Source organism: Providencia sp. PROV272 (assembly GCF_049901975.1).
GTDB lineage: Bacteria > Pseudomonadota > Gammaproteobacteria > Enterobacterales > Enterobacteriaceae > Providencia > Providencia stuartii.
The window spans coordinates 3,114,261-4,037,006 of sequence record NZ_CP096291.1 but is presented as its reverse complement, the minus strand read 5'-3'; the positions used below and the strand labels follow the sequence as shown (position 1 = coordinate 4,037,006).

The following is a 922,746-nucleotide window of genomic DNA, read 5'->3' as shown; positions in this document are numbered from 1 at the left end:
GGGCTGCAAAAGTAATAAGATGGGTAGATGACTACTCCTTCAGCTAGATGAGATTCTTGGGTACCATCATAGGGAGGGTTGAGACCAAACTCACTGGAAAAATAACGGCTAATTTTAAATGTATTGGGCTCTAATATAAGTTCTCCGTCGACTTCAAATTTTACATTATCATAGTCGGAAAGTAACGCTTTAACTACAGAAGAACCTTTTTCTGACCTCATAGCTGCAGTAATGGGTAAGTATTTTCCATTGTACTGCTCATACCCGCTAAAAAATGTTAAATTCAAGAAGCGGTCAAAACTTTGTGTGACTTCAACATCACTATCAAGGTAGATACCTCCATAATTATAGAGGGCATAAAGCCTTATATAGTCAGAAGCAAAAGCCCATTTTTTATTTTTTATAGCCTCGTTGACATAAGTGTTATTTATTGTTTCTAGGCAGTCATTACCCCATTCCATGATCTCATAATCAGGAAGGTGTTGTTTCCAAGTTTCAATACAATCTAACACAAACTGAGGTTTTGGGTTATTACCAACCCAGATATAATGTATTATTTTAGGTATCAAAATTTATTCCTTGGCTCTCATTCTCTGCTATATATCATTGTGAAATAGCTGATTATTTTACTCACAAAAAAGAAAAAATTACGAGTTTTAAGATAATTTTTAGGAAAATTTAGCATTTCAACTCAAAACTAACTCTTAATAATGTATTGTTTTTGCTCAGTATCTTTGATTGAGCTGACAGTGCTCTAACCTCTAAAGGATTTTACAAATTTTTTTGAATTTTGGTTTATTTTATAATTACGTTATCTTTTATCACTATGTATGGTAAAGAATATTATACATATTACCATTTTAGTGATCTAAAAAATCTTCTTATCTGCAGTAACCATAAGGAAATCCTATTTTCAATATAGCCTTTCTTTCTCCTTGTTGTACTTGGTTTTATTCTGTATTTTTCGATATTACTGTTGTCAGCAGTCAACAATGGGTGTTTAATTATTTCAGTAAGAAAATACCCTTTAACTATTTTTTGATTGTAGAATAAACTCCATGCATCAGCTACGTAATAAGCTTCTTCAAATAATTTGACAAGTTTTTCGCATTCGTTCCGGTGAATTAGATAACAACATGTTCGGGCCAGTTTGTTTGGCTTATACGTCACTTTTCTAAATGTAATATCACCTATTTTAATTTTATTAAAAAAGCTTAGGGAAATACTTTGTCTCGTACGTAACCCTTCTTGACCACCTAATAAATAGATATGTTCTTTTTTTAATAGAGATGTTTTTCCATTTTCTAATTCATGGATTAGATACGATAATTGAGCATCAAGTATAGCATCATCTTCAAGGATAATGGCCCATTCAATATCACTATTAATGATAGTTTTATAAATTAATTGATGGCTTAAACTACATGCAACCTCATTAGCACAAGATGGTTTATTATAATTATAATTCAAAGAATTGAGATAATCAGGCTGTAGGTCTTTCCCCTCTATAGCATCCACCATTGTCCACGGTAAATTTTGTATTGACAGAGCATGTGTAATTTTTTCTCGTCGTTCAATATCCTTCTTTAGTGAAACGATGAAAATAGGAGTTACATTTTCCTTACTCAATTTAGCTTGTTTGTTATTACTCTGTATCATACAAAATGCCTTCTCTATGATCATTAATCACTATAAAACAAGTTACAGCATACTACTTTGCTGAAATCTTCATAATTCATTGTTATTTACATAAAAATAAATTTTTCGGACTATAAGCCAATAACTATGATAGGTTATTGGCTTAATATCAATATTCACATCACTCAATATTCTGAATTTGCTCTCTCATTTGTTCTATCAAGACCTTTAACTCAACTGCAGAGTTAGTCACTTCACTATTGATAGACTTTGACGCTAATGTATTGGATTCACGGTTAAATTCTTGCATCATAAAATCTAAACGTCGGCCATTTGCATCTTTCTTTTTAAGAATATTGCGGGTCTCTTTAACATGAGCTTCAAGCCTATCAAGCTCTTCAGCGACATCAATACGTTGAGCGAGCAAAATCAGCTCTTGCTCTAAACGATTACTATCGACTTGAATATCAGCCTCTTCTAACTTCGCCTGTAAACGGTCACGTTGCCATTGTAAAATTTCAGGCATATGCTGACGAACTTTGGCTACTTCCACTAAAACACCATCAAGGCGCTGCTCAATAAGAGCGTGTAACGCAGCACCTTCAGCTTCTCGACTTTGAATGAAAGCATCTAAGGTCTCATCAAGGCCAGCTAATAGCTGCTCACTGATAGCATCTAAATCTTGCTCCTCAGCGGACATAACGCCTGGCCAGCGCAGAATTTCAAGTGGGTTAATTTCACCTTCGTGACTGTAGTTTTTCACCCAGTTAGCCGCACTAATAATTTGGCGAGCTAGATCCTCATTAAGGATAAGCTCTCCACGTTTTGCACCATCTAATTCAAAACGTAAGTTACACTCGACTTTACCGCGAGTAAGGCGTGCACGGATCCGCTCGCGGATCACCGGTTCAAGGCTTCGAAATTGTTCAGGTAGGCGGATATATGTTTCTAGGTAACGTTGGTTTACGGAACGCAGCTCCCAGGCCGCACTCCCCCATTCACCCTTGATGTCACGGCGGGCAAAAGCGGTCATACTACGGATCATAATTCGTTCCTATCAAAATGAATACTAGAAGGATTATAGCGCTATGCGCGATGTCAGGATAGGCATTATCGGTTTAAGGACGTATAATGCGCGGCAATTAAGTTGAAAATGGAGATAACACCATGCGTCCAGAAGGCAGAATGGCAGACCAAATGCGTCCGATTAAAATATCACGCAACTATACTAAGCATGCGGAAGGCTCTGTTCTTATTGAGTTCGGCGACACTAAGGTGTTATGTAATGCAACAGTAGAGGAAGGTGTACCTCGTTTCCTAAAAGGGCAAGGTCAAGGTTGGGTTACCGCTGAGTATGGCATGTTACCTCGCGCAACCAACTCACGAAATCAACGTGAAGCAGCCAAAGGGAAGCAAACAGGCCGTACAATGGAAATCCAACGCCTGATAGCACGCTCTCTACGTGCTGCGGTTGACCTTAAAAAATTAGGTGAGTACACCATTACCTTAGATTGCGACGTAATACAAGCCGATGGCGGAACACGTACCGCTGCAATTTCAGGTGCTTGCGTTGCGTTGGTTGATGCCCTCAATAAAATGGTTGAACAGGGTAAACTTGCACAAAGCCCACTAAAATCTATGGTTGCAGCAGTTTCTGTCGGAATCGTTGATGGTGAAGCATTGTGCGATCTTGAATATGTCGAAGATTCAGCAGCAGAAACCGATATGAATGTTGTGATGATGGACGATGGTCGCATGATCGAAGTTCAGGGAACAGCAGAAGGTGAGCCGTTTAGCCATGATGAGCTTTTATCCTTATTAGCGCTAGCAAAAACGGGGCTAGGATCGATTTTTGAAGCTCAACGAGAAGCGTTGAAATAAAGTTATTTTTAATAGGCGGCTGAAATAGTCGCCTTTTTTATGTTCGGCGATTTGGTAAATATCGCCAGAGATATGCAACCTAATATATAGATGTTAACGATTGAGGAGATTGACCCATGAAAGCCTATCAGCGCGAATTTATAGAACTTGCCATGAAAAAACAGGTACTAAAATTTGGTGAGTTTACGCTGAAATCAGGCCGTAAAAGCCCTTATTTTTTTAATGCGGGTTTATTTAATACGGGGCGTGATTTGGCATTAGTTGGTCGTTTCTATGCCCAAGCGCTTAAGGAAAGTGCGATTGAGTGTGATGTGCTGTTTGGGCCTGCTTATAAAGGCATACCGATTGCCACAACCACGGCTGTCGCCCTTGCTGAGCATCATGATGTGGATATGCCATATTGCTTTAATCGTAAGGAAGCAAAAGATCATGGTGAGGGAGGCACTCTGGTTGGGAGCCCATTACAGGGGCGTGTTGTTGTGGTCGATGATGTGATTACGGCAGGTACTGCTATCCGTGAGTCGATGGAAATTATTAAGCAACACAATGCAACGCTAAATGGTGTTCTGCTCTGCCTTGACCGTCAAGAGAAAGGGAAAGGTGAGATCTCTGCTGTACAGGAAGTTGAGCGTGATTATCACTGTAAAGTGTATTCCATTATCACCATGAGCGACTTGATCGCTTATCTGGCTGAACGTGAGGATATGCAGCAACACCTTATTGCGATGAAAGCTTATCGCCAGCAATATGGTATTTAATGTATTACACGTTGTTGGCTTTAAACAGAGCCGGAAATTAAGGGTGACTTGCCATAGTTACCCTATCAGTTTGCATAAAAGATGCCGAAGTAGCAGGCCTCTCTCTACAAGCAGTACTTTAGCTTTCAGTGAGTGTTAACTCAGGGAAATAACCTACTAAAAGAAAAAAGCCCTCGCCCAAAGAGTGGGCGGGGTGAGTAGTAGTTTAATCTGTTATTGTAACTGAGCTAAAATTAAAGGCCAGCGAGATTCAAATTCTACCGTTGGGCGATAGCGAAATTCTGAACGGACAAAACGCGATAGCATCCCTTCACAAAAAGCAAGTAATTGCGTTGCCAATAGGGATTCATCATGGATAAAGCCTTGACCGTCACGTATTTTTTTCTCTTTTAATACCTGCCGTAGCTGTGACTCAATCCGTTCAAAGAGCTGATTGATACGCCCTTGTAGCCTATCTTGCTCAAACATGAGCGCATGGCCTGTCATAATACGGGTTAGGCCAGGGTTTTTTTCTGAAAAACCTAAAATAAGCGCTAAAATCAATTTAATACGAGTTAACGTATCTTTTTCATCATTCAGGATAAGATTGATACGCGATACTAAAGAGTCCTCAATAAACTCAATTAAACTATCGAACATTTTGGTTTTACTTGGAAAATGTCGATAGAGTGCGGCTTCTGATACACCAACATTTGCCGCTAGTTTTGCGGTTGTAATTCGTTGACTACCATCACTACTTTCTAACATCAGCGCAAGTGATTGTAAAATCTCTTCGCGCCTGTTGCGTTTTTTTGTTATCGCTTTTTCTGCCATGTCTGATAAGACCCCTGCTAAAACAGCAAAACAAACTATCTAAAATTTTGCCCTGAGTAAATAGCCATCAAAGGGCAAAAAGAAGATAAAATAGGACGGTTTGTATGAGAGCTTATTAATTCCAAAGGTCTATTCTTGTTATCTATGGTTAGATGCACGCTCGTAACACCTCGTGTTAAATGAGGATATAACTATTCCTTGTTGTTGGAACGCTTTAAATCCTCTGAACACATTAGCGTATCAGCCCTCAATACGGTAAGACTTGAGGTTTTTTGTTAGAGATATCAAACAAACGTAGCACAACACATTCAACTCATCATTATTGTTAGCATTATTAAGACCCGTTACATCAACGGATCTTTTGTCGTGATAAACAAGTGAGGGTTGAATAACAATACCCCTGGTAACAGAGCCCTTTTACTATAACGACACCGCCTATTTTCCGGTTAATTTACTGATAATTTTATTTTTATTCCGCCACTTAACATAGCGTTGATATTACCAGTAAAGCTTTGAATTAGGATTATGCAGAATTATTGACGACCTGAATGACCGAAACCACCGGCTCCACGCTCTGTAGCATCAAAGTCATCGACGATATTAAATTCTGCTTGAACAACGGGTACAAAGACCATTTGAGCCATGCGCTCACCTGGTTCTATTGTAAAGGTCTGGTTGCCTCTATTCCAAACAGACACCATCAGTTGGCCTTGATAGTCAGAGTCAATTAAGCCTACTAAATTACCGAGTACCACGCCGTGCTTATGACCTAGGCCTGAACGAGGGAGGATCACCGCTGCAAGTTGCTCATCAGCAATATGGATAGCGAGGCCAGTAGGAATTAGTTCAGTCTGACCGGGTGCCAAATCAATTGGCGCGTCAAGGCAGGCACGTAGATCTAACCCTGCGGAGCCAGATGTCGCATAAGTTGGTAACGGAAATTCATTACCAATACGGGGATCAAGAATTTTTAGATCAATTTTTTTCATAACGTTGAAGTATCTCGTCTAATAAACGGTGGCTTAATTCAAGTTTACTACTGTGTGGTAAACGGACATCACCAAAGGCATCGAAAAGATGTAACGCATTATTATCACTGTTAAAACCATTATCAGCGAGAGAAACATCATTCGCGCAAATTAGATCCAACTGTTTTTGTTGGCGCTTTTGGCGTGCGTATTCTTCCACATTTTGGGTTTCGGCTGCAAACCCAACCACATAAGGGCGATTTTGCGTTAACTGACCAACACTCGCAACAATATCTGGGTTTTTAACTAATGTAATGGCAACTTCATCACCTTGCTTTTTGATTTTATTTTCTGCGATGGTTTTTGCACGATAATCAGCAACGGCAGCACAACCAATAAAGATATCCTGTTGTGCAATAGTGTGGTGGACTTGCTCATACATATCGAGAGCGCTGATAACATCAACCCGTGTGACTCCGGAGGGCGTTGCTAAATTCACTGGACCAGCGATTAAAGTGACTTGTGCCCCTCGTTGGCTTGCCGCTTCGGCGATTGCAAAACCCATTTTCCCAGAACTGTGATTACTGATAAAACGGACGGGATCTAAGTCTTCACGAGTAGGCCCAGCAGTAATCATGATTTTTACACCTTGTAAGTCTGTTCGAGAGCGGAAATGCTCGCAAGTTAGGCGTACTATCTCGAGTGGGTCTATCATTCGACCCGGCCCAACGTCGCCACAGGCTTGGCTACCATTATCTGGACCCCAGATAATATATTGACGTTGTTTCAGTTTAATTAAATTTTCTTGTGTTGCGGTTGCCCGATACATTTGTTGGTTCATGGCAGGTACAACAGCAATGGGGGCTGCCGAAGCTAAACAAATTGTCGTGAGTAGGTCATTAGCCATACCTGAAGTGACCCGAGCAATTAAATCTGCGGTAGCCGGCGCTAATATGATGATATCTGCCCATTTGGCCAATTCAATATGGCCCATTGCGGCCTCAGCAGCGGGATCAAGTAAATCATCAGAGACAGGATGACCGGAAACCGCTTGTAGCGTCAAAGGGGTTATAAAGGCTTTTGCACCATGGGTCATAACAACACGAACTATTGCGCCTTCATCACGTAACCGACGGGTTAGTTCAGGAATTTTATACGCGGCAATACCACCACTAATGCCGAGAACTATTTTTTTACCTAATAGCTGTGTCATGGTTCTATCCATCTAATTATCGTGAAGAGCATCTTATCATATCAGAAATATCGTTGAGAGCACTGTATATATCATCACCCTTTTATTTTTGCGAAGCGCTACGCAAATTCACCAGTTATGCGTTGTTGTGCCTATCGTCTGCATATAAAAGTGGGAGCGCAAAAGGAGAAATAGGGGGGTGATGATGGAATATGAAGAGAACTTACAGCCAAGGGAAAAACTGTTAGCTTATGGTGCGGTAGCACTGACTGATGTAGAGCTATTAGCGATTTTTTTACGAACAGGTAGGCAAGGGGAATCAGTAATTGAACTTGCGGAACGTTTGCTCAAAGAGTTCGGTTCTTTATACCTTCTTTTACAAGCGGATTACTCAAAGCTGTCGAAATGCAAGGGAATTGGTGTGTGTAAGTTCTCCCAACTTCAGGCAATTAGTGAGCTGGCACGCCGGTTTTTTGCTGAACAATTTTTATATGAAGATGTGATATCAGACCCAAACCTATTAAAAATGAGGCTAGTCGAGCTATTTTCTGGTCAAGAAAGAGAGGTTTTCACCGTCTTATTTTTGAACAATCAACATCAAATTATTAGCTACGAAGAGTTATTTAGGGGAACGATCAATCGGGTAGAGGTGCATCCTCGAGAAATCATTCGTTTTGCAATGAAAATGAATGCCAGTGCGATTATATTGGCACATAACCATCCTTCAGGTAACCCAGAGCCGAGTGACGCTGATAGGCAAGTGACGTTTCGTATTAAGGAGGCTTGTACTTTAATGGGGATTAAATTACTTGACCATTTTGTTGTTGGGCATAAAAATTGTGTTTCGTTTCTTGAACGAGGGTGGTTGTAAAAGCATTTTTTGACTAAAAAATGACAACTTTTGCCGCATTGGGCTTGAGTGAGAACGATTGAAAGCGTATACTACGCCACCTTTGAGGATCTTGGGTTTGGCGAGAAGAGCCTATCTCAGTAAATTTTTTTACTAAGATGATAACATTCTTTTCAGTCAATAAAGTTTGCTGAGATGGGCTCCTAAGCCTGACGAGGCGGCCATACCCAGAACAAAAAAGCTCGAGCTGATTAGATTTTTGGAGAATAGACATGTCACGAGTCTGCCAAGTTACTGGCAAGCGCCCAATGAGCGGTAACAACCGTTCACACGCATTAAACGCGACCAAGCGTCGTTTTTTGCCAAACCTGCACTCTCACCGTTTCTGGGTTGAGTCTGAGAAACGTTTCGTAACATTGCGTGTATCTGCTAAAGGCATGCGTATTATCGATAAAAAGGGTATTGATGCTGTTCTTGCTGAACTGCGTGCCCGCGGTGAGAAGTACTAAGGAGCTAAAAAATGGCTAAAGGTATTCGCGAGAAAATCAAGCTGGTTTCTTCTGAAGGTACTGGTCACTTCTATACCACTACGAAGAACAAGCGTACTATGCCAGAAAAACTGGAAATGAAAAAATTCGATCCAGTTGTTCGTAAGCATGTAATCTACAAAGAAGCAAAAATTAAATAATTTTTGTTTTCTTATAAAAAACCCAGCTTTGGCTGGGTTTTTTTATTTTAAAAATCAAAAAGCTATGACGATAGGCATTCAAAGCTATATCGATTATTACTAAAGTAGTAACATGTTTATTATTGATTGAATTAATAGTGTTAGTTTTTGTCAAAGAACTATGTCATTTTACGTATAGATATAATTAAGAGTGTCTGGTGAAAAAACAGTTTAAAAAAATTCTTGTTATCAAGATGCGGTTTCATGGGGATATGTTACTGACGACGCCCGTCATCAGTACATTAAAACAAAACTATCCTGATGCCGAGATTGACGTGTTACTTTATCAAGATACGATCCCTATTTTGTCTGAAAATAGGGAAATCCATGCCTTATATGGTATGAAAGGTAAAAAGGCTAATGGTCTAAGTAAAGCATGTAATTTTATTCGTTTATTATTCAAACTACGCCGTAATAAGTATGATTTAGTTGTGAATCTAGCCGACCAATGGATGGTGTCTCTTCTGGTGCGTTCTATCCCTGCCCAAATGAAAATCTCCCATAAATTTGGTCATCGAGATTCCAAATATTGGCTAAATAGCTTTACACACTTGACCGAGCCTCATGGTGAACACGTTGTTATGAATAATCTTTCTGTGCTTGAACCGTTAAAAATAACGAATCTAAAAACCAATTTAACGATGTCATACACAGAAGAAGATTGGAAAAATATCGATCAAAAGTTATTAGAGCTAGGTGTACACAGCAGTTATGTGGTGATCCAGCCAACCGCACGGCAGATATTTAAATGTTGGGATGATGAAAAATTTGCACAAGTCATTGATGCATTACAATCTCGTGGGTATCAGGTTGTTTTGACCTCAGGACCAAGTAAAGAAGACCTAAACTGTATTGAGACGATTGCTTCTCATTGCCAAACTAAGCCTATTACTGAATTGGCAGGTAAAACGACGTTTCCTGAGCTTGGTGCCTTAATTGCGCATGCCGCGTTATTTATCGGGGTTGATTCAGCACCGATGCATATTGCAGCGGCTGTAAATACACCAATAGTGTGTTTGTTTGGCGCAACGAATAATGTATTTTGGCGTCCGTGGAGTGATAATGTTGTGCAGTTTTGGGCGGGTGATTATGAGGCGATGCCACCAAGAGAAAAGCTCGATAGAACTAAAAAATATCTTTCTATCATTCCCGCATCTGATGTTATTGAGGCAACAGAAAAAATGCTGCCTATGAATATTCGTTCAATAATGACAAGGTTCTGAGATGATTTTGGCATTTTGTCTGTACAAGTATTTTCCATTCGGTGGTTTGCAGCGTGATTTTTTGCGTATTGCATTAGCATGTCAGGCAAGAGGACAGCAGATCCGCGTCTATACTCAATCATGGGATGGTGATAAACCTGCAGGGTTTGAAATTATCATTGTGCCTGTGACTTCTAAAACCAACCATGGACGTAATGCGCAGTATTGTGAGTGGGTTCAGGCACATATTAAACAACATCCTGTAGCTCGTGTTGTTGGCTTTAATAAGATGCCGGGCTTAGACGTTTACTATGCAGCGGATGTTTGTTACGCAGAAAAAGTCGCCAATGAAAAAGGTTTTTTCTACAAATTGACGCCTCGCTATAAACATTATGCCCAGTTTGAAAAAGCGGTGTTTCAGACAGGAAAGCCGACTAAGCTATTAATGTTAACACCTCATCAAATTGCACATTTTAAAAAACACTATGCTACAGAAGCGTCGCGTTTTTATATGCTGCCGCCGGGGATTGCGCAAGATAGAAAATACGATAAACAAATCCCCAATGCGCGGCAAATTTATCGAGAGAAAAATCAGATACCTCAGTCAGCGTATTTGTTGTTGCAGGTCGGTTCCGACTTTAAGCGTAAAGGGGTCGATAGAACCTTAAGAGCGATGGCTGCATTGCCTGAGGAGATTAAGAAAAATACGTTATTAATGGTAGTTGGGCAGGATAAGCCTGAAAAATATCAGCGTCTAGCAAATACACTGGGTATAGGTAAACAAGTCTCCTTTTTTAGTGGGCGTAATGATGTTGCTGAGCTAATGGCAGCGGCTGATATCTTAATGCATCCAGCATACCAAGAAGCGGCGGGTATTGTGTTGCTGGAAGCTATAACAGCAGGTTTACCCATTATTGTTACGGAAGTTTGTGGTTATGCTTCATTTATTGCTGATGCTCAATGCGGTATTGTGATCCGTGAACCATTTGAGCAAAAAACGTTAGATTCTGCGCTTTCAGAAAGCCTGCAAAATAAACAACAATTAAAAAATTGGGCAGAAAAGGCGCGGCATTTTGCGGATACAGAGGACTTATATAGTTTACCTGAAAAAGCGGCTGATATTATTTTAGGACATCTAGATGATTGAACTTAAAACACCTTTTAGTGAGCTATGGAAAAATAAAGATCCTTTTGTTGAAACTGAGCAGTTAGAAGGTGAGGTTTTTCGTCAGCTAGAAAGTCGCAAAACATTGCGCTTTGAGCTTGGTGGTGAGAGCTATTTTATCAAAATCCATTATGGTACAAGCTTAAAAGAGGTGTTAAAAAACCTGTTTTCATTAAGGCTACCAGTATTGGGGGCTGATAGGGAGTGGAACGCAATTCATCGGCTAACAAAAGCGGGTGTGGATACGATGGATGGCCGTGCATTTGGGCAAAAGGGTGTGAATCCGCTACGCCGCCATTCCTTTATTATTACGAAAGATTTAACGCCAACGGTGAGTTTGGAAGATTACTGTGCAAATTGGCCAAGCCTAGCGCCTGATTTTAGAGTTAAACAATTGATTATTCGCCGTGTTGCTCAAATGGTACGTAAAATGCACGCCGTTGGTATTAATCACCGCGACTGTTATATTTGCCATTTTTTACTACACTTGCCTTTCTCAGGTGAAGAGCAGGATTTGAAAATCTCGGTGATAGATTTACATCGAGCGCAACTTAGAAAGAAGGTTCCAACTCGTTGGCGTGATAAAGATCTTATTGGGTTATACTTTTCTTCATTAAATATCGGCCTAACAAGCAGAGATATTTTCCGTTTTATGAAGGTTTACTTTGATTTGCCTTTACGAGAAATTTTAAAAGAAGAACAAGCTTTGGTACTCAAAGCAGGAAGCAAGGCAAAAAAAATCCAAGAGCGTACAAAACGCCGTGGTTTATAGATAAACAATTTGTTGGGGTCTTATATGGTCGTTGAATTTGATAAAATGATACAACAAGTTATTCCACTCGGTGTGTCAGATTTAGATATTTCATCTTACTTTCATGTCGCATATGGCATCGATCATAATTTTTTATATGGTTGTGGCGTATCTATTGCCTCATTGTTGATGCACAATGAGCACACCAATTTTTCTTTTCATGTATTTATAGACGATTCAATTAGTGATACTGATTTGGTTCGGTTTAGGGAGCTCAGTGACGACTATAATGTACAAATTACCCTCTATATAATTAATTCTAGTAGTATAAAAACACTTCCTACGACTAAGAATTGGACGCATGCTATCTATTTTCGATTTATTGTTGCAGAATACTTCATCAATAAAATAGATTATCTATTGTATTTGGATGCCGATGTTGTTTGTAATAATTCGATTGAGGGGCTTACTCAGTTAGACTTACAAAATAAAGTAGCCGCGGTTGTCACTGAACGAGATGAAAATTGGTGGAAAAAACGAGCTCAAACTTTAGGTTTCCCCGAAGTATCCGCAGGATATTTCAATAGTGGTGTGATGTATGTAAATTTAGCCGTTTGGGAAGAAAATCAGGTTACAAAAAAATCAATGTCATTACTTATGGATACGAATATTAATCATAAGATTAGTTATCCTGACCAAGATGTGTTGAATATATTATTAGCAGATAAAGTCGTTTATTTGGATGTTGTTTATAATACACAATTTAGCTTAAATTATGAGTTAAAAGATCAATTTCACTATCCTGTTAATCAAAATACTATTTTTATTCACTATGTTGGACCAACTAAACCTTGGCACGAATGGGCTACCTATGAAACAGCCAAACCTTTCTCTGATGCTCGATCAGTGTCACCTTGGAATAACGTACCATTATTAAAGGCTAAAAATAGCAACCATTTGCGTTATTGTGCGAAGCATATGTTTAACCAAGGTAAATTATTTTCTGGAATCAAAAATAGCATTCAATACTTTTGGGCTAAATTAAGTAATTAATCATTGGGTAAATTATGCCTTTTTTAGAAAGAAATCAGAATACTCTTTCGAAGTATAATAAAGCTTTAATCTTTATGTTTGTTGTGCTTTTTTTTGTGGACAATGTTACTAGGTATAAACATATACTATTCTATCTAATGATAGCTACATGTTTGGTATATTTATCATTAGATACAAGAAGGGTGCTAAAAAGATTAAATAATAAACTTTTATACTTAGTCGTGTTGTTTTCATTGGTTTTTTATATTTCAATAAGTTACTCAAGCATGCCTGATGCATCAATGAGAGCGATTAATAATAACTTCTTGAATTATGGGGTGCTTAGCCTATCTCTTTTATTACCGATTCTTCTCTACAAAGAAAATATAAAAACGATTTCAAATTTACTATTGACTAGTTTTTCTGCATCATTAGTGTTTGTTTTACTTATTGAACTATATCGGTACTATGAGGCTTATCAGAATGGTATTTTACCATTTACAACCTACAACTTTAGGAATGTTTCAGATGCCTTGGTTTTTTACTTTCCTATAATTCCGATCCTTTGGTATCTATTGCCTAAATCTAAGCTGATTTATTTTTATATACTAAGTGTTGTATTTTTATTTGTTTTGTTAGGGACTCTTTCCCGAGGTGGGTGGGTTGCTGTGGCTATGGCAGGTTTATTATTTTTATGTTTTAAACGTCCATGGAAATTGATTGGTTCGATACTATGTATCTCGTTAATTTCATTGATCTCATTAAAATCAATCTACCCAGATATGACTAAAACTCTATTTTATAAGCTTGAACAAACTGATAGTACTCATCGATATAAAAATGGTACACAGGGAACAGCACTTGAGTTAATTTTAGAGAATCCAATTATTGGATATGGATTTGGTGATAAAATATACATTGATAAATATAATAGTGTTGTACCAGAAAAACCGGATTGGGTATTTAAGAAGTCATTGGGGCCTCATAATATCTGGCTATATATTTGGTTTGGTGTCGGTATCTCAGGGCTGATTGCTTTTAGTGCGGTTTTTTTGTCGATGTGTTTTTCCTTATTCAAGGAAATCAAAAGTACAGTCAATGAATCAAAAAGCCATTTTGCATTTATAGCGTTATTAATGAGCCTCATTAGCTTTTATCTGGTTCGAGGGATGTTTGAGCAAGTGGACCTAAAACCATTAGGTGTTCTTTTAGGTTTTTTAATTGCTATGATGGGGCACAGTTCAACAAAGAATAAGAGAAAACACTATGAATAACCTCATAACAAATAAATATGTGCTCGGCGAAGTGGGTAAAGCTGATAATACCTTGTTATCATGCTTAGATGTTATTTATGGTTCTGATGAAAACTATCAGTTTGGAGCTGGGGTTTCAGCGGTGTCTTTACTCATAAATAATCCAACCACATTTTTTAGATTCCATTATTTTCTAGATAAAGTTAGCCCAGATTTTCTAGAGAAACTTAAAGTTATTGCAAGTCAGTTTCAAGTGGAATTTCATGTTTATGAATTAGATAACAAATTACTGAAAACACTTCCCGCTTCTGATGTTTGGTCATCAGCGATGTACTTTCGGTTAGTTGCCTTGGATTATCTGTCGATTGATTATGATTTTGCACTCTATTTAGACGCGGACGTTGTGTGTAATGGCATCTTAGATTTAACGACTAATTTAATCAAAGGCAAAGTCTGTGGTGTCGTTGCTGATGATATCGGTGTAAGAACGAAAAGTGAAACAAGGCTTCATGCGCCTTCACTAGCAAAGACTTACTTCAATTCTGGTGTCATGTTTGTCAACTTAAAAAAATGGCATGAAAAGCAGATTACCCAACAATGTTTTGAGTTGTTATCAGCAGAAAATGCTAAGCAACGATATAAATATCCTGATCAAGATGTGTTAAACCTTATTTTAAGAGATGACTTAGAACTACTTAACCAAAGATTTAATACTGTTTATACACTAAAAAATGAATTATATGACTCAACTCACCAAAAATATCAACAGGTTATTACACCTGAAACAGTCCTAATTCATTACACAGGTGTGAGTAAACCTTGGCACACATGGGCAAATTATCCCGCTTCCCAACCTTTTTATAAGGCTTTGATGCAATCGCCTTGGACAACGAATGACTTAAAACCTGCAACTAAATTTGTTGAAAGAAAAAAAGAGTATAAACACTTATTAAAACAAGGAAGGTTTATTAAGGGGTTTTTATCAGGGAGCCAATATTTGTTTATGAAAATGTTCAGGAGCAAAAGATACTAATATGATTAATAAAATAGTTTTCACAGTAACTCCTATTTACTCTATTCCTCCGAAAAGTGCGGCGGCAGTTGAGTCGTGGATATATCATGTTGCAAAAAGGTTAGAAATAGAAAATCGTATCGTATGTATTCAAAATGAGGGATATTCTCATTATTCAGAAGTCAACGAGAAATGTTCAATTGAAAGAATAAAATTTGGCAAAATCTATACTAGGCTTTTTAAAAAATGGACTAGGCTAGACCCTTATTCATATGCAGATCGTATTGTAAAAATAAAACGCAAGTTTGCGACTAATAGTGATGAAAGTATCATTATTGTTCATAACAATATTAAGTTATTTAAAAAAATAATTAAAAAAGAAGGGCATAAAAACGTTATACTCCACATGCATAACTGTTTTGAACCACAAAATGTACCTGCTAATATTAAAATCATTGTTCCGAGTCATTTCACTCATAATTGGTTTCGAGAACGTTTACCTGAAGCTTCCATTGAAGTAGTCCGAAATGGCTTTGATGGTGATATTTATTCTTTACCATCAGACATTAAACGAGAAGATATTGGTTTGAATAAAAATGATAATGTTATTCTTTTCGCTGGCAGAATTACTCGGGATAAGGGGGTGCTTGAGTTAATGAAAGCTTGCAGCATTTTATTTAAAGATAGAGCTAACTATAAGTTAGTGATTGTTGGAGATATTAATGCTGCATCAAAGGGAGAACATGCAGAATTTCAAGATGAAGTAAAAAATTATGCTCATCAGTTAGGTGAACAATGTATCCTTCTAGGAGGAATACACCCTGAAAAAATGAGGCACTATTACTCTATTGCTGATCTTGTTGCGGTTCCATCTATTGCAGATGAATCATTTTGTATGGTTGCACTTGAAGCTATGGCATCTGGATGTTCAGTCATTGCGAGCCAAAGAGGGGCAATGGTTGAATTTATTAAGCACAATGAAACGGGTTTTATATTTCGTGAACCATTATCAGCCGCTAGCATGGCGGATGATATTAATAATGCTTTAAATCATGATAATAGAAGTCAAATAGCCGATGCTGCAAAGCAGTATGCCTATGACAATTTTACATGGGAAATTGTGAAAAACGAATTGAGAAGTGTTATTGATAAGTGGTATAAATAATTTTTGCATAAGTTCTGAGCATACGTTATTAATATATTGTATTGGCGCAAATCTTGCTTAGAACCTATCCCAAAAGGAATTGTCAGATAATACATAATGATAATTTCTGAGGGCGAAGCGTGACGGGCAACAAGTGGCAGATCAGTGATGGACTCTGGGAGAAAATGGCTCCACTGATTCCGGAGCATAAAACTCACCATCCTCTGGGTACTCACCGCAAGCGGGTTGATAATCGCGCTGCAATGAACGCCATCTTCTTCGTACTCAGGACGGGTTGCCAGTGGAATGCGCTGAATGCCACCGGTATATGCTCGTCAAGCTCTGCTCACCGCCGATTTCAGGAGTGGCGGGATGCTGGCGTATTTGAACGCTTCTGGCAAAACGGGTTGCTTGCCAGCGAACAGTTGGACGCTATTGACTGGTCGTGGCTGTCGATTGATGGTTGTATGACAAAATCCCCCCTGGCAGGCTCAAAAAAACAGGCCGGAACCCTACAGACCGTGGGAAACAGGGCGTAAAGCGCAGTCTGATGACTGACGCGAATGGGCTTCCGCTTGCACTGGTTGTAGCCGGAGCAAATACGCACGACATAAAGCTGGTTGCGGATACGCTCGATGCCCTCCAGACGGGCAGACCATGCAAGAGGCTCCGGTTGTGCATGGACAAAGGGTATGAAGCGGAATGGTTGGGATCGTATCTGAAAAGTCGTCGCTATGAACCTCATATCCAGTCACGGAAGGATGAGTCAGAAGCCATCAAAAACACGGATTTTAAGGCTCACCGCTGGGTTGTAGAGAGAACACACAGTTGGATGAATCGCTACCGTCGTGTCCTGACTCGTTGGGAGAAGAAAGTCGAGAATTATGAGGCGATGCTGCATTTTGCCTGTGGTGTCATTGTCTGGAATAAAAACCTATTGGGATAGGCTCTTACTCTATATTGAGTTAAGATGGTTTCCATCAGAATGTTGAATTTAGTAACTTATTCAACTAGTTACAGTTATTGATGTTTTTAGCATATTTTTCAGATTATTATGAATAGATATTAGGCTATGATAGAGTTTTTATATGTTCTAAAGTGATTATATTGGAGCTAAAGATAAAAACTGTTTCTTTATCATAAACTAAGTATCGAATAATAATATTCAGTAAGGTTAACAAAATGCTAAGTCATGAAATGATCAAATCACTAGTTGAAATAAGCGGCAGTAAAGCTAATGATCGTGATGACAGCTACTTTCATATTGCTTATGGGGTCGATGAAAAGTTCCTCTACGGTGTTGGCACATCAATTTCATCGATCCTTATTAATAATAAAGAGACGCATTTTCATTTCCATATTTTGGTTGATGACCTAACAGACAAACAGCTTTTCCAACAGCTAGTTGAGAGTAGCCAGCATAAAATAACCATTTATTTGATTGATAACCAAGAATTTAAGCGGTTACCGTTACCATCGCAAGCTTGGAGTCATGCCATTTATTTTAGATTAGTGATTATCGATTATCTTTCACAATCAATTGATAAATTACTCTATTTGGATGCAGATGTTATTTGTAAAGGTAACCTTTCATATCTAAAAACATTGGAGTTTAATGAAAATATTTATCTTTATGCAGTAAAGGATAAATTTTGTAGTGAAAAGAAACAGCTACCAATGGAGATGAGTAAATACTTTAACTCTGGATTTTTGTATATGTCAATCCAGAAAATGGTTGAAGAAGATATTCCGAATCGGGTGATTGAATTAGTAAAAAGTAGTCATTTTACTCATCCAGATCAAGATGCCTTGAATATTTTACTTAATAATAAATTAGTGAATATCAGTGAGAACTTTAATTTTATGTTCTCTTTAGATTGGTATATTACCAGTAAGAGGGATATTAATAATATACCTGATGAGGTTGTTTTTATTCACTTTGTTGGTTTAACTAAGCCATTTCATGAATGGGCAAATTTCTATAGTGAACGCGAATTCAGATAATAAGTGCAACGCTCGGTCATGTTAGATGGAAGGACGGTTAGCTACTGATAAGCTATCCTGCTCTTCCGACCAAAGATGAGCGAGTAAGTATGAAGTATCAGCAACTAACCGAAGGACAACGATACCAGATATCGATACTGCGTGAGGATAATTTATCCTGCCATGAGATAGGTATCCGTATCGGTGTAAGCAAGTCCACGGTCTCCCGTGAACTGAGGCGTAACACTTCAGATACTGGTTATAACCCACAACAGGCACACCAGAAGTGCTGTGATAGGCGGCTGTCATCTGCCAAAAGGACAATTCCTCAGCAGACCATAGATTTCGTGATATTTGCTCTGGAGTGGAAGTGGAGTCCTGAGCAAATAAGTGCAATTGGCAGCATTATTGGTCTTAGCGTCAGCCATGAATGGATTTACCAGTATATCTATGCGGATAAGCGTAGCGGTGGCGAGTTGTACAGGCATCTTAGGCAGGGCAAACGGCGATATCGTAAGGGCTACGGGCAGAAACGAGGGCGCATCCCTGATGCGGTATCCATTGAGCTACGGCCGTCAGTCGTCGATGACCGTAGCCGTCTGGGGGACTGGGAGGCCGATTTGGTGCAGGGTAAACAGGGCACTGGTGCTATCGTGACACTGGCAGAACGCAAAAGCCGTATTTACCTGACAAAAAAGGTGTTTTCAAAGGATGCGGTGGAAGTCAGTAAGGCCATTATCTCACTGCTGAGTGAGTATCAGGATGTATGTCACACAATAACGTTCGATAACGGTCTAGAGTTTAGTGAGCACAAGGCGATAGCAGAAGCACTGAACGCAGATACGTACTTTGCCCATCCGTATGCCTCGCATGAGCGTGGGCTGAACGAGAATACGAATGGGTTGTTAAGACAGTTTATCCCGAAAGGAACAGACCTGCGGACAGTGACAGAAGAAGACTTACAACGCTATCAGGGAGCGTTGAACAGCAGGCCACGCAAGTGTCTGGGGTTCAGACAACCTTCGGTGGTGTTTGCGGAGCTAAGAAAGGCGGCTTAGCGTTGCACTTCGGACTTGAATCCGCCGAATATCAATTTTTTGAGATTGCACGACAGAATTCGCCTTGGAAAAATATCCCTTTACTTAAAGCCGAAAGTTATAAGCAATTATCCCGTAAAAAATCACACCTAAGAAAGAATGGGAAGTTTTTGCAATTTTTATTAGCAACAGCAGAATATATGAAAAAGAAAATATTTCATTAAGGGAATGCTGACTTAGTCAGCATTACTCTGCTTAGTTTGATAGCTTTCTGTTGATCAAAATTGCTACTAAGATATTGTATAGAAAGAAAATATCTAAGAATATAAATTCAAAGAGGCAGTAAATTAAAAAATAGCCAATAGAAGAAACAAGTATCCCGACATTGAGAATATTTTTTTGGATTTTTATCGAACTAAGTAGATCTTTTAAATTAATAATATAGGCCAAACAAAATAAAATTAAACCACCTAAACCAACGTTATACATAATGTTTAGGAAGAAGGGGTCATCATTATTATGTACGTACTCTTTTTTACGCTCTGAGTAGACACCTCCTCCAGAAAACCGCTCAGCATGGTTATCATTAAGATACTGGTTATAAGATACGGAACCATATCCCACGCCAAAAACTATATTTTTATTTTCATGAGTAAAAATAGGAAGTCTTGTTAAAATAATTTTATCTCTACTTGAGGTAATATTTTTAGCATTTAGAGTCTGATTTATTTTATTTTTTACTTGAGGAATTGTGGTATATGCAATAGTTGTAATACTTAAAGAAGAAATTATGAAAATGACTATATATAAAACAAATCTTTTAATACTTTTGGAGAATAAAAATAAAATAATCAGTGATTCAATAAGTAATGAAAGAACACCACCTCGGCTACCAGTATAGAGTAAAAAACAGAAAGCTAAAATAGATAAAATGAACATCGCAGCTTTTAATATTTTATTTTTAAAAATAAAAAAGGCGCTAAAAGTGAATGGAAAAAGTAAGGTAGTATAGTGAGCAAAGCCATATCTGAGCTGCAAATATAAAGGCAGGTCACTACTTTTAAATTGCTTTAATACAGGTGAAATAAAGATAGTAAAAGCCAGAGTGGCAATTAGAGCATAACTAATTGTTTTTATTGATTTTGATTCATTATTTTTAAAGGCTATTAAAAATAATGAGATAATAATGACATAGCGCCAGTCATTAAAAAATTCTTTGAGTGCCTCTAGAGTAAAGCCGGGGTAAGTAAAAAACAGGATACAAGACAAACACCATAAGTTGAATAAAAAGAATACCTTCTTACCCCTAACAAGGTTAATAATGTCATCTTTAATATGGATCTTATTTTTTATAATGACATAAATAGTGTAAAGGAAAAGCAAAGCGGCAGAAATGTTTAAAACGCCTTGAGTATCATTTGTAAACATACCCAATATGACAAGAGAAACTAATAGGAAAGGAAGTTGGCTAATAATACTGTTTTTTATATTCACAAATCCGCCTGCTGATGAATGTCATTTTTCTTTTTAGGGTGAGCAAACGCTACGAAATGTTTTTATCGTGCTAGATAACTTATCTTTGATTGCTAATGTATGAATTGTATTTATCATATACTTGAATGTCCAGACTATCAGGCAGTTAACATTGCGATTTAGTTTAAGATATTTGATTTCTATTAATCATTTCGATGTTTAAGGATCGACTTATGCCAGAACTACCCGAGGTTGAAACCAGTCGTAGAGGGATAGAACCACATCTTGTTGGTAACTCAATTCAGTATGCAATTGTTCGTAACAGCCGCTTACGTTGGCCTGTATCAGAGCAAATTAAAAGTTTATCTGATGAAATGATTTTAAGTGTACAAAGGCGCGCTAAGTATCTGTTAATCGAACTAAAAAATGGTTGGATTATTATCCACTTAGGTATGTCGGGTAGTCTGCGTATATTGTTGGAAGAATTGCCTGAAGAAAAACATGACCATGTTGATTTGGTATTAAAAGATGGCAAAGTACTACGGTACACGGATCCTCGGCGCTTTGGCGCGTGGTTATGGTGTGATGATCTTGAAACGAGTCGTGTTTTATCCCATCTAGGCCCAGAACCTCTTTCTGATGAATTTAATGCTCAATATTTATTTGAGCAGGCAGGAAAGCGAAAAATAGCCATTAAACCTTGGCTGATGGATAACAAGGTTGTTGTGGGTGTTGGTAATATTTATGCTAATGAAGCACTATTTGCGGCGGGCATTTCACCAGAAAAAATCACGCACACATTGACTCTTGAACAATCGATTGATTTGGTCCAGCAGATCAAAAAGGTACTGCAGCGCTCTATTGAGCAGGGTGGAACCACGCTGAAAGATTTTCTACAATCCGATGGGAAACCAGGGTACTTCGCCCAAGAATTGTTTGTATATGGTAAAAAAGGTGAGCCTTGTTTGATATGTGGCACGCCAATTCTTAGTATCAAACAAGGCCAACGCAGTACCTTTTATTGTCCTCAATGTCAAAAATAAGCTTAAATTTTATTCAGCTTTTTTAGCATCGCTTCAGCGACAACGGGCGGAAGGAAAGAAGAAATATCGCCATCATGGAGTGCCACATCTTTTATCAGTGACGATGAAACAAAAGATAAGCTTTGTGAAGGGAGTAAGAACACCGTTTCCAATTCAGGAACAAAATGACGGTTCATGTTTGCGAGCTGCCATTCATATTCAAAATCTGCAACAGAACGAACGCCACGGATAAGTATATTTGCGCCATGTTTTTGTGCGAAATTAGCCATTAGCTCAGAAAAGCCAACTACCTCAACATTGTTTAAGTGCGAGGTGACTTTTTGGGCAAGTTCAACACGCTCTTCAAGGGTAAACATGGGACTTTTGCGTTGGCTATTAGCGATAGCGAGTAATACGTGGTCAAACATTGCCGCCGCACGAGAAACAATATCAATATGGCCTGAAGTAATAGGGTCAAATGTACCAGGGTAAATCGCTTTATGTTTCATAATATTGATATCTCGTTGTTTGTTAACGCTAATTTAAAAAAATTTAAATTAAGTAATATGTGCATATTATCAACATTATCGACTATTAAGTGCTGTTGCAACCGACTAATGATCCCCTAAGCGAATTTTAAAGCTATTTTTAGGTGCATATTCTGCACACTTTAATAAAAGGTTTATGTTAAGATAGCGCCAATTTTGGTAAGTGAATCAGATCGAATGTTATTGCGTTTATATCAGGTACTTCTTTATCTTATCCAGCCACTCATTTGGGTACGCCTATTAGTGCGGGGGCGCAAAGCTCCCGCGTATCGTAAGCGTTGGGGTGAACGTTATGGTTTTTGTGCTGGTAAAGTTGCGCCGGGCGGTATTCTGCTGCATTCAGTATCTGTTGGTGAAACCCTTGCTGCTGTGCCTTTGGTACGGGCATTACGGCATCACTATCCGTCATTGCCGATCACGGTAACCACGATGACACCAACAGGCTCCGAACGAGTCGTTTCGGCATTCGGTGATGATGTCTACCATGTCTACCTTCCTTATGATCTCCCGTGCTCTATGCGCCGTTTTCTTAATCAAGTTGATCCTAAATTAGTAATTATTATGGAAACGGAATTATGGCCGAATATGATTAATCAACTTAATCGTCGCCAAATACCCTTAGTGATTGCGAATGCGCGTTTGTCTGAGCGCTCTGCGGCAGGCTACCAAAAGTTAGGTAGTTTTGTGAAACGTATGTTGCGTAATGTCACGATGGTTGCTGCACAGCACCAAGAAGATGGTGAGCGTTTCATCAAGCTAGGGTTAAGACGTGTGCAATTAAATGTCACGGGGAGCCTTAAGTTTGATATTTCCGTTACCCCAGAGCTTGCGGTTAGAGCCGTCACATTACGCCGGCAGTGGGCGGCACATCGACCCGTTTGGATTGCCACTAGCACCCATGAAGGTGAAGAGGCTATTGTGTTAGCGGCACACCAGCAATTATTAAAACAATTTCCTGATTTATTACTGATTTTAGTTCCTCGTCATCCTGAACGTTTTGCCAAAGCAGAAGAACTCACCCAAAAAGCAGGCCTTAAGTTTATTCGTCGTAGTGAAGGTATTGTGCCTACTCCTGATATACAAGTGGTTGTCGGGGATACGATGGGGGAGCTGATGTTGTTATATGGAATTGCGGATTTAGCATTTGTTGGTGGCAGCCTTGTGGAAACAGGGGGACATAACCCGTTGGAAGCGGCAGCACATGCGTTACCTGTTTTAATGGGACCACATACGTTTAATTTTAAGGATATTTGTGGGAAGCTGAAGCAGGCGGATGGCTTAATTACGGTGACTGATAGCGATTCAATGGTTCAAGCCGTCACTAGCCTCCTGTCGGACGAAGATTATCGTTTATATTATGGTCGTCATGCTGCGGAAGTTTTGCATGAAAATCAGGGGGCGCTACAACGTTTATTAAAGCTTTTACAACCTTACTTGCCTCCGAGAGAGCAATAATTTTAACGATTATTTCTAATTCAGAATATTGAACTTGAATAAAACGACAATAGATGATGACTATTTGTCTTCCTTTCTTATTATTCGCTATAAACTATAGTAGAATCTGCCGTTTAATTTCCATTGGTGCTATTAGGTGTGTATTTTTATGCATGATGAGTCTGCCTAATAGATAGTGGGTACTTTTACTCAATTATTTAAGACAGTATGCCAGCAATCAATCAATCAACATCAAACAAATATGTTTATTTATGGGTCATTGGCTATGCGGTTGCATGGATTCTAGCCAGCTTTCACTTAGATCCTACAGTGCCTTATGATACGGTGGAAGCCGTTAACTGGGGGATGAATGGGGAGTGGGGGTCACCAAAAAACCCTTGGTTTGTTGGTGTTCTTATGTGGCCTGCTATTTATTTGGGTATTTCCTACAGTTTTTACTGGTACTTTATTCATTTTGTCGGGGTTGCCTTTGGTTTATTGGGGGTCTGGAAATTAGCATACCGTTTAACAGCACGTCGTGACCTAGCTTGGTTTGCGATGTTGATGTTGAATTTATCGGGTGTGATTAATTTTGATATCATTCCTTACAATGATAACTATATTTTAGTGACCTTTTGGGCTTGGATAATCTACTTTTTCTTACGAGCCGTTTATGAAAATCCGGCTTGGTGGCTGCTTTTTGCTTTATTTGCAGGTTTGGCGACAATGGGGAAATATTCAACATTATCGCTGGTAGGATCGGTATTTTTATTAACGTTATTTGTTAAACAAGTTCGCCAAAGTTATCGTTATCCTGTTTTTTATTTAGCGATTGCACTTTGGTTTGCGATTGTATTACCTAATTTCTTTTGGTTAATGGCGAGTGATTTTTCTGCCTTTAAATGGGTGGATTCACAGATTGACCCAGGCTTTAATTTGCATACGACTAAGGCGGCGCTCAGCGTATTTTATCCTTTAATTATTGCCGCCATTATTTTATATAGCTGTGGTGGGAAATTAGGTTGGCCGAAATCGCTAGCAAATCGTATGGCGAATTTCTTGGTTCTTTTCCCATTAGCGGTGATCTATGGTTGGTTCTCTTTCCATGACGGTGGGCGTATTACCGAGTGGTTGCAACCCTTTATGGCAGCTTGTGCCCCGCTATTTATTGGCTCTATAACAGTCATGCCGACTAAATCACTCAGAAAACCACTGATTGGTTTAGCCCTTTTCGGTGTCGTGGTTCTGTTAGGTTATTGTGTTGTGCAAGCGGCTAATATTAAGGGCGCAGGGCAAAAATTTATTGGCGTGAAAACGTTGATCGCGGAGGGTGAAGATCGCTGGCATGAACGTTATGGCGTTCCACTAAAATATGTTGGTGGTGAAGATAATTTACATCAATGGTTTATTATCTACGCAAAAGATAGGCCACATGTGATCCAGCCTTGGACCCTTGAACATCATATGCCGCCGAATGTGTATAACCGCAAGATTACAGAAGCGGAGATCCGCCAGCATGGTGCATTGCTGTTAGGTCGTAAGTATGATGATTGCGCTCATGAGAATTTTGATAAGGTTCGTCAGTACTGGCCACAATTTACGATTGAGAAAGAAGAGGTTATCTATCGTTCAGAGCCGGATGCTGAGCCAGAAACCATGTGTTTTGGGTTTATTGCGCCAGAGAAATTATAGGTAAGAATATTAAAACGGCTAATGTTTTAGCCGTTTTAATTCGTATAGATTAATTATAAGTGCTCTTTTAATTGGCTAAAAATTGCCATTGGTTTTATTGAACTCATAGTACCATCCACAGATTTAATTTCATGTTGCTCTAAACCATAGCCGCCAATCAGCCCGGGATCTGTTGGGCCAAACAGGGTGAAATTCGGTTTATCTAATGCGGCGGTTAAATGGCTAAGGCCAGTATCAACAGAAACCACCGCCTTAGCATTAGCAATTTGTAGAGCAACTTCGGCTAAGGTTAATTTAGGCAAAACTTCGACAAAATCAAACCCATCTGCAAGACGTAATGCCCTTTGGTGTTCATGCTCTGCGCCCCATGGCAGTTTTATTTTTAAACCACTGTTGGCCATTAACCCAATCAGTTCTCGCCAGTGCTCTTCAGGCCAGTGTTTATCATCACGAGTGGTTGAATGCAAGAACACCACATAGTCATCCTGTGTGACTGTGGGGGCATGTAAAAAATGTTGAGCGATGGCATAGTCACCTTGCGCTTTAGGACAATCGTAGCCAAGACTCGCGGCAAACAGTTGGCGAATACGTTCTACGGCGTGCTGTTGCTTACTAATTTGGTATTTATAGTCGTAAAAAAAACTGGCAATTGGCTCTCGAATACTGTGGCGATCATAGCCATGTTTAGGGCCATCTGCGAGACGCGTGACCAGAAAGGCACTTTTCAATAGGCCTTGAGCATCAATAATCGCATCATAGCGGGTTGCAGTCAGTTGCTGGCGAAATGCAGCACGTTCGGCGCGAATGGGGGCAGAAAACCAGTTTTTACGCCAACGGCGGATAGCAACAGGGATCACTTGATTGACTGCGCTGTGCCATGTGGGGATCTGCGCAAAACCCTCTTCTACAACCCAATCGAATTGGATATGAGGAAAGGCTTGCTGTGCATCCGTTAGTGCGGGTAGGGAGTGTAACACATCCCCCATCGATGAAGTCTTTACTAGCAGTACGCGCATCAAGCAACACCTATTTGTAATCGCGCCAGCGCATCAACCACTAATTGAGGCTGAATATCGATGAGACTTTGATGATAACCGCTTGCCCCATCACCTTTACGAACTTTATGGTAGCCACTAATTAAGCGGATAACTTCTGCTTTATTCGATAGTGGAGGCGTAAAATCAGGGCTACTTGGGCCATATAGGGCAACAAGCGGTTTATCCAATGCAGCAGCAACATGCATCAGTCCTGAATCATTGCTGACAACGGCCTGACAGCTAGCAATTAAATTCACGGCTTGTTCTAAAGACGTTTTACCCGCAAGGTTGCTACAATGCTCATGCGCACTGTCCGTTAGGCTTTGGCGGATTTCCTCACCTGCATCATGATCTTTTTGTGAGCCAAATAAGAGAACTTGATAACCTTTTTCGCTGATCAACTGCTCCGCTAGCGCGGCGTAGTGATAGTGCGGCCAACGTTTAGCCGGACCAAATTCTGCACCAGGGCAGAAGCCAATAATTGGGCGTGTGGTATTGATATTAAACGCTTTAATAGCCTCAGTGACTTCTTGTTCATTAACAGCCAGTTTAGGCCATAAGATAGGCTCTGGAATATCTGCTGCGCTGTGAATGTTTTGCTTATCATAAGCTAATGCAACATAGCGCTGCACCATCAACGGAAAAGCGGCTTTATCTAATGTACGGAGGTCATTAAGTAGTCCATAACGCATCTCACCGCGCCAACCCGTTCGTTTGGCAATTTTGGCAAAGAAGGGCACCAAAGCAGATTTAAATGAGTTCGGAAGAACAATGGCTTGGTCATAACCATTTTGGCGTAAGCTAAGGCCAAGTTTACGGCGCTCACCAATCGCGAGCGCACCATGGCCTAATGGCATTGGGATGGCGGCATTGACTTCGGGCATTTTCGCCAATAGAGGGCGGCACCATTGAGGTGCCATCACATCAATTTGTGCTTGGGGATATTGAGCCTTTAGCGTGCGATATAGGCTCTGTGACATCATCATATCCCCTACCCATGAGGGGCCGATCACCAATATTTTCATAAAGTTGTATTAATCTTCTTTATTCAGCCATTGCATATATTCAGCTACGCCTTCGGCAACTGTTTTAAAAGGTGCCTTATAGCCAGCCGTACGTAATTTTGTCATGTCTGCTTGTGTGAAGCTTTGATAGCGCCCTTTTAGTTTCTCAGGGAATTCAATGTATTCAACAGAAACATTTTTATCACTGTGGAATTGTGTCACTGCATCGGCGACGGCTTGGAATGACTCGGCACGGCCTGTACCACAGTTAAAGATCCCTGAAATATTGTTCTGCCAGAACCATAAATTGACTGCGGCAACATCGCCGACATAAATAAAGTCACGGCGGAAGTTTTCACTGCCTTCAAATAGCTTGGGTTGTTGGCCTTCATTAATTTGCTTATTCAGATGGTAAGCGACACTTGCCATGCTGCCTTTATGACCCTCACGAGGACCATATACGTTGAAGTAACGGAAACCACAAATTTGCGACTGTGCTTCTGGCAAAATTTCGCGAACGTACTGGTCAAAGAGGAATTTCGAATAGCCATAAACATTGAGTGGCTTTTCGAACTGGCGATCTTCAATAAAATTATCACTACGACCACCGTATGTTGCCGCTGAAGAGGCGTAGAGGAATGGGATTTCGCGCTCTAAGCAAAAATGCAGTAACTCTTTCGAATACTGATAGTTATTGTCCATCATGTACTTGCCATCCCATTCAGTTGTGGATGAGCAAGCACCTTCATGGAATACCGCATCGACATCACCAAAATCATCACCGGCGATAATACTCGCAATAAAATCTTCTTTATCAATGTAATCAGCAATATCGAGGTCAACAAGGTTGGCAAACTTAGTACCGTCTTTCAGATTATCGACAACGAGAATATCTGTACGACCAGCATCATTTAATGCTTTGACAATGTTGCTACCAATAAAACCAGCTCCGCCAGTGACAATGATCATCGGGCATACCTCAAATGGGTTAAGAACAAAAAGGATACGAATTGTTTTTCATAATAGCATTTCTGCGCGCTGACGACACCATAACTGGCAGACAAACATTCTAGAGGCTACATTTTTATAGGGGAATGATCGTGATCTTGGCTGCAAACTTAATTTATTTATGCTGCATCAGTCGATAGTTTTAGTATCTATTATTAAACTCTAAAAATCGTCACATAACAGGAATAAATCATGTCAGAACTATTTTATCAGCAGATTAAAGAGCAGTTAGCCCAAACAGAGGCTGCTGGTTTGTTTAAGCATGAGCGGATAATTACTTCCTCGCAAGATGCAGATATTGAAATTGTTGGTAATAAGCGAGTTGTTAATTTTTGTGCCAACAATTACTTGGGATTAGCAAATCACCCAGATTTGATTGAAGCCGCGAAGCAGGGTATGGATAGTCACGGTTTTGGTATGGCTTCTGTCCGTTTTATTTGTGGAACACAAGATAGCCATAAACAACTCGAAAAGAAATTGGCTGATTTTTTAGGTATGGAGGACGCCATACTCTATTCCTCTTGTTTTGATGCGAATGGGGGATTATTTGAAACCTTGCTAGGCCCCGAAGACGCGGTCATTTCAGATGCGTTAAACCATGCTTCCATTATCGATGGAATACGCCTTTGTAAAGCTAAACGGTATCGTTATGCAAATAATGATATGGCAGAGCTTAGGGCTTGTCTCGAAGAGGCTAAAGCCGCAGGTGCACGCCACATTTTGATTGCGACGGATGGTGTCTTCTCAATGGATGGTGTTATTGCCAATTTGAAAGCGGTTTGTGACCTAGCAGATGAATTCCAAGCATTAGTGATGGTTGATGATTCTCATGCGGTTGGTTTTGTTGGTAAAAATGGCCGCGGCACCCATGAATATTGTGATGTGATGGGGCGAGTAGACATTATTACAGGAACACTGGGTAAAGCGCTTGGTGGGGCTTCAGGCGGTTATACGGCGGCAAAAAAAGAAGTCGTCGAGTGGTTACGTCAACGCTCTCGTCCTTACTTATTTTCCAACTCATTAGCCCCCGCTATCGTTGCGGCCTCGATTAAAGTCATCGATATGATGAGTGAGGGGGATGCGCTACGTGAGCGGTTATGGCGTAATGCCGCGCTATTTCGTGAAAAGATGTCTGCGGCAGGCTTCACTCTCGCTGGCGCCGATCATGCTATTATTCCCGTTATGTTAGGGGATGCGGCGCTTGCTCAAGTTTTTGCAAATGAATTACTAGAAGAAGGTATTTATGTAACTGGTTTCTTCTACCCTGTTGTTCCTCAAGGACAAGCGCGTATTCGTACACAAATGTCGGCGGCACATACGGAAGAAGATATTTTACGCGTTGTAGACGCATTCACCCGCATAGGCAAAAAACTGAAAGTCATTTCCTAATGATAATAATATAAGGCCGTTCTATGAAAGCACTGTCTAAATTAAAAGCAGAACCAGGTATATGGATGACAGAAGTTCCAAAACCGGAACTAGGGCACAATGATGTGATGATAAAAATCCGTAAAACTGCCATTTGTGGTACGGATGTTCATATCTATAACTGGGATGAATGGTCACAAAAAACCATTCCTGTTCCAATGGTTGTGGGCCATGAATATATTGGGGAAATTGTTGAGATAGGACAGGAAGTTAAAGGCTTTAAAATCGGTGATCGTGTTTCCGGTGAGGGGCATATTACATGCGGTCACTGTCGCAACTGTCGTGGGGGGCGCACGCATTTATGCCGTAACACGATTGGCGTGGGGGTAAATCGCCCCGGCTGTTTTGCACAATACCTTGTGTTGCCTGCATTTAATGCGTTTAAAATCCCCGATAATATTCCAGATGAAATTGCTGCTATCTTTGACCCATTTGGTAACGCTGTTCATACTGCGCTCTCTTTTGATCTTGTTGGTGAAGATGTTTTAGTTTCAGGAGCAGGGCCTATCGGTATTATGGCTGCCGCGGTGTGCCGACATGTGGGGGCTCGTCACGTTGTTATCACTGACATCAATGACTATCGATTAGAGCTAGCCAAAAAAATGGGTGTCACTCGTGCGGTGAATGTGGGGCGTGAAAATCTAAAAGATGTGATGAAAGAGCTTGGCATGCAAGAAGGCTTTGATGTGGCTTTAGAGGTATCTGGCTCTCCCGCGGCCTTTCACTCTATGCTAGACACGATGAACCACGGCGGTCGCATTGCTTTACTGGGGATCCCATCTTCAGAAATGGCGATTGATTGGAGTAAAGTGATCTTTAAAGGCCTATTTATCAAAGGTATTTATGGCCGAGAGATGTTTGAAACTTGGTATAAAATGGCGACCTTGATCCAATCTGGGTTAGATCTTTCACCAATAATCACCCATCAATTTTCTATCGATGATTTCCAAAAGGGCTTTGACGTGATGCGTTCAGGGCAGTCAGGAAAAGTGATATTAAATTGGGATTAGTCGGTGGTATTCCAGTTGCCGAATTTGTGCGGCAACTGGAAAGCAGTGTTAGGTTTTTGTTGTGTAAAGAACGGCTATTTTGGGGCAGATAATAGCGGCTGTAGCGTCTTATCTTGATAAATTGATTCAACCACAAACATCAGAAAATCAATCCCTTCTAGCGACGTATTTTCTGGCACTGTAAACTCACATACCCCGAGCCTAACTGGCTCCAGCGCCGTATCTTTAGGGTTGACTGTAGAAGGCGTGGGCTGTTTGTTCGGCGTTTCAGGCTGCATTTTTAACGGTTTTTGGTCTGTGGGTTGCGAACTTCCTTGTAATAAGGCGCTTACCGAGACAAGTTCTATATCTGCAGGGAGTTGCGGCAAGTATTTCTGCAAAGCACGAACGGTCGAAGGGTGTGGATGACCTATCGCAATCGCATTGCCATGTTTACGTGCATAGGCGACCGCTTTATTAAGTTGAACGCGAGTTTCTTCCTCTGATTGATGGTTATCAAGGAAGATATGGCGGCGTACAACGGGAACACCAAATTCATTTGCGGCTTTTACGGCCTGCGTATTTCCGATGGTCACGCTATCTAAAAAGAAAAAGTTCGCCTTAGACAGTGAGTTCATGACATGGCGCATACCTGAAAGACTAGAGGTCATTTCACTGCCCATATGATTATTCATGCCCTTGGCATAAGGTACTTGGCTAATGGCTCGTTTGATAATACGGTCAATTTCTTCGGCGCTCATGGTTGGTGAAAGGGTGTTTTTTTCGAGTGGTTGCTTGCTAAGGGGTTTCATCGGCATGTGAATGATAACCTCTCGCCCTTGCTGATGGGCTTTATTGGCAACAAGCTGACCATGAGGTGAATCAGGCAAGATAGCAATCGTGATTGGCGTCGGCAGCGCCAATATTTGGTTATCTTCTTTTGTGCGATAGCCAAAGTCATCAATGACTATCGCTAATTTTGCTGCACTAGCCTGAAGGCTCATCATCAAAAGAGATAAACCGATGAGTCGCATAAAAGGCCGGCGTTTTGACATAATTATATTCCTAACTATTTATTTGGCTATCTACCTAGCCAAGGGCGAGGGTTGACCGTTTTACCCTGCCGACGAATTTCGAAGTACAGTGCTGGTCGCTCTTGCCCACCACTACTTCCCACAAGGGCGATAGGTTGCCCAGCGCGAACTTCTTGCCCAACATTGACGAGAGCACTTTGGTTATAGCCATATAAGCTCATATCGCCTTTACCATGTTCAACCACGACGACGAGGCCATAACCTTGTAGCCAGTCAGCAAGTAGTACACGGCCATCGGCAATGGCTTTGACTTGTGTGCCTTCGTTAGCGCCGATAACCATACCTTTCCAGCGTAGCTCACCTGAAATTGCCTCGCCATAATTGTGCAGGGTCTGTCCGCGAACTGGCCATAGTGCTTGCCCCGCAGGGCGGCCTAAGCCACCAGTACGAGACATGAGTGAACGCTCACTCTCTGAAGGTTTATAAGTCGAGCCTTTTTGTTTGGCTTTACGCTCTTTTTCGGCCACCTCAGCACGAATACGTGCGGCTTCACGTGCTTCACGCTCCGCTCTGGCTTTCGCCTCACGTTCAGCACGCGCGATCTTATCTCGCAACCTAGATTCATTTTGTTTCATGATGGCAAGATTTTTTTGATCTTCTTTAAGCGTACTTTCAAGGGCCGCAAGAGTTTGCTTACGTGCTGCCTGAGCCTTATCGAGTTTACGTTTTTCTTGCTGTTGGCGAGCTAAAGCTGTTTTTTGTTCCGCTTGTTTTTGCTGCTCAAGCTGTTTTTGCTGATTTAGCTCAAGGGTGGTGGCCTCAAGCTGTTTAATATTTTTTTCGCGCGCTTGATTGAGGTAGCTGTAATAGGCGAGGATACGCTCTTCCCGTTGGCCTTCTTCACCTTTTAAAAACAGTGATAGACCTTGGTGCTTACCTAATCGGAAGGCGGCGTCAAGTTGCTCGGCAAGTAACTTTTCGTGCTCGGCTTTTTGCTTTTGCAATCGGTTAATATTGCTGTTTAATGAGGAAATCTCTTTATCTAATTGCTTAAGTTGAGATTGTGTCTCATGTAGCTCACGCCCTGCCGCAGAAATGTTTTTCTCTTGCTGTTGGAGTTGATTCAGCAATGATGCCCGTTTGGCTTGCTGGTTTTTGACGCTTTTTTCTTTTTCAGCGATATTTTGCAGCAAATTTTGGAGCTGATCTTTATTTTCGGTGATCTGATTGGCCGCCAATACCTGATTAGGCACCAGAGAGATTAATCCACAAACGAACAGGGTTGAAGCAATAGCCTGACGAATAGCTGCTCTTTTCATCCGGTTATGTGTATTGGCCATTCTGATAGAAAACCTCGAATAAATGCGATAGCTGATTATTTCATCTGATAGCGTGAGTTACCAGCACCCTATTCTGAATATTGCAACAAATCGCGCCGAACCAAACGCGTTTTATGACCTGATGAAAACTAAATTATCTTGTAATAATTAGCATATCATCATTTGTCATCCTATTGATTGTATAGTGTATCGCGCCATTTTGTAGCATTAAATCAAATATTTTCAGTGCTCGTTAGTGCCTCTGTGTCTTTTTTCACCACACAGAATGCTTGATTTTAACAGTGCAATTTTTTGTCACGCTTTGTGCTTATGGTAAAATGGTTCGTCTATATTGATAAATAAACGCTATTTTGTTGGGATTAGAGACCATTTCTGCGGAGTGTTTCGCAAAAAAAACAATGTAGTTTGCGCTAACTGGCTGTAATTAGCTCAACACAAAGGTATACTCTGAACCCTTTGGTATTCGTTTTTAACTAACGGGAGTGATTGCCCCCCATGATGCAAGAAATCATGCAATTCGTCAGCCGGAACATGTTATTGAGTCTGGTTTGGATCGCACTATTTGTCGCGGTGGTCGTAATGACCTTTAAAGGTTTGTTCTCTAAATCAAAAGTGATCACTCGCGCGCAGGCGATTGCTCTGATTAATAAAGAAGAGGCAGTCGTTGTGGATTTACGTACTCGTGACGACTTCCGCAAAGGGCACATTATTGATTCTATCAACTTAACGCCATCTGAAATTAAAGACAATAATTTAGGTGAGCTAGATAAACACAAACAGAAACCTGTTATTGTGGTCTCTGCAAGTGGTATGGAATCAGGCAAACCGGCTGAGCACCTCGTCCAGCACGGTTTTGAAAAAGTCTTTATCTTAAAAGAAGGGATTGCTGGCTGGTCAGGTGAAAACCTGCCGTTGGCTCGTGGTAAGAAATAATTTATCCGGCGTGTAAATTGTCATATATCCAATGATGCTCATTTGAGATAGGTTAGTTTGAACATCGGCGGGTCTATACAGTCAAATTCATATGGAAGTTAAAAGGTATTAAAACTATGTCAGAACAAAACAACTCAGAAATGGTATTCCAGATCCAACGTATCTATACAAAAGATGTTTCATTTGAAGCACCGAATGCACCACATATTTTCCAGCATGAGTGGCAGCCAGAAATCAAACTGGATTTGGATACTTCTTCTACTCAATTGACTGAAGGTGTTTATGAAGTTGTTTTGCGTGTTACCACAACAGCAAAACTGGGTGAAGAAACTGCATTCCTGTGTGAAGTTCAACAAGCCGGTGTATTCTCAATCGAAGGTATTGAAGGCACGCAAATGGCACATTGCTTAGGTGCATACTGCCCTAACATTCTGTTCCCATATGCACGTGAAGCAATCACTAGCATGGTGAGCCGTGGTACATTCCCTCAACTGAACCTTGCGCCAGTTAACTTTGATGCACTGTTTATGAATTATTTGCAACAGCAGCAAGGTGAATCAGCGCCAGATACAGAAGCTCAACAGGACGCTTAATGAAAACTGCTTCAATGACAGTCATCGGTGCCGGATCTTACGGCACCGCTTTAGCCATTACGTTAGCTCGTAATGGTCATCAGGTTGTGCTGTGGGGGCATGATCCTCAGCATATCCATACATTACAACAAGAACGTAGCAATCAGGCATTTTTGCCTGGCGTTTCTTTCCCTGATAGTTTATCTCTCGAAGCGGACCTCAAACGTGCCGTGGAAGCGAGTCCGAATATCTTGATCGTAGTACCAAGCCACGTTTTTGGTGATGTACTCAAGCAAATTCAACCTCATCTCCAAGCCAATTCTCGTGTTATTTGGGCGACTAAAGGCTTAGAAAGAGATACAGGACGCTTATTACAAGATGTGGCACGTGAAGTATTAGGCAATGAAATTCCACTCGCGGTGCTATCTGGCCCTACGTTTGCCAAAGAGCTGGCGGCGGGGATGCCGACGGCAATTTCGGTTGCGGCAACCGACAGCCAATTTGGCGATGAACTGCAACAACTTTTCCATTGCGGTAAGAGTTTCCGTGTGTACAAAAACCCTGATATGGTCGGCGTACAGCTTGGCGGAGCCGTGAAGAACGTCATTGCGATTGGCGCGGGTATTTCTGATGGTATGGGGTTTGGCGCGAATGCGCGTACCGCATTAATTACCCGTGGCCTTGCCGAAATGAGCCGGTTAGGTGCGGCATTAGGTGCTGATCCTGCCACCTTTATGGGTATGGCGGGGTTAGGTGACTTAGTGTTAACCTGTACTGATAACCAATCACGTAACCGCCGTTTTGGTATGATGCTCGGCGATGGGGTGAGTGTCAGTGAAGCCGAAAAAGAGATTGGCCAAGTGGTGGAAGGCTATCGCAATACTAAAGAAGTGAAAGCGCTTGCTGAGCGTACTGGTGTTGAGATGCCTATCACGGAGCAAATTTATCAAATCCTCTATTGCCATAAAAATGTGTTAGAGGCTGCACAGGCTCTATTAGGGCGTGCAACAAAAGATGAAATTGCTTATACGCCGACGTCGAAAGATTAAAGTTAAAAGATAAGTGAGTCATTATGTCGCGAGAAGAATTGGATAGGATCTGGGGGTTTATTAAAGAGGAAGCAAAATCGCTTGCTGATTGTGAACCGCTACTAGCCAGTTTTTTTAATGCAACACTGCTAAAGCATGACAACTTAGGCAGTGCGCTCAGCTATATGTTAGCAAACAAGCTAAGCTCTCCCATTATGCCTGCGATGGAAGTGAGGGAGATTGTTGAAGAAGCGTATCGTAATGATGAGCAGATGATCTTTTCAGCCGCAATGGATTTATCCGCCGTGCGTCTACGTGACCCCGCGGTGGATAAATACTCTACGCCACTCCTCTACCTTAAAGGGTTCCATGCATTGCAAGGTTACCGTATTGGGCATTGGCTATGGAAAGAGGGGCGCCAAGCGCTTGCGGTTTACCTGCAAAATCAAATATCAGTCACTTTTGCAGTGGATATTCACCCTGCTGCTCGTATTGGTTGTGGCATTATGCTGGATCATGCTACGGGCATTGTGATTGGTGAAACTGCCGTTGTTGAGAACGATGTTTCTATTCTTCAATCTGTGACTTTAGGCGGTACAGGCAAAACCTGCGGTGACCGTCACCCTAAAGTACGAGAAGGCGTGATGATCGGCGCTGGCGCGAAGATTCTTGGTAATATTGAGATAGGTCGTGGCGCAAAAATTGGTGCTGGCTCGGTTGTTCTTCACCCTGTTCCCCCTCATACAACCGTCGCGGGTGTACCTGCTCGGGTGGTTGGCAAGCCAAATAGTGATAAACCATCATTTGAGATGGATCAGAACTTTAATGGTTCGATTTATGGTTTTGAAGATGGCGATGGGATTTGAGAAGAGTCATTATTTTATCTGAGCTGAAACTGCTAAAAGATATGGATGAATATACTAGCCATACAGATGAGTTATTTCATGTTACTGTATCACAATTTATTGAACCTTTTAATAATAACGACAAGCAATAATAGTTAAACCCTCATCGTCTATTGAATAAATGAGCCTATTTGTTTCATCTATTCGTCTAGACCAGAAGCCAGCTAAGTTTTCTTTTAGTGGTTCTGGTTTTTCTATCCCATAAAAGGGGTTCTTTTAGTATCGTCAATGAGCTTATTAATGCGTTTGAGCGTTTTTTGTCTTGGGTTTGCCAGTATAGATAGTCTTCCCATCCTTGGTCAGTTCATATTAAAAATCTACTCATTTATAAGCTCTCTTTTCTTTACTTTTCCGGCTTTAAATTGAGCGATTGATTTATTTAAATGTTCGGCATTTGCTGGTGAGCGTAATAAATCGTTTCCATTAGGCTATTGTAATACTCTAAAGACATAACTACAGCATCCTCTGAGTCACGACAAGTGATGATAGTTGTATCTGCATCATCAACAACGCTATCTAATACCGATTTTAGATTATTTCTAGCATCACTAAATGAAATTGTTTTCATTTTCCCTCCTATACTTGTACTTTATTCTGTACAGGTATAATGGCGTTAGTTATAAGGACAGTTCAAGCATGCATGGCTGCTAAATCAGTCGCGTAATAATGCTCCTGCGTAACCCAACTGCCTCCATGCCTCGAACACCACCACCGCAACAGAGTTGGATAGGTTCATACTGCGACTATCTGCCAACATAGGGATACGAATTTTTTGCTCAATTGGCATATTGTCGAGTACGTAAGGGGGTAATCCCCGCGTTTCTGGACCAAACATTAAATAATCATCTTGCCGATAGCTTACATTACTGTGGCTTGGCTTACCTTTGGTGGTTAAAGCAAAAACGCGAGCACCGCTAGCAGATTGGTTATTATCAGGACTTAAGCCTTCGCTATCTAAAAAAGCATAATAGTCATGATGGTGTTTGATATCGGCGAATTCACTGTAATCTAAGCCTGCACGGCGTAGTCGCTTATCATCCCAAGTAAAGCCTAGCGGATGGATAAGGTGCAAACTAAATCCGGTATTGGCACAAAGGCGAATAATATTGCCCGTATTTGGCGGGATCTCTGGTTCGAATAAAACAATATGTGGCATAACGAATGGTTGTATTAAACAGTCAAGTTAGATGGAACAATGAGGAAGGATTTTACGCGCAAATGGTACAAGTTGCATGTAGTTGTTGAAGCTAAATAAAAAAGCGGGTTCGATAAGGAACCCGCTGTTAAGTGAAGGATCTCAATTAAAGGCTATTGCTGCTTATAGCCGTTAGGGTTTTGAGATTGCCAACGCCAGCTGTCATTAACCATATCTTGTACTGAATATTGTGCTTTCCATCCTAAATCATTAAAGGCCTTTTTAGGGCTAGACCAACATTCAGCGATATCGCCAGGGCGGCGCTCAACAATTTTATACGGGATAGGTTTACCTGATGCTTTTTCAAAAGCAGCAATCATCTCTAATACACTCGTTCCTTTACCCGTACCTAGGTTATAGATATGTAGGCCTGCTTGATGGCTGACATTGTTTAATGCTGCAATATGACCGCTAGCTAAATCCATAACATGGATATAATCACGTACGCCAGTACCATCTGGAGTTGGGTAGTCAGAGCCAAATACCATGACTTCTTTATGACGACCAACTGCTACTTGAGCGATATAAGGTGTTAGGTTATTTGGAATACCCTGTGGGTCTTCACCAATTAAACCTGATTGGTGGGCGCCAACGGGATTAAAGTAGCGTAGTAAAGTAACCGACCAATCGTTATGTGCAATATATAGATCAGCAAGAATACGCTCAACCATATATTTACTGGTGCCATATGGGTTGGTAGTACCACCGACTTTAGAGTCTTCGGTTAATGGTACTTCTTCTGGATCACCATACACAGTAGCCGATGAGCTAAAAATTAAGCTTTTGACGCCCGCTTTTTGCATACTGGCAAGTAATACTAACGTGCCATTGACGTTATTATCATAATACTCAATCGGTTTTTGAACAGATTCACCAACCGCTTTTAGCCCAGCAAAGTGGATCACCGATGTGATTTGGTGCTCAGCAAAAATCGTATCCAGAATAGCGTTATCACGTACATCACCGGCATAGAAGACAGGTTTTTTACCTGTGATGGTTTCAATGCGGTTGAGTACTTCTGGGTTGGCATTACATAAATTATCTAAAATAATTGGCTGTATGCCTTGTTCAATCATCTGCACACAGGTATGGCTACCAATGTAGCCAAGACCGCCTGTGACTAAGACCTTTGTATGATTCATTTTAAATTCCTGTACGACTAGTACTCATAGACATAGTTATAGTCGTCTGATTTCGCATCGATACCATTGAGGATCACGCCTGTGATTTCGATATCGTTTTGTTTAAAGCGTTTTAGCGATAGCTCAATATCTTTCACCGTATTGACACCATAGTAGGCAATAAGCAGTGAGGTGCCGACGTACTTACCGATAATCGCGGAGTCAGTGATTGCTAAGATTGGGGCGGTATCGATAACCACGATATCATATTGCCCTTTCATCGTGTCGAGCAGGTGTTTAAAACGTTCTCCCATCAGTAACTCAGAAGAGTGAGTGACATTTTTACCACGGCAGATCACATCTAGGTTTTCAATCACACCACGGTGGATGGCCGGTTGCGTAATGTCCTGCTGAGCCAAATATTCGGATAACCCCGTTTTATTGCTTAAACCAAAGGCTTTATGAATACGACCTTTACGTAAGTCGGTATCAATTAAGAGGACTTTTTTACCCGCATTAGCTAATACAACCGCCATATTAGAGGTAACAAAGCTTTTACCTACGCCCGGTGACGCACTACTGATCATCACCAAGTTATTCCCTTGGTTCATCACCGAGAAGTAAACGCTGGTGCGTAGGGAACGGATGGCTTCTACTGCCGTATCGGCTGGGTTTTCCAATGCAAGTGGGCGCTGATTCCCCGCTGCGATTAATTTTTTCTCATAATTAGAGAACGGGATAGTGGCATAGACGTTAACACCCAATGCATCGATATCCTCAGTACCTTTAATCTTATTATTAAAGAACTCACGGGCGATCACATAAGCGCAACCCACAATAAAGCCGAGGATAGTGGCAAGAACGAGTATCAATGATTTTTTCGGTGCCACGGCATTAGGTTGGGATTCTGCCGAGTCAATAATGCGTACATCGGCGGTGATCCCGGAGTTTAATACGCTCAGCTCTTGCTGTTTGGCCACTAGCTGATTATAGATAGCTTGTTCGGATTCCACATCACGGGTTAAACGCACAATCTGTTGCTGGGTATTGGGAAGTTTTTGGATATTTTTACTGATTTTCTCTTTTTCACGTAACAGTTTTTGACGCTTATCCAGCAATGATTGGTAAGCGGGGTGGTTACGGGTGTAGAGCTGCTGGATCTCTACCTCTTTAAAGGTTAACTCATTGAGTTTCTCTTCGACTTGCAAGGCGCTATCAAGAGCCGATTTAGCCTCTAAGGACAGGTCGATAGATTCGTTCTTTTTACGAAAAGCATTTAATTGGTTTTCATAGTTATCTAATTTAGCTTTTACTTTCGGTAAATATTCATCTAAGAACAATAAGGTATTATTGGTGACCTCTTTTTTACGCTCGGTATTTTGGTCCACATAGTTTTGGATAATACTATTTAAAATCTGTACATTTTCCGCTTTGTCAGCACCTTTAATTTCCATGCTGATAATGCCAGTGCCTTTACCAACCTCTGCGATCGCTAAAGTTTTTCGTAAGTTTTCGATAGTAGAATAGCGGGCATTTTTAATGAGAGTAAATTCTTGGCCGACCTCGGCATTGATTGAAGATACCAGCAAGCTGATTTCATCTTGTTTTAGGAGTTCGCCCACTTTGCCTTCAAAGGTTTGGTTATCAATATGAAGAGCATAACGGTTTTCGCCTAAATAGGTCAGGATAGCGGGTTCACCAATAAGATGTTCAGGTAAAGAATAGAGGGAAATAGCGACAGAAGCTTTGTCTCCCCAAAGCCTATCGAAAAAACCAGCGGGTGCGGTGTGGGTATCTAAATTAAGGTCTGCAACCGTTTTACCGAGCACCATCCGAGACTTAATGACCTCGATTTCGGAATCGGCTTGACTATTATTGTTAGCAAATGGCATCACATCGCTCATTTGATCTAACAATGAAACTTGGCTCATTTTATCGTATTGCAGTGTCGCATTGGCTTGATAGATTGGTGTCGCTAGAAAACTATAAGTGGCACCAATCACAATAAAAAAGAGGGTAAAAAAGCCGATTTTAAGGTAGCTGGATTTGAGTATCTTAAATAGCGCCAGCAGATCGATTTCGTCAGAGGCAGCGGAGCTGGTTTTTGTTGTGTTCATAATCAATTAACGTTAAGCCTTCAAATAGTAAAATTAAATTTTCCCTTGCCACTGTATAACGGCTTTTTCCATCAGTTGATAAACATGCTCGAACATTTCATCACTGCGTTTATGCGGATCTGGGATCTCGGTTTTATTTAGCCACTGGCCAAACAGCATGACTTTGCCACGCGTCTCGGGGAATTGTTGATGGATTCTATCAATATGGTCGTTCTCCATCACTAGGATTAAGTCTGCTTCTTTACATAACTCACTGGTTAAACGACGTGATTGATGACCATCTAAAGAGAGATTGTGGTTTTGTGCAATACGGATGGCGCTATCATAAGCGGGGCGACCCTCTTTGGCGATAATGCCCGCGGAGTGTACCTTTTTATCGGGGAAATGGGCTTGTAATAGGCGCTCCCCCGTGGGGGAGCGGCATATATTCCCCATACAGACAACGAGAATATTGTTAAACATATGGATTACCAGTCGTGAACGCGTTTGACACCTTCGGTTAGCTGATTATATGACGCGATGGTTGGTAGTAATTGAGTGATTAGGCGGTTCCAACGTACAACGGGTGCTGCGGTAACATAAACCAAGTCATAAGGTTGCAGTTTAAATTCCGTTCCCATCACCATTGACGTTGCGTCGGATAAATCTAACTGATAAACCGCCGCCATTTTTTTCGGCAGTAGGGCATCCAGCTCTTTATCCCCCGAAGTTTGGTTTTTAATTGGACGGATGACAAATACGCCGGTTGCATTAGCGGTGGTTTGATCTATACCACCCGCTTTACTCAGTGCCTCAGTAATATTCATCCCGGCACGATCAATAGTTAGGGTGTTTGGCTGACCCACTTCGCCCATCACAAACACTTTCTGCCCGTCGTTACGTGGTACGTATAACACATCCCCCGGTAGCATCAGATGGTTTTGGGTTAGGTCGCCATACTGAACTAATGCTTGCAGTGAGATTTTAATTTCTTTGCCATTTCGGGTGAGTACGACATTATCCCAATCGGCTTTTTCAGTCAGGCCGCCTGCATTATTAAAGGCCTCTAAAACCGTTAGCGGTACGTTAGTAATCGGTAATGTACCCGGTTTAGCCACTTCACCTGAAACATACATTTTTTGTGAGCGGAAGGCGGCAATGCTGACATCCACTTGTGGTGACTCGATATAAGTCGATAGACGGTTACTCACTAGATTACGGATTTCAGTGACGGTTTTGCCTAGGACTTTCACTTTACCGATATACGGATAGTAGATAGTACCATCGGAATGCACCCAGTTACCGGAGTCCGCGGCGCTACGATAAGAGCCAGCAGGAATGGTTAACTCAGGGTGATCCCATACCGTAATGGTTAATACATCACCCACACCAACACGGTACTCATAGTTTGCCAGTTGCTTCTCTAGGGTTGGGTTGGGTTTTGCAATAACTTGTGGGGTATACATCTCATCTAACAGTTTTGGCGAGATCGGGTAGATATCGACAAATTTAGAAATATCACGATCGCCAGTGTCGACGACATTTTTTCCCGAGGTAGACATATAGACACCAGGGGTAACAGTACAGCCAGTTAATGCTGTGAGCATGATTGCAATAACAGAAAGACGTTTCATAAACACTCGCGATCCCTTTGGCAAGATGATTAAAAATATTTTATTTATTTAAATTCATACTGAACAGTATTAGCAATCCCTTTCTCCAGTGTGACTGGCGGTGTGAAAGAGGTGTCAGCAATATAGTTTGACTTAAACTGCGTTCTAGCACAAGATTTTTTCACTCGGATACTGCTTACTGGAAATTCTTTACCTGTCAGTTTAGATAAGATATCGAAACAATATCCGCCCATAATACCGATAGGATAAGGAATACGAATATTAGATTTGGACTTACCTAAAGCATTACAAATGACGGTAGTTAGCTCATCCATAGTAAAATCTGGCTTATCAATATAGTTAAAAACGTGTTTACCTTTAGTGAAGGTAGTAGCGAAATGGATAAATGCTGCAACGTTTTCAACATATGCCATCGATTTTTGGTTATTACCACCACCAATCATTAAAAAACGACCGGAAGCAATTTGACGGAATAGATTATAAACATTTCCACGATTATTCTCGCCAAATACCACCGTTGGACGAATAGTAACTAGTATATTGTCACTTGATTTAGCTTGCCAAGCATCATACACATGTTCTGCTTGTAGCTTTGACTTCCCATAATCATTAAATGGATGATATTCACCATCTTCACCAGTCTCTTTTTCTACAAATCCATAAACAGCAACAGAAGAGGTAAATACGATATGTTTAATACCGAGTTGTTCAGCAACATCACAGACATTTTTCGCTCCATCCACGTTTACTTCGTAGTATAGGCTAATAGGATGAACGTTATCTTTATGTTGGGCGGAAAGGTTAATGATTACATCACTTCCTTTTAATGGCTCAACAAGTGTTTCAGGCTTAGTGACATCACCAAATTCCCATTTTTCAGGATGAGCTTCACTTTTTTGGATATCAACAATTTTAAAGTCGATATTTTGAGATTTTAATTGATTGGATAGACGTGTACCGATAAAACCGGAACCACCGATGATTGTTAGCATATTATTCCTTAATGAGAGTGACATATTTTTCTCTTGAGTTTCGTATGTCAAAAAATTTCTTTATATTTTGAGCATTTGAATAATAATATTGATAGTTACATATCGCGAATTCAGATAATAAGTGCAACGCTCGGTCATGTTAGATGGAAGGACGGTTAGCTACTGATAAGCTATCCTGCTCTTCCGACCAAAGATGAGCGAGTAAGTATGAAGTATCAGCAACTAACCGAAGGACAACGATACCAGATATCGATACTGCGTGAGGATAATTTATCCTGCCATGAGATAGGTATCCGTATCGGTGTAAGCAAGTCCACGGTCTCCCGTGAACTGAGGCGTAACACTTCAGATACTGGTTATAACCCACAACAGGCACACCAGAAGTGCTGTGATAGGCGGCTGTCATCTGCCAAAAGGACAATTCCTCAGCAGACCATAGATTTCGTGATATTTGCTCTGGAGTGGAAGTGGAGTCCTGAGCAAATAAGTGCAATTGGCAGCATTATTGGTCTTAGCGTCAGCCATGAATGGATTTACCAGTATATCTATGCGGATAAGCGTAGCGGTGGCGAGTTGTACAGGCATCTTAGGCAGGGCAAACGGCGATATCGTAAGGGCTACGGGCAGAAACGAGGGCGCATCCCTGATGCGGTATCCATTGAGCTACGGCCGTCAGTCGTCGATGACCGTAGCCGTCTGGGGGACTGGGAGGCCGATTTGGTGCAGGGTAAACAGGGCACTGGTGCTATCGTGACACTGGCAGAACGCAAAAGCCGTATTTACCTGACAAAAAAGGTGTTTTCAAAGGATGCGGTGGAAGTCAGTAAGGCCATTATCTCACTGCTGAGTGAGTATCAGGATGTATGTCACACAATAACGTTCGATAACGGTCTAGAGTTTAGTGAGCACAAGGCGATAGCAGAAGCACTGAACGCAGATACGTACTTTGCCCATCCGTATGCCTCGCATGAGCGTGGGCTGAACGAGAATACGAATGGGTTGTTAAGACAGTTTATCCCGAAAGGAACAGACCTGCGGACAGTGACAGAAGAAGACTTACAACGCTATCAGGGAGCGTTGAACAGCAGGCCACGCAAGTGTCTGGGGTTCAGACAACCTTCGGTGGTGTTTGCGGAGCTAAGAAAGGCGGCTTAGCGTTGCACTTCGGACTTGAATCCGCCTTCTATACCTAAAGCATTCAAAATCACCCGCATGGAATACAAAGTAATTAGAATAATGATGATTTGGCGTATATAAAGAGAGATTGTATTTTTAAGGATTTTTTTATTGGACATCGAAAGTAAAAACTCAATATTGGTAATAAGTAAATTTAACATTCCACCGATAAATGTCTAAACTAAATAGCTATTACCATGAAAGGGGATGGCGAATAACTGCGGAACCAATAAAGCCTGCACCACCAGTAACTAATATTTTCACTGAAAACCTTGGTATTTAATAATTTATTAAGTAAGAATAAATTTAGCTATGGTATAAATGTTTACTGCAATATTTGATCAGCCATAGCTACCGCACTGGGTTGTCGGGTCCCAGAGCACCATCGAATTCTACATTCGTGCTTATCAATTGAAAACATTACGTTTTTACGTAGTCGCTCAATTGATAAGCACGTCTTATCATTCATTGCCCTCAAAAGGGCATGCATTTTCGCTGACTCGGTCAAGCGAAAGCGCCTAATAATATCACTAAATATAGTTGCTGACTACCGGTGTGATTGTCTTAGAGAATAGTCTTATTATTTTGCTAACTCTCTAACCTATTGTAAAGAATAGATTTATATTCTTTTGGATTCCTTTGTTGACCGTAGGCAATATTTTATCTGCTATCTTAGGAAATAACCTTATTTTTTATGGATGTATTTTATTCATTCGATTGAGATATATTTCTATACCCGAATATCGAGTTAAGATAAGTGAAATAATTTAGAAATATATCATTTTTATTTTTTGATTATGCTAAATACGCCTTAGTGACGTTAAATTAATAAAGAGCAATAATTAATTTTATTATTTTATTAAATGAATAAAAAAGCATCAGAAATAAACCTTTCTGATAATTATAGTGTGATTTCTAAATAAGTCGAATTTCGACTAGAAATAAAAAACTAGCCGCGAATAATTCAGCGGCTAGTTTTATCATGGATATAACACTTTTATTAATGGCGATTGATTACCATTCGAACGGTACGGTTACCATGACGGAAGCACCAATATCATCCCTGGTGTCGTAATCTGTTTGCGATACCCAGACTTTAGCATCGGTGTTGACCATGTTATCAAAGTTATGCCACCAACCTAAATCGACACCCTTGATTGTTTCTGATTTAGGGTAGATTTTGTTTTGTGGATAACTTTCTTTATTGACCTTGGCATAGACTAAACGTGTACTAACACGGTTATCATCGTCAAGGGTGTATTCCACTTTAGCTGATAACATACGGCCATCACCACCCATGGCATGACCCAAAGGTGCACCTTGTTGGTAGTATCCATTTTGGTAGATAAAGTGAGTATACATCACGCCGTTTTTGTTCCATTCGGTATGGGTATTAGAACCTTCAATATACCAGCTTAAAGGCTGACCCCATGCAGTATGGTAGCCTTCGATACCCCCCATAAAAGCATTTTTCGATGGGAACATACCGGCTTCATCTTCACCGATCATTTGGCCGTAAACACTGACAGGTAAACCAATCAGCGGGTAGAGTTTGATTTTAGCGTCAAGCCCTGCAAGCTGGTTACCGGGGTCATCATTTTGATCGCCTGTGTTATCTTTACCGGCCATCGCATTCCAGAAAGAATTCCAGTTGTTAGGGCGACCTTCACCTCCCCACATGACTACGCGTGAACCCCCTAACTCAAAGAAATCCGTTGGGTTCATAGTCATACGTAAACCAATGAGCTTGGTATGGGGTTGTGAGGAGTACTGCTTAATTTGGCCTGCTGTAAGCTGATATTGCCATGAGCCAATCCATGATAACCAAGGGGTTTCAAAAGGACTTTGGTCTGCACGCTGTATCAGGAAACCTGTGACAGGACGTGCTGCATCAGTACGGATCAAGCTACCATCATGGCCAGGCCCCCACCATTGAGGGATCTCACCAAAGCTAACCCATTGGTTCCAAATTTTCACGCCGCCGTAAGAACCATTAAGGTTATAGTCAGAGCCATTTTCAACACGTAACGCTCGTTCAGCATTCGCTTTTAAATTTAAATCGACATCATCGGTGCTGTAATTACCTTCAACGGTATAACGGAAATCACTGTATTCGCTTTGCGCGAACCCCTGTGGCATGGATGGCTTACTCGTTGACAGGTAGGTTTGTAATTGGAGGTTATTTTTAGTGCGACTGAGTTGTTGCTTAATACGCTGCACAATCGCTTCTTGTTCACTATTGGTGATATTTGCATTATTAAGTGAGCGGGTAATTTCTTCTGAAGATAGGGGCCATGTAGAAAGGCTGATTTGAATAACATTACGTTCTGATAACCATGCAAGGTCGTTTCGTAAGTTATTATCCGGTAGAACGAGACCCCCAGCAAGAGTATTGCCACTCATTACGCCCAATACCGTTAAAATGGCCAACTTGGTAAGCTTGATTTTTTTCATTGATGAATCCGTTGAGTTGAGTCGTCTAATTTTTTGTGTTTTAGCGCGAAAATAGGCGCAAAAGTAATAAGTAAATTCCGAACACGAGTAAAGTACGATATCGCCCACAATTATCTTACTGTTCTATCTGACGTATTAGTTAGGCATGTGTGCGGTGTTTTTTTATATAATAGGCAAACTCTGAATAAATAAAAAGCAGATTATAGGCGCATGCGGTAAATTGCCTTTTTATGATGATATATCACAACATAATTAAAACAGTAGGCTAGAGGAACTATTTGTCTTATTTGGTGATACTGACTGTCTTAAAATGATTGAATAGCAAATTGATTAAACGGATTTTAATTTGGTGAAATTACTTATATTGGCGTGGGAATAAAATTGGCGCCTTAATCAAATGAATATTAAGGCGCCGAGAGTTAATTGGGATTATCGACCATGCTCGGGTAACCAAATTTGCAAACGGAGGCCACCAAGTGGGCTATCGTCTGCTTTTACCCAGCCTTTATGCTGTGAGATTGCGGTTTCAACAATCGCAAGGCCTAGGCCAGTTCCGCCAGTCTCCCTATCGCGTGCTTCATCTGTACGGTAGAAAGGGCGGAAAATGTGTTCGCGATCAGCGGGGCTAACTCCTGGGCCATCATCATCGACAGTGATTAAGATGCCGTTGTTTTCCTCTTTAAAATTGACCGCAATGTGGGTATTTGAGTAGCGAAGGGCATTGCGAACGATATTTTCAAATGCACTGCCTATCGCCGATGGATTGCAATAAATCGGCCATGGGCCTGGCGGGGCGGTGACATCTAACGTTTTATTCATCTGCTCTGCTTCAAAGCGAGCATCTTCTAGAATATCGCCCCATAATTCATCGGCTTTAATATTCTCCCTTAAGATCTCATTTTTGTGCTGGCTACGTGATAGCACGAGTAAGTCATTGATCATACTATCTAGGCGATGCGTTTCGGTTTCGATACGTTCTAGCTCTTTACTTTCACCATGGCGGCGGCGTAAGAGTGCCGTTGCCAGTTGTAAGCGTGTGAGTGGCGTCCGTAGTTCGTGCGAGATATCAGAAATCAGTCGTTGTTGGGCAGTGACCATGCCATCAAGCGCGCTAATCATCTGGTTAAAACTGTTACCGGCAGAAAGAAACTCTTGCGGCCCTGATTCAAGTTCAGGGTGTGGCCGTAAATTGCCTTTTGCAACATCGTCTGCCGCCATTTTTAATTTACGGGCAGGGCGTGCCAAGCTCCATGATAACCAAAGTAATAATGGGGCGCTAATCAGCATAGTGGCAATTAATAACAAGAATGGCCGGTCAAACAATAAGTTAATAAAGTCTGATTGTGGGCTATTGGCTGGGCGAACTAAATAGAGTTGGTAATGGTCTTCACCGTCGCGAATGGAAAAAGGCCCAAGAATTTCCGCGCGACCATATTTTTTCTTTTTCGGGTGATCGGCATTGTCGGATTGCCCGATAAAATTACGGATCACTTGCATTTCACTGGGCATCGCCCCGATAACACGTCCTTCACTGGTCACAATGATCAGACGTTGCCCCGGAGGCGCCCATTTTTTGATGGAATTAGAAATCCGCCTCCACCAAAGAAGGTCATTCATCGGCGCCTGTGCAAGTTCGGCTTCGATGTGTTGTTCAAGCATTTCCCCTTGGCGCTGCTCACTTTCCAGAAGGGAAGTGAGCTGCCGAGAGTCTAGCTTGGGTACCATCAGCACTAGCATTAACACTAGTGCGAGGGTAAACCAGAAAATTGCAAATATTCTTGCGGTTAAGCTATTTATCATGTTGCTGAAACCATCAAGTATCCACGACCACGTAAAGTTTTAAACCACGGTTGACCATCTGTACGCTCTGGCAATTTACGGCGTAAGTTAGAAATGTGCATATCAATAGCACGGTCAAATGGCGTTAAGCGTTTCCCAAGAACTTCTTGGCTTAGATGTTCTCTTGAAACGACTTGACCGAGGTGCTGAGCTAATAAATAGAGTAGCGTGAACTCAGTACCTGTTAGGTCTAGAATTTCGTTATCAAAGCTGGCCTCTTGGCGACCAGGGTTTAATTGTAGCTTATCAACTTGCAGAACAGGCGTATTGCTATTGTCGCCCTGATTCTGTTCGCTCCAATTAGAACGGCGCAATAGTGCACGGATACGGGCAACGAGTTCGCGGTCATTGAAAGGTTTAGGAAGATAGTCATCTGCACCTAACTCAAGGCCTAACACTTTGTCTAGCTCACTACCGCGAGCTGTTAACATAATGACAGGAGTTTGGTGGATTTGACGCAACTCTTTTAATGTCTCAATACCATTTTTCTTTGGCATCATGACATCAAGTAATAACAGATCAATGGACGAGTCCAGTTGTTGTAAAGCCTGTTCACCATCATAGGCGATGACAACGTTGAAACCTTCCATTTCGAGCAGTTCTTTTAAGAGCGACGTGAGTTCACGGTCGTCATCAACTAATAGGATTTTATGCATGTGTTTAAGTCCTCCAACTGCCAAAATACGATAACAATCTTCATGATTCCATGACTTTACGTTCTTTTACATGCTCTGACGCTAGTTTGCAGCCACCGGCGTATAGTTGTCCACATTGAATCACGAGCACTGTCCGAGAACAAGGAGTCAGAAATGCAAAGAACAGCACAAACAACAGTAATGTTGACGTTAGCCTCTGCATTCATTTTCGGCTCAGTGACGGCTTTTGGGGATACACCAGAAAATGTGGCACAAACTGGTGATGGTTCGACTCCCCTAATGTTGCAAATGCAAAATGAGCCTACCTCATCAGCGTTGGCTAAACTTCAGCATTATGAGCTGTTTGGTAGTGAAGAACGCACGAGTACATTTATGTTTAATGGTATCACGTTAAATGAAAAACAGCGCCAGCAATTACGTGATTTAATGGCAACACAACGCCGTTATCAATTTGATAACCCAGTTTCAGTGCAAGAGCGTGAAGCATTGCACAGTTTAATTACCGCAGACGACTTTGATGAGCAGGCAGTACGTGTCCAATTAGAAAAAAGTTTGCAAAAAGAATTAACTCAGCGTGTTGAAATGGCGCGAATTCATCATGAATTGTATCAGTTATTAACACCTGAGCAGAAAGCCCAACTTGAGCAGATCCACCAACAAAAAATGTCTCAATATCAGGCTTTGCAATAACTCATTGAATGAAATTTATTGAGTACCGAATTCTCTTGATCGTAGTAGTGAAGTAGCAATAAGTGAAGTTTTTTCCTTGCCATAGACACCATCCCTGTCTTTTACAGCCCCTTTTAGGGGCTTTTTTTTTGCGCTTAGCTTTTAAAATAAAAAATGGATCCCTCTCTATGCTTCCCTTTTGATCACCCTGTTGATGCAGGTTTTTATCGATAATATAAACATGCTGAGCAAATAATATAGGTTCTGAAATAACGGCAAAGGCGCTCTTTGGTGCTTCTATTTTTAATCATCAAGTAGACAAAGCCCTGCGAATTTTATCCTATCTTAGTGTTGTGCGTTTGGTCGATCGCCGCTTTGTGGTGAATTGTTCAGACTCGACTCTACAGAAACTGATTATTTAGTTAATTATTTTGGATAAAGCGAATTATTATTCCAATGATTTTGCTATTAAGACAAAAAACGGGTTAAATTCATTTTATGAAGATGATCTCACTCTATTCCTATTGTTATTTTGCTCAAAATTCATAGTCTTTATGCCGTAAAATTGTTGTGTGTATTGCAAAGGAAAATAATATTATGAAAATGAAGGCTCTTGTTGCAGTCGCTGTCTCTGCTGTCATTTTGACGGGATGTAAAAACTTAGACCAAGGCATGCTAACTAACTCTGGTATGCAATTATTCCAAGCCGCTACTTTAACGGATGGTGACGTTAAGCAATTAAGCGACCAATCTTGTAAAGAAATGGACGCACAAAATAAAATTGCACCCGCGTCAAGCAAGTACTCTAAACGCTTAGATAAAATTGCTAAATCATTAGGCAATGAAATTGATGGCACACCAGTTAACTACAAAGTTTATATGACTGATGATGTGAATGCTTGGGCAATGGCGAATGGTTGCGTTCGTGTCTATAGCGGCCTGATGGATATCATGAATGATAACGAAGTCGAAGGTGTATTAGGTCATGAAATGGGCCACGTTGCACTCGGCCATACACGTAAAGCAATGCAAGTTGCTTATGCCGCGGTTGCCGCGCGTACCGCAGCAGCTTCAGCGGGTGGCGTTGTTGAGCAACTCAGCTCTTCACAATTAGCTGCGCTGGGTGAAAAACTGATTAACTCTCAGTTCTCTCAACATCAAGAGAGCCAAGCGGATGATTTCTCTTATGACTTGCTGAAAAAACGCGGTGTTAAAACTGACGGCTTAGTCACTGGTTTTGAGAAATTAGCTCAAATGGGTAGCAAAGAAAGCAGCATGTTCGATTCTCACCCACCGTCAGCAGAGCGTGCACAACATATCCGTGACCGTATCGCGGCTGACAAAAAATAATTATTTATTCAGTTAGAATAATATTGAAAAGCAGTAGAGGTGCCGCCTTTACTGCTTTTTTTGTATCTTCATTTGTGTTGATCTTGTGATCATGCCATTAACTTTTTGCTAATAATCTATTCTTTGCTGTTTATCTGCGAATGTTGTCTCAAAAAAAACGAAATCAGACCTTGCTGCTTGCACTCTAAAATAACTCCGCCTATTTTGATGCTTGAATTTCTTTTTGGGTGTATTCGCTAAAAAAATAGCTACCCTATTTTTTGTCGTGGCTGGGTAGCAAAAATAAAATAACGATTCGCAAGGAATAAAAATGGAAAAAGCTCAGAGGATTTCTTTGCTAGCAAAAGGCATGGGAATGTTGCTGTCATTTACTTGTCGTTTATTAACGGGCGTACGTACCCGTTGGGTTGGTTGCCAACCGGCAATGACACCACGTATCTATTATGCTAACCATTCCAGCCATCTTGATGGTTTAGTTATTTGGGCTGGATTACCTCCTTTAATGCGCCATGCTGTTCACCCTGTCGCCGCAAGAGATTATTGGGATAAAACGCCCTTTCGACGCTATCTAGTCAATAACGTTTTTCGCGCTGTTTTAATCGACCGTAAAGGTGATGGAACGGCGAAAGAGAATGTCTTAGAGCCACTTGAGGCGATATTGGAAAAACAAGAATCATTGATTTTGTTCCCAGAAGGTACGCGCGGGGATGGCGAAGAATTAAGTCATTTTAAAAGCGGTATCTATCACTTAGCCAAAAAACACCCTCATGTTGAAGTGGTGCCTGTGTACCTTGAGAATTTAAATCGCGTACTACCAAAGGGGTCGAAGTTGGTTGTGCCGGTGATCTGCTCTGCGGTTGTGGGCAAGCCATTAGCCCCATTAGGCGAGGATGAACCAAAAGCCGTATTCTTAGAGCGTGCGAAACTCGCACTAGAGGAGTTGATGCCATGAGTAGTATTTGGGATAGCGAAATCGTGTTATTGCTATCAGGTGTCTTTAGCATACTTGTGGTCGCTAGTATTATTGGCGGGATCCTCGCTTACCGTTATTCAGGGGATAACAGCAATCCAACCATTGATAACTTGAATGCTCGGATCCGAGCTTGGTGGTTAATGTGTATTGTCTGTGTACTCGCCGTTGTGATTGGCAATATCGGTGTCGTGATTTTATTTGCACTGATCTCATTTTTTGCATTGCGGGAGTTTATTACCTTAACACCGACTCGGCGTAGTGACCATGAAGCCCTATTTTGGTGCTTTTTTATTTTCCTCCCTCTGCAATATGTTTTAGTCGGCATTCAGTGGTATGGCATGTTCTCAGTCTTTGTGCCGGTGTTTGTGTTCCTTTTCTTACCTACTCGCATTGCCTTAGCGGGAGATACGTATCATTTCCTCGAGCGTACCTCAAAAATTCAGTGGGGGATGTTAGTCGCGGTATTCTGTTTAAGCCATGTGCCAGCCTTGTTGATGTTGGATATTCAAGGTTATGAGGGGGAAAACGTCAAACTGCTGCTGTTCTTGATTGTGGTTACGCAACTTTCTGATGTGCTGCAATATGTGTTTGGAAAATTGTTTGGCAAACATCCTATTGTGCCAAAATTAAGCCCGAACAAAACCATTGAAGGCTTTGTTGGTGGCATTTTATCTTCCGTGCTAATTGGTATCTGCTTGTATTGGGTAACCCCATTTAGTTGGTGGGCAGCAGGGCTAATGTCACTGGCGATTACCCTAATGGGCTTTGTGGGAGGATTATGTATGTCTGCTATCAAACGCGATAGCGGCATCAAAGATTTTGGCGCCATAATCGAAGGGCACGGCGGGATGCTAGATCGTATCGACTCTTTATGCTTTGCCGCGCCAATCTTCTTCCATCTAACACGCTATTTTTATACTTAATCTGAGGCCTTGTGCCTGATGGCTCCAAGTATTAGCCATTTGAAAATGGAGCCCCGTTGGTTAACCATAACCGCTAACGGGGCTTTTTTGTTTCTCAATCACTCAATCAATCAATAAACGCTTGAGCCAAAACGGCTCAGTTGCGTAGTTTCGCTTTGGTTTTGAGAAAGCCAGTGAACATTTATTTTTTATCGTGTGGGTAGTAGGCGCCTCTGTTTACTTTTAACTCGCAAGGTTAAGCTTCTATGTTACATAAATGCTATGATATGCACTTAATTTTTGTTTCGAAGTAAGACAACACCCGCTATAGTGAGCCTCTGCTTCTGCGGCAATCCGTTTTATAGACTAAAATTGTGTAAGCTGGATCACAATAAACAAGCAAAGCTTGATAGAAAGCAGGTATAGATAGGTTCCTTTGTCTTATTATAACGCTAGGTGAATCAATTCAGCATGAGTTGTTTATAACAGAATGTACGTTAGAAAAGTACGATATCATTGTGTTTTTCATCGATTTGCAATTTATATTCATTAATCAGAGGTCATCATGGTCAAACAGATTAAAAGAATTGGGGTACTAACAAGTGGTGGTGATGCACCGGGTATGAACGCTGCAATCCGTGGTGTTGTACGTGCTGCACTGAGCGAAGGTTTAGAAGTCATGGGTATTTATGATGGGTATCTAGGCTTATATGAAAACCGTATGAAACAGCTAGATCGCTATAGTGTTTCTGACATGATTAACCGCGGTGGCACCTTCCTTGGCTCGGCTCGTTTCCCTCAATTCCGCGATGAAAAAGTTCGTGCTGTTGCCATTGATAATCTGAAAAAAAATCATATTGATGCGCTGGTGGTGATTGGTGGTGATGGCTCTTATCTAGGGGCAAAATCACTAACAGAGGCAGGTTTCCCCTGTATTGGTTTGCCGGGAACCATCGATAATGATGTGGCGGGAACGGACTATACCATTGGTTATTTCACCGCACTTGAAACGGTAGTGGAAGCGATTGACCGTCTGCGTGACACCTCGACGTCTCATAAACGTATTTCGATTGTTGAAGTTATGGGGCGCTATTGTGGCGATCTGACGCTTTCGGCTGCGATTGCCGGTGGTTGTGAGTTTATCGTTCTGCCTGAAAATGAAATGTCATTTGACCGTGAAGAGCTGTTATCTGAGATAAAACAAGGCATTGAGAAAGGTAAACGCCATGCCATTGTGGCAATCACTGAGCATGTTTGCGATGTTGATGAGCTAGCGAAATATATTGAAGCAGAAACGCATCATGAAACGCGCGCAACGGTATTGGGGCATATTCAGCGTGGTGGCTCGCCAGTGGCTTATGACCGTATTCTCGCATCGCGCATGGGAGCCTACTCTATTCAGCTATTATTAGAAGGTTACGGCGGTCGTTGTGTCGGTATTCAAAATGAAAAACTGGTTCACCACGATATCATTGATGCTGTAATGAATATGAAGCGTGTATTTAAGAAAGAGTGGTACGACACAGCGAAAAAACTGTATTAATCTCTACCTCTACGATTGCAAATCTCACCTGTGCGGTGCCGTTTCAGTGCCGTGCAGGTTTGATCTCTCCGCCTGATCTTTCTGTCTTATATTCTTTTGTTGCATAATTTGTCATTTTTAATTATTTCATGTTATTGATGAGATCTGTCAGCCTTCCTTAACAATTGATTGATGAGGAATGGAAGAATGGCGAGTAAATGGCAGGTAACAACCACATTATTATTAGCGCTCACAGCAAGCGCATGGGCAAAAGACATCCAATTATTAAACGTTTCTTATGATCCCACTCGAGAATTCTATCAGCAATATAACCAAGCCTTTAGTCAGTATTGGAAAGAAAAAACCGGGGATACGGTAACTATCCGTCAGTCTCATGGCGGGTCAGGAAAGCAGGCCACTTCTGTTATTAATGGCTTAGAAGCGGATGTTGTGACGCTGGCTTTAGCCTACGATGTGGATGCGATAGCGAAGAGTGGACGTATTGATAAGAATTGGATCACTCGTTTACCCGATAATTCCGCACCTTATACCTCAACGATTGTTTTTCTTGTGCGTAAAGGAAACCCTAAAAATATCCAAGATTGGGATGATTTGATCCGTAAAGATGTTGCGATTGTCACGCCAAATCCTAAAACGTCAGGTGGTGCACGCTGGAATTACCTCGGTGCTTGGGGGTATGCATTAGAAAAAAATCATCATGACCCAGAGAAAGCCAAGCAATTTGTTAAACAGCTTTATCAAAATGTTGAGGTACTAGATTCAGGTGCTCGCGGGGCGACAAATAGCTTTGTTGAGCGGGGAATTGGGGATGTGTTGATTGCATGGGAAAACGAAGCGTTATTAGCGATTAATGAGCTTGGTGAAAATGGCCAATTTGAAATTGTGACGCCAAGTATCTCAATTTTAGCAGAGCCAACAGTGGCCGTCGTTGATAAAACCGTTGATAAGCGCGGGCGTAGAGAAGTGGCTCAAGCCTATTTAGAATATTTATATTCGCCTAAAGGGCAAGAGATTGCCGCGAAAAATTACTATCGACCACGTAATGAGGAAGTGGCTCAGAAATATCAGCAGCGCTTTCCGAAGTTGAAATTATTTACAGTGGACGATTTGTTTGGCGGTTGGGAAAAAGCTCAAACAACCCATTTCTCTAACGGCGGTGTATTTGATGAAATAAGCCGTCGCGATTAGTTGGTTAGGTTTTAAGCTGAGTTATTGTAAATAAATCCATTGCCTTAAGTGAAATAAAATGCGTTAATTAACTTAAGGCAAATTAATGGAAAACCAAGAACGTGTCATCACGGCGGGCATCATCGACTTCCCCTAAATGGGAATAAACAAGGGCGGATCTCCGCCTGTTGTCCATTTTATCATTCACAAGATAATCAATATCAAAAAGACCGCACTGCTGAATTTGTGTCTATCTAACCGGATATTCGATCTTACTTAGGCAAAATATTACCCATGTCGAAAAACTATGCTGACATTACTACGCCAATTATTTCTGAAAAATAATCAGTATTCCGCGCTTATTTCTTACATCTCTCTTTGTGTGGGGGTGATTTTTTATTATCTGACAGTCATTCTTCAAGTTTTTAGGACGCTATACACTGAACAGAACGGCTTTTATGAAGTCACATACGCGTTTTTTAAAGTCGTGAATTTTGCCTTGCTCGCCTATGTAATTATACTGGCGCCGGTATATTACTATTACCTTAAAACGCGAATTCATTTTTTTTATCGCGTGTTACTGTATTTTATATTACCGTGTTTTATAACTTCTGTTATTTGGTATTTTCGTTTGTACTCTCTATCGCCTAAATCATATAACTCCCCAGAGTTATCACTTGCATTCGTTGAGCACATTATATTTTTTTGTTACATACAAGGCCTGTCGATTGTCATGACTGTACCTGCAATCGTGACAGATTGCGTGCTGAGTATACTCAGAAAAATAATCGCTCTAATTTATGGGGCGTTTTCTTCAAAATAAAAAAATCGCATACTCTTAGCGCTATATCCTGACGAGCATTCATCGCATTGAGGATTTTAAGCAAAGCTCATCTCTGTTGAGCAATACTCGTCGCGGATACCAAAAAAGCTTTTTATAGTGAGAGTGACTGACTTGTGAGGGAGAAGCCAGTCACTGTTTTTTAGCTTATTGCCATACGTATTTGACACCCAGTTGGCCTAGGTAGAATGTCTGGCGGTTGTTGCTGCCAGAGGTGAGCCCCGCCCCTTTTGGGTTTTCCCATGTACTTGGCTCAACGGCAAATCCGCCCCATAGCGTCAGTTTTGGGGTCAAATTATAGAAAACTTGGGTGCCGACACGATAGCCATCTTTCACTTTCTGGGTCGTGCGCTGGTTACTATCATAGTTGTGCTCGTTCAGGTAATAGCGGAAGTACGGCATGATGCTCCAATCCTGATTCAAGGTCGCTGGGAAGTAGCCGCGGATCTGGTTTTGTTCCCATGTTTTATTGAAGTCTTTATCCCACGTCCAGTCGGTATACATGTACAGTTTGGCGGTGGCGGAATCATTGATCTTATAAACAATACCGTGCTCAGATTCCCATTCATAACTATTGGGCGCATGGAAGTTGTCATAATGATAAAAGGCATCCCAGAAATTAAATGCCCATTTGTCGTTAAAGTGATAAGTACCACTAGGCATCAACCAAAAGAGTGTATTCGATGGACGAGCCATAGTACCTGGTGCGGAATCATTAGACTCTTTACGGTAGGTTACGTTTAAGTTGAATTGGCCTACATCGCTAGAATACATTTTTCGTGTCGCACCGATTTGAGTACGGTTACGAATAAATGAGTCTTTTGAGGTTGAAAAGTTGTGGTTGTAGCTTCTTAATGACTCTTTGTGCTCAAGAAAAAAGCTCCATTTAGATTCAGGGTTTGACAGAAACAGTTGGCCGATCATGGTGGTTTTGTCGTAGACCTTACCGCCGCTGGTATTATGGTGGCCTTCAAATTTCTCCAGCTCCATATAGACATTGGAGGTAATGCGCCAGTAGTCATTATTCACCGTCTCAACAGCTAATGCAGACGTTGTTAGTGTTGTGGTGGCGAGAAAGAGTAAACCATTCAAAGATGTTTTCATGATGATCCTTTAATTTTTAATTATTGTTTATGAAATAGCAGTGTCAGTTTATTTAGGGTGTAGCAACCAGCCCTTGATATCGCTTTGGATATCAAGGCTGGGAAGAACCTTGTTTAGAAAATAAATTAGTGAGTCGTGTTGTAGGTTTCACCGTGACCATAAGGGAACAGAATTCTGTTACCTTGTGGATTTTTGATGTTAACGGGTAATAGCCCTTTTGGTGGATTTAGAGGTTGTGCCTGTGGATTTGCAAATAGCGTACGTAATCCACTACGAATGTTGGTTTCCAGTGAATTACGGTTGTTATTGGTGATATCAAACCCTGTAATACCGTAGATAGCGATATTCGCTTTGACGCCTTTTAGGTAAGCGATGTCATATGGGTTACGTGATGAAATAACGACAACCGGAATATTCGCTTTGTTAGCTTCATCAATCACCAATTGTGCATTAGCAGGGTTATCTTTTAGGTTATACGTCGTCAGTAATACGAGATCTTGGCCTTTTAAGAGCGATTGAACCTCTTTTGCACTAAGCGTATTTTCAGCCAGTTTGATCATTGCAGTTTGGCTCTCAATCGCGACACCCGTTTCATTAGCAATATCATTTAAGTGCTTTTGAATTAATGTGTTACGTGGGTTTTCATCAGAAATCACCAGAATGCGATTTTGTGGTTTGAGAACATAAGGTAGAATATTATCGTTTTTAATCAGTGTGATAGCTTGCTCGGAAACCATATTTTCTAAGTCTTTATGGCTCTTTGAGGCGACAACAAGTTGAGCATTGTTTAAATCAACAGGCTGTGCGGTGATCTCCTGCTGTAACTTTTTCAGCACGACACGTTTTGCCGACTCATCAATCCGTTTCCTTAACTCAGGATTTTTCTTGGCTTCGCTCTCTAGGTGGCGATACATATTGTCTAAGCGTGTTACCGCTTCGCTATCCCACATTTTAATTGGCATAAGGATAATATCGGAGCCTGCTAACAGTGACGTTTCCACAGCCCAGTTCATATCAAAGTTATCAGCGATTGCTCCCATATCCATAGCATCGGTGATGATAAGACCGTTGTATTTGAGTTCATCACGTAAAACACCGTGCAGGATCGGCTTGGAAAGCGTGGCAGGAGTGCCAACCTCTTTTCCTGATAATGTTTTGATTTTGTTGTTATCTAATGCAGGCACAATAATGTGTGCTGTCATTACCGCATCAGCACCATGACTCAGCGCATATTGGAACGGCGGTAATTCTGTGGAGCGCCAAGCTTTAGCATCGGAATTCACTACGGGTAAGTCGACATGAGAGTCAGAGGAAACATTACCGTGTCCGGGGAAGTGTTTCAGTGAGGTCAATAAATTATATTTGTGGATCCCTTTGATGTAATTGGTTGATAGCGCTTCAACAAGCTCTTTGTTGTCGGAGTAAGAGCGGACACCAATGACAGGGTTGTTTTGGTTGTTATTGACATCAACAACGGGGCCAAAATTGATATTAAAGCCAAGGCTAGATAATTCATAGCCATGGATCATACCCGTCAATTCCGCTAGAGCTGGGTTACGTGTTGCCCCTAATGCCATATTGCCAGGCATTTCGGTGCCGACACGGAGGCGAGTCACATAGCCGCCTTCTTGGTCAGTACCAATAAAGAGTGGCAAATTACTCCGTGAGGCTTGTAGTTGATTAATTAATTCAACGGTTTGTGGGGTATCAATAAGATTTTCACGGAATAAAATGACAGAGCCTAAATGGTATTGATTAATGACCTTAGCGACTTCGTCATTCATCGCTAGAAATGGTGCAGGCTCGCCTTTGCTGTCTTTATTCCAATAACGGAAATCCAACATAAAAAGTTGGCCGATTTTTTCAGCTTCAGACATGTTTTTCACAATTTCATCAGCCGATTTTTGTTTATCTTTCCACAATTCGTTGAGTTGTGTTTGCGAAAGGGGGTCGGCTAACGACATTGCGCTGAGTAAGCACAGAGAAAGTAGAGTCAGATTTTTCATCGAATCAGTCCTTGGTTATTTTTCGATGAATAATAGGTATCGTAAATTAATTGTAAAGTGAGATTAATCACAGTTAAGACTATTCTTATCCGTTATTAAATAAGAATAGTCGATTATTTAATAATTGAGAAGCCTGTAATTATCTTATTGATTTTAAATGGGTAAATTATCTGGAATAATCAGCGAAATTGTAGAATAATTCCGTTTTGGAATTATTTCTTTATGTGATCTTGACGATAAAGTCGACGAAATAAATTAATCATCTAAATGGTTATCTTACGCTCTAATTTTATTCTGATTAATATGTTAAGTATAATTTTATTGTTTTTATTAACGTGAAATAGAGGGTTTAATAAAAAAGTCGCAGAAAATTTCTGGCGACTTTTTTAAAGTTATAAAATAAGAAGGTGGTACGCTGTTTTATCACTGCCAGCTATATTTGAAGCCAATCTGTCCTAAATAAAAGGTTTGCCTGTTATTGGTTCCAGAAGTCATATCATCGTCTTTTGGGTACTTCCACTGTGTGGGTTCAATAGCAGCACCCCCCCATAAAGTCAGTTTTGGCGTTAGCTTGTAGGCTACCTGCGTACCAATACGATAACCATTTTTTACTTTCTGAGTTAAGTGTTTGCGCTGATCATAACTGCTTTCATTCAGGAAGTAGCGGAAATAGGGGGAAATTTCCCATTGATCACTCAGCTTAATGGGTAGGTACACCCTGATCTGATCTTGCGAGAAAATGTTCTTGAAATCTTTATCCCAAACTCTATCACTGTATAACGTCAGTTTTGCCGTAATCGTGTCAGAGTATTTATAGGTGACACCATGTTCAGCTTCCCATTCATAGTTGTTTGACTTTAAAAAGTTACTGTAATAGTAAAAAGCATCCCAGAAATCGAATGACCATTTCTTATTAAAAGCAAAGCTACCTGCCGGCATTAACCAATATAAGCTGTTGGATGAGCGTGATAGGGTGTTGGGTGCAGAATCATTGGACTCTTTACGGTAGGTGCCGTTTAGGCTCAATACGGCGTCTGTACTACGATAAAGTTGGCGTGTGGCCCCAATTTGAGTTCGATTGCGAATATAGGAATCACGAGACGTTGAAAAATTACGCCCATAGTTGCGTAAGGATTCTCGATGTTCTAAATGGAAGCTCCAAAGTGAAGATGGGTTAGTGAGGCTAAGTTTACCGACCATACTGGTTTTATCGAAAACTTTGTTATCAAAACTATCCCGTTGACCGCGGTACTCTTCAAGTTCCATATAAACATCAGTATCAACATGCCAATAATCATTATTTGTTTGAGATACCGCAGTTGCAGGTAGTATTATTGCAGTGCTTAGAATTAAACCTTTTAAATATTCCATAATCATCCTTATAGCGAATGTTTTATTTTATAAACGCCGATGACAATATTTCTTAAATAGGTGGCGACCATTGTTTGTTGATATTAATGAGATGATTAATCTATTTATTTAAATATCTTTCTCATAAAGATAAATAGATAAAACAATAATCACAAACGAGGCCAATATAATGTTGGGAGATAAGAGGTGTCCAGTATTCTCAAACGGAGGTATAACAGGAATAATCAAGTTTATTAGTGAGATGTGTGGTTTTTTATATTGATGATTTGAAGTTTTTTTCTATTGGGAATAAATAAAATATTGAAAGAATAATTTGCATTAAGGAATTTCTGTTTTTGTGATCGCATTAAGTTAATATAATCGTTTCAAATATAATTATTTATTATTCCTTAATAGGGGGATTATGTTTTTAATTATGGCATTAAATAAAAAAACCGCCAATAAATATTAGCGGTTATTATCAATGAAATATAAATTATTTGGCTTTTTTAGCTTCAGCGGCTGCTTTAACGATAACAGCAAACGCATCTGCTTTAAGTGATGCGCCACCAACAAGTGCACCATCGATATCCGGTTGAGTGAATAGCTCTGCTGCATTGCCTGCATTGACTGAACCACCGTATTGGATGATGACTTGCGCAGCAACCGCAGCATCTTTTTTCGCAATATGGTCACGGATAAATTTATGAACAGCTTGAGCCTGAGCTGGCGTCGCTGATTTACCTGTACCGATAGCCCAAATTGGTTCATAAGCGATGACCGCATCTTGGAATGCTTGGGCGCCTAGTGTATTGAGTACAGCGTCGATTTGGCGAGCGCACACTTCTTCTGTTTTACCTGCTTCATTTTCTGCTTCGCTTTCACCGATACAAAGAACAGGAACCAAGCCTTGCTCTTTCAGTACAGCAAATTTTTTAGCAATAAACTCATCGCTTTCTTTGTGGTAGGTGCGACGCTCTGAGTGACCGATAATAATGTATTTTGCGCCGATATCTTTGAGCATTTCGGCAGATGTTTCACCAGTAAATGCGCCGGAAAGATTGACGTCAACGTTCTGTGCACCTAGGGCGATACGGCTACCTGCAAGCGCATGTTTTGCTTGAGTCAGATAAATAGCCGGTGGCGCAATTGCCACGTCACAGCCATCAACACTGCTCAGCTCGTTGCGTAGGCCAGCAATCAGGTCATTAACCATGTGAGTGCTGCCGTTCAGTTTCCAGTTACCCATTACCAATGGATGTCGCATGTTGTTTCCTCCAACCAGAGAGTTTGATTTATCAATAAGTGACTCGCTGCTGTGTAACACGGGGTGCAACGAGAAAAATTTTTCTGTTATGGACCTTAAAAATTTAGGTGTTAAGTATAAAGAGAATACATAACAATAGCTTTGCTTTTTATCACGCTGATGACGATTGCTGTGATCATTATCCGTTTAAGGTGCTTCTGTCTTTAGCTTAATCGGTTCAATAGCAAAAGTAAGCACATTATTTTCACTTTTTACTAAAATGTAGCGCAGTGCACCTAAACGTACTTCGTCTGCATAGGTTGGCTCTTTATTCGCGATGAATGCCTTTAGTGCTTTTGTCAATTCAGGGGTTTTATCTATTGCAACGGTTGGATCAAATTGTTGAATAACAGCCACCGCATAGCGTTCCATCAATTGTCGATTGGCTTGAGCCTCATTGTTATCGCGGGTTGGCAGTAGCGTGATCTGTAAGCTTTTAATTTTCTCGCTTCCACGCTCCAATACGGCGGATGAATAGATATTGGCATTGATCCGAGAAGCCGCTCGTATATAGGGAGCTGAAATGTCTTGGCTTGCAATCACTTTATATTCATGTAGTGGTAAATTGGGGTTTGTTTGATTAAATTGGTTACGAAACTGTGGGATGGTAAGGTCAAACGAAGGCGCATCCGGCGCTAAATAAGCGACTTCAAAATCACTATTCGGTAGCGTGGGTACTTTTTGCGCAAATGTCATTTGTGGCAAACCAAGTACAAAAACGGTTATCATGACGTGAATTGAATGGAGTGCGTGTTGTTTCATTTGTTTTTGCCACTCATTTTATGGTTTTTAATATTGTATCAGGATCCGGTGTAATGACATTACAACAATGGGCTTTCTCCTTCAAAGGTCGTATTGGTCGTCGACCATTTTGGGCAGGTATCGCATCGTATTTTATTTTAATGACAATCATTGTGTTACTGCAAAATGCATTTGCATTACCTGAAACGGTTGTGATTGTATTACTGGTTTTATTGCTTTATCCGCTAGCTGCAATATTTACTAAGCGTTTGCATGACAGAGGGAAACCCGGTGGCTGGTTTGCACTGGTGATCCTCGCTTTCGCCCTATTTTCAATGGATGTTAGCCAATTAGCCCCTGTTTGGCAGTGGGGAATTGGGCGCTTTTTACCGCTGTTAATCGCTATGATTATGTTACTAGACTGTGGTGTTTTTGTAGGGATGGATTCTGAAAATCAGTATGGTGAAAAAACACAATCTGTTGATTACCTGTCTTGACCCCCTCTCTACGGGTGAAAGAGGGGGGATTAAAATGGTTACCAATATTGTTCACTGCTGATATGACCCGGTTTACGGCGTAGGTGTTTGCTCATTCCTCGGGTTTTTACCAATAGCTCGCGAGTATCTCTGACCATTTCAGGGTTACCACATAACATCACATGGCTGCTGGTGGCATCAAGCGAAACGCCAGTGGCTTCTTCGAGCGTATTGTTTTCAATCAATGCTGGCACACGTCCATATAACGCATCGTCGCAATGTTCACGGCTAACAACGGTAACTAAATGCAGCTTTTCTGGGTAGCGTTTGGCTAATTGCTCCATTAAGGGGAGATAGCTGAGATCTTTCTGGTAGCGAACCGCGTGCAAAAGTACGATTTTTTCAAATCGTTCAAGGTCTTTGCCTTCTTGTAATATCGATAGAAAAGGGCCTATCGCGGTGCCAGTGGATAGCATCCAAAGGTTTTGGCAGTTGGGAATTTCGTCTAATACAAAGAAGCCTGACGCTTCATCCGTAACTTGTAAGGTATCTCCAGGGCGTAATTGAGCCAGTTTAGGGCTAAGTTTACCATTTGGTACAACCACAAAGTAGAATTCAAGGCGATCGTCACTCGGGGCGTTAACGTAAGAGTAAGCACGTTGCACTCGTTCACCTTCAATTTCGAGAGCAAGTTTTGCAAATTGGCCGGCGATAAAAGGTTTGATAGGGGCGTTGATCACTAGGCTGAATAAAGAATCTGTCCAAAATTTTGCTTCAATAACGGTTCCGGTAACCCAATTAGCCATAAATATTCACCTCTGGATTTTTTTCTAACTTTGCTGCTTATCAGAGTTTCATACTAAATCAGTTTACTATTTGCGCTTATCGATAATGTGTTCTAGTGAATTATTCTTTTTAAGAGATCACAAACAAATTTAATGTACAGTTTTATTGCCATATCCGGCGAATATCGCTGACATTGCACCATTAATTAAAATGCTGTCCTACCTCGAAAAAAAAATTAGTTTTGTTATCTTAGTCACGCAACGGTGACATGAGCATGATGTACTGCCGATTAACCGTTTTATCAAAGAAAACAATCAATAACTCTTTGTGGTTTCACTCTGAAATTAAACCTTCATGTTATTTGTATTGAATAACATGGCTAGGCTGTGCATTCAGGTTGATAAATTGGTTTTGAGAAGAAAATGAGAAAACTGGAACATTTTAATTTACTGATCTTGCTGATCGCCCTAGCAGCGGTAGGGCAAATGACACAGACTGTCTATGTACCTGTTATTGCAGACATCGCTGTGTACTTTGGTGAACCGTCTGGCTCAGTGCAGCGAGTCATGGCGGCTTACTTGTTTACTTATGGTTTCTCTCAACTGATATATGGACCGTTATCTGACCAAGTTGGCCGCCGTCCGGTTATTTTAGTTGGGATGAGCATCTTTTTACTCGCGACAACGCTGGCACTTTTTGCCCCAACGCTGGATATTTTAGTGCTCGCCAGTGGCTTGCAAGGGCTGGGTACAGGGGTGGCTGGGGTCATGGTGCGTACGATGCCTCGTGATCTCTACAAAGGAACCTCATTGCGCTATGCAAATAGCTTATTAAACATGGGCGTATTAGTTAGCCCACTGCTCGCGCCTATGTTTGGTGGATTGCTTGCTCATTTTTGGAGTTGGCATGCCTGTTATATCTTTTTGTTTATTCTTGGCGCTTTTGTGCTGGTGAGCATGTATCGCTGGCTACCTGAAACACGCCCTGAGTCTTCAGAAAAACGCAGAATGTTGAGTTCTTATCACCAGTTACTGTCGAGTGGCTCCTTTGTTTCTTATTTAATTATGTTGATCGGTGCGCTGGCGGGTATTGCGGTTTTCGAAGCCAGTAGCGGTGTTTTGATGGGCGGTGTACTTGGTTTGAATAGTATTACTGTCAGTATCTTATTTATTATTCCTATTCCTGCCGCATTTTTTGGCGCTTGGTATGCAGGGCGAGAAGGTAAAAGTTTTTACCATTTAATGTGGCAGTCCGTGATCTGCTGCTTGATTGCAGGGCTGCTAATGTGGATCCCCGGCTGGTTTGGAGTGATGAATATCTGGACGCTATTGGTGCCCGCCTCGGTGTTTTTCTTCGGCGCGGGCATGCTATTCCCTTTAGCAACAACAGGGGCAATGGAGCCTTTCCCTTATTTGGCCGGAGCCGCTGGGGCATTAGTCGGCGGTATGCAAAATGTGGGTTCAGGGGTGGCAACATGGGTTTCCGCACTGTTGCCGCAAAATGGGCAGTTTAGTTTGGGCTTATTGATGCTGCTGATGTCTATGTTAGTGCTATTGTGCTGGCTACCGTTGGCTCATCGTTTGAATCGAACAGAGCATACGATTTAATCAGTGATAGCAGGCGATCACTCATCGCCTGCTTAGTTTTATACGGTAAGGGGCGCTGAAATGACCCTTGGCGTGCTCGGTAATCTCCCTTCATTTATTGCCATCGTTTGATTTGCTGTTTTCTCCATCATGGCGATTAGCTCCGGTTGCTGCTCTATGTGATTGAATATCACTGGCTGGTTATAATCCAAAAAGCGTGTATTTTCGGTGATGGTGGCGGTGTGGTTTCGCGTCAATGTCACCGTACTTGGGGGCGTGTCATCTTGCAGGTGTTTGTCGAGATAAATTCGGATTGCCGTTATTTTCAGGTTTGGTGTGCTGTCGGTGGTACCAATAATCGACAATAGCTCCCCTTGGCGAGTGATCTGCCACGGCGCTAATGGGGTTTGTTCACGAATATCACCTGATGGATCTTCGACCAATAAGGTTACCCAATAATGCTGTTGCTCTTTAGGGAGTTGTAGCGTTGTGATATCAACAGTTTGATTAATGTAAACATCGGCAAGCAGTGGGCATTCGCTTCGATATTGTAATGCGCCAAGGGTGTTGTTCGCCTGTCAGCCTGCAAGGTTAAGTGGTTGATGGGGAGAAAAGGTTGCTTTGTATTGATTTGCCCATTCTTACCCCAAGGGTCACTCAAAGAGAAGTATTGTTGGTGGCGTTGTCCATCGCTAATCCAAGTAGCACACAGAGCGCTATTTGGGGTTATCCTTTGATTGTTGACCCGACCCGTTGAAAAGTCGATTAAATGGGGATCGGTAGCAGACCAGAACAGCGGGCTACCACACCAGTAATTATCGAGAGTGACATATTGTAATGGCTGATTGGCATAGGTGTAAATCGGCTGTTGATTATCGGCTTTCATTATTTGAATTTTCACTAATTCGCCATGATCAGCCATATTTAAGCTAATGGATTTAATATCTTCAATCGGGCAGCTATCTGTCGTCATGAGTCCATTTTGGGTTGCATAAGTGGCAACTAATAAGTACACATGGGGTATATCACGCAATTTGTCTCGTTGTGCCACGATAGGGAGATCCCCAAGAGTACGCTGAATATTAAGGTGGCTATAAGGATGGTTATTACCATCGGGTAAGGTAACTATCGAACCACTGACCCAATAAACAGGGTGGTTTTGCTGTCTGTTCGATGTTGGTATTGGCCGTGATAAAAACCGCTGAATTTTCTGGTTGTAGTGAGATGAATGGGGAATAAATGCATCATAGGGTGCCTTATTGTTTTCCCCCGCCGTTGGGTACATGGCAGGCCGGATCTCTTGAGTGCTTCTATTTTCGGGGTGAGTATAACGATAGGTAATATAGGCGCTACGTGCTTGGTCATAAGCAATTTCAGGGCCATTACTCTGTTTGGAAAATGGATAATATGGGTGATTCGTATGCGATAATCCTAAGCCATGCCCAAATATTTCATGCCATAACACATCTGATTGGGCGATCCCGCCACCAAAAAGTGGTGACGCCATTCCCAGCAATGAACCGTAAATCGATGGTTGTATCGCCGTATAATATAACTCATGGTGCGTACCATTAGCCTTTTTTATCCAATCACTTTGTTGGTAGGTCCATGCAATTTGCAAGTTAGCAGGATCAAAGAACGGGTTTCTTTTATCGTATTGCGGCATGGTCAATGTAGAGGCATAAAAATTAGCAAAATCCGCCGTAAACCCTCGCCCAATGCGGGCGGGGATATAAGGCGAAAAGTCCGCAGGGCTTTAAAGATCAATCAGGCGTTGACTGACTCTGAACGTAGGCTCTGAGCGTTTCAATTGTTGCCCCTCCGGTGCTACAGACAAAGTATGATCTCGACCACAAAAGCCCCGTTTTACTTTGCATCCGTAAATGTGTGTTTTGCTGGCGCAGCAGGCGCGACGATACTGATTTCAGATTGTTTACCATCACACTGACCGCCAGTTTTGGCGGGTAAGCAACCAGCAGATGCACATGGTCAGGCTCTCCGTCCATCTCAATAATTTCGCATTCAAGTTTTGCCGCAGCGGAGCCAAAAGCCTCACGCAGTTGAGCGATCATCAGTCCGTCAAATAGCTTACGTCGGTACTTCGTCGTAAAGATCAGATGCACGACCAGTTTACTGACACTGTGCCGCTTTCGGAGGAATCCCGCCAGTAAATCATCATGATTACTCAATTGATATATTCACCTAACATGTTAAAATAAAAACATTATATCAATGAGCACTGATTATGTTAAGAGCAACAAAAGTACGCATCTACCCGACACCAGAACAGGCTGAATACCTCAATGCTCAGTTTGGGGCGGTTCGTTTCGCGTACAACAAATCTCTTCACATTAAAAAACAGGCTTACCAGCGGCACGGCGTAAATTTAAACCCGCGTAAAGACCTCAAGCCACTGCTTGCAGTGGCGAAGAAATCCCGTAAATACGCATGGCTTAAAGAGTATGATTCCATAGCGTTACAGCAGGCGGTGATTAATCTCGACGTGGCTTTTTCCAACTTTTTCAATCCGAAACTGAAAGCTCGTTTCCCGACGTTTAAAAGTAAGCATGGTAAACAATCCAGCTATCATTGTGTTGGAATCAAAGTCCTTGATGGCGCGATAAAAATCCCTAAAATTGCACCAATTGAAGCGCGTTTACATCGTGAAATTACGGGAATGCTGAAAAGTATCACCCTGAGCCGCAGCACAACTGGGAAATACTACGCCTCGCTACTCTGTGACGACGGAATGGAAGCGCCAGAGAAGCCGGCACTGATATCAAACGTGACGGGGCTGGATATGGGGCTGACGCATTTTGCCATCAAATCCGACGGTAATAAAATTGCTAATCCACGCCACCTTATCAACGCCAGCCACAACCTGCGCCGGAAGCAGAAAGCCCTCTCCCGGAAGAAAAAAGGGAGCGCAAACAGACGCAAAGCCAGAATACAACTTGCATCCGTTCACGAACGGGTAGCCAATGCCCGTGCCGATTTTCAGCACAAGTTATCTCGTGCAATTGTTGACGAAAACCAAGCGGTAATTGTCGAGACGCTGAAAGCGGCAAATATGATGAAAAACCACCATCTGGCGCGTGCGATAGGCGATGCGGGATGGTCTGGATTCATCACAAAACTGGAATACAAAGCCGCAGAGAAAGGCGTGCATCTGGTGAAACTGGATCAATGGTTCGCCAGTTCGAAAACCTGCCATTGTTGCGGTCACAAGATGCCGGAAATGCCATTACATAAGCGCATATGGCAGTGTCCAGAGTGTGGAGTTGAACATGACCGTGATATCAATGCGGCGATCAACATCGAACGCAAGGGCATACTGGAATTACAAGCGGCGGGACTCGTCGTTTCTGCCCATGGAGGCCAGCGTAAATCCGTCACACAGACGGTTGCGGCCTAAGAAGTGGGAAGCCTCGCCCGACAGGGCGGGGAGCAGTCACATATTTGTTCTGGCTATCCATCGCCGTTCTCCATCATCTTAAAAAATATCATTAATCCCATTTAGGATTTCTGCATTTTTCAATGAGGCATAGAGAATGTCTAATTTATTATTTGTACACTAATGAGCTAACTATTTAATAAATAATTAATTAGCTATGATATGAAATAAATAAGGCAACACGGTAAGGTGCTGCCTTATGGATCTATATCAGGAGTGAAGAGGGATTACGCGCGGTCTTCCCACTCTTGTGCGCGAGCCACGGCTTTTTTCCAACCACCGTATTTATAGTTACGTTCGGTTGTTTCAATACCTGGCTTGAACACACGCTCAATTGTTGCTTTGCTTTGTAGCTCGTCGAGGCTTTTCCAGAAACCAACCGCAAGGCCTGCAAGGTAAGCTGCACCTAAAGCCGTGCTTTCGCGAACTTCTGGGCGTTCCACAGACGTTCCTAAAATATCTGCTTGGAACTGCATTAAGAAGTTGTTCGCAACCGCACCACCATCTACACGGAGTGCTGCAAGGCGCGTTTCCGCATCGGCTTGCATCGCATCTAGCACATCGCGAGTTTGATAAGCAATAGATTCCAGTGTTGCACGGATAATATGGTTACGGTTAGCACCACGTGTTAGGCCGAAAATAGCACCACGCGCATACGGATCCCAGTATGGTGCGCCTAAACCGGTGAAGGCTGGCACCACATAGACGCCATTGCTGTCTTTCACTTTTGTTGCGAAATATTCAGAGTCGGTGGATTCATCAATCAGTTTCAGCTCATCACGTAGCCATTGAATAGATGCGCCGCCAACGAATACCGCACCTTCAAGGGCATAGTTCACTTCGCCTCTTGGGCCACACGCAATAGTTGTCAGCAGGCCATGGTTTGAACGAACCGCTGTTTCACCTGTGTTCATTAGCAAGAAGCAACCTGTACCATAGGTATTTTTTGCCATGCCTTCTTTCACACATAACTGGCCATAGAGTGCGGCTTGTTGGTCACCTGCAATACCAGAGATAGGAATACGAGTACCGCCTTTACCACCAATGTTAGTTTGGCCATAAACTTCAGACGATGGGCGAACTTCTGGCAGCATTGCACGCGGAATATTCAACGCTTTAAGGATCTTATCATCCCATTCCAGATTGCGGATATTAAACATCATGGTACGAGAAGCGTTCGTGTAGTCGGTTACATGAACACGGCCTTGGGTCATTTTCCATACGAGCCATGTATCTACTGTACCGAATAGTAATTCCCCTTTTTCAGCGCGTTCGCGAGCACCTTCAACATGGTCTAAAATCCATTTCACTTTAGTACCAGAGAAATAGGGGTCAACAACGAGGCCAGTATTTTGGCGAATATACTCTTCTAGCTCTTTATCATTCTGCTTGAGATGAGTACAGAAATCCGCAGTACGACGGCACTGCCAAACAATCGCATTATAAATTGGCTTACCTGTTGCTTTTTCCCAAACAATGGTGGTTTCACGTTGGTTAGTGATCCCGATACCTGCAACTTCATCGGTACGAATATCTGCTTTTGCCAATACTTCGATAAGCGTTGAGCTTTGTGTTGCCCAAATTTCCATTGGGTCATGTTCTACCCAGCCTGGCTTAGGATAGATTTGAGTGAACTCACGCTGTGAAATACTGATGATATTGGCGTCGTGATCGAGTACAACGGCCCGCGAACTGGTTGTTCCCTGATCAAGAGCGACAATATATTTTTTCTCGATATTTGTTTCTGTTGTCATAATTTAAACCTGTTCCGGTGATGATTAAGCGTTTTTACTAGATGTTTTTGATGGCTCGTCTTTTTTCGTATGCACGAAACCTGGTAAGTGACGAGTGATCAGCATGCGGTAACCGAATGCACCAATCAGAGCGCCAACGATAGGAGCAATCAATGGTACTAAGAAATAAGGAATTTCACGTCCACCTGTCAGGGCAATATCCCCCCAGCCTGCGAGATAAGCAACAACTTTTGGTCCGAAATCACGAGCAGGGTTTAAGGCGAAACCTGTTAGTGGGCCGAATGAACCACCAATAACGGCAATCAGAATACCAATTAATAGCGGTGCTAGAGGCCCACGTGGAATACCGTTACCATCATCGGTTAAAGCCAAAATTAGGCACAGGAGGATGGCAGCGATAACCACCTCAATAAAGAAGGCGTGCATTTCGCTAATTTGTGGGGCTGGGTAAGTAGAGAATACACCAGCAGTAAAGAGGCTTTCTTGTGTGCCACGAATAATGTGGTGAACTTGGTCGTAATCAATGAATACAGGTGAGTACATCGCATAAACTAAGGCGGCAGCGAAGAAACCTCCTAACATTTGTGCAACGATGTAAGGTGCGACTTTATGTCTTTCGAAGCTAGCAAATAACCAAAGTGCAATGGTTACGGCAGGGTTAAGGTGAGCCCCAGAGATGCCAGCGGTTAAGTATACAGCGAGTGCAACACCAAAGCCCCATATGATACTGATTTCCCAGAGGCCAAGTTGTGCTCCGGCGATTCGGACTGCTGCAACACAGCCTAAACCAAAGAATACGATGAGTGCAGTACCTAAAAATTCTGAGATGCACTGACCGGTAAGTGTAGTCGTGGTCGTTTGGCTCATATCTTCTATCCTACGAAAATTAAAATTATTGTAATGTTTTTCAGGTTAAGATCTTCAAAGTGAAAACCTATAGTGTAAATTTATCGTTAATGAGCGCAAACGAGAAATATCGAAATTGAAATATGTGTGTTACATCACCAAAACGAAAGAAAACGACCAAAAATAGTGACGCAATCGACCTTTACGATGTGATCAGACCAGTGTTTTAAAATAAGGGATTTGGGGAATCAGAGTCAAGCCACTAGACACAGAGGATCATGCTACTTACAATCGATATTAAAGCTTACATGGGAGGTCAGAAGAATGTCATTTGAAGTATTTGAGAAACTAGAAGCAAAAGTCCAACAAGCGATTGATACCATCACACTGTTACAAATGGAAATCGATGAGCTAAAAGATAAAAATAGTGCGCTTGTTCAAGAACTGGATAATGCGAAATCGGGCACCGAATCACTGGTACGTGAAAACGAACAACTGAAACAAGAGCAACAATCGTGGCAAGAGCGTCTGCGTGGTTTGCTGGGTAAAATGGAAGAAGTCTAAAATACCGGTTATATTTCGCGCAGCAGCGTTGTTGGCTTCTTTTGGTTACCTGAATGGCATACTTATGTATGCTCATCGCGATAACCTATGACCGCTGACGAGCAGCAACACGAATTATCTAGGGGTACATAGGGTCAATAAGTTATAGCTGTTGCTGATGATTGTAGGTTATCTATTGATATCAAAAGTTGAAATAGCTTGGCATGAGTCGTTAGGATTTTTACGTTGCTATCCCCTGTGATAGGGGAATAGCCAAATTGTACTTTGTACCACAGAACCATAAAAAGAAGGGCTGATATCATTATCAGCCCTTCTTTTTTGAAACCGTATGATCATGCGATTGATGATTAGAGGTCGTCGTCTAGTACTTCAAACTCGCTACCATCCTGAGTTGAAAGTGGTTCTTCTGATAAGATGATGCCTGTGTTATCTGCATAGAGATAGTCACCCGAGAAGAAGGTAACGCCGCCAAAATTGACGCGAATATCGCTTTCGCCAATACCTTCATCTGGGCAGCCTGCTGGTATGGCGGCAATTGCTTGAATACCCAGATCTAACTCCATCAATGCGTCTACTTGGCGTACAGCGCCATAAACCACAATACCTTCCCAGTGGTTATCAACGGCTAAGCGAGCAAGTTCCGCATCAATGAGGGCTTTGCGTACAGAGCCGCCGCCATCGACAAGGAGAATACGACCATGACCGTCTTCTTCCAGCAAATCATATAGTAGGCCATTGTCTTCAAAGCACTTGACCGTAATGATTTGACCGCCAAATGAAGTACGTCCACCAAAGTTGGAAAAGAGAGGCTCTACCACATTGACGCTTTCTTGGTAGATATCACAGAGTTCGGAAGTATCATATTTCATAGTGTATAGGTCTTTATTTGCTGCAAGAAAGATAAAGTATATCCCTTTTGAGAGGTGATTGGCAAAATCCACCTCCCAAAAACAAGGGGGCTAAGTCAAAAAATAAGCAATTACTTACTCAATATTACACCGATAGAAAAGAGAACGTTAGTGAATAGTGCGGCTTTTACCATGTTTTCTAACATTGGGCGCATCCCTTCAGGGGTTGGATCACTGAGTACGCGACGCACATGGTTCATTAACATGGGAACGGCAAGCAAGAACAACCACCCCGTCCAGCCACGAAGATAAAGTAAGTTAAAGAAAGCTAAGCAGAGTATAGCAACAATAATAATAATAGCATGATAGATTCGCGCGCCTGATGGGCCTAAACGCACAGCAAGGGTATTCTTACCTGCTTTTACGTCATTTTCGATATCGCGCATATTATTAATATTCAGTACGGCAACGGAGAGTAAACCACAGGCCGTAGCAGGTAAAAAGGTGATCATGTTCAGTGTATTGGCTTGTAGGTAATAAGTCCCCATCACACTCAGCCAGCCAAAGAAAATTAGGACGGATATATCACCTAACCCTAAGTAGCCATAAGGTTTTTTCCCGACGGTATAGGTGATAGCGGCGACAATCGCGATTAAGCCTAACACTAAAAAGCCAATGGCATCTTCAGGTTTTTCACAAGCGACAACAACCAGCAGCAAGCCTGAAATACAGGCAGCAATAATATTAATTTTTAATGCTTTTTTCATGTCTGCTTGGGTAATCACCCCTTTTTGCATACCACGCAAAGGGCCAATACGTTCAGCGGTATCTGAGCCTTTTACGGCATCACCATAGTCATTTGCAAGATTAGAGAGTATTTGCAGTAAGCCTGCGGTAATAATGGCTAATAGGGCAACAGGCCATTTAAAATTACCCGTTAAATAGGTCAGTGCGGAGCCAGTAATAATGGCTATGACTCCTAATGGTAAGGTCTTAGGACGTAAACTTTCTAGCCAAGCCTGCTTACGGCTAATAGAAGTAGATGAGCTCATTCAATAATTTCACAGGTTTGTTGTGTACAATACATTAAAAGCCCTCGCGTGAAAAACCGTATACGGCTTGTCCATGAAAACGTGCATATGGAAAGCGATGTAATGGCTGCGCGACAGGCTAAATATTTACCGTCTAACGTAAAATTATAAAGTACAACGATGGGTCACCGTTGTACTTTATTAGACGTATCTTAAGGATACATGAAAACCTGATAATTAATAAGCTTATAAAATAAATCTGCTTAGATCTTCATCTGCAACCAGTTCATCAAGGTGCTGTCTGACATACTCGGCATCGATTTGAATGGTTTGGCCGTTACGTTCGCTAGCATCATAGGAAATATCTTCCATCAAGCGTTCTAACACGGTATGTAAGCGGCGTGCACCGATGTTTTCAGTTGATTCATTGACTTGCCATGCCGCTTCCGCAATACGGCGAATGCCATCGTCAGTAAACTCAATCGTCACACCTTCTGTTGCCATCAAAGCTTTGTACTGCTCAGTTAAAGAGGCACTTGGCTCAGTGAGGATACGCACAAAGTCTTCTGTTGTCAGCGCTTGTAGCTCAACACGAATTGGCAAACGGCCTTGTAATTCAGGGATCAAGTCTGATGGGCTAGAAACTTGGAATGCACCCGATGCGATAAAGAGGATATGGTCGGTTTTGACCATGCCATGCTTAGTCGAAACGGTACAACCTTCGATCAGTGGCAGCAGGTCACGCTGTACGCCTTCACGAGAAACGTCAGGGCCAGAGGTTTGACCACCGCGCTTACAAATTTTGTCGAATTCGTCGATAAAGACGATACCGTGCTGTTCAACCGCTTCGATAGCTTGCTCTTTCAGCTCTTCAGGGTTGACCAGCTTAGCGGCTTCTTCTTCCACTAGCAGTTTAAACGCTTCTTTGATCTTCATCTTACGTGCTTTTTGTTTTTGGCCCGCAAGATTTTGGAACATAGATTGTAGCTGATTAGTCATCTCTTCCATGCCAGGAGGAGCCATGATCTCAACACCCATTGGTGCCGCAGCGACTTCAATTTCGATTTCTTTGTCGTCTAATTGACCTTCACGTAATTTCTTACGGAAAGATTGGCGAGCAGGTGATTGTTCATCAACAGGCTCGGATTGACCCCAATTATTTTTTGCAGGTGGGATCAGAACATCAAGAATACGTTCTTCAGCTAGTTCTTCAGCACGGTAACGGTTTTTCTCAATGGATTGTTGACGGACCATTTTGACAGCAGAATCAGCTAAGTCGCGAATGATAGAGTCAACTTCTTTACCGACATAACCCACTTCTGTAAATTTTGTCGCTTCAACTTTGATGAATGGCGCGTTAGCGAGTTTTGCAAGGCGGCGAGCAATTTCAGTCTTACCGACACCCGTTGGACCAATCATTAAAATATTTTTTGGTGTGACTTCGTGACGTAACGTTTCATTCAGCTGCATACGGCGCCAGCGGTTACGTAGGGCAATTGCAACAGAGCGTTTAGCTTTGTTTTGACCAATAATATAATTATCGAGTTCGCTAACTATTTCGCGTGGAGTCATTTCGGACATACTGTAATCCTTATGATTTTGAAGAAATTTCTTCAAAGTTGACATTGTGGTTGGTATAGATACAGATATCGCCGGCAATAGAAAGTGCTTTTTCAGCGATTTCACGAGCACTTAATTCTGTGTTTTCAAGTAGTGCGCGTGCCGCAGCTTGCGCATATGGGCCACCTGAACCTATAGCAATTAAATCATTTTCTGGCTGAACGACATCACCGTTACCTGTGATGATAAGAGAGGTGTGTTCGTCGGCTACGGCTAGCAGAGCTTCAAGTTTGCGTAACATACGGTCAGTACGCCAATCTTTTGCTAGCTCAACAGCGGCCTTCGTTAAATGGCCTTGGTGTAGTTCAAGCTTGCGCTCAAACAGTTCAAAAAGAGTAAATGCGTCGGCAGTGCCACCGGCAAATCCGGCAATAACTTTGTCGTTATATAAGCGACGAACTTTGCGGACATTGCCTTTCATGACGGTGTTACCCATCGTCGCCTGCCCATCTCCACCAATTACGACCTGGCCATTACGGCGAACACTTACGATTGTTGTCATGAGTTAGCCCCTGGTTTTATGACGAAAAAAATGCGGGTATCAATTTTTCAAGTTACCAGCCTTCTTAAACGGGTAACTTGAAGCAAGCAAAATGCTGTAATAGCCGCTCTTGATAGTACGTTAAAACAGTACATGGGGGAGGGGATTGTATTTTTCAACCCCCAGAGGCACGAAGAATACAACCTGAGACACCAACACCGCTTGCACGATCGCGCATTTTTTCTGCCGTTGACTTGGAATAAGGGCCAAGTACGATACGATGCCAGCCGCCGCCAACAGTGACTCGGCTTTCTATGCCAGCAAAAGCGAGTGTAGCACGAACGGACTCTGCTTGTTCCGCGGTACGGAAAGAACCACATTGAACCAGCATATTTTGTAAATTATTCGCGGGATTGCTTTCAACGGGTGCAGGCTGCGTTGATTGTACAGGGCGATTTTCTGTTTTTGCCTCGGTCGAGGTGACAGGTTTACGTTGTACTGGTGGATTGACGGGTTGAGTTGGTTCTTTAATGATCACTTGTGAACGAGGAACCGGCTGCCCATTATAAGGCACTTCCGGTAAATTCGTCACAGGGCCACGTCTATCCGAATCAATCTGTTCTAGTAGTTGACGCTGCTCAGGGGTTAGCTCCGATGGGCGCATAATGTTGCTACCCGTACTCTTTTGCGTCTGCTCAATGTTTGGCGTATCAACACCCCGACGCTCTAGCTCTTTAATATAGCGCCAGCGTTCTTCAGGTTTAGGCGGTAAAGTATCGACAGGTACTGATGATGAATGGCTTCCCGTACTTTGGGGGGATTCCTTCTTATTTTGAGTGATATAGAAAAGGCCGCCCACAAACAAGACAACAATTCCGACAGCAACAACTAATGTTGTCATCGGTAGGCCTTGCGCTTTCTTGGCTTTGCCTTTACTGGTTTTACGGCGGGCAGATGACCGCCCGCGAGCTACATAATCTTTTTGTGCCACGCTGTTAATTCACTAGGTTATTGAGTGTCTGTGATTATTCAGTTTTATACTCGTCGTATTTCAAGTTGCAGTATTGTTGGTGATGTTTTAGCAACAAACTGCAGCTTGAATGATTTAGGTGGTACATGTTACTTAACCTGAACGACTTTGCCTAGCTTTTAGGCGCTTTTGTACTCTCTCTAATGATTAAATCAGAATCTAGGAGACGAGAGCCAGGGGTGACACTATTACCTTGTAGTTGTTCCAGCAGTAATAACATGGCATGGCGACCAATTTCATCGCGAGGGTGATTTATCGTTGTTAAGGCTGGCAATGTATACTGAGCCTGCTCTAGATTATCGAACCCAACAATAGATAGGTCATCGGGAAGGATGAGTCCTGATTTTTTTGCTTGCCACATTGCACCGATTGCCATGATATCACTATGACAAAAAACCGCTGTGGGTGGTTCAGGTAGGGCAAGTAAAGTTTTGACAGCCTCAGCACCGCTTTCATGCGTAAAATCACCACGAACGATATATTGCTCGCGTAATTTTTCACCCGTACGCAGCATGGCTTTTTTATACGCTTCTAAACGATACTGGCTGTGTGGCATATGTTCAGGCCCCGCGATACAAGCGATACGTTTATGACCTAATTTCTGTAAATAGTGCGTAGCATTAAACGCAGATGTTAGGTTATCGATATGTACGGTTGGTAGTTTAAGTTCAGGAGAGAACTCGTTAGCCATCACGATAGGGGGGAGATTTTTTTGTTCTTCAGCAGAGACATCGAAAGGTAAATTCGAGCCTAACAGTACCATCCCGTCGATTTGTTTCGTAATAATCAGATTAATGAAGGCGTTTTCTTGTTTTTGTTGATGTTTGCAGTCGCCAATCAAGACAAAATAACCTTCTTGCGCGGCAACTTTTTCCAGTCCACAAATCACATCACTGAAAAAGGGATCACTAATATCGGGAACGATCGCCAAGATCGTTTTTGATTCGTTACGTTTGTAGCTCCTTGCTAAGTTATGTGGATAGTAGCCCACATCCATCACAGCTTGCTCTACTTTCTGACGTGTCTGTAAAGAGACTTTTTCAGGTGTCATTAATGTTCTAGAGACCGTTGCCGTTGATACGCCCGCTGCATTAGCAACATCTTTCATGGTTGCAGTACCACTGTGTTGTTTCTGTTCCACAACGTCTTCCTTACGTTTAGTTAATCGATTGCTTTTTTTGAATGGCGTAAAGACGTCATCACATCAAGTAACGAGTTATTCTAAATGGTTTAACAATAATATCTGTTACCTAGTTTACATAAAAACTGTGACTTGCGTCATTTTTTAGAGCTACTTCGCAAATATTGAAAATAGTTACCATAAAGTTTCCATATGAAACATAAGGGCAATATCAAGTGGAGCAGTTTGCTATTGTCCGCTTCCCTTAAAATAAGACAGCGATAATTAGATTTTCTGCCCTAAAAATTGCAGAGGTCATGATGAAAAAAGCCCGTTTTACTGAAACTCAAATCGTTAATATTTTAAAGCTCGCTGATTCAGGGATGAAAGTGGAAGACATTTGTCGCCAAAATGGGATCAGTAACGCGACTTATTATATCTATGGACTACCTCCGTTTTGCAAGTACTGAATCAGGTTTTAGGTTGTTGCTTACATCTATCCGGCATCAGAAATATCTGTGCCCAAATGGGTAATCCGCACACAATCGCCTCAACAACTGGACGGCCACGAAGGCCAATATAATAATCAGGTTCCGATCGTGCAGGTTTAACCTGTGACCATTTTTCAATACTTTGCAACTTTTAAAGGTATGCTATTACACTGCCAGTCTGTACTCGGTTTCATTGTGAAGAATTGACCAAATAATTCTGGCATTTTTATTGGCGACTGCAACGGTCGTTTTGTTAAATCCTCGTCGCTCTTTTAGCTGATTAACCCATTGATTTAAATAACCCTCATTATTATTTGCAGCCACTCTAACGACTGCCCTGGCTCCATGAATAAATAAGGTTCGCAAATGCTTGTCGCCTTTTTTCGTCATATTCATCAGTACCTGCCTGTCACCACTCGAGTGCTGTCGTGGAACCAGACCAAGCCATGCGGCAAAGTGACGACCATTTTTAAATTCAGTTCCTTTGCCTATCGCGGCAACAACAGCTGTTGCTGTTTTAGGGCCAATGCCTTTAACTTTGGCAATGCGCTGGCAGGCTTCTGATTGCCTGAACACAGCATCAATTTCTTTATCAAAAAAGCCTATGCGACGACCAAGATCGTTAAAGAGATCATAAAGTTCTGCAATCGTCCTGCGCATTCTAACGCTAAGACCATTTTCAGCATCTTCAAGAATAAGCGGAACAGCACGACGAACTCTTGAGACTGCCGAGCCGATTGTTATTCCCCGATCAAGCAGCAGTCCCCGGATTTGACAAACTGTCGCAGTGCGGTGATTAACAATACGCTGTCTTGCACGGTGCAGAGCCTGAATATCCTGCTGTTCAGGGCTTTTGGGTGGTACGAACTGCATTGTTGGCTGCATCAGAGCAATTGCGATAGCCTGTGCATCATTACCGTCATTTTTTTGCCCGCGGACAAAGGGTTTTACATACTGGGGACTGATCACTTTTACCTTATGTCCCAGTTTTTCGAACTCACGCTGCCAGTAAAATGCTCCCGTGGAGGCTTCCACACCAATCAGGCAGGCCGGAATATTCGCGATAGTCTGTAGTAACGTTTTACGATCAGTGCGTTTTTTATAAACCGGTTTACCCGCCTGATTTAATCCACAAAGCTGAAAAACATTTTTAGCCAGATCAATACCGAGATAGATAACATTCATGATAATGCTCCTGCTGAGTATATTTTATTCAGTTAACCTCAGAGGGAGGAGGTAGTCCATCCCATTAATTGGAAATCAAAATATGGTGGCATGGAAGCTAATGATGTTAAACGATTAAAAGAGCTTGAGGAGGAAAATGCGAAACTGAAAAAGCTCTTTGCGGAAGTCAGCCTTGAAAATCATGCGATGAAGGAGCTTTTTGCAAAAAAGGGTTGGTAGTGACTGAAAAGAAGTCCTGTGCACAATCATTAAAAGAGGCAGGTTTATCAGTCAGTAAGGCTTGCAAACTAACTTCATTGCCCCGAGCTACTTTTTACCGTCAACCGTTAGATTGGCGTAAAAAAGATCAAGTGGTGATCGATGCCATACAATCTGTGTTAGCGAAATCACCACAATCAGGATTTTGGAAATGCTATTTTCGGCTGCGATTTCAAGGCTATTCTTTTAATCATAAACGAGTTTATCGCGTTTATTGTCGATTAGGATTGAACTTGAAACGACGGGTTAAAAAGGTGCTTCCTAAGCGTGAAAAAAGACCATTAGTGATAGAAAAAGTCCCGAATATTCAATGGGCTTTGGATTTTGTACACGACAGTTTGTACTGTGGTAAACGCTTCAGAACCTTGAATATTATTGATGAGGGGACACGTGAGTGCCTGGCAATTGAAGTTGATACGTCATTGCCTGCTGAACGAGTCATTAGAGTACTAGAACGTTTGAAAATCGATAGAGGATTGCCGAAACAAATTCGCGTGGATAATGGACCTGAGCTTATTTCAACCAACCTATTGAATTATTGTACAAATAATCAGATTGAGCTATGTCATATTCAACCCGGTAAACCACAACAAAATGGCTTTATCGAACGTTTTAATGGCTCATTCCGTCGTGAATTTTTAAATGCCTATTTATTTGAATCATTAAGCCAAGTACGAGAGATGGTGTGGTTTTGGCAGCAAGATTACAATCTAAATCGAACCCACGAAAGTTTAAATAACCTCCCACCGGAGACATACCGTAAACAGTTAGAAATCTCTAATTTGAAGTGTCTTAATTAATGGGGAGTGGACAGTAACATTGCCATATTTTACTTAGTCATTATGAACTAATTCATATGGATCCGTTGGCCGTTTTGTATAACGTCCGGTTTCATTATTTCGCCATCGCTTTGATTTACCATAAAAACTACAACTCAATCCCAATGGTTCCACACAACCTACCCCATTCGGCGCATACTGCTAAAAATTTAAACCATCTGTCAACTTTATCAGGATTATAAAACTAACCATTATTTGTAAACAGGAAATTAAATAGAATGTTAGGTACGGACTTTTTGTTTTCATAGATAAGTTTACAGCCATTAGTAAAATGTAATTCTATCTGCTCTATGTCATCTTTAGAACAAACAGAAAATGTTGGCAATGATGAACCTTGTAACTGAAAAAACTGATTTAGGGGGGTATTCATTATTCCTAAATTATCCGTTATATGCATATTAATATTAGCATTATCAGTACATTGAGAAACACTAATAGCTTCATAACTTTTATTTTTTTGTCTCGCTATACATAACTCAATAGAAAAATTACTTATATTAATAGTATAAATTTCTGCTGATTTAAAACTCTCTTTTTGACAAAGCGACAAAAGGTACTTCCTATCCTCATCCAAATATATTGAGTTAAAAAAACCTTTGGATTTAATTATATCAATTATATCAATTATTTTTTTCATCTCTAACAGCTTTGATTTTTTCTGTTACACCTTTTACTAACCTATTATTATTCAATACTTTTTGTAAGTGACTCCACTCTGCGGCTTTAGTAGGCCATCTTACTTTAGCATATCTCTAGATAAGTTATTACTTTAGCTTTATTTTTGGGTTCTGTTAGGTATTGATCTGATTTTTCTGTTTTTTTCCAAGCAATTGTGTCTACATTTGTTTTACTAAAAACAGGGTATAAATTATTTTCCCATACTTACCTGATGTAATTGCAATTGCTATTTTATCAATATGAGCGTGAGCACCTTGAACCCATCAATCTTCAGCTAATACATCGATTCCATGCTGAACATGCAACCCCCACGGATCCACCCATGTCAGCGGATTCGGCGCATACTGGTACAGATTCAATCCACCCGCTAACCCGATGGGGTCTTGCTGGGTAAAGCGGCCTAAATCCGGGGCGTAGTACCTGAAGGTATTATAGAGCAGGCCAGTTTCTTTGTCGAAATATTGTCCTTGAAAACGCAGGTTTTGTTCACTGTTAAACTCACCGGTAGGGCGGGCCTGACGCTGTAAATTACCCCAAACGCGATGCAGCCCTTGCCACACAATATTTCCGTTATATTTGTTCAACACCTCCGGTAACCCATTCAGACCGCTGTGAGTGTAATAAATCTCTTGATGATTTGTTAATTAAATTCAATTGATAGCTTGGATATTATGATTCAGATTTATCAAATTGCGGTGGGTCATATATTAACTCAGTAAGTACATTACTTAGATGTTCACATTCAGAGTCATTAATTTTAGCTAAGCAATCGGATAAGCCTATATTAATAAGTTTACTTTTAGGTAACATTATGGTTCTATTAATTATCAATTTTAATATAAATATAAAATACTCATCATTATTAATATATTTCCTCAGTTCTATAATATTAGGTACATTTTTTTTTAAAATGAAAAATGTATAGTTTATTAAAATTAAATTTGATATGAAAAGCTCTTGTGTTGATTGTAGAGGCTCAGTTATATCATTTAATATACTAAAAAATCCGCTTTCATTTTTTTTGGTTAAATTGATAAATCTCACAGGATTTAAGTGTTCAATTAATCTATCATTAAATGAAATTTCTAATTCTTTATAAAGATCGCTATCACCAAATGATATGTATTTCAGTATTTCAGTATGAAATAATTTAATGTATATCCCGTGATAAATATCTTCTTTTCTATCATGAATTTCATTTATAGCATCTAAGAAATCAATGTAACCAAGATTGTCGGATAAGAAAAAAATTTTATTTTTTATATACTTAAATCTAGAAAAGGTTTCATAATGTAAGAATAGTTCGCATAAAAATGACTGTAAGAGTTCAGTTTTTATTTCGTCCGTAAACTCATCACTATTACTAATCTTATTCATTTGAAGGATGAAAAAAAATAATTTCAAATCTCTATTTGTCTTTTTTTTTGTCTCAACTCGAAAAATATATCCAAACCGTGACAAGACAACATTTATAATATCAATATCTTGACTGCTATATCCTGCTGATTCCATTCTTTTTATTGTATCATCAAAAGAATGATAATCATCAGTCCATCTTATTAAATCACACTTATGATTTTTAATCTTTAACTTCAAATAAAGAGATTCATCATAAGTATCTTTTTCAAAAGAAAAAATACTCATGTTTATTTCTTTTGCTCTTGAATTTAAAAAGAAATTTAACTTATTTTTTAGCAAAAGTATCATTTCACTTTTGAAATTAGTTAGCATATCTTCTTCCACTTTTTCCATTCTCCTGATTTTCCTTTTTTTTTGTATTTCTATGCCAAGATTGAATGGGAAAGTAGAGCGTTCTCATTTAACAGATAAACAGGAATTTTATCAATTAATCGATTATAAAGATGATGTCGATTTACATGAAAAGTTAGCTGAATGGGAAGTATTTTATAATTGTCATCGTCTCCACTCAGCTCATGCTGGTAAAACACCGTATGAAGTGTTAAAAAATAAGCTTGGTTTTTAAGGCTAAGCGTCAGCCGAGGTTCTGAGTGACACACCTCAATAAAATTCAATCTTACAGTCTTCTATATTATAATTCTCACCCGTAGTTAAAATTAGTTTGTTATCAATTATCTTACCTGTAATCAATCCTAAATTAGCAGCACCTTTCTCAATTTGCTTACGCCACCCATTTAAGTCTCCTTTGTATGAGAGAGCATGAAAGAGTTTTCCATCAGGAGTCCATAGTTTACAGTTTTCACTTATTGCTCCTCCACTAGTAGGTATGATTGGAGTTATCTTATTGATTATTTTATTAAATAATCCGTTACCAACAAAGTTATTGCTTCCATCATCGGACACATAACGATACTCTCTCCACTCAACTGGTACTGCCCCTGGTGCTTTATCGCTTATTTTCATTCCATCACCTTGAATGTTATGTTCTCCAACCCTGCATTTTTAAAAATCGTATTATAGTGTGCTGCAAAATCGGCACTATTTGTATGGTATATAACTTCATCAAATGCAGCTGAATATTTTTTTGCTTGAGATAAAACTGTTTGCTGCTCTTTTATTGCAAAAGATGCTTTTCCAATTGAACTCTCTGGATTGCGTATTGATTTAGCCCAACTATCCACATATTTTGCTTCTATAGCTGTTACTTTTCCATTTAAATTAACAACATGATCAGCTATCCCATTAACACTTTTTCCATCTACTATTGCAGTATATTCTCTTGATGATTGAGATAACTTTCCTCCATACAAATCTTGTACTTTTTGCTCATATGCTCTTGCTTTAACTCCACATGCAGACAGCCCCCACGGATCGATCCACGTCAGCGGATTTGGCGCATACTGGTACAGGTTCAATCCGCCTGCCAGCCCGATGGGGTCTTGCTGGGTAAAGCGGCCTAAATCTGGGGCGTAGTACCTGAAGGTATTATAGTGCAGGCCGGTTTCTTTGTCGAAATATTGTCCTTGAAAACGCAAGTTTTGTTCACTGTTAAACTCACCGGTAGGGCGGGCCTGACGCTGTAAATTCCCCCAAACACCATATTGACCTTGCCAAACGAGATGACCGTCACTGTTGGTGAGCGCCTCCGGCAATCCGTTTAAGCCACTGTGCGTGTAATAGATGGCGCACCGTGGATTGGCGGGGGTATCCGTGCACTCAATACGGGCTAAGGAGGTATAACTGTGGTCATTATACGCATGGTACACCGTGGTGTGCGGTTTGGTGCTACTGTGCTCATGGGTAAGCACCATCCCCACCCAGCCAAAGGTTTGCACTTCATCCGGCTCACGGGTGGGGTAAGTGAGGGTATTGGCTATCGCACTGGCTTTCCATAAGCGTTTTTCAATCCGCCGCCCGAGGATATCGTAACGGTATTCCGCGCGCTCATAACCCAGTGGGCCTTGGTGAATATCGACCGCAATAATCCGGTTTTCTGCATCGTAATGATAATGCTGTCCGGAAGTGCTGCCTTTTTCACAACGTGAAACCATGCGCCCAAAACCGTCATACTGATAATCAAATTGGTCGCTATGGTGCACTTGGTTATGCAGGGCACTTTGCTGACGATCTTTAAATAAATTTGCCGCTTCATCGTAGCGAAAATGTTCCGTTTGCACCGAGCCTAAATGCTGGGTTAATTGCCCTAAGGGGTCATACTGATAGCTGTTATAGTACCAGTGCCCTGACGTAAATAAATCATTCCCTTGGCCGTAACTGACACTGCGCTCAATCAAGTGATTGCGCTTATCCCAGCGGTAGCGGCGGTCAAGGACCGGCGTCGTGAACACCGATTCATTCATCCGACGGGCGACTTGATGGGTGATACGCCCTCGGGTGTCATACCCCGTTTCATTGTCCAATAACCCGCTGGTGCGGCCCGTTTCACGGTGCAAACGGTCTCGCTGATATTCCGCTAAGACGGTGAGTTGGTCGTTATCACGCCAGTTGGTTTGCTGTAAGTGACCGGAGCCGTAGTAGAGGTACTCAAAAGCCCGGTTATTCGGCAGTTGTGTCTGGGTTAAATTCCCCAACACATCGTATTGATGATGATATTCCCCGGTGGCATTGCGCTCACTGACTAACTGCCCCAGTGTGTCGTAAGTGAGGGTCAACTCATCGTCATAACTCACCGTCGCCCCCGTCCGTTGCGCCTCATACCAGCGCGCTATCGGCACCTGACGCACGGTCACTTGGTTCTGACTATACCCATATTCCGTGCGGTATTCCCCGTTCTCACGAGACCGTAAACGACCAATCTTATCGTAATGCAGTTGCATCAGGACTGGCGCGAGGGCGGCACTTCCGTTCAGCGGCTTGGCGGGGGTAGTCAGTATCTGCGTCAGGTTTCCCACCTCGTCATACTGATACTGTTTTTGTTGACCAATAAGGTCTTGCTCCTGGGTCAAGCGATGAAGGGCATCGTAGCCAAAGCGGTACTGTTCGCCGTGCTCATTTTCTAATGCATTCATGCGCCCTAACGCGTCATAGTGAAAATGCAGCCAATGCCCCGCGGGGTCACGACGTGCAATGACTTGCCCCCGACGATTACGCCGCAGTAGCGTGTGCTGGTCACCCACATCGGTTAATCCGACCAGTTGCCCCGCATCATCATAGTCGTAGCGGTTTTCCGTGTTATCGGGCAACTTTTCTGACAGCAATAAGCCTGTTTCACTGAACGTGTAATAGGTGGTTTCATTGAGCGCATTAGTGATACTGCGCAATTGCCCCCACTCATCATAGGTGAGGGTGGTGGGGTAACCGGAACAGTCGGTTTGGCGAATAAGCTGACCGCGTGGGTTATAGCGATAGTGGGTTTCATTGCCTTTGGCATCCACTTGCCCGATGCAATTGCCTTGCTCGTCCCAAACAAACGCCGTGATGTGCCCCAAGGGGTCAATCACACGGCGGACATCGCCTTTATCGGTATATTCCCAATGCCTCGCCGCCCCATTGGGCAAGGTTTGCACGGTCGGAAAGGCAAAATCCTTGTCCCAATCGTAGCAAGTGGATTGGTTTTCGGGATCCGTCGATTGCGTTAAATTTCCGCGTTCATCATAGGTATAAACCCACTCACTGGTATCTGGCGCAATGGCTTTGGTTAAGTGGCGATTGGTGTCCCACTCAAAGTACCAAGTTTCATTGAGCTCATTGGTGTATTCAATGATTTGCTGTTGTTCATTCCAGCGACGGAAGGTGCTTCCTAAACCATGCTGAACGGTTTTGACGGTGCGCTCGGCTAAATCGTAGATGAGTTCTGTGTGCTCTAAACACGTTTGGCCTTCTTCTTTTAACCAGTGTTCAACGACCCGCCACTCCGGTTCATTGTCTTCAAGGGTAAAGGTGTCAAAGCGTTGCCAGCGATAATGGCTACTCAACCCCGTGGCATATTGGTGCATCGCCATTAAGCCGGACTCTTCATCCCAGCCAAAACGGCGCGTGATACGGTTATCCGCGTCAGTGACCTGAATTAACCGCTGCTGTTCATCGTAATCATAGGTCACCAGGGTTTTTTCAGCTTGCCCTTGATGATGCGTTACCGACGTTAATCGCTGTGAAAGTGCGTCATAGTGCAAGCGGATATCCGTTAAATACGCATCATCATGAATTTGCACCAGTTCACCGTCATTGGCATAACGGTAATTTAAGGCATTGTTATGGCGGTCAGCGCTTTTCATTAAGCGCAGGGTGTTGATTTTATGGGGGTTGGCTTCAAACAGTTGATAGTCACCGTCAGTGGATTCGACAAGGAAAATATTATTCACGGTGCGATAAACTTTAAACCCTTCATCCTGATAAAACACTGTTTGGCCGAGGGCTATTTTCCCCAGGGCTAAACGGCGCCCCGATGCGTCATGGTAGTAGATATTTTCATTTTCAAGCCCCTTGCCGGTTGACTCGATTTCCAAGGACACATCAAACGGCATTGCCCAACCACGGCCCAATCGGCTCTCGCGTTGGTTCCGACTTTGGTAGATACGTGACCAGACTAACGGATAAGCCCCCTCAATAATAAAGTCCGTATCATTTTCACCATTGAGGACTTTCGACCCCGTAGCGGCATGAACGGGATGGTGTAAACTATTGAAAGCTTGTACCACCGTTGCCGTCACCATCGAACCAACCGCGGTGCCGACAATTTCACTTACCAGCGTACAACCGACTTTATTTAAACACTGCTTAATGGCAGCCATTCCGCCTTTTCGCATTAAGGTTCGCAGCCCCCCCACAAAGAGGCCGCCAAGAATTTCACCGAACATCTCTGCAAACGGGTTACGGCCACTCATGATGTCGCGTACCACCACACTGTTCCCACCAATGCGCACAATCCCTTTTTCTTGATTGTCATCGATTTTGGCTTCACAGGTGCTTCTATCCCCATTACGGCACGCCGGCTGGCTATTGATTTGAACCCTTTTTGATCCTTCCGCTAAAAAGTAGGGCTCACTTGCACAATGCCATTTATCACATTTGATAATATCGAGGGGCATCGGTTCAGCATGAGGGTGCTTATTCGCCTTAACGGGGGACAGTATGCTGTCAAAAAAGCCTTGCTTAGGCGATGGATATTCTGGGTATTCGTCAGACAGGGGGTCAATAGGCGCCGCATTATTCGGGGTGCTAAGTGCTTTTTTGGCTAACGCAAAGGGAAGCATGCCCGGAATAAGCATTGTGGATTTTTCCAAAATACTCAAGGCAATATCGAGCCCTTTTTTTTCTTTAGGGGGCGCATTGTCTTCTGCAATAGACGCTAATAACAAGGGGGTAGGGAGTTTTCCTGCCGCTCTTGCTGCCCGTTTTCCCTTGATACGCACATTGGGTGAGCCGGTTTTTATTTCGCCATCAGGCGAACTGAGCCCAAAGAGGCTATCAATCCCATCCGCGACCCAATCCGCAGCAGCATCAATAACACTGCCGAGAGCAAATCCGGTCGCCAATCCCGCGCCAATAAAAACAGCCGTTGCTGCACCGGCAGTTACGCCTGTCAATACAACTGCAGCAGCCCCTACCGCCGCATAGACCGCCCCTTTAACCACACCACAGACAATATCTGCCCATATTGACGAGTGCATCAATTTATCGCCTTGCTTCGCCGCGAAAAATTCATTTCCCATGAGTATGTCCTTATTCAATCGTCAGTATGGTCATTGTGAATTCAAGTCTGCTTTCGGTTAATTTGAGTGCGGTGTAAAGCTGTCCCGCAGGGTGCGCCAGTGTGCGAGCTCTGCATTTGAAAACGGTTTAATTTGGCTATAAGTGACGACTAAGACGTTGCCTTCCACGTGAAATGCCGCTATCCATTGATAAATACTGATGCCTTTTTGTTTGGTCTCACAGTAAATTTCACTCCCCGTGAGACCTTGCTCTGTGCGAAAAGCGGTTGGCGCTTTAACGACGGCATTTTTTATTTCACGTTTAATGGCGCTTAGCTGTCCGGCGAGATAATCACTTAGCTCGATGTCTGGCGACAGTGCCTCACGGGTGATGGAGATGCTGCCTTCTAGGGCAGGAAAACGCAGCATATTCACGGTATTATCTTGATATTTATCACTGGGTAGTGTGAGGCGACCCTCTTGAAATAAGTAATGCATACTCAACCTTATTTTTCAGGAAAAAATTGGGATTTTGTGCTGGCAATGGTGTCGGTATTCGGATCTATTTTAGTGATCCCTGGCGCGGCATTGTCCATATTGAGATCGAGGATCTCACCCGTGGCAATTTGCCCTGAACCACTGGCATAAAAATCAAAATTTTCACACGCGATGGTGACCCTCCCCGAGGGACTCAATTGAAGAACGGACGTACCGCTGATAAGACGGATCCCTTTTGCGGAAGCGATGACCACTTCACCATCGACAATAGACTGTTGATTCCCAAAGACGACATTCTTTTGGTCAGACTGTACTGAGGTCGATTGAGAGCCATGCACTGAAACCGTTTGGTTTTGTAGGATGACTTCTTTGTGGTTGGCCCCCACGGTCGTCGAACGATTATCCCGTACTACCGTATTCATGTCTTTTTGCGCATGAATAAACACTTCCTGCTTACCGTCCTCATCCTCAAAACGTAACTCGTTAAAGCCCTCGCCCTTATGGGTTTGAGTGCGGAACGTGGTGCGTGTTTTGTTCTCAGGAAAACGAATAGGGGGAGCATTGCGGCCATCGTAAGTGCATCCCGTGATAATGGGGCGGTCAATATCCCCGTTCAGGTAACTGACTTGCACAACGGTGCCGATACGGGGCACGGCCGAAAAGCCGTAACCGTTGCCGCTCCATCCCATGGCGACACGCACCCAACAGGAAGCGCTGTGATCGGGCTTGCCGTAGCGATCCCAATGGAAATGCACTTTGACGGCGCCGTACTCATTGACGTAAATCTCTTCCCCCGGCGGCCCCACCACGGTCGCCAATTCATCCCCATCGGCCGTCGGTTTATAACGGTGTGGCGGACGCCACTCCTCACGACCCGGTATAAAGGAGACCGTGTTACTTAATTGCGTTCCTTCGCCCCCGCCATTGTCGGCTAAGGGTTGCACGCCGTGATGGGTGACCGTGATGACTTGCCAACTGTCATTCATCGGGGCGTGTGGGTGATTTTGCAGGGTGAAAATTTTGCCTGGGCGCAAGGCAAAGCAGTTCGTGGTGGCATTGCCCACGCGGCTGCCGCTGCGTAACTGCTCAAAACGGGCTTTGGTCAGGGGCTCCCCTTCGGCATCCAATTGAAAACGCCCGTAACTTTCAAACACACTGTGCTGCCCACCGCCTGCTTGCTGATCTTGGTGCATCAGCGGGTAAGAGGGGCGCACATAGTTGTTGTCTTTTTGGATCAGTTGATCGGGGCACAGATACTCTCCGTACTGCCATGTGGTGGCGGTACTGTCGGTGATATCGGTGTTCGCTTGCGGGTTGTAAGTCAACGAGATCCCCGCGGTCATGCCCATGTGCTCATCACTGTAGAACATCTGATCTTCTTCAAACCAGAAGTTGATCCCTTCCTCAAAGGCTAAGCGACACCAAAAGTCATAGGCGGATTCCCGTTTTTGCGTGGTGTAGATCCGTTCCGGATGCAGCGCTTCACGGTAAAAAAGACAGTCTGATTTGACGTGCGCTTCATCCAATAACGTCTTTAAAATCGCGGGGGCGTTTTGGTCTTGGAAGATACGGCTGTCCTGATTGAGGGTCATGATCCACATTTCAGGGCGGATATCAAAATGGTACCACGTTTTCACGCCATCGGTATTGCCTTGGACACCGCCCGCAAGAATGCCATTGACGGTGCGCACAATCTGCCCATCCCGTTTGACCGTCAGTGAGGCGGCTTGGCCTAAATGCGTTTGGAATTCAATATAAGGCAACAAACTCACCACATTCAGGCTAAGGTTATATAAGGAAGAGAGCCCTTCGGTGAGGGTAAAATCGGTGACTTGAAAGGTGCCCGCAGGAAATAAGCCGATTTCACAGGTAAACACTAAACCGCTCGGCTCGGCGGTTAACCCTAACGCGCTGCGTAAGGCCGCTTGCGCGGTATCCGGATCGGCAGGGTTGAGCCCCCCTGTCAGCCCGCCGCCGGGGGTCAACATCGCGGCGGGGGCCTGCAACGAGGACGCCGCACTGGCCGCTTGTTGGGCCAAATTGACGGCTTGTTGTGTTCGCGCAGATGCCTTTGACATCGCCGCTTCCTTGGCTTGGTTAATGGCTTCGTCCTTCAGCATCGACGCCAGATCAGGGGATGATTTTTTCGGATCTTTTGAGAACATGGTCAGGCTCCGGGTTAACGGGGAGAGTGCATCACGTTAAAACAGACAAGGACGAGCCCGGGTGAGCTCGTCGAATGAGGCGATTACGCTTCCAGCGGTGCACGCCAGTCGTCAGCACCGGAAGTGCCTGCCACTGTGTGCTCCCAGTCGACCTTACGGTAAGAAAGCGACACTTCGATGAGCTGCGTGTAATCCGCTTTGGCCGGATCTTGGCAGTGTGGCATTTGGCAATCGATGTTGACGATAGTCGCATCGGTCAGCGTGGTGGTGAAGAAGTGCTCTTGCTTCCCTTCAACAGACGTGCGGTACCATTTCAGTTCCACTTTTGGCAGCATTTCACCGGACGCCAGTGCGTTGTACAGCAGAGGGACCGCTTTGTTTAATGCCACCGTAAAACGGAATGGCTTGTGAGCACGTTGGCCTGAAGGTTGACCGGATTGGGGGTCAGTCGGTACGGTCACAATGTGGGAAAACTCTTGCACCAGCATTTGGTCTTCATGACCTTGTACATAGATGTTACCGACGGATTCAGGGGTAAATGCTCCCGCAGTGATGTTGCCCTGCGTTTTACCTTCGATAGAGATATAACATGGAGTTGGCATAATGCGTCCTTTTATTATCCTGAGTTATCATAATAAGTCAGGTGATGAGTAACGATGGTTTATTGCAACAAGAGCAATATATTCCTTGCTCAATATCATTAATATCAGCCAATGCGCACGGTGATTTTGGTTAGGGGGAATGATATATATCGAGGGTAGGGATGTAAATATATCGGAATAGTCCGAACGGCCTAGGATAAGTGACTTAGCGTAAAATAATTGTCATGACGATATTTACTACTTTCGAAATGGCATTTTAGGCGTGAAAACAGAGTGAAGTATTTTCGCTTTTGTTCGTTATTTTGATGAAAAACGCTTAACTATCGAAAATATTAGCAAAAATCTATGTACATTGAGCGAAAAAACGTTCCAGAAAATTCCTAACGTTTAATTGCTTTAACCTATTGTTTTATAAGTGTAAAAAAATATCATCTAAAAACGAGATAAAAGGAACGGAATTTTTTAACGACTGCGATTTTTATCTCTAATAAAGCGAAATAAATTGAGTTATTATTCTGTCATTAAGTATTAAATATTTATAAACAAAGCGTTAGGTTGTTGCTATTGCTTGAGGAGAGTGTTTGGGCGGATATTGCCTATCTCTCCCCTTATTTTTTAATTGATTGATATCTATCACTAATTATTGGGGGAGGTGCACAGTTCGGTTAAAACGGGTTTTTGCTGACGTTATTTTAGTCGTGATAGCGTTGGTGCATGATGGGATATTGGTCATTTTTAGAGGTCAAGCTCTTAAATAATATCAAGAAATGATATTTTATCATGGCAGTAGGAGAGGCGAAGCGCTGAATACCTTTCACCATCCCCTAGCAGTCCGTTGGATCCACGTCAATATTCCACTTCACCTTGCGGCTTTCTGGCTGGCTCTGCAACTCTGGTAAAATTTGAGCGGCAAATTGCTGCAAATAACCTCGTGATGGATGCTGTAAAAGCAGTTGCCAGCGGAAACGCCCGCCACGCTTAGCTTGAATGGCAGGGGTGGGGCCTAAAATCCATAAGCGTGAATCACTGTGTGGATGCTCAGAAATATAGTGACGGACTTTCTGTAAGAACTGCCTTGAATCCTGATTATTGTGATCTTCTGAACGGATTAAAATATGGCTGGAAAAGGGGGGCAACATGGCGATGCGGCGTTCGTCCATCGCTTCACGGGTAAACGCATCATAACCATTTTCTAATAAGGTCTGTAATAGTGGGTGCTCAGGGTGGTGAGTCTGTAAAAATACTTCCCCTTGTTTACCTGCTCGGCCAGCACGACCTGATACTTGTATATAGAGCTGAGCAAAGCGCTCGGCAGCTCTAAAATCACTGGAAAACAGTGCCCCATCGACATCCAGTAAGGCAACTAAGGTGACGTCAGGGAAGTGATGCCCTTTTGCTAGCATTTGTGTGCCAATGAGAATACGCGCGCCACCCGCGTGTACCTCATTCAAATGCTGCTCTAATTCACCCTTGCGGCTAGTAGTATCTCGGTCAATACGCGTAACAGGGACATTGGGGAATAACGTATTGATCCCTTCTTCGAGTTGCTCGGTTCCCATACCCACAGGAACAAGGTGGGTTGAGCCACATTGAGGGCATTGTCGGGGGATAGGTTTTTGGCTATCACAATGGTGGCAGCGTAACTGATGGAATTGTTGGTGCAAGGTATAATAGTGATCACACCGTTGACACTCAGCTATCCAGCCACACTCATGGCAGAGCAACGCAGGTGAATATCCTCGGCGGTTTAGGAAAAGGATCACCTGATTATTTTGTGCGAGGTGATCTTGAATATGTTTAATCAATAAATGGGATAAACCAAACTTTAGTGGCTGCCCTTTTAGGTCGATAAGATGCTGTGTCGCAGGACGTGCATTACCTGCCCGTAATGTTAAGTTTAACTGACGATATTTCTTCTGCTGAACATTATATAAGGTTTCTAAAGAGGGCGTTGCCGTGCCCATAATAATGGGAATATTTTCTTTTTTGGCTCGAAATACAGCAAGGTCACGTGCATGATAACGCCATCCATCTTGCTGTTTATAAGAGCTATCGTGCTCCTCATCAATAATGATGATCCCTAAACGGGAAAACGGGGTAAAAAGTGCGGAGCGTGTGCCAATCACAATTGCGTTGGTACCTTGTTTCGCACGTAACCACACAGCAAGGCGCTCACTATCATTCAAACCTGAATGAAGAACGTCTACGGGGGCATTAAAGCGCTCGCGAAATCGGCTAATGGTCTGTGGCGTTAATCCAATTTCAGGAACGAGTACTAACGCTTGTTTACCCTGAGCGAGAATATTTTCTAATACGCTGAGATACACTTCTGTTTTACCCGAACCAGTGATCCCTGCAAGTAACCAAGGTGAAAAGTGATCATCTTCTGCACGAATGGCCCCAACTGCGGTGGCTTGCTCGCTATTAAGGCGTAAACGCTCGCCACATACGGCAAATTGTGACTGCCATTTTTCGGTGACGGGTTGGACGGGGTAAAGTTCGATATAATCTTTCTTTTTTAGAGTCCGTAACGTATTTTCACTCAATTCAAGTTCACTGACTTGATGACGATACACAGGGCGGCGGCGTAGTAGGGCGAGTGCCTGTTGTTGCTTAGGTGCACCTTTTAAAGTATTTAGGTCACACTCTTGCCCGAGCGGTGTAGCTTGCCATTGCCAAATAGGTGAAAATTCAGCCGGTTTCCCCTGACGTAACAAAATGGGGAGTGCGTGGAACAACACTTCGCCAATAGGGTAATGGTAATATTGTGCAGACCACAGCAATAGCTGCCAGAGGTCATCAGGGAATAAGGTTTCATGATCGAGCACAAGGTCAACGGTTTTTAGCTGATCTTCAGGAAGTTCGCTGCTATGGCTATGATCCACAACAACACCGAGTGCTTGCCGTTTACCAAAAGGCACCAAAACACGGCTGCCAATCGGTGGAATTGGCATGTTATCCGCTAAGCGGTAATCAAATGCGCGGTTTAAAGGAACAGGTAAAGCCACCTGAACGACGATCATAACTGGAATTCCGTCTGGTTTTTGTGCGAGAATAGTTTCATTATTTTGTTAGGGTACCATAAAAACTACGTGGTTTTCATTGCGTGATACAGAGATTTTCTGTATGATCCGCCGCCTTTGGTATCTAATTTTGCCAATAAAACATTTTTAATCAACACGACGTGTGGTGTCCGGCGTTAGGGCTGGAATGGCGACACGGCCTTAATAGAGGTTTTCCCATGAAAAAAGGTATTCATCCTAAATACGAAGAAGTTACTGCAACTTGTTCTTGCGGTAATGTTATGAAAATCAATTCAACTGCAGGTCACTCATTGAACCTGGACGTTTGTGGTAACTGCCACCCGTTCTATACTGGTAAACAGCGTGACGTTGCTACCGGTGGTCGTGTTGATCGCTTTAACAAACGTTTCAGCATCCCAGGCGCGAAGAAGTAATCAAGCCTGTGAAATGCAAAAAAAAGGGAAACTCAGTTTCCCTTTTTTAATGGGGGTAATATGGCTGAAAATCATTTAACGCCTTCCAGCCATTGGGTTCTTACCAGTGATAAGAATAGCCTAAACCTACATTTACACTGTCATGTTTGTAGTCAGTTTGTTGCCAACCGACACTGGTGCGTATTGTTGAGTTTTGGGTAACGTTAATATTGAGCCCTGCAACTGCGTAAGGGTTAACAGTACGCTCATCACCTTTATCGTAGGTATACGCACCGACATAAGGGATGTAACCCGTAAACGCATCACGATCACTATTGAGTTTAATATCTGTACCAATCTTACCATCTACTTGGAATACCTCATTGAGATTATGTTTGATATTCATTCCTAATTGCAGATCGGTACGTTTGTTACCCATACGGCCATATTCTGCTGCAAATTCAGCATTTTTGGTCTCGGTATAGCTGCTACGGCTAATTTTTTTATAGGATAAAGCAACTTCAGGCATTAACCGCGTCTGAGAGGTTAATGGAAGACCATAACCAATACTTAGGCGTGCTTGATAGCCTTTGATGGTTGCATTTCCTTCCCCTGCTTCTGTATTTTTCAATGTATCACGAGTGATACGGACATCTTGATTTAGATATGAAGCGGATAAGTCTGCATATAGACCGTTGTTATTCAGGTTTTGTTGATAGCGAGTGAATAAACCAATAGCCGGGCGGCTATTGTTTCGGGTGTCATAATTATCCGCTAAGGTCGTATTATGAGCAAAATTCACTGCTGCACCGACAGTCCAATTTTCAGCAGGTAAACGTAATGCGCTATACAGACCAGTTGCAACGCGATGATTATCACTTAGGCTATCATATTGAGAGAAAAGACCAACACAGTAGCTACTGTCGCCTAATTGGCAACGGCTATTACTTAAATGATTTAAACTACTTTGATAAAAATCGAGAACTTTAAACCCTCGGTTTGCCGTGCGTGACATTGCATAGCTTGAATGAGTGGCGTCAACGGTCACGATATTCGGTTCAGTTTCTGAACCCTTGATCTTCCAAAGGGTTGCATGGATATCATCTTCATCTGTTTGAGCGGCACCAACAATAATCAAGCCATCTTCGGAAACGGCATATGCCGTTGAGGAGCCTCTATTATCAGATGCTAGAGTGCCTAAACCAACCATCCCTGTACTTTCAGACCAGCGATACGCACTAAGTTCATTGTGATCATTATAGGCTTCGCCAACAATCACAGAACCACTCCCATTCATATCAAGAGCCTCGGAGAATCCAGAGTTATCGGCTTTTAATGAACCAAGGCTAACCATACCTGTTTTTTCTGTCCAACGGAAAGTTTGTTGTTCATGGGCAAACTCACTATCTGAACTCCCAACCACAACAGAGCCGTCTTTTGAGACAAAATCAGCACTAGACTGACCACTTTTATCCGCTCTAAGTGTACCGAGGCCAATCATGCCTGTGGTTTCTGTCCATCTGAAAGCATTATTTTGATTGTTATCGGTGTCTGAGAAGCCAACGACAACGAGTCCATTTGCAGAAGTCGCATTGGCTGCAGAGTTACCGGAACCATCAGATTTTAAGGTGCCTAACCCCTGCATTCCTGTCTTTTCTGTCCATCTAAAAGCATTCATCGCATTATTGTCAGTGCTTGAATCACCGACAATAGTAGAACCATCCGCAGAGATGCCATTAGGATCGGAACGGCCTGAATTATCGCTTTTTAGTGTCCCTAAGCTACGCATGCCCTTATCTTCAGTCCAGATAAAGGCATTTCCTAAGTGACTGCCATCATTTGTAAATATCTGGCCCGTAATAACGCTTCCGTCATCAGAAACAGCTTGTGCATAGGAGTGTGCATTTGGGGTTAAGCTTTGTATCCCCGTTTTTTCAGTCCATCGAAATGCATTACCTTGCCCATCGTCAGTCTCTGAATAACCGATGATAACTGAACCATTTTTTGATATGCCATTGGTTGATATGCTGCCACTATTATCTGATTTCAGTGTTCCTAAGCTCACCAGACCACTTTTTTCAGTCCAACGGAAAAGATTGTCTCTTTGCGTATCGCTAGCAAGATTCATAACAATGATTTTGCCATCTGCAGAAATATGCAATGCCTCAGAATAAAATCCTTTTCGGTTATCCAAATTTATTTTCTTTTCTATTTCAAGTGGTTTTTCTGCCGCATAACTTTGTGCTGCTAGTAATGAAATACCAATAGCGACAAATGTGCTGATTTTATTTTTTCTCATAATTTATTACGTAATAATAGTAGGAAGTAGAATGAGATAATGAGTTATCAAATTACTTGTTAAGTAAATGTTCTAATATTACCTCGACAATTATTAGCTCATTATAATAGAATGAAAAATAAACAAAACGTTTAATGTTGAGTTTGGGTTTAAATCAAAATAATAAGCTGAATCAGGGTGTTGAATATTGTGTTTTAGGATGTCTATGAAAGAATAGTGCTCAATATAAATATTTTTTTTCTAAAGAAAAGCGTATTTTTTATATAATAGAAATGTAAATAAGAAAAATATTAAATCAGTAATAATGATACTTATCGCTTGTGACTTTGAATTTTAATCTAACAAAGTCATTTTTTTTGTTTTTAATGAGGAACAATTAATTTTAATTTGGAGATTATGAGTAATCTATATTACACCAATATTAGCGTATTGGTTAATACGCTAATTGTCCTATATAGCTATTAATATTTGCGGCAAGGTGCCGGTGCATATTGTGTATCCGCAGGGAACGGATTAGCGTCACATAATGGTAAGGTTTCGCGCACTTCAAAAAAAGCGATACCGATAACGCCAATATTTCGTTCATCGCCTTGTACGTTTTGATTCACGTAGGATGATTCAGGCGCTGCAAAACGAAATGCGGCAACTTGGTTGTTATTCTTGCGAAAACCTTCAATGGTCAGTTTTTTGCCTGGTCGAATTAAATAACCATTATTTTGGTAAGAACCTGCTTGCCCATTGAGGACATCAAGGCCGTCGACCGTTGTCACTACCTCATAAGTTTTATTTCTATCGCTATTTAGGATCCGCAATGTATAGCGCATACCCTCAGTGGCTGGCAGTTTATATTGCCCTTGGGAATTGCGGTAAATTGGCATTGGTTGCCCATACTCATTGATTACTGCGACAGAGAGAGGAAATACCTTGATATAAGGTTGGGTGTAAGCATGATTTGGTACGCGTTCACCTTGATAATAAATAGTGACAGTATCATAGGGTTGATTCGTCATGCGAGTGGCTGTCACACCTTGGACGGAAGAGCGGATATCTTCACCCCATTGTGTACCCAATGTTTTTGCACTGGATGTAGATTGTGCTTCATATGCCACATCTGAGCGAGAGTCTACCACTTGTCGTGGATAAGAAGAGCAGCCAGTAGTGACCAACAAAGCGGCACCGAATAACGTCGCAGTAGCTTGAAAATAGGAGCTCATGACTTTAATCCTTACGTATTTTATTTTCTATGGAAGAAGCACGTAAAGTGTAAATAAGCACAAAAAATAAAGCTTGAAGGAAAGTCTGAAATAGAAATAAATAGGAATAATTCCCCTTATCTTAGTGATTGATCACTCTTCGCCAATTAAGACGAATAAGATAAGGGGATAGCGTTTAGTATTCCCAAGTTTCTGGGTCAATACCTAATTCACGCATAATCTCTTTTGCAGCCTCAGGAATTTCATCACTGCGCTCTTTACGCAAATCTTCATCATTTGGCAGCGGCTGTCCAGTGAAGGCATGCAAGAAAGCTTCACACAGTAATTCACTGTTCGTTGCATGACGCAAGTTATTGATTTGTCTACGAGTGCGCTCATCAGTTAAAATTTTCAGCACTTTTAATGGGATAGAGACTGTAATTTTTTTAACTTGCTCACTTTTTTTGCCATGCTCAGCATACGGACTGATATATTCACCGTTCCATTCAGCCATGAGTTACCTTGGTTAGTTTCATCAATAATAAAAAAATAATATGCCCGTCATCTTTCAAAGAACAAATATGAATAATCTCAGATCTCAAACCGACATATAAGTTAGTATACGCATCACATAAATTATCATAATTTCTGTTTTAAATTAATGCGTTAATTTACATTGCGCAAATTACAATCAATTTACGCATAATCATTAGGGATGATTATTCCATTACTTGATATAAACGTAAAGAGGTTTAGACGTCTAGATATATTGACGTCCAAACATCCAGTGGGTATTATTTGACTCACCGTCAATCAGGAGAAGCGTTTATGGCCCTCAAACCGTCGACTATCGCTATTCACAATGGATTAAATGAAGACTCGCAGTTTGGCTGCGTCGTGCCCCCTATTTACCTATCGAGTACTTATAATTTTACCGGCTTTAATGAGCCTCGAGTTCATGACTATTCGCGTAGAGGTAATCCTGGGCGCGATATTGTGCAAAGGACACTTGCACAACTTGAAGGCGGCAGCGGTGCGGTAATGACCAACAGCGGAATGTCGGCATTACATCTTTTATGCACTGTTTTTCTGCAACCGGGTGATCTCTTGGTAGCCCCACATGATTGTTATGGGGGGAGCTATCGTTTATTTAATAGCCAGCACCAACGGGGAGCCTATCAGGTTCAGTTTATTAATCAAAATAACCGATCAGAGCTTCTTGCGGCGTTAGCGAAAAAGCCGAAGTTAGTCTTAATTGAAACACCAAGTAACCCACTATTAAGTATTTATGATATTGAGCAGATTGCACGATTAGCGCATGATGCAGGGGCGTTTGTTGTTGTAGATAACACGTTTTTAAGCCCTGTCTTACAACAACCTATCGCGTTAGGTGCCGATTTTGTGGTGCATTCTTGTACAAAATATCTTAATGGTCATTCAGATATTATTGCGGGGGCAGTGATTGCCAAAGAGGAAAAATGGGCCATAGAATTAGCATGGTGGGCGAATAATATTGGCGTCACTGGTGGGGCATTTGATAGTTATCTGTTGTTAAGAGGAATGAGAACGCTGTCACCCAGAATTAAGCAGCAGCAGGCGAACGCCCAAGAAATCGTCAATTATCTTAAAGCCCAACCGTTGGTGAAAAAGTTATATTATCCTGGGTTAGCAGATCATATCGGCCATGATCTTGCTGTGAAACAGCAAAAAGGTTTTGGGGCGATGTTGAGTTTTGAATTTAATGGCGATGAACAACAGTTACGTCGGTTTTTGAGTACACTGTCATTATTTACACTTGCTGAGTCATTAGGTGGTGTTGAAACGCTTATTTCGCATACTGCCACCATGACACATGCAGGTATGTCGGCGGAGGCTCGGGCGGCAGCAGGGATCACAGATAGTTTATTGCGCATTTCTGTGGGCATCGAAGATAGCCAAGATCTCATTGCAGATTTAGACAATGCATTTAGGATAGCAGCACAACGTTAGTGGAGTATTTGATGAGTGTACTGACAGCAGTCGAGGCGGGGCCATGCCATCGCCAGTTACATAAGTTTGGGGGTAGTAGTTTAGCCGATGTAAAATGTTATCAGCGAGTTGCCAACATTATGGCGAATTATAGCCAATCTGGTGACTTAATGGTCGTGTCCGCCGCTGGAAGTACAACAAATCAGCTTATTAATTGGTTGAAATTGAGTCAAAGTGATCGCATTTCGGCTCATCAAGTTCAACAATATTTACGTCGCTATCAGCAAGAATTGATCCATGGGCTATTGCCTGAAGAAAAAGCAGAACAATTAAATCGCCAGTTTGTTGAAGATCTCGAACGCTTAAGCGCTTTGTTAGATAAACCTATTAATGATGCTTCTTACGCTGAAGTGGTCGGTCATGGTGAAATTTGGTCTGCTCGTCTCATGTCGGCAGTATTAGAAGAGGCGGGTATGCAAAGTGCTTGGCTTGATGCACGTATGTTTTTACGTGCAGAAAGAGCGGCTCAGCCTCAGGTCGATGAATCGCAATCACGCCATTTATTACAACAGATTTTAGTGCAATATCCTCAGCATCGCCTTGTTGTTACAGGGTTTATTTCTCGTAACCATGCGGGAGAGACTGTTCTACTAGGGCGTAATGGGAGCGATTACTCTGCAACACAAGTCGGCGCATTAGCAGGGGTCGAGAAAGTCACCATTTGGAGTGATGTGGCGGGGGTTTACAGTGCGGATCCTCGTAAAATCAAAGACGCATGTTTACTGCCATTGTTGCGGCTGGATGAGGCAAGTGAGTTGGCTCGTCTTGCTGCGCCGGTGCTGCACACTCGCACGTTGCAACCCGTTTCCGTCAGTAATATCGATCTACAGTTAAGATGTAGCTATCAGCCTGAGCAGGGTTCGACAAAGATTGAGCGTGTTTTGGCTTCAGGAACAGGTGCTAAAATAGTCACTAGCCATGATGATGTTTGCCTAATTGAGTTAAGGCTGGCACAGGGGCGCGATTTTAATCAGATATATAAAGATATCGACTTATTATTAAAACGTACTCAGTTACGGCCACTGGCTCATGGCATCCACTCAGATAGAAACTTATTACAGTTCTGCTATACCTCTGAAGTGGTTGAAAGTGCACTGAATGTTTTAGAAGAAGCTGGGTTACCGGGCACCTTATCACTTCGTGAAGGTTTTTCATTAGTTGCATTGGTGGGGGCTGGGGTGTGCAAGAACCCACTGCATAGCCATCGTTTCTATGAGGAGTTAAAAGATCAACCTGTCGAGTTTGTTTGGCACTCAGAAGAGGGGATCAGCCTCGTCGCAGTATTGCGTTCAAACCAGACCGACCCTTTAATTCAAGGTATGCACCAAAGCCTCTTCCGTGCTGAAAAACGCATTGGCTTAGTCTTGTTTGGGAAGGGCAATATTGGTGCGCGTTGGTTGGAGCTTTTTGCTGCCGAGCAACCAAATATCTCGGCACGCAGTGATTTTGATTTTGTCCTAGCAGGGGTAGTCGATAGCCGCCGTAGTTTACTGAATTATCAAGGCATTGATCCAAGCCGAGCACTCGCTTTCTTTGATGATGAAGCTGTCGAGCATGAAGATGATAATCTATTTTTATGGATGCGCGCCCATCCATATGATGATCTAGTCGTGCTTGATGTGACCGCGAGCGAATCTCTTGCTGAAAGCTATGTGGATTTTGCCAGCTATGGGTTCCATGTCATCAGTGCGAACAAAATTGCGGGAGCCGCACAGACCCAACAATATCGTCAAATACGTGATGCTTTTACGAAAACTGGCCGCCATTGGTTATATAACGCGACAGTTGGGGCTGGGTTACCTATTAACTATACGGTACGTGACCTGAAAGAGAGTGGTGATGCCATCTTAGCGATAAGTGGTATTTTCTCAGGGACGTTATCGTGGCTGTTTTTACAATTCGATGGCTCAGTGCCGTTTAGTGAATTAGTGGAACAAGCATGGCAGCAAGGTTTGACGGAGCCAGATCCCCGCATTGACCTTTCAGGGCAAGATGTGATGCGTAAATTGATCATCTTAGCGCGTGAAGCAGGTTATGAAATTGAGCCGAGTGATGTGCGTGTTGAATCATTAGTACCTGCCCAAGCAGAGTCTGGCTCTTTGGATGAGTTCTTTGAAAATAGTGCAGTTATCAATGAGCAGATGCAGCAACGTTTAGAAGCGGCTCAAGAAATGGGAATGGTGTTGCGTTATGTTGCACGGTTTGATGCGGTAAAAGGGCGTGCTCGGGTTGGTGTAGAGGCAGTTAAGCCTGATCATCCACTGTCATCGCTGCTGCCGGGTGATAATGTGTTTGCTATTGAAAGTCGTTGGTATCGTGATAATCCATTAGTCATACGGGGGCCCGGCGCTGGTCGTGATGTTACCGCGGGGGCGATCCAATCCGACCTTAATCGCCTTTCACAACTACTTTAATTTCGTTTAAAGATAGGCATCGGCGACGGTGCCTATCTACCGCTTAATTTTTTCCTCTTTATTTTTTGCCTTTTTGTTCTGATGATTTAAATCTTAAGCAAGATTCATGTCTTAAAAGTGCTGAATCGACAATATATTGCGCTAAAACAAGACTTAAATAAGAAAAACTAATAAGAATGAGGGTGTAATTAAATTTCAGAAAAATCCCCCAAAGCGCTTTTTTTCTGATATCTATATAGAGGCAAGGGTAAAATTTGGCGATTGCATCACAAAACAATAATTCTATCGCAGTTGGTTGAAATTTAATTACAGGAAATTAGGTCGCAGTTTGTTAACCGTCAGCAAACTTAGGTCGGGGTAGCATTCTGCCAAAAGCACAAGGTCAGGAGTCTCATGAATCAGCAATATTCCGCAATGCGCAGTAATGTCAGTATGCTGGGTAAGCTACTTGGCGACACAATCAAGGAAGCATTAGGTGAGGATATCCTCGATAAAGTCGAATCAATTCGTAAGTTGTCAAAATCATCGCGTGCAGGCAATGAAGTACAACGCCAAAAGCTGTTGATGACACTGCAAAACCTATCTAATGATGAACTATTACCGGTTGCAAGAGCATTTAACCAATTTTTGAACCTGACAAACGTTGCCGAACAATATCATAGCATTTCGCCACATGGTGAAGCAGCGAGTAACCCTGTGGCACTTAAAAAGCTGTTTAGTCGTTTAAAAGAGAAAAACTTTACCGATAGTGATCTTCGTCAAGCGGTTAACCAACTGTCGATCGAATTGGTGCTAACGGCCCATCCTACTGAAATCGCACGCCGCACCTTGATCCATAAATTGGTTGAAGTGAATACCTGCTTATCACAACTCGATCATGATGATCTGGCTGATTACGAACGCAACAATATCATGCGTCGTTTACGCCAGTTGGTCGCTCAGTCGTGGCACACTGACGAAATCCGTAAAATACGTCCAACGCCAATTGATGAAGCCAAATGGGGTTTTGCCGTAGTTGAAAACTCACTTTGGGAAGCGGTTCCGGCTTTCCTACGTGAATTTAATGAGCAATTAGAAGACTCAATTGGTGCTGAACTGCCTGTCGAAGCAAACCCAATTCGTTTTACTTCTTGGATGGGGGGAGACCGCGACGGTAACCCGAATGTGACTGCGGAAGTGACTCGCCATGTATTACTACTTAGCCGCTGGAAAGCCGCAGATCTCTTTTTAAAAGATATCCAAGTGTTGGTTTCTGAACTGTCCATGACCGAAGCGACTCCTGAGTTACGGGCGCTCGCTGGGGGAGATGAGGTAGATGAACCTTACCGGCAAATTGCAAAAAATTTGCGTAGCCAACTCTTTTCCACATTAGAGTATTTAGAACGCAAGGTAAAAGGCGAACAAGCACTACCACCAGCCGATTTACTGACCGACAATGCCCAATTGTGGGATCCACTATATGCCTGTTATCAATCGTTAATGGCCTGTGGTATGAGCATTATTGCTAATGGGCAGTTACTCGATACGTTACGTCGTATACGGAGTTTTGGCTTGCAACTCGTTCGCATTGACGTTCGCCAAGAAAGTACTCGCCATACAGAAGCGCTTGCTGAATTAACGCAATATCTTGGGTTAGGGGATTATGCAGCTTGGAGTGAAGAGGAAAAACAAGCCTTTTTACTGTCTGAATTACAATCTCGTCGGCCGTTGATCCCTCGTCATTGGCAACCAAGCCCTGAAACGGCAGAAGTATTTGAAACTTGCCGCGTGATCGCAGAATCGAAAAATGACTCCATCGCAGCTTACGTCATTTCGATGGCGAAAGTTCCTTCCGATGTTCTGGCCGTTAAATTGCTCCTCAAAGAGGCGGGGGCATCCGTTCGCCTGCCTGTCGCACCTCTGTTTGAAACACTTGAAGATTTGAATAATGCTGAAAGTGTTATGCAAAAACTCTTGAGCATTGAGTGGTATCGTGAGCTGATTGATGACCGCCAAATGGTCATGATTGGCTACTCTGATTCGGCAAAAGATGCTGGGGTGATGGCGGCATCATGGGCGCAATATCGTGCACAAGATGCGCTGATTAAGTTGTGCGACAAAGAAGGGGTCACTTTAACCTTGTTCCATGGACGTGGAGGCACTATTGGCCGTGGTGGTGCGCCCGCTCATTCAGCACTCTTGTCACAACCGCCGGGCAGCCTGAAAGGGGGATTACGAGTGACTGAACAAGGTGAAATGATCCGCTTTAAGTTTGGTCTACCACAAGTGGCGATTAGCAGCCTTGCGCTGTATGCAAGCGCGATTTTAGAAGCTAATTTACTGCCGCCACCGGAGCCAAAACAAGAGTGGAAATCAGTGATGGATACCCTCTCTGACGTTTCTTGTGCGATGTACCGTGATTATGTTCGTGAGCAGCCTGATTTTGTACCTTACTTCCGCGCTGCAACACCAGAGCTAGAATTAGGCAAGTTGCCGTTGGGGTCTCGTCCGGCAAAACGCCGTCCAACGGGGGGCGTTGAGACATTACGTGCGATCCCATGGATTTTTGCATGGACACAAAATCGCCTCATGTTGCCTGCTTGGTTAGGGGCGGGAGCAGCGTTAAAATATGTGATTGAGAAAGAAGGCAAACAAGCCATATTAGATGAAATGTGGCAACAATGGCCGTTCTTTAATACCCGTATCGCCATGCTGGAAATGGTTTATGCGAAGGCTGACTTGTGGCTGGCTGAATATTATGATCACCGTTTAGTGGAGGAGCGCCTTTGGCCTCTGGGTGTGAAATTACGTGAGCAGCTCTCTGAAGATATTAAGAGTGTGCTGGCGGTGTCCAAAGATGAAGCCTTAATGGCAGACTTACCTTGGATTGCGGAGTCAATTGCTTTACGTAATGTTTATACGGACCCGTTAAACGTTTTACAGGCCGAGCTACTACACCGTTCTCGCCAGCAAGAGCATCCGGATCCTCGCGTTGAGCAAGCGTTGATGGTGACGATTGCAGGTGTTGCAGCGGGGATGCGTAATACCGGCTAGAAGATAATATTTTGGCCAGATCAATTCGCTGGTTTGGCCGATAAAATGTGCAATATCACATCACGCACGACAACAGTAAGAAGGCTGCCAAGTTGAAATGGGGCCTTCTTTTTTATTTATCTATTGACGAATAATTGACAGCGTCCGACACATTTTTCTGTATTTCGTTTTACCGCGTGATATCGCTTATCTTATTTAAATCGGCGGCAAGAATTTTACCAATATTTATGTTAAGTTGCTAAAATAGGGATTAGTTCTGTACTAAATAGAGCTAGCTCGCTCATATATCAAACTATTCACTTTCTATCGATGAATTAATGGAATGATGAATGTAGGTCAGATTCAATTTATTTCTGTTGTGCTCAACAATGGATATACGAAGGATAGAGTGTCATCACAATGCGTAAACTGATTATCTCCATTTTAGCTCTTATCATTATTATTTCGGTCATTGTCGTTACCAACTACAATAGTATTCAGCAAAATGATGAGGTTGTTGACGCTGCCGCATCCGAAGTGATTAACCAATATCAACGTCGTGCTGATCTTATTCCGAATTTAGTCAATACGGTAAAAGGTTACTCTGGTTATGAAAATAAAGTTCTCATGGAAGTTGTGAAATTAAGGACGGAAGTGGGGCAAATTAAAGTGGATGCAAGTGCATTATCAGATCCGGCTATTTTAGCGGAGTATCAAAAAGCACAAGCACAATTAGGGCAATCATTATCCCGTTTATTAGCCATATCGGAAAGTTATCCTGATCTTAAAGCCAGCCCATTATATCAAGATTTAATGACGCAACTGGAAGGCGCTGAAAATCGTATTACCGTTGCAAGGGGTCGTTATATTGAAGCCGTTCGTCAATACAATACACAAATCAGAAAGTTTCCTAGCAACTTGATTGCAAGTTATTTTGGGTATTCTGCAAAAGCGAATTTTAAAGCAGATAACGAACAGGCGATAAAAACAGTACCTACGGTGGATTTTAATTGAAATATCGGCATGTGATCTGGCTATTATTGTTCTGTGTATTTAGCAGTGGAAGCTGGGCTACGCAGCGAATCCAACTCCCTGCATTGGGTAGTGATAGGGTGCTCGACCGTGCAGGCCTATTAAGTGAGTCGCAATACCACACTTTAAATAGCCAGTTATTAAATTTTGAAAAGCAGCGTGGTGATGGCACACAATTTGTTGTTTATATTGTTCCAACTACAGGTAATGAAACAATAGAACAATTTTCATTACGCGCGTTTAATCGTTGGGGGTTAGGCCAAAAAGGCAAAAATAATGGTGTATTGCTGGTTGTATCGATAGACGATCGCAATATGCGCTTTGAAGTTGGGTATGGTTATGAAGGGGTCATGACCGATGCGATTGCTGGGCGTATCATTCGTCAAAGTATGATACCTGATTTTAAAGACAACCAGTATTACGCTGGGATCCAAAATGGCGTATCTCGTGCGATTAATGTGATGAATGAGGCACCAGACTATCAAATGGGGGAAGTGCATAATGGAATTGTGCTACCAAAGAGTGTAGAACATTATAAGCTTTTCTATTTTATATCATTTATCGCAGCTTATTTTACGATGTTATTTTATGGTACTAAAAAGCGTCGGCTATATCTTGAAAAAGAAATTTATAGCATAGAGTATGCGAGTAAATCCAAACGGGCAAAGAAACAGAAACAGTTAGCCAAGCTGAAAAAGTATTATCAATATAAATACTACTTTCCTTCGTTATTTAGTACCTTGTTGATGACGATACTCTATTATTTAGCACTCATGTTATTGGCGATATGGCTAGAAGGAGACTTTAGCCCTATTTTATTCCTGTTTGTGGCGCTATTTTTTGTGGTAGGGAGCATGTTTGCTACTCCAATACTGTTTCTTGTGATCCATACCATTTCGCCTACTTACCGACAACAACGACGGGAATGGCATGATATTTGCCGTTACTATTATTTACCCTCTTCTTTTAGCTCATCAGACTTTTCGAGTTCATCGAGTTCATCGAGTTCATCGAGTTCATCGAGTTCATCAAGTGATAGCTCCAGCGGAGGTGGTGGTGGATCCAGTGGCGGTGGCGGTGCGTCAGGGAGTTGGTAATAAAACAAGATGTATGAAGGTCGCAAAGTGCGGCCTTCATACTATTTGGAGATAGAGGCTATGGCCTTACACCAAGCGTGTGGCAAATCGCATATGTGAGTTCAGAACGGTTTAAGGTGTAGAAGTGAAAATCTTTCACCCCTTCACGGCTTAAAATTTTCACCATATCCATGGCGATTGAAGCACCCACCAAATTACGGCTTTCAGGGTCATTATCAAGGCCTTCGTACATTCTACTCATCCATGATGGAATTCGTACATTGGTTAGTTTGGCAAACCGCTCAAGTTGGCGGAAATTTGAAACAGGTAAAATACCGGGGACAATTTCAACATCAATACCTGTTGCGACGCAGCGGTCACGAAAACGCAAATAACTTTCTACATCAAAGAAAAATTGCGTAATCGCACGGTTGGCTCCTGCATCAATTTTCTTTTTCAAACTAATTAAGTCAGCCTGTGCACTTTTGGCCTCAGGGTGCACTTCGGGATAAGCCGCTACGGAGATATCAAAATCTGCCTCTGCTTTGAGCAGCTCAACGAGATCGGCTGCATACATATCTGGCTTACGGCTGTTATCGGGGAGATCACCGCGTAATGCAACAATTTGGCGGATACCGCTGTTCCAATAATCACGTGCTATTTCTCTGAGTTCATCGCGTGTTGCATCGATACAGGTTAAATGAGGCGCAGCGATTAACCCTGTTTTTTCTTTGATATCTTTAATAATGCTATGGGTTCTATCACGCTCACCTGAGTTTGCGCCATAAGTAACAGAGACAAATTTTGGTTTGAGGTTTTTCAACCTATCAATAGATTTCCAAAGGGTCTGTTCCATCTCTTCAGTGCGCGGCGGAAAAAATTCAAAAGAGACATTAATTTGTCCATCTAATTCAGCTAAATTTTGATTTAGCGCTTCGCGCTGATTTGCGTGAAAGAAACTCATACCCTGACCTCATGACTTTGTATATAGCGAAACCATTATGGTATCGATAGTTTATTATATCCATTTAAGTGTCTATACGTTTAGACGTCTAAACAAAGATTACCGGATATTCATGCAGAGTCAACACTTAAATGAAATAGTGTTGTGAGGGTTTTTCAGTCGTAACTGGAAAAAAATTCATGTTAACAAATGGCGCAATAACCCGAAGTTATTGCGCGCAACACATTTTTATTCAGTCAGGCAGAAATGTTCGATCAGTTGGCTGAGCAGTTGGCGAGTCGGTTCAATAAATTTCATATCGATAAACTCATCAGGTTGATGCGCTTGCTCAATCGAGCCAGGGCCGAGCACAAGTGTCGGACATAGCGCCTGAATAAACGGCGCTTCAGTGCAATAGTTGACCGTCTCAGCTTTCTGACCCAGTAACTGTTCAATCACAGCCACCATTTTATGATCCGTTGGGCACTCATACCCAGGAATAGGGGGATGGAGAGACTCAATTGTTAAGCGTCCTGGCCATCTTGCTTTTACAGGCTCCAACGTCTCATTTAATAGCTCATCCAAATCTTGCAAGGTCAGCCCCGGCAATGGACGAATATCCATATGTAATTCACAGCATCCACAAATACGGTTAGCCGCATCACCCCCATGAATATGACCAAAATTCATCGTCGGGTAAGGGATCACAAAAGCAGGATTGTTATAACGCTCTTTTAATGTATTACGTAGCGTCATCAGATGTGAAATAGACTCATGCATTAATTCGATAGCATTCACGCCTCTTTCTGGGTCGCTTGAATGACCTGATTGCCCCGTAATACGGATGGCATTCGAAATATGCCCTTTGTGCGCACGTATCGGTTGTAATGAGGTCGGCTCCCCAATAATGGCAAAATCAGGACGAAGTTGTGTACTGGCTGCAAAGTAACGCGCGCCTGCCATTGAGGTTTCTTCATCTGCGGTTGCAAGTATATGCAATGGGCGAGTTAATTTACGGGTATCAATATCACGTAAGGCATCGACAATGAAAGCGAAAAAACCTTTCATGTCGGCAGTGCCGAGACCGTATAACTTGCCGTCATGCTCTGATAGCGCAAAAGGGTTTTTACTCCAACGCCCTTCATCAAAAGGAACTGTATCGGTATGCCCACACAGCATTAGGCCGCCATTTCCTTCCCCTATTGAGGCAAGTAGGTTGTATTTATCACGGGTATCCGGTACAGGTTGAATATTGACCGTAAATCCGAGGGTTTCCAGCCATCCACCCAGTAATTCTACTAAGGCTTTATTACTCTGATCGAGTTGCGCATCAGTAGCACTGATAGAAGGAGTGGCAATTAATTGGCGATAAATCTCAATAAATGCAGGTAATTTAATATTCACTGTTGACAGCCTTTATCCATAATAGTATCAATATTCATGCACTTTATTTGAATAAAAATACACATTAAACTGTTTGGGTCACGAGCACAAGGTAGAAATCTATGTTGAACACACTCATTATCGGGGCCAGTGGTTATACTGGAGCGGAATTGGCAGCCTATCTGCAGCGTCATCCTGAAATAAACCTTCAGGGATTGATGGTTTCAGCGCAAAGTGCTGATGCAGGTAAGTGCTTCTCTGAGTTGCATCCCCAGTATAAAGGCATTATCGATATGCCCGTGTTGCCATTAACCGATGTTGCAGCCGCGGCACAAGGTATTGATGTTGTCTTTCTTGCAACCGCTCACGAAGTTAGCCATGACATTGCGCCTCAGTTCCTAGAAGCAGGGTGTGTCGTATTTGATCTGTCTGGGGCTTATCGTGTTCAAGATGCCGCTTTCTATCCGAAATATTATGGTTTCGAACATACAAACAGTCAGTGGTTAAATCAAGCAGTTTACGGTTTAGCTGAGTGGCAAGCCGATAAAATTCGTCAAGCACAGTTAATTGCCGTGCCGGGGTGTTATCCAACGGTTTCTCAATTAGCACTAAAACCACTGATCGACGCCAAGTTACTCGATGACCATATGTGGCCAGTGATTAATGCGACGAGTGGTGTTTCTGGGGCAGGTCGTAAGGCGTCAATGACTAACAGTTTTTGTGAAGTGAGTTTACAACCCTATGGCATCTTCACGCATCGCCATCAACCCGAAATTGCAACCCATTTAGGTCGTGAAGTTATTTTTACTCCGCACTTGGGGAATTTTTCACGCGGTATTTTGGCCACCATTACCTGCAAAGTGAATCGCGGAGTGACAGACGAACAAATTCGTCAAGTATTCAAAGATGCTTATCAAAATAAGCCATTAGTCCGTTTGTATGAAAAAGGTGTTCCTGCCCTGAAATCAGTGGTAGGCACACCGTTTTGTGATATCGGCTTTGTGTTAAAAGGTGAGCACCTGATCTTAGTCGGAACAGAAGATAACCTATTAAAAGGGGCTGCCGCGCAAGCTGTGCAGTGCATGAATATTCGTTTCGGTTTCAATGAAACGCAATCACTATTTTAGTGCCAACGAACTTATTTAAGGATAAACCCCATGCAACCATTAGTGATTAAATTGGGCGGTGTATTACTCGATAGCGAAGAAGCGCTTGAAAGATTGTTTAATGCATTACAAACCTATCGTCAATCTCATCAACGACCTTTAGTGATCGTGCATGGTGGTGGTTGCTTGGTGGATGAGCTAATGCAAAAGCTGCAACTACCGGTGGTTAAAAAGCAAGGATTGCGTGTGACGCCTGCTGATCAGATAGACATTATCACAGGCGCGTTGGCTGGCACCGCCAATAAAACATTGTTGGCGTGGGCAACGAAATATCAGTTACAAGCAGTAGGGTTATCTTTGGGGGATGGGCAAAGTGCTGTCGTCACTCAATTAAATGACGAACTTGGGCATGTCGGCGATGCAAAGCCGGGTGACGCTAAATTATTACAGCTTTTACTCGGTGCAGGCTATTTACCAATCATTAGTTCCATCGGCGTGACCGAAGAAGGGTTATTGATGAATGTTAATGCCGACCAAGCCGCAACAGCCATCGCACAAGCGTTAAATGCGGATCTCGTATTGCTATCAGATGTCAGTGGCATCCTTGATGGTAAGGGTCAAAAAATTAATGAAATGACAACGGAAAAAGCACAGAAGTTAATTGAGCAAGGCATTATCACGGACGGCATGATCGTAAAAGTTAATGCCGCATTAGAGGCAGCCAAAACATTGCAACGTCCTGTCGATATCGCCAGTTGGCGTCATGCAGAGCAACTACCAGCTCTATTTAACGGTACTGCTATTGGCACACGGATTTTAGCATCCTAAAGCGGATGCGTTTGGTTGGCGCGACCACCAAGAATGAATGAAAACTTTTTAATTGAGCGGAATCGGGATAGGTAAGTTATGAAAAAGGGCATTAAAAAAATTGTATTAGCATATTCAGGTGGTCTAGATACATCGGCAATTATTCCATGGTTAAAAGAAAACTATGATGATTGCGAAGTGGTTGCTTTCGTTGCCGATGTAGGACAAGACAGAGAAGATCTCGTTGGCGTTGAGCAAAAAGCATTGCAATCAGGTGCATCGGAATGCCATGTGGTCGATCTACGTGAAGAGTTTGTCAAAGAGTATATCTACCCAGTATTGAAAACTGGCGCGCTCTATGAGGGAAGCTACCTGTTAGGGACTTCAATGGCACGTCCTATTATTGCTAAGGCACAGGTTGAACTGGCTCTGAAAGTTGGTGCCGACGCGGTAGCGCATGGCGCAACAGGTAAAGGAAATGACCAAGTGCGTTTTGAAAGCACTTATAGCGCACTTGCGCCACAGCTAAAAGTTGTTGCGCCATGGCGTGAGTGGGATTTGCGTTCGCGTGAAGCCCTATTGGATTACCTGAAAGAGCGTCATATTCCAACGACAGCCAGTTTAGAAAAAATTTATAGTCGTGATGAAAACGCATGGCATATTTCTACCGAAGGCGGCGTATTAGAAAGCACATGGAATGCGGCAAACCAAGATTGCTGGGTCTGGACGGTCGATCCGAAAGATGCACCAGATGAAGCAGAGCTAGTGACTGTCGGTGTGAAACAAGGGGAAGTGGTTTCTGTTAATGGCCAAACATTATCTCCGCTGGGATGTCTTGAAGCTTTAAACGTCCTCGGTGCTAAACATGGCGTCGGCCGTATTGATATTGTTGAAAACCGTTTAGTTGGTATGAAGTCTCGTGGCTGTTACGAAACCCCAGGAGGCACCATCATGATGGCTGCTTTACGTGGCATTGAGCAACTCGTTCTCGATCGCGACAGCTTTAAATGGCGTGAGCAACTAGGCTTAGAAATGTCCTACGTGGTTTATGATGGTCGTTGGTTTGCGCCTTTGCGTCATTCACTGCAAGCAGCAGCAGAATCTTTAGCGCAAGACGTTACTGGTGAAGTGGTTCTGAAATTGTATAAAGGCCAAGTAACTGCTATCCAGAAAAAAGCAGATAACAGCTTATATTCTGAAGAGTTCGCAACATTTGGTGAAGATGAAGTTTATGATCACAGCCATGCTGGTGGCTTTATCCGTTTGTATTCTCTTTCGTCGCGTATTCGTGCGCTAAAAGGGCAGAACAAAGCGAAATAGTTTTATTGATGTACACTTCCCGACAGCTATTTGCTGTCGGGTATCACATTTATTTTATCAATCAGATAGGGATCAGTTATGGCACTTTGGGGTGGACGTTTTAGTCAAGAAGCCGATCAGCGGTTTAAACAATTTAATGATTCATTGCGTTTCGATTATCGCTTAGCGCAGCAAGACATTATTGGTTCGGTTGCATGGTCAAAAGCGTTGGTCACTGTTGGGGTGCTATCAGAGGCGGAGCAGCAATCTCTTGAGCAAGCGCTAAATGCCTTATTAAAAGAGGTGCAAGATGATCCTGAGCGCATTTTACAGAGCGATGCTGAGGATATTCATAGCTGGGTTGAAGGTAAACTGATTGATAAAGTAGGTGATTTAGGTAAAAAACTGCACACTGGACGTAGTCGTAACGACCAAGTTGCCACCGATTTAAAATTATGGTGTAAAGATCAAGTCGCGCTATTGTTAGAAGCTGTGGTAGAACTGCAAAAAGCGTTAGTGATCACCGCGGAAAATAACCAAGATGCGGTCATGCCCGGTTATACCCACTTGCAACGTGCACAACCAGTGACTTTTGCTCATTGGTGTTTAGCGTATAGTGAAATGTTAGCGCGTGATGAAAGTCGTCTAAAAGATACATTAAAACGTTTAGATGTTAGTCCGCTAGGTTGTGGGGCTTTAGCGGGAACTGCTTATGATATCGACCGTGAGCAACTGGCATCGTGGCTAGGTTTCTCATCGGCAACGCGTAATAGCCTTGATACAGTTTCAGATAGGGATCATGTTCTCGAATTATTATCCGATGCAAGTATTGGTATGGTGCATTTATCCCGTTTTGCAGAGGATCTTATTTTCTTTAACAGTGGTGAGGCGGGGTTTGTTGAACTTTCAGATAAAGTCACTTCAGGCTCTTCATTAATGCCACAAAAGAAAAATCCTGATGCACTTGAGTTGATCCGTGGTAAGTGTGGTCGTGTACAAGGGGCATTAACAGGAATGATGATGACCTTAAAAGGATTACCGCTAGCCTACAATAAAGATATGCAAGAGGACAAAGAAGGATTGTTCGACGCTCTTGATACTTGGTTAGACTGTCTCCATATGGCGGCTCTGGTGCTTGATGGTATTCAAATTCGTCGAAATCGTTGTGAAGAAGCCGCAAAACAAGGCTATGCCAATGCTACTGAGCTGGCGGATTACCTTGTTGCTAAAGGCGTTCCTTTCCGTGAATCTCACCATATTGTCGGCGAGGCGGTGGTTGCTGCGATTAGCCAAGGGAAAGCATTGGAAGAGATGGCATTAAGTGATTTGCAAAAATTCAGTGATACTATCCAACTCGATGTGTATCAGATCCTCTCATTGCAATCTTGTCTAGATAAGCGTTTAGCAAAAGGCGGAGTTTCAAAGGAACAAGTCGCTAAGGCAATTACGGAGGCTAAAGCACGTTTAGGGATTTAACTCATTGAATTTGCAAGATAGTGTTTAAAGTGGGATAAAATGGCGGGGTAGATAACTACCCCGTACATGCGATTAAAAGTTTAATACTTAAATATAGTTAATTGTTAAAAGGCCTAACAGTATCCTTTCGCCAATCCAGTTATAAATATAAGCTCCTAGACCATCGTTAATTATTTCCCAATTTTTAGAATCTCATTGTTCCTTAAGATCTCATCTTTCTTGGGTCATATTTGCTTTGTCATTTAAGCAATTAAATATTAACTATCGATTTCAAGAGCCATTCGTACAGGATAGAGCCTGTCAGAACAGTCACTCTAATGTATGCTTATTTTATTGAACCTGTATCAGCAACGCTGAATGCAGGGCGAGTAATAATACCATTAATGAGCAAATAAGACTCTTTTCAGATTTAAGTGTAACGCTTTCATACTTAAAACCTATTGCTGAATTATGGTTTATAACTAACTGTTTTTGATTGCCTTTTACTATATTAGAGGTATTTAACTGAAACCATAGCTAAGCCTTTTTCTTTATTAGTCCAATTAAGAATCTATCCCAAAAGGAATTGTCAGATAATACATAATGATAATTTATGAGGGCAAAGCATGGTGGGTAACAAGTGGCAAATCAGTGATGAACTCTGGGAGAAAATGGCTCCTCTCATCCCGGAGCATAGAACTCAACACCCGCTGGGTACACACCGCAAGCGGGTTGATAATCGCGCTGCAATGAACGCCATTTTCTTCGTACTCAGGATGGGTTGCCAGTGGAATGCGCTAAATGCCACCGGTATATGCTCGTCAAGCTCTGCTCATCGCCGATTTCAGGAGTGGCGGGATGCTGGCGTATTTGAACGCTTCTGGCAAAACGGGTTGCTTGCTTGCGAACAGTTGGACGCTATTGACTGGTCGTGGCTGTCGATGGATGGTTGTATGACCAAATCACCGCTGGCAGGCTCAAAAAAACAGGCAAGAACCCAACAGACCGAGGGAAACGGGGCGTAAAGCGCAGTCTGATGACTGACGGGAACGGGCTTCCGCTTGCACTGGTTGTCGCTGGAGCAAATACGCACGACATAAAGCTGGTTGCGGATACGCTCGATGCCCTCCAGACGGGCAGACCGGGCAAGGGGCTCCGGTTGTGCATGGACAAAGGGTATGAAGCGGAATGGTTGGGAGCGTATCTGAAAAGTCGTCGCTATGAACCTCATATCCAGTCACGGAAGGATGAATCAGAAGCCATCAAAAACACGGATTTTAAGGCCCATCGCTGGGTTGTAGAGAGAACACACAGTTGGATGAATCGCTACCGTCGTGTCCTGACTCGTTGGGAGAAGAAGGTCGAGAATTATGAGGCGATGCTGCATTTTGTCTGTGGTATCATTGTCTGGAATAAAATCCTATTGGGATAGGTTCTAAATTGATAAATGCTGCGGTTGTCTTCAGTTTTCTTCCATTCGCTAGATGGTGATTGCTTTGTATAATTAAAACTTGATGTTTTTACTTTATTCTCTTCACTATTATAACAATTTAATTGAGCATTGTTGTTATTAAAAGAATAGTTGCAAGGAGGATATACAATCATTGCTTTAAATGTAATTGTTGTGCTATTAGTTTTTGCTTGAACGTTAGTTGTAAATAAAGCAGTTGCGATCAGAGCAAAAGATAACGCTGTTTTGATTGTATTCTTAATCATGGTATTAGTCCTCGATATATATTTAAGTAACTTAATTCGCTTATATTGTTTCCACAAGTTTGGATGAAGCGAATTATATAGATTAAAGTTTGCTTTGGGTGTTAATTTTAAAAAGCAAATGTGAGTAAATATATTTGAAATTGATTAATAATATTGATTGTACGCATTCCCTCCCAATTAAGATAATTAGAGTTTAATTCTGTGTATAATGACTCATTGTAGGTATTTGGCTTTATATGCTTCTTTTTGTCTCCTTTTTGATGGTTTTATCTGTTGATGTAGAGGCGATTTTGGTTGTCTTTTTAATTAGAAATATAAAGTAAATTGCAATGATTTTTTATTTATTTTTTAATGGAAATTAATAAAACAATGATAAAAATAAACATAATGTATCTAAATATTTCATCGAGTAAGTGAATTATTAAATTACGCCATCTACGATTTATTCTGTTTTCACTGTAATCAAACGGTGACAGATTGAAATACGCATATTGCGATTAATTGTTTTATTTTTAATTTTTAGATGAAGCTTCTTTATATAACGATAGCGTTATACCTATTCGATAAAAATTGACTGACTAAAATGAAATTGGCCTACTTTTTTGTATTAAACGGTTTATGTGTCGGTGTTGGCCTGCATACTTACACTATCTTGTTTTGCATGATGTCATGTTCTTAGCATAGCGGTGTATCTCATCATGAAAGTGATAGCATCAATCATCGAACTTGGTTTGCTTTTCTATTTGTGACTAAGAGATATCATTAGGGCAGATAATCGTTGCCCAAAACGATGAATGCGTTGTTTATCGAGTAATTCTGTCGTGAGCAAGGCGTTTGAAATCTACTCACTCGATAAATGAATGTGAGTGGGTTTAGTTGATGGCTCAAGGTACGTTGTATGCTTTTCATAGCGTTTCTCCTTTAGCTATACCCACATCAGGTGTTCAGCATTCAAGAAAATCACTATTCCATTAACGTCAACCTTCCTTTTCCTTTTGTGTCTCTATTTTTCTCCTTCTTGTTTACATAAATATAGCTCTATTTGATAAATTTAAAGTCCTTTTAGGTTAATAATATGTTGCAAAATATTGGCGTAAAATATTGAAAATAATTACTTTGATGATGTTTTTGTGGAGTTAAATTTCATTTATTTTTAATAATTCAGTTTGATATTTTATCACCTGTGGTGTTTTTTTGAGCGTAGCCTGAGTAACTAAATCAAAAACAATAATGTAAATAATGTGTTGCTATATGATGAATAATTGTTTCTATTTTTTGCATTTAGGGTGAAATTTTATTTCATGCAAAATATAAAAAATAATAATTATTTCAATTGATTATATTATTTTATCCCTATTTTTTTAATTCATAACTAGTCACTTAAATTTACATTTTGATATAAATTGAGTGAGCGAGACAAAATGTCACGTTGCAAATGATGAAGAATTATTGAACATGTCAATTCTAATTGATAGTTAAAAGCATTAGATATCTGGTATACTGATTGGCAGTTTATATTAAGAAGGGCGACAAAATGAACATTCGCGATCTGGAATATTTAGTGGCATTAGCTGAGCATAAGCATTTTCGTCGTGCAGCAGACTCTTGTCATGTGAGTCAACCAACATTGAGTGGCCAAATACGTAAGCTAGAAGAAGAACTTGGGGTTATGTTACTAGAAAGGACTAGCCGCAAGGTTTTATTTACTCAACAAGGATTGCTACTTGTTGAACAAGCAAGGACGATTTTACGCGAAATTAAAGTTTTACAGGAAATGGCGGCTCTACAGGGGGAAAGCATGTCTGGCCCTTTACATATAGGGTTGATCCCAACGATCGCGCCTTATCTTTTGCCCCTTATCATTCCTGAATTGCACAAGCTCTTCCCTAAACTTGAAATTTACCTACATGAAGAACAGACACAGCAACTGTTGGCTCAGTTGGATAGCGGTAAATTAGATTGTGCTATTTTGGCGCAAGTGAAAGAAACAGATCCTTTTATTGTTGTACCCTTGTTTGAAGAGCCAATGAAGCTCGCCATCTATGAAGGTCACTCATGGCAGGGGCGTGACACTATCGAGATGAATGAGCTATCTGGCGAGAAATTATTAATGTTGGAAGATGGCCACTGCTTACGTGACCAAGCGATGGGCTTTTGTTTTCAAGCGGGTGCTAAAGAAGATACACATTTCCGAGCAACAAGCCTAGAAACGCTGAGAAATATGGTGGCAGCAGGAAGTGGAATTACATTATTGCCTGATTTGGCCGTGCCTCATGAATCCTGCCGTGATGGTATTTGCTATCTGAACTGTATTCATCCAGAGCCGAAACGTACAGTAGTATTAGTTTATCGCCCAGGCTCACCGTTACGTGGTCGCTATGAACAGCTTGCTGAGGCTATTTATAATTTGATGAGTAGCTATTACAGTAATAAAGCGCGCTAATAAGTAGGGTGTGGCTAGAGAAGTGATTGCCGTATTAGGTTCGGCAATCACTTAATAGCTTAAAACAGGCGGTTTAAGCCATTTAATGCGGCAACGCGGAATGCTTCTGCCATCGTAGGATAGTTGAAGGTCGTATTCACAAAATACTCGATGGTATTTCCTTCCCCTTTCTGTTCCATAATAGCCTGACCGATATGAATAATTTCAGCGGCTCTTTCCCCGAAACAGTGGATGCCTAAAATTTGCAATGTTTCACGGTGGAATAAGATCTTCAGACTGCCCACGTTCATACCTGCAATTTGGGCGCGTGCTAAATGTTTAAATTGAGCACGTCCGACTTCATAGGGGATCTTCATCGCTGTCAATTCTTGCTCTGTTTTACCAACAGAACTAATTTCAGGGATGGTATAGATGCCGGTAGGAATATCTTCAACTAAGTGTGCATTACCTAAGTCTTCTGCTATAGCTCGAGCGGCAATACGACCTTGGTCATAGGCAGCAGATGCAAGGCTTGGATAGCCAATAACATCACCAACAGCATAAATATGTTCATTAGAAGTGCGGTAAGCGCTATCGACTTTAATCAAGCCACGGTTATCTGCTTCAATACCCACATTCGCTAAACCTAACTTATCCGTATTCCCCGTGCGACCATTCGCATACAGTAAACAGTCTGCTTTGACTTTTTTACCTGATTTAAGATGGACAATCACGCCATCAGGAACACCTTCAATTTTTTCATACTCTTCATTATGACGAATAACGATACCGCTATTCCAGAAGTGATAAGAAAGTGCATCTGACATTTCTTGATCTAAAAAGGCAAGTAAGTGATCGCGTGTGTTGATTAAATCAACTTTGACACCTAACCCGCGAAAGATAGACGCATATTCACAACCAATCACCCCTGCACCATAAATAATCACGTGGCGTGGTTCATGGGTTAGATTTAGGATGGTATCACTGTTGTAAATACGAGAGTGGTTAAAATCGACATCGGATGGGCAATAAGGACGCGACCCTGTCGCAATTACGATATTATCTGCACTGAGAACATCGCAACTACCGTCGGAATAGCGAACACTCACATGGCGTTCATCAATAAAAGTGGCTTCACCAGAGAACATTTGGCAGCCATTACGCTCATAAAAACCTTGGCGCATACGAGTTTGTTGACTGATCACGCTTTCAGCATGCTTGAGGATTTCAGAGAAAGAGGAGCGTAAGGAGCGAGAATTATCGCTGTAGAGTGGATTTTGGTTAAATTCGATAATTCGGCTAACTGCATGGCGGAGGGCTTTGGAGGGAATGGTTCCCCAGTGGGTACAGCCACCGCCGACACTATCATAACGTTCTATGACGGCGACGTTTTTTCCTTGCTTCACCAGTCCCATGGCGGCGCCTTCTCCACCCGGCCCGGAACCAATGACAATTGCATCAAAATGGATGTGTTGCATGAGGTAAGACCTGCTCTAAAACAAAATGACAACATGATGTTAGCATATCCGCCGATTATTTACCCGCTTTACTCATGTACTTTTAATTAATGGCTTTATTTAATGTTTTTATTTTGAAGCGTATTCACAAAAAAGCTTTTTTATTGCTTAGCGAGTTCTCTAACCAAATGACGGGAAATTAAGCACGGTTCTACGAATAAAAAGCCTTCACCTATTGAAAAATGATTTAGTGAAATTCTGAAAAGCGGTAATCTGTACACTTAATCGCTTTTTCCCTCAAACAGCCTAATAAATTTGAGGTATGCTAGAGAGGTGGTCACACCCAAGTTTTCATATTTTGGTATATTAATGGCTGTTTAATGACATAGAAATCAGGATCACCGTGAGCAATCATATTGGCGTTAGAGCAAAACAGAAAGAAAAAACTCGTCGTTCGCTCATTGAAGCCGCATTTAGCCAATTAAGTGCAGAACGTAGTTTTACAAGCCTTAGCTTACGCGAAGTTGCGCGTGAGGCAGGTATTGCACCCACTTCATTTTATCGTCATTTCAAAGACGTTGATGAGTTAGGGCTGACTATGGTTGATGAAAGTGGTTTGATGTTACGCCAGCTTATGCGACAAGCAAGGCAGCGTATCGCGAAGGGCGGTAGTGTGATCCGAACGTCAATCTCAACTTTTATGGAATTTATCGGTAATAACCCCAATGCCTTTAGGTTATTATTGCGAGAGCGCTCTGGTACTTCTGCTGAGTTTCGTGCTGCAGTTGCACGGGAAATCCAACATTTTATTGCTGAATTAGCAGATTACCTTGAACAAGAAAGCCATATGCCACGCTATTTTACAGAGCTACAAGCAGAGTCTATGGTGACCATCGTGTTTAGCGCGGGTGCAGAAGCGCTTGATATCGATGAAGAAAAAAGGCGGCATCTGGAAGAACGGCTTGTACTTCAGTTACGCATGATCGCAAAAGGTGCGTATTACTGGTATCGCCGTGAACAAGAAAAACAAAATCAAACTGACCCCGATCTCACTAAATAATATAAGGAGAATCAATGACGGAACACAATCGCAATGAGAAAAGCACGTTACTATTAGCATTAGTGATTGGCTTATCAACTCACGGAACTTTCTCTGCTCTGTTTAACTCCTTAGTAGAGTTTTCTATTTTCCCTGTTATTAGTTTAATCGTCGCAATTTATTGTTTACATCAACGTTATTTGCATCATGCGATGCCTATCGGTCTACCTAAGTTTGTTGTAGGTAACTTTTTCTTAGGGCTATTTGCTTATGCAGCTATCTTACGAGTACAACATCCTGACGTAGGTTCGAGTTTTATTCCTTCAATCATTATTGTCGCGCTCGCGTTGTGGATGTACACAAGTTGGAAGGCACGTAAACAAGAACAAAAAGAGCTTGCAGAAGAAAACGAAGCTGAAGTTTAATCGCGTTTCCAAACCGCTCTAACCAATAACGCCGCTATGCCAACATTGCGGCGTTTGTGTATTTTATGGGAGCAAAACACGAATAATTTCTTAACCAAATTTTCATCTTCCACTCGCAATAAAATAATCGCCAGTTAGCTACGGTGTATATTAAAAATAGCAAGGTTGCCACCTGACTTAATGAATAAAAACAACAGGTGGCAAGTAAGATTTAGCGGCGTGTCAGCAGCACACCACTTTCCATATGATGGGTATATGGGAATTGGTCAAATAGAGCGAGTTTTTTGATTTTATGGGTCGCATTCAGGACAGACAAATTATCGCATAGGGTTTCCGGATTACAGGAAATATAGAGAATATTGTCATATTCTTGCACAAGCTGAACGGTTTTATCATCTAACCCGCTTCTTGGTGGGTCAACAAATATGGTGTTGCATTGGTAATCTGCTAGGTTAATGCCATCGAGTCTTTTAAATTCACGCACTCCTCGCATGGCTTGTGTAAAGTCTTCTGCTGACATGCGAATAATTTGTACATTATCGATTTGGTTTGCCGCAATATTATATTGCGCGGCTGCTACCGATGGCTTGGCTATTTCAGTGGCTAAGACTCGTTCAAAGTTTTGTGCTAAAGCCAGTGAAAAGTTGCCATTTCCACAATAAAGCTCCAGTAGATCGCCAGTTGCCCCTTGAGTGGCATCAATCGCCCATTCCAACATTTTAATGTTTACTTGAGCGTTTGGCTGAGTAAAGCTATTTTCTACTTGGCGATAAATCATATTTTTGCCATTCACCGGCAAAATTTCATCAACATAATCGTTGTCTAACATGATTTTGGTTTTTGAAGCGCGGCCGATAAGCTGTAAATCAAAACCTTTATTGATTAACGTTGTTTTTAATTGTTTGGCTGCTTCAATCCACTCTTCAGTGAGTTTTTTATGGTAAAGCAAAGAGACAATTAATTTATTACTCAGCGTCGAGAGATAATCAATTTGGAAAAGTTTATGGCGTAAAAGCGCATTTTCTTTTATCAGTGGCAAAATTTCAGCCATGATATTGTTGATCAGTTGGCTTGCTACAGGAAATTGATCGATACGCACACGCTCTTTAGTCTCTTTATCAAACATGATGTGAAATAAGTCATCACCATCATGCCATACTCGAAACTCTGCGCGCATACGATAATGAGATTCTGGTGAGGTAAATACCTCAGGTTCCATTGCCGTATAGGGGGCCATCATCGTTTTCAGACGTTCTACTTTTTCTGCAAGTTGCAGTTCATAGTGTTCAGTATTCATTAGTGTGGCCCTATTCATAAAAAACAGTAAAAAAATAACATCAGGGGCGAAATTGTAGGGCAAGTGGGGCAGATGTCCAGTTTTTGATTCCACATCGCATAGACACATACCTTCAATCCATTTAGGATAATGCGACTATGGTCGTAAAGAGTAAATAGGGAACTCGGTGTAAGTCCGAGACTGACGCGCAGCGGTGATGAAGGAAAAAAGAGATACAACACTGTTATTAATTAATGGGAAGTTGCCTCTATAGTTAATTTTTACCCAGATGGGTATGACTTCTCAGTCCGAAGACCTGCCATAGTTTAATCGCTTTGTTGGATATTAGCGCGGATCTGATATTCGGCCTCGCGGAATTTTAATCTCATTGATATTCCGGATTTATTATAATGAATAAGAGTAAGTTACTACCGCTATCGGTTGCTGCTATGGCAGTGTTGTGTGGTATTTCTTCTTTAGCAAGCGCAAACAATAAATCAGATGAAATGGTTGTGTCAGCGAATCGCTTTGAGCAGCCCATTTCATCAATACTGGCCCCTGTGACGGTCGTTACGCGTGAAGACATTGATCATTGGCAGTCTAATACTGTGATTGATGTATTAAGGCGGCTACCGGGTGTGGATATTGCGCAGTATGGTGGTATAGGACAGCAGAGCTCCCTCTTTATTAGAGGCTCAGAGTCTCGCCATGTATTGGTATTAATTGATGGTGTTCGTTTAAACCAAGCGGGTATTTCTGGCTCATCAGATATGAGCCAAATTCCTATCTCTTTAGTTCAGCGAATCGAATATATTCGTGGAGCAAGATCGGCTGTTTATGGCTCGGATGCAATTGGTGGTGTTGTTAATATTATTACTCGCCGAGATAATGTAGGAACCACATTAAATGCGGGTATTGGTTCTTATGGTTATCAGAATTATAACGGCTCAACTCAACAGAAAATCGGTGAAAATACAACAGTAACCGCTGCCGCAGCTTATACCTATACAAAAGGATTTGATCTAGCACCTAAGGACGTTAGTCCACGTGACTACGATAAAGATGGTTTTCTTAATAAATCATTATGGCTAGGTGTGGAGCATCAGTTATCATCTGAAATATCAGCTTATGCGAGAGCATATGGATATGATAATAGAACTCGTTATGATGCCTCTGAATACTCAGGTGTGCGGGTAGATACCCGTAAACTTTATAGCCGTACATATGAAACTGGGGTTAAATATCATCAAAACCAATACTCAACCTCACTATCCGGAAGCTATAGTTACGTTAAAGATTACAATTTTGATCCAAGGCAAGGGCAGTATGCTAGCTCTTCTAATCTAGATGAATCAAAGCAGTATAATATTCAGTGGGGTAACAATTATCGTTTAGATAAAGGTAATATTAGTGCGGGTATAGATTATCAGCGCCAAAGCATAGAGCCTAACGGCTATGCTTTAATAACTAAAAAAGAAACCATGAATAACACGGGGCTCTATTTGACGGGGCAATACTCGTTTGTTGATTCTGTTATAGCTGAAGCCGCCGTTCGCACGGATCATCATTCAGAATTTAATTGGCATACGTCATGGCAATCAGGGCTGAGCTGGGAATTTTATGATGGGTATAAACTGGTTGGATCATACGCAACAGCATATAAAGCACCTAATCTAAGTCAACTGTACGCATATTCTTCATCAAATTGGGGAACAACAAAAGGTAATCCGAACTTAAAACCAGAAGAAAGTAAGCAGTGGGAAATTGGTGTTGAAGGAATAACGGGACCGCTATTCTGGCAAATTAATGCTTATCATAATGATATTGATAACCTGATTGAATATAAATATGGCGATTTTATCAGTACATATGAAAATATTGGAAAAGCAGAAATTAAAGGTATCGAGTGGGTTGGTGAATTTAGCACTGGTTTTTTACATCATCAATTAACATACCAATATGTCGATCCCAGAAATAAAAAGACGAACCGCGAATTCAGATAATAAGTGCAACGCTCGGTCATGTTAGATGGAAGGACGGTTAGCTACTGATAAGCTATCCTGCTCTTCCGACCAAAGATGAGCGAGTAAGTATGAAGTATCAGCAACTAACCGAAGGACAACGATACCAGATATCGATACTGCGTGAGGATAATTTATCCTGCCATGAGATAGGTATCCGTATCGGTGTAAGCAAGTCCACGGTCTCCCGTGAACTGAGGCGTAACACTTCAGATACTGGTTATAACCCACAACAGGCACACCAGAAGTGCTGTGATAGGCGGCTGTCATCTGCCAAAAGGACAATTCCTCAGCAGACCATAGATTTCGTGATATTTGCTCTGGAGTGGAAGTGGAGTCCTGAGCAAATAAGTGCAATTGGCAGCATTATTGGTCTTAGCGTCAGCCATGAATGGATTTACCAGTATATCTATGCGGATAAGCGTAGCGGTGGCGAGTTGTACAGGCATCTTAGGCAGGGCAAACGGCGATATCGTAAGGGCTACGGGCAGAAACGAGGGCGCATCCCTGATGCGGTATCCATTGAGCTACGGCCGTCAGTCGTCGATGACCGTAGCCGTCTGGGGGACTGGGAGGCCGATTTGGTGCAGGGTAAACAGGGCACTGGTGCTATCGTGACACTGGCAGAACGCAAAAGCCGTATTTACCTGACAAAAAAGGTGTTTTCAAAGGATGCGGTGGAAGTCAGTAAGGCCATTATCTCACTGCTGAGTGAGTATCAGGATGTATGTCACACAATAACGTTCGATAACGGTCTAGAGTTTAGTGAGCACAAGGCGATAGCAGAAGCACTGAACGCAGATACGTACTTTGCCCATCCGTATGCCTCGCATGAGCGTGGGCTGAACGAGAATACGAATGGGTTGTTAAGACAGTTTATCCCGAAAGGAACAGACCTGCGGACAGTGACAGAAGAAGACTTACAACGCTATCAGGGAGCGTTGAACAGCAGGCCACGCAAGTGTCTGGGGTTCAGACAACCTTCGGTGGTGTTTGCGGAGCTAAGAAAGGCGGCTTAGCGTTGCACTTCGGACTTGAATCCGCCAACAAAGTATTGGAGCGCCGAGCTAAGCAACAAGTGAAATACCAATTAGATTGGAATATTGCTGAGGTAGATATGGGGCTAACTTATCACTATATAGGTTCGCGTTATGATAATGACTTTTCCCAATCACCATCAAAACGTCTAAAACAAGGGGGGGTTAGCCTTTGGGATCTCACGGCGGCATATCCAATCACTTCACAGCTCACAATTCGTGGTAAAATAGCTAATATGTTCGATAAAGACTATGAGACCGCGTATGGTTATCGCACCGCTGGAAGAGAATATTTCCTTACAGGAAGCTACAACTTCTAATCACAACCTATCTATTCGCCCGACCATCCTTGTGTTTGATTCAGGGGTGGGGGGGCTATCTGTATATCGGGAAGTCAAAAAATTACTCCCTAACGCACATTATATATATGCATTCGATAATGAAGCCTTCCCCTATGGCGAAAAGAGTGAAGAATTTATTATCGATAGGGTGTATCAACTCGTTGATGCTATTGCGAAAAAACACCCTTTAACGATAGCAATTATTGCCTGTAATACAGCCAGTACCGTGAGCTTACCGAACCTTAGAGCCCATTTTCGTTTCCCAGTGGTTGGTGTCGTGCCAGCAATTAAACCTGCGACTAAATTAACGCGAAATGGTGTTGTTGGATTGCTTGCAACCAAAGGAACGGTGAATCGCGAATATACTAAAGAGCTAATTGAACGGTTTGCAACAGATTGCAAAGTGCTCTCGCTGGGTTCTGCCGACCTTGTTCAACTAGCGGAAAGAAAATTACATGGCGAACAAATTCCGCTAGATGAAATTGCCAATGCAGTGAAGCCATGGTTAAGAATGCCTGAACCTCCTGATACGGTGATCTTGGGTTGTACGCATTTCCCTCTATTAATAGAAGAACTCGAACAAGTGCTACCAGATGGCACAAGATTTGTTGATTCAGGGGCGGCGATCGCGAGACGTGCGGTTTGGCTGATTAATAATCAAGCAGAAGAAGTGATTGATAGTCAAGAAAAAGACTTTGCATATTGCCTTTTAATGAATGATGCCGCTTTAGCATTACAACCTGTATTAGCCGCCGAAGGGTTCAATAGGCTACAAAAACTGGTGATTTAAGCTAAATTTGATGGTAATCTGAGCAAACGAAAAAAAAACGTAAAAAAGGGGTTGCCAGAATTTTCTGACTCCCTATAATGCGCCTCCACTGACCGACGATGAGCCGACACTGAATGTGATGGCAAGCCCAACAGGCTAACGAAGGCAGGCGAGAGATTCTGAAAAGAATAAGCGAAAAAAAGCTTGACTCTCGATGAGGAAAGCGTAATATACGCCACCTCGCGACAACGACCTAACTGGTTAATATCGAAAGATAAAGTCGCAACGCTCTTTAACAATTTATCAGACAATCTGTGTGGGCACTCACAGGACACTATCAAAAAAATATTTGATTTTAAAGTCTTGAAGAGTGACTAACACGTTAATTCATATATGAAAGAATGTAGTCAGTTTAATTCTTTGAGCATCAAACACTTTTAATTGAAGAGTTTGATCATGGCTCAGATTGAACGCTGGCGGCAGGCCTAACACATGCAAGTCGAGCGGTAACAGGGGAAGCTTGCTTCCCGCTGACGAGCGGCGGACGGGTGAGTAATGTATGGGGATCTGCCCGATAGAGGGGGATAACTACTGGAAACGGTGGCTAATACCGCATAATCTCTTAGGAGCAAAGCAGGGGACCTTAGGGCCTTGCGCTGTCGGATGAACCCATATGGGATTAGCTAGTAGGTAAGGTAATGGCTTACCTAGGCGACGATCCCTAGCTGGTCTGAGAGGATGATCAGCCACACTGGGACTGAGACACGGCCCAGACTCCTACGGGAGGCAGCAGTGGGGAATATTGCACAATGGGCGCAAGCCTGATGCAGCCATGCCGCGTGTATGAAGAAGGCCCTAGGGTTGTAAAGTACTTTCAGTCGGGAGGAAGGCGTTGATGTTAATACCATCAACGATTGACGTTACCGACAGAAGAAGCACCGGCTAACTCCGTGCCAGCAGCCGCGGTAATACGGAGGGTGCAAGCGTTAATCGGAATTACTGGGCGTAAAGCGCACGCAGGCGGTTAATTAAGTTAGATGTGAAATCCCCGGGCTTAACCTGGGAATGGCATCTAAGACTGGTTAGCTAGAGTCTTGTAGAGGGGGGTAGAATTCCATGTGTAGCGGTGAAATGCGTAGAGATGTGGAGGAATACCGGTGGCGAAGGCGGCCCCCTGGACAAAGACTGACGCTCAGGTGCGAAAGCGTGGGGAGCAAACAGGATTAGATACCCTGGTAGTCCACGCTGTAAACGATGTCGATTTGGAGGTTGTTCCCTAGAGGAGTGGCTTCCGGAGCTAACGCGTTAAATCGACCGCCTGGGGAGTACGGCCGCAAGGTTAAAACTCAAATGAATTGACGGGGGCCCGCACAAGCGGTGGAGCATGTGGTTTAATTCGATGCAACGCGAAGAACCTTACCTACTCTTGACATCCAGAGAATTTAGCAGAGATGCTTAAGTGCCTTCGGGAACTCTGAGACAGGTGCTGCATGGCTGTCGTCAGCTCGTGTTGTGAAATGTTGGGTTAAGTCCCGCAACGAGCGCAACCCTTATCCTTTGTTGCCAGCGATTCGGTCGGGAACTCAAAGGAGACTGCCGGTGATAAACCGGAGGAAGGTGGGGATGACGTCAAGTCATCATGGCCCTTACGAGTAGGGCTACACACGTGCTACAATGGCGTATACAAAGAGAAGCGACCTCGCGAGAGCAAGCGGAACTCATAAAGTACGTCGTAGTCCGGATTGGAGTCTGCAACTCGACTCCATGAAGTCGGAATCGCTAGTAATCGTAGATCAGAATGCTACGGTGAATACGTTCCCGGGCCTTGTACACACCGCCCGTCACACCATGGGAGTGGGTTGCAAAAGAAGTAGGTAGCTTAACCTTCGGGAGGGCGCTTACCACTTTGTGATCCATGACTGGGGTGAAGTCGTAACAAGGTAACCGTAGGGGAACCTGCGGTTGGATCACCTCCTTACCGTTGAAGTGTTTTGTGAAGTGTTCACACAGATTGTCTGATGAAAAGTAGAGCAATAGGCTATACGTGGGAGACTTATTCAAAAGAATAGGGCTTACATGAAATGGGCCACAACGGTGTTGTGCAATATTTTATGTCCCCTTCGTCTAGAGGCCTAGGACACCGCCCTTTCACGGCGGTAACAGGGGTTCGAATCCCCTAGGGGACGCCAATTGCGCCGATATCGAGTGAAAGACGATGTCCTCAATAATGATTAAGCTAATTCAGTGAGTTAGCTTAACAATTATGCTCTTTAACAATCTGGAACAAGCTGAAAATTGAAACAACGCACATTGTTTATCGCTTAAACAATGTGAGAGTCTCTCAAAATTTCAAACCTGAAATTTTCGGTCATTCAAACGAGTGGCATGAGCGAGCAGGGTGAAATTCAAGGCGGACAGCGCGCAGCAAGCGCAGCGTACATGAGTACGTGTGCATTGCGAGCACTGCCAACGCAGAAGTTCACCACGCACAGCCATGACAGTCAGGTGATCGTTGAAACAATTTCGGGTTGTGAGGTTAAGCGACTAAGCGTACACGGTGGATGCCTAGGCAATCAGAGGCGATGAAGGACGTGCTAATCTGCGAAAAGCGTCGGTAAGGTGATATGAACCGTTATAACCGACGATGTCCGAATGGGGAAACCCAGTGCAATTCGTTGCACTATCGTTTGATGAATCCATAGTCAAACGAGGCGAACCGGGGGAACTGAAACATCTCAGTACCCCGAGGAAAAGAAATCAACCGAGATTCCCCTAGTAGCGGCGAGCGAACGGGGAGCAGCCCAGAGTCTTAATCAGCATCAGCATCAGGAGAACGGTCTGGAAAGGCCGGCAATAAAGGGTGATAGCCCCGTATCCGAAGGTGTTGGTGTTGTGAACTCGATGAGTAGGGCGGGACACGTGTTATCCTGTCTGAATATGGGGGGACCATCCTCCAAGGCTAAATACTCCTGATTGACCGATAGTGAACCAGTACCGTGAGGGAAAGGCGAAAAGAACCCCGGCGAGGGGAGTGAAATAGAACCTGAAACCGTGTACGTACAAGCAGTGGGAGCCCCACCACTAAGCCAGTGGTGAGTCATCACAGCGTCATCCTTACTTGATGGCGGTTGGCGGAACGTCCTTTGTGACGCCCAACCGAAAAAAATCAAGCAAAGGGGGCTTAGTGGTGGGGTGACTGCGTACCTTTTGTATAATGGGTCAGCGACTTATATTCTGTAGCAAGGTTAACCGTATAGGGGAGCCGTAGGGAAACCGAGTCTTAACTGGGCGAATGAGTTGCAGGGTATAGACCCGAAACCCGGTGATCTAGCCATGGGCAGGTTGAAGGTTGGGTAACACTAACTGGAGGACCGAACCGACTAATGTTGAAAAATTAGCGGATGACTTGTGGCTGGGGGTGAAAGGCCAATCAAACCGGGAGATAGCTGGTTCTCCCCGAAAGCTATTTAGGTAGCGCCTCGTGAACTCATCTTCGGGGGTAGAGCACTGTTTCGGCTAGGGGGTCATCCCGACTTACCAACCCGATGCAAACTACGAATACCGAAGAATGTTATCACGGGAGACACACGGCGGGTGCTAACGTTCGTCGTGAAGAGGGAAACAACCCAGACCGCCAGCTAAGGTCCCAAAGTCATGGTTAAGTGGGAAACGAAGTGGGAAGGCTCAGACAGCCAGGATGTTGGCTTAGAAGCAGCCATCATTTAAAGAAAGCGTAATAGCTCACTGGTCGAGTCGGCCTGCGCGGAAGATGTAACGGGGCTAAACCATGCACCGAAGCTGCGGCAGCGACATGTAAATGTTGTTGGGTAGGGGAGCGTTCTGTAAGCCTGTGAAGGTGTGCTGCGAGGCATGCTGGAGGTATCAGAAGTGCGAATGCTGACATAAGTAACGATAATGCGGGTGAAAAACCCGCACGCCGGAAGACCAAGGGTTCCTGTCCAACGTTAATCGGGGCAGGGTGAGTCGACCCCTAAGGCGAGGCAGAAATGCGTAGTCGATGGGAAACAGGTTAATATTCCTGTACTGGTGATAATTGCGATGGGGGGACGGAGAAGGCTAGGCTGGCCGGGCGACGGTTGTCCCGGTTTAAGGATGTAGGTGGGCGAATTAGGCAAATCCGGTTCGCTATACACTGAGGTCTGATGACGAGTCACTACGGTGGCGAAGTAGCTCATGCCCCGCTTCCAGGAAAAGCCTCTAAGCTCTAGATTATCATTAATCGTACCCCAAACCGACACAGGTGGTCAGGTAGAGAATACTCAGGCGCTTGAGAGAACTCGGGTGAAGGAACTAGGCAAAATGGTGCCGTAACTTCGGGAGAAGGCACGCTGGCATTAGGTGAAGTGGTTTACCCATGGAGCTGAAGCCAGTCGCAGATACCAGCTGGCTGCAACTGTTTATTAAAAACACAGCACTGTGCAAACACGAAAGTGGACGTATACGGTGTGACGCCTGCCCGGTGCTGGAAGGTTAATTGATGGGGTTATCCGTAAGGAGAAGCTCTTGATCGAAGCCCCAGTAAACGGCGGCCGTAACTATAACGGTCCTAAGGTAGCGAAATTCCTTGTCGGGTAAGTTCCGACCTGCACGAATGGCGTAATGATGGCCAGGCTGTCTCCACCCGAGACTCAGTGAAATTGAACTCGCTGTGAAGATGCAGTGTACCCGCGGCAAGACGGAAAGACCCCGTGAACCTTTACTATAGCTTGACACTGAACATTGAGCCTTGATGTGTAGGATAGGTGGGAGGCTTTGAAGTGTGGACGCCAGTCTGCATGGAGCCAACCTTGAAATACCACCCTTTAATGTTTGATGTTCTAACGTAGCCCCATAATCTGGGGTGCGGACAGTGTCTGGTGGGTAGTTTGACTGGGGCGGTCTCCTCCCAAAGCGTAACGGAGGAGCACGAAGGTTGGCTAAGCATGGTCGGACATCATGCGGTTAGTGCAAAGGCATAAGCCAGCTTGACTGCGAGAGTGACGGCTCGAGCAGGTACGAAAGTAGGTCTTAGTGATCCGGTGGTTCTGAATGGAAGGGCCATCGCTCAACGGATAAAAGGTACTCCGGGGATAACAGGCTGATACCGCCCAAGAGTTCATATCGACGGCGGTGTTTGGCACCTCGATGTCGGCTCATCACATCCTGGGGCTGAAGTAGGTCCCAAGGGTATGGCTGTTCGCCATTTAAAGTGGTACGCGAGCTGGGTTTAGAACGTCGTGAGACAGTTCGGTCCCTATCTGCCGTGGGCGTTGGAAGATTGAAAGGGGCTGCTCCTAGTACGAGAGGACCGGAGTGGACGCACCGCTGGTGTTCGGGTTGTCATGCCAATGGCACTGCCCGGTAGCTAAGTGCGGAAGAGATAACCGCTGAAAGCATCTAAGCGGGAAACTTGCCTTGAGATGAGTCTTCCCTGACCCTTTAAGGGTCCTAAAGGAACGTTTAAGACGAAGACGTTGATAGGCTGGGTGTGTAAGCGTAGCGATACGTTGAGCTAACCAGTACTAATGAACCGTGAGGCTTAACCTGACAACACCGAAGGTGTTTTAGAGAGACGATTGTTGAAGTGCACGAGATAAAGTGGTGCGAAAAAATCAGCTTGTTCAAGATTGCAGTTCTGGTTTGCGGTGTAGACGCGAACGGGAACGAAACCGAATTTGTCTGGCGGCAATAGCGCGGTGGTCCCACCTGACCCCATGCCGAACTCAGCAGTGAAACGCCGTAGCGCCGATGGTAGTGTGGGGTCTCCCCATGTGAGAGTAGGGAACTGCCAGACATCAAATTTAAAGGTTGTGTCAGTACTGACTGACCGCACCATATTGCTGATATGGCTCAGTTGGTAGAGCACACCCTTGGTAAGGGTGAGGTCCCCAGTTCGAATCTGGGTATCAGCACCATGAATTTATCAGTATTAAAAAAGAATTTACCTAGCGGCAATAGCGCGGTGGTCCCACCTGACCCCATGCCGAACTCAGTAGTGAAACGCCGTAGCGCCGATGGTAGTGTGGGGCTTCCCCATGTGAGAGTAGGGAACTGCTAGGTTTTAAACATAGAAAAGCCACCTTAGGGTGGCTTTTTGCTATTTAGCCCCATTCAAATTATTCTGTATCTTCTTTTTTCTTGTTCCAGACACATTGCCATTTCAACCTAATACTCCTAATGTCATGAGAGGCATCTCATTATTTAATGATTCTCGCGGGTCAGCCTGATAGACTTAGCTCATCTTTATTGGTTATCTATTGAAGGCTGCAATGAACCCATCCCTTGAATTAAAACCCTTTAATACTCTCGGTATTGAAGCACAAGCAAAGTCAGTTTGTATTGCTGGATCAGCAGAAGAGATTTATCAGCAATGGCTTAATGCGCAAAAACAGCAGTTACCTGTTTTGATCCTTGGAGGGGGAAGTAATGTGTTATTTATTGAAGACTTTGATGGTGCGGTAATTCTCAATCGTATTAGAGGCATTACTATCACAGAGACCCCAGAATATTGGCATGTGTATTCTGCGGCAGGTGAGAACTGGCATCAATTTATTGAATATTTAATGGGTAAAGGTATCTATGGTGCTGAAAATTTAGCCTTGATACCTGGCTGTGTAGGCTCTGCGCCAATTCAAAACATAGGCGCTTATGGTGTTGAGCTGAAGGATTTATGTGAGTATGTTGATACTCTGAACCTCCAAACTGGTAAGACAGAAAGGATAGAGGCTGAGGCCTGCCATTTTGGCTACCGTGATAGTATCTTTAAGCATGATTATCAGCATTCTCATGTGATTATTGGGGTTGGTTTGAAGTTTGCTAAACAATGGTTACCTAAACTCACCTATGGGGATTTAGCACTCTTAGATGCCGAAACAGTGACTCCACAGCAAGTGTTTGATGCCGTATGCCAGACACGAAAAGCAAAATTACCTGATCCCGCCGTGACGGGCAATGTGGGAAGCTTCTTTAAAAACCCAATTATTACAGCAGATAAAGCGCATCAAATAAAACAACGTTTTCCAACTTGCCCACAGTATGCCCAAGAAGATGGCTCAATAAAGGTTGCTGCGGGCTGGTTGATAGACCAATGTGGGTTGAAAGGCTATGAATTAGGTGGCGCTGCTGTACATACACGGCAGGCTTTAGTCCTCATTAATAAATGCCATGCGACAGGGCGTGATATTGTTGACTTAGCTAAATATGTCAGCCAAACCGTGCATAAGCATTTTGGTATCATGCTTGAGCCAGAAGTGAGGTTTATTGGTAAACATGGCGAAATTAACCCTATGGACTGCATTTTATGAAAGAAACCAGTACACCGCTACAATTGATAGAGATCTTATCTGATGCTCAAATCCACTCAGGCCAACAGCTAGGCGATACATTAGGGATGACACGAGCAGGGATTAATAAACATATTAAAACACTGCGTTCATGGGGCATTGAAGTGCAAACTATCGCAGGTAAAGGCTATAAATTGCCCCATACGCTTAATTTGCTCAATGGTGAGTTAATTAAGCAATATATTCAGGGCAGTGATGTGATTGTGGAGCCTGTCATTGATTCAACAAATCAGTATATGCTTGAAAGAATTTCGAGCTTAAAATCAGGCGATACATGTCTGGCGGAGTACCAAAGTGCGGGGAGAGGTCGACGCGGGCGGCAATGGATTTCACCATTTGGTTGTAATCTATATCTATCGATGTACTGGAAGCTTGATCAAGGGCCGGCAGCTGCAGTCGGACTAAGTTTAGTTGTGGGGATCATAATTGCTGAAACCTTAAATAAACTAAGCAGGGGTAAAGTAAAAGTAAAATGGCCTAATGATCTTTATCTTAATGATAAAAAACTAGCAGGTATACTTGTGGAATTAACAGGAAAAACAGGTGATGCCGCACATATCATTATTGGCATTGGAATTAATATTGGTATGGAAAAAAAGAATGTAGATAAAGAGGGTACAATTAATCAGGAGTGGGCCTCATTAATTGATGAAGTAGAAAATATAGAAAGAAATAAATTGTCTGCTGATATTATTAATGCACTGAAAAAAGCATTAGTTTTATTTGAGAAGGAAGGATTAGTTCCCTTTTTGGAGCGTTGGTTTGAATTAGATAACTTCTTGGGAAGGAAGGTTAAGTTGTTGATTGGTGATAAAATTATCACCGGTGTGGAAAAAGGAATAAATCAACAAGGTGCTCTTTTATTACAACAGGATAATGGTGAAATTATTCCTTATATCGGTGGGGAAATATCACTAAGATCTAACGAAAAATAATAAAATGATGCCGGTAAGTTATACCGGCATATAGTGTTTATTTTCTAAGCCTAACATTCTGGATAGAATGGTTTTCGCCTTTGGTCATTATTAAACTTGCACGTTCTTTCGTGGGTAAAATATTTTCTTTTAGGTTTAAACCATTAATTTCATCCCAAATAGAGCCTGCAATTTTAACGGCTTCTTCTTCGCTTAATTTAGAATAATTGTGGAAGTAGGAATCAGGATCGGAAAATGCCCCTTGGCGGAACTTTAGGAACCGACCAATATACCACTGCTTTAATAATTCAGGGTCTGCATCCACGTAGATAGAGAAATCAACAAAGTCTGAGACAAACACATGATGTGGGTCATGTGGATAGTCCATATCACTCTGTAGCACGTTTAAGCCTTCTAGAATTAGGATATCAGGCTGATCAATAACCTGTTGTTGGTCAGGCACAATATCATAAGTAAGATGTGAGTAGACCGGTGCAACAACGTTACGCGCCCCTGATTTTATCTGCGACACGAAATTCACGAGTCTTCGCATATCGTAAGACTGAGGAAAACCCTTTTTCTTCATGATATTTCGATCTTTGAGTACCTGATTAGGATACAAAAAACCATCTGTCGTGATTAAATCAACTTTTCTATGCTCAGGCCAACGTGTTAATAAGGCCTGTAATAGACGAGCCGTTGTGCTCTTGCCTACAGCAACACTGCCTGCAATCCCAATAATATAGGGAACCTTTGCTCCATTTGTTCCTAAGAACTGCTCTAATACAGCCTGACGGCGCAAATTGGAGCTAATATAAAAATTGAGTAAACGAGATAATGGTAGGTAGATTTCAATAACATCTTCCATCGAGAGTTCTTCATTAATACCTTTCAACTCTATCAATTCGCTAGACGTTAATGTCAAAGGGACTGAATCACGTAATGTTGCCCAATGTTCCCTATCAAACTCTAAGTATGGCGTAGTAATAAAATTCTCTGTCTGTTTCATAAACCAACATCTGCCTATTCTATGCAGGTTGGACAGGTTGCCTAAACACCCGTATCCGTAAAATTAAGTTGCATCATAGCGAGTGAAAGATAGTAGGCGTAGAACTTTTTATGTTTTATGTGAATTTTTTTTGACGAAGGCTGTAAAAATAGAACGAGTTGCTGAAAAAAGCAGCGGTTAGAAAGAGGGAACGAAGATACAGAACATCATTTTTTGCTCTAGAAAATGGCCTAAGTCACTTTTTAATAATGCAAGGGCTCTTTACTGATTAAATAATAATGGATTATAGTGGTGTTCTGCTGTAGATGTTTTAAGCTGAATGTAGCGAAAAAAGCAGCAAAATCGCAAAAAGTGCATAAAATGTGAGCAAGCGAACAAAAAATTAAAATTTTTTGTTGCAAGTCGCGCTCACTCTTCCTAGAATGCGCAGCACTTGATGCCGGCATAGCTCAGTTGGTAGAGCAACTGACTTGTAATCAGTAGGTCCCGAGTTCGACTCTTGGTGCCGGCACCAATTAACAATTTGGATAGGTGGGATACCCAAGCGGCCAAAGGGAGCAGACTGTAAATCTGCCGTCACAGACTTCGAAGGTTCGAATCCTTCTCCCACCACCATCTCCTGAAGAACTTTTCAAAAAAGTTTATTCAGGTTACATTTAGCAGCTGATAACTCAGGTAGCCGAGTTCATTGCGGGCATCGTATAATGGCTATTACCTCAGCCTTCCAAGCTGATGATGCGGGTTCGATTCCCGCTGCCCGCTCCAAGATGTGCTGATATAGCTCAGTTGGTAGAGCACACCCTTGGTAAGGGTGAGGTCGGCAGTTCGAATCTGCCTATCAGCACCACTTCCCTTATGTTCTCAATTATCTCCCTGATTTGTCTCCTGTAAAAAGCAAGCAAATAAATTTTAACTGCTTGGTTGATGTGGTGTAGCCACCGATTCCGTGTCTTAGAGGGACAATCTAATGTCTAAAGAAAAATTTGAACGTTCAAAACCGCACGTTAACGTTGGTACAATCGGCCACGTTGACCACGGTAAAACTACCCTGACAGCAGCAATCACTACTGTTCTGGCAAAAACTTACGGCGGTAGCGCTCGTGCATTCGATCAAATCGATAACGCACCAGAAGAAAAAGCGCGTGGTATCACCATCTCTACTTCTCACGTAGAGTACGATACACCAACTCGCCACTACGCACACGTAGACTGCCCAGGACACGCCGACTATGTTAAAAACATGATCACGGGTGCTGCTCAGATGGACGGTGCAATCCTAGTTGTTGCGGCAACAGATGGCCCAATGCCACAAACTCGTGAGCACATCCTGTTAGGTCGTCAGGTTGGCGTTCCTTACATCATCGTGTTCCTGAACAAATGTGACATGGTAGACGACGAAGAGCTGCTGGAACTGGTTGAAATGGAAGTTCGTGAACTTCTGTCTCAATACGATTTCCCAGGTGATGACACTCCAGTTATCCGTGGTTCAGCGCTGAAAGCGTTGGAAGGCAACCCAGAGTGGGAAGCGAAAATCGTTGAACTAGCAGAAGCACTGGACAGCTACATCCCAGAGCCAGAGCGTGCAATTGACAAGCCATTCCTGCTGCCAATCGAAGACGTATTCTCAATCTCAGGTCGTGGTACAGTAGTCACAGGCCGTGTTGAGCGTGGTATCATCAAAGTTGGTGAAGAAGTTGAAATCGTAGGTATCAAAGAGACTGCGAAAACTACTTGTACTGGCGTTGAAATGTTCCGTAAACTGCTGGACGAAGGCCGTGCGGGTGAGAACGTAGGTGTTCTGCTGCGTGGTACTAAGCGTGAAGAAATCGAACGTGGTCAAGTTCTGGCGAAACCAGGTTCAATCAAGCCACACACAACTTTCGAATCAGAAGTTTATATTCTGAGCAAAGATGAAGGTGGTCGTCACACGCCATTCTTCAAAGGTTACCGTCCACAGTTCTACTTCCGTACAACTGACGTAACAGGTACTATCGAACTGCCAGAAGGCGTAGAGATGGTAATGCCAGGCGACAACGTGAACATGAAAGTAACTCTGATTCACCCAATCGCGATGGACGATGGTTTGCGTTTCGCAATCCGTGAAGGTGGCCGTACAGTAGGTGCGGGTGTTGTTGCAAAAATCATTGCATAATAACAACCCACTGTAGTGAAAAGGGGCATCCATAGGGTGCCCTTTTGTATTTCTTATCTCCCTCATCTCCTATCTATTTACCGCGAAGAATTGTCTCTCAAGACATTATCAATCCTTGTGATATTTCTATTTATTTATTAAATTTCAATGCGTTAATTCGGTCACAAAATCAAGATTCAACATCAGTATTACCAATAAACTCAAACGAATTGTCTATTATTTAATCATCATAATGAAGATGAGGAGATGAGGCATGATTTCGTTCGCAGGTAAGGTTGGCATTATTACGGGAGGGAGTAGCGGTATTGGCCTAGCGGCTGCAGAAAAATTTTTATCATTAGGTGCGTCAGTTATCATTACGGGAAGTCATGCTGACCGTGGCCAGAGGGCACTCAATCGCTTGAAGAACAAAGAGGGCGCAATACAATTTTTTCAGATGGATGCAGCCAATGAAAAAGAGAATGATCGGTTAGTGGCGCATACAGTAAAGGAATACGGTTCGATTGATTTTTTATTTGCTAATGCAGGAATACTTGCCGATGACGTTGCCCACAAACTCGCTTATGAAAAATGGCAGCATGTCATTGATGTTAATCTCAATGGATTATTTTTGATTAATCGAGCTGTTATCGATTATTGGTTAAAAAACCAAAAAGAAGGAGCAATTGTTAACTGTGGCTCTATATGTTCGTTTGTGGGGCAACATCAATTTCCAGCATATTGCGCTTCAAAAGGTGGGATCAAACTGTTAACGCAAACATTGGCAATAAGTTATGCAATGCATAATATTCGAATTAATGCAGTTTGCCCTGGTTATATCGATACTCCATTATTGGATGGGCGCGATTTAGATAAACAAAAGTTAGCAGAGATGCATCCGATGAAAAGGATAGGCACACCTGAAGAGGTTGCTAATGTTGTTGCCTTTTTAGCTAGTGATGCAGCGTCATTTGTGACAGGAGCTGCCTATTTAGTGGATGGAGGTTTTACTGCTTAATGAAACGTTTTATGTAAATTGATCGTAACGATAATTGAAATGGTAATCATTTTTATTTAAACTACCTGTGTGTAATTTATGCAGGTAGTTGCTATGTATGTATGTCTCTGTGAAGCCGTAACGGATAAACAAATTAGAAGTGCGGTGCGCCAATATCATGTGACGTCATTAAAAGGGCTACGTCAAATCCTCCCTGTCGGTCGTGAATGCGGTAAGTGCATCAGGCAAACTCGTGAAATCTTAAATGATGAGTTAGCACTTGCCGAGCATATCTGTATTGCTGAAGTCGCTTAATCGAAATAATAATCATTTAACTCATTCATTAATAAGTAACTTTCATCTCAAATTCTCTATAGAAAATTACTCATTGTTAGCATTTCAGTACTACACTTTAAAGACTGGAAGCAATGGAGTATAAAAAATGAAAGGCGATAAAAAAATGATAGCCCATTTGAATAAGTTATTGGGCAATGAGTTAGTAGCAATCAATCAATACTTTTTGCATGCACGTATGTTTAAAAATTGGGGTTTAACACGTCTTAATGAGGTGGAATACCATGAATCGATTGATGAAATGAAACATGCAGATAAGTATATCGAACGTATCTTATTCCTTGAGGGGATACCTAACCTGCAAGACCTCGGTAAACTTAACATTGGTGAAGATGTTGAGGAGATGTTAGCTTCAGATCTTAAGCTGGAGCTTGATGGAGCTAAAAATCTAAAAGAAGCGATTAGTTACGCAGACTCAATTCATGATTACGTTAGTCGTGATCTGATGATTGAAATTTTAGCTGATGAAGAAAACCATATTGATTGGATAGAAACGCAGTTAGATTTAATCAAACGTATGGGTATTCAAAATTATACACAGGCGCAAATTATTGAAGAGGAGTAATGCTTTTTCGATTTATTTATGTGCTGTAATATCACGCCTCACTACAAAAAAGTAATAGTGAGGCGTTTTTTATTGAAAAGTGCTATAAGTAAAAAAGCAGAAAAATTCGCACATATTTTCTCCGATTACTTGCGTTTAAGATTCAGTTGCGTATAATGCGCGGGCTTACTGATTAGTAATCCCTAGTTTTTTAGGTCTTAAAGGTCAGTATTGAGTTCACGATTTGTAACTCATTTAGACAATACTCCCGATTTGGGGGTTACATCAAAGAACGATTACACTCCCCCATCAATCGAAATGGGTGCGAGGAGTAATTATTTACGTTTATAAAATAGTTGGAGCTCTGGTCTCATGCAGAACCAAAGAATCCGTATCCGCCTGAAAGCCTTTGATCATCGTTTAATTGATCAATCAACTGCGGAAATCGTAGAGACTGCTAAGCGCACTGGTGCGCAAGTTCGTGGTCCTATCCCGCTGCCGACACGTAAAGAGCGTTTTACCGTTCTGATTTCTCCGCACGTTAACAAAGATGCGCGTGATCAGTACGAAATTCGCACTCACAAACGTCTGGTTGACATCGTTGAGCCAACCGAGAAGACCGTTGATGCTCTGATGCGTCTGGACCTGGCTGCCGGCGTAGACGTGCAGATCAGCCTGGGTTAATCAGGTCGTCGAACGATTGAGAGGTTGAAACAATGATTGGTTTAGTCGGTAAAAAAGTGGGTATGACGCGTATCTTCACTGAAGATGGTGTTTCTATCCCTGTAACAGTTATCGAAATCGAAAATAACCGCGTTACTCAAGTTAAAACAGCAGAAACTGACGGTTATAATGCAATTCAGGTGACTACTGGTAGCAAAAAAGCGAACCGTGTATCTAAGCCTGAGGCAGGTCATTTCGCTAAAGCTGGCGTCGAAGCTGGCCGTATTCTACGTGAATTCCGTACTGAAGAAGGTGCTGAATTTAACGTAGGTCAAAGCATTAGCGTTGAAATTTTCGCTGACGTTAAAAAAGTCGACGTTACTGGTACATCTAAAGGTAAAGGCTTCGCTGGTACAGTTAAGCGTTGGAATTTCCGTACCCAAGATGCTACCCATGGTAACTCCTTGTCTCACCGTGTTCCGGGTTCTATCGGTCAGAACCAGACTCCGGGCAAAGTGTTCAAAGGCAAGAAAATGGCAGGCCAACTGGGTAATGAGCGTGTAACCGTTCAAAGCCTAGATGTAGTACGTGTTGACGCTGAGCGCAACCTGCTGCTGGTCAAAGGTGCTGTTCCAGGTGCAACTGGTAGCGACCTGATCGTAAAACCGGCTGTCAAGGCTTAACGTCGAGGAGATAGGAATGGAATTGGTAATGAAAGACGCGCAAAGCGCGCTGACTGTTTCCGAAACTACCTTCGGGCGTGATTTCAATGAAGCGCTTGTTCACCAAGTAGTTGTTGCGTATGCAGCTGGTGCTCGTCAAGGTACTCGTGCTCAGAAAACTCGTGCTGAAGTTTCTGGTTCAGGTAAAAAACCATGGCGTCAAAAAGGCACAGGCCGCGCACGTTCTGGTTCTATCAAGAGCCCAATTTGGCGCTCTGGTGGTGTTAGCTTCGCTGCTAAACCACAGGACCACAGTCAAAAAGTTAATAAGAAGATGTACCGCGGTGCTCTGAAAAGCATCCTGTCTGAACTGGTACGTCAAGATCGTCTGATCGTTGTCGAGAAGTTCTCTGTTGAAGCACCTAAAACTAAGTTGCTGGCACAGAAACTGAAAGATATGGCTCTGGAAGATGTACTGATCATCACTGCTGAATTAGATGAAAATCTGTTCTTAGCAGCACGTAACCTGTACAAGGTTGACGTTCGTGATGCAGCGGGTATCGACCCAGTTAGCTTAATCGCCTTCGACAAAGTGGTTATGACTGCTGATGCTGTGAAGCAAGTTGAGGAGATGCTGGCATGATCCGTGAAGAACGTCTGCTAAAAGTACTGCGCGCGCCGCACGTATCTGAAAAAGCTTCTACAGCGATGGAAAAAAGCAATACCATCGTTCTCAAAGTTGCGAAAGACGCGACTAAAGCAGAAATTAAAGCTGCTGTGCAGAAACTGTTTGAAGTCGAAGTTGAAGGTGTTAACACTTTGCTGGTTAAAGGCAAAACTAAACGCCACGGTCAGCGTTTTGGTCGTCGTAGCGACTGGAAAAAAGCTTACGTTACGCTGAAAGAAGGCCAGAATCTGGACTTCATTGGCGGCGCAGAGTAAGTCGGAGGAGTAAAGAACAATGGCAATTGTTAAATGTAAACCTACGTCTCCGGGCCGTCGCCACGTAGTTAAAGTGGTTAACCCTGAGCTGCATAAGGGCAAACCTTATGCTCCGCTGTTAGAAAAAAACAGCAAATCCGGTGGTCGTAACAACAATGGCCGTATCACCACTCGTCACATTGGTGGTGGCCATAAGCAACACTATCGTCTGGTTGACTTTAAACGCAACAAAGACGGTGTTCCTGCTGTTGTTGAGCGTTTGGAATATGATCCAAACCGTTCTGCGAACATTGCACTGGTTCTATATAAAGACGGTGAACGTCGTTATATTCTTGCGCCTAAAGGTTTGAAAGCTGGTGACCAGATCCAATCTGGCGTTGATTCAGCAATCAAAACTGGTAACGCACTGCCAATGCGCAACATCCCTGTTGGTTCTACAGTTCACAACATCGAACTGAAACCAGGTAAAGGTGGTCAGTTAGCGCGTTCAGCAGGTACTTATGCTCAGATCGTTGCACGTGATGGTGCTTATGTCACTCTGCGTCTGCGTTCTGGTGAAATGCGTAAAGTTCTGGCTGATTGCCGTGCAACTTTAGGTGAAGTTGGTAACGCTGAGCACATGTTACGTGTTCTGGGTAAAGCTGGTGCTAGCCGCTGGCGTGGTATTCGTCCTACCGTTCGTGGTACGGCGATGAACCCAGTCGATCACCCACATGGTGGTGGTGAGGGTCGTAACTTTGGTAAACACCCTGTAACACCTTGGGGCGTTCAAACCAAAGGTAAGAAAACTCGTAGCAACAAGCGTACTGATCAATTCATCGTACGTCATCGTTCTAAAAAATAATTAGAGGATAAACCATGCCACGTTCTCTCAAGAAAGGTCCTTTTATTGACCTGCACTTGCTGAAGAAGGTAGAGAAAGCGGTGGAAAGCGGAGACAAGAAGCCTCTTAAGACTTGGTCCCGTCGTTCAACGATCTTTCCTAATATGATCGGATTGACCATCGCTGTCCATAATGGTCGTCAGCATGTTCCAGTTTTTGTTACCGACGAAATGGTTGGTCATAAACTGGGTGAATTCGCACCGACTCGCACTTATCGCGGCCATGCGGCTGATAAGAAAGCTAAGAAACGTTAAGGATAGGAGGAAGAGATGGAAACTTTAGCTATGCATCGCCACGCTCGTTCTTCTGCCCAGAAGGTTCGCTTAGTTGCCGACCTGATTCGCGGTAAGAAAGTGTCGCAAGCTCTGGAAATTCTGACCTACACCAACAAGAAAGCTGCTGGTTTAGTGAAGAAAGTACTTGAATCTGCAATTGCTAACGCAGAGCAAAACGATGGCGCTGACATTGATGACCTGAAAGTTGCGAAAATTTTCGTTGACGAAGGTCCAACCATGAAACGCATCATGCCGCGTGCGAAAGGCCGTGCAGATCGTATTCTTAAGCGCACCAGCCACATTACTGTGGTTGTGTCCGATCGCTGAGACTCTGGAGACTAGCAATGGGTCAGAAAGTACATCCTAATGGTATTCGCCTGGGTATTGTCAAACCTTGGAACTCTACTTGGTACGCGAATACTAATGAATTCGCTGACAACCTAGACAGCGATTATAAAGTACGCCAGTACTTGAACAAAGAATTGGCAAAAGCGTCAATTTCACGCATCGTTATCGAGCGTCCTGCAAAAAGCATTCGTGTGACTATTCACACTGCTCGCCCAGGTATCGTTATCGGTAAGAAAGGTGAAGACGTAGAAAAACTGCGTAAAACAGTAGCGGATATCGCTGGTGTTCCTGCGCAAATCAATATCGCCGAAGTTCGTAAACCAGAACTGGACGCTAAATTGGTTGCTGACAGCATCGCTTCACAGCTGGAACGTCGTGTTATGTTCCGTCGTGCTATGAAACGCGCTGTACAAAACGCAATGCGTCTGGGCGCTAAAGGTATTAAAGTTGAAGTCAGCGGCCGTTTAGGCGGTGCTGAAATCGCTCGTACCGAGTGGTATCGTGAAGGCCGTGTGCCACTGCACACTCTACGTGCTGATATCGATTACAACACTTCAGAAGCGCACACCACTTACGGTGTTCTCGGCGTTAAGGTATGGATCTTCAAAGGTGAGATTCTGGGTGGTATGGCTGCTGTTGAACAAGCTGAAAAACCAGCTGCTCAACCTAAAAAGCAGCAGCGTAAAGGCCGCAAGTAAGGAGAGTCGCTGATGTTACAACCAAAGCGTACAAAATTCCGTAAAGTGCACAAAGGCCGCAACCGTGGTCTGGCACAAGGTACGGATGTTAGCTTCGGCACTTTCGGTCTTAAAGCTGTGGGCCGTGGTCGTCTGACTGCTCGTCAGATCGAAGCGGCACGTCGTGCTATGACCCGTGCAGTTAAGCGTCAAGGTAAAATCTGGATCCGTGTGTTCCCAGACAAGCCAATTACTGAGAAGCCACTCGAAGTTCGTATGGGTAAAGGTAAAGGTAACGTAGAATATTGGGTTGCCTTGATCCAGCCTGGTAAAGTCCTGTATGAAATGGACGGTGTGCCTGAAGAGCTGGCTCGTGAAGCATTCTCTCTGGCAGCAGCGAAACTGCCTATCAAAACCACCTTTGTAACTAAGACGGTGATGTAATGAAAGCACAAGAGCTGCGCGAAAAAAGCGTTGAAGAGCTGAACGCTGAACTTTTGAACCTGTTACGTGAACAATTCAACTTACGTATGCAGGCTGCAAGTGGTCAGCTGCAACAGTCTCATCTGTTGAAACAAGTGCGTCGCGATATCGCACGTGTGAAGACTTTACTGACTGAGAAGGCAGGTGCGTAATGAGCGATAAAATCCGTACTCTGCAAGGTCGTGTAGTTAGCGATAAAATGGAGAAATCTATTGTTGTTGCTATCGAGCGTATGGTGAAGCACCCTCTGTATGGTAAATTCATCCGTCGTACGACTAAATTGCACGTACATGACGAGAACAATGAATGTGGAATCGGTGACGTGGTAGAAATCCGCCAAACTCGTCCACTGTCTAAGACTAAGTCTTGGGCCTTAGTTCGCGTTGTTGAAAAAGCTGTTTTATAATATAGAATAGCCTTTTCTAATAAATAAACGGCTCTTTTTTACTGAGCCGTTTATTTTTTTCTGTCCATAACGAAGATGTGGTGTTATAATGCCGCGCCCTCGTATTGTGGGTTATATTGAACGGTCTCTTCAATAATGAAGTGGCTCAGTAGTAGTTGACATTTAGCGGAGCACTAAAATGATCCAAGAACAGACTATGCTGAACGTGGCCGACAACTCCGGTGCACGTCGCGTAATGTGTATCAAGGTTCTAGGTGGCTCGCACCGTCGCTATGCAGGCGTCGGCGACATCATTAAAATTACTGTTAAAGAAGCAATTCCACGCGGTAAAGTGAAAAAAGGTGATGTCCTGAAGGCGGTAGTGGTGCGCACCAAGAAGGGTGTACGTCGCCCGGACGGTTCTGTCATTCGCTTCGATAGTAATGCATGCGTTATTCTAAACAATAACAGCGAGCAAGTAGTCGGTACGCGTATTTTTGGGCCGGTAACTCGTGAACTTCGTACAGAGAAGTTTATGAAAATTATCTCACTGGCACCTGAAGTACTCTAAGGAGCGGAACTATGGCAGCGAAAATCCGTCGTGATGACGAAGTTATCGTGCTGACTGGTAAAGATAAAGGTAAGCGCGGTAAAGTAAAACAGGTTATTTCTTCTGGTAAAGTTATCGTTGAAGGTATCAATCTGGTTAAAAAACATCAGAAGCCAGTTCCGGCTCTGAATCAACCAGGTGGCATCGTTGAAAAAGAAGCGGCAATTCACGTTTCTAACGTTGCAATCTTTAACGCGGCAACTGGTAAGGCTGACCGTGTAGGCTTTAGATTCGAAGACGGCAAAAAAGTCCGTTTCTTCAAATCTAACAGTGAAACTATCAAGTAATTTTTGGAGTATACGATGGCGAAACTGCATGATTACTATAAAGACGAAGTAACTAAAAAACTGATGGCTCAGTTTGGTTACAATTCTGTCATGCAAGTCCCTCGGGTCGAGAAGATCACCCTGAATATGGGTGTTGGTGAAGCGATTGCTGATAAAAAACTGCTGGACAATGCAGCAGCTGACTTGGCAGCAATCTCTGGTCAAAAACCATTGATCACCAAAGCACGCAAATCTGTTGCAGGCTTCAAAATCCGTCAGGGCTATCCAATCGGCTGTAAAGTAACCCTGCGTGGCGAACGCATGTGGGAGTTCCTTGAGCGACTGATTTCTATTGCTGTACCACGTATTCGTGACTTCCGTGGCTTGTCCGCTAAGTCATTTGATGGTCGCGGTAACTACAGCATGGGCGTACGTGAACAAATCATCTTCCCTGAAATCGATTACGATAAAGTGGATCGTGTGCGTGGTTTAGATATTACTATCACCACAACTGCGAAATCAGATGACGAAGGTCGCGCACTGTTAGCAGCGTTCAACTTCCCGTTCCGCAAGTAAGGCAGGGTACTCATGGCTAAGAAATCTATGAAAGCGCGTGATGTTAAGCGTGCTAAATTAGCTGAGAAGTTTTTCGCAAAACGCGTTGAACTGAAAGCTATCATCTCTGATGTAAACGCATCTGATGAAGATCGCTGGGACGCTGTTCTCAAGCTGCAAACACTGCCACGTGATTCAAGTCCTTCTCGTCAGCGTAACCGCTGCCGTCAAACTGGGCGTCCGCACGGTTTCCTGCGGAAATTTGGTCTGAGCCGTATTAAAGTCCGTGAAGCCGCTATGCGCGGTGAAATCCCGGGCCTTAAAAAGGCTAGTTGGTAATTGTCACCATATTGAATCACGGGAGTAAAGACAGATGAGCATGCAAGATCCCATCGCGGATATGCTGACCCGTATCCGTAACGGTCAGGCCGCGAACAAAGTTGCGGTCACCATGCCTTCCTCCAAGCTGAAAGTGGCGATTGCCAAAGTGCTGAAGGAAGAAGGTTATATTGAAGATTTTAAAATTGAAGGCGACACTAAGCCAGAATTGGAACTGACTCTGCGTTATTTCCAAGGTAAGGCTGTAGTAGAAAGCATTCAGCGTGTAAGCCGCCCAAGTCTGCGCATCTATAAGAAAAAAGATGAGCTGCCACAAGTTATGGCTGGCTTAGGTATCGCTGTTATTTCTACCTCTAAAGGTGTCATGACTGATCGTGCAGCTCGCCAAGCTGGTCTTGGTGGCGAGATTCTCTGCTACGTAGCTTAATTCGGGAGGAAAGAATGTCTCGTGTGGCAAAAGCACCCGTCGTCATTCCTGCCGGCGTAGAGGTAAAACTCAACGGTCAGGTTATTTCGATTAAGGGTAAAAACGGCGAGCTTACTCGTACTATCCATAATGCAGTTGAAGTTAAACATGAAGATGGCCGCTTAACTTTCGCACCGCGCGAAGGTTTCGCTGATGCTTGGGCACAGGCGGGTACTTCTCGTTCTCTGCTTAACTCAATGGTTATTGGTGTTACTGAAGGCTTCACTAAAAAACTTCAACTAGTCGGTGTTGGTTACCGTGCGGCAGTTAAAGGCAACGCTGTTAGCTTGTCTCTAGGTTTTTCGCATCCGGTTGAACACGCACTGCCAGCAGGCATTACTGCAGAATGCCCAACACAAACTGAAATCGTACTGAAAGGTGCGGATAAGCAAGTGATTGGTCAAGTCGCGGCAGAACTGCGTGCTTACCGTCGTCCTGAGCCTTACAAAGGCAAGGGTGTTCGTTACGCCGATGAAATCGTGCGTACTAAAGAGGCTAAGAAGAAGTAAGGTAACACTATGGATAAGAAAGCAGCTCGTATCCGTCGTGCGACCCGCGCACGCCGCAAGATCCAAGAGTTGGGTGCGACACGCCTGGTGGTACACCGTACTCCACGCCATATTTATGCGCAGGTTATCGCTCCAAACGGTTCTGAAACTTTGGTGGCCGCTTCTACTACAGAAAAAGCTATCAATGAGCAAGTGAAATTCACTGGAAACAAAGACGCAGCAGCAGTTGTTGGTAAAATTATTGCTGAACGCGCATTGGAAAAAGGCATCACTACTGTTGCTTTTGACCGTTCTGGTTTCCAATATCATGGTAGAGTCCAGGCACTGGCAGAAGCTGCCCGTGAAGCTGGCCTTCAGTTCTAAGGTAGAGGTGTAAGATGGCTCACATCGAGAAACAAGCTGGCGAACTGCAGGAAAAGCTGATCGCGGTAAACCGCGTAGCAAAAACCGTTAAAGGTGGCCGTATTTTCAGCTTTACAGCACTGACAGTAGTTGGTGATGGTAACGGTCGCGTTGGTTTTGGCTACGGCAAAGCGCGCGAAGTTCCGGCAGCAATCCAGAAAGCGATGGAAAAAGCCCGTCGCAGCATGAAAACCGTTGCTCTAAACAACGGCACTTTGTTCCACCCTGTGAAAGGTACACACACCGGTTCTCGCGTGTTTATGCAACCTGCTCACGAAGGTACTGGTATCATCGCCGGTGGTGCAATGCGTGCTGTTTTAGAAGTAGCTGGAGTTCGCAACGTACTGGCTAAAACCTATGGTTCCACAAACCCAATCAACGTGGTTCGTGCAACACTGGATGCTTTAGACAGCATGAAGTCTCCAGAAATGGTCGCAGCTAAGCGTGGAAAATCCGTCGAAGAAATTCTGGGGTAATCAGCCATGGCTAAGACTATTAAAATTACACAAGTTCGCAGTTCAATCGGTCGCCTGCCTAAGCATAAGGCAACTTTGATCGGTTTAGGTCTGCGTCGCATTGGTCATACAGTAGAACGTGAGGACACTCCTGCTGTTCGCGGTATGGTCAACTTGGTTTCCTACATGGTTAAAGTTGAGGAGTAAGAGATGCGTTTAAATACTCTGTCTCCGGCTGAAGGTGCCAAGCACGCGCCTAAGCGCTTAGGTCGTGGTATCGGTTCTGGTCTGGGTAAAACCGGCGGACGTGGTCACAAAGGTCAGAAATCTCGTTCTGGCGGTGGCGTACGTCGTGGTTTCGAAGGCGGCCAGATGCCTTTATACCGTCGTCTACCAAAATTTGGTTTTACTTCACGTAAAGCAATGATCACTGCAGAAGTTCGTCTGTCTGATTTTGCTGCTGTTGAAGGCGATGTTATTGATCTGAACGCACTAAAAGCCGCGAATGTTGTTGGCATCCAGATTGAATATGCGAAAGTTATTCTTTCTGGCGAAGTGAATCGTGCAGTAACTGTACGTGGCCTTCGTGTTACTAAAGGTGCTCGCGCTGCGATTGAAGCTGCCGGCGGTAAAATTGAGGAATAAGTGACAGATGGCTAAACAACCAGGATTAGATTTTCAAAGTGCCAAAGGTGGTGTTGGTGAGCTGAAACGCAGACTTTTGTTTGTTATAGGTGCACTGATTGTTTTCCGTATTGGTTCTTTTATTCCAATCCCTGGTATTGATGCCACTGTGCTTGCCAAATTGCTCGAACAGCAACAAGGCACCATCATTGATATGTTTAACATGTTCTCTGGTGGTGCTCTTAGCCGAGCTTCTATCTTTGCTTTGGGTATTATGCCGTATATTTCGGCATCTATTATTATCCAATTATTGTCAGTGGTTAACCCACGACTAGCAGAGATTAAGAAAGAAGGTGAAGCAGGTCGTCGGAAGATAAGCCAATATACTCGTTGGGGTACTTTGGTGTTAGCAATATTCCAATCTGTGGGTATTGCAATGGGTCTTCCGAATATGCCAGGGATGCAAGGGCTAGTTATTGATCCGGGTCTCCCGTTCTACTTCACGGCTGTTGTTAGCTTAGTTACAGGAACCATGTTCCTTATGTGGCTAGGTGAGCAGATAACGGAAAGAGGTATTGGTAACGGTATCTCAATCATTATCTTCGCTGGTATCGTTGCGGGTCTACCGCCGGCCATTGGCCATACTATCGAGCAAGCTCGGCAAGGCGATCTGCACTTCCTCCTGTTGCTGTTGGTTGCAGTGCTCGTATTCGCGGTAACTTTCTTTGTTGTATTCATGGAGCGTGGTCAACGTAGAATCGTTGTTAACTACGCGAAACGCCAACAAGGACGCCGTGTTTATGCGGCACAAAGCACACATTTACCATTAAAAGTGAATATGGCGGGTGTAATTCCTGCAATTTTTGCTTCCAGTATCATACTGTTCCCGGGTACAATAGCATCTTGGTTCGGTGATGGAACTGGCTGGGACTGGCTGACAACTCTTTCTATGTTCTTGCAGCCTGGTCAACCGTTCTATGTGTTGCTTTATGCTTCTGCGATCATCTTCTTCTGTTTCTTCTATACGGCGTTGGTTTTCAACCCAAGAGAAACAGCAGATAACCTGAAGAAGTCCGGTGCATTTGTACCAGGAATTCGTCCGGGAGAGCAAACGGCCAAGTACATTGATAAGGTAATGACTCGCCTGACTTTAGTCGGTGCACTTTATATTACCTTCATCTGCCTAATCCCGGAGTTCATGCGTGACGCAATGAAAGTACCTTTTTACTTTGGTGGTACTTCTCTATTAATCGTAGTTGTCGTTATCATGGACTTTATGGCTCAAGTGCAAACTCTAATGATGTCAAGTCAATATGAGTCTGCATTGAAGAAAGCAAATCTAAAAGGTAAGTAATCGCTTAGTGTGATTATGGTTTGCTTTAGAAGTTACGGAGAGTAAAAATGAAAGTTCGTGCTTCCGTCAAGAAATTATGCCGTAACTGTAAAATTATCCGTCGCAATGGTAGCGTTCGTGTAATTTGCAGTGTTGAGCCAAGACATAAACAACGTCAAGGTTAAGAAAAAGCATTTTTTTCTTGCAAAGTTGGGTTGAGCTGGCTAAATTAGCCAGCCAATCTTTTTTATCGAGATACATTATTGTTTGAGTATCCTGAAAACGGGCTTTTCAGCACAATAATGTATATTTTAACTTAGGAGTGCATAGTGGCCCGTATAGCAGGCATTAACATTCCTGATCATAAACATACCGTGATCGCTTTAACATCGATTTTCGGAATCGGCAAAACTCGTTCACAGGCTATCTGTGAAGCGACTGGAATTGCTGAAAATGTTAAGATCAGTGAGCTGTCTGAAGAACAAATCGACAAGCTGCGTGACGAAGTTGCCAAGTATGTGGTAGAAGGTGACTTACGTCGTGAAATTACCCTGAGCATCAAGCGTCTGATGGACCTTGGATGTTACCGTGGTTTACGTCATCGTCGTGGTCTACCTGTGCGCGGTCAGCGTACTAAGACTAACGCTCGTACCCGTAAGGGTCCGCGTAAGCCGATCAAGAAATAAGTCGGGGTATTGAATAATGGCAAAAGCACCAATTCGTGCACGTAAGCGTGTAAGAAAGCAAGTCTCAGACGGTGTGGCTCATATCCATGCTTCTTTCAACAACACAATCGTTACTATTACTGATCGTCAGGGTAACGCATTAGGTTGGGCAACTGCCGGTGGTTCCGGTTTCCGTGGTTCTCGCAAATCCACTCCGTTTGCAGCTCAGGTTGCAGCAGAGCGTTGCGCAGAAGCCGTGAAAGAATACGGTATCAAGAACCTGGAAGTTATGGTTAAGGGACCGGGTCCGGGTCGCGAATCAACAATTCGTGCTCTGAACGCCGCAGGTTTCCGCATCACAAATATTACTGATGTGACTCCTATCCCTCATAACGGTTGTCGCCCACCGAAAAAACGTCGCGTTTAATACGTTTCGTTTTTAGGACTGTTGGAGAAAGAAAATGGCTAGATATTTGGGTCCTAAGCTCAAGCTGAGCCGTCGCGAAGGAACAGACCTCTTCCTGAAGTCTGGTGTTCGCGCGATTGACACCAAGTGTAAATTAGAACAGGCACCTGGCCAGCACGGAGCGCGTAAACCGCGTCTGTCTGACTACGGTGTTCAGTTACGTGAAAAACAAAAAGTTCGTCGTATTTACGGTGTTCTGGAACGTCAATTCCGTAACTATTATAAAGAAGCAACACGTCTGAAAGGCAACACAGGTGAAAACCTGTTGACTCTGCTGGAAGGCCGTCTTGATAACGTCGTTTACCGTATGGGCTTTGGCGCAACTCGCGCAGAAGCACGTCAAATGGTTAGCCACAAAGCTATCATGGTAAATGGTCGAGTAGTTAATATCGCTTCTTATCAGGTTTCCCCGAATGACGTTATCAGCGTTCGTGAGAAAGCGAAAAAACAGTCTCGTATTAAGGCTGCTTTAGAGCTGGCTGAACAGCGTGAGAAGCCAACTTGGCTGGAAGTTGATGCTGCTAAAATGGAAGGTGTGTTCAAACGTATTCCTGAACGTACTGACCTGTCTGCGGACATTAACGAACACCTGATCGTCGAGCTTTACTCTAAGTAAAGCTTAGCACCAAAGAGAGGACACAATGCAGGGTTCTGTGACAGAGTTTCTAAAACCGCGCCTGGTAGATATCGAGCAAGTGAGTTCGACGCACGCCAAGGTGACCCTTGAGCCTTTAGAGCGTGGCTTCGGTCATACTCTTGGTAACGCACTGCGCCGTATTCTGCTTTCGTCTATGCCGGGTTGTGCGGTGACAGAGGTTGAGATTGATGGTGTACTGCATGAGTACAGCACCAAAGAAGGTGTACAGGAAGATATCCTGGAGATTCTCCTCAACCTGAAAGGGCTGGCGGTAAAAGTTCAGGGTAAAGATGAAGTTATTTTAACCTTGAATAAATCTGGCATTGGCCCTGTGACTGCAGCCGACATCGTCCATGATGGCGATGTCGAAATCGTCAAGCCGCAGCACGTTATCTGCCACCTGACTGACGAAAGCGCATCTATTAACATGCGAATTAAAGTTCAGCGTGGTCGTGGTTATGTGCCGGCTTCTGCCCGAGTACATTCGGAAGAAGATGAGCGCCCAATCGGTCGTCTGTTAGTCGATGCTTGCTATAGCCCTGTAGAGCGTATTGCCTACAATGTTGAAGCAGCTCGTGTTGAACAACGTACTGACTTGGATAAGTTAGTTATCGAAATGGAAACAAACGGTACAATCGATCCTGAAGAGGCGATTCGCCGTGCAGCGACTATTCTGGCTGAACAACTTGAAGCTTTTGTTGACTTACGTGATGTTCGTCAGCCTGAAGTTAAAGAAGAGAAACCAGAGTTCGATCCTATCTTATTGCGCCCAGTTGACGATCTGGAATTGACTGTCCGCTCTGCTAACTGCCTTAAAGCAGAAGCTATCCACTACATCGGTGATCTGGTTCAGCGTACAGAAGTTGAGTTGCTTAAAACGCCTAACCTTGGTAAGAAATCTCTTACTGAAATTAAGGACGTCTTGGCATCTCGTGGTCTTTCTCTGGGCATGCGCTTAGAAAATTGGCCACCAGCAAGTATTGCTGATGATTAAGATCACAGGTTAAGGTTTTACTGAGAAGGATAAGGTCATGCGCCATCGTAAGAGTGGTCGTCAATTGAACCGCAACAGCAGCCACCGCCAAGCTATGTTCCGTAACATGGCAGGTTCTTTAGTTCGTCATGAAATCATCAAGACGACTCTGCCTAAAGCGAAAGAACTGCGTCGCGTCGTTGAGCCGCTGATTACTCTTGCCAAGACCGACAGCGTAGCTAATCGTCGTCTGGCATTCGCCCGTACTCGTGATAACGAGATCGTGGCAAAATTGTTTAATGAATTGGGACCTCGCTTTGCAGCTCGTGCGGGCGGTTACACTCGTATTCTTAAGTGTGGCTTCCGTACTGGTGACAATGCTCCGATGGCTTACATCGAGCTTGTTGACCGTGCTGTTGAGTCTCAAGAAGCAGCAGCAGAGTAATCTGTCTGCTATCAAAAAAACCGGGTATATTTGCCCGGTTTTTTTGTACCTGCTATTCTATCCTTTCTCTAAGCTTCATTGACTTGATTTATTCTATTTTGACCCTATTTAGAGTGGAGTTCCCATGACTATGTATAAAATTGGGCAAATTGCGCGTCTCGCCGATGTCACACCAGACACGATTCGTTTTTATGAAAAACAAGGTTTGATGGGGCATAAACTGAGGACAGAAGGTGGCTATAGGTTGTATACTGAGCAGGATTTGCAACGGCTTCGGTTTATCCGTTATGCTAAGCAACTCGGCTTCACCTTAGAAGCTATCACTGAGTTATTATCAATACGTGTTGATCCTGAGCATCATACATGCCAAGAATCGAAGCAAATTGTTGATTTACGCTTGTTTGAAGTTGAAAAAAAGATACAAGAACTTATTATTATGCGTGATTCACTGAAAATGCTCAGCTCAGCTTGTTGTGGTGAAGAGCATGCGTCGACATATTGCTCGATAATGGAAATACTTGAGAAAGGCGCATCGAAAGTTTATTAATCGAAAATTTACTTTAAATTCATTTTTAAAAGAAGGTATATCATGAGTCGATATCAACATAAACGTGGTCAAATTAAAGATAATGCGATCGAAGCATTGTTACATGATCCGCTATTTAGACAAAGAGTAGAGAAAAACAAGAAAGGGAAAGGAAGTTATAACCGTAAAGCAAAACATGGTAAAGGTAATAACTGGGAGGCCAGTGGTAATCAGTTTTTTAACTTATTACCACTGGTTTTCTAGTATCACTTTTTATTTTGTTCTTTTAATAAATCACGAATTTCTGATAATAACACTTCTTCTTTACTTGGCGCCGGTGGTGCTTCAGGCTCTGCTTCTTTTTCACGACGAACTTTGTTCATTACTTTAATTGCCATAAAAATAGCAAATGCGACGATAACAAAGTCAAATACAGTCTGTATAAACATACCATAATTAAGCACTACAGCAGGAATATCCCCTTCGGCGGCTCTTAGTACGACGCTAAATTGTTTAAAGTCAACTCCACCAATTAATAGACCCAATGGCGGCATAATGACATCGGCGACTAATGAAGAAACAATTTTACCGAATGCAGCACCAATAATGATACCGACAGCCATATCGACAACATTGCCCTTCATCGCAAATTCGCGAAACTCTTTTAAAAAACTCATTCTACCCCCTAATTGAAAACTATTTGTGACAAAATAAATATTTAGTTAACAAATTATAGTATCTACTTTAATTAAGCTGCAAATAAGATTGTCGTTTTATTTTGATAATTATAGAAAGAAGGGGCTTGGTTGGAATAATTTCTCAACATCAGGAACATATTTCTTATCGGTAATGAACATAATGACATGGTCTCCTTGTTCGATTATATGATAATCACTGGCAATAATGACTTCATCTTCTCTAACTAAAGCACCAATAATGGTTCCTGGCGGGAGTTTTATATCTGAAATCTTTTTACCAACAACTTTAGAGGTATTTTCATCGCCATGAGCAATTGCTTCAATTGCTTCAGCAACACCTCGTCTTAATGAAGAAACACTGACAATATCGGCTTTCCTAACATGACTTAATAATGCTGAAATCGTCGCCTGTTGCGGTGACACTGCAATGTCAATAACACCACCTTGAACTAATTCAACATAAGCAGTTCTTTGAATGAGCACCATAGCTTTTTTGGCCCCCATTTTTTTCGCTAACATGGCTGACATTATGTTTGCTTCATCATCATTTGTTAGAGCAATAAAGACGTCCATCTGTTCAATATGCTCTTCTGTAAGTAACTCTTGGTCGGAAGCATCGCCATAAAATACAATTGTGTCATGCAGCAATTCAGCGAGTTCAGTTGCTCTTTGTTGATTTCGCTCGATAAGTTTTACACTGTAATCTTTTTCTAGCCTTTTCGCTAAACCAGCACCGACATTACCCCCACCCACGATCATGAGGCGTTTGTATGGCTTTTCTAAGCGCTGCAATTCACTCATCACTGCTCGAATGTGTTGAGTTGAAGCCACGAAAAAGACTTCATCACCAGCTTCGATGATTGTTGAACCTTGAGGCCGAATCGGACGATCTTGACGAAAAATGGCAACAACTCTGGCATCAATATGTGGCATGTGCTCGCGTAAACTGGAAAGGGCATTACCCACTAATGAACCACCATAGTAGGCTTTAACCGCAACAATACTGACTTTCCCTTCAGCAAAATTGACGACTTGGAGTGCACCAGGGTATTGGATTAATTTATAGATATAATCAATAACCAATTGTTCTGGGGAAATCAGGTAATCAATAGGGATTTGTTCAGGCAAAAATAACTTGTCTGCTTCACGGATATATTCAGTCGCCCTAATACGTGCAATTTTATTTGGTGTATTAAAAAGGCTATAGGCGATTTGGCACGCGATCATATTCGTTTCATCAGAATTGGTGACGGCAACCAACATGTCTGCATCTTCTGCCCCCGCATCACGTAGTACGCGTGGATGTGACCCATGGCCGTTTACAACTCGGAGATCAAATTGATCTTGCAATTGGCGCAAGCGATCAGCGTTAGTGTCAACGACAGTAATATCATTGTTTTCATCCACTAGATTCTCAGCGAGGGTTCCGCCAACTTGTCCAGCACCTAAAATAATGATTTTCATTGAATATTCCTATCTCAGACAAGTTTTATTGGATTAGTTCTCTTGTTTGACCAAGCGCGCGTAAAAGAAGCCATCACCACCAGTTATACTAGGTAGTATCTGTAAGCCTGCTGTTGTGCCATCATTAAGAGAGGCTTCAGGGTGCTTAGCCAAGAAGTTTTTTATTTGTAAGCTATTCTCTTCAGGCATAATTGAACAGGTCGCATAGACAAGGGTACCGCCAACTTTTAGGTAAGGCCAAATTGATTCTAATATTTTAGCTTGAAGTTCGGTGAGTTCATTAATGTCAGAATCGCGCCTTAACCACTTTATATCAGGATGACGGCGGATAACGCCTGTTGCTGAGCATGGGGCATCAAGAAGAATACGATCAAACAGTTGCCCATTAGCCCACTCTTCTGGTTTTGTACCATCACCTTGAATGACCGCTGCTTGCTGTTGCAAACGTTGCAAGTTTTCTTTTACACGTTTAAGGCGGTGCTCATCAATATCAACAGCAACGACATGTGCTTTTGGTGCAAGCTCCAGTATATGAGTTGTTTTACCACCGGGTGCTGCACATAGATCAAGGATCGTTTCATGATTTTGTGGTTCAAGCAGTTCCGCACACCCTTGAGCAGAAACATCTTGCACAGTTGCCCAACCTTCTTCAAAGCCAGGAAGCCTTGTAACTGAAGTTGGCTCTGACAGTTTTATCGCGCAGGGGTGATGTGGATGCAATTCAGATGCAATCTCATTTTCTTCTAGGTATTTTTGATACTGTTCAGCAGTGTGATGTTGGGAATTAACCCTTAACCACATGGGAGGACGCTGGTTATTTGCATCAATAATCGTTTGCCACTTATCAGGGTAAGCATTTTGAAGGCGCTTTAAAAGCCAGCTCGGATGAAGGTATTGGCTACTATTATTAGTATTACGCTCTTCGAGTTGAGTTTGTTGCCGTTGGAATGATCGTAACACACCATTGATAAGCCCTTTTAATTGAGGGCGTTTTAGTGCAACTGCTCCATTGACCGTTTCCGCTAAAGCGGCATGAGGAGGAATACGTGTATAGAGGAGTTGATAAATCCCCACCATAATCAAGTAGTGCAATGTTCTCTGTTTACCTGTTAGTGGTTTCTCCATAAGCTGAGCAACAAACCATTCCAGTTTAGGTAAATAGCGTAGGACACCAAAGCAAATCTCTTGTAATAGAGACTTATCTTTTTCATTTATATTTTTTTGTAATTCAGGTAGTACCGTACTGAGAGACTGGCCACCATCAATGACTTGACCGATGGCTACCGCTGCGATGCTACGCAAGTTATATGTATTTTTCATAAGTGAAGGTGAGTCTATTCGTCACGAAATAAATTTGCCTGAATATATTATCAGGCAAATTTATTGGCTTTCTAATTAAGTTGCTGTCCAGGAGTGAACCATTCTCGGCGTGAGTTGAGGAGATCTTGCGCTCCCATGGCCTTTTTACCCGGTGGTTGTAACTGAGTGATATTGAGTTTTCCGTTACCTGTTGCAACGCATATGCCATTTTTATCAGCGCTGAGGATAGTGCCTGGTTGCTCATTATGGTTTTCGGCAATGACTTGTGCCTGCCATACCTTAATAAGCTGCTCTTGAACTGTAAAATAGCTCATTGGCCAAGGATTAAATGCCCTAATACAGCGCTCTATTTGTTCAGCGGATTGTTGCCAATCAATACGAGCTTCCTCTTTAGATAACTTTTCAGCGTAGTTTGCCAAAGAGTCATCTTGTTTTTCAGGCACACATTGCTGATTGGATATCAGTTCTAACGTATGGATCAATGCTTCTGGGCCAATCACTGCCAGTTTTTCATAAAGTGTTGCACTAGTATCTTCAGGCATAATTGGGCAACTTGCTTTATACAGCATATCCCCAGTATCTAACCCTTCATCCATTTGCATAATGGTTACGCCAGTTTCAGCATCACCAGCCCAAATTGAGCGTTGAATAGGTGCAGCACCGCGCCAGCGTGGTAGTAAAGAACCGTGTACATTCAGACAACCTAAACGCGGAATATCTAAAACGGCTTTTGGTAAAATAAACCCATAAGCAACAACAATCATCAAATCTGCGTTGTGATCTTTGATCCATTGATGATTATCTACATTTTTCAGCGTAGTAGGCTGAAAAACTGGAATTTGGTGTTCTTGTGCTAATACTTTGACAGGGCTTGGCGTCAGCTTTTTACCCCTCCCCGCGGGCTTATCTGGTGGTGTAAGAACACCGACAACCTGATGTTTAGTTTTAAGTAAAGCGGCTAAGTGCCCAGCCGCAAAATCAGGTGTACCTGCAAAGATAATTTTTAATGATTCCGACACGGTTATATTTCCCTGTATAAATCTGTCTAGTTAGCTGTTTTTGCTGCTTTAGCTCTCATTCTATCTAGTTTTTCAACCTTTTGTCGGATACGCTGGCGCTTTAATGGTGATAAGTAATCAACAAACAATTTACCAACAAGGTGATCCATTTCATGTTGAATACAGATAGCGAGTAAGCCATCGGCTTCAAGTTCAAAACTATCGCCATTATAGTCAAGGGCACGAACCTTAACATGCTCTGCTCTGGGGACAAAACCATGTTGTTCAGGAATAGAAAGACAACCTTCTTCAATACCCGTTTCACCTGATTTGTCTAATAATTCAGGGTTAATAAGAACAAGTCGTTGATCCCGCGTTTCCGAGACATCAATAACAATGATCCGCTGATGAATATCGACTTGAGTTGCAGCAAGACCGATACCTTCTTCTTCATACATCGTTTCGAACATATCATCGACGATCTGTTGAATTTCGGCATCAACTTTTTCTACTGGCTTAGCAATTGTGCGTAAGCGTTCGTCTGGGTAATGTAATACATTTAATACTGACATAAATTTTTTCGAGCAGCGTCCAAAAAAGTGAATAGGAATTAATGCCTATTCTAGACATTTATCAGTCATATTGACAGTATTGGTTACGATTTGTTCACAGATGAACCTTTACAATAAAGTCAGGAAGACGCCATGGATGCGCAAGAAATTTGGTTAAGAATGTCTCAGGTGAGCCGGCTATCACCACATAAGGCATTAAAAATTATTAATAAGCTAAGGATATTAGAACAAGTATGCTCTTCTGTTTTACAGGAGTGTGGGTTAAGTGAACTGCAGTGTTTACAGTTTCTACACGTGCCATCTGTAAAATTAGCTCAAACGCTTAAATGGCTAGAAAAGGAAGAAAATCAACTGATTACTTTTTGTGATTCCTTGTACCCTTCCTTATTAAAGCATATATCTAATCCGCCACTCGTCTTGTTTGTAATAGGGCAAAGTGAGCTGATGGCGACAGCACAAATCGCAATAGTCGGTAGTCGGCAAGCGAGTGAGTATGGCCGTAAATGGGCGGATCGGTTTGCCAATAAATTTACTGACTATGGTTTTACAATTACTAGCGGGTTAGCATTTGGTATCGATGCTGCAAGTCATCGCGCGGCACTCGCAGCAAATGGGAAAACAGTTGCCGTTTTAGGGAGTGGATTAGCAAATATTTATCCTAGGCAGCATACTGCGCTGGCGGAGCAGATTAAACAAGAGGGGGTACTAATCTCTGAGTTTTTACCAAATGCGCCTCCGCTACCTAGGCAATTTCCTCGACGAAATCGAATTATTAGTGGCTTAAGTAAAGCGACAGTCGTGGTAGAGGCAGGGTTGAAAAGTGGCTCATTGATAACGGCTCGTTATGCCATTGAGCAAAATAGAGACCTTTTTACGATACCCGCACCACTTGGTAATTCAGCTTACAGTGGTAACCATTGGCTATTACAACAAGGAGCATATCTACTTGTTGAACTCGAAGATATCAAACACCATATAGAGGTTGGGTTAAATTGGTTGCCAGTCGAGCCATTAGAAGAAGAAACGCTGAATGCTGAATTTAATCTGACAGAGAATAAAATATTGAGTATGGTTGAGTATCACCCTACACCTGCAGATGTGATTGCTGAGCGTGTACAACAGCCGATAACAGAAGTCATTGCTGTTTTGACGGAACTTGAGATAGACGGTGCTATCGCTTCTGTTACTGGTGGGTATATAAAATTAAGTTAGTTGGCTAAGAGAAAATCATGTCAAAGCAATTGCCTTTTGAAACAGAGAAAAATGAACATTGTCCTGAATGCGGTTCTTTACTGGTCATTCGTAATGGTGCACATGGGCCTTTTTTTGCTTGTTCTTCGTACCCTCAATGTCATTATCTCAAACCTATGCGTCCTTCGGCAGAAAGCCATGTAGTAAAAGTATTAGAAGGGCAAGCATGTCCACAATGCGGTCATGATTTGGTTTTGAAGCAAGGGCGATTTGGTATGTTTATTGGATGTAGTCACTACCCAGAGTGTGAGCATATTGAATTAATTGATAAGCCAGATGAAACGAAAGTTGCTTGCCCCCAGTGCCAGACAGGTCACCTATTACAACGTAAGTCTCGGTTTGGAAAAACATTTTATGCGTGTGATAGCTATCCGTCTTGCCAATTTATTCTCAATCATAAGCCTGTTTCGGGTGAATGTGAGTTTTGTCATTATCCATTACTTATGGAAAAAAGGGGTGCTCAAGGAGTAAGATTATTTTGTGCCAGTAAACGATGTGGTAAACCACAAAAAGAATAATGAGTTAAAAAGATGCAAAATAAATCTACACCTGCAATTGAAAATATTATTGTTTCCCTGAACAAAGGGGAAGTTATCGCTTATCCCACTGAAGCCGTATTTGGATTAGGTTGTGATCCTGATAGTGAACAAGTGGTTAATAAGTTACTTGAGTTAAAACAACGTCCTTGGGAGAAAGGGCTAATTCTTATCGCAGACAATTATGAACAGCTGAAAGACTATGTGGACGATAGTCAGTTGACTGATGAACAAAAGCAAACGATGTTTGCAAGCTGGCCAGGGCCTGTGACTTGGGTTATCCCAGCCAAATCATCCACTCCGAAATGGTTAACTGGGCGTTTCGATACTTTGGCGGTAAGAGTAACAGATCATGGGTTAGTAAAAGAGCTCTGTCGCGAATACGGTAAGCCATTAGTATCTACAAGTGCGAATTTAAGCGGTCAGGAGCCATGTAGGACAACCAATGAAGTTCTAGAGCAGTTTAAGGGAAGTATCCCTGTACTTGATGGAATGGTGGGGGGCCGTCAAAACCCATCAGAAATTCGGGATGCTAAAACAGGGCAACTTTATCGTAAAGGATAACTATTATATGGGTAAATATGCCGTTTTTGGTCATCCGATAGCGCATAGTAAATCGCCAATTATACACCAGATGTTTGCTGAACAGACGGGTATTGCGCTGGAATATGAACGTATTTTGGCACCACTAGATGGCTTTGAGCAGTCATTGTCTGCATTTTTTGCTCAGGGAGGGATGGGGGCGAATGTTACGCTACCTTTTAAGGAAAACGCATATCAAATGGTATCTGAGCTAACAGATAGAGCTCAATCGTGCGGTGCAGTAAATACCGTGATGAAACTGGATAGTCACCGGTTATTAGGTGATAACACGGATGGTGCTGGCCTTTTGCTAGATCTTCAACGGCTTAATTTTATTCATAGCAATAGCAAAGTATTAATTATTGGTGCTGGTGGTGCAACGAGGGGGGCTTTATTACCTCTCTTAGAATTTGGGTGCGAAATTACGCTAACGAATAGGACTTTTTCTAAAGCAGAAACATTAGTAAATCAATTTATTAGCTTTGGAAAAATAAAAGCACAGCCGATCGAACAGATCAAAACAGCCTGTTTCGATCTCATCATTAATGCGACTTCATCTGGAGTGAGTGGCGAGATCCCCGCAATTGATCCCGCTGTATTTTCTATGCGGGTGGCATGTTATGACATGTTTTATCAACATGGTTTAACACCATTTCTATCGTTCGCGAGTTCTCATCAGGTAAATCGCCTTGCCGATGGTTTAGGTATGTTAGTTGGGCAAGCCGCTTTCGCTTTTAAATTATGGCATGGAGTACTTCCAGATATAGAGCCGGTTCTTCTTGTATTACAAAAGGAACTGAAAAAGTGAATCAAGCTATTCAATTTCCAGATAGAGAAGAGTGGAATGCTGCTACAAGAAAAGTCCATTTTCCGGTATTAATTAGTGGAATGTTAGCTGAATGTGTAATATCAGACTCGTTGCTTTATCGGCGGTATGGAGAAGGGGCTGAGCCATTAGTGCTGTTCCAAAATAACCGTTGGGATATAGAAGAAGAGTTTGAGGCCTTGATAGCTCAAGGCCCTCAGGAAGATGATAGTGTTTATTCTTTACCAGAAGATAAATAATCATTCTTCCATTGAACGTAGTTATTCGCTGAATAACGTAGATGTTCTAATTCAGCTTCCGTTAGTTTACGGGCAGCTTTAGCTGGGCTACCAACATAAAGGTAGCCACTTTCCAGTTTTTTGCCTTGGGTGACGAGGCTATTTGCGCCTATAACTACGTCGCTAGCGATTATTGCTCCATCAAGAATAATAGAACCCATACCGACTAATACGCGATCCCCGATTGTGCAACCATGAAGCATCACTTTATGTCCGACGGTGACATCTTCGCCAATAATTAAAGGGTTGCCTTCTGGGTTATGTTTTGATTTGTGTGTTACGTGTAAGACGGAACCATCTTGTATATTAGTGCGAGCACCAATTTCAATGTAGTTCACATCACCACGTAATACGGATAAAGGCCAAATACTGACATCATCAGCTAAACGAACATCGCCGATCACAACAGCTGAAGGATCGATAAAAACGTTAGAGCCAGTGGTGGGATAAATATCGAGATAAGGTCTTAAGTGTTTGTTCATAAAGATGACCATAGTTGATAATTAGTGGTATTAAATAGAATAGTCGATATCTATTCATATTATGAAGAAGAGTATCCTTCAAAAAAGAGGGTATTTGTTGTTTGTTTTATAGTCACAATGCTAGAAAAAAAAACATAGTGATGATTTTATCTTCAAACAGTACTTTTTTTCAAAAAAAGGGTTGCTAGAATTTTCTGACTCCCTATAATGCGCATCCGTTGTCACGACAAACCGCTTCGGTGGTCAGGTTAGAAAAGAAACCGGTGACAACGAGAGGTGAAAAAAGAAAGAAAAAGTTGAAAATAATCGCTTGACTTTCTCACGAAAAAACGTAGTATACATCACCTCGCGACAACGACCTAACTGGTTAATATCGAAAGATAAAGTCGCAACGCTCTTTAACAATTTATCAGACAATCTGTGTGGGCACTCACAGGACACTATCAAAAAAATATTTGATTTTAAAGTCTTGAAGAGTGACTAACACGTTAATTCATATATGAAAGAATGTAGTCAGTTTAATTCTTTGAGCATCAAACGCTTTTAATTGAAGAGTTTGATCATGGCTCAGATTGAACGCTGGCGGCAGGCCTAACACATGCAAGTCGAGCGGTAACAGGGGAAGCTTGCTTCCGCTGACGAGCGGCGGACGGGTGAGTAATGTATGGGGATCTGCCCGATAGAGGGGGATAACTACTGGAAACGGTGGCTAATACCGCATAATCTCTTAGGAGCAAAGCAGGGGACCTTCGGGCCTTGCGCTGTCGGATGAACCCATATGGGATTAGCTAGTAGGTAAGGTAATGGCTTACCTAGGCGACGATCCCTAGCTGGTCTGAGAGGATGATCAGCCACACTGGGACTGAGACACGGCCCAGACTCCTACGGGAGGCAGCAGTGGGGAATATTGCACAATGGGCGCAAGCCTGATGCAGCCATGCCGCGTGTATGAAGAAGGCCCTAGGGTTGTAAAGTACTTTCAGTCGGGAGGAAGGCGTTGATGTTAATACCATCAACGATTGACGTTACCGACAGAAGAAGCACCGGCTAACTCCGTGCCAGCAGCCGCGGTAATACGGAGGGTGCAAGCGTTAATCGGAATTACTGGGCGTAAAGCGCACGCAGGCGGTTAATTAAGTTAGATGTGAAATCCCCGGGCTTAACCTGGGAATGGCATCTAAGACTGGTTAGCTAGAGTCTTGTAGAGGGGGGTAGAATTCCATGTGTAGCGGTGAAATGCGTAGAGATGTGGAGGAATACCGGTGGCGAAGGCGGCCCCCTGGACAAAGACTGACGCTCAGGTGCGAAAGCGTGGGGAGCAAACAGGATTAGATACCCTGGTAGTCCACGCTGTAAACGATGTCGATTTGGAGGTTGTTCCCTAGAGGAGTGGCTTCCGGAGCTAACGCGTTAAATCGACCGCCTGGGGAGTACGGCCGCAAGGTTAAAACTCAAATGAATTGACGGGGGCCCGCACAAGCGGTGGAGCATGTGGTTTAATTCGATGCAACGCGAAGAACCTTACCTACTCTTGACATCCAGAGAATTTAGCAGAGATGCTTAAGTGCCTTCGGGAACTCTGAGACAGGTGCTGCATGGCTGTCGTCAGCTCGTGTTGTGAAATGTTGGGTTAAGTCCCGCAACGAGCGCAACCCTTATCCTTTGTTGCCAGCGATTCGGTCGGGAACTCAAAGGAGACTGCCGGTGATAAACCGGAGGAAGGTGGGGATGACGTCAAGTCATCATGGCCCTTACGAGTAGGGCTACACACGTGCTACAATGGCGTATACAAAGAGAAGCGACCTCGCGAGAGCAAGCGGAACTCATAAAGTACGTCGTAGTCCGGATTGGAGTCTGCAACTCGACTCCATGAAGTCGGAATCGCTAGTAATCGTAGATCAGAATGCTACGGTGAATACGTTCCCGGGCCTTGTACACACCGCCCGTCACACCATGGGAGTGGGTTGCAAAAGAAGTAGGTAGCTTAACCTTCGGGAGGGCGCTTACCACTTTGTGATCCATGACTGGGGTGAAGTCGTAACAAGGTAACCGTAGGGGAACCTGCGGTTGGATCACCTCCTTACCGTTGAAGTGTTTTGTGAAGTGTTCACACAGATTGTCTGATGAAAAGTAGAGCAATAGGCTATACGTGGGAGACTTATTCAAAAGAATAGGGCTTACATGAAATGGGCCACAACGGTGTTGTGCAATATTTTATGTCCCCTTCGTCTAGAGGCCTAGGACACCGCCCTTTCACGGCGGTAACAGGGGTTCGAATCCCCTAGGGGACGCCAATTGCGCCGATATCGAGTGAAAGACGATGTCCTCAATAATGATTAAGCTAATTCAGTGAGTTAGCTTAACAATTATGCTCTTTAACAATCTGGAACAAGCTGAAAATTGAAACAACGCACATTGTTTATCGCTTAAACAATGTGAGAGTCTCTCAAAATTTCAAACCTGAAATTTTCGGTCATTCAAACGAGTGGCATGAGCGAGCAGGGTGAAATTCAAGGCGGACAGCGCGCAGCAAGCGCAGCGTACAGGAGTACGTGAGCATTGCGAGCACTGCCCAACGCAGAAGTTCACCACGCACAGCCATGACAGTCAGGTGATCGTTGAAACAATTTCGGGTTGTGAGGTTAAGCGACTAAGCGTACACGGTGGATGCCTAGGCAATCAGAGGCGATGAAGGACGTGCTAATCTGCGAAAAGCGTCGGTAAGGTGATATGAACCGTTATAACCGACGATGTCCGAATGGGGAAACCCAGTGCAATTCGTTGCACTATCGTTTGATGAATCCATAGTCAAACGAGGCGAACCGGGGGAACTGAAACATCTCAGTACCCCGAGGAAAAGAAATCAACCGAGATTCCCCTAGTAGCGGCGAGCGAACGGGGAGCAGCCCAGAGTCTTAATCAGCATCAGCATCAGGAGAACGGTCTGGAAAGGCCGGCAATAAAGGGTGATAGCCCCGTATCCGAAGGTGTTGGTGTTGTGAACTCGACGAGTAGGGCGGGACACGTGTTATCCTGTCTGAATATGGGGGGACCATCCTCCAAGGCTAAATACTCCTGATTGACCGATAGTGAACCAGTACCGTGAGGGAAAGGCGAAAAGAACCCCGGCGAGGGGAGTGAAATAGAACCTGAAACCGTGTACGTACAAGCAGTGGGAGCCTTGATTTATCAGGGTGACTGCGTACCTTTTGTATAATGGGTCAGCGACTTATATTCTGTAGCAAGGTTAACCGAATAGGGGAGCCGTAGGGAAACCGAGTCTTAACTGGGCGAATGAGTTGCAGGGTATAGACCCGAAACCCGGTGATCTAGCCATGGGCAGGTTGAAGGTTGGGTAACACTAACTGGAGGACCGAACCGACTAATGTTGAAAAATTAGCGGATGACTTGTGGCTGGGGGTGAAAGGCCAATCAAACCGGGAGATAGCTGGTTCTCCCCGAAAGCTATTTAGGTAGCGCCTCGTGAACTCATCTTCGGGGGTAGAGCACTGTTTCGGCTAGGGGGTCATCCCGACTTACCAACCCGATGCAAACTACGAATACCGAAGAATGTTATCACGGGAGACACACGGCGGGTGCTAACGTTCGTCGTGAAGAGGGAAACAACCCAGACCGCCAGCTAAGGTCCCAAAGTCATGGTTAAGTGGGAAACGAAGTGGGAAGGCTCAGACAGCCAGGATGTTGGCTTAGAAGCAGCCATCATTTAAAGAAAGCGTAATAGCTCACTGGTCGAGTCGGCCTGCGCGGAAGATGTAACGGGGCTAAACCATGCACCGAAGCTGCGGCAGCGACATGTAAATGTTGTTGGGTAGGGGAGCGTTCTGTAAGCCTGTGAAGGTGTGCTGCGAGGCATGCTGGAGGTATCAGAAGTGCGAATGCTGACATAAGTAACGATAATGCGGGTGAAAAACCCGCACGCCGGAAGACCAAGGGTTCCTGTCCAACGTTAATCGGGGCAGGGTGAGTCGACCCCTAAGGCGAGGCAGAAATGCGTAGTCGATGGGAAACAGGTTAATATTCCTGTACTGGTGATAATTGCGATGGGGGGACGGAGAAGGCTAGGCTGGCCGGGCGACGGTTGTCCCGGTTTAAGGATGTAGGTGGGTGAATTAGGCAAATCCGGTTCGCTATACACTGAGGTCTGATGACGAGTCACTACGGTGGCGAAGTAGCTCATGCCCCGCTTCCAGGAAAAGCCTCTAAGCTCTAGATTATCATTAATCGTACCCCAAACCGACACAGGTGGTCAGGTAGAGAATACTCAGGCGCTTGAGAGAACTCGGGTGAAGGAACTAGGCAAAATGGTGCCGTAACTTCGGGAGAAGGCACGCTGGCATTAGGTGAAGTGGTTTACCCATGGAGCTGAAGCCAGTCGCAGATACCAGCTGGCTGCAACTGTTTATTAAAAACACAGCACTGTGCAAACACGAAAGTGGACGTATACGGTGTGACGCCTGCCCGGTGCTGGAAGGTTAATTGATGGGGTTATCCGTAAGGAGAAGCTCTTGATCGAAGCCCCAGTAAACGGCGGCCGTAACTATAACGGTCCTAAGGTAGCGAAATTCCTTGTCGGGTAAGTTCCGACCTGCACGAATGGCGTAATGATGGCCAGGCTGTCTCCACCCGAGACTCAGTGAAATTGAACTCGCTGTGAAGATGCAGTGTACCCGCGGCAAGACGGAAAGACCCCGTGAACCTTTACTATAGCTTGACACTGAACATTGAGCCTTGATGTGTAGGATAGGTGGGAGGCTTTGAAGTGTGGACGCCAGTCTGCATGGAGCCAACCTTGAAATACCACCCTTTAATGTTTGATGTTCTAACGTAGCCCCATAATCTGGGGTGCGGACAGTGTCTGGTGGGTAGTTTGACTGGGGCGGTCTCCTCCCAAAGCGTAACGGAGGAGCACGAAGGTTGGCTAAGCATGGTCGGACATCATGCGGTTAGTGCAAAGGCATAAGCCAGCTTGACTGCGAGAGTGACGGCTCGAGCAGGTACGAAAGTAGGTCTTAGTGATCCGGTGGTTCTGAATGGAAGGGCCATCGCTCAACGGATAAAAGGTACTCCGGGGATAACAGGCTGATACCGCCCAAGAGTTCATATCGACGGCGGTGTTTGGCACCTCGATGTCGGCTCATCACATCCTGGGGCTGAAGTAGGTCCCAAGGGTATGGCTGTTCGCCATTTAAAGTGGTACGCGAGCTGGGTTTAGAACGTCGTGAGACAGTTCGGTCCCTATCTGCCGTGGGCGTTGGAAGATTGAAAGGGGCTGCTCCTAGTACGAGAGGACCGGAGTGGACGCACCGCTGGTGTTCGGGTTGTCATGCCAATGGCACTGCCCGGTAGCTAAGTGCGGAAGAGATAACCGCTGAAAGCATCTAAGCGGGAAACTTGCCTTGAGATGAGTCTTCCCTGACCTTTAAGGGTCCTAAAGGAACGTTTAAGACGAAGACGTTGATAGGCTGGGTGTGTAAGCGTAGCGATACGTTGAGCTAACCAGTACTAATGAACCGTGAGGCTTAACCTGACAACACCGAAGGTGTTTTAGAGAGACGATTGTTGAAGTGCACGAGATAAAGTGGTGCGAAAAAATCAGCTTGTTCAAGATTGCAGTTCTGGTTTGCGGTGTAGACGCGAACGGGAACGAAACCGAATTTGTCTGGCGGCAATAGCGCGGTGGTCCCACCTGACCCCATGCCGAACTCAGCAGTGAAACGCCGTAGCGCCGATGGTAGTGTGGGGTCTCCCCATGTGAGAGTAGGGAACTGCCAGACATCAAATTGAAGACTTATCGCAGAGCGGTAAGCAGCCGAAAGGCGAAGAATAAGTGGAGCGGTAGTTCAGTTGGTTAGAATACCTGCCTGTCACGCAGGGGGTCGCGGGTTCGAGTCCCGTCCGTTCCGCCACTTAATTTAGGGGCGTAGTTCAATTGGTAGAGCACCGGTCTCCAAAACCGGGTGTTGGGAGTTCGAGCCTCTCCGCCCCTGCCAGTTACCAATTAAGTAAAAACAAAAGAAGTATCTTATTGATAACCCGATTACTTTAATCGGGTTTTTCTTTATGCAAAAATCGATAATTCCTACCTAAATTTGCGACCTATTCCTGTTATTTCTAAGTTAACTTGAGATCGGTTTAAGCCATTATTTGAAGCCCTGTTTTCTCGACATTTGAAATATTCAGGATGACTTTTTCGGTTTCAAACAATAGGCAAAACCGCCCAGTGAATTCAACATGAATCCATGCAAACTACGATGGTGAGAATGTTCAATCTGCGTAATATTTTTTCAGCTGATCATTAGTTGTTTCAATAATGAATTGCTTAGCGAGCATCGCTCTATCTCAGGCCACTAATAATTTTGGCTTCATATTTTTGCGTTGTCCTGTAACCAATGTTATTCCTTCCATCTTTAAATCTTCAGTTAATGCTTTGCTGATGTAAGTTCCGCGGCAACAATCTCATCAAGATGGTTAACGATGATGCGCTGCTTGAAACCGTAGAACCATTCTATCGTCTCTTTTCCTCTGGCCGCCGAGTTTTTAAAAACCCGATGTTTTGGGATCCGTAGGTTGTGGCACACTTTAATACTGGTAATAAACTCGATACCTGTTGGTTGACCTTTTAGATGGGTAAAGAAGGAACGTAATGGCACTCAACCCTTCGATATGACGTCAAAAAAACGCGTGTAGCTCAATAAGGTTGGAAAGTCTTTTTTGTGGTATACCACAATGAACCCAATATAAAAATGCTTCAAATCACGATGATGAGACATAGGGAATGCAATGATGATGGTCATAATTCCACTGCTTGTCATTCTTGTTTGGTGTAGCCGCTGACCTTTACCACTTTCAATCAAGTATTTTTGCCATTGTGGGATGAAAAATTTGCAAAATCATCGATATGACAAAATAAGTCAACTAAATTATGCATAGTGGATTCCTTGGTGAACAGTGGTTTTTTGGTCGAAAGATCTGATCACCGAACCTACTTTTCGTTCCCTTCTTTTTTATTTTTCTTATCCCGAGTTCAGGTTAAGTTATTGGCTTGAATTGAAATAGCCCTGTCGTATGAGAGATTATTATGCGTAAGAGGCTAAATTAAAGAGGCTGATAAGAAAAAACGCCCGACAGTATTATCGAGCGTAGTTAAAACTGATAAGTAGTTAGTCAGTTATGACGTAGGGGCTAATTGTGCGTTTTTAATGGGGGTTTTTATTAATTGATTAATCAATGCTTGTTGATCGTTTTTTTGTAACCAGACGGCGTAGAGTGGTTTTGTAATTACGGTCTCTGAGAGCGTTTTGAGTCCAGGGTACTGAATACTCCAGTGAGACGGTAAAAACGCGGCAGAAAGTGATACAGGCAGTAATTGACGAGCAATGTGTGCAGATGTCGTGATCATAACTGGCGAATCATCGGGCGTAAGGCTTGCGTCATTTTGAGGTTGAAAATCGGCACTCCACTCTAATTTGATATAATTATAATTTGTTAAAGCGATATTTTTTTGTGAGGCCATTAATTGAAGCTCAATAGTGCCTATGATGGTGCTTTCGAACTCATCCATTTTTGGCGGTTCAGTAGCAATTAATAAATCTAGCTCTCTCGAATGCAGTTGTTTCACCAGTGACTGCCGAGTCGAAACTCTCGCCTCTAAACGTAATTCATCATGCTGTTCATACAGTGATTGCATCCAATCGGTAAGGTAGCCTTCCCATAATGATGCGGTAGCACCTATCGACAATTCAGTATGCTGTGAAGCATGGGAGATCTCTTTTTTGGCTTGTAGCCATGTATTCATTAAGGATTCAGCGTAAGGAACTAAGCGCTCCCCAGCAGCCGTTAGCCTAATATTATTGCGGTGTCGCGTGAATAGGTTTGTACCGAGCTGTGTTTCGAGTTGCCGGATGCGAAAACTGACAGCTGATTGCGTTAAATAGAGTGATTCCGCGGCTCGGCCGAAGTGTCTGGTTCTACTGACTTCCAAAAATGTTTTTAATAACTCAGTATCCACATACATCTCCAATAATTTTTGTCGTGATGATTTAAATGTTTTGTTTTACAGATTGTCAATGCTGTCTAATACTCCGCGCCATAAAGAGTTGACAGTAATAAGTTAGGAGTGTGTCAGATGGCAGAAAGCTTCATCACGACTAATCGTTTTTTTGACAATAAACATTACCCACGTGGCTTTTCTCGTCATGGTGATTTTACCATCAAGGAAGCTCAGTTACTCGAGCGCCATGGCCAAGCTTTTTCTGAGCTTGATTCCGGCAAACGTGCAGCACAGACCGACGAAGAAAAACTTTTCGTTGCGGTTTGCCGCGGCGAAAGGGAACCTGTAACTCCTGAAGAAAAAGTGTGGGCGAAATATTCTAGCCGCATAAATCGTCCGAAACGCTTCCATACTCTCTCTGGCGGTAAGCCTCAGATAGACCCTTCGGATGACTATACAGATACAGACGATTAATATCATCAATATATTTAGAGGGGCTTACAGGCCCCTTAACTTATATGCGTTATAGTCACGTAAAGTAACGAAGCTGACTTTCTAAATCTCTCTATGAGGCCAGTGTAATAAGCGCTGCTACATCATCGTAGATTCATTTAGAGTGTACGCTTATGCCACTCTCATTCACCACCTCTCCAGCTACTCAGCTTACTTGTTTTTGCAAATGAAGCAATAACTTATCCATCGCTCTATAACCGAGAGCTTCGAGAAGATGGGGTTTTTCGATATTATTGGTATTTTGTAAGTCGGCAATAGTTCGAGCGACTCTCAAAATGCGATGCCAAGCACGTATCGATAACCCAAGTTTGTTTAAGGCATGCTCCAAAAAAAGTGAATCCTTGGATGTGAGTTGGCATAGGTTTGTCGTTTCTCTGGCGGTTAATTGGCTATTGAGTTTCCCCATTCTTTTCATTTGTATCTCTCTTGCAAGTATGACTCTAGCGCGGATTTGCTCACTATTTTCGCTTTGGTACTGTTGATGACTGAGTGTACCCAACGGAAGCAGCGGTATTTCAATAGACAGATCAAATCGATCAAGAAAAGGACCTGAAACGCGTGATAAGTAGCGTAAGATTTTCGTGGAGGAGCTTCGGCAGTAATCACCTTGATATTGGCCTGTAGGGCTTGGGTTCAGTGCGGCGATGAGTTGAAAGTTGGCTGGGAAACACACTTTTGCTTTAGCGCGGGAAATAATAACTTGCCTTGATTCAAGTGGCTCACGTAATGCGTCAAGTACCGAGCGGCTAAACTCAGGCAATTCATCCAGAAATAAAATGCCATTATGGGCTAATGATATTTCACCGGGTTTAGGAAGGCTCCCTCCACCAATGAGTGCTGCCATTGACGCGCTATGGTGAGGAGCTCTAAAGGGTCTAGGAGGCCAAGGAGAAGTTAAATCGCTTGAATGGCATAGGCTATGTATAGAGGCGACTTCTAGAGCTTCCTGTGGCGTTAGGGACGGTAGTAATGTTTTTAGGCGACTTGCTAGCATCGTTTTTCCTGTGCCAGGAGGGCCTAATAACAATAAGTTGTGCCCACCACTTGCACAGATCTCTAACGCTCTTTTTCCCTGCTCTTGTCCAATAATATCGCTAATATTCCCGTCGCAAATGGGGGGCTCAGGGATTTCGGTCGGATGGAAATTACCTGATAATGTCATTTTCTCGTATAAAAAATGACAAAGTTCTAATAATGTTCCTGCAAACTTAACACTATTATCAGGTAATAAATTCAGCTCATATTGATTTTCAGATGAAAGAACGAGTTGCCTTTTTTGTGTTAATGCCGCGAGTGCGGCAGGGATAGCACCATTCACATGGCGAATATGACCAGACAAAGCGAGTTCACCGAGAAATTCATACTGATGAAGTATTTTTGTAGGCACTTGGCCTGATGACGCTAAGATAGCGATTGCTATCGCAAGATCGTAACGTCCCCCTTCTTTCGGGAGATCGGCAGGGGCTAAGTTAATCGTCATTTTTTTTGCAGGGAATTCAAAACCGCTGTTTAATAATGCGCTCCGTACTCTATCTCTCGATTCTTTTACAGCCGTTTCAGGTAAACCTACAAGTGTCAATCCAGGTAGCCCATTACTAATATGTGCTTCAACAGTAACCAGTGGCGCATTCATTCCGATCGATGCTCTTGTATACACAATTGCTAATGCCATATCTCCTCCCTTGAATAAACAGAGTAATATTCTGTTGAATAAAGAGCCGCTTCAATGGCTCTTTTTAAGGATGAGAGTGGGAAGGGAAACTTAAATGTAAAATATTTGCCACGGATTAAATTTTTGCGAAGGTGGTCGTAAAACTATTATTAATTAATATGTTATATGATATTAATTTATAGATAATAGAAATTAATTGAGAAGGAATTTTTTTAAAGATGAGGTGTAAATTAAAATTAATATCATCAATACTACGCTTGCTTGTTGGAATATCAGGCTGCGTATAATGGCTTCGCTATATGTATTTGCTGTAAATTCTATAAAACACTAGTTATTTATTCTGTTTGTTTTTTATCTATCTGATTTATATTGAAATATATTTTTTGATAATAAAAATTTAAAATAAAAGTTGTCAAAGTAATTTTAAAATGATACCTCTTTAATATAGATAACGAATAATACAGCGAAAGACAGAACCGATGAACGCATTTTTCCGAGTGATTAGCCTAATTATTATCAGCGTGGTGGTGATTATTATCCCACCGTGCGGGGCTGCACTTGGACGACGAAGGCTAAATTAGTAGCCAGATCTCACGAGAACCCCGCACCGAAAGGCGCGGGGTTTTTTTTGACGTAAAGTTTAGCAACATCATCAAACCTAAAAAAACAAAATAAATACAAATAGATAAATTAATTGGAAGACAGGAGAAAAGCATGAATGGGGCACAGTGGTTAGTTCAAGCATTGCGGACGCAGGGAGTGGAGACTGTTTTTGGCTATCCGGGAGGCGCTATCATGCCAGTGTATGACGCGCTGTATGATGGCGGGGTTGAGCATCTGTTGTGTCGCCATGAGCAAGGGGCGGTTATTGCCGCGATTGGTTATGCTCGCTCGACGTCAAAAACAGGGGTTTGTATTGCGACATCAGGGCCGGGAGCGACGAATTTAATCACTGGGTTAGCGGATGCTTTGTTAGATTCTGTGCCTGTTGTGGCTATCACGGGGCAAGTGAGTTCGGAATTTATTGGCACTGACGCTTTCCAAGAAATCGATGTTTTGGGTTTATCTCTGGCCTGTACTAAGCACAGTTTTTTAGTGGAATCCCTTGAAGACCTGCCTCGCATTGTTGCTGAAGCTTTCGCAATCGCAAATAGTGGTCGCCCAGGACCTGTACTGATTGATATTCCGAAAGATATTCAACTGCAGCAGGCAGATCTCGCGCCGTTTTTAATGCCTGTTGAACAGGATTTACCTATCCAGTCACATGAGGTTGCTGAGGCAAGAGAGTTACTCAAACAGTCGCAAAAACCAATGTTATATATCGGTGGTGGCGTTGGGATGTCAGGTGCGGTTGCCGAGCTAAGACGTTTTATTGATTACACGGGCATTCCTTCTGTGACAACTTTAAAAGGGCTAGGCGCAGTTGCACCTTCGGAGCCATATTATCTCGGAATGCTGGGGATGCATGGTACTAAGGCGGCAAACTTCGCGGTGCAGCGTTGTGATTTATTGATAGCCGTGGGCGCTCGCTTTGATGACCGTGTGACAGGTAAGTTAAATACATTCGCGCCAAATGCCAAAGTCATTCATATCGATATCGACCATGTTGAATTAGATAAATTGCGTCAAACTCACGTCGCTTTATTAGGTGATGCTAAAGCGTTATTACCTGAGTTGATGATGGAAAAAACGATTTCATCTTGGCAGGAAGAGGTACGCCAGCTAAAGCATGAGTTTAGCTGGCGTTACGATCATCCCGGTGATGCTATCTACGCCCCTTTGCTGTTAAAGCAACTGTCTGATCGTATGAAGGCAAATACGGTTATCACGACAGATGTTGGGCAGCATCAAATGTGGTCGGCCCAACATATCGCGGTTGATGCACCTGAAGATTTTATTACTTCTAGTGGTTTGGGAACCATGGGCTTTGGTATTCCAGCCGCGATTGGCGCACAAGTGGCTCGTCCGGAAGACACTGTGGTTTGTGTCTCTGGAGATGGTTCTTTCATGATGAATGTACAAGAGCTTGGCACCATTAAACGTAAACAACTACCCGTTAAAATTTTATTGTTAGATAACCAGCGGTTAGGCATGGTTCGTCAGTGGCAAGAGCTGTTTTTTGAACAGCGCTATAGCGAAACGATTTTAACCGATAACCCTGATTTTGTGGCTTTGGCTCGGGCTTTTGATATCCCAGGGCGACGCATTACCTCAAAATCTGAAGTTGACGCAGCGCTTGATGAGTTACTCAACAGTGAAGGCGCTTATCTGTTACAGGTCTCAATAAATGAATTAGAAAACGTCTGGCCGTTGGTTCCACCAGGGGCGAGCAATGAAAAAATGATGGAGAAACCGTTATGATGCAACATCAACTCGCAATACTGGCCCGTTTCCGTCCTGAGGTTTTAGAGCGTATATTACGGGTGACTCGCCATCGTGGATTCCAAATCAGTTCGATGACTATGGATCATATGCCGGATGGTGATAATGTAAATATCGAAATGACCGTGAACAGCCAGCGTCCATTAGCTCAGTTATATGCTCAGTTAACTAAGCTGTCTGATGTTTCGGAAGTTGAAATAAGAGAACAAGAATCACGACTATTACGCACACAAAGTGCAATGTAAGGAATAAATAAAATGACTAAGAAAGCTGACTATATTTGGTTTAACGGTGAAATGACGCCATGGGCCGATGCAAAAGTACACGTTATGTCTCATGCTTTGCATTATGGTACATCGGTATTTGAAGGCGTCCGTTGCTATGATTCTCACAAGGGGCCTGTTGTTTTCCGCCATCGTGAGCACATGCAGCGTTTGCGTGATTCTGCAAAAATCTACCGTATGCCTGTCAGCTATAGCGTTGATGAGCTGATGGAAGCATGCCGTGAAACGTTACGTAAAAATAACTTAGTCAGTGCCTATATTCGTCCATTAGTCTTTATTGGTGATGTTGGTATGGGGGTTAATCCTCCAGATGGTTATAAAACAGATGTCATCATGGCGGCTTTCCCATGGGGGGCCTATTTAGGCGAAGAAGCTTTAGATCAAGGAATTGATGCTATGGTTTCCTCATGGAACCGCGTTGCAGCAAATACCATTCCTACTGGAGCAAAAGCGGGTGGTAACTATTTATCGTCGCTACTTGTTGGCAGTGAAGCACGTCGTCATGGCTATCAAGAGGGAATTGCATTAGATGTTAATGGTTATTTATCTGAAGGGGCGGGTGAAAATATTTTTGAAGTGAAAGATGGCATTTTATTTACACCACCATTCACATCTTCTGCACTGCCGGGGATCACTCGTGATGCGATTTTAACGTTAGCGAAGGATATGGGCATTGAAGTTCGTGAACAAACCTTATCACGTGAGTCTTTATACCTTGCTGATGAAGTGTTTATGACCGGAACCGCAGCTGAAATCACGCCAGTACGTAGTGTGGATGGCATTCAAGTGGGTATTGGTCGCTGTGGCCCTATGACCAAAAAGATCCAGCAAGCCTTCTTTGGTTTGTTTGATGGTACAACAGAAGATAAATGGGGTTGGTTAGATCCAGTTAACCCTTAATAACAAATACAGACAGATTTACAGGCGGTCGTTCCCCGCCTGTTTTAAAACACGGGAGTAAAGATATGCCGAAGTACCGTTCAGCAACCACCACCCATGGCCGTAATATGGCAGGCGCACGTGCATTATGGCGTGCCACCGGTATGACCGATGCTGATTTTGGAAAACCGATTATCGCAGTTGTTAACTCATTTACACAATTTGTACCGGGCCATGTGCATTTGCGTGACCTTGGCAAACTTGTCGCTGAGCAGATCGAAGCGGCAGGGGGTGTCGCTAAAGAGTTTAATACAATCGCTGTCGATGATGGCATTGCAATGGGGCATGGCGGGATGCTTTATTCCTTACCTTCCCGTGAGTTAATTGCAGATTCAGTCGAATATATGGTGAATGCACACTGTGCAGATGCCATGGTATGTATCTCTAACTGTGACAAAATCACACCGGGTATGTTAATGGCATCATTACGCCTAAATATCCCTGTTATTTTTGTTTCAGGTGGTCCTATGGAAGCTGGGAAAACCAAGCTTTCAGATCAAATTATCAAGTTAGACTTAGTGGATGCGATGATCCAAGGCGCGAACCCTAATGTAAGCGATGCGGACAGCGAACAAATTGAACGCTCTGCTTGCCCAACATGCGGCTCTTGCTCAGGTATGTTTACCGCTAACTCAATGAACTGTTTAACCGAAGCATTAGGGTTATCGCAACCAGGAAATGGGTCATTACTTGCGACCCATGCTGACCGTAAAGCGTTATTCATCAATGCTGGTAAGCGTATTGTTGAATTAACTAAGCGCTATTATGAGCAAGATGATGAAAGTGCATTGCCGCGTAATATCGCTAATAAATCCGCTTTTGAAAATGCGATGACATTGGATATTGCGATGGGGGGGTCAACCAATACGGTTTTACACCTGTTAGCAGCGGCTCAAGAAGCCGATGTTGATTTCACAATGGCAGATATTGACCGTTTGTCACGCAAAGTTCCGCATTTATGTAAAGTTGCGCCGAGCACCCAAAAATATCATATGGAAGATGTTCATCGTGCTGGTGGTGTTATTGGTATTTTAGGTGAATTAAGCCGAGCAGGCCTGCTACAGCATAATGTTAAAAATATTTTAGGCCTGACACTTAAGCAGACACTTGAGCAATATGATGTGATGTTGACGCAAGATGAAGCCGTTAAGTCGATGTTTTCGGCGGGGCCTGCGGGTATTCGAACAACACAAGCCTTTTCGCAAAACTGTCGCTGGCCTTCTCTCGACACTGACCGTGAAAATGGCTGTATCCGTAATATAGAGCACGCCTACAGTTTAGATGGGGGCTTAGCGGTACTTGCGGGGAACATCGCGGAAGATGGCTGTATTGTGAAAACCGCAGGTGTTGATGAAGGTAGTTTAACTTTCCGTGGGCCTGCGAAGGTTTATGAAAGCCAAGATGATGCTGTAGAAGCCATTTTAGGCGGTAAGGTTGTTGAAGGGGATGTGGTCGTTATTCGCTATGAAGGCCCGAAAGGTGGCCCAGGCATGCAAGAAATGTTGTACCCAACCTCATACCTTAAATCAATGGGATTAGGGAAAACCTGTGCGCTCATTACGGATGGCCGCTTCTCAGGAGGAAGCTCCGGGTTATCCATTGGTCATATTTCACCTGAAGCCGCTAGTGGTGGATTGTTGGCATTGGTACAAGATGGCGACATTATTGATATCGATATTCCAAAGAGAACGATAGCACTTGATGTTGATGATAATGAGCTGAATAAACGCCGAGAAGCGGAATTGGCGCGTGGTGATAAAGCGTATACGCCACGTAATCGTCAGCGTGAGGTCTCTTTTGCATTGCGTGCCTACGCATCTCTTGCAACGAGTGCAGATAAGGGCGCTGTACGCGATAAATCTAAGCTGGGAGGCTAATGACGGTGGCTGCTGCAAAACCATTACCCTCTGCACCTACGGGTGCTGATTATTTAAAAGCGGCGCTCAGTGCGCCGGTTTATGAAGTGGCTCAGGTCACCCCATTGCAAGAGATGAGAAAAGTGTCTGCTCGCATGGGAAATACGATTTTAGTTAAACGTGAAGATAGGCAGCCTGTTCATAGCTTTAAGTTGCGTGGTGCTTACGCCATGATTGCTGGATTGACCGATGAGCAAAAAGCGAAAGGTGTGGTTACCGCTTCTGCGGGGAACCATGCACAAGGCGTTGCATTATCGGCCAGTCGTGTTGGCGTGAAAGCAAAGATTGTCATGCCTGTGGCAACCGCAGATATTAAGGTCGACGCGGTACGTAATTTCGGTGGTGAAGCCATTTTGCATGGGGCAAATTTTGATGAAGCGAAAGCCAAAGCCATCGAAATGGCGACAAATGAGGGGTACACCTTTGTTCCCCCTTTTGATCACCCTTCTGTGATTGCAGGGCAAGCCACAATAGCATTGGAGTTGTTACAGCAAGATGCGCATCTTGATCGCATTTTTGTCCCCGTCGGTGGTGGTGGCCTGATTGCTGGCGTAGCGGTTCTGATCAAGCAATTGATGCCTGAGATTAAAATTATCGGTGTTGAAGCCGAAGATGCGGCATGTTTGAAAGCCGCATTGGCAGCGGGGCATCCGGTTGACTTGCCTCGAGTTGGCTTATTTGCTGAAGGCGTTGCGGTGAAGCGTATTGGTGATGAAACATTCCGTCTTTGCCAAAAATATGTGGATGATGTGATCACCGTAGACAGTGACGCGATTTGTGCGGCGTTGAAAGATATTTTTGAGGATGTGCGTGCGATTGCTGAGCCATCTGGAGCATTAGCACTAGCAGGCTTAAAAAAATATGTGCAACAGCACAACATTAAAGGCGAGCGTCTTGCACATGTTTTATCCGGTGCAAATATGAATTTCCATGGCCTGCGTTATGTTTCAGAGCGATGCGAAATTGGTGAACAACGGGAGGCACTTCTTGCGGTCACGATCCCTGAACAAAAAGGCAGCTTTTTGCGTTTCTGCCAGTTATTAGGCCATCGTGCAGTCACTGAGTTTAATTATCGTTATACCGATGCAGATCCTGACCGTGCTTGTATCTTTGTGGGGGTGAGGTTAAGCGGTGGCGAAAACGAACGAAGTGAAATTATTCAAGAGTTACAACAACATGGCTATGAAGTTGCCGACCTATCCGATGATGAAATGGCGAAATTACATGTACGTTATATGATTGGTGGTCGACCATCGAAGCCATTGGAGGAGCGCCTTTATAGTTTTGAGTTCCCAGAATCACCGGGGGCATTGTTAAAATTCTTAGAGACTCTGGGGACGTATTGGAATATTACACTGTTCCATTATCGTAGCCATGGCACTGATTATGGTCGTGTGTTAGCGGCGTTTGAGTTATCAGGTCCTGAGGTGCGTTTCGATAGGCACCTTGATGCGCTAGGTTATGAATATCATGATGAAACAGGGAACCCGTCATTTAGGTTCTTTTTAGCCCCCCAAAGCTCACCGCAAACATTAGATTGAGTGGTCGGGCAACAATTGCCAAAATGATTTGATGAGTGGTTCACTTAGGCGTTTGCTAAGCGAGCAAACGCCTAGCTCAAAGGGTTCAACCAGCGAAATATTGTCGAGTTGTAATATACGGCTGCGAACTGGCTCAGGGCTGTTATCAACAACGACGCTTGGTATCAAGGCAATACCACAGCCGAGTGCGACCATTGACACGATAGCTTCATGGCCTGAGACAGTTGCATAGATCACGGGATTATTGATGTGATGACGGCGAAACCAGAGTTCGATACGTTTTCGTGATGGTCCGTGTTCAGGCAGAATAAACGGGATCGCATTCCAGTCGGGCTGCTCTTCGGTAGCCATGGTTCGAACAGCACAAGGTAGTGCGGGGGCGATCAGTACCAATGGGATTTCACCAATTTTAGTAAACCTTACATTATCAGGAAGGCGTTCTGGTTTACCTGCGATCCCAAGGTCAGCTTCCTTGGTTTCTACTTTGTCGACAGCATCGGCCGCATCACCAGTGGTGAGTTTTATTTCTACCAGTGGATGCAGTGCGCGGAATTTATCCAGAATTTGTGGCAAGTGGCTATACGCGGCAGTGACAGAGCAAAAAAGGCGCAGTTCACCCGTAAGAGAAGGGCTTTGCTGGTTAAGGACATGCTGGAGTTGTTGATATTGTAATAAGGTTTGTTGAGCAAATTGTTTAAGATGCTCACCCGCTTGGGTCAGTTTTACCGACCGATTATCACGAATAAAAAGTGGATGCCCTAGCTGCTCTTCTAAGCGTTGAATTTGCCGCGATAAAGTGGATGGACTGACATACATCGCCTTAGAGGTTCGACCAAAATGGCAACTTTCTGCTAAATGAAGAAATAGCTTTAAATCACGGATATCCATTTTTGTTTCAGCCTTAAGTTAAGTCAAAAGAGCGTTGCATAATATGCAACATTGTATTGTTAATATATCAATTTAAGCAATGCGAATCATCGCATATAGTAAAACCATAAACGCTAAATAGAAAAGCGACAGGCAGATGCCTGAAATAACGAACACAACAGAACAACGGAGTAAGACAATGGCGAATTATTTTAATACTTTGAATCTGCGTCAGCAGTTAGAGCAGTTAGGCAAATGTCGTTTCATGAAGCGCGAAGAGTTCGCGGATGAAGCAGGATACCTGAAAGGTAAAAAAATCGTCATCGTCGGTTGTGGTGCTCAAGGTTTAAACCAAGGCCTAAATATGCGTGATTCAGGTCTGGATATTGCTTACGCATTACGTGCTGAAGCGATCGCTGAAAAACGTGCATCATGGCGTAAAGCGACAGAAAACGGTTTTAAAGTCGGTACTTATGAAGAATTGATCCCTGAAGCGGATTTGGTCATTAACTTAACGCCAGACAAGCAGCACTCAGCGGTCGTTCGCGCTGTTCAGCCAATGATGAAGCAAGGCGCTGCATTAGGTTACTCGCACGGCTTTAACATTGTTGAAGTAGGTGAAGAGATCCGTAAAGATATTACTGTTGTGATGGTTGCTCCAAAGTGTCCAGGTACTGAGGTTCGCGAAGAGTATAAACGTGGTTTCGGTGTGCCAACGCTGATTGCTGTTCACCCTGAAAATGACCCTAAAGGTGAAGGTCTGGCTATTGCGAAAGCATGGGCTGCGGCAACTGGTGGACATCGTGCTGGTGTACTGGAGTCATCATTCGTTGCAGAAGTTAAATCTGACTTGATGGGTGAACAAACCATCCTGTGTGGTATGTTGCAAGCGGGCGCTCTGCTTTGTTATGACAAGATGGTTGCTGATGGTGTTGAGCCAGGCTATGCCGGTAAATTAATCCAATTCGGTTGGGAAACAATTACCGAAGCATTGAAGCAAGGTGGTATCACGCTGATGATGGATCGTCTGTCAAACCCTGCGAAATTGCGCGCATTTGCACTGTCTGAGCAACTGAAAACAATCATGGCTCCTTTGTTCCAAAAACATATGGATGACATTATTTCTGGTAAATTCTCAGAAACCATGATGGCTGACTGGGCAAATGATGATAAGAATTTGCTGGCTTGGCGTGAAGAAACCGGTAAAACACCATTTGAAAACTACCCTGAATATGAAGGAAAAATCGCTGAGCAAGAGTACTTTGACCACGGTGTTTTGTTAGTTGCGATGGTTAAAGCTGGGGTTGAATTGGCGTTTGATACTATGCTGGAAGCTGGGATCCTTGAGGAATCCGCTTATTACGAGTCACTGCACGAGCTGCCACTGATAGCCAATACTATCGCTCGTAAACGCCTGTATGAAATGAACGTGGTTATTTCAGATACGGCGGAATATGGTAACTACCTGTTCTCGTTCGCGGCTGTGCCAATGTTGAAAGACTTTATGAGCAAACTGCAAGCGGGAGATTTGGCGAAACCTGTTGCTGATAATGGCACCGATAATGCACAACTGCGTGATGTTAATGAAGCTATCCGTAACCACCCAATTGAGAAAATCGGTAAGACGCTGCGTGGATATATGACAGATATGAAACGCATTTCAGTGGGTGGCTAATTTTTCGTCACACTAGCACTATTCGCCGTTTTCCTTTAACGCGAATAGTTTAGAAAAATATATTAGATATAAAATAATATCGTATTGAAAACCGTGTTGTTCTGAATGACACGGTTTTTTTGTTTTTCAGACTCGACCGTCACAGATAGAAATATGCAGTTAAATGGATACATGATGGTTTAGCCGTTTTTATGCGCCGAGTGCTTTCTGCTACAATCGACAACAATCTGTCTTTTTGAAAATAACCTGATCTAGAGAAACCATGCGATTAAATCCAAGCCAGCAGCAGGCTGTTGAATTTGTGGATGGCCCATGCCTTGTATTGGCTGGTGCCGGCTCGGGAAAAACCCGAGTGATAACGAATAAAATAGCACACCTGATCCGCCAATGTGGCTATCAACCACGTCAAATTGCGGCGGTCACCTTTACCAATAAAGCCGCTCGTGAAATGAAAGAGCGTGTCGCACAAACATTGGGGCGGAAAGAAGCTCGAGGGTTAATTATCTCTACATTTCATACCTTGGGCTTGGAGATCATTAAACGTGAATATAAGGCGTTAGGTATTAAGGCTAATTTTTCTCTGTTTGATGATCAGGACCAAATGGCATTGCTCAAAGAGCTCACTTTTGATCTGCTAGAGGAAGATAAAGATCTTTTGCAGCAACTGATCTCATCGATCTCGAATTGGAAAAATGATCTGTTAGCACCAGAGCAGGTGTTGGCGAAAGTGAGAAGTGAGAAAGAGCATCGTTTTGCAGAGTGTTATCGTCGTTACGAATTGCATTTAAAAAGCTGTAACGTATTGGATTTCGATGATTTGATCAGTAAGCCGACCTTACTTTTATCCCATAACGAAGAGGTGCGGGAGCGTTGGCAACAAAAAATTCGCTATTTGCTGGTGGATGAGTATCAGGATACCAATACAAGCCAATATCAATTGGTTAAATTGCTGGTGGGTCAGCGTGCACGGTTTACGGTAGTTGGCGATGATGACCAATCTATCTACTCTTGGCGTGGTGCTCGCCCACAAAACTTAGTGCTATTGAGTCAGGATTTTCCAAAGTTAAATGTGATTAAGTTGGAGCAAAACTATCGTTCATCGGAGCGCATACTAAAAGCAGCCAATATTTTGATTGCAAATAACCCCCACGTATTTGAGAAAAAATTATTTTCGACACTAGGTTATGGGGCACCACTTAAGGTTATTACGGCCAATAATGAAGATCATGAAGCTGAAAGAGTTATCGGTGAATTGATAGCGCATCACTTTATTAATAAAACACAATATAAAGATTATGCCATTTTGTATCGCGGTAACCATCAATCGCGTATCTTTGAAAAAATGTTGATGCAAAACCGCATTCCTTACCGTATTTCAGGGGGAACATCATTCTTTTCTCGCCCAGAAATCAAAGATTTATTAGCGTATTTGCGAGTCATCACTAACCCTGAAGATGACAGTGCTTTTTTGCGCATTGTGAATACGCCACGCCGTGAAATTGGGCCAAAAACGATCCAAAAATTAGGTGAATGGGCTAATCAACGCGGTAAAAGTTTATATCAAGCTAGTTTTGATTTAGGGCTGGAGCAAACATTAACAGGCAAAGGATTAACCGCGCTACAGCAGTTCACACGTTGGATGGAGAAAATTGTTCAACAGTCTGAGCGTGAGCCATTATTGGCCGTGCGTGATTTACTGCGTGAAATGGACTATGAAAGTTGGCTCTATGAAACTTCGGCAAGTACGAAAGCTGCTGAGATGCGAATGAAAAACGTCAATCAGTTGTTTACATGGATGAGTGAAATGATTGAAGGTGACGACTTGAATGATCCTATGTCGTTAGATCAGGTTGTAACGCGTTTTACGCTGCGCGATATGATGGAGCGCGGTGAAGATGATGAAGAATCAGATCAAGTGCAATTAATGACATTACACGCATCTAAAGGGCTGGAGTTCCCTTATGTGTTTTTAGTAGGGATGGAAGAGGGGTTGTTACCGCATCAAAGTAGTATTGATGAGGATAACATTGATGAAGAGCGGCGGTTAGCTTATGTTGGAATAACACGGGCACAAAAAGAGCTATTTTTTAGCCATTGCCGTGAACGTCGACAATACGGTGAATTAATCCGCCCTGAGCTAAGTCGCTTTTTATTAGAATTGCCGCAAGATGATTTAGAGTGGGAACAGCAACGAAAAGTGGTGACCGCGGAAGAGCGGATGCAAAAAGGACAATCTGCACTCGCTGATATTAAGGCTCGTTTAGGATTAAATAAGAAAAGCTAGCAGAAATGACCCCTCACATTCACTGTAACGAATGTGAGGAGGAAAATTAATTGTTGGAGCTATTACGCTCTTCAAGTTTCAAAGGCCAGTTAACATAACCTTGCCACTGAACTTCTTGTTGCAAGTTTTCTGCTCGTAATGGATGCTCTGCGAGCCAGCGGTAAGGCAATACAATCGTCAGAGAATGGGTCTCTGCATGAAGTCGTAATGCTGGCAATGTATCATCTCGCCGACGGCTTGCAAAAAGAATAGCTAATCGCAACAGGCGGCATAAATGATAAGCTTGTTGCATGGGTAAAGCATTTTGTTGACTGAGTGTGGCTAGATCAACAGGCCCGTGTTGATTGCGGAGTAATGCAGCCAGTAAGCGCTTTTGTGCAGGAGTAAAGCCAGGAAGGTCAAGGTTAGTGATAAGGTAACTGGCATGCTCCGGCCCTTTGCGGAAGTCAACGCTTAAACCGATTTCATGCAAAGCACAGGCACTTGATAATAAATCACGGCAGCGTAGGTCTAGCTGCCAATTTTTAGAGACCTGTAAAAAGAAATGCTCTGCTAATTGGCTAACGCGGGCAGCTTGCTCGATATCGACTTGAAAGCGACGCTGAATATTACGCAAGGTACGAGCGCGAATATCTTGCTCAATGGGTAATTCAAGCATGCCGTAAACTAACCCTTCACGCAATGCACCACCCGCTAAAGTCATATTATCAATCGATAAAGCTTTAAAAATAGCGATGAGGATAGACAGACCGCTTGGGAATACCAGCGCTCGCTCAAAGGTGAGCCCTTCAATTTCTAACTCTTCAAGCTTGTGGCATTGAATGGCTTTATATTTAAGCTGTTGTAGCTTATCTAAAGTAATCAGCTCATCCATGCCTTGCGCGATCATGATTTCTTGGATGGCTTGAACGGTGCCTGATGCACCAACACAAATTTTCCAACCATGATTTTTTAAGGTATCCGCAATAGGGGCAATCACCGCGTGGGCGGCTAACTCCGCTTGAGTAAAATTCTCCTCGGTGAGTGTGCGATCACTAAAATATTTTTCTAGCCAAGTGACGCAACCCATTTCAAGGCTAAATAGCTGAGTGGCTTTGGCACCGATACCTGTAACCAGCTCGGTACTACCTCCCCCAATATCAACGACTAAACGCTGATCGGGGCCTCCGGTTGTGTGAGCAACGCCTTGGTAAATTAAGCGCGCCTCTTCTTCTCCTTGAATAACTTTGACGGTATTACCTAGAATTTCACTGGCTTTTTGCACAAAAACATCGGCATTTTTAGCCAGCCGCAATGTTGCAGTCGCGACGACACGGATTTGAGCGCTAGGGATATCTTGTAAGTGCTCTGAAAAGAGCCTCAAACATTGCCAACCGCGCTCCATAGCTTGTTCTGACAGCATATTATTGCCATCTAAACCAGCGGCTAGGCGCACTTTGCGTTTTACTCTCGAAATAATTTGAATACTGCCTGCAACTTCACGAACGATCAGCATATGAAAACTGTTCGAACCTAAATCAATTGCTGCATAGAGAGAAGAAGATTTCAGCATATCGTTATTACTCAGCCTGAACGTTTATGGTTGTTACGTGGGCCATTATGGCGACGTGGCGAATTTGAATTGCGACGAGGCCCTCCTGGACGCGGACGATGGCGGCGTTTCGGAGCAGGAAGGTCAGTTAATAACGCTTCGCTGTTGTACTTACTCACTGGAATCGAATGTTGAATGTACTCTTCGATGGCGGGTAGATTCAAAGCGTACTCTTCACAAGCAAGGCTGATTGAATGACCACTTTCACCTGCACGACCAGTACGACCAATGCGGTGTACATAGTCTTCACAATCATCAGGTAAGTCATAGTTAAAGACATGGGTAACAGAAGGAATATGTAACCCGCGAGCAGCGACATCGGTCGCAACTAAAATATCGAGATTACCTTGAGTAAACTCTTCTAAAATACGCAGTCGTTTCTTCTGAGCAACATCTCCGGTGAGTAGCCCTACACGATGACCGTCAGCCGCAAGGTGTGCCCAAATCTCATCGCAACGATGTTTGGTATTGGCAAAAATAATACAACGCTCTGGCCACTCTTCTTCAAGCAACGTTTGCAATAAGCGCATTTTCTCTTCATTTGAAGGATAAAACAGCTCTTCTTTAATACGGTGACCCGTTTTTTGTAACGGCTCGACTTCAATATATTCAGGGCTATTCATCTGTTCAAAAGCAAGTTCTCTGACACGGTAAGAGAGCGTAGCTGAAAAGAGTAGGTTTAACCTTTCGGTTACCGCAGGCATGCGACGGAATAACCAACGAATATCTTTAATAAAGCCCAGATCGTACATGCGATCAGCTTCATCTAGAACAACCACTTGTACGGCATTTAAGTCAATATGACCTTGTTTTGCATAGTCAATTAAACGTCCCGTTGTGCCGATAAGAATATCAACACCATTTTGTAGCACCTTTAATTGCTCATCATAGCCATCACCGCCATAGGCTAGCCCCATTTTTAGACCCGTATACTCAGCAAGCTCTTTTGCATCTGAGTAGATTTGCACTGCCAGTTCACGGGTGGGTGCCATAATCAGCGCTCGGGGCTGATTGACTTTTTTACCCTCAATCGAAGGGTGAGTTAGTAAATAATGAAATGTAGACGTTAAAAATGCTAACGTTTTACCCGTTCCTGTTTGCGCTTGCCCCGCAACATCTTTGCCTTCGACAGTGAAAGGCAGGGTAGACGCCTGTATAGGCGTGCAAAAATTGAAGCCTTTTTTATTTAGGGCCTCAATGACTTTGGGGTGTAAGGCGAAGTCGGAAAACTTCTTTTCTGTCAAGTGTGCTTTACTCATAGTGTGGTAGAATATCAGTTAACGGTTGGTTTACGAAAGTGTATCTTTTGAAATAAAGCATACTGCTGCCAATTAATGTTACACTAAGACTGCAAAAATGATCCATTGGAGTACAACATGAGCGACAAAATTATTCATATAACTGATGCAAGCTTTGAGAGCGAAGTCTTAAACGCCTCGTCACCTGTTCTCGTCGATTTCTGGGCTGCATGGTGTGGTCCTTGTAAAATGATTGCGCCTATTCTTGATGAAGTTGTTGAAGAATATACAGGCAAACTGACCATCGCAAAACTGAATATTGATGATAACCCAGCTACTGCACCAAAATATGGTATCCGTGGTATCCCTACGCTCCTATTATTCAAAAATGGCAATGTCGTAGCAACAAAAGTGGGCATCTTCTCTAAAATTCAGTTAAAAGAATTTTTGGACGAAAATCTGTAAGTTATAGTTGTTGTTTAAGGTAAAACGTTTAGCGGTACATCTATTTTATAGGGCGCACCGCTAGACGTCCTCAATGAAGCATGGTAAGTTATCGGCAATCCCCATATTGCACCCGAAAGAATTACTTTATAATCCGTTGCTCTTATCATAAATATCTGGTTTGTCAGTTCAGTTGTGGTTCATATATTGTGATCTAGGGCTGATAATGTGTTGATTTCTGGAATTATCAATTTGAAAATTGAGTTGTCGCGCTAGCCGCATTCAATCATTTCATTCGTGGTAAATTGACAATATCAATTCAAGATAGATATGGATTAGCCGTATGAAGGCGTTCTAGTTAGGGATGGGTTTCAGGGCATGAGTTTTGCGTTTTAGTGCTTTGAAAGCTGTAAATTTGCGATATTGGGATAGATGTTGCCTTAAATGCACAAAAAACTATTGCTAATATTGTTTGTGTTTCTAATAATAAGCCGCACATCATTCCGATGAATCGCCGCGATATGTTAGCGCAGTCTTAGCAATAACAAGCGCAAGAATTTTTACGCGTTGTTGAGCCGTTGATGTTTGTAACTATCAACAGGGCGTTATAAAGTTAAACTGGCACTTATATAGCTTATATATAGTTGTCTTCAATTTACGTTCATAGTTCGAGAATTACCCCGAGTTAAAGAACCCACCATTATGAATCTTACCGAATTAAAAAATACGCCAGTATCAGAATTGATTACATTAGGCGAAAACATGGGGCTAGAAAACTTAGCCCGTATGAGAAAGCAGGATATTATCTTCTCGATTTTGAAGCAGCATGCTAAAAGCGGGGAGGATATCTTCGGCGATGGCGTTCTGGAAATATTGCAGGATGGATTTGGTTTCCTCCGTTCAGCAGACAGTTCCTACCTCGCAGGCCCCGATGATATCTACGTTTCTCCCAGCCAAATTCGCCGCTTCAACCTTCGCACAGGCGATACAATTTCAGGAAAAATCCGTCCTCCTAAAGAAGGTGAACGCTATTTTGCCCTATTGAAAGTTAATGAAGTTAACTTTGATAAACCTGAAAATGCCCGCAGCAAAATTCTCTTTGAAAACTTAACCCCATTACATGCTAACAATCGTCTTCGTATGGAACGTGGAAACGGTTCTACAGAAGATTTAACCGCGCGTGTTTTGGATTTAGCTGCGCCTATCGGCCGTGGGCAACGTGGTTTGATCGTTGCTCCACCAAAAGCAGGTAAAACCATGTTGCTGCAAAATATCGCGGCTAACATTGCACATAACTACCCTGATTGTGTTTTGATGGTTCTGCTTATTGATGAGCGTCCAGAAGAAGTTACCGAAATGCAACGCCTAGTTAAAGGTGAAGTAATCGCTTCAACGTTTGATGAGCCAGCAGCACGTCACGTTCAAGTCGCCGAAATGGTGATTGAAAAAGCTAAACGTTTAGTTGAGCATAAAAAAGACGTTATCATTTTACTTGATTCTATTACTCGTCTTGCGCGAGCGTATAACACTGTTGTTCCTTCATCAGGTAAAGTCTTAACAGGTGGTGTGGATGCAAATGCGTTACACCGTCCGAAGCGTTTCTTTGGTGCAGCACGTAACGTTGAAGAAGGTGGTAGTTTAACCATTATTGCAACAGCGCTCGTCGACACAGGCTCCAAAATGGACGAAGTGATTTACGAAGAGTTTAAAGGTACAGGTAACATGGAACTACACCTGTCTCGTAAGATCGCTGAAAAACGTGTTTTCCCTGCGATTGACTATAACCGTTCAGGTACACGTAAAGAAGAGCTGTTAACTTCACAAGATGAATTACAAAAAATGTGGATTTTACGTAAGATCATTCATCCTATGGGTGAGATCGATGCAATGGAATTCCTCATTAGTAAATTAGCAATGACGAAAACGAACGAAGAATTTTTCGATTTTATGAAAAGAGCATAATTGCTAACTTCCTAATTGTTAAATTTAAAAAGCGCTGTCAATTTTTGACAGCGCTTTTTTATTTTTTTTACTGATTTTTCTGATGAATATCGAAATTATTTCTTATTATATAGCTCTGTTATTTATTTGTTATGTAAATTAAATTTAAGTTATGTTTTTATATAAATTCAACTTACTCACCATTGGATGATAACAATTTATAATATTGAGATGCCATTCACAGTAATAGAATAGTAATTATATAAAAAATAGTACTTTTTATATTGGATTTTTGTCGCCACAAAATGGAAAATCAATTTGTTGGATGAAATAGATTTATTGTTTTATTCAAAGTTTGACTGTTTTAAGTTAATACATGTATTTCATGTATTTATTTAATGACGATATCATTTACGTAATGGCATTTTCTGATTGGTTGGGAAAGGTTCATTTATTAAACGAAAAACAGCCTAAAATTATAATCATAGAGAAGCATTGTTCTTTATGGCATGCATCTTGCTTTCATTAAGTATAAAATCCATTAATAAGACATGATTGAACAAAAGCTACACTAATAACAACTAGGTAAGCCTTTATAGGGTTATTGTGATAGTTATTGAAGACTCGTCTTATGGAACTTATCTCTTTTGAGATGATAATACCTTAGCTGCCTGTTATTGAGGCAATATAAGCTAAGGCATTGTGGTTTTAGGTTGGTTAGATAAAAAAATAAGAGAGTTGACTCGTGGACACCGCACAATTTATTGCTAGTCTTTTTTACGTTTTTTTGTTCACGTTAGTGTTTATTTTTATCGCTCGAGTTGTGGCAACGAAGATCGGGCTGGTTGATAAACCTAACTTCAGAAAAAAACACGTAGGTCTGGTCCCTTTAGTTGGGGGGATAACGGTCTTTTTTGGTATCTGCTTCGCGTTTGTTATTACAGAAGAATATATACCCCATAAATGGTTATATTTAATCTGTGCAGGCTTATTGGTATTGATTGGTGCGTTAGATGACCGGTTTGATATCAGTGTTAAGCTAAGAGCAGGTGTACAAGCCGTAGTCGCTGTCGTCATGATGACCGTGGCTGACTTAAAACTAGAGTCATTAGGTCATGCGTTTGGGCCATGGGAGTTAGTGCTTGGGCCATTTGGTTATATCGTGACACTGTTTGCTGTTTGGGCAGCTATTAATGCGTTCAACATGGTTGATGGTATTGATGGGTTACTCGGTGGGCTATCTTGTGTCTCTTTCGGTGCATTAGGCTTTTTGTTATATCAAAATGGCAATTATGGATTAGCATTTTGGTGTTTTGCCTTTATTGCAGCTATCCTTCCTTATATCTTCCTAAATTTAGGTGTACTAGGTCGTCGTTTTAAAGTCTTTATGGGTGATGCGGGAAGCACACTGATTGGTTTTACAATTATTTGGATCCTAGTCGAATCAACTCAGGAAGCAGGGCGTCCAATCAACCCTGTGACAGCATTATGGATTATTGCGATCCCATTGATGGATATGGTGGCGATTATGTACCGTCGTATCCGTAAAGGTATGAGTCCATTTTCACCTGACCGTCAGCACATTCATCACTTGATTATGCGTTCAGGTTTTAGCCCAAGAGGGGCTTTTGTTCTGATTACACTGGCAGCAGCCATTTTGGCATGTATAGGAATTATTGGTGAACGCTTAACATTTGTGCCTGAATGGGTCATGTTGGCATTGTTTTTGCTTGTATTCTTTATGTATGGTTACTGCATCAAACGGGCATGGAAAGTAGCTCGTTTTATTAAGCGCGTCAGACGTCGTATGCGTAGAGGTGGTGCAGTACGGTAACGACAAACGGAAATAATAGAGGTTCTGTGCAGTGAAAAACTCAGAAACGCAACCTAATCAGTATCAGCCGCCGATAGAACCGGAATTGGATATCCGTGGTTTATGCCGCTCTTTGTGGCAAGGTAAAATTTGGATCGTGGCATTTGCGGTGATTTTCGCCGCTATTGCGTTGGGTGCATCCTATTTTATGCAGCAAAAATGGAGTTCAACCGCGATCACAGACCTGCCAACCGTGAACAATTTGGGTAGTTATTATTCGCAACAACAGTTTTTACGAAACCTGGATTCCCGTATTAACTCGACGGGTCAAGAAGGGCAATTGCCAACGATTGCGAATGAGGCTTACCAAGAGTTTATTAAGCAAGTGGGTTCTTATGATACCCGTCGTCAGTTTTGGTTAACGACGGATTATTATAAGCAGCGTTTAGAGAATGACCCTAAAGCAGATGCGGCGTTATTGGATGAATTGATTAACAATATTGAATTCACGCCTGCGGATAATCTAAAAAATCTCACTGATAGCATTAAGTTGATTGCGGAAACGTCCACGGATGCTAATCAGCTTTTACGTGAGTACATACAGTTTGCTAACCAACGTGCAACAGCCAACTTGAATGATGAAATTAAGGGAACGTGGGCAACGAAAATGCAATCAATGAAAGCGTTAGTGAAACGCGAAGATATGGTTGCTCAAGCTGCTTATGAAAGACGCTTAAATTTACTCGAACAAGCATTGAAAGTTGCGCAAAAGCAGGGAATTTCGCGTAATCAAAGCTCGGCACCAGTTGATGAAATTCCTGATTCTAAAATGTTCCTATTAGGGGTTCCATTACTTGAAGCTCAGATTGAAACATTAAAAGCGACAGGCCCTGATCACGACACTGATTATGACCAAAACATCGCAATGTTATCTACACTGAGTGTTGGCCCCACTCTCCAAGACAGTTTTCAGGCTTATCGCTATTTGAGAACACCTGAAGACCCCGTCAAACGTGACAGCCCACGTAGAGCCTTTATGATGGTTCTATGGGGAGCTATCGGTGCATTGGTTGGTGCTGGTGTGGTACTTGCACGCCGTCGCCCGTCCTGATTTTGAATAGGTGGCTGTCGATGATGTCAGCCACTGTGTAATGTCATTATAAATAAAAGCAGCTAACTGCATTAGATAAATATAAGAGAGTCACTGTGAAAGTATTGACTGTATTCGGCACTCGACCAGAAGCCATTAAGATGGCACCGTTGGTTCATGCACTTGCTAAGGATGCGGCTTTTGAAGCCAAAGTCTGTGTGACGGCCCAGCACCGAGAAATGCTCGATCAGGTACTGAAGCTATTTGAGATTACTCCCGATTACGATCTCAATATTATGAAGCCAGGGCAAGATTTAACCGATATTACGTGTCGTATTCTTGAAGGGTTGAAAAACGTATTTGCCGATTTCCAACCTGATGTGGTGTTAGTGCATGGGGATACTGCGACGACAATGGCAACGAGCTTAGCGGCTTTCTACCACCGTATTCCTGTTGGCCATGTGGAGGCAGGCTTACGTACAGGTAACCTCTACTCACCATGGCCAGAGGAAGCGAATCGTAAGATTGCGGGGCACCTTGCAATGTACCATTTCGCGCCAACTGAAAATTCGCGTCAAAACTTACTAAAAGAGTCTATTCCCGACAATCATATTTTTGTGACGGGAAATAGTGTGATTGATGCTTTGCTGTGGGTTCGCGACAAAGTGATGAGCGACCAGCACATGGCTGATAAATTGGCGGCGAATTACCCGTTTATTGATCCCAATAAGAAAATGATTTTAGTCACAGGCCATCGCCGTGAAAGCTTTGGTGGTGGATTTGAACGTATTTGTCATGCCTTGGCTGAAATTGCACAAAGCCATCCTGATGTTCAGGTGGTTTACCCTGTGCATTTAAACCCGAATGTCAGTGAACCCGTAAAACGTATTTTACATGGCATTGATAATATTATTCTGATTACTCCTCAGGAGTATTTACCCTTTGTCTATTTGATGAACCATGCCTACCTGATCTTGACTGATTCAGGCGGGATCCAAGAAGAGGCGCCATCACTAGGCAAACCTGTTTTAGTTATGAGAGATACCACAGAACGTCCTGAAGCTGTTGAAGCTGGAACAGTGCGTCTTGTGGGTACAGATACACAAAAAATTGTTGCAGAAGTTAACCGGTTACTGACAGATGAAGCGGAATATCATGCAATGAGCCGCGCGCATAACCCCTATGGGGATGGTCATGCTTGTCAGCGTATTCTTGAAGCACTAAAAAGCAATCAGGTGAAATTATGAGTTTTGAAACTATTTCTGTTATCGGCCTTGGTTATATTGGTTTGCCAACAGCAGCCGCTTTTGCGTCACGCAAAAAGCAAGTGATTGGCGTTGATGTCAACCAGCATGCGGTTGATACCATTAATCAGGGGAAAATCCATATTGTCGAGCCAGAGCTTGACCTCGTCGTAAAAAGCGCGGTTGAAGCAGGTCATCTGAAAGCTTTTACTAAACCACAGCCTGCCGATGCCTATTTGATAGCAGTGCCAACCCCATTTAAAGGTGAACATGAACCTGATCTTACTTATGTAAGAGCAGCCGCAGAGTCTATCGCTCCGGTATTGAAAAAAGGGGATTTAGTCATTTTAGAGTCTACTTCTCCTGTTGGCACGACTGAACAGATGTCTGAATGGATGGCTCAAGCGCGTCCTGATCTCACTTTCCCTCACCAAGCAGGGGAAGCGGCGGACATTGATGTGGCTTATTGCCCTGAGCGTGTATTACCCTGTCAAGTCATGGTTGAATTGATTAAAAATGACCGTGTTGTTGGTGGTATGACGCCAAAATCATCATTACGTGCGAGCGAGCTGTATAACATTTTCCTTGAAGGTGAATGTGTTATCACGAATGCAAGAACCGCCGAGATGTGTAAGCTGACAGAAAACAGCTTCCGAGATCTGAACATCGCATTTGCAAACGAACTCTCACTGATTTGTGCCGAACAAGATATCAATGTGTGGGAACTGATCCGTTTGGCGAATCGTCACCCTCGCGTCAATATTCTACAGCCGGGCCCAGGTGTTGGTGGACACTGTATTGCCGTTGACCCATGGTTCATTGTGGCACAAAACCCACAACAGTCTCGTTTGATCCACACCGCGCGTTTAGTCAATGATGGCAAACCAATTTGGGTTGTTGATCAGGTCAAAGCTGCGGTGGCAGATTGTTTAGCTGAAACAGGTAAAAAGGCGAGCGAAGTGACTATTGCCTGCTTTGGTCTATCATTTAAACCCAATATTGACGATTTGCGTGAAAGCCCAGCGATGCATATCACGAAAATGGTGGCGAGCTGGAATAAAGGTAAAACGTATGCGGTTGAGCCACATATCCATGAATTGCCAACGGCACTAAAAGGCATTGTAGAGCTGGCATCGATTGAAGATGCAATCACCAATGCTGATGTGATTTTAATGCTGGTGGATCATAACCAATTTAAAGCCATTCAAGGTTCATTGATTCAGCAAAAATGGGTTGTGGATACCAAAGGAGTTTGGCGTTGAAACGCATACTAATCACAGGTGGAGCCGGTTTTATCGGCTCTGCGGTTGTTCGTCATATCATTGAAAATACTAACGACAGTGCGGTTGTCGTAGACTGCTTAACTTATGCGGGCAATTTAGAGTCACTCAGTGAGGTGTCAAATAGCGACCGCTATGCGTTTGAGCAAGTGAATATTTGCCATCGCGCTGAGTTAGACCGCGTTTTTGCGAAATATCAACCCGATGCCGTGATGCATTTAGCCGCAGAAAGCCATGTTGACCGCTCTATTGATGGCCCTGCCGCCTTTATTGAAACCAATATTGTCGGTACATACACGCTATTAGAGGCGGCTCGTCATTACTGGATGGGCTTAGATGCCGCGAAAAAAGCGCAATTCCGTTTCCATCACATCTCAACTGACGAAGTGTATGGCGATTTGGAAGGGCCGGACGGTTTCTTTACTGAAACCACGCCTTATGCGCCAAGCAGCCCTTATTCGGCTTCTAAAGCATCGAGTGACCATTTAGTGCGGGCTTGGCAGCGTACTTATGGCCTGCCAACCATGATCACCAATTGCTCAAATAATTATGGGCCATACCATTTTCCAGAAAAACTGATCCCACTGATTATCATCAATGCGTTAGCAGGTAAGCCATTACCTGTTTATGGCAAAGGTGAGCAGATCCGCGATTGGTTATTTGTTGAAGACCATGCTCGCGCCTTATATTTGGTGGCAACGACAGCACAGCCGGGTACCACTTATAACATTGGTGGTCACAATGAACGTCGTAATATTGATGTGGTCGAGACTATTTGTGAGCTACTTGAAGAACTTCATCCGCAGAAGCCAGAAGGGGTTGCACATTACCGTGACCTTATCACTTATGTGACGGATAGGCCAGGTCATGACATGCGCTATGCCATTGATGCCGATAAAATCGCACGTGAATTAGGTTGGACGCCTCAAGAAACATTCGAATCAGGGATCCGTAAGACAGTGCAGTGGTATCTGAATAACGAAACTTGGTGGCGTCGTGTGCAAGATGGTTCTTATGCAGGAGAACGCCTTGGTTTAGGCGCTTAAGGGGGGATCATGAAAGGGATTATATTGGCTGGTGGTTCGGGAACGCGTTTGCATCCGATTACACGGGGCATCTCGAAACAGTTATTACCTATCTATGATAAACCGATGATCTATTATCCATTGTCAGTACTGATGTTGGCAGGGATCCGGGAGATATTGATTATTTCTACTCCGGATGATCTGCCCATGTTTAAACGCTTACTTGGTGATGGACATGAGTTTGGCATTCAGCTGAGTTATGCCGAGCAGCCTTCACCGGATGGCCTTGCTCAAGCGTTTATTATTGGTGAAGAGTTTATCAATGGTGATGCATGCTGCTTGGTGCTAGGTGACAACATCTTCTTTGGTCATTCATTTAGTCCAAAACTGAAATCCGTTGCGGCAAGAACACAAGGTGCCACGGTATTTGGTTATCAAGTTATGGATCCAGAGCGTTTTGGTGTGGTGGAGTTTGATGATGACTTCAAAGTGTTATCCATCGAAGAAAAACCGAAAAAGCCGCTTTCTAACTGGGCGGTGACGGGGCTTTATTTCTACGATAATCAGGTCGTTGATTTCGCTAAGCAGGTGAAACCTTCAGAGCGAGGGGAGCTGGAAATTACCTCTATCAACCAAATGTATTTGGACAAAGGTGAGCTAAACGTCGAACTGTTGGGGCGTGGCTTTGCATGGCTAGATACGGGCACTCACGATAGCTTAATTGAAGCGGGTACTTTTGTACAAACGGTTGAAAAACGTCAAGGTTTCAAAGTCGCCTGTTTAGAAGAAATTGCATGGCGTAATGGTTGGTTGTCTGATGAGCAAGTTCAGGCATCGGCAAAACAACTGAGTAAAACGGGTTATGGCCAATATTTAGAGGATCTCCTCCGTGTCCGTCCGCGCCAGTATTGATTGTCTACAATGGGAGTCTGATTTTTTCGGACTCTCTACGGCGAAACTAGATTTCGCAGCGCCACACGCTGAGACGGTTCTTGCAAGCCAATTAGACGGTTATGCTATTACTCAAGCCAAGATACTTGCTAGTGATACTGAGCGTTTAGATGGGCTAATGCAGCTTGGTTTCTCTCTCGTCGAAGGTGAAATTGATTTTGCGCTGACTATTGGCACAGAAAATGCTTATTTAAAAAGTCGATTAGTGGCAACAGATCGGGTTGAACCCGCTGTTGCGGAAGATATTCCTGTATTACGCCATGCGGCGGCACAAGTGTTTAGCCAAAGCCGTTTTCGGTCTCCTTGGTATCGTGAAGGCGACAGTGGGCGTTTTTATGCACTATGGATAGAAAAAGCGGTTTTAGGCACATTTGACCATACTTGTTTATTAGTAAAAGACGCGTCGGGGGATATCTTAGGCTTTGTGAGTTTGAGACACCTTGATGATGACACAGCGCGTATCGGCCTACTCGCTGTTATGCCTAGCGCTACTGGGCGAGGAATTGGCCGTAAATTGATGTCCGCAGCCGTTGTCTGGTGTGAGCAACACGAAAAAAGACAGTTAAATGTGGCTACCCAAATCAGCAACATTGCGGCATTAAATCTTTATTCACGTAGTGGTGCTTCGGTTGCTAGCACTGCTTATTGGTTATATAGGGGACAACATGATTCCATTTAATAAACCACCCGTTGTAGGAACTGAATTAACGTATATGAAGCAAGCCATGGAAAGCGGCAAGCTATGTGGTGATGGTGGTTTTACAAAACGTTGTGAAGAGTGGATGGAAAAGCGCTTTGATTGCCCTAAAGTCCAGTTAACACCTTCTTGTACCGCTTCGTTAGAGATGGCGGCGATCCTAATTAACATCAAGCCTGGTGATGAAGTGATCATGCCAAGCTTTACCTTCGTTTCTACCTCAAATGCGTTTGTATTAAGAGGGGCTACCATTGTTTTCGTGGATGTACGTCCAGACACCATGAACATGGATGAAACAAAAATTGAAGCTGCAATCACCGAACGTACTCGTGCTATCGTTCCAGTCCATTATGCGGGCGTCGCTTGCGAAATGGATACCATCATGGCTATCGCGAAAAAACATAACCTATTTGTGATTGAAGATGCGGCACAAGGTGTTATGTCGACATACAAAGGCCGAGCATTAGGTACTATTGGTCATATCGGCTGCTATAGTTTCCATGAAACGAAAAACTACTCGTCAGGAGGTGAAGGCGGGGCAACACTGGTCAATGATAAGTCGTTGATTAACCGTGCCGAAGTGATCCGTGAAAAAGGAACTAACCGCAGTCAGTTTTTCCGTGGTCAGGTAGATAAGTACACTTGGCGTGATATTGGTTCCAGCTATCTCTTGTCAGATTTACAAGCGGCTTATTTGTGGGCTCAGCTTGAAGAAGCTGAAAAAATCAATGATCGCCGATTGCTACTATGGCAACGCTACTATGAGGCGTTATCACCATTAGCGCAGGAAGGTAAACTTGCATTACCTATCGTGCCCGAAGGGTTAGTGCATAACGCCCATATGTTCTACATCAAGCTAAAAGATGTTGAAGAGCGTACTGCTTTTAATGAATACATGAAATCAAATGGCGTTTTAACGGTGTTCCACTATGTTGCGTTGCATACTAGCCCTGCTGGGGAAGAATTTGGACGTTTCCACGGTGAAGACCGTTATACGACCAGTGAAAGTGACCGTTTAGTGCGTCTGCCTATGTTCTACAATATGACAGATGATGAACAACAAACGGTAATTGCAAAAATTAAGGCGTTTTTTGCCTAATGTCGTTAGCCAAAGCTTCAGTTTGGACTGCTGGGTCTACCCTGATAAAAATCGGGGCAGGCCTACTTATCGTCAAATTATTAGCAGTCACGTTTGGCCCGAGTGGGGTTGGTCTGGCGGGGAACTTCCGCCAGTTAATCACAGTGTTGGGTGTTTTATCGGGAGCGGGTATTTTTAATGGTGTGACTAAATATGTCGCAGAACACCATCAAGACCCTGAAAAGTTACGTGCGGTATTAGGGACATCATCAACACTTATTCTTGGTTTTTCGACACTATTAGCGCTGATATTCCTGTTTTTTAGTGGCCCAATAAGTGAAGGGCTATTCGACAGCAAGGACTATCAATCTGTTATTCAGGCGGTTGCCTTTATTCAGATGGGCATTGCTTACGCTAACTACTTCTTGGCGATCCTTAAAGGTTATCGAGACGCATCGGGTAATGCTCAATCGATTATCTTTGGGAGTATAATTGGTGTAGTTGCTTATTATTTATGCTACACATTAGGTGGTTATGATGGCGCTTTAGCAGGCTTGGCATTGGTTCCTGCATTAGTGGTTTTACCTGCTGCCTTGATGATGATTCGCCGTAAGCGGTTTGCATTATCGATGTTAAAGCCTGCTTGGGATAAAGCCGTAGCGACTAACCTAGGCAAATTTACCATTATGGCGTTAATTACGTCGGTGACTTTGCCCGTTGCCTATATCATGATGCGGAATTTGCTCGCAGCACAATATAGTTGGGATGATGTAGGCTTATGGACAGGGGTTAGCACAATTTCAGATGCTTACTTGCAGTTTATTACCGCGACATTTTCTGTGTATTTGCTGCCTACACTCTCTCGGCTACAACATAAAAATGAAATTTCTGCTGAGATCCTTAAGACGTTAAAATTTGTGTTACCTGCTGTCGCCGTAGCCAGTTTTATGGTGTGGCTATTACGTGACTTTGCGATTTGGTTGCTGTTTTCTGAAAAATTTAATGGAATGCGAGACTTATTCGCATGGCAATTAGTGGGCGATGTGCTGAAAGTCGGTGCATATGTCTTTGGTTATCTTGTGATTGCGAAGGCAGCATTGCGTTTTTATATTTTAACTGAGGTGAGCCAGTTTATTCTCTTAATGGGCTTTTCCCATTGGCTGATACCTATGCACGGGGCTGTAGGGGCAACACAAGCCTATATGGCGACATATATCGTGTATTTTCTCCTCTGTTGTTGCGTATTTTTGATTTACCGTAGGCGAGTATGACAACCTTAATACATGTACTGGGATCTGAACTCCCTCACCATAATCAAACGGTGTTGACGTTTTTTAATGACGTGATCTGTAAGGAAAATACAGCGTCACAAAAACCCCATTTTATGGTGGTTAGTCGCGATACTCAGCTTGCGGCTGCATATCCAAAGCTGAATATCGATGTTTTTGAAAGTAAAAAAGCGATAGCGAATGCGGTGATCCAACGTGCAATGGCAGATCGCCGAGAACGTTTTTTCTTTCATGGTCAGTTTAACGCGCCGATTTGGTTAGCCCTCCTATTTGGTAAAATTAAATCTCACCAGTTTTGGTGGCATATTTGGGGTGCAGACCTGTATGAAAAGTCAAAATCATTAAAGTTTAAGCTTTTTTATGTATTGCGTCGTTTGGCGCAAAAAAAAGTGGGGCACGTTTGTGCGACCCGCGGTGATTTATGTTATTTCCAGCAATCTAACCCAAAAGTACCGGCCTCAATTTTATACTTCCCAACACGAATGGATCCTGCTCTGACGTTAAATGAGCGTCCAGCGCGTCAGGGCGAGACATTGACAATCCTATTAGGTAACTCAGGTGATCAATCAAATCGTCATATAGAGGCTCTGGGCGCGATTAAACAGCAATTTGGTGAGCAAGTTAAGGTCATCGTACCGATGGGGTATCCGGATAATAACCAAGCTTATATCCAACAGGTCGAGAAGGCGGCTCAAACGCTATTTAAGGCAGACCAAGTCAGTATCTTAAAAGAGCGGATGGCGTTTGCGGATTACCTCGATTTATTGAGGACATGTGATTTAGGCTATTTTATCTTTAATCGCCAGCAAGGGGTGGGAACGCTGTGCCTGTTGATCCAGTTTGGTATCCCGTTTGTGATCAGCCGACAAAATACCTTTTGGCAGGATTTAACGGCACAGAATGTGCCCGTCTTTTTCTATGGCGATGAGCTATCGTTAGGCCTTGTTGATGAGGCTCAGCGGCAAATGACGTTGCTGGATAAACAACATATCGATTTTTTTGCCCCTAACTTTACGGATGGTTGGAAAACGATTTTAGGTGTTGCGGAGGAGCAGGCATGACCTTAGCCGAGTTAGGGGGCTTATCGCTTGTCTATCTAATCTCCATTATCTTTATCGGAACACTGCTCTACACAGAGTTTCGACGTGTACGTTTTAATTTTAATATTTTCTTTTCGCTGTTGTATTTACTGACATTTTATTTTGGTTTTCCGCTGACTTGTGCTTTGGTTTTCCAATTTGATGTGGCAGTTGTTCCGGCTGAGTACTTGCTCTACGCTCAACTGGCGGCAACCAGTTTTTATGCTATTTATTATGTTGCTTATAAAACACGCCTAACCAAAAGTGCGACCACTGCTAAGCGACCGCTCTTCACCATGAATAAAGTGGAAACGAACCTAACCTGCTTATTGTTGATTGCGGTTGCGGTGGTGACAGTAGGGATCTTTTTCTTACAGAATGGTTTTTTACTGTTCAAACTTAAATCGTATAGCCAAATATTCTCCAGTCAGGTTTCAGGGGTCGCGCTAAAGCGCTTTTTCTACTTCTTTATCCCTGCAATGTTGATTGTGTACTTCTTGCGACCATCACAAAAACGCTGGCTTTTCTTTCTCGTCAGTACCGTTGCATTCGGTTTTCTGACGTATGTGATTGTTGGCGGAACGCGAGCCAATATCATTATTGCATTCGCCCTATTTTTGTTTATTGGTATCGTCAGAAGGTGGATCACACTTTGGATGCTAGTGGCGGCAGGTGTCGCGAGTATTATCGGTATGTTCTGGCTAGCGTTAAAACGCTATGGCCTTGATGTGAGTGGTGCAGAGGCGTTTTATACCTTCTTATATCTGACCCGAGATACCTTCTCACCATGGGAAAATCTTGCTCTATTGTTGAGTCACTATGACAAGATAGAATTCCAAGGTTTGGCGCCTATTGTGCGTGATTTTTATGTCTTCATTCCATCGTGGTTATGGCCTGAGCGACCTGACACGGTACTGAACTCAGCAAACTACTTTACTTGGGAAGTGCTCAATAACCACTCTGGATTGGCAATTTCGCCTACATTGATTGGTTCATTAGTGGTGATGGGGGGCGTGCCATTTATCCTACTCGGTGCGATTGTGGTTGGGTTAATCATTAAATGGTTTGACTGGATCTACGGCATGAGCCTAAAAGAGTCAAATCGCTATAAAGCCGCCATTATGCAAGCTTTTTGCTTTGGGGCTATTTTTAACATCATTGTGTTAGCACGTGAAGGGGTCGACTCCTTCGTGTCACGCGTAGTCTTTTTCTGCCTCATTTTCGGACTTTGTTTGATTCTGGCGAAATTACTGTACTGGTTATTTGAAAGTGCGGGGCTTATTCGGGCAAAAACAGCTTCTTACTTAGGAAGCCAACGTCGCGGAGACCGCTAAAGGAGCATTATGGAACAGCAATCTATTCCACAATATAGTATCAGAGGCCACCAAATATGGGGCTTCAAAGATATGACGCATTTTCTGGATCACCTATTTGCAGACGGTGAAACAAAATCAGGTACGCTGGTGGCTATCAATGCTGAAAAAGTGATGACAGCAGAAAAGGATGCGGCATTAAATACGTTGCTTGGGCAAGCGGAATATCTCTATGCAGATGGTATCAGTATTGTGCGCGCTATTCGCCGTAAATACCCTCAAGCGCAAGTCTCTCGTGTAGCGGGAGCTGATCTTTGGGAAGCGTTAATGGAACGCGCAGGGAAAGAAGGCACGCCTGTTTTTTTAGTTGGTGGTAAGCCGGAGATCCTTGAGCAAACAGAGAATAAGCTACGAGCGCAGTGGAATGTGAATATTGTTGGCTCACAAAATGGCTATTTTACGGCAGAGGATAGAGATGCTCTGTTTGAGCGAATTCGAGCCAGCGGCGCAAAAATTGTAACAGTCGCGATGGGGTCACCCAAGCAAGAGATCTTAATGCGCGATTGTCGAAAAGTTTACCCAGATGCACTCTATATGGGCGTTGGTGGCACTTACGATGTCTTTACTGGGCACGTAAAACGCGCCCCTAAAGTCTGGCAAAATTTAGGATTAGAGTGGTTATATCGCTTATTATCTCAGCCGACCCGCATTAAAAGACAGTTTAAATTGTTGAAATTTTTAGCTTACTACTATGGCGGCAAGCTGTAGTTTTGCATAGCATGTCACGGCGTAAGTTACCTTTATTGCGCTGTGACATGTCACCATCTTGTCAATTTTCACCTCCCTTTAATAACATAAACGTTACTTCTGGTCTCTTTCTTCAATTATTTCTATAATTCATCAAAAATACATGTAAGTTACGAGCTTTCGGTTCAAACACTGGAATATGTCATTTTTTTCGACTGATAAAACAGTCTTTTTATGAATATTGATTGTGCTTATTACTATAAATACTCATAAGCCATGATTTATCTTTTTTGTTACGACAGGGGAATTTATGGAGAATTCACAGCAAGGGCTACAGCGAGGCTTAGAGGCACGTCATATTGAGCTGATTGCACTAGGTGGAACAATCGGTGTTGGCCTTTTTATGGGATCAGCGAGCACCTTAAAGTGGGCAGGTCCTTCAGTATTGTTAGCCTATATTATTGCAGGCATTTTTGTCTTTTTTATTATGCGCTCAATGGGGGAAATGTTGTTTGTAGAGCCTGTGACAGGCTCTTTTGCTGCCTTTGGTTATAAATATTTAAGCCCATTTTGGGGATGTTTAACGGCGTGGGGCTACTGGTTTATGTGGGTGGCTGTAGGTATCTCAGAGATCACCGCCATCGGCTCTTATGCTTCCTATTGGTTCCCCGATGCACCTCAGTGGGTATTTGCCTTAACCGCCGTTATCTTGGTGGCCTTAGCGAACCTTGCGGCGGTTAGGTTGTATGGTGAGCTAGAATTTTGGTTTGCGATGATAAAGGTGACAACTATTGTTGTCATGATTTTAATCGGCTTAGGGCTAATATTCCTTGGGATCGGTAACCATTTTGAGCCAATAGGCCTTGGTAATTTAACAGAGCATGGCGGTTTTTTTGCGGGGGGTTGGAAAGGGTTCCTGTTTGCATTATGTATTGTTGTCGCTTCTTACCAAGGGGTAGAGCTAGTGGGGATCACCGCCGGTGAAGCTAAAAATCCACAGGTTACGTTGAAAAAGGCGATCAATAATATTCTATGGCGTATTTTAATTTTTTATGTCGGCGCCATTTTTATTGTCGTGACTTTGTTCCCTTGGACTGAAGTTGGTCAACAAGGTAGCCCATTTGTACTGACCTTTGCAAAAGTTGGTATTGTTTCGGCGGCGGCTGTCATTAACTTTGTCGTACTAACTGCCGCGTTGTCCGGTTGTAATAGTGGCATGTACAGTGGAGGGCGAATGCTGTATGCGTTAGCTCAAAACAAGCAACTACCACCTTCATTATTGAAACTCACACGTAATGGCGTGCCAGCGCGCTGTGTTGGCTTCACGATACTGTGCCTATTAGTCGGCTCAAGTTTAAATTATATTATTCCTGACTCAGAGAAAGTCTTTGTTTATGTCTATAGTGCGAGCGTTCTACCCGGTATGGTGCCTTGGTTGGTTATTTTGACTAGTCAGCTCCGCTTTCGTCAGCAAAACAAAGATAAGCTAGCTCAACACCCATTTAAATCCATTTTATTTCCTTGGGTGAACTATGCCACCTTACTGTTTTTAGTTTGTGTGTTGGTAGGGATGGCGATTAACCCTGAGACGCGGTTATCGTTAATTGTTGGCGCTATCTTTTTAGCGGTAGTGTCTATCCTGTACTTTTTGCTCCGGATCATCAATCGTGGTAAAGGTGATAGTACAATCCACTCTTGATGATATTTTTATTTAACATTTTCGTGATAAAGAGAGGAAAAATGCTCTCTTTATCGACAAAACGAGCAAAAGGCAAGCAATCGATATTTTTATTGAAAAAAGGACTAGACAGGGAGTGATTAAATCCGTACTATCCACACCCGCAACGGCGTTAAGCGCCCGTAGCTCAGCTGGATAGAGCGCTGCCCTCCGGAGGCAGAGGTCTCAGGTTCGAATCCTGTCGGGCGCGCCATTAAATTAGCGTGCGGCTACGGTTGGCAAGACAATGTTGTATGTAGTATAATAGCAACGCTTTGAATAAAGTGAAGTTATGGTGGCTATAGCTCAGTTGGTAGAGCCCTGGATTGTGATTCCAGTTGTCGTGGGTTCGAGTCCCATTAGCCACCCCATTCTTTTGTGACATTGCGAGGGTGGCGGAATTGGTAGACGCGCTAGCTTCAGGTGTTAGTGTCCTCAGGACGTGGGGGTTCAAGTCCCCCCTTTCGCACCACGAAAAGAGTGAAGAAAATACAAATAGTATCGGCGAGTAGCGCAGCTTGGTAGCGCAACTGGTTTGGGACCAGTGGGTCGGAGGTTCGAATCCTCTCTCGCCGACCAAATTTAGAAAACTCCGCTTTGAATAAGCGGGGTTTTTGCTTTTTAGCGCATACCCATTATCGGCGGAATCAATCCTTTTCCTCTTCTAGCTTATCTAATCTTTCGCACTTGATTGTTGTGTGGTCATTATCCCTCGACCTGAAATGTTGTTTACTTCCCTATGTTTTTCACTGTTTTTAAATGCAGACTGGACGTGCTATTTTTGGGGAATAAACTATCTCTAATTAATTGCTTTTATTGGTTATTTTTCATTGATAATAGTTGATGTCGTAAAATAGATACAAAGCTATATTTTGCTGTCTCCAAATGGAGACATATAACATCATGATTTATATGAATAAATAACTAATAGTTATTTGGTGTCTCTGAATTGAGACAGCGAAGTCGGGCTGTCGTCATGATGGATAGCGAGTATCGCTGGCTAACATAGCGGATATTTGAAAAAAACGATGTCATCTCGCAGGCTTGCTAAAAAAACGGGATAAAAAATAGCCATATTTCTGTTTTGGAAAAGTTGGCACGCATCCTGCATTACTTATTATGTAGATGCTCATTCCACTCATTATGATAGCAATGCTTCATAAACCTAGGAATGATGCAAAGCCGATTATCGGTGCCTATTGTCCAATATAGATGAACAAGAGCTCATCCTCTTCTCATCAACCCATGGACGAAACGTTGAGTGAGGCACCATCCGTCTGTAGACCTGATTGTATATTTACACCTGTCATTGTTGGCAGGTGTTTTTTTTTTGCATGCGAACTCATCAGCCAAAACTGATCCCCTCTTGAACCGTATTTTGTTGCTTGAGGAAATCAGTTCACATCATACATTAGATTAATTTTTTCTGTTACAGAACCATTTGCTAAACCAACGAGTAATGTAGGTATAGCAAAGAATAATGAATGTAATGATGAAGATGTCTTTGTTTAAATCAACGGTATTGAAACCGATAATCGTGATAAAAACAAAGGGTGACAAAATGAGAAGTAAAAGATCAAAAAATATTTGCAGTCGATTTGGGGTTGCAATAATCCAGCACCAAATAGTTTTAATTACATTCATGTAGATATCCTGAGTCCGGTTAAATCAAAGGCAATGTATTATTTATACACTATGTAAATGATATATTACAGAACAACAGTTGCTTTGTTTGATGTTATGCGAAAATCAATTATTTTTCAGCTTTATTTGTGCGCTTTTAATTTCATAATGCACAGTTAAGTTCTTTTTTAGATGGGTTTAATAAGTAGGTTGACTATTAATCATAAGATGGTTAATAAAAAATATTCAATTCGCGAATTCAGATAATAAGTGCAACGCTCGGTCATGTTAGATGGAAGGACGGTTAGCTACTGATAAGCTATCCTGCTCTTCCGACCAAAGATGAGCGAGTAAGTATGAAGTATCAGCAACTAACCGAAGGACAACGATACCAGATATCGATACTGCGTGAGGATAATTTATCCTGCCATGAGATAGGTATCCGTATCGGTGTAAGCAAGTCCACGGTCTCCCGTGAACTGAGGCGTAACACTTCAGATACTGGTTATAACCCACAACAGGCACACCAGAAGTGCTGTGATAGGCGGCTGTCATCTGCCAAAAGGACAATTCCTCAGCAGACCATAGATTTCGTGATATTTGCTCTGGAGTGGAAGTGGAGTCCTGAGCAAATAAGTGCAATTGGCAGCATTATTGGTCTTAGCGTCAGCCATGAATGGATTTACCAGTATATCTATGCGGATAAGCGTAGCGGTGGCGAGTTGTACAGGCATCTTAGGCAGGGCAAACGGCGATATCGTAAGGGCTACGGGCAGAAACGAGGGCGCATCCCTGATGCGGTATCCATTGAGCTACGGCCGTCAGTCGTCGATGACCGTAGCCGTCTGGGGGACTGGGAGGCCGATTTGGTGCAGGGTAAACAGGGCACTGGTGCTATCGTGACACTGGCAGAACGCAAAAGCCGTATTTACCTGACAAAAAAGGTGTTTTCAAAGGATGCGGTGGAAGTCAGTAAGGCCATTATCTCACTGCTGAGTGAGTATCAGGATGTATGTCACACAATAACGTTCGATAACGGTCTAGAGTTTAGTGAGCACAAGGCGATAGCAGAAGCACTGAACGCAGATACGTACTTTGCCCATCCGTATGCCTCGCATGAGCGTGGGCTGAACGAGAATACGAATGGGTTGTTAAGACAGTTTATCCCGAAAGGAACAGACCTGCGGACAGTGACAGAAGAAGACTTACAACGCTATCAGGGAGCGTTGAACAGCAGGCCACGCAAGTGTCTGGGGTTCAGACAACCTTCGGTGGTGTTTGCGGAGCTAAGAAAGGCGGCTTAGCGTTGCACTTCGGACTTGAATCCGCCATTAACTATGATTCTTTTTAGAAGGAATAATAACAAATAAAAAGCTCCGCATATGAACGGAGCTTTTTTATTATAAATATTTATTGCTACGGTTATTAACTTCGATCTTTCTTCAGTGAATGTAGCAACGCTTCTTGGCGAATTTTTGCAGCTTCTTCGGCTTTATGTAGCTTATCTAGCGCATCGGCTAGCCAAGCGGCGTCGTGTGCATCGAAACGCTGTGCTAATGCTGCTTTGAAATAAGACTCCGCGTGTTCCCATTGCGCATGCTGCAAGGCGATTTGCCCCATTGTGCTATTGAGTAATGGCGTAGCTCCAGATTGTTTAACCAACTGTTTTAACACTTTTTCCAGTTGCTCTGGTTTATCACTACGTAGCCTTGGGGCTAACAGTAATAAGCGCTCATCATATTGTTGCTTTAAGCCATCAATAATAATTTTCTCAGCGCTTTCCATATCATTACATTCAATTAAATGTTCAGCTAAGAAAGATTGTAATGCGATTTCATGGCGAATTTTACGTGGCTGTGCTTTCCACCACTCTTTAAGACCTTCGCTACCGTTTTCTGCCATACACTGGTTCATTAACCCCTTATAAGCTTTGAGCTTTAAGGCTTCTAACTCATCTTCACTGTGCAGCTGGACTTTTGCCATGACAGGCAGTAGCTCAATCAGTGCTTGATAAGCGCCAGAACGTAGATAGGCTTGCTCGGCAAGGCGTAAAATCTCAGGGTGTCTTGGGGCTTGATCAAGAAGTTTGTCGATGCCAGTTCGAGCCGCATAGACCTCATCTTCCGCTAATTGAATACGAACACGGCTGATATCTACAGGCAGTTGATCACTGCCAGCCACTTCTGCGGCTCTATTGAGATATTGGTGAGTTCGGTATTCATCACCACGCTGTTGCGCGGCTTCAGCAGCCAGTAAGTAGTTGATAACAGGCTGTTGAGAGAAGTCAGCATGCTTACTCATCAACTTTTCGACTTGATCGAAATCCCCTTCAGCTAGCTTTAAGAGGGCTTTTTGGGTTTGCGAGTGCGCTTTATGGTACTTACGACCACTCACCCAGCCTTTAGTCCGAGAGGTTGTGCTGATAAAACGACGATAGCACCAACCTAAAAAGAGCAATACGAATTGTAGTAATATAAAAGACAGAACTAAACTGGTGACACTGGTCGTAATGTCATAATTATCTGTACGGATGAAGACATAGCCTTGGTGACCGGCTAATAGCGGCCCTAAGATAATGCCTGCGATCAGAACAATAAAGAGGATGAATACTTTAATCATAATTACCCCTTCTGCTCATTAGTTGGTGCTGTAACGACCGAACTTTCTGATTTTTCGGGTTTAGCCTCAGTTTCAGAAGGTTGTTTTTCCTCCTTTACTGCGGGGGTTGCTGACGCTTTTGCACTTTCCTCTGATTGGGCAAGTAGGTTACGAACACGTGCCTGCATAACTTTTTCAAGTTTTGGCTGACTTTCTAATGTATCAGGCATTTCAGTGTCGATTGATTGATTAAGTAACTCATCAACTTCAGCAAGGAAAGCTTTGGTTGCCGGTGCATTCACATCAAAATAGGCACGTACCCAAGTAGAGACTTGCTCTAAAGATTGCTTATAGGTCTCTTCTTGATAGCGAGGAACCGCTTGTGCAGCAATGAGTAATTGAGAACGAATGTTTTCACGTAAATAGATGTCCTGATTTGGCGCAAGCAGTGGCGCTTCAGAGCCATCACGAGCACGTACAGTAATAAAATCACTGGTAAAGCTTTTCCAACTGCGTGATAAGTTCTGTTTCCAGTCGGCAATATCACCGGAGACCTGTTCGTCATCATCAACTTTGGCATCACCGCTATTGATATCGTTTAGGCGCAAGTTGTCAACTTCATTACTTAACTGGTTCAAACGTAGAATAATACCGTCGTAATCGACTTGGTTGATAGCCGCTAAGCTAGCAATATCATTTTTAATCGCTTTACGAATATCCAAAAGGCTAGGATCATTCATCTCTGCAAGGCTGGAATCGGCGCTTTTCAAAAGTACGGCGGCAGTAACTGGGTCGTGATCATTCCACAATTTTCTGCCTGCCATTTTGACCATAAAGTCAGCTTGCGCCAGTAACCAGCTTTTTACGTCTGAACTGGATAATGCATTGACGTGCGCTTGTAGCTCTTGCATACGGCGGTTTAGTTGATCTTCATACTCGCGAGCTTGTGAGCTTAGTGCTGACTGTGAAGCGACCAGAGAATCTAAACGTTGCCTATCCGCTTTTTGTTGTTCAATTAATTCACTCAACTGTTTTTTTAACTCACTATTTTCATTAGCGAGTTGTGTATTACTTTGTTGAGTAAAATAATAAATACCACCGCCGATAGCGATGATAATAGCGATAGCGATGGCACTACCGATGAGACCAGAACGTTTTTGCTCCGAAGACGGCTTAGTTTGGCGGTTGTTTGGGGTATCCGCGACAGTATCGTTGTTGACCGTTTCGGTAGATTTATTGTGTTCCGTCATAAATTAGCATCCCATGTCGGTTGAGAGTAATGCTTCTAATAAAGCATTATTATCTGCGCTATTTGCCACACAGACCTGTTGCCAGCCAATTTGGCGAGCTTGGTCTGCAATCCGTTCGCTGACAACCAATAAACGGCGATTAAACCACCATGCTTTTGTATTTTCAGCGATCAATTCATTTAATAAGGCTAACATTTGACCACTACTGATAACAATATCTGTAATGCCCTTATTAACCCATTGTTGATTAAACTCTGCTTTATCATACAAAACAGGGTGTCTTGTATAACATTCGCAATATTCCACCTGCGCTCCCCTAGACCGTAACGTAGAGGCGAGGAGTTCCCTACCACCATTGCCCCGTAAGAGCAGCGCACGTTTCCCTTCAAGAAACTGTAATTCAGGAAGGCTTAGCAATGCTTCGCTGGTTTCGCCATGCTCAGGCCAGCGGATCATTTTGCTTGTTAGCGCCTCAAAATACTGACCAGTTGAACGACCGATCCCATAATAGGATAACTTATCTGACCAGTTGCGTCCTGCTTGTTTAAGGGTTAAATCTGCATACCAGACCGCATTTTTAGATAAAAGAAAAACTAAATCATTTTGAGTGAGCTGTTGAAGGCGTGATCCGAGTAAGTCTAATTCAGCCCCCGGCCCCACCTGAATAAGTGGCAAAGCGAATGCTTCTGCCCCTTTTGCTTTGATGGCAGCAACAAGCTCAGAGCCAGCAGGCTCCGGCCGAGTGACTAATACCTTCATGCTGGCGGATTTCCTTGGTAAACTTCCGCCAGTATTTCACGTGCACCTTTATCAAGCAGCTCCTCAGCGAGGGAGATACCTGCTTGAGTGGCTTGCTCTGGTGTGGTTAAACGTTCCCCACGGATAACTTGACTGCCATCAGGCGCGCCAACTAGTGCACGTAGCCAAATTTGTCCATCTTGCCAAATTGCATAGCTACCGATAGGCACTTGGCAGCCTCCTTCAAGGCGCATGTTCATTGCACGTTCAGCAAGCACACAGACAGAAGTATTATCATCATTAAGCTTTTCAAGTAGTTGGCGAGTGCGTTCATCATCTAGGCGGCATTCGATGCCCACCGCACCTTGCCCAACTGCGGGCAGAGATTGCTCTGGTGCTAATGCTGTACGAATTCGCGCTTCTAGACCTAACCGTTTCAGCCCAGCAACAGCCAAAATGATGGCATCATATTCCCCGTTATCCAGCTTTGAGAGACGCGTACCAACATTACCTCGTAGGTCACGGATAACAAGGTCAGGGCGTAGTTCCCTTAATTGGCATTGGCGGCGTAGGCTGGATGTACCAACGACACTGCCCGCAGGTAGTGCATCAAGACTATCATATTGATTAGACACGAAAGCATCGCGGGGATCTTCACGTTCACAAATTGTCACCAGCCCTAGGCCCTCAGGGAATTCAACGGGAACATCTTTCATTGAGTGAACGGCAATATCGGCCCGTTTTTCCAGCAGGGCAAGCTCTAGCTCTTTAACAAAGAGGCCTTTACCGCCGACTTTGGCGAGTGGCGTATCTAGAATGATATCGCCTTTAGTGACCATGGGAACTAGCTCAACTTGTAAGCCTGGATGAAATTGCTCTAGCTTCTCTTTAACAAAGTAAGCTTGCCACAGAGCTAAAGGGCTTTTACGTGTTGCAATACGGACAATATTCGTTGATGTCATTTCGCTGCTTTCTCAGGCATAAACTGCCATAGATTAACTATACAATTATCCCTAGTTTTAACATTTTAGCGATGGGTTTTCCAGTTAGGGCCTCCTAAACCCTCCGTTTATAGAGCGCATTATTCATAAAAATCTTCTCTTTATGATTGAGATAAATAAGAGGGAGCCATCGTAAACAGAGAGTGCCATCCCTATTTTTTTAGCTATTTGTGCTGTGCAGGGAGTAAAAAAGTTTCAATTTACGTCAATCTAGTGGTGAAGCGTTCAAGCATAGGCGCAATGCGAATTAGATTTGAAATAGGCGCTGGATGTATGTTTTTTGAACGAACGAACAATTTGTTATTATTCCATTGATAAACAAGGGATATTCGGGGGTTATAAAAAATAAAAAGCCTTTTTATACAATATGTTGAAAATTAATTTGTATCAAAAATACACAGATAAAATTATGTGATCTACTTTACCCTTTTGCTGCAAGGTGTTAAATTGATCACGTTTCCGACAATTCATTTGAAAAAAATTTTAAATATATTTCTATCTGTTAGGTGCTGGGTTTTACCCAGATTTGTTGTTAAGTTCATTCAGCCAGGCGTATCCCTTGTATCTCTATATTGAAACTTTAAAGCAGAGACTTGATGCGATAAACCAACTTCGGTTAGATCGCGCGACAGCGTCAATGGATGAAACCTTTTGTAAGGTTTACAGCCTGCTGCCTGTCTTGTTTCATTATCATCACCCTATGATACCGGGTTATATCGAAGGGAATGTCCCTTATGGCGTTTGCTTCTTCACCCCCGACAATGACCAAAAACTTTGGTTATCCCAATTTGGCAAGTATCTTCCCAACGCAGAAAAAGCGAATGGTGAGTTACCGATAACGGGAATTTACTCGATGGGTAGCACCTCCTCAGTTGGCCAAAGCCAATGCTCCGATATTGATATCTGGGTCTGCCATCCCTCATGGTTAGATAACGAAGAGAAACGCCTGCTACAAAAAAAATGTACCTTAATCGAGCAGTGGGCAGCTTCTTTAGGCATTGATGTGACAGTCTTCTTAATCGATGAAAACCGTTTTCGCCATCATGCTAGCGGGCATATCGGTGGGGAAGATTGTGGTTCAACACAACATATTTTATTGCTGGATGAATTTTACCGCACCGCAGTACGTATGGCAGGTAAAAGATTGTTATGGACTATGGTGCCAGTTGAAGAAGAGCATCATTACGATGAATATGTTATGGCGCTTTATGCACAAGGTGTATTGACGCCAAATGAATGGCTCGATCTCGGTGGGTTAGGGGAGTTGTCAGCGGCCGAATATTTCGGGGCTAGCTTATGGCAATTATATAAGAGTGTCGATTCCCCTTATAAAGCCGTCTTAAAAAGTTTACTTCTCGAGTCTTATTCGTGGGATTACCCAAAAGGTAAGTTATTAGCATTAGAATTTAAACGTCATCTTCATGCGGGTGAGATAGTTTGTTACGGTCTAGACTCGTATTGTTTGATGTTAGAACGTGTCACCCGTTATTTAATTGAAATAAATGATACCACCCGTCTTGATTTAATCCGCCGCTGTTTCTACCTCAAAGTCTGTGAAAAATTATCTAAAGATACAGAAAATGAATGCTCTGGCTGGCGACGCGATGTGCTATCTCAGTTAGTTGAATCATGGGGATGGGGTGCTGAACGCTTAGCGATGTTAGATTCGCGTAGTCAATGGAAAATTGAACGAGTTCGTGAAGCACACAATGAATTGCTCGATACGATGATGCAAAGCTATCGTAATTTAATCCGTTTTGCGCGTCGTAATAATTTAAGCGTCAGTGCTAGCCCACAAGATATTGGCGTATTGACGCGTAAGTTATACGCAGCGTTTGAAGCGCTACCGGGTAAAGTGACGTTAGTGAACCCACAAATATCACCGGATCTTAGTGAGCAACACCTCACATTTATTTATGTTCCGCCGGGTCGTGCGAATCGTAGTGGTTGGTACTTATATAACCAAGCTCCGTATATTGAAACCATTATTGGTCATCAGCCGCTCGAATATAACCGTTATTTAAATAAACTCGTCGCATGGGCTTATTTTAATGGGTTATTGACCGAAAATACTCAGGTGTATATGCATCATGGGCAATCTCAGTGTGATGAGAAGAAATTATTGGAATTGATGCATGACGTATCAGGGCACTTCCCGATACGCCTACCAGCACCGACGCCCAAAGCATTATATAGCCCCTGTGAAATTCGCCATTTGGCTATCATTGTCAATTTAGAGCAAGACCCCACCCAAGTTTATTCGAATCAAGTTGTGCATTTTGATTTTAGAAAATTAGATGTCTTTAGCTTTGGTCAAGAGCAGCGTTGTCTTATCGGCAGTATTGATTTGCTGTATCGCAACTCATGGAATGAGGTGAGAACGCTTCACTTTAGTGGCGAGCAGTGCATGTTAGAAGCACTTAAAACCATTTTAGGTAAGATGCACCAAGATGCCGCGCCACCAGACGCTGTAGAGGTGTTCTGCTACAGTGAGCATTTGCGTGGGCTAGTCAGAACGCGTGTGCAGCAATTGGTGTCAGAGTGTATTGATTTGCGTTTATCAAGTAACCGTAATGATCCGGGGCGTTTCAAAGCCCTGCGCATTGCCGGACAGACATGGGGCTTGTTCTTTGAACGCTTAAACGTCTCTGTTCAGAAGCTCGAAAATGCGGTGGAGTTTTATGGTGCTATTTCGCATAACAAACTCCATGGTTGGCCAGTAAAACTCAATGCGAAAGAGAACAACCATTTACCAGCGGTTGTCGATGGTTATGCAAGTGAAGGGATCGTACAGTTTTTCTTTGAGAATACAGCGGATAACACAGGGTTTAATATTTATGTGTTGGATGAAGCCAACCGTGTTGAGATCTACTCACATTGTGAAGGCTCTAAAGAAGAGTTGGTGCGTGATGTGAGCCGCTTCTACTCGTCATCTCATGATCGCTTCACATACGGTGCAAGCTTTATTAATTTTAACCTGCCACAGTTTTATCAAATCGTAAACCATCAAGGCAAAAGCCAAGTTATCCCCTTTTCGGGAGGCTCTTGGCCCTTCGATATCGAAAAAGATGAGATGACACACTCAGAGCATTTTGAGTCATCACCTCATCATCGCGCACACTACTATTAATGAGCCTTTAAAATGCGAAAGGTTCACCACTTTGTGTAGCAATCGCCTGTGCAAGCATATCTGTAAAACGTTGGCCTGAACGGTCGCATACCCAGTCGTTATCTTTATAATCGTAGTGATAGCCCCCCTGTTTCGTGGCGAGCCAAATTTGGTGGAAAGGTTCTTGTCGGTTGATGATGATTTTGCTGCCATCTTCAAAACTGAGCGTCATTACGCCACCATTCGTTTCACAATCGATATCCGCATCGCCGTCATAATTATCCAAATGCTCTTCGATTGAAGCCATCATTTGGTCGGCAAGTTGGTGAAATTCACTATCATTCACGGTTAGTTCCCTATTTGTTTAAATCATTCGCTAGTGGAAATTATAGGTGTGAACATCAATGGGGGTCAATTGACGGTAGAAATGTACCGGTACCCTCTGATTTTCCATGATGGCAGTTAAAACATTTGTTGGTGGCTCCCCTTTTAAGCATTATGCTATTGTGGATGGGGAACAAAATCACGACTCAATTGATGAACAATAGTGATTTGCAAAGGCAGCCCTGTTAATCTGTTACCTTATTCAGACGTCACAAGTTAGTTTTACAGGCGAAATATAATGAAAAAAAGTTTAGTTGGACTCTCTGCGCTTATTATTTTGTTCACTCTTTCTGGTTGTGGCTTAAAAGGCCCTCTTTATTTCCCACCAGAAGATAAGGCGACATCATCACAATCATCTGATGAAACACAAAATAGCACAGCGGCAGATTCGCGAGTGTCGACCTCAAACCAACAATAAGCTGCTGCGATGGAGCGGAATATGCAATTTTCTAAAATGCATGGCTTAGGTAATGACTTCATGGTTGTTGATGGTGTCACTCAGAATGTTTACTTTTCTCCTGAGTTGATTAGCCGTCTTGCTGATAGACATACTGGGGTTGGTTTTGACCAATTACTGTTAGTTGAGGCGCCTTATGATCCTGATTTAGACTTCCATTACCGCATTTTTAATGCAGATGGCAGTGAAGTCGCACAATGTGGGAATGGCGCCCGCTGTTTTGCTCGTTTTGTGCGTTTGAAAGGGCTAACAAATAAACAAAAGATTAAGGTCAGTACCCAATCTGGACGTATGGTATTGACAATCAATGAAAATGACGATGTTTGCGTGAACATGGGAGAGCCGGAGTTTGAGCCTCAGAAAGTACCGTTTCGCGCCATCAAAGCGGAAAAGACCTATATTATTCGCGCTTTAGAACGTACAGTGTTATGTGGTGTTGTTTCAATGGGCAATCCCCATTGTGTGATCCAAGTTGAAAGCGTCAAAACGGCGGAAGTGGAAATTTTAGGCCCTGTATTGGAGAGCCATGAACGTTTCCCTGAGCGAACCAATGTTGGTTTTATGGAAATCGTCAGTGCTCACCATATCCGTTTGCGGGTGTTTGAACGTGGTGCCGGCGAAACACAAGCCTGTGGCAGTGGTGCATGTGCGGCGGTCGCGATTGGCATTCAGCAAGGGTTACTGGCTAATCAGGTAAAAGTTGATTTACCGGGTGGTTCACTCGACATAAGTTGGAATGGTCCAGGCACTCCGTTATATATGACAGGCCCTGCCAGTCATGTTTATGATGGTGTGATCCAGCTCTAAGCTTTATTCAATTATCAAGAGGTTATAATGGATAAACCGGAAGTAGCACTAGACAGCCCTTATCAAATTGATGATAGCCAAGTGGTGCGTTACTTACAGGAACAGCCAGATTTCTTTATCCGTAATGCCTCGCTTATTGAACAGCTTACAATCCCACATGCTATTCAGGGAGCCATTTCGCTCCCTGAAGCCGTCATGAACCGTCAACGTTTGAAAATCAAACAACTCGAACAAGATATCTGTTTCATGGTTGAACAGGCTCATGAAAACGGTCAACTATTTGATGAATTGCTGTATTTAGTGATTGAGATGTCAATGGCGCAGAGCCTGAGTGACATGTTAAACAGCTTGAATCGCTGGGCGAAAAAATTAGGTCTATCCGGGGCATCTGTGCGTCTATTTAGTGATTGCTGGCGGCTATCTGCTCCGCTTGATGCCCAAGCACTTGTCGTGTCTCGACGTGCATTTGAGTCGATTCGTATTCAGCGTTTCGGTGATAAGACCCACTATTTAGGCCATTTAAACGGCCCTGAAATACAACTTTTACTGCCTGATGCCATGAATGTGGCGTCAGTGGCTATCTCACTATTTGGTCATCATGGGGAATCTGGCATGGTGATATTTACGAGTCGCGACCGAGATCACTATCAACAGGGTATGGGAACGGTTATGTTAGAGAAAGTGGCTCAAATTCTACCGAGGTTACTTTGCCGATGGATAGAGCGCCTATAACCCCCCAGCCACAAGGGCTGATGATCCAAGTCGAAGCATTTTTACGTTATTTACAAATTGAGCGTAGGCTCAGCCCTGTCACTATCACCAATTATCGCCGTCAACTCACGGTGGTCGTAGAGATGCTGAATGAAATGAACGTCAGCGAATGGCGGCAATTAGATGCCACGAAAGCGCGCAACGTGGCAGCAAAAAGTCGTCGTAAAGGCTTACAAGCTGCCAGTATGGCATTACGTTTATCGGCATTGCGGAGTTTCTGTGATTGGATGGTGCAACAAGATAAGCTTTCTGCAAATCCAGTGACTGCCGTCCATGCACCAAAGGCCAAAAAACGTTTACCCAAAAATATGGATGTGGATGAAGTTTCAAAGTTGCTGAGCATGGAAAGCGGCGACCCGCTGGTGGTCCGTGATAGGACAATGTTAGAAGTGATGTATGGTGCGGGGTTACGTTTATCTGAATTGGTTGGGTTAGATGTTCGTCATTTAGACCTCGCGATGGGTGAGGTCAGAGTGATGGGGAAAGGGAGTAAAGAGCGTAAGATCCCATTAGGCAAAACCGCAGTGAGCTGGTTAAAGCGTTGGTTAGAAATGCGAGAGCTGTACGAGCCGGAAGATGGTGCCGTTTTTATCTCTACAAAGAGTGGTAAACGCATATCTAACCGTAATGTTCAAAAGCGCTTTGAGCAATGGGGGATCAAACAAGGGGTTAATAGCCACATTAACCCTCATAAATTGCGTCACTCATTTGCAACACATATCCTTGAATCAAGTGGTAATTTACGCGGTGTGCAAGAGTTGCTCGGTCATGCAAATTTATCGACGACACAAATCTACACACACCTAGATTTCCAGCATCTGGCTAATGTTTATGATGTGGCTCATCCCAGAGCAAAAAGGGAGAAACCTTAATGCATTTTTACCGTCCGTTATCACCTATTCAGGCCATTACGTTTGACTTAGATGATACATTGTATGACAACCATCCGGTCATTGATAAAACGGAAGAAGAAGTGTTACGTTTTGTCCGTGAATATGATGCGCAGTTTAATCATTTTACCCATGATGACTTATACACTTTTCGCAATATTGTGGCGAAGCAAGAGCCTGATATTTGCCATGACATCACGCGTTGGCGTTGGTTATCATCGAAAATGATGTTTTGCCACTATGGGTACAGCCGTGAAGACGCGCAAAAAGGGGCGGATGACCTCATGGCTCATTTTACTTATTGGCGTAATCAAATCGATGTTCCTGAATCCACTCACCAAACACTCACTCAGTTAGCCAAAAAATTGCCATTGGTAGCAATTACTAACGGTAATGCAGAGCCTGATGCGTGTGGATTAGGGCAATATTTTCAGTTTGTATTAAAAGCTGGCCCGGATGGGCGCTCGAAACCCTATTGTGATATGTATCGGTTAGCCGCTCAAAAGTTAGCACTGGAGCCTCATGCCATTTTGCATGTTGGCGATAATTTGCTGACTGATGTCGAAGGTGCGATCCGCAGTGGTATGCAAGCTTGTTGGATCAATGTCGACAATAAGACGCTGATGGAAGAAAAAGATGTCCGCTTATTGCCGCATGTTGAAATTTCTCAGTTGGCTTCTCTATTGTCACTGGTATAATCATTTTTCTGTATAAAAATACAGTGGTCGTCGCCACTGTTCTGCTTTGATGGTAATTATGGACGTTTCTTATCTGCTCGAAGGCCTTAACGACAAACAGCGTGAAGCGGTTGCTGCACCACGCACTAACTTATTAGTACTTGCGGGAGCGGGTAGTGGTAAAACGCGTGTGTTAGTACATCGGATTGCTTGGTTAATGGCGGTTGAGCATGCATCGCCATTTTCGATTATGGCGGTGACCTTTACCAACAAAGCGGCGGCAGAAATGCGCCACCGTATTAATCAATTGATTGGCTCAAGTGAAGGTGGCATGTGGATAGGAACGTTCCATGGTTTAGCACATCGCCTTCTACGCCAACATTATCTGGATGCTGGCCTACCACAAGATTTTCAAATTTTAGATAGTGATGACCAGTATCGGTTAATTCGCCGTTTGCTAAAAGCGATGAACCTTGATGAAAAGCAGTGGCCACCCCGTCAGGGCATGTGGTATATCAACGGCAAAAAAGATGAGGGGCTACGGCCTCAACATATTGAGTGCTATGGTAATCCGGTTGAAAGCACTTGGCTGAAAGTATATCAAGCCTATCAAGAAGCTTGTGATCGTGCGGGGCTAGTGGATTTTGCTGAGCTCCTGTTACGCGCCCATGAACTGTGGCTGAACAAACCTCATGTGCTACAACATTATCGCGAACGCTTCACCAATATTTTAGTCGACGAATTCCAAGATACTAACAGTATCCAATATGCGTGGATCCGAGTGTTAGCGGGTGACACGGGTAAAGTGATGATCGTCGGCGATGATGATCAGTCCATTTATGGCTGGCGTGGTGCACAAGTGGAAAATATTCAGCGTTTTTTGAATGATTTTCCCGGTGCCGAAACTATCCGTCTTGAGCAAAATTATCGTTCGACGAATAATATTCTGAAAGCCGCTAACGCATTGATCGCACATAATAGTGATCGATTAGGGAAAAATTTATGGACGGAAGGCGGTGATGGCGAGCCAATCTCTCTCTATTGTGCTTTCAATGAATTAGATGAAGCACGTTATATTGTCAGTCGTATTAAACAGTGGCAAGAAAATGGGGGAGCTTTGCAAGATTGTGCCATGCTATACCGTAGTAATGCTCAGTCGCGTGTACTGGAAGAAGCCCTTATTCAAAGCGCGATGCCATATCGTATATATGGTGGTCAGCGTTTCTTCGAACGCCAAGAGATCAAAGATGCCCTCTCTTATTTAAGGCTTATTGCTAACCGCAATGATGATGCGTCGTTTGAACGAGTTGTGAATACACCGACGCGGGGCATTGGTGAGCGGACGCTGGATACGGTACGGCAAACCGCGCGTGATCAACAACTGACACTCTGGGAAAGTTGTGAATATTTATTGCGTGAGCAAGTCCTCGGTGGGCGAGCGGCGGCAGCGATTGAACGTTTCTTAGAATTAGTGGATGCACTTGCGAAAGAAACGCAAGAGATGCCACTGCATGTACAAACGGATAGAGTGATCAATGACTCTGGCTTACGTGCAATGTATGAGCAAGAAAAAGGGGAAAAAGCACAAGCGCGTATCGAAAACTTGGAAGAGTTAGTCAACGCAACGCGCGACTTTAGCTATCAAGATGAAGATCAGGATCTGATGCCACTGCAGGCTTTCTTATCTCACGCAGCGCTCGAATCGGGAGATGGGCAAGCGGATATTCATCAAGATGCAGTCCAACTGATGACGCTTCACTCGGCTAAAGGTTTGGAATTCCCGAATGTATTTATCGTGGGCATGGAAGAAGGAATGTTCCCAAGCCAAATGTCGATGGATGAAAGTGGGCGTTTGGAAGAAGAGCGGCGTTTGGCTTATGTGGGGATCACTCGAGCTATGCAAAAGTTGACGATAACTTATGCAGAAAGCCGCCGTTTATATGGGAAAGAGGTCTATCACCGTCCGTCACGTTTTATTGCGGAATTACCGACGGAATGTGTTGAAGAAGTGCGTTTACGTGCAACCGTATCACGCCCTGTTAATCACCAACGCCTTGGCACACCCGTTACTCGAAATGATTCAGGGTATGCGTTGGGGCAACGTGTTCGCCATCCGAAATTTGGTGAAGGCACAATTATTAACTTGGAAGGCAGTGGTGAGCATTGTCGACTGCAAATTGCTTTTCAAGGGCAAGGGATCAAATGGCTGGTTGCATCGTATGCACGGTTAGAAAATTTATAGTTTATTGATAAATGCCAATTCTAATTTCGCTATTAGAATTGGCATTTTTATAGTTTTCACTTTTATTATAAACGAATTAATTAATAGCTTTATGTGGTTTTAATTAACGTATATAAAATTAAAATTTGTTTTGTTCTCCTCTCAGTTATATATTTTTAACGCTCCGTATTGCTATCAGCTAGTACGTTTATTTAAAACTAAGGGAAAATAAAATGGATTTTGTAAATAGAGATGATATAACTAATTATAAAAATAAGTTTAATGCAATTAAAAAGGATTATGATCAATTTATCGGTGATAATCAATCTGTATTAAGAGTATTAGAAACAGAAATAAATCATCTAACTACGAGCCCATATGTAGCGCAATATAAAAGAAACCAACAACTAATACAATGGATTAATAGCGCTATTTATCATATTGAAAAAGCCAATAAAATAATATTAAAACAGTTATCCAATTACAGCTCATCATTACGTGCTTTTGAACGGGGTAAACAGCCTTTCCCTGGGGCTTTTAGTCATGGCGTGATCAAATTTGATCTTGAGTTTCCTGAGTCGGTAATGAGTGAATTGCGCTTTACGGCACGTCATGCAATCGGGCAAACAATGGATAGATTCACTGAATTGGATAAACGCGTTTCATCGTTAAGCAGCAACAGTCCATCATCATTAGAGAAGACGCCAGTAAATAGCCCGTTCTTAGAGAGCGTACAGGTTGCACTAAAGGTGACGACGTTGGATTACCTTGATGCTTATAGAAGGCAAACCAAATTGTGTGATAAGGCGCTTTCAGATATTAAACATGCTTTTAAAGGGGCGAATTCAAAAATTAACAAAATAGAAGCGCTATCGCGTAAATTAACAGCATGGTCTGCGAGAGGCGCATCAAAACAGACGGGTTTAAATAAAGAGTTACTTCTCTCTGTAGGTAATGCAACGAAAATTGCGATTCAGACACAGAAAAATAATATCGAAATACTCAATAATCACTACAGTAACGTTATAAATGCGCTTAATATAAGCCGTGATGACAATGCGTATTTAACAATGGATCCTACCGAGCTACAAAACTATATTGATAGTCTAAATGAGTTAAAAAATAATAATTATATTTCGAATAAATTAAATGAACTCAAAGAGACTAATGTTGCCATCCATGATTTTATGGATAATGCAACTAAGGCTTATATTAAGAAGTTTCATCGAGAAGTGAATTCGGTGTACTCGTTATTAAAAGCTCAGCAAGAGCAGTTAGCAAATATTAGCGAACAATATTTATCTTCCCGTATTGCACTGCTTACCGCCTATCGCGATGACCAGAAAATGGTGGAGTCAAAACTTATTTCATCGTCCTCTCAACTATTGAGTGAGCAAATCTCAAGTTTTGAAAAAGCCCCAGAAGCTGTGAGTTGTTTTACGTATGCAACGAAGGACAATAGAGAGGGTGCATCAGCCGCACTAAAATTTTGTATGGGGAAAACCGCATTTTGTGGGCATGGAACGTGTTGATGGTTGAGGCCTTAGCGTTCGACTAGGGCGTAAAATAGATTAATTGTCATTGGTTTCATTAGGGCGTGCTCATCCTAGTGGTGAGCACTCTTGGGGTTTGTTTGTAATATCGTTGTTTTTCAAATGGTTCACTAATTTAAAATTGTTATCTTGTGGTAGGTTACTTTGATTCGAGAGTTTAATCTTTAAGATTTAAGTTTTTAATTTTAAATTTTCCACACAGTGAAGTATAAAATCATACCGAATAACCTTTCTAATATTTATCATGTCATTGAATAATCTAATTGATTCTCTTTCTACACAGGGTTGGTATGTGTGGGATGATTTTTTGAACCTGTCAGAAATAGAGGCTATTAAGGGCTGTATTCCTGATAATCTGCATGATGCGCGCATAGGTAACGGTGAGTCACTGCATGGCAATAAAGCCATTCGCGGTGATCAGACAATTTGGCTAGAGTCTGAAATGGGCGAGCCTATCGCCAGTTATATGGCGAAGATGGATGAAATCCGCCAAGCGCTAAATCGCTCGTGCTATATGGGATTGCGTGATTTTGAAACCCATTTTTGCCGTTATCCTAATGGGGCATTTTATAAAAAACATGTGGATAATTTCCAAGGGCAAGGGCGGCGTAAGGTGACGACTGTGCTTTATATGAACGAAGCATGGAAATCTGGGGATGGGGGTGAATTGGTCGTGTATGATCAGCAGGATAATAAGCTATTTCAGCTTGACCCTTTAGCCGGTCGGATGATTGTATTTATGTCTGAAGAGTTCCCTCATGAAGTGTTACCTACCCAACAAAAGCGTGAAAGTATTGCCGGATGGTTTTTGACGGAAAAAATACTTTAAGCTTTATCTATCCAATGAATGCCACCTCCTTACGGAGGTGGGCTGTAAATGAATTAATTAATTTGTTTAAATGCTTGTCCAGAAAAGATAATGTTCGCATTTCCTCTTTCTATTTGATAATGCGCATTATGTCGTTGTTTATTTAATGCCGATGCTTGCTGATCTTGGTATTCATTTAAGCGCCAATAAATAAGCTGCTTAGCTAATTTTTTATTGGCATGCTGACTACGCTCAGATTGCACTTTGACACTGATCCCTGTTGCAAGATGTTTTGCTCTTACCGCGGAGCAGGTTTTATTAACATGCTGCCCGCCAGGACCTTGAGCTTTTATAAATTCAAACTCGATATCACTCTCTTCAATGGTTTGAATCGGCGAAAAGCGGATCACATTAATAAACCAATTTTTCCGTTTATGTTTTGGCCTTAAGGGGCTTTGACACTGCCACTGTATTGTCCCAGACCATAACTGAGCTAGCTCCTCAGCACCATGCCCTTCTAAAGCGACCAAAGCAGATTTTAAGCCATGTTTTGATGCAACCGTTTCGAGCGTATTGACCATGACTTCACGTTTTTTAGCCTCAATAAAAAAGCAAGCCAGTGCTTTTTCAACAGCGATACAGCACTCCTCGGGGCCTTGTGCAGAAGAAAATTGTAATAACGTTATGCACACTCCCCACTGGTTTTGTAGGTGAGTAAGGGGCGTAAACGTGCGATAACCTCAATTAACCCTGCTCCCACCATACTTTCAATCACGGTTTCAATCGACTTATAGGATTGTGGAGCTTCCTCATAGATCAATTGTTTATTAGCACAGATGACTCGGCTACCTAATGCAGTACGCGATAGCTGCAATGGAGTATAGCGGTGAGACAACCGCCCCTTACACTCAGTACGCATCCATTTGCGGCCAGCACCGTGAGCGAGTGAATTTAAGCTCACCTCACTTGCATGAGGCAGAACTAAATAACTGAAATCGCCACGTGACCCAGGAATAATGACCATGCCTTTGTCAGAAGGGGTTGCCCCCTTGCGATGGAGCCAACCTTGTATGCCGTTAATCGTGCAAGGTTCAACCAAGTTATGATTAACATCAAGGGCCATTTCCCCCTTTGCCTTGACCTGCTGCAACATGCGTAAGCCAATTAATTGGCGGTTTAGTTCGGCAAAAGATAATGCATGTTGGTGAGCTTCTAAATAGGCTTTCGCGTCATTTGAATGCTCTTCAAGGCCATTATGGCTATGATTTTCAACATGTTGACGTAATATGGATTGCCCTAATCCTCGGGATCCACTGTGCACAAGCAGTAATGCACACTTTTTATTTAAACCGCTTTGTGCAATCGACTCATCGTTAAATATTTTGTCGATGATTTGAAATTCAGCAAAGTGATTACCGCCGCCAATCGAGCCGAGTGAGGACATAAAATGATGGGATTTCATTTCATGAGGAACATGCTCATCGAGCCATTCTAAGGGGGCGCTATCCGGCATTGTGGATAACTGTTTTTCAAACTTATCCAAGTTTAACTTCGTGGTCTTGATATCGGTCTGAAATAAACTCATTCCACAGCCAATATCATTACCGACCAATGCAGGATAGAAACGTTGTGTTGAGAAAAATGCCGCACCAATTGGGTAACCACGACCAGGATGTAGATCTGGCATGCCTACCACGGAAACCATATTAGGGAGCGCTGCGGTTGTTTGTAACTGTTGGATTGCTTTACTTTCAATCCAAGTATTTTCTGTCGCGATATAACTGACGTGTTCGCTGACAGAATGAATAATATTGCCCATAAGTCATTAACTCATTTTTAAGGAAAAAATAAGGTGATTTAGCAGGCAAGAACTGGAGAGATAGAGAGACTATTTCTGAGTACGCCCGCAAAGAGTGTGATGAATTGTTGTCATGATGTTCCTCCTTGCAGTGTGTGAGATGGTTAAAAACGAGCGGATAATAACGACAGGGATGGGGGATTGCAAGCGGTTTTCACAAGAGTGTTGCTGATTAAGAATTGTTTACGCTTTGTAGAACGGCTTACAGAAAGACGGTAAGCCGTTTAATTATTGAGCTTAGATATCAAGTTACTGCGCGATATGGACGGTCTTACCGCCAATAATCGTACGTAATACCTTCACATTTTCAATATCATCAGCTGGGATCTGAAATACGTTACGATCGAGCACGATCATGTCTGCAAATTTACCCACTTCAAGTGAGCCAATCACATCTTCTCTGTGTTGAGCATAGGCAGAGTCAATCGTGGCTGAACGAAGGACTTCAATGACCGTCATATCACGGTCATTATCCAAGCGAGGGGCTGGTTTACCATTGATATCACGTCCACGGCGAGTGGCTGCGACTTTTAAATCATACCATTCGTCAAAATCATCAATCGGCCAGTCACTACCAAAGGCGACCACAGCACCCGCATCGATAAACTTCGCGATAGGCTCTAATTGTTCAAAACGCTCTTCACCGAGCATGTTACGCTCAAAAGCGGCTAATTCAGGGGTTGGCGCAGCCCACTGGAATGAAAGACAAGCGATCGTTTTGAGGCGTGCAAATCGCTCATAATCTTTTGGATGAACCAATTCATTGTGAGCAAGGCCTGGGCGAATATCTTTTTCTGGATGGGCTGCACGCATTTTTTCGATGGCATCAAGCACAATAGAAACGGCACCTTCACCGACTGTATGTAGATGTGGGTCATAACCTGCCGCCGCAATCTTTTCCATCAATTCATCAAGAATTTCAGCAGTAAAATACAAATCGCCATAGTTATCTGTTTCAACCCAATTTGGAACTTCATCGGTGCCGATATTGATGCGATAAGGCTGCAATAGTGAAGCCGTCATTGTTGGGAACTGCATCACACCATCGACAAACATTTTGATATTTCGCAGGCCGATCCCCGGCGCTGGCGTCCAATCAGCTTGGTGCCATTTTTTAGCGAAAGCGACGGCTTTATCGACAGCGGCTGCAACTGAGGCGACATCCGGAGTTTCATCTGGCGTGATCTCGCGAGCAGCTTGAAAGCGAACGGTCAGCTCTTCGCGACGTTGTAGTTCAGCAAAGGCTTCTAATTGCTGCTCAGAAACACGGGCATCCATTACGGTGGTTACACCTTGCTGGTTTAACACTTTTTGTACCAGTTCAGCAACTTCAATGGCTTGGTCATCGCGAATTGATGGGATGCTGTCTGCTGCACGCATCGCCGGTGCATCTTCTAAAATCCCATTTAGTTCGCCGTTAGCATGTTTACCAATTTTACCATCGGGTGGCTCAGGGGTGTCTTTGGTGATACCAAACAATGCTAAAGCACGGCTATTTGCTAGCAGTGTATGGCAGTCATTGGAAAACAGCACCACAGGGCGATTGGTTTTCAGTTTGTCCATGTCCTCGCGGTACATATCAATACCTGCCGGTAGCATACCTTGGCGTAGCCAAGCTGTGACTTTTAGCCAATCATTTTCCCCGGTACACGGGTCTTTATCTAAATGATCTTGGACACGTTGTAGTATCTGCTCAATCGTTAGCGACTCGTAGTTGAGGTGGCAGCCAAATAGCTGGATCCCACCCCAAAATGGGTGCATATGGCCATCGATGATGCCGGGCATCATCATTTTGCCTTCTAAATCGATACTCTCAGTTTCCGGCCCAACGTATTGGTGTAATTCCTCTGAAGTACCACTTGCGATAATGTAGCCATCTTGTACGGCAATGGCATCTACAACACTGTTTTGCTTGTCTGCGGTGTAGATATAACCGTTGAAATAAATGACATCTGCAACTTTATTATTCATTTCTAACCAGTCTTTATCAGGGCCCTATCGGTATGGGCAGGAACAAAAATAATGGGGAAATTATGCATCCCCATTATTATCATACGTGTACTAAAGTATAGGTACTAATTGATGATCATATTGGTCTCATCGTCTGAAATTGCGGGTGGACGACGTCTGAAACCATGTGTGAGCAATGTGAGATAAAATGCACCAGCCGCTAGCCAGCACAGGCCCACAGTAAAGGCCTCTTTATCTAGGCTTGTCCATAACCATAGGGTGAGTATGACACCAATCGACGGCATAATCAGGCAAGTGATAAATTTTTTACCATCAAGCGCTTCTTTGCGATCGATATAGAAGTGTTTAATCACGGACAAGTTCACAAAGGTAAATGCAATCAGTGCACCGAAGCTAATCATTGAAGCTACCATGCTGAGCGAAAGCACCAGCGAAAGCAGTGATGCGATGGCAACAAAAATGATTGAATACACAGGGGTATTCAGTTTGGGATGCAGGTACGCAAAAACTGAGCGTGGCAAGACGCCATCACGCCCCATCGCATAGAAAATACGCACAATGCTGGCTTGTGATGTCATGGCTGAGGCAAAGACACCAATGACATAAGCGGTAATAAAGCTAGATGCCATCATTGCGCCGCCGACTTTTTCCATGACCGCGAGGCTAGCAATATCGGTATTTGGAATAAAGTCTTGCCATAATGGATAACTCAAATGGGCGCTGTAAGAGATGATGATAAACAGCGCACCCGCAATAAAGACGGTATAAATAATCGCTTTTGGTAATGTGCTACGCGCATCTTTTGTTTCTTCTGCCATGGTTGAAATGGCATCGAAACCTAAGAAGGCCAAACATAGCACGGCAGCACCCGCGAATAATCCAGGCATTTGATCTGCCGTTAGCGTAATCGGTGCGAGTAGTGCGTCTGTATCTAGCACAAAATTAGTCTTAAAGCTCAAGAACAAGAATACGGCGATAAAGACAATTTGCATGCTAATAATCAGCATATTCATTGAAGAGACGAGTTTGATCCCTAAAATATTCATGATGCTGACAACGGCAATCGTGGTGCAGATAATGACTGGCATTGGAATATTAGGGAAAGCTTCATGCACGAAGATCCCAATCGCAATATAGTTAATAATCGGCAAAAATAAATAATCGAGTAATTGCGCCCAACCGACTAGGAAACCCAATGTTCCGCCAAATGTTTTTTGCACATAAGAGTATGCAGAACCCGAAAGAGGTAGCGCACTCGTCATACGGCAATAGCTCATGGCAGTAAAGAGAACGGCAGCCAATGTCACAAGATAAGCGATAGGCAAATGGCCTTCACTTAATACTGTCACTTGTCCATAGGTAGTGAAAATCCCGAGTGGCACCATATAAGCCAGCCCAAAGAAAATGAGCGCAGGCGTGGTCAGTACACGTTTCATTTGAACGGTATTCTGTTGCATTTTTAAGCCCTTCCCAAAAGCCCTTAACAACTATCAACTCTTTCTGAATACACAGGCGGAGTGAACCTAAAATGCAGCCATATAAACTGACTACACTATTGTATTTAAAAAATTTTTTAGAGCGGACCTGTATTCAATTTCAGAAAACCTCGCACCAGGACATAAATAAATTACATGTCATCGTGCGCACTTTAATGAAACGTCAGTGATGAATCGGACCATCACCATCCGCTGGGGTGAATACAAGCGGCGTACAATATAGAGTCGATGTTCCTTTAACGCAATGATTAATTATTAAAAAATAAAAAATGACTTTTTTTCAAAGAGTTGGTTTTAATTTAGAGATAAACCGGAATTTAATTTTAGATAAATTTAATAATAGCCTGTTTTAAGCGTAACGCAACCCTATTGGATTATCATTCAACACTTTGATTTTATGGGTTTTTCTTTTGTGCGTAAAAGTGGGTTCTACTGAAAGGTGAGTGTTTTATATTGTCGAGAGTTATGGCTTATTTTAATAATAAATGGGCTTTTTTTAATATATTTAGGTTGAGTTAACATTTAGATAAACGCGATGAATTAGCATATTGTCTATTATGCTTAAAATAAATTAACTCATTCAGTTCCATAAAATGAAACACTGACCTTTTATTCATAAATAAATAAAGGTCAGTGTTTTGGACTTTGCCTTTATATAGGCAATTTGCAGGAATTACTTTCTTAACCTTTGTTGTGTGTAAAGTGCATCCAAGGTAAATAAAATTAATGCGACCCAAATAAAGCCAAATGTCACGAGTAGCTCTGATGTCATTTTTTCGCCGTAGATAAATACCGCGAGTAAAAACATAATAGTTGGCCCTAAATATTGGAAAAAGCCCAGTGTCGACAAGCGAAGGTGGTTAGCTGCTTCAGTAAATAGCAACAATGGCACGGTTGTGATAACACCAGCAAGGATTAATAACACATTTAAGTGCCAATCATTCATTGCCATGTTGCTGGTTGGGCTATCGGCAAAGAACAGCAAGAAAATAACGCCCACTGGGAGTAACCACAGGGTTTCAAATGTCATTCCCGTTTGGGCATCAACTCCAAGTTTTTTCCGTAATAAACCGTAGGTTGCAAAAGTCACGGCGAGGCTAAGTCCGATAACCGGAACGGAGCCAAATTGCCATAACTGAATAAGAACACCCGTTAAGGCTAAAATAACCGCGACCCACTGCATGCGGCGAAAGCGCTCTTGCAGAAATAGCATTCCAAATAAAACGTTCACCAGAGGGTTAATAAAGTAGCCTAGGCTAGCTTGCAACATATATCCATGGTTAACGGCCCAAATATAAATTAGCCAGTTGGAAGCGATAGTCACCGCGGTGACGCCTAATATAAGGATTTTTTTAGGCTGCTTTAACACTTGGCGCATATAGCTCCAGTGTTTTGTTGCAGTTAATAAAACCAACATAAAGAAAAATGACCAGATAATACGATGAGTCAGTATCTCTTCTGCCGGCACCTCTTGGATGGTTTTAAAATAAATAGGTGCGACGCCCCAAATTAAATAAGCGCCCAAGGCACATAACACGCCTTTGATGGTATTTTGTTGGCTCATTATTGGCTCTGAATTTGAATAAACGGCTAAAAGTAAGTCGATTGAGATATCGAGCCTTAGAAAATATCGGCTCGATTTATGACCTTATTAATGTGACATTGCTCGAGTTTTTTTACAAGTTATTAGTTGAGTAAGTAACTAATTTTTTACTTTCTCGTTTCATCCAATGAGATAAGTGGCCGTGGCTGTTGCGATATGCTGATTACGTTCGTTATGTAGTTCGCAACGCGTCACTGCAATTTTATTGCCATCGCGTAATAAACTGGCGCTTGCAGTAAACACTTCACCTCGACCAGGACGTAAATAATCAACTCGTAGATCAATGGTGCCCATTTTTGACATTTTATCGACAATATCTTGATGCACTAATGGTGTGATCCGTTGGAGAATACGGTTAATACATACCATGCCACCAGCGACATCTAATATTGATGCAATGACACCACCGTGAAGAATGTTTTGTGTAAAATTACCAATCAATTCTGGACGATTCTTAATTGTTAGTTGGACAAAATCATCATTTATCTGAGCCAATTGTATTCCCAAAAGCTGATTAAAAGGCATTTTATAGATAAACGCATCACTCATGAGCTTACTTGCTTCTTCTAATGTATAAGTACGGTCATTCATCTTATTCATCCTTTAAAAAATATGTGAATAATAAGTTATCACTATGTATAAAATATGTCTCTATGAAATGAACGAATAATCTTTCAGCAGTTGTCAGATTTTGTGTGTAAAATGAGATAAACTTTTTTGGGATTTTTTCAGAATAGGAATAACAGAATGCGCGTTTTTCACAAATTAGTTGGTACTGTGCTCTGTTTTTGGTCTGTATCATTATTCGCCGCAGAAAATACAGATACATTAACTTCCGTAGATACAACAGAGAAAACGCCAATTAGAGGCAGCATTATTTCTGGGTTATTACAAAATTACGAGAGTCCTTTTGTACTTTACCCTTATGAATCCAATTACATTATTTATACCTATACCTCATCTATGAATAAAGAGGCGATAAAAAGCTATGATTGGGGTAAAGATGCATTGCGCGATGAAGTAAAGTTTCAGATTAGTCTAGGTTTCCCTTTATGGCGCGGGATTGCGGGGGAAAACTCCGTATTAGCGGCGTCATATACTCAGCGTTCTTGGTGGCAATTAAGTAATAAAAAAGAGTCTTCACCATTTCGCGAAACCAATTATGAACCTCAGCTATTTATTGGTTGGGCAACAGATTATCAATGGGGAGGTTGGACATTACGAGAGCTGGAAACAGGCTTTAACCACGAGTCGAACGGTCGCTCAGAGCCAACCTCTCGCAGCTGGAACCGCATTTATGCGCGGGCCATGGCACAAAATGGCAATTGGCAAGTTGATTTAAAACCGTGGTATCGCATTCATGAGAGTGAAGGCAGCGATGATAATAAAGATATCACCAAATACATGGGCTACTATCGACTAAAAGTGGGTTATGCTCTAGGTGATAGTGTGATTACCGCGACAGGGCGTTACAACTGGAACAGTGGTTATGGTGCCGCGGAATTGGGTTGGAGCTATCCCATTACCAAACATGTGCGATTATATACCCAGTTGTTTAGTGGCTATGGCGAATCGATGATTGATTATGATTACCGACAAACACGTTTTGGTATCGGTGTGATGCTAAATGATATGCTTTAGTCATTAGCGCTTATTTGCTAGCATACTGCAACTCTATTTCAAGTGATACCTTGAAAAACACCGAGTGCTAACCCGCTATTTAGATGCTGCTCTATTGAGCAGCTATCAGTTTGTCATTTGAGGATCCGCGTGTCTACAGCTGAAGTGATCTCCCAGTTTTCACTGGCTGAAAGTATACTCAATAATACTTTTGGTTATCAGTCTTTCCGCCCTGGGCAGGAAGCTGTTATTCGTGCCATACTCGATAACCGCGATTGTTTGGTGCTTATGCCAACTGGGGGCGGTAAATCGCTATGTTATCAAGTTCCTGCTCTGGTTAAAGAGGGGGTAACGCTGGTGGTATCGCCTTTGATCTCCCTAATGAAAGATCAGGTCGACCAATTACGCCTTCATGGTATCAAAGCAGCTTGTTTAAACTCCTCTCAAACCGCTCAAGAGCAGCGAGACGTGATGGCCTTATGCGCCCAAGGCGCCATCAAGTTGCTGTATGTTGCGCCCGAAAGGTTATTAACTGACTATTTTCTTAGCCAGCTGAGTAGTTGGAATATCAGTTTATTGGCGGTGGATGAAGCACACTGTGTTTCGCAATGGGGGCATGATTTTCGTCCTGAGTATCGCGCCATTGGTCAGTTACGGCAGCACTTCCCTGATGTTCCTATCATGGCATTAACGGCAACAGCAGATGAAACGACACGAGCCGATATCGTACGTTTATTGGCCTTACATGACCCTTTGATACAAATCAGCAGTTTTGATAGACCCAATATCCGCTATACCTTAGTCGAAAAATATAAACCGCTTGATCAGCTTTGGTTCTTTATCAAAGCACAAAAAGGTAAAGCGGGTATTGTCTATTGCAATAGCCGCAGCAAAGTGGAAGAAACGGCAGAGCGTCTGCAAAAACGTGGGTTAAGCGTTGCAGCTTATCATGCAGGGTTAGATAACCAACAACGAGAGTGGGTACAAGATGCTTTTTTAAAAGATAACCTACAAATTGTTGTGGCAACAGTGGCTTTTGGTATGGGGATCAACAAGTCCAATGTGCGCTTTGTGGCGCATTTTGATATCCCTCGCAATATCGAGGCCTATTATCAAGAAACAGGGCGAGCAGGTCGCGATGGGGTTGAAGCGGAAGCCGTACTATTTTATGACCCTGCGGATATGGCATGGCTACGCCGCTGTCTTGAAGAGAAACCCGCTGGCTTGCAGCAGGATATTGAGCGCCATAAGTTGAATGCGATAGCTGCATTTGCGGAGGCTCAAACTTGCCGCCGATTAGTGCTGCTCAATTATTTTGGTGAAAATAGGCAAGCGCCGTGTGGCAATTGTGATATCTGTTTAGACCCGCCAAAACAGTATGATGGGCTAGTGGATGCCCAAAAAGCGCTATCTTGTATTTACCGTGTTGGTCAGCGTTTTGGTATTGGTTATATTGTTGAGGTCTTGCGCGGGGCAAACAATCAGCGCATCCGCGAACTAGGTCATGATAAATTACCGGTATATGGCATCGGTAAAGATCAATCCCATGAGCATTGGGTCAGCGTTATCCGCCAGTTGATCCATCTTGGGATGATCACACAAAATATTACGCATTTTTCAGCGTTGCAATTAACGGAAGCAGCTAGGCCGATATTACGCGGCGAATCCGCTTTGCAACTTGCTGTTCCTCGTGTTTTGGTGGCAAAAAGCCGTAATCAGCAAAGCAAAGTTTATCGAGGAAACTATGATAAGAAGTTATTTGCTAAGTTGCGCAAATTGCGTAAATCTATAGCAGACGAAGAGAATATTCCTCCATTCGTTGTGTTTAATGATGCAACCCTGATTGAGATGGCTGAGCATTGTCCGGCTTCCCCTTCAGAATTGTTGTTAATTAATGGTGTGGGGGAGAAAAAGCTTGAACGCTTTGGTGATGCTTTTATGACATTGATTAGGGACCATCTTGAAGGTTACGAATGACGAAAGGATATACATATGACCCCAGAAAAGCTGAAAGAAAATTGGTTAAACCGAGAAACTCAATTTTCTGCATTTGCTAACGGTCCACTTTTAGACTTTTGGTTGCGCAGAGAAGAAGCTGAATTTCTAGGGGTCGATGATGTTCCTATTCGCTATGTTCGTTTTACCCATTCCCTAAATAATAAAGCCGTTGTTATCTCCCCTGGTCGTAGCGAAAGCTATATGAAATACCCAGAAGTTGCCTATGACTTTTATCACCTCGGTTTCGATGTCTTTATTATTGACCATCGAGGGCAGGGGCGCTCCGGACGTATGTTGGATGATCCACAAAAAGGCCACGTTGAAAAGTTTACTGACTATATTGATGATTTTGCAAAGTTTGTTGAACTTGAAGTGCAATGTCGGCATTATCTCAAATGTTATGCATTAGCCCACTCAATGGGGAGTGCGATCCTCGGCGGCTATTTATTACGGGATAATGTCACCTTTGATGCAACGGCGTTTTGCGCCCCTATGATTGGGATTAATTTACCGATCCCACACTGGTTAGCGAGCTTTATTGTTGATCGGGCGGAGCTACACCGCAGTGTGCGTAATGACTATGCGATTTCAACGGGGAAATGGCAGCCGTTGCCTTATTTGATCAATGTGTTGACTCACAGTCAGGAACGTTACCGGCGTTATCTCCGCTATTATGCGGATTATCCCGAATTGCGGCTAGGTGGCCCTACCTATCATTGGTTAAAAGAAAGTTTTGCAATTGGCGATGAGCTAATTGCCCGGGCGGGAGAAATTGATGTACCACTGTTGGTGTTAGAAGCAAGTGAAGATAAAGTGGTCAGCAATCGAGAGCTACAGGCTTTTTGTCAAAGTCGGCAAAAAGCACAGACAGGAAGAGAAGAAAAATTACCCCTCGTGATTGAAGGGGCACACCACGAAATCCTGTTTGAAGTGGATGCATTAAGAGCGATGGCGCTTAATGCTATCTGTGATTTTTTTGAGCAGTATTAGCTAGGAATGATTTATGAAATATCCTGTTGTTGCTTCTGATTTGGACGGTACTCTTTTATCTCCTAATCATGATTTAACCGCTTTCACCAAGGAAACACTGAAACAATTAGTAGAAACACAAGATATCCATTTTGTGTTTGCGACGGGTCGTCACCATGTGGATGTTGCACAAATTAGAGATGGTTTAGGTATTGATGCCTATATGATCACGTCGAATGGTGCACGGGTACACAATACAAAAGGTGAATTGATCTTTAAGCATAATGTTGATCCTGAAATTGCTCATGAGTTGTGCTTGATGGAGTTTGATCACCCTGATTTGGTGACCAACTATTACGGGGGAGATGACTGGTTTATTAACCGTGAAAGCCCCGAACAGAAAGAGTTCTTTAAAGAATCGGTATTTCAGTACACGCTATTTGATCGCCATAACTTTGATACTTCAGATGTTTGTAAAGTCTATTACACCAGTGAAGATCACGATATGTTGGTAGATTTACAAAATCGCATCCGTGAACGTTGGCAAGATCGTGTTAATGTGACTTTTTCACTACGTAGTTGCTTAGAGGTCATGGCTGGTGTGGTTTCTAAAGGGGAAGCCCTGCAACAAGTTGCGGCACTTCAAGGTTATCAAGTGCATGACTGTATCGCCTTTGGTGATGGTATGAACGATAAAGAAATGCTGACCTTGTCAGGGAAAGGTTGCATTATGGAAAATGCTCACCAGATGCTTAAAGATGAATTACCTCAACTTGAGGTCATTGGCTCTAATGCCGATGATGCGGTAGCGCGTTATTTAAGAAAGCTCTATTTAGCATAATGTAAAAATTAAATGTTATCCGAAAATAGAGGTCGATAAAACGACCTCTATTTTATTATCGCAAATCTATTCATTCACCTACTGCTTAGCTATTTAAATATTAAATAAAAACAGCGTTTATATGTGAAATATAAATTTTAACTCTAAATTAAGTTAGTTTAAGCTATGCTATTAATATTAAAATAATATTGTTTATCTAGGCTTGAAAATAGAGGGAATGTGTATGGATATCGACGTCAGAGTGGAAAAGCTCCTAGAAAAAATAAGTCTCGCCCATCGTTCAATAAAGCTGTATGAAGAGAGGATATTGCAATTAAATCAATCAGCTAAAATGAGTTTTAACTCAATAGATAATGAGGTTAACGAAGGTGATTTTCAATTTATTTTCAGTATATTAAATAATCTAAAATCTGATTTGGAAAATAACAAGGAATTATTTGGATTGATTTTAGAAAAACAAATAATATATAAAAATATACTCGATGAGATTAGCAAAATTAATGTTGGGCCAGCGTTATATCAAGCCACTCAATTTGATAATGATATTGAAATGCTAAATAGCTTTATAGTATCACAGGAATTTTTCGATAAAGTTAACGATGAATTAAGCCGCATTAGTCATTCTTATTATGGTTCATACCGTCAAATTATTGAGGAAATGCAGCAGTTAATTGAAGTGAGAGGTTATCTTCAATATGACCTACAAGGGATTAATAGTGACCTTGAGCCGATTAAAGAAACATTGAATGTATTTCGGTTAACTGGGGAGCTACCTCGAGACATTGTGTTATACCGGAGAATACAAGAGAGAGCCGATGAGTTATTGCTATCAAGCCATATTAGTGCGCTCCCTCCAGCAGAAAGCGAAATACCGGTATTTCGAGACAACTCTCTCGATGCTTTTTTACCCAATCAATTGTGCCATGCTAAACCGTAAGCGTGTGTCTTACCATAACGAAAGTAAGGTGTTGCCGACACCTTACTTGGATCAGGAAATATCTCATTTTATACAACAAACTTAAAAAAAGATGCTGAATTTGCAATAAAGTCAATTTTCCTATTCTTTCTGTATGCAAGTGGCATTAAACTATCAACGAGTCGGCAGTGTGTTTAGGCTATAGCTTAGCAGCAGTTTGCCGATAATAATGGATCACACTGTTTTCGCAGTCGGTAATTTGCACTGTTGAGGGTTGTTTAGGATGAAAAAAATTGCGTTAGCGCTATTGTTGGGTTCTGTTTGCTATAGTTCATTATTACTGGCTACTCCCCCGATAAAATCGGCACCTTCACAACAGACAATAGAGCAAATTACGCAATTAGCACAAAAAGGTGATCCAACCGCACAATATCTTCTCGGTCAACGCTATTTTAAAGGTAATGGCGTTTCTCAAGATTCTAAAGTCGCTGCTGAATGGTTTATCAAGGCGGGTGATCAAGGCAATGCAGACGCTCAATTCCAATTAGGAACAATGTATGTGAACGGCTTTGGCGTTCGCCGAGACTACGATAAAGCGATGCTTTGGTATCAACAAGCGGCTAAACAGAATGATACACGGGCAGAAACCAATATGGCGATGATGTATGCTCAAGGCCTTGGTGTCGCTCAAGATCTCGAAAAGGCAGCTTATTGGTTCAGAAAGGCCGCTCAAGGGGGCAACGTGATTGCCCAATTCCATATTGGCCAAATGTATTCTATCGGCAGTGGTGTTGATCTCGATAATGAAAAAGCGGTGTTTTGGTTCCGCAAAGCTGCGAAGCAGCGCGATGCAAAAGCACAAGATCGTTTAGGGGTCATGTACTCTGAAGGGAAAGGTGTAAAGAAAAACCTTCAGCAATCTTATGCTTGGCTAACCACCGCGGTGTATAGCGGTAATAAAGAGAGCCATCGGCTGCAAAGTAAAGTCGCAGAGCAATTAAGCGAAAGCGAATTAAAGCAAGCGCAAAAATTAGCAGAGAACTATATTCAATCCTATGGATTTAAAGCAGGTTGAATGATCTGATCATTCGTGGGATATGATCCGATATCCCACCATAATGATCACGGATAATACAAGATAGGCCCAGCTCATACGGTAAAAACGGTTATATCCCCATCCCCGACGCACATCCAACTGTAGTTGCTTATCTGATACTTTACTCACCAAAATACGAAACGCCACAATATATAGCAGGGTCAGCACTTGCCATAAATACAGGATGTTGACTGCAAATGATTTACCTACCACCAGTAAGATGATGAGTGGAATAAGAAAAAACAGAATGGAGCCGATCTTCTCAAGTTGAGAGACTCGCAATAAAGTCAGTTCATCTTGTGGTTCAATGGGCGCTTTCATTTTTCTACCTTAATTCATCGATTGAGTATTAAGGCCAACGGCTTGATGGCCGCTGACCTTGAATATCACCATTATAACTCCCCGGATTTACGCGGAGGGTTGCGACCAGAGAGGTTGTTTGTTGCGCTTTGCAGTGCATTCTCCCGTATGTCCACTCGAGCTTGGAATGGTGGGAATGGCAAGGTAATGCCTTGCTCTGCAAATGCTGCCAGTATGTTTTGATGGATTTCATGACGTGCAGGTAACCGATGCCCCATCTCAGCAGCATAAACACGCAATTCAAAGATTTGAATGCCTTGTTGTAAATCAACTAAATAAACCTCTGGGTTCGGGTTATCAAGTATCATCGTGGAACGCTCGGCCGCACTGAGTATGATAGAGGTCACTTGCTGGCTATCTGCATCGGCAGGAGCAGGGATCGTCATCACGATACGCGTGATCGTGTCAGATAAGGACCAGTTAATAAATTGCTCAGTAATAAAGGCCTTATTAGGCACAATAATCTCTTTTCTATCCCAATCTGTTAAGGTTGTGGCTCGAGTATTAATCTTTGTAATACTCCCTGTCAGATTACGGATCGTCACGGTATCGCCAATTCGAATTGGTTTTTCAAATAAGATCATCAACCCAGAAATAATATTGGCAAAAATCTCTTGTAAGCCGAAACCTAAACCAACCCCCATGGCGGCTATCAGCCATTGTAATTTTGACCAATCAATCCCGAGCATTGAGAAACCAACGATGGTACCAATGATGGTCAATGAGTATTTGGTTAATGTCGTGATGGCATACCCTGTACCAGGGGTTAAATCTAAGTGCTGCAATACTGCCAATTCAAGGAGTGCAGGTAAGTTACGCACCAACTGAGTCGTGACGATAATGATCAGTATGGCGATAAAGATAGACCCCATAGTGATCGGCTGAACAGTATCAACCCCATTAATTGTCGAGGTTACATCCCACAGACGAATATTTTCAAGGAACGAAAATGCAGTGTGGAGTTCAGACCAGAGCCAAATGAGAGAAACCAACGCTATCATCGTGAGGATTGAGCGGACTAACCCGACGGATTGCGCGCTGATTGCATCAAGGTCAATCACTTGCTCATCAATATCAATGTTCCCTTCGCCACTCGCATTGGGTTGGTGAATATCTTCTTCCCCTTTGGCCCTTTGCGCTAAAATTTCTGCACGACGTTGTTTGGCTCGTTCAAAGGCTAATTTACGGCGCTGTATTGACATCCAACGGCGGATAGCATGGTAGACAATCAATAATACAAACCATATCGCGACAGAGGTCTCTAAACGGCCAAGCAGGGCTTGAGACGTTGAGAAGTAGCCTAATAGTGAGAAGAATGCAGCGATAATCGGTGCAACCAGCAGCATCCACCACAGTGCTTTATTGATTAGGTTATCCCCTGAACCATGTCTATCAAGGTAGAGAGGCACATGGGTGCGGCGCAAATTGTTTGTCATTAAGCTCAATGCAAAGCACAGTAGCAAGAAGCAGAAGCGACCGATGGAGGCAGAAAATTCCCTATCACTGTAGTGCTCAAAAGTGATCAGCGCCATCATCAGAGGTACGATGACAAAAATCGCGAGCCGGTAATAACGCATCGCACGTTTTACCGCATCTTTATCCCACCCAAAGTGCGCAATAAATAGACCCGTTGGGCGTGAAAATGTTTCACTGATCATAAATAGCCATAGCACGGGAGTTGTGGCACTGACACCATAACCTATTGCCGCCGCCATCGGGTATTGCCAAGCACTTTGTAGGCCATAACCAATGGCAGACCACATCATTGGGAGTGGTAGCGCCACAATAATGGACCAAAAAATCGTGCGTATGGTGAGGTAAAAGTGGTCTTGAGTCACTTTACCAATGCGTAAGCTTGCTCTATCTAGAAAGTCTTGATAATGCTTACGCGTGCTAATACTAAAAATCACTAAAATGATCGAGCCAAACAGATATAGGAAGGTGTCTTGAGTTGTTAACATCACTTTAAAGGCACCAGTGAGCTGCGATAAGGTGTCTAAAGAGAGCAACTGAGTAATATCTGTTATCAATAAAACAGGATAGTGGAGTGTTACCGGTGGAGCATCGGCAACCCAAAACAGATAACGGTGTGACGCATCTTTAACATCTTTTAATGCGTCTGTTAGCTGGCTAGTGGCGACATTTAATTTTGTCAGCTCTAACATTTCGGTATCAAAGCCAGAAATGAGCGCGGTTAGCAGCTCTTTACGCGTCTTAATTAATGATGAGTAGACTTGCGCTTGTGCTGGGCTTAAATTATTTTCGGTCTCTTGTGTGGCGGTATCCAGTTTGGATAACCGGTCTAGCATATCTTCATAATTTAGGCGTTGTACCCGTAAATCTGCCATATCACGGTTAAGCTGCTGGCTTTTAGGAATTTCCGGTAAACGTGATAATTGGGTACGAAGTGCCTCACCTAACGTACTTGAACCATCAAGCCACTGCGCTTGCTCGCGGATAGTTGTCAATGCTTGGCGTGCATCTTGTATTCCCGAGGAGATTTCTGCTTGGCTCGTACTGATAGTGTTCATACGAACCGCTTGCTCAGTCAGTTCTTGGGATAGCTTGCGGTTAATATCAATTTGATCTTTAAGGAAAGGGGTCAACTCACCTTGTTCTGCAAGCATTTCGGTGTGTTCGAGTGCTAATACCGCTTTTTGCTGGCGCAACGTATTTTGCACTTCACGTAATTTTTGTAATTCAAGCTCCAGCCGGTTATAGCGCTTTTTATTCAGTTCTAAAGCGACGCGTGAAATTTCTTGGCGGTTATTCGCGGATAATTGCGCCATTTCAAGCTCATTAACCTCAGCTTTGCGAGCACTCACTTCGGCTTGAGCTAAGGTTGTTTGGGCTTCTGCTAATGGTGTAGTAGGAGAGCTTAGTGATTGTAAGCGAAATGACGCTTCAGAAAGGAGGCGGCGTGCTTCTGATAATTGTTTTGGTAATGCACTTAGCGATTCACTGATTTCTCGGCCTTTATCTTGCTCCTGCTGTGTCTTTCTTCCCTGATCGAGAAGCTGACTACTCACTTGAATGATTTGTTGTTCAAGCTCAGACAAGCTGATATTGGTTGGAATATTGGTTGGCTCATCGCTTTCATTGAGTAGTTCTTGTCTTAGCCCCTTGATAATTTTAGGGAAATTATCGATGGCGTCTTGATAAGACTTGGCTTTAGCTTCCGACTGATTGGCTTCACTGATCCAGTTAAGTGCGCCTTGAAATGCTTGCGCTATTTCCGCATCTTTAGGGTTTTTACTGGGGTCGAGCTGAGCAAGCTCTTGCTTAATCAGTGCTTCATTTGGCGTACTATTGGAAGCCCCTGCCGCAGAGAAGGCGATTAGCAGGCTGAAAAAAAAACCGATAATCAAACGCACAGTCAGGAGCTCCTTCAAGCAATTAACAATATAAGGTATTACTGGGTTTCAATTTGCTCAGCGGCGGTATCCACTGAGGTATCATTTGCCACGGTTTCCGCCAGTAGCTCTCCCATACGAGTCGCATAGCCGGGGATCAGTGAGGCATTAAAACGAATAGCGTTCGGTTCAAACAGGTTAATGACGGTTGAACCTAGCTTAAAGAGACCCATTTCTTCGCCTTTTTTCAAGAATACGGCACCTTCAGTCAGTTGATCTGGGTAGGTCCAGCGCTTAATAACCCCTTCACGCTGTTGGTTAACACAACCACCCCAGACAGTTTCAATGCTACCAACGATAGTGGCACCGACTAAGATTTGCACCATCAGACCCACATCGGTTTTAAACACACAAATTAGGCGCTCATTACGGGCAAAGAGGTTGGGAACATTGGCGGCGGTCAATGGGTTGACAGAGAATAAATCACCCGGTACATAAATCATCTCGGTTAATAACCCATCGCATGGCATATGTACACGATGATAATCGCTAGGGGATAAATAGGTTGTGATAAACTCACCGCCACGGAATTTATCAGCTAGCTGATAATTACCCGCGAGCAAGGCTTCGACCGTATAATGGTGACCTTTGGCTTGAAAGATTTGGTCATCTTGAATTGAACCTAATTGGCTCACCGCACCATCAGCCGGTTGCGCTAATTGGTGTTTTCCTGTCACTAATGGGCGCGCTTCTTCTTTTAGCGGCCGAATAAAGAAATCATTAAACGTTGCATAAGCGGTGAACTCGCTTTTTTGTGCTTCACTCATATCCACTTTATAGGCTTTTGCAAACAGCTTAATTGCCCATTGAGTGACAAAGCCTGCATTCTTATCGGCGAACCAGCCGGCAAGTCTTGTAAGACCCTGTTTTGGTAGCATATATTGCAAACGTATTTTAATCTTATCTAGCACGTTAACCTCAAATTCGTAAAGGCCAGTTAGCAAAAAGGCAGTCATTGTACCTTTGCTTTTTTAAATAGGCTATTTTGTTTCGATAGGCTTAAAAATCTTTACCATTGATGAATCACCTACCAAAATAAATGTAAGTACTCGCTCACTTGGTTAGTGAGTCGTTAAGTCAAAACTACTTATCTTTACCCGTAAAATTCCCACGAGGCTTAATCTGTTCCATGCTCTCCAAAATACGATGATAATTTTCAAACCGTGATTCGGCGATTTTCCCTTCTTCCGTAGCTTCACGCAGTAGACAACCGGGATCATCCAAATGCTTACAATCGCGGAACTTACAGCCACCTAAATAGTCTTTAAATTCGACAAAACCTTTTGTTACTTGTTCCGTAGAAAGGTGCCATAGGCCGAATTCACGTACTCCCGGGGAGTCAATGACATCGCCACCTAACGGAAAATGATATAACCGCGCTGTCGTTGTGGTGTGTTGGCCTAGCCCTGAAGTATCTGAAACGTCATTGACTAAAATGGTTTCTTCATTATGAGGCAAAAGAGCGTTCAGTAAACTGGACTTGCCAACGCCAGATTGACCTACAAACACTGATATTTTGCCGATCAGTGCGTTAGTAAGTGCTTCCATTCCTTCGTTGGTATGGCTAGAAACTTCCAGTACTTGGTAACCAATATCACTGTAAATAGTCATTAATTCGCTGACCCATTCACGGTTTTCTTGGTCTAATAGGTCAATTTTGTTTAGGACAATAATGGGTTGGATGCCTAAAGTTTCGCAAGCCACTAAATAGCGATCGATAATATTCAGAGATAACTCGGGTAAAATCGAGGAAACGACCACGATTTGGTCAATATTTGCAGCAATAGGCTTTAGCCCATCATAATAGTCAGGGCGTGTTAGGACGGAGTGGCGTTCGTGAACGGCTTCAACAATGCCATTAACTTTGATATCGGCTTGTGTATTCAACGCAGGGCGCCAAACTACGCGATCTCCTGTGACGAGAGATGAAATAGTTCGGCGTAAGTTACAACGCTGTAATGTGCCATCGCTTGCTTCGATGTCAGCATGTTGCCCAAATCGGCTGATCACTAGCCCTTCTTGCGCTTCTCCTAATAGGCTGTCATCAATCTCAGTGACTTTTTGTTTTTTAAGTCTTTTTTGATGATTTGCCTGTACTCGGCGCTGTTGGCCTTTTGACAGTTTCTGCTTAGCCACCTGACCTCTCTTGATATTGTTGGCTGAGTTTTCTTGTTTACTAACTTGAGTGGATCGCGTCGATACCTCAAACGCGTTATCATACACGAACTCCATTGGATCAAGTTAGGGTATATGATGCAAAAGAATGAGAATAATTTAATCTGGATCGATTTAGAAATGACGGGTCTCGATCCTGAGCGTGACCGTATTATCGAAATTGCCACTATCGTTACCGACAGTCAGCTTAATATTTTAGCACAAGGTCCTGTCATTGCGGTTCATCAAACACAAGCACAATTGGATTTGATGGATGAATGGAATGTGAATACCCATACAGCAAGTGGCTTGGTTGAACGCGTTAAAAGCAGTACTTTCAGTGAGCGTGAAGCTGAATTAGCGACGATTGAGTTTCTAGAGCAGTGGGTACCAAAAGGGGCATCACCAATCTGTGGGAATAGCGTTGGTCAAGACCGTCGTTTTCTATTCCGCTACATGCCTGAGTTAGAAAGCTATTTCCACTATCGTTACCTTGATGTTAGCACCCTAAAAGAGTTAGCTCGTCGCTGGAAACCTGAAATTCTCGCGGGCTTCACTAAAAAAGGCACACACCAAGCTTTAGATGATATTCGCGAGTCTATTGCAGAATTGGCTTATTACCGTGAGACCTTTATCAAATAATCAAAGCAGAAAACTGAAATTGGCGACCAAAAGGTGGCCAATTTTTTTAGCGGTTAATTTATCACAGCGCGTTAAAAGTATAAGTAACAGGCATTCGGGTTTTCATGGCATGGACGTCATTGGGCGATGCGTTTTTAGAAAAAAGTAAAAAATGTTAACTGATTGAAATCAGAAGTTTACTTGCAACGCTGATAAAATCATCACAATGCCCAATTTATCAGCAAACAAATAAAAAAGTGAAAAAATTGAGCCAAGGGGCTTGCCTGCCGTGCAATTTCTCGTATAATGCGCTCCCCGTACCGATGAAGATTTTCATGAGTACGGTAAAGCAAAAAGAAAGTATTTTGCGGGAATAGCTCAGTTGGTAGAGCACGACCTTGCCAAGGTCGGGGTCGCGAGTTCGAGTCTCGTTTCCCGCTCCAAAATCCTTAGTCTCTTACCTCTTATTGTTAAAAATCCAACTGCTTTCATTAAGAAATGACACCTATTTGATGCACTAGGTGAATTGCGTTCGAATCGGTTTATTCATCAACAAATGCTTTTCTTTTAGTGATGATCGGCAGAGAGTGATGATCATCACACTCTTTGGGATCTTTTTCAGATCTTGCGGTTTTTTCTGCTTGCATTCATTAACTTGTCGCCATAGAATAGCCACCCCCTGACCAATAGGGGCGATCAATAAGTATCCAAATTGTTATAATTTCAGTTGTAATAATAAACAAAAAAGCCGATTTTTGCAGTTTCAGTGACTTTTTTGTACCAACCTTGTGTTTTAAGCGCTTTAATTTTGCTGAGAGTAGTAAAAAAGAGGACTTATTTAATTTCCTATCATTAATAAGTTATCCACAACCTATCATCAATGCTGTGGTGCTTTTACGCGTCTGTAATACTTTAATGCACCGAGTTATCCACAGGATAGCATGATAGGTAATCGCACATATTCCAAAAAGCTATTGCTTCGTGGTGATAGATATCTTACTGAATTTAATAGTAAATATTTTTGTTTAAAATGTGGCTAACCTAGCTTGCAAATTCTTTACCTATTGTCAGCTAAGCAATTTTTTATTTTATTCACACGGAGTTGATTTTTATTCGTTTGCAGTATAGGGGTGTATTATTTTTAAGCATCCCTAGGTAAACCTTTAGATATGGCGCGTACAAGGCGTTTCTGCTGTGAAGTTTGAATAGTTACTTGGTTTTCTTCTCGGCGCTGTAATTGTTGTTGTATTGCCCATTGGATATGCTCATCCAACATCTCCCCCATGCCTAACCGTGAGTGCAATGCGTTGACAATCGTGTCCTGATAGGGGGCATTGCCTAACGCGACACTGATATTTCTGAGCCATTTTAAGTAACCAATGCGGCGAATTGCTGAACCTTCAGTCACTTTTAGGAAAGTCTCTTCATCCCAGCTAAATAGTTCAAGAAGTTCGGGCGTGTGTAATACGCGTCTTGGGCTAAAATCTTGTTCATCGGTTAATTGTGAAAAACGGTTCCAAGGGCAGATCAATTGGCAGTCATCACAGCCGTAGATCCGATTCCCCATCAGTGGGCGAAACTCTTCCGGGATCGGGCCATCAAGCTCAATGGTTAGATAAGAAATGCAGCGGCGAGCATCGACGACATAAGGTTCAACGATCGCGCCGGTAGGGCAAGTGGTCATACAGGCCACACAGCGACCACACTGCTCTTCAACAGGTTGATCGATAGGAAGAGGTAAATTAACTAAAAGTTCACCGAGAAAAAACCACGATCCAGCTTCACGATTAAGGATCAACGAATGCTTGCCTGTCCAGCCTAAGCCTGCCTTGACGGCGAGAGGGCGTTCTAAAATAGGGGCAGAGTCGACAAATGGGCGAAAATTGAGATCGTCAGAGCAGATATGTTCTCGGCAGTATGCCAAGATGCGATCACTGAGCATTTTCAAGCGCTTTTTTAATAGCTTATGGTAATCTCTACCTAGTGCATAGCGGCTAATATAACCTAATTCAGGGTTACTTAATGTGCTGGCAAAAGCTGCTTTTGCAGGCAGGTAGTTCATACGCACGCTGATCACGCGCAATGTGCCGGGATGTAATTCGTGAGGTCTTGCTCGCATCATCCCATGGCGTGCCATCCACGCCATCTCACCGTGGTATTGCTTATCGAGCCATGCCTGTAATTTTGGCTCTTCAAGGGAAAGGTCAGTGTCACAAATACCGACTTGCTGGAAGCCAACTTCACTCCCCCATTGTTTGATATTTTGTGCAAGAAGGTTGAGATCGAGATGTGTTGCCATTAGATTTTATATTGATGCTAAGCTGAGTGAAATTGCAGGGGCACTTTACCATGATCCCGTGATTTCACAAAATCATCACTGATGCCCTGTTGTGTGATGTAACAGGATTGGTCGCTTATCTGATATCCACTATCTAAATATTTCTGTAATGTTATTTAAGAAAAATGGATCGGCTTAGGTTAATATAGTCATTATATCTATATTGATCTATTTTTCCTTACTATAGCTGATTGAACTTTCCATGAAAGAACGTATTTTACAACTTGCCAACGAAGAGCAAACAGTGGCGCTAGGGCGCGCTGTCGCAAATGCCTGTCAACGAGGCGTCGTGATTAACTTGTATGGCGATTTGGGCGCTGGCAAAACGACATTTAGTCGCGGTTTCTTACAGGCACTCGGGCACCAAGGTCACGTAAAAAGCCCGACGTATACGCTTGTGGAGCCTTATGATCTTCCTGATGGGCAGGTTTTTCATTTTGATCTTTATCGTTTAGCTGATCCAGAAGAATTGGAATTTATGGGGATCCGAGACTATTTTTCCCCTGAGTCGATCTGTTTAGTGGAATGGCCTCAACAAGGCAAAGGTTTTCTGCCAGAAGCGGATCTTGAACTCCATTTGACTTATCAGGATGAAGGGCGTCAGGCTCACTTTATTGCTTTTTCTGCAAATGGGGAGTCGTTGTTAGAAGAATTACAAGCACTCTAAGGGATATATTGCTCATGACGAATGCATTGCCGAGAAAAATAACAAAAAGAAGTTTTTTCTCCTTCTTATTGCTGTTGATGATTGTTGCATTATGGTTAGTTGCACGACCTGTACAGGCGGCGACCTTATCGAACATACAGGTTGATAATAGCCCATCAAATGCACAGGTGACACTATCCTTCATGGATGGTAAGCCTGATTACAAATATTTTCCCCTGCATTCGCCAGAGCGGCTAGTTATTGATGTTAAGCAAAATGGCGAAATTATCGGCCTACCAATGAGAGTGCCTGCTGGTGATTTGGTTAAAGTGGTTCGTACCAGCCAGCCACCGGATAGCCGACACAAACGTATCGTATTGGAACTGTCAAAAGCGGCAAAAGTACAAACGTCGCTGAAACAAGTCGCTGGGCAGTATCAAGTGGTATTTACGCTTTCCTCGGGGCAAAGTCGTGCACCAACGTCTTTCAATAATACGACTCAACCGATGCAAGTGCCTAATAATGCGGTGCAAGATAAACCGTTAAAAATGAATTCGCAGGCACAGCGACCAGCTGTTGCACCTGCACCAGTTAAAACCAATAAAACAATGCCCAAGGGGGCAAAACAGGTCGTGATTGCTATTGATGCTGGGCATGGTGGCAAAGACCCCGGGGCGATTGGTAAAAACGGCTATCGAGAAAAAGATGTTACGTTAAGTGTTGCACGTAAACTGTATGCAAAACTTGAGGCTGACCCTATGTTCAAGCCAGCGATGACCCGAGATGGTGATTATTTTATTTCTGTCAGTGGGCGTTCAGATGTTGCACGTAAGAAAGGGGCTAACATGTTAGTTTCTATTCACGCTGACTCTGCACCAAATAGTAGTGCGCGAGGCGCTTCTGTTTGGGTATTGTCAAATCGACGTGCGAATAGTGAATTAGGTAACTGGTTGGAACAACGTGAGAAACAATCCGAGCTATTAGGTGGAGCAGGCGATGCATTAAGTGGTGCAGACCCTTACTTGAGCCAAGCGGTACTCGATTTACAATTCGGTCATTCACAGCGGGTTGGCTATGATGTGGCGGTACAAGTACTCCATCAATTAAGAAAAGTGGGTAATATTCATAAACGTAGCCCAGAGCATGCCAGCCTTGGGGTTTTGCGTTCGCCTGATATTCCTTCAATTCTGGTAGAAACAGGGTTTATTAGTAATAGCGCTGAAGAGCAGTTGCTTAAATCCAATGACTATCAAGAGAAGGTCGCCGAAGCTATCCACCAAGGTTTGCGGCAATACTTCCTTGCAAATCCGTTGCAAGCGGCACCTAATTAAGGGGGATGGTGATGGCAATACAGATCCTCTCTCCCCAACTTGCTAACCAAATCGCTGCCGGCGAGGTTGTCGAACGCCCTGCCTCAGTGGTTAAAGAGTTGGTTGAAAACAGTCTCGATGCAGGTGCAACACGCATCGACATCGATATTGAACGTGGAGGAGAGAAGCTGATCCGTATTCGCGATAATGGTAGTGGGATCAGCAAAGATGAACTGGTCTTAGCGTTAGCGCGCCATGCGACCAGCAAAATTGCCACGTTAGATGACCTAGAAGCCATCATGAGTATGGGGTTCCGTGGTGAAGCACTGGCGAGTATTAGCTCCGTCTCTCGTTTGACGCTCACATCAAAACCGGCTGAGCAATCAGAGGCGTGGCAAGCTTATGCGGAAGGGCGAGATATGGCGGTGACCGTCAAACCCGCCGCTCACCCAAATGGCACCACCATAGAAGTGCTTGATCTATTCTACAATACGCCAGCGCGTCGCAAATTTATGCGTACCGAAAAAACCGAGTTTGGCCATATTGATGAGGTCGTCCGGCGTATCGCACTTTCTCGCCCTGATGTGACAATCAATTTGAACCATAATGGGAAGCTGGTGAAACAGTACCGCGCTGCAAAAGGGGAAGCTCAACAAGAGCGGCGGTTGGCAAACATCTGTGGCACAGGCTTTATGCAGGGGGCGCTAGCGATGTCTTGGGAGCATGGTGACCTTGGCATTAAAGGCTGGGTGGTTTCACCGTCTTCGACGCCAGTGAGTGATATTCAGTACTGTTATGTAAATGGTCGAATGATGCGCGATAGGTTAATTAACCATGCGATCCGCCAAGCGTATGAAGGGCATCTTGATGATAATCAACAGCCAGCCTATGTCCTTTATTTGACCATTGACCCCCAACAAGTGGATGTTAACGTCCATCCTGCTAAGCATGAAGTGCGTTTTCACCAAGCTCGGCTAGTGCATGATTTTATCTATCAAGGTGTGAGAACGGCCTTATTAAATGCGCATGAGCCAGATGAGTTGCCCGGTATTGAACCTGTTACCCATGAATTAACTAATCGTTCATCCGCGGGAGACAACTACTTTTCGTCATCATCCACGCTCAATGAAAACGATGAAAATGAGACGAGTCGCACGGCGCAACAGCAACATGACAGCACGGGCAGTAGTCGTTCGCATTCAGCCCCTTCCGTAGCGGCTACATCGCCGACATCAACAAATCATTTTAGTCGAGAAAAAAGCGCGTTTACGCCTTCTAATACGCATTATGACCGAAAAGCGGGGCAACTGTACCAAGCATTGATGTCTGTTCCTGTTGCTGAAGAAGATAAAAAGCCACTATTTCCTAGTCGGCAACCATTAGATGTTCCAGCAGTTTCTTCGCAATCAGTGGAAGAAAATACCAATAACTTCACATTTGGCAAAGTATTGACAATTTACGCAAAAAACTTTGCATTAATTGAGTCTTCATTAGGGCTAATCCTGTTATCCTTATCAGAAGCAAATTATTTACTGAAGTTGGCTCAGTTATCACCTGATGGCGAAGCGTTAAAACCTCAACCGTTGTTGATCCCGCTAAAATTATCACTTAATTCTGATGAAATTGCGGTTTTTCAGCGTAACAAGGAACAATTGACATTATTTGGTATTGAAGCCACGATATCTCATGGAAAAGTAACTATTCATGCGGTATCGTTACCGTTAAGAACGCAAAATTTATCTCAGCTTTTTTCGGGTTTACTGAATTTTTTGTCGACAAAAGAGCAGGCATCTCGTCAAGATATTGCTCAATGGCTTGCAAAAACAGTTTCACAAGAAAAAACACAAGAAAGCTGGAGCTTAGCACAAGCAGTTCAGTTACTCGCTGATGTTGAGCGGCTTTGTCCGCAGTATGTTAAAAAGCCGTCACCAACATTATTACAATTAATTAATTTACAATCCGTGGTAGCTACACTAACAAATGAGTGAACTTGTAACTCAGAAAAAACCGAATGCAATATTCCTGATGGGGCCAACGGCCTCAGGCAAGACAGCGTTAGCTATTGCTCTACGCCAACACTTGCCTGTTGAGATAATCAGTGTCGATTCGGCGTTGATCTACCGTGGTATGGACATCGGCACAGCGAAGCCAAATGCAGAGGAGCTTAGTCAAGCGCCTCATCGTCTGATCGATATACTCGATCCCTCTTTACCATACTCCGCTGCTGATTTCCGGCGAGACGCATTAAATGTAATGGAGGAAATAACTTCTCAAGGTAAAATTCCATTACTTGTGGGGGGCACAATGCTTTATTTTAAGGCATTACTAGAGGGGCTTTCGCCTTTGCCTTCTGCAGATCCCGCTACTCGTGCTGAGATTGAAAAAATTGCACAGCAGCAAGGGTGGGGTGAAATCCATCGTCGTTTAGCGGAGGTCGATCCGGTTGCGGCAGCGAGGATTCATCCTAATGATCCACAAAGATTATCCCGAGCTTTAGAGGTATATCTCATTTCAGGGCAAACTTTGACTGAAATGACACAAACAGCAGGTGAAGAATTACCTTATAATGTGTTTCAATTTGCTATTGCGCCCCAAGATCGTAAAATTTTACATCAGCGCATTGAACAACGTTTTCATCAGATGTTAGACGCCGGTTTTGAAGAGGAAGTTCGTGCTCTTTATGAACGGGGTGACCTCCATGTTGATTTACCCTCTATTCGTTGTGTGGGGTATCGGCAAATGTGGTCGTACCTAGAAGGCGAAACAGATTATGATGAAATGGTTTATCGGGGAATTTGTGCAACACGCCAATTGGCAAAACGTCAAATTACCTGGTTGAGAAGCTGGGAAAATGTTCATTGGTTAGATAGTGAACAACCACAGCAAGCGCTTAAGGCTGTTATGCAGGTTGTATGTGCATAGAGCTATGGTTTGTGTACAATTAGAACGCTAAGCGCAATTTTTGAGTAGTTAATTTTTGGAATCGAAAGGTTCTCATTTAAAAACAACAAAATAAGGAAAACATAGAATGGCTAAGGGGCAATCTTTGCAAGATCCGTTCCTGAACGCATTACGTCGTGAAAGGGTTCCGGTCTCAATTTATTTGGTTAACGGCATCAAATTGCAGGGTCAGATTGAATCTTTTGACCAGTTTGTCATTTTACTAAAAAACACGGTTAGTCAGATGGTTTATAAGCATGCTATCTCTACCGTTGTCCCTGCTCGCCCTGTTTCTCACCATAGTGGCAGTGCTACTGGCGGTGCGGGTAATGGTAACTACAACTCTGGTGCTTCAACTCAACAGGATGGCGAAGCTGCTGAGTAATACCAGTTGTGCGTTAAAATTCAAGGAAAACATGGGTAGGGAGACTTTACCTGTGTTTTTCCTTTGTATTTCTAGTGATTAAGCCTAAGAGGTTATAGCCCTTGTTTGATAGGTATGAAGGCGGTGAACTGGCTGTATTGGTGCATGTCTTTTTCTCCCAAGAAAAGGACACTGAAAATCTGGCAGAATTTGAGTCACTCGTGACATCGGCGGGTGTGAAACCTGTACAGATAGTAACAGGCAGTCGTAAGTCTCCCCATCCTAAATATTATGTTGGAGAAGGGAAAGCGGAAGAAATCGCTGAAGCTGTGAAGGAAAGTGGCGCAGATGTGGTGCTATTTAACCATACGCTGAGTCCAGCACAGGAACGTAATCTCGAAAGGTTATGCCAATGTAAGGTCGTTGACCGTACAGGGGTGATTTTAGATATTTTCGCTCAAAGGGCGCGGACACATGAAGGTAAACTTCAAGTTGAATTAGCGCAGTTACGCCATTTATCGACCCGTTTGGTAAGAGGATGGACGCACCTTGAGCGGCAAAAAGGTGGGATTGGTTTACGTGGTCCTGGTGAAACTCAGTTAGAGACAGACCGTCGGTTATTAAGGGGCAAAATTAGCCAAATTTTATCCCGTCTCAGCCGAGTAGAAAAACAACGTGAGCAAGGGCGCCAAGCACGAAATAAAGCGGATATTCCGACAATTTCGCTGGTGGGTTATACCAACGCCGGTAAATCAAGTTTATTTAACCGGATGACGGCTTCCGATGTTTACGCTGCTGACCAACTATTTGCAACACTTGATCCAACATTAAGACGTATTAACGTGGAAGATGTTGGGCCAGTAGTACTTGCGGATACTGTTGGTTTTATTCGTCACTTGCCACATGATTTGGTTGCTGCCTTTAAAGCAACACTGCAGGAAACGCGTGAAGCAACGTTATTGCTCCATGTTATTGATGCAGCAGATAGCCGTTTGGATGAAAATATTCACGCGGTCGAAAGTGTATTGGAAGAAATTGAAGCAGATGAGATCCCAACACTTTTAGTCATGAACAAAGTGGATATGCTGGAAGACTTCATCCCGCGTATCGACAAAAATGAGGATAACAAGCCTGTTCGTGTCTGGGTATCAGCACAAACGGGTGACGGTATCCCCTTGTTGCTACAAGCATTGACGGAACGCCTTTCAGGTGAAATCGCACACGTTGAAATGCGTTTGCCACCGAGTGAAGGCCGCTTACGTAGCCGTTTTTATCAACTCCAAGCCATTGAACGCGAGTGGCAGGAAGAAGATGGTTCAATTGGCCTTGAGGTGCGTATGCCGATGGTTGATTGGCAGCGTTTGTGCAAACAGGAACAACAATTGCCTAGCTATGTGATTTAACATATCGCTAGGAAATGGAATTGATATTAAGAGTTATTTGTTGCTCTTAACCCGAAAAATCAATCATAAAGATATGGAGCTAAAACATGGCGTGGAATCAGCCCGGTAATGACGGACAAGACCGCGATCCGTGGGGAAGCGGCAATAAAGGCGGCAACTCTGGCGGGAATAAAGGTGGTCGAAAACGTGGGGCTTCTGATCTCGACGATCTCTTTCGTAAGCTGAGCAACAAGCTTGGCGGTAAAAAAGGCGGCAGCGGTGGTGGTGATGGTGATAATAAACAGCCATTCCAAATCAGCGGTCGCTTTGGTGTATTGGCTCTCGCGGCAGTCGTCGTTGTATGGGCGGGTTCAGGTTTTTATACCATCAAGGAAAGTGACCGAGGTGTGATACTACGCTTTGGTGAATACAGTGGTATTGTCGGACCTGGTTTGAACTGGAAACCAACTTTTATTGATAAAGTGATTCCAGTTAACGTTGAAACCGTTCGTGAACAAGCGACGAATGGTATGATGTTAACCTCAGACGAAAACGTGATCCGCGTTGAGATGAACGTGCAGTATCGTGTGACTAATCCTAAAGAATATCTATTCAGCGTCACTAACCCTGATAACAGCTTACGTCAGGCACTTGATAGTGCAGTCCGTGGCGTAATCGGTCAGTCAGCGATGGAACAAGTGCTTACAACGAATCGAGCATTTATTCGTGATGTAACACAAAGGGATCTGGAAGCGACGATAGAGCCATACAAAATGGGGATTACGGTACTCGATGTTAACTTCCAAGCTGCTCGTCCGCCTGAAGATGTTAAGGCTGCCTTTGATGACGTAATTGCAGCACGGGAAGAAGAGCAAAAAACGATTCGTGAAGCACATGCTTATCGTAACGAAGTGCTACCAATGGCAAAAGGTAATGCGCAAAAACTGATCGAAGAAGCTGAAGCTTATAAGGCGAGTGTGGTCTTTAAAGCAGAGGGTGAGGTTGCAAGTTTTGCAAAAATGTTGCCTGAATATCGTGCAGCACCTGAAATTACCCGTGAACGACTCTACATTGATACCATGGAGCGTGTTTTAAGTAATACACGTAAAGTTATCGCTAATGATAAGAGTAATAGCATGTTAGTACTGCCATTAGAGCAATTAATGCGTGGTAATAACAACAATACAGCAGCACCAAAAACGGGCTTAGAACCAAAAGTGATGAATCCAAATACGACTAACAATTCATCATCTTCGGGTACTCAGCCTGCACAGCAAAGCAGTAATGTGCGCGGTGATACTGTTCGAGTAGGGAGACAATAATCATGCGTAATTCGCTAATTGTTATTATTATTGCTATTTTGGCAGTCGCTTACGCATCCATTTTTATTGTCCCTCAAGCCGATCGCGGTATTGTGCTGCGTTTTGGTAAGGTTGTGCGTGACGCTGACAATAAACCTATCATTTATGAGCCAGGTTTGCATTTTAAAGTGCCTTTCATCGAAACGGTGAAAATGCTTGATGCGCGTATTCAGACATTGGAAATCCAAGCTGACCGCTATTTGACAAGTGAAAACAAAGACTTGATGGTAGACTCCTACCTGAAATGGCGCATTACTGACTTTAGCCGTTATTATGTGGCAACGGGTGGTGGTAGCTCAGATCAAGCTGAAACATTCTTAAAACGTAAGTTTAGTGACCGTTTGCGCTCTGAGTTTGGTCGTCTGAGTGTTAAAGATATTATTACAGACTCACGTGGTCGTTTGACTGTTGATGTACGCGAAGCTCTGAACGTAGGTTCAGCATCTGATGAATCGACTAAGGAAGTCGATGCAGAGATTGCTTCTGCGGCAGCGCGCGTTGAAGAAGAGACTAACTTAACGCCGTTAGTCGCTAACGCAAACAGTATGGCTGCTTTAGGGATTGAAGTTGTTGACGTTCGTATCAAACGTATTGAGTTACCGAACGAAGTTTCTGAGGCTATCTATGCGCGTATGCGTGCAGAGCGTGAAGCGGTTGCACGTCAGCATCGTTCACAAGGCCAAGAAGAAGCCACGAAGATCCGTGCGGTGGCTGATAAAACTGTGACTGAAACGTTAGCAGAAGCTGAACGTACAGCATTGACTCTACGCGGTGAAGGGGATGCGATGGCAACAAAACTGTTTGCTGACGCATTCAACCAAGACCCAGAGTTTTATGCCTTTATCCGTAGCTTACGTGCCTATGAGCACAGCTTTAATAGCGGTGAGGACGTGATGGTATTAAGCCCAGACACAGACTTCTTCCGCTTTATGAAAGCACCAACCAAGTTGCGTGCAACGGATTAAAATAACTGTTAAGCTAATAAAGAAAAGCCCGCTTCGCGGGCTTTTTTTACGTCTGTCTCTTTAATTATTAGATTTTTCAGGGAAAACTAATACTGTTTAATCTGGTCGCTATCAGTTGGATTGATGACAGAAATAAAAAAGGCCATTTTTTCTTGCTTTCCAGAAAAAAATTTTTTGCTGTGCAAAAAATCACTGGAACAGATTATTTTAGATGGTAGAATTCATTTTTAAGCAACCGAGTGTATTTTGAAATGGGTAAGAACGTTGTCGTACTGGGCACCCAATGGGGTGACGAAGGAAAGGGCAAGATCGTCGACTTGCTGACAGAGCGTGCTAAATATGTAGTTCGCTATCAGGGCGGCCATAATGCTGGCCATACTCTTGTTGTAAACGGTGAAAAAACCGTTCTCCACTTAATTCCATCCGGTATTCTTCGTGAAAATGTCATCAGCATTATTGCTAATGGTGTCGTACTCGCACCTGACGCATTGATGAAAGAGATGAAGCAATTAGAAGATCGCGGTGTTCCTGTTCGCGAACGCTTACGTATTTCTGAAGCATGCCCACTGATCCTGCCTTATCATATCGCATTAGACAATGCGCGCGAAAAAGCGCGTGGCGCGAAAGCGATTGGTACTACGGGTCGTGGTATTGGTCCTGCTTATGAAGACAAAGTTGCTCGCCGTGGCCTGCGCGTTGGCGATCTGTTTGACAAAGCAACCTTTGCTGAAAAACTAAAAGAAATTGTTGAATACCACAACTTCCAGTTGGTGAATTACTATAAAGAACCCGCTGTTGATTATCAGAAAACCCTTGATGATATCATGGCAGTCGCTGATATTCTGACTGGCATGGTAGTTGATGTTTCTGATCTGCTCTATAAAGCACATCAGAAGAATGAATTAGTCATGTTCGAAGGTGCACAAGGCACTTTATTGGATATTGACCACGGTACTTATCCGTACGTGACCTCTTCCAACACAACCGCGGGTGGTGTTGCGACAGGTTCAGGCTTAGGCCCACGTTATGTAAGCTATGTTTTGGGTATCATTAAAGCTTACTCTACTCGTGTAGGGGCTGGTCCATTCCCAACTGAGTTATTTGACGAAACGGGTGATTTCCTACGTGAAAAAGGCCAAGAGTTCGGTGCAACAACAGGTCGTAAGCGCCGCACGGGTTGGTTAGATATCGTGGCGATTAACCGTGCTGTTCAGATCAACTCACTGTCTGGCTTCTGTATGACGAAACTAGACGTTTTAGATGGCCTGAAAGAAGTAAAAATTTGTGTAGGCTATCGTCGTCCAGATGGTACTGTTCTTGAAACAACACCATTAGCTGCTGATGAGTGGGAAGGTTTAGAGCCTGTCTATGAAGTATTACCAGGCTGGAGCGAAACAACGTTCGGTGTGAAAGACAGAGCGCTGTTACCACAAGCTGCGTTAGACTATATCAAGCGTGTTGAAGAGTTGACTGGTGTTCCGGTTGATATCATCTCAACAGGTCCTGATCGTTCAGAAACGATGATCTTACGCGACCCGTTTGACGCTGAATAATATCGAGCCTAATCTTTAGGTTTAGAGAAAAAACACCGAATATTTCGGTGTTTTTTTTATCAATTAATCACGTTTTAAATGGGCTAAATCGCTACCGGATGGGTGTTGATAGATCCGTAATTTGAAATATTTAGCGGATGCGTTGACGTACTCGAATATTTCCGACTGCACTTCTTCATAATCCACCCAAGTTGTGGAACGAGTAAAACAGTATATTTCGACAGGAAGACCATTAGGTGTTGGTGGCATGGTTCTGATCACTAAATACATATCAGCTCTGACATCCCCGCGCATTTTTATCCAATTTAAAATATATTTTCTAAACAATTGGAGATTGGTCACGCCATTGTCAATCATCCATTCATTGATATTACCGAGTTCGCCTTTCTCTTCGAGCATCGTTTCTAGGCTTTTACGCAGTGGTGCCGTATTCTTTAATTCATTCAATAACGCTTCGGTTGCAAATTCAATTGATGATTGGTCGATATAAAAACTACGCTTAATCCTACGGCCACCCGAAGAGAACATGGGTTGCCAGTTTGTGTATTTCTCCGTGAGAAAATCTTTAGTCGGAATACGTGAAATCGTGTTATCCCAATTACGAATGGTGATGGTGTGCAGTGCGATATCGATGACTTCACCGCTAATATTACTACTTGGTAGCTCTATCCAATCATAAAGTTTTAAGACTTTCCCATTAGAAACTAAAATATTTGCTACAAACGACAGTAAGGTATGTTGGAATACAAACATTAATACCGCTGCGATTGCACCAAAACTGGAAATAATAATGACAGGTGACTGGTCCGTCATTAATGCGATAATAAGGATAAATGAAATAATCCAAACAATAATTTTGGCGATTTCAATATACCCTTTGATGGAGTTATTTCGATGCAAAGTTCGGGTCGTTTGCCGTAAAATAAAGACATCAAGGCCATCATTGACTAGCCCTGCACCATTGATCACAATGAGCGACCAACAAATGGTTTTGAAGGTTATATTGACTTCATCGGAGAATGAGGGCAGCAACTGATTAAGGTAAAGTACCAAGGTTACAGCGACAATTGAGGCTATTTTCTTCGCAACACCATCAATCAAGTCATCATCGGTTAAGTTAGTCAGTAACGGTAGCAACTGTCGGGCAAACCGCAAAAAAATCACTTTTCCCACAAACCAAGTGAGCAGCAGGATCACGACTAAAAGCGAGGTCATTAATAGGGTGTTGTTCGAGATAACATTATAAATTTCAGCAAGTTGTTCCATAGTATCCTACATCATATCCTCAATGTGCTGATGGCTTATTATAAAATGAGCAAACTAAAAAGAATTGATGATAAAAGTGATATATAGGTTTTCGGTTCACTCTAATATCCTTTTAGATAGTGCAAATCCACGAGTGGCCTTAGCAATCTATGTTATTATAGGTATGATTAGCGTTATGGCATTACTCGCTATTGACATATTATTAGTCAAATTATGTCAATAAAACACCGCATAATGGCAAATAATCATAGATATGTATTGTTATTGAGGGGATATTACCTCTTTGTGGTAAGCTAAACTAGAATGAAAAGGTCGCTTATGGTTGCAAATTAAAGCGTTATTCGTCGTAGTTATTGGGTATAAAACAGTAACGGGGTGTGATGTCGCTACAATTTGAAATTAATAAGTAGGTAAAGTCAGATAACCATTGGCAAAGCCGAAATTTTGAGGTGATTGTGCAACTAACGAGTTTTACAGATTATGGGTTACGTGCTCTGATTTACTTGGCATCCCTTCCTGAAGGGAAAATGACCAGTATCACAGAAGTTACTGAAGTTTATGGAGTCTCCCGCAATCATATGGTTAAGATTATTAATCAGCTCAGTCATCTTGGTTATGTTAAAGCAACGCGAGGTAAAAATGGCGGGATCACCCTAGGCCAACCCGCGGAAACGATCCGTGTTGGGGATGTAGTAAGAGCTCTGGAACCTCTGACACTGGTGAACTGTAGTGGTGAATTTTGTCATATTACGCCAGCCTGCCGTTTGAAGGGTGTGCTTCATCAGGCAATACAACAATTTTTAAAAGAACTCGATAAACATACGCTGGCTGATATGGTGAAAGACAACAGCCCGCTTTATCAATTACTGCTTGATTAAATGATGCGGTAATTACAAATTCTGATGACAACGGAGGTAACGATGTCACGCGATCCTTTTCAGGAAAGAGAAGCAGAAAAATACGACTCCCCAATTCCTAGCAGAGAATTCATTCTCGAACTCCTCACTAAGCGCTCGGCTCCAGCAAAACGTGAAGAAATTGCACAATTATTAAACCTCTCTTCTGAAGAAGAGTTAGAAGCATTACGCCGTCGCCTGCGTGCAATGGAGCGTGATGGGCAATTGGTGTTTACCCGCCGCCAATGTTACGCACTACCTGAGCGTTTAGACCTCCTCAAAGGAAAAGTAATAGGTCACCGTGATGGTTATGGCTTCTTGCGAGTTGAAGGTAAAAAAGAAGATTACTATTTGTCACAAGACGAAATGAAACGTGCATTGCACGGTGATGTTATTTTAGCACAAGCTTATGGTCAGGACCGTAAAGGGCGTACAGAAGTACGTGTGGTCCGTGTCCTTGAGCCTCGTAATAACCAAATTGTTGGTCGCTATTTTATTGAGTCAGGTATGGGGTTTGTTGTGCCTGATGATAGCCGCTTAAGCTTCGATATTTTGATCCCTAAAGACCAAATTAATGGTGCGCGAATGGGGAACGTGGTGGTGGTTGAATTAATCACGAGACCACAGCGTCGCTCTCAGGCGGTAGGTCATATTATTGAAGTATTAGGGGAAAGTATGGGAACGGGAATGGCAGTCGAAATTGCCTTGCGTACCCATGAAATCCCACATACATGGCCCCCTCAAGTGGAAAAGCAGGTCGCTGACTTAAATGAACAAGTACCAGAGTCTGCTAAAAAAGGCCGCGTCGATTTACGTGATTTGCCACTCGTGACTATCGATGGTGAAGATGCTCGTGACTTTGATGATGCAGTACACTGTGCGCCGAAAAAAGGCGGTGGCTGGCGCTTGTGGGTTGCGATAGCTGATGTTAGCTATTATGTTCGTCAACAAACCGCCCTTGATGATGAGGCGCGTAGCCGCGGTAACTCGGTCTATTTCCCATCACAAGTTGTTCCGATGTTACCGGAAGTGTTATCGAACGGCCTGTGTTCACTGAATCCAGGTGTCGATCGCTTGTGTATGGTATGCGAAATGACCGTGTCGGCATCTGGTCGCTTATCATCATATAAATTCTATGAAGCGGTGATGAACTCTCACGCAAGATTAACCTACACTAAAGTATGGAAAATCTTGCAAGGTGATGAAGAGTTACGCGAACACTACAAAGCATTAGTGCCTCATATTGAACAGCTTCATGCTCTGTATAAAACGTTAGATAATGCACGTATTGACCGCGGGGCTATCTCTTTTGAATCTGAAGAAGCGAAGTTTATCTTTAATGCTGAACGTCGTATTGAGCGTATTGAGCCTGTAGAGCGTAATGATGCTCATAAACTGATTGAAGAGTGTATGATCTTAGCCAACATTGCGGCGGCTCGTTTTGTTGAAAAACATGAAGAGCCTGCATTGTATCGTGTGCATGATCGCCCGAAAGAAGAGAGTGTGATGAATTTACGTTCTGTATTTAGTGAGTTAGGGTTAACCTTGCCGGGGGGAATGAAACCGGAGCCGAAAGATTATGCACAGGTCATGAATGAAGTGGCTGACCGTCCTGACCATGAGTTGCTGCAAACCATGATCTTGCGGTCAATGAAGCAAGCCATTTATGATCCAGAAAACCGAGGTCACTTTGGGCTTGCTTTAAAATCCTACGCTCACTTTACATCGCCAATTCGTCGTTATCCCGATCTAACGTTGCATAGAGGTATCAAGTACTTACTGGCTAAAGAGCAGGGGCATACCGATCATCGTTGGACGCCAACAGGTGGCTGGCACTACGATATGGATAGCATGTTGCAGTTAGGTGAACATTGCTCAATGACTGAGCGCCGTGCCGATGAGGCGACTCGCGATGTGGCGGATTGGTTAAAATGTGACTTTATGCAAGACCAAGTTGGTCAAGTGTTTACTGGGTTGATTACCAGTGTGACAGGCTTTGGCTTCTTTGTACGCCTTAATGATTTGTTCATTGATGGCTTAGTGCATGTTTCGACGCTGGATAACGATTACTATCGCTATGATGCTGTGGGTCAACGTTTGATTGGTGAATCATCGGGAACCACATATCGACTTGGTGATGAAGTTGAAATTCGTGTTGAAGCCGTGCATATGGATGAGCGTACGATTGATTTCGCGTTGATTTCAACGACACGTAAAGCTAAAAATCCGGGTAAAACAGCCCGCGATAAAATGAAAAAAGAAGTCAAAAATGCTACTAAATCCGCGCGTGGTAAACGCGATGTAAGCCGAGATAAAAACTTCGAGCCTGATTCAGCATTCCGTCGCTCAGACAAAAATGGCAAGAAAACGGATAAAAAAGCGGGTAAGAAGGCAGAGACAAAGGCGAAAGGTAAAAAAGCCTCTGACAAAACGAAGAAAATCAGTGCAAAATTAAAAGCAAAACGTGCAGCGAAAAAAGCCCAGAAGCAAGAAGGGTAATTGACCCTGCTGAATCAAATAAGGTGGCGTAATGCCACCTTGAATTCTATCAACAAAAAAGATATTTATGAGCGAAATTATTTACGGCATTCATGCGGTGAAAGCCTTACTTGATCGTGACGCATCACGGTTCAAAGAAGTCTATATTTTAAAAGGGCGTGAAGATCGCCGTCTAATGCCGATTATCCAGGAAATCGAGTCACTGGGTATTGTTGTACAAGTGGCGAATCGTCAATGGATGGATGCACAAACAGAAGGCGCGGTTCATCAAGGGATCATTGCGAAAGTGTTGCCGGGTAAACAGTACCAAGAGGGTGATTTACCTGATTTTCTTGAAAGTACAGACACGCCTTTTTTATTAGTTTTAGATGGTGTTACTGATCCTCATAACTTAGGGGCATGCTTGCGTAGTGCTGATGCCGCCGGTGTTCATGCGGTGATTGTGCCAAAAGATAAGTCTGCACAGTTAAATGCGACAGCAAAAAAAGTGGCATGCGGTGCGGCTGAAAGTGTTCCGCTATTCCGTGTGACAAACTTAGCCAGAACATTGCGTCTGTTAAAAGAGTACAATGTGTGGATTGTTGGTACTGCTGGTGAAGCCGATCATACGCTTTATCAAAGTAAGCTCACAGGGCCAATGGCATTGGTGATGGGAGCGGAAGGTGAAGGTATGCGCCGTTTGACTCGTGAACATTGTGATGAGTTGATCAGCATTCCTATGGCGGGTACTGTTTCGTCACTGAATGTCTCTGTTGCAACAGGGATTTGTTTGTTTGAAGCGGTTCGTCAACGTGCCGAGAAGTCAGCCGTAGAATAAATATTCTCTGATATTTGTCTCCATCCCTTGAGTTTTTTCTCAGGGATGGGTATAGTTACGCGTCAATTTTTTAGCCGCACTCAACAAGTTCCTTGCCTCCGCGGGCCGCGGTTAACCCTGACAGGAGGCTGAATAATCCGTAAGGAGCAACTACTAATGCGTCATTACGAAATCGTTTTTATGGTCCATCCTGACCAAAGCGAACAGGTTCCGGGCATGATCGAGCGTTACAGTGCGACAATCACTAACGCACAAGGTCAGATCCACCGTCTGGAAGACTGGGGCCGTCGTCAACTGGCTTACCCAATCAATAAACTGCACAAAGCTCACTATGTTCTGATGAACGTAGAAGCTCCACAGGAAGCGATTGATGAGCTGGAAACTAACTTCCGCTTCAACGATGCCGTTATCCGCAGCATGGTTATGCGCGTTAAACACGCGGTGACAGAAGCTTCTCCAATGGTTAAAGCTAAAGACGAACGTCGTAGCCGTGACCTGGCTGATGAATATCAGGATGAAGAAGCTGAAGAAGCTGGGGATTCTGAAGAGTAATTGCGCAGGTGTTCACTAATCGTTTGGTGCTCACAGGCACGGTCTGTAAAGCATTAATTCGAAAAGTGAGTCCGTCGGGTATTCCTCACTGCCAGTTTGTTTTAGAACATCGTTCACAACAACAGGAAGCGGGATTGACTCGGCAAGCATGGTGCAGAATGCCCATCATTGTTAGCGGACAAGCCTTACAAGCCCATACTCACAGTATAACGGTCGGCAGTCGAATTACAGTGACAGGTTTTATTAGTACCCATCAAGGGCGCAATGGACTGAGTAAACTGGTTCTTCATGCCGAGCAGATTGATTTGATAGATTCTGGAGACTAGCCATATGGCACGTTATTTCCGTCGTCGCAAGTTCTGCCGTTTCACAGCGGAAGGCGTTCAAGAGATCGACTATAAAGATATCGCAACGCTGAAAAACTATATCACTGAAAGTGGTAAAATTGTACCAAGCCGTATCACCGGTACTCGTGCAAAATATCAGCGTCAGCTCGCTCGTGCTATCAAGCGCGCTCGCTACCTGTCTCTGTTGCCATATACTGATCGTCATCAGTAATTGGTACAGTCCATTAACGACTTTAAGAGGATAAGGTAATGCAAGTTATTCTGCTTGATAAAGTAGCTAACCTAGGTAGCCTGGGTGATCAGGTTAACGTTAAATCGGGCTATGCTCGTAACTACTTAGTTCCACAGGGCAAAGCTGTTCCTGCAACTAAGAAAAACATCGAATTCTTCGAAGCTCGCCGTGCTGAACTAGAAGCTAAATTGGCTGAAGTTCTGGCAGCAGCTCAAGCTCGTGCAGAAGCTGTTAATGCACTGGGCTCTGTGACTATTGCTTCTAAAGCAGGTGACGAAGGTAAACTGTTTGGTTCTATCGGTACTCGTGATATCGCTGATGCAGTCACTGCAGCAGGCGTTGCAATCGCGAAAAGCGAAGTTCGCCTACCAAACGGCGTTCTGCGTACTACTGGTGACCACGAAGTTCACTTCCAGTTACACAGCGATGTTTTTGCTGAGCTGAACGTTATCATCGTTGCTGAGTAATCAAAAATGATGGTAGTACTATCGGACTTATTCGATGGTACAAAAAAACACCGGCTTGTCCGGTGTTTTTTATTGCCTAAAAACCGTTATTTTTACTTAAAAGTCGTAAGCGTTTTACCTATCCTGCTGCTTTCCACGAAATAACCTTATTCACACCACTCCATCCTATATCGAGTACAGTGATACCACTGATTTGCGACTTTGATAGAAAATGGCAATAGCCTAATTTTTTCAAGTGTGAGTTAGAGTTGGAGCAATCGAGCTAAATGCGATTGCGTAATAGCAAATTTACCGCGTAAGGTTGATTGACAGTATGTGGCATAAAGCGAAATGGGATTTTTTGTATAAACATTAATGCCCCAGCTATTGCCTGATAGTGGAGCGTTAATGTTTTAACGAATAACTAAGGTGTACGGTAGTAACTACCATCACTTAAACGGGCAAAACTAACCGTTTTACCTTCCGCAGTTGTCACTTCTAAAAGCTGTACCTCACCTTTGGCATTCGCTTTCAAACGAATTTTCTGCCCTTGGCGCAAGTTACTCAATGGTTTTTCTGGGCCTTCAACGCGTGCCATGATAAATGCATCGTTGGCTTGCAGATGATTGTCACGAAATAACTGAGCCAGTGTTTTTCCTTTTTGGACTTGATAATTTTGCCAATTATTAGTGGAAGGACGCGTAGCTGGACGCTTCTCTTGCTCTGTTGGTGTGGTCTGTTTTGGCTCTGATGGTGTGACCGGTTGCTTAGGTTGCTCGACAGTGGTAGGTGGAACGGTTTCAACGGGAGGCTCTTGAATAATTTCAGGCTCATTAGGTAAACGCGTTTGTGTGTCGTCTGTTCCACTACTGATGGTTGGCTCCTCCGAAGGGGCTTGGGTCACAATTTCCGGTGCTGTGGGTGGTGGAACTACAATAGGTTGTGGCTGATTTTGTGCTATTTGCTGATCGCTGTTTTTGTCATCGACAGGTATAAAAAACGCCGCGATGATAATGATCGTTAAAACAGCAATACCAATACGATGAAATATTGAAAGTTTAAACATGACTCCTCCTTGATTGAGGAAACCCTAACAACAGGCAAAATAACTTGTGATAACAAGAATACTAGCACTGATTTGTAGTAATTTGATTACCCTAAGTTATTTTTCAGAGAACACTGAGCGGGATCAGGCTGTCCGAAAGGCTTTTATTCTTGATAGGCATTGTTTAGGTTTACCCATAAGAGAGGGGCTGTTATCCTTGGTTTTTTATCAAAAACCATACAGGTATTTTCATGGCAAACCAAAATTTTGATTCAGTAGAAGCTCAAGCAAGCTACGGTATTGGCCTGCAAGTTGGTCAACAACTATTAGAGTCTGGCTTAGAAGGCCTAGAGCCGGCAGCTATCTTAGCGGGTCTTACTGACGCATTAGAAGGTAATATGCCTTCAGTTCCCGTCGAAGCGCTACATAAAGCGTTACGTGAAATCCATGAGCGTGCAGATGCTGTTCGTGTAGCTCGCCAAGAAGCGATGGCCGCAGAAGGCCGTGCATTCCTTGAAGAAAACCAAAAACGTGAAGGTGTCTCAACCACTGAGTCTGGTTTGCAATTTTCTGTCATTAACCAAGGCGAAGGCGCAATTCCTACACGTACAGACCGTGTTCGCGTACATTATACCGGTCGCTTGATTGATGGTACTGTATTTGACAGCTCAGTGCAGCGCGGTCAACCCGCAGAGTTCCCTGTTAGCGGCGTTATTCAAGGTTGGATTGAAGCATTAACACTGATGCCTGTCGGTTCTAAATGGGAACTTTATATCCCTTCCGAGCTTGCTTATGGCGAACGTGGTGCAGGCGCATCTATTCCGCCATTCAGCACGCTAGTCTTTGAAGTTGAGTTACTCGAAATTCTGTAATCTTGGCGGTCAGTATAACTGACTAAGCTACTATCAGGGCTTTGCAGGTCAGCCTTTTTATTATGAAGGCGAGGCCGCAAAGCCCTTTTTATGTTTTAAGCGGTAGGCGTAATTGTGGGTGAATCTTTTTTCGTTCTAAACACCCGTTTATTTATAAGACGTGCAATGATAATAAAAATCACAATACCAACGATGACGAAGAACTTATCTAAAGTGGCGATTTGTTGATTGGCCTTTATTGATAAATAGAGTAAGAATGCTAACAGGCTCATTATCGCCAGTAGTATAATGGTATTAATGAACGAAAGAAGCATTAAACGTTTTACCTTGAGTTGACTTCCTTGGAAAGGAATTGATCTATATATACTTAAAAGGAAGATAACGATAGCAGCTGCTGTTGCAGGAAATAACATGTCAGACGCTTGGTAACTCAGAAGCAAGAAACCTTTTAATATCAGTTGATTCTCCTTGAATAATGCAATGCTATATACTGTGATAAAGGTGATAACAAGCGTAAAACATAACATGGTTATGGTATAGAGTGCATTGTAAATTAACCCATGATTTTTTTTTGTTAATACGAAATCATGACGCGCTTTTTTACAAAAAAATATTCTTGGTATAAATAGCAAAATAAGTATCAAGACGTTGATAATGCTAACTATAATGGAAAACCTGTAGGCATACACTAAGCTGGGGCGATGATATAATCCTATCCCTCCAAATGTCTTGTTCATGACTATGCCACTTAAGTGTTGCGTAAATTTGAGAATAAAAAAGTAGACAATGGCAATACCCGCAACAATAAGGATATTTTTAAGGTTAGCTTGGTTCAATTTGGTGTAGTAAAAGATAAGGCAAGTGGAAAGTAGGAAGATAAAAATCTTAATGAACCACTCTACCCTTAGGCCATATATAATCGAATTTAAATAATGCGGTGGCGCGTATAATAATGGTTGGATTGTCACGCTATAAAACCACAAATATTCAGTGAGGATCCAAACACTCACAAATATGGCGGGTAATCTAAAAAAAGAGAGTTTGGCTGCATTTGATTGACTCATTTTTATTCCTAAATTTTAGAGAATCACATAATTGATAGCGGTGATATATAAATAGAAGATTACATTCCCGTTCAAAAATGCTATCAAGCTTACTGTCATTTTTACTTATTGTTCTGTATGGCATTAAATCATAATGCGTTGTTGCTACTCGAGAATGGATCATAACGTTTGCTATCTTAATGTTGCCATCGGGCATAAATATAGGAATTTTTCTTAGTAGCGTGAGAGCTAAAAACCTAAACTAACTTCGGATATATATTCACAATCTATAATTGCTTTTATTTAAAAGAAGCTCACGGCTCTCGCTTATTTGTTTCTTACGCATACAAAACAACGGATTAAGCAATATCACTATTGCAAATGTCGAGTAATAAATCAAACTCAAAGCAAAATATAAAGCACTATTCTGATATAACGCAACATTTCCCCAAGAACACTATTCTTTTCATTAATTGAAACTACTTAGAAAGAAAATAATGTAGATTGATAAGGTAAGTGTGAACGGTTTCTGTGGCTTCAATTAGCGTGCACTTACTATCTATGGCTGTTAATCTTAAGGTAAAGAGTGATGGAAAAGAGGTGAATCATGCTAAAACAAATTTGTGAACTGGCTATCGATGCAGGCTCTGCCATTATGGAGATCTATCATGCTCAAGAACCGCTACAAGTTGAGCAAAAAAGCGATAAATCTCCGGTGACGGCTGCGGATATTGCCGCTCATCAAATTATTACAGCGGGTTTGACTCGCATTGCACCGGATATTCCTCAGTTATCTGAAGAAGACCCCCCTTCATGGAATGAACGCAAAGGTTGGCAACGGTATTGGTTGGTTGATCCACTTGATGGCACAAAAGAATTTATTCATCGTAATGGGGATTTTACCGTTAACATTGCCTTGATTGAAAAGGGTATGCCCGTTATGGGGGTTATTTATGCGCCCGCCAAAGGCTTGCTCTATTATGCGGAGGGTAATCAAGCGTGGAAAGAAGAGGGTGGGCATAAACAGTCAATCCATGTTAAAGATATAACACCTCCAATCATAGCGATTAGCCGCTCTCATCAAGACGCTGAATTACGTGATTACCTTGCACAATTGGGGAACCATGACACGGTAGAAATTGGCTCATCATTAAAATTTTGCTTGGTAGCGGAAGGGAAAGCGCAGCTCTATCCTCGCTTTGGGCCAACTAACATTTGGGATACAGCAGCAGGGCATGCAATCGCAATGGCAGCTGGGGCTAAGGTGCTTGATTGGAATGGCAAAACATTAGATTACACACCACGTGAATCCTTTTTAAACCCAGGTTTTCGCGTAACGTTATTTTAAACTATGGTGAAATAATGTCGGGTAAATAACTTTATTTACCCGACAGCGCTGAATTAATTATCCAGTTTGAGCACTTTTGCCGTTGCCGCACGGATATCAGAGCAAGCTTTTGCATCGACTTTTAAGTCAATACCATAAGTTGGAATGATCTCTTTTAAGCGTGCTTCCCAGCCATCTGCACTAAGCTGCTCGGCAAAACAAGTTTTCAAAACGTTTAGCGCGATAAAGGCCGCAGTAGAAGCGCCCGGTGATGCTCCCATTAATACGGTGAAGGACTTATCTGCACTGGTAATTAGCTCCGTGCCGAATTCCAAGACCCCTTTCTTATCATGATCTGGCTTAATGATTTGTACACGTTGACCCGCGACAACTTCTTTCCAGTCTTCATGTTGTGCTTCAGGGTAGAACTCTTGTAGCATCGCAAACTGATGTGCTGATGTTTGTAATACTTGTCCAACTAAGTATTCCGCCAGCGACCAGTTATCTTTAGCAACTGCCAGCATCGGTTCGATGTTATTTAAGCGCACAGATTCAAACAAGTCTAAATAAGAGCCATGTTTAAGGAACTTACTGGAAAAACCCGCGTAAGGTCCGAATAGAAGTGAACGTTTGCCGCCAATGATACGTGTATCTAAGTGAGGCACTGACATCGGAGGGGAGCCTTTGCTTGCTTTACCATAAACTTTTGCATGATGGCGATTAGCAATCTCTTCGTTGTCGCAACGTAGCCAGATACCACTTACAGGGAAGCCACCGAAGCCTTTACCTTCTGGGATGCCTGATTTTTGTAGTAGCTCTATTGCACGTCCACCCGCGCCCACAAACACAAATTTCGCTGATGTGATGGTTTTTTCGTGAGTGAGTAGGTTTTTAACCTCAATATTCCATCGACCCTCTGCGGTTTTCTTAACATCAACCACTTCATGCTTGTAATGAACAGTGAAACCCGATTGCTGTGTTAATTGCTCCATCAATAAATGGGTCAATGCACCATAATCTACGTCAGCCCCCGTTACCACGCGTGTGACTGCAATGGCTTCTTTTGGATCACGGCCTTCCATAATCAACGGTGCCCACTCATTGATCTGCTTAGGATCATCACTGTATTCCATGTTTTGGTAGCAGTGGTGAGCAGACATTTGGCGATAGCGTTGCTGGAGGAATTTTACGTTATCATCACCCCAAACAAAGCTCATATGTGGGCAAGGGTGAATGAAGTCACGGGGATCTTTGATTTTACCTTTGGTGACAAGATAGGACCAAAGTTGACGTGATAGGTCAAATTCAGTATTAACTTCAAGCGCTTTGCTGATATCCACTGTACCATCTGGGTTCGGTGGCGTGTAGTTCATTTCACAGTTTGCTGCGTGACCTGTTCCCGCATTATTCCATGGGTGGGAACTTTCTTGAGCACAGTCATTGAGTCTTTCAAATATCGCAATATTTAGCGATGGCTCAAGCTCTTTTAAAAAAGTTGCGAGTGTGGTGCTCATGATACCTGCGCCAATGAGCGCAATATCAACTTGTTCTGAAATAGGCTTACTCATTCAAAAAACTCCTAAGACTTAGAGGGTTTAAAACACAGTTCAGTGCCTTCTTGATAAACAACATAAGCACGGCGCCATGGTTCATCACCAATTAAACGCCATTTATGGCCAGTACCTGTGTTGTCTTGTGCGAGTAAAATATCACCAGGCTTGATAATAAAAGTTGAGCCGTCTTTGGTTTCGAATTCTAAAGTGCCTGAAAGTGTGATGACATAACGTGGTACAGGATCTTTATGCCAATCCCAAGACCCACCAGAGGTTGTTTCACGAAATGAAAGTTCACTGACGGCAATAGCAGGCGTTTCTTTATCGCCTCTAGCTTCACCACTTAATTCAATCGTACCTTCTTCAAAAAGAGAATTGCCATCTTCACCGGTCCACATACGAACACAACGTATCATATTATTAACCTCTTACATTTTATATGGCTGAACAAACAACTTAATTGGTAAAAGAGTGAGACTTTCAATAAAGGACTTTCTAAAAAAGACTAAACTGAAAATTAATAATTAACCTACTCGTTATTGTTGTAAATATAAAATATCACATTATTTGATTGTATCGTGTTTTATTTAAAATAAACACTGTAGTTATTAGATTAATAGTTCCTGATAGTATATTTGTGAATAAAAAATTATCGTAACCTATTGATTGTAATTTGGTATTTTTATTTATTTTTTGAGCTGGGATAAGAAATGTCAATATTTCTAGTATAGAGGAAATAAAACGTATTAATGTAAAAATATAAGAAGAAATAAACCCTATTTAATTTTCCTTCTTGGTTCTTATCAAGAAGGAAAATAGAATAATATAAATAGTACTTTTAATGACTCTTTAAAATATTATTTAGGGCAATGTGTTGTATAAGCATAATCGTTTTTCCATCAACAATCTCACCACTTTTTATCGCGGCTAATGCTTTTGGGAATTCCCACTCTAATACTTCAATATCTTCACCTTCCTCGGTAAGCCCACCTCCCGAATTGATGCGGTCGCCATCGTGATATTCGGCAATATAAAAATAGAGTTTTTCGGTGACGGAGCCTGGGCTCATATAGGCTTCATAGACTTTTTCTATTTTTTCGATACGAAAACCTGTTTCTTCTTCTGTTTCGGCAATAATGCGTTCTTCGGGCGATGCATTATCAAGCAACCCAGCCGCAGCTTCGATAAGAAAATGAGGATAGCCGTTGATATACAAAGGAAGGCGGAATTGGCGGATCAGTATAATGGTATTTTTCGCTTGGTTGTAAAGTAGGATAACAGCCCCGTCTCCTCTGTCATATGACTCACGGGTTTGCTGCTGCCAACGACCATCGCGGCGTTGAATTTCGTAAGTGTATTTTTTTAAGGTATACCAATTATCAGAGAGCGCGAATTCAGATAATAAGTGCAACGCTCGGTCATGTTAGATGGAAGGACGGTTAGCTACTGATAAGCTATCCTGCTCTTCCGACCAAAGATGAGCGAGTAAGTATGAAGTATCAGCAACTAACCGAAGGACAACGATACCAGATATCGATACTGCGTGAGGATAATTTATCCTGCCATGAGATAGGTATCCGTATCGGTGTAAGCAAGTCCACGGTCTCCCGTGAACTGAGGCGTAACACTTCAGATACTGGTTATAACCCACAACAGGCACACCAGAAGTGCTGTGATAGGCGGCTGTCATCTGCCAAAAGGACAATTCCTCAGCAGACCATAGATTTCGTGATATTTGCTCTGGAGTGGAAGTGGAGTCCTGAGCAAATAAGTGCAATTGGCAGCATTATTGGTCTTAGCGTCAGCCATGAATGGATTTACCAGTATATCTATGCGGATAAGCGTAGCGGTGGCGAGTTGTACAGGCATCTTAGGCAGGGCAAACGGCGATATCGTAAGGGCTACGGGCAGAAACGAGGGCGCATCCCTGATGCGGTATCCATTGAGCTACGGCCGTCAGTCGTCGATGACCGTAGCCGTCTGGGGGACTGGGAGGCCGATTTGGTGCAGGGTAAACAGGGCACTGGTGCTATCGTGACACTGGCAGAACGCAAAAGCCGTATTTACCTGACAAAAAAGGTGTTTTCAAAGGATGCGGTGGAAGTCAGTAAGGCCATTATCTCACTGCTGAGTGAGTATCAGGATGTATGTCACACAATAACGTTCGATAACGGTCTAGAGTTTAGTGAGCACAAGGCGATAGCAGAAGCACTGAACGCAGATACGTACTTTGCCCATCCGTATGCCTCGCATGAGCGTGGGCTGAACGAGAATACGAATGGGTTGTTAAGACAGTTTATCCCGAAAGGAACAGACCTGCGGACAGTGACAGAAGAAGACTTACAACGCTATCAGGGAGCGTTGAACAGCAGGCCACGCAAGTGTCTGGGGTTCAGACAACCTTCGGTGGTGTTTGCGGAGCTAAGAAAGGCGGCTTAGCGTTGCACTTCGGACTTGAATCCGCCTTCTCTATTTCCTATGGGTATTAGGAACGATGGGAAATTTACCTAGAACAGAGTTTTTAACCATCATCAATAAAGGTGGCAATCTTGATGCTTTTATTGAGTCACTTTACGCAGTTCTGAATAGCAAGCATATTGCGACATTTTTATTGTGGTTTTCAATCAGCGCCGTATTTTGCTCATTCTTAGGGGTAGCAATCGGTTTATTTGACTACATCTTAGCATCGTTGAATTTCCAAGATAACAGCTCCGGACGTATGAAATCTGCACTACTTTGCTTCTTACCTCCATTAATACTCTGCATGTTATTCCCTAATGGGTTTTTAGTTGCAATTGCCTATGCCGGTATGGCGGCCTGTATTTGGGCGATTATTTGTCCTGCGGTGATGGCACTTAAAGCTAGAGAGCGTTTTCCTGAATCAACGTTTAAAGTATGGGGAGGGAAGGGGTTAATATATGCGGTCATTGTGTTTGGGGTTGTAGGGATTATTTGCCAGCTACTTGCTCAGTTTAATTTGCTACCAATATATCGTTAATTGTTTAATCTCCTTTTATGCTAACTGTCAAAGGCACAGCAATTTTGCTGTGCCTTTTTACTATGGCTTTAACCATAATAAAAAAGCACTTCCTGAGAACCAGAAAGTGCTTCTAAAAACACTGCATTAACCGACTAGGATTAGTTCATGCCGTATTTTTTCAGCTTCTTACGCAGAGTACCGCGGTTGATACCCATCATCAGGGCTGCACGGGTCTGGTTTCCACGGGTATATTGCATAACCATGTCCAACAAAGGCTGCTCTACCTCAGCCAATACCAGCTCATATAAATCATTAACATCTTGATTGTTTAATTGAGCAAAATAGTTCTTCAGTGCTTGCTTAACTGAATCACGCAATGGTTTTTGAGTTACTTGATCTTGTGAATTTACAGTAGCAACGGTTAGTACGTCAGAATTTACGCGTTGTTCGAACATAGTTCTGTCAGCTCTTATCTTTATTTACGCAAAATATTCAAAAAATGCTTCCAACACCTCCAGCTGTTCGCTGGCGTCCTCAATGGCGTTGAATGAGCGCCGGAACTGGTCATCAGGTGCATGCTCTTTTAAATACCAAGAGACATGTTTGCGCGCTATACGGGCTCCTTTGCCTTGACCATAAAAGTCGTGCAACTCCTGTACGTGCGCAATCATAATGCGCTTCACCTCTGCCATAGGCATGGGGGGCAACATTTCACCTGTGTCCAGATAATGCTGGATTTCCCGAAAGATCCAGGGTCTTCCCTGAGCTGCTCGTCCTACCATTAGGGCATCAGCCCCCGTGTAATCTAAGACAGCTCTGGCTTTAAGCGGGTCAGTAATGTCACCATTGGCGATAACCGGTATGGCAACAGTCTGCTTAACTGCCCGTATGTTGTCGTACTCAGCTTCACCATTAAACAAACAGGCACGGGTCCTGCCGTGAATGGTCAGCGCTTGAATACCACAATCTTCGGCCAATTTGGCAATTTCTATGCAGTTTCGTTCTTCAGGTGACCAACCTGTGCGGATCTTCAGTGTAACAGGCACATCTACTGCTTTTACGACTGCCGACAGGATAGACTTCACCAAATCGGGATAGCGCAAGAGTGCAGAGCCTGCCAACTTACGATTCACTTTCTTAGCTGGACAGCCCATATTGATATCAATGATCTGGGCACCACTCTCAACATTAATCTGAGCCGCGGCAGCCATTTCATCGGGATCATTGCCAGCTATTTGAACGGAACGCACCCCCGGTTCATCGCGATGGATCATTCTTAGTCTCGATTTGTCAGTCTTCCAAACCTGTGGGTTAGAAGAAAGCATTTCTGATACCGTCATCCCCGCACCCATGTCATAACAGAGTGACCTAAATGGTCTATCCGTAATGCCTGCCATGGGGGCAGCAATAAGACAGTTTCTCAACTGATATTGTCCGATTCGCATAACTAAAGGGGGCCATACTGTGACTGCAAGGGCGCGTATATTACGCATTTTTTTCGAGATATGAAAGGACAAACTTTGAGCAAACCGTTATTTATCACTAACTTTTTTATCTTGATTTTTTCAAAATACAACTATTAGTCTTTTATAACAATGGGTTAGGTGTGTTTGTAAAAAAACACACGAAAACCGCAGTTAGTCCGTTCAAATCTCAAGCAGGATAGAATATCACCAGCAGTTGAACAATATTTGAGCTATAAGATAATCTATTCCTGCCCTAATTTCAAAGAAATTATTCACTGATTTTTATTATAAATTTGTCAAAAACGCTTGACACCAGTGATACGACACCATTCATCTTTTTCAGCGATAGGGTCTATCTCAAACAGTTGACGATAAGCATCGGCCACCCCTTCTGCTTGGGTAGCAAGGACACCTGAAAGCCCTAATAAACCTCCTGTACGAGGCAATACGCTTATCATAGGCGCTAACTCACGTAATGGGCCAGCTAAGATATTGGCGACCACGACATCGGCTTGTAGCTCTTTTGGCTGGTCTTTAGGCAAGTAGAGTGATAGGCGTTCTGAGACACCGTTGCGCTCCGCATTATCACGACTTGCGATAATCGCCTGTGGATCAATGTCGATCCCGATAGCTTGTGCAGCACCTAATTTTAATGCGGCGATCGCAAGAATACCGGATCCACAACCAAAATCGATGACGGTTTTACCTTCAAGATCAAGTCCATCCAGCCACTCTAGACATAACGACGTTGTTGGATGAGTACCTGTACCAAAGGCAAGGCCAGGGTCTAACATGACATTGACTGCGTTAGGATCTGGAACATCACGCCAGCTTGGGCAGATCCACAGGCGTTGCCCAAAGCGCATAGGATGAAAATTGTCCATCCACTCTCTTTCCCAGTCTTTATCTTCCAGTTGCTCGATTTTGTGAACAAAACCTTTTTCGAGCAGAGGGCTGTTTTCAAGTTGTGCCACAACCATGTTCATGTCAGTTTCAGCATCATAAAGGCCGATAACATCCGTATCGCCCCATAGTCGTGTTTCTCCCGGTAACGGTTCGAAAACAGGGGTATCATGACTATCTTGAAAGGTGACTGACACTGCGCCACTTTCAATAAGTTCATCGCCGAGAGCTTCGGCTTGTTGGCCTGTTGAGTTGAGTCTGAGTTGTATCCAAGGCATAGTTATTCTCTTTTAACTTAATTTTTTGCGGGCGTAGCCTGCTCATTGGGCGCCGATTGTACTGGATTTTTACCGAAAAGATTACCAATTATAAAAGCAATCAAGCTAAATAGTAGTGAAGGCACGATGGCGTGGAACCCCATGATTTCGATTTTAAATGATGCCAGTAGAGCATAAGAGACGCCGCCTACAATCATACCGCTAATCGCTCCCTTGCTGTTGGCTTTTTGCCAATATAGGCCTAAAACCAGTGGCCATAAAAACACTGCCTCCAGTCCACCAAAGGCCAGCAAGTTGAGCCAAATGATCATTTTGGGGGGATCCCATGCCGCGAACAGCAGCAAGATACCGAGTATTAAGGTTGAAAAACTCGAAATGCGGGAGAGCTTTTTCTCATTCTTAATTTGTTCGGGGGCGGCGCTTAAATAGATATCTTTTACAATCGTAGCTGATGACTGCAATAGCTGTGCGTTGATAGTTGACATGATTGCTGCCATTGGTGCGGCTAAGAAAATACCCGCCGCAAAAGGTGGTAGCACTTGCACCATCAATGTTGGAATAACCTGATCTGGAATAGTGAGATCAGGTAAGACGGCGCGGCCTAAGGCTCCGGCAAAGTGCATACCAAACATGAGTATTGCCATCACGATTGTGCCTATTACGATACCACGGTGAACGGCTTTACTGTCTTTGTAGGAAATACAGCGTACAGCCGTGTGTGGCAAACCAATCACCCCAAAACAGACTAAAATCCAAAAAGAGGCAAGGAAAGGGCCACTAAGAATATCATCGGCACCTTCTACGGAAACCAGTTTAGGGTCAATGGCCTGAATTTTTTCGACTGCCGCGCCAAGCCCACCTGCATGGTAAATGATCGCAACAAGCAAAATAACCGTACCTAACAACATAACGAGGCCTTGTAAGGCATCATTGAGCACACTAGCTCGAAAGCCACCGATAGCGGTATAGAGTGCGATAGAGATACCAAAAATCATTAAGCCATAGGTATAAGGGATACCCGCAGCGGTTTCGAGTAGTCGTGCACCGCCAATAAATTGCACGGTCATTGCGCCGAAAAAGGCGACGAGCAAACTGATACTTGCAAACCCAACTAAAAAGCGGCTTTGGTAACGTGCATAAAGCATATCATTGAGTGTTACTGCATTGTATCGGCGAGCTAAGATGGCAAATTTTTTCCCTAGTACACCCAGTGATAGCCAGATAGCAGGAAGCTGGATCATGGCAAGTAGTACCCAACCTAGCCCATATTTATAGGCTGCTCCTGGTCCACCGATAAATGAACTGGCGCTGACATAGGTTGCTGTGATCGTCATGGCGAGCACAAAACCCCCCATAGAGCGATTCCCTAAAAAATACTCATTGAGGAATTCTCCCTTTGTGCGTTTGCGATAAGCGTACACAGATAGCAAGAATACGAGTGCAAGATAACCAATTAGAGGTAGTAGAACTTCAGTCTGCATCCCTATCCTCCAGCGGAATATCTTTAAAAATAATTTTGACCATCATAATACACAGTAAAATGAAAATGACCGGTAGGATGAGACATGACCATTCAAACCATAAAGGTAAACCTGTCAAGCCAATCGCATTACTCGGAAGATAGGCACAAATAACCCAACCAACTAAATAGGCGAGCGTCAGATAGAGTGACCAGCGAGCTTCCCTGTTTGATTGAAGAAAACGTTTATCCATACGTATTTCCCCCTCATAGAAATAAAAATAATCAGGGATTGTACGATAAACCTAGGAATGTGTGTAAAAAAACAGACCAAGGAAAGCCAAGGTGCTTAGTTTACAACCAAAGATAATTTTGAGTATGTAGGATAGTAAGTATTATTTATCTACCAACAGGTGCACAATCAATAGGATGGACATAGTAAAAATAGCAAAAGCCGTAATATAAAGAAAAAGTGAGCTATCTATCTTAAGTCCACTATTTTGATACGCTGTTGAAATACTCCTTTTGAAGCTAATTAAGCACAGTAGGGCGATTGCAATGACAGCTCCTAATAACGCTAGCCATGACGACTGTATTAGCCCTAGTCGTAAGAACAATAACCCATTGATTGCTAACAGGAGCAAAGTACGGCTCCAGGCTTGTTGTGTTCTTTCCGGCTGTAAACCAGGATCACGCATGATAGTGCCTATAGCAGAACATAGAAGAGTGAAATGACGGCAATGACGGTAATGAATAGCGTCATCATAGTAAGAAAGGAGGTGTATTGTAACGGCTCCTCTTTGCGCATAGCGATTTCGTTTTGTCGCCAGCGATAAAGAGCCATAATGGCGGTAATCCCCCCCGCAGATGCAAGAAAAACCGCTAATAAGGTTCTTAGCCAAGGGGCGGCAGCCTCATGTAGGAGCTGTTCAATGGCAATAGCACCCGCTAATAGTGCTAACGCGGTTCTGATCCATGCTAGAAATGTTCTTTCATTCGCCAATGAGAATCGATAGTCTGGCGTTTTTCCAATGTTTTTCCACTTATTACGTTTAAAAGACATGGTTTTTTCACTATGTTGATTGTCGTGGTGGTGTTTGGGGTATGTGACTCATGATAGCTTGATTATGAGATAAAAAAATACCGGAAAGGTGACTTTCCGGTATTTGATGAATGAGAGGTGAATCTCAGTGTTTCAGTCATTACTCCTGAATACCGAGTTTTTTCTCCAAATAGTGGATGTTAGTGCCACCTTTTTGGAAGTTTTCATCATTCATGATCATTTGGTGCAGTTCAATATTGGTTTTGATGCCATCGATGATCAGCTCATTAAGCGCATTCTTCATACGCATAATGGCGATTTCACGTGTTTCACCGTAGGTGATCAATTTACCAATCATTGAGTCATAGTATGGCGGTACGCTATAGCCTGCATAAATGTGAGATTCCCAACGAACACCAAAGCCACCTGGCGAATGGAAACGGGTGATCTTACCTGGGCTAGGCATAAAGGTATTCGGATCTTCAGCATTGATACGACATTCAATCGCATGACCACGAACGATAACATCTTCCTGTTTTACTGATAATGGTAAACCAGATGCGATGCGTAACTGTTCTTTGATCAAGTCAACGCCAGTGACCATCTCTGTTACTGGATGCTCAACCTGAATACGGGTGTTCATCTCAATAAAGTAGAATTCACCATTCTCATAGAGGAATTCGAAAGTACCTGCACCACGATAGCCAATTTCTATACAAGCATTAGCACAACGCTCACCGATATTGCGGCGAACTTCAGGAGTAATACCTGGTGCTGGGGCTTCTTCAACAACTTTTTGGTGGCGACGTTGCATTGAGCAGTCACGCTCTGCCAAGTAAATGGCATTGCCTTGACCATCAGCCATAACTTGGATTTCAACATGACGAGGGTTTTCAAGGTATTTTTCCATGTAAACCATATCATTATTGAAGGCCGCTTTAGCTTCTGCACGCGTCAGATTGATGGAAGATTCCAAATCTTTTTCGTTACGCACAACACGCATACCACGACCACCGCCGCCGCCAGAGGCTTTGATGATAACAGGATAGCCGATACGTTGTGCGATAGCTTTGTTTTTATCAGTATCGCTGCCTAGTGGACCATCAGAACCTGGTACACAAGGAACACCGGCAATTTTCATCGCTTCGATAGCGGAAACTTTATCGCCCATTAGGCGGATGGTTTCAGCTTTTGGTCCGATAAAAATAAAGCCTGAACGTTCAACTTGTTCAGCAAAATCAGCATTTTCAGACAGGAAGCCATATCCTGGGTGAATAGCTTGAGCCCCTGAAATCTCTGCCGCTGAAATGATAGCGGGAATGTTCAAGTAGCTTTTTGCGGAGGCTGCTGGGCCGATACAAATAGTCTCGTCTGCCAACAGCACATGTTTTAAATCACTATCTGCCGCGGAGTGCACAGCTACGGTCTTAATGCCTAACTCTTTACAGGCACGAAGAATACGCAGTGCGATTTCGCCACGGTTAGCAATGACAATTTTTTCCAGCATGGAAACGCCTCGTTATTCGATAACCACCAACGGCTGGTCATATTCAATTGGCTCGCCGTTCTCTGCCAGGATTGCTTTCACAACACCTGCTTTTTCTGCTTCGATTTGGTTCATCATTTTCATTGCTTCGATGATGAAAAGTGGATCACCGACGTTGACAGTTTGGCCAACTTCAATAAATGGTTTTGCTTCAGGGCTTGGTGAACGGTAGAAAGTTCCCACCATAGGTGAGCGAACTTGGTGGCCCGCAACAGCAGCCGCTGCTGGAGCTGGGGCTGCCGCCGCCGCTTCTTGAGCAGGTGCAACAGCGGTAGCTAATGCTGGCTGAGCTGCTGGCGCTGAATAAAATTGTTGAGGAGCCGTCATGACCTGAGAAGTAGCTGAAACGCGACTGATGCGTACTGATTCTTCACCTTCAGAAATTTCCAGTTCAGAAATACCAGACTCTTCGACCAGTTCGATCAGCTTTTTAATTTTACGAATATCCATGGATATGATTCCGTACTCTTATATTTGGATTTAATTGATTTATGACAGACGGTTAACCGCTGCCTGTAACGCGAAACTGTAACCGTCAGCACCAAGACCACAAATCACACCGACAGCTTTATCGGAAAGATAGGAGTGATGGCGAAACGGTTCTCTGGCATGCACATTAGACAGATGGATCTCGATAAACGGGAGTGCAACTGCTAATAATGCATCACGTAGGGCAACACTTGTATGTGTGAATGCCGCCGGGTTAATCAGAATAAAATCTACGTTATCTTTTGCAGCATGAATCTTTTCAATCAACTCATGTTCTGCATTAGACTGAAAATGACTCAATTTTACACCTAGCTGTTCCGCTTCTGCGGTTAACTTGGAGACAATATCTACCAGAGTTTGATTACCATATTTCTCTGGCTCCCTTGTGCCAAGTAGGTTTAGATTCGGTCCATTGAGGAGTAAAATGTGAATATCTTCTGTCATTGTGGTGCTAACTCCGACGATATGTCAATAACCTGACAACATAACCTGATGTTGGCGGTTTGTCATCTTTTATCATAAAAATAAATGAAATCTTTATCGATAAAAAACGCTATTATAATTATTTCGTGGCATATGACAGCAAAATACTGGTCTTATCAGAGAAATTACCCGAATTTATTTTTTGAATTGTGCGGTAATCCAAATTTCTGAATATCTCCGCACAAATTCAAATTATGAACGCGAAATGTTCACCAGTGTACGCCCTGTTATCTGATTTTTTAAGATCTTTTGTGCGTACTCAATGGACTGCGTTAAGGTAATTTCTGAGGTAACCTGTGTATAAAATGACTCAGGAAGTAATTGTGTGAGGCGTTGCCAAACGGCGGAGCGCTTCGCGGCAGGGTAGTAAACAGAATCGACGCCTTGCAGGCGAATATTGCGCAAAATAAATGGCATGACAGTCGTCGGTAATGAAAATCCTCCGGCTAGGCCACAAGCCGCGACAGCACCATTATATTGTGTTTGGGCTAATATATTCGCGAGTACCTCTGCGCCTACCGTATCAACTGCACCAGCCCAATGTTGCTTATCAAGTGGTTTGGCCGGGGAGGTAAATTGGCTTCGTGGTAGCACTCTTTTTGCCCCTATTTGCTGCAAATAGTCACTGTTTTCGGCGCGTCCTGAGATGGCAACGACATCATAGCCTAACGATGATAAAAGCTGTATTGCGGTAGAGCCGACACCGCCGCTAGCGCCACTGACAATAATTTCCCCTCTCTCTGGCGTGATCCCAGCATCTTCTAATGCGTTGACACAGAGCATAGCGGTGAAGCCTGCCGTACCGATAATCATCGCTTGGCGTAGTGATAGATCTTCAGGAAGCGGTGTGAGGTAATCTGCGGGAACACGAGCTTGTGTCGCCAGTCCACCCCAGTGCGTTTCGCCTACACCCCAGCCTGTGAGTAAAACATGTTGGCCGACACTAAAGCGAGGATCTTCGCTGTGGTGTACGACACCCGAGAAATCAATGCCAGGCACCATGGGGTATTGACGTACAATCCCTGCCTTACCACTGATAGCGAGGGCATCTTTATAATTTAATGTGGACCAATAAATATCCACGATAACATCGCCAGCAGGAAGTTGTTCAGTGGGAATGGATTGGATATCGGATGTGAGTTGGTCATCGTGTTTCTGTAGGACGAGGGCTTTCATACTTCGCTCCTAATTTTGAGGGGATTTTTTAGTCAATTTAAGAATAATGAATGATATCTATCATGGCAACTTTATCGCAACCGAGTGAGTTGTGACGCTCGTATCATTACTATTGTAATTAATTTGTAAAAATGTAATTTTTTCTGGCATAAACACTGTTTTATCGTGCAAAATATCACGTTACGAAGATTTCTGTTTGTGAATAAGTACCATTACCTAGTTTCTTTAGTGAGTAATGGAACTAACATACAGAAAATGCACGTGTTTAGCTGTGAAGCTAGTCGATGTGCAACAATAAAAAAAATAACAAAATATTATTTGAACTTGTAGCTATAAAAACTTGTCAACACAGGGTGGAAGAGAAGACGGCGTATATAACAACCAAAGTGCTATTGTCTGTTGATAAATTTATGCATAAATAAGTTAAATTTACTCACCAATAAATGGCCCTTTTTAAAGGTTGTTATCTGCTTCGTTTTCTAAAGAGGCATGTACAGTCATTTGTGCTGTAACAACAGATGGATTAACCATATTTTTCGAAGCGGCTCATTAACGCCTTGAGACAGCTTCAAGTGGTTGGTAGAGTAGACGGGTTTTTATTCGTCCCCAGCTTGCAGGATAACCCTTTCGTTATGTTTAAAAAATTTCGTGGCATGTTTTCTAATGACTTGTCAATTGACTTGGGTACGGCCAATACCCTTATTTATGTCAAAGGACAAGGCGTAAAATTAAATGAACCTTCTGTTGTCGCTATTCGCCAAGACCGCTCAGGTACGCCAAAAAGCGTCGCGGCTGTTGGTGGTGAAGCTAAGCAAATGCTGGGGCGTACACCAGGTAACATTTCAGCGATAAGACCAATGAAAGATGGTGTTATTGCAGACTTTTTCTTAACTGAAAAAATGCTTCAGCATTTTATCAAACAGGTTCATAGCAATAGTTTCCTTCGCCCAAGCCCTCGCGTGCTGGTCTGCGTTCCTGTTGGCGCAACTCAAGTTGAACGTAAAGCAATTCGTGAATCTGCGTTAAGTGCGGGTGCACGTGAAGTCTTTTTAATTGAAGAACCTATGGCTGCGGCAATTGGTGCTGGGTTGCCGGTTTCTGAAGCGACAGGTTCAATGGTTGTTGATATCGGTGGTGGTACTACCGAGGTAGCGGTTATTTCGTTGAATGGTGTTGTCTATTCTTCTTCTGTTCGCATTGGGGGGGACCGTTTTGATGAGGCGATCATTAACTATGTTCGTCGCAACTATGGCTCTTTAATTGGTGAAGCAACCGCTGAGCGTATTAAGCATGGTATCGGTTCTGCTTACCCAACTGATGAAGTTTATGAAATAGAAGTTCGTGGTCGTAACCTCGCTGAAGGTGTGCCGCGCGGCTTCAAAATGAATTCAAATGAAATTTTAGAGGCATTGCAAGAGCCACTAACCGGTATTGTTAGTGCTGTCATGTTAGCATTAGAACAGTGCCCTCCTGAATTAGCTTCTGATATTTCAGAACGCGGTATGGTATTAACTGGCGGCGGTGCTCTGCTACGTAACCTCGATCGCTTACTAATGGAAGAGACAGGTATACCTGTTATCGTTGCTGAAGATCCTTTGACCTGTGTTGCTCGTGGTGGCGGTAAAGCACTAGAGATGATTGATATGCACGGTGGCGATCTGTTTAGCGATGACTAAATAACGCTATAGGCAAGCTGGGGCTTTGGCTCCGGCTGCTGATTTGCCTATTTTTGTTCCTCCGAACTTAGTGAAACACAGCCATACATGAAGCCGATTTTTAGGCGAGGTCCATCGCTCCAGCTGCGTATTTTTATTGCTGTTATTGCCGCAATCGCACTGGTCGTGATCGATCATCGCTTTGAGCCTTTCAATAAAATCCGTAACTATCTAGACACGGCGGTTAGCCCATTTTACTTTTTGGCTAATGGCCCACGTCAATTTCTTGATAATATTTCGGAAAATTTCTCCTCGCGTGAACAACTCCAGTTTGAAAATAAGGCATTGCGTCAGGAATTGTTGTTGAAAAAAGCAGATAGTCTTTTGCTCGAACAATTAAAGCAAGAGAACGCTCGCCTGAGAGAATTACTTGGCTCACCGCTCCGTCAAGATGAACACATGATGGTCACACAAGTGATCTCGGGAGCGAACACGCCTTATCGAGACCAAGTCGTTATCGATAAAGGTGAAAATGATAATGTGTACGAAGGGCAGCCCGTCATTAGTGATAAAGGGGTTGTAGGGCAAGTCGTTGGTGTTAGCCAATTTAATAGTCGCGTCTTGCTGATTTGTGACACGACCCATGCGCTACCGGTACAGGTATTACGTAATGATATCCGAGTGATCGCCGCGGGATCGGGGTGTGCCGATGACTTACAGTTAGAGCCACTGCCTGAAAATACGGATATTCGCGTTGGGGATGTTTTGGTCACATCCGGTTTAGGTGGTCGTTTCCCTGAAGGCTACCCTGTGGCCGTTGTCTCTAATGTTAAGCACGATACTCAGCGGGCTTATACGATTATTAGCGCAAGGCCAAGTGCTGAGTTGCAGCGCTTACGCTATTTGTTACTATTATGGGGTAATGATAACGATGCCGTTACACCATTACAGCCTTCAGAGGTCTATCGCGCTGCCAATGAGCGTCTGATGAAGGTGCTCCCACAAGTATTACCAAACCCGAGTGAAATTCAGGGTCCACCGTTACCTCCATCAATGTCTCAAGAAGCCCAACCATAAAGGAAGGTATAATGGCTATGGGTAAAGAGGGTTAGTTAAATGGATGAATATCGCGGTAATGGTCGCAGTATTATTTGGATTTCTTTTTTCATTGCATTGATTTTGCAATTGGTCCCATGGCCGGAACAATTTACGTTTTATCGGCCATCATGGTTACTTTTGATCCTTATCTACTGGGTTATGGCGTTACCGCACCGTGTAAGTGTGGGAACGAGCTTTATTCTTGGCATTATTGTTGACTCTATTCAAGGTTCGGCATTGGGGGTTCACGCCCTTTCATACAGTATTATTTGTTATCTTGTCTCCTATAAATACCAATTACTGAGAAATATGGCGCTGTGGCAGCAAGCCTTAATCATTGTGTTGCTGACAATCATACTGGATATGACTGTTTTTTGGGCTGAATTTGTCTCTTCTCAGGTATTATTCCACCCTCAAGTATTCTGGAATAGTCTCGTAAATGGTATTCTGTGGCCATGGCTGTTTTTGCTATTACGGAAAATTCGTCGTCAGTTTTCAGTGTGTTAAGATTTTTACCGGCTGGCAATTATCTCTGGAATATCGTTTTATGAGTTATATTTATTTGGCTTCTGGTTCGCCGAGAAGAAGAGAGCTTGTGCAACTATTAGGATATCATTTTGATATCTTGCTTCCCAACGTTGAGGAACAATGGCAACCGGGTGAAACTCCTGAAGCGTATGTTCAACGTTTGGCGCGGGAGAAATCACAGGCGGGGGTTAAAATAGCGCCTAAAAAATACCCGGTAATTGGGGCAGACACCATTGTTGTTCTTAATAATCAAATCCTAGAGAAACCTCGCCATGAACAGCATGCTCAAGAAATGCTGTCAGCCCTTTCGGGAAATACGCACCAAGTGATGACGGCTGTCGCAATCTCGGATATGGATCGCACACTCAGCGCATTGATTGTGACAGATGTGACGTTCCGCGAGTTATCTTTAACTGAAATACAGGATTATATAAAGTCAGGGGAGCCTATGGATAAAGCTGGAGCCTATGGGATCCAAGGTAAGGGTGGCTGTTATGTAAGGCGTATAAATGGCAGCTATCATGCAGTTGTTGGTTTACCGTTAGTAGAAACAGATGAATTAATACAACGATTTTTAGCGTTAAGTGATGGTAAGGGGATGTCATGACGGCTGAGTTACTAGTAAATGTTACACCATCTGAAACGCGCGTTGCTTATATTGATGGTGGGATTTTGCAAGAAATCCACGTAGAGCGAGAAGCAAAAAGAGGAATTGTAGGGAATATCTACAAAGGTCGTGTGAGCCGTGTGTTGCCCGGTATGCAGGCGGCCTTTGTTGATATTGGTCTGGATAAAGCTGCCTTCTTACATGCCTCCGATATTATGCCTCATACCGAGTGCATTGCTGGGGATGAGCAAAAGAATTTCCATGTTAGAGATATCGCTGAACTTGTTAAACAAGGCCAAGACTTGATTGTTCAAGTCGTGAAGGATCCCTTAGGCACGAAAGGTGCAAGGCTCACGACAGATATTACATTGCCTTCCCGCTATCTGGTATTTATGCCGGGAGCTTCACATGTTGGTGTGTCACAGCGCATTGAAAGTGAAAGTGAACGTGAGCGTTTAAAAGAGTGCGTGTCTCAATATTGCGATGAAAATGGTGGCTTTATCATACGCACCGCTGCTGAAGGGGTGGGTGAAGATGAAGTGAAGCAAGATGCGGCATTTCTCAAACGTTTGTGGGCTAAAGTCATTGAACGGAAGAAACGTAATGTCACTCGCACCAAAATTTATGGCGAATTATCAATCGCTTACCGGATAATTCGTGATTTTGCGGGGGCCTCATTAGATAGAATTCGTGTGGATTCTCGTCTAACCTATAAGGAGTTACAGGAGTTTATTGAAGAATATGTTCCTGAAATGACAGCTAAGCTTGAATTGTATCAAGGTAACCAGCCGATTTTTGATTTGTTTGACGTAGAGAACGAGATCCAACGCGCGATGGATCGGAAAGTCGAATTGAAATCAGGTGGTTATTTGATTATCGATCAAACTGAAGCGATGACGACAATCGATATCAATACAGGGGCGTTTGTAGGGCATCGCAATCTTGAGGAGACCATCTTTAACACCAATATAGAGGCGACCCAAGCGATTGCTCGTCAGTTACGGCTGAGAAATTTGGGCGGTATTATTATTATCGATTTTATTGATATGAGTGATATCGAGCACCGTCGCCGTGTTTTAGCCTCTTTGGAGCAGGCGCTTAGTAAAGATAAAGTAAAAACCACGATCAATGGCTTTTCTCAGCTAGGGCTAGTGGAAATGACGCGTAAGCGTACCCGGGAGAGCCTTGAACATGTTTTGTGTGATGTGTGCCCAACTTGCCAAGGGCGTGGCACAGTAAAATCGGTTGAAACCGTGTGTTATGAAATTTTACGAGAAATTGTTCGTGTTCATCGCACAATCGATGCAGATAGGTTCTTAGTTTATGCTTTCCAATCAGTGGTTGATGCACTGACTGGTGACGAGTCTCATGCCCTTGCGGAAGTGGAAATTTTTGTCGGTAAGCAGGTTAAAGTTCAGACTGAATCGTTATACAGTCAGGAACAGTTTGATGTCATCATGATGTAGTTTTTACGTGAAGGAGAAACGGGTGAAACGACTGCCACGGGTAGTATGGATGACGACGGCTATCGTGCTGCTGCTTGGTGCATTGCTGCTCACTGGGCTACGTTTCTTCTTACCGAATATCAACTATTACCGGCAAGATATCATTGGCTATATTGAAAAAAACACGGATATCACCTTACAAATAGGTGAAATTGAGGGGGCATGGCAATCGTTTGGGCCGGTTCTGACCTTAACCGATGTGGTTGTTCGCAATGAAGAAGTCGATGCAAAAGCCAGCAAAATCGCCGTTGAACTCGATATTTGGAGCTCGTTACTTTCCTTAACATGGCGTTTTCGTGACATCACTTTCTACCAGCTCAATGTCGATTATAAAGTGCCTTTTAGTTTTGAAGGCCGCGCACAACCCATTGATAGTGATAGTATTGAAGGGCTATTTCTAAAGCAATTTAACCATTTTACTCTCAAAAATAGCCAACTGACCTTTCTGACGCCATCAGAGCAAAAAACAACCCTGATTTTACCTGAATTAACTTGGTTGAATGAGCAACGCCGCCACCGTGCCCAAGGGTTTGTTAGCTTAGAAACGATCAACAAGCAGCATGGTTTTTTGCAAGTCAAAATTGATATTAAAGATAAAAACGGCATCTTGAGCGACGGCACCATTTATCTACAAGCTGACAATATAGATATGCAGCCATGGTTAAGTCGCTGGTTACGTGAAAATACTGGGCTGCGCGATGCCAATTTTAGCTTATCCTCTTGGGTTACCATCAAAAATAATCGTATTGATAGCGGCCTCTTGCAGTTACGACAAGGCGAAGCGAATTGGGGGGAAGCCCCTTTAGCGCAAAACCTACAAGTTAATGACTTACTCATCCGCATGAGAAGGCAAGGGGAAGGCTGGTTATTTAATATTCCTGAGTTAGATACATTAAAAACCAATGAATATATTTGGCCGAATGGGAGTGTTTCGGTACTTTACCTGCCTTCATCGATGAAATACCACCAAAAAGATCACTGGCGGATCCGAGCTAAAAATATTGAGTTAGAGCGGCTTAGTGAAATCTTACCTACTTTTTCATTTGTGACGCCAGAAACGGTGCAAGAATGGCAGCATCGCCAACCTAAAGGTTTATTATCCGTTTTTGCTCTAGATATTACTCCCGATCAACTTGAGCACACGCAAATTGATATGGACTGGCAGGATGTCAGTTGGAAAAAATGGAAACAACTCCCTTCGGTTGATCACTTCACGGGTGTCTTGGTCGGGAATGCGCAGCGAGGGGTTCTCTCTGCGACATTAGATAAGAGTTATGTTGACTATGAGCCTCAATTTAAAGCCCCTTTTCAAATTGATAAAGCACGCGGACAACTGTATTGGCAAAATGATGACAATCAATTCAAGTTGTGGAGCGACCAACTGGATATACAGGCCTCTTCATTATGGGCGAATGGGCAGTTTAGTTTTTATCAGTCGAAAAAAAGTGATGATACTGACCTGAGCATCTTAGCGGGCGTCAATATTGATAATGCGGGAGAAGCGTGGCGCTATTTCCCGCAACAGTTGATGGGGGAAAGCCTAGCGGACTACCTATCAAACGCTATCATCGCAGGGCAAGCGAAAGATGCGACAGTCGTCTTCAAGGGTGACCCTAAACATTTCCCATTTAATCAGAACGATGGCCAGTTCCAAGTCTTTGTGCCCTTACGCAAAGCGACCTTTGAGTATGATAAAGGTTGGCCTGCTTTATCTAATTTAGACATTAACCTTGATTTTAAACGTTCAGGTCTGGCAATGCGTGCAGACAGTGTCAAATTAGGTGAAGCAACAGCCACACAGCTAACCGCTGATATTCCGAATTATCAAAATGAAATGCTATTTATTAAGGCTGATTTAGCGGGTACAGGCTCACAAATACAGCAGTATTTTAGTATGACACCACTGAAAAGCTCGATTGGCAATACGTTAGATGAGTTGCAAATTGGAGGCATGGTAACAGGTGATCTCGCTTTATCTATTCCGTTAGCACACGGCAAGGAAGTTAACGCGAAAGGGAATATCAATCTGAATAAAAATGATTTATTGATTAAGCCTATCGACAGTAAGCTCACGGAGTTGACGGGGCAGTTTAAATTTAACAACGGCGATTTGGTCGGTGATAAATTAAAAGCACAATGGCTGGGGCAACCTGTCGACGTCAATTTTTCAACGGTTGATAACCCTAAAGATTACCAAGTGAAGGTGGATCTAGGGGGAAATTGGGATATAGCAAAAATTGCTCAATTGCCTGATTCATTAAAGCAAAAAGTGGCGGGAACCAGCGATTGGAACAGTCATATTGAAATTACACTTCCACATTCGCCGTCCGATGATATGGCTCTTGCCGTGGAATTCTCCGCTGGTTTAAAAAAACTGAAGAGCCGCCTCCCTGCATTGGACGATCGCTTACTTAAAGAGTTAGGGACGGTCAATGCAACAGCTAAAGGCTCATCGACACATTTAAATATAGGCGGTGATATTGGTCGGCGTATTGGTTTCAACACGCGTTGGGATCTGAGAGCACCACAATTACGTTTAGAAAAAGGCACTCTGGCAAAATGGAATGGCAAGCCACCAGAGTTACCGCAGTCATCAATGCTACTTGCTGATTTGCCAGTGATTACTAACCCACAATGGTTAAAAACAGTCGATACATTTTTTTCAGCAGATCAAGGTGGTAAATCGATAAATATTGGCTTACCTGAAACAGTGAGAGTGAAGACACCATCCCTGTCTTTAGGTGGACAAGCATGGCAAAATTTAGACCTTTCATTTAACTTGTTGGCTAAAGAGCAGCAAATTAAGGTATCAAGCGAAAATCTTAAAGGGGAATTACAGATTTTTGCTCAACAGCCTTGGGTGCTGAATATCGATTACCTGTATTACAACCCAATGGCATTCCCTGGGGAACAAACAACCAGTAGCAATGACTCTTCCTCATTCAACTTTAGCCATTGGCCTGAAATGACGGTTAATTGCCAAGATTGCTGGGCAGGTGGACAAAAATTAGGGAAATTGAGTGCCCACTTGAAGCCGCAAGGAAATACATTGCAACTAAGTGGTGGAACATTAAGTAATAGCGCCACTCAATTAAAATTAGATGCTTTATGGCAAAGCGGTAAACAAAACCGTACACAAATTGCAGGCTCCTTAAGTGGGGAGCAATTTGATGAAACAGCCGCTTACTATGGTATTTTAGTTCCTATTATCGGTTCACCTTATACGCTTGATTTCGAACTCAATTGGCAAGATGTACCTTGGTCGCCAGATATTGCAACCCTTAATGGCGCGTTATCAAGTAAGCTTGGTAAAGGCGCGATCGCTAAAATGGGCGGAGGGCGAGCGGGCCAACTGTTACGGCTAGTGAGTTTTGATGCACTATTACGCAAACTTCAATTTGATTTTCGCGATACCTTTAGTAATGACTTTGACTTTGACTCAATTAAAGGTAATGCCAAGATCCGTAATGGTATTCTATCAGCAAAAGATGTGTACATTGATGGGTTAGTTGCCGATATTACGTTAAGTGGGGAAATTGATTTGGTGAAACGCCAAATTAACGGTGAAGCGGTCGTGACGCCCGAAATATCTGCTACAGTAGGAGTAGCAACGGCATTTGCAGTTAACCCGATTGCGGGTGCAGCGGTTTTTGCTGCATCAAAAGTATTAGGTCCGCTATGGAGCAAAATTTCTGTGATACGTTACCGTGTGACAGGAAGCTTGGATGAACCCAAAATTGATGAAGTATTGCGTCAGCTAAAGGAGACTCAAGAGTAATGAAAAATGGCAATGTTGCACTTTTGCAGTTATGCAGCGGTAAAAATACGAAACATAATTTGGCACAGATTGAGCAGCAAATTAAGCAGTTGCCAGAGACTGTTGAGCTAGTATTGACACCTGAAAATGCCTTGTTGTTCGCAGATGCGGCGACTTACCGTAAACAGGCCGAAAAAGAAGGGCAAGGCCCTTTACAAGAAGCTATTGCCAATATGGCGAAGCGCTACAATGTCTGGATTTTAATTGGCTCAATGCCATTGATCAGCCGTGAGGATCCTGAACGCATTACGAGCAGCAGTATTTTAATTGATTCCCAAGGGCAGATTCAGGCGCGTTATGACAAGATCCACATGTTTGATGTGAATATTGAAGATGAGCAGGGAACCTATAATGAATCGGTTATTTATCAGCGTGGTGAACATATCACGGTGGTTGATACGCCTGTAGGCCGATTAGGTATGACAATCTGTTATGATCTCCGCTTCCCTGGTTTATTCCAAGCCTTGCGTGAGCAGGGGGCTGAGATTATCTCTGTACCTGCCGCTTTCACGCGTTATACCGGTAAAGCACATTGGGAGCCACTGCTGCGTGCAAGGGCGATAGAGAACCAATGTTTTATATTAGCGCCCGCTCAAGTTGGTGTACATGGTACGCGCAGAACGTGGGGCCACACCTTAGCCGTCGATGGTTGGGGTAAAGTTATGAAAAAGAACGTTGATGCTGTAGCATCGACGGTTTTAAATATTCAAACTGAAAATTTAAGTGGGATGCGGGAACAAATCCGAGTGGTGAAACATAACCGCTTTAGGCCGCAACTGACTTCATTGATTAAAAAAGACACAATAAAAGAGTAACCAATATGAGTTTAGCTTCTGTCAGCGAACATTTGCTGGCCGCCAATGGTCTTGACCATCAAAAACTGTACGACACACTAGGCTTGTTATCTGAGCGTAAAATTGATTATGCGGATCTCTATTTTCAATCAAGCTACCACGAAGCGTGGGTATTAGAAGATCGCATCATCAAGGACGGCTCTTATAACATTGACCAAGGCGTCGGTGTTAGAGCGATAAGTGGCGAAAAAACGGGATTTGCCTATGCCGATCAGGTTTCGTTGATGGCGTTACAGCAAAGCGCGACTGCGGCACGTAGCATCGTCAGCGAGCAAGGTAACGGTAAATCACAAATTTTGACTGAAGTGGGCTACAAGAAGCTATACTCAGAAACGGATCCACTGCAAAGCTTGTCACGAGAGGACAAAATTGCGTTATTGCACCGTATTGATCAGGTTGCAAGAGCAGAAGATCCGCGAGTGATCGAAGTCAATGCAAGCCTAACGGGTGTTTATGAGCAAGTATTAGTAGCAGCAACGGACGGTACGTTAGCGGCCGATATTCGCCCATTAGTTCGTTTATCTGTCAGTGTGCTGGTGGAGCATGAAGGTAAGCGTGAGCGCGGTGCTAGCGGCGGCGGCGGGCGCTATGGCTACGAATATTTTCTTGAAATTCATCAAGGACAAGTGCTTGCAGAGCAGTATGCGAAAGAAGCGGTACGTATGGCACTGGTTAATCTGTCAGCGATTGCAGCGCCAGCTGGTATGATGCCTGTTGTATTGGGGGCAGGCTGGCCGGGCGTATTGCTTCACGAAGCGGTAGGACATGGCTTAGAAGGTGATTTTAACCGTCGAGGCACGTCTGTTTTCTCAGGGCAAATTGGTGAGCTGGTTGCATCTCCTCTTTGTACTGTCGTTGATGATGGCACAATTGCAGGCCGTCGAGGCTCTTTAGCCATCGATGATGAAGGTGTACCGGGTCAGTATAATATCTTGATTGAAAATGGTATTTTGAAAAATTACATGCAGGATAAATTGAATGCACGTTTAATGGGGGTCGCACCAACCGGAAATGCGCGTCGTGAATCTTATGCGCACCTACCAATGCCTCGTATGACCAATACCTATATGTTGTCAGGTACGTCAACGCCTGAAGAGATTATCTCTAGCGTGGATAAAGGCATCTACGCACCTAATTTTGGTGGTGGTCAGGTTGATATTACTTCCGGTAAGTTTGTTTTTTCAACTTCTGAAGCTTATCTAATTGAAAATGGCAAAATTACCTCTCCGGTTAAAGGCGCAACGCTCATTGGTTCTGGCGTTGAAGCAATGCAGCAAATCTCCATGGTAGGTAACGATCTTGCGCTCGACAAGGGAGTGGGTGTGTGCGGAAAAGAAGGGCAAAGTGTGCCTGTTGGTGTTGGGCAACCGACACTGAAATTGGATAAAATGACTGTTGGCGGCACCGCATAAATTGGAATTAAGCAATGAATAAACGGATTATTTCAATGCTGTTGATGGCGGTCTTGATCGCGCTTAGCTTATATTTTAATGCGGGTGAACAACAAGACAAAAAACAGGCCGAAAGGCCTGTTTCAGTGCCAGCGCAAACAACAGAACAACAGCCGCATCCCCAGAAAATTGATGAACTAACCAAACAGGCAAATGTGGTGAGCTATATGCAAAAACATCAGCAATTGCCGAGTTTTTACATCACGAAAAAAGCGGCTCGTCAGGCTGGTTGGGAGCCGAAACAGGGGAACCTGTGTGATGTGCTACCTGGGAAAGCGATTGGGGGAGATAGGTTCTCTAATCGAGAGAAGCGGTTACCCATCGCTCCGAATCGTCAATGGTATGAGGCTGATATCAATTACAACTGTGGGCACCGCGGTGCAGACCGTTTGCTATACTCCTCCGATGGCATGATTTATGTCACTACAGATCACTATAAAAGCTTCCAGCAGGTAAACTAAGAGATAGCAGCGATGAACCAAAAAATAGTTTTTGACTTTCGGCAGATCAAAACAGTTGAAGACTTTTATTTGCAATTTTCACAACGGTTCTCGCTGCCAAATTGGTTTGGTCACAATCTTGATGCCCTTTGGGATATGGTCTCTGCGGGGCTAGAGCTGCCTATTACCATTGTTTTTAGCCACATGACATCAACTCAGCGGATAGAATTCTCGGATATTATTGATGTAATGAATGATGCACAAGATATGTGGGAAGATGAGTTTATTTTCGCCCTAGATATAACGAAAAATTCTAAATAACCATTAAACTATGCATGGTATAGTATATGCCAACTGATTAGGGTTATGGAGAAATAAAAATGGCAAATGACGTTTCTCAAAATGAGTCATTGAAAGGTAAGAAGTTTGTCATTGTGCATGGTTATACCGCTTCACCAGAAAAAAACTGGTTTCCATGGTTAAAGGCTGAGTTAGCGTCGTTAGGCGCGTTAGTGTATGTACCTGAAATGCCTGAACCGCTATCACCCGAGCCATTAAAGTGGCAACAACATCTCAAAAACTTAGCAATTGAGATTGATGAAAATACCCTATTTATTGGGCATAGCCTAGGGTGTGTGACCGTATTGCGCTTTTTAGAGCAGCAGGTCGCAAAAGGCAATAAAGTCGGTGGCTATATTTTAGTAGCGGGTTTTGATCAGGAGCAAAGCACACTACCTGAATTAAAGCCTCACACGTTGAGCCGATTAGATTACCCATATTTAATTGATATAGCAGATAAAAGGATTTCAATTATCTCTACCAATGATTGGGTCGTTTCACCACAATCATCACAAACACTCGCCAAGGCATTACAAACCGAAGTGATTATTGAGGAAGAAGCTGGGCATTTCCTTGATAGAGAAGGGTATACAGAATTCCCAACATTACTTCACTCAATAAAAACTCAATTTAACTGAATATAAAATCAGGCTGTTTGAAGTCAACTAGCCTGATTTTATTAATCTTCAAGTGGCTCGCCCCGTAAGAGGGCTGCAAATCTTGCCTTGGCTTCGTTATCCGGCTCAATGGCATGACATTGAGTCAGCAATGGCTCTAAGTCTTGAGGCCAATCTTCTCTTTTCCAATTCGCTAATGCCCTAAGAGCCATATTACGGTTACGCACTACAGGGCTTTGCAACCCACAGAGGATCATAGATAAACCGACACCAGGAAAACGCGGTAATTCTTGTAAAATAAAATCAAGTTTTCCATGTTGTACATAGCCAGCACCAAGACCAAGGCTATCACTCGGCCCTGTCGATATTGCTTCTAATGGGAGCTGCTGCTCTGCTAAGGCTATCACTTGTTTGACTTGGTCTATATCGTTCGTTTTCATTAACTCAAACCACAAATCATTCTCAGGGTGATTTAACTGTTTTTCGTATAGATAAGGGAAGATATCTTGACCACGGGCTCTGGCTATACTGGTGCTATTACGGAATAAGATATCATCATCACTATTTAAACCTTGAGCGATTAATTTATCCCATATAGGGTTATCCAATATAGTTTGTGCTAATGAAGTGATGGCTGTGCTATTTTCAAATTTCTCGCTATTTTCTTGAAAATAATCATTAATGCCGAGTACAGTAAAATAATAGTCTAATAAATAATCTTGTTCTAAAATGCGGCTCAAGTAATTGAAGCAACAACGAAAAGCATCATCATAGTCATTGATATCACGTGCCGGCCCACCGCCTAGCAACGCTTGAATAATATCGGATGAGGCTACTAATAATTGGCTATCATTTTGTGTTTCTAATGCATCTGCCAAGTGGCAATAGGTTGCACAGTGCCAAGCGGTATATTCAACCATAACACTATTTTGATAGCCTGTAGTCAGTATCCATTGCTTGGTTTCCTCACTTATTTCATCGGGTAGATGTTCAATAAGATGTACGCGCCCCCAGCCTTCAACACGTTTTGCTAACTTTAGCCACATTGCATCATAGTCAGATGTGGATGTGAGCATCGCATGGATTGGGATAATAGTGTAAAGCGTGAACTCATCATGGCAAGCAAGACAATAAAGTGTCTTAAGGCGTTCATCACTTGGAAAAAACACAGTAAAGGAAATGGCCAATTTAACCACATTAGTATCGGGGCTATTGTGGAGTAACCAGTCGGTAAAGGCTTCCAATTTTGGCGCATGGATCTCTTGTTTATCGACGATTAAATGGATTAGATCGTCGATATAAGATAACGGGCTTTGTTCGGCGACTTGCTGATAGAAATGATAAACCGATTCTTTGTCGTTTTTCTCCAGCGCTCTTTTTAGTGAAGTGTAAATTTCGCTAGCAGTGATTTCAGAAGCCCCCATTCCGTGGTGGCTGAATACACCATCTTCAGCGCCATTAGCCCAACGAATTGTATTTTCATCGACTTCAGTTGTATCTGGGAGCTCAGACAGTGATTCAGGGAGTGGGGATAATTCGTTTATCCAAGGCAATAAATGCTGATAGATTGGCGTGATATTCGTATTCCAAACGACAGGATAATTTTCTTGTCCTTTTTTAAAAAGAGAGGCTAACCATTTTTTCATTTTTGATAACATCCTATTGTGTTTGAATTATGGGTTTTTATATTGAATAAGCCAATAAAATGTTTTTTTAATCATAAAATAGATAACACGGTAGGTTCGATGTTGGCTCAATCAATTTTGTGATAAAACCTTCTTTAAGGGTAATTAAAAAAGGTTTCACTTATCGTCATTTCTTACGGGATAAACTCGCTGAGATAACTTGGAACAATATCTTTAAGTATCTCAATTAATTGCGGGTCCATGTATTGATACTCATCAGGAATATCGAGTACATAAAGTGATTTGTGTTCGAGTAGGCGAGTAAAATTGGCTTTTAGCCGATCTTTATGTTTTTGTTCCATGACAAAAATAACATCAGCCCAACGGAGCAAATCTGCGGTAATTCGGCGTCTTGCATTGCTACTGGTGCCAGCAGAGCGTACCGACCAGCTTGGATGGTGGCGCCAAATTTGCTCTGCGGTTGGGCTACGCCATTGGTTACGACTACAAATAAATAAAATATTCATTTACTGTTATGTATTTCCTCCAAACCTTTCAGAGCAAGCTGTCTGTTACTGATTTGGGGGTATGCCATACCTAGCTGTGTCGCGCGAATAATTTTTTCCTACGCCCATACATCTGTTTCCAATTTTTCTCAGCGGGAAAGCGATCTCGTTTTTTTCGCGGCGAGTGGATTCTATTTTTGGCTCTACGCCATGCTCGATTTCTTGAATTATCCATATCTTCCACATAAGGTTATCGGGGATAGCAGCCGCGATAATACGGGTAAGAATATGATTAACGTCAGTATCATACGGAGACATTGTATGACTATCAAGCAAATGCAAGATAGTTAACGTTTTTTAGGATTATTACGTTATTTATATCCTAATAATGATTATTCTACTGTTATTGGGTTTAATCATTTTACATTTATCGCAAAGTTAATGATAATTGAATATTTATGACTAAAGCTAGATTTATTATAATAAAATAATGCTAAATAAGGTAAGGGAAATGAATTTTTTTGAAAGAATAAACATCAGTTTTTCCGATTGTGTTAAAAAATACCATCTCGAGTTTCTACCTAGTTATCTTGAGGATTATTATAACGGCCGACTTTTACGGGTCAAAGAAAGTGTCACATTGGACTCTTTAGAAATTGATGATATAGACGAGATGGGAGGGACTATTATTCTTTTTGAAAAAGACCTTATTATCGAAAATGCGTTAACTCAAAGTAATGTAGATTATGGTCCAACCGTTATTGTAAAAGGGAATGTATCAGCTAAGAACATAGCATTTGGGGGAGCTTGTATTATCATCAAGGGGGATGTGACTGTTGAGCAAACCATGATAGGAATTTATAATCATGGAGTGATAAATATAACAGGTAAAGTCACAGCGGAATATATTATTTCGGATGACCACTGTTTTTCAATCTATGATAAGGGGAGTAAAGGTATCTTTTTAGGTTTCCAAGATTTAAGGTATCATGCAAAAGACGTATTATCTGGAAAGTATTATGATGACGCCGAAGAAAATATCAAAATAGATAAAATCATTGAGGCGATAAAAAAAGGTAATTCGATTAAGAAAAATGGTAATATAGTAAGTCAAGTTCAGAAGGCAATAGATAAGTTTAAAGCATCAAAAAATGCTAAACTTAATTTGTCTAACCTAAATCTTACAGAAATACCCGAAGAAATATTTCAGCTTGAAAATATTAAAGAGCTAGATTTATCAAATAATCCGCTAAAAGAATTATCGTTGAAGGGCATGCAGACTGACCATTTAAAATCCATTAATTTAGCGTGCTGCTCGTTGACTGAATTTCCAATAGACATATTAAATATCAATCAGATAGAATCCATTGATTTAAGTTTTAACACTATTTCAAGTTTACCCGAAAGACTACCTGTACTCAATCAACTGAAAAAACTGCTGTTAAGCCATTGTAATTTTACCGAGTTCCCTTGTATTTTATATCAGGTAGTCAATTTAGAATATTTAGATCTTGGTTTTCAAGATGAAGAAACCTTATTTCTTATCGACAAAGCACTTCAAAGTTTAAAGGTGTTACTGCTATCGGGTAATGCAAATATCAATATTACTGCACCACAACCCAAATTATATGAACTGAATATAAGCCATTGTCTAATGGATACTTTTCCAATTGCATTAACCAAGTCAACACATCTTACACACTTGGATATGAGTTATAATCATAAAATGAGATGGCTACCTGATGAGTTTTCTGAGTTAAAAAAATTAAAAAAACTCTCTTTTTCAATTCTCTATATGGAAGAAAGTCATATCAATATTTTACAAAAACTTCCTAAGCTACAATATATCGCTAATTTTCTAAAGAGTGATAATCCGTTCTATGGTAATCAGGTGGTTCAAGCACTATTAGCCGTCAAAAATTGGAATACATTGGTTATTGATAGTGTCTTAGAAGATCAAACAATTATTGATGCAATCGTACTCAGAGAGAACCTTAAAAAATTCATTATGGGTGAATATGAAGTTGATATAAAAGAAGCAAGGCAATGTTTAGGGGTTAGTTTTTAATCTATTTTTGACATCATCCCCTATAGCATATTGTGAGTGGTATAGGGGATGGTGATTTAAGCGCTTTCGGACAGCTCTTTTAAATATTGAAAAACTTGGCGGAAGGCTTTTGGTGGCTTATTGCCTTCACGCTCTTTTTTAGCGTTACGTACCAATGCCCTAAGTTGTTGTCTATCTGTATGGGGAAACAGAGCAACGACTTCTTCGATAACATCATCACCATTTTCAATAAGGCGTGTACGCAGGTCTTCAAGCTTATGCAGAATGACAACTTGCTGATTATGGCGATTTTTCAGTTTATCTAAAGCCTCTGTGATGGGGTCAACGTCTCGAGAGCGTAGCAACTTACCAATATATTGTAGTTGGCGACGACGACCTTCACGCTTGATTTTTTGTGCCAGTTCAATGGCATCGAGTAACTGAGCATCAAGTGGAATGCGCTCAAGTTCATTTTTGCTTAATTCAACAAGTTCGGCCCCCAGTTTTTTGAGAACTTCAGCATCGCGTTTAATTTCGCTTTTACTGACCCAAATGATCTCATCATCGTCTTCATCTTGCGGCGCTGGGACATCATCCAGCCAGTCTTCAGGCTGTTTGGCCATATATCGATTTCCTTTTTACAGAACGCAGCGTGTAATTGCATGACCTGCCGCGTTGTGGATGTTAACATTCATATATTATGTATTGTAACTGGGAAAAAGCCCTGATGACACCCGACATTTGTGAGTTGGTGTAAAAAAAGCCGGGTTTCCCCCATTTTATGTGGATTGAATCGATGAATTTAACTGAACAAGTCAGCGAACAACGTAAAAATTTAGAAGAGGCGGTTGCACGGGCGCTTCATTTTGCAAAAAGTCGTTGTGATGCCGCTGAAGTTGCTGTGAACAAAAGCACTGGAATTAGTGTCAGTACCCGTCAAGGTGAAGTCGAAAATGTTGAATTCAATAGTGATGGCGCACTTGGGATCACCGTTTATCACAACCAACGTAAAGGGAGCGCCTCTTCAACAGATTTAAGCCCCGAAGCGATTGAGCGTACAGTGCAAGCTGCGGTAGACATTGCCCGTTATACATCGGAAGACCCATGTGCAGGCCCTGCTGAGAAGTCACTATTAGCCTTTGATGCCCCTGATTTACAACTATTCCAAGCCAGTAATATCACTCCTGAAGAAGCAATTAAATTGGCGTCACAAGCGGAAATGTCGGCACTTAAGGTTGACCCGCGTATTGTGAATACGGAAGGGGGAAGCTTTAATGGTCATTATGGCGTGCGGGTTTTTGGTAACTCTCACGGTATGTTACAAAGCTATTGCTCAAGCCGTTATTCGATGTCGAGTTGTGTGATCGCAGAGCAAAATGGTGAAATGGAACGTGATTATGCTTATACCATCGGGCGCAGCTTAAGTGCTTTGAAATCGCCTGAATGGGTGGGGCAAGAGTGCGCTCGTCGTACATTGGCACGCCTCTCACCGAGAAAGCTGCCAACGATGAAGGCACCTGTTATTTTTGCTGCTGAAGTGGCGACAGGGTTGTTTGGTCATCTTGTTGGGGCAATTAGTGGAAGTAGTATTTACCGCAAATCTTCTTTTCTACTCGATAGCTTAGGTAAGCAAATTTTACCTGATTGGTTAACCATCACTGAACAGCCGCATTTAATCGGTGGATTAGCGTCATCGCCATTCGACAGTGAAGGGGTTCGCACCACTGAGCGCAATATTATTGAAAATGGTGTGTTGCAAACGTGGCTAATGACCTCTTATTCAGCCAGAAAGTTAGGCTTGCAAAGTACAGGGCATGCTGGAGGGATCCATAACTGGCGTATTGCTGGTCAGGGGCTGTCATTCGAAGCATTGCTAAAACAAATGGGAACAGGACTGGTTGTTACTGAACTGATGGGGCAAGGGGTCAGTGGGATCACCGGAGATTATTCACGTGGTGCTTCCGGTTTTTGGGTGGAAAATGGTGAGATCCAATATCCTGTCAGCGAGATCACAATAGCAGGTAATTTAAAAGATATGTGGGCAAATATCGTCACGATTGCCGATGATATTGAAACTCGCAGTAATATTCAGTGTGGCTCTGTATTGTTACCTGAAATGAGTATTGCGGGAGAGTAATTTGCTCAAATGAATAAGGCACTCCTTTTGAAGTGCCTTATCAATAAACAGAATAGATTTATTTTTTGCCTGATAAAGTGGCTTCAAGCGCTTTGCCTGCAAAGCCTATCGTGGGAAACCCATTTTTTATTCTGTTAACGTCAGCCTGCTTATTTAATACATTGATGTTATTGCTAAGTTAGGCGATTTTATACCATTAACGATGGTATTCACCCGCGGCTTCTGGCTGATAAATAATTTCGAGTACTCTTACGCGTGTTTCAACACCATTAGGCAATGCCCAACTGATCTCATCATTAACATGCAGACCAAGCAAAGCCGCACCGATTGGCGCCATAACAGAGAGCTGCTCAGCACTATCTTTTAAAGAGGCTGGGTAAACTAAAGTGCGTGTGCGTTCTTCATTGCTAATCAAATCAAGAAAACGCACCGTACTGTTCATTGTGACGACGTCAGCAGGAATTTCCTGTGGTGACAGGATGTCTGCACGATCAAGTTCATCATTCAGTGCGTCAGCAACTGGGGTACCCGCATAAGCTGCTTGTTCCAACAGTGCATCTAGGCGTTCTGCATCTAAATCATTGATAATAATTGTTGGCTTTGTCATACCACACTCCAATAGAGACGTACAAAGCAAACACCCCCCACCCAATAAGGTAGGGGGTGTCGCTGTGATAAAATTGTATAAAATATTAGGCTCTTCAAGCTCCAAAAGGAAGAGATCATGATCACGATCTTTGAGCCAATACTTGTAAAATTATTGATATTTAGTTCATAAATAAATGGTGGATTATACTAGCTTTCATCAAATCCACTTTCGAACAGGTTAATAATCGCGGATAAAGCCTGATCCTCATCAGGGCCGCTAACCTCAATATCAATGGTACTTCCTTGCTCTGAGTCTAACATCAACATCGCAATAACGCTATCGGCCTCAGCCTCAATCTGATTATTATTGCGTAAAATAACCTTAGAGTTAAATTTTTTAACTAATTCATAAAGTAACATTGCCGGCCTAGCATGCATACCAAGCCGGTTTTTTAATGTGATTGTCGCTTTTAAGGTCATTACTTGCGTTTTTCTAGGGTTCTGTGGCGAGATTGTACATTCTTACCACGAGAACGGAAGTAATCAGCTAATTGCTCAGCGACATAGACCGAACGGTGTTTCCCTCCGGTACAGCCGATTGCCACCGTGAGGTAACTACGGTTATTGGTCTCAAGCATAGGCAGCCATAATTCAAGGTAGCTACGTGTTTGATAAATAAAGTTGTGTACCTCTGTGTGCCTATCGAGGAATGCGGCAACAGGGCGATCGAGGCCTGTCATTGGGCGCAATTTCGGATCCCAATGTGGGTTCGGTAAAAAGCGCACATCGAAAACATAGTCTGCATCGATAGGAATACCATGTTTGAAACCAAAAGATTCGAATACCATGGTTAGCTCTCGTTCACGTTTACCCATCAAACGCGTTCTGAGCATCTCGGCTAATTCATGGACTGACATTTCTGAGGTATCAATCACTAAATCAGCGCGTGACCGTAAAGGCTCTAAAAGCTCATTTTCTTCATCGATAGCACTTTCAAGTGACAAGTTTTTGCTCGAAAGTGGATGTAATCTACGAGTATCACTATAGCGGCGAATTAATGTGTTGCGATCGGCATCCAGAAATAGCAATTGCGGCGAAAAGCTAGAAGGTAATCTACCTAAAGCCTCTTCAAAGATTTCTGGGTTGTCAGGCATATTACGCACATCAATGCTCACAGCAGCTGAAATATTACGATCTGCGAGTGAATTGGCCAGTTCTGGAAGCAGCACAACCGGCAGGTTATCCACACAATAGAAACCCATATCTTCCAGCGCACGTAAGGCAACGGATTTTCCCGAACCGGAACGGCCGCTGACAATCATCAGCACCATGAGCTAACTCCCTTTTGTTTCTTTTCGGTGATCATAGGACCCCGATAGTTGAATAGATCGTTTGCTTACTTATCAGAACATCACAGTCTATGTCAGTACAGCTATATAGAAAATATCAAAATTTCATAGACATGTAACCCTGTGATGACGAAGTTATTTAATTATAGGCTACTCAGTAATAATACTATATAACTCTGCATCGCTTTGTGCCGATCTCAGACGCTTACAAAGAGATTTGTCGGCTAATTTTTTCGCGATTAATGATAAAGTGTGTAGATGCGTTTTACACTGATCTGCGGGCACTAATAGCGCAAAAAGCAGATCAACAGGTTGGTTATCAATGGCATCGAAGGCGATTGGCTCTTCCAGATGCAAAAAAACACCAACAGCTTGTGTATGTTCACCTTCTGCTAGCTTGCCGTGAGGGATGGCGATTCCTCCGCCAATACCTGTTGTTCCTACTTTTTCTCTGGTGAGTAAAGCTTCAAATACCGTGTTTTCCGGTAATCCCAACTCTGCGGCAGCCAGTTCACTAATAATCTCAAGTGCTCTTTTTTTACTAGTACAAGTAAGGTTATTGCGTGTACAAGCTGAAGATAATACGGCGCTTAATTGGATTTCTATATCACTGTTCATTTTATTGTTCACTTAGGACTACAAAACCAGATGGTGTATGCCACCATCTGGTTTAAGCCATTTATTAGTTATACACCACAGTATGATTTGGGATTGTTGTTAACAAACTGAGAACGCATACTGTTGTTCGCGTTGTTTCATACGTTGAAAACCAACCGTTTGGCTTTCGACGCTTATTTTTACAATCCCTAATGACCGCCACTAAACATTGAAGGTCTGGTGAAGGCCTGAAATCAACCTGTGATTTCACCATAAATGTATTAGTGTTGTCTCAGTTTTTCTTTATGTTTAGTTAATTGGCGTGACAGTTTGTCTACCAGTTGGTCAATTGCAGCGTACATATCACTTTCTTCCGCTGACGCATGGAGTTCAGCACCATTAACCTGCACAGTTGCTTCAGCAATTTGCTGAACTTTTTCAACTTTCAGAATGACTTGAATACCGTTAATGCGATCAAACAATTGTTCCAATTTTCTGATCTTTTTCTCAACAGTTTCACGTAATGCAGGGGTGACTTCAATATTGTGTCCAGTAATCTGAAATTCCATACAACCTTCCTTATTTTATCAATTAAACCAACTGTTTGCGTTGGTTTGAGGGCGGAATAGATAACGATTCACGGTACTTAGCGACAGTTCGACGTGCAACCTGAATGCCCTGTTCGGCTAGCATGCTTGTCAATTTACTGTCACTTAATGGTTTTGCTGGGTTTTCAGCAGCAACCAGTTTTTTCACTAACGCACGTATTGCCGTTGAAGAGGCTTCACCTCCTGTATCGGTACTGACGTGGCTAGAGAAAAAATACTTCAACTCGAAAATTCCTCGCGGGCTATGGAGAAACTTTTGAGTTGTCACTCTCGAAATCGTTGATTCGTGCATATCCACTTGATAAGCAATATCTGCCAATATCATGGGTTTCATGTACTCTTCACCGAACTCAAAGAATTCTTGTTGTTGCTCTACAATACAAGTCGCCACTTTTAACAAAGTTTCATTACGGCTTTCTAAGCTTTTTATCAGCCATTTGGCATCTTGTAAGTGACTACGAATATATTGTGAATCACTTTCGTTCACGGAATCTTTTATCAAAGAAGCATAGTGATTATTGATACCTAATTTAGGGATGCTATCTGTATTTAATTCAACTTGCCAGTGCCCGTTGATTTTTTTCACCAAAACATCGGGAATAACATATTCCGACTCTCCGGTATTGATAGATTGGCCCGGTTTAGGGTTCAACGTCAATATCAGGTCAATAGCGGTTTTTAAAGCATCCTCTTTTAGACGGGTGAGTTTACTGAGCTGGCGAAAATCACGATTAGCCAGTAAATCAATATGTTGACTAATAATCAACCGAGCCTCATCTAGCCCGTCAGTATCTTTTGGGTAAAGGGATAGCTGGATCAATAAGCACTCTTTTAGATCTTGTGCTGCCACACCAAGCGGATCAAAATGCTGAATGCGTTTTAAAACAGCGACCACTTCTTCAAGTGTGATATCTGGGTTATTGATACCTTCGTGGATCTCTTTTATTGGCGTTGTCAGATAGCCAGAATCATCAATTGAGTCAATAATCGCGGTAGCAATCGCTCTGTCTGTGTCTGTAAAAGGCGTTAATTCAGATTGCCATAACAAATAGTCTTGCAGCGTCTGTGTGGTTTCCCCTTGATAGACGGGTAACTCATCAAAGCTATAGTCATTATTTGTACCCGATGGCGTACCCGCAGTATAAATTTCATCCCAATTCGCATCCAAAGGAAGCTCATCTGGCATATCACTTTTTTCAAGGGCATCTTTAGTATCGATTTCACTGCTGTCAGTATGAATATCGAGACTATCAAGGGAGTCTAAGTCAGAGGTGTTTTCTTCTTGTTCCAGAAGCGGGTTAGTTTCTAGGGCGAGTTGGATCTCTTGTTGTAGCTCAAGCGTAGAAAGTTGCAACAGACGGATAGCCTGTTGCAATTGAGGAGTCATTGCAAGTTGTTGACTGATTCTGAGCTGCAAACTTTGCTTCATGAATGTGCTTTTATCTCCACCTCAATTGAATGCTTAACCAATGACTTACAACCGGAAACCTTCCCCTAAATATACCCGTTTTACTTGTTCGTTTTCTAGGATCATTTCAGGTGTGCCATGAGCAATTAAGTGCCCTTGACTGACAATATAGGCTCTTTCACAAACATCGAGCGTTTCACGTACGTTATGGTCAGTGATGAGTACTCCTAAGCCATAATCACGTAAATGTTGGATAATTTTTTTAATATCTAATACCGAAATCGGGTCAACACCTGCAAACGGTTCATCTAATAGAATAAATTTCGGGTTTGCTGCTAATGCACGAGCAATCTCTACGCGGCGACGTTCCCCACCAGACAACGATTGGCCAATGCTATCACGCAAATGGGTAATGCTAAATTCTTCCATTAACTCTTCTGCACGCTCTTTGCGTTGCTCAGTGTTGAGGTCATGGCGTATTTCTAGCACTGCCATTAGATTATCATAAACACTCAAACGACGGAAAATCGACGCCTCTTGAGGAAGATAGCCAATACCACGGCGCGCACGTTCATGAAGCGGAAGGAGACTAATATCTTCACCATCAATGGTAATTTTGCCTGCATCCCGCTGGACGATGCCGACGACCATATAAAAGGTGGTCGTTTTTCCCGCACCATTAGGGCCTAAAAGACCAACAATTTCGCCAGATTTCACCTCAAGGCTAACATCTTCAACGACCTTGCGTTTTTTATAGGCTTTTGCCAGATTCTCTGCGGTTAATGTCGCCATAACGATTATTTACTCTTTCCGTTGTTTGCCGCTGGGCCTTTTTCTTGTAGCTGTGATGGCAATAATACTGTCGTGACACGTTTCCCTTTGTCACTAAACGCTTCCATTTGCTGCGTTGGCACGATATAGGTGATCTTATCACCTTTAATATTACTGTCTAACTGCTCAAGATAAGCATTGCCAGTTAATGTGAGGAGCTCTTTATCCACCTCATAGCGTGCTTTTGACGCTCGGCCTTTAATTGGCTTACCATCATCTTGTAATTGATAGAAGGTCACTGGGTTACCAAACGCTTCTATCGTAATTTTATCTGAATTACTGCTAGGGCGCGTCACAACCACCTTATTTGCTCGGATATCAATAGAGCCTTGCTTAATAACGACATCATCAGTAAATGTGGTGACATTTTTTTCTAAATCAAGGGATTGCTTGACTGAATTAATCGTCATTGGCTGTTGCGTGTCAGTTTTTAATGCAGAAGCTGGTACGCTAAGAGCAAAAATTGCGCTGGCAACGGCTCCTTGAATAAAACGCTTTTTATTTACTTGATTCATTTTTTTGCTCTTCTTTTTGTAGCACGTAATGTGTTTTTACATCTTCAATTAACTCTGCGGTTCTTGAGCGCAGGTTACCGCGCATTTTTAGACCGGTAGAATTAAGGCCTTGCCCGATAATAGTGACTTTGTCATCTGATGAAACATCTTGTGTTATCAGGTTAACGACGGCACTTTGGGTTGAAATCCGTTGGATTTGGGAATCCGGGCTTAAACTATCGGCCTGTACATCGTTATACAGATAGAGCACTCTATCATTTGTTAACTTGGCTTTTAGCGCCCGTACAGTCCAAGTGGGTACACCGACTTCGTTGTATGTTGTTAAAACAGGGTTAGCAAACCAAGTGATTTTTTCAGCCGTATAATTATCAATTTTATCTGATACTAATTTATAGGCCAAATCACCCGCTGGATTATAGACAAATGTCACTGAATCATCGGTTTGATAATTAGGTTGGCTGTTATCAAGGACACTGTTTGTGGGCGTGTCTGTGTCAAGACCGGCAAGGTTCCAGCCGATCAGACCAAGTGCTATCAATGATAACAGGATAATTAACCACTTTTTAGCGTTACTCATGGGTGTCTTTATTCTTTAAATCGATAAGCCTTTAGCTTCTTCCAGTTTATTTTGCGCTAGAAGGATGAGGTCGCAAAGTTCACGTACCGCCCCTTTACCCCCACCAAGACGTGTGACGTAATCTGCCTTTGGTAGTAATAATGGATGTGCATCAGCAACCGCTGCCGATAGCCCAACTTTTGCCATAACAGGCCAATCAATAAGGTCATCCCCAATATAGGCCGCTTCTTCTTCTGTTATCTTCAGTGTATCTAACAGTTCATGATACGCCAAAAGCTTATCGCTTTGACCTTGGTAAAGATATGTAATCCCTAATGTCTTCGCGCGATCTTCAAGCAATTTGGCTTTTCGACCGGTGATAATCGCCACTTCGATACCAGAGGTGAGTAAGCAGCGAATACCGTATCCATCACGGACATTGAAGGCTTTGAGTTCTTCGCCGTTATTACCCATATAAATCAGTCCGTCAGACATAACACCATCGACATCACAGATTAATAATTTAACTTTAGCGGCTTTCTGCAATACTGTCTCGGCGACTGGGCCATAACAGGTATCCTGATAGTGCGGATCCATAATCATTCCTTTTTATACCACGCCTGCTTGTAAGAGGTCGTGCATATGCAAGACACCCACTAATTTATTACCTTCAGCAACCATTAACGAAGTAATATGTTTAGACTGCATTAGGTTGAGTGCTTCTACTGCTAGCATATTCTGTGACACTCTAATTCCACCACGGGTCATTACATCGGCGATTTTGGCATTATTAAGATCGATGCCCATGTCGAAAATACGACGCAAATCACCGTCGGTAAAAATACCAGCAATATTCATTTCGTCATCACAAATAACCGTCATCCCCAATTTTTTGCGAGTAATCTCAATTAAAGCTTCACGTAACGTTGCTGTTTGAGGAATATGCGGAATATCATCGCCAACGTTCATTAAATCACGAACTAGTAGTAAAAGTTTGCGCCCTAGTGCGCCACCTGGGTGGGAAAGGGCGAAATCTTCTGGCGTAAAGCCTCTTGCCGTCAGTAGCGCAATAGCTAAAGCATCCCCCATTACCAGCGTTGCTGTTGTACTGGTGGTTGGTGCAAGTCCCAGTGGGCAAGCTTCTTTTGGTACTTTGATGCATAGATGGATATCTGCATATTTGCCCATACTGCTATTGGGATTATTGGTCATACAGATCAGCGGAACTTTAATTCGCTTTAAAACAGGCAGCAGCGCAAGGATCTCACTTGACTCTCCTGAATTAGAAATCGCCAATACAATATCTTTATTGGTGATCATCCCTAAGTCACCATGGCTGGCTTCTCCGGGGTGAACAAAGAAAGAAGGGGTACCTGTGCTGGCTAATGTTGCTGCAATTTTTCGCCCAATATGTCCCGATTTCCCCATGCCCATCACAACAACCTTCCCTTGGCAGGCAAAAATGCGCTGGCAAGCGTGAGTAAAGTCATCGTTGATATATTGTTCTAAGTTTTTTAGGCCTTCACTTTCGATATGGAGAACTTCTTTGCCTACTTGCTGAAAATCGATGTTTGACATTTTCTGTTCCATGCGTAGCTTTTCAGTTAATCGGATTAGCGAGCGCGAATTGTATAACGAATACTTACTATCAGTAAGTGCTTTGTCAAATTAGTCGAATATTCATTGTACTTTAATGAATACTAACGGTGTTGTGATTAACAAAAACTTAAGTCAAAAAGCGCTTTGCATTTATTAGCATCATAAACCAAATAAAAGATGATAAACTTTAGTATTCTCAAACGATAACAAATTTTTAAAGTCTAAGAGCTATCTGCTTTAATTGCGTAAAAATCTGGTTAACTATAAGTCGTTGAACTGTTTTATGTTCCTTTTAGTTATATAAATACACATTTTGAACATCAACAGACATATTTCGAACGTTATAATACTATAAATACAATCAGATGCGATATTAGACGATTTTCGGTTTATCTTTCTGTAAGATCGTGCTCTTGGTGCGTCTAAAAGACAAAATTCATGGTGTAATGAGCTATCAAACAAATGCAAGCACAGACAGACAACTTAATTGAAGTACGTAACATGTCTTTTACCCGTGGTAGTCGGAAAATATTCGAGGATATTAACCTAACCGTACCACGCGGTAAGATAACGGCAATTATGGGGCCTTCAGGGATTGGTAAAACCACCTTATTACGTCTCATTGGTGGTCAGTTACGCCCAGAACAAGGTGAAATTTGGTTTGATGGTGATAATATTCCAGCGTTATCACGTTCAAAATTGTACCAGTCGCGTAAAAAGATGAGCATGCTTTTCCAGTCTGGTGCGCTGTTTACGGATATGAATGTGTTCAATAACGTCGCATTTCCGCTGCGTGAACATACCAACTTACCTGAGTCATTGATCCACACAACGGTGATGATGAAACTAGAGGCGGTTGGTTTGCGTGGTGCTGCGAAATTGATGCCTTCAGAGTTATCAGGCGGGATGGCAAGACGAGCTGCATTAGCTCGAGCGATTGCACTTGATCCTGAACTGATCATGTTTGATGAGCCTTTCGTTGGACAAGACCCCATTACGATGGGAGTTTTGGTCAAATTGATTGATGAGCTTAATCAGGCGTTAGGCGTGACTTGTGTTGTGGTTTCTCACGATGTTCCTGAAGTACTGAGCATTGCGGATAAAGCCTATATTGTGGCTCAGCAGCATGTGATTGCGAAAGGAACGGGGGATGAACTACGTAACAACCAAGACCCGCGTGTTAGGCAGTTTTTAGATGGTATTGCTGACGGGCCTGTACCGTTCCGTTTCCCCGCCAATGATTATCTGGCTGATTTATTAGGGTAAAATAAGATGATAGTAGAGGCAATTGCTGCCCTCGGACGTCGGTGGATTGAAATTTTTTCGGCCTTTGGGCGAGCGGGTTATATGCTATTTCGCTCATTAATTGGGAAACCTGAGTTTTCCAAGCAGTGGCCATTATTAATTAAGCAGTTATATGCTGTTGGTGTGCAATCACTCTTGATTGTCGCTGTCTCAGGGCTATTTATTGGTATGGTGCTTGGGTTACAGGGCTATTTAGTTCTGACAACGTTTAGCGCAGAAGCCAGCCTTGGTATGATGGTGGCACTATCTTTGTTGCGTGAACTTGGTCCGGTTGTGACAGCCCTTTTGTTTGCAGGGCGGGCAGGCTCTGCATTGACGGCTGAAATTGGCTTAATGAAAGCAACAGAACAAATTTCTAGCCTTGAAATGATGGCGGTGGATCCTCTTCGTCGAGTGATAGCACCGCGTTTTTGGGCTGGTTTTATTAGCATGCCATTGCTATCACTGATATTTGTTGCAGTAGGTATCCTAGGTGGTGCATTGGTTGGCGTTGATTGGAAAGGGATTGATGAAGGGTTCTTTTGGGCCTCAATGCAATCCTCCGTTGATTGGCGGATGGACATTGTAAATTGCTTTATCAAGAGCTTAGTGTTTGCCATAACGGTGACTTGGATTGCGTTGTTCAACGGCTATGATGCTATCCCAACATCGGAAGGGATTAGCCAAGCGACAACACGAACCGTGGTCCATGCATCGTTAGCGGTTCTTGGTCTAGATTTTGTACTTACAGCACTGATGTTTGGGAACTAAGTCATGCAAAGTAAAAAAAGTGAAGTATGGGTAGGTTGTTTTATATTGCTAGCGATTGCGGCAATTATTTTTCTGTGCCTAAAAGTGGCGGATATAAAATCGCTCGGTAGCCAATCGACTTATCAGATTTCGGCCTCTTTTGAAAATATTGGTGGCTTAAAAGAAGGTTCCCCAGTGAAAGTGGGGGGCGTTGTGATTGGGCGCGTTGCTAGCATTACGCTTAACAAAGAGACCTATGTGCCTGATGTTAAAATTGACCTACTAAGTGAATATAATAATATTCCTGATACCAGCTCATTATCTATTCGTACTTCCGGCTTACTCGGTGAGCAATATATTGCGATGAATATCGGGCCCTATGGTGAAGGTCTCGATGCAGAATTATTGAAAGATGGTGGACGTATTGAAGATACCAAACCTGCGATGGTTTTAGAGGATTTGATAGGTCAATTCTTGTATAAGAGCGGCGATAGCCAAGGCGCTGAATCTCAACCTGCTCCTGCTGCTAATTGATTCGATGTTAAGACGAATTTAGAAGGAATAACTTATGTTTAAGCGCTTAATGATGATAGCAATGTTAGCGATTGCACCATTTGCAATGGCGATAGATCAAACCAACCCGTATAAGCTGATGGATGAAGCGGCTGAAAAAACCTTTACCCGTTTAAAGAATGAGCAGCCGCAAATTCGTAAAGACCCTAACTACCTGAGAACTATTGTTCGTGAAGAATTATTGCCATATGTACAAATTAAATATGCAGGGGCTTTAGTCTTAGGCACTTACTACAAGAACGCGACGCCTGCGCAGCGTGACGCTTACTTTACTGCTTTCGAAGCGTATCTTGAGCAAGTTTATGGTCAAGCACTCGCGATGTACCATGGTCAAACTTATCAGATAGCACCAGAGCAACCTATTGGGAATAAAAACATTGTTGCTATTCGAGTCACCATCATAGATCCAAATGGCCGTCCACCAGTACGCCTTGATTTCCAATGGCGCAAAAACAGTAAAACAGGTAACTGGCAGGCCTATGATATGATTGCAGAGGGCGTCAGTATGATCACGACCAAACAAAACGAATGGGGTGATATCCTGCGTAAACAAGGCATTGATGGCTTAACAAAACAGTTAGAAATCAGTGCGAAAGCACCTATTACGCTGGAAGAGAAATAATCAAATGAGTCATGATCTTACGTGGGAAAAGTCATCATCGGCATTGTTACTGTCCGGCACATTAGGCCGAGACTCTTTGCTGGTGTTCTGGGAAAAGCGAAAATCATTACTTGCTGAGGTTGAGCAAATCGATGTTTCGGGCTTGGAACACGTTGATTCAACAGGGCTAGCAATGCTAGTGCGCCTAAAAGGCGAATTGGCAACAGAAAAACGCTCACTGAAGATAGTCGGTATGAGTGATAATCTAACAACCTTGATGGAGCTTTATGGTGTTAAGTCATTATTGCTAAGTTAAGGTCAGTTTGTGTAAAGAAAGGCGCCTCTGCGTGTTTTTGTGCACCAGAGGCGTTTTCTTTGGTTTAAGAATTGTGACGGATCCTTTAGGATAGACGTCTATTTATACCCGTAACCAATGATTATAAAATTGAGTCATATATGGAACCCAACGAAATAAAACAAGTATTGATGGATAAGCTATCTCTGGATGAGGTAATTGTTAATGGTGATGGCAGCCACTTTCAGGTTATTGCCGTCGGTGCCATGTTTGAAAATATGAGCAGAGTCAAACAGCAACAAGCTGTTTATGCCCCTTTAATGGAGTATATCGCGGATAATCGTATTCATGCGCTTTCAATAAAAGCATATACCCCAGCAGAGTGGGCTCGCGACCGCAAGCTAAACGGTTTTTGATAAAAAATCCGCGAACAGTATTTAAAATCTATACTCCAAATATTTCACGTTGCCTGTCGTCGCTCAATAAAAGGAAGTTCTAGCAAGCCACTGGACTAAGGAAGTCGATTACATCCGCAACTTGAAGTATGGCGAGTGTGAATACGAGAGTAACCGAATGGATAAATTTTTAGTTAAAGGGCCTACCCGCTTAGAAGGTGAGGTAACAATTTCTGGTGCGAAAAATGCCGCATTACCAATTCTGTTCGCTGCGCTGTTGGCTGAAGAGCCGGTAGAGATCCAAAATGTACCTAAGCTTAGGGATATCGATACAACGATTAAGTTGCTGAATCAACTCGGAACGAAAGTTGAACGTAATGGTTCCATTTATGTTGATGCCAGAAATGTCACTGAATACTGTGCACCTTATGATCTGGTCAAAACCATGCGTGCTTCCATTTGGGCTCTCGCACCGCTAGTCGCTCGTTTTGGTCACGGGGAAGTTTCTTTACCGGGAGGCTGCGCGATTGGCGCTCGTCCTGTTGACCTACATATCTCAGGCTTAGAGCAGCTCGGCGCGCACATTATCCTAGAAGACGGCTATGTGAAAGCGACGGTTGATGGGCGTTTAAAAGGCGCTTGTATTGTCATGGATAAAGTGAGTGTTGGCGCTACGGTGACTATTATGACCGCGGCAACATTAGCTGAGGGCACGACAACTATTGAGAATGCCGCTCGCGAGCCAGAAATTGAAGATACGGCTAATTTCTTAAATACATTAGGTGCCAAAATTACCGGTGCTGGTACTGACCGCATTGTTATTGAAGGGGTTGAGCGCCTAGGTGGTGGTACCTATCGTGTACTGCCTGATCGTATTGAAACAGGTACTTTCCTTATTGCAGCAGCAGTTTCAAAAGGGAAAGTGGTTTGCCGTAACGCTCGTCCAGATACACTAGATGCCGTTTTGGCGAAGCTGCGCGAAGCAGGTGCTAAAATTGAGGTAGGCGAAGATTGGATCAGTCTTGATATGCAAGGCAAACGCCCTAAAGCGGTTACTTTGCGTACTGCACCGCATCCTGGCTTCCCAACAGATATGCAGGCTCAATTTAGCCTATTGAATTTAGTGGCTGAGGGTGCAGGGATGATCACAGAAACAATTTTTGAAAATCGTTTCATGCATATTCCTGAATTAATTCGTATGGGCGCGCATGCTGAAATCGAAAGTAATACTGTGTTATGCCATGGTGTGGAAAAGCTAACTGGAGCACAAGTCATGGCGACAGATTTGCGTGCATCAGCAAGCTTAGTCATTGCAGGTTGTATCGCGGAAGGTACTACAACGGTTGATCGTATCTATCATATTGACCGCGGATATGAGCATATTGAAGATAAGCTGCGTGGTTTAGGCGCGAATATCGAACGGATCAAATCTGACGATTAATTCGTGGATGAGAGCGATAAGATAAACATAAAAAGTTGTTCAAATTGAACAACTTTTTTTTGTATTGCTGTGGGGGAGACTCTCAGAAAATAGCCTAGCCCGCTTGCCCTTCAGGTATCTCTTCGATGATCACATCGACATCTTTTACTTCACCATCACGTAAGATTTTTACTGGTACTTTGCTACCGGGGCGGATCTCTGCCACTAAGTCCATCGTTTCAGCGGCTGATATTGCAGGCTTATTATCGACGGATAAAATAATATCCCCTTGGAGAATGCCGGATTTAGCCGCTGGGCCATTGGGAGCAACTTGGAAAACGCGCAAACCTTTAATCTGATCGATATTGTTGTTGTTGGTTCTAATTTGCGGTAATTCACGTGCGGTGATCCCAATATAACCTCGGATCACTCGTCCATCACGGATCAGTTTTTCCATAATTTTTGTAGCCAGTGCTGTTGGGATAGCAAAACTTAGGCCTTCTGAACTAACCCCTTGGCCTGCACTGAACGAAAGCGTGTTAATACCGACAAGCTCTCCTTCGCTATTAATCAAAGCTCCCCCTGAATTACCTGAATTAATCGATGCATCGGTTTGTAAAAAATTTTGCCTCCGAGTGGAGCTTAACCCTACACGACCTGTTGCACTGATAATCCCTTGGGTGACGGTTTGACCAATATTATATGGGTTGCCGATAGCGAGCACGACATCGCCTACATGGGTGACGCGGAATTTATTAATTGGGATAACGGGAAGATTTTCTGCATCAATTTTTAGTACAGCTAAATCAGTCAGAGCATCCGAGCCAACTAATAGCGCATCAAAAATAGAGCCATCCTGTAAGGCGACTAAGATTTGATCAGGGTTATCAACCACATGCTTATTGGTGATGATATAGCCATTTGAACTCATGATCACACCCGAGCCAAGTGATTTCAATTCGCGGCCTGATTGAGAAAAACTGCCTTTTGAGCTGCTATAAACATAAACAACGGCTGGAGCGGCTTTACGCACAGCCTTATTATAACTGACAGGTTCGCTATCTATTTTACCATAAAGCAAATCTGCTAAGCCTTGAGGACGTAGGGAAGGAACCGCAACGATAATAATCATAGCGATTAATAGGCCTAGCATTGCTGCCCAGATAAGCTTTTTCACCATAAGATATCGAATTATTCAGGTTGTTGATGTTAATAAAGGGAACTTGAGCATAACATAAAAAAACAGGCACAGCAGTTTGTCCTGTACCTGTTTTGATCTTTTACAACAATTTTGTGTAACGCTCTAAATATTTCGAGTTAAAGGAAGCCATATGTAACCGACATTCACTCGAAGTACAGAGGGCTAATTAGTTTTTCATCAACAGATATAAGGTTTCACCACCACGCAGAACCTTCATAGCAAGTACTGGTGGTTTAGCATCAATGACTTTACGGAACTGTTCGATGGTTTCGACACGAACATCGTTTACACCGTAAATGAGGTCACCTTTCACTAAACCGACAGCCGCTGCTGGTGATTTAGGTGTTACGTTATCGATCTGTACACCTTTGGTGTTATTAACTGTTGCGTTAGATAATGTTGCACCAAGTAATGATTCACTCAGTTTTTCCGCTTTAGTGGCTTCGCCTTCATTGTTTTCTAAAACCACTTTAACATCCATTGGTTTTCCTGAACGGATCAAACCAATCGTGATCTCTTTACCAATCTGGCTAGTACCAATTTTGGCTCTCAGCTCAGCAAAGCTGTTGATACGTTTACCATCAACAGATACGAGGACGTCGCCTGATTTAATGCCTGCTTTTGCGGCAGAAGATTTAGGCAGAACTTCACTGACGAATGCGCCGCGTTGAGCATCGATATTAAAGGCTTTAGCAATATCTGAATTCATTTCGGTGCCTTTAATACCCAAAATACCGCGTCTTACTTCACCGTGCTTAATTAACTGCTCACTGAGGTTTTTCGCCATATTACTTGGGATAGCGAAGCCGATACCGATGTTACCACCGCCCGGAGCTAAGATTGCGGTATTGATACCAATCAATTCACCGTTTAAGTTAACCAGAGCACCACCGGAGTTACCGCGGTTGATAGAAGCATCGGTTTGGATAAAGTTTTCTAACCCTTCAAGGTTTAAACCACTACGACCCAGTGCCGAAATGATACCTGAAGTCGCTGTTTGCCCTAAACCAAATGGGTTACCAACGGCAACGGCAAAGTCACCAACACGGAGTTTATCTGAATCTGCCATGCTAACGGCGGTAAGGTTTTTGATATCTTTCGCATTGGTGATTTTCAGTAACGCAATATCGGTTTGCGCGTCTTTACCAATGAGTTTGACATCAATTTCACGCCCATCATTCAGTTGGATTTGGATCTTATCCGCGCCATCAATCACGTGATTATTCGTTAAAATGTAGCCTTGTTGTGCGTCAATAATAACGCCAGAGCCTAAGCCCTCAAATGGCCTAACACTTTGTTGTTGTGAAGGGATATTTGGGCCAAAGAAGAATTTTAATTCTTCTGGGATCTGCTGATTTTGAACGCGCGTACCAGAAACATGGATATTCACCACCGCTGGCAGTACTTTTTCAAGCATAGGTGCCAAGCTTGGCATATTTTGGCTTTGTGCCGTTGCTGGTAATGTCGCAGGCAAAGCAGCACTGCTAATTGAAGGTAAAATTGAAAGGGATAACCCTAGGCTCATTGCGACTGCAGTGAGAAAGAAATTTTTTCTTTTCATCATTCCGTAGATTCTCTCAAGAATAAAATTTATCAGGTTGTAGCCTTGCTACACCAATCAGGATATTTTTCTCATATCAGATTTGATTTTACTGATAACTATGACCATGGATTATGCGCAAAAGTTCATACAACGGGTAGCGGTTATCCATTATTTTACATCTATTTACATGTATTGTAGATGAGGACTTAATTTCTATACAGTTTTGAAATAAAAAGAAATATTTAATATGAAACGATATATTGTGAAATAGAGTTAACTGATTAATTTACAGCAGCAAACTCGTTGGTTTAGTGTAAATAGAAAATGATATTTGGTATCCACCAGCAAATTGCTTTGCTGGTGGTTCGACTCGTTATATTTTAAGTTGCAGCTTGCTGTATGAAGCTATTGTTCGCGCGCTGCCCCTCAAATACTTTAGAGCATAAATGAATAATTACTTCTCTTTTTCGTCAATAGGACGGAATAACCCTGATGCCCCATCGGAATAATCTCTTGGTGGCATTTTGACGGGTGCTTGGTCATTATCCGCTTCTGATTCTGTTAAGCGATAATTGAACGGGTTATCTTGCGCTGGCATATCTGGCATTAACTCAGATGAGCTTTGAGCCATATGCTGATATAGCTGACGATAATCACGAGCCATATTATCAAGTAATTCTGCACTGCGAGCAAAATGACCGACTAGCTCCTTACGGTACTCTTCTAGCTCAGTGTTTTTCTTGTCTAATTCAGCTTGTGCTGTTTTTTGTTGACGAAGTTTTGGGTTCCCATAACGGACAACTAATGCGCCGATGATGAAACCAATAACTAATCCAATTAGTGCATACTCCCAGGTCATGCTGACTCCTTCGTTTACTTCACTGTTCGCAGAAATTAAGCTTGGCTACTTATAACTATACCTGTTAATCACTAAAGAGTGGAATACTAAGGTGAAATTCCTTACTCTATTTAGCATTCGTTAACTAGACGTTAAATAATAAATGAATCTGGTTATAATAAGGGCAGTGTATACCATATAACGGTAAAAAAACCGAAAATTTTTTAAGGATTATTCAGTTAATGTCGCCGATGTCTCCTACTATGCGTTATCAGCAGGCTCTTGCTGAAGGTCACTACCAGCCTGATGACGTACAAAAACGTGCTGTAGAGCGTTTAGATGAAATTTATCAGCAACTGATCGCGTCATCCTCTTCAAATGAACAAAAGGAAAAGCCTTCTGGGTTGAAAATGCGCTTAGAACGTCTACTAGGCAAAAAGCATGCTGCTGTGACTGAACCTGTACAAGGGTTATACATGTGGGGGGGAGTTGGTCGAGGTAAAACTTGGCTTATGGATATGTTTTATGAAAGTTTACCGGGAAACCGGAAACTTCGTTTGCATTTTCATCGGTTTATGAAAAAAGTCCAAGAAGACTTGATGGCTCTGCAAGGTCAAGAAAACCCGCTAGATATTATTGCTGATGAGTTTAAAAAACAGACGGATGTCCTTTGTTTTGACGAGTTTTTTGTCTCTGATATCACGGATGCGATGATTTTAGGCACATTGCTTGAGGGGCTATTTGCCCGAGGCATCACGCTTATTGCGACATCCAATATTATCCCTGATGAGCTGTATCGTAATGGTCTGCAACGCGCTCGTTTTCTACCTGCAATTGAACAAATTAAAAAATATTGCGAAGTGATGAATGTTGATGCTGGGGTTGATTATCGGCTAAGAACATTAACTCAGGCTCATCTTTTCCTCTCTCCAATAAATGAAGAAAATCGCCAGCATCTCAATGAAATTTTCGTGAAGCTGGCAGGTAAGCAAGGCGAACAACAACCTGTATTAGAAGTGAATCATCGCAAAATGCAGGCTATCAGCAGCGCAGAAGGGGTACTTGCGATTGGTTTTAAAGCATTGTGTGATGAGCCTCGTAGCCAAAATGACTATATTTATCTAGCCAATTGTTATCACACTGTCATTTTATATGATGTGCCAGCGTTAGATTCCAAACAAGAAAATGCAGCACGGCGATTTTTGGCGTTAGTGGATGAGTTTTATGAGCGTAAGGTTAAGTTGATCATTAACGCACAGGTGCCGATGGAATCGCTGTACCAAGGTAATTTATTAGCCTTTGAATATCAGCGCTGCCTTTCTCGTTTACAGGAAATGCAAAGCGAAGAGTATTTAAAGATTCCGCATTTGGCTTAAGTCGATTAAATGCCGGCATGCTATTCGCACAAAAAAGAAGCAGTTCACCGCGTGGTGAAAAAAAATGTGTTTTGGGGTCGATTTTTATTGCTGACTTCTCTATAATCTTGCGACCCCACGTTACAGCGATATTTTCTTATTTCCCAAGAAATATCGCATAATGCCGGCTAGGCTGCTCGAAGGGGTAGGTTTGCTGGACAAGAGTCGTGTGAACCTCACAAAGCTTATGAACATGAGTGTTCACCAACGTGTAACTTCAATATTGGGTAAGTTTTAATGAAAACTTTTACAGCTAAACCAGAGACCGTAAAACGCGACTGGTACGTTGTTGATGCAGATGGCAAAACTTTAGGTCGTCTTGCAACTGAATTGGCTCGCCGTCTGCGCGGTAAGCATAAAGCGGAATATACTCCGCACGTGGATACTGGTGATTATATCATCGTTCTGAATGCAGAAAAAATTGCTGTTACCGGCAATAAGCGCGAAGACAAAATCTACTATCGCCACACAGGCCATGTAGGTGGAATTAAGCAAGCGACTTTCGAAGAAATGATTGCTCGCAGTCCTGAGCGTGTGATTGAAATCGCGGTTAAAGGCATGTTGCCAAAAGGGCCTCTGGGTCGTGCAATGTACCGTAAACTGAAAGTTTACGCAGGTAACGAGCACAACCACGCGGCACAACAACCGCAAGTTCTTGACATTTAATCGGGATTATAGGCAATGGCTGAAAATCAATACTACGGCACTGGTCGCCGCAAAAGCTCTTCCGCTCGTGTCTTCATTAAGCCAGGTAGCGGTAACATCACAATCAATCAGCGTACACTGGAACAGTACTTTGGCCGCGAAACTGCGCGCATGGTCGTTCGTCAGCCGCTAGAGTTGGTTGAAATGTTGGAAAAACTGGATCTGTACATCACTGTTAAAGGTGGTGGTATTTCAGGTCAGGCAGGCGCAATCCGTCACGGTATCACTCGTGCACTGATGGCTTATGATGAGACTCTTCGTTCTGATCTGCGTAAAGCTGGTTTCGTTACCCGTGATGCGCGTTCTGTTGAACGTAAAAAAGTTGGTCTACGCAAAGCACGTCGTCGTCCACAGTTCTCCAAACGTTAATTTGTTGCCCTTTGGGCATAAAATTGATGACAAAACCCGTCTTTATGGCGGGTTTTTTATTGTCTTGAATTTATCGTTGTGGGGGAGCGGATCTTTTAGGGGAATGGTATCCAATATGTTGTAACGCTTTATCTTTTTAGGCTGGAAGAGATTGAATATTATTTATTGTGGTGAAAAAGGGTAAGTGATTCGCTAATATAAATCTATTGCATATAAAAATTATGCAAACAGTATATTGTTAGTCTCAATTACTGATCTTTAGGTAATTTACTCACTTTTGAGAAAAACCATTTTCTTTCTGAAAGTGATAACTTTAGAGTTAACTTCAAGGTTTATATGCTAGTAAGTTTTCATTAAGTATGTTAATGCTCTATTTTTTATGTTTTTATTTGTCTTAAAAGACATTTAGTTATGATTTTTTCATCAACATCCCCCTAAGTTGCACAAAATCTGCTAGAATATGCGACTGCTTTTTATTTTCTTATTTCTCGCAGCATTATTGCGAGAGGGTTGTGCTGGCTTTCAATATGGATAAATGAGAGTTTTAGCACAGGGGATTTTAAAATGAGCGGGCTCGTAATTATTAAAAAACTTATTACAGTTTAGTTCATTTTTATGCAACTTGGAGGTTTTAATGGCTGTCGCTCCTAACAAACGTTCGGTAATGACATTATTTTCAGGGCCAACCGACATCTTTAGTCATCAAGTCCGTATCGTTTTGGCTGAGAAAGGGGTTAGCGTTGAGATTGAACATGTCGAACAAGGTCATCTGCCTCAAGATCTGATTGATCTAAACCCATACCAGAGTGTTCCTACTCTTGTTGACCGTGATCTGACCCTATATGACCCACATATCATCATGGAATACCTTGATGAGCGTTTCCCTCATCCTCCATTAATGCCTGTTTATCCAGTTGCGCGTGGTACTAGCCGTCAACTGATGCATCGCATTGAAAAAGACTGGTATTCTCTGATGTACAAAATTGAGAAGGGAAGTGCACAGGAAGCCGATAACGCGCGTCGCCAATTAGCTGAAGAGCTGATTGCGGTGTCACCCGTTTTTGCTGAAATGCCTTTCTTTATGAGCGAAGAGTTCAGTCTCGTTGATTGCTATTTAGCACCGCTATTATGGCGTTTACCTGTATTGGGTATTGAACTGAAGCCTTCAAGCAGCAAGCACCTGCAAATGTATATGCAACGTGTTTTTGAACGTGACGCATTTTTGGCTTCACTGACTGAATTAGAGCGCGAAATGCGTCTTTCGGCACGAGGCTAAGTGTCATGATGGAAATGGCACCAATGACACCTCGACGCCCGTATCTGTTACGCGCGCATTACGAGTGGCTGCTCGATAACGATATGACGCCGCATTTGGTAGTTGATGTCTCCGTTCCTAATACCAACGTACCAATGGAATTTGTTCGTGATGGGCAAATTGTCTTGAACGTGGCGCCGCGTGCGGTTGGTAATTTTGAGATCACAAATGATGAAGTACGTTTTAATGCACGATTTGGTGGCGTACCTCGTCAGGTGTATGTTCCGATGGCTGCGATTATCGCTATCTACTCTCGTGAAAATGGGGCTGGCATGATGTTCGAACCTGAAACAGCCTATGAAGAGCAATTATCAGGTGAGCCAGAAGTGGTTGAAGATAACCCAGCGGATAACATCATGTTAGTTCACGAATCAGAGCCGACAAGTGATGAATCTACAGCATCGGATGATGAACCAACGCCACCCCCTAAAGGTAGGCCATCTCTGAGAGTTATCAAATAGTTGGTAAGTTATCTAGGTTAAAAAATAGAGGGAAGAGCATCTTCGACGCTGATCAATAAAGAAAAAATTGGCGAAATGGCTGATGACCCTTTGAATATATAAAATCCGATATTAAGGAATATAATATCGGATTTTTTTATGGTGTTGCTGATTGAGTCTACTTACTTCTAGCATCGGTGATGCTGTCCACTCCTTATTAATTGAGATACACCAATTTATATTACCCTGTTAATCAGTAAGCTGCTTGCTATCGCGTTCAAGAAGAACTACAGCATCAATTTTCCAGCCAGATAAACCTTTTAATAATTCAACTAGCGATGCTGGATGATACGTATAATTACTGAAAGCTACTTTTACTTTGGCTTTATCTAGCCTCTTCTACAGTTATATTTCTTAGTCAAAAATCACATATATCTTGGGCATCAATATAATAATCCCAACTGATATCACGAGAGTGGATCTGATCTTTTATTCGTTGAGTGAGATAAATATCAATAATATTGTCACTTATTTCGACATAATCGGTATAGATAGCGATTAAATCATGCCGATAAACACTCTCAGTGACCTATTTAGGCGATCACTTCGAGATAGCCATTTGTATATTGATATTATCTTTATACAAATGGTTTTATTCGTAATACGCATAATTGAAAAATATTATCGAGAAAAGAAAGCGTCTGATGAATTGTAGACTTTATTATCCCTTATCAGTAAATGAGACGAGTTACCTTCTATAGCCATTTAACGAAGCTTAAGGCTTAGATAAAATAGTATCGTGCTGTAGCACTTTAGATGGGACAAACACATATAGCTAAAATTACTAATAAGTAGTCGAAGCCGCTCATCAATATTTGTTATGAACGTTATATAACCATTCCTAATATAATGAAATAGCGGCTCTCATGACTATTGATAAATCGAACCGCACTATTTTTTTATGGGTTTGTATTTGTGTGATGAGATTGACTCGCGAGATAGATGATCTTTAGGTTGAAAACGAAACAAACTAGAAAACGCGAAAATCGGTGTTTTGCAATACATGGATAAGCCATAAATCTAAATCCGATCAATATCCTGACAAGAAAATGCCAGTCAGTTTAGCTGACTGGCATTAGGAGGGGGTATCACTACGGCCTATCGGTCGCTTACTAAGGCGTTAGCAATTAGACTCCCATAAAACATAAAATACCATCGGCAGCTTTACGCCCTTCAGCGATTGCGGTGACAACCAAATCAGAGCCTCGGACAATATCCCCCCCTGCAAATATTTTGGGGTTTGAAGTCTGGTAGGCCAAAAGCGCATCATGACTCGCGATAATACGCCCTTGATTATCGAGTTGCACATCGTGATCTGCGAGCCAAGGCATAACATGTGGACGAAAACCAAAGGCGGTGATCACGGCATCTGCGGGGAGCAAATGCTCAGACCCTTCAATGATTTCAGCTTGAGCACGACCATTTTTAGATGTGCTCATACTGGTTTTCACCACCTTAACACCACATACTTTTCCTTGTTGATCGACTTCAATACTGACTGGCTGCACATTAAATAAAAATTCAGCGCCTTCTTCACGCGCATTTTTTACCTCTCTAGGCGACCCTGGCATACTCGCTTCATCTCGACGATAAGCGCAGCTAACTCTTTTTGCACCTTGCCGAATAGCAGTACGGACACAATCCATTGCAGTATCACCACCACCAAGCACGACAACATGCTTATTGTTGAGGTCGATATAAGGTGCATCCTGTAACTCCTCAAACCCCATTAAATGACGCGTATTGGCAATCAGATACGGCAAGGCATCATGGACGCCATGGGCATTTTCATTGGCTAGCTGCCCTTTCGTTGATTGATAAGTTCCTGTACCTATAAATACGGCGTCATATTCATTGAGCAAATCACTTAAAGTCAGATCTTTGCCAATTTCCGTATTCAGTTTGAACTCAATTCCCATAGCGGTGAAAATCTCTCTACGGCGAGACATAATCTCTTTTTCGAGTTTGAAGGCAGGGATACCAAAAGTGAGTAATCCCCCAATTTCAGGGTGGCGATCATACACGGTTGCTTGAACACCATTGCGCGCTAAAACATCGGCACAGGCGAGACCAGCAGGGCCAGCCCCGATAATTGCAACACGTTTATTGACTGGCACAACATGGGAAAGATCGGGACGCCAGCCCATTGCAAAGGCAGTGTCATTAATATAACGCTCAATATTACCAATAGTGACAGCACCAAACTCATCGTTTAGGGTACATGCGCCTTCACATAGGCGATCTTGAGGACACACTCGACCACATACCTCAGGTAAGCTGTTGGTTTGATGAGAAAGCTCAGCAGCTTCAATAATACGCCCTTCATTCGCTAGTTTTAACCAATTAGGGATATAGTTGTGTACAGGGCATTTCCATTCACAGTATGGGTTGCCGCATGAAAGGCAGCGATCTGCCTGTGTTTGTGCTTGGATCGCGCTAAAAGGTTCATAGATTTCCACAAATTCAATCTTACGAACATTTAATGTTTTCTTCGGCGGGTCAACACGCTGTAAGTCGATAAATTGATAAACATTCTGGCTCATTTTTCTCTCCTTACTGTGCTTGGACGCGTAATTCGGCTGCTGAACGGCTACGATGGCCTAAGAGCGCATTGATGTCACTGGATTTGGGCTTCACCAATGCAAAACGGCTTACCCAGTACTCCCAATCAGCTAAGATAGCTTCGCCACGGGATGAATGTGTTAAGCGGACATGTTCAGTGATGAGCCCACGTAAATGCTCTGCGTGGATAGGCAACTCATTGACGGATAGCAACTCAACCATTTCATTGTTAACTCGACGTGAAAAGTTATCTTCTTCGTCAAGAACATAAGCGAATCCGCCTGTCATACCAGCCCCAAAATTGATCCCTGTATTACCAAGCACACAGACGATCCCACCTGTCATATATTCGCAACCATTATCACCAATCCCCTCAATGACGGCGGTTGCACCTGAATTACGTACCGCAAAACGTTCACCAGCTAGACCCGCTGCATAGAGTTTACCGCCTGTGGCGCCATATAAACAGGTGTTACCCGCGATGGTGGTTTTATGTGTTGCAAAGGAAGAGCCTACCGGTGGACGGATCGCGATAATCCCTCCCGTCATGCCTTTGCCAACATAATCATTAGCATCACCCGTTAAAATCAATTCGACACCACCTGCATTCCACACGCCAAAGCTCTGCCCCGCTGTTCCTGTAAAATAGAGTTGTAACGGCGTTGCTGCAAAGCCTTGGTCACCAAAACGACGAGCAATTTCACCAGAGAGTGCGGCACCAACGGAACGATCGGTATTCATGATATCGTAGAAAAAGGTTTTTGATTGTTTTTGGGCTAAATAAGGCTCTGCATCACGTAAAATACGTTGGTTTAATAAACCTTCATCAAAAGAAGGGTTCTTTTCAGTACAAAACACCGCTGTGCCAGCCTGTGGTACGCTCCTCGCTAATAGGCTTTGCAAGTTAATTTTGCTCTGTTTTGCCGTAGTACCTTCAATAATTTCAAGTAAATCTGTGCGACCAATTAAATCAGTCAGTTTAGTCACACCCAATGCCGCCATTAGCTCGCGGGTTTCCCTTGCAATAAATCGAAAGTAATTAATCACCCGCTCAGGTAACCCATGATAGTGATGTTGCCTCAGGGAATCATCTTGTGTTGCAACACCGGTTGCACAGTTATTGAGATGGCATATGCGTAAGTATTTGCAACCTAATGCAACCATGGGGCCTGTGCCGAAACCAAAGCTTTCGGCGCCTAATATAGCGGCTTTGATGATATCAAGGCCCGTTTTTAGGCCGCCATCTGTTTGTAGCCGAATTTTATGACGTAACCCATTGGCGACAAGAGCTTGCTGCGTTTCTACAAGGCCAAGCTCCCATGGGCACCCAGCGTATTTAACCGAGGTAATTGGACTCGCTCCAGTTCCGCCATCATAACCTGCGACGGTGATCAAATCAGCATATGCCTTTGCAACCCCCGTCGCTATAGTGCCAACACCCGGCTCAGATACCAGTTTGACGGAAATAAGAGCGTGAGGGTTGACTTGTTTGAGGTCAAAAATAAGCTGTGCCAAATCTTCAATTGAATAAATATCGTGATGTGGTGGTGGTGAAATTAAGGTGACGCCGGGCACGGAATAACGTAAACGTGCAATATACGGGGTGACCTTGTCTCCCGGTAATTGCCCACCTTCACCCGGTTTCGCGCCTTGAGCCACCTTGATTTGAATGACATCAGCATTGACTAAATAAGCCGGAGTGACGCCGAAACGCCCAGAAGCGACTTGTTTGATACGTGAACGTTTTTGTGTACCGTAGCGTGCGGGGTCTTCTCCACCTTCGCCTGAATTGGAAAAACCACCGAGCGTGTTCATTGCGATGGCTAACGCTTCATGTGCTTCTGGGCTTAATGCCCCAATCGACATTGCAGCGGTATCAAAACGTGAAAATAGTGCTTCTTCAGGCTCTACATCGTCCAGCGAAATTCCATTATCTGAAAATTTTAAGGCGAGTAAATCACGGAACGTCGTGACTGGGCGATTATTCACCAGTTGCGCATATTTTAGATAATCATTGTAGTCACCACTGTGGACGGCTTGCTGTAAGGTTTTTACCACATCAGGGTTGTAGGCATGGTACTCACCATTGTGCATATATTTGAGTAAACCGCCTTGCTCTATAGGTAGACGCGGTAGCCATGCTTTACGGGATAAATTAAATAGGTCTAATTCAAAGTCACTAAAGTTAGCTCCACTAACTCGACTGACTACACCGTCAAAGCACAGTTGGGTGACTTCTTCATGTAAGCCAACGGCTTCAAACAATTTTGAACAGCGATATGAGGCCACTGTCGAAATCCCCATTTTCGACATGATCTTATATAGCCCTTTATTAATACCATTGCGGTAATTCAGCAAAACGTTACCAAGAGGCTTATCAAACAGCTGTTTTTCCGCCATTGCTGCGAGTGATTCATAGGCTAAGTAAGGGTAGATAGCCGTTGCTCCAAAACCTAATAACACAGCAAAGTGGTGTGGGTCTCTGGCGCTGGCTGTTTCGACAATTAAGTTAGCATCGCAACGTAAATGGTTTTCAACTAAACAGTGCTGGACGGCACCTACGGCCATTGCGGCAGGAATAGGCAAGCGCTCTGGTGAAATATTACGGTCAGAAAGCACTAATAATACGGCGCCATCACGCACTTTTTGCTGCGCTTCTTGGCACAGATTTTCAATCGCTTGTTTTAATGAATAAACAGAAGGTGGATAGGTAATATCGACAGTGGCTGTTTGATAGTAGCGACTATCTTGTTGGCATAATTGCTGGAAATCAGAATAGAGCAAAATAGGGGATTTAAAACTGAGCCGATGCGCTTGCCCTTCCGCTTCACAAAACACATTCATTTCTCGCCCAATACAGGTGGCAAGTGACATCACATGTGCTTCCCTAAGTGGATCGATAGGGGGGTTAGTGACTTGTGCAAATGACTGGCGAAAGTAATCATAAAGAATGCGTGGACGCTGTGAAAGCACGGCAAATGGGGTGTCATCCCCCATTGACCCTGTGGCTTCTTGGCCATTTTCACCAAGGACTCGGATAACTTGCTCTAACTCTTCGCTGCTGTAAGCAAATTGCTTTTGATATGAGGCAAGGGTTTGGTTGTCCATGGAGCGTTGCCCTACCGCATCTTGCGCTTGCTCCATGGCTTCAAATGGCGTTAACCGAATAACGTTTTTTTCAAGCCACTCTTTGTACGGATGACGACTCTTTAGGTCATTATCTGTTTCCGCACTGTGCAAAATACGCCCCTCTTGGGTGTCGATTAGCATTAGCTCACCGGGGCCAACACGGCCTTTTTCGACCACCTCATCAGGTTGGTAATCCCAAATGCCAACTTCAGAAGCGCATGTAATGAGCTTATCTTTGGTAATCACATAACGGGCTGGGCGTAGACCATTTCTATCTAGGTTACAAGCAGCATAACGGCCATCAGACATGACTAAACCTGCTGGGCCATCCCAAGGCTCCATATGCATGGAGTTGAAGTCAAAAAAGGCTTTGAGATCTTCATCCATGTCGGGGTTATTTTGCCAAGCGGGGGGAACAAGTAAACGGATCGCTCGAATAAGATCCATCCCTCCATTGAGCAATAATTCGAGCATATTGTCGAGAGAGCTTGAATCTGATCCGGTTTCATTGACAAAAGGTGCCGCTGTTTGCAAATCGGGGATCAGAGGGGTACGAAACTTGTATGAGCGCGCCCGCGCCCATTGGCGGTTGCCTGTAATGGTATTAATTTCCCCGTTATGCGCTAAATAGCGAAATGGCTGGGCCAGTGGCCAACGTGGTACGGTATTGGTTGAAAAGCGCTGGTGGAAAAGGCAGATAGCAGATTCCATTCGTAAGTCGGCGAGATCAGGGTAAAAACGGGGCAGATCCGTTGCCATACATAACCCTTTATAAATGGTGACAAGGTTAGATAGGCTACAGATATAAAAATCATCGTCATGAATACGTTTTTCGATACGACGACGGGCAACGAATAAGCGTCTTTCAAGGTCTCGTGGTCGCCAGCCGGCAGGGGCATTGATAAATAGCTGCTCAATTTTCGGGAGGCTAGAAAGTGCAATGCTGCCAAGAATTTCACAGTTAATAGGAACTTCACGCCACCCAACAATCGCTAAGGTTTCATCTAAGATCTCTTCTTCAATAATACGTCGGCAATCTGCTGCAATGGTTTCATCTTGACTTAGAAAGATCATCCCAACGGCATAGTTACGTGCTAAACGCCACCCTTGCTCTTGTGCCACTAAATGGAAAAAGCGGTCAGGTTTCTGTAACAATAAGCCGCAACCATCGCCTGTTTTTCCATCAGCGAGGATTGCACCGCGATGCTGCATTCTGGCGAGTGCATGGATAGCGGTTCTGACGATTTTATGGCTAGGTTCACCTTCGATATGGGCAATCAGGCCAAAGCCACAGTTGTCTTTCTCTAATCTTTTATCGTACAGCATAGATTCTCCGTCGTCTTTCGTACTACAACGTTATTGCTATGTTTTTTCCGCTGAATAGAGAGTGTTGCTCTACTTTCAGGGAACCGGTTCTTTATGCCTAGTTGTAGCGTGAAATATCTAGGAAATAGCTACCGTAGAGGTTTTAACTACAACTGTATTGGCGTACTTCTTTGCTCTTCACTGTAAATAAATTCAATGGGTTATCTTGGTTTCTTCTATTTATTACTCTGGCTTATTGCTTTGGATTAATTCATTCATTTACTCATCTTTTTTGCTGGTTATCTTTTGAGCACACCAAACAACAGCGCCAATGAGTCGCTGTTTCTATTCTTAATAAAAAATAAACAGTGTATGGGAGTAATTGTTATGTATACGTCATCAGCAGAGAGGGCGGTACACGGTCAGGTTTTAACTTAGCGAGATTCTTTTTCTAGGTCAAATAGTGCGTAATAAGCATTATTTGCAAGATAAAATAATGTTATTTATTTGATAAAGAAAGAAAAACTTATCAAAAATGCTTTTGTGATGCACGTCTTGTTTTTGTAAATACTGTGATATACATCACCAATAAATTGATTTTTTTTGCGCTAACTCTATCGAGTTTTACTTATTAAATAATTAAATGTTTTTAGTTTAAGAGTTAGGCTGGTTTTTTATTCTGTTTTTTGTTGTTTTATAAAATTAATAATGTAGTTGTTTGTTATTATAAATGCTTATATTTTTGAAAAATAAAGTGTATTTTAGATAAGGAACGTGCTTCAATTAAAGAATATCGCGTATTATTTTATTTTTGAATAATAAGGTATCGAGCATAAAGACCGTGAATAAAGAGGGGTGGTAATCGTATGAGTAACAAAAAATCCCTTTTATTGATGAGCAGGATCGACATTTCTTATCAACAATGACTCGGATTTGCCTTATTTGATATATGATTCAATGAGTATCATATTAAGGGGTGGTTATGAAAGTACTTCGCGGTCTTGCGCAATATTATGTCGATTTAATGATGAAGCTCGGACTCGTCCGGTTTTCGCTCTTACTCGCATCTGCATTGGTTGTTCTCGCAATGATAATGCAAATGGCGGTGACAATTGTATTGCGTGGTCAAGTTGATAGCCTTGATTTGGTTGGCTCTATTTTCTTTGGTTTAATTATTACACCATTAGCTGTCTATTTTTTATCGGTGGTGGTTGAACAACTTGAAGAATCTCGGCAGCGCCTTTCTCGCATGGTCGATAAGCTGGAAGTGATGCGTAAGCGCGATGCTGAACTTAATACGCAATTGCAAGGCAACATAGAGCAGCTTAATCAGGAAATTATTGAGCGGGAAAAAGCGGAAAGCGCGCATCTTGAATTGCTTGAGCAATTAAAACAAGAAATGAAACACCGCGAGCAAACACAAATTGAGCTTGAGCAGCAGTCCACATTATTGCGTTCGTTTCTTGATGCATCGCCAGATTTGGTCTATTACCGTAATGAAAACAATGAGTTTTCAGGGTGTAACCGGGCAATGGAGCTGTTAACAGGTAAGAGTGAAAAACACCTTGTTGGGTTAACCCCGTTAGATATTTATGATGTTGAAATCGCCTCTAAAGTGATGGAAACCGACGAAAAGGTATTCCGCCACAATGTTTCTCTCACCTATGAACAGTGGCTCGTTTATCCGGATGGGCGAAAAGCGTGTTTTGAGCTACGTAAAGTGCCGTTTTATGATCGGGTTGGTAAGCGACATGGTCTAATGGGCTTTGGGCGTGATATTACAGAGCGTAAGCGCTATCAAGAGGCATTGGAGAACGCAAGCCGCGATAAAACGACATTTATTTCAACAATTAGCCACGAACTTCGCACACCGCTCAATGGTATTGTCGGGCTAAGCCGTATTCTGTTAGACACAGACCTAACGGCTGAACAAATGAATTATCTGAAAACCATCCATGTTAGTGCGGTCACATTAGGGAACATTTTCAATGACGTGATCGAAATGGATAAGATAGAACGTCGTAAAGTTCAATTAGATAATCAACCTGTTGCTTTACCTCAATTTGTCAATGACTTAGAAAATCTCAGTGGTCTTTTAGTTCAACCGAAAGGGTTGAAATTTGTCATGGATGTGGCGGCTGGACTGCCTGAAAAAGTGCTGACAGATGGCACCCGACTTCGTCAAATTCTCTGGAATCTCATTGGAAACGCCGTCAAGTTCACTCAGCAAGGTGAAGTTAAATTGAGTATCTGGCGAGAAGGGGAAGATAAGCTATTCTTCCGTGTTCAAGATAGCGGTATTGGTATTCCGAAAGATGAGCTAGATAAAATTTTTGCGATGTATTACCAAGTAACAGACAGTGCGGGGGGCAAACCCGCAACAGGCACAGGGATCGGGCTGTCGGTATCACGTCGCCTCGCACAAAATATGGGCGGGGATATTCAAGTTGAAAGTGAAATTGGGCAAGGCTCAATTTTTACGCTATCCATTGTAGCACCTGTTATTGAAGAAGAAGTGATTGATTCACAAGTCAATGACGATGAGTATCCACTACCTGCTTTACATATCTTGCTTGTGGAAGATATTGAGCTAAATGTCGTCGTAGCCTGCTCTGTGTTGGAGAAATTAGGAAATACCGTTGATGTTGCCATGAACGGTAAAGAGGCATTAGCGATGTTCGCTCCTGGTGAATACGATTTAGTGCTACTAGATATTCAACTGCCAGATATGACGGGAATTGATATTGCTCGTGAATTGAATCAACGCTACCAGAAAGAGGATCTCCCTCCATTAATCGCACTGACGGCGAATGTTTTGAAAGATAAGAAAGAGTATTTCGATGCAGGCATGGATGGCGTATTAAGCAAGCCATTGGCCGTCTCAGCCCTTAAACAGGTCATTGAGCAGTTCTGGGGTGAGCATGCGAATGAAACGCCTCAGAAGGGCATACAAAGCGTTTGCGGCGATACTGATGAGTCCGTGCTAGATTGTGAGATGCTGGAGCAGTATATGGAGTTGGTTGGCCCGCAAGTTATTTATGACGGTCTCGAAGTCTTTGAAAAAATGCTACCAAGCTATTTAGCGATTTTAGATTCCAATATGGTGGCAAAAGATCAGAAAGGTATCGTCGAAGAAGCGCATAAAATTAAAGGGGCCGCAGGCTCTGTAGGATTGAAAAATTTGCAAAAAATTGCACAACAAATTCAATCACCTGAACTACCTGCTTGGTGGGATAATGTACAAGAGTGGGTGGATGAGTTAAAACAGGATTGGAAGTCGGATATAGAAACTTTGAGAAACTACGTTGACGGGCGTGCAAAAAAATAACCCCAACCGAAGTTGGGGTGCGCGAATACTGCGCCAACACCAGGGAAATCGTTGATCTACCTATGGTTTTCTTTTTGGGCAGACCTTTAGAATCTGTTTACTGCTTAAGAGAATAATACCAAGATACCAAATATTAGCGAATTTGTTACAAGATTCATTAAAATCTGTGATGAAGATTGATGTTTATTCCCTTTTTGCGGTTCAGTGATAATTTACTACAAATGGAGCGAGATATGAAATCAATTGCGGTTATTTTAAGTGGATGTGGTGTTTTTGATGGAAGCGAGATCCATGAGTCAGTATTAACTATGCTAGCTTTAAGTAAAAAAAATGTCGAAGTCCACTTTTTTGCACCAGATGAAGATCAACCTACTGTTATAAATCATATTACTGGTGAAGTAAAAACAGAAAAACGCAATCAAATGGAGGAGGCTGCAAGAATTTCTCGTGGGAAAATAGCGCCTTTATCCTCTGCGGATGCAAATAAGCTAGATGCCCTCATAATTCCTGGTGGTTTTGGTGCAGCAAAGAATTTATGTGATTTCGCGGTTAAAGGAAGTGACTGTGAAATTAATAAAGAACTATTAAGTTTAGTCCAACAAATGCACCAACAGAAAAAGCCATTAGGCCTAATATGTATTGCGCCCGTTATGCTTCCTAAGCTTTTAAATACATCAGTTGAATTAACAATTGGTAACGATAAGGAAACGATTGCCCACATTGAAAAGATGGGAGGTAAGCACATTACCTGTACTGTCGATAATATTGTGGTCGATCATGCTAACAAAGTCGTTACAACACCTGCTTATATGCTGGCTCAATCGATCTCAGAGGCTGAAATCGGTATTAATAAGCTCGTTGAGAAAGTATTAGAAATGGCATGATCAACTAAATGAGAGTGAAAATTTCTCTATTATGGCGCTGGTTAAGGAAAGTTTTTCTTTCATTAGCCGCTTTTTGGTTTTTGACTGTGATTGCATTTAAGTTCTTACCAGTGCCATTTTCTGCCGTCATGATAGAAAAGCAAATATCCGCATGGATAAACTTAAACTTTTCTTATGTTTCTCATTCTGAGTGGGTTGATGAAAATCACATTTCTCCCTATCTGTATTTGGCGGTAATAGCCGCCGAAGATCAAAATTTTCCTCATCACTGGGGTTTTGATCTCGAAGCGATAGAGAGGGCTTATAAGCATAATATGAGTAAAAAAAAGACGATTCAAGGCGCGTCAACTATCTCTCAACAAACAGTAAAAAACCTTTGGTTATGGAATGGGAGAAGTTGGATAAGAAAAGGGCTTGAAGCAACGATGACTCCTATTATGGAAGTTATGTGGTCTAAAACACGAATCCTTACTGTTTATTTAAACATAGTTGAGTTTGGTGATGGGGTTTTTGGGGTTGAAGAGGCATCAAAAAAATTCTTTAAAAAGTCAGCAAATCAATTAACTATGGAGGAAGCTGCACTATTAGCAGCAGTTCTACCAAATCCTCATCGATTTAAGGTAGAATCACCTTCTTCTTATGTGTTAAAGCGGCAGGCTTGGATCTTGAATCAGATGTACCTTCTTGGAGGTAGGAATTATCTGAAAAGCAACGCTATTGGTCCGACCAAATAAAAAAGTCATGAATTTTTACTCATGACTTTTGTTTTTATAACAATATATTATTGTTTATGATTAATTGAGATAGGTAAAAGCGGTCGTGACACGACGGACACCATCTGTTTCACTGGCAATTTTTGCAGCAGCATCACCTTCTTGCTTAGTTAAAACACCTAGCAAGAATACTTCACCATTTTCAGTAATCACTTTCACACTGGAGGACTTCACTGCATCGCTAGTGAGAATTTTGGATTTGATTTTGGTTGTGAGCCAAGTATCTTTTGACGCTGTTCCTAAAGTAACGGGCTCTCCTTGGCGAACCTCATTATAAACCGCATTGGTTCCCTCGACATTTGCTGCTATCTGCTTCGCTCGCTCAGCCCATGACATATCAGGACTTTGGCCGGTTAGCAGAACATTTCCCTTATATGCTGTCGCAATAATGCGCGCTTTGCCTGTAATGTCTTTATCTTTGTTGAGTTGACCACTGACACGAGCTTCTAACGTGCCATCATCAACTTGCTGACCGACCGTACGAGGATCTGTCGCACTTTTGGTGGCAACCGCCGCTGAACCAACAACGGCAGCGCCAATACAGCCTTGTAGCATTGTCATGCTGACAACAATGGCTACTATTGGGAGTAATCGCATTTTTGCTCCTTAATCATCCTGATGGGGGAAAAGTGTATTATCGATGAGATCACAAAGACAATTCACGGTAAGAAGGTGGACCTCTTGGATCCTGACACTACGTTGTGATGGAATGCGTATTTCCACATCTTGAGGGCCTAAGAGGCCAGCTAGCTCGCCACCATCATAACCCGTCAGTGCTACAATCGTCATATCCCGCGTCACAGCAGCTTCAACCGCTTTGATAATATCGCTACTATTTCCATGTGTTGAGATAGCCATTAAAACATCACCATGCTGACCCAGTGCTCTCACCTGTTTAGCATATATTTCAGTTGGTTGTTTGCTACCAGAAATCGCGGTTAAAACGGCATTGTCCGTATTTAGTGCGAGTGCGGGAAGACTCGGACGCTCAGTTTCAAACCGATGGATCATACTCGCGGCAAAACGTTGTGCTGTTGCCGCTGAAGCACCATTTCCACAGCACAAAATTTTATTACCATTTAGCAGTGATTGAACCATCATCATTGCTGCCCGTGATATTGCATCCGGCAATGCTTCTGCCGCTGCTATCTGAGTTTGAATACTTTCTGTAAAACAGACTTTAATTCTATCCAGCACTTGCTTATTTTCCTGTGAAATTAACCAACATGTTCACTATCGTTAAAGGCATTCTGTATCCATTCAAACTGACGACCAGTAATCGCACAGATATCAAAACGACATGCGGTAGTTTCGAAGCTTTCTTGTTTTTCGGCAAGCCAATATTTAGCGGTGGCAATCAGTTTTCTGCGTTTGCACCGATCAATTGATAACAGTGCTCCACCATATTGCTTATCTTGGCGAAAACGTACTTCAACAAATACCCAACCAGTGCTATCACGCATGATAAGATCAATTTCACCATGGCGATTTCTGGCATTTCGTTCAATAAATGTTAACCCCTGTTGTTGCAGGAAAGCCAGTACCCGATTTTCATAGTACCGGCCAGTTAACCATTTTAATGTTTTTTTGAGAGGTTGCATGACGTCCTTGTCTTAAAGTTTGGCAATTATCCTAATTGCGCGACAAAATTTATTTTGCCAATTTGATTTGCCCTTGATTGAATTGCAACCAAGGAAGATCGCGGTATACAACACAGTTTTTATCGACACTTAAGGCACCAGATGCACCTTGTAAGCGGAATTGAGCATTGTGTTGTAATTGATCATAGTTATTCGCGAGTGCCCAAGCATCGACCCCTAACGCATAAAGACGTAATAGGGAATAGTCATTGTTGAGCTTTTGTTGAGCTTGTTTGCGCAAATTATTATTTGCACCCGCTAACAATGGAATATCACTGAATTTAACCCCTTCCATTTCGAAACGGAAATCAGCGCCATTACCTGCTTGGTTACTGCGTGAGCTAGCATAGAGCGCAGGGCGTTGGCGGCTACTAATCGCCATTTCAATCATTGGTTTGATTAAAGTTAATTCATCACGAGTCGCCACAATATAGACCGCATCAACGGCACTCGCTGAACTTACTTGCGGCTCAGGCTGAGTAAGCTCAGGATAATTTTGTCCATCGATTGATTTTGCCGCCACTTGCTGATTAACAATAACAGGTATACCTGTCATGCGAATACCCGCACCGCGGTTTATCGACTCTTTGAGCGATGCAGTAGATCCAAAGGACTGTTTGAGTACGGTTGCGCCACCTTTTGATTGCCACTCTTCAGCGAATGCTTTAGCAATACGCTCACCAAAGGCATTTGAAGGAACGAGAAGCAATGGAGCACGTTTCCCATCGGCCATCATATGTGCAGCAGCATTTTTGGCCTCATCTTCTGGCGACAAGGAAAAATAGCAAAGATTTGGGCGTGGCTGTAGCTTATCGGCATCTAATTCATTCAGTGCCAGTACACTTAATGGCGATCCTGCTTGCGCAATCGCTTGTACTTCAGGTTTCAATAGTGGACCAACCACTAACGTGAAGCCTTCACTTTGTGCTTGTTGCAGTAACTGAGGCAGTGACTTCCCATTCGTATCAAAGACTTTGACACTTTGGGTATTGGTTGGCGCGGGCGCAATGTTCAACGAAGGATTGACCACTTCAGACTCACTGCTTGGGCTACTATTACCTGTGGTCGCTGCAACTTCCGCATAGATTTGCTCTAATACATCATTACCGCTATTTGCCTCAGGTGTTGCTACTGGTGCACTATTGCTGGTTGCCACAGGGGCTTGTGGTAAGCCTTTTTGTGCATCCATAAAGCCCCGCATAATAGCTTCACCAAAGACTTTCCCTTGACCGCTCATAGGAAGGAAAAGCGCAATTTTTGGTGAGGTTCCAACTGGTGGTTGCAATGACTGAGTAAGTTGATTTGGTGGGGTTTTTACCGCTGGGTGATCCGCATAACGGATTTTCCAGTCATTAATACCGGCACGTAGTGCATCAATATCGTCACGGTTATTGAGGTAGATATCCAACAAATCAACCCATCCAGCGAGGGTATTTTCTTCGACTCCAATTCCCTCCACCTGATTAGGTGCCATTTGTGTTAACATTTGCCACGTACCATCGATATTTGCCTGATGAGCAGCTTGTTCTGTTAGCAATGGCTCTTGGCTGATATAGGCACGTAAAGCCTCAACGGAAGGCTTACCTTGTGCAGAATCAATGATAGACTGATAACGACTGACTTCAGAGCTGATTTGCTCAGGTGTCGTTGGGGTGATCGGTGCTCTGTTATCCCCTGTGAGTTGACAGCCTGACAACACTAAAGCAGATAGCATTGCCGTGCAGATTAACCCTTTTTTTACATGCAAAAAAATTGAAGGACGCATACTGTATCCAGTGGTGTATTTTCAGTTGCTTAATTTTAAACCGGCTATTCGGATGAAACAATGAATCAACCTAATCAAGCAGTGGTTATGGCATCCACGCTGTATATTGTGCCTACCCCTATCGGTAATATGGGCGATATCACGCAACGTGCGCTGGATGTTCTTAAACATGTTGACCTTGTCGCTGCAGAAGACACACGGCATTCAGGAATGCTGTTGCAGAATTTTGCCATTAATGCACGCATGTTTGCCTTACATGATCATAATGAACAGCAGAAGGCAGATCAATTAATTAGCAGACTTCAACAGGGTGATAGTATCGCATTAGTTTCCGATGCAGGTACACCTTTAATTAACGATCCTGGTTATCATTTAGTCACTCGCTGCCGTGAAGCCGGGATCCGCGTTGTTCCATTACCGGGAGCATGCGCCGCTATCACTGCCCTCAGTGCTGCGGGGTTACCTTCTGACCGTTTTTGCTATGAAGGTTTTTTACCCGCAAAAAGTAAAGGTCGTAAAGACGCCCTTAAAGCACTTGAACGAGAAACTCGCACATTAATTTTTTATGAGTCAACACATCGCTTACTCGATAGTTTAGCAGACATGGTTGAAGTGTGGGGGCCAGAACGGCATGTTGTACTTGCTCGTGAAATAACCAAGACTTGGGAGTCAATCGAAGGGCGCCCTGTCGGTGAATTATTAGCGTGGGTTAAAGAAGATGAAAACCGTCATCGAGGCGAAATGGTGCTGGTTGTTGAAGGCTATAAAGCGAATCTAGATGAGGATGATATTTCACCGGAAGTGATCCGTACCTTAAACTTATTACAGCAAGAGTTGCCACCGAAAAAAGCGGCTGCGATTACCGCCGAAATATACGGGTTGAAAAAGAACCGCTTATATAAATTGATGCTTGAACAATCAAGTGACGAGGAATAACGGTACAAACCCCTATACATGAATAGATAAAGTGCCTATAATCCGCCTCGGAGTTGGCTAGACAACCGCTGCTTTATCGTTGTCCTTTGGGAGACGGGTAGAGGGGAGGAAAGTCCGGGCTCCACAGGGCAGGGTGCCAGATAACGTCTGGGAGGCGCAAGCCTACGACTAGTGCAACAGAGAGCAAACCGCCGATGGCCTGTTTACAGGCTCAGGTAAGGGTGAAAGGGTGCGGTAAGAGCGCACCGCGCGGCTGGTAACAGTCCGTGGCACGGTAAACTCCACCCGGAGCAAGACCAAATAGGGGTTCATATGATGCGGCCCGCATTGAACTCGGGTAGGTTGCTGGAGCCAGTGCGCAAGTGCTGGCCTAGATGAATGGTTGTCCACGACAGAACCCGGCTTATCGGCCGACTCCTCAAATAAACGCCCCAACGTGCATGAGTACGGTGGGGCATTTTTTATACTCATATGCGATAGTGCCTATCTTTTGGGGGCCTAAAGGCTGCATCTTTTTTCATTGGTACGTTTTTATAGGGTGTCATGCATACCAAATTTTTATAGTAAATTATCGTATTCGAATAATATTGGTAATACCATATAATGAAGTCCGATAAGAGAAATATCCCATTCTAAAAGAGAGTTTATACAATGAAATATCTCGCTTTATTTCTAAGTCTTATAGTGATAGACGCGAATGCTTATTTACTTGATTATAAGCCAATTGATATAGAATCAATAATAAATGAAAAAGCGACAACACAAAAAATTAATCTTTTTTCAATAATTGAAAGTTGCGATAATGTTAATTTATTAAAAGAACAAGTCACAGAATTAGAAAATACTAAATTTATTGACTGTTCAATGATTGATGGGCGAGATTTCCTTGTGCTTGAAACGTCGATTGATTTAGGGGGAGGTTCATCACCAAAGACATTATCACTTCATGCAAATGGTAACGATGAATTTGGATTAGACGTCAATGATGAATGGATGATGAAGCTCAATGAAATTGCTCATAACTATTTATTTCTAATTAAATTAAAAAATAATAGTGATAAGCATTATCAAAGTGTATCAAGTACATCTGCCCCCATATTCAATAATTATCCTTCTAATGTGAATCGTCATTGGCTAAAGCCTGACGAAGAAGTCAATGTTATCGTTCCGTTATTATCGCCTAATTATAAGCCATTAATGGAAGGGCAAAAATTAAGAGAACCCTCTAAGCTGTTTATTAAAACCAAAAAACTGGCAGATACTGGGAATGCTGAGGCGCAGTATCAGCTAGGTAACATGTATGAAAAGGATACCGTTCATATTCAGCGTGATAGAGATATGGCATTTGAATGGCATAAAAAGGCGGCAGATCATGGGGATGCTATTGCGCAATATATCACCAGTGAAAACGATTATTGGATGGCTAATGTTAAAAATAAGGTCAATATGAAACGCCTCAGCATTGAATATTTAAACAAATCAGCCGCTCAAAATGACCCCGTTGCACAAAAACATCTTGCTGAACATTATCTAACTGGGAGCTATCTTAAAAAAGATCCGCAAAAAGCATTATTACTATTGAAAGCCTCGGCGGAACAAGGAAATGAGCGCGCTCAAACAGAATTGGGGCGACAAACTTTTAACATGGGAGATAAAGTTACAGGTTACGCATGGTATTCGATAGCTGCTTATTCCGTTAAATACGATGAGGATACGTTAAATAACATGGAAAAACAGATGACCATTGATGAACTAAGAAAAGCAACGATATTATCGAAAGAGCTTAAGCGCAAATACCCAGTGAAAAAATTTGCATATGAATAGCTAATTAAATAACTCATATATAATAGCGTATTGCCCGTCAAATAAGCTATATTTTTGCTTTGTGTATTTCTTTTTTTGCCTTTTTATAATGTGTAAGTTGAGCGCTATTAAAAATAATAAAAACGTTATCACTATTAAAGATAAAGTAATGCTGGAAAAGTGATGAGTAGAAAATAGTATATTTAGTCATGAATGGGGATTAAGTCAGTTAGATGGAATTTAAAAGTGTCGTTTGTTTAAGAAGTAATAAATAGGTGAGCCAGTCATTATTAATGATACAGAAAGAAAAATACGCAACTATCGCGATGAAAAAACTTTAATTTAGATATAGCCTGTTGCAGTAAAAAATTAATAGAGTTTTTTGCGAATAAGGATACTCATTACTTTATTAGAAAAATGAGCGAGATAAAAAATTATCGGTCTGATTTTGGTTCCGGTGGAAAAGCGATATACCAGTCAACATAGTTATGGGCGATTAATAGGGGGAGCTATGGATATGAATTTTATTCTTTATGATAGACAAAATAATAGATGTTTATTGTAGAGGGGAAAATATCCCCCTCTACTCTTTGAGGCAAAGTGATTAACGCTATTTTAGTGCTTGTTTAACCATTGTGAGCAGTTGGCGTACATCTTCTGGACGTGTATTTCCACTCTCTTTATCAATGATTGAACTATAGATATGAGGGATGATTTTTTTCACACCAGCATCTAATGCAATCTGTAAAATTTGGGAAAAGTTTTCCAAATCAATCCCCCCTGTAGGTTCAAGGGAAAAGTCAAATTTGGCACAGGCTTGTGCAACGACTTTATACTCTTCAATATAAGTTAACCCTTTCATATTAAAGAATTTGATTGAACTAGCTCCCATGTCTTTAAGCATCATAATCGCCGTTTCTACCGGCACGATACCATCAGGTGCTTGGGAGCTTAATGGCCCCGTTGATATTTTCACCATGCCTTTTGTTCCACTTGGTGAAACCAGCGCATTGACAAAGGTTTCATCCTGCCCAAGCAGGGCGCGGCTAATTGGAGCGCCTGTGAAGACTTGGTTAACGTGTTGCGGTTGGATCGCTTTTGAAATCAACGAAACCATTGTGGATTGGTTAGGGTCACCGGCCCCTAAACCAACAGAAAGCGCATTATTGGTTTCTTTTGCATAGATGCGCATATCTGCAATGGCACTGGTTAAATCAGGGTAATTTTTAGAGAGCACGCCAACGACCACAAAGGTTTCCGCGGCTTCATAAATATCTTTGGCATTTTGATGGCTGCCTGCGAGTACATTTAAACATACCCGATCTTGATAAAAATTTGGTGATAATTTCATACTACATTCCTTTAACTAACAATCGGATACGTTCAGCAATCGTATTAAGTTGCTCATTGCTAACACTACGAATATCAGCTTCCACTTTGCCTTCATTCGCTTTGTATTCACGGAAATAGATTGCCGTATCCCCTTGTTTTAATTCATTCATGATTTGGTAAGTTGTTTTACCTATCATTTTTTCATCGAAACTAATTTCAGCACGTGCAATATCACGTCCAGCCGCATCCCAAACGATACGTGCTGAAATGGCAGGCAGCGAATTGAGTGCTTCGATAAATTCACCCATGCGCTCAACCATCTCCGCGCCAGTTTCTTTAGTGGCTGTCAAATATTGCTCGATCGCGAGCGTCAGGCCTAAAATCCCTTCTTTTCCGACTTTCATGGCTCGGCCAATACCTTGGCTCTGACGTTTTACCCATTCCACATAGGTTTTTTTACCGATCACTAACCCACTTGTAGGGCCTTCAATGGCCTTTGCGCCACTGTAAATAACTAAATCAGCGCCGGATTGGTAGTAACTGGTGAGATCTTCTTCCGCAGCAGCATCAACAATTAAAGGAAGATTGTGTTGGCGAGCAACGGCAGCCGCTTCGCTAACACTGAGCATACTTTTTTGAACTGTATGGTGAGATTTAATATAGAGGATGGCTGCTGTTTGTGGCGTTACCTTAGCTGATAGTTGTGTAGGTGAACACTCATTGGCAAAGCCCGCTTCGATAACCTTACCACCACCTAATGCCACCATAGTATCGACAGGCGCACCGAAATTCACATTATGGCCTTTCGGTAAAATGATTTCCCGTGGTACGTTTTTTGACGATGAGTGCAGATTTAGCAGTAAATCATCATCATCACGCACGATCACCGCAGCAATTGCCTGTGCTATCCCTGCTGAAGCACAAGAGACGACAACGGCGCTTTCGACATTGAGCAATTTGGCAATATAATCGCCCGTTTTATTAACCAGATCTTTGATCTCAAAGTAATGGTTTAGGCCGTAAGCTACGCGTTCGACAACTTCTGGACTCGGCGTAGAGACGCCGAGTATGGTCATGCGGCCAGAGGCGTTAATCACATGTCTTAGCTGATATTTCTCATAAATCGATTGCATATTCAGATTCACCTTCTGCATGAACAATATGTTTTCCGCCAATAATTGCCGCTATAGGCACAAAGCGATGAGTGCCAGTACGACATTCTCCTTCTGCATCCGTCAGCTCTGTGCGTTCTTCTTTCAGGTCAAATAGCGTGATATCAGCATCAAAACCAGGTTTTAAGTAACCTTTTGCGGGAAGCGCTAATAAATCGGCAGCTTTTTCTGTTACACAACGAATTATTTTTTCAGCACTAAAGCCCATGCAAAGGAATTTCGTCATCACAAATGCAAGGCTGTAGACAGGGCCATTAACACGGTTACGGTGGTAGATATCGGAACTAATAATGTCTGGGTAGGTACCAATACGCATGGCTTGTTCGGCGACTTTAAAACTAAAGCTTTCAGCGCCATGACCCACATCCAAAATCACTCCTCGAGCTAATGCTCGGGCAATAGAGGGTTTTAAGTTACCATCACTACCGAGAATTTGATTCGGTTTACCGTTGAAACAGTGAGTAATAATATCGCCGCGTGTTAAGAGATCGGCAATTTCATCAATATTGGGGGGGTTATTACCGATATGTACCATAAGTGGCAGTCGATGTTTTTTCTGCATTTGTTTCGCTTTAAGCAGCGGTTCAATACCGTTATCACCAACAACACTTTTACTCATGCGAGCCTTCATACCAACGACAAAACCCTCATGGCGCTCAATCGCTTGCTGAAAACAGGTTTCATCAATATTCTTCATATCTGATAACTCATTTTGCGCGATAATACCGATACGAGAGATATTTAATAATGAAAAGACGTTGGTTTGGGCCTTTTGAGTTAATTGATAAAATTTGTCGATATCATCAGCACCAACACTGCCTGCATCAACTAATGAAGTAACACCTCCAGCAGCACCGGCTAAATCTGGTTGATCGAAATAGATAGGAGACTCAACAAAACAGTGAGCATGTGAATCAATCCATCCGGCACTGACGTAGATTTTTCCTTTCAGATCAATCCATTTTTCAGCTTGTTGGTTGCAGGCCAACTCAGGGCCTGCAGCTTCGATTTTTCCATCTTTAATAAGAATATCAATGTGTGTTCCATCGATACGTTTACCCTGTTTGATGATTAGAGAATACATAGTTACCTTCTTTTTTATCATGAGGTTAGGCTGCAAGAGGGAAGAAATACCCAAATAGCATCGCCCCTAAAATTGCGCCACCTGCGACGGGTTTTTGCCATACATAGAAGATCAATGAACCAATTAGTGACCCAATACCAATTGGTATCGATGCAGCCATAGCGGCGAGGATAATCAAAGGCCCTAAGAAGCGACCTGAGGTATTACCAGCCCCCATCATGATGTCTGCACCAAAGGTGGAGTTGGCTTGTGCAATGGTAAATTTACGCGCAAAGATAATGATCAGGCCGATAATTAAACCAAGCACTAAACCCGTGACCAGTGAGATCCAGAAATTGGTAACTAAAATATCCCATCCGGCGGCAAGGAACAGTGCAGGAACACCGAGGCCTATCCCTGTTTGTAGTGCACCGCCAATATCTAAAATACCAACCAATGAACCTTCGATAATACGAGCAAATAGGAAGCTGGCACCAAATGCGGCGACCGCACCGTAAACCCCCGTATCTAAGCCGGCTTTTAACATTGCCACGAACGCAACTTCGTTAAATGCCCCGAACCCATAAACAACATACATATGAGTACCGGCAAAAATTCCAGCAGATAACAGTCCGACAAAGATTGGGAAGGACCACTCCGCGTACCAAAAATCTTGTTTGTTAATTTCAGTTGTCATGATTATTTCCCGCTCAATAGTCCATGGATGTATTCAAGCCACAGAGGTTTATCCAGATGGAAAGAGGTGATCATCTTCAAGTCAAATTCACGGAAGAAGCCACTCAAAACAAACAGCAATACGACAGTGATCATCATTGTGCGTGTCACACGGTTCCAGCCGTTATCATCAACACCTTTACCGATCAGGATACCGAGGACTAAACCTGGGATAGCATTTCCCATAATCAGCTGAGCACAACCACCGAAAAGGGTTGCCCAGAAGCCAGAACGTCGACCTGCATCCATAGCGGCTAGCCAGAAAATCACAGGCATCACTGTGTTAACCAACAGGTTTGCCGCAGGAACTAACACATTAATTGCGGTTGTTTGCAGCGCAGCAGGAACAGCAGAAGCGGTCGTATTTAAGAACGCGACGACTAAGGCCCCGATCACGGTACAGGCAATCGCCATTTTTTTCGGGTTATGCAGTGTTTCAGCCACATTACGATTTTTGGATAATAAAGCGGCTGCCCCCCAGTTAGGAATAATGCGGTGATCAACGTCTTGTGTGAATGCACCCGCGGCAACGGATGATGCCCATGCGTTGAAAAAGAATCCTAAACCGAATGAGAAGTGAGATGCGGGATCTCCTTCACAGGCATTAAGTTCCCCAAGTGTACGGAATGCCCCCATTCCTTGCACTGTAGGGGCATGGAACATACGAGCAGCCCCTGCACCAAGGCCAAAGCCACATAGGCCGCCGATGATGAGGGACATACCCAATATTTCTAAGAAAGATGCAGTTTCACTCATAGAAATGCCTCCAGACCTGAATTGTTTTTATTGTTCTGTAAATGGTATTTCGTTGACAGAAAGTAGGGTGACATCTAGCGAAACGTCGAGCACCACACGGAAATGTTCACGTTTACGCGGCAGAAAGACGAAAAGAAATTTTTCTGTCCGCGAGTGCGAGTGTGCACTTACAACGGCAACATCCTTAGGTTCGATTCGCAGGATTATGTCATTGCTCTCTTTTAGTACCGTGCGTTGAACCGAGTTCAGTGCATCAGCGATCGCTTTTTGCTTGCTGTCACCTTGCCCCGAGACTCGCACAACCGTTTCGATAGATTTCTTCATTACGCGTCGCCGTATTTTTTGATATAAGCTTTAACCAAGCGCTCACCTAATTCTTCTTTATCCATAAAACCGAAACCTAATACAGTGCAGCCTTCTGCAATGGCGGTTTCTCCTTCTTCAATTGAACGCATACCGTAACGTGCTTTGTAGCCATATTTGGTTTGTGCAGTGATGGCTCCAGCGCCGCCACTACCACAAAACGAGATCCCCAAATCAGCGTGTTCGGCATTCATGACATCACCTAGCTTCATATCAGCGGCAACGCCAGGTACAACAATCGCTTTGCCACCTGCTGCCTCTACACCTGCGGCAACTTTTTGGCCTTTCCCTAAACGATCTCCGATAGCAACAACAACTTGTTTCATAGTGATATTCCCCAAAAATTAATCATTCGAACGGATAACTTCAAAGTGAACAGAGAGTAAAAATGTCTCTTCTGGCGCTAATCCAGGAAGTGCATCGACAACACGTTGTGATAATGCTATCGAGTGCGCCGAAATCTCATCGAACAAACTGATATCGACTTCTGGTAACGCTTCACCCGTTTTTGCTCTCGCAACCATGGCTCTCAGATGAGACTCCAACATCTGTTGTTGTACATCGGTGGTGTAGCAATCTTCTTGTTGAAGCCAGCCACTAATGATGACCAACAGCTCCTGTGTTACTTCATCGATATCGAGGTTATCTTCCGACATCTTGAAAACGACAACTGATTCACTCATAACTGTTTAAAATCCAAGGTAATAATGCAATTAAACCGCTTTGTTCCTTCATGATGAATACCTTAGTCGGTTCTATAGGAGTTGTGCAGACATTGAATTTCCACTTGTAAGTGGAAATAAATTGGAAGGGAAAATAAGTGTAATGCGTATAAAAATTAAACCAACCGGAAATAAAATGGAAAATAACTCAATATTGGAGTGTCTAAAATAAGCATAACTAAGTAATTTATTTATTAAATCTTTTGAAATTCAAATTATTAGCAATGTAATGATAGAACTGGAAAGGCGAAATAGCCGCTGTAAATAAAGTGGAAATCGAAAAGTGGAAATAGGTATAAAAGGGAACTGAGCATTTCCACTTAGAGAGATTAGCCCTGAAACAGGCGATTTTTGGTGAAAAACAAAATAACAGAATTGCGGTTATGATCACGCAAAATAGTCGATTCTTCCCTTTTCCGCTAACAAGTGGAAGCGAGCGATGATCTGCGTTAAAAGTTGCTGTAACCACAAAGATGTTGAACTCATTTCAGGCAACCGGAGGCCCTTGTGATTCGAGAGTAGGAAGCTACCGTTTTATCACACTGAATTTTTGCCTATCGTTTAATACGCAGTGAGATAGGCAAAGTGATTGATAAATCGAGCAAACCACTAGATACGCGCCAGACTGTCTTTCGCGATCACTTGGAATTCATTGAAATTTTTAACCGTAATCAGCCTACGGGTGGTTTTCTCTTTTACGAAGGTAACGAAAAGATCATAAATCGCCATAGCCTCCTCATAGTCAGCCTTGCTAATCGCCAATAGGAAAACCACATAGGCGTTTTCTTTCGTCTCTTTGTTCCATTCAATACCTTTAGGGGCAACAATCGTCACGACAACCGTTTTATTTGCCAATAATCCCAGTGAATGAGGAAGCGCAATTCCTTCGCCTAATAATGTAGAAACAATCGATTCGCGCTCTTGTAATGATGGATAAAAATCCGCAGTCACATAGCCATCTTGTTGTAATTTATGGCAAACCGTTTGAAATAATGTTTCTTGGCTGATTTTGTCATTAATCACCATAAAGTAGCGTTCATCAAAGAAGCGCTCAATAATATAGGGGCGGGTTTGATCTATCATGGCTAATTTGCCGATCTGCTCTAGTTGATAAGGCGTCGGAAATGGCGCTATCTTGATCACGGGTTTATTTTTTTCAGAAATACGAACGGTGGTGATCACAAAGTCTTCTTCGACTTCATCTAATGACTCATATTCTTGTAGAGTTAACCCTCGGCTAAATTTGAGTTGTGGAAACTCACGCATGATTTTTGATTCAACGACTCGAAATGTGGAATTTCCCGCATCGGTGACAACTAGCACTTCTGTCTGGCGAATAGAGCCGGCACCATAATTCCTTTCCAAACTAACACCAATGTGAACGGCAAGGTAACCAAGCTCATCTTCATTGATTGGATAAGGAAGTAATTGCTTACTTGCACTGGTCAGTGCACTGAGCGTGACATCATAGGCGAAAGGATAATATTGCTTGATATCACTTAACAAAGGGTTAGGGGTAATAATGTGATATTGCAGACGTGTCATCAGGGCCGCAATATGGGTATTGAGATCCTTTTTGAGTTTCTCATCATCACGTAAGTCATAATTATATAATTCATTAATATAATTAAGAATATATTCAACCAATTCATGATGATGATGATTTTTTTGTTGAGTAATATCTTGGTGGGTAATGCGCTGTGCGATGATTTGATCATGCAGATAGCTGAGTTCTGCACTTGATAGATCACTGCCAAGAAAATAAATAAGCCCTTTCGAAACTTCTTCACAGGCTTTACGTAGCGTCTCTTCACTATCATGATCTTTAACGATAGATGTGAGTTCATGGCCTCGAGTGATCCGCAAAATAGTGACAGCGCAATTAAATACCAGATATAGATGCCCTTCATTACTTAAACGAACATCAAAACGGTTCATACTGTTATGGAGAACTTTATCGATATAGGTCAAATCAAGGTTATCTAAACATTCAGGCTGGAAAATGGATAAGTCTTGATTAATTTGCTGTGAAAAGCGGCGCCATAGGGTTTCGGTCATGCAAGCTCGGATGGCCCACTCACTACCGTTAAGACGGATCCCTTGATGTGGAATGCTTTCTAATAAGATCTGGTATTTTTGTAGATGCTCTCTGACAACACTCATATCTTGCTGTAGCGTTCCACGGCTAATAAACCACTCTTCCGCGATATCGTCCAATTTTACGGGTAAAGAGAGCATCAATAGTTTTAGCAATAACGCATCAACACGCTCTTTACTGGTACGAGGAATACTATTTTCGACTTGGTTTTGCTGGGTAAGTTTAGCAAAAAGCGCTTCATCATCGACTTTTAAACGGTAACCATGGCCTCGCTCATAGAGGATATGAGCGCTGTAATTTTGTATGAGTGCATTTATCTCATTAATGTCAGAGCGAATTGTTCGGGTTGATACCGAAAAACGCTTAGCTAGCTCATCTTGAGGCACTACCTCATCAAGGATACTTGCAAAAATTTGATTGAGTCGCTGTTGAGTGAATAAAGCCACGAAAATACCTTCTCGACCTAAAACCATAAGCTTAATAGCCAAAATAGTTCTTTTATTTTGGCTGACTATGGATTGGACTCTATCATAAGCCTATCAACATACCGAGTATGGCAGATCATAAATTTGAGAATATCTTCGCAAAAACCGAGAGATTTTAGGAAATAGTGCACTTTTTGTATGGGCCAAAAAGGTCATTTGGCCCATTGAAGATCATGCACCGAGGTCAATGAGTAAAGCGCGCATTGATTTTGATGATGAGAGTGTTAGTGCATTTTCATTTTGGATAAATACACCATCATTACAACTCATTTCTATGGTTTCGCCATTTTCTGCTTGGAGAGTCGCTCCTCCACGAATGGATTGGAGATAAGCATTTTTCCCCTTAAGCTTAATATGTTGAGCACTTTCAGGCGTAATATTGAGCTGTGTAATCCAAATTTGTTGACGTAATTGAATGCTCTCATTTTCGCCATCAGGTGAAGCAACTAACATATTACTATCAGGCGGTAATTGAATTTTTTGGGCCGGATAGTACTCTTGCTGTGGGCAAGCATTTAGCCATAACTGCAAACGAGTTAACGGCTTATATGGACACATATTATGTTCACTGTAACTTAAATCAGGACGGGGTGAGAAACGAATACACTCGCCTTCACTTACATTGATTTTATTACCTAAACTATCGCGATATTCGGCACTTCCTTGTAGTATAAAGTTAAGAATATCGACATGTGGGTAGCTTTTAGGCTGAAACGCACTTTCAGGTGCAATAACTTCCTGATTGAGTACTCTTAGTGTCTTAAACCCCATAAAATCAGGGTCAAAATAATGGCCGAAGGAAAACGCATAACGTGCCTGTAACCAGCCATAGTCAGCCTTTCCACAGTGCTTAACTGCCCTTAATGTCATCATGGTGGCTAACCCTCCTTCGCTCGACAAAAATACACAAAAATTGATAAATTTATAGAGTTATCATAAATAGCTGGACGTTGAATTGTTAGCCAGTTAATCTGTTTACTTCATTCAAATTTCCTGAAAGAGATATCCCATGAGCAAAGAGAGAGCATTAACACTTGAATCATTAAGGGTGATGGATGCAATCGACCGGCGTGGTAGCTTTGCTGCTGCTGCTGACGAATTGGGCCGAGTGCCCTCAGCACTCAGTTATACCATGCAAAAGTTAGAAGAAGAGTTGGATGTTATTCTATTTGATCGTTCAGGACATAGAACAAAATTTACGAATGTCGGTAGGATGTTGTTAGAACGAGGTCGAGTATTACTTGAAGCCGCAGAAAAATTGACATCCGATGCAGAAGCGCTCGCTAAAGGTTGGGAAACTCACCTTACCATTGTTTGTGAAGCATTAGTTCCTGCGTATTACTTATTCCCGTTAGTGGATAAATTAGCTGAAAAATCCGAAACGCAACTTTCTATTTTAACTGAAGTACTTGCAGGGGCGTGGGAACGGTTAGAAAGTGGAAAGGCGGATATTGTTATCGCACCGGATATGCACTTTCGTTCCTCCTCCGAGATAAACTCTAAGTCGTTATACAGCGTTAACCATGTCTATGTTGCTAGCCCTGATCACCCGATCCACCAAGAGCCAGAGCCGCTGTCAGATACGACACGTATTAAATATCGAGGTATTGCGGTGGCCGATACCGCACGTGAACGGCCAGTTATTACAGTACAGTTATTAGATAAACAGCAAAGATTAACGGTCTCCACTATTGAAGATAAGCGTAGTGCGCTATTAGCAGGGTTAGGTGTAGCAACGATGCCATATCCAATGGTAGAGCAAGATATTCGTGAAGGGCGCTTGCGTGTAGTCAGTGCAGAATATAGCCATCAGACGAATATTATTATGGCGTGGCGCAGAGACAGTATGGGTGAAGCAAAATCGTGGTGCTTACGAGAAATACCTAAATTATTTGCTAATAAATAAAGAGTAAAAAAGCACCTCTATATAGCACTATAGAGGTGCAACCAAATTCGGTTATCAATTTATCAAGTAAAGGTTAATGATGAAAAAGCAACTTTTACCATTTTCTATTCAATAAATGGTCAATACTAAATTTACCAGGGCCTGTGACTGCCAGTAATAAAAAGCCACCTGCAATAGTCATGTTCTTCATAAACATCAAACTATTTGGCTCTACACTGAAATTAATGTGGAAGAGCAGGGATGTTAATACACAAAAAACAGCAGTAAAAATAGCCACTGTTCTGGTGAGGAAACCAAAAAGCACAGCAAGCCCGCCACCCAGTTCTAATAAAATAGTCAGGGGAAGTAAAAAGCCGGGAACACCCATCGCTTGCATATATTGTTGAGTGCCTGCATAAGCGTCACCTAACTTACCATACCCAGCAACAATAAACAGAATCGGCATCATAATGCGGGCAAGTAATAGCACGCTATTTTCTAAATTTTTCATTAAGATTCTCCAGCTAACTAGGTCAGCAAGTGTCAATAAAATGAGATACACATCGCGATATAAATTGTTTTTTTAGCATTAAATGACAAGAAATCACCTAACGACGCTATGGTAGTGATTTGCTGGTTCAATAAAAAGCAAAGGTTATTAACAAAGATGGACAAAAATATTGAATAATGGCAGGGAGAGGAAACCTGAAATGGTCAGATTTCAGGTTTGGAGCAGAGTAGGTTATTTTTTACCCGTATTAACAACGCCTTGGAGGGTTCGCACTAAACTCCAAGCGGCAATCGCTTTTTTGCCTAGGGAAAAAATACGCTGAGGCCGTTTAATGGTATAAAGAGAAATAAGACCGGCAGCGGCAACAAAAATAGGCCGGAAGGTGACAAAGATTTGCCATGAGCGATCGTAAGGCTCTGTCATCTGTAACCAATCTTTGGAAGCCGCAGAGAGTTCAGAACGTTGTTGCTCAATTTGTTTGATTAAACGCTGTTTCTTTTTAACCAATAATAGGCGCTTGCTTTTATTCATCTTTTGACCCCATTAACGCTTTAGAATCTTCCTTTAACTGCTCTCGAGTTGCGCCGAGTAAGGTCGATTGTCTCGCTTTTTTTAGGGTCCAAATTGCGCCAATAATAGCGAGTAATATTAAAACGCCTGTAGTAATCGCAAGGGCTTGATAGCGATAAATAGGATCAACTGACCAAAAGATCAAACCAATGAGGCACATTAGACCAAAGGCAGTAAAAAGTAGGGTGATACCCGCCATTAAAATGAGTTGAATAAGAGTGGTTTTTTCTTCCTCTAATTCAACTGCGATTAATTGGATCCGAGTTTCCACCATTTGCACGGCGATACTGGCGATGCGTTGTAAGGTATTAAGGACCCCTTTTCCGGGGCCCTGACGCTCTTGTTGTTCCATAAAAATTAACGCTTAGCGAGTAATACGCCAAGAACGACGCCAACAGCAGCACCGATACCGATGCCAGTCCACGGATTTTCGCGCACATAATTATCCGCACGACCCGCGATTTCTTTTGTTTGCTCGGTGATTTTATCACCCGCGTTGCTCAGTTTGGCGCGTGAAGCGTGTAAGGCATCTTGGGCTTTTTGCTTCAGGCTGTCTATTTCTTCTTTCGATTTGTTTCCAGTATCGTTTAGCATCGCTTCGAGAGAGTCAGCCAGTGCTTTTAGTTCTGCGCGTAGATCTTCTGATGAGTTATTCGATGACATATGGAACCTCCTATCAATAGAAAAATATAGTTAGCAGCTTTAACAATAGCTATTTTTACAGTAAGTGCAATGAGGAGAGGGGGAATTATTGATTAAATTAATGTAAAAGAATGTTTTATTTCAAGTAAGAGAGAATAATATTATGTTTATGTTAAATAAAAAACGAATTTATATCCAAGACGGATGCTCTAATAAAGATGTATTTACTGTCAGAGAGAATAAACGAGAGGCGTAATTTGCCTCTCGCCTCGTGATGTGATCAGTTAACTTTTTTTGTGGAAAGTTTTTTCTTAATGACGACGGCAATACTTCCGATAAGACCAATGATAAGTAGGCCGACAGGGATCAGCATCAACACGTTCATAATATGCTGTTCATACTGTAGAAATATTGGGCTTTTCCCAAAACCAAAACCAATTGCTGTTAAGATTAAGACCCAAAGAAGACCACTTAGCCAGTTAAATATTTGGAAGCGGCCATTCTGTAGCCCTGCTAGACCAGCAATTGTAGGCAGGAGCGTCCTGACAAAAGCTAAAAAGCGGCCAATCAATAATGCTGCTAAACCATGGCGATGGAATAAGCCGTAAGCACGTTGATGATAATGCTCAGGAAGATGGGCTAGCCAACCTTTCACCAGTTTCGTGTTGCCAAGCCATCGACCTTGAATATAACCAACCCAGCAACCAAGGCTAGCGCCCGCAGTCAAAATAACAATCGTCAATGGATAACTTAGTGTACCTTTTGCTATGAGAACACCAACGAGGATCAATAAGCTGTCACCTGGTAGGAATGCGGCAGGGAGAACCCCATTCTCAAGAAAAAGAATAGCGAATAACATAAGGTAAATAGCCCAAACCAACGTAGGGTTGGAGAGCGTGACATAGTCTTGATGCCAAAGGGCAAAAAATAATTCTTTAACTAATTCCATTAATGTTTCCTAAACGGCAATAACAGCAACAATTTTATTGTTGGGTAGGGAGACATGGATTATGCGAATACCTAAGTGAAAAGTCATGTTTCCTCAGGCTGTTAGTTCAAAGCCTCTCCACTTTAACAAAACAAAAAATAACTAAACAGCGAATTCTCGTTCTATTTTTAGAATTCATTTAAGTTTTGCGGAAAAACGCAATCTTCTTCCTCACGTTTTTTCTACAATAAATGGTGTGAAAATGGGCTTTACCAAGATGTTTCTTGACAAAAATGGTAAAAAAAGGTGTTTCCTTATTCAATAGTCTTTAAATATTTTTACTCAAATTATACCTATGGATTATTGATTTTTAGGACTAATTACCCTAATTTATCAGTCATAGCAAAGGGGAGTAACTTCTTCTTGTCGGTTTATCGTCATTACGGTGCTCATCATATTGCACCCGGTAGCCGAGCACCACAATTTCCTAACCTAGGATTATTGTGTTGTAAGTGAGACCTTGCCAGAAGGCAAGGTTTGCTCATCGTTTACAACCAAAAGATAGTCACTCTAGGTTAAAAACAGTTAAGCGGCTGATGCCTTCTGAGGTGTCAGCCGTTTTTTTTGTAATTAAGGAAATTATATGCACTCTGTTGGTAGCCCTATTTTATGGGGAAGTTTCGCGGTTATCATTCTCATAATGTTGCTTGTTGACCTATTATGGCAAGGCAAACATAAAGACCAAGTTATGTCGATGAAACAAGCGGCGATTTGGAGCACGGTGTGGGTGACGCTAGCATTGATGTTTGCTGGGGGATTTTGGTGGTATCTCAAAGATACGGTAAGCCTTGAATTTGCTAATAGCCAAACAACGGCTTTCTTAACGGGTTATGTATTAGAGAAAGCTTTAGCGGTTGATAACGTATTTGTGTGGTTAATGTTGTTCAGCTATTTTGCGATCCCAGCGAACCTACAAAGACGTGTTTTAGTTTATGGGGTACTCGGTGCGATTATACTGCGTACCATTATGATCTTTGCAGGCAGTTGGCTCGTATCTCAATTTAGTTGGATTCTTTACATTTTTGGCCTGTTCCTTCTCTTTACAGGTATCAAAATGGCTTTTACAAAGGAAGATGGCTCTCCAATTACCGATAAGCCCTTGGTAAAGTGGGTTCGTTCTCATTTACGCATGACTGATGAATTACACGGTGAAAAGTTTTTCATTAAACGAAATGGGTTACTTTTTGCTACACCACTTTTTTTAGTCTTAATCCTTGTTGAAATCAGCGATGTGATTTTTGCGGTAGATAGCATTCCCGCTATTTTTGCTGTCACCACGGATCCGTTTATCGTATTAACCTCAAATCTTTTTGCTATTTTAGGCTTACGTGCAATGTATTTCCTACTGGCTGGGGTCGCTGAAAAATTCACTATGCTTAAGTACGGTTTGGCGGTGATTTTGACCTTTATCGGTGTGAAAATGCTTTTAATGGATATTTATCACATTCCAACGATCATCTCTTTGGGGACGGTTGCAACAATTTTAGTCGCCACTTTAGTGATTAATGTTATCGTTAATAAAAGAAACGCTTCTAACTGCTAATCTTTCACTGCTTAATTAACTCAAGCACTCGGCATAAAAACCGAGTGCTTTTTCTCTTTAACAGACTGAAAAATATCATAGATTTCTCAGTTTCCTATCCTACTATAAGAAACAAAATACAATTAGGATCACAGATATGTAAATATATTGTTAAAATAAAAAAATTATTGTCTATATTTAAAATAATCGCCTTTCCATAAGGTATTTATTCCTTATACTGGCAGAGCAAACACATTTAATTCCTAATAAAGATAAATAATGTATGGGTCTCTTATGGAAACAAACAAAACAGGGTTATGGCAGGTTATTACGAGCGGTAGCTTAGTTAAGCAAATACTCGTAGGCCTGATCGCAGGTATTTTATTGGCATGGTTATGGCCATCAGCAGCAAAAAATGTTGGGTTATTGGGCGATTTGTTTGTTAGTGCGCTAAAAGCGGTTGCTCCTATACTCGTTTGGGTACTGGTCATGGCATCCATTGCGAATCATCGCAAAGGGCAAAAAACCAATATCCGTCCTATCTTAGTATTGTATATATTAGGTACGTTCTTCGCGGCGTTGGTAGCCGTTATTGGTTCTTTTATATTCCCATCCAGACTGGTATTAGCACTCGGTGATACTCAGTTAACACCTCCTGGAAATATTGCAGAAGTGCTTAAAGGCTTGTTAGTGAATATTTTTGCTAACCCAGTCGATGCATTGATCAAGGGGAACTATATCGGGATCCTCGCATGGGCGATTGGTTTAGGTATCGCTTTACGCCATGCTAGCGAGACGACTAAGAACCTGATTCAAGACTTCTCAGAAAGTGTGACACAGCTTGTTAGAGTGGTGATCCGCTTAGCGCCTCTTGGGATTTTTGGTCTCGTTTCTTCAACAATCGCAATAACAGGTTTTGCAACATTAAAAGGCTACTTCCATGTTCTCGCTGTGCTTATTGGTTGTATGCTGATTGTGGCATTAGTTGTTAACCCTCTGATTGTATATTGGAAAATTAAACGTAATCCGTATCCACTCGTTTTCGCATGTTTACGTGAAAGTGGTGTAACCGCCTTCTTTACGCGTAGCTCTGCTGCAAACATTCCAGTGAATATGGGGATGTGTCGTCGCATGAATTTGCATGAAGATACCTACTCGGTTTCTATTCCTCTGGGTGCGACGATCAATATGGGCGGGGCTGCGGTTACCATTACAGTACTGACCTTAGCGGCAGTGCATACTTTAGGGATCCCTGTTGATATTCCGACAGCGCTCTTACTGAGTGTGGTTGCTGCGGTTTGCGCATGTGGTGCTTCTGGTGTTGCTGGTGGCTCCTTACTGCTCATTCCATTAGCCTGTAACATGTTTGGTATTTCGAACGAAATCGCTATGCAAGTAGTTGCTGTTGGGGTGATGATTGGTGTGCTGCAAGATTCAGCAGAAACAGCACTTAACTCTTCGACTGATGTACTATTTACAGCAGCGGTTTGCCTTGCTGAAGATGAGAAATTGGCTGATCCTACAGCGCAATTATCACAAAAAGACTAGTTTAGTCTCGATAAATATCCATAGAAAAACCCGCTGACGGATAGCGGGTTTTTTATAGGTTAGCATTATAAATATGGCGCTTTTTATAGCTGATAGGCTACTTTCATTCCTTGTTCAATTGCTCTTCTTGCATCAAGCTCAGCAGCGACATCAGCGCCACCAATGACGTGAGCTTGAATCCCATGCTCTGCGAGAGGCTCTTTTAATGGGTGATATGGCTCTTGGCCTGCACAAAGAATGACATTATCGACGGGGAGGCAATGTATTTTATCTTGATAGCGAATATGCAAGCCATCATCATCAACTCGCATATATTCAACACCATTAAACATCTGCACGCCACGCTTCATGAGTGATAAACGATGAACCCAGCCTGTGGTTTTACCTAGCCCAGCGCCAACTTTACTGTTTTTGCGTTGTAACAAATAGAGTTGGCGAGAAGAGGGGATAGGATGAGGAGATTGGCTCAATATTCCTCCGGTCGAATTGATGCTGGTATCAATATTCCACTCTTGATTAAATAACGATATATTCAAACTGCTGCTTGGGCCTTTTTGGCTTAAAAACTCAGCAATATCAAAGCCAATTCCCCCGGCACCAATGATAGCAGCTGAACGGCCTACCATGCGCTTTCCAGTTAGTACATCAATATAGGAGAGTACCTTCTCGTGTTCACGCCCTTCTAGATTAATGGTTCTGGGCACAACCCCCGTTGCAATAACAACTTCATCGTAACCAATAAGGTCACGAATATGCGCTTGATGTTCAAGCTTGACTTCAATATTTAGAATTTCCAGTTGGCGGCAGAAATAGCGGATTGTTTCGTGGAACTCCTCTTTTCCGGGGATCTGTTTAGCCATATTAAATTGGCCACCAATTTGATTGGCTTTTTCAAATAAAGTCACTTTATGACCGCGCTTGGCTGCATAAATGGCACAAGAGAGTCCGGCAGGGCCTGCACCAACAATGGCTACTGTTTTTATTTGTGTCGCCTGTTCATCGGGATAATTCAATTCTTTTACGGCCCGAGGATTCACTAGGCAGGTAGCGAGCTTGCCATTAAAAATTTGATCAAGGCAGGCTTGATTGCAGCCAATGCAAGTATTGATTTCATCAGCACGATTTTCTTGTGCTTTCCGAACAAATGCTTCGTCGGCAAGGAATGGGCGAGCCATCGATACCATATCCGCTTGACCTGAACTAATGATCCGTTCGGCAACAAAGGGATCGTTGATCCTATTCGTTGTGATCAAAGGAATGGTGACTTTTCCCATTAATTTTTCTGTTACCCAGCTAAATGCATGACGTGGTACTTGTGTTGCAATAGTTGGGATCCTCGCTTCATGCCAACCAATACCTGTGTTGATCATTGTTGCGCCAGCTTGCTCAATCGCTTTCGCTAAATATTCAATTTCTTCCCAGTTGGAACCTTCCTCTACGAGATCTAACATTGAGAGGCGATAAATAATGATAAAGTTTTCACCCACTGCCTGACGGATTTTACTGACAATTTCGAGAGGGAAACGGATCCTATTATCGTAGCTTCCTCCCCATTCATCAGTTCTATGGTTTGTGCGCTTGGCGATAAATTGATTAATAAGGTAGCCTTCTGAGCCCATTATTTCGACGCCATCATAGCCTGCTTGCTGTGCGAGTTTTGCTGTGGTGACAAAATCATTAATCGTTTTATTAATTTGTTCTGTTGTGAGAGCGTTGGGGGTAAATGGAATGATCTCAGCTTGGATGGCACTAGGGGCAACAATATGAGGATGAAAACCATAACGACCCGCATGTAAGATCTGCAAAGCAATTTTACCGTCAGCGCTGTGTACTGCTTGGGTGATTTCTTGGTGAAAAGGCAACTGTTCCGGAGTATTGAGCACCGCGCCATGAGCGGTTAAGGCACCTTCTTTATTTGGTGCGATCCCTCCTGTAATTATTAAGCTAACACCATTTTCTGCGCGTAACCGATAAAAATGAGCCAAACGCTGGCTTCCTTCCGGATGTTCTTCAAGCCCCGTATGCATGGAACCCATTAAAATACGGTTTTTTAGTACTGTGTGCCCCAAATTCAGTGGGGTAAAAAGATGTGGAAAATTGCTCATATTTTTGCTCCCCTGCGGGATTTTATTAACAGGTCAGATGAGTTAACTCTAGCGCAATGATGGGGACAATAGAAAAATATGTTAAAAAAATGTGATATTTATCATATGATTTATTGGTAAATTGCAGGTAGTCTAGGTCGGCACAGACGATTTTATTTTTTTGTCATAATTGGCGTGTAAAACAGGGTGGCTATTAGGGAACTTAACCAGTAAAGCTATTTTACCATTGTACGAAAAAGGATGGTTACGATGAAAACGATTTGCGAGGCTATAGAACTTGAAGGGGGCTTTGTAAAACTGGAGCTGCTGTCCCACCAATATGACTCTGAGTTTATGGAAATTATTCAAAGAGATAGTTTACATAAACTATGGTATACCTCAGTACCTGAACCAGAAAACCTTGCTAAAGATGTTGAACGGCGTTTAAAGCTATATCAGCAACAAGAAATGTTACCTTTTGCAGTGATGAATAAAAAATCAGGTAAAGCTGTTGGGATGACCGCCTACAATAAAATTGACCAAGAGACTCGTCGAGTTGAAATTGGTGCAACCTGGTATAGTCGAGAAGTTCAACGAACTGCAATTAATACAGAAGCGAAATTCTTGTTACTCCAACACGCGTTTGAAACCTTATCTTGCGTTGCCGTGGAATTTAGAACTCATTTTTTAAATCAGCAAAGTCGAAGGGCGATAGAGAGACTGGGCGCTAAACTTGACGGGGTACTAAGAAGTCATATGTATACTCGTACTGGTGAATTACGGGATACCTGCGTATACAGTATTATTGCGTCAGAGTGGCCATCGATAAAACACCATCTACAGTGGCAATTGGAGAAACCTCGCTAGTAGCCATTCGCTGAGTTTATAAAAAATAAGTCTCTGTGATTAATCAATAAGAGAGGTTGGTTAATCGGTGCTGTTTTCTGTTTAAGAAATAGTCATTATCAATTAAATCGTTTGATTTTTATATAGTTAGACTAATTTTTTTGATTTTTTATGCATAGCATTTGGTTGTTATCAGTGCTGAGTTGTAAAAATACTTGTTTAAAAGGCAGAGGGAAGAGGGATAAATGCGGCTCTTTGAACAAGAGTTATCATTTTGAGTAATGATATCTTGCTGAATGATAAAGCAGAAAATGGAATTGCGTAGAAAATCACCATACAGTTTTGAAAGACTAGACCTGAGAGAAAACAGCACGTATAATCGCTTCCACTTTGGCCCCTTAGCTCAGTTGGTTAGAGCAGTCGACTCATAATCGATTGGTCACTGGTTCAAGTCCAGTAGGGGCCACCAAATTTTAGCTGTTAAATCAGCGCATTAAGCCACTTCTTAGCAAGTGGCTTTTTTGTTTCCATCCTATTCCTTTAGTTCAAGAAATCTCTTCACTGAAGTTCTCCCTATCTATTGAAAATAATGAATTTAAACTATTCGCTTTAAGATTAATTAGGTATCCGTTCCAGTTAAGAACCTAATGATAAAAGTATTTCTTTATGCTGCTAATGGGAGTTTGACTTCTACAAGATATGGTTTATTTTTATTTAATTGTCATATATAGACTATCTATTTAAGGTTGGTTGAGTAATATTTATTTTTAAATGAGAAAGAAGTATTCCCATAATCATTAAAACTATTCCTTTATGAGTGTTTAATTAATTATAAAAATCACCATTGAGAATGTTCTTAATAGTGATCAGATTGATAGATTTTATAGGTGTTTCGTGATGACAACTTTGTTGTATGTTTAATCATGCACATTGGTTTAAAGAAAATATCCTCATAAAAATCACGATTAATTTTAAAAAGCATATATCTGTTAAGATTTTAAATTATATTATTAATAAAAATTTAAAGTGAGAAAGAAATATTTTTATATAAAGAAGTGTTTTTCTTGTTAATTGGTCTAATTTTTTATAATTAATGGAATTTAAAAATATATTATGGCATTTGTATGGTATTTAAATCTATTTAGTTATCCTTTATTGCGTTTTTGTAGGCTGTAATTGTAGGTTTTCGTATTTTTATAGTTGTTTTTACCTATGTGGTTATTGTTCTATGGTGAGATTAGTCTTAAATGGTGTTTTTTTATTTTTTTGAAATCTTTTGTAATAAGTTTGTTTTAATTTATTCTGACTTATTAAGTTCATGATTATTAATGAGTATTTTTAATTTTATAATTTAACTATTACAACTTTAAAGGGTTTTTGGGGAATTTTAAGCTATTGAATATTTAAAATTGCTGGAATATTATTAATCCCGAATTAGGTGTAACGACGATTGAAATATATTGTTTAAATTTAGTTTGCACATAAATGTATATAAAGTGTTGTCCTCCCAGGTTTTACTTTAATATGGTTGTTGTGCACTCTGAAGTTTAATTTTTTGTCCATGTTACTATTTCTACAATTACAATAATTTATTAACGCTTGGTTACTATATTTTGTGTTGTAGAAATAGTTTCTTTTTGAAAATAACTGTAGGAGTTAGGTAAAAAGCTCCTTAATGTTAAAGCGCCTACCTTAATCATACAATCATAATCTTATCAAGTTGACAAAAGCGAACTGAGAATGAGTGATTTTATAGGTTTGTTATCGGTCGGTATATTTTTACAGCTATAAATATTTGAACGTTTCGATAAATAAATTGTTTTTGATAGCGACTATCTATTTGAATTGCTACCTTGGCGGTATTATTGTTTTCACACAGAAGGAAATGGTGCGATTGTCGTGATATAGCTAATTTAGCAACTTGAACTAGGGAACGAGTATTTCATTACTCAACAGAGGATATTGATAACATATAAGGTTCATGTAATCTCAGTGCTGAATTTTAACTTGGGGTCACTTAACGGGGTCTAGGCTAAAATGACACTGTATCTAAAGCTATCAATGCGTTAATTAACCATAGATGAATAGCAGGCAGTTCAAGTGAAAGCCTAAAGGCATTCACAATAAGCCTCACCGATGAATAAAAAAATCAGCCGGTTGCAAGTACACAATACAATTCAAGAAAGCTACCGCACTGCTGATACTAGACCTTCTGTATAATTCGCGATAGCTCAAGTGCTGTGGGCAAATTTTATTGACCATGACAATTTTGAGAGAAAACCGCTTTCCAATATTTCCTCATAAGACAAAATGAGCTTACTGAAAATGGATAGAGTCATACGTTATCATTAATGTGAAGAAAACCTCGACTTATCAAAAGTAAGAAAATTATTATTTTATAACTTAAATTATGACTTCGACTGTTTTATAAAGTAAGCAACTAAGGCGAATGAGCATAGAGTGCATAACGCTGCAAAACTAATAAAGGTCAACATTTGTGTCGAATTGACTAAAATATATCCACCAATGGCAGGGCCAATAGCCATTCCACCACCAATTACCAAATTTATGTTATTCATGAGCCTACCGCTGGTATCAAGCTGGGAGACCGCTCCCATAATAAAAGGTAAAACAAATGTCCATGTGAATTTAAACAATAAGGCGGCAACAATAAACCGTATTACGGTAGGTGAACCAATCAATAACAAGATACTTGCCATTAATAATCCATATCCTAAAAACACTAATTTATTGGTTTTAAACCGATTAGAAACAGTTGCCGCAATCACCGCACCAACCATACCTAAAATGGTGGCGATCGCTAAAATCTGACCATTCTCTTCAGCATCTAGCCCGCTATTTTGGCCAAATACACCTATGAATGTCCAAACTTGGCTCAAACAAATATAGAAAATGAGTATCGCAATAATGGCCATCGCCTTATTAATAAATGCATTTCGCGGGTGAGTTGATGAGTGATGATGTTGATCTTTTTCCATTATCACATTAGGAAATGCTCGAATTAATGGAAAAAAGATGACCATAAAAGCAGCGAGAATAAAGTAAACGATACGTAATCCGTAGAGTTCAAATAACGGTGGTAAGACAAGTAGTCCAAGTGTACCTAATGCGAGTTGACCTAAAACCCAAAAAGCGTACATGCGGCTCGGGTTTTCTGTTTTTCCGGCACATGAAATACACAGTATCATTAATGTACCACCAGCTAATGATGCTATGACGCGAAAAATTAACAAGGTGATATAGGTGGCCGCGAAAGCAGAGAGTAGGTTACCTATGATAAAAATAATGGCAGAGATAATGGCTATTTTTTGCCAATTAATACGGTTGATCCAATACCAAGCAGGAACAGTTGCAAAGCTCATAGCCCCTAATTCTGCTGAAAAAAGATAACCTATTTTATCGGCCGATAACTGCCATTGAGAGCCCAATTGAGTTGCAACTGCCGGCGCTGTCATCAAAATACCTGGGGCAATGGCCGCAAAAATAATAATTGCGAGTAGTAAACTCAATGAAGATTTTAGGATGACTTTTGGTGGCATGGCATTGACATCTTGTGTGTGCAGCGATTCGTTCATTTAAGCACCTCGTCAATAATAAGCAGTACCTTCGGTGAATGTTAATAAAAAGTTAATAATTACTTGTCGATTTTAGGGTGAAATAACGAAAGGTGACTATCATTCTTAAGAACGAAAAATAGGGCTTTTTTTGTTTTTTAGCGGCAACATCAAGAAATTTGCAGATTATCTGATAGGTTGAATAAACATACATTGGGAAAAGTTAATGGGATTTAAGTTCCCATTAACGTTTAAATAGAGAGGCTGTTTTAGAAATGTTCGCTATGCGATTTTTCTAGCGCGAAGCAGGCTTTTTCTAAGCCCCCTTTGCAGGCCAACTCAAAATAGTAGCGTGCCGCATAAGGAGAAGCATTTTCGACCTCACCTTTTTGCATGAGCCAGCCAAGGTTATATTGTGCATATGCATTGCCCTGTTCTGCTGCACGCATAAACCATTTCTGTGCTTGTTCAATGGAAACAGGAACTCCATCTCCTTGATAGTACATTAAGCCAAGGTTGAGCTGTGCATCTTTATCCCCCAGTTCAGCGCTGGTTTTTGTTTTTTCTGATTCTTCGAGTCGTTGACTTAACAAGTTTATATTATCAATCAAATTAAAATATTCATTTTTTCTTATTTCTAGATATGGGGTTTTATATTGCTTCTTAAAAATATCTAGCACTTAAATTTTATTGTTTAGCGATTTTTATCTCCATTTCGGTAGTTGAATTCCACTTTGAGCAATATCATTAATTTCATCCTAATTTATATTTTTCATCATTTTTTATTGTATTCATGAGTAAATGTCAATAGGTCAGAGGGGGGGCTTTTATTCAAGGATAGTGAATATGAAAAAATAAGTGTTGTAAAGATATTAATAGATAATTTGTATGGTGAGCAGCTATCTTCATAATATGATCTCGAAAATAATAAAGTGAGTGTCATTTAATGATGATTTCTCTAAAGGTGATGAAGTTAGCAATAATGATTTTTTAATTAAGAATAGCTCTGTAAGAATATAAATAAAAAACGTGAAGTGAAAATAAACTTCTGTTTTATTTAATCCTAAACAATTAGTTTGATTAGAACAATATTACAGATATTGCAAAATATTATATCTAAAATTGAAGTGTTAATTAAAATTACCACGCTATTCAATGCATTGATTTTATTGAGTTTATTTTATTTTGTTGGATTGATGGATTTTTCCATATATTTTTTTCGTTAAGTGTTATTACTTAACCTCTGAAAAAATATGAATTTCAGAATTATAAATCTAATTTTAAATCTTTTTGGGATTCTTGTAATATATAATTCTGGTCTAATTTGTATTCTCTTAATAGGAATGTTGAATGTACCAAGCTAATGTGGTTTTTTGTGTTTGAATTACTCATTATTTGGATATTTAACTTATATCAATAACTGCTTGGTAGATATAGCTTTGTTTGATTTTGAGCAGCAGGTACAGTAAATTTATCTGCAACAGAGCAAGGCGTAAATATTTTCGTGCAAGCGGGCTTTAATAAATGAAGTTTGTTGTATCAGGAATTGAGGGCCTAATATGATAGTGGAACATGAAGTGTCAAAAAATATTTTTATGATTGCTGTTGGTAAAGAGATATTTCGTTTAAGGAAAAAGAGAGGGTTAACAGGAAAACAGTTAGCTGAAAAACTAAATGTCTCGCAGCAGCAAATATCTCGATATGAAAGAGGTGTGTGTAATATTAATGTTGATACCCTCTTTGTTATTTTGCATGAATTGGATTGTAGTTTAAGTAATTTCTTTAGTGCTGTTTATCTTAATGTTAATGATACAGAAAAAAAGTTGGTTCTCATTATATTAATTTGTTTTTACCTCCATCTCCTTACTATAAAGGTGAGGATGCTTTTTCAGTAAAGATGAATAATTTGGTTGGCTAATTATAGTCGGCCAAATAATAAACTATTAAAGATTTATGTTTAACTGAGAATAAAGAAAATACTTTCTGTTCTCAGAAAGTATTTTATTTGTTTTTATTTATTATTTAATAAATAAATTCTATTAATTATTTAACCAAGTGAGCTAATTAATAGCTTACTTTTTTTAGTGTTCATCGTAAAGGCGTAACCAATATGAAAAAGATTCTTTTAGCAACTCTGATTTCTGGCGCAATGAGCGCATCAGCTATGGCTGCTCCAGTCAGCGCAGGTCAAGGTACTGTGACATTCTACGGCTCAATCATTGAAGCCGCATGTGGTATCGCGCCAGAGTCTACAGACCAAACGGTTAACCTAGGTCAGGTAGCATCAGCACAATTAGCCGATGGTGGTACTTCTCGTCCAGTGCCATTCACTATTGAGCTGGTTGACTGTGATACAACCACGCTGACAGACAATACGGCGACCGTCACCTTTACGGGTGGTGTGAATCCTAACTTAGCTGATTCACTGGCTATTCAAGGTCAAGCATCTGGCGCAGGTGTTCAAATTGCAGGTCTGGGTGGTGTACCAGTGAAATTAGATGGCTCTGCTGGAACTGACTTAAAAATTCAAAATGGTGATAACTCACTGCTGTTCTCTGCTTATTTGAAAGGTGATGGCAAAACTATTGTTCCAGGTGAATTTACAGCACTCGCTAACTTCACAATGAGCTACGAGTAATCAGAACACTAGTGTGTTATTCAAAGGAGGGTAAAACCATGGGGTGTCAAGCTGTATTCGGATGGAGTGTATTACTCCTCACTACGAGTTTTACCTCACCTTTGGTGCACGCAGCTGGGCAAGGTGCAGGTACGGTGACTATGAACGGTGAAATCACCGATGCTGCCTGCACAATTGCCATGGAATCACGTGACCAAATCATTGATATGGGTGTGTTGCCGATTGGTACGATCCGTCAAGAAGGCCAAGGCCCCAAACAAGATTTTGAAATTCAATTAGTTAATTGTGATTTAGTCAAACACAGTGATCCGACTCAAACTTGGCGTGCCTTGCGCATGACCTTTGATGGACCTTCCGATAACGGGTTGTTTCAAGTATTTGGTGAAGCGCGCGGCGTAGGGTTACTTATGCAAGATGCACAATCGCGTCAAGTGGTACCGGGGGAAGCATCTCCGGAGCAAGATATTGTACCGCCGAGTATGCGATTAGCTTATCAATTACGGTTAGTCTCTGACTCTCGCCCACTAAGAGCAGGATATTACCAAAGCTTGATCCGTTTTAAAGTCGATTATTACTAATTAAGCCGGTTGAATTTATTTTTCTCTTTATTGTTATTGTGAATGTTCACGAGGGATATTTTTTATGTCTTCACCAAAGGCTACTTATTTTCGCCTTGCATTGCTGTCGCTGTCCATTGCGTTTGCTTTGGGTGAAAGTCAGATAGCATTGGCATCATCTGATGTTATCCAATTCAATATGGATGTATTGGATGTGGAAGACAAAAAAAATATCAATCTAGAACATTTTTCGCGTGCTGGTTATGTGATGCCAGGAACCTATAGCTTAGCGCTTAAGGTCAATGACGATACGTTACCAGAAGTGAAAGTACCATTTTATCCCCCTGAGAATGATCCTCAAGGCAGTGAGCCGTGCTTATCACCCGATATCACTGCCCAATTAGGGCTGACCGCAGACAGCTTGAAAAAGCTGACATGGTGGCACGATGACCAATGCTTAAATTTGGAAAGTTTGCCGGGAATACAGGTGCGTGGGGATCTCTCAACTTCATCCTTATACGTGAGTATTCCACAAGCTTACATGGAGTATACGGCTCCTAATTGGGATCCACCATCGCGTTGGGATGAAGGGATTGCTGCGATTTTGTTGGATTACAACATTAACGGTAACACTTATCGCCCGCACAACAAAGGTCATAATACCTACACCTTAAACGGTAACGGGGTGGCGGGGGTAAACTTAGGTGCATGGCGTTTTCGTGCAGATTGGCAAGGCCGTTTAAATCATGCAACAGGCTCAAACCAAGCTATCAATCGTGATTTTCAATGGAATCGATTTTACGCCTTTCGTGCGCTGCCGGCTCTCGGAGCCAAACTGATTTTGGGTGAAGATTACCTGAACTCAAATATGTTTGATTCATTCCGTTTTATTGGCGCCAGTTTGCGCTCGGATTTGAACATGTTGCCGCCGAATTTACGCGGTTACGCACCGGAAGTAACAGGGATCGCACAATCCAATGCGACGGTGACGATAAGCCAGCAAGGGCGTGTGATTTATACCGAACAAGTGGCACCGGGGCCGTTTCGTATTCAAAACTTGAGCGATGCGATTAGTGGTACGTTGGACGTCAAAATTGAAGAGCAAGATGGTACGGTACAAGAGTATCAACTCGATACAGCTAACTTACCTTACCTAACTCGTCCGGGACAGCTTCAATATAAGTTGGCATTGGGTCAGCCGAATGATGTTAACCGGCACAAAGAGGGTGATAACTTTATCACTGGTGAGTTTTCGTGGGGGGTGAATAACGGTTGGTCACTGTTCAGTGGTTTGCTTGGCAGCAAAAACTACCAAGCGATTTCAGCGGGTATTGGTCGAGACTTACTGGCGTTCGGTGCGTTGTCATTCGATGTGACTCAGTCGTTTGCGCGTTTGGCAGGTGAAAACACTATTAACGGTGGATCTTATCGTGTCAGCTACGCAAAACGTTTTGATGCTATTGATAGTCAAATTCAATTCGCGGGTTATCGCTTCTCGGAGCGAGACTTTATGAGTATGTCAGACTTCTTACAGGCAAGGAAAACAGGTATTCGTTATGGTGGTAGCAAAGAGCTGTACACCATTTCACTGAGCAAAAATTTCCGTGATATCGGTATGTCTGTGTATTTGAACTACAACCACCAAACCTATTGGGATCGACCGGAAAACAACTATTACAGCCTGACGTTATCCAAATATTTTGATGTGGGAACGATTAAGAATGTCAGCGTTAACCTGTCGGCAAACCGCAGTATGTATAACGGGGTGACGGATGACAGTATTTATTTATCGACCTCATTTCCGCTGAGTAATGGTGCTAATGTGGGGTATTCCTTAAATAGCAGCCGTTATGACACGGTCAATCGAGTGACTTACCATGACCGCATTGATGAGCGTACCAATTATCAATTGGGCGTAGGATCAAACCGTAAAGGAGCGAGTGGAACTGCGTATCTGACTCACCAAGGCGATACCGCGCGAGTCTCGGGTAATGCGAGTTACGCCAATAACCAATATACCGCGTTTGGATTATCAGCAACTGGTGGGATCACGCTGACGGCAGAAGGTGGTGGTGTACATCGCATGAGCATCCCTGGAGGAACCCGTTTACTGGTGGACACCGATGGCATTGCTAATGTGCCTGTCAAAGGGTTTGGAGCTCCGGTTACCACCAATATGTTTGGTAAAGCGGTGGTTGGTGACATGAACAGTTACTACCGCAGCAAGGCACAAATTGACTTGAACGCGCTGCCAGATGATGTGGATGCACAGCAATCGGTGGTGCAAGTGACCTTAACCGAAGGGGCGGTGGGTTACCGCGAATTTGCGGTTGTGGCAGGGCAAAAAGCGATGACGGTGTTGCGCTTACCGGATGGCAGTTACCCTCCGTTTGGGGCGCAAATATTCAATACAAAAGGCCAAAGCACCGGCATCGTAGGGGATAGCGGCAGTGCGTATATCAGCGGTATTGAACCAAATTCCCTAATGACCATACAGTGGGGAGACGAGGACGGATGCCAAGTGGCTTTCCCTGAGAGTATCGATATCAACAATCCATCGCTGTTGTTGCAGTGTACTCCGCTAGCAGCAAAGCAGTTAGCGCAGCGATAACACGCGTTAGCACGGTATGAACAGAATTTGCGGTGACGCGATGGTGTCTCCGAGATGACATTAAAAAGGTTATAACAGCATGAAACTGAATAAAAAATACGCTTTGATAGCGGGTGTGATGGGCATGATGTGGTTAAGCAGCATGGCACACGCGGCGATTGGTCTTGACCGTACTCGGGTGATTTTTAACGGTGACCAAAAATCGATGTCACTCAACATTTCTAACAACAATAAACAATTACCGTATCTAGCACAGGCGTGGATTGATGATGCTGAAGGCAACAAAATTACTTCGCCATTGGTGGTATTGCCGCCAGTGCAGCGTGTGGAGCCCGGCAAATCTAGCCAAGTGAAAATCGAAGCCCTGCCAGCGGTTAGTACCTTGCCACAAGATCGCGAGAGCTTGTTTTACTTTAACTTGCGTGAAATACCGCCTAAAAGCGATAAGCCCAACACGTTACAGATTGCCTTACAAACCCGCGTAAAAATGTTCTATCGGCCAAAAGCGATTGTGCCGGCCAAAATGGGCACACCATGGCAAGAAAAATTAACCCTGCAAAAACAAGGCGATACGGTAATGGTCAAAAATCCCACGCCGTATTATGTGACAGTGATTAATGCAGCAGAAAGCCTTAAGGCATTGGACAACAAAGATAAAAAAGAATTTAAACCCATCATGTTGCCACCGTTTGGTGAAAGCGCGTTGGGGGTGAGTGCCAATGCATTAGGGCAGCGTCCGGTCGTGACTTACATCAATGATTACGGCGGGCGTCCAAACTTGACCTTCCAATGTCAAGGTAGCCAATGTCACGTGGTACCGAACGATAAGCCTGCGACACCGTAAACCATTATATTTGCTTTGTCTGCATCATGACGATAAGGAATAACCGATGACACACAAATTACTCCATCATGCTGTCACCTCTGTGTTGTTTGGCAGCGTACTTGTCTGTTCATGGGGCAGTCAGGCCGAAGATAACAATACGCGTTTGTATCGTCCTGTGGATAACTGGCAGGTCGATGGTGCCAACGGTGCGCTGTATGTGTCGGGTTCACTGACCGAAAGTCCGTGCCGTTTAGCGATGACCTCGGCGTATCAAGCGGTTGAATTGGGCAATACCGAAACGGCGGAACTGAAAGCCGTGGGGGATAAAGGGCGTGCAACGGCGTTTCACCTTGAACTGCAAGATTGTATCGAAGTGAACAGTGCCTTGGAAAACGTCCAAACTGGGCAAACCGCGTGGAGTAGCACCCAACCGGCGGTTAAAATCCGTTTTATTGCGCCAACGGTACCGTGGATGCCGGATTTTGCCAGAGTGACTGGCGCACAAGGGATTGGTTTAGTACTGAGTGATAAGGCAGGGCAAATCTTGCCTTTAAATCAAAATAGTAACCCAGATCTGCTGCCATCAGGGCAATCGACGCTGACCTATTATGTCTCACCGGTACGTACGGCACAATTGATGCAGCCGGGAGCGTACTCTGCGCTGATTTCTTTTGAAATGCGCTATGAGTAAGGTGAAATAGTTATGGGAAAAAAAACATTCAAAATACTCTGGTTGTATAGTGTTTTGTTGGGAACGGTATTACTACCAAGAGATGTTTTAGCTGGTTCAACTCAGTTAGACTTTAGGGTAACTATACGTATTGAGATTAAAACTTGTGATGTAAATGATAATCAAGCCATTGAAGTAGATTTTGGTGACATGATTATCAAAAATATCGATGGTGTAGCCTACGAGCAACCGATTGATTATACACTTGATTGTGACGATGCAACCAATAGTACTCCACTTAAGTTACGTTTTGAAAATAACTCCGGGGCAAATTTTAATGCCAACTTATTACGTACGAGCGAACCTAATTTAGGGCTGCGAGTGAAACAAGATGGCTATCCTTTTGCGTTTAATAATTGGGTTTATTTTACTTACGGCAATCAACCTGAGTTGTCTGTTGTTCCTGTAGCAAGAGGATCAGCTGGAATTGATGACGGTCCGTTTACGGCTTCGGCGTTACTTACTGTGGAGTATGAGTAATGGCACAACAACGTGTAATTTCCATTGTATTATGGCTGATAGCCAGTGTATTGATATCTGGATATATCATGATACCTGTACAAGCATCTACACAAGTCAATTTTTATGGCAATTTAATTGGCCATCCACCTTGTGATATATCGGGGGAAAATGATCCAATTTATGTTGATTTTGATGAAGTCGGGCTTACTAGGATCGACGGAATTAATTATAGGAAGGATTTTACATTAATAGTGACTTGCGGTAATGACCTTGGTAATGGTGTGCAGCTGTATATGGGATATAACGGTATGAATGCTCCATTTGATAATGATGCTGTACAAACGAGTATTGGAGGGCTTGGCATACGTTTATATTATCAAGACCAAGTTGTTTCTCCTAATAATGATGACATTCCCATCGTAATGTCAGGTGGTTATTCAAAGGTAATTCCCTTATGGGCTGTTCCTGTGAGAGAAGATGATCGCAATTTATTTGAAGGTACATTTTCAGCTACTGGCACAGTAGAAATTCGTTATCCTTAAAAAGGAAACAATATGAATAATTATAAAATAGCTTTTAAATATTTAATATTATTCCTGTTGAGTGGAGGATTAATACCAATTTATTCTATGGCATCATCTTCGACAACTATTCACTATGGGGGCACTTTAATTGCTCTTCCATGTACGATAGAACCAGGGACGGAGAATGCTTATTATGATTTAGGTGTTACTCCAACAAAATCACTCTATCGCTTTACCCGAACTTCAGGAATATTAATAACATTTGAATTGAAAGATTGCGATACATCGTTAGGTACTACTGTTAAAGCTTCATTTTCAGGATCAACAAATAATGAAGGTTTATTAAGGTTTGCACCAGGAAGTGAAGCAAAAGGTGCAGGAATAGGCTTAGAATATTTAGATGGTCGGCCTATTTCTATAGATGGAAAGTCAAATTATAGTGTACAGCTTGTTGATGGCGATATGCTTATTCGTTTAAAAGCCTATGTACAAGGAGAGCGAGAAGCTCTAGCAAATAAAAGTTTAGTGGCTGGAGATTTCAATGCAATCATGACTTATGCGTTAAGCTATGAATAAATATTTAATGGCGGATTCAAGTCCGAAGTGCAACGCTAAGCCGCCTTTCTTAGCTCCGCAAACACCACCGAAGGTTGTCTGAACCCCAGACACTTGCGTGGCCTGCTGTTCAACGCTCCCTGATAGCGTTGTAAGTCTTCTTCTGTCACTGTCCGCAGGTCTGTTCCTTTCGGGATAAACTGTCTTAACAACCCATTCGTATTCTCGTTCAGCCCACGCTCATGCGAGGCATACGGATGGGCAAAGTACGTATCTGCGTTCAGTGCTTCTGCTATCGCCTTGTGCTCACTAAACTCTAGACCGTTATCGAACGTTATTGTGTGACATACATCCTGATACTCACTCAGCAGTGAGATAATGGCCTTACTGACTTCCACCGCATCCTTTGAAAACACCTTTTTTGTCAGGTAAATACGGCTTTTGCGTTCTGCCAGTGTCACGATAGCACCAGTGCCCTGTTTACCCTGCACCAAATCGGCCTCCCAGTCCCCCAGACGGCTACGGTCATCGACGACTGACGGCCGTAGCTCAATGGATACCGCATCAGGGATGCGCCCTCGTTTCTGCCCGTAGCCCTTACGATATCGCCGTTTGCCCTGCCTAAGATGCCTGTACAACTCGCCACCGCTACGCTTATCCGCATAGATATACTGGTAAATCCATTCATGGCTGACGCTAAGACCAATAATGCTGCCAATTGCACTTATTTGCTCAGGACTCCACTTCCACTCCAGAGCAAATATCACGAAATCTATGGTCTGCTGAGGAATTGTCCTTTTGGCAGATGACAGCCGCCTATCACAGCACTTCTGGTGTGCCTGTTGTGGGTTATAACCAGTATCTGAAGTGTTACGCCTCAGTTCACGGGAGACCGTGGACTTGCTTACACCGATACGGATACCTATCTCATGGCAGGATAAATTATCCTCACGCAGTATCGATATCTGGTATCGTTGTCCTTCGGTTAGTTGCTGATACTTCATACTTACTCGCTCATCTTTGGTCGGAAGAGCAGGATAGCTTATCAGTAGCTAACCGTCCTTCCATCTAACATGACCGAGCGTTGCACTTATTATCTGAATTCGCGAGTTGTTAATGGTAAAGTTGTTCAGATTGATAATTTAGTGCAGTCTAGTTCATATGCATATTGTTACTCCCCATCAGAAAACCTTAATGGGGAACTATTTTCACCAAATGATGATCGAGTTACTGATATTACTGTAACAGGAGCAGAAATTAAATTTATATCACCGGATCTGGCAGAGCCAGGGGAATATTTTATAGCATTAAGTGATGGTACAATAGTTCCTCAACTATATGGTGCATCATTAACGGCAAAAGCAAACGGAACTACAGATTTATCTGAGATATTAGTTAGTTCTTTTAACATTGATGTTCTTGATGCTTGCACAATCGATGTGAATGGAAATACTTCATCTAGGTTTTATCTATCTTCTGATGAGTCAACAGGATTGGTTGATTATGAAAGAGTGACTGTTGAAATTGATTGTGATAGTAACATTGGAAATACTGTTCTAGGCTCTGTTCGATTGCAAACTGGGCTAATAAAAGACGAACCAAATAAGTTTTACTTAATTAATGAAGACTATGAAGATAATGGTTTATATATTGAAGGGATAATCAATCAGAATGGTTCAGACTGTGATGATGAGGGGGATATTTTATTTAATGGTGAAGCCTTTGATATTGATTTAGAACATAAATATGATAATTATAGTGGTGAGTTCACTATAGATTGGAATTTATGCAAAGATGAACACTATATTGAGCCAGGTGTTTATTATGGTGCTTTAGACTTATCTATATTTGCTAAGTAATGTAATTCCTCTCATATTGATTTAATATGAGAGGTTGCTATTTTAATTTATTTTTTTTGGTAATATTTAATTGAGTTATTGCTAATATATTCTTGGTTAATTTTTTAAATAAAAAATCACTTAATTAAGTGTTGGAATTTAATAAGTATAACTAGTAAGTTAAAATATAACAAATGTTACTTATTTCTTAATTTGAAATGGTTAAGTAGATTTTTTTCTGTTTTTAAACGGTTGTTTATGTGGAAATTATATTAATATCATTAAGTTACCTCTTCTAAAGTATTCATGTGGTGGAATTAGTAGTTTCAGGTGCCTGTCTTAATCTTCAATAGATTTTAACTTCATAATATTTTTGCCTTCATATTTTTCTATATTATAACTCCACATTATATCTATTCGCCCTGAATATATCAATTTTACGGCTGGTATCGTTAATTGATTCCCATTTTTAACGGGCTTTAGTATTACAACAACTTGATATTCAACAATTAGGTTTTATACATAGCGATCTTCTCTGAGTACGTAATGAGTATGGATGGCGATTTTAAACTATGAGTCGTGTTTTTTAATGAAGGATAGTGCCCTTTCATCCAACGACGAGTATTTTATGTTATAAATCTTACGTCTAATTTGAACTATCGCTATAAATATTAAAACACATAATAAATGGGAGTAAATTTCCAATTAGCCACTTAAATTGTTCTTGAATACAGTAGGATGTAATTAGTTATTTGACTTAAAATAACCAAGTACATTCACTTATTTCTTACTATAACAGGCTAACTCATGGAAAAACAAATAATAAGCACATTGATTGAGCTTACCTTTAGAGGTAACGATGATGTCAAAATTGCGGCTATTTCTGCATTAGGGGATTATAAAGCAACGATTGAGCAACATAATGCTGTTGTAAGATTAATGGCGCTATGCAAGGATCCTAACAAAGAGGTGGCAGTATCATCAATTAGGTCATTAAGTAAGCTAGCCGGTTATTTTCCGGGGACAGAAAAATAATGAAATCTCTATGCTCATTTATTCCAATAAACAATTTATATTTTAAATATTAGGTTCAGTGATAGGTTTATATTATTATTTTTATTTACTCTTATAGAAACTTAAATGAAAGCTTTTTTTCTATTTTATCAATTTAAGTTAATTATAAAAAGATGGTCAAATTAAGTCTTTTGTTTTCTATTTTTATCATCCAAATAAGATTATATAAACTTTAATAAGTTTGTGATAAAAATAAACAGCCACATTGTTATGCATTATTTATACACATAAGAGGTTTATAATGAAAAAGATTGTTATCTCTAGCGTTTTAGCTGCTATGGCAGCATTCTCTTTTAATGCGATGGCTGCGGACTCGAATATTGTCACGCCTGAAAAAATGACTTGTCAGGAATATATTAATTTGAACCCGCAAAGCTGGGCACCTGTTGCATTGTGGATCACCAATATGGATACACAATTTAAAGGTGGTGATTATGTTGCGTTAACAGAGCAAAGCGTTGCTGAAGCGCCACAGATTGTTGAATTCTGTAAGAAGCACCCTGAAGGTACGTTACAAGATTACTTAGCGTCAAAAAAATAAGTTAAATTTATGCCCTAGATAATTTCAATTTATGTTAGTTGATAAGTGAGCAAGTCGTTAGGCACAGACAAAATGTTGTGGTGAATACGAGCGAACCTAATCAATAACGTTGTCACTTGAAATATTATGGGTAGTACAAAATCAAAGCCTTGTTAATGTGGTGTTTGTTTTTAGTTTAATCAAAGGCAAACACCTTACTATTCATTTTATATATCGTTTTAATTGGCTCGACGACGACATAGCGACTTAGTCATAACTTGTTATTGATGGTAGCTCAAAATCCGATAAACCTGTTTTTTGTCTGATCTCCTCCAGCATTTCTTTTTCTGATTTATAAATATTTGGCTTCTCCTATCTTCTTATCTGCCGAAAGCGTCTAAAAAAAGCATTATAATGATAATAGTTCTTAATAGTATGTTTGTTATCAGTTAAAATTAGCCGCTAATTTAGCCGGATAAAAAGCCGTAATGCTATCGGCCGCGGCTTTTAAAAAAACACGACAACCTATTAGGATCTTAGGCACATGAAAATTAAGCATCTTTGGATACTCTCTCCATGTTTTGCTTCATTTATTGCACCAGCAACATTCGCAGCAGAAAACAAACAAGATGAAATGACTGTCTCGGCAACGCGTTCTTATCGAAGTGTGTCGGAGATGGCCCAAACCACATGGGTTATTGATAATGTTGAAATTGAACAGCAAGCAGAAGGTGGAAAAGAGTTAAAAGATATTCTGTCACAATTGATCCCCGGTATGAGTGTTAGCGGTCAAGGACGTACTAATTACGGCATGAATATGCGTGGCCGCTCAATGATTGTGATGGTGGATGGCGTACGTTTAAATTCTTCGCGTAGTGACAGCCGCCAATTAGATTCTATCGACCCATTTAATATTAACCATATTGAGGTGATTTCTGGCGCGACTTCTTTATATGGGGGCGGTAGTAGTGGTGGATTAATTAATATTGTCACCAAAAAAGGCCAAGAAGAAAAACAAGTTGACCTGCAAATTGGCGGAAAAACCGGTTTCAGTAATGGCAAAGATCATGATGAAAATGTTGCTGCGGCAATGAGTGGGGGTAATGAAAACGCCCATGGTCGTTTATCTGTTGCCTATCAACGTTATGGCGGTTGGTATGATGGCAAAGGTAAGGCAATTAATATTGATAATACACAAACAGGCCTACAATTTTCTGACCGCTTGGATGTAATGGGCGCTGGGGTTATTAATATTGATGATAATCAGCAGCTACAAGCCACGGTTCAATATTATAAAAGTGAGTCCGATGGCAAACATGGGCTTTATTTAGGCAAAGATTTTGCGGCGGTGAAAGGCCAAGGCGAAGCCTATAATAGCGGCAAATTAAACTCAGATCGTTTACCGGGTACTGAGCGCCATATGTTGAATTTACAATATTCAAATGGCGACCTTTGGGGGCAAGATTTTGTTGCTCAAGTTTATTATCGTGATGAATCACAAAAATTTTACCCATTCCCCGCGTTAAATAAAGCAAAGGATGTGACCAGCATTAGTGCTTCCGATCAAAAAACCAATTTCTATGGCACTAAGCTGACGTTTAATAGTGAGCCTGTCGATAATCTGACGCTGACTTATGGTGCTGACGCTGAGCACGAACAATTTCGTGCTAATCAAATGTTCTTTAATTTAGATAAAGCGAAAGAATCAGGTGGTATGGATTTGAAAAAAGCCTATCAAGTTGGGCGTTATCCAAGTTATACCACAACCAATATGGCCGCTTTCTTACAAAGCAGCTACGATATTAATCCAATATTCACTTTAAGCGGCGGTGTGCGCTATCAATATACCGAAAACAAAGTGGATGATTTTGTTGGGTATGCTCAACAGCAGCAAATCGCAGAAGGTAAGATAAAATCCGCCGATGCAGTACCTGGGGGGAACACTGATTATAACAATTTACTCTTTAATGCGGGTCTACTAATTAATTTAACGGAAGATCAGCAAACATGGTTTAATTTCTCTCAAGGCTTCGAAATTCCTGATATTGCAAAATATTATGGTACAGGGAAATACGCAGCAGCCCCTGATGCTAATGGGCATTTGGCATTAGAAAATAGTATTAATATTAATGATACTAAAGTTAAAGGCATTAAAGTTGACTCTTATGAGCTGGGCTGGCGTTATACCGGCGAGAACCTACGTACACAGATTGCAGCATATTATTCATTATCAGACAGAAGTTATGACATTAATAATACGGATATGACGATTTATATGAAGTCAGATAAACGTCGTATTTATGGTGTGGAAGGGGCGATTGATTATTTCTTCGATAATAGTGATTGGAGTGTTGGTAGTAACTTTAATCTGCAAAAGTCAGAAACCAAAGTGGATGGTAAATGGGAAAAATGGAGCGTTAAATTTGCTAGCCCATCTAAAGTTACTGCTTATGTGGGATGGGAGCCTAATGATTGGTCTCTACGTTTACAAAGCCAGCAAACCTTTAATGTTTCAGATGCGGATGGTAACAAGCTCAATGGCTATAATACCGTGGATTTCTTAAGCAGTTATTTATTGCCAGTTGGTAAAGTCAGTTTTGCGGTAGAAAATTTACTGGATGAAGATTACACCACCATTTGGGGACAGCGTGCGCCTAAATTATATAGCCCGAGTTATGGGGCAGCAGATCTGTATACCTATAAAGGTAGAGGAAGAACTTTTGCGTTGAATTATAGTGTGACGTTTTAAGTTGAATATTTTATGAGTCATCTTATTGATGGCTCATCTTTATGACTCAATGAGGTTATTGAATGAAATGGCTATTAACCGGATTATTATGCTTAGTCAGTGTAATTGCGTCAGCTAAAACGCCTACATTAATTACGGACTTACAAGGACGTGAAGTGAGTGTTGATCTTCCTGTCGAAAAATTATTTTTGATTGATGGAAGAGATATTTTGTCGGTCGATATTGCCGCGGGGCAAGACGCTTTTTCACGTATTGTTGGCTGGAGTGATTCGTTAGAACAGTACGCGCCTGATTTAAAGCAGGCTTATTTTTCTGCGGTTCCTGAGTTAGCCAAAATACCAACACTAAGAAAAACCCGTGAGACGGGCATTCAAATTGAGAAATTACTTGAGCTGGCGCCAGAAGTGGTATTAATGCATAAATCTAATTATGCAGCGATGCGCGATAGCCAATTTATGCCACAATTGGAAGCAGCAGGGATCAAGGTTATTTTTATTGATTTCCGTATGGATATCGCCAATAACACGCCAAAAAGTATTGTGTTATTAGGTGAATTATTAGGAACTCAGGAACGTGCAAACCGCTTTGCAAAATTGTATCAAGAAAAGCTAGCCGCCATTGAAGAGCAATTGAAAAAACCTTATCCATCGGTATTAATTGAGGCTAATGCGGGTTTATTCACGGATAGTTGTTGTCAGCTCTACGGTCGGTCAGGTTTTGGGGTTTTAGCAAGCCTTGCGGGTGGTAAAAACTTAGTGGAAGACAAGTTTCCGGCTAAAGGTGCTGAAAGTTCAATTGAAAACATTATTACCCTAAACCCTGACTTTTATTTATTAACCGGTGCAGATTGGCAGAATTTTAATCGCCGTTCAACAGCCGTTAAACTGGGTTATTATGCAGATGCAACGGTTGCTAAAAAGCAATTGGCTAAGCTTGTCGATCGCCAAGGGATTTCATCGCTGACAGCGGTAAAAGATAAGCATGTCATGGCGGTTTACCATAATTTCTATAATAACCCAATGAATATTTTTGCTATTGAAGCCATGGCTAATTTTATGCATCCGCAGACTTTTGCAACCTTAGAGCCAGAGCAAAATTTGCAGGAATTCTTACAGCAGTTTACGGCTATTAAAGCGAATGGAGTGTTTTGGATAGCCCTTTAATATACTCGTCATACTTTACGCTTTGCTGATGACGCTGACTCATACTCACACAAGTCTGTGCTCTAGCGCCTTAGTCATTTATTGCCTAGCCGCACCCAGCGTTATTGACAGTTACGATGCTATTTTAAGGCTGTGTTTCGATGAGACACGGCTTTTTTTATAGGCTAAATTTTTCAACTAAGTAATCAATAAAGACGCGTGTTTTCGCAGGTAGAGTGGTGCTATTGGGATAAAGTAGCTGAATATTCTGTGAAGGTAGATAAAATTCAGGTAATAAACGAATGAGACGCCCTGCATTAATATCATCATTAACTAGCCAATCAGGACAGATAGCGACACCTAGAGAGGCCAGTACCATTTGCTGGATCACCGATGCTGAATTCGATTCATATTGGCCTTTTATGATGGGAAGAGGGTATTTTTCCCCTAGAGTATTTTTTAGAACGTATTGTGTATCTTGCCAATTGAGTAATGAATGGGTTATCCAAGGAATTTGTGCTAAATCGTTAATACCTTTAACGGGATAGTGTTTTAATAGTTCAGGGGTCGCCACAATATAGATTTGGTATTCACCTATTTTGCGTATTTTTAGTGATGAGCTTTTTAAATTACCTAAACGTATCGCGAGATCTAATTTTTCGGTGACCAAATCATCTAATGATGAATTAAAGCTGTATTGCAGGCGTAACTTCGGGTAAAGGCGACAAAATTCAGGTAGTAAAGGCAAAATATAACGTTGGCCAAATTCATTCGTGGATGAAAAACGCAGTAAGCCTGTGACGTTTGTTGCTAAATTTTGGCTTCTTTCAAACGCTTCTTCTATCTCTAGTTGAATACGTTTAAAGTCATCATAAAAATGCTTACCCGCCTCGGTGAGGGCAATATTGCGCGTATTACGTATGAGCAGACTGACATTCAGCCGTATCTCTAACTGCTTGATATCAATACTGACCATAGACCGGCTCATACCTAAAATATCAGCGGCTTTAGTAAAAGAGCCTGAGTCCACCACTTGCAGAAAAGTGGTTATTTGCTTAAGGTTTTTTTGCATAATCAGTCTGATTGTTTGTCATTATTAAACAATGAGTTTAATCCTCTTATATCGACAAAGAAAGGGGGAATACCTACTCTTGTGCGCCGGAGGTAGGTATGTCTTATCGATATAAAATCGCAACTGTTTTTTTAATCGGCTTCTTTATCGACTGTATTAATATTTTTATGTCAGCGATTGCATTGCCAGATATTGCTTCAGCGTTTTCTACCAGCCAATCAATGGTGGCTTGGGTCGCTAATAGTTATATCTTAGGTTTAGTCCTGATCATGCCATTGAGTTTGTGGCTCGCTGGGCAATTAGGTAACCAGAAACTGCTCAGTATTTCTATGCTGTTATTCTCAGTCAGTGTTTTATTGTGTGGGCTGAGTCATTCAATTTATAGCTTGGTAGTTTGGCGTTTTATTCAAGGCATTGCTGGTGGGCTATTGATCCCTGTGGGACAGGCTCTCGTTTTTGAGCTATTTCCAGGTAAAGAGCGCCATCGTATTTCAATTTTAATTATGGTTGTCGCTTTAACGGCTCCTGCATTTTCTCCAGCAGTAGGGGGAATGATTATTGATTCATTATCGTGGCGCTGGGTATTTTATGCTAATTTGCCTTTCTCATTATTTGCGGCAATCTTAGCATGGTGGTGGGTGAATAATGATGGGCGGCAACAAAGAGAAAAACCTGATGTGATAGGGTTGATTATGGTGAGCTTTAGCTGGCGGATTCAAGTCCGAAGTGCAACGCTAAGCCGCCTTTCTTAGCTCCGCAAACACCACCGAAGGTTGTCTGAACCCCAGACACTTGCGTGGCCTGCTGTTCAACGCTCCCTGATAGCGTTGTAAGTCTTCTTCTGTCACTGTCCGCAGGTCTGTTCCTTTCGGGATAAACTGTCTTAACAACCCATTCGTATTCTCGTTCAGCCCACGCTCATGCGAGGCATACGGATGGGCAAAGTACGTATCTGCGTTCAGTGCTTCTGCTATCGCCTTGTGCTCACTAAACTCTAGACCGTTATCGAACGTTATTGTGTGACATACATCCTGATACTCACTCAGCAGTGAGATAATGGCCTTACTGACTTCCACCGCATCCTTTGAAAACACCTTTTTTGTCAGGTAAATACGGCTTTTGCGTTCTGCCAGTGTCACGATAGCACCAGTGCCCTGTTTACCCTGCACCAAATCGGCCTCCCAGTCCCCCAGACGGCTACGGTCATCGACGACTGACGGCCGTAGCTCAATGGATACCGCATCAGGGATGCGCCCTCGTTTCTGCCCGTAGCCCTTACGATATCGCCGTTTGCCCTGCCTAAGATGCCTGTACAACTCGCCACCGCTACGCTTATCCGCATAGATATACTGGTAAATCCATTCATGGCTGACGCTAAGACCAATAATGCTGCCAATTGCACTTATTTGCTCAGGACTCCACTTCCACTCCAGAGCAAATATCACGAAATCTATGGTCTGCTGAGGAATTGTCCTTTTGGCAGATGACAGCCGCCTATCACAGCACTTCTGGTGTGCCTGTTGTGGGTTATAACCAGTATCTGAAGTGTTACGCCTCAGTTCACGGGAGACCGTGGACTTGCTTACACCGATACGGATACCTATCTCATGGCAGGATAAATTATCCTCACGCAGTATCGATATCTGGTATCGTTGTCCTTCGGTTAGTTGCTGATACTTCATACTTACTCGCTCATCTTTGGTCGGAAGAGCAGGATAGCTTATCAGTAGCTAACCGTCCTTCCATCTAACATGACCGAGCGTTGCACTTATTATCTGAATTCGCGGCTTACTGTTCTTATTGTTATCCTTTTCATTTTATAACGACTATCATAGCCTTGTGCTGGCCGTAAGTAGCTTTCTATTTTCCGCTTTTATTCTGGTTTTATATCTTCAATACGCCAAAAAATGTTCGGCGCCCATTTTAAATTTTCAGTTACTCGTAAATAGCAATTTGCGTAATGCTTTTATTGTTTATTACGCAGTACCTGGTGTATTTACAGGTGTCAATTTACTCAATATTTTTAACTTACAAAGCAATTTGCATTTTAGTGCAGCTCAGACGGGTATGTTTATGCTGCTATATGCCGCGGGGGCACTACTATCAATGCTAAGTGGTGGTTACCTCTATCACCAAGTTGGTAAGAAAACGCTATTTTTTGCAGGAATGACGACTCATAGCTTAGGAATAATGTTGCTGTTTTGGGTATCAAGTTATTCAGATTTGCCTCTACTCATTGCTGCTTATTTATTAATGGGGGCTGGTGGTGGGTTGTGTACTAATACCGCTCAGATCAGTGCATTAATTGATTTTTCAGGGAAGGATTTATTGCAAGGGAGTGTGCTATGGAATATTAATCGCCAAGTTTCGTTCAGTGTGGGAACGGTCGTGTTGGTATCTATTTTTAGTGTCGTCACCGTACAAAATGATTTATTACGCTATCAGTATACCTTCATGATAGCAGCGGTTGTCGGCCTACTATCATTAATCGCAGTATTAAAAGAGAGATAATTTATGAGTCACATGGAAAAAGCGTTGCAGAGTGTTATAGATCTACATATCTTGATTGAAAATGTATTTACTGGCAAAGATACGCATGCATTAACCCCTTTATTAGCTAGCTTTGATGATGCTTTTGCAATGGTGACAATTAAGGGAGAACGTATTGGTTTAGAGCAAGTGAATGAGTTGTTTAGCCAAAATATAGGCACAAGGCCTTCACTTACAATCACATTATCAGATATTAAACCAATTTTTGAGCTAGGTGAGTATTGCTGGATACAGTATCAAGAGTTGCATGAAACCCCTGAATCAAGGCTGTTACGAACTGCTACGGTTTGTATTAAGGTACTCGGGGAACGTTGTTTTTGGGTATATTTGCATGAAACTCCTATAAATAAAAACTAACTTACTTATTAAAGCGTTAGCGTATTTTTGAACAGTAGGCTAATGTTTTTTCATCTTCATTATCATTTTTAATCGAATTTTCGACATATTGGCTGGGGATAACTAGGATATTCCTTTATACATTAAAATGTTGCTCGCGAATTCAGATAATAAGTGCAACGCTCGGTCATGTTAGATGGAAGGACGGTTAGCTACTGATAAGCTATCCTGCTCTTCCGACCAAAGATGAGCGAGTAAGTATGAAGTATCAGCAACTAACCGAAGGACAACGATACCAGATATCGATACTGCGTGAGGATAATTTATCCTGCCATGAGATAGGTATCCGTATCGGTGTAAGCAAGTCCACGGTCTCCCGTGAACTGAGGCGTAACACTTCAGATACTGGTTATAACCCACAACAGGCACACCAGAAGTGCTGTGATAGGCGGCTGTCATCTGCCAAAAGGACAATTCCTCAGCAGACCATAGATTTCGTGATATTTGCTCTGGAGTGGAAGTGGAGTCCTGAGCAAATAAGTGCAATTGGCAGCATTATTGGTCTTAGCGTCAGCCATGAATGGATTTACCAGTATATCTATGCGGATAAGCGTAGCGGTGGCGAGTTGTACAGGCATCTTAGGCAGGGCAAACGGCGATATCGTAAGGGCTACGGGCAGAAACGAGGGCGCATCCCTGATGCGGTATCCATTGAGCTACGGCCGTCAGTCGTCGATGACCGTAGCCGTCTGGGGGACTGGGAGGCCGATTTGGTGCAGGGTAAACAGGGCACTGGTGCTATCGTGACACTGGCAGAACGCAAAAGCCGTATTTACCTGACAAAAAAGGTGTTTTCAAAGGATGCGGTGGAAGTCAGTAAGGCCATTATCTCACTGCTGAGTGAGTATCAGGATGTATGTCACACAATAACGTTCGATAACGGTCTAGAGTTTAGTGAGCACAAGGCGATAGCAGAAGCACTGAACGCAGATACGTACTTTGCCCATCCGTATGCCTCGCATGAGCGTGGGCTGAACGAGAATACGAATGGGTTGTTAAGACAGTTTATCCCGAAAGGAACAGACCTGCGGACAGTGACAGAAGAAGACTTACAACGCTATCAGGGAGCGTTGAACAGCAGGCCACGCAAGTGTCTGGGGTTCAGACAACCTTCGGTGGTGTTTGCGGAGCTAAGAAAGGCGGCTTAGCGTTGCACTTCGGACTTGAATCCGCCGCTCACATGTGCGAGCGACTATGCTGCCATCATTATCACTATTTCCAACCCAGTTAAAGTCATCACGCTACTTAATCATGGTCTCGTTTTCCCTTTATTAAAAGACTAAGATAATAAGAATTAGATAATCACAGTTTGTTTTATGAGCATTTTTAACTTGTCGTTAGAATAAAAATCACCTATTAAGCGTAATTTTGTTATTAATGTTTTTTATTGGCTGTTTACTCTTAAATAGTCTGTGCAGAATTACAGTGGTTTTTAAATAAAAGGTAATTACCCTTAATAAGGGTTTTAATTAAAGGTAGCAGAAAAATTGCTATGATATAAAAATGAGAGTTATCTTATACGATAAAAAGTTTTGTACTGACGCCATTTGTCACTGAGTTTGATATTCTTTGCGTAATCAATATTAACCTAAATCATAGTTGGTGATAAAATGGATGACTATAAAAAAAATCAAGGAGTCAGATTAGCAACAATTATTCTCGAAGCATATCTTTATGGTGAAGTAGATAAGTATGAATTAGCCTCTCGTTTTAAAGTCAGCGAGCGGACGATTTATCGAGATTTGAATTCGCTAAACTTAATTTTAGAGCATAAAGGGAATTCAAAGTATGGTTTTTCGACAGTTGTCGAATATTATAAAATGATTTCTTTTTTTGGTATAGATAAGTATTTGCCTGATTTTAGTCAGTCTTTTTTGAAGAGTATTCCTGAGACTATTCAGAACAGAAGTGTTCTCATTAAATTTAATGGCATTGAGCATAAGATCAAGAGCTACTTAAAAACACATTATGAAAGAATTAGGTATGCAATTGATAATAAAAGAGAATGTCATATTTTGTATAAAAGCAAAAATCGGACAATATATCCATATAAGCTCATCTGTCACAATACGATTTGGTACTTGAATGCTATCGAAGAGGGGAAGCTTAAATCATTTTCACTAAATAGGATTGAATGGTTAGATGTCAGCAAAAAAACTTTTTTACCTGATAATAATATTGTCAATATGTTAATGGAGAGTAAAGACCCATGGACTAGCCATAATTATTTTCATGCTCGAGTATTGGTTTCAAAGTCGATAGCTGATTACTTCAAAAGAAGAGATGTTTTACCTAATCAGTGTATTGTTGATGAAAGTAGTGATTCTCTAACAATTTCATGCTCTGCGATGAGTGAAAAGCAAATTTTACCTTTAATTCAATATTGGATCCCAAATATTAAAGTTTTAGAGCCAGAATGGTTAAAGATAAAGTTTGAACAAAACCTACGGGATTATATTAGTCAATTGTAACTAGTTATTTTCATTTTATTAAAACTGAGAGGATTTTATGGCAATACCATTTATTATTGCTGGTGCAGCTATTGCGGCCGCCGCGTTTGGTGGAAAGAAAGCTTATGACGGATACCAAACAAAATCAGAAGCTGACGATATTTTAGAGAGCTCTAAACGTCGTTATGATGAAAAAAAAGAAGTGCTAGAGTCAATAAATGTTAGCACGACAACGGAATTAGAAAAGTTAGGTACGCTTGAGTTAAAAATCGGTAAAAGTTTCAATAAATTTAACACTATCGCACAATCAATATTAAAGCAGCTTAATGAATCAGGACAGGATATTTCAATTTCGATTCCACGTCATGAAATCAATAAAATTGAAAACCTCGCTATTTCAGCGACAGAGTATCTTGGAACCTTAGTGGGAGCCGGTGCATCAAGTGCTGCTGCGGGGTTTGCTGTCTATGGTGGTGTTATGGCATTCGCGGCTGCATCTACAGGAACACCAATTGCAGCGCTTTCAGGTGCGGCTGCTTATAATGCGACAATGGCGGCTATCGGTGGCGGTTCTCTAGCTGCTGGTGGTTGGGGGATGGCAGGTGGAGCAATGGTGTTAGGTGGTGCTGTTGTTGCTCCTATCTTAGCGATTGCTGGTTGGGCTTATAATTCTCACGCTGAAAAAGCATTAGATAATGCCCAAAAAATTCGCTCTGAAGTTAATGGTGCCGTTGCAAAAATGACTTTGGCTTATGAAAATTTAACCAAAACCAAAGAGTACGTTGTCGCTATTTATCATGTTTTAGAAGCACAATTTACCGTGTTTAAACCATATCTATTAGCACTCATAGAAGCCGACAAAATGATTCAACGTAATAAAGCATTAGGTCAGGCTAACACCCATGGCATTACGGATGAGTTAAAGCTCACTATTAATAATGGTTATAAACTTGCAGCTATTATGACTAACCTAATTACGACACCATTATTTAAGCCGAAATTAAATCAAAATAATGAGGCTATTATTGTTGATGAGGTTATCGAGATTGAAACAGATAGCCATGGTCTGAAAATATTAAATCAGGAATGTTTAGATAAGCGATTAGATGAAACTAAGCGTTTTACGTTATCTTGATGGCATCATAAATCATAAGTAGCAGTACTTTCACTGCTACTTATAGGTAAGACATATGCAACAGACAAATTATAATTGGCAAAAAGAAGTGAACGATACGATTGTTCAAAGTTTAGTCACTTCCTTTGGTTTGGATTTTTTATTATTAAAAGATAAAAAAGGGGGGGATGTTGATACGGTGCATAATGTCAGAAATGATATTTGGGCAACCGAGGAAGAAAAAAATTGTTATCGGGATCGTGGTGAATATGATTCACATGCATACCACAGCCACGAGAATTACAAAGAGACAAACCGCAAAGGCAAACAAAAAAAGTTAGCGGGTGAGTTAACGGACTCCTATACAGGAGAAACGTTTAGCCAACATGATGTGACTAATCTTGATCATATTATTGCGGCTTATGAAGTGCATAATGACCCTGCACGTGTTCTTGCTGAAATTGACGGTGCGGATTTAGCTAACCGTGACTCAAATTTGACCTTTACGAATGAAACATTAAATAAGTCGAAAAAAGCCAAAAAAATGGCAGACTTTATTTCGAATCTAAAGTCACAGCAAACACTGCTTAAAGCAGAAATTAGTGCATTAGAAAGTAAAGGGCAACTAACCGATATTGAGTTAAAAAAACTCAAGACACTTAAGAATAAGCAGAAAGCCAATTTTGATGCCATGAAGGCTGTCGATGAAAAGGCCAGAAAACAGTATGATGCAGAAATTAGTAGCAAGTACTACAGTAGCAGTAAGTTTTTTGTGAATACGGCATCAGCGGCTATTAACACTGGGTTGAGAATGGGAGCAAGGCAAATGCTAGGGATTGTATTTGCAGAGCTTTGGTTTGAATTAAAAGATTCGATTCCTAAATTGATTGAACAGCATAAAACAAACTTTAAATTTAAACTTTTCTTGGAGGATTTGAAAGGTGTTGTTACGAATATTTGGGAAAGATTAAAAGCTCGTTTTAAAGATTTTTGGACTGAGTTTAATAATGGGTTGTTTGGTGGGTTATTAGCCAGTGTTACAACCACCATGTTGAATATTTTCCTAACATCGACAAAAATGATAGGGAAGTTAATCCGAGAGTCTGCAAATAGCCTATTTTCTGCTGTGAAGCTGCTCTTTTTTAATCCAGAAAATTTAGCATTAGGGGATTTACTAAAATCAGCCATTAAAATTATATCGACCAGTATTTCTGTTGTACTCGGTTCAATGATAACAACATATTTGAATGGAATATTATCATTCCCATTCGGTAATGATGTTGCGCTATTCATTGGGGCTTTAGTCTCTGGTTTATTGACATTGGCGATGTGCTATTATTTAGAGCACAGTAATTTAATGCAAAAGATTTGGCGTTTTTTAAATAAATTCCGCAATAAGTATGAGCTAACATTAAAGTACTACCGAGATGTTAATGCTGCTTTAGATAAATACCTAACAGAACTTGCTCAGCTTGAATTTAATTTTAATGTTGCTGAAATGCAGACGTTTACCCATGCATTGCAGGCGACAAATACAGAATATGAGCGAAAAATTATTCTTAATCAGGAAATTAAACGGAGCAATATTGCATTACCCTATGATGTAGATAGTGATGATTCATTCAGTGATTGGCTGGATTCATTATGATTTTAGAAACCGAGCTATTTCCTTGTGATAAATGTGGAGCATGCTGCCGCCATGTTGATCGCGCTAATGAAACTCAATTTCTTGATAGAGGCGATGGCATCTGTAAACATTATAATGAAACTAGCATGTTATGCACTATTTACGAAGAGCGCCCAGATATCTGTCGTGTCGATAAACAGTATTTGCTTCATTATCACGATCAATATACATGGCATGAATTTGTTGAAGTGAACAGAATTGCCTGTGAAATAATACTGGGCAGTGAATAATTTTGACTTATGCTATATCCGTTTAATAAGACCATTACTAAACCTTTTAGTGATGGTCTTATTTTATGAATTGATAAAGTAGGCTTGGTTTATCAACATCCCCCTATAACTTAGTTAATGATCCCTTTTCATTAAACCTACAGGCGTGATCTTATTGATCCCTAACATTAAATGATATTCAATCTCATTTGTTATTGACCGTCGGTCGGTCGATAATTATGATAAAGGCATCATTTGATGGGAAGGTGAGAATAATGAAACGTCTTTTTTTGATCTCTGCCGTTTGTTTAGGCACGTTTATGGCGACATTAGATATCAGCATCGTCAATGTTGCATTACCTGCAATTCAACGGGATCTCAATGCTGATATGGGAATGCTCCAGTGGATCATTGATGCTTATGCGCTTTGTTTATCTGCATTGATTTTGTCTGTGGGGCCGATTAGTGATCGTTATGGGCGTAAAAAAGTGTGGCTAGCAGGGATCGCCATTTTTACACTTGGCTCTGCCCTTTGCGCGATAGCGACGACAACAAATATGCTGATTTGGGGAAGAGTGACCCAAGGCATTGCGGCAGCAGCACTGATCCCCGGTGCTTTATCTATTATTACCCAAGCATTTTTGAATGATATTGAGCGAGTGAAGATAATCGGGATCTGGTCTGCTGTGAGTGCATTGTCATTGATAATTGGTCCTATTTTAGGCGGGTTATTAGTTGAACTGTTTGATTGGCCAACGATCTTTTTAATTAATCTTCCTCTTGGAATAGTCACTTTGTTGTTGGGTTGGATAGGCATTGATGAAAGTGCAGATCCCGAGAAAGCCGCCTTTGATCCATTAGGCCAATGCTTGAGTATTGTTGCGCTTGCGGGTGTCACATATGGCTTAATTGAAGCAGGAGCGCAAGGGTGGGGAAGCGTTATGACGATAGGGGGATTAACTGTAGGTTTTCTCGCTTTGATCAGTTTTGTGATAGTCGAAATGAAAGTCGCAAGGCCTTTATTTCCCATCTTTTTGTTTAAAACTAATCAATACTTTTTTCAATATAACGTGGCCTCTTTTACGCTTGGTTTTGCGACCTACAGCAATGTATTTTTTATCGCCTTATTTCTACAAAAAGGGCAGGGCTGGGGAGCCTTTGAGGCAGGATTGCGTATGGCTCCTGAATTTGTTGCCATGGCACTATTTTCTTTCTCTTTCGGTCACTTGACTCGATTGACGAGTGTCAGAAATTTAATGATTTTAGGGTTTGTGCTTATTGCACTAACATCTACTGCGCTTGGTTTGGTGAATGCAGATACGGCTTATACGGTTATTGCTTTGCTTTTATTTGTGCTGGGGGCTGGGATGGGAATGGCGACACCGGCGATAGGAGCTTTGATTATGGGGAGTGTTGATAAAGCCTATTCAGGGGTTGCCTCCGCGGTGATGAATGCGTTACGGCAAACAGGCATGACATTGGGGATCGCACTATTAGGGACATTAATGACGCATCAAGCACTCAATCAATTACAGCATGATGAAATGTTAATGGCAACCGTACCTGCTCAAGAAGTCAGTTTACTTATTAATAATACTTCATCAGTTACTTTGCCTTATGTTGCTCAAGCTGTTCGAGCAGCAATGACATCAGGGTTTAATGTGGCGATGATAGGTGGGGCGGGTGTTGTGGTTTTCACGCTATGGTTGATTGTTAAACGTCGAAAAGTGAACATTTAGTGTATTAATTAGGCGAATAAAAAAAACACCTGCCGAAGCAGGTGTTTAAAGACTGAATTATTCGTCAAGGAAGCTACGTAGAACTTCTGAGCGGCTTGGATGACGCAATTTACGCAGTGCTTTTGCTTCGATCTGACGGATACGCTCACGGGTAACATCGAACTGTTTACCCACTTCTTCTAGCGTGTGGTCAGTGTTCATATCGATACCAAAACGCATACGCAGTACTTTTGCTTCACGTGCAGTCAAGCCAGCTAATACTTCATGAGTTGCCGAACGTAGACTTTCTGAAGTTGCTGAGTCTAATGGCAGTTCTAAAGTATTATCTTCAATGAAATCGCCGAGATGTGAATCTTCATCATCACCAATTGGCGTCTCCATAGAGATAGGCTCTTTAGCTATTTTCAGTACCTTACGGATCTTATCTTCCGGCATCATCATGCGTTCCGCTAACTCTTCTGGTGAAGGTTCACGGCCCATTTCCTGTAGCATCTGACGAGAGATACGGTTCAATTTATTGATGGTTTCAATCATGTGAACAGGAATACGGATGGTACGAGCCTGATCTGCGATAGAACGCGTAATTGCCTGACGGATCCACCAAGTTGCATAGGTCGAGAATTTATAACCACGGCGATATTCAAACTTATCAACCGCTTTCATCAGACCGATATTCCCTTCTTGGATCAAGTCAAGGAACTGCAAACCACGGTTGGTATATTTTTTCGCGATCGAAATAACCAGACGCAAGTTCGCTTCAACCATCTCTTTTTTCGCACGGCGAGCTTTGGCTTCACCAATAGACATGCGACGGTTGATATCTTTCACCTGCTCAATAGTCAGGCCTGTTTCTTCTTCAATTTGACGTAATCTTTGCAGACAACGCAAAATCTCTTCTTCAACTTCAACCAGCTTTTCACACCAAGGCTTGTTCATCGCTTTGGCGGCTGTTAGCCAAGTTTCACTGGTTTCATTACCGCTAAATAGCGTGATGAAGTTTTTCTTAGGCATTTTGCACTGTTCAACACACAGTTTCATGATGGTACGCTCTTGAAGGCGAACGCGATCCATCATTTCACGCATGTTATTGACCAGATAGTCAAATTGTTTTGGCACTAAGCGGAACTGTTTGAAGACTTCAGAAAGCTCTTCAATCGCTTGTGCGGTTTGTGCATTGTTACGACCAAATTGCTTAATGTGCTGACGTGTTTTTTCGTATTGCGCGCGCAATTCGCTGAATTTTTCACGGGCTAGTTCAGGATCGATGCTGTTATCATCATCGCTATCGCTGTCATCGCCGTCTTCATCATCTTCGTCTTCATCGTCGTCTTTATCTAACTCTTCTTGTGGAAGTTCAGAGCCAACGTGTGTTGCAGTTGGTGCGAGATCTTCCTCAGCGTTAGGGTCGACGAAACCGGTGATCAGGTCGGATAAACGGCTTTCGCCTGCCTCGACGTGATCATACTGTTCAAGGAGATAAGTGATGGCTTCAGGGTACTCTGCAACAGAGCATTGAACTTGGTTTATGCCATCTTCAATACGTTTTGCGATGTCGATCTCACCCTCACGGGTTAAGAGTTCGACTGTTCCCATTTCACGCATATACATGCGCACAGGGTCTGTAGTACGACCAATTTCACTTTCAACACTGGATAGAACTTGTGCTGCAGCTTCTGCCGCATCTTCATCCGTGTCGGATGTGGTTTCAGCCAGTATCAAATCATCGGCGTCAGGTGCTTCTTCCATGACCTGGATGCCCATGTCATTAATCATCTGGATGATATCTTCAATCTGATCTGAATCGACGATATCTTCCGGCAGATGGTCGTTGACCTCAGCATAGGTTAAGTAACCTTGCTCTTTACCCTTGGTTACGAGTAGCTTAAGCTGCGACTGCGGGTTTTGCTCCATAAGACGGTATCCACACTTCTGAGTATTTAGATTGGTGTCGGTCGGCGAAACAATCGGCCAACAAGAACATTCAAAGGGGATTTTTATTATTACGCTACGCCCCTTTAAAATCGTAGCATTTTACAGGCATTTGCCTTTAGTAAATCGGCACTTAAGCCGTTTGGTATTCAGTTATGTCTTCACACGTGAAAGCGTGATTAGGCGGACTTCTGCGCGCTCTTCTGGGGTCAGCCCTTCAGTTCGTTCTTTGGCTATCAAGTAGTCAAAACGCTCGTCAAGCGCGCTATTAAATAGATGGTTTAAAGCATCTTTAAATGTCTTTTCCGCTATCTCCTCTATTTCTATATCGTTCCAAGTTGCCAGTTTTTCAAGTTGACTCGCGAATTTATTGTCACGATACAGCTCAAGCAACTGCCCAGTCGTCATACCAGGGGTGGAACGGCAAACATCAACCAATTCCTGAAATAGAGAAAGCCCCGGCATTTGGATATGGGCTATCCCCTCTAGCGAGGGAACGAATTCCGAAAAACTCGGATTCTGTACCAACAACGCGATTAAAATACGCATTGTGGTTGGTTTTAATTTCGGTGCTTGGTAATTTACCGGTTCTGCATTCTCTCTATCAATCATAGCAAGAACCTGAGAAATATCCGGTATACCAATAAAATTTCCTAGCTCTTGAGCCATATATAGGCGCAATGTTTCACCAGGTATTTGTTTTATCAAAGGGATGGCGAGCTTACTAAATTTTGCTCGTCCTTCCTGTGTTTTTAAGTCAACTTGTGGCACGAGTGAATCAAATAGAAATGACGATAATGTTTGTGCGTCATTCATTCGTAATTCAAATGCTTCTTTACCTTCTTTGCGAACTAAAGAATCAGGGTCTTCGCCATCAGGTAAAAACATAAACCGTAATTGACGACCGTCGGTCAAATAGGGCAATGCATTTTCAAGGGCTCGCCAAGCTGCCTCTCTCCCAGCACGGTCGCCGTCATAACAGCAAATAACCGTATCTGTTGAACGATAGAGCAACTGAATATGTTCAGAGGTTGTTGAGGTTCCAAGTGAGGCAACCGCATAACGGATACCGTATTGTGCCAATGCAACAACGTCCATATAGCCTTCAACAACCAGTAATTTATCAAGTTCACCGTTGTGTTGCGTTGCTTCATAGAGGCCAAATAGCTGCCGGCCTTTATGGAAAATATCGGTTTCCGGTGAGTTTAGGTATTTCGGTAATGCGTCACCTAAAACACGCCCACCAAAAGCGATAACACGCCCACGACGATCTCGAATGGGGAACATTACCCGTTCCCTGAAACGGTCATAGGTACGGCCACTATCATTCGTCACTAACATACCTGCATCATCAAGCTGTTTGCGACTTTCTGGGTTTACGGCAAATTTTTTGAGCAGGTTGTCCCATCCGACAGGGGCAAAACCTATCGAGAAATGCTCAATAACGTCAGCCGATAAACCACGTTGGCTTAAATAATCTTTGGCTTTACTTGCCGATGGATGATTTAAGGCAGCGTGGTAAAAATGGTTTATTTTCTCCATCAACTGATACAGATTTTGCCGTTGATGAAGTTCAATTTGGCTTGTGCCAGTTCCCGTTTCATAAGGAACATCAAGGCCATGTAAGGCGGATAATTCTTCGATGGCTTCAACAAAATCGAGTTTGTCGTAATTCATCAAGAAATCGATCGCATTACCATGTGCACCACAGCCAAAGCAGTAATAAAACTGCCTTTCACTGTTCACCGTGAAAGATGGTGTTTTTTCGTTATGGAACGGACAGCACGCGTGATGATTTTTACCCTGTTTCTTTAACGGGACTTTTGCATCGACTAAATCGATGATGTCGGTTCTCGCTAACAAATCATTGATAAATGAACGCGGGATTCGTCCAGCCATAAGCCTCTTTTCGCCTGTTGATGAACGATAATAAGCCGCGCTTCCCTCAGGAAAGCACGGCCTTTAACTGCTTACTAATACTGCCTGTGATGATTGCGGTGGTTACCGCGACCAATTAGTACAGGCGAGTACGGCGTGCGTTTTCGCGAGCCAGTTTCTTAGCGTGACGCTTAACAGCAGATGCTTTAGCGCGTTTACGCTCAGTCGTTGGTTTTTCATAGAATTCACGACGACGAACTTCAGCTAAGACTCCTGCTTTTTCGCAGGAACGTTTGAAACGACGTAATGCAACGTCGAATGGCTCGTTTTCACGTACTTTAATTACCGGCATGTGCCTCTCACCTCAATAGAAATCGGGTTGTTGCTGGCTTTATTCCACCAGCCGTCATTTAAAATGGTGCGGAATTTTACTTCAATGAGTACGGGTTTGTAAAGTGCCGTATAAAATTGAAACACACAAGATTACCATTTCGTTGTTTTTTTGATGAAAAAAACAGCGAGTTTAGGTAATAATGAAAATTAGCCACACGAAATTTATTACAGGGCACTGATTATAGACTATACAACAGGAAAAGTCAGCCTTTTGGCATCATAAATTATACGATAGCCTGAATTTAATGATAGACTTTGGCTCATGCAACAAACAAGGGTAGTGCAATGCGCGTTTTAGGTATCGAAACATCCTGCGATGAAACCGGGATCGCAATCTACGATGATAAGGCCGGTCTATTAGCTAATCAATTATATAGCCAAATAAAAGTTCATGCTGACTACGGTGGCGTGGTTCCTGAATTGGCCTCTCGCGATCATATTCGCAAAACGGTTCCACTCATTCAGGCCGCGCTTAAACAAGCCAATCTTACGAGTGCCGATATTGATGCGGTCGCTTATACAGCGGGGCCGGGGCTTGTAGGCGCTTTAATGGTTGGTGCCACCGTGGGACGTTCGCTAGCCTTTGCATGGGGCGTTCCTGCTGTTGCTGTTCATCATATGGAAGGGCACTTACTAGCACCGATGCTGGAGGAAAAAAGCCCTGAGTTTCCATTCGTTGCCTTATTAGTGTCAGGGGGACATACCCAGCTAATTAGTGTGACTGGTATTGGTGAATATGAATTACTCGGTGAGTCTATTGATGATGCCGCGGGTGAAGCATTTGATAAAACAGCAAAACTACTCGGGTTAGATTATCCGGGGGGGCCAGTGTTATCGCGTATGGCACAACAAGGCACAGAAGGTCGTTTTGTTTTCCCTCGACCAATGACCGACCGACCAGGGCTTGATTTTAGCTTTTCAGGGCTGAAAACCTTTGCCGCTAATACCATTCGGGAAAATGCGGATGATGAGCAAACTCGCGCAGATATTGCACGCGCTTTCGAAGATGCCGTAGTGGATACATTAGCCATAAAATGCAAGCGTGCACTTGAACAAACCGGTTTTAAACGCCTAGTTATGGCGGGGGGAGTGAGTGCCAATCGTACACTACGCGCTAAAATGGAAGAGGTGCTAAAGCAGCGTGGGGGGGAGGTGTTTTATGCACGCCCAGAGTTCTGTACTGATAATGGTGCGATGATTGCATTAGCGGGGCTGATCCGCTTAAAAGGCGGCGCGACAACAGGCTTAGGCGTTACAGTGCGCCCGCGTTGGCCATTAGCGGAGCTTCCACCATTAGTCGAAACTCGCGAATAGTATCGAAAGTGTGATTAGCGCGGCGGCCCATTTATTGTCAATTGAGTCGCCGCTAATTTATTGTCTCCCGATATCTCGTTTTCTTTTTTAGATCCAGAAACGGTGATTTAGTGCAAAATAGTTATCGCATCATCCAATCTTATCGCATGTTTTTTGACGACCTCAGAGGCATTAGCACTTTGTTCGACTAACACGGTATTTTTCTGGGCGATGGATTCGAGTTCAAAGACGGCCTGTGTGATTTCAGTGAGTCCGGCTGCTTGTTCGGAAGTTGCGTTGCTGATATGGCTGATCAGTTGGGTGACATCCTGTACTTGCTTGACCACTTCTTGCAATGTATCTCCCGTGGTGTGTACGTGCAATTTGCCTGAATGTACTTTGTTTTCACAGTCATCAATAAGGTCACGAATATCGTTTACGGCGCTCGCACTTCGGCTGGCAAGGCTACGCACTTCATCTGCAACAACCGCAAAACCTTTTCCTTGCTCTCCTGCTCGAGCTGCTTCAACAGCGGCATTAAGGGCCAATATATTGGTTTGAAAAGCGATCGTTTTAATCACATCGGTAATAGCGTTGATTTTATTCGTACTGTGAACAATTTCATCCATGGTTTGGACAACATTTTTCATGGCTTCCGCGGCATGAATTGCGGTTTCACTTGTCTGACTAGAGAGTTTATCCGCCTGTATTGTATTATCTGCGTTCATTTGTACGGACACTGACATTTGATTCATCGCCGCTACCGTTTGTTGCACATAGCCCACTGTTTTTTGGGTATGCTGTTCTAGTTCATCACAATCGTTAACTAATAGTTCACTCTCGTTGTGCACATTACTGATTTGGTAAGACACGTCGTTGGTTAACCACCGGCACACTAATCCGAGTTGACCAATAGATCGTAATATCATCCCAATTTCATCAACACGATGAAGATGGCTGATACTGTGGCACTCGCCTCTTGCCACATCAAGGGCTTGTCTAGCAACATTTTCGATAGGCTTCGCCACCATACGTTCAAGTAAAACGTTGCTAGCGGATAAGGTGATTAAGGTGAGAACGGTTGCGTGAAGAAAAGACAAGCCTTGTAGGCCCGAGAGTGCAGCAACGCTTATCCAACCCGTAAATAACAGGATCATCAGTAATCGAATACGCCAACGTATCGACAGCGCAGGGTATTGTCCAAACCAGTGCTTTGCTAACACGAGGCCTTTATGTAATTTATGAGGGGGGCGCCCTTGGTTTAATGCCCGATAGAGCGGCTCAGCACTGGCGATTTCTTCTCGTGAGGCTTTTGTTCGAAGCGACATATAACCCGTGATAACACCTTCTCTCATCATTGGGCAAATATTGGCTCTAACCCAATAGTGATCACCGTTTTTACGGCGATTTTTTACAATACCAGTCCATGGCTCCCCCTTTTTTAAGGTACTCCACATGTCCGCAAAGGCTGCTTTAGGCATATCAGGGTGGCGAATGATGTTATGAGGTTGGTTCATCAGTTCCAAGAGTGAATAACCACTTACTTTAATAAAGTCATCGTTTGCGTGAGTGATATTGCCATCTAAATCACTCGTGGTCATCAGTGTGGTATCGTCTTCTAATTGATATTCGTTTTGTGTAATAAAGGGAATGCTCGTCATAAATACACCATTATAATTGTTGAGTTTCTCAATGGTATATTTCGACTTATTTCAAATTATCATTAGGCATTATTTATAATAATTTGATGTTTATCTGATTTTTACCCGCAATATCACTTAAGTTTGGTACAGAGTTTGGATAGGAGTAGGTCAATTATGTTGAAAGCATAAAAAAGGCTGTTATGACAGCCTCTTAATATTAATCTTCTTGTTCCTGCTCTTTTGCTTCTTGAGCGATTTCTTTCGGGGTTTTTTGTTTCTTATTTTTGAGCTTTTGCCAAATACGACTTTCTTGCCCGCGCCATAAACGTTGAATATTACCATGATGGCGCACTAAGACGAGGCAGGAGAGCATCGCCACAGGGAAGGTGAACTCGGGCTTAAACCACCAAACATAGAATGGGGCAAGTAGTGCACCGATAATGGCACCTAATGAAGAGTAGCCGCTAAGAAGTACCGTGAGTAACCAAGTGCCCGCAATTAAGCCAGAAAGATCCCAGCCGATAGCGGCGATAGAGCCAAATGCCGTTGCGACACCTTTCCCGCCTTTAAAACGGAAGAAAACGGGGTAAATATGTCCCAGACAAGCTGCAATCGCGACAAAGCCAAGATAGAATGGAGGAACTTTTAGATAATAAGCCAACCAAACCGGGATCATCCCCTTTAGGACGTCACAAATGAGCACTGCGGCTGCGGCTAATTTACCGCCGACGCGCAAGACGTTGGTTGCTCCAGGGTTACCTGAGCCGTGTTGACGAGGGTCGGGCAATCTTGCCAATCGGCAGATCAGTATAGCACTTGAAACTGAGCCACAAAGGTAGGCAAAGATTATCATGCCAAGCGCGGTTGCACTCATAGCAAACTCCAAAACAGTTGGGGTATATATACACAATTTATTTCACTCATTGGATAATACGCATATTTTCCATGAAGTGGTATCAATTCAGCACATAAACGAGAAAATGACGTGATGGATATCGTATTTATTGAACAATTATCAGTCATCACCACCATTGGTGTATATGACTGGGAACAAAAAATTGAGCAGAAACTCGTGCTCGATATCGAAATGGGATGGGATAACAAACGAGCATCAAGGAGCGATAATGTCACCGATTGTCTCGATTACGCGCAAATTAGCCAAGCCATTATGGATCATGTCAGTAAAAACAAATTTGGCTTAGTAGAACGTGTCGCGGAAGAAGTCGCTCAACTTCTATTAGGTCATTTTTGTTGCCCTTGGGTACGCATTAAAGTTGCTAAGCCAGGCGCAGTTGTGCGGGCGAAAAGTGTGGGTGTTATTATTGAAAGAGGCACTAGACCCGCTTAAAACTGAAAAGAAAGATAGGGCGGTGTATCGCCGCCAACTATCGGTTAGGCATTAATAGGTAACAGTGTTTGCTGTTGCCGCCACTGTTCAATCTGTTCAATGCGTTGGCGAGTCAGCTCTTCTCGGATTTTGGGACCTTGAAACCCTTGCTCAACAATAGGCTTAACGCTAACCGTTTGGGCAACATGAAAAGCTTGGCGAAAAAACTCCGCTTGTGGATACGCTTGCTGTTCAAAGCCAGCGCGACCACGCGCATCAGCTTCACTAATCACCCCCAATTGGGCTATTCGCTCAGGTTTACGCCAACTGTCTAATCCATCAAATAATTGAACCAGCTCTTGGGCTGTTAATCGATTTATGACATGAATTTTATCATGGAAACGAGCGGTTAGGCGTGCAAGCTCCCTCGCGCTATTAGGAATTTTTAAGCGATCACACAAGTTATCGATTAGGGCAACGCCAGCTTCGCCATGATGAGGATGGCTAGGCCAGATAGTTTTGGGAGTGAGTGCCTTACCGACATCGTGGCACAGTGCAGAGAAGCGAATATCAACATCAGTGGAAAGTTGGGCGGCCATACGTAACACCATTAGGGTGTGTATCCCCGTATCAATTTCTGGGTGCCATTTGGCAGGAGCTGGCACGCCAAACAAATTATCGATTTCGGGAAATAGCACGGCAAGGGCCCCACATTGACGGAGTACCTCAAAGTAGACCTGCGGTGATTTGGACTTCAAGGCTTTTTCGGTTTCTGCCCAAACACGTTCAGCGGTTAGATGAGTAAGTTCACCAGATGCCGTCATGGTTTGCATTAACGATAGGGTTTCGGGGGCAATATGAAAACCTTGTTCAGCGTAACGAGCGGCAAAACGCGCTACGCGTAAAACGCGTAGTGGATCCTCAGCAAATGCCTCAGACACATGACGTAAGACTCTCGCCTTTAAGTCATCGACCCCATTATAGGGATCGGTCAACTGTCCTTGGTCATCTTTAGCGATGGCATTGATAGTGAGATCACGGCGTAGAAGATCATCTTCAATGGTCACGTCTGGGGTGGAATAGCAACTGAATCCAGTATACCCTGCGCCTGTTTTGCGCTCAGTTCTTGCTAGAGCGTACTCTTCATGGGTTTGAGGGTGAAGAAATACCGGGAAGTCTTTCCCCACTTGCTGGAAACCTTGGGCCAACATCGTTTCAGGTGTTGACCCTACCACCACATAGTCTCTATCTGAGACCGGAAGGCCAAGCAGTTCATCTCGTACCGCTCCACCGACCAGATATACTTTCATCATTAATTTTTAGCTCATCCAACGATCATTACGTTTTTTACGGCGCGGAATAATATGCGGCAGGATCAGACCAAAAATAAGCCCAGCCCCCGCAACACCACCACCACACATAAACCATTGTAATATGAGTTCACGACGACGGTCATCAAGGTTAACTTCCGCAATTTCTAATTTCTTGCCAGACTTAATAAGCTCATTTTTCAATTTTTCATTTTCGGCTTTCAATTGGTTGACGATTTTATCGTTATCGGCAACGCGCTGTTGCATATCCGCCGTGCGTGTATTCCACGTATTATCAATATTTTCGAGTTGCTGACGTAATTTTTGATTTTCGGCTTCTAACTCAGGAATACGTATTTTCATACTCGGTGTGTCACTGAGTTGGTTTTCTGGAAGCCATACTGTACGCCCACGTTCGTCTTTGACTTGAGCGAAATTACCATCCGTTGAGATAAGCTCAACACTTTCACCCGCATTGAGTGTGCCAACAATCCGATATTTTGTTCCTGGCCCACTATGCACATAAGTTGATAAGTCATCAGAAATATAACGTTTTTCAGCGGCAACGGTGCTGACTGATAGGCTTAGCCCCATGATTGAAAGGAGTAATAATGGTATTTTTCGCATAGTATTTACTTTCTATTATTTATGGTGAATGAATGCGGCATATGTGTAGACATACTCTAGATCATTCGAGTTGCGGCTAGACGGTGAGTGAGCGAAATAGATAGCGATGCCATTCGCGCGGATGACTTAGTCAACAAAAACTCAGCGTGTTGCGACAACTTGAAGTACGACGAGTACAAATACTAAAGAGTTAAGTGTGCGTGTGCAAATGTAAAACCAGAATGGGAACTATCCTAACTCACTATATAGCGTATAATTCCTTGCATTTCTTGACATAAACACCTGAAATAAATTGAGAGCATAGAATTTTTGGTTTCTTTGCGCTTTGTTTTCTCACTCGGCGCTGATTGGGGTAATATAATTGCAGAGAAATTATCAATTAAGGAAATGTATGAGCCACCTAGAAGTTGAACTGAAATTGGCTGCTCAAACCACGGCAATTGAGCCAGTACGCCAATTTTTATCGACACTTTCCCACCAACATACTGAACCAAAGAAACTGACTAATATCTATTTCGACACTGAAACACGCCAACTGCGCCAATGGGATATGGGATTGCGTATTCGCGGTTGTGATGGTCGTTATGAAATGACCATTAAAACGGCAGGACAAGTGATTGGCGGATTGCATCAACGTCCTGAATATAATGTTGATATTGATGCACCAGAGCTCAATTTACCCGCTTTTCCCGTCGAAATTTGGCCAAAAGGCACCGATGTCCAGCAATTACAGTCACAATTACAGATCCTTTTTAGTACTAATTTTACCCGTGAAAAATGGCTAGTGACATTTGAAGACAGTGAAATCGAAATTGTTTTCGATCAGGGGGAAATTTCTGCTGGCTCCCGAGATCTTCCTATTCAAGAATTTGAATTAGAACTTAAAAAAGGTTTCGTTGCAGATGTACTGAATTTAGCGAAAAAGCTAGCCGACATTGATGGTTTGCGCCTCTCTTCCACCAGTAAAGCTGCGAGAGGCTATTCATTGATGCAAACAGAGCGCGCGCCATTGCAACAGCCAGAAACGGTGTTTGATTATGAGCAACAGCCCATAGAACAAGCATTGATGCATATGCAGCAGCTAAGCCAACAGCATGAAGCCTATTGGCTAGCCGATGAGGCGGGTGCCCGTGAAGGGCTTGATGTCTTTTTACGCTTTGTCCAAGCGTTTTTGGTGCATTATCGCAACTCTGCCCCCCAGTTTGTGCAGGATATTCCTTTAGAGCAGCTTCGCGCGGATCTTGCCGATGATAAACTGAGTGCAGAAACCTTTTGCTACAGTAGCCGCTGGTTAAAATGTAAATTGGCCTTCACGCAGTGGTTAATTGCCTTGAAATATACTGATATTCATTAAGGTGTTGATATGCATCCTTTTCCTGAGTTGCTACACAGCCAACGAGAGCGGGTTATCGCACGTTTGGCCGATCATGGAAGTGAATTACTGCCTCTGAGTGATGAAGAAGCCATCGTACTAAGTTTTAGTGACTTTGTGTTAAAGCAGGTTTTAGCGCATTCACGTTTTTTGCAGCAGATCCGTGAGCAACGACCTAGCCCTAGCGAATGGCAACATTATGAGCAGTGGCTTGGAAAGGATTTGGAATCGGTGGTAGATGAAGATCATTTGATGCGAGTATTGCGGACATTTCGCCATCAAATGCTAGTCAGAGCCGCTTGGATGCAAGCCTTAAAGATCAGTTCGGAAAAAGAAACCTTACAGCAACTGAGTCATTTAGCGGAAACCGTGATCGTTGCCGCAAGAGATTGGTTATATCAGCAATATAGTCAATCGTGGGGAACGCCTTGTGATAGCGAAGGTAACCCACAGCCATTACTGGTTCTTGGGATGGGGAAACTGGGTGGTGGAGAGCTTAATTTTTCCTCTGATATCGATTTGATTTTTGCCTATCCCGAAAATGGCGTAACACGCGGTGGACGCAAAGAGCTAGATAACGCGCAATTTTTTACCCGTCTAGGACAAAAGTTGATCCGCGTCCTCGATCAAGTCACGGTTGAGGGCTTTGTCTATCGTGTCGATATGCGTTTACGCCCATTTGGTGACAGTGGGCCTTTGGTGTTCAGTTTCTCTGCTTTAGAGGATTATTATCAAGAGCAAGGGCGAGATTGGGAACGTTATGCAATGGTTAAAGCACGTATTATGGGGCCAGATAGCCTACATTATGCAGATACATTGCGTCAGTTACTACGTCCCTTCGTCTATCGCCGTTATATCGATTTTAGTGTGATTCAATCGCTACGTAATATGAAAAATATGATTGAGCGAGAGGTTCGCCGTCGGGGGCTGGTCGATAATATTAAACTTGGGGCTGGTGGCATTCGAGAAATTGAATTTATCACTCAAGTTTTTCAGTTGATCCGTGGCGGCCGCGAACCGGCACTGCAATCACAATCATTACTGCTAGCCATGAAAGGTATTCGAGAGCTTGAACTGCTTCCTGCCGAGCAAGTCGAACTGCTACAAGAGAATTATCTCTTTTTACGGCGGGTGGAAAATTTATTGCAAAGTATTGATGACCAGCAAACCCAGACTCTACCAGATGATGCTCTCAATCAAGCCCGTTTAGCTTGGGGGATGGGCTTTGAACACTGGCAGGCTTTTTATCAAGAACTCATGCAGAAAATGGCGATGGTTCATCATATTTTTACTGAACAAATTGGTCAGGATGATGAAGAAGAGCGTCAAGATAGCTTCGATGAGATCTATATCACCTTGTGGCAAGGGGAGCTTACTAAAGAGGAGTTAGCCCCTTACTTGCCTTCTCAGGACGAGGAAGTTGCCCAGAAAATCATTCATGGCATTTTGATGTTTCGTCACGACCTCAATAAACGCACGATAGGGCCGCGTGGGCGAGATGTTCTTGATGAATTAATGCCTAAATTATTGGCAAAAGTGGGAGAGCGGGCGGATGCAGGGCAAGTTGTCGAACGTCTAACACCACTTTTATTAAGCATAGTTAGCCGAACAACCTATTTAGAGTTGATGCTTGAATTTGATGAAGTATTGACTCACGTTATTCGCTTATGTGCCGCATCCCCAATGATTGCGGAGCAGCTTGCCCGCCACCCATTATTGCTTGATGAGCTACTCGATCCGAAGTCCCTTTACCAACCTCTACCTTTAACCGCATATCGTGATGAATTGCGTCAATATTTAATGCGAGTGCCAGAAGAAGATGAAGAGCAACAGCTAGAGGCATTAAGGCAATTTAAACAAGCACAATTATTGCGTATTGCTGCGGAAGATATTACGGGCGTCTTGCCAGTGATGAAAGTCAGTGATCATTTAACCTATTTGGCTGAAGCGATCATTGATGCCGTTGTTCATCAAGCATGGCAAAAAATGGTGAAACGCTACGGTGAGCCAGCACATCTTGCTCAATTAGATGAAAAACAATATGGTTTTGCGGTATTGGGATATGGGAAATTAGGCGGCTGGGAGCTTGGCTACAGTTCCGATTTGGATTTGGTGTTTCTATTCGATTGCCCTATCGGGGTTGTCACGAATGGTGAGCGTTCAATAGACGCAAGGCAATTTTATTTACGTGTTGCACAGCGCATTATTCATCTATTTAGTACCCGTACAGCCTCTGGGGTACTGTATGAAGTGGATGCCCGTTTAAGGCCATCAGGGGAGTCTGGTATGTTAGTCAGTACCATTGAAGCCTTTGATGATTATCAAAAAAATGAAGCATGGACATGGGAACATCAGGCATTGATCCGAGCTAGAATGGTATTTGGCGATGCTAGATTACAACAAGAGTTTAATCGTATTCGCCATGAAACCTTATGTACTCCACAAGATGCAGAAACATTACGTCAGCAAGTACGTGATATGCGGTTGAAAATGCATCAACACTTAGGGAGCCATCAAAGTAACCTATTTGATTTGAAAGCTGATCCGGGGGGCATTACCGATATTGAATTTATCGCACAATACCTTGTTTTACGCTACGCACCTGAAAACCCATCGTTAACTCGTTGGTCTGATAATGTCCGTATCTTTGAACTTATGGCTCAACATGCGTTGATGCCTGAAAATGAAGCCAATGCTTTAACTCAGGCGTATGTGACTATGCGTGATGAATTACATCATCTTGCTTTGCAATCATTGCCAAGTAGAGTGGATATCAGCCAGTTTGTCGTTGAGCGTGAACAGGTTTTAGCGAGTTGGGAAAAATGGCTAGGGGCGGTCGAATCGCATCATTAACGCGGCCTATTGCTTTGTGATAATATCGCGTTAATTAATTACAGCTTCCTTTTGAAAACTGGAGTTTTGGGATGAAAGTAACACTCCCTGATTATAAACAAGCAGGTGTACTTGTTGTTGGTGATGTCATGTTAGACCGCTATTGGCATGGCCCAGCGAGTCGTATCTCACCAGAAGCACCGGTGCCGGTGGTTAAAGTCAATATGGTTGAAGAGCGTCCTGGTGGTGCTGCTAACGTAGCCATGAATATTGCTTCATTAGGCGCCAACTCTCGCCTTGTTGGCTTGACGGGAATTGACGATGCGGCAAAAGCACTCACTGAAAGTTTGAATGCTGTAAAAGTACGTTGTGACTTTGTGGCAATCCCAACTCATCCCACGATTACGAAATTACGGGTGTTGTCACGTAATCAACAACTGATCCGCCTTGATTTTGAAGAAGGCTTTGAAAATATTGATGTTCAACCTTTGCTAGAACGTATTGAACAAGCCTTGCCACATATTGGTGCATTGGTATTGTCAGATTATGCTAAAGGGGCATTATCGCAAGTACAAAAAATGATTGCCTTGGCAAACAAAGCCGGCGTGCCTGTTCTGATTGATCCGAAAGGGAGTGATTTTGAACGCTACCGTGGTGCGACGTTGCTGACACCAAATATGTCTGAGTTTGAAGCCATTGTCGGTCGTTGCCGTGATAACCAAGATGTTGAAGAGAAGGGGATGAATTTATTGAAATCCCTCGATTTAACAGCGTTATTGATCACACGATCTGAGCAAGGGATGAGCCTGATCCGCCGTGATGAGCCACCGCTACATTTACCGACAGAAGCGCAAGAAGTTTATGATGTAACAGGGGCGGGGGATACGGTCATTGGCGTATTGGCGGCCTCTATTGCTTCAGGTCGCCCTCTGCATGAGGCATGTGCGTTAGCTAACGCTGCGGCAGGTGTGGTCGTTGGAAAATTGGGGACTTCAACCGTTTCCCCTATCGAGTTAGAGAATGCGATCCGCGGCCGTGCCGATAACGGTTTTGGTGTGATGGATGAAAAGCAGCTAAAACAGGCTGTGGCAAACGCAAGGTTGCGTGGCGAACGTGTGGTGATGACAAATGGTTGTTTTGATATTCTGCATGCAGGCCATGTTTCGTACCTTGCTAATGCTCGTAAGCTAGGGGATAGGCTAATCGTCGCCGTAAATAGTGATGCTTCGACGCGCCGCCTTAAAGGGGAAACTCGCCCCGTCAATCCGCTGGAGCAGCGTATGATTGTGCTAGGAGCGTTGGAATCTGTCGATTGGGTCGTTCCTTTTGAAGAAGACACGCCACAACGTTTAATTAGTGAAGTGCTACCTGATGTTCTGGTGAAAGGGGGAGATTATCGCCCTGAAGAGATAGCTGGGAGCGAGGAAGTTTGGGCTGCGGGTGGTGAGGTTAAAGTACTGAACTTTGAAGATGGTATTTCAACGACGAATATCATTAAAAATATTATGAAAACCAGCAAATAAGCTACAAACATACCGTTGATAAGGCCTGTGATAGATGTGGCACAGGTCTTATCAAAATTCGTCGTATAGCGCTACCGCCTAGGGGAGCAAGAAATTATTCTTGTTCAGATGGCTTCTCTTCAAGCGCTTTTGGTTCACCAAAACGCTCTTCTAATGCTTTCACTCGTTGTTCCATTTGCGCTAACTTTTCGCGTGTACGCAATAACACTTGGGTTTGAATATCAAACTCTTCGCGGCTTACAAGGTCAAGTTTACTGAGTTGTGACTGAAGCAGTGAACGTAGTTTCTTATCAAAATCTTCACCCAAATCACGGACGCCTTTTGGTAAAGCACCTTGAATTTGGCGGGCTACTTGTTCAATTTTTTTCGGATCGAGCATTCGCGGGTCCTTAAGTTTTAAAAGATCAATTTACCGATAGTGTAATACTAGAATGCTTTGTAATAAAGCCCATATGCACCTTGTGCAGCAAGTTGAGATAAAGGTGTGCAAGATAGGCCTGTCTTCCTCAATTGCTCATCCTCACTTAAGCGTATCTAATGTGTGACTTGAATGAATAATGCTTCGTTTTTTATTGATTTTTTTTGACAGAAAATGTGAGTTAGCCGTTAATTTTGGGTTTGCCCGTTGCACGTTGTAATTATTGGCGTTATATTGAATGCGCTTATCTCAGGGCGGGGTGGAAGTCCCCACCGGCGGTAACATGCCTAGGCATGAAGCCCGCGAGCGCTTTATCATTTGTTAGGGTAAAGGTCAGCAGATCCAGTGTGAATCTGGAGCCGACGGTTATAGTCCGGATGGGAGAGAATAACGGTATTAGCATCATTGTGCTATCGAAGCACTGTATTGCTTTTCATATCTGAATTGGCAGAGCGCACACTCGTGGCTGTTTTGTTTATTCAGTTCTCATACTCCTAAGACTGCCCTGATTCTGGTAACTAATAAATTATTACTTAAGAGGTTTTTACCATGAATCAGACGCTACTTTCCGAATTCGGTAATCCAATCGAACGTGTTGAACGTGCCATTGCAGCATTGCGCCAAGGCCAAGGTGTGCTTGTGCTCGATGATGAAGATCGTGAAAATGAAGGCGACCTTGTTTTTGCCGCAGAAACAATGACGCCAGAACAAATGGCCATGACTATCCGCTATAGTAGCGGGATTGTGTGCCTGTGCATTACGGAAGAACGCCGTAAACAGCTTGAATTGCCTATGATGGTGCAAAATAATACCAGCCAAAACAATACTGCTTTTACGGTAACGATTGAGGCAGCTAAAGGGGTAACGACGGGCGTTTCAGCAGCAGACCGCATCACAACAATCCGTGCTGCCATTGCTGATAATGCAACGCCGGCAGATCTACATCATCCAGGACATGTGTTCCCGCTGCGTGGTCGTGATGGCGGGGTTCTGACTCGTCGTGGTCATACAGAGGCGAGCATTGATTTAGCGACACTAGCTGGGTTTAAACCCGCGGGAGTGTTGTGCGAATTGACTAACGATGATGGCACAATGGCTCGCGCACCGAACGTCGTTGCTTTTGCTAAAGAACATGGTATGACCGTTTTAACAATTGAAGATCTGGTTGCATACCGTTTGCAGATGGAAAAGAAAGCGAGCTAAGCAAACAGAGAGTTAGACATTTAGCATCGAATTTTAAGCCACAAAGTTGCACACCTTTGTGGCTTATTCAATTTATTTGACGAAGATGCTCAGCACCATCTACTGTGATTTATTATTAAACTGCGTATGCTGAGATAATAATGTGTAAGATGGAGCATGAAACTCATGTCAGCGAACAAAATGCCAGCGGTTTTTATTGGCCATGGCAGCCCAATGAATGCGATATCAGATAACCAATATACTCAGGCATGGGCAGCTCTTGGGCAGTCGCTGCCTAAACCCAAAGCTATCTTGATGATCTCGGCACATTGGTATACTCGAGGAACCGCCGTCACCGCGATGGCTCAGCCAAGAACCATTCATGATTTTGGCGGCTTTCCTGAACCTTTGTATCAAGTGCAATATCCAGCATCAGGCTCCCCTGAACTAGCTCAGCAAGTCGCCGATTTATTAGCGCCATTACCAGTCTATTTAGATAAAAGTGAATGGGGGCTAGATCACGGTGCATGGGAGATCCTCGTTCGTATGTATCCTCAAGCAGATATTCCAGTCGTTCAATTGAGTATTGATGGAACAAAACCTGCGGCTTGGCACTTAGAAGTGGGGCGTAAGCTGGCCTCATTAAGAGAGCAGGGAGTGATGATTATGGCTAGTGGGAATGTGGTGCATAATCTGAGGGAAATGAATTGGCAAAATGCGAATGTTGAGGCGTACCCTTGGGCGCGTTCGTTTGAGCAATTTGTGATTGAGCACCTAACAAGCAAGCAGTTACCTCACCCTTTGACAGCGGCTCTTATACGGGAAGATGGGAGGCGTTCTAACCCTTCACCGGAGCATTTTTTACCTTTGTTGTATGTGATTGGTAGTTGGGATGGTAAAGAAGCAATATCTACCCCGACAGAAGGGATTGTATCAGGCTCTTTGAGCATGCTATCGGTGCAAGTAGGTGAATAACAGGCTAGGAAAGGTAAACAAAAATGACTTTCCCGCGTTGAAGGTAAATTTACTGCCTTGTGTTTTTAGTGGAAGAAAACGGCATGGTTAACATGCCGTTTGTCTATCAGTCAATAATGACATGAGGATAGAAGCGAGAGAGGTCTTGAGTGATAAGCTCTTTGTCTTCGCGAATACAGATACCCGCAGGTTGATCATTCACTAACCAACTTCCTACTAATGTATAGTTACCTTCAAATTGAGGTAGCGGATGGAACTGCTGGATGATCATGCCTTCTTCGCCATATGGACCATCTGCTGAGGCAATCTCTTGGCCTTTTTCAATCACACGAATATTCGCCCCTTCGCGAGAAAATAGTGGTTTGATCACATAACTTTCAAGCTCTGGTTTTTCGCCATCAGCAAAGTAAGCTGGCAACAAATTAGGATGATTTGGGAACATTTCCCATAACATTGGTAGCAGTGCTTTATTCGAAATAATGCTCTTCCAAGCTGGCTCTAACCAACGTACACCGGCATCTTCCAATTTGGTAGAAAAAATTTCTCTGAGCATAAATTCCCACGGATACAGTTTAAACAGATTACTAATGATCTGATCCTGTGTATCTGTGAATTCACCTCTTTCACCTAAGCCAATTTCATCCATATAAAGGAATTCAGTTGCGACACCTGCTTCATGAGCACAATCTTGTAGGTACTGAACAGTGCCACGATCTTCATCGGTATCACGGCAGCACGCCATATGCAGCAGACGGAAACCATGTTGATCTTTAAGCTGAGTGAAACGTTCGATCAACTGCTCTTGAATACTGTTAAATTGATCGGCGTTTTCAGGTAGTTTCCCTGCATTGACCTGATCTTCCAACCAAATCCACTGGAAAAAGGCTGACTCATAGAGCGATGTCGGTGTATCAGCATTATTCTCTAGTAGCTTAGGAGGGTTAACTCCATCGTAGGCCAGATCAAGGCGTGAATAGAGCGAAGGTTGGCTCGTCTTCCACGATTGGCGTACAAACTCCCAACAGTGTTTTGGGATTTGAAAGCGTGCAAGTAACTCATCACTTTCAATAACCCGTTCAACCACTTTTAAACACATTTGGTGTAATTCAGCAGTGGCATCTTCAATTTCTTCAATTTGCGCCATTGAGAATTGATAGTAAGCGTCTTCAGACCAGTATGGCTCGCCATACATGGTATGAAAACCAAAGCCAAATTCAGCTGCTTTTTCGCGCCAATCAGGGCGCTCAATAATTGGTACTCGTTTCATTACTTATCAACCACCCATTGAACGGGAAGATGAAGAAGATTTAGACGAGGAAGATTTCTGTGCCATCGCTTGCTTATTCACCGTGTCGCCAAAGCCACCACGAGTGATGGTGGAAGTGGTTGGTGGCTTAGGTGCCATTGCTGTTTTTGGTACGCTGATAGAACGCCCACCTGCAACAGCAGGACCATAGCTTTTACCTGTAGCATCGACAAATTTGCCATTAGCTGGGCTAGCTGGATTTTTAGAGCTAAAAAGAGGTTGTGAAGGTGCACTACCGCCCATCATTCGACCCATCATGTAACCCATCATCAATGGCATCCACATGCTACCAGAGCTACTTTGTGCTTGAGCTGTTTGTTCACCATTACCTGCGGTACTTGAGAAACTAGCCTGTGCAGGTGCTTGAGTACACATTGCTTCGCCAAATTCGGCGATACAATCTTCTTTCGTTGCATATTTAGGGGCTGTTTTTGCCGCTTCTTGTAATGCATTGTTGTAGGCTAAAGTACATTGTTCAGCTTGAGAAGGATTAGCTTGGCTACAATCCTGCGCATTGGTATACAGAGAAACAGTCTCATCGCTTTCTTCACAAGCGGAGAGCATAAATACAGCACTAACGGCAATAGCAACGGGTGCTAAGCGATATGAACGCCAAGACTTACGAAATGCGTCTTGATTAATATGCTTGGTACGCTTCATGGTCATGGTAATTACCCTGAATTAAGAGTGAGTAAGAGGTTAGTTTTGTTGACTCTAGGATAGGGGAAATACGTTGAAAATTAAAGCAGAAATGCCAATGAAATGCGATTAAATAATAAATTTTGCAAATTCCTCGTCAGAATTAATACGCAAGAGAAGTTATTTTAGAAAAAGTATAACTATTTTTGTTTTATTTCAATAAATTATATTTTGTTTGTTTTTTGATTTATTACTTAATGTTTCTCATCAGAGTTGGCTGATTTTGCACAAAGAAATAATCAATAAAGTCTGGTTGCACTCTTTTAGATAGCAAAAACGATATTTATACGAATTTCTACTATTACTACATGATGTTTTAGGCTTTTTATAAAATCAAAAACCCTGTTTTATGGTGATTATTCACTAAATAAAAGGGCTTTATCAGTTAAAGATACTTTGCTTGCTAAATAATGGGTGGTTTAAATTCATAAACACACCCATGCACATTAGTCCCAATTATGGTCTTGGTGGAATTTTAGATTTATGTTTTCTTGGGGCTTTTTTCTTTTTTGGCGGTGGTGTTGGCTTTTTATTTTTATGTGCTTTAACTGGTGATGCTGAAATTTTTGCCTCAGTATGATGAGAGCGTGGGGATGCTTGTGCACCCATAGTTGGCAGTATAAGCGTCGTGCATAATGCAAGAAGAATAAATCTCTTCATAATATTTCCATCTGTTATCTATCAATTAAGGAGCTCGTTTTATATCACTCCCTAATTATTGAGAAAAATGGCTTTGCATTCACTGACGCAAACTCCATAATTTATGCTAGATTTCATTGTAACCTATTGAATTTATTTTATATTAATAGATTTTGTTAATTTATTGATGGAGGAGAAAACACAAATGTTTCACTGATGACAGCGTGCAATTTAGGCCGTGGTGATCATCAACGTGTTTAAGAAAGGAAAGTTAAAAAAGGAGGGAGGTTGGCGCGAATAAAAAGGGGCCGACTTATCGACCCCTTTAAAGTTGTTATTACCTAATTTGTGGTGTTTCAATATTGCGAATAATGCTGCTAGGTGAGGTTGAAACCTCTTTGCCTAGGCTTGCATTAAGGCGAGCAATATCTTCTTCATTGAGTGTGCCACGAGCAAACTCAATGTTTAATTGGTTAATCATGTAATCATAACGTGCATTAGACAGGTTTTGTTTTGCCTGATACAGCGCGGTAGTTGCGGTTAACACGTCAACAATCGTACGAGTTCCCACTTGGTAACCAGCTTCCATCGCATCTAATGAACTTTGTGCAGAGACAACGACTTGTTTGTACGCATTGATGCTACTGATAGAAGATGACACGTTGTTATATGAAGAACGTACCAACTGAATTACGTTACGATAAACACTCTCAAGTTGCTCACTGGCACCTTGGAAACCATATTGTGCTTGTTCAACTTGTGAACTCACCGCACCACCACTATAAAGTGGTAAGCTTAAGGTTAAGCCAATGCTGTTTTGACCAGTATAGCTATTGCGATCTAACCCGTTGAAGTTGCTGCCATGGTTATGTGTATTGGCAACGCTGGTAGCCGCATCAAGATTGATGGTTGGCATATGCCCAGTTTCCGCTAAACGAATGTTTTCACGTGAAACATCTTGTGCTAAACGAGCGCTCAGTAAGCTTAGGTTACGCTCTTCCGCTTCTTTTAAAATTGCATCAACCTGATCAGGAGTCACGGTTTTAAAACGATCGATATTCAGTGAAGCCAGTTGATTGTAGTAAACACCGCTGACCTGACGCAGTTTTTCAACCGCATTTTCTAAGTCATTACGGCCTGAAACTTCTTGTGCTAACACGCTATCGTAGTTTGCACGGGCGTTTTGTACGTCAGTGATAGCCACTAAGCCCACGTTAAAGCGTTGGGTCGTTTGATCGAGTTGACGGTAAACGGCTTCTTTATTTGCTTCGATATAGGATAGCGCGTCAATCGCTTTTAATACGTTAAAGTAAGCTGTTGCAGTATCCAAAATCAGTTGCTGTTGGCTGGTTTGATACGAAACATCCGTGATACCCGCGGTTTTTTCTTGGACGCTGAGTTGACGCCATTTTGACATATCAAAAACGACTTGGGTCAATTTCAAAGAAGCATTGAGACCGTTGCTTTCAGTATTTCTCGTATCGCGATAACCACTGCCATATGTTATACCGGCCCCTAAACCTAATTGTGGTAATAATGGGCTACGGGATTCATTAATCTTTTCAAAAGCTTGGTTACGTTCCGCTAATGATTTTCTTAGATCAGGGTTACTTTCTTTGGATTTTTGGTAAACCTGAAGTAGATCTTCTGCGTAGCTATTCGTACTGAGACCCACAAAACTTAATGCAATAAAAAGGGGAAGCAGTTTCTTCATTTGGATTCCTTGATTAAACAGCAAATAAGTTCAGCCTGTTACCTGTGCCCCACTGGCATAAGTGAGGAGAGAGCCGAGATAAATAGGACAAACTGGAACCTATATGTAAATAAATCATCATCACTAGAAATACTTGTCAAAAACAGACCTTGTTGTTGCCTATATATTTCAGTTCATATTGACGCTTATTGTAACAGAGTATCGCATAGGTTAACGGTAGCGTTTTGTGCCATTTTGTCTCAATTTGTTTAAACATTAACTCATATAAAGGGAAAAAGCCCTAAAAACTGTTTTATTCCATAATTTTTCCTTAATATGGAAAACATCAGCTTAGGAGATTGTTATGACAAAAAATGTAGAGCAGCCAATTAAATATAATAAAAATGATGTTGAAATTATATCTAAGCGTAAATTATTTAATGGTTTTTTTCAAATGATTGAATACCGCTTTCGCCATCGATTATTTGAGGGGGGTTGGAGCGAAGAAATTACTCGTGAGGTCTTTGAACGCGGGCACGCCGGCGTTATCTTACCCTATGATCCTGAAGCCGATAAGGTTGTGCTTATTGAGCAGATTAGGTTGCCTGCCATAGAAACCAGTCAAACGCCATGGTTACTTGAAGCGGTTGCAGGAATGATAGAAACCGATGAAACTGCAGAGCAAGTAGTACGTCGTGAAGCTGACGAAGAAGCCGGATTGGTCATTGGTCGCACTGAAAAAGCATTAAGCTATTTATCGAGTCCTGGGGGCACCTCTGAACGTATGTATGTGTATGTTGGTGAGGTTGACAGTTCCCATGCTTCTGGTATCCATGGTTTAAAATCAGAAAATGAAGATATCCGTGTCCATGTGGTTAGCCGTGAGCAGGCTTATCAATGGGTTGAGGAGGGGATTATTGATAATGCGGCAACGGTCATTGTGCTCCAGTGGCTACAGCTTAATTACAAAAAATTGCAACAAAAATGGGTGAAACTGTCTTAAATAACAATTAATCTAATGAAGTGTGTGCTATTTAGCAGATATTAACCTACTGTTAACGGTAGAATAGCAAAATAACGGTGACATTTTTTATTGGAACAAGGAAAACTTTTGGACAGCCAGCTCGAAGTGACTGCTCGTAATGCGAAGGTAGTCAGGATTTTACAAGTTACTGATACGCATCTCTTTGCTGATACAGCGAATACCCTATTGGGGATTAACACGCACAAGAGCTATCATGCCGTCCTTGATGCTATTTTAGAACAAAATCTGCCTATCGATCTGATCGTTGCAACCGGTGATTTAGTCCAAGATCAATCACCAGAAGCTTACCAACATTTTGCAAAAGGGATTGAGCGTCTACCGGCTCCCTGTGTTTGGCTCCCAGGTAATCATGATTACCAACCTGCAATGGTCAGCTCTTTAAAGTTAGCGGGGATTTCAAGTGCAAAAGAAATTTTGATTGGTGATGAATGGCAAATTTTGATGCTGGATAGCCAATTGCAAGACGTTCCACATGGCGAATTGTCAGAGCAGCAACTTGAGTGGATGAAAAGCTGTTTGGATAAGCGCCCTCAGCGTACCACTTTAGTGATGCTTCATCATCATCCTTTACCTTCGGGCTGTACTTGGCTTGATCAGCACAGCTTGCGTAACTCCCATATTCTTGCGGATTACCTAAAAGGGTATCCACAAGTTAAAGTGATGCTTTGTGGGCATATTCATCAAGAAATGGATGAATACTGGCATGGTATTCGTTTATTAGCGACGCCTTCGACATGCGTGCAGTTTAAGCCTCATTGTACCAACTTTGCACTAGATACCGTCGCTCCAGGCTGGCGCTATCTCGAACTCTCCATCAATGAGAAAGGGGAAAGGCATATTAGTACGCAAGTGTGTCGTTTAAATACCAAAGAATTCAGTCCTGACTTTGATTCGGACGGCTACTAATGTCGACGCTTCTTTATATCCATGGCTTTAATAGTTCGCCACAGTCGGCGAAAGCCAATGGCTTAAAACAGTGGGTGAATGAGCGCTACCCGCACATCAACATGATTGTGCCGCAATTGCCTAACTATCCAAAGCAAGCCGCTTCTATGTTAGAAGAGATTGTGCTACAGCATAAAGACGCGCCGATGGGGCTCGTTGGCTCATCATTAGGCGGCTATTTTTCGATTTGGTTTTCACAGCGTTTTCAGATCCCAGCCGTTGTGGTGAATCCCGCAGTGCGTCCTTTTGATCTTTTGCAGGATTATCTTGGCGAAAATATCAATCCTTATACGCATGAAAAGTATTTTCTTGAGCCTAAGCATATGCATGAACTGAAAGCATTGCATCTGCCACAAGTTGATCATCCCGATTTGATCTGGTTGTTACAACAAATGGGGGATGAAGTGCTCGATTATCGCCAAGCGGTTTCCTATCTTGCAAAATGCAAACAAACTGTTGAACCACAAGGTAATCATGCCTTTGTTGGTTTTGAGAATCACTTTCCGCAAATCATCCATTTTCTGAGATTGGCAGAGAAATAATGCCAAAACATCTGTACACTGTTATTATCAACAGTAAATCACTGATTGAACGCTTTGAGTTGTTCAATTAATCACCTATTACCGCAGAATGACAACATGACTCAATCTAGTTATAACGCAGAGGCCATTGAAGTCCTCAGTGGTTTGGAACCTGTTCGCCGTCGCCCTGGGATGTATACAGACACCAGCCGACCGAACCATTTAGCACAAGAAGTAATTGATAACAGTGTTGACGAAGCACTGGCAGGGCATGCAGGGCATATTGAAGTAATTTTATATCCTGATCAGTCACTTGAAGTGATTGACGATGGGCGAGGTATGCCCGTTGATATCCATCCTGAAATGAAAGTCTCCGCTGTGGAACTGATTTTAGGGCAGTTACACGCTGGTGGTAAATTTTCCAATAAAAACTATCAATTCTCAGGTGGCTTGCACGGTGTAGGTATTTCCGTTGTTAATGCTTTGTCTAAGCGTATTGAAGTCACAGTGCGCCGTGATGGTCAAATTTATCAAATTGCCTTTGAAAATGGCGATAAAGTCGAAGAATTGCATGTTATCGGTACGTGCGCTAAGCGCAATACTGGCACTAGCGTGCATTTTTGGCCGGATGAAAGCTATTTCGATAATCCGCGTTTTTCCGTTTCTCGTTTAGCTCATAATTTAAAAGCAAAAGCGGTTTTATGCCCTGGCGTGAAAATCACGTTTAAGGATCAGCTCAACAATACAGAGCAAAGCTGGTGCTATACGGATGGGCTAACAGACTATTTAATGGAAGCCGTTAATGGATTAGAGCTGTTACCGGATCAACCATTTACTGGAGAGTTTTCGGGGGAGAGCGAAGCGGCTGAATGGGCGCTTTTATGGCTACCAGAAGGCGGAGAACTGCTCACGGAGAGCTATGTTAACTTGATCCCAACCGCACAAGGGGGAACCCATGTGAATGGGTTGCGCCAAGGGTTACTTGATGCAATGAGGGAGTTCTGTGAGTTCCGTAATATCTTACCTCGTGGCGTAAAACTGTCTGCTGATGATATCTGGGAGCGCTGTGCGTATGTGCTTTCGGTTAAGATGCAAGATCCGCAATTTGCTGGGCAAACGAAAGAGCGTCTCTCTTCTCGCCAATGTGCGGCATTTGTTGCTGGCGTCGTAAAAGATGCCTTTAGCCTATGGTTAAACCAAAACGTTCAAGTTGCCGAACAGTTAGCGGAAATGGCAATTGCTAGCGCTCAGCGGCGTATGCGTGCGGCTAAAAAGGTGGTGCGTAAGAAGTTAACCAGTGGCCCCGCTTTACCCGGTAAGTTAGCAGATTGTAGCTCCCAAGATTTAAGTATGACAGAGCTGTTCTTGGTGGAAGGGGATTCTGCGGGAGGCTCAGCAAAGCAAGCCCGCGACCGTGAATATCAAGCTATTATGCCTTTACGTGGGAAGATCCTAAACACATGGGAAGTCTCTTCCGATGAAGTGCTGGCGTCGCAAGAAGTTCATGATATTTCTGTTGCCATCGGTATGGATCCTGATAGTGAGGATTTAAGCCAATTGCGTTACGGGAAAGTGTGTATTCTTGCGGATGCTGACTCTGATGGGTTACATATTGCGACGCTGTTATGTGCATTGTTTGTGCGTCATTTCCCTAAGCTTGTCAAAGAAGGGCATGTATACATGGCAATGCCGCCACTGTATCGTATCGATTTAGGGAAAGAGACGTTTTATGCATTGGATGAAAGCGAAAAGAATGCCGTGCTTGATAGGCTGAGTCGTAAGAGAGGCAAACCCAATGTACAGCGCTTTAAAGGGTTGGGGGAAATGAACCCAATTCAATTGCGTGAAACGACATTAGATCCCAACACTCGCCGTCTTGTTCAATTAACCATTGATGATGAGAACTACAAAGAAACAGTGGCCGTCATGGATATGCTGTTAGCAAAAAAACGTTCAGAAGATCGTCGTAACTGGTTACAAGAAAAAGGCGATATGGCTGAAATTGAAGTCTAACATTCATCACGCTATCAAAAAGAGTAAGGAAAGTATTGAATGAGTGAAATTACTCATGACGGCGTAGAGCGTTTACCCCTCCACGCCTTTACTGAGAACGCCTATCTGAACTATTCGATGTATGTGATCATGGATAGGGCGTTACCTTTTATTGGCGATGGGCTAAAGCCCGTCCAGCGCCGTATCGTTTATGCAATGTCCGAGTTAGGACTTAATAATACGGCGAAATATAAAAAATCAGCGAGGACGGTCGGTGACGTACTAGGTAAATATCACCCTCATGGTGATAGTGCCTGTTATGAAGCGATGGTGCTAATGGCTCAACCGTTTTCTTACCGCTATCCATTGGTTGATGGTCAAGGAAACTGGGGTGCGCCTGATGATCCTAAATCTTTCGCCGCGATGCGTTATACCGAATCACGGCTATCAAAATACGCAGAAGTATTATTGAGCGAGCTTGCGCATGGCACAGTGGACTGGATCCCTAACTTTGATGGCACTTTGAATGAGCCAAAAATGTTGCCAGCGCGTTTACCGAATATTTTGCTCAATGGTACAACGGGGATCGCCGTTGGGATGGCGACAGATATCCCACCTCATAATGCACGGGAAGTGGCTCAAGCCTTGGTTGCTCTATTGGATAAGCCAACGCTGTCGCTGGATGACATTATGTCGTATGTTCCTGGTCCAGATTTCCCAACCGAAGCAGAGATTATCTCTTCCCGAGAGGATATTCGTAAGATCTATCAAAATGGTCGCGGCTCGGTTCGTATGCGTGCTGTTTGGGAAAAAGAGGATGGCAATGCGGTTATTACTGCTCTGCCTCATCAAGTTTCTGGGGCGAAAGTGCTTGAGCAGATTGCAAGCCAGATGCGCGCGAAGAAATTACCGATGGTGGATGATTTACGTGATGAGTCCGATCACGAAAATCCTACACGCCTAGTCATTGTGCCGCGTAGTAATCGTGTTGACCTCGAACAAGTGATGAATCACCTGTTTGCGACGACAGATCTCGAGAAAAGCTATCGCGTTAACCTCAACATGATAGGTCTTGATAATCGTCCAGCAGTTAAAGGGTTGGTAGATATACTCAATGAATGGATTGTTTACCGCCGTCAAACGGTACGTAATCGCCTTAATCATCGTTTAGAAAAGGTTCTTAGACGCTTACATATTTTAGACGGTTTATTAATTGCTTATCTTAACATTGATGAAGTTATTGAGATCATCCGTACGGAAGATGAGCCAAAACCTGTCTTAATGTCGCGCTTTAATCTCTCTGATACGCAAGCAGAAGCTATCTTAGAATTAAAATTACGTCATTTGGCTAAACTCGAGGAGATGAAAATTCGAGGCGAGCAAGATGAATTAATTAAAGAGCGTGATGAATTACAAAGTATTTTAGGCTCCGAGCGTAAGCTAAATACGCTGATTAAAAAAGAAATTCAGGCTGACGCCAAAGCTTATGGGGATGAGCGTCGCTCGCCACTGCGTGAACGTGAAGAAGCAAAAGCATTGAGCGAACATGAAATTCTACCTTCAGAGCCGATTACCGTTGTATTGTCAGAAATGGGCTGGGTACGCAGTGCGAAAGGGCATGATATTGAGCCTTCTAATCTGAGTTATAAGGCTGGAGATAGTTTCAAAGGTGCCGCTCGAGGTAAAACCAATCAGCCTGTTGTTTTCCTAGATACGACAGGGCGTAGTTATTCGGTTGACCCATTAGAGCTACCTTCCGCACGCAGTCAAGGGGAGCCATTAACCGGGCGTTTATCACTACCGCCGGGGGCGACCGTCGAACATGTTCTGATGGCCCAAGATGAGCAAAAATATTTAATGGCATCGGATGCGGGTTATGGTTTTATTTGTACCTTTAATGATCTTGTCACCAAGAACAAAACAGGTAAGGCTCTGATTAATCTGCCGGATAACGCCAAGATCCTCACACCAATTGAGATCAATAATGAGCAAGAAGATGTACTGTTAGCCATTACTAAGGCTGGTCGTATGTTAATGTTCCCTGTTGCTGATTTGCCTCAATTGTCGAAAGGGAAAGGTAATAAGATCATCAATATTACCGGTGCTCAAGCGGCAAGTGGTGAAGACCTTCTTGTTTGGTTATTAGTGCTGCCAGCACAGGCTTCAATTACGCTCTATTTCGGTAAACGGAAACTGAGATTGAAATCGGAAGAGTTGCAAAAATATCGTGCAGAAAGAGGGCGTCGTGGTACATCACTACCTCGTGGCTTGCATAATATTGAGCGAATTGAAGTTGAAACTGCGGATGCAGACAAATAATAATAGTGCAATTTTATTATGGGATTGATTATGCTCTAAATACGTAAAGGTCAGCCAGCCGATAGCGGAATCAATCGTGCTGACAATGCTGCACTTGAAGTATGGCGAGGATAATCAAGTTCTGATTATTTAGACAGAGGTCTCTATGCTAGCGCTGATTAGGGCCATTATTGTGATTATTTATACAATATTGGTGTGTGTATTTGGGGGAATTTATTGTTTATTTAGCCCTCGTGATCCAAAACATGTGATGGTTTTTGGCCATATGTTTGGGCGGTTATCAACATTATTTGGCATAAAAATTATTAACCGCGTTCCAGAAAAAGCGAAAAAATATGGCCCGAGCATTTATATTGGTAACCACCAAAATAACTATGACATGGTCACAATGTCGAATGGTGTTCAACCAAGAACGGTGACAGTAGGGAAAAAAAGTTTAGTGTTGATCCCGTTTTTTGGTTTTCTGTACTGGATCACGGGGAATATTTTGATCGACCGTTCGAATCGTTCAAAAGCGCATAACACAATTTCGCAAGTGGCTGAACAAATCAAAAAACATCAAATTTCAATTTGGATGTTTCCAGAGGGAACTCGTAGCCGTGGTCGTGGGTTGCTACCTTTTAAAACAGGGGCATTTCATGCGGCGATTGCTGCGGGTGTACCAATTGTACCGGTTTGTGTTTCTACCACTCAAGGAAGGATCAAACTCAACCGTTGGAATAATGGTCATGTGATCGTTGAAATGTTAGAGCCAATAGAGACAAAAAACTATTCCAAGGAGCAAGTCAGGGAGCTCGCTGAATATTGCCATGATTTGATGGAAGCTAAAATTAAGCAGCTCGATGAAGAGATTGCTGAAATAGACAAGCAAAATAAATAAGTTGTTCGGCACGATGACTTAACATGACGCCCTTTTCTGAATAGGTTATCTCATCAGAAAAGGGCGTTTTTATTTAATGAATCACATGATCCTGTTTACACGTCTAATTACATTTTATCTTGTCATTTTTGACTATTAAATTTTATTTATCGTTATAGATATTTTTAGAGTTTCATCTATTTTCGCGATATCATTACAACCCATTTGTATCAAGTTTAAGATTATGGCCCAATGATGGGTTATGCTAGCGCGAACCTAAAATTAACGATTAAATTGGCTTATATTGCGAATATCTAACAATAATTAGCGCTGCTATTTTTAGTTTAGTGGAGAATTTATGTCATTCAGTCGGCGTCAGTTTCTGCTTATTGCAGGGCTGGCTTTGTGTTTGGTCAATACATCAAACTATGCTTTTGCGAGCGGTAATGGCAAAAACCCGCTCCCTGTTCCTCCATTATTAGAATCCAAATCAGGACAGCCGTTATTTTTGACATTACAAAAAATACATTGGTCGTTTGATGGGAAATACTCTGCGGATATATGGGGGGTTAATGGTTCTTATCCAGGTCCAACGGTAAAAGTAAAAAATGGCGATGATATTAAGCTGATTTATAGTAATCGCTTACCTGAGTCTGTTTCCATGACAGTTAGTGGCCTGCAAGTTCCTGGTACTCAAATAGGTGGAGCGGCAAGGTTAATCTCTTCAGGAGCCGATTGGTCTCCTGTGATCCCTATTCGTCAACCCGCAGCGACCCTTTGGTATCACGCGAATACAGAAGGCAAAATGGGGCCTCAAATTTATAATGGTCTATTAGGGATGTGGATCATTGAAGATGATTCAACGAAGAATCTGCGACTACCAAAACATTATGGCGTCGATGATTTTCCTATTATTATCCAAGATAAGCGCTTAGATAATTTTGGGGTTCCTGAATACCAAGCCAATGAGGACGGTTTTCTTGGGGATACGTTATTAGTTAACGGTGTTCAAGACCCTTATATTGAAGTTTCCCGTGGCTGGATCCGTTTACGCTTATTAAATGCCTCTAATTCGAGGCGCTATGTCATGAAAATTAGCGATGGGCGTCCTTTTGTGATGATAGCCTCCGATCAAGGATTATTGACATCACCAGTCAAAGTGCCTGAACTGTCGTTGGCACCGGGTGAACGTCGAGAAGTCTTGATTGATATGGCAAAAACAGAAGAGCTTACCATTACAGCGGGTGAATCAGCGAGCTTTATGGATAGAGTGAAGAGTTTATTTGAACCTTCAACAACACTCATATCGACCAATGTGTTGACTATCAAAGCAACAGGGTTAATGTCTTTGGTGACTGATGATGTTCCTACTCAGTTAGTTGAAGATAAAACTCAGATCACTTCATCTATTCGTAATCGTGATATTCACCTTAATGAACCTTATGGCATCAATAATACGACAAAAGATACTCGTCGTATTGATCTATCAAGCCAACAAGGTGGGTGGGAGCGCTGGGCCGTAACCAGTAATGTTCCTCAACCTTTTCATATTGAAGGGGTTCGTTTTAAAGTGATTAACCGTAATGGACAACCGACACCACCGGAGGATTTCGGCTGGAAAGATACAGTTTGGGTTGATGGTAAAACAGAACTATTGGTACAAATGATGCAGCCATCCTATGAGCACTTTCCATTTTTATTCTACAGCAACAATTTAGAAAAAGCGGATTTAGGCTCAGTGGGGCAACTGGTCGTGGCACCCGAAAATTAATGTTAAATCGGGAGTGTTAGAAATTCTGTGTCATCCTAGTAAACGACCTCAAAAAGGAAGGGCTGATGACACAACCTTTCGATTTTGATAAAACCTTAAAATTACTTCAAGAGGGGCAGGTATTGATCGGCAAAGGCGGTATCCTGACCCCATTGAGACTCTTATTTGGCGAATGATATCAATGCCAATCGCCGAAATGGTATCACTAAGAAAACCATCAAAATATCAACGGGTAACGTTGAACTGGCAACGAGACCTGATCGTAATGGTTCTTTCGAACCGTAACGGGTGAAAAAGCACCAAGCGACATTATCGAATGAGGTCGAGCATAAAATAATACGTTTTTTGCTCTGAGTATGAGTTACTCGGGTATTAGCCGAGAATTGAAGAACTGTATGCTTTTAGTCTCTCACCTGCCGCGATTAGCGCAGTGACTGGCAAAGTTATTCTGAACTCAAACTATGGCAACAGCAACCACCGGATATGGTGGGTTGGAAACAAAATATGCTAGCTATCTATAACCAAATAATTGAAGACCTCATGACGATCAATCCAGAGCTGCAAGTGATTCATAAGCTATTTTAACCACGGCGATTAGACGGTCGTTGATCGTCTTTGAATATTTACGTGCTAATATTGATAATATAAAGAGTATCAAAATAACAGTTGGAATAGATGAGATGTTTTCTGTTAGTAAAACTTCTCGATTTGATAACAGGTTTCTTATGGAAAGAATAAAATAATGAATAGAATGGAGCTAATCAATAAATATATAGAAACTGAATTGAAAGACATAGAAGTTAGTACTATAGATTTGAAAAAAAAGATAGATAGTCGGTTTTATAAAGATATAGAAATAGATATTACAAGAAAGCCTGTTGATAAGTATATAAATTATCTTGTAGCTCTTGATTCTGCAATGGGAATTACTGGGTTGCTTTATACGAAAGAAATCTACTCAAATGTGAATGAAAAATCTTATGCTTTTGAGAAATTCTTTTGGCATAGAAATGTTTCTTTTTTAGCTAGTTATTATAACCTATTTAAGGATAAAAATTTATCTTTAGATTTTTCTGAACAAGGCGAAATTTTACTGATGGATTTTGCTTGTGATGACTTTAGAATTGGGCACCTTTGCTACGATAGAATTATTGAGAATATTCAATCGGGTAAAATGGCAAAATCACTCCCTATGTATACTCGCCCACAGAAGCTAGGCGTATTTGCCGTTGAAATGTTGGCAAGCGAAAAAAATCAAACCATAGATTGGGAGAGTGCAGGTATTCCTATCGATCCGTTTTATCAACGTTTTTGCCAAGAAGCGTTATATAATGAAAATCACGATGTTGTCGCCCAATGGCTTATTGCACTGTGTGATCGTCATGTCGAATGGTCCGCTTTATTTGACTGGGATGAAAATGAACAAAGTGCGACAGGCTATGAAATAGATATGGAAATATTATTAGCGTGGCCGTTTGAATATCAAGCCGTCAAAAATTTCCGCGCCAAACATGGCTTAACTACTCCTATCATCGATCACCCATTACTTAAAACCCCGATGGCAATTGAACATCGCCCTGATATGGTGGGTTGGAAGCAAAATAGGCCCGCTATTTATGATCAGATGATTGAAGACTTGATCACGATTAATACAGAGCTGCAAGTGATTCATAAACTATTTTAATCACGGTAAATCACCGATGGTTTACCATCTTTAGATACAGGTAATATTATGAAGCAGACGGCAGAAAGAAAACAAATTATTTGTGATAATAAGCTGTAAGCCTTTTATCTTGATGCAGTTCACTATTTTGAAGAGGAATATCAAGCTGTCTTAGAACACAATGAAATTAAGCGAGAGGCCTTGTTTAATCAATTAAAGAAAAATTATTTGCACTTTGAATCTATTGGTCGAGCAAGTCAACTTGATGAAAATTAATGGGGTCTCAGTAGCATTAGAAGGACACAAGGTGGTTTGTGGGTGTGTGCTTGTCGCAGTGGGTTAAGCAAGCAGTAAAAAAGTATCTTGAGCGGGGTGTTTTAATCATAGGGGTTAAAACAATAAAGAATGAGTGAATACAGTTGTTAGTCAGTATGTTAGTTTTAAATAATGAATGATTATAAAGATGATTTCATTTGCAAAATTGAGTCACCTCTACCACCGATGCGGTATATCGACAGTGAAAAAGCGTTAGATGAGGCTAATTGCACTCTGGGTTTTATTAATGAGGAAAAGATATAATGGGAATAGTTGCCTTTGTCAAAAAACACATGACATTAAAATCCAATTTTGATCGTGCCAAGAAACAACGCTTTGTATCTAATCACGAACGTTACCAAAATAATGTTGAGCTTGAAGAGTTAACCTTTATTGATGAAATTAATGCTAAACAATTTGCCATTGCGAATATTAATCGAGGAAAACGTGATGTTGGGGCAATGAGCGGCGGATTCAAGTCCGAAGTGCAACGCTAAGCCGCCTTTCTTAGCTCCGCAAACACCACCGAAGGTTGTCTGAACCCCAGACACTTGCGTGGCCTGCTGTTCAACGCTCCCTGATAGCGTTGTAAGTCTTCTTCTGTCACTGTCCGCAGGTCTGTTCCTTTCGGGATAAACTGTCTTAACAACCCATTCGTATTCTCGTTCAGCCCACGCTCATGCGAGGCATACGGATGGGCAAAGTACGTATCTGCGTTCAGTGCTTCTGCTATCGCCTTGTGCTCACTAAACTCTAGACCGTTATCGAACGTTATTGTGTGACATACATCCTGATACTCACTCAGCAGTGAGATAATGGCCTTACTGACTTCCACCGCATCCTTTGAAAACACCTTTTTTGTCAGGTAAATACGGCTTTTGCGTTCTGCCAGTGTCACGATAGCACCAGTGCCCTGTTTACCCTGCACCAAATCGGCCTCCCAGTCCCCCAGACGGCTACGGTCATCGACGACTGACGGCCGTAGCTCAATGGATACCGCATCAGGGATGCGCCCTCGTTTCTGCCCGTAGCCCTTACGATATCGCCGTTTGCCCTGCCTAAGATGCCTGTACAACTCGCCACCGCTACGCTTATCCGCATAGATATACTGGTAAATCCATTCATGGCTGACGCTAAGACCAATAATGCTGCCAATTGCACTTATTTGCTCAGGACTCCACTTCCACTCCAGAGCAAATATCACGAAATCTATGGTCTGCTGAGGAATTGTCCTTTTGGCAGATGACAGCCGCCTATCACAGCACTTCTGGTGTGCCTGTTGTGGGTTATAACCAGTATCTGAAGTGTTACGCCTCAGTTCACGGGAGACCGTGGACTTGCTTACACCGATACGGATACCTATCTCATGGCAGGATAAATTATCCTCACGCAGTATCGATATCTGGTATCGTTGTCCTTCGGTTAGTTGCTGATACTTCATACTTACTCGCTCATCTTTGGTCGGAAGAGCAGGATAGCTTATCAGTAGCTAACCGTCCTTCCATCTAACATGACCGAGCGTTGCACTTATTATCTGAATTCGCGAGCTTTTTTCTGGTTATTTTAGTTTTTTTTATAGTAATTTTGAGTGTACTAATAAAGTCAAATATAGATAACTACAATAGTTTTGTTAGCACCATCTCAATGTATGAGAAAAAGTATAATCTTTATAAAGAAAAAAATATAACATTGACTAAAAAAATTAAGGAGCTTAGACCATTTTATGGTGAAGGCAATAAAAGCTTTGGGGTTTTCTTTGTCGATTACTATTTATGGGGAGGGCATGTCGATAAAGTTGGAGGTAAGGACGTTACTCTTATAATTTTCACGTTAATTTTTGGTATTTTTACCAGTATTGTGGGTTATATAATCTTTTTAAAGCCGCTACCAGTCCTGATTTTTGATCGAGAGAAAAAATATGTCTATAGCTATTTAAAAGGGAAAGTTTCAGCAGACCGCTATGAATATATTGAGTATGGTCATGCCCCGATTATGCTTGCAGTCCGGTTATATAGCATTAATACTGAAAATGGTGAATTGCAGGAAGAGATGTTTTTGCCTTATACATCAGCCATGTCAAACCTTAACTTTAATACAGCTAATGAAGCCAATATCTTTGTCAGCTTTGTGAATACTTTTATGCGTGAAGGGCGTGAAGCGGTAATGGACAGTGATTATAAGCAGCCAAAACCTTTACTCTTACTTTCTCGCAATAAATTACCAAAAGATTTTGAGGCACAAATTGAAGCCATACTGATTAAACGTGACGAGGAGAAAGCTCTGAATGCGTAGCACAGTTAACGGTCGTAAAATTATTTTAAAAAATGATACCACCAACACAGGTGGTACAGTGCTTACGGGGTCTTCCCTTGCCAAACAAATTCAAGGAGTCGCCAGTGTGGGCGACTCGGTTTAATGAAAATCAGGAATATCCGTCGCACTTGAAGGTCACAAAGTGGCTTGTGGTTGCTCTGGTGGGTGTGTGCTTGTCGCAGTGGATTAAGCAAGTAGTAAAAAAGTATCTTGAGCGGGGTGTTGTAATCAATGGGGTTAAAACAATAAAGAATGAGTGAATACAGTTGTTAGTCAGTATGTTAGCTTTAAATAATGAATGATTATGAAGATGATTTCATTTGCAAAATTGAGCCACCGCCACCTGAGTGGGGTCACGTTTGAAATCAAAACGACGATGAAGGATAAGTTTGGTCCAAATTCAACACCAAACGGAGGGAAGTTAAGTGAAATTCGGAAAGATTACATAGGTAATATGAAGCTACATCTTGATACCTCTATAAACTCTTTTTTAAATGATAAAAATAGTTATTCTTTAACTATTAAAGAAGCTACTTTACTGAAGGAAATAAATAGTAGCTAGTAAAAAATCAAATAGCTGGTTATAAAGTAACAGTGGGGTTAGATAATAGTTTCAATCCTGCATCTAATAATAAATATGATACTATGTCCGTCGCAGAGGATTTAAAAAAATGAAGCGAACCCAAAAAGTTATTCAGTATATAGAAAAAATAATGAAAGATTCAACGAATGATGTCGATAAAATCAATGAGTTTATATCTAACTCAAGGTTAGATAGTTTAAATAAATTACAGGGGTTAAATAACTCAGAGCGTTATATTGACTATCAAATTTTATTGAGTTATTTGTTAACAGCTACAGATACAATATACATGCGGCAAATATACAAAAAAGATAACAATTCACCATATGAACTCGAAAAACTTTACTACCATTATAATTTACTCTTTATTTTGAATTATAATGATGTCGATAAGAACAGAGAACATTTCTTAGATCTTGCCAAGCAAGGTGAAATTTTACTCATGGATTTTGCTTGTAATGATTTTCGAATAGGGCACTTTTGCTACGATAAAGTTATTGAAAGTATTCAATCGGGTAAAATGGCAGAATCACTCCCTATGTACACTCGACCACAGAAATTAGGTGTCCTAGCGATTGAAATGCTGGCAAGCGAGAAAAACCAAACAATAGATTGGGAAAGCGCCGGAATTCCTATTGACCCATTCTATCAACGTTTCTGCCAAGAAGCATTGTATAATGAAAATCACGATGTTATCGCTCAATGGCTTGTTACATTGTGCGATAAACATATCGAATGGTCGGCCATGTTTAGGGATAATGACGACGAACAACGTTCAACGGGATATGAAATTAACATGGAGCTTTTAGTCTCTTGGCCTTTTGAATATCAAGCGGTTAAAAATTTCCGGGCTAAACATGGATTAACCACCCCTGTCATAGATCATCCGCTATTAAAAACGCCAATGGCGATCGAACACCGTCCTGATATGGTGGGCTGGAAGCAAAATATGCCATCAATTTATTATCAGATAATTGATGACCTCATTACGATTAATCCCGAGCTGCAAGTTATTCATAAACTATTTTAATCATGAACAATAGGCGGTTAATTTACCGCTTTTTAAAATGGGTAATGTCATGAAGCTGACGGCACAAAGTAAACAAATTATTTGTGATAATAAGCTGCAAGCTTTTTATCTTGATGCAGTTCACTACTTTGAAGAAGAACATCGCGTAGCATTAGATCACCATGAAATTAAGCGAGAGGCCTTGTTTAATCAATTAAAGAAAAATTATGTGTATTTTGAATCTATTGGTTGAGCAAGCCAATATTTGTGTGTTACGCAGACAACATTCATGCTCTATTGTGGGAAATTTTACGCACAGTCACCGTTATTTCAAACGGTACAAGAGCATCTTGAGCAAGTAGTTTTGTTCAAAGACTCAAAAGTAAAGTATGGTTAGAAGGTATGATTGAGTATTATCAAACTCTCGATTTATCACACAACGTCAGTGAAATCATCGATTATGCCAAAAAATGCTATCTGGTTATCGGTAATGAACCCTTGATACTAAAATCAGGAATTGAATTGTTTCTATTAAAGGATATGAATAAATAATTTACTGATAACTATAAAGAAAAAGAGTTATTCTTAAAGCAAGTACTGGAAAATATCAATACAGTGCAGATACGTAAAGAGAACATTGTCTTTCTCTGTCTCGTTGCACAATATTTAGACGGGTTAAACTGTTTTTGAACCATGTAGATAGACTCATTAAAATAGAGTCAATAATGCGTAGCACAGTTAATGGTCGTAAAATTATTTTAAAAAATGATACCATCGGCACAGATGGCATGGTGCTGACCGGTTCATCCCTTGCCAAACAAATCCAAGGAGTCGCCTGTGTGAGTGAATCAGTTTATTGCCCTTTATGTAAAACAACAGGTGCTATCGTCGAGGGCGACGGTTTAATGAAAATCAACGGAATTCCCGTCGCACTTGAAGGTCACAAAGTGGCTTGTGCGTGTGTGCTTGTCGCAGTGGATTAAGCAAGCAGTAAAAAAAGTATCTTGAGCGGGGTGCTTTAATCATAGGGGGTAAAACAATAAAGAATGAGTGAATACAGTTGTTAGTCAGTATGTTAGTTTTAAATAATGAATGATTATAAAGATGATTTCATTTGCAAAATTGAGCCACCGCCACCTGAGTGGGTTACGTTTGAAATCAAAACGACGATGAAGGATAAGTTTGGGTCAAATGCAACACCAAAAAGTGGTGAGCCAAGTGAATCTCAAAAAGATTATATTGGAAATATAAGTAAGCATACTGGTCTAGTAAATATATCTTTTGTTCAAGGACATAATGATTATAATTTAAGTAGAGCTCAAAGGAAAATGTTAGTTTAAATTAAAAAAGATATCAGTAAGAGTAATATTGCAGGTTTTAAATTAACGGTTGCTATTGATGGTAAATTGGATGTGTCAAGCAATAATAAATACGGTTCTTTCTATATAATTGAGGCGTTTAAATAAATGACCAGAGCAAATGATATAATTAAATATGTAGAAAAAAGAGTCAATCAAACAACTAGGGATGTTAATGACATTGAAGATCTTATAAATGAAGATTTTATTGAAAGCATTGAAGATGTAATGCATGATAATAATGAGAATAAATATATTGATTACATGTCTATTTTGGACTTTAATGCATCATCAATTGCAATGATATATATGTTTCAGTTGTATAAAAAAGTTAATAAAGTTTTCTACACATTTGAACGTTTTTTTTATCATAAGAATTTAAACTATATATTGGGTTATTATGATAACTATAAAAGACACAAATGCTTTTTTAACCTTGCTGAGCAAGGCGAAATTTTATTAATGGATTTCGCTTGTGACGATTTTAGAGTTGGACATCTTTGCTACGATAAAATCATTGAAAGTATTCAATCGGGAAAAATGGCAAAATCCCTTCCAATGTATACCCGTCCTCAAAAATTAGGCGTGTTAGCCATTGAAATGCTGGCAAGTGAAAAAAATCAGACCATAGATTGGGAGAGTGCAGGTATTCCTATTGACCCGTTTTATCAACGATTCTGCCAAGAAGCACTTTATACTGAAAGTCATGACGTTATAGAACAATGGTTGATTACTTTATGTGACAGGCATATTGAATGGTCTGCATTATTTGCAGAGAATGAGAATGAACAAAGCTCAACAGGCTATGAAATTGATATGGAAATTTTATTAGCGTGGCCTTTTGAATACCAAGCCGTAAAAAATTTCCGTGCACGACACGGGTTAACAACGCCTATTATTGATCATACGCTATTAAGAACCCCCATGGCTATAGAGCACCGTCCAGATATGGTGGGGTGGAAACAAACGATGCCTGCTATTTATAATCAAATAATTGATGATATCATTACAATTAACCCAGAATTGAAAGTTATTCATACACTATTTTAACCTCGATAAATAGACAGGGATTCGCTTTTTTCTGTCATCCCTTATATATCTAATTTGTTTAATCCAATGAGTTGTCAATTCAGATTAAAGGGTCCGGTGCATACTGGTACAATTCAGTCCACTTACCAGCACTATCGAGTCTCGTTGGATAAAACGACCTAAATCTGGGGCGTAGTAGTGGTACGTGTTATAGTGTAATCCTACCTCTTTGTTGAAATAAGAAGCGGATGTTGGAGCAGGTTTCACATTTTATTGTCAATATGTTAAATGCTTGTCTGGGGGAATATCGGGCAGAGAAGATACCCATGTTATCAAGCAACAAAACTAGTTCCCATTGAATATTCGGTATTTTTTCAATTGCTAGTGGCCTTTTCTCACGTACGCAGAGCGCTTTTTTAACTCGACATTTTAGATTGAGTCCTAAACGGCCATAAACGCGTTTATGATTAAAGGGATAGCCTTCAAATCGCAAACGGTAATCGTATTTCCAAAATCCAGATTGTGGTGACTGGGTTAAAACGGATTGTATATCCTCGATCACCGCTCGATTTTTTTCACATCAATCTCACTGCCGACGATAAAACGTTGCCCCGGACAACAAAGTCATCTGACAAGCCTTACTGACTGATAAACCTGCCTCTTTTATTGATTGAACGCAGGACGTCTTCCCCGTTAGTTACTACCAACCTTTTTTGCAAAAAGCGCTTTCATCGCATGGTTTTCAAGGCTGACTTAAGCGTTGAGTTTTTTTCAAGCTCTTTTAATGGTTTAACATCATTGGATTACATACCACTGTACTTTGATTTCCAATTGCCGCCAGTGGCACACTGATACCACGTTGCCGATAAAGATCATCGACTTTCATTCCAGAATCAACGAGTTTTAAAATATTGACGATTCGCCTTTCAGTAAAACCGGCTTTTTTATAACGACCTCTGCAATTTTGGGCAGAAAATCTCATTATAGCTGTTTCATTTTAATGGGAGAGGATAAAGATTAATAGCCAAGCTTTACAAGATTCGATTAAAAATCTTAAGGCTCACTATATAATACCTAGAAAAGGAAATAGCAATTAAGGTAATATAGCTATTGATTGGTGTTTATATCAATGCCGTTATTTCGTTGAAAATACCTTTCTGAGTATTAAGAAACACTGAGCAGTTGCTATTTGGTATGGTAAATTATCAAAAAATGATGAAAGTGTCGTTGTTTTGACGTTTTCAATTATGTGGCTCACTATGTGGAGCAATATAAAATATATACAATAAAGGTCAACATGCCCGAGTGTTTTTATAATTTTTAATCTTCAAAATATAAATATTAACTAATATTTCAATCAGAATCGTTACTGGGTAGTATGATTACTTATGGATGGTGCTGTTGCCTATGAAAAATGTCTGCTTTTTTGATTTGCCGTTTGTGCGCCACGATAAGCACGCCGAACCAGAAACGAATTACCGCCGGATCCTAGCCGGAGATAAGGTATTCTGGATGTATGCTAAGCAATTTGAAGATATCTCTGTTGCGGAAAAATTAACAGAGGGCGAGCGTGTGTATATCGGTGCACATCCGCTGGCTGATGGGACATTCTGGTTGCACTGGTTAGTCGCTCCAGACCACGGAACACTGCAACCCGTGACTAAAGGTACCGATAAAGCCCGTAATGCCCTGAAAACACTGATAGGAACGCTACTGATGGGGGCGTTTGGCTATGTTTTTTTTAATTTATCATTTGGTATTATCATATTTCTGCTCATGTTGATCGCATTTATTATCGGTGCTTGGTTTTTTTGCTCCGGTGTTCAAGGATTGCTGGTCAGTAGTAGTAAACGAACACACCGTTTGCAAGAGGGACTTCGGCGTGTACAGGCTGGAGATTTATCACTCTTTCACACTCAAAACGATCTGCAGACAACAATAGCCGCGCAGCAAAAAAATATACAGGCAGTGGTAAAAACAGCAAAACCCCAGACGCCGGATAATATGATCCATGCAGATCAGGTCATTCTGAGCACATTACAAGGGGAAATTCGTTCACTCAGTGTGACCACAGGATTTACTGGTACAGGTAAATCGCGGCGCGATTATAGAGATTATCAGTTTCTCTGTGAGGGCGTGCTATTCACTTTCCGCTGTTATTACAATACATTCAGTGAAGATGTAAATCCGATATTTTACCGACATCCGGATTTTTTTCTGACCGAAGGTGACCCCATGACGCTTATCCTTAACGGTGAGAACGGTCAGATCGTCGGCCTGTGTAACGAACGGGACGGACAGGCATATCTCAAATACAGCGGCATAATGATGCCCAACCGTCAAATGAAACGGGCGTACAAAGCCGTTGGTCTCATCTGTCTGGTGTTACCGTTGTTGATGCTGTTTTTTTCGTTCCATGACTGGTGGCAAGCGGGTGTGATGCCTGACAAATGGGACTGGTTGAAAGCCGGGGATATGTTTCTTGATTGCAGTTTTCTCAGTATGTCGATATTTTTCCTGATTATGCTGTTAACTGAGCTGTCCAACGGCTTTATCGAAAAATACACGGTCACCTCCGCACGGATAGAGAAAGTGCGACAGTATCTGGTGTAATTCCGAAGTAGCTTGAATAAGGCTCCGTATATTCAGGAGGTGACCTGATGTTTACTGATCGTCGCATCCGAGTTGCTTTATTGGCCGTCGGGCTGATTATTTGCATAACTTTTATGTACATACGTGATTTCGCTGGATTTGCCGGAGAATGGGAACGTACTCGTCCTTATCAGCCGGAAAAAAACGCGATTATCATGAAATCTTTGCTTATCAGTAGCGTTGAACAGGGTGTTTTGATCACTGGCCTAAGCGATGCGATTGATATTAAAGTGAATCATATTGAGCGCAGTAATTTCCTGTATCATTACAACAAAGTGCTTCGTGATGATCCCGTTAATGACAACGCTGTGCCGCTGCTTAATCTGCAAATTAATCCGGACAAAGCGGTGATCAACAAGCACATTGCAAAACAGATTGGCAAAGGGAGTGGCCGAGAAATTGAATCCTACAGGCCACGGTTGCCGCTAACTCAGATTATGACGGAGCAGGAGGGGGAGCTGCGCGTCCGGGCCCGTTTTATCGGCAACGTACTGAGTCAGCAGTGTGATAATCAAGGGCGCTGCCTGATCGTATTTAAGAATGATATCACCCCAGGAAGACCAGCATTTTATTCAAATGACGGTGGTCTGCATTGGCAGTGGCTACAACAATGGGCATCGCCAGAAACGCGGGCGGAAGAGAATGTCCTAGCGATTACTGGGGCGGGTCATTTCGTGATGGCGCAGAATGAGCGATTGTATCAGACAATGGATTTTGGACAGACTTGGAAAAAACTCGCCGACCTGAACCCCTCTGGGCGGGGACGTGCCGATCTCGGTAGTTATCAGCATTACAATATACAGGATCCCAGCTGGCTCGCCACCTCACAACGGGCAATCTTCTGGAAGCAGGAAAGCGACACCAGCTCACTGACTTGTATTAACCTCCAGACGGGACGCCAGGAAGCGTATCTGTCGCTGCCGGGGCGAGTTAGTAAACCGACCGTGACACCGGAAGGAGAGGTTTATTTTGTTCTCAAAACCGAGCCACGTATGCGGTACAGCATCAACCAGCTGGATTGCAGCAACGGCAATTACACGCCAGTACTGGAAACCGGTACAGACTCGATTTCTGATCTGTATGCAGGGAAAGATAATAGTCTGATATTCACTTTTCGGTTTAACGACCCTGAGCATATCCGGGTATCACACAACGGCGGAAAAAACTGGAAGCGGATGCAGAAATTCCCGAGAAGCTATCAGGAAAATGTATTATTTGATGGTGTCCGTAATCGTCTATTCTATTTTCCGGTAGAATCCTACTATGCACCGGACCTCGGTAATCGCGATGGATTGGTGTATGAAATATCGCCGATCTGATAATGTGGAAAGCAACAATATAATGAGATGTTAAATAGAGATTGTAAGTAATAAAAACAAATATTAATTCTAATTTGTTTTTTTAATTGAGGAATAATATATTGTGATTTACCTGTTTTGGTTTAAGAGGTTAATATTAATAAAACAGGTAATTTCACTAAATAAATTACACGTTAACTCTATTTTTACTGGAAAATTAAAAGCTGTTAAACCTGCATCTTCTATTAACTTGATGGGTGACATGCCCACGGAGGTCATACCCCGTTTCATTGTCCAATAACCCGCTGGTGCGGTCCGTTTCACGGTGCAAACGGTCTCACTGATATTCCGCTAAGACGGTGAGTTGGTCGTTATCACGCCAGTTGGTTTGCTGTAAATGACCGGAGCCGTAGTAGAGGTACTCAAAAGCCCGGTTATTCGGCAGTTGTGTCTGGGTTAAATTCCCCAACACATCGTATTGATGATGATATTCCCCGGTGGCATTGCGCTCACTGACTAACTGCCCCAGTGTGTCGTAAGTGAGGGTCAACTCATCGTCATAACTCACCGTCGTCCCCGTCCGTTGCGCCTCATGCCAGCGCGCGATCGGCACTTGACGCACGGTCACTTGGTTCTGACTATACCCATATTCCGTGCGGTATTCCGTGTTATCAGGCGACTCTGTCATTCTGGTAAAGTCGGTTTCACGAATAATACAGTGGGCCAGTTTTGATTGGTCGAAAGTCAATAAAAAGTGGGGTAGTTTTCGATGAGCATTGACAACCGTAATCAACGAATAAAGCGTTGACTATAGCTAGTGCGCATTCTAAGTCAGGCGGCACCGTAAATAACATCCTGAAAACAGAACGATTCTACACGGTCGGCTATGCGCCGAAGGGCAAAAACAACACCCACCGCCCGCCATTAACCTTAAAGGTCAGTGGCTGAAAGAGGCAGTTTTTGAGACCGGCTTCTCCTTTACCGTTAAGATTTTAAACGGCTGTTGGGTATTAATACCGGACTATGAGGATATCCGGGCAATAAAGCAGCAAAATCAGGCGCAACAAGCTCAGATTGCCGCATTTAAACTTAAGATTAAGGCGCTGTTCGGGGGAGTGATGTGGTAGTGATTTACCTGCTTTGGTGTGCTGTTGTAGCCAAAGCAGGTAATACAGGCTCGAACTATTTACAGAGTTCAATTTAAATTACAGCCCATTAAAATACCTTGATTTTTGATAACCAATAATTTCCTTTATCATAAATACATCCAAGTAAAACGTTTCCCTCTGTTTTAATCGTTAATTCACGGCCATTACAGTATTTGTTTTCAAAAGACCATTCTATATCTGCTACGTCAAGATATCTCATTATAAGCTCGAAACTTGTTTCACTACATATAGATAGGTCATTCAATATAAACACAGGACAACGAGCCAAATCAAATCCTATAGAGTATACTACTGAATTAATTATCATTATCTCTAATGCATCATGAAAATACGAAAACCCTTCATGCTTATTTTTATTATCAAAATAACATTTCTGTCCCAAGTCTTTTTTTGAGAAGATAGAATATACATCTTTTTCATGCGAACCTATTTTTAATGATAAATAGGTTCCTGTTTTTAAAAAACTAGTTAAGTTCATTAAATTTTTCCAACATTTTAGAGAACTTGTCTATACCTCTTTCTGCTAACCCAATTGAGTTTTTACTGCTGCTTGGGTCACTTAGTATTCTCTTAAAATCATTCATTGTTTGAGTAATTTGAGTTTTGGCTTGCCCCATTATTTTTTGATTCCCCATTAAATCACCAATATATTTATCAGCTTGATTTAGCGATTTATTACTGGCTCCTTTCATGTTACCAAAACGTTCTCATACAAGGTTACCGGATTTATCCAACCCTAACTTAGCTTCAGTAATCTTTCTACCATCAACAGATATATCTAAATGAGGCCCTTTGACCCTAACATCATCAAACTGGTATGGTTGCATCTTACTGGTACACGCCAGCCCCCACGGATCAACCCAACCCACCGGATTCGGCGCATACTGGTACAGATTTAACCCACCCGCTAACCCGATAGGGCCTTGCTGGGTAAAACGGCCTAAATCTGGGGCGTAGTACCTGAAGGTATTATAGTGCAGACCGGTCTCTTTTTCGAAATATTACCCTTGAAAACGCAGGTTCTGTTTACCGCTAAAATTGCTAGTAGGGCGAGGGCGGGCCTGACGCTGTAAATTCCCCTAAATACCCTATTGACCTTGCCAAACGAGATGACCGTCACCGTTGGTGAGCGCCTCCGGCAATCCGTTTAAGCCACTGTGCGTGTAATAGATGGCGCACCGTGGATTGACGGGGGTATCCGTGCATTCAATACGGGCTAAAGAGGTATAACTGTGGTCATTGTACGCATGGTACACCGTGGTGTGCGGTTTGGTGCCTAAATGCTGGGTAATTACCCTAAAAGGTCATACTGATAGCTGTTATAGTACCCGTATCCTGAAGTAGAAATATAGCGTTGAAGCCCTTTTTGGGCTGGATTTGTGCAATAATTGCCTGTTATCAATTGTTATGGTTTGTTGTTGATAAATGTTAAGGTTGCTCGCAGTCTGCTACTACAAAAAGCTTCAGGTTGAAATTAATTATCGCTGTTTCATTTTAGCGGAAGTGGACAATATCTTTCGTATCGTTTTGATTGGTGCAATATTGGGGTATTAGGTTATTCTTACTTCAATATCGGACGATTCTCATATGTCTAATAATTACTATAGTTAGTACAATATACACTTGAATTTCATATCTATATGAAATAATTATAAATTCTTAATTTTGAGCTATCTTCGATGAATAAAAAATTCAATTTAAGTATTATTTTAGTTTCACTGATCATATTAAGTGGTTGTACTCAGAAACATAGAGATACCATATCAGATATAACTTATGCATTAACAGGTGTCCCTGGTGCAAAGCACAAAAACAATGGAAACAATAGCACTACAATGAAATCAAAAGCACAATTAGAAAGAGAAAAAGAGGAGTATGAATTCAAAAATCGCCGCCAAAGTTGGATTGGTAAATCTATCGATGACCTAATAATGCAAAGGGGCAGCCCTTTTGGGGTTCATAAGAGACAGGATGGGGGGTCTCAGTATACCTTTAAGAAAACCCAAAACAGTTCTAATGACCCGTACCTTAATAACCCTCGCTTATGTGTAGATAACTTTATTACCGATAAAAATGGATTAATTAAAGACTGGTCATCTTCTAACTGCCTTTATTAACCAGAGCGACCCTGTAAATAATTTTGTGTATTTGCCTTTTATTAAAGGTGACCGTCTAGGCGGTCGCCAAACGTAATAATAAAACGGCTCATTGCCTGTTTCCAGTTTTGAATTGGCATGCTCCATTTTTTAGAAGCTGATTCAATCGCTAAGTAAATCACTTTACGCACTAAATCATCGCTGGGGAATACTGTCCACTTCCCCTAAAATAAGACAGCTATAATTAGAGTTTCTGCCCTAAAATTTGCAGAGGTCATGATGAAAAAAGCCCATTTTACTGAAACTCAAATCGTTAATGTTTTAAAACTCGCTGATTCAGGCATGAAAGTGGACGATACTTGCCGTCAAAATGGGGTCAGTAATGCTACTTATTATAATTAGAAATCAAAGTATGGTGGCATGGAAGCCAGTGATGTTAAACGATTAAAAGAGCTTGAAGAGGAAAACACGAAACTGAAGAAGCTCTTTGCGGAAGTTAGCCTTGAAAATCATGCGATGAAGGCGCTTTTCGCAAAAAAGGGTTGGTAGTGGCTGAAAAGAGAGCCTGTACTCAATCATTAAAAGAGGCAGGCTTATCAGTCACTAAGGCTTGTGAGCTGACGTCATTATCACGAGCCACATTTTACCGTCAGCGAATAGATTGGCGCAAAAAAGACCGCGTGGTAATCGATGCTATACAAACCATTTTAGCTAAATCGCCACAATCGGGATTTTGGAAATGCTATTTCCGACTACGATTTCAAGGCTATCCCTTTAATCATAAACGAGTTTATCGCGTTTATTGTCAATTGGGGCTAAACCTGAAACGACGGGTTAAAAAAGTGCTTCCGAAGCGTGAAAAGAAGCCATTAGTGATAGAAAAATTCCCAAATATTCAATGGGCACTGGATTTTATGCTCGACAGTTTATATTGCGGTAAGCGGTTCAGAGCCCTCAATATTATTGATGAAGGAACATGTGAATGTTTAGCGATTGAGGTTGATACGTCACTACCGGCTGAGCGTGCCATCAAGGGGGCTTGACCGTTTAAAAACCGAAAGAGGGTTACCGAAGCAGATCCGAGTCGATAATGGTCCTGAATTCATTTCAGTTAATTTATTGAATTATTGTGAAGATAACCAAATTTTGCTGTGCCGTATTCAGCCGGGAAAACCACAACAAAATGGGTTCATCGAACGTTTTAGTAGCTCGTTTCGCCGTGAATTTTTAAATGCGTATTTATTTGAATCTTTAAGCCAAGTTCGAGAATTAGCATGGTTTTGGCAACAAGATTATAACCAAAATCGAACGCACGAAAGCTTAAATCACCTCCCTCCGGAGGCCTATCGTAAACAGTTAGAAAACTCTAGTTTAGGGTGTCTCAATTAATGGGAAGTGGACATAACCTTAAAGGTCAGTGGCTGAAAGAGGCAGTTTTTGAGACCGGCTTCTCCTTTACCATTAAGATTTTAAACGGCTGTTGGGTATTAATACCGGACTATGAGGATATCCGAGCAATAAAGCAACAAAACCAGCAACAGCAAGCTCAGTTCGCCGCATTTAAACTTAAGATTAAGGCGCTGTTCGGGGGAGTGATCTAACGACAATTTACTTGCTTTGGTGTAATATTTGTAGCTAAAACGGGTAATTACACGAGCTTGTAATTTAAATCATAAGTTCGTCAATATCTTTACGATAATTCTACTTCTACTGAAAAATCGAAAGCAGTTAAACCGGCATCTTCTACTCTTTGTTTAAACTTATCCGTAACAAAAACCCGACTAATATCTTCGTCAATAGTAAATAGATACTCATCTGTAATGTTACTTTTAATGAGGACTGGCTTCTCAATCATTAATCCATTGGGATATTCCCGATAAACAGAATTCTTTCTGTCAAAACATTCTGAAAGCGGATTGGTTGGATAATAGCCAATGAATTTTTTCCGTTTGCTCTCAGTTTTAACTGGTAATATTTGCCCCCTTGAACTCAGAATATCAGATAAGGATACTAATGCACCCTCACTAAAAACCATAAATGGAGATAGAGCGCTGCTAAAGTCAAATTGATAATTTTTCTTACCAAAATCATTAGCCCTTAGTTCTAGAACTATATTGGTATATGTGTTGTTAAATTTTTGCCATTTTTGTCCCATTGCTCTTGCTATTATGCTTTCTTCTCTCGCAGGATAATCTTGGATAAAAGAGCAGTAATTCATTGCATCGGATTTTAAATAATATATTTTATTACTCATAATATTTTGTACCAACTCGCATCTCGACTTGAAGAAGAAAGAATGTTACGGATGTTTGATAATTCATCTAAAACACCTTGTTTTCCACCAGTTAGGTCTGCCTGAATTATTCGTTCATTAACCGCATCGATGTAGTTATTCGGATGTCTACCGTTATGTTTAATACCAGACAGCGACTCATCAATGTTATTTTTATTAGGCAAGAAAACCCCATTACTAGCATCATCAATATCAATGCCATGTTTTTTTAGAATATCCCTCGCTGGTTTCACTCCTTTAGATGTATCCCCTACTATGTGGTGAGCGGCTGAGTTTGCAGGTCTAGGAGTACCAACTGAAACCATATTTCTCGATAGTTTAATCGCACACTGTCCCCACGGATCCACCCATGTCAGCGGATTTGGCGCATACTGATACAGATTTAACCCGCCTGCTAACCCTATCGGGTCTTGCTGGGTAAAGCGGCCTAAATCCGGGGCGTAGTACCTGAAAGTATTATAGTGCAGACCGGTCTCTTTGTCGAAATATTGCCCTTGGAAACGCAGGTTTTGTTCACTGTTAAACTCACTGGTAGGGTGGGCCTGACGCTGTAAATTCCCCCAAACACCCTATTGGCCTTAGCTAAAAATTATATATTCAATACTATAACATATGGTTTAATATTAATATCGTTAAGTTAGTAGTCATTAACCTAATGTAACTCAACACAAAAGCCATGTTTACTGAATATATCCGTTAAAATTGAAATATAGCTTTCTGAATATTTTTTTATGTTTTTGGTAGTGTCGATATTTTTTATCAATATATTACTATTAAGGAAGGTTATTTTTTTTCCATTACTTTTTATATTTATTAGACTATCGTCTAGTGCGTCTAAATTGCTGCCAATATAACCTTTCCATCCAAAAAATGCCTCACCCAGTAAGCAATATAAACTTGGTATGTCAGATATATGAGTACAGTCAATTACAATTTTTTTTTGATATCATTGTACTTAATGCCGCTCTGTTCTAAGCATAGCTCTAACCATATTTTTTTATATTCAATTGACATGTCTCTCCAATTAATATTGGTATCATTCAAATTCCATAATGAAAGGAGTCTAGAATAATTATTAATATATCTAGAGTTAGTAATACTATCAAGTGATGAAAGTAATATACAATTGTTTTGATTTCTATTAAATTTAGCTGAATCAATGATATCAAATGAAGCTAAATATTCATATCCATGTGGTTTGGCGATGCTTAAATTTGTTAAGCTATCAATCTTAAAGTTCTGATTTGAGCAATTTATCCATATATCTTTCAAAAAAAACATATAGAAATGTTCTACTTTGATTATTTTTATCAAATCCACATGTCCAATTTCTACGTTATTTGATTCTAATTTTAGCTTAAATGGCATACTAAATCCTTATACATTGGTTCTATTCAATTAACACTTAATGTTACCCATCGGTTTCCAGTCTGAATGAATTTTTTGATAATGATCTAAGGTATATCCATACTTTAGAATAAGGAATACCCATAGAATTCACACCATTGAGTTGTAAAACCCGATGATTGTTGTCAAGTCTAGGTACTTCATATTCTATAGCGCCTTACCATTTTAGGTATTCTTTTCCTTGATATATTTTAGGATTACCTTTGGTATCTAAACGAGGAACACCGCCTCCACTTTTTATACATCTAATGCGGCATTAAATAAGTCTTGTATTTTCTTAGAGTAATTAGGTTGCTTGTTCTTCGCCCAACCCCACGGGTCCACCCATGTCAGTGGATTCGGTGCATACTGGTACAGATTTAACCCACCCGCTAACCCTATCGGGTCTTGCTGGGTAAAGCAGCCTAAATCCGGGGCGTAGTACCTGAAAGTATTATAGTGCAGGCCGGTTTCTTTGTCGAAATATTGCCCTTGAAAACGCAGGTTTTGTTCACTGTTAAACTCACCGGTAGGGCGGGTCTGACGCTGTAAATTCCCCCAAACACCCTATTGGCCTTGCTAAACGATATTGTCCACTCCCCATTAATTAAGACACTGCAATTTAGAGTTTTCTAACTGTTTACGATATACCTCTGGAGGGGGGGATTTAAGCTTTCGTGCGTTTGATTTTGGTTATAATCTTGTTGCCAAAACCACACCATTTCACGTACTTGGCTTAATGACTCAAATAAATATGCATTTAAAAATTCACTGCGGAATGAGCCATTAAAACGTTCGATAAAGCCATTTTGTTGTGGCTTACTGGGTTGAATATGACATAGCTCAATCTGATTATTTGTACAATAATTCAATAGGTTGGTTGAAATAAGCTCAGGTCCATTATCCACGCGTATTTGTTTCGGCACTCCTCTGTCGACTTTTAAGCGTTCAAGCACTCTAATAACCCGTTCAGCTGGCAACGATGTATCCACTTCAATCGCCAAACATTCACGTGTTCCCTCATCAATAATATTCAATATTCTGAAATGCTTACCACAATATAAACTGTCATGTACAAAATCCAATGCCCATTGAACATTCGGGACTTTTTCAATCACTAAGGGGCTTTTTTCTCGTTTTGGCAGTATTTTTTTAACTCGATGTTTCAGGTTTCACCCTAAACAGCAATAAACGCGATAAACTCGTTTATGATTAAAGGGATAGCCTTGAAATCTTAGCCGAAAATAGCATTTCCAAAATCCCGACTGTGGCGATTTAGCTAAAACTGATTGAATAGCATCAATCACTGCACGATCTCTTTCACGCCAATTTAGCTGTCGGCGATAAAATGTTGCCCGAGGTAATGATGTTAATTTACAAGCTTTAATGGCTGATAAACCTGCCTCTTTTAAAGCCTGAGTACAGGACTTCTTTTCCGCCACTACCAATCCTTTTTTGCAAAAAGCGTCTTCATCGTATGATTTTCAAGGCTAACTTCTGCAAACATTTTTTTAAGCTTGGCATTTTCCTCTTCAAGCTCTTTTAATCTTTTAACATCATTAGCTTCCATACCACCATTATAATAAGTAATATTACTGATCGCCATTTTGGCGACAAATATCTTCCACTTTCATCCCTGAATCAGCGAGTTTTAAGATATTAACGATTTGAGTCTCAGTAAAACGAACTTTTTTCATCATGACCTCTGCAAATTTTAGAGCAGAAAATCTAATTATAGCTGTCTTATTTTAGGGGAAGTGGACGAATGGCATTCGTGGTATAAATGGTTTTGCGGATATCATCAGGGTAAGCAAAAAACGTATTTACGTTTTCCCAATGCGCATACCAACTTTTCAACTTTTGCTAATTTGCGGGTATTTTTTGTTCCATATTAAAGCGAATTTTTCCAATGCTATCAATGCAGAAGCCTCTGTTGCGGCACGATAGATGGTTTTCAGCCCCGCAGTCACAGCCTTGTAGTCTTTCCAAGAAACGTAGCGCACCATATGAATGATGCACAGCTGGATTTGTGTTTGAGGATAAACGCTATTTATCGCCTCTGGAAAGCCTTTTAAACCGTCTACACAGGCAATCAGGATATCTTGAACACCGCGATTTGTAAGTTCAGTAAGAACCGATAACCAAAATTTAGCCCCCTCATTTTCCTCCATCCACATGCCCAAAAGCTCTTTATGTCCTTCAGTATTGATGGCTCATGCAAGAAAAACAGACTTATTGATAACCCTGCCATCGTGACGCACTTTGACAACAATACAGTCAAGATAGACAATGGGATACTGCGATTAGAGAGGCCGATTTTGCCACTCTTGAACTTGCTCTTTAACAGCATCGGTGACTTTTGAAATCAGCGTCGTACATTTCCTTGAATGTAGCGACGATTTCACGGGGGGCATTCCTTTTGCATAAAAGGATAAAATTTGACTGTCCATCTGAGTAATGCGAGTTTGACTTTTCGTAATCAACTGAGGCTCAAAACTGCCTTCACGGTCACGTGGCGTGTTCAATTCAAAATCACCATCGTCCGTGAGTAATGTTTTAGATGAATAGCCGTTACGCATGTTAATACCTGTTTTGGTACTATTTTTCTCATGACCTAGGTGCTCGGTTAGTTCAGCATTTAATGCTGTTTCAACCGTCAATTTAGTCAGCATGCGAGTGAACTGATTAAGATCAGCTTCGGTCTTAATCCCTTTTGCAAATTCTGCTGCAAGGGCTTTTAGTTTTTTCTCGTCCATAATATGCCTGCTTTGTTGTTGGATTTAACCTATCAAAAGCAGGCAAATACACAATTTAAATTACAGTCTCATTTAGTTCGGAATAAAATCCATAAACATTTCAGTTTCTATGACCGAATTATTCTCGATACTTGCAATAAAGATAGGGTATGAATCATAATCCACATGTAGCACCCACATTTTATAGCCATACTTTTCAATAAAATCTTGTAAGAGGCTAAACTTTTCTGCGAAGTAATCCGTACTGCTTTCAAACTCTTCATTCTCTAATTCACTGTTATCAACATGCTCTTTAAGCGTTTTGAACAGCTGTTCTTTTTCAAGGGTAGGATCAAATTGGGAGATCCGCTGAGACAAAAAGGTGATTAACTGATCATCATCATCTTCACCACGCCAATCAATAGCGACAACGATATTATGACTGTGACAGAAGATATCAAACAGTAGTTGTAACCTATCGTCGTCATCTTCATCAAACACAGCTTCTAAATCCGAATAGTTTGAATATTTTTCATCTTCTAAAACATCATCGGGATGATGAATAGCTTTTTGCAAAAGTGAATTCCACTCAGCGAGTTCGGAAGGCGGTAATATGGAAGAGGCAAGAGTACTGATTTGTTCCATTTCATCTTCATCAAAAAGAGTCGTATTTTGTTCCATGATCATAAGGCCCATGTTTAATTTTATTTATCTATTAAAGTTAAATTATACAATTTGATGAAAAGGCTGAACAAGATTATTCTTGTTTTTGGTTTTAGTTAAGTCGATGCTTTTTACTGATGATAATGAAAAGTATGAGTTAAATAATTAAGTAATTCGATAGGGGAATTAATTAACTGTAGGAGGAGATCAGATCTTTCAATCTTAGAGTTAGGGTTCGCGAATTCAGATAATAAGTGCAACGCTCGGTCATGTTAGATGGAAGGACGGTTAGCTACTGATAAGCTATCCTGCTCTTCCGACCAAAGATGAGCGAGTAAGTATGAAGTATCAGCAACTAACCGAAGGACAACGATACCAGATATCGATACTGCGTGAGGATAATTTATCCTGCCATGAGATAGGTATCCGTATCGGTGTAAGCAAGTCCACGGTCTCCCGTGAACTGAGGCGTAACACTTCAGATACTGGTTATAACCCACAACAGGCACACCAGAAGTGCTGTGATAGGCGGCTGTCATCTGCCAAAAGGACAATTCCTCAGCAGACCATAGATTTCGTGATATTTGCTCTGGAGTGGAAGTGGAGTCCTGAGCAAATAAGTGCAATTGGCAGCATTATTGGTCTTAGCGTCAGCCATGAATGGATTTACCAGTATATCTATGCGGATAAGCGTAGCGGTGGCGAGTTGTACAGGCATCTTAGGCAGGGCAAACGGCGATATCGTAAGGGCTACGGGCAGAAACGAGGGCGCATCCCTGATGCGGTATCCATTGAGCTACGGCCGTCAGTCGTCGATGACCGTAGCCGTCTGGGGGACTGGGAGGCCGATTTGGTGCAGGGTAAACAGGGCACTGGTGCTATCGTGACACTGGCAGAACGCAAAAGCCGTATTTACCTGACAAAAAAGGTGTTTTCAAAGGATGCGGTGGAAGTCAGTAAGGCCATTATCTCACTGCTGAGTGAGTATCAGGATGTATGTCACACAATAACGTTCGATAACGGTCTAGAGTTTAGTGAGCACAAGGCGATAGCAGAAGCACTGAACGCAGATACGTACTTTGCCCATCCGTATGCCTCGCATGAGCGTGGGCTGAACGAGAATACGAATGGGTTGTTAAGACAGTTTATCCCGAAAGGAACAGACCTGCGGACAGTGACAGAAGAAGACTTACAACGCTATCAGGGAGCGTTGAACAGCAGGCCACGCAAGTGTCTGGGGTTCAGACAACCTTCGGTGGTGTTTGCGGAGCTAAGAAAGGCGGCTTAGCGTTGCACTTCGGACTTGAATCCGCCATAGCTGCATTTGCAACTCCAGTAGCACATGAAGCAACAATAGTTGTAGCTAATATGGTTTTAACAAATTTCATTTCATTTTCCTATTTAAGACAAAAGACTAACGTACATAAACTCCCTAACGATAAAAATCGTTAGGCAGAAATTTATTATTATGTTGTGGCTGAGGAAGGCTATGAAGTAGTAATATGAAGTTTATAGATAATGATTAACTACCATATGATTCACAAGGTTATTTTTAATTTCATTGTCATTTATTAATTCAACACGACCTTCTATTGAAAAGATTTCATCGTTAAAAAAACAGATCAAATCGGTTTCAAGTGCTTTAGCCAAACTAAGAAGATTATCTAATGTAATATTACATTCACCCCTTTCATAGCGTGAAACTTGCTGTTGACTGATACCAACTAATCCAGCAAGTTCAGCACCTGAAAGCCCTAATTCTTTTCTTCTTTTGCGAATTTCTTTACCAACGATCTGGTTTACATTTTTCATTTATTAAGACCCGACCTAATTTAAAATAGTCAATAATGACATGGATAAAGCAATAAAAGCTCATTTGTTTATTATTATTATTTTAATTTATCCCTACTTAAGAAATAGAGATAATCGTAAAGGTCTAATTTGGAGTGATTATAGAACGCATTGCTCGAAAGTAAAACTGTTTGTAACGATCGATACGATCAATCAAATTAGACAAAACCTATCAAAAACATCTATTAAAAAAAAGAATAATGCCTCAATAAACCTATTCATATTTTATTATGTTTTTATTATCCTCCCCAAATAATAAATCTATTTTAAACGGATGATATTTAACATTAATTCACTTTACCCCCCACCGTTGTAAACATAGAAAAGAATAGAATATTAATAACGAATTAAGAGTATTAACCAACTATACTCAATAATGCTTTTTTATTGTTGAAATATAAGAATAATTTATAAAATATATTCAAAAATTCAAATTTAATCATTCTTTTTAGATTCTAATTATTTTACCATCGCCAGTGGTTTATTTATTTTATCTTATGTGAACAAGTAAAAAATTTAGTAGCAAAATCATACTTGGTATAGGAGTATAAAATATGTTAAACATCCGCTTTATTGCTCTTATTTGCATTTTAACTTCCTTTAGTAGGGGTTAGGTGGTTTTCAATCGTTACATTTGATACAAAGTAAACTTATTAGTAGTTTTTACTAATACCCTCTCTTGTGAAAAAATATATAACCCCTTATAATCAACAACATATAGTTTTTACTAAGTGTAACAAAGTAATATTGAATGTTTCTATTTACTGTAATAGTTATATTTGGTTGACGTTAAATAGCACAAAAAGACTATTCGTTATCAACCATCAATAAGCTCAAAAAACGTTAATCCTGAGTTTATTAGATAGTTTGACTTAAAACCTAAAAATTGATAGAGAGAATAGAGAGATATAAAACAATCTATTCTTAAGCTAGCACTAATGCTAACGTTCTTTGAAATATTTTTTTATCGATGCCTTTACAGATAAAGCAACAAAAAATCCAATAGCTTTGGCCGTCTTATAGAGTGAAATACTATGCTTCTAAATAAGATTGGAGTAAAAATTGGCTGATCATTTTTCACTATCATGGAAAATAAATCGCTATTTTGTGCGGAAGCCATTTAATAACCATTGGTTATCGAATAAGAGAATATCTCATTATACCTAGCTCAAATTATATGGTGTTATCTACTCATCGTAAGAGAGGAGATACCCTATGTCGACACCAATTCGAGTCGCCACCGTACAATTCCAACATAAAGCCTCTGATAAGGCTTATAACCTAAAACAGATCCATGCATTTATCGATCAGGCCGCATCTCAAGATGTGCAAATACTTGTGCTGCCAGAAATGTGCATTACAGGTTATTGGCACGTGCCTAAGCTGCCTAGCGAAGCTGTCTATCAGCTCAGTGAAACTTTACATGATAGCCCATCATTAACACCTATCCGCCAACGTGCAAAAGAGCTTAATATGATCATTGGCGTGGGGTTAATTGAAAAAGGCTTAGATGATAAATGCTATAATACTTGGGTTGCTTGTATGCCTGATGGCACGTATCACGCCCATCGGAAATTACATGCCTTTGAGCATCCAAGTATTCATTCAGGCGATAGCTACACTGTGTTTGATACGCCGTGGGGAGTGAAAGCAGGGATCTTAATATGTTGGGATAATAATTTAGTCGAGAACCCACGAGCAACCGCATTAATGGGAGCTGATATTATTTTAGCACCACACCAAACGGGGGGAACTCATTCCCGTAGCCCATACAGCATGAAGCCAATTCCTCTTCCTTTATGGGAGAACCGAGAAAAAGATCCTGAAGCATTACGAGAAGCCTTTCAAGGGGAACATGGTCGTGGCTGGTTAATGCGTTGGTTACCTGCTCGCGCCCATGATAATGGCGTCTTTTACATTTTCAGTAATGGCGTTGGTTTAGATGACGATGAAGTCCGTACAGGTAATGCCATGATCATCGACCCATATGGTCGTATTATCAACGAAAGCGATGCTATTGATAATGATATGGTGATCGCCGAGCTAGACTTAAGCTTACTTCCAATGTCAACTGGTCGCCGCTGGATGTCAGGCCGTCGCCCTGAGTTGTATAATATTTTGACAAAAACAATGGGTTATGAGCGTGATGCGCGAAGTGTGCGATTTGCTGATAAGCCTGTCGCAATTTCAAAATAACAGCAGCACATTTCCTTAAATGGATAATATACTTGTAGAGACGCCATTCAGGGTCTCTACAAGTTAACATGACTGATAAATTTACTGATGAGGCGTAATGGATACCCGATTATTACGTGCTTTTGTTGTTTTAGCTGACACGGCAAACTACCATACGGCTGCATCCCAATTGTGTATCACCCAACCCGCACTAACGAAGCAGATTAAACTGTTAGAGCAACAGCTCTCAATAACGTTATTTGAACGAGGTCGACATGGTGCACAACTGACTGAAAATGGTCGTAAGCTGCTCCCTTTTGCGCAACAAGTATTATCTCAAGCTGAGCTACTTTTGAACCGAGCAAGCGAATTGAGTACCCAATTCCCGAAATCTATTCATGTTGGATTTGGCATATCAACGTTCCAAGAAGCCTCTTTTTTCGTTGCGCGTTTGCGAGAACATTTAAAACAGACAACGATTTACTTTGATGATATGCCGTCAGATATCATGTCGCAAAAATTAGAAAATCATCAATTACAGGTTGCATTTTTACGCCGTCCTGAAATTGCATTTTCTACAGATTTTACAGTGCACCCGTTAAAACAAGAGACCTTGGCTCTCGCCATTTCGACATCACAACTCAGTGATGACCCCGTGAAACAGCTATTAATAAAGCACCCTTATTTATCGCTGCGTAAAGAAAGAGGTAGCGGACTATCACATCAAATCGAACGGTTCCTGGGCCAACAGGGGATCTCATTAGAGCCGGTACAAGAGGCTAGCGATATTCAAACCATCATCGCACTGGTTGCCGCTGGTGTGGGAGTCAGTTTAGTTCCTTATAGTTCAAGGCATATTAGCCGCCACGATGTGGCTTTTATCCCCATTGAAGACAGCCCATCGGCTATGTGGAATATTGATGTAGTTTGGTCATTAGCACTGCCTAAGCCTTGGCAAAATACCATTATGACACTACTTAAAGAAACTATGCTTCGTTTCAATCATAGCCCGAGTCTAAAATAATACTATTTAGTGATTGCTATGGTCATGTCAGGCTTCTTAATCGTAATTCCATAAAGGAAAGCGCATTCGCTTTCCTTTATTATTCGTCGCTATGCTTACCTATCAACCACAATATTTTTATTGACGATATTATCACTGCGGTTCCCCACCATCTGAGCGAACTTTTCGATAGGATCTGTTTTTAGTGCATACAATCTTTTTAATGCCAATGGGTTATCCCCTAAGCGTACTTTGCCTTGTATAGTCGTTACAGCAAGGTGCATTCCTGCTTGTTTTGCTGCGTTCATTGCCGTTTGGTTAAAACCACCAAATGGATAGGCTAAATAACGTTGCTCACGGGTAAATGGTTGTAAAGCATGCATAGAGCGTTGGAAATCTAAGAAGATAGTATGCTCTTTGCGACTAAAAATAACAGGGTTTTTACGAGCATCTAGCTTATGTAAGAAATGCGTGTGTGACTGAATATTAAACACATCTTGGCTACTTTTAATTTCCTGCTTACTCATAAATTGTAAACCATCTGCCGACCACTTTTGCGGCACACTTTTAATACGCGAAGAAATAACGAACAATGTGGCCTGTTGATGGTTATTTTTTAAAATTGGATACGCGTAGCGATAAACCGATTTCAAGCCATCATCAAACGTCAACACCACCGATTTAGCAGGCAAATTAACCGATTTATCTAAATATCCCTCAAGATCAGATAATGACAGTGTTTGGTAACCCGCCTGCTTCAAGTAATCCATTTGGGCGCGAAATGCCTCGACAGAAGTGGTCGTCGATGTATGCTGAAATTTTTTATTCTCACTTTCTTTGAGTAAGTGATGATAAGTGAGAACCGGTATCCCTTTGTCTATCTCAACCTCATCTGATTTGATATACCCTAAGCGGTCACCTAAGCGAATGGTTAACCAAGCTGTTTTTTCACCATTTTTTTCTGTTTTGATCATCCGATCCAACACGGGATAACGCAAATTACCAAATAGCATCGCGATTGGCTGGCTGTTTGCTTTTGCTGAGCGATAGACTAATGTGTTTTGTGTCGTGATCAGATAATTGTAGATAGGGTTATTTAAGTCATTTAACCTATCGTCTTCCGGTTTTAAACGTGGTTTTAAAGGTGATACTTCTTCTGTGTTCACATAAGCATAATCATTACCAAACTGCATAGGTCGATAATCACCAGCAGGCTCATACATATAGAAACCATGTTCAGAATAAAGCTCGGCGACGGCTTTCATTTCCCCAGCAATAGGCGCAAAAATCGTCTCATTCTGTTTAATCTGCATGAGTGTTGGCGGGGTATCAGCCAATTGCCAATCTTCTGTACTTTGTGGCGGTGTTAGAGCAAATGATTTTGGGATCAATAAAAAAATGAAAATAACAAATAATATCCACGACTGATTACGCATACTCTACCCATAATAACGACCAGAGAAAAAAACCGGCTTATTCTAAACCGACTCAATAGCTATTATCCCTATACTTTACAAAAAATAATTTATCTAAATAAGATGATGACGAGAGATAACACACCCAGTGTATTCTCGTCATTGTCTCAATTCGTATAACGAATAACCAATTTTTAGTGGAGGGGGCGGTAGTGGTGGGTCGTATTCGCTATGTTGATATAGCCCTTTCATTCAGGGCTATACCACAAATTTAATCATATTTAACGATAGAAAATCGCCTTTTCAGCCGCTTTCACATCAAGCGATTGCTGCCAATTCACTAACGTCAAATGGGCAAGTTCCGCAAGTCCGACATAGAAAGAAAAATGAGCATCTGCCTGCATTTTATTAAGATAGTGCACACCCCAAGGCAATATGTGTTGAGCCAACAGTTCATTGAGTTTGGCAGGGTTATTTTCTGCCACCCATGCGACCATCATTAATAATAAGCCAAAGTGATCTTCTGGTTCATTTTGCGTTAAACAAATATCAATCTGGTTATGTTGCATCCACTCGCGTAGTTGCAATGTTGATTCACCAAAAATCACATTCTCTTTATCGAGCCAAACAGATCCCCAAGGTGGTGCTGGTAACGCATATGGGCCTATAAATAGCCGCTGATATGCGTCATCCAATGTTTCATTATCTGTCTGTATTATTGCCATTTTATCGGCGATCGCCTGCTTTTGCTCCTCAGAGCCATACGGCCACTCTTCCGCCCATTGTGGCGTTGATAGCAATGCGATAATGTCTTGGATATCATTCGGTGCATAATAAAAGGCAGCACCGAGTACGCGTGCTGTCAAAGAGATAGAATTTAAAGTTTGTTCACTCATGGTGTATTTTATTCGCTTATTATTCGATACTTAACGGCTGTTTGCCTTGATTTAACCACAAATAGTTTAAAAGGCTTAGCAGTAAATCACTAAGCCTTCTTCTCAGTTTAATTAACCGCCATACCAACGGTCATATGTAGGCCGTAAAAAACACCACGCCCCACGATTTCACCTGCGAGCACGAATAAAAAACCGATCCCCATATTAATCACAGAAGGGTTACGTTTTGCCACTAATGGCATTATCCAACAACCTAACCCCATTGCAATGGCAACGATTTTAATATCCATGAGTATTCCATAATCTGGCACTAGGTCGACCGCTTTTTGTACGGGTGTTTCTATACTTGCCAAATCAAAGCCTTGGGTGATTGCCACACATACACTGACGAGTAATGCAACCACACTCAATGCAGGAATACGGCGAATACATTGCAAATCAAACCCAGCGATACGTAACAACAGTGCAGCTAATATTGGGCCACCAAGGAATGCCGTTAAGACAAAATTTAGGGTGGTATAGCTGTTATTCCAAGTTGGAACAGTATCAATCAGGTAAACGCGAGATGTTGCAACAATAAAGACTGCTGCCATGACCATCACGACTAATAGCCATAATTTGCCGAGTGCCGCTGGCATTTTATTAAGCACCGCCAGAAGCCAGTAAAAACCGCCCAAGGCAAAAAACAGCGCCCCACTCGCTACCTCATTACTCAGTGATGATGCCCCTAAGCGATTAAATGAGTTGAAAGCGCGTAACGGTGTTCCCATATGTGTCGTGGATAATAGGAAGCCTATCCCCATCAATAGCCACAAACCAAACATGCTGTAATGCACTTTACGGTGAAGCTCTGTTGACAGTTTTCCACTGAGTATCACCGCTGCCATAAAAATAAAAGCACCCGCCACGCTTTGGCCTATCACCGTGAAAAACATCAATGGCCATTCATGAATTCCCGATCCCATATTATACCTCCTCCGGGTTAGCCAGATGCCCAGTGGTATCTCCGACAGGACGGCTATTGGCATTCAATTTTAAGACAATGTTTGGATGCGTATATTTTGCCGATGGCAATGGCGCGATTTCCGCTAAAGTCCCATATTTTTCACGTAGCTCTTCAATAGGCGCCATATCCAGTGCTCGTAATGGACAAGACTCAACGCAGATAGGTTTTTTACCTTCTGCCACTCGCTCATAACAGCCATCGCATTTTGTCATATGCCCCTTCACTTCATCGAATTGTGGAGCACCGTAAGGGCACGCCATACTACAGTAACGGCAACCGATACACACCTCTTCATCGACAACAACAAAGCCATCTTCACGTTTATGCATCGCGCCACTTGGGCATACTTTAGTACAAGCAGGATCATCACAGTGGTTACAAGATATTGACAGATAATAGGCAAAGATATTCTGCCCAAATACACCATCCTGCTCGGTCCAATCTCCTCCTGCATATTCATAGATGCGGCGGAAGTTAACTTCCGGAGATAAGTTTTTAAAGTCTTTGCATGCTAGCTCACAGGTTTTGCAGCCAGTGCAACGACTTGAGTCGATATAAAAACCATATTGCGTTGACATAACTGACATCCTTAAGCTTTAACAACTTCAACAAGATTAGAATGTGATGGGTTCCCTTTCGCCAAAGGCGATGGGCGTTGGGTGGTTAACACGTTAATACTTCCAGCGTGATCCACACGGTTACCATCTGGGTCATACCAAGCCCCCTCACCCAAACCAACGACACCCGGAACAATACGTGGTGTGACTTTCACTTTCACACGTACCTCGCCTCGGTCATTAAAAACGCGGACTAAATCACCATGCTTAAGATCCCGTTTTGCGGCATCTTGTGGGTTGATCCACAACTCTTGTGGGCAGGCGGCTTTCAAAACATCCACGTTGCCATAAGTAGAGTGAGTACGTGATTTATAGTGGAAACCTGTTAACTGTAATGGGTACTTATCCATAAGTGGGTCGCCATATTGCTCAAAACCCGGTGAATAAACAGGTAATGGGTGGATCACATCTCCCTCGTCTAGCTCCCACGTTTTTTGCAATTCAGCTAATTGGGAAGAGTAGATCTCAATTTTACCTGACGGTGTCGTCAGGGGGTTCGCAACGGGGTCTTCACGGAAGTTACGATAGGCAACATGATGGCCTTTCGGATCCCGTTTTTTGAAAATACCTTGTGCGCGGAACTCTTCAAATGTTGGTAATTCAGGCAATGCTTCGCGAGATTGTTCGTATAAATGACGTAACCACTCCTCTTGGGTTCGATTCTCGGTGAACTGCTCACCAACGCCCATACGCTTAGCAATTTCGCTCGTCATTTCATAGATATTGCGACTTTCAAAACGAGGTTTAATCGCCTGATCAGCAAAAATAACGTAAGACATGTTGCCCGCCGAGGCATCCATACAGAAATCCATCTGCTCCGATGCGGTACAATCAGGCAGCAAGATATCCGCATATTTTGCTGAGGCTGTCATGTGGTTATCAATCACCACAATCATTTCGCATTTAGATTCATCCTGTAAAATTTCATGAGTGCGGTTAATCTCTGAATGCTGATTCACTAAGCAGTTTCCTGCGTAGTTCCACACCATCTTAATCGGCACATCAAGCTTATCTTTACCACGGACGCCATCGCGGGTCGCTGTCATCTCAGTGCCACGTAATATGGCATCGGTCCACATAAACATTGAGATGCTGGTTTTGACTGGATTGGTTAAGGTCGGCATACGAACAAAGGGAATGCTGTACGACCCTTCCCGAGCACCAGTATTGCCACCATTAATCCCGATATTACCGGTTAAAATAGCGAGCATGGCGATCGCGCGAGAGGCTAATTCGCCGTTAGAGCGACGTTGAGGCCCCCAACCTTGAACGATATAAGCAGGCTTCGCCATGCCGATCTCGCGGGCGAGTTTCACGATACGTGCAGCAGGGATACCTGTAATAGGAGCTGCCCATTCAGGCGTTTTTGCTTGTCCATCGGGGCCGTCACCTAAAATATAGGCTTTATAATGTGCATTTTTCGGGGCCCCAGCTGGCATTGTCGTTTCGTCGTAGCCCACACAGTACTTATCAAGAAATGGCTGATCGACTAAGTTTTCTTTGATCATCACATAGGCAAGCGCACTCACTAACGCCGCGTCTGTTCCCGGTCGAATCGGGATCCATTCATCCTCACGTCCAGCGCCTGTATCGGTATAGCGGGGATCGATAATGATCATTTTTGCATTCGATTTTTCGCGAGCTTGTTCAACATAATAGGTTACCCCGCCGCCGCTCATACGCGTCTCACTCGGGTTGTTGCCAAACATCACGACCAATTTGGAATTTTCAATATCAGAAGGACTATTACCATCAGCCCAGCCGCCATAGGTATAGTTCAGCCCTGCGGCAATTTGCGCGGTACTATAGTCACCATAGTGATTTAAATAACCGCCACAGCAATTCATCAAACGAGCAATTAATGTTGCACCCGGTGGCCATGATTTTGTCATCGTGCCACCTAACGTACCTGTACCGTAGTTTAGGTAAATAGATTCGTTACCGTAGTCATTGATTAAGCGCTTCATGTTGTTAGCGATAACATCAAAAGCCTCATCCCAACTAATACGTTTGAATTTTCCTTCACCACGTTTACCAACACGCATCATGGGGTAGCGTAGGCGGTCTGGGTTATACACGCGACGTCGCATTGAGCGTCCACGTAAGCAAGCACGTACTTGATGCAGTTCTTCATATACATCATTACCCGTGTTATCGGTTTCGACGTATTTAATTTCACCATCAACGACGTGCATACGTAATGGGCAACGGCTTCCACAGTTTACAGTACATGCACTCCAAACTACTTTCTCTTCTCCGGTGGGTGTCGCTGTTTTTTGCTCTGCGGCAGCGGAGGCGCTGAAAGGCAGAGAGAACCCTCCAGCCGCTGCTGCCAAACCCGTGATAGTTCCGGCCTTAACAAAGCCACGACGGGTAAGAGGAGCAAAAACGGATGCTTTCTCTTTTATATTTGCCATACATAACTCACTCAATTAATTTGCTTTAAATGTTAAAAAGTAAACTTCCAACAAAACGGAATAAAATATATTTAAGGTGTGTACTGCCAGTAATAGACACGATTAATCACATGGGTGAAAAATAAGATTTTGATAATTTAATGATAACAACCCATCAAATTAAGAGATTGTTTTACATCAATAAACAGACTAATAACTCACGTTATTAACCAAACTAACTTATTGAAAATAGAAATAATTTATAACATTACCGATATGTACAGCAGTATATACTGATGAATTTTTATGATAAATTGATAGATGAAATCAGAATTAAATATCGATAGCTTTATTTATCAAATAATATTTTTAGTGAATTATACCTAAAAACAAAACCTCTATATTAAGTTAAAGAATAATTAACAAAAAAAATTAAACTAATAATGTTAATAAAAATACCGATTATTCATATTTATCATGATAAAATACATAATATAAACTTTATCAATAAATAATAAACTAAAATGATAATTATTAGTATTTATTTGAGTTTTCGATAAACCAACTCTATTTGGCTGATGGCACATTGAATGCAAACATCTTAAAAAATCATTTATTTCAATATATTATGATATTTTTCGTATGCAGATTAGCTGTTTCAATAAAATAAAAAATTAAATGGCAATATCGAAACAGAACAGTGAATATTCAATAACTCCTCTCCTATCATCGATAATACATTTATTTTTTTAATCTAAATACGTTACTTTTTATATTTAAAATGACGTCTAATATGATATTTTTACGCATATTCTTAGCATGAAATTATTTTTATTTACGAGTATTCCGAATAAAGATAAAGCGCATGTAACAAATAAGCTAAAAAGTAAAAAAACTCATATAAAACACTTAGTTAGTTAAAACATTTAGTGTTGTTAGTTATCTAAAAATGACATGAAAAACAGGATATTGATCTCAATATTTAATTTACATTACCGTCAAATATTGACTCACTAAGTAAATACCGCTATTTGTTGAATTATTGTTAACTAATATTGCGGTGGTGATAAATTGGAAATATCTCAAGATAATGTAAAAAGAACGGATGCAACGCTAGATGCCAATGCAAGATCAAAATGCATTCGAGGAATTGTTGGAGCAGCTTCTGGTAACCTAGTGGAATGGTTTGATTTCTATATCTACGCTGTTTTTGCTGCCTATTTTACTAAAGCGCTTACTCCGCAAAATATGGATCCACTGACGCAATCTATCTATGTCTGGGGGTGTTTGCTGCAAGTTTCTTTATGCGTCCAATTGGTAGTTGGCTATTTGGTCGGATTGCTGATCGCCATGGTCGAAAGCGTTCGATGGTCGCATCCATTTATTTGATGGGGTTTAGTTCTTTCTTGTTTGCCGCCTTGCCAACTTATGAGCAAGTCGGGATGTTTGCACCATTGTTATTGCTACTCGTGCGCTTGTTGCAAGGCTTATCTGTCGGTGGCGAATATGGTGCCGTCGCAACCTATATGAGTGAACTCGGCCTTAAAGGACAACGGGGCTTTTTTGCTTCATTCCAATATGTCACATTATCCGGAGGGCAGTTATTAGCAAGCTTGCTCAGTGTTATTTTATTAGCGTTTCTCACTGAACAACAGCTACAGGATGGTGCTTGGCGTATTCCTTTTGTCATTGGGGGGATTGCAGCGATAGTCTCATTAATTGCTCGAAAACGCCTTGATGAAACCTTAAGTAATGAAGCATCAGAAGCAAAAGAGTCAGGTTCTTTAATCGCTCTTCTAAAACAGCATTGGAAATCTTTCTTTTTAGTCGTTGGTTATACTGCCGCAGGCTCTCTCTGCTTTTATATTATAACCGTTTACTCAAAGACCTATCTCACAAACATCGGTATTGATAGCAAAGTGGTTGGTTACATTATGACCGTATCACTCTTTGTGTTCATGCTGTCTCAACCTGTGTTCGGCATTATTTCTGATAAAATTGGCCGCCGAGCAGCAATGATTACCTTCACGCTATCCATGCTGCTATTTATCTACCCAGTGATGGTGATTGGCATGCGTTATTTTGCTCAGTCTCCTATCATTATCGCCTTATTACTGATTTTCTTAATGATGCTGTTAAGTTTTTACACTTCTATTAGTGGGCTAGTAAAAGCTGAAATGTTCCCGCCTCATTTACGAGCGTTAGGTGTTGGGGTCTCATATGCGATAGGGAATGCTATTTTTGGCGGCTCAGCTCCCTCTGTTGCACTACAATTTAAAGCCAGCGGCGCAGAAAACGCCTTTTTTATCTATGTCATGGTTGTATTGTGTATCTGCTTATTTTGCTGCTTCCAGCTACCTAAAGAGCCTGAGTATTTAAATGACCGCCATTAATTAACTTATACAATCAAAAGACCCCCAATCATTGGGGGTCGCTTCAAATTCTTGACGTTTTTTACCTAAATCCATTACTGCCCTGGTAATGGCACTAAATCACTTTCAATATAACGTCTGACCAAGGTGGCTAATGCAACCAGTGAATCAACGTGCGTTCTTTCCCAACCATGTGAGCTATCCAGTGCAAAACAAGCCAATGCCACGCGGATATCCCACCCTGCATCGACGGCAGCGGCACTGTCTGAGCGGTAGTGTTTAAAGGTATCTCTCACATGAGGAATATCATACTGTTGGCACAGCTTAAGTAGGTGGCGTGTGATAGCTAAATCAAATGGACCTGTTCTATCACGAAATGCCAATGTTAACGCATCATCCCGCGTTGTTTGATCGGGAGCCGACACCGAGTTATCAATGGCTAACAGTTCTTGTACTTCAGCACCAAAGCCATGCGTTCCCCCAATACCGACTTCCTCTGAAATAGTAAACATGATTTGGCAAGCCACTTCAGGCAGTACTTTATCATCCACCAGCGATTTCAATGCAGCTAATAACACTGCACAGCCCGCTTTATCATCAAGATGGCGAGAGACGATAAAACCATTATCAATAAACTCAGGCTGTGCATCGACTGCAACCATATCCCCTACATTAAAGCCATGTGCTAATAAATCAGCATGGTTATAACAAGGTGCATCAAGGCGGATTTCAAGGTTATCCCAATCGGCAATCTGGGTATCCACTTCAGTATTAAAACGGTGCCCCGATGCTTTTAACGGCAGAATAGTTCCCCGATATTGGTTGTTGTCACAAAATACTGTGACTCTCGCTCCTTCAGCGAAACGTGCGGCCCATGTTCCCGTGTTACGTAGTGCCAATCGCCCATTCGGCTTTAATTGTGTCACCATTGCACCGAGAGTATCTAAGTGTGCCGCTAGTGCCCTTTTGGGCTCACCATTGCCTAACGTAATATGTAGCACACCTCGGCGGGTGTATTGCGGTTGAAAACCTAATTCTGCGAGCCATTGATGAGTCTGCGCTACGGCATTCTCTGTCATACCTACAGGGCTAGGCGTTTGTAATAGCGTCTTTAATACAGATTTAAGATAATCTTGATCAATCATGTCATTACCTGTCTTCACTTAAAAATCGTTCTTGTAAGGTTGCTTGCAAGGCCAGCATGGCTTGTTCCGCATACGCCATATGCGCTTCCATAATCGCTTTCACTCTAGGAGCATCTTTACGGCGCATGGCGTCAATAAGTTGATATTGATAGTCAATCCCTTGTCGACGATCGACAGGTTCAGGCTTTAGGTAGATGTCTTTGCAAATCGCCAAATCCTTAAGCAACCGTTGAAGAAAATGACAGATAAACACTAAAAGTACGTTATCAGAGTAGCTCGCAACAACAGCGTGAAAATCCAATTCGGCCATCCGCTGCTGCCAACGTTCGGCTTCATCAACTGGCTCATGATCATAAATCGCTATCGTGTCATACAGTTTTTGAAAACCTTCATTATCCATATTGTCGATAGCGCTAACTGCCACCACAGGCTCTAATAATTTACGTAAGGTATAAATGTCTTTTATCGAAATATTCCGTGTAAACAAATAATTAGACAGTAAACTCATCGCTCGCGCTTCTGTCATAGAATCAATAAATGCACCGCCACCAGGCCCCGTTTTCGTTTTTATCAACCCTTGGACTTCTAGCGATTTTAAAGCTTCTCGAACGGTGCTTTTACTGGCGCTATAACGCTCTATTAGATCTTTCTCTTGTGGCAGTCGATCACCTGGCATTAAATTATCCGCCATGATCGATTCTTTAATCGCATTCACAATTTCATCCGTGCGTTTAATTCGTCCTGTTTCTGTCATCGGCTGTTTCTCTGTGTTCATATTTTTCTTCCGGCCGTCGTCTGTTGTTCTATTTTTCATCTCCACACTCGCCTTTTACTCAAAAGAGAGCCTTGGCGCGCTGGTCAATAAATTCTGGGTATAACTCTGTTCAGGGGCAGCAAATAAACGATGAGTTTCCTGACATTCTAGCAAATCACCTAAATAGAGCACGGCCACTCTGTCAGCAATTGATTCAACGACGGCTAAATCATGACTTATAAATAAGTAAGATAACGAAAATTGTGTTTTTAGCTCTTGTAGCAACAACAACACTTGCGCCTGTACCGAAACGTCCAATGCGCTAACAGGCTCATCGAGAACGAGGATCTGTGCATCGGCTGCCAATGCTCGTGCAATCGCTAAACGCTGAGCTTGCCCACCCGAAAACTCATGTGGATAGCATGCCAGCGCATCCAATGGCATACTTACGGCCTCGAGTAACTCATGTAATCTATGGGTTTGTTCAGATTTATTCATCTGCTTAAGGTACTTTAAAGGTACGGATAAGGTTTCTCCGATCGTTTTACGTGGGTTCAATGATGCAACAGGATCTTGGAAAACATATTGGATAGCTTGACCGAAGGCTCGTGTTCCTTTTTTTTGCCACTGAGAACGGTTTTTTCCCAATATGCGGATCTCCCCTGATGTTTCCTGCTCCAATCCAACTAAAATACGGGCAAGAGTACTTTTCCCCGAACCGCTTTCCCCAACGATCGCCAATGTTTCACCTTCATAAAGATCTATTGAGATGTTTTTTAGAGCCTTAACTTCTCTACTTGTTGGATGAAAAAGGTTAGGTGGGCGACCAAACGTTTTTACCAATTGATTGACTTCAATGACCTTATTCATGATACCTCCTGCACCGCGTCTGGTTTAGCGCTATAAATATCTGCAACATGGGTAAGAAATGCTTTTCCTTCCCCCAGTTTTGGCACACTGGCAATCAAGCGACGCGTATAAGGGTGCTGTGGCTGATGAAGTACCGTTTGTGTTGCGCCCGTTTCTACAATTTGGCCTTGCTGCATCACCGCCACCCGATCACAAATTTGGTTAATCACCGCAAAGTCATGGGTAATAAAAAGTAGCGCAACCCCTCTTTCACGACGTAACTTATTGAGTAATTCTAAAATGCGTGCCTGTACAGTGACATCCAGTGCCGTTGTCGGCTCATCGGCAATAATTAACACCGGATCATTCGCAAGAGCCATGGCAATCCCAACACGTTGGCGTTGCCCTCCAGAAAGTTGATGGGGATAAGCGTGATAACTCTCTTTTGCTGATGGAATACCAACACTCTCAAGTAACTCAATCGCCTTATTCTTCGCTTGTTGATCGGAAAGGGATTGGTGAGCGGTGATCGCCTCTTGTAATTGTGCACCTATCGAAAACTGTGGATGCAGTGTCGTCAACGGATCTTGAAAAATATAAGAGACTCTAGCGCCACGGCGTTGCTGTAACGCCGATAGAGATAATGACAACATCTCTTCTTCATTAACATAGATCCCACCACCGGTGATCACCGCTGGCGGGGAAGCTAATAGCCCCATAATGGACAGTGCTGTAACACTTTTACCAGAGCCACTTTCCCCTATCAGCCCTAAACACTCACCACGCGCCACTGAAAAACTGATATTTTTAACCGTTGGGCGCAATAGAGGCCCTTGACGAAAACCAACACACAGTGACTTCACTTCTAACACCGCCTTGCTGCCTTCCGTACGTGCTGGAATATCAATACGTGCGGTTTCTGTCACTGGTTGCGAGCGATGCAAAGCCCCTGATTTGAGCCTTGGATCAAGTAAATCGCGAATGCCATCACCTAATAAATTAAAGCTAATGACGATAAGAAAAATCATAATGCCGGGCACTAATGCAACATGGGGCGCCACGAACATCTGTGCTCTACCTTGCCCTAGCATTGATCCTAAGTCGGCATTCGGCGGCTGTGTTCCTAACCCTAAAAACGACAACCCCGCCGTTTCCAAAATCATCCACCCTATCGTGGTTGACATAGTCACGACAATAATAGGCAATACATTCGGTAAAACTTCCGTTAATAGAACTTGAATATGGTTTTTACCTGATAACCTTGCCGCCTGAATAAAATCACGATCGCGCAAGCCTACTGTTAGCCCTCGAATATTACGTGCAAAGAAGGGGATATTAACCAAAGCTATCGCGTATAACGCATTAAGTAAGCCCGGCCCAAGTACAGCGACAATCGCCAATGCCAGTAAAATATAAGGAAAAGCCATTAACATATCGATGCAACGCATCAATAGGGTATCAGTTCGCTGCCCAACATAGCCGGCAATTAAGCCAATTAGCGTACCTAATACGGCTGCAATTAACGTCGCAGAGATCCCCACAAGCAGTGATACCCGTGTTCCCCATAATAACCGTGACAAAATATCACGCCCAAGATGGTCGGTTCCCAACACATGACCCGAAGAAAAAACAGGTAATAATCGATTAATGAGATCCGTTTTATCGGGATCAGGCAGTGGCAGCCAAGGTGCTAGTAATGCTGACAACATGATGACCAATAAGATCGCTAGCCCTAATGCAGCTAAACGATTGGTCATTAACAAAGACCAAGCCGATTGGCGATAACGTGGCTGGATAACCGGTGTAGTAATTTGGCTCATGATTTTAACCTCGGATCCAAAAGTGCCTGCATCAAATCAGCAAACAAATTAATAAATACATAGGCTGCTGCTGCAATTAAAACACCGCCCTGCACTAAAAAGAGATCACGTGTCGCAACCGCTTTGACCAACATGGCACCTAGCCCCGGCCACTGGAATACGGTTTCGATATAGACAGCACCGCCTAGAACAAAACCAGCCTGAATCCCAATAACGGGGATCACTGACACGAGCGCCATACGAAAAGCATGACGAAAAATAACTTTGCGTTCGCTAAGTCCTTTTGCTCGAGCAGTACGAATAAAATCTAAGCGCAAGACCTCTAACATCGCAGTACGAGTTAATCGAGCAATGACCCCTGTCGCGACTAAAGAGAGCGTCACTGCTGGCAGAACAAGATGGTGCAATAGGTCACCGAACCCACCGCCTTGCCAAATCGAATACATCCCTGACGCAGGAAACCATTGCAGTTGTACCGCAAACAGCATGATCATCAATAGGCCGATCCAAAACGATGGCATCGAAATGCCCAGTAACACGGCTAGCGTGATCATTTTGTCACTCCAGCTAAACTGGCGGATCGCCGAAATAATGCCTGCCAACAACCCTAAAACAGAGCTGAGCAACAGCGCACTGCCCCCAAGAATTAAGGTGGCTGAAAAACGTTCTAATACCTCGTCAGTGACAGGACGATTGAGTACGAATGAGCGCCCAAAATCCCCCTGCAATAAATTACTTATCCAAATAAAGTATTGTTGATATAGCGGCTTATCTAAACCAAGTTCCTGTTTTACCCGCGCCACATTCTCTGGTGTTGCCCATGGTCCGAGCAGTGCTTGAGCGGGGTCACCAGGGATCAACGCCATGATGAAAAATACGATAAGCGTGAGCCCAATTAAAATGGGTATCGTCGCTAAAATTCGTTTAACACAATATAGCCACATAGGTTCTTCCCCAGTAAATCTTCCCGTCGTAACCGTTTTAATGCCGAGTAAAGGCTCGCTACTTTGTTATGCCGTGAAATTAAGCCAATTGATCCGTTAATCTTTATGAACGTCTTTAAGCAATAAATTAAAATTTGGCTGTAATTTAAAATTACTGATCCGCGCACTGGCGACCGCATTTTGCTTCCAATTTGCCACAAACAGCCATGGCGCATCTTGGTGAACTCTCTTTTGTACCTGCCGATAAAGCCGTGCCCTCTCAGCCATATCGTTGGTTACTCTTGCCTTATCTAATAAGCTATCGAGTTGTTTATTCGCGTAATAGCCAGAATTAAATCCCCCTTTCTCTGGCCATGATCCAGAGTGCAGCGTCAAAAAGGGTAAGGTGTCAGGATCGTTCGTCATCCATGCCATTTCCGCCATATGTGCTTGTTTAAGCCCTGAATTCACCTTTGATAAATAGGTATTCCACTCAAAAGTCTGTATTTCAACTGACAGCCCAACGGCCTTTAGGTCGGCCTGAATCGCTGTCGCCATCGGGATCGGATCCAACATGCCAGATCCTCCCTCTGTGACATAAAAAATAATTTTTTGCCCTTCTGCTCCCGCCGCTTTAATCAATTCACGCGCTTTTTGAGGATCGTAAGGGTAAGCCTCCGTTTCAGGATCAAACGCCCAATCGAAAGCTGAAGGGATTGGCCCCTGTGCAACATCTGCGGAGCCTTGAAGGATATATTTAACGATATTCTGTTTGTTGACTGCGTAATTCACGGCTTGCCTGACACGCACATCGTCAAATGGTGGACGTGATGCATTCAACATGCCATACCAAACATGCGGGCCTGTTGCTTGATACAAGTGAAAACGTTTATCAGAGGCAAACAGTGGTACATTATCCGCGGGCACTTCAACCATCGCATCAATCCCTCCCGACAGCATTTCAGCCACGCGAGTATTAGCGTCAGTTATTGGGCGAAAAACCACATATTGCAGTGACGGTCGCCCTCCCCAGTACTGATCATTAGCTTCCACAACAACACGCTGATTCGCCGTCCACTCGGTAAATTTAAAAGGCCCAGTCCCACTTGGATGGCGACCAAAATTTTTATCGTATTGTTTAACGGCAGTTGGCGAGACAATCAAACCTGCGGGGGTTGCAAGATTGGATAAAAAAGGGGCAAACGGCTCTTTTAACCGGAAGATCACCGTGGCGTTATCGGGCGTTTCAATGTTGTCGATAACAGAAAAGAAAAATGATAAAGGAAAAGGCCCTGTATGATAGTAAGGATGCTCACGATTAAGCATACGTTCGAACGTAAACTTAACCGCTTGTGCATCTAATGGTGATCCATCATGAAAGCGAACCCCTTTGCGTAAATGAAATGTGTAAGTCAGTCCATCCTCACTCACATTCCATGATTCGGCCAGTGCAGGCTCAAGCTTTAATGAACCATCAGAATTGCGCACCAACCCCTCATAAATATTCACCAAGATCCGTGAATCATTGGCAGCCGTCGCCACCTGAGGATCTAATGATTGCGGTTCAGCCACTTGCCCTAATAACAATACATGGCTGTTTTCATCGCCCCATAGCGGAAATGAAAAAGCGAAGAGAAGTGAAACTGTGGCTACCCATCTGCGTAAACACATGCCCATATTTGTTCTCCCTGGTGTGGTGACGATGCTGTGATATGTGTCAATTTTGTTAAAATTATTCTCTTTTTCTTTATTTATGATTATAAATTAACTTTCTCGCAATAATTTATAATGATAAATTTGATCGGTGTCTAATTTATGAGGTGTAAAATGACTTTTTCTATCGTCGCTCGTTGTGCAAAAACGGGGGAAATTGGAGCAATAACCGCAACAGGTGGTCCCGCAGTAGGGGCATTAGTTCTCCATGGGGCAAGTTATCATGGTGCGATTGCCACACAAGCCATGACCAACCCCATGGCAGGTATAACCGGAGTTGAATTCCTTCGAGAGGCTATGCCAGCTAAAACCTGTTTAGATGTTTTGCTTAAAAAAGATGCCGCCCCCACATTAAGGCAATTGATCATTATTGATAAACAAGGCACCAGTGCGCATTGGACAGGACAGGCATGTTTACCTTGGTGTGGTGGCTTATCTGAAACCAATTTAGCGATTGCAGGTAATATGCTCGCAGGAGAGCATGTTTTACACGCGCTATACGATACCTACCATAAATACTCAGAATTAGCGCTAGCAAATAGGCTATTAATGGCAATGAAAGCGGGTGAAAAAGCGGGAGGTGATTATCGAGGAATTCGTTCAGCGGCACTCAAAATATGGCACCATCGCCAATATGCAGATATTGATATTCGCGCTGATTGGTCACAACAACCTTTATCTGACTTAAACGTTATTCTGCATCAAATATGCTCAAGCGACTACGCCGATTTCTTCGCACAAATTCCCACTGGAAATGAATAATCAGCTTCACTTAACAGCAATCACGTAATTCAACTTAGGAAATTAATACTCATAATATGAAATTATCTCTAAAATAGCCGTCAAACCTTTGACAGAATGTAACAAAATGAAACATTTTAGGCGACAATTAACTATTTCAAATAGAACAAATTAGTAAACACATTTACTCTTTTTACGTCATAATTCGAAATATAAATAAAATAACCTTCTTAAAATGACGATGTTTTCATAGGTTTAAGCTCTCAATTTTCAAAAAATTTACGTGAATACCAATAGTGTAAATCAGCATTTCCAATAAAAATAAACATAACAATAGTTATAAACTATCAAAAATCACTGTTTATTAGGTATAAACATTTTTACACCTACAGCAGACTCGTTATAGTAGCGCCCAAATAGAGGCGATGAGTAGAAAACTAAATAATGGAAGAAAACAAACTCAGTACACTATCGGGTTACTTTTTACGCAAGGCAAGAAAGGAGAAGAAAATCACGGGCAAAGAATTAGCCAAATTAATGGGGATCAGCCAGCAACAAATTTCTCGCTATGAAAACGGGATAACGCCACTCACAATTGATTTACTGTATAAATTTCTATTGATCTTGGAGATTGATGGCGCAAGTTTTATACAAAAAATTTTCCACGAATACGCGAACGGTAGCAATAATAAAGAGCCTGCTCCCGTCACACCACCATCACTCAGCCAATATATCAGACACTTTATTAAAGATAAAAATAGCGCAACACGCGATGAAATACGTTATTCCAATCACAATAGAAAAAATTTAGAGACCTATTCCGTCCAGCTCAAGCCACTCAATGGCGCCAAAATAAAGAGAGTTAATTCTAAAAAGGAATAAATCGCCCTATAATAAATTACACTCCAATAATAGAGGTTTATACTAAATAAGCACTTCTACCTAAGTGAATTAATTGTCATTTCCCACTGGGTTCGCCAAACTTTTAATCCATGATTTTTCTGGCATGATGATAATAAGCACAAATTATGTATGCCAATTGGTTAAAAAATAGATAACTCAAACTGTTGCCTAAATAAAAAACCTGATTTATTGTAAGGATTACTTATTTAGATAACACTTTAACCAGCTTAGTCGTATATTTTACTTTTACCACTATGTGTGACTAAAAAAATAAACAAATTTAGGATTATTATTAGTAACAGTCGTTATTGAAAGGGTTAAACTGGATAAGAATTCGTCTTTGACTATTTTATCAACAGACACAAAGATAAACATATCTTCATGTTTTTTAATGATAAATCAGAGGTAAAATATATTCCTAATAGGCGTTTCAATAACAAAATATATTTTTTCAACTTTATTTTAAAATAGTGTAAACCTAAAAAGACGCTACGAATTTTCCTGTTACTGAAAAAATTGAGAATTTAGTTCAAAAAAACGACAATATAAAAAACACAAACATTTAGATATTTAATTAAATGTTTTTAAACTAATACGTATTTTATCTATTTAACCTTTCAAGAGTAAAAAGAAGGATAACCACCAACCCTCATAAAATCGGATATTTCATTCTCCTACCCTTATTAACCACACAATATAGCATTGTTTAACACTTGGCTCATTCTAGTATTTTTGCTAATTACTCACTCTACGAAACAAATATCCACCGCATCTAAGTTGATTAAAAAATCACTGTACACATTATCTGACATTTCACTTTATTTTCTGCCCTCTTAAAAAGATTGAATTTTATTAAAATAGCTCGCAAACCCCTTACAGGCTTGATTATTTCTGATTATGAATATTCACATTTCTCTTACTTTTGTTAACAAATATTAACCATAGTTAACAACATCATGAAATATGATAATATGATTATCTTAAATTGTAATTATTTACTATATAAAAACTAAGGTTATTATTGAGGTTATAGATGAAAATCTCGAGAAGAAAACTACTTTTAGGGGTCGGTGCTGCGGGTGTTCTCGCAGGTGGTGCTGCGGTTGTTCCAATGATCCGCAGAGAAGGTCGGTTTGAGTCCACCAAATCTCGTGTTCCTGCTGTAGCAGGCACAGAAGGTGCATTACCAAAATCCGCTGATGCCGTTATTATCGGTGCAGGCCTTCAAGGTATTATGACTGCAATTAATCTCACCGAAAGGGGGATGAACGTTGTTATTTGTGAAAAAGGCGTTGTAGGCGGCGAACAATCAGGCCGTGCTTATAGCCAAATTATTAGCTACAAAACTTCCCCAGAAATTTTTCCATTACACCACTATGGAAAAATTTTATGGACTGGCATGAATGAAAAAATCGGTGCTGATACAAGTTACCGCATTCAAGGCCGTGTTGAAGTTCCTTCTAGCGAAAAAGATCTAGAACTCACCAGAGAGTGGATCAAAAAGACAGCAGAAAACCCAGGTTTTGATACACCTTTAAGAACTCGCATGATCGAAGGTGAAGAGCTGGCAAAACGCTTACCTAATGCACAAACTCCATGGAAAATCGGTGGATTTGAAGAAGACGCAGGTAGTCTCGACCCAGAAGTGGTTACACCAACCATGGCTAACTACGCCAAATCAATCGGGATCCGCATCTATACCAACTGTGCAGTAAGGGGCATAGAAACCGCTGGCGGTAAGATTTCCGACGTTGTGACCGAAAAAGGTTCCATCAAAACTTCTAACGTAGTGCTGACTGGTGGTATCTGGTCTCGCCTATTTATGGGTAACCTAGGCGTTGATGTTCCTACACTGAACGTTTACCTATCTCAACAGCGTATTACTGGCGTGCCTGGTGCACCGAGAGGTAACGTGCATCTACCAAACGGTATTCACTTCCGTGAACAAGCTGATGGTACTTATGCGGTAGCACCACGTATCTTTACCAGTTCTATCGTTAAAGATAGCTTCCTGCTAGGCCCTCGCTTTTTACACCTACTCGGAGGCGGAGAGCTGCCATTAGAATTCTCAATCGGTAAAGATCTCTTTAACTCCTTCACCATGGCAACCTCATGGAAGCTGGATGAGAAAACGCCATTTGAAGAGTTCCGTACCGCAACTAACACACCAAACAATGAGCACTTGGATGGCGTTCTAGAAAGACTTAGAAATGAATTCCCTGTGTTTAAAGACTCTAAAGTGGTTGAGCGTTGGGGCGGCACTGTTAGCCCAACTGACGATGAGATCCCAATCATTTCGAAAATCGAACAATACCCTGGCCTTGTTATCAACACCGCAACAGGTTGGGGTATGACAGAAAGTCCTGCATCTGGACAGTTGACTGCTGATCTATTGATGGATACTAAGCCTATCATCGATCCACGTCCATACAGACTTTCTCGTTTTAGCGAGTAATATAAAACGCTTTTACGCAGGATTTGGATGCACTCTTCACTTATGCTAATTAGGTGAAGAGTGATTGGAATGGCGCGTGAATGGTTTGTAGCTTTGCTACTGCGTTTGATATATAGCTCAATAAAATAGCCTCTATGCTAACAAGCAATAGAGGCTATTTTTTTATAAAAATAAAATGACTTCGTTTAGTAATACATCGCTATCAATTTATTATCGACAGATTTAATCTCAATAGGAGTATCAAAGATATCTTCGATGATATCGACCTTCATAATGTCATTAGGCGCCCCATGATAAACTAACTTCCCTGCTCGCATAGCGATAATATGGTCGGAGTAGACAGAGGCAAAATTGATATCGTGGATCACCAAAATAATCGTTTTGCCTAACTCGTCTGCCGCGCGACGCAGCAATTTCATCATAATGACCGCGTGCTTCATATCAAGGTTGTTGAGTGGTTCATCTAACAGCACATATTCAGTGTCTTGACATAAAACCATCGCCACATAGGCTCTTTGCCGTTGACCACCTGATAGCTCATCCAAATAACGATGACGCAAGTTAGATAAATTTAAGAATTCGAGTGACTCATCGATTTTCTTTTTGTCATCAAGAGTTAAACGCCCTTTTGTATAAGGATAGCGGCCAAAACCAACTAACTCTTCAACGGTTAATCGACTTGCGAACTGGTTTTCTTGTCGCAACACTGACAAATAAGTCGCTAGCTTATCACTTGGCGTTTTTACAACATCTAGCTCATTAACCTTCACATGCCCAGAATCGGCCATTAATAAGCGCCCAATGATTGATAAAAGCGTCGACTTACCTGCTCCATTAGGCCCAATAATCGATGTAATACCACTATTTTTAATCGTTGTTGTGATGTTATCTAAGACCTTAGTATCCTGATAACTTTTCGATATCTGATTAATTTCAATCATACTAAAACCTTCTTAACACCATATAAATAAAGAATATGCCGCCGATAAACTCAATCACAACAGATAGCGTACCCGCCATGTTCAAGCCGTAATCAAGGATCAATTGCCCTCCAATAAGCGCAATCACTCCTAATAAGAAAGAGACGGGCAACAGATAACGGTGCTGACTACTACCACTAATAAAATAAGCAAGGTTCGCCACCATTAACCCTAAGAAAGTTAATGGCCCTACTAATGCTGTCGATACCGCCACTAATATCGATATCAGTAATAAAATCACCGTCACTTTATGGCGATAGTTAATTCCTAAATTGATCGCATTTGCCTGACCGAGAGCTAAAACATCGAAACAATAGCGCATACGCCACAGCAAAATACCAACGACTAGCGTAATTGCTAAAGTAAAGAAGATCAGCTCAGGGGTCGCTCGTGTAAAAGTCGCAAACATACGACTTTGTAGAATTGAGAATTCATTCGGATCCATCAACCGCTGTAGTAACGTCGCCGTACTTTTAAATAACGTACCAAGAATAATACCAACCATCAAAACGAGGTTGATATTCAACTTAGCTGAAACAAACAACCAGCGATAAAGTAATACGGAGAATAGAACGAGTAGCGATGACTCTAGCAAAAACTTCCCAATATTGAGCAACCAAGATGCAGGGAAGCTATCGGTATAAAACACAAAGATTGACTGTAATAAAATAAATAACGCCTCTAAACCCATAATAGAGGGCGTCAATATCTTATTATTGGCTATGGTCTGAAAAAGAACGGTCGAGACTCCAGAAGCAAAAGCGACCAGAATCATCGTCAGCACCATATAACCTCGGTGTGGCAAAATATAAGCAAGGTTATTGCCAAGATTGATAGTCATAAAAAGTGTAATAGCTATAACCGACAGCCCCAGTAATAGCCATATTCTTTGTAATGGTGTCATCCCTTTTTTGGGTAACACCACTGATGCATTAACTTTTTGCATAACGCTGCTGCTTCAACAGTAAAAAAAGGAAAATAATGGCGCCAATAACACCTAAAATCACACTTGCAGGTATTTCGAATGGATAACGGACTAAGCGACCGACAATATCACAGAGTAAAACTAACCCTCCGCCAGCAATACAGATCCATGGCAGCGTTTTACGAATATTGTCTCCCATAATTAAACTAATGAGATTCGGGATAATCAGTCCTAAGAATGGCAATGCCCCGACAACGACAACAACAACCCCGCTTATCAGTGCAATAATCGATAAACCAATTGTCATTACCTTACGGTAATTTAGCCCCACGTTGATGGCAAACTCACGACCCATACCCGCAACCGTGAAACTATCCGCAATCCAACAAGCAAGTAATGTGAGTAAACCGACTAGCCATAAAAGCTCATAACGACCCTGAATGATGCTAGAAAAATCTCCGCTCATCCAAGCACTTAATGACTGTAGCAGGTCAAATGAATACGCGGTAAAGATTGTCAGTGCGCTGATAACGGCTCCTAACATTATGCCGACCAGCGGCACAATCAGCGCTGATTTTAAGATAACCCTGCGCAACAGCATCATAAACAGCATTGTACCCAGCAATGCAAACCCGCTTGCCACTACCATTTTGGTCATAATATCGGCGGTAGGGAACAGTATCATCACAAATAATAAGCCCAAACTCGCTGACTGTGTTGTTCCCGCCAACGAGGGCTCAACAAAACGGTTTTGGGTTAGGAGCTGCATGATAAGCCCAGCAACACTCATAGCGCTGCCTGCTAGGATCAAGGAAATAGTTCGAGGAATACGACTGATAAAAAAGATGTCTTGCATCTCTGGATCGGTGAAAAGTGAAACGGGTGACACGTCACCCGCTCCAATAAACAAACTCATCACCGCTAATACCAATAAGGCGATAATTCCAAAAAAAAGATAAAGCGTTTTCATTGATTAGTTTGTTTGGTTTTTTTCTAATGCGTTATTAACATCATCCATTAACTGAGAATAAGTTTGAATGCCACCAGCGATGTAAACAGCAGACGGATCAAGATAAGTCACTTGTTGTTTATTCCATGCCGATGTTTTTCTTACTAACGCATTGTCTAAAACTTGGGCTGCTGGCTGAGCATCTGTGCGGCCAATTGCGCTATCACGGTCAATGACAAACAACCAATCTGGATTCAGTTTGACTAGCAATTCTGCGTTAACAATGTTGCCATGTCTGCCTGTATCTTCAGTGAAGACATAAGCAGGCTCAAAGCCCAATTCATCAAAGATGAAGCCAAAACGTGAGCCTGGACCATAAGCAGAGATCTTACCGCCACTCACTAAGATCACCATCGCTTTACCTGCGGTTGGTGTTTTTTGTTTGATTTGAGCAATTTTTTCTTTGAAATCAGAAACCAGCTTTTTAGCTTGTTCTTCCTTACCGAATAGCATACCTAATTCAGTTGTGCGTTCAGTTAAGCTATCAATAAAGCGTTTATTATCAATATCCATTGAGATAGTTGGCGCAACAGCACTGAGTTTGTCGTATGCGTCGCGAGCGCGGCTACCAGCTAAAATTAAGTCAGGTTGTGCATTGCTCAGCACTTCATAAGCAGGTTCAAATAGTGTGCCTGCGTTGATGTAATCCGGGGAGTTATACTTAGATAAAAATTCAGGTAATTGAACGTTTGTTTTTGGTAGGCCAGCGACTGGGGCGCCTAAGGCATCCATAATATCCAGTGTTTCCATACTCATAACAAACACTTTTTCAGGATGGCGAGGAACTTCTGTTTTACCTTGAGCGTGCTCGATAGTGATCGTTTGTTTCTCTGCCGGTGCAGAAGTTTCTGCCTTTTCTTTAGATTGATCACAACCAGCCAATACTAAGGCTGACACTAAGACGAGCCCTGAAGTTAGTGATTTTACAAACATCCAATTTCCTCCATCTATCTCTAAATAATGTGAGTTGTCGCTTTAAGCCCGATAAATCTACCCGATTTGGTAAACGCATCAATGCTCAGCGCGGCTAGCAGCTTCATAAAAAGAACCCATAGCGCTGCCACCGACTCCACCCATAGCACAAATAATAGCGCTATCTTACCTTGTACTTAGTACAAATGATATTAGTTTACATTTGCATTCAAAAGAAATGGTAGCAAACGCACAAATTCCTAAAATAGATCTTGCCCCCTAGCACGCAAAGGCTTTCATGCTATTGTGTTTGGTTTTACTATCATAAGATACGAAAGAAGAGAGGAACCTAAGAGAAACAGGCATATTGGGTAGTGCACTGATGCCACCACAGACACCACAGACACCACAGACACCACAGACACCACAGACACCACAGACACCACAGACACCACAGAAATAGCACCCAGCAAAGTCGTTAGCTAGAAAAGATAAAAATTATGTTACTCATTCGTTTAAAAGTGCATTTTCCCTAGCAGAAACAAACGCCAAATAGCAATAATCGCAAATAAACATTCAAACATTGTAAAATGTGTTATTGACAGTGCCTATTGCTGATTTTTTCAAACCCAAAACACGGAAATAGGTACCGCGCTATTATTAGACCGTGCAAAAGCCTACCGCCCTCACGTTATTCAATTGGTCAACTCGCTTCTCATTCAGTGTGCCACTACAATATATCTCCGCATTAATTTGTTTTTAGGATAACGCTTTCAAAAGGAATAAAAATGCCCGTAACCAACCCAGACGTTTTGAAGCTCCGTTTATTAGGTGAAATGTATGATGACAGCTATTTTCCTGATCATCTGGTGAAGCAGGGTGAGGCCATTCTTCTGCGATTGTGTGAGGCACTGGAAAACAATCCACCGAACGGACTGGCGGAGTTGTATGTGCTGACACAGCAGTCAACGGAAGAATTTAACGATTTGCAAGATGCCTTTGAAGAGGCGGGCAGTGAGATTGAAACGGTTGCCCGTGATGCTATCGGCGAATCATTTTACCTGATTGCTCGGGCATACGGCTTTTTAGATGCAGATCCGGAGGAGCTGATTGCAACACGGGAGTGGTAATTAAATAACAATCATACCGTGGCCAACTAATATTGGTCACCGCATTAGGCTGTTCATAGAGCAGCCGCCCTGCTCCATAGACTCTTCTTGGCTCTCGCCAAGTAAAAATGGCTAAATGAAAGTGAAGAAGCGATAAAACGCTACATGAGAAACTTGTAGTGTTTTACATAAAAGGGATTATAGGAATCTGATTTATATGAAATACATATATAATACAATAATTATCATTTATATGTTTTTCTTATGCATGATGATAACGGTTTTTTCTATATCTGATTATGAATGGATGATTGGGGAGAGTGAAATAACAAACTTATGTCAGTTACCCATGGGAGGAAGATATACACTAGAGCCAATGTTGGTTATTTTACCGTTGCTAGTGCCATTATTTATAATTAGAAATAAGAAAATACGCTATTTATGTATTTTGATTGCTGGCTTTTATATCTATTGGTCCTTTTTCCTGAGATTTAATCTCTGCATGCCATTTTAGGTACCGTTAAACATTGTATATACGATATGGGTACTGCCTGTTTACCCTCGCCATGACCATTATATTAAAAAATGAGTTAATTGACTAAAACAGCCCGCCGCTCCCAACCAAAGCTCATCAAAGCCATGCTCAGGCACAATCACCCAGTCACCCTGAAAATTCCTATTCCTTTGGGTTTGTTTTTAACATTTCTTTTTTAAATCCCAAAATATGGTTACGTCTTAAAAACACTCAATGCTTTATAAGATAATGGCGTATGAAAATACAAAAAATTCAACTCCGAAACAGAGATGCGTAAATGGAAAAGACGTAATCAAATTGTAAAAAGGAAAAAAGCTCAAAAAACATAATACTTCATCAAAGTGATAGCATCATCCTTTTTCTTCTCTCCATGAGCGGTTATTAAGCTATCACTTCTTAGTTTGTTAATTTTACTAAGCTTGAGTTTCTATCGATGGTGTAATCCAAAGGTGCTGTATCCGTTGATTGATTCTCTTATGTGATATATCGAAAATAACCACTATATTCGGTTCATTCTTTCATAAATAGCCATGTAAGATATGGTGTTAAATAACAAGTGCATTAGGAAATCACTATGACCAATTATCGTCATATACTGCTTTGTATCCTATCGGCTAGCCTATTTTCCCCAATCGGCCTTGCCAATACCCACACAGTCACAGTATTCCAGTGTGTGAATAAAAACCAAAAAAAGGTTAATATCAGCCTAGCAAATGGTCAGTACATTTATCAATTCGGCAAACTTAATCAAAAACCTGATATCACTATGGTAAGAAAGCCTGAACAATTAGCTGCACGTTATCTCACCCCTAAGGGAGATAGATTCAATGGAAAAATCTATGAGGTTGATTTTCGAAATGGCGACTATACCTATACCGTTTCCTCTTCCTATTTAGACTCAAAGCATATCGCTCATGTGGATGTATATCAAAAAGATAAATTACTTACTTCTATCTCTTGTTTGCCAAATACCATTGTTGATAACCTTCATGAACATATTTTCGATTTGCCAAGTGATGATTAAATAATGGCTCACACTATGCCAATAATAAAACACCTCGATCAACAAAGTTTTACAGAAGCGCTTTTTAATCCAGAACAACAAGGGCAGATAGCTATTATTTATTTTTCTGCCTCTTGGTGCCAGCCTTGTAAAAATATGCAACCGATCTTTGAGCAACTCCCTCTATATTTGGATAGCTCAGCCATTAATTTTGGCATCGTTGACATCGCTCAATCACCTACTCTAGCACCGATGTATGGTATTAAATCGGTGCCTTCAATCGCATTATTTAACGACTCACGTTTGGTTGCTATCGTGGCTGGGGAAGTCTCACTACAGCATGCCATAACAAAGATACGGTCTGCTCTCCCCATTGATTAATTACCTCCCCTAAGGCCCCACGATACATTAATGAAGTTCTGATTGAACATGCCGTAAACTACGTACCCACGGCTTATCACGTTGAATTGCCGAGGGTAAATTTTTCAATGCTCGTTTTGCAGAAGCTATATTAGAGAATTCACCATAAACCAATACATACCATTGGCGACCATGACGAACGGTTTCATACACTAAATAATTTGACAATTTATGGCGGCGCGCATGTTCATAGAGACCAGCTGGTGAACTGGCACTACCAATCTGCAATGTGTAATGCCGAGGGGATGCAGTGCGAGGATCGCCTCCTAAATTATACATAGGTTTCATGTCTGACGAAGGCTTCTTGGCTACTTCAACCGTTTTCTCCATTCCAGATGCCGCCTCCTCTTTAACCACGGTTTCCTTCAGTTCAATTCTAAAATGGAATATTCCATCCTTAGGCAAATTAGATAGCGTAGACGCCAACTGAGTTAGCTTTGTATCAACCCTTTTTTCAGAAATTTCAGAATTCAATGAATCAGCAACTTTCTCTTTAACGTTTGCTGATCCTTCTATTGATGGAGCCATTGGTACAGTTGCATGTTTGGCAAGCTCACCTTGTTGCTCAGGTGATAACGGGATAGCCGATGTAACTTGTTCTGTTTTTTCAGGGGAGTGATAAACAATACCAACCGGATTTATTTGTTCTACTGACACCTGATTATTTAAAATATGGCGTGAAAGTAATATCCATTTCTTTGATAAGCCATTCAGTGCGTCATCATAGATTTCAATACTGCTACGAATAACATGGCTTAAGCTAGGAATAGCTGCAATTTTTGTCTGAAATTGGTTCCTTTTTAACGATTGGATAGTAGGGTCAAATATGGGCACTGAAATGATAGCCTTTTGCAGTAATACAAGATCAATTTTCGATTCTGGCTTTGGCTCTAACTTAAAGGGATGCACTCCAATATGGTCATTTGCTATTTTAGGTAACTGCTGACACAGCTTTTGATCTGGCACTGTCATGAGCACACGAGACGATGACATTGCAGTTTCTTTTTGAATGTCAGAAAGAAAATCCTTTGCAATGTCATGCACTTCCCCTTCCGCCTGTAATGCTTTTTCTAACCACCATTGCGCGCAAGCGGTATTTTGTACGCCGCCATCACCAAAATAAAATAAAATCCCTAGATGAAGCTGCCCGAGGGGATATCCTCGTATAGCTGATTGATGGATATAATAACGGCCTTTAATTAAATCGACCGGAACGCCATCACCGTTAATTAATTGCACGCCCATATCATGAATAATTTCAACGGGTGTACGCTGTGCTTGTGCAACAGACTGACACACTACTGCTCCTGCAAAAACAGTAGATAGAATAGCGAATTTAGCGATACTACAATGATGCTGTGATATAAACATGAAATAATTCCAAATAGGTAATATAAAAATAAATGGAATGCACTTTGATAATAAAATTAAGTACTATCTTTCAAATCTAAGGCCGGTCTGGTAAATAAGGGGAATTTAAAACCAATTTATACCAAACACCATTTGTACGTTTCATTGTTAATACACCAAAAAATAATGCCAGTTAATCGCAGTGAGTAGACTCAATGGATTATTCCTCGTTAATTTAAATTTTTTAAGTCACCCATGGTTAAAAATCACTGTCTAAGCTTGAGTCAGTGTTAAATTAATAATGATCAGATCGCTCAATTTTGGTAAACACTGGCAGATATCATGTTCTAATTCATTATTCCTTTTTAATCCGTTACAGCGGGGAGACTGAACTCGTTCCTAGCCCGCATAAATAAGCATTTTACCATCATGGGAGTATCCACTTCGATTATATCCTTACTAATAACCTTCAACCCATACTGGAGCAGTATTTAATAAACACCGAGCTAGTTACCACTTTCTCTAGTCCATCCCACTCGATACTTTCATATCCTAGTCTACTATCTAAGGAAATACCAAATAATATCTATTATCGTAACCCTTGTTTATTTCCTACTTAATTACCCGCTATTTTAAAATATTCATAATGCCTTATGCGTAATACGCCTCATTTAAAATGGAAGGAAGATGTGTATATTTCTCATATCATAACCCTATAACATAAAATAATTTGTCAGCATTAAAACAGTCACTCCAATTTAATAATTATGCGTTTATTTAGCAAAATCGATTTTTCTAACCATTTAAATTCATCTTAAAAATTCTTATTTCTCGCCCCCGAAACTTAAATAAAATGAATACCCTTATGTTTATTAAGTAAAAATACCAATATTTGAAATATAATATAAAAACCCTAGGTAAACCCACTAATCGATGATGATTATGTGTGATTAAAAAACGCTGTGTTTTGACATATCAAACACAGCGAAGATTGTAATATTAACGAACTAATGTCTCTGATTGCGCTAACCACTCATATTGGCCAAAAACGTCGCGCCCCTTGAGCCAACGTTGCAACATATCCAACATTAACATCACACTGACATCTTGTTTGACCTTAGTACTGTGATTACTTGGCATATAACGTACACGCTGGGCATAGCTTTTTTCGGATGTATATAATGCTAATGATAGACAGCCATCGTTAGCGCCTCCAACCGCTAAACCAATATGTGCTTTTTCTTGTTTAGCGACCTCACTAGCATGGCCTATCAGTGCTAATAAACTCTGGTCTTCTTGTTGGTTTATCACTTTACAGCCATTGAGTGGGGCCGATACTGCATTTAAAGTCCAATTGAGTAAACCTGCGCTAAACTCTTCACAAATAGCAATCCTAAGCTGTTTTTCATTTAACTCACGGCATATCACGCTAGGTAAGCCTTCAATACCCTCAAAAACTACATTTTCACCAACACCTTCTTTGATCACTTGCCATTGCGCTAACATTTCCTCTTTCAATGTTGCAGGCCCTGTGAGTTTCAATTCAATAATAGGCATAGAGGAGCGGTATCCAAGTACACAGCCTTCCGGAAGAGCGAGTGAATCAAATTGCTTAGCTAAACTACTCTCACTTCGTCCAAAACTGGCTAAACGTAGGCATAACGGGGGTTCGTTCAATGGATATCGTTGGCGTAATCTTGGCAAAATTTGATCATGTACCATCACTTTAAACTCTGAAGGTACGCCAGACGTAAAAAATAACCAACAACCATTGAGCTCCATGGCAAAACCACATGCCGTACCAATCGGGTTATCCACCAATTCGGCACCTTCCGGTAACAGCGCTTGCTTACGATTCGTTTCTGGCATTACCCATTCTCTGGAAGCAAAATAGCGTTCCATAACCGTAATCCATTCAGCATGCTCAACTAAGGGCACCCCAGCAGCCGTTGCTGCCGCCAAAGTACTTAAATCATCACGAGTTGGTCCTAGTCCACCATTAACGATCAGAATATCTGCATGTTGACTTCGCGCTTGTAAAGTGTGTACTAGGTCGTTCAGATTATCACCAACTGTCGTTCGCCCACTCAGTGGGAAGCCTTCTTGAAAAAAGCAATCAGATAACCAAGCTGCGTTAGTATCAATAATTTGCCCATGCAGTACCTCATCTCCGGTACTTAACATCTCTACAATTAGCATCCATAAGCTCCAGTTTGCGAATGTTTAATGATTTTCCATTAAGCTACCCTATATTGGCATTCGCTAAAATAAATATTTGAGATAACTTCGTTAAATTTACTCATTCCTCTATTTTTCTTTGGTATGACTTTTTATTACTCACTCATAGAGGCGCTAACTAATTGCTATACAATGCATTTAATAGATGAATTTATCTAAAATTTTTGTATATTAACTAAGTGAAATTAAGGAATTTAACGTTGTTATTAAAAAAGGATATACTTATATGAATCCACCTAAAAGCCGCCTCACTCATTTACTCATTTGCATCGGAGCATTTGTCGCTTGGTTTTTTTCTTCATTCATTATACTGTTGATGCCTAATGCACTTTTGTTACTGCAATCCCAATATGCTATCCCCGCTATATCATTGCTATTACTGTTGCCTTGCGCCTTAGTTTGTTGGTTTTTTTACCAAAATAGCTTCAAACTTATGCCTATCGGTAAAACCAATTTAAATGAATTAAAACTCCCCATCTTGGCTATATTTGGCTTAGAACCTATCCCAATAGGATTTTATTCCAGACAATGATGGCACAGGCAAGATGCAGCATTGCCTCATAATTCTCGACCTTCTTCTCCCAACGAGTCAGGACACGACGGTAGCGATTCATCCAACTGTGTGTTCTCTCTACAACCCAGCGGTGGGCCTTAAAATCCGTGTTTTTGATGGCTTCTGATTCATCCTTCCGTGACTGGATATGAGGTTCATAGCGACGACTTTTCAGATACGCTCCCAACCATTCCGCTTCATACCCTTTGTCCATGCACAACCGGAGCCTCTTGCCCGGTCTGCCCGTCTGGAGGGCATCGAGCGTATCCGCAACCAGCTTTATGTCGTGCGTATTTGCTCCAGCGACAACCAGTGCAAGCGGAAGCCCGTTCCCGTCAGTCATCAGACTGCGCTTTACGCCCCGTTTCCCTCGGTCTGTTGGGTTCTTGCCTGTTTTTTTGAGCCTGCCAGCGGTGATTTGGTCATACAACCATCCATCGACAGCCACGACCAGTCAATAGCGTCCAACTGTTCGCAAGCAAGCAACCCGTTTTGCCAGAAGCGTTCAAATACGCCAGCATCCCGCCACTCCTGAAATCGGCGATGAGCAGAGCTTGACGAGCATATACCGGTGGCATTTAGCGCATTCCACTGGCAACCCGTCCTGAGTACGAAGAAAATGGCGTTCATTGCAGCGCGATTATCAACCCGCTTGCGGTGCGTACCCAGCGGGTGTTGAGTTCTATGCTCCGGGATGAGAGGAGCCATTTTCTCCCAGAGTTCATCACTGATTTGCCACTTATTACCTACCATACGTTGCCCTCATAAATTATCATTATGTATTATCTGACAATTCCTTTTGGGATAGGTTCTTAATATTTCTCAATATGCTATTGGGAGCACAAGAAGAGTGGCTTGAAAGTATCAGTCACATGACTGGCTTTGCCTTTTTTCTCTATGTAATAACGATTATTATCGCAGCCCCGATTAGCGAAGAAATTATATTTAGAGGCTTTTTACTTAATGCGGGCATGTGGTATGGCACGGCTGGAAAATGGATAGCCATTATCGCTTCTTCATTTTTATTTGCTTCAATACACTCACAGTATCAATCTGTAAATACCCTTATTACTATCTTTATAATGGGCGCTATTTTATGCCATGTAAGGATCAGCACTCGCTCATTAATTGCACCAATATTACTCCACGCTTTAAATAACACGATTGCGACTATATTCATATTTGCAATGTCATTTTAGTAGTGGTAATTCGCCAGCGCTTCCGGTAAAGTTTGCCGCCTTTTCGGCGAGTAATTAAAGCATTGGGGGCAAAATGTTTATTGGTTTTGACTACGGAACATCAAACTGCGCGGTCGCAATTATGGATAAGGGAAAGCCTACACTGTTACCATTAGAAGGTGATAGTGCTTATATTCCGTCAACCCTTTGCGCGCCAACTCGAGAATCTGTTTCTGAACATTTATTCCGTCATCTTAATATATTACCGTCAGATGAAGTGGGCGAACAAATACTGAGGCGTTCCATCGCATATAACCGTGAAGAAGGGATTGAACTACTTCCTGAGGATATTGTTTTTGGCCAAGCAGCATTAGAGCTATACCTAAAAGATCCTCGCGATGTCTATTATGTCAAGTCACCAAAATCCTTTCTTGGTGCTTCAGGCCTTCACGAAGTGCAACTCAGTTTCTTTGAAGATTTAGTGTGCGCCATGATGGCGAATATTAAACAAAAAGCCGAACTGCATTTACAACACACAATTACTGATACTGTCATTGGCCGCCCAATTAACTTTCATGGCCGTGGTGGTGAATTAGCTAATCAGCAAGCTGAAGCTATTCTTATTAAAGCCGCAAAACGCGCTGGGTTTAAAAATATTGCCTTTCAATTTGAGCCAGTTGCCGCTGGGCTTGAATATGAAGCGGCTTTAACGCAAGACCAAACTATATTAGTTGTCGATATCGGTGGAGGCACAACCGACTGTTCACTGATCAATATGGGGCCAAGTTATCAAGGTAAAACCGACCGAACAGCAAGTCTATTAGCTCACACCGGTCAACGTATTGGAGGTAACGACCTTGATATTTATTTGGCTTTAAAACAATTAATGGACTCATTTGGTATGAGCAGCCAAACAGTATCTGGAATTAAAATGCCGATAAGCCAGTTTTGGAATCCTATCGCGATTAATAATGTGGAAGCACAAAAAGAATTTTATGCAAAACAGAATTTAACAGCGCTCAATCGATTACGCCAAGAGGCACAAGAGCCTGAAAAATTGCTGCGTCTTATTGAGGTTTATAATGAAACCCTTGGCTATCGCTTAGTGCGCCGCGCTGAAGAAGCGAAAATTGCTTTATCAGACAGTGAAAATTACTTGGCTCATATTGAATTAATGAATGAGACTCTCGAAATTAATATTCACCGTGACCAGATGGTAGAGGCTATCGAATCACCAAAAAGTAAAATGATAGAGCTGGTTAAAGAAGCCGTGACACAAGGTGGTGTGCAACCAAACGCGATATTTATGACAGGAGGCTCTGCCCAATCCCCCGTCCTATGTCAGGCCATAAAACAAGAATTACCCAATATTCCTATTGTCCGAGGCAATGATTTTGGCTCAGTCACCGCTGGCCTCACCCGTTGGGCTGAGATCTGCTTTAGATAATCGATACAAACGCCGTATGCCATACGGCGTTTTTTCTTTGCATAATAACTTAGATTACGTTTGGTTATCTTGGTGAACCGCTACATACCGCTGATAACGAGAAGGTTTCAACTTCGTCAAATCCACCAATACCAAGCCATCAATACAATTGTTGAAAGCAGGGTCGGTTCCAAAATCAATAAACTGTACGCCACCCGGCTCACATAGCTCGGTGTATTGCTTATATAAGGTTGGAATCGAACAGCCAATATTATTCAACAGACTTTTTAGCTTAACTAAATCTTCGTGATAATTATTCCCTGAAAACTGTGCTAATACCTGTGGTAATGAGGCAGGATACGGCTGGCGAGACTGTGCCAACGAATGATCCGCTGAGAAATAGAGGCGATAAAACGTAATTAATAGATCACGAGCGGCAATTGGCATCGTACCCGATATCGAAACAGGCCCAAATAAGTAACGATATTGCGGGTATTTTGCAAGATAAGCGCCAATACCTAACCAAAGATAGTCAAGACCACGCTTACCCCAATAAGTAGGTTGAATAAAACTACGGCCTAATTCAATCCCTTGCTCAAGTATCGGTAGCATCTCTTTATCGTAATGAAATAACGTATAACTGTAGATACTTTCGATGCCCTTTTTCTTCAACTGCTCGGCAGTAGGAATAAATCGATAAGCGCCAACAATTTCTAATGCATCTTCATCCCATAAAACGAGATGATAATAGTCATCATCATAGCTATCTAAGTCGCGCCGCCTTCCTGAACCCTCACCGACAGCACGAAAAGCAATTTCACGTAATCGACCTAATTCACGTAAGATAGGCGTTCTATCCTCATCTTTTCTACGATACAGAAAAATCGCCTTACCATCTGGGGCTGTGCCTAACCGCTCACACGCCATCAATGCTTTTTTCAATTCTAAGCGATCTTCCGGTAATGCAATGGCAGATTCACTGGTAAAAAGCCCTTTTTTTCCTTGCCCAAGAAGATAAACATGGCGGCGAAAACGTTCTGCGAGATCATGCGATCGAGTATGCCCATCATGCCAATGAGTAAATGGGATACGGCCACCAATTCGAATTTTTATTCTGCCATCACGCTGCTTAAACATTTCTCGTACGAGCAATAATGTCGATAATGGACGGTATATTAATGAGGTTAAATAAAATAGAGGGCTATTACGACCAGTAACGTGAATAGGTACAATTGGCGCACGAGCTTTGGCCGCTAAACGTAAAAAACCAGTATGCCAATGACCATCCCGGATCCCTTTCGCACTTAATCGGGAAACTTCACCAGCAGGAAATAAAATCAAAGCCCCTTGCTTATTTAAATGCTCTTGCATTGCCTCAATTTGTTTGCGGCTAGTGCGATTCCCCATATTATCAACAGGAACAAATAAGCTACTCAGTGGCTCAATATAATTCAAAAACTGATTTGCTACGATTTTAACATCTGGGCGAATTGTCGCGACCGTACGTAATATTGCTAAACCATCCAAAGAGCCTATCGGGTGATTAGCAACTAATACAAGAGGACCTTGAGAGGGAATATTTTCTAAATCGCCATCAACTAACTCACAACGAATATTAAAGTACTCGACGATTTGCTCAACCAGATCTAAACCTTTTAGGTGAGGATAATTTTCAGAAAATTGTTTAAATTCTTTTTCAAATAGCAGGAACTTTAGTAAATTCCGTTTCCAAGCGGGAGGCGCTCGGTCTGGGAATACATCTTGTAGCAAAGCATCCAAACTAAACATCTTAATTGTCTCCTAGTTTAGCTATTGCAAACCTAAGCTAGAACAATGGCAGTAGCGTGTCAATTTAATGACAAAACGGTTAAACTCATCCAATAATGACAATATCCCTATCTTATGAGTTACAAATAAAAAACATAATATATTCAATTAATTAATATTCTATAAATACAACACAGCTCAATTATGGATAAACCTTGATCCTACCACAACTATATATAGCTTAACCCTACGTTTTATGACCTTTTTAATCTATTTTGATATTTTTATTATCATACTCAATCAAAAATATTCACTCGTCATATTCTGATAATGAACTAATTTGATTAGTTTATCCTTGATTAAAAATTTACAGAGTATTTTTTATAAAAATAAAGTAGATTACGCTATAAGATGAGGATGAAAAATAGTATTAATTTACCGCTGTTATTAGTAAACGACAAATAACAGCGATTTTATTGTTGGCAGTAACTTTACTTAGCAAATAATTCAATCAGGCAAAAGTCACTCTTTGGTTGAGTGACAAGGTTATATTGCAAAGAATTTCCATCATTTTCCACCAATAATGTTTCAAATTCTTTTAAAGTATGCGAGTTCAAACCAATGGTAACGCCAAGCTCGCCACTAGCATTAAATATTAATACCCTGTCAGCATCACTTATCCACTGCGTCACATTGTGTGTATTGAACCATTGCAGACGAGCGATGTACTTATCAGGGTTATAGATAAGATTGAAATCGCGAATAGCCTCACCTAATAGCTCAGCATACACATCACTTTCACCATGAAATGCAAAAAATTGTTTTTGACGGAGTGTTACAGGAGAATTTTTATCCACCTGCAAGGTTAGCCCTTCTCCGCCATCTAATACACCAATAATCCGTTTCCTACTCGGAAAATAAGAAAAGGCTCCAGCCGCTTTCACATCGGCAATAGAAACTCGCCAATCAAAATCGGTTAATCCTACACCGTGACTACGCGCAATTTCTAAAGTAAAACCTTGCCCATTTTTCCATGGCATTTTTTGGTAGTTTTTCGCTGTTAACACTCGGATCATGGTTTAAATCAACCTTTAAGTAATCGTGTCAGTTTAGTCAGTAAACATATACTAAAAGGGAAAACTCCTCCAGTATCAGAGTCAAAATCATATCGTGTTAACCGACTTATCGGAGATGAGCGAAAAAGCCTCCTTGCTTAATTGAAATACCATGACTGACTTCATTATCACTGACTCATTTTAGGGAGAGTGGATATTTTTTTACGCGATAACAAAGCCACAACTTAATGTAGCACCTTCAATCTTTCCACATATCGTCCAACGAACAACCCAATAAACATGATCCCCAACGCGATCAAAAACGTAGTGATAAATAATACCCACAAATTCTGATACACATAAGGTTGCACAATCCCATAAGCAAAGATTAGCAAAGGGAAATGCAGAATATAGATCGTATAAGAGCTCGGCGTTAATTGTTTACCAGGTAAATAAAAACGAACGCGGTGAAAACTCATCAAATAAAATAAATAGCAGAAACTAATGCCACACAAAGTGCCATACAACGCCAACAAATATTTTTGCTTGTCGAAACTGAATGGAAAATAAAAAACGCCAACCACAGCTAATGTCAATAGTGTTAAAGCAATCAAGCTAAAACTGGTAATGAGCGTTTTTCGTTTTAATTGATACTGGTGATTATGAAGCAGTGCAGCAATCACACCACAACACCAAATTAAGGCATACAAGAAAAAAGTATAATTCAATACACTAAGAGTGAGTAATAATAGAATACCGATAATCGTACACCAACGCTGATTAGGCATCATAAATAAGGCAAACAGTGTATAGAACCAAACCTCAAATGGTAATGACCAAAATGCAAAGTTACTTGGTGGAGTATCTGTAATAAAGCCGTTGATAAACAACAATACTCCCACAAAGCTCTTAACATCCAGCGCCATTCTCGCCTGAGTCATCGTATCGCTAATAATATTAATGTCACGGCTACCACTAGCAAAAAAATAGGGAGAGATAAAATATAAAAGTAGTAAGACAAAACAGCCTAAATAAAAAGGCGGCAAAATACGATTTAACCGTGAAGTTGCATAGCGCCTTACTTTAAAGTAAGTATTTCGTTGAATATTGTAGCTAACCGACTTACAAATCAAAAAACCACTTAACGCAAAAAAAGCCATGACACAGCTATGACCAAATAAATATAGCGGCAGCATCACGATAGGCCATACTGGATATAAAAAGACTAAATATGCATGCCCAAATAATACTGTCGCGGTACAAAATCCCCTTAACATATCCAATTGTTCAGAAACATTTGGGTCAATCGGTGCAAAACGTTGGAATAATTTATTAGAGATCATCGGTATTAATGCGCCTGTGTTGAAAGTGAGCGAGGCACAAACTGCAACACGTTATCGCTGTACCACTGGGATTGCCCTTCCGGACTAAAAGGAAGGTTTTGATATTTTCCTTTCAACCAATCCTCAATATTATCGGCATAATGACGACTTGCAGGATTGGCAGACTGCCCCGCATTATTCATTACCCATACTGGATCTTGTTGGCTGAAATCAACAATTAAGCGCATTGCAGGGATCAACAAAGTATCAAAATTATCGCCCATACTATAGCTGGAAATATTGACCGTATTGAGATTTCCACCCGCTGGATAAGGGCCTCGATTCAAATAGCTATCGAGTCGATCAATCGTCCTGCGTTGTTCTTTTGGAAGATATTCCGCCATTTGTGATGACAAGCTATTCCATTGATAGCGGTGTAATTTCCCCCACTGCCAACGTGAATAATTTTTGCCAAATTGCTTTTCACCTTGTTGGTTAGCCAGTGCTAATGAATAGGCAATGATTTTCGCTTTACCGCTACGAGCCGGGTCCGATTTTTGCCAAAAAGGACTCGCATTGGCACTTTTGTCATCTTGCCAAAGCAGATGCTCAGCTTGCGCTGAATAAGATTTGGAGCTTTCAACAAACGCCTTCCACGCCTGCGGTGAATCGACGAAGCGATCTGCAAATAATTGTTGGCTGAACTGAGCTAAAAATAAGTTATACAGCGCCGCACCAGCACTATCGGCATGCAGGTAACCATCAAATGCCAACAAGCGTTGTTGAGCTAGCCTCGCTTGTTGTTGTTCTGATTGTGGGAGTTGAGCGATCGCGTTTTGTAATGCAGGGTCTCTGAGATAAACCTGTAACTTCGTCACCATAGGGTCGAATTGATCATACTGCATCTGCTGCATGCTATCTAAATTATGTCGATCCGTTGCATTCAATAGCGCTGAAATTCGTTCAAAACGTTCTGGGTGCGCCCATGTTTGAGAAAAATTAACAGGATAGCCCTTCTCTACAACTCGCTGATTTGCAGTCGCCAACCAACCTTTTCGAGTTTTAATTGAGGTTGGATAATGCTGATTAGACACCCTGCCGATCCAATCATATTCCCCTTCCCATGCCGGAGAGGGAAATAACCCAAGCCCTTTTTTGCGCAATGGATAACTTCCCGTTAATTGCCAGCCAATTTGTTGCTTATCGGCGAACAGCATATTAACGGAGATCACGCTAATTTCTTTTGCTAATTTAATGGCTTGGGAAACACTCTTTTGTTTAGGTAGATCCATTAACGCATCGATACTAATATCATCGGTAGCGGGCAGTAGGCTACTAAAGGCGATCCCGTATTGCGTTCTGACCTCAAGGGGTTGCAGCAAATAACTGCGCTCTTTCAGCGACTCATTTAGCAACACACCATGTTGCGTATGATAGACATTTTCGACTCTATCGGGGCGACCTTTTACATGAAACACGGTTTGAGTTTGCTTTACCGGATACCATTGCTGTTGATAGAGATATTCAAATCCATTGTCCGTTTCTCTGATCTGCTCCAAAAATAGATCCTGATTATCCGCCATCACCATGGTATATCCCCACGCCAGATCAGGGGCTGCACCTAATACAATCGCGGGGATCCCTGAGATCGCCGCACCAGCCATAGATAGCTCAGGAGTTTCAATCTGAATAAAACTCCATAAAGAAGGTAAGCCGATTGGAAGGTGGGTATCATTAGCCAGTAATGTACCATTGTGTTGTGTGAGATCTGCGGTTACAGCCCAGTTATTGGATGCCATAACATCATGTAAATGAATATTTTTTAGAGATTGGCTAGCAAGTGTTAACTGGTCGATGTCTTGTTTAAACGGTTCTAAATTTAGCCCTTGCAATTTCTTTGCTTCTTGGTGAGGAAGAGGCTCATCAGGATAAGTTGGAAATAGCCAAGGTAGCATATCAGCCCCCAACTGCTGAGCAACGATTAAGCTATCAATCTCTTCATGCAGGTTTCCCGCCAAGCCGAAATTAGCGAGAGATAGAATTAAAATTGCATCATCGGGGCGCCATTTCGGAACAACATAATCTGCCGCTGATAAATCCATTGGTAGTTTATCTTGATGATTATCTAACCAAAGATTGACACCATTGGCATAAGCTTCAAGATAACGACGATTTTGTGGACTGACATTTCGATATAAAATAGTCGTCGCTTCACGAAAACCCATTTTGCGCATAAAACTATCAATGCCAACGGCCGGTTCGCCCAGGTATTCTGCTAAACGACCTTCTGCCGTGAGGCGCATCAGCTCCATATGGCTAATGCGTTCTGATGCATGAATATAACCCCATGTTAAATAAACGTCTTCAAGGTTTTGCCCTTTGATTAAAGGAACGCCCATTTGGTTATAACGTACAGTAGTGGGGGCTTTTAACCCTGCAAGAACCACTTGTCCTTCTGTTTTAGGGAGGGTATCAGCATAGTAGTTATTGAGTAAGCTGTGACAGCCAGATAGCAATAGTACCCCGCTGATAATACAAGATAAAAACAGTCCTTTGCGTTCCATCTATTGCCCCATATATCAGAACTACCACCAAAGAATTTCTCATTATAGGCATGACCTAAAGTTAAATTAAATAAGGGGATTCTTATCGTGGTATAGGGGGATTTATCTTCCACTAGCTTCAATGATGATGAATAACGTTTTATCTATTTTTGCTGATATACAGATAAGTTAAGGACGTTGAGTAATGGATATGTATAGACAACGAATGGAAAATTGAAACTTTCACAACAATACTCGAAAAAATATGTTTGCTTCGTTTAATATGACGCTAAACACGTTACCCGCACACGAGTATCTTACTTGCTAACCACAGAATGTTGGTTAGTTCTGACCTATCAGTTAATTTTACAATTATTATTAGCTTCTACGACCTTACACAATATTTACACTGGAATTTTTGAATTCTGAAAACGTTGTCAATGCTTATCAGCTGACTTAATTTTCCGTATAATCCGTTGTTTTTCTTTGCTTATTTTCTTAAAACGATTTGGCGATTACCAATAATCCATACAAATATCGTCAAACTAAATTTTTGTCGTCTTACAAACCATTTTTCTATAGCGAATTTGCAAAATAAGGTAGATTCAAAATCAAACATCAATGTATTTTTATAGATGTAATGTTATTCTGATTAGGTTACAGACGATCTGTCCACTCCCCATTAATCGTGATGCTGGTGGGCTCACCAACATCATTAACTTTAGTATGCCTTACAAGGCAACATTAACTTGTATTGTATAAGTGATCTACTTTTAATCTTTTTCTGCATCATTGAACCACTTAGGCATAGGGTTTTCATCTATAGATAACTTGATAAAAGAATCATCGCCGTTTTGATTCTTTATACATCTTATTTCTTCAAACCCCCATTTTCCATTTCTATCAGAATAATAGACAGTATACTTATCAGCATGAAAACCAAAATATCTTTCTCGCGAATTCAGATAATAAGTGCAACGCTCGGTCATGTTAGATGGAAGGACGGTTAGCTACTGATAAGCTATCCTGCTCTTCCGACCAAAGATGAGCGAGTAAGTATGAAGTATCAGCAACTAACCGAAGGACAACGATACCAGATATCGATACTGCGTGAGGATAATTTATCCTGCCATGAGATAGGTATCCGTATCGGTGTAAGCAAGTCCACGGTCTCCCGTGAACTGAGGCGTAACACTTCAGATACTGGTTATAACCCACAACAGGCACACCAGAAGTGCTGTGATAGGCGGCTGTCATCTGCCAAAAGGACAATTCCTCAGCAGACCATAGATTTCGTGATATTTGCTCTGGAGTGGAAGTGGAGTCCTGAGCAAATAAGTGCAATTGGCAGCATTATTGGTCTTAGCGTCAGCCATGAATGGATTTACCAGTATATCTATGCGGATAAGCGTAGCGGTGGCGAGTTGTACAGGCATCTTAGGCAGGGCAAACGGCGATATCGTAAGGGCTACGGGCAGAAACGAGGGCGCATCCCTGATGCGGTATCCATTGAGCTACGGCCGTCAGTCGTCGAGACCGTAGCCGTCTGGGGGACTGGGAGGCCGATTTGGTGCAGGGTAAACAGGGCACTGGTGCTATCGTGACACTGGCAGAACGCAAAAGCCGTATTTACCTGACAAAAAAGGTGTTTTCAAAGGATGCGGTGGAAGTCAGTAAGGCCATTATCTCACTGCTGAGTGAGTATCAGGATGTATGTCACACAATAACGTTCGATAACGGTCTAGAGTTTAGTGAGCACAAGGCGATAGCAGAAGCACTGAACGCAGATACGTACTTTGCCCATCCGTATGCCTCGCATGAGCGTGGGCTGAACGAGAATACGAATGGGTTGTTAAGACAGTTTATCCCGAAAGGAACAGACCTGCGGACAGTGACAGAAGAAGACTTACAACGCTATCAGGGAGCGTTGAACAGCAGGCCACGCAAGTGTCTGGGGTTCAGACAACCTTCGGTGGTGTTTGCGGAGCTAAGAAAGGCGGCTTAGCGTTGCACTTCGGACTTGAATCCGCCTCTTTAGGATTACTTATTTTCCTCTGCCCACAATATGCTGAGGTTTTCCACTCAAAATTTGTAGCAAAATCAAGTGATAACACCATGAAATTGCCCATCCATATTGGGGCCAAAGTTAATGTAATTGAAGTAATGCCGATAAGAAGTAAGTTTGAGCCAAGCGTAATAGGCAGAACGACTTGTTTTCATTAAATTGCAGAGCTTCAGCACGGGAAACTGTGAAGATAATTGCTTAATCGTTTTAAACGCTACTTGGTTTCCTTTAGCAGGAGGGCGCTGGCTTTTTTAGGATTTCTTTCTCCATCCTAAGTTCTTTAATTTCCTTTCGAAGCCTTAATTAATAGCTCAGCTCTATCATCTGAATTCAAGCTGTTACCCGATTGCTCAGCGTCGAATTTTGCTTTCCAGTTATAAAATAATTTATCGGTGATCCCTAAAGAAGCTGCCGCTTTTGGCACGCTATAGCCTGGCTCGGTGACTGATGCGACCGCCTCTTGCTTAAACTCAGTAGTATAAATTCTGTTTGTTCGTTTTTTCATTTTACACCTCAATAATTGGATTATATTCCATTATTAAAGTGTCTTGTTTTATTAAAGCAGAACACTAGCATAGGAAATATTAAAACAAAACACATCACAAGATAAGGATGGCCTTATGACCACTTTTTATTGGTCGCGTGCCAATCACGAGCAACTTTCTCAACGGTATTGAATTCCTTTTGCTGCTCTTCCTTTAATTCTTTCTTGTGTTCGCGTGGATAAATACCTAAAGTAACTTGCTTTCTGGCTGCATCTCTTCTTTCTCTGGCATCTGCTAAAGAGATCTCAGGGTATACACCAAAAGCCATCAAATGTTGTTTACCGCCAAAGCGAAAACGGAAACGGAAACGGAAACGGAAACGGAAACGCCAGTATTTAGAACCATTGGGGTGAATATACAGAAACAAGCCATCACTGTCTGTCAGTGTGTAAGCTTTCTCGTCTGGTTTAGCTGCACGAACTTTCGTATCAGTTAATGCCATATTTTTTGTTCTCTTCCCCCCAGACTGGGTATATATACGAGATATCTCAGATGATTTCGCGTTACATAGATAACTACGTGCCTACGCTACAGGATGCGCCTGCATGTACTATCATTAGCAATGCCATCAATAATGCATAATAAATATTATCGAAGCGACAGATATACTCACAAGGAGGCTAATACGGGTTGGCCTGGATTGACATTCATTGACTAAAAATGCGAGGAAAGCCTTGCGGATACTGGATTTCAGGCACAAAAAAAGACGCCGGTTGACGTCTCTTGATGTTCTTATGGTGCCGAAGGCCGGACTCGAACCGGCACACCCGAAGGCGGTTGATTTTGAATCAACTGCGTCTACCAATTCCGCCACTCCGGCACGAAGTGATGTGTTTCTTGGAAAACGTGGCTATTATACTTGCCTTGTCTCGACTAGCAACATTTATCTTGATTATTCAGTTTGTTCGATTAAAAAAAAAGCATGTTGCTTAATATCTCCCTGATTGATATACCGTCCTGCTTTCTAAAATTGAATAACTACTCTCTCTATTAGCCATTTAATGCTTTTTGCTTAATGATCAGCCTAGACATATGTTACTTTAGTCAAATATTTGATTTAATCATTTGCTTCATCAAGGCTGCTGGCGACTTCATACGATTTTTGCTAGCGTATGCACATTGTTGAATTAGTAAAGGTATTTATACATGGGTTTTATAGGCTGGATAGCGACTGGCGTAGTTATTGGCATCCTAATAGGTGCATTAATGAAGGTCTTCGCTAAGAAAAAATAACCTTGGTCTGCTCGACCATCTGCAAAATTACCTATCGGCTGGCTCCTAAACATGAAGAGATCGTTTCTAAAAATTCTGTCAGTGTCTGCATTGTCTCTCGCATTAGCAGCTTGCTCAACGACGACAGAAAAACAACCTAAGTTTTTACAAGGCAATAATGACGCTGAGTCGAATGACTGGCGAGTGTTTGAAGGCGATAGAAGAACCTATGAGCGGGTTGCGAAGATTGTCGATCTGTATGCAAATCGCATTTTTAACGAAAGCGATGCTCGGGGCATGGCAATCATTGTTATTGATAATAACCAAACACTATCACGCTATTATGGGGAAACCGCCCCCGGAAATGGTAAAAAACCGGGCCCTCATTCGCTAGTTAGGATTGCCTCTATCACTAAGTTAATGACCAGTGAAATCTTAATTAAGCTGGAGCAGGATAAAAAATTACTGATAACGGATCCTCTACAACAATACAGTTATCATGGCGTCACTGTACCTGATAATAGTAGTGGCCACCCTATCCGTTTATACCATTTAGCAAGCCATACCAGCGGATTACCACGTGAGCAGCCGGGGGGGAAATGGGGTAGACCTGTTTTTATTTGGCCAACGCAGGATAATCGTTGGAACTGGCTAAAAAATGGTAAACTCGATGCGACACCGGGAACCGAAGCTGCTTACTCAAACCTTGCTTATGATCTGCTTGCTGATGCAATGGTTAAAGCATCGGGGCAGTCCTATCCACAGTTGTTCAGTCGTTATGTAACTTCTCCAGCCAAAATGACCGAAACAACCTATACGCCTAACGCCTCTCAATGCGCAAGGTTGATGGAAGGCACTAAGCCAAGCCCATGCCATAACACGTTAGCGGCGGCAGGAAGCGGTGGTGTCTATTCTACGCCTGCGGATATGCAAAAGTGGATGCAGCAATTTTTATCGACGGATAAAAACCTAAGAAAAGCCACAGCAGCACGTGAGCAAGGTATTTACTTCCCAAGAGAAAAATTACTTGATGTCAAAGGCATGGATGTTGCAGGTCATGCGGATGGTATTGGCCTTGGCTGGGTTTATATGAAGCCACAAAATGGTCGGCCGGGGATTTATCAGAAAACGGGTGGTGGAGGTGGGTTTAATAGCTATATGGCGATGATCCCACAACAAAATATCGGCGTTTTTGTGGTGATGACCCGCAAAGACAGCAGTAAGTTTAGTAAGTTAACCGTGGGGGTTAATGATATGGTGGCCGCTCTATCGGCTAACCATGCGTATGGAAAACATTGAAAGCGTACCGCCGACGCAATGAATGCACTGGCGAGTTATGCCCCAACCCTAAGACACTATTTTATTCAACTTGTTGTCCTTAAATTAGCAATGGGTTGATAAATAACCATTTGTTGTCATTGCTAAACAGCAAATTTTCTCAACTGTTACCGAGCGATTTTGGTCGGTAACAGTCCTTGCAGCGCTAAAAAAGCCAGATGCGCTTAACTTTTATCCTTTGTTATCGCCAACCATAATGTATTGAATGCACGGCGAGTGATACTAACTCTAAATGCCCTTAAATTAGCAATAGGTTGATAAATAACTGCGTGTTGTCATTGCCAAACAGCAAATTTTCTCGACTATTACCGAGCGATTTTGGTCGGTAACAGTGCTTACCCGCTTAATTTTTATCCTTTGTGATCACGATAATAACCAGTAAGAACCTATTTAATAGAGTGACAGCACGCATCACGGCACAAATCTTTTTATATTATATTGATGGCTTATTAATACTGTTCTTACTGTATAACTATCAATCATTGGTTTTTGCAAGCACCAAGACATATTCATCGCAATACTAGTGACATAAACAATTCAAGGAGAGAATTTTATGTCATCAATTATTATTAAAACGCATGGTGAGAAAGGGTTGCTGCAAATGCGAGATGGCACTTTTGCGAAAGTGACTAACGCCAATTGCCATGCGCTGCTAGCGGATAAAATTAAAGGCATAAAACAGAGCCCTTCGCTTATAAAACTATGTAGTTGTCATAGTGCTGAAGGGGGGCGATTCTCAAATGCACAAGTCATGGCCAATCAATTAAAACTCCCTGTAATGGGGTTTTATGGCATCACGCACGAGAATATCGTGAAAGCAGCTACTGGCAATAAAAAAGCACACCCTATTTTCCATCCTCAAGAAAATAAATTAAATGCCAAAATAAGTGAGCTAGGTAATCGATTTATTGGTAACTTACTCAAAATTAGAATTTTTATTACTCATCCAACTCTCCCTGAGCCTTTCAAGTATTGATTGGTTTAATACAAATAAATAAGCCACCGCATTATTCAATACGATGGCTTATTGGAATATTATCGATTTTAAAATTGGCTTACTTACGTTTCACCAGCAAGACAATACTGACCCCAAGGAATAGGACGCTTGGTAGTAACGCCGCAATAATAGGCGGTATGGAGTAGACCAAACTCCACTTACCAAACCCTTCATTTAGGACATAAAACAGGAAGCCACCAACAATCCCAGAGACGACACGTACCCCCATCGGTACAGTACGTAATGGACCGAAGATAAATGAAACGGCCATAAACATCATCACTGCTGCGGATAGAGGCGCTAAGATCTTTTTCCACATACTCAATTCATAGACTGCGGCTACCTGCCCACTCTCTTTTAAGTAAGCGATATATTGATAAAGCCCGCGAATCGAAAGGGAGTCTGCACTCAAGGAAACGATACCGAGTTTTTCGGGTGTCAGGTTCGTTTTCCACTCATAAGTTAAGCGCTGGGAGCCCGTAATTTTTTTCTCACTACTTAAAATAGACTCATCAACTTGAGACAACACCCACAATTGATTGTCTTTGTCATAAGCGCCGCTTGAAGCAAACATCACCGATGTTAACTTATGCTGCTCATTAAAGCGGTAGATAGACACTTCTTGAATCGATGTGGTATCAGAGACGCGTTGAATATGAATAAAATCAGGGCCATCTTTCGCCCACATCCCTTCATCTGTCACAACTAATGAGTTACCCACAATTTTTTCTGCGCGATAATTTCTCGCCCATTGATCTGCGCTTGGGGCAACCCATTCGCCAATCAACATCGCCACAATAACCAGAGGGATCGCTGTTTTCATCACGGACAGTGCAATTTGCAAGCGTGTAAAGCCAGAAGCTTGCATAACCACCAGCTCACTACGTGATGCTAAAGCACCTAACCCTAGTAACGCTCCGAGCAGCGCCGCCATCGGAAAGAAAATATCGATATCTTTTGGGATCGTTAATAACGTAAATACCCCAGCGCCTAGGGTCGTATATTCACCATCACCAACTTTACGTAGTTGCTCGACAAATTTGATGATCCCTGAAAGGGACACCAACATAAACAAGGTCATTAAAATAGAGTTGAGGATGGTTCGTCCAATGTACCTGTCTAAAACACCAAACATCAGGCAGCCCCTCTATTAAATTTGACGCGTAAACGGCGCATTGGCACGGTATTCCATACGTTTAGGATAATCGCTAAAGCCAGATACCCTAAGTTAACTGCCCACATTGCATATTTCGGATCGACATCCCCTTTTTCTGCGCTATTACGCAATGTACTTTGTAATAGGAAGAAAATAAGATACAGCAACATGGCTGGCAGCATGCTCAATACCCGCCCTTGACGAGGGTTCACTTCACTCAGCGGCACTACCATTAATGCCATCACCACCACCGAGAAGACAATCGTCAAACGCCAATGGAATTCTGCATTGGAATCAAAGTCATTCGCCTTCCATAACTGAAGCATATTTTTTTGTTCGACTCTATCATTGCGGGCATCACTTGGTTTGTGATCAATAACCGCCTGATAATTTTTAAAGTCGGTGATGCGGAAATCACGTAATAATGCCGTTCCTTCGTAGCGAGTTCCTTCATCCAATACCACAATTTGTCGGCCATCGGCATCTTCTCGCATATAGCCACTATCGGCGACCACTACCGATGGGCGCTGTTCATTAGTGGCGCGCAATTGTGCTAAGAAGACATTTTTAAAGTCATTACCTTTGACGTCGCCAATATACAATACGATGTTTCTATCTTTGGTGGTTTTGAATTGCCCTTCCACCATGGCAGCTAGCCCAGGGTTAGCTTTAGCGTCTGCCAGCACCTGTTCTTGATATTGCGACGACCAAGGAAGCATCCACGCAATATTGCCTATTGCGACCAATGCGGTCAACGTTGCAAGCACCAGAGCGGCCTTAACCAGAACGCTTTTCCCGAGTCCGCATGCATGCATCACCGTAATTTCACTTTCGGTGTACAGTTTGCTGTATGTCATCAGTAGCCCAAGAAATAGGCTTAAAGGGAGGATCAATTGCGCCATTTCAGGCACGCCCAATCCCAGTAACGGTAATACTAAATCTGAAGGAATATTTCCCTGAACAGCAGCCCCGAGAATATCGATGGACTTCTGACTAAAAAAAATCAACATTAGCACAAAAAGGATAGCTAGCTGACTTTTCAGGGTCTCCCGTACCAAATATCTAATAATGATCACGCTTATACGCCTGTGAAAACTTGTCTTTTGGGTGGAAAATGGCTAAGTTCGTTCAATATCTACCATTTGTTAACATATACTCTGGCTCATTGTATGACTAGAATGATATAAAAGCATTCTCTATACTGATTACCCAATCAGAACATGCTTAATATTATTGAAATACCAGATATCTGCTCAGTTTAACATAAAGAGTTCATTCTCTATGAGGTAGATTATGCTGTAACGCTAATTTTAGCGGGAGCATGGGCCTTTGTCTTTAAGATTCAGGAGAACGCATGGAGTTTAGTGTAAAAAGTGGTAGCCCGGAAAAACAACGTAGCGCATGTATCGTTGTCGGAGTCTTTGAACCACGCCGTCTGTCCCCTATAGCTGAACAGCTGGACAAAATAAGTGACGGATATATCAGCGCCCTGCTGCGCCGCGGGGAACTTGAAGGTAAAGTAGGGCAATCCCTACTACTCCATCATGTACCAAATATCCTGTCTGAACGTATTCTACTCATCGGCTGTGGTAAAGAACGTGAGCTAGATGAGCGTCAATTCAAACAGATTATTCAGAAAACAATCAGCACATTGAATGAAACTGGTTCAATGGAAGCCGTCTGTTTTTTAACTGAGTTACACGTTAAAGGCCGTAATAATTATTGGAAAGTACGTCAAGCTGTTGAAACGGCAAAAGAGTCGCTCTACGTCTTTGATCAATTGAAAAGCAATAAAACGGAACATCGCCGTCCACTGCGTAAGTTGGTTTTCAATGTGCCAACACGCCGTGAATTAACGAGCGGTGAGCGTGCTATCGCCCATGGACTCGCCATTGCGTCCGGTGTTAAGGCAGCGAAAGATCTCAGCAACATGCCACCAAACATTTGTAATGCGGCATATTTAGCATCACAAGCACGTCAATTAGCTGACATTTCTGAAAATAGGCTGACAACACGTGTTATCGGTGAAGAGCAGATGAAAGAGCTAGGCATGAATGCTTACCTCGCTGTTGGTCAAGGCTCACAAAATGAATCGCTGATGTCTATCATGGAGTACAAAGGTAACCCTGATCCTGAAGCGAAACCTATTGTATTAGTCGGTAAAGGCCTCACATTTGACTCAGGTGGTATTTCTATCAAGCCAGCAGATAGCATGGATGAAATGAAATATGACATGTGCGGTGCTGCAACGGTTTACGGTGTGATGCGTTTTATCACCGAATTGCAGTTGCCAATCAACGTGGTCGGTGTGCTGGCTGGCTGTGAAAATATGCCAGGAGGACGAGCCTATCGTCCAGGTGATATCCTCACCACGATGTCAGGGCAAACGGTTGAAGTACTTAATACTGACGCCGAAGGTCGTTTAGTGCTATGTGATACCCTCACCTATGTCGAGCGTTTTGAGCCGGAATTGGTTATCGATATCGCCACATTGACAGGGGCTTGTGTAATTGCGTTAGGTAGCCATTACACTGGCTTAATGTCAAACCACAACCCTCTGGCTCATGAGTTATTAAACGCTTCTGAGCAAGCGGGTGACCGTGCATGGCGCTTACCGTTAGCTGATGAATACTATGAGCAAATCAGCTCTAATTTTGCTGACTTAGCCAATACAGGTGGTCGTCCTGCGGGTGCAATTACTGCGGGCTGCTTCCTCGCTCGTTTTGCGACCAAATACAATTGGGCGCACTTGGATATTGCTGGTACAGCATGGCGTTCAGGTAAAGCAAAAGGCGCAACAGGCCGTCCTGTGTCATTGTTGTCACAGTTCTTACTGAACCGCGCTGGCCTGAACGGCGACGATTAGTCTTAATTGATGTCCTATAATGACGCGAGTTACAGACCATTGCGTTGTAACTCGTGTCATGGGTCTAGACGCTAAATAGCTCAAGGTGTAGCGAGTCAAATTGGCGTTGCAACTTGAACTATGACGAGTATATAGCACTCAAGAGTGCGATACGCTAAAATAGCCCCATCTTCATTTCAGGGTATTGCCTGTCGCAATACCCTTTTTGCATAACATTTTTCTATTCCATAAAGAAAGAGATGAAAAACGCCACCTTTTATTTGCTTGAACAACCATCGCCGCAAGTAGAGTTAGAAGCCCATGAATGGCTTGCTTGCGAACTTGCGGCGCAAATGTGGCGTGATGGTAAGCGTGTTTTAGTCGCGTGTGAAACCGCTGAGCAAGCAGAAAAACTGGATGAGTCACTTTGGCAAAGAGATCCTCATCAGTTCGTGCCTCATAACCTTGCTGGTGAAGGGCCTCGTTATGGCGCACCGATTGAAATTTGCTGGCCGGGGAAACGTGGAAATGCCCAACGCGATATTCTGATCAATCTTCAGAGCCAGTTTGCAGACTTTGCCACTGCATTCCATGAAGTGATAGACTTTGTGCCTATTGATGAAACTTTAAAACAGTTGGCGCGTGAACGGTATAAAATTTACCGCAGCGTCGGCTTCAATTTGACTATGGCGACGCCGCCAACTAACTGAATACGATATAAAAATGGATAAGAAACCAGATAATGCGATTGCCGAGCCTTCGCTCGATAAAACTTATAATCCCGCTGAAATAGAGCAAGCACGCTATGCTCACTGGGAAAAAAGCGGTTATTTCAAACCAAACGGGGATACTAGCAAAGAGAGTTTCTGTGTCGTTATTCCACCACCAAACGTCACAGGTAGCCTGCATATGGGGCATGCTTTCCAGCAAACGATTATGGATACCATGATCCGTTACCAACGCATGCAAGGTAAAAATACGCTGTGGCAAACAGGTACTGACCATGCTGGTATCGCAACCCAAATGGTTGTTGAACGTAAGATCGCGGCTGAAGAGAACAAAACTCGTCACGATTACGGCCGCGATGCGTTTATTGACAAAATTTGGCAATGGAAAGCAGAGTCTGGTGGCACCATTTCACAACAAATGCGCCGTTTAGGTGACTCTGTTGATTGGGAGCGCGAGCGCTTCACAATGGATGAAGGCCTATCAAAAGCCGTTAAAGAAGCCTTCGTTCGTCTTTATAAAGATAACTTAATTTATCGTGGTAAACGCCTCGTTAACTGGGATCCTAAACTCCACACTGCGATTTCTGATTTGGAAGTCGAAAACCGTGAAATCAAAGGCTCCATGTGGCATTTACGCTATCCACTTGCAGATGGTGCAAAAACAGCCGAAGGTAAAGATTATCTGGTTGTCGCAACCACACGCCCAGAAACTATGCTGGGTGATACTGGTGTGGCGGTTAACCCAGAAGATCCCCGTTATAAAGATTTAATTGGTAAAGAAATTATTCTTCCAATCGTCAATCGCCGTATTCCAATTGTCGGTGACGAACACGCCGACATGGAAAAAGGCACTGGCTGCGTGAAAATTACCCCTGCTCATGACTTTAATGACTATGAAGTCGGTAAACGTCATCAGCTCATTATGATCAACATGATGGATTTAGATGGTAATGTCCGTAGTGAAGCAGAAGTCTTTGATACTCACGGTAACCCATCAACCGCATATAGCAGTGAAATCCCAGAAGCTTACCGTGGTATGGAGCGTTTTGCCGCACGTAAAGCGATTGTCGCGGAATTTGAGCAGTTAGGTTTATTGGTTGAAGTTAAGCCGCATGACTTAACAGTGCCTTATGGTGACCGCGGTGGCGTCGTTATCGAGCCAATGCTAACTGACCAATGGTATGTTCGTACTAAGCCGCTAGCAGAAGATGCCATTAAAGCGGTTGAAGATGGTCGTATTCAATTCGTACCTCGCCAATACGAAAATATGTATTACTCTTGGATGCGTGATATCCAAGATTGGTGTATCTCTCGCCAATTGTGGTGGGGTCATCGTATTCCTGCATGGTATGACGACAAAGGTAATGTCTATGTGGGTCGCGATGAAGATGAAGTTCGTCGTGAAAACAACTTGGGGGCAGAGATTGCACTGCGCCAAGACGAAGACGTATTGGATACTTGGTTCTCTTCCGGTTTATGGACCTTCTCAACATTAGGCTGGCCTGAAAATACCGAAGCACTGAAAACGTTCCATCCTACCGATGTGTTGGTCAGTGGTTTCGACATTATTTTCTTCTGGATAGCCCGCATGATCATGATGACCATGCACTTCATTAAAGATGAGAACGGCGTACCGCAAGTACCGTTCAAAACCGTTTATATGACGGGTTTGATCCGTGATGAAGAAGGCCAAAAAATGTCTAAATCCAAAGGGAACGTTATCGACCCTCTGGACATGATCGACGGTATTTCGTTAGAAGATCTGCTTGAGAAACGTACTGGCAATATGATGCAGCCACAATTGGCTGAAAAAATTGCCAAGCGTACTCGCAAAGAGTATCCAAACGGTATTGAAGCACATGGTACTGACGCACTACGCTTTACCTTAGCGGCGCTTGCCTCAACAGGCCGAGATATCAACTGGGATATGAAACGTCTGTCTGGCTACCGCAACTTCTGTAATAAATTATGGAACGCAAGCCGCTTTGTCCTAATGAACACAGAAAATCAAGACTGTGGTCAGAACGGTGGTGAAATGAGCTTCTCTTTGGCTGATCGCTGGATCATGGCTCAGTTCAACCAAACCATCAAAGCGTACCGTGAAGCCCTCGATACCCATCGTTATGATATTGCCGCGGGTATTTTGTATGATTTCACTTGGAACGAATTCTGTGACTGGTACTTGGAGCTATCAAAACCTGCTGTTCACAAAGGTAATGAAGCGCAAGCTCGTGCAGCACGTTTCACGCTGATCGAAGTATTAGAAGCGCTATTACGTTTAGCACACCCTATTATTCCATTTATCACGGAAACTATCTGGCAACGTGTGAAAGTCGTCAAAGGGATTGATGCAGATACCATCATGCTACAACCATTCCCTGAATTTGATGCAGCTAAAGTGGACGAGCAAGCACTAAGTGATTTGGAATGGATCAAAGAAGCTATCATTGCTGTCCGTAATATTCGTGCCGAAATGAATATTTCGCCGGGTAAACCACTAGATGTATTACTGCGTGGTGCTTCTGAAGATGCGAAACGTCGCGTTGCAGAAAACCAAAACTTTATTAAATCCATGGCACGCCTTGCAAGTATCACGGTACTGGCAGACGGTGAAGAAGCGCCAGTTTCTGTGACAAAACTGGTTAGCGGTACTGAGCTATTGATCCCAATGGCAGGCCTGATTGATAAAGATGCCGAGTTAGCGCGTTTGGATAAAGAGTTAGAGAAAGTACTCAAAGAGATTGAGTCTATTGAAAGCAAACTCGCTAATGAAGGTTTTGTCAGCCGTGCACCTGCTGCCGTTGTTGAGAAAGAGCGCGAGCGCCTAGCGGCTAACATTGAAGCTAAAGGTAAGTTAGAAGCACAAAAAGTGACCATTGCGTCGCTATAATCTGCCTCTTTCACACTGACTTAAAACCCTTATTGGTTCGCCAATAGGGGTTTTTTATTAGAACACCTATCTAAATAAGTAAATCAATCCCGAACCCTATACCCACGTTAATTAATCGATTATTATGATACGACTGCGTTCGCAGATCTCAGATTGAAGTTCCCTTCTGGTTCTCTCTCACTGAGTAGTACAAAACAATAAATAAAGAGAGTTTCTCATGACAACAAATACAACAACCCACACTATTCGTTTAATCGAACAAAAAGATAATGCGGGGATTGCCGCGGTTATCCGTGAAGTTTCAGCAGAACATGGCTTAACGGCTGATAAAGGTTTTGCGGTAGCCGATCCTATTTTAGATACGCTCTATGAAGTCTATAGCAAGCCTCGTAGTGCTTACTGGGTCGTTGAAATGGACGGTAAAATTGTCGGTGGTGGTGGCATATCACAATTAGCTGGCGGTGATAATGAAACAGCCGAGCTACAAAAAATGTATCTCTCTTCGGTATTAAGAGGTAAAGGGGTCGCTAAGCAGATTGTACTAATGTCATTAGAGTTTGCTAAAGCACAAGGTTATACACGCTGCTACCTAGAAACAACCGCAGATTTACAAGCAGCCATTAAACTGTATGAGAAATTAGGCTTTGAATTTATCGATGAGCCACTCGGCAATACAGGCCACAGCGATTGTGAAATCCGTATGCTAAAAGCACTGTAATCACAGTCTCCATAAGGATAGCCAAGCTGCTATCCTTATTACCTATATAGATAGAAAATCGTATAACGTTAAAGATCAAATCTCTTTAGATAATAAGTTTTTTATTATCCCACACTTATGATTGCTATTCATTTCATTGCTATGATCTTGTAAGATAATCAATTCTCTTTCGAGCTTTTTCAGCTTTTCGATATTTTCTCTAATATTAAATAGATGTGAGTTAATCACGCCCTCAACGAGCTCACAATCATCACTATTATTATCCACCAGATCTAATAGTTTTTTTATTTCACGATGAGACATATTAAGACTACGGCAATTTTTTATAAAACGGAGTCGTTCAATATGGTTTTCACTGTAACTGCGATAGTTATTATCATTTCTATTCGGAGGAACGATTAGGCCCTCTTTTTCATAAAACCGTATTGTCTCTCTTGGAATATTGAATAATTTTGATACTTCACCTATTTTCATATTCTTCCACCTAAAAACAGAGATAGGTTATTTTAAATTTTCAATAATGCTAATCCTTACCATTATTGTAAGGTCAAGAAAAACGATGATTTGATTATTTTTCTTATTTAATTTTTTTATTTCAACAAATTAAAAGTAAAACCATCAAAGGTTAACCTATTCAGCTAGCCGCTAGACCAACAATTTTTAGTTTATTGCATTATCTAGCTGGCTAGCTAGGCTTAATACTTTATGACACGATTGTTATCAAAATACGCTATACTACGCATGGTACCTGAGTGCGGTTTCTCTCCTATATTTAGCAGGGGTTACTTTCAATTTACGCTTAAAAGCTCTTGTTAACCCTTGCTGTCCATCAAAACCGTATCTAAAAGCAATATCAATAATCTTGTCATTTGTCTGTTTCAAATCAGATGACACCTTTAATAGCCTATTAATTAAAAGATATTGCCCTAAGCTGACGCCCACGGTATTTTTAAAAATACGTTGAAAATACCATTTTGAATAGCCAGCCCTATGAGAGATTTCCGCAATATTCAGTGGCTTATCCACATTCATATCAATCCATAAAAGAATATCTTGTATCACATTTTCTCTAATGGTGTGATGACTCATCGCTCATCTCCTTATAAAATCAAAGGATTTTATTGATAAAATATAACATGTCCTCGGAGTTTAGTTTCGCCACTTGCTCCAACAATTTTATAACTACTCGCCCCTATCTTTTTTGCCGTTTCCTGAGCTTGCGTTTCTATTGATGATAAACTCGCATCACCAATAAATGTGGCTGAGCTGAGTATTTTTTTATGCGTATCTACAGATAAATAATTCTCAGTAACCTTACTTGATGCCTGTTGAGAATATGTTTGATTATTTGCAGCGACGCCTTGATAACTAACTAGGCTTAATACAAATAAAGCGATAATCTTTTTCATCATTAATCCTTATTTATGTCCGTGTTTTAATTAATGATGAATATTAAAAACCTTAAAGTAGATACAAGGTCAATAACTTATTTGGCTTTTGCAAACTTATTTTTATATCTATCTCTAAGATAACCTTATTGAGAGTATTCAATTTATTTAATTAAAAATAAACGTAAACACTGTCCTTCAATATATTCCCACACCTGCTTGCATTAAAACTGTTGACCTTACAACTACTGTAACCTTTACCCTTACACAACATTGGTTATTCAACATTAAAGCTAACAATGAAATCAATTAATTAGGTAAAGTTTATTATGAAGATGAAAATCGGAATATATGCGACATTTGTTGTGGCTATGGGGATAAGCGGCCTCGCTATCGCACAAGATGCTAATAATGATAATAAACCCGAAACGACAAGTTCTACGATACTCCCTAAAGTGCCTGTCGCGGAAGTGATCCAACGGGAAATGACTCCTTTTTCTGAATTTACAGGCTACTTAGCTTCACCCAAAACGGTTGATTTACGCTCTCGCGTGGGTGGACGGATTAATTCTGTAGACGTTCCTGAAGGGCAACTGGTTAAAAAAGGCGATTTACTCTTCCAAATCGACCCTCATCCATTTCAAATCGCCTTGCTTGAGGCTGAGGGAAAATTAAGCCAAGCAGAAGCCTTAGCGGCTCAAGCTAGTAGAAATTACCAACGCCTCAAAGGATTAGTAAATAAAGGTGCCGTTTCGCGGAAAGATTATGATGATGCCTTATCCACGCTGACCGCAAATAATGCACAAGTAAAATCAGCAAAAGCCGCGGTAGAATCCGCCAAACTCAATTTATCTTATACGCAAATTCGTTCCCCTATTGCAGGCCGAGTCGATAGAGCCTTTATTACTGAAGGGAACCTAGTGACTGGTGGAGACACCAGTAGTGCAACACGTTTAACTACGATTGTTTCAATTGACCCAATATATGCTTATTTTGATATTGATGAAGCCACTTTTCATCAATTAGCGGGGTTACAATCATCAACAATAAGCAATACTAAGGCCACATTACCGCCCGTTACCATACAATTACCGAATGAAAAAAGTACCCACTATTTAGGAAGCCTGAATTTTGTTGGTAACCAAATAGAGCGGACAACAGGCACAGTAAAAGTGCGCGCCGTCGTTGCTAACAAAGAGGGGAAACTGATTCCCGGCGCTTTTATTCGTGCACAACTTCCTACCGGCCCTAAAAAAACCACCATTTTAATTGATGACCAAGCAATCGGCTCTAATCAAGGGCAAAACTATGTCTTGGTTCTTGATAACAATAACCAAGCTGAATATCGCCCTGTCCAGTTAGGTGCCCTAGTTGATGGCCTTAGAGTGATCAATGAGGGTTTAACTGCGGGTGAAAAGGTCATTATTAAAGGCCTTGTTAGACCGGGTATGGCGGTGATGCCTGAATACACCTCAATGGATCCTTCATCAACAAAAGAGCCTCACCAAACTCAACATCAACCTTCAGATGAAATAGAGGAAAACAGATAATGAATTTTCCCCGTTTCTTTATACAGCGCCCTATCTTTGCCATGGTCTTATCAATATTTATATTGATAGCAGGGATTTTGAGCTTTTATAAATTGCCCCTAAGCGAATATCCATCCGTGACTCCCCCTACGGTTCAGGTTATCGCCAGTTATCCAGGTGCAACACCCAAGGTGATCGCTGATACGGTGGCCTCCCCCATCGAACAAGCGGTTAATGGGGTAGAAGGCATGCTCTATATGAGCTCGCAAATGTCGACCGATGGAAAAATGGTACTGACCATCTCTTTTAGGCAAGATGTCGACCCCGATATTGCACAAATTCAAGTGCAAAACTTAGTTTCGCGCGTCATTCCTCGCTTGCCTCAAGAAGTTCAACAAATTGGCGTCACAACGGAAAAAACGTCACCGGATGTCCTAATGGTCGTCCATATGTACTCACCCAATAATGTCTATGACCCACTGTTTGTCTCTAATTACGCTTTACTCAATGTGCGTGATGAAATTGCTAGATTACCCGGTGTTGCCAGCGCATTAGTTTGGGGGGAAGGTGAATATGCGATGCGAGCATGGATTGATCCCACAAAAGTCGCATCATTAGGCTTAACGGCAAATGATATCGTTACGGCTATTCGCGAACAAAATATTCAAGTCGCTACAGGTTCGATTGGGCAGCAGCCGAACTCAACGTCCTCATTTCAAATCAGCGTCAATGCACTTGGTCGACTCACAACCGAAGAGCAATTTGGCAATATTATTATTCAAACAGGCGAAGATGGGCAGTCGACCTATTTAAAAGATGTCGCTCGATTAGAGCTAGGTGCCGATAATTATTCACTTCGCAGCTTACTGAATGGGCAAAACGCGGTTGGCTTACAGATTGTCATGAGCCCCGGAGCAAATGCGTTGGAAGTGGCAGAGTCGGTACGAGAAACCATGGCTCGTTTACAGGCTAACTTTATCGAAGGGATCGACTATAAAATTGCCTACGATCCAACCATTTTTGTCAGCGCCTCACTAAAATCGGTCGCTATCACCTTACTTGAAGCCACCATATTAGTGGTTATTGTCGTGGTGCTCTTTTTACAAAGTTGGCGAGCATCAATCATTCCGTTAGTAGCTGTTCCCGTATCACTCGTGGGAACATTTGCCTTTATGTACCTATTCGGCTTTTCTCTCAATACACTATCGCTATTCGGTTTAGTTATCTCAATAGGGATAGTGGTGGATGACGCGATAGTCGTCGTTGAAAACGTTGAAAGGCATATCACGGAAGGATTAACACCAAAAGAAGCCGCCTTTAAAGCGATGGAAGAGGTCACAGGCCCTATTATTGCTATTACATCAGTATTAGCGGCTGTTTTTATTCCAACCGCATTTTTATCCGGTTTACAAGGTGAGTTTTATCGACAATTTTCATTAACGATCGTGATTTCAACGATTATTTCTGCGATTAACTCATTGACCTTATCTCCTGCTCTCAGTGCTATCTTACTGAAGCCCCATGATAAAAATAGCAAACCAGACTGGTTGACTCGCATTATCAATGCGATATTTAGTCGCTTTTTCGCTAAATTTAATCTCTTTTTCAATGCATTATCCAACAAATACGTTCAGATTGTACGCCGCTGCATACGAGGAAGTTTAATTATTCTTGTGCTATATCTTGGCTTTGTTGGGCTAACCGCACTCGGGTTTAAAGTGGTTCCTAATGGCTTTGTTCCTGCACAGGATAAATATTACTTAATTGGCGTCGCGCAATTGCCTTCGGGTGCTTCTCTCGATAGAACAGAAGCGGTTGTGAAAGAGATGTCACGCCTCGCACTGATGGAGCCTGGTGTTGAAAACGTGGTAGCGTTCCCTGGCCTCTCTGTAAATGGCCCTGTTAACTTACCGAATTCAGCACTCATGTTTGCAATGCTCAAACCGTTTGATGAGCGTACTGATCCTTCACTATCAGCAAATGCCATCGCCGAACGCCTAATGGGTAAATTTAGTCAAATACCGGATGGTTTTGTTGGCATATTCCCTCCACCTCCGGTTCCCGGCTTGGGTTCGATGGGGGGCTTTAAGGTACAAATAGAAGATAGGGCTGATCTTGGCTTTGATGCGTTAGCGCAAGTGCAAGAGCAAGTGTTGATGAAAGCAATGCAAGCTCCCGAATTAACTGGCATGATGGCAAGTTTCCAGACCAATTCGCCACAAATCGATGTGGATATTGATCGCGAAAAAGCCAAAGCGCAAGGTGTTACGCTCACCGATATCTTTGATGCATTACAGATTAATTTGGGATCACTCTACGTCAATGATTTCAATCGTTTTGGTCGAACCTATCGCGTCATTGTGCAAGCAGATACACCTTTTAGAATGGATCCTAAAGATATTGAACTCATCAAGGTACGTAATAAGCATGGGGAGATGATCCCTCTGAGTAGCTTAGTGACGATTACCCGTACAAATGGCCCTGATCGCGTGATCCACTATAACGGTTACCCTTCTGTCGATATCACCGGCAACGCGGCTCCTGGCTTTACTTCAGGACAAGCCACTGATGCGATGGAGAAGATCTTACGTGAAACATTGCCCGAAGGCATGAGCTTTGAATGGACAGATCTAACCTATCAAGAGCAGTTAGCGGGTAATTCAGCACTCTATATTTTCCCATTAGCAGTGCTATTTGCTTTCTTGATCTTGGCTGCTCAATATAACAGTTGGTCATTACCATTCTCTGTACTATTAATCGCGCCAATGGCTCTACTTTCTGCTATTGCCGGCGTATGGTTGCTCAATGGAGATAATAATATCTTCACACAAATCGCTTTCATTGTACTGGTCGGCCTTGCTGCAAAAAATGCGATTTTGATTGTTGAATTTGCGATCGCCCAAGAGAAACAAGGAAAAGATCCTTTAGCCGCCGTATCAGAAGCCGCTCATCTACGATTACGCCCTATTTTGATGACATCCTTTGCCTTTATTGCTGGCGTGATCCCGCTTGTTTTAGCGACGGGAGCGGGTTCAGAGATGAGACAAGCCGTGGGGGTTGCGGTGTTCTTCGGCATGCTAGGTGTAACGCTATTTGGTTTACTATTAACCCCTGTTTTCTACATGATGATACGTAAATTAGCGGGTAAAAAATCCCCATAATCGACCTCAAAAACAGTTCGCTAAACAACGATAGTTTAGCGAACTCATAATACAAACCTATTATATTGCATATAAAACAAAGAGATAGTTACATTTGACTGTGGCTATCTCTTTTTTGAACATAATAATAAAAAAAATGCTTGACCTTCCCCTTAAGGTAAACGTTAGGCTTTACGCATGATGATACTTAAGAGGGTAAATCAATGACTACGAATCTATCTCAATCTTCAGCCAATAGGCTGAGTTTACCAGTCGAAGGAATGACCTGTGCATCCTGTGTAGGCCGTGTCGAACGTGCCTTAAAAGCGGTCGATAATATTGATACCGCCGTCGTGAACTTAGCAACTGAACGTGCAGACATTACATTTAAAGAGCATGTTGATGTAGACGCCGCGATCCGTGCGATTGAAAGTTCAGGCTATAAAGTCAGAGAAGAAATCACAGAATTAGCCATTGAAGAGATGACGTGTGCATCTTGTGTTGGTCGTGTTGAAAAAGCACTTACTCAAATACCCGGTGTTATTGAAGCGAGTGTCAATTTAGCCACCGAGCGCGCTCGCATTCGCCATTTGTCTGGAGCCGTCACTGTCGCTGACTTAGAAGCTGCCGTTGTTCAAGCCGGTTATAAGCCTCGTCGCTTATCCGATGCCAGCACCAATGTGAATGAGCAAGCGGATGAACGTCGTGAACAAGAGGAGCGTTCACTGCGCCGTTCACTATTTACTGCCGCAATATTTACGCTACCAGTATTTATTATTGAAATGGGCTCTCACTTTATTCCGGGTATTCATCATTGGGTTGCAAATACTCTCGGTCAGCAACTCAATTGGTATATCCAATTTGTGTTAGCCACTCTCGTTTTATTCGGCCCAGGCTTGCGCTTTTTCCAAAAAGGGGTTCCCGCGTTGCTGCGTGCTGCACCGGATATGAACTCACTGGTTGCAGTCGGTACGGCAGCCGCTTACGGCTATTCAGTTGTTGCCACCTTTATGCCACAAATTCTGCCCGTTGGCACTGCGAATGTGTATTTCGAAGCCGCGGTCGTTATCGTGACATTAATTCTGCTTGGTCGCACATTGGAGGCGCGAGCAAAAGGGAAGACGTCTCAAGCCATTAAACGCCTTGTTGGCTTACAAGCCAAAACAGCACGAGTGGAACGTGATGGCAAAATGATCGAAATTCCACTCGATGAAGTCGCCACCGACGACATTGTTTTCGTTCGTCCGGGTGAAAAAATTCCTGTTGATGGTGTTGTTATCGAAGGGGCTTCTTATGTCGATGAAAGCATGATCACCGGTGAACCGGTTCCTGTCTCAAAAGAAATAGGCTCTGAGGTTGTCGGCGGTACTATCAATAAAACAGGGGCATTCAGTTTCCGTGTGACCCAAATTGGTTCAAACACCGTATTAGCACAAATTATTCGCTTAGTTGAAGAAGCGCAAGGATCCAAACTACCAATCCAAGCATTAGTGGATAAAGTCACGATGTGGTTTGTGCCAGCGGTCATGGCAGGTGCAGTTATCACTTTCTTTATTTGGTTGATTTTTGGCCCAGATCCTGCGCTCACCTTTGCTCTGATCAACGCCGTTGCGGTATTGATTATTGCATGTCCGTGTGCGATGGGCCTTGCGACACCAACATCTATTATGGTCGGTACTGGTCGTGCAGCGGAATTAGGTGTTCTTTTCCGTAAAGGTGAAGCCTTACAAGCTCTGCGTGATGTCAGTGTCGTCGCTCTGGATAAAACCGGTACGTTAACAAAAGGTCGCCCTGAATTAACCGATCTCGTTCCAGCAGAAGGATTTGAATATGATGAAGTTTTAGCCTTAGTTGCTGCGATTGAAACCCGCTCCGAGCATCCGATAGCCGAAGCCATTGTGGCTGCCGCAAAAGAAAAAGGGATTTCATTTGCCGCAATCGAAGAGTTTGAAGCCGTACCTGGGTTTGGTGTTTCAGCGAAAGTAGGAGGCCGTTCAATTTCTGTCGGGGCTGATCGCTTTATGAAACAACTCGGCTTAGAAGTGAGCCATTTCCAACCAACCGCATTACGTTTAGGCGAACAAGGCAAAAGCCCGCTGTATGCGGCAATTGATGGGCGTTTAGCAGCAATTATTGCCGTTGCTGACCCAATAAAAGAGACCACCCCAGAAGCGATTAAAGCCTTACATTCATTAGGCTTAAAAGTGGCGATGATCACCGGTGATAATGCGGCAACGGCTGCTGCAATCGCTAAGCAACTCGGTATTGATGAAGTGGCTGCCGAAGTACTGCCTGACGGTAAAGTCGCAGCACTAAAACAGTTCCGTAGTAATGGCAATAAAGTCGCCTTTGTGGGGGATGGTATTAACGATGCTCCTGCACTTGCCGAAGCCGATGTTGGGTTGGCTATCGGTACGGGAACAGACGTCGCCATTGAAGCGGCAGATGTGGTCTTGATGTCAGGTGACTTGCGTGGTGTTGTCGATGCAATTGCCTTAAGCCAAGCGACTATCCGTAATATAAAACAAAACCTATTTTGGGCGTTCGCTTATAACGCGCTCTTGATCCCAGTAGCAGCAGGCTTACTGTACCCAATTAATGGCACTTTGCTTTCACCGATTTTAGCGGCGGCGGCAATGGCTCTTTCTAGCGTCTTTGTATTAGGTAACGCCTTACGTCTTAAACGCTTCCAAGCACCGATGAAAGAAGGCATCACTCAATAAACAATCGACAAGCCAGGCCTTGCTCAGGTCTGGCTATACCAATCGAAAGGAGAACATGATGGCGCTGACATCTCAACCTAAAATTACAATTTACACCACCCCCACCTGCCCCGATTGCCAATTGCTCAAAGAGTGGTTGGTTAAAGAACAACTTACATTTGACGAGCGGGATCTGACCGACCCACAAATTATGGCCGAGGCGAAGGCGCGTACTGGTGTACGCGTCGCGCCAATTACCCTAATTGGAAAACATCTATTTTACGGCACTTTTGCCTCACAAAAACCAAACATTATTGCCGCTCTTAAACGGGCAAAAGAGAAGTCATAAGCACCTTGTTTCAAGGGGTATCATACTGTTGGAGAGGTAAAATTATGAATATTGGTCAAGCAGCCAAACTTTCTGGTATCTCAGCAAAAATGATCCGTTATTATGAACAAACAGGTTTGCTCCCCAAGGCTAAGCGTACCGATGCAGGATACCGTTATTACAATCAATCCGATGTCGATAGCTTTAATCTTATCCGCCGCGCTCGAGCACTCGGTTTTTCCACTGAACAAATTTCTGTTTTACTGTACTTATGGCGGGATAGAGAACGCACTAGCGCCGATGTTAAGGCGATGGCACTCACCCATCTTTCCGAGCTAAAAAGAAAAATCAATGAACTACAAGCTATCGCTAAAACATTAGAAACACTGACTCAACATTGCCATGGCGACAGTAAACCTGATTGTCCGATCATTGAAAATTTAGTGAACCCAACAAAGCGCGATGAGACGCCGCCAGCTAAAAATCGTCGATTCGATAATTTCTCAATGCGTATGGTAAAAAATTGATTGACCTTCCAATAGGGGGAAGCTTTATATTGATTAACGTATTGATAATAGGAGTGTAAAAATGATTAATTTAACTATCCCAAAAATGGCTTGTGATGGCTGCGCGAAATCAATCAAAAAAGTGGTATTAGATATTGATGCGCAAGCACAGGTTGAAGCAGACCCTGCGACGAAAAAAGTGCAGATCAACAGCCGTATTGATGAAAGTATTTTCCGTACCGCACTCAGTACAGCAGGGTACCCAACAGATCCAGCTTAAGAAAGGTTTATTGATAGCTGGCTGACTAAGATAGATATGCCATGTTAGCCAGTTATTTAGGATATGGATTGAATCGTTAACTATTTTTCGGTCATCATGTGCCTGCTTTGTTGTTAGGATCAACATATCAAAAGCAGGCAATTACACGGTTTAAATTACAGCCTTTGCCGAATTAATGGAAACGTTCTCCATCTTCTTCGCCGTCTTCGTCTTCGTCATCATATTCAGCATCAGGGTCTTCAAAGTAAGTTCCCCAACCATCATAGTTGATACCTAATTTTTCAGCTAACTTCATCAACTGTTCAACTTGCGCATCGATCAACTCTGCATTAAGTGCACTTTCGCTGATCACATCACAACACATTAGCGTCACACCATTTTCGACTTCCAGCTCTTCCGCATCAGTGACTTCATAACCTAATTTAAAGGCTTCTACTGCTGCTTTTTCTAGTAGTTCAAAATTGTCTGCTGAGAAATGGTGTTCAATTGCATACAATGCATCAGGATCACTGCCATCTTCCAGTAACTCTTCAATAATTAGACGCGTTTCTTCGTATTGTGCCTCTAACTCAGCTTTATCCACCATATCCACACCTCTTTTTTCATTATCGCTAGTCTCTAGGCCATTCTCCCATAGGGCTGCCAGTGACACCATACCTGAATGAATAATTTCTTTTCTATTGGGGGTTGATTTTGAATTTTTATGAATATAAATTGAATATTAATTCAAATAAAAAAGGCTGAATTTTATGAACCCCTTCTATAAAAAGCATTTTCTTAGGTTACTTGATTTTACACCTAACGAAATTCATTCATTATTGAAACTGTCAGCATGGCTAAAAGCACAGAAGAAAGCTGGCCTCGAAAAACCGCTACTCGCGGGTAAAAATATTGCCCTTATCTTTGAAAAAGACTCTACACGCACACGCTGCGCCTTTGAAGTTGGAGCGTTTGATCAAGGAGCTAGAGTGACTTACCTTGGCCCTTCCGGTAGTCAAATCGGGCATAAAGAGACCATGAAAGATACCGCGAGAGTGCTTGGTCGGATGTATGATGGTATTCAATATCGGGGGTTTAGTCAGTCAACGGTTGAAACCTTAGCAACACATTCGGGAGTGCCTGTATGGAATGGATTAACGAATGAATTCCATCCCACACAGTTATTAGCCGACTTACTCACTATCCGAGAACATCAACCGAACAAGCCTCTATCCGAAATTAAATTTGCTTATTTAGGCGATGCGCGTAACAACATGGGGAACTCCATGCTAGAAGCCGCCGCACTGACGGGGATGGACGTACGTTTAGTTGCACCAAAAAGTTGCTGGCCGGAAGCTGAATTAGTTGAAATTTGCCAAAAAGCGGCACTGAAAACGGGAGGGAAAATCACGCTCACTGAGGATGTCGCTGAAGGGGTCAAAGGTGCAGATTTCCTGTATACCGACGTTTGGGTGTCAATGGGTGAAGCAAAAGCAGTCTGGGCTGAACGAATTCATTTACTTAAGCCATATCAAGTGAATATGGATGTCATTAAGCTCACTGGTAACCCAGATGTCAAATTCCTACATTGTTTACCTGCATTTCATAATGAAGATACTACCCTTGGCGCACAACTCGCTAAAGAGTTTGATATGTGGGGAGGTTTGGAAGTCACGGAAGAGGTTTTTGAATCCCCTTACAGCATTGTGTTCGATGAAGCAGAAAACCGTTTACACACAATCAAAGCGGTAATGGTTGCAACATTAGCACCTGAATTACCTCGTGGTGTTATTTAATTGAGTGGCTTAGGTCGGTGGTGCCTACTCATAAAAGTTGAGGTAATAGGCACCACAATATCGCACAGACTCGAACTCAGCCTAATTGAAATCGGCGATACGGTGACTTAAGGTCTTTCGCCATTAGCCAGTCGAATATTTATCTTCTCTATAAGATCAGGTAACTCAGCTAATGTCCCTATCACATAATGCGCCCCCGCAGTAAATAATTTATTAGCTGCTTGCTGGCGTAATTGTGTGGTGTCATCGGCTGACATGCTTTGATATTCATCCCATGTTTTACCAAACTCATTACCTGATAAAGCAAGACCAACACTCCACATACCCGCATTACGCCCTTCTTCAATACCCGGTGCCGCATCATCAACCTTAATGCAATGGGCAACTGAATCGATACCCAATTCAATGACATTTTGTAGCGCCATCCATAAGCCAAGGCGACCACCCGCCGCTAAATCATCACTCGCAATCCAATAGTATCCGACCGAACGGCAACCAAAAACTTTAAATACAGGTAAGCTGTAACGGTCAACTAAAAATGGAGACTACCTTAGCCATTCTCAACGACCTAAAATAGTCTCCAAATGTCACTTGCTTATTTTTATTTGGTAAGTCATCCACTTTTTATCTTGGCTATTCAACTTCAGTTCATATTGATTATTCCATAAGAACGTCGCTGACTTGTCTGTGTAATGCGGTAATACTAAATGCATTTGTACTGGTAAGTCAGAAATTATGCGATAATTATTTTTAGGTTTAGAATATTCATGGTGTGAGGAAATATATTTACTGAAAATATCAATATTTCTTTCATTTCCAATATCTAAATAAGGGCTATCTTTATTATTTTGAAAAAAAGGCGCATATTTACTAGCAACAATAATAAAGGAATCTTCGTCCGTTATTTCTATACCATTATAACGAATATTAGATATCCTTCCTTTTTTCACCTGTTCATTCCGCTTACCAGACAAGTCGTATAACGGCTGATTGCTAATATTTACATCATATGTCAACCCTATTATTGGGTAAAATAGAAAACTATGAAACTGATTATTTATCAAAGGAGTAGAGTCACCATCAGGGGAGTTGTATATATTCGAGCTCATTTCTAACCATTCAATTATCTGCTGTTTATTTACTCTTAGGGCGGATAAATAAGCAGGGTAGAAAATTTGATTTAAGTCTCTATTCGTAAGCTTTCTATCCTGTATATCAATGATATAATTATCGTCATTTAATGAAAAAGAAGGTGAAATAGAAACAAGCAGCTTATCATTTTCATTTGTGTAATTTTTCATATAATCATGAATTGAATCAACAAGGAGTGTTGTTAAACTTTCATTTCCTATTAAATTAAAATTATTATCAATTTTAAATTGATCAAGACTGACCTCCTTATCTAAATCTTTTTTTAAGTCTATTTCTGTATCATTTATACATGATAATACACTTTTAATAGTATTTTCCGCAGCAGGCACATCACTTTTTTCTAATTGATAACCTTTACTACTTTTTATAAGCCATTGCCCATTCTTTTTTTCAAGGTTAAAGGTTATTGCAGATACTGACTCCCCCCATTTCCCTGGTTGTGCAGCTGGCTTATCAAATATTTTTCCTGATTCAATATTAATATTTTCATGCGCTATCGTTTTTTTAGAAGGAAATATTTCATGAGTATGACCAAATAAAACACCATCAATATTTGGATTTCTTGCAAGATAATATGCTACATTCTCCATTCCATATTCAATTGGTGATACATCAATCCCTGAATGGGATAAAGCAATTACAAGATCTGCACCATCCTTTCTAGCCTTATCTGCTGCGCTATTGGCAGATTCTAGCATATCAAAAAATATAATTTTATTTTCCAGTTTACTTTTATTAAAAAGCATTGTTTGCGGAGGAACCAAGCCTATGTAAGCAATTTTCAATAAGTGATTTTTACCTACGTCATCGATTACATTTTTTTCTTTTATAATATACTCAGGATAAAGGCTTTCCTGTTTTTCTTTATCAATAACATTACTTAAAACCACAGGAAAGTTTGCACCTGAATAAGACTTCTTTAAAAAATCAACGCCATTATCAAAATCATGATTACCTGGAGTTGCGACATCATAATTTAGGGCATTCAAGCTGCATATAATAGGAGAAATATTATAATAGGCATCATTCTGATTATAACGTTTAATGACATGATTACCGATTGGGTTTCCTGATAAAAGTTCGCCAGTATCAACTAAATAAGTATTTTTATGGTCACGTCTAAACTTTTCAATAGTGCCTATCCATGATATCAAACCATAATTTTCGCTTTTAGTATTACTGTAATAGTTATCATCACTAATAAAAGAATGGATATCTGATGTACTGAGTATATTAACCTCAACTAAATTATCAGCATACGATGATGAGATTAAAACGCTTATTAATAATGAACCAAGAAATATTCTCTTCATATTATTATCTCAAAATTAATTTATTATAATAATTGTTTTGCACTAAACATTAATGTTTATTAAGAACCTATCCCAAAAGGAATTGTCAGATAATACATAATGATAATTTATGAGGGCAACGTATGGTAGGTAATAAGTGGCAAATCAGTGATGAACTCTGGGAGAAAATGGCTCCTCTCATCCCGGAGCATAGAACTCAACACCCGCTGGGTACGCACCGCAAGCGGGTTGATAATCGCGCTGCAATGAACGCCATTTTCTTCGTACTCAGGACGGGTTGCCAGTGGAATGCGCTAAATGCCACCGGTATATGCTCGTCAAGCTCTGCTCATCGCCGATTTCAGGAGTGGCGGGATGCTGGCGTATTTGAACGCTTCTGGCAAAACGGGTTGCTTGCTTGCGAACAGTTGGACGCTATTGACTGGTCGTGGCTGTCGATGGATGGTTGTATGACCAAATCACCGCTGGCAGGCTCAAAAAAACAGGCAAGAACCCAACAGACCGAGGGAAACGGGGCGTAAAGCGCAGTCTGATGACTGACGGGAACGGGCTTCCGCTTGCACTGGTTGTCGCTGGAGCAAATACGCACGACATAAAGCTGGTTGCGGATACGCTCGATGCCCTCCAGACGGGCAGACCGGGCAAGAGGCTCCGGTTGTGCATGGACAAAGGGTATGAAGCGGAATGGTTGGGAGCGTATCTGAAAAGTCGTCGCTATGAACCTCATATCCAGTCACGGAAGGATGAATCAGAAGCCATCAAAAACACGGATTTTAAGGCCCACCGCTGGGTTGTAGAGAGAACACACAGTTGGATGAATCGCTACCGTCGTGTCCTGACTCGTTGGGAGAAGAAGGTCGAGAATTATGAGGCAATGCTGCATCTTGCCTGTGCCATCATTGTCTGGAATAAAATCCTATTGGGATAGGTTCTAAGTCATTACGCCTTGACTCAAATTAATGCGTGATCCAATTATCACAGGCGAGTTGCGCCACTTTCATTTCTATATCAAAAGGAACTGGTTGTGGGATATTTTTTAATGTTTTACTACTGAGTGCTATTTTTTCTAAGCTTAATGTTTGTAGCGCCAGCCCTAAATCCATAACTTCAATAGGATTACCATTACCTGCGGATAAATTGACTAAATTTGCATCAGACATTAAAAATATATTTTTACCTGTTTTCAGTTGGTATCTGTTGATATTAGGCGTGACGTCTTCGCAACTAGATGTGATGGAATTCAGCGCTTTTATATCAACTTCACGTTGAAAGTGCCCTGCATTTGCCACAATGACATTATCTTTCATTGCCGTAAAATGCTTCGAGGTCAGTATGTTATCTCGTCCCACTACACTGACAACAAAATCAGCATCACACAAAGTATCCAAAAGTTCCGCGGTCTGAAAACCTTCTAAATGTGCCTCCAACCGAGTCAGTGGATTTGTGTCAACAACAGTAACATGAGCCCCCATTCCTCTGAAGCGCTGCGCTACACCAGAACCACAATATCCATATCCGATAACGACAACCTTTTTACCGTGTATCATCACATTAGTCGCATGAGCAATACTTTCAACAACTGATGAACCGACGCCATATCTGTTTTCTATAATTCGCTTAGACTGAGTATCATTAATAATGAGTGTTGGCCAAAGTTGAGAAACAAAGTTTTCTCGTAAACGATTTGCCCCTGTTGTTGTCTCTTCAGTTGCACCAATAATTGTCTTTTGTAACGACTTAAATTTAGGATCAGTCAGGACTAGTTCATGCAAATCAGCGCCATTATCAGCAATGATGCAAGGGTTCATTTCTAATACCTTTTTACAATAGGTAATATGATCCTCAAATGACTCGTTTCTTCTCGCAAAAACACTGACATTCATATACTTAACCAATGCTGCGGCTGTTTCATCCTGTGTCGAACCAGGAGAGCCTGTAATGGCAATTCTTGCGCCACCTTTTGTTAAAGCTTCAAGCCATACTCCTGTTTTCGCTTCAACATGCAAACAAATGCCAATAGTCATTCCTTTAAAAGGCTGTTCCTGTTCAAGTCTTTTTATTAAATGCTTCATAATAGGCATATGTGTTTTTGCCCAATTGATACGCTTCATCCCAAGTTCTGCCAAACTCATATCTTGAATAGAGTACTGATCGATATCTAACATAATATATACCTCAAAAATTTTACATTTTTATTAAACATGAATTTTTTTAACATTGTTTTTTGTAAAAATCAGATAGACCACATAAGCTAGTGTAAATACAAGCGTATAACTAGTGAATATAATCCAGAACATTTTCCAATCAACAACACCATTCGTTGTATTAAGGTCTAATACCCAACCACTCAGTATTGCCCCTAAAAAAGTACCAAAACCATTAACCAATGTAGTAAATACACCTTGCGCGGTAGATCGAAATTCCGGGGTTATTTCTTTTTCCAAAAATAAAGAACCAGATATATTAAAAAAATCAAATGCACAACCATAAATTATCATAGAAAGAAATAACACCATGGTTCCTATATATGTAAAATCGCCATAAGCAAATAATCCAAAACGTAATATCCACGCAATCATACTTAGTAATAAAATTTTCTCTATTTTTATGTACCTTAATAACAATGGGAGTAGCAATATAAACAAGACCTCAGAAAATTGCGATATTGATAAGAATATTGTCGGATGCGCTGAAAAAATTGAATTTTTGGCTTCAGGTAATTCAGAAAGGTCTTGTAAAAAAGGTACGCCTAATGTATTTGTGATCTGTAAAACAGATCCTAAGAGCATAGAAAAAAACAGAAAAACAACCACTTGAGGCTTTCCAAATAGAATTTTTAAGTCGCTAAATTCAAAAGCATGAGGAGCATCTATGGCGGATTCAAGTCCGAAGTGCAACGCTAAGCCGCCTTTCTTAGCTCCGCAAACACCACCGAAGGTTGTCTGAACCCCAGACACTTGCGTGGCCTGCTGTTCAACGCTCCCTGATAGCGTTGTAAGTCTTCTTCTGTCACTGTCCGCAGGTCTGTTCCTTTCGGGATAAACTGTCTTAACAACCCATTCGTATTCTCGTTCAGCCCACGCTCATGCGAGGCATACGGATGGGCAAAGTACGTATCTGCGTTCAGTGCTTCTGCTATCGCCTTGTGCTCACTAAACTCTAGACCGTTATCGAACGTTATTGTGTGACATACATCCTGATACTCACTCAGCAGTGAGATAATGGCCTTACTGACTTCCACCGCATCCTTTGAAAACACCTTTTTTGTCAGGTAAATACGGCTTTTGCGTTCTGCCAGTGTCACGATAGCACCAGTGCCCTGTTTACCCTGCACCAAATCGGCCTCCCAGTCCCCCAGACGGCTACGGTCATCGACGACTGACGGCCGTAGCTCAATGGATACCGCATCAGGGATGCGCCCTCGTTTCTGCCCGTAGCCCTTACGATATCGCCGTTTGCCCTGCCTAAGATGCCTGTACAACTCGCCACCGCTACGCTTATCCGCATAGATATACTGGTAAATCCATTCATGGCTGACGCTAAGACCAATAATGCTGCCAATTGCACTTATTTGCTCAGGACTCCACTTCCACTCCAGAGCAAATATCACGAAATCTATGGTCTGCTGAGGAATTGTCCTTTTGGCAGATGACAGCCGCCTATCACAGCACTTCTGGTGTGCCTGTTGTGGGTTATAACCAGTATCTGAAGTGTTACGCCTCAGTTCACGGGAGACCGTGGACTTGCTTACACCGATACGGATACCTATCTCATGGCAGGATAAATTATCCTCACGCAGTATCGATATCTGGTATCGTTGTCCTTCGGTTAGTTGCTGATACTTCATACTTACTCGCTCATCTTTGGTCGGAAGAGCAGGATAGCTTATCAGTAGCTAACCGTCCTTCCATCTAACATGACCGAGCGTTGCACTTATTATCTGAATTCGCGTATTACAGATTTACTGTGATTATTTATTGAGATAAAAACAATAGAATAAATACTCAAAATAACAGAAGCAATTGCAGCAATGTACAGTTGATAATAGCTAGTTTCTAATTCCAATAAACTAATTATCCACATTGCGGATATAAACCCAACCGTCCCATACACTCTAATTTTAGGAAAATATTCTTCTGAATTTAATTTTTCCTTACCAATAGTTTCAAAAATTATGCTATTGCATATCGACATTGTTGGCATATAAAAAAGAAGATGAAACAATGTCATTAAAAAAAGTAAGCTAAATGAAGAACTATGCGCCATTAGAATTAGAAAAAATGCTGATATCAAATGAGTTGTGACATAAACTAATTTTCTATTGTTGATTTTATCTGCTATTAGACCGATTAAAATAGGTGAGCATAATGATGCTATTCCTAGTGTGCTAAATATTAACCCTACATCCCCACCTTTAAAATGAAGGGTATTGAGCATATATGATGCAAAGGTAACTAACCAAGAGCCCCATATGAAAAACTGTAAAAATGAAACTATTTTTAATCGAGTGATTATACTCATGATAGTCTTTTTACCTCACGAAATAATATATAAATACACTTATTTATTATGGGAGCCGAGGCATTGCACTTAAAAATATTTTTTAACTTAAATTAATCACAGTCTATCCCATAAACGCTTATCATGTTCAATTAATATACTCACTAACTAGTAAGAATAAAGTGATGTACTTCACAATAGGTTATACGTATGACTTGATGGTGATCATATCATTGAAGAATACTGATAAATTAGTAGGCTCAAATAGGTTTTATCCCTTAGTATTAATACATGCGGTCATTACCTATTTGATATAAGAATATATTATTATTTATCTATTGATTATGTTTTTTATTGTTGGAGAGGAAATGTCTACGGTTAATAGCAAAGATGTCGCCCGTTTAGCGAATGTATCACAATCAACAGTATCTCTCGTATTCAGTGGTCGTTATCATGGCAGAGTATCTGATAAAACGCGCGAAAAAATTCTCAGCGTTGCAAAAGAACTTGGTTATCATCCCAATATTAATGCGCAAGTTTTACGCAGTGGGAATTCTAAGACTATCGCCTTTATTGTCCCAGATATTCAGCAACCTTATTTTGCAAAAGTTGTTCACGCAGCAGAAATTTTCGCAACCAAATCTGGTTATTCTTTAATTCTTTTAGATAGTTATGCTAACAAACAATGGCATGAGCATCTAATATCATTATTTCAAAGTAAGCTTATCAGTGGCGGTATAATTTACTCATGTGACAAGAAAAACATCGAATTATTAAGATATTACCGAGAAAAACTGATATTTATTGAGTCTGATGACGAAAAAAACAACGATATTTGCTTAGAGGTAAAAAAAGCGATCGAATCTATATTTTACATTGCAAGTAAAATGAAACGATTCAGAGTTGGTTCTTTTAGAATTGATCTTCCAAGGCAACACTTCTTAACGCGGCATGAACTTTTTGATCAGCAATTCAATTCATTAGAAAATCCAGAAAAATCTAAACATATCGTGTATTCATCATTCAATCTCGCGCAATCAACTGAGAATGCAGAGATATTACTGCAGCAAAAACCCAATATTGTTTTTTGTGATGACGATATTTTAGCAGGCGCTATCTATCGGGCAGCAAAACACCTGAACATTCATATTCCTAACGATGTGGCAGTAATAGGATTCAATGACACAGATCTTTGCAGCTATTTGAACCCAGAATTATCTACCGTACAAATTCCGACTCAATACATAGGGGAAATCGCTATCAAAATGCTATTGGAAAAAATATCAAATAATCCACAAATCATAGAAAAACAGTTCGTTACGTTAAAAGTTGTTACTAGAGGGTCGACACAAGCTTAATCCTCGAATAAATATCAAGAAACTTGATTTTAAGTGAAAGGAGACGGTCGAGTATTTGATGCGTTGATTATAGGATAAACTGCACTTTTTGTGGGCTTGTTGCAAAAATTGTCGAAGTGAACGACATTAAGGTCATTGCTCGCTTCTTTAGGAAAAGTCATGTCACTAAAGTCAGTGATATGCTGGCCAAACACGGTATGTCGGTTCATCGCTCGACAAATTATCGTTGGTTTATTGAATATGCACCGATACTCCATAAAAACTCAAAAAATATCAATTTATTCGAGCTGTCTCTTCTTGGCAGCTCTTGGGGAGCATTCGATGCCGATGGAATTAGTGCTGGGCATGAGTGCTATGCGCATAATGTCGGTGTTAGCGCAATCTCCAGCACCTCTGCAACTCTTACCTTCTCCGAAATATAATCATGGTCAGCCGTGATTGCGGATAGAAAAAGGCAGTCCTAATGGAGTGACGGATTTATTGCTACCCCAACAGGGTGATCCGTTTAACGAAATTTACCTCAAAGAAAAAGCATGGTGGCAGATGTATGAGCCTGATATTTTAGATAAAGGTCAGGGTGTTATTGATGGTTAAATTAGAACGACTCGCTAAGCGACTCAGTCAATGACAAATATCTCTCTGATTTGACTGTTTTTATACAAAATAACTGGAAACGTAAGTGGACTTAGACGCAAAAAAATCTATTTTTCTGTATGCAAACGCTTGCGTCATGAAAAGACACGCGTATAATGCGCCACAATTTGCCGGGAGAAAACATGAACGCTGTTGCTCTATTTGTTTCAAAGAACACCTCCACTGCACTGCCTTCTGGCGGTCTGGACAGCCTGTTTTTCCCCTCCGTATTTCAAGAAAAGCCCCTCATTGAGGGGCTTTTTTTTGGCCTTTCACCTTATACGTCTTGCTGACACAGGAGAACAACGATGCCGAACCCTCTATACCTACGCGACATAATCTCAATTAATGATTTAGATCGCACCGACCTTGAACTTGTGCTCAAAGTGGCTGCCTCCCTAAAACAGCAACCTCAGCCAGAATTTTTAAAACATAAAGTCATCGCCAGTTGTTTCTTCGAAGCGTCGACTCGCACACGTTTATCCTTTGAGACCGCAATTCACCGCCTAGGAGCATCTGTTGTGGGGTTTTCTGACAGCACCAACACGTCACTGGGGAAAAAAGGTGAAACACTCGCAGATACCATTTCGGTGATCAGCCAATATGTCGATGCTATCGTGATGCGCCACCCACAAGAAGGTGCTGCACGCTTAGCCAGCCAATTTGCGGGGGAAATTCCCATTATCAATGCTGGTGATGGTTCAAACCAACATCCAACACAAACACTACTCGACCTCTTTACTATCCAAGAAACCCAAGGTCGTCTTGAAAACCTACAAGTCGCAATGGTGGGTGATTTAAAATACGGCAGAACAGTCCATTCACTGACACAAGCCCTCTCTAAATTTGAAGGCAATCACTTTTATTTTATTGCGCCAGAAGCGCTATCTATGCCAATCCATATCCTGCATCTTCTTGAAGAAAAAGGCTCCACATACAGCTTACATAACAATATTGATGAAGTGCTGCCTGAGTTGGATATCCTTTATATGACACGAGTACAGAAAGAACGTTTAGACCCGTCTGAATATGCCAATGTCAAAGCGCAATTTGTACTCCGTGCCACAGATTTACAAGATGCCAAACCCAATCTTAAAGTTTTACATCCATTACCGCGCGTTGATGAAATCACTGTTGATGTTGATAAGACCCCTTACGCCTACTATTTCCAACAAGCGGGTAACGGCATTTTCGCAAGGCAAGCTTTGTTGTCTCTGGTTTTAAATAAAGAATTGGCCATCTGAGGAGAAACACATCATGACACACGATCATAAATTACAAGTTGAAGCAATTAGTTGTGGCACTGTCATCGACCATATTCCTGCTCAAATTGGTTTTAAGCTATTGAGTCTATTTAAACTCACCTTAACAGATGAGCGCATTACCATCGGTTTAAATTTACCCTCGAATAACTTGGGGAAAAAAGATTTAATCAAAATCGAAAATACTTTTTTGACACCAGAGCAAGCCAACCAATTAGCGATGTATGCACCAGAAGCAACCGTTAATCGTATCGAAGACTACCAAGTGGTTGAAAAATTAGAGTTACGATTACCTGAATATATCGACAATGTATTGATTTGCCCAAATAGTAACTGTATTAGCCATAATGAGCCGGTGTCTAGTAGCTTTAAGGTGAAAAAAATGGGCAAAGAAGTGGCGCTAACCTGTAAATTTTGTGAAAAAGAGTTCGACAGAGACGCCGTTATTAATAACCAATAAATGAGATTCGTGTGACCACGGCTTTGTATGTGAGCTTCAAAGCTTTATACTGAACTTCTATAAGCGAAAGTTACCACTTTTTTACCTGATTAAACGGAGTATTTATGTCATACGAAATCAGTACAGAAAACGCACCGGCAGCTATTGGCCCTTATGTTCAAGGTGTTGACTTAGGCAGTATGGTCATTACATCTGGCCAGATCCCTGTTGATCCAAAAACAGGTGAAGTGCCTGAAGATATCGCGGCACAAACTCGTCAATCACTCGCAAACGTGGCAGCTATCTTAGAAAAAGCAGGCCTTAGCGCTGCCAATATCGTGAAAACCACGGTATTTGTGAAAGATTTGAACGATTTCGCAACCGTAAATGCAACTTATGAAGAGTTTTTCAAGCAGCATAATGCACCATTCCCAGCACGCTCTTGCGTTGAAGTTGCCCGTTTACCGAAAGATGTAAAAATCGAGATCGAAGCGATCGCTGTTCGTAAATAATTTACCTATCATTGGAAAACCTGCTAAATAAAATTGGCAGGTTTTTTTATCAATGCCCCAATGTATTTCCTACCGACACAATAAAATATTTTGTGCGCTATCTTGTTATTTCACCGCCATTCCGGCATATTTGAGCCGCATTTTAAATTGCCAATTCGGCTATGCCATCAATTTCACTAAGGGGGTTACCATGCGTAAAAACAATCTAAATAAATTCACTGCATATTCTATTCATTCATAATTTAGAGAAGGTTTGCTTCTCTAAAAAGGAGAAGTTAATGGTAACACTTGTTGAGCTGAATCAAGATAACTGGGAAGATTGTGCTGATTTGCAAGTATCAGAGGAACAATCACAATTTATTGCTTCCAATTTATATTCAATTGCTGAAGTCCAATTCTTACCACGGTTTATCGTTAAAGGGATCCAGCATCAAGAAACACTCGTTGGGTTAGTCATGTATGGCATTGACCCTGACGATGGGAATTATTGGATTTATCGCTTTATGATAGATGAATCTCATCAGCGTCAAGGCTATGGTTTGCAGGCCATGCTTTTATTAATTGATGAGATAAGGTCATCAAATAAGGATAATATTCCTGCCATTATGATTGGCTATCACACCGATAACGTGGGTGCACACCACTTTTATCAGAGTGTCGGGTTTGAATTTCAAGGCCTAGCTGATTGGGGGGAGTATTTAGCTAAGTTTGATTTAATCAAACAATAACCCTTTTGATTTAAAGGCGTGACTTGAAGTGGCCTCCAATAACTGGGCAACCAATTATTGGGGGTCTTTTTGTATTCAATGGGATTGGCAATTAAAGCCATCACAAAGGATAATAAGTATTGCTCAAATAATATGCTATTGAGGTTTATCTTTAGAGTCACCCTTGATTATCCCAAAACAATTCAATTATATATCAATGCATTAAAATATAGTCGAGCATTAGAAAATATCTATTAGCGATATTAATTACAATGCTAACAACAACCCCTTTGACTTTTCCTTCGGACCACTTATTGGTTTAGGATTATGAATTGATATTATTAATGTTGTTTTCACTCGTACAGAAACTAGAGAAAAATGGCGTAAGTTCTGTCTGCATATGGAAGAAAAAGAGGAATCACGCAATAAGCCAGACTTGAATGGCTATACAAGGCCTTTTCATTGAAGCTCGGCTCTTAGGCAGCGGATTAAAACTAACTTTTGATAATGAAATGAAGCTCACTTCTAAATTAGAAGGGGAATTTAGTGGCAGTATTAACTTTAGGTTAGTGGTGGATAAAAATAGGATCGGTTTAACCGTAACTTAAATTCAATTATAAATTTGAGGTTAAAGCTGGTATAGTGGGAAATGAACAAGTCAATTAACAGGTTCTACTACCAATAAATTTAAATGAGAATTTCTCCCAGAAGATATAGTTCTCGCTCCTAAGGCTGAAGGTACGATACCTATTTATCATTTTAACGGGTAAATTATGATTAAGAAAATACTATTATTAATGTTGATCTTCATTTCATCTAATGTTGCTGCCACAAAAATGCATGATAATGAACTAAAAAAATATGACTATAAAATAGGCATTGATTTAAATCAATGTGGGATGGAACTATATGTTAATGATGTAATGCTGATATATAATTCTGATATGAATAAATTCAATACTACATTTGGTATTGGCTCCTTTCTTAAAGAAAAAAACAACAAAATCAGAATCGTATTACTTTCACTAAATAAAAATTCCGAAATTTTCACTACAGGTACCGAGTGTAATTTTGAGTTTCTAGCTAGAGATAGATTTGAAAGTGATAAGTTAAACCATATTTCACTTATTAGTTACAGACCAAACGAAGATATTGATTTTAACATAAAAAAAGCATCTCACTATAAAAATTCGAACATTAACTGGGGAGAACTAGCGGATGATTTAAAGGTTGAATTCGTTGATAAGAATAATAAGTACTATAGAATGACTCAACAATTTAATATCAGAGAAGACTTTCCAGCTTGGAAGTGGACTACATCATACCAATTTAATGATAACATTAAATTTTTTAATGACCTCCCTCTTGAACAGCAAGCTAAATTAAAAGAGATTTATACCGAAATATGGGATGCTTTTAACCGACAAGATGAGAAAAAAATAAAACTATTGTTTAATGAGATGTTAGAAGAATCAAGTTCCGCAGATGGAGGGAGCGTTGAATCATATTATAACTCCCTTGGTTTTTCTATGCTTTTCGACAAAGAGCAGTATCAGTTAAAACCACTCAATATTTCTAGTAATAGTGAGATCTCTAAATACCTTGATAATCGTGTTATTTCAGTTTTTAAGTCACCAATCGCTTTTAAAGATTTAGAGTCTGGTCAGTCTATTGGTATTAATCCGAAATTACGCTTTGATGGTGAAAAATTTATTATTTCTAGATAATAATACTTTAAACATCAATAATCCTCATTAGTAATTCAAACTCGGGCCATGTTAAACATGGCCCTACACAAATGATGATAGACCCATGTCCACTCCCTCCCCATTAATGAAGAATAGACATTATTAGCAGAGCAAGAGACAACTGTTAAAGAGGGTTAGTTTAAATCCAATGCTAAAAATAGCAAAATTCAAAAAGAATTAATCAGTAATACACAGTTGTAGGAAGCTATTAATTATTGATAACCCATTGTTCTTTCTAGACTAAAACTATCACCAAGTTAAATATTGCATTTTATAATTATAAAAATATGCAGATGGTGAAATCTTTACAACAACGCCTTATCTATCCATTATTGATGGTAAAGTTACAATAGTTAAATAGTACTCTTGATGAATTGGCAATTAACAGTCAGTGATGACTGGCTATTAATTAGCGCTGAAAAAAAACAGTTATCCCCTTAGGGGGCTGATATTGATAAAATATTCAAAATTAACTAAGGAAGATTTTCTCATTTTCTGCCCCTGTCAATAAACGGCTTTGATATTTTATCAAGGCCGTTTATTAACTTACTTTTATCTTATCGAGAAAAAACATAAACAATTAATCAAATGTCGCTATCAACCAAGCCGAACCTTTATAATCCCCCGCGGCGGCATTTGTTCCTTGGATATGACTCGTAATTTTAATTGTTCTTAGGTCTTTAATCTCAATTTTAAAATCTTTACCCGTTTGACCCGTTGTTTCATCGGTCATGGTCAAGTTACTGTAGATTTTATGATTACTATTTTGGCTACTCGTCATTGGTAAACGTTTCTGTGGGTCATTGTCTGTTGCATAATCAAGGCGTAACCTGACATTTGTTGGAATAGCGAACTTGCAGTTATAAGTCACTTGTTCAGTGACAACACTATCGTAATTTAATGTGTTTAAGTGTCCATGCCGTAAGTTTACTGTCCCCGCTTGCCCAGTGGTCGTGGTGGTATTACACGATGAGCCCACATTTAATGTTGAAGAGAGTAAGCGCATTGGAACCGTTGTTTCCTCTAATGGCCAAGATGTATAGATTGGCGGTACTTTAGGGTTCATAAATGCACGTACATACCCCCCAAGAGGCATAGCAGCAATCATCACCTGACCATCAATAATGCGCTCATTAATATAAAATGTTACGGTGATGGGAAACTGTACTCCAAAATTAGATGCCGACGCTATCATCGCTGTACTCGAAGCATTCGCACAAACTCCAGCTCCCGTAATATTGATCCAATTAAGCATTCTACTCTCAACGGTCATCACGACGTTACTATTGATGCGATAACCTGGTTTGCCTTCTATCGTAGCGGCTTCAGGGACATACATGAATAGCCTGTGGTAAGCACTATCACTACCAATAATCCTCGTACTTGTTCCCCCCCAAGTTCTACCAATACATTTTGCCGCTCCCGTTGCTTTAACCGCTGAGTCAATGCTACTAATCACTATCGGCTCCCCCACACGATAATAATTTTTACCATCAGAGCCGGTGACAGGCGTCGAAACGATTGCGCTATTACTCGCCAGTGTGATCAAATAGCCATCATTTGGGTTTTGGATCATCGGTGCATAGTTTGCTAGGGCAATCGAGGGAAGTAATAAACCGCCTGATGCAATGCCCCCCCAGCCGATTTTCTTTTTTTTAAAAGACTGCAACCCGTGTGTAAGAATAATGCCTTTTAAGTTCAACATAATCATGATCCTACTAATGATAAGTCACAGAAAGGGTGACGGTTGACGTAAATTTCCCCAGAGCCAATTGATTGATCGGCACCGTACTCACTAATTGCGCTTGTAAATCCATGCGATACAATGTCGCGTCCACCCGTTCGGGGTAAATTCGTTGCTTTTTACTCACTTCCAATGCACGCACCGTGCCGCCCGTCACCTCTTTAAAATCAATACCCAGCCCATTGATACTGGTCGCTAAAATATTTTTCCCGTTATATAACACGCTGCTGTCCCCTTTGGGGCTCAACACGATAGCTAACGTATTGTTGAAATTACACCCCGTGATATAGAGTGAAAAATCGTTCACTGCCGCCGATGTATTCAGTGAGTTTGGGTTAAGTGTGCCGAAACCAATTTTCAGCGGTGAGCTGCTGTTTTCACTGCGAATATTACAAGCGGGATCTACCATGGTAGCGGTCACATCCACCAAAACGTCAGCGTGGCTCTCTAATACGGTCAATAACAGGAGTAACCCGAGAGGCTGTTTGAGCTTATTCAGTCTTATCACTATTCGTACTCCACCTGAAAGGTCACGATCCCGGAAAAATCGCCCACATTAGCTTCGCCAGTGGCGGGTTTACGGACAAAAACACCAAAATCAAATTGTTGTAAGCCGTCAACCACACTGACATCACCCATCGTCATCGGCTTATTCCACACAAGGGGTTTTTCATCATGATCGACCAGCCCCAAGACGACCCCACTGTCGCCTTTGGTGGTTAAAAAACTCTCACCGCCAATCGTGACTAATTCGCTGCTTTTCCACGTTAATTGAATACTTTTTTGTAAATCCGTTGCACTACACTTATCGATGGCAATGGTAAAGGGCGTCACCGCGCTGGTGCCATTTTCATTAATCAATTGCCAACGCAAGTTATACAGTGTGATTTTCTGATGGAGAGAGCCGGCTGCCACTTGGCATGCCGTGTTGACCAGCTCACCACTCAACTCAATATCTAAGCTATTGGCCGCGCGTACCTGAGAAGCTCCCCCGAAAAGCGCCACCGAAAACAGCCAAATATACTTTGCTGCCCTATTCATAGCTCACCTCTAAACGCACCGTGTGCCCATCTTTCATCCATGTCGGTAGGTCGATTGGATTATCCCCATTTAGCAAAGACAGCGGGTAACGCACTGAAAACACCCCGCGTTGTACATCGTAAAGCCGCACACTCGCTGGGGTATTGGCTGCTGCATTAAACACCGCCATTTCTTGGTACTTGTTTCCCGCGCCACACCCAATCAAACGCAGCGTGTTATCTAACGACAAATTGCAGGGGGCATTAAATAGCGTGGCACTCACCTGTATTTGGCCTTGATGCTGCGGTTCGTAGTCCGATTGATTAACCGGTGTATTCGCCACAGGGCTATTAGCCATCGCCCATTGGCTCAAGACACTGCCAAGAACAAACAGTACCGCGTTGTACCCGGCTGTTTTGATGAACATGTTGTGTTTACGCATCGTCCTTTCCCGTTCGCTCATACGCTGAAAATTACGGCTCACCCGTTACCGTGCAAGTCTCACCTTGGCAACGAAATGCCAGCGTGGGCTTACCACCATAATCATTGATGTACGTCAGATACGGTGTGGACAGTGCGGGGGATACCACATCCTGTGTTGACTTAGGCGGCACCATAACCACATCAAATGAATTGTGCTCAGCCGCGGCTTGACTGTTCCCTAGCCCAATCACCGTTAAGTGAAATGGCGTGGTATTATTGATGCGATAACCTTTCGCTATCTTTGTTAATGTGACTTGATGCGCCCACTTAGTGTCCGATTCAGGCAAAATACTGGCCGGTCGATAAAACAGTTTGACCCGTGATTGCAAGGCAATTTGTAAGGTATTGCCATCGGTGGATTTAGGGGGCACTTCACGCAAATTGAAGTAAAACACCGACTCACGATCTTGTGGCAATTGGCTCAGTGCCGGCGTCGTGCTTAAACGCACTAAACTGTTGCTCATGGGCTCAATGCGTTGCAACGGCGGCGTCGCCAAAATAGCCCCTTTGGTGAGCTTATTTCCCTGTAAATCTTCAATCCAACTTTGGGCTAAGTAAGCTTCTTCAGGGTTATCGTTCGAAATGGTGACGTTAATCGATTTTTCCGTTCCCGGAAAAATGATGCGTGTTCTATCTAATGTGACTGCGCTGTAGGCACTCATTGAGACAAATACCGCGATACCCACCCACATATGGCATAATCTTTGACCTAAATTCAACATCATTGACCTCATAAAACGAATAAAAGACTTATTTTGCTGGCGTTACATTTGCCGTTGACAGCGCGGGCGCAGCGCAAGGCAGCAATAACATGCTGGATAATGACGTGACATTGTCAGGCATGCGTAATTCACACTGCTTCTTTCCGGCCCAATAAACAGACAGGATTTCTTGAGGGGAAATACCGACCAACCACGTCACCCCCTCTTCACCCACAATGCCCAATTCACGGTTGTCAGCATTGCGCACACTGGCCCCAAACGGGGGATTTTTGCCATCACTCAACGATACGATGGCGAACAGTTTTTCCCCTTTCATCACCGATAAACGGCGGTAACCTATCGCGCCTTTGGTTAAGGTAATGTCGGTCGTTGACTGTAACGTTTCTAAATTCTCTGGCAGCTGACTGGTGTTAATCGACGCCGTCGATTTACGGTAACTGTTCACGTTAGGAATAACCGCAATCCCAAAACGGTTGGTTTTGATGACGCCACTGTCCAGTGGCACATCCCCCACCCCCGGTGTTTCAATCATTAAGCGGGTATCGCCATTTGCTGAACGGTGCAGTGCTACCCCGTGAGCCGTCGCCGTGATCCCACTGTTAATCGAGGCGCCAAAACTGCGATATTGTTGTGGCACATAACTGACGTTTGTGGATAAGTTAGCCTGCGACAGATCGCGTGAATAATAGCCACTGAAACTCGACTGACTCTGCATATGCTGTCCGTGGTTATACCCCACATTCAGGCTGTAATTATCACGATCGCTATAGCCGCTATACCCGACACTGTGGCTATATTGGTTATACTCACCGGCACGTGAATAGCGTTCGGAGAAGGTGATATTGTGCCCGCGATACAGAGGAACCGTTAAATACAGGTTGATAGCATCATCTTTATAGCCGTTATCACGCTCGGTACGCGTCGCCGATAATGAAATATTGGCATCTTGCTGCGATAGCCTAGGTATGCTGATATTGGTACTGGCGTATAAACCATATTGCGTTTGCGGTTTATCTTGCCAATAAGTACTGTATTGATAATTCAACGATAAACTGAAATTATCAAAATACTTGTTCAGATAGATTTGGTAGTTTTCTTTTGCCACACGCGCCACATGACCGCTACGGCTTTGATCTATAAATTGGCTTAATGTGCGGTAATCTCTATCGGCAAATCGATACCCTGCAAAGGTAATATCCGTGCGTAACTCATCAAATGACTTTGCATAGTTGAGGCGATAGGAGCGGCCTTGCAGCGTGTGATGGGTAAAGCGGGCAAAAGACTGCGTCATATCGAGTGACAATGCCCCAAATGCAAACAAGTCTCGTCCAATCCCTATCGCTGCGGTTTGGTAATCCCCATTCAGTTGCGTCCCCCCATACAGTGACCACGCATTAGATAACCCATAAGACAACTCGCCGCTGATCACCGGCTTACCAGTTAGGCGATGACCGTCATAGCGCGTTTTACCCGCCACTAACTTATAAATAATGCGCCCCGGGCGGGTTAAATAAGGCAGTGAGGCGGTGTTGAGACTAAATGTTTTCTCTTCGCCATTTTCTTCACGCACAGTGACATCGAGCACCCCTCGTACGCCGCTGTCCAAGGTCTGAATGCGAAACGGCCCCGGGGGCACCGTGGTTTCTAAGATCACGCGGTCTTGGCTACGCACAATCACCGTGGCATTCGTGTTCGCCACGCCAATAATTTCCGGCGCGTACCCCACCAATTTAGGCGGTAACATGCGGTCGTCACTTTCGAGGGCGATACCACTGTATTGCCATGACTCAAACACATCAGAATAGAAGTAGTTTTCCCCAATGGTCAAAATAGAGGCTAATTTCTTCAAGGAGGTAAACGCATACAGCCGGCTAAAATCAAAACGGAGGGTTTCTTGGGGGTTGCTGCCACCGTGCTGTTTTTGGTAGTTCGCGTTATAGTCACCACGAAAACGCCAAGCACCGAGGTTAAGACCTGTTGTACCATTGGTGGATAAATAGACCCGTTTGCTCCCGCGACTTTCTTCGATGACAGACGCATTGGCGCTATAATCCACAAAGGCACCATTCACCCCCTCTTCCCATAACGCCGGGGGGGTCCAGTTTGGATCACGGTATTCCATCCATAACTGGGGAATAGTGATTTTCAGTGAGAGTGTGGACAATTCAACCGTCGATTTCACCCCAGTTAACGCGGAAAAATCAAGGCACTGCCCCGCCTCGGAAAGGGTGACTTTTTGTTTTGCCGAATCTTTCAGGCCAATCAGATCCAGTAAGTTCGCCGGTATGCAAATGGCATGTTGTGCTAAGACCGTGATATCACGAGGCGCCCCTAAGCGCTGGCCGTTAACAAACACGGTTAACACATAGTCTCCGGGAGGCACATAACCCGCAACGGAAAATTGGCTCATATCGACGTTTTGCATATCTTCCGCATCCAATACGTCAGTATTGAACTCTGTTGCAGACACCGTGCATGCACTGACGCTCACCGCCAATAAAACGGCCTGCCTGACTTTGCTAAGTTTGAACATCATGCTCTGTACCATCCCAAAGACAGCAAGAATGCCTCCTCAATGTCATCATTGAAGACGTGCTTCTGTGCTTTATTGATAATCGATAAAAAAACGAACCAGCCCGTGATAACGTCCTGCTTGTAGCGGCTTTCCTGTCAGCTCGAGCCGTAAAAAATAGCGCAAAAAGAGGGTTTGCCCCGATTGACCTTGCCGTAACACACTGTCAAACAAAGGATAGGTCTCCCCAGGGATCACGATATTTTTCGTGTTATCCAGCACGGATACGCCCAACCCCTGAGAAGGCCCTTGCAAGGCAAATGCGTCGATATTATCGGCCCCTTGCCCGTCAAAACGTATTGTCCATGTTTTACTATCAAGGGTGCTGTACACACTGCCACAGTCACGAAGCTCAATGTCAAAAGGGCGTGTTTGTTGTTCACGCGCCACGGCGGTTGAGAGCATCGTCAACGTTAACGACGAAAAATCGACCGTTTGGTCGCGATTTGACATCACAATCGAGCATGGTGTTGAGATCACACTGCCAACCAGTTGAGTGACACCTTCATGGCGCATGCCCACCTCGTTGGCGCCAAAAGCCGATGTGCCCCCCAAAATCAGCGAAAAGAGGATCCCTGTTGTTTGCAAACTCACGCGTTGATAAACAGCCACCCGTTTCTCCCTTGCAGACAGTAAAAAAATCCACCTGTGTTATGACTGTTAACAAACAAATACTGTTTGACGGCAGTCGTTAGAGGTTGTTAACTCCATGAAGAAAATCAATTTATTGACTTTCGATTGAGAAGACGAAGAGGGCGAGATTGCACTTTACCCCTCTTCGTGAGCCCCTTGGCCGCCAGCGTTCACTGACGGTCAATGTATCGACTTACTGGTACGTGATACGGAAGTTAGAGATGGCGCTGAATCGCCCTTCCGCAACATCTTTAGTGGTATCAACCGCTTTCGCCAATGCTTTAAAAATTAAAGTATTTTCACCATTTGTGTTGGCAATACGAGGGAGAACGTCTGTGGCTTTACCGAACTCAAAACCATCAATCAAAATACCGAGGTTGTTCGAATTCCCCGCGGAAGTTGCCAGCAGCGTGTTGCCTTTATCTGCATAGCTTTGGCCAGTAAACACGAGTTCCATTGATTTCACCGCAACAGGGTTACCTTCAGTATCTTTACCAAAGTTAGCAAAGTCACAGCCAGTGAATTTGATCTCGAACTCTGCTTCCGCAGGCTTACCACTTTCCAACGCTTTACGAGACAGCTGACCGAAATCAACGGTTTGTTTCAGAGAAGACTGCTCGATATTACAAGGCGTGTTCACAACTGTACCCACAAAGTTAATCGTTCCGGTGTTATCCGCCATTGCGCTAAATGACACAACAGACGCCGCAAATACAGTTGCAACTGCTAATTTTGTTAATTTCATTTATTTTTCCTTTCTAGTAAAAAGACAATAGAAACCAGTCACCACACATAAATTGAAGAGTGTTAATTTCATTTTTTGTTGATAAAGCAAAGGTTACATCATTAATAAAAACATCGTCCCTGCTGCTACCTATCCCTTATCCATATCTAAGAGACAAATAGTTCCTTATAGGCTAAGGCTAACCCATATAATTTATTTATATATAATCTTAAAATAGAATTAATTAATTTGACATTTTGCCGTCATAGTTAACCATGACTGAACAGAATAAATTCTGTCAGATTTCCCCGAAAATGTTGAGCATAGTATCCGGAATTAAAATATTAATTACTGATTTCATCGACTTAAAATAGGAGAAACATCTAACATTTAATTATTAACATTCCGTGAAATAATTACACTAACTTATTTTATTTAAACAATCTCAATATTTATATTTGATGAATTTTCATTGCCATATTAAATTTAGTTTCTCAAATAAAAATTCATAAAATAAAACTATTATTTTGATATTTTTGAAATAATAAATTGATGGCGAATATAGAACCAACCCCATTTAGAGTAAATACGTTTTTAACGATAAGTCTCCATATTTCGATAGGTGATAACTATTAAATGTTTGTTATTAATGGCATCGACATAACCAAATATTAATTTGGTTCCTATATATCAATGGATTACAATAAATCATGATAATCAAAATCATATAAATCTCCAAACAATGTCTTATTCTTAATGAGAGTATGTTGATTTTATTTAACGCTATTTTCATTTTGTTACATATTTAATTATTTTGATATTTTTATAAGAGATATAGCTTTATTTTTTTCAATAATAAAACAAAAAACCTCAATATTGCTTATTTTTTGGCGCCATTAAAAAATAGAAAAAATGCTCATAAACTTAGACACACTCTAAGAACACCCATAATAAACATAGGTGTAACCCATTAAATACAATATAACCCACCTTAATTACTCATTAAATGCGTTATCGCTTTTCGCTATTAAATTTATTTAATGATAATTTATTGTTTTTTAACAGTGAAATAAAAATATTACTCATCATCGCATATCAGCGCTCTTTAAATGCCAACAATACCCTTATCAAAGCCCTATCCTCAAAATCTTCACCGACTCAAATCCTCCATCGACAATACGACTAATCGATTATCAACTGGATATTAATATCCAGAGCCACGCCTATGCTCTGATAATGGTCAACAAAATAATTTGGCCCGCAGTTTTGGTGGCCACTTTGCCTGTATAACCCGCCAAATCTTGTCAGAAATGCGCTAGCTCTTGAACGGCAAAAAGTGGGAAATATGGCTTCTTCCGCGGGAAAGAGCATAAGCCAGTTCAGGGGGAGCGTGATATTCCATGCATCCAATGATGATGGCATAGGAGAGTCTCATTTAAGTTGCCAATTGCAGTAATGACACAACTTAGGTCACCGTTCGATATATCGCGCTGTTGGAAAAAACCATTTGTTCGAAAACCTATCACGTGCTCAAGGTTGCCATCATCCTAAATAATTAGGGGCGTTTTTATTTTTCATCTCCTCCGCTTTTGATATTCATACAATTTATTTTTTTCCTTGTTGTGGATCAAATTATCGATAGCTAAAAAAGAGCAATAAACTATATATTGTGCTTTAATTATATAACTAAACACTACATATAGTATTTATTCACAGTTTTATCCACATTCCCTTCGCACATGCAGCGGAAACTTATCGCTAGGTTTAAGGTTGTGGATAACTCAACAAGGAGCATTTCAGTGAAAACGGTTGTGATTAAACGAGATGGTTGCCAAGTGAACTTTGACTTCCAAAGAATTCAAGAGGCAATAAAACGTGCATCAGCGGCTGTGAATATTCAGGATGATGACTATTGCCTTCAAGTTGCTACAACGGTCACAGAGCAACTTGGCAACCGTGAAAAAGTCGATATTCGAGAGATCCAAGACGCCGTTGAAAATCAACTAATGTCAGGCCCTTATAAAGACCTCGCTCGAGCCTATATTGAATATCGCCATGATAGGGATAGTGCTCGCGAAAAACGCAGCCAGCTTACCCATGATATTCGCGGCCTTATCGAACAAAGCAACGTTTCACTGCTTAATGAAAATGCCAATAAAGACAGTAAAGTGATCCCGACTCAGCGTGATTTACTTGCTGGTATTGTGGCTAAGCACTATGCCAAACAGCATATTTTGCCTCGTGATGTCGTTATCGCTCATGAACGAGGAGAAATACACTATCACGACCTTGATTATGCCCCCTTTTTCCCGATGTTTAACTGTATGTTGATCGATCTTGAAGGCATGCTTACGCAAGGGTTTAAAATGGGCAATGCAGAGATCGAACCGCCAAAATCAATTTCAACAGCAACCGCCGTGACTGCACAAATCATTGCGCAAGTTGCTAGCCATATTTATGGTGGTACGACGATTAATCGCATCGATGAAATTCTGGCTCCTTATGTACGCATCAGCTATGAAAAACATCTTAAAACGGCTGAAACGTGGGGGATCAATGATGCTCAAGGTTATGCTGACTGCCAAACAGAAAAAGAGTGCTATGATGCTTTCCAATCCCTAGAATATGAAGTCAATACATTGCATACCGCGAATGGGCAAACCCCCTTTGTCACCTTTGGTTTTGGTCTTGGCACCTCGAAAGAAGCGCGCTTAATCCAACAATCCATCTTGAAAAATCGTATTGCAGGTTTAGGCAAAAATCGTAAAACAGCCGTATTCCCTAAATTGGTCTTTGCCATTAAAAAAGGGTTAAACCACCAATTTGGTGATCCTAACTATGATATCAAACAGTTAGCCCTTGAATGTGCTAGCAAGCGCATGTACCCCGATATCCTTAATTATGACCAAGTTGTTAAAGTGACCGGATCGTTTAAAACCCCCATGGGCTGCCGTAGCTTCTTAGGGGTCTACGAAGAAGCGGGGCAACAAATTCATGATGGTCGCAATAATTTAGGGGTGATCAGCCTTAATTTGCCTCGCATTGCCATTGAAGCACAAGGCAATGAAGACGCATTTTGGCAACTGTTAGAAGCACGTTTATCTATTGCTAAAAAAGCCCTTATGACACGGATCGCACGCCTTGAAAACGTCAAAGCACGTGTCGCGCCAATTCTCTATATGGAGGGGGCTTGCGGTGTAAGATTAGCCGCTGATGATAGCGTTGCAGAAATCTTTAAAAAGGGTCGAGCCTCAATTTCGCTCGGCTATATCGGACTACATGAGACCATCAATGCACTATTTGGTACGCAAAACCATGTTTACGACAGTGAGCACTTAAGGGAAAAAGCCATCGCGATTGTTAACCGCCTACGCCAAGCAACAGATGAGTGGAAAGCAGAAACTGGCTATGGTTTTAGCCTGTACAGTACACCTAGTGAAAACTTATGTGATCGTTTTTGCCGCCTTGATACTGCTGAATTTGGCGTAATAGCTGGTGTGACAGACAAAGGCTACTACACAAATAGCTTCCATCTTGATGTTGAAAAACGCGTGAACCCATACGACAAAATAGACTTTGAACAGCCTTACCCTGCCATCGCAAATGGGGGCTTTATCTGCTATGGCGAGTATCCTAATTTGCAGCATAACCTCAAAGCGCTTGAAGATGTTTGGGATTACAGTTATGAGCATGTTCCATATTATGGAACAAATACGCCCATAGACGAATGTTATGAGTGTGGATTTACGGGTGAGTTTAACTGTACCAGTAAAGGCTTTGTTTGCCCTCGTTGTGGTAACCATGATACTAACCGTGTCTCAGTGATCCGCCGAGTATGTGGTTACCTTGGCAGCCCTGATGCACGCCCATTTAATGCAGGCAAGCAAGAAGAAGTGAAGCGACGTATCAAACACCTAGGTAATGGGCAGTTAGGTTAATAGTATGAATTATCATCAATATTACCCTGTTGATGTCGTGAATGGTCCAGGCACGCGTTGCACACTGTTCGTCTCAGGATGTGTTCATCAGTGCCGAGGATGTTATAACCAAAGCACATGGCGCCTCGATTCCGGTATTCCATTCACTCAGGAAATGGAAGATAGGATCATTCAAGACTTACAAGATACCCGTATCCGTCGGCAAGGTTTATCCCTTTCCGGCGGGGATCCACTACATCCCGCTAACTTATCAGCGATCTTTCAGTTGGTTAAACGTGTAAAAACCGTTTGTCCAGATAAAGACATTTGGCTATGGACAGGCTATCAATTTGCCGAACTGACCGCCGAGCAACATAAGGTGGTGAGTTTGATCAATGTACTGGTTGATGGGAAATTTGTAAAAGCGCTGCATGACCCCGCGTTACTTTGGCGAGGAAGCAGTAATCAAGTGATCCATAAATTACGCTAGCGATTTCTAGACCAATAGAGCTTGCTGCCAAAACCCAATTTATTATTGACCATTTTGACTTCTTGTAACTCCAAACGCCATACAGGCAGTTTTGCCGTCAATGCCACAGGGAAGCGACGACAATAAAATTGATGGGCTTGCTGTCGTAAGCTCCCATCCAGCGCTATCACTTGCCCAATAAATTGTAGCCCTTGGATTTGGCTAACCACTTTCGTTTGGGCAGAGACAGTCCCTGCGACGTGAGGATTTTCAGTCATCAGTTGACCATGGCGTGAAGCAGGATCGGTCATAAAGAATAAACTCATCGACTTAGCATCAAATGCATAATAACAACTGGCAGGCCAGATATCATTGCCGTGGCAAGTAAATAGAGAAAAGACGTGTTGGCGAGAAAAGTAACGTTGGATATGTTGTAAGGCGTGTTCATCATTCATAGCAAAAGCCCATATTGACCGTTCAGAACACGCTCTTTGAATATGTACATCCTATCGCTGAGCGTGCTTAAGCTGTTCTGAACGTTTGGTATTACATTTGCTAGGTACTATAAATTATTTATAGATTGCAGCAACACCATTCATTGAGTTTTCACCGCCAGCTGAGATAACACGGAATGAAGTTGCACCAGCTTCATCAGCTTTTTTGGCTAACTTTTCAGTCAGGTCATTAACACTAACAGCACCTGATACAGAAACATAACCCGCAGCTGGTTGGCTAGAATGTTGAACTTCTTCAGCAGCCATTGAACCAAATGAAATAGCACTTAAAGCCAAAGTTGCAGCGACTAATGTTGATTTTTTCATAATGTTTTCCTCATTGTATATTCATTTTTATCAGGGATTTTTGTTCTCCCCCTGTGATATGGATCATATTATGCTCTTTTAGTTACGATGAAAATTAGCTAATTTTGCTGTTATGGTTCAAATATTTTGAATCAAAACCACGCTTTAGGTTACAAATTTATGACTTTAATGTGTCATTTTTTATTTATAATTTAATAAGTTATGGCTATCCTTGTTCGCGAGATTTTTAGTCTATTTATGAATTATTTCCCCTTAAATTTCAGCACAGAAAGTCAAAAATAGGGCAACAAAATAAAATGTCTACGCAGAAAAACTGGTACATTTACCTAATTAGAGAGAAAAATAACAGGTTATATTGTGGGATCACCACAGATGTCTCGCGCCGCTTTACCCAACATAAAGAGGGAAAAGGCGCAAAAGCGTTGAAGGGGAAAATGCCGCTCACGCTAGTATTTGATTGTTTAGCTGGGGATCGCGCTACCGCGTCAAGATTGGAATATCAGATAAAACAACTGAGTAAAGCCGCCAAAGAAAGGCTGGTTATTGACCAGCCCATTAATATCCTTGATTACTTAACGCATCAGAATACATCAAAGTGTGAAGAGTAAGTCACCCGCCCTTTGTGATCACTCAAGCTGCCATTTTCTAGCCCACAAATCATAAAATGCTCTTGCAATTCAGGCCACTGGCTGAAAACTTCATATTTTGAGGCAGGTTCAAAGCCAAAACGGCGGTAATAGTTGCTATCTCCTAATACCACAACCGCACCATAGCCAAACTCATTAAGACTATCTAGTCCTTCATAAATAAGTTGCCCACCAATGCCTTGTTTTTGGTGCGCTTTACTCACTGCAAGCGGTGCAAGGCCAACCCATTGAACGTCTTCATTGTTGACATCAACAGGTGTAAAGCCGACATAACCGATCACTTCGCCGTTGTCATTCGTGGCAACAACACCCAGAGTCAATAAGCCGTCTTCTCGTAGCTTTTGTACCAGATCGGCTTCTGCTTCCGTCGGGAAAGTGTCACGCAGTAACTTATCGATCCCCATAGCATCGACAGGAATTTCAACACGAATTAGCATGAGGCAACCACGGAGCCTTTATGCTCTGTGTCCTCATTTTGTTGAGTCGTTTTAATCAAGTCGGCCAATTGTAGTAATGCAAAACGCAGGGGTGTCGGCATATTGTCTAGCTCAAAAGCATCCATAAGGTTTTTTACATACAGCCCTAATTCGGTGTCACCTTCAATGACCAAACGGCGCTGAAAAAACAGCGTATCAGGATCTTCTTTACGCGCCGCGATAAGGATCAGGTCATTGGCTGTAGCACAGACACTGACATCGGCTTGCTCTTGATTACGCACAATTAACATGCCATTTTGCAAACTAATGAACCAGACTAAATCAAGGTCACTGACTTCAACTTTCAGCCATTTCCCTTCGAGAAAATCCAATTCCCCTTCTTTGACCGATTCACGAAACTGCCAGCTCAGTAATTGCTCAAGTACTTGACGCTGCACTGCAAATGGGGTCACTTTTAAAGGTAACTTCAATAATGAAGGCCCTTTTGAAATAAGTTGAGAACGAATTTTAGCTAACACAGCACTGACTCCCGTATCAATTGCCTGCCCGTTAAATACACACCCCAGCATCAGCTACGGCCTCTCGGTAGCAAATCAGTATTAGAACAGGCATTTATATCGACATACTCAATAATAGAATAGTCATATCATGCCAGAGAAAATAAATACTCACTTGATCCTATATCAAGGTTTACACTTCTCGCCAGCATTTATTTTTTATTATGCCAAAAAGCTCATGGAGTCATGACCTCATAAGCCACAAAAACAGATAGCCAACAGCCAATTCAATGCCTTAAATCAAAATTTACATCGCATGAGTTGACTAGAATGCTAAGTTGTCGAAAATTTAAACTGGAACAGATACCATGGAATTACTCTGCCCAGCAGGCAACTTACCGGCCCTTAAAGCCGCTGTCGATAACGGTGCCGATGCGGTTTATATTGGCTTGAAAAATGATACTAACGCACGCCATTTTGCTGGACTCAACTTTACTGAAAAAAAATTGCAAGAAGCAGAGCGCTACATACATCAACATCAGCGTAAACTTCATATTGCTATCAATACATTTGCTCACCCAGATGGCTTTCAACGTTGGAAAGATTCGGTCGATCTTGCGGCTTCGCTAGGGGCTGATGCCCTGATCCTTGCCGATCTCGCGATGCTTGAGTATGCTGCACACCGATACCCTCATATTGAACGTCATGTCTCCGTTCAAGCTTCAGCAACCAACACCGAAGCGATTCGCTTTTATGCCCGCAATTTTAATGTTCATCGGATTGTACTGCCTCGGGTTCTATCTATTCATCAAGTCAAACAACTCGCTAAAAGTAGCCCTGTCCCCTTAGAAGTCTTTGCTTTTGGTAGCCTATGTATTATGGCGGAAGGACGCTGCTATCTCTCTTCCTATTTAACGGGTGAATCCCCCAATACTGTTGGGGCATGCTCGCCCGCGCGTTTCGTTCGTTGGCAACAAACGCCTCATGGCATGGAGTCACGCTTAAATGAAGTGCTTATTGATCGCTACCAAAGTCATGAAAATGCAGGCTACCCCACTCTCTGTAAAGGGCGTTATTTGGTGGATGACCATCGATATCATGTACTCGAAGAGCCAACTAGCCTCAATACCATCGAATTACTACCAGACCTAATGGCGGCGAATATCGCCTCGGTCAAAATTGAAGGCCGCCAGCGCAGCCCTGCTTACGTCACCGAAGTGACACGCATCTGGCGAAAAGCTATCGATACATATCATGCAAACCCAGAGCAATTTATTGCAGATCCACAATGGATAAAAGTACTGGGTGGGCTTTCTGAAGGCAGCCAAACCACATTAGGCGCTTACCATCGTAAATGGCAATAATAAGGAATAGATGATGAAGTATGCATTAGGGTCAGTTCTTTATTACTGGCCTAAACAAGAGCTATATGATTTTTATCAGCAAGCAGCACAAAGTGAAGCCGATATTATTTATCTTGGTGAGACGGTTTGTAGCAAGCGCCGTGAAATGAAACCGGCTGATTGGATTGAATTAGCAAAAACGCTAGCGCTAAGTGGCAAGCAGATTATCTTAAGTACATTAGCGCTATTGCAGGCACCTTCCGAACTTAAAGAAATAAGTAAACTCGTTGATAATGGCGATTTTTTGGTTGAAGCCCATGACTTTGGTGTCGTCAATATGCTCTCTGAGCGCCATCTTCCTTTTATTGCTGGCCATGGTTTGAATTGTTATAACGCACAGACCCTCAATATATTATTACGCCAAGGCATGCAGCGTTGGTGTATGCCTGTAGAGCTTTCTCGTGACTGGTTGATCAATTTACTCAATCAATGCGATGAATTGGGGATACGTGGCAAATTTGAAGTAGAAGTGATGAGTTATGGTCATTTACCGCTGGCCTACTCTGCTCGCTGTTTTACTGCCCGTTCAGAAAATCGTGCCAAAGATGATTGTGAAACTTGCTGCATTCACTATCCTCAGGGGCGAAAGGTGTTCTCTCAAGAACAACAGCAAGTGTTTACTCTCAACGGGTTACAGACACAAAGTGGCTATTGCTACAACCTAGGTAATGAGCAAACATCTATGATTGATTTGGTTGATATTGTACGTATTTCGCCGGAGAACATTGAGTCTCTAGACATATTGGCGCAATTTAAAGCGAATCAAACCGGAGAAGCGCCACTGGTCATCAATGACAAGAGTTGTAATGGTTATTGGAGGCAAGTGGCAGGATTAGAAATGCTGCCTTAGCCGCAATATCAATCAGCGCCATTGGATAAAAAGCGGGAGCAAACACCAGCTTCCCGCTGTGTATTCATCCTAAAGCATCTCATTGATTTTATTTTTGAAAAATGAATAAATTGCACGGTTCACAGCATTACCTCACACTCACTCTCTCTCACTCATTCATAATATAGTGAGGAACAAACCTAGAAGTATCTTTTGTGATTAAAGAGTTATCTTCACGTATGCCGATCCCTGCTGGGGCATCCCCCACCACCCAGCTCCCAATTAAAGTGTAGTCATTACCGAATTTAGGCAAAAAAGCACTCGCCTGATAAATTCTAGGCTCATGAGCATACATCCCTAATTCTTGCGTGATCACTTCTTGCTCATTATTAAAAAATAATGAAACATTAGCGCCTTCACGTGAAAATAATGGCTTTGTCGTAAACCCTTGCCACGCTTTCCCCATATCCTGTTTTAATTTTCCCACAATATCGCTCTGCTCATCCGCAAAATAGGCAGGAAGTAAGTTAGGGTGATTAGGAAAAAAACGCCATAATAACGGTAATAGCCCTTTATTACTTAAAATGGATTTCCATAAAGGTTCTACCCATTCTGTTCGTTCACTACGTAGTACCGGACCATAATCATCTTGGAACATCCATTCATATGGATATAATTTAAAGCCTTGGTGAATAATTTGATCTTGTAAATCCGTAAAAACACCACCTAAGCCTAATCCGATGTCTTCCACATAAATAAATTGTGTCTGTAGCCCTGCTTGACGCGCACAATCTTCCAAATATAAAACAGTTCCTCTATCTTCAATGGAGCCTTCACAGCAACAAAAATAAAAAGGGTGCTCATTGCGCCACAATAAAAAACGCTGGATAAGCTTTTCCTGTATCGAATTAAATTGATCGGCATTTGCAGGAAGCATACCTCTATCTGTCATGTCAGATAACCATTGCCATTGAAAAAATGCCGATTCATAAAGTGATGTCGGGGTATCTGCATTATATTCCAGCAACTTTGCAGGCTGATATCCATTCCATGAAAAATCCATTCGCCCATACAGTGATGATTTATTATTTCGCCAACTATTTGCAATCGCATCCCAATATAATTCAGGTATGGCTAATGCTTCTAAAATACGTTCATCATTGATAGCAGAATTGACTACTTCTAAGCACATTTGGTGCAACTCTTCGGTTGGGTCTTCGATGCCAGATTCAATTTGCGCTAATGTAAAACAATAAGCATGCGATTCATCCCAATAAATTTCATTGTCGATAATATGGAAGTCAAAACCATAATCTTGCGTAATTCGCACTAAATCTTCGCGTGGCTTTACAGGTATTCGTAACATAATTAACCACCTCTACTCCCCGATTTATGCCCAAAGCCCCCTCTTGATGTTGTTTTAGTCGAATTATTACTATATTTCGCAGGCTTTAGCCTATTCGAACCATCAGCAACCCATTTATCGGATGAACCTAGCTCATGATAAATATTCGGTTCATTTTTAGCGCGATAAAATGGACGAACTCGTGAAAAATAGTAATGAGAGCCTGAGTAAGAGCTGGTTGTATGACTACTACTTGCTGGCTGCGGAAATTCATTAAGCGCAAAACCAGCCAATTTGGGGCCATAAACATCACGCTGTATGCTATCGCAATATTCTGGCTTTGATTGTAATAAGCATTGCTGATATTCTCTTATATTAAGGGCACGATGAACTAAAACACAGTTATCTTTCCCATAATGATATTCACAATCAACTAATCGATTGTAAATCGCCATGCTTCTATTCAATTCTTGTTGTGCTTCTTCTTGTTTTTGTTTACAAAAAGAGTTGGTATAACCTGCAAGCTCACAATCATTAAGCCCCTTGAAAATCGTTATTTTGGGTGTTGGTGATTCGTCACTGCAACTGCGTAACCCCAAAAAAACGGCTCCTCCCATAATTGCCAACGTAAGTATATTAGCGCCTTTGCGTGGTTCATCTTTTACATCAAGGCCAATACGCTTTAATTCAGGCCCCTCTTGAGCCTTATTATACTTACGCTGTTTTCTTTTGATTTTATTTTTATTTTTCATAGAACATCATTATTCATTAATAGCTCATGCTTACTGCATTCAAAATACCAAATCCAAGTGATGTTCCACCTAAAAAGAGGCCTGCGGATATATTATTTTGCTCTATTTTTTCACTGATTTTTGGCATATAGATTTTTGTTGCGCCAAGAACAAGCAATTGAACTAATAATGCAATAACACCCGGCGGATTCAAGTCCGAAGTGCAACGCTAAGCCGCCTTTCTTAGCTCCGCAAACACCACCGAAGGTTGTCTGAACCCCAGACACTTGCGTGGCCTGCTGTTCAACGCTCCCTGATAGCGTTGTAAGTCTTCTTCTGTCACTGTCCGCAGGTCTGTTCCTTTCGGGATAAACTGTCTTAACAACCCATTCGTATTCTCGTTCAGCCCACGCTCATGCGAGGCATACGGATGGGCAAAGTACGTATCTGCGTTCAGTGCTTCTGCTATCGCCTTGTGCTCACTAAACTCTAGACCGTTATCGAACGTTATTGTGTGACATACATCCTGATACTCACTCAGCAGTGAGATAATGGCCTTACTGACTTCCACCGCATCCTTTGAAAACACCTTTTTTGTCAGGTAAATACGGCTTTTGCGTTCTGCCAGTGTCACGATAGCACCAGTGCCCTGTTTACCCTGCACCAAATCGGCCTCCCAGTCCCCCAGACGGCTACGGTCATCGACGACTGACGGCCGTAGCTCAATGGATACCGCATCAGGGATGCGCCCTCGTTTCTGCCCGTAGCCCTTACGATATCGCCGTTTGCCCTGCCTAAGATGCCTGTACAACTCGCCACCGCTACGCTTATCCGCATAGATATACTGGTAAATCCATTCATGGCTGACGCTAAGACCAATAATGCTGCCAATTGCACTTATTTGCTCAGGACTCCACTTCCACTCCAGAGCAAATATCACGAAATCTATGGTCTGCTGAGGAATTGTCCTTTTGGCAGATGACAGCCGCCTATCACAGCACTTCTGGTGTGCCTGTTGTGGGTTATAACCAGTATCTGAAGTGTTACGCCTCAGTTCACGGGAGACCGTGGACTTGCTTACACCGATACGGATACCTATCTCATGGCAGGATAAATTATCCTCACGCAGTATCGATATCTGGTATCGTTGTCCTTCGGTTAGTTGCTGATACTTCATACTTACTCGCTCATCTTTGGTCGGAAGAGCAGGATAGCTTATCAGTAGCTAACCGTCCTTCCATCTAACATGACCGAGCGTTGCACTTATTATCTGAATTCGCGCCCCATATTATACAGTCAAGAATACTAATAGAATGAGAAATCGCACTCGATAACGGAGTGATATAACCTAGCATCGCACCAATAAATGCAAGGCCAGCGGCGGTATTATTCTGTTTAATTAATACCCATTCATTATGACGCGATATACGTGTATAAATAAAGAGGAATGCAAGTACCATAACAGCACCAATTGCAAAATAACTAATAAAGGAGAGTAGAGCAGAAAGTATAGCTGTAAAATCCATGAAATTATATTTCCGTGAAAAAGGAATAAATGTAGCTTAACCTTTTTCAAAAATAAAGAGATTATAAATAATTCAGTGCATTTTACTTTTATCTAGAGACTATGATCTAATGATTCATTTTTTGCTGAGCATGATAGAGTAGTAGTATCAAATAAGTCGCTTTATTAATAATAGAATAACTGCATGAGGTCTAAACGATTAATTGATGATGACAATCCTGTCACGAATAAACCAATAATGGATTTTTCTTATCTAATGTTAAAAATACTTATATTTAAGTAAGAATACCAAACAGATAAAGATAATAATATTGAGAGCAAAATGATTAGTGGTGTTGCAGCTGGCTACCACCAACTGCAATCGTTTTTTATTTTCTGACAATCAAACACGCCAGAAGAATAATATTAATTATGATGTTGTTTACGCCAACGATGAATAATATGAGAAATCTGACGTAATTCACCATCACGCAACATGCCAATTAAGACACCAATTACGGTATAAATCACACCGAGCACTAACATCATCACAATATCCATCAAGACGCCACTAAAAGGTAGCCCCATTTGATTGATACCCGCCATGGCACTCGTTGCCCATGTTGATGGTAAAGCCGAAGCAATCATTCGTACCCATTCAGGCATGGCTTGTAAGGGCCATATCGTACCGGACATGTAAAAGACAGGTGTTGTAATAAACGCTAATGTCAGATAAATCATCTCGACACTACGCAAACACTCAGTGACCAACTTCCCTAACCCAATTACGGCAAGCAAGAAGGGAAAAGTGAGCATCCACAATTGATACAATGGCGCCTCTTGACGATAGCCTAAGATCCACGGCCATAATGCAAAAAAGACGGTCGATAAAAATAGCCAGATCGGGATCAAGGCCGATAGCGCCCCCAAATACACCGCTAATGGTGGTTTACCTTTCGGTGTACCGCGGATAGCAATACTCACGCGAACACAAGCAATCAGCAAGGAGTGTTGTAACAACATCACTAACAACCCAGGAAACACAATCGCGGCAAAGCTTACACCCGGGTTATATAACGGCTCTGTTAAACTACGTATTGGCGTAATAATGACGTTCGCTTGCTCTTGACTAAATCCTGAGTTGATGAGTAATTGGGTGTTATAGCTATTTAATAACGTTTGATACGCACTCATTAGCTCTTGCTGGATCTGACCACTTGCTAAACGGTTTGTCGCATCACCATAAACGGGGATAGTGATATTTTTCCCATTTAGCAGGAATTTTTCAAAGTCTATCGGGATAATAATAATGGCAAAAAGCTGCCGATTAATCATATCCTTACGAGCTTGTTCCAAATTGTCATAGCTGTGTAATTTAACTTTAGGCGCCGCATCCAAATCGCGGATAAGTGCCCGACTTGCCACACTATGATCCTGATCGATGACTGCAACAGGCAGATCCCACAAGACGGGTTTCGCATACACCAAACTCATCACACACAGTGAAACGATCAATAATAACCACATTGGCTTATCTAACATGCCAATCAGCACCTTACGGAAAGTCGCAAAATACATTTGCATTACAGCTCCCCTCCTTGTGCCGCAATACGTTTCGGCAAGCGCTTACGGATCAAAAATGCCGTCACTATTGGATAAATCAGCAAAAATAGACACACTTCCACAATACGTTTAAATGAGATCTCACGTAGGAAAATATCAAACATCGCATTGAGTGTATGAGTTAATGGCTCGATATTGGAAATAATCTGCGCAGGTAAAATCATGGATAATTCCGGTACAGCCATACCGGAGAAAGCGAGTGCAATACTCACTAGCATCCCTATCAAGCTGTAAGCCATAATCGCACTTGAAGTAAAGCTAAATAGCAGTAGCCCAATACTTTGCGCCGCTATTACATAGAAAAAGCCCACCATTATCATATAGAGGGGATTCCCCACAACCTTAGCATCAAAAATACTGACCAAAGCCGCAAGTTCAACCACTAACAGTGTCGTAAAAAATAGCGTATAAGGAGCCATTTTCCCTAAGACCGCCATACCGAAAGGCTTCACGCTTTGTAAGATAGAACTACGTGATAATGTGTAAATCGTACAGGTCACCACAAACAGTTGTAGCATATGAATGGTAGCCGCAAATTGCTGATAATAAATATAACTACCACTAGGGTTAAATAAACTGTCATAAGAGAGGGTCACTTGAGCGAGCGGTGGTAATGCTTTCCCCATCGAACCTGCCAACTGCGTTCGATATTTGGCATTTAGCTCAGCCACCAGCCCACTAAAGTCTTGGATTGCATAGCTCCCTGACGCATAAAACAGCGCGTTATAGTACATGCGTAGCTCAGGTTGACGCCCCCGTAATGCATCGGCCTCAAAATTAGTCGGCACGTACAGCAGCGCATAATCCTGTGCACTGGCTAATCGTTTTAACGATGTATTAAGATTATTATCAATCGCTTTAACGTCAGCATGGGGTCCAGCATTGAGATCCCGGATAATTTGTCGGGAAACGGGGCTTCTGTCATTATCCACCACCGAAACAGGCAAATCCATCAACGTTCCTTCTGAGAAGTTAGCACTAACTAACGTGAATAACATTAATGGAAACAACCAGCTTAACCAGTGAAAAACCGGACTACGAATAGCGGCTTGTGTTTCTCGACTGAATGCATGCTCAAAACCATGCCAAGCGAATTTTAATCTCATACTCGCGCCTTTTATTTATCCCAGCGCCATAGCACGCTCATTCCAGGCCTTAAGCCGTCAACAGGCTCTACTGGATACAAACGAACCTCAAAGGTTTTCAAGTCAAAATCCCCTGTTGCACGTGTTGCCCTTTTTGTTGCGTAATCCCCTTTTGGCGCAATATAACGCACCTCAGCTTCGATTTTTTTATCGCCTAATGCAGGCACATCAAGCTGAACTCTATCGCCTTTTTTCACATCGACAAGAATGTCTTCACGTAAGTTATAGATAAAGTAAGACTGCGGTATACGCACCATGGTCAAAAGCGGGCTGCCCGCATTGAAAATTTCCCCTACTTCTGCGGGAATAGGACCGATTTCCCCATCCACTGGCGCTTTCACTTGTAAATCATCTAATTGGACTTGAAGCTCCGCGAGTTTTTGTTCAGCTTCATTCAGCGCCGCCTCATATTTTTGACGCAGTTCAATGCGATCACCATTCTTAGCTTCTTCAAGCTGCGCTTTTGCCCCTTGAACTTGCTGAAAAGCAACTTCTTTCGCTTTACGCGCATTATCAAGCTCATTGGCTGAAACATAGCCTTTAGCCGATAAATTACTTAAGCGTTGGTATTCACGAGACGCATTTTGGTATTGTGAATTGGCTTGTGCCAATGAGGCTTGCAGGTGACGGATCGTCTCTTCGCGAGTGCCATGGAGCGATTGTGCTAACTGTGCCTTTGCTTGATCTCTTGCGGCTTTCAAGGCAGCGTATTGCGCTGTTAGCTCAGGGCTTTCTAAGGTCAATAATAACTGCCCCTTTTTAACATCATCCCCACGCTCAACATGACGCTCAATAACACGACCTTTAGCCTTAGATGTAACCATGACTTCGGGTGCATCAACTTCACCTTGTAATAGCAAAAATTGATTGTGAGAATGGAAAAGTGCCGCCGCCGCTATCAAAATCAGCATCAACAAAATCAGTGCTATTGTTCTTTTTTTCATTATTAGTAAAACCCTAAATAATCACGGAGGAAACTATGGCTATAAAATTATCGCAGCAATTGCCGATACAGCGTTAATAAATTTGTGCGCAAGGTCACAAATAGAAGGGGGATATATAATATTGAAGTGACTTGCCCCTTATGTCAAATAAAGAAAAGTTAACTTTGACCAAATCGCTATTATCAAATCAGCCGCTTACGTTACAATTGCCCTGTTAAGACGCCACCAACTGGAAACCTTTATGTACGAGTTTGATCTCATTCTGCTACTACTACAGCAGATGTGCGTTTATTTGGTCATTGCATGGGCGCTCAGTAAAACCCCCCTTGTTATTCCATTATTAAAAGTGACCATTCGCTTACCCCATAAAGTGATGTGCTATCTCATTTTCTCGGTTTTCTGCATCATGGGAACCTATTTTGGGTTACACATTAACGACTCAATAGCAAATACACGCGCCATTGGCTCTGTCCTTGGTGGATTACTTGGTGGCCCCGCGGTTGGGTTTGCTGTTGGCTTCACGGGAGGATTGCACCGTTACTCACTCGGCGGCATGACCGCCTTCAGTTGTATGGTCTCCACCATCGTGGAAGGGCTAATTGGTGGCTTAGTCCACCGCTACTATATGAAACGCGGTCAGATCAATAAAATATTTAATCCTCTCACCGCCAGTTGCGTTACCTTTGTGGCCGAAATTATTCAGATGCTGATCATCCTATTACTTGCCCGCCCTTTCGGCGAAGCACTGGAACTGGTCAAAAGTATTGCCGCCCCGATGGTCATTGCCAACACGATTGGTGCCGCGATGTTTATTCGGATTTTACTCGATCGCCGCGCTATCGTAGAAAAATACACAACCGCATTCTCCGCACAGGCCCTAAAAATAGCCCTCTGCACAGATGGTATTTTACGTAAAGGTTTCAATACCGATAACAGTATGAAAGTGGCTAAAATTATCTATCAAGAGCTAGAAATTGGTGCGGTCGCCATCACCGATAGAGAAAAAATATTAGCTTTTATTGGGATAGGAGCCGATCACCATTGCCCCGGAACCCCCATAGCTTCAGAACAATCGCGCCGAGCAATTGATAATAACGAGGTGGTGTATGCCGATGGTAATGAAACCCCCTATAAATGTTCGTTAAGCCCAACATGTAAGCTCGGCTCTGCACTGGTGATCCCACTTAGGGGAGAGAACGAACGCGTTATTGGTACAATTAAACTGTATGAGGCCAAAAACCGTTTATTTAGCTCTATCAACCGTACATTGGGTGAAGGCATTGCGAGTCTATTTTCGGCACAAATCCTTGCTGGGCAATATGAACGCAATAAACAATCATTACTACAATCCGAAGTGAAGCTACTTCACGCGCAAGTAAACCCTCACTTCTTATTTAATGTCCTCAATACGCTACAAGCCGTTATTCGCAGAGACAGCCAACAAGCGGGTCAGCTAGTGCAATATATTTCCACCTTCTTTCGTAATAACCTTAAGCGTCCGGAACAAAATGCAACGCTTGGCGAAGAGTTAGAGCATGTAAATGCTTACTTACAAATTGAGAAAGCACGCTTTTGTGAGAAATTGCAAATAGAGCTGGATATCCCTGAAGCATTAAGACAAGTAGAGTTACCTGCCTTTTCCCTACAACCGATCGTTGAAAATGCAATTAAACACGGCACCTCACAGTTATTAGACACTGGATATATTACAATTAGAAGTTATATACGCTGTGAACAGGTTTATATCGAGATAGAAGATAATGCAGGTCTTTATCAACCCACAGCTCAGAACGATGGATTAGGCATGAGCCTAGTTGATAAGCGTCTACGCCTAAAATATGGCGAACAATATGGCGTTAGCGTGGAATATGAACCTGAACAGTTTACGCGAGTGCAATTACGTCTGCCTTATAGGCTAACAGAATAAAATGATTAAATTTCTATGAATGTATTGATTGTTGATGATGAACCACTTGCGCGGGAAAATGTACGCTGTTTGTTGGAAGAGCATGATGATATTGAAATTATGGATGAGTGTGCCAATGCCATTGAGGCGATCAGTGTTATCCATAAAAAGAAGCCCGATGTCGTGTTTCTTGATATTCAGATGCCACGTATTACGGGCCTTGAAATGGTACGCATGCTCGACCCTGAAGATAGGCCTTATATTGTCTTTCTAACTGCATTTAATGAATTTGCCATACAAGCCTTTGAAGAACATGCTTTTGATTACTTATTAAAACCATTAGAGAGTGAAAGGCTAAATAAAACACTAACCCGTCTACGCCAAGGCAAGCAAAAACAAGATCTCGAGATCCTAAGTGACCATGAACCACTCAAATTTATTCCTTGTACTGGTCACAGTCGTATTTGGCTGATGAAGTTGGAGGAAGTGCAGTATGTGACCTCGCGGATGAGTGGTGTTTATGTGATGAGCACGCAAGGTCAAGAGGGCTTCACCGAACTGACACTGAGAACGCTAGAGTTACGCACACCTTTGGTCCGTTGCCATCGCCAGTATTTGGTGAACATGACAGAATTAAGTGAGATTTTGTTTGGTGACAATGGGCAAGCAGAGCTCGTTTTAAGGTCGGGCGAACATATTCCTGTCAGCCGTCGTTACTTAAAACCACTAAAAGAAGCGCTGGGGATCATTTAATGTGCCATACTGACTCTAAATAATTTGCGTTGTCGCTAGGCGACAAGTCAACATACTGCAACTTGGCGGATAACGAGTTTATAAGGAGATCACACATGGCGGACTTCTATTTACAACTTCGCACTAACTCAATGACTTTAAAAAACCTAAAGACCCATGAGGAGTACACCGCCGAAGGGGAGTTCTCATCTTCTCGGTTAATTGTCGGAGATTTCTACGTCGCCCAAAGCCTCCTAATACAGCTTATTGATGCAATGAAACTCAGTATTCGCCTTCCTTTAACCCCTCATCACCGCATTGTTATACAAGCCTTAGAAAAAAATGAAGGTGGACTAAGCCCCGTTGAAGTCAGGTTATTAGAAGAAATTACCGTTACGGCGTTTAATCATAAACTGAAAAAAGTGATTGTCAGCCATGACGAATTACCCATGCCACAAAGGCAAGCGGAAGAATTATTAGATAATAAATAGTGTTATTACCTGTCGTGTTAGAACAACATAAAAAAACCGCTCCATTAATTTGAAGCGGTTTTTTCACAATTTAAGTCGTGCTTCCTAAATAGAAACACTCGGTAAATGTATGTAATTAAGCATTATGGCTGGTGCTACGGCGGCGCGGAGCTGCCGAGTTGTGATCTTCATTACGACCACGTCCGTTACCACGATGGCCACCACGACGATTGCCACCCTCACGGTCGTTGCGACGCTCACCATTAAAGCCACCGTCACGGCGTGAACCACCACGACGCTCACGACGTTCAAACGGCTGTGCATCACCAATTAATTGCATTTGCATTGGTTTATTCAAAATGCGTGCACGGCTTAAGTGAGTTAACACTTCGGTTGGCATGCCTTTTGGTAGCTCAATCGTTGAGTGAGAGCCAAACAGCTTGATATTACCAATATAACGGCTGCTAATATCCGCTTCATTGGCAATCGCCCCTACAATGTGACGCACTTCTACGCCATCATCACGGCCGACTTCGATGCGATACATTTCCATATCGCCAACATCACGGCGCTCACGACGACCACTACGATCACCACGCTCTGCACGGTCAAAGCCATTGCCATTACGATCACGACGGCGATCATCACGGTCATTGAATTCACGACGTGGGCGACGCGGTGCATCTGGTGGCAGAATAAGTGCACGCTCACCTTGAGCCATTTTTAGCAACGCGGCGGCCAATGTTTCCATATCAACATCTTCTGACGGTGACAGTTTCTTTAACAGCGCGCGGTATTGGTCTAAGTCACTGCTTTCAAATTGCTGTTGGATTTTTTCAGCAAATTTCGCCTGACGACGTTCACTTAGCAATTGTGAATCTGGCAGTTCAACTTCAGGGATCGTTAGCTTCATGGTGCGTTCAACGTTACGCAGCAAACGACGCTCACGGTTCTCTACGAACAAGAGTGCACGGCCAGCACGCCCTGCACGGCCAGTACGACCGATACGGTGAACATAAGACTCTGCATCCATTGGGATGTCATAGTTAACGACTAAGCTAATACGGTCAACATCAAGACCACGAGCAGCAACGTCAGTGGCGATCAAAATATCCAAACGACCGTCTTTTAAACGTTCTAGCGTTTGTTCACGTAACGCTTGGTTCATATCACCGTTCAATGCAGCGCTGTTATAACCGTTGCGCTCAAGCGCTTCTGCCACTTCCAGCGTTGCATTCTTTGTACGAACAAAAATAATTGCTGCGTCAAAATCTTCGGCTTCTAAGAAACGAACCAGAGCCTCATTTTTGCGCATGCCGTAAACAGTCCAATAGCTTTGAGCAATATCTGGACGTGTTGTAATGCTAGCCTGAATACGAATTTCTTTAGGCTCTTTCATGAAACGGCGTGTTATACGACGAATTGGTTCTGGCATCGTCGCTGAAAACAGCGCTGTTTGATGCTCTGCTGGGATTTGGCTCATGATGTTTTCAACATCTTCAATAAAGCCCATACGCAGCATTTCATCAGCTTCATCCAGTACTAAGCCTTTCAATTTAGACAGGTCTAATGTACCGCGTTTCAGATGATCAAGCAGACGCCCAGGCGTTCCTACAACAACTTGTGGCCCTTGGCGCAAAGCACGCAATTGCACGTCGTAACGCTGGCCACCATATAGGGCTACCACGTTAACACGGCTCATGTGTTTAGAAAAATCGCCCATCGCTTCAGCAACCTGAACCGCCAACTCACGTGTTGGGGCTAGGACTAGAATTTGCGGAGCTTTTAAATCTGGATCAATGTTGTGCAGTAGCGGCAAACTAAAGGCTGCGGTTTTACCGCTCCCCGTCTGTGCCATACCCAACACATCATTACCGTCCATTAACAATGGAATACATTGTTTTTGGATCGGAGAAGGTTTTTCATATCCCAGGTCGTTTAGTGCAGTCAAAATAGACGCTGATAAACCTAAATCAGCGAAAGAGATATCAGTCTCGGTGGTCATGTAAAGGTGCCTCATACTTAATGGCGGCCAGTTTACATAACCGTGCGAAAATCATTTCGGTCATTTTCATTTAAAATGTGAACTGGCTCAAATTGTGTTATTAAACGAACAAATAGGCCGTCACCCCGAAGGATGATGACTCAAAAAATAGTGATGAAATGTTCGTCAGCTATTGCTGGCCCGATTCTAAAAGGTCGTCTTGTTCTTGGCCTAACAGCGCCAATTCCAACAATGCATAGCGGTGTTCAACAAAGCTATGAGCGTTGTTAGCCACCGTCAGTTTGAATAACGCAGTTGCGCTATCCTTATCCCCCAGACTTAGGTAATGCTTACCTAAATAGAAGTTAGTTTCACTGAGATGCTCAGCGAGCGAAGTGTTATCCGTAGAAGTTTCTTTCAAGCGCTCCATCAATGTGTTTTCACTGATTTTGCCAAGGTAAAACTCTACGATATTCCAGCCCCATAGCCCTTTCTCCGCACGGTCATAACGAGCTGCAAGATTATCTTGCGCCACTCGCGGGTCTATGTCTTTCTCAACGAGATAAAGCCATAGCGTGCGAAAAGGATCATTTGGATCTATCTGATAATACGCCAGCAGATCATCTTGCGCTAGTTTGTACCGACCACCGTAATATAATGCGATGCCGCGGTTCATACGCGCGAAAGTGTAAGTTGGATCAAGCTCTAATACAGAATCAAACGCTTCATAGGCGGCATCATAGTTGCCAGCCTGCGTAAAATATATTCCTAAAAAGTTAAAAATTTCAGGAATATCAGGGCGAATCGCTAACGCCGTTGAAAAATCATTGCGCGCTAACGCCCTCAAACCGAGACTATCATACAACACTCCGCGCTCATATAAAAGCTGAGCGTATTCGTCATCGGTTAAAGATCGGCTCGCAAGGATTTGTTCCATACGAGCCAATATTACTTCTTGTTGTAATGAAGGTTGCAGAGGAACAGCAAATACCTCGTTTTTACGCCAATCTTTACTGCTGCATCCAATGAGCACAAAAAAGATAAGCGCAGAGACCACACGAGTAAACGTGCTTAAGCCCCTAAACCGAAGACAGATACTATTCAGCATACTCCGCCCTTACATTACCACTATTTCAGCAAATTACGGCTATGCGCCCTAACTTATAGGGCGCTGCTTAGATTCAGCCTATTCTGCTGAGTCCTGCTGCTGTGCTGGAGTTTCTTCAGTCGCAACAGCTTCTTTCATGCTCAGGCGGATACGGCCTTGACGGTCGATTTCCAACACCTTAACAGGAACTTCTTGACCCATTTGCAGATAGTCAGTCACTTTCTCAACACGCTTATCGGCGATTTGAGAAATATGCACTAAGCCTTCTTTACCACCACCGATAGCAACGAACGCACCAAAGTCAACGATACGAGTAACTTTACCTTGGTAAACACGGCCGACTTCGACTTCAGCAGTAATTTCTTCGATACGACGGATAGCTTCTTTTGCTTTCAAGCCATCAGTTGCAGCAATTTTCACTGTACCATCATCTTCAATTTCGATTGTAGTGCCAGTTTCTTCTGTCAGCGCACGGATAACCGAACCACCTTTACCGATAACATCTTTAATCTTATCTGGATTAATGCGGATAGTGTGAATACGTGGTGCAAATTCAGAAATATCATCACGAGGGCTGTTAATCGCTTGTTCCATTGTACCTAGGATGTGCAGACGAGCACCTTTTGCTTGGTTCAATGCAACTTGCATGATTTCGCGAGTAATACCTTCGATTTTAATATCCATTTGCAGTGCGCTGATACCATCACGGCTACCTGCGACTTTAAAGTCCATATCGCCTAAATGGTCTTCATCACCAAGGATGTCAGAAAGTACGACGAAATCATCGCCTTCTTTAACCAGACCCATAGCAATACCAGCAACCGCTGCTTTAATTGGCACACCTGCATCCATCAGTGCTAAAGAAGCACCACAAACCGACGCCATTGATGATGAACCGTTTGATTCAGTGATTTCAGATACAACACGAACAGTGTATGGGAAATCAGCATGATCAGGCATGACCGCCATCACACCGCGTTTCGCTAAACGACCATGACCAATTTCACGACGCTTAGGCGAACCAACCATACCTGTTTCACCAACAGAGTATGGAGGGAAGTTATAGTGGAACAAGAAGCGATCAGTATATTCGCCCATTAACTGGTCAATAACCTGTGCATCACGTTCAGTACCCAGTGTTGCAGTGACTAATGCCTGAGTTTCACCACGGGTAAATAGCGCAGAACCGTGAGTACGTGGCAGAACGCTAGTGCGTACATCCAGCGCACGAACCATGTCTTTTTCACGACCATCAATACGTGGCTCACCACGAATGACACGGCTACGAACAACTTGTTTTTCTAGGTTCGCTAGAATGTCAGCAACTTCAGCTACGTCGACATTTTCATCTTCAGCCACGATTGCTGCTGTGACTTCTTCTTTGATCAGGTCAACTTGCTCATAACGCTCTTGTTTTTCAGTGATACGATAAGCATCACCCATACGGCTTTCAGCCAGCGCTGCAACTTTATCACGTAAAGCTTGGTTAACTGGCTCTGGTTGCCAATCCCATTTTTCTTTACCTGCTTCTTTAACTAGCTCATTGATTTCTTGAATCACGATTTGTTGTTGATCATGACCAAAAACAACGGCACCCAGCATTTGCTCTTCGCTTAACAGATCCGCTTCTGACTCAACCATCAGAACTGCGCTTTCTGTTCCTGCTACCACTAAATCAAGGCGGCTTAATTTTAGCTCATCTGCTGTTGGGTTCAGAACATATTGGTCATTGATAAAACCAACACGTGCCGCACCAATTGGGCCATTAAAAGGAACACCAGACAACGCCAATGCAGCCGATGCACCGATCATAGCAACAATATCCGGGTTAACTTGTGGGTTAACAGAAACAACGGTTGCGATGATTTGGATTTCGTTCAGGAAACCTTCTGGGAACAGAGGGCGTAATGGGCGGTCAATAAGACGCGCGATCAGCGTTTCACCTTCACCAGGGCGGCCTTCACGACGGAAGAAACTGCCTGGAATACGACCAGCAGCATAAGAGCGCTCTTGGTAGTTAACGGTCAGAGGGAAGAAGTCTTGGCCTTCTTTAACTTTTTTCTGAGCAACCGCGGTCACAAAAACGGCTGTATCATCCATGTTTACCATAACAGCGGCAGTCGCTTGACGCGCTATCATGCCGGTTTCAATGGATACGGTATGTTGACCGTATTGAAATTTGCGTACGATAGGATTTAACAAAATAGTACCCTTTATTTTAGGCCACTCGACTCTCTCTCGTGGCATTGGCTTTCTCTTCCTAACTACAGCCTCGCGACTAATGAGAAGACAGATATTCAAATGATCAATTTTCTCATTAGCCGCGCGAATCGGTGTAGCTGAAGAGGCGTTAATAAAACAATTAATTACGAATCATAGCTTAGCATTTAAGTTAAGTATAATTCGAGTCTTACTTCAACTTTAAATATAACTTTTAGAAGAAAAGGGGCCATTAGGCCCCTTTCCACTGAAACTGACTCGATTAACGACGCAGACCCAGACGCTCGATAAGAGCGGTGTAACGCGCGATATCTTTGCTTTTCAGATAAGCTTGCAATCTACGACGCTGAGCAACCATACGCAGCAGACCACGACGGCTGTGGTGATCTTTTTTGTGCTCTGCAAAGTGGCTTTGCAGATGGTTGATTTGAGCGGTCAACAAAGCGATTTGCACTTCGCTTGAACCAGTGTCGTTAGCATCGCGGCCGAATTCAGCAACGATTTTTGCTTTAGCTTCAGTACTTAGAGACATATTAAACTCCAAATGTATAAATGTATGTAATGAGAGCCAATCTCTAATTTAGCATCTCACAGATTAAGCGCCGCTATTCTACGCTGCTTATAGTCGCAAAGCAATAAGTGCCGCCATGCGGATTATTCATTTTCAACAACTAAACGCCGAGGAGCAACCCGCATATCTTCACTGATCAACGCAATGCCAATAAAACGTTCAGCAGTACCACAAGTCACGCGAACCATGGTGCCTTCCGCTAATTGACCAATATTCGCCCTAACAGGCTGGCCCTGCTTAAAGTATGCCGCCGTTTCTTCTGTCAAATTAACGGCAGGAAAATGCACCACCGCAGTATCCATCGGCAACAATAAAGGGTCGAGCAGCGATTCAAAAGTGCCATTGCCTTCATCAACTTGCGCTCTTAATGCGGCGAGCTGCTCTAATGTCACCATCCGCGCATAAGGGTAGTTTGCTACCTGCAAGCGTCGTAGGTAAATGACATGTGCACCACAACCTAACATCTCACCTAAATCGTCAATAATGGTACGAATATAAGTACCTTTAGAGCAGTGAATTTCCAGTTCCAGTTCATTATTTTCTAAACGAATAAACTGTAACTCATACACTGTGATAGGCCGTGCTTCCCGCTCAACGGTGATCCCTTTACGCGCATACTCATACAAAGGTTTCCCTTGATGTTTTAGTGCCGAATACATTGATGGCACTTGCAATGTATCACCACGAAAATGCGCTAATGCCCCATCAAGCTGAGCTTGTGTAAACTCAACGTTACGCTCACTGATGATTTGACCATGGGAATCCGAAGTGTCAGTACGTTGTCCTAGACGGGCAATCACACGATAACGCTTGTCTGAGTCGAGTAAAAATTGAGAAAACTTGGTTGCTTCACCGAGACAAACAGGGAGCATCCCTGTTGCAAGTGGATCTAACGCTCCCGTGTGACCCGCTTTATTTGCATTGAAGAAGCGCCGCACTTTTTGCAGCGCATCGTTTGAAGAAATATCAGTGGGTTTATCCAGCAGCAAAACGCCATGTATGTCACGGCCGCTACGACGACGCCCCATTATTTTTCCTCTTTATCATCCGCGTTCGCACGACGCATTTCATCATTACGAATAACATTGGAAACTAAGTTAGACATACGCATACCGTCAACCAATGAGCTATCGTAAGAGAACGTTAACTCTGGAATAACGCGTAAACGCATCGCTTTTCCTAGCAAAGAACGAATAAAGCCAGAAGCTTCATTGAGCGCTTTAATGCCATCTTGAACCATTTGAGACTCATGTTCTTCATGAGAAATATTAAGGAAAGTCACGAAAACTTTACCATAAGCCAAGTCTCTTGATAGCTCGACACCTGAAACAGTTGCCATGCCAATGCGGGGATCTTTAACTTCACGCTGCAAGATAATCGCAATTTCTTTTTGCATTTCTTGGGCTACGCGCTGAGAACGACTAAATTCTCTTGCCATCGTTATATCTCCTGACATTTTGGGGGGCTATTGCCCCCCAATAAATACAAAGCTATGGATACCCGCGATAAGCGATATGCTCCCTTCGCGGGTATAAAAGAAATTAACCGTCAATCGAACGTTTAACTTCAATCACTTCAAAGACTTCAATCATATCGCCAACACGGACATCGTTGTAGTTCTTAACACCGATACCACACTCCATACCATTACGGACTTCGTTGACGTCATCTTTAAAGCGACGTAGTGACTCCAGCTCACCTTCGTAAATAACCACGTTATCACGCAGAACACGGATTGGGTTATTACGCTTGATAGTACCTTCTGTCACCATACAACCAGCGATAGCACCAAACTTCGGTGATTTAAAGACGTCACGGACTTCTGCAAGACCCATGATTTGCTGTTTGTATTCAGGTGCTAACATACCGCTCATCGCTTGTTTGATTTCATCAATCAAGCTATAGATGACGGAGTAGTAACGTAAGTCAACACTTTCACTCTCAATAACGCGGCGAGCAGATGCGTCAGCACGAACGTTAAAGCCAAGAATGATCGCATTCGATGCCGCAGCCAGAGTTGCGTCAGTTTCGGTAATACCACCCACACCAGAACCGATGATTTTGATTTTAACTTCATCAGTCGATAGTTTTAACAGTGAGTCAGTAATCGCTTCACAAGTACCTTGAACGTCGGTTTTTAGAACAATGTTCAGTTCAGAAACTTTACCTTCTTCCATGTTAGCAAACATGTTTTCCAGTTTAGATTTCTGTTGGCGAGCCAATTTCACATCGCGGAATTTACCTTGGCGATACAATGCAACTTCACGTGCTTTTTTCTCGTCACGAACAACGGTTGCTTCATCACCTGCGGATGGAACATTGGATAGACCTAAAATCTCAACAGGCATTGATGGGCCAGCAGATTGAACTTCTTTACCGAGTTCGTTACGCATTGCACGAATACGGCCGTATTCAAAACCACAAAGAACAATATCGCCTTTGTTGAGCGTACCTTCTTGAACAAGAATCGTTGCAACTGGACCACGACCTTTATCAAGGTAAGATTCAACAACAACACCGCTTGCCATACCTGCGTAAACTGCTTTCAGCTCGAGGACTTCTGCTTGTAGCAAGATAGCATCAAGCAGCTCATCGATACCGGTACCTTTTTTCGCCGATACGCTAATAAACTGAGTATCACCACCCCAATCTTCAGAAATAACACCGTATTGTGACAGCTCATTTCTTACACGATCTGGATCCGCTTCTGGTTTATCAATTTTGTTCACAGCAACAACGATAGGCACACCCGCCGCTTTTGCGTGTTGGATGGCTTCGATAGTTTGTGGCATCACACCATCGTCTGCTGCAACAACCAGAACAACGATATCCGTCGCCTGAGCACCACGAGCACGCATTGACGTAAACGCGGCGTGACCCGGAGTATCTAAGAAGGTGATCATCCCTTTATCAGTTTTCACATGGTAAGCACCGATGTGCTGAGTGATACCACCTGCTTCGCCTGAAGCGACTTTCGTTGAACGAATATAGTCAAGCAGTGATGTTTTACCATGGTCAACGTGACCCATGATGGTAACAACCGGTGCACGTGGCTCTTCAACTGCTGAACCCGTATCACGGTCATTCATTACCGCTTCTTCTAGCTCATTTTCGCGACGAAGGATAACTTTGTGACCCATCTCTTCTGCAACAAGCTGCGCAGTTTCTTGGTCAATGACTTGGTTGATAGTCGCCATCGCGCCCATCTTCATCATTGTTTTAATCACTTGTGAACCTTTCACCGCCATTTTGTTAGCGAGTTCACCAACAGTGATCGTTTCACCGATAACCACGTCACGGTTTACTGCTGCCGCAGGCTTGTTAAAGCTTTGTTGCAGTGAACTACCTTTACGTTGTTTACCTTTGACGCGATTAGAGCGGCCAGCAGCGCGTTCTTCTTCACGATCGGCTTTTTCAGAAAGCTTATTGCCTTTCTTTTGGCGAGGCGCTTTCGCACTACGGTTACGAGAACGACGACCTTCTTCTTTTTCGTCGCTTTCATCTTCCGCTGCACGAGCATGGCGAGAAGTCGTCGTGTGATAGTCACTATCGTCGTCGATTCTGGAATCATTGTTCCATTTTTCGTTGTTTTCTTCTGCCATTTTGCGAGCCTCTTCTGCGACACGTCTCGCTTCTGCTTCAACTTTACGTTGAGTTTCTTCTTCAACTTTACGCTTCAGAGCTGCTGCTTCAGCTTCACGGCGCTGTTTTTCAGAGTTGGTCTCACCGGCTTTGCCAGCTTTTTGATGATTTTCGCTTGATTTCACTTTTTCTCTTTCCGCTACTTCGCGCGTAGCTTTCTCAGCTGCTTCACGTTTTGCTTTCTCTTCGGCTGCACGCTTTGCTTCCGCTTCACGCTTCGCATTTTCTTCTGCGATACGTTTTGCTTCTGCTTCACGTTTAGCCAGTTCTTCAGCTTCGCGCCGTGCTTGCTCTTCCGCTTCACGCTTCGCCTGCTCTTCCGCTTGCGCTTGCTCAGCGTCGCGGTTCACATAAGTGCGTTTTTTGCGGACTTCTACATTTACCGATTTGCTCTTACCACCGGTGACTGGAACACTCAACGTACTACGCGTTTTACGTTGCAATGTTAACTTACTTGGCTGGCTCGCTGAACCGCCTTGCTCACGATTCAAGTGCCCCAGCAATGTTTCTTTTTCTGCCTGACTAACAGAGTCATTCTCACCTTTTTTGATCCCTGCTTCAGCAAATTGCTGTACCAGGCGTTCAACTGTGGTTTGAATTTCTGCTGCCAATGATTTTACAGTTTCTGTCATGCCGTTCCTTCCTGCTACAGTGTTTACGCATCGTTACCGAACCAGCAAATATTACGTGCGGCCATGATGAGTGCACCTGCCTTCTCATCATCCAGACCCTCGATATCAATCAGGTCGTCGATGCCCTGCTCAGCAAGATCTTCCAGTGTACAGATACCGCGAATAGCCAAATTATAGGCCAGAGTATTATCCATACCATCCAGATTCAATAAATCTTCTGCCGGCTGGTTATCACCTAGACTCTCTTTTTGAGCCAATTCAATCGTAGTGAGGGCCGCTTTCGCTCTTTCACGTAGAACTTCAACAGTTTCTTCATCTAAACCGTCAATTTCCAGAAGCTCTTTGATAGGCACGTAGGCCAGTTCTTCTAACGTCGAGAAGCCTTCTTCAACAAGTGCAGTGGCGAACTCTTCATCAATGTCAAGATGCTTAGTGAATGTGTCAATAGAAGCATGCGCTTCTGCCTGATGTTTTGCATTCAGCTCTTCTGCAGTCATGACATTCAATTCCCATTTGTCATCACCACGGTGTTTTTTCAGTAACTGTGCTGCTAAGCGCACATTTTGGCCGTTACGACCAATCGCCTGAGCTAAGTTACTGCTTTCTACGGCAACATCCATTGTACATTTGTCTTCATCAACCACAATAGATGCCACATCAGCCGGAGCCATTGCATTAATCACGAATTGAGCTGGGTTATCATCCCATAACACAATATCAATTCGCTCGCCGCCTAGCTCACTAGAAACAGCTTGAACTCGCGCGCCACGCATACCAACGCACGCACCGACCGGGTCAATACGCTTATCGTTAGTTTTTACTGCGATCTTAGCGCGAGAACCCGGATCACGAGCAGCGGCTTTGATTTCAATAATTTCTTCACCAATTTCTGGCACTTCAATGCGGAATAATTCAACCAACATTTCTGGGCGAGAACGGGTAACAAAAAGTTGTGCGCCACGTGCTTCCGGACGAACATCATACAGGACTCCACGGATGCGGTCACCTGGACGGAAGTTTTCACGCGGTAACATATCTTCTCGTAAGATCACCGCTTCAGCATTGTTACCAAGATCTAACGTGATATTTTCACGGTTTACTTTCTTAACTTGAGCGGTGATGATCTCACCTTGTTGCTCACGGAATTGATCAACCACCATCGCACGTTCCGCTTCACGTACTTTCTGTACGATCACTTGTTTTGCAGTTTGGGTTGTAATACGGTCGAAAGCAACGGACTCGATTTGGTCTTCAACGTATTCGCCCAGTTTTAGCTCTGGGTTTTCAAATTGTGCTGCTTCTAACGTAATTTCACGTGTTGGCATCGTTACATCTTCAACGATCAGCCAACGACGGAAGGTATCAAAATCACCGGATTTGCGATCGATTTCGACACGAACGTCAATTTCTTGCTCATATTTCTTTTTGGTTGCTGTCGCTAGTGCCGTTTCCAGTGCCTCGAAGATTTTTTCACGAGGGAGGGATTTTTCGTTAGAAACCGCTTCTACAACAGCCAGAATTTCTTTGTTCATCCTAGTTGCCTCATTGAACTTAATTAAAAGTGGGGTACCAAGTTAGCTTTCTGGATGTTGCCAAGGGCGAACACTTCATCCTTACCATCCACAGTAACCGTTATCATTTCACCTTCGACAGCTTTTATAATGCCTTGCCATCTACGGCGGTTCTGCATCGCAATGCGTAAAGTCAGTGCCACCTCTTCACCGACAAAACGCTCATAATGTGCGACAGTGAACAGTGGGCGTTCTAGCCCTGGTGACGATATTTCTAGGTTATAGACCACAGAGATTGGATCTTCGACATCCAATACTGCACTCACCTGATGGCTGACATCAGCACAATCATCAACAGTGATGCCTTCTTCACTATCAATGAAAACACGCAATGTCGATGTACGAGCACGGACAAACTCTAAGCCTACAAATTCAAAGCCAAGTGCTTCCACCGGTGCTGAAATCATCTCTGTCAATTTTTGTTCTAATGTGGACAAGCCCACCCCCAGACATAAAAAAAGGGCTATAAAAGCCCAGTTAATTCGATTGTCAAATAACAAAAAACCCCGAAATTTCGGGGCTTTATGAAACTGGACCCTGTAGTGCCAACGGGTTCACCATGTTCTTAGTATATCTTTAAAACCGTGATAAATCGATGAGAATTTCCGATAAATACATCTGATAAGATATGCTGACTAAGAATTGGTTGCGGGAGCCGGATTTGAACCGACGACCTTCGGGTTATGAGCCCGACGAGCTACCAAGCTGCTCCATCCCGCGTTCGAAAACGTGACATATTCTACACAAATAACCTGTAGAGCACAAGTTATCTTAAATAATGGTGCCGAGGACGGGACTTGAACCCGTACGCCCGTTTTGTAGGCACTACCACCTCAAGGTAGCGTGTATACCAATTTCACCACCTCGGCACTGAGGCGAGGTTATTGATGAATAACTTAACAATAACCCCAAATTCTTTTTTACTTTATTGATGATGGCTTAAATGCCTTCATCCGGAATCTTTAACACTTAACGAGGGATATCGCTCGTTGGTGTTGCTGGTGCTGCCGGAACGTCTGTTGGTTGCTCGACTTTTGCCGGTTCACTAATATTTTCCCATTTGCTACCAGTTCCATATTTATTGGCAGTCATATTGCCAAGGATCAAACTGATAATGAAAAATACAGCAGCCAAGATTCCAGTCATACGAGTCATGAAGTTACCAGAACCCGATGAACCAAACAGTGTTGCAGAGGCACCCGCACCGAATGACGCACCCATGTCAGCACCTTTACCTTGTTGTAACATGATCAGACCAATCAGGCCGATAGCTACCAACAAGAAAACAATTAAAAGAGCTATGTACATTTGAGTTACCTATTCAGTTTGCGGAACATAGTGTAACCACTATGACCTATAATACTGCACACCCGCTTATTTGCCGCTTAAGTATGACCTTTACGGGATTAAGCAGGTGCGAATACTAACCAAAGCTGAGCCGACAAGCAAGCCAAATTTCATTTCCTGAGTTCATTTGCGGAAAAAAACAGCAAATGAACTCGGGATGGGCAATTTTGTCAGGCTCTCAGTTAGTGCCTTATTTTTAAACGATCCTATCGTTAAAATGATTAACCTGCCGCTTTTACTGCATCAGCAATGCGGTTAGCCATCGCCAAAACGTCAGCTTCATTTTCACCTTCGACCATGACTCGAATCAAAGGTTCTGTACCTGATTTTCTCAGCAGAACACGACCTTTGCCTGCCAACTCTTTCTCGACTTGCTCACTCGCGGCCAATACAGCTTCACTTTGTAATGGGTCATGTGAGCCAGAAAAGCGTACGTTAACCAATACTTGCGGTAACAGTTTCATGCCACTGCATAAGTCATGCAAACTCATTTGGTTACGAACCATCGCACTGAGTACTTGCAGACCAGCCACAATACCGTCACCCGTCGTCGTTTTATCTAATAAGATAATATGACCTGAGTTTTCAGCCCCCATTCTCCAACCTTTTTCTTGGAGCTTCTCAAGTACATAGCGGTCACCCACTTTTGCGCGCTCAAAAGGAATGCCAAGTTGTTTCAGAGCGATTTCTAACCCCATATTGCTCATCAGCGTGCCGATAACACCACCTTTTAATTGGCCTTGACGTAATGCTTCACGCGCAATGATATAGAGAATTTGGTCACCATCGACTTTATTACCTTCATGGTCAACCATAATCAAACGGTCACCATCACCATCAAAGGCTAGCCCCACATCCGCTTTTTCTGCAAGCACACGCTCTTGTAGCATGCGAACATCCGTAGCGCCACACTTCTCATTAATGTTGATCCCATTAGGTTCACAGCCAATCGCGATGACTTCAGCCCCTAACTCACGAAATACATTCGGTGCAATATGGTAAGTTGCGCCATTAGCACAGTCGATAACGACTTTTAGGCTAGAGAGGCTTTGTTCACTAGGGAAAGTGCCCTTACAAAATTCAATATAACGACCCGCAGCATCAACAATACGGTTTGCGCGACCTAGCTCTGCGGATTCAACACATGTGATTGGTTTTTCCATCTCCGCTTCTATCGCTTCTTCGACTTCATCAGGCAATTTAGTCCCATCAATCGAGAAGAATTTAATCCCATTATCATCATAAGGGTTATGAGACGCAGAAATTACAATCCCCGCCTCAGCGCGGAAAGTACGTGTCAGATAAGCTACGGCAGGTGTTGGCATTGGGCCAGTAAATGACGCAGATAAACCCGCAGCCGCTAGACCCGCTTCTAAAGATGACTCCAACATATAACCGGAGATACGCGTATCTTTACCAATAATAATTTTTCGTGAGCCATGGCGAGCAAGAACTTTCCCTGCTGCCCAGCCTAATTTTAATACGAAATCAGGCGTGATTGGGCTGTCACCCACTTTGCCACGAATACCATCAGTACCAAAATATTTACGGTTACTCATACGCTAACTTTTCCTTTTCTGACAGAGTCATCTGAACGATCTGCATTGCTTGTACGGTCTCTTTGACATCATGTACACGAATAATCTGTGCGCCTTGCATCGCTGCGATAGTTGCGCAAGCAATACTTCCCACAAGCCTTTCTTGTGGTGGAACATTCAATAAGTTTCCAATCATAGATTTACGAGACATTCCTGCCAATAGCGGTAGTCCGAAATCATGAAACTGATCCAAATTTGCCAACAGTTGATAATTATGTGACAGGTTTTTACCAAAACCAAAACCGGGATCGAGTATTATCTGCTGTTTATCGATACCTGCCGCGACACAACGCGCAATTTCAGCATCAAAATAAGCTTTAATATCTGCTACAACATTTTCATAATTAGGCGCATCTTGCATGGTTCTTGGCTGACCTTGCATATGCATAATACAAACGGGTAAGCCACTTTGTGCCGCAACTTCAATGGCTCCTGGCTCATGTAATGAGCGAATATCATTGATTAAGTGCATACCTGCTTTTGCGGCTTCTGACATCACTTCCGCTTTTGAAGTATCAACAGAAATCCACACATCAAAACGCTGTGCAATGGCTTCCACAATTGGAATAACTCTATCGAGTTCTTCATTGACAGAAACCTCTGCCGCTCCCGGACGCGTCGATTCACCGCCAATATCAATAATCGATGCCCCTTCATTCACCATCTTAACGGCATGTTCCAATGCGTCATGATAACGATTATGAGTGCCACCATCTGAAAATGAATCAGGAGTAACATTCAAAATCCCCATCACTTTTGGTGTGGATAGATCGAGTTCACAAGCCCTTGCTCTAATTTTCATCGTTATTTCACCTTAACGTAAAAACCCCAGAGAACTGGGGTTTTTCCATATCACTTAACGATAGCTTATTGTGGTTTGTTATCGTTTGTATTGTCTGATGAATGAGATTCATCATTACTGTTTTTTGGCTCTTCAGATTGAGGTTTTTCAGTCGTTGTTTCAGGTTTTGATGTATTAACCGCAGCACCAAAAGAACCCGTTACATTGTTGACTTTTTTGTCTTCATCCCAGCCCGCCGGTTCGCGTACAGGACGACGATTCATCAAATCATCAATCATTGGCATATCAATGGTTTCATATTTCAATAATGCATCTTTCATAGCATGCAGAATATCCATATTGTCTGTCAGCGTTTTATAGGCGACTTGGTAAGCGCGCTCAATAATTGCTTTAATCTCTTCATCAATAATGCGAGCAGTTTCATCCGAATAAGTCGAGCTGTGCCCCGAGCGACCTAAAAATGCAGGCCCTTCCTCGTCAGCATACAGTACTGGCCCTAACTTCTCAGAGAAGCCCCACTGAGTCACCATTTTTCTAGCGGTGTTGGTTGCTTGCTGAATATCGCCTGACGCCCCTGTAGAGACTTTGTCATGACCATAAATTAACTCTTCTGCAATACGACCACCGTATGTGCTAGCGATATTCCCTTCTAATTTCTGACGGCTTGCACTGACTTGGTCGCCTTCAGGTAGATAGAAAGTAACGCCCAATGCACCCCCACGAGGGATAATCGTCACTTTATGCACAGGGTCATGCTCAGGCATCAGATAACCAACAATTGCATGGCCTGCTTCGTGATACGCGGTAGCTTCTTTTTGTTCTTCTGTCATCATCAAAGAACGATGTTCAGCCCCCAGCCATACTTTATCCCTAGCTTTTTCAAACTCAACCATTGAAACAACGCGTTTGTTGGCACGAGCCGCAAACAGGGCTGCCTCATTCACTAGGTTTGCCAATTCAGCACCGGAGAACCCAGGCGTTGCTCTAGCAAGGATGGCTGTATCAACAGCAGGATCAATAGGAACACGACGCATGTGAACTTTTAATATTTGTTCACGACCGCGTACATCTGGTAAGCCTACCATAACCTGACGGTCAAAACGGCCTGGACGTAATAATGCAGGGTCCAAAACATCAGCACGGTTTGTTGCCGCAATAACAATAATACCCTCATTGCCTTCAAAACCGTCCATCTCAACCAGCATTTGGTTCAGAGTCTGTTCACGCTCATCGTGACCACCACCTAAACCAGCGCCACGTTGACGACCAACCGCATCGATTTCATCGATAAAGATAATACAAGGTGCTGCTTTTTTCGCTTGTTCGAACATATCACGAACACGCGATGCACCAACACCGACAAACATTTCAACAAAGTCAGAACCTGAAATCGTAAAAAATGGTACTTTGGCTTCACCGGCAATTGCTTTAGCAAGCAAAGTTTTACCTGTACCTGGAGGACCTACCATCAGGACGCCTTTTGGTATTTTACCTCCCAACTTCTGGAAACGAGCTGGTTCACGTAGAAAATCAACAATTTCACCAACTTCTTCTTTTGCTTCATCACAGCCAGCAACATCGGCAAAAGTCGTTTTGATTTGATCTTCCGTTAGCATTCGAGCTTTGCTTTTGCCGAATGACATTGCTCCTTTACCGCCACCGCCTTGCATTTGGCGCATAAAGAAGATCCAGACACCGATCAGCAGAAGCATTGGGAACCAGGAAATAAAGATAGTTTGCAGAAAGCTAGGTTCTTCTGGTGGCTCACCAACGACAGTTACGTGCTTATTTAGCAACGTGTCTAACAGCTTCTCATCCTGCATAGGAAGATAAGTTGTATAACGGCTATTATCAGCCTTTCTGACGTTTAATTCACGACCTGTGATACGAACTTCACGTACCTGATCCTGGGCTAACTCATTGATAAACGTAGAATAATCAACTCTGCGATTATTCGAATCGCTTGGGCCAAAACTCTGGAACAAGGACATCAGAACAACTGCGATGACTAACCAGAGAATCAGGTTTTTCGCCATGTCACTCAAGGGATTAACCTCATATTACAACTGTGTTAACAAATAACGTTCAGGGTACTACAGTTTTAGCCCTGTCGCTACAATGTATACTTCACGCGATCGTGCCCGCGAAGATTCGGGTTTACGAACTTTTACTTTCGTAAATAGGGAACGGATATCCCTGAGGTACTCGTCAAAGCCTTCCCCCTGAAACACTTTAACAATAAAACTGCCCCCAGGAGCCAGCACAGCACGGCACATATCCAATGCTAACTCAACCAAATACATCGACCGAGGTATATCGACCGCGGGAGTCCCACTCATATTGGGAGCCATGTCAGACATGACTACCTGGACTTTTTTATCTCCAACCCGCTCTAACAGTGCAGCTAGCACTGCTTCTTCACGAAAATCTCCTTGAAGGAAATCAACGCCAACAATCGGGTCCATCGGTAAAATATCACAAGCAATCACCCGGCCATTATGGCCTATTTGACTAACCACATACTGTGACCAGCCTCCGGGTGCTGCCCCCAAATCAACAACGGTCATACCTGGTTTAAAAATTTTATCACTTTGCTGGATTTCATCCAGTTTAAACCATGCACGTGAGCGAAGCCCTTTTTTTTGTGCTTGTTGAACATATTTATCACTAAAATGTTCTTGCAACCAGCGACTAGAGCTTGCCGAACGTTTTTTATTGGCCATTGCATTTTCCAACTATACTAAATAGAGCACATCTATCCCCATCATTTTTCGGCCTACATGAACGTTGATGATACCACTGCATGTAATTCGAATTATTTTGGGTGTTCATTGTTACTTCTTTACCATCCGATAAATATAATTGATGGTGATAGATATCAGATGGCGGTAGAATAAGCCATTTTCAATACTAACGAAGCAAAAAATCGATGAATCTTAATAAAAAACAAATCCAACACCTGAAAAGCCTCGCTCATCACCTCAACCCAGTTGTTATGATTGGTAACAATGGGTTAACTGAGGGTGTTTTAGCTGAGATTGAACTTTCATTAGCACATCATGAGCTTATCAAAGTCAAAATCGCAGGCGAAGATCGCGAAACTAAAAATTTGATCGCCGCAGCGATCGTTCGCGAAACAGGTGCTGTTAATGTACAAATTATAGGCAAGATACTTGTTCTCTACCGTCCATCGGATGAGCGCAAAATTATTTTACCTAAATAATCACCCTTAATTTATATAAAAATGCCATTGAAGGCAGCTTTTATATGAAGAAAAAGGCCGCCAGCGGCCTTTTTCGCTAATACAGTAAAATAATATAACCAATTCAGGCAAATAGGAATCAGATATACTCAACTTTAAGAATTTCGAACTCAACGTCGCCACCGGGCGTTTTGATAGTGACAACATCATCCTGTTCTTTACCGATCAAGCCGCGTGCAATCGGTGAGTTAACGGAAATCAGATTGATTTTAATATCTGCTTCATCATCACCCACAATGCGATAAGTCAGCTCTTCATCCGTATCAACATTCAACACAGTAACTGTCGCACCAAAAATCACACGACCATTGTTTGTCATTTTCGTGACGTCAATAACCTGAGCATGGGAAAGCTTGGATTCAATTTCTTGAATTCGGCCTTCACAAAAGCCCTGTTGTTCGCGAGCGGCATGATATTCTGCGTTCTCTTTCAAGTCACCGTGTTCGCGGGCTTCCGCAATCGCTGCAATAATTTCCGGGCGGCGGACAGATTTAAGATAATCGAGCTCTTCTCGTAACTTATCTGCACCCAATACCGTCATTGGAATCTGTTTCATTGATAAATACCTCTGTTTCAATCCTATCTAAAAATAAGTATCTTCCTGATTTTTGTAACAACAGTACACTGAACCGCCCCATGGTTAATGGGGAGGCTCAAACAATACACAGGCTGTGAATGTGTCTTTAAAACCCATTCACACACTTATCTTATCACAATGCTAACCATTCTAACGTAGAGTTAATAGCGGGTCATCGTTTACTTTTTCAGGCATTACACTTTAGTATGTACAGTATGTCTACCCTAATGCGTGAAATTTATGCCGTTATTAACACTTACCAGAAAATGGATCATCACTTTAGGACTTGTCTTCACCACAGGACAAGCATTTGCCATTCCAATTGATGATTATAAGCAATATTTACCCGATGGTACTAACCTCGCTCTGGTTGCGCAAAAAGTCGGTAGTGACACCCCCATTATTGATTACAATGCGCAGCAAATGGCACTGCCTGCAAGTACCCAAAAAGTCGTCACTGCCCTCGCGGCTTTGCTACAGCTTGGTCCTGATTACCGTTTTGTGACGAATTTCGAAACCAATGCAAAATTAAACAACAATACGCTAACGGGCGACCTCGTTATCCGCTTTAGTGGCGACCCAACACTCACACGCCAGCAAATCCGCAATATGGTCAATGCGCTGAAACAGATTGGTATCCACAAAGTTGAAGGTGATTTAATTGTCGATATTTCGGCATTTACTAGCCATGATAAAGCGCCGGGCTGGGTATGGAACGATATGACGCAATGCTTTAGTGCGCCGCCTGCCGCAGCCATTATCGATAGAAACTGTTTTTCTGTTTCACTCTATCCCGCTCAAAAAATAGGGGATATGGCTTATATCAAGGCAGCCAGTTTCTACCCCGTCAATATGTTCAGTGAGGTTAAAACATTAGCCAAGGGAGACCCTGAAGGGCGTTATTGTGAACTGGATGTGGTTCCTGGCGAGCTAAATCGCTACACGTTAACAGGCTGTCTATCACAACGTAGTGAACCTCTCCCCCTTGCCTTTGCGGTACAAAATGGCGCAAGCTATTCCGGCGCTATTGTTAAAAATGAACTGCAAAATGCGGGCATAGCGCTAACAGGGCATGTCAAAAAGCGTACCCAACCAACGGCACAATCGCAGGTCCTCGTCAAAACCGAATCTCAGCCGCTGCATGACCTATTGAAGGTGATGTTGAAAAAATCAGACAATATGATTGCTGATACTGTCTTTCGTACTATTGGTCGAGACTATTACGGTGTTCCCGGTACGTGGCGCTCGGGGTCGGATGCTGTTAGGCAGGTTTTAAAGCAAAAAGCGGGCATCGATTTAGGTAATACCGTTATGGTCGATGGCTCTGGTTTATCCCGCCATAACCTGATCACGCCGACGACAATGATGGAAATTCTACAATTTATCGCTAAAAACGATCAGCAACTTGATTTTATCTCTATGCTGCCTCTTGCAGGACATGACGGTACATTACGTTACCGTGGCGGCTTAGATGAAGCCGGTGTGAATGGCAAAGTTTCAGCTAAAACAGGGGCTTTACAAGGCGTCTATAACTTAGCAGGCTTTATCACGACGGCTAGTGGGCAACGCGTTGCTTTCGTACAGTTTATCTCTGCCTATGCGGTACCACAAAACCAACAACGGAGCCGACGCGTTCCTCTCGTGCGTTTTGAGAGTCGGTTGTATAAAGATCTTTACCAGAAAAATTGATCCTTCGATCAATTCCCCGTAAATAAAACAATCTTTATATTTGAAAAAACCCCCAATCATTGGGGGTTTTTCTGAGATTGATTATTTCTGATAGATGATTTCGACACCTTCGTCGTCATCTTCGTCCCAATCATCATCCCAGTCATCCAGATCTTCAGCACCTTCGAGTTGCTCTTTATGGTAGTCATCCCACATAAATTCAACTTTTTCAGGCTGTTTTTCATCTTCCGATGCTGCCATATCACGCGGCTGAGTTTCCATAAACTCCATAATATCCCAGCACAGTGCCTTCACACCTTCGTGATTCACCGCGGAGATCATATAGTATTTATCTTCCCAGCCCATCGCTTTAGCGATTTCAGCAGCACGTTTTGCGGACTCTTCAGGGCCTAAAATATCCACTTTGTTAAACACTAACCAACGTGGTTTTTCTGCCAGTTTTTCGCTGTATTTTTCGAGTTCGCTAATAATGATCTTGGCATTTTCCACAGGATCCGATTCATCGATCGGGCAGATGTCGATCAGATGCAATAGCACGCGACAGCGTTCTAAGTGTTTAAGGAAACGGATCCCTAAACCTGCGCCTTCCGCAGCACCTTCGATTAACCCTGGAATATCCGCAACCACAAAGCTTTTTTCGTTATCCATACGCACGACACCTAAGCTCGGTACTAGCGTAGTAAATGGATAATCAGCGACTTTTGGTTTCGCTGCCGATACCGAACGAATAAAGGTCGATTTACCCGCATTCGGCATCCCTAGCATACCCACATCAGCGAGCAGCATCAGCTCTAACATCAGCTCACGAGTTTCACCAGGCGTCCCCATCGTACGTTGACGTGGAGCGCGGTTAACTGAAGATTTAAAGCGTGTATTACCTAAACCGTGGAAACCGCCCTTCGCGACCATTTGGCGCTGCTCATGGCGAGTCATATCACCCAGTATTTCTCCAGTACCGAGATCGCGTATACGCGTTCCGACAGGCACCTTGATCGTGATATCTTGACCACGTTTCCCTGTACAGTCACGACTTTGACCATTTTGCCCACGCTCTGCGCGGAAAGATTTTTCAAAACGGTAGTCGATGAGTGTATTCAGGTTTTCGTCGGCTTGCAGATAGACATCACCACCATCGCCGCCGTCACCACCGTCAGGACCGCCTTTTGGAATGTATTTTTCGCGGCGGAAGCTGACACAACCATTGCCACCATCCCCCGCCACAACCAATATTTTGGCTTCATCTACAAATTTCATAATTCTTTCTCCGTATGATAGCCATTATAGTGCTGGATGGCCGTGTTACCCAGAGATGGCGTATTCTAAATATAAAAAGCCCCGCAAAAAGTTTTTGCAGGGCTTTAATTCGAATTAAAAGTCAGAAAACTTATTCAGCTTCGATGCTGATAAATTTACGGTTTTGTGGACCTTTAACTTCAAATTTAACTTTTCCGTCCGCTAAAGCGTACAGAGTGTGGTCACGGCCACAACCTACGTTGTTACCTGCGTGGAACTTAGTACCACGTTGACGAACGATGATGCTACCTGCTAATACAGCTTCGCCACCGAAACGTTTTACACCCAGACGTTTTGCTTCTGAATCGCGACCGTTACGAGTCGAGCCGCCAGCCTTTTTGTGTGCCATTAATCTGCTCTCCTAAATCTTAAGCGATGCCAGTGATCTTAACATCAGTGAACCACTGACGGTGACCCTGTTGTTTACGGCTGTGTTTACGACGACGGAATTTGACAATCTTAACTTTATCGCCACGACCGTGTGCAACCACTTCCGCTTTCACTTTAACGCCTTCAACGACAGGAGCGCCAATTTTGATATCGTCGCCATTAGCAACCATCAGAACGTGATCAAATTCAACAGTTTCACCTGTTGCGATGTCCAGCTTTTCTAGGCGGACAGTTTGACCTTCGCTAACTCGGTGTTGTTTACCACCACTTTGGAAAACCGCGTACATATTAACTCCGCTTTCCGCGTACCCGCTAAAAAATTTAATTCCTGAGCACGCTATAAAATATTCACAATAGGGCGCGAATTCTACGCAAAAAAGCGTCAGAACACAAGCCAATAATGCATTTAGATCACAAAAAAACCGACTTTTTTATTCCATACTCCGGTCAGCCTTTGATTTATGATGAATAACTCGAATTGTTACTTATTTAAACATTTTTTGCATTACAACTAATTATCTTAGAAATATTAATGTTATGCTTAGGCTATAACTGTTCTATTGGCGACACCTTTTTGACTAAAGGGTGGCGGCTAAAATCCTATAATATGAATAAATTACGATGAATTTAGAATCTATTGTTGAACTGACTAGCGAGGATATGTCAGCAGTAAACGAAGCAATCCTCAGTCAATTGAATTCAGACGTTGCGCTAATTAACCAACTTGGTTATTACATTGTTAGCGGTGGTGGGAAAAGGATCCGTCCAATGATCGCGGTATTGGCAGGACGATCCCTTGGTTATTCAGGGCAAAAACATATTCAAGTTGCTGCGCTAATCGAGTTTATCCATACTGCAACTTTATTGCATGATGATGTTGTCGACGAATCCGACATGCGCCGCGGTAAACAAACAGCGAACGCCGTATTTGGTAATGCTGCGAGTGTCCTCGTTGGGGACTTTATTTATACACGATCCTTCCAAATGATGACGGATCTTGACTCGATGCGTGTCCTTAAACTCATGTCGGAAGCGACGAACGTTATCGCTGAAGGTGAAGTCTTACAGTTGATGAACTGTAACGATCCTAACATTACTGAAGAAAACTACATGCAAGTGATCTACAGTAAAACCGCTCGTTTGTTTGAAGCTGCCGCGCATGCATCGGCAATTTTAGCATCAGCAACCCCCGAGCAAGAGAAAGCCTTGCAAGATTACGGTCGCTATCTCGGCACTGCCTTTCAATTGATTGATGATTTGTTGGATTATGACGCAGATAATAAGCAATTAGGCAAAAATACCGGGGATGACCTTGATGAAGGGAAGCCTACGCTGCCCCTACTTCATGCAATGAACCATGGAACCGAGGAAGAAGCCGCCTTGATCCGCCAAGCGATCGAGCAGGGCAATGGCCGTCACCTACTGGACACTGTGCTGGCAACTATGAAACGTTGCGGCTCACTGGAGTACACCTACGCTCGCGCAAAAGAGGAATCGCAAAAAGCCATTGATGCTTTGAGTACTCTTGATGATTCAGTTTATAAAGACGCGTTAATCAGCCTCGCAGAGGTGGCTATTTCACGTCACTCATAGCGTTAAACGTATCGTTTTGAATGCGATGAGGGGGAAAGAGACTACTCTTCCCCTTTTTCTTCTTTTTCGATCCTAGCGAGCAATGATGAAAGGCCATAACGCAAAATATATTTCACCACTTTATCACGCTCCGCTTCAGTGAGTTGGTAATAGGCTTCCATCCAAATTTGTGAAGCATCCATTCTTTGGCTTTGATAGCCCACTGAAGGCTCAGAAAGACTCAATTGACTCTGTATTTCTCCAGGTAAGCTCTCTAGATGATACTCGACGGCTTTACCTTGAACGCCACGCTTACGACGATTTTTCCATCCTTCTCTTCTAGCCATCAAATTAATACCTTGAGGAGAAGTTGGTAAGCCTTCTAAACCTGCTAATTCTTTCGCAGTGAACCACATTTTTTTCATATTATCTCTTTCGAACTTATATTATGAAATCTGCCGTTGAGGCTCTATCTAAATATTGTTACTAAAGAATATGTTGAGTACCAATATGCCTATTCTTCATTATTGAATTACCCAAACCGATTTTTTAGGTAAATTATTTTTTATTTATTAAATCTACCAATGCTATTACACCTTCACGCATAATAAATGCCAATATAAGGTTACGCTCTTCCGGGGAAAGCTGGTGATAAACTTCCTGCCAAATAAATGCATTATCATGATGTTTTGCTTGATATAATGCAGGGGCTTCATAAACAGAAAGGGGCTCAAATAAACCTTCAGGCAAACTATTAATATGATATTCCAACGCCTTTCCTTGAATCCCCCGCCGCTTGCGGCATAACCAGTTTTCACGACGAGCCATCGCATTGATACCTTGAGTAGTCATTGGGAGTCCTTTTAAGCCAACTAACTCTTTCGCCGTTAACCATTCTTTTTGCATGCCTGACCCTCCTAGTCACGATTTACAATTTAATAATAATTGCTGAAAAACGTGTTTATTTTCTCAATAACCTTTTTCTTTTTTGTTTTATTAATATTTATTATTAATTAATTTATGAGTTATACATGTAAAGTATATTTTAATTTCTTTTAATAACAATAGATTGGATATACACGAGGTCACAGTTATCTTTTTTCATGAGATCGTCTTTATATATTAGCTGTACTTATAACATCTATCATTAATATGTGATTTTTACAGATAACCCAAACTAGTTAGTTTTTACTTTCAATATGTTAGATAAAATCACAAATATATATGCCAAATCTTTCTTATATTTCATAAAAATAAAACTCCTTTCATAAAACTGAATTTTTAGAAAAAATTAGAAATAATTTTGGAAAATTTCTGTTATTTTATTTCCAATAACAGGGCTATTGCAGTGAATGTATCACAATCTCCTGTTAGATGTACTACTAACTCTACATGATTCTGAGTAAAAAAAGGACTAAAAAATGATCTTACGGAAATCGGATTGGCATCCAGCAGATATAATTGCCGCTTTACGTAAACGCGGAACGACTTTAGCAGCAATATCTCGACAAGCAGGTTTAAGCTCCTCCACACTGGCGAATGCCTTATCTCGTCCTTGGCCTAAAGGTGAATGGATTATTGCGAATTATCTCGGAATTCATCCTTCAGAGATATGGCCAAGCCGCTATTTCAATCTAATTACAGGTGAATTATTAGAAAGAAAAGTAAGAGAAAAAAGCCCAACCTCAAGCTGAAAGAATATAAAAAAAACCGCTGCCCCAACAATATCAGGACAGCGGTTTTCTTAAGAAATAAGTGAAAATTAATAGCAATTAGCCATTAATGAATTTTTCACCTAGTTCGATATCTTTTCTCAGTACATCAAGCATGTCTTTCAGTGCTTTTTGTTCAAACTCACTCAGTTTGCCGTAAGAGATATGCTCTTCGATACCATTTTTACCTAAACGGACTGGCTGAGCAAAGAAGCGAGCGTGTTCACCTTCACCTTCGGTGTAAACACATTCGATAACATTTGGCTCACCTTGTAGGCCACGGATCAGAGACAGGCCTAGACGTGCTGCTGCTTGACCCATTGACAGTGTTGCAGATCCGCCACCTGCTTTTGCTTCAACAACTTCAGTACCTGCGTTTTGGATACGTTTAGTCAGAGCAACAACTTCTTCATCGGTGAAGCTAACACCTGGGATCTGAGACAATAGAGGCAGGATAGTAACACCTGAGTGGCCACCGATGACAGGCACTTCGATTTCGTGTGGTTTCTTACCTTTCAGTTCAGCAACGAAAGTATTAGAACGGATGATATCCAGAGTCGTTACACCGAATAGACGGTTTTTGTCGTAAACGCCTGCTTTTTTCAGCACTTCAGCCGCAATAGCCACTGTTGTGTTAACTGGGTTAGTAATGATACCGATTAATGCTTTTGGACAAGTATCAGCGATTTGTTGAGTCAAATTGCGAATAATACCCGCGTTAACATTAAATAGGTCTGAACGATCCATACCTGGTTTACGAGCAACACCTGCTGAGATCAGGACAACATCAGCGCCTTTCAGTGCAGGAGTCGCATCTTCACCTGAGAAACCAACTACTTTAACGTCAGTTGGGATATGGCTAAGGTCCGCAGCAACACCCGGAGTTACTGGTGCGATGTCATATAGTGAGAGTTCTGAACCTGCTGGAAGCTGGTTTTTAAGAAGAAGGGCCAGAGCCTGACCAATACCACCTGCTGCGCCTAGGACTGCAACTTTCATTCTGAAACTCCTTTATTTGTACTTAAAAAAGTATATTGATTCATCTTGTTATGTAGTAAACACATTACTGATAAAAAACAATTCATTAACAGATGTTGAAGCATATTAATGTGTATAGGCTTACGCACTGATTTCATCTATTCTAAACAAAATCCTTATCTGTTAATGAGATAAGGGGCACTTTTTTAACAAATAGTTTTTATCACTATTGATTTTTGCATAATAAATTGTTTTTACTGCTGATAATCCCGTTATTCACAAAGTGATTAACAAAAAATTTACACCTTTTGGCAACAAATTGCATTACCTCTCTATGCTACTGGGTCTATTTTCTTCTTATATAGGCATAAACCATTAAGATTATTGATTATTTTTATTTATCAACTTTTGCTAAACTAAACTTTCATCAATGTTCTCTTTTTATGCATAAAAAAGACAATAACCTTCATTTTTCATCGTATACAAAACCATCATAACGCAATTTTGTTGCATAAAAATTCACATTTACAGATAATACAGACCAATTTATTGTCATAGGATGGGTTAATTATGCGTACACCGTCTAAACAAGAAGACTTGGTTAAAGCGTTCAAAGCGCTGCTTAAAGAAGAAAAATTTAGCTCTCAGGCTGAAATTGTTATCGCACTGCAAGAGCAAGGCTTTGAAAATATCAACCAATCAAAAATTTCCAGAATGCTGACTAAGTTCGGTGCTGTGCGCACTCGCAACGCAAAAATGGAAATGGTCTACTGCTTACCCACAGAGCCTGGCGTTCCCACGGCGACTAGCCCATTAAAAAACCTAGTACTGGATATCGATTACAACCATTCTGTTGTGGTGATCAGAACAAGCCCCGGCGCCGCACAATTGATTGCACGCTTGCTAGATTCTTTAGGGAAAGCGGAAGGGATCTTAGGCAGTATCGCAGGGGATGATACCATTTTCTCTACACCAGCGAATAATTTTACAACTAAAGAGCTTTACGAAGCGATCCTTTCACTCTTTGATCAAGAGCTTTAAATCCATTTTTATTTTTTAATTTCTATTCCATTCGCGCATTCGTGCGCGATTGAATATAAAAACGATGGGCTATCAAAGTGATATTTGAGATATTCAGAAACGTTGTGCACTATGGATTTCACTTTTTAGTTCCCATTCTCTTCGGTTATCTATTTTGGCGCAAAAATTGGAAATTAGCGTCACTGCTTATGATAGCCACGATGGCGATTGATTTAGACCATCTTCTTGCGGATCCAATTTTTGATCCTAATCGCTGTGGCATTGGTTTTCACCCATTACATACTCTCTGGGCGGCAATCGCTTATTGTATCCTCTTTTTGATGCCATCGTGGAAATTAAAGGCTATCGCTGTTGGTTGTCTTTTCCATCTCTGCACAGATTCTTTAGATTGCTACATGGGCAGCCTAAAACAAGAGCTACAGTATAGTTATTGTTATAGTCGCCAATTTATTGAGGCGAGTTAACATTTAGCCTCGGCACACCTCGCCAAGAGCGCGATTTTACAGCGCTAACCCAATGCATTTCACCAATATCATTCACTGGGTTTAGTCGTATAACATACGAGACGTTTTCTACTATCCAAAAACAAAAAATGCCACTGTCCTGTTAAGGGAAGTGGCATTTTGCGTCAGCCATTATATTTAGTCGTCTAACTCTGCCTCTGCTTTATTTTTTAAGCCGGCGAGTAACTTACCGTGGATATCACCAAAACCCCCATTACTCATAACAAGAATATGATCGCCAGGCTGAGCGGTTTCAATGACCATTTGTGCCAACGCATCAATATCACCACTCCAACGGGCAGGTTGAACACATTTTTCCGCAATTTCAGTGACCATCCACGGAATATTGCTTGGCTGGAATAAGAAAACTTCATCAGCACGACCTAACGCCGGAGCAATATCACTTTTATTAACCCCTAACTTCATAGTATTAGAGCGTGGCTCTAATACCGCCAGTATGCGGGAAGTACCCCCAACTTTACTGCGCAGCGCTTCCAGTGTTGCGAGGATCGCCGTTGGATGATGAGCAAAATCATCATAAACACTGACACCATACTCAACCCCCCGTAATTCAAGGCGGCGACGAGCATTAATAAATTTACCTAAAGCAAAGCACGCTTCTTTGGCGGGCACGCCTACGTGATGTGCTGCGGCAATTGCCATCAACGCATTTTGGATATTGTGATTACCCACTTGTGACCAATTCACTTCACCCACACGTTGTTGTTGATAATAGACTTCGAACTGGCTGCCATCGTGGTTCAGCTTTTTCGCTTGCCATTCACCATGTTCACCGACGAACTCTTGCTCACTCCAGCAGCCCATCGTCATAACCTGTTTAAGGTTATTATCGCTATCTGGCATGAAAATTTTACCGCTAGCAGGCACAATACGAACAAGATGGTGGAACTGTTTTTGGATGGCTTCTAAATTTTCAAAAATATCGGCATGGTCGAACTCAAGGTTATTGAGCACCAGCGTTCTTGGACTGTAGTGTACAAATTTCGAACGCTTATCGAAAAACGCGCAATCATACTCATCAGCTTCAATCACAAAAAAGGGACTTTCCCCTAATTGGGCTGATACTTCAAAGTTCCCTGGCACGCCTCCAATTAAAAACCCTGGTTTATAACCGCAATCTTCTAAGATCCAAGCAAGCATCCCCGCCGTGGTTGTTTTACCATGGGTGCCCGCGACAGCGAGTACCCAGCGTTCAGGAAGTACATGATCATGTAGCCATTGTGGACCAGATGTATAAGTGAGGCCTTTTTCCAATACCGCTTCAACACAAGGGTTACCACGCGTCATCGCATTACCAATAACGACCATATCAGGTGCTGGTTCTAGCTGACTAGGGTCATAGCCCTGAATGAGTTCAATACCTTGCTTTTCTAGTAAGGTACTCATCGGAGGGTACACGTTTGCATCGGAGCCTGTTACTTTATGCCCGAGGGAGCGAGCCAGTATTGCCAAGCTCCCCATAAACGTACCGCAGATACCCAAAATATGTATGTGCATTATTTTCCATCCAATAGCATGAGGTTTGTCACTATTCTACCCATCAACGTTAGGTTTATATAGACAAAAAATTCGAATTAAATACAGGGAAAAATAGGCAGAGTATTCCCAAAATGATCCAAACGCGGCAACAAGAGCCAGTTACTGTTATCCCAAGAGTACATGCTCAAGTATGTGACTTAGGTAACAAAATACGGCCCACATCGCGGCGGTACAACGTATCAAGGGTATAGATTAACTCCACGCGCAAGGGTACAATTCCCCCCTGCAAACCTCTGTCAATTATATTCAGGACCTTCGTCATGAAAACATTAGGCGAATTCATCGTCGATAAGCAACAAGATTTTCCTCATGCAACAGGAGAACTGACCGCATTACTGTCAGCAATCAAACTGGGCGCTAAAATTATCCATCGTGATATTAACAAAGCTGGACTTGTAGACATTCTTGGCACAAGCGGTGTGTCGAATGTCCAAGGTGAAGTCCAGATGAAGCTTGACCTGTATGCAAACGAAAAATTAAAAGCCGCTTTGAAAGCTCGCGGGGAAGTAGCTGGTATTGCCTCCGAAGAAGAAGATGAAATCGTCATTTTCGAAGGCGATCGTGCAGAAAACGCGAAATATGTCGTATTAATGGATCCACTGGATGGTTCTTCGAATATCGATGTAAACGTTTCCGTCGGAACAATCTTCTCTATCTACCATCGTATTACCCCAATTGGCCAACCGGTGACTGAAGCTGACTTCTTGCAACCGGGTCATCGTCAAGTCGCGGCAGGTTACGTCGTTTACGGTTCATCCACCATGTTGGTGTATACCACAGGATGTGGCGTACATGCCTTTACCTATGATCCATCACTTGGTGTCTTCTGCCTCTCTCACGAAAAAGTGATGTTCCCAACAGAAGGAAAAATGTATTCAATCAACGAAGGTAACTACATCAAGTTCCCTATGGGCGTGAAAAAATACATTAAATACTGCCAAGAACAAGATGAAGCGACAGGTCGCCCTTATACGACTCGCTACATTGGCTCGCTGGTTGCGGATTTCCACCGTAACTTGCTTAAAGGCGGCATCTATATCTACCCAAGCACGGCAAGCCATCCAAATGGTAAGCTCCGCTTACTGTACGAATGCAACCCAATTGCGTTCCTTGCAGAACAAGCAGGCGGTAAAGCAAGTAACGGACGTGACCGTATTTTAGATATCAACCCAACTGAACTTCACCAACGCGTTCCTTTCTTTGTTGGTACAGCTTCTATGGTTGAAAAAGCAGAATCCTTTATGCGTGAGTTCCCTGACGCTGAATAATGTTATTCATCGCGCTAAGGCGGGCTAATCCCGCCTTTTTTGTGGCCTTTTCTCAGCTTTTTTTTATGAATGCCCTACCAACTAGTGAGTTTTACCCCTCTTTACGGCTATAATACCTTTCACGTTATGTACCCAAAATCGTTTTAAGTTGCTTAGATAGGGCTTAACTTATTGATGGGCATATTAGTTTTTAACATAAAGGATACTTTTTCATGGGCCTGAACAATGTACCGGCAGGTAAAGATCTGCCAGAAGATATCTACGTTATCATCGAAATCCCTGCTAATGCAGATCCTATCAAATATGAAGTTGATAAAGACTCTGGCGCTCTATTTGTAGACCGTTTTATGTCTACAGCGATGTTCTATCCATGTAACTATGGTTACATCAACAACACACTATCTTTAGATGGTGACCCTGTTGATGTACTGGTACCAACACCTTACCCATTACAACCAGGCTCAGTTATTCGTTGCCGTCCAGTCGGCGTATTAAAAATGACTGATGAATCAGGTGAAGATGCCAAATTAGTTGCAGTACCACACACTAAACTGAGCAAAGAATACGATCACATTAAAGATGTGAACGACCTGCCAGAGCTGCTACGCGCACAAATCACACACTTCTTTGAACACTACAAAGATTTAGAAAAAGGTAAGTGGGTGAAAGTAGACGGTTGGGATAACGTTGAAGCGGCTAAAGCTGAAATTATCTCTTCTTTCGAACGCGCTGCTAAAAAATAATTTCCCCTAACTCGGGAAGGGAAGGCTCTGGTGGTAACACGAGAGCCTTTTTTATAGAAAAAGCGCCGATAACCCATTGGCTACCGGCGCTTTATTACTCTTCTTCGTGACGTTTTAACCAGTCACCTGATTTGATACGACGCAAGCCTTCAACGGAATGCCGATAAAGATAAATCCAAGCATTGCCATATGGCGTAGGGATTAATTCACGAACATAGTCCTGTGAATTTTTCTTTAACTCATCTAACTCAGTCAAAATAGAGGGATTGATGCGATACACTTCGCACTCAATCACACCTTCACCTTTGATAACCGCTGGATAATACCCCAAGTCATAAAGCTCATAGCCTTCTAAGCTATGTTCGCCTAACAACTGAGCGTAAGTCATCCAGTGATGATTTCCTTGCTTGCGCCTTAAACTGCCATAAACAATTACACGCATATATTAAAACTCAAATTGATAAAGAAGATCCAGCGCCTGATTCACACCAGACACCGCTTCCAAATATAATTTAGGCATTAATCGATAACGCAATGTTAGCGTTGCCAGTGAGTCAAATATACCAACACCGTACTTAATTTGAAGGTCATTGGTAATTTTACCGCTCACCACGACTTGTGATTTATCACCAACCCCTTGCGTATCGAGGGCTAAATCAGATACTCCAAATGTTTCACCAATCTTACCTACGAGTTGCCCACTTTGAGCCACCCCGAGTCCAATTAGCATTGATGTCATTTGTGAACCATTAGCATCTCCGCTTTCTAATCCTTCTCCGCGTAGCAAATAGGATAAAGCTTCTTGTTGCGTTTTGGCTGGCTCAGAGAATATCTCGACTTTCGGTTTGTCTGCAAGCCCTGTCACCTTAACACCAGCAATCACATTATCAGCTGTGTTTTCAGGATTACGAATCGCTTCTAAGTTCAAGAAAGGCTGTTCCGGAGGACCTGAGAACTGGATTTGCCCTTTACGCACGATCAAATCTTGCCCATAAGCACGGAAACGCCCTGATGGAATATCGATTTGCCCATTTAAGCTCAGACCTTGTTTATTTTGCAGTACCTTCAACATGCCTGTTAAGCGAGCTTTCAGACCAAACGCATCCAACATCACATCGTTGCCGATCTTAATATCCAGATTGGTTTGAATTGGAATTGGTGTGCTTGTCTTCTCAATAGGTTTCAGGTCACTGTCTAACATCACCACATCGGAAGAAGCCCCTACCGCTGATTCAGGAATTTCTTGAACCGTAATTCTTGCCCACGGAATATTCACACTTCCGTTTAACGTCAGTAAGGTCGGTGAAGCTTCAAACACAATATCAGGCTGCACATCCACTTTGATCATTGGCGGCATGGATACACGTAAATTGTTACCCACGGCCATGACTTTAGCGTGCCATGCCTCTGCCTTACGCCAATCCGCATCACCATTAATATTCAGATAACCTTCTGGCGTATTAATTTGCCCCGTCATGACTGAGCTGGCGCCATTAAAGGCAATACCTAATTGACCACTTTTGATATCAAATGGGATCAATGACGATTTAAGCTCTAAGCCTGAAAGGGATAAATTACCATTTAGCAATGGGTTATTCGCCGTTCCGCCAAGACGTAAATTGGCATTTAGGTTACCATTGGCAACTTCTTTCTCGCCTAATAACGGCTTAATTAACGCTAAGGTAATCGCATTGATTTCGACATTACCTGAAAGCTGCCGTCTCTTTTCCAAATCAGCAATATGAACATTGCCTTTTAACTGCCCATTGTTGGCAATTTTAAACAACCAATTCAGGTCTGCTTTGCCATTTTTCAATGCGGCATTCAAGGTCAGAGTCTCAAACTCTAACGGTAATAGTGTACCTTGAACCAATTGAACAGCTTTAACACCATCACCTTTAAGATCGACTTTAGCTTGTGGCAAGCTGCCATCATCCTTCCATACCACATTGGCTTTACCGCTAAATACGCCTTTGACGCGTGTCTCATCTGTCAGGAACGGTTTTAACATCGCAAGGTCAAAGCGTTCTAACACAACATCGGCGCTACCACTTTTCCCTGCTTTAATCGGTTTGGGAACACAAAGGCGTGCATTGGTATTCACCCAACAGTGAGTACCAATAGTCACTTCTTGCGTTTGGTTTGCATAGTCCAGCGCCATGACCTTACTTAATTGCCATTCACCCACTGGCGTTTCAAATAAGGTATTGCTGAGATTACCTTTCCATGTTTCAGTTTGGCGATCGAAACCACCTGCTAACGTTAAGCGCCCCGAAACTGGCTCACCTTTCACATCCAATTTTACGGTATGTTTTTTCTCGCTCCCATTCGCATCTAATGTTAGCTGGCTGATCACCAAGTCAGCCTGTTTGAGTTGGCGAACAACGACGGATAAATCCCCTTTGATTTGCTCACCCGATGTGACTTTTCCTTTAATAACCGCATTATCAATGGATAGGTCTTTTTGCCATCTCACCCCACGAGCGGCAAGATCCGCTTGTACCTCTGGCGCGTCGAGGTCACCGCGTAGTTTTACATCACCGATGATCACACCACCTAGCCCCGGCAATATGCCATCAAGGCCCGGTGCATTGATTTTAGTATCTAGGTTCCATTTGTCCGCAAGGCTTCCTTTAACATCAAGGTGGTTTTTACCCAATGACAGTTTCAGATCAGGTATATTCCATTGCCCTGCCGCATTACCTGAAGCCTGACCGCGTGCTTTTAGCGGATTATTCTTGACGTTACCGTCTAAGCTAATCTCAGGGACTTGTAACTGCCAGCTACCGCCATAAAGACTACCGCGAGTGGCAATCTTACCATCGACTTTTGCTGGCCATTCAGGCCACTGTTTTGCGGTATTGATACCTGATAACGTCAGTACTGCATTCCAACTGATCGCTTTGCTCCAGTCAGCCACCCCCGTAATATCCGCATTACCTTGCAACGCCGCTAAACGTAGGCGCGTAAGGTTAATTTGCTCTTCATTACCTTTCGCATCCAACATTAGCGTTGAAGGTGGAATATCTTGTCCGGTAATCGCAGAGCGAAGGGACAAATCATAAGCCGAAGGACGCCCATTTAAGCGTAAACGAGTGCCATCAAGCTGATATTGAGCCTCTCCCACCAGCGGCCAGCTCAATTTTTGGCTCTCTAGCGTTAATTGAATAGGTAAGTCTGCCTGACCAAGATCGGTCTGAGCATTCAACGTCGCATTCACTGGCCCACTGAGATTCAGTGCCAGTTTTAACTCTTCGAGCAATCCACCTTTAAGGGATAAATCAATCTTTTGTCCATTAAGATCTTCAAGGCGGCTTTCCCCTGTTATCGACAAAGAAACCGGCCACTTATCCTGTAATGTTGCGGTGCCTGATAAGGCGACATTACCTTGCGGTGAATCAATCGTAAATTTCTTAAGTAAAACGTTTTGCCCATCGTTTGAAAGCGTTAAATTCAAACTATTAATAACCGCTTCGGTTGCTCCCGTCAGTTGCAAGTTTGAACCATTAATACCTTCAACATTTAGATCAACAGGCAAAATCACTTCCGGCAATTCCGCTAATAACGGTTTGGCGAATAATGTTTTTAGCGTTTCACCAATAGATTTTTCTTCGCCAGTCGCGACTTCTTTGACGGGCTCTTCTGGTGGTGCCTCTTTGTTTTCAGGTAAATTAATCGCCAAATCAATAATATCGGTTGGCGTTACCGTTAACGCTTTTTTCTGCCAGTAAATACCCGTTTTAAACTTCCCTAAATCAATCGCCATTCCATCCACATTGACTTGCGTTGAAGTCAGTTGTAGTTGATTTAGGTTGATGGTCAGTGGCGCATTTAACTCTGTTAATGGCTCAGAAGGTGGTGTCTCTTCTGAAGGTGGCATTTTGGATGTATCAACATTAACGACCACATTTTCGGTCGAAAGATCATCAATACATAATTCCCGATTAGTCAAACAGCCTAAACGTAACGCCAGATGTAATTTTCCAGCATTCACATCAACACCTGGCATTTGGTATTTTACGTCGGTCAAGGTGAGATTATTGATATCCCCTTCAATCGAACGGATTTCTAACCCCGATACAAAACGGGTGGCGCTGTTCAAGGCAAAATGCAGGCCCGATTGTGTGCCAAGTACCCAGCCTAGCGCGGCAAAAACCAAGATCAAGACTAATAAAATGGTGAGACCTGTCCATTTTAACCACTTCATCCATTTCATAGTTCTGTCCCCAAGCCGATGTAAAATTGAATTTTATTGTTATCCGAATCTCCAATTGGGGTGGCCAAATCGAATTTAATTGGCCCTACAGGAGAAACCCAACGGACGCCAACACCGGCCCCTGTTTTAAAATCGCTTTTCTTAATATCGTTAACTGCTTCACCGGTATCAACGAACGCGGCGCCCCACCAATTACCCGTGAAGTTGTAATCATACTCGATAGAGCCGACAACCAGTTTAGATGCCCCGGTTAGCTTGCCTTTACTATCCTCTGGAGAGATTTTTTGGTAACCGTAACCACGTACACTGCCATCACCCCCTGCGAAGAAACGCAAGTCTGGCGGTACTTTGTCAAAGTTATTAGTTTCAATCCAACCTAAGTTGCCTCTAAACACAAAACGGTGCCCTTCCCAAGGAGAACGGATCCAGACCTGTTTTGTTTGTAACACGAGAAAATCAATATCTGATCCCCAAATTTCATTTGAGTAATCAACAGAATAACGTTGGCTATCACCCCAACTTGGCATCACCCCTCCGCGTTGACGAATGCGACTCGCATTTGCCCCTGGATAGAGCAGCATCGTGGTATTTGTGACATCTGCCTGAGTAAAGTGACTGAGCATCCAACGCATATTGACGCCATACTGCCAACCGCTGGAGTAATCCCAGTTACGAGACAGATTTAACGTTGTGGTATCAGACTCCGTATCGTTTAAATCAGTACGTTTATACCCCCCTTGAACGGCATAATATTGTTCAAGTGGATTGGCTTTAAGGGGGATCTTATAGCTTGCATCAATAATTTGTTCTGGCTGTGATAGGCTAATATTGGATGTAATACTTTGCCCACGAGAGTTGACCCATGGCTTATTCCATGTTGCTTTGACACGCGGCCCCACGTCTGTCGCATAACCGCCCCCCAATTCAACAAAGTTTTTTGCCCGAGGCACCATCACCCCTTCCATCGGCAATATGTCAGTATCATCTTCTCGCGCTTTAGCGATGTTTGGAGTGACAATAGCCGAAGTAAACCAGCCAGTTTCGACTAATCGGCGGTTAAATTCAGCTAATTGCTCTGACGTGTAATATTCCCCCTCTTTAAAGGGAGCAAGGTTATTTAGGTAATCCGTGCGAATTTGAGAACCTTCATAGGAAATAGCACCAAATCGATAACGCTCACCACTATTAAAATTAAAATCCCAATAAGACGCGTGGTGGTCTAGCGATATCCCTAACTGACTTTTTTCCATTATCGCATCGAAATAACCTTTACGGATCGCTAGGCTACTAAACTTCCCTTTAAAGCTTTCATATTCACCATCATTTTGGATCGTACCAATTTTGGGTGTATTACTTTTAATCATTTTGGCATAGTCAGGGTCGTTTTTGGCTCCCCCTTCTAATTCAATATTTACACCCTGTACTCGAATGGGTTCACCCAAAGTCACTTTCGCTGTCAGCACAGAACGCGCTGGTGGCTTATTTTCTTGATAGCTGAATTCAATTTTTGGTTGGTAGTAGCCTAACGGCTTTAAACCATCCTCAATCGCTTTTGTTACCCGAGCGCGGAAGCGGCCATTAGGCACAACTTCATCTTGAGAAATCGTAGATAATTGAACTCGGACGTTCTGATTCGGTTGCCCCTCAAGCCCTTCAATATTAAGGCGAAGATTTGCAGCATATGCCGTAGAAACCGCCGCCGTTAAGCTGAGAAAACAAATGATAGGGTATTTTGACACGCCCGCTCCTAAGTTCATTGATAGTTTGACTAAAGACTCCATATCAATTTATTTTGAGTAAAATAAATTTTAGATACAAGTTTTTATCCTAATTTTTACCTAACGTGCACAACATTACTCATAGGAATAGTTATGTCATCTAATCAGTCACAACCCATAAATATTTCCCAAGCGCTACCCGGTAGGCAAAGTGCTATTCCCCATTCACCATACCATGCGGTTAACCATCATTCGATTGACAATATTCCGAAGAACGCTGAAATTGCCTATTTTGCGATGGGCTGTTTTTGGGGAGTTGAGCGTTTATTTTGGCAGCAACCGGGCGTTTACTCAACATCCGCTGGCTATAGTGGCGGGATTACGCCAAATCCAACTTACGAAGAAGTGTGTACGGGTCTCACCGGCCATACTGAAATCGTGAGAGTCGTCTTTGACCCACAAACTATTAGTTATGCAGACTTACTGACCCTGTTTTGGGAAAACCACGATCCAGCACAAGGTATGCGCCAAGGGGGTGACATTGGCACCCAATACCGTTCGGCTATCTACACCGTCTCTGATTCGCAATTACAGCAAGCCACAAAGACGCGGGACGCTTATCAACAAGCGATGGCAGCACAGGGTGATCCACGCCAAATCACCACAGAAATCATGCCATTTGAAGTGTTTTATTTTGCGGAAGATTACCATCAACAGTATCTTCACAAAAACCCAGCAGGCTATTGTGGTTTAGGTGGAATCGGCATTTGTTTACCACCACAGAACATAAACTAGGCAGAAAATTTAACCTAATGCTATAATAACGCCACTAACCGAATTTTTGCGCACTCCGCGTTATTTTTACCTATGTAGTAGAACGAGTTACCTTCAGGTGATCTCAAATCAAGATCCGTTATACCTGAAGGTAATGTCTGGATAATTTATGCTTAACAGTTTACTAATCGTACTTTTATTATGTGCTATCAGCGCATTTTTTTCGCTGTCAGAAATATCATTGGCAGCATCTCGCCGCATTAAATTGAAACTCATGGCTGATGAGGGCAATGTTAATGCCGCTCGTGTTCTAAAATTACAAGAAATGCCGGGTATGTTTTTTACCGTAGTGCAAATTGGCCTTAACGCCGTCGCCATCTTAGCAGGTATTGTCGGCGAATCTGCTTTTGCGCCATCACTACAAGAGGTATTTATTCATTTCTTATCACCAACTTGGGCACAGCAAACCGCATCCATTCTTTCATTTACGATTGTCACCAGCCTATTTATTTTAGTGGCGGATCTAACGCCTAAGCGTATTGGAATGGTGAAACCTGAAGCCATCGCAGTGCGAATTGTCAATCCAATGCGTTTTTGTTTGACCGTATTAAGCCCTTTAGTTTGGTTTTTTAATGGTCTTGCAAACCTGATCTTCAAAATTTTCAAGTTACCAACGGCACGTAATGAAGATATTACCTCCGATGATATTTTTGCTGTGGTCGAAGCGGGGGCGGTTGCAGGTGTGCTGCGTAAGCAAGAGCACGAACTGATTGAAAACGTATTTGAACTTGAATCACGCACCGTTCCCTCTGCAATGACGCCACGTGAAAGTATTATCTTCTTTGATAAAGAAGAGTCAGAGGAGAGTATTAAACATAAAATTTCAACCGAGCCGCATTCTAAGTTTTTAGTTTGCAGTGGTGATATTGACCATGTCATTGGCTTTGTTGATTCAAAAGTCTTGCTAAATCGTGTTTTGAATGGTCAAAGCCTTAACTTACAAGATGGCGTTCATATTCAAAATGCGCTGATGATCCCCGATACCCTCTCGCTTTCCGATACACTCGAAGCTTTTAAAACAAATGGGGTCGATTTTGCCGTCATTCTCAACGAGTACGCTCTTGTGATGGGACTTATTACGATCAACGACGTTATGACAACATTAATGGGTGATCTGATTGGGCCAGGCCAAGAAGAGCAGATTATCACGCGGGATGAAAACTCATGGCTGGTTGAAGGCGGTACTCCGATTGAAGATGTACAGCGTATTTTAGATATCGATGAATTCCCTGATGTGAGTAATTACGAGACCATCGCAGGCTTTATGATGTACCGTTTAAGGAAAATGCCGAAACGTACTGATTATGTGAAATATGCAGGCTATAAATTTGAAGTTGTCGATATCGATAACTATAAGATTGATCAGTTGCTTGTCACCCGAATTACAACGCCACCCGCACCTGTCGTGGTTCAAGCGGGTAAAAACAACACAGAAACGGCTAACGCAGAACAACCAACACAAAAAGTCAAAGAGTAATACTTTACAGCGAAGCCGTTTCATTTGATGCGCCACTTTGTGTGGCGCTGCTTTTAATTAAATAGCGAACAACTATTTAATTAAATCAACAGCATTTACCCCAACTCAGATTGTAGAACCAGAACTTGTTTATTCACCTCACTCATTACATTGTAGTGGCGCTTATCACCCACTTTAGGTGGTAAGATTTTGCCGTAATTGAATTCAAATGCACCAAAGCCTTTGATGTAAATACGACCACGGAATAGCGTTTTAACGTAGAGTGCAATTTTGGATGGGTTATAACGGTTAAATATTTTCATTAGAACTTTTCCTTTCCTTTTGTCATACGATACTCGTTCACTCATACCGCTCGTTAATAATAGACCAGTAATATTTACTTTGGTTCTATTATTGCAGTTTTATTCAATTCATTTACAGAAAATGACACTACGAACATTCTGTCAATAACCTCAAAAACTTTGTAGTTATGCTAAATTTTGCAAAAATGTTAATTTCAGTTTCACAACTCATCGGATGAGCTATGCTATAACTGTAAGCGCAAAACATGACTGCCATGTTTCAGTCATTGCATGACACTCTCAAACCAAGTAATAATGAGGTAATATAATGATTAAAAAGAATTTTTTACTTGCTTGCCTACTCACCTTATCATCCACAGCTTTCGCAAGCCAAATCCAACTAAATCAACCTGTACCGGCAGTTTCTGTTACAGACAAAGGAGAGATGCTATTAAGTCAAGAGGGGAAATTTTCCTATCAAGAGTGGAAAAGCCAACAATTACCAGGAAAAGTCCGTACAGTTCAACATATTGCGGGGCGCTCTTCCGCTAAAGAGCTGAATGCACCATTGATTGAAGCGATCAAAAAAGCGAATTTTCCCCATGATGCTTATCAAACAACCTCAATTATCAATGCGGATGATGCCATTTTTGGCACAGGTGTTTTCGTCAGTAACAGTGTTGAAGACAGCAAAAAAGAGTTTCCTTATTCGCAATTTATCGTTGATAGCGATGGTGTCGTTAAAAAAGCATGGCATCTCGCACCAGAAAGTTCAGCGATTATCATCTTGAATAAACAAGGAAAAGTGCTTTACTTCAAAGACGGTGCGCTCACTGCCCCTGAAGTGGATAAAGTGATCACATTAATTAAATCTGAACTTGCTCAATAGCGCTCATCACCTCTTGTGCACGGAAACATCGCTGTCGTGCACATATTAAAAGAGAGGTGTGAGTTTATCTATCACTAGTGAGTTATTCTAAAAAGGCTTATTAGCCACTAAATTTATATGGTGAATAATTATTTGGAATTTATTAATAACCAAGCATTATTACCAAGTGATTTTGACGCAAAAACCGCCATTTTCGCCATTTGCAAAAGCCAATCTGAAATGGTGTAGCTCAGCAATCTGTTTCGCAATAGATAACCCTAAACCACTACCTGTTTTCTCTTGCCCCGGTGGACGATAAAAGCGTTCACCTAACCGTTTAAGAACATCCTGAGTTACCCCTTGCCCATCATCATGGATCGTGAGGTGATCCTTATTCAGTACAATATCTACTTTTCCACCAGCCTTACCATAGCGAATGGCATTATGTAGCAAATTCCTTAAAAGGATAGCTAATAACAGACGCTGCCCAGTCAATAATGGTGGCTCATTAACCACTACAACATCCATTGTCGTCTGTGCAGCTTTCGCCTCTAATGAGATATCTTGCAGTGCAGACTCAATTAAGGCTAACCATGAAAGTTGCTCCACATCATCAAGCTGTGACAATGACTCTAAACGAGAAAGCGTTAATAGCTGATCGACAAGACGTGTGGCTCTATCGATCCCTTCGGATAAGTTAGCAACCGCATGTTCTCGAATGGTAGGATCATGCCCTGCTATCTGCACAACTTCGGCCTGCACTTTCAGTGCTGCCAACGGACTACGTAGCTCATGGGCCGCATCCGAGGTAAATTGGCGTTCACGAGCAAACATCGCTTGAATACGCGTAAATAAGCTATTGAGTGCATCTAACATTGGCTTGACTTCTGAGGGGAGCCGCTCAACATGCACTGAACTCAGCTCATCGGGCCGCCGTTGATAGAGTTGGGTTGTGACTTGATGTAATGGCCTCAATGCACGCGTTAATAACCATAAAAACAGGATTAGCATGATAGGCAGCGCAATTAGCCAAGGTAAAAACTGCGCAACCATAATCTCCATCGCCATATCTTGCCGATATTCCCACTCTTGCCCCACGACAATAATATATTGCCCTTCCGATGATCTTAGCCAAACAAAGCGCCATTCATCATCACTTCCTTTAATTTTGCCTTCGGTAAACCCTTCTCGGCTAAAGTTAAACGGGATTTTGCGCCCATTATCACCGTCATTCAGTACCATCTCCCCTTGAGGTGTGAAAATGGCGAATGCCAGCGCATCATCATCTTGATTACCACGGTTTTTACGTAAGATTTTCTTCGTTTTTGCTAATGAAACATCATTAAAATCGAGATCAGAAGGTAATACAGACAAACGTTTAGCAAATACCATTTGCTGAGTATCAAACAGTTCATTGATCGTTTTATATGTTTGATGCCACGCAAGTAAACTCGCCACTCCCCACGTCATTAGCGCGAGTAGCAACAGCATGAGTGTCAATTTTAAGCGTAAGCTAAAGGTTTTCATGCTTCCTCACCTAAACGGTAGCCGACACCATGAACTGTTCGAATAAAACGTGTACCTAACTTACGCCGTAAATGGTGAATATGCACCTCGACGGCATTGCTGGATACCTCTTCATCCCAGTTATACAATTTTTCCTCAATGAAGGCACGAGACAGCACCTTGTTTGGATTATGTAAAAACAAGGATAATAGAGATAACTCCTTACTTTTTAATTCGATACGTTCACCGTGACAGGTGACAGTCATTGCAACAGGATCCATTTCAATATGACCATGCTTTAATATTGGCGACAATTGCCCGCTACGCCGACGAATTAATGCCTGCAAACGCGCAGCAACTTCTGCAAGCGCAAAGGGCTTACAAAGGTAGTCATCGGCACCTTGTTGTAGCCCTTGCACTCGCTGATCCAAGGCATCTCTTGCGGTTAATATTAAAACAGGCTCATCACGCCCTTCTTTGCGCCAAAACTTCAAAATCTCCATACCATCTACACTCGGCAGAGAAAGGTCGAGTATCACGGCATCATAAGGCGCATCGAATAAGGCGACTTGCCCTTGCTTACCATCGGCAAACCAATCAATGGTAAAGCCAAGTTGGCTTAATCCTACTTTTAAACCATCGCCAATTAACCGGTCATCTTCGATCAGCAAAATACGCATGATTTTCTCCTTTATTAGAATATTGTTATATTTATCCGATTAATTTGGATATGACCAGTTGTTATGAACTAAATTTAAAATATATTTTTTTTCTGTGGGTTCTTAAGATCCTGTTAAGAATTTCTTGTTTTAATAGCTCCCGTAAACAAATTTTGGTAACAAATGGAGAGGACCACTATGAAAAAATTACCCTTAATCGCGTTAATTGCTGCATTAGCTTCTGCACCTGTACTCGCTGCAAATGGTGGCTTTGATGGACCAGGCGCGGCTCAGACGACCACCAATCAAACAAACCAAGCTGGTGGCTTTTCTGGCCCAAATAGCGGCGAAACTACGGTCGCTAAAGCTCTCGATTTATCCGATGATAGCTGGGTGATCTTGCGTGGTAATATTGTTAAGCAGTTAGATCAAAAACATTATGAGTTTACCGATGGGACAGGCACCATCAATCTCGAAATTAGCCCAAAACGCTGGAATGGCATTAATGTCACGCCAAAAGATAAAGTAGAGATCCGCGGTAAAATCGACAAAGACTGGAATACACGCGAAGTGGAAGTCAAACAGATCCAAATTATAAAATAATCTTTTGGTAAAAATTAAGGTAGCCGCTACGGCTGCCTTATTTATATTGATAGAGATTGATGTGATAAAACTGGCATAAACTCTTATTTAAGGATGGTGACCACAGTGCTAAATTAACCGTTACCCCTATTACTAAGGTAACATCATGTCTGCTAAAACGCCCCAAATCCGTCATATTCGTGAAACTTTACTCGGCGGATTCAAGTCCGAAGTGCAACGCTAAGCCGCCTTTCTTAGCTCCGCAAACACCACCGAAGGTTGTCTGAACCCCAGACACTTGCGTGGCCTGCTGTTCAACGCTCCCTGATAGCGTTGTAAGTCTTCTTCTGTCACTGTCCGCAGGTCTGTTCCTTTCGGGATAAACTGTCTTAACAACCCATTCGTATTCTCGTTCAGCCCACGCTCATGCGAGGCATACGGATGGGCAAAGTACGTATCTGCGTTCAGTGCTTCTGCTATCGCCTTGTGCTCACTAAACTCTAGACCGTTATCGAACGTTATTGTGTGACATACATCCTGATACTCACTCAGCAGTGAGATAATGGCCTTACTGACTTCCACCGCATCCTTTGAAAACACCTTTTTTGTCAGGTAAATACGGCTTTTGCGTTCTGCCAGTGTCACGATAGCACCAGTGCCCTGTTTACCCTGCACCAAATCGGCCTCCCAGTCCCCCAGACGGCTACGGTCATCGACGACTGACGGCCGTAGCTCAATGGATACCGCATCAGGGATGCGCCCTCGTTTCTGCCCGTAGCCCTTACGATATCGCCGTTTGCCCTGCCTAAGATGCCTGTACAACTCGCCACCGCTACGCTTATCCGCATAGATATACTGGTAAATCCATTCATGGCTGACGCTAAGACCAATAATGCTGCCAATTGCACTTATTTGCTCAGGACTCCACTTCCACTCCAGAGCAAATATCACGAAATCTATGGTCTGCTGAGGAATTGTCCTTTTGGCAGATGACAGCCGCCTATCACAGCACTTCTGGTGTGCCTGTTGTGGGTTATAACCAGTATCTGAAGTGTTACGCCTCAGTTCACGGGAGACCGTGGACTTGCTTACACCGATACGGATACCTATCTCATGGCAGGATAAATTATCCTCACGCAGTATCGATATCTGGTATCGTTGTCCTTCGGTTAGTTGCTGATACTTCATACTTACTCGCTCATCTTTGGTCGGAAGAGCAGGATAGCTTATCAGTAGCTAACCGTCCTTCCATCTAACATGACCGAGCGTTGCACTTATTATCTGAATTCGCGAAAAAACAAACAACGAATAGAACAATGACTGAATTTATAAACCATGCTCCTGCCATAATTGTGGGTAAGCTAAACATGCCCGCCCCTATCATAGCGCCACCGAGCACAAAGCCCCCTACCAATATGGAGGGTTCCTTCTTCTCTGACGAATTATTCATGGTTATTCACCTTAAAAATAAGGGTAAAGTTCCCGCATTGCACGGGAACCTGAAGTATTGACTATTATTTAATAGGTTTTAATCTAGCGGTAAAATGCCTTAATACGGGTGGCTCATATTCAAAATCCAGCCCTTTTAACGTTGCAAATCTATCTTTAAGGCCAATCAAGGCATCTGCGATATAGTCCATATGGTCGTTGGTATAAACACGCCTTGCTATAGTGAGTCGCATGAACTCCATATCAGCATGTTTCTGTTTCCCTGTTTCAGGGTCACGACCAAGTAAAAATGAACCAATTTCAACAGCACGAACACCGGACTCAAGATAAAGTGCATTAATCACTGCTTGGGCTGGAAATTGCTCGCTCGGTATTTGTGGAACTAACTTTTTACAATCAACAAATACCGCATGTCCCCCTGTAGGGTACTGAATAGGGATCCCCCCTTCACGTAAGCGATCACCTAAGTATCTCACTTGACCAATACGATAATGTAGATAATCCTCCCTAGTTCCTTCTTCAAGCCCTTGTACCATCGCCGCTATATCGCGTCCGGCTAAACCGCCATAAGTGACAAACCCCTCCATTGGAACACAGCGTTGCCTTGCTAAGGTGAAAATATTTTCATCATCTTTAATAGCAACTAAGAGCCTATCTCAATAGGGATTAATTACCGCATAAAAAATATATTATTGTAACCAAAACCTTATACAGCCTGACTTTTAAACATCGATATGGCTGGGTAAGGTGATGAATTTACCTCCTATTGAGATAGGCTCTTAGTCTGATAAAGACCAAAAAAATCCCAAATCGATTTAAATATGCCCACAATGCTTCACCTTTTTTATGATTATTCACACGAATACAGTTTAATTGCTTATAATTCAATTAGTTATGACTTTAAGCCCTAACTGTAGAATATTTTATATGAAATACAGTTCACATCTACAAGTTAATTACAATTATCACTTTAAGATTGTTGTATTTATAGGCCAATACCAATTAGTTTTTCCTGGGCGTTGCAATATTGGTACCATTGTCTGGAATAAAGTCCTATTGAGATAGGTTCTTAGTTGTTACCATTGAATGATTAATCATTAATTTAAGGCACCTATTGTGCTAATTTATTTTTACGTAAAAAAAGCCACACTAAGTGCTGATGAATCCCCTAATGATTTTTATCAAAATCATTAAGTTAAGGTAGATACACATCTTGTCATATGATCAAATGGTTTCGCCAAAAATCAATAATCAGACAACAAGATGTGCGAACTCGATATTTTACACGACTCTCTTTACCAATTCTGCCCCGAATTACACTTAAAACGACTCAACAGCTTAACATTGGCTTGCCACGCCTTACTTGACTGTAAAACTCTCACTCTTACCGAACTTGGCCGTAACCTACCAACCAAAGCGAGAACAAAACATAACATCAAACGAATCGACCGATTGTTAGGTAATCGTCACCTCCACAAAGAGCGACTCGCTGTATACCGTTGGCATGCTAGCTTTATCTGTTCGGGCAATACGATGCCCATTGTACTTGTTGACTGGTCTGATATTCGTGAGCAAAAACGGCTTATGGTATTGCGAGCTTCAGTCGCACTACACGGTCGTTCTGTTACTCTTTATGAGAAAGCGTTCCCGCTTTCAGAGCAATGTTCAAAGAAAGCTCATGACCAATTTCTAGCCGACCTTGCGAGCATTCTACCGAGTAACACCACACCGCTCATTGTCAGTGATGCTGGCTTTAAAGTGCCATGGTATAAATCCGTTGAGAAGCTAGGTTGGTACTGGTTAAGTCGAGTAAGAGGAAAAGTACAATATGCAGACCTAGGAGCAGAAAACTGAAAATCTATCAGTAGCTTACACGATATATCATCTAGTCACTCAAAGACTTTAGGCTATAAGAGGCTGACTTTTAGGTTGATTTAAAAGCAAAAAAGCCTCTGTCCGTGAGGACAGAGGCTTTCAGTGGCAGACCTGTTGAGAAAAAAGAGCTTGAACCAAGGTGGCGTGTTGCTGTGGCCTTCGGCGTTTTGTTCCATGATATTGGTAAGCTCGTATCAGACTATTCCCTAACAGACGAGGATTGCGGCTATCAGTGGAACCCTTTTAAAAGGCAGATAGCGCCTACTACCTGCCTAAGCAGCTTCTAGTACTGACTATAGCCTAGCCATATGGGGAATGTGGAAACAACACGAAAGGATAGGTGAGTTAAACACTAAGAATTCCGAATTGCTTGTTGAGCTGACCGAACAAGTCAAAGTCAATGAAGATTATCAAGAACGCGTCCAATCCCTCCATCAACTCGATACAAAACATACTCAGGAATTAGCTAATGCAATAATTCAAATTGATAAGATAAGTTGCGTAACTCGATGATATTTTTTTGCTCTATAATATTCCTCCCTGCCATCAAGTAGGTATTGCCCAACTTAAAAATCATAAAACGAATTAATAACAAGTTAACGGGCCGCCCACTAGCCAATAAAATTTAAAATAGAAGGTATACCCTGCAACAGCTGCTACATGTAGCAGCTGTTGCAGGTGCATTGATTGACATGAATAAGAGTGAAGGTGTTTAGTTATCTTTATTAGTCTGTTTTTCTTTCACGATGAGTAATGCGCGACGTAATGTTTCTCTTTCTTCATGTTCATCTTTTGATATTCCTGTAAATGATAATATGTTTGGAAGTGATTCGCCATAACCCGCTAGATTTTTATATAAATAAGAAAGGCAACCAAGGCAATTATATAATGTAGCCTCATTGAGTATACCTATCAGATTATCATTGGTTTCATGTTTCGTTAATACTTTATTTTGAATGATAAGGCTTGCCAGTTCTTTATCTGTAAGCAACATTTTCTCCTGAAAAAAAGCCTCCCTTAATTTTTTAAGGGCGAGCTCAACCGAATCGAGAAGCCCATAAACGGATTGTGGGGCAATGAGCTCGGAGTGATCATTATCATAAATAATCATTTTTTTTATCATTCTATTATATATCATGATTGAATGCAGAACTGTTTGGTTGTTGGGATCATTAATTACAGGGTTTTCTTCTATATCAGAAACTGACTGAGTGGAATTTTTAATGTCGGGTGTAACAATGATATATTCAGTATATACACCTTGATTTGTTAAAATAGGATTGATATAGGAGAGTAATGACCCGTATCGAATCGATTTTGGTTCAAACTTTATCTTTAATGCGAGATTGATAATAGCGAGTGTAGATGTAAAAAAACCTAATGGGAATTCTTCAAATGAGATTTCGTTAATAACCTCTCTTATGTTATCTAACTCGTTAGCGTAAAGTAGCTCAAGAATATAAGGGATTTCTTTGTATAATTTAAGAGATGGCACTTCGTCACAGAGCTCATCTAAGTATGATGATAATTCAAAAATGCTTATTTTTTTTAGGGAAAACTCAGATAAGTTTATGGAGGGTACAAGAGTAGGTAAAGGCAGATGAGATTTATTTTCAAATATAAAGTTTTCTAGAATATTAAGAATACCGTAACAATAACTAGGGATACATTGGTAATCCCCCCGAAAAATCGGTGTATTAATAAGTAGAATTTTCTCGTAATCTGAACTGAGGAGATCTCTATGAAAAAAGCACGTTTTACCGATAGCCAAATTATCACCATCCTTAAGCAAGCTGAGGCGGGAACGCCTGTTTCTGAACTGTGCCGCGAACATGGTATGAGCAACGCCAGTTTTTATAAGTGGCGCTCACGCTTTGGTGGGATGGATGCTTCCATGATGACCCGCTTGAAAGAACTGGAAGAGGAAAATCGCCGCCTCAAAAAAATGTATGCAGAAGAAAGGTTGAAAGCTGAGATCATTCAGGAAGCTATGGCAAAAAAGTGGTGAAGCCATCGCATCGAAAGCGGATGGCGCAAGAAGCTGTCAAAATACGGAATATCAGCGTACGTTTTGCCTGCCAGTTATTTGTAGTGAGCGAAAGTTGCTATCGTTATCAAGCTAAACTGAGTAAAGAAAATGAAGCAATAGCTGACTGGCTGATACGCATCACTGATAGCCAGCGCAACTGGGGATTTAGCTTGTGCTTTTTATACCTTCGAAACGTAAAAAACTTAAGATTTAACCACAAAAGGGTTTACCGAATTTATTGTGCGTTGTCACTGAACAGGCGAATAAAGCCGAAGAAACGCCTAAAACGGGATAAGCCCGAGCCACTGACGGTACCCGAAACGAGCAATGAATGTTGGTCAATGGACTTTATGCATGATCAACTGTCGGATGGGCGCTCAGTCCGTTTATTGAATATCATCGATGATTTTAATCGTGAAGCATTAGCTATTGAAGTGGATTTTTCCCTGCCGGCGAGTCGGGTTGTAAGAGTACTAGAGCAACTTATTGAGTGGAAAGGAAAACCGGTTTCCATACGCTGTGATAATGGGCCAGAGTACACCAGTAATATATTGATATCATGGGCTAATCTGCAAGATATCAAAATAAACTTTATCCAGCCAGGTAATCCGCAGCAAAATGCTTACATTGAGCGTTATAATCGGACAGTCCGCTATGAGTGGTTAGGGCAATACTTGTTTTCATCACTGGATGAATTACAAGACTATGCTACACGGTGGCAATGGTTTTATAATCACGAACGGCCGAACATGGCGTTGAATGGCTATACCCCAATGCAACATCTACAACGAATGACCTGATTCTACTTATAACCTCGGTTAAAAACGGGGGGATTACCCATTGACACTCACATTCAGGGCCTTGGCCGCAATCACAGTCATCTTCACAACTAGGGATATCTATTTTCTCGTGAGAAATTAACACCTCGATATACTCATACAGTGCATCTTCTCCCAAAAAAACAGGATCATTTTTAACATTTTGGTAAAGATACCGTTCTAAATAGAAGAGAGGATCTGGCGCTTCAAGTTTATCTTCAAGTAATTTTTTATAATTTGATACAAGTGGCGTCAGTAGGTGAGTGATTTTTTGAAAGGCGAGCAGGACACTAAGAGAAGTATAAGCGACTCTCAATTGCTCAAATTGGGTATCGTGTGGTTTACCTATCTCGCTCGCTTCTTTTTTGCAAGCATCAATAATCGTATCGATGTTACAAATTGTTGTGAATGATGAGGTTCTTATGTTGTTAATTGAGGTTGTAATTTCAAAAAGATTAACAATGGGGTTGAACGCTAATGTCTTGATGTAGTATTTGAGATAGGCCCTAAGCCACCAATATTTAATAGCGGGTCTTTCTTCGCAGACATGGTTAATGCATCGGCATATTTGTACATGTCAAAAATAACTTCTTTGATTGTGGCATCTTTATATTTTGGATCACGCTCTTTAATAAAATAGGCATTTTCACAAAAACGAGCGGAATCCATGACAACAAAGATATTATGCTGCTTAGCGATTTCATAGACTTCTTTTAAATTCGCCATAGAAACGGGCTGACCACCAGCACTATTACAAGTGACGGTAGAAACAATCGCGACAACGTTTTCAGCCCCATATTTAGCAATATTATCTTTTAACTTCTGAATATCAAAATTACCTTTCCAGTCATCATATGTTTCCGAATCGTAAGCCTTTTCGGTGACAATATTAATCGCTTTACACCCATTTAATTCAACATGTGCGGCTGTTGTATCAAAATGGAAATTAGAAATAAAGACTGGATTCTTAGCCCCTCCCTCCTGTTGTTTAGCTTTCAATAATACGGGGAACAACATATTTTCTGCACCACGCCCTTGGTGAGCAGGAATAGTGTAATCGTAGCCAAACATCTCTTTAACTTTATTTTTTAAATCATAATAGTTACGAGACCCTGCATACGCTTCATCCCCTGTGATCATCGCGGCCCACTGCTGATCACTCATTGCGTTAGTACCGGAATCGGTTAATAAATCAATATATACAGCACTACTCGGTAATAAGAATGGATTGTAGCCAGCTTCTTTTAATGCAGCTTCTCGCTCTTCCCTAGATGGAATACGAATATTTTCTACCATTTTAATACGGAACGGTTCTACGATTCTTTTAGCCATGATAATACCTTTAATTTTCATTAAATAATAAAAACAGAAATTCGTACTTATTATGAGTAATAAGATAACGATTAATTAAGAGAAAACGTTGGAATTATCGATGAGGAAAAAAGAAGGCTAAAGGAATATCAATATTGAACCATTTCTTCATATAGAAGAAACTCCTCGATATTACTAGCTTATGTAATGATAACATACTATGCCTCCTCAATTAAGGGATTAGTACTACCGTCGAGCTTAGATATATAACAACTATTTGGTTATTTTAATCTCTGTTGTCATTATATTATACACGCATCACAATATTGAATAATTTATCGACAACAACATGACGCTCATCACATTATTTATTGAAATCCAAAACCCGTAAAAATAAAAGCAACACACTGAATTTTATAACAATTTAATAAAAACATTAACAAGGAAATTTTATTATAGCTTGTTAAGATTTAAGTTTATTTTATTAAATTAAAGTAACATCTTACTTAAGTTAAAATAGATTTAAGTCAAATGAAATCAATAAAAATACCTTATGTCACTTAATAAAGTTTGGGATACGTTATTCATTATTTTTTATGTTTTGGCAAACTTCCCCCTTAATAAAACACCAAGTTCACCTATTATTGAGTCTGAAAAATAGTGTGTTTGTTCCCTGCATTACTCACGCCATAAGCTTTAAACGGCCTTTTGGTTGATGGAATAGCCAACTCAACCAATCAATTCGATCGATTTGCTTTCCGTACAACTCACCAATTTATTGCCACTTTTAAAATTTTTTCAAAAAATATTGCTATTTTTAATAACTTTCAAGAGTAAAAAAGAATACTAAATCAGATGCTATCAATCGAACCCTACTTTTGGGCTAACATACCGATAATCATACTCGGATAAAGTGGCATAAAAGTACTGCCCCCCATACGTAGAGCCTATCTTATTTATTAATATTTCACTATTATAGTCAGGGCGTGTTATGCACCTAATAAAAATTAGACTTTACTAATAAAATTCAGGTAATTACAGTGTTTCTTATTTTGAATAGCATTACGGTACTTTAATACACTTTTTTGTCACAATGATGCAGGTTTGCTGGTAAACTTGGGCAAACCGCCGATTAGGTATGGTAACAACTGAAGATTAACGGATTCTTCTAACACCTTATTATTAATAAAATAATCACGATGACTTCACAACCAGCATACAAGCAAATTCAATCTTATATTCTGCGTAGTATTGATTTAGGTATCTTCAAACCTGAAACTCAAATACCCACAGAGCTAGAGCTTTGCGCCCAATTTAATGTCAGCCGCATGACGGTGAATAAAGCCATTTCTGAGCTAAGCCAAAAAGGTATTCTGAATCGTATTGCTGGGAAAGGCACCTTTGTTGCGACCCAAAAGCATGAGCTGCCTGTAACCAAAGCTTTTGATATTTTTGATGAAATATCATTAAGCGGTAATAAATATAGCGGTCATCAATTACAACTTAAAATTATTACTGCTTCGCCTGAAATTGCGTTACAACTTGGAGTGATGGAAGGAAGTGATATCGGCTATTGCAAGGTACTCCATTTTGAAAATGACATTCCTTTGATGCTTGAGGAGCGTTATGTCAATCACGCTATCGTTCCTGATTTCGTCAAACAACACTTTGGCGATACAGAAACACCAAGTGGATACTTGCAGCGGCATTTTCCCGTTAGTGAAATGGAGCATACCATCGAAGCCGCTTTAGCGACTAAGGCCATTGCCCAATCCCTCTCTATTAAAGAAGGTTCCCCCTGCTTACAACTTAGCCGCCGTACCTGGACAGGCTCTATTTTAATTAGTTATGTCAATATGATAACAGCAGGCTCTCGTTACAAATTAAAGTTACATTCACGCATTGATACCCCATAACACATAAACAAAAAAATGGGGCAAATTCACAAAATGCCCCAAAGCGACTGATAAAATAAAGCACAACCACACCCGCGCTTCTATTGGCGGGAATACATCACAACAAAACCAGTTACATCCCTTGATAAATTGGCCCTTCTCCCCCTTGTGGTGCTGTCCAACAGATATTTTGTGTTGGGTCTTTGATATCGCACGCCTTACAATGCAAACAGTTTTGCGCATTGATTTGTAACTTTGGTTGTTCTTTTTCACTCACTATTTCATAGACCCCCGCGGGGCAATAACGGGTCTCTGGTGCCGCATATCGAGATAAATTAACGCTAATAGGTATTTGACTATCCTGTAATTTTAAGTGGCACGGCTGTTCTTCTTCATGATTAGTGTTTGATAGAAATACCGACGAAGGCTTATCAAAAGTCAAAATGCCATCCGGCTTGGAGTATTCAATCGGTTGAAAGTTTTTAGCCTCTTGCAAACTTTCATGGTCTGCTTGCTTTAGCTTTAACGTCCACGGTGTACGCCCCTTTAAAAGCAGCTGTTCTGCACCAAATAATAACGACCCTAAGTACAAACCTTTTTTCATATAGGGTTTGAAATTACGAGTTTGGTATAACTCACGATAGAGCCAACTCTGTGCAAATTTTTGACGATATTGTGTTTTAAATTCCGCATAATCGATAGATTGATCGCGCATTGATTCGAACAGGGCTTCTGCCGCAAGTGCACCGCTTTTCACTGCACAGTGACTACCTTTGATCCGAGCCGCATTCAAAAAGCCTGCATCATCACCAATCAATGCTCCTCCAGGAAAGCTCAGTTCTGGTAATGCGGAAAGTCCTCCAGCAACCAAGGTTCTAGCCCCATAACTCACTCGTTCGCCACCTTGTAAAAAAGCGCTAAACGCTGGGTGAGTTTTGAGACGTTGGAATTCATCAAACGGTGATAAATAAGGATTTTCGTAGTTCAGCCCTACCACTAAACCAACAGCAACCAGATTTTCACCATAATGATAAGCGAAGCCGCCACCATAAGTATTATTATCTAAAGGCCAACCAATTGAATGAACAACCAAACCGGCTTGATGCTGCTCTTTAGGTATTTGCCAAATTTCCTTTAATCCAAGACCATAGGTTTGCTTTCCACGGCCAGCTGATAAGTCAAAATGTTCAATAAGTTGCTTCCCTAATTGCCCACGGCACCCTTCTGCAAAAAACGTCATTTTTGCTAATAAATTCATGCCCGGTTGATACATTGAGGTTGGATTACCTGATTTATCAAGCCCCATATCCCCCGTCGTCACCCCTATCACTGAGCCTGACTCGCTGTATATAACTTCTGTTGCCGCAAAGCCCGCAAATACGTCGACCCCGAGCTGTTCGGCTTGTGATGCTAAGGCGGAACATACCCGCCCTAGACTACCAATTACATTTCCTTCATTTTTTAAACTGGTTGGTAACAGAGCAAGTGGTAACCGGTTCGCTTTATGCTCTTTTAGGAGCAAAAAGCGATCTTCAGTGACTGCCGTTAAGTCACTGGAGACAAAGTGCTGCCAGTCGGGTAGTAGCTCATCAAGGGCACGGGGGTCGATCACGGCACCCGATAGAATATGCGCTCCAATTTCAGCACCTTTATCGATCAGACAGACAGATAATTCACTGTTTTTTTCTAAGGCAAGTTGCTTTAAGCGGATTGCCGCAGATAGTCCCGCAGGTCCACCACCGACAATCAGGACATCAAATTCCATCGATTCGCGCTCTGGAGCCTCATTGATATTGACACTATTGTCGATAGTCATATTTCCCCCTAATTAGGCTAATGCTTTATCTAATTCAGGTAAGATCTCAAACAGATCACCAACAATGCCGTAGTCCGCAACTTGGAAAATAGGAGCTTCTGGATCTTGATTGATTGCGACGATCACCTTGCTCTCTTTCATGCCAGCAATATGTTGGATCGCCCCAGAAATTCCAACGGCAATATAGAGATCGGGGGCAACAATCTTACCTGTTTGTCCAACCTGATAATCATTCGGCACATAACCTGCATCAACAGCAGCCCTTGATGCCCCAACCGCAGCCCCTAATTTGTCGGCAATGGTTTCAAGCAAAGCAAAGTTTTCACCAGAACTTAGCCCTCTTCCCCCCGATATCACCACTTTTGCCGAACTAAGCTCAGCACGGCTCATTTGGGTTAAAGATTGGCTTTTCAGTTGAGATAATGGGTTAAAACTGTTTGCACAATAATCTTCGATGGCAGCCGCCGGCTGAGTTTCCGTCGTAGCAGAAAAAGCAGAGCTACGAATTGTTAACACCACTTGGTTCCCATTATTTTGTACTGTGGCTAATGCGTTGCCCGCATAAATAGGACGCACAAAGGTTTGTGCATCAATAACGTCAGTAATATCGGAAATCTGTGCAACACCTAGCGTTGCCGCTACACGTGGAGCAACATTTTTACCGTAAGTGGTCGCGGGAAAAACTAAATGACTGTAATGTTTAGCTATCGAAACCACTGAGTCAGTCACAGTTTCTGCGAGTTGATGAGTAAGCTCTACATGGTCGATAAGGATCACTTTTTCGACCCCTGCAATGCTAGCCGTCTGCTCTGCAACCCTAGCGCATTGGCTACCAGCAACGAGTAGATGCAATTGCCCTTGCCCTGCAAGGATCTGTTTAGCCGCTGTCACGCTATGGTATGTTGACGATTTAATAGTTTGGTTGTCATGTTCTACCACAACTAATACTGATAATTGGCTCATGGCGCTCTCCCCGATTAGATAACTTCTTTAGCTTGCAGTTCACTGACTAATGCTTTGACATCATTAAATAATGTGCATTGTCCTGTACGTTTTTTCGGCTCCGTAACCATCAATGTTTTTACTTGCCCTAATGGCGTAAAATCCAGCTCTGAAATATCGCGAACTTCAAGCGGTTTTTTCTTTGCTTTCATGATATTAGGGAGGGTTGCATAGCGAGGTTCATTTAAACGTAAATCGGTTGTCACTACCGCTGGTAACGCTAATGTTAATGTTTCTAATCCACCATCAATTTCACGAGTGACTTGCAGTGATGTACCATCAATTTCAATCAAGGAAGCAAACGTCGCTTGCCCACACTTAAGAAGTGCAGCCAACATTTGCCCTGTTTGGTTGCAGTCATTATCAATAGCCTGTTTACCAAGCAAAATTAAGTCCGGCTGCTCTGAAACCACCACCTGCTGCAATAAGCGAGCAATATCCAGTGGCTCTAACACTAAATCACTCGGCTTCTGAACCAAAATGGCTCTGTCGGCACCCATCGCCATCGCGCTACGCAGCGTTTCCTGTGAGTGAGCATCACCGATTGATACAACAACCACTTCATCCGCTTTTCCAGCTTCTTTTAGGCGCACCGCTTCTTCAACGGCAATTTCATCAAACGGGTTGATTGCCATTTTGACATTCGTTAATTCGACGCCTGAACCATCCGCTTTTACTCGTACTTTGACGTTGTGGTCAATAACTCTTTTAACAGCCACTAAAATTTTCATAATTACTCCTAATTACTCTCTGCCAGAAAGTGTTTTTCAGGCTGAGGGGAGCCTTAGCAGTGAATATTCACTGCTATCATCCCCTCTTATTTTTGTTTTAACGTGATTTGTTAATTAGCTGATTTGCTGTCCAGTATTTCATTTGACGACGGCAGTATTAGCCTATCTGCAACGGACATTGGCCATATTTTAATCGCAGCATAGTAGATAATACTGGTGGCAACGAGGCCCACAATCCATGAGATATCAACGCCTCCCAGCTTCTCTACTAATGGTCCGGTGTAAAAACCTGTCGCAATGAAAGGCAATTGAATCATAACGCCAATCACATAAGTGATGATGCCAACTTTATTCCAGCGCCCATAACGACCATTCGGGTTCGATAGCTGAGGCACGTCATAACGACCTTTCGTTACCCAGTAGTAGTCAACAAGGTTGATTGCGCTCCATGGGGTAAAAAATGCCAGTAAGAACAGTAGGAAAGCTGAAAATAGTTTTAGGAATGAATGTTGCCCAGCTAAGCCCAGAGCCGTTGAGAAGCTGACCATCAATATGATGAAAAACAGCCTTTGCCTGCGAGAAATTTGCTGCTTGCCACGGAAACCACAGAAGATGGCTGCCATCGACATAAAGCTACCGTACGCGTTTAGTGCAGTGATCGTCACCTTACCAAAGAAAATGCTGATATAGAGCAGCGCGGCAATAAGCCCTGTGCTACCCAGACCAACAATATAAGCCACTTCATGACCTGCGAATGCGTTACCGGCTAAAGCAGCAGCGAAGACGCCTAGGATCATAGATGCTTGAGTGCCAATCACCGTTCCCGAACCTACCGCTAAGAACGCTTTGATTGTCGGCGTTTTGGTAGGTAGATAACGAGAGTAATCGGCAACATAAGGGCCAAATGCAATTTGCCATGATGCTGAGAGTGACATTGCAAGTAAGAAATTGGTCCACGTGAAATGACGGTTTTCTAATAAAACCGAAACGTCATTCATATAAAACAAGCGGAAAAATAGATAAAAGAATGCAACTACACCGATCACACTGGCCGCTTTACCTAGCATATGGATGATACGATAGCCACAGATCGTAATCGCGATGATCACAGCACCGAAGATCAAGATACCGACCCAATCACTAACATTGAGCAATTACCCAACGGCCTGACCCGCTAATACTGTGCCACTCGCTGAAAAGCCAACATACATCATGCACACAAGAAGGATCGGGATCACCGCGCCATAGACACCAAACTGAACACGGCTTGAGATCATCTGTGGTAACCCTAACTTTGGCCCTTGAACAGCATGCAGTGCCATCACTGCACCACCAAGTAGTTGCCCGATAAACAAACCAATTAATGACCAAAATACATCGCCACCTAACACGACAGCGAGTGCCCCAGTCACGATAGCGGTAATCTGTAAGTTTGCCCCAAACCAGAGAGTAAATTGACTTGATAATGTGCCATGCCGTTCTGATTCAGGGATATAGTCAATAGAGCGTGCTTCGATTAAAGGAACATTATCCTGCCGATGTTTTTTATCTGCGATTATGTCGTTTGAAACTGTCATGGTAACTCCTCTTTAAGCAAGGCTTGGCTTAAAGAATGGACCAATTTGTCGCAATGGTTGTCGTAGGATACAGCCATGAGACGTTAAGACGGATGTTATTGTTGTTTTATAAACTACCCGCCATTAAAAATTGAAATACATTCTTAAACCCGGTTGTTGTTGTGTTTTTAATTCCATGATCCTGTTATCAGGTCGTTCATCCTATTGCAGTTTTTACTCATTACGAGTGGACCCTGTCTGCCCACTCGCATTTCCCTATCTCACATTAAACAGCATCTAAAATCGCACGTGAGATAATGATTTTTTGGATTTCTGAAGTACCTTCAAAAATACGTAAAATTCTTGCATCACGTACATAGCGTTCTAAAGGTAGATCCCGAATATAGCCATAACCACCATGAAGCTGTAATGCTGCATCGGTAACAAAACCAGCACACTCCGCGGCAAATAATTTTGCTGTTGCCGATTGCAAGCTAAAACGTTCGCCTGAATCTCGACACTCCGCAGCACGCCATGTCAACATACGCGCGGCTTCTAATTGAGTATGCATATCTGCAAGTCGCCATTGTGTTCCTTGGTAAGCCGCTAATGGCTTTTTACCGATTTGGCGCTCTTTCACCCAATTTAAGGCACATTCCATGGCAGCACGAGCAATACCTAATGAAGTCGCCGCAACTTCCACGCGACCTTTATCCAACACTTCCATTGCGGTATGGAAACCTTTATTTTCTTCACCTAATAGCGCCGACTCAGGCAGCCAACAATTCAGAGCTAGTTCATAGATTGTACTCCCACGTAGCCCCATCGTTTTCTCAGGTGAAGAAAACTCGACGCCTTCAGTGCCCTTTGGGATCATAAATGCACTAATGCCACGAGCGCCGGCTTCTGGATTCGTTTTGGCGTATAACACGATAAAATCAGCTTCTTTGGCATTGGTAATGTAGTGTTTATTGCCACGAATTCGCCAACCACCATTTTCACGGGTCGCGATAGTACGCATGTCAGCAGGGTTTGATCCCGCCGCTGGCTCTGTTAGGCCAAACGCCCCTAGCATTTCACCGCTTGCCGCTTTCGGTAACCAATACTGTTTTTGCTCCTCCGTTCCCCCAATCAAAATTGAGTCTGTTGCGAGAAAGTGTGCCGTTAAAGCCGATGATGTTGATGCACAAGCCGCTGCCACTGCTTCCACGATCATACTCATTGCTATACTGCCAATGCCAAAACCGCCGTATTGTTCCGGTAAGTTGATCCCCCAACAGCCCATTTCACCCAGTGCTGCTAGGCTTTCTGCACAAAAGGTTTCTGTTTCATCGTAACGCTGCGCATTTGCTTGCAGAATATCCCGGCAAACCTTTTCAACAGCATCTACAATTGCTTGTTCTGTTTCATCAATTTGAAAGCTCATTGTATTGTCTCCGCATTTTTTATTGTGAGATTTGCCGATTTATAAACAGCATTCGCTTCACCTAAGCTAGGTGCCCTTTGCGTCACATGAGGTTTGTACCCATTAAAGAAAACAGGTTGAGACACTAATGGTGTTCCCCCATCATCAAGATGAGTAAGAACAGCACGTACCTTTGCATGTTCGCTCTGAGTTGCCTGCTGCAAATCATGGATTGGCGAAGCAGGAACCCCAGCGTTTAGCAACAAATCACAAACTTCTTCGACCGTTTTTTGTGATGTCCAACGTTCGATTTCTTTTCGAAGTTCAGCCTGATAAAGCGTTCTTGTAGGATCGTCTTTATAACGAGGGTCATTGCGTAATTCAGGTTTCCCCATACACTCACAAAAACGCTGAAATAACTTTTCACTGGCGATAGCAATAACCACTAAACCATCCTGTGCCTGATAAGTATCAAACGGTGTGGATACAGGGTGTCGATTACCCACTAAGCTGGGCGCTGTACCATTTGCAAATAGGTTAGATAACCCTGTTAGTTGCATACTTAGCAGCACATCAACCATAGCAACATCAATATATTGTGCTTTTTCTTGGTGAGCTTCCCGTGCAAATAGTGCACTACTGATCGCCCAAGCAGCGAATATGCCAGCGCAAACATCACCTATCGATTCTCCACTACGGGTTGGGCCTGTTTGTGGAAAGCCTGTCACACTCATTAACCCTGACATCGCTTGTGCCACAATGTCATAAGCGGGGTAATTAGCCAGTGGGCTATCTTGACCAAATCCGGAAATACTGGCGTAAATCAATTTTGGGTTGTGCTGTTTTAGGCTGTCAAAATCAATGCCTAACCTCGCGGTTACCCCCGGTCGAAAATTCTCAACGACGACATCACTCTCTTTGACTAACTGATAAAGGATTTCGCGGTCAGTCTCTGATTTTAGATCTAACTCAATACTGCGTTTGCCTCGATTAATCAGCCCGTAATAAACGCTCTCACCATCAATAAATGGCCCCAAATGGCGGCTATCATCACCATGATCAGGCACCTCAATTTTGATCACCTCAGCCCCTAAATCGGCCATCATGCCTGTGCAATAAGGACCGGCAAGTACGCGACTTAGATCAATAACTTTGATCCCTGATAGTGGCCCTACTCTTTTTGGCTTTGACATCGTATTCATACTGATCCCCTTCTAAATAAGGCCGCCCCTAATCTGAGGCAGGCCAAAGGTGCTACTTGACCATCGGCAAATTCAGACCTTGCTGTTTTGCACAATGTATTGCGATGTCATAACCCGCATCAGCATGGCGCATCACCCCTGTTGCTGGGTCATTATGTAAAACTCGTGCTAGACGTTTATCCGCGGCATCAGTGCCATCACAGACAATCACGACACCCGCGTGTTGTGAAAAGCCCATTCCGACACCACCACCGTGATGTAAACTCACCCATGTCGCTCCTCCCGCGGTGTTCAATAGCGCATTGAGTAAAGGCCAATCAGAGACTGCATCAGAGCCATCTTTCATCGACTCGGTTTCACGATGTGGGCTTGCTACAGAGCCTGAATCTAAGTGATCACGACCGATCACAATAGGCCCTTTTAACTCGCCATTTTTCACCATTTCATTAAATGCTCGACCCAATCTTTCACGATCTTTTAAGCCAACCCAACAAATACGAGCAGGCAGCCCTTGGAATGCGATGCGTTCACGGGCCATATCCAGCCAGTTATGCAAGTGTTTATCGTCTGGGATCAGCTCTTTTACTTTTTGATCTGTTTTATAGATATCCTCTGGATCACCCGATAATGCCACCCAACGGAATGGGCCAATTCCTTCACAAAATAGAGGGCGAATATAGGCAGGAACGAAGCCAGGGAAATTAAAGGCATTACTCACACCTTCATCTTTCGCCATTTGACGAATGTTATTACCATAGTCAAAGGCTGCTGAGCCACGTTTTTGCATAGTCAGCATAGCGTCAACCTGTACTGCCATACTCTTCTTCGCAGCTTTAGTCACTTCATCGACAGCAGTCTGTTGTTTTTCACGCCATTGCGCCAATGTCCAACCTTGAGGTAAGTAGCCATGAACGGGGTCGTGTGCGCTCGTTTGATCGGTTACTGAGTCTGGGGTAATGTTACGTTTTACCAATTCGCTGTAAACATCGGCAGCATTACCTAATAAGCCAACTGAAACTGGCTTACCGCTCTGTTTCGCTTCCTCAATATAGTGCAGCGCTTCATCTAATGAAGTGGCCTTTTTATCGACATAACGTGTTCTTAAACGAAAATCAATGCGGCTTTCATCACATTCAACAGCAATCATACTGAAGCCGGCCATGGTCGCAGCAAGAGGTTGTGCGCCCCCCATTCCACCGAGACCTCCCGTTAGGATCCAACGTCCGGCTGGATCACCATTAAAATGTTGCTTAGCTAAAGATACAAAAGTCTCATAGGTCCCTTGTACGATGCCTTGTGAACCAATATAGATCCAAGAGCCAGCCGTCATTTGGCCATACATCATTAGGCCTTTTTTATCTAGCTCATTGAAATGTTCCCAATTCGCCCAATGAGGGACGATATTTGAGTTAGCAATTAATACGCGGGGGGCATCAGGGTGAGTCGGGAAAACACCAACAGGCTTGCCTGATTGCACTAATAACGTTTGATCATCTTCAAGCGTTTTCAATACTTCTAAAATCTTGTCATAACATTCCCAATCACGAGCAGCACGTCCAATTCCGCCATACACCACTAGACTTTGCGGATGCTCAGCAACATCCGGATCTAAGTTATTTTGGATCATGCGATACACGGCTTCTGTCAGCCAGCTTTTGCAAGTTTTTTCGCTGCCACGTGGGGAGCGGATAACGCGTGTAGAGTCAGTACGGTTTAGCATCGGTGTATCCCCTATTTATCCTTTTTATGTAACTTTTTTGTAACAATCAATGATATTTCTCATTAGTCATTATTTTTTCACTGATAGATTTATTGATTTCAAACCTCCTTCAACTTATTGATATTCAATCAGTTGAAGTTATCTCAGCACTAATTTTCTATCATTTTTATCAAATCATTTATCTTGTTACCTTTGAATATATATACATTTAATTCACAAAGTATATACATTTAAATTTGAATTTTTGCACAAAGATTAGATAGCTAGGGAGGCGATGAGCTATACAATGAGTGATAGCTTGCTGTTTATTCGAAGGAAGATGTATAGACAACTAATTTAATATGCAGAAACAAGTAAATAGCTGAAATGCGAGACGCTTCACATAAACTAGTCATGAAAAGCCCACTATGAGCGATAGGATGCTCGATTATTGCAATCTTTCGCATCAAACCTATTGTAAGTTATCGCAAATAAATTTTATTGGTGATAACTTATGAAGATTAAAAATCCATTTTATAGCCTTACTTCTTGGCTCAATAACGATCACACTCATGAATCAAAAATAGCTAAAGTAAAAAATAGTGATCACTCTTTTCCTGTTAAAACTTCAAAAATAAACCAAGCTGAAAATACACATTGGCAACCTAAAATCACGGATGAAGAGTCTGCCATTGATTTTATTAATCAATATTTTCACCTACCAGAGAATATAGCAAATAAACCCGATACAAAGTTAAGTTTAAAGTCATTATCATTAGATAACCAAAAAGTTACTATTGAATTTAACAAAGAGATCTCCTCTTATTTCAATGAGGAAAATCAAGATAAAACAGATATTCTGATGACACAAAATGAATTGATTGCTGCATTAAACTATCAGATAAGGCGGTGGGGTAAAGGAGATGAAATTATAGAGGATGAAAATTCAAAAATAACAATAAAATCAGAAGATAAGATTTCATGCCTTGAGCAGATATCCCGTGATATAGGTGCAATGAAGATTATTTTCAAATCAGAGAATGGCTCGTCAATTGTATTAGATTCAATAAATGACATTTATTATGCTTTTAAAAAATTACCACCTGAGCACATTAGTCATCTATGTAACATTGCGAACCAAAAGCATATTTTAAACGCTTATATCGATATATATAACACAAATCAAAACCGTGATAAAATCAATATCTCTCAAAGAGAGAATAAAGGAACAGTCCAAATCGAAATAACGGAAAATGGATATTTAATAACATCCCATTGCCGTTATCAACTTGAACAAATTGAGCCTCAACGATTAATTTCCGGGTCTATTATTGAGATAAAGAGAGCAACTTGTTTCAACGTGAATAAAGATCATACGTTAAAATTTGATAATCTAGATAAGCTCACCATAAAGATTGAACTCGAAACCAATCCGACATTAATAAAAATACCTTAAACTATTAAGCCCCTTCAGTATCCAATAGAGGATATGAAGGGGGATTGTTTAGCCGCCTAAGTAGGCACTACGTACTGCTTCATTAGCGAGTAACGCTTTACCACTATCTTCCAATACAATACGCCCATTCTCAAGAACATAGCCGCGATCAGCCAGTTTTAATGCCTGATTGGCATTTTGCTCCACAAGGAAAATAGTCATTCCCGCTTCGCGCAGTTGCAAAATGGTATCAAAGATTTGCATGATAATGATTGGCGCTAGACCTAATGATGGTTCATCAAGTAGCAACAACTCAGGTTGACTCATCAGCGCACGACCAATCGCTAACATTTGCTGCTCACCACCAGACATGGTGCCAGAGCGTTGACTACGGCGCTCATGCAAACGCGGGAACAGCGTATAAACGCGCTCTATGCGCTCTTGATATTGTTGGCGATTAGCAAAAAAGCCCCCCATCGCTAAATTCTCTTCGACGGTCATTCGTGAAAAAACGCGGCGACCTTCGGGTACTAATGCAATATCTTCACGCATAATTTTCGCGGTCGGCAACTGAGTAATATCGACATCACGGTAGAGAATTTGCCCTTCTGAGGCTCGCGGGTCACCGCATAATGTGCTCAGTAGCGTCGTTTTACCCGCACCATTAGCACCGATTAATGTGACGATCTCCCCTTTTTGAATATTCAGGCTCACTTGATGTAGTGCTTGAATTTTTCCGTAATGGGCAGAAACTTGTTTAAATTCTAACATCAATAAGCCTCCCCCAAGTAAGCTTTGATCACATCAGGGTGCTGACGAATTTGATCAGGTGTTCCATTCGCCAAAGGCGTGCCTTGGTTCACCACATAAATGCGATCTGAAATTCCCATCACTAGCTTCATATCATGTTCAATCAATAAGATAGATACTTGGTGATGAGAGCGTAACTCAGCAATTAACTCATCAAGGTCATCAGTTTCTTTCGGGTTTAGGCCGGCCGCGGGTTCATCTAACATAAGAATTTCAGGCCGTGTCACCATACAGCGAGCTATCTCTAACCGACGCTGTTGACCATACGCTAAGTTACCAGCTTGACGGTTAGCAAATTGCAATAAATCGACCCTTTCAAGCCACTTTACTGCATTGTCGATCGCTTCTGATTCCGCTCGTCGAAAGGCTGGCGTTTTCAGTAACCCGGAGAAAATACCACTTTTCAAATGTTGATGTTGAGCAACTAACAGATTCTCAATCACGGTCATTTCTTTGAATAAGCGTACATGCTGAAAAGTTCGGATCACCCCAAGCCGAGCGATCGCCTGACCCGATAAGCCTTCCAAATGCTTTTCTCGGTATAGAATTGAGCCGCCAGTTGGCTTATAAAACCCGGTTAAGCAGTTAAAAATTGTCGTTTTTCCTGCACCATTTGGCCCAATCAAGGAAACGATTTCACCTTGATTTAAGCTCAGCTCAACGTTATTTACCGCTAATAGCCCACCAAAACGCATGGTTAGACCGTTGACTTGTAATAGAGGAGTCATACTTTTTCCCCCTCACTGGCGACTTGCTCGCTATTTTTTAGCTTCATTTGGCGACGTTTCATTGGTAATAGCCCTTGTGGACGCCAAATCATCATCAGCACCATCAATGCCCCTAATAGCAACATACTGTAAGCATTCAAATCACGCATCATTTCTCTTGAGACAACCAGTATAATCGCCGCTAATATCACCGATGTTTGTGAGCCCATCCCTCCGAGCACGACAATGGCTAGTACAAAAGCAGACTCAACGAAAGTGAATGATTCAGGGCTGATAAAGCCTTGGCGAGCCGCAAAAAGCGTTCCCGCAAACCCAGCAAAGGCAGCACTGATCGTGAAAGCGGTTAACTTGATCTTTGTCGGTGATAAACCTAAAGAGCGACAGGCGATTTCATCTTCCCGTAATGCTTCCCACGCCCGCCCTAAAGGCATACGTAATAATCGATTGATCACAAACAGCGTTAATAGCACCAGTAGCAGAGCCACAAAATAGAGGAAAATAATCCTATCGCCTGCGTTGTAATCAAGGCCAAAGAAATTATGGAAAGTATCCCAACCCTCTTTTGCTGTGCGGCTAAACTCTAAACCAAACAACGTTGGCTTAGGCAACTGGCTAATCCCGTTTGGTCCTCCCGTGATTTCCGTGTTATTGAGCAATAAAATACGCACAATCTCACCGAAACCTAAGGTGACAATCGCCAAATAATCGCCTCTTAGCCGCAATACAGGGAACCCCAATAAAAACCCAGCTAAGGCCGCTGTTAACCCAGCAATAGGTAGGCTTTCCCAGAAGCCAAACCCGTAATAATGGTTTAATAATGCAAAAGTATAAGCACCTATTGCATAAAACCCTGCATACCCCAAAACCAGTAAGCCTGATAGCCCGACAACCACATTCAAACCAAGGCCTAACATCACATAAATTAAGGTTAATGTAGCAATATCGACGCTACCTCGAGAAACAACAAAAGGCCAAATAATTGCAGCAATAACAATAACTAATGCAAGGATCTTTTGCCTCGCTGTCGAGCCATCAAAATCAGGTATAGACCACGATTGTTTCGGAACACCTTGCCACACTCTCACCAATGAAGGGCGTATTAGCTGAAAAATAAAGATCACTGCAATCCCTGCAAAAATCCAATTCCAGCGTACCGAATCACCACTTGAAACAACCAGTTTCGTGCCATCAAGTGTCAATTGCAGACCCATCATAAAGACAGAGAGAATAAAGAACATCACAGACGCGACAATGGCATTAATCCAATTTTCTTTTCTCATACTTTCTCGACCTCCGGGCGCCCCAGAATGCCGGTTGGCATGATCAGCAATACACCAATTAATAAACCAAATGACACAACGTCTTTATATTCCGTGCTTAAATAAGCCGATGTCATTGCTTCCGCAACACCGAGAATGATGCCTCCTAGCATAGCGCCAGGAATACTACCAATTCCCCCCAGTACGGCTGCGGTAAAGGCTTTCATTCCAGCCATAAAACCGATATAAGGGTTTATGACCCCATAAAACTGCCCAAGTAGTACTCCCGCTACCGCTGCCATTGTGGCACCAATCACGAAAGTTAATGAAATCACTCGGTCTGTGTTAATGCCTAATAAACTTGCCATTTTTAAATCTTCAGCACAGGCACGACACGCCCTTCCCATACGGGAATAGCGGATAAATAGGGTCAATGCCAACATAGCAAGTAAGGTAACCACCCAAATGGTCAGCTGCATTTTTGTAATGCTCGCTTCAAAGCCATCGCTTTCGCCTAATACCCACTGACCTGTGATCAAACTCGGTAATGCCAGATCACGTGATCCCTGTGACAAGCTGACATAGTTTTGTAGGAAAATTGACATTCCAATTGCAGAGATAAGTGCAATCAACCTTTTTGAATGGCGAACAGGCCGGTATGCGACGCGTTCAATACTCCAACCATAGGAGCTTGAAACAACAATCGCAGCCACGAATGCCGCAGCAATAAGGATCCAACCAACATCAATACCTAGCATCATTAGCCCAGCGATGACAATGAAGGAGACATAGCTACCAATCATGTAAACTTCACCATGAGCAAAGTTGATCATACCAATAATGCCATAAACCATTGTGTAGCCAATCGCTATCAATGCATAGGTACTGCCCAAGGTTAAGCCATTGAGGAGTTGTTGGATAAAATAAAGAATTTGATCTGACATAGGACTATCCTTTAATACTACCATCCCTAAACAGGGCAGAAGCCGGAAGTTGGTAAGCCAACTCCCGGTTCAGCGCCTGAATAGTGAAATTACTTCACTGCAGTGGATGTACCATCCGCATGCCATTCAAATACGCCAAATTCAAAACCTTTCAGGTCTCCATTAGGCTGCCAAGTCAATGACCCCATCACTGTGTCGACTGGATTTGCTTTTAGATCCTTAACCAAATCTTCTGGCTCTCGGCTCCCTGTACGCTCCATTGCTGTCGTCAAGCCTTGAATTGCCGCATACGTAGTCCAAACGAACGGACCGGTTGGATCTTCTTTTTTCGCTTTAATCGCATCCACAATAGGTTTGTTAGTTGGGACTTGGTCATAGCGTTTAGGCAATGTTACTAACATCCCCTCTGAAGCTTCCCCAGCAATATTTGAAAGTGATGAGTTACCTACTCCTTCTGGGCCCATAAAGCGAATATTCAAACCCGATTGCTTCGCTTGACGTAAAATTTGCCCCATTTCTGGGTAGTAGCCACCAAAATAGACAAAATCCACATTCTCTTTTTTCAGTTTGGCTACCAGTGCAGAAAAGTCCTTATCGCCCGCGGTGATCCCTTCAAACATCACTTCTTTAACACCCGCTTTGTTTAGATTTTCACGGACAGAGCGCGCCAAACCTTCACCGTACTGCTGTTTGTCATGAACAACAGCGATACGTTTTGGTTTGATCTCATCGACAATATATTTTAGGGCCTTGGTCTGAATCTAGACCTGTTGTACGCATGATCATTTGATAACCACGCGTGGTTAGATCAGCATTGGTTGCAGCCGGCGTGATCATGATAATCCCTTCATCCTCATAAATATCGGATGCAGGTTGTGTTGAAGAAGAGCAGAGATGACCAATAACATAACGAATCCCATCATTGATCACTTTGTTAGCAACAGCGACAGCTTGTTTTGGGTCACAAGCATCATCATATTCAACTGCAACTAAAGTATCGCCGTTGATCCCACCTTTTGCATTAATATCAGCGACTGCTTGGCGAGCACCAGTGAACTCCATGTCGCCATATTGGGCAACAGGGCCAGACATAGCACCAACAACTGCGATCTTCACCTCTTTAGCCCATATCGGCTGGCTAAACACCATCGCAATCGATCCTGCCAGTAACATTTTATTCATTTTTTTCATTCTGTCGTCCCCATCTTCTGTGGTTCTGCATGTTTGTGTTTGATTTATAGTCAATTATTATGATTGGCATTATCGAATGCCTAATATTTAAAAACATAGCCAATAAGGCTATATATTTCATGACATTAAACAAGATAAATATGCTAAATAGCAAATGTATATGGCAGGTAATTACATAATCAGCAGAATAAAAATCTAATGTTATTACGTGGGTTTTTGGTAAATGCCAGTGTTATATTCTAGTTAAATTTAAATTAATCCGAGCTAAACTCGGAAGATCAACCAAGACAAAATCTTCATCTCTAAAATCAAAAAATCGGTTACAGATCACTCTGTCGATGAGTGTGAATGAAAAATAAGCAAAGGGCATACTCTAAATAATGCGAGTTGCAGCTTGGTAGCCATTAAGCATATCCTTAATGACAAACATGGCTATGTGATTACATACAGCAGCAATAATCAATGAGTTACAGCTTGGTGTCTCACTAATATAGATAGAAAGATTATGAAATTAACAATCATTCCTTTGGTCAATCCTACTGAGCAACAATATCTTGACCTGTACAAAATCTGGCCTGACCAGAAGCCAGACCAACTTGCTCATCAATGCCAATCAGAGCAAAAAATCTATGCGGCACGCTTTAATGATCGCCTATTAGCCGCAGCCAAAATTCATCGAGAACAACACAAAGGTACTATCTACGATTTTTTAGTGCGCGAGGTCACTCGTCGCCGTGGCGTAGGGCTCTATTTACTCGACGAAATATGCCGACAAGAGCCTCAAATAACTCATTGGTATTTCAGCTTAGAGGGGGTTTTAGATGCGGATAAAATCGTGATGGAGCAATTTTTATTAGCTTGTCGCTTCACACCAACGCAAGAAAGTCATCGATGGGAAAAACGAGTTTAATACTATGAAATTAAAGCGGATTCACCATGTTGCCATCATTGCCTCCAATTATGCTGCCAGTAAACATTTTTACTGCAAAATTCTTGGATTAACCTTATTAGAAGAGCATTATCGAGCAGAGTCTGATTCATGGAAAGCAGATTTAGCGCTCGACAACCAATACCAAATTGAATTATTTAGTTTTCCTACGCCACCAGCTAGACCAAGTTACCCTGAAGCTTGTGGTTTGAGACATTTGGCGTTTAGTGTGGACGATCTTGACGGATGGATTGAATATTTAAAGCAGCATAATGTTGATTGTGAATCACCACGAATCGATCCCTACACACAAAAAAGGTTTACTTTTTTTGCCGATCCGGATGGACTCCCCTTAGAATTATACAGTGAATGATACAGTGAATGATACTGCGTATTCTGCATTTATTGCCCCGCGCGTGGCGGCGACAATAAATGCAGTAACAGTGAATCAGGAAGGAAATCGATTTTAATAACTCTCTTCTTCGCCTTCTTCCATTGCGGCACGCAATTTTTTCATGGCATTTTTTTCGAGCTGACGGACTCGTTCGGCAGAAACGCCATATTTATCGGCTAATTCCTGTAATGTTGTCTTATTATCATCATCTAGCCAACGAGCACGAATAATATCTTGGCTACGCTCATCTAATGAATCTAATGCGTCGGCTAACCGATCTGTTGCGTGACTTTCCCAATTGTCCTCTTCGATAGAGCCTGCAAAATCAGATGATTTATCTTGTAAGAACAGTACGGGTGCAATAGGTTGCCCTAAATCACCGCTATCATCATCATCAGACATATCAAAAGCCATATCTTGAGCCGCCATGCGTGATTCCATTTCACGTACATCCTTGGTACTCACGCCCAGCTCTTTAGCCACCATATCAACTTCATCTTGATTAAACCAACCGAGACGCTTTTTATTTTTTCTCAAGTTAAAAAATAACTTACGCTGCGATTTTGTTGTCGCGATCTTAACGATACGCCAATTGCGCAACACGTATTCATGAATTTCAGCTTTGATCCAATGGACCGCAAAGGAAACTAGGCGAACACCAATTTCAGGGTTAAACCGACGCACTGCTTTCATCAGGCCGATATTCCCTTCCTGAATTAAATCTGCTTGCGGTAAACCGTAACCTGCGTAGCTACGAGCAACATGTATCACAAAACGTAAGTGCGATAAGATCAGTTGCTTTGCCGCATCCAGATCACCATGGTAATGCAGCCGTTCAGCAAGTTCCTTTTCTTCCTCAGCGGTGAGCATAGGATAAGCATTGGCAGCCCGCATATAAGCTTCAATACTTCCCTGCGGAACAAGTGCTAATGATTGCATGTCTTTGGTCATTCAGATCCTCTTTGAAAAATAAAGAAAAGAGATTAATTTGATGCGATATATAAGATTAGAAAACCGTAGTTTACCAGTTTTACTGAGTTAAATAAATTCTACTTGTGCGATAGCGACAGGTTAATATCAGACAAACCAAGACTTCAAAAGTTCCCAAGCTGTGCCATTTTTATCGGCATAGCGATAAACTATGCCGATAAAAAGGATTATTCAGGCGTAAAATGACGTAAGTGCTGGACTGTCGCTAGCCAAGCTGCCACCCAACCAATCATGGCTGACATAAGGATCACTAATAAAGATTCCTCCCATAGCAAGCCTTCTATATGAAATTGCGTACCAAAAACACTCGCAACTTGTGCTACAACATCGGATAACTTCCACACCAGTAGCGCTGACATAATCAGCGATACTACCGCGCCCAGTGCCCCCATTAACAAGCCACCGTGTAAAAATGGCCGCATAATAAAGCCATCTGTCGCACCGATGAGCTTCATCACATTGATGGTGTCTCGACGCGCAAAAATATTCAAACGCACACTATTACCAATAACAAGGAATAGTGAAATGATCATTAGAATACCAATCACCGAAGCGACTTGCCCGACAAGTTGTGTTAATGCCGCCAACCGAGAGAACCAGCTATCGTCCATACGAACTTCTTCAATGCCATTAACTTGGCTTACTCGATCACGCAGTGTTGTTAACACTTCAGAACTTTGAAAATCCAATTTTGGCGTAATAATTGCCACAGCAGGTAATGGGTTTTCCTCTAGCATGTCTAAGGCGGTACTAAAACCAGACCAACTACGGAACTCACTCATCGCTTGGTCGCGAGATAAGTAGTTTACGTGCTCTACCCCATCAAGCGCTTGCAACTGAGTTACCACATTTTGCCCACCTTGTTCATCCAGCGATTTATCAAGGTAAACAGTTAATTGTGGTGTTGGATACCATTGAGCAGCTGCTTGAGCCACATTTTTCCAGACAATATAACAAAGGCTTGGTAAGGTCAGAGAAATCGCAATGACCATCACCGTTAAAAAGGTTGCTAACGGCTGTCTTAACATATCCGCCAATGTATTCAACCAAGCATAGCGCCATTGTTCACGCCACCCACCTTTCAATGCCTTACTTTTTGATTGCATAGGGCGTTCAGACTTAGATTTGCGAACGTGTTTAGCCATGTTGACCTCCGATCATTCTCCCTTCACTCAGAGTCAGTACACGGTAATTACGCCTCTCAATCAAAGCAACATCATGGGTTGCCATGAGAACCGTCACTCCAACACGGTTGAATTCTTCAAATAACCGCATGATCCCCTCTGATAGTTCACCATCAAGGTTCCCCGTTGGCTCATCCGCAAGTAACATGGTTGGTTTGTTTACGACAGCACGCGCAATCCCAACTCGCTGCTGCTCACCACCCGACAACTGAATTGGAAAATTTTTCGCTTTATCAAGTAGACCCACTTTGTCCAATGCTGCTGAAACTCGTCTGCGAATATCTTCGGAACTTGCGCCCGAAATGATCAATGGCATTGCAACATTGTCGTACACCGTTCTATCAAATAACAGATGATGATCTTGAAAAATCATCCCAATTTGCCGACGCAAAAAAGGGATCTCCCGATTTTTCAAACGACTGATATCATGGCCATTAAACAATATATGCCCAGCACTCGGGCGCTCAATACCACAAATAAGCTTCAGTAGCGTACTTTTACCAGCTCCTGAGTGACCAGTAAGAAAAGCCATTTCCCCTGATTGTAGATGAAAATCTACCCCTTGGAGAGCCTGCCGGCCACCTCGATAAGCTTTACTGACGTGTTCAAAGCGAATCATCGAAAATTATTCCTCTCGGGCAAATAGAGCCTCGATAAAGTCATCGGCTTTAAATGGACGTAAGTCTTCAATACCCTCACCAATCCCGATATAACGAATAGGAATACCGAATTGATCAGCAATGGAGAAGATCACACCACCTTTTGCTGTGCCATCGAGTTTAGTCAATGTGATACCTGTCAGACCTACAGCATCATTAAAAAGTTTTGCCTGACTGACAGCATTTTGTCCAGTACTTGCATCTAGTGTTAGCATAATTTCATGTGGCGCTTCTTCATCCAGTTTTTTCATCACTCGGACAATTTTTTTCAATTCTTCCATCAGATGTGCTTTGTTTTGTAAACGCCCAGCAGTATCTGCAATCAGAACATCCACGCCTTTAGCTTTAGCTGATTGGATTGCATCAAAAATGACTGATGCAGGATCGGCGCCAGTATGTTGCGCAACAACAGGGATACGGTTACGTTCCCCCCAAACTTGTAATTGCTCAACAGCCGCCGCGCGGAAAGTATCCCCTGCCGCTAACATGACGGTTTTACCTTCAGATTGATATTGGCGAGCTAATTTACCTATCGTGGTCGTTTTACCAACACCATTGACCCCAACCATAAGAATAACATAGGGTTTCTTGTCTTCAATGACTAGCGGTTTATCCACTCCCGCTAAAATATCAGACATTTCTTCACGCAATTTACTGTATAGCGCCTCTGCATCTTTTAGCTCTTTACGGCTTGCGTGAGCGGTCAGGTTATCAATAATTTTACGTGTTGTATCAACACCCACATCGGCAATCAATAATTGTTCTTCTAATTCATCAAAAAGATCATCATCAATTTTCTTGCCAGTAAATAACCCAAGAAAACCTGAGCCTAAATTTTGACGTGTTTTCAGTAGCCCTTTCTTTAATCGAGCAAAAAAACCTTCCTTTTTAGGTTTTTCTTGCTCTGTTTGTTTCGGCTCTTCTTGCTCACTCAGAACCTCATCGCGTAACGCGACGATATCTTGAGCTTCCAGCTTAGCTTGTTCTTCTGCTTGGTGCTGACGTTCTGCTTCTTCCTCAGCTAAACGTGCTGCCTCTTGGCGTTGGCGTTCTGTCTCTTCTTCCGCCGCTTTGGCTGCCGCTAGTTCAGCTTGGTGCTGGCGCTCAGTCTCTTCCTCAGCTAAACGTGCTGCCTCTTGGCGTTGGCGTTCTGCCTCTTCTTCCGCCGCTTTGGCTGCCGCTAGTTCAGCTTGATGCTGACGCTCTGCTTCTTCCTCTGCTAAACGTATCGCCTCTTGGCGTTGGCGTTCTGCTTCTTCTTCCGCCGCTTTGGCTGCCGCTAGCTCGGCTTGATGCTGACGCTCTGCTTCTTCCTCTGCTAAACGTGCCGCCTCTTGGCGTTGGCGCTCCGCTTCTTCTTCCGCCGCTTTGGCTGCCGCTAGTTCAGCTTGATGCTGACGCTCTGCTTCTTCCTCTGCTAAACGTATCGCCTCTTGGCGTTGGCGCTCCGCTTCTTCTTCCGCCGCTTTAGCTGCCGCTAGTTCAGCTTGATGCTGACGCTCTGCCTCTTCCTCAGCTAAACGTGCCGCCTCTTGGCGTTGGCGTTCTGCTTCATCTTCCGCCGCTTTGATTGCGGCTAGCTCGGCTTGGCGCTGACGCTCTGCCTCTTCCTCTGCCTTTTTAATAGTAGCTTGGTCTGCTTGATACTGACGCTCTGCGGCTTCTTCAGCCGCTTTAATTGCAGCCTGCTCCTCTGCTTTTTTCTCTTGATACTGACGTTCAGCTTCTTCTGCCATTTTTGTAGCATCAATGTCTTGTTTTTGCAGCTCTATCTCTTTGTCTGCATCTATCTTTTTTTGTTGTTCTGCTTCTTGCTGTTGAGCCTCTTTCTCGTCTTTACGACCAAAACCCAACCATGAGAAAAAGCCTTTTTTCTTGTCTTTAGCCATCAGCCACTACACTCCTCGCGGTAAAAACATGGCGCTTCATAATTAAATCGCAATAAAATTACATGCAGTCTATCATTTCATCGCGCCGCAACACATATCTGAAAGAAAAATCATGACAATTTAATCTGATTTTTTAAGTTAAAACTGTGAAAATGGCGCGTTACAATAAGACAACGCATTTTATAAAGCTCAACAAAACTGAGTAGCAATGGATATTATGGCAAAAAAACCACAAAGCGCCTCTTTAGGTCAGATACGCATTATCGGTGGCAAATGGCGCGGGCGAAAGCTCCCTGTTCGTGATAGTGAGGGCTTACGTCCCACTACAGATAGAATCAAAGAAACTTTATTTAACTGGTTAATGCCTATCATACGTGAAGCTCGTTGCCTTGACTGCTTTGCTGGTAGTGGTTCATTAGGATTTGAAGCACTATCACGCTTTGCCGATAGTGTGACGTTTATTGAATTGGATAAACAAAACGCCCAGTTACTAACAGAAAATAAAGCGCGCCTGCAATCTGATAATGCTAACATTATCAACGGTAACAGCCTTGAAATACTGGGTCAAAATGGTACACCTTTTGATGTTGTATTTATTGATCCTCCTTTTCGTAAAGGACTCTTAAGCGACACTATCCAGTTGTTAGAAAAAAACCAATGGCTGGCAGATGAAAGCTGGATATATGTTGAGTCAGAGGCGGAGTCACCACTTACTGACATCCCCACTAATTGGCAACTGCATCGTGAGAAAATTGCGGGGCAAGTGGCTTATCGTTTATTTATTCGCCATTCAATTGAGGAAAACAGCCATGCTAGTTAATGCAGGTCGAGTGCTAATGATTTGCGTTTGGGGGTTTATGATATTTAATCTAATCCAGCCTTTTCCTAAGCCATTTAAATATTTTATGGATATTGCCATGATATTTATGATTGTTATGCATGCACTGCAAACTGTCCTCCTGAAAGCAACACTCGCTAAAGGAGAAAAATTATCCGGCTGGTTACAGACCCGAATTTTTTTCTTCGGTGTCTTTGAAATGTTAGCAATGCAAAAAAAGCAAAAACAAGCGCTTGAGAATAATAAGAAAGAATAATTAGGTTATTCGTCAGGCTCAAAACTTAAGAATCGGGTTCCTTGCATACGGAGCGTTCCTTGGCGACCCTGTTCAATAGCTTGATATTGAGATTCACTGACGATCACTTTAATCACAGCCGTATTATTTAGTGGTTTAAAATAGACCTCATAACGAAAGGTTTCAGGTGAAACCACATCCCGTTCACGGGAACGCATATTGGGATAAGGGTAATCTTTTTTACTATCAACAACCACCGAATAACTGACTGGCACAGCATTATCATTGATCTCATTTTGCTTGCGTTGGTCAAAAAAGCGCTTTGTTGCCAAGACAGCAATAACCGCCAATACGATAATAAGTAAGATAGGTTTATTCATAAAGTTAACATTGTGCTTAAAGTGTTCATCAGTATAGTTTATCTTAATCATACAGAAGGAACACCACCCTAGTTGCTTCATTCATTGAATTTATAAGGATGTGTTTATGATTAGTTGGCCATTCCTTGCAGTACTTTTTTCTGGTTGGCTGTATGTTGATGCAGCATATCGTGGCCCTGAGTGGCAACGTTGGTTATTTCGTCCCGTCACACTGATACTGTTATTGCTCTGGGGCTGGAATGCAGATTTTCTCACCACACAAGGATATTTGATCCTTGCTGCATTGGCAGTTTCATTACTCGCCGATATGATGAGAATGTTTTCAAGTGAGCGCTTACTTGCATCTGTAACCTTGCTGTTTGTAAGTTATCTTCTTTATACCATCAGTTTTGGTATGCAGTTAGATTTCAGCCTATATCTCCCTTGGCTCCCAATACCTCTGATTATTGCAGCTATCACTTTAGGTGTAATTTGGACAAAACTCAAAGAGTTACAGGCAATGATCTTTGCATTATTAATCATGAGTATGATTATGGCTTGGGTAGCCGGTGACCAATTCTTTGGCCTAGGTCGCGATTACAACTTCTCAATCATGGTCGGGGCATTTTTGCTGTTTATTTCTAACTGTATTTGGCTAATTGCTCGTTTCCGCTTTCCTTTTAAAGCGTCGAAAGCCATTGTCGCGGCCCTCTATTTCCTCGGACAATTCTTCATTATCCGCGCGGTTTATTTATAACTTTCTTCACTGCCAATTGATAAAATTCTCAAATAGCATTTTTTATCAATTGGCATCCCCTAATCTATTTGACTCTGGAGTAGACTCCAAAGTATAGACTTATCAATATTGATTAAGGTCATTGTTTGATAAGGGGGCGCATATGCACTCACACAACCATAAAGAAGTACATCAACATAATAGCGCTTGCTGTTCGAGCAGCAGCTGCTCTTCAACTGCGGTTCAAAACAGTAAAAATGTAAGTAATGACTCACATACTCACGAACACGATACTGTCGAGAAACATCCTGACGATGATGAGGAGGCTCATCAGCACCAGAGCTGCTGTTCAACCTCTCATCAAGCACATGATCATCAAGAACATGAGCATAGCCATCAGCATACGGCATGTTGTAGTTCTTCAAGTGAGCTGCAAAATGATGTTGCACCTGCACAAGCCGCAGGGCAACGTTTCAATTGGATAATTCGCGGTATGGATTGTCCTAGCTGCGCTCAAAAAATCGAAAATGCGGTAAAACAAATCACTGAGGTAAAACAGGCTAAAGTCCTATTTGCCACAGAAAAACTCGTTGTTGATGCCGATAAAGATATTAGTTCCGCTGTCCGCGCAACCGTAGAAGCGGCTGGCTATGAGCTATTAGATGTTGGTATCAATAGCGCTGCTGCTATTACACCTCCGCCTAGCCTATTAAGCGAGTCGAAGCCTGTGATCATCTTAGCCATCTTAATGGCTATTAGCTGGGGGGTGGAGCGCATTAACCCTCAAATTGGTCTCATTGCTTTTACACTAACGACTTTATTTGGCCTTTATCCCATTGCGCGTAAATCATTACGTTTGATCCGTACTGGTACACCTTTTGCGATCGAGACCCTGATGACTGTCGCCGCTATCGGTGCCATCTTTATTCAGGCAACAGAAGAAGCCGCGATGGTTATCTTACTATTTATGTTGGGGGAAATGCTGGAGTCTTACTCTGCTGGTCGAGCACGACGCGGTGTCAGTGCTCTTATGGCACTTGTACCAGAAGAAGCTTTATTAATTAAAAATGGTCAGAAAACCACAGTTCCAGTCTCACAGCTACGTCCAGGTGATATCATTGAAATTGCACCCGGTGGTCGCTTACCAACTGACGCGGAATTGATCTCCGGCTTCGCCAGCTTTGATGAAAGCTCACTCACGGGTGAATCTGTTCCCGTCGAACGTAATGTTGGCGAAAAAGTAGCGGCAGGCTGCTTATCTGTCGATCGCACAGTACAGATGAAAGTGGTTTCAGAGCAAGGGCAAAACGCGATTGACCGTATTTTGCAATTGATTGAGGAAGCTGAAGAACGTCGAGCACCAATTGAACGTTTTATCGACCGCTTTAGTCGTATCTATACTCCACTGATCATGCTATTTTCAGCATTAGTCGTGGTGATCCCTCCCGTATTCTTTGGCGCACCATGGGAAACGTGGATCTACAGAGGCTTAACCTTGCTGCTGATTGGTTGTCCATGTGCTTTAGTGATTTCTACACCTGCGGCAATCACCTCTGCGTTAGCAGCCGCCACACGTCGTGGTGCATTAATTAAAGGCGGTGCAGCGCTCGAACAGTTAGGTTCAGTCACCACTATTGCACTAGATAAAACAGGAACGTTGACGGAAGGTAAACCTCATGTTACTGATTTGGTTCCTGTCGACGGTATAACTGAAAATGAACTAGTACAAATCACTGCATCTGTTGAGGCAGGCTCTCATCATCCTTTAGCAAAAGCCGTTATAAATAAGGCAGAAGCCTTATCAATTAACGTCGTTGAAGCCGAAAATCGTAAGGCTCTCGCAGGGAAAGGGGTTGAAGGTTATCTTAATGGTAAACATGTGTTAGTGAGCGCCCCAAGCCGTTTGGATAGCCCACTTGATGGGATTTGGCAAAATCGAGTTGAATTACTAGAGGCGGAAGGCAAAACAGTCGTTATCACACTGGAAAATAACCGAGTCATCGGCTTAATCGCGCTGCAAGATACATTACGAAGCGATGCGATAGATGCCATGAGTATGTTAAGGGCTTTGAATGTTAATGCGGTGATGCTAACAGGCGACAATCCTCGCGCAGCCGCAGCTATAGCTGGTCAACTAGGTATGGAATACCGTGCAGGTTTACTGCCTGAAGATAAAGTCACTGCTGTGATGGAATTAAACCGTAACCATAGCACTATGATGGTCGGCGATGGTATTAACGATGCCCCAGCCATGAAAGCATCAAGTATTGGTGTAGCAATGGGTAGTGGAACGGATGTTGCTTTGGAAACTGCCGATGCTGCCTTGACTCATAACCGTTTAACTGGATTACCTGAAGTGATTGCTTTATCACAGTCCACTCGTAAGATTATTCGTGAAAATATCACAATAGCCTTAGGGTTAAAGGCAATCTTCCTAGTTACCAGCCTACTGGGAATAACAGGGCTTTGGGTCGCTGTTCTTGCTGACTCAGGAGCAACAGCTTTAGTGACAGCAAATGCGGTACGTTTACTAAAAGTAAAACTACCACAAATTAAAAAATAATATTTATTGTATTATTAAAGAAGCGCCATAACGGCGCTTCTTTGTTATAAATAGAACGTTTAATCATTATTATCTAGTAAACTATCATTTCTTACATTTTAATTTTTATTAAATAGTAATAAAAACTTTAAATACAACAAGTAATGAGATGTCACTTATAAAAAATAAATTATTTTTTCACGTTAAATTAGGAGTAACTTTTTTCTATTTTATCTCTATATTCGCTAATATCTTCGTAACATAAGGACATTGATGAAGGCGAGTATGATACAAAAAGCCCCTACAACACCACATGATGCCGCTTTTAAAGGTTTTTTAACCCAAATAGATAATGCTCGCGATTTTTTCGACATTCATTTGCCAGAACATATTCGGTCTTTATGTGACTTTAATACATTAGCACTTACTAACTCTTCTTTTATCGATAAAAAACTGCGCTCTCGATTATCTGATGTTCTTTATACTGTACAAACAGAAGTTGGTGATGGCTATCTTTACCTCCTTATTGAACATCAATCAACACCTGATAAATTAATGAGTTGGCGCTTAATGCATTATTCATTTTTGGCAATGAATCAACACCTTCAGCAAGGCCATAAAAGTTTACCACTCGTAGTACCTATTTTATTTTACCATGGAGATAGCTCCCCCTATCCCTATTTGAAAACATGGACTCACTGTTTTTCTTGGCCCGAACTCGCTGATGAACTGTACTTTAATCCATTTCCATTAGTGGATATCACTGTTATTGATGACAATGAGTTAGTTAATCATCGAAAGATTGCAGTAATGGAACTTGCATTGAAGCATAAAAATCTACGTGACGAATATCAGCAAGTGACTAGTCTGCTCGCCCAAGCATTAAATAGGCACTATAATAGTGAGCAAGATACCAGCATTATTATTAATTATCTGCTCACTACGTTAGATTCATCTCAGTATTTTGAACAAATAATTCAACAGTTAATTGAACAAATCGAAAACCATCAAGGTGTTGCTATGAATATCGCTCAACGTTTAAAAGATAAAGCCAAACTAGAAGGTAAGATTGAAGGTAAGATAGAAGGTAAGATAGAAGGCAAGATAGAAGGCAAGATAGAAGGCATGCAAAAAGCCAGGCATGAAAATGCACTTTCACTCCTAAAAAATGGTGCAAGCTTCGAACTTGTGATGAAGAGCCTAAATTTTAGCTATGAGGAGTTACAACTTATCATTCAAGAGGATAAGGGCACTTACCAGTAATAATGCCATATTCGTGCGATAGCCTTTAAGCTCACCGCACGCAAGCAGCCTATTTAACTAAAAAAGGCTTACAGGCCTTCCGTTTTTTTACGTAACAAATAACGGTATGGGGTTTGTTCCGTTTCAACTGCCAGCAATTCATGCTCCATAAAACGGCAAAAACCGGGGATATCACGTGTAGTTGCAGGATCATCTGCAATGATGAGTAAAGTATCGCCAGCATTCATTCCTCGAACAGTTTTACGAACTAGCATAACTGGCTCAGGGCAACGCAAACCAAGTGTATCAAGAGTTTTAGTGGCATTTAAAAATAAATCAGACATAACTACGCTTCTAAAAAATAAAAGATGCTCTAATTATATAATAAAATTATCCTCTCTGACGTAACAGTTTTGCTTTTGTTGCGCAACAAGCGTATTATGCGCACTTCCCAATGTCGGGAAAGTTTTTTATGGGTTCCCTCACCCCATTGCTACTTAAAAAGGTACAATATGTTTTCATTCACAGCACAGCAAAAAGCCAGTGCATTAATTTGGCTGTCTTTATTTCATATTTTAATTATTACCTCTAGTAACTACCTTGTACAGTTGCCGATTAATATTTTCGGTTTTCACACTACATGGGGAGCGTTTACCTTTCCATTTATTTTCTTAGCAACTGATCTTACTGTACGTATTTATGGTGCACCACTTGCACGTCGGATCATCACTGCGGTCATGTTGCCTGCTCTACTCATTTCCTATGTTATATCAGCTCTATTTTTTCAAGGTGAATGGCAAGGAGTAGCAGCATTAAATACATTTAACTTATTTGTGGCTCGAATTGCCGCTGCTAGCTTTATGGCTTATGTTCTTGGGCAAATAATGGACGTCAGTGTGTTCAACCGATTACGTCAAAATAAACGTTGGTACGTTGCCCCCGCCTGCGCCATGTTCTTCGGTAATTTAATTGATACCATTGCCTTTTTCTTTATTGCATTTTATCAAAGCAGTGATCCTTTTATGGCTGCGAATTGGGTAGAAATTGCCTTAGTTGACTATACCTTTAAGCTATTTATTTGTATGCTATTTTTCTTACCTGCTTATGGTGTTTTACTCAATTTTATTTTGAAGACATTTTTTGCCAAAACTGCCGAGCAAAAACTCGCCAATCAACATTAGTGCAACTGCGAAGGGGAAATAGTACTCCCCTTCGCTCACCTCTGAAAAATTACCGATCTAACTCTCATTTTATTGGTTTTATTCATCAATAATCTCACAGCCGTGATAGTCTGGTTGCACAATCGAAACGATCCGCGCCAATTCCGTTTTAATTCAACCAAAAAAGAACACAAACGAACAGAAATAACCATCACTCTCTATCTTTTGGAGTTTATAAGATGAAAAAACTGATTAACCGTGTTGAAGATATTATAAGTGAAGTCAATCAAGGGCTTATTGCTGCTCATCCTGAATTACGTTTGAATGTTGACCCAACCTACCTCGTTCATAGTAATACACCTATCAAAGGCAAAGTTGGCCTACTTTCCGGTGGGGGTAGCGGTCATGAGCCGATGCATAGCGGATATATTGGTCAAGGAATGTTAGATGGGGCATGCCCAGGAGAGATGTTTACATCCCCGACACCAGACCAAATGATGGAATGTGCAATGGCCATCGATAGCGGCGAAGGTGTATTAATGATCATAAAAAACTACACTGGTGACGTCCTAAATTTTGAAACGGCCGCTGAACTCTTACACGATGCAGGGATCAAAATCGCTACCGTATTAGTTGATGATGATGTCGCAGTAAAAGATAGTTTATACACCGCAGGACGCCGAGGTGTCGCTAATACCGTTTTGATGGAAAAAATACTCGGCGCGGCAGCGACCAAAGGATATTCTCTTGAGCAATTAGTGGAACTAGGCCACAAGATCAATAATCATGGTTATAGTTTAGGTGTTGCCTTACAAGCCTGTACCGTACCCGCGGCAGGAAAACGCTCATTTGAACTTCCGGATAACGAAATGGAATTTGGCGTGGGGATCCACGGAGAGCCCGGCATTGAACGGCGCAAATTTACTAATTTAGACGATACTGTCGATCAAATGTTTGAAACTTTGCTCGAAAACGGTCACTACGAACGCATAAGCCGCCAATGGGATCGTGAAAATGGCTGCTGGCAAGAGCATAAACACACTAAACACCCTCTGAAAAAAGGCGATCGCGTAATTGCATTAGTTAATAACCTTGGCGCCACACCATTATCTGAGTTGTACGCTGTGTACCACCGACTACAAACTTGTTGTCACGATTTTGGTTTGACTATTGAACGTAGCCTTGTCGGCTCCTATTGCACCGCACTTGATATGCAAGGCATCTCAATTACGCTATTAAAAGTGGATGATGAAGACTTAATGTTATGGGATGAACCAGTCAATACCCCGGCTTTACGTTGGAAGTGTTGATAACACAAAACTTCTACTCCCAATAACCAATAAATTAAGCAGTAAAAATGGAGCCAAAACATCATGAACTTAACACAACCGCAAATTTATCATTGGTTGATACAGTGTTCACAAACTTTTGCTGATGAACAAGATCGGCTTACCGAGCTAGACACCGCTATTGGTGATGGCGACCATGGACTCAACATGCATCGTGGTTTTCAGAAAGTAGCCGAAAAATTACCTTCTGTTGAAGACAAAGATATTGCTACCTTACTGAAAACCACCGGAATGACACTCTTATCTAGTGTCGGTGGCGCAAGTGGTCCACTCTTCGGCACATTTTTTATTAAAGCTTCGCAAAGTGCTGCTGGTAAAGAAAATTTAAGCATTGCTGATTTAGCTGAGCTGTTCAAAGCAGGAACAGAAGGTGTTGTATCACGAGGCAAAGCCGAACCTAATGATAAAACCATGTGCGATGTTTGGTGGCCTGTTTGTGAATCACTTGAAAAAGCGACTTCACAAACCTTAAATGAAGCAATAAGTGCGGCTGTAGAAGCAGCAAAACAAGGTGTGGCATCAACAATCCCTATGCAAGCACGAAAAGGCCGAGCCAGTTATTTAGGTGAACGCAGTATAGGCCATGCAGATCCTGGTGGAACATCAGTGTTGCTACTGCTGGAAACTTTACAGAAATCACTTTAACTCTCCATCACGCTGGTATAGTTTACTCACCACCAGCGTGATGTTTTATCGATTTAATTCATAACAAATATCATCATACACAAAACCATTAATCTCATAGTTTGCAGTAATCACTTTTTGTTTAGAAAATCCGTTTTTAACCAACACTTTTTCAGAAGCAATATTACCTTCGGTCACTACTGCTATAAATGTGCGAATTTGTGCATAATCAGGGGATGATAACAGCATTTTCAGAGCCGACGTCGCAATGCCCTTACCTGAAAAAGTAGGGTCAATCAAATAACTAATTTCACCAACTCGCTGTTGATTTACTAATGATAAACAAAAGCCAATCAATCCCATAGGCCGGTGAGTTTCAATATCTTCAATCACTAAACATAGCCAATGTTCAGAATGTAAATTCCATTCGATTAATCGACTTTCAAACGCGGCAAGAATTTCTTTTTCTGTTTTTGGGTTAGAAATAAAACGTAAAACATCGAGGTTCGTATACAGTTGAAAAAAGAAGTCCTTATCTTCTAGCGTCAATTTTCTAAGTCTAAAGGAGGGATCCGTGTCTAACATGTCAAACCTATCATTATGCATTAAATCATAAGGTTACTACGGCATGATAGAATATGGCAGTACTATTACAAAAAAGGGAGAAAGGTGGGCTCCTTTCTCCCTAACGGGTTAACTAAACAGCTCATTATTTTTATTATAATGCTTTGGCTAACAGGCTTATCGGGTGTTCACATTTTTTACTGGTCGACATCTCTATCTGCCATTTACAGGTTTCGCAATCTGTAATCACCATATCAACCCCACTGTCTTCAATTTGGCGAAATAACCCTGCGCCAATCCCTTGAGAAACTTCATAGTTTTCTTTTTTAAAGCCGTATGTTCCTGCAATACCACAACATTGAGAATCGAGTACGATCAATTCAACGCCAGGTACACGCTTAATCAACTCCAATGTGTATGATGTCCAACCCATTTTTTCCATATGACAAGGCGTATGATAAGCCACTTTCAGAGGTGTATGCTTGAGTTTAAGCTCTCTGCCTTGCTCTAATAAGCGATAGATATAACGTGTTGCTAATTCAATGTTATCGCGCATTTGTGAGGTATCGACATCTAAAACATGTGTATACTCATCACGGAGTGTAAAAGTACACGTCGATGACGTTGCAACAACCGGAATATGTTTCTCAAGGATGGTTTCTTGTAGCGATTCTAAATTAACATTTGCTTGCCGCTTAGCTTGTTTCATAAAGCCATTCGCAATTAACGCCACACCACAACATTTTTCGCGTTTTAATAGTTGAACGCCAATTCCCATTCCATTAAACACTTTAATTAAGTCTTTACCGAGCTGTGGATGGTTATAATTGACATAGCAACCATGGAAAAAGGCAACTTGCTCTGCAAATTTTTGTTGTTCCGCCGCTTGTTTTGCATACCAACGTCTAAATGTTCCAAAGGAATATTTAGGCAACTCCCGACGATGGTCAATTTTTAAAGCTTTATCGAGAATTTGACGAACTGGTTTTAGCCCCGTGATGGTATTTACCACTGGAGCAAAAGGTGTCGATAGTGATCCCATTAAATCGGTATGACTGAGTATTGCATCACGTAATTTCGGCTTTTGTTGGCTGTATGTATTACGAGCACGAGCAATAATATCGCCTATTTTAACATCCGATGGGCATGCAACTTCACAACGTTTACAGTTAGTGCAATATTTCAATGCCTCATCATATAACATTGGATCTTTTAAACGTAAACGCTCACCATCAGGACCCGCTTGTTTTGGCCCAGGATATAACGGATTAACTTTCGCTACAGGGCAATAGGTCGTACAAACAGTACATTTAATACAACTTTCAAAGCTTGCATCCTGAATACTCATTGCGCCACCTCCGCCTGCATGGCTCTTTGTCGTTCAAAATAGCCCACAATTTCATTTGCTGCATGTAAGCCACTTATCAATGAAACTCCCGCACCACAACCTTCAGTTAAAGGGTCAAAACCGCCTAAAACCGCGCCTGCCACATAGAGATTTTCGAAAGTTTGCCCCTCTTTTTGTGCCCGTAGATACTCATCTGTTTGAACACCAAACGTCATATATGGCTGTGAAGCAAAAAATGCTTTATTGGTCCACTGTGCACGCTGAGGAATATGACATAAATCAAGGTTCATTAATGGCTCATAAATACGATCGAACTCAGCAACAAGCCCATTATTAAAAAAACTGCCGGTGGCTAAGACAAACTGAGAAGCCTTGAGTGAAATATCACCATGATTACGTGTATTCACTGATTCTATGCGTGACCCAATACAATTCACTGAAGTCACCTTATCACCCGGCATGATGATCCCACCTTGACGGCGAAATTGACGTAACAGCATCTCATGCAATCGGATCCCCAGTAATGAAGGGGGTAATGTAGGCAACAAGTAGATGGGTTTACCAAGCTGCTTTTGTAGCTCAAGCAAAGGCTCTTCACTATCTAATCCGATACACGCTGGCATAAAAATAGTATCAGAATCAACGACTAGTGGTGCTATTTCAGCCACTATTTGCGCCATGTTTTCAGGCCTATCTAACCAACGTGCCACATTGATAGCTCTAAATTCGCTGGGGTTTTCTCTAAGTCTATCAAGGAGCGGCAAATGAACATAATAAGCACTCGCACTGACTCCCTCTCTTTGCAACTCATCAGACACCATTTGCGGCTGAAAATCTAAAAAACCTTCAATACCAACAACCGCTATTTTTCCCATATCCTTTTTTTTATGGAGGTTAACTGTAGGCACAAACTCAGGACTCAACCATGTTAGGCGCTTATGACCCAATGGCGTTATGCGATAATGATTTTCATCGCTAGAACCTTTAAGTTTCACGCCACTTTGCTGTAATAGTGTCTTTGCAAGATGAGTGAGTTTAATCACCGAAAGTTTACCAAGCCGGCTATACGGGTGTTCTGGCGCCTGCTCACTCAGTTTATCTAGGGCATCTAATGGTTTTTCTACGCTTTGGCCATCGGGTAAATGCGTTAATAAATCCAAAGATCCAGATGAAAAGTGCAACGCATTTTGCCCTGCGCTCACAATGGCACAAGATAAACCTGATTGAGTTAAGCGAATACCACAGATAAGCCCAGCGAGCCCCCCGCCCATCACGACTGCATCATATTTCATGGTCAGCCTCCTCGTTAGAAACCTTATCTAAGGTACTTTCATTCATGCCACATAAGCCATGGTAAACCCAACTAGTAAATTCACTTTCTCGCAATGCATCCCCCCAAGCGATAGGTCTTACGCCTTTCCAACGCTCATTCAAAAAATGTCCTAGCTGCTGTTCGGTTTCATGTGGTGTTGTCACATTAAAACGGTTTAATAACCCAGCGGCTCGGCAAGCACATAACTCACCTTGGCATGTTCCCATGCCAACGCGAGTCCGACGCCGTAAATCAAGTAAGTTATTAACTGTTAATGAGTTAACAGCATAACGTACTTCACCTGCGGTAACCGCTTCACATTCACAAACAAGGCTCTTATCTAGTCTATCGGTCGTTAATATCGCGGTAGCACGGTCACCATGACGATAGACTGCAGAACCACGAATGGGGGCTGGAATTGAAATAACGTTACGCAGTGCTTCTTCAGCACTATGTTGCGACCCTGGTAAAGGGGCATCTGCTGTAGTGCATTTGGCGGTATGCCCTAATTTTTCACACACTTTATCTGTTGCCCATTCAGCCATGAGGCGATAAGTCATTAATTTACCACCAGTAATTGTGATAAAGTTTTCAAGGCCATCGCGTTTCGCATGGTCCAACAACACAATACCGCGACTCACATTACGACCAGAAGGATCATCATCGCTGGCAACTAATGGCCTAACCCCCGCATAAGCGCGCAATATGCGTGTTTTCGCTAATGCAGGTGAGAGCATTGAACCTTCGCGGATCAAAATATCGACCTCTTCCGGTGTCACATACATATTATCAATTTGATCATATTCGATATGTGTCGATGTTGTGCCGATCAGTGAAATCGTATCTCCAGGTACCAAAATATCCGCATCAGCAGGCTTGCGGCAGCGGTTAATAACCATGTTATTTAATCGGTGGCCTAAGATCAGAAGCGCACCTTTTGCAGGGAACATTTTGATTTTCAGATCTGCGTATTCTGCGATTTTTTGTCCCCAAATCCCCCCAGCATTAACCACAATTTCAGCATAAATATCATATTGTTGTTTAGCTTGATGATCGTAAACTGTTACACCGCGTACTTTATCACCTTCTCGAATTAGTCCGATGACTTCATGATAAGTGAGCACTTTCGCACCATGTTCGCGGGCATCCAGCATATTAGCTGCGGTTAAACGAAAAGGATCAACAGTACCATCAGGCACTCTCACAGCACCGATCAATTGGGGATTGACTGACGGCTCAAGGCGGATCGCTTCTGCGGGGTCGAGAGCATGAGCATCAATACCTGCCGCTTGGCAAGCTTGAATAAATTGCTGTTGGTATTCGAGAGAATCTTCAGGCAACGTAATAAATAAACCGTCAGTCTTCTCAATACAATGATGTGCAATACGTTTTAGTATCTTGTTTTCTTCAATACACTCTCTTGCTGATTCCCCGTCCGTGACAGCATAGCGAGCACCACTATGTAGCAAGCCGTGGTTGCGTCCTGTTGCGCCTGTTGCAATATCATGCCTTTCGAGTAAAACTGCTTTCAATCCTCGGCGGGCGCAATCACGAGCAACACCTGCACCTGTTGCGCCACCACCGATAATGATGACATCCGTTTCAGTCACAGATGAGCCATTCATGTCGCATTCCTCACATTAATCAACATTACTTTTAGTATGGTCTATTTTTATAATCTATAACTAAATATAGACAAGAAACGTGCTTGATGTTTGATAAGGAACAAAAACGAAAGCAATCAAACCAAAATTAGCGATAAAAAGACAAAATTCGTGATGTTAATCACAATAATTTCATCTGTTATGGTTTCTTTTCCTCCTTAAATGACTTTAACTATGCCTCCCATAAATAAAACAGATATTTGTGCAGTAGATTACAGATAAAATGTTTTTTTATGACTATCATAAGAGCACTTATGAAAGAAATTGCTCGAAATTAAATTCGAATACTTTCGTTTTTATCACTCTATCAAGAATAAACACTCACAGTCTTTTATATAGTGTGAGTTCAATTAATCGATGCAACGCTATCCTTAAATAAGGAGGGCATTGTTATGAAGCCAAGAAAACGTATTTACTATACACCTGAACAAAAAGCGATTATTTGGGACAGATATAAGCAAGGTGATTCTTTACATGAAATCGCAAGAATGTTTGATAGATACCATTCTTCTATTATGCCCACTATTTATCAAACGGGTGGCTTCCGCCCTCTCGTCCGTAAACGCCACAGATTGTCACTTTCGCTTGATGAAAGAGAAGAAATATCGAGAGGATTAGCAGAAAAGTGCAGTATCAGGGAGATAGCTAAAAAAATATCAAGAGCTCCTTCAACTGTTAGTCGTGAAATCCGCAGACATGGTGGATTAACTAACTACCGTGCAGCAAAAGCGGATAAAAAAGCATGGGATAATGCCTTGAGACCTAAAGCTTGTAAGTTAAGTCAAAACCCTACATTGTGTAAAATAATCGCAGAAAAAATGCATCGAGGCTGGTCACCTGAGCAAATTGCTGGCTGGCTAAAACGTAATTATCCAGATGCTCAGGAGATGAATGTGTCTCACGAAACGATTTATAAAACACTTTTTATACAAACTCGGGGAGCTTTAAAAAAAGAGCTACAGCAATATCTTAGAAGCAGAAGAACGGTACGAAAATCTAGAACCACATCACTTAAAGGAAAAGGATTAGGCTCAATCCCTAATGCCGTTCCTATAAGCGAAAGGCCATCGACTGTTGCGGATAGAGCAATTCCAGGCCACTGGGAAGGGGATCTAATTCAAGGCTCTAAAAATTCTTATATTGTCACTTTAGTAGAACGCCATTCACGTTATGTTATGCTAGCTAAAATCAGTGATAATAAAACAGCAACGGTGATAGCCGCTCTCATTAAACAGGCTCAACAATTACCCGCTGAACTATATAAAACATTAACTTGGGACAGAGGTGTTGAAATGACCAATCATGCAGTATTTACTGTAGCGACTGATATTCAAGTCTACTTCTGCGATCCTCAATCTCCGTGGCAACGTGGTTCAAACGAAAATACGAACCGATTGCTCAGACAATATTTTCCCAAAGGCACTGATTTATCCGTTCATAGCCAGCAACGATTAGACAGCATCGCTAGACAACTCAACGAGAGGCCAAGAAAAACGCTAGGTTATGAATCACCAGCAGAACGATTTAACCAGTGTGTTGCATCCACCGATTGAACTCACAAGAAATATAAGATATAAGAGTAAATAACGATTAATAAGCCATCGGAGGCTATATGTTAAGCATTTTTAAGCCAGCACCTCATATATCGAGGTTGCCAGCAGAAAAGATAGATCCAGTCTATCGCCGACTACGCTGGCAAATCTTCATGGGAATTTTCTTTGGTTATGCAGCCTATTATTTGGTAAGAAAAAACTTCGCCTTAGCGATGCCTTACCTTGTTGAACAAGGCTTTTCCAAAGGCGATCTGGGCTTTGCATTATCAGGGATCTCTATCGCGTACGGTTTTTCTAAATTTATTATGGGGTCTGTATCAGACCGCTCTAACCCACGGGTATTCTTACCGGCAGGCCTAATCCTTGCCGCAGTCGTCATGCTCATCATGGGCTTTGTACCATGGGCAACCTCTAGCATCATGGTCATGTTCGCGTTGCTGTTCCTATGTGGTTGGTTCCAAGGTATGGGCTGGCCTCCTTGTGGTCGTACCATGGTTCACTGGTGGTCACAAAAAGAACGTGGAGGTATTGTTTCTGTTTGGAACTGTGCTCATAACGTAGGGGGTGGTATTCCTCCTCTACTATTTATGCTAGGTATGGCATGGTTCAACGATTGGAAAGCGGCTCTGTATATGCCAGCATTCGCAGCAATCCTTGTTGCAATGATTGCTTTTGCTCTCATGCGTGATACGCCGCAATCATGTGGTTTACCACCAATCGAAGAGTATAAAAATGACTATCCACCTGACTACAAAGAGTCAGATGAAAAAGAGTTAACGGCAAAAGAGATCTTCATGAAGTATGTGTTCCCGAACAAACTGTTATGGATGATCGCAATTGCTAACGTCTTTGTTTACCTATTACGTTACGGTGTGCTTGATTGGTCACCTACCTATCTACGTGAAGTGAAACACTTTGCAATGGATAAATCCTCTTGGGCCTATTTCCTATACGAATATGCAGGTATTCCGGGTACGTTGATCTGTGGTTGGATGTCGGACAAAGTGTTCCGTGGTAACCGCGGAGCAACAGGCGTCTTCTTCATGCTCTTAGTTACAATTGCTACGATTGTATTCTGGCTGAACCCTGCTGGTAACCCAAATGTTGATATGGCTTGTATGCTAATCATCGGCTTCTTAATCTACGGCCCTGTTATGTTGATTGGTCTACATGCCCTTGAACTTGCACCGAAAAAAGCAGCGGGGACTGCTGCTGGCTTTACGGGTCTATTTGGCTACCTTGGTGGCTCCGTTGCGGCAAGTGCTATCGTTGGTTATACCGTTGACTACTTCGGTTGGGATGGTGGCTTTGCCGTCATGATCGGTGGCTCTGCACTCGCTGTAGTTTTACTCTTTATTGTGATGATTAGCGAATCTAAACACAAACGTGAATTAGCGAAAATGAACTAACACTTCATTAAAGATTCACGTTAACGCACTAAGCTCTGGGCTATATCAAAAAACGATATAGCCCTTTTTTTACCAAAAAAGTGACAAGGAGATACAATCATGCACTTCCCATTAAAAACATTGGTGGCAAGTATGGTTTTAGTGATGTCAGCTTCAGCGGTGGCACAAGCCGCCGAGAAAGTCGTGATCGCACACCGTGGTGCCAGTGGTTATCTACCAGAACATACATTACCAGCAAAAGCGATGGCTTATGCGCAAGGCGCTGACTTTCTTGAACAAGATTTAGTCATGACTAAAGACAATGAGTTAGTAGTACTTCATGACCATTACCTTGATCGCGTGACAGACGTCGCTGAGCGTTTTCCTAATCGAGCACGTCAAGACGGCCGCTATTATGCTATCGACTTTACTCTTGATGAAATCAAATCATTAAAGTTCACTGAAGGGTTTGATATTGTCGATGGCAAGAAGGTTCAGAGCTACCCTAACCGCTTCCCCATGGGCAAATCTGATTTTCGGATCCATACCTTCCAAGAAGAAATCGAATTTGTTCAAGGTCTGAATAAATCGACAGGGAAAAATATTGGTATCTACCCTGAAATTAAAGCCCCTTGGTTCCACCAGCAAGAAGGCAAAGATATTACGAAAAAAACACTCGAAGTCTTGAAACAGTATGGTTATACCGATAAAAACTCGAATGTTTACCTTCAATGCTTTGATGCAAATGAACTCAAGCGTATTAAGAACACCTTAATGCCTGAAATGGGGATGAATTTAAAACTTATCCAGCTGATTGCCTACACTGACTGGAACGAAACACAAGAACAGAAACCAGATGGAACTTGGGTTAACTATAGTTATGATTGGATGTTTAAACCCGGCTCAATGAAGGAAGTCGCTAAATATGCAGATGGTATTGGTCCTGACTACCATATGTTGGTTAGTGAAGATTCAACACCTAACAATATTAAGCTAACGGGTATGGTAAAAGATGCCCATGCCAATAATATGGCAGTACACCCTTATACTATCCGGGTCGATAAATTGCCAAAATACGCTAAGGATGGACAACAACTCTTTGATATTATCTACAATCAAGCTGACGTAGATGGTGCATTCACTGATTTCCCTGACTTAGGTGTACAGTTTCTCCAAAAACAGAAACAGCATCCATAATCACTAAAAAGCAGATTGCAGCCCTTTGGCTGCAATCTACACTGTTAAGCGATTGTGACAGGGAAAGCAATCACATCACTGATCTTTTCAGCCTTTAACGCAATCATAATCAAACGATCGACGCCAAGAGCCACACCAGAGCACTCAGGTAAGCCATGGGTTAGCGCAGCAAGCAAATGCTCATCAATTGGATGAACAGGCAACCCCAAGGCTGCACGTCGACGGTTATCTTGCTCAAAACGCTGGCGTTGCTCTTTCGCGTCGGTTAATTCACGAAAGCCATTCGCCAATTCCATACCTTTAAAATAAACTTCAAAACGTTCTGCAACACGATGATCTTCAGTACTAATTTCTGCTAAAGATGCTTGAGTTGCAGGAAAATGATACACCACAACTGGTTTTTCTTTACCGATATGAGGCTCTACGCCCATCGTAAATAACAGTTGCAACAGTGTATCTTTATCTTCTTCGTGCTCAGCGACATTACTCAAATCCAACCGAGCAGCGACTTCTTTTAACTCGCTTTTTTCTGCCGAGAGAGGGTCGATATCTAAATGACGTAAAAAGGCTTGTTGATAAGAAAGTAATTCAGCACTTTCACAATCCAGCACCTGTTGAAGCAAGTCATCCACTTCATTAATTAAACGGTACATATCATAATGTGGGCGATACCATTCAAGCATCGTGAACTCAGGGTTGTGGTGTCTCCCTGCTTCCTCATTACGAAAACTACGACAGAGTTGGTAGATTGGTCCACTGCCCGCTGCCAATAAACGTTTCATGTGGTATTCGGGGCTGGTCATCAAATAGAGATCGATCCCTTGTGCTGCACCGGGCCCCACAAAGCGGGTATTAAAAGGTACAAGGTGAATATCTGTGATGGTCGCCTGACTCATGGCAGGAGTTTCAACCTCAAGCACACAGCGCTCTGTAAAAAAACGTCTAATTTCAGCGATGATTTTTGCTCGCTGTAGTAGGTTAGCGATGGGTGCGCTTGGCTGCCAGTCCGCTACTTCACTCATTAATATAACTCCAAAATAAACACAGTCGTGCAGTTTACTCACCTCTTGCCTGACAAACAATCCATTCGCACTAATCAAATGTAATTGATGTATAAGCTGCCGTAATAATCGCTGTAGACAAACAAAAATATAGCAAGGTGAGCGAAATAATGCGTGATTATCCTCGGCTTCAATCGATTAAGCAAAAAAACGTTTTTATACCATTAATCCTTAAGTCAACTTGAGAAAGCAATCATGATTATTTCTAATATGATGTTAACCTGATGTTATAAATGACATTCATTATTAATAAACAAATAGGTTATTATTTCGTGAAAGGAAACGTCAGAAATAACAGCACAAACATACTGTATTTAATTTTTGTGTAAATCTTTAGGACAAAAAATACAAGCTAACAACATTTTTGTTATTATTCTCTTTAGGCCAGTCGATTCCCAATCGTACAAATAGATTTCCCCTCCATCCATTTTGCTAAAGATGATGGTAATTATTTGAATTTATGTTTTTTTTACTCATCACCATACTTAAAATGCCACGCATGAAAAAACAATTAATAAAAACTTGGCATAGATCACACTTTATAGGCTAAATCACCTAAAACCCCCCTCTATATCAAATTTATCATGAGGACTATTCGCTATAATTCAAAGCATGATAAGTCATTATTAGCTATTATATTATTTACTATTAAAAAAGAGAGTTTTTGCAGTATCACATTACGTGGCACTGACAAGCAGATAGCTAAGTATCAAAAGTATTTAAAAGAATTTATCAATTTACACTTGAACAATGGAGAAGCGCAGTGCAAACCTTCAATGCCGATCTAGCGATTATCGGGGCCGGGGGCGCAGGCTTACGTGCAGCGATTGCTGCCGCAGAAGCAAATCCCAACATCAAGATTGCTCTGATCTCAAAAGTTTACCCTATGCGTAGCCATACCGTGGCTGCCGAGGGGGGATCAGCCGCAGTAACTCAGGCCCATGACTCCTATGACTATCATTTTAATGATACGGTTGCTGGTGGAGACTGGCTGTGTGAGCAAGATGTCGTCGAATATTTCGTCGAACACTGCCCAACAGAAATGACTCAACTGGAACTATGGGGCTGTCCATGGAGCCGTAAACCAGATGGTTCAGTTAACGTCCGTCGTTTTGGCGGTATGAAAATTGAACGTACATGGTTTGCAGCCGATAAAACTGGCTTCCATATGCTCCATACCCTCTTCCAAACCTCATTAAAATATCCTCAAATTCAACGCTTTGACGAACATTTTGTCCTAGATATCATCGTCGATGAAGGCCAAGTTCGCGGTCTTGTCGCACTCAACATGATGGAAGGCACAAAGGTTCAAATCCGTGCCAATTCTATCGTCATGGCAACTGGCGGTGCTGGACGTGTTTACCGCTATAATACTAATGGTGGTATTGTAACTGGTGATGGTATGGGCATGGCTTTCCGACATGGCGTACCACTGCGTGATATGGAGTTTGTTCAATATCACCCAACTGGCCTACCTGGTTCTGGTATCTTAATGACAGAAGGTTGCCGCGGCGAAGGCGGTATTCTTGTCAATAAAGATGGCTATCGCTATCTACAGGATTACGGAATGGGCCCCGAAACGCCACTCGGTAAACCTGAAAACAAATATATGGAACTCGGTCCTCGTGACAAAGTTTCACAAGCGTTCTGGCATGAATGGCGTGCTGGCCGCACAATTAGTACCCATCGTGGTGATGTTGTCTATCTAGATTTACGTCATCTTGGTGCAGAAAAACTACATGAACGCCTACCTTTCATTTGCGAACTAGCAAAAGCTTATGTCGGTGTTGACCCAGTCACTGATCCAATTCCTGTTCGTCCGACCGCTCACTATACGATGGGGGGTATCGAAACAGATCAAAACTGTGAAACTCGCATCAAAGGCTTATTTGCTGTTGGCGAATGTTCTTCTGTCGGTCTCCACGGTGCAAACCGTTTAGGCTCTAACTCATTAGCTGAGCTTGTTGTATTCGGTCGCTTAGCGGGTGAGCAAGCCGCAAAACATGCAGCAGAAGCAACCCCAGCGAATGCAAATGCTATTGAAGCACGTACTCGTGATATCGAAGATAATCTGAACAAACTTCTCAACCAAAAAGGTAAAGAAAGTTGGGCGAAAATCCGTGATGAAATGGGTATGTCAATGGAAGAAGGCTGCGGTATTTACCGTACCCCTGAATTAATGCAAAAAACCATTGATAAGATTGCAGAGTTGAAAGAGCGCTTTAAACACGTTGAAATTACCGACCATAGCAGCGTTTTCAATACCGATCTGTTGTATACCATTGAGCTTGGATTTGGCTTAGATGTTGCCGAATGTATGGCACACTCCGCACTCAATCGAAAAGAGTCTCGTGGTGCACACCAACGTCTCGACGAAGGCTGCACTGAACGTGATGATGTGAATTTCTTAAAACACACATTGGCATTCTATAACCCAGAAGGCGCACCTCGTCTTGAATACAGTGATGTGAAGATTACTAAATCTCAGCCAGCAAAACGTGTTTATGGTGCAGAAGCTGAAGCTCAAGAGAAGGCAAACAAGGAGCAAGCTAATGGATGATATGAAACACTTAAAAATGGAGATCATGCGCTACAATCCTGAAACGGATAATGAGCCCCATTTAGTGGCATATGATGTCCCTTATGATGAGCAAACCTCATTGCTGGATGCTTTAGGTTATATCAAAGATAACCTTGCGCCTGATCTGTCTTATCGCTGGTCTTGCCGTATGGCGATTTGTGGTTCTTGCGGCATGATGGTTGATAATGTTCCCAAACTAGCGTGCAAAACTTTCCTACGTGACTACCCTGAAGGGTTGAAGGTAGAACCGCTAGGCAACTTCCCGATCGAGCGTGATCTGGTGGTTGATATGACTCACTTTATTGAGCGCTTAGAAGCTATCAAGCCTTATATCATTGGTAACGATCGTAAGCCTTCAGAAGGTCCGAATAAGCAGACTCCGGCACAGATGGCAAAATACCATCAGTTCTCTGGATGCATTAACTGTGGCTTGTGCTATGCCGCTTGCCCACAATTCGGCCTGAATCCTGAATTTGTTGGTCCTGCTGCAATTACCTTGGCTGAGCGCTACAACTTAGATAACCGTGACCACGGAGCAAAAGAACGCATGCCATTATTGAACGGTGATAATGGTGTCTGGAGCTGTACATTTGTAGGCTACTGCTCTGAAGTCTGTCCTAAGCATGTTGACCCAGCAGCTGCAATCCAGCAAGCGAAAGCAGCCAGCGCGCAAGACTTTATTATCGCCATGCTGAAGCCACGATAAGGAGAATTGAAGTCATGACTACAAAACGTAAACCCTATGTAAGGGAAATGAAGGGCGACTGGTGGCAAAAGTTAGGTTTCTACCGCTTTTATATCGTACGTGAAAGTACCTCCGTTCTTCAGCTATGGTTTAGCCTTTTAGTGTTATTCGGCGTATTCGCATTAAAAGGTGGTCCAGAATCTTGGGCAAGCTTTGTTGGATTTTTAAGTAATCCAATCGTCATTATTATCAACATTATTACACTGGCTGCGACGCTCCTTCATACCACAACATGGTTTAATCTAGCTCCAAAAGCCGTCAGTATTATCGTTGGTGATAAAAAAATGTCACAAGAGCCAATTGTTAAAGGTTTTTGGGCATTAACGATCTTAGTTACGGCAGCGATTTTAGCGATCGCACTGCTATTTTAATCAACGGAGGATCTGATGAATCTAACGCCTAAACGTTCCGATGAACCGGTTTTCTGGGGATTATTTGGTGCCGGTGGTATGTGGAGTGCCATTGTTGGACCTGCTATCATCATTCTCTTGGGAATATTAATCCCATTAGGTGTTGCACCTGAAATGCTAAGCTATGAGCGTATTGTCGCATTCTGCCAAAGTTTTATCGGGCGTATTTTCTTACTGCTCATGATAATTCTACCAGTATGGTGTGCTATGCACCGTATTCACCACACACTGCACGACTTTAAAGTGCATGTCCCAGCATCAAAATGGGTATTTTATGGTGGTGCGGCGATTATTAGCGTGATCGCTATTATTGGTGTCATTGCTCTGTAACAGCTTTACTGATCCCTCATATGCCTCACCGCTATGAGGGATTTTTCATTATACTGCCTCTCATCTCCCTTTCTATTTCCACGTTATTAAGCCGCTCTCTGGCTACTGTAATGACCGTTTCTTTATCAAAACTAGCGATTTCAATAAATCTGCTATGGCATGAATGATTACCCTACATGGTGCTATCCAAACTAGATTTGGCGATACCTGTATTATCCACTATTGCGTAAATCAATATGTTCGACGCAACGGCTTAACCCAACACTAGGGTGTCCTATTGGCACTCAACATCTTGGGCTATTATTTTTCTCACCAATTCTCGGGAAATGGCCCAATAAATAAGAGCATCATCCTATTCTTTTGCTCCCTGTTACAGAGTCTCATTGATAACAGATGTAACAGCCTTCTCAACCTACTGAGAGATTTAATTAATAAGGTGCCGCATTCCTGTTAAGTTAATTGCTACATCTAGTATCGGCAAGATTACCAGACAATATTCACCTTATTCACCGTTTATGATTATCCCCATTTTTATGCTTACTTTTTTATGTTTGACTTGTTGTCTTGAATCAGCGAAAAATCAATAAAGAAGAAAAATAACATATCTGAGATATCACGTTAGTGTATTTCCCTCAATGATAAAACTGCTTTGATTATTACTGGTTGTGTTTTTTATCATGTAATGAATGGGTCAATTTTAATTATTAAAAAATAGAGAGGGGATCCCAATTTTAGACATTGAGATCCCCTCTATTTTATCAATAGATTTTTAATCATTTAGCAAAATGATTTAATTATCTAAAAAGTCTTTTCTCATTGGTACGAATATATCTAAAATTTCACCATTAGATAAACACTCACAGCGATGTTTCTCATTTGAAGGAATATAAACAACATCGCCTTCTCCAACTTCTTTAGTCACATGCCCCACTTGATATCTAAATTTCCCTTTGAGTATATAACTCATTTGTTCATGTGGATGAGCGTGTAAGTCACCTGATGTACCGGTTGTGAAAGATAATCTTGCTATCATCATATTTTCACTGCCAGGGAACAACTTACGTCGCGTACCTGAGGCAATGTTTTTTGCCTCTATTTCCTTATCGAAAATAAACATTATGACCTTAACTTTAAATAATATAGCTGTTTAATTTGATTTTTCTAACGATTCATTATCAGGCGTAATCGGCTTAATATTTCTTAACATCACTAAATAAACCAATGCCCCTATTGCACAAGCAATACCAGATACAATTAATGCCCAAATAAACGAACCGGTTGCTGCAATAATATATCCAGTCACAATAGGTCCTAAAATACCGCCACAGTTAGAAACAGCGCTTTGCATTCCACCTAAGACCGACGTCATATTTCGTGGTGCAACATCTCCTGGTAAAGACCATATTGCTGAGGCTGCAAATGCGAGTGCCGCATAAGATAAGCACAGTAAAAACATCATTAAAGTAACAGATTCAACTAACCCCGAAAATGCGATACTGGTTGCAATCAGCATGCCGCCCACAATCGGTAATTTACGAGCAAGGTTGATATTATTATATTTAATATACAGATAATCTGTCGTCCAACCACCCAGCCATTGACCTGCGATCCCACATAGTGGTGGTAACATGGCAGCAAATCCCATTTCTTCTAAACTCATGCCTCGTTCCATCATTAAATAAGCAGGGAACCAAGTAATAAAGAAATAAATGGCGTAGTCCAACATAAAGAAGCCGATACACATAGCTTGTACATTGCGATAACGGATCAACTGATACCACTTCATCGGCTGGATATTATCAATACCATCTTTTTTAATTTGCCCATCACGAATATAAGCAAGTTCTTCAGCACTAATTTTTGGGTGTTGTTCAGGATCGTGATATACCTTTAACCATGCAAAAACCCAGAGAATCCCTAATGCGCCGCAAATAATAAATGCTGATTCCCAGCCCCATTTTGCAATGATCCACACCACTAATGGCATTGCGAACGCTGTTCCAAACTTAGAACCACTATCAAATAATGCCGTTATTCTGCCGCGTTCACGATCTGGAAACCATTTTGCCGCAATACCACTATTACATGGATATGCTCCCGCTTCCCCCATTCCCATTAGAATTCGCGTGGAAATAAAACTCAGTGGTGTTTTGGCTAATGCTGTGGCGGCCGTTGCTAATGACCACCACAACACAGACCCTGCCAACGTTTTTCTTTGACCATATTTATCCGCAATAAAACCCGCTGGTATTTGGCATAATGCATAACTCAAGAAAAACGCCGACATTATCCATCCCATCATCTCTGGCGAAATTTGCAGTTCTTCTGAGATAGTCGGTGCTGCTGCAGACATAACAGTTCTATCTAAGTAATTAATAACAATCGCAAGCGTCATTAATATCGCTATCGAAAACCTTATTTTTGTACCTTTGTTCTTATTTTTCATCGTAACCATACCTTTTAATAAGGAGAGGAAACCAGATAGTGTTGTCACTATCTGGCTTATGTATATGAAGTTACTTAAACAAATGCTCTGGATTAACTGTGAATTTCGCTAATTTATCGATGTCTAGCTCAATACCAAGCCCCGGTAATTTTGGGATCGTTAAATACCCTTGCTCATCCACTTTAAATGGTGTTTTAACAATGCCATCAATATATTGGCTACCACCGATAAACTCGACAAAATCCACTTGTGGGAAGGCTGCTGCCATTTGTAAGTCGGCCGCCAGCCCCATTGCGGTATTCCAACCGTGTCCAACATACTTAACACCAAACTCATCAGCCAGCCATGCGATTCGACGTTGCTCTGAAATGCCGCCCACTTTCGTCACGTCAGGTTGAACAATATCGAATGCCCCCTGAGAGAGCCATGGTAAGAAAGATTGACGACGGGTTAACACTTCACCACCCGCAATCGGCACTGGGCTTTCTTTACGCAGCACTTTAAAGTCCTCAAGGTCATCCGGACGTAACGCTTCTTCAAACCAACCAACTTGATATTCCGCTAACATATGCGATGTTTGGATTGCCCATTTCAAGCCATTTGGCCAATATGCATCACTTGCGCCCGCATCAACTAACAAGTGTGATTCGTAACCTGCCGCATCCCTTGCTGCCTCAACAATTGCTCTATCTAATTTGGCATCATTGTTACGTCCAAATGGGCCCCAACCAATTTTAAATGCTTTAAAACCAAGCTTTTTATAATCAGAGATCACGTTGAACATCGTCTCTGGTTCTTCCATGAGTAAAGAGCAATACGGCTGTACTTTGGAACGATAATTACCGCCAAGTAACGTACTTACGGGGAGTCCTGTTGCTTTACCTAAAATGTCCCACAATGCAATATCAATGCCGCTAATCGTATGTGTTAACGTTCCCCCGCGCCCCATCCAAAATGTATTTTGTCTAAGTTTTTCAGACACTCTTTCTGGCTGTAATGCACTTTCACCAATACATAAAGATGCTAGTACAGGGATGGCGGCTTCAACTAAGCGACCATCAGTGAATACGCTGCCGTACCCCGTGATGCCAGCATCAGTGTGCACCGCAATAATGGCGTGGATCGAATCTTCTGGTTTGATTTCATTGGACCATCCCCCTTTTGGGCTCTCCCCAAATAAAGGAACGGCAACAATTTCAGTAATTTTTATATCTTCAAGCATGTTGTTCATGTCTTTTCCTTCTCTTGCTTAACTGAATTTGAAGCATTTAACAACATTGTAATATTGTATACAATATTCAATTGTTGAATATGTGATCCATTCTGGGTTTATCTCCCCCTCGAAAAAATATCGCAATAGTGGGTTTTTTATTGGTTTATTGCTGGCCAATGTGATAATTTTGATGCATTAAAGGCGCAATCAACTACCAATTAATTCTTTGATTAGTAACAAATTTAATAGGCTAAACATCATGACAGTTGGAAAAGGGCAACAATCGCAGAAAATCACCTCGCAAGAAGATTACTGGAAGCCAATCAAAGCAAGGACACTCACTGATGATGTGGTAGATAAAATTGTTGAGGCGGCAACCCGTGGATTTATCCTGCCAGGGGATCGCATTGTTGAAAAAGAAATTGCAGAAAAAATGAATGTCAGCCGTGTTCCTGTTAGAGAAGCCTTAAGAGTATTAGAAAGCCAAGGGATCGTGATTAATGAGCCATTTAAAGGCATTCGAATGGCCCCTGTTTCAGAAGAGAGGCTGGATGAACTGATCGAAGTCAGAATTCTATTAGAACGACAGGCTATTAAAACCTTTATCGCCAAAAATAAGCATTTAGATCCACAATCTATCGAACAGTTAAACCAGTGTATTGTGCAAATGGCGCGAGCAGCAAAATTAGCGGATAGCTATGAATTCTCGCTTTGTGACGTGAATTTCCACCGAACATTATGCCAATTAAGCGGTAACAATACCCTAACCGCATTATGGGAAAACGTCTCTAAGCAGTTGACCATTATCATTGGGATATCAACCTTTACCAAGCCTATGGAAGAAATTATTGATGAGCACAAAGTGCTATTAGATAAAATACGCTCAGGGGATCTCAATATTCTAGAAATTGAAATCAAAGAGCATATTCGCAATCAAAATAAAGAGATTAACTTCAATCAAGCTATTGATAAAAAAAGAGAACCCAAGTAAGTAAACCTAGCATAGCTTCCTGATAAAGAGGCAGTGTTAATGAGCACACAAGTGAAAACACCTAGCACCTAACCCGAAACAGAGCATGTTGACTAATGAATAAATGTCTCAGGGAAATTATTTCTACAGGATTTGGAAATATAACGGCGAATTTGGGATCTTCAACGTACTAAAGAACACAAACATCTAGTCTATATTTTTCGGTACATTTTCACTGATTGAAACTTTATCATCTCCCGTCAATACGGGCGCCTATTTGCCCCCGTATTGACGAGTATATTTATTTTAGCTTGAAACTTTTAAGCCAATTAAACCAATAATAATTAACCCAAGGCTAAGTAAGCGGAATATATTGGCTGATTCCCCCAAGAAAATAATCCCGACAATGGCCGTACCAACAGCACCTATACCTGTCCATATTGCATAAGCGGTTCCTGCGGGCAAATCACGCATTGCATAAGCTAATAACCCCATACTCGCAATAATCGCGACGATTGTAATAATACTTGGGGTAAGACGTGTAAAACCGTGAGTGTATTTTAGGCCAACGGCCCAAACAACTTCTAATAAACCGGCAAATAAGAGGATGATCCAAGCCATTGCTTTTCTCCCGAATGTAACCGGGGTCGTCCCCATTATTTAATTAACGTGTGCACTCATCCATATTTGGCTTACAGTATTGTCGACTAAGCCCGATTGTATCGGTTTATATGCTTCTATTGTCGTTCTACTGCACTTCAAACGGTTTAGAGTACATATTCAGGTCGTCCTGAAAACGTGAAGTGAAATATCATTATAAATCCTCAATTTCCCCAACTCAAGTAATAAAAAATAACAAATTAGCTGCAATCAACAATAGAAATTTACATATTTGTACTGTATTAAAATTTCTATCGCGAAATTATACAACCAGAGGTAGAGTAGAAAGCTTCACTTACGACAGCCATTGAGAGTAGCATGAGCTTCAAAGATATATTACTCGCCCTGTGTGTGGTTATCATTTGGGGTGTTAACTTCGTGATCATTAAGCTCGGCGTTACCGCGCTTCCACCATTATTATTAGGGGCATTGCGTTTTATATTCGTGGCATTTCCCGCTATTTTTTTCTTTAAACGCCCAAAGATCCCCTTCAAATTATTACTCTTATATGGGTTAACGATTAGCTTTGGTCAATTTGCTTTCCTCTTTTGTGCCATTCGTGTCGGTATGCCCGCTGGGGTCACATCCGTTATTTTACAATCCCAAGCCTTTTTCACCTTACTCTTAGGTGCCGTCATCTTAAAAGAATCTCTACAAGCCACCCATTTCATAGGAATGTTAATTGCCGTCGTTGGGCTAACAATATTGGCTAAAGGTGCAACAGCCGGCGGCTTGGATGATATTCCATTATTAGGATTAACTTTTACGCTAATCGCAGGGCTTTCATGGGCATGTGGTAATATCACCAATAGGATGATTATGCACAATCAGCAAGAGGAAAAATGCAGTGCACTCTCCTTGGTCAGTTGGAGTGCTCTTATCCCTATTATCCCTTTCTTAATAAGCTCATGGCTATTTGAAGGTGAAGAGGCCATTGTACAAGGCCTATCTGATTTTAATTGGCCAGTATTTGGCACCATCATTTACCTTGCTTATCTATCTACTTTTGTGGGTTATGGTTTGTGGGGTGTTCTATTAGGTCGCTATGAAGCTTGGCGGGTTGCTCCTTTTTCTCTGTTGGTGCCCGTATTCGGCCTAAGCAGCAGTGCATTATTCCTTGATGAGCATATAAATAGCATACAATTTGCTGGGTTGATACTCATCATGTTTGGGCTGATTATTACCTTATTTGGTAAAAAGCTCATCCAACGGATCAGAAGCCATTAAGCCAAACTAGGCAGGGTATAGACTTTCAAGCTCTGCCTATGATTTCGCTCTTTATATGCACCAACTACACCAGCGTATAATAGCAATATAAAGAAAATAAATAGCATTTCTCACAAATCAATCGCTTTCCCTCTAGCTGAAATCGAAATAAAATCCAGTTAACTGCTATTATTTAGTGATATTAATAACAGTTATGAAATTTATTTTTACTCACTGTTAGGTTTCACGTTTTAGCTATCTTGCCTTTCCGTTAACTCTAGCTATATGTGTCAGTAATCTGCAAATACAAAAATGCAAACGGCTTAATAATAAAACGGATGGGATGGCTATGGGTAAACAATTAATTTGGATTGTGCTAGCGATATTAGGCGCTTTTGCTCTCGGTTATATCGCATTAAATCGAGGCGAGCAAATTAATGCGCTATGGATCGTCGTTGCAGCGGTTTGTGTCTATTTAATCGCATATCGTTATTACGGACTGTTTATTGCTAAAAAGGTACTACAAGTCGATTCAACACGAATGACACCCTCTATCCGTCATAACGATGGCTTAGATTACGTTCCGACAGATAAAAAAATTCTCTTCGGTCACCATTTTGCAGCAATTGCAGGGGCAGGACCACTGGTAGGCCCGGTATTAGCTGCTCAAATGGGGTATCTGCCAGGCATGTTATGGCTGCTAGCAGGGGTCGTATTAGCGGGTGCGGTTCAAGATTTTATGGTGCTTTTTGTGTCGACTCGTCGAGATGGCCGCTCACTGGGTGAATTGGTTAAAGAAGAGATGGGGAATACTGCGGGCATCTTAGCCCTTATCGCTTGCTTTATGATTATGGTGATTATCCTTGCAGTGCTTGCGATGATCGTCGTCAAAGCCCTTACACACAGCCCATGGGGCACCTATACAGTCGCCTTTACCATTCCTCTTGCGATATTCATGGGAATATATACCCGTTATATTCGCCCTGGTCGTATTGGTGAAGTGTCTATTATTGGTCTGGTATTCCTTGTATTTGCAATTATTTCAGGTGGCTGGGTTGCCGAAAGTGAAACATGGGCACCGTATTTTGACTATACCGGTGTGCAACTGACATGGATGCTTGTTGGATATGGGTTTGTTGCCGCAGTTCTGCCTGTTTGGCTACTGCTGGCACCTCGCGATTACCTTTCTACCTTTTTAAAGATTGGTACCATCATCGGGTTAGCCATTGGTATTCTTATTTTAAACCCCAATTTAGAAATGCCAGCGCTGACCAAATATATTGATGGCACAGGCCCTGTCTGGGCAGGTGATCTGTTCCCGTTTTTATTTATTACTATTGCTTGTGGTGCTGTTTCTGGTTTCCATGCTTTAATTTCATCAGGAACAACCCCCAAAATGCTTGCGAATGAGAACCAAGCTTGCTTTATCGGCTATGGCGGCATGTTAATGGAATCGTTTGTCGCGATTATGGCATTGGTTGCCGCTTGTGTGATTGATCCCGGTGTCTATTTTGCCATGAACAGCCCTATGGCGATGTTAGCACCTGCAGGTACTGAAGATGTCGTCGCTTCGGCTGCACAAGTTGTCAGTAGCTGGGGCTTCCAAATAACACCTGAGCAGCTAACAAATATCGCCAATGAGGTCGGTGAAAACAGCATTATTTCTCGAGCAGGTGGAGCTCCAACACTGGCGGTAGGCATGGCCTATATCTTACACGGCGCCCTCGGCGGTTTAATGAATGTGTCGTTTTGGTATCACTTCGCTATCTTGTTTGAAGCGCTGTTTATTTTAACGGCTGTCGATGCGGGAACCCGTGCGGCACGCTTTATGCTACAAGATTTATTAGGCGTGATCTCACCTTCTTTGAAACGAACCGACTCACTTCCTGCAAACCTAATTGCAACAGCATTATGTGTACTTGCATGGGGGTATTTCCTTCATCAAGGTGTTGTTGACCCACTCGGTGGTATCAATACACTCTGGCCACTTTTTGGTATCGCAAACCAAATGCTAGCAGGTATGGCCTTAATGCTCTGTGCTGTAGTCCTGTTCAAAATGAAGCGTCAACGCTACGCATGGGTTGCTTTAGTGCCTACTGCGTGGTTGCTTATTTGTACAATGACCGCAGGATGGGAAAAAACATTCAGTGAAGATGCGCGCGTTGGTTTCCTCGCTGTAGCCAATAAATTCCAAGCAATGATTGATAGTGGAAATATCCCATCGCAATATACTGAGTCACAACTAACACAGTTGATTTTTAATAACCGTTTAGATGCTGGGTTAACAATTTTCTTTATGATCGTTGTCGTGCTACTCGCGATATTCTCAATCCGTACAGCATTAAAAGCATTGAAATCTTCTGAGCCAACAGCGAATGAAGTTCCATATGAACCAATGCCAGCTAACTATCAGGAAATTGTTGCGAATACACGCCATCACTAATTCATCGTGTATGGACAAGATACGCTTAGATTCAACGAAAACGAGCCACCTCATCCTATTTGTGGCTCGAGTTTTCAAATAACGCTCAAGCGCTCTAAAGTTAGAAGCGAAGTAAGGAGATTAAGATGTTTGGTTCACTCGGCAATGCGGCTCGTTACCTTGGGCAAGCAGCCAAAATGATGATTGGTGTGCCTGATTATGACAATTACGTTGCTCATATGCGACTTAATCATCCAGATCAAACACCAATGACATATGAAGAGTTCTTTAAAGAGCGCCAAGATGCTCGCTATGGTGGAAAAGGCGGGTTTAAGTGCTGTTAAATTCAGCTTCTCTTTTTGGGTAAAAAAAACCGTAATGTCTTACAACATTACGGTTTTTTAGCTTCAAGCAAACAGGTATTATTTCACGCGTGAAACGTATTCGCCTGAACGAGTATCAACTTTGATCACTTCACCAATCTGAACGAACAGAGGAACTTTAACCACTGCACCCGTGCTTAAAGTCGCTGGCTTACCGCCAGTACCCGCTGTATCACCTTTCAGACCTGGGTCAGTATCTGTGACTTCTAACTCAACAAAGTTAGGTGGAGTCACCGCGATTGGGCGGCCATTCCACAGAGTCAAGATACAATCAGCTTGGTCGATCAGCCATTTAGCGTTATCACCAACCGCTTTTTCGTCCGCTGCAAGCTGTTCGAAAGTTTCGTTGTTCATGAAATGCCAAAACTCACCGTCGTTATAAAGGTAAGTTAAGTTCATATCCATGACATCTGCGGCTTCGACAGAATCAGTAGACTTAAATGTTTTTTCCAACAGTTTGTTAGAAATCAGTTTACGAATACGAACACGTGCAAACGCTTGACCTTTACCCGGTTTAACGAATTCACTATCAAGAATTGCACAAGGTTCGCCATCTAACATGATTTTAAGACCTGAGCGGAATTCATTGGTACTATAAGTAGCCATGGAGATCCTCTAATTTATACACTAAAAATGGCATAGCCAAAAAATGGTCGATATTGTAACTCAAAATACCTCATCCAGAGAAGTCTGGATACAACAACTTGCTGAAGCAATCACTAATCCTGATGAATTGCTTCAAATACTGGGGCTAGAAAGCCATCAAGCATCGAAAGATGGCAACGACGCACGTAAATTATTTCCATTACGTGTACCAAGGCCGTTTATTTCGCGCATGAAAAAAGGCGATCCACAAGACCCTCTGCTATTGCAAGTATTAACTGCAAAAGCAGAATTTGATACCTATCCGGGGTTTTCTACAGATCCATTAGATGAACAAAATAATGCGATCCCCAGTTTACTCCACAAATATCACAACCGAGCATTGATGTTGGTGAAAGGGGGCTGTGCAGTAAACTGCCGTTACTGCTTCCGCCGACATTTTCCTTATGAAGATAATAAGGGAAACAAAAATAATTGGTTGATAGCTGTGGATTATATAAAAAACCACACTGAACTCAATGAAATCATCTTTTCAGGGGGTGATCCCTTGATGGCAAAAGACAGTGAACTGGATTGGTTAATTGGGCAACTCGAAGCGATCCCCCACATTAAGCGGCTGAGGATCCACTCTCGTTTACCTGTAGTGATCCCCGAACGCATTACCACTAACCTGTGTCAGCGACTTGCCCACTCACGTCTTCAAGTGATCATGGTAACGCATCTCAACCATGCTAATGAGATAGATGATCACTTTAAAGCCGCGATGCAAAAATTAAAAAATGCCGGCGTGACCTTACTCAATCAAAGCGTACTGTTACGTGGGGTGAACAATGATGCAGATACATTGGCGAATTTAAGTAATGCGCTATTTGATGCGGGTATCCTGCCGTATTACTTGCATGTTTTAGATAAGGTGCAAGGGGCTGCGCATTTCTTAGTGAGCGACCAAGAAGCTAGGTTGCTAATACAACAATTGCTTGGGAAGGTTTCTGGCTATTTGGTGCCAAAATTAGCACGGGAGATTGGCGGAGAGCCGAGTAAGACGTTACTCGACCTAAACCTAAGACAGTGCTGAAATAAAACGCCCGCATCGTCTATACGATCGGGCGTCAGATATTCATTTTAGGGGCACTTATAAACTTGGCCGACCATTTTACTATCAACTGGGATAAAACTAGAGAGGATAGTTTCACTTGGGCTAGTCGCACCAAAAATCACATTTCCGCCCATTGCGCCTGCTTTATTACGCAGATCATTTGCCGCGCCGCGCATAGAGCTTGATTCACTATTGACACCGCTCAACCAGTTGCTTTGAGTTCCTGTGACTTGACCAAGAAGCTGGCAATCACTTCCAGGTTGGTTTTCAACAAAACGAACTTGTGAGCCCGCCGCAGTTAAATTAGTTGTTGTCGAACAACCTGCTAAAAGTAGTAATGCAGCAGCACCAAGCAATACTTTAATACGCATGTTTTCCCTCATTTATCATAGTGTTTTTGCAGCTGGTTTGAGAACCACTCATTCCCTTCTTTGTTCAATATACCGTTGCTATTAACGGCATCATTGAATTGATCTTCATTAGCGCTACTAAATTATAGTCACTCGAGCGCCTATTTACAGCCAAAATTCGCCAGATCTATATTGAGAGATATGGATAACGGTTCAAAGTATCAACAAAGGCATGACCATAAAATTTGCCCACCCTCGTCAGCAAACAAAGCTTACCATAAAACGCGTATACTCTAAATAATTCGAAACATCACATGAAATATAAAGAGCCTATAACGCTTTCACCTTTGGTTACTCACCAAACCACCTTTTGCCTTACTCCAAATATAACCTGCCGCACGGTCTTTGCGCAAAAATAAATGCACAATTATACAATTAGCAAATTCAAGGGCTTTTACTCAAAATAAGCGTATCGAAATCTTTCGCGTCATTTTAGATTATCGATATTCTTCACTTTAGACATTCGGTCGGCCTACCATCAATCAACTCAAACATATTTATTCATATAAAAAACCGGTATTGTCGGTTAATACCAACAATACCGGTTAGAAGGCTTAACAGTTCTTATTGACTGTGTGAGCGTGATGCGGCCAATTGGCTTACATCATACCGCCCATTCCACCCATACCGCCCATGCCTGCAGCACCTAAATCAGGGCCTTCATCTTTAGGCATCTCAGTAATCATCGCTTCAGTTGTGATCATCAGACCAGCGATAGATGCAGCGAATTGCAATGCAGAACGAGTTACTTTAGTTGGATCCAAGATACCCATCTCGATCATATCACCATAAGTGTCAGTTGCTGCGTTGTAGCCTTCGTTGCCTTGAACTGCTTTAACTTTGTTAACAACAACAGAAGCTTCTTCACCTGCGTTAGTGACGATTTGACGCATTGGTGCTTCCATCGCACGCAGTGCAACGCGGATACCCACGTTTTGCTCTTCATTATCGCCTTTCAGTGAAGCCAGTTTAGCGGCAACACGTACCAGTGCAGTACCACCACCAGCAACAACACCTTCTTCAACCGCTGCGCGAGTTGCGTGCAGCGCATCGTCGACGCGAGCACGTTTTTCTTTCATTTCAACTTCAGTTGCCGCACCAACTTTAATTACAGCAACACCGCCAGCTAATTTAGCAACGCGCTCTTGCAGTTTTTCACGGTCATAATCAGAAGTTGATTCTTCGATTTGTTGACGAATTTGTGCAACACGACCTGCGATAGCAGACTCTTCACCAACACCATCAATGATAGTTGTTGTGTCTTTGTTGATGACGATACGTTTTGCTTGACCCAGATCTTCTAATGTCGCTTTTTCAAGCTCCATACCGATCTCTTCAGAGATAACAGTACCGTTAGTCAGGATAGCGATATCTTGCAGCATTGCTTTACGGCGATCACCGAAACCAGGTGCTTTAACCGCAGCAACTTTCACGATACCACGCATGGTGTTAACAACCAGTGTCGCAAGTGCTTCGCCTTCAACATCTTCAGCGATGATCAGAAGTGGTTTGCTCGCTTTAGCAACGCCTTCTAATACTGGCAGCAGTTCACGGATGTTAGATACTTTTTTATCAACTAACAGGATGAATGGGTTTTCCAGTTCAACAACACCCGTTTCTGGCTTGTTGATGAAATAAGGAGACAGGTAACCACGATCGAACTGCATACCTTCAACAACATCCAGTTCGTCTTCCAGACCAGTACCTTCTTCAACAGTGATAACGCCTTCTTTGCCGACTTTATCCATTGCTTCTGCAATTAACTTACCAACGGTTTCGTCAGAGTTTGCAGAAATTGTACCAACCTGTGCGATAGATTTAGAGTCTGAACATGGAACAGACAGTGCTTTCAGCTCTTCTACAGCTGCAACTACTGCTTTATCAATACCACGTTTCAGATCCATCGGGTTCATACCCGCTGCAACGGCTTTCAGACCTTCAGTAACAATAGCTTGCGCCAGAACTGTTGCAGTTGTTGTACCATCACCCGCTGCATCGTTAGCTTTAGAAGCAACTTCTTTCACCATCTGTGCGCCCATGTTCTCGAATTTATCTTCTAATTCGATTTCACGTGCAACAGAAACACCATCTTTAGTGATAACTGGTGAACCAAATGATTTATCAAGAACCACATTACGGCCTTTAGGGCCCAAAGTTACTTTAACTGCATCTGCTAGAATATTCACACCACGAAGCATTTTTACGCGTGCGTCATTACCAAATTTAACGTCTTTAGCTGCCATTATTTCTTTCCTTTAAATTCTTTTCGTTAGTTGAGAAGATCTAAGTGAAAATTACGCTTCAACAATCGCGAGGATGTCACTTTCTGACATGATCAGCACTTCTTCGTTGTCGATTTTTTCAGCTTTCACGCCATAACCGTCGTTAAAAATAACGATGTCGCCGACTTTCACATCCAACGCTTTGATTTCACCATTTTCAAGGATGCGACCATTACCAACGGCGAGGACCTCACCACGCGTAGATTTACCTGCTGCAGTGCCAGTCAGAACGATACCGCCTGCAGATTTTGATTCAACTTCTTTACGCTTGACGATAACACGGTCATGCAATGGACGAATTTTCATTAATAGTTCTCCTATAAATAAAGTCCACACTAGGTAAAAGGACGATACCAGTATGCCTAAATAAACCAGTACCATGTTTCAGCAGATTGGGGCTAATTGGAGTGACTTCAAGGGGGGAAGATAAAATTTTTTTGTTTTTACCTTCCCTATTTTAATGGGGGCTCTTACTTATAGCGGTTATCTTTTTCTGATTCGTTAGAATCATCGGATTTATCGAGTTTATATGATGGATCATCCTGTTTACGTTGGAATTCCCCTTCAAATGTATCCCCTTGTTGAAATGGATTGTTACGCCCTGCACTAAAACCATTTCCAGTTTGGGAAAAACGGATATGTGGAATCAAACGCATGACGAACAATTTTTGCACAGGAGGTAACAATAACAGCAAACCAATAAAGTCAGTAAAGAACCCTGGCAGGATTAATAAGAAGCCAGCAAGCACCAACGCAACACTTTTAATCATTTCTGCTGCGGGGCTTTCACCTGCTGCCATTTTTTGCTGGATCTGCATGACATTTTTCATTCCCTGATTTTTGACCAGAGAAATTCCCAAACAAGATGTCAACACAACCAGTATGAGTGTTGCCAATACCCCAATTTCTGAAGCAACACGAACGAATATGACGGACTCAATATAAATGAGAAGACATATCAATATTAGCGGTAACCAGCGCACAAGTTCTCCTTTATTTCAATCAGCTATCTCCTTCGTTCTTCTTATTGCTCAAGTATCGACCACTCTCTATTCGAGTCATGTTCTCAGAGAGTTTGCCACCTATTCACACCCAGAAGTTCGTTGGATATAGGTTAGTTCTCGCCTCTTGGAAAACCTTTGTGAACTGTATCTAAGAGACAAACAACAACATTCGCTTTTTCACATAGTATAGACATAATGATGGAGGTCACTATAACGCTTTTCAACTCATGGAGATTTCTAATTTTTTTGGTTTCATCTGTGAGTATGTTCACATATTTTGAAATCTGTTTCATAAATCAAACTATATAGTGATCTAGGTTCAAGGTAATCATTAAAGAACCGCATATCATCTACTCATAAATCAGTAGATCATCATGCTGATAATGGAGTAACAGGTGTTTAACACCTAGAATGTTTTGTTTTACGGTATATATTTTTTAAAAGCGCATAATAGACAGTAACTGTAATCTAATTAAGAAGGTTCTCATGTCAAACAATACTCGTATCGAAGAAGACCTGTTAGGTCAGAAAGAAGTCCCATCTGATGCCTATTACGGTGTTCATACTCTGCGTGCGATTGAAAACTTTTATATCAGCGACCGCACCATTAACGACGTGCCAGAATTTATTCGCGGCATGGTAATGGTTAAAAAAGCGGCAGCAATGGCGAACAAAGAACTTCACACTATTCCACGTAACATTGCAGATACCATTATCAAAGCATGTGATGTTGTACTGGATACCGGTAAATGCATGGACCAGTTCCCTGTTGACGTATTCCAAGGTGGTGCAGGTACATCACTAAACATGAATACCAACGAAGTCCTTGCAAACATTGGTCTTGAACTGATGGGTCATAAAAAAGGTGAATATGAATACCTAAATCCTAATGACCACTTAAATAAAAGTCAGTCAACCAACGATGCCTATCCGACAGGTTTCCGTATCGCCGTATACAACTCCGTTGTAAAACTGATTGAATCGGTTGAATACCTGAAAAAAGGTTTTGAGAAAAAAGCAGAAGAATACAAAGACATTCTGAAAATGGGCCGTACCCAATTGCAGGATGCTGTACCAATGACCGTTGGTCAAGAATTCCATGCCTTTGCAACGCTCTTAAAAGAAGAAGAGAAAAACCTAAAACGTAGTATTGAATTACTGTTAGAAGTGAACTTAGGTGCAACGGCAATCGGTACAGGTTTGAATACTGCGCCGGGCTACCAAAAATTGGCTGTTGAGAAATTAGCAGAAGTGACTGGCTTACCTTGTGTACCGGCAGAAGACCTGATTGAAGCGACATCTGACTGTGGTGCATACATCACCGTTCACGCTGGCCTAAAACGCCTTGCCGTTAAGCTATCTAAAATTTGTAATGACTTGCGCTTACTGTCTTCTGGCCCACGTGCAGGCCTCAAAGAGATCAATCTGCCTGAATTACAAGCAGGTTCTTCAATTATGCCAGCAAAAGTTAACCCAGTTATTCCTGAAGTGGTTAACCAAGCTTGTTTCAAAGTTATCGGTAACGATGTTTGTGTTACAATGGCAGCTGAAGCGGGTCAGCTACAGTTGAACGTAATGGAGCCAGCTATCGGTCAAGCGATGTTTGAATCCATTTCTCTGATGAACAATGCGTGCCGTAACTTAGTTGAAAAATGCATTAACGGTATCACAGTGAACAAAGAAATCTGTGAAGCGTTTGTTTTTAACTCTATCGGTATTGTTACTTACCTGAACCCATTCATTGGTCACCATAATGGTGATATCGTAGGTAAGATCTGTGCTGAAACAGGCAAGAGTGTCCGTGAAGTCGTTCTGGAGCGCGGCCTACTGACCGAAGAGCAGCTGGATGATATTTTCTCTGTTGAGAACCTAAAACACCCAGCTTATAAAGCGAAAAGATTTGATGACTAATCGTTTATGCTAACCATAAATAACTCTTAAAAATCAAGGCACGCCTCTCCTTCGGAAAGCGTGCCTTTTTAGTTTTATGCACACACAAAAAATTAACACTACAGTTTCATATTTTTAATTTTAAATTTGTCGAGGAGTAAACACTATGTTAGCCGTAGAATTTATCATTGTTCTGCTGGCCATATTTTTGGGGGCCCGTCTCGGTGGGATAGGTATCGGCTTTGCCGGTGGCCTAGGTGTACTGGTACTCGCTGCTATTGGCGTAAAACCAGGTACTATACCATTTGACGTTATCTCTATTATTATGGCTGTGATCGCTGCCATTTCTGCAATGCAAATTGCAGGTGGACTTGATTACTTAGTCGATCAGACAGAAAAACTACTGCGTCGTAATCCTAAATACATCACCATCCTTGCACCAATCGTGACCTATTTCCTAACCTTATTTGCTGGTACAGGGAATATCTCTTTAGCAACTTTACCCGTCATTGCAGAAGTGGCAAAAGAACAAGGCGTCAAACCTTGCCGCCCACTTTCAACTGCGGTTGTTGCAGCTCAAATTGGTATTACAGCGTCCCCAATCTCAGCGGCAGTTGTGTATATGGCCTCTGTAATGGAAAACTCCGCCATGGTCGGTGCAGGTAACACTGTTAGCTATATTACGTTGCTCGCTATTTTACTGCCATCCACTTTCCTTGCTATCATTTTGATGTCATTCATCATCTCTTGGACGTTTAACTCGAAACTGTCTGATGATCCTGTTTACCAAAAACGTTTAGCAGAAGGCTTAGTTGAACTGCGTGGTAGCCAAGTTAAAGCTATCAAACCTGGTGCAAAATCATCTGTATTTTTGTTCTTGCTAGGCGTTGTCGGTGTTGTTGTCTACGCTATTATCAACAGCCCAAGCTTAGAAATAGTCAAAACACCATTGATGAACACCACTAATGCTATCTTAATCATTATGCTGAGTGTAGCGACCCTCATCACTATTTTATGCCGAGTCAATACAGACGCGATCCTTAACTCAAGTACCTTTAAAGCCGGTATGAGCGCATGTATCTGTATTTTAGGTGTTGCATGGTTAGGTGATACATTCGTACAACATAATATTGATTGGATTAAAGCAACAGCGGGTGACCTGATCCATGAACATTCATGGATGCTAGCCGTGATCTTCTTCTTCTGCTCAGCTCTACTGTACTCACAAGCTGCAACAGCAAAAGCGTTGATGCCTATGGCACTCGCGCTTCATGTTAGCCCACTGACAGCTATCGCATCATTCTCAGCAGTATCTGGTCTGTTTATTCTACCAACATACCCAACACTGGTTGCTGCTGTACAAATGGATGATACCGGAACCACACGCATTGGCCGTTTCGTCTTTAACCATCCATTCTTTATTCCGGGCACTATTGCCGTGATCTTAGCTGTTACCTTCGGTTTCCTATTCGGCGGTATGATCCTGTAGTTATTGGATATTCTACCCATACAAAAACCCGCAATATTTTGCGGGTTTTCTTTTAAAAACTAAATAGCGTTGCACGGATAACCCAGACCGTATCCTACTAGCAGATTTATTCATACGCCATTGCACAGATAGCAGGGCATGTTTAGATTTGAATGTGCAGTCATCAAGCCATAAATCGCTATCATTCACCTCATAAAAGCAATTAAGTCATCAAAACAGCTATCCGTGATGAATTAACCTATCGTCGCGCGATTAAAGCTTCTGCCCTATTTTTAACACCTTCGCCACATTATAAGCAGTCTGCTGTAAATTAATGGCGCCTTCATTTAATGCTTCGTCGAGCGCACATAAGCGAGGCAATATGCTAAAGAAAGCATCAATGCCTTCTTGATGTAAAGCGTCCACACCTTTCCCTAACACACCACTTAATGCTATCACTGGAACATGGTATTTTGCCGCCACTTTGGCAACACCAATCGGTGCTTTCCCCCCTGCGGTTTGCCCGTCCATACTCCCTTCACCAACGATCACTAAATCAGCATCCATCATCTCTTTTTCTAAATCGACCGCTTGAATCACAATATCGATGCCCGGTTTTAGTTGTGCTCCCAAAAAGGCGGCTGCGGCGACAGATATTCCTCCAGCCGCACCACCTCCTGCTAAGTGACGGTAATCTATACCTGTTGTGCTTTTTATTACATTTGCCAGTTGATTCAGCCCACGTTCTAACATGGCAACCATTTCAGGTGTTGCCCCTTTTTGAGGACCAAATACTGTAGCGGCACCACGCTCACCAACAAGAGGGTTGTCCACATCACACGCCACATCAATGTCACAATCTTTTAAACGAGGGTCGAGACCTGAAATATCAATACTGGCGATCTTATTGAGTACTTCCCCCCCTTGGCCTAGCCGTTGTTGCTGCTCATCATAAAAAACAGCCCCTAAGGCTTGCAGCATACCAACGCCACCATCAACCGTTGCACTGCCACCAATACCTAAAATAATCTGCTGTACGCCTTTATCTAAGGCATTTTTAATTAATTGACCTGTGCCATAACTGCTGGTTAGCATCGGGTTACGCTCTTTTGGCGGAACTAACATCAATCCACTTGCAGCAGCCATTTCAATCGCTGCTGTCGTTCCTTGATGAAGCAAACCATAAGCTGCTGTTATAGGTTTATTGAGTGGATCAAATACCTCAACAGATACTCTTTCTCCGCTCGCAGCGGCAATCAACGCATCAACCGTACCTTCCCCACCATCTGCTATGGGTAGACTTAAAAACGTTGCATCAGGAAATACCGCTTGGAAGCCTTGTTTCACGGCATCGGCAGCAGATTCTGCACTCATGCTCTCTTTGAATGAATCTGGAGCTATAATAATTTTCATGATGAGTACCTATGAAAAACACGATAATTATTTAATCGTATCATGTTGATAGCTCTCATACTGCAAATTGTCTGACAGTTACCCTGATCACACCTTACCTATTTTTGTCATCAACAATATTGCTCACAAAGCAAACTGCTATAAATCAATAATGATCATTGTTATGATGGGAAGATGAGAACAATATTGTGATGGAGCTAACAATGTCAGTACAGCGCGAACAAATTTTAAGCCATGCTCTAAACCAGTTAGAAAAACAAGGCCTCTCTGCCTCTACCGAGCATCTTCTCCATGAGATAGCCCCTGATTTCAACATGATCCGCCAATTTTGGCCTGATGATGAGGCCTTAGTGTACGATTGCCTGCGTTATCATGGGCAACAGATTGAAATTTGGCAACGTCAAACACGTTTAGATGAGTCGTTAAGCCCCCAACAAAAACTTTCCGCACGCTACCAACAGCTGTACCAACGTGTTAGCGAAGGGCGTTTCCCAGGATGTTTATTTGTCTCAGCCTGTAATCACTATCCTGATCCACAGCACCCTATCCATCAACTAAGCCGAATACAAAAAGATAACTCTTTTCTATATACCAAAGAGTTATTAGATGAATTAGATATTGAAGACCCCGTGCTCGTGGCAAATCAAATGGAATTAGTTTTAGAGGGCTGTTTGAATCGTTTACTGATTCAAAGAGATATTAAAGATGTCGAAATTGCTCAGCATCTCTCAGAGGATATTTTAACTATTGCGTTATGCCGTAAAAAAGGAGCTTTAAGTTAATAAAACAGTAATCGCGCGTTAAACCAACAATTTTTGCTGAAAAAGAAAACACTCAGTTAAAAACTGCGTTTTTTTAGCAAAAATTCGTTGACGCCAACCACCTAATACGGTTTAATGCGCCCCGTTGCCCGGATAGCTCAGTCGGTAGAGCAGGGGATTGAAAATCCCCGTGTCCTTGGTTCGATTCCGAGTCCGGCACCACTTTCACTTCTACAGTGGTTTCCTCCAATCAAGTAATCCTATAGATATCATATAATTATCTTAATTTACCACCTTAAAATTTAGCAAAACCACAACTAGGTTGTATGCCTTTTGACGTTTTTGATGGGCTGCGTATGCCATATTGTTTAAGTATTTAACGTTCAAGACTCAAGCCAGAACAAACCTGTTTCAAATGATCGTTTTTTTGCAAAGCCTTTTAACTTTTTAATATCAGAAGATCCCATCACGCCATATTTAGCTTTCTAAGATAGTTATTCATCTCAGACCCACCGTTCTCTCAGAAAATACACTCAGCTAGACCGTTATCATGCCATTTGACTAGAGTTGCCGCATTTTTATTTTTGAGTAAAGACCAATTCTACATTCAATAAAATAGTCGTGTGATATAGTCATGACTATAGTTCTTAAAAAACGGATCAATGTGCTTCCCGCCCCTTACAGGCTTAACTTACTGTATTCCAGGGATTTACTACATATCATACCGTTTTAATTATCGGTTCCACTGCCGCAAGTACTTCGACAACTTCATCAAGGGTCACAATTAAATAATGCTCTATAATATCATTATGTATATTCTCACTTTGCTCATGAAACCATTCTAAATAGGATGAATTTTTAACTTTATAAACCCCAGTTGTCATCTGACCATTGAAATGGTCTAGCATTTTTAATAAATCCCCTTCATCTGTTACCCTAAAGGAATATATCCACTCAAATATTAAACTTAGTTCCTCATCGGGCTTAATTAATGAAAGTGATAGGACCGCTCGATCATATTTAATAGATCTTAATTGAATACCTGATAATGGCATATCGCCAAAAACCACTAATGATTCTTGCACCGCCCATCCCTCATTTATAAAGCTTTCCTATTTTTATACTCATTTTTACTGTATGCCCCCCATCTACTCTTTCATATGATTTGTTCAGCATGATATTTTTATATCTTATACCAGTGCCGTGGTTAATCTAGCGGCATACATTCCAGATTTTTAAATGTACCATCTTTATCCCATAAGGCTGGTAGCCTACCGAAAGAAGGAAGTTAAGATGAACTACATTCTATTTAAAGCGCGAATTCAGATAATAAGTGCAACGCTCGGTCATGTTAGATGGAAGGACGGTTAGCTACTGATAAGCTATCCTGCTCTTCCGACCAAAGATGAGCGAGTAAGTATGAAGTATCAGCAACTAACCGAAGGACAACGATACCAGATATCGATACTGCGTGAGGATAATTTATCCTGCCATGAGATAGGTATCCGTATCGGTGTAAGCAAGTCCACGGTCTCCCGTGAACTGAGGCGTAACACTTCAGATACTGGTTATAACCCACAACAGGCACACCAGAAGTGCTGTGATAGGCGGCTGTCATCTGCCAAAAGGACAATTCCTCAGCAGACCATAGATTTCGTGATATTTGCTCTGGAGTGGAAGTGGAGTCCTGAGCAAATAAGTGCAATTGGCAGCATTATTGGTCTTAGCGTCAGCCATGAATGGATTTACCAGTATATCTATGCGGATAAGCGTAGCGGTGGCGAGTTGTACAGGCATCTTAGGCAGGGCAAACGGCGATATCGTAAGGGCTACGGGCAGAAACGAGGGCGCATCCCTGATGCGGTATCCATTGAGCTACGGCCGTCAGTCGTCGATGACCGTAGCCGTCTGGGGGACTGGGAGGCCGATTTGGTGCAGGGTAAACAGGGCACTGGTGCTATCGTGACACTGGCAGAACGCAAAAGCCGTATTTACCTGACAAAAAAGGTGTTTTCAAAGGATGCGGTGGAAGTCAGTAAGGCCATTATCTCACTGCTGAGTGAGTATCAGGATGTATGTCACACAATAACGTTCGATAACGGTCTAGAGTTTAGTGAGCACAAGGCGATAGCAGAAGCACTGAACGCAGATACGTACTTTGCCCATCCGTATGCCTCGCATGAGCGTGGGCTGAACGAGAATACGAATGGGTTGTTAAGACAGTTTATCCCGAAAGGAACAGACCTGCGGACAGTGACAGAAGAAGACTTACAACGCTATCAGGGAGCGTTGAACAGCAGGCCACGCAAGTGTCTGGGGTTCAGACAACCTTCGGTGGTGTTTGCGGAGCTAAGAAAGGCGGCTTAGCGTTGCACTTCGGACTTGAATCCGCCCATTCAAAAACTCACGGCGGAACGAACCATTAAAACGCTCGATAAAGCCATTTTACTGTAGCTTACCGAATTGAATATAGCATAACGCTATTTGATTATTTTCACAGTAGTTCAATAAATTAACAGCAATTAGCTCTGGAGCATTATCTATGCGAATTTGTTTCGGTAGCCCTCTGTCGACTCTCAAGCGTTCAAGCACTCTAATAACTCGTTCAGCAGGCAATGACGTATCCACTTCAATTGCCAGACACTCTCGCGTTCTTTCATCAATAATATTCAATGTTCGAAATCGGCTACCACAATATAAACCATCATGCATAAAATCCAATGCCCAATGAATATTCGGTGTTTTCTCAATTATTAGTGGTCTTTTTTCACTTACTGCTAGCTAATATCGTTAGCTTCCATGCCAGAATCAGTGAGTTTTAAAATATTAACGATTTGAGTTTCAGTAAAACGGGCTTTTTTCATCATGACCTCTGCAAATTTTAGGGCAGAAACTCTAATTATAGCTGTCTTATTTTAGGGAAAGTGGACATGAACAGTAGCCTACCGAAAGAAGAAAATTAAGATGAACCACGTTCTATAACTTAAAGTTGACATTTTTAAAACCGTTGTCAAAGTCATGGATAGCGATTTTAGTGTTCGCTTATCAAAAAAGCGTAAAGCTGAGTTATTCAAGAAAAAATGGGGGTAGCTGATATTACTTATTTAAACCTAGTTACTAATGCTTATTCACGAAAAAAAATCGCTGGTTATCATTTAGATGGCAACATAAAAATGAATATGGTAAAGAAATTGTTACTTTGAATCTTAAAAAGACAAAGTTCAACAATCCCTATAATCCATCACTCAAATCGAGGGCTACAGTATTGTTCATCGAACTATCTGAAAATCCATAATAATATTCAATACTCAATGAAAGACATTTTTCATTAAACTATAAACCGCCCAATCAAGTTCATCGAGCGTTTTATACCTGAAGAGTTGTCAACCTATATCAGGGCTATTCGTGAGGTAAATAAATTAAATTAACTCCATGTATAGTTAAGAATATTCTCTTATTTAATAAATTGTGTTCAATTGCCACTGCATTAAATAGGAAAACATCGTATTATATCCATCGTTTTTTGATTCTAATACAGATGGAGTAGTAATGGAAACTAAGCAATACCCTATAAAATGGCAAAAACGTTTTGCATTTTTTGATACATATGGAGCACCAAAAACCCCTGAACACAAAGCTGCCATAAAGCAGCAACCTTATTTTGCTCGCTTTCTTATTATGTTTAATTTTTTTGCTTACTTCTTTGGACCTATCTATTTTGCAATTGTAGGATTATGGAAAAAAGCTCTAATCTTGTTAGCTATAAGCTTATGTATCACCATGCTTTTTGCAACCATTGAACTTATTATAGGTAGAGAATTCCCCAGACCAGTTTGGACAGCTATATCTCTAGGGGTATCTTTCATGTGGGGATTTACTGCAAACTATGCTTATTACCTAAAAAAAGTCAAAGGCCTTGATGGCTGGAACCCATTTGAAGGATTCAGCTTATATTAAATCAATAAGTTATCCGCTTATAACCTACCTCCAATCCCAATAGGATTTTATTCCATACAATAATGCTGCATGTAAAATGCAGCATTATAACAATAAATAAACTTGAAGATTATTTTAGATGCTTGTGAGTATCGAAATGCAGCATAAATACTCTACAAATTGACGGTGTTATAAATGAGGTATTTACAAGAATATCGTAACGGTATTCCGCCCATTCATAACCCAGCGTGCTTTAGAAAATATCGACGGCGACAATGCGGTATTTATTGTCATAGTGATATGAATATCTATTTTTTCATGCCACAGAACATCGCCAATAAATACATAAGTAAAGATGAACATTTATTATAACCTACTGTAAATAGCAATTCCTCAATGATGAAAGGACACAAATATGCCCTTCATCTATGATCAACCTCAAAAAGCATTAATAATATTAAACTAAAGATGAAAACCCTTGTACCTGTCGCCGAATAACCTCATCACCAATACGTGTTTTATAAGATAATGCAAGTGGTCTTAACATGAATGGTAGATCTTTGGTGACTTTATTACCTGCAACGCCAGTATTGCATTCCTGTACTTCTTTGTTACCGCTATATAGCAAAACACCTTGGAATAATTTTTTCTCTTCATTCGTCAACTTAGCGCCTGGCTTACTCAAACTATAACCTTGATGATAATTGATAGCTTCCCGCTTGATTTCTGCGTCCAGCATACCTGTTCTATCTTTACCACTTTTGCAATTCCAGCAAGGCACTGCACCAATTTCGTAAGCTAACATCGCGATACGTTGTGCTATTTTATAAGGCTCATTACCATCATAACGATATGATTTTTTCTTCCATATTTCCTTTATCTGCTGACATAACTCTTCTACTTTATGCCTATTACTAGCATGAGGATGTTCAGATAAATAGTGACCTACCCATCCCCCCACTTCATTATTAATAAGATAGTTACACCCTAATATTTGGGCTAAAGCGGTTTTATTTAAATTATCATTTTGGCTGATCACCTTCGGGATGGAAAATGCCAGTTCATTAACGCCAAAGTTGAATATCGCAATATCCAGTTTAACTTTAACTTCTTGGGCTTCGCCTTTCTCATTTTTGATATTCAGTTTGATAACGCCATCGTTATTTAACATCTTCCAAGCAGCAACTTGATCATCAAGCATCCCTTTCTCTTTACCTAAATATGTTAGTAAAGAGGTTGAAGCGATCCGCAATGTCACCTCTTCATGATTTAATGCTCTCTTATACAATTCAGGCTTTGCAAACAGCGCAGCCATCACGACCTCTTTTGCTCTATTTTTAGCGCCTTGTAGACGTGCGGCACTGCGCTCAGGAAGGGCGTAAGGCGATAATACTCCGTGGCGGATCCCACTAAATAAAGTGGATTGATTATTATCTTTAACCTCTGAAAGCCATAAATTAACAGCGTGGGTCGTCTCTTCTGCTGATTTCGAACAAATACCTTTCCCTTTATAGCTGTTGTCACAAAATATCTCGTGATTATCACCACAATATTTCATTTGAGATGCGGGAGTTAAGATAAATGAATATTGGCTATTTCCATAACTCAATGCTGTTTCTATTGTATGCCAATCTTTATTATTAAGATGCCTACTTAGCTCTTTTTGAAAAAGTTTCCCAACATCTTTTAAAGAGATTCTATTATTACTATTGAGCATTTCATGATGAATAATTTTAATTAATTTTTCTTCGAATTTTTTAGCCTGCAACAATTCCCTTGATTGAATTAGTCTGTTTGGTTCACACGTTAACTGCTTTAATTTATCCGATATTGTAGCTAACACTTCCGTGGATAAATCAACGTGTTTCAATATATTTTCTGCGGTACTGAGCAGCTCCTGCTGGAAACGAATAAGATCGCTTTTATTTTGAGTTACTTTAATGAGGTTATTTTTTCTCTCCACTGAACTTTGACCACGAGGTGGTGTTTTTATTGCCTCTCTAACAAGCTTTTGGCTTTTTATTGTGTTGTTAACTGAATCAATATTATAAGCAAATGTCTTACTTAACTGCTCCTGCCCGCTGGATGTGGCATGAGAAATTGATTGTTGGGGTTCATCTGACTTTATTATATAAAACACATGGCTTCTCCATTGAAATAAAAATACTATTCAATCGAGAAATACCTTATAAATATATAAAAAACCGATTGTTTATTTTATTCATCATCACAATTTAAAAATAAGCTCCATCAAATTATTTGAGAGAACTCAACAAAATCCCATCATTGTCTTTAGCCAAAAGCTTAGCTAGGCTTAAAAAAGATAAACGATTATACGATGGAGCATCAAATGCCAAATATTCAATCGGATCACCACAGCTTCTTTATCTTAGCGGATGATAAACAGACTCGTCTTGCTGAAATTACCTTTGTCTATACCGGAGACGAACTCGCTATTATTGACCATACCGTCGTTGATGAAAGCTTAAAAGGGCAAGGTATTGCCAAACAATTGGTCGCAAAAGTCGTTGAAAGAATGCGTTCTGAAAAGCGTAAAATTATTCCTCTTTGCCCATTCGCCAAAGCTATTTTTGATAAAACACCTGAATACCAAGATATTCGCCACTAACCTGTTTTATTGATAAGAGGTAAAAATGAGCATACCGACCCCGAAAAATAACCTAGATTTCCAGCACATTCATGCACGTATCAAAGATGTTGGTGGGATCCCTGTCGCAAGGGTATTACCAACAAAACAACGGCGTTTAATTGGTGCTTGGTGTTTTCTCGACCATGCGGGCCCGACTGTATTTAAAGGTGACTCTGCTGGTATGCGCGTCGCGCCTCACCCACATACTGCACTGCAAACCTTCACTTGGATGCTTGAAGGCGAAATTCTACATCGGGACAGTTTAGGCTACGAACAAGTGATCCGCCCGGGCCAAGTAAATTTAATGACCGCAGGTAAAGGAATTAGCCATTCCGAAGATACCTATGGAGAAAACCGCCATTTACATGCCGTACAACTATGGATAGCACTACCAGAAGCCGTGAAAGATATGCCCCCTCGCTTTGATCATTACCCTATTTTACCCAAATGGTCAGTTGGAGATATCGAATATCAATTACTCATTGGGGAGTATGATTCTTATAAAGCCCCCACATTATCGTTTTCTTCTTTATTAGGCTTAGATATCACCACCCGCAATAATCACTCATTATCACTAACGCTACGCCCTGAATTTGAATATGGCATTTTTGTTATCGAAGGGGATGCGATTATCGATTCACAGCGCAGTCATCACAATGAGTTGATCTATTTAGGCCAAGGCTTGTCGCAAGTCTCACTACAACTTTCAGCCAATAGCCACATTCTATTATTAGGTGGTGAGCCTCTGAATGAATCTGTTTTGATGTGGTGGAATTTTATTGGTCGCACAAAAGCTGAAATCACCGCAGCCGTTGCAGAATGGAACCAAGGTAGCCCTCGGTTTGGTAAAGTTATCAATGATGAACGTACGCCGACACCATCCCCCTTAATGCCATAAATATGCCAACCAAGTCGGTAAAAATGTTTATTCAATAAGTTTGATATTTGTATTGAAGTTATATCCATCAAAGATAATAAAAAGGTAGCCAATGAAGTTGCGCTACCTTTTTCTTTAAAACAAGTTAGCTCGCGGGAGTAAAGTAAATCGGAGAACCAGGACCTACGGGTAGTCCGAGTACAAATACCCAAATCACAAAGAACAGTGACCAGCCAATAAGGAAAATGATTGAATAAGGCAACATCATAGAGACCAATGTACCAATCCCGGCATCTTTCTTATATTTCACAACGATAGCCATAATTAAACCAAAATAACTCATCATTGGAGTAATAATATTGGTTACCGAGTCACCAATACGGTATGCCGCTTGGATTGTCTCTGGTGCATAACCCGCTAACATTAACATTGGCACAAAAATAGGTGCAGTCACCGCCCACTGAGCAGAAGCAGAGCCTATCATTAAGTTGATAAAGGCACAGATAATAATAAAGCCAATAAACAGCACACCACCATGTAAATCGATACTGTTTAAGAAATTGGCGCCTTTCACTGCGACCACTTGCCCGATATTTGTCCAACCAAAGAAGGCAACAAACTGTGCAGCAAAGAAAATAATAACTAAATATAATCCTAGAGTACTCATTGCGTTTGCCATGGCATCTACGATATCTTTATCAGAGCGCATGGTTTTAGCGACATAGCCATACACAATGCCTGGGATCGCAAAGAAGATAAAAATGAATACCACAATGGATTTTAAGAATGGTGAATTACTGACTAATCCGGTTTCTTGATTACGTAAAATACCATTTTCTGGCACGACCATAAGGGCAAGTATGGCGGCTAATCCCCAAAAGGTCACCGATGCCCAAAACAGCGCTTTTTTCTCAAGTGGGGTTACTTCAGCATCAGCACGTAATTTATCTTCATCTTCATCAACACCGCCACCTTGGTAAGGCCCTAATTGTGGTTCAACAATTTTTTCAGTGATGAAATAACCTAAAATAGTGATTAGGAATGTACTGGCAAACATAAAATACCAGTTCGCTTCTGCCCCGACTGTATAGGTTGGATCAATAATTTGCGCAGCCTGCTGGGTAATACCAGAAAGCAGTGGGTCGACAGTACCTAATAATAAGTTGGCAGAATACCCCCCCGAAACCCCTGCAAAGGCAGCGGCAAGACCTGCTAGCGGATGGCGACCAAGTGAATGGAAGATAATCGCAGCCAGTGGGATTAGTACTACATAGCCCAATTCGGCGGCAGTATTTGACATGATCCCCGCAAACACAATTGCCACTGTCGTTAGCTTACGCGGTGCTTTGATAACCACTAAACGCATCGCCGCAGATAAAAGCCCAGCTCGTTCGGCAATCCCAACCCCTAATAAGGCAACTAACACCGTGCCAAGAGGAGCAAAGCCCGTAAAGTTAGTAACAACATTAGAAAGGATTTTACGGATACCTTCAGCGTCTAATAGACTGACAACATGAATAACCCCATCCGCAGCACGCCCTTTTGCCCCTTCTGGACGTGGATCAGCAACGCTGACTCCAAAATATTGACCAATTGCTGAGGAGACCAATAAAATTGCAGTTAAAATAATGAATAAAATGACTGGGTGAGGTAAGGCATTGCCTAACCATTCCACCGTGCGTAACAAACGGCTCCCATCTTGTTTTTTTTGTTCCATATTTTCTCCTTATAAACAAGAGAAATGGACATTACACAATGTTTTGCCATTTAGCTATTTTCAAAAATATAACGCTGATTCAACAATTTATTTATTTTTAGATTGAAACCCCATCCCTATTAAAATTTAATCATAAAATATAGAATTAAAAGTCATCATGACTTAAATAAATAATTAATTTAACCTTTAAATAAAAAACACCGATAATTAATGAAAATGTGGTTCAGATAACAGTTTTTCACTATTTACTGAGTAATTTATTCTCTTTTTAAGCGTTAAATAGCCTGACTTTTGGTCTTTTTAGTAGAAAATCACCTCCAAATATCCGTATTCATGATTAGGTTTTCCCTACTAATTACACAAAGAATAATAAACCATGTAATATTTTTATTTCCCTATTTTAGCTATCTTTATGCCATCGCTGTTATAATCAGCTTATCCTTTTCAACTAAATAAACCATTATGTCTGTTATTGATGATTGGGCAGAACGCCATATTCAAGAAGCGTTAAATAAAGGTGAGCTAAAAAATCTGAAAGGCGAAGGACAACCGCTTTTACTTGATGACGATAGCCAAGTTCCACCTGAATTACGAGCGGGTTATCGTATTTTAAAAAACTCAGGGTATTTGCCCCCCGAATTACAGTACCGAAAAGATGCACTCACGTTGGTCGATATGCTAAAAGGGCTTGCTCATGATGATCCTAATTACCAGCCTCTAAGTAAGCAACTTTCTTTATTAGAGCTCAAACTTAAACAAGCGAATATCAATACTGATTTTTTACATGGTGAGTATGAAGCGCATATCCGCCAGCGTTTTAAACCTGAATAGATAACTTGATAGCTCCTGTTCGATATTCCATAGGAGTTTTACCATAGTATTGGCGGAATGCTTGGCTAAAAGCCGAGTGTGAATCATAGCCTACAGACAATGCAACTTGCTCGATTGAATTCGCCGTCATCAGCAAGCGGCAAGCCGCTTCCATGCGCCTTTGTACAAGTAATTGCATTGCGGTGAGTTGTGTCGCCGCTTTAATTTTCCGTTGTAGCGTACTTACTGACATACAAAACGCATTCGCCATATCTTGGCAACTGAGTGGAAGATGTAAGCGTGCATCAATCCATCGGGTCACCCCATCAATCCACTGCTCTTCAGGTTTCATTTGAGCAAGCAGCAATTTTGCAATGGTCGTATGTTGTTCGAGGGGTTGAGGAAACCGCTGCAACCAATTTAATAGCCCAATAGCAGCGGGAGTTAGCGAAAAAGACATTGCTTTGTCATCAAGTGCCCATGGAGACGTGCTTGGCATCTCTAAAACATAATTTTGGTTGCCTGATAGACCGCTAAATGCATGACTTACACCAGGTGCAATGACCACACCATTTCCCGCCGCTAATAGAAAATGCTGCCGATGCATATTAATTTCCATGCCCCCCGATAACGCAAAGACAACCTGCCATTGCTCATCGTGTTGATGAGAAATCACATCTTCGGAATATTGGCGATAATGTAATTCAGGCAATAACAAAAGCGCACTCCTCTTTACTGGTAATAGGAGGAGTATAGCCCTTTTAGGGGGAAAAATGCACTTGATCACTTAGGCAAGTAATGCCCCGTTAGGCAACGGTAGATTAAATTCAGCAAGTACTATCGCCCCTTTTTCATCCGGTGCACCTGTGATCAAAACCTCTGATTTAATACCGGCAATACGTTTAGGCTCAAAATTACAAACACATAAAACTCGTTTGCCGATCAGTTCCTCAAGGGTGTAATTTACAGTGATCTGTGCACTTGAGCGCTTCACACCTAATTCACCCAGATCGACGTCCATCACGTAGGCGGGTTTTTTAGCTTTACTGTTCACTTCTGCTTTAATAATTGTGCCAACGCGCATTTCAACACGAGTAAAATCATCCCATTCAATGAATTGCATAAACCTTACCTGAACTTAGTTATTAATAGACTTTTAGGCTAACACAAAATTGAAATAGGCTTTTATTGCTAAACACGCATTTTTTGTCGCCAAACTGTCATGGAAAATGATACAGATTGATTGGTCGATTTTATTTTAGTTATTCAGATAGTTATAAGTACTATAAACCGATAATAACCTGCCTGCTTTTGATTACCCACCATTTTTATATATCCAGAATTGGCTTTATAGAGTGATAAAGCGCTAAAATATATCAGCGAAGCATCCATTCACACTAGAGAAGGTTTAATTATGTCGAATCAATATAAAATTGGTGTCATCGTTGGCAGTCTACGCACAAACTCATACAACCGCCAAGTTGCAGAAGCCTTAGTGAAGCTTTTCCCTGATCATTTCACATTTAACTTTCTCGATATCAGTGAGCTTCCTTTATATAACCAAGATGCCGATAAACAGCTACCCAGCGTTGTCGCTAACTTTAAATCACAAATTGCCGAGTGTGATGGGATTATTTTTGTCACGCCTGAATACAACCGTTCAATCCCGGGTGTATTAAAGAATGCGATTGACCACGCATCGCGCCCTGCGGGGAATAATTCATGGAATGGTAAACCAGCAGGCATTTTAGGGGTATCAACAGGCAATATCAGTACTGCAATTGCGCAGCAGCACTTGCGTATCTGTCTAGCATCTTTAAATATGCCAACCATGAATCAACCTGAATGTTATTTGAAATGGTTTGAAGGTATGGTTGATGAACAACATAATTTTGCGCCGAAAAGCCAAGCATTTATTCAGGCGTGGGTGGATACTTATTGCCAGTTTGTTATCCGAAATGTTGCCAACTAATTGAGTGATATAAGAATAAACAACATCTACTTTTATCGGCTATAATCCGTATTAACAACAAAAAAGCACCGTAATTATGAAGTACTCCCATAACGTTGGGGGCTTCATTACGGTGCCTTTTGGTTTGATTAACGTCCTGCTTTTAACTTCTGGAAATACTCTTCATAAATAATGTTGGTATTGCCAACATCACTTTGCCATTCCCCTTTTTGCAATACCTCTTCACTTGGATAAAGAGACGGGTCATTAGCAATTTCCGGTGGTAGCATTTTCTTCGCTTCAAGGTTTGGCGTTGGGTAACCAATAGATTCGGCAACTTGTGCTGCAATATCAGGACGTAATAAGAAGTTGATCAACTTATGTGCCCCTTCAGGGTTTTTCGCATTGGCTGGAATAGCTAAGCTATCCATCCAGAAAATTCCCCCTTCTTTTGGCCAAATCACTTCAATCGGTAAACCTGCTTGGCGAGCAACAAAGGCTGAACCATTCCACAGCATGCCGACATCAACCTCACCTTCGATAAACGGCGTTGCTGGGTTATCAGAGTTAAATGCAAGGATATTTGGACGTAGTTTTTGTAACTCTTTATAAGCCTCTTCAATCTCTTTAGGATCGGTTGTGTTACCTGAATAACCGAGTTTTGTGAGTGCAACTTGGAATACTTCTCGTGCATCATCCATCATTAACAGGCTATTTTTATATTCAGGTTTCCAAAAATCGGCCCAAGAGGTGATTGAGCCTGGGTCAACGGCCTCACCATTAATACCGATCCCCGTCGCTCCCCAAATATAAGGAACGGAAAAATCATTTTGTGGATCGAACTCTTTATACAGTAAATTCGGATCTAGGTTTTTAAAATTACTTAGTTTTTGTTTATCGATTTTTTGTAGCATCCCCTCTTTACTCATTTTAGAAATAAAATAAGTAGAAGGAACGACCAAATCATAAGCCCCTTCTTTATAGGTCTTAAGCTTGGTGTACATACTTTCATTTGATTCGTAGGTGGAGTAAATCACCTTGATCCCAGTTTCTTTAGTAAATTGCTCTAATAAACCGGGGGGAACATATTCTGTCCAGTTATAGAAATACAGTACGTCTTTATTTTCGTCTGCGGCGGTTGCCGTGCCAATACTTGCAGCCATTAAGCCAGCCGCTAGTAGATAGGACCATTTTTTCATTACTGAGCATCCCTCAACAAAGTGTTTTCTTATACTCGCCATATTTCAAGTGACCATTAATGACTTTATTTAGCCGCTAATCGCTTGAATTATCTTGCGTATATATATCGTATAAGCTCATCTAGAGCTCACCCTCTTCGCCAAATGGCATTAAGTATGCGAGCTACCGAACCCAATAGCTCGCGACATTTACAACACAAAAAATTATTTGAGCTATTTCGAAAACTTATCTCTCATCACCCACTGGCTCAAACAGACTAATACTAGCGACATGATCAACAATACAGTCGCCAATGCGTTAACCTCTGGGGAAACGCCCACTTTTACCATCGAGTAGATTTTTAGCGGTAAAATTTCATAGCTAGGGCCTGTAACGAAGGAGGAGACCACAACGTCATCCATCGATAAGGTAAAGCTTAATAGCCAGCCTGCCACGACCGCAGGAAACGCTAACGGCAGGATAATTTTACGTAAAATAGTAAACTCACCCGCACCAAGGTCACGCGCTGCCTCTAGCATTTTCACATCAAAATCTTTCAGCCTCGCATAGACGGTAACCACCACGAAAGGTAGACAAAAAGTAATGTGTGAAAACAGTAGCGACCAAAAACCAAGCGAAACCCCTAAAAGCATAAACAATACCAGTAGAGAAATGGCCATAACGATATCCGGCGACATCATCACAACAAATAACATACCACCGACAAAGGGTTTCCCTCTAAAACGATAACGAAACAGTGCAACTGCCGTTAACGTACCGATAATTGTCGCAAACGTGGCAGAAATAATCGCCATCGTTAATGAATGTCCTGCCGCTTGCAACAAACTATCGTTGTTGATTAACAGCTCATACCATTTGGTTGAAAAACCTTGCCAACTGATCCCAAAACGCGATTCATTGAACGAGTTCACAATCAAAATGATAATTGGAATATAAAGATAAGCGTAGACGATGGCCATAAAGCCACCTCGTAACGTGCGACCGATCATTCTTCATATGCCTTTTTATTCAATAGCTTAGCAGCTCGGTAATACACATACAGCAACAGCCCCATCATCACCGTTAAGAAGATGCTGGTTGCCGCACCAAACGGCCAATCGCGAATATTTAGGAACTGGCTCTTAATAACGTTCCCTATCAAGAGGTTTTTCGCTCCCCCCATCAGATCCGCAACATAGAACAGCCCCATCGCTGGCAGTAAAACAAGTAAGCAGCCGGCGATAATCCCAGGCATAGTCAATGGAATAATTATCTTCACAAATGTCTGGAGTTTGTTAGCACCGAGATCTCTTGCGGCTTCTAAGTAAGACTTATCCAACTTTTCAATACTGGAATAAAGCGGCATGACCATAAAGGGTAATAAAATATAGATAAGCCCTAACACAACCGCTTCAGGTGTATACATCAGACGTATCGGCTTATCGATAAGCCCTATCCACAGCAAGAAATCATTCAAGTACCCTTTCGTACTCAAAAACACTTTTAGCCCATAAATGCGAATTAAAGAGTTAGTCCAGAAAGGCACTATCAACAAAAAGAGCATTAAAGGCTGTAGGCGTTTAGGTAATTTCGCCAAAATAAAGGCAAAAGGATAACCGATAACTAAGCAGAAGAAAGTGGCGATCAGCGCCATATTCAACGAGTGGAGCATCACCTCAGCATACATGGGATCAGACAAACGGATGTAGTTATCCCATGTAAAGATCATATCAACAAGATTGGTATCACTGCGTGTTAAAAAGCTCGTACCAATGATCATGATGTTAGGCAAAAATACAAAGAGTAATAGCCATGCCACCACGCCCGTGATAATGACATTTTGTAAGATCTTGTGTTTACGCCTGATCATCCAGTACCACCTCCCAGCTTTCAACCCAAGTTACAGCAACTTTTTGGTTTAAGGAGTGGTCTACATCTGGGTCATCTTCATTGAAGAATTCGCTGACCATGATGATTTTGCCATCTTCCATCTCTACCACAGAATCTAACGTCATTCCCTTATAGTTACGTTCACGCACATAACCGATTAAACCGGGATAGTTTTCTGCATCGTTCACCTCTTCTACGCGCAAATCTTCCGGGCGTAATAAAACATGAACCGATTGGCCTTCTTGGACAGGTAAAGTGGTAAAAATGTCACATTCATGCCCTTCAACATTGGCACGAATACGTTGTTCATCAATGCGATATAAGACTTTTGCATCAAAAATATTGATTTCACCAATAAATTGAGCCACAAAGAGGTTTTTAGGCTCTTCGTAAATTTCACGCGGCGAGCCATCTTGCTCAATTTTGCCTTCACGCATAACAATAATACGATCTGACATTGCAAGGGCTTCTTCTTGATCATGGGTAACGAAAATAAAGGTGATCCCCAATTTACGTTGCAGCGCTTTTAGCTCATTTTGCATCTGCTTACGTAGCTTATAATCAAGTGCGGATAAAGACTCATCCAGCAAAAGGACTTTTGGACGATTAACGACGGCACGGGCGATCGCAACGCGCTGTTGCTGCCCACCAGAGAGTTGATTTGGTCGACGTTGTGCAAAATCCTCCAACTGCACCATACGCAATGCTTGATCAACTCGCTTTTGGATCTCGTCAGCAGGGGTTTTCTGCATACGCAAACCAAAAGCAACGTTTTCAAAAACGGTCATATGCGGGAACAGAGCGTAGCTTTGGAATACCGTATTCACAAAACGCTGCTCAGCAGGGATATCTGTAATATCCTGACCATCAAGAATAATTTTGCCTTCATCAACATCTTCTAGGCCGGCAATTAAACGTAGAACCGTTGTTTTGCCACAGCCAGAAGGGCCTAAAATGGTCAAAAACTCACCATTTTGGATGGTTAAGTCAAGCTCGGATATAATTTGTTTGCCATCGAAAGCTTTATTAAGTGCTTTCAATTCGACGAGTGGTGTCAGAGAGGTTGTCTCAGTCATTTATGCTACACTCTATCCCTATGAATAATGCAGATAGAACCGCTACCGTTAAAGACTGTGTAAGCTTATCGGAGATTTACTCTTCATACTTCCCCAGCAAAGCCCAAAACCAGTAGCGCCATTTAAATTTCATTAAGTGGTGCATGATAAACACTGTTTGTGTAAATTGAAAGCCATTTTCAGTACTTTGTTTGCATTTCATTATGAAAACGCAATGAAAGAATTCCCTTTGTCATAAAAACAAGCCACTTAACCATAGTTACACTAAGCAATAAGCCATTGTAAAACAACATAAAGCCACACTTAAGTTAGCTTTTCATTGTTCATAACAGAAAGCAACAAAGTATTTGTTATAGTTCAATAAAATATAGGCTAGAACAATCGAAAACATCCAAACATTAAAAATAAAACTGATATCGATTTGGTCATATTCTCATGCCATTTTTACAACTGAATGTCAAAAATAGATAGCCGATAATATTCATCACATATAACCAAAATAAACCGATGTTTATTATTCTGTGACCTTCGGCAAGTTTCTAACTTAAATCAAATGTAATATCGATAATATTAATCGAAATCATATTATTCACCACATCTCGTTGAATATAATCATCTTATCAAGATAGACACGCGATATTTATTATTTCTAATGTGTGCTTATTTTGGTCTTTAACAATTTATATAACGCTGAGGGCCGCTTTAAAGTGCATCTATAAAAATAAATATGCCCTCACTGAATCTATTAACGATATTCCATTGAATTGATATGTGAGTGAACAACATGCCTAATAAAGAGTTTTTCTACCAACCCCTTTATCCTTTATCTGAGGATAAGACTGAATATTACCAATTAACGGATAAATATGTTTCTGTAGAATCCTTCGCAGGTAAGGATATATTAAAAATTGAGCCAGAGGCATTAACCGTGCTTGCCCAACAGGCTATTCATGATTCTCAATTTTTCCTAAGAACTGCACACCAAAAACAAGTTGCCGCCATCTTGTCTGATCCTGAAGCGAGTGAAAATGACAAATACGTGGCTTTACAACTCTTACGTAACGCTGAAATCTCAGCGAAAGGTATTTTGCCAAACTGCCAAGATACTGGCACAACGACGATTGTTGCTAAAAAAGGCCAACAGGTTTGGACTGACTGTAATGATGCCGAGCTATTATCTCGTGGTGTTTATCATGTTTTCCGCCAAGAAAACTTACGCTTTTCACAAAATGCCGCCTTAGATATGTATACAGAAGTCAATACAGGTACTAACTTACCTGCTCAAATTGATATTTTTGCTACCGAGGGGGATGAATACCATTTCTTGTTTGTTAATAAAGGCGCAGGATCAGCCAATAAATCGGCACTATTTCAAGAAACCAAAACGATTTTAGAACCAAACAAGTTAACAGCATTTCTTATCGAAAAAATGAAGGCATTAGGAACCACTGCTTGCCCTCCATACCATATCGCCTTTGTGATTGGTGGTACTTCAGCAGAAGCAACATTAAAAGCAGCCAAGCTTGCTTCAACGAAATATTATGACAATCTGCCTACATCCGGTAATGAACACGGCCAAGCATTTCGAGACATTGAATTAGAAAACACCCTACTTGAAGCAACTCGTCATTTTGGTTTTGGTGCACAATTTGGTGGTAAATATTTTGCGCATGATGTCAGAGTCATACGCTTACCTCGTCATGGAGGCTCCTGCCCAATTGGCTTGGCCATTTCATGTTCTTCTGACCGTAATATCAAAGCCAAAATCAATAAACAGGGTTTATGGATTGAAAAAATGGAGCAGAACCCAGCCCAATATATCCCTGAATCTTTACGCCAACATAATGAAGCTAAAGTGGTTCACATCGACCTCAATCAACCGATGAAAGCTATCTTAGCAGAGCTCAGTAAGCACCCTGTTTCAACCCGTGTTTCACTCAGCGGCCCACTCATTATTGCTCGTGACATTGCCCATATGAAACTGAAAGAGCGCTTAGATAAGGGTGAGGAACTACCACAATATTTTAAAGATCATATGGTTTATTACGCGGGTCCTGCTAAAAAACCAGAAAGTAAAGTTTCTGGCTCTTTAGGCCCCACAACGGCGAATCGCATGGATCCGTATGTTGATTTATTCCAATCCCACGGTGGTAGCATGCTCATGCTGGCAAAAGGTAATCGCACCCAAGTGGTTACTGATGCTTGCAAAAAATACGGAGGATTCTATTTAGGCAGTATTGGTGGTTCAGCAGCAATTTTAGCGCAAGAGTATGTAAAAAGTTTAAGTTGCCTTGAATACCCTGAATTGGGAATGGAAGCCGTCTGGAAAATGGAAGTTGAAGGATTGCCAGCCTTTATTTTAGTTGATGATAAAGGCAATAATTTCTTCGAACAGGTACAAGACCAAACATGTAAAAAGTGTATTAAATAATCAAAAAAATAACGGCGACCTACTCTATGGTCGCCGTTTTTGATGCGATAAATAAACAGGTATCGTCGCTAATAATAATTTATTCGTACAACTGTTGAGGCATTAAATTTCCCCGTATTTACTGTTGGCGCAACTTTTTTAATTGATGCTGTATAATTACGTGTTACTGAAGTGCTGCCTGTCGCTAACGTACCGAAAAACTGGAAATAGTTGAACTTCATTCGATTATTTTTATCGTCAAAGAGCGTTAAGTTTGTACCATTTTTCAAGTCAATCGCATATTCTCCATTAAGCTGTTCAGTCGTTTCAAAATTAATATTCATTGAGAAATTATCTAAACAACCTCTTTTCACCGCTTGTACTTGGAATTGTTTTTTAAATTCTTTCCCTTGGTTAAGATCCGTTACCATTAATTGCCCAAAATCAATTTGTTGTGATTCTGGAAACACTTTAATATCGGCTCCGCATTTCAAAAAACGGATCCCACGTAATCCTGAAATTGAATATCTTAGGTTTTTAGCTCCAGGCGTAGTATTAATCCCCCCACTGCCATCAAATTGGAAAACCGTAAATTGGTTATCCCCATTATAATTCCCCGATGGTGGAACGACCCCCGTCACTTTAATATACAGGGTGAAAGTCACAGTGACCGTCACACTTTGGCCTTTACGAATAGGATTTGTGCCTAAATTGACACGCTGCTGATTTCTTTCTAACTGTTCCCCCTTGTAATTCGCCCCCAACAATAGCCCTGCACCAATCTTTTGGGAGGTCGGGTTAAAATACATATGAACAACGTCAACCGCGTTACCTAATACGTTATTGCAATAAACGGTCACCGTCATTGGGTCTGATTGCCAGATAATAGTATTTGCTGGTGTATCTGCTGGAATGGCTAATTGTCCAACAGGAACCGGAGGTTTAATAACATCACCTGTACCATATTCCACGCAATCTAATGCAAATGCTTTTGTGCTAAAAAATACCAATAACAATAAAAGCGATAATCCACTGTGCTTAATAAATCTGTGTATCATGAGTTATACACCTTATTAAAGATAGGCAATGCTCAACATAATTTGTGCTTTGATATTACCTATGGTTAAGTCTTTCCGAGGAAGGTAGCTTTCTAACATTGAGTAAAGTGTAATTTGCTGATTATCATCGAAATAAATAGAGTAATTGCGATATTCTCCATTAGGTACAATATTGCCATTTTTATCCATTAATCGGATGCCATATCCTTCTAATATCGTCTTGCCGCCAAATAAATCACGGTCTGAGCTTTTTGTTGGCTCAGAAATAAACATTAGCCGAACAACCGGTTTTCTATCATCACGATTAAAAGAGGGAAAAATGCAATCATCAAATTTTAACTTGATCTCTTGCTTAGGGCTTCTATCCCCTATTTCATTAAAGAAATTCAGAGAAATTGGTCCTAAATCAATATTTTGATCCAATGAAGAAAAACTGATCTTACAAGGCAATGAAATGACTTGCCCCGTAAAATTAAGATCGCCCTTCATCATGCTGCTATCGGCATAAACCCAGCTACTTAGCAGCAAAGAAATACAAAGGCTTATTGATATATAACAATTTCTCATTGCCAGCACCTATTTACTTTCGTTAGCCAACTGACAAACAGACGCAGCACATTGGTAAGTCAACATTTTCATACCACCATAATCATCCATATAACCTGTATATAATTGCTTAAATGGCGTTGTAGGAACTGTGACACTTTCCTTTGACATTGGAGCAATCATAACGCTTTCAAAATCAGGAAAATTATTGGTCGTGTTGCTACTTAAATACCCCAAAGTCACATAATATTTAGTTGGGTTTTCAATCAATAAACGGTTACCGGAATGAGTATATTTCAATTCTTTCGCCCAAACTTTATCGCTATTATTTTCAATTTGAGCTGGTCGATAGAACATTTTTAAGCGACTTTGAATTGCAATTTGCACCACGTTTTCTTTATTTGAAACTGGCGGGATCTCTCGGACATTCAGATAAAATAGCGATTCTCTGTCTTGGGGCAATTTATCTATTGCCTCCGTCTTAATAATTTTTATTTGGTTTTTCGTATTTGGCTCAACTCGCTGCATCGGAGGCAGCACCGTAAAAGGCTCTGCAATCTTATTTCCCTTATCATCTTCCATCCATGACTGAGCAAGATAAGGTAATGTTTTACTTTGGTTATTAATAACTAAACTGACTGATTTATCCTGACCGGGAAAAATGATCCGTGTGCGATCGATATTGATTGCAGCAAATGCGGTTTGCACACTGATAAACACGAATGAAAGGCAAACAGTGCCTTTATATAATTTATTCATAACAATTTCCTTTAAAGGCAGGGGATCAAAACTTTACTTTGTTCTTTTCCAGAAAAATTGGTAAAACTTAATTGGCATTGTTCATTTCCACCCGCCCACTTAACGGTATATTTCTCAGTAGGAGTAATCCCTGTTAAATACACAATCCCATTATCAGCAATAATGCCGACCTCTCTCCCTGAGTTGGCTTCTATAACACTGGTGCCTAATGGCGGATATTTCCCATTTCCCATACGAATAATGGCTAATATACGTTTTCCCTGATTGGCTCGAATGGTTTGATAACCTATCGCGCCCTCCGTCAAAGTCTTACCAATAATGTTGTCGTTGACATCAACATCATCAGGTAACGTATTCATATCGATATACACATCTGAATTAGAGAAACTATTTAAATTAGTCGCGACACCGATACCAAAGCGATTAGTCACTGACTGGCCATTATCAATAGAAATTCCTGCAACATCACCACTATCAATGACTACCCGAGGTTCATTACTAGTACCATTACGATGAAGCGCCGCACCATATTTCGTGGCCGTCATGGAGCCGTACCAACTTCCGCCGAAGGCTCGATAAGCATTCACATTTTCAGTCGCATTGAGATTTAATACACCATAAGCCGATGAGTACTGATAACTACCACTGATACTAGGCTCCATTCGGCCAAGTTGACGTTTATCGCCCCCAGCACGTAAACTCCAATAGTTGTTGTTAATGTTTTCACTGTAATACGCGACTGATTGATTTAACTCTTTGCCATCATTCGCATATTGCAGGTCATAACTGATAGAGGCGCCACTTTCTAGCGGAATAGAGAGTGATAAATACGCTTGGTTATCATCCGTTTCTTGGTACTTTATTTTATTTAATGACAATGTTGCTGACATATTTCTGATATTACCAAGGTTAAATATTTTGCTCAGACTCATGCCAAATGTCGTGGTTGATTCACTATTCCAAAATTGGTGGTGAGACGCATTAAGATATAAGGTGGCATCCAATAAACTGATATATTGGTTAAAGGATGCGGTATACACATTTTTATCTCGCCTAAAATCCAACATGCCGTTTGCAGCATCGATGTATTGCGGCATAGTTAAAAATGCTTTATCCGAGAACTTATAACCCGCAAAGGTGATCTGTGAGTTAGTGGATTCAAATCGTTTAGAATAATTTAAGCGGTAGCTATTTCCTGAATAAGTCCCCAAATTATTTAACTTCGCCTTAGCGCGTGTAATATCAAATGAAAGAGCGCCGAACTGGTTCATGTTTTGCCCAATACCAACGTTAATGGCTTGATATTCGTTGTTATTAAGCGTGGCAATCACTCCCCCGAATAAGGATGTACGACTAAAAAGGCCATAAGAGGCTTCACCTGCAATAAACCGCGGTTTAGTACGTTGTGAACGGCCAAATGGGCTAGATTCCCCCACTGAAAGCTTATATAAAAATTGCCCCTGCCGCGTTAAAAAAGGCAGCGATGCCGCGGTGACTTGATACTGTGTTTGGCTGCCATCTTCCTCTTGAATGGTGACATCTAACGTACCTTGTACCGCCTCGGTGATGTCCTGAATATTAAAAGGCCCTGGTGCAACACGAGCTTGTTTAATCACACGCCCATTTTGAGTAATAGTGACCATTGCATTCGTTTTGGCAATTCCTGAAATTTGTGGCGCATAACCACGCATCGAAGGGGGTAACATGCGAGTATCACTAAAAATCGACGCGCCAACAAAACGAAAACTGTCAAAGAGCTCCGTTCTTAAATATGACTCTCCTAATAAAATTTTTGCCCCTAATTCAGGGAAGGCTCTAAAGGCATAAAATTGCGTCCAATCAAATCGTTGGTTTGTTTTACCTTGTGAGCGATTATATTGATATTGATAGTCAGCACGGAAACGCCACGCACCTAAATTCCCCCCCGTTGTTCCGTTGCTACTGGCGCTAAAGGTTTCATTGCTATTTTTTGGCGCAGAATAGTTAGTAAATAGATTGTAGTCTATTAATAAACCTGCAATTCCATTATCCCATTGCGATGGTGGCACCCAGTAAGGGTCATCATATTCCAACCAAGCTTGAGGGATTGAAAATAGAATATTTTGGTTTGCTTTATCGAAAACATAATTTATGTTCATTGATTTAGGCAATTCAATACACTGATTACGCTTATCCTGTAATATTTTATTCCTAATGCTCGTTTTTAAGGAAAAAAGCTCTATCATTTCAGGCGTAATACAGAGTGCTGAAGTGTCTTTATTAACTTCAATAAACTTAATGAAATATTGTCCCGATAACTTACGACCATTTAATGTAATGTCTGTAAGATATTCACCTGCAGGTACAAAATCTGGATTGGAAAATTGACTGAGATCGATGTTGTCTCTATCTTTTGCATCAATAATATTCATATTAAACTCTATTGCATTAGATACACTTGATACCGACAGTGTAAGAAAAATAGAGAATAATAATTTATTCATATTTGGTTGAAGCGACAAAAACATGATAATCCCAGTCAAATAGATAAACTAATCAAAACAAGGGGAAAAGCAACAGGCAAATAAATGCCTGTTACTGATATGTACTCAAAATAATTCACATTTTATCTAAATAACAAACGGAATAGCTTTTACCACTATCAAGAGTAATAAAACTCATTAAGCCATTACATTCTTAATAAATAATAAAATAACTTTAAGTATAATGTGAAAATTTATAGGTAATTTAAGGCGTAAGTTGCTTGAGAAATAATACTACCTGTTTCTACCTTATTACCATTTGCTTCAACGCGTGCGCTAAATGTTAATTTATTCGCACCATTCACCAGTGGCATTTCAACGCTGGTATCCCCAACTTTCATGACTGCACCGTCTGCGTTAATTAGGCGAACGCCAACACCTTTCGATGTTCCCGTGTTAGCCAATAAATCCTTTTTCGTGGTATCTGGAGTACCAGAGAATGTCACTTTCACTTTACTGACCGCAGGGAAAAGCACTTTGTCGTCTGCACCCGTCACCGCAGCCAGATCACAATTCTCTAATGCAATAGTGTACTGAACGCTTTGGCTAAATTTATTGCCCGTTTCTAATACTTTATTCGCGACTTGACCTAAATCGACATTAACTGTTCCATCGCCAGGTAAACTGCACGGTGCATTAATGACTTTACCTGTAAAGTTAATGACACCACTTCCTTGGTCAATACGCGAATTCAGATAATAAGTGCAACGCTCGGTCATGTTAGATGGAAGGACGGTTAGCTACTGATAAGCTATCCTGCTCTTCCGACCAAAGATGAGCGAGTAAGTATGAAGTATCAGCAACTAACCGAAGGACAACGATACCAGATATCGATACTGCGTGAGGATAATTTATCCTGCCATGAGATAGGTATCCGTATCGGTGTAAGCAAGTCCACGGTCTCCCGTGAACTGAGGCGTAACACTTCAGATACTGGTTATAACCCACAACAGGCACACCAGAAGTGCTGTGATAGGCGGCTGTCATCTGCCAAAAGGACAATTCCTCAGCAGACCATAGATTTCGTGATATTTGCTCTGGAGTGGAAGTGGAGTCCTGAGCAAATAAGTGCAATTGGCAGCATTATTGGTCTTAGCGTCAGCCATGAATGGATTTACCAGTATATCTATGCGGATAAGCGTAGCGGTGGCGAGTTGTACAGGCATCTTAGGCAGGGCAAACGGCGATATCGTAAGGGCTACGGGCAGAAACGAGGGCGCATCCCTGATGCGGTATCCATTGAGCTACGGCCGTCAGTCGTCGATGACCGTAGCCGTCTGGGGGACTGGGAGGCCGATTTGGTGCAGGGTAAACAGGGCACTGGTGCTATCGTGACACTGGCAGAACGCAAAAGCCGTATTTACCTGACAAAAAAGGTGTTTTCAAAGGATGCGGTGGAAGTCAGTAAGGCCATTATCTCACTGCTGAGTGAGTATCAGGATGTATGTCACACAATAACGTTCGATAACGGTCTAGAGTTTAGTGAGCACAAGGCGATAGCAGAAGCACTGAACGCAGATACGTACTTTGCCCATCCGTATGCCTCGCATGAGCGTGGGCTGAACGAGAATACGAATGGGTTGTTAAGACAGTTTATCCCGAAAGGAACAGACCTGCGGACAGTGACAGAAGAAGACTTACAACGCTATCAGGGAGCGTTGAACAGCAGGCCACGCAAGTGTCTGGGGTTCAGACAACCTTCGGTGGTGTTTGCGGAGCTAAGAAAGGCGGCTTAGCGTTGCACTTCGGACTTGAATCCGCCGTTTAAAGCTATTTGTGAATATTTTTATATTAGCTATCGTTAAATAAGCGTGATTGATAGGGAGTTTTTAACAATAGGCGAGCATGGTTTAAAAACCATTTATGTATTTCCCCCAGACATTAAACAATCATGGCTGAGGGATTTTTTTATTCATCTGATTAACTGAGTGCAACTCGAACCCCGAAAGCAATAAGTACAACGCCAAGCACTTTATCGACATATTTTTGTACTTTAGCTAACCCTTTTCTTACAGGAGCACTCTGGATCAAACACACCAGCAGTGGCCAGTAAATAGCAGCAAGCCCCCAAATGATAAAGGCGATCCACAGCTTTTCACCAAACGTCGAATCAACACTTAAAACTTGAGTAAAAACAGCAAGAAAGAACAATGTTGCTTTAGGGTTTAAAACATTACAAAGGAAACCTTGCATAAATGCTTTTTTGAAAGTGACGATTTCGTGTTGTGTATTGTTGAGGTCTAGGTTTTGTCCTTTATTTGGCATCAAACTTTTAACACCAATCCAAATCAGATAAGCCGCTCCTGCGTATTTTAATACGTTAAATAACCAAGGTGTGGTGGTGATAAGAACCGCAAGCCCAGCGACACAATAAGTCATATGTAGGGCAACCGCACAAATGACGCCCATTGCAGTCATGAGCGCTGCTGAACGCTGATAGCGCGCTGAGTTTTTAACGATAAGAAAAAAGTCTGGCCCGGGGGAAAGCATGCCTAATGTGGCGATAGTGGCAATTAAAAGGGAGGTCTCGTACATTTGCACTCTCTATATTGATTTTATTTTTAATGTTATTTTTAGTCGGCTTTATCACTAACTGAGTATAAATTAATAATCACTTTTTAAGGAAGATTAAATTTAGTCGACGAAGCATTTCTGTTTACGTATAGTGAGCACAAATTTGTATATTAGCCTCTAAGGTGACTCAATGAATATTAGTTTAATCGCAGCGATGGCGATTGATCAGGTTATCGGCATGGAAAAAGCGATGCCTTGGCATTTACCCGGTGATCTTGCTTGGTTTAAACGTAATACGTTAAATAAGCCAGTCATAATGGGTCGAGTGACTTACGAATCAATTGGTCGTCCGCTTCCACAGCGCGTCAACATTGTATTAAGTAGTAAGCCGGGTTCGGATAAAAATGTTATCTGGGTCTCCTCCGTAGAAGAAGCATTGGCGGCGGCTAAGCAAACCAAGACAGGCTCTGACGATGATGAAGTCATTGTGATTGGAGGCGGAAAAGTTTACCAACAGTTTTTACCTCTGGCGAATAAGCTGTATTTAACTCACGTGGATGCAGAAGTGATTGGCGACACTCATTTCCCAATTTACGAGCCAGATGAGTGGGATTCTATTTTCACCGAGTACCATGAGGCGGATGAGAACAATTCACATGGTTATTGTTTTGAGATTTTAACCAAAAGAATTTAATAGCGTCGTAATTTTAAAAACGGAGCGTATTGCTCCGTTTTTGCTTATTAATATATGAAAGCAGCGAATTAAATCACTATTCAAAAATAAATCTAATGAATTTATTACTACTATTCAGTTTAAATTAAAAAGAATAGCTTTTAAGTTATGTCTATTTAAGGGAAATAAACATAACTTAATGATTAATCTTTACGGCGTTTTTGGTGTGATTTTTGGTGGTAATACTGTTTTGCTTCCCAATGGAACAGCGTCAATTCTCCCCCCCAGCAACAACCAGTATCTAGCCCATACACATTTTCTGGCGTATGTTTCCCTTCCAAAGACGCCCAATGACCAAAAAAGATAGAATAGCCTTCAGGGAGTTTATTGGGCAGTGCAAACCAAGGTTTAAGGGGAGAAGGGGCTTTGGCTGGACTTTCCTTACAAATCATCTCCAGTTGACCATGAGGGAAACAGTAGCGCATTCGTGTTAATGCATTTGTACTAAAGCGTAAACGCGGTAGCCCCATTAAACTCTCAGACCAATTATTTGGCATGTCGCCATACATAGAATCAATGAATAGCGGATAAGCATCGCTTGATAAAACCGATTCTACTTCCCGTGCGCACATGCGTGCTGTCGGCAGATCCCACTGTGGTGTGATCCCAGCGTGAGCCATGATGATCTTTTTCTCTTCATCGACCTGTAGCAGCGGTTGGCGGCGTAACCAATTGATTAATTCATCAGCGTCGGGCGCATTGAGTAGCTCATCGAGATGATCTTTCGGTTTATTCCGGCTGATTTTGCAGTAAATACCTAATAAGTGCAGATCGTGGTTACCTAGCACTATGCGTACGGAATCACCGAGGCTTTTGACATAGCGAAGGACCTGTAATGAGTCAGGCCCTCGGGCAACCAGATCGCCAGTGAGCCACAAAGTATCTTTTTGCGGCTCAAAATTCACTTGTTCGAGTAATGCACGCAATTCGCGATAGCAGCCGTGTACATCACCAATAAGATATGTCGACATAATTAATTAATCAAAGTAGGTAAAGCAAGGCGGAATGGAGGAATATCCACATGAATGTGTTCTCCTCGGCTGTTTAACATGACGTAATAACCTTCCATTGTACCCATGGGAGTTTCTAATATTGCTCCACTGGTATAACGGTATACCGCACCGGGCTGGATGATTGGTTGTTCACCGACAACGCCTTCGCCTTGAACTTCAGTTTTATGACCATCACTGTTAGTAATGAGCCAATAGCGGCTCATTAACTGTAGTGGCTCTCGGCCTAAGTTACGGATAGATATGGTATAGGCAAATACATATCGTCCTATTTCAGGTTGAGACTGGCTGACGATATAGACACTCTGTACTTGGATGCTAACATTAGGTTCGTTAAGCATAGTGCCTCCTTTTCGATACTTATTCAGACAAACTTGCTAGGTAGTTCGCCATTTTGCAATAAGCTTCAACGGAAATATTTTCAGCGCGAGTACCGGGATCAATGCCTAGCTCTGTGAGCTGCTCAACATTGAGTAAATCCCCCAAACTATTGCGGATCGTCTTACGACGCTGGTTAAATGCTTGTGTGGTAATACGACTGAGCATTTTAATATCTTTCAGCGGGTAAGGGTTCTCGCGATGAGGTATAAGCCTAACAACCGCAGAATCAACTTTTGGTGGCGGTGCAAAGGCCGTTGGTGGCACTTCTAACACCGGAACAACTTGGCAGTAATATTGCGCCATAACGCTTAAACGGCCGTAGGCTTTACTCCCAGGACCTGCAACTAGGCGGTTTACAACCTCTTTTTGCAGCATAAAGTTCATGTCAGCAATAGAGTTTGTAAAGGTAAATAGGTGGAACATTAGCGGGGTCGAGATATTATAAGGCAGGTTACCAAAAACACGTAAAGGTTGCCCTGCCTGCTTCGCTAATTCACCGAAATCCACTGTCATGGCATCTTGCTGGATAATTGTAAGCTTATCTTTTAACTGTGGGTGAACATGCAAGCGCGCAGCGAGATCACGGTCTAGCTCAACAACCGTCATCTTATCCATTCTACTACCAACAGGTTCTGTCAGTGCGCCAAGACCGGGGCCAATCTCGACGATAGCTTGCCCTGGTTGTGGATGTATTGCATCTACAATACTGTCGATAATAAATTGGTCAGTTAAAAAGTTCTGCCCGAAACGTTTGCGGGCAAGATGCCCCTGATGGACTCGATTATTCATGAATTCTTATATGTCATTTGGATAGCTAACTTCAATGCGGTAATAAAGCTGCCCGCATCGGCACGACCCGTACCTGCTAACTCTAGCGCAGTGCCATGGTCAACAGAAGTACGAATGAAAGGCAGACCCAGCGTAATGTTCACGGCTCTACCAAAACCTTGGTATTTTAACACAGGAAGACCCTGATCGTGATACATTGCGAGTACGGCATCCGCATCTTCTAAATATTTAGGCTGAAATAGGGTATCAGCGGGCAGCGGCCCGATGAGATTCATACCTTCAGCACGAAGACTCTCAAGTGTTGGGATAATGGTTTCTATCTCTTCCATTCCCATATGTCCTCCTTCACCCGCGTGCGGGTTTAGGCCACAGACATAGATATTTGGTGTATCAATCGCAAATTTTGTACGTAAATCGTGATTTAAGATTGTAATCACTTCCCGTAGACTTTGTTGAGTGATTGCCGCTGAAACATCTTTTAAGGGTAAGTGGGTCGTGGCGAGAGCCACACGTAACTCTTCTGTGGCTAACATCATCACCACACGGTGACAATGGCTCCTATCGGCAAAAAATTCAGTATGCCCGCTAAATGGAACCCCCGCATCATTAATCACCCCTTTGTGGACAGGGCCAGTCACAATGGCAGAAAATTCTCCACTTAGGCAACCATCACAGGCTCTTGCTAATGTTTCAGTAACATACTTCCCATTGGCAATGTTTAGCACACCGGCTTGCGCTGGTGCTTTCAAATTGACGGGAAGGATAGACAGAGTTCCCGGTACTTGGGCGTCATGTTCATTACCTGATTGATAGTTTTTTAATGACAGTGGCAGGTTGAGTTGTTTGGCTCGAGCGAGTAGTAATTCAGGATCAGCACACGCAACAAGCTCAACAGGCCAAAACTCTTGGGCAAGTTGAATAAGTAGATCTGGGCCTACCCCGGCAGGCTCGCCGGGGGTTATTACGATTGGTTTATTGAGATTTTTCGTCATTAGATTGGTTATCACGTCCATCGATGACATTAACATATGCCGCCGCACGTTGCTCCTGTACCCAACTTTGTGCTTCTTCGTTGAATTTACGATTGAACAATAAACGGTAGGCTTGATCTTTTTGTGCCGCATCTGTTTTATCAACATTGCGGGTATCTTCTAGCTGAATAAGGTGCCAGCCAAAGTTTGAGCGAACAGGTTGACTGATTTCGCCTTTATTAAGTCTCATCAAGGCATCACGGAAAGCGGGATCGTATACATCTGGCATATTCCAGCCTAACTCACCGCCTTTAAGCGCACTGCCCGGATCTTCAGAGAACTCTTTTGCCGCATTTTCAAATGTGGTCTTGCCGCTACGAATATCCTGTGTGATCTGAGTGAGCTTTTGTCTCGCTTGGTTATCATCCATAATTGGTGATGACTTAATAAGGATATGGCGAGCTTTCACTTCGGTGACTGAAATGGTTTTATTGGCGCTGTTCATTTCGTTAACGCGCAAAATGTGGTAGCCAACACCAGAACGAATAGGGCCTACAACATCGCCTTTCTTCGCACTTTTCAACTGTTCAGCGAAAACAACTGGTAGCTCTTGTAGGCGAGACCATCCCATATTACCGCCTTTCAGTGCTTGTGGATCTGCGGAGTAAGCAATAGCCAGTTTGCCGAAGTTGGTGCCTTTTTTGATCTCATCCATGATCTTAGCAACAATCGCATCTGCTTTTTGTAATTGCTCTTGAGTTGGGTTTTCAGGTAATGGAATGAGAATATGACTTAGGTTAACGCTCGCTTCATAGTCTGCTTGGCTGCTGATCTGTTTTGCGAGAGACTCAACTTCTTGGGGTAAAATAGTCACGCGACGGCGTACTTCGTTATTACGCACTTCAGCGATCAGCATCTCTTTACGGATCTCACTACGGTATTTTGCCATATCAATACCATCCGCTTTTAGACGTGCTTGCATCTGCTCAAAAGTTAAACCATTTTGGCGAGCAATATCCGCAATTGTGGCATTAACGGCTTCTTCAGGGATATTGATTTGCATCTGATTTGCCATCTGTAACATGATGTTATCAGTGATCAAACGCTCAAGGATCTGGTGACGAAGAGTCTCATCATCTGGAATTTGTTGGCCAGCATTGCGTGCGTTCAGTTTTACTGTGTTTAACATATTCTGGACGTCACTTTCCAGCACAACTCCGTTATTGACTACAGCAGCAACTTTATCCATTTGCTGTGGTGCAGCCAATGCTGTGGAGCTTGCAAACATCAGTCCCAGAATAAGCGTTTTCCAATTCTTCATAATGGTCCTATCTATTGATTTAGGTTCCGCCAGAGGCAGGTTAATCGTTTTATTTATGCGACACTGCTTACTATTTGGCGAGCAGATAACTCGCCTTATTGTGAGTAAGCAGCGGCATCAAATAGCTTGTGTTTATTATCAGAAAGCACGCTGATAAGGGATGATACCTCTATTAAGCATTTCCTGACTACCTAAACTATGATTGTTATTTAGGCCTCTAAGTTCCACATTGAATGACCATTTATTATCATATTCACTGCTGAACTTGTCTTCTTGCCATCCAACAATCTTACGTTCATAACCTACATTGAACGCCCAACAACAAGTATTGTATTGTAAACCAATTAATTGGCTGGCGGATTGTTGCTGCTTAGTATCATAGTAATAAGAGCCAACAAAGCCCCAACGCTCACTTAATGGCCAACTTAATACCGCACCCACTTGGGAAATCCCTTTTTGGTATTCTGGTAGGGTATAAGTGTTGCCACCTGATTCATCACGACGAAAGGTCGCTTGAATATAGTCACGGTCGACAAAACGGTAGTTTAACTGTAACAAACGATCAGCATCAATGCGATACTCGGTCACAGCATTCCCCATGGTGACGTTGCCTAAACGGCGATCGTATTGTAGCCCACCACGGATCCCCCACTTATCGTTGATACGCCAGTAAGAGTCTGTTGCCCACAATAACGAGCCAGTATTACTTTTATCGTCGATTTTCAGGCTGGAGTTACCCGCACGCGGACGTTCAAAATAGTAGATTTGCCCGACAGAGAAGTTAAAGCGTTCGGCCAAGGATTCATCATAAATACGCGTTGTGATACCTGTCGTGATTTGGTTCGCGGAAGCGACTCTATCAAGACCACTATAAATTCGGTCACGGAACAAACCATTATAGTCTGACTGGAGTAAGGCCGAGTCATAGTTGTTTATGTTGTCCTGATCTTTATATGGAATATAGAGATATTGGACACGAGGCTCTAAGGTTTGAACAAAGTCACTGCCTTCAAGTAGATCTCGTTCGAAAACGACTTTGGCATCGCTCTTAAATATAGGAAGAACACGTGTGACATTTTTCTCTAAGCTGGCGTTGTTATTCGCTTTAGGAATATCTTGATCATAATGGGTTGCCAGCAATTTGAAGCTGTTGTTCATGTTCGCCCAGCCGTTTGACAGCGGAAGGCTTAATTCAGGCTCGATATGCAAACGCGTTGCATCTGGGTTATTTTTGCCAACACTGGTAAAGCGAGCAGCTTGCGCATAGGTGTGTAAGTCAAAGGCACCTAAATTATTTTTGTAGTAGTTAAAGTCCAACTGCGGCTCAGCTTTATAAGCACGGCGATTGGGATCTTCCACAAAAATTTGGAACTGCTTATGCGTTAGGGTTGCATTCCAGTTTTCAGCCGAATAGCCAGTACTGAATTTTTGCGTCGCATAACCGTCTGTTGTATTCCCGTATTGCGAGCTAAAGTCCGTAAAGTATTGGCGATCACTTACTTTGGTGTAATCGGCGTTGAAGTTCCAATGTTGGTTATAAGTTCCTGAATGGCGCCAGTAGAATAACCAGCGGTCATCACTGTCACGTGCATCACGTTTATTACGCTCTTTATCTTTCACATACGCGCGGTCGTGATTAATAAAATCGAAGGCGATAGTTCCCGTTCCCGGCGTGACCAAGTAACGAAACTCGTTATTTAATTTTATGCCACGGTGGGTCATGAATTGTGGGGTAATTGTCGCATCGTAATTAGGCGCGATATTCCAATAGTAAGGCAGTGAAAACTCTAGGCCATCATTATTAGAGTAGCTTCCTGTTGGAATTAAGAAACCGGAGCGACGTTTGTTACCGATAGGTAATTGCATGTATGGGCTATAAAATACCGGGACATCACCCAAGCGAAAACGTGCATGCCAAATTTCAGCCACTTCTTCTTCACGGTCAATAATCACTTCGGAGCCTGCAACGCTCCAGCTATTATTGCCCGGTAAACAGGTGGTGAATGTACCGTCTTCCATAATGGAATAGCGGTTTTCACCACGCATTTTCATTTTTTTCGCTTCACCGCGACCCTGACGACCCACCATCATATAGTTGCCGTCATTCACGTCAGTATTTTTATTATTCAGGTTAGACCAAGCACTAGGGCCTTTGAGAATAATTTGTGGGTCATCATAGTGAACGTTACCTGTTGCAGTAACTTCACGGATTGGATCAGCACTATCAGGGTTAACCTGCGTCAATTTAACGCTATCGGCTGTCAGCGTTTGGTTACCTTGTTGGATATCCACATCGCCGCTGTATTCAATAAAGTTAGGGTATTCGCCCTGAACATCTTCAGCGGTGATACGGATCGGTAAATCTTTGGGATCGCCCTCAACTAGTGGTTTGTCATAAACCGGGACGCCCAGCATACATTGTGCTGCTAGGTCAGCATGCGCTTGCTGACTATAAATTGCCATCCATACCATGGATGCAAGTAGTGTTGGATAACTTTTTTTCATCATTAAATATGCGGTTCCGTCGTAATTGGCATAGCCGACAAACGCTCAAAGACTAACTTAGCCAACTACATTGCGCCAGTATAATGTATAAAACTTTACGCGCTTGTAGTTATGCACCGAGCAGAATGGATAGTATGATAATGCAAAATTGGATTCTGAGCATTGAAGAATTGAGGGATATATGCACTATTGGGGCAAAATTATTGGTGTCGTACTGGCAATAGCCTCTGGTTTTGGCATTTGGGGCACGCTAATTGGTTTAATTTTAGGGCATGGTTTTGATAAGGCCTTGGCACAACGTAAGTTTGCTAGTGCAATGAATAAACGTGATCGTCAGGTTATTTTTTTCGCCAGTACCTTCCAAATATTGGGTCATCTAACTAAGTCAAAAGGCCGTGTAACCGAGACAGACATTCAGTTAGCATCAAATTTGATGGATAGAATGCAAATACATGGGGAAACACGAAAAGCGGCGCAACAAGCGTTTAGGGAAGGTAAATCACCGGACTTTCCACTACGTGATGTACTGAAGCAATTACGTATGGCTTGCTATGGTCGTTTCGACTTAATTCAGATGTTTCTGGAAATTCAGTTACAGGCGGCATTTGCCGATGGCAGCTTGCACCCAAACGAAAGAAAGGTTCTGTTTATTATTGCAGAAGAGTTAGGGATCTCTAAAACACAATTTGAACAGTTTTTAAATATGATCCAAGGTGGCCGACAGTTTGGTCACGGCTATTCTCATCAGCAATCAGGCGGATACTATCAATCATCGAATGGCCCAACTCTTGAAGATGCTTGCAAGGTACTTGGTGTTTCTATTAATGATGAACCAACGAAAATTAAACGGGCGTATCGTAAATTAATGAGTGAACATCACCCTGATAAGTTGATAGCGAAAGGGTTGCCCCCCGAGATGATGGAACTTGCGAAACAGAAGGCTCAGTCAATACAAGCGGCTTATGATTTAATCAAAAAAGAGCGCGGCTTCAAATAAATTTTCTCGCCATATCGCACTCTGCGATGTGATTTTTATTTAGCCAATAGGCCGTAGCATTGTTGCTATTACGGCCTAATAGTTGATGAATAAATTTAAAAATCGGGTTGGCAGCTAAAATGCATCGGTGTGCCATAGGCAGGGTGCGTGATGTAAAGCTCTTGGGCGTGAAGCTGTAAGCGAGGGGCAAGTGCACGCGCTTGCTCATGGGCATAAAACCTATCTCCAAGAATTGGATGGCCTAGCGCTAACATATGTACGCGGAGTTGATGAGAGCGGCCTGTAATAGGGGATAGCTTTACACGGGTTGCTTGCTCTTCATATTCCAAGACCTGATACTCTGTTTGTGCGGCTTTTCCTGTTTCAAAGCAGACTTTTTGCTTTGGTCGATTTGGCCAGTCGCAAATAAGCGGCAAATCCACTAAACCTTCCTGCTTCTCTAAATGGCCCCAAACTCGGGCAATATAGTGTTTTTTAGGCTCTCGCTCACGGAATTGGCGCTTTAATTCCCGTTCAGCGGCTTTATTTAGTGCGACAACCATGACGCCACTGGTTGCCATGTCTAAGCGATGGACAGACTCAGCGTGTGGATGGTCGCGCTGTATGCGACTCATAATACTATCATGGTGTTCAGGGGCTTTACCGGGAACAGACAGTAACCCACTTGGCTTATTCACCGTAATGATATGTTCATCTTGATACAGAACATATAGCCAAGGATCAGTAGGGGGATGGTAAGGCTCCATCATAGACAATAAGGCTCCAAGATCTCACTAAATCAATGATCAGCATCGCGCGTGGATAAACGCCAAAAGCCAATTCATTGCGTTATCAGCAAGGTTATTTCTCCCTTAGTGAGAGAAATAACCAAGCGGTGTTAGTTTAATTAAAAACGTGTGACTACTGGTGAGTGACAACCACTAAACGAATAGCATCAAGACGCCATGTTGCTTGCCCAATATTGGTGAGCAGTTGCTGACGCTCTTCCTCGATCACATCCAACTCTTCATCACGGATATTTGGGTTAACCGCTTTCAGTGCTTCAAGACGAGCCAATTCTAGTGAAAGAGCTTTATCCGCGGCCTCTTTCGCATTCGCGATAAGCGTTTCGGCTTCTTTTTCCACCATCGCTTCGGACATTTTCAGGACCGAATGCACTTCATTTTGTACCGCATTAACCAATTTACTTGCCATATGGCGATTAATCGCATTGAGCTGACGGTTAAAACTTTCAAACTCAACTTGTGAAGAGAGGTTGTTCCCTTTTAAGTCAATCAACAAGCGGATCGGGGTTGCAGGCAAGAAACGGCTAATCTGCAAGTGCTTCGGTGCTTGTGCTTCTAGGACATACACCAATTCGGTAAGTAATGTTCCAACAGGAAGCGCTTTATTTTTAAGCAGAGAAACGGCACAGCTCCCTGTGTCACCAGACAAGACTAAATCTAAGCCATTGCGGATGATCGGGTGCTCCCAACTAATAAACTGGGTATCTTCACGAGATAACGCTTGCTCACGGTCAAAAGTGATTGTGCAACCATCTTGCGGTAGCCCTGGAAAATCAGGAACTAACATATGATCGGATGGGGTCAAAATCAGCAAGTTATCACTTTTATCTTCTTGGTTAATGCCAACAATATCAAACAAGTTAAGGGCAAAATTAACCAATTCAGTATCATTGTCTTCCGCACCGATCGTTTCGGCTAATTGAATACCTGATTCCCCCCCGTTGGAGTGCATTTCAAGTAGACGGTCGCGGCCTTGTTCTAACTGTGCTTTTAATGCTTCGTGCTCTTCACGGCAGGTTTTTAAGAACTCTTCAAAACCGTCGGTTACCGTTGGCTCAGCCATATATTGCAGCAGTTGTTGATAATATTTATCGTAAATGGAGCGTCCGGTAGGGCAAGTGTGCTCAAAAGCATCTAAACCTTCATGATACCAACGCAATAACACGGCTTGAGCAGTATTTTCTAAGTAAGGTACGCTTAAAACGATGTCGCGTGTTTGCCCAATACGATCTAATCGACCAATACGTTGTTCTAATAGGTCTGGGTTGAAGGGGAGATCAAACATCACCAATTGGTTAGCAAACTGGAAGTTGCGTCCTTCAGAGCCAATTTCAGAGCAAAGTAGAACCTGTGCGCCATCCTCTTCTGAAGCAAAGTAAGCTGCCGCACGGTCACGCTCAAGTAGTGACAAACCTTCATGGAATACCGCGGCGCGGATCCCTTCACGTTCACGCAATACTTGCTCTAATTGCAACGCTGTGGCGGCTTTTGCACAGATCACCAAAACTTTTTCGTTACGGTTAGCCATTAGGTAGCCCATGAGCCACTCAACGCGAGGGTCAAAGTTCCACCAAGTTGCATTTTCACCTTCGAACTCTTGGTAAATTTGCTCTGGATAGAGCATCTCTTTAGCGCGCGTTTCGAGATCTTTTTTCGACCCCATAATACCTGCAACCTTGATTGCTGTTTGGTATTGGGTAGGAAGCGGCATTTTCAGCGAATGCAATTCACGACGAGGGAAGCCTTTAACACCATTACGGGTATTTCTAAATAGAAGACGGCTAGTACCATGGCGATCCATTAACATGCTGACCAACTCTTGGCGAGCCGCGTTGCCATCTTCACTGTCAACGTTAGCGGCTTTCAATAACGGCTCAATATCTTGCTCTTTGATCAGATCATTGAGTAGATTTTGTTGGTCATTGGTGAGTTTCTCACCAGTTAATAGCAGTGCGACCGCATCCGCAACAGGGCGATAGTTGGCTTGCTCATCAATAAACTCTTGATAATCATGGAAACGATTGGGATCGAGCAGGCGAAGACGTGCAAAGTGACTTTCTTGGCCCAGTTGCTCCGGCGTTGCGGTTAGCAGCAGAACAGAAGGGATATTCTCTGCCAAGGTTTCAATCACTTGATATTCACGACTAGGAGCTGCTTCACTCCATTGTAAATGGTGAGCTTCGTCGACAATCATCATATCCCAACCCGCTTCAACGAGCTGGTCGAAGCGCTGTTTGTTGCGACGTACAAAGTCTAATGAGCACAGCACCAACTGTTCTGTTTCAAATGGATTATCGCTGTCATGTTGCGCTTCACTATAACGACCATCATCAAACAGTGAAAAACGGAGGTTGAAACGACGTAACATTTCAACGAGCCATTGATGCTGCAAGCTTTCAGGCACAATGATTAACACACGTTCAACACGGCCTGCCATTAACTGTTGATGGATGATCATCCCAGCTTCAATGGTTTTACCCAGACCCACTTCATCGGCCAGTAATACGCGAGGGTGGTGGCGTTTACCTACCTCATTAGCGATATGTAGCTGATGTGGGATAAGGCTTGCGCGAATACCACGTAAACCTGTCGCTTGGTGCTTAACTTGCTCACTTTGAAATTTACGTGCGCGATAACGTAAAGCAAAGCGATCCATACGGTCAATTTGACCTGCAAATAGGCGATCTTGAGGTTTATTGAAGGTGAGTTTGCTGTCGAGAAAAACTTCTCTTAGGCTAACGCCTTGCTCTTCTGTATCAAGGCGAGTACCAATATAAGTGAGCAGGCCGTCATCTTCTGTGACGCTTTCGACCTTGAGTTGCCAGCCTTCATGGCTGGTAATGATATCACCTTCATTGAACATAACTCGGGTAATAGGTGCATCATTACGTGAATAGAGACGATTCTCACCACTGGCGGGAAAAAGTAAAGTCACCATACGGGCATCAATAGCCACAACGGCGCCTAATCCGAGTTCGCTTTCTGTATCGCTTATCCAGCGCTGACCAAGAGTAAATGGCATAGGTTTAACTCAGTTCCATAAATTTAATAGTTTATTTTTAGATTTTTTAAGACAAATTATATATTTGCCTTCACTCTGTGTTAGTAAACAAGGGCAATGTGAATATGAATTGTAGTCGCTGCCCAAAGGACAATTATTGTTAATTGTCTCGCAAACATAGTGTAGAAACGAAGTGCGAGATACCAAAGGGGCGTTATATTAATTCAAGCAAGGCTTATCGTCACCTGTTAAAAAAACAACAATACCAAAGCAATAGTGTTTCTCACTATTGTGCTATCAGGTATTTTCCCTTTTGATTCTAGCAATGAAGGTTTTCAACCAGAAGTTTGGTTGATGGTTTCCCATTTTAGCAAAAAATTGAGTAAAAATTAACCCCAATCTTAAAAGAGTAAAGTTATCTGGCCCGTTAAAATAGTATCAAAATCATCTTGTAAAAAAGGTAAAATGGCGTCGGCAATAGGCTTTATCTGCTTCAAAATATAGTGCTCATAGTCAGGCTTTGCCGTGATAATTTCTAAAGGCTCAGGCCCCGCGAGAGTGATGATATAGCTTATCCATCCCCCATTTTGATACTGTTGTGGGCGCTGTTGTTGTAAATTGTATTCATCGGCTTTGCGAGCGGCTCTTACATGAGGCGGCACATTACGTTGATAATCAGATAATTTGCGGCGTAGACGCTTACGGTAAACAAGGCGTTCATCGTATTCGCCATTACGAATCGCTTGCACATAGTCACGGATAAATTCGCGGTAGGGTTGCCGATGAAAAATACGTGTATACAGCTCTTTTTGAAACAATTGTGCTAACGGGGTCCAATCGGAGCGGATTGTCTCTAATCCCCTAAACACCATTTTATCCCCACTAAGTCCAGCATAACGCTTTTTACTGCCTGACTCGGAACCTCTAATAGTCGGCATTAAAAAACGTCGATAGTGGGTTTCGTACTCTAATTCAAGTACCCCTTCTAGCTGCCATTCATCCCGCAAATGCTGTTTCCACCAATTATTCACGTAATCACGCAGCTCGAAGCCAATTCTTTGTGCTTGCTCCTGTGTATGGGCTTCTTTCAACCAGACAAAAGTGGAGTCAGTATCCCCATAAATTACTTGATAGCCTTTGGCTTCGATTAATTGCTTGGTTATTTTCATGATCTCATGACCCCGCATGGTAATGGATGCGGTAAGACGGGGATCAAAAAAACGACATCCTTCAGCACCAAGGACGCCAGCAAAGGCATTCATAATAATTTTAAGTGCCTGAGATAATGGCGCATTACCTTCTCGTTTGGCTTTATCACGGCCTTGCCATATATGGCTGACAATATCAGGCAAACAGTGTGTTTTACGTGAAAACCAAGCTTGACGAAAACCGCGAACAGAATGTTGCTGATCAGGGTGAGCTAGCCCTTCAATCATACCGGCAGGATCAATCAAAAAAGTACGAATAATCGAAGGGTACAAACTTTTATAGTCGAGTACTAATACCGAGTCATATAAACCGGGCTGTGAATCCATCACAAAGCCCCCCGGATTATGTTGTAGCTTTTGCTCTGTCAGGTTTGGTGCCACAAACCCTAAGCGATGCAGGCGGGGAATGTATAAATGTGAAAATGCCGCCACGGAGCCACCCATACGATCTACCGCCAGCCCAGTGACAGTCGAGCGTTCTTGCAAGAAAGCCATTAAATCGGTTTTTTCAAAAATACGATGGACTAATAGGCAGTCTTGAATATTGTAGTGAGCCAACGCGGGCTTATCATGATGAAAACGGCGATTGATCTCATCCATACGGTCATAAGGGCTGTCAATGGCTTTCCCTTCACCCAGTAAATCTTGCGCAACAAACTCAAGACTGAATGAGGGAAAGTTCCATGTCGCTGCTTTGAGCGCATCTATGCCATCAATAATTAAACGACCTTCTGCCGAAGCGAAAAATACACCTTGTTTGAAGCCATGTTCACGCCACTCCAGCTTTTTCCCTTGGCGACCAAGCTGGAGTGGGATGCCATAACGTTCGGCGTGCTTTTGGAGTACATTTAAATCGAATTGGATGAGATTCCAGCCAATAATGGCATCGGGGTCATACTGTTGTAGCCATTCATTCAGTTTATCAAGCAATTGTGGGCGGCTATTCACATAAACAAGCCGATGGGTATTGTTGAGTGCAGAGCCTTGCTCTGGCCCTAACATAAAAACCACATTATCGCCGCAGCCGGATAACCCAATTGAATATAATTCACCGTATTGGCTGGTTTCTATGTCTAACGATACAGCTTTAATCAGTGGACGATAGCTATCACAAGGTTTGAGTTGGTATTCACCTTGTTGATTTTGTGAAAACCATACAGGCGCAGTGATAAAACGCTCCATAAGATAGCGCTCGCAGGGGCGAATATCCGTTTCAAGCAATTCAATACCGAGTTCTTGGCAGCGTTTATCCAGATTTTGTAATTGGCGATATTGTTGACAATAAATAGCCGCAACTTTTTCACGACGAAAATCGGATAACTCAACGGGGCGATAGGATAAGTTTGCTTGTTCATCAAGCAGAGGTTTGATCGCCGGTAGTGATGAAAGGGGAACAAAAGCGATGGCTTGTTGCAGAGGAACCGTCACTTTACGAGGGCCATTATCAGTGATAAGCCAATAGCTAACCTCAACCCCATGGCGGGTGTCTTTCCAATGACGACTTAAAATAAAGCCTTTTTCAGCAGGAGACATAAATTGAGGCATAGAGAGGCTCGCATCAATAATTAACAAGCCTACTATACGACATGGGTGGGGTTTTATACAGTATTTTTTGTTATGCCTAATAATTCAGAGGCTGAATTACTACCTGATAACAGTGTTTTGGTACAGCCGTCATACGCCACAGCACCTTCATGAATCACTAGCGTTCTTGGGGCGATTTGTAGTGCATCTTCAATATTATGCGATACCATGACCAGTGTGATATCTCGTGATTGGCAGATCTCATCAAGGAGTAATAGCATCTCATTGCGTAAGGCGGGATCGAGAGCTGAAAAAGGTTCATCCAATAAGAGGATTGGCTGCTGGCGGATCAAACAGCGAGCCAGTGCAGCCCGCTGGCGTTGCCCCCCTGATAATTGGGCGGGTAACCTATCAAGAAACTCATCGAGGCTAACTTGCGTAGCAATTAATTCAACCTGTTGTATTTGTTCTCGGCTTAACCGCAGCCCCGGATGTAACCCTAATCCAATGTTTTGTCTGACCGTTAAATGAGCAAATAGGTTATTTTCCTGAAATAACATCGAAACTGGGCGTTTGGCAGGAGGCGTGAAGGTATGATCAGCCCCTGCTAGCTGAATTGAGCCGCTTTTGGCAAATTGAAAGCCACTAATAAGGCTAAGCAGTGTACTTTTGCCCGCACCGCTAGGCCCCATTACAGCAACGCGCTCGCCTACTTTGATGGAGAAATCAAATTGCATATTCAGGTTATCATATTGATAATCAATGTTATTTAACTTTATCATAATCTTTTCCTGATATACGTTCGAGTAGGCTAAATAAAGTAAAACATAATAAAAGGAGTAACATCGCTGTTACGGCACCGTCATTTGTTCGATAAGCCCCTATTTGCTGATAAAGGTAATAAGGGAGAGTACGAAAATCTTCATTACCGAATAACGCCACGACCCCAAAGTCACCAATAGAAATAACGCAAGCAAAAGCGAGAGCTTGAGCGAGGGGCTTTTTTAACGCTTTTAATTCAATGATCCGTAATCGATTGAAGCCACCAATCGCTAGTGATTGGCAAAGAGGGTTGTAGCGTTCAGCCAGATCCCGCATTGGGTTTTCTAAGACTTTTAATGCATAAGGGATGGCAAGTAGGGCATTAGTCAATATGATTAACGCATAGGGCGATTCAGGAATACCAATCGTTTCATTAAAGAGAATAAAAAAACCAGTCGCAAGTACGATGCCAGGCATGGCTAAAATCACAAGCCCACTTAATTCCATCGCTTGCCCTAATTTTATTGCATGGCGTAAGCGTAATTCGCGGCTACTCCATAACAGCATCATGGTGAGCAAGACACACAATAGGCCAGCACATAACGCGATAAATAGCGATGTGGAAGCGGCTTGCCAAAGCGCGGATTGGTTAAGAACATCCAACAAACGGCCATTAACCCCATCAGCAATAATTGCGAGCAGGGGCGGAAGCAGCAGCAAAATAGCGGCGGTGATCACAAGGGCATCTCGTACTCGGCGAAAAATATTGTCTGCGGGATCATACCAATGATTGTGTTGGCTATGACCAATAGAAAACAAACTGTTTATTTTCTGACTGAGAAACATTAATCCAACACAGAAAAATAACTGGATGAGCGCCAAAATTGCAGCACGCCCCGGATCAAAGTCGTAATTAAGAGCTTGATAAATAGCCAGTTCAATCGTCGTTGCTGCGGGGCCACCACCAAGAGCAAGAACCGTTGCAAAGCTGGCAAAACAGAGCATGAAAATTAACGCTGCGGTAGGTAGCATCTGTCTACGCAAATATGGCCACTCTAAAATACGAAATTGTTGCCACTCATTAAGTCCGAGTTGTGCTGCAATTTGCCGCTGCTCTATTGATATACTTTCGAGCGATTGCAGCAACATACGAGTAGCAAGTGGCATATTAAAGAAAATGTGGGCAAGTAAGATCCCCTTTAGGCCATAAGGGGTGAATTGGTATTCGATACCGACCAACTGAAAGAGTGATGAGAGCCAGCCTGTTTTTCCATAAACAGATAAAATACCAAAAACAGCGACAAGGACGGGTAAAACAAGCGTCATTGCACAGAGGCGTAAAAATAGCGTTCTACCGGGGAAGCGGCGTCGATAGAGCGCTCTGGCAAGGAGAATGGCTGGCAGTACAGAGAACAGCGCTGATAAAAAGGCTTGCCAAAAAGTAAAGCCGATCACATGCCATAAGTAGCGGTCGCTAAAAATCTCACTCCATGAAGTTTCAGGCGAAAAAAGCCACAGTGCACCAAAAGCCAATAGTGCAACAGACACTAATAAACCAGAGGCCAAAGCCCCCGGTATAAGTGATAAATTAATTAACGACTGGCGGCGGATTGCCATAAACGGACCCATGACTGACGTTCTTTGGCAACTTCTTGTGCACTAAATTGCAGTGATTTTTTAGGCACAGGAAGGACGTTATAAACTTCAGGGAGTGGTGTATCAATGACAGGATACATCCAATTAGTCGTAGGGAGTGTATTTTGGAATTCAGGCGTTAACATAAATTGTAAAAACTGCTTTGCCAGCTCAGGTTGCGAGCTATTTTTCAATCTTGCTGCAACTTCCACTTGCATATAGTGCCCTTCATCAAATAAGGCAGCCGCATAATTATCTTTATTATCATTGAGTATTTGATAACCCGGCGATGAAGTGTAGCTAAGTACAAAGTCACCTTCGCCCTTGAGGAATAAGCCATAGGACTCACTCCAACCTTTTGTCACTGTTAGGGTTTTATTCGCTATTTTTTGCCACGCATCGGCAGATTTATCGCCATAGAGTTTTTCAATCCACAGCATTAAGCCTAAGCCGGGTGTGCTGGTTCGAGGGTCTTGGTAAATAATTTTCCATGGCTGCTCACTATTGAGTAGCTCATTCATGCTTTTGGGTGGGTTTTTGATTTTATCTGTGTCATAGATAAACGCAAAATAACCATAGTCATACGGGATAAAAGTTGAATTATTCCACTCAATAGGTAATTTCATTGCATCAGTATTGATCTCTGCTGGCGCAAATAACCCTGTGTTCTCGGCAGAATCTATCAAGTTATTATCTAGCCCTAACACGATGTCCGCTTTACTTTTTTTCCCTTCCATACGTAAACGATTGAGAAGAGCGACACCATCTCCTAACGAAACGAGCTTAAGTTCACAATGACATTGTTTTTCGAAATTTTTTTTAATTTGTGGCCCAGGTCCCCATTCGGCAGCAAATGAGTCATAGGTGTAAACGGTTAAAGTCGGCTTTTCTGCCCATGCTATATGGGTAATACCGAGAGCAGTAAGTGCAAAGAGTGACTGAAGGAGCGATTTTTTAAACATGTTTTTTCCTGCGTTAGAGAGAAAGCACACAGGATTTGAGAGGGCACCATAACAAATTATGTTGATGGTAGCTCAAATCCCTACGCCGGCATTGCCCGGATCAGGTTCTACGGGTTAATTCTCAGCCTAAATAATGTTTGGCACCCCGTTGAGATAGACGCTATTGTAGTGTCTTTACTCATATCTGCAAACTCTATTGATATAGGTTTACCAGTTAGGGTATGTGTGAAACAATTAGTTATCTTTCAAATTTGGTTATTGAGGTAGTCTGGTGATCGATGATGATGGCTACCGCCCGAATGTAGGAATTGTAATTTGTAATCGGCAAGGGCAGGTTTTATGGGCCCGCCGCTATGGTCAACATTCATGGCAATTTCCTCAGGGAGGAATCAACCCAGGGGAATCGCCAGAACAGGCTATGTACCGTGAATTGTTCGAAGAGGTTGGCCTACAACGTAAAGATGTTAGGTTGTTAGCTTCAACTCGCAATTGGTTGCGTTACAAATTACCCAAGCGTTTGGTGCGTTGGGACACAAAACCTGTTTGTATCGGGCAGAAACAGCGTTGGTTTTTACTACAACTTCAATGCAATGAAGCAGATATAAACGTTCAGCGCAGTAAATCGCCAGAATTTGATGGCTGGCGATGGGTCAGTTATTGGTACCCTGTGAGGCAAGTGGTCTCTTTCAAACGGGAAGTGTATCGCCGTGTTATGAAAGAATTTGCACCTGTTGTCATGTCATTACAGGAACAAAAGCCAGTACAAAGACCTGCATTCACTCATCGTAGGCGTGGAGCGAGATAATATCATGTTGACGCGTCTACGTGAGATTGTTGAAAAAGTTGCCATGGCGACAAGTTTAACCGGAGCGTTAGAAGTTTTGGTCAATGAAACTTGTCATGCCATGCAGACTGACGTTTGTTCAATTTATTTGGCAGACCACTCACGTCAATGCTATTACCTAATGGCAACCCGCGGGTTAAAAAAGCCTAGCGGTGTTGCTATTCGCCTTGGTTTTGATGAGGGAGTCGTTGGTGCGGTTGGACGCCAGTCTGAGATGTTGAATCTTGCAGATATCCGTGAACATCCCGAATTTAAATACCTTCCCCAATTAAAAGAAGAGCGATTGAAAGCCTTTTTAGGTGTCCCTATCGTATATCGTCGTCAATTACTTGGGGTGTTAGTCGTTCAACAACGTGAGCGACGTTTCTTTAGCGAAACCGAAGAATCTTTTATGGTGACGCTATCCATGCAATTAGCCGTAATATTGTCGCAAGCGCAAACCAAAGGGGTGTTTGGTCAATATAGGCAAAGCCGTATTAAAGCCATTTCAGTTTCTCAGGGAATTGTCATGGCATATGGCTGGCAAGATAGCTCACAACCATCATTCGACAGTATTTGTGAGGCGTGTGCCTTAGACCAAAATGCGGAAAAACAGCGTTTAATAACTGCGATAGAAAATGCCGCCTCAGAATGCCGCCGTATCAGCAAACGTTTTATTGCAAACTCCCAAAAAGAGAGTGCTGCGATTTTCGACCTCTACAATCATCTACTCCATGACCCTCAACTAAAAAAACGCTTATTTTCCGCAATCGAACAAGGCTCAATGGCGGAGTGGGCGGTTAAAATCGTTATTGAAGACTATGTTGAGCAGTTTTCACGCTTACGTGATCTCTACCTTCGCGAAAGAGGAGCCGATCTACGCGCGTTAGGACAGCGTTTGCTATTCCATCTGGATGACAGCTTGACTTCAATGGATCAGTGGCCTGAACGTTTTATTTTAGTGGCGGACGAATTGAGCGCGAGTTTGTTAGCTGAAATGCCATTAGAGCAACTTGCAGGTGTTATCGTGCGAGATGGCGCGACACACTCTCATTCGGCTATTTTGATACGGGCAATGGGGATCCCCGCGATAATGGGGGCGGATATTGACCCTTCATTGCTTCACAACCGCTTTTTGATCCTTGATGGTTATCGTGGTGAAATTTTCATAGAGCCTGAAAATATTGTTGCTCAGGAATATAAACAAATTATTGCAGAGGAAGATGTACTGAGTCGGCTCGCTGAAGGTGCACTTGAGCAGGAATCAGAGTTAAAAAATGGCGAGCGCGTACATATCCATCTGAATGCAGGTTTAAGCCCCCGTTATGAACAGCAGATCAATGTCGCTGTTGATGGTGTTGGGTTATACCGCACAGAACTCCCTTTTATGCTTCATAATGGCTTCCCGTCAGAGGATGAGCAGAAGCAGTTATACCAAGAGATTTTACAGTTATTTGCCGATAAGCCTGTGGTATTGAGGACATTAGACATTGGTGCAGATAAGCAATTACCTTATATGCCAATCAATGAAGAAAACCCATGCTTAGGTTGGCGAGGCATTCGCGTGATGCTAGATCAGCCAGAAATTTTCTTAATCCAACTTAGAGCTATGCTACATGCAAATGTTGCAACACAAAACTTGCGCATATTACTGCCGATGATCACGAGTATCAATGAGGTGGATGAAGCGATCACATTGATTAAGCGGGCAAAAGAAGAAGTAAGTTTAGCAACGGGGCAAACCGTTCCTATGCCGGAAATTGGGGTAATGCTTGAAGTTCCGTCTTTACTGTTTCTTTTTCCTGAGTTAAAAAAACGGATAGATTTTATCTCAATTGGAACGAATGATCTGACGCAATATTTACTTGCAGTTGACCGCAACAATACGCATGTTGCCACCATTTATGACAACCTCCATCCTTCAATGATCCGTTTTTTAGCAAAAGTTCATGAAGAGTGTCAACGGGTTGGGATATCAGTCAGTGTTTGCGGTGAAATGGCGGGGCAACCCCTTGGGGTGATGGCGTTAATTGCATTAGGCTATCGTTCCTTAAGTATGAGTGGAAGAAGCGTACCAAGAGTGAAGTATCTTATTCGAGGGCTACAGCCTGAAAAAGTTGAGCAGCTAGTGCCTGAGCTTTTAACTGCGGAAACAAGCGACAGTATTAGGCAAATAATAAGTCTATTTATGGAGAAAAATGGGCTTGGTGGCTTTGCTCGAGGCGGGATCTAATCTGCCTTATTCACCTGCGTATGAGCTATGCTATGATGCGCTATGATTTTAGATTAACAAATAAAGTGGGGAACGATGAGTAACAGCTACTTAGCATTTCCGGAAATTGATCCCGTAATGTTCTCAATTGGGCCAGTATCACTACACTGGTATGGTTTTATGTATCTTGTAGGGTTTGTTTTCGCATTGTGGCTTGCTAGCCGCCGTGCAAGCAAACCAAATAGCGGTTGGACAAAAAATGAGGTTGAGAACTTACTCTATATTGGCTTTGTAGGTGTCTTTGTCGGTGGAAGACTCGGCTATGTTTTCTTCTACAACCTTCCTGTATTTTTAGATGACCCCCTTTATTTATTTAAGGTTTGGGATGGCGGCATGTCGTTCCATGGCGGCTTAATTGGTGTTATTTGTGCAATGATGTGGTTTGCGCATCGTACACGCCGTCGTTTTTTGCAAGTTTCAGATTTTGTTGCTCCACTGATCCCATTTGGTCTTGGCATGGGGCGGATAGGTAACTTTATTAATGGTGAGTTGTGGGGGCGTGTAACACTTGATACCCCATGGGCATTTTTATTCCCTAATTCCCGTAGTGAAGATATTCAACTTGCGGCACAAGACCCTTCATTAATCCCTATTCTAGAGCAGTATGGCGTGCTTCCTCGCCACCCATCTCAACTTTATGAGATGTTTTTAGAAGGCGTTGTGTTATTCCTTATCCTTAACTTATTTGTCCGTAAACCTCGCCCAATGGGCAGTGTTTCAGGTTTATTCTTAATTGGTTATGGTGCATTCCGCATTATCGTTGAGTTCTTTAGGCAGCCTGATGCTCAGCTAGGCTTATTCAGTGGGATCAGTATGGGCCAAATTTTATCAATACCGATGATTATTATTGGTGTGTTGATGATCATTTGGGCATATAAGTATGGTAAAAATGTTCCCGCACATAAGCCTGATAATAAAGAGCAGCAGCCAAGTAAATAAATCAATATAGGGTTGTCATACTCCAAGTAGTTAGGTTGTCGGCTAAGTTTCCTCACATTAGCCACAACCTGAATGGTTGATTTATTTGCCGCCAAGCGGTACTTCGCGTTAGTTAAAATCTATTAATATTATAAGGTTACAGTTATCGGCAATTTTGTAGCCTATTGAGTAAGAGAGTGATTATGAAGCAGTATCTTGAGTTATGTCAGCGCATCATTGATGAAGGCCAGTGGGTTGAAAATAAACGTACGGGGGTACGTTGTTTAACTGTGATTAATGCTGATCTGGAATATGATGTTGCGAATAACCAGTTTCCATTAATCACGACCCGAAAAAGCTTTTATAAGGCAGCTATTGCCGAGCTATTAGGCTACCTACGTGGCTATGATAGCGCTGCTCAGTTTCGTGAAATTGGCTGTAATACATGGAATGCTAATGCCAATGAAAACCAAGCATGGCTAAATAATCCCCATCGAAAAGGTGAAGATGATATGGGGCGTGTATACGGTGTCCAAGGTCGCTCTTGGCAACGTCCTGATGGCTCACACCTTGATCAGCTTAAAAAGGTAGTTAATAACCTAAAAAATGGTATTGATGACCGCGCTGAAATCATTACTTTTTATAACCCCGGTGAATTTGAAATGGGGTGTCTGCGTCCTTGCATGCACACCCATACATTTTCATTATTAGGTGATACCCTCCATTTGACCTCTTATCAACGTAGTTGTGATGTACCACTAGGTTTAAACTTTAACCAAGTGCAGTGCTTTGTATTATTGGCATTAATGGCACGAATTACGGGTCATAAAGCAGGTAAGGCGTACCATAAAATTGTGAATGCGCATATTTATGAAAACCAATTGCCATTGATGCGTGATGTACAGTTGAAGCGTGAACCTTTCCCTTTGCCTTCATTATCGATAAACCCTCAAATTAAAACGTTGGAAGATATTGAAACTTGGGTTAGCACTGATGACTTCACCCTAGAGGGGTATCAGTGCCACGAAGCTATCAAGTATCCATTTACGGTATAACGCAACCTAGAGATACGTTGATAAACCAAGGCGTATGGTCATTTTGAACCGCGCCTTGGTTTTTTTTACCTTTTCCGAATTCAGTTTGTTACCTCTTTTTTTCGCCCTCATCATTTTTTGCGAAGCGCTTCCTAAAATAACGAAACAGCTATTATGAATTTCATGATAGTTTGCGAAAGGCTATGTAGAGTGAACTAATCACGCTGTTTTTATTTGCCATCGTCGACAATATTAAGTGCACATTTTGCGAAGATAATGGCGGCGATATATGGAAATTCGAATAGTGAAAGGAGAGAAAGGCTTCACGCTCATTGAGCTTTTAGTGGTGTTATTTATTTGTTCTTTAGCTTTGTTGCCCGCGTTATATAACTGGCAGCAACAACAGCAAAAGTTACGCTTAATTGATGCTGCACGGCAGGTTACCGTATTTATTTACCGTCATTTGATGGAGAGTGTTTATTTAAATCGACATCGCATTTTATCGATAGCACTCTCTCAAGGAGAATGGACGTTAAGCATCAAAGAGGCCGGAGCTAGAAAATCCATTGCAGCATTAGCATCGACCCAATTTGAAGGCATTGAAATTAAAACGGCTTCTCGTTTATCTGTTGATTTTTATGGGAAGCAAGGGACTAGCCACTCTTTTCGTCTTGAATTGAAAAATGATTTTGGGCAGATCACGGTATTCATGTCAGCGATGGGGCGGATCAGGGTGTGTAGCAATGATAAACTGACTGGAATTCCGCGTTGTTGAGTTTCTCTTATGAAAATCAATGAACAACACGGTTTTTCCTTAGTTGAAACATTGATAGCAATGGCTATCAGTAGCTTAGTTTGTCTTGCTGCCATTGCTGTTCTCCCGAATTTGTTTAAACAGACTCACCAATCTTATATTCAGTATCAGGTGGATAGGGAGGTTAGGCAGGTGCTTATTAATATGGAAAAGGATTTTAGGCGTATTGGCTATTGTAGTAGTTTCTCTTGCCAAGGAGAGCCTATCAAGATCGGTGCTAAATTTTTAGGTCGTCACCCTAATTCCTGCATTATTTTCGCTTACGACCAAAATTTATCAGGTACATGGAGACCTGTCAGAGGCAGAAATAAGGAGTCTGATTTTTTTGGTTACCGGCTCAATGATAGAAAATTAGAGTCAAACCGTAATGTGATGGATTGTGATGGCAATCGGTGGTTATCCTTGTTTGACCCCTTAATGATTAAAGTGAATTCAATGAGATTTACTTGGGATCAATCACAATCAATACTTGAAATGAGCCTTGATATTGAAAGCCCTCATTTGCCTCACAAAGTGCTGCATTATCGTACCGCTGTTTTGCTGAGAAACTTACGATGAGGCGAGTTAGGGAGCAAAGAGGAAACATTGCGTTAGTCATGGTCATTGTGTTGATGACTATGGGGTTATTATTATTAAAAACCTTACATTTTTATCAAGATAATGCCCGTGATGAGTTTTTTCGTGAAAAAAACTATATCGAAGCTTTTAACCAAGCAGAATCAGCGCTAGCGTGGGGGTTAAAGCAATCTTGGCGGTTAACGACGTACAGAGGGGCAAATTGGCAATGCCAACGACCACCAACTCAAACGTGGGTGAGCTGTATTAAACATTATAAGAGTGGGCAGTTTGTTTTATCGGGCAAAGGTCTATATAAAGGGCGGCACTATGTGACGGTTTATCGTTGGGTCGCGCCTATCTCTAAAACCCAAAAAGTCAGGCCACGTATAAAAGGTTGGTTGGATTATTGCCCTGTTAATCAAAAAGGATTTTGTTCATGAGGTCGCCCACCAGTCAACAGGAAGGTTTCGCATTAATAGAATCAATGATCGCCCTCGTTGTTTTTGCTATTTTGTTAATTGCTCTGTTAAACTACAGCCAATATATTACCTTGAATTTCAATTGGATATTTCATAATTCAATAGCATTAAGAGAGTTACAGAGCAATTTGGAACGCACAACGGTGGGTGTGGTGCCCATCCCTGAAAATTCAGGGGGTATGTACCCCGATTGGCAGCTAAGCTCACAGACATTCACCGTATTAGATGGTTGTCGTGATATCAAAGTAACCCTATCAACGACTAGGCAAGCACTTTCTCTAAACCGCTGGTTTTGTAGAACAGGAGATAACAATGTTTCAGGTTTATCATTCTAATCAGTTAGAGCTGTTAAAGGAACTGATAGCTCACTTAATGGAGAATGAGCCTCTTTCTCACCCGTTCGAACAAGAGATAATCTTGGTACAAAGCCCCGGTATGTCTCAATGGTTACAGATAGAATTAGCAAAACGCTTCGGAATAGCAGCGAATATTTATTATCCATTACCGGCAACCTTTATTTGGGATATGTTTCGACGGGTATTACCGGATATACCAAAAGAGAGCGCTTACACTAAGCAGGCGATGACATGGAAGTTGATGAAAATCTTACCTGAAGTGATCGATGAAGATGAATTTGAGCCACTACGCCATTACCTTCATAATGACTTAGATAAACGTAAGCTACATCAACTTGCTGGGCGTGTCGCGGATCTATTTGACCAATATTTAGTATATCGGCCTCAGTGGATTGAAAAATGGCAACAAAATGAGCTTATTGATGGTTTAGGAACCAATCAGCTATGGCAGAAACGGTTATGGCTACGGTTAGTTGCTTATACTGACTCTCTTGGGCAATCCCCATGGCACCGAGCGAATCTTTATCAGAGCTTTATCGATAAATTGTCCACCACTCAGGGCGTACGAGATGCTCTACCAAAACGCATTTTTATTTGCGGTATCTCTTCATTACCACCTGTTTACCTGCAAGCATTGAATGCCATTGCAGAACACACAGATATCCATTTAATGTTTACTAACCCTTGCCGCTACTATTGGGGGGATATCCATAGCCACGCTTTTCTCGCAAAACTTCAAAAAAGAAAACTGCATCATTATATTGATAAGCATGAAATATCACGTTTTAAAATAGATGAGCATGCTCAAGGGTTATTTAATGCAGAGGGAGAGCAAGAGTTAGCGAACCCACTGCTGGCATCATGGGGAAAATTGGGGAGAGATAACCTCTATTTTATTTCACAAATCGATGGTGCAAATGAAATTTCAGCATTTGTGGATACCGCTCGTAGTTGTTTACTAGAGCATTTGCAGCAAGACATTTTAGATCTCGAAAACCATGCTCAGCTAGGAACCACATTAACGGATTACAATACAAGTCAAAATAAGCGGGTATTAACCTTATCTGATCAATCCGTCACATTTCATTCTTGCCACAGTGCTCAAAGGGAAGTGGAAGTTTTACAAGACAAATTATTGGCGCTGTTTGAACAAGACCCCTCATTGACCCCGAGGGATATCATTGTGATGGTTTCGGATATTGATAGTTATACTCCATTTATCCAAGCCGTCTTTGGTAATACCGCGTCTAAGCGATATATCCCGTTTTCTATTTCAGATAGAAAAGCCTTACAAGCACACCCAATCTTACAGGCATTTATACTGTTACTCGACCTGCCTCAAAGCCGTTTTTCAACGGAGCAAGTACTCACATTACTTGAGGTCTCTGCTTTTGCTGCACGCTTTGATATTGATGAAAGGGAATTAGGCTTGTTACGCAGGTGGGTTAATGAGTCAGGTATCCGCTGGGGATTGGATGATGATAACGTTCGCGCTTTATCGCTTCCAGTGATAGGGCAAAATACCTGGGAGTTTGGTTTAAGTCGCATGCTGTTAGGTTATGCGATGGACAGTCGATATGGCCCTTGGCATGATGTTCTACCGTATGATGAGAGTAGTGGTTTAGCTGCTCAATTAGCAGGTAAACTCGCTTTATTAGTGAATACACTAAAAGAATGGCGAACCTTACTAGACGTTGAAAGAACTCTTGATGAGTGGAAAGAGGTTTGCCAGCAGCTAATTGACAGCTTCTTTCACGTTGACGGAGATGCTGAGTTAGTACTTACTCTTGTTACAGAGCAGTGGCATAAAATTATCCAAAATGCGCAGGGCTCTGGCTATGATGAACAGGTGCCTTTACGCTTAATTCGGGATGAATTGGCAGTCTGTTTCGATGAAGAGAAGATCAGCCAACGCTTTTTAGCGGGAGCTATCAATTTTTGTACACTAATGCCTATGCGTTCAGTGCCCTTTAAGGTGGTCTGCTTGCTAGGCATGAATGATGGTATCTATCCTCGAACAATTCCGCCATTAGGGTTCGATTTAATGGCAGAAAAACCAGCTAGAGGGGATAGGAAGCGTAGGGATGATGACCGTTATCTGTTTTTGGAAGCATTGAATTCAGCTGCACAACAGCTCTATATCAGTTATATCGGCTTATCTATCCAGGATAATCAGGTGTGTAACCCATCGGTATTGGTTACCGAGTTGTTAGATTATATTTGCCAGAGTTTCTGTCTGGAAGGCGATGAAGCCCTTAATATTGATGACAGCGCGATAAAATTAAAAGAGCATTTGGTGTTCCAACACAATAGAGTGCCATTTGCGAAAGAAAACTTTATAGCTAATTCACCCTATCAAAGCTTTGCGAGTGAGTGGTTACCAGCGGCCAAAACAACTTTTCAAGGGAACAAATCATTTATCTCTACCTTGGATGAACGAGAGCCAGTGACCGATATTTCGATTGAACAACTGTTACGCTTCTATCGGCACCCAATTAGGGCTTTTTTCCAGCAGCGCTTAAAAATTCATTTTACGATTGAAGAAACAGAGCTACCAGAAGATGAACCTTTTATTCTGGATAGGTTACAGCGCTATAAAGTGAATGAGCGACTTTTAGCCTTACTCATTAAAGATGAGAATCCGGCACCTTTATATCAGGCATTAAGGGCGGCGGGGCAGTTACCCGCAAAACAATTTGGTCAGCTTTTTTGGGAGCAGCAAGTTAAGGATATTGCGCCACTTGCGGAGAAGATTAAAGAGCAAAATGCACAACTATTTGATCACGTTATTGATATTCAAATTAATGGCATCAAAATTAATGGGGTATTAAAGAATATTCATGAAAAAGGGGTGTTGCGCTATCGGCCTGCCTATTTAACCGCAAATGATGGCGTTCAGCTGTGGGTTGAACACTTATTATTTAATTTTGCTATCGCTGAAGGTGAGAGTATCGCGCTTGGTAGAGAGAATAGCATTTGGCACTTTTCTAGTGTAAAACAAGACGATGCGAAAAAATACTTAGAGCAATTAATCACAGGTTACTGTGATGGGCTAAATTCACCACTATTATTGTTAAATCAAAGCGGTTGGAACTGGTTGTCCGCTTGCTTTGATAAAAAGAGCAAACAGTATGACTTTGTTTCTGAGGAGATTCAGCAAAAAGCACTGTTCGCATTAATGCAAAGTCTTCAAGGTTCTTCAATGAAAAGAGGTGAAATGGAAGACGATTATGTTTTACGAGTTTGTAGAAACATCGATCAGAACTTAATTCAGGCGCTGTTGGAAAATACTCAGCGTTACCTTCTGCCAATGGCAGAACATTTAAAATAAAAAGGGGAGCATTAAAGGATGCTACGTTTATCCAAAAGTATCGCTCAATTTTTCTTGTTGTTGGCCTTAGTGGCTTGGGGGGGAGCGGTAGCCGCACAACCCCTTTGGCAAGTTTTACCTGAGACTATCAATAAGAGTGAAAATGACCCAAGAATTTATCAAGCCATCAAGTTAAATAATGGCATGGTTGTTCTATTGGTGTCCGATCCTAAAGCGACAAAGTCATTAGCGGCGGTATCCATTCCTGTTGGAAGTCTAGAAAATCCAGATAGTCAATTGGGGTTAGCGCACTATTTAGAACACATGGTGTTGATGGGATCTAAAAAATATCCAGAACCAAGCAGTTTGTCTGAGTTTTTGCAAAAACACGGTGGTAGTCATAATGCAAGTACTGCCGCTCATCGTACTGCTTATTATTTGGAAGTTGAAAATAGTGCACTTCAACAAGCAACCGATCGATTGGCTGATGCATTGGCAGATCCATTGCTCGACCCAACTAATGCAGACAGAGAGCGTAATGCGGTCAATGCTGAACTGACGATGGCGCGCTCCCGTGATGGCATGCGGTTATGGCAGGTTCGTTCGGAAACGTTAAATCCTCAGCATCCGAACTCACGTTTTTCCGGTGGAAACTTAGAGACGCTACAAGATAAACCGAACAGTAAATTACAAGCAGAGCTGGTGGGTTTTTATAAGCAATACTACTCTGCAAATTTGATGAATGGTGTGCTTTATGGCGACCAGTCTATAGAGTCATTGGCTAAAATAGCAGCAGAAACCTTTGGACGCATCCCAGATCGTCAAGTCACTGCACCATCGACAGATGTGCCAGCCGTTACAGATAACGAAAAGGGGATCATCATTCACTATGTTCCCGCTCAGCCACAAAAAGCAATTCAGCTTGAGTTTAGTATAAAAAACAATATGGCTGACTTTCGTAGTAAAAGTGATGAGTATATTGGTTACCTAATTGGGAATCGCAGCCCAGGTACGCTTGCTGATTGGTTAATATCTCAAGGGCTTGCCGAAGGGATCAGTGCGTCATCAACACCAAATGCAGATCGCAATGATGGTGTTTTCTCAATTTATATTACGTTAACCGATAAAGGGTTAGCAGAGCGCGATCAGATTATTGCGGCTGTTTTCTCTTATATCGATTTACTGAAAAAAGACGGTATTAATAAAAATTATTTTGAAGAAATTGCCAATGTACTGAATCTCTCTTTTCGTTATGGCTCCATTGTCAGAGATATGAATTACATTGAGTGGTTATCAGACCAAATGATCAATGTACCAGTGAAGCATGTACTGGACTCAGATTATATTGCTGACAAGTATGATCCTGCTGCCATTAAGGCTCGTCTATCTGAATTAACGGCAAAAGATGCGAGGATTTGGTTTATTAGCCCGGATGAGCCTCATAACAAAAAAGCTTACTTTGTGAATGCACCTTATCAGGTTGATAAAATTACAGAAAAGCAGTTAGCACAATGGGATAAATTGGAATCTAAAATGAAATTTAGATTGCCTGAATTAAACCCATACATTCCTGATAACTTGTCATTAATTAAGGTTGATAAGACATATAAGCACCCAGAGCTTATCTATCAAACAGATAACACTCGAGTGCTCTATATGCCTAGCCAATATTTCGCGGACGAACCGAAGGCAACAATTAATTTATCTCTTAGAACGAAAGAGGGGATGCAGGATGCTAAATCGCAAGTGACAGGCGCGTTACTGCAATATATCGCTTCTTTAAAAATGGATGAATTGCAATACCAAGCATCCGTTGCTGGGATGTCTGTTTCTGTTTCCCAAGGACTTGGCTTACAGTTTAATGCGAGTGGTTATACACAGCATTTACCTGAGTTGTTTTTATCAATGACCAAGCTTTATGTCAGCTTTGAACCTACCGAAAGGGAACTGGCTCAGGCGAAATCTTGGTATCAGGAGCAAATTAAAGTTGCTAATAATGCCAAAGCTTATGAATTAGCGATGCAACCACTGCGTCGTATCGATACCGTACCTTATTTTGAGCAAGAAGAACGGTTATCAGTGCTTGATAGCATTTCGCTAAAAGATATTACAGATTATCGTAGCAAAGTTGTGGATAGTGCAGCGCTACAGGCGATGGTTATTGGTAATTTAACCGATAAACAAAGTGTGAAAGTGATCCAAGATGCCCAAAAGTTACTTAAGAGCAAAGGAACAAATTGGTGGCGTGGTGATATCGTCGTTGTTGATAAACCATATTTAGCGGATTTCCATCACCAAGCTCAAAGTACAGATAACGCTTTGGCAGAGATATTTATCCCTGAAGGTTACAGCCGTATTGAAGGGGCGGTATTGTCTGGCCTTCTGTCTAATATCATTCAGCCTTGGTTTTACGATCAACTAAGAACAAATGAGCAACTTGGGTATGCGGTTTTTGCTTTCAAAGTTGGGTTAGGTGACCAGTGGGGAATTGGTTTCTTATTGCAAAGTAACGCAAAAACACCGGACTACTTGAACTCTCGTTACCAAGAGTTTTATCAAGTTGCACTCGATAAGCTGAACAAACTGCCAGCCCAAGAGTTTGAACAGTATAAACAATCGATTATTACTGAAATGAAACAACCTCCACAAACTTTCTATGAAGAGGTTGGACGTTATTCTTCAGACTTTAACCGCAATATTTTTACGTTCGATACCCGAGAGAAAGTACTCGCGTTATTTGAGAAAGTGACTCAGCAGCAAGTGATTGAGTACTACCAAAAAGCGGTGATGAAACGTCAAGGGTTAGCGTTGGCATCTCAAGTTATTGGTCAAGATGTCAATGAAAAAACAGGATATGCACCACTAAAAGGCTGGGTGTTCTATCCGAATGCGTCAGAATTTCAAAAAATCTTGCCAGTTAAGGAAGATGCGAAGTGAGTAAAATGCAGATAAGTTCCCAATTGTTAGATGCTTTTTCGTTACCATTACAAGGCCAACGGTTAATTGAAGCCTCTGCGGGTACAGGCAAAACCTATACGATAGGGATACTCTATCTGCGTTTACTATTAGGGTTAGGGGGGGAGAATGCTTTCCCCCGACCTCTTACAGTTGAAGAAATTCTCGTAGTGACATTTACAGAAGCCGCAACTAATGAATTACGAGGGCGTATACGTGAGCGAATTCATAAAATGCGCCTTGCTTGTATCCGTGATGGGGTCGGTTTCGAAAAAGAGCCGGAATATTTAGAGCTACTCTCGCAAATTCCAACACCAGAGCAACGTGAGTTTGCCATAAATTGGTTACTTACCGCTGAGCGTCAAATGGATGAAGCTGCGATTTATACCATTCATGGCTTTTGTCAGAGAATGTTAGTTCACAATGCTTTTGAATCAGGCGTTTTATTTGAACAGACGATGATCCAAGATGAACTTCCGATTCAAAAGCAAGCTTGTGCTGATTTTTGGCGGCGTCATTTCTATCCACTCGATTATTCAATGGCAAAAGTTGTTTTGTCACAATGGAATAGTCCGGAAGCACTACTGGCGGATATTAAGCCTTTTTTACAAGGTGATATGCCATACATAGTTAATGAAACGCCAAATAAAGAAACCTTTGAAGAGCGTCACCAGCGTTTAATCGAACTCATTACTCAAGTGAAGTCTTTATGGCTAGCAGGGTGCTCTGAGATTGAAAAACGGATTGTTAGCTCAGATGTTGATAAACGTAGTTATAGCTCACGCTTTTTACCGAGCTGGTTAGATAAAATGGCACGCTGGGCAGAGGAAGAAACACAAGATTACCAACTGCCAAAAGAAATTATTCGGTTTTCGCAAGCTGCCTTACATGATAAATCGAAAAGTGGCTCAGGCCCTGAGCACGAGGTATTCGCGCTCATTGATGAACTTCTTTCGCAATCCCTAACCATTAAAGATCTGATTATTCCCGTTGCCATAACAGAAGTTAGGCAAAACATTGCCCGAGAAAAACACAGTAGAGGCGAAATGGGGTTTGATGATTTGCTCACTCGCTTAGATAACGCATTAAAAAAGCAGGGCGGAGATTACTTAGCTAAAGCCATTAGCCAGCGTTTCCCTGTTGCGATGATTGATGAGTTTCAGGATACCGACCCTCAACAATATCGTATTTTTCAGCGGATTTATCATGAGGTTGAAAATAGTGCATTGTTATTTATTGGTGACCCTAAACAAGCTATTTATGCGTTTCGCGGCGCTGATATTTTTACTTACATTGCAGCGAAAAAGCAGGTTAGTGCTCACTATACACTAGAAACTAACCATCGCTCCTCCGAGCAAATGGTTGAAGCTGTTAACCGTATTTTTAGCCATTGCGAAAAACCTTTTATTTTTGAGCAGATCCCATTTAACCCTGTCAACTTTGCAGCCAAAAATGCGGGCAAGATATTAAAGCATCATGGTCAAGCAGTAAAAGCGCTAACATTTTGGCAAATTGATGCAGAAGCGGTTTCTATTGCTGATTATGAGCAAACAATGGCATCACAATGCGCCGCACAGATCAGTCAATGGTTACAAGGGGGAGCTGAGGGAACAAGCTTATTTCAGCATAGTGATGGAAAACAACATCCGGTTTCTGCGGCTGATATTACAGTCTTGGTGAGAAGCCGACGTGAAGCAACACTGATCCGTGATGCGCTCAATCAGTTGGGTATCCCATCTGTCTTCCTATCGAATAGAGAAAGTGTTTTTGCGACCCAAGAAGCGCGTGACCTTTTATGGATCTTACAAGCGGTACTGTCGCCAGAAAAAGAGCGTATTTTACGTAGTGCACTAGCAACGGGAACTTTAGGGCTAAACGCCAAAGAGATTGATGCGCTAAATTACGATGAAAAGGCATGGGAAGCGCTGGTGGATGAGTTTTCTCAATACGCGCTAATTTGGCGTAAGCGCGGGGTTCTGCCGATGCTTCGGGTTCTGATGGCGGAGCGCCATATTGCAGAATCATTGCTTTCTGCCGTGGAAGGTGAACGTCGTTTAATGGATTTGATGCATATTGGTGAACTGCTTCAAGAGATGTCTCTTCAATTAGAAGGTGAGCACACATTAGTGCGTTGGTTAACACAGCAAATTGCTCATCCTGATCATCAATCGAACGCACAGCAAATGCGTTTAGAAAGTGATAAACACCTAGTTCAAATCAGTACCATCCACAAATCAAAAGGCCTTGAATACAAGATTGTTTGGCTGCCATTTGCGAGTAATTTTTTACCACAATCAAAGGCGCTGTACCATGACAGGGAGAATTACGGCACTCATTTAGACTTAGATGATAGTGAAGAGAACGTTGCGCTTGCGGATGAAGAGCGTTTGGCGGAAGACTTACGGCTACTCTATGTTGCCTTAACACGTGCAATCTATCATTGTAGTGTTGGTATTGCGCCAATAATTAAAGGTAACCGCAAGAAAAGTGGTGAAACCGACCTACACTTATCTGCTTTGGGGTATTTAATTCAAAAGGGGGAAGCGGGGGATTTTAGCTTACTCAATAAAGGATTAGCAGAGCTTGCCGGTACAGCGATTAGTGTGGAGCGCATTGAGTATACAGAATCTATCTCAATGTCTTTTGATCAAGATGATAATGAGTCATTGTCAGCTAGGGATATTACTCGCTTCTTTGACTACCATTGGAGAGTAACCAGTTATTCAGGGTTGAGCTATAGCAGTGGTCATAGTGGCAGTGGTAATGAGCAAGCGATAAGTGCTGAGCAGCTTGCGACCTCACTGGCACCTAAAATAGATGTGGAAGCTAGCTTAGATGCCACTTTACCAGAAATCGATGAATTTACGTTGACACCACATCTGTTTCCCCGCGGAACTGCACCGGGAACTTTTCTTCATGAACTTATGGAAGAAATGGACTTTTCACAAGAGATCCCCCTTGAATGGTTAGTTGAGAAATTGCAAGGAGCAGGGTTTGATACCAAATGGGCTGACATGTTACAGGCATGGTTGGCGGCTATTGTGGATGCGCCACTGGCAGATGATGGTTTATGCTTGTCTGCATTAGCGCCTCAAGATATGTTAGATGAACTACAGTTTTATCTTCCTATTGATAACTTGCTTCAAGCTGAAGATGTTGATCGCATTACTCATCGATATGATCCGCTATCTGCGGCTTGCCCTCCGCTTAATTTTGAAAAAGTACAAGGTATTTTAAAAGGGTTTATCGATTTAACGTTTTTATGGAAAGGGAAATTTTATCTCCTTGATTATAAATCAAATTACCTCGGTGATGATGCGGCTAGCTATACGCAATCTGCGATGGCTGAAGCGATGATTGACCACCGTTATGATCTTCAATATCAATTATATTCATTAGCGCTGCATCGTTACCTTAAACAGCGATTACCTAACTATCAGTATGATGTTCATTTTGGTGGCGTCTATTACCTCTTTCTTCGTGGCATTGATCGGGTAGAGTCAAAAAATGGTATTTTTTATTATCGGCCAGAAAAGGCATTTATCGACGAACTGGACCAACTATTTCGTAACGCACAAGAGGGAAGTGAGCCATGATGAAAGCGCTGTTTAATAAAGCGCTCGAAGCGCGATTATTCACTCCCCTTGATATCCAGTTTGCTTATAACATTACACAAGAGCAAAACCCAACATTATTACTGCTTACCGCATTATTGAGTGCTGAGACGATGGCGGGGCATGTCTGCTTGTCATTATCTGATTTCAGTCAGGAAAAACTGTTTGCAGGGCGCCATCCTGAACTTGCAGACGAATTTTGGCACGCAATAGGTACACCTGATCCAGAAACCATTTATTACCTAGTTAAAAATGCCCCTTTTGTCTGCCTAGCGGGGGAAAGTGAATTATCCCCCTTGGTGTTATCGGGGGAGTTTTTATATTTTCAGCGGCTATGGCAATATGAGCAAAGTGTTTCAGACTACTTTTCACACACCGGACTACCTCAATATGATGCTCTGCGCATTAAAGGAATATTAGACGCTCTTTTCCCGCAAAGTGATGAAATTGACTGGCAAAAAATAGCTGCCGCAGTGGCTGTCACTAGCCGAGTTTCCGTGATTTCAGGGGGGCCTGGCACGGGGAAAACAACCACAGTTGCTCGAATTTTAGCGGCATTGGTTAAATTGGCTGTAGAGAATAAACAACGTATTCAAATTGAATTAGCAGCGCCGACAGGTAAAGCTGCGGCACGTTTAACAGAGTCGTTGGGGGCAGCACTCGATGACTTGTCATTGACCGATGAAGAGCGATATATGTTGCCTAATCAGGCAAAAACACTGCATAGGCTATTAGGGGCACAACCTGAAAGCCAGCAATTCCGCTATCACCGCGATAATTTATTAACATTGGATATTTTGATTGTTGACGAGGCTTCCATGGTGGATTTACCCATGATGGGTAAATTAATCGAAGCCTTGCCAGTAAATGCCAAATTGATCTTTTTAGGGGATAAAGATCAATTAGCATCCGTCGAAGCGGGGGCTGTACTTGGAGATATTTGCCAATTTGCGGATCAAGGATATAGCCCCCAACGTGCCCAAGAATTGGCTCAACTGACAGGATACGCACTCGATCACTTTACATCAAATACAGGCCCTTTGATCAGAGATAGCCTCTGCCTACTGCGTAAAAGTTACCGTTTTTCGGCTTCTTCGGGTATCGGGCAGCTTGCTTTTGCGGTTAATGATGGAGATACCAAGCGTGCTGAAAAGTTATTAAACAGCACATTAAATGACGTGCATACTTATTTACAAGAAAGTGAGGATGATTATGCACAGATGTTGATAGCGGCATCTAATTTCTATCGAGATTATCTTCTATCAGTAAAAGCTAGACAGGATCCGGCTGAGATTTTATTTAAATTTAATCAATTTCGTTTGTTGACAGCTTTGAGAGATGGCCCATATGGTGTAACAGGGATAAACGAAAAATTAGAAAAACTGCTTCATCGACAGGGGCTTATTCATCGGCCATTAAACCAAATAAATAAACATTATGCAGGTAGGCCAATTATGATCAGCCGAAATGATAGTCCATTAGGGCTATTTAATGGCGATATAGGGATAATCCTGCCTGATGAAGAAGGGGCACTTAGAGCTTATTTTCAGTATCCCGATGGCTCAATTAAGGGGATCCAACCTAATCGGTTGCCTTTACATGAAACAGCATATGCAATGACTGTACATAAATCACAAGGTTCAGAGTTTGCTCATACCGCCTTAGTACTACCGAAGGTATATTCACCAGTCGTCACTCGAGAGCTTGTGTATACTGCAATAACTCGCGCCAAAAAAGAACTTTCTTTGTATTGCACGATTAAGATTTTACGCCGTGCCATTGAGACACCGACGAAACGACGTAGTGGCTTAGCAATACAGCTCATGAATGTAAAATAAACGTAGTAGCCTTGGCTACATAATTAGACTTAAATGCAAAAGGTAATAATATGGATACCCAGCCAACAACGACGGCAATAACAGTCACACTTAAAGCGAGAATTCAGCCAGAAAGACGTGCAGACTTAGAAGATGCCTTTATGCATGTTATGCAAAGTATGGAAAAAGATATTCATGTGACAGGTGGTGGCACGTTACTTTCAGACAATGGTGAAATTGATGAGTGTGATATTGAGTTATCTGTTGCAGAGGCGAATGATGAAAATATCAGCTTAATTATTCAATTGTTTTCATCCATGTTGGCGCCGAAAGGATCACGTTTAGTTATTCATGGTGAAGACATTGTGATTGAATTTGGTGATGAAGAAGGGTTAGCCCTTTATTTAAATGGTACTGATTTGCCCGACGAAGTTTATGAAAATAGCGATATTAACGATATTTTCGATAAATTAGACGAGGCTGTAGAAGATATTGGTGCGATCCATGGTGTGTGGGAAGGCCCTACAGAAACAGCGTTCTATTTCTATGGCGCATCATTTGCCGAAATGTCATCACTGCTACAACCTTTAATCGATAGCATACCGCTATGCCAAAAATCAAGAGTGGTACAAATCGCCTAGGTTGATTGACTAACCTGACAGTAAGTAAATTGTCAGGTTAGTCGAGCTAAAGCCTATTTATCGGCTTTTGCATGTAAATCTAGCATCAAAATTTTAGAACGGCGTTGGTAGTTATATAGCGCCTGTTTTTTCAATGGCAACATCTCAATCTCTGCGGGAATAAAGCCCCTTTCTTGGAACCAATGAATACTACGTGTGGTTAAAACAAATAGCTTTGCTAACCCTAATTGCTTAGCCTGTAGGGAAACTCGATGTAAAAGTTCTTCTCCCCGCGAAGAGCTACGGTAGTCAGGATGCACGGCGACACAAGCCATTTCCCCCAGTTTTTCTTCGGGGTAAGGGTAGAGAGCCGCACAAGCAATCACTAAGTTATCTCGTTCAATGATCGTAAATTTATCGATTTCCATCTCAAGTTGCTCCCGTGAACGTCTTACAAGGATGCCTTGCTGCTCAAGAGGGCGAATTAACTCAAGAATACCGCCGATATCATTAATATTAGCACGACGGATTTGTTCGGCGCTTTCCATGACAATTTGCGTACCAATGCCATCGCGCGAAAAGAGCTCTTGGATTAGCGAGCCATCTTCTTGATAACTTAATAAATGGCTGCGACGAACACCGCGGCGGCAAGCTTTCGCCGCGCCACGTAAAAAGCGCACAGTACCTGAATAATAATCCCCTTCGGATTCCAGCTCTTGGATCCTATCTTCGGCTTCATCGGGAAATAATTCTGATAAAATATTGCCATCTTTATCAGCGACTCCTTGTGAAGAACAAAAGCCGATTAACTTTTCAGCCTTCATTTTCACTGCGAGTTGAGTGGCTATTTCCTCAGAAGTGAGATTAAAACTTTCACCAGTAACAGACACGGCAACCGGACCAATAAGTACGATAGAGCCATTATCCAGTTGTTTATTGATAGCATCTTCATCAATGCGGCGGATACGCCCGCTATGGCAGTAATCAACGCCATCATCCACACCGAGTGGTTGCGCGATCACAAAGTTACCGCTGACAACACTAATATGAGCGCCTTGTAAAGGTGTGTTACTCAGACTCATCGATAAACGAGCCGTAATATCAAGTAATAAGGCACCAGAGGCTTGCTTAACGTATTCAAGTGTATTCGCATCCGTTACGCGGGTATGTTTATGATAAACAGCCTCATAATTATGCTCGGCTAAAATATCTTCGATTTGAGGGCGAGCGCCGTAAACTACGATAATGCGGATACCAAGACTATGTAATAACCCTATATCATTGATAATACTCGGAAAATTCTCATGCGCAATTGCTTCTCCACCAAGCATAATAATAAATGTTTTGCCGCGGTGGGCATTGATATAAGGAACCGAATGGCGAAACTCATCTACCAATTCGGTGCTGCGCTCTTTCATAACCACCCTCTTAACTGAATTTTTATTCGCTATTAATGTATTTTTATTCTTTTTAGCGATAAATATCAAGCAAAATATAGGATAAGACTTGTAACATTTTTATTATTTGGGTTTACATATCTCTATATTTAAATGTGTATTCTTGATGACAGTATGCGAATGATTCGCTAGAGTTTATGTTTCTGGCCTCTATTTGGCTTTTGTTCTAAAATCACCTGATATTCAGTTTTAGGTTCGGAATTATTGATGAGTCACCCAGATCACTGTCCATCTAAACGCCGCCTTTTACAAGGAGCGGCAGCGGTTATGTTGCTTAGTGTCAGCCCATTTGGCTTTGCTGCGAATACAAATGTGATCGCAGTACGTATCTGGCCTGCATCAAGTTATACGCGCGTGACGCTAGAATCGAGTGCTCCATTAAAATATCGCCAGTTGGTACTGCATAACCCTGAACGCATCGTTATCGATTTGGAAGGGGTACAGCTGAACAACATTCTGAAGCAGATGGGAACTCAAATCCAATCTCGCGACCCGCATTTAAAATTAGTACGGGTCGGGCAGTTTGATCCAAAAACAGTGCGTCTTGTTTTTGAAGTCAAAAATAAAGTCAGCCCACAGATTTTTACTATCGCGCCCGTTGCTGAATTTAAAAACCGTTTGGTGTTAGATTTCTATCCGGGTAAAGGGGTAGAAACATCGGACGATCCATTGCTTGCCTTATTGGAAGATTATAATAAAGGCGATTTAGAAGAGAAAATGCCTGCTCAGGCGAAGAAACCGGGTAAAGCAGGTCGAGATCGCCCCATTATTATTATGATTGACCCAGGGCATGGGGGGGAAGATCCCGGCGCAATGGGGAAATACAAAACGCGAGAAAAAGATGTGGTTTTACAAATCGCTCGCCGTTTGAAAGCGTTAATCGATAAAGATCCCAAAATGCGTGCCTATATGACTCGTAACGAGGATGTATTTATTCCATTGAAGGTTAGGGTCGCTAAGGCTCGAAAAATGCAGGCAGACTTGTTTGTTTCGATTCACGCTGATGCCTTTACCAATCGCTCAGCTCACGGTTCATCTGTGTTTGCCTTATCGACTAAAGGTGCCACCAGTAATACCGCTCGTTACCTCGCTCAGACACAGAACGAGGCTGACTTAATTGGTGGGGTGAGCAAAAGTGGTGATGTTTACCTTGACCATACCATGCTTGATTTAGTGCAAACAGCAACCATTAATGACAGCCTCAAATTTGGTGATGAGGTTTTAAAGCGCATGGGCAAAGTCAATCGGCTACATAAAAATAAAGTTGATCAGGCAGGCTTTGCGGTATTGAAGGCGCCGGAGATCCCTTCAATCTTGGTTGAAACAGCCTTTATCAGTAACTTAGAAGAAGAGCGTAAATTGAAAACCGCGAAGTTCCAGCAGCAGATGGCGGAATCTATCTTCCAAGGGATTAAAGCCTATTTTCGTAATGGCGGCGAATTAGCGATTAGAAATTAGTCGCTAGAATAAAATCGATAAATTAGAAAAGGTGACTGGCTGAAAAGTGAGTTGCCTTTTTTATTATTGCATTGATTTAATAGGAAAAATAAGAATTGGTTGCGGGGGCCGGATTTGAACCAACGACCTTCGGGTTATGAGCCCGACGAGCTACCAAGCTGCTCCACCCCGCGACTGAAGAGGTAAATATAACAGGGGATATTGGTTGCGGGAGCCGGATTTGAACCGACGACCTTCGGGTTATGAGCCCGACGAGCTACCAGGCTGCTCCATCCCGCGCCTGAAATATTTTTGATACTAATTTGAAGATTGGTTGCGGGGGCCGGATTTGAACCGACGACCTTCGGGTTATGAGCCCGACGAGCTACCAAGCTGCTCCACCCCGCGTCCGATAGCGGGCACTATACTCGGGATGAGATCTGATGCAAGTTTTTTTGTGTATTTTTTTCAAATTTCCGCATAGATAGAACAAAATATACACTCAATGGTCAAATATTAATCATTTTAATGGAGCGGTGAGATTGATTAACAGGCAATAGGCTAAATCCTTTTTTTAGAGTCGATGATAAAAAATAAATGTGAATTATCCATTGCGGGGAAAAATAATAACCAGTAATAAGTCCACAATTTGTACGGCGATAGGAGAGTAAGTATTTTTAGCCGTTTCATTCTTTATGTGGGTTTGCTATTGTGCGCTTCATATTGGATTGGAGTGGGCGGTATAACATGAAATTATGGCAAAAATGGTGTGTAGCAGGTGCGTTTGTATCTTTACTTGTTGGCTGTCAATCTCACCCGACAGATCAAGGGCAGCAGTATAAAGATGGACGTTTAAAGCAAGATCTTCAGCAAGTAAGCCAAGTAAATGTTCAAGGGCGCCCAATCAATTCACAAGATTTTTATCGGCAAGTTAATGAAATCAAGAATGCGTCACCGCGTTTGTTTCAAGGTAACAATGATACCTATCATGCGATTGAAAACTGGCTAGTTGCAGGGGGAGATCCTAAAAAACTGGCGAGTTTCAACTTAACCGCCTTTCAAATGGAAGGGGTGGATAATTATGGTAACGTACAATTTACTGGGTATTACACGCCGGTTATCCAAGCTCGCCGTACCAAACAGGGGGAATTTCAGCACCCACTTTATGCAATGCCACCTAAAGGGAAAAAACGCCTCCCCAGCCGAGCCGCGATATACAATGGTGCTTTAAGCGATAAACTCATTCTAGCCTACAGTAACTCCGCCATGGATAACTTTATGATGGAAGTTCAAGGTAGCGGCTATGTGGATTTTGGTGATGGTAGCCCGCTGAATTTCTTTGGTTATGCGGGGAAAAATGGGCATGCTTATAAGAGCATAGGTAAAGTGCTTGTCGATCGTGGTGAAGTGCCGTTAGAGAAAATGTCACTGCAAGCGATCCACGATTGGGCGAATAGCCATAGCGAACAAGAAGTGCGCGAATTACTCGAACAAAATGCTTCCTTTGTTTTCTTCAAACCACAATCATTTGTTCCTGTCAGAGGCGCTAGTGCAGTACCGTTAATTGCTAAAGCATCAGTCGCATCGGATAAAACACTTATTCCGCCAGGCACAGCGCTATTAGCAGAAATACCTGTACTTGATAATGCAGGGAAATTTACGGGACGCTATGAAATGCGTATGATGATTGCCCTAGATGTTGGTGGTGCAATTAAAGGACATCATTTCGATATCTATCATGGAACAGGTCATGAAGCAGGTAGAATGGCCGGTTTTTATAATCATTACGGAAGAGTGTGGGTGTTGAAAAAGAGCCAGCCACTTTTCGGTCATATGTAGTTATTAAGGTTACTATTTACTATGCAAACTAAGCTTTCAGATGCTTGGATGCAGCGTTTTGCTGGGATCGGACGTCTTTATGGACAGCAAGCGCTATCACTTTTTGCTCGTTCTCATATTTGTGTTATTGGGATTGGGGGCGTCGGCGTTTGGGCTGCGGAAGCACTCGCACGGACGGGAATAGGGCAGATTACCCTGATTGATATGGATGATATCTGTATCACTAATACCAATCGTCAGTTACATGCACTTAAATCCACAGTGGGTCAGCCAAAAGTTGAAGTCATGAAAGCACGGATTTTAGAAATAAATCCTGAATGCGTTGTGAATATCGTGGATGATTTTGTGAGCGTAGATAATGTGGCTGAGCTGCTCTCTACGGGGTTTGATTATGTTATTGATGCCATCGATAGTGTCAGGCCGAAGGCGGCTCTGTTGGCCTACTGTCGGCGTTATAAAATCCCCGTTGTAACGACAGGGGGCGCAGGAGGGCAAATCGACCCAACGCAGATCCAAGTAACAGACTTAGCGAAAACGATCCAAGATCCCCTTGCCGCAAAATTACGTGAGCGCCTGAAATCCGATTTTAATGTTGTTAAAAATAGCAAAGGTAAATTAGGCATAGACTGCGTATTTTCAACAGAGCAATTAGTTTATCCGCAAAGTGATGGCTCCGTCTGTGCGGCTAAAAGTACCGCTGACGGCTCTAAAAGAATGGATTGCGCTTCAGGCTTTGGGGCGGCAACGATGGTGACAGCAAGTTTTGGTTTTATTGCAGTATCACATGCTCTGAAGAAGATGGTCGCAAAATTAGAGCGGGAAAATTCGCTCAAAAGCTGAGGCTATTTTCATAGCCTCTAGTACATTATTCGGCAGGTGTCATTTCGCTGGCAAAGTTGCGAATAGTCGTTATTAATGCGGCTATTCCATTTTGTCGAGATTCACTGAGTTGGCCAGATAACCCAGTTCTATTCAAAATATCCTCAAAATCGACAGCGAGGATCGCTTGGCTATTTTTTTGTTCCACTGCGGCTAATAAAATCGCAAATAGCCCTTTAACAACACGTCCTTCACTATCGCCATAAAAATGAAATGTTTGGTCATCGTTGAGTCTTGCACCAATCCACACTCTGTTTTCGCAACCTTTCACTTCCTGAGTCTGCTGCTTTTGTTCATCAGTCAGAGTCGGTAGTTGACGAGCGAGTTGGATAAGCAAGCGATATTTATCTTCCCACGCTTTTTGTGCTGAAAATTGTTCAATAATCTCTTCAATTTTCAGCGTCGTACCGAAAGGGTGTGGAACAAATGTCGATATTATTGAAGTCATTCGGCTTCCTTATTCATCATTCAGTATTGAGAGTGCAAATTTTACTGCGTTAATAAATTTATCAATATCTTGCTGATCATTGTAAGGCATGACAGAGATGCGTAAGCAGCCTGTAATAGCAATTGCATCCATTAATGGTTGCGTACAATGTTGCCCATAGCGTAATGCAATTTTTTGTTCAGTCAACAATAGGCCCAAATCGCTATGATGTATGCCAGCGAAATTAAAGGAAAGTAGCGGAGTATTAGGCTGGCTATAGCAGATAAACCCCTCTAATTTGCTGAGTTCTTCGTATGCGTAGTGGATGAGTGAACAACAATAGGCCTCAGATTGGTGTAAATCGATGTGAGATAACCAGTCAAGAGTGGCTGAAAAGGCAATGACGCCAGCGATATTTGGTGTGCCAGCTTCAAAACAATAAGGAACAGGAGCGGGAGTAAAGCCCTCAAAATTAACTTCTGATAACATTTTACCGCCACCATGCCATGGTGACATCGCAGCCAACAATTGTGGTTTGCCATAGCAAACGCCAAGCCCAGTTGGGCCATATAATTTATGGGCGGAGAAAGCATAAAAATCGATATTCAAAGCGGTGACATCAATTGGGGCATGTACCACACCTTGTGCGCCATCAACGACAACGAGCGCCCCAGCCGCATGAGCTAGTGACGTTACTGCTGCTAAATTTGGTTGATAGCCTGTTACGTTTGACATCTGGGTGATAGCGATCACTTTGCTACGTGGATTAAGTAGCGGCTTAAGGCTTTCAATATCGAGGGTGTAGTGTTGAGTGACAGGCCATTTGACAATTTTTGCACCAGTTTGCTGTGCAAGAATCAGCCAAGGTAATAAATTAGAGTGGTGTTCTAATTCGCTAACAATAATTTCATCATTTGCTGTTAAATGATTTCTAAAATAACTTTGGGCAATAAGGTTAATGGACTCGGTGGTTCCTCGGGTCCAAATAATGGTATTTTCACTCTCTGCATTAATCAATTTCGCGACACGTTTCCTGCCTTGTTCATAATTTTCAGTAATTCGTAACGACTCTGGAGATTGACCTCGATAAACTGAACTGCCAGAGTGACGGTAATAGTTATCTGCGGCTTCAATCATTGAGTTTGGTTTTAAGGCTGTTGCTGCACTATCAAGATGAATCGTTTGAGAATTGATAGCTGGAAATTGTTTTCGAAATTGTGTTGCAGAAAAATGGTACATTATATGTGTTCTTTATCTAAATATTTGGCGTTTGGTTTGTAATCATAATTATTGATGATATTCTCGATTTATTCATCGAAATCTTTTGTTACATTTAATTTTACCGCTGGTTTTTATTAGAGCTTTAGAAAAATTAGGGAAATGATTATGCCTTTTACTGCATATTGCAATCATTTTTCTTTTGTCTTTTCGGTGAGCTCATCTTTGGATGGGGAAAATTCAAGAATTATCTTAAATATTTAACTGATAATATTTTTTGTAAACTGGTTAAAACCTGTCTTGAAAATGTTATTTGCAATTGTTAGGCAAAAAAAAGCACCGCAATTAAAGCGGTGCATCATAAAATCACTATGGACAGACAGGGTAAATGTACAGGAAGTGAAAAAAAACAGTAGCTAAAGCTACAAAGTCTGGCATTCCCAGACAACTTGCAAACACAACATCACAACCACAAAGCCAAAAGTTTCAAAGTAACTAAACTCTGTAACTTTTCGTTCCGGCTTAGGAAGTGTGCATACTATAGGTATTTACTGGCGTATCCTCAATGGACAATTTATAATGCTTCGGATGAGAAAAACTAATGCGTATAACCCTATCAAGTAGAAGTGATTATGTCTAAAAGATTACCGCCACTTAATGCGTTAAGAGTGTTTGATGCCGCCGCTCGTCATTTAAGTTTTACTAAAGCGGCGGAAGAGTTGTTTGTGACCCAAGCCGCTGTGAGTCACCAAATGAAAAGTTTGGAAGATTTCCTCGGGTTAAAGTTATTTCGCCGGCGCAATCGTTCTTTGCTGTTAACAGAAGAAGGCCAAAGTTATTATCTTGATATTAAAGAGATATTTTCTTCTATTAATGAGGCGACAAGGAAATTACAGGCGCGAAGTGCTAAGGGAGCATTAACGGTTAGTTTATCCCCTAGTTTTGCAATACAGTGGCTTGTCCCGCGTCTTTCTAGCTTTAACCAAGCTTATCCGGGGATTGATGTTCGTATTCAGGCCGTTGATAGGGAAGAAGATAAATTAGCGGATGATGTTGATGTGGCTATTTTCTATGGGCGAGGAAATTGGTCTGGTCTAAGGACGGATAGGCTGTATGCTGAATATTTAATGCCAGTTTGTTCTCCGTTATTATTAACGGGGGCGCATCAATTAAAGCAGCCTGAAGACTTAGTCAATCATACGTTATTACATGATTCTTCTCGTCGGGATTGGCAAGCTTATATTCGCCAATTAGAATTGCACAATATTATCAATGTACAACAAGGCCCTATTTTTAGTCATAGTGCTATGGTCATTCAAGCCGCAGTACATGGTCAGGGTGTCGCTTTAACAAATAATGTTATGGCAAAAAATGAAATTGATGCAGGTCGTTTGGTTTGCCCATTCAACGAGGTATTGGTGAGTAAAAACGCGTTTTACCTTGTTTGTCAGGAAAACCAAGCTGATTTGGGAAAAATAGCTGCATTTCGTCAATGGATCTTGACTCAAGCAGCAAGCGAGCAAGAAAAACTGGGGTTTATTACGGGTGACCAAGATATGGCGCTTATTCAGTAATCATATATACCCGTTATTTTTCAAGTTGCAGTTGGTTGCATAGATAGGTAAAACGGCACTCAGTTTATCGTGTTTATCGGGATTTTAAATTAACCCCTTGATGCAACTGGGATTATTTAGGGTATGGTTAATAAAAGGTGTTACTGTGAATAGTCGTTTGATGTTAATTTTTGCTGGGATTAGTGGCTTTTTTACTGTGGCTTTTGGTGCCATTGGCTCTCATGCGCTTTCGTCGATTATGAGTGCTCATCAGATGGAATGGATTGAAATCGGTTTGCGGTATCAGATGCTACATACAGTAGCTTTAATGGTGCTAGGGGCGATTTTATTGCGTAAAGTGGTTCTATGGTTTTACTGGTGTGGCGTTTTTTTCGCCGTAGGCATACTTCTTTTCAGTGGTAGCCTTTATTGTATGGCCTTGTTACAGGTAAAATACTTTTCCTATTTTACGCCAATAGGGGGAGTTTGTTTTCTTATTGGCTGGCTGTTGGTCGTTATCGGCGCTATGCGTCTAAGGAAACCGGCGTTACGCCATGAGTAATAAAATTGCATTATATTGCCGTCCAGGCTTTGAAAAAGAGTGTGCGGCCGAAATTACAGATAAAGCTGGGCAAAAAGAGGTTTATGGTTTTGCGCGCGTCAAAGAAAATAGCGGTTATGTTATTTTTGAATGCTATCAAGCTGAAGATGCCGATAAACTTGCCCGCGAGCTACCTTTTCGTGAGCTGATTTTTGCTCGTCAAATGTTTGTGGTTGGGGAACTGCTTAAAGATTTACCTCCAGAAGATCGTGTTACCCCCATTGTGAATGCGCTGAGCCAGCAGGTTGAACGAGCAGGCGATCTTCGCGTTGAAGTTGCTGATACTAATGAAAGCAAAGAGTTGATGAAATTTTGCCGTAAATTTACGGTGCCTTTGCGTAATGCTTTACGACAAGAAAAAGTTTTACTGGCTAAAGAGAATTTCAAACGTCCGGTTATCCATGTTTTCTTTATTGCTTCAGGCTGTTGTTATACCGGATATTCTTACAGTTCGAATAGCTCGCCATTTTATATGGGGATCCCTCGGCTTAAGTTTCCATCGGATGCACCTAGTCGCTCAACATTGAAATTAGAAGAGGCATTTCACATATTTATCCCTTACGATGAGTGGGATGAGCGGCTAGCAAGCGGTATGAATGCGGTGGATCTTGGTGCATGTCCGGGGGGATGGACCTACCAATTAGTTAAGCGCAGTATGATGGTTCATGCCGTGGATAATGGTCCGATGGCGCAAAGCTTGATGGACACGGGGCAAGTTAGGCACCATCAAGTCGATGGTTTTAAATTCGAGCCAAATACGAAAAATATTACTTGGTTAGTGTGTGATATGGTTGAAAAACCGGCGAAAGTCGCTGCGTTAATCACGGAGTGGCTATTGCATGGGTGGTGCCGTGAAACCATTTTCAACTTAAAGCTACCGATGAAAAAGCGCTATGAGGAAGTGTCTCATATCCTTGAAAAGATGCGTACACAATTGGCAGAAAATGGCATCAATGTGCGGATCCAAGCGAAACAGCTGTACCATGACCGCGAAGAAATTACCGTTCATGTACAACGTATTTGGTCTGCTTATGCACCAATACGCGACTAAATCTGATATTTAGTAAGAACATATCATATAGCAAAAACTGCTTCCTAAACGCTGGTTAACAGTGAATGAAGAGGCAGTTTTTTATTGCTTATGGTTTGGGGTGATAGCGCAATTGGTTCAGGTTCCCTTGCAACTGAATATCTGTTCTTAAGGTTGCAATATCGCGGCAAACTTTTGCTATATCAAACTGACCAATAAGCTTTTTTCTCCATTTTTCATCAACGCTATCTAAATGAGCAAATAAGTTCTCAATGGAGTGGTATTGTTGTAGCAGTTGTGTGGCACTTTTAGCACCAATTCCCGCGACACCAGGCACTTTACTGCTGCTGATCCCCGCTAACCCCCAGTAATCAGGTAATTGGCAAGGTTTTACGCCAAATTCTTTTTCGATAAAAGGCACATCTAACCAGCGTTTTTGAAAATAGTCGCGAATACGAATTGAAGGCGACAGTAGTTGGCAATAGCCTTTATCAGTAGAAACGATAGTGACAGTTTGCCCTGCATCGGCGATTTTCTTGGCTAAAGTTGCCGCTAAATCATCCGCTTCGTCACCACTTGATTGCCAGCAGTGGACGCCTTTTGCTTCGAATTGTTTGACTAATGAAGGTAGCTCAGCATATAAATTTTCAGGCATGGGCTGACGGCCTGCTTTATAGTCAGGCAGTTTTTCATGCCGCCAGCTATTGTGCCTACCTTCCTCATCGAATACTGCAACAATATGGGTCGGTGAGGTGTGAGAGATAAGCTGTGCTACCGCAGATAAGCAGGCATCGCCGCAAGGACTGCCTTGTACGGCATGTATGCGGCGAATTAAATTAAGTGCATCAATTATCAGTAAGTGGATCATAAAATTTACGCCATCCTTGGCCTCATTATATTATTTCACTATTTCGTAGCAAGGCTCATAGGCTGTTCCACCCGGCAGTTTCATTCGATGTTGGTCGACAAAACCGCGCAGTAGAATATCCATGCGTTGCATAATTTCTTTATCACCATGAATTTTAAACGGGCCATACTGTTCAATAGCCTTCATACCGACTTCTTTCACGTTACCCGCAACGATACCAGAGAAGGCTCTTCTAAGATCAGAGGCCAGTTTTTCTGGTGATTGACCTGGATACAGATTCAGTGACGCCATATTTTCATGAGTCGGCTCGAAAGGATGCTGTAATTCAGGGTTGATCTTAATTGACCAGTTAAAGCTATAAGCATCGCCTGTGCTACGACGGTTGTCTTTCACCAATGGCATGTGTTTTTTCATTACACGAGCGACTTCTTGGGGATCATCAATGATGATTTGATAGTGTTTGCTGGCTTCTTCACCAAGTGTATGACGAATAAAATCATCTAACACAGAGAAGTACTCGGCACTTTCTTTTGGCCCCGTTAAAACCAATGGCAATACTTGTTCGCTATTTTCAGGATCCATCAAAATGCCTAGCAAATAGAGAAGCTCTTCTGCTGTACCGACGCCCCCAGGGAAAATAATGATCCCATGCGCTAAGCGAACGAACGCTTCAAGGCGCTTTTCGATATCAGGCATGATGATAAGCTCATTGACTAAAGGGTTAGGTGGCTCAGCAGCAATGATAGATGGCTCTGTTAGGCCGATAAAACGGCTATTTTTATAGCGTTGTTGAGCATGGCCAACAGCCGCCCCTTTCATTGGGGCTTCCATGGCTCCGGGGCCACAACCTGTGCAGATATTTAGCTCTCTTAAACCAAGCTCATTACCGACTTTACGGCCATATAGGTACTCGGTTTCGTTGATAGAGTGACCACCCCAGCAAACAATCATGCTTGGATCTTCATCAAGATGCAGTGTACGCGCGTTACGTAATATAGAGAAAATGACGTTAGTTAGGTGAGTGCCATTTCCCAGATCTAAATGCATTTTTTGCTCTGCATTGATGATTTGAGCATGAACAAAGAGGATATCACGCAGTACCGCAAACAGGTTTGCTTGTATAGAACGGATGATTTTACCATCGACAAAAGCATCTTGAGGTGGGTTAATTAGCTCAAGTTTGACACCGCGCTCACGTCGTAATACGTTGATATCGAAGTCAGTATGCTTATCCAATAAATCTTTACTGTTGTCTGTTAAGCTCCCTGAATTTAAAACCGCTAATGAGCAGTTTCTGAACAAGCGATACAAATGACTGCTTGCGGTACGCTTTAACATATCAACTTCAAGTTGAGATAAGAGATCCATGGATCCTAATGGACTGATATGAGTAATCAAGTAACTCTCCTTTATCCCAAAGGGATCTTGATATACTCGCCATACTTCAAGTTACGGCGTCATTGACTCAGTTTACTTTCGCACCATTGGCATCGTTATTTCTGCCTTGCTACGACTGGTCTACCGGTCGCCTTGCTGTACCTCGAACTATTTAGAGTATATAAAATTATATCAATTAACTTAATTAAGGTGCTTATTGCCGTGCTAAACGTCCTATTTCAGGCGTAAATTGGGTATTACTACGCCATGGATTGATATCAAGACCACCACGGCGCGTATAGCGTGCGTAAACACTGAGTTGTTCAGGCTTACACAGTTGTGTTATATCATTAAAAATACGTTCGACGCATTGTTCATGGAATTCGTTATGATGACGGAAAGAGACCAAATAGCGCAGCAGTGCTTCACGGTTGATCTTCGGGCCACGATAACGAATTTGTACTGACCCCCAATCGGGTTGGTTAGTAATCAAACAATTCGACTTTAATAAATGGCTAACTAGTGTTTCTTCTACGTTTTCATTTTCCGTGCTATTTGCGAGATAATCACGACTAAATTCATATTGATTGATCTCGATATCCTGTTCATCAATACAAATCCCTTCAAATTGGCAAATCGCTTGCTGTGAAAACTCATCAAGTTTATGGAGTGTAACGCTAACTTTTCCATTAGCACAATTGCTTAAGTCGTTTTGCAAAACACTTCGCACATTTTCCCATGAATCATAGCGAGTTTGGTTAAAACTATTTAGGTAGAGTTTAAAACTTTTTGATTCGATCAAGTTTTCACTTTGTGCATCGACATGGACTGAACCAATAGCGACTTGCGGAACACCTTTCTTGTTGAGCCAAGATAGCTCGTATAAGGTCCAAATATCAGCCCCATGAAACGGTAGGTTATCAGCGTGAATATCTAACGGATCTCTATTTAAGCTGCGCGGAACGGCTTGGAGTAGGCTTGGGTCATATTGATCATAATATGCCGTTTTTTTTCCTAGTGTGAGATTATCCAAAGCAGGGTTATTTTGATAGTGTGACATAGTGATCCTTAAACTTCATGTACTAAAAGCACGCGATACCATAAAACGGCTGAAAATGAGAGCAATTCATTCATCGGTTAACTTCTGTCATAATATCATTTATTAATGATATTGCCGCCATTTCAGTTCACTCAATCTAAAGTTATTAAATCATTATGAATACAACCGTTTCTGAAGCGCTTACTCAATTTACTCAACAATATGTGACCAAATGGAAGGAGCAAACAGGTCTATCGCCTGCTTCCTGTGACCTATATGGCATTCCGTCTCCTTGTGTCATTCGGACGGGGGAAAATTGGGTTTATTGGGAGCCACAAGCCTTCCCAATAGCAGATAAAAACTTAAATAAAGTAGCGACAGCATTGGATATTGAATTACAGCCGATGATCCATCCTTTTTATACCACTCAGCTTGCGGGGGATATGAAGGCTCAATTTGAAGGTCATCTATTGAATTTGGTTCAAGTGTGGAGCGAAGAGGATTTTATCCGTTTGCAAGAAAATTTAATTGGTCATCTAGTTACCCAAAAGCGTTTAAAACTATCACCAACATTATTTATAGCAACATTAGAATCTGATTTAGAAATGATTTCGTTATGTAATTTAACGGGAGAAATTATTTTAGAAAAATTTGGTAGTAAGGAAAAACGCGTGTTAGCGCCTAATCTTATCCATTTTATTCAAGAGTTAACCCCAGTAGTAGAACCGCTTAAGTAAGATATTGCTGATGGAAGCTGTAGGAAATAGCTTACAAATCAATTAAGAAATAAACCTTAATTTTCTTAATTTATCTAAGTGAGCATTATTTAACATTTAATTTCATGTAGTTACTATCAATCTCTTAAATTGAAGGTTTAAGGCTGTTTTTAAGTTTATTGCACTAGGTTGTTTCATTAGTGTTTTTAATACATTCTTAAACGACTGAATGAGGGAGCAGTGAGTTTGCTGCTTTATCAGTAAACAGAGGTCATGGATGGCAAAGTGGCGCATGTCGCTGACTTTAATCTGTTTATTAGCGACAGGATGTCGAACGGCAGGAGGTCGTTTTTGCAGGATGCTTTAACACCCTTTAAAACATGAGATAAGCCAGTCAACCCTCTTGTTGGCTGGCTTCTTTTTCACTTAGTGTTGCGTTCGTGTCTTTTGATGTGGGTCGGTAGAATATTGCGTTAATGCGTTTAACACACTTTGATACATGGCTTCTCTTAGAGACTCACGCTTACGGAACGCAGAGCGGTGTTGGCTTTTGACCGATTCGATATCACGAACAGGCTCTGTTAAAGGCAAGTGATACCAGCCATCCGCGGAAACCGTGCCATTACACTCTTGCCAAAAATTATCGTAGCTTGATTTCAAATGTTGGCGCTTAATATGGCAATGGTTTGAAATACCCATAATAGATGTACAGTGGAAAAAAGCGGCAACTGCATAAATAGATGACATCAATAAATTTTTAGGTCGCATCCCATGCATTTGCTTCGTAATGGACTTCACTTGTTCGGTACTTTGTTCAGTAGCAGGCCCCTGTAAAGAACAGATATAAAGTTGGCCCTCAGTACCAAACGAAAAGCTCATTAAATAGATATCATCCCCTGTTTCGTTTAGCAGGTGTAAGGTGAGGTCACCTTCGCGTGGATATTGGGAGTAAACAAGCCTTAATTGCGCATAATCTCCCGATTTTAATTCGATATCTGCAACTTTTAACCCTTGGCGATCAATAGAAAACATTGCTTTGATAGCATCCGTCGAAAATGTTTTTTCGATGAGTTCTAGGGTGTGACTCGCGGTGAGTAATTTTTGTTTTCCGTTCCACTCGCGATGCAAATACTTATTTAAGGGGCGTTCAGCAAAATCAGGAATATTATTTAATTCCTTAGACATGCGGGCACTGGTGTAGCTTTCACACATGGATTGAAATTGCTGATAAGGTTTAGACGGGAGTTTGGCAATACGGACTTGTCGTTTTAAATGGTCATAGCTGTTGTTAATAGACTGCCAAAATTTATTTTGTTTACGCCACTGCTTTAATAATCCCATATATAAACCATACTTGATTGTTGAGTGTTTTTTATTCAGTAAAGTGAAAAGCGTCTGATATTACTCTTATTAACTACAACAAAAGGTAAATAAACTTTAAATAAACTTATAAAATCGCTTGCGGTAAGATGGATTGCGTGAAAGTAACTAGGATTTTGTGTGGGAAATTATTTTGGTTGTTCTACACCCCATATTTACGACAGAATTAATGAAGGATATGCCGTATATTTCGAATTAAGTTTATTAAGTAGGTTTTTATATGAATATTGAACAGCGCATCATGGAAAAGCTTCGTCATATTGAAGAGGAAATGAGAGCGAAGGCACTTTGGCGTGAATTACCACCTAGCCCTGAAGCTTTTGAAAGTACAGAGCCTTTTTCAATTGATACGATGGAAGCAACAGAGTGGTTACAATGGGTACTTATCCCTCGTTTACAAGCACTCATTGAGCAAGGCGCTGTTTTACCCGGAGCTTTTGCTATAGCCCCTTATTTTGAAGAAGTTTATAAGAATGATGAGGAAGGGCAATATCATTTATTGCTGATTCACCTTCGTGAATTAGATGATTTTTTCAGTACTCAGTTGGGTAGGTAGCTCATTGATGTTAGAGATTATTTATCAAGATGAGTATATGGTTGCTGTTAATAAGCCTGCCGGTATGTTGGTGCACCGCAGCTGGTTAGACAGCAAGGAAACTGTGTTTGTTATGCAAACATTACGAGACCAAATTGGTCAATTTGTTTATCCAATCCATCGTCTTGATAGGCCAACATCGGGTGTGTTGTTGTTTGCATTATCCAGTGATGTGGAGAGGCAATTAGCGGCGCAGTTTGAATCTCATCAAATAGAAAAAATCTACCATGCGGTGGTTCGTGGCTATGTTGAAGCGCCTCAAACCATTGATTATCCATTACTTGAGCAGTTGGACAAAATTGCGGATAAACATGCGACCAGAGAGCCGGCATTGCAAGAGTGTGTTACACATTGCCAGCCAATCGCTCAAGTTGAGTGCTCAGTCGCAATTGGGCGTTATCCAACATCTCGGTTTAGTTTACTAGAATTGAAACCAGAAACAGGGCGCAAACATCAGTTACGACGTCATATGTCGCACATTCGTCACCCCATTATTGGCGATAGTAAACACGGTGATTTACGTCAAAACCGCGGTGTAAGCCAACATTTTGCCGTTTCACGGCTAATGTTGCATGCCAGCCTGCTAGTATTAGCTCATCCCATTTCAGGGGAGCGTATCTCTCTGATTGCACAATGGGATGAGTCATGGTTGTCATTGGTAAATCAGTTTGGGTGGCAGCATATCGCCAGCAAATTGGGAATGGGAGAATTCAATTCATCACTGTAGTTGGGTCAATAGGAGGTGTTCGTGTCAAAAATTGGTATTTTTGTGGGAACAGTTTATGGTAATTCCTTAGCGGTGGCTGAATCTGCTCAGGAAATATTGGAGCAACTCGGCCATGAGGTCACGATTTTTGATGAGCCAATGCTCAGTGACTGGCAGCAATATAATGCGGGTGAAGGGGTCGCCTTAGTCATCACTTCCTCTACAGGGCAAGGGGATTTACCCGATACGATTGCTCCACTATTTTATGAAATTCAAGATGTTGTTGGTTATCAACCTGAATTACGTTACGGGTTAATCGCTTTAGGTGATAGCAGCTACGAAAATTTTTGTGGGGCAGGAAAGCGTTTTGATGAGTTATTAACTGAACAATCGGGAACACGGATTGGTGAGGTTTTGTTCATTGACGCGATAGAAGAAGATGTACCCGAAGAATATGCGAAGCCTTGGATACAATCTTGGGGTGAGCAACTGTAAATTACTGCACCGTGAATAGGATTCTCGGTGCAGTAAAGAAAATAAGAGCGGTATTTTAAAACTATTTACGGGTTAATTTTTCAAGGTCAGCTTCAATTTCAGCGATTTTGTTTGAGACCACATGCTCAAGATGACGTAGGTCATCCAAAATTTTATGCTTCAAATCAATATCACTTGTATCGTTTTGGCAAATTTGGTCTAGTTCTTCAATAGCGTAACGTAGGTTGGAGTTGATCTCATTAATTTCTTTGAAATTATTGCTACCATCTGCCGCGGCTACAGTTTTGCGTTGGCGTGGATATTTAAATTTTACACTTTTCGCAAAGAATTCCCCTTTATCTTTGCGAAAATAGATTTTTAAAATATCGTTATTTGCTTCTTGGCGTAGCGTATAACGGTCAATATCTTGAGGGTTGCTAATACCTAAACTTTTTAGATTATCGTACATGTTGTTCACCGAGTTATAGGAAACCGAAATTTGTAGAGGCACAGAGCCGTTAGCATATGCCAGCAGAAACAGTATTATTCTATTTTTGGCAGGAATTAAAAACACGCGCATTAAAGCGAATAACACTTAGCGATGCTATTAATCTGTGTTTTAAAAAGGCAAAAAATAAAATCATACAGTTTATATTCTCGAAAGCCCGACAATAGCTAAACTTATATATTATGCGCGAAATGAGGAAATTGACAAACCCCTCATCATAAGAAAAAGAGGTCTATCATTTTTAGATTGGGTAGAGAACGTGTTTTATCTCTAGCCGAGCGAGGATGTGGGATTAGTCAATGCTTCTTAATAGCTCATTAATACCGACTTTTCCACGGGTTTTGTCATCGACCTTTTTAACAATCACGGCACAATAAAGGCTGTAGCTACCGTCTTTCGATGGCAGATTACCCGATACAACCACAGAGCCCGCTGGCACACGTCCATAGTGGATCTCACCAGTTTCGCGGTCATAAATTTTTGTGCTTTGACCAATATAAACCCCCATTGAAATGACAGACCCTTCTTCAATAATAACGCCTTCAACAATTTCTGAACGGGCGCCAATAAAGCAGTTGTCTTCAATGATGGTTGGGTTAGCTTGTAGTGGTTCAAGTACGCCACCAATACCAACTCCGCCGGATAAATGCACATTTTTACCGATTTGGGCACAAGAGCCTACTGTCGCCCATGTGTCTACCATGGTGCCTTCATCAATATAAGCACCAATGTTGACATAAGAAGGCATCAAAACACTATTTTTAGCGATATATGCCCCTTGGCGAACAGCAGCGGGTGGAACAACACGGAAGCCTTCGCGTTCAAAGCGAGCCTGATCGTAATCCGCAAATTTCATGGGAACTTTATCAAAATAACGGCTTTCAGCCCCTTCGATTACCTGATTATCGTGAATGCGGAAGGAGAGTAATACTGCTTTTTTCAACCATTGATGTGTTACCCAAACCCCTGAAATTTTTTCAGCAACACGCAGTTTACCACTATCAAGTAGGGCAATGGTTTCTGTCACCGCTTGGCGAACGGCGGGGGTCACTGTGGATGGTGTGATAGCCGCTCTATCTTCAAATGCTTGTTCAATGATGGCTTGTAATTGCTGCATTGATTAATTTTCCCCTTTAAGGACCAGTAATAATATTGCTTATAAAACCTAACATTTATCCTTCGAGTTGAGGGTTTCTGTCAACCTTTCTGATAACTCTTGTTGCATTTTTTTATCGAGCGCTTTGTGATTTTTATCTGCAAGGACGAAAAAATCTTCCACTTTCTCGCCAATTGTGGTGATCCGTGCACCATGTAACGAGATTTCCATCTGAGCGAGCACATGCCCAACCCGTGCTAATAACCCCGGTTGATCGAGAGCAAAGAGCTCCATATAGCTACGGCGCTCATTGGTTGAGCGTAAAAAATTCACTTTGGTAGGAACGGTAAAATGGCGTAGTTTTGACGGTAGAGTGCGAGCCTGGGGAAGTGAGATCGCTGGTTGTTGTACCGCGTGTAGCAGACTATGGCGGATCTGCTCATATCTATCTTTTGATAATGGCGTGCCATTCGGTTCTAACACCACAAAGGTATCCATTGCCATGTTGTCTTTGTTGGTGAAAATCTGTGCACTGTGGATACTCAGGTTGCGCCTATCAAGCTCCCCAGCCACGGCCGCAAATAAGTGTGGCTTATCGGGGCACCAAATAAAAATTTCGGTTCCACCGTGTTTTGGCTGTGTGCTGATCAACACGAGAGGCTGCTCAAGATCATGTTTTAATAGGTTACAGGCATGCCAAGCTAATTGAGAAGGCGTGTGACGCAAAAAATAGTCTGCATGACAGCGAGACCATAATTGGTTTAATTTTTCTTCATTGATTGAAGATTGGCGTAATAATGCTAACGCTTGGTGGCGATGATGGCGGATACGTTCCCGTAAATCAGGGGTGCTTTGCATTCCTTGGTTGAGTTGATGTTCAGTAGATAAAAACAGTTCTCGAATTAGGCTCTGCTTCCAACTATTCCAAAGCGTACTGTTAGTTGCACAAATATCGGCAACAGTTAAACACATCAAATAGTTTAGCCGCGTCACTGTTTTGACCTCGAGGGCAAATTGTTTGATGACATCGGGGTCTTGAATGTCGCGACGTTGTGCCGTAACTGACATTAATAAATGGCTTTTTACTAACCAAGAGGCTAACTCAGCTTCCTTGAGCGGCAAATCATGTTGCAGAGCAAACTCATACACAAATTCAGCTCCTAAATCAGAATGATCTCCCGAACGCCCTTTCGCAATATCGTGGAATAATGCGGCAAGCCTTAATGTTTCTGGATGCAACAGCTTAGGGTAAACGCTAACACAGAGTGGATGGTCGCGGCGATTTTCTTCATGAGTAAAGCTATCTATTTTTTGTAGCACTCGGATGGTGTGCTCATCGACCGTATACGCATGAAAAAGGTCAAACTGCATCTGACCAACGATATTGCTCCAATAAGGGGTATAAGCACTTAATACACTGTGTAGATGCATGGGAACGAAAGCCCCTTTAATGGCTCTAGGGTGACGTAATATTTTGATAAAAAGCCGCCTAGCTTCAGGGAGTTCGCATAAAGGAGCGGTTAAATTACGTCGCGCAAAGCGCAGTTGGCGCAAGGTCGTTGAGTAGATCCCCGTGATATTGGGGTATCGAGCCATTAAATAGAACATTTTTAAAATGGCGGCGGGTTGCTTAACGAACAGCATATCATCAATAACATCGATTAATGGCCCCCGCAACTGAAATTGTTCATCTAGTGGACGAGGTTTTTCATCAGGATTGAGAGTAAGAATAGCGTCATCAAACAGTTGTAATAACATCTGATTGAGTTCACGAACGCGGCGTGTCACACGATAAAAATCCTTCATCATCAGTTCAACGGGCTGGTTTTTTTCCCCTTGGTAGCCGAGTAAGCGAGCGACACTAAATTGGCGATCAAATAAAAGGCGATTGTCATAGCGTTTGACAACTAAGTGTAAAGCGAAGCGGATTTTCCATAAAAAAGTGAGACACTCTTTTAGCTCTTGGCGCTCTTCTTCAGTAAGAAAACCAAACCCGACCATTTCATCGACGGTGGTGGCTCCAAAGTGCCGCCGAACGACCCAAAGTAGCGTATGGATATCGCGTAACCCTCCAGGGCTACTTTTTATATCTGGCTCTAAGTTATAGCTAGTACTGTGATAGCGATGATGGCGATCTTGCTGCTCTTCGAGTTTTGCGGCAAAAAAGGTTGCTGAAGGCCAAAAACTATCACTAAAGATGGTTTTTTGTAAGCGTAAGAATAGGGCGATATCACCACAAATTAGGCGCGATTCAATAAGGTTTGTCGCAACGGTTAAATCGGCGATACCCGCATCAATACACTCTTGCAATGAGCGAACACTATGGCCGATATCAAATTTAAGATCCCACAATAGAGTAATAAACTGGCCTATTTTTGAGGCTATCTGTTCAGAAAGAGGCTCTGCACTTAACACTAAAATATCAATGTCTGATAAGGGATGCAGCTCATGTCGCCCGTATCCACCTACAGCAATTAAAGACATATTGGGTTGTCGGTCAAATTGATACTCTTTCCATAAACGCGTGAGTAGGGCATCTAAGTAATCACTGCGCGCATGGACTAAATCAATCACGGACTCGTTTTGCTTGAATGCGGCTTCTAAGTGGTTATGGAAAGATTCGACATGCTGCTTGAGGCGAAGCAGTTCGAGGTCAGAAGATTGAAATAAAGTGGGTGATAAAAACGCTACAGAGGATGGTGTCATCATTATCTTTCCGCATCGATAGGCTGAACACAATAGTGAACAGCTTACTGGGGATTTTCATGGATGAACAGCCGCAAATTAAATTATTTCGAGTAAAAAAAGAGAAGGGAAGCCTTAAGTATGCGGCATGTTACGAAAGTTGTTTTCTCTAACAGGTAACATGCCACATAAGAGCCGCGTGCTAAAAATTAATCGTTAACCAGCACCGCTGAGATATATGGCTCTTCTTCTTTACGTAATGTCATGATTTCACACCCGTTGTCGGTGACAACTAGCGTATGCTCATATTGAGCCGACCAGCTTCTATCTTTGGTTTTTACGGTCCAACCATCATTCATAGTACGGATGCGGTAATCACCGACGTTGACCATCGGTTCGATAGTAAAAGCCATGCCTTTTTGTAATACAACACCGCTGTCATCGGCATCATAATGAAGGACTTGTGGCTCTTCATGGAAACCTTCACCGATACCATGACCACAATATTCACGAACAACAGAGAAGTCATGTTTCTCGACAAATTGTTGAATCGCTTTGCCCAAGGTGCGTAGGCGGATACCCGGTTTTACCATACGTAACGCTAAATAGAGGCTCTCTTGGGTAATATGGCACAGGCGTTCGCCTTGGATGGTTGGCTTACCAACAATGAACATTTTTGAGGTATCGCCATGAAAACCCTCTTTAATCACGGTAACATCGATATTCACAACGTCGCCGTCTTTTAGAATCTTATCATCACTAGGGATACCATGGCAGATAACATCATTGACTGAAATACAGACTGATTTAGGGAAGCCATGATAATTTAAGCAAGCAGGTATCGCTTGTTGTACATCGACAATGTGCTGATGACAAATGCGATCCAACTCCCCCGTGCTAACGCCCGGTTTTACATGGGGAGCAATAATTTCTAACACTTCGGCTGCTAAACGACCAGCAACGCGCATTTTCTGAATATCTTCTTCAGTTTTGATAATAATAGCCATGAATTCAGTCCATTTATGTCAGTAACGACTCTGTGACATAGTTTGTATGAAAAGGGTTTAATAGATGAGCGATAGTACCATCTATATCAACATGATGATGTTTATGGTATCAGCCACTGCATTTTCTGCCAACTAGGCATTGATGCTTCTTAGCCTTTAGAGTGAAATATCAGGCTGGAATGTACGCCATTAAATAAAAGGTATTGAGAGCAAATACACTTTGGGTCTGATATTATGGATAGTGAAACACGAGTATTTGTCGTTGAAGATTTTTTTATCAAATAATAAAAAGAAAAAACGCTATCCATACGCCGTGTATAAAACGCTCAATGATGCTTACCAAGGCGATTTCGCCTCGTTTTAATGAAGAGATTCAAGCCATTTGATGGTGTTTTTTCACCCCGTAAAAAAACAACAAAAGTTGGCTTATTGATCCATTTTATGGTATAAAGCGCGCCGGCGATCCACATTATCTCTTCGAAAAAATCGTTTTGCTACCCTGTTAAAGCGTATTCGATTGGCATTATGGATTAGCGAAAACTAAACTCAATTGTGTATAACACACACGGGTCGACACATGCACCGGGGTGCTCTTATGCGTTTTAGCGCAGCTTTGGAGTCGGTGTTATGGGATCCGTGGAGGCATAACCCCAATTACTTAAAATACAGAGGTATTAAATGGCAACTGTTTCCATGCGCGATATGCTACAAGCGGGCGTACACTTTGGTCACCAGACTCGTTACTGGAACCCTAAAATGAAACCTTTCATTTTCGGCGCTCGTAACAAAGTACATATCATTAACTTGGAAAAAACCGTTCCAATGTTCAACGAAGCTCTGGCTGAGTTGACTAAAATTGCTTCTCGTAAAGGCAAGATTCTGTTTGTTGGTACTAAACGTGCAGCAAGCGAAGCCGTTCAAGAAGCTGCTAATAGCTGTGACCAGTATTTCGTTAACCACCGTTGGTTAGGTGGTATGCTGACTAACTGGAAAACTGTTCGTCAGTCAATCAAACGTCTGAAAGATCTGGAAGTTCAGTCACAAGACGGTACTTTCGACAAACTGACCAAAAAAGAAGCGCTGATGCGTTCTCGTGAACTTGGTAAGTTAGAAAACAGCTTAGGCGGTATCAAAGATATGGGCGGTTTACCTGACGCTCTGTTCGTTATCGATGCAGAACACGAACACATTGCTATCAAAGAAGCAAACAACCTGGGTATCCCAGTATTTGCTATCGTTGATACTAACTCTGATCCAGACGGTATCGACTTCGTTATCCCTGGTAACGACGACGCAATCCGTGCAATCAAATTGTATCTGAGCGCTGTAGCAACTTCCGTTCGTGAAGGTCGTTCTCAGGATCTGGCTGTTCAAGCAGAAGAAGGCTTAGTAGAAGCTGAATAATAAGGCCTGCTCTAATAAAGAGCCCTTTAAACCAGGTATTGCTATATGGTTAGAAGGGGGCCTATATGGCCCCTTTTATCTATCTGAATCAGAATGACCCTTGTAGGGAGCCCCCTACGAGGTATATCGAGGAATAAATCACATGTCTGGAATTACCGCTGCATTGGTAAAAGAACTGCGCGAACGTACTGGCGCAGGTATGATGGAATGTAAAAAAGCACTAGTTGAAGCTAATGGTGATATCGAATTAGCAATCGACAACATGCGTAAATCAGGTCAAGCTAAAGCTGCTAAGAAAGCAGGCCGTGTTGCTGCTGAAGGTGTTATCCTTGCAGAAGTTTTTGCTGATGGCAAAAGCGGTGCTCTGATCGAACTGAACTGTGAAACTGACTTCGTTGCTAAAGATGCTGGTTTCTTGGCATTTGGTAAAGAAGTTATGGCTTCTGTTATCGCTGATAGAAATACTGATATCGAAGCAGTTAAAGCGAAATTCGAAGATGCACGTACTGCTCTGGTCGCTAAAATTGGTGAAAACATCAACATTCGTCGCGTCGCAATCCTAGACGGTGCACAAGTAGGTAGCTACCTGCACGGTGCGCGTATCGGTGTTTTGGTTGCGGCTGAAGGCGCTGATGAAGAGCTGCTAAAACACATTGCTATGCACATTGCTGCAAGCAAGCCTGAATATGTTACTCCAGACGATGTACCAGCGGACGTTGTTGCTCACGAGCACCAAATCCAACTAGACATCGCTATGCAGTCAGGTAAACCACGCGAAATCGCAGAGAAAATGGTTACTGGCCGTATGAACAAATTTACTGGCGAAATCTCTCTGACTGGCCAGCCTTTCGTGATGGATCCAAGCAAATCTGTTGGTGATCTGCTGAAAGAGAAAAATGCGAAAGTCACTAACTTCATCCGTTTCGAAGTGGGTGAAGGTATTGAGAAAGTTGAAACTGACTTTGCAGCTGAAGTTGCTGCAATGAGCAAATAAGTCGTCAGTTTTACAAGGAGCCGCCGATTGGCGGCTCTGTTTTAATATACATTGTAGTAATACAACGAATTCAATAATTAAGGTACGTAGAATCCACCTTTAAGTATTCTGCGTGTGTTACCCCAATAAATTATCTGTGTAGGACAGAACACCATGGCAACCAATGCAAAACCCGTTTATCAGCGTATCCTGCTTAAGCTCAGTGGCGAAGCCTTACAAGGCGCAGAAGGTTTTGGAATCGATGCTAGCGTTTTAGATCGTATGGCTCAGGAAATCAAAGAACTTATAGAGCTGGGTGTACAGGTCGGTGTCGTTATTGGCGGTGGTAACCTGTTTCGTGGTGCTGGTTTGGCACAGGCGGGGATGAACCGTGTGGTCGGTGACCATATGGGAATGCTAGCCACTGTGATGAACGGGCTAGCGATGCGTGATGCATTGCATCGTGCTTACGTGAATGCAAGACTGATGTCTGCTATTCCTCTTAACGGCGTGTGTGATAACTATAGCTGGGCTGAAGCTATCAGTCTGTTACGCCATGGTCGTGTTGTGATTTTTTCTGCTGGAACAGGTAACCCATTCTTTACAACTGACTCTGCCGCGTGTTTACGTGGTATTGAGATTGAAGCGGATGTTGTATTGAAAGCAACAAAAGTTGATGGTGTTTATTCAGCGGATCCTACAAAGAACCCAGATGCCGTACTTTATGAAACGCTGACTTATCAAGAGGTGCTTGAGCGTGAATTGAAAGTGATGGATTTGGCAGCGTTTACGTTAGCACGTGATCATAACTTGCCTATTCGTGTTTTCAATATGAATAAACCTGGCGCTCTACGTCGTGTTGTAATGGGTGAAAATGAAGGAACTCTGATTTCTCACAATTAATACTCAGAGACATCAACCGCGTTTAACTGTATTATCTAATATAAGTTCAGACAATTTAAGCGAGGCTGCATTGCGGCCTTTAATAACCAGTTCTTAAGGGTTGAAAACGTGATTAATGAAATCAAAAAAGATGCTCAAGACCGTATGGAAAAGAGTGTTGAAGCACTAAAAAACCAAATCAGTAAAGTTCGTACAGGCCGTGCGTCACCAAGCCTACTTGATGGCATCATGGTTGACTATTATGGCGCCGCAACGCCTTTGCGCCAACTTGCTAACGTAACTGTTGAAGATGCGCGTACTTTAGCGATTTCAGTCTTTGATCGCTCAATGTCTCCTGCGATTGAAAAAGCGATTATGGCGTCTGATTTAGGTTTAAACCCATCTTCTGCCGGTACTGTTATCCGTGTTCCACTTCCTCCACTGACAGAAGAGCGCCGTAAAGACCTGATCAAAGTTGTTAGAGCGGAAGCTGAGCAAGGTCGTGTTGCTGTTCGTAACATTCGTCGTGATGCGAACGATAAAATTAAAGCCCTGCTGAAAGATAAAGAGATCAGTGAAGACGAAGAACGTCGTTCACAAGATGACATCCAAAAACTGACTGATGGCTACATTAAGAAAGTTGATGAAGCATTAGCGCAGAAAGAAGCTGAATTGATGGAATTCTAATCTATCAAGTAGCGAATAAAGCCATCTAGAGGGAAATCTCTGATGGCTTTATTCATTCATATCTAATAAAAATCCTTTCTTCCCTTTCAAGCTGATATAATCTCAGTATTGAGTAAATACAGAGCATCCGCATAATGAAACGTCTTACTATTCTAGGATCAACAGGTTCAATTGGTAAAAGCACACTTTCTGTTGTCAGAAATAACCGTGATAAATTTCAAATTGTCGCTTTAGTTGCTGGTCGCAATGTGGCGGAATTAGCAAACCAATGCCTTGAATTTCAACCTCAATACGCCTCTATGGCTGATGAATCTTCTGCTCAAGCATTACGGGCAATTTTGTCTGAAAATAATTGCAAAACAGAAGTTTTATCAGGAACAGATGCTGCCATTCAACTTGCAGGCTTGGATGATGCGGACCAAGTGATGTCCGCTATTACTGGTGTTGCTGGACTACTTCCTACCTTAGCCGCAATCCGCAAGGGCAAACGAATTTTATTAGCGAATAAAGAATCGCTGATCACGAGCGGTCGTCTATTCTTTAATGCGATTCGTGAGCACGGTGCGACAGTCTTTCCTATCGATAGCGAACATAATGCGATTTTCCAAAGTTTACCTGAAAACATTCAACTCAACTTGGGTTTTGCCGATTTATCGGCCTCGGGAATTTCAAGCATTATTTTGACAGGTTCTGGTGGTCCTTTTAGGGATACTCCGTTGTCGCACCTAGATAATGTGACGCCGGACGAAGCATGCAACCATCCAAATTGGTCTATGGGGCGTAAGATTTCTGTTGATTCAGCGACGATGATGAATAAGGGGCTTGAATATATTGAGGCTTGTTATTTCTTTAATGCCAATCAACAACAAATGGAAGTGATTATTCACCCTCAATCCGTTATCCATTCTATGGTGCGTTATCGTGATGGTAGCGTGATAGCTCAGCTAGGTACGCCTGATATGTGCACCCCAATTTCATACAGCATGGCTTATCCGCAGCGTATTTCTTCTGGTGTCGAACCGTTAGATTTTACAAAATTGTCATCATTAACCTTTGTACAGCCAGATTATCAACGTTACCCTTGTTTAAAATTGGCTATCGATGCCTGCCATGCTGGGCAAGCAGCCACAACTATTCTAAATGGCGCTAATGAAATCGCTGTCGCTGCATTCTTGGACGGTAAAATACGCTTTACAGATATTGCAAAAATTAACCTAAGTACATTAGAAAAATTGCATTTATCTGAACCAGTTTCGATTGATGAGGTCTTAGACATCGACAATCAAGCTCGTCGAGAAGCTGCACAACTAATCAAACATACATTTTCAGTCTAGTATGTGATTTATTTAGTTGCTGATAAGTATAATAAGTCTTTAATATGTGACGCTTATAAGAACGAAAGATAATATCAGTATTTAGCGGAGAATTAAGGATGTGTCTTATCAGCAAACTCAACAATAGCGGTTATGATAATGCTGAATTCTCGACGCTATGCATACAAGGATTACTATTTAATGAACTCTAGTGGTGAAAATCTCTCTCATTCAGCCTTGCCAAAACATGTTGCGATTATCATGGATGGCAATGGGCGTTGGGCAAAGCAGAGAGGAAAACTAAGAATAACAGGGCACAAGGCTGGCGTTGAGTCTGTGCGTAATGCAGTACGTTTTGCAGTAAAAAACAAGATTAGCTCACTGACGCTGTATGCATTTAGTAGTGAAAACTGGAGAAGACCAGAAAAAGAAGTCAGTTCACTGATGGAGCTATTTGTTTTTGCGTTAGATAATGAAGTCAAGAATCTACATAAAAATAATGTGAAATTATTGGTTATTGGTGATATTAGTCGATTTAGTGAGCGTCTTCAAAAACGTATTCAAAAAGCAGAAAAATTAACTGCAAATAACACGGGCTTAAAACTCAATATTGCGGCGAATTATGGTGGTCGTTGGGATATTGCTAATAGTATGAAGCAAATCTTTGCGCGCGTACAAAGTGGGCAACTTTCTCTTGACGATATCAATGAAAATACCATTGACCATTATGTTTGTATGCATGATCAAGAAAATGTTGATTTGGTTATCAGAACTGGTGGAGAACACCGTATCAGTAACTTTTTATTATGGCAGGTTGCTTATGCGGAATTCTATTTCACCAATGTACTGTGGCCAGATTTTGATGAAATGGTGTTTCAGAATGCAATTGATGCTTTTAGTCAACGCGAGCGGCGTTATGGTGGAGCTGAGTCTGATGATGAGCTCGTTAAATAAAAGGGGTAAATTGTGCTGAAATATCGTTTAATGACAGCGATTGTATTAATACCGCTGGTTATTGCTGCGCTTTTTTTGCTTTCACCTGCCGCTTTTGGTTATGTGGTGATTGCCGTATGTGCTTTAGGGGCTTGGGAATGGGCGCAATTTGCAGGTTGGCACACACAAGCTAAGCGAATTGGTCTTGCGGTGGTTTTTGCCATCATACTGCTAGCCATGCAGTTCTCTTTTGCTGATATCACAACGTTAAAGAATGAGCCGCTTATTTTATATGGTTTATGGGCCGGTCTTATTTGGTGGATAGTGGCAATTTTACTTGTGATTACTTTCCCAGCATCGGCAAAAGCATGGGGGCAATCGGCGTTAGTACGTGTACTGTTTGGGCTGTTAACTATCATTCCTTTTTATTGCGGTATGATGGTGCTTCGAACCATTGGTTACCATAGTGACACCTTTTTTGGTGCTTGGTGGTTGCTATATGTTATGTTGCTGGTGTGGGGTGCTGATTCAGGTGCTTATGCCTTTGGTCGTACAATGGGGCGCCATAAGATGGCACCTAAGGTTTCCCCCGGTAAAACCTGGGAAGGCCTTGTTGGTGGGTTGATCACCGCAGGTATTATTTCTTGGCTATTTAGTTCATTTGCGCCAATCCCAGTAATGCCTGATTATTTGCTGGTTACATCAATTATTGTTGTTGTAGTATCTGTGTTCGGTGATTTGACGGAAAGTATGTTTAAACGCCAGTCAGGAATTAAAGACAGTAGCCATTTAATTCCTGGTCACGGTGGAATTCTTGATCGAATTGACAGTCTAACAGCGGCAATACCTGTATTTGCAGGGTTAAATTTGTTAGTTTTTAACGGGTTCGGTCTCTAGGATAAGACATGGGATTTTTTTGGAGTCTAGCGGCATTTATCATCGCCATTGGGGTGTTAATTACCGTACATGAATTTGGTCACTTTTGGGTTGCACGTCGCTGTGGTGTTTATGTAGAACGTTTTTCTATCGGCTTTGGGAAAACGTTATGGCGCAAGGTGGATCGACAAGGAACCGAATTTGTTATTGCCCTGATCCCGCTAGGCGGTTATGTCAAAATGCTTGATGAGCGCGTCGGTGATGTGTCACCTGAACGCCGTCATTTAGCGTTTAACAATAAAACGGTTGGTCAGAGAGCCGCCATCATTAGTGCTGGCCCAATTGCGAACTTTTTACTTGCAATTGTTGTCTACTGGGTGGTGTTCATGATGGGGATTCCATCAGTACGCCCTGTGATTGAAGATGTGAAACCTGGCTCCGTTGCCGCTAGTGCAAATATTTTGCCGGGAATGGAACTAAAATCGATTGATGGTATCGAAACGCCTGACTGGAATTCAATTCGATTAGCCTTAGTTGGCAAAATTGGCGACAGTGAACTCACTGTGTCCGTATTGCCTCAAGGGTTTAGTGAACCAGTGACTAAAACGATAGATTTAACCGCATGGCAATTTGATCCTGAAAAGCAAGATCCCGTTCTTTCCATGGGAATTATGCCGGTTTCCGCTAGAATTGATCCTGTGATATCGAAAGTTTCACCGGGTTTAGCTGGTGAGCGAGCAGGTTTGCAACCCGGAGATAGAATTGTTAGCGTAAATGGCGAAACATTAGATTTGTGGAATCCGGTAACTCGGTTGATTCGTAATAGTCCGAATCAACCGTTGAAGTTAGCTGTTGAAAGAAATAATCAGATCATCTCACTCACATTGACGCCTGATAGTCAAAATGGAAAGGGTGGCGAGCAAATTGGATTTGCGGGAGTTGAACTTTCAGTGTTACCGTTAGCAGATGAATATAGAATGGTGCAGCAATATGGGCCATTTTCTGCCATCTATCAAGCTAGCGATAAAACGTGGCAGTTGATGAAACTGACCGTGAATATGATGGGCAAACTCGTTGTTGGGGATGTCAAACTTAACAACTTGAGTGGACCGATATCTATTGCGAAAGGTGCAGGGGTATCGGCAGAGTCAGGCTTGGTATATTATTTGATGTTCATTGCGCTGATAAGCGTAAACTTGGGCATTATCAATTTGTTTCCATTGCCTGTATTAGATGGGGGGCACTTGCTCTTCCTGTTAATTGAGAAAATTAAAGGAAGTCCAGTGTCTGAGCGAGTACAAGACTTTAGTTATCGGATAGGTGCAATGGCATTGATTCTGTTAATGGGACTTGCACTTTTTAATGATTTCTCTCGCTTCTAACAAGTAAGCTGGGGACCAGTAAGGAATACGCATAACAACGATGGCGATGAAAAAGTTGCTCATAGCGTCGCTGCTATTTGGCAGCGCGACTGCATACGGTTCAGACGGATTCGTAGTTAAGGACATTCGTTTCGAAGGTCTACAACGCGTCGCCGTTGGTGCAGCATTATTGAACATGCCTGTCAGGGTAGGTGACTCGATTGATAACGAAGATATTAGCCGTTCAATTCGATCTCTATTCTCTACTGGCAACTTCGAAGATGTTAGGGTCCTGCGTGATGGAAACACGCTGATCGTTCAAGTTAAAGAGCGACCAACCATCGCGAGTATCACTTTTACAGGCAATAAATCTGTTAAAGATGATATGCTCAAACAAAACTTGGAAGCATCAAACATTCGTGTTGGTGAGGCTTTGGACCGCACGAAAATAGCGAATATCGAGAAAGGTCTGGAAGACTTTTACTATAGTGTTGGTAAATACAATGCGACAGTAAAAGCAGTGGCTACGCCACTGCCTCGTAACCGTGTAGATTTAAAATTTGTGTTCTCTGAGGGCGTGTCTGCAAAAATTCAGCAGATTAACGTCGTAGGAAACAAAAATTACACGACGGCTGAATTGGTTAATAAATTCCAATTGCGTGATGATGTGCCATGGTGGAACCTAGCGGCAGACCAAAAATATCAAAAACAAAAACTGGCTGGTGATTTAGAAACTCTTCGTAGTTTCTATCTTGACCGTGGCTATGCGCGTTTCAATATTGATTCCACTCAAGTCAGTTTGACGCCAGACAAAAAAGATATCTACATTACAATTAATGTCACTGAAGGCGATCAATATAAGATCTCTGGTGTGGAAATTAATGGTAATACCGCAGATCATCTGACTGAAATTCAAGAACTCATTACGATCACCCCAGGCGAGCTGTATAACGGCACGCAGGTGACGAGTATGGAAAACAAAATCAAGGATCTTCTTGGTCGTTATGGTTATGCCTATCCTCGTGTAATGACACAACCTGAAATTAATGATGAAGATAAAACGGTCAAACTGCATGTCAATATCGATGCAGGTAACCGCTTCTATGTTCGTCAAATCCGTTTCCAAGGTAATGACACAAGTAAAGACTCGGTCCTTCGTCGTGAAATGCGCCAGATGGAAGGGGCTTGGCTTGGTAATGATTTAGTCGAATTAGGCAAAGAGCGTCTTAACCGTACGGGTTTCTTTGAAACTGTTGATGTCGAAACGCAACGTGTACCGGGTAGCCCAGACCAAGTCGATGTGGTCTACAAAGTTAAAGAGCGTAATACAGGCTCCATGAACTTTGGTGTCGGTTTCGGTACTGAAAGTGGCGTGAGTTTCCAAGTCGGTGTAAGTCAAGACAACTGGTTAGGAACCGGTAATGCGGTTGGGATCAACGCAAGTAAAAACGATTACTCAACCAACGTTGAAATGTCGTTTACGGATCCTTACTTCACCGTTAATGGTGTGAGCTTAGGCGGGCGTGTTTTCTATAATGATTTCCGTGCGAAAGATGCTGACTTGTCTGGCTATACCAATAAAACCTATGGTTTAGATACGTTCTTAAGCTTCCCATTCAACGAGAATAACTCATTCCGTGTTGGTGCAGGTTACGTTCATAACTCATTGTCTGATATGCGTCCGCAAGCAGCAATGTGGGATTACCTCTATTCTATGGGCGATAAGCCACCAATTAATGATGATGGTCGCAATAAAGAGAAATTTAATGCGGATGACTTCACTGTTAATTTAGGTTGGACTTATAATTCCTTGAACCGTGGTTTCTTCCCGACATCGGGTAATAAAACCAGTGTTTCAGGTAAAATCACCGTTCCAGGCTCTGATAACGAGTACTACAAACTGCGTTTTGATACAGCACAGTACTACCCAATCAATGAAGATGAGACTTGGGTTATCTTAGGTCGTGCACAAGCAGGCTACGGGGATGGTCTTGGCAGCAAGCAAATGCCATTCTATGAAAACTTCTATGCTGGTGGTTCAAGTACGCTGCGTGGTTTCCGTTCTAACAATATCGGGCCAAAAGCGGTTTATCTGAAAAATGTTAATGGTAAAGGTGAGCCTGAACCGGGTAGCCCATCAAGCGATGCGGTAGGTGGTAATGCGATGTATGCGGCGTCCTTTGAGCTGATTACACCAACACCATTTATCGATGAGAAATACTCAAATACAGTTCGTACATCGTTATTTGTTGATGCGGGTACAGTATGGGATACCAACTGGAACAGTATCAATGCAGATTGGCGTAAAGGCATGCCAGATTATGGTAAAGCAACAAACGTCCGTGTTTCTACGGGGGTTGCTCTACAGTGGATGTCACCGCTTGGGCCTCTGGTCTTCTCCTATGCGCAACCTATTAAGGATTACGAAGGGGATAAATCAGAACAGTTCCAATTTAATATTGGTAGAACGTGGTAATCTAGAACGTCTCTATCTAAGGAAAGCCCTTGCATATATTGTGAGGGTGACCAAAATTTCCAGCCATAAATATGGGTTAAGGAGTTTCGTGTGAAAAAATTGTTGTGTGCGGCGGGTGTCACTCTGGCTTTGGCTATGTCAGCAGGTGCTTATGCAGATAAAATTGCAGTCGTGAACGTTGGCGAAATTTTCCAAAAAATGCCAGCGCGCGAAGCTGTAGCTAAACAGCTTGAAAGTGAATTCAAAAGCCGTGCGACAGAGTTGCAAAATTTAGAAAAAGACCTTCAATCACGCGTAGAAAAATTACGTCGTGATGGTGCAACAATGAAGCAAAGCGAACGTGAAAAACAAGAAAAAGAGCTGATGGCTAAACGTGATCAGTTCGCAGAAAAAGCGCAAAAATTTGAAGAAGACAACCGTCGTCGTCAAATGGAAGAGCGTAACAAAATCCTAAGTCGTATTCAGGATTCTATTAAATCTGTTGCAGCCAAAGAAGGTTATGATGTGGTTATCGATGCAAATGCTGTTGCATATGCCAAAGATAGCGTAGACATCACGAGTAAGGTTCAAAAACAGGTTAAATAATAGATGTCCTCAATTCGATTGGCTGACCTCGCTCAGCAGTTGAATGCACAGTTACACGGTGATGGCGATATCGTCATCACCGGTATTGCACCGATGTATTCAGCAAATAATCAGCAAATTACATTCCTATCAGATAGTCGCTACAGCGACAAACTCGCTGAGTGTCAGGCTGCCGCTGTGGTATTAACAGCGAAAGATCTTGATGCTTGTAAAGTGGCGGCGCTGGTAGTCGATAACCCTTATCTTGCCTATGCTCGCATGGCACAAATCATGGATACAACGCCAAGCCCAGCAGAGAATATCCATTCGTCAGCCGTTATCGATGAAGGGGCGAAGTTAGGAAACAACGTGGCGATTGGGGCGAATGCCGTGATTGAAAGCGGCGTTGTGTTAGGCGATAACGTTGTTATTGGCGCAGGTTGTTTTGTTGGTAAAAATACTCGTATCGGGGCTGGTACGCGTTTATGGGCGAATGTTAGCGTTTACCATAATGTTGAAATTGGTGAACACTGCTTGATCCAATCAGGAGCTGTTATCGGTTCTGATGGTTTTGGCTACGCGAATGATCGTGGCAATTGGGTCAAAATTCCTCAGCTAGGCACAGTTATTATTGGCGATCGCGTAGAAATTGGCGCTTGTACAACAATTGATCGTGGTGCGCTAGATAATACAGTTATTGGTAATGGTGTTATTATTGATAACCAATGTCAGATAGCACACAACGTAACCATCGGTGATAATACCGCCGTAGCAGGTGGCGTTATCATGGCGGGTAGCTTGAAAATTGGTCGCTACTGCATGATTGGTGGTGCGAGTGTTATTAACGGTCACATGGAAATTTGCGATAAGGTGACTGTCACAGGGATGGGAATGGTTATGAGACCAATCACTGAACCTGGTGTATACTCTTCTGGTATTCCTTTACAGCCTAATAAAGTTTGGCGTAAAACAGCAGCTTTGGTTTTGAATATCAATGAGATGAATAAGCGCTTAAAAGCTGTTGAGCGTGAATTAGATAGTCAAACTCAAAAAAATCAGTAATCATTTCGTAATTCAGGTTAAAATAATCGACTGAGTTACGTTTTTCCGGCCTGCCAGTTAACCTAACTTTATGGTTAAAGCAGGCCGATTCGTTAATTAAATTGTATTAATAGACAGGAAGAGTATTTCGATGAGTGATAATCATACTCTGAATATTGAAGAGATTTTAGAATTACTTCCACACCGTTACCCATTCCTTTTGGTTGACCGTGTACTGGATTTTGAAAAAGGAAAATCTCTGCGCGCAGTAAAAAATGTGTCATTCAATGAACCCTTTTTCCAAGGCCACTTTCCGGGCAAACCTATTTTTCCAGGTGTGTTGATCCTAGAAGCAATGGCTCAAGCAACAGGTATCCTAGCATTTAAGAGCGTTGGTAAACTAGAACCGGGTGAATTGTACTATTTTGCAGCGATTGATAATGCTCGTTTCAAGCGCCCAGTGTTGCCGGGAGATCAGATGATCCTCGAAGTCGAGTTTATTAAAGAACGTCGCGGTGTTGCACGTTTTAAAGGTGTTGCAAAAGTTGATGGAGAAGTGGCCTGCGAAGCTGAAATGATGTGCGCCCGTCGCCGTGAGGTCTGATATGATTGATAAAACAGCCTGTATTCATCCCTCATCGATTGTCGAAGATGGAGCTATTATTGGTGCCAATGTTCGTATTGGCCCTTTTTGTTATATTGGTGCTAACGTTGAAATCGGCGAAGGCACTGAGCTCAAATCGCACATTGTTGTTAATGGCCACACCAAAATTGGCCGTGACAATGTGATCTTCCAGTTCGCATCGATTGGTGAAATCAACCAAGACCTGAAATACCAAGGTGAACCAACACGAGTCGAGATCGGTGACAGAAACCGTATAAGAGAAAGTGTCACTATCCATCGCGGAACGATCCAAGGCGGTAGTTTAACCAAAGTGGGTGACGATAACCTATTTATGGTGAATGTGCATATTGCCCACGATTGTATTATTGGTAACCGCTGCATCATTGCAAACAACGGTACACTGGGTGGTCATGTTATTTTAGGTGACTTCGCAATTATTGGCGGAATGACTGCCGTTCATCAATTTTGCCAAATTGGTGCTCATGTTATGGTTGGCGGTTGTTCAGGTGTGGCGCAAGATGTTCCACCTTACGTCATTGCGCAAGGTAACCATGCAACGCCTTATGGCCTGAATATTGAAGGCTTGAAGCGTCGCGGTTTTGATAAAGAGTCTCTACATGCGATTCGTAATGCTTACAAAGTCCTTTATCGTTCAGGTAAATCACTAGAGGAAGCACGTAGCGAAATCGCTCAACTTGCACAAGCTAACCCGCATGTGAAAGTGTTCAGCGAGTTCCTTGAGAACTCCGCAGAGTCTAATCGTGGTATTATTCGTTAGTCGGTAGTTAAGATAACGAAGTCAGGGCCTTTATTAAGGAGATCATTTTGGCGAATCATCACCGCCCACTTACTATTGGCCTTGTTGCTGGGGAAACATCCGGCGATATACTCGGCGCAGGGCTTATCCGAGCACTCAAAGCACAAGTACCTGATGCACGTTTTGTAGGTGTCGCAGGGCCTTTAATGCAAGCAGAAGGCTGTGAAGCTTGGTATGAGATGGAAGAGTTAGCGGTAATGGGGATTGTTGAAGTGCTTGGCAGGCTTCCTCGGTTACTCGCTATTCGCAAAGATCTTACCGAACGCTTTACACAATTACAGCCAGATATCTTTGTTGGTATTGATGCACCTGATTTTAATATCACCCTTGAAGGGAAGTTAAAATCAAAAGGCATTAAAACCATTCATTACGTCAGCCCTTCTGTGTGGGCATGGCGGCAGAAACGCGTCTTCAAAATTGGTCGAGCAACAAATTTAGTGCTTGCCTTTTTGCCGTTTGAAAAAGCCTTCTATGATCGTTTTAATGTTCCGTGTCGCTTTATTGGGCACACAATGGCAGATGCTATCCCGCTTCATGTCGATAAAACAGCGGCAAGGCAACGCATTGGTATACCTGAAGAAGGAAAGTGTTTAGCCCTCTTACCGGGCAGCCGTCACTCAGAAGTTGAAATGCTAAGTGCTGATTTTTTGAAAACAGCGAAAATTTTACAACAGCATTTTACGGATCTTCATATTGTCGTGCCTTTGGTCAACCAAAAACGGCGTGAACAGTTTGAAGCGATCCGTCAACAAGTCGCTCCAGAGCTAGCTGTCCATATGTTAGATGGCCAAGGCAGAGATGCGATGATCGCGGCGGATGCGACGTTGCTCGCATCGGGAACGGCGGCTCTTGAATGTATGCTAGCGAAATGTCCAATGGTAGTGGGTTATCGTATGAAACCATTTACTTTTTGGTTGGCAAAACGTTTAGTAAAGACACCCTATGTTTCATTGCCTAATTTGTTAGCTGAAAAAGAGATAGTCAAAGAGTTACTACAGGAAGAGTGCCAACCTGAAAAGTTAGCTCAGCAGCTAATTCCCTTACTGGAAGGCGGCGAACAGGTAGAACAATTAAAAGCAACATTTTTACAGCTCCATCAATTGATCCGCTGTGATGCAGATAAACAAGCGGCTGAAGCTGTATTGGATTTGGTTCGAAATTAATGGATTTTATATACCCAAAAGCCAACTTAATTGCTGGCGTAGATGAAGTTGGGCGCGGCCCCCTTGTTGGTGCGGTGGTGACCGCCGCTGTAATATTGGATCCTAAAAATCCAATCATTGGCTTGACTGACTCAAAAAAACTCACCGAGAAAAAACGCGAAAAACTCTTTGTTGAGATCCAAGAAAAAGCCTTGTGCTGTTGTATTGGGCGAGCCGAACCTGAAGAAATTGATGAAATCAATATCCTGCATGCCACCATGCTTGCGATGCAACGTGCTGTTGCTGGTTTAAGCATAACACCTGATTTTGTTTTAGTGGATGGTAACCGTTGCCCAACCTTATCAATGCCTTCACAAGCGGTGATTAAAGGTGATAGTTTGGTGCAGGAAATAAGCGCGGCATCAATTTTAGCCAAAGTGGTTAGAGACCGAGAAATGGTTGAGCTAGATAAAGCTTATCCAGAATATGGTTTTGCAAAACATAAGGGCTATCCGACGGCTTATCATTTAGAAAAACTGGCACAGTTTGGCGCAACAAAATTTCATCGCAAGAGTTTTGCTCCTGTGCGCCGTGCATTAGAAGCGAAAGATTGAGTATAAATTAGATGGCTGAACCTCGTTTTATTCACTTACGCGTTCACAGCGACTATTCAATGATTGATGGTCTGGCAAAAACCGGCCCATTAGTTAAAAAAGTGGCAGCAATGGGCATGCCAGCATTTGCGATCACTGATTTCACTAACTTATGTGGTTTGGTGAAGTTCTATGGGGCAGCGCACGGTGCTGGTATTAAACCTATTATTGGCGCTGACTTTTTTGTTGAAAGCGAGCAATTGGGTGATGAGATTGCTCACTTAACCGTACTAGCTCGTAATAACGAAGGCTACCAAAACCTGACACTGTTGATCTCAGAAGCCTATCAAAAAGGCTATGGGGCGATAGGGCCAACGATCCATCGCGATTGGCTTGTTAAGCATAAAGAAGGTTTGATACTGCTTTCAGGTGGCCGCCAAGGGGATGTAGGGCAATTTTTACTGCGCGGTAATCAAGCTCTCGTTGATGAATGCTTGGCATTTTACGAAACCCACTTTCCCGGTTGCTACTATTTAGAACTCATTCGTACAGGAAGGCCTGACGAAGAGAGTTATTTACATGCGGCGGTAGAGCTTGCAACGCAGCGTGGTTTACCTGTTGTTGCGACTAATGATGTACGTTTTATTGAAAGTAGCGACTTTGATGCGCATGAAATACGTGTCGCTATCCATGATGGTTTTACTTTATCTGATCCTAAAAGGCCTAAAAAATATAGCCCTCAGCAATATTTACGATCTGAAGAAGAGATGTGTGAGCTGTTTGCCGACATCCCTGAAGCACTTGAAAATAGTGTAGAGATTGCTAAGCGTTGTAACGTAACCATTCGTCTTGGTGAGTACTTCCTTCCCCAATTCCCAACAGGGGATATGAAAACGGAAGACTTTTTGGTTATGCGGTCAAAAGAGGGATTAGAGGAGCGCCTGAAGTTCCTTTTTCCTGATGAGAAAGTGAGAGCCGAAAGACGTCCTGAATATGATGAACGGCTAGAAGTCGAGCTAAACGTTATTAACCAAATGGGGTTCCCTGGTTATTTCTTGATCGTGATGGAGTTTATTCAATGGTCAAAAGATAACGGTGTACCAGTAGGGCCTGGTCGTGGCTCCGGTGCAGGCTCTTTGGTTGCCTACGCTCTAAAAATTACGGACTTAGATCCGTTAGAGTTCGATCTCCTTTTTGAACGTTTCTTAAACCCTGAACGGGTTTCTATGCCTGACTTTGACGTTGACTTCTGTATGGAAAAACGCGATCAAGTGATTGATCACGTTGCTCAAATGTATGGACGAGATGCGGTTTCACAGATCATCACGTTCGGTACGATGGCGGCGAAGGCGGTTATCCGCGACGTAGGCCGTGTATTAGGCCACCCATACGGTTTTGTCGATCGGATCTCGAAACTGGTTCCCCCTGATCCGGGAATGACATTAGAGAAAGCATTTGAGGCCGAGCCGCAACTGCCTGAAATTTACGAAGCCGATGAAGAGGTGAAAGCGCTCATCGATATGGCGCGTAAACTTGAAGGGGTCACACGTAACGCCGGGAAACATGCTGGGGGCGTGGTTATTGCGCCTACCAAAATTACCGATTTTGCCCCTCTGTATTGCGATGCGGAAGGGAATAACCCAGTCACCCAATTTGATAAAAACGACGTTGAATATGCGGGATTGGTGAAGTTCGACTTTTTGGGATTACGTACGCTCACGATCATTAACTGGGCGTTAGAGATGATCAACGCAAGGCGGGCTAAGAAAAACCTTGAGCCAGTGGATATTGCGGCAATACCATTGGATGATCAAAAAAGTTTCGACATGTTGCAGCGTTCAGAAACAACGGCGGTATTCCAGCTTGAATCCCGAGGGATGAAGGATTTGATCAAGCGCCTGCGTCCTGACTGCTTTGAAGATATGATTGCATTGGTGGCACTGTTTCGCCCTGGTCCATTGCAATCAGGGATGGTGGATAACTTTATCGACCGTAAGCATGGGCGTGAAGAGATTTCATACCCTGATGTGCAGTGGCAACATGAATCATTAAAACCTGTTCTAGAGCCGACGTATGGCATTATCTTATACCAGGAACAGGTGATGCAGATTGCACAGGTACTCGCTGGTTATACTCTCGGCGGCGCGGATATGTTACGTCGTGCGATGGGGAAAAAGAAACCGGAGGAGATGGCAAAACAGCGTTCCGTCTTTGAGGAAGGAGCCATCAAAAACGGTATCGATGGTGAGCTATCGATGAAAATCTTTGACTTGGTAGAAAAATTTGCCGGTTACGGATTTAACAAATCTCACTCCGCCGCTTATGCGCTCGTTTCATACCAGACATTATGGCTTAAAGCGCATTATCCGGCTGAATTTATGGCGGCTGTTATGACCGCGGATATGGATAACACCGAGAAAGTCGTCGGCCTCGTCGATGAATGTTGGCGAATGGGGTTAAAAGTATTACCTCCTGATATTAATAGTGGGCTATATCATTTTCACGTTAACGATGAAGGTGAAATTGTTTACGGTATCGGTGCGATTAAAGGTGTCGGTGAAGGCCCAATTGAGGCGATTATAGAAGCTCGCCAAAAAGGTGGCATCTTTAAGGAAATTTTTGATCTTTGTGCGCGTGTTGATCTTAAAAAAATTAATCGTCGCGTCATGGAAAAACTGATCATGGCGGGGGCGTTCGATCATTTAGGGCCTCACCGCGCAGCCTTAATGTCTTCACTGGAAGATGCGCTGAAAGCGGCGGATCAGCACGCCAAAGCAGAGGCTATAGGGCAAACTGATATGTTTGGTGTGCTTGCAGAAGCCCCTGAACAAGTGGAAAGCTCATACGCGAGCGTACCAAAATGGCCAGATCAAGTTGTTTTGGACGGTGAAAGGGAAACGCTGGGTCTTTATTTGACAGGGCACCCGATAACGCGTTATTTAAATGAAATAGAACGTTATACTAATGGTCTGAGATTGAAAGATGTGAACCCTACCCCTCGTGGTCAGGTGACAACTGTGGTAGGTTTAGTACTTTCAGCCAAAGTTATTACTACCAAGCGTGGCAATCGAATTGGTATTTGTACGCTTGATGATCGTTCCGGTCGTCTGGATATTATGTTATTTTCAGATGCACTAGATAAATACCAGCACTTGCTGGAAAAAGACAGTATCCTGATTGCCACCGGTCAGGTCAGCTTTGATGATTTCAACGGTGGTAATAAAATGACAGTGCGGGAGTTAATGGATATTAGTGAAGCAAGGGAAAAATATGCGCGAGGACTTGCAATTTCACTGTCAGACAAACAAATTAATGATCAGTTACTGAACCGACTTCGCAGCACTCTTGAACCCCATCGTTCAGGAACGATTCCGGTTCATTTGTATTATCAGAAGGATGATGCCAGAGCAAAGCTTAAATTTGGTGTTGTTTGGCGCGTAACACCCGTTGATGACCTTCTGAATTCTCTGCGAACTCTGCTGGGTAATGAGCAGGTAGAATTAGAATTTGACTAAAATAGGAATATTATGAGTCTGGATTTTCTTGATTTTGAACAGCCAATTGCTGAATTGGAAGCGAAAATTGATTCGCTGACTGCAGTTAGCCGTCAAGACAACAATTTAGAAGTCAACCTAGATGACGAGGTTGCTCGTTTACGTGAAAAAAGTGTTGAACTGACGCGTAAGATTTTCTCTGATCTGGGTGCATGGCAAATTGCTAAACTTGCTCGTCATCCACGCCGTCCTTATACATTAGATTATATTTCTCGTATATTTACTGACTTCCAAGAACTCGCTGGTGATCGTGCTTATGCTGATGATAAAGCTATTGTTGGCGGTATTGCACGTTTGGACGGTCGTCCTGTTATGGTTATTGGCCATCAAAAAGGGCGTGAGACAAAAGAAAAAATTCGCCGTAACTTTGGTATGCCAGCACCAGAAGGCTATCGTAAGGCATTACGCTTGATGGAAATGGCCGATCGTTTCAACTTACCTATTATTACCTTTATTGATACTCCGGGGGCTTACCCAGGTGTTGGCGCGGAAGAGCGTGGTCAGTCGGAAGCCATTGCACGTAACTTGCGTGAAATGTCTCGCTTATCAGTGCCAGTTATCTGTACCGTTATTGGTGAAGGTGGGTCTGGTGGCGCGCTGGCTATCGGCGTAGGTGATAAAGTGAATATGCTGCAATACAGCACCTATTCCGTTATCTCTCCAGAAGGTTGTGCATCTATTCTGTGGAAAAGCGCTGATAAAGCGCCATTAGCGGCAGAAGCAATGGGGATCACCGCATCTCGTCTTAAAGAGTTGAAACTTATTGATAATGTGGTCACTGAGCCGTTAGGTGGCGCACACCGCAGTTACGATGAAGTTGCGGCGTCTTTAAAAGCACGTATCGTCGAAGATTTAGACGAATTGCTTGAGCTAGATGAAGAAGCATTAAAAAATCGTCGCTACCAGCGTTTAATGGAATATGGCTATTGCTAATTAAGACCTATTAGCAAAGTAAAAACGGGAGTTTGGGATAGCCAGCTCCCGTTTTTTATTCGTGCATCACGCTCTTTGAGTCGTGAAATCTAGTCAAGGTGGTGATTAATTGGTAACTTTGATAGGGTAGTTAACCACATAAGCACTTTATTGTTTTTGCTAAAATAATGAATATAGGCAGCGACGGTCGTTCCAAAGTTGATGTCACTTTTCCGATTAAAAACTGACATAAATAAGAGATAAGAATGAGGCAATATAACTACTTAATTTACGCCTTGATGTGTGTATTAATATGGAGTTTTATCCCAATTGTTTCTCGTTTTGGGCAAAATGGTTTAGATAGCTTTCAATTTTTATTTTGGTCTAATCTTATTTCAGCGATGTCAGTAATACTGGTTGCACTGATCGCGGGTTATAAGCCAACCAAATTGTTTATTCTTCCTCGTGATATCCTCCTTAAAGTCTTTGTGCTTGGCTTTTTAGATTGCTTATTTTATTTGCTTCTTTATTACGGTTACGCCATTGAAAATGGTATTGCAGTATTAGTGATCCAGTATAGTTGGCCTTTAATCATTATCTTGCTGTCGGTCTTTTTATTAAAAGATAAGCTAGCTGGCAGGCAGATTGTGGGCGTGATTATCGGGTTTATTGCAGTGATTATCACTTTTACCAAAGGGCATATTACTCAACTACAGGTTGAGGATCCGGTGGCTCTGTTATTCGTATTTAGTGGTGCATTTTGTTTCGCACTGATGTCGGTGTTCTCACGGCAATATTCGATTGACCCTTATATTAGTACAGTTTGGTTATTTATCTTTTCAACGTTAACTTCATTGGTGTTACTACTGTCATTTAGTGAACTACAATTACCTTCCAAAGCTGCATTTTGGCCGACGGTAATCAACGGGGTGCTCATTAACGGTGTTTCTTACATTTTATGGTTTAAGGCGATGAATACGGGACATTCTGCAAAAATTGCCTCCATCGTATTTTTATCCCCAGTATTATCCGTACTTTGGTTGGTGGTCATTTTAAGTGATCCGTTTGAAATCGCTTATATCATCGGTGTATTGCTAGTTATCGTTTCTGGTGTGTTATGTGTTGGTCAGAAGAGAAAGCAATCATATTAGCGTAAAGAAGGGCAGATTCATGGCGCTACAGCCGCAAGCAATTATAGAGCAGGTGCTCAACAAAATAGGTCATTTTCGAAAAATACTGGTGGGATTTAGCGGGGGCGTAGATTCAACCGTATTGCTGCATGCACTTTACCAAATCAAAAAATATCAGCTTCCCTCGTTAGAGATCCGGGCTATTCACATTCATCATGGGCTTAACGTTAGGGCCGACGATTGGGAAGCTCACTGCCAACACTTGTGTGAACAGTGGCATATTCCCTTTGTCTGCACGCATGTTACAGTTGATCCTTCAAATCGTGGTATTGAAGCGGCTGCTCGTGAGGCGCGTTATCAGGCTTACCGAAACGAGTTGGCAGAGGGGGAAATCATAGCCACCGCTCAGCACCTTGATGACCAAGCAGAAACCTTTATGTTGGCATTAAAGCGTGGCAGTGGACCTGCTGGGCTTTCGTCAATGCCCGAATTGTCACCATTTTATGCAGAAAAAGGGGAAACGTGGTTACTACGTCCGTTATTAGCAATATCTCGCGGCGATCTGGAAAATTATGCACGTGAATGCCCGTTAACGTGGGTCGAAGATGACAGTAATCAAGACGATCGTTATGATCGCAATTTCCTTCGGTTACATATTATGCCGACTTTAACTGAGCGTTGGCCTCATTTTGCCGCCGCAGTTTCGCGTAGTGCATCCTTATGTGCTGAACAGGAATCGCTGCTTGATGAGCTATTACAAGATGCGCTGGATGAAATGATGGATTATCGCGGTGGTCTATTTATTGATAACTTGCATGATTGCAGCCCAGCGAAACGTAACGCGCTACTTAGGCGTTGGGTTGGTCTACACCGCTTGCCAATGCCACCTTACCATCAACTACAACGCATTTGGCAAGAAGTGGCGCTAGCCCGTCAGGATGCTGAGCCGATTTGTCAGTTAGGCCATGTCGATATTCGTCGATACCAAGGCGCATTATGGATTGTACGTCGTATCAACCCGTTATTAGGGCAACAATTTTGCTGGGATTATCCCCAACCTTTTATTTTGCCTGAAGGATTAGGGCGACTTGAGATTATTGCCGATGAAGGGCAAATTCGCCCGCCTCTGCCAACAGAAAAAGTGACCGTTCGTTTTGGCTTACAAGGCACATTGAACATTGTGGGTAGGACGCATTCAAGAAGTAGCAAAAAAATCTGGCAAGAGCTTGGTATCTCTCCTTGGATGCGAGAAAGAACCCCACTAGTTTATTATGATGAACAATTAATTACCGCCATTGGGTGCTTTATCACTCCTGAAGGCCTCGTTGCAGATGAGGAAATTGGGGTTGCCTTCCATTGGGATAAGTTCGATGAATATCAAATAGAGGTGTAAATAAAATAGAGAGCCCCTTATGACAGTGACCATTCATAAGGGGCGTAGAGGGGCTCAATGGAGTATGAGCTTTAGTGAGAGCAATCGACAACGATAGTGCCGATCTCAGGATGACTGAAGGTGTTGATATGATCCAAACGAAGCTCTTTTGTTCCATCTTGAGTCTCTAAGATTAGGTACTCAACTTTTTTACGCAAGAGCAAGTCGCTGGCCTTCCCCTCAATGATTTCGCCGCCATGAAGTTTAATTTCCAGTTTCAATTGGCGTTGGCACGCGATTTCAAGATATTCGTAATCATCACAATTGATAGGTTGATATTCAGTATCTGTAGACATATTCCCTCACCACTATGTTAGTGGCGGTTATTGCCGCCTTGACTATTTTTTACCAAGCATCATGTGCTTCATAGGATAATAGCACAGTAATTTTAATAACAATAATCAGCAATAGATGAAAACGTAAATTCATGATTCGCGAATTCAGATAATAAGTGCAACGCTCGGTCATGTTAGATGGAAGGACGGTTAGCTACTGATAAGCTATCCTGCTCTTCCGACCAAAGATGAGCGAGTAAGTATGAAGTATCAGCAACTAACCGAAGGACAACGATACCAGATATCGATACTGCGTGAGGATAATTTATCCTGCCATGAGATAGGTATCCGTATCGGTGTAAGCAAGTCCACGGTCTCCCGTGAACTGAGGCGTAACACTTCAGATACTGGTTATAACCCACAACAGGCACACCAGAAGTGCTGTGATAGGCGGCTGTCATCTGCCAAAAGGACAATTCCTCAGCAGACCATAGATTTCGTGATATTTGCTCTGGAGTGGAAGTGGAGTCCTGAGCAAATAAGTGCAATTGGCAGCATTATTGGTCTTAGCGTCAGCCATGAATGGATTTACCAGTATATCTATGCGGATAAGCGTAGCGGTGGCGAGTTGTACAGGCATCTTAGGCAGGGCAAACGGCGATATCGTAAGGGCTACGGGCAGAAACGAGGGCGCATCCCTGATGCGGTATCCATTGAGCTACGGCCGTCAGTCGTCGATGACCGTAGCCGTCTGGGGGACTGGGAGGCCGATTTGGTGCAGGGTAAACAGGGCACTGGTGCTATCGTGACACTGGCAGAACGCAAAAGCCGTATTTACCTGACAAAAAAGGTGTTTTCAAAGGATGCGGTGGAAGTCAGTAAGGCCATTATCTCACTGCTGAGTGAGTATCAGGATGTATGTCACACAATAACGTTCGATAACGGTCTAGAGTTTAGTGAGCACAAGGCGATAGCAGAAGCACTGAACGCAGATACGTACTTTGCCCATCCGTATGCCTCGCATGAGCGTGGGCTGAACGAGAATACGAATGGGTTGTTAAGACAGTTTATCCCGAAAGGAACAGACCTGCGGACAGTGACAGAAGAAGACTTACAACGCTATCAGGGAGCGTTGAACAGCAGGCCACGCAAGTGTCTGGGGTTCAGACAACCTTCGGTGGTGTTTGCGGAGCTAAGAAAGGCGGCTTAGCGTTGCACTTCGGACTTGAATCCGCCATTAACGTATGTGGTAAAAAATGAACTAATATCAGTAAAGTCCGAAATATAATAATCTCGCCATTTTTCTCTGCATAAAATGTTATGATTAGATATAGACTAAAAATATAAGAATTGAACTGTTAGGAGATAAAGGTAATGAAAAAGTCACTATTCTTAGCATTAATGGCGACCGGTGTGATGACATTAGTGGGTTGCCAAACAGCCGTTAAACAACCTAGCGTAACTTATATTGATAGAGCATATACAGGCATTTTACCGTGTGCGGATTGTTCTGGAATTGAGGCCACTCTACTGGTTAACCAAGATGGTACATACGTAGAGCAATTAGTATATTTAGGGTCTCGCGATGGTGACCAAACATTTTATGAAACGGGCACATGGGCAAAAGATGGCGATAAATTACGCATGACGAATGCAAATGGTGAGCGCGCGTACTTTGCACCATCGGCAGATGATAAATCAATGGTCTTGCTTGATCAGGAAGGCAACAAAATTCAATCACAACTGAATTATACGCTAACCCAAGTCGCACCAAGCAAAAAAACAGGTGAATACCGCTACTTTGCTGATGCAGCAACATTTACCGAATGTAAAACAGGCCGTACTTATACTGCAACAGGGATAGAGCTTGAGAAAGGTTATAGTGCAACAGGTGTGACAGGAGGAACGCCTGTTTATGCTGAAATTGAAGGTTACTATACGGTAAGGCCATCAATGGAAGACGGTAAATTTGATCCTGCGTTAGTGCAAACAGGTGATATTATGTTTGATAAATCGAGCGCATGTAAATAAATAGATTTAATCTATTATTAAAATAATAAATATCGGCTCAATTTGAGCCGATATTTTTTTTGATAAGTGGATAAAAATAGAAAATTTAAATTATTACTTAATTTATAATAATAAAAATATGATTAATTGATATTTTTTATCAATAATATATTTATATGAAATGTGAAGAACGTCATAACGATTAGTCAATCAGAAACAATTCACTATAACCCTGAAATATTCATTACAAGGGATATTACGTATAATGTCTTCAACTAAAAGCAACTCGCGAATGACGCAAGCTGAATTTAGATAACAAAAAAACGTAAAAATATCTGATGCGAGAGGTAGGTATTTTAAGTGAACGATATGATTGAGAGGATTACTGTGGAAAAGAAGCTTATTTACTTGTTTTGTTCCGCTGGGATGTCAACCTCACTACTTGTCTCTAAAATGAGGCAACAAGCTGAAAAGTATGAGGTTCCCGTTATTATAGAAGCTTTTTCTGAAACGCTTGTCCTCCAAAAAGGGAATGATGCAGATCTCGTTTTACTTGGTCCTCAAATTGCTTGGAAGCATTCCGAAATCCAGCGTTTACTGCCAACTAAAAATGTTGAAGTTATTGATTCGGTTTTATATGGAAAAGTTGATGGCTTAGGTGTTTTAAAAGCAGCGGTCGCATCAATAAAAAATAAATCACGTTAATCAATTATAGTTTGTTACAACTTCAGTTATTTATCTATTTGCTATGGTCGTCTTATGCATACAAACAAGATATGTGATTAAAGTATCTAAGGATATTCTATGGATCATATGCTCTCTTCTCTTGAAAAAGTATTGCTTCCGATCGCATTAAAATTGGGTAATCAACCTCATATCAATGCAATAAAAAATGGTTTTATTAGATTAATGCCATTAGTGTTAATTGGGGCAATGTTTGTTTTGATTAATAACGTTTTTCTGAGTTTTAATGAAGGGTCGTTTTTCTATTCATTAGGTGTTCGTCTATCACCAGAAACAATAGAGTTCATTAATAAGTTTAAAGGCATCGGCGGTAATGTATATAACGGTACATTAGGGATTATGTCTTTAATGACGCTTTTTTTATTGCTATGGCTCTCGCTGAAGAACGCAAAGTGGACTCTATAGCGGCAGGAATTATTGCGATAGCAGCCTTTGTGGCTGTTACACCATTTGATGTGAATGGTGCCTATGCTATCGGTGCGAATTGGCTAGGTGGCGCAAATATTATTTCAGGTATTATCATTGGCTTAGTTATTGCTGAAGCTTTTACCTTTATTGTCCGCCGTAACTGGGTAATTACATTACCGGATACAGTACCGCCAGCAGTTAGCCGCTCCTTTTCTGCATTAGTGCCAGGTTTCTTGATACTATTAGTGGTAGGGATTATTGCATGGGTGCTAGCAGGGCAAGCGACTCACTTCCATCAATTTATTATGGATACGATCTCAACCCCATTAGCTTCTCTGGGAGGGGTTGTCGGTTGGGCGTATACGATTTTCACCTCACTATTATGGTTCTTTGGTATTCATGGTGCTTTGGCTCTTACAGCACTAGACTCAGGGATTATGACGCCTTGGGCGCTAGAAAATGTCGCGTTATATAATCAATATGGTTCGGTTAATGATGCGATTGAAGCGGGGCAGACATTTCATCTGTGGGCAAAACCTTTATTAGACTCCTATGTTTTCCTTGGTGGAACAGGCGCTACGCTTGGATTAATTATTGCCATATTTATAGCCTCACGGCGAGCAGATTATCGGCAGGTCGCTAAATTAGGGTTACCAGCGGGGATATTTCAAATTAATGAACCAATTATATTTGGGATCCCTGTGATCATGAACCCAATCCTTTTTATTCCATTTATCATTATTCAACCTCTGTTAGCCGCAATCACGGTGATTGCCTATTATATAGGTATTATTCCGCCGATTACGAATATAGGTCCATGGACTATGCCAACAGGATTAGGCGCATTCTTTAACACAAATGGTAATATTTCTGCTTTATTTTTAGCACTGTTTAACCTTGGTATTTCCGTTCTTGTTTATTTACCTTTCGTTATTATTTCTAATAAGGCGCAAACTATTGCAAATAATACGGAAAGTGAAGAAGAGATCAAAAATGCATTGAAGTTTTAAATATATTAAAAATGAATAATAAATGGGGAAGTTATGATTGACATAGATAGTAATGGAACACTCTCTGCTGACAGTCTGGAAGAAGTAGTGATGGGGTTAATCATTAATTCTGGTAGGGCAAGAAGCCTCGCTTATAAAGCGTTAACTTATGCCAAGGAAGGCAAGTTTGTTGAGGCGATGGAGCTAATGGAAGATTCAAAAGAAGCCTTAACTGAAGCCCATAAAGTGCAGACAAAAATGATAGAGACGGATATGGGGGAAGGCAAAATTAAAGTGAGTTTAATACTTGTTCATGCTCAAGATCACTTAATGAATACGATACTTGCTCGTGAATTGATCACGGAGTTAATCGAAGTCCATAAAAAAATAAATTAAATAAAGGGGATGATGATGCAGCCGACACTAAATGTTAATAACTCAAATATAGAGATTAAAATGGTCTATGAGAATGATATATTTAATGACAAGGATTTCCATGTTGTTATTTATAATAAAACAGAAAGTGCAACAGGGCTGCATCAGCATGATTATTATGAATATACGATTGTCCTAACAGGGCGTTATTATCAAAAAATTAATGGCAGAAAAGTATTGCTTGAACGAGGGAATTTTGTTTTTCTGCCAATTGGCTCTCATCATGAAAGTTTCTATGACTTTGGAGCAACAAGAATTTTAAATGTTGGTATAAGAAAGTCATTCTTCGAAAAATATTTTTCACCCTTATTACCATCATTTTTTGTTGCCTCTCAAGCCTACCCATTAAAAAATGAATTTATGGCTTATATAGAATCAGTGATTGCGTCATTAAACTTTCGTGATAGTGAATTTAATGAGTTTATTGAGGTAGTAACCTTTAATGTGGTCAATAGACTACGTCATTATAGAGAAAGCAAAGTCTATGATGATACGCCACAATGGCTAAAAAACACGATTGAAGAAATGCATGAAATTGCAATGTTTAATGAAAATGCGTTAGAAAATATGGTGACAATAACAGGGAAGTCACAAGAGTATTTAACTCGTGCCACAAAGCGCTATTGCGGAAAAACGCCAATGCAAATCATTAATGAAATTAGAATTAATTTTGCTAAAAAACAGCTAGAAATTACAAATTATTCAATCACTGATATTGCATTTGAATCAGGTTACAGTAGCCCTAGTTTATTTGTGAAAAAATTTAAAGAGGCGACATCATTAACACCAAGTGAATATAGAAAAAGCCTACAGTCAAGTTTTTATTAAAGATATCCAGTGAAAATGATAGCCAATGTTTATTAATAAAATAGGTAGGTGTTAATATGGTGCATAAATTAAAAGTCGTCACTATTGGTGGTGGAAGCAGTTACACTCCTGAATTAATAGATGGTTTTATTAAACGTTATCATGAACTACCGATTAGTGAACTTTGGCTGGTTGATATTGAAGAAGGAAAAGAAAAACTCGATATCATTTATGAGCTAGGGTTGCGCATGATAAAAAATGCCAATATACCGTTAAAACTCTATAAAACATTAGACCGCAAAGCTGCACTAAAGGATGCTGATTTTGTGACGACACAGCTACGTGTCGGGTTATTAAAAGCGAGAGAGAAAGATGAAGTAATACCATTACAATATGGATACTTAGGGCAAGAAACGAATGGAGTGGGAGGCTTATTTAAAGGGTTACGTACCATTCCGGTAATTTTTGAGATCCTTAAAGATATTGAAGCTCTCTGCCCCCAAGCCTGGGTGATTAATTTTACCAATCCAGCAGGAATGATAACCGAAGCAGTATACCGGCATACGCAATTTAGACGTTTTATAGGCGTTTGTAATATTCCAATTGGCCTGAAAATGTTTATTACGGATGTGCTCGGTTTAACAAAAAAAAATAATTTGTCGATAACGCTTTTTGGTTTAAATCATATGGTATTTGTCAAAGACATTTTTGTCGACGGCGTGTCTCGCTTTGATGAAGTACTTAATGGCATTATTTCGAAAGCTTATAAAGCAAGCTCGGTAAAAAATATTACAGGTTTACCCTTTGATAGTGGGTTATTGAAGGCCTTGAAATTAATTCCATGCTCATACTTACAGTACTATTTTAAGTATAAAGAAATGCTCGCGATTGAAATGGCGGAATTCTATAAAGAAGGCACCAGAGCGCAAGTTGTACAAAAAATTGAAAAAGAGCTTTTTGAATTATACCAAGATCCCGAATTAAAAATTAAACCAAAACAGCTTGAATTGCGGGGGGGAGCTTATTATTCAGATGCCGCCTGTGAAGTGATAAATGCACTGTATAATGACAAGCAGACCGAGCATTATGTGAATATTCCCCATAACGGCCATATTAGTAATATCCCTGCAAATTGGGTTGTCGAAATGATCTGTAAATTAGGGCGTAATGGCGTTACACCGCACGAAAGAGTGACTCAGTTCGATGAAAAAGTTCTCGGCTTAATTTATAGCATCAAAGAATTTGAAATAGCCGCGAGCCAAGCGGCAGTGAGTGGCGATTTTAATGAGCTTTTATTAGCAATGAACTTAAATCCTTTAGTTCATTCAGACAATGATGCTCGGGATATGGCTAAAGCACTTCTTTTAGCCCATAAACATTATTTACCGAATTTTTCTAAGGTAATTAAATATCTTGAAGAAGAGGGGAGTGCGAATAAACCCCATCTTAATGGCATTGCAGTATGACGAGTTTACTTAGAACCTATCCCAAAAGGAATTGTCAGATAATACATAATGATAATTTATGAGGGCAACGTATGGTAGGTAATAAGTGGCAAATCAGTGATGAACTCTGGGAGAAAATGGCTCCTCTCATCCCGGAGCATAGAACTCAACACCCGCTGGGTACGCACCGCAAGCGGGTTGATAATCGCGCTGCAATGAACGCCATTTTCTTCGTACTCAGGACGGGTTGCCAGTGGAATGCGCTAAATGCCACCGGTATATGCTCGTCAAGCTCTGCTCATCGCCGATTTCAGGAGTGGCGGGATGCTGGCGTATTTGAACGCTTCTGGCAAAACGGGTTGCTTGCTTGCGAACAGTTGGACGCTATTGACTGGTCGTGGCTGTCGATGGATGGTTGTATGACCAAATCACCGCTGGCAGGCTCAAAAAAACAGGCAAGAACCCAACAGACCGAGGGAAACGGGGCGTAAAGCGCAGTCTGATGACTGACGGGAACGGGCTTCCGCTTGCACTGGTTGTCGCTGGAGCAAATACGCACGACATAAAGCTGGTTGCGGATACGCTCGATGCCCTCCAGACGGGCAGACCGGGCAAGAGGCTCCGGTTGTGCATGGACAAAGGGTATGAAGCGGAATGGTTGGGAGCGTATCTGAAAAGTCGTCGCTATGAACCTCATATCCAGTCACGGAAGGATGAATCAGAAGCCATCAAAAACACGGATTTTAAGGCCCACCGCTGGGTTGTAGAGAGAACACACAGTTGGATGAATCGCTACCGTCGTGTCCTGACTCGTTGGGAGAAGAAGGTCGAGAATTATGAGGCAATGCTGCATCTTGCCTGTGCCATCATTGTCTGGAATAAAATCCTATTGGGATAGGTTCTTATTGTGAACGCAGATGATTTTGGCTTATGTAAGTCGGTCAATTATGGGATCTTAGAGGCTCATCGAAATGGTATTGTGACATCAACTACGGCCATGGTAAATATGCCTAGTATCCAACATGCGGCACAATTAGCCACAGAGCAGCCATTATTGGCTGTAGGAATGCATTTTGTCCTTACAATGGGGAAACCGTGTTCGCCAATGCCTTCGCTTGTGCGTAACGGTATATTAGGGAAGTGGATATGGGAGATGGAAAAATCAGATCAACTTCCTATAGCCGAAATAGTGCAAGAGCTACACTGCCAATATAATCAGTTTATTGATATTTTTGGTAAACCCCCCAGCCACATTGATAGCCATCATCATGTACATATGATGGCGTCCCTTTATCCTTTAATGGTCGATTTCGCCAATCAAAAAGGGATAGCATTACGGGTCGGTTACCACAATAAAATAAAAAATACTCAAGTACGTACAACAGATGCGTTTTCCGCTGACTTTTATGGGGAGCCAAATAGCATATCAGAGTCGCTTTTTTTAGAAATACTCCATAAGGCAAAGCAACGAGGGGAGCGTTCACTCGAAATAATGTGCCATCCCGCATTTATTGATAATGAATTATTAAATAGCGGCTATGTGTATTCCCGAGTAAAAGAGTTAGACGTTTTAACGTCAAAAAACTTAAAAGCGGCTATTGCTGAGAAGGGGTTTTTACTTGGTTCGTATTTAGATTTATCATAAATATGCCCAACCTATCAGGTAATAGGTTGGGCAGGAAGGATTAGCGCACAGTATTTGCGAGCTTCTCTTTTAAGAAACTGACAACATTATCAAGACCGATAAGGGCTTTTTCATCATTACGGCGAGCTTTATATTCAACTTGATTATTGTCTAAGTTACGGTCGCCAATAACAATGGTGTATGGAACACCGATAAGCTCCATATCAGCAAACATAACGCCTGGGCGCTCTTTACGGTCATCAAAAATAACGTCAATACCTTGTGCTTTTAAGTCAGCATACAGTTTTTCCGCGACTTCTTTGACTCGATAAGATTTGTGCATATTCATCGGCAGGATCGCAACATGGAATGGCGCAATCGCATCTGGCCAAATGATACCACGCTCATCGTGGCTCTGTTCAATTGCCGCTGCAACAATACGCGTAACACCAATACCATAGCAACCCATGGTTACGATTTGATTATGACCTTCTTCATTTTGTACTGAAGCTTTCATCGCTTCTGAATACTTAGTCCCCAGTTGGAAGATATGCCCTACTTCAATACCACGCTTAATCAGCAATGTGCCTTTGCCGTCTGGGCTTGGATCCCCTTCAACAACATTGCGTAAATCGAACGTTTCAGGTTGTGCTAAATCACGTTCCCAGTTGATACCAAAGTAGTGTTTGCCATCGATATTGGCACCTGCACTAAAGTCACTCATTACGGCAACACTACGGTCAATCACCATTGGCAGAGGCATATTGACAGGGCCTAATGAGCCCGGTGCTGCTTTAACTGCCGCTTTGATTTCTTCTTCAGATGCAAACTCTAATGGGCTAGAGATCCATGGGTGTTTTTCCGCTTTAACTTCGTTTAATTCATGATCGCCACGAATTAATAAGGCAACTAATGTGTGCCCAGACTCTTTTTTAGCTCTAACAATGAGTGTTTTAACGGTTTTTTCGATAGGCAAACCGAATTGCTCCACCAACTCCGCAATAGTTTTTGCGTTTGGTGTATCGACAAGGCGCATTTCTTCTGTTGGCGCTGAACGTGGTGTTAGCGGAGTGATGGCTTCAGCCAGCTCAATATTTGCTGCGAAATCAGAGCCTGTAGAGAATACGATATCGTCTTCACCGCTTTGCGCAAGCACTTGGAATTCGTGAGAAGCACTGCCCCCAATTGAGCCTGTGTCAGCTTGTACAGCACGGAAATCAAAACCGATACGAGTAAAGATTTTGCTGTAGGCTTCATACATTGCATCATAGGTTTCTTGCAATGATTCTTGCGATGTATGGAAAGAGTAAGCATCTTTCATAATAAATTCACGTGAGCGCATGATACCGAAACGTGGGCGCACTTCATCACGGAATTTTGTCTGAATTTGGAATAAATTCAGTGGTAGCTGTTTGTATGAAGTAATTTCATTACGCACTAAATCAGTAATGACTTCTTCATGGGTTGGACCTAAAACGAAAGGGCGCTCGCCACGATCAGCGAAACGCAGTAATTCAGGACCATACTGCTCCCAGCGACCACTCTCTTGCCACAAATCAGCGGGTTGAACAACGGGCAAAGACACTTCAATTGAGCCCGCATTTTCCATTTCTTCACGGACAATGTTTTCGACTTTACGCAGAACACGGACACCAGTCGGTAACCAGTCATAAAGGCCAGATGCAAGTTTACGGATCATTCCTGCACGAAGCATCAATTGGTGACTGATCACTTCGGCATCTGCAGGAGTCTCTTTTAGTGTTGAGAGCAGATATTTGCTAGTACGCATTGTATAGGTTCCATTAGAACAACGGGTGATGGCAAAAATGTTCTTGCCAACTTAATCTAGGCTGCAAAAGCAGCATGATAAAACAGCTAGTCTACCAGTGACCGTGCTTTGCCAAAAGGGGTTAGTCGATTTTTTCATAAGGTTCGATGGCGAACACTTCTGTTATATTATTGAGCACTCTCCAACGCACATTAAAATCGAGTAAATGCACAGCATAGTTACGCTCTTCAGTCATAGCCTGTTTCTTGTAGGCTGGACGTGGATCTTGCATGAGAACTTGCTGTATAAATTGCGCGATCCCAGGGTAGCTTGTTTGGTATTTTAATAAATCTTGCTGAACTTGGGGATGAAAAATCACTTGCATATCATCCGCCGGGGCATCTTGAGCAAAACCAGCCTGCGCTGTAGGGATAGCTTCAGCAAAAGGTAAGTATGGTTTGATATCAATGACTGGAGTGCCATCAACTAAATCTAAACTCCCTAACTCCAAAATAATTTGATTATTATTTTGGCTTATTCCTTTTAATTCAATTAATGACATGCCAATTGGGTTTGGTCTAAAGGTTGAGCGTGTAGCGAAAACGCCCATTTTCTCATTACCACCAAGCCGAGGAGGGCGCACTAGTGGTTTCCACCCCCCTTGCATGGTTTGGTGGAAAACAAATAGTACCCAAATATGGCTGAACTGGTCTAAACCTCTAATCGAATTAGGATCATTATAGGGAGGATGCAAATGCAATCGCCCCGAGCCACCTGGAACAAGTCCAGGTTGGCGTGGGATGGCAAATTTTTCCTTATAGGGGGATTCAATATGCCCAATTACATTACATTCGAACGATTTCATTAGGTATTTATTCGACAATTTTTATCGCACTACCTTCACAAATCGTTGCTTGGTAGCAACCAGGAGAAGCCATTGTTTGGCATTGATGCAATACAACAGCATCGGCGGCGATATACGCTGCTTTGGTTAACATACTTTTCTTCGCAGTATTCAGATTTGCTGGTGGGCTTTGAAGGCTTTCACGACATGATTGACCTGAAACAACACCTAAATCTTTAAATGGCATTCCCAATAGCTCTTCAGGGCTGTTCATGAGTTTTACATTTGTCGTGCTAGGTTTGGTGTCTGTTTTTGGTACTGGTTTTGAAAGCTTCATACTTGTGAAGCCTTTATTTGGACCCTGATGAATGTATTGATTCATTCCACACCCAGCGAGAACAAAAGTTGCTAGGGTGAGCAATAACAATCTCATAAGTTTTTCCTTTTTTAATCTTATAGTCTTATAGGTATTGGGAAAATGATATTTGCTATGTGTTGTCTTTATATAATACAAAAAATACTAGGTGGCACTGACCACCTAGTATATTAATCGCTTTTTTACTAATAAAAAAGATTACCAGCCTTTAACTGCACCACCATCAAAGACTTCATCTGCCTTCTTAGCAACTTCATCTGATTGATATGCTTGAACAAACTTCTTCACATTCTCATTATCTTTATTATCGTCACGAGTCACAATAATGTTGACATAAGGAGAATCTTTATCTTCTACAAATAAACCATCTTTTGCTGGCGTCAGTTTAGGCGTTGCGCTGCTCGCCCAAGTTGTGTTGATGATGGCCAGAGCAATTTTTTTATCATCCAATGCACGTGGCAATTGTGGTGCTTCTAATTCAACAAATTTCAAGTTCTTAGGGTTTTCGACCACATCCAAAGCGGTCGGCATTAAACCAGTACCTTCTTTCAGTTTAATTAAGCCTTGTTTTTCCAGCAGAAGTAGTGAACGACCTAAGTTAGTTGGATCGTTAGGCAACGCAATTTGTGAGCCATCGGCAAGTTCATCAACTGATTTAATTTGTTTAGAGTATGCCGCGATTGGGTAGATAAATGTATTACCTACAGGCACTAATTTATAGTTACGATCTTTAATTTGCTGATCAAGATACGGTTTGTGTTGGAATGCGTTGGCATCAAGATCACCTTTGCTTAAGGTTTCGTTTGGTAGAACAAAGTCATTAAACGCAACCAGTTCCACATTCAAACCATATTTTTCTTTTGCTACTTTTTGTGCAACTTCAGCAACTTCTAGCTCTTTCCCCATAATAACACCGACTTTGATGCTATTGGGATCTTTTTCTTTTTCGCCACAACCCACTAGAACTAATGATCCTAATAGCGCGCCGACAACTGCGATAGATTTCAACTTAATAGACATAGATATACCCCTTAAATGCTTTTCTTTATAGCACCTTAATAACGGCGCTGCTATTTTACGGACTATTTATGTGACACTTTTTTCATTAAGTATTCACCAGTAAATTGAATGGCGAAAACTAAGATGACTAACAGGACAAGTACGGTATTCATCACTAATGGATTATAACTGTAATAACCATACTGCATTGCTATTTGGCCTAGGCCACCTGAACCGACAGCACCGCCCATTGCAGAATACCCAACCAGCATAATTAAGGTGATCGTTGCAGCGTTGATGATCCCAGGTAAAGACTCAGGTAATAGAACCTTTTGAATAATTTGCAGTGGTGTAGCGCCCATAGCTCTGGATGCTTCAATCAAACCACTTGGTACTTCTAATAAGGTATTTTCAACCATACGAGCAATAAAAGGGATTGCACCAACAGTAAGGGGAACAATAGCACCTTCAATGCCGATTGCTGAGCCGACTAAAAACTTGGTAAACGGGCTTATCCAGACTAATAGAATAATAAATGGTATTGAACGGAAAATGTTCACTATAGCCGAGATCACCGCATAAAGAGCCGTATTTTCCATGACTTGCCCTCGGCGAGTCACATAGAGTAGAACCCCTGTAGGTACGCCCATGATAAAACCGAGGATCGCCGAAACGAAAGTCATAATAATAGTATCAATCGTTCCCGATATAAGCAGTGAAATCATTCCATCAGACATAACCCAAAACCTCTACTTTGACATGATGCTCTTTCAAAAATTCAATGGTTGCTTCAACACCGCCATTAACCCCATGTAATTCAGCGAGCATGACGCCAAATTTTACGCCACCAGCATAGTCAATTTGTGAACTTAATATATTGATATCGATGTCAAATTTACGAACAGCCATAGAAATTAGTGGTGCATCAACAGATTGCCCTGTGAATTCTAACTTCAATAAAGGCGATAAATCTGCTGCTGGTTCATTTTTGAGTCGTTCTTTATAGTCATCAGGAATATCAATGACCAACGTTGATTTAATAAACTCTTGTGCCACAGGCGTTTTAGGATGAGAGAAAACCTCACTTACTTTATCTTGTTCAATCAACTGACCGCCACTAATGACAGCGACTTGGTCACAAATATTCTTCACCACATCCATTTCATGGGTGATTAAGAGAATAGTTAGCCCTAAACGGCGGTTTATATCTTTGAGTAACTCTAAGATGGAGCGTGTTGTCGCAGGATCCAGTGCACTCGTAGCTTCATCACATAATAAAACTTTTGGCGAGTTGGCTAATGCACGCGCGATTGCTACACGCTGCTTTTGCCCTCCCGAAAGATTCGCGGGATAAGCATCTTTTTTCTCTGTTAGGCCAACAAGATCCAGTAATTCGCTAACACGCGCTTTAATTTTATCTTTAGGCGTATTATCTAGCTCAAGTGGCAGTGCCACGTTATCAAATACGTTCCTAGAAGATAGCAAATTAAAATGTTGAAAGATCATGCCAATACCACGACGTGCTCTCGTCAAAGATTTTTCAGGTAAAGCCGTTAAATCTTGACCGTCAACGATAACTTGCCCAGAGGTTGGGCGTTCAAGCATATTTACACAACGGATTAGCGTACTTTTACCCGCGCCAGAAGCACCGATAACACCATAGATCTGTCCAGCAGGAACATGCAGGCTAATATCTGTAAGTGCCTGAATGTTACGGCTTCCTTGCTGGAAAACTTTATTAATATTTGAGAGCTTTATCATTTATTTCTTCTAAGTATATAGGAATCAATTTTTAGATGTCTAAATCTAATATGGTTGGATGTTAAGGCGTCTAGACGTCTAAGTCAACAAGGTTTGGTTTATTTATTCTATTCTCATTTATTTTCTTTTCATGAGATACTTAAAACTCATTTAGTTTGAGGAGTAAATCGGTGAGTAAAGGCATACCAGCAATCTTTTTAGATAGAGACGGTACAATCAATATTGATCACGGCTATGTACACAAAATAGATGACTTTCAATTTATTGAAGGTGCCATTGAAGCCATGGCTGAGTTAAAGAAAATGGGTTACGCGCTTGTCGTAGTGACGAACCAATCAGGCATCGGTAGAGGGATCTATTCTGAAGATAGTTTTATGCAACTGACAGAATGGATGGATTGGTCATTAGCCGACCGCGGTGTTGATCTGGATGGCATCTATTTTTGCCCTCATCACCCAGAAGCTAAAGATAAAGAGTATCGTCAAGATTGCGATTGTCGTAAACCTAAACCCGGCATGCTGCTAGATGCTCAATCATTTCTTAATATAGATATGGCATCTTCTATAATGGTGGGAGATAAATTAGCAGACATGCAAGCAGGGAAAGCAGCAAAAGTGGGTACAACTATTCTAGTGAAAAGTGGTGAAGCGGTATCAGAAGAAGCGATTGCGAATGCCGATATGGTGATTGAAAGTATCGCAGAGCTACCAAAAGTAGTAAAAAGTATCAAAAAATAGGCTTTGTGAGTGATATTTGACCAAGTGATAATTTTTTTTCAAAAAACACTTGCCAGAATTTTCTGACTCCCTATAATGCGCCTCCACTGACCGACGATGAGCCGACACTGAATGTGATGGCAAGCCCAACAGGCTAACGAAGGCAGGCGAGAGATTCTGAAAAGAATAAGCGAAAAAAAAGCTTGACTCTCGATGAGGAAAGCGTAATATACGCCACCTCGCGACAACGACCTAACTGGTTAATATCGAAAGATAAAGTCGCAACGCTCTTTAACAATTTATCAGACAATCTGTGTGGGCACTCACAGGACACTATCAAAAAAATATTTGATTTTAAAGTCTTGAAGAGTGACTAACACGTTAATTCATATATGAAAGAATGTAGTCAGTTTAATTCTTTGAGCATCAAACGCTTTTAATTGAAGAGTTTGATCATGGCTCAGATTGAACGCTGGCGGCAGGCCTAACACATGCAAGTCGAGCGGTAACAGGGGAAGCTTGCTTCTCGCTGACGAGCGGCGGACGGGTGAGTAATGTATGGGGATCTGCCCGATAGAGGGGGATAACTACTGGAAACGGTGGCTAATACCGCATAATCTCTTAGGAGCAAAGCAGGGGACCTTAGGGCCTTGCGCTGTCGGATGAACCCATATGGGATTAGCTAGTAGGTAAGGTAATGGCTTACCTAGGCGACGATCCCTAGCTGGTCTGAGAGGATGATCAGCCACACTGGGACTGAGACACGGCCCAGACTCCTACGGGAGGCAGCAGTGGGGAATATTGCACAATGGGCGCAAGCCTGATGCAGCCATGCCGCGTGTATGAAGAAGGCCCTAGGGTTGTAAAGTACTTTCAGTCGGGAGGAAGGCGTTGATGTTAATACCATCAACGATTGACGTTACCGACAGAAGAAGCACCGGCTAACTCCGTGCCAGCAGCCGCGGTAATACGGAGGGTGCAAGCGTTAATCGGAATTACTGGGCGTAAAGCGCACGCAGGCGGTTAATTAAGTTAGATGTGAAATCCCCGGGCTTAACCTGGGAATGGCATCTAAGACTGGTTAGCTAGAGTCTTGTAGAGGGGGGTAGAATTCCATGTGTAGCGGTGAAATGCGTAGAGATGTGGAGGAATACCGGTGGCGAAGGCGGCCCCCTGGACAAAGACTGACGCTCAGGTGCGAAAGCGTGGGGAGCAAACAGGATTAGATACCCTGGTAGTCCACGCTGTAAACGATGTCGATTTGGAGGTTGTTCCCTAGAGGAGTGGCTTCCGGAGCTAACGCGTTAAATCGACCGCCTGGGGAGTACGGCCGCAAGGTTAAAACTCAAATGAATTGACGGGGGCCCGCACAAGCGGTGGAGCATGTGGTTTAATTCGATGCAACGCGAAGAACCTTACCTACTCTTGACATCCAGAGAATTTGGCAGAGATGCTGAAGTGCCTTCGGGAACTCTGAGACAGGTGCTGCATGGCTGTCGTCAGCTCGTGTTGTGAAATGTTGGGTTAAGTCCCGCAACGAGCGCAACCCTTATCCTTTGTTGCCAGCGATTCGGTCGGGAACTCAAAGGAGACTGCCGGTGATAAACCGGAGGAAGGTGGGGATGACGTCAAGTCATCATGGCCCTTACGAGTAGGGCTACACACGTGCTACAATGGCGTATACAAAGAGAAGCGACCTCGCGAGAGCAAGCGGAACTCATAAAGTACGTCGTAGTCCGGATTGGAGTCTGCAACTCGACTCCATGAAGTCGGAATCGCTAGTAATCGTAGATCAGAATGCTACGGTGAATACGTTCCCGGGCCTTGTACACACCGCCCGTCACACCATGGGAGTGGGTTGCAAAAGAAGTAGGTAGCTTAACCTTCGGGAGGGCGCTTACCACTTTGTGATCCATGACTGGGGTGAAGTCGTAACAAGGTAACCGTAGGGGAACCTGCGGTTGGATCACCTCCTTACCATTGAAGTGTTTTTGTGAAGTGTTCACACAGATTGTCTGATGAAAGAGTCAACGGTATCAATAGGCTTGTAGCTCAGGTGGTTAGAGCGCACCCCTGATAAGGGTGAGGTCGGTGGTTCAAGTCCACTCAGGCCTACCAAATTTTGTTAATACGTCGTTGTGGCTCAGCTCGTTTACTTATTGTAAACGTCGCTAATCCACGCCTAGTCTAAACAAAATTAACCAACTTAAGCATAGCAAAAACGTGTTTGCCTAAGAAAAAAGATCTCCAAGTAAAGAAACTTACAAAGAGATTAATTGATACTGTTAAACCTATTATGGGGCTATAGCTCAGCTGGGAGAGCGCCTGCCTTGCACGCAGGAGGTCAGCGGTTCGATCCCGCTTAGCTCCACCATAATACTTTTGAATTATTCAGAATAGATTAGTTTTAGTCTATTGCGAATAATTATGCTCTTTAACAATCTGGAACAAGCTGAAAATTGAAACAACGCACATTGTTTATCGCTTAAACAATGTGAGAGTCTCTCAAAATTTCAAACCTGAAATTTTCGGTCATTCAAACGAGTGGCATGAGCGAGCAGAGTGAAATTCAAGGCGGACAGCGCGCAGCAAGCGCAGCGTACAGGAGTACGTGAGCATTGCGAGCACTGCCAACGCAGAAGTTCACCACGCACAGCCATGACAGTCAGGTGATCGTTGAAACAATTTCGGGTTGTGAGGTTAAGCGACTAAGCGTACACGGTGGATGCCTAGGCAATCAGAGGCGATGAAGGACGTGCTAATCTGCGAAAAGCGTCGGTAAGGTGATATGAACCGTTATAACCGACGATGTCCGAATGGGGAAACCCAGTGCAATTCGTTGCACTATCGTTTGATGAATCCATAGTCAAACGAGGCGAACCGGGGGAACTGAAACATCTCAGTACCCCGAGGAAAAGAAATCAACCGAGATTCCCCTAGTAGCGGCGAGCGAACGGGGAGCAGCCCAGAGTCTTAATCAGCATCAGCATCAGGAGAACGGTCTGGAAAGGCCGGCAATAAAGGGTGATAGCCCCGTATCCGAAGGTGTTGGTGTTGTGAACTCGATGAGTAGGGCGGGACACGTGTTATCCTGTCTGAATATGGGGGGACCATCCTCCAAGGCTAAATACTCCTGATTGACCGATAGTGAACCAGTACCGTGAGGGAAAGGCGAAAAGAACCCCGGCGAGGGGAGTGAAATAGAACCTGAAACCGTGTACGTACAAGCAGTGGGAGCCCCACCACTAAGCCAGTGGTGAGTCATCACAGCGTCATCCTTACTTGATGGCGGTTGGCGGAACGTCCTTTGTGACGCCCAACCGAAAAAATCAAGCAAAGGGGGCTTAGTGGTGGGGTGACTGCGTACCTTTTGTATAATGGGTCAGCGACTTATATTCTGTAGCAAGGTTAACCGTATAGGGGAGCCGTAGGGAAACCGAGTCTTAACTGGGCGAATGAGTTGCAGGGTATAGACCCGAAACCCGGTGATCTAGCCATGGGCAGGTTGAAGGTTGGGTAACACTAACTGGAGGACCGAACCGACTAATGTTGAAAAATTAGCGGATGACTTGTGGCTGGGGGTGAAAGGCCAATCAAACCGGGAGATAGCTGGTTCTCCCCGAAAGCTATTTAGGTAGCGCCTCGTGAACTCATCTTCGGGGGTAGAGCACTGTTTCGGCTAGGGGGTCATCCCGACTTACCAACCCGATGCAAACTACGAATACCGAAGAATGTTATCACGGGAGACACACGGCGGGTGCTAACGTTCGTCGTGAAGAGGGAAACAACCCAGACCGCCAGCTAAGGTCCCAAAGTCATGGTTAAGTGGGAAACGAAGTGGGAAGGCTCAGACAGCCAGGATGTTGGCTTAGAAGCAGCCATCATTTAAAGAAAGCGTAATAGCTCACTGGTCGAGTCGGCCTGCGCGGAAGATGTAACGGGGCTAAACCATGCACCGAAGCTGCGGCAGCGACATGTAAATGTTGTTGGGTAGGGGAGCGTTCTGTAAGCCTGTGAAGGTGTGCTGCGAGGCATGCTGGAGGTATCAGAAGTGCGAATGCTGACATAAGTAACGATAATGCGGGTGAAAAACCCGCACGCCGGAAGACCAAGGGTTCCTGTCCAACGTTAATCGGGGCAGGGTGAGTCGACCCCTAAGGCGAGGCAGAAATGCGTAGTCGATGGGAAACAGGTTAATATTCCTGTACTGGTGATAATTGCGATGGGGGGACGGAGAAGGCTAGGCTGGCCGGGCGACGGTTGTCCCGGTTTAAGGATGTAGGTGGGCGAATTAGGCAAATCCGGTTCGCTATACACTGAGGTCTGATGACGAGTCACTACGGTGGCGAAGTAGCTCATGCCCCGCTTCCAGGAAAAGCCTCTAAGCTCTAGATTATCATTAATCGTACCCCAAACCGACACAGGTGGTCAGGTAGAGAATACTCAGGCGCTTGAGAGAACTCGGGTGAAGGAACTAGGCAAAATGGTGCCGTAACTTCGGGAGAAGGCACGCTGGCATTAGGTGAAGTGGTTTACCCATGGAGCTGAAGCCAGTCGCAGATACCAGCTGGCTGCAACTGTTTATTAAAAACACAGCACTGTGCAAACACGAAAGTGGACGTATACGGTGTGACGCCTGCCCGGTGCTGGAAGGTTAATTGATGGGGTTATCCGTAAGGAGAAGCTCTTGATCGAAGCCCCAGTAAACGGCGGCCGTAACTATAACGGTCCTAAGGTAGCGAAATTCCTTGTCGGGTAAGTTCCGACCTGCACGAATGGCGTAATGATGGCCAGGCTGTCTCCACCCGAGACTCAGTGAAATTGAACTCGCTGTGAAGATGCAGTGTACCCGCGGCAAGACGGAAAGACCCCGTGAACCTTTACTATAGCTTGACACTGAACATTGAGCCTTGATGTGTAGGATAGGTGGGAGGCTTTGAAGTGTGGACGCCAGTCTGCATGGAGCCAACCTTGAAATACCACCCTTTAATGTTTGATGTTCTAACGTAGCCCCATAATCTGGGGTGCGGACAGTGTCTGGTGGGTAGTTTGACTGGGGCGGTCTCCTCCCAAAGCGTAACGGAGGAGCACGAAGGTTGGCTAAGCATGGTCGGACATCATGCGGTTAGTGCAAAGGCATAAGCCAGCTTGACTGCGAGAGTGACGGCTCGAGCAGGTACGAAAGTAGGTCTTAGTGATCCGGTGGTTCTGAATGGAAGGGCCATCGCTCAACGGATAAAAGGTACTCCGGGGATAACAGGCTGATACCGCCCAAGAGTTCATATCGACGGCGGTGTTTGGCACCTCGATGTCGGCTCATCACATCCTGGGGCTGAAGTAGGTCCCAAGGGTATGGCTGTTCGCCATTTAAAGTGGTACGCGAGCTGGGTTTAGAACGTCGTGAGACAGTTCGGTCCCTATCTGCCGTGGGCGTTGGAAGATTGAAAGGGGCTGCTCCTAGTACGAGAGGACCGGAGTGGACGCACCGCTGGTGTTCGGGTTGTCATGCCAATGGCACTGCCCGGTAGCTAAGTGCGGAAGAGATAACCGCTGAAAGCATCTAAGCGGGAAACTTGCCTTGAGATGAGTCTTCCCTGACTCTTTAAGGGTCCTAAAGGAACGTTTAAGACGAAGACGTTGATAGGCTGGGTGTGTAAGCGTAGCGATACGTTGAGCTAACCAGTACTAATGAACCGTGAGGCTTAACCTGACAACACCGAAGGTGTTTTAGAGAGACGAAGAGACGATTGTTGAAGCGCACGAGATAGAGTGGTGCGAGAAATCAGCTTGTTCAAGATTGCAGTTCTGGTTTGCGGTGTCGACGCGAACGAGAACGAAACCGAATTTGTCTGGCGGCAATAGCGCGGTGGTCCCACCTGACCCCATGCCGAACTCAGCAGTGAAACGCCGTAGCGCCGATGGTAGTGTGGGGTCTCCCCATGTGAGAGTAGGGAACTGCCAGACATCAAATCAGTGAGAAAGCCACCCGATGGGTGGCTTTTTTGCGTTTGGAGAAGATAAAGTTTAATCCCTTACTTTGTGGTAGCGGCCTCACGGTGAGAGGCCGTTGCGAACATCACGCCCCCCTTCAGTTTTACTGATTTTGGCAAATTCAGTCGCCTGTACTTTTAGTTTTGTTTACATAGTGGGGGGAAGTTTAGCCTAGCAAGAATAGGCAGCCACACACGATTTAAATCACCGCATCCCATAAAACACGGTATGGTGGCTGATACATTATTTTGATGGCGGTTATTATCGATATCATAAAATTAAACCCCAAACCCCAAACCCCAAACCCCATCTCATACTTTATTAACCACTTTTTATCTCAGAGCATATCTCCCCCTGATTAGCTATAACCATAAATATGGTTGTTATTCTCCCTCTACAGCACAGCTATACCGAGTTTGGCACACTACATGAACCGTTATTGATAGGATGATTGATGCGTTAATTAAAGGGGGGAATTAAAGCTTCAGTGATAATGCCCTGCTTTAAACAAAATTATTTGGTCATTGAATAGATTGAGTAAATATAAAGTAGTGAGTAACAGCTCACAGGTTTGTGTGTTCCAGTATTGAGAGTGTCAAATTTATTACTAATTATTAGCTATTTCAATGTGTTAGAGGGTGTTAATAAAAAAGGTATCATTCACTGTTTTTTGCTGTGTATTGATAGGGTGAATAGGTTTAGTGGATATAAAGTAGTGAGTAACAGCTCACAGGTTTGTGTGTTCAGGTATTGAGGGTATCAAATATGTTGTTAATTATTATCTATCCCAATGGATTAGGGCAGATGAGTAAAAAACTTATCACTTACCGCTTCTTTTGATGGACATTGATAAGGTGAATAGGTTTGGCAAATATAAAGTAGTAAGTAACAGCTCACAGATTTGTGTGTTTCGGTATTAATCAGGATATCAAGTTAGTTGCTAAACTATTTATTTCAATGAGTTAATGAATTATTAGCAAGGAATTTATAACTCACTAATCTCTTTGCTGGATATTGATAAGGTGAATAGATTGAGTGGATATAAAGTAGTGAGTAACAGCTCACAGGTTTGTATGTTCCGGTATTGAGGTGAGGATATCAAATTTATTATTAATTATTAGCTATTTCAATGTTTAAAGGATATTAATGAAAAAGGTATCACTCACTGTTTTTTTGATAGCTATTGGTAGGGTGAATAGGTTGAGTGGATATAAAGTAGTGAGTAACAGCTCACAGGTTTGTATGTTCCGGTATTGAGGTGAGGATATCAAATTTATTATTAATTATTAGCTATTTCAATGTTTAAAGGATATTAATGAAAAAGGTATCACTCACTGTTTTTTTGATAGCTATTGGTAGGGTGAATAGGTTTGGCAAATATAAAGTAGTAAGTAACAGCTCACTGGGTTATTGTTCCATATTGACGAAATGATAGAGCCATTAGATATAAAATAGTGCACCAAGACTTACTTGTTTATTGGCATTGCTTTATCTAATATCACTTTTTATTGTGGATTCTTTAAATAGGTATTAATAAAAAAATGGATTGGTTGAGTATTCGTCAGTTACTACAGCGGCGCAAACTGCATATTACATTGTTACTGTGTTTATTAATCATATTTTCTTTTAACAGTGCGCTCGCTAATAACCAATATCAACCAGAAACTGGGGATATTATTTTTCATACTTCACGTTCAGAACAAAGCCTAGCTATTCAGGCTGCAACCCGATCGCCTTATAGCCATATGGGCATTATATTGTTTAAGAATGATAACCCCTATGTTTATGAAGCTTCTAATGTTGTTAAATTCACCCCATTAAAGCAATGGATAAAACAAGGGGTAGCAAATAAATATGTCATTAAAAGATTGAAAAACCCTTTAACAGAACAACAAAAAGGGCGGATTCAAGTCCGAAGTGCAACGCTAAGCCGCCTTTCTTAGCTCCGCAAACACCACCGAAGGTTGTCTGAACCCCAGACACTTGCGTGGCCTGCTGTTCAACGCTCCCTGATAGCGTTGTAAGTCTTCTTCTGTCACTGTCCGCAGGTCTGTTCCTTTCGGGATAAACTGTCTTAACAACCCATTCGTATTCTCGTTCAGCCCACGCTCATGCGAGGCATACGGATGGGCAAAGTACGTATCTGCGTTCAGTGCTTCTGCTATCGCCTTGTGCTCACTAAACTCTAGACCGTTATCGAACGTTATTGTGTGACATACATCCTGATACTCACTCAGCAGTGAGATAATGGCCTTACTGACTTCCACCGCATCCTTTGAAAACACCTTTTTTGTCAGGTAAATACGGCTTTTGCGTTCTGCCAGTGTCACGATAGCACCAGTGCCCTGTTTACCCTGCACCAAATCGGCCTCCCAGTCCCCCAGACGGCTACGGTCATCGACGACTGACGGCCGTAGCTCAATGGATACCGCATCAGGGATGCGCCCTCGTTTCTGCCCGTAGCCCTTACGATATCGCCGTTTGCCCTGCCTAAGATGCCTGTACAACTCGCCACCGCTACGCTTATCCGCATAGATATACTGGTAAATCCATTCATGGCTGACGCTAAGACCAATAATGCTGCCAATTGCACTTATTTGCTCAGGACTCCACTTCCACTCCAGAGCAAATATCACGAAATCTATGGTCTGCTGAGGAATTGTCCTTTTGGCAGATGACAGCCGCCTATCACAGCACTTCTGGTGTGCCTGTTGTGGGTTATAACCAGTATCTGAAGTGTTACGCCTCAGTTCACGGGAGACCGTGGACTTGCTTACACCGATACGGATACCTATCTCATGGCAGGATAAATTATCCTCACGCAGTATCGATATCTGGTATCGTTGTCCTTCGGTTAGTTGCTGATACTTCATACTTACTCGCTCATCTTTGGTCGGAAGAGCAGGATAGCTTATCAGTAGCTAACCGTCCTTCCATCTAACATGACCGAGCGTTGCACTTATTATCTGAATTCGCGAAGCGTTACTTATCCAAAAAGCCATTCCATATCAATCAAAACCTTATGATTTAACTTTTTCATGGAGTGATGAAAGAATTTATTGTTCTGAACTCGTATGGAAGATCTATAAGAGTGCCCTTGATATTGAGGTTGGTCATTTACAAAAATTACATGAATTTGACCTATCTTCAGACAAGGTAATTAAAAAATTAAAAGAGCGTTATGGCGATAATATTCCTTTTGATGAAACCGTCATTTCGCCAAATGCTATCTTCGATTCACCATTATTAATGACGGTGGATTCATTTTAATGATTGATAGAGACTATACCCAGCAACGGCTCCAGCGACATCATAAGCAAAGTCATGCCAGCTCCATCCCGTACCATTAGGTCGACTGTCATACAGCTCTTTTGCTGCTCCTAGGGTAATGGAAAATAAAACGCCAAATTGCGCAGCATCTCGATGTTGCCAATTTTGCCTATCAGCATAAGCATTGCCGGCCATCGCCATTGCGGCTGAAAAAGCAAAATGCTGTGCCTTATCCTTACCTTGCCAATTATCATTTGCCCAGTGGGCCCCTGAACAGCCTGTTATCGTAAAAATTAAGCCAATAAGTAAATAAGATAATAATGTTTTTAGCAGATTCATTTGTTTATCAACGGGTCTAATATAAAAAGCACCACAGTCGTGGCGCTTTTTATAGATACAAGATACGGATAAATTACAAAATACGACTGATTAAGCGGTCTACTCTAATTCGTCTTAAGCGGCGAATGAGTTTTTTCACTTTGATTGGATAGGTTTGGATACTATCTAATTCACGATAATGACTCACAATTTTTGTATGAGTGCGAATACAGTCAAGTTCATGCTGACGCTGCTCTTGCATCTCTTGATTTGGGTCGTGAATTAAAACCGCATTTTCAAGATCCAATCCCCACGCTCGTGGGTTAAGATTATTGCCTGTAATAAGTTGCCATTGGCTATCAACCCACATCCCTTTTAAGTGATAAGTATTATCACCATCTTTCCACAGACGAATTGTTAATTGCTTACTATCAACAAATTTTTGTAAGCGGCTAACAAACCGCCGTAGATTAATCTCATAGAGGTACGGCAAAGCCCCAATAATTTTAAATGGCTCTTCAGGGGGAATATAGAAATCATTAGCAGTTTTATCACCAATAATAATTTCCACCTGTTTACCTTCACGTAATAGTCGGCTAATAATCCTAACTAATACGGCTGGAAGATTGAAATAAGGGGTACAGATTGTGAGTTTATTTTGTGTTGAACTCATTAGATGGGTAATTGTTCGGTTTAGGTCATTTTTTTTGCCTAAACCAACTAGAGGCGTGACGGCTAATTCACCATTAGTTGCATTACCCTTAAATTGATATGAGCTTCCTCTAAGTGAAAGACGGAATTGTTTGATGATATTTTTGAATTCGGCGGTTTTGGGTCTGTTTGCCTTATTCAATAGCTGAATCGCATCCGATTTTAGTAAGGCATCATCAATATAAGTCTTCATTGATGTCGTTAATGCCTTATTTTTGATCAGCTGATACCGGTCGTAGCGATATCTTTCATGGCGCTGTAGATAGACATCATTAATACTAGCGCCACTGTACAATAAAGTATCATCAAAGATAAAACCTTTTAGATGCAAGACACCTAAGGCTTCCCGTGTATTCACAGGAATACCATAAATAGGGATATCAATGTCCGGGTATTGTTGCGAAACATCATAGTACCAGTCTGCATTCGTTGAATTAGCGGCTGCACCAATTCTTCCTCGTTGCGCACGGTGCCAATCAACAAGTATTTTAATCTCTAATGATGGATTCGCTTGCTTAGCGGCATACAGTGCATGAAGAATATCTTTACCTGCATCATCTTGCTCTAAATATAACGCAGTGATGTAGATGCAATGTTGAGCAATAGATATTTGTTCAAGTAGAGCATCACGAAAATCTTCTGTCTTATATAGCGTTTTAACATCAGCAATAGACTGAGCCAGTTTAGGTAAACTCGCTAAATATTGTTGATGTTTTGCTTGTTTTAATTTTGACAACATCACAGTGTAAATTTTCTCTTAATTAGTCTAATAGCAAATCGCTTGTATAAATATACTCTCAGGTATTGGTAAGCGAATGATCTGTCGATGATAGCATACTTAGCCAAACCATTTAGAATAAATTAAAAACTTGTTTAATTGTTGTACAGGTTTATTTAGGCTACGGGTTATAAATGTAATGTTAAGTTTACAACCCCATCTTCAAATTGAACGTCAATCTCGAAACCTAACTTTTTCGCTAGGCTGATCATATTACGGTTTTCGGGCATCGTGATTGCTGTCAATTTTTTTATACCATGTGAACGGGTGTAGCTCAGTAATTTAGTCATTAATTGATAGCCAAGAGTTAGCCCTTTCATATCCGATCTGACGAGAACCGCAAATTCTGCCTCTTGGTTATCAGGATCTGCCATTGCGCGAGTCACCCCTATAATTTCAGGGTTTGAATCAGGATCCCTAACAGCCACGAATGCCATTTCGCGGTCATAATCAATTTGCGTCATATTGGCGAGATCATCATGCGTAAACTCACTGATTTCACTAAAATAACGATAATAAAGATCCTCTTTAGTCACTTGCTCAATAAATGATTTTAATAGTGGTTCATCTTCCGGCAATATTGGTCTTAGCAAACAAGTGAGATCATCTTTGAGTGAGATAGTTTCTTCTAGTTCGCTTGGATAAGGGCGGATCGCTAACCTTGATTTTTGGTTCTCTTGCTCTGGAATTAATGTCATTGAGACATCAAGTAAAGTGAATTCATCTCCAGAGGCGAGTAACGGATGAATATCTAGTCGTGCAATATTTGGGCAATCAATAATTAGGTTTGAAACCCTCACCAGCAAACTCGCCAGCCCTGGGATATTGAGTGGTGCCAGTGCACTGCGCGCTTTGATTTTATAGCCTTTAATGGCTTGAATAACTAAGTATCGCGCTAGGGCCAAATTCAATGGTGGTAAAGCGACCGCAGCTTGGCTCTCTTGTTGCCATTCAATACCGCCTTCCCCTAGCATAATTAATGGGCCGAAGACGGGATCAAGTTCAACGGCAATACGCAACTCTTGGGCGCCAGCACGGTTCGCCATACTTTGCACCAGTAAACCTTCGATACGTGCATTGGGGAAATTGGTGGATACACGCTCCATAATGGCTTTAGCAGCATCTCCCACTTCTTTAGCATTACGTAAGTAGAGCATTACCCCTTGTACTTCTGATTTATGCACAATATCTGGTGAACGTAATTTTAATGCGACGGGGTAGCCAATTTTTTCTGCAATTTCAATTGCCTCATCACTAGAATGAGCTATCCAAGTCGGTAGGCTGTTTAAACCATAAGCCTGTAAAATAGGCTGAACTTCATGTGTGTCTAAGTGTAAGTTGTTATTTTGTAGAGCCTGTTGAATATATTCATGTGCTTGCTGAGTGTTGGCTGTGATACCAATTGGGAGTGCTGGCGTTTCTTTTAACTGTTTTTGGTTGCGTCGGTACTCGACCATATGCATGTATGCGGTTATCGCGCCTTCAGGTGTACGATATGTTGGTATCCCTGCTTCACTAAAGAGCCGACGTGAGGTTTGTGATGAGTATTCGCCACACCAGTTAGTTAGTATGGTTAACCACTTACCTCTTGGATGCTGCTTAATGGTTTTGATGACTTTTTCTGCCATTGTCTTGCTTTCTGTTATGGCGCTAGGTGTATAGATCAATAACAGTGCATCATGGTCATGGCTATCGAGCATTTTGTTCAATACGTTAATATAGCGATCAACGGTGGCATCATCACCTAGGTCGATAGGATTTTGGGTTGAGAGGTCAAGGGGAAGGAGTGAACTAAGTTCATTTTCTGTTTCTTGACTTAAGGTAGCGAGCTTACCGTTTCGTTGCAGTAGCTCATCTAAAGCCATTGCCGCAGGGGCAGCACCATTACTAATGATAGATAGTCGTTCTCCCCGTAGAGGCGTCATATAGCTTAGGGTTTCAACCGCAGAAAACATTTCATGAGTATCTTGTACTCGAAGCAGCCCTGCACGCTGGATGGCAGCATCGTATGCCGCATCAAGACTTGGTTTTTCACCGAGTAGTTGTTGAGCTTTTCGGGTACGACCGCTTTTTATTACTAGAATTGGCTTATTCCGTGATGCGCTACGTGAGGCGGAAAGAAAACGACGTGCATCGCTAATATTTTCAAGATAGAGCAAAATAGCACTCGTTTTACTGTCGCGAGCCAGATAATCCAGTAAATCATCAATATCGATATCAATGCTATCACCCAAGGCGATAAAGTAAGAAAAGCCAATATCTCGGTGACGCGCCCAATCCAGTACGGTATTAGAAACAGCGGCGGATTGAGAGATAAAGGCTAATTTCCCTTTTAGGATTGGGATCGGTGAAAAACTCGCATTAAGCCCTTGCCATGGAGCCAGTATACCGAGGCTATTTGGACCGAGTAGCCTTATTTGATATTGCTGGGCGATTTTCTTGAGTTCAGCGAATTGAATTGAAGGAGATGATAAAATAATAACCACATTACAGCCATATTCACCGAGCTGTTTTAAACATTCAGGGTTTTTCGAATGGTGAGTACAGATGACCGCAAGATCTGGTTTTAAAGGCAACTTATCGATGGATGGGTAAGCCAGCACGCCAAGAATAGAGCTTCGGTTAGGGTTGACAGGGAGAATAGGCCCCTTAAAACCATTAGTTAATAAGTTTTTCATCATTACCGAACCTGCACGATTCGGATTTTCAGAAGCACCAATCACAGCGATCGATTTTGGTCTAAATAACGATTCTAACTGACTCAGTAAACCCATGGCAGATAACCTTTTGCTTTAGTGAGCGAAAACACCGTTCAAAGAATATTGAGAAGCCAAGTAATACTATGCCGTATCTGATAATTAGTGCTAGTTTATCCTGTTTATTTAATGGAATTATCTAATGATGTTCACGTTTTAAACTGCTAACTATCCTAAAGTTGCATGACGTTCATCTTTGTAGATAAACAATTGCTTATTTTTTCTACTCACTTTGAGTTAGCTGCTTTTCTGCTTGGCGCATTTGTGCGAGTGGATGATGCGGCTTGCCTTCCAAGTATTTGTCTCTAAATAGGTTAAAATGGTTGAAGAGCTGTTTAGAAGCGGAAGTATCTCCTGCTAGCTCAAGGAGTGTTGCTGCAACTTCTGCTGTGCAGTGTTGATCCTCTTTTGAAGGGGTACGCAATAAATAATCTGTTCGTGCTTTTGTATTGATTGATAATACAGGGATCTGGTCAAGATAAGGGCTTTTACGGAACATTTTGCGTGCTTCTGGCCATGTACCGTCTAATAAAATAAATAATGCAGGTTTATCTGAAACGGTTGGCTGGTTGACTACCGTTCTTCCACTTTGAGCATAACTTTCAGGGAAAATAATATAAGGCTGCCGTGTTGGGTCTTGAATCGCAGCAAGGAGTTGTGGGTCTGGATCGGTTCTTGACCACTGGAAAGCCAGCGTATTCGGTAAAATATCTGCGATCAGTTTTCCTGTATTACTTGGTTTAAAGACCTCTCCCTCATACATGATTAAACAGAATTGGCTCTTAGCGTGGACCGGAACAATTTCTTGGCACAGGCATTGTGGAACGGGAAGTAGGCAATAATGACAGCGTTTAACGCGACACCCTCGTGCTTTAAAGGGTTTCGTTGAGGCGGTCAGGCGTTCTTGGCGTAATGTATAAACGGCATTTTTAGTCATGTTGGGTGCAGCTTTTGATATTGTACGGTTTTGATAAAACAAAGCGCGTATTGTACGTAAATCCGTTAAATGACGATAGAAGTATATTCGGCATCTTTTAGATGCAATAATAGCGTGAATCAGTGGCGTAGCTCGGCAACATCATGTAACCTTCGCGCCATAGCTTTGTAGGGGATAGCAATGAACGACTCGAATGATTTTAATGGTAAGAATGGTAAAGTAAAAGTGATGTATGTCCGTAGCGAAGGCCAAGATGATGGTCATAGCAAAGGCAAGCGTCAACAAGATAATAAGCGCACGAATGATAGAAGAGGTGGCGGCGGACGTCGCAATGAGCGTTCAGGTCGTTTTGATGATAGAAAAAGCCAACCACCTCGTGAGCACTCCGCTTGGCGCACCGTATCGAAGCCAAATAGTGATGAGTTAATCCATGATCATGGTGGGATTGCCGGTAAAAGCCAGATTGACCCTGAGCAATTGCGTAAACAGCGTTTAGAAGAAACGCGTATTTATGGTGAAAATGCGTGTCAGGCGATGTTTAAAAATCGCCCAGAAGCGATTGTTCGTGCATGGTTCCTACAATCAGTCACACCTCGTTTTCGTGATGCGCTAAAGTGGATGGCTGCTAACCGTAAGGCATACCATGTGGTTGATGATGAAGAATTAACGAAAGCATCTGGAACAGAGCACCACGGCGGCGTCTGTTTTCTGATTAAAAAACGCGGTGGTATGAGTGTGGAAACTTATCTGCAACAAGCACCCGCAAAAGATTGTGTTTTGGCGTTAGAAGATGTCGGTAATCCACATAACTTAGGTGGCATCATGCGTAGTTGTGCGCACTTTGGCGTGCAAGGTGTGATTTTACAAGATGCGGGCGTTGTGGAGTCTGGTGCTGCGATTCGAACGGCTGAAGGTGGCGCTGAACATATCAAAGCGATTGATGCTGATGGTCTGAGTAACACGTTAAGCCAATTCCGCCAAGCTGGTTATACGATTGTAACGACATCAAGCCATAAAGGTAGCCAAGATATTGCGAAGGCTAAGTTGCCTGCAAAAATGGTGTTAGTCTTAGGCCAAGAGCGTGATGGCTTGAGCGACAGCGTATGGAACGAGGGGGATATGAGCCTGTATATTGGTGGTACAGGTAAAGTTGAGAGCCTCAATGTTTCCGTTGCGACGGGGATTATGTTGGCACAATGGTGGCAACAGAATAAAGCTAACTAGTTATTTTAATTAATAAATAAAACTGCATATGAAAGGTGAAATTATCGCCAATTAATATGCAGTTTTTTTATTATTAGGCTCTAAGCAATGTGCGTACAACATTATTTGATGGAGAGATAGGAATGAAAATTCCGTCGTACTTAACCCATGATTTCCGCTCAATACAGGGTAACGGAGAATTGACCGAGGTTTATTTTGGCTCACAATCGACAGAGGATACGTTTGAAATTTGGTTCACGGGTGAGGTGGTTTCTGTCGATGAGGAAGCACAGCCTTATATCATGGAAACTGATAGTCATCCCCTAATAATAATTGCTAAACACTCTGTATCAGGTCAAACATTCTTGCTGTTTGATGGCACAATTCATGGGTATGATGCGATGTTTTGTGATCAACCTTATGATGAGCCTCTTGAGCAGTTATCACCAATAAAATATGACTTTCCCCCAGCGATTTTGAAGCTCTCCTTTTTTTATAATATTGATTATGAAGATGAAAAAGAGAGCTATGAGTTTGATGCAATGGGAAATGTTATGCTATTGAATGGGCTGAGTATGCCATGGGAGCAAGTCAAATGTGACGGTTTTGATGCCTTTGCACTTTCTGTGATTGATACGCAAGGTATAGAGCATGAAATTGTGAATTTAGAACTCGCTTAATAATTCAGTGAGATAATTTAGTTCACGGTCTAAAAACTCTTCTTTAGGGTAATTGCAGGAAAATGCTTCCAATATATGATTGATAAAAGATTTGATATCTAAACGCGTGAGAGGCGTGGGCTTGCTGATAATTTTATAAGCAGCTGAAATCTCATTTAAACTTAGACAATATTCATAGTAGCCTACCTGAATGGCGTCGCTAATTTGTTGGGGTAAAGTAGTAAAATCGAGATCATCTTCTTCAAGTTTTAGCTGCATATAAGTGAAAACATCTTCAAGAATATCAAAGGAATGTTCTTCTTGATAGCGATTAACATAGGTAATAAGTTTACGGCGATATTGCTCTGCTTCTCCTTCGCTGATTGAGTTAATTAGGGCAAGTAACTCGCTATTTTCAATCCATGATTTCAACATTTTTTTCCTCGTTATAGTGTATAAATACTGTCATGTTGGTGAATAAAATAAGGTCTCATATTGAATCTATGAGACCTTATTAATTAGAGTTTAGTGTGCTCCGCCACCTTTAGAGCCTGCGCCAAAAGGTGGTTTGGCGAACCAAACAATGACCATGAGCAAAATAAAGATCCCAGCAGATAACCAGAAAATTTCATTTGCAGATAAGATCAGCCCTTGGTCGGTAATTGTTTTCGCTAAATAGGCGGCACTTTGCTGCTCATTCATACCAATTTGGGCTAATTCACTGTACATATGTTGAGAATTTGGATTGTACGGGTTAATAAACTCCGTCAGATTCTCATGGTGCATCGCTTCGCGTTGTGTCCACATTGTGGTTGTAATGGATGTACCAATCGCACCCGCTAATGTCCGTGTGAAGTTAGATAAACTTGATGCTGAGGCCATTTTTTCAGGAGGAAGCCCTGATAAAGTAATGGTCGTCAATGGCATAAAGAAACAGGCAATCGCTAGCCCCTGCACAAATTGTGGCCATGCTGCGGCGGCAAATCCCATATCCGGCTCAAATGTATAAGCACGCCAATAGTAACAAACAGCATAAACAATAAAGCTAAAGGTTACGATATAACGCATATCAATGCGATTACCGAAACGTCCAATAATTGGTGTGATCAACAAGGGCAATAAGCCTACTGGGGCGGAAGCAAGACCCGCCCAGGTTGCTGTATAACCATAAACTTCCTGTAGGAGTTGGGGAAGTAGTACGATTGTTCCGAAGTAGAGCATATATGCAAGACTAAGCGATAAACAACCGATGGTGAAGTTGCGCTCCTTAAATAACGAAAGATCAATGACAGGGTGATCGTCAGTGAGTTCCCAAACAATTAAGAACGATATCGCAACAACAGCAATGACGGTCAGCACAATAATTTCAGTGGAATTAAACCAATCTAGCTCTTTCCCTTGGTCTAGCATGATTTGCAGGGCACCAATACCGATAACTAGCAGTACTAGCCCGATAGTATCAATGGGTTGAATAGAAATTTTGGTTTCACGCCCTTTTAGTGTCTGCATAATGGCAAAGATAATTGCGATACTAAATGGAACGTTGATAAAGAATATCCAACCCCAATGATAATTATCACTGATGTAGCCACCCAATATTGGCCCACAAATTGGCGCGATAACGATGGTCATTGACCAAAGCGCCAAGGCCATATTCCGTTTGGCAGGGGGGTAGTTATTGAGCAATAAACTTTGGGATAGGGGAATTAATGGCCCCGCAACCAGCCCTTGTAACACACGGAATAAAATCAGCATTTCAAGGCTGCCAGAGATACCACATAACCATGAAGTTAGTGCAAATAGGCCTGTCGACCATAAAAATAGCCTAACTTCACCAATCCTGCGGGCTAACCATCCAGTAATAGGAATTGAAATCGCATTTGCCACACCAAAAGAGGTAATTACCCACGTTCCCTGCGAGTTAGAGGCGCCAAGATTACCTGCAATCGTTGGAATGGCAACGTTAGCAATTGTTGAATCAAGTACTTGCATAAATGTGGCCAATGACAGAGCAATGGTCATCCACGCGAGTTTTGATCCTGTTAACGGTGTATTTGTCACAATTACACCTCGGATTATTTGTTGCCTGAGTTATTGTTAATAATCTCAGTAACTATTTTGTCTGCAGGAGACATATCTATGGCAAGTGCAGAGGTGTGATATGCAGGCGCTTCACGCATACCTTTTGATAGCACTTTGCCATCTTTATTAAGCGTGTCTACCGTCACTTCTGTCGATAAGCCAATACGTAATGGATATTGCTCCAATTGGGCCGGGTCTAATACGATACGGACGGGTAAACGTTGAACTACTTTGATCCAATTCCCTGTAGCGTTTTGAGCAGGCAGTAATGAAAATGCGCTACCTGTTCCCATATCTAACCCTGCTACGGTGCCATTGAAGACAATATTTTTACCATAAAAATCAGTCGTTACTTTAACGGGCTGTCCAATGCGCATATCGGCAAGTTGGGTTTCTTTGAAATTGGCATCAATCCACATACCTTCAGAAGGAACGATAGCCATCAACGGTGTTGAAGTCGTAATTTGTGAGCCGACTTGTACGCTACGGCGTGAGACATAACCATCCACAGGGCTGACAATTTTAGTTCTCTGCAATGCTAACCATGTGTTCCTAACTTCTGTTGCGGCAGCTTCGACAGCCGGCTGTTTTTCGAGTGGAGTATCTAGAATGATCGCTTTGTTTGCATTGAGTTGCTCAATAGCCACTTCGAGCGCTGCTTTAGCGCTGACAACGGCTTCGCGAGCGTGTTGCAGTTCTTCTTTCCCGATTAGGTTACTGCTGCCAAGGACTTCACGGCGTTTTAAATCGTTTTGTAGACTAATTAGCTCAGAGCGCTTCATATCAATATTCGCTTGATATTGGCGGCTATTCACTATCTGCTGGTGGGTTTGACGAACGCTGTTTGCTAAAGTGGTTTTGGCTTTTTCTAATGCAAGTTGAGCATCACGAGGGTCAAGCTCTACTAATACTGTACCGCTTTTGACGAAATCGGTGTTATCGACATTCACCGTCATAACACTGCCAGAAATTTGAGATTGAATTTGAACTTGGTTACCTGCAACGTAAGCGTTATCAGTCGTTTCATAATGGCGTAAAACAAGGAACCAGTATATTGCCCAGCCAACGCCAATAGCAATAAAAAGGAATGTGAGAAACATTAAAGCATTTCTGCGTTTTCTTTTTTTATTTGGTTGTGGATTTTGGGTTGGTTGCATTTCCTCATGGGCACTCATTGGGTGTTTCTCCGCTCATCGGCATTTTAGATCACGAATGTTCCCAGCAGTTAACATTAACCACTGGAAACTAAGACAACAATTGAAATATTTGCTTGATGGGATATCGTAAGCACAAGTTAGAAAGGATAACGAAATCTTTCAGACAGAAAAGTCTTTTTTCGCCTTTTTGCTTATAAATGCCTCAAATACATTACCCACAAAAATACAATGGTTAATTATTTACTATAATCTTTAACAGTATCTAGCTTTATTAGCAACTTACGCATCAACTTATTCAGTTGTTGTTGTTCTTCAGCATCTAATACTGACCAGATATCTTTTAAGGCTGCATGCTGAGGAGGCAATAACCCTGCTAAAAATTCAGAGCCTTTTTCAGTTAGGTGAAGATGCAAACAACGACGGTCATTGTGACTTTCTTTACGTTCAATCCAACCATTTTTTTCCAGTTCATCGGCAATACGGGTTGCATTAGTGCGTGAGGATCCCAAAGCAGCGCTTAGCTCAGAAGGTTGAATACTGCGGGAATCTTTTGTATCTAGGATCATTAACGCCATAAACAGTGTTTCATTAATCCCTTGAGCTTTGAGCATATTATTACGAGACTCAAGGAGCTTGCCATGAACATGCATACAAAGGCGTGTTAGGAGGATCTCCTGATAGGGAATGGGATTGCTGTGTGAACTTTGCTGTGCGACGCGAGCATTAAGTAACTCTTCAGTCGGAGTAAATGAACTTTCCATTATTTAGATACCTTATTAGTTTCAGTTGGTAAGATTACAACTGTCATCAACCATCTAAATGGTATATCAAAAGCTAAAATTAGCAATTGTAGTTAATTGATACCATCAAATTTATTTTGATAATGATACATAATTCATAAATTTTATGAATGTAATTTGCTAAATTTAGTATAGCTTAATTATACTCTTCTGCCTTTTAAATTATTTACGTATAATAAAATCATCATTTTGCTTTATTTTTCATCATGATAATAACCGAGTAAAACAAAATAAAATCACGTAATTATACTGCTGCACTCTCCTTACTGTCATGATTTCATGACATTTGTAAACCTTTCCTCTGTTACTTAGTATTGTTAGGTGACAACTAACATATTGATTACAATAACTACAAGAAATAGTAATTTATATAAATTACATTATAACTTTATAGAAAGGTATATTTTTTGTTTAACTGTGTCATTTGATGATTTTTGCCTATGTAATTATTGCAAAATAAAATCATTGGCAAAAATTTGTGATTATAAAGAGAGGAAGCGGAGAATGAGATATTAAGTATAAATTAAGTATTTTTACCGATGCATTATATTTTCTGATAGATTTATGGCAGGGTTTATAAAGAGTGCCTAAAAAAAGACACTCCTTGCGAGTATATTTTATTCATCGGATGGGTATATGGTGGGGTCAAAGCGAATACCTATTGCCCAAATAATCAAACTGATCACACATAATATGCCGCCAGCGATAGCAACGCCTTCCCAACCTGCTTTTTCGTAAGCATAGCCAGATAATAAAGAGCCAAGTGCACCACCAATAAAATAGCTCGTCATATAGCCTGCGGTAATACGATTACGCGCATCAGGTAAAATACGGTATAGAGTACTTTGGTTAGTGACATGGACAGCTTGAATAGCCAGGTCAAGTATTAAGACGCCAATAATAAAAGCAATCAGTGAATCCTTTGCAAATCCAATTGGGATCCATGACAGAAGCAATAAAATTAAGCCGATGGTTGTCACTCGTTTTCCTTTACCTTTATCGACGAGATGACCGGCTTGGGAAGCCATGAATGCTCCGGCAGCACCAACTAAGCCAAAAAGGCCGATAGTTCCTTCTGAAAAACTAAAAGGTGGGCTGGCAAGTAGAAAAGCCATGGCAGTCCAAAGTAATGCGAAATTGGCGAAGGATAGGGCGCCCAATAGCGCACGAACGGCCAACACAGGGGTTCCAAAAAAGAGTCGACCTATTGAAAACAGCAACTGGAAGTAATTTAGGTTTGCTTTTTGATGATAACGAGGCAGTTTAATCGCAAGCACAATAATTAAGATAATAAGTAGGGCAAAAGCGACCCAATAAATGGTTCGCCATCCTCCTACCATAGCGACGGCGCCGGAAATTGTTCTAGCAAGTAAGATCCCTAATAGCAATCCACTCATGATGATACCGACAGATTTTCCCCTTTGATGAGGTTTTGCCAGCGAGGCTGCCATTGGGATGAGCACTTGAGCAACAACTGAAAATAGCCCTGTGAGTGCCGTTCCAACAAGAATTTGCCAGATATTATTTGAGAGCGCGGTGATAAGTAAGCCGATAGCTGACAAGGATGTCATTGTTAATATCAGGCCTTTACGCTCAAAGATATCACCTAGGGGAACTAAAAAAAGTAGACCTACTGCATAGCCTAATTGGGCGACAGTCACAATAAACCCCGCCATATTTGTGGTCAGGTTAAATTGAGTGGCGATAGTGTCTAGAAGGGGTTGCGCGTAGTAGTTACTAGCAACGACGAGGCCTGTTGCGATGGCCATTAATATGACTAAACCCGGAGTGAGTTCTGCTTGTGGTGCCTTATTCATTCAATATCTACTCATCATTCATAAGGCCTCTACTATAAAACAATTTTGAGTTATGAATGGGAACATTTTATCTATTAATAAAATATTTCTATAAGTTGGGAGGCGTGCAAAAAAGCCACCTAAAAAGGTGGCTTAGAAGACTCATCACTGGCAGATATTATTTTTCAGCAGCTTTGCGTGCTTGCTCTACCCAACCATCAAAAGTGGTTTGGTGGGCTTTGATCCACGCATCGGTGTGACGGCGAATATCCGATTGCGAAGCTTCTCCATTATGCATTCTCAAGTTTTGTGCGTTGATATCTGCAATAGGGAGTTTCATGATCTCGAATAACTTAGCTGCCGCAGGGTTCTTTTCGGCCCATTTTTTATTGGCGACGATATGCATTGTGTTTGGTGGGAAGCCGTAATTTTTACCGTTCGGTAATGCGGTGTCGGTTTTGTCACCATTTGGCATTGATGAGAACGGTACTTCTAACCAAACCACATCACGACCTGGTTTGAGCACATCACTGATCCAGTAAGGCGTCCATGTGTAGTACAGGATAGGTTTACCTTCTTTGTAACGAGTGATGGTGTCTGCCATCATAGCGGCGTAGTTGCCTTGATTGTGCTCAACGGTTTTTTCTAAACCATAAGCTTTTAGATGGTTGTTAATCGCCGCTTCACAGCCCCAGCCTGGGTTACAACCCGTTAGGTCTGCTTTACCATTACCATCGGTATCGAATAATTTGGCTATTTTTGGATCTTTTAGCTGATCAATATTGGTGATTTTGTATTTTTCGGCGGTTTTCTTATCGATGAGATAACCTTGTGCCGCATTCACGACATAATCACCTTGGCGGTAAAAGACCTTATCACCCCCTGCCGCGTTATATTGTGCATCATGTAATGGCACCCAGCTTACCGCCAAATAGGTTGCATCCCCATTGGCAATGGAAGCATAAGCCACATTGTAGTCGACCTCTTTAATCGGCTCGACTTCATAACCGAGTTTCTCAAGGGCTTTTGCCACTAACAGCGTTTGGAACGTTTCTTCGCTGATGGTACTTTGTACCGGGGTGATTTTTACCCCTTTGCCGGGAAGATCTTCTGCATGAGCAAATGGAACGGCAAGTAAGGCTGTCAGGGCAGTTGCCAATATCATTGGTTTTTTCATTATTGATACCTCTGTTTGTCGTTTTGGCTTGCCTTGGCAAGCGAAGAGCCGATTGTCGGCTCTATCGTGAATGGAAGAGCAAAAACTTAATGTGATTTTCGGTTAAATGGGCGCGTGATAAGGCCGATGGGGCCTTGTTGATACCAGCGAGTTGAGACTTTACTACGCGAATTTTTGCCAAGTGACTGCGTTAATCGGTCAAGCACAATCGCGAGGATAACAATGCCCACACCACCAACGGACGCGAGTCCCATATCGAGACGACCGATACCACGTAATACCATTTGACCTAAGCCACCGACGGCAATCATGGAGGCGATAACGACCATGGAAAGTGCTAACATCAAGGTTTGGTTAACACCAGCCATAATGGTTGGCATCGCCAAAGGCAGTTGGACTTTAAAGAGTAGCTGACGAGGGCTGGCGCCGAAGGATTCTGCTGCTTCAATCAAGTCTGCGGGAACTTGTTTGATACCTAAAATAGTCAAACGGATAATAGGCGGTAGCGCAAAGATGATGGTGACGACAACACCGGGCACATTACCAATACCAAAAAGCATAACAATCGGTACTAAATACACGAATGCTGGTGTTGTTTGCATCGCATCAAGGATCGGCCTAACAATGCTGGCGGCTTTATCACTACGGGCTAGCCATATGCCGAGTGGTAAGCCAATAATTAAGCAAAAGAGTAACGAGGTTAGCACCAGAGAGAGTGTTACCATCGCTTCTGACCAAGCCCCGATAGCACCAATCACAATCATCGACACAAATGTTGCAATACCCATGACACGGCCTGCCAGTTGCCATGCTATCAACGCAAATAAAATAATCGCAATCGGTGACGGTAGTGAGGTTAAAAGCTGCTCAAAGCCGCTAAGGATAAAATCAATAGGAATTCGGATCCCCTGAAAAACAGGACGGAAATGCAACACGATCCAATCAATAGCCTGAGTGACCCAAGAGTCAAGTGGGATCAGAGTATGTTGAAAAGGATCCATAATATCAAAATGTTCTGTATTTATTCCCTCAGTGGGAGCCGCATCCAGCCAATCGCTTCCGCCGGTATCTGACGGTGTTGAAGTATCTGCTGTACTTCCCCACGGATCACTCTCTGTTGATGTTTGGCTTTCAGAACTTGTTGACCAAGGGTCGCTGCCTGAAGTGGTATCCGTCGCATTATTTTGTTGCGATGTCTCATCTGCTTGGGTTTCTGCCCACGGATCCTGATAGTCAGCTTTACGCTCATTCGTGTTATTGCTCATTAGAAGTCTCCTTATCCAGCGCCTGTAGTAGCATTCCCTTCGATATCACACCAAGATAGCGATTTTTTTCATTAATAACGGGAACGGCGCAGGGAGCTTGTGCAACGGTTGAGATGACCTCATTGAGTGGGGTTTCTCCCTGAATTGGTTCTATGCTAGAAATCACCGCTGATTCAATGCCTTGGTTGTTTTGTAGCGCTTTTTCGAGTGATTCAACAGATACGACACCTGCAAATGTGTGTCCTCGAGAGATGAGATAACCATAGTATCGGTCATCATCATTAAGCACTTTCAATGCGGAACGTGGGCCAAAACCAGGCGCAATATGCAATAGGGCATCGGCTCTTCGTCGCGCAATATCTTTGGCACTAAAGACCTGACTAATATCAACACCACGGAAGAAGGTTTTGACGTAATCATTCGCGGGATTATTGAGTATCTCATCGGGAGTGCCTATTTGCACAACGACACCACCTTGCATGATGGCAATTCGGTCTCCTATGCGCATGGCTTCATCAAGGTCGTGGGAGATAAACACAATGGTGCGTTGTTTATCACCTTGAAGAGAGAGCAACTCATCTTGCATTTCGGTTCGGATCAAGGGATCTAACGCAGAAAAGGCTTCATCCATTAACAAGATATCGGGATCATTTGCCAAGGCTCGTGCAAGACCAATACGCTGCCTCATACCGCCGGATAATTCATCAGGATAAGAGTAAGCCCATTTTTCAAGGTTAACTTGTCGAAGGGCATCCATTGCTTTTTGATGACGCAGCTCTTTTGAGATCCCCGAGAGTTCCATACCAAAAGCGGTGTTATCGAGAACATTCATATGTGGCATGAGCGCAAAGGATTGGAACACCATACTGATTTTTGTGCGTCTGACCTGACGTAGCGCTTTTTCTGAAATATTCGAGATATCTTCACCATCAATCAGCACTTGTCCGCTGGTGGGTTCAATTAGGCGATTGAGAAGCCGTACCAATGTTGATTTCCCAGATCCCGAAAGCCCCATCACAACAAAGATTTCACCCTCATTAATGGCTAAATTTGCATCTTGAACACCAACCGTTTGGCCTGTTTTTTCAAAGATATCATCTTTGCTCATTCCTGATTCTAAAAGTTTGAAGGCTTGATCAGGGTGTTCCCCAAAAATTTTATATAAATTTTTAACTTCTAATTTTATTGGCATACAGTAATTACCCATTTTTCAATTAATAAATTGTTCAAAGCACTTATCGAATGAAACTGGTCTTTTTATCAATTGGCCAAAAACTCGATTATCAGCTTTAGACTATTGGTTGAAAATATTTAGGGTAGATATTCCTATTTCGCTTAAGGTGAATTTAATAATTATGATTTGAATTCAACGGCTCCACTTAAAATTATTAGAAAAATAAACAAGCAATATAACCTAGCATAATAAATTGAGCTGACAACCCTTGGTTAAGGAGTATTAATCAAAAAAATAGCGAGTAAAAATAGAATACAAATTAGGAAAGTGTTGTTTTTATGGGATTCAACATTAAGGTGATTTATTTTCAAAATAAATAGGTTAACGTTTTGTTGTATATACATTTATTTTACTATTGTGCATTTGAAAACTAACCATAACAAATTAAAAAGAATAGAGATTATAACGGTTAGGTCAATTAGCAAATAAAATTGAAAATAATTTCAATATAAGGCCTTATTGATTAGTTATATTAATTAATTTTTAAGCGAAAATATTTATTCTTAAAAATTATTGCCTGATATGCATATTAAAAATGAATTATTTAACAGTAAAAAATGTAAATCTCGAGTTGTCATGATGGTTTTTTATACTAAAAGATATCCCGCTAAATAAAGTTATTATTATTCAGCGGGATATGCTTATTTAGGATGTTTAAAACAATTGGTTAACTAAATTGATTGATTAAAAATCCCAATCATCATCTTCGGTGCTTACTGCTTTGCCAATGACATATGAAGATCCTGAACCCGAAAAGAAGTCATGATTCTCATTTGCATCCGGTGAAAGTGCCGATAATATTGCTGGGCTAACATCAGTAACCACATCGGGAAATAGGGCTTCATAACCTAAATTCATTAATGCCTTATTGGCATTATAATGAAGGAACTTTTTAACATCCTCTGTCCAACCAACAGTGTCATATAATTCTTGTGTATAATTCACTTCATTTTCATATAAATCAAAAAGTAAACTGAAAGTAAAATCTTTAATTTCCTTCTGTGTTTTTTCATCATATTTTAATAAGGATTTCTGAAATTTATAACCAATATAATAGCCGTGAATTGCCTCATCACGAATAATTAAACGAATGAGGTCAGCAGTATTGGTTAACTTGCCTCGACTGGACCAATACATAGGTAAATAGAATCCCGAATAAAATAAAAATGATTCTAAAAAAACACTTGCGACTTTTTTCTTTAATGGATGTGAATCACAGTAATAAGACATAATGATTTTTGCCTTATTTTGTAGCGCAGAATTTTCTTCACTCCAACGATAAGCATCATCAACATCGCTAGTTGAGCAAAGCGTTGAAAATATAGAACTATAAGAGCGAGCGTGTACTGCTTCCATAAAACTGATATTTGATAATACCGCTTCTTCATGTGGTGTAAGGGCATCGGACATGAGGCTCGGTGCGCCAACGGTATTTTGAATTGTGTCGAGCAGCGTTAACCCAGTAAAGACTCGGATAGTTAACTGTTGCTCGGCAGCCGTTAATGTATTCCATGAAGAGATATCGTTTGATAGAGGTATTTTCTCTGGTAACCAAAAGTTGGTGGTTAAGCGGTTCCAGACCTCCAAATCTTTATCATCTTCGATTCGATTCCAGTTGATCGCTTTAACTGGTGCAGATGAAATGTGCGTTGTCATACTGATTTTCCTTTTAAAGCGTACATGAAACACAACCGTCAATTTCTGTGCCTTCTAGGGCGGTTTGGCGAAGCCTAATGTAATACAAGGTTTTTATACCTTTACGCCACGCGTAGATCTGAGCGCGGTTGATATCGCGAGTTGTTGCATCGTCTTTGAAGAACAAGGTTAGAGATAGCCCTTGGTCGACATGTTGTGTGGCAACGGCATAGGTATCGATGATTTTTTCAGGGCCAATTTGATAAGCATCTTGATAATATTCAAGGTTATCATTATTCATAAATGGGGCAGGGTAGTAGACGCGACCTATTTTCCCCTCTTTACGGATCTCTATCCGGGCAACTATCGGGTGAATACTCGATGTTGAGTTATTGATATAAGATATTGAACCAGTAGGCGGAATTGCCTGTAAGTTTTGGTTATAAATACCGTGCTCCATCACTGATTGTTTCAATGATAGCCAATCCGCCTGAGTTGGAATTTCGATGCCCGAACGTCGGAATAATTCCTGAACGGTTTGTGTTTTTGGTAGCCAGCTTTGGTTGATATATTTATCAAAATAACGACCATTGGCATACTCAGAATGCTCGAAACCTTTAAAAGTGGCTTTGCGTTCAATTGCCAATTGATTTGAAGTTTTTAAAGCATGATAAGTGATGGTATAAAAATAGATATTAGTGAAATCAAGCGCTTCTTCTGAACCATAGTGGATACGCTCTCTTGCAAGATAGCCATGTAAGTTCATTTGCCCAAGCCCAATGGCGTGGGATTGATGGTTACCTTGTTCGATAGAAGGCACTGAGCGAATATGGCTCATATCGGAGACCGCCGTTAGCGCTCTGATCGCAATGGCAACGGATTGGGCAAAATCGGGAGCATCCATCATTTTGGCTATATTCATGGAGCCTAAGTTACAACTGATATCTTTCCCGACTTCGCGGTAACTTAAATCGTCTTCATAGAAGCTAGGGCGATTAACTTGCAGAATTTCTGAGCACAAGTTACTCATATTAATGCGTCCCGCTATTGGGTTCGCACGATTCGCCGTATCTTCAAATAAAATATAAGGATAACCAGACTCAAATTGGATTTCGGCGAGGGTTTGGAAGAATTCGCGTGCGTTGATTTTGTATTTTTTTATGGCCTTATTATTGACCATCTCATGATATTTTTCAGTCACGCTGATTTCTGACATGGGAACGCCATATTCACGTTCAATATCATAAGGTGAAAACAGATACATCTCTTTGTTTTCTTTCGCCAATTGGAAAGTAATATCAGGGATCACTACACCAAGTGATAATGTTTTAATGCGAATTTTTTCATCGGCATTTTCCCGCTTAGTATCCAGAAAACGCATGATGTCAGGGTGATGAGCATGCAGATAGACAGCGCCTGCACCTTGTCGCGCCCCTAATTGATTTGCGTAGGAAAAGGCATCCTCTAACATTTTCATGACCGGAACGACGCCAGAGGATTGGTTTTCGATCAGCTTGATCGGCGCGCCTTGTTCCCGCAGGTTGGTCATCAGAAAAGCAACACCACCACCACGTTTTGATAGCTGTAGGGCTGAATTGACGGAACGACCAATTGATTCCATGTTGTCTTCAATACGCAGTAAGAAGCAGGAAACCAGCTCTCCGCGTTGTTTTTTCCCACAGTTAAGGAAAGTAGGGGTGGCCGGTTGAAAGCGTCCACTAATAATTTCGTCGACTAAATAGCTAGCAAGTGCTTGATTACCTTGAGCGAGTGTTAGCGCGACCATGCAAACACGATCTTCATAGCGTTCAAGGTAACGTTTGCCATCAAAGGTTTTTAAGGTGTAGCTGGTGTAGTATTTGAATGCACCTAAAAAAGTTTGAAAACGGAATTTATGTGCATAGGCTTGCTTAAAAAGCTTCTTGATAAAGGCAAAATCATATTGCTCAATGACTTGTGGTTCATAATAATTTTCGTTAACTAAGAAATCGAGCTTCTCTTTTAAGTCATGAAAAAAGACAGTATTTTGATTTACATGTTGGCGAAAATAGTGGTGAGCCGCTTCTTTATCTTTCTCAAACTGGATCTCGCCCGCACTGTTGTACAAATTCAACATGGCATTAAGTGCATGATAATCAACAGTGGTCTTGTTTTTGGTGTTTTCCATTGAATTAGCTCTAATTATGTCTTTGTTGCCAAAAGGCATTTAGTCCATCACGGACACGTTGCACATCGCGCTCCGTGCCTAATAATTCAAATCGATATAAGTAGGGAACTTGGCACTTTGTGGCGATGATATCGCCCGCAATCGCATAAGCTTCGCCAAAATTAGTGTTACCAGCGGCAATAACCCCACGAATTAATCGTCGATTTGATTCAATATTCAAAAAACGGATCACTTCTTTCGGAACTGCACCTCGGCTGCCACCTCCCCCATAGGTCGGAAGGAGCAGGACAAATGGCGTGGTGGCAATGATGCTGCTTTGTTGTTCACCGATAGGCAAACGCGTTGCTGGCAGCCCAACCTTTTCAACAAAACGGTGACAGTTGCCAGAACGGCTCGAAAAATAGATGAGTGATTCCGTTTGCATAATCCGCTCCTAAGCTGAAAGGCGGCTGATCATATCAGGGCGAAAGCCGGACCAATGTTCTTGATCAGCAACGACAACAGGAACTTGCTGGTAACCCAATTTGCGAACAAACTGTAGAGCTTCATCATCTTGAGTGAGGTCGATGACCTGATATGGAATGCTTTTACGTTCTAGGGCTTGGTAAGTGGCATGACATTGAACGCAGTCGGGTTTACTGTAAATCGTAATAATGGCCATATTAAGTACCTTTAGGTGTACTGAATACTATCAGTAGTGTGATGATTGGTATTTAAAGACTATATATAGATCTAATTTTTTTCAACCACACAATATATAGTGGTATGGAAATATTGAATGATAATTATTCTAATTAATGGCTAGGTAGTTATTTATATTGGAAAATTAAATTTTGAGGATTTGAATAGTTCTGTTATCAAGTCTGAGAAAAAATATTATTGCCAAGTAGAAATAATACAGTTTATAACTGTATATACGATCAGATAATCGCACTCTCTTAAGGGGATATTATGTATTGTCAATATTTGGCTGCACCGGAAAAATTTCCTAAACCGTGGGTACAAATCACGGCGGATGACGAGGGGGTAACCAGTATCTATTTTGTTGAGCAAAAGAGTTATCCAGAACAGAAAAATACGCATTCTGAGTTGTGTGTTAAACAACTGACAGAATATTTTAACCATCAACGTAAAGAATTCACGGTAAAGTTAAATCCACAAGGCACTGAATTTCAAAAGAAAGTATGGGGGCACCTTTGTAGTATTCCTTTTGGTGAGCGTTGGAGCTATAAGGATCTGGCTTTAAAACTCGGTTCTGTGAATTATTGCCGCGCGGTGGGGATGGCAAACTCACGTAATCCGATTTCGTTGATTGTTCCTTGCCATCGCGTATTAGGTCATGACGGCAAGCTGGTCGGCTATACCGGAGGGTTAGATATCAAGGATTGGTTATTAGCGCATGAAAAGGAATATGCTAATTAGTTCAGTGAGTTTAATATTATTATTGGGATTAATTACTATTATAAAGAATAATTCATGTTAAATGAGAAATTTATCCCAATAAATAATATTTTTTTATATATTTTGTCAATTTTCGTGATCTAGGTTGTAGACAAGTTACTTGTATATCTGTTGTACTGAACCTGACACTGATGGTGTGTCTATTTTTATTTAAAGGTAATAATTTGATGTCTAAAGTTAAAGGTAACGTTAAGTGGTTCAACGAGTCTAAAGGTTTCGGTTTTATCACTCCAGAAGATGGCAGCAAAGATGTGTTTGTTCACTTTTCTGCTATTGCGAGCGAAGGTTTCAAAACCCTAGCAGAAGGTCAGAAAGTTGAATTTGAAATCACTGAAGGTGCTAAAGGCCCATCTGCTGTAAACGTTGTCTCTCTGTAATTTAAACAAATAGAAACGAACAGCCTCTAAACTCGCCCCAGTTTATCTGGGGCGAGTTTTATTTGCCTCTTAGATTTTGGGGTCACAAATAAAAAAGCCTCGAATTTTCGAGGCTTGATAGACTGGGTGATAAACGTCGTGACTATTTAACTTCTTCGCCTTTGGCTTGTAGGTCTGCATGGTAAGATGAGCGTACGAACGGACCACAAGCCGCGTGGGTAAAGCCCATCGCCATAGCCTCTTCTTTCATTTCATCAAATTCAGCAGGGCTAACATAGCGCTTAACCGGAAGGTGATGGCGGCTTGGTTGGAGGTACTGACCAAGCGTTAGCATGGTAACGCCATGACGGCGCAAATCGCGCATTACTTCAATAATTTCTTCGTTAGTTTCACCTAAGCCAACCATCAAACCTGATTTGGTTGGGATGTCTGGATGCGCTTCTTTGAACCTTTCAAGTAGCTTTAATGACCAATCATAATTTGCGCCGGGACGTACTTGACGATAAAGACGCGGCACATTCTCAAGGTTATGGTTAAATACATCCGGTGGTGTTTCGGTCAAGATCTCTAAAGCACGATCCATTCTGCCTCTAAAATCTGGCACTAATGTTTCGATTTTAATCGAGGGGCTTTTTTCACGAATAGCGCTAATACAATCTGCAAAGTGCTGTGCTCCGCCGTCTCGTAAATCGTCACGATCCACCGAGGTGATCACGACATAGCGAAGCCCCATATCTTTAATGGTTTGAGCAAGTTTAACTGGCTCGTTAGCATCGGGGGCATTTGGGCGGCCATGGGCAACATCACAGAATGGGCAGCGGCGTGTACAGATAGCACCGAGGATCATAAAAGTGGCTGTACCGTGATTAAAACATTCAGATAGGTTAGGGCAAGAGGCCTCTTCACAAACAGAGTGCAGGCCATTTTTGCGCATAGCGGCTTTGATCCCCTGAATACGGGTCGAGTCAGCCGGTAACCTAATTTTCATCCAATCAGGCTTACGTAGAATCTCTTCACGTTCTGTAACAACGTTTTTAACAGGGATCAGCGCCATTTTATCGGCGTCACGATATTTAATTCCGCGTTCTATCTGAATTGGTTTACTCATAATTATACCGGTTCCAGTTATCTTTTTGAGTTATTGGATAAGTTGATACTAGGAATAAAAGTATGGGAGCCGTGACTTATCCATTAAAATTTTTTTTAAAAATGTTAAAAAATTATAGCATCATTATTGAACAATATGAAATCCCAGTGTGTCACAGAACTGTTCAATTAGCACGGGTTGAACATCTGGTAATGTCAGGTTGGGAATGAAATGACACATCTGTGTCATCTTTAATTGCGAATAACCACAAGGGTTGATGCGGTTGAAAGGTTCTAGATCCATATTGATATTGAGCGCTAATCCATGGAAAGAGCAACCTTTTCGAATGCGTAGACCTAGCGAACAAACTTTATCACCATTGATATACACGCCGGGGGCATCAGGGCGTGGATAAGCTTCAATTTGGTAATGTGCAAGTGTCTTCACAACCGTCGTTTCAAGAGCCGTGACTAAATCGCGAACGCCTAACTTGTTACGTTTGAGATCAAGCATGACATACATCACTTGCTGACCAGGGCCATGATAAGTGACTTGGCCGCCCCTATCACTTTGGATCACGGGGATCTCTCCGGGAGCGAGCAGATGTTCAGCCTTACCTGCTTGGCCTTGGGTAAAGACGCGAGGATGTTCGACAAGCCATAGCTCATCGGCGGTCTCTTTGTCGCGGTTTTCAGTGAACTGGTGCATCGCATCAGAAACGCGTTGATAAGGGGCAAGCCCTAATTGACGTACAATAATGGTTCGTGCTGACAATGTTTTAACATCCACATTAGAAATGTGCCAGTAGTATAACGCTGGTAGCGGGTTATCGCCAGTTTTGTCATGTTATGAAAATGTTATATTGAGGGTTGACGCAATCTATTTGTGTTATGCAAAGTAACCTGTAACGCTATCTGGCGGGAAAAAAGGCGGGTATTTGGACCCAGAAACGGTGAAAGTTTTTATATAGGGGGGAGTAACATAAAAGATGTTAGGAAAAAACCGAGTGGGTTTAAGCCACCCGATTTTTGATAAGACACAAAGTGAATTACAGAACCATTCTAACGCGCTCTAATGCACCAAGCTCTTCATATAATTTTTCGATTTGCTCAATATGCGTTGCATTAATGGTAATCGAAACGGAGTGGTAATTGCCTTTGCTACTCGGCTTCACTTCTGGAGAATAGTCGCCCGGAGCATGGCGCTGAACCACTTCAACGACCTGATCAACCAGCTCCGGCTCCGCTAATCCCATCACTTTGTAAGTGAATGAGCAGGGGAACTCAAGTAGTTCGTTTAATTTCGTTTTCATGGGCGCTCCTAATAACAATAATAGTGTTTGAAGGGGGATTCCCCCCTTCAAACTTTCAGATATACACTATATGGGGATGATATATATCTGATTCAAGGGTTAGCCAAACCAGCGATGGAACAGTAACTTAATATAGTCAATTAAACGACTGAAAAAGCCACCTTCTTCCACATCTTTCAGCACGACCAGAGGGCGTTGTTCGATGGTTTTACCATCAAGTTGGAAATTAATAGTTCCAACTGCTTGCCCTTTTTTCAGTGGTGCTTCTAGCTCGGATGTTGAGATATCATAGCTTGCTTTAAGATCTTTTAAACGTCCACGAGGGATAGTTAAGAACAGATCTTCTGTTACCCCAAGTTTAACGTTATTTTCATCACCAAACCAAACAGGCTCGGAGGCAAACTCAACCCCCGCTTGTAGCGGCTTGACGGTTTCATAAAAGCGGAAGCCATACGTGAGCAGTTTTTTACTTTCTGCATCACGGCCTTTCATACTTTTACCGCCCATTACGACGGAAATAAGGCGCATTTGGCCCTCTGTTGCGGAGGCAACTAAATTATACCCCGCAGCATTAGTGTGGCCTGTTTTAATGCCATCAACTGAGAGACTTTTATCCCATAACAAACCATTACGGTTAGTTTGGCGAATATTGTTAAAAGTGAACTCTTTTTCTTTGTAGATAGCATATTCATCGGGAACATCACGTATCAGAGCCTGCCCGAGTAATGCCATGTCACGTGCTGAGCTATATTGGCCTTCAGCATCTAAACCATGAACGGTTTGAAAATGGGTATTTTGTAAGCCCAGTTTGCTGACGTAGCCATTCATCAATTGGATGAAATTCGCTTGGTCACCCGCGACATAGTCCGCCATGGCAACACAAGCATCGTTACCTGATTGTAAGTTAATTCCACGAGTTAATTGAGAAACACTCACGCGGTCGCCGGGTTTCAGAAACATTAATGAGGAACCCTTAAATATTGGGTTACCTGTTGCCCATGCATCTTCGTTGACAGTGACAATATCCTCTGCACCGATTTTGCCTGACTTGATCGCTTGACCAATAACATAGCTGGTCATCATTTTAGTCAAACTCGCAGGGTCACGGCGTTGATCCGCATTCTTTTCAGCAAGCACTTTACCTGAGTTGTAATCAATCAAGATATAGGCTTCTGCATCAATTTCAGGTACTGCTGGAACAGGGCTATTTGGGAATGGCTCGTTAGCATTTGCCTGTGTCATAGTGAAAAGTAGCGATGCACCTAGCAAGGTATGACGAAGGGTGCGTGATGGGGCAAAATTTTTCATGTTTGTATTGTTACATCCGGAATTCGGTTAACACAAGGAGGCGCAGTTTAGCAAAAGTACAAGGATTGATTAATGCTTGCGCCAATGTTTTTACAATATTTTATACAGATCACACTTCAAGTTACTAGTCGGTTATCGAGCAAATAAAAAAGCCCCTTGATATGTTTAGGTTAAGAGGCGTCATTATTGTTGGTACTGATAATTTGAATAGTGATGAATACCTACCTTATGGAGCGACAACCATCGACGTTTGATTTAGTTCAGCCTGAATTCGGCCTTGTAGATCCACAGCCTGTTGCCTATCTGCAAATGGCCCTAATTGAACACGATAAATATTGTTGTAGGGCTGTAAGCGGCCGGGAACACCAAACTGACTTTTCAATTTTTCCAACATAGTTTTGGCGTTGCTTTGATTTCCGATAGCACCAACTTGAACTAAATAACCTCTTTCAGGAACGGCAGGAGTACTTGGCGTCGCTTGAGGGGCTTCTGGCTCAGGGGTTTTTAAGCTGCTTTCAGGCACAACGGGCTCCATTGGGGCTGTTGGCTGTTTCACGGGGAGCACATTTTCAGGGGTTGGTAAATTTTCCATTACAGGCGTTCCCATTGGGCCGGAGCCTAGCTGAGGGCGCCCTGGCAGGGCATAACTTTGTTTAACAAAGTTTGAGCCAATCGTACCTGGTCCTGATAGAGAGCCATCTTGAGCGACTTGGATAGCATCAATTTTGATGCGTGTGGTTGGCATTAAATTGAGGCGATCAGCAACGGCGCGAGAAACAGCGATGCTTTTGCCTTGTGTATAAGGGCCTCTATCATTCACACGAACAACCATCATTCGGCCATTCATCATGTTAGTGATACGCACATAGCTTGGAATAGGTAAAGTCGGGTGGGCTGCTGTTAATTCAATAGGGTTAACTCGCTCACCAATTGCTGTCATATTCCCTGCTGACTCTGAACCAAAGATAGAGGCATAACCTACTTGTGAAAATTGCGATGCGTCGCGAACAATTTGGTATTGCTGGCCGTTACGCTGATAGTCACTGTTGGCTGTTGGATGAAAAGGCTCATAATGAGGCTCTGCGCCAAGCACGTCTTGAGCAGGTACAGCCGGTACATTACTAGGCTGCTTAATGTTCTCTTCTGTGACACAACCACTAAGCAATGCAGTCGTAATGCCAAGCATAATCCATTGAAAACGCATACTAAGCCTCTTTTATAAACTCTTGGAAAGAAATTTTCTGTGTGTATGAATAGACATGATAATACCGAATCCGGCCATTAAAACAATCAGTGCCGATCCCCCATAACTGACGAGCGGTAGAGGTACTCCAACCACAGGTAAGATACCACTAACCATGCCAATATTAACGAATACATAAACAAAGAGGATCAACATTAAGCCACCAGCCATGACGCGACCAAAGGTGTTTTGTGCGTTTGCTGCGATATAAAGCCCACGCATGATCAGTAACAGATATAAGCCGAGTAAGACCAATACACCAATTAAGCCAAGCTCCTCCGCTAATACGGCAAAAATAAAGTCAGTATGGCGCTCAGGTAGAAACTCAAGCTGTGATTGTGTTCCATGTAGCCAGCCTTTACCCATCAGCCCCCCAGAACCAATCGCGATTTTTGATTGGATAATATGATAACCAGCGCCTAATGGGTCGGTTTCAGGGTCGAGTAGCATCATGACGCGAGTTCGTTGGTAATCATGCATCAAGAAAAACCACAATAGCGGAATAAAAGCGGCAAGGGCGGTTGCGGCGATAGTGATTAAACGCCAGCTCATTCCTGCTAAAAAGAGCACAAATATCCCCGATGCGGCAACTAAGATAGAGGTACCAAGGTCGGGTTGGGCGGCAACTAACAAGGTAGGCGTAAAAATAAGCACGAGCGCTATCATGGTATTTTTTAGTGATGGCGGACAGAGGTCTCGGTTCATAAAGCGTGCCACCATCAAAGGAACCGCTATTTTAGCAATTTCGGAAGGCTGGAAGCGGATAATCCCCAGATCGAGCCACCGTTGTGCCCCTTTACTGATTTGCCCGAAAACATCGACAAAAATTAGCAAAATAACGCAAAAGATATATAAATGAGGGGCAAGGTTTTCATATAGGCGCGGAGGAATTTGTGCCATGATGATCATGACGATAAATCCTGAAGCGATTTGCCCCAATTTTCTTTCCATCATTTCAGGGTCTTGCCCGCTAGCACTCCACATAATAAACGCACTGTAAGCAAGTAACGCTAAAATAATTAACAGCATAGGCACATCGATGTGCAGGCGCGCTGAGAGTGATAATTTTTTCTTATCGTCTGTCATAGTGTTAACGGTCTTCCTCAGTGCCTGTTGGTACGCTATTAACCTCTATTTTATTATCACCTAATAAAACATGGTCAAATATTTGCCTAACGATATCGCCGACAGAAGGGCCAGCGCCACCATTTTCTAAAATAATGGCGACCGCAACGGTTGGTTTATCGTAGGGGGCATAGGCAATCATTAGTTTATGATCGCGTAAATGCTCGGCTAATTTGCTGGCGTTATAGGTTTCGTAACTAAACACCTGAGCAGTTCCTGATTTCGCTGCTGCCTTATATGGCGTGCCGATAAAACTACGTCTTCCTGTACCGTTTGGTGCATTGGCGACACCGTACATTCCTTGCTTCGCGAGCTCCCAATAACCTGAATGGATATCACCAATCTGAGCCGTCTCTTTATCTTCGTAAGGCACCATCGCATTGCCGAGCTTGGTGCCATACAATAAATGAGGGGTTTTCACTTGACCGTCATTGATGAGTGTCATCAAGGCTTTTGACATTTGAATTGGCGTTGCGGTCCAGTAGCCTTGTCCAATGCCGACAGGTATAGTATCCCCTTGATACCAAGGTTTTTTATAGCGTTTTTGCTTCCACTCTCGAGTCGGCATAATACCTGCTCGCTCTTCGGCAAGGTCGATACCAGTATAATCGCCAAAGCCAAATTTCTTCATCCAATCGGATATTCTATCAATCCCCATATCATAGGCGACTTGATAGAAGAACGTATCCGCAGACTCAATGATTGACTTCACCACATTTAATTTGCCATGCCCCCAACGCTTCCAGTCACGATAGCGTTTTTCAGAGCCTGGAAGCTGCCACCAACCTGGGTCAAAGATAGTCGTTGAAGGGGTGATCACCTTTTCGCTTAACGCCGCAACCGAAATAAAAGGTTTTACGGTTGAAGCGGGAGGATAAAGGCCTTGAGTTGTTCGGTTAATTAACGGCCTATCAGGGTTGTTTAAGAGTGCTTGATAGTCTTTGTTTGATATACCGTTAACAAATAAGTTCGGGTCATAGCTTGGGTTAGAGACCAATGCCAATATTTCACCATTACGCGGGTCAGTGACAACCACCGCGGCACGACTCGTTGTCAGCAGTTTTTCAATATAAATTTGCAGTTCAAGATCGATAGTTAAGTAGATATCTCGGCCTGCTTGCGGCGGTTGCTCATGTAGCTGGCGGATAACACGCCCGCGGCTATTCACTTCAACCTCTTCATAGCCTGTTTTCCCATGCAACACATCTTCATAGTAGCGCTCGATGCCTAATTTACCGATATCATGGCTGGCGGCATAGTTAGGCAGTTTTCCTTCTTTATCAAGGCGCTCTACGTCTTTATCGTTGATCTTAGCAACATAACCAATGACATGGGTTAATGCCGAGCCATAAGGATAGGAGCGACGTTGGTAGCTTTTTACTTCAAGCCCAGGGAAACGGTATTGGTTAACGGCAAAGCGCGCTACTTGTACTTCGTTTAGCTGTGTTTTTAGGGGGATAGAGGTAAAACGGCGGGAGCGTTTACGCTCTTTTTCAAAGTTAGCAATATCCTCATCGGTTAGACCGATGACATCACGCAGTTTATCCAGCGTGTCTTGGAGATCGGCCACTTTTTCAGGCACAATTTCTAATTGGTAAAAGGTGCTATTTAAGGCTAATTGTCTGCCATTGCGGTCATAAATAATCCCGCGGCTAGGGGCAATGGGAACGAGTTTTATCCGGTTATCATTTGATCTTGTTTGATAATCCTCGTGGCGAACAACTTGTATATGATAGAGATTAGTAACAAGAACAGCAGTTAATAGCACAATGACGCCGAATGCAATTAATGCTCGGCGAATAAATAACATTGATTCTGCTGTATGGTCGCGAAAAGGGGTGCGTTGATTTTTCATCCCACTGCCATATTGAACATATTAAAAACTGACTATTCCCGATGATAAGGGTGGTTAGTCGTAATACTCCACGCACGATAAAGACTTTCTGCAACAAGTACTCTAACAAGAGGGTGGGGCAGTGTCAGTGGAGATAATGACCAACTTTGCATGGCGGCTTCTTTACAAGCAGGTGCAAGTCCTTCAGGGCCACCGATGAGCAGGCTAACATTGCGACCATCTTGTTTCCAATTTTCAAGTTGGTTAGCAAGTTTTGGGGTATCCCACTTCTCACCGGGTATATCCAATGTGACAATCCGATTACCTTTGCCGACGGCTGCCAGCATCAGTTCACCTTCTTTCTCGAGAATGCGTTTAATATCTGCGTTTTTCCCGCGTTTCCCTGCTGGGATCTCAATCAGTTCGAAAGGCATATCTTTAGGGAAACGATGGAGATAATCCATAAAGCCGGTCTGAACCCAGTCCGGCATTTTTGTACCTACAGCAATGAGTTGTAATTTCAAACTCAGCTCCAGAGTTTCTCAAGTTCATACATACGACGGCTTTCGTCTTGCATGATATGAACAATAGCTTCACCAAGATCAACCACAATCCAGTCAGAAACCCCTTGGCCTTCAACACCGAGTGGGTGCAAGCCATTTTTACGGCAAGCTTCAATTAACCGGTCTGCAACAGACATTAAGTGACGACTTGATGTCCCAGTGCAGATGATCATTTGATCAGTGATACTTGATTTACCATGAACATCGATCGAGATGATATCTTCAGCTTTTGCATCGTCAAGCTGATTGATAATAAATTGTTGGAGTTCAGTTCCTTGCAAAAGGTTCACCTTTTATTCTAATTATACTCAGCCAATACATAATGCCAGTAGCTATCCCTTAGAAGCTATTGGCGCCACTAATTAGGAGACAACTCGAAGTATGACGGGTATAACGTTAAACACTGTTTGTAATATACCTGTTAAGGCAGGGACATTTTACCCTAGATTTTCAGAAAAATCGGCTAAATTATTTTATATTCCTTAAGGTGTGTGATTTATATGAATAACTGGCGTTCAGGGCAAGAAATTTGTACAAACTTTACAAAGTGATAAATCAATAATCAGCCATCGTGAGTTTTATCTCGCAAAGCAAAGGAGCCATGCGTGGAATCAATAATGTTTAATGTTGTTCTGTTTGGGGATGTTGAATTTCCTGCCGAGGATATCACCTCATTAACGGAGTCACATATTAAGTTGATTCCCATTACGGCCCTGACAGAGATAAAGTTTGCATATCAAGGGGTAATTTGTGATGAGGGAGCTCGTCAGCAACTCCTTGAACAACTTCCTGAAAACACACCACTGTTAACTACGCAGGAATGGTCATGTCCAGAGCATCTCGATCGGTTTCTTATTCAACTGTATACCGGATATCGATTAACGCAATTAGCTAAGAATTTAACGCACCACCAAATTATTTGTTTTCACAGTCGGCGGATTCAAGTCCGAAGTGCAACGCTAAGCCGCCTTTCTTAGCTCCGCAAACACCACCGAAGGTTGTCTGAACCCCAGACACTTGCGTGGCCTGCTGTTCAACGCTCCCTGATAGCGTTGTAAGTCTTCTTCTGTCACTGTCCGCAGGTCTGTTCCTTTCGGGATAAACTGTCTTAACAACCCATTCGTATTCTCGTTCAGCCCACGCTCATGCGAGGCATACGGATGGGCAAAGTACGTATCTGCGTTCAGTGCTTCTGCTATCGCCTTGTGCTCACTAAACTCTAGACCGTTATCGAACGTTATTGTGTGACATACATCCTGATACTCACTCAGCAGTGAGATAATGGCCTTACTGACTTCCACCGCATCCTTTGAAAACACCTTTTTTGTCAGGTAAATACGGCTTTTGCGTTCTGCCAGTGTCACGATAGCACCAGTGCCCTGTTTACCCTGCACCAAATCGGCCTCCCAGTCCCCCAGACGGCTACGGTCATCGACGACTGACGGCCGTAGCTCAATGGATACCGCATCAGGGATGCGCCCTCGTTTCTGCCCGTAGCCCTTACGATATCGCCGTTTGCCCTGCCTAAGATGCCTGTACAACTCGCCACCGCTACGCTTATCCGCATAGATATACTGGTAAATCCATTCATGGCTGACGCTAAGACCAATAATGCTGCCAATTGCACTTATTTGCTCAGGACTCCACTTCCACTCCAGAGCAAATATCACGAAATCTATGGTCTGCTGAGGAATTGTCCTTTTGGCAGATGACAGCCGCCTATCACAGCACTTCTGGTGTGCCTGTTGTGGGTTATAACCAGTATCTGAAGTGTTACGCCTCAGTTCACGGGAGACCGTGGACTTGCTTACACCGATACGGATACCTATCTCATGGCAGGATAAATTATCCTCACGCAGTATCGATATCTGGTATCGTTGTCCTTCGGTTAGTTGCTGATACTTCATACTTACTCGCTCATCTTTGGTCGGAAGAGCAGGATAGCTTATCAGTAGCTAACCGTCCTTCCATCTAACATGACCGAGCGTTGCACTTATTATCTGAATTCGCGGTCGTCATAAATATTTATTGATGGCTTATTCCCCGAAGGGATATAAAGCAACAGGTAAATTTGTGGCGGGTATTCAAAAAAATAGCGAACTCACTGAGGTTTACACCCAATATCGTTATCAACTACTGGCTATTTTAGCCACAACACCAGCTCGCAAGTTACAAGTCAATGCGCTTCAACATATACAAGGCTATTTTAAATATAAAGCGACAAGAGATGAAAAAGTCCGTTTGGGGTGGCTAATCAATGATTATCAAGCGGGTTATCTTTCTATTAATAATCCGTTATCGATGATATTGCAGTTGCTCACTCAATACCCTGATAGTTATATCAGTGAGCAACTTTACTTATCACCATATCCGGGATGTGAAAAAATCAGAGCATTACTTCAATTTTGATAGAGGTGCTGCTGTTTGATATAAGCCATGACAGAAGCGGGGATCAAATCATCATTTAGATGGCCGGCACTTAAGCTATGACGGATTTCGGTGGCTGAAATATCAATGAGTGGCGTATCACCAAGGAAAATATAACCGTTCGGTGCTTGGCTCAGCTTATTGGTATCCTCTGTTCTGTGTTTTTTTAACCATGCTTGCATTTGCGGCTCACTGAAATTGGTCGCATAACCGGGGCGTGAGCAAACTAATAAATGGCATTTATCCAACAGCTGTTCCCAACCATTCCATGTCTGGATCGACAATAACGAATCTTGACCAATAATGAATGCTAACGGCTGCTCTGGACCCATCTCAGTACGTAATGAGGTTAAGGTTTCTATCGTGTAGGATGGGCTATTACGCTCAAGCTCTCTGGTATCGATGGTAAACAGCGGGTTATTTTGTATCGCTAGACGTACCATGTCTAATCGTTGAGCTGGGCTAGCTTCTGGTTGAGGTCGGTGCGGCGGCACATGATTTGGCAACAAAATCACTTTTTGTAAGCCAACTTGCTTGGCTAATGCTTCTACTGGGCGTAGATGGCCATAATGTATCGGGTCAAATGTCCCACCAAATAACGCTTGAAGGCCTTTGGTCTTAAAGGTCATGGATAAAACTCTCTGGTAAGGCTTTAGTACATACTAACATAGACAAGGATTGTAGGTCAGGCCACACCGAGTGGCTAAAGTCTTGTTTGGCATGTAGCTCTGCTTGTGTTAGCAACAAAAGTGCGGATTGTAATTGATGTAAGCTTAGACGTTGTAATGCTGCGCTCAATAATGGTCGGCGGCTTTGCCAAATCTTATGCTGATCAAACAAGGTTTTTAATGGCGTGGTAACCGATTGGCGTTTTAATGTCAGTAGTAGCATTAATTCACGTTGGATAGCCCGTAAGAGGATGACCGTTTCAGTATCTTCACGTTGAAGCTGTTCGAGAATATGCCAAGCGCGCCGTGATTTGCCGGCTAATAAGGCATCAACCCAATGATACGGCGTAAAATGTGCAGCATCATTCACGGCAGTTTCGACACGTGGCAAGGTTAATTTACCATCGGGGTAGAGTAGCGATAATCGCTCAAGTGCTTGTGCCAACGCGAGTAAATTCCCTTCATAACAGTAGCAAAGGAGTTGGTTGGCCTCTGTTTCTAAAGAGAGCTGCATATTGTGCGCCCGTTTTGCAACCCATTGAGGTAGGCGCTGATATTCAGGCGTTAGACAACTGATATAGACAGCTTCATGGCTGATAGCTTTAAACCAAGCACTGTTTTCTTGTGCTTTGGTGAGTTTTTGCCCGCGAAGCAATAGCAGGATATCTGGGTGAAGAAGTTGAGATAATTGAATCAGCTTTTCCGCCATGGCAGCACTAGGGCCATTTTCTGGCAGGATCAACGTCAGTGATTGACGGCTTGTAAATAGGCTCAGGGCTTGGCAGAGGCTGAATATTTCGTCCCAATCAGTGTGCTGTTCAAGTGAAAAGGTGAAATGCTCTTCAAACCCTTGAGTTTGAGCCGTTTTTAGGATGGCATCTTGGCTTTCTTGAATTAATAGGGGCTCATTGCCCCAGATTAAATAGCGGCCTCTCAGAGACTCTTGTAACTGAGAGGTCAACTGTTCAGGATAGATACGGATCATTATGGTTCAACAACAGGAACAACAGCTTTAGCGTTAGCTTTCTCAAGTTCGGCAGTATGAACAATTAACAGTTTACGGACTAATATCCGCGCTGCTTGTTCCCGCATCTCTTGTTTAACCAATTCATTTTCAGCATCTTTTGCAAGAGCTTCTAATGGGTTATCAAAGAAAGTACGCTCAACTTGGCTTTGTAACGGGTAAACCGAACCATTTGGCATCATGACTTGAGCATTGAGCACAAAGGTCAATTGTTTCTCTGCCGCTTTACCATCTTGGTAAATCGATACGGTTTCTGTTTTTTCTGACGATCCCGTAATTTTTAAAATTGGGATATCAGCGCTGCCATTTTCAACAAGCGTCACATTATTGAGCCTGAGTTGCTCCCTAACGGCTCTGGTTAGAGAGCTATAAGGTGCATTAGAACTTAACTGTAACGTCTTCAGTTCCTCAGGGATCTGTGTCGTTCCTTGAAGGCGAAAACCGCAACCTGCGGTGACTAGCACCGACAGGCTCAGTAATAAAGTTATCAGATAGCGCACCTGGCCTCCTTATCAGCCAACAACCAAGTTTAGTAATTTACCTGGTACATAAATTACTTTACGAATAGTAACGCCTTCGAGGTATTTCGAGACGCTATACTCTTTTGTTGCCATATCTAACACAAAGTCTTGCACTGCATCAGCAGGTACAGTGATACGACCACGCACTTTACCATTAACTTGGATAACGACTAATTTAGTGTCATCAACCATGGCTTTTTCGTCAGCGACAGGCCAGCTTGCAAAATCGACATCATCGGTGTGACCTAATGCTTTCCACATTTCGAAACATGCATGTGGAATAATAGGTGACAGCATCAAGGTGATCGCTTCAAGTGACTCTTGCATCAATGCACGATCTTGTTCGGTCTCTTGTGGTGCACGAACTAATTTGTTCATGAACTCCATGATAGCGGCAATCGCAGTGTTAAACGCATAGCGACGGTCAAAATCATCGGTCACTTTAGCAATGGTTTTATGTAAGTCGCGACGTAAGTCTTTCTGCTCTGTCGTTAATGTGCTGACATCAAGCGGCTGAGTTGCCCCTTTTTGTGAGTGCTCATGAACGATACGCCATACACGACGGACAAAACGGTTTGCCCCTTCGACGCTAGACTCTTGCCATTCAAGGGTTAGCTCTGGTGGTGCCGCAAACATCATAAATAGGCGCACGGTATCGGCACCGTATTTTTCAACCATCAATTGTGGGTCAATACCATTGTTTTTCGACTTAGACATTTTGCTCATGCCAGTATAAACCAGCTCATGTCCTTCGGTATCAACGGCTTTGATAATACGGTTTTTGTCGTCACGCTCTACAGTGACATCACTTGGCGAAACCCAAACACGCTGACCATCACTGCCGGTATAGTAGAAGGCATCTGCCAGTACCATACCTTGACATAATAGGCGTTTTGCTGGTTCATCTGAGTTGACTAGGCCTGCATCACGCATCAATTTGTGGAAGAAACGGAAATACATTAAGTGCATGATGGCGTGTTCAATACCACCAATGTATTGGTCCACTGGTAACCAGTAATTCGCAGCAGCCGGATCCAACATGCCTTCATCAAATTGTGGGCAAGTGTAACGAGCATAGTACCAAGATGACTCCATAAAGGTGTCAAAGGTATCGGTTTCACGTAAAGCTGGCTGACCATTGATGGTGGTTTTCGCCCATTCTGGATCCGCTTTAATTGGGCTGGTGATACCGTCCATTTCGACATCTTCTGGCAAAATCACTGGCAGTTGATCTTCAGGAACAGGAACAACTGTGCCATCTTCTAATGTTGCCATTGGAATTGGTGCGCCCCAGTAGCGTTGGCGAGAAACACCCCAGTCACGTAAACGGTAGTTCACTTTACGTTGACCCACGCCGATAGCGACTAATTTGTCTGCGATAGCATTGAAGCCAGCGGTATTATCTAAGCCGCTAAATTCGCCTGAGTTGATCAATGCAAATTTTTCAGTCATCGCTTCTTGAGAAATATCAGGCTCATTGCCTTCAGCGTCGGCAATAACCACTTTTAGTGGCAGGTTATATTTATGGGCAAACTCCCAGTCACGTTGGTCGTGAGCAGGTACAGCCATCACCGCACCGGTGCCATATTCCATCAACACAAAGTTGGCTACCCAGATAGGTAATTTTTCTTGGGTGAGTGGATGAATAACATAAAGGCCAGTTGGCATCCCTTTTTTATCCATGGTCGCCATATCAGCTTCGGCTGTTTTGGTATTACGGCATTCATCGATAAAGTTGGCTAATTCGGCATTTTTTTCTGCGGCTTCGAGTGCTAATGGGTGACCCGCGGCAACCGCCACATAAGTTGCACCCATGAAAGTATCAGGGCGAGTGGTATATACGGTTAATTTGTCATCACGATCGGCAACGTTAAAGGTGATTTCGACACCCTCAGAGCGCCCAATCCAGTTACGTTGCATGGTTTTGACTTGCTCAGGCCAATCATCAAGCTTATCAAGATCGTTTAGCAACTCTTCAGCATAATCGGTGATTTTAATAAACCATTGAGGAATTTCTTTACGCTCGACGGGCGTATCACAGCGCCAGCAGCAGCCATCGATAACCTGTTCGTTGGCGAGTACGGTTAAATCATGTGGACACCAGTTTACAGCAGAGGTTTTTTTGTAGACTAAGCCTTTTTCATAGAGCTTAGTAAAGAACCATTGTTCCCAACGATAGTATTCAGGCGTACAAGTGGTAACTTCGCGATCCCAATCGTAGCCAAAGCCCAGCATTTTTAACTGGCCTTTCATGTAATCGATATTGGCATAGGTCCATGGTGCAGGTGCTGTTTTATTTTTGACAGCCGCGCCTTCAGCAGGTAAGCCAAACGCATCCCAACCGATTGGTTGTAAAACGTTTTTACCTAATAGGCGTTGATAACGGGAGATCACATCACCCATAGTGTAGTTGCGCACATGGCCCATGTGTAGTCGACCAGAAGGGTAAGGTAGCATGGACAGGCAGTAGTATTTCTCTTTGCTGTTGTCTTCTGTCACTTTAAATGTGGCTTTTTCATCCCAGTGACGCTGTACTTTTGGCTCTATATCTTCTGGACGATATTGTTCTTGCATGGCACCGATAATCCTATGGTGAATAAATGCTACTCAGTAGCGTTAATGTCTTTCTATAAGTTAGATCCGCATAGCATAGCGGATCCTACCCTAAAACAACAATAGTTGATTAGCTGAACCGACGGGGAAAGCTGGATATTGTTTTTGGGGGGCGGTGTCAGAATATTTTATTCCGATGAGCATCAAACTTAACTAAAAAACAGTAAGATTGGTAGTGTTTCACGCAAAAAAACTCAAAAAGCCAGCAAATATTGGGCAATACATAGGGAGGGGTATTTATTCACTCTATTTTATTAGCACTAAAGTGCAAAGATCCCCTAGAAACATAAAAAAGCATCAATAAATTACATCAATTAACAAAACCTATTTGAGTTGTTTGAGTACCTTAATCCACTGATTTCGTTTTTGCCTATGCTATTAGGGAGGGCGTTGTGATTGAAAAACAAGTTCAGAGCCATTGTGGTACAGTGAAATTTAAGGTTGCGTTGACTGATAGATATAACACAGCAAGAAGATGTCACTGCCCTTTTTGCCGAATGTGTGGGGCAATCGCAACCTTTGCGCCCTTGTCAGAGACACTATTTTAGAAGGAAAAGATAAACTAACGGAATATCGTTTTAACACAAAGCAAGCCGCCCTCTTTTTATTCAATCTGCGGAATTTATACTTTTCATCAAAGACGCTCACCCCCACAAGAGTATGGAGTAAAGGTTGCTTGCATTGAAGGTGTCTCTCCCTTTGATTTTGCATCGGTCAATGTGATGGATGGAAGACATCTTCCGAAAGAGAGGGAGGTGTTGTTGGTCAACTTATTTATAAAAGTAAACATTGAACGCTAATGTTTATAATGTCTTATACCAAAATAATGCGACTTCATGGGCATTTTCCGTGCATAAATAGAGCGCTTTATCATAACCATGAATGCGAAAACCGTGTTTGTGATAGAACTTAGCGGCTGTGGTATTCGTAGATTGAGATTCTAATCTGATGTGATGTAAACCATTGTCGGTTGCCCAAGCTTCAATTTTTTCTAGTAATTGTTTGGCGATACCTTTACCTCTATATGGCTCATCGATGGCCAATTCATCAAGTTGAGCCATTCCATTCCAGCAAAGACTTGCACAGGCATAGCCAATCGTTTTATCCCCCAATTTCGCAACATATAAAACACCTAAACTTTCTTGTTCATTCAACCACTGCTCTGGAGAGAAATGATAATCCTTTAGGTAGGGCTTAATCGCTTTTTTCCTGTTTATATCGTCATAGGGATGGAGTAACTCATCAGTTATCATCACATTAAAATTACAGGCAGAAACATCCAGAACCGTATCGTCTTGTAAAGGGATAATTGTTATTTGTTGATCATTTTTCATCATGAGGCTTAGATTATTAGATTGATATTAATTGGGTTTTTAATCTATATCTGTATGTATTGTCGGGCAACAAATATTTAGATAAAACAAAATAGAAAGGTATAAGAGTGTCGTGCAGGGGGCAGCCATAGAGAGGTAGTCTCTCCCTATGGCTTGCAATAATTAATGCAGTATTTTCGCGAGGAAATCTTTAGCTCTATCAGATTGCGGATTAGCAAAAAAGTCTTCTTTTTTACTGTCTTCAACAATCTTTCCTTCATCCATAAAAATCACACGGTTAGCGACTTTCTTAGCGAAACCCATTTCGTGGGTAACGACCATCATAGTCATACCCTCGTTTGCTAATTCGACCATAACATCAAGCACTTCATTGATCATTTCAGGGTCAAGTGCTGATGTTGGCTCGTCAAATAACATTGCAACGGGATCCATACACAAGGCTCGAGCAATTGCCACACGCTGCTGCTGCCCACCCGAAAGCTGGGAAGGAAACTTATTTGCATGGCTTGCTAGCCCAACGCGTTCGAGTAATTTCAACCCTTTTGCTTCAGCCTCTTTTTTATTTCTATTTAGCACCTTTACTTGAGCCAGTGTTAAATTTTCTATAATAGAAAGATGCGGGAATAGCTCAAAGTGTTGGAATACCATGCCAACTTTAGAGCGAAGTTTTGCCAAATCAGTTTTTTTATCATTGACTTGGATACCATTTACAAAAATTTCACCCTGTTGAACTGGCTCAAGGCCATTCACTGTTTTTATTAATGTGGATTTACCAGAGCCTGATGGTCCACAGACAACCACGACTTCGCCTTTTTTGACTTCAGTTGTACAGTCTGTGAGTACCTGAAACTGGCCATACCATTTAGAGATATTTTTCAGGGTAATCATGTAACAGTCCTTTTCTTAAGATAATTCACCAGCATTGAAGCGCCGAAACTGATAATAAAGTACACGAAACCTGCAAACAATATCATTTCTACTTGTGTACCATCACGCTCACCAATATTGGTTGCCGTACGGAAGAAATCCGTCAAACTCAGTACATAAACTAATGATGAATCCTGAAATAGCACAATGCCTTGTGTTAATAACAGAGGGATCATCGCTTTAAAGGCTTGAGGCAAGATGACTAACCTCATTGTTTGCATATGCGTCATGCCCAGTGCAAGTGCGGCAGATGCTTGGCCTCGTGAAATACTCTGAATACCTGCTCGAATAATCTCAGAGTAGTAGGCGGCTTCAAAAAGCGAGAAGGCTACCATTGCTGAAATTAAACGGATATCACTTTTTGGTGATATGCCTAGAACATTTTGGACTAAGTTAGGCACAATCAGATAGAACCACAACAATACCATGACTAATGGGATAGAGCGGAACGTATTTACGTACAGTGCAGCGAACCAACTGATAGGTTTAAAAGTAGATAGACGCATCACGGCGAGAACCGTTCCCCACAATATCCCCACGACAATAGCCGTAATGGTAATTTTAGCGGTGACGACTAACCCATCAAGAAGAAATGGCCAACTTGGGGCGATGGAGCTCCAATCAAATTCATAGAACATATTATCGCCCTCCTAATGTGCCGGGTAAGCGAACTTTACGTTCTAACAAATTCATTAACAGCATAATGATCAAATTGATGCCGACATAGGCAAGCGTGATCGCAGTGAATGATTCCCAAGCATGGGCAGAATAATCAAGCAACTTACCTGCTTGGGCTGCCATATCAACGAGGCCGATAGTGGAAGCTATCGCCGAGTTTTTCACTAAGTTAAGCATCTCGGATGTCATTGGTGGCAAAATGACACGATACGCATTGGGTAAAAGCACATAGCGATAAGTTTGTGGCAAGGTCAGCCCCATAGCGAGACCGGCGTTTTTTTGCCCTCTTGGTAATGATTGTATTGCCGCTCTTACCTGTTCAGTCATACGGGCGGCGGTAAATAAACCAAGGCACAGTGTTGAAGAGATAAAAAATTGATAGTTAGGATCTAAGTCCATTTTGAACCAGTCGCCGATAGAACGGGGCAACAGCTCTGGGATCACTAAATACCAAGTAAAAAATTGAACAATTAAAGGGACATTACGAAATAGCTCGACATAAACGGTTCCTATCATCGCTAAAAAGCGATTAGGCACGGTACGTAAAATACCAAAGAACGAGCCGACCAGAAAAGCAATGATCCAAGCACAGATAGAAAGTGCGACAGTGACTTCTAAGCCAGATAATAACCAACCTAAATAGGTGGTATTCCCAAAAGGGGCTTCCTGTAGGAAAATCCCCCAATTCCAATTGATTGACATAATTCTACTTCCTGTGGGCAATTTAGATTGACCCTACTACTGGTGAGAAAGTGCAAGGCGGGGAACGACCGCCTTGCAAATCCCACTTCAGTAACACCCTGTTTGTCTTTTTATTTAGTTAAGTGCTTTGTCATTAGGTGATTTGAACAACTCTTTCATTTCATCTGATAACGTGAATTTCAAGTTAAGATTTTTTGGTGGGATAGGTTGGTTAAACCAACGGTCAAATGATTTCTCAGCCGTACCAGAAGTTTGTGCCTTCGCGATAGTTTCATCGACTAACGCCTTAAACTGAGGATCATCTTTGCGTAGCATACAGCCATAAGCTTCTTCTGTTTGCGGTTTGCCTACAATCTCCCAAATATCTGGTTTTTTCGCTTTTGCACGTTCACCTGCTAACAACGCATCATCCATCATAAAGGCGACAGCGCGGCCAGATTCAAGGGTACGGAATGAGTCACCATGATCTTTTGCACTGATAATGCGCATTTTCATATTTTTTTCGTCGTTAAGTTTATTGAGCAAAATTTCAGACGTTGTTCCAGAGGTAACAACGACGTTTTTACCCGCGAGGTCGGCGAAGTCTTTGACTCCAGAGTCATTTTTAGTAAGTAGACGAGTACCTACTACGAAAATCGTATTTGAAAACGCAGCTTGTTTTTGTCTTTCTAAGTTATTGGTCGTTGAACCACACTCAAAATCATAGGTACCATTTTGTAATAGCGGTATACGGTTTTGTGATGTAATAGGGATAAGCTTAACTTCGAGATTAGGTTTGTTGAGTTTCTTTTTAACCGCATCAACGATTTCATTGGAGTAGTCTTGAGAGTAGCCGACCACTTTTTGGTTGTTGTCATAGTAAGAAAATGGAACGGATGACTCACGGTGGCCAACAACAATCACACCATTGTCGTTAATTTTTTTTAGAGTACCTGTTAGTTCTTCTGCTTGAACGGCACAAGTTGCTCCTAGCACCATCATCGATAATACAATCTTGCTCATACGCATATTTACAGCTCCTTTCTAAGATCGGAGATTTATCTCGTTTGTTGTGCTTGCTGATGTTTCGTGGATGCTATCAATACCACGATCACCTGCTGTATGTTTTAATATTGTTAAAAATTAAAGAAAAATGTTAAACAATGAAAATGAATTGTTTCAAAATCGGGAGCTATCTCGCATATTATTTGGGCAGTTCCTAATTTGTTGCACTATTACTGGGAAAACTTTCCTAAAAAGGGTATTTATGCACCACTAGTGTGAAAAATAATCTCATTTTCCTGTTGCTCGTGGGTATAATGCATCTTGTATGCCAATTTTTATCTTTAGGGGTGTAAATAGGATTGGGTTTGTAAAGTTAGCTCATGCTACTTGTACCGAGTCGTTTGCTGTGTAAGATGTAACCTTGATTAAATTGGTTAAATTTAAATATTGAATTAACTTATCATTATTTAACAGTGTGATTTCAGGACGAAGAAATAGAGACACGCATGAACAGGCAACTCAAATTAGGCAAAGGATTAGTAGTACTCGCCTGTCTGATGGTTTTACTTTGTATTAATCAAAGAGCCGTTGGAGAGCGTCTTTTCGCCCATTTTTCGCCTCAAGACCCTGTCGTGCAAATGCAATCCAATGGTCAGTCTATGGTGTTTAAAACGGCTGTTTCGAGTGAAAAAAACGCGCAATTGTCTTCTTGTGAATTGAGTGCTAAATCACTACTGACATTAAGTCCTGCTGCTATTGAACCTCTCTTTTTTGTTTTCCTTTCTATCACTGCGTTAGGTATTTTTTACTCTAATTTATTTTCACGCAGAGCTAAACGTGAGGATAAACATCCCCCACCAAGAGTTAGGCTCCATTTACAATATTGCAATCTTCGAGATTAGAACACCATCACGTTCAGCTTGTTGGTGTATTTTATTCTGGAGGAATTATGCGTTTTTTAATTAATGCGTTAATTATTTTATCTGCCTTATTTTCGGGAGTGCTACAGGCAGCTGATACTGGCTGGCTAACAGATAAACATAATGACCATGCTCAAGTAAGATTGTTAAGTGCTTCCCAAAAAGATGGGAAGGTTGCTTTATTGTTGGATGTACAACTACAAGATGGTTGGAAAACCTATTGGCGTTCTCCAGGAGAAGGCGGTATTGCGCCGGAAATCAATTGGAAATCACCAGTAACAGATATGGATTGGCAGTGGCCAGCTCCTGGTCGTTTTGATGTTGCAGGTATTTCAACTCAAGGTTATATGGGAGACGTTGTTTTTCCTATCGTCGTTAATGCCGATGAAAAGCTAGATAAACTTTCGGGAGTTTTAACGCTTTCCACCTGTAGCAATGTCTGTATTTTAACGGATTATCCTTTCGAGCTCGATTTGACTGAACCTGAGCCTGAGAATTTTGAGTGGGCATTTAATCAAGCGATGGGGCGTATTCCTCCTACAGCGGGGCTAGTGCAAAACCATAATGTCGGGTTTGATGGTGACAAACTCGTTCTTGAATTACAAAAAGTGGCTGGCGAGCCGTGGAGCCAAAAAGCAGGGGTTTTTACTGATACACCAGAAGGAACCACGCTAGGTGTGCCAAATATTCGTTTATCGGGTGACAAGCTGACGGCGACCGTTGCGGTGAGTGATGATTGGGGAGATAAAGCGCCAGACCTGACAGGAAAACCGTTCTCTTTTGTGGTGACGGATGGCGCGCTTTCACAACAGGTAACAGCGCAAATCACACCTTTTACTGGCGCTACCCAGCAGGATAATGCTGGCGGTGCGATACCTCTTTGGCAGATTTTGGCCTTTGCGTTACTAGGTGGTTTGATTTTAAACCTTATGCCTTGTGTTTTGCCGGTTCTCGCGATGAAGTTAGGCTCGGTCTTGATGGTACCGCAAGGGGAGCAGAAAACCATCCGTCGGCAATTTTTGCTTTCTTCTTCAGGGATCTTAGTCTCTTTCTGGCTATTAGCGTTATTAATGACCTTGTTGCGCGTTGGGCAACAAGCTGTTGGATGGGGGATCCAGTTCCAAAACCCATGGTTTATTGGGTTTATGGTATTAGTGACAGCATTATTTACGGCTAACCTATTTGGTTTGTTTGAGATCCATCTAGGAAGTAAAGCGAGCACTCGTTTAGCGACTGCGGGTGGTCAAGGTAACAGTGGGCATTTCTGGCAAGGTGTGTTTGCAACCTTATTGGCAACCCCCTGTTCTGCACCATTTTTGGGCACAGCAGTGGCGTTTGCACTAGCGGCTCCGATAGGAGAACTCTGGTTAGTCTTTACGGCACTGGGGATCGGAATGAGTTTGCCGTGGCTATTAATCGCCGCTTTCCCTGCTATTTCTCGGCTGTTACCAAAACCTGGGGCTTGGATGAGTAAACTGAGAGTGGTTTTAGGTGTGATGATGCTATTGTCATGTCTATGGTTAATTAGCTTACTGATCCCTCATTTTGGTGAAATGGCTGCCTTAGCTATTGTGATCGTCTTTTTGCTTTTGCTGGTGGTTTTCATTGGCAAAAAATTCAGTTTACGCACTGCGGCAATTTCGTTTGTCCTGTTTGCATTATTAACAGGTGGCTTTGTTTGGGCAACGATGGAGCAAACGACAGGAAGTCGAACCCTTGTTCAGGATAATGTGGATTGGCAACCTCTGAGTGAGGAAGCGATTACACAGGCTCTGTCAGAAAATAAGCGTGTGTTTATTGATGTTACGGCAGATTGGTGTGTAACCTGTAAAGCAAATAAATATAATGTATTGCTAAGAGATGATGTTCAGCAACTCTTGAATGAACCAGATGTGGTCGCATTAAGAGGTGACTGGACTAAGCCATCACCAGAAATTACCGCATTTTTACAAAAACGTGGGCAGGTGGCTGTGCCATTTAATCAAATTTATGGCCCTAGGTTGGCTGAGGGTGAAATACTGTCAACGATACTTGATCGTGAAGTTTTATTATCAATTATGAATGAGGCCAAAGGAGCCGAAAAATGAAAAAAACAATTGTAGCTGTTCTGTTCTCGTCGCTAATGCTAGGTGCAACTGCTCATGCGGCTCCATTAACGTCTGACCAAGAAGCACAAGTGCGTAAGTTGGTACGTGATACCTTGGTTGAAAACCCTGAAATTTTAGAAGAAGCGATTGTTGCACTACAGGCTAAGCAAGGTGAAAAACAGCAAGCTCAAATGAAGGCAACGATTAAAGCCGAGCACGATAAGCTGTTTAATGATCCAGCAAGCCCACGACTGGGTGCCAAAGATGCAAAACTGGTGTTGGTTAACTTCACCGATTATAACTGCCCATTCTGTAAGCGTTTTGATCCACAGCTTGAAGAGATTGTGAAGAAATACCCTGATGTTGCTGTGGTGATAAAACCTCTGCCATTTAAAGGCAAAACATCGCTGGAGTCTTCTCAACTGGTTCTGACATTGTGGGAAAAAGATCCAAAAGCATTCCAAGCACTGCATCAAAAATTTATGCAAAAGCAAGGGATGTTAACTGAAGAAAACATCAAACAGGCGTTGAAAGCGACAGGTAATGAAAAATTAGTCGCTAACGATAAGAGCGAAGAAACTATTCGCACTAACATGATGTTAGCCGAAAAATTAGGGATTAATGGTACACCTGCAACACTCATTGGTGAAGAAATGATCCCAGGGGCTGTAGATGCTCAACAATTAGAAATGATTGTTAAAGAGCAATTAGCAAAAGTGAAATAAGGTAAATATGGCTAGACTGAAAAAGTGGTCAAAAGAAATTATTGGGTTGGTGGTGATCTTGTTCGTCGTCTTTACCGTAATGGATTTTTGGCGTAAACCTGAAAGCCTAGCACCTATTTTGCTTGAGCCGCAATTACTTGCGACGGGTGAAACCGTATCATTAGCAGAGTTGAGTAAAGAACAACCTGTTTTAGTCTATTTTTGGGCGACATGGTGTGGGGTTTGCAAAATAACCTCTCCAACGGTAGCCGACTTAGCTAAGGCCGGTGTTCCCGTTGTTTCTGTGGCAATACGTTCTGGCAATAGTGAACGTCTGTTATCAGGGATGGAGAAAAAAGAGCTAAATTTCCCAGTAATCAATGATACACAAGGCTCGCTTGCGAATCAGGTTGGCATTAGTGCCACACCGACCTTTATGATCATCGATAACGGTAAAATGGTCAGTTTTACCAGTGGTTATACAAGCTATTGGGGAATAAAAACACGTATGTGGATGGCTTCTTTTTAGTTAATTTCTCGCTAGGCTATTTCAGGCCCTCTTGAAGATATGTTTCAAGGGGGCCTTTGTTTTACCCATCAGGGTTAAAATTCTAAATTACGAATAAAACGGTAATCAGCTGACTCAGGTTTCAGACGATATAAATTAGCTGGACGGCCTGTTTCTTGCCGTTTTTCCCCGGTATCAATCAGTAAATCAGCCTGCTCTAAGCGACGGCGAAAAGATTTTTTTTGCAATGTTTTGCCGATTAATACTTCATGCACATGTTGCAGCTCTGTCAAAGTAAAGACTTCAGGTAAGGCAAAGCCGGGAACAATAGAATAGAGTGATTTTTGTTTTAATCGCTCTCGTGCTTGCTGATAAAGCATCGAGTGGTCAAAGGCTAATGACATGTTTTCAATGTCGCTGATAGCGACCCATTTTGCTGATCCGACACTATCAATGTAGTGCTGACATGCCTGATAGGCGATAAGGGCTGTATAACAGACGGTGACAGACCAACCTCGTTTATCACGAAAATGGTTACCGACAGTACAAAGCTGTTCAATGTAGGGGGGAATGACGCCCGTTTTTTCTTTTAGCTTTCTCAAGATAGCTTGCTCAAGAGTGCTATCTTGCTCTTCATCGATAAACCCGCCAGGTAGCCCCCACATCCCTTTATCTGGATGATTTGCACGCTCAACAAGGAGAACCTTTAACGTCTCTTCATGGTAAGTAAATAGCACCGCATCTACCGTCACTAGTGGCGAAAGATATGCATTCCTATCGTATTTAGATAAATATTCTTGTTCATTCATGAGATGACAACCCACTAAGCTATTTTATGGTTAATAGGGCGATGATACGTTAAAAAAATATTTGTGTCATTAAGACACTTAATGCTTGACACTTTGGTGTCTATAAGACAATAATTAATTATTGTCACAAGGACACTAATGAGGTTAACTATGTTTAATATTAATTATTTCAAAGCAGACTCTTCGACTTTCATTATTAAATCCGTCAACGGAAAAGTGATTAAGCAAGGGAAGGGATTAAGTTTTTGGTATAACTCAGCAACAACATCTATTGCAGCACTACCATTAAATGCGCTTGAAGCGCCGTTTATTTTTAATTTACAAACGGCGGACTTTCAAAGCTTGCGTATTCAAGGGCAAATCTCATTTCGAATTAGCCAACCGGAAAAAACAGCAGAGGTATTGAATTATAACCTGACTCAAGATGGCAGCTCGTATGCGTCTGAGGACCCATTAAAATTAAGCGATAGGGTTGTGCGTAGTGCACAGACTTTAATTCAGGCAAAAATCCAACGCACTGCGATGCGTGATGCATTGTTGATAAGTCAAACATTGATCACAGAGGTCGCCAATCAGTTATCGATACATTCGGCGCTACAAGCATTAGGCATCGATATTCTTGATGTTTCGATTGCAGCCATTACACCATCACCTGAAACATTGAAAGCTCTTGAAGCAGAAGCGAGAGAATCGATTCTAAAAGAGGCCGATGATGCGATTTATGCGAGACGTAAGTTTTCTGTCGAACAAGAGCGTATGCTTAAGGAAGCCGAGCTGGAAACCGATTTATCCGTTCAAAATAAGCAGCAACAAATTGAAGAAGCACGTTTAGAAAATGAACGTCATTTATTGCGTGAACAGGCTGAAATTGAGCAGGAAAAGTTAGCCGCTCAAGTCAATGCCGAAGCTAAACGTAATGAGCTTGTGGCATTAAGCGTTGAAAACCAACGAATTCAATCGGATGCGGATGCTTACGCTATTGAGGTGAAAATGCGTGCTTATCGAGAACTGCCTGTCGAGAATTTAAAAGCGATGGCATTGGCAAAAATGGCACCGGAGCAGTTAATGGCTATGGCGTTTGAATCATTAGCGCTAAATGCAGGGAAAATTGGTGAGTTGAATATATCCCCCGATCTCTTTAGCCAAATATTTAAAAAAGGAGCTAAAGCATGAAAAGAGGAGAGGATGTCCGTTTTGTTTTGATTATGCGTAAAACGCGGTTACAGGCACTGATTGAACGTTTTAATACTTGGCCACAAGCCAAATTTTATTTAGAGCATAATCATGTTGAGGTAAACGATTATCTTGAAGAGCACGATCACTATCAAAAACAATTAGTACAAGCAGAGGCGGTTCTGAAATCAATGGGGCGATTTCAATTGTTAGAACGTTCTTTACTGCCTAGCTACCAATTTACGGCTCGTGATATTGTGATTGTGATAGGACAAGACGGCCTAGTGGCAAATACATTGAAATATTTAAATGGTCAGCCTGTTATCGCAATTAATCCTGATCCTGCAAGATGGGATGGCAAATTATTACCTTTTGAAATAGGCCAACTGCGTGAAGTCGTTTTGAATACGTTAAAGGAAAAGATGCCAAGTAGAACGGTGACTTTTGCTCAGGCGACAACTAATGATGGGCAAACATTACTTGCGGTTAATGATCTATTTATTGGCCCTAAAACCCACACATCGGCACGCTATATTATGAGATGGAATGGGGAACAAGAATTTCAATCCTCCTCGGGGATCATTATTTCAACAGGCTTAGGGTCGACAGGGTGGTTTCAATCGATTTTAGCGGGTGCTCAAGCCGTTATGGGGGTAGCTCATCACCCGTTGTCACAAGGATTTTCTTGGCAAGAAAGGCGACTTCAATTTAGTGTTAGGGAGCCTTTTCCTAGTAAGACAACAGGAACTTCATTTGTTTTCGGTGCGATTGAGGAGAATTCACCGCTGCAACTTGAATCATTGATGCCGGAAAATGGCGTGATTTTTTCCGATGGCATTGAAGATGATTATTTAAATTTTAATGCAGGTTGCATCGCTTCTATTAGCGTTGCGGATGTACAAGGGCAATTGATTGGTTAAATGATAAAATTTAGGCGATGTAAAATAAAATCCCAGTCGTGTGCAATTAATGCAAAGACTGGGATTTTTGTTATTTATCTGAACTTGTTTTTGACCTGCGGCCTCGTGATATGGCTATCAGCATAAATATGATAACAACGCCCCACATTGGCCAATTACTCCAGCGTGCATAAGGTGTTAACCCCGTTGTTGGGGTAATAGATGCAGATAGTGTAGCAGCGGTAAATTGAGGCAACTTAGCTTGGACGGTACCATCTGCTCGAATAATTGCGGTGACGCCATTATTGGTAGCTCTAAGTAGTGGGCGACCAAGCTCCAGCGCTCTCATGCGCGCCATTTGGAAATGTTGCCATGGCCCAATCGACTTACCAAACCACGCATCGTTAGAAATGGTTAAGAGGTAATCGCTATTAGGTTGGAAATTATCGCGAACCTGTGTTCCAAGGATAATTTCATAGCAGATGGCGGCTGTTAGATGCATGTTGCCTACAGCAAGCTGAGCTTGTTGATAATCGCCCCGGCTAAATCCTGACATTGGTAAATTAAATAATGGTGCGATAGGGCGTAAAATATCCTCTAGCGGTACAAACTCACCAAAAGGCACTAAATGGTGCTTGTTATAGCGATTTTTTGATGGGTACAGATAGGGAGTTGTATCCCCTAATACAATGATGGTGTTATAAAACTGATAGTCACCGTCAATAGGACGGGCATCAACAATACCCGTGATCAGTTTGGTCTGGGATTCAGCTAATATTTTGTCCAGTGATTTTAGCCATGCTTGGTTATCTAATTCGACTGACGGCACTGCGGATTCAGGCCAAACAATTAAGGAAGCTTTGCCAATATAAGGGCTAGAAAGCTTAATATAAGTATCTTTGATTTTTTGTAAGTAGCTTGTTTCCCACTTCATGGATTGGGGAATATTGCCTTGTACAAGCGCCACTTCCGTAGTTTTTGACTCCAGAGGGGTATACCACTGATAGCTCTTGATGATTAAAGGAGCGAAAAGTAGTACGGCAGCGGCGACTAACGGCGTAATACGGCGACGTACCAACGCAAGCACGAGTAACCCACTAATACTAAATAATATTAGAGTTATCAGTTCTACACCAAAGATGGGGGCAAGGCCTTTCATTGGGCCATCAATTTGGCTGTAACCGAATTGAAGCCATGGGAAGCCTGTAAGAACCCAACCTCGTAAAAACTCGGTGAGCTGCCAAATGGCTGGAGCGGCAAAGACTAATCGCCATATTGTTGATTGGGGAAAGAATTTGCTGAGTAGATAACCAAATAACCCAGTGTAGAGGGAAAGGTAAGCTGCAAGCAGGATCACCAATAGGACATTAACAACCTCTGGCATTCCACCAAAGTCAGCAATGCTGACATACACCCAATTAACGCCCGAGCCAAATAGCCCAAAGCCCCATGCAAAAGCAATCGAAAAAGCTTGTTTAGGGGAGCGTTGTAGGGTCAGTAGTTGGAGAAATAGGATGGAAAGGAGAGCTGCAGGCCAGAGGTCAAATGGCGAAAAAGCCAGTGTACCACTGGCTCCGAAAATGAAAGCCAGTAGTAGTCTTAACCACTGACTTTGATAGTATGACGTTAAGTTCATTAACTCTTTTCTTCATCTAAGTTTGGTGCAGGCGCGCCATCTGGAATTTTTACGTGAAGTAAAATAATTCGGCGGCTATCCGACATGGCAACTTTAAATTGATAGCCATCTATAGTGATGGATTCACCTCGAGAGGGTAGATGACCAAAGGCTTGCATAACAAGGCCACCGACAGTATCCACTTCTTCGTCGCTAAAGTGAGTCTCAAACGCATCATTGAAGTCTTCAATTTGGGTTAAGGCTCTAACTGAGTAGGAGTGCTGACTTAGCTGACGAATATCGACATCATCTTCATCATCGTACTCATCTTCAATTTCGCCAACAATAAGCTCTAAAATATCTTCAATGGTAACAAGACCAGAGACACCGCCAAACTCATCAATGACAATAGCCATATGATAGCGTAGTGAACGGAACTCTTTTAACAACCGGTCGACCCGTTTGCTTTCAGGTACAACAACCGCTTGGCGCAACACTTTATCAATACTGAATGGCTCAGCGTCTGTACGCATAAATGGCAGCAAATCTTTTGCCATTAGTAGCCCTTCAATATGATCTTTATCTTCGCTGATGACAGGGAAACGTGAGTGTGCGGATTCGATAATAACATCAAGGCACTCATCCAGAGTTTGATTACGTTTTAAGGTTACAATCTGGGAGCGCGGGATCATAATGTCACGTACCCGCTGATCGGCAATATCCATGACGCCTTCTAACATGTCACGGGTATCAGGATCGATAAGGTCGTTCTGCTCGGAATCACGGATCAGCTCGACCAAGTCACCACGGTTTTTAGGTTCAGCGTGGAAGAGTTGGTTTAATAGTGCAAAGAACCCTTTCTTAGGACCAGGGTTGTCACTACTCGAAGAGTTATCGTCGCTCATGGCGTTTTATTAATTATTCCTCAATTGATGATAATGGTTAATTTAGCTAAATAAGTCAATTGCTTAGGTTTTTAACTCTGCCAAATATATATTCAACGGCGTGAGATAACTATGGTATTTACTCCCAAAAAACGCGATTAGACTTATTCAGCTAATATTTAACATAAAAATAGACCGTGGGTCATTCTTTTTCTGCAAGATAAGGATCAGCATAGCCCAATTCAGCTAAAATTTCCGTTTCTAGGCTCTCCATTTCTTCTGCTTCATCGTCTTCGATATGATCATAACCAAGCAGATGCAGACAGCCATGTACAACCATGTGCGCCCAATGCTCCTCGGCACTTTTTTGCTGTTCGATGGCTTCCTGTTCAACCACTTGACGACAAATAATCAGATCGCCAAGTAGAGGTAATTCTACCTCTGGTGGCGCTTCAAAAGGAAAAGATAACACATTTGTTGGTTTATCTTTCCCCCGATAAGTCAGGTTTAAATGGTGACTTTCTTCTTCATCAACGATGCGGATTGTCACTTCACTTTGTGGTTGAAACTTAGGGAGTACGGCTTCTAACCAACGTTGAAACAGTGCTTCATCAGGTAGCCCTGTTGTTTCTTCGCAAGCGAGCTGTAAATCAAGAATGACTTCACTCATTTAATTATTTCCTGCTTTTCTAACGCTTTTTGCTGTTCTTTTTCTTCTCTAATTTGTTGACGGCGTTTGTTGTCTTGTTCTTCCCATTTTTCATAGGCAATAACAACTTTTGCGACAACAGGGTGACGAACAACGTCTTCGCTGTGGAAGAAATTAAAGCTAAGTTCATCAACATCAGAAAGCACTTCAATGGCATGACGTAAGCCTGATTTATTACCGCGAGGCAAGTCGACCTGAGTAATATCCCCCGTGATGACGGCTTTTGAATTAAAACCGATACGGGTCAGGAACATTTTCATCTGCTCAATGGTGGTGTTCTGGCTTTCATCTAAAATAATGAAAGCATCATTGAGGGTGCGACCGCGCATATAAGCCAGTGGTGCTACCTCAATAACATTACGTTCAATCAGTTTTTCAACTTTTTCGAACCCTAGCATTTCAAATAATGCGTCATACAGTGGGCGCAAATAAGGATCTACTTTTTGACTGAGGTCACCGGGTAAAAAGCCAAGTTTTTCCCCCGCTTCAACAGCAGGGCGAGTCAGCAAAATACGCCGTACTTCTTGGCGCTCTAAAGCATCTACGGCGGCTGCAACGGCAAGGTATGTTTTACCTGTACCCGCGGGGCCAATGCCAAACGTAATATCGTGATCTAAAATATTCGCTATATATTGCGCTTGGTTTGGTGTGCGAGGCTTGATAACACCACGTTTGGTCTTGATATTAACGGCTTTACCATAATCTGGAATACTATCGGCAGCCTGCTCTAGTACGCGGCTTTCGGAGATAGCAAGGTGGATTTGCTCAGGGTCAATATCGGGGATCACACCGCGTATTGGAGCGGTATCAACATACAATTGGCGTAAGATTTTACTGGCCGCTTGGATATTGAGTGGTTTGCCTGATAGCTTGAAACGGTTATCACGACGATTAATTTCAATCGCAAGTCTACGCTCAAGTTGCTTGATATTATCATCAAATGGCCCGCAAAGGCTCATTAAGCGTTGGTTATCTGCGGGCTCTAGAAAGATTTCTTGTGTTGCGATTTGCAACGGTTTTTTATCGGTCACTGAGTATCCTATCGTTAGGGTTGGTAACTACCAACACCAAGCTCATCTTCTTTACGAGTACGTGCGATGACAGAAGCGGGTGATTCGTGAACGCGCAAGCCCATTTGGTCTTCTGTGCGGATCACTTTACCGCGTAGTGAATTGGCATAAACGTCAACGATCTCTACATCAACAAACTTGCCAATCATATCAGGTGAACCTTCAAAGTTCACAACACGGTTGCTCTCTGTACGACCTGAAAGCTCCATAACGTTTTTACGTGAAGGGCCTTCGACTAAAATACGTTGTACCGTACCTAACATAGCACGGCTGTAGCTCATTGCTTGTTGGTTTATGCGCTGTTGAAGGAGATAGAGACGCTGTTTCTTCTCATCTTCGCTCACGTCATCGGGTAGATCAGCGGCTGGTGTACCTGGGCGTGGTGAGTAGATAAAGCTAAAGCTCATATCGAAGTTCACATCAGCGATCAGTTTCATGGTTTTTTCAAAATCATCATTGGTTTCACCAGGGAAGCCAACAATAAAGTCAGAGCTAATGAGAATATCCGGACGTGCTTTACGTAATTTACGGATGATAGCCTTGTATTCAAGCGCGGTGTGTGCGCGTTTCATTAATGTCAAAATACGATCTGAACCGCTTTGCACTGGCAAATGTAGGAAGCTAACTAGCTCAGGCGTATCTTCATAGACTTCAATGATGTCATCAGTAAATTCAATTGGATGGCTAGTCGTGAAACGAATTCTGTCGATACCATCAATCGCGGCAACCAAACGAATTAATTCAGCAAAAGTACAGATTTCACCATCAAATGTTGCGCCACGATAAGCGTTAACGTTTTGACCCAATAGGTTTACTTCACGTACACCCTGCGCCGCTAATTGAGCAATTTCAAACAGGATATCATCACAAGGACGGCTAACTTCTTCACCGCGTGTATAAGGAACAACGCAGAATGTGCAATATTTATTGCAGCCTTCCATGATGGAGACAAAAGCGGTAGGGCCTTCCGCGCGTGGTTCTGGCAGACGGTCAAATTTCTCAATTTCAGGGAAACTGATATCGATAACAGGGCTACGGCTTCCTTTAACCTGATTAATCATTTCAGGGAGACGGTGTAGCGTTTGTGGACCGAAAACAATATCGACGCTTGGTGCGCGCTGGCGGATAAAATCACCTTCTTGAGACGCAACACAGCCGCCGACACCAATAATGATATCAGGGTTGCTATCTTTGAACGATTTCCAGCGACCAAGCTGATGGAAAACTTTTTCCTGTGCTTTTTCACGGATTGAACACGTGTTCAGCAGCAGTAAATCTGCTTCTTCTGGAATCTCAGTGATCTGATAACCATGGGTGCTTTCTAATAATGAAGCCATTTTTGATGAGTCATACTCATTCATTTGGCAGCCCCATGTTTTAATATATAACTTTTTATTCGTCGACATGTCTATATCCGGTGTTTTCGAAGTGGCTTAGTATAATGGACTCCGAAACGCGTTGTATACCCGTTATACTTTGAGCATAGAGCCTTTATGCGTAGTTGCTCGAAATATAATGGATATAAATCCAAAGTCCTGTCCCGTTTTGGGAAGGCGCACGCATTTTTGATCATAAACATCACTCTATGATATGAAAAATGCCAAAATAGCCTGAGTTAGTACCCAAAGGCTATGTAATACCCGGTCTCAAAGACAGGTTATCGCCTATTTTTTTCAAGATTAACCTGTATTGTATTCATTTGCAGCATCAGTGACCAGAGTCTCTGAAAGAGATATTCCCTGTCAGCGTAACAATTTTTCGGTACACTACGTAAATCAAATAGTTAATAGTAGCTAATGTAATGAATAAATTAACAGAATATTATGATGTTGTCGTCGTTGGTGCGGGTATGACTGGTGCCGCCGCGGCTCTTGGGTTTGCTCAAGAAGGGATGCGTGTTGCATTACTGGAAAAAGCAGAGCCAACCGCTTTTGACGCCAATAGTGCTCCTGATGTCCGTATTTCTGCCATTAGCCGTTCCTCTGTCGATTTACTTAAACAGTTAGGTGCTTGGCAACATGTTGAAGCAATGCGCAGTGCGCCTTATCGACAACTTGAAACATGGGAAGAAGAAGGGAGCAACGTTGTTTTTGACGCCCATGATTTAGGGTTGCCTGAACTTGGTTTTATGGTAGAAAACCGAATATTGCAGCTGGCTCTGTGGCAGGAGTGTGAAAAATACGCCAATCTTGAACGTATTTGCCCCGCTCAATTACTGTATCTTTATCAACCTAAAGGCCAAAAAGAGTGGGTAGTCTCTCTGGATGATGGGCGTGAGCTACAAGCGAAATTAGTCATCGGTGCGGATGGAGCAAACTCCCAAGTACGTAAATTAGCAGGAATTGGCAGCCGTGGTTGGCAATATCGCCAGTCTTGCATGTTGGTCACCGTCCAAACAGCAGGGCCGCAGCAAGATAAGACATGGCAGCAATTTTTCCCGTCAGGCCCTCGGGCATTTTTACCGCTTTATGATCATTGGGCCTCGCTGGTGTGGTATGACAGCCCAGCCAAAATCCGCCGATTACAATCAATGTCGATGGAGCAACTGACTGGGGCGATTACGGAAGCTTTTCCTGAACGTTTAGGGAAAGTCACCGCATATGCTTCCGGCGCATTTCCGTTGACACGCCACCATGCGAATCGTTATGTGATTGGGGGGCTTGCGTTGGTTGGCGACGCCGCACATACCATAAACCCACTGGCAGGACAGGGGGTTAACCTAGGCTATCGAGATGTTGATGTTTTGCTGAAAGTGGTTACACAGGCAAAAGAGTACCTTGAACCTTGGTCTTCCGCAGAGGTATTAAAACGCTATCAACGTCGACGCTTGCCAGATAACTTAGTCATGCAAGCGGGGATGGATGCATTTTATATGGCATTTAGTGAAACGCTACCCGGCTTGAAAATGTTAAGAAACCTTGGTCTTATGGCTGCTCAACGTGCCGGTGAAGCGAAGAAAATCGCATTAAAATACGCATTAGGATTATAAATTTCATCCTAAATAACCTAAGTTGCGGATAGAAATTGCATTAATGCCCAAGTTGCGATTAGAAAGTTTGACGAGAACCTCAATAATCGCAAGAACTTGGGCAATGATTAATGTTGAAAAAATACACACCGACTCAAAGTCGTATGGATGATTACAGCGCAGATGATATGCGCTGTAATGACTTGAGCGGTAACCAACTTATTTGCAGTTAACAAATACGCTGTTTATTTTTTGCTAATATCCACCGGTTTTGGTTGGTCAGCTACAACATCAAAATTTTCTTCAGTAATAATTGAATCAATGCTTTCGCCTTTTGCGGCAAACGCATTGGCTAATTTTTCAGTATCTAACTCTTTTTCCCAACGGGCAACGACGATACAAGCACAAGCATTACCCACTAAGTTAGTTAGTGCACGACACTCAGACATGAAACGGTCGATACCTAGAATCAAAGCCATGCCTGCAACAGGAATGCTTGGCACCACCATTAGAGTCGCTGCCAAGGTAATAAAGCCAGCGCCTGTCACACCTGCTGCGCCTTTAGAACTGATCATTGCAACCAGTAACAGTGAGATTTGTTCCCAAATAGTCAGATCAATATTTGTCGCTTGAGCAATAAACAGTGCGGCCATGGTCATGTAGATGTTGGTTCCATCAAGGTTAAATGAGTAACCTGTTGGGATAACCAAGCCAACTACGGATTTTTCACATCCTGCATGTTCCATTTTTCTCATTAAGCTAGGCAATGCGGCTTCAGACGATGAGGTACCTAATACTAGCCATAGTTCATCTTTAATGTATTTGATCAGTTGAATGATCGAAAAGCCATTATATTTAGCGACAGCACCAAGCACTATCAAAACGAACAGTAATGATGTGATATAGAAGGTCATAATCAGCATCATTAAGTTGCCGATTGAAGAAATACCGTACTTACCTATAGTAAATGCCATGGCTCCGAATGCACCAATAGGAGCAAGTTTCATCAGCATGGCAACCATCTTAAAGACAGGCTCTGAGAAGTTTTGCAGTAATTTAACGATAGGCTCGCCATGCTTACCCGTTGCAGCAAGAGCCAGACCAAAAATGACGGCAATAAACAGTACTTGCAGAATATTACCGTTAACGAGCGGGCTAATAACGGTATCAGGAATGATATTCATTAAAAAGCCAACAATAGAGGATTCATGGGCTTTTTCTACATATCCTGCCACTTTACTGCTATCGAGTGTTGCTGGGTCAATGTTAAGCCCCGCACCGGGACGAATGATATTCGCGACAATTAGGCCGATAATCAGTGCGATAGTCGAGAAAGTGATGAAATAAAGCATCGCTTTCCCTGCAACGCTACCAACCGCCTTCATATTGCTCATACCGGCTATACCAGTAACAACGGTTAAGAAAATAACAGGTGCGATGATCATCTTAACAATTTTAATGAAAGCATCACCGAGTGGTTTTAAGGATTCTCCAATATCAGGGAAAAAGTGACCAAGTGCGATACCAAATAAAATGGCAACAATAACTTGGACATAAAGGATCTTATAGAGTGGTTGTTTTATAATGTTTTGCATAAATCTTCTCTGTAAAATATTGCATCACTGCAAATTATAATTATTAGGATTTGAGAACGTTTTTATTTTGGGAATGATAGGTTGGATGAAATTTGAGTCATGGCAGAAGGCAGAGTGCTCCTGACGCCATTAACCGAGTCTAACCAAAATTCACGCGGAGATTATCACTATTATTAGTTACGATAAAATGATTAAAGTCACATATTCGATAATGAAGTTATCTAAAGGTAAATAAAATTAACTAAGTGTTACTTTTCGAAGCTAAATGATAAGTGTAGATAACTATTCGAAAGTCAAAAATAGAGAAGTAAGATGAGATGATACAAAGAGGTCAAACAGGGAGTAGCAAGCGTCCAGAGCAGGCGTAGCCTAATCTTGAGATACTTTTCTGTACTGATAAGCGGAAAAGAGAAAAGACATCCATTTAGGCCATTCGGCTCGTTATTCTTTGTAGTTATTAGTTATAACAAAAAGTTCAATTCACTGAATAAAGCCATCGTCTATAAGGTCATCATAAACATAGCTTATCCAGTGAATTGAATACGTGATTATAGCAGCTCAACAATACCTTTTTGACCGTCGACTTTAACACGCTGACCATTTTTAAGCGTATTCATCACACGACGGATACCCATAACCGCCGGTAATCCTAATTCGCGAGCGGTTACTGCGCCGTGAGAAAGCGGGCCACCACTTTCGGTGATAACGCCACTTGCTCGATAAAAAAGTGCTGTCCATGCAGGATTGGTGGTACGAGCAACCAAAATCGCGCCTTGAGGGAATTGGGCAAAATCTTCAGGCCCATGAACTAAAAAGACTTCACCTTCAACGGTGCCAGCGCTGCCAGCTAACCCTTTTAGGGATGACCCATCGTCTTCGGTTTCTTCTGATATTTCGCCATAAACCCATTGCGGTGTTGTACTTCTAGCCTGTTCATAGCCTGCTTTGTTGCTGCTTATATGTTGGCGTAATTCGCTAAATGCTTGAGTAGTTTCAGCGTTAATAGCGTCTGCTAACTGCTGTTCTTTCGCAAAATAGATATCCGAGGCTTGATCAATGACACCGCGGATCACCAAGCGCTCACCTAGGGCATGTAAGCCCCGGCGCATAGGTAAAGCCAGGCGAGTGGTTTGGTAATGCTCTAAATCATCTAATGCAGTGTATACCCGCGCCAACCTAATTAACTCTTGCATAAAATAACGCAACTCTTCTGGCGTTTGCGAGATGATCTCAAATTCGGTTTTTGACTGAGCAATTTTTTTACTTAACGCATCGCTGGTTTGTCCATCATTTTCTAAATCCGCCATTGCGCTTATTTGTGTAAGAACAATATGAGGGGCATCTAGCCATGTAGGGTGGTAGGCATCAAAGTCCATTTCACGATGACCATGGTTAGTTAAAAATGCGGTAAATTCAGTGAAAAAGTCGGGATGCGCTTGCTTCAATGTATCCATAATTGAATCTGCATCGATAGCTTTTAATAGCGCAAATAATTTCGCATCATGGCGAACAAGGCGTGATAAGCTCCATAATTCGTTATTCACTTGCCCTGTTTTGGTCTCTGACATTGCAATTAGACTATCAAGTGTCTTATGAGCTAACTGTTCATCCCCTTGATAAAGCATTTTCAGTAAGGCGATTAAGGCTGCGTATAATGAGCGTTGAGTAAGTGAAATCGCAATGTTCGGTAAAAAGTAATCAGAGCCTAATTTATTGATCCTTTGTATGTAATCCCACAGTTCACTCAATTTTTTCTCTTGGAGAGGCTCTTGGTTAAGGGCGCCAATTCCAATCAAATATCGGTCGAGGTCTCGCATCCAAGTAATAGGTAGCTCTTGTACCCATGCAAATTTACGGGCAATTTCAGGCAATGAAGATAAGAGAGTGGGTAAATCATTCATCATTGATGTAGGAAGACGGTTATGGTAAAGCGCAACGGCGTTTTGGTTACCATAAATATAATAATCTTTCATCGTGAACCATTTACCATTAAAGGAAGGTAGCCCCATTAAATTTAAACTGTAGTTCAAAGAGGCATGGAAACCCGCCTCACACATATCCCATGTCAAAGGTGTGATTGGATTAGGGAAACGTTCTGCCGACTCGTCGCGTGTCCAAATTGGGGCAATTTGAGTCACATTACGTGATTGTAATAACCATAATTGTTGGTCATGAAATGCCCACTCAATATCTTGAGGGAACTGAAAATATTGCTCTGCACGAATGGCGAGCTCGGCGACTGCTTGGCACTGTTCAGAAGTTAGTGTTGTTTGATTTTTGGCAGGGCTCACTAAAGGGAGTATGTCCGTTCCCTTATCGGTCATAACAATTGCACGCTGCTTCTCGGCGATTTCTTGGTGAACGATTTGCAAGGAATCGCGATCAACTTGGTATTCATCAATAGGCTCTTCACCACCAACAACGGTTTCTCCTAATCCAAAGGCAGCGTTAATCAGTACAGATGATAAATTACCCCGTACAGGATCAATTGAGAAGGCAACCCCGGCGGCTTCATTTTCACGTACGTCTACCATACGCTGTAATACAACCGCCATCGCGGCATGTTGATGGGGTAACTGTAAATGTTGTCGATAAAGCATGACATGGGTATGCCAAAGGGAAGCATAGCATTGGCGGATCGCATCATGAAGCGACGGGAGATCGCGTACGCCTAAAATAGTATCGTGTTGGCCTGCAAATGCGGCTCCTGGCATATCCTCTAGTGTCCCTGAAGAGCGCACAGCCAGAGGAACATGAGTTAATTGACTATCATGTAAGCGGGTTGATAACAGGGTGGTCAGGCTATCAGGCAATGGCGCCGAGAGTATGAGTTGTCGGATAGATTCGCTGGCATTTTGTTCATTGTCAGGGTGTTGAGCAAGGAGTGAACTAATTTGTCCAAATAAAGGGGAAATGAATTGCTTGTAGGCTTCGCAAGAGAGGATTAAGCCGTCAGGAACAGGGAGGGCTTGGATTGTTTTTGCCAAACTAGCCCCTTTACCACCACTGATAGCAATATCTGCCGCTTGAGTATCATTTAGACTATAGATGAGTTCCATTTTCCACCTTCTTTTTCTTAAATAGGAAATGCAGTACAAGTAATGCCAACAAAGCACCAACAATGACGTCGATACCGTAGTGGTAGTGAAGATAAACCGTTGCAACAATGAGACCTGCTGCTAAAGGGGTTAGGCACCATGCGATTTTTCGGTAGCCTGTTTTGAATAAAAAACCAACGATATACAGGGTGATCCCTGTGTGTAAGCTTGGGAAAACATCCATTCCAGTGATCCCTTTTTCCACCATACCCGTCAGAAAAAGGGTCATTGCACCATTGTGGACAGGGTAAGTAAATAATGTTGGGAAAGCACCGTATGGCCCGACAGCAGGCAAAATGAAATAGCCAATAAATCCAAAAAAATACATCAACATTAAGCCCAAAAAGTAATGCTCAGAGGTGTTTTTTTTGCGTTGTAAAAAGAAAAATAGAGCACTACCAATAACTAAAAAGTAAAAGCTGAAATAACAAAAAGCAATTAACTCACTGAACCATGGGGCTTGAAGAGCGATCATATGCTCTGGAAGGCTTTTATTAAGCCAAAGATAACTGTCTATGGTGTATAAGAGATGATCCGCGCTCCATGAATAAAAATGAATTCGAATGGCTTTAAACAGTGGGAAGATGGACCAGCAAGCGATAAGTTGTAATAAACCTACCCAATAGAAACGCGGGGATTGCCATTTGGGAAGTTTGCTACAGGCGACTAATAGGATCCAAAAGATGCCGCCAGTGAGTACCGATGGCCAAAGAGTCTCTGTCAGATCTGAGCCAAAAACCCCAATGCACCCTAAAAGCCAGATAATAAATAATTGAATGGCAAATAGCCGATTAAATAAATGTAGATAGTGTGTTTTTAGCATGGAGCAGAGCCTTTGTATTGAATAATTTTATAACCAATAAAGGCACTGATAAAACTCGGAATAAGTACCGTAGGCCAGATGAAAGTAAAACAAGCAAGTAAGGGTAACCAAACTAAACTGGCTAATCCTCCTCCTAATATTTTAAAAAAAGTGATGGTGTTACGTGCATCGGCATAAGTCGCTGCAAACCGAGAGGCCAGTAAAATAGGAATAAAGATAAACATTAAAAAGAAGCCAAGCCAACGCCAAGTTGTACTGTGAGTTGAGGGGCGAGCGTCGGGAAGTAATTGGGGTGTTGGGTTGTGTTGGTAACGTAAAAATGCCTCTGCATAGGAATCGCCTTGCATGAAAGCGTGGCTAGCATACTGTTCAGCGTGTTTAAAGGTTTCTTCATCAGGGCAATTAACGGAAACATCATCCAGAGATTGTGAGATTTGAGTATGGATGCGTTTTTCCCATTCGCGATCGGACTCTTCATTTTCTTGGGCAGTAATCTGGATTGGTTTGCCAACATAGATTTCGGCATGACTCGCAAAGCGGTCGGGCATGGCATAAAACAGCCCTAATGGCACGATATTAAATTCAATCTGTTGAGAGAGTAAAGTGCGAATGATCCGTGCTGCACCACGTTGATAAGGCAATGGTCGGTGGCCCCATTCACTACTTCCCTCTGGGAAGAGAAACAGTGAGCCTCCTGCTTTGAGATGCTCAACACCCGCATCAACTGGGTTTTCGAAGCTGCTTGCACTGATCCCTAAACGTTCTTTATCTTTTTTGCGTACGACGGGAATACCCGTGAAATAAAGGCGCATGATAAAGCTATTGAGCAGTTGGATGGATGCGAGTGCTTGCCCCAGTGGAGAGACTTTTAAGGTTAAATAGCCATCAAAGGCACTGTTGCGATGACTACACAAAAAGAGAGTTGGTTTATTAGTTTGCTGTAGTGGCACATGACCGACAAGGGAACAATTTGGGTAGTATATGCGACGAATAGTTGATGAAACTATGCGGTAATAAAGGGGCAATGGCTTCCCTGCAAGAACTAAAGGTACTTCTTTATTTTGACCCATGAGACTTTTTTACCTTTGTGTATACCTGAAAAACACACATAAAATTCGAATAATAAATCTTGCCAGTGTCACATTAAATTGCGACATCATAAGTGTTTAGCTGTTTATCATTATGTATGTTTATCTACGGATAAAGTTATATATGAGCTCACTTAATACATATTTGAGATAAGTCCGAACGGAAAGCCATCTTAATCAGCACGCTTTTTGATTTAATGTCGCAATATCAAAAGCGAGCGTGCGTAAATTAGGAATATGTCCAACTAATCCTCGGTGAGTACGAGCTTGATTAATAAACACATAATTTTCACCTAATGGCGGTGTTTCTGTTTCACATAAAATGGGGTGCTCCCATCCTTTAAGTAAACCATCGATCGGAAGGTGGTCATCGCCTTTGGTGAGCGCCTGTTCAACTAAATTAGGGTAGTGCTTTTGTATCGCTTTTGCGTTCAAAAATAGTTGCCCTTGGTCATAGACGGCGCATTTGACTGTTTGATGGTTATCACTCAAAAACCAGGTTTGAGAAACTGACTGTTCGGCGGCATGGCGTATAGACACACATTGACTAAAGGCTTTTGCACTCATTAGGTTATTTGCTAGCTCTTCACGTAGGTGTTCCGTGGAGGCAGAGATATTGGCTGTGGGTGAGCGATAAGGGCCGAGAGAGAAGCTTTTCCAGCATTCTTCATCATAAATATCAAATTCTTCGACTAGATTACCTTTTTTATCTATGACTTGAGGAGAGCTAGGAAGCAGCTGGTAGGCACTAGGGCAACTGGCAATATCATCAGCAGAAAACCCATGAAAGAGTTTCCCTGCTGGGTAATACCCCGATTGAATCAAGGCTAAAGATTGAAATGTTCCAACCCAAGGAGGACCAAAAGCATACCATTTAGCAATGCTGTCGCGATTTTTTTGTGTTGCCGATTGTTGTAGATAGTAGCGGATCGCACAGTTTGATGATGAATGAGCAATCAGTAATATTTTTTGCTGCTCCCCATAACGTTGTTTTACTTGATGGATTTTGGCGTCAAGTTGAGCGGCTAAATGGCGGTGATCTGCGCGCCAATCATATGCAAGGAAAAATAGGTCAATACCATCGCGATAGCCTAATGCTTTTTCTAAGAGCTGCTTTAACGGTGCGGTGATTAAATTCTCGATTAAACCAGGAATAACTGAGAAGCTGTGTAGTTGTTGGACACCAATATGAGCAGCGGAGTCCGTATATTGATAATGGTTCTGTCGAATTAAGCTACGATAGTCTCCCCAAATTAAGGTTTTTTTTTGCCTATCGTATAACTGACTTCCTAAAATACCTGGTAGGTAAATAATGGGCAAATTCAGTGTATGGTTAATTAATCCAGCATGACGCAGTTGTTTTGCAATGGCTGCTATCTTAATCGCGTAATAAGCCCGATTTAACGGCATAATTCACATCTCTTATTGAAAACATGAAAATGAGAAAAGTGCTAATTAGAATGAGAGTAAAATAAAAGTTAATTGCACTTTTCCAGATTGTAATATTCGTTTTTCTCTTCTACTTGTTCGTTTACCTATGCGCGAAACTGGATTGGTATCACTAAGAAGTTGTAGAGCTGCTCGGGCATACCGTTCGAGCAATTTGAAATATCTTTTATAATATACTTTTTTCAGGTGTGATAGATATTTTGTGTCATTTCAGTAAACACATTAAAAAGGAATGATGCATGGCACAATCTTTCATTTTCGGTAAAATCCTAAAAGTATTTTAAGAGGATAGTATTTTGACTTCATTGATTAAATAACGCAATGACGCCACATTATCTGCGGAACCCGTCGAACAACAAGCCTAGTGAAGCTCATATGGGGAATGTTGGAGTAAAGACCTCATGTGACATAAGGCTGCTTTCGAGTCTCAACAAGTGAGAAAGCACCAAACTAAGATATTGAATAAAATTGACTACGAGCACACTTCTTTTATTTTCAGCACAAGCCATTCAAATAGTTACTGAAAAATTGAGAATACTGATCGGCTCTTTTTTATCTTTAATGTATTACTGTGAAATATTGTCAAATGTAATACCGTAAATGTTAATCTTCTTTGTTATTAAAAAATAGGAGTGTGAAGGATAGTGTTAAGCTCATTGTTTTTTTACTCGTAAAAAAGAGCTATGATAATTACTTGGAAGTAAAAAATTAATAATATGCAGAGGGATTATGAAAAAGAAAATATTAGTTTCGATATTAAGCCTTTTATTAATATCAGTTACGGGGTGTAATGATTCTAATGAAAGCTCAAATACCACTCCATCTCAGAAAAATAAAGCAGAACAATCTGAGTCAAAACAGAAAAACACTAACTTCAATGAAGCTAAATTGGCCCAAAAGATTGAAAAAGGTAATTTATGGACATATGCCATTGAGGAGGAATTTGGCAATATAATAAGGAAAAAAACATCAGTGATATCAGGTGGTTTAAATCCTAATATTTTAAATAATACAAAAAGTGTATTAGATTCATTCAGTTCTGATAAAAATATGACACTTAACCTTCCGGCTTTTAAAGCAATTGATAACAAAACGGATCTAAAAAATAGGGCAGAAATAAGTGGAAGCTTACTGTCATTGGACATTACTTTTTCAATGCATTTCAATAATTCAGAACTAAATAATATCAAAGAAGCATTTGATTATATGGCGACGCTTTCCCCAGAGATCCCTGAATTAGACGCTGCAGGTATTGCTTATGGTAAAAGTTATGTTGATTTATATGAAAAAATGATAAAATTAGGTGATTATGCCATTATCAAAAAAACATATCGTTTAGATGATTATGCGCAAATGCAAGTGTTATACGACGATGCTAAAAAAGCCTACATCAAACTTATTGATGAAAAAGAAAAATTAGAAAATGCATATGAAAATTATTATCAAGATATGCATGTTGAAGAGCTTAAATTAGTGAAGGAAAAAGGCTTAGAACCTATCCCAATAGGATTTTATTCCAGACAATGATGGCACAGGCAAGATGCAGCATTGCCTCATAATTCTCGACCTTCTTCTCCCAACGAGTCAGGACACGACGGTAGCGATTCATCCAACTGTGTGTTCTCTCTACAACCCAGCGGTGGGCCTTAAAATCCGTGTTTTTGATGGCTTCTGATTCATCCTTCCGTGACTGGATATGAGGTTCATAGCGACGACTTTTCAGATACGCTCCCAACCATTCCGCTTCATACCCTTTGTCCATGCACAACCGGAGCCTCTTGCCCGGTCTGCCCGTCTGGAGGGCATCGAGCGTATCCGCAACCAGCTTTATGTCGTGCGTATTTGCTCCAGCGACAACCAGTGCAAGCGGAAGCCCGTTCCCGTCAGTCATCAGACTGCGCTTTACGCCCCGTTTCCCTCGGTCTGTTGGGTTCTTGCCTGTTTTTTTGAGCCTGCCAGCGGTGATTTGGTCATACAACCATCCATCGACAGCCACGACCAGTCAATAGCGTCCAACTGTTCGCAAGCAAGCAACCCGTTTTGCCAGAAGCGTTCAAATACGCCAGCATCCCGCCACTCCTGAAATCGGCGATGAGCAGAGCTTGACGAGCATATACCGGTGGCATTTAGCGCATTCCACTGGCAACCCGTCCTGAGTACGAAGAAAATGGCGTTCATTGCAGCGCGATTATCAACCCGCTTGCGGTGCGTACCCAGCGGGTGTTGAGTTCTATGCTCCGGGATGAGAGGAGCCATTTTCTCCCAGAGTTCATCACTGATTTGCCACTTATTACCTACCATACGTTGCCCTCATAAATTATCATTATGTATTATCTGACAATTCCTTTTGGGATAGGTTCTTAATTATTCGTTTTCAAATTATGAACTCATTGGATCTACTGTCTAATACTATTGAGTCAATGGAGCCAGAGAAAATTGATTTGAAAGTACTTTCTGATGAAATTGCTAAAATTGAAGCTGAGTCAGTCGAGTTAGAAAAATTATTCGGCAATGAAGTGTTACTCAATAAAGAAAACATAAAAAGCTCAGATTATGCAGTTAAAGAATATTTAAGAAAATATCAACAAATTGTTATCGAATTAAAAGTGTTAGAGAAAAAAGCTAAGGAAGGCAAGAATGTGTCGAATGATATTGATACGATTTTTATAAACTATGAATCCTTGATAAAGGATTATAATTCATTAATAACAAAATAATAAATTTTTAATAGAAATGTTAATTGGGCTAACTCAGTTTTGAGCTAGCCCAACGAACTAAGTATTAATATCATCAGTGTTAATTCTTAACGGAAAATTATTAAGATAAATCAAAGGTCGTGAGATATCACAGGAGAAACAATTTTGTAATGAGTCAATGATTTCTCATTAAAAAGTGTCAATAATGCTACCTTGTTATTACCTGATAGGTATGCGGATAAAATATAGATATTTTTGTTTTCTGCGAAAAATGCTGACATACCAAAGGGAATGGCTACAGGGTTTTGCTGTTAGATGATTTCTCTCTGGTGTTTGATATACAGCAAAAGGCGTTAGAGTAAGTCAAAACTATTGTACCTAATAGTCTGGTGAATCAATGGCTCCCTAGTTAGCTTAGCTAGCCAATAAGCGCTGAGGGCTATCAAACAAAATTAAGCATCTTTTTGCTCTAAGAATAAGCGACTCAGCCGCGACTATCCGCGTGCGCCAAAGCAGTGGCAACAGAAGCCACAAGAAACGCTTTATACGCCCCATCCTATATAAAGTGAAAGAAGACAGCGGCGATGTGAAGAAAGCTGCTTAAACTGCTCTCGTTTCAAATTTAAAAGATAAGCAGCTCTACCTCTATGAAAGTGGAGTGGTAATTTATGGCTTTCTGTGGTGATTAAACGGCAAATTCTCGGGGTAAGCGACCTCTTTATTGCTCGTGTCGATGGGCTAATGGGCTTTCTTGAAGCATCAAATAGCCTCTATCCTCAAGCAAAGCACTATGCCGCTTAAAACACTACGATGTGTTTATGGTAGGTTTGAAACCTGTTTATTGAGCTAGATGAACAGGAGAATAAATCAGGCAATAAGATTTGGTTATAGGGATGACACTGTAATGGATACACTGTCTGATTATTTTTGTTTCTCTGAAAATATCTCAAGGTCATCTATACGATAGGTGCTGTTCATCGTTTTGCCGCTGACGAACACTAAGTGGGTATACGGAACGAAAATAGTATCTGAAATGGCTGTACATTGGTCTACTTAAGGCTCAGAAAAATAGATGATGCAAACCTGTAACTGAGCTTGAGTGATAAATGAAGTTGTCTCTTTTGAGAAAGTATAAGGGATACCCCAAAGGTATATTAGGTGAAAATTTTACTTTGAAGTGGAGTAGGGGGAGAGATGGCTGGGGTACCAGGATTCGAACCTGGGAATGCCAGGATCAAAACCTGGTGCCTTACCGCTTGGCGATACCCCAATATATCAGATTTTTTATCCCTAGTTAGGGATGGTGCGGGAGGCGAGACTTGAACTCGCACACCTTGCGGCGCCAGAACCTAAATCTGGTGCGTCTACCAATTTCGCCACTCCCGCAAAACATGGTGGCTATGACGGGATTCGAACCTGTGACCCCAACATTATGAGTGTTGTGCTCTAACCAGCTGAGCTACATAGCCATGTCATACAGTAAGACTGCTTTTTTAACTTCACTGCATGGGATTCAAGACAACCTACGAAGAGGAGAAGATGGCTGGGGTACCAGGATTCGAACCTGGGAATGCCAGGATCAAAACCTGGTGCCTTACCGCTTGGCGATACCCCATCCGAGGATGTCTTCTAAATTCGTTAATTTAAGATGGCTGGGGTACCAGGATTCGAACCTGGGAATGCCAGGATCAAAACCTGGTGCCTTACCGCTTGGCGATACCCCAATCTTAAATTCAATAACCGAGAAGGAAATGGTGCGGGAGGCGAGACTTGAACTCGCACACCTCGCGGCGCCAGAACCTAAATCTGGTGCGTCTACCAATTTCGCCACTCCCGCAAACATGGTGGCTATGACGGGATTCGAACCTGTGACCCCAACATTATGAGTGTTGTGCTCTAACCAGCTGAGCTACATAGCCATCTTTTTTGCATTACCTTCATCGGCGTTGCGGGGCGCATTATGCTAATTACAGCTAAGACAGTCAACTGCTTTTTTCACTATTTTTGTGAAAATGCGTCCGTTTGTTTGATGAATAATCATTTTGTCGATAAAGACAGCAAAAAACAAGTCATTCATCGAAAAAACTGTGACATGTCACATGAGAGTAATTGTATCCATCTTAATATGTTGGGATGCCAAACTAACAGTGAAATGGTGATCCAAAAGATCTATCAACGCACGATTTGCCTGTTTTTGGCGTTAAGGAAAAAGAATCTAATCCAGAGCAAAAACCAGAAATGGAGCAACAGTTTCTGGTTTTTGCTGGTGGGATTGTGAGATCAGTTATCAAGGAGTTTTTGGAGCAACTCCCCATTGAGCATAGCGCGTTTTGTTAAGGCGAAGGCGCCGATTGCTGAGGTATGCACTAATTGTGAGGTAACTACCGGTAAGTTTTCACGGAACTCTTTGAGTGTTTGGGTATCGATACAACTTTGGATAGCTGGCAGTAAGACTTGCTCGGCTTCCGTAATATCACCTGCAATAACCACCTTTTCAGGGTTAAACAGGTTGATTGCGATAGCAATGGCTTTACCGATTTGGCGGCCGACATGCTGTATCACCTCTGTCGCCAGAGGGTCATTTTTATTTGCAGCTTGGCAGATATGCTGTATAGAGCAACGTTCTAGTGTGAGTGAGCTAGTAAAACCTTGTTCTAGGCGCTGTTGAACACGGTTTTCAATAACTTGATTTGAGGCGATAGTTTCGAGGCAACCAAAATTACCGCAATGGCACAAATCACCTAGAGGGTCCACTTGGATATGACCGATTTCACCGAGGTTACCACGGTGATTTAGTAAGATTTCATTATCAATGACCAGTCCGGCACCTGCACCGCGGTGGATCCGAACAAGTAGCGAGTCTTTGCAATCTTTTGTGGCTCCAAAGTAGCTTTCTGCTAAGGCAAGGCTACGGATGTCGTGCCCAACATAGCAGGTAATTTTGAAATGAGCCTGCAAATTATCGATAAGGTGCCAGTTATCCACTTTAATGTGTGGCATATAGTGAACAATGCCGCTGTGTGGGCTAACGAGGCCGGGTAAAATGACTGAGATGGCTATAAGCTCTTTAAGACGGCGTTGATTGAGCGCAATAAAGTCTTCTATCGCTTCAATCAGTTTTTGCTCTACCGCTTGCTGAGAAGGCGCTGAGATTGGATAGTGGGCATCGACAAGTAGCTTGCCGCTTAAATCATAAAGGGCGATAGTGGCATCATAACGACCTAAGCGCACACCTATCGTATGAAAGTTTTTATGCTCTGATACGATAGATATGGCACGTCGCCCCCCTGTAGAGGCTTGCTGGTCGACTTCTTTAATGAGGCCGCGCTCAAGTAGCTGACGAGTAATTTTAGTGACACTTGCGGGGGCAAGTTGGCTCTGCTCTGCAATTTGGATGCGAGATATAGGACCATGTTGGTCAATGAGGCTATATACCACGGCACCGTTGAGTTGTTTTACCAGATCAATATTACCAATTTGCTTTAGCGAGTGACTATGGTTCATCAGCTATATACTCATTTTTTGTAGACTTCCTCTCCGTTGACATAGGTTGAAAGGATTTGGAAGTCGTGGTTAAACGCAGTTAAGTTCGCAACTTTACCCGGCGCGATAGACCCTAAGTGGGATTCGACGCCAATCGCTCTAGCGGGGTAAAGTGTTGCCATTCTTAATGTTTCATCTAATGCGATACCGACATGTTCTACCGTATTTTTAACTGCTTCAATCATGGTTAGTGACGATCCACTGAGGGTTCCGTTCTCATCAACACATAATCCATTCCGGTAGTATATGGTTTTGCCTGCAAAGATAAAATGATCCATTTCACCAGTTTGAGGATCAATACCAGCAGGCGCGGTAGCGTCCGTAACTAAAACTAATTTATCACCTTTCAACCGTTTACTGTTACGAATATTTGCCCATTGTACATGAAGACCATCTGCGATAATGCCAGCGTACACTTCTGGAGTATCATAAATTGCCCCTACTAAACCAGGTCCGCGACCTGAAATATATGGCATGGCATTAAAGAGATGGGTTGAGAAACGGATACCCGCTTTAAAGCCGAGGCGCGCTTCTTCGTAAGTTGAATTTGAATGGCCCGCAGAAACGATAATGCCAGCATTGGTCAATTGGCGAATATAAGACTCACCCACGATTTCCGGTGCTAAGGTGACCTTGGTAATCGCATCTGCATGAGCGGCTAAATAATCAATCATTTGCGCAGAAGGCTGACGAATGAATTCAGGATTATGCGTGCCTTTTTTCACGATGTTGATGTAAGGGCCTTCTAAGTGTAGGCCGAGCGCTTGATGACGATGTGTTTTTAAGTACTCCATCATCACTTCTACCCCATGCTTCATCAGTTCATCGGAACAGGTAATTAAGGTTGGTAGAAAACTTGTGCACCCAGAACGCTCATTGGCTTTTTGCATTATCTCCAGATGCTTCAATGTCACATTTTCTTTGTTATCATTGAATTGGACGCCACCACAGCCATTGACTTGTAAATCAATAAAGCCGGGAGAAAGAATAGCACCTTGTAAATCGTGCTGCTTGATATCAGAGGGAAGTTCATCTAATGGGCAGATATCTTTAATAAGAGCACCATCTATGATGACAGCATGGTTATCTAATCTTTCATGACCTGTATAAATAATACAATGGGTTAATGCGTACATGGTATTTGGCTCCTGACTTCTGGAGAGATAAAACATCGGGTCACCGACCTGCTTCAACAGGTCGGGTGATCGAATGATTATGAGTTAAACTTTTCGATAATGTCAGATTCTAGCTGCGTAAAATATTTGAGTGTTTTTACTTTTAGCTCAAGCGTTGCGGGTTCATCACAGACGATCAATGCTTTTTGGTGCATTTGCACACAACTGATAGTCCATAAATGATTAACTGAACCTTCAACCGCAGCTTGAACGGCGTTGGCTTTGTTGGCACCCGTTGCCAATACCATCAGCTCTTCCGCATCCATTAATGTTGCGACACCTACAGTAAGGGCAAACTTCGGTACTTGATTGACATCATTATCAAAGAAACGTGAGTTAGCGATGCGCGTCTCGGGGGTTAATGTTTTGATACGAGTACGAGAGCGTAATGATGAGCCGGGTTCATTAAAGGCAATATGACCATCATTACCGACACCACCCATAAATAGATTAATTTTGCCATAAGACTTAATTTTATCTTCGTAGCGTTGGCATTCAGCATCCACATCCGATGCGTTACCATTTAGCAAATTGATATTTTCTTTTTGAATATCAATATGGTTAAAGAAGTTTTCATGCATAAAAGTATGGTAACTTTGCGGATGATCTTCTGGGATACCCACATATTCGTCCATGTTGAACGTTACAACATGTTTAAAGCTCACTTTGCCTGCTTGATACAACGCGATAAGCGCTTTGTATGTCGCAAGCGGAGTTCCACCGGTCGGCAAACCTAAAACAAAAGGGCGCTCGGCTGTTGGGTTAAAAGCGTTGATTTTATCTGCAATATATTGTGCAGACCAAATCCCAACGTCGTGAGCAGTTTTTAGTGGGAGAAGCCTCATGATACTTTACCTCTAGTAACAGTCTGTTAATTCTATGAAATCTGAAAGATCGCCATACTCTTTATGGCTTAAGTTACATGACATTTGTTGCAAATCAGCGATTGTACTCAATCGCCAGCATGTAACTTTGCTATTTTGAGTTGCTATGCCCCTGACTTTTTATTAACTAACTATAGGAAATTTCAGGGAGTATCGATTCTCTATTAGCTATACAGCTAAATCCAGTAGATAAGTTATTTTTAATCATAAAATAAGTTTTCAATAATAGCCACTAATTTAGGTGGATAATGAAAATTATCATTGACATTTATCACAAATCGAACCTATTTATTTTGTATCGCGAAAAAATTCATCTAGACTATGAAATTGCTACACTCAGACACCTAAATTATTATTATGGTGTATGAACAATAAGATCCTGTGAATGGGGCAATAATAGGGCTTTAAAGGGGGAGTTCGTGAATATTCTTAGCTACTTACAGCGGATCGGCAGGGCATTGATGGTGCCTGTGGCTGTACTGCCAGCCGCCGCAATCCTTATGGGGATTGGATATTGGATTGACCCAGATGGGTGGGGCGCCAATAGTGCAATCGCAGCGTTACTTATTAAATCAGGCGCAGCTATTATTGATAATATGTCTGTGCTGTTTGCCATTGGTATTGCCTATGGTATGTCGAAAGATAAAGATGGTGCAGCGGCGCTGACAGGGTTTGTGGGGTTCTTAGTGGTGACAACGCTGTGTTCACCAGCTTCTTACTCCATGATTATGAATGTTCCGCTTGAAAACGTTCCTGCTGCCTTCAATAAGATTAATAACCAGTTTGTGGGTATTCTGGTCGGTGTGCTCTCGGCTGAGCTGTATAACCGTTATAGCGGGGTGGAATTACCTAAAGCGTTATCATTCTTTAGTGGACGTCGTCTGGTTCCAATCCTGACTTCTTTCTTAATGATTATCCTTGCTTTCATTCTAATGTACGTATGGCCAGTCGTTTATAATGCATTAGTCTCATTCGGTGAAAGTATCAAAGATTTAGGTTCAGTGGGCGCAGGTATCTATGCCTTCTTTAACCGTTTATTAATCCCAGTTGGTCTGCACCATGCCTTGAACTCTGTATTCTGGTTTGACGTTGCAGGTATTAACGATATTCCTAACTTCCTCGGTGGCGCGAAGTCAATTGAAGAAGGTTTAGCGACGCCAGGCATCACAGGACGTTATCAAGCTGGTTTCTTCCCTATTATGATGTTTGGTCTACCAGGCGCTGCTTTGGCTATCTACCATTGCGCTCGTCCTGAAAATAAAGCCAAAGTTGCAGGTATTATGCTTGCGGGTGCTTTTGCTGCCTTCTTTACAGGTATTACAGAGCCACTTGAATTCTCATTCATGTTTGTGGCGCCTGTACTGTATGTGATCCACGCCTTATTAACCGGTATTTCTATCTATATCTCTGCCACAATGGAGTGGATCTCAGGATTCGGCTTTAGTGCAGGTTTAGTGGATATGTTACTGCAATCACGTAACCCTCTTGCGCTGCAATGGTGGATGTTGATTGTTCAAGGTCTCGTTTTCTTCTGTATTTACTATGTTGTTTTCCGTTTTATGATCACCAAGTTCAAACTGTTAACGCCAGGTCGTGAAGTGAGTGCAGGTGATGAAACAATTGACGGTTATGATGAAAACTTGAGCTCAGCTGATAGCACAGATAGTGATATTCAGAAAGAAGCCCGTCAATATGTCGCAGCTGTCGGCGGAAGTGACAATATTACAGGTATCGACGCATGTATTACTCGTCTTCGCTTGAATGTGAAAGATTCCAGTATTGTTAATGATGCGATGGCTAAACGCCTTGGTGCCTCAGGGGTTATTCGTTTGAATAAACAAAGCGTGCAAGTCATTGTAGGTACACGTGCTGAACTGGTCGCATCGGCGATGAAAGAAGTGATTGCGAAAGGCCCAATTGCAGCTTCTGCTTCAGCAACAGAAACTGAAAAAGCCAAGATAGCCGAGCCTGTGAAAACAAAAGGTGAAACAATTCTTTCACTGGTAGCACCTGTCAGTGGTGAAGTGTACTCCCTTGATGATGTGCCAGATGAAGCTTTTTCTAGTCGTATCGTTGGCGATGGTATTGCCATTAAACCAACCAGTGATGAGGTGCTTGCACCAGCATCAGGAACCGTCGTGAAAATTTTCGAAACTAACCATGCGTTCTGTTTAGAAACAGAAAATGGTGTTGAGTTAATTGTTCACATGGGTATCGATACTGTTGCTCTAAAAGGTGAAGGTTGTGCGCGTTTAGTGGAAGAAGGTAGTGAAGTGAAAGCCGGTACACCAATTCTGAAGTTGGATATCACTTTCCTAGAAGCTAACGCTAAATCGATGATCAGCCCTGTTATTATCAGCAATATCGATGATTTTGCTGGTGTTGAAATTTTAGCTAACGGAAATGTGACCGCGGGTGAAACCGTGATCTACAACGTGCTAAAATAGTGGTTTGCTAATCAGTTATTGACAGAGTCAAAGGGAGGCGTAAGCCTCCCTTTTTTATTTATATACTCAGGGCTATATAAGGGTTGCCATTATACTTCGTCGTTGCCTTACTGAAGGGGCGATACTCACCGCGCAAAGTCGCTATTATGCGTATGCGATTTCGGATTTAAAGAAAAGTTTTGATTACAGTATCGCAATAAACACAGAAGAATCGATAACAGAAGCATTGAGCTATTTTTCAATGCTCCATGCAAAACATCATCACAAAGTGGCCTTATGGTCATTAATTCAAGATAAAATCACTAAGTTATGGATAATTAACAACTAATTTATCTATAACAATAAAGTATAGCCGAAACCATACTGCAAATTGGCGGCTTGATTTGGCATAAGAATAATATCCCAACTATTCTTATGCTCTTCACGTGACAATGAGACTACTCATGACAGTCAGCATCGTAGTGACAAACCGGAAAGAAACATTTTTCACACATAAAATAGGTATTAATCATTAAATTTCCTTACGTTACCTTTCTAATTGATAACATACAACACAGCCTTGAATGCGCCAGCATGGCTTCTTAAGTCCGTCTTCACTCCAGATTATTTCATTCTGTTACCTTACAATACATTTTATGTCTAATTCGGCTAGTGAATAATGCTCACTATGCGTATTTGTGACTATATAAGAGAAATTGATAAAAATAATTGCTGACTTAATCCTTAATTCCTATAATTTGAGCGCTATATTTAGGATATGGACGTTTGGATTCAAGCGGTCCATCAATTGCATTCATCATTTGATGGGCCACGGGTTATTTTTAAGTGCCATTTTTTATTAATTTGGATTGATTTGTCAGGACAGTATTAGCGTATTTTAACCTTATGAGCCTTGGGTGACGGCTAAGGGCGGTAGCGTATCAAAACATCAGAAATGCTTTACTTTCCAAATTTGAGTGAATACATCACCTCGCCGCCGAATTGTTTCGGGAAAATGAATCATAATGCCAATTGCCTTTGCTTAAATAAAAGGCTCATCGAATGAAAATTTACCGCCCATTATGGAATGAAGGCGCATTGCTCTCTCCGCAACAATTTCAACAGCAAGCGCAATGGGAGGCTTTCACTAACCAAGGTGTTTCCGGTTTATTCTCTCCCTTTAACTGGGGAGTGAAAAGTTGAACTGGATGAGTCATTTTTGTCGTCCGGTCGTTTACAAGTTCATCAACTAAGGGCATGGTTGCCGGATGGGGCGTTAATAGATACCCAAGTCAGTGATATCACTCCAGAGCCCCGAGAGTTAAATTCCACCGCGTTATCTCAAACTGACAGCATTGTGCTGGTGCTGGCCTTGCCACTCCTTCAACAAGGGATCATCAATGTTCAGAAAAAAGGGGGCTTTTCTGAACGTTCCCTTCGTTATCAGGAAGAGTGGGTGAATGTGCCGGATGTGTTTGGTCAGGATGATGAATCCATGGCAGTTGCCCGTTTTAATATTGCTGTCCGTTTTCAGCATGAAAATAATGATGCGTGGCAAACGTGTCCTATTGCACGCCTAACTCGTGATGGTCAAGGTGGCTGGGCAATAGATAGAACATTTATTCCCCTCCATGACGCAATTTTCAGCAAGCCGAGAATTATAAGAGCGATTAGCCTTGCTGAATCGCCAAATACGCTCCCGTTGCCAACGACTGATGTCCATGCGCCGTGAGAGCAATGAACGTTTAGCTGATTTTGCCGTCGCTGATGTTTCCTTATTTTGGTTGTTAAACGCCTTAAACTCCCATGCTAATGTTCTCATGAATTATGAAAGCTATCCACAGCGCCACCCTGAAATCATTTGGGCTGAATTGACCCGTTTGGCGGGGAGTTTATTAACCTTTTCGTTAGAGCATGATCTCGCGACCATTCCTGCCTATGTCCATGACGACCTCGAAAATACGTTTCCACCGTTGTTTGACTTGCTCAGTACCAATACTTATGTGACACTACGATTAAGACGTGAAATAAACGCAAGTGATATAGATCGGGACTATTATATTGACGCCCAAGCCATCTGTGAGGACTGGTTGGAAAATATAAATGTAAAATATATCGAAGTGTCAAATGATAAAGCAAAGCTAAAGCTTATTTTAGGTGAAAAAAACTGTAGCTCACTATATTTCATTACTTTATCGAAAGATTTAAATGGCTGGAAAATTGACTCAGTAGAATCTTTTTAAAAGAAAATTTATATAAATAAAGTGGTGAGTTAAATGGTCAATTTAGAAAAATCAATAATCTTATTAAATAGTGAAGCGGATAGAGTCGCATCTGAAAATTTAAGAAGATTCCAAAGTGGATAAAAGTCGAAACAGACAAACAACAGCAAAAATACTATTTTTTATCCGAGCATCTAGGGTATTTTCCAAAACAGATTGATATCAGTGACACAGATAAAGATAAAATCGGCTCACTGATAAAGCGTTTTGAAGAAATTCAAGCCGATGAAACAAAACAAGCGGAATACCAAAATATTACCCAACATGCGCTTTTTCTGTCGCGTTATGATTTAGAGAAAATAGGCTTTAGGGCCTTAACCAGTGAAACAAAAACGTTTGATTATTTAAACGGGTACATTCAACCCAAAGCCACTTATATCAGTGCGATATTTGATACTATTTTGGCTGAAGCTAAAGTGTCACCACGCCCTGAAAAAGGGATTATTGCCCATAATTATCAACGTTTAATTAATAAAATCAAAGGCAGTGCAACGGAGCACTACAATCCAGAAGAATACCGTCGCGCTTTCCATAACCCCATGTTTTCCCATATCGTGAATAAAACTATTGTCAAACACCCTAGTGATTGGTATTACAAAAAAACGATAGTGTATGGCAAAATTTTCTAAACATGCTGAGTGAAGAGGCTCCCTTATGGCGTTCTTACAGCGAAGAGTTTCTCGATAGTATGGTTTGGATGCAGGATGTGACTAACGAAAAAATTGGTCCTGAAGTGTGGCATATGCATCCGCTGGTGTTTTTGGATTCATTCCATAGTAAAAAGTATGATTTTTCAACTAAAGAAGGCACGATCCATGCAATTATTAGTGAGTGTAAAAATCAGGGAATTTCTTTAAACACACAAATAGCATACATTTTAGCAACTGTAAAAAGAGAGACGGGGGATGCATTTCAGCCTGTACGAGAAGGAAATTACGGAGGAAGAACGGTTAGTGATGAATATAGAAAGAAAAAATTCAGGTATTACCCATATTATGGTAGAGGTTATGTACAGATAACATGGAAATACAATTATGAGAAATACTCACAAAAACTAAATGTCGACATGGTTAATGAACCAGATTTAGCATTAAATCCAGAGTATTCATTGTTTATTTTAATTGATGGTTTTAAATATGGTGAATTTACAGGTAAGAAAATAACCGATTATATTAATGAGTCTAAAACTGATTTTTATAATGCAAGAAAGTGTATCAATGGATTAGATCAAGCAGATCAAATAAAAGGCTTTGCAGAGGATTACTTGGAAAAACTAAATAATGGCTTATTAGCATGAAAAAAAATTATTTTATATGTCTCCTTCTATTTATACAATTTTCTGTACATGGGCAAGAAATTCTTTGTGGCTGGTTAGATAATCCTACACCAGGAAATCTTTGGCTTATCGATCGTGATGCTGAGTGGAGTATATCTCAGCAAGGAGGGCGTGAATCGGAAGGAATTGAAAAAATTATTGATAATTCTATTGACCCTTCAGAAATAATTTACACTAACGGTAACTATGGTGTCAGGTGTGCCTGTTTATCTGTAGAGGTTGATAATAAATCAAAAACAATTATAAAGATATACTCTTTTGATCTGCTTAAAATCAAACAATGCCGTGATGATAAAAAAATACAACATTTTATCAATTAAACTTAATGGTGATTATGCTTTGATATTACTGACTTAGTAGAAAACTAAGTGATAATAGTCATGAAATTTAAAAAAATGTTTCTTATGATGTTGCTGCCTTTAAGTGCTTTCTCAAATAATAAAATATTCTTTCAATGTGCAACTGAAAATGGCTCAATTAACTTGGCGTTAGTTGGTGAAAATTTAAAGTTAACAATGAAAAATAACGATTCTATTTTTATTGAGCAGTCTTCTAAATTATTGGAGAGTAAGGGCTTCTCATATAATTATTATTCTAGGTATAATACTGAGTATTACAGGGTTACTTACTCAAATAACAATATGGGTTACGCAATATATAAAAATTACGAAGATGGCCAATATAATAGCGGGTTACAAGTGACAGACTTGAGTGTTAATAAAGAATATAATTTTGATTGCAATAAAATAAAGGTCGATAAATTAGATGAATTATTCAACATTCTTGATTGTGATAAAGAAAGCGCGTTAGGCTGTATGCATTAACTCATTTATTTTGAAGGGGAACGATAAATCGAATTATTATAACCAGAGAACTAACATGAACAATGTAATTGCGCTACCATTAAAATTTTTACTAATAAAATTTATCCAAATCCTTTTTATATTAAATTTCCACTACAAGCATTTGCCAGTAATCATAATGTTGAAACAAAGCAACTTCAATCAAAGAGTGCAACATTTTCATCCTATTGCCGACAGTTAGACGAAGGAAAGGAATATGACGGTACTTTAGAATATACCTATTATTTTCCTAGCCAAACCCTATCACAAGCTTATAACACATTAATAAGCCTCGATGATTATCGACATGCTAGACTTAAAAATAAATTGCCCACTAAAAATCTAAGCTATCTAAATCGAGAGTAAAACGAAAGGCGATGAAACCTTTGATTATCAATGGATGACTGATAAGAGAGTTAAAATAGTTGCGGAAAAAGAGATGGAGTCATCAACCTATTTATTTGAAGAAATGAAGATACAAACGCACTTATTACTTATTGAAGAAACGGGCTATTAACCAGCTGAAATCTTAAAGGACTAAAACCATGCAACAAATTATTCGTAAAGGCGATAAAACCACCCACGGTGGCACCGTGCTGACAGGCTTTGATACCATGAAATTCGGGGGCATTGGGGTGGCACGTAAAGGCGATCAGGTTTCTTGCCCAAAAAAAGACACGGTCCGACCACCATCATTGAAGGTAATCCTAACTACCTCGATAACGGTATCCCTGTCGCTTTTCAGGGGCATAAATGCGGTTGTGGCTGTACCTTAATCAGCTCCTTTTCGCCCGCCAAGGTAGGCTGACATGCCTGTTTGGCTCAATACGATTCCGCCTGCTGCCGCAAAAGTGCCACGTCCCAATACGCGTCGCTGGTTAGTGGTGTTATTGATTATCTTGTTTATGGGGTTTGCGCTGACTTTATGGTTTTGGACAAAAGACAGAACGGGGTTTATTTTTTGATGGAGCTGGGCGAGTAAGGGTTTTCACTGAATGAAAAAGCAAATATTTATTATTTAGCTCAATATGAAATTATTGATTTAACTAACAAGCATATTGCAATAAAATTAAATATAGGAGAAAAACATGACATGGATTCAACAAAATCACGAAAGGCTACTGAGGTTCAAGTTGTATTTATTTGTATTTTTAATTGGGCTATCTGTTTTGTTTGCATCAAAGTCAAGTGCAAATGATGCATTAGATAATAAAGAGGTCGCTTTAGTTACTCATAATTGGCAAAACAGGCCCATTTCATGGTTTAGTTTAAATAACATTATGGGGGGGAATGCACCCGCTTATAAATACAATCCCTATGCCTATGGTTCAGGTGCAATGACATGCTGCGGAATAATAAAAGGAAAAATAGCTGTAATAAAGTGGCGATTAGGTGTCAAAGGTTCACAATATGACGCAGGAATGCGTTCTGAAAATTATCAAATTAAGGTACCATTACCTGAGCGTAAAGAAGGGGACGATACATTACATGTTCATTTTTTACCAGAAAATACAATTAAACTAGAATGGAATAATAAAAACTCATCTTCATATAACCCTTTTAGCTCAAGTAAAGAAATTGAGGGTACACATAATGAATAATGATAAACGAGCTAGTACTGATTCGATCATTGCAGCAACAAACAAAGCAAAGCAAGCACAAGAATGTAAATTAGGTAATTGCTCACGTACTTTACACATAGGCTTGTTTTTTGATGGAGTTGGTCGAAATAAAGACTTAGATGAACCCAATGGCAAATTAAGAACCTATCCCAAAAGGAATTGTCAGATAATACATAATGATAATTTATGAGGGCAACGTATGGTAGGTAATAAGTGGCAAATCAGTGATGAACTCTGGGAGAAAATGGCTCCTCTCATCCCGGAGCATAGAACTCAACACCCGCTGGGTACGCACCACAAGCGGGTTGATAATCGCGCTGCAATGAACGCCATTTTCTTCGTACTCAGGACGGGTTGCCAGTGGAATGCGCTAAATGCCACCGGTATATGCTCGTCAAGCTCTGCTCATCGCCGATTTCAGGAGTGGCGGGATGCTGGCGTATTTGAACGCTTCTGGCAAAACGGGTTGCTTGCTTGCGAACAGTTGGACGCTATTGACTGGTCGTGGCTGTCGATGGATGGTTGTATGACCAAATCACCGCTGGCAGGCTCAAAAAAACAGGCAAGAACCCAACAGACCGAGGGAAACGGGGCGTAAAGCGCAGTCTGATGACTGACGGGAACGGGCTTCCGCTTGCACTGGTTGTCGCTGGAGCAAATACGCACGACATAAAGCTGGTTGCGGATACGCTCGATGCCCTCCAGACGGGCAGACCGGGCAAGAGGCTCCGGTTGTGCATGGACAAAGGGTATGAAGCGGAATGGTTGGGAGCGTATCTGAAAAGTCGTCGCTATGAACCTCATATCCAGTCACGGAAGGATGAATCAGAAGCCATCAAAAACACGGATTTTAAGGCCCACCGCTGGGTTGTAGAGAGAACACACAGTTGGATGAATCGCTACCGTCGTGTCCTGACTCGTTGGGAGAAGAAGGTCGAGAATTATGAGGCAATGCTGCATCTTGCCTGTGCCATCATTGTCTGGAATAAAATCCTATTGGGATAGGTTCTAAGTAATATTGCTAAATTATTTTATGCGTATAAAAATGCAGAAGAAATTACAGTGAATAATGATTATTGGAAATTTTACATATCAGGCCTTGGTACACCTTATAATGAAGTGAATAACAGTGAGCGAAATTATATTAATACAAATCTTAATGATGAATTTCAAAGTAATATTCAAGACTCGATAAGAGATACGAGCTTAGAGGCGGGGGTTTGATTACGCGATAGGAAAAGATGGCTTTAAAAAAATTGAAGAATTAGTGTCTCCGAAAGGTCAGGTTAAAATGTTTGCCGAGGCCGGATTTGATGCTGCTGCGAAAATAGGTATTGAAGCAACACCATTTTTAAGAGATAACGAATTTATTGCCTATAATTTTGTAACAGGGGTAGAAACGCGAATTAATGACTTAAAAGAGCGATTTTCCCGAGCGTGTAATGAAGCTCAAAAAGGAGAAATTCCCATTAATTTGATCTCAGTTTCTGTGTTTGGCTTTGATATGGGAGCGACACTAGCCCGATACTTTATCGGTGTGTTAGTTAACCAACTTTGCCAAAAAAATTATGATACGGGTCTCTATTTTTACGGGGGCGTTCACGGTGGTGCTTGGGTTGACATTCCTTTTGTGGGACTATTCGATTGCTCTCGTGACACGCCTGAAAGTGAGGATAACGGATTAGATTATGGATTAAATATACTAACACTTCCGGCAAAAAGTAATAAGGTAACGGAAGTTGCTATTGACTCATTAATTACTATGGTTGCAGGGCGTAAATATATTGACCATATGACACCGCTGCCTACAATAGTTAAAAAGTCTTTACATTTGATAGCTGCCCATGAAAAACGCAAATGGCGTTGTCTCTATTTAACGGGCAGAAGTGGGGAACATCATCAGGAAGAGCTATTACCCGGTTGCAGTGAGGATATCGGCGGGGGATTAAGAAATAATGAACAAAAGCCCAATGAAGAACTCGCTAAAGTCGCCTTAAATAAAATGCATTTAGCCGCATTTCATACTGGAGTTCCATTTCCTGAACTCGATGCATTGCGCGAAATGGATTTTGATACGTGGCTCTATTTCCAATATGAACAAAAGGTGGAAGGCAAAAATGCAACAGAATGGGTAGATTATTATCAATCAGGCATTCCATTAAAAAAATTGACATTTACGGCCTTGAATGCTCACCTCGACAGTTATTTTGCGTGGTTAGACCAGAAGCATTATGAATATAAAAATGAGCTACGAAAATTAGAGGAGCAAGAGAAAGCCGAATTATTATCCGCAGGTTCACATCAAGGTGGTTTTAATATTTCAGCTAAGTCTAGACAAGCTGCGTTCGGTGCTTCTGAAAAAATGGCGTTATTGAAGAAAGATTGGGGGTGGTTATCTGAAGTAGCAAAAATGGCATGGCAAGTCAAAACACGAAAGCTTAGCCCTGTTCCACCTGAAATTTTTGATAAAATATACTGGCCCGCTAAACGTCGGGCACAATACTATATCGACTGTGGCACGGCGGGATATGATAATATGCCATTTCCGATATCATATGTTCCTGTTTCAAATGAGCTCTATAGTTGGTTTGTCCACGATATACAGCGCGCAGAGGGAATAAATTATCACTATTTTTATATTCGTTTAATGGAACCACTCTCTGGGGATTTTCCGCCAGATGAACCTGAAGTAAATACGCCTCCAGAGCCACCACTGTATGTTGGTAATGATTTTATATTCACTGGGTGGCCTAAATTTTAAAATTTCACACTCAATCAATATTATAAGGAAGTTATGACTGAAGGAAAAATAGGTACCGCATTTTTATATACTAAAAGAAAGTCACTTTCATTTTTTTGTTATTATATTTTAACTGCAATTTTATTGACATTATCAATTAAGGTGGTTAATTCTTTATTTGTAAGCGCTAATTATCGATACACTCATGAGGCCCTATCAAAAAGTATTGACTTGGATTTGGGGTTTTCTATTTCATTTGCCTATGGTTTGGTTATTCTGATCATTTATGGTCTCGCTTATTGTACTTTTTCATTACTGGAAATCCAGCGATTGCGCAGTATTGGCTATCGGTATCCTATCGCTATCTGTTTCATTATGTTCTTACTGAATAGAGTATCTAATTACTTTTATACACTAGTTGGATTAAATTGGATCTCGATTGTTATCGGTGTTATTTCATTCATTTATTTTATTGTATTGATTTTTCTTTCAGAAAAGGAAATGTATATAAACCAGAAAACCAATGTAACGAAGCCATAGTGTGAATAGTGTGAGTCTGAATCTAAAACCATTGAGGATTTTGGACTCACATAAAAACATTTAGAAGTATTCAAATTATTGTGAATTCTCAATTTTTTTAAATATCACAGTCAAATTTATTTCCTTTTAATGAATTAAGCGTATTCGCTACATTTGCCTGAATAAAATATTGTCCTGATATTCCGAGGTTACGCTTTACGCCAATTCCTTCTTGATAAATATATCCCAACCGTGAATAAGCTTGTGAAGTGACTTGCTTGGCATACGCAACAGGCGGCATATCGTTCACTGAACTATGTGGGCGAACATGGTTGTAGTGTTCACGCCATAGCTCGATTTCGTATCTGGCTTCGTCTAAGGTTCTGAACCCATGCGGGTTCAGACATTTATTTCTGAATTTACCATTCAGGCTTTCCACAAAGGCGTTTTGCGTGGGGTTTTCTGGCTGGATAAAGCCCAATGTTATACCGGTTTCCTTGCTCCAAAAAAACATCGCTTTGCTGGTAAATTCGGTCCCATTATCGCAGGTAACCTTGTTGGGTTTGCCTCGTTCTTCCATCAATTGGTCCAAGGATCTGGCGACCTGCCTGCCACTGATGGCCACAGAGACTAATTGACCGACCATTTCCCGCGAATAATCATCCACGACATTCAGTACCCGAAAGCACCGACCATTGCTGAGTTGGTCTGAAACAAAGGCTATAGACCAACGTTAATTGGGAGCCGTTGGTACTTCCATGGGCTGCTTTGACTGGGTTAGCTTCTTGCGCTTCTTCGTCCTGACCTGCAAGCCTTCCTCGATGTAGAGGCGATATGTACGTTTACGGTTCTGGACTCGGCCTTCACCTCTGAGCAAACCATGCAGCATCAGATACCCATAGCGGGGATCTGGTATCCGCCATAATGTGCCATCGACAGCCATCAAGGTTAATCCGTTCCAGTGTGATAATGGCAGTTTATCAAGCCAGAGCTGGCTTGTTTTTTCAAATACTTTGCGAACGGCATCTTCCCCTAACCGTTGCCGAGCCTGAACAACGGCACTTGGTGCAACGTAAGGTCGGTTGCTCGGTAAAACAATATCGAGATGAAAAACGAGTTGAGCCATGGAAAGAGAACGAAAAAGAGACATTCGTCAATGAGTTCAGCGGAAAGGAGGTCAGAAAGGGCTGTAAATTCTTTTGGCGAGAAAGCCAGAACAGTCTCGAAAGCTTGGCTAAGTAACATAAAAAATCTGTAATCTTCGGATGATTACGTATTTTTGCAGAACTGTAGGATCATTCAATCCATTATTTAGTTCTTAACTGATCAACATTAAGGCGTAAGCCTCCCTTTTTTATTCCCTTAAATTTGGCGAAATTTCAAAACACATTGTCCGTTATGCGTAAGTTAATCACGGCTCTTCACAATAAGATAACAACGTTATCTTGAATGGAGATGTATTGGTGACTCTACTACTTTGTCTTTTTGGTTTTATTTCTGGGATCACGACGGCACTTTTTGGTTTCGGTGGGGGCTTTATTACGGTTCCTCTACTCTATGCACTCATTACCTTGGTGTGGGGGCCAGAGAGCGAAGCAAGTGCAGTTGCGATGCAAATTGCCGTCGCAACTTCAACCTGCGTGATGATTTTCTCTGCCTCACTATCAAGTAGGGCGCATTATCGGAAAGGTCATTTAAATTGGAGCATTATTCGCCCGTTTATTATTCCTATCTCTTTAGGCGGTATTTTGGGGGCTTTTATTGCGCTCTCTGTTGATAGTGAATGGATCCGTTGGCTCTTTATTGGCTATCTTGTTATTACGATTTTAGATTGCCTGATAAGACCCGGATTTATGAAAACACACACTGAGGGCATAACGCCTTCAGGCGGCGATGTTTTTGCTGATATACCTATTGGTTTAGTCATAGGGGCGGTTGCTGCATTTCTCGGTGTGGGGGGGAGTGTGATGACGGTGCCACTAATGCGACGTCGTGGGGCGACGATGATCCAAGCTGCTGCGTTTGCAAACCCACTAACATTACCGATGGCGATAACAGGAACGTTGACCTACTTTTATTTTGCGTTAACGGAACATGTTCAATTAGGTGCTGGCTTTATTGGGATGGTTTATATCAAGGGGGCATTAATTCTGATTGTGACATCATGGCTAGGAATTCGTTTTGCCAGTTTATTGATGCCATACTTGAGCGATAAGCGCCATGCTCAAAGTTATCCACTGCTCCTTCTTATTGTGTTAAGTGTTATGCTATTAACCTAATATATTGCTTTAATATCATTGTTTCAGGTGCGAAATACAAGGCAATATGTGTTTAATCAATACATAGTTGATCAAACGGTTGTTTCTTGACAGATTATGGTAGAATATATTTTGCTATTACGCGCTTTTGGCATTGAGGAATGATGACAATGAATGAGGCAGAGACTCGCCCAACAAATTTTATCCGTCAGATCATTGATGAAGATCTGGCGAGCGGGAAACACACTTCGGTGCATACACGTTTCCCACCTGAACCGAATGGCTATTTACACATTGGTCATGCAAAATCAATTTGCCTGAATTTTGGTATAGCGCAGGATTATCAGGGTCAGTGTAACTTACGTTTTGACGACACCAACCCAGTCAAAGAAGATGTTGAATATGTCAACTCGATTCAAGAAGACGTTCAGTGGCTAGGTTTCCAATGGAGCGGTAAGGTTCACTACTCTTCTGATTATTTCGATATTCTATATCAATACGCTATTGAGCTTATCAACAAAGGCTTAGCGTATGTGGATGAACTGAGCCCAGAGCAAATTCGTGAATATCGTGGCACTCTAAAAGAGCCGGGTAAAAATAGCCCTTATCGTGACCGTAGTATTGAAGAGAACTTAGCGCTATTTGAAAAAATGCGTGCGGGTGGCTTTGAAGAAGGTAAAGCTTGCTTACGTGCAAAAATCGATATGGCATCACCTTTTATCGTTATGCGTGATCCCGTTTTGTATCGTATTAAATTTGCAGAGCACCATCAGTCAGGTAATAAATGGTGTATTTACCCAATGTATGACTTCACGCATTGTATTTCCGATGCATTAGAAGGCATTACACATTCACTGTGTACATTGGAATTCCAAGACAACCGCCGTTTATATGATTGGGTGCTTGATAACATCACGATTGACTGCCATCCACGTCAATATGAGTTTTCACGCTTAAACCTTGAATATACGGTCATGTCTAAGCGTAAGTTGAACCAATTAGTGACAGATAAATTAGTTGATGGTTGGGATGACCCGCGTATGCCGACAATTTCGGGTTTGCGTCGCCGTGGTTACACCGCTGCATCTATTCGCGAATTCTGTCAGCGTATTGGCGTGACTAAGCAAGACAATAACGTGGAAATGGCGTCGCTGGAATCATGTATTCGTGATGATCTTAACGAAAACGCGCCGCGTGCGATGGCGGTGATCGATCCTGTACGCCTAGTCATTGAAAATATGCCAGAAGGCGAAGAGATCTTGACCGCACCTAACCATCCAAATAAACCTGAGATGGGAACTCGTGAAGTGCCGTTTAGCAACGAGTTGTATATTGATCGCGCAGATTTTCGCGAAGAGGCTAACCGTCAATACAAACGTTTAGTGTTAGGTAAAGAAGTTCGCCTACGTAATGCTTATATTATTAAAGCAGAGCGCGTGGAAAAAGATGCAGAAGGGAACATCACAACGATTTACTGCACCTATGATCCACAAACCCTAAATAAAGACCCTGCCGATGGTCGTAAGGTGAAAGGCGTTATTCATTGGGTTAGCGCAGCGCACGCACTACCTGCTGAAATTCGTTTATATGACCGTTTATTCACCGTACCAAACCCAGCGGCGGAAGAAGATTTCTTATCGGTCATTAACCCAGAATCATTGGTTATTCGACACGGGTTTGTTGAGCCGAGCTTGCGTGAAGCTGCAACAGATAAGCCATATCAGTTTGAACGAGAAGGCTATTTCTGTGCAGATAACCGTTTAAGCAGCGCAGATAAACTGGTGTTTAACCGTACGGTAGGCTTGCGCGATACTTGGGCGAAGATAGAGAAACAATAATTACCCCCTTGTGTGTGTCGAGTCTATAGGGTTTTCCTATGGCTCGATGCGAGAACACGTTAGGTATAATAAAAAAGCTTCAGGGCTATATTCAGCCACTGAAGCTTTTTTTATGGGAGAATAGCCGATATCACCAAGACTAAGGCTTTTGGGTATCCACTTTTTCTTTTAGTAATTGATGTAAATATTGATTCGCGGAAGTGACTTTCCCTTCGCTGTCTTTGACCTGATACTCTTCACCTGTGATAGAGGATTTGGACGCGACGTTATCAATAAATTGTTCAGTGGTGCTCAAGCGTTTGTGTGTTTTGCTTAACTTTAAGCGTAGATGAGACTCCGCATCGGTTGCACTGTGCTCAGAGCCATTACGGGTAAAGGTTAAATTCTGCTGTTTACCTAGTTCAGTTAACAGTGCTTCTGTGCGCGTGCGTTCTTCAGGGCTTAGTGCCAGTGCTTGTGTGGCCACAAACAGACCTAATAATAAAACGAAAACAGTAGAAAAACGGCGAACTAGATAAGTCATGTTTGATTGCAAAATTTGCTCTCCTTAATTTGATATAAGGAAGATTATAGCGAGTCACTTTACAGCAGCTAGAGGAAATAATCTGAGAATAAGAGGTTATGGCATAAATCGGTAGCCAATCCCCGTTTCCGTTAATAAATGAATAGGGCGAGCGGGATCATTTTCCAGTTTTTGGCGTAAATGCCCCATATAAATACGTAAGTAATGATTATGTTCAACATAATTAGGCCCCCAAACTTGTAACAATAGGTGGCGTTGCGTTAGAACTTTGCCACTGTTTGCTACGAGTTCACTGAGCAAGCGAAACTCAATAGGGGTGAGATGTAACTCTTCATTTTGTTTGGTGACGAGACGATTGATAAAATCAATTGTGACATCACCAAATTGGAATATTGCGTTTTCTTGAGTGACTTTACCGAAGCGACGTAAAGCGACTCTGACCCTTGCAAGTAATTCGCTAACACCAAAAGGTTTAGTCAGGTAATCATCTGCTCCGGCATCTAATGCCGCGACTTTCTGTGACTCCTCCTCGCGAGCGGAGAGAACGATGATCGGGATATTACTCCATTGGCGCAGATCACGGATCAGATCTAAGCCATCACCATCCGGTAAGCCAAGATCCAGTATTAACAGATCAGGTTGGCGAGTTCCCGCTTCAATTAACCCCCGATGGCGGTTTTCCGCCTCAAAAACTTTCCAGCCTTCCCCCTCCAAAGCTAATCGGACAAAGCGACGGATCTCTTTTTCATCTTCAATGATCAGTATTTGATGGGGATTCACAATAATTATCTAGCTCTTCAATATCTGGAAGTTGTTTAAAAGGTAGAACAAAGTGGAAGCTAGCTCCACCTTTTTTATTATTTTCGGCCCAAATGTTGCCATCATGCAATTGAATAATGGCTCGACAAATTGCTAACCCAAGGCCTACACCGGGAATAGCCGACTCTTTTTGGGCGCGAGAAAATTTATCGAAAATGATTTTTTCCTGCCCATCAGGGATAGCGTTGCTCGCATCCCAAACTTCAATATGTACTTGATTATCCTCTATTTGAGCACAAATTCCCATCGGGGTATCTTTATCACTGTATTTAGTCGCATTCTCCAGTAAGTTAATTAATACGCGCTCGATTAAATTGCCATCGCAATAGAGCAATAAGTTGGCAGGAATATCAATAGATAGAGGGTGGCTATGCAAGGTGTAATCAAGGGTTCTAACCGCACTGCCTGTGATCTCTTGCAGTGATTGCCACTCAAAATTAGGTTGAATACTGCCGGATTGCAGCCGTGCCATATCTAATAAATTGTTGACTAAACGTGAGGTGCTCAGTATCTGCTGGCGCATTTGATTCACTTGCTCAGTATAAGGAGAATTTTCAGCGCTCAGATTCAAGGTCAAAATTTCCGCCTGGCCAAACAGCACCGTCAAGGGGGTTTTAAGATCATGAGATAATGCGGCTAATAACGAATTTCGTAACTGCTCACGCTCAATATCTAATTTTGCACTTTCCGCTTGCTTTGACAATTGCAAACGCGCTAAAGCGCTAGCAATCAGCCCTGTAAAAGTTTGCAACATGCGCTGCTGTTCAGGGATCAGCAACTGACGGAGATTGTTGGGTTCAATGGCGAGTACAGCCAGTGTTTGATCGGCGGTTGTAATGGGTTGTAATTGATAAGGTACACTTGGGAGGGTATCTGTCCCCGCACCAGCAGGTTGCCGCTTCTCGAAACTCCATTTAGCAATAGCCTGATCAATTTGCATAGGGCTATGACCTTCACATAACAAAGGGGAGAGCTGATTGTTTTCATCTGGTAACAATAAACAGGTTTTTGCTTGAAAGGCATTATTGATAAAGTGATAGCCAGTTTTACCAATATCTTGCTCTGTGAGTGCTCGGCTTAATTCTTTTGTCATTTCATATAGATGACGAGTTCGTTGCTCACGGTAGCGCGCGATCCTCGCTTGATATCGCATACCCGCAGTTAGATTCCCGACCACGACACCGACAATTAGCATGACGGTAAAGGTGACCAAGTACTGCATATCCATAATGGCGAGTGAAAAATGGGGTTGTACAAAAAAGAGGTCAAAGCTAATTACATTGATTAGCGCAGCAAAGATGGATGGGCGACGTCCATAAAAAAGCGCGACTAATACAACACCCAGTAAATACAGCGTAACAAGGTTGGCTTTATCGAGGGCCAGCAAAAAAGTACGTGAAAACAGGGTAATCACCGTACAGATAGCGATAGCCACTAAAAACCCATTAACATCACTCCGCCATTTTTCAGAAAAAGGCTTACGTTCAGGCTCCTTAACCCAATCATTTCTCTCTTCGAGTGCAACAATAACTAAATCAAGATCTGGGCCTAATGCGCCTAAACGTTCAGCAAAGTTTGTATGAGTACCAAAGTCTAGCCAGCGGCGACGCTTCGTGCGCCGACCTACCAATATTTTGCCTAGATTGTGTTCGCGCGCATAGCGTAAAACCGCTTTTTCTTCGTAAGGATCGGATAACGTTGCTGTCTCGGCTCCCAAGTCCTGAGCTAAGCGGAGCGCTTTAAGGATAGCCCTACGGTGCCCTTCAGGAAGGCGATGTAACTTTGGTGTTTCGACATAAATGGCGTGCCAAACAGAGCCTAGTTTTGCCGCTAACCTTGCCGCCGCTCGCACCAGTTTTTCGTTGCCATTATGGTGACCAATACATAACAGTAAACCATCTCGAGTATGCCAAACAGGAACGTGCCCTTTACCATCGCGAAACTCTCGCATTTGGTCATCGACTCGGTCGGCAGTACGGCGTAAAGCCAACTCTCTAAGGGCTATCAAATTACCTTTACGGAAAAAATGTTCGATCGCACGCTCGGCTTGTGCGGGGATATAGACCTTACCTTCTTTTAGGCGCTGGCGGAGATCGTCTGGGGGAAGGTCGACTAAAACGATTTCATCGGCGGCATCGAATATGTGATCGGGAACCGTTTCACGTACGTGGATCCCTGTAATGCTACCCACAATATCATTCAAACTTTCAATATGTTGCACATTGATAGTCGTTAAAACATCAATACCCGCATCAAGAAGCTCTTCAACGTCTTGCCACCGTTTCGGATGGCGGCTACCTGCTGGGTTACTAAATGCCAACTCATCCATCAAAATGATAGCAGGGTGCCTTGCAATAGCAGCATCAATATCAAAAGCACTCATACGACGGCCTCGATGGTTTAAGCGGCGCGGCGGTAACTGAGATAAACCATCAAGGAGCGCGGCGGTTTCTTCCCTTTCATGGGTTTCGACGACCCCCACTAAGACATCTAGGCCTTGCGCCCGCAGGCGCTGTGCCTCCTGTAGCATCGCATAAGTTTTTCCGACGCCTGCACAGGCGCCGAAAAATATTTTGAGTTTGCCACGACCACTTTCATTGGCTTTTGCCAGCAATTCATCTGGATTTGGACGTACAGGATCTTGATTGTCCATAACTAACCTCAGTAAGTAGGGAGATTGGCCTGCTGCTTAAACTCATCCAATGCCACGTTCAGTTGCAACACGTTCACAACGGGTTCCCCCATAAAGGCAAGGAGTGGCTTTTCTGTTTGTGCCGCTATCAATGATTCTACTGCTTTTAGTGGGATCTGTCTGTTCTTTGCGATACGCGGTGCTTGATAGAGTGCTGCCGCAACAGAAATTTGTGGATCTAAGCCACTGGCAGAGGCGGTGAGTAGATCGACAGGGATAGCTTGTCCCGCATCTGGATTTTGCATCCTCAACTGTTGACTACGCTGTGCGAAATCTTCGTTTAAAAGTGGGTTACTTATTGCAAGATTACTCCCACTTGAGGCTAACGCATTGTAAGGATAATCAGCCGTCGCTGAAGGTCGGCCGAAAAAATAGCGGTCAGATTGGTAATTTTGACCAATCAAAGTAGATCCAATAACACGCTCTTCTTGCTGGATGAGCGAACCTTGGGCTTGCCAAGGAAATAGAACATTCGCGAGCCCAGTAACCAATAGAGGATAAGCGACACCCGTTATAATCGCCAATAAAATTAATACCACAATGGATGAACGGATCGTGTTCATAATTGATTCCTTATAAACCAAAGAGGCTAATGACCATGTCAATAAGTTTGATGCCAACAAAAGGAACGATCAGACCGCCAAGGCCGTAAATACCAAGGTTGCGTTGTAATAACGATTGTGAGCTCATAGGGCGATAATTGACCCCTTTTAATGCCAATGGGATCAGAAACACAATGATCAAGGCATTAAAGATCACCGCCGATAATAATGCGGAAGCTGGTGAATGGAGCTGCATGACGTTGAGGGCATTAAGTTGTGGCCAAGTTACCGCAAAGGCGGCTGGAATAATGGCAAAATATTTGGCTATGTCGTTTGCAATACTAAATGTGGTGAGCGAGCCCCGAGTCATCAACATCTGTTTGCCTATGTGCACCACTTCAATCAGTTTGGTTGGGTTTGAATCTAAATCCACTATGTTACCCGCTTCTTTCGCGGCCTGTGTACCAGAGTTCATGGCAACGGCGACATCGGCTTGGGCAAGGGCAGGGGCATCATTGGTGCCGTCGCCTGTCATGGCAACCAAACGGCCTTCCGATTGATATTGTCGAATTAATGCTAATTTGGCTTCTGGCGTCGCTTCTGCTAAGAAATCATCAACACCCGCTTCTGCAGCGATAGCGGCTGCCGTTAGGTGGTTATCCCCAGTGATCATTACCGTTTTGATCCCCATGCTACGCATTTGAGCAAAACGCTCTTTGATGCCACCTTTTACAATATCTTTTAAGGCGACGACACCAAGAACAGTTTGGTTATCTACGACGACCAATGGAGTTCCCCCTTGATGAGCAACTTGTTCGACTAACTTGTCTGCTTCGAGTGGGAATTTGCCATGATTAGCTTCAACATAACGGCGAATGGCATCGGCTGAACCTTTGCGGATCATCCTGTCACCAACATTGACGCCGCTCATACGGGTCATTGCCGAAAAAGGAACAAAAGTGGCATTTAAGGCGTGAATATCTCTTTCACGTAAATTAAATTTTTGTTTCGCGAGTACTACAATGCTGCGACCTTCAGGTGTTTCATCGGCTAACGATGAGAGTTGAGCTGCGTCAGCTAATTGTTGTTCAGTGACACCTGATAACGGTAAAAAGGCAGAGGCTTGGCGATTACCTAATGTGATTGTGCCTGTTTTATCCAGTAATAGCACATCAACATCCCCAGCAGCTTCAACCGCACGTCCGCTGGTGGCGATGACATTCGCACCTAGCATGCGGCTCATCCCTGCAACACCAATAGAGGAGAGTAATCCACCAATGGTGGTTGGGATCAAACAAATTAATAGCGCAATCAGCACTAAAATAGAAACTGCATTGCCAGCACCTGCATATTCTGCTGCAAAGAGAGTAAAAGGATACAGGGTTGCGCAGGCGAGCAAGAAAATAATGGTAAGCGCGGTCAATAGAATAGTCAGTGCGATTTCATTAGGTGTTTTGCGACGTTGCGCTCCCTCAACCATTGAGATCATTCGGTCAAGAAAAGTTTCACCGGGATTAACGGTACACTCAACGATCAGCCAGTCTGACAATACACGGGTGCCCCCCGTCACTGAGGAGAAATCCCCACCAGATTCACGGATCACGGGTGCTGATTCCCCCGTAATTGCACTTTCATCGACGGAGGCACCGCCTTCAAGCACTTCACCGTCACAAGGGATGGTTTCACCCGCACGGATCAAAACGATATCACCTTTGCGTAGCTGGTCTGAATTGACGGTTTCTTGCGGGGCATCCAAGCTAGGGTTAGCAAGACGTACCGCACTGCTGAGTTTCTTAACCCCTTTGAGACTAGCCGCTTGTGCTTTGCTGCGCCCTTCTGCGAGCGCTTCAGCAAAATTAGCAAATAAGACAGTAAACCATAACCATAAGGTTATCATGCCACTAAACCAAGCATCCCCAGTACTATAATGGGTGAGCATCGCTAGCCATAACAGCGTGGTAATAAGACTACCGATATAGACCACAAACATGACGGGGTTTCGCCATTGAGCTTGCGGTGTACATTTTTTTATCGCATCAATAATCGATTGACGAACGAGTTTACGGTCAAAAAGCTGAGTTTTTTTACTGTTCATTTTATTTCCCTCATTATGCTGCTAACCCAATTTGCAAATGTTCTGCTATCGGACCCAGCGCAAGTGCGGGCACGAAAGTTAGAGCACCGATGAGTAAAATGGTTAAAATTAATAAGCCAATAAAAACAGGCCCATACGTCGGTAAACTGGCGGTACTTGCCATTTGAGGTTTTTTCATTGCTAATGAACCCGCGATAGCAAGAACAGGGAAGATGACACCAAAGCGGCCTAAGAACATGGTGATTGCCAGTGCAACATTGTAGAACGGTGTGTTTGCACTAAGCCCTGCAAAAGCACTTCCGTTGTTGTTGGCAGCAGAAGAGAAAGCGTATAGCACTTCACTAAAACCATGAGCACCAGGGTTAAAAATGGCAGCGCGGCCCACATCTGTCATTAAAGCGAGTGTAGTACCGCAAAGTACTAATGTCGGTGTAACTAAAATAGCAATAGCCACCATTTTCATTTCTCTCACTTCAATTTTTTTACCCAAATATTCGGGAGTACGGCCAATCATTAAACCGGCAATAAATACGGCAAGTAAAACAAAGAGCAACATGCCATACAGACCGGAGCCGACGCCCCCAAATACCACTTCACCAATCTGCATTAGCCACATTGGCACCATACCGCCTAACGCAGTAAAAGAGTCATGCATGGCATTGACGGCACCGCATGACGCTGCGGTAGTCACAACGGCGTATAATGCTGAGCCAAGGATCCCAAATCGGCTCTCTTTTCCTTCCATATTGATTGAGCTATTTGCCGCAAAATCAGCTAAAAAAGGGTTGCCAACATACTCGGCATAAATCACCGTTGTAGCCGCGATGACAAAAATAATCGCCATGACCCATAACAGGGCATTTCCTTGTTTGTTATCTCCCACGGAGCGACCAAAGGCAAAACATAAGGCTGTTGGGATCAAAAAGATCGCTAACATCTGTACGAAGTTAGTCAACGCCGTTGGATTCTCAAAGGGATGAGAAGAGTTTGCGGCGAAAAATCCGCCTCCATTTGTGCCCAAGAGTTTTATCGCTTCTTGAGATGCCACAGGCCCCATTGGAATGAGTTGAGCTGAACTATCTAGATTATTGCTTAAGACATAAGGCGAGAAATTCTGGATCACACCTTGGCTAACAAAAAAGAGCGCAAAAATAACTGCTAACGGTAAGAGTAAATAGAGCGTAATACGCGTGAGATCCACCCAAGCATTACCCAGCGTCTTACTGCTGTGGCGTGCAAAAGCACGGATCAGAGCGAACACGACTGCGATGCCTGTTGCTGCGGATAAGAAGTTTTGTACGGTTAATCCAGCCATTTGGCTCAGGTAACTTAAGCTGCTTTCACCACTGTAAGATTGCCAGTTGGTATTGGTTACAAAACTAATTGCAGTATTAAAAGCGAGATCCCAATTCATCCCTTGAAATTTTTGTGGGTTAAGAGGGAGGTTGCCTTGAAATAGCAGCAGAATAAAAAGTAACGCAAAGCCCAATGCGTTAAACAGCAAAATGGCGAATGCGTAACGTGACCAATTCATCTCTGCCATTTCTCGACCTGGCTGTTTTAGCCCACTGAAACGCCAAATGATCGTCTCAGTTTTGGCGATAAAGTGTGGCATATCGCCTTCTATTAATCGGGCAATAAATAGTCCGAGTGGTTTCGCGAGTACAAATAGCACCAGTAAAAAACTGGCAATAAGTAGTAATGCACTTGTGGCCATCTTAGAAATCCTCCGCGTTAAGCAGGGCATAAATGAGATAAACCAGCAGTAAAACAACGAAAACTGCCCCAATAATGGAAAGTAATGACACAGTCGTTTCTCCTTATTATTTCCATAGGAGTAGGGTAAGGATTACGTTGTAAAGAAGCTGATAAAAAGTCAGTTAGGGGTGTAAAAAAAGTATAAAAATCGCGATAAAAAGCGGCAGTGTGACGCTTTGTTAATCGATGTTGTTGATTTATTGTGATCGTTTTGTTGTTTTTATTCATTTTGCTGTTAATTATTGTAATAAACCTACATTTTTTCTCAAAATTGACGATTTTTTTATCTTTTAAGTGGTCAGATCAGTAGTAAAATTACCAATAGAAGAGTATTATTAAGGCAGTTAATTTATCTTTCATACTATCTGTACGATTTTGGTCACTCTTGAATGGGTACTATGTGTAAGTTAGGGGCAAACTAAAATCGGCAAATAATGTGGCTACTGACAGGAGGATATCGATGTCCGCATATCACGAATATTCCCGGAATCAGGTGCTTTTACGCCGCACAGCAGCGTTAACCGCTGGCATACTTGCATTTCCGGTTATGGTTTTTCATCCACAACGCGCAAAGTTTTATAGCTACCTTTATAAAGTGTGGGCTAAAACAAGTGATAAGCCCGTTTGGCTTGAGCGCTCAGAAATGACCATGAATACTCATCGCTAATTGGCGATCCCGCTCCCCGCAACACTAGGTTGTGGGGGGAATATTAATTTCAAATGCTAGATTATTTAACCTGATCTATCTCCACCATTCCCTCTTTTTCTATGCCGATGAGGCGCTCATTAGCGCATAACTTTTCCTTTTTCATGGACCAAAGTATAATGCCGATTATGAAGCGACGGCGCGCCTTTAAATTTCAATTAAGACTCAATAGTCAGTAATGGCATGACATAGCGCACTTTGCAGGGCTTGTTGCTTTTTTCAACCACGCCTTAGCGTTCCAAAATGAAAACCATGAGGCAGGAAAAACGATATCCTGTATACAAAAATGGCTTCATGGCTGATCCTCACGACCATTATGAATATAGTAGGGATCTTACCCTTTAGGGCGGGGAGGATGTCAAAAGCTAGACACTCTAGATAGCTTGTCACAAAACCAACCATTTTTGCTAGAACAGGCAAAACCGATGCAGTAAAAGGACAATATTATGCGTAACTTAGCGTTGGAAGAACTTATTAATAATGAGCTGAAAGTCAGCGAATTCCAAGACTATGCGCCGAACGGTTTACAAGTCGAAGGGCGTTCACATGTACAAAAAATTGTAACGGGAGTCACTGCCTGCCAAGCATTACTTGATAAAGCCGTTGAAATGAATGCGGATGCTGTCATTGTTCATCATGGTTACTTTTGGAAAAATGAACCCGTTGTGATCAAAGGGATGAAAAGAAAGCGTCTAAAAACGCTCCTCGAAAACGATATTAACTTATATGGCTATCATTTGCCTTTAGACGCACATCCTCACTTAGGAAATAATACCCAGTTGGCGCATATCATGGGGGTTAAAATTGATGGTCATATTGAGCCATTAATGCCATTTGGTTACTTTGATCAGCCGATTACGCCTGCTGAATTAACTGAACGACTGGAAACGCACCTTGGGCGTAAAGCACTCCATTGTGGTGATACGGGGAAACAAGAAATTCGCCAAATTGCATGGTGCACAGGGGGGGGACAAGGCTTTATTTTGCAAGCCGCGGAATTTGGTGTAGATGCTTTTGTAACAGGGGAAGTATCTGAGCAGACGATTCACATTGCAAGAGAAATGGGGATCCATTTTTACTCAGCGGGGCATCATGCGACTGAGCGTTATGGGATCAAAGCACTTACTCAGTGGCTGGTAGATAACCACGGGCTAGATGCGGTATTCATTGATATTGATAATCCTGCTTAAGCGTTATTTAAAATAAACATGTGCAGCCCAATCAATATTGGCGCTGCACATAGACAGTGAGTTGAATTTACTGTGTGCGATAGCGAAGGGATGATAGGCTGAGAATAATGCTGCCTATTACCAAAACCCCACCTAAATGTTGGCTCCAGCCTGCCACCATCAAACCTACCGCAAGCCCTATATAATAAAATAGCCCTAAAATGGCACCCGCAGTGCCTTTATTGTCGGAATAGCGGCTAAGTGCATGAGCTAGAATATTAGGGATTGCAATACCATAGCCAATGACGACCCCTATTACAGGCGCAATAAACCACACTGAATGCATTAGGATAAAAACTAGGCAACCACTTATTAGTGAAACAAAGCTTGATAGCTTAACTAATTTTTCTGGTGACCAATTTTTACCCAATAAATGGCGATTTAACGTCGAACCAATTCCTACACCTAACGCTAATAAGATCCCAGTTAGGCCAAATTGTTGTTGAGATAGCCCTAATTGTTCAAAATGAAAGGGCGCCAGTTGGTAATAACTGAATAAATTAATGTTGAAAAATGCTATCAATATCACATTTCTGACAATTTCTTTATCCCTAATCATGGTGAATAAAGTGGTTAAAAATGGGCTGTGTATCACATTTGCTGGTCGAGTTTCTGGAAGTCGATAACAAGACCACAACAATAACCCAATAGCTAAAACCGCTAAGCCAATAAAAACGGCTTGATAACCACCACTACTGACTAATAATGAACCTGCTAACATACCCATTGCTGGGCTAATGGCTAGAGCGATCCCCATAATAGAGAATACTTTAGATAATTCATGGCCTTGATAACAATCACGCATGGCTGTTTGGGTGCCAATAGAGCCTACAGCTGCACCAAAAGCGGATAACATGCGCATAAGCAATAATAAATAAAAATGCGTTACAAATAAGGCTCCAATCGAGGCAACTCCATACAATAAAAGCCCTGCAAGTATTGTTGGACGGCGGCCTAGTGTGTCACACATTCTTCCCCAAAATACGACGCCGAATGCAAATGCAAAGAAATAGAGTGAAAGCGTCTGTGAAGCTTGTTCTGCATTAACATGGAAAGCGATAGCAATCCCCGTTAATGCTGGGCTGTATATGGTTTCAACGATTTGTGGAAACATCATTAAGGCAACAGCCAGCCATAATGAAAGAGGACGTTTCATATTAATAATCCTATATCTGTCACTGATGGCGAGCAGTTTAGTTGTATTTTTACTGTCTTATTACAATAATAAAGACAATAAATATCAAAAATAGGACATGTTATGGCATGGCTTAATCAGCAAGATAAGTTTGAGACACATTGGTATCAAGCTCCGATATTAGGGATTGCAGCGGAGATGGGGCAACACGACTCAGGCTTTCATGCTCACGATATGGGGCAATTACTGTTTACGCAGCAAGGTTGTATCCGTATTTCATTGGAAAACCGCTTATCATTACTCCCTCCTGGTAGAGTGGCTTGGATCCCCGCACAGGTTGTTCATCGTGCGCAAATGCGGGCGTCTGTTGGCTATCGCTCCGTTTATCTAAGCCAACAGTTTGCTCAGCAAATTGGTAGTGAAGTCATGGTGTTAACGGTAACACCGCTATTGAGAGAGCTTCTTGAACGTATTGCTATTGCACCTTTTGATAGCCAGTGGCAAACAGGGCGGTTAGCCAATTTATTACCTGTGTTTATCGATGAATTGCAAAATGCGAGTAAAGAGCCGATGTTTATCGCTATACCGCAAGATCGCAGACTGAAACATGTCAATATGGAGCAGCTTCCTCCACCATTAGTCGCGCTGGCCCAAACTGTTGGAGCAAGTGAAAAAACGATTACACGTATTTTTTTGCGTGAAACAGGCATGAGTTATCAGGTTTGGCGCCAACAATGGCGTTTTATAAAGGCTGTAGAGCTTCTTGCTCAAGGGAAGCCCTACCATTTTATCACTCAAGAATTAGGGCTAACGAGTGATAGCGCATTTATTAGTTTTTTTAAAAAAATGAGTGGTGTTACACCAAAAGAATACCAATCAACTAGCTAAATCATGCGATAGAAAAGCCCCGATTTTCGGGGCTTTGGTATGTAGGGAATCGAATCGTTTTAGTAAGAATATTATTTTTTTGATAGGTTAGAGTTAAACTCACGTTTCCCGTAGCCAGTATATAGCTGGCGAGGACGTGCGATTTTCAGACCATCATCATGCATTTCGTTCCAGTGTGCAATCCAGCCGATAGTCCGTGCAATAGCAAAGATCACGGTGAACATAGATGATGGAATACCCATTGCTTTCAGGATGATACCTGAATAGAAGTCAACGTTAGGATACAGTTTTTTCTCAATGAAGTATGGGTCGTTTAGTGCAATACGCTCCAGTTCCATCGCCACTTCGAGTAGGCTATCGTTCAGGCCAAGCTCATTTAGAACTTCATGGCAGGTTTCACGCATAACAGTCGCGCGTGGGTCATGGTTTTTATAAACACGGTGACCAAAGCCCATCAGACGGAAAGAGTCATTTTTATCTTTCGCACGCTCAATAAATGCTGGAATGTGTTCAACAGTTTGGATCTCTTCCAACATACGTAGACAAGCTTCGTTAGCACCACCATGAGCAGGTCCCCATAGCGAAGCGATACCCGCAGCAATACATGCAAATGGGTTTGCACCGGAAGAGCCAGCAGTACGTACGGTTGACGTTGAAGCGTTTTGTTCGTGGTCGGCGTGTAGGATTAAAATACGATCCATTGCGCGCTCAAGCACTGGGTTAACCACATACTCTTCACATGGTGTAGAGAACATCATGTACAAGAAATTACCTGCATAAGACAGGTCATTACGAGGGTAGACGAAAGGTTGACCGATGGAGTACTTGTAGCACATCGCCGCAACCGTTGGCATCTTAGACAGCAGACGATACGCGGTGATTTCACGGTGGCGAGGGTTGTTAACATCCAGCGCATCGTGATAGAAGGCTGCTAGCGCACCTGTCACACCACACAATACTGCCATAGGGTGTGAGTCGCGGCGGAAGCCTGTAAGCATACGGGTAATTTGCTCATGGATCATGGTATGGCGAGTTACCGTATTCTTAAAGGTATTGTATTGTTCTTGCGTTGGCGCTTCGCCGTATAACAGGATGTAGCAAACCTCTAAGTAAGAGGCTTCGGTTGCCAATTGGTCAATTGGAAAACCGCGGTGCAGCAGAATGCCTTTATCACCATCAATGTAAGTGATTTTTGATTCACATGAAGCAGTAGAGGTAAATCCAGGGTCGTAGGTGAAATACCCTTTTGAACCTAAAGTTCGGACATCGATAACGTCTTGACCGAGAGTTGGGGTTAGAATGTCTAGTTCAATTGTACTTGCACTCTCAGTCGTTAGCTTAGCTTTGTTATCAGCCATTTACGGTCTCCTTAGCGCTTGATAATCAACACCCAACAACCAGAACTCAGCGTTATACTGCGTCTTTACACATTGTTCTACCGGTGTGTTGTGGAAATCAGCTAGCTATCACATTAAATCCTGAAATCTGACTACCGATGACAATGTCTTTTAGGTTGTTTACGAGTGTGTAGATGTTATGTTCTTTTTGTTGTTTTCCCTACAATATCATTATTTTTAGTAAGGGAAACTAGTTTCATAACTTTTCAGTTTTCTTTCACGCCGATTGAGATATTGGCGACGTTCAGATAATTCTACCAGCCATATATGTAAGATAAATGTTGAATCATTGTCAAATAAGATAAGCACATTTATATAAAATGTTTAAATCGTGATCCCTCTCACTGTTCGGGCTAAATGTCACCAAACATTTTGTGTGGGAATTGTAATAGCAATGTGAAGACTTTATACTGGCAGCAGGTCTCCGGATTACCCTGATGTAGGAGTTCCAGCGTAATCAGTATGCAACTCTACTTGAACATGATGGACTAACGTTTAGCTTAAGTTGCATTTTGTACCCCTGTCGCTGTCCATTTCCGCCCCAGGTCCGGAGGAAGGAAAATAATAAAGAGCTGTGTGGGCAAAATTGTGAAAAAACAAAGACCTGTCAATCTTGATCTGCAGACGATCCACTTCCCGATCACTGCAATCTCTTCGATCTTGCACCGTGTCTCTGGCGTCATTACTTTCATCGCAGTTGGTATTCTGCTTTGGTTGTTAGGGACATCTCTCTCCTCTCCAGAAGGCTTTCAATACGTATCCGAAATAATGACCGGCTTTTTTGCTAAGTTCATTCTTTGGGGAATTCTAACAGCATTGGCTTACCACATTTGTGGTGGTATTCGTCATATGCTGATGGACTTCGGCTGGGTTGATGAAACACTAGCCGCAGGTAACTCATCTGCAAAAATCACGTTTGTTATTACTGTCGTTCTGGCAATTCTGGCGGGGATATTAGTATGGTAAGTAATGCTTCAGCTTTAGGCCGCACTGGTATTCAGGACTGGCTGTTAATCCGTGGTTCAGCGATCGTTATCGTACTCTACGTACTGTATCTTGTTGGCTTTATTGCCATCAACGATATCACTTATGAAACATGGCGTGGTTTCTTCGCATCTTCTGTGACGAAAGTATTTACTATCCTCACATTGTTCTCGATTTTAGTGCATGCCTGGATTGGTTTATGGCAGGTGCTCACTGACTATGTTAAGCCATTGGCACTACGTTTAGTGTTGCAGCTTGTTATTGTTGTTGCGCTGCTGGCTTACTTAATTTACGGAACAATTGTGGTGTGGGGTGCATAAATGAATCTGCCAATAAGAGAATTTGACGCTATCGTTATCGGTGCAGGTGGCGCAGGTATGCGCGCTGCATTGCAAATTTCGCAACTTGGCTTATCTTGCGCCTTGTTGTCAAAAGTTTTTCCAACCCGTTCTCATACGGTATCAGCGCAAGGTGGTATCACTGTTGCACTAGGTAACACTCACCCAGATAACTGGGAGTGGCACATGTATGACACCGTAAAAGGGTCTGACTATATCGGTGACCAAGATGCCATCGAATACATGTGTAAAACGGGTCCAGAAGCGATTCTTGAATTAGAACATATGGGCTTACCATTCTCTCGTTTGGACGACGGTCGTATTTATCAGCGTCCATTCGGTGGTCAGTCTAAAAACTTCGGTGGTGAGCAAGCGGCTCGTACCGCTGCTGCTGCTGACCGTACTGGTCATGCTCTGTTGCATACGTTGTATCAACAAAACCTGAAAAACCACACCACTATTTTTTCTGAGTGGTATGCCCTTGATTTAGTTAAAAACCAAGATGGCGATATCGTTGGTTGTACGGCAATTTGTATGGAAACTGGCGAGCTAGTTTACTTCAAAGCTAAAGCAACGATCCTTGCAACAGGTGGTGCAGGCCGCATCTATCAATCCACAACAAACGCTCACATCAATACGGGTGACGGTGTTGGTATGGCTGCCCGTGCGGGTGTGCCACTACAAGATATGGAAATGTGGCAATTCCACCCAACAGGTATCGCAGGTGCAGGGGTTCTGGTAACAGAAGGCTGCCGTGGTGAAGGTGGATACCTATTGAATAAAGACGGCGAGCGTTTCATGGAGCGTTATGCGCCTAACGCGAAAGACCTTGCTGGTCGTGACGTTGTTGCTCGTTCAATTATGATTGAAATCCGTGAAGGTCGTGGCTGTGATGGCCCTTGGGGACCTCACGCGAAATTGAAATTGGACCACTTGGGTAAAGAAGTTCTGGAATCACGCCTACCGGGTATTCTTGAGTTATCTCGTACCTTTGCTCACGTTGACCCAATCAAAGAGCCAATCCCAGTTATCCCAACGTGTCACTATATGATGGGCGGTATCCCAACTAAGGTTACAGGTCAAGCGATTCGTTATAACGAAAAAGGCGAGGATGAAGTCATTCCAGGTCTGTTCGCTGTGGGTGAAATTGCGTGTGTATCTGTACACGGTGCTAACCGCCTTGGTGGTAACTCATTGCTCGACTTAGTGGTATTTGGTCGTTCTGCGGGTCTACACCTGAAAGAGTCACTGATGGAGCAAGGTTCAATGCGTGAAGCATCTGAATCTGACATTGATGCTGCAATGGCTCGCTTTAACCGCTGGGAAAATGCACGTACGGGTGAAGATCCTGTTGAAATCCGTAAAGCGCTGCAAACCTGCATGCAACATAACTTCTCGGTATTCCGTGAAGGTGATGCAATGGCGAAAGGTTTAGAAGAGCTGAAAGTTATCCGCGAGCGTTTGAAAAATGCACGTCTTGATGACACATCGACCGAGTTCAACACTCAACGTATTGAATGTTTAGAGCTGGATAACTTGATGGAAACAGCTTATGCAACAGCACAAGCTGCAAACTTCCGTACTGAAAGTCGCGGAGCGCATAGCCGTTTCGACTATCCAGATCGTGATGACGTTAATTGGCTGTGTCACTCATTGTATTTACCGCAATCTGAAACGATGACGCGTCGTGAAGTGAACATGCAACCTAAGTTGCGTGAACCCTTCCCGCCGAAAGTACGTACTTATTAATGCGTGGTGTTAATCCAGTTGCGGAGAAATGAACTATGAAACTTGAATTTTCGATTTATCGCTATAATCCGGACGTAGATAACGCGCCACGTATGCAAGATTACACGCTCGAAGTGCCTGAAGGGCGTGACATGATGTTGCTGGATGCGTTGATCCAACTGAAAGAGAAAGATCCAACATTGTCATTCCGTCGTTCTTGCCGTGAAGGTGTATGTGGCTCTGACGGCGTTAACATGAATGGTAAAAATGGTCTGGCTTGTATCACACCCCTGTCTGCGTTGACTCGTAGCGGAAAGAAAATTGTGATCCGTCCATTACCAGGTCTGCCTGTTATTCGTGACCTGATTATCGACATGAGCCAGTTCTATACTCAATACGAAAAAATTCGTCCGTATCTTATTAATGATAATAAGAACCCACCGGCGCGTGAGAATTTACAGTCACCGGCACAGCGTGAAAAACTCGATGGATTATATGAGTGTATTTTGTGTGCATGTTGCTCAACTTCTTGCCCATCGTTCTGGTGGAACCCGGACAAATTTATTGGTCCAGCAGGTCTTTTAGCTGCATACAGGTTCCTAATTGATAGTAGAGATACTGAAACAGATGCTCGATTAGATGATCTGAACGACGCTTTTAGTGTTTTCCGCTGTCATAGCATCATGAATTGTGTCAATGTATGTCCTAAAGGACTAAATCCAACGAAAGCTATCGGGCATATTAAATCTATGTTACTAAAACATAGTGCATAAAACCGATTTAACCTGCGGTACGAAAGTACCGTAGGTTATTAAATAGTAAAAAGTAAAAGCAAAA

The 922,746-nt window shown here is 42.2% G+C and carries 803 protein-coding genes, 31 tRNA genes, 10 rRNA genes, 1 other RNA gene, 43 pseudogenes and 3 riboswitches (1 of these 891 cut by a window edge); of the genes and pseudogenes, 467 read left to right on the top strand and 421 right to left on the bottom strand.

The genetic code is table 11. From position 1 onward, the window contains the following. The 3 genes from M1E93_RS18785 to M1E93_RS18775 all read right to left on the bottom strand — a co-directional run. Positions 1 to 569, bottom strand: partial view of a glycosyltransferase family 32 protein gene (locus M1E93_RS18785; RefSeq protein ID WP_426207051.1) — the 5' portion only. 223 nt of this gene lie to the left of the window's left edge; 569 of the gene's 792 nt are visible here — the first part of the coding sequence; the start codon lies at positions 567 to 569; its stop codon lies off the left edge, out of view. A gap of 283 nt (positions 570 to 852) precedes the next feature. Next, positions 853 to 1,659, bottom strand: coding sequence for a glycosyltransferase family 25 protein (locus tag M1E93_RS18780; protein ID WP_158660872.1), 807 nt, complete (start codon positions 1,657 to 1,659; stop codon positions 853 to 855). Between the two features lie 160 nt (positions 1,660 to 1,819). Continuing rightward, the gene (locus tag M1E93_RS18775; protein ID WP_014657191.1) at positions 1,820 to 2,683 is read right to left on the bottom strand and encodes a YicC/YloC family endoribonuclease; all 864 of its coding nucleotides are present in this window, start codon (positions 2,681 to 2,683) and stop codon (positions 1,820 to 1,822) included. Positions 2,684 to 2,805: 122 nt separating this feature from the next. On the opposite strand from M1E93_RS18775, the gene rph reads away from it, so the two are divergent. Next, positions 2,806 to 3,519: a ribonuclease PH gene (gene rph / locus M1E93_RS18770; RefSeq protein ID WP_004924220.1), complete on the top strand. Its 714-nt coding sequence runs from the start codon at positions 2,806 to 2,808 to the stop codon at positions 3,517 to 3,519. Positions 3,520 to 3,635: 116 nt separating this feature from the next. Continuing rightward, positions 3,636 to 4,277 (top strand): orotate phosphoribosyltransferase, encoded by a 642-nt coding sequence (gene pyrE, locus M1E93_RS18765; protein ID WP_004924221.1) that lies wholly within the window; start codon positions 3,636 to 3,638, stop codon positions 4,275 to 4,277. A 213-nt stretch (positions 4,278 to 4,490) separates the two neighbouring features. On the opposite strand, the gene slmA is transcribed toward pyrE, so the two are convergent. The 3 genes from slmA to coaBC form a co-directional block, all read right to left on the bottom strand. Then, on the bottom strand, positions 4,491 to 5,090 hold the full coding sequence (slmA, locus tag M1E93_RS18760; RefSeq protein ID WP_004924223.1) for a nucleoid occlusion factor SlmA: 600 nt from the start codon (positions 5,088 to 5,090) through the stop codon (positions 4,491 to 4,493). Between the two features lie 533 nt (positions 5,091 to 5,623). Continuing rightward, the gene (gene dut, locus M1E93_RS18755) at positions 5,624 to 6,079 is read right to left on the bottom strand and encodes a dUTP diphosphatase (RefSeq protein ID WP_004924226.1); all 456 of its coding nucleotides are present in this window, start codon (positions 6,077 to 6,079) and stop codon (positions 5,624 to 5,626) included. Further along, positions 6,066 to 7,271 carry a bifunctional phosphopantothenoylcysteine decarboxylase/phosphopantothenate--cysteine ligase CoaBC gene (gene coaBC, locus M1E93_RS18750; protein ID WP_040132604.1) on the bottom strand — a complete coding sequence of 402 codons (1,206 nt, stop codon included), beginning with the start codon at positions 7,269 to 7,271 and terminating at the stop codon, positions 6,066 to 6,068. The genes dut and coaBC overlap by 14 nt, the downstream gene beginning before the upstream one ends. Positions 7,272 to 7,452: 181 nt before the next feature. Between coaBC and radC the strand changes: the two genes are divergently transcribed. The 14 genes and pseudogenes from radC (at position 7,453) to M1E93_RS18680 (ending at position 19,630) form a co-directional block, all read left to right on the top strand. Further along, positions 7,453 to 8,121 (top strand): RadC family protein, encoded by a 669-nt coding sequence (radC, locus tag M1E93_RS18745; protein WP_004924233.1) that lies wholly within the window; start codon positions 7,453 to 7,455, stop codon positions 8,119 to 8,121. A 251-nt stretch (positions 8,122 to 8,372) separates the two neighbouring features. Further along, positions 8,373 to 8,609: a 50S ribosomal protein L28 gene (gene rpmB / locus M1E93_RS18740; RefSeq protein WP_004924239.1), complete on the top strand. Its 237-nt coding sequence runs from the start codon at positions 8,373 to 8,375 to the stop codon at positions 8,607 to 8,609. 11 nt (positions 8,610 to 8,620) lie between these two features. Beyond that, positions 8,621 to 8,788 carry a 50S ribosomal protein L33 gene (rpmG, locus tag M1E93_RS18735; RefSeq protein WP_004924244.1) on the top strand — a complete coding sequence of 56 codons (168 nt, stop codon included), beginning with the start codon at positions 8,621 to 8,623 and terminating at the stop codon, positions 8,786 to 8,788. A 197-nt stretch (positions 8,789 to 8,985) separates the two neighbouring features. Next, positions 8,986 to 10,050, top strand: coding sequence for a lipopolysaccharide core heptosyltransferase RfaQ (rfaQ, locus tag M1E93_RS18730; protein ID WP_104873123.1), 1,065 nt, complete (start codon positions 8,986 to 8,988; stop codon positions 10,048 to 10,050). Between the two features lies 1 nt (position 10,051). After that, positions 10,052 to 11,176, top strand: coding sequence for a glycosyltransferase family 4 protein (locus tag M1E93_RS18725; protein ID WP_102780907.1), 1,125 nt, complete (start codon positions 10,052 to 10,054; stop codon positions 11,174 to 11,176). Then, positions 11,169 to 11,966, top strand: a complete 798-nt coding sequence (gene rfaP, locus M1E93_RS18720) for a lipopolysaccharide core heptose(I) kinase RfaP (protein ID WP_053110678.1) — start codon at positions 11,169 to 11,171, stop codon at positions 11,964 to 11,966. Before M1E93_RS18725 ends, rfaP begins: the two co-directional genes overlap by 8 nt. Before the next feature lie 24 nt (positions 11,967 to 11,990). After that, on the top strand, positions 11,991 to 12,998 hold the full coding sequence (gene waaO, locus M1E93_RS18715) for a lipopolysaccharide 3-alpha-galactosyltransferase (protein ID WP_104873124.1): 1,008 nt from the start codon (positions 11,991 to 11,993) through the stop codon (positions 12,996 to 12,998). Positions 12,999 to 13,012: 14 nt separating this feature from the next. Further along, entirely contained in the window at positions 13,013 to 14,251 is a 1,239-nt protein-coding gene (rfaL, locus tag M1E93_RS18710) for an O-antigen ligase RfaL (protein WP_053110676.1), read from the top strand. Continuing rightward, positions 14,244 to 15,263 (top strand): glycosyltransferase family 8 protein, encoded by a 1,020-nt coding sequence (locus tag M1E93_RS18705; RefSeq protein ID WP_053110675.1) that lies wholly within the window; start codon positions 14,244 to 14,246, stop codon positions 15,261 to 15,263. Before rfaL ends, M1E93_RS18705 begins: the two co-directional genes overlap by 8 nt. A gap of 1 nt (position 15,264) precedes the next feature. Next, positions 15,265 to 16,407, top strand: a complete 1,143-nt coding sequence (locus M1E93_RS18700) for a glycosyltransferase (protein ID WP_104873125.1) — start codon at positions 15,265 to 15,267, stop codon at positions 16,405 to 16,407. Positions 16,408 to 16,526: 119 nt separating this feature from the next. Beyond that, positions 16,527 to 17,332 (top strand): annotated as a pseudogene (locus M1E93_RS18695) (IS5 family transposase). Positions 17,333 to 17,568: 236 nt separating this feature from the next. Further along, positions 17,569 to 18,390, top strand: a complete 822-nt coding sequence (locus M1E93_RS18690; protein WP_426207050.1) for a glycosyltransferase — start codon at positions 17,569 to 17,571, stop codon at positions 18,388 to 18,390. 89 nt (positions 18,391 to 18,479) lie between these two features. Then, a complete protein-coding gene (locus M1E93_RS18685; protein ID WP_140035165.1) occupies positions 18,480 to 19,427 on the top strand; it encodes an IS30 family transposase in 948 nt (315 codons plus the stop codon). Continuing rightward, positions 19,370 to 19,630 carry a glycosyltransferase family 8 C-terminal domain-containing protein gene (locus M1E93_RS18680; protein ID WP_426207049.1) on the top strand — a complete coding sequence of 87 codons (261 nt, stop codon included), beginning with the start codon at positions 19,370 to 19,372 and terminating at the stop codon, positions 19,628 to 19,630. The genes M1E93_RS18685 and M1E93_RS18680 overlap by 58 nt, the downstream gene beginning before the upstream one ends. Before the next feature lie 31 nt (positions 19,631 to 19,661). On the opposite strand, the gene M1E93_RS18675 is transcribed toward M1E93_RS18680, so the two are convergent. Beyond that, positions 19,662 to 20,900 (bottom strand): O-antigen ligase family protein, encoded by a 1,239-nt coding sequence (locus M1E93_RS18675; RefSeq protein ID WP_104873127.1) that lies wholly within the window; start codon positions 20,898 to 20,900, stop codon positions 19,662 to 19,664. A 212-nt stretch (positions 20,901 to 21,112) separates the two neighbouring features. Here M1E93_RS18675 and mutM point away from each other — a divergent pair, with 212 nt between their 5' ends. Continuing rightward, a complete protein-coding gene (gene mutM, locus M1E93_RS18670; RefSeq protein ID WP_014657203.1) occupies positions 21,113 to 21,922 on the top strand; it encodes a bifunctional DNA-formamidopyrimidine glycosylase/DNA-(apurinic or apyrimidinic site) lyase in 810 nt (269 codons plus the stop codon). A gap of 2 nt (positions 21,923 to 21,924) precedes the next feature. Here the strand turns inward: mutM and coaD are convergent, their stop codons facing one another. Then, positions 21,925 to 22,410: a pantetheine-phosphate adenylyltransferase gene (coaD, locus tag M1E93_RS18665; protein ID WP_004924268.1), complete on the bottom strand. Its 486-nt coding sequence runs from the start codon at positions 22,408 to 22,410 to the stop codon at positions 21,925 to 21,927. Positions 22,411 to 22,626: 216 nt separating this feature from the next. Between coaD and waaA the strand changes: the two genes are divergently transcribed. Then, complete coding sequence (waaA, locus tag M1E93_RS18660; protein ID WP_014657204.1) at positions 22,627 to 23,904, top strand: lipid IV(A) 3-deoxy-D-manno-octulosonic acid transferase; 1,278 nt, start codon at positions 22,627 to 22,629, stop codon at positions 23,902 to 23,904. 207 nt (positions 23,905 to 24,111) lie between these two features. Further along, a complete protein-coding gene (locus M1E93_RS18655; protein ID WP_102780901.1) occupies positions 24,112 to 25,575 on the top strand; it encodes an ArnT family glycosyltransferase in 1,464 nt (487 codons plus the stop codon). A 53-nt stretch (positions 25,576 to 25,628) separates the two neighbouring features. Here the strand turns inward: M1E93_RS18655 and rfaC are convergent, their stop codons facing one another. From rfaC to rfaD, 3 genes are read right to left on the bottom strand one after another with little or no spacing between them, the layout of a single operon-like run. Beyond that, on the bottom strand, positions 25,629 to 26,591 hold the full coding sequence (gene rfaC, locus M1E93_RS18650) for a lipopolysaccharide heptosyltransferase RfaC (RefSeq protein ID WP_040132595.1): 963 nt from the start codon (positions 26,589 to 26,591) through the stop codon (positions 25,629 to 25,631). Continuing rightward, positions 26,591 to 27,637, bottom strand: a complete 1,047-nt coding sequence (rfaF, locus tag M1E93_RS18645) for an ADP-heptose--LPS heptosyltransferase RfaF (protein WP_004924285.1) — start codon at positions 27,635 to 27,637, stop codon at positions 26,591 to 26,593. The genes rfaC and rfaF overlap by 1 nt, the downstream gene beginning before the upstream one ends. Positions 27,638 to 27,646: 9 nt before the next feature. Then, positions 27,647 to 28,585, bottom strand: coding sequence for an ADP-glyceromanno-heptose 6-epimerase (gene rfaD, locus M1E93_RS18640; protein WP_004924289.1), 939 nt, complete (start codon positions 28,583 to 28,585; stop codon positions 27,647 to 27,649). 231 nt (positions 28,586 to 28,816) lie between these two features. Here rfaD and M1E93_RS18635 point away from each other — a divergent pair, with 231 nt between their 5' ends. After that, complete coding sequence (locus M1E93_RS18635; RefSeq protein WP_004924294.1) at positions 28,817 to 30,013, top strand: glycine C-acetyltransferase; 1,197 nt, start codon at positions 28,817 to 28,819, stop codon at positions 30,011 to 30,013. 23 nt (positions 30,014 to 30,036) lie between these two features. Then, positions 30,037 to 31,062, top strand: coding sequence for an L-threonine 3-dehydrogenase (gene tdh / locus M1E93_RS18630; RefSeq protein ID WP_036942514.1), 1,026 nt, complete (start codon positions 30,037 to 30,039; stop codon positions 31,060 to 31,062). A 74-nt stretch (positions 31,063 to 31,136) separates the two neighbouring features. On the opposite strand, the gene M1E93_RS18625 is transcribed toward tdh, so the two are convergent. Further along, on the bottom strand, positions 31,137 to 32,096 hold the full coding sequence (locus M1E93_RS18625) for a divergent polysaccharide deacetylase family protein (protein WP_104873128.1): 960 nt from the start codon (positions 32,094 to 32,096) through the stop codon (positions 31,137 to 31,139). A gap of 26 nt (positions 32,097 to 32,122) precedes the next feature. Continuing rightward, a complete protein-coding gene (envC, locus tag M1E93_RS18620; protein ID WP_004924302.1) occupies positions 32,123 to 33,415 on the bottom strand; it encodes a murein hydrolase activator EnvC in 1,293 nt (430 codons plus the stop codon). 495 nt (positions 33,416 to 33,910) lie between these two features. Here envC and M1E93_RS18615 point away from each other — a divergent pair, with 495 nt between their 5' ends. The 4 genes from M1E93_RS18615 (at position 33,911) to cysE (ending at position 36,814) form a co-directional block, all read left to right on the top strand. After that, positions 33,911 to 34,348 carry a rhodanese-like domain-containing protein gene (locus M1E93_RS18615; protein WP_004924305.1) on the top strand — a complete coding sequence of 146 codons (438 nt, stop codon included), beginning with the start codon at positions 33,911 to 33,913 and terminating at the stop codon, positions 34,346 to 34,348. Between the two features lie 116 nt (positions 34,349 to 34,464). Further along, positions 34,465 to 34,941, top strand: coding sequence for a protein-export chaperone SecB (gene secB, locus M1E93_RS18610; RefSeq protein WP_014657213.1), 477 nt, complete (start codon positions 34,465 to 34,467; stop codon positions 34,939 to 34,941). Beyond that, the gene (gpsA, locus tag M1E93_RS18605; protein WP_004924313.1) at positions 34,941 to 35,969 is read left to right on the top strand and encodes an NAD(P)H-dependent glycerol-3-phosphate dehydrogenase; all 1,029 of its coding nucleotides are present in this window, start codon (positions 34,941 to 34,943) and stop codon (positions 35,967 to 35,969) included. Before secB ends, gpsA begins: the two co-directional genes overlap by 1 nt. Positions 35,970 to 35,992: 23 nt before the next feature. Continuing rightward, positions 35,993 to 36,814: a serine O-acetyltransferase gene (gene cysE / locus M1E93_RS18600; RefSeq protein ID WP_004924317.1), complete on the top strand. Its 822-nt coding sequence runs from the start codon at positions 35,993 to 35,995 to the stop codon at positions 36,812 to 36,814. 108 nt (positions 36,815 to 36,922) lie between these two features. On the opposite strand, the gene M1E93_RS18595 is transcribed toward cysE, so the two are convergent. The 8 genes from M1E93_RS18595 to M1E93_RS18560 all read right to left on the bottom strand — a co-directional run bounded on the left by M1E93_RS18595 (position 36,923) and on the right by M1E93_RS18560 (position 43,891). After that, positions 36,923 to 37,051, bottom strand: coding sequence for a Txe/YoeB family addiction module toxin (locus M1E93_RS18595; RefSeq protein ID WP_426207296.1), 129 nt, complete (start codon positions 37,049 to 37,051; stop codon positions 36,923 to 36,925). Positions 37,052 to 37,232: 181 nt separating this feature from the next. After that, positions 37,233 to 37,421 carry a type II toxin-antitoxin system Phd/YefM family antitoxin gene (locus M1E93_RS18590; RefSeq protein WP_426207048.1) on the bottom strand — a complete coding sequence of 63 codons (189 nt, stop codon included), beginning with the start codon at positions 37,419 to 37,421 and terminating at the stop codon, positions 37,233 to 37,235. Between the two features lie 84 nt (positions 37,422 to 37,505). Further along, positions 37,506 to 38,009, bottom strand: coding sequence for a tRNA (uridine(34)/cytosine(34)/5-carboxymethylaminomethyluridine(34)-2'-O)-methyltransferase TrmL (trmL, locus tag M1E93_RS18585; protein WP_014657216.1), 504 nt, complete (start codon positions 38,007 to 38,009; stop codon positions 37,506 to 37,508). A 152-nt stretch (positions 38,010 to 38,161) separates the two neighbouring features. Further along, positions 38,162 to 39,190 (bottom strand): UDP-glucose 4-epimerase GalE, encoded by a 1,029-nt coding sequence (galE, locus tag M1E93_RS18580; protein ID WP_104873129.1) that lies wholly within the window; start codon positions 39,188 to 39,190, stop codon positions 38,162 to 38,164. Positions 39,191 to 39,207: 17 nt separating this feature from the next. After that, positions 39,208 to 41,286, bottom strand: a complete 2,079-nt coding sequence (locus M1E93_RS18575) for a polysaccharide biosynthesis tyrosine autokinase (RefSeq protein ID WP_104873130.1) — start codon at positions 41,284 to 41,286, stop codon at positions 39,208 to 39,210. A gap of 33 nt (positions 41,287 to 41,319) precedes the next feature. Continuing rightward, a complete protein-coding gene (locus tag M1E93_RS18570) occupies positions 41,320 to 41,748 on the bottom strand; it encodes a protein tyrosine phosphatase (RefSeq protein WP_104873131.1) in 429 nt (142 codons plus the stop codon). Between the two features lie 5 nt (positions 41,749 to 41,753). Beyond that, entirely contained in the window at positions 41,754 to 42,899 is a 1,146-nt protein-coding gene (locus M1E93_RS18565; protein WP_104873620.1) for a polysaccharide export protein, read from the bottom strand. Between the two features lie 44 nt (positions 42,900 to 42,943). Next, the gene (locus M1E93_RS18560) at positions 42,944 to 43,891 is read right to left on the bottom strand and encodes an NAD-dependent epimerase/dehydratase family protein (RefSeq protein WP_426207295.1); all 948 of its coding nucleotides are present in this window, start codon (positions 43,889 to 43,891) and stop codon (positions 42,944 to 42,946) included. A gap of 207 nt (positions 43,892 to 44,098) precedes the next feature. On the opposite strand from M1E93_RS18560, the gene M1E93_RS18555 reads away from it, so the two are divergent. After that, the gene (locus M1E93_RS18555) at positions 44,099 to 45,046 is read left to right on the top strand and encodes an IS30 family transposase (protein WP_140035165.1); all 948 of its coding nucleotides are present in this window, start codon (positions 44,099 to 44,101) and stop codon (positions 45,044 to 45,046) included. A 1,035-nt stretch (positions 45,047 to 46,081) separates the two neighbouring features. Here M1E93_RS18555 and M1E93_RS18550 read toward each other — a convergent pair. From M1E93_RS18550 to cpxR, 3 genes are all read right to left on the bottom strand, one after another. After that, positions 46,082 to 47,521, bottom strand: coding sequence for a capsule assembly Wzi family protein (locus M1E93_RS18550; protein WP_104873142.1), 1,440 nt, complete (start codon positions 47,519 to 47,521; stop codon positions 46,082 to 46,084). Between the two features lie 429 nt (positions 47,522 to 47,950). Beyond that, positions 47,951 to 49,321 carry an envelope stress sensor histidine kinase CpxA gene (gene cpxA, locus M1E93_RS18545; protein WP_004924389.1) on the bottom strand — a complete coding sequence of 457 codons (1,371 nt, stop codon included), beginning with the start codon at positions 49,319 to 49,321 and terminating at the stop codon, positions 47,951 to 47,953. Next, entirely contained in the window at positions 49,318 to 50,016 is a 699-nt protein-coding gene (cpxR, locus tag M1E93_RS18540) for an envelope stress response regulator transcription factor CpxR (protein ID WP_004924392.1), read from the bottom strand. The genes cpxA and cpxR overlap by 4 nt, the downstream gene beginning before the upstream one ends. A gap of 153 nt (positions 50,017 to 50,169) precedes the next feature. On the opposite strand from cpxR, the gene M1E93_RS18535 reads away from it, so the two are divergent. From M1E93_RS18535 to M1E93_RS18510, 6 genes are all read left to right on the top strand, one after another. Next, positions 50,170 to 50,706, top strand: a complete 537-nt coding sequence (locus tag M1E93_RS18535) for a Spy/CpxP family protein refolding chaperone (RefSeq protein ID WP_104873143.1) — start codon at positions 50,170 to 50,172, stop codon at positions 50,704 to 50,706. A 576-nt stretch (positions 50,707 to 51,282) separates the two neighbouring features. Then, positions 51,283 to 52,035: a M48 family metallopeptidase gene (locus tag M1E93_RS18530; protein WP_004924398.1), complete on the top strand. Its 753-nt coding sequence runs from the start codon at positions 51,283 to 51,285 to the stop codon at positions 52,033 to 52,035. A gap of 310 nt (positions 52,036 to 52,345) precedes the next feature. Next, positions 52,346 to 52,987 (top strand): lysophospholipid acyltransferase family protein, encoded by a 642-nt coding sequence (locus M1E93_RS18525; RefSeq protein WP_004924402.1) that lies wholly within the window; start codon positions 52,346 to 52,348, stop codon positions 52,985 to 52,987. Continuing rightward, positions 52,984 to 53,931 carry a phosphatidate cytidylyltransferase gene (locus M1E93_RS18520; RefSeq protein WP_004924405.1) on the top strand — a complete coding sequence of 316 codons (948 nt, stop codon included), beginning with the start codon at positions 52,984 to 52,986 and terminating at the stop codon, positions 53,929 to 53,931. The genes M1E93_RS18525 and M1E93_RS18520 overlap by 4 nt, the downstream gene beginning before the upstream one ends. Positions 53,932 to 54,475: 544 nt before the next feature. Beyond that, positions 54,476 to 55,453 carry a 6-phosphofructokinase gene (gene pfkA, locus M1E93_RS18515; RefSeq protein WP_004924408.1) on the top strand — a complete coding sequence of 326 codons (978 nt, stop codon included), beginning with the start codon at positions 54,476 to 54,478 and terminating at the stop codon, positions 55,451 to 55,453. Between the two features lie 186 nt (positions 55,454 to 55,639). Then, positions 55,640 to 56,641: a sulfate ABC transporter substrate-binding protein gene (locus M1E93_RS18510; protein ID WP_042117111.1), complete on the top strand. Its 1,002-nt coding sequence runs from the start codon at positions 55,640 to 55,642 to the stop codon at positions 56,639 to 56,641. Between the two features lie 967 nt (positions 56,642 to 57,608). Here M1E93_RS18510 and M1E93_RS18505 read toward each other — a convergent pair. The 5 genes from M1E93_RS18505 to M1E93_RS18485 all read right to left on the bottom strand — a co-directional run bounded on the left by M1E93_RS18505 (position 57,609) and on the right by M1E93_RS18485 (position 63,989). Further along, the gene (locus tag M1E93_RS18505) at positions 57,609 to 58,565 is read right to left on the bottom strand and encodes an OmpG family monomeric porin (RefSeq protein WP_426207047.1); all 957 of its coding nucleotides are present in this window, start codon (positions 58,563 to 58,565) and stop codon (positions 57,609 to 57,611) included. A 125-nt stretch (positions 58,566 to 58,690) separates the two neighbouring features. Then, positions 58,691 to 60,571, bottom strand: a complete 1,881-nt coding sequence (locus M1E93_RS18500) for a glycoside hydrolase family 3 N-terminal domain-containing protein (protein ID WP_042117114.1) — start codon at positions 60,569 to 60,571, stop codon at positions 58,691 to 58,693. A 423-nt stretch (positions 60,572 to 60,994) separates the two neighbouring features. After that, the gene (locus M1E93_RS18495) at positions 60,995 to 61,942 is read right to left on the bottom strand and encodes an OmpG family monomeric porin (RefSeq protein ID WP_036942548.1); all 948 of its coding nucleotides are present in this window, start codon (positions 61,940 to 61,942) and stop codon (positions 60,995 to 60,997) included. A 475-nt stretch (positions 61,943 to 62,417) separates the two neighbouring features. After that, positions 62,418 to 63,188: a triose-phosphate isomerase gene (tpiA, locus tag M1E93_RS18490; RefSeq protein ID WP_040132578.1), complete on the bottom strand. Its 771-nt coding sequence runs from the start codon at positions 63,186 to 63,188 to the stop codon at positions 62,418 to 62,420. 186 nt (positions 63,189 to 63,374) lie between these two features. Next, positions 63,375 to 63,989 carry a DUF1454 family protein gene (locus tag M1E93_RS18485; RefSeq protein ID WP_040132577.1) on the bottom strand — a complete coding sequence of 205 codons (615 nt, stop codon included), beginning with the start codon at positions 63,987 to 63,989 and terminating at the stop codon, positions 63,375 to 63,377. A 53-nt stretch (positions 63,990 to 64,042) separates the two neighbouring features. On the opposite strand from M1E93_RS18485, the gene M1E93_RS18480 reads away from it, so the two are divergent. Next, positions 64,043 to 64,465 carry a DUF805 domain-containing protein gene (locus M1E93_RS18480; protein WP_014657237.1) on the top strand — a complete coding sequence of 141 codons (423 nt, stop codon included), beginning with the start codon at positions 64,043 to 64,045 and terminating at the stop codon, positions 64,463 to 64,465. A 38-nt stretch (positions 64,466 to 64,503) separates the two neighbouring features. On the opposite strand, the gene fpr is transcribed toward M1E93_RS18480, so the two are convergent. Beyond that, positions 64,504 to 65,250, bottom strand: a complete 747-nt coding sequence (fpr, locus tag M1E93_RS18475) for a ferredoxin--NADP(+) reductase (RefSeq protein WP_040132576.1) — start codon at positions 65,248 to 65,250, stop codon at positions 64,504 to 64,506. A 402-nt stretch (positions 65,251 to 65,652) separates the two neighbouring features. Between fpr and emrD the strand changes: the two genes are divergently transcribed. Further along, entirely contained in the window at positions 65,653 to 66,837 is a 1,185-nt protein-coding gene (gene emrD / locus M1E93_RS18470) for a multidrug efflux MFS transporter EmrD (protein WP_004924667.1), read from the top strand. A gap of 38 nt (positions 66,838 to 66,875) precedes the next feature. On the opposite strand, the gene M1E93_RS18465 is transcribed toward emrD, so the two are convergent. From M1E93_RS18465 to tnpA, 3 genes are all read right to left on the bottom strand, one after another. Further along, a complete protein-coding gene (locus M1E93_RS18465) occupies positions 66,876 to 67,259 on the bottom strand; it encodes a hypothetical protein (protein ID WP_004924665.1) in 384 nt (127 codons plus the stop codon). Between the two features lie 5 nt (positions 67,260 to 67,264). Beyond that, positions 67,265 to 68,482, bottom strand: coding sequence for a hypothetical protein (locus M1E93_RS18460; protein ID WP_004924662.1), 1,218 nt, complete (start codon positions 68,480 to 68,482; stop codon positions 67,265 to 67,267). 97 nt (positions 68,483 to 68,579) lie between these two features. Beyond that, positions 68,580 to 69,005 carry an IS200/IS605 family transposase gene (gene tnpA, locus M1E93_RS18455; RefSeq protein WP_004924660.1) on the bottom strand — a complete coding sequence of 142 codons (426 nt, stop codon included), beginning with the start codon at positions 69,003 to 69,005 and terminating at the stop codon, positions 68,580 to 68,582. 56 nt (positions 69,006 to 69,061) lie between these two features. Here tnpA and M1E93_RS18450 point away from each other — a divergent pair, with 56 nt between their 5' ends. Further along, positions 69,062 to 70,231 carry an RNA-guided endonuclease InsQ/TnpB family protein gene (locus M1E93_RS18450; RefSeq protein WP_004924658.1) on the top strand — a complete coding sequence of 390 codons (1,170 nt, stop codon included), beginning with the start codon at positions 69,062 to 69,064 and terminating at the stop codon, positions 70,229 to 70,231. 266 nt (positions 70,232 to 70,497) lie between these two features. On the opposite strand, the gene glpK is transcribed toward M1E93_RS18450, so the two are convergent. Together glpK and M1E93_RS18440 are read right to left on the bottom strand one after the other, a co-directional pair. Next, positions 70,498 to 72,024: a glycerol kinase GlpK gene (glpK, locus tag M1E93_RS18445; RefSeq protein WP_004924654.1), complete on the bottom strand. Its 1,527-nt coding sequence runs from the start codon at positions 72,022 to 72,024 to the stop codon at positions 70,498 to 70,500. Positions 72,025 to 72,048: 24 nt separating this feature from the next. Then, positions 72,049 to 72,891 carry an MIP/aquaporin family protein gene (locus M1E93_RS18440; RefSeq protein WP_004924651.1) on the bottom strand — a complete coding sequence of 281 codons (843 nt, stop codon included), beginning with the start codon at positions 72,889 to 72,891 and terminating at the stop codon, positions 72,049 to 72,051. 303 nt (positions 72,892 to 73,194) lie between these two features. On the opposite strand from M1E93_RS18440, the gene zapB reads away from it, so the two are divergent. Next, positions 73,195 to 73,434, top strand: coding sequence for a cell division protein ZapB (zapB, locus tag M1E93_RS18435; RefSeq protein WP_004924650.1), 240 nt, complete (start codon positions 73,195 to 73,197; stop codon positions 73,432 to 73,434). Between the two features lie 347 nt (positions 73,435 to 73,781). Here the strand turns inward: zapB and rraA are convergent, their stop codons facing one another. The 6 genes from rraA to cytR form a co-directional block, all read right to left on the bottom strand. Further along, positions 73,782 to 74,303 (bottom strand): ribonuclease E activity regulator RraA, encoded by a 522-nt coding sequence (rraA, locus tag M1E93_RS18430; protein WP_014657241.1) that lies wholly within the window; start codon positions 74,301 to 74,303, stop codon positions 73,782 to 73,784. Positions 74,304 to 74,413: 110 nt separating this feature from the next. Beyond that, positions 74,414 to 75,334 carry a 1,4-dihydroxy-2-naphthoate polyprenyltransferase gene (locus M1E93_RS18425; RefSeq protein WP_004924644.1) on the bottom strand — a complete coding sequence of 307 codons (921 nt, stop codon included), beginning with the start codon at positions 75,332 to 75,334 and terminating at the stop codon, positions 74,414 to 74,416. Positions 75,335 to 75,559: 225 nt separating this feature from the next. Beyond that, positions 75,560 to 76,894 carry an HslU--HslV peptidase ATPase subunit gene (hslU, locus tag M1E93_RS18420; protein WP_014657242.1) on the bottom strand — a complete coding sequence of 445 codons (1,335 nt, stop codon included), beginning with the start codon at positions 76,892 to 76,894 and terminating at the stop codon, positions 75,560 to 75,562. A gap of 10 nt (positions 76,895 to 76,904) precedes the next feature. Then, on the bottom strand, positions 76,905 to 77,435 hold the full coding sequence (hslV, locus tag M1E93_RS18415; protein ID WP_004924640.1) for an ATP-dependent protease subunit HslV: 531 nt from the start codon (positions 77,433 to 77,435) through the stop codon (positions 76,905 to 76,907). Between the two features lie 154 nt (positions 77,436 to 77,589). Then, positions 77,590 to 78,405: a cell division protein FtsN gene (ftsN, locus tag M1E93_RS18410; RefSeq protein ID WP_284659603.1), complete on the bottom strand. Its 816-nt coding sequence runs from the start codon at positions 78,403 to 78,405 to the stop codon at positions 77,590 to 77,592. 151 nt (positions 78,406 to 78,556) lie between these two features. Continuing rightward, positions 78,557 to 79,585, bottom strand: a complete 1,029-nt coding sequence (cytR, locus tag M1E93_RS18405) for a DNA-binding transcriptional regulator CytR (RefSeq protein WP_426207046.1) — start codon at positions 79,583 to 79,585, stop codon at positions 78,557 to 78,559. Positions 79,586 to 79,884: 299 nt separating this feature from the next. Here cytR and M1E93_RS18400 point away from each other — a divergent pair. After that, positions 79,885 to 80,001 (top strand): annotated as a pseudogene (locus M1E93_RS18400) (transposase); the annotation flags it as partial. 219 nt (positions 80,002 to 80,220) lie between these two features. Here M1E93_RS18400 and M1E93_RS18395 read toward each other — a convergent pair. Further along, positions 80,221 to 81,240 carry an IS110 family transposase gene (locus M1E93_RS18395; RefSeq protein WP_040132571.1) on the bottom strand — a complete coding sequence of 340 codons (1,020 nt, stop codon included), beginning with the start codon at positions 81,238 to 81,240 and terminating at the stop codon, positions 80,221 to 80,223. 66 nt (positions 81,241 to 81,306) lie between these two features. Between M1E93_RS18395 and M1E93_RS18390 the strand changes: the two are divergent. Then, positions 81,307 to 82,298, top strand: a pseudogene (locus M1E93_RS18390) (IS3 family transposase); the annotation flags it as partial. A 223-nt stretch (positions 82,299 to 82,521) separates the two neighbouring features. On the opposite strand, the gene M1E93_RS18385 reads toward M1E93_RS18390, so the two are convergent. The 3 genes and pseudogenes from M1E93_RS18385 to M1E93_RS18375 all read right to left on the bottom strand — a co-directional run bounded on the left by M1E93_RS18385 (position 82,522) and on the right by M1E93_RS18375 (position 84,767). After that, a complete protein-coding gene (locus M1E93_RS18385) occupies positions 82,522 to 82,974 on the bottom strand; it encodes a hypothetical protein (protein WP_014657247.1) in 453 nt (150 codons plus the stop codon). A gap of 343 nt (positions 82,975 to 83,317) precedes the next feature. After that, positions 83,318 to 83,641: pseudogene (locus tag M1E93_RS18380) on the bottom strand (RHS repeat-associated core domain-containing protein); the annotation flags it as partial. 43 nt (positions 83,642 to 83,684) lie between these two features. Next, complete coding sequence (locus M1E93_RS18375) at positions 83,685 to 84,767, bottom strand: hypothetical protein (RefSeq protein WP_154635307.1); 1,083 nt, start codon at positions 84,765 to 84,767, stop codon at positions 83,685 to 83,687. Between the two features lie 34 nt (positions 84,768 to 84,801). On the opposite strand from M1E93_RS18375, the pseudogene M1E93_RS18370 reads away from it, so the two are divergent. After that, a pseudogene (locus M1E93_RS18370) lies at positions 84,802 to 84,999 on the top strand (integrase core domain-containing protein); the annotation flags it as partial. Positions 85,000 to 85,034: 35 nt separating this feature from the next. Here M1E93_RS18370 and M1E93_RS18365 read toward each other — a convergent pair. From M1E93_RS18365 to priA, 6 genes are all read right to left on the bottom strand, one after another. Continuing rightward, positions 85,035 to 85,397 carry a hypothetical protein gene (locus M1E93_RS18365; RefSeq protein WP_004924618.1) on the bottom strand — a complete coding sequence of 121 codons (363 nt, stop codon included), beginning with the start codon at positions 85,395 to 85,397 and terminating at the stop codon, positions 85,035 to 85,037. After that, positions 85,394 to 90,106 (bottom strand): RHS repeat-associated core domain-containing protein, encoded by a 4,713-nt coding sequence (locus tag M1E93_RS18360; protein ID WP_169342371.1) that lies wholly within the window; start codon positions 90,104 to 90,106, stop codon positions 85,394 to 85,396. Before M1E93_RS18360 ends, M1E93_RS18365 begins: the two co-directional genes overlap by 4 nt. A gap of 57 nt (positions 90,107 to 90,163) precedes the next feature. Next, positions 90,164 to 90,583, bottom strand: coding sequence for a DcrB-related protein (locus tag M1E93_RS18355; RefSeq protein WP_104873148.1), 420 nt, complete (start codon positions 90,581 to 90,583; stop codon positions 90,164 to 90,166). Between the two features lie 8 nt (positions 90,584 to 90,591). Beyond that, on the bottom strand, positions 90,592 to 92,748 hold the full coding sequence (locus M1E93_RS18350) for a type VI secretion system Vgr family protein (RefSeq protein WP_426207045.1): 2,157 nt from the start codon (positions 92,746 to 92,748) through the stop codon (positions 90,592 to 90,594). 83 nt (positions 92,749 to 92,831) lie between these two features. Next, positions 92,832 to 93,350: an Hcp family type VI secretion system effector gene (locus M1E93_RS18345; protein WP_004924610.1), complete on the bottom strand. Its 519-nt coding sequence runs from the start codon at positions 93,348 to 93,350 to the stop codon at positions 92,832 to 92,834. A gap of 824 nt (positions 93,351 to 94,174) precedes the next feature. Continuing rightward, positions 94,175 to 96,373: a primosomal protein N' gene (gene priA / locus M1E93_RS18340; protein ID WP_004924606.1), complete on the bottom strand. Its 2,199-nt coding sequence runs from the start codon at positions 96,371 to 96,373 to the stop codon at positions 94,175 to 94,177. Between the two features lie 218 nt (positions 96,374 to 96,591). On the opposite strand from priA, the gene rpmE reads away from it, so the two are divergent. Further along, the gene (gene rpmE / locus M1E93_RS18335) at positions 96,592 to 96,807 is read left to right on the top strand and encodes a 50S ribosomal protein L31 (RefSeq protein ID WP_004924604.1); all 216 of its coding nucleotides are present in this window, start codon (positions 96,592 to 96,594) and stop codon (positions 96,805 to 96,807) included. A gap of 100 nt (positions 96,808 to 96,907) precedes the next feature. Here the strand turns inward: rpmE and M1E93_RS18330 are convergent, their stop codons facing one another. The 3 genes from M1E93_RS18330 to metJ all read right to left on the bottom strand — a co-directional run bounded on the left by M1E93_RS18330 (position 96,908) and on the right by metJ (position 100,792). After that, the gene (locus M1E93_RS18330; RefSeq protein ID WP_104873151.1) at positions 96,908 to 99,085 is read right to left on the bottom strand and encodes an autotransporter domain-containing protein; all 2,178 of its coding nucleotides are present in this window, start codon (positions 99,083 to 99,085) and stop codon (positions 96,908 to 96,910) included. Between the two features lie 461 nt (positions 99,086 to 99,546). Beyond that, entirely contained in the window at positions 99,547 to 100,299 is a 753-nt protein-coding gene (locus M1E93_RS18325) for a hypothetical protein (protein WP_004924598.1), read from the bottom strand. Positions 100,300 to 100,474: 175 nt separating this feature from the next. After that, a complete protein-coding gene (gene metJ, locus M1E93_RS18320; RefSeq protein WP_004924597.1) occupies positions 100,475 to 100,792 on the bottom strand; it encodes a met regulon transcriptional regulator MetJ in 318 nt (105 codons plus the stop codon). A gap of 314 nt (positions 100,793 to 101,106) precedes the next feature. Between metJ and metB the strand changes: the two genes are divergently transcribed. From metB to M1E93_RS18295, 5 genes are all read left to right on the top strand, one after another. Then, on the top strand, positions 101,107 to 102,267 hold the full coding sequence (metB, locus tag M1E93_RS18315) for a cystathionine gamma-synthase (RefSeq protein WP_014657255.1): 1,161 nt from the start codon (positions 101,107 to 101,109) through the stop codon (positions 102,265 to 102,267). 11 nt (positions 102,268 to 102,278) lie between these two features. Further along, positions 102,279 to 104,720: a bifunctional aspartate kinase/homoserine dehydrogenase II gene (locus M1E93_RS18310; protein ID WP_042117148.1), complete on the top strand. Its 2,442-nt coding sequence runs from the start codon at positions 102,279 to 102,281 to the stop codon at positions 104,718 to 104,720. 393 nt (positions 104,721 to 105,113) lie between these two features. Beyond that, positions 105,114 to 107,753 carry a phosphoenolpyruvate carboxylase gene (gene ppc, locus M1E93_RS18305; RefSeq protein ID WP_004924587.1) on the top strand — a complete coding sequence of 880 codons (2,640 nt, stop codon included), beginning with the start codon at positions 105,114 to 105,116 and terminating at the stop codon, positions 107,751 to 107,753. A 399-nt stretch (positions 107,754 to 108,152) separates the two neighbouring features. Continuing rightward, positions 108,153 to 108,746 (top strand): LemA family protein, encoded by a 594-nt coding sequence (locus M1E93_RS18300; RefSeq protein WP_004924584.1) that lies wholly within the window; start codon positions 108,153 to 108,155, stop codon positions 108,744 to 108,746. Further along, positions 108,743 to 109,861 carry a TPM domain-containing protein gene (locus tag M1E93_RS18295; RefSeq protein ID WP_104873154.1) on the top strand — a complete coding sequence of 373 codons (1,119 nt, stop codon included), beginning with the start codon at positions 108,743 to 108,745 and terminating at the stop codon, positions 109,859 to 109,861. Before M1E93_RS18300 ends, M1E93_RS18295 begins: the two co-directional genes overlap by 4 nt. A 58-nt stretch (positions 109,862 to 109,919) precedes the next feature. On the opposite strand, the gene metF is transcribed toward M1E93_RS18295, so the two are convergent. After that, entirely contained in the window at positions 109,920 to 110,804 is an 885-nt protein-coding gene (metF, locus tag M1E93_RS18290) for a methylenetetrahydrofolate reductase (protein ID WP_004924579.1), read from the bottom strand. A gap of 228 nt (positions 110,805 to 111,032) precedes the next feature. Further along, entirely contained in the window at positions 111,033 to 112,187 is a 1,155-nt protein-coding gene (gene argE / locus M1E93_RS18285; RefSeq protein ID WP_104873155.1) for an acetylornithine deacetylase, read from the bottom strand. A gap of 101 nt (positions 112,188 to 112,288) precedes the next feature. Here argE and argC point away from each other — a divergent pair, with 101 nt between their 5' ends. The 6 genes and pseudogenes from argC to oxyR all read left to right on the top strand — a co-directional run bounded on the left by argC (position 112,289) and on the right by oxyR (position 120,992). Further along, positions 112,289 to 113,293 (top strand): N-acetyl-gamma-glutamyl-phosphate reductase, encoded by a 1,005-nt coding sequence (argC, locus tag M1E93_RS18280; protein ID WP_102781204.1) that lies wholly within the window; start codon positions 112,289 to 112,291, stop codon positions 113,291 to 113,293. Positions 113,294 to 113,323: 30 nt separating this feature from the next. After that, a complete protein-coding gene (argB, locus tag M1E93_RS18275; RefSeq protein ID WP_004924569.1) occupies positions 113,324 to 114,100 on the top strand; it encodes an acetylglutamate kinase in 777 nt (258 codons plus the stop codon). Between the two features lie 78 nt (positions 114,101 to 114,178). Beyond that, on the top strand, positions 114,179 to 115,399 hold the full coding sequence (locus M1E93_RS18270) for an argininosuccinate synthase (protein WP_004924564.1): 1,221 nt from the start codon (positions 114,179 to 114,181) through the stop codon (positions 115,397 to 115,399). Between the two features lie 78 nt (positions 115,400 to 115,477). Next, positions 115,478 to 116,854, top strand: a complete 1,377-nt coding sequence (gene argH / locus M1E93_RS18265; protein ID WP_104873156.1) for an argininosuccinate lyase — start codon at positions 115,478 to 115,480, stop codon at positions 116,852 to 116,854. 605 nt (positions 116,855 to 117,459) lie between these two features. After that, positions 117,460 to 118,265: pseudogene (locus M1E93_RS18260) on the top strand (IS5 family transposase). Between the two features lie 1,818 nt (positions 118,266 to 120,083). Beyond that, positions 120,084 to 120,992, top strand: a complete 909-nt coding sequence (oxyR, locus tag M1E93_RS18255) for a DNA-binding transcriptional regulator OxyR (RefSeq protein ID WP_014657264.1) — start codon at positions 120,084 to 120,086, stop codon at positions 120,990 to 120,992. Positions 120,993 to 121,051: 59 nt separating this feature from the next. Here oxyR and sthA read toward each other — a convergent pair whose 3' ends face one another. Further along, positions 121,052 to 122,449, bottom strand: coding sequence for a Si-specific NAD(P)(+) transhydrogenase (gene sthA / locus M1E93_RS18250; RefSeq protein WP_004924458.1), 1,398 nt, complete (start codon positions 122,447 to 122,449; stop codon positions 121,052 to 121,054). A gap of 382 nt (positions 122,450 to 122,831) precedes the next feature. Here sthA and fabR point away from each other — a divergent pair, with 382 nt between their 5' ends. Both fabR and M1E93_RS18240 read left to right on the top strand, forming a co-directional pair. Beyond that, on the top strand, positions 122,832 to 123,488 hold the full coding sequence (gene fabR / locus M1E93_RS18245; RefSeq protein ID WP_004924455.1) for an HTH-type transcriptional repressor FabR: 657 nt from the start codon (positions 122,832 to 122,834) through the stop codon (positions 123,486 to 123,488). Between the two features lie 14 nt (positions 123,489 to 123,502). Then, positions 123,503 to 123,892 carry a YijD family membrane protein gene (locus M1E93_RS18240; RefSeq protein ID WP_004924454.1) on the top strand — a complete coding sequence of 130 codons (390 nt, stop codon included), beginning with the start codon at positions 123,503 to 123,505 and terminating at the stop codon, positions 123,890 to 123,892. Between the two features lie 211 nt (positions 123,893 to 124,103). On the opposite strand, the gene trmA is transcribed toward M1E93_RS18240, so the two are convergent. After that, complete coding sequence (gene trmA, locus M1E93_RS18235; RefSeq protein ID WP_104873157.1) at positions 124,104 to 125,189, bottom strand: tRNA (uridine(54)-C5)-methyltransferase TrmA; 1,086 nt, start codon at positions 125,187 to 125,189, stop codon at positions 124,104 to 124,106. A gap of 121 nt (positions 125,190 to 125,310) precedes the next feature. After that, a riboswitch (cobalamin riboswitch) is annotated at positions 125,311 to 125,506 on the top strand. A 72-nt stretch (positions 125,507 to 125,578) separates the two neighbouring features. Between trmA and M1E93_RS18230 the strand changes: the two genes are divergently transcribed. From M1E93_RS18230 to birA, 12 genes and pseudogenes are all read left to right on the top strand, one after another. Then, positions 125,579 to 127,171 carry a TonB-dependent receptor domain-containing protein gene (locus tag M1E93_RS18230; RefSeq protein WP_426207044.1) on the top strand — a complete coding sequence of 531 codons (1,593 nt, stop codon included), beginning with the start codon at positions 125,579 to 125,581 and terminating at the stop codon, positions 127,169 to 127,171. A gap of 89 nt (positions 127,172 to 127,260) precedes the next feature. After that, entirely contained in the window at positions 127,261 to 128,208 is a 948-nt protein-coding gene (locus M1E93_RS18225) for an IS30 family transposase (protein ID WP_140035165.1), read from the top strand. A gap of 26 nt (positions 128,209 to 128,234) precedes the next feature. Continuing rightward, positions 128,235 to 128,546: pseudogene (locus M1E93_RS18220) on the top strand (TonB-dependent receptor domain-containing protein); the annotation flags it as partial. Further along, on the top strand, positions 128,491 to 129,357 hold the full coding sequence (gene murI, locus M1E93_RS18215; RefSeq protein ID WP_014657267.1) for a glutamate racemase: 867 nt from the start codon (positions 128,491 to 128,493) through the stop codon (positions 129,355 to 129,357). The pseudogene M1E93_RS18220 and the gene murI, both read left to right, overlap by 56 nt. Positions 129,358 to 129,774: 417 nt before the next feature. Further along, a 16S ribosomal RNA gene (locus M1E93_RS18210) occupies positions 129,775 to 131,314 on the top strand. 135 nt (positions 131,315 to 131,449) lie between these two features. After that, positions 131,450 to 131,525, top strand: a tRNA-Glu gene (locus M1E93_RS18205). Positions 131,526 to 131,870: 345 nt separating this feature from the next. After that, positions 131,871 to 134,883, top strand: a 23S ribosomal RNA gene (locus M1E93_RS18200). Positions 134,884 to 135,014: 131 nt separating this feature from the next. Beyond that, positions 135,015 to 135,130: ribosomal RNA gene (gene rrf / locus M1E93_RS18195) — 5S ribosomal RNA — on the top strand. 45 nt (positions 135,131 to 135,175) lie between these two features. Continuing rightward, positions 135,176 to 135,251 (top strand) — tRNA-Thr (locus M1E93_RS18190). A gap of 29 nt (positions 135,252 to 135,280) precedes the next feature. Next, positions 135,281 to 135,396: ribosomal RNA gene (gene rrf / locus M1E93_RS18185) — 5S ribosomal RNA — on the top strand. The 16S, 23S and 5S rRNA genes sit together here with 2 tRNA genes alongside, the layout of an rRNA operon. A 209-nt stretch (positions 135,397 to 135,605) precedes the next feature. Next, positions 135,606 to 136,640, top strand: a complete 1,035-nt coding sequence (murB, locus tag M1E93_RS18180; RefSeq protein ID WP_014657268.1) for a UDP-N-acetylmuramate dehydrogenase — start codon at positions 135,606 to 135,608, stop codon at positions 136,638 to 136,640. Next, positions 136,637 to 137,614: a bifunctional biotin--[acetyl-CoA-carboxylase] ligase/biotin operon repressor BirA gene (gene birA, locus M1E93_RS18175; protein WP_004923065.1), complete on the top strand. Its 978-nt coding sequence runs from the start codon at positions 136,637 to 136,639 to the stop codon at positions 137,612 to 137,614. The genes murB and birA overlap by 4 nt, the downstream gene beginning before the upstream one ends. A 37-nt stretch (positions 137,615 to 137,651) precedes the next feature. On the opposite strand, the gene coaA is transcribed toward birA, so the two are convergent. After that, positions 137,652 to 138,602: a type I pantothenate kinase gene (gene coaA / locus M1E93_RS18170; protein ID WP_004924900.1), complete on the bottom strand. Its 951-nt coding sequence runs from the start codon at positions 138,600 to 138,602 to the stop codon at positions 137,652 to 137,654. A 438-nt stretch (positions 138,603 to 139,040) separates the two neighbouring features. On the opposite strand from coaA, the gene M1E93_RS18165 reads away from it, so the two are divergent. From M1E93_RS18165 to M1E93_RS17980, 38 genes are all read left to right on the top strand, one after another. Then, a tRNA-Thr gene (locus tag M1E93_RS18165) sits at positions 139,041 to 139,116 on the top strand. A 16-nt stretch (positions 139,117 to 139,132) separates the two neighbouring features. Next, positions 139,133 to 139,217: transfer RNA gene (locus tag M1E93_RS18160), tRNA-Tyr, on the top strand. 75 nt (positions 139,218 to 139,292) lie between these two features. Then, a tRNA-Gly gene (locus M1E93_RS18155) sits at positions 139,293 to 139,367 on the top strand. Positions 139,368 to 139,373: 6 nt separating this feature from the next. Further along, positions 139,374 to 139,449 (top strand) — tRNA-Thr (locus tag M1E93_RS18150). Positions 139,450 to 139,569: 120 nt separating this feature from the next. Beyond that, positions 139,570 to 140,754: an elongation factor Tu gene (gene tuf, locus M1E93_RS18145; protein WP_036942149.1), complete on the top strand. Its 1,185-nt coding sequence runs from the start codon at positions 139,570 to 139,572 to the stop codon at positions 140,752 to 140,754. A 253-nt stretch (positions 140,755 to 141,007) separates the two neighbouring features. Further along, the gene (locus tag M1E93_RS18140) at positions 141,008 to 141,751 is read left to right on the top strand and encodes an SDR family NAD(P)-dependent oxidoreductase (protein ID WP_060560799.1); all 744 of its coding nucleotides are present in this window, start codon (positions 141,008 to 141,010) and stop codon (positions 141,749 to 141,751) included. Between the two features lie 93 nt (positions 141,752 to 141,844). Further along, entirely contained in the window at positions 141,845 to 142,045 is a 201-nt protein-coding gene (bfd, locus tag M1E93_RS18135; RefSeq protein ID WP_014657269.1) for a bacterioferritin-associated ferredoxin, read from the top strand. Positions 142,046 to 142,172: 127 nt separating this feature from the next. Further along, complete coding sequence (gene bfr, locus M1E93_RS18130; protein WP_036942589.1) at positions 142,173 to 142,649, top strand: bacterioferritin; 477 nt, start codon at positions 142,173 to 142,175, stop codon at positions 142,647 to 142,649. A 351-nt stretch (positions 142,650 to 143,000) separates the two neighbouring features. Continuing rightward, the gene (gene rpsJ / locus M1E93_RS18125) at positions 143,001 to 143,312 is read left to right on the top strand and encodes a 30S ribosomal protein S10 (protein WP_001181005.1); all 312 of its coding nucleotides are present in this window, start codon (positions 143,001 to 143,003) and stop codon (positions 143,310 to 143,312) included. Between the two features lie 32 nt (positions 143,313 to 143,344). Further along, positions 143,345 to 143,974, top strand: a complete 630-nt coding sequence (rplC, locus tag M1E93_RS18120; protein ID WP_004926461.1) for a 50S ribosomal protein L3 — start codon at positions 143,345 to 143,347, stop codon at positions 143,972 to 143,974. A gap of 16 nt (positions 143,975 to 143,990) precedes the next feature. Then, the gene (gene rplD / locus M1E93_RS18115) at positions 143,991 to 144,596 is read left to right on the top strand and encodes a 50S ribosomal protein L4 (protein WP_004926458.1); all 606 of its coding nucleotides are present in this window, start codon (positions 143,991 to 143,993) and stop codon (positions 144,594 to 144,596) included. After that, entirely contained in the window at positions 144,593 to 144,895 is a 303-nt protein-coding gene (gene rplW / locus M1E93_RS18110) for a 50S ribosomal protein L23 (RefSeq protein ID WP_004926456.1), read from the top strand. Before rplD ends, rplW begins: the two co-directional genes overlap by 4 nt. 19 nt (positions 144,896 to 144,914) lie before the next feature. Further along, a complete protein-coding gene (rplB, locus tag M1E93_RS18105; RefSeq protein ID WP_004926454.1) occupies positions 144,915 to 145,739 on the top strand; it encodes a 50S ribosomal protein L2 in 825 nt (274 codons plus the stop codon). Positions 145,740 to 145,753: 14 nt separating this feature from the next. Beyond that, positions 145,754 to 146,032, top strand: coding sequence for a 30S ribosomal protein S19 (gene rpsS, locus M1E93_RS18100; RefSeq protein ID WP_004265426.1), 279 nt, complete (start codon positions 145,754 to 145,756; stop codon positions 146,030 to 146,032). A gap of 15 nt (positions 146,033 to 146,047) precedes the next feature. Then, positions 146,048 to 146,380 carry a 50S ribosomal protein L22 gene (rplV, locus tag M1E93_RS18095; RefSeq protein ID WP_004265430.1) on the top strand — a complete coding sequence of 111 codons (333 nt, stop codon included), beginning with the start codon at positions 146,048 to 146,050 and terminating at the stop codon, positions 146,378 to 146,380. Between the two features lie 17 nt (positions 146,381 to 146,397). Further along, a complete protein-coding gene (rpsC, locus tag M1E93_RS18090) occupies positions 146,398 to 147,099 on the top strand; it encodes a 30S ribosomal protein S3 (protein WP_004926451.1) in 702 nt (233 codons plus the stop codon). Positions 147,100 to 147,111: 12 nt separating this feature from the next. Continuing rightward, positions 147,112 to 147,522, top strand: coding sequence for a 50S ribosomal protein L16 (gene rplP / locus M1E93_RS18085; protein ID WP_004926449.1), 411 nt, complete (start codon positions 147,112 to 147,114; stop codon positions 147,520 to 147,522). After that, positions 147,522 to 147,713, top strand: coding sequence for a 50S ribosomal protein L29 (rpmC, locus tag M1E93_RS18080; protein ID WP_004265442.1), 192 nt, complete (start codon positions 147,522 to 147,524; stop codon positions 147,711 to 147,713). The genes rplP and rpmC overlap by 1 nt, the downstream gene beginning before the upstream one ends. Next, positions 147,713 to 147,967, top strand: a complete 255-nt coding sequence (rpsQ, locus tag M1E93_RS18075) for a 30S ribosomal protein S17 (protein WP_004265446.1) — start codon at positions 147,713 to 147,715, stop codon at positions 147,965 to 147,967. Before rpmC ends, rpsQ begins: the two co-directional genes overlap by 1 nt. A 178-nt stretch (positions 147,968 to 148,145) precedes the next feature. Then, positions 148,146 to 148,517: a 50S ribosomal protein L14 gene (gene rplN, locus M1E93_RS18070; RefSeq protein ID WP_004926446.1), complete on the top strand. Its 372-nt coding sequence runs from the start codon at positions 148,146 to 148,148 to the stop codon at positions 148,515 to 148,517. An 11-nt stretch (positions 148,518 to 148,528) separates the two neighbouring features. After that, positions 148,529 to 148,843 (top strand): 50S ribosomal protein L24, encoded by a 315-nt coding sequence (rplX, locus tag M1E93_RS18065; protein ID WP_004926444.1) that lies wholly within the window; start codon positions 148,529 to 148,531, stop codon positions 148,841 to 148,843. Between the two features lie 15 nt (positions 148,844 to 148,858). Continuing rightward, entirely contained in the window at positions 148,859 to 149,398 is a 540-nt protein-coding gene (gene rplE / locus M1E93_RS18060) for a 50S ribosomal protein L5 (protein ID WP_004926441.1), read from the top strand. Between the two features lie 12 nt (positions 149,399 to 149,410). Continuing rightward, positions 149,411 to 149,716 (top strand): 30S ribosomal protein S14, encoded by a 306-nt coding sequence (gene rpsN / locus M1E93_RS18055; RefSeq protein WP_004926440.1) that lies wholly within the window; start codon positions 149,411 to 149,413, stop codon positions 149,714 to 149,716. A 34-nt stretch (positions 149,717 to 149,750) separates the two neighbouring features. Beyond that, positions 149,751 to 150,143 (top strand): 30S ribosomal protein S8, encoded by a 393-nt coding sequence (rpsH, locus tag M1E93_RS18050; RefSeq protein WP_004926438.1) that lies wholly within the window; start codon positions 149,751 to 149,753, stop codon positions 150,141 to 150,143. Positions 150,144 to 150,157: 14 nt separating this feature from the next. Next, on the top strand, positions 150,158 to 150,691 hold the full coding sequence (gene rplF / locus M1E93_RS18045) for a 50S ribosomal protein L6 (RefSeq protein ID WP_060560798.1): 534 nt from the start codon (positions 150,158 to 150,160) through the stop codon (positions 150,689 to 150,691). A 9-nt stretch (positions 150,692 to 150,700) separates the two neighbouring features. Continuing rightward, positions 150,701 to 151,054: a 50S ribosomal protein L18 gene (gene rplR, locus M1E93_RS18040; protein ID WP_004926434.1), complete on the top strand. Its 354-nt coding sequence runs from the start codon at positions 150,701 to 150,703 to the stop codon at positions 151,052 to 151,054. Positions 151,055 to 151,068: 14 nt separating this feature from the next. Further along, entirely contained in the window at positions 151,069 to 151,569 is a 501-nt protein-coding gene (rpsE, locus tag M1E93_RS18035) for a 30S ribosomal protein S5 (protein WP_004265471.1), read from the top strand. Positions 151,570 to 151,575: 6 nt separating this feature from the next. Further along, positions 151,576 to 151,755, top strand: a complete 180-nt coding sequence (rpmD, locus tag M1E93_RS18030) for a 50S ribosomal protein L30 (RefSeq protein WP_004926432.1) — start codon at positions 151,576 to 151,578, stop codon at positions 151,753 to 151,755. A gap of 3 nt (positions 151,756 to 151,758) precedes the next feature. Further along, positions 151,759 to 152,193: a 50S ribosomal protein L15 gene (rplO, locus tag M1E93_RS18025; RefSeq protein WP_004926430.1), complete on the top strand. Its 435-nt coding sequence runs from the start codon at positions 151,759 to 151,761 to the stop codon at positions 152,191 to 152,193. Positions 152,194 to 152,200: 7 nt separating this feature from the next. After that, positions 152,201 to 153,526, top strand: a complete 1,326-nt coding sequence (gene secY / locus M1E93_RS18020) for a preprotein translocase subunit SecY (protein ID WP_004926428.1) — start codon at positions 152,201 to 152,203, stop codon at positions 153,524 to 153,526. A 47-nt stretch (positions 153,527 to 153,573) separates the two neighbouring features. Beyond that, positions 153,574 to 153,690 (top strand): 50S ribosomal protein L36, encoded by a 117-nt coding sequence (gene rpmJ, locus M1E93_RS18015; RefSeq protein ID WP_004265484.1) that lies wholly within the window; start codon positions 153,574 to 153,576, stop codon positions 153,688 to 153,690. Positions 153,691 to 153,834: 144 nt separating this feature from the next. Beyond that, a complete protein-coding gene (gene rpsM / locus M1E93_RS18010) occupies positions 153,835 to 154,191 on the top strand; it encodes a 30S ribosomal protein S13 (protein WP_004907144.1) in 357 nt (118 codons plus the stop codon). Between the two features lie 16 nt (positions 154,192 to 154,207). Continuing rightward, the gene (gene rpsK / locus M1E93_RS18005; RefSeq protein WP_002919257.1) at positions 154,208 to 154,597 is read left to right on the top strand and encodes a 30S ribosomal protein S11; all 390 of its coding nucleotides are present in this window, start codon (positions 154,208 to 154,210) and stop codon (positions 154,595 to 154,597) included. Between the two features lie 34 nt (positions 154,598 to 154,631). Then, positions 154,632 to 155,252: a 30S ribosomal protein S4 gene (gene rpsD / locus M1E93_RS18000; RefSeq protein ID WP_004265487.1), complete on the top strand. Its 621-nt coding sequence runs from the start codon at positions 154,632 to 154,634 to the stop codon at positions 155,250 to 155,252. A gap of 25 nt (positions 155,253 to 155,277) precedes the next feature. Next, on the top strand, positions 155,278 to 156,267 hold the full coding sequence (locus tag M1E93_RS17995) for a DNA-directed RNA polymerase subunit alpha (RefSeq protein ID WP_004926425.1): 990 nt from the start codon (positions 155,278 to 155,280) through the stop codon (positions 156,265 to 156,267). Positions 156,268 to 156,304: 37 nt separating this feature from the next. Continuing rightward, the gene (gene rplQ / locus M1E93_RS17990; protein ID WP_014657271.1) at positions 156,305 to 156,691 is read left to right on the top strand and encodes a 50S ribosomal protein L17; all 387 of its coding nucleotides are present in this window, start codon (positions 156,305 to 156,307) and stop codon (positions 156,689 to 156,691) included. Positions 156,692 to 156,821: 130 nt separating this feature from the next. Then, the gene (gene zntR, locus M1E93_RS17985; RefSeq protein ID WP_014657272.1) at positions 156,822 to 157,238 is read left to right on the top strand and encodes a Zn(2+)-responsive transcriptional regulator; all 417 of its coding nucleotides are present in this window, start codon (positions 156,822 to 156,824) and stop codon (positions 157,236 to 157,238) included. A 42-nt stretch (positions 157,239 to 157,280) separates the two neighbouring features. Beyond that, positions 157,281 to 157,481 (top strand): alternative ribosome-rescue factor A, encoded by a 201-nt coding sequence (locus M1E93_RS17980; protein WP_004926423.1) that lies wholly within the window; start codon positions 157,281 to 157,283, stop codon positions 157,479 to 157,481. A gap of 2 nt (positions 157,482 to 157,483) precedes the next feature. On the opposite strand, the gene mscL is transcribed toward M1E93_RS17980, so the two are convergent. The 5 genes from mscL to def all read right to left on the bottom strand — a co-directional run bounded on the left by mscL (position 157,484) and on the right by def (position 162,269). Next, positions 157,484 to 157,894 carry a large-conductance mechanosensitive channel protein MscL gene (mscL, locus tag M1E93_RS17975; RefSeq protein WP_004926421.1) on the bottom strand — a complete coding sequence of 137 codons (411 nt, stop codon included), beginning with the start codon at positions 157,892 to 157,894 and terminating at the stop codon, positions 157,484 to 157,486. A gap of 108 nt (positions 157,895 to 158,002) precedes the next feature. Beyond that, positions 158,003 to 159,379, bottom strand: coding sequence for a Trk system potassium transporter TrkA (trkA, locus tag M1E93_RS17970; RefSeq protein ID WP_004926419.1), 1,377 nt, complete (start codon positions 159,377 to 159,379; stop codon positions 158,003 to 158,005). Positions 159,380 to 159,412: 33 nt separating this feature from the next. After that, complete coding sequence (gene rsmB / locus M1E93_RS17965) at positions 159,413 to 160,699, bottom strand: 16S rRNA (cytosine(967)-C(5))-methyltransferase RsmB (protein ID WP_053110888.1); 1,287 nt, start codon at positions 160,697 to 160,699, stop codon at positions 159,413 to 159,415. Between the two features lie 71 nt (positions 160,700 to 160,770). Beyond that, positions 160,771 to 161,718 carry a methionyl-tRNA formyltransferase gene (gene fmt, locus M1E93_RS17960; protein ID WP_004926415.1) on the bottom strand — a complete coding sequence of 316 codons (948 nt, stop codon included), beginning with the start codon at positions 161,716 to 161,718 and terminating at the stop codon, positions 160,771 to 160,773. 26 nt (positions 161,719 to 161,744) lie between these two features. Then, the gene (def, locus tag M1E93_RS17955; protein ID WP_004926414.1) at positions 161,745 to 162,269 is read right to left on the bottom strand and encodes a peptide deformylase; all 525 of its coding nucleotides are present in this window, start codon (positions 162,267 to 162,269) and stop codon (positions 161,745 to 161,747) included. Positions 162,270 to 162,401: 132 nt separating this feature from the next. Between def and dprA the strand changes: the two genes are divergently transcribed. Genes dprA through M1E93_RS17930 form a run of 5 tightly spaced genes read left to right on the top strand, consistent with a single transcriptional unit; the run spans position 162,402 to position 165,703 of the window. Then, positions 162,402 to 163,481: a DNA-processing protein DprA gene (dprA, locus tag M1E93_RS17950; RefSeq protein ID WP_104873160.1), complete on the top strand. Its 1,080-nt coding sequence runs from the start codon at positions 162,402 to 162,404 to the stop codon at positions 163,479 to 163,481. A 17-nt stretch (positions 163,482 to 163,498) separates the two neighbouring features. Further along, entirely contained in the window at positions 163,499 to 164,038 is a 540-nt protein-coding gene (locus M1E93_RS17945) for a DNA topoisomerase family protein (RefSeq protein ID WP_004926410.1), read from the top strand. Positions 164,039 to 164,050: 12 nt separating this feature from the next. Continuing rightward, entirely contained in the window at positions 164,051 to 164,620 is a 570-nt protein-coding gene (gene tsaC, locus M1E93_RS17940; RefSeq protein ID WP_426207043.1) for an L-threonylcarbamoyladenylate synthase type 1 TsaC, read from the top strand. A gap of 7 nt (positions 164,621 to 164,627) precedes the next feature. After that, positions 164,628 to 165,446 (top strand): shikimate dehydrogenase, encoded by an 819-nt coding sequence (gene aroE, locus M1E93_RS17935; RefSeq protein WP_104873161.1) that lies wholly within the window; start codon positions 164,628 to 164,630, stop codon positions 165,444 to 165,446. Continuing rightward, entirely contained in the window at positions 165,443 to 165,703 is a 261-nt protein-coding gene (locus tag M1E93_RS17930) for a DUF1488 domain-containing protein (protein ID WP_004926407.1), read from the top strand. Before aroE ends, M1E93_RS17930 begins: the two co-directional genes overlap by 4 nt. Here M1E93_RS17930 and M1E93_RS17925 read toward each other — a convergent pair. Further along, entirely contained in the window at positions 165,679 to 166,224 is a 546-nt protein-coding gene (locus tag M1E93_RS17925) for a gamma carbonic anhydrase family protein (protein ID WP_014657276.1), read from the bottom strand. The genes M1E93_RS17930 and M1E93_RS17925 overlap by 25 nt on opposite strands. A gap of 544 nt (positions 166,225 to 166,768) precedes the next feature. Between M1E93_RS17925 and M1E93_RS17920 the strand changes: the two genes are divergently transcribed. The 6 genes from M1E93_RS17920 (at position 166,769) to M1E93_RS17895 (ending at position 172,235) form a co-directional block, all read left to right on the top strand. Continuing rightward, a 16S ribosomal RNA gene (locus M1E93_RS17920) occupies positions 166,769 to 168,307 on the top strand. A 135-nt stretch (positions 168,308 to 168,442) separates the two neighbouring features. Continuing rightward, positions 168,443 to 168,518: transfer RNA gene (locus M1E93_RS17915), tRNA-Glu, on the top strand. Between the two features lie 346 nt (positions 168,519 to 168,864). Then, a 23S ribosomal RNA gene (locus tag M1E93_RS17910) occupies positions 168,865 to 171,772 on the top strand. Between the two features lie 131 nt (positions 171,773 to 171,903). Beyond that, positions 171,904 to 172,019 (top strand): 5S ribosomal RNA (gene rrf / locus M1E93_RS17905). Between the two features lie 55 nt (positions 172,020 to 172,074). After that, positions 172,075 to 172,151, top strand: a tRNA-Asp gene (locus tag M1E93_RS17900). An 8-nt stretch (positions 172,152 to 172,159) separates the two neighbouring features. Continuing rightward, positions 172,160 to 172,235, top strand: a tRNA-Trp gene (locus M1E93_RS17895). A 142-nt stretch (positions 172,236 to 172,377) separates the two neighbouring features. Here M1E93_RS17895 and M1E93_RS17890 read toward each other — a convergent pair. After that, positions 172,378 to 173,173: pseudogene (locus M1E93_RS17890) on the bottom strand (transposase). A 240-nt stretch (positions 173,174 to 173,413) separates the two neighbouring features. Continuing rightward, positions 173,414 to 174,259 carry an HTH-type transcriptional regulator HdfR gene (gene hdfR, locus M1E93_RS17885; protein ID WP_004915423.1) on the bottom strand — a complete coding sequence of 282 codons (846 nt, stop codon included), beginning with the start codon at positions 174,257 to 174,259 and terminating at the stop codon, positions 173,414 to 173,416. Between the two features lie 111 nt (positions 174,260 to 174,370). Between hdfR and M1E93_RS17880 the strand changes: the two genes are divergently transcribed. After that, a complete protein-coding gene (locus M1E93_RS17880; RefSeq protein ID WP_004915426.1) occupies positions 174,371 to 174,709 on the top strand; it encodes a DUF413 domain-containing protein in 339 nt (112 codons plus the stop codon). 184 nt (positions 174,710 to 174,893) lie between these two features. Here M1E93_RS17880 and M1E93_RS17875 read toward each other — a convergent pair whose 3' ends face one another. Beyond that, entirely contained in the window at positions 174,894 to 176,420 is a 1,527-nt protein-coding gene (locus M1E93_RS17875; RefSeq protein ID WP_004915428.1) for a YifB family Mg chelatase-like AAA ATPase, read from the bottom strand. Positions 176,421 to 176,899: 479 nt separating this feature from the next. Here M1E93_RS17875 and ilvL point away from each other — a divergent pair, with 479 nt between their 5' ends. From ilvL to ilvA, 6 genes are all read left to right on the top strand, one after another. Further along, the gene (ilvL, locus tag M1E93_RS17870) at positions 176,900 to 177,001 is read left to right on the top strand and encodes an ilv operon leader peptide (RefSeq protein ID WP_071599630.1); all 102 of its coding nucleotides are present in this window, start codon (positions 176,900 to 176,902) and stop codon (positions 176,999 to 177,001) included. Positions 177,002 to 177,134: 133 nt separating this feature from the next. Further along, positions 177,135 to 178,781, top strand: a complete 1,647-nt coding sequence (gene ilvG / locus M1E93_RS17865; protein WP_004915430.1) for an acetolactate synthase 2 catalytic subunit — start codon at positions 177,135 to 177,137, stop codon at positions 178,779 to 178,781. Beyond that, positions 178,778 to 179,047: an acetolactate synthase 2 small subunit gene (gene ilvM, locus M1E93_RS17860; RefSeq protein WP_004915433.1), complete on the top strand. Its 270-nt coding sequence runs from the start codon at positions 178,778 to 178,780 to the stop codon at positions 179,045 to 179,047. The genes ilvG and ilvM overlap by 4 nt, the downstream gene beginning before the upstream one ends. 12 nt (positions 179,048 to 179,059) lie before the next feature. After that, entirely contained in the window at positions 179,060 to 179,986 is a 927-nt protein-coding gene (locus tag M1E93_RS17855; RefSeq protein WP_004915437.1) for a branched-chain amino acid transaminase, read from the top strand. Between the two features lie 65 nt (positions 179,987 to 180,051). Next, on the top strand, positions 180,052 to 181,902 hold the full coding sequence (ilvD, locus tag M1E93_RS17850; RefSeq protein ID WP_014657278.1) for a dihydroxy-acid dehydratase: 1,851 nt from the start codon (positions 180,052 to 180,054) through the stop codon (positions 181,900 to 181,902). A 5-nt stretch (positions 181,903 to 181,907) separates the two neighbouring features. After that, positions 181,908 to 183,482, top strand: coding sequence for a threonine ammonia-lyase, biosynthetic (ilvA, locus tag M1E93_RS17845; RefSeq protein ID WP_172593509.1), 1,575 nt, complete (start codon positions 181,908 to 181,910; stop codon positions 183,480 to 183,482). Here the strand turns inward: ilvA and ilvY are convergent. Further along, positions 183,474 to 184,370, bottom strand: coding sequence for an HTH-type transcriptional activator IlvY (ilvY, locus tag M1E93_RS17840; protein ID WP_004915447.1), 897 nt, complete (start codon positions 184,368 to 184,370; stop codon positions 183,474 to 183,476). The two genes, ilvA and ilvY, sit on opposite strands and share 9 nt — an antisense overlap. A 178-nt stretch (positions 184,371 to 184,548) precedes the next feature. Between ilvY and ilvC the strand changes: the two genes are divergently transcribed. Together ilvC and rep are read left to right on the top strand one after the other, a co-directional pair. Then, a complete protein-coding gene (gene ilvC / locus M1E93_RS17835) occupies positions 184,549 to 186,024 on the top strand; it encodes a ketol-acid reductoisomerase (protein WP_014657279.1) in 1,476 nt (491 codons plus the stop codon). Positions 186,025 to 186,286: 262 nt separating this feature from the next. After that, on the top strand, positions 186,287 to 188,308 hold the full coding sequence (gene rep / locus M1E93_RS17830; protein WP_004915452.1) for a DNA helicase Rep: 2,022 nt from the start codon (positions 186,287 to 186,289) through the stop codon (positions 188,306 to 188,308). A 46-nt stretch (positions 188,309 to 188,354) separates the two neighbouring features. Here the strand turns inward: rep and gppA are convergent, their stop codons facing one another. Both gppA and rhlB read right to left on the bottom strand, forming a co-directional pair. Then, entirely contained in the window at positions 188,355 to 189,860 is a 1,506-nt protein-coding gene (gppA, locus tag M1E93_RS17825; protein WP_004915455.1) for a guanosine-5'-triphosphate,3'-diphosphate diphosphatase, read from the bottom strand. Positions 189,861 to 189,871: 11 nt separating this feature from the next. Further along, positions 189,872 to 191,158: an ATP-dependent RNA helicase RhlB gene (rhlB, locus tag M1E93_RS17820; protein ID WP_004915459.1), complete on the bottom strand. Its 1,287-nt coding sequence runs from the start codon at positions 191,156 to 191,158 to the stop codon at positions 189,872 to 189,874. Positions 191,159 to 191,275: 117 nt separating this feature from the next. On the opposite strand from rhlB, the gene trxA reads away from it, so the two are divergent. From trxA to M1E93_RS17720, 20 genes are all read left to right on the top strand, one after another. Continuing rightward, positions 191,276 to 191,602 (top strand): thioredoxin TrxA, encoded by a 327-nt coding sequence (gene trxA, locus M1E93_RS17815; RefSeq protein ID WP_004915462.1) that lies wholly within the window; start codon positions 191,276 to 191,278, stop codon positions 191,600 to 191,602. A 681-nt stretch (positions 191,603 to 192,283) separates the two neighbouring features. Beyond that, positions 192,284 to 193,543, top strand: a complete 1,260-nt coding sequence (gene rho / locus M1E93_RS17810; RefSeq protein WP_004915469.1) for a transcription termination factor Rho — start codon at positions 192,284 to 192,286, stop codon at positions 193,541 to 193,543. Positions 193,544 to 194,267: 724 nt separating this feature from the next. Beyond that, the gene (gene wecA, locus M1E93_RS17805) at positions 194,268 to 195,356 is read left to right on the top strand and encodes a UDP-N-acetylglucosamine--undecaprenyl-phosphate N-acetylglucosaminephosphotransferase (protein ID WP_004915476.1); all 1,089 of its coding nucleotides are present in this window, start codon (positions 194,268 to 194,270) and stop codon (positions 195,354 to 195,356) included. 31 nt (positions 195,357 to 195,387) lie between these two features. Next, positions 195,388 to 196,446 (top strand): ECA polysaccharide chain length modulation protein, encoded by a 1,059-nt coding sequence (gene wzzE / locus M1E93_RS17800; protein WP_014657281.1) that lies wholly within the window; start codon positions 195,388 to 195,390, stop codon positions 196,444 to 196,446. Between the two features lie 95 nt (positions 196,447 to 196,541). Further along, positions 196,542 to 197,672, top strand: a complete 1,131-nt coding sequence (gene wecB, locus M1E93_RS17795; RefSeq protein WP_004915481.1) for a non-hydrolyzing UDP-N-acetylglucosamine 2-epimerase — start codon at positions 196,542 to 196,544, stop codon at positions 197,670 to 197,672. Further along, positions 197,669 to 198,931 carry a UDP-N-acetyl-D-mannosamine dehydrogenase gene (gene wecC, locus M1E93_RS17790; RefSeq protein WP_426207042.1) on the top strand — a complete coding sequence of 421 codons (1,263 nt, stop codon included), beginning with the start codon at positions 197,669 to 197,671 and terminating at the stop codon, positions 198,929 to 198,931. Before wecB ends, wecC begins: the two co-directional genes overlap by 4 nt. After that, positions 198,928 to 199,995 (top strand): dTDP-glucose 4,6-dehydratase, encoded by a 1,068-nt coding sequence (rffG, locus tag M1E93_RS17785; RefSeq protein WP_004915487.1) that lies wholly within the window; start codon positions 198,928 to 198,930, stop codon positions 199,993 to 199,995. The genes wecC and rffG overlap by 4 nt, the downstream gene beginning before the upstream one ends. 9 nt (positions 199,996 to 200,004) lie before the next feature. Continuing rightward, the gene (gene rfbA, locus M1E93_RS17780) at positions 200,005 to 200,886 is read left to right on the top strand and encodes a glucose-1-phosphate thymidylyltransferase RfbA (protein WP_004915489.1); all 882 of its coding nucleotides are present in this window, start codon (positions 200,005 to 200,007) and stop codon (positions 200,884 to 200,886) included. After that, complete coding sequence (rffC, locus tag M1E93_RS17775; RefSeq protein WP_040132555.1) at positions 200,864 to 201,604, top strand: dTDP-4-amino-4,6-dideoxy-D-galactose acyltransferase; 741 nt, start codon at positions 200,864 to 200,866, stop codon at positions 201,602 to 201,604. The genes rfbA and rffC overlap by 23 nt, the downstream gene beginning before the upstream one ends. After that, positions 201,591 to 202,721, top strand: coding sequence for a dTDP-4-amino-4,6-dideoxygalactose transaminase (gene rffA / locus M1E93_RS17770; protein ID WP_004915497.1), 1,131 nt, complete (start codon positions 201,591 to 201,593; stop codon positions 202,719 to 202,721). The genes rffC and rffA overlap by 14 nt, the downstream gene beginning before the upstream one ends. Beyond that, entirely contained in the window at positions 202,721 to 203,971 is a 1,251-nt protein-coding gene (gene wzxE, locus M1E93_RS17765) for a lipid III flippase WzxE (protein ID WP_004915501.1), read from the top strand. The genes rffA and wzxE overlap by 1 nt, the downstream gene beginning before the upstream one ends. Beyond that, positions 203,968 to 205,050: a TDP-N-acetylfucosamine:lipid II N-acetylfucosaminyltransferase gene (locus M1E93_RS17760; RefSeq protein ID WP_426207041.1), complete on the top strand. Its 1,083-nt coding sequence runs from the start codon at positions 203,968 to 203,970 to the stop codon at positions 205,048 to 205,050. Before wzxE ends, M1E93_RS17760 begins: the two co-directional genes overlap by 4 nt. Continuing rightward, complete coding sequence (wzyE, locus tag M1E93_RS17755; RefSeq protein ID WP_004915508.1) at positions 205,047 to 206,402, top strand: ECA oligosaccharide polymerase; 1,356 nt, start codon at positions 205,047 to 205,049, stop codon at positions 206,400 to 206,402. Before M1E93_RS17760 ends, wzyE begins: the two co-directional genes overlap by 4 nt. A 9-nt stretch (positions 206,403 to 206,411) precedes the next feature. Beyond that, entirely contained in the window at positions 206,412 to 207,149 is a 738-nt protein-coding gene (wecG, locus tag M1E93_RS17750) for a lipopolysaccharide N-acetylmannosaminouronosyltransferase (protein ID WP_004915511.1), read from the top strand. A 289-nt stretch (positions 207,150 to 207,438) separates the two neighbouring features. Further along, entirely contained in the window at positions 207,439 to 208,827 is a 1,389-nt protein-coding gene (gene thrP / locus M1E93_RS17745) for a bifunctional threonine/serine APC transporter ThrP (RefSeq protein ID WP_004915515.1), read from the top strand. 155 nt (positions 208,828 to 208,982) lie between these two features. Next, positions 208,983 to 209,059, top strand: a tRNA-Arg gene (locus M1E93_RS17740). An 81-nt stretch (positions 209,060 to 209,140) separates the two neighbouring features. Beyond that, positions 209,141 to 209,216: transfer RNA gene (locus M1E93_RS17735), tRNA-His, on the top strand. Positions 209,217 to 209,231: 15 nt separating this feature from the next. Continuing rightward, positions 209,232 to 209,317, top strand: a tRNA-Leu gene (locus tag M1E93_RS17730). Positions 209,318 to 209,347: 30 nt separating this feature from the next. After that, positions 209,348 to 209,424: transfer RNA gene (locus tag M1E93_RS17725), tRNA-Pro, on the top strand. A 1,400-nt stretch (positions 209,425 to 210,824) separates the two neighbouring features. Continuing rightward, a complete protein-coding gene (locus tag M1E93_RS17720; protein WP_140035165.1) occupies positions 210,825 to 211,772 on the top strand; it encodes an IS30 family transposase in 948 nt (315 codons plus the stop codon). A 121-nt stretch (positions 211,773 to 211,893) separates the two neighbouring features. On the opposite strand, the gene hemY is transcribed toward M1E93_RS17720, so the two are convergent. The 4 genes from hemY to hemC are packed head-to-tail and all read right to left on the bottom strand — an operon-like array spanning position 211,894 to position 216,016. Further along, positions 211,894 to 213,087: a protoheme IX biogenesis protein HemY gene (gene hemY / locus M1E93_RS17715; protein WP_004915525.1), complete on the bottom strand. Its 1,194-nt coding sequence runs from the start codon at positions 213,085 to 213,087 to the stop codon at positions 211,894 to 211,896. Positions 213,088 to 213,089: 2 nt separating this feature from the next. Further along, a complete protein-coding gene (hemX, locus tag M1E93_RS17710) occupies positions 213,090 to 214,316 on the bottom strand; it encodes a uroporphyrinogen-III C-methyltransferase (protein ID WP_004915527.1) in 1,227 nt (408 codons plus the stop codon). A 3-nt stretch (positions 214,317 to 214,319) separates the two neighbouring features. Continuing rightward, complete coding sequence (locus M1E93_RS17705) at positions 214,320 to 215,075, bottom strand: uroporphyrinogen-III synthase (RefSeq protein ID WP_004915530.1); 756 nt, start codon at positions 215,073 to 215,075, stop codon at positions 214,320 to 214,322. After that, a complete protein-coding gene (gene hemC / locus M1E93_RS17700) occupies positions 215,072 to 216,016 on the bottom strand; it encodes a hydroxymethylbilane synthase (protein WP_004915533.1) in 945 nt (314 codons plus the stop codon). Before hemC ends, M1E93_RS17705 begins: the two co-directional genes overlap by 4 nt. Before the next feature lie 598 nt (positions 216,017 to 216,614). Here hemC and M1E93_RS17695 point away from each other — a divergent pair. Then, the gene (locus tag M1E93_RS17695; RefSeq protein ID WP_042116052.1) at positions 216,615 to 219,185 is read left to right on the top strand and encodes a class I adenylate cyclase; all 2,571 of its coding nucleotides are present in this window, start codon (positions 216,615 to 216,617) and stop codon (positions 219,183 to 219,185) included. Between the two features lie 7 nt (positions 219,186 to 219,192). Here the strand turns inward: M1E93_RS17695 and cyaY are convergent, their stop codons facing one another. Continuing rightward, positions 219,193 to 219,510: an iron donor protein CyaY gene (gene cyaY, locus M1E93_RS17690; protein WP_004915539.1), complete on the bottom strand. Its 318-nt coding sequence runs from the start codon at positions 219,508 to 219,510 to the stop codon at positions 219,193 to 219,195. Between the two features lie 276 nt (positions 219,511 to 219,786). On the opposite strand from cyaY, the gene lptM reads away from it, so the two are divergent. The 8 genes from lptM to M1E93_RS17650 all read left to right on the top strand — a co-directional run bounded on the left by lptM (position 219,787) and on the right by M1E93_RS17650 (position 227,753). Then, positions 219,787 to 219,966: an LPS translocon maturation chaperone LptM gene (gene lptM, locus M1E93_RS17685; protein WP_004915541.1), complete on the top strand. Its 180-nt coding sequence runs from the start codon at positions 219,787 to 219,789 to the stop codon at positions 219,964 to 219,966. Between the two features lie 21 nt (positions 219,967 to 219,987). After that, on the top strand, positions 219,988 to 220,812 hold the full coding sequence (gene dapF, locus M1E93_RS17680) for a diaminopimelate epimerase (protein WP_014657285.1): 825 nt from the start codon (positions 219,988 to 219,990) through the stop codon (positions 220,810 to 220,812). A gap of 27 nt (positions 220,813 to 220,839) precedes the next feature. Beyond that, a complete protein-coding gene (locus M1E93_RS17675; RefSeq protein WP_004915546.1) occupies positions 220,840 to 221,544 on the top strand; it encodes a DUF484 domain-containing protein in 705 nt (234 codons plus the stop codon). After that, positions 221,526 to 222,455 carry a tyrosine recombinase XerC gene (gene xerC / locus M1E93_RS17670; protein WP_004915548.1) on the top strand — a complete coding sequence of 310 codons (930 nt, stop codon included), beginning with the start codon at positions 221,526 to 221,528 and terminating at the stop codon, positions 222,453 to 222,455. The genes M1E93_RS17675 and xerC overlap by 19 nt, the downstream gene beginning before the upstream one ends. Beyond that, a complete protein-coding gene (gene yigB, locus M1E93_RS17665; protein ID WP_004915551.1) occupies positions 222,455 to 223,171 on the top strand; it encodes a 5-amino-6-(5-phospho-D-ribitylamino)uracil phosphatase YigB in 717 nt (238 codons plus the stop codon). The genes xerC and yigB overlap by 1 nt, the downstream gene beginning before the upstream one ends. A gap of 49 nt (positions 223,172 to 223,220) precedes the next feature. After that, complete coding sequence (uvrD, locus tag M1E93_RS17660; RefSeq protein ID WP_004915554.1) at positions 223,221 to 225,392, top strand: DNA helicase II; 2,172 nt, start codon at positions 223,221 to 223,223, stop codon at positions 225,390 to 225,392. A gap of 212 nt (positions 225,393 to 225,604) precedes the next feature. Then, a complete protein-coding gene (locus tag M1E93_RS17655) occupies positions 225,605 to 226,903 on the top strand; it encodes a hypothetical protein (RefSeq protein ID WP_036942624.1) in 1,299 nt (432 codons plus the stop codon). 265 nt (positions 226,904 to 227,168) lie between these two features. Next, positions 227,169 to 227,753 carry a 2OG-Fe(II) oxygenase gene (locus M1E93_RS17650; protein WP_004915561.1) on the top strand — a complete coding sequence of 195 codons (585 nt, stop codon included), beginning with the start codon at positions 227,169 to 227,171 and terminating at the stop codon, positions 227,751 to 227,753. 53 nt (positions 227,754 to 227,806) lie between these two features. On the opposite strand, the gene prfH is transcribed toward M1E93_RS17650, so the two are convergent. The 6 genes from prfH to M1E93_RS17620 all read right to left on the bottom strand — a co-directional run bounded on the left by prfH (position 227,807) and on the right by M1E93_RS17620 (position 235,251). Further along, positions 227,807 to 228,418 carry a peptide chain release factor H gene (prfH, locus tag M1E93_RS17645; RefSeq protein WP_426207294.1) on the bottom strand — a complete coding sequence of 204 codons (612 nt, stop codon included), beginning with the start codon at positions 228,416 to 228,418 and terminating at the stop codon, positions 227,807 to 227,809. Beyond that, positions 228,415 to 229,551, bottom strand: coding sequence for an RNA ligase RtcB family protein (locus M1E93_RS17640; protein ID WP_072502700.1), 1,137 nt, complete (start codon positions 229,549 to 229,551; stop codon positions 228,415 to 228,417). The genes prfH and M1E93_RS17640 overlap by 4 nt, the downstream gene beginning before the upstream one ends. Positions 229,552 to 229,839: 288 nt before the next feature. After that, positions 229,840 to 231,561: an amidohydrolase gene (locus M1E93_RS17635; protein WP_426207040.1), complete on the bottom strand. Its 1,722-nt coding sequence runs from the start codon at positions 231,559 to 231,561 to the stop codon at positions 229,840 to 229,842. Positions 231,562 to 231,665: 104 nt separating this feature from the next. Continuing rightward, positions 231,666 to 233,018, bottom strand: coding sequence for an APC family permease (locus M1E93_RS17630; RefSeq protein ID WP_004915576.1), 1,353 nt, complete (start codon positions 233,016 to 233,018; stop codon positions 231,666 to 231,668). A gap of 712 nt (positions 233,019 to 233,730) precedes the next feature. After that, positions 233,731 to 234,621: an EamA family transporter RarD gene (gene rarD / locus M1E93_RS17625; RefSeq protein ID WP_004915578.1), complete on the bottom strand. Its 891-nt coding sequence runs from the start codon at positions 234,619 to 234,621 to the stop codon at positions 233,731 to 233,733. Positions 234,622 to 234,780: 159 nt separating this feature from the next. Next, positions 234,781 to 235,251 carry a thioesterase family protein gene (locus tag M1E93_RS17620; RefSeq protein ID WP_014657293.1) on the bottom strand — a complete coding sequence of 157 codons (471 nt, stop codon included), beginning with the start codon at positions 235,249 to 235,251 and terminating at the stop codon, positions 234,781 to 234,783. Between the two features lie 186 nt (positions 235,252 to 235,437). Between M1E93_RS17620 and pldA the strand changes: the two genes are divergently transcribed. The 6 genes from pldA to M1E93_RS17590 all read left to right on the top strand — a co-directional run bounded on the left by pldA (position 235,438) and on the right by M1E93_RS17590 (position 242,079). Continuing rightward, a complete protein-coding gene (pldA, locus tag M1E93_RS17615) occupies positions 235,438 to 236,301 on the top strand; it encodes a phospholipase A (protein ID WP_376738356.1) in 864 nt (287 codons plus the stop codon). A gap of 129 nt (positions 236,302 to 236,430) precedes the next feature. Then, on the top strand, positions 236,431 to 238,257 hold the full coding sequence (gene recQ / locus M1E93_RS17610; protein WP_004915592.1) for an ATP-dependent DNA helicase RecQ: 1,827 nt from the start codon (positions 236,431 to 236,433) through the stop codon (positions 238,255 to 238,257). Between the two features lie 15 nt (positions 238,258 to 238,272). After that, a complete protein-coding gene (gene pldB / locus M1E93_RS17605; protein ID WP_426207039.1) occupies positions 238,273 to 239,268 on the top strand; it encodes a lysophospholipase L2 in 996 nt (331 codons plus the stop codon). A gap of 13 nt (positions 239,269 to 239,281) precedes the next feature. Beyond that, positions 239,282 to 240,088, top strand: coding sequence for a sugar/pyridoxal phosphate phosphatase YigL (gene yigL, locus M1E93_RS17600; protein WP_004915597.1), 807 nt, complete (start codon positions 239,282 to 239,284; stop codon positions 240,086 to 240,088). Between the two features lie 223 nt (positions 240,089 to 240,311). Next, positions 240,312 to 241,025 carry a hypothetical protein gene (locus M1E93_RS17595; RefSeq protein ID WP_004915599.1) on the top strand — a complete coding sequence of 238 codons (714 nt, stop codon included), beginning with the start codon at positions 240,312 to 240,314 and terminating at the stop codon, positions 241,023 to 241,025. Positions 241,026 to 241,287: 262 nt separating this feature from the next. Beyond that, complete coding sequence (locus tag M1E93_RS17590; protein WP_004915601.1) at positions 241,288 to 242,079, top strand: tetratricopeptide repeat protein; 792 nt, start codon at positions 241,288 to 241,290, stop codon at positions 242,077 to 242,079. A gap of 9 nt (positions 242,080 to 242,088) precedes the next feature. On the opposite strand, the gene M1E93_RS17585 is transcribed toward M1E93_RS17590, so the two are convergent. From M1E93_RS17585 to rsgA, 4 genes are all read right to left on the bottom strand, one after another. After that, positions 242,089 to 242,421: a hypothetical protein gene (locus M1E93_RS17585; RefSeq protein ID WP_076914533.1), complete on the bottom strand. Its 333-nt coding sequence runs from the start codon at positions 242,419 to 242,421 to the stop codon at positions 242,089 to 242,091. Between the two features lie 71 nt (positions 242,422 to 242,492). Beyond that, positions 242,493 to 245,834, bottom strand: a complete 3,342-nt coding sequence (gene mscM, locus M1E93_RS17580) for a miniconductance mechanosensitive channel MscM (RefSeq protein WP_040132544.1) — start codon at positions 245,832 to 245,834, stop codon at positions 242,493 to 242,495. A 38-nt stretch (positions 245,835 to 245,872) separates the two neighbouring features. Next, on the bottom strand, positions 245,873 to 246,829 hold the full coding sequence (gene asd / locus M1E93_RS17575; RefSeq protein WP_004915608.1) for an archaetidylserine decarboxylase: 957 nt from the start codon (positions 246,827 to 246,829) through the stop codon (positions 245,873 to 245,875). A gap of 127 nt (positions 246,830 to 246,956) precedes the next feature. Further along, complete coding sequence (rsgA, locus tag M1E93_RS17570) at positions 246,957 to 248,009, bottom strand: small ribosomal subunit biogenesis GTPase RsgA (protein WP_040133385.1); 1,053 nt, start codon at positions 248,007 to 248,009, stop codon at positions 246,957 to 246,959. Positions 248,010 to 248,126: 117 nt separating this feature from the next. Between rsgA and orn the strand changes: the two genes are divergently transcribed. Together orn and M1E93_RS17560 are read left to right on the top strand one after the other, a co-directional pair. After that, a complete protein-coding gene (orn, locus tag M1E93_RS17565) occupies positions 248,127 to 248,669 on the top strand; it encodes an oligoribonuclease (protein WP_014657301.1) in 543 nt (180 codons plus the stop codon). A 346-nt stretch (positions 248,670 to 249,015) separates the two neighbouring features. Next, a tRNA-Gly gene (locus M1E93_RS17560) sits at positions 249,016 to 249,091 on the top strand. Between the two features lie 698 nt (positions 249,092 to 249,789). On the opposite strand, the gene queG is transcribed toward M1E93_RS17560, so the two are convergent. Beyond that, positions 249,790 to 250,947, bottom strand: a complete 1,158-nt coding sequence (queG, locus tag M1E93_RS17555) for a tRNA epoxyqueuosine(34) reductase QueG (protein ID WP_104873166.1) — start codon at positions 250,945 to 250,947, stop codon at positions 249,790 to 249,792. A 241-nt stretch (positions 250,948 to 251,188) separates the two neighbouring features. Between queG and tsaE the strand changes: the two genes are divergently transcribed. The 9 genes from tsaE (at position 251,189) to M1E93_RS17510 (ending at position 261,507) form a co-directional block, all read left to right on the top strand. Then, positions 251,189 to 251,653: a tRNA (adenosine(37)-N6)-threonylcarbamoyltransferase complex ATPase subunit type 1 TsaE gene (gene tsaE / locus M1E93_RS17550; RefSeq protein ID WP_004915627.1), complete on the top strand. Its 465-nt coding sequence runs from the start codon at positions 251,189 to 251,191 to the stop codon at positions 251,651 to 251,653. A gap of 14 nt (positions 251,654 to 251,667) precedes the next feature. Then, entirely contained in the window at positions 251,668 to 252,963 is a 1,296-nt protein-coding gene (gene amiB, locus M1E93_RS17545) for an N-acetylmuramoyl-L-alanine amidase AmiB (RefSeq protein ID WP_036942650.1), read from the top strand. Between the two features lie 11 nt (positions 252,964 to 252,974). Beyond that, positions 252,975 to 254,930 carry a DNA mismatch repair endonuclease MutL gene (gene mutL, locus M1E93_RS17540; protein WP_426207038.1) on the top strand — a complete coding sequence of 652 codons (1,956 nt, stop codon included), beginning with the start codon at positions 252,975 to 252,977 and terminating at the stop codon, positions 254,928 to 254,930. Beyond that, complete coding sequence (gene miaA, locus M1E93_RS17535; RefSeq protein WP_004915633.1) at positions 254,923 to 255,864, top strand: tRNA (adenosine(37)-N6)-dimethylallyltransferase MiaA; 942 nt, start codon at positions 254,923 to 254,925, stop codon at positions 255,862 to 255,864. The genes mutL and miaA overlap by 8 nt, the downstream gene beginning before the upstream one ends. Positions 255,865 to 255,970: 106 nt before the next feature. Continuing rightward, positions 255,971 to 256,267, top strand: coding sequence for an RNA chaperone Hfq (hfq, locus tag M1E93_RS17530; protein WP_004915637.1), 297 nt, complete (start codon positions 255,971 to 255,973; stop codon positions 256,265 to 256,267). A gap of 101 nt (positions 256,268 to 256,368) precedes the next feature. After that, positions 256,369 to 257,649 (top strand): ribosome rescue GTPase HflX, encoded by a 1,281-nt coding sequence (gene hflX, locus M1E93_RS17525; protein WP_104873167.1) that lies wholly within the window; start codon positions 256,369 to 256,371, stop codon positions 257,647 to 257,649. 86 nt (positions 257,650 to 257,735) lie between these two features. Beyond that, the gene (hflK, locus tag M1E93_RS17520) at positions 257,736 to 258,950 is read left to right on the top strand and encodes an FtsH protease activity modulator HflK (protein WP_004915644.1); all 1,215 of its coding nucleotides are present in this window, start codon (positions 257,736 to 257,738) and stop codon (positions 258,948 to 258,950) included. Between the two features lie 2 nt (positions 258,951 to 258,952). Next, positions 258,953 to 259,954, top strand: a complete 1,002-nt coding sequence (gene hflC, locus M1E93_RS17515; protein WP_004915648.1) for a protease modulator HflC — start codon at positions 258,953 to 258,955, stop codon at positions 259,952 to 259,954. Positions 259,955 to 260,205: 251 nt separating this feature from the next. Next, positions 260,206 to 261,507, top strand: a complete 1,302-nt coding sequence (locus tag M1E93_RS17510; protein ID WP_014657305.1) for an adenylosuccinate synthase — start codon at positions 260,206 to 260,208, stop codon at positions 261,505 to 261,507. Between the two features lie 63 nt (positions 261,508 to 261,570). Here M1E93_RS17510 and M1E93_RS17505 read toward each other — a convergent pair whose 3' ends face one another. Continuing rightward, positions 261,571 to 262,773 carry a mechanosensitive ion channel family protein gene (locus M1E93_RS17505; RefSeq protein ID WP_104873168.1) on the bottom strand — a complete coding sequence of 401 codons (1,203 nt, stop codon included), beginning with the start codon at positions 262,771 to 262,773 and terminating at the stop codon, positions 261,571 to 261,573. Between the two features lie 455 nt (positions 262,774 to 263,228). Between M1E93_RS17505 and nsrR the strand changes: the two genes are divergently transcribed. The 7 genes from nsrR (at position 263,229) to rplI (ending at position 268,583) form a co-directional block, all read left to right on the top strand. Beyond that, positions 263,229 to 263,651 carry a nitric oxide-sensing transcriptional repressor NsrR gene (nsrR, locus tag M1E93_RS17500; protein WP_014657306.1) on the top strand — a complete coding sequence of 141 codons (423 nt, stop codon included), beginning with the start codon at positions 263,229 to 263,231 and terminating at the stop codon, positions 263,649 to 263,651. 42 nt (positions 263,652 to 263,693) lie between these two features. Then, the gene (gene rnr, locus M1E93_RS17495) at positions 263,694 to 266,168 is read left to right on the top strand and encodes a ribonuclease R (RefSeq protein WP_040132542.1); all 2,475 of its coding nucleotides are present in this window, start codon (positions 263,694 to 263,696) and stop codon (positions 266,166 to 266,168) included. Positions 266,169 to 266,235: 67 nt separating this feature from the next. Beyond that, complete coding sequence (gene rlmB / locus M1E93_RS17490; RefSeq protein ID WP_060561485.1) at positions 266,236 to 266,985, top strand: 23S rRNA (guanosine(2251)-2'-O)-methyltransferase RlmB; 750 nt, start codon at positions 266,236 to 266,238, stop codon at positions 266,983 to 266,985. A gap of 156 nt (positions 266,986 to 267,141) precedes the next feature. Next, positions 267,142 to 267,537, top strand: coding sequence for a 30S ribosomal protein S6 (gene rpsF, locus M1E93_RS17485; RefSeq protein WP_004915670.1), 396 nt, complete (start codon positions 267,142 to 267,144; stop codon positions 267,535 to 267,537). A gap of 8 nt (positions 267,538 to 267,545) precedes the next feature. Continuing rightward, on the top strand, positions 267,546 to 267,863 hold the full coding sequence (gene priB, locus M1E93_RS17480) for a primosomal replication protein N (protein WP_071599631.1): 318 nt from the start codon (positions 267,546 to 267,548) through the stop codon (positions 267,861 to 267,863). A gap of 4 nt (positions 267,864 to 267,867) precedes the next feature. Further along, positions 267,868 to 268,095: a 30S ribosomal protein S18 gene (gene rpsR / locus M1E93_RS17475; RefSeq protein ID WP_000135199.1), complete on the top strand. Its 228-nt coding sequence runs from the start codon at positions 267,868 to 267,870 to the stop codon at positions 268,093 to 268,095. Between the two features lie 38 nt (positions 268,096 to 268,133). Then, the gene (gene rplI / locus M1E93_RS17470) at positions 268,134 to 268,583 is read left to right on the top strand and encodes a 50S ribosomal protein L9 (RefSeq protein WP_004915671.1); all 450 of its coding nucleotides are present in this window, start codon (positions 268,134 to 268,136) and stop codon (positions 268,581 to 268,583) included. A gap of 403 nt (positions 268,584 to 268,986) precedes the next feature. Here rplI and M1E93_RS17465 read toward each other — a convergent pair whose 3' ends face one another. Beyond that, a complete protein-coding gene (locus M1E93_RS17465) occupies positions 268,987 to 269,628 on the bottom strand; it encodes a LysM-like peptidoglycan-binding domain-containing protein (RefSeq protein ID WP_004915675.1) in 642 nt (213 codons plus the stop codon). 230 nt (positions 269,629 to 269,858) lie between these two features. On the opposite strand from M1E93_RS17465, the gene fklB reads away from it, so the two are divergent. After that, complete coding sequence (gene fklB / locus M1E93_RS17460) at positions 269,859 to 270,479, top strand: FKBP-type peptidyl-prolyl cis-trans isomerase (protein WP_004915679.1); 621 nt, start codon at positions 269,859 to 269,861, stop codon at positions 270,477 to 270,479. Between the two features lie 95 nt (positions 270,480 to 270,574). Here the strand turns inward: fklB and M1E93_RS17455 are convergent, their stop codons facing one another. Beyond that, positions 270,575 to 271,543, bottom strand: coding sequence for a hypothetical protein (locus tag M1E93_RS17455; RefSeq protein ID WP_036942656.1), 969 nt, complete (start codon positions 271,541 to 271,543; stop codon positions 270,575 to 270,577). A 586-nt stretch (positions 271,544 to 272,129) separates the two neighbouring features. Here M1E93_RS17455 and cysQ point away from each other — a divergent pair. Next, positions 272,130 to 272,870, top strand: a complete 741-nt coding sequence (gene cysQ, locus M1E93_RS17450; protein WP_004915686.1) for a 3'(2'),5'-bisphosphate nucleotidase CysQ — start codon at positions 272,130 to 272,132, stop codon at positions 272,868 to 272,870. A gap of 53 nt (positions 272,871 to 272,923) precedes the next feature. Here cysQ and mqo read toward each other — a convergent pair whose 3' ends face one another. From mqo to M1E93_RS17435, 3 genes are all read right to left on the bottom strand, one after another. Then, the gene (gene mqo, locus M1E93_RS17445; protein WP_004915691.1) at positions 272,924 to 274,417 is read right to left on the bottom strand and encodes a malate dehydrogenase (quinone); all 1,494 of its coding nucleotides are present in this window, start codon (positions 274,415 to 274,417) and stop codon (positions 272,924 to 272,926) included. Between the two features lie 11 nt (positions 274,418 to 274,428). Further along, positions 274,429 to 274,818 carry a cupin domain-containing protein gene (locus M1E93_RS17440; protein WP_014657311.1) on the bottom strand — a complete coding sequence of 130 codons (390 nt, stop codon included), beginning with the start codon at positions 274,816 to 274,818 and terminating at the stop codon, positions 274,429 to 274,431. Positions 274,819 to 275,240: 422 nt separating this feature from the next. Continuing rightward, positions 275,241 to 275,813 carry an NUDIX domain-containing protein gene (locus M1E93_RS17435; protein WP_426207037.1) on the bottom strand — a complete coding sequence of 191 codons (573 nt, stop codon included), beginning with the start codon at positions 275,811 to 275,813 and terminating at the stop codon, positions 275,241 to 275,243. An 80-nt stretch (positions 275,814 to 275,893) separates the two neighbouring features. Here M1E93_RS17435 and M1E93_RS17430 point away from each other — a divergent pair, with 80 nt between their 5' ends. Continuing rightward, on the top strand, positions 275,894 to 276,841 hold the full coding sequence (locus tag M1E93_RS17430; protein WP_140035165.1) for an IS30 family transposase: 948 nt from the start codon (positions 275,894 to 275,896) through the stop codon (positions 276,839 to 276,841). A gap of 19 nt (positions 276,842 to 276,860) precedes the next feature. Further along, positions 276,861 to 277,400 carry an aromatic amino acid transport family protein gene (locus tag M1E93_RS17425; RefSeq protein ID WP_426207293.1) on the top strand — a complete coding sequence of 180 codons (540 nt, stop codon included), beginning with the start codon at positions 276,861 to 276,863 and terminating at the stop codon, positions 277,398 to 277,400. Between the two features lie 140 nt (positions 277,401 to 277,540). Here M1E93_RS17425 and fis read toward each other — a convergent pair whose 3' ends face one another. The 11 genes from fis to M1E93_RS17370 all read right to left on the bottom strand — a co-directional run bounded on the left by fis (position 277,541) and on the right by M1E93_RS17370 (position 286,224). Next, a complete protein-coding gene (gene fis / locus M1E93_RS17420) occupies positions 277,541 to 277,837 on the bottom strand; it encodes a DNA-binding transcriptional regulator Fis (protein ID WP_004258438.1) in 297 nt (98 codons plus the stop codon). Positions 277,838 to 277,861: 24 nt separating this feature from the next. Beyond that, positions 277,862 to 278,827, bottom strand: coding sequence for a tRNA dihydrouridine synthase DusB (dusB, locus tag M1E93_RS17415; protein ID WP_014657558.1), 966 nt, complete (start codon positions 278,825 to 278,827; stop codon positions 277,862 to 277,864). A gap of 317 nt (positions 278,828 to 279,144) precedes the next feature. Next, positions 279,145 to 280,029 (bottom strand): 50S ribosomal protein L11 methyltransferase, encoded by an 885-nt coding sequence (prmA, locus tag M1E93_RS17410; RefSeq protein WP_004925579.1) that lies wholly within the window; start codon positions 280,027 to 280,029, stop codon positions 279,145 to 279,147. 17 nt (positions 280,030 to 280,046) lie between these two features. After that, on the bottom strand, positions 280,047 to 281,510 hold the full coding sequence (panF, locus tag M1E93_RS17405; RefSeq protein WP_004925575.1) for a sodium/pantothenate symporter: 1,464 nt from the start codon (positions 281,508 to 281,510) through the stop codon (positions 280,047 to 280,049). Continuing rightward, entirely contained in the window at positions 281,500 to 281,742 is a 243-nt protein-coding gene (locus M1E93_RS17400) for a YhdT family protein (RefSeq protein WP_004925572.1), read from the bottom strand. Before M1E93_RS17400 ends, panF begins: the two co-directional genes overlap by 11 nt. 141 nt (positions 281,743 to 281,883) lie before the next feature. Beyond that, positions 281,884 to 282,186, bottom strand: a complete 303-nt coding sequence (locus M1E93_RS17395) for a DUF202 domain-containing protein (protein ID WP_004925569.1) — start codon at positions 282,184 to 282,186, stop codon at positions 281,884 to 281,886. 8 nt (positions 282,187 to 282,194) lie between these two features. Then, on the bottom strand, positions 282,195 to 282,551 hold the full coding sequence (locus tag M1E93_RS17390; RefSeq protein WP_004925566.1) for a YidH family protein: 357 nt from the start codon (positions 282,549 to 282,551) through the stop codon (positions 282,195 to 282,197). A 139-nt stretch (positions 282,552 to 282,690) separates the two neighbouring features. Then, positions 282,691 to 284,037, bottom strand: a complete 1,347-nt coding sequence (accC, locus tag M1E93_RS17385; protein WP_004925561.1) for an acetyl-CoA carboxylase biotin carboxylase subunit — start codon at positions 284,035 to 284,037, stop codon at positions 282,691 to 282,693. Positions 284,038 to 284,049: 12 nt separating this feature from the next. Next, positions 284,050 to 284,526, bottom strand: a complete 477-nt coding sequence (gene accB, locus M1E93_RS17380) for an acetyl-CoA carboxylase biotin carboxyl carrier protein (protein WP_004925558.1) — start codon at positions 284,524 to 284,526, stop codon at positions 284,050 to 284,052. Positions 284,527 to 284,565: 39 nt separating this feature from the next. Continuing rightward, positions 284,566 to 285,009 carry a type II 3-dehydroquinate dehydratase gene (gene aroQ, locus M1E93_RS17375; RefSeq protein WP_004925554.1) on the bottom strand — a complete coding sequence of 148 codons (444 nt, stop codon included), beginning with the start codon at positions 285,007 to 285,009 and terminating at the stop codon, positions 284,566 to 284,568. 231 nt (positions 285,010 to 285,240) lie between these two features. After that, complete coding sequence (locus M1E93_RS17370; RefSeq protein WP_036943050.1) at positions 285,241 to 286,224, bottom strand: oxidoreductase; 984 nt, start codon at positions 286,222 to 286,224, stop codon at positions 285,241 to 285,243. Between the two features lie 632 nt (positions 286,225 to 286,856). Between M1E93_RS17370 and M1E93_RS17365 the strand changes: the two genes are divergently transcribed. The 11 genes from M1E93_RS17365 (at position 286,857) to M1E93_RS17315 (ending at position 299,156) form a co-directional block, all read left to right on the top strand. Then, positions 286,857 to 287,900 (top strand): rod shape-determining protein, encoded by a 1,044-nt coding sequence (locus M1E93_RS17365; RefSeq protein WP_014657562.1) that lies wholly within the window; start codon positions 286,857 to 286,859, stop codon positions 287,898 to 287,900. A gap of 87 nt (positions 287,901 to 287,987) precedes the next feature. Further along, complete coding sequence (gene mreC, locus M1E93_RS17360; RefSeq protein ID WP_004925539.1) at positions 287,988 to 288,956, top strand: rod shape-determining protein MreC; 969 nt, start codon at positions 287,988 to 287,990, stop codon at positions 288,954 to 288,956. Between the two features lie 39 nt (positions 288,957 to 288,995). Then, entirely contained in the window at positions 288,996 to 289,484 is a 489-nt protein-coding gene (mreD, locus tag M1E93_RS17355; protein ID WP_004925536.1) for a rod shape-determining protein MreD, read from the top strand. A gap of 40 nt (positions 289,485 to 289,524) precedes the next feature. Then, positions 289,525 to 290,112, top strand: a complete 588-nt coding sequence (locus M1E93_RS17350; protein WP_004925534.1) for a Maf family protein — start codon at positions 289,525 to 289,527, stop codon at positions 290,110 to 290,112. Continuing rightward, a complete protein-coding gene (gene rng / locus M1E93_RS17345) occupies positions 290,109 to 291,578 on the top strand; it encodes a ribonuclease G (protein WP_426207036.1) in 1,470 nt (489 codons plus the stop codon). Before M1E93_RS17350 ends, rng begins: the two co-directional genes overlap by 4 nt. Before the next feature lie 22 nt (positions 291,579 to 291,600). Continuing rightward, the gene (gene yhdP / locus M1E93_RS17340; RefSeq protein WP_071821175.1) at positions 291,601 to 295,395 is read left to right on the top strand and encodes an AsmA2 domain-containing protein YhdP; all 3,795 of its coding nucleotides are present in this window, start codon (positions 291,601 to 291,603) and stop codon (positions 295,393 to 295,395) included. Further along, a complete protein-coding gene (gene nit1 / locus M1E93_RS17335; RefSeq protein ID WP_004925524.1) occupies positions 295,395 to 296,249 on the top strand; it encodes a deaminated glutathione amidase in 855 nt (284 codons plus the stop codon). The genes yhdP and nit1 overlap by 1 nt, the downstream gene beginning before the upstream one ends. A gap of 5 nt (positions 296,250 to 296,254) precedes the next feature. Further along, entirely contained in the window at positions 296,255 to 297,700 is a 1,446-nt protein-coding gene (gene tldD, locus M1E93_RS17330) for a metalloprotease TldD (protein WP_104873209.1), read from the top strand. Positions 297,701 to 297,714: 14 nt separating this feature from the next. Beyond that, complete coding sequence (locus M1E93_RS17325; RefSeq protein ID WP_004925521.1) at positions 297,715 to 298,200, top strand: ribonuclease domain-containing protein; 486 nt, start codon at positions 297,715 to 297,717, stop codon at positions 298,198 to 298,200. A gap of 12 nt (positions 298,201 to 298,212) precedes the next feature. Next, positions 298,213 to 298,500 carry a barstar family protein gene (locus tag M1E93_RS17320; RefSeq protein ID WP_004925519.1) on the top strand — a complete coding sequence of 96 codons (288 nt, stop codon included), beginning with the start codon at positions 298,213 to 298,215 and terminating at the stop codon, positions 298,498 to 298,500. Positions 298,501 to 298,559: 59 nt separating this feature from the next. Next, positions 298,560 to 299,156, top strand: coding sequence for an RBBP9/YdeN family alpha/beta hydrolase (locus M1E93_RS17315; protein ID WP_014657567.1), 597 nt, complete (start codon positions 298,560 to 298,562; stop codon positions 299,154 to 299,156). 41 nt (positions 299,157 to 299,197) lie between these two features. Here the strand turns inward: M1E93_RS17315 and M1E93_RS17310 are convergent, their stop codons facing one another. Then, positions 299,198 to 300,781, bottom strand: coding sequence for a hypothetical protein (locus M1E93_RS17310; protein WP_014657568.1), 1,584 nt, complete (start codon positions 300,779 to 300,781; stop codon positions 299,198 to 299,200). A gap of 173 nt (positions 300,782 to 300,954) precedes the next feature. Further along, on the bottom strand, positions 300,955 to 301,287 hold the full coding sequence (locus M1E93_RS17305; RefSeq protein ID WP_004925512.1) for a low molecular weight protein tyrosine phosphatase family protein: 333 nt from the start codon (positions 301,285 to 301,287) through the stop codon (positions 300,955 to 300,957). Between the two features lie 490 nt (positions 301,288 to 301,777). On the opposite strand from M1E93_RS17305, the gene M1E93_RS17300 reads away from it, so the two are divergent. Continuing rightward, positions 301,778 to 303,334 (top strand): leucine-rich repeat domain-containing protein, encoded by a 1,557-nt coding sequence (locus M1E93_RS17300; protein WP_174822187.1) that lies wholly within the window; start codon positions 301,778 to 301,780, stop codon positions 303,332 to 303,334. Positions 303,335 to 303,390: 56 nt separating this feature from the next. Here the strand turns inward: M1E93_RS17300 and yjgA are convergent, their stop codons facing one another. Next, positions 303,391 to 303,936: a ribosome biogenesis factor YjgA gene (gene yjgA / locus M1E93_RS17295; RefSeq protein WP_004925504.1), complete on the bottom strand. Its 546-nt coding sequence runs from the start codon at positions 303,934 to 303,936 to the stop codon at positions 303,391 to 303,393. Positions 303,937 to 304,109: 173 nt separating this feature from the next. On the opposite strand from yjgA, the gene pmbA reads away from it, so the two are divergent. Then, positions 304,110 to 305,450 carry a metalloprotease PmbA gene (gene pmbA, locus M1E93_RS17290; RefSeq protein WP_014657572.1) on the top strand — a complete coding sequence of 447 codons (1,341 nt, stop codon included), beginning with the start codon at positions 304,110 to 304,112 and terminating at the stop codon, positions 305,448 to 305,450. A gap of 196 nt (positions 305,451 to 305,646) precedes the next feature. Here the strand turns inward: pmbA and rnk are convergent, their stop codons facing one another. From rnk to kdsD, 11 genes are all read right to left on the bottom strand, one after another. Beyond that, on the bottom strand, positions 305,647 to 306,057 hold the full coding sequence (gene rnk / locus M1E93_RS17285; protein ID WP_004925498.1) for a nucleoside diphosphate kinase regulator: 411 nt from the start codon (positions 306,055 to 306,057) through the stop codon (positions 305,647 to 305,649). 188 nt (positions 306,058 to 306,245) lie between these two features. Next, positions 306,246 to 306,518: a PTS phosphocarrier protein NPr gene (npr, locus tag M1E93_RS17280; protein ID WP_004925495.1), complete on the bottom strand. Its 273-nt coding sequence runs from the start codon at positions 306,516 to 306,518 to the stop codon at positions 306,246 to 306,248. Then, entirely contained in the window at positions 306,518 to 307,369 is an 852-nt protein-coding gene (gene rapZ / locus M1E93_RS17275) for an RNase adapter RapZ (protein WP_004925493.1), read from the bottom strand. Before rapZ ends, npr begins: the two co-directional genes overlap by 1 nt. Before the next feature lie 168 nt (positions 307,370 to 307,537). Beyond that, the gene (ptsN, locus tag M1E93_RS17270) at positions 307,538 to 308,005 is read right to left on the bottom strand and encodes a PTS IIA-like nitrogen regulatory protein PtsN (RefSeq protein ID WP_004925489.1); all 468 of its coding nucleotides are present in this window, start codon (positions 308,003 to 308,005) and stop codon (positions 307,538 to 307,540) included. Positions 308,006 to 308,265: 260 nt separating this feature from the next. Continuing rightward, the gene (gene hpf / locus M1E93_RS17265; RefSeq protein ID WP_004925485.1) at positions 308,266 to 308,553 is read right to left on the bottom strand and encodes a ribosome hibernation promoting factor; all 288 of its coding nucleotides are present in this window, start codon (positions 308,551 to 308,553) and stop codon (positions 308,266 to 308,268) included. 22 nt (positions 308,554 to 308,575) lie between these two features. Beyond that, entirely contained in the window at positions 308,576 to 310,021 is a 1,446-nt protein-coding gene (gene rpoN, locus M1E93_RS17260) for an RNA polymerase factor sigma-54 (protein ID WP_004925484.1), read from the bottom strand. Between the two features lie 45 nt (positions 310,022 to 310,066). After that, the gene (gene lptB / locus M1E93_RS17255; RefSeq protein ID WP_004925481.1) at positions 310,067 to 310,792 is read right to left on the bottom strand and encodes an LPS export ABC transporter ATP-binding protein; all 726 of its coding nucleotides are present in this window, start codon (positions 310,790 to 310,792) and stop codon (positions 310,067 to 310,069) included. A 5-nt stretch (positions 310,793 to 310,797) separates the two neighbouring features. Then, on the bottom strand, positions 310,798 to 311,346 hold the full coding sequence (lptA, locus tag M1E93_RS17250; RefSeq protein ID WP_004925478.1) for a lipopolysaccharide ABC transporter substrate-binding protein LptA: 549 nt from the start codon (positions 311,344 to 311,346) through the stop codon (positions 310,798 to 310,800). After that, positions 311,330 to 311,923 carry an LPS export ABC transporter periplasmic protein LptC gene (lptC, locus tag M1E93_RS17245; RefSeq protein WP_004925475.1) on the bottom strand — a complete coding sequence of 198 codons (594 nt, stop codon included), beginning with the start codon at positions 311,921 to 311,923 and terminating at the stop codon, positions 311,330 to 311,332. The genes lptA and lptC overlap by 17 nt, the downstream gene beginning before the upstream one ends. A gap of 15 nt (positions 311,924 to 311,938) precedes the next feature. Continuing rightward, positions 311,939 to 312,499 (bottom strand): 3-deoxy-manno-octulosonate-8-phosphatase KdsC, encoded by a 561-nt coding sequence (gene kdsC / locus M1E93_RS17240; protein WP_014657574.1) that lies wholly within the window; start codon positions 312,497 to 312,499, stop codon positions 311,939 to 311,941. 12 nt (positions 312,500 to 312,511) lie between these two features. Beyond that, positions 312,512 to 313,480, bottom strand: coding sequence for an arabinose-5-phosphate isomerase KdsD (gene kdsD, locus M1E93_RS17235; RefSeq protein ID WP_014657575.1), 969 nt, complete (start codon positions 313,478 to 313,480; stop codon positions 312,512 to 312,514). Positions 313,481 to 313,963: 483 nt separating this feature from the next. On the opposite strand from kdsD, the gene mlaF reads away from it, so the two are divergent. The 7 genes from mlaF to murA all read left to right on the top strand — a co-directional run bounded on the left by mlaF (position 313,964) and on the right by murA (position 318,840). After that, on the top strand, positions 313,964 to 314,767 hold the full coding sequence (gene mlaF / locus M1E93_RS17230; RefSeq protein ID WP_004925466.1) for a phospholipid ABC transporter ATP-binding protein MlaF: 804 nt from the start codon (positions 313,964 to 313,966) through the stop codon (positions 314,765 to 314,767). A gap of 6 nt (positions 314,768 to 314,773) precedes the next feature. Beyond that, positions 314,774 to 315,556: a lipid asymmetry maintenance ABC transporter permease subunit MlaE gene (gene mlaE, locus M1E93_RS17225; protein WP_004925463.1), complete on the top strand. Its 783-nt coding sequence runs from the start codon at positions 314,774 to 314,776 to the stop codon at positions 315,554 to 315,556. A 3-nt stretch (positions 315,557 to 315,559) separates the two neighbouring features. After that, positions 315,560 to 316,069 carry an outer membrane lipid asymmetry maintenance protein MlaD gene (gene mlaD / locus M1E93_RS17220; RefSeq protein ID WP_004925461.1) on the top strand — a complete coding sequence of 170 codons (510 nt, stop codon included), beginning with the start codon at positions 315,560 to 315,562 and terminating at the stop codon, positions 316,067 to 316,069. Between the two features lie 34 nt (positions 316,070 to 316,103). Then, a complete protein-coding gene (gene mlaC, locus M1E93_RS17215; protein ID WP_004925458.1) occupies positions 316,104 to 316,730 on the top strand; it encodes a phospholipid-binding protein MlaC in 627 nt (208 codons plus the stop codon). A gap of 4 nt (positions 316,731 to 316,734) precedes the next feature. Further along, positions 316,735 to 317,025 carry a lipid asymmetry maintenance protein MlaB gene (gene mlaB, locus M1E93_RS17210; RefSeq protein WP_004925456.1) on the top strand — a complete coding sequence of 97 codons (291 nt, stop codon included), beginning with the start codon at positions 316,735 to 316,737 and terminating at the stop codon, positions 317,023 to 317,025. A 140-nt stretch (positions 317,026 to 317,165) separates the two neighbouring features. After that, the gene (gene ibaG / locus M1E93_RS17205; RefSeq protein WP_004925453.1) at positions 317,166 to 317,420 is read left to right on the top strand and encodes a BolA family iron metabolism protein IbaG; all 255 of its coding nucleotides are present in this window, start codon (positions 317,166 to 317,168) and stop codon (positions 317,418 to 317,420) included. A gap of 157 nt (positions 317,421 to 317,577) precedes the next feature. Next, positions 317,578 to 318,840 (top strand): UDP-N-acetylglucosamine 1-carboxyvinyltransferase, encoded by a 1,263-nt coding sequence (gene murA, locus M1E93_RS17200; protein WP_004925449.1) that lies wholly within the window; start codon positions 317,578 to 317,580, stop codon positions 318,838 to 318,840. 94 nt (positions 318,841 to 318,934) lie between these two features. Here murA and degS read toward each other — a convergent pair whose 3' ends face one another. From degS to zapG, 3 genes are all read right to left on the bottom strand, one after another. Beyond that, positions 318,935 to 319,999 (bottom strand): outer membrane-stress sensor serine endopeptidase DegS, encoded by a 1,065-nt coding sequence (degS, locus tag M1E93_RS17195; protein WP_004925447.1) that lies wholly within the window; start codon positions 319,997 to 319,999, stop codon positions 318,935 to 318,937. A gap of 187 nt (positions 320,000 to 320,186) precedes the next feature. Further along, the gene (locus M1E93_RS17190) at positions 320,187 to 321,581 is read right to left on the bottom strand and encodes a Do family serine endopeptidase (protein WP_164457004.1); all 1,395 of its coding nucleotides are present in this window, start codon (positions 321,579 to 321,581) and stop codon (positions 320,187 to 320,189) included. Positions 321,582 to 322,017: 436 nt separating this feature from the next. Continuing rightward, the gene (gene zapG, locus M1E93_RS17185) at positions 322,018 to 322,422 is read right to left on the bottom strand and encodes a Z-ring associated protein ZapG (protein ID WP_004925439.1); all 405 of its coding nucleotides are present in this window, start codon (positions 322,420 to 322,422) and stop codon (positions 322,018 to 322,020) included. A 221-nt stretch (positions 322,423 to 322,643) separates the two neighbouring features. On the opposite strand from zapG, the gene zapE reads away from it, so the two are divergent. From zapE to sspB, 5 genes are all read left to right on the top strand, one after another. After that, the gene (gene zapE, locus M1E93_RS17180; protein WP_036943068.1) at positions 322,644 to 323,777 is read left to right on the top strand and encodes a cell division protein ZapE; all 1,134 of its coding nucleotides are present in this window, start codon (positions 322,644 to 322,646) and stop codon (positions 323,775 to 323,777) included. Positions 323,778 to 324,053: 276 nt separating this feature from the next. Beyond that, the gene (rplM, locus tag M1E93_RS17175; RefSeq protein WP_004925433.1) at positions 324,054 to 324,482 is read left to right on the top strand and encodes a 50S ribosomal protein L13; all 429 of its coding nucleotides are present in this window, start codon (positions 324,054 to 324,056) and stop codon (positions 324,480 to 324,482) included. Between the two features lie 15 nt (positions 324,483 to 324,497). Continuing rightward, positions 324,498 to 324,890, top strand: a complete 393-nt coding sequence (gene rpsI, locus M1E93_RS17170) for a 30S ribosomal protein S9 (protein ID WP_004258235.1) — start codon at positions 324,498 to 324,500, stop codon at positions 324,888 to 324,890. A gap of 634 nt (positions 324,891 to 325,524) precedes the next feature. Further along, positions 325,525 to 326,166: a stringent starvation protein SspA gene (sspA, locus tag M1E93_RS17165; protein WP_004925425.1), complete on the top strand. Its 642-nt coding sequence runs from the start codon at positions 325,525 to 325,527 to the stop codon at positions 326,164 to 326,166. Positions 326,167 to 326,174: 8 nt separating this feature from the next. Then, on the top strand, positions 326,175 to 326,666 hold the full coding sequence (gene sspB, locus M1E93_RS17160; protein ID WP_014657579.1) for a ClpXP protease specificity-enhancing factor: 492 nt from the start codon (positions 326,175 to 326,177) through the stop codon (positions 326,664 to 326,666). Between the two features lie 1,166 nt (positions 326,667 to 327,832). Here the strand turns inward: sspB and M1E93_RS17155 are convergent. Together M1E93_RS17155 and gltB are read right to left on the bottom strand one after the other, a co-directional pair. Continuing rightward, the gene (locus M1E93_RS17155; RefSeq protein ID WP_004925414.1) at positions 327,833 to 329,248 is read right to left on the bottom strand and encodes an FAD-dependent oxidoreductase; all 1,416 of its coding nucleotides are present in this window, start codon (positions 329,246 to 329,248) and stop codon (positions 327,833 to 327,835) included. A gap of 10 nt (positions 329,249 to 329,258) precedes the next feature. Then, complete coding sequence (gene gltB, locus M1E93_RS17150) at positions 329,259 to 333,722, bottom strand: glutamate synthase large subunit (RefSeq protein ID WP_104873210.1); 4,464 nt, start codon at positions 333,720 to 333,722, stop codon at positions 329,259 to 329,261. A 961-nt stretch (positions 333,723 to 334,683) separates the two neighbouring features. On the opposite strand from gltB, the gene arcB reads away from it, so the two are divergent. From arcB to mtgA, 3 genes are all read left to right on the top strand, one after another. Beyond that, positions 334,684 to 337,029 carry an aerobic respiration two-component sensor histidine kinase ArcB gene (gene arcB, locus M1E93_RS17145; RefSeq protein ID WP_061064395.1) on the top strand — a complete coding sequence of 782 codons (2,346 nt, stop codon included), beginning with the start codon at positions 334,684 to 334,686 and terminating at the stop codon, positions 337,027 to 337,029. A 233-nt stretch (positions 337,030 to 337,262) separates the two neighbouring features. Then, the gene (gene elbB / locus M1E93_RS17140) at positions 337,263 to 337,913 is read left to right on the top strand and encodes an isoprenoid biosynthesis glyoxalase ElbB (protein ID WP_014657583.1); all 651 of its coding nucleotides are present in this window, start codon (positions 337,263 to 337,265) and stop codon (positions 337,911 to 337,913) included. 8 nt (positions 337,914 to 337,921) lie between these two features. Then, a complete protein-coding gene (gene mtgA / locus M1E93_RS17135; protein ID WP_014657584.1) occupies positions 337,922 to 338,647 on the top strand; it encodes a monofunctional biosynthetic peptidoglycan transglycosylase in 726 nt (241 codons plus the stop codon). A gap of 60 nt (positions 338,648 to 338,707) precedes the next feature. On the opposite strand, the gene dolP is transcribed toward mtgA, so the two are convergent. Genes dolP through M1E93_RS17115 form a run of 4 tightly spaced genes read right to left on the bottom strand, consistent with a single transcriptional unit; the run spans position 338,708 to position 342,091 of the window. Continuing rightward, entirely contained in the window at positions 338,708 to 339,283 is a 576-nt protein-coding gene (gene dolP, locus M1E93_RS17130; protein WP_004925393.1) for a division/outer membrane stress-associated lipid-binding lipoprotein, read from the bottom strand. A 9-nt stretch (positions 339,284 to 339,292) separates the two neighbouring features. After that, positions 339,293 to 339,883 (bottom strand): DnaA initiator-associating protein DiaA, encoded by a 591-nt coding sequence (gene diaA / locus M1E93_RS17125; protein WP_004925390.1) that lies wholly within the window; start codon positions 339,881 to 339,883, stop codon positions 339,293 to 339,295. 20 nt (positions 339,884 to 339,903) lie between these two features. Then, positions 339,904 to 340,287, bottom strand: coding sequence for a YraN family protein (locus tag M1E93_RS17120; protein WP_004925388.1), 384 nt, complete (start codon positions 340,285 to 340,287; stop codon positions 339,904 to 339,906). A 49-nt stretch (positions 340,288 to 340,336) separates the two neighbouring features. Beyond that, a complete protein-coding gene (locus M1E93_RS17115) occupies positions 340,337 to 342,091 on the bottom strand; it encodes a penicillin-binding protein activator (protein ID WP_104873211.1) in 1,755 nt (584 codons plus the stop codon). Positions 342,092 to 342,151: 60 nt separating this feature from the next. Between M1E93_RS17115 and rsmI the strand changes: the two genes are divergently transcribed. The 3 genes from rsmI to M1E93_RS17100 all read left to right on the top strand — a co-directional run bounded on the left by rsmI (position 342,152) and on the right by M1E93_RS17100 (position 344,851). Then, positions 342,152 to 343,027: a 16S rRNA (cytidine(1402)-2'-O)-methyltransferase gene (gene rsmI / locus M1E93_RS17110; RefSeq protein WP_004925382.1), complete on the top strand. Its 876-nt coding sequence runs from the start codon at positions 342,152 to 342,154 to the stop codon at positions 343,025 to 343,027. Between the two features lie 49 nt (positions 343,028 to 343,076). Then, an RNA gene (gene rnpB / locus M1E93_RS17105) (RNase P RNA component class A) lies at positions 343,077 to 343,449 on the top strand. Between the two features lie 229 nt (positions 343,450 to 343,678). After that, positions 343,679 to 344,851 carry a tetratricopeptide repeat protein gene (locus tag M1E93_RS17100; RefSeq protein ID WP_104873212.1) on the top strand — a complete coding sequence of 391 codons (1,173 nt, stop codon included), beginning with the start codon at positions 343,679 to 343,681 and terminating at the stop codon, positions 344,849 to 344,851. Between the two features lie 589 nt (positions 344,852 to 345,440). Here M1E93_RS17100 and dagF read toward each other — a convergent pair. The 10 genes from dagF to M1E93_RS17050 all read right to left on the bottom strand — a co-directional run bounded on the left by dagF (position 345,441) and on the right by M1E93_RS17050 (position 354,429). Continuing rightward, complete coding sequence (gene dagF, locus M1E93_RS17095; RefSeq protein WP_004925371.1) at positions 345,441 to 346,181, bottom strand: 2-dehydro-3-deoxy-phosphogluconate aldolase; 741 nt, start codon at positions 346,179 to 346,181, stop codon at positions 345,441 to 345,443. Between the two features lies 1 nt (position 346,182). Beyond that, the gene (locus M1E93_RS17090; RefSeq protein ID WP_004925369.1) at positions 346,183 to 347,295 is read right to left on the bottom strand and encodes a DgaE family pyridoxal phosphate-dependent ammonia lyase; all 1,113 of its coding nucleotides are present in this window, start codon (positions 347,293 to 347,295) and stop codon (positions 346,183 to 346,185) included. Beyond that, entirely contained in the window at positions 347,279 to 348,418 is a 1,140-nt protein-coding gene (locus M1E93_RS17085) for an amidohydrolase/deacetylase family metallohydrolase (RefSeq protein WP_014657590.1), read from the bottom strand. Before M1E93_RS17085 ends, M1E93_RS17090 begins: the two co-directional genes overlap by 17 nt. A 25-nt stretch (positions 348,419 to 348,443) precedes the next feature. Further along, positions 348,444 to 349,094 (bottom strand): DUF4310 family protein, encoded by a 651-nt coding sequence (locus M1E93_RS17080; protein ID WP_004925362.1) that lies wholly within the window; start codon positions 349,092 to 349,094, stop codon positions 348,444 to 348,446. Positions 349,095 to 349,096: 2 nt separating this feature from the next. Then, the gene (locus M1E93_RS17075) at positions 349,097 to 349,888 is read right to left on the bottom strand and encodes a DUF4311 domain-containing protein (RefSeq protein ID WP_014657591.1); all 792 of its coding nucleotides are present in this window, start codon (positions 349,886 to 349,888) and stop codon (positions 349,097 to 349,099) included. A gap of 27 nt (positions 349,889 to 349,915) precedes the next feature. Further along, entirely contained in the window at positions 349,916 to 350,212 is a 297-nt protein-coding gene (locus M1E93_RS17070; RefSeq protein WP_004925357.1) for a DUF4312 family protein, read from the bottom strand. Beyond that, the gene (locus tag M1E93_RS17065) at positions 350,212 to 350,577 is read right to left on the bottom strand and encodes an SFCGS family glycine-rich protein (protein WP_004925354.1); all 366 of its coding nucleotides are present in this window, start codon (positions 350,575 to 350,577) and stop codon (positions 350,212 to 350,214) included. The genes M1E93_RS17070 and M1E93_RS17065 overlap by 1 nt, the downstream gene beginning before the upstream one ends. An 18-nt stretch (positions 350,578 to 350,595) precedes the next feature. Next, entirely contained in the window at positions 350,596 to 350,934 is a 339-nt protein-coding gene (locus M1E93_RS17060; protein WP_004925351.1) for a transcriptional antiterminator, read from the bottom strand. A gap of 648 nt (positions 350,935 to 351,582) precedes the next feature. After that, on the bottom strand, positions 351,583 to 353,544 hold the full coding sequence (locus M1E93_RS17055) for a BglG family transcription antiterminator (RefSeq protein WP_169342266.1): 1,962 nt from the start codon (positions 353,542 to 353,544) through the stop codon (positions 351,583 to 351,585). 183 nt (positions 353,545 to 353,727) lie between these two features. Further along, a complete protein-coding gene (locus M1E93_RS17050) occupies positions 353,728 to 354,429 on the bottom strand; it encodes a pirin family protein (RefSeq protein WP_004925342.1) in 702 nt (233 codons plus the stop codon). Positions 354,430 to 354,565: 136 nt separating this feature from the next. Here M1E93_RS17050 and M1E93_RS17045 point away from each other — a divergent pair, with 136 nt between their 5' ends. After that, complete coding sequence (locus tag M1E93_RS17045; protein ID WP_004925339.1) at positions 354,566 to 355,462, top strand: LysR family transcriptional regulator; 897 nt, start codon at positions 354,566 to 354,568, stop codon at positions 355,460 to 355,462. A 94-nt stretch (positions 355,463 to 355,556) separates the two neighbouring features. Here M1E93_RS17045 and M1E93_RS17040 read toward each other — a convergent pair whose 3' ends face one another. The 5 genes from M1E93_RS17040 to M1E93_RS17020 all read right to left on the bottom strand — a co-directional run bounded on the left by M1E93_RS17040 (position 355,557) and on the right by M1E93_RS17020 (position 358,113). Further along, on the bottom strand, positions 355,557 to 355,952 hold the full coding sequence (locus M1E93_RS17040) for a DoxX family protein (protein WP_004925336.1): 396 nt from the start codon (positions 355,950 to 355,952) through the stop codon (positions 355,557 to 355,559). Positions 355,953 to 356,183: 231 nt separating this feature from the next. Continuing rightward, positions 356,184 to 356,483 (bottom strand): YqjK-like family protein, encoded by a 300-nt coding sequence (locus M1E93_RS17035; RefSeq protein ID WP_004925332.1) that lies wholly within the window; start codon positions 356,481 to 356,483, stop codon positions 356,184 to 356,186. Continuing rightward, positions 356,476 to 356,874 carry a phage holin family protein gene (locus tag M1E93_RS17030; protein WP_053109763.1) on the bottom strand — a complete coding sequence of 133 codons (399 nt, stop codon included), beginning with the start codon at positions 356,872 to 356,874 and terminating at the stop codon, positions 356,476 to 356,478. Before M1E93_RS17030 ends, M1E93_RS17035 begins: the two co-directional genes overlap by 8 nt. A gap of 5 nt (positions 356,875 to 356,879) precedes the next feature. After that, positions 356,880 to 357,185, bottom strand: a complete 306-nt coding sequence (locus M1E93_RS17025) for a DUF883 family protein (RefSeq protein WP_004925327.1) — start codon at positions 357,183 to 357,185, stop codon at positions 356,880 to 356,882. Positions 357,186 to 357,444: 259 nt separating this feature from the next. Continuing rightward, positions 357,445 to 358,113 (bottom strand): DedA family protein, encoded by a 669-nt coding sequence (locus M1E93_RS17020; protein WP_004925324.1) that lies wholly within the window; start codon positions 358,111 to 358,113, stop codon positions 357,445 to 357,447. A 622-nt stretch (positions 358,114 to 358,735) separates the two neighbouring features. On the opposite strand from M1E93_RS17020, the gene M1E93_RS17015 reads away from it, so the two are divergent. Further along, positions 358,736 to 359,695, top strand: coding sequence for a TerC family protein (locus M1E93_RS17015; protein ID WP_053109761.1), 960 nt, complete (start codon positions 358,736 to 358,738; stop codon positions 359,693 to 359,695). Positions 359,696 to 359,968: 273 nt separating this feature from the next. After that, entirely contained in the window at positions 359,969 to 361,222 is a 1,254-nt protein-coding gene (gene sstT / locus M1E93_RS17010; RefSeq protein ID WP_036943096.1) for a serine/threonine transporter SstT, read from the top strand. A gap of 83 nt (positions 361,223 to 361,305) precedes the next feature. On the opposite strand, the gene M1E93_RS17005 is transcribed toward sstT, so the two are convergent. Further along, the gene (locus tag M1E93_RS17005; protein WP_102780818.1) at positions 361,306 to 363,327 is read right to left on the bottom strand and encodes an NADPH-dependent 2,4-dienoyl-CoA reductase; all 2,022 of its coding nucleotides are present in this window, start codon (positions 363,325 to 363,327) and stop codon (positions 361,306 to 361,308) included. A 249-nt stretch (positions 363,328 to 363,576) separates the two neighbouring features. On the opposite strand from M1E93_RS17005, the gene M1E93_RS17000 reads away from it, so the two are divergent. Together M1E93_RS17000 and M1E93_RS16995 are read left to right on the top strand one after the other, a co-directional pair. Continuing rightward, positions 363,577 to 364,173, top strand: a complete 597-nt coding sequence (locus tag M1E93_RS17000; RefSeq protein ID WP_014657597.1) for a GNAT family N-acetyltransferase — start codon at positions 363,577 to 363,579, stop codon at positions 364,171 to 364,173. Between the two features lie 371 nt (positions 364,174 to 364,544). Next, a tRNA-Ile gene (locus M1E93_RS16995) sits at positions 364,545 to 364,621 on the top strand. A 1,939-nt stretch (positions 364,622 to 366,560) separates the two neighbouring features. Here the strand turns inward: M1E93_RS16995 and M1E93_RS16990 are convergent. Together M1E93_RS16990 and M1E93_RS16985 are read right to left on the bottom strand one after the other, a co-directional pair. Continuing rightward, positions 366,561 to 367,748 carry an MFS transporter gene (locus M1E93_RS16990; RefSeq protein WP_053109755.1) on the bottom strand — a complete coding sequence of 396 codons (1,188 nt, stop codon included), beginning with the start codon at positions 367,746 to 367,748 and terminating at the stop codon, positions 366,561 to 366,563. Positions 367,749 to 367,996: 248 nt separating this feature from the next. Next, on the bottom strand, positions 367,997 to 368,338 hold the full coding sequence (locus tag M1E93_RS16985; RefSeq protein ID WP_014657599.1) for a tetratricopeptide repeat protein: 342 nt from the start codon (positions 368,336 to 368,338) through the stop codon (positions 367,997 to 367,999). A 966-nt stretch (positions 368,339 to 369,304) separates the two neighbouring features. On the opposite strand from M1E93_RS16985, the gene M1E93_RS16980 reads away from it, so the two are divergent. The 9 genes from M1E93_RS16980 (at position 369,305) to M1E93_RS16940 (ending at position 376,651) form a co-directional block, all read left to right on the top strand. After that, positions 369,305 to 369,622 carry a helix-turn-helix transcriptional regulator gene (locus M1E93_RS16980; RefSeq protein WP_318573814.1) on the top strand — a complete coding sequence of 106 codons (318 nt, stop codon included), beginning with the start codon at positions 369,305 to 369,307 and terminating at the stop codon, positions 369,620 to 369,622. A gap of 215 nt (positions 369,623 to 369,837) precedes the next feature. Further along, positions 369,838 to 370,365 (top strand): fimbrial protein, encoded by a 528-nt coding sequence (locus tag M1E93_RS16975; RefSeq protein WP_014657601.1) that lies wholly within the window; start codon positions 369,838 to 369,840, stop codon positions 370,363 to 370,365. A 38-nt stretch (positions 370,366 to 370,403) separates the two neighbouring features. Further along, a complete protein-coding gene (locus M1E93_RS16970; protein ID WP_060561394.1) occupies positions 370,404 to 370,943 on the top strand; it encodes a fimbrial protein in 540 nt (179 codons plus the stop codon). A gap of 64 nt (positions 370,944 to 371,007) precedes the next feature. Next, positions 371,008 to 373,533, top strand: a complete 2,526-nt coding sequence (locus tag M1E93_RS16965) for an outer membrane usher protein (RefSeq protein ID WP_060561395.1) — start codon at positions 371,008 to 371,010, stop codon at positions 373,531 to 373,533. A gap of 79 nt (positions 373,534 to 373,612) precedes the next feature. Continuing rightward, positions 373,613 to 374,377, top strand: a complete 765-nt coding sequence (locus M1E93_RS16960; RefSeq protein WP_014657604.1) for a fimbria/pilus periplasmic chaperone — start codon at positions 373,613 to 373,615, stop codon at positions 374,375 to 374,377. A 46-nt stretch (positions 374,378 to 374,423) separates the two neighbouring features. Next, positions 374,424 to 375,050 (top strand): fimbrial protein, encoded by a 627-nt coding sequence (locus tag M1E93_RS16955; RefSeq protein WP_060561396.1) that lies wholly within the window; start codon positions 374,424 to 374,426, stop codon positions 375,048 to 375,050. Between the two features lie 12 nt (positions 375,051 to 375,062). After that, positions 375,063 to 375,569 (top strand): fimbrial protein, encoded by a 507-nt coding sequence (locus M1E93_RS16950; protein ID WP_060561397.1) that lies wholly within the window; start codon positions 375,063 to 375,065, stop codon positions 375,567 to 375,569. Then, on the top strand, positions 375,569 to 376,093 hold the full coding sequence (locus tag M1E93_RS16945; protein WP_060561398.1) for a fimbrial protein: 525 nt from the start codon (positions 375,569 to 375,571) through the stop codon (positions 376,091 to 376,093). Before M1E93_RS16950 ends, M1E93_RS16945 begins: the two co-directional genes overlap by 1 nt. A gap of 12 nt (positions 376,094 to 376,105) precedes the next feature. Beyond that, a complete protein-coding gene (locus M1E93_RS16940; protein WP_060561399.1) occupies positions 376,106 to 376,651 on the top strand; it encodes a fimbrial protein in 546 nt (181 codons plus the stop codon). Between the two features lie 35 nt (positions 376,652 to 376,686). Here M1E93_RS16940 and M1E93_RS16935 read toward each other — a convergent pair whose 3' ends face one another. Then, entirely contained in the window at positions 376,687 to 377,634 is a 948-nt protein-coding gene (locus M1E93_RS16935) for an IS30 family transposase (protein WP_140035165.1), read from the bottom strand. A gap of 69 nt (positions 377,635 to 377,703) precedes the next feature. Here M1E93_RS16935 and M1E93_RS16930 point away from each other — a divergent pair, with 69 nt between their 5' ends. The 5 genes from M1E93_RS16930 (at position 377,704) to M1E93_RS16910 (ending at position 383,974) form a co-directional block, all read left to right on the top strand. Then, positions 377,704 to 378,489 carry a hypothetical protein gene (locus tag M1E93_RS16930; protein ID WP_426207035.1) on the top strand — a complete coding sequence of 262 codons (786 nt, stop codon included), beginning with the start codon at positions 377,704 to 377,706 and terminating at the stop codon, positions 378,487 to 378,489. A 786-nt stretch (positions 378,490 to 379,275) separates the two neighbouring features. Next, the gene (locus M1E93_RS16925; protein WP_014657620.1) at positions 379,276 to 379,503 is read left to right on the top strand and encodes a HEAT repeat domain-containing protein; all 228 of its coding nucleotides are present in this window, start codon (positions 379,276 to 379,278) and stop codon (positions 379,501 to 379,503) included. 280 nt (positions 379,504 to 379,783) lie between these two features. Then, a complete protein-coding gene (locus M1E93_RS16920) occupies positions 379,784 to 380,083 on the top strand; it encodes an HdeA/HdeB family chaperone (RefSeq protein ID WP_014657621.1) in 300 nt (99 codons plus the stop codon). A gap of 523 nt (positions 380,084 to 380,606) precedes the next feature. Next, on the top strand, positions 380,607 to 382,811 hold the full coding sequence (locus M1E93_RS16915) for a TonB-dependent siderophore receptor (protein WP_104873241.1): 2,205 nt from the start codon (positions 380,607 to 380,609) through the stop codon (positions 382,809 to 382,811). A gap of 62 nt (positions 382,812 to 382,873) precedes the next feature. Then, positions 382,874 to 383,974, top strand: coding sequence for an ABC transporter substrate-binding protein (locus M1E93_RS16910; RefSeq protein WP_426207034.1), 1,101 nt, complete (start codon positions 382,874 to 382,876; stop codon positions 383,972 to 383,974). Positions 383,975 to 384,131: 157 nt separating this feature from the next. Here the strand turns inward: M1E93_RS16910 and M1E93_RS16905 are convergent, their stop codons facing one another. After that, on the bottom strand, positions 384,132 to 385,025 hold the full coding sequence (locus M1E93_RS16905; protein WP_104873242.1) for a LysR family transcriptional regulator: 894 nt from the start codon (positions 385,023 to 385,025) through the stop codon (positions 384,132 to 384,134). Positions 385,026 to 385,123: 98 nt separating this feature from the next. On the opposite strand from M1E93_RS16905, the gene M1E93_RS16900 reads away from it, so the two are divergent. Beyond that, positions 385,124 to 385,777 (top strand): MFS transporter, encoded by a 654-nt coding sequence (locus M1E93_RS16900; protein WP_426207033.1) that lies wholly within the window; start codon positions 385,124 to 385,126, stop codon positions 385,775 to 385,777. On the opposite strand, the gene M1E93_RS16895 is transcribed toward M1E93_RS16900, so the two are convergent. Beyond that, complete coding sequence (locus M1E93_RS16895; protein WP_140035165.1) at positions 385,760 to 386,707, bottom strand: IS30 family transposase; 948 nt, start codon at positions 386,705 to 386,707, stop codon at positions 385,760 to 385,762. The genes M1E93_RS16900 and M1E93_RS16895 overlap by 18 nt on opposite strands. 271 nt (positions 386,708 to 386,978) lie before the next feature. On the opposite strand from M1E93_RS16895, the gene M1E93_RS16890 reads away from it, so the two are divergent. From M1E93_RS16890 to M1E93_RS16855, 8 genes are all read left to right on the top strand, one after another. Next, on the top strand, positions 386,979 to 387,536 hold the full coding sequence (locus M1E93_RS16890) for an MFS transporter (protein ID WP_318559247.1): 558 nt from the start codon (positions 386,979 to 386,981) through the stop codon (positions 387,534 to 387,536). 3 nt (positions 387,537 to 387,539) lie between these two features. Next, complete coding sequence (locus M1E93_RS16885; protein WP_174822174.1) at positions 387,540 to 387,932, top strand: hypothetical protein; 393 nt, start codon at positions 387,540 to 387,542, stop codon at positions 387,930 to 387,932. A 239-nt stretch (positions 387,933 to 388,171) separates the two neighbouring features. Then, a complete protein-coding gene (locus M1E93_RS16880) occupies positions 388,172 to 389,119 on the top strand; it encodes an IS30 family transposase (protein WP_140035165.1) in 948 nt (315 codons plus the stop codon). 462 nt (positions 389,120 to 389,581) lie between these two features. Next, entirely contained in the window at positions 389,582 to 390,442 is an 861-nt protein-coding gene (locus M1E93_RS16875; protein WP_061064382.1) for a helix-turn-helix transcriptional regulator, read from the top strand. A gap of 37 nt (positions 390,443 to 390,479) precedes the next feature. After that, entirely contained in the window at positions 390,480 to 391,556 is a 1,077-nt protein-coding gene (locus M1E93_RS16870) for a hypothetical protein (protein ID WP_004925206.1), read from the top strand. Positions 391,557 to 391,611: 55 nt separating this feature from the next. Then, positions 391,612 to 393,183: a cobalamin adenosyltransferase gene (locus tag M1E93_RS16865; RefSeq protein ID WP_426207032.1), complete on the top strand. Its 1,572-nt coding sequence runs from the start codon at positions 391,612 to 391,614 to the stop codon at positions 393,181 to 393,183. Beyond that, positions 393,180 to 393,452 carry a YkgJ family cysteine cluster protein gene (locus tag M1E93_RS16860; protein WP_004925202.1) on the top strand — a complete coding sequence of 91 codons (273 nt, stop codon included), beginning with the start codon at positions 393,180 to 393,182 and terminating at the stop codon, positions 393,450 to 393,452. Before M1E93_RS16865 ends, M1E93_RS16860 begins: the two co-directional genes overlap by 4 nt. A gap of 254 nt (positions 393,453 to 393,706) precedes the next feature. Beyond that, complete coding sequence (locus M1E93_RS16855) at positions 393,707 to 395,170, top strand: MFS transporter (RefSeq protein ID WP_104873244.1); 1,464 nt, start codon at positions 393,707 to 393,709, stop codon at positions 395,168 to 395,170. Between the two features lie 57 nt (positions 395,171 to 395,227). On the opposite strand, the gene rpoD is transcribed toward M1E93_RS16855, so the two are convergent. The 3 genes from rpoD to rpsU all read right to left on the bottom strand — a co-directional run bounded on the left by rpoD (position 395,228) and on the right by rpsU (position 399,329). After that, positions 395,228 to 397,135: an RNA polymerase sigma factor RpoD gene (gene rpoD, locus M1E93_RS16850; RefSeq protein ID WP_120752680.1), complete on the bottom strand. Its 1,908-nt coding sequence runs from the start codon at positions 397,133 to 397,135 to the stop codon at positions 395,228 to 395,230. 117 nt (positions 397,136 to 397,252) lie between these two features. Next, positions 397,253 to 398,998, bottom strand: a complete 1,746-nt coding sequence (dnaG, locus tag M1E93_RS16845) for a DNA primase (protein ID WP_104873245.1) — start codon at positions 398,996 to 398,998, stop codon at positions 397,253 to 397,255. Positions 398,999 to 399,113: 115 nt separating this feature from the next. Beyond that, on the bottom strand, positions 399,114 to 399,329 hold the full coding sequence (gene rpsU, locus M1E93_RS16840; RefSeq protein ID WP_001144069.1) for a 30S ribosomal protein S21: 216 nt from the start codon (positions 399,327 to 399,329) through the stop codon (positions 399,114 to 399,116). 326 nt (positions 399,330 to 399,655) lie between these two features. On the opposite strand from rpsU, the gene tsaD reads away from it, so the two are divergent. Further along, entirely contained in the window at positions 399,656 to 400,684 is a 1,029-nt protein-coding gene (gene tsaD, locus M1E93_RS16835; protein ID WP_004925183.1) for a tRNA (adenosine(37)-N6)-threonylcarbamoyltransferase complex transferase subunit TsaD, read from the top strand. Positions 400,685 to 400,791: 107 nt separating this feature from the next. Here tsaD and M1E93_RS16830 read toward each other — a convergent pair whose 3' ends face one another. Together M1E93_RS16830 and plsY are read right to left on the bottom strand one after the other, a co-directional pair. After that, positions 400,792 to 402,324 carry a methyl-accepting chemotaxis protein gene (locus M1E93_RS16830; RefSeq protein ID WP_104873246.1) on the bottom strand — a complete coding sequence of 511 codons (1,533 nt, stop codon included), beginning with the start codon at positions 402,322 to 402,324 and terminating at the stop codon, positions 400,792 to 400,794. Between the two features lie 199 nt (positions 402,325 to 402,523). After that, positions 402,524 to 403,180, bottom strand: coding sequence for a glycerol-3-phosphate 1-O-acyltransferase PlsY (gene plsY / locus M1E93_RS16825; protein ID WP_014657630.1), 657 nt, complete (start codon positions 403,178 to 403,180; stop codon positions 402,524 to 402,526). Positions 403,181 to 403,294: 114 nt separating this feature from the next. Here plsY and folB point away from each other — a divergent pair, with 114 nt between their 5' ends. Further along, on the top strand, positions 403,295 to 403,654 hold the full coding sequence (folB, locus tag M1E93_RS16820; RefSeq protein WP_004925173.1) for a bifunctional dihydroneopterin aldolase/7,8-dihydroneopterin epimerase: 360 nt from the start codon (positions 403,295 to 403,297) through the stop codon (positions 403,652 to 403,654). 44 nt (positions 403,655 to 403,698) lie between these two features. Here the strand turns inward: folB and M1E93_RS16815 are convergent, their stop codons facing one another. Together M1E93_RS16815 and M1E93_RS16810 are read right to left on the bottom strand one after the other, a co-directional pair. Then, on the bottom strand, positions 403,699 to 404,943 hold the full coding sequence (locus M1E93_RS16815; protein ID WP_104873629.1) for a multifunctional CCA addition/repair protein: 1,245 nt from the start codon (positions 404,941 to 404,943) through the stop codon (positions 403,699 to 403,701). A gap of 9 nt (positions 404,944 to 404,952) precedes the next feature. Beyond that, positions 404,953 to 405,570 carry a TIGR04211 family SH3 domain-containing protein gene (locus M1E93_RS16810; protein ID WP_426207031.1) on the bottom strand — a complete coding sequence of 206 codons (618 nt, stop codon included), beginning with the start codon at positions 405,568 to 405,570 and terminating at the stop codon, positions 404,953 to 404,955. 391 nt (positions 405,571 to 405,961) lie between these two features. Here M1E93_RS16810 and M1E93_RS16805 point away from each other — a divergent pair, with 391 nt between their 5' ends. The 3 genes from M1E93_RS16805 to hldE all read left to right on the top strand — a co-directional run bounded on the left by M1E93_RS16805 (position 405,962) and on the right by hldE (position 411,297). Further along, a complete protein-coding gene (locus M1E93_RS16805) occupies positions 405,962 to 406,924 on the top strand; it encodes an inorganic triphosphatase (RefSeq protein WP_104873247.1) in 963 nt (320 codons plus the stop codon). Positions 406,925 to 406,933: 9 nt separating this feature from the next. Further along, positions 406,934 to 409,795: a bifunctional [glutamate--ammonia ligase]-adenylyl-L-tyrosine phosphorylase/[glutamate--ammonia-ligase] adenylyltransferase gene (glnE, locus tag M1E93_RS16800; protein ID WP_053109743.1), complete on the top strand. Its 2,862-nt coding sequence runs from the start codon at positions 406,934 to 406,936 to the stop codon at positions 409,793 to 409,795. A gap of 71 nt (positions 409,796 to 409,866) precedes the next feature. Further along, a complete protein-coding gene (gene hldE, locus M1E93_RS16795; RefSeq protein ID WP_004925155.1) occupies positions 409,867 to 411,297 on the top strand; it encodes a bifunctional D-glycero-beta-D-manno-heptose-7-phosphate kinase/D-glycero-beta-D-manno-heptose 1-phosphate adenylyltransferase HldE in 1,431 nt (476 codons plus the stop codon). A 94-nt stretch (positions 411,298 to 411,391) separates the two neighbouring features. Here hldE and ubiK read toward each other — a convergent pair whose 3' ends face one another. Further along, positions 411,392 to 411,676, bottom strand: a complete 285-nt coding sequence (gene ubiK / locus M1E93_RS16790; protein ID WP_004925153.1) for a ubiquinone biosynthesis accessory factor UbiK — start codon at positions 411,674 to 411,676, stop codon at positions 411,392 to 411,394. A 281-nt stretch (positions 411,677 to 411,957) separates the two neighbouring features. Beyond that, positions 411,958 to 412,108, top strand: a riboswitch (FMN riboswitch). A 156-nt stretch (positions 412,109 to 412,264) separates the two neighbouring features. On the opposite strand from ubiK, the gene ribB reads away from it, so the two are divergent. Both ribB and ygiD read left to right on the top strand, forming a co-directional pair. Continuing rightward, complete coding sequence (gene ribB / locus M1E93_RS16785) at positions 412,265 to 412,918, top strand: 3,4-dihydroxy-2-butanone-4-phosphate synthase (protein WP_104873248.1); 654 nt, start codon at positions 412,265 to 412,267, stop codon at positions 412,916 to 412,918. A gap of 165 nt (positions 412,919 to 413,083) precedes the next feature. Next, positions 413,084 to 413,872 carry a 4,5-DOPA dioxygenase extradiol gene (gene ygiD, locus M1E93_RS16780; RefSeq protein WP_104873249.1) on the top strand — a complete coding sequence of 263 codons (789 nt, stop codon included), beginning with the start codon at positions 413,084 to 413,086 and terminating at the stop codon, positions 413,870 to 413,872. 106 nt (positions 413,873 to 413,978) lie between these two features. Here ygiD and M1E93_RS16775 read toward each other — a convergent pair whose 3' ends face one another. The 4 genes from M1E93_RS16775 to tolC all read right to left on the bottom strand — a co-directional run bounded on the left by M1E93_RS16775 (position 413,979) and on the right by tolC (position 418,230). Further along, a complete protein-coding gene (locus tag M1E93_RS16775; RefSeq protein WP_060561409.1) occupies positions 413,979 to 415,139 on the bottom strand; it encodes a glutathionylspermidine synthase family protein in 1,161 nt (386 codons plus the stop codon). 6 nt (positions 415,140 to 415,145) lie between these two features. Next, positions 415,146 to 415,844, bottom strand: a complete 699-nt coding sequence (locus M1E93_RS16770) for a DUF1190 family protein (protein WP_004925139.1) — start codon at positions 415,842 to 415,844, stop codon at positions 415,146 to 415,148. A 489-nt stretch (positions 415,845 to 416,333) separates the two neighbouring features. After that, entirely contained in the window at positions 416,334 to 416,537 is a 204-nt protein-coding gene (locus M1E93_RS16765) for a hypothetical protein (protein ID WP_127891330.1), read from the bottom strand. A 316-nt stretch (positions 416,538 to 416,853) separates the two neighbouring features. Next, positions 416,854 to 418,230 (bottom strand): outer membrane channel protein TolC, encoded by a 1,377-nt coding sequence (gene tolC, locus M1E93_RS16760; protein ID WP_004925132.1) that lies wholly within the window; start codon positions 418,228 to 418,230, stop codon positions 416,854 to 416,856. Between the two features lie 343 nt (positions 418,231 to 418,573). Between tolC and nudF the strand changes: the two genes are divergently transcribed. The 11 genes and pseudogenes from nudF (at position 418,574) to M1E93_RS16705 (ending at position 430,136) form a co-directional block, all read left to right on the top strand. After that, entirely contained in the window at positions 418,574 to 419,212 is a 639-nt protein-coding gene (gene nudF / locus M1E93_RS16755) for an ADP-ribose diphosphatase (RefSeq protein ID WP_004925129.1), read from the top strand. A 108-nt stretch (positions 419,213 to 419,320) separates the two neighbouring features. Further along, on the top strand, positions 419,321 to 420,160 hold the full coding sequence (cpdA, locus tag M1E93_RS16750) for a 3',5'-cyclic-AMP phosphodiesterase (RefSeq protein WP_014657637.1): 840 nt from the start codon (positions 419,321 to 419,323) through the stop codon (positions 420,158 to 420,160). Beyond that, positions 420,160 to 420,741, top strand: coding sequence for an esterase YqiA (yqiA, locus tag M1E93_RS16745; RefSeq protein ID WP_040132435.1), 582 nt, complete (start codon positions 420,160 to 420,162; stop codon positions 420,739 to 420,741). The genes cpdA and yqiA overlap by 1 nt, the downstream gene beginning before the upstream one ends. Before the next feature lie 96 nt (positions 420,742 to 420,837). Then, entirely contained in the window at positions 420,838 to 422,733 is a 1,896-nt protein-coding gene (parE, locus tag M1E93_RS16740; RefSeq protein WP_004925119.1) for a DNA topoisomerase IV subunit B, read from the top strand. 39 nt (positions 422,734 to 422,772) lie between these two features. Next, positions 422,773 to 425,031, top strand: coding sequence for a DNA topoisomerase IV subunit A (gene parC, locus M1E93_RS16735; RefSeq protein WP_104873250.1), 2,259 nt, complete (start codon positions 422,773 to 422,775; stop codon positions 425,029 to 425,031). A 145-nt stretch (positions 425,032 to 425,176) separates the two neighbouring features. Next, positions 425,177 to 425,911, top strand: a complete 735-nt coding sequence (locus M1E93_RS16730) for a 1-acylglycerol-3-phosphate O-acyltransferase (RefSeq protein WP_014657639.1) — start codon at positions 425,177 to 425,179, stop codon at positions 425,909 to 425,911. A 337-nt stretch (positions 425,912 to 426,248) separates the two neighbouring features. Continuing rightward, positions 426,249 to 427,661, top strand: a complete 1,413-nt coding sequence (gene ftsP, locus M1E93_RS16725) for a cell division protein FtsP (RefSeq protein ID WP_004925110.1) — start codon at positions 426,249 to 426,251, stop codon at positions 427,659 to 427,661. A 65-nt stretch (positions 427,662 to 427,726) separates the two neighbouring features. Next, positions 427,727 to 428,150, top strand: a pseudogene (locus tag M1E93_RS16720) (transposase); the annotation flags it as partial. A gap of 253 nt (positions 428,151 to 428,403) precedes the next feature. Next, positions 428,404 to 429,345, top strand: a complete 942-nt coding sequence (locus tag M1E93_RS16715) for a hypothetical protein (protein ID WP_072502821.1) — start codon at positions 428,404 to 428,406, stop codon at positions 429,343 to 429,345. Between the two features lie 223 nt (positions 429,346 to 429,568). Further along, positions 429,569 to 429,667, top strand: a pseudogene (locus M1E93_RS16710) (PAAR domain-containing protein); the annotation flags it as partial. Positions 429,668 to 429,902: 235 nt separating this feature from the next. Beyond that, positions 429,903 to 430,136, top strand: coding sequence for a hypothetical protein (locus M1E93_RS16705; RefSeq protein WP_426207030.1), 234 nt, complete (start codon positions 429,903 to 429,905; stop codon positions 430,134 to 430,136). Here M1E93_RS16705 and M1E93_RS16700 read toward each other — a convergent pair. Beyond that, complete coding sequence (locus tag M1E93_RS16700) at positions 430,133 to 431,080, bottom strand: IS30 family transposase (protein ID WP_140035165.1); 948 nt, start codon at positions 431,078 to 431,080, stop codon at positions 430,133 to 430,135. The two genes, M1E93_RS16705 and M1E93_RS16700, sit on opposite strands and share 4 nt — an antisense overlap. Before the next feature lie 203 nt (positions 431,081 to 431,283). Here M1E93_RS16700 and M1E93_RS16695 point away from each other — a divergent pair, with 203 nt between their 5' ends. The 8 genes and pseudogenes from M1E93_RS16695 (at position 431,284) to M1E93_RS16660 (ending at position 435,952) form a co-directional block, all read left to right on the top strand. Next, a complete protein-coding gene (locus M1E93_RS16695; protein WP_426207029.1) occupies positions 431,284 to 431,931 on the top strand; it encodes a hypothetical protein in 648 nt (215 codons plus the stop codon). Continuing rightward, positions 431,924 to 432,142 (top strand): annotated as a pseudogene (locus tag M1E93_RS16690) (PAAR domain-containing protein). Before M1E93_RS16695 ends, M1E93_RS16690 begins: the two are co-directional and overlap by 8 nt. A 114-nt stretch (positions 432,143 to 432,256) precedes the next feature. Then, positions 432,257 to 432,514, top strand: coding sequence for a hypothetical protein (locus M1E93_RS16685; RefSeq protein ID WP_227698347.1), 258 nt, complete (start codon positions 432,257 to 432,259; stop codon positions 432,512 to 432,514). A gap of 109 nt (positions 432,515 to 432,623) precedes the next feature. Beyond that, complete coding sequence (locus M1E93_RS16680; RefSeq protein WP_040132429.1) at positions 432,624 to 433,565, top strand: hypothetical protein; 942 nt, start codon at positions 432,624 to 432,626, stop codon at positions 433,563 to 433,565. A 49-nt stretch (positions 433,566 to 433,614) separates the two neighbouring features. Then, positions 433,615 to 433,797 (top strand): hypothetical protein, encoded by a 183-nt coding sequence (locus M1E93_RS16675; RefSeq protein WP_102957315.1) that lies wholly within the window; start codon positions 433,615 to 433,617, stop codon positions 433,795 to 433,797. 472 nt (positions 433,798 to 434,269) lie between these two features. Next, complete coding sequence (locus M1E93_RS16670) at positions 434,270 to 434,527, top strand: PAAR domain-containing protein (protein WP_104873253.1); 258 nt, start codon at positions 434,270 to 434,272, stop codon at positions 434,525 to 434,527. 105 nt (positions 434,528 to 434,632) lie between these two features. Further along, a complete protein-coding gene (locus M1E93_RS16665; protein ID WP_231405872.1) occupies positions 434,633 to 434,884 on the top strand; it encodes a hypothetical protein in 252 nt (83 codons plus the stop codon). A 126-nt stretch (positions 434,885 to 435,010) separates the two neighbouring features. Next, the gene (locus M1E93_RS16660) at positions 435,011 to 435,952 is read left to right on the top strand and encodes a hypothetical protein (protein WP_104873254.1); all 942 of its coding nucleotides are present in this window, start codon (positions 435,011 to 435,013) and stop codon (positions 435,950 to 435,952) included. Between the two features lie 84 nt (positions 435,953 to 436,036). Here the strand turns inward: M1E93_RS16660 and M1E93_RS16655 are convergent, their stop codons facing one another. Then, positions 436,037 to 436,198: an RHS repeat-associated core domain-containing protein gene (locus tag M1E93_RS16655; protein ID WP_080574256.1), complete on the bottom strand. Its 162-nt coding sequence runs from the start codon at positions 436,196 to 436,198 to the stop codon at positions 436,037 to 436,039. A 64-nt stretch (positions 436,199 to 436,262) separates the two neighbouring features. Next, a pseudogene (locus M1E93_RS16650) lies at positions 436,263 to 436,913 on the bottom strand (transposase); the annotation flags it as partial. A 425-nt stretch (positions 436,914 to 437,338) separates the two neighbouring features. Here M1E93_RS16650 and M1E93_RS16645 point away from each other — a divergent pair. Next, a complete protein-coding gene (locus M1E93_RS16645) occupies positions 437,339 to 438,544 on the top strand; it encodes a hypothetical protein (protein ID WP_426207028.1) in 1,206 nt (401 codons plus the stop codon). 47 nt (positions 438,545 to 438,591) lie between these two features. Beyond that, positions 438,592 to 439,902: a hypothetical protein gene (locus M1E93_RS16640; protein ID WP_104873256.1), complete on the top strand. Its 1,311-nt coding sequence runs from the start codon at positions 438,592 to 438,594 to the stop codon at positions 439,900 to 439,902. 316 nt (positions 439,903 to 440,218) lie between these two features. Here the strand turns inward: M1E93_RS16640 and M1E93_RS16635 are convergent, their stop codons facing one another. Continuing rightward, entirely contained in the window at positions 440,219 to 440,449 is a 231-nt protein-coding gene (locus tag M1E93_RS16635; RefSeq protein WP_232006064.1) for a hypothetical protein, read from the bottom strand. 301 nt (positions 440,450 to 440,750) lie between these two features. Here M1E93_RS16635 and M1E93_RS16630 point away from each other — a divergent pair, with 301 nt between their 5' ends. Beyond that, on the top strand, positions 440,751 to 441,008 hold the full coding sequence (locus M1E93_RS16630) for a SymE family type I addiction module toxin (RefSeq protein ID WP_404935923.1): 258 nt from the start codon (positions 440,751 to 440,753) through the stop codon (positions 441,006 to 441,008). 88 nt (positions 441,009 to 441,096) lie between these two features. Here the strand turns inward: M1E93_RS16630 and M1E93_RS16625 are convergent, their stop codons facing one another. The 3 genes and pseudogenes from M1E93_RS16625 to M1E93_RS16615 form a co-directional block, all read right to left on the bottom strand. Further along, positions 441,097 to 441,528 carry a hypothetical protein gene (locus M1E93_RS16625; RefSeq protein WP_053109717.1) on the bottom strand — a complete coding sequence of 144 codons (432 nt, stop codon included), beginning with the start codon at positions 441,526 to 441,528 and terminating at the stop codon, positions 441,097 to 441,099. Next, positions 441,515 to 441,742, bottom strand: a complete 228-nt coding sequence (locus M1E93_RS16620; protein ID WP_426207027.1) for a hypothetical protein — start codon at positions 441,740 to 441,742, stop codon at positions 441,515 to 441,517. Before M1E93_RS16620 ends, M1E93_RS16625 begins: the two co-directional genes overlap by 14 nt. A 15-nt stretch (positions 441,743 to 441,757) precedes the next feature. Next, positions 441,758 to 442,039 (bottom strand): annotated as a pseudogene (locus M1E93_RS16615) (RHS repeat-associated core domain-containing protein); the annotation flags it as partial. Positions 442,040 to 442,729: 690 nt separating this feature from the next. Here M1E93_RS16615 and M1E93_RS16610 point away from each other — a divergent pair. Next, on the top strand, positions 442,730 to 443,167 hold the full coding sequence (locus M1E93_RS16610) for a hypothetical protein (protein WP_036943196.1): 438 nt from the start codon (positions 442,730 to 442,732) through the stop codon (positions 443,165 to 443,167). 41 nt (positions 443,168 to 443,208) lie between these two features. On the opposite strand, the pseudogene M1E93_RS16605 reads toward M1E93_RS16610, so the two are convergent. Then, a pseudogene (locus M1E93_RS16605) lies at positions 443,209 to 443,367 on the bottom strand (IS256 family transposase); the annotation flags it as partial. 58 nt (positions 443,368 to 443,425) lie between these two features. Here M1E93_RS16605 and M1E93_RS16600 point away from each other — a divergent pair. Next, positions 443,426 to 444,535 (top strand): annotated as a pseudogene (locus M1E93_RS16600) (IS3 family transposase). After that, positions 444,535 to 444,747 carry an endoribonuclease SymE gene (locus M1E93_RS16595; protein ID WP_104873257.1) on the top strand — a complete coding sequence of 71 codons (213 nt, stop codon included), beginning with the start codon at positions 444,535 to 444,537 and terminating at the stop codon, positions 444,745 to 444,747. Before M1E93_RS16600 ends, M1E93_RS16595 begins: the two are co-directional and overlap by 1 nt. An 89-nt stretch (positions 444,748 to 444,836) precedes the next feature. Here the strand turns inward: M1E93_RS16595 and M1E93_RS16590 are convergent, their stop codons facing one another. From M1E93_RS16590 to M1E93_RS16555, 8 genes and pseudogenes are all read right to left on the bottom strand, one after another. Then, positions 444,837 to 445,400 carry a hypothetical protein gene (locus M1E93_RS16590; RefSeq protein ID WP_426207026.1) on the bottom strand — a complete coding sequence of 188 codons (564 nt, stop codon included), beginning with the start codon at positions 445,398 to 445,400 and terminating at the stop codon, positions 444,837 to 444,839. Further along, a pseudogene (locus M1E93_RS16585) lies at positions 445,397 to 445,954 on the bottom strand (RHS repeat-associated core domain-containing protein); the annotation flags it as partial. The pseudogene M1E93_RS16585 and the gene M1E93_RS16590, both read right to left, overlap by 4 nt. 137 nt (positions 445,955 to 446,091) lie before the next feature. Beyond that, positions 446,092 to 446,322, bottom strand: a complete 231-nt coding sequence (locus M1E93_RS16580) for a barstar family protein (RefSeq protein ID WP_174822178.1) — start codon at positions 446,320 to 446,322, stop codon at positions 446,092 to 446,094. 44 nt (positions 446,323 to 446,366) lie between these two features. Beyond that, a complete protein-coding gene (locus M1E93_RS16575) occupies positions 446,367 to 446,807 on the bottom strand; it encodes a hypothetical protein (protein ID WP_426207025.1) in 441 nt (146 codons plus the stop codon). A 342-nt stretch (positions 446,808 to 447,149) separates the two neighbouring features. After that, a pseudogene (locus M1E93_RS16570) lies at positions 447,150 to 447,386 on the bottom strand (RHS repeat-associated core domain-containing protein); the annotation flags it as partial. Between the two features lie 42 nt (positions 447,387 to 447,428). After that, positions 447,429 to 448,522, bottom strand: a pseudogene (locus M1E93_RS16565) (IS3 family transposase). 156 nt (positions 448,523 to 448,678) lie between these two features. Next, positions 448,679 to 449,497 (bottom strand): annotated as a pseudogene (locus M1E93_RS16560) (IS256 family transposase). 156 nt (positions 449,498 to 449,653) lie between these two features. Next, on the bottom strand, positions 449,654 to 450,241 hold the full coding sequence (locus M1E93_RS16555) for a DUF6630 family protein (protein WP_223854678.1): 588 nt from the start codon (positions 450,239 to 450,241) through the stop codon (positions 449,654 to 449,656). A gap of 322 nt (positions 450,242 to 450,563) precedes the next feature. Here M1E93_RS16555 and M1E93_RS16550 point away from each other — a divergent pair, with 322 nt between their 5' ends. Then, positions 450,564 to 451,511: an IS30 family transposase gene (locus tag M1E93_RS16550; RefSeq protein ID WP_140035165.1), complete on the top strand. Its 948-nt coding sequence runs from the start codon at positions 450,564 to 450,566 to the stop codon at positions 451,509 to 451,511. 221 nt (positions 451,512 to 451,732) lie between these two features. Here the strand turns inward: M1E93_RS16550 and M1E93_RS16545 are convergent, their stop codons facing one another. Next, on the bottom strand, positions 451,733 to 452,035 hold the full coding sequence (locus tag M1E93_RS16545; protein WP_004917356.1) for a helix-turn-helix domain-containing protein: 303 nt from the start codon (positions 452,033 to 452,035) through the stop codon (positions 451,733 to 451,735). Positions 452,036 to 453,289: 1,254 nt separating this feature from the next. Here M1E93_RS16545 and M1E93_RS16540 point away from each other — a divergent pair. Continuing rightward, entirely contained in the window at positions 453,290 to 454,270 is a 981-nt protein-coding gene (locus M1E93_RS16540; protein ID WP_004917359.1) for a nitrilase family protein, read from the top strand. A gap of 97 nt (positions 454,271 to 454,367) precedes the next feature. Continuing rightward, a complete protein-coding gene (locus tag M1E93_RS16535) occupies positions 454,368 to 455,273 on the top strand; it encodes a LysR family transcriptional regulator (RefSeq protein ID WP_004917362.1) in 906 nt (301 codons plus the stop codon). A gap of 95 nt (positions 455,274 to 455,368) precedes the next feature. On the opposite strand, the gene M1E93_RS16530 is transcribed toward M1E93_RS16535, so the two are convergent. The 5 genes from M1E93_RS16530 to dmsA form a co-directional block, all read right to left on the bottom strand. Then, positions 455,369 to 456,688 carry a polysaccharide deacetylase family protein gene (locus tag M1E93_RS16530; protein ID WP_004917363.1) on the bottom strand — a complete coding sequence of 440 codons (1,320 nt, stop codon included), beginning with the start codon at positions 456,686 to 456,688 and terminating at the stop codon, positions 455,369 to 455,371. 260 nt (positions 456,689 to 456,948) lie between these two features. Further along, complete coding sequence (gene dmsD, locus M1E93_RS16525) at positions 456,949 to 457,563, bottom strand: Tat proofreading chaperone DmsD (RefSeq protein WP_040132488.1); 615 nt, start codon at positions 457,561 to 457,563, stop codon at positions 456,949 to 456,951. A gap of 107 nt (positions 457,564 to 457,670) precedes the next feature. Further along, positions 457,671 to 458,528, bottom strand: coding sequence for a DmsC/YnfH family molybdoenzyme membrane anchor subunit (locus M1E93_RS16520; RefSeq protein ID WP_004917367.1), 858 nt, complete (start codon positions 458,526 to 458,528; stop codon positions 457,671 to 457,673). A gap of 1 nt (position 458,529) precedes the next feature. After that, entirely contained in the window at positions 458,530 to 459,147 is a 618-nt protein-coding gene (locus tag M1E93_RS16515; RefSeq protein WP_014657404.1) for a DMSO/selenate family reductase complex B subunit, read from the bottom strand. Positions 459,148 to 459,158: 11 nt separating this feature from the next. Further along, a complete protein-coding gene (dmsA, locus tag M1E93_RS16510) occupies positions 459,159 to 461,603 on the bottom strand; it encodes a dimethylsulfoxide reductase subunit A (RefSeq protein ID WP_036942829.1) in 2,445 nt (814 codons plus the stop codon). A gap of 1,050 nt (positions 461,604 to 462,653) precedes the next feature. Here dmsA and M1E93_RS16505 point away from each other — a divergent pair. Together M1E93_RS16505 and M1E93_RS16500 are read left to right on the top strand one after the other, a co-directional pair. Continuing rightward, entirely contained in the window at positions 462,654 to 462,971 is a 318-nt protein-coding gene (locus M1E93_RS16505) for a hypothetical protein (protein WP_426207024.1), read from the top strand. Continuing rightward, positions 462,887 to 463,975: an MFS transporter gene (locus M1E93_RS16500; RefSeq protein ID WP_426207023.1), complete on the top strand. Its 1,089-nt coding sequence runs from the start codon at positions 462,887 to 462,889 to the stop codon at positions 463,973 to 463,975. The genes M1E93_RS16505 and M1E93_RS16500 overlap by 85 nt, the downstream gene beginning before the upstream one ends. Before the next feature lie 74 nt (positions 463,976 to 464,049). Here the strand turns inward: M1E93_RS16500 and M1E93_RS16495 are convergent, their stop codons facing one another. The 6 genes from M1E93_RS16495 to M1E93_RS16470 form a co-directional block, all read right to left on the bottom strand. Continuing rightward, a complete protein-coding gene (locus M1E93_RS16495; RefSeq protein ID WP_014657402.1) occupies positions 464,050 to 465,099 on the bottom strand; it encodes an osmoprotectant NAGGN system M42 family peptidase in 1,050 nt (349 codons plus the stop codon). Positions 465,100 to 465,103: 4 nt separating this feature from the next. Beyond that, the gene (locus M1E93_RS16490; RefSeq protein ID WP_041705166.1) at positions 465,104 to 465,874 is read right to left on the bottom strand and encodes a FadR/GntR family transcriptional regulator; all 771 of its coding nucleotides are present in this window, start codon (positions 465,872 to 465,874) and stop codon (positions 465,104 to 465,106) included. 54 nt (positions 465,875 to 465,928) lie between these two features. Further along, positions 465,929 to 466,723 (bottom strand): ABC transporter ATP-binding protein, encoded by a 795-nt coding sequence (locus M1E93_RS16485; RefSeq protein ID WP_060561453.1) that lies wholly within the window; start codon positions 466,721 to 466,723, stop codon positions 465,929 to 465,931. Continuing rightward, positions 466,720 to 468,522, bottom strand: a complete 1,803-nt coding sequence (locus tag M1E93_RS16480) for a dipeptide/oligopeptide/nickel ABC transporter permease/ATP-binding protein (RefSeq protein WP_004917383.1) — start codon at positions 468,520 to 468,522, stop codon at positions 466,720 to 466,722. The genes M1E93_RS16485 and M1E93_RS16480 overlap by 4 nt, the downstream gene beginning before the upstream one ends. Then, entirely contained in the window at positions 468,519 to 469,466 is a 948-nt protein-coding gene (locus M1E93_RS16475) for an ABC transporter permease (protein ID WP_014657400.1), read from the bottom strand. Before M1E93_RS16475 ends, M1E93_RS16480 begins: the two co-directional genes overlap by 4 nt. Before the next feature lie 96 nt (positions 469,467 to 469,562). Then, on the bottom strand, positions 469,563 to 471,122 hold the full coding sequence (locus tag M1E93_RS16470) for an ABC transporter substrate-binding protein (RefSeq protein ID WP_004917390.1): 1,560 nt from the start codon (positions 471,120 to 471,122) through the stop codon (positions 469,563 to 469,565). A gap of 150 nt (positions 471,123 to 471,272) precedes the next feature. Here M1E93_RS16470 and M1E93_RS16465 point away from each other — a divergent pair, with 150 nt between their 5' ends. The 3 genes from M1E93_RS16465 (at position 471,273) to M1E93_RS16455 (ending at position 475,257) form a co-directional block, all read left to right on the top strand. After that, entirely contained in the window at positions 471,273 to 471,920 is a 648-nt protein-coding gene (locus tag M1E93_RS16465; RefSeq protein ID WP_014657399.1) for a DUF1028 domain-containing protein, read from the top strand. Positions 471,921 to 472,343: 423 nt separating this feature from the next. Continuing rightward, complete coding sequence (locus tag M1E93_RS16460; protein WP_072502726.1) at positions 472,344 to 472,781, top strand: helix-turn-helix domain-containing protein; 438 nt, start codon at positions 472,344 to 472,346, stop codon at positions 472,779 to 472,781. 1,054 nt (positions 472,782 to 473,835) lie between these two features. Beyond that, positions 473,836 to 475,257, top strand: a complete 1,422-nt coding sequence (locus tag M1E93_RS16455) for an NAD(P)/FAD-dependent oxidoreductase (protein WP_004917397.1) — start codon at positions 473,836 to 473,838, stop codon at positions 475,255 to 475,257. A gap of 185 nt (positions 475,258 to 475,442) precedes the next feature. Here M1E93_RS16455 and M1E93_RS16450 read toward each other — a convergent pair whose 3' ends face one another. From M1E93_RS16450 to M1E93_RS16435, 4 genes are read right to left on the bottom strand one after another with little or no spacing between them, the layout of a single operon-like run. Continuing rightward, a complete protein-coding gene (locus M1E93_RS16450) occupies positions 475,443 to 476,198 on the bottom strand; it encodes an ABC transporter ATP-binding protein (RefSeq protein WP_004917400.1) in 756 nt (251 codons plus the stop codon). A 1-nt stretch (position 476,199) separates the two neighbouring features. Next, positions 476,200 to 477,183 carry an iron chelate uptake ABC transporter family permease subunit gene (locus M1E93_RS16445; RefSeq protein ID WP_004917402.1) on the bottom strand — a complete coding sequence of 328 codons (984 nt, stop codon included), beginning with the start codon at positions 477,181 to 477,183 and terminating at the stop codon, positions 476,200 to 476,202. After that, positions 477,170 to 478,132, bottom strand: coding sequence for an ABC transporter permease (locus tag M1E93_RS16440; protein WP_004917404.1), 963 nt, complete (start codon positions 478,130 to 478,132; stop codon positions 477,170 to 477,172). The genes M1E93_RS16445 and M1E93_RS16440 overlap by 14 nt, the downstream gene beginning before the upstream one ends. Positions 478,133 to 478,135: 3 nt before the next feature. Continuing rightward, positions 478,136 to 479,104 (bottom strand): siderophore ABC transporter substrate-binding protein, encoded by a 969-nt coding sequence (locus M1E93_RS16435; RefSeq protein ID WP_004917406.1) that lies wholly within the window; start codon positions 479,102 to 479,104, stop codon positions 478,136 to 478,138. Between the two features lie 767 nt (positions 479,105 to 479,871). On the opposite strand from M1E93_RS16435, the gene M1E93_RS16430 reads away from it, so the two are divergent. From M1E93_RS16430 to M1E93_RS16415, 4 genes are all read left to right on the top strand, one after another. Further along, positions 479,872 to 480,213, top strand: coding sequence for a DUF5713 family protein (locus M1E93_RS16430; RefSeq protein ID WP_004917407.1), 342 nt, complete (start codon positions 479,872 to 479,874; stop codon positions 480,211 to 480,213). Between the two features lie 196 nt (positions 480,214 to 480,409). Continuing rightward, complete coding sequence (locus tag M1E93_RS16425) at positions 480,410 to 480,706, top strand: DUF2645 family protein (RefSeq protein ID WP_014657396.1); 297 nt, start codon at positions 480,410 to 480,412, stop codon at positions 480,704 to 480,706. 595 nt (positions 480,707 to 481,301) lie between these two features. Then, positions 481,302 to 481,751: a hypothetical protein gene (locus tag M1E93_RS16420; protein ID WP_014657395.1), complete on the top strand. Its 450-nt coding sequence runs from the start codon at positions 481,302 to 481,304 to the stop codon at positions 481,749 to 481,751. 15 nt (positions 481,752 to 481,766) lie between these two features. After that, positions 481,767 to 482,111, top strand: coding sequence for a thioredoxin family protein (locus M1E93_RS16415; protein WP_223854657.1), 345 nt, complete (start codon positions 481,767 to 481,769; stop codon positions 482,109 to 482,111). Positions 482,112 to 482,138: 27 nt separating this feature from the next. Here the strand turns inward: M1E93_RS16415 and M1E93_RS16410 are convergent, their stop codons facing one another. The 3 genes and pseudogenes from M1E93_RS16410 to M1E93_RS16400 all read right to left on the bottom strand — a co-directional run bounded on the left by M1E93_RS16410 (position 482,139) and on the right by M1E93_RS16400 (position 486,999). Beyond that, a complete protein-coding gene (locus M1E93_RS16410; RefSeq protein ID WP_014657394.1) occupies positions 482,139 to 483,521 on the bottom strand; it encodes an SPOR domain-containing protein in 1,383 nt (460 codons plus the stop codon). A gap of 978 nt (positions 483,522 to 484,499) precedes the next feature. Beyond that, positions 484,500 to 485,699 (bottom strand): nicotinamide mononucleotide deamidase-related protein YfaY, encoded by a 1,200-nt coding sequence (locus M1E93_RS16405; RefSeq protein WP_104873195.1) that lies wholly within the window; start codon positions 485,697 to 485,699, stop codon positions 484,500 to 484,502. Positions 485,700 to 486,238: 539 nt separating this feature from the next. Continuing rightward, a pseudogene (locus M1E93_RS16400) lies at positions 486,239 to 486,999 on the bottom strand (IS5 family transposase). Between the two features lie 164 nt (positions 487,000 to 487,163). Between M1E93_RS16400 and M1E93_RS16395 the strand changes: the two are divergent. Together M1E93_RS16395 and yegD are read left to right on the top strand one after the other, a co-directional pair. Then, entirely contained in the window at positions 487,164 to 487,490 is a 327-nt protein-coding gene (locus M1E93_RS16395) for a CPBP family intramembrane glutamic endopeptidase (protein WP_426207022.1), read from the top strand. Between the two features lie 73 nt (positions 487,491 to 487,563). Further along, positions 487,564 to 488,916, top strand: a complete 1,353-nt coding sequence (gene yegD, locus M1E93_RS16390) for a molecular chaperone (RefSeq protein WP_004917421.1) — start codon at positions 487,564 to 487,566, stop codon at positions 488,914 to 488,916. Between the two features lie 54 nt (positions 488,917 to 488,970). On the opposite strand, the gene M1E93_RS16385 is transcribed toward yegD, so the two are convergent. The 5 genes and pseudogenes from M1E93_RS16385 to M1E93_RS16365 all read right to left on the bottom strand — a co-directional run. Further along, positions 488,971 to 490,683, bottom strand: coding sequence for a lysophospholipid acyltransferase family protein (locus M1E93_RS16385; protein ID WP_004917422.1), 1,713 nt, complete (start codon positions 490,681 to 490,683; stop codon positions 488,971 to 488,973). 470 nt (positions 490,684 to 491,153) lie between these two features. Beyond that, positions 491,154 to 491,738 (bottom strand): HutD/Ves family protein, encoded by a 585-nt coding sequence (locus M1E93_RS16380; RefSeq protein ID WP_014657390.1) that lies wholly within the window; start codon positions 491,736 to 491,738, stop codon positions 491,154 to 491,156. Positions 491,739 to 491,962: 224 nt separating this feature from the next. Continuing rightward, entirely contained in the window at positions 491,963 to 493,060 is a 1,098-nt protein-coding gene (locus M1E93_RS16375; protein ID WP_014657389.1) for an acyltransferase family protein, read from the bottom strand. A gap of 5 nt (positions 493,061 to 493,065) precedes the next feature. Further along, on the bottom strand, positions 493,066 to 495,603 hold the full coding sequence (locus M1E93_RS16370; RefSeq protein ID WP_104873194.1) for a penicillin acylase family protein: 2,538 nt from the start codon (positions 495,601 to 495,603) through the stop codon (positions 493,066 to 493,068). A gap of 752 nt (positions 495,604 to 496,355) precedes the next feature. Further along, positions 496,356 to 496,541: pseudogene (locus tag M1E93_RS16365) on the bottom strand (hypothetical protein); the annotation flags it as partial. A 99-nt stretch (positions 496,542 to 496,640) separates the two neighbouring features. Here M1E93_RS16365 and M1E93_RS16360 point away from each other — a divergent pair. After that, positions 496,641 to 497,587, top strand: a pseudogene (locus tag M1E93_RS16360) (IS30 family transposase). A 340-nt stretch (positions 497,588 to 497,927) separates the two neighbouring features. On the opposite strand, the gene M1E93_RS16355 reads toward M1E93_RS16360, so the two are convergent. The 3 genes and pseudogenes from M1E93_RS16355 to M1E93_RS16345 form a co-directional block, all read right to left on the bottom strand. Continuing rightward, entirely contained in the window at positions 497,928 to 498,152 is a 225-nt protein-coding gene (locus tag M1E93_RS16355; protein ID WP_072197236.1) for a transposase, read from the bottom strand. Positions 498,153 to 498,268: 116 nt separating this feature from the next. Next, a pseudogene (locus M1E93_RS16350) lies at positions 498,269 to 498,634 on the bottom strand (Arm DNA-binding domain-containing protein); the annotation flags it as partial. A gap of 293 nt (positions 498,635 to 498,927) precedes the next feature. Then, positions 498,928 to 499,012 (bottom strand) — tRNA-Leu (locus M1E93_RS16345). Between the two features lie 464 nt (positions 499,013 to 499,476). Here M1E93_RS16345 and ampH point away from each other — a divergent pair. Together ampH and M1E93_RS16335 are read left to right on the top strand one after the other, a co-directional pair. Then, positions 499,477 to 500,703, top strand: a complete 1,227-nt coding sequence (gene ampH / locus M1E93_RS16340; RefSeq protein ID WP_004915965.1) for a D-alanyl-D-alanine-carboxypeptidase/endopeptidase AmpH — start codon at positions 499,477 to 499,479, stop codon at positions 500,701 to 500,703. A gap of 592 nt (positions 500,704 to 501,295) precedes the next feature. Continuing rightward, positions 501,296 to 501,718 (top strand): hypothetical protein, encoded by a 423-nt coding sequence (locus M1E93_RS16335; RefSeq protein ID WP_004915963.1) that lies wholly within the window; start codon positions 501,296 to 501,298, stop codon positions 501,716 to 501,718. 79 nt (positions 501,719 to 501,797) lie between these two features. Here the strand turns inward: M1E93_RS16335 and lptG are convergent, their stop codons facing one another. Together lptG and lptF are read right to left on the bottom strand one after the other, a co-directional pair. Beyond that, positions 501,798 to 502,874, bottom strand: a complete 1,077-nt coding sequence (gene lptG, locus M1E93_RS16330; RefSeq protein WP_004915962.1) for an LPS export ABC transporter permease LptG — start codon at positions 502,872 to 502,874, stop codon at positions 501,798 to 501,800. Then, a complete protein-coding gene (lptF, locus tag M1E93_RS16325; protein WP_004915961.1) occupies positions 502,874 to 503,971 on the bottom strand; it encodes an LPS export ABC transporter permease LptF in 1,098 nt (365 codons plus the stop codon). The genes lptG and lptF overlap by 1 nt, the downstream gene beginning before the upstream one ends. A 278-nt stretch (positions 503,972 to 504,249) precedes the next feature. On the opposite strand from lptF, the gene pepA reads away from it, so the two are divergent. The 4 genes from pepA (at position 504,250) to M1E93_RS16305 (ending at position 510,076) form a co-directional block, all read left to right on the top strand. Next, complete coding sequence (pepA, locus tag M1E93_RS16320) at positions 504,250 to 505,761, top strand: leucyl aminopeptidase (protein WP_004915960.1); 1,512 nt, start codon at positions 504,250 to 504,252, stop codon at positions 505,759 to 505,761. A gap of 239 nt (positions 505,762 to 506,000) precedes the next feature. Next, a complete protein-coding gene (locus M1E93_RS16315) occupies positions 506,001 to 506,450 on the top strand; it encodes a DNA polymerase III subunit chi (RefSeq protein ID WP_004915959.1) in 450 nt (149 codons plus the stop codon). Between the two features lie 13 nt (positions 506,451 to 506,463). Continuing rightward, complete coding sequence (locus M1E93_RS16310) at positions 506,464 to 509,358, top strand: valine--tRNA ligase (RefSeq protein WP_004915958.1); 2,895 nt, start codon at positions 506,464 to 506,466, stop codon at positions 509,356 to 509,358. Between the two features lie 217 nt (positions 509,359 to 509,575). Continuing rightward, complete coding sequence (locus M1E93_RS16305) at positions 509,576 to 510,076, top strand: GNAT family N-acetyltransferase (RefSeq protein ID WP_004915956.1); 501 nt, start codon at positions 509,576 to 509,578, stop codon at positions 510,074 to 510,076. A 75-nt stretch (positions 510,077 to 510,151) separates the two neighbouring features. On the opposite strand, the gene M1E93_RS16300 is transcribed toward M1E93_RS16305, so the two are convergent. The 3 genes from M1E93_RS16300 to M1E93_RS16290 form a co-directional block, all read right to left on the bottom strand. After that, the gene (locus M1E93_RS16300) at positions 510,152 to 510,550 is read right to left on the bottom strand and encodes a MerR family transcriptional regulator (protein WP_004915954.1); all 399 of its coding nucleotides are present in this window, start codon (positions 510,548 to 510,550) and stop codon (positions 510,152 to 510,154) included. Between the two features lie 261 nt (positions 510,551 to 510,811). Then, positions 510,812 to 511,165, bottom strand: coding sequence for a helix-turn-helix domain-containing protein (locus M1E93_RS16295; protein WP_004915952.1), 354 nt, complete (start codon positions 511,163 to 511,165; stop codon positions 510,812 to 510,814). 29 nt (positions 511,166 to 511,194) lie between these two features. Next, positions 511,195 to 511,485 carry a YdgH/BhsA/McbA-like domain containing protein gene (locus M1E93_RS16290; RefSeq protein WP_223854648.1) on the bottom strand — a complete coding sequence of 97 codons (291 nt, stop codon included), beginning with the start codon at positions 511,483 to 511,485 and terminating at the stop codon, positions 511,195 to 511,197. A 308-nt stretch (positions 511,486 to 511,793) separates the two neighbouring features. On the opposite strand from M1E93_RS16290, the gene M1E93_RS16285 reads away from it, so the two are divergent. The 6 genes from M1E93_RS16285 (at position 511,794) to M1E93_RS16260 (ending at position 519,949) form a co-directional block, all read left to right on the top strand. Then, the gene (locus M1E93_RS16285; protein WP_104873184.1) at positions 511,794 to 513,014 is read left to right on the top strand and encodes an efflux RND transporter periplasmic adaptor subunit; all 1,221 of its coding nucleotides are present in this window, start codon (positions 511,794 to 511,796) and stop codon (positions 513,012 to 513,014) included. Then, entirely contained in the window at positions 513,014 to 516,154 is a 3,141-nt protein-coding gene (locus M1E93_RS16280; protein WP_004915945.1) for an efflux RND transporter permease subunit, read from the top strand. The genes M1E93_RS16285 and M1E93_RS16280 overlap by 1 nt, the downstream gene beginning before the upstream one ends. A 203-nt stretch (positions 516,155 to 516,357) precedes the next feature. After that, on the top strand, positions 516,358 to 518,856 hold the full coding sequence (locus tag M1E93_RS16275) for a heavy metal translocating P-type ATPase (protein WP_104873183.1): 2,499 nt from the start codon (positions 516,358 to 516,360) through the stop codon (positions 518,854 to 518,856). 58 nt (positions 518,857 to 518,914) lie between these two features. Further along, complete coding sequence (locus M1E93_RS16270) at positions 518,915 to 519,184, top strand: glutaredoxin family protein (protein WP_104873182.1); 270 nt, start codon at positions 518,915 to 518,917, stop codon at positions 519,182 to 519,184. 44 nt (positions 519,185 to 519,228) lie between these two features. Then, on the top strand, positions 519,229 to 519,690 hold the full coding sequence (cueR, locus tag M1E93_RS16265; RefSeq protein WP_004915938.1) for a Cu(I)-responsive transcriptional regulator: 462 nt from the start codon (positions 519,229 to 519,231) through the stop codon (positions 519,688 to 519,690). A gap of 61 nt (positions 519,691 to 519,751) precedes the next feature. Continuing rightward, entirely contained in the window at positions 519,752 to 519,949 is a 198-nt protein-coding gene (locus M1E93_RS16260; protein ID WP_104873181.1) for a heavy-metal-associated domain-containing protein, read from the top strand. Positions 519,950 to 520,121: 172 nt separating this feature from the next. Here the strand turns inward: M1E93_RS16260 and rraB are convergent, their stop codons facing one another. Next, the gene (gene rraB, locus M1E93_RS16255; protein ID WP_060561499.1) at positions 520,122 to 520,535 is read right to left on the bottom strand and encodes a ribonuclease E inhibitor RraB; all 414 of its coding nucleotides are present in this window, start codon (positions 520,533 to 520,535) and stop codon (positions 520,122 to 520,124) included. Between the two features lie 163 nt (positions 520,536 to 520,698). Between rraB and argF the strand changes: the two genes are divergently transcribed. Continuing rightward, a complete protein-coding gene (gene argF, locus M1E93_RS16250) occupies positions 520,699 to 521,724 on the top strand; it encodes an ornithine carbamoyltransferase (protein WP_014657351.1) in 1,026 nt (341 codons plus the stop codon). Positions 521,725 to 521,831: 107 nt separating this feature from the next. Here the strand turns inward: argF and M1E93_RS16245 are convergent. Together M1E93_RS16245 and M1E93_RS16240 are read right to left on the bottom strand one after the other, a co-directional pair. Next, a pseudogene (locus M1E93_RS16245) lies at positions 521,832 to 522,200 on the bottom strand (HAD-IA family hydrolase); the annotation flags it as partial. A gap of 111 nt (positions 522,201 to 522,311) precedes the next feature. Continuing rightward, the gene (locus M1E93_RS16240; protein WP_426207021.1) at positions 522,312 to 524,189 is read right to left on the bottom strand and encodes a metallophosphoesterase; all 1,878 of its coding nucleotides are present in this window, start codon (positions 524,187 to 524,189) and stop codon (positions 522,312 to 522,314) included. Between the two features lie 122 nt (positions 524,190 to 524,311). Between M1E93_RS16240 and M1E93_RS16235 the strand changes: the two are divergent. After that, a pseudogene (locus M1E93_RS16235) lies at positions 524,312 to 525,117 on the top strand (IS5 family transposase). Positions 525,118 to 525,145: 28 nt separating this feature from the next. Here M1E93_RS16235 and M1E93_RS16230 read toward each other — a convergent pair. From M1E93_RS16230 to M1E93_RS16215, 4 genes are all read right to left on the bottom strand, one after another. Further along, positions 525,146 to 526,354, bottom strand: coding sequence for an adenosylhomocysteinase (locus M1E93_RS16230; RefSeq protein WP_004915914.1), 1,209 nt, complete (start codon positions 526,352 to 526,354; stop codon positions 525,146 to 525,148). Positions 526,355 to 526,384: 30 nt separating this feature from the next. Continuing rightward, positions 526,385 to 527,146 (bottom strand): MFS transporter, encoded by a 762-nt coding sequence (locus M1E93_RS16225; RefSeq protein ID WP_426207020.1) that lies wholly within the window; start codon positions 527,144 to 527,146, stop codon positions 526,385 to 526,387. Next, positions 527,089 to 528,036, bottom strand: coding sequence for an IS30 family transposase (locus tag M1E93_RS16220; RefSeq protein WP_140035165.1), 948 nt, complete (start codon positions 528,034 to 528,036; stop codon positions 527,089 to 527,091). Before M1E93_RS16220 ends, M1E93_RS16225 begins: the two co-directional genes overlap by 58 nt. A gap of 89 nt (positions 528,037 to 528,125) precedes the next feature. Then, complete coding sequence (locus M1E93_RS16215) at positions 528,126 to 528,710, bottom strand: MFS transporter (RefSeq protein ID WP_426207019.1); 585 nt, start codon at positions 528,708 to 528,710, stop codon at positions 528,126 to 528,128. Positions 528,711 to 529,057: 347 nt separating this feature from the next. On the opposite strand from M1E93_RS16215, the gene M1E93_RS16210 reads away from it, so the two are divergent. The 9 genes and pseudogenes from M1E93_RS16210 to M1E93_RS16170 all read left to right on the top strand — a co-directional run bounded on the left by M1E93_RS16210 (position 529,058) and on the right by M1E93_RS16170 (position 535,327). Next, positions 529,058 to 530,047 carry a LacI family DNA-binding transcriptional regulator gene (locus M1E93_RS16210; RefSeq protein ID WP_014657347.1) on the top strand — a complete coding sequence of 330 codons (990 nt, stop codon included), beginning with the start codon at positions 529,058 to 529,060 and terminating at the stop codon, positions 530,045 to 530,047. Positions 530,048 to 530,217: 170 nt separating this feature from the next. Next, positions 530,218 to 530,354: pseudogene (locus tag M1E93_RS16205) on the top strand (IS6 family transposase); the annotation flags it as partial. A gap of 131 nt (positions 530,355 to 530,485) precedes the next feature. Further along, positions 530,486 to 530,641 carry a hypothetical protein gene (locus M1E93_RS16200; protein WP_232074384.1) on the top strand — a complete coding sequence of 52 codons (156 nt, stop codon included), beginning with the start codon at positions 530,486 to 530,488 and terminating at the stop codon, positions 530,639 to 530,641. A 182-nt stretch (positions 530,642 to 530,823) separates the two neighbouring features. Beyond that, positions 530,824 to 530,973: a hypothetical protein gene (locus M1E93_RS16195; protein WP_004915905.1), complete on the top strand. Its 150-nt coding sequence runs from the start codon at positions 530,824 to 530,826 to the stop codon at positions 530,971 to 530,973. 15 nt (positions 530,974 to 530,988) lie between these two features. Continuing rightward, positions 530,989 to 531,924, top strand: a complete 936-nt coding sequence (gene pyrB / locus M1E93_RS16190) for an aspartate carbamoyltransferase (protein ID WP_014657345.1) — start codon at positions 530,989 to 530,991, stop codon at positions 531,922 to 531,924. 13 nt (positions 531,925 to 531,937) lie between these two features. After that, entirely contained in the window at positions 531,938 to 532,402 is a 465-nt protein-coding gene (gene pyrI, locus M1E93_RS16185; protein ID WP_004915901.1) for an aspartate carbamoyltransferase regulatory subunit, read from the top strand. Between the two features lie 104 nt (positions 532,403 to 532,506). After that, entirely contained in the window at positions 532,507 to 532,893 is a 387-nt protein-coding gene (ridA, locus tag M1E93_RS16180) for a 2-iminobutanoate/2-iminopropanoate deaminase (RefSeq protein WP_004915899.1), read from the top strand. 278 nt (positions 532,894 to 533,171) lie between these two features. Then, positions 533,172 to 533,621, top strand: coding sequence for a GNAT family N-acetyltransferase (locus M1E93_RS16175; protein ID WP_053110801.1), 450 nt, complete (start codon positions 533,172 to 533,174; stop codon positions 533,619 to 533,621). Positions 533,622 to 534,373: 752 nt separating this feature from the next. After that, positions 534,374 to 535,327 carry a hypothetical protein gene (locus M1E93_RS16170; protein WP_102957321.1) on the top strand — a complete coding sequence of 318 codons (954 nt, stop codon included), beginning with the start codon at positions 534,374 to 534,376 and terminating at the stop codon, positions 535,325 to 535,327. A gap of 601 nt (positions 535,328 to 535,928) precedes the next feature. Here M1E93_RS16170 and M1E93_RS16165 read toward each other — a convergent pair. From M1E93_RS16165 to M1E93_RS16130, 8 genes are all read right to left on the bottom strand, one after another. Next, entirely contained in the window at positions 535,929 to 537,053 is a 1,125-nt protein-coding gene (locus tag M1E93_RS16165) for an adhesin (protein ID WP_306169839.1), read from the bottom strand. A 13-nt stretch (positions 537,054 to 537,066) separates the two neighbouring features. Next, the gene (locus M1E93_RS16160) at positions 537,067 to 537,600 is read right to left on the bottom strand and encodes a fimbrial protein (protein ID WP_036942707.1); all 534 of its coding nucleotides are present in this window, start codon (positions 537,598 to 537,600) and stop codon (positions 537,067 to 537,069) included. Continuing rightward, positions 537,600 to 538,133 (bottom strand): fimbrial protein, encoded by a 534-nt coding sequence (locus tag M1E93_RS16155; protein WP_004915879.1) that lies wholly within the window; start codon positions 538,131 to 538,133, stop codon positions 537,600 to 537,602. The genes M1E93_RS16160 and M1E93_RS16155 overlap by 1 nt, the downstream gene beginning before the upstream one ends. Beyond that, complete coding sequence (locus M1E93_RS16150; protein WP_014657342.1) at positions 538,126 to 538,554, bottom strand: hypothetical protein; 429 nt, start codon at positions 538,552 to 538,554, stop codon at positions 538,126 to 538,128. Before M1E93_RS16150 ends, M1E93_RS16155 begins: the two co-directional genes overlap by 8 nt. A 31-nt stretch (positions 538,555 to 538,585) precedes the next feature. Continuing rightward, on the bottom strand, positions 538,586 to 539,317 hold the full coding sequence (locus M1E93_RS16145) for a fimbrial biogenesis chaperone (protein ID WP_014657341.1): 732 nt from the start codon (positions 539,315 to 539,317) through the stop codon (positions 538,586 to 538,588). Between the two features lie 28 nt (positions 539,318 to 539,345). Beyond that, positions 539,346 to 541,865, bottom strand: a complete 2,520-nt coding sequence (locus M1E93_RS16140) for a fimbria/pilus outer membrane usher protein (protein ID WP_104873179.1) — start codon at positions 541,863 to 541,865, stop codon at positions 539,346 to 539,348. A 57-nt stretch (positions 541,866 to 541,922) separates the two neighbouring features. Beyond that, positions 541,923 to 542,501: a fimbrial protein gene (locus M1E93_RS16135; protein WP_004915870.1), complete on the bottom strand. Its 579-nt coding sequence runs from the start codon at positions 542,499 to 542,501 to the stop codon at positions 541,923 to 541,925. A 214-nt stretch (positions 542,502 to 542,715) separates the two neighbouring features. Continuing rightward, positions 542,716 to 543,267, bottom strand: a complete 552-nt coding sequence (locus tag M1E93_RS16130; RefSeq protein ID WP_004915868.1) for a fimbrial protein — start codon at positions 543,265 to 543,267, stop codon at positions 542,716 to 542,718. Positions 543,268 to 545,045: 1,778 nt separating this feature from the next. On the opposite strand from M1E93_RS16130, the gene nrdD reads away from it, so the two are divergent. Together nrdD and nrdG are read left to right on the top strand one after the other, a co-directional pair. Next, positions 545,046 to 547,184: an anaerobic ribonucleoside-triphosphate reductase gene (nrdD, locus tag M1E93_RS16125; protein ID WP_014657339.1), complete on the top strand. Its 2,139-nt coding sequence runs from the start codon at positions 545,046 to 545,048 to the stop codon at positions 547,182 to 547,184. A gap of 4 nt (positions 547,185 to 547,188) precedes the next feature. After that, positions 547,189 to 547,653 carry an anaerobic ribonucleoside-triphosphate reductase-activating protein gene (gene nrdG, locus M1E93_RS16120; RefSeq protein WP_014657338.1) on the top strand — a complete coding sequence of 155 codons (465 nt, stop codon included), beginning with the start codon at positions 547,189 to 547,191 and terminating at the stop codon, positions 547,651 to 547,653. Here the strand turns inward: nrdG and M1E93_RS16115 are convergent. Both M1E93_RS16115 and M1E93_RS16110 read right to left on the bottom strand, forming a co-directional pair. Then, a complete protein-coding gene (locus M1E93_RS16115) occupies positions 547,650 to 548,087 on the bottom strand; it encodes a YhbP family protein (RefSeq protein WP_004915855.1) in 438 nt (145 codons plus the stop codon). The two genes, nrdG and M1E93_RS16115, sit on opposite strands and share 4 nt — an antisense overlap. Before the next feature lie 114 nt (positions 548,088 to 548,201). Then, the gene (locus tag M1E93_RS16110; protein ID WP_004915853.1) at positions 548,202 to 548,453 is read right to left on the bottom strand and encodes a DUF1471 domain-containing protein; all 252 of its coding nucleotides are present in this window, start codon (positions 548,451 to 548,453) and stop codon (positions 548,202 to 548,204) included. Between the two features lie 296 nt (positions 548,454 to 548,749). Between M1E93_RS16110 and M1E93_RS16105 the strand changes: the two genes are divergently transcribed. Then, positions 548,750 to 549,061 carry a GIY-YIG nuclease family protein gene (locus tag M1E93_RS16105; protein WP_104873177.1) on the top strand — a complete coding sequence of 104 codons (312 nt, stop codon included), beginning with the start codon at positions 548,750 to 548,752 and terminating at the stop codon, positions 549,059 to 549,061. On the opposite strand, the gene M1E93_RS16100 is transcribed toward M1E93_RS16105, so the two are convergent. Continuing rightward, positions 549,034 to 549,537, bottom strand: coding sequence for a GNAT family N-acetyltransferase (locus tag M1E93_RS16100; protein WP_004915851.1), 504 nt, complete (start codon positions 549,535 to 549,537; stop codon positions 549,034 to 549,036). The genes M1E93_RS16105 and M1E93_RS16100 overlap by 28 nt on opposite strands. Continuing rightward, positions 549,531 to 550,055 carry a ubiquinone anaerobic biosynthesis accessory factor UbiT gene (ubiT, locus tag M1E93_RS16095; RefSeq protein WP_014657334.1) on the bottom strand — a complete coding sequence of 175 codons (525 nt, stop codon included), beginning with the start codon at positions 550,053 to 550,055 and terminating at the stop codon, positions 549,531 to 549,533. The genes M1E93_RS16100 and ubiT overlap by 7 nt, the downstream gene beginning before the upstream one ends. Positions 550,056 to 550,402: 347 nt before the next feature. On the opposite strand from ubiT, the gene ubiU reads away from it, so the two are divergent. Together ubiU and M1E93_RS16085 are read left to right on the top strand one after the other, a co-directional pair. After that, positions 550,403 to 551,398 (top strand): ubiquinone anaerobic biosynthesis protein UbiU, encoded by a 996-nt coding sequence (gene ubiU, locus M1E93_RS16090; protein WP_004915849.1) that lies wholly within the window; start codon positions 550,403 to 550,405, stop codon positions 551,396 to 551,398. Positions 551,399 to 551,411: 13 nt separating this feature from the next. After that, entirely contained in the window at positions 551,412 to 552,287 is an 876-nt protein-coding gene (locus M1E93_RS16085) for a U32 family peptidase (protein ID WP_053110804.1), read from the top strand. Between the two features lie 148 nt (positions 552,288 to 552,435). On the opposite strand, the gene M1E93_RS16080 is transcribed toward M1E93_RS16085, so the two are convergent. The 8 genes from M1E93_RS16080 to M1E93_RS16045 all read right to left on the bottom strand — a co-directional run bounded on the left by M1E93_RS16080 (position 552,436) and on the right by M1E93_RS16045 (position 559,558). Next, positions 552,436 to 553,632, bottom strand: a complete 1,197-nt coding sequence (locus M1E93_RS16080; protein ID WP_004915847.1) for a glutathionylspermidine synthase family protein — start codon at positions 553,630 to 553,632, stop codon at positions 552,436 to 552,438. A 2-nt stretch (positions 553,633 to 553,634) separates the two neighbouring features. Beyond that, entirely contained in the window at positions 553,635 to 554,363 is a 729-nt protein-coding gene (locus tag M1E93_RS16075; protein ID WP_004915846.1) for a DUF1190 domain-containing protein, read from the bottom strand. A gap of 16 nt (positions 554,364 to 554,379) precedes the next feature. Then, a complete protein-coding gene (locus M1E93_RS16070) occupies positions 554,380 to 554,556 on the bottom strand; it encodes a DUF350 domain-containing protein (RefSeq protein WP_426207018.1) in 177 nt (58 codons plus the stop codon). Between the two features lie 15 nt (positions 554,557 to 554,571). Then, positions 554,572 to 555,519 carry an IS30 family transposase gene (locus M1E93_RS16065; protein WP_140035165.1) on the bottom strand — a complete coding sequence of 316 codons (948 nt, stop codon included), beginning with the start codon at positions 555,517 to 555,519 and terminating at the stop codon, positions 554,572 to 554,574. Between the two features lie 64 nt (positions 555,520 to 555,583). Then, complete coding sequence (locus M1E93_RS16060) at positions 555,584 to 555,868, bottom strand: DUF350 domain-containing protein (RefSeq protein WP_426207017.1); 285 nt, start codon at positions 555,866 to 555,868, stop codon at positions 555,584 to 555,586. A gap of 404 nt (positions 555,869 to 556,272) precedes the next feature. Continuing rightward, positions 556,273 to 557,430, bottom strand: coding sequence for an ABC transporter permease (locus M1E93_RS16055; protein WP_104873176.1), 1,158 nt, complete (start codon positions 557,428 to 557,430; stop codon positions 556,273 to 556,275). Next, positions 557,430 to 558,575, bottom strand: a complete 1,146-nt coding sequence (locus tag M1E93_RS16050; RefSeq protein WP_004915838.1) for an ABC transporter permease — start codon at positions 558,573 to 558,575, stop codon at positions 557,430 to 557,432. The genes M1E93_RS16055 and M1E93_RS16050 overlap by 1 nt, the downstream gene beginning before the upstream one ends. Positions 558,576 to 558,586: 11 nt before the next feature. After that, entirely contained in the window at positions 558,587 to 559,558 is a 972-nt protein-coding gene (locus tag M1E93_RS16045; protein ID WP_004915837.1) for an HlyD family secretion protein, read from the bottom strand. 241 nt (positions 559,559 to 559,799) lie between these two features. On the opposite strand from M1E93_RS16045, the gene M1E93_RS16040 reads away from it, so the two are divergent. The 3 genes from M1E93_RS16040 (at position 559,800) to M1E93_RS16030 (ending at position 562,687) form a co-directional block, all read left to right on the top strand. Further along, on the top strand, positions 559,800 to 561,485 hold the full coding sequence (locus tag M1E93_RS16040) for a sensor histidine kinase (RefSeq protein ID WP_004915834.1): 1,686 nt from the start codon (positions 559,800 to 559,802) through the stop codon (positions 561,483 to 561,485). 15 nt (positions 561,486 to 561,500) lie between these two features. Then, entirely contained in the window at positions 561,501 to 562,217 is a 717-nt protein-coding gene (gene btsR / locus M1E93_RS16035) for a two-component system response regulator BtsR (protein WP_104873175.1), read from the top strand. A 95-nt stretch (positions 562,218 to 562,312) separates the two neighbouring features. Then, positions 562,313 to 562,687, top strand: a complete 375-nt coding sequence (locus M1E93_RS16030; protein ID WP_004915826.1) for a YjaA family stress response protein — start codon at positions 562,313 to 562,315, stop codon at positions 562,685 to 562,687. Between the two features lie 115 nt (positions 562,688 to 562,802). On the opposite strand, the gene M1E93_RS16025 is transcribed toward M1E93_RS16030, so the two are convergent. From M1E93_RS16025 to rlmE, 16 genes are all read right to left on the bottom strand, one after another. Beyond that, a complete protein-coding gene (locus M1E93_RS16025; protein ID WP_004915822.1) occupies positions 562,803 to 564,671 on the bottom strand; it encodes a DEAD/DEAH family ATP-dependent RNA helicase in 1,869 nt (622 codons plus the stop codon). A 169-nt stretch (positions 564,672 to 564,840) separates the two neighbouring features. Further along, positions 564,841 to 565,758 (bottom strand): lipoprotein NlpI, encoded by a 918-nt coding sequence (gene nlpI, locus M1E93_RS16020; RefSeq protein WP_004915819.1) that lies wholly within the window; start codon positions 565,756 to 565,758, stop codon positions 564,841 to 564,843. Positions 565,759 to 565,836: 78 nt separating this feature from the next. Continuing rightward, positions 565,837 to 567,960, bottom strand: a complete 2,124-nt coding sequence (pnp, locus tag M1E93_RS16015; RefSeq protein WP_014657328.1) for a polyribonucleotide nucleotidyltransferase — start codon at positions 567,958 to 567,960, stop codon at positions 565,837 to 565,839. Positions 567,961 to 568,240: 280 nt separating this feature from the next. Next, positions 568,241 to 568,510 (bottom strand): 30S ribosomal protein S15, encoded by a 270-nt coding sequence (rpsO, locus tag M1E93_RS16010; RefSeq protein WP_004915813.1) that lies wholly within the window; start codon positions 568,508 to 568,510, stop codon positions 568,241 to 568,243. A gap of 122 nt (positions 568,511 to 568,632) precedes the next feature. Then, positions 568,633 to 569,577: a tRNA pseudouridine(55) synthase TruB gene (gene truB, locus M1E93_RS16005; RefSeq protein WP_104873174.1), complete on the bottom strand. Its 945-nt coding sequence runs from the start codon at positions 569,575 to 569,577 to the stop codon at positions 568,633 to 568,635. Further along, positions 569,577 to 569,987: a 30S ribosome-binding factor RbfA gene (gene rbfA / locus M1E93_RS16000; protein ID WP_014657326.1), complete on the bottom strand. Its 411-nt coding sequence runs from the start codon at positions 569,985 to 569,987 to the stop codon at positions 569,577 to 569,579. Before rbfA ends, truB begins: the two co-directional genes overlap by 1 nt. A gap of 103 nt (positions 569,988 to 570,090) precedes the next feature. Next, positions 570,091 to 572,823, bottom strand: a complete 2,733-nt coding sequence (gene infB, locus M1E93_RS15995) for a translation initiation factor IF-2 (RefSeq protein ID WP_004915802.1) — start codon at positions 572,821 to 572,823, stop codon at positions 570,091 to 570,093. A gap of 23 nt (positions 572,824 to 572,846) precedes the next feature. Next, positions 572,847 to 574,355, bottom strand: a complete 1,509-nt coding sequence (nusA, locus tag M1E93_RS15990) for a transcription termination factor NusA (protein ID WP_426207016.1) — start codon at positions 574,353 to 574,355, stop codon at positions 572,847 to 572,849. Positions 574,356 to 574,378: 23 nt separating this feature from the next. Beyond that, positions 574,379 to 574,831 (bottom strand): ribosome maturation factor RimP, encoded by a 453-nt coding sequence (rimP, locus tag M1E93_RS15985; protein WP_014657325.1) that lies wholly within the window; start codon positions 574,829 to 574,831, stop codon positions 574,379 to 574,381. 206 nt (positions 574,832 to 575,037) lie between these two features. Then, positions 575,038 to 575,114 (bottom strand) — tRNA-Met (locus M1E93_RS15980). Between the two features lie 59 nt (positions 575,115 to 575,173). After that, a tRNA-Leu gene (locus tag M1E93_RS15975) sits at positions 575,174 to 575,263 on the bottom strand. 100 nt (positions 575,264 to 575,363) lie between these two features. Continuing rightward, positions 575,364 to 575,702: a preprotein translocase subunit SecG gene (gene secG / locus M1E93_RS15970; RefSeq protein WP_004915793.1), complete on the bottom strand. Its 339-nt coding sequence runs from the start codon at positions 575,700 to 575,702 to the stop codon at positions 575,364 to 575,366. A 260-nt stretch (positions 575,703 to 575,962) separates the two neighbouring features. Next, on the bottom strand, positions 575,963 to 577,300 hold the full coding sequence (gene glmM, locus M1E93_RS15965) for a phosphoglucosamine mutase (RefSeq protein WP_004915791.1): 1,338 nt from the start codon (positions 577,298 to 577,300) through the stop codon (positions 575,963 to 575,965). After that, complete coding sequence (gene folP, locus M1E93_RS15960; protein ID WP_104873173.1) at positions 577,293 to 578,141, bottom strand: dihydropteroate synthase; 849 nt, start codon at positions 578,139 to 578,141, stop codon at positions 577,293 to 577,295. Before folP ends, glmM begins: the two co-directional genes overlap by 8 nt. Positions 578,142 to 578,206: 65 nt before the next feature. Further along, positions 578,207 to 580,186 (bottom strand): ATP-dependent zinc metalloprotease FtsH, encoded by a 1,980-nt coding sequence (gene ftsH / locus M1E93_RS15955; RefSeq protein WP_127891335.1) that lies wholly within the window; start codon positions 580,184 to 580,186, stop codon positions 578,207 to 578,209. A gap of 48 nt (positions 580,187 to 580,234) precedes the next feature. Then, on the bottom strand, positions 580,235 to 580,864 hold the full coding sequence (gene rlmE, locus M1E93_RS15950) for a 23S rRNA (uridine(2552)-2'-O)-methyltransferase RlmE (RefSeq protein WP_004915770.1): 630 nt from the start codon (positions 580,862 to 580,864) through the stop codon (positions 580,235 to 580,237). A gap of 206 nt (positions 580,865 to 581,070) precedes the next feature. On the opposite strand from rlmE, the gene yhbY reads away from it, so the two are divergent. Further along, positions 581,071 to 581,364, top strand: coding sequence for a ribosome assembly RNA-binding protein YhbY (gene yhbY / locus M1E93_RS15945; protein WP_014657324.1), 294 nt, complete (start codon positions 581,071 to 581,073; stop codon positions 581,362 to 581,364). Positions 581,365 to 581,482: 118 nt separating this feature from the next. Here the strand turns inward: yhbY and greA are convergent, their stop codons facing one another. Then, positions 581,483 to 581,959: a transcription elongation factor GreA gene (gene greA, locus M1E93_RS15940; protein WP_004915763.1), complete on the bottom strand. Its 477-nt coding sequence runs from the start codon at positions 581,957 to 581,959 to the stop codon at positions 581,483 to 581,485. Positions 581,960 to 582,220: 261 nt separating this feature from the next. Here greA and dacB point away from each other — a divergent pair, with 261 nt between their 5' ends. Then, positions 582,221 to 583,669, top strand: coding sequence for a serine-type D-Ala-D-Ala carboxypeptidase (dacB, locus tag M1E93_RS15935; protein WP_004915760.1), 1,449 nt, complete (start codon positions 582,221 to 582,223; stop codon positions 583,667 to 583,669). An 81-nt stretch (positions 583,670 to 583,750) separates the two neighbouring features. Here dacB and cgtA read toward each other — a convergent pair whose 3' ends face one another. The 3 genes from cgtA to rplU form a co-directional block, all read right to left on the bottom strand. Continuing rightward, positions 583,751 to 584,923, bottom strand: a complete 1,173-nt coding sequence (gene cgtA, locus M1E93_RS15930; protein WP_004915758.1) for an Obg family GTPase CgtA — start codon at positions 584,921 to 584,923, stop codon at positions 583,751 to 583,753. 130 nt (positions 584,924 to 585,053) lie between these two features. Continuing rightward, positions 585,054 to 585,311 carry a 50S ribosomal protein L27 gene (gene rpmA, locus M1E93_RS15925; protein WP_004915755.1) on the bottom strand — a complete coding sequence of 86 codons (258 nt, stop codon included), beginning with the start codon at positions 585,309 to 585,311 and terminating at the stop codon, positions 585,054 to 585,056. Between the two features lie 19 nt (positions 585,312 to 585,330). Next, entirely contained in the window at positions 585,331 to 585,639 is a 309-nt protein-coding gene (rplU, locus tag M1E93_RS15920) for a 50S ribosomal protein L21 (RefSeq protein WP_004915752.1), read from the bottom strand. A 334-nt stretch (positions 585,640 to 585,973) separates the two neighbouring features. Here rplU and ispB point away from each other — a divergent pair, with 334 nt between their 5' ends. Continuing rightward, the gene (ispB, locus tag M1E93_RS15915; protein WP_004915749.1) at positions 585,974 to 586,945 is read left to right on the top strand and encodes an octaprenyl diphosphate synthase; all 972 of its coding nucleotides are present in this window, start codon (positions 585,974 to 585,976) and stop codon (positions 586,943 to 586,945) included. Between the two features lie 41 nt (positions 586,946 to 586,986). Here ispB and M1E93_RS15910 read toward each other — a convergent pair whose 3' ends face one another. Beyond that, positions 586,987 to 587,349: a DNA-binding protein gene (locus tag M1E93_RS15910; protein ID WP_004915746.1), complete on the bottom strand. Its 363-nt coding sequence runs from the start codon at positions 587,347 to 587,349 to the stop codon at positions 586,987 to 586,989. 133 nt (positions 587,350 to 587,482) lie between these two features. Next, a complete protein-coding gene (locus M1E93_RS15905) occupies positions 587,483 to 587,830 on the bottom strand; it encodes a DNA-binding protein (RefSeq protein WP_004915743.1) in 348 nt (115 codons plus the stop codon). Between the two features lie 515 nt (positions 587,831 to 588,345). On the opposite strand from M1E93_RS15905, the gene M1E93_RS15900 reads away from it, so the two are divergent. Next, the gene (locus tag M1E93_RS15900) at positions 588,346 to 588,618 is read left to right on the top strand and encodes a helix-turn-helix domain-containing protein (RefSeq protein WP_426207015.1); all 273 of its coding nucleotides are present in this window, start codon (positions 588,346 to 588,348) and stop codon (positions 588,616 to 588,618) included. A 78-nt stretch (positions 588,619 to 588,696) separates the two neighbouring features. Here the strand turns inward: M1E93_RS15900 and mdh are convergent, their stop codons facing one another. Further along, positions 588,697 to 589,635, bottom strand: a complete 939-nt coding sequence (gene mdh, locus M1E93_RS15895; RefSeq protein ID WP_004915736.1) for a malate dehydrogenase — start codon at positions 589,633 to 589,635, stop codon at positions 588,697 to 588,699. A gap of 549 nt (positions 589,636 to 590,184) precedes the next feature. On the opposite strand from mdh, the gene argR reads away from it, so the two are divergent. Continuing rightward, entirely contained in the window at positions 590,185 to 590,655 is a 471-nt protein-coding gene (argR, locus tag M1E93_RS15890) for a transcriptional regulator ArgR (RefSeq protein WP_004915733.1), read from the top strand. Positions 590,656 to 590,732: 77 nt separating this feature from the next. Continuing rightward, a complete protein-coding gene (locus tag M1E93_RS15885) occupies positions 590,733 to 591,119 on the top strand; it encodes a DUF6122 family protein (RefSeq protein ID WP_004915730.1) in 387 nt (128 codons plus the stop codon). 177 nt (positions 591,120 to 591,296) lie between these two features. Here M1E93_RS15885 and mpl read toward each other — a convergent pair whose 3' ends face one another. Continuing rightward, positions 591,297 to 592,676, bottom strand: a complete 1,380-nt coding sequence (gene mpl, locus M1E93_RS15880) for a UDP-N-acetylmuramate:L-alanyl-gamma-D-glutamyl-meso-diaminopimelate ligase (protein ID WP_104873170.1) — start codon at positions 592,674 to 592,676, stop codon at positions 591,297 to 591,299. A gap of 302 nt (positions 592,677 to 592,978) precedes the next feature. Between mpl and fbp the strand changes: the two genes are divergently transcribed. Then, a complete protein-coding gene (gene fbp / locus M1E93_RS15875; RefSeq protein ID WP_004915725.1) occupies positions 592,979 to 593,986 on the top strand; it encodes a class 1 fructose-bisphosphatase in 1,008 nt (335 codons plus the stop codon). Positions 593,987 to 594,198: 212 nt separating this feature from the next. Beyond that, positions 594,199 to 594,729: an inorganic diphosphatase gene (gene ppa, locus M1E93_RS15870; RefSeq protein WP_004915724.1), complete on the top strand. Its 531-nt coding sequence runs from the start codon at positions 594,199 to 594,201 to the stop codon at positions 594,727 to 594,729. A 94-nt stretch (positions 594,730 to 594,823) separates the two neighbouring features. Here ppa and M1E93_RS15865 read toward each other — a convergent pair whose 3' ends face one another. From M1E93_RS15865 to tamA, 3 genes are read right to left on the bottom strand one after another with little or no spacing between them, the layout of a single operon-like run. Continuing rightward, on the bottom strand, positions 594,824 to 595,171 hold the full coding sequence (locus M1E93_RS15865; RefSeq protein WP_004915721.1) for a gamma-glutamylcyclotransferase family protein: 348 nt from the start codon (positions 595,169 to 595,171) through the stop codon (positions 594,824 to 594,826). 3 nt (positions 595,172 to 595,174) lie between these two features. After that, positions 595,175 to 598,945, bottom strand: coding sequence for an autotransporter assembly complex protein TamB (gene tamB / locus M1E93_RS15860; RefSeq protein WP_104873169.1), 3,771 nt, complete (start codon positions 598,943 to 598,945; stop codon positions 595,175 to 595,177). Continuing rightward, a complete protein-coding gene (gene tamA, locus M1E93_RS15855) occupies positions 598,942 to 600,684 on the bottom strand; it encodes an autotransporter assembly complex protein TamA (RefSeq protein WP_036944083.1) in 1,743 nt (580 codons plus the stop codon). The genes tamB and tamA overlap by 4 nt, the downstream gene beginning before the upstream one ends. Before the next feature lie 132 nt (positions 600,685 to 600,816). On the opposite strand from tamA, the gene msrA reads away from it, so the two are divergent. Together msrA and M1E93_RS15845 are read left to right on the top strand one after the other, a co-directional pair. Next, on the top strand, positions 600,817 to 601,458 hold the full coding sequence (gene msrA, locus M1E93_RS15850; protein WP_036942667.1) for a peptide-methionine (S)-S-oxide reductase MsrA: 642 nt from the start codon (positions 600,817 to 600,819) through the stop codon (positions 601,456 to 601,458). Positions 601,459 to 601,606: 148 nt separating this feature from the next. Further along, a complete protein-coding gene (locus M1E93_RS15845) occupies positions 601,607 to 602,974 on the top strand; it encodes a hemolysin family protein (RefSeq protein ID WP_014657316.1) in 1,368 nt (455 codons plus the stop codon). 95 nt (positions 602,975 to 603,069) lie between these two features. Here the strand turns inward: M1E93_RS15845 and M1E93_RS15840 are convergent, their stop codons facing one another. After that, a complete protein-coding gene (locus M1E93_RS15840) occupies positions 603,070 to 603,276 on the bottom strand; it encodes a DUF1107 domain-containing protein (RefSeq protein WP_014657315.1) in 207 nt (68 codons plus the stop codon). 307 nt (positions 603,277 to 603,583) lie between these two features. On the opposite strand from M1E93_RS15840, the gene M1E93_RS15835 reads away from it, so the two are divergent. Then, a complete protein-coding gene (locus M1E93_RS15835) occupies positions 603,584 to 604,144 on the top strand; it encodes a YtfJ family protein (RefSeq protein ID WP_004915703.1) in 561 nt (186 codons plus the stop codon). Between the two features lie 159 nt (positions 604,145 to 604,303). Here the strand turns inward: M1E93_RS15835 and qseC are convergent, their stop codons facing one another. Together qseC and qseB are read right to left on the bottom strand one after the other, a co-directional pair. Further along, positions 604,304 to 605,650, bottom strand: coding sequence for a quorum sensing histidine kinase QseC (gene qseC, locus M1E93_RS15830; RefSeq protein WP_014657314.1), 1,347 nt, complete (start codon positions 605,648 to 605,650; stop codon positions 604,304 to 604,306). Continuing rightward, positions 605,647 to 606,309: a quorum sensing response regulator transcription factor QseB gene (qseB, locus tag M1E93_RS15825; protein ID WP_004915700.1), complete on the bottom strand. Its 663-nt coding sequence runs from the start codon at positions 606,307 to 606,309 to the stop codon at positions 605,647 to 605,649. The genes qseC and qseB overlap by 4 nt, the downstream gene beginning before the upstream one ends. Before the next feature lie 177 nt (positions 606,310 to 606,486). Here qseB and M1E93_RS15820 point away from each other — a divergent pair, with 177 nt between their 5' ends. Next, entirely contained in the window at positions 606,487 to 606,891 is a 405-nt protein-coding gene (locus M1E93_RS15820) for a YgiW/YdeI family stress tolerance OB fold protein (RefSeq protein WP_036942658.1), read from the top strand. A gap of 219 nt (positions 606,892 to 607,110) precedes the next feature. On the opposite strand, the gene M1E93_RS15815 is transcribed toward M1E93_RS15820, so the two are convergent. The 3 genes and pseudogenes from M1E93_RS15815 to M1E93_RS15805 form a co-directional block, all read right to left on the bottom strand. Further along, the gene (locus tag M1E93_RS15815) at positions 607,111 to 608,058 is read right to left on the bottom strand and encodes an IS30 family transposase (protein ID WP_140035165.1); all 948 of its coding nucleotides are present in this window, start codon (positions 608,056 to 608,058) and stop codon (positions 607,111 to 607,113) included. A gap of 64 nt (positions 608,059 to 608,122) precedes the next feature. Continuing rightward, positions 608,123 to 608,239, bottom strand: coding sequence for an aromatic amino acid transport family protein (locus M1E93_RS15810; RefSeq protein WP_426207292.1), 117 nt, complete (start codon positions 608,237 to 608,239; stop codon positions 608,123 to 608,125). Positions 608,240 to 608,384: 145 nt separating this feature from the next. Next, positions 608,385 to 608,966, bottom strand: a pseudogene (locus M1E93_RS15805) (beta-eliminating lyase-related protein); the annotation flags it as partial. A 616-nt stretch (positions 608,967 to 609,582) separates the two neighbouring features. On the opposite strand from M1E93_RS15805, the pseudogene M1E93_RS15800 reads away from it, so the two are divergent. Then, positions 609,583 to 610,242, top strand: a pseudogene (locus tag M1E93_RS15800) (IS4-like element ISVsa5 family transposase); the annotation flags it as partial. A 53-nt stretch (positions 610,243 to 610,295) separates the two neighbouring features. Further along, a pseudogene (locus M1E93_RS15795) lies at positions 610,296 to 610,475 on the top strand (TraI domain-containing protein); the annotation flags it as partial. Between the two features lie 431 nt (positions 610,476 to 610,906). Here M1E93_RS15795 and M1E93_RS15790 read toward each other — a convergent pair. Next, complete coding sequence (locus tag M1E93_RS15790) at positions 610,907 to 611,965, bottom strand: hypothetical protein (RefSeq protein WP_426207014.1); 1,059 nt, start codon at positions 611,963 to 611,965, stop codon at positions 610,907 to 610,909. On the opposite strand from M1E93_RS15790, the gene M1E93_RS15785 reads away from it, so the two are divergent. Then, positions 611,936 to 613,023, top strand: a protein-coding gene (locus M1E93_RS15785) for an IS3 family transposase (RefSeq protein WP_426207013.1) whose coding sequence is annotated in 2 segments (ribosomal slippage) — positions 611,936 to 612,188 and positions 612,188 to 613,023 — 1,089 coding nt in all. Because the reading frame shifts where the segments join, the coding sequence is not laid out codon by codon here. The two genes, M1E93_RS15790 and M1E93_RS15785, sit on opposite strands and share 30 nt — an antisense overlap. Before the next feature lie 525 nt (positions 613,024 to 613,548). Here M1E93_RS15785 and M1E93_RS15780 read toward each other — a convergent pair. Further along, positions 613,549 to 614,373, bottom strand: a pseudogene (locus M1E93_RS15780) (tryptophanase); the annotation flags it as partial. Positions 614,374 to 615,551: 1,178 nt separating this feature from the next. Between M1E93_RS15780 and M1E93_RS15775 the strand changes: the two are divergent. Then, positions 615,552 to 616,268 carry a UTRA domain-containing protein gene (locus tag M1E93_RS15775; protein ID WP_004925662.1) on the top strand — a complete coding sequence of 239 codons (717 nt, stop codon included), beginning with the start codon at positions 615,552 to 615,554 and terminating at the stop codon, positions 616,266 to 616,268. 112 nt (positions 616,269 to 616,380) lie between these two features. On the opposite strand, the gene M1E93_RS15770 is transcribed toward M1E93_RS15775, so the two are convergent. From M1E93_RS15770 to hutU, 7 genes and pseudogenes are all read right to left on the bottom strand, one after another. Further along, positions 616,381 to 618,063 (bottom strand): electron transfer flavoprotein-ubiquinone oxidoreductase, encoded by a 1,683-nt coding sequence (locus M1E93_RS15770; RefSeq protein ID WP_104873207.1) that lies wholly within the window; start codon positions 618,061 to 618,063, stop codon positions 616,381 to 616,383. Positions 618,064 to 618,075: 12 nt separating this feature from the next. Beyond that, the gene (locus tag M1E93_RS15765; protein WP_426207012.1) at positions 618,076 to 619,026 is read right to left on the bottom strand and encodes an electron transfer flavoprotein subunit alpha/FixB family protein; all 951 of its coding nucleotides are present in this window, start codon (positions 619,024 to 619,026) and stop codon (positions 618,076 to 618,078) included. Between the two features lie 14 nt (positions 619,027 to 619,040). Continuing rightward, the gene (locus tag M1E93_RS15760) at positions 619,041 to 619,796 is read right to left on the bottom strand and encodes an electron transfer flavoprotein subunit beta/FixA family protein (RefSeq protein ID WP_040132462.1); all 756 of its coding nucleotides are present in this window, start codon (positions 619,794 to 619,796) and stop codon (positions 619,041 to 619,043) included. Between the two features lie 110 nt (positions 619,797 to 619,906). Continuing rightward, positions 619,907 to 621,373: pseudogene (locus tag M1E93_RS15755) on the bottom strand (purine-cytosine permease family protein). A 265-nt stretch (positions 621,374 to 621,638) separates the two neighbouring features. Next, positions 621,639 to 622,778 carry an acyl-CoA dehydrogenase family protein gene (locus M1E93_RS15750; protein ID WP_104873206.1) on the bottom strand — a complete coding sequence of 380 codons (1,140 nt, stop codon included), beginning with the start codon at positions 622,776 to 622,778 and terminating at the stop codon, positions 621,639 to 621,641. Then, a complete protein-coding gene (locus M1E93_RS15745; RefSeq protein ID WP_004925680.1) occupies positions 622,775 to 623,959 on the bottom strand; it encodes a CaiB/BaiF CoA transferase family protein in 1,185 nt (394 codons plus the stop codon). Before M1E93_RS15745 ends, M1E93_RS15750 begins: the two co-directional genes overlap by 4 nt. 52 nt (positions 623,960 to 624,011) lie before the next feature. Continuing rightward, complete coding sequence (hutU, locus tag M1E93_RS15740) at positions 624,012 to 625,679, bottom strand: urocanate hydratase (protein WP_104873205.1); 1,668 nt, start codon at positions 625,677 to 625,679, stop codon at positions 624,012 to 624,014. 493 nt (positions 625,680 to 626,172) lie between these two features. Here hutU and M1E93_RS15735 point away from each other — a divergent pair, with 493 nt between their 5' ends. Continuing rightward, on the top strand, positions 626,173 to 627,114 hold the full coding sequence (locus tag M1E93_RS15735) for a hypothetical protein (RefSeq protein WP_104873204.1): 942 nt from the start codon (positions 626,173 to 626,175) through the stop codon (positions 627,112 to 627,114). Between the two features lie 48 nt (positions 627,115 to 627,162). On the opposite strand, the gene livF is transcribed toward M1E93_RS15735, so the two are convergent. The 5 genes and pseudogenes from livF to M1E93_RS15710 all read right to left on the bottom strand — a co-directional run bounded on the left by livF (position 627,163) and on the right by M1E93_RS15710 (position 632,025). After that, positions 627,163 to 627,864: a high-affinity branched-chain amino acid ABC transporter ATP-binding protein LivF gene (livF, locus tag M1E93_RS15730; protein WP_004925693.1), complete on the bottom strand. Its 702-nt coding sequence runs from the start codon at positions 627,862 to 627,864 to the stop codon at positions 627,163 to 627,165. After that, on the bottom strand, positions 627,864 to 628,631 hold the full coding sequence (gene livG / locus M1E93_RS15725; RefSeq protein ID WP_004925696.1) for a high-affinity branched-chain amino acid ABC transporter ATP-binding protein LivG: 768 nt from the start codon (positions 628,629 to 628,631) through the stop codon (positions 627,864 to 627,866). Before livG ends, livF begins: the two co-directional genes overlap by 1 nt. Further along, positions 628,628 to 629,911 carry a high-affinity branched-chain amino acid ABC transporter permease LivM gene (locus M1E93_RS15720; protein WP_004925698.1) on the bottom strand — a complete coding sequence of 428 codons (1,284 nt, stop codon included), beginning with the start codon at positions 629,909 to 629,911 and terminating at the stop codon, positions 628,628 to 628,630. The genes livG and M1E93_RS15720 overlap by 4 nt, the downstream gene beginning before the upstream one ends. Then, complete coding sequence (gene livH / locus M1E93_RS15715) at positions 629,908 to 630,834, bottom strand: high-affinity branched-chain amino acid ABC transporter permease LivH (protein WP_014657532.1); 927 nt, start codon at positions 630,832 to 630,834, stop codon at positions 629,908 to 629,910. The genes M1E93_RS15720 and livH overlap by 4 nt, the downstream gene beginning before the upstream one ends. An 89-nt stretch (positions 630,835 to 630,923) precedes the next feature. Beyond that, positions 630,924 to 632,025, bottom strand: a pseudogene (locus M1E93_RS15710) (branched-chain amino acid ABC transporter substrate-binding protein). A 505-nt stretch (positions 632,026 to 632,530) separates the two neighbouring features. Here M1E93_RS15710 and panM point away from each other — a divergent pair. Further along, complete coding sequence (gene panM / locus M1E93_RS15705) at positions 632,531 to 632,935, top strand: aspartate 1-decarboxylase autocleavage activator PanM (RefSeq protein ID WP_014657531.1); 405 nt, start codon at positions 632,531 to 632,533, stop codon at positions 632,933 to 632,935. Between the two features lie 4 nt (positions 632,936 to 632,939). Then, a complete protein-coding gene (locus M1E93_RS15700) occupies positions 632,940 to 633,326 on the top strand; it encodes a VOC family protein (protein WP_104873203.1) in 387 nt (128 codons plus the stop codon). Between the two features lie 93 nt (positions 633,327 to 633,419). Here M1E93_RS15700 and rpoH read toward each other — a convergent pair whose 3' ends face one another. The 4 genes from rpoH to ftsY form a co-directional block, all read right to left on the bottom strand. Beyond that, positions 633,420 to 634,298: an RNA polymerase sigma factor RpoH gene (gene rpoH, locus M1E93_RS15695; protein WP_004925718.1), complete on the bottom strand. Its 879-nt coding sequence runs from the start codon at positions 634,296 to 634,298 to the stop codon at positions 633,420 to 633,422. A 206-nt stretch (positions 634,299 to 634,504) separates the two neighbouring features. Continuing rightward, on the bottom strand, positions 634,505 to 635,482 hold the full coding sequence (gene ftsX, locus M1E93_RS15690; protein ID WP_004925722.1) for a permease-like cell division protein FtsX: 978 nt from the start codon (positions 635,480 to 635,482) through the stop codon (positions 634,505 to 634,507). Further along, complete coding sequence (ftsE, locus tag M1E93_RS15685) at positions 635,475 to 636,140, bottom strand: cell division ATP-binding protein FtsE (protein ID WP_426207011.1); 666 nt, start codon at positions 636,138 to 636,140, stop codon at positions 635,475 to 635,477. The genes ftsX and ftsE overlap by 8 nt, the downstream gene beginning before the upstream one ends. A gap of 6 nt (positions 636,141 to 636,146) precedes the next feature. Beyond that, a complete protein-coding gene (gene ftsY / locus M1E93_RS15680) occupies positions 636,147 to 638,069 on the bottom strand; it encodes a signal recognition particle-docking protein FtsY (RefSeq protein WP_169342331.1) in 1,923 nt (640 codons plus the stop codon). A 217-nt stretch (positions 638,070 to 638,286) separates the two neighbouring features. Between ftsY and rsmD the strand changes: the two genes are divergently transcribed. Next, a complete protein-coding gene (rsmD, locus tag M1E93_RS15675) occupies positions 638,287 to 638,889 on the top strand; it encodes a 16S rRNA (guanine(966)-N(2))-methyltransferase (RefSeq protein WP_169342330.1) in 603 nt (200 codons plus the stop codon). After that, positions 638,879 to 639,163: a DUF1145 family protein gene (locus tag M1E93_RS15670; protein WP_004925735.1), complete on the top strand. Its 285-nt coding sequence runs from the start codon at positions 638,879 to 638,881 to the stop codon at positions 639,161 to 639,163. Before rsmD ends, M1E93_RS15670 begins: the two co-directional genes overlap by 11 nt. A 5-nt stretch (positions 639,164 to 639,168) precedes the next feature. Here M1E93_RS15670 and M1E93_RS15665 read toward each other — a convergent pair whose 3' ends face one another. After that, on the bottom strand, positions 639,169 to 639,522 hold the full coding sequence (locus M1E93_RS15665) for a DUF2500 domain-containing protein (RefSeq protein WP_169342329.1): 354 nt from the start codon (positions 639,520 to 639,522) through the stop codon (positions 639,169 to 639,171). A gap of 106 nt (positions 639,523 to 639,628) precedes the next feature. Between M1E93_RS15665 and M1E93_RS15660 the strand changes: the two genes are divergently transcribed. From M1E93_RS15660 to M1E93_RS15650, 3 genes are all read left to right on the top strand, one after another. Further along, entirely contained in the window at positions 639,629 to 640,258 is a 630-nt protein-coding gene (locus M1E93_RS15660; protein WP_004925743.1) for a lysoplasmalogenase, read from the top strand. 142 nt (positions 640,259 to 640,400) lie between these two features. Further along, complete coding sequence (locus tag M1E93_RS15655; protein ID WP_104873200.1) at positions 640,401 to 642,800, top strand: zinc/cadmium/mercury/lead-transporting ATPase; 2,400 nt, start codon at positions 640,401 to 640,403, stop codon at positions 642,798 to 642,800. Between the two features lie 264 nt (positions 642,801 to 643,064). After that, positions 643,065 to 644,042 carry an Rpn family recombination-promoting nuclease/putative transposase gene (locus M1E93_RS15650; protein ID WP_036942981.1) on the top strand — a complete coding sequence of 326 codons (978 nt, stop codon included), beginning with the start codon at positions 643,065 to 643,067 and terminating at the stop codon, positions 644,040 to 644,042. Between the two features lie 68 nt (positions 644,043 to 644,110). Here M1E93_RS15650 and tusA read toward each other — a convergent pair whose 3' ends face one another. After that, positions 644,111 to 644,365 (bottom strand): sulfurtransferase TusA, encoded by a 255-nt coding sequence (gene tusA / locus M1E93_RS15645; protein WP_004925753.1) that lies wholly within the window; start codon positions 644,363 to 644,365, stop codon positions 644,111 to 644,113. Positions 644,366 to 644,533: 168 nt separating this feature from the next. Between tusA and M1E93_RS15640 the strand changes: the two genes are divergently transcribed. The 3 genes from M1E93_RS15640 to dhaL all read left to right on the top strand — a co-directional run bounded on the left by M1E93_RS15640 (position 644,534) and on the right by dhaL (position 647,175). Continuing rightward, complete coding sequence (locus M1E93_RS15640; protein ID WP_004925758.1) at positions 644,534 to 645,202, top strand: 7-cyano-7-deazaguanine/7-aminomethyl-7-deazaguanine transporter; 669 nt, start codon at positions 644,534 to 644,536, stop codon at positions 645,200 to 645,202. A 218-nt stretch (positions 645,203 to 645,420) separates the two neighbouring features. After that, positions 645,421 to 646,491 carry a dihydroxyacetone kinase subunit DhaK gene (dhaK, locus tag M1E93_RS15635; protein ID WP_036942978.1) on the top strand — a complete coding sequence of 357 codons (1,071 nt, stop codon included), beginning with the start codon at positions 645,421 to 645,423 and terminating at the stop codon, positions 646,489 to 646,491. Between the two features lie 63 nt (positions 646,492 to 646,554). Further along, entirely contained in the window at positions 646,555 to 647,175 is a 621-nt protein-coding gene (gene dhaL, locus M1E93_RS15630; protein WP_004925767.1) for a dihydroxyacetone kinase subunit DhaL, read from the top strand. Between the two features lie 45 nt (positions 647,176 to 647,220). Here dhaL and M1E93_RS15625 read toward each other — a convergent pair whose 3' ends face one another. The 4 genes from M1E93_RS15625 to glpA form a co-directional block, all read right to left on the bottom strand. Continuing rightward, positions 647,221 to 647,739 carry a GNAT family N-acetyltransferase gene (locus M1E93_RS15625; RefSeq protein ID WP_036942971.1) on the bottom strand — a complete coding sequence of 173 codons (519 nt, stop codon included), beginning with the start codon at positions 647,737 to 647,739 and terminating at the stop codon, positions 647,221 to 647,223. A 133-nt stretch (positions 647,740 to 647,872) separates the two neighbouring features. Continuing rightward, positions 647,873 to 649,066: an anaerobic glycerol-3-phosphate dehydrogenase subunit GlpC gene (gene glpC, locus M1E93_RS15620; RefSeq protein ID WP_014657520.1), complete on the bottom strand. Its 1,194-nt coding sequence runs from the start codon at positions 649,064 to 649,066 to the stop codon at positions 647,873 to 647,875. Continuing rightward, a complete protein-coding gene (gene glpB / locus M1E93_RS15615) occupies positions 649,063 to 650,358 on the bottom strand; it encodes a glycerol-3-phosphate dehydrogenase subunit GlpB (RefSeq protein ID WP_036942968.1) in 1,296 nt (431 codons plus the stop codon). The genes glpC and glpB overlap by 4 nt, the downstream gene beginning before the upstream one ends. Next, positions 650,348 to 652,003, bottom strand: coding sequence for an anaerobic glycerol-3-phosphate dehydrogenase subunit A (glpA, locus tag M1E93_RS15610; protein ID WP_004925779.1), 1,656 nt, complete (start codon positions 652,001 to 652,003; stop codon positions 650,348 to 650,350). The genes glpB and glpA overlap by 11 nt, the downstream gene beginning before the upstream one ends. Positions 652,004 to 652,434: 431 nt before the next feature. Here glpA and M1E93_RS15605 point away from each other — a divergent pair, with 431 nt between their 5' ends. The 3 genes from M1E93_RS15605 to glpQ all read left to right on the top strand — a co-directional run bounded on the left by M1E93_RS15605 (position 652,435) and on the right by glpQ (position 656,180). Further along, a complete protein-coding gene (locus M1E93_RS15605; protein ID WP_250246068.1) occupies positions 652,435 to 653,595 on the top strand; it encodes an IS30 family transposase in 1,161 nt (386 codons plus the stop codon). A gap of 59 nt (positions 653,596 to 653,654) precedes the next feature. Further along, the gene (glpT, locus tag M1E93_RS15600) at positions 653,655 to 655,004 is read left to right on the top strand and encodes a glycerol-3-phosphate transporter (RefSeq protein WP_004925781.1); all 1,350 of its coding nucleotides are present in this window, start codon (positions 653,655 to 653,657) and stop codon (positions 655,002 to 655,004) included. Positions 655,005 to 655,103: 99 nt separating this feature from the next. Next, a complete protein-coding gene (gene glpQ, locus M1E93_RS15595) occupies positions 655,104 to 656,180 on the top strand; it encodes a glycerophosphodiester phosphodiesterase (protein ID WP_036942962.1) in 1,077 nt (358 codons plus the stop codon). Positions 656,181 to 656,224: 44 nt separating this feature from the next. On the opposite strand, the gene epmA is transcribed toward glpQ, so the two are convergent. Beyond that, on the bottom strand, positions 656,225 to 657,202 hold the full coding sequence (gene epmA / locus M1E93_RS15590; protein WP_004925785.1) for an elongation factor P--(R)-beta-lysine ligase: 978 nt from the start codon (positions 657,200 to 657,202) through the stop codon (positions 656,225 to 656,227). Between the two features lie 802 nt (positions 657,203 to 658,004). On the opposite strand from epmA, the gene frdA reads away from it, so the two are divergent. The 4 genes from frdA to frdD are packed head-to-tail and all read left to right on the top strand — an operon-like array spanning position 658,005 to position 661,307. Beyond that, positions 658,005 to 659,801, top strand: coding sequence for a fumarate reductase (quinol) flavoprotein subunit (frdA, locus tag M1E93_RS15585; protein WP_004925792.1), 1,797 nt, complete (start codon positions 658,005 to 658,007; stop codon positions 659,799 to 659,801). Next, entirely contained in the window at positions 659,794 to 660,528 is a 735-nt protein-coding gene (locus M1E93_RS15580; protein WP_014657515.1) for a succinate dehydrogenase/fumarate reductase iron-sulfur subunit, read from the top strand. The genes frdA and M1E93_RS15580 overlap by 8 nt, the downstream gene beginning before the upstream one ends. A gap of 14 nt (positions 660,529 to 660,542) precedes the next feature. Beyond that, the gene (gene frdC, locus M1E93_RS15575) at positions 660,543 to 660,938 is read left to right on the top strand and encodes a fumarate reductase subunit FrdC (protein WP_004925800.1); all 396 of its coding nucleotides are present in this window, start codon (positions 660,543 to 660,545) and stop codon (positions 660,936 to 660,938) included. Between the two features lie 15 nt (positions 660,939 to 660,953). Continuing rightward, a complete protein-coding gene (gene frdD, locus M1E93_RS15570) occupies positions 660,954 to 661,307 on the top strand; it encodes a fumarate reductase subunit FrdD (RefSeq protein WP_004925804.1) in 354 nt (117 codons plus the stop codon). A gap of 790 nt (positions 661,308 to 662,097) precedes the next feature. Here frdD and M1E93_RS15565 read toward each other — a convergent pair. From M1E93_RS15565 to M1E93_RS15555, 3 genes are all read right to left on the bottom strand, one after another. Then, positions 662,098 to 662,424: a cupin domain-containing protein gene (locus M1E93_RS15565; RefSeq protein WP_060560751.1), complete on the bottom strand. Its 327-nt coding sequence runs from the start codon at positions 662,422 to 662,424 to the stop codon at positions 662,098 to 662,100. A 30-nt stretch (positions 662,425 to 662,454) separates the two neighbouring features. Beyond that, positions 662,455 to 663,753 carry an MFS transporter gene (locus M1E93_RS15560; protein WP_104873199.1) on the bottom strand — a complete coding sequence of 433 codons (1,299 nt, stop codon included), beginning with the start codon at positions 663,751 to 663,753 and terminating at the stop codon, positions 662,455 to 662,457. A 70-nt stretch (positions 663,754 to 663,823) separates the two neighbouring features. Beyond that, complete coding sequence (locus M1E93_RS15555; RefSeq protein ID WP_426207010.1) at positions 663,824 to 664,984, bottom strand: mandelate racemase/muconate lactonizing enzyme family protein; 1,161 nt, start codon at positions 664,982 to 664,984, stop codon at positions 663,824 to 663,826. 241 nt (positions 664,985 to 665,225) lie between these two features. Here M1E93_RS15555 and M1E93_RS15550 point away from each other — a divergent pair, with 241 nt between their 5' ends. Continuing rightward, a complete protein-coding gene (locus M1E93_RS15550) occupies positions 665,226 to 665,957 on the top strand; it encodes a GntR family transcriptional regulator (protein WP_004925825.1) in 732 nt (243 codons plus the stop codon). A 285-nt stretch (positions 665,958 to 666,242) separates the two neighbouring features. Here M1E93_RS15550 and sugE read toward each other — a convergent pair whose 3' ends face one another. Continuing rightward, positions 666,243 to 666,557, bottom strand: a complete 315-nt coding sequence (gene sugE / locus M1E93_RS15545) for a quaternary ammonium compound efflux SMR transporter SugE (RefSeq protein ID WP_014657512.1) — start codon at positions 666,555 to 666,557, stop codon at positions 666,243 to 666,245. A gap of 357 nt (positions 666,558 to 666,914) precedes the next feature. Between sugE and M1E93_RS15540 the strand changes: the two genes are divergently transcribed. The 3 genes from M1E93_RS15540 to M1E93_RS15530 all read left to right on the top strand — a co-directional run bounded on the left by M1E93_RS15540 (position 666,915) and on the right by M1E93_RS15530 (position 670,568). Further along, positions 666,915 to 667,823 (top strand): EamA family transporter, encoded by a 909-nt coding sequence (locus tag M1E93_RS15540; RefSeq protein WP_053109823.1) that lies wholly within the window; start codon positions 666,915 to 666,917, stop codon positions 667,821 to 667,823. Between the two features lie 328 nt (positions 667,824 to 668,151). Then, on the top strand, positions 668,152 to 670,245 hold the full coding sequence (cstA, locus tag M1E93_RS15535) for a pyruvate/proton symporter CstA (RefSeq protein WP_014657510.1): 2,094 nt from the start codon (positions 668,152 to 668,154) through the stop codon (positions 670,243 to 670,245). Positions 670,246 to 670,370: 125 nt separating this feature from the next. Continuing rightward, positions 670,371 to 670,568, top strand: coding sequence for a YbdD/YjiX family protein (locus tag M1E93_RS15530; RefSeq protein ID WP_004925837.1), 198 nt, complete (start codon positions 670,371 to 670,373; stop codon positions 670,566 to 670,568). Between the two features lie 78 nt (positions 670,569 to 670,646). Here the strand turns inward: M1E93_RS15530 and efp are convergent, their stop codons facing one another. Further along, on the bottom strand, positions 670,647 to 671,213 hold the full coding sequence (gene efp / locus M1E93_RS15525) for an elongation factor P (RefSeq protein ID WP_004925840.1): 567 nt from the start codon (positions 671,211 to 671,213) through the stop codon (positions 670,647 to 670,649). Positions 671,214 to 671,256: 43 nt separating this feature from the next. Here efp and epmB point away from each other — a divergent pair, with 43 nt between their 5' ends. Then, positions 671,257 to 672,285, top strand: a complete 1,029-nt coding sequence (gene epmB, locus M1E93_RS15520) for an EF-P beta-lysylation protein EpmB (RefSeq protein WP_004925842.1) — start codon at positions 671,257 to 671,259, stop codon at positions 672,283 to 672,285. A gap of 47 nt (positions 672,286 to 672,332) precedes the next feature. On the opposite strand, the gene M1E93_RS15515 is transcribed toward epmB, so the two are convergent. The 4 genes from M1E93_RS15515 to M1E93_RS15500 all read right to left on the bottom strand — a co-directional run bounded on the left by M1E93_RS15515 (position 672,333) and on the right by M1E93_RS15500 (position 675,981). Then, complete coding sequence (locus tag M1E93_RS15515; RefSeq protein WP_014657509.1) at positions 672,333 to 672,677, bottom strand: DUF4156 domain-containing protein; 345 nt, start codon at positions 672,675 to 672,677, stop codon at positions 672,333 to 672,335. A 638-nt stretch (positions 672,678 to 673,315) separates the two neighbouring features. Beyond that, on the bottom strand, positions 673,316 to 674,959 hold the full coding sequence (gene groL / locus M1E93_RS15510) for a chaperonin GroEL (protein WP_004925846.1): 1,644 nt from the start codon (positions 674,957 to 674,959) through the stop codon (positions 673,316 to 673,318). 51 nt (positions 674,960 to 675,010) lie between these two features. Beyond that, the gene (locus M1E93_RS15505; protein WP_008914587.1) at positions 675,011 to 675,304 is read right to left on the bottom strand and encodes a co-chaperone GroES; all 294 of its coding nucleotides are present in this window, start codon (positions 675,302 to 675,304) and stop codon (positions 675,011 to 675,013) included. Positions 675,305 to 675,468: 164 nt separating this feature from the next. Further along, entirely contained in the window at positions 675,469 to 675,981 is a 513-nt protein-coding gene (locus M1E93_RS15500; RefSeq protein WP_004925855.1) for an FxsA family protein, read from the bottom strand. Between the two features lie 507 nt (positions 675,982 to 676,488). Here M1E93_RS15500 and aspA point away from each other — a divergent pair. Continuing rightward, positions 676,489 to 677,913 carry an aspartate ammonia-lyase gene (gene aspA / locus M1E93_RS15495; protein WP_004925857.1) on the top strand — a complete coding sequence of 475 codons (1,425 nt, stop codon included), beginning with the start codon at positions 676,489 to 676,491 and terminating at the stop codon, positions 677,911 to 677,913. 145 nt (positions 677,914 to 678,058) lie between these two features. Next, on the top strand, positions 678,059 to 679,381 hold the full coding sequence (locus tag M1E93_RS15490) for an anaerobic C4-dicarboxylate transporter (protein WP_004925858.1): 1,323 nt from the start codon (positions 678,059 to 678,061) through the stop codon (positions 679,379 to 679,381). 252 nt (positions 679,382 to 679,633) lie between these two features. Here M1E93_RS15490 and M1E93_RS15485 read toward each other — a convergent pair whose 3' ends face one another. Continuing rightward, on the bottom strand, positions 679,634 to 680,773 hold the full coding sequence (locus M1E93_RS15485) for a glycerate kinase (RefSeq protein ID WP_072502743.1): 1,140 nt from the start codon (positions 680,771 to 680,773) through the stop codon (positions 679,634 to 679,636). Between the two features lie 203 nt (positions 680,774 to 680,976). Here M1E93_RS15485 and dicD point away from each other — a divergent pair, with 203 nt between their 5' ends. Continuing rightward, the gene (dicD, locus tag M1E93_RS15480; RefSeq protein ID WP_036942948.1) at positions 680,977 to 681,555 is read left to right on the top strand and encodes a division control transcriptional repressor DicD; all 579 of its coding nucleotides are present in this window, start codon (positions 680,977 to 680,979) and stop codon (positions 681,553 to 681,555) included. A gap of 126 nt (positions 681,556 to 681,681) precedes the next feature. Continuing rightward, a tRNA-Phe gene (locus M1E93_RS15475) sits at positions 681,682 to 681,756 on the top strand. A 497-nt stretch (positions 681,757 to 682,253) separates the two neighbouring features. On the opposite strand, the gene M1E93_RS15470 is transcribed toward M1E93_RS15475, so the two are convergent. Further along, a complete protein-coding gene (locus tag M1E93_RS15470; protein WP_014657427.1) occupies positions 682,254 to 682,619 on the bottom strand; it encodes a hypothetical protein in 366 nt (121 codons plus the stop codon). Positions 682,620 to 682,953: 334 nt separating this feature from the next. Between M1E93_RS15470 and M1E93_RS15465 the strand changes: the two genes are divergently transcribed. Then, on the top strand, positions 682,954 to 683,901 hold the full coding sequence (locus tag M1E93_RS15465; protein WP_140035165.1) for an IS30 family transposase: 948 nt from the start codon (positions 682,954 to 682,956) through the stop codon (positions 683,899 to 683,901). An 81-nt stretch (positions 683,902 to 683,982) separates the two neighbouring features. On the opposite strand, the pseudogene M1E93_RS15460 reads toward M1E93_RS15465, so the two are convergent. Next, a pseudogene (locus M1E93_RS15460) lies at positions 683,983 to 684,303 on the bottom strand (DDE-type integrase/transposase/recombinase); the annotation flags it as partial. Positions 684,304 to 685,083: 780 nt separating this feature from the next. Here M1E93_RS15460 and M1E93_RS15455 point away from each other — a divergent pair. After that, the gene (locus tag M1E93_RS15455) at positions 685,084 to 685,491 is read left to right on the top strand and encodes a DUF2628 domain-containing protein (RefSeq protein ID WP_004917310.1); all 408 of its coding nucleotides are present in this window, start codon (positions 685,084 to 685,086) and stop codon (positions 685,489 to 685,491) included. A gap of 436 nt (positions 685,492 to 685,927) precedes the next feature. Here M1E93_RS15455 and M1E93_RS15450 read toward each other — a convergent pair whose 3' ends face one another. After that, positions 685,928 to 687,610 carry an inositol phosphate phosphatase SopB gene (locus tag M1E93_RS15450; RefSeq protein ID WP_169342387.1) on the bottom strand — a complete coding sequence of 561 codons (1,683 nt, stop codon included), beginning with the start codon at positions 687,608 to 687,610 and terminating at the stop codon, positions 685,928 to 685,930. 198 nt (positions 687,611 to 687,808) lie between these two features. Here M1E93_RS15450 and M1E93_RS15445 point away from each other — a divergent pair, with 198 nt between their 5' ends. After that, positions 687,809 to 688,099, top strand: coding sequence for a GNAT family N-acetyltransferase (locus M1E93_RS15445; RefSeq protein ID WP_004917316.1), 291 nt, complete (start codon positions 687,809 to 687,811; stop codon positions 688,097 to 688,099). Between the two features lie 25 nt (positions 688,100 to 688,124). Then, a complete protein-coding gene (locus tag M1E93_RS15440; protein WP_014657413.1) occupies positions 688,125 to 689,018 on the top strand; it encodes a pirin family protein in 894 nt (297 codons plus the stop codon). Between the two features lie 124 nt (positions 689,019 to 689,142). Here M1E93_RS15440 and M1E93_RS15435 read toward each other — a convergent pair whose 3' ends face one another. Then, positions 689,143 to 690,714 carry an AbgT family transporter gene (locus M1E93_RS15435; RefSeq protein WP_060561449.1) on the bottom strand — a complete coding sequence of 524 codons (1,572 nt, stop codon included), beginning with the start codon at positions 690,712 to 690,714 and terminating at the stop codon, positions 689,143 to 689,145. Between the two features lie 462 nt (positions 690,715 to 691,176). Between M1E93_RS15435 and M1E93_RS15430 the strand changes: the two genes are divergently transcribed. After that, on the top strand, positions 691,177 to 691,545 hold the full coding sequence (locus tag M1E93_RS15430) for a DUF1992 domain-containing protein (protein WP_004917323.1): 369 nt from the start codon (positions 691,177 to 691,179) through the stop codon (positions 691,543 to 691,545). Here the strand turns inward: M1E93_RS15430 and M1E93_RS15425 are convergent. Further along, on the bottom strand, positions 691,532 to 692,242 hold the full coding sequence (locus M1E93_RS15425) for a helix-turn-helix transcriptional regulator (protein ID WP_104873198.1): 711 nt from the start codon (positions 692,240 to 692,242) through the stop codon (positions 691,532 to 691,534). The two genes, M1E93_RS15430 and M1E93_RS15425, sit on opposite strands and share 14 nt — an antisense overlap. Before the next feature lie 69 nt (positions 692,243 to 692,311). Then, positions 692,312 to 692,647, bottom strand: coding sequence for a tRNA-binding protein (locus M1E93_RS15420; RefSeq protein WP_004917327.1), 336 nt, complete (start codon positions 692,645 to 692,647; stop codon positions 692,312 to 692,314). 291 nt (positions 692,648 to 692,938) lie between these two features. Between M1E93_RS15420 and M1E93_RS15415 the strand changes: the two genes are divergently transcribed. Further along, complete coding sequence (locus M1E93_RS15415) at positions 692,939 to 693,496, top strand: NADPH-dependent FMN reductase (RefSeq protein WP_072502733.1); 558 nt, start codon at positions 692,939 to 692,941, stop codon at positions 693,494 to 693,496. Between the two features lie 128 nt (positions 693,497 to 693,624). On the opposite strand, the gene potD is transcribed toward M1E93_RS15415, so the two are convergent. From potD to potA, 4 genes are all read right to left on the bottom strand, one after another. Continuing rightward, a complete protein-coding gene (gene potD, locus M1E93_RS15410) occupies positions 693,625 to 694,674 on the bottom strand; it encodes a spermidine/putrescine ABC transporter substrate-binding protein PotD (RefSeq protein ID WP_014657409.1) in 1,050 nt (349 codons plus the stop codon). A gap of 213 nt (positions 694,675 to 694,887) precedes the next feature. Further along, a complete protein-coding gene (gene potC, locus M1E93_RS15405) occupies positions 694,888 to 695,664 on the bottom strand; it encodes a spermidine/putrescine ABC transporter permease PotC (RefSeq protein ID WP_004917333.1) in 777 nt (258 codons plus the stop codon). Further along, positions 695,661 to 696,524 carry a spermidine/putrescine ABC transporter permease PotB gene (gene potB / locus M1E93_RS15400; RefSeq protein WP_004917336.1) on the bottom strand — a complete coding sequence of 288 codons (864 nt, stop codon included), beginning with the start codon at positions 696,522 to 696,524 and terminating at the stop codon, positions 695,661 to 695,663. The genes potC and potB overlap by 4 nt, the downstream gene beginning before the upstream one ends. Then, complete coding sequence (potA, locus tag M1E93_RS15395) at positions 696,511 to 697,620, bottom strand: spermidine/putrescine ABC transporter ATP-binding protein PotA (protein ID WP_004917339.1); 1,110 nt, start codon at positions 697,618 to 697,620, stop codon at positions 696,511 to 696,513. Before potA ends, potB begins: the two co-directional genes overlap by 14 nt. 784 nt (positions 697,621 to 698,404) lie before the next feature. On the opposite strand from potA, the gene M1E93_RS15390 reads away from it, so the two are divergent. Next, a complete protein-coding gene (locus M1E93_RS15390; RefSeq protein ID WP_004917343.1) occupies positions 698,405 to 700,051 on the top strand; it encodes a fumarate hydratase in 1,647 nt (548 codons plus the stop codon). Positions 700,052 to 700,119: 68 nt separating this feature from the next. Here M1E93_RS15390 and M1E93_RS15385 read toward each other — a convergent pair whose 3' ends face one another. The 5 genes from M1E93_RS15385 to M1E93_RS15365 all read right to left on the bottom strand — a co-directional run bounded on the left by M1E93_RS15385 (position 700,120) and on the right by M1E93_RS15365 (position 705,634). After that, positions 700,120 to 701,088: a fimbrial protein gene (locus M1E93_RS15385; RefSeq protein WP_004917347.1), complete on the bottom strand. Its 969-nt coding sequence runs from the start codon at positions 701,086 to 701,088 to the stop codon at positions 700,120 to 700,122. Between the two features lie 15 nt (positions 701,089 to 701,103). After that, positions 701,104 to 701,655, bottom strand: a complete 552-nt coding sequence (locus M1E93_RS15380) for a fimbrial protein (protein ID WP_014657408.1) — start codon at positions 701,653 to 701,655, stop codon at positions 701,104 to 701,106. 9 nt (positions 701,656 to 701,664) lie between these two features. Then, the gene (locus M1E93_RS15375; RefSeq protein ID WP_004917351.1) at positions 701,665 to 702,393 is read right to left on the bottom strand and encodes a fimbrial biogenesis chaperone; all 729 of its coding nucleotides are present in this window, start codon (positions 702,391 to 702,393) and stop codon (positions 701,665 to 701,667) included. A gap of 11 nt (positions 702,394 to 702,404) precedes the next feature. After that, positions 702,405 to 704,804: a fimbria/pilus outer membrane usher protein gene (locus tag M1E93_RS15370; RefSeq protein ID WP_231405883.1), complete on the bottom strand. Its 2,400-nt coding sequence runs from the start codon at positions 704,802 to 704,804 to the stop codon at positions 702,405 to 702,407. Positions 704,805 to 705,109: 305 nt separating this feature from the next. Continuing rightward, complete coding sequence (locus tag M1E93_RS15365) at positions 705,110 to 705,634, bottom strand: fimbrial protein (protein WP_426207009.1); 525 nt, start codon at positions 705,632 to 705,634, stop codon at positions 705,110 to 705,112. Positions 705,635 to 705,703: 69 nt separating this feature from the next. Between M1E93_RS15365 and M1E93_RS15360 the strand changes: the two genes are divergently transcribed. Continuing rightward, positions 705,704 to 706,651, top strand: a complete 948-nt coding sequence (locus tag M1E93_RS15360; protein WP_140035165.1) for an IS30 family transposase — start codon at positions 705,704 to 705,706, stop codon at positions 706,649 to 706,651. A 184-nt stretch (positions 706,652 to 706,835) separates the two neighbouring features. Here M1E93_RS15360 and M1E93_RS15355 read toward each other — a convergent pair whose 3' ends face one another. Then, the gene (locus M1E93_RS15355; protein ID WP_004925011.1) at positions 706,836 to 707,450 is read right to left on the bottom strand and encodes a LysE family translocator; all 615 of its coding nucleotides are present in this window, start codon (positions 707,448 to 707,450) and stop codon (positions 706,836 to 706,838) included. A gap of 169 nt (positions 707,451 to 707,619) precedes the next feature. On the opposite strand from M1E93_RS15355, the gene folA reads away from it, so the two are divergent. After that, positions 707,620 to 708,123 carry a type 3 dihydrofolate reductase gene (gene folA, locus M1E93_RS15350; protein WP_004925009.1) on the top strand — a complete coding sequence of 168 codons (504 nt, stop codon included), beginning with the start codon at positions 707,620 to 707,622 and terminating at the stop codon, positions 708,121 to 708,123. 182 nt (positions 708,124 to 708,305) lie between these two features. Here folA and apaH read toward each other — a convergent pair whose 3' ends face one another. The 6 genes from apaH to lptD form a co-directional block, all read right to left on the bottom strand. Beyond that, entirely contained in the window at positions 708,306 to 709,133 is an 828-nt protein-coding gene (apaH, locus tag M1E93_RS15345) for a bis(5'-nucleosyl)-tetraphosphatase (symmetrical) ApaH (protein ID WP_104873259.1), read from the bottom strand. 2 nt (positions 709,134 to 709,135) lie between these two features. Beyond that, a complete protein-coding gene (gene apaG / locus M1E93_RS15340) occupies positions 709,136 to 709,513 on the bottom strand; it encodes a Co2+/Mg2+ efflux protein ApaG (RefSeq protein WP_004924999.1) in 378 nt (125 codons plus the stop codon). 19 nt (positions 709,514 to 709,532) lie between these two features. Then, a complete protein-coding gene (gene rsmA, locus M1E93_RS15335; protein ID WP_014657655.1) occupies positions 709,533 to 710,342 on the bottom strand; it encodes a 16S rRNA (adenine(1518)-N(6)/adenine(1519)-N(6))-dimethyltransferase RsmA in 810 nt (269 codons plus the stop codon). Further along, positions 710,339 to 711,334 (bottom strand): 4-hydroxythreonine-4-phosphate dehydrogenase PdxA, encoded by a 996-nt coding sequence (gene pdxA, locus M1E93_RS15330; protein ID WP_036944132.1) that lies wholly within the window; start codon positions 711,332 to 711,334, stop codon positions 710,339 to 710,341. Before pdxA ends, rsmA begins: the two co-directional genes overlap by 4 nt. Then, positions 711,315 to 712,634, bottom strand: coding sequence for a peptidylprolyl isomerase SurA (gene surA, locus M1E93_RS15325; protein ID WP_004924993.1), 1,320 nt, complete (start codon positions 712,632 to 712,634; stop codon positions 711,315 to 711,317). The genes pdxA and surA overlap by 20 nt, the downstream gene beginning before the upstream one ends. A 138-nt stretch (positions 712,635 to 712,772) precedes the next feature. Continuing rightward, on the bottom strand, positions 712,773 to 715,139 hold the full coding sequence (gene lptD, locus M1E93_RS15320; protein WP_014657657.1) for an LPS assembly protein LptD: 2,367 nt from the start codon (positions 715,137 to 715,139) through the stop codon (positions 712,773 to 712,775). A gap of 181 nt (positions 715,140 to 715,320) precedes the next feature. On the opposite strand from lptD, the gene djlA reads away from it, so the two are divergent. Continuing rightward, positions 715,321 to 716,136 carry a co-chaperone DjlA gene (gene djlA, locus M1E93_RS15315; RefSeq protein ID WP_004924988.1) on the top strand — a complete coding sequence of 272 codons (816 nt, stop codon included), beginning with the start codon at positions 715,321 to 715,323 and terminating at the stop codon, positions 716,134 to 716,136. 95 nt (positions 716,137 to 716,231) lie between these two features. Here djlA and rluA read toward each other — a convergent pair whose 3' ends face one another. From rluA to thiB, 6 genes are all read right to left on the bottom strand, one after another. Further along, positions 716,232 to 716,885, bottom strand: a complete 654-nt coding sequence (gene rluA, locus M1E93_RS15310) for a bifunctional tRNA pseudouridine(32) synthase/23S rRNA pseudouridine(746) synthase RluA (RefSeq protein WP_004924987.1) — start codon at positions 716,883 to 716,885, stop codon at positions 716,232 to 716,234. 151 nt (positions 716,886 to 717,036) lie between these two features. Then, positions 717,037 to 719,943: an RNA polymerase-associated protein RapA gene (rapA, locus tag M1E93_RS15305; RefSeq protein ID WP_014657659.1), complete on the bottom strand. Its 2,907-nt coding sequence runs from the start codon at positions 719,941 to 719,943 to the stop codon at positions 717,037 to 717,039. Between the two features lie 380 nt (positions 719,944 to 720,323). Continuing rightward, positions 720,324 to 722,675 (bottom strand): DNA polymerase II, encoded by a 2,352-nt coding sequence (locus tag M1E93_RS15300; RefSeq protein WP_004924981.1) that lies wholly within the window; start codon positions 722,673 to 722,675, stop codon positions 720,324 to 720,326. Between the two features lie 53 nt (positions 722,676 to 722,728). Continuing rightward, positions 722,729 to 723,436, bottom strand: a complete 708-nt coding sequence (gene thiQ / locus M1E93_RS15295; RefSeq protein ID WP_004924979.1) for a thiamine ABC transporter ATP-binding protein ThiQ — start codon at positions 723,434 to 723,436, stop codon at positions 722,729 to 722,731. Next, entirely contained in the window at positions 723,420 to 725,033 is a 1,614-nt protein-coding gene (gene thiP, locus M1E93_RS15290; RefSeq protein WP_004924976.1) for a thiamine/thiamine pyrophosphate ABC transporter permease ThiP, read from the bottom strand. The genes thiQ and thiP overlap by 17 nt, the downstream gene beginning before the upstream one ends. After that, a complete protein-coding gene (gene thiB / locus M1E93_RS15285) occupies positions 725,009 to 726,013 on the bottom strand; it encodes a thiamine ABC transporter substrate binding subunit (RefSeq protein ID WP_104873261.1) in 1,005 nt (334 codons plus the stop codon). Before thiB ends, thiP begins: the two co-directional genes overlap by 25 nt. 59 nt (positions 726,014 to 726,072) lie before the next feature. Beyond that, positions 726,073 to 726,171: riboswitch (TPP riboswitch) on the bottom strand. A gap of 113 nt (positions 726,172 to 726,284) precedes the next feature. On the opposite strand from thiB, the gene rppH reads away from it, so the two are divergent. The 13 genes from rppH to M1E93_RS15220 all read left to right on the top strand — a co-directional run bounded on the left by rppH (position 726,285) and on the right by M1E93_RS15220 (position 745,604). Beyond that, positions 726,285 to 726,818 carry an RNA pyrophosphohydrolase gene (rppH, locus tag M1E93_RS15280; protein WP_004924973.1) on the top strand — a complete coding sequence of 178 codons (534 nt, stop codon included), beginning with the start codon at positions 726,285 to 726,287 and terminating at the stop codon, positions 726,816 to 726,818. Positions 726,819 to 726,822: 4 nt separating this feature from the next. Further along, complete coding sequence (gene ptsP, locus M1E93_RS15275) at positions 726,823 to 729,069, top strand: phosphoenolpyruvate--protein phosphotransferase (protein WP_004924971.1); 2,247 nt, start codon at positions 726,823 to 726,825, stop codon at positions 729,067 to 729,069. Positions 729,070 to 729,144: 75 nt separating this feature from the next. Then, positions 729,145 to 730,047: a prolipoprotein diacylglyceryl transferase gene (gene lgt, locus M1E93_RS15270; RefSeq protein WP_004924969.1), complete on the top strand. Its 903-nt coding sequence runs from the start codon at positions 729,145 to 729,147 to the stop codon at positions 730,045 to 730,047. A 182-nt stretch (positions 730,048 to 730,229) separates the two neighbouring features. Beyond that, a complete protein-coding gene (locus M1E93_RS15265; protein ID WP_004924967.1) occupies positions 730,230 to 731,081 on the top strand; it encodes a thymidylate synthase in 852 nt (283 codons plus the stop codon). Positions 731,082 to 731,349: 268 nt separating this feature from the next. Continuing rightward, positions 731,350 to 731,835, top strand: a complete 486-nt coding sequence (locus tag M1E93_RS15260) for a prepilin-type N-terminal cleavage/methylation domain-containing protein (protein WP_004924961.1) — start codon at positions 731,350 to 731,352, stop codon at positions 731,833 to 731,835. Between the two features lie 9 nt (positions 731,836 to 731,844). After that, positions 731,845 to 732,432 carry a prepilin peptidase-dependent protein gene (locus M1E93_RS15255; RefSeq protein WP_004924958.1) on the top strand — a complete coding sequence of 196 codons (588 nt, stop codon included), beginning with the start codon at positions 731,845 to 731,847 and terminating at the stop codon, positions 732,430 to 732,432. Further along, the gene (locus M1E93_RS15250) at positions 732,429 to 732,872 is read left to right on the top strand and encodes a YgdB family protein (protein WP_060561235.1); all 444 of its coding nucleotides are present in this window, start codon (positions 732,429 to 732,431) and stop codon (positions 732,870 to 732,872) included. Before M1E93_RS15255 ends, M1E93_RS15250 begins: the two co-directional genes overlap by 4 nt. After that, positions 732,869 to 733,246 carry a prepilin-type N-terminal cleavage/methylation domain-containing protein gene (locus tag M1E93_RS15245; protein ID WP_004924951.1) on the top strand — a complete coding sequence of 126 codons (378 nt, stop codon included), beginning with the start codon at positions 732,869 to 732,871 and terminating at the stop codon, positions 733,244 to 733,246. Before M1E93_RS15250 ends, M1E93_RS15245 begins: the two co-directional genes overlap by 4 nt. Continuing rightward, positions 733,224 to 736,598, top strand: coding sequence for an exodeoxyribonuclease V subunit gamma (gene recC / locus M1E93_RS15240; RefSeq protein ID WP_104873262.1), 3,375 nt, complete (start codon positions 733,224 to 733,226; stop codon positions 736,596 to 736,598). The genes M1E93_RS15245 and recC overlap by 23 nt, the downstream gene beginning before the upstream one ends. Positions 736,599 to 736,616: 18 nt before the next feature. Continuing rightward, on the top strand, positions 736,617 to 739,514 hold the full coding sequence (gene ptrA, locus M1E93_RS15235; protein WP_104873263.1) for a pitrilysin: 2,898 nt from the start codon (positions 736,617 to 736,619) through the stop codon (positions 739,512 to 739,514). 5 nt (positions 739,515 to 739,519) lie between these two features. Continuing rightward, positions 739,520 to 743,128, top strand: a complete 3,609-nt coding sequence (gene recB / locus M1E93_RS15230; protein ID WP_174822175.1) for an exodeoxyribonuclease V subunit beta — start codon at positions 739,520 to 739,522, stop codon at positions 743,126 to 743,128. Beyond that, complete coding sequence (recD, locus tag M1E93_RS15225) at positions 743,128 to 744,984, top strand: exodeoxyribonuclease V subunit alpha (protein WP_169342218.1); 1,857 nt, start codon at positions 743,128 to 743,130, stop codon at positions 744,982 to 744,984. The genes recB and recD overlap by 1 nt, the downstream gene beginning before the upstream one ends. A 50-nt stretch (positions 744,985 to 745,034) precedes the next feature. Then, the gene (locus M1E93_RS15220) at positions 745,035 to 745,604 is read left to right on the top strand and encodes a hypothetical protein (protein WP_004924935.1); all 570 of its coding nucleotides are present in this window, start codon (positions 745,035 to 745,037) and stop codon (positions 745,602 to 745,604) included. 53 nt (positions 745,605 to 745,657) lie between these two features. On the opposite strand, the gene argA is transcribed toward M1E93_RS15220, so the two are convergent. After that, positions 745,658 to 747,001 (bottom strand): amino-acid N-acetyltransferase, encoded by a 1,344-nt coding sequence (gene argA, locus M1E93_RS15215; protein WP_163762162.1) that lies wholly within the window; start codon positions 746,999 to 747,001, stop codon positions 745,658 to 745,660. Between the two features lie 246 nt (positions 747,002 to 747,247). Here argA and amiC point away from each other — a divergent pair, with 246 nt between their 5' ends. Continuing rightward, a complete protein-coding gene (amiC, locus tag M1E93_RS15210; RefSeq protein WP_014657669.1) occupies positions 747,248 to 748,498 on the top strand; it encodes an N-acetylmuramoyl-L-alanine amidase AmiC in 1,251 nt (416 codons plus the stop codon). A gap of 96 nt (positions 748,499 to 748,594) precedes the next feature. Here the strand turns inward: amiC and M1E93_RS15205 are convergent. From M1E93_RS15205 to M1E93_RS15195, 3 genes are all read right to left on the bottom strand, one after another. Then, a tRNA-Met gene (locus M1E93_RS15205) sits at positions 748,595 to 748,671 on the bottom strand. 29 nt (positions 748,672 to 748,700) lie between these two features. Further along, a tRNA-Met gene (locus M1E93_RS15200) sits at positions 748,701 to 748,777 on the bottom strand. Positions 748,778 to 748,808: 31 nt separating this feature from the next. Beyond that, positions 748,809 to 748,885, bottom strand: a tRNA-Met gene (locus M1E93_RS15195). A gap of 339 nt (positions 748,886 to 749,224) precedes the next feature. Between M1E93_RS15195 and mltA the strand changes: the two genes are divergently transcribed. Together mltA and tcdA are read left to right on the top strand one after the other, a co-directional pair. Continuing rightward, positions 749,225 to 750,316: a murein transglycosylase A gene (gene mltA / locus M1E93_RS15190; protein WP_004924922.1), complete on the top strand. Its 1,092-nt coding sequence runs from the start codon at positions 749,225 to 749,227 to the stop codon at positions 750,314 to 750,316. A gap of 21 nt (positions 750,317 to 750,337) precedes the next feature. Continuing rightward, on the top strand, positions 750,338 to 751,156 hold the full coding sequence (gene tcdA, locus M1E93_RS15185; protein WP_014657670.1) for a tRNA cyclic N6-threonylcarbamoyladenosine(37) synthase TcdA: 819 nt from the start codon (positions 750,338 to 750,340) through the stop codon (positions 751,154 to 751,156). 25 nt (positions 751,157 to 751,181) lie between these two features. Here the strand turns inward: tcdA and csdE are convergent, their stop codons facing one another. Together csdE and csdA are read right to left on the bottom strand one after the other, a co-directional pair. Next, a complete protein-coding gene (gene csdE, locus M1E93_RS15180) occupies positions 751,182 to 751,643 on the bottom strand; it encodes a cysteine desulfurase sulfur acceptor subunit CsdE (protein ID WP_004924917.1) in 462 nt (153 codons plus the stop codon). Positions 751,644 to 751,652: 9 nt separating this feature from the next. Beyond that, positions 751,653 to 752,861: a cysteine desulfurase CsdA gene (gene csdA, locus M1E93_RS15175; RefSeq protein ID WP_014657672.1), complete on the bottom strand. Its 1,209-nt coding sequence runs from the start codon at positions 752,859 to 752,861 to the stop codon at positions 751,653 to 751,655. 611 nt (positions 752,862 to 753,472) lie between these two features. On the opposite strand from csdA, the gene M1E93_RS15170 reads away from it, so the two are divergent. From M1E93_RS15170 to rlmM, 3 genes are all read left to right on the top strand, one after another. Then, positions 753,473 to 754,414: a transcriptional regulator GcvA gene (locus tag M1E93_RS15170; protein ID WP_004916582.1), complete on the top strand. Its 942-nt coding sequence runs from the start codon at positions 753,473 to 753,475 to the stop codon at positions 754,412 to 754,414. A 145-nt stretch (positions 754,415 to 754,559) separates the two neighbouring features. Further along, complete coding sequence (locus tag M1E93_RS15165; RefSeq protein ID WP_014657673.1) at positions 754,560 to 754,955, top strand: DUF423 domain-containing protein; 396 nt, start codon at positions 754,560 to 754,562, stop codon at positions 754,953 to 754,955. Further along, on the top strand, positions 754,948 to 756,045 hold the full coding sequence (gene rlmM, locus M1E93_RS15160; protein WP_004916579.1) for a 23S rRNA (cytidine(2498)-2'-O)-methyltransferase RlmM: 1,098 nt from the start codon (positions 754,948 to 754,950) through the stop codon (positions 756,043 to 756,045). Before M1E93_RS15165 ends, rlmM begins: the two co-directional genes overlap by 8 nt. 88 nt (positions 756,046 to 756,133) lie before the next feature. Here rlmM and xni read toward each other — a convergent pair whose 3' ends face one another. The 3 genes from xni to queF form a co-directional block, all read right to left on the bottom strand. Next, positions 756,134 to 756,892: a flap endonuclease Xni gene (gene xni / locus M1E93_RS15155; RefSeq protein ID WP_036943252.1), complete on the bottom strand. Its 759-nt coding sequence runs from the start codon at positions 756,890 to 756,892 to the stop codon at positions 756,134 to 756,136. Positions 756,893 to 756,922: 30 nt separating this feature from the next. Beyond that, complete coding sequence (gene ppnN / locus M1E93_RS15150) at positions 756,923 to 758,290, bottom strand: nucleotide 5'-monophosphate nucleosidase PpnN (protein WP_014657675.1); 1,368 nt, start codon at positions 758,288 to 758,290, stop codon at positions 756,923 to 756,925. 193 nt (positions 758,291 to 758,483) lie between these two features. Continuing rightward, positions 758,484 to 759,329 carry an NADPH-dependent 7-cyano-7-deazaguanine reductase QueF gene (gene queF / locus M1E93_RS15145; protein WP_004915363.1) on the bottom strand — a complete coding sequence of 282 codons (846 nt, stop codon included), beginning with the start codon at positions 759,327 to 759,329 and terminating at the stop codon, positions 758,484 to 758,486. Between the two features lie 155 nt (positions 759,330 to 759,484). On the opposite strand from queF, the gene syd reads away from it, so the two are divergent. Then, positions 759,485 to 760,045 (top strand): SecY-interacting protein, encoded by a 561-nt coding sequence (gene syd / locus M1E93_RS15140; RefSeq protein ID WP_426207008.1) that lies wholly within the window; start codon positions 759,485 to 759,487, stop codon positions 760,043 to 760,045. A gap of 405 nt (positions 760,046 to 760,450) precedes the next feature. On the opposite strand, the gene M1E93_RS15135 is transcribed toward syd, so the two are convergent. Further along, complete coding sequence (locus M1E93_RS15135) at positions 760,451 to 761,365, bottom strand: VirK/YbjX family protein (protein WP_036943413.1); 915 nt, start codon at positions 761,363 to 761,365, stop codon at positions 760,451 to 760,453. 259 nt (positions 761,366 to 761,624) lie between these two features. Between M1E93_RS15135 and M1E93_RS15130 the strand changes: the two genes are divergently transcribed. From M1E93_RS15130 to M1E93_RS15120, 3 genes are read left to right on the top strand one after another with little or no spacing between them, the layout of a single operon-like run. Beyond that, the gene (locus M1E93_RS15130; RefSeq protein ID WP_004916805.1) at positions 761,625 to 761,960 is read left to right on the top strand and encodes a YqcC family protein; all 336 of its coding nucleotides are present in this window, start codon (positions 761,625 to 761,627) and stop codon (positions 761,958 to 761,960) included. A 7-nt stretch (positions 761,961 to 761,967) separates the two neighbouring features. After that, a complete protein-coding gene (truC, locus tag M1E93_RS15125; RefSeq protein ID WP_104873319.1) occupies positions 761,968 to 762,726 on the top strand; it encodes a tRNA pseudouridine(65) synthase TruC in 759 nt (252 codons plus the stop codon). Positions 762,727 to 762,747: 21 nt separating this feature from the next. Next, a complete protein-coding gene (locus tag M1E93_RS15120; RefSeq protein ID WP_036943415.1) occupies positions 762,748 to 763,200 on the top strand; it encodes a flavodoxin in 453 nt (150 codons plus the stop codon). A gap of 61 nt (positions 763,201 to 763,261) precedes the next feature. Here M1E93_RS15120 and M1E93_RS15115 read toward each other — a convergent pair whose 3' ends face one another. The 4 genes from M1E93_RS15115 to map form a co-directional block, all read right to left on the bottom strand. Next, positions 763,262 to 763,648, bottom strand: a complete 387-nt coding sequence (locus M1E93_RS15115; protein WP_014657679.1) for a DUF3461 family protein — start codon at positions 763,646 to 763,648, stop codon at positions 763,262 to 763,264. Between the two features lie 331 nt (positions 763,649 to 763,979). Beyond that, on the bottom strand, positions 763,980 to 764,804 hold the full coding sequence (gene dapD / locus M1E93_RS15110; RefSeq protein WP_040132403.1) for a 2,3,4,5-tetrahydropyridine-2,6-dicarboxylate N-succinyltransferase: 825 nt from the start codon (positions 764,802 to 764,804) through the stop codon (positions 763,980 to 763,982). Between the two features lie 48 nt (positions 764,805 to 764,852). Next, complete coding sequence (glnD, locus tag M1E93_RS15105; protein WP_104873320.1) at positions 764,853 to 767,492, bottom strand: bifunctional uridylyltransferase/uridylyl-removing protein GlnD; 2,640 nt, start codon at positions 767,490 to 767,492, stop codon at positions 764,853 to 764,855. A gap of 185 nt (positions 767,493 to 767,677) precedes the next feature. Further along, entirely contained in the window at positions 767,678 to 768,475 is a 798-nt protein-coding gene (map, locus tag M1E93_RS15100; RefSeq protein ID WP_004916796.1) for a type I methionyl aminopeptidase, read from the bottom strand. Between the two features lie 678 nt (positions 768,476 to 769,153). On the opposite strand from map, the gene rpsB reads away from it, so the two are divergent. From rpsB to tilS, 19 genes are all read left to right on the top strand, one after another. Next, positions 769,154 to 769,879, top strand: a complete 726-nt coding sequence (rpsB, locus tag M1E93_RS15095) for a 30S ribosomal protein S2 (RefSeq protein ID WP_004916790.1) — start codon at positions 769,154 to 769,156, stop codon at positions 769,877 to 769,879. A gap of 142 nt (positions 769,880 to 770,021) precedes the next feature. Continuing rightward, complete coding sequence (tsf, locus tag M1E93_RS15090; protein WP_004916787.1) at positions 770,022 to 770,873, top strand: translation elongation factor Ts; 852 nt, start codon at positions 770,022 to 770,024, stop codon at positions 770,871 to 770,873. Positions 770,874 to 771,026: 153 nt separating this feature from the next. After that, positions 771,027 to 771,755 (top strand): UMP kinase, encoded by a 729-nt coding sequence (gene pyrH, locus M1E93_RS15085; RefSeq protein WP_426207007.1) that lies wholly within the window; start codon positions 771,027 to 771,029, stop codon positions 771,753 to 771,755. A gap of 108 nt (positions 771,756 to 771,863) precedes the next feature. Then, on the top strand, positions 771,864 to 772,421 hold the full coding sequence (gene frr / locus M1E93_RS15080; protein WP_004916781.1) for a ribosome recycling factor: 558 nt from the start codon (positions 771,864 to 771,866) through the stop codon (positions 772,419 to 772,421). Between the two features lie 134 nt (positions 772,422 to 772,555). After that, positions 772,556 to 773,755 (top strand): 1-deoxy-D-xylulose-5-phosphate reductoisomerase, encoded by a 1,200-nt coding sequence (gene ispC, locus M1E93_RS15075; protein WP_036943421.1) that lies wholly within the window; start codon positions 772,556 to 772,558, stop codon positions 773,753 to 773,755. 180 nt (positions 773,756 to 773,935) lie between these two features. Continuing rightward, positions 773,936 to 774,688 carry a polyprenyl diphosphate synthase gene (gene uppS / locus M1E93_RS15070; protein ID WP_004916773.1) on the top strand — a complete coding sequence of 251 codons (753 nt, stop codon included), beginning with the start codon at positions 773,936 to 773,938 and terminating at the stop codon, positions 774,686 to 774,688. 12 nt (positions 774,689 to 774,700) lie between these two features. Beyond that, positions 774,701 to 775,564, top strand: a complete 864-nt coding sequence (gene cdsA, locus M1E93_RS15065) for a phosphatidate cytidylyltransferase (protein WP_061064346.1) — start codon at positions 774,701 to 774,703, stop codon at positions 775,562 to 775,564. 8 nt (positions 775,565 to 775,572) lie between these two features. Continuing rightward, positions 775,573 to 776,925, top strand: coding sequence for a sigma E protease regulator RseP (rseP, locus tag M1E93_RS15060; RefSeq protein WP_014657684.1), 1,353 nt, complete (start codon positions 775,573 to 775,575; stop codon positions 776,923 to 776,925). Between the two features lie 40 nt (positions 776,926 to 776,965). After that, positions 776,966 to 779,380, top strand: a complete 2,415-nt coding sequence (bamA, locus tag M1E93_RS15055; RefSeq protein WP_004916767.1) for an outer membrane protein assembly factor BamA — start codon at positions 776,966 to 776,968, stop codon at positions 779,378 to 779,380. A 90-nt stretch (positions 779,381 to 779,470) separates the two neighbouring features. Continuing rightward, on the top strand, positions 779,471 to 779,965 hold the full coding sequence (gene skp / locus M1E93_RS15050; protein WP_004916764.1) for a molecular chaperone Skp: 495 nt from the start codon (positions 779,471 to 779,473) through the stop codon (positions 779,963 to 779,965). 3 nt (positions 779,966 to 779,968) lie between these two features. Beyond that, the gene (lpxD, locus tag M1E93_RS15045; protein ID WP_004916761.1) at positions 779,969 to 781,006 is read left to right on the top strand and encodes a UDP-3-O-(3-hydroxymyristoyl)glucosamine N-acyltransferase; all 1,038 of its coding nucleotides are present in this window, start codon (positions 779,969 to 779,971) and stop codon (positions 781,004 to 781,006) included. Positions 781,007 to 781,136: 130 nt separating this feature from the next. Then, the gene (gene fabZ, locus M1E93_RS15040) at positions 781,137 to 781,589 is read left to right on the top strand and encodes a 3-hydroxyacyl-ACP dehydratase FabZ (RefSeq protein ID WP_004916757.1); all 453 of its coding nucleotides are present in this window, start codon (positions 781,137 to 781,139) and stop codon (positions 781,587 to 781,589) included. Position 781,590: 1 nt separating this feature from the next. Beyond that, positions 781,591 to 782,388: an acyl-ACP--UDP-N-acetylglucosamine O-acyltransferase gene (lpxA, locus tag M1E93_RS15035; RefSeq protein ID WP_004916754.1), complete on the top strand. Its 798-nt coding sequence runs from the start codon at positions 781,591 to 781,593 to the stop codon at positions 782,386 to 782,388. A 47-nt stretch (positions 782,389 to 782,435) separates the two neighbouring features. After that, positions 782,436 to 783,590 (top strand): lipid-A-disaccharide synthase, encoded by a 1,155-nt coding sequence (gene lpxB / locus M1E93_RS15030; protein ID WP_036943426.1) that lies wholly within the window; start codon positions 782,436 to 782,438, stop codon positions 783,588 to 783,590. Next, positions 783,590 to 784,183: a ribonuclease HII gene (gene rnhB, locus M1E93_RS15025; protein ID WP_104873321.1), complete on the top strand. Its 594-nt coding sequence runs from the start codon at positions 783,590 to 783,592 to the stop codon at positions 784,181 to 784,183. The genes lpxB and rnhB overlap by 1 nt, the downstream gene beginning before the upstream one ends. An 11-nt stretch (positions 784,184 to 784,194) precedes the next feature. Further along, positions 784,195 to 787,677 (top strand): DNA polymerase III subunit alpha, encoded by a 3,483-nt coding sequence (gene dnaE, locus M1E93_RS15020; RefSeq protein WP_040132401.1) that lies wholly within the window; start codon positions 784,195 to 784,197, stop codon positions 787,675 to 787,677. A 12-nt stretch (positions 787,678 to 787,689) separates the two neighbouring features. Then, positions 787,690 to 788,649: an acetyl-CoA carboxylase carboxyl transferase subunit alpha gene (accA, locus tag M1E93_RS15015; RefSeq protein ID WP_004916741.1), complete on the top strand. Its 960-nt coding sequence runs from the start codon at positions 787,690 to 787,692 to the stop codon at positions 788,647 to 788,649. A gap of 245 nt (positions 788,650 to 788,894) precedes the next feature. Next, positions 788,895 to 789,779, top strand: a complete 885-nt coding sequence (locus tag M1E93_RS15010; protein ID WP_014657689.1) for a DMT family transporter — start codon at positions 788,895 to 788,897, stop codon at positions 789,777 to 789,779. A 19-nt stretch (positions 789,780 to 789,798) separates the two neighbouring features. Beyond that, on the top strand, positions 789,799 to 791,151 hold the full coding sequence (gene tilS / locus M1E93_RS15005; RefSeq protein WP_014657690.1) for a tRNA lysidine(34) synthetase TilS: 1,353 nt from the start codon (positions 789,799 to 789,801) through the stop codon (positions 791,149 to 791,151). 71 nt (positions 791,152 to 791,222) lie between these two features. Here tilS and rof read toward each other — a convergent pair whose 3' ends face one another. Continuing rightward, the gene (gene rof, locus M1E93_RS15000; RefSeq protein ID WP_004916733.1) at positions 791,223 to 791,486 is read right to left on the bottom strand and encodes a Rho-binding antiterminator; all 264 of its coding nucleotides are present in this window, start codon (positions 791,484 to 791,486) and stop codon (positions 791,223 to 791,225) included. A gap of 241 nt (positions 791,487 to 791,727) precedes the next feature. Between rof and M1E93_RS14995 the strand changes: the two genes are divergently transcribed. The 9 genes and pseudogenes from M1E93_RS14995 to chbG all read left to right on the top strand — a co-directional run bounded on the left by M1E93_RS14995 (position 791,728) and on the right by chbG (position 799,948). Beyond that, on the top strand, positions 791,728 to 792,675 hold the full coding sequence (locus tag M1E93_RS14995) for an IS30 family transposase (protein WP_140035165.1): 948 nt from the start codon (positions 791,728 to 791,730) through the stop codon (positions 792,673 to 792,675). Positions 792,676 to 792,839: 164 nt separating this feature from the next. After that, entirely contained in the window at positions 792,840 to 793,496 is a 657-nt protein-coding gene (gene nlpE, locus M1E93_RS14990; protein ID WP_004916731.1) for an envelope stress response activation lipoprotein NlpE, read from the top strand. 366 nt (positions 793,497 to 793,862) lie between these two features. Next, positions 793,863 to 794,180 carry a PTS sugar transporter subunit IIB gene (locus M1E93_RS14985; RefSeq protein WP_036944146.1) on the top strand — a complete coding sequence of 106 codons (318 nt, stop codon included), beginning with the start codon at positions 793,863 to 793,865 and terminating at the stop codon, positions 794,178 to 794,180. A gap of 99 nt (positions 794,181 to 794,279) precedes the next feature. Next, positions 794,280 to 795,637, top strand: a pseudogene (chbC, locus tag M1E93_RS14980) (PTS N,N'-diacetylchitobiose transporter subunit IIC). A 33-nt stretch (positions 795,638 to 795,670) separates the two neighbouring features. Next, positions 795,671 to 796,012 (top strand): PTS N,N'-diacetylchitobiose transporter subunit IIA, encoded by a 342-nt coding sequence (gene chbA, locus M1E93_RS14975; RefSeq protein WP_004916722.1) that lies wholly within the window; start codon positions 795,671 to 795,673, stop codon positions 796,010 to 796,012. Positions 796,013 to 796,027: 15 nt separating this feature from the next. Then, positions 796,028 to 796,879, top strand: coding sequence for a transcriptional regulator ChbR (chbR, locus tag M1E93_RS14970; RefSeq protein WP_395756067.1), 852 nt, complete (start codon positions 796,028 to 796,030; stop codon positions 796,877 to 796,879). Between the two features lie 56 nt (positions 796,880 to 796,935). Beyond that, the gene (locus tag M1E93_RS14965; RefSeq protein ID WP_426207006.1) at positions 796,936 to 798,324 is read left to right on the top strand and encodes a 6-phospho-beta-glucosidase; all 1,389 of its coding nucleotides are present in this window, start codon (positions 796,936 to 796,938) and stop codon (positions 798,322 to 798,324) included. A 71-nt stretch (positions 798,325 to 798,395) separates the two neighbouring features. Next, positions 798,396 to 799,201 (top strand): annotated as a pseudogene (locus M1E93_RS14960) (IS5 family transposase). Positions 799,202 to 799,207: 6 nt separating this feature from the next. Then, on the top strand, positions 799,208 to 799,948 hold the full coding sequence (chbG, locus tag M1E93_RS14955) for a chitin disaccharide deacetylase (RefSeq protein ID WP_426207291.1): 741 nt from the start codon (positions 799,208 to 799,210) through the stop codon (positions 799,946 to 799,948). 40 nt (positions 799,949 to 799,988) lie between these two features. On the opposite strand, the gene proS is transcribed toward chbG, so the two are convergent. From proS to metN, 6 genes are all read right to left on the bottom strand, one after another. Next, the gene (gene proS, locus M1E93_RS14950) at positions 799,989 to 801,716 is read right to left on the bottom strand and encodes a proline--tRNA ligase (RefSeq protein WP_004916715.1); all 1,728 of its coding nucleotides are present in this window, start codon (positions 801,714 to 801,716) and stop codon (positions 799,989 to 799,991) included. A 121-nt stretch (positions 801,717 to 801,837) separates the two neighbouring features. Next, entirely contained in the window at positions 801,838 to 802,560 is a 723-nt protein-coding gene (gene tsaA / locus M1E93_RS14945; RefSeq protein WP_060560934.1) for a tRNA (N6-threonylcarbamoyladenosine(37)-N6)-methyltransferase TrmO, read from the bottom strand. Positions 802,561 to 802,567: 7 nt separating this feature from the next. Then, entirely contained in the window at positions 802,568 to 802,972 is a 405-nt protein-coding gene (rcsF, locus tag M1E93_RS14940; protein WP_004916709.1) for an Rcs stress response system protein RcsF, read from the bottom strand. 141 nt (positions 802,973 to 803,113) lie between these two features. Next, positions 803,114 to 803,935, bottom strand: a complete 822-nt coding sequence (locus tag M1E93_RS14935) for a MetQ/NlpA family lipoprotein (protein WP_004916705.1) — start codon at positions 803,933 to 803,935, stop codon at positions 803,114 to 803,116. A gap of 62 nt (positions 803,936 to 803,997) precedes the next feature. Further along, positions 803,998 to 804,651 (bottom strand): methionine ABC transporter permease MetI, encoded by a 654-nt coding sequence (metI, locus tag M1E93_RS14930; protein WP_004916702.1) that lies wholly within the window; start codon positions 804,649 to 804,651, stop codon positions 803,998 to 804,000. Next, on the bottom strand, positions 804,644 to 805,675 hold the full coding sequence (gene metN, locus M1E93_RS14925) for a methionine ABC transporter ATP-binding protein MetN (RefSeq protein ID WP_004916698.1): 1,032 nt from the start codon (positions 805,673 to 805,675) through the stop codon (positions 804,644 to 804,646). The genes metI and metN overlap by 8 nt, the downstream gene beginning before the upstream one ends. A gap of 170 nt (positions 805,676 to 805,845) precedes the next feature. On the opposite strand from metN, the gene gmhB reads away from it, so the two are divergent. From gmhB to M1E93_RS14890, 7 genes are all read left to right on the top strand, one after another. Further along, a complete protein-coding gene (gene gmhB, locus M1E93_RS14920; RefSeq protein ID WP_004916695.1) occupies positions 805,846 to 806,412 on the top strand; it encodes a D-glycero-beta-D-manno-heptose 1,7-bisphosphate 7-phosphatase in 567 nt (188 codons plus the stop codon). Between the two features lie 416 nt (positions 806,413 to 806,828). Next, a 16S ribosomal RNA gene (locus tag M1E93_RS14915) occupies positions 806,829 to 808,368 on the top strand. Between the two features lie 64 nt (positions 808,369 to 808,432). After that, positions 808,433 to 808,509: transfer RNA gene (locus M1E93_RS14910), tRNA-Ile, on the top strand. Positions 808,510 to 808,689: 180 nt separating this feature from the next. Beyond that, positions 808,690 to 808,765: transfer RNA gene (locus M1E93_RS14905), tRNA-Ala, on the top strand. 324 nt (positions 808,766 to 809,089) lie between these two features. Further along, positions 809,090 to 812,101: ribosomal RNA gene (locus tag M1E93_RS14900) — 23S ribosomal RNA — on the top strand. A gap of 138 nt (positions 812,102 to 812,239) precedes the next feature. Next, a 5S ribosomal RNA gene (gene rrf, locus M1E93_RS14895) occupies positions 812,240 to 812,355 on the top strand. 1,568 nt (positions 812,356 to 813,923) lie between these two features. Continuing rightward, on the top strand, positions 813,924 to 814,325 hold the full coding sequence (locus tag M1E93_RS14890; RefSeq protein ID WP_426207005.1) for a YiiX/YebB-like N1pC/P60 family cysteine hydrolase: 402 nt from the start codon (positions 813,924 to 813,926) through the stop codon (positions 814,323 to 814,325). On the opposite strand, the gene M1E93_RS14885 is transcribed toward M1E93_RS14890, so the two are convergent. Then, positions 814,308 to 815,255 carry an IS30 family transposase gene (locus M1E93_RS14885; RefSeq protein WP_140035165.1) on the bottom strand — a complete coding sequence of 316 codons (948 nt, stop codon included), beginning with the start codon at positions 815,253 to 815,255 and terminating at the stop codon, positions 814,308 to 814,310. The two genes, M1E93_RS14890 and M1E93_RS14885, sit on opposite strands and share 18 nt — an antisense overlap. Positions 815,256 to 815,367: 112 nt before the next feature. On the opposite strand from M1E93_RS14885, the pseudogene M1E93_RS14880 reads away from it, so the two are divergent. Next, a pseudogene (locus M1E93_RS14880) lies at positions 815,368 to 815,652 on the top strand (YiiX/YebB-like N1pC/P60 family cysteine hydrolase); the annotation flags it as partial. On the opposite strand, the gene M1E93_RS14875 reads toward M1E93_RS14880, so the two are convergent. The 4 genes from M1E93_RS14875 to M1E93_RS14860 form a co-directional block, all read right to left on the bottom strand. Beyond that, positions 815,644 to 815,991 carry a YfiM family lipoprotein gene (locus M1E93_RS14875; RefSeq protein WP_014657697.1) on the bottom strand — a complete coding sequence of 116 codons (348 nt, stop codon included), beginning with the start codon at positions 815,989 to 815,991 and terminating at the stop codon, positions 815,644 to 815,646. The pseudogene M1E93_RS14880 and the gene M1E93_RS14875 sit on opposite strands and share 9 nt — an antisense overlap. A 73-nt stretch (positions 815,992 to 816,064) precedes the next feature. Then, positions 816,065 to 817,420: a CDP-diacylglycerol--serine O-phosphatidyltransferase gene (gene pssA / locus M1E93_RS14870; protein WP_004917572.1), complete on the bottom strand. Its 1,356-nt coding sequence runs from the start codon at positions 817,418 to 817,420 to the stop codon at positions 816,065 to 816,067. Positions 817,421 to 817,587: 167 nt separating this feature from the next. Beyond that, the gene (locus tag M1E93_RS14865; RefSeq protein ID WP_014657698.1) at positions 817,588 to 820,233 is read right to left on the bottom strand and encodes a bifunctional acetate--CoA ligase family protein/GNAT family N-acetyltransferase; all 2,646 of its coding nucleotides are present in this window, start codon (positions 820,231 to 820,233) and stop codon (positions 817,588 to 817,590) included. Positions 820,234 to 820,438: 205 nt separating this feature from the next. Beyond that, positions 820,439 to 821,152 (bottom strand): tRNA-uridine aminocarboxypropyltransferase, encoded by a 714-nt coding sequence (locus M1E93_RS14860; protein WP_014657699.1) that lies wholly within the window; start codon positions 821,150 to 821,152, stop codon positions 820,439 to 820,441. Positions 821,153 to 821,332: 180 nt separating this feature from the next. Between M1E93_RS14860 and M1E93_RS14855 the strand changes: the two genes are divergently transcribed. Both M1E93_RS14855 and M1E93_RS14850 read left to right on the top strand, forming a co-directional pair. Next, positions 821,333 to 822,376, top strand: coding sequence for a tRNA/rRNA methyltransferase (locus M1E93_RS14855; protein ID WP_072502896.1), 1,044 nt, complete (start codon positions 821,333 to 821,335; stop codon positions 822,374 to 822,376). Positions 822,377 to 822,498: 122 nt separating this feature from the next. Further along, on the top strand, positions 822,499 to 823,035 hold the full coding sequence (locus M1E93_RS14850; RefSeq protein ID WP_014657700.1) for a hypothetical protein: 537 nt from the start codon (positions 822,499 to 822,501) through the stop codon (positions 823,033 to 823,035). On the opposite strand, the gene M1E93_RS14845 is transcribed toward M1E93_RS14850, so the two are convergent. The 12 genes from M1E93_RS14845 to nrdH form a co-directional block, all read right to left on the bottom strand. Beyond that, positions 823,021 to 823,449 (bottom strand): hypothetical protein, encoded by a 429-nt coding sequence (locus tag M1E93_RS14845; RefSeq protein WP_004917584.1) that lies wholly within the window; start codon positions 823,447 to 823,449, stop codon positions 823,021 to 823,023. The genes M1E93_RS14850 and M1E93_RS14845 overlap by 15 nt on opposite strands. Before the next feature lie 90 nt (positions 823,450 to 823,539). Continuing rightward, positions 823,540 to 825,075, bottom strand: a complete 1,536-nt coding sequence (emrB, locus tag M1E93_RS14840) for a multidrug efflux MFS transporter permease subunit EmrB (protein WP_036943452.1) — start codon at positions 825,073 to 825,075, stop codon at positions 823,540 to 823,542. Between the two features lie 14 nt (positions 825,076 to 825,089). Further along, positions 825,090 to 826,271, bottom strand: a complete 1,182-nt coding sequence (gene emrA, locus M1E93_RS14835; RefSeq protein WP_004917588.1) for a multidrug efflux MFS transporter periplasmic adaptor subunit EmrA — start codon at positions 826,269 to 826,271, stop codon at positions 825,090 to 825,092. A 218-nt stretch (positions 826,272 to 826,489) separates the two neighbouring features. Then, on the bottom strand, positions 826,490 to 827,014 hold the full coding sequence (gene mprA / locus M1E93_RS14830) for a transcriptional repressor MprA (protein ID WP_004917591.1): 525 nt from the start codon (positions 827,012 to 827,014) through the stop codon (positions 826,490 to 826,492). A gap of 656 nt (positions 827,015 to 827,670) precedes the next feature. Further along, positions 827,671 to 828,870, bottom strand: a complete 1,200-nt coding sequence (locus M1E93_RS14825) for an MFS transporter (RefSeq protein ID WP_004917593.1) — start codon at positions 828,868 to 828,870, stop codon at positions 827,671 to 827,673. A gap of 157 nt (positions 828,871 to 829,027) precedes the next feature. Next, positions 829,028 to 830,026: a glycine betaine/L-proline ABC transporter substrate-binding protein ProX gene (gene proX / locus M1E93_RS14820; protein ID WP_004917594.1), complete on the bottom strand. Its 999-nt coding sequence runs from the start codon at positions 830,024 to 830,026 to the stop codon at positions 829,028 to 829,030. 86 nt (positions 830,027 to 830,112) lie between these two features. Further along, positions 830,113 to 831,291 (bottom strand): glycine betaine/L-proline ABC transporter permease ProW, encoded by a 1,179-nt coding sequence (gene proW / locus M1E93_RS14815; RefSeq protein WP_004917597.1) that lies wholly within the window; start codon positions 831,289 to 831,291, stop codon positions 830,113 to 830,115. Further along, positions 831,281 to 832,483, bottom strand: a complete 1,203-nt coding sequence (gene proV, locus M1E93_RS14810; RefSeq protein WP_061064333.1) for a glycine betaine/L-proline ABC transporter ATP-binding protein ProV — start codon at positions 832,481 to 832,483, stop codon at positions 831,281 to 831,283. Before proV ends, proW begins: the two co-directional genes overlap by 11 nt. 726 nt (positions 832,484 to 833,209) lie before the next feature. Then, positions 833,210 to 834,181 carry a class 1b ribonucleoside-diphosphate reductase subunit beta gene (nrdF, locus tag M1E93_RS14805; RefSeq protein ID WP_004917602.1) on the bottom strand — a complete coding sequence of 324 codons (972 nt, stop codon included), beginning with the start codon at positions 834,179 to 834,181 and terminating at the stop codon, positions 833,210 to 833,212. A 13-nt stretch (positions 834,182 to 834,194) separates the two neighbouring features. Continuing rightward, entirely contained in the window at positions 834,195 to 836,327 is a 2,133-nt protein-coding gene (nrdE, locus tag M1E93_RS14800; RefSeq protein WP_071599640.1) for a class 1b ribonucleoside-diphosphate reductase subunit alpha, read from the bottom strand. Positions 836,328 to 836,337: 10 nt separating this feature from the next. Next, positions 836,338 to 836,751, bottom strand: a complete 414-nt coding sequence (nrdI, locus tag M1E93_RS14795) for a class Ib ribonucleoside-diphosphate reductase assembly flavoprotein NrdI (RefSeq protein ID WP_004917606.1) — start codon at positions 836,749 to 836,751, stop codon at positions 836,338 to 836,340. A gap of 9 nt (positions 836,752 to 836,760) precedes the next feature. Further along, entirely contained in the window at positions 836,761 to 836,988 is a 228-nt protein-coding gene (gene nrdH / locus M1E93_RS14790; RefSeq protein ID WP_014657707.1) for a glutaredoxin-like protein NrdH, read from the bottom strand. A 290-nt stretch (positions 836,989 to 837,278) separates the two neighbouring features. Here nrdH and M1E93_RS14785 point away from each other — a divergent pair, with 290 nt between their 5' ends. Together M1E93_RS14785 and cspE are read left to right on the top strand one after the other, a co-directional pair. Next, on the top strand, positions 837,279 to 837,749 hold the full coding sequence (locus M1E93_RS14785; RefSeq protein ID WP_004917609.1) for a methylated-DNA--[protein]-cysteine S-methyltransferase: 471 nt from the start codon (positions 837,279 to 837,281) through the stop codon (positions 837,747 to 837,749). Between the two features lie 206 nt (positions 837,750 to 837,955). Beyond that, the gene (cspE, locus tag M1E93_RS14780) at positions 837,956 to 838,165 is read left to right on the top strand and encodes a transcription antiterminator/RNA stability regulator CspE (RefSeq protein WP_014657708.1); all 210 of its coding nucleotides are present in this window, start codon (positions 837,956 to 837,958) and stop codon (positions 838,163 to 838,165) included. A gap of 142 nt (positions 838,166 to 838,307) precedes the next feature. Here cspE and lipA read toward each other — a convergent pair whose 3' ends face one another. The 9 genes from lipA to rsfS form a co-directional block, all read right to left on the bottom strand. Next, complete coding sequence (lipA, locus tag M1E93_RS14775; RefSeq protein ID WP_004917612.1) at positions 838,308 to 839,273, bottom strand: lipoyl synthase; 966 nt, start codon at positions 839,271 to 839,273, stop codon at positions 838,308 to 838,310. A gap of 123 nt (positions 839,274 to 839,396) precedes the next feature. Continuing rightward, positions 839,397 to 840,041 carry a lipoyl(octanoyl) transferase LipB gene (gene lipB, locus M1E93_RS14770; RefSeq protein WP_014657709.1) on the bottom strand — a complete coding sequence of 215 codons (645 nt, stop codon included), beginning with the start codon at positions 840,039 to 840,041 and terminating at the stop codon, positions 839,397 to 839,399. A gap of 259 nt (positions 840,042 to 840,300) precedes the next feature. Further along, positions 840,301 to 840,564, bottom strand: a complete 264-nt coding sequence (gene ybeD, locus M1E93_RS14765; protein ID WP_004917614.1) for a DUF493 family protein YbeD — start codon at positions 840,562 to 840,564, stop codon at positions 840,301 to 840,303. A 99-nt stretch (positions 840,565 to 840,663) separates the two neighbouring features. Next, entirely contained in the window at positions 840,664 to 841,872 is a 1,209-nt protein-coding gene (gene dacA, locus M1E93_RS14760; RefSeq protein WP_004917615.1) for a D-alanyl-D-alanine carboxypeptidase DacA, read from the bottom strand. Between the two features lie 226 nt (positions 841,873 to 842,098). Then, entirely contained in the window at positions 842,099 to 843,076 is a 978-nt protein-coding gene (gene rlpA, locus M1E93_RS14755; RefSeq protein ID WP_004917617.1) for an endolytic peptidoglycan transglycosylase RlpA, read from the bottom strand. 12 nt (positions 843,077 to 843,088) lie between these two features. Further along, positions 843,089 to 844,201: a peptidoglycan glycosyltransferase MrdB gene (mrdB, locus tag M1E93_RS14750; RefSeq protein WP_004917618.1), complete on the bottom strand. Its 1,113-nt coding sequence runs from the start codon at positions 844,199 to 844,201 to the stop codon at positions 843,089 to 843,091. 4 nt (positions 844,202 to 844,205) lie between these two features. Continuing rightward, positions 844,206 to 846,095, bottom strand: a complete 1,890-nt coding sequence (gene mrdA / locus M1E93_RS14745; protein ID WP_004917620.1) for a peptidoglycan DD-transpeptidase MrdA — start codon at positions 846,093 to 846,095, stop codon at positions 844,206 to 844,208. Positions 846,096 to 846,127: 32 nt separating this feature from the next. Then, positions 846,128 to 846,598 carry a 23S rRNA (pseudouridine(1915)-N(3))-methyltransferase RlmH gene (gene rlmH, locus M1E93_RS14740; protein ID WP_004917624.1) on the bottom strand — a complete coding sequence of 157 codons (471 nt, stop codon included), beginning with the start codon at positions 846,596 to 846,598 and terminating at the stop codon, positions 846,128 to 846,130. 2 nt (positions 846,599 to 846,600) lie between these two features. Further along, positions 846,601 to 846,927, bottom strand: coding sequence for a ribosome silencing factor (gene rsfS, locus M1E93_RS14735; RefSeq protein WP_004917626.1), 327 nt, complete (start codon positions 846,925 to 846,927; stop codon positions 846,601 to 846,603). 315 nt (positions 846,928 to 847,242) lie between these two features. On the opposite strand from rsfS, the gene M1E93_RS14730 reads away from it, so the two are divergent. Then, positions 847,243 to 847,614, top strand: a complete 372-nt coding sequence (locus M1E93_RS14730; protein ID WP_426207004.1) for a hypothetical protein — start codon at positions 847,243 to 847,245, stop codon at positions 847,612 to 847,614. On the opposite strand, the gene M1E93_RS14725 is transcribed toward M1E93_RS14730, so the two are convergent. Further along, positions 847,597 to 848,544 carry an IS30 family transposase gene (locus M1E93_RS14725; RefSeq protein WP_140035165.1) on the bottom strand — a complete coding sequence of 316 codons (948 nt, stop codon included), beginning with the start codon at positions 848,542 to 848,544 and terminating at the stop codon, positions 847,597 to 847,599. The two genes, M1E93_RS14730 and M1E93_RS14725, sit on opposite strands and share 18 nt — an antisense overlap. Before the next feature lie 124 nt (positions 848,545 to 848,668). On the opposite strand from M1E93_RS14725, the gene M1E93_RS14720 reads away from it, so the two are divergent. Then, positions 848,669 to 849,046 (top strand): YbgA family protein, encoded by a 378-nt coding sequence (locus M1E93_RS14720; RefSeq protein ID WP_282555041.1) that lies wholly within the window; start codon positions 848,669 to 848,671, stop codon positions 849,044 to 849,046. On the opposite strand, the gene nadD is transcribed toward M1E93_RS14720, so the two are convergent. From nadD to leuS, 4 genes are read right to left on the bottom strand one after another with little or no spacing between them, the layout of a single operon-like run. After that, complete coding sequence (gene nadD, locus M1E93_RS14715) at positions 849,037 to 849,693, bottom strand: nicotinate-nucleotide adenylyltransferase (RefSeq protein ID WP_104873327.1); 657 nt, start codon at positions 849,691 to 849,693, stop codon at positions 849,037 to 849,039. The two genes, M1E93_RS14720 and nadD, sit on opposite strands and share 10 nt — an antisense overlap. After that, entirely contained in the window at positions 849,683 to 850,717 is a 1,035-nt protein-coding gene (gene holA / locus M1E93_RS14710) for a DNA polymerase III subunit delta (RefSeq protein WP_104873328.1), read from the bottom strand. Before holA ends, nadD begins: the two co-directional genes overlap by 11 nt. Then, complete coding sequence (gene lptE, locus M1E93_RS14705; protein WP_014657715.1) at positions 850,717 to 851,256, bottom strand: LPS assembly lipoprotein LptE; 540 nt, start codon at positions 851,254 to 851,256, stop codon at positions 850,717 to 850,719. The genes holA and lptE overlap by 1 nt, the downstream gene beginning before the upstream one ends. A gap of 12 nt (positions 851,257 to 851,268) precedes the next feature. Continuing rightward, positions 851,269 to 853,851 (bottom strand): leucine--tRNA ligase, encoded by a 2,583-nt coding sequence (gene leuS / locus M1E93_RS14700; RefSeq protein WP_004917635.1) that lies wholly within the window; start codon positions 853,849 to 853,851, stop codon positions 851,269 to 851,271. Positions 853,852 to 854,282: 431 nt separating this feature from the next. Between leuS and M1E93_RS14695 the strand changes: the two are divergent. Next, positions 854,283 to 854,683: pseudogene (locus tag M1E93_RS14695) on the top strand (GFA family protein). A gap of 10 nt (positions 854,684 to 854,693) precedes the next feature. On the opposite strand, the gene M1E93_RS14690 reads toward M1E93_RS14695, so the two are convergent. From M1E93_RS14690 to M1E93_RS14670, 5 genes are all read right to left on the bottom strand, one after another. Next, entirely contained in the window at positions 854,694 to 855,224 is a 531-nt protein-coding gene (locus M1E93_RS14690; RefSeq protein ID WP_237683222.1) for a GNAT family N-acetyltransferase, read from the bottom strand. Positions 855,225 to 855,386: 162 nt separating this feature from the next. Beyond that, positions 855,387 to 856,112, bottom strand: a complete 726-nt coding sequence (locus M1E93_RS14685; RefSeq protein WP_004917638.1) for an amino acid ABC transporter ATP-binding protein — start codon at positions 856,110 to 856,112, stop codon at positions 855,387 to 855,389. Then, a complete protein-coding gene (gltK, locus tag M1E93_RS14680) occupies positions 856,109 to 856,789 on the bottom strand; it encodes a glutamate/aspartate ABC transporter permease GltK (RefSeq protein WP_004917639.1) in 681 nt (226 codons plus the stop codon). Before gltK ends, M1E93_RS14685 begins: the two co-directional genes overlap by 4 nt. A 1-nt stretch (position 856,790) precedes the next feature. Continuing rightward, entirely contained in the window at positions 856,791 to 857,531 is a 741-nt protein-coding gene (locus M1E93_RS14675) for an amino acid ABC transporter permease (protein ID WP_004917640.1), read from the bottom strand. Positions 857,532 to 857,645: 114 nt separating this feature from the next. After that, a complete protein-coding gene (locus tag M1E93_RS14670) occupies positions 857,646 to 858,539 on the bottom strand; it encodes an amino acid ABC transporter substrate-binding protein (protein WP_014657717.1) in 894 nt (297 codons plus the stop codon). 482 nt (positions 858,540 to 859,021) lie between these two features. Between M1E93_RS14670 and M1E93_RS14665 the strand changes: the two genes are divergently transcribed. From M1E93_RS14665 to M1E93_RS14650, 4 genes are read left to right on the top strand one after another with little or no spacing between them, the layout of a single operon-like run. Beyond that, positions 859,022 to 859,417, top strand: a complete 396-nt coding sequence (locus M1E93_RS14665; RefSeq protein ID WP_104873330.1) for a metal resistance protein — start codon at positions 859,022 to 859,024, stop codon at positions 859,415 to 859,417. Positions 859,418 to 859,464: 47 nt separating this feature from the next. After that, positions 859,465 to 861,522 carry a protein-disulfide reductase DsbD family protein gene (locus M1E93_RS14660; protein ID WP_104873331.1) on the top strand — a complete coding sequence of 686 codons (2,058 nt, stop codon included), beginning with the start codon at positions 859,465 to 859,467 and terminating at the stop codon, positions 861,520 to 861,522. Beyond that, a complete protein-coding gene (locus M1E93_RS14655; protein ID WP_426207003.1) occupies positions 861,519 to 862,247 on the top strand; it encodes a DsbA family protein in 729 nt (242 codons plus the stop codon). The genes M1E93_RS14660 and M1E93_RS14655 overlap by 4 nt, the downstream gene beginning before the upstream one ends. A 7-nt stretch (positions 862,248 to 862,254) precedes the next feature. After that, a complete protein-coding gene (locus tag M1E93_RS14650) occupies positions 862,255 to 862,755 on the top strand; it encodes a protein disulfide oxidoreductase (RefSeq protein ID WP_004917645.1) in 501 nt (166 codons plus the stop codon). Positions 862,756 to 862,829: 74 nt separating this feature from the next. Here M1E93_RS14650 and M1E93_RS14645 read toward each other — a convergent pair whose 3' ends face one another. Beyond that, positions 862,830 to 863,543, bottom strand: a complete 714-nt coding sequence (locus M1E93_RS14645) for an NUDIX hydrolase (RefSeq protein ID WP_004917646.1) — start codon at positions 863,541 to 863,543, stop codon at positions 862,830 to 862,832. A gap of 150 nt (positions 863,544 to 863,693) precedes the next feature. On the opposite strand from M1E93_RS14645, the gene M1E93_RS14640 reads away from it, so the two are divergent. Beyond that, complete coding sequence (locus tag M1E93_RS14640) at positions 863,694 to 864,716, top strand: SPFH domain-containing protein (RefSeq protein ID WP_004917647.1); 1,023 nt, start codon at positions 863,694 to 863,696, stop codon at positions 864,714 to 864,716. After that, positions 864,713 to 865,636, top strand: coding sequence for a sugar kinase (locus M1E93_RS14635; RefSeq protein WP_040132903.1), 924 nt, complete (start codon positions 864,713 to 864,715; stop codon positions 865,634 to 865,636). The genes M1E93_RS14640 and M1E93_RS14635 overlap by 4 nt, the downstream gene beginning before the upstream one ends. Before the next feature lie 70 nt (positions 865,637 to 865,706). Here M1E93_RS14635 and lnt read toward each other — a convergent pair whose 3' ends face one another. The 5 genes from lnt to miaB form a co-directional block, all read right to left on the bottom strand. Continuing rightward, positions 865,707 to 867,251, bottom strand: coding sequence for an apolipoprotein N-acyltransferase (gene lnt / locus M1E93_RS14630; RefSeq protein WP_060560654.1), 1,545 nt, complete (start codon positions 867,249 to 867,251; stop codon positions 865,707 to 865,709). Further along, entirely contained in the window at positions 867,251 to 868,135 is an 885-nt protein-coding gene (gene corC / locus M1E93_RS14625; protein ID WP_014657724.1) for a CNNM family magnesium/cobalt transport protein CorC, read from the bottom strand. The genes lnt and corC overlap by 1 nt, the downstream gene beginning before the upstream one ends. Positions 868,136 to 868,316: 181 nt before the next feature. Next, on the bottom strand, positions 868,317 to 868,784 hold the full coding sequence (gene ybeY / locus M1E93_RS14620) for an rRNA maturation RNase YbeY (protein ID WP_004917654.1): 468 nt from the start codon (positions 868,782 to 868,784) through the stop codon (positions 868,317 to 868,319). After that, positions 868,781 to 869,782 carry a PhoH family protein gene (locus tag M1E93_RS14615; RefSeq protein WP_223854883.1) on the bottom strand — a complete coding sequence of 334 codons (1,002 nt, stop codon included), beginning with the start codon at positions 869,780 to 869,782 and terminating at the stop codon, positions 868,781 to 868,783. Before M1E93_RS14615 ends, ybeY begins: the two co-directional genes overlap by 4 nt. 86 nt (positions 869,783 to 869,868) lie before the next feature. Next, positions 869,869 to 871,299 (bottom strand): tRNA (N6-isopentenyl adenosine(37)-C2)-methylthiotransferase MiaB, encoded by a 1,431-nt coding sequence (gene miaB / locus M1E93_RS14610; protein ID WP_004917657.1) that lies wholly within the window; start codon positions 871,297 to 871,299, stop codon positions 869,869 to 869,871. 395 nt (positions 871,300 to 871,694) lie between these two features. Here miaB and ubiF point away from each other — a divergent pair, with 395 nt between their 5' ends. Beyond that, a complete protein-coding gene (gene ubiF / locus M1E93_RS14605; protein WP_104873332.1) occupies positions 871,695 to 872,882 on the top strand; it encodes a 3-demethoxyubiquinol 3-hydroxylase in 1,188 nt (395 codons plus the stop codon). A 110-nt stretch (positions 872,883 to 872,992) separates the two neighbouring features. Further along, positions 872,993 to 873,094: a DUF3289 family protein gene (locus M1E93_RS14600; RefSeq protein ID WP_219725107.1), complete on the top strand. Its 102-nt coding sequence runs from the start codon at positions 872,993 to 872,995 to the stop codon at positions 873,092 to 873,094. Positions 873,095 to 873,106: 12 nt separating this feature from the next. Here the strand turns inward: M1E93_RS14600 and M1E93_RS14595 are convergent, their stop codons facing one another. The 5 genes from M1E93_RS14595 to M1E93_RS14575 form a co-directional block, all read right to left on the bottom strand. Next, positions 873,107 to 874,456, bottom strand: coding sequence for a dicarboxylate/amino acid:cation symporter (locus M1E93_RS14595; protein WP_004917663.1), 1,350 nt, complete (start codon positions 874,454 to 874,456; stop codon positions 873,107 to 873,109). Between the two features lie 548 nt (positions 874,457 to 875,004). Further along, a complete protein-coding gene (locus M1E93_RS14590) occupies positions 875,005 to 877,515 on the bottom strand; it encodes a PEP/pyruvate-binding domain-containing protein (RefSeq protein ID WP_076914341.1) in 2,511 nt (836 codons plus the stop codon). Continuing rightward, on the bottom strand, positions 877,499 to 878,377 hold the full coding sequence (locus tag M1E93_RS14585) for a phosphatase PAP2 family protein (RefSeq protein WP_040132906.1): 879 nt from the start codon (positions 878,375 to 878,377) through the stop codon (positions 877,499 to 877,501). Before M1E93_RS14585 ends, M1E93_RS14590 begins: the two co-directional genes overlap by 17 nt. After that, positions 878,371 to 879,447 (bottom strand): lysophospholipid acyltransferase family protein, encoded by a 1,077-nt coding sequence (locus M1E93_RS14580; RefSeq protein WP_004917668.1) that lies wholly within the window; start codon positions 879,445 to 879,447, stop codon positions 878,371 to 878,373. Before M1E93_RS14580 ends, M1E93_RS14585 begins: the two co-directional genes overlap by 7 nt. Before the next feature lie 195 nt (positions 879,448 to 879,642). Then, positions 879,643 to 880,875: a lipase/acyltransferase domain-containing protein gene (locus tag M1E93_RS14575; protein WP_076914343.1), complete on the bottom strand. Its 1,233-nt coding sequence runs from the start codon at positions 880,873 to 880,875 to the stop codon at positions 879,643 to 879,645. Between the two features lie 768 nt (positions 880,876 to 881,643). Here M1E93_RS14575 and M1E93_RS14570 point away from each other — a divergent pair. Then, a complete protein-coding gene (locus M1E93_RS14570) occupies positions 881,644 to 882,441 on the top strand; it encodes a hypothetical protein (RefSeq protein ID WP_426207002.1) in 798 nt (265 codons plus the stop codon). On the opposite strand, the pseudogene M1E93_RS14565 reads toward M1E93_RS14570, so the two are convergent. Further along, positions 882,410 to 883,170 (bottom strand): annotated as a pseudogene (locus M1E93_RS14565) (IS5 family transposase). The gene M1E93_RS14570 and the pseudogene M1E93_RS14565 overlap by 32 nt on opposite strands. Positions 883,171 to 883,295: 125 nt before the next feature. Between M1E93_RS14565 and M1E93_RS14560 the strand changes: the two are divergent. Beyond that, the gene (locus M1E93_RS14560; protein ID WP_426207001.1) at positions 883,296 to 883,631 is read left to right on the top strand and encodes a hypothetical protein; all 336 of its coding nucleotides are present in this window, start codon (positions 883,296 to 883,298) and stop codon (positions 883,629 to 883,631) included. A 1,174-nt stretch (positions 883,632 to 884,805) separates the two neighbouring features. Here M1E93_RS14560 and M1E93_RS14555 read toward each other — a convergent pair. The 10 genes from M1E93_RS14555 to nagB form a co-directional block, all read right to left on the bottom strand. After that, a tRNA-Gln gene (locus M1E93_RS14555) sits at positions 884,806 to 884,880 on the bottom strand. 31 nt (positions 884,881 to 884,911) lie between these two features. Then, positions 884,912 to 884,996: transfer RNA gene (locus tag M1E93_RS14550), tRNA-Leu, on the bottom strand. A gap of 6 nt (positions 884,997 to 885,002) precedes the next feature. After that, positions 885,003 to 885,079 (bottom strand) — tRNA-Met (locus M1E93_RS14545). A 71-nt stretch (positions 885,080 to 885,150) separates the two neighbouring features. Next, positions 885,151 to 885,225 (bottom strand) — tRNA-Gln (locus tag M1E93_RS14540). A gap of 34 nt (positions 885,226 to 885,259) precedes the next feature. Continuing rightward, positions 885,260 to 885,334: transfer RNA gene (locus tag M1E93_RS14535), tRNA-Gln, on the bottom strand. Positions 885,335 to 885,362: 28 nt separating this feature from the next. Next, positions 885,363 to 885,447 (bottom strand) — tRNA-Leu (locus tag M1E93_RS14530). 5 nt (positions 885,448 to 885,452) lie between these two features. After that, positions 885,453 to 885,529 (bottom strand) — tRNA-Met (locus M1E93_RS14525). A gap of 361 nt (positions 885,530 to 885,890) precedes the next feature. After that, the gene (gene nagC, locus M1E93_RS14520) at positions 885,891 to 887,114 is read right to left on the bottom strand and encodes a DNA-binding transcriptional regulator NagC (RefSeq protein ID WP_426207000.1); all 1,224 of its coding nucleotides are present in this window, start codon (positions 887,112 to 887,114) and stop codon (positions 885,891 to 885,893) included. Positions 887,115 to 887,125: 11 nt separating this feature from the next. Further along, positions 887,126 to 888,289, bottom strand: coding sequence for an N-acetylglucosamine-6-phosphate deacetylase (nagA, locus tag M1E93_RS14515; RefSeq protein ID WP_104873335.1), 1,164 nt, complete (start codon positions 888,287 to 888,289; stop codon positions 887,126 to 887,128). Between the two features lie 77 nt (positions 888,290 to 888,366). Next, entirely contained in the window at positions 888,367 to 889,173 is an 807-nt protein-coding gene (nagB, locus tag M1E93_RS14510; protein ID WP_004917685.1) for a glucosamine-6-phosphate deaminase, read from the bottom strand. A gap of 458 nt (positions 889,174 to 889,631) precedes the next feature. Here nagB and nagE point away from each other — a divergent pair, with 458 nt between their 5' ends. From nagE to M1E93_RS14450, 12 genes and pseudogenes are all read left to right on the top strand, one after another. Further along, entirely contained in the window at positions 889,632 to 891,659 is a 2,028-nt protein-coding gene (gene nagE / locus M1E93_RS14505; RefSeq protein WP_426206999.1) for an N-acetylglucosamine-specific PTS transporter subunit IIBC, read from the top strand. 1,041 nt (positions 891,660 to 892,700) lie between these two features. Next, positions 892,701 to 893,629 (top strand): annotated as a pseudogene (gene tssK / locus M1E93_RS14500) (type VI secretion system baseplate subunit TssK); the annotation flags it as partial. A 692-nt stretch (positions 893,630 to 894,321) separates the two neighbouring features. Beyond that, a complete protein-coding gene (locus tag M1E93_RS14495; RefSeq protein WP_076914344.1) occupies positions 894,322 to 894,549 on the top strand; it encodes a hypothetical protein in 228 nt (75 codons plus the stop codon). A gap of 2 nt (positions 894,550 to 894,551) precedes the next feature. Then, positions 894,552 to 895,217 carry a glycoside hydrolase family 19 protein gene (locus tag M1E93_RS14490; protein WP_004917699.1) on the top strand — a complete coding sequence of 222 codons (666 nt, stop codon included), beginning with the start codon at positions 894,552 to 894,554 and terminating at the stop codon, positions 895,215 to 895,217. Continuing rightward, positions 895,214 to 895,576 (top strand): DUF4087 domain-containing protein, encoded by a 363-nt coding sequence (locus tag M1E93_RS14485; protein ID WP_104873336.1) that lies wholly within the window; start codon positions 895,214 to 895,216, stop codon positions 895,574 to 895,576. The genes M1E93_RS14490 and M1E93_RS14485 overlap by 4 nt, the downstream gene beginning before the upstream one ends. A gap of 60 nt (positions 895,577 to 895,636) precedes the next feature. Next, positions 895,637 to 896,080 (top strand): hypothetical protein, encoded by a 444-nt coding sequence (locus tag M1E93_RS14480; protein WP_004917703.1) that lies wholly within the window; start codon positions 895,637 to 895,639, stop codon positions 896,078 to 896,080. Positions 896,081 to 896,643: 563 nt separating this feature from the next. Next, positions 896,644 to 896,906 (top strand): annotated as a pseudogene (locus M1E93_RS14475) (PAAR domain-containing protein). A 1-nt stretch (position 896,907) separates the two neighbouring features. Beyond that, entirely contained in the window at positions 896,908 to 897,063 is a 156-nt protein-coding gene (locus M1E93_RS14470; RefSeq protein WP_004917708.1) for a hypothetical protein, read from the top strand. A gap of 123 nt (positions 897,064 to 897,186) precedes the next feature. Further along, on the top strand, positions 897,187 to 897,699 hold the full coding sequence (locus tag M1E93_RS14465; protein ID WP_076914345.1) for a DUF3304 domain-containing protein: 513 nt from the start codon (positions 897,187 to 897,189) through the stop codon (positions 897,697 to 897,699). Next, the gene (locus tag M1E93_RS14460; RefSeq protein WP_426206998.1) at positions 897,692 to 897,910 is read left to right on the top strand and encodes a hypothetical protein; all 219 of its coding nucleotides are present in this window, start codon (positions 897,692 to 897,694) and stop codon (positions 897,908 to 897,910) included. The genes M1E93_RS14465 and M1E93_RS14460 overlap by 8 nt, the downstream gene beginning before the upstream one ends. Positions 897,911 to 897,919: 9 nt before the next feature. Next, positions 897,920 to 898,725: pseudogene (locus tag M1E93_RS14455) on the top strand (IS5 family transposase). A gap of 262 nt (positions 898,726 to 898,987) precedes the next feature. After that, the gene (locus tag M1E93_RS14450; RefSeq protein WP_231405871.1) at positions 898,988 to 900,481 is read left to right on the top strand and encodes a DUF2235 domain-containing protein; all 1,494 of its coding nucleotides are present in this window, start codon (positions 898,988 to 898,990) and stop codon (positions 900,479 to 900,481) included. 769 nt (positions 900,482 to 901,250) lie between these two features. On the opposite strand, the pseudogene M1E93_RS14445 reads toward M1E93_RS14450, so the two are convergent. Continuing rightward, a pseudogene (locus M1E93_RS14445) lies at positions 901,251 to 901,886 on the bottom strand (IS3 family transposase); the annotation flags it as partial. 122 nt (positions 901,887 to 902,008) lie between these two features. Further along, positions 902,009 to 902,224: pseudogene (locus tag M1E93_RS14440) on the bottom strand (transposase domain-containing protein); the annotation flags it as partial. Between the two features lie 218 nt (positions 902,225 to 902,442). On the opposite strand from M1E93_RS14440, the gene M1E93_RS14435 reads away from it, so the two are divergent. Together M1E93_RS14435 and glnS are read left to right on the top strand one after the other, a co-directional pair. Beyond that, positions 902,443 to 903,258 carry a sulfite exporter TauE/SafE family protein gene (locus M1E93_RS14435; RefSeq protein ID WP_104873337.1) on the top strand — a complete coding sequence of 272 codons (816 nt, stop codon included), beginning with the start codon at positions 902,443 to 902,445 and terminating at the stop codon, positions 903,256 to 903,258. Between the two features lie 149 nt (positions 903,259 to 903,407). Next, positions 903,408 to 905,075, top strand: coding sequence for a glutamine--tRNA ligase (glnS, locus tag M1E93_RS14430; RefSeq protein WP_014657755.1), 1,668 nt, complete (start codon positions 903,408 to 903,410; stop codon positions 905,073 to 905,075). A gap of 139 nt (positions 905,076 to 905,214) precedes the next feature. Here glnS and M1E93_RS14425 read toward each other — a convergent pair whose 3' ends face one another. From M1E93_RS14425 to kdpF, 7 genes are all read right to left on the bottom strand, one after another. After that, positions 905,215 to 905,610, bottom strand: coding sequence for a DUF5329 family protein (locus M1E93_RS14425; protein WP_223854703.1), 396 nt, complete (start codon positions 905,608 to 905,610; stop codon positions 905,215 to 905,217). An 84-nt stretch (positions 905,611 to 905,694) separates the two neighbouring features. Next, positions 905,695 to 906,378 (bottom strand): two-component system response regulator KdpE, encoded by a 684-nt coding sequence (gene kdpE, locus M1E93_RS14420; protein ID WP_061064308.1) that lies wholly within the window; start codon positions 906,376 to 906,378, stop codon positions 905,695 to 905,697. After that, a complete protein-coding gene (gene kdpD, locus M1E93_RS14415; RefSeq protein ID WP_036943513.1) occupies positions 906,350 to 909,070 on the bottom strand; it encodes a two-component system sensor histidine kinase KdpD in 2,721 nt (906 codons plus the stop codon). The genes kdpE and kdpD overlap by 29 nt, the downstream gene beginning before the upstream one ends. 8 nt (positions 909,071 to 909,078) lie before the next feature. Beyond that, complete coding sequence (gene kdpC, locus M1E93_RS14410; RefSeq protein WP_014657757.1) at positions 909,079 to 909,672, bottom strand: potassium-transporting ATPase subunit KdpC; 594 nt, start codon at positions 909,670 to 909,672, stop codon at positions 909,079 to 909,081. A 10-nt stretch (positions 909,673 to 909,682) separates the two neighbouring features. Beyond that, positions 909,683 to 911,746, bottom strand: coding sequence for a potassium-transporting ATPase subunit KdpB (kdpB, locus tag M1E93_RS14405; RefSeq protein ID WP_104873338.1), 2,064 nt, complete (start codon positions 911,744 to 911,746; stop codon positions 909,683 to 909,685). A gap of 13 nt (positions 911,747 to 911,759) precedes the next feature. Continuing rightward, positions 911,760 to 913,463 carry a potassium-transporting ATPase subunit KdpA gene (kdpA, locus tag M1E93_RS14400; RefSeq protein WP_004917735.1) on the bottom strand — a complete coding sequence of 568 codons (1,704 nt, stop codon included), beginning with the start codon at positions 913,461 to 913,463 and terminating at the stop codon, positions 911,760 to 911,762. Position 913,464: 1 nt separating this feature from the next. Beyond that, positions 913,465 to 913,554 carry a K(+)-transporting ATPase subunit F gene (kdpF, locus tag M1E93_RS14395; RefSeq protein ID WP_071243399.1) on the bottom strand — a complete coding sequence of 30 codons (90 nt, stop codon included), beginning with the start codon at positions 913,552 to 913,554 and terminating at the stop codon, positions 913,465 to 913,467. 410 nt (positions 913,555 to 913,964) lie between these two features. Here kdpF and M1E93_RS14390 point away from each other — a divergent pair, with 410 nt between their 5' ends. Both M1E93_RS14390 and M1E93_RS14385 read left to right on the top strand, forming a co-directional pair. Continuing rightward, a complete protein-coding gene (locus M1E93_RS14390) occupies positions 913,965 to 914,171 on the top strand; it encodes a YbfA family protein (RefSeq protein ID WP_014657758.1) in 207 nt (68 codons plus the stop codon). A 485-nt stretch (positions 914,172 to 914,656) separates the two neighbouring features. Further along, positions 914,657 to 915,400 carry a type 2 GTP cyclohydrolase I gene (locus tag M1E93_RS14385; protein WP_004917742.1) on the top strand — a complete coding sequence of 248 codons (744 nt, stop codon included), beginning with the start codon at positions 914,657 to 914,659 and terminating at the stop codon, positions 915,398 to 915,400. A 67-nt stretch (positions 915,401 to 915,467) separates the two neighbouring features. Here M1E93_RS14385 and M1E93_RS14380 read toward each other — a convergent pair whose 3' ends face one another. After that, positions 915,468 to 916,595 (bottom strand): multidrug effflux MFS transporter, encoded by a 1,128-nt coding sequence (locus M1E93_RS14380; RefSeq protein WP_014657759.1) that lies wholly within the window; start codon positions 916,593 to 916,595, stop codon positions 915,468 to 915,470. 102 nt (positions 916,596 to 916,697) lie between these two features. Between M1E93_RS14380 and M1E93_RS14375 the strand changes: the two genes are divergently transcribed. Beyond that, entirely contained in the window at positions 916,698 to 917,462 is a 765-nt protein-coding gene (locus M1E93_RS14375) for an AraC family transcriptional regulator (RefSeq protein ID WP_004917746.1), read from the top strand. A 71-nt stretch (positions 917,463 to 917,533) separates the two neighbouring features. Here the strand turns inward: M1E93_RS14375 and M1E93_RS14370 are convergent, their stop codons facing one another. Further along, positions 917,534 to 918,820: a citrate synthase gene (locus M1E93_RS14370; protein ID WP_004917748.1), complete on the bottom strand. Its 1,287-nt coding sequence runs from the start codon at positions 918,818 to 918,820 to the stop codon at positions 917,534 to 917,536. Positions 918,821 to 919,435: 615 nt separating this feature from the next. On the opposite strand from M1E93_RS14370, the gene sdhC reads away from it, so the two are divergent. The 4 genes from sdhC to M1E93_RS14350 are packed head-to-tail and all read left to right on the top strand — an operon-like array spanning position 919,436 to position 922,682. Next, a complete protein-coding gene (gene sdhC / locus M1E93_RS14365; RefSeq protein ID WP_004917750.1) occupies positions 919,436 to 919,825 on the top strand; it encodes a succinate dehydrogenase cytochrome b556 subunit in 390 nt (129 codons plus the stop codon). After that, the gene (gene sdhD, locus M1E93_RS14360) at positions 919,819 to 920,163 is read left to right on the top strand and encodes a succinate dehydrogenase membrane anchor subunit (protein ID WP_004917752.1); all 345 of its coding nucleotides are present in this window, start codon (positions 919,819 to 919,821) and stop codon (positions 920,161 to 920,163) included. Before sdhC ends, sdhD begins: the two co-directional genes overlap by 7 nt. Further along, positions 920,164 to 921,930, top strand: a complete 1,767-nt coding sequence (sdhA, locus tag M1E93_RS14355) for a succinate dehydrogenase flavoprotein subunit (RefSeq protein WP_004917753.1) — start codon at positions 920,164 to 920,166, stop codon at positions 921,928 to 921,930. Between the two features lie 35 nt (positions 921,931 to 921,965). Beyond that, entirely contained in the window at positions 921,966 to 922,682 is a 717-nt protein-coding gene (locus tag M1E93_RS14350) for a succinate dehydrogenase iron-sulfur subunit (protein WP_004917754.1), read from the top strand. The last annotated feature ends 64 nt before the right edge of the window (positions 922,683 to 922,746 follow it).

Bases quoted from the DNA above. Each gene is read 5' to 3' on its own strand.
- M1E93_RS18780 (WP_158660872.1), bottom strand. From the start codon at position 1,659: ATGATACAGAGTAATAACAAACAAGCTAAATTGAGTAAGGAAAATGTA.
- M1E93_RS18775 (WP_014657191.1), bottom strand. From the start codon at position 2,683: ATGATCCGTAGTATGACCGCTTTTGCCCGCCGTGACATCAAGGGTGAA.
- rph (WP_004924220.1), top strand. From the start codon at position 2,806: ATGCGTCCAGAAGGCAGAATGGCAGACCAAATGCGTCCGATTAAAATA.
- pyrE (WP_004924221.1), top strand. From the start codon at position 3,636: ATGAAAGCCTATCAGCGCGAATTTATAGAACTTGCCATGAAAAAACAG.
- slmA (WP_004924223.1), bottom strand. From the start codon at position 5,090: ATGGCAGAAAAAGCGATAACAAAAAAACGCAACAGGCGCGAAGAGATT.
- dut (WP_004924226.1), bottom strand. From the start codon at position 6,079: ATGAAAAAAATTGATCTAAAAATTCTTGATCCCCGTATTGGTAATGAA.
- coaBC (WP_040132604.1), bottom strand. From the start codon at position 7,271: ATGACACAGCTATTAGGTAAAAAAATAGTTCTCGGCATTAGTGGTGGT.
- radC (WP_004924233.1), top strand. From the start codon at position 7,453: ATGATGGAATATGAAGAGAACTTACAGCCAAGGGAAAAACTGTTAGCT.
- rpmB (WP_004924239.1), top strand. From the start codon at position 8,373: ATGTCACGAGTCTGCCAAGTTACTGGCAAGCGCCCAATGAGCGGTAAC.
- rpmG (WP_004924244.1), top strand. From the start codon at position 8,621: ATGGCTAAAGGTATTCGCGAGAAAATCAAGCTGGTTTCTTCTGAAGGT.
- M1E93_RS18725 (WP_102780907.1), top strand. From the start codon at position 10,052: ATGATTTTGGCATTTTGTCTGTACAAGTATTTTCCATTCGGTGGTTTG.
- rfaP (WP_053110678.1), top strand. From the start codon at position 11,169: ATGATTGAACTTAAAACACCTTTTAGTGAGCTATGGAAAAATAAAGAT.
- waaO (WP_104873124.1), top strand. From the start codon at position 11,991: ATGGTCGTTGAATTTGATAAAATGATACAACAAGTTATTCCACTCGGT.
- rfaL (WP_053110676.1), top strand. From the start codon at position 13,013: ATGCCTTTTTTAGAAAGAAATCAGAATACTCTTTCGAAGTATAATAAA.
- M1E93_RS18705 (WP_053110675.1), top strand. From the start codon at position 14,244: ATGAATAACCTCATAACAAATAAATATGTGCTCGGCGAAGTGGGTAAA.
- M1E93_RS18700 (WP_104873125.1), top strand. From the start codon at position 15,265: ATGATTAATAAAATAGTTTTCACAGTAACTCCTATTTACTCTATTCCT.
- M1E93_RS18690 (WP_426207050.1), top strand. From the start codon at position 17,569: ATGCTAAGTCATGAAATGATCAAATCACTAGTTGAAATAAGCGGCAGT.
- M1E93_RS18685 (WP_140035165.1), top strand. From the start codon at position 18,480: ATGAAGTATCAGCAACTAACCGAAGGACAACGATACCAGATATCGATA.
- mutM (WP_014657203.1), top strand. From the start codon at position 21,113: ATGCCAGAACTACCCGAGGTTGAAACCAGTCGTAGAGGGATAGAACCA.
- coaD (WP_004924268.1), bottom strand. From the start codon at position 22,410: ATGAAACATAAAGCGATTTACCCTGGTACATTTGACCCTATTACTTCA.
- waaA (WP_014657204.1), top strand. From the start codon at position 22,627: ATGTTATTGCGTTTATATCAGGTACTTCTTTATCTTATCCAGCCACTC.
- M1E93_RS18655 (WP_102780901.1), top strand. From the start codon at position 24,112: ATGCCAGCAATCAATCAATCAACATCAAACAAATATGTTTATTTATGG.
- rfaC (WP_040132595.1), bottom strand. From the start codon at position 26,591: ATGCGCGTACTGCTAGTAAAGACTTCATCGATGGGGGATGTGTTACAC.
- rfaF (WP_004924285.1), bottom strand. From the start codon at position 27,637: ATGAAAATATTGGTGATCGGCCCCTCATGGGTAGGGGATATGATGATG.
- rfaD (WP_004924289.1), bottom strand. From the start codon at position 28,585: ATGATCATTGTCACTGGCGGAGCTGGTTTTATTGGTAGCAACATTGTC.
- M1E93_RS18635 (WP_004924294.1), top strand. From the start codon at position 28,817: ATGTCAGAACTATTTTATCAGCAGATTAAAGAGCAGTTAGCCCAAACA.
- tdh (WP_036942514.1), top strand. From the start codon at position 30,037: ATGAAAGCACTGTCTAAATTAAAAGCAGAACCAGGTATATGGATGACA.
- M1E93_RS18625 (WP_104873128.1), bottom strand. From the start codon at position 32,096: ATGTCAAAACGCCGGCCTTTTATGCGACTCATCGGTTTATCTCTTTTG.
- envC (WP_004924302.1), bottom strand. From the start codon at position 33,415: ATGGCCAATACACATAACCGGATGAAAAGAGCAGCTATTCGTCAGGCT.
- M1E93_RS18615 (WP_004924305.1), top strand. From the start codon at position 33,911: ATGATGCAAGAAATCATGCAATTCGTCAGCCGGAACATGTTATTGAGT.
- secB (WP_014657213.1), top strand. From the start codon at position 34,465: ATGTCAGAACAAAACAACTCAGAAATGGTATTCCAGATCCAACGTATC.
- gpsA (WP_004924313.1), top strand. From the start codon at position 34,941: ATGAAAACTGCTTCAATGACAGTCATCGGTGCCGGATCTTACGGCACC.
- cysE (WP_004924317.1), top strand. From the start codon at position 35,993: ATGTCGCGAGAAGAATTGGATAGGATCTGGGGGTTTATTAAAGAGGAA.
- M1E93_RS18590 (WP_426207048.1), bottom strand. From the start codon at position 37,421: ATGAAAACAATTTCATTTAGTGATGCTAGAAATAATCTAAAATCGGTA.
- trmL (WP_014657216.1), bottom strand. From the start codon at position 38,009: ATGCCACATATTGTTTTATTCGAACCAGAGATCCCGCCAAATACGGGC.
- galE (WP_104873129.1), bottom strand. From the start codon at position 39,190: ATGAATCATACAAAGGTCTTAGTCACAGGCGGTCTTGGCTACATTGGT.
- M1E93_RS18575 (WP_104873130.1), bottom strand. From the start codon at position 41,286: ATGAACACAACAAAAACCAGCTCCGCTGCCTCTGACGAAATCGATCTG.
- M1E93_RS18570 (WP_104873131.1), bottom strand. From the start codon at position 41,748: ATGTTTAACAATATTCTCGTTGTCTGTATGGGGAATATATGCCGCTCC.
- M1E93_RS18565 (WP_104873620.1), bottom strand. From the start codon at position 42,899: ATGAAACGTCTTTCTGTTATTGCAATCATGCTCACAGCATTAACTGGC.
- M1E93_RS18560 (WP_426207295.1), bottom strand. From the start codon at position 43,891: ATGCTAACAATCATCGGTGGTTCCGGTTTTATCGGTACACGTCTATCC.
- M1E93_RS18555 (WP_140035165.1), top strand. From the start codon at position 44,099: ATGAAGTATCAGCAACTAACCGAAGGACAACGATACCAGATATCGATA.
- M1E93_RS18550 (WP_104873142.1), bottom strand. From the start codon at position 47,521: ATGAAAAAAATCAAGCTTACCAAGTTGGCCATTTTAACGGTATTGGGC.
- cpxA (WP_004924389.1), bottom strand. From the start codon at position 49,321: ATGATAAATAGCTTAACCGCAAGAATATTTGCAATTTTCTGGTTTACC.
- cpxR (WP_004924392.1), bottom strand. From the start codon at position 50,016: ATGCATAAAATCCTATTAGTTGATGACGACCGTGAACTCACGTCGCTC.
- M1E93_RS18535 (WP_104873143.1), top strand. From the start codon at position 50,170: ATGCAAAGAACAGCACAAACAACAGTAATGTTGACGTTAGCCTCTGCA.
- M1E93_RS18530 (WP_004924398.1), top strand. From the start codon at position 51,283: ATGAAAATGAAGGCTCTTGTTGCAGTCGCTGTCTCTGCTGTCATTTTG.
- M1E93_RS18525 (WP_004924402.1), top strand. From the start codon at position 52,346: ATGGAAAAAGCTCAGAGGATTTCTTTGCTAGCAAAAGGCATGGGAATG.
- M1E93_RS18520 (WP_004924405.1), top strand. From the start codon at position 52,984: ATGAGTAGTATTTGGGATAGCGAAATCGTGTTATTGCTATCAGGTGTC.
- pfkA (WP_004924408.1), top strand. From the start codon at position 54,476: ATGGTCAAACAGATTAAAAGAATTGGGGTACTAACAAGTGGTGGTGAT.
- M1E93_RS18510 (WP_042117111.1), top strand. From the start codon at position 55,640: ATGGCGAGTAAATGGCAGGTAACAACCACATTATTATTAGCGCTCACA.
- M1E93_RS18505 (WP_426207047.1), bottom strand. From the start codon at position 58,565: ATGAAAACATCTTTGAATGGTTTACTCTTTCTCGCCACCACAACACTA.
- M1E93_RS18500 (WP_042117114.1), bottom strand. From the start codon at position 60,571: ATGAAAAATCTGACTCTACTTTCTCTGTGCTTACTCAGCGCAATGTCG.
- M1E93_RS18495 (WP_036942548.1), bottom strand. From the start codon at position 61,942: ATGGAATATTTAAAAGGTTTAATTCTAAGCACTGCAATAATACTACCT.
- tpiA (WP_040132578.1), bottom strand. From the start codon at position 63,188: ATGCGACATCCATTGGTAATGGGTAACTGGAAACTGAACGGCAGCACT.
- M1E93_RS18485 (WP_040132577.1), bottom strand. From the start codon at position 63,989: ATGAAACAACACGCACTCCATTCAATTCACGTCATGATAACCGTTTTT.
- M1E93_RS18480 (WP_014657237.1), top strand. From the start codon at position 64,043: ATGACATTACAACAATGGGCTTTCTCCTTCAAAGGTCGTATTGGTCGT.
- fpr (WP_040132576.1), bottom strand. From the start codon at position 65,250: ATGGCTAATTGGGTTACCGGAACCGTTATTGAAGCAAAATTTTGGACA.
- emrD (WP_004924667.1), top strand. From the start codon at position 65,653: ATGAGAAAACTGGAACATTTTAATTTACTGATCTTGCTGATCGCCCTA.
- M1E93_RS18460 (WP_004924662.1), bottom strand. From the start codon at position 68,482: ATGCCGCAATACGATAAAAGAAACCCGTTCTTTGATCCTGCTAACTTG.
- M1E93_RS18450 (WP_004924658.1), top strand. From the start codon at position 69,062: ATGTTAAGAGCAACAAAAGTACGCATCTACCCGACACCAGAACAGGCT.
- glpK (WP_004924654.1), bottom strand. From the start codon at position 72,024: ATGACAACAGAAACAAATATCGAGAAAAAATATATTGTCGCTCTTGAT.
- M1E93_RS18440 (WP_004924651.1), bottom strand. From the start codon at position 72,891: ATGAGCCAAACGACCACGACTACACTTACCGGTCAGTGCATCTCAGAA.
- zapB (WP_004924650.1), top strand. From the start codon at position 73,195: ATGTCATTTGAAGTATTTGAGAAACTAGAAGCAAAAGTCCAACAAGCG.
- rraA (WP_014657241.1), bottom strand. From the start codon at position 74,303: ATGAAATATGATACTTCCGAACTCTGTGATATCTACCAAGAAAGCGTC.
- M1E93_RS18425 (WP_004924644.1), bottom strand. From the start codon at position 75,334: ATGAGCTCATCTACTTCTATTAGCCGTAAGCAGGCTTGGCTAGAAAGT.
- hslU (WP_014657242.1), bottom strand. From the start codon at position 76,894: ATGTCCGAAATGACTCCACGCGAAATAGTTAGCGAACTCGATAATTAT.
- hslV (WP_004924640.1), bottom strand. From the start codon at position 77,435: ATGACAACAATCGTAAGTGTTCGCCGTAATGGCCAGGTCGTAATTGGT.
- M1E93_RS18395 (WP_040132571.1), bottom strand. From the start codon at position 81,240: ATGAATGTTATCTATCTCGGTATTGATCTGGCTAAAAATGTTTTTCAG.
- M1E93_RS18385 (WP_014657247.1), bottom strand. From the start codon at position 82,974: ATGAAAAAAATAATTGATATAATTGATATAATTAAATCCAAAGGTTTT.
- M1E93_RS18375 (WP_154635307.1), bottom strand. From the start codon at position 84,767: ATGGAAAAAGTGGAAGAAGATATGCTAACTAATTTCAAAAGTGAAATG.
- M1E93_RS18365 (WP_004924618.1), bottom strand. From the start codon at position 85,397: ATGAAAATAAGCGATAAAGCACCAGGGGCAGTACCAGTTGAGTGGAGA.
- M1E93_RS18360 (WP_169342371.1), bottom strand. From the start codon at position 90,106: ATGGGAAATGAATTTTTCGCGGCGAAGCAAGGCGATAAATTGATGCAC.
- M1E93_RS18355 (WP_104873148.1), bottom strand. From the start codon at position 90,583: ATGCATTACTTATTTCAAGAGGGTCGCCTCACACTACCCAGTGATAAA.
- M1E93_RS18350 (WP_426207045.1), bottom strand. From the start codon at position 92,748: ATGTTCTCAAAAGATCCGAAAAAATCATCCCCTGATCTGGCGTCGATG.
- M1E93_RS18345 (WP_004924610.1), bottom strand. From the start codon at position 93,350: ATGCCAACTCCATGTTATATCTCTATCGAAGGTAAAACGCAGGGCAAC.
- priA (WP_004924606.1), bottom strand. From the start codon at position 96,373: ATGATCGTCGTTCAGGTGGCTTTACCTGTTCCTTTAAACCGCGCATTT.
- rpmE (WP_004924604.1), top strand. From the start codon at position 96,592: ATGAAAAAAGGTATTCATCCTAAATACGAAGAAGTTACTGCAACTTGT.
- M1E93_RS18330 (WP_104873151.1), bottom strand. From the start codon at position 99,085: ATGAGAAAAAATAAAATCAGCACATTTGTCGCTATTGGTATTTCATTA.
- M1E93_RS18325 (WP_004924598.1), bottom strand. From the start codon at position 100,299: ATGAGCTCCTATTTTCAAGCTACTGCGACGTTATTCGGTGCCGCTTTG.
- metJ (WP_004924597.1), bottom strand. From the start codon at position 100,792: ATGGCTGAATGGAACGGTGAATATATCAGTCCGTATGCTGAGCATGGC.
- metB (WP_014657255.1), top strand. From the start codon at position 101,107: ATGGCCCTCAAACCGTCGACTATCGCTATTCACAATGGATTAAATGAA.
- M1E93_RS18310 (WP_042117148.1), top strand. From the start codon at position 102,279: ATGAGTGTACTGACAGCAGTCGAGGCGGGGCCATGCCATCGCCAGTTA.
- ppc (WP_004924587.1), top strand. From the start codon at position 105,114: ATGAATCAGCAATATTCCGCAATGCGCAGTAATGTCAGTATGCTGGGT.
- M1E93_RS18300 (WP_004924584.1), top strand. From the start codon at position 108,153: ATGCGTAAACTGATTATCTCCATTTTAGCTCTTATCATTATTATTTCG.
- metF (WP_004924579.1), bottom strand. From the start codon at position 110,804: ATGAGTTTCTTTCACGCAAATCAGCGCGAAGCGCTAAATCAAAATTTA.
- argC (WP_102781204.1), top strand. From the start codon at position 112,289: ATGTTGAACACACTCATTATCGGGGCCAGTGGTTATACTGGAGCGGAA.
- argB (WP_004924569.1), top strand. From the start codon at position 113,324: ATGCAACCATTAGTGATTAAATTGGGCGGTGTATTACTCGATAGCGAA.
- M1E93_RS18270 (WP_004924564.1), top strand. From the start codon at position 114,179: ATGAAAAAGGGCATTAAAAAAATTGTATTAGCATATTCAGGTGGTCTA.
- argH (WP_104873156.1), top strand. From the start codon at position 115,478: ATGGCACTTTGGGGTGGACGTTTTAGTCAAGAAGCCGATCAGCGGTTT.
- oxyR (WP_014657264.1), top strand. From the start codon at position 120,084: ATGAACATTCGCGATCTGGAATATTTAGTGGCATTAGCTGAGCATAAG.
- sthA (WP_004924458.1), bottom strand. From the start codon at position 122,449: ATGCAACACATCCATTTTGATGCAATTGTCATTGGTTCCGGGCCGGGT.
- M1E93_RS18240 (WP_004924454.1), top strand. From the start codon at position 123,503: ATGACGGAACACAATCGCAATGAGAAAAGCACGTTACTATTAGCATTA.
- trmA (WP_104873157.1), bottom strand. From the start codon at position 125,189: ATGAATACTGAACACTATGAACTGCAACTTGCAGAAAAAGTAGAACGT.
- M1E93_RS18230 (WP_426207044.1), top strand. From the start codon at position 125,579: ATGAATAAGAGTAAGTTACTACCGCTATCGGTTGCTGCTATGGCAGTG.
- M1E93_RS18225 (WP_140035165.1), top strand. From the start codon at position 127,261: ATGAAGTATCAGCAACTAACCGAAGGACAACGATACCAGATATCGATA.
- murI (WP_014657267.1), top strand. From the start codon at position 128,491: ATGGTTATCGCACCGCTGGAAGAGAATATTTCCTTACAGGAAGCTACA.
- murB (WP_014657268.1), top strand. From the start codon at position 135,606: ATGAACCCATCCCTTGAATTAAAACCCTTTAATACTCTCGGTATTGAA.
- birA (WP_004923065.1), top strand. From the start codon at position 136,637: ATGAAAGAAACCAGTACACCGCTACAATTGATAGAGATCTTATCTGAT.
- coaA (WP_004924900.1), bottom strand. From the start codon at position 138,602: ATGAAACAGACAGAGAATTTTATTACTACGCCATACTTAGAGTTTGAT.
- tuf (WP_036942149.1), top strand. From the start codon at position 139,570: ATGTCTAAAGAAAAATTTGAACGTTCAAAACCGCACGTTAACGTTGGT.
- M1E93_RS18140 (WP_060560799.1), top strand. From the start codon at position 141,008: ATGATTTCGTTCGCAGGTAAGGTTGGCATTATTACGGGAGGGAGTAGC.
- bfd (WP_014657269.1), top strand. From the start codon at position 141,845: ATGTATGTATGTCTCTGTGAAGCCGTAACGGATAAACAAATTAGAAGT.
- bfr (WP_036942589.1), top strand. From the start codon at position 142,173: ATGAAAGGCGATAAAAAAATGATAGCCCATTTGAATAAGTTATTGGGC.
- rpsJ (WP_001181005.1), top strand. From the start codon at position 143,001: ATGCAGAACCAAAGAATCCGTATCCGCCTGAAAGCCTTTGATCATCGT.
- rplC (WP_004926461.1), top strand. From the start codon at position 143,345: ATGATTGGTTTAGTCGGTAAAAAAGTGGGTATGACGCGTATCTTCACT.
- rplD (WP_004926458.1), top strand. From the start codon at position 143,991: ATGGAATTGGTAATGAAAGACGCGCAAAGCGCGCTGACTGTTTCCGAA.
- rplW (WP_004926456.1), top strand. From the start codon at position 144,593: ATGATCCGTGAAGAACGTCTGCTAAAAGTACTGCGCGCGCCGCACGTA.
- rplB (WP_004926454.1), top strand. From the start codon at position 144,915: ATGGCAATTGTTAAATGTAAACCTACGTCTCCGGGCCGTCGCCACGTA.
- rpsS (WP_004265426.1), top strand. From the start codon at position 145,754: ATGCCACGTTCTCTCAAGAAAGGTCCTTTTATTGACCTGCACTTGCTG.
- rplV (WP_004265430.1), top strand. From the start codon at position 146,048: ATGGAAACTTTAGCTATGCATCGCCACGCTCGTTCTTCTGCCCAGAAG.
- rpsC (WP_004926451.1), top strand. From the start codon at position 146,398: ATGGGTCAGAAAGTACATCCTAATGGTATTCGCCTGGGTATTGTCAAA.
- rplP (WP_004926449.1), top strand. From the start codon at position 147,112: ATGTTACAACCAAAGCGTACAAAATTCCGTAAAGTGCACAAAGGCCGC.
- rpmC (WP_004265442.1), top strand. From the start codon at position 147,522: ATGAAAGCACAAGAGCTGCGCGAAAAAAGCGTTGAAGAGCTGAACGCT.
- rpsQ (WP_004265446.1), top strand. From the start codon at position 147,713: ATGAGCGATAAAATCCGTACTCTGCAAGGTCGTGTAGTTAGCGATAAA.
- rplN (WP_004926446.1), top strand. From the start codon at position 148,146: ATGATCCAAGAACAGACTATGCTGAACGTGGCCGACAACTCCGGTGCA.
- rplX (WP_004926444.1), top strand. From the start codon at position 148,529: ATGGCAGCGAAAATCCGTCGTGATGACGAAGTTATCGTGCTGACTGGT.
- rplE (WP_004926441.1), top strand. From the start codon at position 148,859: ATGGCGAAACTGCATGATTACTATAAAGACGAAGTAACTAAAAAACTG.
- rpsN (WP_004926440.1), top strand. From the start codon at position 149,411: ATGGCTAAGAAATCTATGAAAGCGCGTGATGTTAAGCGTGCTAAATTA.
- rpsH (WP_004926438.1), top strand. From the start codon at position 149,751: ATGAGCATGCAAGATCCCATCGCGGATATGCTGACCCGTATCCGTAAC.
- rplF (WP_060560798.1), top strand. From the start codon at position 150,158: ATGTCTCGTGTGGCAAAAGCACCCGTCGTCATTCCTGCCGGCGTAGAG.
- rplR (WP_004926434.1), top strand. From the start codon at position 150,701: ATGGATAAGAAAGCAGCTCGTATCCGTCGTGCGACCCGCGCACGCCGC.
- rpsE (WP_004265471.1), top strand. From the start codon at position 151,069: ATGGCTCACATCGAGAAACAAGCTGGCGAACTGCAGGAAAAGCTGATC.
- rpmD (WP_004926432.1), top strand. From the start codon at position 151,576: ATGGCTAAGACTATTAAAATTACACAAGTTCGCAGTTCAATCGGTCGC.
- rplO (WP_004926430.1), top strand. From the start codon at position 151,759: ATGCGTTTAAATACTCTGTCTCCGGCTGAAGGTGCCAAGCACGCGCCT.
- secY (WP_004926428.1), top strand. From the start codon at position 152,201: ATGGCTAAACAACCAGGATTAGATTTTCAAAGTGCCAAAGGTGGTGTT.
- rpmJ (WP_004265484.1), top strand. From the start codon at position 153,574: ATGAAAGTTCGTGCTTCCGTCAAGAAATTATGCCGTAACTGTAAAATT.
- rpsK (WP_002919257.1), top strand. From the start codon at position 154,208: ATGGCAAAAGCACCAATTCGTGCACGTAAGCGTGTAAGAAAGCAAGTC.
- rpsD (WP_004265487.1), top strand. From the start codon at position 154,632: ATGGCTAGATATTTGGGTCCTAAGCTCAAGCTGAGCCGTCGCGAAGGA.
- M1E93_RS17995 (WP_004926425.1), top strand. From the start codon at position 155,278: ATGCAGGGTTCTGTGACAGAGTTTCTAAAACCGCGCCTGGTAGATATC.
- rplQ (WP_014657271.1), top strand. From the start codon at position 156,305: ATGCGCCATCGTAAGAGTGGTCGTCAATTGAACCGCAACAGCAGCCAC.
- zntR (WP_014657272.1), top strand. From the start codon at position 156,822: ATGTATAAAATTGGGCAAATTGCGCGTCTCGCCGATGTCACACCAGAC.
- M1E93_RS17980 (WP_004926423.1), top strand. From the start codon at position 157,281: ATGAGTCGATATCAACATAAACGTGGTCAAATTAAAGATAATGCGATC.
- mscL (WP_004926421.1), bottom strand. From the start codon at position 157,894: ATGAGTTTTTTAAAAGAGTTTCGCGAATTTGCGATGAAGGGCAATGTT.
- trkA (WP_004926419.1), bottom strand. From the start codon at position 159,379: ATGAAAATCATTATTTTAGGTGCTGGACAAGTTGGCGGAACCCTCGCT.
- rsmB (WP_053110888.1), bottom strand. From the start codon at position 160,699: ATGAAAAATACATATAACTTGCGTAGCATCGCAGCGGTAGCCATCGGT.
- def (WP_004926414.1), bottom strand. From the start codon at position 162,269: ATGTCAGTATTAAATGTATTACATTACCCAGACGAACGCTTACGCACA.
- dprA (WP_104873160.1), top strand. From the start codon at position 162,402: ATGGATGCGCAAGAAATTTGGTTAAGAATGTCTCAGGTGAGCCGGCTA.
- M1E93_RS17945 (WP_004926410.1), top strand. From the start codon at position 163,499: ATGTCAAAGCAATTGCCTTTTGAAACAGAGAAAAATGAACATTGTCCT.
- tsaC (WP_426207043.1), top strand. From the start codon at position 164,051: ATGCAAAATAAATCTACACCTGCAATTGAAAATATTATTGTTTCCCTG.
- aroE (WP_104873161.1), top strand. From the start codon at position 164,628: ATGGGTAAATATGCCGTTTTTGGTCATCCGATAGCGCATAGTAAATCG.
- M1E93_RS17925 (WP_014657276.1), bottom strand. From the start codon at position 166,224: ATGAACAAACACTTAAGACCTTATCTCGATATTTATCCCACCACTGGC.
- hdfR (WP_004915423.1), bottom strand. From the start codon at position 174,259: ATGTATGTGGATACTGAGTTATTAAAAACATTTTTGGAAGTCAGTAGA.
- M1E93_RS17880 (WP_004915426.1), top strand. From the start codon at position 174,371: ATGGCAGAAAGCTTCATCACGACTAATCGTTTTTTTGACAATAAACAT.
- M1E93_RS17875 (WP_004915428.1), bottom strand. From the start codon at position 176,420: ATGGCATTAGCAATTGTGTATACAAGAGCATCGATCGGAATGAATGCG.
- ilvL (WP_071599630.1), top strand. From the start codon at position 176,900: ATGAACGCATTTTTCCGAGTGATTAGCCTAATTATTATCAGCGTGGTG.
- ilvG (WP_004915430.1), top strand. From the start codon at position 177,135: ATGAATGGGGCACAGTGGTTAGTTCAAGCATTGCGGACGCAGGGAGTG.
- ilvM (WP_004915433.1), top strand. From the start codon at position 178,778: ATGATGCAACATCAACTCGCAATACTGGCCCGTTTCCGTCCTGAGGTT.
- M1E93_RS17855 (WP_004915437.1), top strand. From the start codon at position 179,060: ATGACTAAGAAAGCTGACTATATTTGGTTTAACGGTGAAATGACGCCA.
- ilvD (WP_014657278.1), top strand. From the start codon at position 180,052: ATGCCGAAGTACCGTTCAGCAACCACCACCCATGGCCGTAATATGGCA.
- ilvY (WP_004915447.1), bottom strand. From the start codon at position 184,370: ATGGATATCCGTGATTTAAAGCTATTTCTTCATTTAGCAGAAAGTTGC.
- ilvC (WP_014657279.1), top strand. From the start codon at position 184,549: ATGGCGAATTATTTTAATACTTTGAATCTGCGTCAGCAGTTAGAGCAG.
- rep (WP_004915452.1), top strand. From the start codon at position 186,287: ATGCGATTAAATCCAAGCCAGCAGCAGGCTGTTGAATTTGTGGATGGC.
- gppA (WP_004915455.1), bottom strand. From the start codon at position 189,860: ATGCTGAAATCTTCTTCTCTCTATGCAGCAATTGATTTAGGTTCGAAC.
- rhlB (WP_004915459.1), bottom strand. From the start codon at position 191,158: ATGAGTAAAGCACACTTGACAGAAAAGAAGTTTTCCGACTTCGCCTTA.
- trxA (WP_004915462.1), top strand. From the start codon at position 191,276: ATGAGCGACAAAATTATTCATATAACTGATGCAAGCTTTGAGAGCGAA.
- rho (WP_004915469.1), top strand. From the start codon at position 192,284: ATGAATCTTACCGAATTAAAAAATACGCCAGTATCAGAATTGATTACA.
- wecC (WP_426207042.1), top strand. From the start codon at position 197,669: ATGAGTTTTGAAACTATTTCTGTTATCGGCCTTGGTTATATTGGTTTG.
- rfbA (WP_004915489.1), top strand. From the start codon at position 200,005: ATGAAAGGGATTATATTGGCTGGTGGTTCGGGAACGCGTTTGCATCCG.
- rffA (WP_004915497.1), top strand. From the start codon at position 201,591: ATGATTCCATTTAATAAACCACCCGTTGTAGGAACTGAATTAACGTAT.
- wzxE (WP_004915501.1), top strand. From the start codon at position 202,721: ATGTCGTTAGCCAAAGCTTCAGTTTGGACTGCTGGGTCTACCCTGATA.
- M1E93_RS17760 (WP_426207041.1), top strand. From the start codon at position 203,968: ATGACAACCTTAATACATGTACTGGGATCTGAACTCCCTCACCATAAT.
- wzyE (WP_004915508.1), top strand. From the start codon at position 205,047: ATGACCTTAGCCGAGTTAGGGGGCTTATCGCTTGTCTATCTAATCTCC.
- wecG (WP_004915511.1), top strand. From the start codon at position 206,412: ATGGAACAGCAATCTATTCCACAATATAGTATCAGAGGCCACCAAATA.
- thrP (WP_004915515.1), top strand. From the start codon at position 207,439: ATGGAGAATTCACAGCAAGGGCTACAGCGAGGCTTAGAGGCACGTCAT.
- M1E93_RS17720 (WP_140035165.1), top strand. From the start codon at position 210,825: ATGAAGTATCAGCAACTAACCGAAGGACAACGATACCAGATATCGATA.
- hemY (WP_004915525.1), bottom strand. From the start codon at position 213,087: ATGATTAAAGTATTCATCCTCTTTATTGTTCTGATCGCAGGCATTATC.
- hemX (WP_004915527.1), bottom strand. From the start codon at position 214,316: ATGACGGAACACAATAAATCTACCGAAACGGTCAACAACGATACTGTC.
- M1E93_RS17705 (WP_004915530.1), bottom strand. From the start codon at position 215,075: ATGAAGGTATTAGTCACTCGGCCGGAGCCTGCTGGCTCTGAGCTTGTT.
- hemC (WP_004915533.1), bottom strand. From the start codon at position 216,016: ATGACATCAACGAATATTGTCCGTATTGCAACACGTAAAAGCCCTTTA.
- lptM (WP_004915541.1), top strand. From the start codon at position 219,787: ATGAAAAAAAGTTTAGTTGGACTCTCTGCGCTTATTATTTTGTTCACT.
- dapF (WP_014657285.1), top strand. From the start codon at position 219,988: ATGCAATTTTCTAAAATGCATGGCTTAGGTAATGACTTCATGGTTGTT.
- M1E93_RS17675 (WP_004915546.1), top strand. From the start codon at position 220,840: ATGGATAAACCGGAAGTAGCACTAGACAGCCCTTATCAAATTGATGAT.
- xerC (WP_004915548.1), top strand. From the start codon at position 221,526: ATGGATAGAGCGCCTATAACCCCCCAGCCACAAGGGCTGATGATCCAA.
- yigB (WP_004915551.1), top strand. From the start codon at position 222,455: ATGCATTTTTACCGTCCGTTATCACCTATTCAGGCCATTACGTTTGAC.
- uvrD (WP_004915554.1), top strand. From the start codon at position 223,221: ATGGTAATTATGGACGTTTCTTATCTGCTCGAAGGCCTTAACGACAAA.
- M1E93_RS17655 (WP_036942624.1), top strand. From the start codon at position 225,605: ATGGATTTTGTAAATAGAGATGATATAACTAATTATAAAAATAAGTTT.
- M1E93_RS17650 (WP_004915561.1), top strand. From the start codon at position 227,169: ATGTCATTGAATAATCTAATTGATTCTCTTTCTACACAGGGTTGGTAT.
- M1E93_RS17640 (WP_072502700.1), bottom strand. From the start codon at position 229,551: ATGGGCAATATTATTCATTCTGTCAGCGAACACGTCAGTTATATCGCG.
- M1E93_RS17635 (WP_426207040.1), bottom strand. From the start codon at position 231,561: ATGAATAATAAAGTTGCAGATGTCATTTATTTCAACGGTTATATCTAC.
- M1E93_RS17630 (WP_004915576.1), bottom strand. From the start codon at position 233,018: ATGCAACAGAATACCGTTCAAATGAAACGTGTACTGACCACGCCTGCG.
- rarD (WP_004915578.1), bottom strand. From the start codon at position 234,621: ATGAGCCAACAAAATACCATCAAAGGCGTGTTATGTGCCTTGGGCGCT.
- M1E93_RS17620 (WP_014657293.1), bottom strand. From the start codon at position 235,251: ATGAATGACCGTACTTATACATTAGAAGAAGCAAGTAAGCTCATGAGT.
- pldB (WP_426207039.1), top strand. From the start codon at position 238,273: ATGACCCCAGAAAAGCTGAAAGAAAATTGGTTAAACCGAGAAACTCAA.
- yigL (WP_004915597.1), top strand. From the start codon at position 239,282: ATGAAATATCCTGTTGTTGCTTCTGATTTGGACGGTACTCTTTTATCT.
- M1E93_RS17595 (WP_004915599.1), top strand. From the start codon at position 240,312: ATGGATATCGACGTCAGAGTGGAAAAGCTCCTAGAAAAAATAAGTCTC.
- M1E93_RS17590 (WP_004915601.1), top strand. From the start codon at position 241,288: ATGAAAAAAATTGCGTTAGCGCTATTGTTGGGTTCTGTTTGCTATAGT.
- M1E93_RS17585 (WP_076914533.1), bottom strand. From the start codon at position 242,421: ATGAAAGCGCCCATTGAACCACAAGATGAACTGACTTTATTGCGAGTC.
- asd (WP_004915608.1), bottom strand. From the start codon at position 246,829: ATGACTGCCTTTTTGCTAACTGGCCTTTACGAATTTGAGGTTAACGTG.
- orn (WP_014657301.1), top strand. From the start codon at position 248,127: ATGCAAAAGAATGAGAATAATTTAATCTGGATCGATTTAGAAATGACG.
- queG (WP_104873166.1), bottom strand. From the start codon at position 250,947: ATGGCAACACATCTCGATCTCAACCTTCTTGCACAAAATATCAAACAA.
- tsaE (WP_004915627.1), top strand. From the start codon at position 251,189: ATGAAAGAACGTATTTTACAACTTGCCAACGAAGAGCAAACAGTGGCG.
- amiB (WP_036942650.1), top strand. From the start codon at position 251,668: ATGACGAATGCATTGCCGAGAAAAATAACAAAAAGAAGTTTTTTCTCC.
- mutL (WP_426207038.1), top strand. From the start codon at position 252,975: ATGGCAATACAGATCCTCTCTCCCCAACTTGCTAACCAAATCGCTGCC.
- miaA (WP_004915633.1), top strand. From the start codon at position 254,923: ATGAGTGAACTTGTAACTCAGAAAAAACCGAATGCAATATTCCTGATG.
- hfq (WP_004915637.1), top strand. From the start codon at position 255,971: ATGGCTAAGGGGCAATCTTTGCAAGATCCGTTCCTGAACGCATTACGT.
- hflK (WP_004915644.1), top strand. From the start codon at position 257,736: ATGGCGTGGAATCAGCCCGGTAATGACGGACAAGACCGCGATCCGTGG.
- hflC (WP_004915648.1), top strand. From the start codon at position 258,953: ATGCGTAATTCGCTAATTGTTATTATTATTGCTATTTTGGCAGTCGCT.
- M1E93_RS17510 (WP_014657305.1), top strand. From the start codon at position 260,206: ATGGGTAAGAACGTTGTCGTACTGGGCACCCAATGGGGTGACGAAGGA.
- M1E93_RS17505 (WP_104873168.1), bottom strand. From the start codon at position 262,773: ATGGAACAACTTGCTGAAATTTATAATGTTATCTCGAACAACACCCTA.
- rnr (WP_040132542.1), top strand. From the start codon at position 263,694: ATGTCACGCGATCCTTTTCAGGAAAGAGAAGCAGAAAAATACGACTCC.
- rlmB (WP_060561485.1), top strand. From the start codon at position 266,236: ATGAGCGAAATTATTTACGGCATTCATGCGGTGAAAGCCTTACTTGAT.
- rpsF (WP_004915670.1), top strand. From the start codon at position 267,142: ATGCGTCATTACGAAATCGTTTTTATGGTCCATCCTGACCAAAGCGAA.
- rpsR (WP_000135199.1), top strand. From the start codon at position 267,868: ATGGCACGTTATTTCCGTCGTCGCAAGTTCTGCCGTTTCACAGCGGAA.
- rplI (WP_004915671.1), top strand. From the start codon at position 268,134: ATGCAAGTTATTCTGCTTGATAAAGTAGCTAACCTAGGTAGCCTGGGT.
- M1E93_RS17465 (WP_004915675.1), bottom strand. From the start codon at position 269,628: ATGTTTAAACTTTCAATATTTCATCGTATTGGTATTGCTGTTTTAACG.
- fklB (WP_004915679.1), top strand. From the start codon at position 269,859: ATGGCAAACCAAAATTTTGATTCAGTAGAAGCTCAAGCAAGCTACGGT.
- M1E93_RS17455 (WP_036942656.1), bottom strand. From the start codon at position 271,543: ATGAGTCAATCAAATGCAGCCAAACTCTCTTTTTTTAGATTACCCGCC.
- cysQ (WP_004915686.1), top strand. From the start codon at position 272,130: ATGCTAAAACAAATTTGTGAACTGGCTATCGATGCAGGCTCTGCCATT.
- mqo (WP_004915691.1), bottom strand. From the start codon at position 274,417: ATGAGTAAGCCTATTTCAGAACAAGTTGATATTGCGCTCATTGGCGCA.
- M1E93_RS17440 (WP_014657311.1), bottom strand. From the start codon at position 274,818: ATGATACGTTGTGTTCGTATGTGGACCGGTGAAGATGGCAATTCTCTT.
- M1E93_RS17430 (WP_140035165.1), top strand. From the start codon at position 275,894: ATGAAGTATCAGCAACTAACCGAAGGACAACGATACCAGATATCGATA.
- fis (WP_004258438.1), bottom strand. From the start codon at position 277,837: ATGTTCGAACAACGCGTAAATTCTGACGTACTAACCGTTGCTACTGTA.
- dusB (WP_014657558.1), bottom strand. From the start codon at position 278,827: ATGCGAATCGGACAATATCAGTTGAGAAACTGTCTTATTGCTGCCCCC.
- prmA (WP_004925579.1), bottom strand. From the start codon at position 280,029: ATGCCTTGGATACAACTCAGACTCAACTCAACAGGCCAACAAGCCGAA.
- panF (WP_004925575.1), bottom strand. From the start codon at position 281,510: ATGCAGACTGAAGTTCTACTACCTCTAATTGGTTATCTTGCACTCGTA.
- M1E93_RS17400 (WP_004925572.1), bottom strand. From the start codon at position 281,742: ATGGATAAACGTTTTCTTCAATCAAACAGGGAAGCTCGCTGGTCACTC.
- M1E93_RS17395 (WP_004925569.1), bottom strand. From the start codon at position 282,186: ATGCGTGATCCTGGTTTACAGCCGGAAAGAACACAACAAGCCTGGAGC.
- M1E93_RS17390 (WP_004925566.1), bottom strand. From the start codon at position 282,551: ATGTCTTTTAAACGTAATAAGTGGAAAAACATTGGAAAAACGCCAGAC.
- accC (WP_004925561.1), bottom strand. From the start codon at position 284,037: ATGCTGGAAAAAATTGTCATTGCTAACCGTGGCGAAATCGCACTGCGT.
- accB (WP_004925558.1), bottom strand. From the start codon at position 284,526: ATGGATATTCGTAAAATTAAAAAGCTGATCGAACTGGTCGAAGAGTCT.
- aroQ (WP_004925554.1), bottom strand. From the start codon at position 285,009: ATGACAGAAGATATTCACATTTTACTCCTCAATGGACCGAATCTAAAC.
- M1E93_RS17370 (WP_036943050.1), bottom strand. From the start codon at position 286,224: ATGAAAGCCCTCGTCCTACAGAAACACGATGACCAACTCACATCCGAT.
- M1E93_RS17365 (WP_014657562.1), top strand. From the start codon at position 286,857: ATGTTTAAAAAATTTCGTGGCATGTTTTCTAATGACTTGTCAATTGAC.
- mreC (WP_004925539.1), top strand. From the start codon at position 287,988: ATGAAGCCGATTTTTAGGCGAGGTCCATCGCTCCAGCTGCGTATTTTT.
- mreD (WP_004925536.1), top strand. From the start codon at position 288,996: ATGGATGAATATCGCGGTAATGGTCGCAGTATTATTTGGATTTCTTTT.
- M1E93_RS17350 (WP_004925534.1), top strand. From the start codon at position 289,525: ATGAGTTATATTTATTTGGCTTCTGGTTCGCCGAGAAGAAGAGAGCTT.
- rng (WP_426207036.1), top strand. From the start codon at position 290,109: ATGACGGCTGAGTTACTAGTAAATGTTACACCATCTGAAACGCGCGTT.
- nit1 (WP_004925524.1), top strand. From the start codon at position 295,395: ATGAAAAATGGCAATGTTGCACTTTTGCAGTTATGCAGCGGTAAAAAT.
- tldD (WP_104873209.1), top strand. From the start codon at position 296,255: ATGAGTTTAGCTTCTGTCAGCGAACATTTGCTGGCCGCCAATGGTCTT.
- M1E93_RS17325 (WP_004925521.1), top strand. From the start codon at position 297,715: ATGAATAAACGGATTATTTCAATGCTGTTGATGGCGGTCTTGATCGCG.
- M1E93_RS17320 (WP_004925519.1), top strand. From the start codon at position 298,213: ATGAACCAAAAAATAGTTTTTGACTTTCGGCAGATCAAAACAGTTGAA.
- M1E93_RS17315 (WP_014657567.1), top strand. From the start codon at position 298,560: ATGGCAAATGACGTTTCTCAAAATGAGTCATTGAAAGGTAAGAAGTTT.
- M1E93_RS17310 (WP_014657568.1), bottom strand. From the start codon at position 300,781: ATGAAAAAATGGTTAGCCTCTCTTTTTAAAAAAGGACAAGAAAATTAT.
- M1E93_RS17305 (WP_004925512.1), bottom strand. From the start codon at position 301,287: ATGAATATTTTATTTATTTGTAGTCGTAACCAATGGCGTAGCCCAACC.
- M1E93_RS17300 (WP_174822187.1), top strand. From the start codon at position 301,778: ATGAATTTTTTTGAAAGAATAAACATCAGTTTTTCCGATTGTGTTAAA.
- yjgA (WP_004925504.1), bottom strand. From the start codon at position 303,936: ATGGCCAAACAGCCTGAAGACTGGCTGGATGATGTCCCAGCGCCGCAA.
- pmbA (WP_014657572.1), top strand. From the start codon at position 304,110: ATGAATTTAACTGAACAAGTCAGCGAACAACGTAAAAATTTAGAAGAG.
- rnk (WP_004925498.1), bottom strand. From the start codon at position 306,057: ATGACAAAGCCAACAATTATTATCAATGATTTAGATGCAGAACGCCTA.
- npr (WP_004925495.1), bottom strand. From the start codon at position 306,518: ATGACCTTAAAAGCGACAATCACATTAAAAAACCGGCTTGGTATGCAT.
- rapZ (WP_004925493.1), bottom strand. From the start codon at position 307,369: ATGGTGCTGATGATTGTCAGCGGCCGTTCCGGTTCGGGAAAATCCGTT.
- ptsN (WP_004925489.1), bottom strand. From the start codon at position 308,005: ATGAACAGTGATATAGAAATCCAATTAAGCGCCGTATTATCTTCAGCT.
- hpf (WP_004925485.1), bottom strand. From the start codon at position 308,553: ATGGAATTTCAGATTACTGGACACAATATTGAAGTCACCCCTGCATTA.
- rpoN (WP_004925484.1), bottom strand. From the start codon at position 310,021: ATGAAGCAAAGTTTGCAGCTCAGAATCAGTCAACAACTTGCAATGACT.
- lptB (WP_004925481.1), bottom strand. From the start codon at position 310,792: ATGGCGACATTAACCGCAGAGAATCTGGCAAAAGCCTATAAAAAACGC.
- lptA (WP_004925478.1), bottom strand. From the start codon at position 311,346: ATGAATCAAGTAAATAAAAAGCGTTTTATTCAAGGAGCCGTTGCCAGC.
- lptC (WP_004925475.1), bottom strand. From the start codon at position 311,923: ATGAGTAACGCTAAAAAGTGGTTAATTATCCTGTTATCATTGATAGCA.
- kdsC (WP_014657574.1), bottom strand. From the start codon at position 312,499: ATGGATCCGCACTATCAGGATACCTGTTATGGCCCAGTCGCCGAGACA.
- kdsD (WP_014657575.1), bottom strand. From the start codon at position 313,480: ATGTCAAACATCGATTTTCAGCAAGTAGGCAAAGAAGTTCTCCATATC.
- mlaF (WP_004925466.1), top strand. From the start codon at position 313,964: ATGCAAGCACAGACAGACAACTTAATTGAAGTACGTAACATGTCTTTT.
- mlaE (WP_004925463.1), top strand. From the start codon at position 314,774: ATGATAGTAGAGGCAATTGCTGCCCTCGGACGTCGGTGGATTGAAATT.
- mlaD (WP_004925461.1), top strand. From the start codon at position 315,560: ATGCAAAGTAAAAAAAGTGAAGTATGGGTAGGTTGTTTTATATTGCTA.
- mlaC (WP_004925458.1), top strand. From the start codon at position 316,104: ATGTTTAAGCGCTTAATGATGATAGCAATGTTAGCGATTGCACCATTT.
- mlaB (WP_004925456.1), top strand. From the start codon at position 316,735: ATGAGTCATGATCTTACGTGGGAAAAGTCATCATCGGCATTGTTACTG.
- ibaG (WP_004925453.1), top strand. From the start codon at position 317,166: ATGGAACCCAACGAAATAAAACAAGTATTGATGGATAAGCTATCTCTG.
- murA (WP_004925449.1), top strand. From the start codon at position 317,578: ATGGATAAATTTTTAGTTAAAGGGCCTACCCGCTTAGAAGGTGAGGTA.
- degS (WP_004925447.1), bottom strand. From the start codon at position 319,999: ATGGTGAAAAAGCTTATCTGGGCAGCAATGCTAGGCCTATTAATCGCT.
- M1E93_RS17190 (WP_164457004.1), bottom strand. From the start codon at position 321,581: ATGAAAAGAAAAAATTTCTTTCTCACTGCAGTCGCAATGAGCCTAGGG.
- zapG (WP_004925439.1), bottom strand. From the start codon at position 322,422: ATGACCTGGGAGTATGCACTAATTGGATTAGTTATTGGTTTCATCATC.
- zapE (WP_036943068.1), top strand. From the start codon at position 322,644: ATGTCGCCGATGTCTCCTACTATGCGTTATCAGCAGGCTCTTGCTGAA.
- rplM (WP_004925433.1), top strand. From the start codon at position 324,054: ATGAAAACTTTTACAGCTAAACCAGAGACCGTAAAACGCGACTGGTAC.
- rpsI (WP_004258235.1), top strand. From the start codon at position 324,498: ATGGCTGAAAATCAATACTACGGCACTGGTCGCCGCAAAAGCTCTTCC.
- sspA (WP_004925425.1), top strand. From the start codon at position 325,525: ATGGCTGTCGCTCCTAACAAACGTTCGGTAATGACATTATTTTCAGGG.
- sspB (WP_014657579.1), top strand. From the start codon at position 326,175: ATGGAAATGGCACCAATGACACCTCGACGCCCGTATCTGTTACGCGCG.
- M1E93_RS17155 (WP_004925414.1), bottom strand. From the start codon at position 329,248: ATGAGCCAGAATGTTTATCAATTTATCGACTTACAGCGTGTTGACCCG.
- gltB (WP_104873210.1), bottom strand. From the start codon at position 333,722: ATGCTGTACGATAAAAGATTAGAGAAAGACAACTGTGGCTTTGGCCTG.
- arcB (WP_061064395.1), top strand. From the start codon at position 334,684: ATGAAAGTACTTCGCGGTCTTGCGCAATATTATGTCGATTTAATGATG.
- elbB (WP_014657583.1), top strand. From the start codon at position 337,263: ATGAAATCAATTGCGGTTATTTTAAGTGGATGTGGTGTTTTTGATGGA.
- mtgA (WP_014657584.1), top strand. From the start codon at position 337,922: ATGAGAGTGAAAATTTCTCTATTATGGCGCTGGTTAAGGAAAGTTTTT.
- dolP (WP_004925393.1), bottom strand. From the start codon at position 339,283: ATGCGATTACTCCCAATAGTAGCCATTGTTGTCAGCATGACAATGCTA.
- M1E93_RS17120 (WP_004925388.1), bottom strand. From the start codon at position 340,287: ATGCAACCTCTCAAAAAAACATTAAAATGGTTAACTGGCCGGTACTAT.
- M1E93_RS17115 (WP_104873211.1), bottom strand. From the start codon at position 342,091: ATGCGTCCTTCAATTTTTTTGCATGTAAAAAAAGGGTTAATCTGCACG.
- rsmI (WP_004925382.1), top strand. From the start codon at position 342,152: ATGAATCAACCTAATCAAGCAGTGGTTATGGCATCCACGCTGTATATT.
- M1E93_RS17100 (WP_104873212.1), top strand. From the start codon at position 343,679: ATGAAATATCTCGCTTTATTTCTAAGTCTTATAGTGATAGACGCGAAT.
- dagF (WP_004925371.1), bottom strand. From the start codon at position 346,181: ATGAAATTATCACCAAATTTTTATCAAGATCGGGTATGTTTAAATGTA.
- M1E93_RS17090 (WP_004925369.1), bottom strand. From the start codon at position 347,295: ATGCAATCGATTTATGAGAAATATCAGCTAAGACATGTGATTAACGCC.
- M1E93_RS17085 (WP_014657590.1), bottom strand. From the start codon at position 348,418: ATGTATTCTCTAATCATCAAACAGGGTAAACGTATCGATGGAACACAC.
- M1E93_RS17080 (WP_004925362.1), bottom strand. From the start codon at position 349,094: ATGACAACTGAAATTAACAAACAAGATTTTTGGTACGCGGAGTGGTCC.
- M1E93_RS17075 (WP_014657591.1), bottom strand. From the start codon at position 349,888: ATGAGTGAAACTGCATCTTTCTTAGAAATATTGGGTATGTCCCTCATC.
- M1E93_RS17070 (WP_004925357.1), bottom strand. From the start codon at position 350,212: ATGAAGAAATCTATCGAAACGGTTGTGCGAGTCTCGGGGCAAGGTGAC.
- M1E93_RS17065 (WP_004925354.1), bottom strand. From the start codon at position 350,577: ATGAAACAAGTTGTTGTTGCTATCGGAGATCGTTTAGGGAAAGGCCAA.
- M1E93_RS17060 (WP_004925351.1), bottom strand. From the start codon at position 350,934: ATGAGTGAATCAGTTGTCGTTTTCAAGATGTCGGAAGATAACCTCGAT.
- M1E93_RS17055 (WP_169342266.1), bottom strand. From the start codon at position 353,544: ATGGTTTTAGGTCGAGAAGGTATTTTCGTGGCTTTATTCACTCAACAG.
- M1E93_RS17050 (WP_004925342.1), bottom strand. From the start codon at position 354,429: ATGATGACATTAAGGGCAGTTAAGCACTGTGGAAAGGCTGACTATGGC.
- M1E93_RS17045 (WP_004925339.1), top strand. From the start codon at position 354,566: ATGAGCAAAGAGAGAGCATTAACACTTGAATCATTAAGGGTGATGGAT.
- M1E93_RS17040 (WP_004925336.1), bottom strand. From the start codon at position 355,952: ATGAAAAATTTAGAAAATAGCGTGCTATTACTTGCCCGCATTATGATG.
- M1E93_RS17035 (WP_004925332.1), bottom strand. From the start codon at position 356,483: ATGAATAAAAGCAAGCGCCTATTATTGGTTAAAAAGAAACAGCGTTTA.
- M1E93_RS17030 (WP_053109763.1), bottom strand. From the start codon at position 356,874: ATGGAACAACAAGAGCGTCAGGGCCCCGGAAAAGGGGTCCTTAATACC.
- M1E93_RS17025 (WP_004925327.1), bottom strand. From the start codon at position 357,185: ATGTCATCGAATAACTCATCAGAAGATCTACGCGCAGAACTAAAAGCA.
- M1E93_RS17020 (WP_004925324.1), bottom strand. From the start codon at position 358,113: ATGGAATTAGTTAAAGAATTATTTTTTGCCCTTTGGCATCAAGACTAT.
- M1E93_RS17015 (WP_053109761.1), top strand. From the start codon at position 358,736: ATGCACTCTGTTGGTAGCCCTATTTTATGGGGAAGTTTCGCGGTTATC.
- sstT (WP_036943096.1), top strand. From the start codon at position 359,969: ATGGAAACAAACAAAACAGGGTTATGGCAGGTTATTACGAGCGGTAGC.
- M1E93_RS17005 (WP_102780818.1), bottom strand. From the start codon at position 363,327: ATGAGCAATTTTCCACATCTTTTTACCCCACTGAATTTGGGGCACACA.
- M1E93_RS17000 (WP_014657597.1), top strand. From the start codon at position 363,577: ATGAAAACGATTTGCGAGGCTATAGAACTTGAAGGGGGCTTTGTAAAA.
- M1E93_RS16990 (WP_053109755.1), bottom strand. From the start codon at position 367,748: ATGAACGAATCGCTGCACACACAAGATGTCAATGCCATGCCACCAAAA.
- M1E93_RS16975 (WP_014657601.1), top strand. From the start codon at position 369,838: ATGAAAAAGATTCTTTTAGCAACTCTGATTTCTGGCGCAATGAGCGCA.
- M1E93_RS16970 (WP_060561394.1), top strand. From the start codon at position 370,404: ATGGGGTGTCAAGCTGTATTCGGATGGAGTGTATTACTCCTCACTACG.
- M1E93_RS16965 (WP_060561395.1), top strand. From the start codon at position 371,008: ATGTCTTCACCAAAGGCTACTTATTTTCGCCTTGCATTGCTGTCGCTG.
- M1E93_RS16960 (WP_014657604.1), top strand. From the start codon at position 373,613: ATGAAACTGAATAAAAAATACGCTTTGATAGCGGGTGTGATGGGCATG.
- M1E93_RS16955 (WP_060561396.1), top strand. From the start codon at position 374,424: ATGACACACAAATTACTCCATCATGCTGTCACCTCTGTGTTGTTTGGC.
- M1E93_RS16950 (WP_060561397.1), top strand. From the start codon at position 375,063: ATGGGAAAAAAAACATTCAAAATACTCTGGTTGTATAGTGTTTTGTTG.
- M1E93_RS16945 (WP_060561398.1), top strand. From the start codon at position 375,569: ATGGCACAACAACGTGTAATTTCCATTGTATTATGGCTGATAGCCAGT.
- M1E93_RS16940 (WP_060561399.1), top strand. From the start codon at position 376,106: ATGAATAATTATAAAATAGCTTTTAAATATTTAATATTATTCCTGTTG.
- M1E93_RS16935 (WP_140035165.1), bottom strand. From the start codon at position 377,634: ATGAAGTATCAGCAACTAACCGAAGGACAACGATACCAGATATCGATA.
- M1E93_RS16930 (WP_426207035.1), top strand. From the start codon at position 377,704: ATGACCGAGCGTTGCACTTATTATCTGAATTCGCGAGTTGTTAATGGT.
- M1E93_RS16925 (WP_014657620.1), top strand. From the start codon at position 379,276: ATGGAAAAACAAATAATAAGCACATTGATTGAGCTTACCTTTAGAGGT.
- M1E93_RS16920 (WP_014657621.1), top strand. From the start codon at position 379,784: ATGAAAAAGATTGTTATCTCTAGCGTTTTAGCTGCTATGGCAGCATTC.
- M1E93_RS16915 (WP_104873241.1), top strand. From the start codon at position 380,607: ATGAAAATTAAGCATCTTTGGATACTCTCTCCATGTTTTGCTTCATTT.
- M1E93_RS16910 (WP_426207034.1), top strand. From the start codon at position 382,874: ATGAAATGGCTATTAACCGGATTATTATGCTTAGTCAGTGTAATTGCG.
- M1E93_RS16905 (WP_104873242.1), bottom strand. From the start codon at position 385,025: ATGCAAAAAAACCTTAAGCAAATAACCACTTTTCTGCAAGTGGTGGAC.
- M1E93_RS16900 (WP_426207033.1), top strand. From the start codon at position 385,124: ATGTCTTATCGATATAAAATCGCAACTGTTTTTTTAATCGGCTTCTTT.
- M1E93_RS16895 (WP_140035165.1), bottom strand. From the start codon at position 386,707: ATGAAGTATCAGCAACTAACCGAAGGACAACGATACCAGATATCGATA.
- M1E93_RS16885 (WP_174822174.1), top strand. From the start codon at position 387,540: ATGAGTCACATGGAAAAAGCGTTGCAGAGTGTTATAGATCTACATATC.
- M1E93_RS16880 (WP_140035165.1), top strand. From the start codon at position 388,172: ATGAAGTATCAGCAACTAACCGAAGGACAACGATACCAGATATCGATA.
- M1E93_RS16875 (WP_061064382.1), top strand. From the start codon at position 389,582: ATGGATGACTATAAAAAAAATCAAGGAGTCAGATTAGCAACAATTATT.
- M1E93_RS16870 (WP_004925206.1), top strand. From the start codon at position 390,480: ATGGCAATACCATTTATTATTGCTGGTGCAGCTATTGCGGCCGCCGCG.
- M1E93_RS16865 (WP_426207032.1), top strand. From the start codon at position 391,612: ATGCAACAGACAAATTATAATTGGCAAAAAGAAGTGAACGATACGATT.
- M1E93_RS16860 (WP_004925202.1), top strand. From the start codon at position 393,180: ATGATTTTAGAAACCGAGCTATTTCCTTGTGATAAATGTGGAGCATGC.
- M1E93_RS16855 (WP_104873244.1), top strand. From the start codon at position 393,707: ATGAAACGTCTTTTTTTGATCTCTGCCGTTTGTTTAGGCACGTTTATG.
- dnaG (WP_104873245.1), bottom strand. From the start codon at position 398,998: ATGGCTGGACGAATCCCGCGTTCATTTATCAATGATTTGTTAGCGAGA.
- rpsU (WP_001144069.1), bottom strand. From the start codon at position 399,329: ATGCCGGTAATTAAAGTACGTGAAAACGAGCCATTCGACGTTGCATTA.
- tsaD (WP_004925183.1), top strand. From the start codon at position 399,656: ATGCGCGTTTTAGGTATCGAAACATCCTGCGATGAAACCGGGATCGCA.
- M1E93_RS16830 (WP_104873246.1), bottom strand. From the start codon at position 402,324: ATGACGAGCATTCCCTTTATTACACAAAACGAATATCAATTAGAAGAC.
- plsY (WP_014657630.1), bottom strand. From the start codon at position 403,180: ATGAGTGCAACCGCGCTTGGCATGATAATCTTTGCCTACCTTTGTGGC.
- folB (WP_004925173.1), top strand. From the start codon at position 403,295: ATGGATATCGTATTTATTGAACAATTATCAGTCATCACCACCATTGGT.
- M1E93_RS16815 (WP_104873629.1), bottom strand. From the start codon at position 404,943: ATGAAAGTATATCTGGTCGGTGGAGCGGTACGAGATGAACTGCTTGGC.
- M1E93_RS16810 (WP_426207031.1), bottom strand. From the start codon at position 405,570: ATGCGAAAAATACCATTATTACTCCTTTCAATCATGGGGCTAAGCCTA.
- M1E93_RS16805 (WP_104873247.1), top strand. From the start codon at position 405,962: ATGAGCCACCTAGAAGTTGAACTGAAATTGGCTGCTCAAACCACGGCA.
- glnE (WP_053109743.1), top strand. From the start codon at position 406,934: ATGCATCCTTTTCCTGAGTTGCTACACAGCCAACGAGAGCGGGTTATC.
- hldE (WP_004925155.1), top strand. From the start codon at position 409,867: ATGAAAGTAACACTCCCTGATTATAAACAAGCAGGTGTACTTGTTGTT.
- ubiK (WP_004925153.1), bottom strand. From the start codon at position 411,676: ATGCTCGATCCGAAAAAAATTGAACAAGTAGCCCGCCAAATTCAAGGT.
- ribB (WP_104873248.1), top strand. From the start codon at position 412,265: ATGAATCAGACGCTACTTTCCGAATTCGGTAATCCAATCGAACGTGTT.
- ygiD (WP_104873249.1), top strand. From the start codon at position 413,084: ATGTCAGCGAACAAAATGCCAGCGGTTTTTATTGGCCATGGCAGCCCA.
- M1E93_RS16775 (WP_060561409.1), bottom strand. From the start codon at position 415,139: ATGAAACGAGTACCAATTATTGAGCGCCCTGATTGGCGCGAAAAAGCA.
- M1E93_RS16770 (WP_004925139.1), bottom strand. From the start codon at position 415,844: ATGACCATGAAGCGTACCAAGCATATTAATCAAGACGCATTTCGTAAG.
- M1E93_RS16765 (WP_127891330.1), bottom strand. From the start codon at position 416,537: ATGAAGAGATTTATTCTTCTTGCATTATGCACGACGCTTATACTGCCA.
- tolC (WP_004925132.1), bottom strand. From the start codon at position 418,230: ATGAAGAAACTGCTTCCCCTTTTTATTGCATTAAGTTTTGTGGGTCTC.
- nudF (WP_004925129.1), top strand. From the start codon at position 418,574: ATGACAAAAAATGTAGAGCAGCCAATTAAATATAATAAAAATGATGTT.
- yqiA (WP_040132435.1), top strand. From the start codon at position 420,160: ATGTCGACGCTTCTTTATATCCATGGCTTTAATAGTTCGCCACAGTCG.
- parE (WP_004925119.1), top strand. From the start codon at position 420,838: ATGACTCAATCTAGTTATAACGCAGAGGCCATTGAAGTCCTCAGTGGT.
- parC (WP_104873250.1), top strand. From the start codon at position 422,773: ATGAGTGAAATTACTCATGACGGCGTAGAGCGTTTACCCCTCCACGCC.
- M1E93_RS16730 (WP_014657639.1), top strand. From the start codon at position 425,177: ATGCTAGCGCTGATTAGGGCCATTATTGTGATTATTTATACAATATTG.
- ftsP (WP_004925110.1), top strand. From the start codon at position 426,249: ATGTCATTCAGTCGGCGTCAGTTTCTGCTTATTGCAGGGCTGGCTTTG.
- M1E93_RS16715 (WP_072502821.1), top strand. From the start codon at position 428,404: ATGAATAGAATGGAGCTAATCAATAAATATATAGAAACTGAATTGAAA.
- M1E93_RS16705 (WP_426207030.1), top strand. From the start codon at position 429,903: ATGGGAATAGTTGCCTTTGTCAAAAAACACATGACATTAAAATCCAAT.
- M1E93_RS16700 (WP_140035165.1), bottom strand. From the start codon at position 431,080: ATGAAGTATCAGCAACTAACCGAAGGACAACGATACCAGATATCGATA.
- M1E93_RS16695 (WP_426207029.1), top strand. From the start codon at position 431,284: ATGTATGAGAAAAAGTATAATCTTTATAAAGAAAAAAATATAACATTG.
- M1E93_RS16685 (WP_227698347.1), top strand. From the start codon at position 432,257: ATGAAGATGATTTCATTTGCAAAATTGAGCCACCGCCACCTGAGTGGG.
- M1E93_RS16680 (WP_040132429.1), top strand. From the start codon at position 432,624: ATGAAGCGAACCCAAAAAGTTATTCAGTATATAGAAAAAATAATGAAA.
- M1E93_RS16675 (WP_102957315.1), top strand. From the start codon at position 433,615: ATGAAGCTGACGGCACAAAGTAAACAAATTATTTGTGATAATAAGCTG.
- M1E93_RS16670 (WP_104873253.1), top strand. From the start codon at position 434,270: ATGCGTAGCACAGTTAATGGTCGTAAAATTATTTTAAAAAATGATACC.
- M1E93_RS16665 (WP_231405872.1), top strand. From the start codon at position 434,633: ATGAATGATTATAAAGATGATTTCATTTGCAAAATTGAGCCACCGCCA.
- M1E93_RS16660 (WP_104873254.1), top strand. From the start codon at position 435,011: ATGACCAGAGCAAATGATATAATTAAATATGTAGAAAAAAGAGTCAAT.
- M1E93_RS16645 (WP_426207028.1), top strand. From the start codon at position 437,339: ATGAAAAATGTCTGCTTTTTTGATTTGCCGTTTGTGCGCCACGATAAG.
- M1E93_RS16640 (WP_104873256.1), top strand. From the start codon at position 438,592: ATGTTTACTGATCGTCGCATCCGAGTTGCTTTATTGGCCGTCGGGCTG.
- M1E93_RS16625 (WP_053109717.1), bottom strand. From the start codon at position 441,528: ATGAACTTAACTAGTTTTTTAAAAACAGGAACCTATTTATCATTAAAA.
- M1E93_RS16620 (WP_426207027.1), bottom strand. From the start codon at position 441,742: ATGAAAGGAGCCAGTAATAAATCGCTAAATCAAGCTGATAAATATATT.
- M1E93_RS16610 (WP_036943196.1), top strand. From the start codon at position 442,730: ATGAATAAAAAATTCAATTTAAGTATTATTTTAGTTTCACTGATCATA.
- M1E93_RS16595 (WP_104873257.1), top strand. From the start codon at position 444,535: ATGGGAAGTGGACATAACCTTAAAGGTCAGTGGCTGAAAGAGGCAGTT.
- M1E93_RS16590 (WP_426207026.1), bottom strand. From the start codon at position 445,400: ATGAGTAATAAAATATATTATTTAAAATCCGATGCAATGAATTACTGC.
- M1E93_RS16575 (WP_426207025.1), bottom strand. From the start codon at position 446,807: ATGCCATTTAAGCTAAAATTAGAATCAAATAACGTAGAAATTGGACAT.
- M1E93_RS16555 (WP_223854678.1), bottom strand. From the start codon at position 450,241: ATGGAACAAAATACGACTCTTTTTGATGAAGATGAAATGGAACAAATC.
- M1E93_RS16550 (WP_140035165.1), top strand. From the start codon at position 450,564: ATGAAGTATCAGCAACTAACCGAAGGACAACGATACCAGATATCGATA.
- M1E93_RS16545 (WP_004917356.1), bottom strand. From the start codon at position 452,035: ATGAAAAATGTAAACCAGATCGTTGGTAAAGAAATTCGCAAAAGAAGA.
- M1E93_RS16540 (WP_004917359.1), top strand. From the start codon at position 453,290: ATGTCGACACCAATTCGAGTCGCCACCGTACAATTCCAACATAAAGCC.
- M1E93_RS16535 (WP_004917362.1), top strand. From the start codon at position 454,368: ATGGATACCCGATTATTACGTGCTTTTGTTGTTTTAGCTGACACGGCA.
- M1E93_RS16530 (WP_004917363.1), bottom strand. From the start codon at position 456,688: ATGCGTAATCAGTCGTGGATATTATTTGTTATTTTCATTTTTTTATTG.
- dmsD (WP_040132488.1), bottom strand. From the start codon at position 457,563: ATGAGTGAACAAACTTTAAATTCTATCTCTTTGACAGCACGCGTACTC.
- M1E93_RS16520 (WP_004917367.1), bottom strand. From the start codon at position 458,528: ATGGGATCGGGAATTCATGAATGGCCATTGATGTTTTTCACGGTGATA.
- M1E93_RS16515 (WP_014657404.1), bottom strand. From the start codon at position 459,147: ATGTCAACGCAATATGGTTTTTATATCGACTCAAGTCGTTGCACTGGC.
- dmsA (WP_036942829.1), bottom strand. From the start codon at position 461,603: ATGGCAAATATAAAAGAGAAAGCATCCGTTTTTGCTCCTCTTACCCGT.
- M1E93_RS16500 (WP_426207023.1), top strand. From the start codon at position 462,887: ATGCGTCCAATTGGTAGTTGGCTATTTGGTCGGATTGCTGATCGCCAT.
- M1E93_RS16495 (WP_014657402.1), bottom strand. From the start codon at position 465,099: ATGATTGATCAAGATTATCTTAAATCTGTATTAAAGACGCTATTACAA.
- M1E93_RS16490 (WP_041705166.1), bottom strand. From the start codon at position 465,874: ATGAACACAGAGAAACAGCCGATGACAGAAACAGGACGAATTAAACGC.
- M1E93_RS16485 (WP_060561453.1), bottom strand. From the start codon at position 466,723: ATGAATAAGGTCATTGAAGTCAATCAATTGGTAAAAACGTTTGGTCGC.
- M1E93_RS16480 (WP_004917383.1), bottom strand. From the start codon at position 468,522: ATGAGCCAAATTACTACACCGGTTATCCAGCCACGTTATCGCCAATCG.
- M1E93_RS16475 (WP_014657400.1), bottom strand. From the start codon at position 469,466: ATGTGGCTATATTGTGTTAAACGAATTTTAGCGACGATACCCATTTTA.
- M1E93_RS16470 (WP_004917390.1), bottom strand. From the start codon at position 471,122: ATGGGCATGTGTTTACGCAGATGGGTAGCCACAGTTTCACTTCTCTTC.
- M1E93_RS16465 (WP_014657399.1), top strand. From the start codon at position 471,273: ATGACTTTTTCTATCGTCGCTCGTTGTGCAAAAACGGGGGAAATTGGA.
- M1E93_RS16460 (WP_072502726.1), top strand. From the start codon at position 472,344: ATGGAAGAAAACAAACTCAGTACACTATCGGGTTACTTTTTACGCAAG.
- M1E93_RS16455 (WP_004917397.1), top strand. From the start codon at position 473,836: ATGAAAATCTCGAGAAGAAAACTACTTTTAGGGGTCGGTGCTGCGGGT.
- M1E93_RS16450 (WP_004917400.1), bottom strand. From the start codon at position 476,198: ATGATTGAAATTAATCAGATATCGAAAAGTTATCAGGATACTAAGGTC.
- M1E93_RS16445 (WP_004917402.1), bottom strand. From the start codon at position 477,183: ATGCAAAAAGTTAATGCATCAGTGGTGTTACCCAAAAAAGGGATGACA.
- M1E93_RS16440 (WP_004917404.1), bottom strand. From the start codon at position 478,132: ATGAAAACGCTTTATCTTTTTTTTGGAATTATCGCCTTATTGGTATTA.
- M1E93_RS16435 (WP_004917406.1), bottom strand. From the start codon at position 479,104: ATGTTTGTAAAATCACTAACTTCAGGGCTCGTCTTAGTGTCAGCCTTA.
- M1E93_RS16430 (WP_004917407.1), top strand. From the start codon at position 479,872: ATGCCCGTAACCAACCCAGACGTTTTGAAGCTCCGTTTATTAGGTGAA.
- M1E93_RS16425 (WP_014657396.1), top strand. From the start codon at position 480,410: ATGAAATACATATATAATACAATAATTATCATTTATATGTTTTTCTTA.
- M1E93_RS16420 (WP_014657395.1), top strand. From the start codon at position 481,302: ATGACCAATTATCGTCATATACTGCTTTGTATCCTATCGGCTAGCCTA.
- M1E93_RS16415 (WP_223854657.1), top strand. From the start codon at position 481,767: ATGCCAATAATAAAACACCTCGATCAACAAAGTTTTACAGAAGCGCTT.
- M1E93_RS16410 (WP_014657394.1), bottom strand. From the start codon at position 483,521: ATGTTTATATCACAGCATCATTGTAGTATCGCTAAATTCGCTATTCTA.
- M1E93_RS16405 (WP_104873195.1), bottom strand. From the start codon at position 485,699: ATGCTAATTGTAGAGATGTTAAGTACCGGAGATGAGGTACTGCATGGG.
- M1E93_RS16395 (WP_426207022.1), top strand. From the start codon at position 487,164: ATGACTGGCTTTGCCTTTTTTCTCTATGTAATAACGATTATTATCGCA.
- yegD (WP_004917421.1), top strand. From the start codon at position 487,564: ATGTTTATTGGTTTTGACTACGGAACATCAAACTGCGCGGTCGCAATT.
- M1E93_RS16385 (WP_004917422.1), bottom strand. From the start codon at position 490,683: ATGTTTAGTTTGGATGCTTTGCTACAAGATGTATTCCCAGACCGAGCG.
- M1E93_RS16380 (WP_014657390.1), bottom strand. From the start codon at position 491,738: ATGATCCGAGTGTTAACAGCGAAAAACTACCAAAAAATGCCATGGAAA.
- M1E93_RS16375 (WP_014657389.1), bottom strand. From the start codon at position 493,060: ATGATCTCTAATAAATTATTCCAACGTTTTGCACCGATTGACCCAAAT.
- M1E93_RS16370 (WP_104873194.1), bottom strand. From the start codon at position 495,603: ATGGAACGCAAAGGACTGTTTTTATCTTGTATTATCAGCGGGGTACTA.
- M1E93_RS16355 (WP_072197236.1), bottom strand. From the start codon at position 498,152: ATGAAAAAACGAACAAACAGAATTTATACTACTGAGTTTAAGCAAGAG.
- ampH (WP_004915965.1), top strand. From the start codon at position 499,477: ATGAAGAGATCGTTTCTAAAAATTCTGTCAGTGTCTGCATTGTCTCTC.
- M1E93_RS16335 (WP_004915963.1), top strand. From the start codon at position 501,296: ATGTCATCAATTATTATTAAAACGCATGGTGAGAAAGGGTTGCTGCAA.
- lptG (WP_004915962.1), bottom strand. From the start codon at position 502,874: ATGTTTGGTGTTTTAGACAGGTACATTGGACGAACCATCCTCAACTCT.
- pepA (WP_004915960.1), top strand. From the start codon at position 504,250: ATGGAGTTTAGTGTAAAAAGTGGTAGCCCGGAAAAACAACGTAGCGCA.
- M1E93_RS16315 (WP_004915959.1), top strand. From the start codon at position 506,001: ATGAAAAACGCCACCTTTTATTTGCTTGAACAACCATCGCCGCAAGTA.
- M1E93_RS16310 (WP_004915958.1), top strand. From the start codon at position 506,464: ATGGATAAGAAACCAGATAATGCGATTGCCGAGCCTTCGCTCGATAAA.
- M1E93_RS16305 (WP_004915956.1), top strand. From the start codon at position 509,576: ATGACAACAAATACAACAACCCACACTATTCGTTTAATCGAACAAAAA.
- M1E93_RS16300 (WP_004915954.1), bottom strand. From the start codon at position 510,550: ATGAAAATAGGTGAAGTATCAAAATTATTCAATATTCCAAGAGAGACA.
- M1E93_RS16295 (WP_004915952.1), bottom strand. From the start codon at position 511,165: ATGAGTCATCACACCATTAGAGAAAATGTGATACAAGATATTCTTTTA.
- M1E93_RS16290 (WP_223854648.1), bottom strand. From the start codon at position 511,485: ATGAAAAAGATTATCGCTTTATTTGTATTAAGCCTAGTTAGTTATCAA.
- M1E93_RS16285 (WP_104873184.1), top strand. From the start codon at position 511,794: ATGAAGATGAAAATCGGAATATATGCGACATTTGTTGTGGCTATGGGG.
- M1E93_RS16280 (WP_004915945.1), top strand. From the start codon at position 513,014: ATGAATTTTCCCCGTTTCTTTATACAGCGCCCTATCTTTGCCATGGTC.
- M1E93_RS16275 (WP_104873183.1), top strand. From the start codon at position 516,358: ATGACTACGAATCTATCTCAATCTTCAGCCAATAGGCTGAGTTTACCA.
- M1E93_RS16270 (WP_104873182.1), top strand. From the start codon at position 518,915: ATGGCGCTGACATCTCAACCTAAAATTACAATTTACACCACCCCCACC.
- cueR (WP_004915938.1), top strand. From the start codon at position 519,229: ATGAATATTGGTCAAGCAGCCAAACTTTCTGGTATCTCAGCAAAAATG.
- M1E93_RS16260 (WP_104873181.1), top strand. From the start codon at position 519,752: ATGATTAATTTAACTATCCCAAAAATGGCTTGTGATGGCTGCGCGAAA.
- rraB (WP_060561499.1), bottom strand. From the start codon at position 520,535: ATGGTGGATAAAGCTGAGTTAGAGGCACAATACGAAGAAACGCGTCTA.
- argF (WP_014657351.1), top strand. From the start codon at position 520,699: ATGAACCCCTTCTATAAAAAGCATTTTCTTAGGTTACTTGATTTTACA.
- M1E93_RS16240 (WP_426207021.1), bottom strand. From the start codon at position 524,189: ATGAAGAGAATATTTCTTGGTTCATTATTAATAAGCGTTTTAATCTCA.
- M1E93_RS16230 (WP_004915914.1), bottom strand. From the start codon at position 526,354: ATGTTAGATATCGATCAGTACTCTATTCAAGATATGAGTTTGGCAGAA.
- M1E93_RS16220 (WP_140035165.1), bottom strand. From the start codon at position 528,036: ATGAAGTATCAGCAACTAACCGAAGGACAACGATACCAGATATCGATA.
- M1E93_RS16215 (WP_426207019.1), bottom strand. From the start codon at position 528,710: ATGAGTATAATCACTCGATTAAAAATAGTTTCATTTTTACAGTTTTTC.
- M1E93_RS16210 (WP_014657347.1), top strand. From the start codon at position 529,058: ATGTCTACGGTTAATAGCAAAGATGTCGCCCGTTTAGCGAATGTATCA.
- M1E93_RS16195 (WP_004915905.1), top strand. From the start codon at position 530,824: ATGAACGCTGTTGCTCTATTTGTTTCAAAGAACACCTCCACTGCACTG.
- pyrB (WP_014657345.1), top strand. From the start codon at position 530,989: ATGCCGAACCCTCTATACCTACGCGACATAATCTCAATTAATGATTTA.
- pyrI (WP_004915901.1), top strand. From the start codon at position 531,938: ATGACACACGATCATAAATTACAAGTTGAAGCAATTAGTTGTGGCACT.
- ridA (WP_004915899.1), top strand. From the start codon at position 532,507: ATGTCATACGAAATCAGTACAGAAAACGCACCGGCAGCTATTGGCCCT.
- M1E93_RS16175 (WP_053110801.1), top strand. From the start codon at position 533,172: ATGGTAACACTTGTTGAGCTGAATCAAGATAACTGGGAAGATTGTGCT.
- M1E93_RS16170 (WP_102957321.1), top strand. From the start codon at position 534,374: ATGATTAAGAAAATACTATTATTAATGTTGATCTTCATTTCATCTAAT.
- M1E93_RS16165 (WP_306169839.1), bottom strand. From the start codon at position 537,053: ATGTTGAACTTAAAAGGCATTATTCTTACACACGGGTTGCAGTCTTTT.
- M1E93_RS16155 (WP_004915879.1), bottom strand. From the start codon at position 538,133: ATGAATAGGGCAGCAAAGTATATTTGGCTGTTTTCGGTGGCGCTTTTC.
- M1E93_RS16150 (WP_014657342.1), bottom strand. From the start codon at position 538,554: ATGCGTAAACACAACATGTTCATCAAAACAGCCGGGTACAACGCGGTA.
- M1E93_RS16145 (WP_014657341.1), bottom strand. From the start codon at position 539,317: ATGTTGAATTTAGGTCAAAGATTATGCCATATGTGGGTGGGTATCGCG.
- M1E93_RS16140 (WP_104873179.1), bottom strand. From the start codon at position 541,865: ATGGTACAGAGCATGATGTTCAAACTTAGCAAAGTCAGGCAGGCCGTT.
- M1E93_RS16130 (WP_004915868.1), bottom strand. From the start codon at position 543,267: ATGAAATTAACAAAATTAGCAGTTGCAACTGTATTTGCGGCGTCTGTT.
- nrdG (WP_014657338.1), top strand. From the start codon at position 547,189: ATGAATTATCATCAATATTACCCTGTTGATGTCGTGAATGGTCCAGGC.
- M1E93_RS16115 (WP_004915855.1), bottom strand. From the start codon at position 548,087: ATGAATGATGAACACGCCTTACAACATATCCAACGTTACTTTTCTCGC.
- M1E93_RS16110 (WP_004915853.1), bottom strand. From the start codon at position 548,453: ATGAAAAAATCAACATTAGTCGCTGCAACTTTGGCTTTAAGTGCTATT.
- M1E93_RS16105 (WP_104873177.1), top strand. From the start codon at position 548,750: ATGTCTACGCAGAAAAACTGGTACATTTACCTAATTAGAGAGAAAAAT.
- M1E93_RS16100 (WP_004915851.1), bottom strand. From the start codon at position 549,537: ATGCTAATTCGTGTTGAAATTCCTGTCGATGCTATGGGGATCGATAAG.
- ubiU (WP_004915849.1), top strand. From the start codon at position 550,403: ATGGAATTACTCTGCCCAGCAGGCAACTTACCGGCCCTTAAAGCCGCT.
- M1E93_RS16085 (WP_053110804.1), top strand. From the start codon at position 551,412: ATGAAGTATGCATTAGGGTCAGTTCTTTATTACTGGCCTAAACAAGAG.
- M1E93_RS16080 (WP_004915847.1), bottom strand. From the start codon at position 553,632: ATGTTACGAATACCTGTAAAGCCACGCGAAGATTTAGTGCGAATTACG.
- M1E93_RS16075 (WP_004915846.1), bottom strand. From the start codon at position 554,363: ATGAAAAATAAAAATAAAATCAAAAGAAAACAGCGTAAGTATAATAAG.
- M1E93_RS16065 (WP_140035165.1), bottom strand. From the start codon at position 555,519: ATGAAGTATCAGCAACTAACCGAAGGACAACGATACCAGATATCGATA.
- M1E93_RS16060 (WP_426207017.1), bottom strand. From the start codon at position 555,868: ATGGATTTTACAGCTATACTTTCTGCTCTACTCTCCTTTATTAGTTAT.
- M1E93_RS16055 (WP_104873176.1), bottom strand. From the start codon at position 557,430: ATGCAAATGTATTTTGCGACTTTCCGTAAGGTGCTGATTGGCATGTTA.
- M1E93_RS16050 (WP_004915838.1), bottom strand. From the start codon at position 558,575: ATGAGATTAAAATTCGCTTGGCATGGTTTTGAGCATGCATTCAGTCGA.
- M1E93_RS16045 (WP_004915837.1), bottom strand. From the start codon at position 559,558: ATGAAAAAAAGAACAATAGCACTGATTTTGTTGATGCTGATTTTGATA.
- M1E93_RS16040 (WP_004915834.1), top strand. From the start codon at position 559,800: ATGTACGAGTTTGATCTCATTCTGCTACTACTACAGCAGATGTGCGTT.
- btsR (WP_104873175.1), top strand. From the start codon at position 561,501: ATGAATGTATTGATTGTTGATGATGAACCACTTGCGCGGGAAAATGTA.
- M1E93_RS16030 (WP_004915826.1), top strand. From the start codon at position 562,313: ATGGCGGACTTCTATTTACAACTTCGCACTAACTCAATGACTTTAAAA.
- M1E93_RS16025 (WP_004915822.1), bottom strand. From the start codon at position 564,671: ATGACCACCGAGACTGATATCTCTTTCGCTGATTTAGGTTTATCAGCG.
- nlpI (WP_004915819.1), bottom strand. From the start codon at position 565,758: ATGCTGAATAGTATCTGTCTTCGGTTTAGGGGCTTAAGCACGTTTACT.
- rpsO (WP_004915813.1), bottom strand. From the start codon at position 568,510: ATGTCTCTAAGTACTGAAGCTAAAGCAAAAATCGTTGCTGAATTCGGC.
- truB (WP_104873174.1), bottom strand. From the start codon at position 569,577: ATGGGGCGTCGTCGTAGCGGCCGTGACATACATGGCGTTTTGCTGCTG.
- rbfA (WP_014657326.1), bottom strand. From the start codon at position 569,987: ATGGCAAGAGAATTTAGTCGTTCTCAGCGCGTAGCCCAAGAAATGCAA.
- infB (WP_004915802.1), bottom strand. From the start codon at position 572,823: ATGACAGAAACTGTAAAATCATTGGCAGCAGAAATTCAAACCACAGTT.
- nusA (WP_426207016.1), bottom strand. From the start codon at position 574,355: ATGAACAAAGAAATTCTGGCTGTTGTAGAAGCGGTTTCTAACGAAAAA.
- secG (WP_004915793.1), bottom strand. From the start codon at position 575,702: ATGTACATAGCTCTTTTAATTGTTTTCTTGTTGGTAGCTATCGGCCTG.
- glmM (WP_004915791.1), bottom strand. From the start codon at position 577,300: ATGAGTAACCGTAAATATTTTGGTACTGATGGTATTCGTGGCAAAGTG.
- folP (WP_104873173.1), bottom strand. From the start codon at position 578,141: ATGAAAATTAGAGCAAGGGCTTGTGAACTCGATCTATCCACACCAAAA.
- rlmE (WP_004915770.1), bottom strand. From the start codon at position 580,864: ATGGCCAATAAAAAACGTTCGGCAAGCTCTAGTCGCTGGTTGCAAGAA.
- yhbY (WP_014657324.1), top strand. From the start codon at position 581,071: ATGAATCTTAATAAAAAACAAATCCAACACCTGAAAAGCCTCGCTCAT.
- greA (WP_004915763.1), bottom strand. From the start codon at position 581,959: ATGAAACAGATTCCAATGACGGTATTGGGTGCAGATAAGTTACGAGAA.
- dacB (WP_004915760.1), top strand. From the start codon at position 582,221: ATGCCGTTATTAACACTTACCAGAAAATGGATCATCACTTTAGGACTT.
- cgtA (WP_004915758.1), bottom strand. From the start codon at position 584,923: ATGAAATTTGTAGATGAAGCCAAAATATTGGTTGTGGCGGGGGATGGT.
- rpmA (WP_004915755.1), bottom strand. From the start codon at position 585,311: ATGGCACACAAAAAGGCTGGCGGCTCGACTCGTAACGGTCGCGATTCA.
- rplU (WP_004915752.1), bottom strand. From the start codon at position 585,639: ATGTACGCGGTTTTCCAAAGTGGTGGTAAACAACACCGAGTTAGCGAA.
- ispB (WP_004915749.1), top strand. From the start codon at position 585,974: ATGAATTTAGAATCTATTGTTGAACTGACTAGCGAGGATATGTCAGCA.
- M1E93_RS15910 (WP_004915746.1), bottom strand. From the start codon at position 587,349: ATGAAAAAAATGTGGTTCACTGCGAAAGAATTAGCAGGTTTAGAAGGC.
- M1E93_RS15905 (WP_004915743.1), bottom strand. From the start codon at position 587,830: ATGCAAAAAGAATGGTTAACGGCGAAAGAGTTAGTTGGCTTAAAAGGA.
- M1E93_RS15900 (WP_426207015.1), top strand. From the start codon at position 588,346: ATGATCTTACGGAAATCGGATTGGCATCCAGCAGATATAATTGCCGCT.
- mdh (WP_004915736.1), bottom strand. From the start codon at position 589,635: ATGAAAGTTGCAGTCCTAGGCGCAGCAGGTGGTATTGGTCAGGCTCTG.
- argR (WP_004915733.1), top strand. From the start codon at position 590,185: ATGCGTACACCGTCTAAACAAGAAGACTTGGTTAAAGCGTTCAAAGCG.
- mpl (WP_104873170.1), bottom strand. From the start codon at position 592,676: ATGCACATACATATTTTGGGTATCTGCGGTACGTTTATGGGGAGCTTG.
- fbp (WP_004915725.1), top strand. From the start codon at position 592,979: ATGAAAACATTAGGCGAATTCATCGTCGATAAGCAACAAGATTTTCCT.
- ppa (WP_004915724.1), top strand. From the start codon at position 594,199: ATGGGCCTGAACAATGTACCGGCAGGTAAAGATCTGCCAGAAGATATC.
- M1E93_RS15865 (WP_004915721.1), bottom strand. From the start codon at position 595,171: ATGCGTGTAATTGTTTATGGCAGTTTAAGGCGCAAGCAAGGAAATCAT.
- tamB (WP_104873169.1), bottom strand. From the start codon at position 598,945: ATGAAATGGATGAAGTGGTTAAAATGGACAGGTCTCACCATTTTATTA.
- msrA (WP_036942667.1), top strand. From the start codon at position 600,817: ATGTCATCTAATCAGTCACAACCCATAAATATTTCCCAAGCGCTACCC.
- M1E93_RS15845 (WP_014657316.1), top strand. From the start codon at position 601,607: ATGCTTAACAGTTTACTAATCGTACTTTTATTATGTGCTATCAGCGCA.
- M1E93_RS15840 (WP_014657315.1), bottom strand. From the start codon at position 603,276: ATGAAAATATTTAACCGTTATAACCCATCCAAAATTGCACTCTACGTT.
- M1E93_RS15835 (WP_004915703.1), top strand. From the start codon at position 603,584: ATGATTAAAAAGAATTTTTTACTTGCTTGCCTACTCACCTTATCATCC.
- qseC (WP_014657314.1), bottom strand. From the start codon at position 605,650: ATGAAAACCTTTAGCTTACGCTTAAAATTGACACTCATGCTGTTGCTA.
- qseB (WP_004915700.1), bottom strand. From the start codon at position 606,309: ATGCGTATTTTGCTGATCGAAGATGACCGGTTAATTGGCGATGGTTTA.
- M1E93_RS15820 (WP_036942658.1), top strand. From the start codon at position 606,487: ATGAAAAAATTACCCTTAATCGCGTTAATTGCTGCATTAGCTTCTGCA.
- M1E93_RS15815 (WP_140035165.1), bottom strand. From the start codon at position 608,058: ATGAAGTATCAGCAACTAACCGAAGGACAACGATACCAGATATCGATA.
- M1E93_RS15810 (WP_426207292.1), bottom strand. From the start codon at position 608,239: ATGTTTAGCTTACCCACAATTATGGCAGGAGCATGGTTTATAAATTCA.
- M1E93_RS15775 (WP_004925662.1), top strand. From the start codon at position 615,552: ATGACTTCACAACCAGCATACAAGCAAATTCAATCTTATATTCTGCGT.
- M1E93_RS15770 (WP_104873207.1), bottom strand. From the start codon at position 618,063: ATGACTATCGACAATAGTGTCAATATCAATGAGGCTCCAGAGCGCGAA.
- M1E93_RS15765 (WP_426207012.1), bottom strand. From the start codon at position 619,026: ATGAGCCAATTATCAGTATTAGTTGTGGTAGAACATGACAACCAAACT.
- M1E93_RS15760 (WP_040132462.1), bottom strand. From the start codon at position 619,796: ATGAAAATTTTAGTGGCTGTTAAAAGAGTTATTGACCACAACGTCAAA.
- M1E93_RS15750 (WP_104873206.1), bottom strand. From the start codon at position 622,778: ATGAGCTTTCAAATTGATGAAACAGAACAAGCAATTGTAGATGCTGTT.
- M1E93_RS15745 (WP_004925680.1), bottom strand. From the start codon at position 623,959: ATGAATACGATGTCAAAGCCAAAAAGAGTAGGGCCACTATCAGGGATC.
- hutU (WP_104873205.1), bottom strand. From the start codon at position 625,679: ATGCTAAACCGTACTGACTCTACACGCGTTATCCGCTCCCCACGTGGC.
- M1E93_RS15735 (WP_104873204.1), top strand. From the start codon at position 626,173: ATGAAGATTAAAAATCCATTTTATAGCCTTACTTCTTGGCTCAATAAC.
- livF (WP_004925693.1), bottom strand. From the start codon at position 627,864: ATGTTAGAATTTAAACAAGTTTCTGCCCATTACGGAAAAATTCAAGCA.
- livG (WP_004925696.1), bottom strand. From the start codon at position 628,631: ATGACTCCTCTATTACAAGTCAACGGTCTAACCATGCGTTTTGGTGGG.
- M1E93_RS15720 (WP_004925698.1), bottom strand. From the start codon at position 629,911: ATGAGAAAAGAAAATTGGATTAATGCCATTGTCGCGTCTGTGATGTTC.
- livH (WP_014657532.1), bottom strand. From the start codon at position 630,834: ATGTCAGATCAAATTCTTTATTTTATCCAACAACTCCTCAATGGCTTA.
- panM (WP_014657531.1), top strand. From the start codon at position 632,531: ATGAAATTAACAATCATTCCTTTGGTCAATCCTACTGAGCAACAATAT.
- M1E93_RS15700 (WP_104873203.1), top strand. From the start codon at position 632,940: ATGAAATTAAAGCGGATTCACCATGTTGCCATCATTGCCTCCAATTAT.
- rpoH (WP_004925718.1), bottom strand. From the start codon at position 634,298: ATGACCAAAGACATGCAATCATTAGCACTTGTTCCGCAGGGAAGTATT.
- ftsX (WP_004925722.1), bottom strand. From the start codon at position 635,482: ATGGCTAAACACGTTCGCAAATCTAAGTCTGAACGCCCTATGCAATCA.
- ftsE (WP_426207011.1), bottom strand. From the start codon at position 636,140: ATGATTCGCTTTGAACACGTCAGTAAAGCTTATCGAGGTGGCCGGCAG.
- ftsY (WP_169342331.1), bottom strand. From the start codon at position 638,069: ATGGCTAAAGACAAGAAAAAAGGCTTTTTCTCATGGTTGGGTTTTGGT.
- rsmD (WP_169342330.1), top strand. From the start codon at position 638,287: ATGGCAAAAAAACCACAAAGCGCCTCTTTAGGTCAGATACGCATTATC.
- M1E93_RS15670 (WP_004925735.1), top strand. From the start codon at position 638,879: ATGCTAGTTAATGCAGGTCGAGTGCTAATGATTTGCGTTTGGGGGTTT.
- M1E93_RS15665 (WP_169342329.1), bottom strand. From the start codon at position 639,522: ATGAATAAACCTATCTTACTTATTATCGTATTGGCGGTTATTGCTGTC.
- M1E93_RS15660 (WP_004925743.1), top strand. From the start codon at position 639,629: ATGATTAGTTGGCCATTCCTTGCAGTACTTTTTTCTGGTTGGCTGTAT.
- M1E93_RS15655 (WP_104873200.1), top strand. From the start codon at position 640,401: ATGCACTCACACAACCATAAAGAAGTACATCAACATAATAGCGCTTGC.
- M1E93_RS15650 (WP_036942981.1), top strand. From the start codon at position 643,065: ATGATACAAAAAGCCCCTACAACACCACATGATGCCGCTTTTAAAGGT.
- tusA (WP_004925753.1), bottom strand. From the start codon at position 644,365: ATGTCTGATTTATTTTTAAATGCCACTAAAACTCTTGATACACTTGGT.
- M1E93_RS15640 (WP_004925758.1), top strand. From the start codon at position 644,534: ATGTTTTCATTCACAGCACAGCAAAAAGCCAGTGCATTAATTTGGCTG.
- dhaK (WP_036942978.1), top strand. From the start codon at position 645,421: ATGAAAAAACTGATTAACCGTGTTGAAGATATTATAAGTGAAGTCAAT.
- dhaL (WP_004925767.1), top strand. From the start codon at position 646,555: ATGAACTTAACACAACCGCAAATTTATCATTGGTTGATACAGTGTTCA.
- M1E93_RS15625 (WP_036942971.1), bottom strand. From the start codon at position 647,739: ATGTTAGACACGGATCCCTCCTTTAGACTTAGAAAATTGACGCTAGAA.
- glpC (WP_014657520.1), bottom strand. From the start codon at position 649,066: ATGAGTATTCAGGATGCAAGCTTTGAAAGTTGTATTAAATGTACTGTT.
- glpB (WP_036942968.1), bottom strand. From the start codon at position 650,358: ATGAAATATGATGCAGTCGTGATGGGCGGGGGGCTCGCTGGGCTTATC.
- glpA (WP_004925779.1), bottom strand. From the start codon at position 652,003: ATGAATGGCTCATCTGTGACTGAAACGGATGTCATCATTATCGGTGGT.
- M1E93_RS15605 (WP_250246068.1), top strand. From the start codon at position 652,435: ATGAAGCCAAGAAAACGTATTTACTATACACCTGAACAAAAAGCGATT.
- glpT (WP_004925781.1), top strand. From the start codon at position 653,655: ATGTTAAGCATTTTTAAGCCAGCACCTCATATATCGAGGTTGCCAGCA.
- glpQ (WP_036942962.1), top strand. From the start codon at position 655,104: ATGCACTTCCCATTAAAAACATTGGTGGCAAGTATGGTTTTAGTGATG.
- epmA (WP_004925785.1), bottom strand. From the start codon at position 657,202: ATGAGTGAAGTAGCGGACTGGCAGCCAAGCGCACCCATCGCTAACCTA.
- M1E93_RS15580 (WP_014657515.1), top strand. From the start codon at position 659,794: ATGGATGATATGAAACACTTAAAAATGGAGATCATGCGCTACAATCCT.
- frdC (WP_004925800.1), top strand. From the start codon at position 660,543: ATGACTACAAAACGTAAACCCTATGTAAGGGAAATGAAGGGCGACTGG.
- frdD (WP_004925804.1), top strand. From the start codon at position 660,954: ATGAATCTAACGCCTAAACGTTCCGATGAACCGGTTTTCTGGGGATTA.
- M1E93_RS15565 (WP_060560751.1), bottom strand. From the start codon at position 662,424: ATGTTTATTTTCGATAAGGAAATAGAGGCAAAAAACATTGCCTCAGGT.
- M1E93_RS15560 (WP_104873199.1), bottom strand. From the start codon at position 663,753: ATGAAAAATAAGAACAAAGGTACAAAAATAAGGTTTTCGATAGCGATA.
- M1E93_RS15555 (WP_426207010.1), bottom strand. From the start codon at position 664,984: ATGAACAACATGCTTGAAGATATAAAAATTACTGAAATTGTTGCCGTT.
- M1E93_RS15550 (WP_004925825.1), top strand. From the start codon at position 665,226: ATGACAGTTGGAAAAGGGCAACAATCGCAGAAAATCACCTCGCAAGAA.
- sugE (WP_014657512.1), bottom strand. From the start codon at position 666,557: ATGGCTTGGATCATCCTCTTATTTGCCGGTTTATTAGAAGTTGTTTGG.
- M1E93_RS15540 (WP_053109823.1), top strand. From the start codon at position 666,915: ATGAGCTTCAAAGATATATTACTCGCCCTGTGTGTGGTTATCATTTGG.
- cstA (WP_014657510.1), top strand. From the start codon at position 668,152: ATGGGTAAACAATTAATTTGGATTGTGCTAGCGATATTAGGCGCTTTT.
- M1E93_RS15530 (WP_004925837.1), top strand. From the start codon at position 670,371: ATGTTTGGTTCACTCGGCAATGCGGCTCGTTACCTTGGGCAAGCAGCC.
- efp (WP_004925840.1), bottom strand. From the start codon at position 671,213: ATGGCTACTTATAGTACCAATGAATTCCGCTCAGGTCTTAAAATCATG.
- epmB (WP_004925842.1), top strand. From the start codon at position 671,257: ATGGTCGATATTGTAACTCAAAATACCTCATCCAGAGAAGTCTGGATA.
- M1E93_RS15515 (WP_014657509.1), bottom strand. From the start codon at position 672,677: ATGCGTATTAAAGTATTGCTTGGTGCTGCTGCATTACTACTTTTAGCA.
- groL (WP_004925846.1), bottom strand. From the start codon at position 674,959: ATGGCAGCTAAAGACGTTAAATTTGGTAATGACGCACGCGTAAAAATG.
- M1E93_RS15505 (WP_008914587.1), bottom strand. From the start codon at position 675,304: ATGAAAATTCGTCCATTGCATGACCGTGTTATCGTCAAGCGTAAAGAA.
- aspA (WP_004925857.1), top strand. From the start codon at position 676,489: ATGTCAAACAATACTCGTATCGAAGAAGACCTGTTAGGTCAGAAAGAA.
- M1E93_RS15490 (WP_004925858.1), top strand. From the start codon at position 678,059: ATGTTAGCCGTAGAATTTATCATTGTTCTGCTGGCCATATTTTTGGGG.
- M1E93_RS15485 (WP_072502743.1), bottom strand. From the start codon at position 680,773: ATGAAAATTATTATAGCTCCAGATTCATTCAAAGAGAGCATGAGTGCA.
- dicD (WP_036942948.1), top strand. From the start codon at position 680,977: ATGTCAGTACAGCGCGAACAAATTTTAAGCCATGCTCTAAACCAGTTA.
- M1E93_RS15465 (WP_140035165.1), top strand. From the start codon at position 682,954: ATGAAGTATCAGCAACTAACCGAAGGACAACGATACCAGATATCGATA.
- M1E93_RS15455 (WP_004917310.1), top strand. From the start codon at position 685,084: ATGGAAACTAAGCAATACCCTATAAAATGGCAAAAACGTTTTGCATTT.
- M1E93_RS15445 (WP_004917316.1), top strand. From the start codon at position 687,809: ATGGAGCATCAAATGCCAAATATTCAATCGGATCACCACAGCTTCTTT.
- M1E93_RS15440 (WP_014657413.1), top strand. From the start codon at position 688,125: ATGAGCATACCGACCCCGAAAAATAACCTAGATTTCCAGCACATTCAT.
- M1E93_RS15435 (WP_060561449.1), bottom strand. From the start codon at position 690,714: ATGGAACAAAAAAAACAAGATGGGAGCCGTTTGTTACGCACGGTGGAA.
- M1E93_RS15430 (WP_004917323.1), top strand. From the start codon at position 691,177: ATGTCTGTTATTGATGATTGGGCAGAACGCCATATTCAAGAAGCGTTA.
- M1E93_RS15420 (WP_004917327.1), bottom strand. From the start codon at position 692,647: ATGCAATTCATTGAATGGGATGATTTTACTCGTGTTGAAATGCGCGTT.
- M1E93_RS15415 (WP_072502733.1), top strand. From the start codon at position 692,939: ATGTCGAATCAATATAAAATTGGTGTCATCGTTGGCAGTCTACGCACA.
- potD (WP_014657409.1), bottom strand. From the start codon at position 694,674: ATGAAAAAATGGTCCTATCTACTAGCGGCTGGCTTAATGGCTGCAAGT.
- potC (WP_004917333.1), bottom strand. From the start codon at position 695,664: ATGATCGGTCGCACGTTACGAGGTGGCTTTATGGCCATCGTCTACGCT.
- potB (WP_004917336.1), bottom strand. From the start codon at position 696,524: ATGATCAGGCGTAAACACAAGATCTTACAAAATGTCATTATCACGGGC.
- potA (WP_004917339.1), bottom strand. From the start codon at position 697,620: ATGACTGAGACAACCTCTCTGACACCACTCGTCGAATTGAAAGCACTT.
- M1E93_RS15390 (WP_004917343.1), top strand. From the start codon at position 698,405: ATGCCTAATAAAGAGTTTTTCTACCAACCCCTTTATCCTTTATCTGAG.
- M1E93_RS15385 (WP_004917347.1), bottom strand. From the start codon at position 701,088: ATGATACACAGATTTATTAAGCACAGTGGATTATCGCTTTTATTGTTA.
- M1E93_RS15380 (WP_014657408.1), bottom strand. From the start codon at position 701,655: ATGAGAAATTGTTATATATCAATAAGCCTTTGTATTTCTTTGCTGCTA.
- M1E93_RS15375 (WP_004917351.1), bottom strand. From the start codon at position 702,393: ATGAATAAATTATATAAAGGCACTGTTTGCCTTTCATTCGTGTTTATC.
- M1E93_RS15370 (WP_231405883.1), bottom strand. From the start codon at position 704,804: ATGAATATTATTGATGCAAAAGATAGAGACAACATCGATCTCAGTCAA.
- M1E93_RS15365 (WP_426207009.1), bottom strand. From the start codon at position 705,634: ATGACCGAGCGTTGCACTTATTATCTGAATTCGCGTATTGACCAAGGA.
- M1E93_RS15360 (WP_140035165.1), top strand. From the start codon at position 705,704: ATGAAGTATCAGCAACTAACCGAAGGACAACGATACCAGATATCGATA.
- M1E93_RS15355 (WP_004925011.1), bottom strand. From the start codon at position 707,450: ATGTACGAGACCTCCCTTTTAATTGCCACTATCGCCACATTAGGCATG.
- folA (WP_004925009.1), top strand. From the start codon at position 707,620: ATGAATATTAGTTTAATCGCAGCGATGGCGATTGATCAGGTTATCGGC.
- apaH (WP_104873259.1), bottom strand. From the start codon at position 709,133: ATGTCGACATATCTTATTGGTGATGTACACGGCTGCTATCGCGAATTG.
- apaG (WP_004924999.1), bottom strand. From the start codon at position 709,513: ATGCTTAACGAACCTAATGTTAGCATCCAAGTACAGAGTGTCTATATC.
- rsmA (WP_014657655.1), bottom strand. From the start codon at position 710,342: ATGAATAATCGAGTCCATCAGGGGCATCTTGCCCGCAAACGTTTCGGG.
- pdxA (WP_036944132.1), bottom strand. From the start codon at position 711,334: ATGACGAAAAATCTCAATAAACCAATCGTAATAACCCCCGGCGAGCCT.
- surA (WP_004924993.1), bottom strand. From the start codon at position 712,634: ATGAAGAATTGGAAAACGCTTATTCTGGGACTGATGTTTGCAAGCTCC.
- lptD (WP_014657657.1), bottom strand. From the start codon at position 715,139: ATGAAAAAAAGTTATCCAACACTACTTGCATCCATGGTATGGATGGCA.
- djlA (WP_004924988.1), top strand. From the start codon at position 715,321: ATGCACTATTGGGGCAAAATTATTGGTGTCGTACTGGCAATAGCCTCT.
- rluA (WP_004924987.1), bottom strand. From the start codon at position 716,885: ATGATGGAGCCTTACCATCCCCCTACTGATCCTTGGCTATATGTTCTG.
- rapA (WP_014657659.1), bottom strand. From the start codon at position 719,943: ATGCCATTTACTCTTGGTCAGCGCTGGATAAGCGATACAGAAAGCGAA.
- M1E93_RS15300 (WP_004924981.1), bottom strand. From the start codon at position 722,675: ATGCCTCAATTTATGTCTCCTGCTGAAAAAGGCTTTATTTTAAGTCGT.
- thiQ (WP_004924979.1), bottom strand. From the start codon at position 723,436: ATGATAAAGTTAAATAACATTGATTATCAATATGATAACCTGAATATG.
- thiP (WP_004924976.1), bottom strand. From the start codon at position 725,033: ATGGCAATCCGCCGCCAGTCGTTAATTAATTTATCACTTATACCGGGG.
- thiB (WP_104873261.1), bottom strand. From the start codon at position 726,013: ATGTTTAAAAAATCGCTCCTTCAGTCACTCTTTGCACTTACTGCTCTC.
- ptsP (WP_004924971.1), top strand. From the start codon at position 726,823: ATGTTGACGCGTCTACGTGAGATTGTTGAAAAAGTTGCCATGGCGACA.
- lgt (WP_004924969.1), top strand. From the start codon at position 729,145: ATGAGTAACAGCTACTTAGCATTTCCGGAAATTGATCCCGTAATGTTC.
- M1E93_RS15265 (WP_004924967.1), top strand. From the start codon at position 730,230: ATGAAGCAGTATCTTGAGTTATGTCAGCGCATCATTGATGAAGGCCAG.
- M1E93_RS15260 (WP_004924961.1), top strand. From the start codon at position 731,350: ATGGAAATTCGAATAGTGAAAGGAGAGAAAGGCTTCACGCTCATTGAG.
- M1E93_RS15255 (WP_004924958.1), top strand. From the start codon at position 731,845: ATGAAAATCAATGAACAACACGGTTTTTCCTTAGTTGAAACATTGATA.
- M1E93_RS15250 (WP_060561235.1), top strand. From the start codon at position 732,429: ATGAGGCGAGTTAGGGAGCAAAGAGGAAACATTGCGTTAGTCATGGTC.
- M1E93_RS15245 (WP_004924951.1), top strand. From the start codon at position 732,869: ATGAGGTCGCCCACCAGTCAACAGGAAGGTTTCGCATTAATAGAATCA.
- recC (WP_104873262.1), top strand. From the start codon at position 733,224: ATGTTTCAGGTTTATCATTCTAATCAGTTAGAGCTGTTAAAGGAACTG.
- ptrA (WP_104873263.1), top strand. From the start codon at position 736,617: ATGCTACGTTTATCCAAAAGTATCGCTCAATTTTTCTTGTTGTTGGCC.
- recB (WP_174822175.1), top strand. From the start codon at position 739,520: ATGCAGATAAGTTCCCAATTGTTAGATGCTTTTTCGTTACCATTACAA.
- recD (WP_169342218.1), top strand. From the start codon at position 743,128: ATGAAAGCGCTGTTTAATAAAGCGCTCGAAGCGCGATTATTCACTCCC.
- M1E93_RS15220 (WP_004924935.1), top strand. From the start codon at position 745,035: ATGGATACCCAGCCAACAACGACGGCAATAACAGTCACACTTAAAGCG.
- argA (WP_163762162.1), bottom strand. From the start codon at position 747,001: ATGAAAGAGCGCAGCACCGAATTGGTAGATGAGTTTCGCCATTCGGTT.
- amiC (WP_014657669.1), top strand. From the start codon at position 747,248: ATGAGTCACCCAGATCACTGTCCATCTAAACGCCGCCTTTTACAAGGA.
- mltA (WP_004924922.1), top strand. From the start codon at position 749,225: ATGAAATTATGGCAAAAATGGTGTGTAGCAGGTGCGTTTGTATCTTTA.
- tcdA (WP_014657670.1), top strand. From the start codon at position 750,338: ATGCAAACTAAGCTTTCAGATGCTTGGATGCAGCGTTTTGCTGGGATC.
- csdE (WP_004924917.1), bottom strand. From the start codon at position 751,643: ATGACTTCAATAATATCGACATTTGTTCCACACCCTTTCGGTACGACG.
- csdA (WP_014657672.1), bottom strand. From the start codon at position 752,861: ATGTACCATTTTTCTGCAACACAATTTCGAAAACAATTTCCAGCTATC.
- M1E93_RS15170 (WP_004916582.1), top strand. From the start codon at position 753,473: ATGTCTAAAAGATTACCGCCACTTAATGCGTTAAGAGTGTTTGATGCC.
- rlmM (WP_004916579.1), top strand. From the start codon at position 754,948: ATGAGTAATAAAATTGCATTATATTGCCGTCCAGGCTTTGAAAAAGAG.
- xni (WP_036943252.1), bottom strand. From the start codon at position 756,892: ATGATCCACTTACTGATAATTGATGCACTTAATTTAATTCGCCGCATA.
- queF (WP_004915363.1), bottom strand. From the start codon at position 759,329: ATGTCACACTATCAAAATAACCCTGCTTTGGATAATCTCACACTAGGA.
- syd (WP_426207008.1), top strand. From the start codon at position 759,485: ATGAATACAACCGTTTCTGAAGCGCTTACTCAATTTACTCAACAATAT.
- M1E93_RS15135 (WP_036943413.1), bottom strand. From the start codon at position 761,365: ATGGGATTATTAAAGCAGTGGCGTAAACAAAATAAATTTTGGCAGTCT.
- M1E93_RS15130 (WP_004916805.1), top strand. From the start codon at position 761,625: ATGAATATTGAACAGCGCATCATGGAAAAGCTTCGTCATATTGAAGAG.
- truC (WP_104873319.1), top strand. From the start codon at position 761,968: ATGTTAGAGATTATTTATCAAGATGAGTATATGGTTGCTGTTAATAAG.
- M1E93_RS15115 (WP_014657679.1), bottom strand. From the start codon at position 763,648: ATGTACGATAATCTAAAAAGTTTAGGTATTAGCAACCCTCAAGATATT.
- dapD (WP_040132403.1), bottom strand. From the start codon at position 764,804: ATGCAGCAATTACAAGCCATCATTGAACAAGCATTTGAAGATAGAGCG.
- glnD (WP_104873320.1), bottom strand. From the start codon at position 767,492: ATGATGACACCATCCTCTGTAGCGTTTTTATCACCCACTTTATTTCAA.
- map (WP_004916796.1), bottom strand. From the start codon at position 768,475: ATGGCTATTATTATCAAAACTGAAGAAGATATTCAGAAAATGCGCGTT.
- rpsB (WP_004916790.1), top strand. From the start codon at position 769,154: ATGGCAACTGTTTCCATGCGCGATATGCTACAAGCGGGCGTACACTTT.
- tsf (WP_004916787.1), top strand. From the start codon at position 770,022: ATGTCTGGAATTACCGCTGCATTGGTAAAAGAACTGCGCGAACGTACT.
- pyrH (WP_426207007.1), top strand. From the start codon at position 771,027: ATGGCAACCAATGCAAAACCCGTTTATCAGCGTATCCTGCTTAAGCTC.
- ispC (WP_036943421.1), top strand. From the start codon at position 772,556: ATGAAACGTCTTACTATTCTAGGATCAACAGGTTCAATTGGTAAAAGC.
- uppS (WP_004916773.1), top strand. From the start codon at position 773,936: ATGAACTCTAGTGGTGAAAATCTCTCTCATTCAGCCTTGCCAAAACAT.
- rseP (WP_014657684.1), top strand. From the start codon at position 775,573: ATGGGATTTTTTTGGAGTCTAGCGGCATTTATCATCGCCATTGGGGTG.
- bamA (WP_004916767.1), top strand. From the start codon at position 776,966: ATGGCGATGAAAAAGTTGCTCATAGCGTCGCTGCTATTTGGCAGCGCG.
- lpxD (WP_004916761.1), top strand. From the start codon at position 779,969: ATGTCCTCAATTCGATTGGCTGACCTCGCTCAGCAGTTGAATGCACAG.
- fabZ (WP_004916757.1), top strand. From the start codon at position 781,137: ATGAGTGATAATCATACTCTGAATATTGAAGAGATTTTAGAATTACTT.
- lpxA (WP_004916754.1), top strand. From the start codon at position 781,591: ATGATTGATAAAACAGCCTGTATTCATCCCTCATCGATTGTCGAAGAT.
- rnhB (WP_104873321.1), top strand. From the start codon at position 783,590: ATGGATTTTATATACCCAAAAGCCAACTTAATTGCTGGCGTAGATGAA.
- dnaE (WP_040132401.1), top strand. From the start codon at position 784,195: ATGGCTGAACCTCGTTTTATTCACTTACGCGTTCACAGCGACTATTCA.
- accA (WP_004916741.1), top strand. From the start codon at position 787,690: ATGAGTCTGGATTTTCTTGATTTTGAACAGCCAATTGCTGAATTGGAA.
- M1E93_RS15010 (WP_014657689.1), top strand. From the start codon at position 788,895: ATGAGGCAATATAACTACTTAATTTACGCCTTGATGTGTGTATTAATA.
- tilS (WP_014657690.1), top strand. From the start codon at position 789,799: ATGGCGCTACAGCCGCAAGCAATTATAGAGCAGGTGCTCAACAAAATA.
- rof (WP_004916733.1), bottom strand. From the start codon at position 791,486: ATGTCTACAGATACTGAATATCAACCTATCAATTGTGATGATTACGAA.
- M1E93_RS14995 (WP_140035165.1), top strand. From the start codon at position 791,728: ATGAAGTATCAGCAACTAACCGAAGGACAACGATACCAGATATCGATA.
- nlpE (WP_004916731.1), top strand. From the start codon at position 792,840: ATGAAAAAGTCACTATTCTTAGCATTAATGGCGACCGGTGTGATGACA.
- chbA (WP_004916722.1), top strand. From the start codon at position 795,671: ATGATTGACATAGATAGTAATGGAACACTCTCTGCTGACAGTCTGGAA.
- chbR (WP_395756067.1), top strand. From the start codon at position 796,028: ATGCAGCCGACACTAAATGTTAATAACTCAAATATAGAGATTAAAATG.
- M1E93_RS14965 (WP_426207006.1), top strand. From the start codon at position 796,936: ATGGTGCATAAATTAAAAGTCGTCACTATTGGTGGTGGAAGCAGTTAC.
- proS (WP_004916715.1), bottom strand. From the start codon at position 801,716: ATGCGTACTAGCAAATATCTGCTCTCAACACTAAAAGAGACTCCTGCA.
- tsaA (WP_060560934.1), bottom strand. From the start codon at position 802,560: ATGAAATCGTTCGAATGTAATGTAATTGGGCATATTGAATCCCCCTAT.
- rcsF (WP_004916709.1), bottom strand. From the start codon at position 802,972: ATGAGATTGTTATTGCTCACCCTAGCAACTTTTGTTCTCGCTGGGTGT.
- M1E93_RS14935 (WP_004916705.1), bottom strand. From the start codon at position 803,935: ATGTCTATTAAGTTGAAATCTATCGCAGTTGTCGGCGCGCTATTAGGA.
- metI (WP_004916702.1), bottom strand. From the start codon at position 804,651: ATGTCTGATGGAATGATTTCACTGCTTATATCGGGAACGATTGATACT.
- metN (WP_004916698.1), bottom strand. From the start codon at position 805,675: ATGATAAAGCTCTCAAATATTAATAAAGTTTTCCAGCAAGGAAGCCGT.
- M1E93_RS14890 (WP_426207005.1), top strand. From the start codon at position 813,924: ATGGATTGGTTGAGTATTCGTCAGTTACTACAGCGGCGCAAACTGCAT.
- M1E93_RS14885 (WP_140035165.1), bottom strand. From the start codon at position 815,255: ATGAAGTATCAGCAACTAACCGAAGGACAACGATACCAGATATCGATA.
- M1E93_RS14875 (WP_014657697.1), bottom strand. From the start codon at position 815,991: ATGAATCTGCTAAAAACATTATTATCTTATTTACTTATTGGCTTAATT.
- pssA (WP_004917572.1), bottom strand. From the start codon at position 817,420: ATGTTGTCAAAATTAAAACAAGCAAAACATCAACAATATTTAGCGAGT.
- M1E93_RS14865 (WP_014657698.1), bottom strand. From the start codon at position 820,233: ATGGGTTTACTGAGTCAGTTAGAATCGTTATTTAGACCAAAATCGATC.
- M1E93_RS14860 (WP_014657699.1), bottom strand. From the start codon at position 821,152: ATGACTAAAAATGCCGTTTATACATTACGCCAAGAACGCCTGACCGCC.
- M1E93_RS14855 (WP_072502896.1), top strand. From the start codon at position 821,333: ATGAACGACTCGAATGATTTTAATGGTAAGAATGGTAAAGTAAAAGTG.
- M1E93_RS14850 (WP_014657700.1), top strand. From the start codon at position 822,499: ATGAAAATTCCGTCGTACTTAACCCATGATTTCCGCTCAATACAGGGT.
- M1E93_RS14845 (WP_004917584.1), bottom strand. From the start codon at position 823,449: ATGTTGAAATCATGGATTGAAAATAGCGAGTTACTTGCCCTAATTAAC.
- emrA (WP_004917588.1), bottom strand. From the start codon at position 826,271: ATGAGTGCCCATGAGGAAATGCAACCAACCCAAAATCCACAACCAAAT.
- mprA (WP_004917591.1), bottom strand. From the start codon at position 827,014: ATGGAAAGTTCATTTACTCCGACTGAAGAGTTACTTAATGCTCGCGTC.
- M1E93_RS14825 (WP_004917593.1), bottom strand. From the start codon at position 828,870: ATGAATAAGGCACCACAAGCAGAACTCACTCCGGGTTTAGTCATATTA.
- proX (WP_004917594.1), bottom strand. From the start codon at position 830,026: ATGAAAAAACCAATGATATTGGCAACTGCCCTGACAGCCTTACTTGCC.
- proW (WP_004917597.1), bottom strand. From the start codon at position 831,291: ATGAGCAATAACACGAATGAGCGTAAAGCTGACTATCAGGATCCGTGG.
- proV (WP_061064333.1), bottom strand. From the start codon at position 832,483: ATGCCAATAAAATTAGAAGTTAAAAATTTATATAAAATTTTTGGGGAA.
- nrdF (WP_004917602.1), bottom strand. From the start codon at position 834,181: ATGACAACGCACATTTCATCTGCACCAGTTAAAGCGATCAACTGGAAT.
- nrdE (WP_071599640.1), bottom strand. From the start codon at position 836,327: ATGGAAAACACCAAAAACAAGACCACTGTTGATTATCATGCACTTAAT.
- nrdI (WP_004917606.1), bottom strand. From the start codon at position 836,751: ATGCAAACGGAATCACTCATCTATTTTTCGAGCCGTTCTGGCAACTGT.
- nrdH (WP_014657707.1), bottom strand. From the start codon at position 836,988: ATGGCCATTATTACGATTTACAGTAAACCCGACTGCGTTCAATGTCAT.
- M1E93_RS14785 (WP_004917609.1), top strand. From the start codon at position 837,279: ATGTATTGTCAATATTTGGCTGCACCGGAAAAATTTCCTAAACCGTGG.
- cspE (WP_014657708.1), top strand. From the start codon at position 837,956: ATGTCTAAAGTTAAAGGTAACGTTAAGTGGTTCAACGAGTCTAAAGGT.
- lipA (WP_004917612.1), bottom strand. From the start codon at position 839,273: ATGAGTAAACCAATTCAGATAGAACGCGGAATTAAATATCGTGACGCC.
- ybeD (WP_004917614.1), bottom strand. From the start codon at position 840,564: ATGAAAACGAAATTAAACGAACTACTTGAGTTCCCCTGCTCATTCACT.
- dacA (WP_004917615.1), bottom strand. From the start codon at position 841,872: ATGAAAAATTTTGCCCCATCACGCACCCTTCGTCATACCTTGCTAGGT.
- rlpA (WP_004917617.1), bottom strand. From the start codon at position 843,076: ATGCGTTTTCAATGGATTATGCTTGGCATTACGACTGCATTGCTTAGT.
- mrdB (WP_004917618.1), bottom strand. From the start codon at position 844,201: ATGACAGACGATAAGAAAAAATTATCACTCTCAGCGCGCCTGCACATC.
- mrdA (WP_004917620.1), bottom strand. From the start codon at position 846,095: ATGAAAAATCAACGCACCCCTTTTCGCGACCATACAGCAGAATCAATG.
- M1E93_RS14725 (WP_140035165.1), bottom strand. From the start codon at position 848,544: ATGAAGTATCAGCAACTAACCGAAGGACAACGATACCAGATATCGATA.
- M1E93_RS14720 (WP_282555041.1), top strand. From the start codon at position 848,669: ATGGCTTATTCCCCGAAGGGATATAAAGCAACAGGTAAATTTGTGGCG.
- nadD (WP_104873327.1), bottom strand. From the start codon at position 849,693: ATGACCTTTAAGACCAAAGGCCTTCAAGCGTTATTTGGTGGGACATTT.
- holA (WP_104873328.1), bottom strand. From the start codon at position 850,717: ATGATCCGTATCTATCCTGAACAGTTGACCTCTCAGTTACAAGAGTCT.
- leuS (WP_004917635.1), bottom strand. From the start codon at position 853,851: ATGCAAGAACAATATCGTCCAGAAGATATAGAGCCAAAAGTACAGCGT.
- M1E93_RS14690 (WP_237683222.1), bottom strand. From the start codon at position 855,224: ATGAAAAATGATCAACAAATAACAATTATCCCTTTACAAGACGATACG.
- M1E93_RS14685 (WP_004917638.1), bottom strand. From the start codon at position 856,112: ATGATTACCCTGAAAAATATCTCTAAATGGTATGGCCAGTTTCAGGTA.
- gltK (WP_004917639.1), bottom strand. From the start codon at position 856,789: ATGTTCTATGAATTTGATTGGAGCTCCATCGCCCCAAGTTGGCCATTT.
- M1E93_RS14675 (WP_004917640.1), bottom strand. From the start codon at position 857,531: ATGTCAATCAATTGGAATTGGGGGATTTTCCTACAGGAAGCCCCTTTT.
- M1E93_RS14670 (WP_014657717.1), bottom strand. From the start codon at position 858,539: ATGCGTATGAGCAAGATTGTATTATCGATGATGGTGCTAGGAGCAACT.
- M1E93_RS14665 (WP_104873330.1), top strand. From the start codon at position 859,022: ATGAACAGGCAACTCAAATTAGGCAAAGGATTAGTAGTACTCGCCTGT.
- M1E93_RS14660 (WP_104873331.1), top strand. From the start codon at position 859,465: ATGCGTTTTTTAATTAATGCGTTAATTATTTTATCTGCCTTATTTTCG.
- M1E93_RS14655 (WP_426207003.1), top strand. From the start codon at position 861,519: ATGAAAAAAACAATTGTAGCTGTTCTGTTCTCGTCGCTAATGCTAGGT.
- M1E93_RS14650 (WP_004917645.1), top strand. From the start codon at position 862,255: ATGGCTAGACTGAAAAAGTGGTCAAAAGAAATTATTGGGTTGGTGGTG.
- M1E93_RS14645 (WP_004917646.1), bottom strand. From the start codon at position 863,543: ATGAATGAACAAGAATATTTATCTAAATACGATAGGAATGCATATCTT.
- M1E93_RS14640 (WP_004917647.1), top strand. From the start codon at position 863,694: ATGTTTAATATTAATTATTTCAAAGCAGACTCTTCGACTTTCATTATT.
- M1E93_RS14635 (WP_040132903.1), top strand. From the start codon at position 864,713: ATGAAAAGAGGAGAGGATGTCCGTTTTGTTTTGATTATGCGTAAAACG.
- lnt (WP_060560654.1), bottom strand. From the start codon at position 867,251: ATGAACTTAACGTCATACTATCAAAGTCAGTGGTTAAGACTACTACTG.
- corC (WP_014657724.1), bottom strand. From the start codon at position 868,135: ATGAGCGACGATAACTCTTCGAGTAGTGACAACCCTGGTCCTAAGAAA.
- ybeY (WP_004917654.1), bottom strand. From the start codon at position 868,784: ATGAGTGAAGTCATTCTTGATTTACAGCTCGCTTGCGAAGAAACAACA.
- M1E93_RS14615 (WP_223854883.1), bottom strand. From the start codon at position 869,782: ATGAGCCTTTGCGGGCCATTTGATGATAATATCAAGCAACTTGAGCGT.
- miaB (WP_004917657.1), bottom strand. From the start codon at position 871,299: ATGTCGACGAATAAAAAGTTATATATTAAAACATGGGGCTGCCAAATG.
- ubiF (WP_104873332.1), top strand. From the start codon at position 871,695: ATGAATAAATTAACAGAATATTATGATGTTGTCGTCGTTGGTGCGGGT.
- M1E93_RS14600 (WP_219725107.1), top strand. From the start codon at position 872,993: ATGTTGAAAAAATACACACCGACTCAAAGTCGTATGGATGATTACAGC.
- M1E93_RS14595 (WP_004917663.1), bottom strand. From the start codon at position 874,456: ATGCAAAACATTATAAAACAACCACTCTATAAGATCCTTTATGTCCAA.
- M1E93_RS14590 (WP_076914341.1), bottom strand. From the start codon at position 877,515: ATGGAACTCATCTATAGTCTAAATGATACTCAAGCGGCAGATATTGCT.
- M1E93_RS14585 (WP_040132906.1), bottom strand. From the start codon at position 878,377: ATGCTAAAAACACACTATCTACATTTATTTAATCGGCTATTTGCCATT.
- M1E93_RS14580 (WP_004917668.1), bottom strand. From the start codon at position 879,447: ATGGGTCAAAATAAAGAAGTACCTTTAGTTCTTGCAGGGAAGCCATTG.
- M1E93_RS14575 (WP_076914343.1), bottom strand. From the start codon at position 880,875: ATGCCGTTAAATCGGGCTTATTACGCGATTAAGATAGCAGCCATTGCA.
- M1E93_RS14570 (WP_426207002.1), top strand. From the start codon at position 881,644: ATGAAAAAGAAAATATTAGTTTCGATATTAAGCCTTTTATTAATATCA.
- M1E93_RS14560 (WP_426207001.1), top strand. From the start codon at position 883,296: ATGAACTCATTGGATCTACTGTCTAATACTATTGAGTCAATGGAGCCA.
- nagC (WP_426207000.1), bottom strand. From the start codon at position 887,114: ATGAACCATAGTCACTCGCTAAAGCAAATTGGTAATATTGATCTGGTA.
- nagA (WP_104873335.1), bottom strand. From the start codon at position 888,289: ATGTACGCATTAACCCATTGTATTATTTATACAGGTCATGAAAGATTA.
- nagB (WP_004917685.1), bottom strand. From the start codon at position 889,173: ATGAGGCTTCTCCCACTAAAAACTGCTCACGACGTTGGGATTTGGTCT.
- M1E93_RS14490 (WP_004917699.1), top strand. From the start codon at position 894,552: ATGCTGAGTGAAGAGGCTCCCTTATGGCGTTCTTACAGCGAAGAGTTT.
- M1E93_RS14485 (WP_104873336.1), top strand. From the start codon at position 895,214: ATGAAAAAAAATTATTTTATATGTCTCCTTCTATTTATACAATTTTCT.
- M1E93_RS14480 (WP_004917703.1), top strand. From the start codon at position 895,637: ATGAAATTTAAAAAAATGTTTCTTATGATGTTGCTGCCTTTAAGTGCT.
- M1E93_RS14470 (WP_004917708.1), top strand. From the start codon at position 896,908: ATGCCTGTTTGGCTCAATACGATTCCGCCTGCTGCCGCAAAAGTGCCA.
- M1E93_RS14465 (WP_076914345.1), top strand. From the start codon at position 897,187: ATGACATGGATTCAACAAAATCACGAAAGGCTACTGAGGTTCAAGTTG.
- M1E93_RS14460 (WP_426206998.1), top strand. From the start codon at position 897,692: ATGAATAATGATAAACGAGCTAGTACTGATTCGATCATTGCAGCAACA.
- glnS (WP_014657755.1), top strand. From the start codon at position 903,408: ATGAATGAGGCAGAGACTCGCCCAACAAATTTTATCCGTCAGATCATT.
- kdpD (WP_036943513.1), bottom strand. From the start codon at position 909,070: ATGGACAATCAAGATCCTGTACGTCCAAATCCAGATGAATTGCTGGCA.
- kdpC (WP_014657757.1), bottom strand. From the start codon at position 909,672: ATGAACACGATCCGTTCATCCATTGTGGTATTAATTTTATTGGCGATT.
- kdpB (WP_104873338.1), bottom strand. From the start codon at position 911,746: ATGAACAGTAAAAAAACTCAGCTTTTTGACCGTAAACTCGTTCGTCAA.
- kdpA (WP_004917735.1), bottom strand. From the start codon at position 913,463: ATGGCCACAAGTGCATTACTACTTATTGCCAGTTTTTTACTGGTGCTA.
- M1E93_RS14390 (WP_014657758.1), top strand. From the start codon at position 913,965: ATGTCCGCATATCACGAATATTCCCGGAATCAGGTGCTTTTACGCCGC.
- M1E93_RS14385 (WP_004917742.1), top strand. From the start codon at position 914,657: ATGCGTAACTTAGCGTTGGAAGAACTTATTAATAATGAGCTGAAAGTC.
- M1E93_RS14380 (WP_014657759.1), bottom strand. From the start codon at position 916,595: ATGAAACGTCCTCTTTCATTATGGCTGGCTGTTGCCTTAATGATGTTT.
- M1E93_RS14375 (WP_004917746.1), top strand. From the start codon at position 916,698: ATGGCATGGCTTAATCAGCAAGATAAGTTTGAGACACATTGGTATCAA.
- M1E93_RS14370 (WP_004917748.1), bottom strand. From the start codon at position 918,820: ATGGCTGATAACAAAGCTAAGCTAACGACTGAGAGTGCAAGTACAATT.
- sdhD (WP_004917752.1), top strand. From the start codon at position 919,819: ATGGTAAGTAATGCTTCAGCTTTAGGCCGCACTGGTATTCAGGACTGG.
- sdhA (WP_004917753.1), top strand. From the start codon at position 920,164: ATGAATCTGCCAATAAGAGAATTTGACGCTATCGTTATCGGTGCAGGT.
- M1E93_RS14350 (WP_004917754.1), top strand. From the start codon at position 921,966: ATGAAACTTGAATTTTCGATTTATCGCTATAATCCGGACGTAGATAAC.